We start from the raw sequence: 922,746 nt of genomic DNA, 5'->3' as shown, positions 1-922,746 counted from the left end.
CCTGTGCGTATTTATTTTCTAACAGAAAATCGTCGTTTATAAACGTCTTTATTGAAGCCATATTTAATACTTTTCTACTCGTTAGCTGGTTTTCCTATTGTGGCTAAAATACCTCCGTCAACGTATATGATCTGACCATTAACGAAATCACTTGCCTTTGATGCCAAAAATACCGCCGCACCGACCAAATCTTCAGGATCTCCCCAACGGGCAGCAGGGGTTCTACTGATTATAAAATCATTGAATGGATGTCCGTTCACCCGAATAGGTGCCGTTTGCGAAGTTGCAAAGTACCCAGGCCCAATACCATTGGTCTGAATGTTATATTTGGCCCATTCGGTAGCCATATTTTTGGTCAACATCTTTAATCCGCCTTTTGAAGCCGCATACGCCGAAACGGTATCCCTTCCCAATTCGCTCATCATAGAATTGATATTGATGATTTTACCTGCTCTACGGGCAATCATCTTTCGGCCCACATATTTAGAAACGATAAAGGGTCCTACTAAATTTACATCTATTACCGCTTCGAAATCCTTGGTCTCCATATCCTGCATGGGAACCCTCTTAATGATACCGGCATTATTAATCAAAATATCTATGGGGCCTACTTCATTTTCAATTAAATCTGTATGCTTTTCTACTTCTTTATCATCAGTGACGTCAAATACATACGTATGAACCTTAAGCCCTTCTTTTTCATATTCCTTTTTGGCCTCTACCAACATATCGGCCGAATTATTGTTTACGATCAGCTCGGCACCCGCATGCCCCAATCCTTTGGCCATGGCCATTCCCAGACCATGTACTGCACCGGTGACCAGTGCCCTTTTTCCACTTAAATCAAATAAACTTTTCATGATATATGTATTATTTCAATTCGTTAGGTGCACATACGTCCATATCACCATAATCCAAATTTTCCCCCGCCATTCCCCAAACAAAGGAATAATTACAAGTACCCGACCCTGAATGAATTGACCATTCAGGTGATAGAACCGCTTGATTGTTTTCAATAAAAATATGGCGTGTATGCTGAGGTTCCCCCATAAAATGACTTATGGTCTGACCCTCTTCCAAATTAAAGTAGAAATAAGCTTCCATACGCCTACTATGGGTATGTGCCGGCATGGTATTCCATACATTGCCCGGCAAAAGTTCAGTGAGTCCCATTTGCAATTGGCATGTTTCTACAATACTATTTACAATAAGCTTGTTCAACACCCTTTTGTTGGCATACTTTTCATCACCCAATTGCACAACTTCAGCATCATTCGCACCGACTTTTTTTGTCGGGAATCTTTTGTGTGCCGGGGCAGAATTTATATAAAACAAAGGTTGCCCTTCCCCTAAACTTGAAAAAACAACATCTTTTGAATCCTTACCCACATAGAGTGCCTCTTTGGTATTGAGCTCATAATCTTCCCCGTCAACAGTCACTTTTCCTTTTGCCCCAACATTTATCACACCCAATTCCCTTCTATCCAAAAAATTCTTGGACTTAAGGTATGGTATCGTCTCTAATTTCAAATCTTCATTAACGGGCATAGCACCCCCAACAATGTAACGATCGTACATTGAATAGGTCAATTGTATCTGATTTTCAACAAAAAGCTTGTCTATTAAAAACTCCCTACGTAATTCTTCTGTCCCATATTTCCTAGCATCTACGGGATTTGCAGCATATCTGAATTCGTGTTTTGTCATTTTTTATATAATTTGCGCAATCGATTACGCGAATATAATCCATTTTTAGGGAATTCAAAAAAATAAGCAGCCAATATTTGACAAAAGAAAAGTATTACCACTCTTCTTTGTTGTATTCGTACTTACTTAAATAGTAACCCGAAAAGAACCTTGATCCTTAAAAAAATATTGACAAGGCACCCCATTAAAGAATTCTTTGAACACCTTTAAAAAAACCAAAAACGCCCCCATACCCTTATGGCTAGGTATGGGAGCGCATGGAAAATTGAACAAGTCAAAATAATCCTCTAATGTACGATAGCACTTTTACAATTGCCGTAGCTTAATCAAGGCCTCTGATTTCGAATTCACATTTAATTTTAAATAGATATTCTGTATGTGAAAGTTTATGGTACTGGTAGTAACGAAAAGTTTCTCAGCAATCATTTTATAGGTTGCTCCCTTACATAAAAAATCTATGATTTGGTTTTCCCTATTAGAGAAATCCTGATATGACTTTCCATTTAAATTCTGTATTACCTTTTGGACAATATCATTGCTCATTGCCGCTCCTTCGTACTTAATTGAATTTAAGGCGTTATGCAAGCGATACTTGCTCAATGGTTTGGTAAGATAACCATTGGCCCCTTTTTTAAAGGCCCTTTTCACAAGTTCAAAGTCAGAGTTACCACTTATCATTATCACTTTTACATATGGGTCTTTTCTTCTAAACTTCTTTATAGCCTCTATATGATCTTCATTGTCCAAGACCGTTTCAGTCAAAATAATATCGGGCATAATGGTACTATAGTCACACAAGGCCTCATCCGCTGACCCATATAGCCCTACAAGGGCGTAGTCCTTAAAACTCTCAAAATAAAACCTATAACCTTCTTGAAGCTCTCGATCATTGTCAATAATGATAATCTTTAATGCATTTGCTTTCATAATTTGGGGGGTATTTTTGTTACATATATTTCTGTTTACTAAATTTTGTTCATTTCACGACAGGGAGCATATGTATGGCTTGTATGGTGCCATACAAAATGATGCAACAAGACAATAAGGTTCTTTCTGACTATTGGAAATAATCAGTTAAAACACCAATAAGGTATTTTCAGAAACAATTTTAAGAGTAGAAAATCTAGAGGAATCCCACTAAAAAAAATCCGCTATTGTCCAGGCAAAAATTTAATTGCGCCTAAAGACCGTACGATGCGATTGATCTGGATTTTGAAAAAAAACTGGATGTTTTTCTTTTGTTGGAACATCAGGCCGCGATTGCCGATGCAAGTTGTTTTTTGCTAAGTACAAAAAAACGCACTTTTCTTTTCTGAGGTACTGTAGGTTATGGTTCGCTTCCATTTCTTGGGGGGATTTGGAGGTTAATATTGGTTGATTTTTGTTATACAATGATAGTCAATATTGACCTGAAATTATATTTATTGTAGCTGTTTTCGTTCAAATGCACTATGTGTTGAAACATTATGCATAAAAGATCATTTTTATCATCAAAAAACCAGAAAATCCTTAATTAACCCTTAAAATTGAAAAGGAGGGGAAAAATACTATCCCCCCGGATACCCCTCCTTTTTATCAACCCAATCAGAAAATCTTTATATGCTTTAATGTTTTGTTTTCCCTAAGTAAAAAGGAGGGAATGAATGCTATCCCCCCGGATACCCCTCCTTTTATCTACCCAATCAGAAAATTTTTATATTCTACAATGCATACTACTTGTTTAGTAGATTCTAAATGCACCTTAATTTTTAATCCAATACCGTTTAGGTTACTAGTCATCATATAAATTAGCAGCTGTAGCCGTGGTGTTTTCAACCTGCATGATCCACTTCTCATCCCTGTATTCCCCGTGTAGGTTGGACACAACAGCCGTTTCAGCATCTTTTTTAATATCATAATCGGCCAAGTACACATAATGAAGTCCGTTTGCTTTATTAAAGAACTGTTTCGCATTCAATCCTTGACGTTTTAGGTCATCAATAAAGGCATTTAAGTACTTCTTGTTTTTATATACATTTACAATAACATAGTACCCGGTCTTTACCCCGATTATATCGGATTGGTCCAACACTTTTATTGGCAACTTCACATAATCTTTATGCTCCATTTCATTCAGGTTGGTCGTTGACTCGGCTTTATTCGTATTAGTAACCAAAACCGTACGGCTTTCAGTACTGAATTCCTTGTTATTTGTTTTAACGTTATTCTTCAGGTCATTTCGTAATACGCGTACAATGGTTTCAAAACGTTTTTCAAATTCTTTGTTCCTTGCTTTTTCCAAAGAATCCTGTCTTAAAATAAGTTCATCCAAGATCAAACGGTTTTGATAAGCAAGGTCATTATTGTCAACCACTTCCCTATCAGTGTTCTTGGTAAGTGAAGTTTTATCATTGGTTACCTCAGCCGCAGATTTTTGGGCCTTACTTTTCTTTTCGGCCCTAAGTGCCAATATCTGCTCTTCATAATTCCTAACAATACGATCTATTTTTGCATCTTCGGATGTATCTGCATAACTAGAACTACTATCACCACTATCCTTAAAAGTATACGCCAAAGACACCTCATGGTTAAATCCTAAATCGGCATCTTCTTGCTTTATATCCTTCTCCATTAAGTAACCGATAGACATTTTTTTACTGATATTGAAACCAAGTCCCATTGACAGGCCATAGGTGTCGTCTAAAGTAGTTTGCAACCATCCGTAATTAGGCATATCCAAAAGTAAAGAACCTAAATAAGCCATTGAATTATCGTCATTTCTCCCTACTTGTAACAAGGGCATTAATCGTGCATTTTCAAACAATCCCCTATTGGCCCCAAAAGAATGGGTATACTGTAAAGATGCCTTAACGCTTTTGTCATCGAACTGTGTTAAAAACTCATTGGTAGTTTGATTGAATTTAAAAAGGTCCTCTGCATACAACCCAAAATCAAAACTTCCGACAGATAAGGTAACACCAGGTTGAATGGCAATTTTACTTTGCTTGTTCGCTTCCAAGACTTCGGGATCACTCTCATTGGTAGTTATCCTATTTTTATCCAAACCTTCATTATAGTAGGAAATGTTTGTTCCAAAAGTCAGTTTGCTTTTAGCACCCAAACGTACAGCAGTTGCATAATTCGCATTGAAACCGAATTCTTGAACAACTCCTTCCCATTGACTGTACACCCCTATACCCAATGCGGTATTCTCGTTTAACTTATTGCTAAATCCCAAGAAATAGTTTTGGCTATTGTCCTCGAAAGTCGCATACTGGTTTCTATGAAGGATATTGAGGTATGATTTGTTTTCACGAACCAACGAAAACGTCGGGTTGATCAAAAAACGGTTAAAGAACAATTGATTGTGGTATGCACTCCGAGAGCTCAAACCTGAACTTTCCTCCTGTGCGAACGAGGAAAAGAAGCCTAGCATTATGCAAAACACCATCAGCGTTCTTGACCTATCCATTAATGTAGTATAGCAACTCATCTTTGCGAAATTTTATATTAGACTTTTTAACTTTTACTCTCCAAAAAACAGTGTCTTTCGGGCCTTGGGCTCTTTCGTAAAATATTTAGAATAAACCTATATATACCCGAGTATTCGTGTTATTGGATTTTTGAAGCCCCAAGGTTTTGAATTTTACCCCAAACTCCTTTACAGATCCTTTTCTTACTCATCTTCAAAGACCGATGAGCTTAAATCCATTTTTGATTCATTATTGATCGCTTCCAGGATATTATATGCCGTATTCTCTTCAGGTATATGGTCCCCGGGTTGGCTATACGAAAAGGCCACCTGATGTAGATCCCCTGCTGATTTGCCACGGCTAGATATAACATACGCCATATCATTTTCAGGCATGAACCGAACAGCATAATCATCTTCACGGCTATTTAGGGTATCTCCCAGATTAATAGCCAATCCCACATTAGTGCTATTCACTTGGGCCATATAAACATCAAGGCCTCCAAGTCCTTTTCTCCCATCCGAAGCAAAGAAGAGGGTCGACGTACCAACTATTCTAGGGTACATATCGTTTTTCTTGGTATTTACCTTTTTCCCCAGGTTCATTGCTACCCCTAATGAACCGTCTTTGCGTATATTCGAAACATAAATGTCGTATTTACCATAGCTTCCGGGCATATCTGAAGTAAAGAACAATCGTTTCCCATCATAAGACACTGCCGGGTGAAGGGCTGAGGAATATTTTGGGCATACTGCTATTTCCCTTACATTTTGCCACCTGCCGTTCTTTTTATCCGCACGATAAATCTTATGAACAACCTCTTTTTTAGAAAATATCCCGATAGGTGGCTTAACGTAAACCGCCTTACTGAAGAAAGCCGTTTTACCATCTGCAGTTAAACTTATGGGTGCTTTGTAACCGTACCCTTCTTTCAGCTCTTCTCCTAAGTCATCATTATTGGCACCTAGCAATTGACTTTTCATATTCCCCTGAAGGATAAGTTTTGAGTCTAACCGACGATATTTATTATCATGAGAATTATTGGATTCTTCAACCTCATAATCTCGTCGAATGGCAGCAAGCCAATCTTCCCTGTTCATTGCGACCGCCGTTTCTGAATCGGAAGTTTTCGCCACGGTATATTCATATCGCTTTTGAAACCCCTTACTTAAGGTCCCCTCTGCACTTACGGCCCTGAACTTTTCATACCAGAATAGTGCGGTTTCATAGTTTTCGGCTAAAAAATGGGCATTGCCCAAATCTTCGAAAATCTCCTTTTCTTGGTACCCCAATTTTTTTAACTTGATAAAATCATCGGCACGTTTATTCTTCTCATAAACACTAACAGAATTGTTTTCCGGTGTTTTTGTGCGTTGCGCATTCAAAGAATAGCAGAAAAATGAAATAATGAAGGCAAATGTTACGTTGTAGGTTATAGTATTTTTCATAATGATAAGATATTGGGTTCTTATGGGTTCAAAGTTCACCAATAGTAGCCAACCTTGTACTAGTAAAAATTCACAGGTTTTGGTATTTTTTGGCTTTCAAAGTGGTATTTGAACGAATTTATTAATCCCCTCAACCAAATTTTTTGCTTGTTTTAAAAAGTGATTACCGTGTTTTATCACTAAAACTTATTGAACAAAAACCCTCCCTTAGACTCAAAATCAATGATATACATCGTGCATTAGATCGTTTTAAAACTGCCCAAAACAGCTTTTTTGCACAAAAAATCAAAAATTGACGTAATAAGCAAGGATGATATTGATCTCATTGTCAAAACCAAAAATAGGAAAGGGAAGAGCCTTAGGAAATGCCCTGAATAAAGAAGGGGCAAACAAAAAACGAGCTTTGAGAAATGCTGTAAATTACTGTTCTAAGCTTTTCACCTCAAAGCCCACTAAATTATTATCATTGAATTGTGGTGTAATATCCATTGGGTTACAACAGACTTCACAATCCTCAACATAGGTTTGACTTGATATTGAAGAATCTAACAGTATGGAAATCTCTTCCCAGCAATACGGACATTGGAAAAAATGCTCGTACATTTTTAAAGCTCCACATTCAACAATTGCCCGGTAAGCTGCAGTAACTGAAGTTCTGCCAATTTGGCCTCGTATTTGGCCAAATTCTTATTGGTCTGGGCATTCAATAAATTTATCTGGGCCTGTCTGAATTCAATAGAGGTTATTCTACCCAATTGAAACTGCTCCTTTGAGCGTTCAAAATTATTTTGGTTGGTAACAACGTTTTGTTCCTGAATGGTATAAATGACCAGTTTGTTTTCATAGATAGCCATAGCATTCTGAATATCGCGATCAACTTCAAGTTCAATTTGTTTTTTAAGCAGCTCTTGGTTCTCATAAGCTATTTTAGCATTCTTGACCCGTACATTGGTACCTCCACCATCAAACAAATTCCAAGAAAGACTGGCTCCCAAATCAAAACTGGTATTGTCGGTATTGGTACCCGGAAAAAAGGCCGATTGAGCACTTTGGTTCAAATTCCACCCATAGGATCCACTTAACCCAATAGTAGGGAGATAGCCCGACTTTTGTACTTTGATATCGTATGAATTGATCGCAAGATTCCTTTCGGTCTGCAATAGGGAAACGTTATTCAACTTTGCCTGCCCAACGAACTCCTCCAATTTGATTTTAGGAATAAAAGTAACCAAGGTATCAACAGTATATAGCATGTTCAAATCCTGACTCAAAAGCACGTTAAGGTCCCGTTTTGTATTCGCCAGTTGTTGTCTTGCATTCAATACATTTATACTATCATTGGTAATATCGACTTGGGCATTTAGAATATCCAATTTTGTACTTTGACCATATTCAAAAGAATACTCCGAACGCGTATACCGATCCCTTGAAATATCAAGTGTTTTTCGCAATACATTTTCATTTTCGGTAAGTCTGGCTATTTCATAATATACACTGAAAAGTTGTACTATGGTATTCTCTATTGTTTCCCGCGCCTGTAGTTCGCTTAGTTGATATTGCTCTTTCAATCTTTTATAATTGTAGAATCTACCTAGGCCATCGAATAGCGTATAACTTGCCGTTAAAGCGGAGGAATACGATTGGGCTTCTGCCTTATCGAGTTCAACATCTTCCCTAGGGGTGCCATCTTCGTTGAACTGTCCCGGAAACTCAATAACGGAATCATCCCTACTGTAACTTGCACCGGCAGAACCTGTAAGTGTCGGCAAATAACCGGAATTCATGATTCCTTTATTATTCCCGGCAACCTCAACTTGGTTCTTGGCCACATTAATACCGTAATTATTTTCCAAGGCTAGTGCAATTGCATCCTCTTTGGTCAATACTTTTTCCTGTGCCTTAAGACTTACTCCAAAAACACCTATTAAAGCCATTAAAAAGGCAACTTTGTTTTTAATCATGTTCGAACGTCGTATTTTATAATGTTCTTCGTTATACATGGCTTACAATTACCAAAATCCTTAAATATTTTAATCATCATTATGACTCATAACCGCATGGCCTTCAGAAAGGTCACCGCTTAAATGAGCCTCCTCTTTCTGTTCTTTTATGGCCCTTTCAACCTCTTCCTTGGTGACACGTTCACCTGTTTTCAACCATTTGGTCCCCACCTTTATCTTATTACTGAAAGAAAGGAAAAGTGGCAACATCAATAAGGTCAAAACTGTTGCAAATGCAATACCATAGGCAATGGAAATCGCCATAGGTTTTAAAAACTGTGCCTGTCTACTTTTTTCCAACAGCAATGGGGCCAAACCGGCAATGGTAGTTACCGAGGTCAGGAAAATAGCCCTAAATCTCGATTTTCCTGCTTCAATCAAGGCATCATCAAACTGCATACCTTCCCTAAGGTTTGCATTGAACTTACCTATGAGTACCAACCCGTCGTTAACCATAATACCGATCAATGCGATAATACCCAACATTGACAGAAAGTTCACCGGGAAACCATGTATCCAATGCCCCCAACCAACTGCTGTGATGCTAAAAGGCACCAACAAGATCAACATTAAAGGTTGACTGAAACTCCTAAAGGTAAAGGCGATGGTAATATAAATCAAGAGTATTACGGCCACACCTACCCCTTCCAACGAATTAATGGTTTTGTTCACTTCCCGGTTTTGACCTTCATAAGAAGGAGTCACCGTAGGATATTTGGATTCTATCCCCGGCATGATATTCGCTTTTATATCGTTCATGACATCGGTAGCACTAGTCTCCTTTTCATTTTTCAGGTCAGCTGAAATTTGGATTTCACGTCTCCCTTCCAAACGATTGATCGCCACATCCCCCCTTTCAATGGAATAGCTGGCTATTTCTTTTAGAGGCACCCGGTCCCCGGATGGCGTCTGTATGCGCATTTCATCTAAATCGGCAATAGAAGATCGGTTTCCACGATCATACCGAACCCAGACCTTAATCTCATCTTGCCCACGTTGAAAACGCTGTGCTTGGGAACCAAAAAAACCGGCCCTTACCTGATTCATTACCGTTCTTAGGTCCAACCCCAACAAATAAGCATTTTCCTTGAGCTCCAAACGTATTTCTTTTATACCCGCCGGGTCGTTATCCTCAATATCCTTTAAAGCGGAATTACTCAACATAGCCGTCTTCAGTTCATTCTTGGCCGCCTTTAATTCTTCAATGTTATTTCCCAGCAAGGATACCGAAACCGGATTCCCTCCAAAATTACCACCAGAACCATAAATCAAACTCTCTACCCCTATTACCGGACCCACCAACTCCCTGAGTCGATTAGTTACCAAATCCGAAACAATTTCATCAGGACGCTCTTCCCCTGGCAATAAATTCAGGGTCAGGGTAGCTGCTGACGACCCTGGACCCAATTGTTTTATCACATTCTCGTATAATACTTTACCTGTACCTTGCAAATATTTATCTGTCAATTCTTGATTCACGATTTCAGCCTTCGTCTCAATCAATGAAATTATTGAATCGGTCACCTTCTCATTCGTCCCATTGGGCATTAATAACTCTACCTGAACACGATCACTCGCGATCCGAGGAAAAAATGAAGTACGGATTATTCCACCACCGATCGACCCTAAGGTCAGGATCAATAGCATTGAAAATATTCCAAAAGAAAAGAGTTTATGTTGCATTACGAACTGCAGGGTTGGACTGTACATTTTATCCCTCATCCATTTCATAAACCTGTCACCTGCCCGATTGATTCCCCTAAGACGGGCAAAGGCTGCTGCAATTCCCGTTTTCTCTGTATTATCAACCGGTTGAAGGGCCTTAGAGTGTGCCAAGTGGGCAGGGAGTATTATCAAAGCCTCTATCAATGAAATTACCAGGGTGAGGATAACAATTACGGAAACTTCACTGAAAAACTCACCTATCCTACCATCCAAGAACAGGAATATCGAGAATGCCAGTACTGTCGTAATAATAGCAGAAACAATAGGGGGTATAACCTCCATGGTACCGTCAATCGCTGCGGCCAAAGGCGATTTTCCCCTTTCGTAATGCTGATAAATATTTTCTGCGATTACGATACCGTCATCAACAAGAATACCGATTACGATAATCATCCCGAATAATGAAAGCACATTTATGGTAACATCGAAAAAGCCTGCAAATATGAACATTCCCAAAAAGGAAATCGGCAAACCAAATGCTACCCAAAAGGCCAATCTTGTATTCAAAAAAAGTGAAAGGAACAAAAGAACCAAAAGCATACCCATAATGGCATTTTCGGTCAACAATTGGGTTCGCTGGTTCAAGGTCTTGGACTGATCACTCACCACATCTAAACGAACATTGTTATGCTGTTCGTTAAAATTGGAAATATATTCTTTGACCTTATCCGCAGAACTAAGTAAGTCTTCTGTATTTGTACTTGTTATCGTGGTATTTATCGCCATATTCCCATTGAAATAAATGGCATTCGGGGTTTCGGAGAACCGGTCCCTGATAACGGCCACGTCTTTCAGGCGAACAGTTTGCCCACTAGCATCGGCCCTTACAATGATATTCGAAAGTTCACTACCATAATACGACCTATTATTTGCCCTTATCAGATATTCTTCCGCGTTCGTTTTAATATTACCTCCTGTTACCAAGATATTGGCATTACTAACAGCTTGGGCAACTTCATCAAAAGACATATCGTAGGCCAAGAGATTATTCTCATTTACCGCAATTTCTATCTCTTCTTCAGGATACCCGGAAATGTCTATCTGGGAAATTCCGTCAATGGCCCTAAGATCATTCTCTATTTGCCTTCCAATCTGTTTCAAGGTCGCTAAAGGGATGTTGTCACCACTAATAGCAAAATTTATGGTTTGCCTAACAGCCTCCAATTTAGAAACGATCAATGGCTCCATGCCTGTCGGAAATGTAGGTACCCTATCCACGGCATTTTTCACCTCTAGAAGCATAAAATCAATATCTCGCCCCTTTTCAATCTCAACATTTATGTTACCACTATTTTCTTGGGAGATGGAAGTAACCCTATCTACACCCTCCAAGCCTTTAAGGTTATCCTCGATCTTGAGTACAATACCCTCCTCAACTTCTTGTGGGGAAGCCCCAGGATAGGTAATACTTATTGAAATGTTCTTGGAATCGGAAAGCGGGAAAAAGGAGGACTTTAATGAAAGTGCCCCTATTAATCCAAAAATGGCAAACGCAAAAATAAAAACATGTACCGCTACATGGTACTTGATGAAATAGGAAATAACGTTTCTCATTAGTTGGCCGTATTAGTTGATTCCCTTGTTTCTTTTTCTTGATATTGCTTTACCAACATGCCGGTATAAGCCCCGACAACAGGTTTACTTAAAATGGTCAATCCGTTGGGTACATTTTTCAACACCACCTTTTTATTTGAGAAATAAACCGGCTCAACATCTATCATATCCAATAAAGAGTCGCGAACAACAAAAATGCGGTTATTTTCCAATAATAGGTTTCTATCAATTTCTATGGCATTCGTTTCATCCTTGGCATCTAGATTGGCCTCAAGATACATACCCTCCCTAAGGCCACTGTCCCTAACCTCAATATAGGCCTTGATCGTCTGCGTTGCCTGATCCACACTTCCGTTGATCCTGGTCACCTTGCCTTTGTATTCCTTGGTCTTGTCTAGATTGGTGAGGGCTACTTGCTCCCCTACTTGGAGCAAGTCGCTGAATTTCTTGCTTATCGCGACCTCCAATTCATATACATCGGTATTTATGAACTCTCCTAACTTTTGACCGGAACGGATCAACGTTCCCTCGGTGACCAAGGCATCGGTCAAAACTCCATTAAAAGGTGCCGATATGGTATATTTCGTAAGTCTTTGCTCTAAATTCTTCACATTGTAATACGTGGTCAATATTCCCCTACCTGAAATAAAGAACTTTTCTTTTTCCGTAGTCATTTCCGGAAGTTTCGGAGTGGCCCCCTCTATATCAAAACCTGTGAGATACGTTTGCCATTTCGGAAAAATATCAGGGTAATCCAATCGAAGATCCGGCATTATGGACGTAAGCTGATTATAAAGGTTACTTTTTGCCGATTGTACATTTGCCTTGTATTCAGAAGCGTCTATACGAATAATACTTTCGCCTTTGCGATAGGTTTGTCCCGGGCGAAATAGCTTATTACCCCCACGAAAAACCCCTTGCACCTCTGCATACAGTTCTAAGCGGTTCTTGGCCATAAGATTACCATTGGCCGGCACCACTATTGGTATAATACCATTTTCAACCTTTTGCGTAAAAACGGTTTTTACGACTTTTTCAGCTTTGGGCTTGGCATTGCTCTTACTATCAATGATCAGTTTTGCTATGAAAATAGATGCCACGATAATCAGAACACCCAAAATACTTAAAATTGTTTTTCTCATATGGTTTGGCTATTGTACTAAACTTTCTTTCTTATAATTAATTTGCACTTTTTTCAATATTGCTATCAATTGCTTTTTTTCCATCTCCGAAATACCCTGCTCCATATCCTCAATAAATTGTTTTAGGGCTAATTTGGACTTTTTGAAAACCATTCTTCCTTCATCTGTCAAAAACACTTGGTTGACACGTTTATCTTCTTTATCCTGTTTTCTTATTATGCATTTCTTCTTTTCCATGTTCGAAAGCAAACGGGTCAATGAGGATTTATCCCTATTGGTCAAAAATGCCAATTCGTTTTGGTTAAGCCCGTCCCCTTCATGATCATGTAACATTTTAAGCACTACGATCTGCTCTTTACTGAAGGGCAACCCATGCCGGCTCAAAAGCAAATGCAGATAATGATCCACGAATTTGGAGGTTCTACCCAGCCACGGAAGGATAGAATTTTCAAAATCAATTTGTACTTCATCTACTTGCATGTGGCGAAACTAACGAAAAACGTTTTTAGTTGCAGGTGCAACCAACGTTAAAATTATCATAATGTCATTGTTTGAACAGGTAAATTTTCTATTGATTTCAGCCAAACAAAAAGGGATGCCTCCGCATCCCTTTTAACCAAACTAACTAAAACTATGAATCACTAACTATTCTTCGACATCTTCGAACTTTGTATCTGCCATTCTAGTTTTGCTAAAGTTAATGTCTTTGAAATCTATACGGGAATCATCCTTATCATAGTCAAAGACCAACATACCTCTTGTATCCATCATTCCTAAGTTCTCAAAGGAATTAAAGTTATTGTTTTGTATTTGAAATACCTCTAAACTAGCCAATTGCCCAAATTCAGCAGGTATGGCACCTCCTAAATGGTTGTTTGCCAAAACCAGTTCCCTCAATTTTGTAAGGTTACCCATTTCATTGGGTATTTTACCATCCAATCCATTTTCAAAAAGTCCCAAACTTTCCAATTGGGTCAGTTCACCTAAAGATTTGGGGATGGCCCCTTTCAAATTATTACTTGAAAGATTTAAGATCCTTAAGTTTTTCAGTCCTCCCAAAGCTTCTGGAATACTCCCTGAAATAAAGTTATTGAAAATGGAAAACTCCTCCAATTCCGTCATCATACCGATAGTATTGGGCAACGTTCCCTTTAGGCGGTTCATTTCCAATTTTAAGACCTTTAATTCTTTCAACAGACCTAAACTTGTCGGTAATGTTCCTGTGATGGAATTGAAAGCCAAATTCAACTTTTTCAGGTGACCCAGTTTACCAATACTAGTTGGCAAGGTTCCCGACAGATTATTATGGAACAATTCAATCCCTACAACATGATCTTTTTCAACATCAACACCGTACCATGTTTCACATTCGGTCTCTAAATCCCACGTAACTTTCCAAGATATCCCATTGGTACTTTCATAGAAATCTATCAAGGCTTGTTTTTCTTCTAAACTAACTTTAGCCAGTAATACACTATTGGCCATCATAGTCATCAAAACCAAACATAATATCCTTTTCATATTCCAAATAATTATTAATGAGTAAAACTACTTCTTATAAATTAAGAATTACCCTACAAATATAGCAGTAGAACCTGTTAAATCGCAACTTTTATCGTTAAACGGTTCTATAATGTTGTAAAAGTTCTGTTATGTGTGGTGTAGGAAAAGTTTTAAACTAAAATTTAGGAACTACCCAACCGAATTTTCCAATTCGATGGTAATTTTGGTCCATTGTTCCATAAGTATTTCCAAATCTTTCTTTTTACCTTGGTAAGTATCGAAAAAATTAGGTGCCGAGATAGTAGCGTCATAGTTCATGAGAAGTTCGTGGTCTATTTCCTTTAATTCCTTTTCCAGTAAGGCAATTTTACTTTCCACTGTACTCAATTTATTCTTTAAGGATTTTATTTTCTTTTGGTCTTGAAAGGAATTTGATGGCTTTTGGGCTTTTACCTTCTTGGTTGAATTGCTCTTTTCCTTCTCAATGGCCCTAAAATCGGCTACCTTTCTTTGTTCCAGATAAAAGTCGATATCCCCCAAATACTCTTTGATCTTCCTATCCCTGAACTCATATACTTTATTGGTTAATCCTTGAAGGAAGTCCCTATCGTGAGAAACCAATATGAGGGTGCCCTCAAAATTCTGAAGGGCTGTTTTCAATACGTTCTTGGATTGGATATCGAGGTGATTGGTAGGTTCATCCATCACCAATACATTAAAAGGTTGTAAAAGCATTTTGGCCAAAGCCAACCTATTGCGTTCACCTCCGGAAAGTACTTTCACATATTTATCGACTTCCTCGCCCCTAAAAAGGAATGAGCCCAGAATATCACGTACCTTACTCCTATTGGATTCGTTGGCAGCGTCTATCATGGTATCCAAAACCGTTTTGCGTCCATCTAGGTATTCTGCCTGGTTCTGGGCAAAATAACCTATCTGCACATTATGCCCCAACTTGCATTTTCCTTCATACTCTATCTCGCCAACCATTATCTTTGCCAAGGTAGACTTCCCTTGACCGTTTTGGCCAACGAATGCAGTTTTACTATCACGCTCAATTAGCAGGTCTATATTGTTGAGCACTAGATTATCCCCATAGTTTTTGGATAGGTCTTCAATTTCAGCAACTACTTTTCCGGGTGTTATTGAAATGGGGAATCGTAAATTCATTACAGCATTATCATCTTGATCTACCTCGATCCTCTCCATTTTATCGAGCTTTTTCATTAAGGATTGCGCCATAGAGGCTTTGGTAGATTTTGCCCTGAATTTCTCTATTAACCGCTCTGCCTGCTGAATTTCTTTGTCCTGGTTCTTTTGGGCATTGAGTTGCTGCTCCTTCATTTCACCCCTTAACTTAAGAAATTCAGTATAGGGTTTCCCATAGTCATAAATGCGCCCTAAAGATATTTCGATCGTACGGTTAGTGACATTATCCAAGAACATCTTGTCATGGGAAACGATCATCACCGCCCCGGGGTAATTGGTCAAAAATTGCTCTAACCATATAATCGATTCAATATCCAAATGGTTGGTAGGCTCATCGAGCAACAATACATCATTGGTCTGCAACAATAGTTTGGCCAATTCGATACGCATACGCCAACCTCCGGAAAAAGTCTCGGTTTTCTTATTGAAATCTTCCCGTTTAAAACCAAGACCTAACAATATTTTTTCGGTCTCTCCTTGATAGTTATACCCGCCAATAATCTCAAAATGATGTGTAAAATCATTTAAATCCACCATTAATTGGTGATATTCCTCACTCTCATAATCTGTTCTTTCGGCAAGTTGGTGGTTTACTTCCTCTAGCTTGCGTTCCAAGGATTTTATTTCCTCAAAAGCATGATAAGCCTCCTCTAGAACCGTTCTGCCCTGTTTAAAATCTATATCCTGTCTAAGAAATCCTATTTTTAAATTTTTCTCCGTGGCGATGGTACCCGAATCTATGGGCATATCTCTTGACAATAATTTCAAAAGTGTTGATTTTCCAGCACCATTTTTACCGATTAGGCCTACGCGATCTCCAGCATTTAACCTGAATGATATTTCCTCAAATAAATATTCACCTCCGAAAGAGACTGAAAGATTATGGACGTTTAGCATATTTTTGTGACCTAGGTTACTTTATGAAAAGTACAAATACTGTACTTTCGCGAAAACTTTTGCAAATGTTAAAAAAAGGAAACAAACTCTACAGTATTTTAACAGGAACTTGCCCTAAATGCCACAGTGAAAGTATGTATTTGGAGAAAAACCCTTATAAATTGGGCAAATTGTTCAAAATGCATGAACGTTGTTCGCATTGCAATACGAAATACAAGATCGAACCTTCCTTCTTTTACGGTGCCATGTACGTTAGTTACGGGGTGGGTGTCGCTTTTGCCGTTGCTGCTTTTGTAATTTCCTTTTTGTTCATCGGTACTTCCCTATTTACAGCTTTTATTGCAATAGTAGTTACAATGATAGTCTTTTTGCCGGTGATCATTCGCTTATCCAGAAATATTTGGATAAACTTTTTTGTTCATTACGATCCCAATGCCGCTAAGAAGAAATAGTATATTTTTTATTATACCGTTGGATATCTATTTCAGGGGGCAACATCACTTCGTTTTCAATAAATTCCCAAAGTTGTTTTGAGACCGTTGGTGCAATAAGCACTCCTCGGGAACCTAAACCGTTCAATACATACATTTGTTTATGTTCAGGATGGCGACCAACCAATGGCCTTCTATCAGCAACCGTTGGCCGTATACCCGCGGCATGACCAACGATTTCGTATTCGCTTTTTATAAACGTATGAAGTTTAGTCAATAATTCACTCTTGGCCCTTTCGGTAGGTGTGTTGGTCTTATCAGTTCTTTCATAGGTTGCACCGACCCTATAATGATCCCTGCCTAAAGGAATTATAAAAACAGATGATTTAATGATCTCATTCACCTTTAGTGCAGGTGCCTTTATGGTCAAAAGTTCCCCTTTACTACCCTGTAATGGCAGATAGTTGAAATAAGGATTTTTCTTAAGACCGAAACCTTGCGCAAAAACAATTCTCTTGGCTTCAATATTTTTATACTTTACATAACCTTGTAGTACTTGTAAGCTATCAAAATCGAAAGTCTCTTTTACAAATTTTTCCTTTTCCAATAGATGGGCTTCGTATGAGGCGATCAGAGTCTTCACATCGATTCTTCCCGTATGCAGAACTTTCCCAAAACCAAAAGGAGCTGCAATGGCCTCGTTTCCGTTTTCGACAACAGTGGTACTAAGAAACCTACCAAGCTTTTTTTTATCCGCTGCTTCGAACCAAAGGTTTTGCTCCTCTATAGATGCGAATTTCCTGAAAATAGGAATCTTATAATCCAATTGAACTCCTAATTTCGTCTCGAGTTTACCGTAAAAGGATAATGCAGTTTCCAATTGGGAATCGGCATTCCACGCCAATGTAAATCGTTTCAGTATTACCGGATTGTACAACCCACCCGCAACAAGGGATGAAGTTTGTGACCCATCGGAGATAACCTTATACTCCTTTCCCGTAACCTCCAATTGCTCACAAAAAGAAACGCCAGCCAAACCAAGGCCAACAACCAAATAATCTATCATGCCGTAAAATTATACATTCTATTAAACTCGAAGTAATTCCTGAACATAAAAAAACCCTGACGAAATCGCCAGGGTTTTCATTTTATGTATTGAATTGGAATTTACAGTACATTAGGGTCTTATCTCCCTTTAATTTGGCAGTTAATAATGCCAATTACTAGAATACTATAATTGTATTCAGATCAGGGCTTTATTAATAGGCCCACATATCCTGTTCCCTATCCCTAATATTCTCTTTGATTCTTTTAGCCTCTAAGAGTTGGAACAAGGCATTGTCAGCAATGTAGTCATTGACCTTACGGTCACCGTGAACATTATCCTCACGATAAATAACACCATTGAACCTTCTAGCATTCAACAACATATCATATGTGATAGGTTGTGCCGAGTTGCGTTGGTTAAAAACTTTTGCTTCGTGCAAGATCTGTCTTGCACTTGGGTACCATACCCAGAAAAGCTCAACCTTGGCATCTGAAGGATCCATAGATTCATCATCAATGAAGTTAACATCGGGAGCAACAGGGGCAATACCTAACAAACGGTATTTTAATTCTCCCTGGCGCTTGTCGAAATACCAGATTCCTTTAATGCGATACTCTTCTATATCTGCGGCAGTCAAATCCCGCTGGTTGATAAACTCCGGTGATAGTTCCTCACCCGCATTTATCTGTTCGTATCCCATATCGGTGGTATCTACTTTCTGTAACGTAGCGGCCAAATCACTGAACTTTCTTTTTTCAGTAAAATAGGAATCTACATATACATCTTCCAATTTACCATTTTTGATGCTCTTGATAAGCACATCGTATAACGACCTTCTATCAGAACCTATATCAACAGTATCTATCGGATAATAGAGTGGAAAGTTGACACGCTCATCCAGATCAATGGTCTCCCATACGGTTTTGGACCAAAGGATATCCCTATCATCTACATAACCGTACTCCAACGGAGCATCATTGTCCAGAGCTTTCTGCGCTTCGGTCCTTACACCTATCTGTTCTGGCTTTTTAGCATTCAATATGTTTGCTTGGGCCATGATCGATGCAGGCAGTAGACTAACAGCTCCGATTAATAAAACATTCTTCCAATTCATAAAATATAATTTAAATAATACTACTTATTAGTTTGTTATCTCTACAACTACTGGAGATACCTTTTTAAGTTTGTAGCTCTTATTGTTCGTGATATAAGCATTTACGTCGAATATCTGAACAGCATCACCACGTTTGGCTCTTTTCAAGGCAGATTTGGCCCTAGAGTCAAGTTTGTTACCATTTACACTTACGGTAGGCTGACCAGGTACTTTGAATTTGAATCCACTTACTTTAAGGTTCAAGTCAAAATCAAAGTCTTCCAATAAAGCACCGACTGTAGCAATCTCCAAGTTTTTTCTTGGCATTTTAGTACTACCGGTCTCACCTCTAATAGCTCCTGCAGGTCTTGGAATATCCTTGATCCTGAATTCAGATCTAGAAGATACGGTCTGACCATCTGGCAATTTACCAGAAGCTGTAATCGTAACTGTTCTACCAGTACCGGGATTCATTACATATTTACTACCACTTACGGATTTTAAACCTGGTGCGGAAGCATTTACTTTGTTATTTGGTATACCTGGGATTGAAATAGACATTGGGTTAGAAACACCTCGATAAACAACGTTCATCTTATCAGCAGCTATCAAAGCAGCATTTGGCTTACTAATGGTCGCAAAGCTATTATTGACCTCAACAGGAATTTCCTCACCATCTTGCATAAAGAACATGGTACCTTTTATTTCATGATCACCAGCAGAACCGGCACCAATCAACATTTTAATACCACCAGCTTCCAAAGCATAGTCTTTACCTTCAGACAATTTTCTACCGTCAAGGGTCAATTCTGCCCTTACAGGTGTTGAAGATTTATCCGTTTTACTGATAATGATCTTACCATCGTACTTTTCACCGGCATAGAAAGCCGACTTACTGGCAGCCAATGACGTTGCGAAATTCTTCAAAGAAACCTGGTTGGTCAACTCACCCTCAAGCATTGATTTCAAAGCAGCCTCTTCAGTTGCCTTAACGTCTGCCTGAAGCGATGTAAGTTTAGCCAATGAAGCTACTAAAGGATACCCTTCATAGTGATAATTGATCCAATCTTGCATTCCGTCTTTGGCCTTAACCTTACCTTCTTCGTTTCCTGTTTGAAAACGGGTAATTACGGATTCTTTCAAAGAAGCAGGTACCATTGCCGCAACTTGATCGCGGTAATCAGTGATTCTTTTCATGAATTCCTTACCTTCTTCGGCTAGGTTATCACCTTGGAAAAACTTCTGGTCCAAGAAATCTGAATTGTCCATACGGGCATAATCCTTTGGATCCTCCACTTTTTCCATCATCCCTTTCTTAAGACCTTCCAAATAGTCGAAATACTCTTGGGACATTGTTTTAATCGTCTGGGCTTTTTGATATAGCTCGCCATACTTCTTAGCATCTTCAGACGCTTTGGTTTCTAGACTTCCCAAGAAAGCTTCATTACTTTCGGTTGTCTTTATGTTAGAAGCTTCTAGCTTTTCGTTCATGATACCGAACGCTGCTAAAACTTCTTTACTCATATTTAAGGCCAACATCGCGATGAAGATCAAGTACATTAGGTTGATCATCTTCTGACGTGGTGACTGTTTTCCTCCTGCCATTTTTTCTAATTAGATATTAATGATTATTTGATTTGGGTTTGGACTAATGTTCTAATTAGTTTCTGTTCATAGCAGTTAACATACCACCGTATACTCCGTTAAGAGAAGATAGGTTAGTGGCCAAAGATTCCATTTGATCTTTAAGAGCACTGGCATTCTGAACAACTTCTTCGTTTACGCTAGCTTGTCTGCTTGCACTTTCCAATTGTACTTTGTACAAACTGTTCAAAGATTCCATTTGGGCAGCTGCCTGAACCATTTCATCAGAATATTTTTTGGTAGACTCCATGGCATCCACTGTAGGGGCGATACCTTTTGCTGCACCTTCGAAATTCTTGATACTGGAACCTAAGCTCTCCATAAGACTAGCGTCGATACCGGCTTCTTCCAATAGATTATCCAATTTTTTAGATAAAGAAGTTTCCGATTCCTTGATTTCAGCAAGTTCGTTTTTCTTAGAACCGCTGCTCATTCCGCCAGCTAATTCTGGGTATACCAATGACCAATCGTATTCGTCATCTACCGGTTCAAATGCACTAATGGCAAAAATAAGTGCTTCTGTAATAAGACCTACAGACAATAAAAGACCTCCTGTTAACGGACCGATCTCCCAGTGAAGGATCTTGAACAATGCACCAATAATTACTACCGATGCCCCAAGCCCGTAAGCCATGTTAAATAATTTTTTTGTTGATTTTGACTGTGCCATAATTTTAAATTTAATTTTAGTTAATGTTAATAATAAGTATTTGGTTAAAGTTTGATTTTTTTCCCCATCCGATATCGAACCGGGAATTGGGACGTATTTATGATAATCGTTATTCTTATTGTGTTGAATCTTCTTCTCCCATATAATCCTGTACGGTTCTAAAACCTACATAACTACGGGCAGAATCCGCATATTCGTAATCCCTGGTACTTACTTGTAGGAAATAAGCAACATCTTTCCAAGATCCTCCCCTAATTACCTTTCTGGCATTGTTTCCGTCGCCACCATTAGGGTTCATCGTAGATACATATTCGTATGAACTTGGATCATAACTGGAGTTTGTCCACTCCGAAACATTCCCTGCCATATTGTACAGGTTAAAGTCATTCGGTTCGTATGATTTGGCCTCAACGGTGTATAGTGCTTGATCGGCTGCGTAATCACCACGTTGTGGTTTAAAGTTTGCCATAAAACAACCGGTATCACTTATAACATAAGGACCACCCCAAGGATATGTACCTCCTTCGATACCTCCTCTTGCCGCATATTCCCATTCTGCCTCAGTAGGCAACCTGAATTTATTCACGAATTGTTTACCCCTGCTCTTTTGGTCATCGTTCTTGAACTTGGTTCTCCAATTACAAAATGCCTTGGCCTGTTTCCAGGAAATACCGACTACAGGGTATTCACTATAAGCATCGTGCCAAAAATAATCGTTGTGCATGGGCTCATTATAGGAATATTCAAAATCCCTGATCCAAACGGTCGTATCTGGATAAATTTCCAATTCTTCATGCTTAATGAAATCTTTTCTGTTTCCGTTTCTGGAACGGGCAGCAGCTTCGATATCCATCCAGCTATACTTATACTTGAGAGCGGTAACATCAATGGTCCTTTGACCATTATATGATTCCTCTTCGGATATATATAAAGAATCCATTACTTCAGTATAATATTCATCTGGGTAGTCCGAGGTATCCCAGACCAAGTCCACATCGGTATTCAATGCACGACCCTCATAACCTGTTTCTCCCATGCCAGAATAATTATCCAACATATACTTGTCATAAACAGATGCTTTGGTCGTATCCGCATCTTTAAACGCATAATCACCGATACCTCCATCTTCAGGACCTAATCCCAGCTCATCGGCCAAAATAGCTAATTTGGTTCTGGTTATAGAATCTTTGACCCACTCAACAAACTGCCTATATTCACTGTTCGTTATTTCCGTGTCATCCATATAAAAGGATCGCACTGTAACAGTTTTGGTAGGTGCATTGAGAAGTTTGGCCTGATCTTCCTCACTTTTACCCATGATGAAAGATCCGCGTGGGATCAATTCCATTCCATAAGGTTTTTCCGGGTACCACTTTTTGCCTTGGACGCCGACCAGCTCTCCTTTTGTTTTGGACCCACAACTGGTGAGTAAAAAAACAAATGCTATAGATGATAACAATAGCTTCTTCATACTTTAGGTTAAATTTCGATTAAGGTTATAAATGCAAACACAATTATTATTCTACTCTCTAAAACTACGTTTTGGGTAAATTATTGTACGTTATACGATTATCGCCTAATTTTTTTTAATCAGTTAAAGCCTTTTCTGTAGGCCTTGAACCACCTCTCTGGAATATTCTGGTTGCAAGCATCCAAATAGTCCTGTTCGGTGCAAGGTAATAACGCCACTGATCCGGCTTTAGTATGTGAAGTCAAAATTGAAGGTACCTCTACCCACCATCTTTCGGTAAGATGGCTCTTATAATAGACCAACTGCTCAGTATCAGTCGGCACGGTATACTTTGTAAAATCGTCTGATTTTGAATAAGGGGATTCATCGATCCTGAAATTGACCCCTTCTATGAAGTACCATATGATATGGGCCAACAATTGGCAAGACTGATCTATATTTTCCATTTCATAGATGCCGAAAACACTGACCTTCTCGCTTAGGCCCGCATATCTGGCTATGGCACATATCTCTCTCCCATCAAATCCATTAGGTGAGAAATTCGGTGAAATTCCAAATTCGCTCGACTTAATCGCCCTGGTATCCAAACTTACCATATGGGCATTTCGAAGTACTGGTTCTGCCAAAGAAACGTCATTAATCAACTCACCCAACCTGTACGCATCAAAAAAAAGGCGATCCATAAGATCTTTTTCTTCCTGCGCGATAAAATAACTTTGGTATCCTAAATTGGAAAAATTGAAAAGATTGTTCGGTTTATCAGTGATGATCTTACTCATATAGGAGTGAGAAGATATAAGTTCATCTTCCATTCCGAAATCAAAACGACTATCTATCGCCACCAAATTCACCATATCACGGATACCGTCAAAGGCACGGTAGGCTGCATAGGTAATATCTTGGGTAGCCCCTAAAATAACAGGTATGATATTCTCTTCGAGCAAACCTGCTACTATTTCCTTAACCACGAAATAGGTGTCATTGACGGTTTCCCCTTCTTCAATATCGCCCATGTCAACAATAGTTGAATTCCAATTGCCCAACATTAACTTGTACAGTTGAATCCGAATGGCGGAGACGTCTAATTTTTCCAGTTTCTTTTCATAGGCGTTACGGGATTCCCGAACACCCAGTAGAGCAATGGTCGCATTGGCCAGTACCGGAAGACCATCATTCTTTGTATGTGCATAAATATGTCTTCCAAGAGCCTGTGCGGGTAACAATTCGGTATGGGCCAATACCTTATCTTCTACAGGAACCAAAAAATCGAATGCCATACTTATTTCTTAGCTTTAGTTTTTGCTTTTGCCTTTGTTTTTGCCTTTGTTTTTCGTTTTGGGGTCTTCTTCTCTATTAATGTCTTTGCTTCTTCCAAAGTCATCTTTGTGACGTCAACGGTTTTTGCGAGTTCTACCTTGACCTTACCCTTAATGACATTATGCCTTCCCCATCTGGCCTTTTCTATTCGGATTCCCTCTTCGGGCCATTCCTGTATAAGCTTATCTATTTCTTTTTGCTTCTTGGCCTCTATCAGTTCTTCAATATCCGCTTGTGAAAGGTTATCGAAATCGTATTTCTTATTTACATTGATGAACATGCCGTCCCATTTAATGAACGGACCAAATCTTCCAACCCCTTTAATCACATCTTTATTCTCATAAGATGCTATTGGTGCGTCGGCTTTTTGTTTTTCCTTTATCAACTCGATCGCTCGCTCCAAGGATACATCCATAGCACTTTCGCCTTTGGCCAACGAAACGAACTTTTTACCAAATTTCACATATGGCCCAAATCGCCCAACATTTGCCTCTATCTCCTCTCCTTCAAAAACCCCCAGTTTTCTGGGAAGCTTAAAGAGGTCCATCGCCTCTTCAAAAGTTATCGTATTCAACGATTGGTCGGGAGCCAAACTTGCAAATTGTGGTTTTTCCTCGTCATCAACGGTACCTATCTGTACCATTGGCCCGAACCTACCTAATCGTACCGAGACTTGTTTACCGGTCTTAGGGTCTTTACCCAATACTCGTTCACCACTGGCACGATCTGCATTTTCTTCGACATCAACTACCGTAGGATGGAAATCTTTATAAAAATCTTTCATCACCTTGTGCCAATCTTCCTGGCCATCGGCAATCTCATCAAAATCCTCTTCGACCTTAGCCGTAAAGTTATAATCTAAAATATTCGAAAAATGACTTACCAGGAAGTCATTGACGATCATACCTATATCGGTAGGTACCATTTTTCCTTTATCGGAGCCAACCGTTTCAGTCAATTCCTTTTCCTTGACCACGTTGGCCTTCAAAGTAAATTGAACGTACTTTCTTTCTGTACCCTCTACAGTACCTTTCTCTACATAACCTCTATTCTGTATGGTAGAAATGGTAGGAGCATATGTCGACGGTCTTCCGATTCCCAATTCTTCCAATTTTTTAACCAAGGAGGCTTCGGTAAAACGATATGGAGGTCTTGAAAAACGCTCGGTTGCCGTCATATAATTATTGAACAAGGCATCACCAACCTTCATCGGTGGCAGCATCCCTTCTTGTTCTTCAGAAATGTCCTCATCATCGAGTCCTTCCATATAAACCTTAAGAAAACCGTCGAATTTAATTATTTCACCATTGGCTGTGAACTCATCTGAATGCGTACTGGCCTTGATTTTTACGTTGGTTCGCTCTAGCTGGGCATCGCTCATTTGCGAAGCTATGGTCCTTTTCCAAATTAAATCGTACAACTTGGATTGATCCCGTTCTAAAGAAGGCGACTGTCTTGACATATCGGTAGGTCGAATGGCCTCGTGTGCTTCTTGCGCTCCCTTGGACTTACCCTTGAAATTACGAACCGTACTGTATTCCTCACCGTAGTGGTCGATAATTTCATCTTTGGCCGCATTGATAGCTTCCCCTGAAAGGTTTACACTATCGGTCCTCATATATGTTATAAGACCTGCTTCATATAATCGCTGGGCAACTTGCATGGTCCTAGCTACTGAAAAATATAATTTCCTGGATGCTTCTTGCTGTAAGGTAGATGTTGTAAACGGTGCTGAAGGGGATTTCTTAGCTGGTTTCTTATCTAAGTTCCCGATAGAAAAATCAGCTTTGATATTTTTATTCAGAAAGGCTTCTGCCTCTTCCTTTGTGGCAAAGGTTTTACCCAATTTAGCGGTGAATACACCTCCGCTCCCTGTTTTGAATTCTGCCGAAACCTTAAAAGAGGCTTGGGGGGTAAATGCTTCAATATCACGCTCCCGTTCCACAATCAACCTTACGGCAACCGATTGTACACGACCTGCCGAAAGCCCTGGTTTTATTTTCTTCCAAAGTACCGGTGACAATTGGTAACCCACTAAACGATCCAATACCCTTCGCGCCTGTTGGGCGTTTACAAGATCATAATTTATCTCCCGTGGATTTTCAATGGCTTTTTGAATTGCTGATTTGGTGATCGAGTTGAATACGATTCTTTTGGTCTTTGCCTTATCTAACCCTAAAGTCTCTGAAAGGTGCCATGAAATAGCTTCCCCCTCTCGGTCCTCATCACTGGCCAACCATATGGTCTCTGCTTTTTTCGCTAAATCCTTAAGCTTTTTTACTAGGGCTTTTTTGTCTTTATCGACGATATATTTTGGAATGAAACCATTTTCAACATCAACTCCCAATTCCTTCGAAGGCAAATCGGCTATGTGACCAAAGCTCGATTCCACCTTAAAATCCTTACCCAAAAACTTCTCTATAGTTTTGGCCTTTGCAGGAGACTCAACAATTACTAAATTTTTCGCCATCTACCTTATTTATGGGTACAAATGTATACTAAAAATTAAACTTTGAAATTTGAAGTATTCATTTTTCCCTATTATTCCTAAATAATAACCATTCAAAATAACGAAATCCATAGAAATATAAAAGTTTGGCAAAGTCGGGCACCAGTGCCCAAAAAATATTTCTATTTTTAAGGGAACTATCTAAAAAAGAACCCGATAATGAAACAAATTTGCACGGCTATTCTATTCGCATTTCTCTTTCTACAACCTTTTCAAGATACATATGCACAACGAAAGAAAAAGACCATTTCCTTTAATGACTCATTATATAATGGTATGAAATACCGTCCTATCGGGCCTTTTAGAGGCGGTAGGGCCGGTACGGTTTCGGGCGTGTTGAACAACCCAAACCTTTATTTCATGGGTACGGCCGGTGGCGGTGTTTGGAAAACGACGGATGCAGGCAATTCATGGAAATGTATCTCTGACGGATTTTTCGGAGGCTCTATTGGTGCCGTGGCCGTATCGGAGTCCGACCCAAATATCATCTATGTCGGTGAGGGCGAACAAACATTGCGGGGCAATGTTTCTTCCGGAAAAGGATTATGGAAAAGTATGGATGCAGGAGAAACCTGGAAATTCATCGGCCTCAAGGATTCAGAGCATATTGCCAGAATACGAATTCATCCAAAAAACCCTGATTTGGTATATGTAGCGGCTATTGGCAATTTATGGAAGCCGAACGAAACAAGAGGTGTATTCCGCTCCAAAGATGGGGGTGATAATTGGGAAAAAATTCTTTACATAAGCGATAAGGCCGGTGCGGGTGATTTAATATTGGATCCCAACAATAGTAGGATTATTTACGCCACGACTTGGGAAATGAAAAGGAATGGCTACCGTATGGATAGTGGCGGACCGGACAGTAAGCTTTTTAAAAGTACCGATGGTGGTGATACTTGGAAAGACATTTCATCCCAAACCGGACTACCAGATTTTCCTTGGGGTATTGTCGGCATAACGGTATCTCCAGTTGATTCCAATAGGGTTTGGGCCCTTATCGAAGCGGAAAACGGAGGCTTGTTCCGTTCTGACGACGCTGGAGCAACCTGGAAAAAAATAAATGAGAACAGAGCCCTTCGCCAACGTGCTTGGTATTACACCCGTATTTATGCCGATACCGAAAATATAGATAAGCTTTACGTCATGAATGTCAGTTATGGGGTTTCTACCGATGGAGGAAAAACCTTTACGCTAAAAAATGCCCCACATGGCGACCATCATGATCTATGGATAGACCCGCAAAACAATAACAGAATGGTAATTGCCGATGACGGCGGTGCCCAAATTTCAAATGATGGCGGTAATAATTGGACCACTTATTACAATCAACCTACGGCACAGTTCTACCGTATTGCGACAGATAGTATTTTCCCTTATCGTATTTATGGTGCACAACAAGACAATACGGCTTTGCGTATTTCCCATAGATCTTCCGGCGCTTCCATTTCAGAACGTGACTGGGAACCTACTGCAGGTGGGGAAAGTGCACATTTGGCACCTGACCCAAAAAACAATCAGATCGTTTACGGGGGTACTTACAAAGGCTATATGAATAGATTGGACCACACCACCGGCCAAGCTCGCTCTACCAATGTTTGGCCAGACAATCCCGCAGGTTCCGGTGCTGAAATCATGAAATACAGGTTCAACTGGAATTACCCGGTCACTTTTAGCAGACATGATTCCAATAAATTATATGCAGGATCCAACTATTTACATGTAACGACCGATGAAGGCCAGTCGTGGAAAACCATTTCCCCTGATCTTACAAGGGGTTTACCGGAAACGATAAAGTCATCCGGCGGACCAATTACCCAAGACAATACCGGTGCGGAATTTTATTCGAATATTTTCGTAATCTCGGAGTCCATCTTGGAAAAAGGTGTCATATGGACGGGTAGCGACGATGGTTTGATCCACGTAACCAGGGATAATGGTGTTTCATGGGACAATGTAACGCCTCCTTCATCCATTTCCCCTAAATTGAACATGATCAATTCAATTGACCCAAGCCCTTTCCATAAAGGAACGGTTTACGTAGCTGCTACAGCCTATAAATTCGGCGATTACACACCATACTTATATAAGACGACCGATTATGGAAAAACATGGACTTTAATTACCAAGGGCATAAAAGACAATTATTACACACGGGTAATACGAACAGACCATGAACGCGAAGGACTTTTATATGCCGGAACCGAATGGGGCATGTATATTTCATTCGATGATGGTAATTCTTGGTCCCCCTTTCAATTGAATTTACCGATTACGGCCATACGCGATTTACATGTTAGGGACAATGACCTGATAGTGGCCACCCATGGTAGAAGTTTTTGGATCATTGATGACCTAACACCCTTACACCAACTTTCGCAAACTGTTGCCGACAGTTCTTTTTATCTGTACAAACCCGATACTTCATATAGGATGCATCAATCCGGTGGATGGTCAAAACCCAACACCAAACTCGTTGGGGAAAATCATCCAGATGGGGTAATGATTAATTTCTACTTGAAGAAATTTCAGGAAAAGGATACTGTACAACTCGAAATCTTAGAAGAAAACGGAGCTTTAATCCAAGGTTATTCAACACATGCCAAGGCCGACAAATTGAATCCCTCAGCCACCAAACCCTTAAAAGTCAAAGCTGGCGGAAATAATATGGTTTGGAACATGCGTTACCCCGGATACAAAACGTTCAAAGGTATGATCTTTTATTCTTCACCGAACAAGGGACCCAAGGCTGTTCCCGGAAATTACAAACTTAAACTTACCGTGAATAGTGTTTCCCAAGAACAGGGATTTGAGATTATAAAAGACCCTAGATTACCCAACTCACAAAATGATTATAGGGAACAATTTGACTTTTTGATCGCAGTACGCGACCAAGTAACCAAAGCGAACGAAGCCATCATCAAAATAAGAAGCATTCAAAAAGATTTAAAATACTTAAAGGATAAAACAAAAGACAATGATAGTTTACAAACGTTGATCACGGAATATGAAACTGAACTTTCCGTGATAGAGAACAATATTCATATGACCAAGAACAAAAGTAGGCAAGACCCACTTAATTACGGTATACGCATTAACAATAGGCTGGCCTTTCTTTTAGCTGATTCACAAAGGGGCGATTACCGGCCTACCCAGCAGGCAAAAGAGTTTTTTAATGAGATCGTTGCGGAACTCGATGTGCAGATCAATAACCTTAACGGCCTCGTAGATAAACAAACGGCAATAGTAAATTCCAAAATAGAGGAAGAGGAAATTAAATTCATATCCACCGAACCATGACCAACAAAAAAGGGAAGCTGAAATAAGCTTCCCTTTCCTTTTTAACTGGTAGTTCTATAATTGCAAGGTACTCAATAGGGCTATGTCATTGTCGAGATATTCATATTGATATAGGACATCCTCACCAACCATAAGTAATGTATTCTCTAAAGGAATTACATCGAAGGTATTGATGTTTTTAAAATGGTTCAAGGCCTGTAAACCCTCAACATTGGACTTATCATATACCTTTAATCCGGAATCCCCATCACAAACGAACAATTTCTCTTCTTTAACACCAAGTCCATAAGGTTCATCCATAGGATATTCCGCCGTTAATTCCGGCTTATTGATGTTTGAAATATCAACAATGAACAATCCACTTGATATTGCCCCACAGGCGTTACCTCCTCTTAAGGTAACATAGGCATAATCACCGTCTACCACAACGGGGTCACAGGCCGTACCATGTTCAAATTCAGAAACAAAGGTCGGCGTTGCCGGTGAAGAGATGTCATAAATATACATTCCCCGCGTACTGCCCAAGAACAAATGTTGCCCTCTACTGAATATGGTTTCAATATCAAAACCTGCATACACATCCTCCAGGTCTTCCGGGTACTCTAAATCCTGGATATTGAAGATATTAATATTGTGACTGTCGACCGCATAAAGAAAATCCCCTACGATCTTAAAGCGCGCCAAGGAACCTCCTTGACCTACCGAAGCATCAGTGGCAGATTCTGCCATCGCAAATATTTCACCATCAACGGTAAACCGTTCCTCATATTCCAAAATAGGCCTTCTTTCGGTCACCGTTTCCCACCCGAGCAATATGTCGTTTTCGTAATCTATGCCATCATACTCATAGAAATCTGCCACGGGCCATATCACATTGTCACGCAATACATCCTCAAGTCGATCCACTATTTTGATATTCATAATATCCGAAATATCCAACACGACCAAATCCGTTAGGCTATCGGCATATAGATAATCATCCTTTATAGAAATATCTACATTTCCGGCAATTTTGATGAACGATATTTTTCTGGGGTTATTCGGGTCACTATTATCAATAACATGAACCCCTCTATACTTATCATTTACAAAAATATAATCCTGATAAGCGTATATTTTCCCTGACTCCGTTACAGGCATGGGAGCGATCACATCCACACTATTTTTAAATTCTGTTTTACTTATGGTCAAAGGTTTGGCAACCAGATAATCGGCATATTTACCGTCATCGGATTTTTCACAGGACACCAAAGCCATGGCCGTCACGAACAGAAGCAGCATCACTTTCTTTTTCATAAAATGGTTTTTATATTAAAAAGTCTGAAGCAATCTACCTTTTGGAACACCTAAAAAACCTGATGACCTCATGGTTTATTCCATTACCTTTTTAATGCGGTTATGCATTTAAGATGCAAAATCCGTTCATACGTTGCGTAATGGTATGTAAACAAGATTATCTTTCAGAAGAAAAACCAACGGCATCCTTATACATGAAATAAACAGGTATTTTAGCCAACATAGCAGTAAAGAACACCCCTACAAAACAAAGCAGAATACCCATTTCCGCCACTAAACCCATTACGATGATGAGTCCGAAAATCACGAGCCAATTTTTATTGCCCAAGGTAAAACTCGATTTTACGATTTCCATAGCCGACAACTCTTTTTCAAAGGCCAAAAAGGCAGGTATCAAGGATATAGGCACTACCAAATAAAAAATGCCCAACCCACAGGCCAACATTCCCAAAAGCATCAATCCCAACATGATCAAGGATAATACGAGTGATTTTAAGATATATTCTTTCTTGAAGTAATAAAAGTAACTATCGGACAAGGATATATTTTGATCATTATTCTTACAGATGCGTAAAAAGGCCGCATTGAGCAGAAGACTTACTGTCATGATTCCTAAAAACACTAAAGGCATGAGAATCACCATGGGCAATAATATTTCCGGGGGCATCTCCTCACTTTTAAACATTTCGGGATCGGATACCCCTGCAATCAAAAGAGGTATATAAATTAAAATGTAAAAAGGGACAATGGTCAAAAACGTCAGCAAAACGACCACAAAACCTTGCAACCAGACTTTTTTGAAGAGATCTATGGAATTACTGAAAATGGTTCCAAAATCCAACGGATTACTATTCTTAATATGGTTTTCAAGTGCTTTAAAGTTCATGGCTACCTTTAGTTTACAGAAGTACGTTAAACGGTTTAAAACCTAAATTAGTACTAAATTATACTGTCATATTGTCATTAAATTGGAATAAGCGTTATCTTTGCTGCCCCTTATCCCAGATAAAGGTAATTATATGGAGAAAATAATTGATGAATCAGTTCAGGGAAATTCACTTTCCCTTAAAAAGGACGAAAAGAACACACGTAACCTTTACATTGAAAGTTATGGGTGTTCCATGAATTTTTCAGATAGTGAAATCGTAGCCTCGATCTTGGCCAATGAAGGGTTCAATACCACCCAAGAATTGGAAAATGCCGATCTAGTATTGGTCAACACCTGTTCAATACGTGAAAAGGCCGAAACCACGGTACGCAAACGTCTAGAAAAATTCAATGCGATAAAAAAGAATCGGCCCCATATGAAAGTAGGGGTATTGGGCTGCATGGCCGAACGCCTTAAAAGCAAACTGCTCGAAGAGGAAAAAATAGTGGATATGGTCGTTGGCCCAGATGCCTATAAAGACCTACCCAACCTTATTCAGGAAATCGACGAGGGGAGAGATGCCGTGAATGTCGTTCTCTCCAAAGATGAAACCTATGGCGATATTTCCCCAGTGAGATTAAACACCAATGGGGTGAGCGCATTCGTATCGATTACCAGGGGTTGTGACAATATGTGTACATTCTGCGTAGTGCCTTTTACCAGGGGACGTGAACGCAGCAGGGATCCACAATCAATAATTGATGAAGTAAACGATTTAGGGGCCAAAGGCTATAAAGAAATTACCTTACTGGGTCAAAATGTCGATAGTTATCTTTGGTATGGTGGTGGACTAAAAAAAGATTTTGATAAGGCATCGGAAATGCAAATCGCCACAGCGGTTGATTTCGCCAATCTTTTGGATATGGTTGCCGTTGCCCAACCCAAAATGCGCATACGTTTTTCAACTTCAAATCCCCAGGATATGAGTTTGGACGTTATCCGAACCATGGCGAAACACGATAATATCTGTAAGCACATTCACTTGCCCGTTCAAAGTGGAAGTAACGATATCCTTAAGAAAATGAACCGCCTTCATACTATTGAGGAATATTTTGACCTTATAGATAATATCAAAAAGATTATTCCGGATTGTGCATTCTCACATGATATGATTACAGGTTTCCCAACTGAAACGGAAGAAGATCACAAAGCCACCTTGGCCGTACTTGACTATGTAAAATATGATTATGGCTATATGTTCGCCTACTCAGAACGCCCTGGAACCTTGGCCGCAAGAAAAATGGAAGACGACATTCCTAATGATGTTAAGCAGCGGAGGCTTTCCGAGATAATAGCTTTACAAAGGGAACATTGTTTGCTACGCACAAAGAATCACCTAAACAAAATCCAGGAAATATTGATTGAAGGCATATCGAAAAAAGACGACACTATGTGGATGGGACGAAACTCCCAAAACGTGGTAGCTGTTTTTCCTAAAGAGAATTACAAGGTAGGGGATTTTGTGAACGTGAAAATGAATGATTGTACCTCTGCTACCTTAATTGGGGAAGCTGTGGATTTTGGTAAATCTAATTAAGTCATACTTGAAGTTACAAGAGCAATTATGGAAAGTGTACAAGCAATAAAACAACGTTTTGAAATTATCGGGAACGACCCAAAACTGAACCGAGCTTTGGAAAAGGCCATTCAGGTCGCCCCGACTGACATTTCCGTATTGGTTACCGGGGAAAGTGGTGTAGGTAAAGAATCAATTCCCAAAATCATACACTCCCTTTCGCACCGGAAACACGCAAAGTACATTGCGGTAAACTGCGGTGCCATACCTGAAGGCACTATCGACAGTGAACTTTTTGGACATGAAAAAGGATCGTTCACGGGGGCAACATCTACCCGAAGCGGTTATTTTGAAGTTGCTGATGGAGGTACCATTTTCCTTGACGAGGTCGGGGAACTCCCTTTAACAACACAAGTTCGTTTATTAAGGGTACTTGAAAACGGTGAGTTTTTAAAAGTAGGGTCGTCCCAAGTTCAAAAGACAGATGTGCGTATCGTTGCGGCCACGAACATGAACATGATCGAGGCCATTAAAAAAGAAAAGTTCCGGGAAGACCTGTATTATCGATTAAGTACGGTCGAGATCAACATTCCTCCACTGCGTGAACGCAAAGAGGACATTCATCTATTGTTCAGGAAATTTGCTTCTGATTTTGGACAGAAATATAAAATGCCGACCATTCGCCTAGATGAGGATGCCGTGCAGCTCTTGTTCAAATACAGATGGCCGGGCAATATTCGACAACTTCGTAACATTGCCGAACAGGTTTCCGTACTGGAGAGCGATAGAAACATATCAGCTATAACATTGAACAGTTATTTACCGAATACAGGTAGTTCACAATTACCGGCCGTGGTACGCCAAAATAAAAATGAAAGCGACTTCAGTAACGAACGTGAAATCCTTTACAAGGTTTTATTCGATATGAAGGGGGACCTCACCGACCTTAAAAAATTGACTTTGGAATTGTTGAAAAACAAGGATACCCAAAAAGTTCAAGAGGAGAACGAAGGTCTAATACAAAAAATATATGGAGGTGATCAAGATGGCTTTCAGGAAGAAGACAATGAAGAACCCATGGAGGTATTACAGCTTCCCGAGCCTCAGTTAGAACAAAAAACCTTTGAGACCCCCCAAGAGGACAAGTACCATTTTGCAGAAGAAATAGAAGAGGAAGAAACCTTATCTTTACAGGAAAAGGAAGTGGAATTGATCAAGAAATCATTGGAAAGAAACCGCGGCAAACGAAAAGCCGCTGCGGCCGAACTGGGAATTTCCGAACGCACTCTATATAGAAAAATAAAACAATACGATCTTTAAATGAAGAACATACAAAAAACATTATTAATCTTCACGATTCTTACTGTGATCATAGGGTGTGGCGCATATAACTTTACGGGTGGCGACGTGGGTACCGCTACCACTTTCCAAGTGAATTATTTTCAAAACTATGCGACCCAAAGCCCAGGATCAACCTTTGAACCGGGAATGGACCGTGATTTTACACTTGCCTTGCAGGACAGGATCATGAACCAAACCAGTTTGGATCTGGTCAACAATAACAATGCGGATTTATTGTATGAAGGTGAAATCGTGGAATACAGGATCTCACCTATGAGTGCAACGGCCGAACAAACTGCCGCTCAAAATAGACTTTCGATAGCCGTTAATGTTCGTTTTTACAATAAAACCAAAGAAGATGCCGATTTTGAAAAACGATTTTCATTTTTCTATGATTACGACGGCAGTACCCAATTGTCATCTGTAAAAACGGAAGCACATGAAGTGATCTTTGAAAGGATCACCCAAGATATTTTCAATGCATCGCTTGCCGATTGGTAAACAATAAAATTAAGATTCAGGATTTTATCGAATCATAACAAAACAATGAACGTACAGGATTTTACATTTTTATTACAAAACCCTGATAAGGTCGTTACCCCGATACAGACCAAACAATTGGAGGATGTTTTGGATGAATACCCCTACTTCCAAGCAGCCAGGGCACTGCATTTGAAAGGGCTTAAAAACCTGAACAGCTTTAAATACAACAATGCCTTAAAGATTACCGCCGCCTATACTACAGATCGTGATATCCTTTTTGATTTTATCACATCTACCAATTTCCTACAAAACAACATTGCCAATGCCATTTCGGGTAAAAAACCCATTATAAACAAGGCGGAAACCATATCTGGGAAAGAAGCCGATATAGCACCAACGGAAAAGACAGAACCCAATGCTTTGATCCCCAAATCTGAAGACAAACCCTTACCACAAGATATAGAGGACGCCAATCAAATCCTAGATCCAAAACTATTTACATCAAAAGACCCCGAAATTGACCGTAAACTTAAAGCCGAAAAAGAAAAAGCCGAGGAGGAACTTAAGTTAGGCCAACCACTGCCATTTACCAAAAAAGAAAAACATTCATTTAGTGAATGGCTACAACTGGCCAAAGTAAAGACCATAGAAAGAGAATCTAAAGCACCTGAAAATGAAGGGCCGGCCATAGAGGAAGATGTTGATTTTCCGATGGAAAAAGATGTATTGAAAAAGAAAAAATTTGAATTGATCGATAAGTTCATCGAGAACAATCCCAAAATAAGTCCGACCCCAAAGACTACAACAAAAGTCGATATAAAGGAATCTATTAAAATAGATAAGTCCGAATTGATGACAGAGACTTTGGCCAAAGTATATTTAGAACAGAAAAAGTATAAAAAAGCCATTCAAGCTTATAAGATTTTAAGTTTGAAATATCCAGAAAAAAGTAGTTTCTTTGCAGACCGAATAAAAGCGGCAAAAAAAATACAACAAGAAAATACATAGTACTAATGAGCACATTTACAATATTCTTGGTTCTTATCATCGCAGTTTGCTTTTTATTAGTGTTGGTGATCATGGTTCAAAACCCTAAAGGAGGCGGATTATCGTCCTCTTTCGGTGGCGGAGGCAGCCAAGTCGTTGGTGGTGTCAAGAAAACAGGGGACTTTTTAGATAAAAGTACTTGGACACTGGCCGCATTACTCATTGTTTTGATTTTGGCATCGAACATTGCCTTAAAAGGGAACTTCAGTGATGCAGAATCTAAAATTTTACAAGGTGACGGTATAGAAGAAACCGTTCCCGAGGCCGTACCGGAAGAAGTTCCTGCGCCTGCAATAAACAACAATAGCGCATCAGATAGTCTTTAAGATATCTGTTTTTTAAAATAAAAAAATGCCAGCCTGAATGACAAGCTGGCATTTTTATTTTACAATATGTCAGTTTTTATCATATGGCATAATTTCTGACTATCATATCCGGTAATTTTAAATCAACTTAAAATAATTAATATGGCTAAAGTTAACATTAAACCATTGGCAGATCGAGTTCTTATTGAGCCAATGGCTGCAGAAACCAAAACCGCATCTGGATTGTACATTCCGGATACCGCTAAAGAAAAACCTCAAAAAGGAAAAGTAGTTGCTGTAGGCCCTGGAACAAAGGATGAGCAAATTACCGTTAAGATCGGTGATACTGTTCTTTATGGAAAATATGCCGGTACAGAACTGAAATTGGAAGGTACCGATTACCTTATGATGAGGGAAAGTGACATTTTAGCGATTATATAACTAACATAAATTCCAGAGTAGATGCATCCGAATGCCATTAGAACAACATTTAGTTTAAAATAGGTATTGGGACAATGAAACTTGGAGCTTAAAATTTTAAAAATAAAATTTTTATTATGGCAAAAGACATAAAATTCGATATTGAAGCACGTGATGGCCTAAGAAGAGGGGTAGATGCCTTGGCCAATGCGGTAAAGGTCACATTAGGACCTAAAGGTAGAAATGTTATCATCAGCAAATCGTTCGGTGCACCTGTAGTAACAAAAGATGGTGTTTCGGTAGCAAAAGAAATTGAGCTAGAAGATGCATTGGAAAACATGGGCGCCCAAATGGTTAAGGAAGTTGCTTCCAAAACCAATGATCTTGCCGGTGACGGTACCACAACTGCAACCGTTCTTGCCCAAGCTATTGTCAAAGAAGGCTTAAAGAATGTTGCCGCCGGTGCAAATCCAATGGATTTGAAAAGAGGTATCGACAAAGCCGTTGAAGCTATTGTAGCCGATTTGGCCAAACAATCTAAAAAAGTTGGTGATTCATCAGAAAAAATAAAGCAAGTTGCCTCTATTTCTTCAAACAACGATGAGACCATTGGTGAGTTGATCGCCCAAGCATTCGGTAAGGTTGGTAAAGAAGGTGTTATCACCGTTGAGGAAGCCAAAGGAACCGACACTTATGTTGATGTTGTAGAAGGTATGCAATTCGATAGAGGTTACCTATCTCCTTATTTCGTGACCGATTCTGAAAAGATGACCACTGATTTGGAAAATCCCTACATTCTTCTTTTTGACAAGAAAATCTCTTCGATGAAGGATTTACTTCCTGTTTTAGAGCCTGTTGCCCAATCGGGAAAACCATTATTGATCATCGCTGAAGATGTTGATGGTGAAGCTTTGGCTACCCTTGTAGTGAACAAATTAAGAGGTTCGTTGAAAATTGCAGCTGTAAAGGCCCCAGGTTTCGGAGATCGTAGAAAAGCGATGTTGGAAGATATCGCCATTTTGACCAAAGGTACGGTAATTGCAGAGGAAAGAGGTTTCTCTTTGGACAATACCACCATAGATATGTTAGGTACCTGTGAAAAAGTAACCATTGACAAAGACAACACAACTATCGTAAATGGTGGCGGTGTAGCTAAAGACATCAAAACCAGGGTAAACCAGATTAAATCCCAAATTGAGACCACTACGTCTGATTACGATAAAGAAAAACTACAGGAACGTTTGGCCAAATTGGCCGGTGGTGTAGCGGTTCTTTACGTTGGTGCCGCTTCAGAGGTTGAAATGAAAGAAAAGAAAGACAGGGTTGATGATGCTTTGCACGCAACTAGAGCTGCCGTAGAAGAAGGTATCGTTGCCGGTGGTGGTGTTGCTTTGGTACGAGCCAAAAACGCCCTTTCTAAAATCAAGGCCGATAATGCAGATGAGGAAACCGGCTTGCAAATTGTTGCAAGAGCCATTGAATCTCCTTTGAGAACCATCGTTGAAAACGCTGGTGGCGAAGGATCTGTTGTTGTAGCCAAAGTTCAGGACGGTAAAGGTGACTTCGGTTACGATGCCAAATCTGAAAAATATGTTGAAATGTTGAAAGCTGGTATTATCGATCCTATGAAAGTAACAAGGGTGGCATTGGAGAATGCAGCCTCTGTTGCCGGAATGATCTTGACTACCGAATGTGCTCTTACAGATATTAAAGAAGACACTCCTCCTATGCCTCCAATGGGCGGCGGCGGAATGCCCGGGATGATGTAATCATTCCAAAATGCAAGCAAGCATAAAAAAAGCCCTGACATTTATGGTCAGGGCTTTTTATTTTAATGGGCATGACTATCATCGGTATCATCATCCCGATATTTACAACACGGGTGCACGGAGTTATAAGCTTCCTCTGTGGCTTTTAATTCCTTGGTATCATGGCCTACGGCCACTATGGCCGTTTTTATTTTCATCGGATCGGTCTTACGCTCATCGATAATGAGCGACAATTGATGTGACGGAATGTCCCAAGACGCGTATTTAACCCCCTTTACTCCCAAAGCGGCCTTTTCTATTCGCGCTTTACACATTACACATATACCGTCGACCTCCATAGTCATTTTTTTATTCTTCTCCTGTGCAAAAGAAACTGCTGTTAACATCATCAAGGTTATTCCTAAAATCGCTGTTTTCATATTGTATTGGTTAATTGTTAAAGTTTAAATCTAAATCCGCCATAGAACATTCTGCCCATTATCGGGGCATACACGATACTAGTATCAAAATTTGAGCCAAAAGGCTCATCAGCACCTAAAACGGCAGCATCCTGGGTATAATCAGATAAGTTCTCACCCCCTATATATACCTCAAAATTGCTATTGAATACCTTAGTGATCTGTGCATTCATTAAGCTATAAGGTTCTGAATAATCCCCTAATTGATAATCTTCAGAATAAACTGAAGTATCAGGTAATCGTTGCTCCCCTAAAGTATGTATCGTATAATCAAAACGCCATTGTGAACCATTTTCCTTTGCCGTAGTTTCGTAACCCAAATTAGCAAAAAAGCGATGTTTGGCCTGCAAAGGCTTCTGTAAGCGACCTGTTCTATAATCGGTTTGTACATCGTAATATTTATAAGCCGTTCTAAAATCCAAATTATTTATTACTTCATAATTCACTTCGAACTGAAAACTATTGGCCACGCTTTTACCGTCCAAATTATAAAATGCCACCTCATTCGGGTTTTCGTAATCTACAACGATCTGGTTTTTAAAATCGGTTCTGTAATAATCAAGGGTAACATTCCCTTTTCGTTCGAACAAAAGAAACCCTTGAAGAAAACTAACCCCATAATTCCAAGCATCTTCTGGCTCAAAACCATAAATACTGCCTTCATTGGCCCCTATCAGGTTTATTTGTCGTGAAGAAGCGAAAATCTGTTGGTTCTCGGCAAAAATATTGGCCGCTCTCCTACCCCTTCCAAAAGAACCCCTTAAACTTCCCAATTCCCAAGGTGTATAGCGAATATGGAACCTAGGGGTCACAAAGGTACCTAGACGGTTGTGATTATCTACCCTTAAACCAGCTGTTAAACTTACCTTGTCAAGATTATCATAACTATATTCAAAAAAGGCACCTACTGAATTATCATGACGGTTGTAATTATCCTTATTCACCAATTCATTATACCCATCATAAGCAAAGGTTAATCCTGTCTTGAACTTATTCTGGGTATCACCGATGATCGAGTTGAAGATAAAATTTGAATATATACTTTCATGGTCAATATTATATTGATTTAACCCATAATAAGAATCTTGCTTGTGCATACTATAAGAGCCCTGAATACCAAAGCTTTGATAAGGTAATTCCGGAAAAACATAACCCAGTTTTACTGAGGAATCAAACCTTCGGGTATCAACCTCACCTCCCCATGCATTAGTGGTAAACTTATCCTCAAAGGGGTCAAAATCGGTTTGTCCCACCTGCTTTTCATCCTTTAAAAAACGAACATTGAAAAAACTTACCCATCCTGTTTCGGGGTTTTGGTATTGCCATCGGTTCATTACATTGATTTGATTCGCCAATGGGGCATCCAAGAATCCGTCTCCATTGTTGTCTTCTTTTTCATCCCTTCTATTCGCATGTATGTATAGGCCAGAACTCCATTTATCGGTCAGTTTTTTATTGAAATGGGTATTTAATTCATACCGGCCATTTTGATTCCCATACCCGTTTACGAAAATAGCATTATCGGTTAGCGGTTTTACCAACTCGGTATTGATCTGACCCGAAATGCTTTCATAACCATTGACGACGCTTCCGGCACCTTTGGTAATCTGTATACTTTCTACCCAGGTTCCTGGGGTAAAGGTTAATCCGAAAGCCTGGGAAGCACCCCGAACCATTGGGATGTTCTCTTGGGTAATCAATAGATAAGGACTCGTTAACCCCAGCATCTGAATCTGTTTGGTTCCTGTTAGGGCATCGGAAAAATTTACATCGATTGCCGGATTGGTCTCAAAGCTTTCCGAAAGGTTGCAACAAGCTGCCTTTAACAATTCGGCACTATTTACCGTAACCACATTTTGGGCACTGTAGAATGTTTTCTGGACTGCATCCCTTTTCTTGTTCACCACCACCTCATCCAAGGCATTTGAAGGTTTTAAGGTATGATGGATCATTCTAGGTGAATTTACCGTTAAGGTATCCGACTCAAAACCTATATAACTTATTACCAGTTTATTATACTCTTTTTTATATGGAATGGAGAACAACCCATCCCCATTGGTCATTGTCCCTATTTGGGAACCCATCCAATACACATTTGCCCCGGATAACCCCAAATGCTGATTTGCCTCACTTGACTCCATGACCATTCCTTCTACTTTCTCTTGAGAGAAAGCCAGCCAAGGCATAAGTATGGAAACCATTACTATGATATATTTATTCATTTATTTCTTTATTAACTTTATTAATCAATTTTTACTGTACGCAATCGCAATGCATTCGCAATTACGGATACTGAACTAAAACTCATGGCCAATGCAGCGATCATAGGTGACAATAATATTCCAAAAATTGGGAATAAAATCCCGGCCGCAATGGGTATACCAACCGTATTGTAAATCAATGCGAAAAATAGATTCTGTTTTATATTCCTCATTACGGCATTGCTCAATTTGTGAGCCTTTACAATACCATGCAAGTCCCCTTTCACCAAAGTAATCGAAGCGCTTTCTATCGCCACATCGGTTCCTGTACCCATTGCAATACCCACATCACTTTTTGCCAATGCGGGAGCATCATTTATACCATCACCGGCGACGGCGACCTTTTTACCCTCTGCCTGCAACTGCGCTACCATGGCAAGCTTATCTTGTGGCAGCATTTCCGCCTTAAAATCGGTCAACTGCAATTCGTCTGCCACTGCCTTAGCCGTATCACGGTTATCACCTGTAAGCATGATCACGGTAATACCTGAAGATTGTAATTCTTGAATCGCCTTTTTACTTGTTTCCTTTATTTTATCCCCTATGGCAACAAAACCGACGGCTTTTTTACCTATCGCCAAATACGAAACCGTTTTTCCTTGTTTTTGATAAGAAACGACATCCGATCGTAAAGTATCCGGGATACTGACTTGCGCATCGGCCATAAGCCTACCATTACCCAAGGTGACGGAATCGTCCCCAATTTCACCAGCAACCCCTTTGCCTGCGACAGCTTTGAAATCGGACACCCTTAGGAGTCCGACATTTTGGGACTTCCCGTATTTGACAATCGCATCGGCCAAGGGGTGTTCGCTATATTGGTTCAATGAAACTATATATTGCTCCACTTTTCGTGAATCGAAACCGGCCACGGTGCCTACTTTCTCAACCGATGGTTTGCCCTCGGTAATGGTCCCCGTTTTATCAATAACCAGTATATCTATCTTGTTCATGCGCTCCAATGCCTCGGCATTCCTGACCAAAACCCCCGATTGCGCTCCTTTACCCACACCGACCATAACTGACATTGGCGTGGCCAACCCCAAGGCACATGGGCAAGCGATTATCAAAACCGCAATTGCATTGACCAAGGCGTACACATAGGCCGGTTCCGGGCCAAAAAAGACCCAAACAACAAAAGTGACTACGGACACGACAACCACGGTGGGCACAAAATAACCGGAGATCTTATCGGCCAGTTTTTGGATAGGCGCCTGACTTCGGCTTGCCTTGTTCACCATATCGATAATCTGTGACAACAACGTTTCCGCACCCACCTTTGTAGCCTTCATCACAAAAGAGCCTTTACCGTTTATGGTACCCGAGCTTATGTTATCGCCCTCTACTTTTATAACAGGAACAGGCTCACCGGTAATCATGGATTCATCAACTGCACTTTCACCTTCAGTGACAATACCATCCACAGGAATTTTGTCCCCCGGTTTAACACGTAAAAAATCTCCCTTGGAAATTTCATCAATAGTAATGACCTCTTCTTTACCACCTACAATTCGAACAGCCTTATTGGGTGCTAATTTCAAAAGCTCCTTAACGGCTGAATTGGTTTTACTATGCGCCCGGGCCTCTAGTATTTGCCCAAAAAGCACCAAAGTCAAAATAACAGTGGTGGCTTCAAAATATACATGTACATTACCCTGATCCGTTTTAAACTGACTTGGGAAAAAATCGGGCACTAAAATGGCGAATACGCTGAATAACCATGCAACTCCGGCACCAATGCCAATTAGCGTGAACATATTTAGATTCCATGTTTTTACTGAACGATAAGCTCGTTCAAAGAACATCCAGGTTGCATAAAAAACAACGGGTAGTGACAGTACGAATTGAATCCAATTCCAATACTTCACACGTAGCATATCATGAAGCGGGTTATTGGGCAACATTCCCCACATGGCAATGATAAAAATCGGCAAGGTAAAGGTGACTGCAATCTTAAACTTGCCCAAAAGCCTGTTGTAACTCTTATCCTCGGCCGATACCTCTACCTGTTTTGGCACCAAATCCATACCACATATGGGGCACTCGCCTGGTTCGTCATGTACAATTTCCGGATGCATGGGACATGTATAATTAGCGGATGTAGTACTATTTGTATTCACTTCCTCCACTAAATCCATTCCGCATACGGGACAATCGCCGGGTTTGTCATAGGTCTTTTCCCCCTCGCAATGCATTGGACAATAAAAAACACCATTGCCATTGACATGCTTTTCCTCTTTTTTTACTTCATGATGCCGGTGCTCGCCCTGGCCATGAATGGAATAATGCCCACCGTCCCGTTCCATGACTTGTTGCAATTTTTGTAAGGGAATTTCCTTATCTGACTCCAAAACTGCCTCGGCCTTTTCCAAGTCCACGATAACATTGGTGACACCCTTAACACCTGCCAGTGTTTGTTCTACATGAGCCCTACAACCGTTACAGCTCATTCCGTGAATATGATAAGTATGTTTCATATTATGATTTAAACATTTTCAAACAACAATTCTACTCCCAAAACCTTTTATGGGTTGGCACTAAAACCAGTACATCTTAATGTAACTGGCCTTAAATGCACGAATAGTCGTCTTTATTTTTTTTGCTTTGTTATTCGTTAGTTTATCTCGACCCATATAAATCGAAAGCACAAATAACCAGCGGTAAGAAAAAATACGAATGAATCAAATCAGGAAGACATCATCAAGCAATTGGATATCCTTGACGATTTTTGGCGGAATATATTTTTTATGGGGAATTTCCCTAGTCTCCTTTAACGTAAAAAGACCAAGATAACTATATGAGTACGCAACCAAGAACTGTTGCTGTTCTACATCAATATCATTTAAGGAAGGCTTAACATCATTTTGACCTTGTATGGCGATCACCTCATCATCACAACATGATTTTTTATCAATGGAAGTTTCGGATGAAGATTCTGAAACCAAATCCATTCCGCAATCCTGGGCATCAACGAAGAAAGCCAAATCTACAAGATGTCCCATACAAAAGTGCTTCTCTACCTTCCATGAGGTAGTGGACGCCAAGAGAAGGAGCGCCATGCATACTGCGGTTATTTTAAACACGATGGATTTCACGGTGCAAATTTACAAATAATTGAAATAGCATGATTTGCCGTTTAGTTAATTAACGATTTTTTTGGTTTAAAGGATTTAAACATGCAATAAAAAACCACCCTGATTTAATATCTTAGCCGAAAAATTGATATGCTCAAAGACCTACAACCAAAGATAACCGAACTTCTATCCGATTCAAAGGCTACTGCTGATGAACGGATGCAAGGAATCTGTAACCTCCTAAAAGACTCAGTTCCCCATTACGATTGGGTCGGGTTCTATTTTAAGAACGGCGACAAGGAAGAGCTGAAACTTGGTCCTTATGCCGGCGCCCCCACCGACCACACCATCATTCCTTTCGGTAAGGGTATTTGCGGACAAGTTGCCGTAAGCAATCAAAACTTTGTGGTCCCCGATGTCAAGGCCCAGGACAATTACATTGCCTGTAGCATTACCGTTAAAGCTGAAATCGTTGTTCCTCTTTTTGTAAATGGAGAGAACATTGGTCAAATCGATATCGATTCGAATACCCCGGACCCTTTTACCGAAGAAGATGAAAAACTTCTAGAATATATTAATGCCCAAGTTGCCAAAATCCTGTAAAAAGAATCGAAACAACACCTTTAAGGGCAAGAATATATTTATTGGGTTAAAGCATCATACAACCGGTGTATTTTTAGCTCTTAATTAAATCGCTTTACATTAATTGACCTCTTTAAACACGAAAAACACGCTTTAGCCGTAACCTGAACCGATTTTGGTTAAAACTTTAGTGGTTTTGTTGATAACCTACGGCATTTGTTCGCTTCAAAAAAATTACTTTTGTGTGCTTTAGAAACTTAATTACAGCCACACAAAAATGAGTACCAAAAAAGCAACATCAGCCTTAATTTCAGTTTTTCACAAAGACGGACTTGAACCCATCGTAAAAAAATTCAATGAGCTAGGAATTACCATTTATTCAACAGGTGGTACCGAAAAATTCATCAAGGATCTGGGCATAGATGTTGTCCCGGTTGAAGAGGTTACCAGTTACCCTTCAATTCTTGGAGGCAGGGTAAAAACCTTACATCCTAAGGTTTTTGGTGGAATTTTAAACAGACAGGACAATGAAAGTGACCTTGCCCAATTGGAAGAATTTGAAATTCCTCAATTGGATATTGTTATCGTTGACCTTTATCCTTTTGAAAAAACAGTTGCGAGTGGTGCTTCTGAGCAAGAGATTATTGAAAAAATAGATATAGGAGGCATTTCGTTAATCCGCGCAGCAGCCAAAAACTACAAAGATGTTCTTTGTGTTTCATCAATGGAGGATTATTCCGAAGTTTTGGAAATAATCACTGAAGGAAATGGCTCTACGACCTTAGAGGAAAGAAGACGTTTCGCAACAAAATCCTTCAACGTTTCCTCGCATTACGATTCGGCAATTTTCAACTATTTCAATGCCGGCCATGATATAGCGGCCTTAAAAATCAGCGAGACCCAGGGGAAAGTCCTTCGTTATGGCGAAAACCCACATCAAAAAGGGTTCTTCTTTGGTGATTTTGATGCCATGTTCAATAAGCTTCACGGTAAAGAACTATCATACAATAACCTTTTGGATGTTGATGCGGCGGTAAACCTAATGAACGAATTTAAAAATGACGGTCCCACATTCGCTATTTTAAAACATAATAATGCTTGTGGCCTGGCGATGAGGGACACCCTTCACCAAGCCTATGTTGACGCATTGGCCGGTGACCCGGTTTCAGCCTTTGGAGGAGTACTCATCAGTAACAAACAAATAGACAAGGCCACGGCTGAGGAAATTCACAAATTATTCTGTGAGGTTGTGATTGCCCCAAGCTATGCCGATGATGCCCTTGAAATATTAAAAGGCAAGAAAAATAGGATCATCCTGATCCAAAATGAGGTCGAAATGCCAGATATGCTCGTTAGAACATGTTTAAATGGTGTTTTACTTCAGGAAAAGGACCATAAGACCGATGCGGAGTCCGACTTATCCAAAGTAACATCAACCGCGCCTACAGATCGAGAAATAGAGGATCTTATATTCGCCTCAAAATTATGTAAGCACACAAAATCGAATACTATCGTACTTGCAAAGAACAAACAACTTTGCGCCAGTGGAACAGGACAAACCTCACGCGTAGATGCCCTAAACCAAGCTATACACAAAGCAAAATCGTTCAATTTTGATTTAAATGGGGCGGTTATGGCAAGTGACGCTTTCTTCCCTTTCCCCGATTGTGTAGAGATTGCGCATAAAAGTGGCATAACTAGCGTTATACAGCCAGGAGGTTCTATCAAGGACCAATTGAGCATCGATTACTGTAATGAAAATAATATTGCAATGGTTATGACAGGCACACGTCATTTTAAGCATTAATTTCATTACTTTTGTCGATGAAATACACCTTTTAATCGAAACCAAATAACTTAAAATGGGATTTTTTGACTTCTTAACCGAGGAAATTGCCATTGACCTAGGTACGGCAAATACCCTCATCATTCATGCGGACAAGGTCGTTGTAGACAGTCCGTCAATCGTTGCCAGAGACCGAGTTTCGGGCAAGATCATCGCTGTTGGCAAGGAAGCCAACATGATGCAAGGGAAAACCCACGAGAACATAAAGACCATTAGGCCATTGAAAGATGGGGTTATTGCGGATTTCGATGCTTCGGAAAAGATGATCAATATGTTCATCAAGAATATTCCGGCTTTAAAGAAGAAATGGTTTCCACCAGCATTACGAATGGTAATCTGCATACCTTCCGGAATTACGGAGGTAGAAATGCGAGCGGTTAAAGAATCCGCAGAGCGGGTTAACGGCAAAGAGGTATATCTGATCCACGAACCCATGGCCGCGGCCATAGGTATTGGCTTGGATATAATGCAACCCAAAGGAAACATGATCGTTGATATAGGTGGTGGTACCACTGAAATCGCCGTAATCGCACTTGGAGGTATCGTTTGTGACAAATCGGTGAAAATCGCAGGTGATGTATTCACCAATGACATTATATATTACATGCGTACGCAACACAACCTTTATGTTGGTGAAAGTACTGCTGAAGCCATAAAAATCGATATAGGATCTGCTACGGAAGACTTACAGTCACCCCCCGATGAAAAATCGGTTCAAGGTCGGGATTTGCTTACAGGAAAACCAAAACAAGTACAGATATCTTATAGGGAAATTGCGAAAGCACTGGACAAATCGATCCTAAGGGTCGAGGATGCCGTAATGGAAACACTATCGCAAACCCCTCCAGAATTGGCTGCCGATATTTACAATACCGGAATTTACCTTGCAGGTGGTGGATCTATGCTACGCGGCTTGGACCGAAGGCTTTCGCAAAAAACAGACCTTCCGGTTTATATCGCCGAAGACCCATTACGTGCAGTAGTTAGAGGTACGGGAATAGCATTGAAAAACCTGGAGCGATACAAGAGTATATTGATCAAATAACACATTCAAGTAATCAAGTTGCTATAAGCAGGAAAAATTACGGCAAGATACTGGGGTTGTTAGACCTACTTGCCAAAACAAAAAAAGTGAATGCAGCAGATCATCAATTTTATAATTCGATATAAGAATTTCCTACTTTATATCCTATTGATGATCATTGCCTTTGCCTTTACGGTTCAGTCCCACTCGTACCACCAGTCACGCTTCTTTAATTCCTCTAATTGGCTAACCGGGGGTATTTATGGTACGTTCTATGGCATTAACACCTATTTTGACCTGGATGATGAAAACGAACGGTTACTTAAGGAAAACCAAAGGCTACGCTCCCAACTATTCAACCAAGACACTTCCCCGAACATCAAATTAGATAGTACAAATCTCAAATACACCATTGTTACCGGACAGGTAATCAAAAATAGTTATGCAGAGAACAGGAACTATATTACCATAAATCGAGGAGAAAAGGATAGTGTAAAACAAGACATGGGTGTCATTACCGATTTAGGCATTCTCGGTATCGTAGAAAACACCTCCCATAATTTTGCGACTATACAAAGTATCCTAAATACTAAATCCAATATAAACGCCAAATTAAAGAATACCGATCATTTCGGGTCTTTGATTTGGGATGCTAAAACGTACAACGTAGTACAATTGATAGACATTCCGCGTTTGGTTCCCTTACACATTGGAGATACCATAGTGACCGGGGCAATGAGCAGTATTTTTCCCGAAAACATTCCTATCGGCACTATTAAAAAATACGATTTGGACACTTCAAAGAGTTTTTACCGTATAGATGTTAGCCTATTTAACGACATGACCAATATCAAAAACGTATACATCATCAACAATCTTAATAGAAAGGAAATCCTAGAACTGGAAGAAACCACAGAGAATGAGTAGGGGAATTTTCATAAATATTGTTCGCTTTGTATTACTCGTACTTGTACAGGTACTGGTTTTCAACAGGCTCAATTTTTTTGGGTATATCAACCCTATGGTGTATATCATGTTCCTTTATTGGTACCCTATAAAAGAAAACAGGGCACTCTTCATTGGTTTGAGTTTTCTTTTAGGTATTTCGGTCGACCTTTTTTCCGATACTATGGCCATACATACCGCGGCAACCACCACTATAGCTTATTTAAGACCGTTTATAATGCGATTCGTTTTCGGTATCAATTACGAATTTCAAAGTTTCAAGTTAAGTAATACCACTAAGGCACAACAATTTACATTTTTGGCGTTATTAATATTGGTGCACCACACGGTTTTCTTCTCATTGGAGATTTTCAGTATTGCCAATTTGTTATTAATTGTGAAAAAAGTGTTATCTATTGGTGCTGCCTCATTAATTTTGTGTTTATTGTTCAGTTCTTTGTTCAGTGTGAATAAAGAATAAGACGTTTTTCCCGAGGTTGACCTCTTTTGAGCCAAACCATAAAGAAAGGTGTTTGAATAGTTGTTGAATTTTATACGGATTGATTTCCTAAATCAAAAAATCATCTTCAATGAAGAAGATTCTTTTATCATCAATAATCCTGATTATCGGAATAGTTTTTATCGGCAGGTTATCTTATTTGCAGATATTCAGCTTCTCCGCCGATCAAGTATTGGAAGACCCTGCAATCAAAGCCATTTACGATTATCCTGAAAGGGGTTACATTTATGATCGTAACGGCAAACTATTGGTGGGTAATGACCCGGCTTATGATGTAATGGTGATACCAAGGGAGGTAAAATCATTGGACACCTTGGAATTCTGTAATTTAATTGGTCTTGAAAAGGATAATTTTATTAAAAAACTGAAACGGGCAAGAATATATTCCCCTCGATTGCCTTCTGTATTGGTTCCACAACTTTCTAAAGAAGACTACGCCAAACTTCAGGAAAAAATGCGCCATTTTGAAGGATTCTACATTCAAAAAAGGTCATTGCGCTATTATGATACGAAAAGTGCAGCCAATGTTCTTGGTTATATCAGTGAGGTAAATGAACGCGACCTAGCTCAAAACCCTTATTACGTTCAAGGAGAACTCAAAGGTAGAACAGGGGTCGAAAAAACCTATGAAGACGTTTTAAGGGGAAAAAAAGGGGTGCAATATATTCAAAAAGACAGGTTCAACAGGGACATAGGCCCATATAAAGATGGTACTTTGGACACCCCCCCAGAGCAAGGAAAGGAAATCAGTATTACCATAGACAAGGATTTACAAGAATACGGGGAATTATTGATGCATGGTAAACGTGGAGGTATCGTAGCCATTGAACCTGCAACGGGAGAAATATTGTCCATGATTTCTGGTCCTACTTATGACCCATCCCTTTTGGTCGGTCGAAAACGATCCAAAAATTACACTAAACTTTATAACGATTCCATAGCAAACCCTACTTGGGATCGGGCGCTATTGGCAGAACCCTCTCCAGGTTCACCCTTCAAAACCTTAAATGCCTTAATAGCCTTGCAAGAGGGTGTTATAACGCCAGATACCAAGATTACCTGCCATCATGGTTTTTACGTAGGAAAAACAAAACGTGGTTGTCATTGCGGGGGCGGGGTCCGTAATCTGAATTCCGGTATTTACAAGTCTTGTAATGCCTATTTTGCAGGCACTTTCAGAAAAATATTCGACAAATTCGAAACCACGGATGAGGCCATGGATGTCTGGGAAAAACACATGCGAAGCTTTGGTCTCGGAGGATATTTGGGCTCTGACCTTCATACGGGAAGACCGGGCCGTATCCCTTCAAAAGAATATTATGACAAATGGTATGGGGACAACCGATGGAGTTCCTCATATATCATATCGAACTCTATAGGACAAGGAGAAGTAGCCGTAACACCGATTCAACTGGCCAATATGACGGCGGCCATTGCCAACAGAGGGCATTTCTTTACGCCCCACATCCTTAAAAAGGTAAATGGTGAGGATATTACCATTCCCGAATTCACCGAAATGAAACAAACCACGATTGAGCGTAAATATTTTGAACCTGTGATCCAAGGTATGGCCGATGTTTATCATAAAGGTACTGCTCGTTGGGTGCAAATACCTGATATTGAAATTGCCGGTAAAACCGGTACAGTGGAAAATTATACGATTATTGATGGCGTAAAGACCCAACTTACCGACCATTCTATCTTCGTTGCTTTTGCACCCGTAAACAACCCTAAAATCGCAATTGCGGTTTACATTGAGAATGGATATTATGGGTCACGCTATGCGGGTCATATAGCTTCTTTGATGATTGAAAAATATATTAAAGGCGAAATTACAAGAAAAGACCTAGAAAAAAGGATGTTGGAAAAAACCCTGGACCACGAATACGCAAAACCATATAGTGGAGAAGAGTTCAAGATAAACGAATATGTTTGGTAAAAGTATCGTAAAACGTATCGATTGGTTTTCCATACTCATTTATGTGGCATTGGTATTAATCGGTTGGCTAAATATCTATTCTAGTACCTTTACCGAAAATGATGCTTCAATTTTCAATTTGACCACCTTACACGGTAAGCAATTGTTCTTTTTCGGGGCCAGCATCATTGCCATAATTATAATCATGGGACTTGAGGCCAATTTCTATGAACGCTTCTCGAGCTTAATGTATGTGATCGCCATTGTTTTATTGTTAGGCCTTTTTGTATTCGGAAAAACCATTGCCGGGGCCACATCATGGTATAATCTCGGGTTTTTCAACTTACAACCTTCTGAATTCGCCAAAGTCGCCACCGCTTTGGCGTTGGCGAAATATTTAAGTGATATACAAACGGACATCAAAAGGCGAAAAGATCAATTTTATGCACTGGGAATCATTTTACTGCCCGCGATTTTGATTATTCCACAACCCGACCCTGGTAGTGCCCTGGTTTTCTTTGCTTTGATATTCGTTATATTCAGGGAAGGACTCCCTCTTTATTATCTGACCATATCGCTTTTGACCATTTTGGTTTTTATTGCGACCTTGATGTTCGGTACCATATGGATCGTCATATTTTTGGGCCTGCTCATTGTCCTCTTTTTTCTTCTAAAAAAGAAATCATTCAAGGTACCGGTATTTCCATTGCTGGGAATTATTACGGTTACCATACTGTTTTCACTGTCGGTCAATTTTGTATTCAACAATGTTTTTGAACAAAGGCATAGAGATCGATTTAGTTTATGGCTTCGTCTGGAAAAAGACCCTAAAAAACTGGAACAGATAAGAAAAACCATTGGATATAATACCTACCAGTCGGAAAAGGCCATAGAATCCGGCGGTTTTTTTGGCAAAGGTTTTTTAGAAGGAACAAGGACAAAAGGTGATTTTGTCCCTGAACAGCATACTGACTATATATTTAGTACCGTAGGTGAGGAATGGGGATTTATGGGTACTGCTACCGTGATACTCTTATTTACATCCTTATTTCTACGGCTGGTGTATTTGGCCGAAAGACAAAAGAACCCATTTTCAAGAATGTACGGGTATGGGGTCATCTCTATCTTATTGATCCATTATTTCATCAACATTGGTATGGTCATCGGGGTTTTACCTACTATCGGTATACCTTTGCCGTTTTTCAGTTATGGTGGCTCCGGTCTGCTCTTTTTTACCATCTTGCTTTTTATTTTCCTGAAACTGGATTCTAACCGACTGAAGGAAGGGATTTAGAATTTCCATCCGGCCACTGAAGAACGCCTTTCCAATTGGGCCTCTACCTTATCGGGCAGATTTTCAAAAAAATCCAAGCCCGTAACCTTTTCAACCTTATCTACAGGAACAAGGAACATTTGCAATGCTTCCGAACTTTCGCGATTGGGCATTAAAAAAGCAAGGACCTCCAAATGATCTTTACTGCCTTTGGCTATGATTTTATAATAATACTTTGGAACATCTACATCTTCTTCGCCGATTTCCTCTAGACCCTCTTCCAAAACCCCGCCCGTTACGACAAAAACCTCACCATAACGCTTGGCCCAACGCCTAACCTGCATTTCCAGCCGATTCCAAATACCGGCATTGAAATCACGGTCTTGCGGACTAATATTACTGGTATAGAAAGTTTCATCATAAGCATATTTTGAAAACCGGCGATCACCGGCAGGGCATAAATGTCCCCGATCATAACCCGAACCTTTATAATTACGCCAATCCGCGGATTTGGTCCTGACCTTAGGATCCTCAATAAAATAAGGCCGTTTGCGATCATCATAGGTCAAATGGCTCTTTTTCAACATATAAGCCACCCATTCTGCCTGTTCAAAGGGTTCGTTGTACGACAACATAAAATGATCATGAACCGTAATATCCCCAGTTGATGAATTAGGCAACAGATAAGCAAGAATTTCGGTTTCCTGCCCATCATCATCCGATGTTGAATAGGTGTCCGGTGTATAAAAATTATCGAATAACCAAAATCCAACGATACATACTGCAATTAAAATAGTATATAGGGTTTTGTTTTTTCCAGTATAGTTCATCTGGCAAATTTAGTTTAAATTAGTAAAGTCCCATACCAACCTTTAAATAGGTCCCAATATAATGGGAACTAGAAAATGGGACAAAGCTGATCTACACTAAAAAAGAAGGCAAAAATGATAACTTGGAAAGAGGTAATCAATTTTACAGTGAAAGGTAACCCCAAACCAGACAGGAGGGTAGAGAAATCAGAGGCAGAGTGGCGCAAGGTCTTAAGTCCGGATCAATTCAGGATTACCAGAAAAAAAGGGACCGAAGCACCCCATTCAGGTGCCTTATGCTCCATTCACGAGGCAGGAAAATACAAATGCGTATGCTGTGGCACACCATTATTCGATTCAACCATAAAATTTGAATCGGGAACAGGTTGGCCAAGTTTTACCCAACCGGTAAAGGACAATGCCATTAAATACGAAAAAGACAGTAGCTTTGGAATGATCCGTGTAGAAGTCATGTGCAATACATGTGATGCCCATTTAGGACATGTTTTTCCTGATGGTCCCGAGCCTAGCGGTCTGCGATACTGTGTTAATTCCGAATCTATGGAGTTAGACCCACAAGCCATTGAGGATAAGAATGAAGACTAAATTACAATTGGCCACTTTGGGAGGTGGTTGTTTTTGGTGTATCGAGGCAATTTACGGTCAAATAAAGGGAGTCAAAAAGGTAGTTTCAGGTTATTCCGGAGGCAGGGCCCCAGGGAGGCCAACCTATAGGGAGGCCAACCTATAGGGAGGTTCGTTCGGGATTAACAGGTGATGCAGAAGTTGTTCAAGTTACTTTTGATACAGATATCATTACTTACAAAGATATTTTAACGGTATTCATGACAAGCCATGACCCTACAACCTTGAACCAGCAAGGTGCTGATAAAGGCACCCAATACCGCTCTGTTATTTTTTACCACGATGACGCCCAGAAAAAAACGGCCAATGAATTAATTAAGGATATGGTTCATACGTTCAGGAAGCCCATTGTGACCGAAGTACTTCCATCCCCTATTTTTCACAAAGCCGAGGATTATCATCAGGAATATTACAAAAACAATCCGTCACAAATGTATTGTAAAGCTGTTATTACCCCTAAGTTATTGAAATTAAGAAAGATGCATCCAAACAAAATTAAACAACGATAAGAGGTAATTAATACATCGGTAATTTGTTCGAAATCGACAATTATAACCAACAATAAAAAGGATATTGAAATTAATAGAACCCTAAAATTATTAAATGCCCAAAAGGGAATCTTAGCTAACAAAAAGTTATCTTTGGTAGAGCAATTTCAAAACCTAAAACCAATCAATACCATGGGGAAAAGATCAACCACTAAAATCAACATTTATTTCATTACCATTGTCATCACTTTGGGTGGACTGTTATTCGGTTATGACACGGGTGTTATCAATGGAACACAATTTTATTTTTCCAAATATTTTGAGCTTACCGGAGCATTAAAAGGCTTTATCGTTAGTAGTGCCCTATTGGGCGCCTTGGCAGGTGCAGCTACGGCCGGCATAATAAGTAAGGCGATAGGCCGTAAGAACTCCCTGATTATTTCCGCTATTTTATTTATAATATCGGCATGGGGATCGGGATTGCCTAGCATATTACCGGAATCTACAACCTTATTGGTCGTTTTTAGGCTTATTGGGGGAATCGCGATAGGTATTGCCTCTATGAACGCCCCTATGTACATCGCTGAGATCGCCCCTGCAAAGAATAGGGGAATCTTGGTTACTTTTTACCAACTAGCTGTGGTTATAGGCTTCTTCGTAGTATTCTTGGTCACCTATTTCATTGGTGCCAAATTAAGTGAAAGTGAAAATATAGCCTTTGGGTGGCGTAACATGTTCTGGTCAGAATTGATACCGGCCGGAATCTTTTTGGTTTTCCTTTTCTTCGTTCCTAAAAGCCCTCGTTGGCTAATGATCAATGGAAAAGAGGAAGAGGCCGAAAATATCTTGACAAGGATTCATGGTGAAGAAATCGCAGCCAAGGAATTCAAAGACATCAAAGATTCGATTATAGCGGAAAGCACCAAGAAAAAAGCTTCTATCTTTAGTAAGACCATGCTACCGATCGTAATCATAGGCACCGTATTATCTGCCTTACAACAATTTACCGGCATCAATGCCGTACTTTATTATGGAGCCGATATTTTTGAACAAGCCTTGGGCTTTGGGCAAGATGATATTCTTCTACAACAGATACTGTTGGCTACCGTTAACTTGGTCTTTACTTTCATAGCAATGTTCACCGTAGATAAACTAGGTAGAAAACCATTGTTGATCATTGGTGGTTTTGGAATGCTGATCGGGTTCTTATTAATGGGCTTTACCCTGTATTTCAGTGATTATGCCAATGTAAATTCTGCCGGACTACCAACGATTTCGACAACTGAAGGAATCATCAGTTTAATTGGTGTCCTTATCTTTATTGGTTCCTTCGCCATGTCTATGGGCCCAATTGTCTGGGTATTGTTATCCGAGATATTCCCTAACAAAATTCGTAGTGCAGCAATGGCAGTGGCCGTTGCCGTTCAATGGTTGGCCAACTATTTTGTTTCACAGACCTTTCCCATGGTCGTTGAAAGTGAGGCAAACGGACTTATCATGAACGGAGGAACCTGGAACAACGCACTCCCCTATTTCCTTTTCTCGGCCTTTATCGTTATCATTATCGTATTTGTTTACAAATATATACCTGAGACCAAAGGAAAAACATTGGAAGAAATGGAAGCCTTGTTCGAGAGGAAATAAAGAAATCATTCTATTTCAATTCCTAATTATCATATAGAAGAATGCCCTGCAGGATTATGTAGGGCATTTTTTTATACTTCCTTCAATTATTAAATGAATTTATCATTTAGATTATAGCTTTCGCTCTCGAGATTTTAAATTTTCAGATAAGGTGAATTACCACTGACAATTACATAATCACCTATAATATTAATAGGTTCTATAATCCTATTCTGGATGGCACAAAAAAACCCTGACACTAACGGTCAGGGTTCTCATTTGTATTATTTGTATGATTTATTAGCCTTTTACACTGGCCAATTTAGCTTGCTTCAAGTTGTTCATTTTAAGGTCTTGTAAAACGTTTACGGCCTCTTCAACATAAATATCCTTGGCAAGGTTCTTATGCCAGCGATCTCTTTTCTCTCTTAAATCGGCATCTTGGGTAAACAATTCCTCTTCATACTTTAAGGATTTGAAAGTCAACTTTGAATCATATTCGGTCAACGACTTAAAGTAATCAGATTGTTTTTTGTCTTTTTCCTCTTCCGCCTTATAAATATCGTAGTTCAATGAAATAAGATCCTCATTCTGTTCCTGTTTGATCCATTTGGCATTTTCCTCGATCAATTTAATTTGAGGATTGGCCGCCATACGTTTCTTGCTATTGGCAACGGTTTGTTCGTAGTCGATATAACCGTCCCAAATATCATATTGGGCCGGGCTGATCTTATCCCACTTTAAAGGATTGGATTGGTCCCTTTCGCCTAAATCGATATAACTATACTTGTCCGGAACAACAACATCGCTCTTTACACCTTCTAACTGTGTTGAGCCCCCATTGATCCTATAAAACTTTTGCGTGGTCAACTTTATGGCCCCTAAGTCGCCATGTTCATTGCTACGAACTATATTTTCCAATGGAATCACATTTTGAACCGTTCCTTTACCGAACGTTTGTTTACTACCTATTACAATCGCACGCTTATAGTCTTGCATGGCAGCGGCCAAAATTTCCGAAGCTGAAGCCGAAAGCTCATTCACTAAAATCACCAAAGGACCGTCCCACTGAATACGTTCATCCTTATCATCATATACATCTTTTCCTTGACCATTGGATCGCACCTGTACTATTGGTCCGTCTTTTATGAACAACCCTGCCATTTCTACCACGGTCTTTAACGATCCACCTCCATTGTCACGCAAATCAAGAATTAAGCCTTCCGCGCCTTCCTGTTTTAAACGTTCAACCTCTTTGGCCACATCAGTAGCTGCATTACGCTCAGAATAATCATTGAAATCAACATAAAACTTAGGAAGATTGATCAACCCGAATTTCTGGTCTCCTTTAATGATGTTGGCAGATTTGGCATAAGACTCTTCAAGCTCAACCACATCCCTTGTCAAAGAAATGACCTCAATAGACCCATCTACTTTTCTTACGGTAAGATCAACTATGGTACCTTCTGGGCCTTTTATCAATTTGATGGCATCGTCTAAACGCATACCAACAATATCTATTGGATCTTTACCATCTTGACCTACACGAATGATCTCATCACCCACTTCCATACGTTGATCTCTCCAAACCGGTCCTCCGGAAATAATCTCAACGACCTTGGCCCCTTCTGGTTTCTTTTGTAAACGTGCACCGATTCCTTCAAACTTACCCGACATACTTACATCGAACTTTTCCTTATCCTCCGGTGCAAAATAAAAGGTATGGGGGTCAAATTCATCTACAATGGTATTGATATACTGAACGAACCAATCTTTTCTTTCCAAATCATCGATAAAATCAAAAAATTCGTCCAGAGTTTTCTCTGTAGCCTCCCTAGCCGCTTTCTCCGCCTCTTCGGGTGTCAATGGTTTTTTCACCTCCTCGGGGGCAGCTTCTGAATTCACATCAAATACTTCCTCCTTTTTAGCTTCCGCATCTTTTTTAGAACGGGTCAATTTAGAATCGTATGTGCCAATGGTAGCATATTTCAATTGTTTTCTCCAACGCTCTTTAAGCTCATTCCTTGAAGCTGCAAAAGGCTCATTTTCATATTTGATACTGATACTCTCCTCTATGGAATAATCGAAAGGCTCTTTCAACACCTCTTTATAAATTCCTTTAGCCTCGTTCATACGTTTAATGAGTCGATCGTATACCGCATTGAAAAATGTGATATCGGTATTGTTGATCTGATCATCGATTTGAAATTTATATTGTTCAAATTCTGTAATATCACTTTGTAAAAAATATCTTTTTGTGGGGTCTAGGACATCAATGAAATCCTCGAACACATGTACCGAGAAATCGTCATCGATAGATTTTGGCTCATAATGCCCCCTTTCCAATACGTACGTGATAAGATCCAACAACAATTTATCCTTGTCATCATTCTCGAAATCATAAGATTTATTGGTGAAACTGCAAGATGCAACGGCAACAAGCATAACAGTTAGGGCGTAGGCAAGATTCCTTTTCATAAATTATTCTTTGCTATTTTATACTTCTCTTTTCTTTAAAAAAACAAGGATTACGCACAACCTTATTATGGTCGGGGCGCAACCAATTCCCTAATATACTGAAAAAACCGTGCCAGCACTTAAGCCTGAGCCATTAAATTTTTGTTAAACACCATATGGGAACTTCTGTTTTTTTAAACGTATTTTTACCTAATAAAGTATAAAAAATGAAAAAACCGCTAATTCTGGTTACCAATGATGACGGAATTACCGCACCGGGACTAAGGGCCCTGATACGTTTTATGTCAGAAATCGGAGAGGTAGTCGTCGTTGCACCTGACAGTCCACAATCCGGAATGGGCCATGCAATTACCGTTGATGACACCCTTCAGGCATCAAAAGATGACAAAGAAAGTCCTGATGGTGCAATGGTCGAATATAGCTGTAGTGGTACACCGGCCGATTGTGTAAAATTAGCACTCCAAGAAATATTGGACCGTAAGCCCGACATCTGCATTAGCGGTATAAACCATGGGTCCAATGCATCGATCAACGTCATATATTCAGGAACCATGAGTGCGGCAATCGAAGCGGGAATCGAAGGTGTACCCGCCATCGGTTTCTCATTATGTGACTATTCATGGAATGCCAATTTTGAATTTGCCCGTGAAGCTATCAAAAGCATCGTTAGTGAGGCCCTTCATAATAAAATGCCAAAAGGCGTTGTACTCAATGTCAATATTCCGAAAATGGAAGCCGATCTGCCCAAGGGAATAAAAATATGCCGACAGGCACGTGCCAATTGGAAAGAAAAATTTGACAAAAGAATCAACCCCAGAGGAAAGGAATACTATTGGCTTACCGGAGAATTTGAATTGTTGGACAAAGGGGAAGATACCGATGAATGGGCGCTTGCCAATGGTTATATCTCTGTTGTCCCCACCCAATTCGACCTTACCGCACACCATGCCATTCAAGAACTCAATAGCTGGAGTTTATAATTTTTAATGATGGATAACGTTGTTGACACTTTAATATTTATATCATATCTGAATTTGAGAATTTACCCATGAACACTAAAAAAGAAATTATCATCGGTTTCATTATTGGGATAATAGCGAATACAATAGGTACGTTGGCCTATATACTCCTGTTTTCCGATTTTGGGATCGTAGAGACTTTTGAAGCCGCCATTCAACAAGGACATGTTGGCAGTTTGCTGGCATTAGGGGCTATTTTAAATTTGGCCGCCTTTTTCGGGTTCCTTAAAATTCGAAGGGACAACCGCGCTAAAGGAGTATTGATCGCGACACTACTTACTGCTTTGGTCATTTTGTATTATAAAGTATTTTAAAATCCTACCTTAAGGACTGAATAAGAATATAAAACGGATATCACTTTGAAATCGGTTTTGAACTTGAACAAATCATGAAATACTATATCATAGCTGGGGAAGCCTCGGGAGACCTTCATGGATCTAATTTGATTAAGGCATTAAGACATAAAGATACCGAAGCCGAAATTAGATGCTGGGGTGGGGATCTTATGCAGGCAGCAGGCGGAACTTTAGCAAAACACTATAAAGAGTTGGCCTTTATGGGGTTCCTAGAGGTCATTATGAATTTAGGTACCATTTTCGCCAATATCAAATACTGCAAAAATGATATCTCCCAATTTGACCCTGATGTGATTATTTTTATCGACTACTCCGGTTTTAACCTACGGATAGCGGAATGGGCAAAGCAACAAAATTACAAGACGAATTATTATATCTCACCGCAAATATGGGCCTCTAGGGAAGGTAGGATCCATAAAATAAAAAAGAATATCGATGCCATGTACGTTATTCTGCCATTTGAAAAGGCCTTTTATGAAGAGAAACATGGTTTTCCGGTACATTTCGTTGGCCACCCCCTTATCGATGCAATAGACAATCGTGATGTTATCGATGAACAGACCTTTAGAAAACAAAACGATCTAGATAACGGTAAACCCATTATCGCTTTACTTCCTGGTAGCCGTAAACAAGAGGTTACGAAAATGCTAACGACCATGCTATCGGTGACCGAGGATTTTCCCGATTACCATTTTGTCATTGCCGGTGCCCCTAGTTTGGACAATACATTTTATGCCCCGTTTTTAAAAAACGCAAACGTGGGTTTTGTGGCCAATAAAACCTATTCCCTATTAAGCATATCCCATGCCGCTTTGGTCACAAGTGGTACGGCTACCCTGGAAACCGCTTTGTTCAAAGTACCCCAAGTGGTTTGCTATAAGGCCAATTGGATATCTTACCAAATAGCAAAACGTATTATTACCTTAAAATATATTTCATTGGTAAACCTGATCATGGATCAAGAGATCGTCAAGGAATTGATCCAGAATGACCTTACCACCAAAAACCTCAAGGGTGAACTCTCAAAAATAATAAGAGGAAAAGGCCGGGAAGATCAATTAAAGGCTTATAAACTATTGGAACAGAAACTGGGAGGTAAAGGGGCCAGTGCCAAAGCTGCCAGCTTAATTGTAGAAAATGTTTAAATTTGGTATCCAAAGACAATCTATAATCCTTGGATGAAAAGAATCTTACCCCTTATATTACTACCCTTACTTTTTTTAGGCAGCTGCGCGACCAAAAAAAGAACCACCCATTCCAAGGAACGTAAAATATCGGTTGCCGCTTCTCCCCGCAATTCAATGGAAGAAGCACCTGACCCGGTGTTGGAAACCCCGGAAAACCCAGCAGCAGCATCCAAAATCAACAACATTATCAATACGGCCCTGACCTATTCGGGAGTGCGCTATAAATACGGGGGAACAACAAAAAAAGGAATGGATTGCTCAGGACTACTTTATGTAGCCTTTAAAAAGAATGATGTTGATTTACCCAGGGTTTCCTCGGCCATGGCCAATGAAGGTAAACGTATTCGGGTGAACCAAGTAGAAAAAGGTGACCTTTTGTTCTTCAAAACCCGAAAAGGCAAAAAAATAAACCATGTTGGTCTAGTGGTCGCCGTGGAAAATGATGACATTAAATTTATACACGCCTCAACTTCTAGAGGTGTAATCGTTTCCTCCCTGCGTGAAGGGTATTGGAATTATGCTTTTGTAAAAGCCAATAGGATCCTTTAAGATGAAACTGCTTCAATTTATCCCTATTAAGCTAACCATGCTTTTAGTTTTAGGGATTCTTACAGGCTACTATCTTGATACCGGAATTATAGGCCCCATAACCTTAACCCTATTATCGTTAACAGTTCTTGGTTATTTGTTTTTCTCCAAAAAGGTTACAAATGCCTTAACCTTTGGAAGAGTTACGGCCATTACTACACTTTTTATTGGGGTAATGATCATAGGGATTGCACAACCAAAGAATTATGCCGATCATTATTCAAATCAGCACACCAGCGAAATAGGGGAATGGAAATTAAAGGTTACCGAAGTTTTAAAAAGCTCCACATTTTCTAACCGCTTCATTGCCGATGTTGTAGCGTTGAATACCAAAAAAGTATCTGGCAAAATTATCTTGAGCCAGGCTATAGATTCAACCCAAAAATCCTTAGAAGTAGACGATGAATTGGTAGTTCTAACCCATAAAACGGAAATAACGCCTCCTTTAAATCCCCACCAATTCAACTATAAGGACTATTTGGAAAAACAGGGAATCTACGACCAATTAAAATTGAACAACCAGAACACCCTCGTACTTGAAAATTCGAAGAAGACCCTTTTCGGCGCTACAGCGACTTTAAGGAACAATATTAGAACCTCTTTACAGAAAGCAGGTTTCGGAGAAAATGAATTTGGAATTATACAAGCATTGTTCCTGGGGCAAAGGAACGATATTACCGATGCGACCTATACGGCCTACAAAAATGCCGGGGCCGTTCATATTCTGGCCGTTTCCGGCCTACATATTGGGATTCTCCTTTTGTTCTTGCAATTTTTACTGCGCCCTATGGAAATGCTTCCGAAAGGAAAAACCTTAAAACTAATAACGATTGTGATCCTACTTTGGGGCTTTGCTTTATTGGCAGGTTTATCCGCCTCAGTGGTTCGCGCGGTGACCATGTTCTCTTTTGTGGCATACGCCCTTTATTTGAACAGGCCCAGCAATACATTCAATATTTTGGCATTGTCCATGTTCTTCATTCTTTTGGTGATTGACCCTATGCTATTGTTCCATGTTGGTTTTCAAATGAGTTATGCCGCTGTTTTTGCCATTGTATGGATCTTTCCTCTTTTACAAAAATTCTGGTATCCCAAAAATTGGTTGATGAACAAAGTATGGCAATTGCTCTCTGTCAGTATTGCCGCCCAAATCGGGGTTTTACCCATTAGCTTGTTTTATTTTCATCAATTTCCGGGTCTGTTTTTTATATCGAACTTATTGATCATACCCTTCTTGGGATTCATATTGGGGCTGGGTATTATCGTTATCGCCTTGGTTGTTATTGATTTTGCCCCGGAGGAACTTATTTCGGTCTACAATTATATAATAGGTCTAATGAACGGTATTATTGATTGGGTAGCCCAACAGGAAGCCTTTATTTTTCGTAATATCCCATTTGACCCCGTTCTAGTTATCCTAACATATGCCTTTCTGATAGCATTGATATGGGTGTTGAATTCATTTACCTTCAGGCGATTATCAATTGCCCTATTTTGTGTCATTGGAATACAATTTTGGTCTATCTACAAATTATACCAGACCAAGAACATTGAGGAACTTTTAGTGGCACATCAAACTAAAAATACGATAATAATGCATCGGTCAGGACCCCACCTTACGGTCTTTACCCAAGATAGTATCACATCAAAAAACGTAGTTGAGGATTATGCCGTTGGGGAGCATATTACCACACATTCCTTTAAACCACTTTCGAATGCTTATTCAATAGACGGACGAAAACTGACAATAAGTGATAGCCTAGGTATTATTCCTAAAACTACCGATAGTTTAGACTATATGGTATTGACACAATCCCCTAAAATTAATCTGGAACGACTTCTGGATTCTTTAAACCCGAAAGTATTGGTAGCCGATGGTAGCAATTATCGAAGTTATATTCAACGTTGGGAAACAACATGCCAACAAAAAAACATACCCTTTCACTATACCGGTACCAAAGGCGCTTTTAAATTGAAGCTTGAATAAAGCCTTCGGGTTACCGAACGCCGTGCATCAGTTTTTTCAATACGGGATTTAAGACAATGGATATAAAACCTACACCGATTGGCACCAGAGTGAATATCAAAAAGAAAATACTGAGTGAATATTCTTCCGAAATCTTATCGATCATTCCTCCCATAGTCCCGGCCGCTTTTTGACCAATGGCAATGGCCAAATACCATATACCGAACATAAAGCCGATCATTCTAGCGGGCACCAATTTACTAAGATAGGAAAGACCCACAGGTGAAAGGCACAATTCGCCCATGGTATGCAACAAATAGGCCAAGATCAAGAAAACCATACTTACCGAGGCTGTTTTAGCCCCTTGTGGAATTCCCATGGTACCATAAGATAAAATGGCGAAACCGAGTCCGAGCAAAATCAGTCCCAAGCCATATTTCATTGCGGCACTAGGATTGTACTTACTCTCCCACCATCTAGAAAACAATGGTGCTAAGGTTATGATGAAAAAAGAATTCAATATCCCGAACCAAGAGGCTTCTATCTGGTTGCCTTCTTGTGTAAACTTGTCATTCAATCTATATAAGACCAATATCCAAATACCTACAAAGGCCAATCCCAAAATAATATTTGAAAGTCCTATTTTCGAGTAGGTTTTTTTAAATAAAAGAATCAACACCCAAGTTATGATCATAAGGGGAACGGTGGTCAATAATGCATCGACAATTTTAAAGATCATAGCGGAAGAACCAACCAGGTCCCGGTTGGTATAATCCCTTGCGAACAAGGTCATTGACCCTAGCGATTGCTCAAAAGCCGCAAAGAAAAATACGGTGAACAAGCCAAATATGGCCACTGCGATTATCCTATCCCTAACAATCGGTATATACCTAGATACCCTGGAAACCAGAAGGATCAAGAACAGTACAAGTGCCGTTAAAATAACAACCGAAGAACCGTCTAAATTGCCGACTTTAAAAGGAAGTAAATTCACTTCACCGATTTTGGACAATGGATCATTGAAAAGGTACAACAATCCGCCAATGGCCGAAACCCCTATCAGGATATAGTCGAGAAGGGTAAACGGATTCAATTTTTCATCAACACTTGTTTCTTCCACTACAGCCGGACTTTCCTCATTTATATTTTGAGGAAGTTCAACTTCATATTTTTTAGAAGGTTTAGCCCCAACCCCACCGAAAAGTTTCTTTGCCATTAGAAATTGAAGCATCCCAAAAAACATGAATATCCCTGCAAGGCCAAAGCCCCAAGACCATCCTACATTTTCGGCCAAGTAACCGCAGAGCATCATTCCAAAGAAAGCACCGGCATTTACCCCCATATAGAAAATGGTATAGGCCCCATCTTTTTTAGATTCCTTTCCCTTGTACATCTCGGAAATAATGGATGTAATGTTCGGTTTAAAAAATCCCGTACCGATAACCAATAAAGCCAAACCTAAATAGAATGTTGCCGTCGTTTCCAAAGCCATTGAGGCATGGCCGAGTGTCATAATGGTACAACCGATCACTACGGCAATGCGATACCCTGTAAATTTGTCCGCAATATAACCTCCAACAATAGGTGTTAGATATAACAAGGAAGCATAGGTACCTATTAATGCCAACGCATGTTCCCGGGGCCATTCCCAACCGGGATTATCACTGATAATGGGGGCCGTAAGAAACAGCACCAATAAAATACGCATTCCATAAAACGAAAAACGTTCCCACATTTCAGTAAAAAATAGAACGAACAATCCTGCCGGATGCCCAAGAACCTTGTCTTTGAATAAATTTTCAATATCGGTATTCATCAATCATAAATTTAAATGCCAATTACCACTACTATCTTTTATTCATTACAGAAAACCGGTTCTAGTAGCTTTTTGGCGTGTTAAAGCCCTTAAGCCTCCTCTGCTGTTATAACATGTTCATTATCCTCAGCCCCATGGGTCAAGGCCTTTAATTTTTTTATAAATAGGAGAATAAGGAATCCGAAAAGAATACAGAAAATGGCAATTCCCGTAAAAACGGTATACTCGCCAAATTCAGATGCGGACTCACCCAATAGGCCAGCCAATTTATTGCCAAAACCTGTCGTTGCAAAATACAGCCCCATCATAAGCGAGGCATATTTGGCAGGTGCTAATTTTGTAACAAAAGACAAAGAAACCGGTGAAAGACTCAACTCACCAACGGTATGGAACAAATAGGCCAAAACCAACCAATACATGGCCGATGAACCTGAACTTTGATACTCAGCAGTGGCCGCTGTCATGAACAAAAATCCGGTTCCCATAATCATTAGTCCAATGATCATTTTAAAAAGTGAAGAAGCTTCTTTTCCTTTTAATTTACGTTTGGCCCAATAGCCAGCAACAATAGTTCCCAAGGTTATAATGAAAAAGGCGTTCAATGATTGAAACCATGAGGCGGGCACTTCCCAACCCAACAACATTCTGTTGGTGTAATCTTTTGCATATATGTTCATTAAGCCCCCTGCTTGTTCAAAAGCCCCAAAAAAGACGATAACCATAAAAAAGGAAAGAATCAAAACGATTACCCTATCTTTTTCAATTTTGGACAATGGCCTTTTCAAAGCCTCCCGGTCTTCAGCATTTTCAGACTTACCTAAGTAACCACCAACTCCTTTAAGATACTTTTGACCATATACAAACTGAATAAGTCCAAAGAGCATACAAATACCAGCAAGGCCAAAACCATAATGCCAGCCGTAGACTTCCCCGACGTACCCAACAATCAAACTGGATAAAAATGCCCCAACGTTAATTCCAATGTAAAAAATAGTGAAACCTTTATCCCTGCGAATATCCCCCGGTTTATATAGTCCACCGACCATTGTTGAAATATTCGGCTTTAACATGCCCACACCGGCTATTATAAAACCAAGACCGGTATAAAATGCCCACATTTGTTCAATAGCCAAAACACTATGACCTATTACAAGTAAAATGGCCCCTACAATTACCGCTTTTTTCTGGCCCAACAGTCTATCAGCAATTATACCCCCTGGAATGGAAGCAACATATACCAGCATGGTATACCAGCCATATAGGGCCAAGGCCTCTCCGTTGGTCCAACCCAAACCAGGGTTTTTATCGGTTGTCTGAGTCACAAGATAAAGTACTAAGATCGCCCTCATTCCATAATAGGAGAAACGCTCCCACATTTCAGTAAAAAATAGTACGTACAACCCTACTGGATGTCCGAAAAGTTCTTTTTGATGTGCTGGTTTATCAATGACTGCCATATATATTTTGAATTGGTTATAGATTTGCTTTTATAAAATCGGTCATCTTATTAAAAAGATGTATTCGGGTATTCCCGCCATATATCCCATGGTTCCTATCGGGATAAATAGCCCAATCGAACTGTTTGTTCGCCTGAACCAAAGCCTCGACCATGCGCATGGTATTCTGTACATGAACATTATCGTCCCCTGATCCATGGATCAATAAATATTTACCTTTCAGTAATTCAGGATAGTTGAAAGGCGAATTATCGTCATAGCCACTTGCATTCTCTTGCGGAGTCTGCATGTAGCGCTCTGTATAAATCGTGTCATAAAACCTCCATGACGTTACTGGGGCAACCGCAATGGCGGTTTCAAAAACATCGTTCCCCTTTAGGATACAATTGGTAGACATAAAGCCACCATAGCTCCAACCCCAAATTCCCGTTCTATTTTCGTCAATGAATGAAAGTTCGCTTAATTTTTTAGCCGCTGCGATTTGGTCCTCTACTTCATACTTACCCAATTCCTTTTGGGTGATTTTCTTAAAATCCCTACCCTTGAATCCGGTTCCCCTACCATCTACACATGCGATAACATATCCTTCCGAAGCCAACATTTGGTGCCAAAAATCATTGGCCCCCATCCATCTATTGGCAACTTGCTGTGATCCCGGACCACTATATTGGAACATCAAAAGCGGATATTTCTTCGAAGCATCAAAATTTGATGGCTTTATCATGTACATATTCAGGTCATTGCCATTGATCGCCAACGTTGAAAATTCCTTTGGGGAAGCATCATACCCCTTTAACATATCGGCCAGTGCCCTGTTATCCTTTATATCTTTCAACTTTTCACCGGTCAAAGCCTTGTGTAAAGTAAAACGATAGGGTGTTGCTGCGCTGGAAAAGGTATTTATGAAGTAAGAGAAGTCGGCACTGAAAGATGCTGCATTCGTTCCCGTTTCGGCAGCAAGCGCCTTTTTCTTTTTGCCATTGCTCTCTATACTGTAAACCCCTCGGTTAATAGAGCCATTCTCGGTAGACTGGTAATAGATCTTATCCTCATTCTGGTCGTAACCATAATAATCGGTGACTTCCCATTTCCCTTTGGTAATTTGGTTCATCATTTCCCCATCAGGGTTATAGAGGTACAAATGATTATAGCCGTCCCTCTCACTTGACCAAATAAAACTGTCATCGGCCATAAAGGTTAGGTTGTCATTAATATCCACATAGGCTTCATCCTTTTCTTCCAACAAAACGTTCACCGAACCGCTCTTTGCATTTACGGCATATAATTTTAAATGGTTCTGATGCCTATTGAGAGTCGTTACACTTAAATAATCGGCATTGTTCATCCATTTGATACGCGGAATATAATAAGGATTCCCTAAATCTATTTTTGTCATGTTCCGGGAAGACACATCGAACATATGCAAGGACACCAACGCATTGTTCTCCCCCGCCTTTGGGTATTTGAAAACATATTGATATTGATAGAGGTCTTTACCGTAGAAATCCATGGAAAACTCAGGAACATTGGTCTCATCAAAACGAAGAAATGCAATTTTCGTCCCGTCGGAATTCCATGCAAAAGCCCTGACGAAAGCAAATTCCTCTTCATAGACCCAATCGGTAATCCCATTAATTACTTTATTTGATTCCCCATCGTTGGTAATTTGACTTGTTTCACCACTTCCGATATTGAAAATATAAAGATTATTGGCCCTGACATAAGCTATCTGACGACCATCCGGAGAAAGCAAAGGTTCCTGTATTTTCTCGTTGGACACCTTTACTGCAGATTTTGAAGCTATATCATAAACATAATAAATCCCCAATTTCGAATGTCTGTAAATGGGTTCCAGTTCAGTTGCCAAAAGCACCTTACTTTCGTCCTCACTAAAACTATAAGAGCTAAAACCCGGAATGGCTTCACTATCGTTTGAACTAAGAATGGTTTCAACCTTTTCCAAGGTAGTATAATCGTATTTATCTATGCTGGAAGAATTATTACCCCTATTATAATTCAGCAAGGTATATTGCTCTCCGTTTTTCATTGACCGAAGCACTTCCATGCTATTGGTCCTAAAAGTTCCTCGATATATTTCTTCAACAGTGATTTTCTTCCCTTGTGCAAATGTAATGGCAACAAAACCAACCATTAGCAACAAGAGCATATGACGTTTATTCATCTTTTTTGGGATAGGTGACAAAAATAGGTCAAGTTTAGTGAATATTTTACAATTAATTAAACTTTAAGACCAAAAACCAATGGGTTTCAAAGGGTTTTCCCCGCTAATGTATATCGAGGTAATGACTATCTTTACAGCCATAAACAAAATTGAACATGACCGATCCTATTTTGGGCTTCTCAAAATTGTCTAAACAAGAAAAAATAGACTGGGTTGCCGAACAATATACCCATGACCCCGCCCAAACCAAGAAATTATTGCTACAATATTGGAACGCGGACACCACGTTGCAAAAGTTGCACGATGAGTTCATTGAAAACACCATTTCCAATTATTATCTTCCACTGGGAATCGCACCGAATTTTCTTATCAATGATAAATTATACGCCATTCCCATGGCGATCGAAGAAAGTTCCGTGGTTGCCGCCGCTAGTAAAGCTGCCAAATTTTGGTTAAATCGTGGCGGGTTCAAGACCAAGGTCCTGGCTACAGAAAAAATAGGTCAGGTACATTTCATGTATTCAGGTAATCCGGAACATTTAGAGGCTTTTTTTAAGAACGTAAAACCAAAACTAATAGAAGAAGCCAAGCCATTGACCGCAAATATGGAAAAAAGAGGTGGTGGCATTAGCAATATAGAACTCCGGAACAAGACCTCACAACTTAAGGATTATTATCAATTACACTGCACCTTTGAGACTTTGGATGCCATGGGCGCCAATTTCATTAACTCGTGCCTAGAACAATTCGCCAAGACATTTGAGGTAGAAGCCGGGAAATCCCCATACTTTGAGAAAGAGGAAGGCCAAATCGAAATCGTAATGAGTATACTGTCCAACTACGTTCCAAATTGTTTGGTGCGGGCAGAAGTATCATGTGCCGTGGAAGAGCTTACATTGAGCGAGGCGGTAAGTCCAGGGGAATTTGCAGAGAAAATGATTCGGGCCATTGCCATAGCCGATGTTGAACCACACCGGGCGGTCACCCATAACAAAGGTATAATGAACGGGATAGATGCCGTAGTATTGGCCACGGGAAATGATTTTAGGGCCGTTGAAGCAGGCGTACACGCTTATGCAGCCAAAGAAGGAAACTACAAAAGCCTAACCCATGCGTCATTGAAAGACGGGATTTTCAAGTTTTGGATTGAACTACCCTTGGCATTGGGAACTATCGGAGGTTTAACGAACCTTCACCCCTTGGTTAAATTGGCTATGGAAATACTTCATAAACCATCGGCCGAGGAGCTTATGCAGATTGTTGCCGTTGCCGGGCTCGCACAGAATTTCGCAGCGGTAAGTTCACTTGTTACGACAGGAATACAGGAAGGCCATATGAAAATGCATTTGTTGAATATCCTGAACCAATTAGGAGCGACAGAAATTGAAAAAAACAAGATTGTGGACTATTTTAAGAACCATACCGTTACCCATAGCTCCGTTGTTGCCGAATTCAACAAATTAAGGGGCACAAGATGAAACATTCTTTCTACAGTAATGGCAAGCTATTGCTATCCGCGGAGTACGCTGTTCTTGACGGTGCCAATGCGCTTGCCCTACCTACAAAATACGGTCAGTTTTTAACCGTGGAGGAGTTTGCCGATTCAAAATATCTGTCATGGAAGAGTTTGGACAATGAAAAAAATATTTGGTTCCAAGCTGTTTTCGATTTGAAATCAATGACCACAATTTCTTCCTCCAACATTGAGATCTCGAATACCGCCCTTAAAATCCTCCAGTCCGCATTGTCTATAAACCCATATTTTATAAATAATGGCCAAGGATACAAACTAACAACACGCTTGACTTTTCCTAAAGATTGGGGCCTTGGATCATCTAGCACCTTGATCAATAACATTGCGCAATGGGCCGAAATAGATCCTTACCAATTATTGAAAAATACTTTTGGAGGAAGCGGTTATGACATTGCATGTGCACAGCACAACACTCCGATAACCTACAAATTGATTGAAGGCATTCCCACAGTAGAAGAAGTTAAATTTAACCCAGCATTTAAAGATCAACTTTACTTTATCTATCTCAATAAAAAACAAAACAGTAGGGAAGGTATTTCTAGTTATAGAAAACAAGAATTCGACACCAAAGAACTCATTCGTGTCATCGATGATTTAACGTCTAAAATGATTTCCTGTTCAAACATCAATACTTTTGAAATAGTATTGCAACTTCATGAATCGGTCATATCACAAACACTCGGTATACCGACGGTAAAAAGCGAACTTTTTCCGGATTACCCACAAGCCATCAAAAGTCTTGGGGCATGGGGAGGTGATTTTATCTTGGCCGTAGGCAATTCAAAGTCTATGGATTATTTTCGGAAAAAAGGATATGAAACCATCATCCCTTATTCTGAAATGATTTTATAAAAAAAGTCCCAACTTTTAGTTGGGACTTTTCATTTACCAAAAGTATGTTCTATTAATAAAATATACTTCTGTTATCTTCAACCTCCGCAGCTTCTTTCAACGCATTATAAACAGCTGAATTAACCCTAGCTGCATTCGACGTTTTTATTGAATTTGCGAATGTACTATAGTTCTCCAATTTAGGACCTTCTTGTTTATTGGTCACAGAAATAAGAAAAACGCCACTTTCACCTATAATGAAATCGGAACTGTCACCAACGTTCATTGCAAACGCGGTACCAACAACTGCAGGCTCACGTCCCGCACCTGGAATGGTAGGTGCTTTTACGGTCAATGCGGAAGCATTGGAAACGGACACGGAATTATCCTTGGCCACATCTTCCATTGACTTACCTTTATTGGCAGCAATCAATTGTTTGGCTTTTCTTTCTTTTCTTAAAATAGGCAATACGGTTGTAGAGGCATCTTCAACAGATTGCAACCCTTCCTCATATTTACCGGTCATTTGGGCAATAACATAGCCGTTGTTCACACTGAACCTTTTGACATTACCAACTTCGGTATCTTCTTTAAATGCCCATTGAACAATACTTCTTTGGGTACTAAGACCAGGCAAATTCTCATCCATAGCCTTTATTTTGTTCACAGGACGAACTTCATATTTATTTTCCTTGGCCAAATCAACAAATTCCTTTTCCCCGGAAATGGCATCCATTTCAAACTTGGTAGCATCTTGGAACAATGTGTTAATGGTAGCTTCGGATGGCTCAATTTCCCTTGCTAAAGTTGCAATTTTATATACATCCTGTTTGTCATCGATCTTAATGACATGGTACCCAAACTCAGTTTCTACAAGTCCTATGGTTCCTACTTTGTTCCCAAAGACGAAATCATTGAAATCGGAGACCATTGCACCTTCTTGGAAATATCCTAAATCCCCTCCGTTAGGAGCTGAAGGTCCGTCAGAATTGTCACGGGCCAACTGCACGAATACCGTACCATCTTTCTTGGCTTCGGCCAAAAGTTCCTTGGCCTTTGCCTCTGCTTCTTCTTTAGTTCTTGTAACATTCGCACTAGCCCTTTCCCCACCTTTCCAGGAAATTAAAATATGACTGGCCTTAGCGGAACCGTTCGCTTTTTTATCGACCATCTTAGACACCTTGAAATAGTTTCCGTCCCTGTAAGGACCGAATATTTCACCAATTTTCAAAGTAACCAAAGTATCTGCGAAACTAGTTGGCAAATCCTTTTTGGCCCTATAAATCGTATCATACTTTATATCTGACTTTCGATCCAGAAAATCTACCAAGTCCTTGGTATTTCTAAATCCGGCAATAGTGTCCATTCTATCGGTAGCTTCACGATACTCAATGGTATCATCCAACAACTTAATGGTTTCTTCCTTTACAGCGTTAACATCATCAACCGAAGCTTTCTCCTCGAAATAAACATATTGGATATCCCGGGCATTCTCTTGTTTGAACTCCTCTTTGTGATCGTTTATATAAGATTGTATTTCGCTTTTGGTAATACTTATGGTACTATCCGCGATAGAAGTATATGGTAATCTGACGTATTTAATATCAACTTTGTCGTTAGCTAATTTATAATCCAACTCGCCTTCTTTCAACGTTGCCCCTACACCGGCCTTCACCAAATTGAAATAAGTTTGTTGTTTGGCATTTTGAATGATCGACTGTTCATCTTGTAGCCATAGTTCATATTGAGAAGGGCTGTTCGCTCTTAAATCCGCTATAAAATCACGGAATTTACCTTCGTCGAAAATACCACTTTCATTCATGAACTGTGGATTTTGGCTGTATGCCGGAATCGTTTTGATGTAATTCATGATCTGATCCCTTTCAATATCGATACCAAGATCCTCGAACTGCTGTGCTAGAATCGCGTTCCTAACTTCTTGTTCGTAAACTTGGTTCACCACCATCATTGATGATGCCGAAGACCCAAACCTGTTCTTCGCTACCTCGACCTTTCTTCTAAAATCGTTAATCGAGATTTCATCCCCATTAACTTCAGCGACCGAAGAACCAGTCTTACCGCCTGAAAGATTATTCTTAGTAAACACTCCGGATATGACAAACGCAAAAAGCGCTAGACCTATGATCAATATCAATACGGTGGTTCTCTTTCTTATATTCTCTAAAATCGCCATTATATGGTATGTTTAAAATCAGTTTGCGAAATTACCATTTTCTTTTGAAATATTAAAAAGTAAAACGGGCTTAAAACTTGCTTACTAGAGGTTTATTCATCATCTAAGACAACTAGCTTCAACAAATCTATTTTTGTGTTTGAAACTTCCAAAACCGTAAACTGGAATTTTCCGATTTTAATTTCGGCATCCTTTTCGGGTATTTCGCCCGTTACGTTGACCAGAAGACCTCCTAAAGTTTCATATTCATCATTTTCAGGTAGTTCCAATTTGTAATTTTCGTTGATATAATCGACCTCTAACCGAGCGGAAAATTTATAACTTTTCTCATCTAGTTGCTCTTCGATCAAATCAGTGGAATCATGCTCATCCTCAATTTCGCCGAACAACTCTTCTACGATATCCTCTACTGTCATTAAACCTGACGTTCCCCCATATTCATCCAAAACTACCGCGATGCTCTTTCGTTTTTTGGTCAGAACATTCAAGATATCATGAATAAGCATAGTCTCTGGAACGAACTCTACCGGTCTAAGAATACTTTTTATGGTCTTAGGCTTTTTAAACAATTCGTAAGAATGCACATAACCTATGATATTATCTATAGTATCCTTATAGATCAATATTTTCGAATACCCTGTTTCCGTAAACAATTTTGCCAAGTTTTTTGTAGTCTCATGAAGTTCCACGGCGGCAATCTCGGTCCTTGGCACCATAACCTCCCTTGCTTTAACCAGTGTAAACTCTAAAGCATTTTGAAAAATCTGGATTTCGGAATCTATCACGTCTTCCTCTTCTATACTACCCATTTGTTCATTAATATAATCCCCAAGCTCAACTTTACTAAACACAAGTTGGGTCTCATCACCATCAGTCTTGAAAAAAGTCTTTAAGATAATATCCGAAAGTTTGATCACGAACTCAGAAATGACCGAAAAAAGAAGATAGAAAATATATGCAGGTACTGCCAAGATCTTCAACAAGCTGTTGGCATATATCTGGAACAGGACTTTCGGCAAAAACTCAGCCGTGATCAATATGATCAATGTTGAAATAACGGTTTGTGTAAACAAACTGAAATCGGTCAGGATCAGGTGCAAAAATCGATTTTGGATCGGCAAAAGCCCTACGAACCAATTCATAAGCAATTCGCCCATGAACAAACCATAGATGACCAAGGCAATATTATTCCCAATCAACATTGTTGCTATAAACTTGGAAGGCCTTTTTGTAAGGCGTGAAAGCACCTTTGCCAAAAAATCATCTTGCTTTTTTTCAATCTCAATATGAATTTTATTGGCTGAAATAAAAGCGATTTCCATGCCCGAAAAGAAGGCTGAAAACACCAAGGAAAGTATTATTATGACAATGGAGGTCTCCATTTCTACTATTGGTTATCCTTTTTTCGATTCTCGAATTTCTTTCGATAATTTCTCCTGAAAGCGAACATGGCAATGGAGACGATGGCAAAAAATATGAATATATAAGTGCCCTCCCTATTGGTATTCCAATCTGTAAAAATCCGGTAAAGTGAAAAAATAGCCACAACCAAGTACAAGTACTCTGTATATCTTAAAATCTTAATCATTGCTTGCTTCTTTTATGGTCATAAGACCATAGGTTCTATGTGCATTTAAAAAAGTAAAATCCTTATTGAAATCCATACCCTCGCCATCCATTACCGTACCTTCTTCAGGATTGGTGTATTTGAATTTATCTTGGGTAAAAGCCCATTCATTGGACTGATCATAATATAATCTCGGGGTTTCCAATTTTTTACCGTCATGGGTCTCCAATACGACATTGCCCCTTAAATCTATTAATCCCGTTGACGAATATCGAATGCAATAATCCGCGGTAATCCTGTTTTTATTATTGTTCTCATCATAAATATCGACAACGATACCTTCTGGAAAGGTACGATAAGGGAATTCCAGATTTTCGTAATTTTCGGTAATAGGCCCTGATAATACAGATATGACCTTGGTAGTATCCTTGTCCTCGTTTGCCATGACCTTATTGGCCTCGGAGTACATAAACGAAAAGTTTTCCGCAACTCCTTGGGGAAACACCAATGGCAAGGCCTCATCGCCAACCCTTTTATAGTTGTCCGCACAAGAAAAAAAAAGCATTGCCCCGGAAAATACCAGGGCAATGCTCTTAAGATTATATCCTAAAGGTTGTTTCATCTTATAAATTGGGAACCTTGACACTACCACCGACCCAGCAATTGAAAGTTACTGTTTTACCAGCCATACCAGAATTGAAGATATCGGTTTTGGAAGGTGCTTTAGCTGAATAACTTGCAGCTGATTGATTGGCCCTTCCACTTAAAGAAGGATCAACCCTTCCTGCTTTTCTAGCCATTTCGGCAGCTCTCCAGTAAACCGCTCTTTTTTCAAAAGGCGTACTACCACAATCGTTAGCACTTGTAGCATATAAATTAGCGATCAATAAATAAGCCCTACCATTAGAAGGATTGGCATCGATTGCCTTTTGAGCATAACTTCGTGCCGTTGATTTACTGCTTCTTCTAAATACAGTAGCTACTTTATAAGCAATGTTGGATTTTTTCCTTGCATCTGTTTCCAAATCCAAGGCCTTGTTGAAATCCGCTACCGCACCGTTACGGTCACCAGCTTTAAGTTTAAGGTTACCACCATAAACATACGCATCGGCAGAAGGATCAAGTGCCATTTGGGCTTCAAATAATTTTTTGAACATCGGGTCATCAGTACATTCTTTGTTGAACATTCTACCAACAGCTCTTTTCACCCAGTTAACATCGTTTTTCTTTTCCTCGAAACTCTTTTGATACAAAGGAATCAAGTTACCACAATCGGCCAAATCCCCTAACTTGGAATCTATACTACCTTCAATCTTACCAAAAGACTCCGAGTTGGTAGTAGCCGCTTTCAATTGCTTTTTCTCCTTACTCGTTAAAGTACCGGCTTCTTCTTTTGGAAGTAGTTTTGAGATCCTGTCGGTTAATTTAACATTCTCATCCTCTATTTTCTCGGTAACATCATCATAAACATCAAAGACTTCCTGAAGATCTTTGCTACCTGCCTTATGCAAATCTACCAAACTAGAGAAATAAAGATATAAGGCCTTAGGGTTTTTGAAATTAGGCTTATCCTCGTTAAAAGCCCTGCTCAACTCACTATAAATCTCATCATTAGAAATCATCTTGTTATCATATTTCAACAAAACCTTATCTATGATAACCGGAGCAAGTTTGGCTTTTTTAGGAAAATACTTCATACTGTTGTCATACAGTGTCAATAATTCCTGAACATTGGCTTCCTTGTCCGCTCCAGAAGATTTTTTAACCCTGTCTTTCAAAATTCTTTCACCATAAGCGAAATTGGCCCAGTTGATATCCGGACAATTATCATATACCATTTTCCAAGGTGTATATGCCGCCTCGTAATTTTTTACTTTAGCATGCTCAACGTAGATGGAAAGATTAGTCATGCACTCTTGGTTCTGTGCCTGCGCATTACTTACCCCCATGCTTCCTAAAAGCACTAAAGCCATGAAGTAAAGTTTCGTTTTCATATTATTAATTTTAGTGGTTAATGTACAAATTTTTCTTAATTAATTCTTCGCTTACGGAACCAAATATCATTCAATGAAAGTCCTAAATTAAATTTAAAGTAATTCTCTTCTATCAAATCACCGGCCTTTGTGCCTTTCCTACCTGCCTCGAATCCTAGGTTAAGATTGGAAAAACTTCCGCGCATTGGTAAACCAAAACCAAAAGTTATGCCAAAGTTGTTTATTTCATGATCCTTGATCAACATCCCTGTCTTTTCAAATCGCAGACCAGCCCTATAGGATATACGCTTTAAATAGCCTGAAAATGCAGAATGGTCAGGAATAAAAAATCCTCCAAAAGCGTAAGTACTGGCATCTTGATACTCTAAATTCTCGGCATCGATAAAATCATTTTTAAAAGAACCCATACCCTGGAAACTGTATTCAGCACCTACAAACCATTTCATGTCCTCGCCAATACCCAATCCTAAAGTAGTGATCGTAGGTATCTTTAATTCAGTATGCCTAAGGTTGACCGCATCAAGATTAACATCGACCACCTCGATATTAGCTCCTGTACTATTCGAAAAAGAACCAATCTCCTTTTCGTTCTTCGAAGTGAGATTGGCTTGGGTGTTAACCCTTACCGAAGTATACAACCTATATTTATCCTTGATCATAGGGGTGTAGTTCATGGCATAATTAAAATCCATTCCATTAACTTTTGAACTTCTTTTATCCAAAGTACCCAACTGTAGGTTCTCAATGGTCTGAATTCGATTGTTCTCCAAGGTTCCGAAATTGAAACTCGCGGTTGCACCAATGCTCAAATTCTTCATGATTTCATAGCCGGTAGACAAATAAACCTTATTCAACCCTCCATCACCATAGTAGCGGTTCAACACCTCTGAACCATTACCATCTACACTTTCAGCGACCATATCATACCCTACAGAAGAGTAAGGCATTATACCAAACCCAATACCCCAACCCTTTTTCAAGGCCATTGCAACGGAAATATATTCTAGCTTGGTAACAGAATTGGTCTGTTTTTCAAAATTATTCTCAAAACTCAGATTTGTATGTGAAATTCCTGCAGTGTAGGTCGTATTCCCGAAATCTTCCCCGTACTGTACACCAAGACGACTATAGGCAGCGGGATTTTTCAAGTTAACATGGATACTATCGGCGAACATACCTATACCACCCATCATCTGATTTTCCACAGTTCCTTTGGATTGTAATTCACCGACGCCAAAATAAGAGTAAGGAGAAACAGAACCATTTTGAGCATATAGTCCGACAGACGCAATGCATATTATTGCAGTTACAATTTTTTTGATCATTTAGCGCTTGTTGTAGTCTAGCAAATTATTTAATCCTTTCAGCAGAAAATTGGAAAAGGCAAATATGGTATTTTTTAACCGTTTAGACAAAAATTGATTATCCCCACCTGTTAAAATAACTGTTAAATCTTTGAATTCCATTCGATATTGATCTATTACCCCATCCAATTCAGTACAAATTCCGTTAACAACGCCACTATGAATACTAGATTCCGTAGTATTCCCAATTAACCCTTTTGGATCTTTTGGGTTTAAAAGTGGCAATTTAGATGTTTGTTGATGAAGCGCATTATAGCGCATTTGAAGTCCTGGGGATATTGTGCCACCCAGATACTCCCCATTTTCCGTTATCAGATCATAGGTAATACAGGTTCCGGCATCAATAACCAAAACATTGCAGTGTGGTTTAAAATAAAATGCTCCAGCAGCCAGGGCAATACGATCAACCCCCAATGTTTCAGGGGTGGCGTATTTATTCTCAAAAGGTGTCTTTGTCCCATGCCCGAGCACATGTACCTTGGAAAAAACCGTCAAGGCCTTCAAGTCGGTCTTTTCCAAACTAACGACCGAAGACACCATGGTCCATTCTATTTGAGGATATTCATGATATATGACTTTTGCTTTTTTTACCAAATCGGCAAGCTCAACCCTAATATCATGAACAATGGCCCCGTTTTCAAAAACAGCCAGTTTTACAAAGGTATTTCCTGCATCTATGATCAGATTCATGTTGCAAAGATCTGCAAATGAAAAAAAACAATCACCTTTTTTTTGGTTTTTGTTTGTATATCCTAAAATTGAAATTATATTTGCACCCTCTTAAATGAGATGGTGCCTTAGCTCAGTTGGTAGAGCAATGGACTGAAAATCCATGTGTCCCTGGTTCGATTCCTGGAGGCACCACCACAAAAACCGCAACCTGCCATAGGTTGCGGTTTTTTATTTTCAGTCGAAATGCGCTTATTTATACCCCTCATTGTAAAGCGATAAAATCGAAGGATATCAGAAATACCCCAGACTACTTGTCAGCACTAATTGAATAGCACCACCAGCATTATTCCAAATAGATTTTCAAGAAAATTATATAGGGCCTAACAATCACCCTATCCAAAAAAATGCAACTCAAAAGTGGGTGCAATTTAAGTGGAAAAGACCATTAACTTAGATTTAATTCCAGATTCGACTTACCTCATTTACTTGAAATTCATTGCATTGCAACACATTCTCTCCAGTATTCTTAATGATTAAACCAGTGTAATTCCCATTTGGGAAAATTTGGGAAGTCATCACATACTGCCCTTCGTTGATGAATATTTCAATAGACGACCAATCGACCAAGATACGCACCTCATATTCCCCTTCGGGCAAAAAGTGTACAGGCATTTGCTGTACACCTTTTCCAAAATCTTCCTGAAAATCGACTTTTCCGGATTTAGATCTATCCAGAAAAAATGTTTTTTGTTTGCCCGACATGGCCAAAACCAATTCATCCTTGGCGCTATTTCCGAATACTAATTCAAAATTTTGGGCAGAAGTCTTAAATCTTATTTCTGATTGATTAAAATTATCAGAGGACAAAGATTCTATTTGACTTGGAGCAACCTCGATTTTTGCTGTCTCCTTTTTGTTAACGATATCATCAATACCTTCAATCGGATAATTGAATAGTTGATACTCCCCATTCAATTTTTTCAATCTTAATTTTCTAGGGGTGGTCATTGCGCTACGCCATTCTTCAGTTGGTGTATCCCTTGCATAGGTCCAATTACTCATCCACCCAATAAAAATCGGGTCGGCTTCAGGATTGTTGTTGTAAGTAACCCCTGCGTAATTATCCGTACCAAAATCAATCCATTTCGTTTCGGCTTGATCGGTTGTAAAAACATTCCCATCAAAATCACCTACAAAATACTGGGTACCACTACCCCCGTTCGGGGCACCGGGATTAATACTGATCAATAAAACCCATCGCTCTTCGTCTGTTCCATTTACTTTCATTGGTATAAGGTCAGGGCACTCCCAAACACCTCCGTGAGCACCTTTGTCCTTGCCGAACTCTCCCAACAACTCCCAATTTTTCAAATCTTTTGAACCATAGAATTTTGCATGGTCTCCTGCAACCAATGTCATTATCCATTTTCCGGTTTCCTCGTGCCACATGACCTTAGGGTCCCGAAAATCCTTTATCCCTTCATTCCCAATAACAGGATTACCCTTGTACTTTTCCCAAGTATCCCCATTATCTAAACTATAGGCTATCCCTTGGGTCTGAAAATCGGTTCTGCCTGCTTTTTCACCTTCCATTAAATGATAAGTGTATATTGCGACAAGCGGAGGGTTCTCGACTGTCCCGAATCCTGAACTATTCTGTTTGTCCACAACAGCACTCCCAGAAAATATCAACCCATGTTCATCGGGGTAGAGCGCTATGGGTTTATGTTTCCAATGCACCAAATCCGTACTCGTTGCATGCCCCCAATGCATAGGCCCCCATACTATATCTTCTGGATAATACTGATAGAACAAATGGTAAACACCTTTATGATAAACCATACCATTGGGGTCGTTCATCCATTTTTGTTCAGGGGAAAAATGAAATTGGGGTCGGTAAGGTTCCATATAATAGTCCGACACAGTACTCGTTACCATGTCAAATTCTTTCTTTTCTTTGTCCTTACAGGACATGATTAGGACTAGTAATGTGATTAATACTGAATATTCCCGTATATAATTCATAGAATTTAATATAAGTAATGCTTTAAGTTAGTAAAATCATACAATATCCTATCTTTACATTTAGTTTTTTTTTGAAAATGAAAATCTTTTCCACTTTTTTAATTTGTCTTTTTTGTACTGCGACATTGGTAGCACAAAAAAAAATGGACAGAACCTTAAAAGTTCTTAATAACGAATCTATTCCCTACATACATATTTCCGAAGCCATTGCAAAAGACAGTCTGGTATTTTTGGATAGCCGAGAAATCGAAGAATTCAATGTAAGTCATTTAGAGCAGGCCATCTGGGTAGGTTATGACCAATTTGACCCCCATCGCATGCAAGAAAAAGTACCTAGTCTAGACACACCTATTGTTGTTTACTGTTCTATCGGCGTTCGTTCAGAGGATATTGGGGAAAAGCTAAAAGCTCTTGGATATACAAATATTCAAAACTTATATGGTGGCATTTTTAAATGGAAAAATTCCGGCTACCCGGTTTATGATATTGAAGGTCGTGAAACTGAAAAAGTACACGCCTATAATAAACTATGGGGCAGATTATTGACCAAGGGTGAAAAAATCTACGAGTAAGAAAGTACATATACATGGGTATAATTCAACCGAATACATATAAAAAAGACTCCAAGGCCATCCACTTTCAGTTGGTTAATTCAAAAGAGCTGTTACTCATTTTTACCAGAAACCCGGTTCTGGGGAAATGCAAAACACGCTTAGCGGCAAAGGTAGGCGACCGAATCGCTCTGGATATCTACAACGACCTGCTCAACCATACCGCTACCATTACAAAAGACCTTAACGTACACAAACATGTGTTTTATTCAGAAGACATTTGGGAAAATGATATTTGGGACAACCTTACTTTTGATAAACATTTGCAAAAAGGAAAGGACCTAGGCGATCGAATGGCCAATGCATTCCTTGACGGATTCGAAAGCGGTTTTGAAAAAATAATCATTATTGGAAGTGATATGTACGATTTGGATAGTACCGACTTGGTAAATGCCTTCAATTCACTAAATGACCATGACTATGTTATAGGGCCTGCAATGGACGGAGGATATTACCTCTTTGGAATGAAAGCCTTCAACGGAGAAGTTTTCAAGAATAAGGCTTGGGGCAAGAACACCGTGTATGAAGATACCATGAACAACCTGAAGAATGAAAAAGTCTTTCTTTTGGAAACTAAAAACGATATTGACCATTACGAGGATGTTTTACCAATAAAAGCTTTTCAAAAATATTTGAAGAACATATGAGATTATCAGAACAACAATTACAAGATTCAACGGAGTATTTAAAAAGTAAGGGATTCGAAAATCCTGAAATCGGCATTGTTCTAGGAACAGGTTTGGGCCAATTGGTCGATGCCATTGAAGACCCCATTACAGCCCATTACAGCCAAATACCTTTTTTCCCTTTGGCCACTGTGGAGTTTCATTCCGGGAAACTCATTTATGGCACCATAGAAGGTAAAAAGGTAGTAGTTATGGAGGGGCGTTTCCATTTGTACGAAGGCTATGATTTTGTCGATGTTACCTATCCAATCCGAATCATGCATAGACTAGGTATTAGCAAATTGTTCGTTTCAAATGCAGCCGGAGCCGTTAACCTAGACTTTAAAAAAGGAGACATCATGTTGATCGAGGATCACATTAACCTACAAGGCGGTTCCCCTTTGGCATTTAGCAATGTTGCCGAATTCGGTGACAGATTCGTAGATTTGAGCGAACCTTACGACCCGGGAATGCGAAATAAATTGATCACGATTGCCGAGCGTGAAAAAATCAGCCTAAAAAAAGGTGTTTATGCGGCTGTCATTGGGCCCCAACTGGAAACCAAGGCCGAATACCGTATGTTGAAAACCATTGGCTCAGACGCCGTGGGCATGAGCACCGTACCCGAAGTAATCGTTGCCAACCATTTAAGATTACCTATTGTCGCAGTATCGGTTCTAACGGATGAATGCGACCCAGACCACCTTGAGCCTGTTGATATTCAAGAAATCATTAGAATCGCAAATGAGACAGAACCCAAGATGATCAAATTATTCACTGAATTAATAAAAGAACTATGAGTTATTTAGAAGCCACGAACGATTTATATAAAGATGCCGCTTTGACGCCGGATGTTGGTCTGTGTTGTACCACCAATCCTATTTGGCAATTCCCGGGATTATCGATTCCGAAAATCATGCAAGAAATGAATTACGGGTGCGGTAGTACCGTATCCGCACAGGATTTGGTAAACAACCCCAAGATTCTCTATGTAGGAGTTGGCGGTGGCATGGAGTTATTGCAATTTTCTTATTTCTCACGTCAAAAAGGTGGAGTTACCGGAATAGATGTCGTGGATGAAATGCTCGAAGCTTCCAAAAAGAACTTTAAAATCGCAGAAGAAGAAAATGATTGGTTCAAAAGTGAGTTCGTTAATCTCATCAAAGGAGATGCCTTGAACTTACCCATTGAGGATGAAAGTGTTGATATTGCCGCCCAAAATTGTCTTTTCAATATTTTCAAGGCCGAAGACCTTAAGAAGGCCATCGCTGAAATGTACCGTGTTCTTAAACCCCACGGCCGTTTGGTCATGAGCGACCCAATATGTGAGCAACCTATGAACGACGAGTTACGAAACGACGACAGGCTGCGTGCCCTCTGTTTAAGTGGCAGTATTCCCATGAAAGACTATATTAAAGCCTTGACAGATGCCGGTTTCGGAACCATAGAGATCAGGGCCCGAAAATCGTACCGGGTATTATCCCCTAACCATTATCCTACCGATGAACTGATCTTTATAGAATCTATAGAAATTGCCGCCATAAAAGATCCGATGCCAGAAGACGGACCTTGTATTTTTACAGGTAAAACCGCCATTTACTATGGGGATGAAGAGTATTTCGATGACAATGCCGGCCACGTCCTATTACAAAACCAACCATTGGCCATCTGTGATAAAACCGCAGCAGCTTTGGCAAAAACAGGGGCCCCCATTCATATTAGCGAAAGCACATGGCATTATAACGGTGGTGGCTGTTGCTGATTTTTGTAAGGTTTAAAGGCTTTCATGAACTAAAGAAGTGTATTTTCACAAGCATAGACCATGATCAAACTGAAACATTTCTTCTTAATTGTGTTGCCTTTTTTCTTATTGCTGAATTGTTTTGGCCAAAAACCATCACACATGGGCTCATCAATAAATACATTATCAATTGACCATCAAGTATGGGACAACTTATTGAGAAAGTATGTTGATGGGCAAGGGAATGTAGACTATAAAGGTTTTGCTTCCGATGGGGAGCAACTAAATACTTACCTTGAGTATCTGGCGAAAAACCCTATTGCCAAATCAGCACCAAAAGAAGAGCAATTGGCTTATTACATAAACCTATATAATGCAGGTACGGTTCAATTGATTTTGGAGCATTACCCCTTAAAGAGCATAAAGGATATTTTTAGACCATGGGGCAAAGATCGTATAAAAATAGGTGATGAAAGTTTTTCACTTGGTGAGATAGAACACGATGTACTCCGAAAAATGAATGAACCGCGAATTCATTTTGCGATTAATTGCGCTTCTTTTTCTTGTCCAAAACTATTGAACAAAGCCTTTTCGGCATCTACAATGGAAGAACAACTAAATAGGGCCGCCTTTGATTTCATCAATGATTCCAGCAAAAATAAAATTTCATCGAATACAGTTGCGATTTCAAAAATATTCAAATGGTATAAAGATGACTTTACAGAGGAAAATAATTTAACCGAATACCTGAACCGGTATTCCGATATCAAGATCCAAAAAGGCTCTGAAATAGATTATCTAACTTATGATTGGAGCTTGAATGAAAGATAATACAACCATAAGTATTATTATTCCCGTTCTTAATGAGGAAACCCAAATCGCAGACTTGATCAGCTATTTAAATGAAAAAAGCTCTTCTTCCCAAATAGCAGAAATACTTGTGGTCGATGGCGGCAGCGTTGATAATACCGTGGATAGTGCAAAAAACGCGGGAGCCGTTATTTTACAGACACAAAAAGGAAGGGCCAAACAAATGAACCAAGGGGCAAAAATGGCGAAGGGTGATATTCTCTATTTTTTGCACGCAGACACCCTGCCCCCAAAGAACTTTGATAGTTATATCATCTCCGCAATTTCCGAGAACCATGAATCCGGTTGTTTTCAAATGCGTTTCGACAGCAACCATTGGCTACTTCGTTTCTTTGCATGGTTTACCAAGTACAATCATAAAATATGCAGAGGTGGCGACCAATCTTTATTCATCACCAAAAATCTATTTACCAGAATCAAAGGATTCAATGAAGATTATATTGTTTTTGAGGACAATGAATTTATCGGGCGTATCTATGAAAAAACAGGATTTAAGATAATTCCACATCATGTTCAAACCTCTGCAAGGAAATATCGGCAACACGGGGTCATAAAACTCCAATATCATTTCGGGGTCATTCACCTTAAAAATTTTTTGGGTGCGGGTCCCGATCAGTTGTACGACTATTATAAAAAGAAAATTGCCCTTTAACGAATAGGTCCGATCTCCCCACTTTCAAAGTCCTTGATAACACCCTCAGATATCCATTTGGCCAAAGCTTGACGGTTATCGGGCTGCAATATTCTTTTTTGATCTTTTTTGTTACGTATGTTCCCTATCTCGATAAATGTCATTGCCGGATGGGTTTTTTTCACAAGGTAAAGCGAAGTCCTGTCTTGGAAAGTACCTGTATATGTTCGATTAGGCTGATATTTTTTATATTTCAGTTTGAATGTCTCATGAATACTCTCTGCCAGTTTTTTTCCATTTTTACTCTTGGCATGATGGTAAAAGAAAACATCTATATTCTGGCCTTTACTTCGACTGTCAACATGGGTTACGATAAGCCGCTGAAATTGGCCGCTATGTTTTTTATGAAGCTCATTGACAATATCGACACGTTGCCTTAACCGGGCTGTTTGGTTCAATGGAATCACCTTATCGGGAAAGGCAACCTCATCCCTATCCATTTCCAAAATTCGCTCATCACGTATACCATCGTCCTTATCTTGGATAATGACATATACAGTGGCGCTCTGGGCCATAAGTTCACGTGCCAACCTAAGGGTTAGGTCATAAGCATATTCATCTTCGGAGATAAAGGTCTCCCCATATTGAGTCATAGCCCCGGGGTCGGGACCCCCATGCCCAGATATGAGATAATAAACAGCTCCTTTAAGTCGGGTATTCTTGATGACCACATCTGAATACGCCTTACCGAACAACGGATATGAAACACTATTTACCAGTATCGGCGCTTCCTCTTTAACCTTTTCTAAACTCGAGATTGAGTCCGGTGTAGGTAAAAAGTAGGTTCTGCCTTCGTAAAGATGAATGCTATCACGAAGGTTTTCGGAATTTAACGCAATGAAATCATCGAATGTTTCATAGGGATCAACCCCTTGCTTTCGCAATAGGGAATATACCCCGTCACCTTTTTCCGCTTTTACTGAAATATAAGCATCTTGCCCTATGGCCGAAACCACCAGAAACAATGACACAACAACTAAAAAACCTTTAATCTTCACTTTTACCTTTTTACTAATTGTCATTAAACTCGGTATTGGTATAATCCGATAAAATTCCGTTGGTAATTAGGTTGGTTATGTTCTTTTTGTCTGCGGCAACTTTTATGGTCTTGTGCTCCCCATCTGATTTTGAATCCATATCAATGAATGTAATGGGAGGCAAAATATTCTTGGCAAAGGCAATATTCTTGAAATCTGTGAATACTTTGGAATAATCGTCCAAAGATTCATGGTTAATTTCATTTTTGCCCAAGACCTTTAATATATTATCCGCAAATCTTTTACTTTCGACCCTTTCAGCATAATGATATACGGTTACCTCAGCCTTCGTTTTAGCAATCGCATCACTATTATCTATAATCATTAACCTCTGATAATCCCCGTTATGCTTCAAATATTTCTTGTTCACTACGCTAACATAATCGATTAAATCAAGTGAATCCTTTACATTGCTTTCCAATAGATAAACCCTTGCCCCACTTTGGAGCAAATTTCTTGCCATACCTAAAGACACTCCTTCTTTTGGTGTTTTAATATGTTCAATCAAATAATATACCGTATTTATAAGCGAGCTATCCTTTCGTCTTAGAGTAGCAAGTTCCCCTTCAAAAATAGGTCGTTCCCTATCATCACTGACCGAAATGGAAACCCCTCTATTCTTAAAAGAATCCGGTGCATCCGGAATACGATATGTCTCCCCTAGGACCAAACGACTTCCATTTTTTAGTTTATCCTCATTCAGCTCAAGGAATTGTGCGTAATATTTTGAAACATCTATACCCTCTTTTCTAAGCATCACGATAATTCCGTCTCCCTCTTTGGCAACTACGGTTTCCAATGTTTGTTGTGCAATCGCACATTTGAAAGAGATCAATACCAATACTACTACCGAAAATTGTTTTATAATGCTCACGTGCTAAAGGGTTGGTTTATACAAAGTAAGTTAAAAATACTGTCCAATTCCAAATACAATCCCCCGAGAAGGGTTTTTTGTTATACCATGGCCATAATCTATCCTAAAAATAGCATTGAAAATTCGTTTATGTATAAATCGCAATCCGACCCCGGGATATATTCTTATATTCCCTTCATCCCAAAAATCACTGAAATCCCCTCCGGGATTTCGCCAAGAGCCACCATCGATAAAAAGGTTACTTTGTAAAACGAACCAATCTTTATCTACCAAAGTATGCCTATATTCCGTATTGAGGACTATGGCAGCCGTTCCACGATCTATTGTATTGCCTACCCCTCTGATATTTAAATTATTATCTACAGTAAAAGGTGCAAAAGGAGTTTCCATATTGCTGGCCAACCCTGCGCGCAACCTATTGGCCCAATTGCCTTTTTTACCCACTCGCTTATAAAAAACGAAATCATTGAACCCAATAAAAAAATCAGGAAGGTTCTCATCGGTACTCCCCACATATTGAAAGTTAAGGGTACTTCTGAACCCGCTCAGATATTGATAATGATATTCAATATCCTCGTGGCCGTAAATGAATTTGAACAAGTGTTTATCTACGTTCAATGACTGTGGTATATCTGGTTGGGTGGCACCAGAAAGGTATTTATAATCTTCAGTAAAAAAGCTAAAACCCAATTCTATCCTATTCTTGAAATCAAGCTCATAGAGCCCCATTATCTGAAAACCATTGTTCCTGTATTTATAATCCGCACTCGTATCATTGAAAAAAACAGGTTCTTGAGTGGTAAAGTCATTATAACTCAATGAAAGACCCAATCTATTTGAAAAAAGATACGGGGCCCTTAAATTGAGTCCATAGGAATGGAAAACATCAAATTGATAAAACCCTCCCAAGGTGATATTCTTACCGAAGGTATTGAACTCTTGCAGTCCGACCCTAAAGGCAAAATCGTCGTTCGATGAGCTGAACAAGTTGGCAAAAGGTATTAAAGTAAAATTCTCTTCGATAGTGAAAACAACATCATAATCGCCTGTGTCCAACTTAAAAGTTTGAAAATAGGCATGAGAAACAGGCGGAAGTCTTTTAAGACGAATCACATCTTCATTCAATTGAACGGAATCCAAAACCGATCCGACCTTTGTTCGTACCAATTTTTCTACGAAGGATGTCTTTATCCTTTTGGCCCCATTAAAACCAACACTGGTGATAATTGGTTCTTGGGCAAACCCAAAAGTAAAACCTAGTACTAATAAAAAGGTCAAATACGTCTTAACCATATCAGAATCGAGAGAATTGTTAACTTTATAGACAAGGCGTTCAGTTTTTAAAAAAATCCCACTTCATTACAATGATGGCATATCAGTACATTTTATAAAAGTCACTGATTACCAATTGGGCCGGTTTATTCTGGGGTGTAAACCTATTATCATTTTCACCCCCTGCCCTATCATGATGAATAAACCATTTCCATACATAACCTCCTGCAAACCAATTCTCTCCCCAAAATTCCTCAAAAATCGCCTTTTTGGCATTTACTTGCCCTTCTAAATTCACGTTTTCGTCATTCCGATCCACCAACCAAGGTTTCTTTGCGGTATAATCCATACTCCTATAACCATATTCCGTGAAAATTACAGGTCTGTTTTTTTCAAGGGAAAAAGCACTCATTTTTTCCTTATGCTTTTTCCAACCCGCTCTCAACTGTTCTACGGAAGGGGTCCTTTCTTCAGAAAGCGGAAAATAGGCATCTATTCCTATAAAATCGATATCTTCCCAAAATGTAGTTTTGGTATACTCGTCCCAATTCGCGGCATAAGTCAATTTACCGGTATAAACACTCCTGATTTTCTGAATGAGATTTTTCCAGAAAACCGGTCTGTTTTTTACAAATCGCTCCAGCTCTGTGCCAATGCACAAAAGCTCCGTATTGGTTTCTTCGGCCAATCGGGCATAGGCCATTAGAAATTTCTCATAAGATTCCTCTAAGGCTTTCCAATCTTTTTCCGATTGCATTTCCAAAGTACCTGTAAACACGCCACGCCAAATCCATATTTGTGGTTTCAACATTACCCGAACACCATTCTTATGAAGCATTTCTATATATTGTTTGGCCCCGCTTTTGGTTTCACCGAACCATTGCCTTTCCGTATCAAAAACGATGTTCGGGGAATTTATTTCCCGAATAAAGCCAAATGGCATAACGGCAGCATGGTTGGCATGTATTTTTAAAATTTCCTTTACTTGCTGCTGGCCTACCTTCTCTCTGGAAGCAACGAAACTTACGCCATTGATTTTTTCAAATTTCTGGCTGGCACAAGAAATCTGTAATAAGCACAACAGCAATATGACCAAAATCCTCATTAACTAGCTATTAATGATTCTAAAATACACTATTTAAAATTATCAGCTAGAAAATAGCCCGTAGACCAATATTAAAAGTCTCACCCAATCCCGTATTACTACCTCTTAAAAAATTAGTGTAAAGCATTTCCACGTTCAAGGCTTTCGTTAGTTGATATTTGGCCCCTCCGCCCATTGCGGTGTAATCCTGATCGAAATTATTACCAAGATCCAATCGTTGGGAGTGCTGCATTAATGCCAATACCGTAAACTTGGAGGTGGGAAAATAACTTAAGAACAATCCAGGAGCCAGAATAAGACTGTTATTTGCAAAGCTTTCGCCTGATTTGCCAAAATGGATTTCAGAATTCAACTCGGTAAACAACTGCCATTTTTCACTCGGAAAGGTATAATCATAGAAAAAACGATTTTGCCATGTATACCCTTTTTGATCTAAAAAAACACCATTTTCCGTTTCATTATCCACCAAAGGGATGAAAAACGAACTTTGAACTGAAAAACTACTTTCTGAGGCAAATGGTACGAATTTCACCGATGGCGCAAATGAAGTAATCCCGGAACGGGCCGTACCCTCTTGCCCATCAAACTTAAAAACATCCAGTGCTTTTCGGTCATTTATCACATTGCTCCTCATTTCTATAATAGCACCGATATTCCACCTTTTGCCCTCACCCACACCCGTATATACTTCAATGGTAGAAGTAAAGAATGTAGATCTCGGGATTCTTCCATCTTCAAAGGTGCTTCGGGTTTCCGTATACAAATTGTTGAACCATTTTAAATCCCACTTTCCTTTGCCTACTAATTTAGAGGGCGTGTATTGTTGAATATTACTTTTTTCAGGCTGATCCTGGCTCCCTTCTTGTGAAAATGCGCTTCGGGAGATAAACAGGATCATCACCAAACCTATAAATGTTTTTATTTTCTGCATCTAATTTGATTAAAGTTGATTTATCATTTTTCGTTCAAAGCCCAGTTATATTCATAAAAGGAAACTTTTGCCTTTTCCGGTAATTTATTAGATCGATACTGATTAATATATTCGACCAAACCCTTTCCGTCTTGGGTAAAATCATTTTTATACCATTCGAAAATCTGGGATATTCCGACCTTATTCTTCTTTACTTGAATGAATAAAGGGTCGTTTAAGGCCAATTTGGTTTGCTCTTCCAATTGAACCTCCAAAGAAGCCGGTGCATAGGCCCTATTTATAATTGGCGGACAACCCAAACCAGCACATACCAAAACAAAATGGAACCGCGGTTCTTCGGGAAAAACAGCCCGCAACATTTCATGTTCTATATCATTAAGGGTTAATTCCCTACCTCCAATTTTATGCTTTTTTTTATCGAAAAAACCGGCCTTATCCAAAGGAGACTCAATAGGATAATTATCTACGACACTTTTGATGACCAAAAGATTGTAACCGTTTATCCAAAAAGCTTGATACTCTTTAGGGTTCTCCTTAGAAACAGTAATTTTCTCCGCCATACCCAGAACCTTATTCATTGAAGAAGGATCCTTTACTATAGCCCTGTAATCTACCTTACCACCGTCAACATACGTTTTAAGAAACGTGTCAGTTGCGGTAAAGAATTCAGCCCCTTCTTGGGCACTCCCCATAAAGACGAATAACAAGGAAAAAATCAAGGCTTTATAGTTTTTAAACATCTTCTTTTATTTACTGATATGAAAGGTTAGTCGAGTCCTTTCAATCTTCTTACGATTAACTTTCAAAATCAAATTACTCTAAAATATATCACAGAAGTATAACAGAAAGATAAAAGGTTTCTCATCCGCTTTCCCGTCATCGCCGGCAAATTCAATGTTATAATAATTGACCCTATAAGGTTCATAAGAAGATATTACCTATTTTTTTAGCACGGAACAATATACATAAACAATTAAAAAACAATTGTTTATGACATTAAAAAAGACTATCATCTCTATAAATCTTAACCTTGGAAGATAAGTTCCTATATTTAGTTACGACTTAAATTTCGACAACCAACAAAAAACACATGGAACATATCGTCATTATCGGCAATGGCATTTCTGGCATTACGGCAGCCAGACATATCAGAAAACTTTCGGATAAACGCATTACCGTTATCTCTGCCGAAACCGACTATTTCTTTTCACGAACGGCCCTGATGTACGTATATATGGGCCATATGAAATTTGAACACACTCAACCCTACGAACCATGGTTCTGGAAAAAGAACAGGATCCAATTGATGAAAGCATTTGTAAAAAATGTAAACCATCAGGATAAATTGCTAGAACTTCAAGAAGGCCAAAGCATTTCATATGATAAGTTGATCATCGCCACGGGATCCAAACCCAATAAGTTTGGATGGCCAGGACAAGATTTAAAAGGGGTTCAGGGATTATACTCAAAGCAAGACTTAGACGGAGTTGAAAAATATGCCCCTGATAACAAAACATGTAAAAGAGCAGTAATCGTGGGTGGTGGACTTATCGGTATTGAACTTGCCGAAATGCTTCGCACCAGGAATATTCCCGTAACCTTCTTGGTTAGGGAAAACAGTTTTTGGAATGGGGTTTTGCCAGCCGGCGAATCACAAATGATCAATGAACATATTCTAGAACATCATATCGATTTAAAATTGGCAACCAACTTGACCGAAATTATCCCAGATGAAAACGGCAGGGCCAAGGCCATAAAAACCGATAAAGATGAAACCATCGAATGTGATTTTGTCGGACTTACCGCTGGGGTTTCACCGAACGTCGATTTTCTAAAGAACAGCGGTATTGATATAGGTAGGGGCGTAAAAGTGAATCGACTGCTAGAAACCAACATCACTGACATCTATGCCATTGGGGACTGCGCCGAACAGCATGAAGCGATAGGCTATCGAAGACCAATAGAAGCCGTATGGTATACGGGAAGAATGATGGGTGAGACCGTAGCCCAGACCATCTGTGGAAACAAAACCGAATATAAACCGGGCCACTGGTTCAATTCGGCTAAATTTTTGGATGTGGAATATCAAACCTACGGCTGGGTATTTAGCGAAAGGTCTAAAAAAGATTCTGAAAAACACTTTCACTGGCGACACCCAAATGAAAAAATATGTATTACAGTCGCCTATCATTCAGATACGAATAAATTTTTAGGAATCAACACCTTCGGAATACGCATGCGACATCAAATTTTTAATCGATGGCTCACCGAAGAACGAAATGTGGAATATGTAATGGAATATTTGAAGGACGCTAATTTCGACCCTGAATTTTATGCACATTATGAGGAGAACATCATTCAGAAATTCAATACTGAAATGGGAACCTCCATTACGCCGAAAAAGAAAAGTTGGAAACGAATTTTTAAAATTGCCTAAGACCAGATGAAAACAATAAAAAACATAGGCCTTATCATATTTTTAATCGGCCTGGCAATTTTTACCGCCTTACCCGTTATCGGCACATATAGCCTTTCTTCAGAACAATTTAGTGATTTTGTGGACCAAAAAGGAATCAAAAGTGAACTGTTCATCACCGATATTGAACAAAATATCGTCGACAAGTCTTTTGATGGTATGCTTGCCTTTGCCCCTAAAGTCACCAAGGCCCTGGAGAATGCCAACGACCTTCATCGAAAAAACAAAGAATATAAGAAAGTCATTTATACCAAGCCCCATGATATGGCCGCTGAACTTGGCAAAAAAGCGGGAAGCGGCTTCATAGTCGATAACAAGGGATTGATGTGGTTTTTGACTTTTGGTCTTGGCATTATCGGTGCGCTGATGTTCATTCTGCCCAATGTGGTTCTATTGGGCCAAAAAGGCATAAAGAACAATGGTATTTATCATGAAAATGCCACGAATAGGGGCTGGATCGCATGGCTGGTCTTTATCTTTCTGGTTTCTTTTTACCTTATATTATACTTTCGATCGGAATATGCCGTGAACTGGACCTACCTCGTAGATCCGATAAGTCAAAGCCTTAGCGGAAATCTTGCCGGACAATGGTTTGTTTATGGCTTTATGTATTGTGTGGTCATGGTTGTTATGGCCATACGCATGTATATAAAATATCGCCATAACATGTACCAAATCGTCAGGACAACATCGGTATTGTTCTTCCAGATCGTATTTGCCTTTTTGATTCCTGAAATCATGGTACGACTTCAAATGCCATATTATGATTTTAAGAATGCCTTTCCGTTGGATTATGATTTCTTTTTCCAATGGAATTTAAAATCATTGCTCAATAGTGGTGGCATAGGTCTTTTTATTCTTGTTTGGGGAATTGTTTTGACCTTGATCATTGTTCCCGTAATGGTTTATTTCTTTGGAAAAAGATGGTATTGCTCTTGGGTCTGTGGCTGTGGTGGTTTGGCTGAAACCTTGGGAGACCCCTATAGACAGCACTCCAGCAAATCCCTTTTTTCGTGGAAAGTTGAACGTTGGTTAATTCATGGGGTCTTATTATTTGCCTTGGTGATGACTGGGTTCACCCTTTATGGCTTTTTTGCCGAAACAAGTACGGTATTAGGCATTAAAGTTCAAAGCATAATGGACACGTATAGTTTTTTGATAGGAGCTGTATTCGCAGGTGTCATTGGTACGGGGTTCTATCCTATTTTCGGTAATCGCGTCTGGTGTCGCTTTGGATGCCCATTGGCTGCTTATTTAGGTTTTGTGCAGCGTTTCAAATCACGATTCAGGATTACCACCAATGGCGGACAATGTATTTCATGTGGAAACTGTTCAACCTATTGTGAACAAGGAATTGATGTTAGGGCCTATGCCCAAAAAGGAGAGAACATCGTTCGCTCCAGTTGTGTGGGTTGCGGTGTATGTTCCGCTGTTTGCCCTAGAGGCGTACTTAAATTGGAGAATGGCCCCGAACAAGGTAGAATAAACCCAACACAGGTTTTGCTGGGGAATGACCCGGATTTAATGGAGTTGGTCAATAACAAGTAAGCATGCTCTTTAGAATACTGATATCATTCCTTTTTGTTTTTGTTTTACCAAAGGAAAACCACTATGAACCTGAATATATCAAGGATTTCTATGAATCCGGCATTCTAAAATCAGAAGGGTGGCTCTTGAATGGACAGAAAACGGGTTACTGGAAATACTATCATAAAAATGGAAAGATTTCAGAACAGGGCCATTATAAATACAATAAAAGAGAAAAGTATTGGTATTTTTACGGTCCTGATAGCATTCGAATCAGAGAAGGTAATTATTTGAAGGGGCATATGAACAGTTGGTGGTTATTTTATGACCACAAAGGAAAAATCAACCACAAATGCCAGCTTTACAGAGGAAAGAAAAACGGATACTGTCTTAAATACAAAAACGAGGAATTGATCTCAGCTGAAAAATATCAAAATGGAAACAAAATCAAGGAATGGTTCAGTTTTACTGATTTTCGCCGAGAAAATAAACTATCCGATTTAAAATAATGACCCATATAAAAGTTATTATCCCCGCTTATAACGAAGCAGATTCGATTGCCCAAGTCATACACGAGATACCTACATCGGTTTCTGAAATAATCGTGGTCAACAATAATTCATCAGATGACACGGCGTCAACCGCTGAAAAAGCCAGTGCCTCGGTCTTTATAAAAACCGTAGTAGCACATCTTCTACAATTGACCAAAACTATATTAATTTTTATAAAATCCCTGTATACCAATGCTTAGAATCGCTACCCTTCTAATAATTGTACTCTCTTGCGTCCTTTCCCATGCACAAGAAGAATTGAATTACCCTAAGGTAATATATGGTCCTCAGGAAATAAAAGCGAATTGGGTGAGTCATCCCGATATTGTTGGAGGGGAAGACCGTATTATCCTGTTTCGCAACACTTTTAAAGTAGATGATACCAACAATGACTTTATCATTAACCTCTCTGCTGATAATCATTATTTTTTATATGTAAATGGTGAACGTATTACCCATGGCCCTCAACTTAGTGATATTAAACACTGGAAATATGAGACCCTAAATTTGAAAAGCTATTTACAAAAAGGTGAAAATGTTGTTGCCATAAAGGTCATCAATTACGGCAGACGGCGATTTTTGGGATTTCAGTCGATTTTTACAAGTCTAATGGTCAATGGTGTTACGGAAAATGCAAAAATACTTACAACTACAGGGCCTGAAGACAATTGGAAATGTGCCATAGACCCTTCTTACAAAGCCATTGAGGTCAACTGGCGCGGAACTGGAGAAAAATCTATAGTCGGCGGGTTTTATGCCAATAACCCTACAGATTACGTGGACAAAAACCATTACCCTCAACATTGGGAAAAACCGGATTTCGATGACACTGATTGGCAAAAAAACAGATTTTACGAAAGCGGAAGTAGCATGGGAGGGTCCATTGCCTATTTACTTGAACCAAGAAACCTGCCATTACTTACTTGGAAAGAAGAGCAAATAAAAAATATTGTACGGTCATCTAGCAAAAAACCAACTACATTCCCCACTTCCGGTGAACTAAGAATCCCCGCAAATAAAAAAATCACTTTCCTTATAGACCAGAATGAAGTAACCAATGGGTTTCCCGAATTAGTCTTTAGTAAAGGCAAAGATGCCAACATCAAGATAAAATATGCAGAAAACCTATTTGGAGAGAACGATAGTAAAGGAGATCGAAACGTCATCGATAATAAAAAACTGTTGGGGTATTATGATTACATCATATCTAATGGACTGATTAACCAAACTTTTATGCCCAATTGGATGCGAACTTTCCGATTTATAGAGTTCGAGATCGAAACCGGGCAACAAGAACTTATACTACACAGCTTTATAAACCATAAATCCAGAACATCAATACCTTCAATTGCAAGTTTTAAATCGGATAACGAAACCTACAATAAAATATTCGATATCTGTAAGAGAACAGTAGATATATGCACACAGGATTACTTCCTAAGTGACGCTTATTATGAGACAATGCAGTATGTAGGGGACACAAAGATCCACGCCCATATTTGGGAAACACTGAGTGGCAATCTGGCCCATACCAAAAATGCCATTCGGCAATTTCATCATTCAAGGGATTCAGAAGGGAATATTCTTGGCGCTTATCCATTACGCTCTACCTTCATCTTCCCAACATATTCCTTAGTATGGGTAGATATGGTTGCCGATCATTACCAACTTACCGGCGACAAAGATTTCATCAATACCTATAAGGATGGGATCATTCACACATTATCAGGTTTTGAAAAAAACATGAATGAATTGAATTTGGTAAACAAAACACCATACCGCTATTTCGTTGATTGGTATTTGGGTCCAAATAATGGTGGGGGTACCGCTACTAAAAATGACGGGGAAAACTCTGCCGTAGTCAGTCTTCATTATGCCCATGCATTGTTGAATGCCTCTAAATTGTTCAAGGCCATAGGTGATGACCACACAGCCAATAAATATAACCAAAGAGTTGAGGAAATCAAGGCATCGGTACATAAGCTTTGTTTTGACTCAAAAAGGAACCTTTTTGCAGAACGTCCCGATAAAACAGTTCATGACCAACATACCAATATAATGGCGATTCTTACCGATGCCATCGATGAAAGTGAACAAAAAGGGCTTTTACAGAAAATCTTAAGTGAAAAAGATTTACTACAAGCTACCTACTATTATCGGTATTACTTATTTGAAGCCATAAAGAAGGTAAATGCACCTGAACTTTTTAGTGAGGCCCAAAAGCCGTGGGAAGGACTTATTGCCGATCATATGACCACCACCTTGGAACGTTTTGAATCCAAAGAAAAACCAACCCGTTCCGAAGTACATCCTTGGAGCGCTTCCCCTGCCTATTTCTATTTCAATTATCTTGCAGGCATACGATCTGCCAAAAATTCATACGAAGAAATTCATATTAGACCAGCGTTTGGGGAACTTAACAACATTGAAGGCATTATGCCAACTCCACATGGCAATATCATCTTCCATTTAAAAAGAAAAGGCAAAAAACTAATGGCAGAGATTACCATACCCGGCGACATGAAAGGTGAGATTTTTTGGAATGAAAAAAGTATCGCTCTGTCTCCTGGAAATAAGAGTTACAACCTTAACTGAGAACAAGAAAAAAATTAATGACCCACATAAAAGTTATTATCCCCGCTTATAACGAAGCAGATTCGATTGCCCAAGTCATACACGAGATACCTACATCGGTTTCTGAAATAATCGTGGTCAACAATAATTCATCAGATGACACGGCGTCAACCGCTGAAAAAGCAGGTGCCACTGTTTTGACCGAGACTAAAATGGGTTATGGTTACGCCTGTCTTCGGGGTATGGAATACATTGCCCAACAATCCAATAAGCCAGATATCATCGTGTTTTTAGACGGAGATTATTCCGACTACCCTGAAGAATTGACTAAACTCACACAACCCATTATTGAACAAAATATTGATTTTGTCATCGGGGCTAGGAACAAAGAATTAAGGGAACCTGGAAGTATGACACCCCAACAGATTTTCGGCAACTGGCTGGCCACTAGTTTAATGAAATTGTTCTTTAGGACAACATTTACAGACCTTGGTCCGTTTAGAGCTATAAAGTACGACAGGTTACTCGCTCTACAGATGGAAGACAAGACCTATGGATGGACGGTGGAAATGCAGTTAAAAGCCTTAAAAAAGCGTTTGACATATATCGAAGTACCAGTACGTTACAAAAAAAGAATAGGCGTGTCCAAGGTGTCGGGTACAGTAAAAGGTAGTATATTTGCTGGCATAAAAATCCTTGGGTGGATTTTTAAATACAGCATTAAGTAATATGGGTCTAATAATTTCTTATATAATCATCGCCATATACAGCATTGCGCTGTTATTGATTTTCTTTTATAGTTTGGCACAATTGAATTTACTGGTTAATTATTTAAGCTATAAACGTCAAAACCAGAACGCACCGAAGTATAACCTTCTAGATCCAAAAGAAATTCCTTTCGTAACCATTCAACTCCCCGTATACAACGAAGAGTACGTTATGGAGCGATTGTTAGAGAATATCGCAAAAATAGAATACCCCAAAAGTAAACTCGAAATACAAGTCCTCGATGATTCTACGGATGACTCCGTTAATATAACCTCTGAGCGTATCAAGGAATTGCAGGATAGTGGATTGGACATTCAACATATCCGACGCGAAAACAGACAAGGTTTTAAAGCCGGGGCACTTAAAGAAGGCCTAGAAATAGCCAAAGGGGACTTTATCGCCATTTTCGATGCCGACTTTCTTCCAGACCCTGATTGGTTAAAGAAAACGGTTATTTACTTTAAAGATGAGGAAATCGGGGTTGTACAGACCCGCTGGGGGCATATCAACCGGGATTATTCAACATTGACAAGAATACAGGCTTTCGCCTTGGATGCACATTTTACCCTAGAGCAAGTTGGCCGAAACGCGAAAGGCCATTTCATCAATTTTAATGGTACCGCGGGTATTTGGAGAAAAGAATGCATTTTAGATGCCGGAAACTGGGAAGGTGATACTTTAACCGAAGACCTTGACCTTAGTTATAGGGCCCAATTGAAAAATTGGAAATTCAAATATCTCGAAGATGTTGAAACCCCTGCAGAATTACCTGTTGTAATCAGTGCGGCACGTTCACAACAATTTCGTTGGAACAAGGGAGGGGCCGAGAATTTCAGAAAAACGGTCTGGAAAGTCATTACTGCCAAGAACATACCCTTCAAAACCAAATTTCATGGCGTTATGCACCTATTGAACAGCTCAATGTTCTTATGTGTATTCTTAGTTTCATTATTGAGTATACCGGCCATGTACATTAAAGCTCTTTATCCCGAATTGGATTGGGCCTTTGACGTATTGAGCTTCTTTGTTTTAAGTACGATCATTTTATTTGTTTGTTATTGGTTCACATATAAGAGTATACAAGGCAGTAGCTTTGATAACTTTCTTGATTACATTAAACTTTTCTTCACTTTCTTCTCGGTCGCATTGGGCTTTTCATTACACAATTCCATTGCCGTATTGGAAGGTCATATGGGCAAAAGAAGCGAGTTTGTAAGAACACCTAAATTTAACCTGAATAATCTTAGCGATAGCTGGAAAGGCAATAAGTACCTAGCCAAAAAACTATCTCCGAACATGATATTGGAATTTGCCCTAATGGTTTATTTCCTTTTCGGAATGTACAGCGCCGTTCCCTTGAATGATTTTGGGCTTTTCCCATTCCATTTTATGTTATTCGCGGGATTTAGTTTTGTGTTCTTTAAATCACTTACAGCCCGGGCGTAGCAATTCTGATTTCCCTCATTGCAACAATGAAGATGGTTTCATTATTGTTTACCATTTTTTTCGGTTATTTGCAGTAAACCAATTTGCAACCTATAATGCCCAATTCTATTGTTACCTATTGGAAACTGCACAAGATTCCGATACTATTGGCACTTTTGAGCCTTGGGTTTTACTATACATTCGCTTACCATCTGGATCGTACCGATTTCATTAAGCTGATTAGCTTGTTCGGCGCATTGTTCTTCCTATGTTATAAACTTATCCAATTTGAAAAATGGAATTTCAAGTTCTTACTGGCCGTAGGGCTTCTTTTTAGAGTATTGTTCCTCTTTGTTGAGCCCAACCTCTCCCAAGATTATTTTCGATTTATTTGGGATGGGGAGTTGGTACGTAATTTTATTAATCCGTATTTGGATGTTCCGAACACTTTGATAACAAAAAAAGACCTGATTATTCCTAATGCCGATGTGTTATACCATGGAATGGGTGAATTAAGCGCAAAACACTTTAGTAATTACCCCCCATTGAATCAATTTATTTTTGGTTTGTGTTCTTATTTGGGCGGACAAAGTATTCTAGGCACCTTAATAGCAATGCGTTCCATTATAATTATTTCAGATGTCGGAATTATATATTTTGGACGCAAATTGCTGAAAAACCTTAATCTCTCACCTCATTTGATCTTTTGGTATTTCCTGAATCCGTTGATAATTATCGAACTTACCGGAAACCTACATTTTGAAGGGGTAATGCTCTGCTTTTTCGTGGTATCAATGTATCTCTTATCTGTGAAAAAATGGATATTCGCAGCCGTGATTTATGCGCTTTCCATATCGGTTAAGCTTATTCCGTTGATGTTCTTGCCCTTGTTCTTAAAACATCTCGGAATAAAAAAAAGTTTGCTTTTCTATTCGGTAGTTGCTGTAACGTCTTTGGTATTGGCCGCACCTTTTATCACAACCGGGTTCGTTGAAAATTATTCCGAAACCGTTGGTCTTTGGTTCTCCAATTTTGAATTCAATGCCGGTTTTTACAATATCATAAAAGAAATAGCGACCCGATTCGATGCAAAACCATGGGAATTGATAAAAACTTACGGAAACGCTGTTCCATATACCGTCATACTTTTTGTGATCTTAATTACGTTCCTTAGAAAAAACCAGAATTTATCGGTTTTGATTTCCTCCATGCTCTGGATCCTTACCGCGTATTACCTACTGGCCACGATCGTTCACCCTTGGTACATCGTTTTTTTGGTCTTCCTCACGATTTTTACAAATTATAGATTTTCCATAGTTTGGTCCTTAATGGTCATCCTTAGCTATTATGCATATTCCCAAACCGATTTCAAGGAACATTTAGGTATTCTTTCTGTTGAATATATTTTTGTTTATGGATTTTTAATTTCCGAATTATTCAGTCATCATGGGCAAAAACTACTTTTTCACAAAAAATAATTCGAGCCCATTGTCGTTTGGATATAATTTGTACATTTGATTCATAATGAGGAACGAATTACATATTTCTACGATTATTTGGACATCTGCTCCAAATCGTTCTTTCACACCCACACGTCGCCGCCCGTAAGGGTGTATCTTATTATGGAAATAGGTGAGTCCATTTCCGCAAAATCTTCAAACAAATCATTTTTCAAATCAATTAATACCATTAGTAACAATGGAAATTGTTATTGCTAACGAATCCCATTTCAAATACGCAGAAGTAATTTGTGAAACAATTGCCGAATCAGCAAAGGTTCGAGGAACGGGTATTGCCAAAAGAACTCCGGAATACATTCTTCAAAAACTGGAAAAAGGCAATGCGGTCATCGCTTTGGATGATGGTAAATTCGTAGGATTCTGTTATATAGAAGTTTGGGGCCATGAAAAATATGTGGCCAACTCCGGACTGATTGTTCATCCAGATTATAGAAATCTGGGGATGGCAAAAAAAATCAAAAAAGCCGTTTTTGAGCTTTCCACCAAGAAATTCCCAACTGCCAAGATTTTTGGGATCACTACTGGGTTGGCGGTTATGAAAATAAATTATGAGTTAGGTTACCAACCCGTAACATTTTCAGAACTTACCGATGACCCACAATTCTGGAAAGGTTGCCAAACCTGCAAGAATTTTGACATTCTTACCCGTACCGAACAAAAAATGTGCTTATGCACCGGTATGTTATATGATCCAGCGAAAAAACAAGCAGCCAAGAAAAAAGAAAAAGTGAACAGTAAAGCTTTCCAAAGATTAAAAAGTATCAAGGAACAGCTATTCTTAAAAAAGAAACAAAAAAATTAGACCTCAATTCGAGGACAAAAACCAATAACCATGAAAAAATTAGTTTTAGCATACAGTGGAGGTTTAGACACTTCTTACTGTGCAAAGTATTTATCAAAAGATCAAGGATTCGAAGTGCACGCGGTGAGTGTGAATACCGGTGGATTTTCAGACGAGGAGATTGCTACCATTAATTCAAAGGCATTGGAGTTGGGGGCAACAACCTATACTTCTATCAATGCCGTAAAGACTTTTTATGAAAAGGTCGTCAAATATTTGATTTTCGGAAACGTACTTAAAAACAACACATATCCGCTATCGGTAAGTGCCGAACGGATCGTTCAGGCCATTGAGATCGTGAACTACGCAAAGAAAATCGGTGCTAAGTATATTGCACATGGCAGTACCGGAGCCGGTAACGATCAAGTTAGGTTTGATATGATCTTTCAAATCATAGCCCCGGAAATAGAGATCATCACCCCGATTAGGGACAATAAACTTTCCAGGGAATATGAAATAGAATATTTGCAGAAAAACGGGGTCGATTATCCTTGGAACAAAGCCAAATATTCAATTAATAAAGGACTTTGGGGTACTTCCGTTGGTGGTGAGGAAACCCTAACTTCCAATTTACCCTTGCCAGACAGTGCTTACCCCAGCCAATTACAGGAGAAAAACCCTTCAGAGGTAACCTTGACGTTCGAAAAAGGGGAATTGGTTGCCATTGATGGTAAAAAAGACCATCCTGTGGCCAATATCGAAAAATTAGAGGCCATGGCATCAAAATATGCCATAGGACGGGATATTCACGTGGGTGATACAATCATCGGAATAAAAGGAAGGGTCGGTTTCGAAGCCGCCGCCGCCCTTATAATCATAAAAGCTCACCATCTTCTGGAAAAACATACTTTAAGTAAATGGCAACAATTCCAGAAAGAGCAACAAGGTAATTTCTATGGTATGCTATTACATGAAGGCAATTATCTTGATGAAGTTATGCGTAATATCGAAGCATTCCTTACCGACACCCAAAAGAATGTCTCTGGGGATGTATTCGTAAGTCTGTATCCTTTCCAATTTAGATTGAACGGAATTTCATCCGAACACGATTTAATGAATGCCTCCTTTGGCAGTTATGGAGAAATGCATAAGGGATGGACGGCAGATGAAGCCAAGGGCTTTATCAAAATAATATCGAATGCAGGAAAAATATATAATCACGTAAATCACAACAATGATTAAAGCAGGTATTATCGGTGGATCCGGTTATACAGGAGGAGAATTGATCCGAATTCTACTGAACCACCCAAAAGTGGAAATAGATTTCGTGTTCAGCACCACCAGGGCAGATAAGGAGATAACCACTGCCCATCCCGATTTATTGGGGTTGACCGATTTAAAGTTTACGGGTAAGGTGAATTTGGATGTGGATGTAGTTTTCCTTTGTTTGGGACATGGTAATTCGACCAAATTCCTAGACGGGAACAAATTCTCGGGTACAACCCGTATTATTGACCTTAGCAACGATTTTAGGCTTAAGAACGATTCTATATACGATACAAAGAAATTTGTATACGGCCTTCCTGAATTAAATAAGGAAAGTATTTCCCATGCTGAATATATAGCAAATCCCGGATGCTTTGCAACAGCTATTGAATTGGCCCTATTGCCATTGGCCAAAGCCCAATTGCTGAAATCCCAAATACATGTAAATGCCGTAACTGGTAGCACGGGTGCAGGTGTTAGTCCGTCGGCAACAACACATTTCAGTTGGCGAAATGGCAATGTTTCTTGGTATAAACCTTTTACCCATCAACATTTGGGGGAAATAAATGAGAGCATAAAATCCTTACAAGAAAACACTGGGGAAATCATGTTCTTACCCATGCGGGGTAATTTCACAAGAGGCATAATGGCCACGGCTTATACTCCTTTCGAGGGTAGTTTGGATGAGGCCTTACAGATGTATAAGCATTTTTATGCCGATGCCGCGTTTACTCAAATTGCCTTGGAACCCATCAATCTAAAACAGGTGGTGAACACCAATCAATGTCATATACATTTACATAAACATAATGATGTGCTTTTGATCACTTCAGCCATTGATAATTTATTGAAAGGGGCTTCGGGACAAGCCGTACAGAACATGAACCTGATGTTTGGCTTGCCGGAAGGTGAAGGATTGCAATTGAAAGCGGGGGTCTTTTAGAAATCATAAATCAATCGACCTCACTTAAGACCTGTTTTTAAAAATATTAGAATTAGATAAATTCCCGTTTTGGGGAAGCCAAAAAAGATATTATCCATGAAAATAGCCATAATAGGAGCCGGTAACCTTGGACTCTCAATTGCCAAGGGAATCTTGAAAAGTAACGGTGCTACGAAAATGTACCTGACCAAAAGAAATATCGCTGACATAGAACATTTTGAAAAATATGGAATTGTTACGGTTACCTCTGATAATAGGGAGGCCGTTAAAAATTCGGATATATTGATTTTTGCGGTACAGCCTTTACACATAGCAGAATTATTAGAGGACCTTAAGGACCTACTCACTGAAAATCATGTTATTATATCTACAATTACCGGATATAGTATTGAAAAGATGGAGAATATTTTGGGCAAAGACCATAATATAATAAGGAGTATGCCCAATACCGCTATCTCAGTAGGTAAATCAATGACCTGTATTTGCGCCAACGAAAAAGGAAAAAAACGTATAGAATTGGCAAAAGCCATTTTCAACCGAATGGGGCATTCGATGGAAATCCCTGAAGTACAAATGCAGGCGGCCACCGTTATCTGTGCCAGTGGAATCGCTTTTTGGATGCGTTTGATACGCGCCACCACCCAAGGAGCCATACAATTAGGTTTTGACGCTAAAGAAGCTCAAGAACTGGCCATGCATACCTGCGATGGGGCGGCCGGATTGTTGATCGCATCCGGGAATCATCCTGAGGAGGAAATTGACAAAGTGACCACACCAATGGGCTGTACCATTCAAGGGTTGAACGAAATGGAACATCATGGACTCAGCTCTTCATTAATACAAGGTATTGTGGCTTCCTTTGATAAAATCAGTGAATTTAAAAAAGTGAACCAATGAAATTATTCGATGTATATCCCCTCTATGATGTAACTCCCGTTTCCGCTAAAGGCATTGTGGTTACCGATGACAAGGGTCAAGAATATTTGGATTTTTATGGAGGCCATGCCGTAATATCCATCGGGCATACGCACCCACATTATGTAAACCGAATCAAGGACCAATTGGATAAAATCGGATTTTACAGCAATGCCGTTCAAAATCCGTTACAAGTGGAATTGGCAACAAAACTCGGTAAGCTTTCACAATGTGTGGACTATAACCTTTTCCTATGTAATTCTGGGGCCGAAGCAAATGAGAACGCTCTGAAATTAGCTTCTTTTCAAACGGGAAAATCCAGGGTCATCGCCTTTAAGAACAGTTTTCATGGGAGAACATCGGCCGCAGTTGCCGCAACCGATAACGAAAAAATAAATGCTCCCTTGAACAAACAACAAAAAGTCACCTTTTTACCCTTTGATGATAGTACTGCCTTTGAAAACGAAGTCAAGAAGGGGGATGTTTGTGCCGTGATCATTGAAACGATTCAAGGTGTTGGTGGTTTGGATGAGCCTTCTGCAGCTTTTTATCAAAAAATAGCCGCCATCAGCAAGGAAAACGAGGTTATTCTTATCGCGGACGAGGTTCAGTCAGGCTTTGGACGAAGTGGAAAATTCTTTGCGTTCCAACACCATAATATACAACCCGATATCATTACGATTGCAAAAGGCATGGGTAATGGTTTTCCCGTGGCAGGTGTATTGATCCATGAAAAGATAGAAGCTTCTTATGGTTTGTTGGGCACCACTTTTGGCGGTAACCATTTAGCCTGTGCAGCCACGTTAGCCGTACTCGAGGTTATGGAAAAAGAGCACCTTATGGCCAATGCCCATCACCTTGGTGAGTATTTTTTAAACAAAGCCAAGGAAATCCCACAGGTTAAAAGAACCAAGGGCAAAGGATTGATGCTAGGGCTAGAATTCGACTTTGAGGTGGCCGAACTACGGAAAAAATTAATCTATGAACACCACCTATTCACCGGTGGTGCAAAAGACAAACATGTATTGCGCATTTTACCTGCCTTGAATATTACAAAGGCCGATATGGATGTGTTTTTCGATAAATTGAAAATGGCCCTATCATGAGTTTACTACTGAATATTGAGCAACGAAATGCCGTTCTGAATTCCATGATACAATGGTTGCAAAAGGAAAAGAACACTCTTTTGGAAGCCAATAAAAAGGACATGGAAAGTTATAGTGGCGCCGATATAGCCATGTACGATCGCCTAAAGGTCGATGACGACAAGATCAAGGGTATGATTAAGTCCTTGCAGGAATTGGCCCAATTGGATGACCCCTTGAATATAGAACGATTCCATTTTGAACATGAAAACGGAATGTCCGTCAGTAACAGAACCGCCCCCTTCGGAACGGTATTGATTATATATGAATCACGGCCAGACGTGACTATTGAAGCAGCGGGAATAGCCTTTAAATCGGGCAATAAAATTTTACTGAAGGGAGGAAAGGAATCCTTGAACAGCAACTTGGTCTTGGTAGACCTTTGGCACAAAGCCTTGCATGAAAACCAAGTTTCAACGGAATGGGTCGAATATTTGCAATTCAATCGAAGTGAAACCCAAGCATTTTTGGAAAATCCGACCCAGAAATTGGATTTGATCGTACCCCGAGGTGGCGAAAAATTAATTGCCTTTGTAAAACAACATGCGACCTGCCCCGTAATTGTAAGTGGCCGAGGAAATAATTTTGCCTTTGTCGATGTTGATGCCGACCAAGAAATGGCCCTTGACATCATTATCAATGCAAAGACCACCAAAATATCAGCATGCAACGCTTTGGACAAGGTTTTGATCCATGATCGATTACCAAACAAATCAGCATTTTTGGACAAGCTGGTTGCGAGGTTATTGGAAAGCAATGTTGCCATATGGGTCGATGGGCATTTAGATGGACTAGCGAACACTTCCCAGGTTACGGATGATGCCATTTGGTTTGAAGAGTTTTTGGATTATAAGATCCTATTCGGCCAGGTAACCAATTTGGAAGAGGCGATTGAGAAAATCAACCAATATGGAGGCGGACATTCTGCAGCCATCATCACAAAAAATGAAAATACCGCCACCGAGTTCATGAACAGTGTCGATACTGCGGCGGTTTACCACAATGCATCAACCCGATTTACGGACGGTGGTCAATTCGGACTTGGAGGCGAATTAGCCATAAGTACAGATAAATTGCACCAAAGAGGTCCGATCGGATTACAACATCTGGTAACCAACAAATGGTATGTTAAGGGGAATGGGCAAGTGCGGTAACATAACACTGTTGGTTATTTAAAGGCTGACAGATTGAAGAAAAATCGAATGGACAAAAAAAGAATCTTATTAAAAATAGGCAGTAATACCTTGACCAAGGAAACCGATCAGATTTCCAGAGGGAAAATTGAGGATATCGGCAGACAGATTGAAGCTTTAAAAGATGAATATGAATTCATTATCGTAAGTTCTGGGGCCATTGCCGCCGCCAAACAATTCGTGAAATTGGAACATCATGGGGAAGAAATGAACGTGAAACAAGCCTTGGCTTCAATCGGGCAACCACATCTGATGCGTATTTTTCAAGAAAATTTTCGGGAATTGGGACTTTTCACCTCCCAATGTCTTTTGTCTTATTCAGATTTTGAAAATGCCGATGCCAAGGCCAATATCAAAAACACAATCAATGTATTGGTCGCGAACAATTTCATTCCCATTATCAATGAAAATGATACCGTTGCCACAGATGAGATCCAATTTGGGGACAACGATAAACTGGCAGCGTTGACCGCTGCATTGTTAAAAGCCGACCTTTTGATGATCGCGACGAATACCTATGGCATTTACACCAAGGAATCTTTTAAAAATGGAACTCCTGAAACCATTGCAACGGTTTCCGGAACGCAACATTTAACTAAAGAAATAAGCTCATCCAAGTCCTCCCATGGCACAGGAGGAATGCAATCGAAGATAGAAGCGGCAACTATTGCCCAAGAAGCAGGTATTGAGACCTGGATCGTAAACGGGTTGAAAGACAATTTCATTTCAGATGCCATAAAAGACATCAGTAAGCATACCAAAATAATAGTAAGATGAAAAACTACCTCTCTATAACCGATATCGATTCATTGCCCAAATGGGTCAAGGAGGCTCGGTCTTTAAAGATAAATCCTGTTGCTCATAAGGGTTTAGGCACAAACAAGACCATTGGTCTTCTATTCTTCAACAATAGTCTTAGAACCCGATTGAGTACGCAAAAGGCTGCCATGAACTTAGGTATGGAAGTTATGGTCATGAATTTTGGGAACGAAGGTTGGGCCCTTGAATATGGGGATGGCACCATAATGGATCAAGGCACATCGGAACATATAAAGGAAGCCGCCCAAGTAATCTCCCAATATTGTGACATTATCGCCATACGTGCTTTTGCCTCTTTGACCGATAAGGCAAAAGACGAATCGGAAGAGGTTTTGAACGGATTTAAAAAATACTCAACTGTACCCATTGTGAACATGGAAAGCTCGACAGGGCACCCGCTACAGGCCTTAGCCGATGCAATAACGTTGGCTGAACACAACACCAAGGACAGGCCAAAAGTAGTTCTGTCGTGGGCCCCACATCCCAAAGCATTGCCCCATGCCGTGGCCAATTCGTTTGTACAAATGATGCAGTTACAAGATGCCGAATTTGTAATCACCCACCCTGAAGGCTACGAATTGGACCCGAATATAACCAAAGATGCGAGCATTGAATATGACCAAAAGAAGGCTTTTGAAAATGCCGACTTTGTCTATGCGAAAAACTGGAGTAATTATTCAAACTACGGTATGGTACTTAATCAAGACCCCGATTGGATGATTACCAAGGATAAGTTGGGAGGTGCTAAATTTATGCATTGTCTTCCTGTTCGTAGAAATGTAATCGTTGAGGATAGCGTTCTCGACAGCCAACAATCTTTGGTCATAGAAGAAGCCAATAACAGAACCTATGCGGCGCAACTTGTACTTAAAAAAATCCTTGAAGATTTAGAATGAAACAGCAATTATCCATAGTTAAGATAGGTGGGAATGTCATCGAAAACCAAGTTGAGTTGGAACAGTTTTTACTGAACTTCTCGAAACTGAAAGGATTGAAGATATTGGTGCATGGTGGCGGAAAATTGGCCACGAAATTGGCCGCCCAATTAGGTATTGAATCCCAAATGTCGAATGGAAGACGTATTACCGACGCCAAAAGCCTTGAAGTTATTACTATGGTTTATGGCGGACTTACCAATAAGAACATTGTCTCGAAATTACAGGCATTGGGCACAAATGCCCTTGGACTAAGTGGTGCAGACGGCAACAGCATACAGGCGCATAAGCGACCGGTAAAAGAAATTGATTTCGGGTTCGTTGGGGATATTGACGGGATAAATGCAGATTTTTTGAATTCAGTACTCAGTACAGGTATCACCCCGGTTTTTTGCGCAATTTCCCATGACGGAAAAGGTCAACTTTTGAATACCAATGCAGACACCATTGCTTCAGAAATCGCTATCGGGATGAGCCCGATTTTTGATACGACACTTTATTATTGCTTTGAGAAAAAAGGGGTTTTAAAAGATGTGGAAGACGAAAATTCCGTGATTCAACAAATCAACACAGAAACGTATTCCGATCTATTACAACAAAAAGTGATAGCCGATGGAATGCTTCCCAAAATGGAAAATTGTTTTCATGCACTGAACAATCATGTCCGCAAAGTTTGTATCGGTGATATTTCAATGCTTCAACCAAATACCAAATTATTTACGACAATTACCTTATGAAAATAGAACAAGAGGAGCTAACTGAAAAAGCAATCGAGTTATTGAAAGAACTCATATCCATTCAATCATTTTCTGGGGAAGAGCATCACACGGCCGAGGCCATTGAAAATTGGTTCAAAGCATTTGATATTCCATTCCAACGGAAAGACAACAATGTAATCGCAAAAAACAAACATTGGGACGACACCAAACCCACTTTACTGTTAAACTCCCACCACGATACCGTTAAACCCAATACCGCATATACCAAAGACCCTTTTCATCCTCATATCGAAGACGGAAAGTTATTTGGCTTGGGCAGTAATGATGCCGGTGGCCCCCTTGTATCACTAATCGCTACTTTCACAAAATTCTATGATCAAGAGGATTTAAACCATAACCTATTGATCGCCGCTACGGCCGAGGAAGAAAACGCAGGTCCAAAAAGTCTCAGGGGATTATTGCCTAGTTTACCAAAAATTGATGTTGCTATAGTGGGAGAACCGACACTTATGAATTTGGCCATTGCCGAAAAAGGATTGGTTGTTTTCGATGCCGTGGTAAAAGGTACTCCGTCACATGCCGCCCACCCGAACGAAGACAATTCGATCTATAATACCATTAAGGTGCTGGATTGGTTTAAAAACTACAAGTTCGACAAGGTTTCCGAAGTGCTGGGCGAAGTAAAACTTACGGTAACCCAAATCAACGCAGGAACCCAACATAATGTTGTTCCCGCCCATACCGATTTGGTCATCGACGTTAGGGTGAATGATTGCTACAGCAATTCAGAAATAGCGAATATACTGAAAGCCGAAGCCCCGTGTGAATTACAAGAACGTTCACTCCGATTGAATTCATCCTCAATAGATAAAAACCATCCGTTGGTACAATCAGGAGTAAATTTAGGTCGGGAAACTTACGGTTCCCCTACTTTGTCGGATCAAGCGGCACTTACTTGCCAATCGATGAAATTAGGCCCAGGTGACAGTACCCGTTCCCATTCCGCAGATGAGTATATTTACGTGAATGAAATCGAAGAAGGAATAGATATTTACATTAAATTATTACAAGGATTCCTTATTGGTCAATAGTTTGTAAGTTAGAAGTTAATAGAAGTTGGATGTACAATTACAAAGAACTTATTGTTTGGCAAAAATCAATGGACTTGGTTGAAAAGGTTTATACCGCAACAGCCTCTTTTCCAATTGAGGAAAAATTCGGTCTAACAAGTCAGATAAGAAGATGTGCGGTTTCCATACCGAGTAATATAGCCGAAGGAGCCGGCAGGAAATCTAAAAAAGTATTTCGGAACTTCTTAGAAATATCCAACGGGTCTATCAATGAACTAAAAACACAATTGGAAATTTCAAAAAGAATCGGATTTCTCACCAAGGATGAGCTCGAAAGAATCTTTTATTTATGTGATGAAATCCAGAAAATAACCATAACCTTAATCAAAAAGTATAGTGACTTTTAACTATATTCCTAAAACTTAAAACCAACATATGAAACTCTGGGATAAAGGATTTAGTACCGATAAAAAAATAGACCATTTTACCGTGGGCAATGACCGAGAACTGGATTTGCTATTGGCAAAATACGATGTCATCGCTTCTAAAGCGCATGCCAAAATGTTAGGAAAAATCGGTTTATTGACCGATGCCGAAACAACAGATTTGGTCAATGAATTGGACAATATTACCAAAACCATAGAAGAAGGCACATTTACCATTGAAGATTCTTTTGAGGACATGCATTCAAAAATTGAATATGTCTTAACGGAAAAGTTGGGAGACACCGGTAAAAAAATACATACAGCAAGATCCCGTAACGATCAGGTGTTGGTAGCCATGCACCTCTATTTAAAAAATGAGCTGCAAGAAATAAAGGCTGAAACAATCATCTTATTCAATTTGTTGATGGATTTGGCCGAAAAACATAAAGACATTATGCTACCAGGTTACACCCACCTACAGATTGCCATGCCCTCTTCTTTTGGACTATGGTTCTCTGCCTATGCCGAAAGTTTGATAGATGATCTTTATTTTATCGATGCTGCCTATAAAGTAGCCGACCAAAATCCGTTGGGAAGCGCTGCCGGATATGGAAGCTCCTTCCCTATCGATAGGACTTTTACAACTAAGGAAATGGGGTTTGAAACCATGAAATACAATGTTGTCGCCGCCCAAATGGGACGTGGCAAGGTAGAAAAAGCTACAGCTTTTGGCATGAGTAGTATTGCCGCGACCCTATCAAAAATGGCCATGGATATCTGTTTGTATATGAGCCAGAACTTTAATTTCATTTCATTTCCCGATGAACTGACAACAGGGAGTAGTATAATGCCGCATAAAAAGAATCCGGATGTATTTGAATTGGTACGGGCCAAGTGCAATAAACTACAAGCAGTACCCAATCAATTGATTTTGATCACGAACAATTTGCCCAGTGGATATCACCGTGATCTGCAATTAGTTAAAGAAGTCATCGTACCTGCAATCCAAGATTTAAAGGCATGTTTGGAAATACTCACCTTTAGCCTAAAGGAGGCCAAAGTGAATGAAAACATTTTAGACGACCCTAAATATGATTACCTATTCAGTGTGGACACCTTGAACGAATTGGTGCAAAACGGAATGCCTTTCCGTGATGCCTATAAAAAAATGGGTATGGAAATCAACGAAGGTACCTTCACTCCTAAACGAGATATTGAACATACCCATGAAGGTAGTTTGGGAAATTTATGTTTGGATGAAATTCGTGGAAAGATGAAAAAATCAATCTAAATTTACTGATACAATTTGCCTTTAAACAAGAACACATGAAATTGTATTTCCATTATCATAAAAAACACATCTGGGTAATAGCCTTTTTCTTCCTAAGTATTGGCGAAATCGTAGCGCAGGACCTGTACCCTAAAAACGAAAAAGTAGATGTACAGGATTATATTTTCAACCTCACCTTGAACGACGATAATGACCAGATAAAAGGAGAGACGATAATCAATGTTCTGTTTAAAGAGAACGTTGATTCATTCGTGTTGGATCTTGTAGGTAAATCGGGCATCTATGGAATGGATGTTTCCGGAGTTTTTGAAGGTAATAAACCGGCCAATTATACTTTCGAGAACAATAGGATAAATATCAGTCCATCATCCAATAGTAAAGGAATCAAAACCTTTACAATTCTATATGAAGGCATACCACAAAGGGGACTCGTAATAGACAAAACAAAATTTGGTCGCCGTTCCTTTTTTGGTGATAACTGGCCTAATTTGGCCCGTCATTGGTTGCCTTCGGTAGATCACCCATACGATAAAGCCAGTATTCAATTTGGAATTACAGCACCTGAGGATTATGATGTGGTTGCCACAGGGAAAAAAATAGAGGAGAGCAATCTGGGAAATGGCCAAAAATTAACCGTTTACAAAGAACCTGCACCGGTTGCCATGAAAGTCGTAACTATCGGGGTTACTAAATTCGCAAGTCGTTTACTTGATGTGGTGCACGATATCCCTGTTTCTGCTTGGGTATATCCCGAAAACCGTTTGGAAGGGTTTTCCGATTATAAAGTAGCCTCTAAAGTTCTTGAATATTTTATTGATAATATAGGCCCTTATACATTTGCCAAACTAGCGAACATGCAAGCAAAAACGCAATGGGGCGGTCTCGAAAATGCAGGGACCATTGCCTATTTCGAAGACTCCGTTACTGGTAAGAACACCGTCGAAGCATTGATAGCCCATGAAATCGCACACCAATGGTTTGGCAACTCGGCAACGGAAAACAGTTGGAACCACGTTTGGTTGAGTGAAGGCTTCGCCACGTATTTTTCAATCTTGTATTTAGAACATGTGTATGGTGATGAAAAACGAAAAGATGAGTTGGCCCTGGATAGAAAACAAGTGATAGATTATTACAAACAGAACCCGTCGCCTATTGTTGACCTTACTATAAAGGACCCTATGCAGGTCTTAAGTATAAACAGTTATCAAAAAGGGGGTTGGGTATTAAATATGCTTCGTCATAAGTTGGGTGATGAAGTATTTTGGAAAGGCATACGCGATTATTACAAAACATATCGAGATGCGAACGTTATGACTGTAGATTTTCAAAAAGTAATGGAAAAAGCTTGCGGCGAGAAGCTAGAATCTTTTTTTCAGCAATGGTTGTTTACCAAAGGACACCCACAAATCAAATGGGATTGGGTCTATGAAAATGGAAAAGTCAAAATCAATCTGAAACAAATACAAGACCATCATACTTTTAAATTCCCTCTTGAAATTGGGCTAGTAAAGGACGATGAAATAAAAGTTGTTGCATTGGAAGTTGACGAACAGTCCGAGGTGTTCGAAATAAATATAGATACCAAACCAGACACTATTGTACTAGATCCAAATTATTGGCTTCTGTTTGAGGAGAAACCCTAACGAATCATTCCAAGGTTTATCACCTCTTGCTCGGTCAAATACCTCCAATGACCCCTTGGAAGATCCTTTTTGGTCAGTCCGGCATAAGCAACCCGATCTATTTTTACCACTTCATATTCCAAGTGTTCAAAAATACGTTCAACGATCTTGTTTTTAGAACTAAATATCTCTATCCCAACTTCCCGTTTTGGGGCATCATCAATAAAACTGATGTCTTGCACGCGAACCGGTTTTTCATCCAATATCACGCCATCCTGTATTTTCTTCAGATCCGCACTTCGAAGGTCACGGTTCAATACTACATGATAAATTTTACGAAGACCGTTTTTAGGGCTTTTCAATCGTTTTGTCAAATCACCATCATTGGTGAACAATAAAAGTCCGGTTGCTTCTTTGCCCATTTTATCTACTGGCAATAGTGTGGACTTAGAGGCATTTGAAATTAGGCCATTTACATTACGTTTACCTCTTTCATCCCTAATGGTTGTTGAGAAATCCTTGGGTTTATTGAGTAAAACGTACTCTTTCTTTTCCGGGTTAAGTAAACGTCCGTCAAATTTAACGATATCACTCTTTTTAACCTTATAGCCCATTTCGGTTATAGGCTTACCGTTAACGGTGATATTACCCGCAGCGATATAAATATCGGCATCCCTTCGTGAACATACCCCAGAGTTGGCCACATATTTATTTAATCGGATTAAATCAGGATCCGAAGGTTTTTGTGGCTCCGTACGTTTCTTGATCGGTGCATTTCCCCTCGCATAACTCTTCTTCCTGAATGTACCGCCCTGACGTCCTGATGCCTTCCTGTCTTTGTTTGAATCTGACCTTCCCATTATCTTCCAATTTTTTGCAAAGGTAGTGAATTCAACAAGGATTGATTAAATAATATCAATCTTCAAATTCGAGTGTAGATTGTCTTTCACGATTGACAGTAAGTTTCGTAATATCAGGTCTGGAATAATGCCCAACAGGGTCAAAATTCTGACGTTCCTCGTACACCCTGTTGAAATCTAAGGTATGATACAGGAGCCCTTCTTTATCAATTACCGGCTCCAATAACCATTCCCCATCAGGACCGACTATACACGAACCTCCGTTAGCAAGTACTTCAGGAGCATTTTCCAAGATTTTATCCAGATGTGGCGTACCGGTCGGAAAATCTTCTTTTTTCATTAATGAAGAAACCGAAATAACATAACTCCTTGACTCCCTTGCAATAAAACGTGTTATGTCTTTTGTATTATACGCACTTCCGGGCCAAACGGCAATATGTAGATTCTCTCCCTGACCATATAATGCCGCTCTAGGCAAGGGCATCCAATTTTCCCAACAATTGAGTCCGCCAACCGTAAATTGTTTTAAGGAATGCACTTGTAATCCGTTGCCATCCCCTGGAGCCCAGGTCAATCTTTCATCATATGTAGGTTGTAATTTTCTATGAACGGATTTTATATGTCCGTTTTGATCAATATACACCAAAGAACAATAAATACTATGACCTCCCCTATCCTGAGGTCTTTCGATCATTCCCAAATAAATGGCAATTCGGTACTCCTTTGCCAATTTACGAATGTTATCCAATTCCCCCGATTCAATTTGCACCGCGTTCCTAACGTAATGGGCATGCAGCTCCTTATTGATTTTCAAATCCCAAGCCGCCCCGTTGGTCAATGCCAACCAAAAAGGATAACCTGGTAATAATGCCTCTCCGAAAACCACCAATTCAGCCTTCTCATTGGCTGCCGTAACAATCGTTGCTTCGATTTTTTTTAGGGTCTCCGACTTATTCAACCATACCGGCGCAATTTGTGCGAGGGCCACTTTCAATAGATTCTCCATTATAAAATTCGGTTTAAAACTAGGTCAACATCAATCAATAAAATACTGAAAACCCCTAAAACAATTATCAGTTTTAAAATATTGTGCAGCCAAACGTAATGAAACTTTGTTCTTGATTTCCAAAGGAGAACAAGAAAAACGATGAACAAAACAATGCATAAGATAAAGTAGTAATGCATGTACCCCACATCAAAATTATTGATGAGCAATAAAGATGGGATTAGGGTCATTACAATTAAAACCGTGATACTGATTTTTGATGTTCTTTCGCCATATAAAATTGGAATGGTCTTATAATTCTGGGCTAGATCACCTGCAATGTTCTCAAGATCCTTGATCATTTCACGTGCCAAAATCAATAGGAAAAGAAAGAACGCATGAACGAAAATAACAGTATCAAAATTTTTGAAATACACAAAAACCGCAAAGAATGGGGCTATGGCCAAGGTGGCCGAAATAAAATTTCCCAAAAAAGGCACCTTTTTCAACTTATGGGAATACAACCAAATACCAAAAATATAAGCGGAGAAAAAGAATACCGCCCTAAATGACACATAACTGGCGAAAAATACGGAGAGAAAGTTCAAGGTAAAATAAGCCGATAGTTTAAATCGTTGACTAACCAAACGATCCAACATACTTTTTCTTGGCTTATTGATAAGGTCTTTTTCCGCGTCGTAGAAACTATTGATAATATACCCCCCAGCGATGACCAAGGCCGAAGAAAGTACGATGCAAAAAAGGTTAAGGTCAAAAACGACCCTACGCAGTGGCAAATTCGGGGCAAGAATGTAAATCGTGGCCAAGTACTGGGCCAAAGCGATCATTAATATATTGTAACCCCGAACAATGGAAAACAGGCTCAATAACTTAAGTAGTAAGAGCTTGTTCTTTCTGCTAAGCATGTGTTTGTTAAATACTAGAAGTTATAAACCACCTCCAATTTGTAATCTTTAAGTATATTCCTAGCCTTGTCTATATCCTGGGTAAAGCCCAGAATATAGCCTCCACCACCAGAACCACAAAGTTTTAGATAGTAATCATTTGTTTCTATACCCTGCTGCCATAATTGGTGGAACTTCGCCGGGATCATTGGCTTAAAATTATCCAGAACCACATGGGACAATTGCTTTAAATTTCCAAATAGTGATTTAACGTTACCGCTAATGAAGTCCTCAACACAAGCATCGGTATGTTTTATGAATTGGTTTTTCAGCATCTGCCGAAAGCCTTCTTGTTTCATTTTCTCCATGAACAATTGAACCATAGGGGCTGTTTCCCCAGTGGCACCACTATCGAGTAAAAAGACCGCACCTTTCCCTTCCTTGTTCTGGGAAGGTATACTGGTAGATTCGATATTGTCCTTGGAATTGATAAGAATGGGCAAGCTCAAATAACTGTTCAAAGGATCCAAACCAGAAGATTTACCATGGAAAAAAGATTCCATTTTTCCAAAGATGGCTTTTAAGCGTAATAGCTTTTCTCGGGTTAGGTTTTCAAGTACGGTAATTTTATCAAGTGCGTATTTATCATAAATAGCAGCAACCAAGGCACCGCTACTACCTACACCATAGCCCTGCGGAATAGAACTGTCAAAATACATCCCTTCAGCTACATCAATCCTTAAGCTTTCAAAATCAAAAGAAACCAAATCAGGTTTTTGAAGTACCAATTCCTCTAAATAAGCTACGAAATCCTTTAAATAACCATTTGATTTTTTTGCCTCTTCGGAAGGATCGACATCCTTTTTCAAAGCTCCCTTGAAAAAATTATAGGGAATGGAAAGTCCTTTGGAATCCTTAATGATACCATACTCTCCAAATAGTAAGATTTTAGAATAAAATAATGGTCCTTTCATAGTTTAATTTAAGAATACCCGATTAAGATCGTAAAAAATCAAAACTTAAATGTTGATATTTAAGCTCTTAACAATTCAGTACTTTAAACAAAGTTAATACAATTTTGTTTAATCTTATTCCGTTAAATATAAACAATATTTTTGATAGATTCGCAAACTCCTTTAATTCAAAGTTGGATATTCCCCTATTAAACGTTGTTTATTCTTATAAAGTATTACTTCTAAGGTAACAATAATTTAGCCCCAAAGCCAATTCTGTCGCAAATATACTGTCCGTTTTCGCAATATGCAACCAACTCATCCTTAATAAATTGATGCACTTTCTCTTTCTCCTCTTGCGGATATAGCACATGCACATTCGCTCCGGCATCCAATGTAAAACAGAGATGGGTCTTTGAAGTGGACCTAAATTGCCAGATTTTTTCAATGATCTTCAGCGTATTGGGCTTCATCAAGATAAAATAGGGCATGCTTGTCATCATCATGGCGTGCAAGGTCAATGCCTCGCTTTCCACAACCTCGATAAACCCTTTTAGATTTCCAGTCGCGAAAACCTCCTTCAGCTTGGTAATGTTTTCATGGGCCTGCGAAAAACGCTGTTCCGCAAAAGGATGACCATGCATTAAATTATGACCTATGGTACTACTTACCTGTTTTTGTCCTTTATCAACCAACAAAATGGTATCATGGTATTTATGGAATACTTCATGAACCGGAAAGGGATATTTGACGGCAAACAAATCAGAGCTAGCCGGAATTCCCTTGTGGTATCCCCATTGTACCAAATCACCTTCTATACTTCGACATGCACTCCCAGAACCCAAACGTGCCAAGAAGGAAGCTTTTTGATCAAAGAATTCCTCATTGATTGATGGATCCAATTGTTTCTCAATGTGCATAAGACACAAGGCCAATGCGGCCATACCACTTGCAGAAGAAGCGATACCACTACTATGGGGAAACGAATTGGATGTTTCTATCTTTAAATGATAATCCTTTAAAAAAGGAAGATAACTTTCTATCCGATTAAAAAATGCCTCGATTTTAGGACGAAAATCGGGTTTGTCCTTGCCTTCGAACAACAACTCAAAAGAAAAACCAGAGCCTTTTTCCGCTAATTTCGAATAGGTAAGGGCAGTTGTGGTAGCACATGCATCCAACGTGAAACTGATAGAGGGATTGGCAGGGATTTGATCTTCCTTTTTTCCCCAATATTTAACCAATGCAATATTACTGGGAGCTCTGTAGGTCACCTTCCCTTCTGAAACTGTTTTGGCATATTCCGATGGAAGGAATTCTGTATATGTCATTAAAATACAATTTATACAAAGATAGTTTTTAAGTGGAAAAGTTGTTCATTCAATGGTTTTAATCCTTATTTTAGAGGTCAACAATCAACCAAGTGAAAAAAAAATTAACCTATATCGCCATTACGGTAAGCATTTGTCTTGCCGTTGGTTTCCTATCCAGTTTTGCTACACAAAGCTCGGTAAATGATTGGTTCGTTACCTTGAACAAACCTGTTTTTAATCCTCCAAATTGGCTTTTTGCCCCGGTATGGACGGTTCTTTATATATTGATGGGTGTAGCGGCCGGTTTGGTATGGGCCAAAGGGTTTTACCATTTATGGGTTAAGACCGCCTTATATCATTTCGGATTTCAACTGCTACTAAATGCGGCTTGGAGTATCGTGTTTTTCGGTTTTAAACAACCATTCTGGGGACTTGTGGTGATTATTAGCTTGTTGTGTCTGATTGTTTTGACCATGCGGTGGTTCAGAATCGTGGACAAATATGCTTCTTGGTTGCTTATCCCTTATTTATTATGGGTTTGTTTTGCTACCGTTTTGAACTATAAAATCTGGGAACTGAATTAATCGGCCAACAATTCCAATAATTTAAGCATGGTTCTGTGGTTGCGGGAAGTCGCCGCAACCTTCAATCTATCCTCTATTAGATTATTATTGCATTTAGCCTTCCTAGCACCAAGATCACATTTTAAATAAACACAGGCGGGTGTTGTTACAAGTTGTTCATTTTCAAAATGTAATGAAGACAACGCATCAAGGGCTTCCTGTGTTGGTCGTCTTTTCAGTAAAACATAATATACTTTGTTGGCCTGAATATCCTCAGCATCGTTAAAAGGATTATTATCAACTATTCTTTTTACCTCAACACCCTCGATTATAATTACCGGTACTTCAAAACCAAAATAATCTAAAATAGCCTTGTTGATTTGATGTTCCAAAAAGCCAATATCACTATTTTCACTTTCGAAAACAACATTACCACTTTGAATATAGGTCTTGACATTATCAAAGCCCAAATTTTCGAAAAGATGTCGTAAATCGGCCATTTTCACCTTCTTGTGACCTCCGACATTTATACCCCTTAAAAGTGCAATATAATTCATCTTTTATATATACTTTTTAAATCAGATTAATATCGGTTAAAGATGTCTTTTGAAATCCCTTACTTGCCCTAAAATGCGAACAACGAATATGCCCTTTTTAGTTGGTTCGTAAAAAATTGTGTGTGCCTTATAGTTGTATCTTCTAAGTAAAGTTGCATATTCTGAAGCGTCTCGACCAAGATCGGGATTATCTGCCAGAGTCTGTAAAAATTGGTACAACTCCGTAACATAGGCATGTGTCTGTAATTCGCCCCAAGTTTCTAAAGTATAATCCACTATATCATCAATATCGTCATCTGCTTTCGACGATAAATAATAGCTAGACATTTCTGTTCTTTTTACGAACTTTCGCAGCTTCAACAATTTCATCAACAGACCTTATTCTAGAACTCACGCCACTTTCATATCCTTCTTGTATGGCTGCCTTGGTGATTAGAAACTCCCTATTGCGCTCCTCATCTAATCTTATTAGATGTCGCATGTATTCACTATCGTTGGCGAAACCCCCATTCTCGATTTGAAATTTTATCCACTCTTCCTGGGCAGTAGTTATAGTTAATGATTTTCTGATTGTTGCCATAATAACAGTATTTACATACAATATACGCATTTCAACATATTATTGGCGCATATTTTAATAAAAAATATCAAAAGGAACTGTGTCAGAAAGGTTTGAGGCATCGTTTATTTAAACTTTTAAATTGGTTCTGTTTCGCCGAGAATGTGTCCTATCCTATCCTAATTTCCCAAGGCTTCGGTTATTGCCATTGCGGCAAGATATCCTCCGGTCCAGGCATTTTGAAAATTGAACCCACCGGTAATAGCATCCACATTCATGATTTCGCCAGCAAAGTAAAGTCCGTCACAAATTCTACTTTCATAGGTCTTAAAATTGATTTCCTTTAATTCCACCCCTCCAGCGGTCACAAATTCATCTTTGAACGTACTCTTCCCCTCTACCATAAACCTACTGTTGGACAATTGATCGGAAAGCTGTTGTAATTTTTCCTTGGTGACCTCTGCCCATTTTTCATCATTGGCAATATCGGATGCCTTTACCAAATTGGTCCAAAGTCTTTTTGGAATATCAAAAACCTTTGAGCGTAATACCGTTTTTTTGCCTTCTACCTCCTTTACTTCTTGCAAAAAGGACAATACTGAAGATTTATGATATTCCGGGAGCCAATTCACCTTAATCGGAAATCGGTATTTACTTTCGTGCAGTTGAAGAGCCCCCCAAGCGGACAGCCTTAAAATAGCTGGGCCACTTAACCCCCAATGTGTTATAAGAACAGGGCCTTCGGCACTAAAAAGTGATTTCCCGTTTCGTTTGCTTTTAAGCTTTACCGAAATCTCAGGTTTATATGAATGCTTTGGAAGTACCTCTACATGGGCAGGTGTACTTACCCCGGGTATTCCGGAAATACGATCATCATCAATATTAAAAGTAAACAACGAAGGTACAGGAGCCACAATGGAATGCCCCAAGCCCTCTAACATCTCCCAGATTTTAGGATTGCTCCCTGCAGCCACCAATAATTTCTTGCAAGAATACTTTGCTTTCACAGTAGTAACTTGCCAACCTACATTCGCTTCCCCTTCCTGTAGGGGTTCAATGGCCTTTACCGAGCTTTGTCTGTAAACCTGAATACCCAAACGATCCGTTTCTTTAAGAAAACAATCAATTATCGATTGGGAGGAATTGGACTCCGGGAAAACCCTGCCATCATCCTCTATTTTGAGGGGCACCCCCCTACTTTCGAAAAACTGCATGGTCTGCTCAGGACCGTGGGAATAAAATGGGCCTAATAACTCTTTCGCGCCACGGGGATAATTTTTCGTTAGTTCCATAGGGTCGGTTTCCCCATTGGTGACATTACAACGCCCGCCACCGGATATACCTACCTTCTTAAGAACATCTTTACCCCTTTCTAAAATGGCAATTTTTATATTTGGATTTGTTTCGGCAATATGAATGGCAGCATAAAACCCCGATGCCCCACCTCCTATTATAATTACATCGAACATTACTTGATTCTCTCTGGGTAATTCGTAATAATTCCTTCTACGCCGTATGACTCGACCATATCAATATCCTCTGGTTCATTGACCGTCCATGTGTAGATTTTAAATCCTTCAGCTTTGATTTTTTTGACCGTTTCCGCATCCAAATCCTTGAAATTCGGATTAATAGCCTCTGCCTTCAATTCTTGGGCTATTTCTATGGCATCCAAAGGATTATCCTCGGTCAAAACTGCAATGGGGATATCGTTGTTGTGCTCTCTCATGGATTTCAATTCGTCCCAATTGAAACTGGAAATCAAGAATTTATCCAAATCCCATCCCCGTTCTTTCATAATTGCATTCACAATAAAATTGACCCTATCCGAAGTGCCAGCCCCCTTTAACTCAATATTCAACCTAACATTATCATCGAGTGCCTGTATAACCTCTTGTAGCAATGGAATGGAATGATTACCATCCAAAACCATTTGTTTAACATATAAAATATCGAAATCCTCAATATTACCTGTTGCATTGGCCAAACGATCTACGGTTTGATCATGGAATACAACAATCTCACCGCTCTTTATTTTAAACACATCTATTTCTATCATATCAACCCCTAGTTCCAGGGCTTTCTTTACAGAAGCCAATGTATTTTCAGTTTCATGGCCCATTGCGCCACGATGACCTATTACCAAGGGTTTATCAACCATATTACAACTTAGAATCAATGTTAAGGACAGTAGTAGAAAACAATAAGTTAAATTTTTCATTTGATCAAATCGAATTAATACCTGTACGGAAAACTTATTAACCGCACATGTAAGATACATCTTCTGACCAAAATATTTATTTCCGCCCTTAATTTAATTTCAAAATGAAGGATTCCAAAGGTGCTATATCGATTTGAATTTTCCCAACTCCGTTCTCTACAATGAGGTTTGGCTCATAATCTGAAGTCAGTTGATCATTTGTGGTATAGACACCCTCTTTAAGTAGCCACATTGAAATGATCTCCTTTGGGATTTTCAGCTCGAATGAATAGGATTCATTGGCGTCAAAATTGGAAACCACCACCAACTTCTCACTTGAAGACCAACGCACATAGGAGAGCACCCGGTGATTATAATTTTCGGTATTGTCCTTATTGTAATAATGTATATCGGCATAATTGCCCATTAAGGCCTCACTGTTAATGGTGAAGTTCAATAAGGATTTATAAAATTCACGAAGTTCCTTTTCATCATTGGACAATTGTCCGCCATCGAATTTTTTATCATTTACCCAACGTTGATGATGCGGTACACCTATATAGTCAAAAATAGATGTACGGGTAGGTTGCCCAAATCCGGCATTTTCATTTCCAGGTTCACCAACCTCTTGTCCAAAATAGATCATGGTAGGAGATGTGCTTATGGTCGCTGAAACCACCATCGCAGGTTTTCCTTTTTTGGCATCACCCGCAAAATCCGGACTCGCAATACGCTGTTCATCATGGTTTTCGAGAAAATGGAGCATATGATGCTCTATATCCTTCAGGTTGTTCTTTACTACGGGAATGTGGTCTGTCCAACCATGGCCTTGCATTATATGTTTAAGAGAATCGTACATCTCTACCTTATCATAGAGATAATCCATCTTCCCTTTAAAGATATAATCCCTATATAAATCCGGATTATAGACTTCGGCCAAAAGAAAGGCTTCGGGATTGCTCATTTTTATATGGGAATTCATATAGCTCCAGAACTCCACCGGTACCATTTCGGCCATATCATATCGAAAACCATCTACCCCGATGGCCAACCAATACAGGGCAATATCCTTGAATTTAATCCATGAACCAGGTACATCCTTATTGGCCCAAAATTCATAATGCGCCATATAATCCTTAGAACCGAAATCTTCTGGAAGCCTATCAAAATCATAGGATCCATCGGGTCGTACACCATAATTGATCTTTACGGTCTCGTACCAGTCATTTATATTTGGCTGGGCCATTCTTGACCCATTGCCTGTCCATTTAGCAGGGTTCTCATCGAATTTCCCATCAGCCAATGGATGCGCTTCACCTCCCAAAGGTAAATAACCGTTTTCCCATTGTGGTACCTTAAAAGCCTCTGAAGGAATGTAATAAAAATTATTGTTCCTCTTATACTCCACACTTGTATCATCCGATGCTCCAAAGGGTTCTAAACCCTCTGGGGTAGATTTACCTTCGTAATTTCGGGCAACGTGGTTCGGAACAATATCTATGATCACCTTAAGTCCGGCCTCATGCGACCTTTTAACCAATGCCTTGAACTCTGCCAATCTATTGGCGGGATCATCGGCCAAATCAGGATTTACATTATAATAATCCTTAACGGCATAAGGCGAACCTGCCCTTCCTTTAACAATGTCAGGGTCGTCATTTGAAATTCCGTAAGCACTGTAATCGGTAATCACATCATGGTGCGGCACCCCGGTATACCAAATATAGGTTACACCAAGATCTTTGATTTCTGTAAGTGCCTTCTCCGAAAAATCGGAAAATTTACCCACTCCGTTCTCTTCTATCGTTCCCCAAGGTTTATTGGTGGTGTTCGTATTGCCAAAGAGTCGTGTAAAAACCTGATAAACAACCTCTTTTCTTACTTTTTTCTCAGATGCCATTGGTTTGTCTTCTTTTTTAACTGTACAAGCTTGGGTCAAAAGTAGGATAAGAATATAAATAAAGAACCTAGAACTTCTCATTTAAGCAGAAATTTCCTCTCCAGGGTTCAATTCCAACCTTTTACCTTTATATCGTATTGACATTTGTTCATGCCCATCCAATTTAAATTTAGTGCCGCTTGCCGAAACGGCTACCTTAATGATCCTATTCCTAAAGTTGATCTTGAAAGAATATGATTTCCATTTGTTGGGTATTCTTGGGTTGAATGATAATTTATCATCAATAATCCTTAGCCCACCGAAACCTTCAACGATACTCATCCATGTGCCGGCCATAGAGGTAATGTGAAGACCTTCCTCAACCTCTTTATTATAATCATCAAGATCTAATCTTGAGGTTCTTAGATAGAATTGATATGCCTGATCCATTCGATCTAATTTTGCCGCTTGTATACTATGCACACATGGTGAAAGTGATGATTCATGCACCGTAAACGGCTCATAAAAATCAAAATGTTTTTCAAGCATTTCCTGAGAAAAATGATCTTCAAAAAAATAGAAACATTGCAATACATCGGCCTGTTTAATGTAAGGAGATCTTAGGATACGGTCCCAGCTCCATTTCTGGTTGATGGGTCTTTCCATCTTATCCAACTTATCAACCTTTATAAGTTCTTTGTCCAAGAAACCATCTTGCTGAAGGTAAACCCCATATTTTTCAGAATAAGGGAAATACATGCCTTTGGCAACCTCTTCCCATTTATCTATTTCATTCGAAGTTAAGCGGGTGTGCCCAACGATACGTTCGTAATCATCAGGATAGCCATCTTTTACTTTATGTAGCTGTTTAACGGTATACTCAATGCACCATTTGGCCAAATAATTCGTATACCAGTTATTGTTCACGTTATTCTCATACTCGTTCGGCCCTGTTACCCCAAGTATAACGTATTTATTCTTGGCTTCGGAATAATTGGCCCTTTGATGCCAAAAACGGGCGATACCGATCAATACTTCCAGTCCCATTTCGGGAATATAAGAGTAGTCTCCGGTATATCTATAATAATTGTATATAGCAAAAGCAATGGCCCCGTTTCTATGTATTTCCTCAAAAGTGATCTCCCATTCATTATGGCATTCTTCCCCGTTCATGGTAACCATGGGGTATAGTGCCGCCCCATTATTGAAACCTAATTTTTGGGCATTCTCTATGGCCTTTTCCAAGTGCTCGTATCGGTATCTCAATAAATTCCTGGCAACATTCTGGTTCTTTGTGGCCATATAAAAAGGAATACAATAGGCTTCGGTATCCCAATATGTACTTCCACCGTATTTTTCTCCCGTAAATCCCTTTGGACCAATATTCAGTTTAGGATCGGTACCCAAATAGGTTTGGTTCAATTGAAATATATTGAAACGTATACCCTGCTGTGCTTTTTCATCACCTTCAATGGTAATATCGCTCATTTGCCAAATAGCGGCCCAAGCCTCTTTCTGTTTTTCAAGTAGCGCATTAAACCCTAATTGCGACACTTGGTCCAATACCGAATTGGCAGCCTCGACCAACGCATCAGCTTTATGGTTCCTTGATACGGTATAACCCCCAAACTTATGTAGTGTTATGACCCCACCTTGCTTAACCTTTTGGGTATAAGTATGCCCTACCCATGTCTCTTTCTGTTTTGCATTGGGTTCTACATTCAATATTTTCCCATCTAGAAGTAGTTCCGAGGCCATAAACGTACAGGTCTTGAAATTCGTCTTCATGGTATGGGCTTGGATATAAGCTCGGTTATCTTTGGAATGCACTTCAGTCGTATTCCAAAACTTATCGTCCCAATTGCTGTCCTCGTTGGTAATGCCACTATCGAGAAAAGGAACAAAAGTAACCTCAACATCTTGATCCAATGGGGAAACATTATAGTTGATCGCTCCTACCTCATCAATATCAAGGCTTAAAAAACGGGTTATCACAACTTGAACCTTGGCCCCGTTGTTGGGCAGCGTTGCTATAAAAGACCTTTTGTACCACCCTTCTTTCATGTTCAATTCCCGTCTAAAATCTTTTACCGCAGTACAGGTAAACAGATCCAAAGGTTCATTATTGATAAGCACATCAATACCAATCCAATTTGGAGCGTTCAAAACCTTGGCAAAATATTCGGGATAGCCATTTTTCCACCAACCAACACGTGTCTTATCAGGATAATAAACCCCTGCAATATAACTACCTTGAAAGGTAGGGCCCGTATAGGTTTCCTCGAAATTGGCACGTTGCCCCATTGCCCCATTGCCCAGACTGAAAAGGCTTTCGGAGGATTTTACAGTTTCCTGATCAAAACCTTCCTCGATTATTGACCAATTGTCCGCTTTTATATATTCTTGATTCATTTTAGTTGCAATAATTTTTTTATAAAATCCAAATCGATTTCTGTGAAATCCTTAAAATTATAATCGGCTTCGGCCAAAATATCGGAGTCACCAATTCCAATACTGGTCATTTCCGCATTATTGGCTGCCTGGATACCCGCAACGGCATCTTCAAAGACAAAACAGTCTTTGGGCATGACCCCTAATTTATCTGCGGCTATCAGAAAAACCTCGGGATCTGGTTTGGCTTTGCTAACGCTATTGCCATCAACGATATAATCAAAATAAGGCAATAAACCGACCTTTTCCAAAATTGGCTTGGCATTCTTACTTGCAGAGCCCAATGCTATAGGTACTTTTTTGGCCTTAAGATATTCCAAAACCTTAGGTACATCGGGTAAAATCTCGGAAGCATCCATCTTTTCAATGTATTCAAGATAATCCTCGTTTTTCTCTATCATCCAAGTATCGAACTCTTTTTGCGTAGCCTCGATGCCCCCTATGTCCAAAAGGATTTCCAAACACCTTTTACGGCTTACCCCTTTGAACATCTCGTTTTGTTCTTCTGTAAATTCAAAGCCAAGTTCATTGGCAAGTTTCTTCCAAGCCAAGTAATGGTATTTCGCGGTATCTACGATAACACCGTCCAAATCGAAAATGAATCCTTTTTTCTTCATGATATTTTTTTTGAACTGAAATAGACATAAGTGTTTCATAATATACATACGAAATGCACAAAATGTCCTTACATTGAATAAAGTAACGGGAATTTTAAATTTAATGGCCTAATAACGAACCCATTAAAATTACCAAAAGTCTATTCAAAACTTATAGTTGAGAAGTAAAATTAAGTTTTGATTGGGTCAAAAATATAAAGTTTTTTTTGATTTTCAACACCTTATCTTGTTGAATCTCTTTCAATGAGCTCTGTTTTTACGATTTTAGTCTCATATTCCTTCTCTTCATCCTCATGACTTAACCTATCTATCAATAAGGAAGCGGCCACTTCCCCGATCTTAAATCCGTGCTGGCTAATGGTAGTAAGGCTTGGCCGTGAATGTTGTGAAAGGATTCCGTCTGAAAAACTGACTACGGACAAATCTTCTGGCACCCGAAGTCCTCTTTGCCGTGCAACATTCAACGCTGTTATGGCATAAATCTCGTTAACGGCAAAAATTCCGTCTATATCACTGACCCTGTCGAATATTTTATTGATATCCTCCTCAATGGCTTCTTGTTTTCGTTCTAGATTTCCCATATCACTTACTCGATAGATAATGTCTGGGTCCGGCGTTATGTTATTCTCTTTCAGAACCTCTAAATACCCTTGTGTCCTCAGCTTTCCTATATTGATAAAGTCCTCTGTAGTCAATAAAAGGATTTTCTTGCAGCCCGTATCAATAAGCTTTTGGGTTGCCATCTTGGCCCCTTTTAAATCATCAACAATAACCTTGTCACAATCGATATCATTGAGAACCCGGTCGAACATAACAATGGGGATTCCTTGGTTAATGGTTTCCTGTAGATGGTGCTTATCCTGATTTAACAAGGTTTCCTTTGACAAGGACATTATGAAACCATCAATATTACTATGAACCAACAACTCCATATTAATAACTTCTTTATCAAAGGACTCGTTAGTAACGGCTATAAGAACATTATACCCTTTTAATTTGGCCACATGCTCGATACCGCTGATAACCTTAGCAAAAAAGTTATGCACTATTTCAGGAATGATCAACCCAATCGTCTTTGTCTTTTTGTTCTTTAGACTAAGGGCGATGTTATTGGGACGATAGTTATAGAATTTAGCAAAAGCCTGGATTTTATCCCGATTATCCTGACTTATTTCTTTATTGTCATGCAGTGCTTTGGAAACCGTCGAAATTGACACTCCTAATTCTTTGGCAATTCTCTTCAGGGTCATTTTCGGCTTCATATGGAATATGGGTTTGTTAAAAAAATAACGGTTAAAATAAACAAATGATCTTTAAAAGTACCCTCTTTTATCAATACCTTAAAAATAAACGAAAAGTTATCAACCCGAAAACGTTGTAATAGCCCGTAAACATTGGCCTGAGTGATAATTAACATAAAATTTACATAATTTCGTAGATGAGGAGTAAAATTATAATTCAAATCTAATTAAAACTAATTTAAGAAACGTTCTATGAAAAAAATCAAACAGTGCCTTTTACTGGCCGTGTTCATGATTCCCATAGGGATTTTTGCACAGACCACCGTGACAGGTAATGTGACCGATCAGGCAACTGGAGGTCCCTTGCCCGGTGTCAGTATAGTAGTCGTAGGTACATCTACAGGAACTACGACCGATTTTGATGGATATTACACCCTTACCGTAGACGATGATGCGGTATTGCAGTTCTCCTACATCGGATACAAAACCTTGGATATTCCAGTTACAGGTCCTAATCTAGACATTGTAATGGAAGAGGACAGGGCGCAATTGGATGAAGTTGTGGTTATTGGGTATGGTACAACCACAGTTAAAGATGCTACTGGCTCGTTAACTGCAGTAACCTCTGAAGATTTTAACAAAGGTGCCATTGTAAGTACCGATCAACTTTTAACCGGTAAAGCTGCCGGTGTGCGAATTACCAGTTCAGGTGGTGCACCCGATGCAGCGCCGAACATTAGAATAAGGGGTGGTGCTTCGCTTAGTGCGAACAATAGTCCGCTTATTGTAATTGACGGAGTACCTATAGACAACACCAATCCGGCAGGGGTCAATAACCCATTTTCCTTGATCAACCCAAATGACGTTGACAGCTTTTCCATCCTCAAGGATGCATCAGCAGCTGCCATTTATGGTTCAAGGGCATCCAACGGGGTTATCATCATTACCACCAAAAAAGGAACTTCGGGTGGTCCAAAGTTCAATTTTTCAACAAATACGAGTATTAGTACGGTAAGTAGTAAGATCGATTTAATGGACGGACCAACATACACCAAGTTCATTAATGAGTATCACCCTACATATTCCGGCTTATTGGGAACTGCTAATACAGACTGGCAAGATGCCATTTATAGGGCCGCAGTATCATCGGACCACAACTTTAGCGCTAGGGCCAACCTTTTTAATAAAGTGCCTACTAGATTTTCCTTTGGCTATAACAACACCGAAGGTTTGGTAAAAACCAATGATTATGAGCGGTATACCGCCTCGGTTAAATTTACACCTACATTCTTCGATGATCATTTGAAGATCGATATCAACGCAAAAGGTATCAGTTCAGAAAAAAATGCAGTTGATGAAGGTGGTGCCTTGGGAGGTGCTGTCAACATGGATCCCACAAAACCTATTTACGATAATTCCCCCGACAACCGCTTTGGAGGTTTTTACCAAAACACCATTTTGGATGATGTGGATAATCCCACGCGATTATTACTTGATGGTCAATGGAATCCGCTAGCGCTGTTATTACAAAGAACACGACCAGAAAAAGTACAGAAAATCCTTGGAAACGTTGAATTCGATTATAAGATGCACTTCTTACCAGAATTAAGGGCTGTCCTTAACTTAGGTCTTGAAGCTTCAACAGCGGATATTGAGGAGTCTTTTTCCGATAATTCCTTGGCGACCTATAAATTCGACTCATCGAACAATGACATTAACACCAATTATGTTTTCAATCCTGGGGTCAACTACAGGGAAAACCAAAGTATAACCAACCAGACAATGGATGCTTATTTGGTTTATGCAAAACGCTATGAAGAAGGGTTCTTGACCAATTTTGATGTGCAGGGAGGCTATTCCTATCAAAATTTCAGGAATGATGGTAACAAAGAAGAATATCGCTACAATGACGAAACGGGGATACGTGAATTACAAATCGATGCACAAAACCCGAACAACCGCTATTTTAACGAGCTCAACTTACAATCTTTCTTTGGCAGGACCAATCTAAACTTATTTGATAAATATTTGGTGACGGTTTCCTTTAGGGCCGATGGTTCTTCCTTGTTCAGCAAGGACAATAGATGGGGGTACTTTCCTGCAGCGGCTTTGGCCTGGAAAGTGAACGAAGAGGACTTCTTAAAAGATTCCCAAGTAATCAATGACCTTAAATTGCGATTAGGCTGGGGTAAAACAGGCCAACAGGATATTACAGGTGCTGTAGGCTTTTATCCTTCGGTACCATTATTTGAAGCTGGTTCCAGTACCGGACAATACCTCCAAGGGGTTGCACTTTATTCAGCCAAACCTTTTAATGAAGACTTAACCTGGGAAAAAACCACCACTTATAACGCCGGGATAGATTTTGGACTTTTCGCAAACCGATTGATCAATGGCTCTTTCGATGTTTTCTATAGGGAAACTTCTGACCTACTTGCAAAAGTACCGGTAGCGCCAGGCCAAGGACTAACGGATTCATTTGTTAAAAATGTTGGGGAAACGGAAAGTAAAGGTTTTGAGGTAATCTTAAACGCTACCCTTTTAAGCAATGAAAGTACGAATCTGGAGTTTTATTCTAACGTATCTTATAGTAGGGCCGAAGTAACCGATCTTCAAGATGTTAGCCGGATTTCTGCTGATGGCTCAGGAATCCCCACAGGTACAGGGGTTAACATAGGGTACCACACTGTGGGCTACCAACCATATTCCGCTTGGGTATTCAGACAATTGTATGATACTGCGGGTAATCCTATCCACGGTGCCTTTGCGGATTTTAATGGCGATGGCATAACCGATAACGATGACCGTTATTTTAAATCATTAAGACCTAACTGGACCTTTGGTTTCGGTTTTAACTTCAATTATAACAAGTTCGATTTTAGTACCAGTTTTAGGGGCCAAATCGGAGGACAAGTCTATAATTCCAGAAGACTTACTTCAGGATGGATCGACAAGGCAGTACCAAACAACTCAAACAGCCTGAGCAACGTTTTGGACTTTTATTCTGGCGCAGCCGATTATAATTTCGTCGACATACAGGGTAACATTCCTTTTTCAGATTATTTTCTGGAAGACGCAACATTCCTTAGATGCGAGAATATCGTATTGGGCTATCGTTTGGACGACATCTTGAAAAACACTTCAATGCGGGTCTACGGTGCTGTAAACAATCCGTTTATCATTACCAACTACAGTGGTCAAGACCCTGAGAACTTTAATGCAATAGATAACAATTTTTATCCTAGACCACGGTCATTCACCCTTGGTTTAAGCGTAGACTTTTAATATAAATCACTATGAAGAAAATAATATTAATTCTTTTTTGCATACTAGCAAGCGTTCAAGGGTGTACTGATGATTTGAACACAGAACCTTTGGTAGAACAGTCGTTGGACGACTTATTAGCTAATGATCCCGATGCCGTTTCAGGAATTTTATCCCGTTTATATGCATCGTTTGCCCTCTCTGGACCTGATGGTCCCAGTAGTGGTGACATTAGTGGTGACACTGGGGAATCCCCATTCTTAAGAGGAATCATCAATCTACAGGATTTTACTGCTGATGGCATGAAAAACCGTTGGGGGGATGATGGCTTGGATCAATTGACCACTACTTCCGACTGGGATGAAAACAATAAGTTTTTCGGATACATGTATAATCGAATCTATTATACCATACCACAAGCTAACAACCTATTGTCTATTTTAAATTCGGTAAGCATAGATGGCCAAGATCAAGTAGTCGGGGAAGTGAAATTTTTACGAGGACTCGCCTATTATTATCTCATTGATACTTTCGGTAAAGGTGTTTTGGTGACTGAAAATGAAATCGGGGTTTCCGCCCCTTTACCTGAAGCTACCAGAGCAGAGCTTTTCACTTTCGTCGAAAATGACCTACTAGAGGCTGAAGCACTGATATCTAACACTAAATCATATGGCCGGGCCAACAAAGCCGCCGTTCAAATGTTATTAGCAAAACTATATCTTAATGCCGAAGTTTATATAGGGGAAGATAGATACTCTGAGGCTTTGACCTTTATTAAAAAGGTAATCGATGAAGGCGGTTATACCTTAGCCCCAGATTTTGTAAGCAATTTTTCAGGGGATAACGACTCTTCATCTGAAATTATTTTCACTTTAATTGCAGATTCCGAAACCAGTCAGAGTTATGGGAACACTACCTATATCGTAAATGGCAGTATGGGCTCGGAAACAATGCCTATTATAAACTTTGGAGCCGCGGAAGGCTGGTCTGGCCATAGGGCCACCAAAGCATGGTATGGGTTATACGAGGATAATGACGATAGGGGCGAACTTTTCTGGACGGAAGGACACAACTATGAAATGGCCGACTACAAAGCATGGACAGACGGTTATCCTTCGGTAAAATTTCGCAATTCAGGATTTTCAACAACACTTCCTGCGACTACTTTTTCAAGTACCGATTTTCCATTTTATAGATTGGCCGATGCTTATTTGATATATGCCGAATGTGTATTGCGCGGTGCTGCCGGTGGAGATGCTTCACAGGCATTGAACTATGTAAATGAAATTAGACAGCGCTCTAATGCCAATACCATTGGATTGTCCAAATTAACCCTAGATTTTATTCTTGATGAACGCGCTAGGGAGTTAAATTTGGAAGGACAACGAAGGACCGATCTTATCCGATTTGGAAAATTCACCGGTAGTTCTTACATCTGGCCATGGAAAGGAAATACGGCACAGGGAACTTCCATCCCCGATTATTACAACCTGTTCCCAATACCATTATCGGCATTGGAAGCAAACCCTAACTTAAATCAAAATCCTGGTTTCTAAAAAATAACAAAACAGTACATACTATGAAAACTATTATAAAAAACTTCTTTAAAATTCTGCCCTTTATATTAGCGGCATGGCTTATTAGCTCCTGTGACAATGATGATGTAGTTCCTAAATTTACACTATCACAAGCTTCAGAAGATGCTGCTTTCTCTTTTTCCGCAGCAGATGAATATTTGATATCTTCGGGCACTATGGATAATGTAGCTGAAAGGTTCGTCTGGAATGAAGTTGATTTTGGTGTACAGACTGAAATCAACTACCAATTACAAGGATCTGTCGATAGCACGTTCGATGCCTATGATTCTACAACAGAATATGATTCAGGAACCTTAAGTGTAACCAATGCAGAAGTAAAAGTGTCCGATTTAAGTGCTCTTGCAACTCTTTTGGGCATGGAAGCTGGGGATAGCGGACAGGTATACTTTAGGGCTAGGGCCTTTGCTGGTTCAGGTGAAGGTGTAGATGCCGTTGATACTTATTCGGAGGTCATGACCTTGAATATTTCAATATTGGAGGAAACCAGTAATGAAGGTCCTAACTGTCCTTCAATCTGGGTTGTGGGCGCTGGCGCCACTGACGCAGGTTGGGGTTGGGATAGCCCAATTGAATTTCTTTGTACTGATAATGTATACAAAACCAATATAAATTTAACCAATGATGCTTTCCGATTTTTCCTAACGGAAGGTGATTGGGATTCAGGTCAAAATTTCCCATTTTATGTTGATGAAGGCTATTCCATAGATTCTAATTTCGAAGATGCTCTAGATGGTGATAACAACTTCAAATTTATTGGTACACCCGGTAAATATTCTCTAACCGTAGATACAATTAACAAAACCATTAAATTAAGCCCTCCAGAAGCTGAAGAACCTAACTGCCCATCTATTTATGTAGTTGGTGCAGGTGCCGTTGACGCAGGATGGGGCTGGGATACACCTATCGAGTTTTTATGTACTGACAGCGTGTACTCAATGAACATTAACCTAACAAATGATGCATTCCGCTTTTTCTTAACAGAAGGAGATTGGGATTCTGGGCAAAACTACCCTTATTACTTGGCAGAAGGATATACAATCGATCCATTACTTGAAGATGCCGTGGATGGCGATAATAACTTCAAGTTTAATGGCACTCCTGGTAAGTATTTATTGACCGTTGACACAATAAACAAAACAATTACCTTAGGCATTCCACGTGCAGAAGAACCTAACTGTGATTCAGTATGGGTTGTAGGTGCAGGAGCAGTTGATGCCGGTTGGGGCTGGGATACGCCAATCGAATTTATTTGTGTAGATGGTGTTTACAGTGCAAGTATTAACTTAATTAACGACGCTTTCCGTTTTTTCCTAACAAAAGAAGATTGGGATTCAGGTCAAAATTTCCCATTTTATATTGGAGAAGGATATACAATTGATTCAAACTTTGAAGATGCTTTAGACGGTGATAATAATTTCCGATTCATTGGCACACCTGGAACATACTACTTATCTGTTGACACAGTAAATAAAATCATTTTACTACGATAGGGTAATATAATTTCCTATTTAAAAGGGCTGTTCTATACAGCCCTTTTTACCTTTTTCTAGGTACGATATAGATTGGGCTTAACACTATTTGAATCATTAACTGAAAAACATGAAAAAATTATTACTATTAGTTCTGTTCACGCTTTTTCTGAATTTTGGTTTCGGCCAAGTTCAAAATGGTGTTTTTTCCACAACACCCACAACGTTTACCGAAAACGATGAAATAACCATCACGGTTTCTGGCTTAGACCTTACGGCATGGAGTGTATCTGATGTTTATTTATGGGCTTGGTATGAAGATAGTGATGGCATTCAAGCAGATTCCCCAACCAATGGTTCATGGACAAGTTCCGATGAAACCCAAAAAATGACGGATAATGGTAATGGCACCTATAGTTACACCATGACGCCTTCCACTTTCTATGGTACCACCGGCATTTCACAAATTGGAATGCTCGTAAAGGCCAAGGACGGTACAGGGGATAAAAAAACACAAGACCAAACCTATGATGTCGGAGGTTACCAATTGGTACTCACATCACCTGCCCAAAACACGACCATAGTTACTTTAGGCACTTCCTATTCTATTGAAGCAACTGCTTCAACAAATTCGAGCTTTGTACTTTCAGCAAATAACACCGTAGTCGATAATTCGGTTACTTCAGCTACTTCATATTCCTTTGATTATACCGTAAACACCACTACAATTTTTGAATTGGAAGTTTCCAATGGTACGGAAACCTTAATGGAAACCTTTACATTGGCTGTTAGTCCGACCGTGACGGAAGAAGCTGTTCCCGATGGACTTTTGGACGGCATCAATTTTGATGACACCGACCCTACCAAAGCTACCTTGGTATTATACGCCCCAGGAAAGGAATTCGTACATGTAATAGGCGATTTCAACAATTGGGAGATCGATGACAACTACCTAATGAAAAAAGATGCCTCCCAAAATCGTTTTTGGATTGAACTGACTGGGCTCACCCCCGATTATGATCATCTCTATCAATATCTTCTGGAATTTGACATCAATATTGCCGATCCGTACTCCACTTTGATTTTGGACGGGTATGGCAATGATGATTACATCGATGACACCACCTATCCAGACCTTCCTTCCTACCCGGCTGGACAGTCACATGCGATTACCGTTTTGCATACTGGCGAAACTGACTATACTTGGCAGACTACTGACTTTGACCCACCTGCAAAGGAAGATTTGGTGGTTTATGAGATATTGATCCGTGATTTTGATGAACTTCATTCTTTTGATGCGGTAAAAAACAGATTGGACTATTTGGAAGCATTGGGTATAAATGCCATTGAACTTATGCCGGTGAGTGAATTTGATGGCAATGAGAGTTGGGGCTACAATCCGTCATTCCATATGGCATTGGATAAATATTACGGCACCAAAGATGCCCTAAAATCATTTATAGACGAATGCCATTCCCGAGGTATAGCCGTGATCCTGGACGTGGTTTACAACCATGCATCTGGCCAAAATCCGTATTACCGTATGTGGAACACCGATAATGGCGGCACAGGCGGGCAAGCAAGTGATGACAACCCATTCTTTAACGCCACTGCCACCCATTCCTATAGTGTTTTCAATGATTTCAACCATCAACAACAGGCTACAAAAGATTATGTAAACCGAACAGTAACCTATTGGATAGAGGAATTTCAAATCGATGGAATGCGCTGGGACCTTACCAAGGGCTTTACCCAAAACTGTACTTCATCGGACGATAGTTGTACCAATAGCCCACAGGCAGATCGCGTAGAAGTTTTAAAGGGCTATGCGGATAACCAATGGGCTTCGGATGAGGATTTTTATGTGATTTTTGAACATCTGGGACAAATTGAGGAAGAAGAACAATGGGCCAATTATAGGGTTGATGAAGGTAAGGGCATCCTTTTATGGAATAAAATGTCCGACCCCTACAACGAGGCTACCATGGGTTACAATGACAGTAGCAAATCTGATTTTTCGAATGTTTCCTACATTTCAAAAGGTTTTGACCAACCTTCCGCCGTATCCTATATGGAAAGTCATGATGAGGAACGTCTTATGTACAAAAACCTACTTTATGGTAATTCCGAGGGTTCCTATGATGTTACTGATGAAAGTACTGCCTTGGGTAGAATGCAGACCGCGGGAGCTTTCTTTTTTACCGTTCCCGGACCAAAAATGATATGGCAATTCGGGGAATTAGGTTATGACATATCTATTGATGAAGGTGGAAGAACAGGTAACAAACCCATTCTTTGGGAATATGCCACTGAACCCGACCGCTTTGCCATCTATGAAACTTGGAAGGATCTGATTAAATTAAAACTGGAAGAGTCCATTTTTGCGACTACGGACTTTTCTTTGAATCTGGACGCCGCAACCGGACTTAAAACGATTCACCTAACAGACAACACCGCTACAGGTGATGAAATCAATTACGTTACCATAGTCGGGAATTTTGGTGTTACATCTCAAGAGATCGTTCCCGATTTTCAAGAAACGGGAACTTGGTATAATCTATTGAATAATAATGAGCCCTTGGAAGTAACCAATACTACCAGTACTATTGCGCTTCAACCTGGGGAATTCATTGTTTTTGCGGATAATCCCAGTCTCGCGTTAATTAACCCCAACGATTTGGATGCCGATGGTGTTCCCAATACCGATGACCTTTGTGCCAATACGCCTTTTGGGGCCACGGTAGATGTAAATGGTTGTGAGATATTCTCTTTACCAACTTCCAATTTCTCGGTTAAATCCGGCAGTGAAACATGTCGCTCTAGCAACAATGGCAGCATTTCAATTTCCGCTGTGGAAAATTACAATTATTCGGCAACCCTTTCCGGCACTACAGATGCCACAAATGCATTTACATCGGAAACGGAATTTTCCGGACTTTCCGCGGGCAATTATACGGTATGCATCACCATTGAAGGGCAAACCGATTATGAACAATGTTATGACCTCACCATCACAGAACCTGAGGACCTTTCGGTAAGTTCTAAGGTAGATACAAGTACTGGTAAGGTTTCACTTAGCTTAAAAGGAGGTAAGATCTATACCATAAACCTGAACGGTGAAGTTTTTACTACGACCCAAAACGAAATTACCCTGAATCTGGAAGCACAAACCAACACCATAAGTGTTTCTACAGATAAGGATTGCCAGGGGTACTATGAGGAAACCATTGTTTTGGCGAGTGAAATTTCGGTATATCCGAACCCTGTAAAAGATAGTCTGTTGTATTTAGAACTTGGAACTATTAGCGACCCTTCTGTAAACGTTGAAATCTATACACTTTCGGGCAGACAGATTTCCATATCGGATCATTATGTCAACAATGGTCAGGTACAAATTAATGTATCGAACATTCCTAACGGATTGTTTGTTTTAAAAATACATACAGCCCAAAAAACCTATCACTACAAAATCGTAAAATGATGAAAACCGTAAAATATACTCTTTCAATACTACTCTTTGGCATTTTGATTTCCTGCGGAGGAGGTGGGGATGATGACAATCCGGACCCCGTGATAATAACACCCCCTGATGCGGCAACATTGGTGTTTCCCGAAAACAATACCGAATGCCTGGAAGGTACCAATATATCGGACACCGAAAGCAGTGTTACCTTCTTATGGAATCCTTCCGACCATACGGATTCCTATATCGTAAATCTCCGGAATTTGGATACCAATACTTCGCAGACATTGAATGCAAGCACCAATGAACTGGAAATTATCCTACTCAGGGGAACGCCTTATTCTTGGACAGTAACCTCCAAAGCCAACGATACGGATGATACTGCGGAAAGTGACCTTTGGAAATTCTATAACGCAGGACCGGCCGTAGAGAATTACGCCCCATTCCCAGCAGATGTGGAGTTCCCTACAATGGGAGCCAGCATCAACGCAGGGAATACAACTTTAAGTTGGACTGGAAGTGATGTGGATAACGATATTGTTTCTTATGACATTTACATTGATGAAAGTAATCCACCAACCACCTTATTGGGGAATACCTCCTCGAACGGCATTGCTTTTAATGCCGTGTCCGGAAAAGTATACTATTGGAAAGTAGTAACGAATGACACGGCCGGAAATACATCAACCTCTGAAATTTTCCAATTTAAGGTGAATTAAAGGTTTAAAATATTCAATACATCATCAAATCAGTTAAAATCGGACCAAATGAAAAGGATTCTATTTATACTAACAATAGTTCTTCTACAAAGTTCAACGAGCTACGGGCAGCAACCTATAAATCGCGTTGAGCCACCCAACTGGTGGATTGGAATGCAATACAATGAGGTAGAATTAATGGTCTACGGACAGGATATCGCTTCCTATTCCGTTTCCCTGGATACCTACGAAGGGGTAACCTTAAAACAGATCAAACAAGTCCCGAACGAAAATTACCTGTTTATAGATTTGAAAATCGATGAGCGTACGCTACCTGGAAACCTTACTCTCCGTTTCACTAAAAATGGAACCGAACCCGTTATTCACTCCTACCCATTATTGAAAAGAGACCCGGAAAGCAAAAGAGTGGCAGGTTTCAATACCTCAGATGCTATTTACCTGATCACACCTGATAGATTTGTAAATGGTGATACTGGTAACGATACTGTCGACGGACTCAAGGAAAAAGCGGATAGAACCTTTAAGGGAGGAAGACATGGCGGTGATGTACAAGGCATCGTAAATAGTTTGGACTACATCAAAGACCTAGGTTTTACTGCTATTTGGATCAATCCAATTCTGGAAAACGACATGCATACCTATAGTTACCATGGTTATTCCACCACCGATTTTTACAAAGTAGATCCAAGGTATGGCAGTAATGAATCATTTAAATCATTGTGTAAGGAAGCCAGCGACAAAGGCATGAAGGTCATTATGGATATGATTGCCAACCATTGTGGATTAGACCATTGGTGGATGCAAGACCTACCATCAGAGGATTGGATCAACCAATGGCCCGAATATACCGAGACCAACCACAAAAAAACAGTGATCCTGGATCCCTATGCCTCAAAAATAGACTACAAGCAATTCTTCGACGGGTGGTTCGTACCTAGCATGCCCGATTTGAACCAACGCAACGAATCCATGGCCAAATACCTGATACAAAACACCCTATGGTGGATTGAGTATTCTGGTATTTCCGGTATTCGAATGGACACCTATCCCTATCCCGATATGTATTTTATGAGTGATTGGACCAAAGCGGTGATGGATGAATACCCCAATTTTAATATCGTTGGCGAAGAATGGGTAACGCGACCAACCATTGTCTCGTATTGGCAAAAGGGAAAGGAAAACAAAAATGGATATACGTCATATTTAAAAAGTCTTATGGATTTTCCATTGCAAAATGCCTTGGTCACTTCGTTGAACAAAGAGAAAACCTGGGCATCCTCATGGACCGATCTTTATGAAACCCTAGGACAGGATTATTTATACCCCGACCCCAATAATCTGGTAATTTTCCCTGACAATCATGATATGAGCAGGATCTACACCCAATTGAACGAAGATTTTGATAAATACAAACTCGCTTTGACTTACATCGCTACGGTTCGTGGTATACCCCAAATTTACTACGGAACTGAAATATTAATGAAAAACCCAGGAACAGAGGATCATGGAATCATTCGATCTGATTTTCCAGGGGGATGGAAAAACGACAAGATAAATGCCTTTACTGGAAAAGGCCTATCGGCTAAGGAGAAAGAAGCCCAAGAGTTCGTAAAAAAACTGATGAACTGGAGAAAGAATTCAACTTTGGTACATCATGGCAAATTAATGCACTTTGCTCCGAAAAATCAGGATGAAATCTATGTCATGTTCCGTTATAACAACAAAGAAAAAATCATGGTCGTCCTGAATAAGAATACCAAAGACATGGAACTGGAACTTAAACCATACAAAGAAATTCTTGGCGACCAATTGACTGGAAAGGATATATTATCCGGTAAGGAATTCACAGCGGCAAAAAAAATATCGGTAAAAGCAATGGGTTCATTGATTATTGAGATCGAATAAAATATTCAGCCAAGAGTTTGATTATAGAACGGTAATTCCATTTATGGTGGACTCCCGTTCTATAATCGTAGACTTAATAATCTCTGTACGGTATGGTTCCTCCTCTTCATCCTGTGTGTTTTCTATTCGATGAATTAGCATTTTTGCAGCAACTTGTCCCATCTGAAATCCGTGCTGTGCCATTGAAGTAAGACCAGGTTTGGCATATTTGGACAGAATGCCATCCGTAAATCCGATGAATTCCATTTCTTCAGGCACCTTAACCCCTTTTTGTTGCACTAGGTTCATGCAATGGACAGCGAAAATCTCATTTACACAAATAACCGCATCAATCCCATGAGTGTTAAAAAATTCGTCTACCTTACCATTATCCAAATCGGTAAATGGTAATCTTAAAATTAATTTTTCATCAACGGGCAACCCGAAAGTTTCCAGTGCCTGTCTATATCCTGATTCTCGACCCTTACTAACACTGAAATAATCTTCAGTAGTAATCAAGGCTATTTTTTTTCTACCATTTTCAATGAACTTTTTCACTGCCAAAAAAGCCGCTTCTTGATCATTGATCAAAACTTTGTCACATTCTATCTCATCGGTAACGCGATCAAAAAGAACGAACGGAATCCCATAATCCCTCACTTGACTTAAATGATTAAAATGGTTCTTTTTTTGTGTTTCTGCCGATAAGGCCATAATAAAACCATCAACACTGCCATTTGCCAAAAGCTCCATATTTATGACTTCCTTTTCAAGGGACTCATCCGAAACGCAGGCAATAACATTATATCCCCTTTCTTTGGAGTAATGCTCAATACCCCTGAAAACCGTAGTAAAAAAATAATGTACAATATCGGGTATGATCACCCCTATATTATTGGTACGCCTACTCTTAAGGCTTATCGCAAGATTGTTCGGCCTATAATTATAAAGTTTGGCGAATGCCTGCACCTTTTCTATCGTATCGGCGCTAATTTCACTACTGTTTTTTAGAGCTTTTGAAACTGTTGAGATAGAAACCTCCAACTCCCGGGCAATGTGTTTTAATGTAATCTTAGTTTTCATGATGTGGTGCTTAATTTAAGTTTTACCACTGCATTTAAAGGTCTTAATCCTTCTTTTTAAAATTAAGATTTTTTTAGGATAAAGAGAAACAAAAACCGACCTAAAAAAAATCTACTTCCGATTAACATAATTACCATTTCAATATTTTTTTAGTATAATATATATGTTATTAATAATTATTGTAAATTGATATTTATAATTTCCTATTTCAATTAAGTTATTAACACGCAAACGTTTTCGTTGTATTTAGAAGCCAACAGACCTATTTTTTAACATTTATTTATATATTTTTAGATACTAGAACAAAATTAACTCAACTTAAATCAATTCTTTATGAAGATTTCATTACTACGAAGCTTCTTGCTTATCGGGGCATTTTTATGCTTTGGATGGGCACAAGCTCAAGAGGTATCGGGAACTGTTTCCGATGCCAATGGTCCCTTACCGGGGGCAAGTGTTGTCGAAAAAGGGACAACCAATGGAACACAAACCGATTTCGATGGCAATTTTACCATTAATGTTGGTGAAAATGCCACACTGGTAATTAGCTATGTAGGCTTCAGTACTACAGAAATAGAAGTTAACGGCCAAACCAGCATCAATGTTACTTTAGCCGAAGACGCCCAAGCATTGGATGAAGTGGTCATTGTAGGCTATGGTTCTTCTACAAAAAAGGAAATTACATCTGCCGTAGCGGTTGTAGATGAGGAGGCCTTCAACAAAGGTACCGTAAACGACGCTTCCCAATTACTTCAAGGTAAGGTTGCAGGTTTAAGTATTTACAACAAAGGTGGCAATCCCAATGAAGATGCCGTTATTCGATTAAGAGGTATTTCTACCGTAGGGGCCAATTCGGAACCGTTGGTGGTAATTGATGGTGTAGTAGGTGCCTCCTTGAACAATGTTGACCCTAATGATATTGCAAGTGTTAACGTACTTAAAGACGGTTCAGCTGCAGCAATATATGGTACAAGAGGTTCCAGTGGGGTTATTCTTGTTACGACCAAACGCGGTATTCCCGGAAAAACAAGTGTTGATTACAGCGGCTCCTTGGCCGTTTCCACTATAGCCAACCATGTGGATGTTATGTCTGCTGATGAGTTTGCCGCTGCGGGTGGTGTCGACTTAGGCCAAAGAAATGATTGGTTGGATTTGGTTACTATGGACGGGACTACCAAAATAAACAACGTTGCTATTTCCGGTGGTGATGGTAATACATCATACCGTATTTCAGGTAATTTCAGGAATGCGCAAGGCATTTTAAGGAACTCGGGGTTTAAACAATATAATACTAGGGCAAGTGTAACAACATATACGTTAGATGATAAATTGAAAATTGATTTCAATATGTCATATACCAAAAGAAAAAGCCGATATGGTTTTAATGAGGCCTTACGTTACGCCCTACTATACAACCCAACCGCCCCAGTTTATGGAGTAGACTCTCCTTATCAATTCGATTCAGCCACCTTTGGGGGGTATTTTGAGACATTGGGATTATTCGATAGTTTCAACCCTGTTTCCATAATCAATCAAAATACCAATAATGGAAATAAAAGTGAGTTTACCTATAGTGCAAATTTTAATTACAAAATTTTGGAAAATTGGGATTTGAATGCTCTTATTTCCCAACAGACCAGTAAATTGAGTAATAGGGAATATTATAGAACCACTTCTTTATGGAGAGGTAATGCAACCAGCCCTAACCGTAAAGGTTTGGCCAGATTATATAATGAAGATAAGGAGTTCAAATTGTTCGAATTATATTCCACATATAAAACTAGTGTGGGAGCTGCCGATTTGACTTTTACCGGTGGTTACTCTTGGCAAGAGAACACCCAATACGATTACTTTTTATCAATGGGGGATTTTCCTGATGATGACATTCAGTACATCAATGCTTTGGAATGGTCTCAAGATTTGGAAAATGCTGGCTTTATCGATGTGAACAGCAATGCATCTCCTGAAGATCGTATCATCGCCTTTTTCGGAAGAGCAAGTGCTACATTTGATAATGCTATCTTTTTTAATGCATCCATTCGTCGTGAAGGGTCAACCAAATTCGGTGAAAATAATAGATGGGCAACTTTCCCTGCTGTAGGTTTAGGGGCCGATCTTAACCATTATTTGGAACTGAACAATGTGGATCTCTTGAAAGTTCGTGTAGGATATGGGGTAACAGGAGCTTTACCATCTAGGAACGGTCTTTCTAAATCCTTGTACGAACCTGCTGATGGTCGTTTAAGCAGTAACCAGCTTACAGATGCGAACCCTGATTTAAAATGGGAGGAAAAAGCAGAAACCAACTTTGGTATTGAATTCGCCTCCGGAAGGTTAGGTGCAACTTTGGATATATACACAAGAAATGTAAGTGATTTTATTCTAGAAAGGGATGTCGACGTGACTATTTACCCAACAGGGAGACGATGGGAAAATGCAGGAGAGTTAAAATCCCAAGGATTTGAACTTGCCGTTAATTATGACATCATAAAATCTGAAGACCTCAACTACAATTCAGGAATTGTTCTTTCCAGGAATAAAACAACCTTGGAAAAATATACCATACCCCAAGAAATGAGAGGATCCCTAGGAGCTCCTGGCCAAAATGACACGGATATGATACGTATTAAGGAAGGTGAGGAAATTGGTCAAATATGGGGACCTGTTTTCACTGGAGAGGTAGTTGATGGAAGCCAAGTATTGGAAGATATTAATAATGACGGTCAACTATTAACTGCTCAAAACAATGCATTGGACCCTGATGGTGATTTTAAAGTTCTCGGTAAGGGAACTCCGGATTTTGAGTTAGGGTGGACAAACCAGCTTAGCTACAAAAACTGGGATTTGAACGCCTTCTTCAGAGGGGCTTTCGGCCACAGTTTAATCAATACATACCGTGCCTTTTATGAGCCACGTGTTGGTAGTCAAGGATCTTACAATTTTGTCAACACAGAATTGGCCAATCCCGAAATCACGAATGCTAAATTCAGTTCTTTATATGTTGAGAAAGCTGATTTCTTTAAATTGGACAACCTATCGATAGGATACACCTTTGACATCAAGGAAAACAAATATGTAAAAGGAGTCCGCGTAACTGCTAGTGGCCAAAATCTATTTACAATTACCAATTATACAGGATCAGACCCTGAACCTGCCTTGCAGGATAGAGGTTCTGAAGCGGACAATGGAGGATTTACCACAACCGATGCTTTCGACCCACTTATTCCCGGTATCGACAGAAGGAGCAATTATTTTTCTGCACGCACCTTTACACTGGGGCTAAACATAAACTTTTAAAAAATAAGCGATGAAAAAAAATATATTTAAAATATTAATGATGTGCAGCGGGGTCTTTTTGACTTCATGTACTGATTTGGAAGAAGATTTGATCGGCGAAATCGACAAGCCCGTGAGTATTGAAGAAGCCAGTAGTGATTTTGAAGGTGGTGGCAACGGTGGCAATGATGCCCTAAGCGTCGCATTTAGTCAATTACGGGATGCAGGTAGTGCAAACCATGGAGGTTATTGGTCTGTACAATCCGTTTCAACGGATGAAATGGCCGTAACCCAAAAAGGAGGTGACTGGTACGATGGTGGAATATGGATTGATATGCACCGTCACACTTATGGCCCTTCCAGTGGTCCCGTTGAAGGCACTTGGAACCAGCAGTATACAGCAATTGCCGCGTGTAATGATTTATTGGGGACTTCCTTGGATGCCAACCAAACTGCCCAGATAAAAGTTTTAAGGGCTTTGTTCTATTTTAGGTTGTTAGATCTTTTTGGTCGTGTTAAATTAATCACCTCCACAGGTACCGACGCACCCCAATCTTCGAGGGCAGATGTTTTTGCTTTTGTCGAAAGTGAATTGCTAAACGCTTTGGGCATTAGTGCCGTTAATGCCTCTATGGATTTATCTTCAAGTCCGTTGGGAGTCGAGGTCAATCCGTATCGTGTTAATCAATATGCAGCACTAGGATTGTTATCTAAATTATATTTAAACGCAGAAGTTTATACAGGCACTCCGAGATACCAAGAGGCCGCTGATGCCGCTTCTTATGTCATTGACAACTCAGGCTATGTACTTTGTGGTGTTGGATGTAGCGTTCCTAACCCAGGAAAAAGACCCTCAGTTGCTTCCGATCCTGATGAATTGGAAGGATATGCTGCGGTTTTTGCCCCTAACAATCAAGATAACCCAGAGATTATCTGGTCGGTCGCCTATGATGGGGTAACAGGTGGAGGAATGAACTTCGGGGTGATGTCATTACACTATTCCAGCCAATTTACATGGAACCTAACTGACCAACCTTGGAATGGATATTCAGCCTTAGAGGATTTTTATAATTCCTATGATGATGCTGACGCCCGTAAAGAAGCTAGTTTTATCATAGGTCAACAATTCGACTACAACGGATCGGCTATTTTGGATTATGCCGCTACAGACGGAGAATTGGAATTGGATTATACAGCCGAAATAAATGAATTGGAGCCCAATGCCTCTAGAAAAGGTGGTGCACGATTAGGTAAATTCAGTCATAGACTTTTTGAAAGATCGGACATGGATAATGATATGCCTATTATCCGACTAGGGGAGCTTTATCTAATACGTGCGGAAGGTATGGCAAGAACAGCTGGTGATTGGTCAATGGCCGCAGCAGATGTAAATACCATTAGGGCAAGAGCTGGTTTAGGAGTCATGACCTCAATTGATGCTGATTCCTTTTTGGCAGAACGCGGACGTGAAATGTTCATGGAGGCCACTAGGAGACAAGATTTGATTCGTTTTGAAAAATATGATGATCCATGGTGGGAGAAAACAAACAATGATGCCTATAAATCATTGTTCCCTATTCCTCAACCTCAAATTGATGCAGCAGAAGGTACATTAACCCAAAACCCTGGGTATTAACACCTAGTTTTATTGAATTAAAAGGGTTACATTTAGTAACCCTTTTTCAATTTAGGTCAACCAAATGAAAGCCCATATTTTATTGGCCATAAGCCTAGTTTTAACCCTCTCATGTTCTCGTGATGACAAGCAGGGGACGTTATCTAATCAACATCCTCTTTTTAAACTTAGGGACAACTGTGGCATAGATTTCCAGAATACACTGACGTATACTGAGGATTTTAACCCATACACATATCGTAATTTTTACAATGGTGGAGGGGTTGCTATTGGTGACATTAACAATGATGGACTACCCGACCTCTATTTTACCGGAAACATTGTAGATAACCGCCTTTATTTGAACAAAGGGAATTGGCAATTTGAAGATATCACGGAGAATTCCGGTGTAGCCTGTAAGAACATATGGTCTACAGGGGCAACATTCGTTGATATTAATCATGATGGTAAATTGGATATTTATGTTTGTAAATCCGGGAAACCGGAAGGTGGAAATAGGCATAATGAACTTTTTATCAATAACGGAGACCTCACCTTCTCTGAACAGTCCGAAAAATATGGCTTGGACATTACCGGCCTTTCAGTACAAGCCGCATTTTTTGATTATGATAAGGATGGGGATTTGGACTGTTACCTACTCAACAACTCCATAAAATCAGTAGGAGGTTATGAATTAATCAAGGATAAAAGAAAAATACCTAGTGAGACAGGCAACAAATTCTTAAAGAACGAAAACGGGAAATTCATCGAATTTTCAAATGAAGCAGGAATTTTCACTAGTAACATCGGATTTGGACTTGGAATAACGGTAAGTGATTTTAATGATGATTCTTGGCCCGATCTTTTTATTTCAAATGACTTCTTTGAAAGGGATTATCTTTATTTGAACAACCAAGAAGGTGGTTTTGATGAAGTAGGTGAAAATACCTTCTCATCGTTCTCTATGGGCTCAATGGGCGCCGATGCCGCAGATTTGGACAACGACCTTCTAACTGACCTAATGGTCACGGAAATGTTACCTCAAGATATAGAAAGGCAAAGGACTAAGGCGATTTACGAATCTTGGGACAAATATAGTCTTAGCGTAAGACAAGGTTACTCACATCAATTTCCTAGGAATGCCTTGCAGAGAAATATGGGACCTAACGGTTTCTTTGAAATAGGCCGGTTTTCAGGAGTACATGCCACGGAGTGGAGTTGGGCTTCACTGATTTTTGATTTTGACAATGATGGTTTAAGGGATATTTTCATAAGTAACGGAATCTACAAGGATCTATTAGATCGTGATTACCTTACCTACATGGCCAATGAGGAAAAGGTAAGGAACATGATGAAAACCCAAGAAGAGGTAATTATTAAACTCATAGACCTTATGCCTTCCCAGGCTATGCCCAATGTTACCTATAAAAACCTAGGGGATTTCAAATTTGAAAATAAATCGAAGGACTTTGGGTTAAATACACCTAGTTTTAGTAATGGTAGTGCCTATGGCGACCTTGACAATGACGGCGATCTAGATTTGGTGGTAAACAATGTCAATATGCCGTCATTCATCTATGAAAACAAAACAGATACATTACAAAACAGAAGTGCCTACTTCAAGTTTTACTCATCATCAGAAAACACCCAGGCCATTGGTGCAAAAGCTACGATATACTATCAGAACAACCACAGGGCCATGGCAGAGAATTATCCCAGTAGAGGTTTCCAAAGCTCTGTAGATGCCGGAATCCACTTTGGATTAGGGCCATCAAAATCTATAGATAGTTTAATTATTTCCTGGCCAAACGGTACAATCACCAAAAAGCAAAATCTTAGCTCCAATAAATCCTATACATTCAAGGAACCCTCCATTTCATCAGATAAACTACACCTCAGCTCTTTTATAAATACAGATAGATATATTGAAAAAGTTACTCCATTCTTTCATTTTGAACATAAAGAAAATACTTTCGTTGACTTTAATCGAGAGCGTCTTTTACCCCATATGTCAAACAATGAGGGCCCCGCTTTAACCGTTGGTGATGTGAACGGAGACGGTATTTTAGACGTATATATTGGGGGAGCCAAAAATCAATCGGGAAGTCTATTTATATCACACGGCTCCAAATTCAAAGAAGTTAAAGAACCCTTTGAACAGGACTTTAGGTCAGAGGATACCGATGCTCTTTTCTTAGATACTGACAATGATGGGGATCTAGACCTATATATCTGTAGTGGGGGTAAAGCATTCTCGAAATATGATGCCCTACTAAATGATCGCCTCTACATAAATGATCATGGTGAATTTTCAAAAGTTAAAAATCAACTACCCTTCCCTAAACCATTAAGTTCTTCCACGGTTGCAGCAAATGACTTTGATAAAGATGGTGATTTAGACCTTTTTATTGGTGGTAGGTTTAACCCCGAACTCTATGGCTTAAAAGTTTCTAGCCTTATTCTCAAGAATAATGGTGAAAATAATTTTGAAATCCTAGACCAAGTAGAGTTGGAAAATATAGGCATGGTATCTGATGCGGCATGGGGCGATATTAATGCTGACGGCTGGGATGATTTAATAATCGCAGGAGAATGGATGCCTATTAGAGTTTTCATAAATAACAAAGGTGCCTTAACTGAAGAAACGTCAGAATATGGTTTTGATAACTATAGTGGTATGTGGACCTCCATTAAAATTACAGATATAGATAATGATGGAGATCAGGATATTATTGGAGGTAACATTGGAAAAAACAGCTTTTATAAACCCGGCACTAGAATGTACATCAAGGATTTTGATCGTAACGGATTCGCCGAACAAATAATCTGCCATAATATAAATGGCAGCTATTTTCCCATAGTTGATCGGGATGAACTCATATCACAATTGCCTAAATTAAAAACCAAATTTCTTTATTTTAAAGATTATGCCAACGCTACGATCAATGACATTTTCACTGAAAAAGACCTTAAGGGTGCTCAAATTTCGGATATAAATGTCATTGAATCCTCTCTGTTCATAAATTCGGGAGGAACCTTTACAAAATATGCCCTCCCTCCTGAAGCCCAATATTCCAATGTTTCGGCAATTGAAATTATCGATGCGGACCAGAATGGAATAAAGGATATTCTTCTGGGAGGTAACCAGTTTTTTGTAAAGCCCCAGTTCGGAAGACAAGACGCTTCTAAAGGATGGTTGATTTTAGGACAATTGAACAATGAAAAAAAATATGTTCCAATAAAAATTGAAAGTCTAGGTATCCAAGGCGAGATAAGGAATTTCAAAATCTTACCTTACAATAACAAAACATTATTACTAACCGCTATGAGCAATGATGAAGTACAGTTTCATGAAATACAATAAACTAAAAATACTATGCAGTTTCCTATTATTCTCCTTCTTACTTCTTTCCTGCGAATCAGAATATACCAAAACTGTCAATAAAGAAGCCCAAAAAGGAATTTCTAAAGATAGTATGGTTTTAGGAATGTCGTTTGGTGATACGAAGCAATCCTTTTTTGACCAATGTTGGAAGTTGAATAATAAAGGATTGGTAACACAAGGGCCTAACAATAGATCCGTACAATATTTATTAAACTCAAATAAGGAGGACAAAAACTTAACGGCAATAATGATGCTTTTTTATGGAAATTTCAACGAAAATAATATCATGACCGGGATGGACATGGAATTTTCCTATAAGTCTTGGGCACCTTGGAACGATGATATGACAAGTGAAAACTTGGTTCCTGTATTATTGGACACCTTAATGAATTGGTTCCCTGGAAACAAATTCATCACTATAGAATCAGATAAACTGAATAAAGAAACCCATGTTAAAGTAGACGGTAACCGGCAAATTGTACTTTACCCTAAGGACATTAAGAACGTAGTCGTTAAAATCGAAGACCTGAAATACAAATACCCCGAAAAATTCAAACCCGCAAACCCATGAAAAACAAATTTTTCATACTAGCTATATTTGTTAGTTTCTCCTTCTTATCCTGTAACCGAAGTGAAGTTGAAAATCAGGAACCTAAAACTTTGTTTCAATTAATGGATAGTACTGAGACAGGCGTGGATTTTGTTAATGACCTTAATTACGATCATGAATTCAATGTATATAAATACCGTAATTTCTATAACGGTGGTGGGGTTGCACTTGGTGACATCAATAATGACGGACTCTTGGATATCTATTTCACATCTAACTTAGAATCTAATCGCCTATACCTGAACAAGGGAGGGTTTAAATTCGAGGATATTACAAATACTGCCCAGGTCGGTGGCACAAAAGCCTGGTCGACCGGTGTCACCATGGTAGATATTAATGCCGATGGGTATCTGGATATTTATGTGTGCAACTCCGGTGATATTGCTGGTGACAATAAAGAGAATGAGCTTTTTATCAATAATGGCCCGTCTTCAGATACCAACCAAGTTACCTTCACCGAATCTGCCAAAGAATATGGACTTGATGACAAAGGGTTTTCAACACATGCATCGTTTTTTGATTACGATCGCGATGGTGATCTAGATGTGTACCTTCTAAATAATTCATATCGCTCAATAGGTAGCTTCAACTTACAGCGTAACGAACGTTTTGAACGTGATGTTTTAGGAGGAGATAAATTACTTCGAAATGAAGATCAATCCTTCATAAATGTGAGTGAGGAATCTGGCATTTATGGCAGTGTCATCGGCTTTGGACTTGGGGTTACGGTCGGCGATCTGAACAATGATGATTGGGAAGACATCTACGTCTCAAATGATTTTTTTGAACGGGATTATATCTATATAAATCAAAGAGACGGTACATTTAGAGAAACATTGACAGAACAGATACAATCTTTAAGCAGCGCCTCGATGGGGGCAGATGTAGCTGATATAAACAATGACGGCAATATAGATCTCTTCGTCACCGAAATGCTCCCTTCAGAATACGATAGACTTAAGACCGTTACAACATTTGAAGATTGGAATAAATACCAACACAATCTTAAGAATGGATATTACCATCAATTCACGAGAAATACCTTGCAATTGAACAATGGCAATTCCACCTTTAGTGAAATAGGCAGATATAGCGGTGTCGAAGCTTCAGATTGGAGCTGGGGCGCCTTGTTCTTCGACATGAACAATGATGGTTTTAAAGACTTATTCATAGCCAATGGTATATATAAAGATTTGACAGACCAGGATTATCTTCAATACATATCCAGTGATGCGGCAATTCAATCAATAATTTCTGGGAACGAAGTAGACTATGATCAATTAATAGAGATAATACCTTCTAACAAAATTCCCAATCATGCCTATAAAAATTTAGGAAACCTCAAATTTGAACGGCATTGGGACTCTGGTTTGGACACCCCAAGTTTCTCTAATGGGTCGGCCTATGGGGATCTTGACAATGACGGGGACTACGACCTTGTAGTGAACAATGTGAACATGCAAGCGTTCGTTTACCAGAACAAAGTTGAGACTGAACTAGGCAGCAATTACCTTAAATTGGTTCTTCATGGGCAAGGCAAAAATACCCATGCCATAGGAGCAAAAATCAAAGTTGAAACAAAAGACCAATCTCTCTATCAAGAACAACAACCCATTCGTGGTTTTCAATCAAGTATGGACCTACGTCCTAATTTTGGGATTAGCAATAATGATTCTGTGACTGTTGAAGTCATATGGCCTTCTGGTAAAATCACCCAAATTGAACATACCGCAGCAAATCAAATTTTAAACCTTTTCGAGAGTGATGGTGTTCCAAGGATTAAGGAAATTGATTCGTCAGAACAACAGATATTCCAACAAAGTGCTTTAAAGATTCCGTTTAAACATACTGAAAATCGGTTCGTCGATTTTGATAGAGATCGCTTACTCCCACATATGTTGAGTACCGAAGGACCCAGAATGGCCATGGCGGATGTGAACAATGATGGACGCAAAGATATTTTTATTGGTGGATCAAAAGGTAGTGCCTCTACCCTGTTAATGTCCAAAAAAAATGGCTTTATCAAAAGTACATCCCTTGATTTTGATAAAAACATTAACTCTGAAGATAGCGCCAGTCTCTTTTTCGATGCGGATAACGATGGGGATAAGGACTTATATGTTTGTAGTGGGGGTGTAGAATTCTCCCAGTTCTCAAGTTATTTAAAAGACCGTTTATATTTTAATGACGGAGAAGGTAATTTTACTCTTTCCCCACAACTCCTGCCTACGGTAAATGGTAATCATAGCACAGCCACGGTCATTGCCGAGGATATAGATGAAGACGGAGATTTGGACCTTTTCGTAGGTGAACGCAGTATACCGACACAATATGGAATGCCAGGGTCTGGATTCATTTTGCAAAATGACGGAAAAGGCAATTACACTGATATTTCAGCTAAAGCAGCACCTTCTTTGCATAACTTGGGCATGATCACAGATGCCCATTTCTTAGACCTCGACGCAGATGGCAAAAATGAATTACTCGTAGTCGGTGAGTTTATGGGTGTAGAAATTTTTAAAAATCGAAGTGGTAAATTTGAAAGAGTAACAAACAATGATCTTACCGATTTACACGGATGGTGGAAAAAGGTTCATCCCGTAGATTTAGACAATGATGGCGACCTAGATCTCGTTTTAGGTAACCATGGGGAAAATTCCCGTTTCAAAGCAAGTACGGACAAACCTATTCATTTATATGTCAATGATTTTGACCAAAATGGATTTATAGACCCCATAATGACCTTCACTGCCGATAATGGCAAGCAATATCCCTATAATTTGAGGCACAACTTAATTGAACAACTCAAAGATCTAAAAAAGAAATATCCAAACTTTGCATCTTTCAAAGATGCTGATATCAATGATATACTTTCTGTATCTGAACTGGAAGGTGCCGTAAAATTACATGCAAATGTACTGTCATCCATTATACTCATAAACGAAGGCAATTTTGATTTTAAAACGGTAAAACTACCCATTGAAGCACAATTTTCCCCCATTTATGCCATCTCTTCATCAGATTTTGACAATGATGGGGACATGGATTTACTCTTAGGTGGAAACCTATATAACACTAAACCTGAAGTAGGCCGTTACGATGCATCGTTCGGTTTATACCTTGAAAATATAGATGGAGCAAACTTTAAGACCTACAAGGGGAATAAAGGTTTTTCCCTTGTAGGTGAAATCCGTGATATCAAAATACATAATCAAGAAGTCATTGTCTCAAGAAACAATGACTCTCTGGCAATCTTTAATTACAAAAGTCGATGAAATATCTAAATGGGTTATTAGTACTATTGGCAGTCTCAATGGCCAGTTGCTCCAAAACTAATGAGCAACCCTCAAAAAAGGCGGATATATATTTTAATTCGTTATCATCGGAAAAAAGTGGATTGGAATTCACCAACTCCCTTCATCAAAAAAATGATTTAAATATCATTGAATATCTCTATTACTATAATGGTGGTGGGGTTGCCCTAGGTGACATAAACAATGATGGATTGGACGATATATATTTAACCGCTAACCAATCTCCCGATAAACTCTATCTAAATCTTGGCGAACTCAAGTTTAAAGATATTACAGAATCGGCAGGGCTGGCCATAGATTCTACCTGGTCATCCGGGGTAACCATGGAAGATGTGAACAATGATGGGTTATTGGATATCTACGTCTCTAAAATTGGAAATTACAAAGGACTAAAAGCCCATAACTTACTTTATCTGAATCAAGGCAATGAAACTTTTAAGGAAGTCTCCAAACAAGTAGGACTTGATTTTTCTGGTTTTTCTACCCAAACGGCCTTTATGGATTATGATAAGGATGGTGATCTGGATATGTATCTTATGAACTGCTCCATACATACACCTAGAAGCTACGGCAAGGCAACTAAACGCGAAACCAAAGATTCGCTCACTGGTGATCGGTTCTATGAAAACAAATTAAATGAAGGTGTACTTTCTTTTTCAGATGTTACCGAAACTTCCGGTATTTACAATAGCCCTTTAGGGTATGGTCTTGCTTTGGTCACCTCGGACTTTAATCAAGATGGTTTGCTGGATATCTATATAGGTAATGATTTTCATGAAAATGACTACCTCTATATTAATCAAGGAAACAAAACATTCAAAGAAGAAGGGTCAGAATGGCTGAACCACACCACTCGCTTTACAATGGGTGCCGATATCGGTGACATGAACAACGATGGCCTTCTTGATCTTTTCAGTTTGGATATGATGCCTTTTGACCATGAGGTATTCATGAAATCAGGAGGTGAAGACTCTGATAAGGTGAGTCAAATAAAAGAGAGTTTTGGATTTGGCAAACAATATGCCCGCAACAACTTTCAATTAAATACCGGTCAAGGTTATTTTTCCGATATTGCCCCCATGACCAATACCCATGCAACAGACTGGAGTTGGTCAGTGCTGATCCAGGATTATGACAATGATGGGTTAAATGATCTTTATATAACAAACGGCATATATAAAAGACCAAACGACCTTGACTATATCAATTATCTCAGCAGTACAGATTTCAGTGCCTATAATCAAAATCAGGCTCAAGAAATTGAAAAAAAACTAATCAAACAAATGCCTACCCTTAAATTATCAAACATTTTATTCAAAAACAATGGTGATTTAGAGTTTGAAAGATTAACGGAAAAAGCGGGTTTAGCCCCTTCTTTTTCCAATGGTGCTGCATATAGTGACCTTGACCTTGACGGGGACTTGGACTTAGTAGTAAACAACATCAATGAAAAAGTATTTTTATTGGAAAATGAAAGCAATGACAGCCTCTCAAACAACTATATTGTTTTTAGCCTTTCCGACACAAATCAAAATACTACGGGATCTAAAATAATGGTTTATACCAAAGAAGGCGTTTTTACAAAGGAATTGACCGTCACCCGCGGTTTTCAATCCGCCTCTACGCGAAAACTACATTTTGGCCTTGGAAATATATCTGAAGTAGATTCCGTACGTGTAATTTGGCCAGATGGCAGCTATCAAACCCAGAACAATTTAAGTATTAACACATTTAATACGATAACCAAAAAAACAGGATTGCCGTTATATGCGTTTACTCCTACAATAAAGGCTAAAAAGCCAATAACATTTGGATACACCCATATTGAAAACAAATATCTTGATTATGAACGAGAAGCCCTGATACCTGAAAAATTATCGGTCGAAGGACCTGCAGTAGTAACTGCTGATTTTAATGGAGATGGCCGTAAAGACCTTTATATCGGAGGTGCAAAATACCAATCTGCAGCTCTTTTTATGCAAGATGAACATGGATCCTATAAATCCAAAAAAAATATCCCATTCGAGAAAGACCAAATCTTTGAAGATGTCGATGCAGCTGTTTTTGACCTTGAAAATGATGGTGACCTGGATATATATGTGATGAGTGGAGGCAATGACCTAATGGAAGGCAACCTGAATCTGGAAGATCGGGTGTATCTGAATGATGGTCAAGGTAATTTTGAACGTTTAAAGGCTATATTGCCCATGACCAATGGTGGTAGCATTTCAGCAGGGGATTTTAATTCAGATGGATTTACAGATTTGTTTATAGGAAGTCGTTCAATTCCTGGTGCATATGGCCTTCCCCCTACAAGCATGATATTGAAGAATACCGCCAAAGGTAATTTCGAAGCAATCGCAAGTGGCAGGTATGGGATGATAACGGACAGTCAATGGTCAGACTTAAACGATGATGGCCTACTAGATCTAGTTATCATTGGTGATTGGATGCCTATTACCATTATGCTAAATCAAGGTAATGATAAATTCAAGGAGGTAACACATGAATTGGGTTTAAAAGACACTAATGGAATGTGGAATACGCTCATTATCGAAGACTTGGATGGCAATGGCCATAAAGACATTGTTGCCGGGAACGCAGGCCTTAATCTAAAATGGAAAGCTTCTAAAGAAAAGCCCATTAAACTCTTTCTAGATGATTTTGATGAGAATGGACAGCCAGACCCGCTTTTATTCTATGATTTTTTCGGTCATTATGTACCTTTTGCTTCTAAAGATAATTTGATGGGGCAATTACCTTATCTAAAAAAACGGTTTCTAAGCTATACCGACTTTTCAAAAATAAATGGCATTGAAGACCTTACCGGTGTGCCCGAAAAAGATATCCATGTTCAACTGGAAATATATGAATTACGCTCCATGATATATTTTAATGATGGCTCATCATTTAAAGGGGTACCATTACCTAAAGAGGCACAGATGAGTAGTATAGAGGATATTTTAATAGAAACATCCGAATTAAACAAACAGCTGATCTTTGTGGGTAACTATTTTGATTATGTAAATGAATTGGGAAGTAGCGATGCCAATGCAGGGGGAGTACTTACCGACTTTGATGATACCGAATTTAATAGCTATAAATCTCTCGGCTTGCCCAAGGATATCAGCGCACGAAGATTGGTAAAACTTTCCGACAACAAATTATTGGTTATTGCCAATAACAATCATGCTCTGATTATAGACCCCCAATAGATGATCAAAAATACTTTTTAAAATATTTAATGGATAAATGTTAATTTCAATTCTACTATTAAAACGTAATCCTTAGGCAGAATACTAAAAAAACGGTTAATTTAGTAGAACAGTACAACTTTATACACGAAGTACCACGACCAACCACAACCAATATGACTTCTGCTTTCGGATTTTGGGATTATTTTATTTTTATCGTATACGCATTTTTAATTTTAGGGGTGGGCCTTTGGGTGTCCAGAGATAAAAAAGGACATCAGAAAAATGCGGAGGATTATTTTCTGGCCAGTAAATCCCTTCCATGGTGGGCTATCGGGGCTTCTTTGATTGCTGCAAATATCTCCGCAGAACAGTTCATTGGTATGTCGGGCTCGGGTTTTGCTTCAGGACTGGCCATTGCCTCGTATGAATGGATGGGGGCCTTGACCCTCATAATCGTAGGTAAATTTTTTCTTCCCATCTTCATAAAGAAAGGTCTATACACAATTCCGGAATTTGTCGAAAAAAGATATTCAACCAACCTTAAGACCATATTGGCCGTTTTTTGGATAGGTCTTTATGTTTTTGTGAACCTTGCATCTGTTCTCTATCTCGGGGCATTGGCCCTGGAAACCATTATGGGCATTCCCATGCTCTACGGCATTATCGGCCTTGCCCTCTTCGCAGCGGCTTACTCGCTTTACGGCGGACTATCAGCGGTGGCATGGACCGATGTTATTCAAGTAGTTTTCTTGATTCTCGGTGGATTGGTCACAACGTATTTAGCCTTGAACACCGTTTCTGGAGGGGATGGGATTATTGCCGGTTTTAAAAAGGTTTATGAAACCGCCCCCGAACGTTTTGTGATGATTTTGGACGAATCACATCCAGAATACAAAAACTTACCGGGCATTGCGGTATTAGTCGGTGGCCTGTGGGTGGCGAACTTATATTATTGGGGTTTCAATCAATATATCATTCAACGTACCCTTGCCGCGAAATCATTAAAAGAAGCACAGAAAGGTATTTTATTGGCCGCATTTTTAAAATTGATATTGCCTTTAATTGTGGTTGTACCCGGAATTGCTGCTTTTGTGATCATAAATGATCCACAGATCATGGCTCAGTTGGGCAATGTAGCCCAACAAAACCTACCTTCGCTCGAACAAGCTGATAAGGCCTACCCGTGGCTTCTCCAATTTCTACCTACAGGATTAAAGGGCATCGCATTTGCAGCCTTGGCAGCCGCCATTGTCTCTTCCTTGGCTTCTATGCTCAACTCTACTTCCACTATTTTCACCATGGATATCTATAGGCAATATATCAATAAAAATGCAAGTGATAAGGCAACGGTGACCACAGGAAGAATCTCGGCTGGTATCGCATTGTTGATTGCAGGGATAATGGCCCCATTATTAGGAGGTATTGACCAAGCTTTTCAATTTATACAAGAATATACGGGGGTTGTAAGTCCCGGTATCCTAGCCGTATTCCTTTTAGGTCTTTTCTGGAAAAAAACCACCAACAAAGGCGCTATTGTCGGCGCATTGGTTTCCATTCCGATTGCCATGTACTTTAAAGTAGCCCCCAAAGGATGGTCAACAAGTGCCTTGTTCGTAGACATCCCGTTTATGAATCAAATGGGTTACACCCTCATTTTTACCATGTTTGTCATTATATTGGTTAGTCTTATTCAACATAATGGTAAAGATGATGAAAAAGGAATTCCTTTGACAAAGGCTTTGTTCAAAACCAACCCAATATTCAATATTGGTGCGTTCGCGGTAATGCTCATCCTAGTCGCCTTATACAGCCTCTTTTGGAAATAGGAAGGAACTAAAACCCCACACGGTTTAAAAAGGGAACATCGCCCAACCCTTCTTAATGGATAGCCTTTATCCTTGATTTTTAAGATACTTACCCATAAGGTTCGATTAAAATATTAACATTTTCTATATATCAAGTCCATTGGGTTTTTTTAAATTGCTAGACTATTAAAATTCAATATCACTAAAGATCCTAAATGAAAATTGAAAAACAATGAATAAAATTTTTTCCTTGATGCTCATTATCGCTCTTTTTTCCTGTAGTGATAAAAAAACGGAAGAGCCATTGGTCATAAGCCCAGAAGAGCTGCATACCGCAGTGGACAAGGTCGTTGAAATAATGATACATGACATTTTCTCGCCTCCTGTTGCAAGCCGGGTTTTTGCCTACCCGAATGTTGCCGCTTATGAAATCATTGCCCTAAACAATGAAAAGTATATTTCTTTGGAAGGCCAGGTAAATGAACTTACTGCCATTCCCAAACCTGATGCCAACAAACCCATAAACTATCAACTGGCTGCATTAGTGGCCCATATGGAACTAAGTAAAAGATTGATTTTCTCCGAACAGGATTTAGAAGTTTTTAGGGATAGCCTATATAGTGTTTGGAGTTCAAAAAACGAAACCACCTTTTTAGCATCAAAGGATTATGGTTTAGAAGTTGCCGAACATATTGGTAAGTGGATGAGTGAAGACAACTACAACCAAACCCGTACCATGCCAAAATTCACAGTAGATACTGATGACGAGACACGATGGCAACCTACCCCACCGGCGTACATGGATGGTATAGAGCCCCATTGGGACAAAATACGTCCTTTTGTGATAGACTCTGCCCAACAGTTCAAACCCATTCCACCTCCGGCATTTTCATTGGAAGATGGCTCCGATTTTTATAAGGAACTGAAAGAAGTCTACGATAAAGGAAATGAAATAACCAAAAAGGGTGATGAATCTGAGGAAATTAAGATAGCCCAATTCTGGGATTGCAACCCATATGTTTCGGTAACCCGTGGTCATTTGATGTTTGCGACTAAAAAAATCTCTCCTGGGGCGCATTGGATCGGCATTACCAAAATCGCCAGTAAAAAGAGTAAAAGTGATTTTGACAAAACAGTTTATGCCTACACCAAAACTTCCTTGGCAATAGCAGATGCCTTTATAAGTTGTTGGGCCGAGAAATATCGCAGTAACCTTATTCGTCCAGAAACCCTTATCAACCAACATTTAGATGAAAATTGGAAGCCTGTATTACAAACACCTCCTTTTCCGGAATATACCAGTGGACATAGCGTTGTCTCCGGTGCCGCAGCTTCTGCCTTGACCGATATTTTTGGCGATGATTTTGCATTTGACGATGATTCTGAAGTACCGTACGGACTTCCAATTAGGAGTTTTTCCTCATTTAACCAAGCGGCCAATGAGGCAGCCATCAGTAGAATGTACGGTGGTATACATTATCGTTCGGCTATCGAGGTAGGTATTAAGCAGGGCCGGGACCTTAGCCAGTTCTTGCTTATGAATTTAAAGATGACCACAGACAAGGACTTAGCATCAAATTAATTATAATGCAAAATTTCCCCAGGATACTGCTCGTGCTTTTGTTGTTTACGGGTTGCTCAAATTATGGCCAACTACAATACGTTGCCAAACTCCCGAAAAAACTAAAAGAGAATTCGGGTATGACTACTTTGAACGATTCAACGGCCTGGTTGATAGAAGATCATGGCAACAATAATGTAATCTATGAAGTTGACCTAGAAGGAAAGATTCTCCGTCAACTGGAAGTGGATAATGCCCACAATCATGATTGGGAAGATTTGACGAAGGACTCCGACAACAACATTTATATAGGGGATTTTGGAAATAACAACAATAAGAGAAAGAACCTTACCATCTATAAAATTCCGAACCCGGATATTGAAAAAAACAAAAAAACCGAAGCCGGTAAAATCAAATTCAGTTATCCTGACCAAAAAGAATTTCCACCTTCTGCAGCAGAAATGAATTTTGATGCGGAAGCTTTCTTTTATTATAAAAAAGCCCTTTTTATTATAACCAAGAACAGGACAAAACCTTTTAACGGGGAGGCGGCCATTTACAAAGTTCCTGCAATAACAGGGAAACATGAAGCCCAATTTATAGGTAAATTCATTACCTGTAAGGACGAGGATAGATGCCGAGTAACCGCTGCGGACATTTCCCCCGATGGGAGCACCATCGCACTACTGGGGTATGGCAATATTTGGTTGTTCACTGATTTTAAATGGGATGATTTCTCAAATGGTGACCTAAAAACCATAAATCTTGGAATTACCACCCAACTTGAGTCCTTGAGTTTCCTAGACAACCACACCTTATTACTTTCGGATGAAAAGCAGGGTGAAACCGGAGGCAACCTCTACTCCATTAAAATTTAATTTTTATAAAACTACCTGTTTATCCCTTAAGCCTGAGAACTAAAATCCAAAGCCCAATCCAAAAGTAAAACGGAGCCCATCTTTACTATCGTACAAAGCAAAGTTCAAGGATAATATATCCGCAGCATTTAGGAAAAACCCACCACCGTAAGAGGTATGCCAAATATCGGAATCAAATTCAGGCGTCCAGACACGTCCGTAATCATAACCTCCGAAAACACCCATGTTCAATGGAAGTAAACCGGTTTTCATTCGTTTAAGGCTATATCTTAAGTCTGTATTTTGATAAAACGCTCTTTTACCTGAAAAACGTTGGTTCCTAAAACCACGAAGACCATCAAGGCCACCAATACTGGCTGCTTGGTAAAATTCATAACCATCTCCTAAATTAAGATGCGCCTTCCATTTTGTCGCCAGGACCAATCTACCACTGGGAATCAATTTATAATCAAAGGAAAGACTGGGCACTAGATATCCAAATCCTTGTGAGCCATTTTCAAAACCGGTCTTATACCCCATAAGAAGGGAGGTCGACATCCCTAATGTAGGAAATGCAACATTATCAGCATTCGAAAAAGAATATTGCATTTCTGCCCCGACGAAGTTCTTATGGTTCTCCTCACCACTGGCAACATAAAATGTATTTATGAACCTATCACTGGTTTCTTCAACCTCTACACTTTCATAATTTACCCCAAGGCGAAATTGTGATCCAGAACCACCTCGCCAAACCACGGAAGGGGTAAATGCAATGGTTCTCAGTTTTACACGGTTGAAATCCTTACCGAGATCATCATCTAAATTCTCGGTTTCGTTGCCCCAACCAAAGAAATTAATGCTGTAGTTCGGACTTGTGAATTTCGCTCCTAAAACTAAATTGGCCTTGCCAAAAACACGGGCAAACTCTCCCTTATAACTAAAATCATAACCACTTGTTGCAAAATAGAAAGCTGCATTGAATGTATGTTGACTGGTAAAAGGATGCTGTTGAAAACCATTGAAGGTGTATATATTCGTAAAGCCCATCTTAAAACCATCATCAGGATTTGATCCTATTGAAGGAATTATCATATTATTGCTCTTTTTGTATTTAATGGGTTGATACGTATTGGTCTCATAATCATTCGCCAAACGCAATTTTGCCCCATCAATATTTTTCAAGGTATTCTTCTTAGCCTTCTGGTCATAAATATATACGCCTCTACTATCAACTATGTCATATACATCATTGTTCTGACCACCTACCAATCGCAATTTTATTTTGCCTTTTTTTCCCTGTACTACAAACTGGTCATCATCATCCAAGCCATAGACCCATATCTCTTTGGTAGTTTCAGGATTAAAATCCTTCTTATAAAAAACTTCCCCTTTGTCCCCTTTTATAATACGCTGCCCGACAACTTGGGTGTTTCCATTCGATAATTGGGTAATGGTAAAAAAATCATCCTTATCAGTACCTGTGACCATTGCATATTTATTCAACAGCCCATAGTACTCTTCCGCAGTTTTTTGCAGGTTACTTTTTCTTGCCAATAACACTTTTTTTATTCTATCGACCCCCTCATCCTGTACGGCCTTGGGGAAAAACCCGAAAGCCTCATCCAGAACATCTTCCGTAATATTATTTTGTAGAAAAAGAGCTTGTTGTTGCCATTGTTCCTTTGTAGTTTCAGAGAGGACAACCATATCCAAAGCGTAAGCCTTAGGAGAGCCATTAAACCCTTTAACGCTTCGAATTTCCTCATTAAATCCTTCCATCAGGGTCAAACCTGGTACAATGCGGGTTATCAAGTTCATTAGCGGTCCATCGCCCATTATCGAGAATACTTGGTCACGATCCCTAGGTACAGGCCTATAAACCACCTTACCTTTCTCAATTTTTTTAAAACGGGCCCATCGCCATTGGTCGGTATGGCGATCCCAATCCCCGATCAACATATCGAATAGGCGTGCCTTTATATAGGCTTCCTTGTCTACTTTGTATTTTTCATCCTTTCGAAGGTTTAAAAGCATGTCGTCCGTACTATCCATTTTATTGGAATACCCAAAACTTTTTTGGTCACCATGTCCATCATCGGTACGTTCCTCTATCATATATAACTCATCACCGAATTCATCGGTATAATCTTTTATTGCATCTTGTTTTGGAATGTAATAAAGTTTTGGATTGGTATGATAAATACCTACCGCATCTGATAAAGTACCTACGGTCAAGGAGGCATACGGATGTGATCCGGTGTAAAAATCCTCCAAAATACTTTCTGTGACGGTACCGTCAAAATCACCAACGACATATTGCTCCTTAAAGGCCATTGCCTGTAAATAAATCTCGGCACTTTTACGTAATGCCCGCATTACATATTCCTTTCCTTCTTTGTTGACCAGCCTAAGTGACCTTGATTGGTGGCCCCCACCTTTTCTAATTACTTTTAATCCTCCGAACAATGTATCAAGATCCACCGTGGGAGCCTTAACTTTTTTCGCGTATAAATCACGATACCTTTCCCCCCATATGGTTTTGAACAATTTACTTTTGTCCACTTCTTCTGCAGTATATATAGAGGCTTCTACCTCTGGCGGAAAGGATTTTGGATACGTCTTCGTATTATCTTCTTTTTCTGCAGGCAATACCTCGGTCGTGAACAAAAACTCCTCTTCACCATTGTCCCCAATACCATAATATCTTATTCTTGAAGAGCCATCTGTATAGACCTCAAGTACCGCATAACCCATTCTACCCGTTGAGAACTTACTACCATTCATTAACCTTGTTGCACCTTCCTTGGCCCCAGCACCACTAATGATTTGCGGTGTATTGTCCTCAAAAATGTATTGAAGGGTATGTTCATGACCCGAAGCCAAAATCACCTTTTCGGAATATTGAGCCAATGTCATAATACGTTTTCTAAGCTCTCGATAATTCTTATTGTTCAAATCCTCTGGAGAGGCACCTGTAGTTTTTCTCAATAGATTGATAATGGTGCCGATTACCGGTAAAGGCAATTTGGTTCCTGTAGGGTACAATTGACTTTTTAAGGAAAACTGTCCGCCATGCTGTCCATAACTGGACATTGGGTGATGCAGAGCGATAAGTGTGGTCTTACCGATATTTTTTTTGATAAGCCCTTCTAATTCCTCAAAGAATTTTTCCCTATCCTTAATTTCACAATTATCGTTCATCGTTGGGTTTTTATCCCAATTGGCTAGGTACCATTCGGTGTCAATGGCAATTACGACGACATCGTCACTAATATCAATTTTTTGAATGGCACAGCCATCCTCAGGAAAAAACACGTGTTTATTATCCAGTTTTTTTTCAATGTACTTTTGTTCCCTTTCCAAACCTTTAAGGCCTTCATTGTACCAATCATGGTTTCCTGGAATGAAAATAGGATTGCCTTTAAAACCATCAAGCGTTTTCAGCTGGGCTTTAATATGGTTTTTGGCCAAAAGGTATGCCTCAGTGGAGTCTTTCTTATCCGGCATTCCCGCAGGGTATATATTATCGCCCAAAAAAATCGCCGTACTGTTCTTCCCCGCCTGATCCAATCTTTTTTTGAAAAGTTTGAGTACCGGGTTCATATCGCCCATTGGTGACTTGCCTGCATCTCCTATTAAATAAAAGGTATGGGAAACTTTTTTTTGATCTTTAACATCTTGCTTACCCACTTCTTCTGCATATTTGGGTTTATAGGTAGCACAACTGCTTCCTATCATCAACAAAGCGATCAAAAGGTAATATTTATGCATAATGAATAAAGTGAAATGTAAATTTTGTAATTTGGCTTTATCAAACCTCACATATGTCGGATATAATCGATAAAACTAAATCTTTTGCGACTGATTTATTAACCCGGAAATTAGCCCCTGAGTTTCTGTACCACAATCTTACACATACCCAACGGGTTGTCAAAAGTACTAAAGAAATCCTAGATTCCCTCAAGCTTGAGGACAAAGAGACGGAACATCTAATCCTCGCCGCATGGCTGCACGATACCGGATACACCAAAGGAAGTGAGGACCATGAAGAAACCAGTACGGTAATTGCCAAGGAATTTCTTGAAAAGCAAGGATATAGCCAAGAGGGCATAAAAAAAATATGTTCGATTATCCTAGCTACCAAAAAGAAACACAAACCTATAAATATTGCTGAAGAAATAATCAGGGACGCCGACGCCTCTCATTTTGCACAGAGCAGTTATATGGACACCTGTGAGTTTTTAAGGGAAGAGCTATCCCTTTTAGGTATTGCCGAATATAACCAAAAGGAATGGTTAAAAACAAACCTTGAGGTTTTAGGAAAAGAACATGATTATTACACTGATTATGCCAAAGAGCATTGGCAACCCAAAAAGGAAAAAAACCTAAAAAGGCTTAGCAAAGAATATAAAACAATAAAGTCCATCGTAAAAAAAGAAGCCCTAAAGGCAAAATTTAAGAGTGATAGTCCGGATCGGGGCATACAAACATTATTCCGTGTCACCTTAAAAAACCACTTAACCCTGAGTGACATTGCCGATACGAAAGCGAATATCCTTTTATCGGTGAACGCCATTATAATTTCCATGGCTTTATCGAACTTAATTCCCAAGCTTGATAATCCCTCTAACCACTACCTGATCACCCCTACCGTGATTTTTGTTTTCTTCTCCGTAGCGTCTATGATTTTAGCGGTTTTGGCCACTAGGCCCAATGTTACGAGTGGGGAATTCACCAAAGAAGATGTGAAAAACAAAAAAGTGAACCTTTTGTTCTTTGGCAATTTCCACAAAATGAAATTATCTGAGTACGAATGGGCCATTAATGAATTGGTTAAAGACAAGGATTACATCTACTCTAGCTTAACAAAAGACCTATATTACTTAGGATTGGTCTTAAACCGAAAATATAAGATCTTACGTTGGACGTATACCATTTTCATGATCGGCACCGTAATTTCGGTCATTGCATTTGCGGTTTCCTTCCAACTTTATGGTACAAAATAAAAGCTATTCAAGATTTGGCTTGGATCAAGCCTTCAACTCATCCATTAAATCATCATAGGTATAGGTCTTTCCTGACTCGTTATCCTTATTATAGAGAATTTCGGCACGTATGGCTTTAAGTCCGGTCACCCCTTGCAGACCTTCTAACTCAACAATTTCAATATTATTGGTAAAATACCCTTTAGATTTTAAGAAGCTGATGTATCTTAAATATTCCAACTCCTCTTTTTTCTGTGAATATACGATGGAAAGCTTCCCAGTTTGGGTAAGACGTTCGTTGGTTCCTTTTATAAATGATTTATCAATACGTTTCTTTATCACCTCATAACGGGCATTATAGGTGCCATCTACATCAAAACGTTTCTCATCTAACCTAAAACGTATAGAGAGCGATGTACTGTAAACCAATAATAAAGAAGCCACATCCAAAGCTACGGGTAATTTAGACTTTAGCTTATAGTGCGTATTTTCCATATCGCACATAACCTGTAATTGCCATAATCTCAGGTTGTTCAAATAGAGCATATTAAAGGGTAACTGACCGGCAATGGATTGCCCCACATACATATTGTGTTCAACCCCATCGGTCTTATACCTTTCAAAATAATGGGGGAACATAGCTTGGGCATCCTCTTGTTTCCTATCAATTACAGAAGCAAGTTTTTTATTGATAGTCATTACACTATCATCATATTCCTTACGGTGATTGTAATAGGTCTCGGTTTTGGGATCTATCTCATCTTCATAGGCCAAGATCATCTTTTCCAATTGTTTATCCGAGCTTTTCAAATAATCGAAAATCGGTATTACTTCCACCTTTATAAAATCAAATATAGCTTGCTCACTATTGGTATTCAAAACTTCCTCGATTTCTTCCAATAGATTGTTTATCCTGAAAATCAACTCTTCATAAATAGGCAACTTTTGCTTTTCCCAAGCTATCGTTGTTATTTTATTGATTTTCGAAAGTTGTATGATCAAATCTTTCTGAATGGATAAATTCCTAGCCTTTGAAGAATCCTTAATGTCTATTTGACCATATAAAGGGTGTACATCCTTGAAAACGATATCATTGAACGATGGCTGTTTTCCATCAGATTCTTCCCATATGAACTTTTTCGCCTGTTCTTTGAACTTCCAATAAACCGATGAGTGTACCGTGGTACATTCCTTTTGTATAACGGCATCGATCAAATTCTCCTCCTCGGCTGCGGAACGCATTACGGCAGTAACGATATAGGGCATTATGTCCCCTAATTTTTGTGCATTGACACTGTTCAGCGCATTCACTTTGGTAGAAACCAACTCTAAAATACCCAAAAGCTTGCCTTCATTAGAAATTGGTGCGAATATGGCACTTTTTATACCTTGTTTCTTTAAACTTTTTGCGGGTAGTTCCCCATCGCACATTTCATAATACTTGTCCACATTGGCAACCGCAAAGTAATCGTGCTGATCCAATAGTTTACTGTATGACCTTTTACACAAAGCAGCGGAACAGGTTTCCATGATTTTATCATGAAGTAAGTAACTGGTCATTTCCTTATTATGAAGCTTTTCGAATAAATCCTCATCAGGATTATAGCTTACAAACCCCACTCTTAAATCTTTCATATTAAAGAAAGATCTAAATACATCCTGTAGGTTGTTGATGAAATTATCACTTACCTTTTTATCCCTGGAAATAAGGCTGGATTTAATCTCGGAAATGGAATGTTCGGTTGTGGCATCGAACATATTTGAAATCACAAATCCCCTTGCGATGAAACTGCCCGGAGGAATCTTATCCTTCCATACCTCAACATTGTCGAAATTATCCAATAACTCGTCAACATCTTCCGGAGTAAGATCTTTAGCCTTTTCTGTTGGAATCAATTCCATAAAATCGGCATTATAAAGTATGCGGTAATGCTTCATTACCCCATTTTCATCAGGAATATCATAAAAAAGCGGACGTTTAAAATCGAGATTGAAACCGTAGTAAAAACTAAGGATTATGGTACACCCCATGATATAGGAAAGATGTTCAGGAACCCCTCTCGCCTTCAATTCGAAATCATCCCCGGCCGCTGCCAATATTTTTTTAAATCTTTGGGAGCCACTGAAGATCAAATCATAATAGGGTAAAGAAGCGACCTTGATCTCGTTATGGGTCAATACCTCTGAAAAGGAATCCTGTAAGATTATCTCAATGACCTTTTCATACTTTTTAAGAAGTGAAGGATCCTTGAATCCTTCTCGAAGCTCAGGATATGGTGCCTGCGCCTCTAAAACGTATTTAGCTTTGGCCGCAATAAACTCATCATTGCTCTCTGCCATACGATCATACATCTCCAACAACTTGTTGAAGCTAATCAAACGGTCTAAAGGAAATTCATCATCGTAATATTGTCCCATACGCAACGTTAGTCTCTACTTGACTTGCAAAATTACAAAATAGCCAGCAATTTTTATCGTACACCTCCTTTGTCATTCCTTGTTTTTTAAGATATTTATAGAAATTTCAGGTATGTCATCGAATTTTAGATTAACAAGAGCTTATAAGAATGCCAAAGTGGTCCCGTTCGACGACACATCAAAATTCATTCTTTTTAGTGATTGCCATAGAGGCGACAATAGTTTTGCCGATGAATTTGCCAACAATCGCAACATCTACTTCCACGCCTTAAAGCACTATTATAACAATGGTTTTCAATATTGCGAAATCGGTGACGGTGACGAACTTTGGGAAAACCGTTCCTTTGAACCTATATTCGAAGCCCATAAAAACGTTTTTCAATTACTTAAGCAGTTTCACCTAGAAAACAGGCTTCACATGCTTTGGGGCAACCATGACATGGTTTACAAGGATGAGGCTTACGTAAAGAAATATCTTTCCAGTTATTTTGAACCTATAGACAATAAGGACAAAGAATTATTCGAAGGCATTACCTATGACGAAGGTGTTATATTGAAACATAAAGAAAATGAACAAGAGCTCTTTTTAACCCATGGCCACCAAGCCGATTGGTGGAATTATACTTTTTGGCGTTGGGGCCGATTTTTGGTCCGCATATTATGGAAACCATTACAGGTATGGGGAATTGCCGACCCTACTAGTCCGGCTAAAAACTATAAAGAACTGATAAAGGTCGAAAAGCGAATAAAAAAATGGATATTGAACAACAGTAATCTAATCACGATCGTTGGTCATACCCATAGGCCTCGATTCCCGGAACCAGGGGATATTCCTTTTTTTAATGATGGTAGCTGTGTTCACCCACGGAGTATAACGGGAATTGAAATCGAAAACGGAACCATATCCCTTATAAAATGGCAAATTGCCACCAAGGATGATGGCACTTTGCAAATTGTACGTATACTGCTGGAAGGGCCTCAGAAATTAATCGACTATCAAAAGGCGATCAACGATCAACCCTCCCAACAGTTCCGCCGTCATTAGAGGAACTTTTAATATTGTTTACTGATCAGCTAACTTAAAGTTCACTGGAATACTGTAAGGCACGGTTACCGCTCTACCTCTTTGCATTCCTGGGGTCATTTTTGGCAAGGAAGATACGATTCTACTTGCTTCTTTTTCCAACCCTGGATCTGGACCTCTTGTTCTGATTCCGTCGATATATCCTTTGGAATTGATGGCGAACTGTACGAACACCCTACCTTGAATACCCATTTCTGCGGCTATCTGTGGATATCTGAATTCCTTTTTGATATGATCTTGGATTTTCTTTTGAAAACATGCCTTACGCTCAGCATTTCCTTTGGCACTCTCACAACCTGGGAATACCGGAACGTTTTCGATAATTGCAAAGGGAACTGAAATTTCCTCTTCTTCTTCACCTACCTCTACATCATCAACATCAACTACTTCCTCAACTACTTGATCTTGACTGGATTCTGTACTTTCGATTACGGTTTCTTCAATCTCCGCAGCATCTTCAACGATTTCTATAATCTCGGGTGCTGATGGTGGTGGTGGTGGTGGTGGAGTTTTGATCTGTTCAGTAATAGGAACATCTTCTTTAAGATCCTCAACCACATTCAACATTTCTACAATCTTATCCTGTTTCGGGTATGATTTAAATTCCAATGCCCTCCAGGTAAGAAAAAGGACAAGGGTCAAGCCTATTACAAAGTAGAGGCCACTATTTTTATTTAAATCGGCACTAGGGTTTTTCTTTACTTCCATGACGTTTGTATTATGAATTACTCAAATGTACGTCTGATTTGGAATTTCAAACATGATAATTATCAGTTTATCCCTATTTTTTTTAAAAATTCACAATTTAATCCCGTTTTTTTAAGGATGTGGAAATTGAAACCCATTAAAATCGATGATTTTCTATAAAAAATCTTGCTTTTAAGTCATACAACGGTAGAAAACATCGATAAAACACCACCTATAATTCTTCCTTGACCCCGAACCAAATGAATAAAATTATCGCCTAAAGGCATTTTTTTATCCTATTTTCAATCTAAAATATTTAGAATATGAATAAAAAAAATAACGGACCCAAAAAGGGTCCGTTATCATCCAATTCAACAAAAGTCATAAAACGCCACCTTATACCTACATTGGTGCAAGCAACGCCTCATCAAAATCAATTCCTTCAATAGGTTTTAATTGTTCCGTTTCTTTATCCCATTCAATACGTCTTCCTAATTTATACGATAGTCCGGCCATGTGAGATGAAATGGCTTCTTCAAAACCTTCCTTGACCCCACAGCTTACCTTACCCCCATTTCGTGCACAGCTCAACCATTCCCGCATATGTAAGAAAGTAGAATCTACCCTAGCACCGTTAATGTAGGTCCACATCAATCCTTTATCAGCAAAATATTGTGAAGTGGCCGAAGCGACCCCGTCCGGAGTAGAAGCTCCCGGGTCGTATTGGTAGATCGGCACCCCTGGACTCATTTTTTCATTTTCAATATTATCGGCATATCGCGTAGACTGCCTATCTGGCCAAATGGTCAATTGATTCCCAAGTTCCAAGGTACCATCATGTCCCATTAAGATCGTAGGGCGGTTAAAACCGTTCCCCAAGGTTGCACTATACACAAAGGTCATTCCTTGCTCTTTCCCTTTTGCCTGGCTGCTTCCGGTCGAGAAGTTCGGATACTCCATATTTACTTGTAGTACATCGGGTACATTACGACCATCCCTATGGGTATAGATACCCCCTGAGGTCATTACCGAATCCGGGATTCCCATATTCAAGACACAATTCAATCGATCATAATCGTGCGACAATAGATCGCCCGAAAGCCCTGAACCATAAGCCCACCATTTACGCCATCTAAAGAAATGGTTCTTGTTAAATGGGACTTTCGGTGCAGAACCCAAGAACATATCCCAATCTATGGTCTGCGGACTTGCATCGGGATGAATATCGTACATCCAAGCCCCATTGTCATCATTTCGGTTGGTATTGGTCTGTATCAATGAAACGTGCCCTATGGTTCCTTTCTGGATAATATCTTTTGCCGTCTGAAAACTCAAGGTTTGCCTATGTTGGTGACCTACTTGTAAAGTGGCTTTGGAATTACGGGCCGCCTCCCTTAAACGATAGGTTTCCTCCACGTTATGGGTCATCGGCTTTTCAACATACACATGTATATTATTTTCCAAGGCATCAATGGTCATAGGAGCATGCCAATGGTCTGGAGTGGCAATTACCACTGCATCGACCTTTCCTGAACGTATCATCTCTTGATAAGTACGAAAACGCTCCATTTTATTATCTGGGGTGTTAAAGGAGTTCAAAGCCTTGTTTGCCCTATAATCGAAAATATCACAGATACCTGCTAAATGTACATTCAATTTATCCTGGGCTTCAAAATCCGCCAAAGTGGAATTATTGGGGTTTTCCTCTGCTGCCAAGCGCATTTCCTCTTTCCATTCATTCGTAGCAAAACCTAATGCACGACAAAGCTGCTCCCCTCTTATTCCAAAACCTATAATACCGACCCTGATCGGATCACCTCCAATACCTGGCACGGCAGCTGGCAATGAGGGTTGTATGTTCAGTTGTTCCAAAATGGCGGAACGTTCTTTTTTCTTAGCAACGGTACTGGCCGCCCCGGCCCACCAAACTGCCCCCATGAGGGGAATACCACCTAAACCTTTTAAAGCGTCTCTTCTTGTAAATTTCATTTGTAACTCTTTATTGTATTAAGGATCGTATTTAATTTGATTGGGTCAACACTTCTTTCTTATCGAAGAATCTTTGAAGTCCAAAATATCGGGAAGTTGGCAATTGATAAATGACCACACAGACCATAAGTTCAATCAGGTTTTTGTTCACAAACCAATAGCTGCCTTCAACACTAACCTCTGTTAACCAAGGAAAAGAAGGATGTGCCAAATAATACATGGCCAATAATACCGCCCCTACAATTGCCCCACATTTTTCAAAAATGCCCAACAAAAGGGTAAGGCCAACAAAAACCAACGCTATTTTATTACCCCAATCGGCAATGCCGATCATCGCATCACTGGTCATCCATATAAAAAAGGATCGAAAAGGGCCTTGGGCAGAAGCAAGATACCCGACAGAGGTCCAATCTGGGTTATACAATTTTATAATACCTTCATAAAGAAAGTGCCAGCCTACAAACAGCCGCAAGAGCACCATACTGTTTGTCAACCATTTTTCATTTCTAATCGTAAGCATACTTTGAAATTCTGTTTGGTTATACGTTTGGTTAGTCCCTGAAGTAATTCAGACTCGTAAAAATATCGAAATTACCCCAATAGTCCAGTGATTAATATGATTTTTATCAGGTTAGATAAATGGTTTTACACCCTTTTACGACCCAAGATCATGAAATTGCCCAAAATCATTATTTTAGCGCAAATTTGATTAAACACTATACCATGAAAAGAATTCCACTTTTGGCCTTAATGGCCCTATTGTTCGTTTCCTGTTGGAAGGATAAAAGCCCAGAAGACCTGATCCGATTAAAAGAACAGTTTAAATCGCAGGTAAACGACTTTGAAAAGAAAAAGGAAAATGCCAATAAAAACGTTACCAAAGGCCTAGAAACGCTCAATGCCCTCAAAAGTGCATTGGAAGACACCAAGAATGAAGACAAAGAATTTGCAAAAGTCTATGGCGATTGGGAAAAAGTGGACAAACGCGTAAAGAACCTGAACAAGGAATATGAAGACCTAAAAGAAAAAGCCGCCAATCTTTTTACGGCCATGGAAACCCAAACCAACAGCCTTAGTGATGAAACAGCCAAAAAAACCCTTCTAAAGGCAATAAACAAAGCACGCACCAAATACAATGGCACCTTGGCCAATACTTCAAAAGCCATTGACAAACTTAAGTTGCTTCATGGTGATGCCGTCGAAGTTGTGAAAGCACTGGAGGTAGCTGCCGCCCTAAATTCTTTCGATAATATAAATGACCAAATGAAAAGTATCGAAGGACGTGTTGACGGTATTATGCAAGAGCTGAACATAGCCGTTGTGGAAAGCAAGAAATTGTACGAAAAGAAAATTACAGACCTAGGGGTATAAACATTATAGTCCCAAAAGAAATACCTTCATCATATTAATTTATGGTGAAGGTATTTTTTATATTATGGATAGTGGATTAAACAAATGTTCGCTCCAATAAAGAATGAAAAAAGGCAATTATGCCATTTTGGCTTTGTTTCTTTTCGTGGTGAAAGACAATGCTTTCTTTACCCTAGAGTTTTTGAATTTATATAAACGCGCAACGGTGTTCTCATTGGCAGTAGAAGTAACTATTGTTTTCTGAACTGTTTCAACTTTAACATCGGCCTTGACATCTTGAGCTTGCGCAGTGATTCCGATCGTAAGAACAAATATTAAAGTTAAGATAGTTTTCATGACTTGCGTTTTTATATAATAAAAACGCAGTAGAGCGTATCCTGCAGGGTTGTAAAACGTTCAAAACCCCTTATTTTTCGGTAACTGACAAAAACACGGATGAAGTGTAAAAAATGCTCGATGAACGCAACGAACCCCTAAAACACCTTAACGAAGGTATGTGCATTTAATCGGAATAAATAGTTTATAAATTCCCGGAATAACGTTAGACCCTCGAATACCAGGGATGATTATTTTTTGTAATCTCCCTGAGCATAAGAGGCTACAATACTACTATTAGGTGTCTTGCAATTAGACGGAAAGTCAAAAAAATACATACATTCGGGCAACCCATCAACAAAGGTTATCTGTACCCAACCATTAGAACTGTTGGCAAATCCTTTAAAACTGTAATTTGCCCTAACGGACTTTGGCCTTCCCTGGTTATCGGTCGATTCTATACGAACACCAGAGACACTACTAGGCACATATTTATTAAAGGCCCATGTCTTCGCTTGATTTACTATAAGGTCATTGATCAATGCGCCAAGATTCTGAGCTCCGGTGGGGCCGCCGGATTTTTTCATAACCGCGAACTTGCTACTTTCTTGCATACGAATCCCTGGTTTTTGCAATGCGAATAATTTCAGGTTTTCCTCAAACCGCTTTATTCCCGCACTATTTCCTGGATTCAAGGTGAACATACGCGCCATATCATTTTTTAGACCATTGGCTTTATGTATCATATCAACTGAATTCCCCATGGCATTTGGGTCCATTATCATAGACATAACGGTTTGTAAGCCCATAGACCTCTGAATTCTATCAACCTCCATTTTAGCATTATAAAGATCGGGCTTGGCATATAGACCGGATGGCACCCAAGTATATTCAACACAAACACTACTTAGAAGATCTCCATACATATTAAAACTCTCCTCTTTCCTAGCGCAAACCTCATCCATGATCTTCACCTTATTTGCTGGTAAATAGTCATCACATTGCCGTCCATATGCTCTTAGATATTGCTCAAAAATCATAAGAAAATCGGTATCTTCCCGTTTCATTTCAATATTCTCAAAATGGCCCCTAAAGATGTAATCATAGAACTCGGCAAAATAAAGACCATCGGTATTGAATACCATGTTTTGCGTCAAATTGCCATATGATTCAAATACATTCTTTTTTGGGGAGAACGAAGTGCTTAGGAATGCTATCAACCCTAAACCTAGGAGCGATGTTACGTAGTCTTTCATAGAGTTAGATGTTATTATTTTTTTTAGGTCAAACGACATATGTAAACCATTGTTTACCTAGTAAACACAAAAAACATCCTGTTCTTGACAAATCACAGGATTCTTTTCAATTTCAAGTCTATAAGTTGGGAATATTCCCTAACAATACCTTGTTCTTATTATAATATGGGGGATGCCTTTAGCTAGGTCAAAAATTTCCCATGGATGAAAACCCATAACCTTTGAAGCGTTTAACTAAAATAAAAAATAATGAAGACCTATTTAATATTTCGATAAAAAATTCATCGTACTGCTTTTTATTCTTCTACAAGAACATCTAAAGTTTTACGCACCTTATCACTGTACCACTCCGTTGCTCCTTGTTCTTTAATTACAACCTTCCCTTTTTTATCGATTATATAATTGGTTGGAATGGTTCGCTCAAAAAGTGGGGCGGGAGTTTCCATTTGAGGCAGAACAACGGGAAGATTATATTGCTTTTTGTCCAAAAATGTTTGAATTACTTCGGGATCTTCATGGGTAATGAGTACAAAATCCATCTTATCACCATAATCATTGTACAATTCTTGTATACTAGGAAGTTCTGCCCTACAAGGAGGACACCAAGTAGCCCAATAACTTAGAAAAGTTACATTGCCATTACCGATTTCAACATTCACAGGAGTCCCATCTAAAGCGGTCAATCGGTAGGTAAAGGGCTCTAATTGTATTTGTTCTTCTTCATCCATTTTAGAAGGAGAGAACAATACCATACGAATCTTACTTAAACCCTCCTGGATAGGCATTCGTGTTTGTGGTACAATCATTAAAATAATGACTATCGCAAAAATAATCGCACTTAGGTCTGGCTTCTTCTCTTTCATCTTAACAAAGATAACGAAAGAGGTAGGTTTTTATAAAACCATTTTTTTTGTTTTTATTTAACCTTGTATTAAGTGCGCAAATATTCGAACAAGAAGACCGATAAATAAAAAGTTCACGTCCTGAGAGCCAAAGTTTTCATGGCCTCGACAAACTTATCCAACTCCACTATGGTCGTATAGATATTTGGTGTTATCCTACAGCCTTGCACATTGGCATGATCAATGGCCACGGTAAAAATTTGGAATTCATCTAACAGAATCTTGGCCAAATCAGCTGGCCTAATATGACTTATACCCACATTTGCTATTCCGCAAGACCTATGTTCTTCTTTTGGTGTATTAATTACAATATTTTTGACTCCTCGCAATTGATCACTCCAATATCTTTGCAAATGCCTCATTCTTTTCTCTTTTCGTTGAATACCGATTATCTCAAGATAGTCAATAGCATCATTAATGGCCAAATCTGAATGTACAGGATGTGTTCCTGTATGGTTCAGACGTTGTATTTTGGATTCGTCTTTACCATAATCGGCCAATAAGGGCCAAATTTTGGGAATTTTCTTTTCGGCCACATAAAGTAACCCGGTCCCTAATGGCGCACTCAACCATTTATGAAGACTTGACCCATAATAATCACAATGCAATTCTGAAATATTTACCTCAAAATGACCGATACAGTGAGCTCCATCAACCAGCACCTCAACCCCATATTTATGGGCCATATCACAGATTTTTCGAATGGGTAATATATGCCCTGTGATATTGATCATATGACTCACCATCAACAATTTGGTTTTTGAAGTGATCTGATCTTCGTACAATTTCACCAATTCCTCATCATTCTCAGGGTAATTGGGAACAGAGACCACTTTATTGACGATACCATAACGTTTTGAAATTAGATTGAAATGATCCTGCATCGACCCATAATCCTGTACTGCAAAAAGTGCCTCATCCCCTTTTTTCCAAGGAAATCCTCCTATTACCATATCCAAAGATTCCGTTGCATTTCTTGTTATTATTAATTCTTCTGTCTTAACCCCAACCATTTTTGCCAGTCTGGCAGCAACGTTTTTCTTATTATCCCATTGAACCGTTCGCATATAATACGACCCTTCATAATTCACCATTTTCAAATGTTCTACATATTTTGATAGAATTGGCCGGGGAATGAAATTATAGTAACCGTTCTCAAGATTTATATAATCCGGTTTTAAGGCATAATCTTTTCGGATACGTTTCCAAAACCCTTCATCATCCACAGGATAAGGTCTATTGCAAACCGTGGGTAACGCATGTAATTGCATTGGCAAAAACGGGGTTACAATTGCCGCTTGTCCAAAACGTTTTAAAAACTGTCTTTTTTCCATAATTCAACTTTTTTTGGTCGTTCTTGTCTTAACGGGCATTATCACGGTATATATTAAAAATATTATGACCATACCCGTTCATTTACACTAATTATCACTACATAAAAGGTGGGGGCCCGGCATTGACCAATACCTTTTCAATCCTAGGAACATCGTCATCCAAGAATTTTCGTAGCTGAACTTGCAGTTCGGCATATTGTTTTTTTGCCAATTCAAGACTTTCCATCTGCATTTTGTTGGTCCATAACTGTTTTTATAGAAACCGCGTTGGGCTATCCTTAAACGATCGCTTATGGTAGGGTCGTCTTTTTCCCACCCCATCGTTATGAAAAAAATATCCAAATATGGCCGCTTACAAATCTTTCATCGCCATATAGCGTACCTGGCCCTACAGGTAAAAACAAGCTACAATATAATCAAAACCTGTTATTTCTTGTAGAAACCAAAGGGAGAATCGCTAAAAAAGGCCCTTATACTTAGAAAGTAAAACACACTTTAATTTTTCATACCTTAGGCATCACTAACATTATTTATCATTAACTAAAACATTGAAAATGAAAAAATTAGTAGCAGAATTTATCGGCACCTTATGGCTGGTACTTGGTGGTTGTGGAAGCGCTGTTTTGGCAGCAGGTTTCCCTGAATTGGGAATCGGGTTTGTCGGCGTGGCACTTGCCTTTGGTTTAACAGTGGTTACCATGGCTTATGCCATAGGACATATTTCGGGCTGTCATCTGAATCCGGCCGTATCAATCGGATTATGGATGGGAGGTCGTTTTAACGGAAAGGAACTTGTCCCATACATCGTTGCCCAAGTTATGGGCGGAATCGCTGGTGCAGGTATTCTTTACACGATCGCTTCGGGACAACCCGGTTTTGAACTTGGCGGATTCGCTGCCAATGGATATGCGGAGCACTCTCCTGGAGGCTATAGCCTAATGGCAGCTTTGGTGACCGAAATAGTAATGACATTCATTTTCCTTTTCGTCATTTTGGGGGCAACCCATTCCAAGGCACCAAAGTATTTGGCCGGTTTGGCCATTGGTCTATGCTTAACCTTGATACACCTTATTAGTATTCCCGTTACGAATACGTCGGTAAACCCTGCCAGAAGTACAAGCCAAGCCCTTTTCGTTGGGGACTGGGCCTTAGGTCAACTATGGTTGTTCTGGGTCGCCCCAATTGTTGGAGCACTACTTGCCGGTATGGTTTACAAATATTTATCCCCAGAAAAGGAATAGAAAAAAGGGGGCTTTCATTAGCCCCTTTTTTTTACAAAAAGAGTATATTTAAAGGTTATCTTTTCCTAAAATGACCCTTTATGCCTTTATTCATTGTAATTATCGGAATACTACTTCTCTTTTTACTTATTGCCCAATTTAAACTCAATGCCTTTATTTCATTTGTCATTGTTTCCCTTGTAGTCGGAGTAGCCGAAGGAATGGAATTTCTTTTGGTGTTAGATGCAATTCAAAAGGGAATAGGCAAGACCTTAGGAAGTTTGATCATGATTCTCGGGTTTGGAGCCATGCTAGGAAAATTGGTGGCCGACAGCGGTGCCGCACAACGTATTACAACCCAGTTGGTAGACAAGTTCGGTAAAAAAAACATTCAATGGGCCGTAGTTCTCACAGGGTTCATTGTAGGTATTCCCATGTTTTACACGGTAGGTTTCGTGATTCTCATTCCACTGGTGTTTACGGTAGCGGCAACCACCGGCCTACCCTTAATTTATGTAGGACTTCCCATGTTGGCTTCATTATCGGTTACACATGGCTATTTACCACCGCATCCCGCACCAACAGGAATCGCGGTAATGTTCAATGCGGATATAGGTAAAACATTATTATACGGTTTAATTGTAGCCGTACCAGCAATCATAATAGCAGGCCCCTTATTTTCGAGAACCATAAAAAATATAAAAGCTACGCCGTTACAGGAATTCGTAAATACAAAAGTACTTTCCGATGAAGAAATGCCCAGTACGGCAACTAGCATTATAACTGCCTTATTCCCTGTCATTTTAATAGGAATCGCAGCACTGGCAAACCTGATATTACCCGAAAAAAGCATTTTACTACAAATTACTTCAATTATTGGCAATCCCGTTTTTGCCATGCTTCTTTCAGTTCTACTGGCAATTTTCACCCTCGGTTTGAATCGAGGAAGAACCATGAAAGAAGTTATGGATTCCGTTTCCCATGCAATTGCAGGTATTACCATGGTATTATTGATCATTGCAGGTGCAGGCGGATTAAAAGAGGTATTAATAGATAGCGGCGTAAGTGATTATATAGGAAACTTAATGAAAGGCTCTACTATTTCACCATTGATCTTGGCATGGTTGATAGCAACGGTCATACGTGTCTGTGTAGGTTCTGCCACGGTAGCAGGTTTAACGGCTGCAGGCATTGCAATGCCTCTTTTATCATCTTCCGGTGTTAACCCGGAATTAATGGTATTGGCAATAGGCTCGGGTAGTTTAATGTTGTCCCATGTCAATGATGGGGGATTTTGGTTGTACAAAGAATATTTTAACCTATCGGTTAAAGACACTTTACGCACTTGGACAGTTATGGAAACCACAGTCGGTATTATGGGGCTTGTAGGAGTATTGATATTGAATATATTCATTTAAAAACAATCATATGGATAATTTACCTTCGGAAAGAATAAAGGCTTTAGAATTACAACTTCCACCCGCCCCACCACCAGCGGGTTTATACAAGCCCGTATTAGTAGTTGACAATTTTCTCTACGTTTCTGGTCAAGGTCCTATGCAAATGGATGGTTCCCTGATGACCGGCCGTGTAGGTGATGACCTGAATTTGGGTCAAGGTAAATTGGCCGCAGAACAGGTTGGCCTTACCATGCTTTCCACGATTATTACACATTTCGGTTCTGTTGACAAGATAAAACGGGTAGTCAAAGTTTTGGGAATGGTAAATTCAACGCCGGAATTTAAACAACACCCCCTAGTCATCAATGGTTTTAGCGAACTTATGGCAGACGTTTTCGGTAATGACAAAGGTGTTGGTGTACGCAGCGCAGTGGGAATGATGCTTCCCGGAAATATTCCCGTAGAGATTGAAGCAATGTTCGAAATTCATCAGTGATTTATGCAACGTTTAAAATGGTATGAAATAAATGATACTACCAAGGTGATTTCCCCGTCACTATTGGTATATCCGGATAGGATAAAAAAGAATATTCAGCTCATGCTGAAAATAGCGGGTGGCACGGAATTTCTTCGACCTCATATCAAAACCCATAAAATGGCCGAAATAATCCAAATGCAAATGAAACTGGGTATTTATAAATTTAAATGCGCAACCATTGCCGAGGCCGAATTATTAGCCGACTGCGGGGTACAGGATATACTTTTGGCCATGCAACCGGTAGGGCCGAACATTTCACGTTTTTTTAGCTTGATGGAGACCTATCCAAATTCGAAATTCTCGACATTGGTTGATAATGCAAATACCTTGGATGCATTCATTGTAACGGCAAAATCAAAGAACACCACAATTGATCTTTGGGTAGATATTGACAACGGTATGCATCGCACGGGTATACCTGCCGGACCCATGGCTGAAACCCTTTATGAAAGAATGGTCGGCAGCACCTATATAAACGCAAGAGGACTACACGCCTATGACGGCCATATTTACCAATCTGATTTCGATGAACGAAAAATAGCATGTGATCTAGCTTTCGAACCTGTATCAATATTAAGGATGAAACTGGAAAATAAAGGCTTAGGACCTATTAAAATGGTCATTGGGGGAAGCCCCACTTTTCCTATACATAGCAAAAGGGCAAATATCGAAACATCGCCCGGCACAACATTATTATGGGATGAACGTTATAGTACTATATTAAAAGATATGTATTTTCTTACATCTTCTGTATTGATAACCAGAATCATCAGTAAGCCTGGATCCGACTTACTTTGTTTTGACTTGGGACATAAATCGATTGCTCCCGAAATGTCTTTCCCTAGGTTGAAAATCTTAGGATTGGAAGATTGTCCACAAATAGCCCAGAGCGAAGAGCATTTGGTAGTAAAGTGTAATGATGGTAATAAACACAAAATAGGAGATGTCTTTTACGCTATTCCCATGCATATTTGCCCTACGGTGGCAAAATACCAAAGTGTTTCCACTGTTGAGGACCACAAAATAAGCGGCTCTTGGAAGGTCGTTGCAAGAAACCAAAAATTAACTATCTAGTATGTTCATATTCGATGCCCATTTAGATCTCGCTATGAATGCCATGGAATGGAACAGGGACTTAACATGGTCTGTAGAATCTATACGCACGGGTGAAATAGGAATGTCCGATAAACCGGACCGTAATAAAAACACAGTTTCGTTACGAGCTATGCGAAAAGGGAATATAGGACTTTGTGTTGCTACCCAAATTGCCCGTTTCACGAAAAAAACCAATCCGCTTCCTGGTTGGAAATCCCCACAACAGGCATGGGCACAGACCCAAGGACAATTGGCATGGTATAACACCATGGAAGATTTAGGGGAAATGGTTCAAATTCTTAATTATGAGCAATTAAATGCCCATTTGGAGCTTTGGAGCACTTCCCAAGAAAAGAAACCTATTGGTTACATTTTAAGTTTGGAAGGTGCCGATTCAATCATAACAATGGACTACTTGGAGAAATCCTATGAACAGGGATTACGAGCCATTGGTCCCGCCCATTATGGTCCTGGCACTTATGCCCAAGGCACGAATGGCACAGGCGGATTGGGGCCCAAAGGAAAGGAACTCTTAAGGGAAATAGAGCGTTTAGGACTAATTTTGGATATGAGCCACCTCAACGACACGTCTTTTTGGGAAACCATGAGGTTTTATAACGGACCTATGTGGGCCAGCCATACCAACTGCCGTACTTTGGTGGACCATAATAGACAGTTCTCAGACGAACAGATCAAGGAATTAATCAATAGAGATGCCGTAATAGGGATGGCCATGGATGCTTGGATGTTGGCATCTAATTGGATCAGGGGTATGTCATCGCCTGGTGGTCTTGGGGTTACCCTTCATACTGTAATAGACCATATTGATCATATTTGCCAATTGGCCGGGAACTCCGATCATGTGGGTATAGGTACTGACTTGGACGGTGGTTTTGGAACGGAACAATGTCCTTCAGATATCGATACTATTTCCGACTTACAAAAAATTCCTAAAATGCTTCAAAAAAGAGGGTATTCTCCTAGGGATATTGAAAACATAATGCACAAAAATTTCTTGCAGTTCTTACAAAAAACTTGGAAGTAAATAACTTCTTGCCAATAAATAAAAATGTCCTGTCGAGCTCAGTAGAAATCCATGATTACCATTGTAATCGGATTTAGGGGGTATCTACTGTACGCGCCAAGACATTATTAAAGCAATATTAATAACACAACTGTTCTAGCTTATGATTTTCTCGCGCCTTAAAAAGGTATCCAAACTATCGGCAATATCAAAGCATCTACTAAAACGTGTGCTTTCATTACAGAATCTGGATTCGTCTTTGTGCGCATTGCACTCAAAACCTGTCAAGTGTACTTCTGAAAAATGATCATTGATTATCTTACATTGTTCATAAAGACTATCTATTGAATCTTTTGAACTTGACTCAATCCCATTTTCAAGAAGAAAACCCCTTAAATAGTTTGAAATAGCACTTTGTGCATTGCTACATACCAATTGAGCGACCACATCTTCCTCTGGTCTGCACAACTCAAAATTGGCTTCTTTAAGCTTAAGTACCGCTTCCTCGTACAGCTTTTTGGCTTTTTCTTCCATTATTGATACGATTTTTATAGTTAAACTTTTGAACTTTGTTCCATACATCCTGAACCTTTTACAACCCAGAATGTATGGTTTCAAAAAACAAAGTCAATCTTCAGATAATTTCACTTCCTATTTAGGATTACATTCCTCTATAAAGCTCCAATTTCTCCCATCTAGAGTCTACTTCTTCCTGTGCCTGTTTAAGGAGTTTAGCCCCTAGTTCGGCATTTTCCTTAGCAACTCTTGAGAAACGGGTTTCCATGTACATGAACTCTTCTAAAGGTGCAGATGGTGCTTTGGAATCCAATCTAAATTTCTTGCCTTTTGGTTTGGCAGGGTCAAATCTAAATAATGGCCAGTAACCGGTTTCAACGGCTTTTTCCTGATGCATGGCCCCATCCCTTAGATTGTAACCATGGTCACCACAATGGGAATAAGCAATGATCAATGAAGGACCATCATAGGCTTCTGCTTCTTCAATGGCTTTCAGTGTTTGCAAATCCTTAGCCCCGATAGCTATTTGGGCAACATATACATTTTCATAGGAAACAGCCTGTAAGGCCAAGCTTTTCTTACTTGTACGTTTACCAGCAACAGCGAATTTAGCACTTGCACCTAATGGTGTGGATTTAGACATTTGACCACCTGTATTGGAATAGATTTCTGTATCCAATACCATTATATTGATATTTTCACCAGATGCCAATACATGGTCTACACCACCATAACCTATATCATAGGCCCATCCATCACCACCTAGGATCCAAACTGACTTCTTACGTAGGTATTCGGTCAATTGTGATAGCTTTTTCGCTTCAGGTGTATTGATAGTTGCCAACTTTTCTTTTAGCTTTTTAAGGTTCAAAAAGTTTTCTTCTTTTTCAGCTTCCGTTTTTTCAGGATTGTTCAAAATGGCATCTACCAATTCGGTACCGACCTCTGCTTCCAAACCTTTTAAAAGACCAGCGGAAATCTCTTGTTTTTTAGATAATGCCAATTTCATACCTAAACCGTATTCGGCGTTATCCTCAAACAATGAGTTGGCCCAAGCCGGTCCTCTACCGAACTTGTTCTTTTTATATGGTGTAGTTGGTAAATTACCTCCATAAATAGAAGAACAACCCGTAGCGTTGGCGATTAAAATACTATCACCATATAATTGGGTCAATAATTTTATATATGGTGTTTCACCACAACCTGAACAGGCTCCCGAGAATTCGAACAAAGGTTCTAAGAACTGTGATCCTTTTACATTGGTCAACTGCAATTCTGTTCTATCATAATCGGGAAGGTCGATAAAGAAATCCCAATTTGGATCTTCCACAGCTTCAACGGCAAGTTTTTCATGCATATTGATGGCTTTGAAATCTGGATCTTCTTTACTGACAGCAGGACAAACAGCAACACAAAGATCACAACCTGTACAATCCTGTGCGGATACTTGTAATACATAAGATTCTTCTGCACCATTGAAAGGCCTACCTTTTGCAGGGACGGATTTTAAAGTTGAAGGGGCTCCTTCCAATTCTTCATTGGAAACCACCTTCGCGCGAATTGCGGCATGTGGACAAATGGCCACACACTTATTACATTGTGTACAAATATCTTCGCCGTCCCAAACCGGAACATTGATCGCAATACCACGTTTTTCAAATTGGGTTGTTCCTGTTGGGAACGTACCATCAACAGGGAACGCACTTACAGGAAGTTCATCTCCGTTACCTGCCAATATTTTCCCAAGTACTTCTTTCACAAATGGATCGGCATCACCGGTCATCATTGGTTTAAGTTCGGTATCACTTGTAATTTGTTTAGGATAATCTACCTTTTGAAGGTTTTCCAATGATTTATCCACTGCATTAAAGTTCATCTGAACCACGGCATCTCCTTTCTTGGAGTAAGATTTAACAATGGCCTCTTTTATTTTGGCGATTGCCTCATCTTTTGGAAGTACACCTGAAATAGCGAAGAAACATGTTTGTAAGACCGTATTGGTTCGTTTACCAAGATTGGCTTCTTGTGCTACTTTTGTGGCATCGATTACATAAAAATCCAATTCATTTTCAACGATTTGCTCTTGCATTTTTTTAGGAAGAACATCCCAAATGGCATCTTTATCGAAAGGAGAGTTCAAAAGGAAGGTTCCTCCTTTTTTAACACTCTTTAAAATGTCATATTTTTCAATGAAGTTAAATTGATGACAAGCGATGAAGTTGGCTTTGTGGATTAAATATGAAGAATAAATGGGCTCAGGACCAAAACGTAAATGCGAAACGGTCTGTGCCCCGGCTTTTTTAGAGTCATATACAAAGTATCCCTGTACATAATTATCCGTTGTTTCACCGATAATCTTGATCGAGTTTTTGTTTGCGCCTACCGTACCATCGGAACCTAATCCGTAGAACATGCAGTTAAAGGTATTTTTAACTGTTTGCAATCTACCACCCAATGGAAGACTTTTGAAAGAAACATCATCATTGATACCAACCGTAAAGTGATTTAATGGTTGTTTTCTGTCTAACTCATCATAAACAGATTTTACCATTGCTGGATCAAACTCTTTTGAAGACAAGCCGTAACGGCCACCTATAATCTGTGGCATTTCCCTTTCACTTTCCATAAATGCGGTAACAACATCCTGGTAAAGTGGCTCACCTAAACTACCTGGCTCTTTGGTCCTATCTAAAACAGCGACTTTGGTAACGGTTTCTGGTAATGCATCAACAAAATGACTTATAGAGAATGGTCTGAATAAACGTACGATAATGGCACCTACTTTTTCACCATTTTTAACCATGGTATCAACAGCTTCCATGACAGGGCCTTGACCAGAACCCATGATTACAATAACCTTTTCTGCTTCAGGATGGCCTACATAATAGAACAAGCTGTATTTACGTCCAGTATGTTCGTAAAACTCATCCATTGTTTTCTCGACTATACCAGGAACTTTATCATAATAAAGGTTGGCAGCTTCCCTTGCTTGGAAGAATACATCAGGGTTTTGTGACGTACCTCTTAATACGGGATTATCTGGATCCAACGAACGTTTTTTGTGAGCCATTATTTCATCTTCCGGCATCATGGCCTTAATGGTCTCATCAGAAATTGAATCGATTTTGGAAATCTCATGAGAAGTCCTGAATCCATCAAAAATATTCATGAAAGGAATCCTTGATTTTAAAGTAGCTACTTGTGAAATCAAGGCCATATCCTGGGCTTCTTGCACCGAACCCCCGAACAACATGGCAAATCCTGTTTGCCTCGCGGCCATTACATCTGAATGGTCCCCGAAAATGGACAATGCATGGGTGGCAATGGTTCTCGCCGCAACATGAATTACAGAGGGCAATAATTCCCCTGCCATTTTATACATATTAGGTATCATTAGCAGCAACCCTTGGGAAGCCGTGAACGTTGTTGTCAAAGCACCTGCTTGCAAAGAGCCGTGTACTGCCCCGGAGGCGCCCCCTTCACTTTGCATTTCAACAATCCTGGGAACATTATCCCATATGTTCTTCAGTCCTTTAGAGCTATACACATCAACATGCTCGCCCATTGGCGACGCAGGAGTGATGGGATAAATGGCACAAACCTCATTGGTCTTATGCGCCACTCTTGCAACCGCTTCATTTGCGTCACAAATTAACTTTTTGGATTTTTTTTCCATGATGATAATCGCTTGTTTTTAAGATACCTGAACAAATTTGGGAAAAGAACCCTGCATAAAAGAAGTCGCGAATTGCCGAGGTATCGGATTTAAATATGGATAAAGCTAAAAAGACTTCAACGGCCAGACTATGACATTTGTCAGGTTAACGGTTTAAGGAACTAAAGAAAAAACAAGAGAAAAAAAAGAATAAAGAAGAAAAATAACGGTCCTTATAATAACATAATGAAAGACCTCTCCGTTTTTCGGCTTTGAAGAATGGTTGCCAAAATATGAAAACGGATATTTAAGACATAAACCGACAGGGGCACCTCATAACTGAAATACCCCTGTCAGTTTTAAAACATTTGAAGAGGAATTTGTTATTCCCCGTGTAGCCAAGCCTTTTTAGCTAGCAAGGCATCTTCTGTCTCGACATGGTTCTCATCAGGAACACAACAGTCAACAGGACAAACTGAAGCACATTGCGGCTCATCATGAAATCCTTTACACTCGGTACACTTGTCGGCAACGATAAAATAGAATTCATCTGAAATAGGTTCGTTTTCCTCATCAGCATCAACCTCCCTACCATCGGGGGTTGTTACCGTGCCACTTAATTCAGTTTCATCAGAATAGCTCCATTCTTGATCTGGTTCATAAATCGCATTGTTGGGACACTCAGAAATACAAGCATCACAATTAATGCATTCATCTGTAATTATTATAGCCATTTTGCTTAATTTTATTTAGGTAACGAAGTTATCATATAGACCATCATATTTTAATGATAAATATCATATTTCGAAACTTAAGGTGAATTAAATTTTAGTCCCTAAATTTACCGAAAAATAATAGAACTCTTCCTAGAAAAATAAAATCTTATGATTACAGCTATAGAAAAGAAAAAGCAAAAAGTTTTAGAAGCCGTAGTTATCCGTTTTGTTGGTGATTCTGGAGACGGTATGCAGTTGACCGGTACCCAATTCTCAGATACCTCCGCAATGTTCGGTAATGATGTATCTACATTTCCGAATTATCCTGCTGAAATCAGGGCCCCTCAAGGTAGCTTATACGGCGTTTCAGGTTTTCAGGTACATATTGGCAGTGTTGAGGTCAACACCCCTGGCGACAATGTAGATTTACTCGTTGCTATGAACCCTGCAGGCCTTAAAACAAATCTACATGCCTTAAAACCGGGTCATACGGTTATTGTGGATACGGATTCCTTCACGAAAAAAAACTTGGAGAAGGCCCTTTACGAAAACAATCCTCTAGAAGATGGCAGTCTGGCAAACTATAGGGTAATTGAAGTTGCCATGTCTTCATTGACAAAAGAGGCCTTGAAGGAAGTGGATGGACTGGACAATAAAGCCATTACCCGTAGCAAGAATATGTTCGCCTTGGGAATGGTTTATTGGATGTACGGTAGATCTAGGGAACATACTATAGACTTCTTTAATACAAAATTTAAAAAGAAACCTCAGCTCATTGAGGCCAATACCAAGGTCTTGAATGCAGGCTTCTATTTTGCCGAAACTTTGGAATTGATTCCAAACGCATATACCATAGCCCCTGCCAAAATGAGGCCTGGCACCTATAGGATCATTATGGGAAACAAAGCCACTGCATGGGGATTTTTAGCGGCTGCGGAAAAATCCGGACTGGAATTGTTCTTGGGTTCATATCCCATTACGCCCGCATCAGACATTTTACACGAATTGGTAAAACACAAACACTTTGGGGTAAAGACCTTACAGGCCGAAGACGAAATTGCGGGCATAAGCTCTGCAATTGGAGCTTCTTTTGCCGGTGATTTGGCCATAACAACTACTTCTGGTCCCGGATTGGCCCTAAAGGCTGAGGCCTTAGGACTCGCCATGATGATAGAATTGCCTTTGGTCATAGTAGATGTACAACGTGGTGGACCTTCTACAGGTCTACCGACAAAAACGGAACAGTCGGACTTATTACAGGCCATGTACGGAAGAAACGGAGAGAGCCCGATTATAGTTATTGCGGCAAGTACCCCGGCCAACTGTTTCGAGTATGCCTATGAAGCAGCTAAACTTACCTTGGAACATATGACACCGGTTCTACTCTTGACCGATGGTTATATTGCCAATGGATCGGCCCCATGGAAAATACAATCCGTTACCAATATGCCGGAAATAAACAACAACCTTATCAAAGAGGCCAGTGAAAATTGGCATCCATATGACCGTGATGAAGAAAGTTTGGCAAGAAATTGGGCCATTCCCGGCACATCAGGATTGGAGCACAGGGTCGGAGGATTGGAAAAAGACCGTGTTTCGGGCAACGTATCTTACGTTCCAGAGAACCACGAATACATGACAAAAATACGAGCCGAAAAGGTGAAAAGGGTACAAAACTATATTCCGGATATTACAACGGAATTTACTGATGAAGGCGATCTTCTGGTTGTAGGCTGGGGAGGAACCTACGGTAGTTTACATTCCGCTGTGAAGGAATTGAACGAAGACGGGTATAACACTATCGGACTCGCTCATTTCAACTATATTAACCCCTTACCGAAAAACACCAATGAGGTCTTAAAAAAATTCAAGAAAATAATCGTCTGCGAACTCAACAGCGGACAATTCGTAAATGTATTGAAAATCAATTGCAGTGAATTCGACTTCCTACAATTCAACAAAATACAAGGCCTACCATTCGCAAATAATGAATTGGTAGAAAAGTTTAAATCTTTAGTGAAATAAATATGGAAACAGCAGTAAAAGAATATACATATAAAGATTTTGCAAGTGATCAGGAAGTAAGATGGTGCCCTGGTTGTGATGACTACGTCATTTTACGATCCATGCAGAAGGCACTTCCTGAAATGGGGGTAAAAAAAGAAGATGTCGTATTTATTTCAGGAATTGGGTGTTCTTCCCGTTTCCCTTATTATATGGATACTTATGGCATGCATAGTATTCATGGTAGGGCCCCGGCCATTGCAACAGGTGTAAAATTGACCAATCCCGAATTAAGCGTTTGGGTCATTACAGGTGATGGGGATTCCATGGCCATTGGCGGCAACCATTTCATACATGTATTAAGAAGGAATATTGACCTAAACATCGTTTTGTTCAACAATGAGATTTACGGACTTACAAAAGGACAATTCTCCCCGACCTCATTAGTGGGTCAAAAAACGAAATCATCACCTTACGGAAACACACAACCCCCGTTTTCCGCTGGGGAACTGGCCTTAGGGGCACAAGCTCGATTTTTCGGAAGAATATCCGGGAACACCCCTAAAGAAATGACCCAGATTTTTATCGATGCCGAAAAGTTCAAAGGTACCTCCCTGATTGAAGTACTTCAGAATTGCCCAATATTCAATGATGGGGCATATGCTAAATATACCGATAAGGCGATTCGCGCCGACCGAACCCTATTTGTAGAACATGGCCAACCCATGATTTTCGGAAAAGACCGGGATAAAGGACTTGTTCTTAACGGTTTGAAATTAGAGGTTGTGACCATTGGTGAAAACGGAATATCCGAAGCTGATTTACTGGTACACGATGCCAAGGAACAAGACCCAACGTTACATCAAATGTTGGTACGTATGGAATACCCTTTGGTTACAGGTATCATAAGGGCTTTTGATGACGTTACTTTGGAAGAAAGGGAAGATGCCCTTACCGCACAGGTGAAAAAGGATTCGAACTTCAAAAAAACCGATGACTTATTTTTCTCAGGAGATATTTACAATGTTTTTTAAGTAGTAACATTAGATTATAAAAATCGGACAACCTCAATAAAATATTCCCGTTCATGGGAATATTTTATTGAGGTTTTTTTTGTTCAACATAATTATTTCAACTTCACTGCCCTTAAAAGGCAAAAAATACGATATCACCGTTTTCATACATTCCTCCTAATTGGCCATTACCATATTATGGTTTCAACATCTCTTGCATGGGTCTAATTTTCATAAGACCTGTTCCTAAAACCAATGAACACTATTTCAACATTCTACCTAAATACCCATGAATAGAGCCGATTAATGAGTAAATTTACACCAAGTATATTTCACTTTTATCGCGCGGAAAATTGCTCCACGGAATATTCTGAATGAACCATAAACCAACCAATACTATGAAGAGAACTACAATCTACCAAGCACTTCTTGTTGTATTACTGTTCGTATCATGTTCTCCAAAACAGTATGAAAAAACCGCAAATGGCATAGTTCTGGAATTTGACCAAAATGATGATACGGAAACAAAAAAACTACTTGTCAGTGTTCTAGGTGAAGAATTGATTCATGTATCCGCCTCGCCTGAAAAAGAATTCCCCAAGGATTCCAGTTTAATCATTGTCCCGAAAAATTCACCAGTGCCTTTTACCGTTGATGAGCAAGGGGACTCCATACTTTTGGCCACCAAAATATTGAATGTTCTGATTTCAAAAATAAATGGTGGTATAAAATTCAAGGATAAAGATGGGAATCTCATTCTATCGGAAAAAGCTGGTGGTGGAAAAACATTCATTCCCATAGAGGTTGAAGGAACAAAAGGATTTACAACTCGTCAAATTTTTGACTCACCAGAGAATGAGTCTTTCTATGGTTTAGGGCAACATCAATCAGATGAGTTTAATTACAAAGGGAAAAGTGAGGAATTATATCAATACAACACTAAGGTTTCGGTCCCCTTTATCGTTTCAAACAAAAATTATGGTTTATTATGGGACAGTTATTCTCTAAGTAGATTTGGAGACAGCCGACCTTATCAACAGTTAGGTGCCATTTTCAAATTATATGATAAAAATGGTGAGCCCGATTATTTAACGGGGACATATACCTCCAGCGATAATAACACACAAACTTTGGTGCGTAAAGAGCCTTCCATTTTCTTTGAGGATATAAAAAGCATTAAAAATTTGCCCCAAGATTTCCCGTTAAAAAATGCCCATATAACTTATGAGGGTGAAATTGAGGCTCCGGAAACCGGAGAATTTAAATTCATTTTATACTATGCCGGATATACCAAGGTATATCTCAACAATGAATTGGTAGTACCGGAACGATGGCGCACCGCATGGAACCCGAATAGCTATAAATTTTCATTCAATATGGATGCCGGCAAACGAGTGCCGATCCGAATCGAATGGAAACCTGACGGGGGAACATCGTATTGTGGATTGCGGGTTAGAAAACCACAACCCCCCAATGAAAAGAACAATCAGGTTTGGTGGAGCGAAATGGATAAAAAATTGGACTATTATTTCGTACATGGAAATTCTATGGACGAAGTAATCAAAGGTTACCGCACACTAACCGGAAAATCACAGATAATGCCCAAATGGGCCATGGGATACTGGCAAAGTCGGGAACGTTACAACACCCAAGATGAAATTTTGGGAGCCCTTAAAGGTTTTAGAGATAGAAAAATTCCAATTGACAATATAGTTCTAGACTGGAACCACTGGGAAGAAGACCAATGGGGCAGTCATGAGTTCGACAAAAACAGATTCCCCGATCCTAAAAAAATGGTTGATTCCATTCATGCCATGAACGCAAAGATGATGATTTCCGTTTGGCCTAAATTCTATCAAAATACCGAGCATTTCAAAGAATTCGATAAAAAGGGCTGGATGTACCAACTAGCCATAAAAGATAGTATTCGGGATTGGGTGGGCCCTGGTTATATAGGGTCGTTTTATGACCCCTATGCCCCTGGGGCCAGAAAATTGTTCTGGGAACAGATTTATGAGCATTATTACCCCTTGGGCATAGATGCTTGGTGGATGGATGCCAGTGAACCCAACGTTCGTGATTGCACCGATATGGAATACCGAAAAGCACTGTGCGGACCAACAGCCTTAGGACCTTCTACGGAGTATTTCAATACATATGCCCTCATGAATGCCGAAGCAATATATAAGGGTCAGCGCAATGTAGCTCCCAATAAAAGGGTCCTTTTATTGACCAGATCGGGATTTGCAGGCTTACAACGTTATTCCACAGCTACCTGGAGCGGAGATATAGGTACGCGTTGGGAAGATATGAAAGCCCAGATATCCGCAGGTCTTAATTTTGCTGTCAGTGGTATCCCGTATTGGACCATGGACATTGGTGGTTTCTGTGTTGAAGACCGCTACGTAAGCGCCCAAAAACAATATGATGAAAATGGCAAGGAAAATGCAGATTATAAAGAATGGCGCGAATTGAATACACGTTGGAACCAATTTGGGGCCTTTGCCCCGTTGTATAGGTCGCACGGTCAATTCCCTTTTCGGGAACCATGGCATATTGCCCCAGAAGGTCACCCAGCATACGAATCCATGTTGTATTATACCAATTTAAGATACAGGCTAATGCCCTACATCTACACTTTGGCAGGAATGACCCATTTTAATGATTATACCATAATAAGGCCTTTGGTAATGGATTTTCCTTTGGACAAAAAAGTAGAGCATATAAGTGACCAATTTTTATTTGGCCCATCGATTATGGTAAGCCCTGTTTATGAATATGAAGCCCGTAATCGCGATATTTATTTCCCTCTAGGTTCAGACTGGTATGATCTTTATACTGGTGAGGCCATACGCGGAGGCCAAACCCTGAATGTAGATGCCCCATATGATCGTATTCCGTTGTATATAAGCTCAGGATCCATTATTCCTGTAGGTCCGGAAATTCAGTACACCGATGAAAAACCTGCTGACACGTTGATCATTTACGTTTATAAAGGCAAGGATGGTAAATTTACTTTATATGAGGACGAAGGTGTCAATTATAATTATGAAAAAGGTAAATATTCAAAAATCGAATTTAGATACAACGAGAATAAAGGAACACTATCCATAGGAAAAAGACAAGGAACATTTGACGGTATGCTAAAGCAACGAAAATTTATATTTGTCACTGTGGATAAAGACCATCCAAAATCTTTTATAAATAACACTGAAGGTAATACCATCGAGTATGATGGAACGGCACAAAGCCTTAAATTATAATCAAAGCAATTATCAACACTAACAATATTTAAACAATGAGAGTAAATTTGATCGTTTTTTCACTGGCAACACTAATATTATGTAACACTTCATGTAAAGATGCAACAAAGCTAACCAAGGATGTAAAAACCGAAAAAACACTATTCCCAAGCAAAGAAATCTCCTTGGACAACGAAACGAAAATTGACGCTCTCATTGCCGAAATGACTTTGGAAGAAAAGGCGGGAATGCTGCATGGGAGCAGCAAATTCGCCACAGAGGGTGTAGAGCGTTTGGGTATCCCAAAAATGAATATGACAGATGGCCCCTTGGGCATTCGCGAAGAAATATCAAAAGATAGCTGGGCACCTGCAGGCTGGGACAATGACTTCGCCACCTATTATCCTGCAGCAGGCAGTGTTGCCGCAACTTGGAATCCTGAACTGTCTTACAAATTCGGGAACAGTGTTGGGCAAGAAGCCCGGGCCAGAGACAAAGACGTACTACTTTCACCAGCGATCAACATTATCCGAACACCACTAGGAGGGCGCACCTATGAATATTTTACCGAAGACCCTTTTTTAAATAAAAAGCTAGCTGTTCCTTTTATTGTAGGTATACAGGATAATGATGTTATGGCCTGTGTAAAGCACTTTGCGGTAAACAACCAAGAAACCAACCGCGATTTTGTCGATGTGAATACCGATGAACGCACTTTACGTGAAATTTACCTCCCTGCATTTAAGGCCTCTGTTCAAGAAGCCAATGCCTATAGCGTAATGGGAGCCTATAACAAGTTCCGTGGGGATTTTCTTTGCGAGAACGATTATATGCAGAATAAAATCCTAAGGGATGAATGGGGTTTTAAAGGAATCGTGATTTCCGATTGGTCCGCCGTTCATTCCACCGTAAAAACGTTAGTTAACGGTTTAGATATTGAAATGGGAACCCGTAAACCGGCCAATGAGTTTTTCTTGGCAGATAAGTTAATTGCAGCGGTAAAGGACGGGGAAATTTCCGAAGAAGAAATAGACAAACATATTCGAAGAATCTTAAGGGTCCTTTTCCAAGTTAAGGCCATAGACGGCACCGATAGAACAGAAGGAAGTTTGGCCACGGAAGAGCACTACAAAGATGCCTACGACATTGCCGAAGAATCCATTGTATTGTTAAAGAACGAAAAAAACTTATTGCCCTTGCAATTAGAAGGAATCAATTCAATTGCCGTAATAGGCAATAATGCTACTAAAAAGAATGCCTTGGGCGGTTATGGTGCCGGAGTTAAAACAAAACGTGAAGTAACCCCATTAGACGGACTCAAAAATAGACTACCTGAAAATATCAAGATAAATTATGCCGAAGGGTATTTGGAAAGATATTCCAAGAACGATAATGACCAAAAGATAGAAGTTACACTGAACACCCCAACTACCATTACCGAATTGGATCCAGAGAAACTTAAGGAAGCATTGGAAGCAGCTAAAAAGTCGGATTTGGCCATTATCTTTGCGGGATCCAACCGAGATTATGAAACGGAAGCCTCTGACCGTAAAGACCTTTCCCTTCCTTTTGGACAGGAAGAATTAATACAAAAAGTACTGGCGGTTAATCCTAATACTATCGTGGTAATGATAGGTGGTGCCCCTTTTGACCTTAATACAATCAAAGAGAAATCATCATCACTTATCTGGAGTTGGTTCAATGGCTCTGAAGGAGGCAATGCTTTAGCCGATGTTATTTTAGGTAAAGTAAATCCTTCCGGTAAATTACCTTGGACCATGCCCAAAAGAATCGAAGATTCCCCTGCTCATGCCACAAATAGTTTTCCAGGTGATGAGTCGGTTACCTATGAAGAAGGGATAATGGTAGGCTACCGTTGGTTCGATACTAAAAATATTGAACCATTATACCCCTTTGGTTTTGGTCTTTCCTATACTGATTTCATGTTTTCCAATATTTCGACCAACAAGGAATCTTATTCAGAGGATGAGGACATCCAAATACATTTTACGATCAAAAACATCGGGGACCGCGACGGGAAAGAAGTTGCCCAAGTTTATGTTTCGCACCCAGGATCATCTATTGAGAAGGCTGCCAAAGAATTGAAAGGATTCAAAAAAGTCTTTATAAAAAGCGGTGCAACCCAAAATGCCATAATAAGCATTCCCGTTAAGGAATTGGCCTATTACCAAGTATCGACAAAAAAATGGGTTGTGGAAAAAGGAACGTATATCTTGAAAATCGGAAACTCATCTAGAAATATTCTAGGGGAAGTTTCAATCAAAATAAACTAGAAAAGTCAAGTTATGTAAATTCGAAATTGATAGAAAACCCCAAAACAAAATTAGGATTTACATTATTTCTTTTCTTCAATAGTATGCTTTATACAATGAACATTTTTTTTCGCATAATTACAATACTCGCCCTAATAGGTTTTATATCCTGTAAAGAGGACAAAAACCCGGAGTACGTTGAAATTCCCCCTGAAAACCTGGGCGATATTTTTGCATCGACCGATCAGATTCCCGATGCTGATTTTTTGGGGGATGATGCTTGTAAAAAATGTCATGCCAAAGAGTATAAAGATTGGGAAGGGTCCCATCACGATAAAGCTATGCAATTAGCCAACAGGGAAACCATATTGGCCGATTTCAAAGGAGAAAAATTCACAAGTCAGGGGGTTACATCAAGGTTTTATACCAAAGGAGATGATTTTTTCGTGAATACGGAAGGCCCCGATGGAAAGTACCATGAGTATAAAATAATCTACACTTTCGGGCTTACCCCTTTACAACAATATATCGTTGAATTTCCAAAAGGCAGATACCAATGTCTTAGAACTGCGTGGGACTCAAAAAAGAACAAATGGTTTGACCTATACCCCGATTTTAAGGTAGTTCACTCAGAGTGGTTGCATTGGTCCCGGGGCGGACTTAACTGGAATACCATGTGTTCCGATTGCCATTCGACCAATGTTAGGAAGAATTACGATCCGAAGACCAAATCCTTTGACACCAAATATGCCTTGATCAATGTTAGCTGTGAAGCCTGTCACGGACCTGGAAAAGAGCATGTAGATCAAGCTACCCGACTAGGGGAGAATTACAAGGCCATGGGCACCATGCAGATGACCGCAAAAACGAAACCCAAAGAACTGGTGGATCAATGCGCCAGATGCCATATGCGCAGGGAGCAAATCTCGGAACAGTTCAATTTCGAGGGGACTATGCTAGACCATTACTATCCGCAATTGATTAACGACAGGTTCTATTTCACAGATGGCCAAATTCTGGATGAAGATTATGTCTATGGTTCCTTTGTACAAAGTAAAATGTACCAGAATAATGTAAAATGTTCCGATTGCCATAATTCACATTCCCTAGAATTAAAGTTTAAAGGGAACGACTTATGTGCCCAATGCCATTTTCCTGATAAATACGATACTCCAGAGCATCATTTTCATGAAGTGGATTCTGAAAGTGGACAATGCATAAACTGCCATATGCCCGGGCGTTATTATATGGGTAATGATTTTAGAAGAGATCATAGCTTTAGGATCCCGAGACCCGATTTAAGCCTAAAATATGATACCCCGAATGCCTGCGTTGGCTGCCATAAGGACAAGGACAATGAATGGGCCTGGGCAGCTTTCAAAGAACAGTACGGCGAGCCGGATTATGAACACTTTTCCGAATTATTGGCACCGGGCCTTCACGGCGACCCAGATGGTAAGAAAGCCCTTTTAAAACTAATGCATGACACCCTTCAGCCTGAAATCGCACGGGCATCCGCGATAAACGGAATTCAATATTATATCAATGCGAACGACCTGAACGACCTAATGACCTTTTTAGAGGACTCCTCCCCTATGGTCAGAGGTGCAACCCTAGACGTTTTAAGCAATATCAACACAACGGAATATGCCAGTTACCTATACCCTTTATTGAAAGACCCAAAAAGATCGGTACGTGTTAAGGCCTTTTATGCCTTGGGCGACCTAAAGGAAAATCAAATTCCGGCATCCTATAAAACAGTATATACCAGAGTGAAGGAAGAATTTACCTCCTACTTGAACGCTACTTCCGATTTTGTTGGGGGATTGGCAAAAAAAGCCAGTTATTACCTTAAACAAGGCGACTTGGCACAGGCAATAGTAAACTATGAAAAAGCATTGGAAATGGATCCCTTGAACAATATGGTCAGAACCAGTTTGGCCAATCTTTATTATAGAAATGGAGAAATGGAAAAAGCTGAAAGTGCATTTAAAACCATAATAGACCAAGAACCGACATACGGCCCAACTTATTATTCTTTAGCCCTTTTATTGGCCGAACAAGGAAGAAATAAAGAAGCGATTTCTGAGCTTGGGAAAGCCATTGAATATATGCCACAAAACATGCGGGCATATTATAATCTGAGTTTACTTTATGACAAGGGAAATGAACGGGTTAAAGCCAAAAATACATTGTTGAAAGGACTGGAAGTTGCCCCCACAAATGAAGACTTATTATACACCTTGGCTTTTTTCTATTCTAAATATGGGGAAACCCAGAAGGCCAAAGAAATTGGTGAACGACTGATTCAATATTACCCCAACAATTCAAATTACAAGGCATTCATGCAACAATTGCAAGCCGTAAATTAAACCCTTTCGATAATCTATCAAGATAATTATCACACATACCGATAAACAACTTAACGAAATTAACAGGCCTTTAAGTCCCTATGGCAGGGTAATTGCTATCTTTATTCCAAAATTTACGGTATAACAACAATGAAGATAAGGCCTGTACTATTTTTTGCTTTTTTAGTGATGCTGTCTTTGAACATGGCCGCACAGACCGATATTCCAAATACCACCCCTTTGGAAATAGGTGCCATGACCACCCCTGACAACAACAATAATACATCGCAAGGAGCTGCGTTGAACATACCATCTATTATCGACCCAAAACCAAATTTTAATCTTAGGGACTCATTGACGACCGTACCGGTTAATATGAATCTTGATAATGGAATGCTACAAGCAGGCCATGATTTGAAGATCGATCCAAAAGTTGGCCGTTCGGAACAACAGGGTGGATCAAAAGAAAAATTCGGGGATCAATATTTGGGAGATATCAAAAACAATGGAAAATTCGTAGGTATCGTTTGTCGTGACCATGAATATGTTGATGGTGACCGGGTAAAAATCTCAATGAACGGCGAAATCGTAGACTACAATGTGCTTTTAACCGCCAGCTATAAAGGAATAAACGTAGACTTGGAAAAAGGTTTTAACCGTTTGGATTTTGAAGCACTTAATGAAGGATCCGCCAGCCCTAATACCGCACAAGTAGATGTTTATGATGATCTAGGAAACCTTATTTACTCTAACAAATGGCTATTGTCAGAAGGCTCTAAAGCTACTTTGATCATTACAAAAGAGTAGTCTTGGGTAGTCCTTGATTCACGAACCATTGGTAATTAGGTTACAGCGCTCACTGCACAACACATTTCTTTCATCTACAAAAAAGCCAATGCCAATTTAATATCCTCATAATCAACTTTTCCATTGAGTGCAGTATGTAGCGGTTTTAAACTTGTGGAATCCTCTTTTAGTTTCTTTTTGGCTTTCGCGACCTTTTCTAACAATACAGCATCCGGTTTGTAAAAATCAAGATCTTCGTTCGGAAAATCTTTTCGCAATCGGATTAAATGACCAGCAATGGTCCCTTGTGACAATCCACGTTCTTCTGCGATTTTTTCCAATAGCATTTTTTGTTTTAAATATCCCAAGGTAACTTCATAGGTAGATTGTTTTTTTACCTTCTTCCCATTCAGTTTTTTGGCGTGTTTTTTTATTTCCTCAATATTCGTAAGTCCACCACAGGCCTTTATAAAATCCTTCGTTTCCACTTCCAAAGATTCAAAATCATTCTCGTCATCTACGATTTGTGAAAGTTCCTGAAAACGTAAATCGGCCTTAAGCGCCAATCCATCAACCTTTAGGGCCATTTCATTAAATCCTGAAAGTTGTAAATTTTCAATATCCCTTAATCGGGAAAGTGCAACATAACCCTGCCCTCTTTCAAAGGTTTTCGATAGATCTATCAATGCGCTGTCCAAAGTCATACCCTGACATTTATGAACGGTAATGGCCCATGCCAATCGCAGCGGTATTTGATCCAAGCTTGCCAACACCTTACCAAAATCGTCATGTATGCCCCAAGTCTCTTGTTTTACGGTTATTCGCTTTTTATCGAATGTCATTACAATAGGAAATCCCTCGTCAGTAAAATCGATAACCGTGCCCAAAGTGCCATTTACATAGCCTTGCTCAGGATTATTGCGGACGAACATGACCTTAGCATCTATCTTTAACTCAAGAAGCTCATGGGCCAAAACGGATTTCTTCAAAGTCTCTACCAACTTTTTATTGCCTTTGGTAGAGGCCTTGAACTTTCTGGCACGTCCTGTCAATTTATCCAGTTCTATATTATTCAGCTGGTCTACATCGGCATTATGGGTAAACAATTTGGTCGGTGTTTCCTTTTTATCCAAAACATTTGTCCCCGCTTTTTTAAGTAGTTCTATACTTCTAGGTGAAATATTTGCCGATCTAATCTCACCTAAGATTCCGTTTAGGACATTATCTTCTTCTTGGCGATATTGCTCGGTCAAATAACAGATTTTTAAATCTGCAGAAAGCCATGCCTGGGACATGAATGAAAATTTGTCCTTACTTTTCTCATCGTAATTTCCAATAGGAGGTAATTGGAAAAAGTCGCCACATAAAACAATCTGAATACCCCCGAAAGCCCGATTGTCCTCTTTAAAAAAACGAAGCACCTCATCGACCATATCCAATTGGTTTTTATGCAACATTGAAATCTCATCAATGATAAGGATCATGGACTCTTCCAAATGTTTTTTAAGATACTTCTTCGTACGCATGGTCACCAAATTGGCCCTGGTCAATCTTTCCTTAATCCCAAATCCCGCCCATGAATGTATGGTCATTCCATTCATGTGGGTAGCGGCAATCCCCGTAGATGCGGTAATTGCCACAGGCACCTTACGCTCCTTTAAATAAGAGATATATTTATTGAGCACATAAGTCTTTCCTGTACCGGCAGAACCGGTAAGGAAAACATTTTTGCCCGATTTTAAAAGAGCCAGAGCTTTTTCTTGTTGCATTATAGTCAGATTTGAACTACTTCTTAATAAGCCATTTTTGACGTATTCATTTTTGGAAGATATCCATTAAATCACTAAAAACATACCACTAGATACATTTGTATTGTCTACGGTCGATTTCTATATTTTTAATCATGCTGTATTCATAACAATTCCTTAGATAAATACGGTGATTACCTCTTTTCACCTGGCTTATAAGTCTCTTTTGAGTTCTTCAATACATCAGCCTTATAAAAAGAAACCTCTTTGAACTGCATATCAGCATACCGTTGGGCCTGATCATTGAAATGAGGCGAATTGGGATCACCACTCTGCCCACCGGCCAAAATACTTTTGGCCTTTACCTTTTCACCAAATTCCACTACGGCAACAAAACTATTGCCCCGTGTACCATATATTTTCTTGGTATTATTGGTATACCTAGCCCCGTAAGCCGCCAATGCCCCCCAACGTCCGGAGGCGAACCCGATCGGAATACTGGGTTTAGCATCATCAAAAGGTTGGCGAATAGCTCCATTAATTCGTTGATAACGGTTCACTTCTCCCCATGACATTTCCCAAGTACCAAAATCTTTTTCCAATCCGGATATTACCGAATCGAATAGATTCAGAATTTCCTCTTTTGGAACGTACTTTTTTAATTGATCGAACAATTCCATTTGGGTAGGTTTGTTTTCCATCATAACCGAACTTCTCCAATTTAAAACTTCAGTACCGAAGTAATGAGCCAAGGTCATGGCTTTTGATTCTTTAGACGTTTTAAAATCCCACTTACGCAAAACATCGATAGCTTCCCCTAGACCAGGATGTTTTTCTTGCTGTTCATCATAAGTCTTGATCAAGGCCGGAATCAATTTCTCAAAAGCGGGCAAATAAGGATCATGGGCTAAATCGATCAAGCTGTCCAAAGTAAAGTCTTTTTTATCCTTTAGAAGGTTTATGGCGTGTACGCCCCGAAAGTTCTCCCGGTCAATTGACATATAATCGGGATAATTTTCTTTTTTAGGACTAAACTCCATCGCAGCCGTAAAAGGTGTTGAATTACAATTTTGAAGCCAACCGTTTTCAGGATTAAGCAATAGGATATTCTCTTCTACGGTATGCAAACCTTGCCAATCGGTTTTAGGGTTACTACCATCAACAGGCTGGGAATAATCAAATTGCGTATCTCGCTTAGGCACGAAATTACCATGATAATAAGCAATGTTACCTTCTGCATCGGCATAAACGGTATTGTTGGATGAGTTGGTTCTAATATCCATCATTTCACGAAATCCTTTATAACCATCCTGTTTGGTTCTGATATAGGATTGCTCCAAGGCCTTGACCGGTTGCCACATCATGGCAGAGGCCGTCCATTGCCCAGCAACCATGTGGGTAATAGGGCCATGGTGCGTATGATATGCTGGAAAGGTTTTCTCCTTTATGGCATCGCCCTCTTTATATTTCAAGGTTATCCCGGATTCCTTTACAGGCCGCAATTCTTCCCCATATTGGTAAAGGAGGTTGTCTCCGATTTTAACAATAGACTCCTTAAATTCGTCCATTACATCGGTATAGGTAGAGGTATGCATCCAACCGGTTTTTTCATTAAAGCCTTGATAAACGAAAAATTGTCCCCATGTAACCGCGCCGTAAGCATTGAGTCCTTCTTCACTGACCACATGTACTTCACCCCGAAAATAAAACGAGGTATGTGGATTAATAAGAAGCATTGCATTACCGGATCTTGTCAACTTCCCTGAAATGGCTATTCCGTTAGAACCCTGTGGTTCGGCCATTTCCTTTTCCTTTTTTATTTGCAGTTCCTCTGATTCAGGAATCTGCATACCACTTTCATAAAAGGCCTTTATTTTTGAAGTGGAAATACGTTCAATATCACCTCCGATAGAACCTTCACTGAAATACATAGGCATCCATGGTTCAAAATGGGTCAATAATCTAGGTTGCACTTCTGGGTGTGTATGTAAATAATAATTTATTCCATCGGCAAAAGCATCACATAGTTTCTTTAACCATTCCGGACTATTCTCATAATTGGCCTTGGCCTCTTCTTCGGTCATGAACAATTTGGCACGAAGGTCACTATAAAGGGCATCTTTCCCCTCTATTTCGGCCAATCGGCCAGTGGCCCAAATATAATTTTGCTCCACTCGGTTAAAATCATCCTCGCATTGTGCATATAACAAACCGAAAACAGCATCGGCATCGGTCTTACCATAAATGTGGGGAACCCCAAAGTTATCGCGTATAATCTCAACATTAGTCGCTTGCGCCTCCCACCTTTCCAATTCGGTATCGTTTCGATTTTCTGTCTTACAAGCCACAATCAATATACATGACAACAAGCAAATAATTCTTTTCATAGATGTTCTTTTATTGAATATTCCTTTGGATTTATAAATGTAACCGATTTTCACCAGCTTCCACTAGCCCCGCCACCACCAGAACTGCCTCCGCCACCGGAGAACGAACCGGAACTACCACCAGATGAACCAGAACTAAATGAATGCGTTCCAGAAGAAGAGAATGTTTTCCTATAATATGTTTCATCATTTTTTAACCAAGATATACTCAAGTCTTCTTTGCCGGAAATTTTAAGTTTTACAAAGGCTATGATCGCGGCTATGCCAAAGAAAGGCACTAGAAGCCAAAATAAAACAGAAGGTTCGTCAAATGGTTTTGCCAAAAGAACGCGGTCAGGCTCATAAATACTGGAAACAACAACTAGGGGAACGATTACAAAGACCAAACTAAACACGCTAGAAAAAGACCCTGCAATAAGCATGAACAATCCGGGGACCACCCCCAATTTACCCATAAAAATACCCCTGAAAACTTCTATGATATTTTTATAGGTTTTAAAGAAAAAAAATCCGCCTACAGAAATGAAAATCAATAGGAAGATACCCATAAATACATAGCTGATAAATTGGCCTTTCTTCCCGTCATCCTCTATTTCCTGTTTAAATTCGGCCAATGCATCGGGGTCATTCAAAAACTGGATCAGTTGGTTCGATGCTTCATTAACGCCTTTAAAATAATCCCCCTCTTTGAAATTGGGAATCATAGTATTTCTAATGATTCTTGAGGCCACGGCATCTGTGATATAAGGCTCCAACCCATATCCTACTTCTATTCTCACTTCCCTATCGCTTTCTGAAAACAATATAAGCAAACCATTGTCCTTACCTTTTTGACCGATTCCGTTTTGATTGAAAAGTCCATTGGCATAAGATTCAATAGTATCAAAACCCAATTCCTCAATAGTAACCACTACAAACTGATTTGTGGTTTTTTCTTCAAAATCCGACAAACGTTGATTTAAATCCAATACTTGATCGGGAGTAAATACATCGGCACTATCGGTAACATAATCACGGAGTTCATAAAACTGCTGTTGGGCATTGGAATAAAATGACACCAATAGAAAAAGAAAAAATGTTTTTTTAAGCATACGATAGAAATCCTGAACTCAAATATAAAAACCTTTATCGATACATCGCATCAATATCAAAACCTATTCTAGATTCTCTCAAATCTTAAGAATTGAAGTAACTTGCGAAAGTTTTGCAGGAAAAAAAAGATTGAAGTTGGCAAAATACCAAACAAAACACCTATGCCCGAAAAAAAAGTAAGTATCCTAACTGCCTTTAAAACAATTATTTGGCCAAGACGTAATCTCGTTTTCATTGGTCTTTTACTGATTGTCATAAGTAGGGCAGCAAGCTTTGTAACACCTGTTGCCTCTAAATATTTAATCGATGACGTTATTGCCAACAATGATGTGGAAATGCTTAAAGTGTTGGTGATTGTTGTTATTCTGGCAATTCTTGTCCAGGCGGTCACCTCATTTTTATTGACCAAGATCCTAAGTGTACAGGCTCAATATATGATTTCGGAATTAAGGGCACAAGTACAGAAAAAAGTGCTTTCGCTACCGATCAGTTACTTCGACAATGCCAAATCGGGGGCTTTGGTTTCCCGTATCATGTCTGATGTTGAAGGGGTCAGGAACCTCATCGGCACAGGTTTGGTTCAGCTCGTTGGTGGAATAATCACTGCTATCGTTTCTTTGGTCTTATTGCTTAGGATCAGTCCGAGCATGACACTATTTACTTTTGTCCCGTTGACCATTTTTGGAATAATAGCCCTAAAAGCATTTAAAATAATTCGCCCCATATTTCGAAATCGCGGTAAGATCAACGCAGAGGTAAAAGGACGATTGACCGAAACCTTGGGCGGCATTCGTGTTATCAAAGGGTTTAATGCCGAAGAACAGGAGCATAAAGTATTTGAAGCCGGTGTGGATGAATTATTCCAGAATGTAAAGAAAAGCCTGACCACTACAGCGTTTATGACCAGTTCATCAACCTTTTTGATCGGTTTGGCAACCACGGGTGTAATGGGTTTTGGTGGCTATAAGATCATGCAAGGCGAACTGAGTATAGGGGATTTATTAATGTTCACCGTATTATTGGGAACTATGGTTGCGCCTATCGTTCAAATGAGCAATATAGGAAGTCAGCTGACCGAAGCCCTTGCTGGGCTAGACCGTACGGAAGAATTGATGAACATGGCTCCCGAGGCCGATGAAGAGCAACGAACAATTGTTCTGGACAAAGTAAAGGGTGACATGGCTTTTGAGAATGTTTCTTTCGCTTATGAGGAAGACAAGGAAGTGTTGCATGGTATATCGTTTGAGGTAAAATCCGGATCGGTGGTGGCTTTGGTCGGGAGTTCGGGTTCCGGAAAAAGTACCATTGCCGGTTTAGCCGCTAGTTTCCTTAACCCACAATCCGGTACTATTACGATTGACGGAAAAGATATGGCCCAAGTAGATCTCAATAGTTTTCGCCAAAACCTAGGTGTGGTATTACAAGACGATTTCTTGTTCGAAGGCACTATTCGTGAGAATATTTTGTTCCCAAGGCCCAATGCAAGTGAAGAAGAACTACAGAGTGCGGTAAATGCTGCCTATGTTAATGAATTCACCGATCGTTTTGATGACGGACTCGATACGTTGATCGGAGAGCGTGGAATTAAACTTTCAGGTGGGCAACGCCAACGAATCGCAATTGCCAGGGCCGTACTTGCCGATCCGAGAATATTGATATTGGATGAAGCTACCTCTAATTTGGATACTGAAAGTGAAGCCCTGATCCAAAAAAGTTTAGCCAAACTAACCGAAGGGCGTACAACGTTTGTTATCGCACACAGATTGAGTACGATTAGGAAGGCCAATCAAATCTTGGTTATAGAAAACGGTGAGATTGCCGAACAGGGAACCCATGATGAACTTATAGCAAAAGAAGGCAGGTACTTTAACCTCTTCACCTATCAAGCGAGAATTTAGAAATTCAATATAACGATGAACTAATCTATATTAATGACCTCTTCAATTTGTGGGGCATATTTCTTTATGGTCATCTCTACCCCGCTTTTCAGGGTCATCTGATTAACACTGCAGCCCACACAGGCCCCTTGTAACCTTACTTTTACAGAAGTGTCATTATCTATTGAAATCAACTCAATATCGCCCCCGTCACTTTGAAGAAACGGACGGATTTCCTCTAAGGCTTTTTCAATATTGATTTTTAATTCATCCGAATTCATAGGCATTTCTATTTAGCTGTAGAACAACCGGCCATGGTCGTTATCTTTATAGCCTCGGTAGGAGGCATGTTTTCATTTCTATTTACCAATTCCTGAACAACGTTCTTGGTAATATCCTCAAATGCAGTTGCAATTGGGGTAGACTCCTGTAATGCTGCCGGACGGCCAACATCACCTGCTTCACGAATACTTTGTACCAAAGGAACTTCTCCCAAGAAAGGTACATTCAAATCCGTTGCCAAATTCTTGGCACCTTCCTTACCAAAGATATAATATTTATTGTCAGGTAATTCCGCGGGTGTAAAATAGGCCATATTTTCAACAACACCCAATACAGGTACATTAATGGTTTCTTGTTGGAACATCGCCACTCCCTTACGTGCATCGGCAAGGGCTACCTCTTGGGGCGTACTAACCACCACAGCACCGGTTACAGGCATGGCCTGCATAATACTCAAGTGAATATCCCCGGTTCCCGGAGGTAAATCGATCAACAAGAAATCTAGATTGCCCCAGTGTGCATCGAAAATCATCTGGTTCAGTGCCTTAGCGGCCATTGGGCCCCTCCATATAACGGCCTGATTGGCATCTGTAAAGAATCCTATGGATAATAATTGCACCCCATAATTCTCTACCGGTTTCATTTTTGACTTGCCATCGATAGTAACCGCCAAAGGTTTCTCTTGGGCAACATCGAACATTATCGGCATAGAAGGCCCATAAATATCGGCATCTAACAAGCCTACTTTAAAGCCCATTTTTGATAGGGTAACGGCAAGATTGGCAGTTACGGTAGATTTACCTACCCCACCTTTACCTGAGGCTACGGCTATAATATTTTGGATGCCAGGAATTGGTTTCCCTTTTATTTCATTTACCTTCGGATTTGCAGGAGCATCAACCTTTAGGTTTACTTTTATTTTGGCCTTTTCATATACTTCTTGATGAATTATCTTAAGAATTTCGACTTCGGTTTTTTTACGTGCTTGTAGACTTGGATTATTAATGGTAATATCCACTTCAACCTCATCTCCGAAAATCTGTACATTCTTTACTGCACCACTCTCTACCATGTTCTTACCTTCTCCCGGAACGGTAATCATTTCCAGAGCTTTTAAGATATCTTGCTTATTCAATTTCATAGCGATTATTGTTCTTAAAATAAATTCATTCTAAACAACAAAGATACGCCTTAAGGCCGAGAAGCTAAAGTTATTACATTGAAAAGTGGAGCGAAGCCGGGGATGATTCCTGTGGTATTATCCCAACTCCTTATATGGATCCCAAAAATATTTTTCAAAATCGACGATTTGATTGTCCACAACCTGTACACCCTCACTTTCGAGCAGTTGTTGCATAAGGTTTGTACCGTCAAAATGATGCTTTCCCGTAAGCAACCCAGTTTTATTCACAACACGGTGAGCCGGCACATCTGGCATATTATGCGACCCGTTCATTGCCCAACCAACCATTCTCGCACTACGGGCGGCACCAAGGTATTTGGCAATGGCACCATATGAGGTAACCCTACCATAAGGGATGAGTTTTGCCACTTCATATACCCTGTGAAAAAAATTGCTGTTATCGGTTTTCATCGATTAAAGATTCTGTAGATGGTGATCAACAAAAGCACCACCATCAATATACTTAGAATATAATTGGAATTCCTTGAAAATCGGTCGGTCTTGTTCTCCAATTTATTGAAATACACCGTGTACATATAAAGGACTGAAAAAGTACCTCCGCCTGCGGCCAAAACAAAGACAACGATATCCCATACTTCGAATTTTATCCATCCGGAAGCATTCCACATGATATTGAGCCCGCTGTAATAAGGTATGGTCAACAAATTAATGGCCGCCAACAACATTCCTTTAAAGAAGCTATTTCTTTTACTAATATTAACTTCTTTAATGACCTTCTTTTTATTGTTCTTGGCAGCCATAAAAAAATAAATGGCCAAAAAAGCGAATACGAGAACGGCTATTTTAAGCAAAACCTCAACTACGGTCGGGTTTCTATGTAAATATTTGGAAATATAAACCGCTATTACCGCCTGTATCATAATCATGGTCGATACACCAAGACTAAAGATCACACCATTCAATTTTCCTTTTTCAACACTGGTCTTTGCAGCATTCATATTCAAAAGGCCCGGAGGAACCGTAGCCATGAAAGCAGCCGAAAATGTTGCGAAAAATAGAATTAGAAGGTGTTGCATGGGTTAGTTTATCCTAAACTTGATATAGGTGATTGGTTTTCCCTGTTCAAGATACTGCTTTTCGTAGAAAGTCTGAATAGATAACACTTCTTTTGGGCTTCCTTCATTCTTATATACATCGTGGTTCGCATAGATTACTTCCCGACCGGTACCGTGCAAAAGCCCTAATGTATACCCGTGCATAAACTCACTATCCGTTTTTAAATGCATGAGTCCATTATCCATTAATACCTCCGCATATTTTTTTAGAAAAACCTCATTGGTCATTCTATGCTTAGTCCTTTTATATTTTATTTGGGGGTCAGGGAAGGTAATCCATATTTCGGAAACCTCATTTTTACCGAATATCTGATCAATGAGTTCTATTTGCGTACGAACAAAGGCAACATTACCCATCTCTTCTTCAATAGCGGTCTTTGCCCCTCTCCACAAACGGGCTCCCTTTATATCGATACCGATAAAATTCTTATTCGGATACATACGGGCCAGACCAAGGGTGTATTCACCTTTACCGCAACCCAGCTCTAGCACTATCGGATTGTCATTCCCAAAATGATCGCTCCAATTATCTTTAAGGGTAAAGATCCCTTCCTCAATTTCCTTACGATTGGGCTGAACCACATTTTTGAACGTCTCGTTCTCCCTAAATCTCTTTAACTTGTTCTTGCTCCCCACGGCATATTGAATTTATTCCAGCGGCAAATCTAGTAAAATAGTATTTGGGAAAACCAAATTAAGCCTCGTTTTCAGAATGGCTTTTTTCCAAAGTAAAGGAAAACTCCGAACCTACACCTTCTTCACTCTCTACATAAATCTTTTCTCCGTGTACTTCGATAATGTGCTTAACTATGGAAAGTCCCAGACCGGACCCACCTTCTGCCCTGCTCCCGCTTTGGTCTACCCGATAAAACCGCTCGAACAATCTTGGAATATGATGTGGGGCAATACCTTCACCATTGTCGGTGACGCGTACAATGACCTTATTTTTTATCAAATTTTCGACACTAACTTCCGTGGTACCGTTTTCTTGTCCGTATTTTATGGAGTTCACCAATAAATTGGTCAACACCTGTTGGATCTTATCCCGATCGGCGTGTACCATTATCGGTTCTTTATAATCCATATCGAAGGTCAATACGATTTTCTTTTTGGCCGCCTTCATTTCAAATAGATCAAAGACGTTTTGGATAAGTTCAATGATATCGAAGTCGACAAATTCCAGATTTAATTCCCCAACTTCGAGTTTGGTGATCATATCCAGGTCCTTTACAATATAAATAAGACGTTCTACCCCCTTATTGGCCCTTTGTAAATACTTTCGGCGTACATTCTTATCATCCATCGCCCCGTCCAACAAAGTTAAAATGTAACCTTGAACAGTAAAAAGTGGCGTTTTTAATTCATGGGAGATATTACCGAGAAAATCCTTTCTATAAGCCTCTCGGATATTAAGGGTATCTATTTCGATTTTTTTGTCTTTAGCGAACTTTTCAATTTCCGCTGTAAGCGTTTTCATATCGGTAGTTATGGGACCCGAACCAAAATTGGTCGATTCTAAAAGGGCCACATCATCATATATTTTTTTTATCCTGCGATAAATGAATCTTTCTATCCGAAGTTGAAGTATAATGAAAGTACATATAAACACGCATATCGAAAATAACCCTAACAGCAACAAATATTCGACTTTAAAAAGCCATAAAAGAAATGCTAGTAGCAAAGTAGTGCAAATGGTGATATAACACGCCGACCTTAACGCAAATCGGTAGGATTTTTTTAAATCGGCAGCCATTAGAGCACAAACTTATAGCCTACGCCTTTAACGGTCTTAAAGTGTTCATCCCCGATTTTTTCGCGCAATTTCCTAATGTGTACGTCTATGGTTCGCCCACCTACGACAACTTCATTGCCCCAAACCTTATTCAAGATAACCTCTCTTTTAAAAACCTTGTTCGGTTTTGAGGTTAGTAACGACAACAATTCGAACTCTTTTCTTGGCAAGATAATTTCGGTACCATTGTTCACAATCTTATATTCTTCACGATTGATTACAATATCGCCCACTTTAAAAATCTCCTCGGCGGCTGAAGTATCTTCTTTGAACCTTCTTAAAAGCGCCTTTACCTTACTCACCAATACCTTTGGTTTTATAGGCTTTGTAATATAATCATCGGCACCTGCATCGAACCCAGCCAATTGGGAATAATCTTCCCCACGGGCAGTAAGGAACGTAATGATCGTATTTTCTAGACCTGGGCTCTTTCGAATGATCCCACAAGCCTCAATACCGTCCATTTCCGGCATCATCACATCTAGGATAATCAAATGTGGTAATTTTTTCTTTGCCAAGGCAACACCTTCTACCCCATTTTTGGCCGTAAACACCTGATAACCCTCTGCGCTTAGATTATACCCTACAATTTCCAGGATATCAGGTTCATCATCAATCAATAAGATTTTTAGATCTTTCTTTTTCATTTGTTCGATAGATTCATTACATGCATAAAAGTAAAGATAATACTATTACAATGAAAGGTTTAAAAAGGGTTCATATTGGTAACGTTATCATAACGTTTAACTTACCATTTGTCAATACTCCGTTCATCCAAGAAAAATATTGTGCATTTCATCGATCTTTTATAGGAATCATACTTCTACTCCAATCATGGGTTACATATATTATTATATTTGTGGCATACCGTTTGCGATAAGTATTTATATGAAGAAACTTTACGTTGTATTCTTTTTTCTTTTTATTTCTTTAGGCTATGCACAGGATGCAAAGCCAAACGGGGATATTATGGGCTTTAAATTATACCCCAACCCCGTCACAAACGGCAAAGTCTACATTGTTACCAAAGAAAAAGCCCCGAAAAAAATACTGATTTTTGATGTGTTGGGAACGCAGGTTATGGAAACTACATTACTTAGGGAAGAATTGAATGTTTCCGAATTGGATGCCGGAGTATATGTACTTCGTGTTTTTGAAAAAAATAAAATAGCCACCAGAAAGCTGATTATTAAATAGTTATTCGGAAAATACACCCTAACACCCCAAAAACCACATTCGATGAACTGCATAAATCATCGACGAAACACGTAGTTTGATTCATTGACCTACATTTAATCGAATTTCACAACATTTCTATTTTGTAAGTATCCTCTTTCAGTATCTTTATAGTGTTGATCCCAAATCAATACCAATGAAAAAACTCTACCTACTCCTATTTATGGTGTCCTCTATTGCACTTTTTGCACAAGAACCTGTGGATTATGCCTTTGTTAAAAATATGGAAATCCCAGGATTTAAACTTTATCCCAATCCTGCTTTCGAAGATGTCGTTTACATAAATACCAAAAAGAACGGAAGAAAAGAAATCATTGTATATGATGTTTTCGGGGAAGTGGTCCTCACCGAGAAAATCTTGAACACCCAATTGAACATATCTAGATTGATTCCCGGGGTTTATGTACTTCAGGTAACAGAGAACAACCATACCATTACCCGTAAATTAGTGGTAAAATAAGCCCATTTTTAAAACAAATGATTTTGTCGTATCATTACCTTTGTTGTCAAGAGAACAATGATCGATACTACACAAATTTTCAATATCAACTCCGAAGAAGAGTTTGAACATATTGCCCTTGATGTTTTTAGGCACCAGCTAAAGAACAATCCGGTATATGGGGAGTTTTGTCTTTATTTAGGCAAAAACCGAACTAATGTAATTGAACTGAAGCAGATACCCTTTTTACCGATAGACTTTTTCAAGACCAAAAAAGTGGTTTCTTCCCAAAATAAAGAACAAATTATATTCTCTAGTAGTGGAACTACAGGTCAGGTTACAAGTAAACACTATGTGACCGAATTAAAGCTCTATGAACAGAGTTTCTACAAAGGATTTACCCATTTTTATGGTGATGTATCAGATTATTGCATTTTAGCTTTACTACCTTCTTATTTGGAACGTAGTGGATCTTCCTTGATCTATATGGTCAATGATCTTATAGAAAAGAGCCAACATCCTGAAAGTGGGTTCTATTTGGATGAAATAGAAAAGCTGACAAAAACCCTAATGCGTTTAGATAAGGAAGGAAAAAAAATATTGCTCATAGGTGTTTCATTCGCACTACTTGATTTGGTCGAAAACCACTCCCTAAAACTAAACAACACCATAATCATGGAAACCGGAGGTATGAAAGGCCGTCGAAAAGAATTGATCAGGGAAGAACTGCACGATATCTTAAAAAGAGGGTTCGGTGTCGAAAAAATACATTCAGAATACGGAATGACCGAATTACTTTCACAAGCCTACTCAAAAGGAAACGGTATTTTCAAAACACCTCCTTGGATGAAACTGTTGATTCGGGATACCGAAGACCCATTAAGCTATCTCAATGATGGAAAAACCGGAGGCATTAATGTAATTGACCTGGCCAATATCAATTCGTGTTCGTTCATTGCCACACAAGATTTAGGGAAAAACCATGAGAACGGGCTTTTTGAAATCTTGGGTCGTTTTGACAACTCCGATATTCGTGGTTGCAACCTTATGGTGGTGTAAAAGAAACTGGGAAATCCCGTTAATCGGCGACCAAAACAAAATAGTTCTTTTTACCGCGCTGCAACAAGACATATTTATTGTTAATGAGGTCTTCGGCAGTAATAAGGTAATCTTCTTTTACTTTTTCCTTGTTCACCGAAATCGAATTCTGCTTCAATTCCCTTCTAGCTTCCCCATTAGAACCTAAAAACCCTGTTTTGGCAGCCAAAGCCCCTATCATATCCAATCCACCATCCAATTCGGACATTGCGATATTCGCTTGCGGAACTCCTTCAAAAACATCGAGAAAAGTCTTTTCATCCAATCCCTTAAGGTCTTTAGAGGTCGATTTTCCAAAAAGGATAGTACTGGCCTTTTTGGCATTGTCCAAATCTTCTTGGGAATGCACCATGACCGTAATCTCATCGGCCAAACGCTTTTGCAGTACCCGTAGATGAGGAGCCTCGGCATGTTCGGTAATCAAACCTTCTATTTCATCCTTGGTCAAGAAGGTGAATATCTTTATATATTTTGCTGCATCATCATCAGAGGTGTTCAACCAATACTGATAAAATTTATAGGGCGATGTCCTGTTAGGATCCAACCAAACATTACCACCTTCCGTTTTACCAAACTTGGTGCCATCGGCCTTTGTAATCAAAGGACACGTTAAAGCATAGCCTTTACCACCACCTATACGCCTAATTAGCTCAGTACCCGTGGTTATATTGCCCCATTGGTCGCTACCCCCCATTTGAAGCGTGCAATTATTTTGCTGATATAGATGTAGAAAATCATAGCCCTGCACCAATTGATACGTAAATTCAGTGAAAGACATACCTTCTTTTGACTCGCTGGACAATCTTTTCTTCACGGAGTCTTTCGCCATCATATAATTTACAGTAATATGCTTACCAACGTCCCTGATGAATTCCAAGAAAGAGAAGTTCTTCATCCAATCATAATTGTTGACCAATATCGCTGCATTTTCAGCATCACTATCAAAATCCAAGAACTTGCTTAATTGCGCTTTTAAAGCCTCTTGATTCGTACGCAAGGTTTCCTCGTCCAAAAGATTACGTTCTTGCGATTTACCCGATGGATCCCCGATCATACCCGTTGCACCTCCTAATAAGGCATATGGCTTATGACCGGCCAATTGAAAATGGCGAAGCATCATTACCCCTACCAAGTGTCCAATATGCAGTGAATCAGCAGTAGGATCAATACCTACATATGCGGATTGCATTCCCGTCATTAAGTGTTCTTCGGTGCCAGGCATGGCATCATGTAACATTCCCCTCCATCCTAATTCTTCAACGAAATTTGTGCGCATTTCAAAATTTATTATGATAACAGCTGCAAATATAAAAGGAATTACATTGCCTTTCCCTATTTGAAATTGGTTTTATTAGACTTCATTTACCTAAATTTGGAACATGGTTTTGGTAACAGGTGGTACAGGATTGGTAGGGGCGCATCTTTTGTTGCATTTACTCCAAAACAATACAAAGGTACGTGCAATTTATAGGGATGGCAGCAATTTAAACCGAGTGGAAAAAGTCTTTTCCTACTATACCGAAAATGCTTCCGGACTTTTTGGGCAAATCGAATGGGTTTTGGCCGATATCAATGACATTCCGGCCTTGGATATTGCCTTTAAGAATATCGATTATGTGTACCATGCTGCGGCCATGATCTCATTTGACCCAAAGGATTATTACAAACTGAAAAAAGCTAATGTCCAGGGTACGGCGAATATCGTAAACCTCTGTCTCTCGAATTCCATTAATAAACTTTGTTATGTAAGCACTATCGGGGCCATCGGAAAAAGTTTAGAGGGGCAGAAAGCCAATGAAAAAAATGATTGGGCAGGCCAGGATGCCAATGTGTACGCCCTTACAAAATACAGGGCCGAAATGGAAGTTTGGCGAGGGTCCCAAGAAGGGTTGGATGTTGTTATTGTAAATCCGGGGGTGATCATAGGTCCGGGATTCTGGGAACAAGGCAGTGGCAATCTCTTTACAACCGCCTATCGGGCAAGGGATTATTATCCCCCCAGTGGTACGGGTTTTATCACCATAAATGATGTTGTGAAAATAATGGTTGAATTGATGCAGTCGAAAATCATTAACCAACGATTCATTGCTGTCTCTGAAAACATGACTTACAAAGATATATTAACACGACTTGCGAATGCCATTGATAAAAAGGCCCCATCAAAAATGTTGAGATTTTGGCAGTTACATCTACTCCGTTTCTTTGATTTCTTCAGCAGTTCAATAACGGGTAATAAAAGACGAATAACGAAGAAAACAATAAATTCATTAAGAAATACCGAAATTTATGACAATGGTAAAATCATGGAAATGTTAGGTTTTGAATTTGAAAACCTAGACGAATGCATTCTGTTCTGTTCTGAAAGATTCAGGGAAGAGTATCCTTAACCTTGTTCAAAGTACGTTTTTTAATAGGACTGTTTTTCAACTTACTCTGTTGTAACAAACTATCCTTTGTTTCCTTTTCTGCAGCTACGCGTTCTTTCTCTTTATCGAGCAACTCCTCTACTTGCTTATATATTTCCTCGTACTCTCTGGGCAAGGAAGCATAATAGTTGTCGCTGTTTACGAATTGTAGGCTATCAATGCCATATTTTTCAAAAATATAGTTCGTAGGTTCTATATTGTTTTCAATCAATTTACTTTCATTGGCATTCTTGGCCGCATTTAAAATGGCCATATCATTTAGAATATTGACCATTTGATCTTTGGGAATTAAATCATCCGGTTTCTTGATCAATTTTTCACTACAGGAAAAAAAGAACAAAACAAATGTTATGGCAATAAGTTTTTTCATTACGGCCTATTGAATGTTAAGCGTTTTGCATTCCGTTCCCCGGAGAACTTCCCTTCTTCGTAGGCCAAATGACCGTTTACGAAAGTGTGGGTAACCTTTGATTTAAAAATAGTTTCATCAAATGGAGACCAACCACATTTGTAGGCAATATTATTTTTCGATACCTGCCAGGAGTCATTCAAATCAACAAGTACCAAATCGGCAAAATACCCTTCCCTGATAAAACCCCTTTTTTCGATTTCAAATAATTTTGCGGGATTATGACACATCTTTTCGACAAGTTTTTCCAAAGAAATAACACCTTCATGATACTTTTGCAACATAGCAGGCAAGGCATGCTGAACCAATGGCCCGCCTGAAGGGGCTTGGGTATACACATTACTCTTTTCCTCTAAAGTATGTGGGGCATGATCTGTAGCTATTACATCTATTCTATCGTCCAGAAGCGCATCCCAAAGCTTAGAGCGGTCCTCTGCCGTTTTCACGGCTGGGTTCCATTTGATCAAAGTTCCCTTAGTGTCATAATCAGCATCAGAAAACCAAAGATGGTGAATACAGACTTCCGCCGTTATCTTCTTTTCCTCTAACGGAATGTCATTCCGGAACAAATCGGTCTCAATTCCCGTTGACAAATGGAAAACATGAAACCTTGCACCGGTTTTCTTTGCAAGGGCAATCGCTTTCGAAGAAGAAAGATAACATGCCTCGGCACTACGGATCAACGGATGGTATTTTACCGGAATATCGTCTCCGTATTTTTCTTTGTATAAGGCCAGATTTTGTTTAATGGTAGATTCGTCCTCACAATGTGCGGAGATTACCATTTCCGTATTCCTGAAGATTTTTTCAATGACTTCCTCGTCATCGACCAACATGTTCCCTGTAGAAGATCCCAGAAACAGTTTTATTCCCGAACAGGCATTCCGGTCAAGTTTTTTTATTTCTTCTAGGTTATCATTGGTTCCACCGAACAAAAATGAATAATTGGCAAAGGAAGTTTCCGCTGCAAGTGCGAACTTCTCCTCCAACTTTTCTATGGTCGTTGTTTGGGGTATGGTATTGGGTTGCTCCATAAAAGTTGTGATTCCTCCCGCTACTGCAGCCCTACTTTCAGAGGCTATATTACCTTTATGGGTTAAACCGGGTTCACGAAAATGCACTTGATCGTCTATAACCCCCGGAAGTAAAATACGGCCGGAAGCATCTATGACCTTCGCAGTTGAATCACTAATAGAGCCGTCTATTTTTACAATCAGATCATCCTCAATAAGAACATCGGACTCATATATCCTGTTCTCATTGACAATTTTTGCATTTTTTATCAGCACCCTAGTAGCCATAATCAGAATTTATTTTTTTGGAAAATACTTTTTAACTTCATTTTCATGACCCCGAAAACGGCCTCACTTATAATAGAAGAACTCATTTTCGATTTCCCCTTTTCCCTATCCTTGAAAATAATCGAGACTTCCTCGATTTTATACTTTTTCAAATGGGCCCTAAACTTCATTTCAATCTGAAAAGCATAACCCACGAACCGCACCGAATCAAGATTGATATTTTCGAGAACATGCCTTCTGTAACATACAAATCCGGCTGTGGGATCGTGCACACGCATACCGGTAATTAATTTTACGTAAAACGATGCCCCATAAGACAATAGAATACGGTGTAGCGGCCAGTCAACGACATTGACCCCTTTTTTATACCGAGACCCTACGGCCACGTCTGCCCCATTTTCACACGCCTTAAGAAGTCGAAGAAGATCCGTCGGATTATGGGAAAAATCCGCATCCATCTCAAAAATATAATCATACTTGCGGGCAATTGCCCATTTAAACCCGTGAATGTAAGCGGTACCCAATCCGGATTTTTCATGCCGAACCTCAACGAACAATCTATTTGGGAATTCTTCCTGCATCCCCTTCACGTGATCAGCAGTGCCATCAGGTGAATTATCATCTACGATAAGTACATGAAAATCTTTCTTTAACGCGAAAACGGCCCTAATTATGGCATCTATATTCTCAATCTCGTTATAGGTGGGGATAATGACCAAACTACCTGCCATAATCTTATTTCAATTTTCACAAAAATAGTATTTTAAAACCTCTCGAAGAATTTGAACCAGCTATTTATCATTTTTTTTAACCTTTGGATACCACCTATAATTTGTAATTTTGCGGCTAAACCAACAATTCTTGATGTCATTTAAATTACCCAAACTTTTTCTTTATGTATTAGGTGCCATATTGGTACTGAACCTATTGCAGGCCTTTTTTACGCCACTGATTTTTGATGAGGCATACTATTGGCATTATGCCAAAGAATTGGCATGGGGGTATTTTGACCACCCGCCCATGGTGGCTTTAATGATCAAGATCGGTAATGTATTTTTCAATGGTGAATTGGGGGTTCGTTTCGTTAGTTGCCTTTTATCGATTGGTACGTTCATTCTATTATGGTTGGCCATTGACAACCCGGCAAAGAAAAAGTACATACCACATTTTTTTGCGTTGGTTTTTTCCATGACCTTGCTTAATGCCTATGGTTTTTTCACCCTCCCAGATACACCTCTACTCTTTTTTACGGCCTTGTTTTTATTGGTATACAAACGTTTTATAGCAAAACCATCATTTATTCTTGCAATTTTCATGGGCATTGTCATGGCCGCACTAATGTACAGCAAATACCATGCGGTCCTGGTAATATTCTTTGTATTGCTATCGAATATTAAATTGATTCTCAATAAATATGCATGGCTTGCTGTAATTACGTCATTAATCTGCTATACCCCACATTTTATATGGCTGTACGAACATGATTTCGTATCGATAAAATACCATCTTTTTGAGCGACCCAATGCCCCATATAACTTTAACAAATACACTTTAGGGTTCTTAGTGAACTTAGTTGCGATTTTCGGATTGACATTCCCATTTGTCTATTATGCACTGTTTAAAAGCAAATCAAAAGACCTTTTTACAAAGGCCCTTCTATATTTGACCTATGGTGTCCTGATTTTCTTTTTCATTTCTAGTTTTAACAGAAGGGTACAGACCCAATGGATAATCGTAGTATCGATACCAATGGCTATTTTAGTGTACAATTATATGCTAGAGAATGGTAAAATTCGTAAATGGATCTATAGACTTGGCATTATAAACATTGTCATTATCCTATTCCTTAGGGTAGGTTTGATCTACGAGCCTTTATTTCCCGTGAATTACGAGACACATGGCAATAAAGCTTGGATGAAAAAAATACAATCGGAGGCTGGTGATAATCCCGTTGTATTTGAGAATTCTTACCGAAACGCCCCCATGTATGCCTTTTATACCGGGAAAACCTCATTTTCGCTAAACAACATCCATTACCGCCAAAACCAGTATTCGATAGATGATTCTGAAAAAGCGGTTCAACACAAGAAAATACTCTATATTTCAAAATACCTGAAAAAAAACAAACTAGCGTTCCCTAAGAAAAGTGGAAGCATTTATTATGGTGTTTTCATAGATGATTTTGAGTCCTTCAGAAAACTACGATGCATCGTTAACGATGAAAAATTCGAATTGAACGATACGGAACATTCCGTGACCGTATATAATCCTTATAAAGAGGATATCGGGTTGAGCAAACTAAAGTTCGCCATTGCTTATTTGAACGGTTCAAAACAATTCCAAGAATTGATTCCCATCGATTTAGTTCCCGAGAATGATAAAATAACCCAGCTATCAGCCAATGATTCAACCCTTTTTACGTTTAAACTACCAAAACCCAAAACAACCAATTTGCCAAAGTATTTTAAAATGGTGATTTCAGAGAATGATTTGCAATACGGGTTGAACAGCAATACAATTGAATTGGATTGATGGAGGCCGTCCTAAGAAACATAACACCCAACGATTGGATAACCGTATTGGTCACTCTTAGCCTTGTGTTCCTTGTAGTGGCGAAAAGCGCCTTCTATTCCAGATTCTTGAATTTCATCATTTTACCATTTAACAATAAGTACATTTTCATGTACAACAAAAAGGAAAAACTTGTTAATTGGTTCAATCTGTTCTGGGGACTGTTCCTCATCATTAACTTTTCTATTTTTGTATACTTTGCCAAGGATGTTTTTATCGAATCTACAAACACCCCAGATGCCAAGGCCTTTCCTTGGATTATCGGGCCCTTGGTACTCTTTCTTTTCGTTAAGTTGGGATTGCAGTTGGGCAATGCCTATATTTTTGGCATTCAAAAAACGATTACCGAGGTCGTATTTAAGAAGTTGTCGTATTTTAATTATAGTGGCATGATTATGTTCTTCGCAAATATCATCCTTTCCTATATTCTTATAGACTCCCAAATTGTAGTTTACACGGCTATTCTATTGATTCTTTTATTGAATATAATTGGCTGGATAACAATTCTAAGGAATTATCAAAATTTGATCACAAGCTATTTTTTCTATTTTATTTTGTACCTTTGCGCTCTTGAAATTGCTCCCCTCATCCTCATAGGGAGCTACCTAAAAAATTAGGATTTATGAAAATAAAGACGATTTTGGTTTCGCAGCCTGAACCTAAAATGGAAAACTCCCCTTATTCCAGATTAATTGATAAAGAAAAAGTTAAAGTAGATTTTAGACCATTTATCCATGTTGAAGGGGTTGATGCCAAAGGTGTTCGTCAACAAAAAATAGATCTGAACAATTTCACTGCCATTATCTTGACCAGTAGAAATGCCGTAGATCATTTCTTTAGGATCGCTGATGAAATGCGTTTTAAGGTACCCGATGCAATGAAGTACTTTTGTCAATCAGAGGCCGTTGCCTATTATTTGCAAAAATACGTAGTATACCGTAAGCGCAAGATCTATGTAGGCAAAATGAATTTCAACGACCTTGTACCTTTAATCAAAAAATACAAGGATGAAAAATTCCTTTTACCCTCTTCAGATGTTTTAAAACCAACAGTACCTGAAACATTGGATGAGTTGGGTATCAATTGGACACGGGGTATATTCTACAAAACCGTCATTAGCGATCTTTCCGATTTAAGGAATGTATATTATGATGTTTTGGTATTCTTTAGCCCTTCTGGCATAGAATCCTTACTTAAGAATTTTCCCGATTTTGAACAAAATGATACACGTATTGCGGTATTTGGAAATTCAACGGTCAAGGCAGCGACTGGGGCCGGACTTAGAATAGACATAAAAGCACCTACACCCGATACACCGTCAATGACCATGGCATTGCAAAAATATATTACTTCGGTAAATAAAAAATAAACTTGAGGCCTCTTAAATGAGGCCTTTTTTTTGTGATTATATTATATACAGGAAGTGAATACTAATTTTCACCGCCCTTCTTTCCTTTTACTACCCGATACCCCAAAACCAACCAACCTAAAATCAATAAACTACCTCCCAACGGAGTCAACAAAGCAATTTTCTTAAAATCGAAGGAGGTCAAAGAATTAATGGCCAAAAGATAAATGGAAAACGAGAACAGCACAACTCCCAAGACCGTCAAATAAAAAACTGTTTTCTTTTTCTGAACCTCCAAAAACTTGGTATTCGCCAAAACGAGCAGGAACAAAGCGTGGTACATTTGATAACGAACACCGGTTTCATAAGTCACCAAGGCATCGGCATCAATCAGTTTTGCCAAACCGTGTGCACCAAAAGCGCCAAAAACAACAGCGAGAACACCAAAAACAACCCCAGTAGAAAATATTGTTTTGTTCATAACTTAACTAACCTTTATTTTTATAAATGTAACAAATTGATATCTTAGTAAACCGTTATAACCGTAAAAGTAATCAAAGTTAATGTTGCGAAAAATACTCATTCTTGGGGCCGGCAAGTCAACCTCCTATCTGTTGGATTATATTTTGGAAAAGTCCAGCATAGAAAAACTACATCTAACCATTGGTGACATTAACCCTGACGGGATTCCTTCTTCAATAAAAGAGCATCCAAGTTGCACGGTAATCAAATTGGACATTCATCAAGACAAAGATCGAAAAAAGGCCATTGGCGATAGTGACATCGTTATCTCTATGCTTCCTGCACGTTTTCATATTAAAGTAGCCCAGGATTGTTTGGAACTAAGTAAAAACCTTGTCACTGCTTCTTATATCAGTGAAGAAATCCAAGCCTTGGATAAAGCTGTAAAAAAGAAAGGGCTCATTTTTATGAACGAGATTGGCCTAGACCCGGGTATTGACCATATGAGTGCCATGCAGATTATAGACTCCATTAGATCAAAAGGAGGTAAAATGATATTGTTCGAATCCTTTACAGGCGGGTTGGTAGCTCCCGAAAGCGATGATAATATCTGGAACTACAAATTTACATGGAACCCCAGGAACGTGGTACTTGCCGGTCAAGGCGGTGCGGCTAAGTTCATTCAAGAAGGAACCTACAAATACATACCTTATCACAAACTTTTTAGAAGAACCGAATTTTTCGAAATAGCGGGATATGGTAAATTCGAGGGTTACGCCAATAGGGATTCTTTAAAATACAGAGAAGCATATGGCTTACAAGACGCCCTCACCCTATATAGGGGAACCATGCGCAGGGTAGGTTTTTCAAAAGCATGGAACATGCTCGTTCAGTTGGGAATGACCGATGACAGTTACACCATTGAAAATTCAAAAGGAATGTCATATCGAGAATTCACCAATTTATTCCTTCCCTATTCCCCCACAGATTCGGTAGAACTGAAACTTAGGCACTACCTGAAAATCGATCAAGATGACAGTAAATGGGAAATGCTCTCAGAATTACAACTTTTCGATGCAGAAAAGAAGATAACCTTAGACCATGCAACACCTGCACAAATATTACAATTGATCCTTGAAGATAGTTGGACACTGGATGAGAATGATAAGGACATGATCGTTATGTACCATAAATTCGGTTATGAGCTTAATGGCAAAAAATCTCAAATAGATGCCAATATGGTTGTCATCGGCGAAAACCGAACCCATACGGCAATGGCTAAAACGGTAGGGCTCCCCGTAGCCATAGCAACACTCCTGATTCTTAATAATAAAATAAAGACGCCAGGCGTGCAAATACCAATAGCAAAGGAGGCTTATGACCCGATTCTAAAGGAGCTGAAAAATTATGGGATTGATTTTAAGGAATACGATGTTCCCTATTTGGGTTATAACCCCGATAGTGTTGGCAATTAAGATTTAATTCAAATTTCGTATTTTAACTTTCAATTTGAAACCCACTTATGAAGTCTGATGATAAAAATGTTAAGATTGACGGGATCGACAAGAAAATCCTAAGATTTTTGATGGAAGATGCCCGTAAACCGGTTCTTGAAATAGCACGAAGCATAGGTATATCCGGTGCGGCGATCCACCAACGTTTACGAAAGCTGGAAGCCTCAGGTCTTTTGGCGGGTTCCAAGTTCATAATCAACCCCAAGGTTTTAGGTTACACCACAATGGCATATATCGGTATTTATTTGGATAAGGCCATGAGCAATCCCATAGCCGTAAAACAATTGGAAAAGATTCCAGAAGTGTTGGAATGTCATTACACGACCGGAAATTGGTCCATCTTAATAAAAGTACTCTGTAAGGACAATGAACATTTAATGCATGTATTGAATAAAGAAATACAACAAATCGAAGGTGTCTCAAGAACGGAAACCTTCATTTCCCTGAATCAACAGATAGACAGGCAAATTACCATATAAAAAAAGGACGCATTTAGCGTCCTTTTTAAATTCATAAAGCGAGAAATTAATCCCTGCCTCCCAATACTTGTAAGCCCCAATAGACCAAAGTCGCCAAAGAGCCAATTGCAGCAACCAAATAGGTTCTTGCCGCCCATTTCAAGGCATCTTCAGAGCCTTTGTATTCTTGTTGTGTTACGATATTCTTTGCCTTTAGCCATGCCAACGCCCTATTACTGGCATCATACTCGACAGGTAAGGTTATAAAACTGAACAAAGTAGCCATGGCCATCATGGCCAATCCTGCAACGGCAACCCAATAACCCAATCCTACACCTGCTGCGGCACCTAGCATTAATCCACCGAAAACAACCCACATAGACATTCCCGAGGTAACACTTACCACAGGCACCAACTTAGATCTTAACGTTAACCACTCATAAGCTTGTGCATGCTGTACGGCATGGCCACATTCATGTGCGGCCACGGCAGCGGCAGCGGCATTTCTTTGACTATAAACACCCTCACTCAAATTAACGGTCTTGTTTTTTGGATTGTAGTGATCTGACAACATTCCCGGGGTAGAAACCACCTTTACATCCCTGATTCCATGATCGGCCAACATTTTTTCTGCAATCTCAGCCCCACTCATTCCATTTTGCAAATGCACTTTGGAGTAATGCTTGAATTTGCTTTTTAACCTACTACTTACCAACCAACTCACAAGAGCTATGGCACCGATCAATATATAATATCCCATCATAATTTTTCTGTTTTAACTATTATCTACTAAAATACTAAAGTTTCCCATCTTTCTGTGATGGATGATAATTAAAACAAAAACCCCGCCAAAATTGACGGGGTATATTTTACTGACAAAATGTACTGTTTATGCCATTGCAGCATCCCAACCAAAGGCCTCGATTATTTCTTTATAAATAACTTCCCCTTCTACGATGTTCAGCCCCTTTCTCAAGGACTCATCTTCGGCACATGCTTTTCTCCACCCTTTATTGGCCAAGGCCAAAACATAAGGCAAGGTAACATTGGTAAGGGCTACGGTAGAGGTGTATGGCACGGCACCGGGCATATTGGCCACTGAATAATGAACCACATCATCAATAATATAAATAGGATCCTCATGGGTCGTTGGCCTTGTAGTTTCAACACAGCCTCCTTGATCTACGGCAACATCAACGATCACTGCTCCCGGATGCATCGTCTTCAGCATATCCTTTGTAATCAAATTTGGGGCTTTGGCACCTTTGACCAATACCCCTCCAACTATTAAATCATGGGTTTTCACATGTTTTCTTATGTTGTATTCATTGGAAAACTCGGTCACGACATGGCTTGGCATTACATCATTAACATAACGTAATCGCTTCATGTTTATATCTAGAATAGTTACATGGGCACCTAAACCGGCCGCCATTTTAGCAGCTTGTATACCAACAATACCAGCCCCTAAGACCAATACCCTTCCCGGAGGAACACCTGGAACACCACCAAGCAGAACCCCTCGCCCTTTTTTGGGCTTTTCGAGATATTTAGCCCCTTGCTGAATGGCCATTCTACCGGCCACTTCTGACATTGGGGTCAATAAAGGCAATGTACCCTCTTCATCTTCTACCGTTTCATATGCTATACATATGGCTTCCCTTTCAATCATTGCTTTGGTCAAAGGCTCACTGGATGCAAAATGGAAATAAGTGAATATCACTTGCCCTTTTTGAATAAGGCCGTATTCTTCCTTAATAGGTTCCTTGACCTTTACGATCATCTCACTTATGCTATACACCTGACCAATCGTATCCAATATTATGGCACCCACCTGTTTATAATCATCATCGGAAAAGCCACTGCCTTCCCCAGCTCCGGATTGTACATACACCTTATGGTTCTTATGTACCAATTCAAAAACACCGGCAGGTGTCATGCCCACCCGACTTTCATTGTTCTTAATTTCTTTTGGAATACCTACTTTCATTGGATATGATTTTTAGAATATGCAGGTAAATTTGTGACAATTGTTTGGATTAAAAAAATTATATTTTTAAAAATAGGGGGTCTATTCGTTATAATACTTACTTATTTCGTTTTATACCCCTATTTTTTTAGGGGTCTATGTTATTTTTTAACCTTTTTAGTATACTAATTTTATTTTTTAAGGGGGTTAATCGTTTTATTTGCAAAAATCAAGATTTAATAAAAAAGCCGCTTTCCTAAATGAAAAGCGGCTTAAAATATTTAAAAGCAGGGTATTACCCCACGATATTCACGATTTTACCTGGCACCACAATAACCTTTTTAGGGGTTCTACCCTCTAATTGTTTTTGTGTCTTTTCATGGGCCATTACAGCCGCCTCTATCCCTTCTTTATCTAAATCCAAAGGCAACTCCAGCATAAAGCGCATTTTACCATTGAAAGATATGGGATATTGCTTACTGCTCTCTACCAAATGGCTTTCATCATAAATTGGGAAAGGTGCCGTTGCAATAGATTCGCTATGCCCCAACTGCTCCCAAAGCTCTTCAGCAATATGCGGTGCATAAGGCGAGACCAATATAGCCAAAGGTTCCAAAATCTTCTTACTTGTACATTTCTGGGACGAAAGTTCGTTTACACAGATCATGAATGTAGATACGGAAGTATTGAAAGAGAAATTCTCAATATCTTCCTCTACCTTTTTTATGGTCTTATGTAAGGTCTTTAGATTGTCTTTGGTGGGCTCAACATCATTGAACTTGGCACCTTTTTCATCAAAATACAAACGCCACAATTTTTTCAAGAAACCATGAGTTCCTGAAATACCTGCCGTATTCCATGGTTTGGACTGCTCCAAAGGCCCTAGGAACATTTCGTACAAACGCAAACTATCCGCCCCATATTCCTCGCAAATCTCATCCGGACTTACCACATTGTATTTGGACTTGGACATTTTTTCGACCTCGCGAGAAACCTTAAACTCCCCATTATAGACATATTTCGCATCTTTGAAATCAGAACGAAAATTTTGAACCTTCTCTACATCTAATTCATCAGAATTATTTACATATGTTACATCAACGTGAGTTTTAAGATAACTAAAACGACATTCCTTTAGAAATGGATTGTTAATATCTAATTTTTCATCTTCTAAAATATTATAAATAATTGACGACAAATCTTCTTCATCCCTCATATCCTCGGAAACAAATACCTTTCCATTGATTATAGGAATTATTTTCTCAAGAAAATACTTTTGATCTTCAATACTATACTTTCCGGACCCGACTGTATCCAACATTACATGATCCCAATTAATTACAACTTTATTTATAAAAGCACTCGTCCCCGTAATCATCCCTTGGTTAATGAGTTTTTTTGCAAACTCATCCTTAGGCACATAACCTTTATCGAACATGAACTTTTGCCAAAAACGGGAATACAACAAATGCCCCGTAGCATGCTCACTACCTCCGATGTACAAATCCACATCTTGCCAATAATTGATCGCGTCCTGTGAAAATATCGCCGCATCGTTACCAGGATCCATATACCGGTTAAAGTACTGGGAACTACCGGCCCAACCGGGCATGGTATTCAATTCCAACGGAAATACATTGACATTATCAATCAATTCATTTTTAACCACTTCCGCCTTGAGGCGGTCCCAGGCCCAGACCGTGGCATTGCCCAAAGGCGGCTCCCCGGTTTCGGTAGGCAAGTATTTTTCAACTTCCGGCAAGGTAATCGGCAAATACTCTGCATCGATCATTTGTGGAAGTCCGTCTACATAGTACACAGGGAAAGGTTCTCCCCAATACCGTTGACGACTGAATACCGCATCCCGTAGTCGGTAGTTTATCTTTCCTTCACCCTGACCCATTTTCTCCAACTCGAAAATGATTCTTTTTACGGCTTTTTTATAAGGCAATCCGTTTAGAAAATCCGAATTGGCGATTATCGTAGAACCCTTATCCGAAAAGGCTTCTTCTGAAATATCTACTCCTTCGAAAATATTGGGAATGGGAATATTGAAATGCTTCGCGAAATCATAATCCCGCTGATCCCCACATGGAACCGACATTACCGCTCCTGTACCATAACCCGCCAACACATAATCCCCGATCCAAACAGGAATCGGTTCTTTCGTAAACGGATGCTCTGCATAGGCTCCGGTAAATGCCCCCGAAATGGTCTTTACGTCGGCCATACGATCACGCTCCGAGCGTTTGGCCGTAGCTTCAACATATGCATCAACCTCAGCTTTTTGTTCCGGGGTGGTTATTTTGGGCACCAAATCATGTTCTGGTGCCAAAGTCATAAAACTAACCCCGAAAATGGTATCGGGCCGGGTGGTGAACACCTCTATCGGATATGACTTTCCGACAGTATCGGAAACCATTGTTTTAAAAGTGACCGATGCCCCTTCAGATCGCCCGATCCAATTGGTCTGGGAATCTTTTAAGGGTTGTGGCCAATCAATCTTATCCAAACCATCTAACAAACGCTGTGCATAAGCCGTGATCCGCATACTCCACTGCGTCATTTTTTTACGCACTACAGGGTGGCCACCACGTTCAGAAACCCCGTTTACAATTTCATCATTCGCCAAAACCGTACCCAATGCAGGACACCAATTCACTTCGGTTTCCGCTAAATATGTCAAACGGTATTGCAATAAAATCCCTTGTTGTTCGGAATTTGAAAACCCTTTCCAATCCGCTGCCGAGAATTCCACGATATCATCATCACAGACAGCATTCACCTTAGCATTACCTTCCTTTTCGAAAAGTGCGATCAAAGTTTCAATATCCTCAGCCTTATCCGCATCCTTATTGTACCAAGAATTGAACAACTGAATGAAGACCCATTGAGTCCATTTATAATATTTAGGGTTAGAAGTACGCACCTCGCGGCTCCAATCAAAAGAGAAACCGATTTTATCCAATTGTTCCCTATACCTTTTAATGTTGGTCTCTGTGGTAATGGCGGGGTGCTGTCCCGTTTGAATGGCATATTGCTCCGCAGGAAGTCCGAAAGAATCATATCCCATGGGATGTAACACATTAAACCCTTTGTGGCGTTTGTAGCGTGCATAAATATCACTGGCAATATACCCTAACGGATGCCCAACATGTAATCCGGCCCCTGAAGGGTACGGAAACATATCCAAGACATAGAATTTTTCCTTATCAGAATTATTCCCTGCTTTAAAAGTTTGGTTTTTAGCCCAATATTTCTGCCATTTGGCCTCAATTTCGTTGAAATTGTACTGCATGTCTTATCTTTCTTAACTATACCGGCAAAAATAAGTTTAATCCTTGAAAGGGAAAAGATTATATGTACTAACAATCTGAGAATATCGGTTATGGTTTTCTGGATCATGAACCTTATCTTTGATAGCTATCATATGACGGTTGGATAAAACATATTACCATAAACCGTCATTACCTTTTTACATGAAAAACCCAATTCGGCATTTAGTAGGCATAACCCTCCTTTTTTGGATGCTATGCCCTATTGAAGGCTACGCTCAATTGGGATTTTGCGAAGGTAATTCCGGAGACCCCATTTTTACTGAGGATTTTGGGGCTGGTACGACCAACGGACCTCCTTTACCCTCCGGAACCACTTCATATACGTATATCGACGGTGAACCCATTGATGGCAAATACACCATATCTAGCTATACCGCATATTACGATTGGTTCAACACCACCGACCACACCCCGAACGATAGTAACGGAAAGTCGTTCATCGTAAATGCGAGTTATACCCCTGGGGAGTTTTATCAAAGAACAGTAACAGGTTTGTGTGAAAACACCTCCTATGAATTTTCTTCATGGCTGATAAACCTCCACCCAAGTAGTGGTGGCTGTAATGGTAATGGTATCCCCATAAACGTTAGGTTTCAAATTTGGGACAACACGGGAACCGACTTGCTGGCATCAGGTGACACGGGAGACATTTATGATAAATCCTCCCCGGTTTGGGAACAATATGCCCTTGTGTTCCAAACCTTACCCGGACAGACCTCGGTTATTTTGAAAATGTTGAACAATGGTGCCGGTGGATGTGGCAACGACCTGGCCATAGATGATATCGTCTTTAAAACTTGTGGGGATTTTGTAGACATCACCAATGACCAAAACGAATCGAACATATTGGTCTGCGAAGATTACGGTCCTGTAACCACACATCTAACCGCCCATCCCGATTACTCCATATACAGTACCCATGTATATCAATGGCAAGAAAGCACGGATGGCGAAAATTGGAACAATATTGTCGGGGAAACCAATCAAGACTATACACCACCGACCATAACCTCATCTATTTTCTATAGGGTCAAGATGGCCGAGGACCTCGTAAACCTTAACAACTCATTATGCAATACGCAATCTGAGGTTTTCGATATCATCATTGTGCCCAAACCCGACCCACCATTAAGTGATTATGGTACAATTTCATTGTGTCCTGACCAAGGTGAGGTAATTTTGGTAACCGTACCATCGAATACCACAGTGAATTGGTACGATGTGCCTTCAGGCGGTATGCCCCTGCTAGAAAACAACAGTACATTCTCCCCGCAAATCGCAGGCACTTATTATGCAGAAGCGGTCTCAACGATGGTAGAATGCACGTCCAATACCCGTACAGCTATTACGGTCGACTTTTATAGCCCCCCAATGCCAATAGATGAGGATCTGACTTTCTGTGAAGGAAGCTCCATTGTTCTTTCTGCTGGTATAAACAATATGCAATATTCATGGAACACCGGAGCAACTACTTCGGAAATCGAAGTCGATACCCCTGGACAATACACAGTGAATATCACCGATGCGAATGGCTGTTCGGCCATAAAGACCATAAACTTGGAACAATTGGACTCCCCGGTCATCGACTACATATCTTCGGATGATTACACCCTCGAGATACATATGGCAAATTCTGGGAATTTCGCATATTCCATAGATGGGATTTCCTATCAGAATGAAACCGTATTCGAGAATACCCCAGGCGGCCAGTATACCATTTATGTTAGCGAGAGAAATGGGTGTGGCACTACCCCTATGGAATATATACATCTGGTTATCCCAAAATTCTTTACACCCAATGGTGATTTTGCCAATGATGTTTTTATTCCCGAAGGGGTCGAGACGTTCTCAAATTATGAGGTAAGGATATTCAATAGATACGGCATGCTTATAAAACACACAAAAAACACACCATTTGAATGGGATGGACGTTTTAACAATATTGCCCTTCCTTCTGATGACTACTGGTATTCGATAACAATCGACGGCAAGACCCTTAAAGGCCATTTTAGTTTAAAAAGATAAGCGCTGTCTTATCTTTGATGTCCCAATTCTCAATTTACTTTCCTATTTTTACATATTGAAGTATTCTAGGCATGAGCAAATCTTTTGAACGGTACCAAAAACGAAAGTTGATTTCTTCTTATTTTTCAGTGGTCCTGAGCATAGGACTAGTTCTTTTCCTTTTGGGCATCTTGGGATTATTGGTCCTTAATACCAAAAAAATGGCCGATCATTTTAAGGAACAAATCACAATTTCGGTCTTTTTAAAAGAAAACGCCAAAGAGGTCGAGGTAGACCAACTTCAAAAAAGTTTGGCCATGGCCGAATATACCAAAACGGCCACTTATGTTTCCAAAGAAGAGGCCGCTGAACAACATAGTGCGGAAATCGGGGAGAATTTTATCGATTTCCTAGGTTACAATCCATTAAAAAATTCAATTGACGTACAATTGAATGCCGATTTCGTTTCTCCCGAACAAATTGAGGAAATCGCCACCGAAATATCCAAAAAGAATTATGTAGACGAAGTGAGCTACGACAAACCTTTGGTCGGACTCTTAAGTGATAATGTAAAGAAAATCAGTTTTTGGATTCTTGTCGCAAGTGCCATTTTCACGTTTATAGCCGTTTTACTCATCAATAGTTCCATCAGACTATCCATCTATTCCAAACGCTTTATCATAAAAACCATGCAAATGGTAGGTGCAACCAAAATTTTTATACGTAGGCCATTTATTTGGACGAACATAAAACTAGGTATGTTAGGTGCCCTAATTGCATTAATTGGTTTGGGTACTGTAGTGTTCTATTTAGACCGTAATTTTACGGAATTCAACCTGCTTCAGGACAGCACCATGCTCATCTTGTTATTTGTCGGTGTCTTCGTTTTAGGGGTTTTGATCTCCCTGATAAGTACTTATTTTGCCACACAACGTTTCTTGAACCTGAGAACTGACGAGCTCTATTATTAACCCATTAGGTATCCTTACTTTCATTTGGAAGGTTAATCCCGTGCGTACCAACGGCCCCAATAGTGAGGTAAAATGTAATAAAAGCATAAATTTTCGGTTAATTAAAAATAATATGACGGACTTCATTAAATTTGCGACATGGCTAAAAAGCAAAACAATCCTAACGGACAAGCTGTAAAGCATGAATTTATCTTCCATAAAAAGAATTATATATTCATGTTTTTGGGTATTGCCTTTATCGCCCTAGGTTTTATACTTATGGCCGGAGGCGGTAGCAGCGACCCGAATGTCTTTAATGCGGACATCTTTAATTTTCGTAGAATCCGATTGGCCCCGACCTTGGTTCTGATCGGTCTCGGCATAGAGATTTATGCCATTTTGTTGAATCCCCATAAGAAGAAAAAATAATTGGAAACCTTTGACGCCATTATCCTTGGAATCATTCAAGGACTTACCGAATTTCTACCCGTTTCATCAAGTGGACATTTAGAACTCGGAAAAGCCATATTAGGGGACCATTCGGTTCCGGAAGAAAGTCTTTTGTTCACCGTTGTACTTCATTTTGCGACGGCCCTGAGTACCATAGTGGTTTTCAGGAAAGATGTCTGGGAAATCATTTCGGGCCTTTTTCAATTTAAATGGAACGAGGAAACCCGCTTTTCCCTGAAAATCATAATTTCGATGTTACCCGCCGTATTTATCGGTTTGTTTTTTGAAGAACAGCTAGAAGCTTTTTTTGGTGGTGATATCCGTTTTGTGGGCTTTATGCTATTGATTACCGCGGTATTGCTTTATTTCGCGGACAAGGCCAAGGACACCGACAAAAAAGTATCTTATAAAAATGCATTTATCGTTGGGGTCTCACAAGCGATTGCCATGCTCCCGGGAATCTCAAGATCAGGAGCTACGATCTCAACTTCAGTTTTATTGGGTGTTGACAAAACCAAAGCGGCCCGCTTTTCTTTCTTAATGGTGGTTCCTTTGATTTTCGGTAAAATGGCAAAGGATATGATGAGCGGGGAACTTAATTTCGCCAGTGAAAATACATTTGCCATGGGAGCAGGTTTCATTGCGGCCTTTGTCGCAGGATTGGCAGCCTGTACTTGGATGATCCAATTGGTAAAGAAAAGTAAGTTGAGTTATTTTGCGATTTATTGTTTGATCGTAGGACTCATCGCTATCGCATATAGTTATTGGGGTTAATAATCTACAACGACCACGGAAGAGACCCAAAATAAACCTTTAATGAAATCATTATCTAAAGAAGATTTTTTGGAAGGACAATTGCTTTTGATCGATAAGCCCATGGGCTGGTCATCGTTTCAGGCAGTGAACAAACTCAAATGGGCCATTCGCAAGAAATTCCAACTAAAGAAAATAAAAATAGGACATGCCGGTACATTGGATCCGTTGGCTACGGGACTACTTTTAATATGCACGGGTAAGTTCACCAAGAAAATAAACGACCTTCAAGGGCAGGTAAAGGAATATACGGGAACCATTACCTTAGGGGCCACGACACCTTCTTTTGACCTGGAGACCGAAGTGGACCAAACTTTCCCCATCGACCATATCTCAGATACCTTGATACAGGAGACCACAACAGGTTTTATTGGGGAGGTCGAGCAGGTACCCCCTGTATTCTCGGCTTTGAAAAAAGACGGAAAAAGATTGTACGAATATGCACGGGAAGGAAAGGAAGTTGAAATAAAAAAACGACAGGTAACCATTTCAGAATTTGAAATCACCCAAATAAACTTACCTGAAATCGAGTTCAGGGTCGTCTGCAGTAAAGGCACATATATTCGTTCATTGGCCCATGATTTTGGCAAGGCATTGCAATCCGGCGGGCACTTATCTACATTGAGAAGAACCAAAATAGGTGATTATAACGTAGATATTGCAACTGACCCCAATGATTTTGCAGATATGTTGCTCGATCAAGGCGATAGTTCGGATTTGAATTAAAAAGAACCCATTTCAACGAAAAATTAAAATAATTTACCAAAATCTTGGTTATAGCCTTATGCAACTTAACCGTCAACAGTTATCGTTATTGATCACCATCTTCTCTATGGCCATTGTGGTCCTGGGGTTGTATAATATTCATCTGGGCGGGCAACAAGAAGAAGATGAATACGTGGTAGAATTGGTCATGAACGAGGAAATGCTGGAAGAATTGATCAAGGAAGAGGAGCAAAAGCTAGAGGAACTTCAGAACCAAGACCCCATTAAAAGCCATATGGCCCTTAATGAAACAGCAAAACCCAGTTATGGTAATCCCGAACCCTTGAAAACCTTGGAAGAGATTTTAGAGGAAAAAGCCATGAATACTTCCGATGATCCTTCGGAATATGATGATGTAGACTCCGATTACGTGGCTAAAGTAAAGGAATTGGCCAAACAAAGGGAAGAGAAAAAACAATTGCTGGGAGAAAGGGAAGCCCAAAAAGAAGAGCGAACCAATTTTCTCGCTGCCAGAAGAACATCTGTCTCCTATTCACTTGTTGATAGGAACAATTATAAATTACCACCACCCATATATACCTGTATCGAAGGTGGAAAAGTGGTCATCAATATTGAGGTAGATGCGGTCGGTAATGTAATCGATGCCAGTTTCAATGAAAAAAGTTCAGGAACTTCCAATGGGTGCCTCGTTGACAATGCAATTACCTATGCATTAAAAGCCAAGTTCGACACCTCTTCAAAAGCCATGCAAAAAGGAACGATCACTTACCTATTTCAAGGCAAGTAGTTCCAACAGGTCATTAAGCATACTCTGACCTTTATCCTTATTGTACCAAACTTGCAGTTCTTCCTTAAATTCAGGAGTTAACGTTCCGTGCTCGTTTTTATAATCTACGACCATTTGTTGGGCTATTTTAGGTCTAGAACCCCATTCACCCACAACCTTTCCGGAAGCATCATCGACCATGACCAATTTAGGTATGCTCATTGCTCCATTTGTCAAAAAGCGGTTCATGACATCTATATTTTCATCCCGTAATATTAATTTCAATGAAATATTTTCGGTCAACGAAGCTACCTTGTTGATCATGGGCAAGGCTTGGGCTGCATCGCCACACCAACTTTCGGTCAAAACCAACCAAGTCACCTTTTTACCGGCATAACCTTTAATCATATCAGTGGTTTCTTGATCTATTTTCAAGGTCTTGTCCAATCGCTTCATTCTTCGTTGGTTCAGAAGCGTATAATTGACCATATTTTCGGATACATTTTGTCCAGTGGCTTTTCCTTCTGCTGCCAGATTATCCATTAACACTCTGTAATCCTGATAGGATGTTCCTTTTGCTATTCCTTGTTGCAACAACTCTTCCGTACTAAGCTCCAAATTCTCCAAAACGTCTGTATTCATAAGTATTGTTTTTAAAAACGGCAAAGTTACCCATGAATCTCAATTCTAAAGGTAACATTGGTCACATTAGTAGTGATTTTTAGCACACCCTTACAGTATGTGGCATATAGTATGGCCTACTAGGTAGAACGGATTATAAATTCTCGGGGACTACCGCAAGACTTTTAAAAAGTTTGGCCTTGGCAATGAAGTATTTATTACGCACTTCGATCTTCTTCAATTCGGCATCGATAAGTTTGCTTTCACGGGAATTGACCAAGAACAGGGAACTTTCCCCAAAATTGAATTTACGTTCCTCTGCACTCAAAAGCGTATTATAATTATACACTATATCATTGATCAGAAGATTTTGTGATTCAAATGACTCCAATTCGTTATAAACCGCCAGAATCTGGTTCTTTACTTGAACTTGGGTATTATCCATCTCATATTGGGCTTCCTGCAATTTAAATTTTGCCAATTTTAAATCTCCCCGTTCCTTTTTCAAAAACAAGGGCAATTGAAAACTGAACCCCCCTTTGTATTGATTGGTTTCAAAGGAATTCATTAACTCTGGGGTTTCGGTCAAAAAATTATACTCTACCTGTATTTTCGGCAATAATCGGTTGGCCTTTAGACGTTTTTCTACCCGTAGACCGTCGATCTTATAACCCAACGATTTTAATTTAGGATGATTGTCAACGGTAAAATCATTCAACGGTTTTCCCAAAATCTCGAACGTAATATCGATTTCACCTTCCAAGTCCGTATCAGGCACGACATTGGATTGCAACTCTAGCGGAATACCATCGTTCAACCATAAAAAACCGGAAAGCTCCAACGATTTTTTCATGAGCCTCACATTGGCCTGCTCCCGTCCCAAAGCCCTGGTCTGGACCGTAATTTTCGCTTCGACGGTATCGATTGCAGCAATCTCCCCCGACTGGGCACTACTTTTAACCCCTTTGAACCTTGTCTTTGCGTTCTTTAAAAAGTTATCATAAACCAAGGCCTCTTTATAGGCTTTTAACCAATCGAAATAAGCTAGAGAGGCATCGTAGAGTATTTGATTTACCAATAGATCCCAATCAGCTTTAGATTGACTTCTGAAATATTTGGCCTTTTTCAGGGTTGCCATACGATCATTGATCCACATACCTTGTCCTACGGCTACTGAAACCCCTGCACTATAAAGTCCGTCTAAGGGAACCGTATTCTCAGGATTCAGGTATGCACCTTCATTCTGTTCAAAACTACCTTTAAGCTCAACCCCGTACCAAGTCGGAATCCTAAATGTAGCATTGAGACGATCATAATACTCCGTACCCTTGAACTTCTTCTGGTCATAATCAACCTCTATCTTAGGGTCAAAGCCACCACGTGCCTTCATTAAGTTCGCCTGCCCCATACCCAACCTTAATTCGGCCTGTTTGGCAATCGGATGGTACTTTTTAACGTACCCCAAGTATTCGTTGAACCTCAACACCACGGTGTCTTTTGTCTGACCTTGGAGTGCCAACCAACCTATTAAGCAAACAAAAAGAATAAAATTGCGCATGTTATTTCTTTTTAACGTCCGATTTCACATTATCGGGTTGATAATAATTGGGAGGAAAACCGTTCAGTTGTCGCCATAACTCGTACCAAATCGGCACGTCTTCCAAAAGGGCTATCGTACTTGCACCCGAACCTACGCGAATAGCGCTGGGCCATGGGTGGTCATCGGGATCCGGAGCCAGTAAAACCCTATACATGCCATTATCACTGATAAAGGTTTCAATGGCAACAACTTTGCCGCCATAAGTACCATAAGAGACATTGGGCCAACCACTGAAGACAATTGCCGGCCAACCATCGAATTGAATGCGCACCTTTTCGCCAAGATGTAACAACGGTAAATCTAACGGAGCCACAAAGGTTTCTACGGCCATATCAATATCCGCAGGCATAATACCGACCAACCTATCACCTTCCTTAAACGTTTCACCGATACCTGCCTGCAAAGCCTTATTGATATATCCGTTTTGGGGCGCACGAATATAATAAAGGTCGTTCCGCATTTGATAGTTGGTATATTGGTTCTCTAACTTGGTCACCTGTGCCTTAGAGTCGAATTGATTCGACTGAGCCGTGAACATGGCACTTTCCGCCTTCGAAATCTTATCGGTGTACTCTGCCGTGACCCGACTTATTTCTACCTGTGCATTTAGAATTTCGTTCTGGGCAGCCAATAACTTATTTTCTTGGGAAATCAGTTTTGCTTGGGTTTCCTGAAGTTTCAATCGTTTTTCTTCTACATCGGTCATGGCTTTTAGTCCTTCGGACTGTAACTGCACAATACGATTGTATTGCCGTTGGGCGATTTCAATATTCGTCCTTGCTGCCTCAAGGTCTATACTGTCGCTCTTCACTTTAAGTTTTGCTTGTAGTAATTTGTTCCTGGATTGTTCCAACTTTAGACCACGTTCCCTCACAAGGGCACCAATTTGATTGTTCAGGGCCTTTACCTTACCCTCGTAGGAAGTCACCGAACCTTCTTTAGCCTTGATCTGAAGCTGTGTACGTTCTACCAACCTAGGGTCAAAATATTCATTTTTTATCTCGGAAATATGAAGTATCGTATCCCCTTTCTTTACATAGTCACCTTCTTGCACGTACCATTTTTCAATTCTACCTGGAATAGGGGATTGTATGGTCTGTGGCCGCTGATCGGGCTTTAATGTAGTTAAATACCCCTTACCGTTGATGTTCTGCGTCCATGGTAAAAAAAGAATAATGAAACCAGCAATCGCGAAGGCCAACAAAAAGCGATTAAAATGCTTGTAATGCCTTTTATGAAAAACCCTTTGTGCAGAAGAAAACCGATCCAAAGAAACCTTTTGGTTTAATTTGTTATGAGAAATATTCAACATGCTATATTACTTTTTCATTGATAATTTTACCTTTTTCCATAGTAATGATATGGGTGCAACGATCCAGCCAACGTTCATTGTCACTCACCACGACCAAGGCCCAACCATTCTCACTATCGCTTAAGAAGTTTATAAGTTCTAGCGACTCTTCTTGATCGAATTGATCCAAAGGATCCTTCAACAGAAGTATTTTCGGTTTTCTTACAATGCTACGCGCCAGCACTATTTTTTTAGATACCGTAAAGGGTATCTGTTGCCCTTCGGGATATAGGATTGTTTGTAAACCTTGGGGTTGTTCCTTGACAAATTGACCAAGGCCCACTTTATTGATCGCCCAATTGACCCGCTCTTGGGAAATAGATGTATCGCCAAAAGTTATATTGTTAAGAATAGAGCCCTCAAAAGGGGATTCTCCGGGTAGCGTCTGCCCAATTTGGGCACGATAGTGATTAAGGTTCAAAGCTTTCAAGGAGTTTCCGTTCACATAAACCCCTCCGGAATCCGGTTCTAGAATACCGGAAATGATTCGCAGTAAAGTAGTTTTCAAAGACCCACTTTTTCCTTTGATGAGTATCCTAGAGTTTGGCGGTATCTTTAAACTTACATTATCTATGACCGTCTTTTGAATACCCGGAACTTTATAGGATACTTTCTCCAATTCCACGGACAGGGCCTCGTTTTCCCCAAATGATATCTGACCCTCCTGTGATTCCAATTCCTTATCAACTACCTGTCCTAATTTTTCTAATGATGTAAGCAGATCATAGAAAGTCTCCAGCCCCAAAATCAGTTTTTCAACAGAACTTATTACCAAAAGTATAATGATTTCTGCCGCCACGAACTGCCCAATATTCATTTCTTGGTTCAAGACCAAAAGACCTCCGATCAATAACAGACCTGCCGTTACCAGGACTTTAAAACCTATCATTTGTATATACTGAAGCACAAGAATGTTGAAGTGACCTTCCCGAGCTTTCAGATACCCCGTAACCAGTTCATCGTTCTTGTCCAACGCATGTGATGTTTTGCCCGAGAGTTTAAAACTTACAATAGATCGGGCAACTTCTTGCAACCAATGGGCCACCTTATATTTACTCTTTGATTCGTTTAAACTGGTATCCAAACCCTTTTGAGCAGTGAATTTGAACACCACATAAATCAATAGTAACAGCAGGATACCATAAATGATGAAGAAAGGATGGTAAAATGAAAGCAATAAAAGCCCCAATATGATCTGCAGCAAAGCCGCAGGAAAATCTACCAAAATCTTGGAAACTCCTTTTTGTACGGTAATCGTGTCAAAAAAGCGGTTCGCCAATTCGGGTGGATAATAATTGGTTAGTTCACTCATCCTTATTTTCGGGAACCTATAGGCAAATTCGAAAGAGGAACGTGTGAATATCTTCTGTTGTACGTTTTCAATGATACGAATCTGCATCAATTGCAATACGCCTACAAATGCCACACCGATCGTAACCAAAACAACAAGAACGATCCATGAAGTGCTTATTTGGGCCCCCTGTATTAAATTGATTATGGCCTGTATACCCAAAGGCAAAGAAAGGTTAACAACCCCGGCAAAAATGGCATAATAAAAAACTTGAAAAATATCCCTCTTATCCAATTTGAGCAACCCTATCAAGCGTTGCCAAGAGGTCATAATGGTTTTGGTCATATTATTTATGGTTTAATCGTGCTGAAAACAAGGTTTTGAAAGTAAGTACTGGTATCATTCCCTTCTTTACAGTCGGTCAACGAAGGAAAATGATCTTTAAGAAAATATTGGTGCAACGATCCTTCCAGAATTGTACTACTAAGACTGGATGGGTGTTTATAATCCGGGTTTATTGCTTTGATCATATCACTGATCCTAGTCACCAATCTTTTATAAATTATAAAATAACCCTCTTTGTTCTCGGCATCGACCTCCTTGGTCAAATACGACTTGGAGTATTCATTAATGACGATTTTGTTCAACAAGACCTCATTAATATGTGAAAATGAAGAATCTTCCTCAGTAACTTTCGTAACGATTTCAATTGCTTTTTTCAACTTTTCCTTTGGGTTACCTATGCCATTGGTCGCAAAAACCAATTGATACTCCAACCACCCCCAATACCACGAAGCTAAGTACAAGAGTAATTTATGCTTGTTTTCAAAATATCGATAAATGGAACTCTCGTTAGATCCGATCTTTACACCCAACTTTTTAAATGTAAAGCTTTCAAAACCCATTTCGTTTACCATAAGTATACTCTCTTGGATGATTCTCTTACCCAAATCTGACGATTCCGGATCCTTAACATAGATATTTTCGTTGATATTGATCTTAACAGATTGTAAAAGCCGGTCCATACCTCAATTTTATTGTGATTATCCAAATATAATAGTATTACTATCATATAGTGATAGTTTAACTGTTTTTTAACAGGTGTTATACTATCTTTTTTATTATTTTCGATTTCAACTTAATTTATAATCAAATCATTAATATTTAAACAGGTTTTTTATGAAAAAGTTAGTTTTTGTATTGACTGCATTTTTTTGCTTTGGATGGGCAAACGGCCAAAACAATGAATCTTCCATAGAAAAAGGGAGTATTTTGGTTTTGGGAACACCTTCTGCCGGATTAGACTTTAAACACATCCATTTCCCCAAGAGGAATTTTATCATCAAAAGAGGTGGGATAGCCGATTACAAAGCACTCATCGGAAGAAAAGTTCAAGTTTCCCATGTAGAATCATCCCAAAATGGTGAAACTGAAATCGTACTTAAACCTTTGGACGGTCAACGCTTCTTTAGGTTTCTCCCCAAGGTTAAAGCAAATTATGAAAAGGCTTTGGTCCGAGGTGAATTAAACCCCATTTAAACCAAGTTATACCACATGTTCTTTCCGCTATTTCCCAAAATATGCATCAACTCTCCAAGTATTGAGAACTGATGCAAGCGGAAAGAACTTGTTTACCCCTTTTTGATACTACTTAACTTTACCATGGGTCATAAAAAATTGTACCATATAAATACATATCTTTAATCATAAGATATGATGTTATGACAAAACATAAATGTGGATGGTGCCTTGGCGATGACCTGTATGAGGCATACCATGACAAGGAATGGGGTTCCCCCGTAAAAGATGATGCACTACTTTTTGAGTTTTTGGTACTGGAAACCTTTCAGGCCGGACTAAGTTGGATCACCATTCTTAAAAAACGTGAAAATTTCAGAAATGCCCTTGATCAATTCGATTATAGAAAAATAGCCGAATATGATGAAAATAAAATCCAATCCCTATTACAAGATGCAGGGATAATCAGAAACAAATTAAAGGTACGCGCAACAGTTTCAAATGCTTTGGCATTTATGAAAGTGCAAGACGAATTTGAAAGTTTTAGTGCCTATGTGTGGGGATTCGTAAATCATACCCCGATAAAAAATAGCATTGAAAATTATAAAAACGGCCCGGCAACCACCGAAATTTCAGATGCCCTAAGCAAGGACCTTAAAAAAAGAGGGTTTAAATTTGTAGGCAGCACGGTTGTCTATGCATTTATGCAGGCAGTAGGAATGGTCAACGACCATGAGACCAACTGTTTTAGATACAACGAAGTTTAACCCTTATTTAAATTTCATGATTTTAACCTCTTTTACCAATAACACGCCAAACAACAAGGTACAATATCATTCTGTCACGCCCCCCTTTTTCAAAGTTATGATGATGCTCTTCCTTGGGACATTAATATGCAATGGCCAAGAGAAGTATGAAAGAGAATTCCGTATTAAAAAATCCCAGTTCCCTGAATTAAGATCAGATTCGATCCTTGCCGATGGGAACATTAAAAGAAAACGCTATTATAAAGAGGTCGACAGTCTTGGGGCCACCTATATTTTAAAATTCAAAAAGAATCGTTTGTATTACCATTTAACCTTCAATGATTCTGGCGAACTACTGAATTCAGGATTCCGTATAAATGAAATAGATTTTCCCGATGAAACCATTCATGAAATAAAAAGATATTTATCCGGCACATTTGAGAAATTCAAGATAAGACGAATGTACCAGCAATATACTATCGATAAAAACGTGGGTGAAAAATCCCAATTGAAAAACACTTTTCAAAATCTATTGCTCCCAGACAATTTATACAGACTGAGCGTTAAGGGACGAAAAGGAAAAACCCGTACCGATTATGATTTTTGGTTCAATGCGGAAGGTCATTTAATAAAGAAACGAACGGCATTGCCCATGAACCATGACCGTATACTATATTGACTGTATGCCAACCCAAAAAAATGAACGATTTTCTTCAAACCTTGGAAATTGAATTTGAAGCCAATTCAAATCCCCAAATTGCAGAAGGGCAAAAAGCCTATATGCGCAATCATTTTGAATTTTATGGGATAACATCCCCTAAACGGAGGGAAATCCAAAGACCTTTTTTGGTAAAATCGTTTTTACCCCCAAAAGAAAAGTTACACGAATTGGTCAAAGCCCTATGGCAAAAACCACAACGGGAATATCAGTTCTTTGCACAAGAATTGGTTTCTAAATACACCAAACAATTCAGTATAAGCGATATTTCAATATTGGAGTATATGGTGACCCACAAATCCTGGTGGGATACGGTGGATTATATTGCGGTTAAATTGATCGGCCCCTACTTTGAACGCTATCCTGAGCAATTGGACACCCACCTTGAAAAATGGCTGGCCTCTGACAATATATGGCTGCAACGTTGCTGTTTACTCTATCAACTGAAAAGAAAGGATAATATCGACACTACTAGACTGAATATGATTATCCAAAGACTCTTAGGCTCCAAGGAGTTTTTCATCAATAAGGCCATTGGGTGGGTATTACGGGAATACAGCAGAACCAACCCTAATTGGGTCAAAGAATTTGTTTCAAGGAACGAACTTGCCAATTTAAGCCGTCGTGAGGCAATTCGCCTTATGGATAGATAATAAGATGGAACAAGATGGCAGCTCAGGGAAACACTAGGATAAAAAGTTAAGATTATAGACGGAAAATCGATTAAATAAGAGGTGTTTTCGAAATAGAAATAGCAAGACCGGTTACTATATTCCTTAAATTTGATTTATATAATTGTTGCCCCCATTTAGATATGACAACTACCAACACTGAAACTAGAAATGAACATGGTCCGCTTTAAGAGGTCTATTTTAAAGACAAATCATTCACGGGTACAATCGTAGATGGTTTAGATACCATCAACTATAAAGATGGTATTGTCCATGGTCCGCTCACCTCCCGCTATAAATCAGGTCAATTGAGTAGTATTGAAACCTATGAGAATGGTGATATAAAATACTGCGCAACATATTACATGAATGGTCAAAAAGAAACTGAATTTTGAAATGGCCCATACTATAATTTGAGATTAAAAAAACCGAAAATGATGAATAAAACCCTTGTAGCAAATAAATATTTAGAACATCTGGAAAATGGAGATATTAAAAAGGTTATTGACTTATTCCATGAAAATGGAATCGTTGATTCACCAATTTATGGAATCAAAAAAGCCGACTTCTTTTATCGCGAATTGAATAATGACACCTCTAATTCCAAACTTCATCTTCAAGGGATTTTCGAACAAAACAATTCGAATAATATTGCGCTTTACTTTACCTATGAATGGACTTTAAAGAGTAATAAGATTGTTGAATTCGATGTGGTGGACATTATAGAACTTGATCCTGACAATAAAATAAAAAAACTGAAAATAATATACGATACAGTTGTTGCCAGAAAGTTAGTGAATGAATTAAATGAACAAAACGAATAAAGAACATGGTACAACCGCAACTATAGGTTTTGCCCGTTCTATGGTAAAAACCAAATATTTTTTCGTTTAAATGGCAAGGTTTCCCAATGCCACAAAGGGTGTGCCTTAATTATCAAAAAAAAATATAATTTCCCTATTTAGGTTCTTTAAAAAAACATTACCCTAAATTAAAAGTTAAAAGTTTTTTTTATCTAACCGTTTGTTTAGTTTTGTCCTATATTTAAATAGTAAATGCCAAGAGCAAAGAAATATAACGAAGAAGAAGTAATCGAAAAAGCCATGAATTTATTCTGGCGAAATGGTTATGAAACAACTTCGATGCAAATGCTTGAAAAAGAGATGGGAATAAATAAATTCTCTATCTATTCGAGTTTTGGCAGTAAAAATGGTGTATTTCTTGAGAGTTTGAAGTGTTATAAGCAAAAACTGAACAAACTCTTGAACAAATTAAAGGAGTCTGAAAATGGTATTTTAGGTATTAAGCAATATTTCTTTGACTTTATTGACTTTACAAAAGAAACCGAATTCGGTAAAGGTTGTTTAGTGACCAACACAGCGAATGAAATTGGTGAAGACGCAGATGAACAAATAAAGGATTCTTTAAGGTCGTTCACAGAAGAAGTAAAACAAGTGTTTTCGAAAATCTTAAAGCAAGACAGAACCAAAGATGCTTCAACCATTGAGCAACAAGCGGACTTTTTGATTATATCCATGTTCGGTTTATCTTCCGCTACACGAATATTCACTAAAGAACAACTTCACAATTATATAGAAAACATATTTAAAAACAAGTAACATTTTTTTTAACCTATATCTAAACGATTGTTTAGTTATGAAATGATCAATAACAATTAAAATTCAAAATTATGACAACATTAAAAATTCACGACATTGAATCAGCGCCAGAAGGCAGCAAAGCCCTATTGGAGCAATCCCTAAAACAAAACGGAATGATTCCAGGTTTACACGGAGTTTTAGCCGGAGCACCAGAAATTTTGGAAGCCTACCAAACCTTACACAAACTGTTTACACAATCTTCATTAAATAAAGAAGAACTAACTGTGGTATGGCAAACCATTAATGTAGAGCACGAATGTCATTATTGCGTGCCTGCACATACAGGTATCGCGAATATGATGAAGGTTGATTCGTCTTTAAGTGAGGCTTTAAGAAATAGAACAGCAATGCCCACTGAAAAATTACAAGTCTTACACGATTTTACCTTAAAGATCGTGCGCAATCGCGGACATATAACACAAGAGGATTTGAAAACATTTTACGCCGCAGGTTATGAAGAAAGGCAAGTTTTGGAAATCATTTTAGGTTTGTCCCAAAAAGTGATAAGTAATTATACCAATCATATTGCCAATACACCCGTAGATGCACCTTTTCAAAAATTTGTCTGGAAAGCAGAAACGGTTTAATACCCACATATCACGATAAGTTCGGACCAATGGTTTGAACTTATCTGATTTATACTTCGATTATGAAAAAATCCGTAAAAACGGTCACGGGAATTTTAGGTTTCTTTATGCTCATTCCCGGATTGGCAAAATTCACAGAACCATTTAAAACTTACATTTATAACCATCTAACTGGTATTGGCTTTCCATTCGCGGACCAAATGCAACACATTGTAAAATTTAGCGAAGTTGGTATTGGAATACTAATGTTGTATTTAGCTTTTAAAGGAAATAAATTAAGTACTTCATTAAGAAACAAACTATTCAATTTTGGAAACCTAACTATTGTAATTATGATGATAGTTGCTGTATACACACATCTTCATCCAAACGTTCCTGCTGAAGTATTACCAATGGAATTTAAACCACCGATAATGCCAATTGGATATATTCTATTAGTGGTTTATAATTTCTATTTATTCAGAAGTAACAATGAAAAACAATGGAAATAACTTGGAAGTTATCAATAAAAAAAGACCTGAAATCTTCTTTTTGGATGTTAATGAAACCTTATCGGGTTTAACTCAACACCAATAGCCCATTCCATTACTTATAAGGCCGTTTCAAATTCTACTCCAGGCAAAATTTTCTAATGGTATTTGACCGTTCAAAACAGCACGCAAATAGTATGTTCTTAAATTTTCATGGTCTTTCATATCTCTTAATTTATAAATAATAGTGCCCTATAAATGTCTGCTAGAGGAATATTTAACTATCTTTCGCGTTTTTATTTCTTTGAAATTACACTATTATTATTAATCAACTATTTGTTAATCAATTCTTTAAGTATGAAAAAAATCACCTTATTATTAGCTTTCTGTTCTTTCGGGCTTACTTTTGCCCAAGCACCTTTAGAAGAGGGTAATTTACAATTAAATGCAGGCTTCGGTGTTTCGGGATGGGGAACACCTATTTACGCAGGATTGGAATACGGAGTTGCTCCTAATATATCTGTTGGAGGAGAATTATCCTATCAATCCTATAATCACAATAGTGGTTTTGGCAGTGATTACAAGAGTTCTATCGTAGGGATTCAAGCCAATGGTAATTATCATTTCAATGAGGTTTTTAATATTCCCAGTGAATGGGATTTTTATGCTGGTGCCAATTTGAATTATTTTAGTTGGAGTACCAAGCTCGATGGAGAGACTTATGATTACGGTGGTGCAGATAATTTCGGCATAGGATTACAAGTAGGTGGCCGATATTTCTTTGATGATAGATTTGGGGTAAATCTTCAAATCGGTGGAGGAAATGTAGTGAGTGGAGGCCGAATTGGAATCACTTATAAATTATAAATACCCTTTTCATATAAACAGGGGATGGTTTTCTTATCTGAAAACCATCCCTGTTGTTTTATCGTTGCATAAAGTAACTTACTTTGTTGAATTTGCCCCATATAGTACTGAAAATGACACTTTGTTCATAACGTATATGAACTCAAATCGTAAACACGGGAAAACCTTTCCAGATTCGGTTTTTAAGCTATTCCGGTAAAACAAATACCCTTCAGCCCTTAATAGACCCAAAAAAGAAGACATAAACGGGTTATAATTGCTTCCTCGCTTTTTTATTTCTACTACTTCTAAAACTTCTTCCGCTTTTTGTCCAGTAGCTAACTAAAGTCATCGCTACACTGACAACAATAATGAGAATTATGATTTGATAAAATTCATCTGGTAAATCCATACCAATAAGATACGAAAAAATATCCAATACTTTTTTGGACCAAAATCAGTGGGTCTCCATATTCCCTATTCATTGAAGCCACAACTAATGGCCAAGGACCGATCAAATGCCTTAAAAAACGATAAGACTTCCCATTTTTAGAGGAATTGGCCTTTAATTCCCGTATCTTTTACTAACACAACAAACTATTGGTTAATAACAGGGTCTAATAAGCAAAGGATGCCTCATAGCAATGAAACCCGAAAAAGGAGAAACCGAACTCATAAGAAGATTAAAGAATCCTAAGCTAAAAAATAAGGCTTTCAAGGATTTACTTGATGTTCATCAAGAACGCCTCTATTGGTATATCCGCAAAATTGTACTTACCCACGATAACGCCAATGATGTGCTCCAAAACACCTTCATTAGGGTTTATAAAGGCATTCAGGGTTTTAAGGGAAATAGCGCACTACACACGTGGATGTTCCGGATTGCGTATAACGAATGCATCCGGTTTTTGGATAAGAACAAAATAAAACCTGCTTTTAACCAAAATGACAACAATAATGATTACCTCAACAAACTAACCCAGGACTCCTATTTTGATGGGGAAGAAGTACAGTTAAAACTTCATGCCATCATTTCCAACCTATCCGAAAAACAACAACGGGTATTTCAAATGAAATACTTTGATGATTTAAGCTTTCATGAAATATCAGAAATATTGGATGTGAGCGAGAACACCTTAAAATCGTCATATTATAGCGCAGTAAAAACAATCGAAAAGGAAATTGTTTGCGATACGATACAAACTAATTGAAAATAAAAAGGTCTAATATATACCATGGCAAAGAAGAATAAAAACAGTAAGAACCCTATTGGGCAATCCGGAAAAGGCTTTTTAAATGATGATATCGATAAAAAAGGACTTGCCCAAGAGCATAAAGAGTATCTGGGGATGCATGTCCCGGATAACTATTTCTCCATATCCAAAGACAATATTTTAAAAAGTTTACCCATGGAAAAAGAACAAAAAAGAACCGTGTTTGGGCTAAGACCAATGATAGCCTATCCGATTGCAGCTTCAATTGTTTTACTGATAGGTTTTACTATTTGGCTGCAAAATGACCCAACAACCATTGAACAACAAAATGCAAATGTTGAGCAAATGAGTTCAATGGATGTAAATTCCGATGATTTTCTGGTTTCCTCACTCCTTATAGATGATGCGGACATGGATGGTTTTATGGATGATTATATCCTAAACGAAATAATCGTTGATGCAGAACTATCAGAACAACAACTGGAAAACATATTCATCAATTCCCTTTTTGTAGAAGACTCAATGATAAATGGATACATTGACCAAAGCCTGATTGAAAATGTCGTTTTATAAAGTTTAAAACAAACTTTTTTAATCTTTCAGGTTCTAATAAACAAAAGCACCTAACAGTAAAAAATATAATCATGAAAACAACAGTAAAAACATTAATCGCACTTTTTGGTTTTGTAATGCTTTTAACTTCAAGTGGTTTTCTTTTTGCACAGGAAACCGATTTAGGTCCACTTATGAACCAGCTGTCGACCGAACAACAAGAAATGCTACAAACACAACGTAAGTTGATGTTACAGAATCGAGAACAACTAAGAGCCACGTTGACAGATGAACAATTGGCTATTTTACAGGATAAAACCCAAACGAAGGAACAGATTAGATTACGTTTAAGGGAATCTTTCTCAGATGAGCAGAACCAATTATGTGAAAACCAAGAAGGTCAGTTACGTCAGGTAAGAAACCAATTCAGGCAATCCTTGACCCAAGAACAACGCCAAATGTTACGTGAACGCGTACAACAAAACAGACAATCTAGCGGTCAAGGTGAAATTAGAAATCAAAATGGTTTTGGTGGTGATGGTGAACGAGGCAGAAACGGACAAGGTAACGGCAGTGGAAACGGGAACGGGAACGGAAATGGAGGAGGAAATTAATATCCGTTAAAAGATGAAATCCCATCGTTCCATATACAACAAAAGATTACTAGCAGTTTGGTTGCTACTGTTTACAGTGGCGACCACTGCTGATTTATATGCCCAAGAACCGGAAGAAGATGAAATAGATTTACTTTTAGATGAACTTTTCTTTAACGAACAACAGTTTATAGATGATATTTTAAACTCATTCAACACCTTTAATTTCATTTACGTAAACACATCGTTTTATGATAATACGTTTTTCTCGGGTCGAGATTCCGGCATTGACCAATTCAGTATCGTTCCTCAAGTATCCTATTATAGTTCTTCGGGGTTCAATGTAAGTGTTTCCGGTATATTATACGAAACCTTTGAACCCAATTGGGATTATACCAATGTGTCGGTGGGTTATTTCAACACCGTGGGAAAAGATAAACTGGTGACCTATAATGCGGAATATACCCGATTCATTTATTCCGACGGTTGGGACACTTTTACGAACTCATTGAGTTTAGGTGTCGGGTTACGAACCAAGGAACGAAACCTAGGGACCAAACTCGGGGTTTCATATTTGTTCGGTACCGATGGGGCTTTCCAAATAACATCCCGAACATATGCCAACATAACCATTGCAAGGCAAAAAAAGTCAGTAGTCAAATTTAGGCCCAAAATCAACTTTCTTATCGCACAACAAACCATTGCATTGGAGCAATTGAACACTCAATTGACCGAACCCCAAACCGAGATTTTTTATGACGATATCTTCGATTTACTGAACACCCAAATTAACTTACCTCTTTCATTATCTACCAAATCATGGGATTTTGAGGCTGGGTACAACACTAACCTTCCTTCTCCCGTAAAATCGGAAACTGATTTAAAAACAACCGGTTTTTTTAATCTGTCTGTCGGTTATATAATTGATTTGGACAAGAAAACCCTTTAGTTTGGTCCACTTGGGTCACTATGAACCCGAACCATTGCCGCCCCTTTTTCAGACTTGGTAATTTCACCTTACCCATTGTTGTCTTACCGAATGAGCTTTTTACTCATAATTTGAAATTCTTATCTTTATATAAGAGATGGTAAAGATTGATTCGTTACATCGATTATATACCAATATGGGTGTATAAAGATGTATATAAACCAGTTAGCCGCTACTAAGAGTAAAAAAATGAGTGCAAATAAATATACTGGTAAATTGGGGGAGTTAACTGAACGAGGTAAAAATGGAACTGTTGAAGATGTAGATTATATAATGAGTCATTTAACTACTGAATCTAATCTCGTAATGACAAGGTTTGTTGATTTTGCATTAAGTTTAGTAGAAAAACCTGAAGGAATATTAAGATTAGAACATTATTTATTTAATGGTACGCTTATTCAAAGGAATTATAGCTCTTTATTTTTTAATCGGAGGTTAGATTATGAAATTGTAATGCGTGCATATAAGAAAGGAGCAATAGATGAAATTCAAGCATTTGCGAGATAGGTAAACTTATTCATCTTGCTGAAAATATAAATACAGTTAACAATATGTGAAAACATTAAAAATGACTTTTGGCATTAACTGTTTGGGCCATCAAAAAATCAAAAAATGACAACATCAGAAGACATTAATATACGAGAAACTGATATAGGTGACCTTGAAAGAATAATAGAAGTAGAAACGCTTGCATTTGGCTCTGACATAGAGGCAAAATTAGTTTCCAAACTCCTTAGTGACAAAAGTGCTGAACCTATAGTATCCTTACTCGCATTTAATGCTGATGAAGCAGTTGGCCACATCTTTTTTTCAAGGGCATATTTTGACAATGCTCCAAATCAACCTTTAATATACATATTAGCTCCATTGGCAGTAAAACCTACATTTCAACGTAAAGGTATTGGAGGAATATTAATTAAAAAAGGATTGGAAATATTAAAAGAGAAAAATGCTGAATTGGTATTTGTTTTAGGGCATAAAAAATATTACCCAAAATACGGATTTATCCCCGATGCGGGAAAATTAGGGTTTGCTGCTCCTTATCCCATTCCTAACAAAGATGCTGACGCATGGATGGTTCAGTCATTAAACCCAAAAGGATTTGAAAACGAACATGGTAAAATAAGATGTGCAGATGAATTGAATAAGCCTGAGCTTTGGAAAGAATGAAACTATATAATAACGAAAACAAAAGAAGTGGCGGCAGTGTCGGCAAAAGCTGACATCGCCGCATATATGAGGCCATTGACTAATATTTAAACAAGACAAAATATTTGAGAAAAATTAAACCAATACTTACAAATAAGAAAATTGGAGTTTTAAGATTCTACTGTGGAATTTTGTTAGGAATCGGTTATGGTTTTTTGGTTAATCTTTGGTTTAAGGTATTAGATTATGGCTTCTTTGTAGTCTTTGATATGCTTAACCATTATAGTATTGCACCCGATGGTCTTTTAATAAGTGCTTACAATTCTTTTTTAATAGGATTGACTTCATCCTCACTTGGGTTTTGTTTTACAATGTACTTCTGGACTAGCAGGCCACTTTCCGAAAATCGAAAAATTACTTTTAAAAATAGATTTGCGCATATAAATACAATTTTCATGTTTATGTTAATTCTATTTGTATTTACAAAATTCCTGACTTTCAGTACTTTATTGAGATACGATGGTTTTGGAATAGACCTCGACGAAAATTATGGTTATTTACCCTTCCTTCTACCCGTTTTTATTTTTCTTTTCAATTGGTCAACAACCTCAAGAATATTTAAATCTGGGAAATTTATTATGTTTTCGGGCATTTTGGTAATTGCATATGGAATGATACTAGCTAAAAATCAAAGAGCTAATATTTGGATTACTGGATTTAGCATTGAAGAAATGAATGAAAGAATTAACCAAAAAGAAAAAGAGTCAAAATTGATTTCTGAAAAAATATTAGGTAGATGGACCGAAGAGCTATGGTTCGGAGCCGAAAATATCAACATACCTCCACCTCCGGCGGCAATCCAAACAAATGACTCAATTTGGCCACCATATTATGAAATATCCAAAGATCAAATTAAACATTTCTTCTTAGAAATTGATTCAACATCTTATATTTTAGAAAAACGAGACAATGTGATTACATTGAATAACTTAAGAACCAACTTAATAGGCTATCAGAAAAAATGGCGAATATTAAGTATATCGGACACAATTATGGTAATTGAAAGAGGGTATAATAAATATGACCGAAACTGGGTTGATGGAATTGACACTCTTAAACTCATAAAAAAACGTTAGCTAACAACACCTTTAGCAAATAGGGCATAAAACGTTAAATTTAATGGCTTGGGATTATTTACTAATTCCGCCATATTTTTAAATTTGGCTTTAAAGATTGATATGTTAAAAACAAAATATGGTATATAAACTAACTGGGTAAATCTATTATGAACCTGTAGCCATATTTCAGGACAAGACATTAATATAAACCTTTATGAACAAGACTTTATTACTGCTTATCACCTTACTGGCATTATCTTGTCAAAAGAACAAAGAAAACCTAAACCTAACTCAGGGGCTCTACATATCGAATGTTACGATAGTAACAACAGAAGATGGAAATTATAGCCCATATATTGGTCATTTAGTGGTCGAAAAGGGGGAAATAGTCTACATAGGGGAAAGTGAACCAAGCATTAGCGGAAAATTTGAACAAATTGATGGAACCGGAAAATTTATAGTACCGGGTTTAATAGATAGTCATGTTCATCTTACAGAAGTACAAGGAATGCTTCCACACCATATGGAAAAGTACCCTGAACTAACTAAAGAATTTAATAGGCAAATGCCAAAAAGTTATTTATACTATGGCTTTACAACCCTCATTAATCTTGGGGGAATATCAAAGGAACAGATAGCTTCTTTCAATTTGCAACCGATCAAACCCGATTTATATCATACAGGCTACTCAGGGGCATCCGTTGCAAATGGTTATCCCATGAATTTCGCCCCTGAACAATATCGATTTGAAGCAGCTCCAAACTTCATATTTATGGAAAGCGAAGCAGACCATATTCCAGATAAATTCAACCCAGCGGACCATACGCCCAAAGCAGTTGTTGACCGAATTAAAAATTCTGGGGGTATTGCGGTAAAATCATATTATGAATCAGGTTTCAGAGGAATGTCTAAATTACCTGTGCCTACCAAAAGTATTATGAGCGAACTACTTGATGAGTCACATTCAAATGGACTAGTCTTAACGGTTCATGGCAATTCACTTGAAGCTCATTCTTTTTTGGCTGATATAGGGGTTGATGTTATAGCTCATGGATTATGGAACTGGGAAAAGTATAAAGATGTACCAACGGACTCCCTTCCCTTGGAAATAAAAGAAACACTCGACCTACAAATTCAAAAACAAATAGGTTATACTCCCACATTAACCGTTATTGCCGGCGAGGAGGCACTAGCTGATGATGCATTTCTTAACATACCTGAGTTAAAAAAAGTCGTTCCAAAAAACCTACTTGAATGGTATAAAACTGAAGAAGGGCAATGGTTCGCTAAAGATCTTTTTGGTGATTTTGATGTTGAAGAGGTACATAGAATCTATGGAAACATTCAAGCACATGCAATGCTCGCCTTAAAATACCTTTCAGATAATAATGGATTAATTCTATTTGGTACAGATACCCCATCTGCACCTACATACGGTAATCAACCTGGTCATAATGGATATTGGGAATTCAAGCTAATGGAAGAAGCTGGTGTCCCATTAAATAAAATTCTTTCATCTGCTACAATTAATAATGCCAAAACTTTTCATTTAGATTCCTCTATAGGATCCTTAAAGACGGGAAAAAAAGCTAACATGATTATTATGTCAAAAAACCCTTTAAAAGAAATTGAAGCGTATGATGCTATAGAAAAAGTTGTTATTGGAGGTGAAATCATAAAAAGAGAAGATTTAGAATTCAAAGAATAACGCATATGCACAACACAATCTCTTATAAATAGCCTTGTTCCGGTTCCCTATAGTCCATATAAACCCTTATACATTCTTTAAAATCCCGATAAAATCCTTTCTTGATATTTCTTTGGCCCCAAGACTTTCCAAATGTTTGGTGTACGATTGGCAATCGATCAAACGGTAATCTTTTTCTTGCAACTCAATGGCCAAATGTATAAGGGCGAACTTAGAGGCATTGCTCACCGCACTGAACATACTTTCACCGCAAAAAACATGACCAAGGTCAATCCCATATAATCCCCCGACCAATTCGCCTTTTTCCCAAACCTCATAGGAGTGGGCATGGCCCAATTTGTGCAATTTCATATAGGCCTCTTTCATATCCTGGGTTATCCAAGTGCCATCTTGCCCCTCTCGCCTTATTTTGGCACAACGAGCGATCACCTTTTCAAAGCACGTGTTCTTGGTCAAAGTAAACTGATCGCTTTTCAAGACCTTACGCATGCTTTTGGATATCTTTATCTGATCGGGAAACAATACCATTCTAGGATCGGGACTCCACCATAAGATCATGGATCCTTCATTGAACCATGGAAAAATACCCTGTTCATAGGCCAACATTAAACGCTCTGGGGAAAGATCCCCTCCAAAGGCCAATAATCCCTCATGATTTGCATTTTCAACGGGCGGAAAAGACATCTCCTTTCCAAGAAAAACCAAAGGGCCATATGAACTGTCTTTCTTCACGAATACACTTTATACTAAAGTTATTAAATCAATGGACAACCATGAAATAGAAAACAAAAAAAGACCCCTAAGGGTCTTTTTATTGGTTTAATCAAAAGGTTTTGATTAAAATGGAAGATCATCATGATCCTCATCATTTATATTGTCTGCAGGTTCAAAAGAATCCATTGGTGGCACCGGTGGTATATCGGCATTCCCTTGCTCGGCCTGTAGGTTCTCTATTCGCCATCCTTGAATCGAGTTAAAGTATTTGACCTCACCCTGTGGGTTTGTCCATTCACGACCTCTGATATTAATACTTATCTTAACATCTTGCCCTACTTTGTAACTGTTCAATAAATCACACTTATCCTGAATAAACTCAACAAGTATTTGTTGTGGATATTGCTCTTCAGTGGTTATTACCACTTCCCTCTTACGAAAACCATTGTTCCCGAAAGTTTTGGTTTCATCTATCTTCTTTAATTTTCCTTGTATTTCCATTTTCTATAATTATCTAATACTACACTGTCTAAATTACTCACTTTTTCGAATGCCCATTAGTCGTTCATTTTCCATCTATATGTTGTGCGGTAAATCCTAAATCACAAATAAAACAGATGGTAAATGCATTGAACCATATGAACAAAAACATTTGGCCGCCAAGTTAAGGGTTTTACAATTGGCTTCATAAAAACTGACCAAATAGTTATTTACAATTCATTTGCTAAAAGTAATTTCCATGCTGAAAGAACTTCGTTCCGGTCAATATATTCCTTTGCTTTATGATGTAAGGATTGAAGGTCGTTGTTCTTTACCATAGAAGACAATACTTCATTTGAACCGATGAATTCCCCTATTTCGATTTTTGAAGGCAACTGCTCCACATTGCCCAATTTTCCAAGGTCATTGCCGGTTAATACCGCACTGTTCCTGATTTTCTCTGGAATGGCATCAACACCAATTCCTAAACTGGACAATGGTTTGGGCACTTCGAACATACCCTTATTCGCCCTTGAGTACCAATTGCCACCCATTCGGGCGACTTGATCTATCTTATGCTGGTCAATAGTTCCGTTTTCATCCAATATGCCCGGGTTTATATGTATTTTGACAACTTCGGAAAAAACCAGATTCCCAGCGCCACCTTCTTTTCCCAAAGGTTCTATCTTGGTTACTTTACACTCAAATTGTACCGGTGATTCCGCAACCCTCGGCGGTTTTACCAAATCGGATGCCTGCATGGTAAATCCAGCTTTTAAAAATTCATTCACACCTTCGGGATACTCCGTACTTGAAAGCGACATTTGTTGCACCATATCATAATTCACGACATTGATTACAGCCTCTTTCATCTTTTCAACATTCTCCAAGGTATGTTTGATCGTATTGTCGCGTACCCTTCTTGCGGGGGAAAAAATCAATATCGGCGGATTGGCACTGAACACATTGAAAAAACTATAGGGCGACAGGTTCGGCCTTCCCTTTTCATCGATCGTACTTACAAAAGCGATAGGCCTAGGCCCAACAGCCCCCAAAAGGTAACCATGTAATTTTTGTACAGGAATATCCGCTGGATGTATTGAAATCATATCGGTCATAGTATAACAAAAATAGTCATTTAGAACCCGATTAAAAATAGATGCCCATTATGGTCACACACCATTTATGGTCATTTTGCGTTATCTTTAAAGCAACAAAACGGTTGGATGGAATTTAATCCCAAAAAGAAGGTCTCGAACTTTATTTTATTGGCAACAGCCTTTGCCATTGTGAGTTTGATTTTATGGAACACGAACAGCTTCTTTAAAAAGTTCAAGGAGGAAGAACGTCTTAAAATGGAGATCTGGGCCACTGCCCAATCTGAGTTATTACAATATTCCGAAGATATGGATATGGGTAACCTAACCATAAAAGTGCTTCAGAACAACACCTCTACCCCGATGATATTGGTCAATAAAGATGGGTCGATAAAGACCAACAATATGCCGGAAGATAAGGTCAAAGACTCTTTATACCTTCATCACAACATAAAAATATTCGAAAGCGAAAACACCCCAATATCCATTGACCAGCAAGGCGAGCACCTTGCTACCCTCTATTATGGAAATTCCGAGGTACTCAATAAATTAAAGTATTATCCGATTGCCCTTTTATTGATCATTTTGCTCTTTGGGGCCGTCATTTTCTTTTTCTTTAAAACCAATAAGGCCTCGGAACAAAATAAATTATGGGCGGGTATGGCGAAAGAAACGGCACATCAGATCGGCACTCCCCTATCTTCGCTTTTAGGTTGGAACGAACTATTGAAATCCGAAAAAATAAACCCGGAGATCACCAAAGAAATAGACAAGGATATCTCACGATTGGAAACCATTACCGAACGGTTCTCCAAAATCGGGTCCTTACCCGAACTCAAAGAGGTCGATATTGTCGAAGAAACGAAAGAGGCTTATGAATATTTGAAACTTCGCAGTTCTAAATTGATCCATTTTTCTTTTAATACAAAGGTGGAAAAACTACCGGTATTATTGAACCATTCCCTTTATAATTGGACCATTGAAAACCTGGTAAAAAACGGCATCGATGCGATGAAAGGGAAAGGGAGTATAGCTATAGATATAGTCCCTGCGGGTAAATATGTGAATATTCTAGTGGCTGATACGGGTGGTGGTATTGCAAAAAGTAATTTCCAGAACATCTTCAATCCCGGGGTAACTTCAAAAAAAAGAGGTTGGGGCCTTGGCCTCTCCCTTGTTAAACGAATTGTGGAAGAATACCATCAAGGCAAGATAAAAGTCCTTTCTTCCGGGAAAGAAGGCACGATTATGCAGATCTCCTTAAAAGTAAAACAATAAGCCATGTCGAAGGAAAAATTAGTAGTCATCAAAGAAGCTGATATTACCAACAATTGCCCTGAATGTTTTAATCAGGACATGAAAATCACCTTTAAGCAAAAGCACAAGTATGGCAAATTATACGATCGTACAACCAAGGAGGTGAGCCATACCATAAAATGCAACAAATGCGGGTCTATCATCTATCCCGTAAACTGGACACAGGATATTGAACGTATTTTTGAATACTATCAAAAAATGGTGGTTCCCGAAAAGCCCTCTATCCGATTTACATCCTTGTTCTACATCCTTGTCATCTCGGTTTTGGTATTGATCGGAGTGGCCATTTATCTATGGCAATCGGGAGTTATCCAATTTTAGATGCGATACGCCCTGCAATGGAAACAAACTCTTCCTGTGTGAGTTTTACTTTATGCTGAAAAGTGGCTTCTTTCATCTCGTTCAGGGGAATCAAATGCACGTGCGTATGGGGAACTTCGAGCCCTATCACGGTTATACCTACCCTTTTACAGTCCATAACAGCTTCAATGGCCCTACCCACCTTTCTTGAAAAAGCCATTAATCCCATATAGGTTTCCTCATCAAGATCCATGATCTTATCCACTTCTTTTTTGGGAACGCACAAAGTATGTCCCGGGGCATTTGGGTTAATATCCAAAAAGGCGAAGAAATCTTCGTCTTCAGCTACTTTATAACAGGGGATTTCCCCATTTATGATCTTAGTAAAAATACTCGCCATTGTAAATCCGCTTAAAATTATATATAAAAAAACCTATCGATAATGATAGGTTTAAATATAAAGAATAATGATAATCTATTACCTTGTAATCTCTAAAATCTCGAAAGTGATTTTACCATTGGGCACCGCAATTTCAGCGGTATCCCCTACTTTTTTACCTAAAAGACCTTTTCCGATAGGCGAACTAACCGAGATTTTTCCCGATTTTAAATCCGCTTCGCTTTCGGCAACCAAGGTATATTTCATTTCCATACCATTGGTTTGGTTCTTGAGCTTCACCGTAGAGAGAACCAAAACCTTAGATGTATCCAATTGGGACTCATCGATTAAACGGGCATTGGCCAAGGTCGTTTCCATCTTAGAGATTTTGAGCTCTAAAAGTCCCTGTGCCTCTTTGGCAGCGTCATACTCCGCATTCTCGGATAAATCACCTTTATCCCTGGCTTCGGCAATGGCCTGTGAAGCTTTTGGGCGTTCAACATCCTTAAGGTGATTCAATTCATCCCTCAATTTCTTTAAACCTTCTGCAGTATAATACGATACGTTACTCATAATTCATTCCATTTAAATAATAATACCAATAGCTTTCTAAATAGTATTCTGAAAAACATCCCAATGAACTTAGGGATTAATTCAACCCTGTAGCATGAATTTTAAGGCCAAAGCGATAAATATTCATCACAAGGGTTCATTAATAGGAAAATCCCCTTTTTTTGAAGAGGATTTAACGCAAATATACATATTTTTTGTTCAATTTTGTATTTGTTCTTTTTTATAGAAATTGAAATATGAATCGTATTTATCCCTTATTATCTTTGTTATTGATTTTGGGTTGCAGTAGTGACAGCACCAATCGTAATCCTTACTTACAAGAAGTTTCGTTCAGCTTCCAATTGAATTTGAACTTACCTTTATACAGCCCATTGACAAACACCGGATCTTCTGTTTATGTGGGTGCGAACGGTGTGGGTACTGCCGGAATTTTTGTCATCAATTCAGGTTTCAACCAATTCGTTGCATCAGAAGCCAGTTGCCCCAACCATGCTCCCAACGATTGTTCAACCATGGTTCTTGATGGCCAAACGGCCACTTGTACCTGTGATGGTTATGAATACAGCTTGTTTACAGGGCAAATGCTCAACACACCCGATGACGGAGGTCGATATTACAACATGTTGATATATAACAATACTTATAGCAATAACGTAGTAAGGGTTTATAATTAAAGGAAAACAATACCTAAACCGGAAAATCAATACCACATCATATAAAACCATCCAAAATGAAATATAGAAGATTAGGTAAGACGAATTTGAATGTTTCCGAAATATCACTGGGAACCTGGCAGGTTGGTGGCACATGGGGAAGTGGATTCAATGATGCTGCAGCAGAAAAAATAATCAATACTGCGATAGACCAAGGAATCAATTTCATTGATACGGCAGATGTTTATGAAGCAGGTTTGAGTGAAGCGGCCGTTGGCAGGGTCGTAAGATCAAGAAAAGAGGAAGTTTACGTGGCCACTAAATGTGGACGACAGATAAATCCGCATACCAATGAAAACTACCAGCCAAAAGTACTTCGGAAATATGTTGAGGACAGCTTAAAAAATACAGGGTTGGAGTGTTTGGATCTTATACAACTGCATTGTCCGCCTACCGAAGTATTCTATCGCCCCGAGATTTTTGAATTATTCGATCGCCTAAAGGATGAAGGTAAAATAAAAAACCTCGGAATAAGTGTTGAAAAAATCGAGGAGGCCCTGAAAGGTATCGAATACGAAAATGTTACTACGGTACAGATTATCTTCAATATGTTTCGACAACGTCCTAAAGAACTGTTTTTTGAGCAAGCCGCAAAAAGGGATATCGGTGTTATCGTTCGCGTACCGTTAGCTAGCGGACTTTTAACGGGTAAATTCAGTGCAGCAAGCACCTTTGATGCGGATGACCATCGAAATTTCAATAGGGACGGTTCCCATTTCGATAAGGGTGAAACCTTTTCCGGGATTCCTTATGAAATAGGCCTTGAAGCAGTGGAAGAATTAAAAGCACTATTTCCCGACCACACCAATTTGGCACCTATCGCCTTACGATGGATTTTGGATCATCCTGAAGTAGGATGTGTTATTCCCGGTGCTTCGAAAATGGAACATTTGTTATCGAATATTACCGCAAGCGATCTTGCTCCCCTGACTAAGGAAGAGCATAAAAAAGTAGATGTTATTTACGACCAATTGATTCGTAAACATGTGCACCATTCGTGGTAATGGAAATTAGGCGTTCCCATCGTCTTTCTGACCAAATATTTTTTTCTTAAAGACACCGAACAGACCTATTGCGCCAACCGCGATAATTTTCCAGAATTTTAGTATCACGGCGAAAAAACCGGCCTTGGCCAAAATTTTACCTGCGATCAAACCTCCGATACCATAAGCGGCCACATCGTCCATGTCTGGATTAAAATCGCTATATCTATTCCCTTTTGTAAACTCAACACTTGCCAATATTTTATCAATATCCCTATTGAAAACAGGAAGCACATCGATATCACCTATGGCATTCATGTTCAAATAGCCTTTTCTGCCCAAAACCCGAATATTATAATTCAAAGTATTCACTTCGGCATCTTCAAATTTCAGTTCCTTGGCCCAATGCAGTTTTTTGTTCGCATGATCATAAAAAGGTGCTGAGGCCCATCCGATCAAATCCATGGATCCATAACCTTGCTCCATTCTCTGTGAATTCGCATCACTCACGTCTTTCTTCATTTCGGCCAATAGCTCATCATAATCTATATCACCGGCATCGTCATCATCTATATACCCTTCTTCTGAATATTCTATTTCAACCGCATAGGTGAAATTGTCACTAATGGGGGATATTTCTTCTGGAAACAAAAGACCAAGGACTTCACTCGGAGGATTTCCCCATAATTGCGTCAGAACATATGCGCTCTGGGTTTCATCCAAGAATTTATAGCCTTCCGGAACCTTGAGTTTCGCCAGACCATCTTGCAAGTCTATTTCCCCATATTGATAGGAAAAACTATTTTCTATACTGTCGATTACCTTTTGAAAGGCTTCTTCTTCGGCAGCAGTTAGCTCATCGGTCTGGGCAAAGGAAAATCCGCTTATAAATAAGCAAATAAAAAAAGTGAGGGAATATTTCATTGGTCATGGTTTTGGTTAATTTATTAAATAACGCAACATTTATTAATAAATTTTTTACCTACCGGTATTTGTTGGTTTACAACCAACTAAATTCTAAACCTGACCCAAAACCCTATCCATGACCCAACTAGTATGTAGGGCTGACTTTCCTAAGGAAGGATGTTCTTCACCGCCCATTAAGTGGTCTTTTATGTTCTTGACATGAAACTCTTGAACATGCTCCGGATGTTCTATTATGAGCTGTTCTTCCCCGTTTGCATTTATAAGGGTAATCGGTGCCTCATCAAAAACGGAAAACATTATTTTACCTTTACTTCCATGGATTTCAACAACATCTTCGCGCGTATATGAACCGAAATTCCAGCTACCCGAACCCAAAATCCCATTTTTGTGCTTCCATTGGCCAATAATGGCATCTTTTGCCGTGTATAACCCCATTTGATTGGTTGCGATACCACTGGCTTCTTCAATATCTCCCAGTAAATACACAAAGAGATCCAATCCATGACTCGCTAAATCATCAAAATATCCGGCTGGTGCGATTTTACCATCGGTTCGCCAATTATATTCACCGCTTAAATCCATTTCATTAGGTTGCTTTGTCAATTGCCAACGAATCTGTCTCACCTCACCGATTTCCCCATTGGCCAACCATTCTTTTACTTTTGTAAATCGGGGCAAGGAACGCCTGTAATAAGCAATGAACAATGGCAGATTTTTATCATTAAAGGCTTTGTAGATTTCGAGACTATCGGAATAATTGGGTGCCATCGGTTTTTCGATACAACATGGTTTACCCGCCGCTGCCACTTTCAAAGCATATTCTTTGTGGGAATCTGGTGGAGTAGCGATATAAACGGCATCAATTTCATTATCGGCTATCAATTCTTCCGCATTCGAATAAAATTTGGGTACGCTATGTCGTTTGGCATAATCCTCAGCCTTTTCCTCATTGCGTCGCATAACGGCCAATAATTCAAATCCTTCGGTATTTTGATAAGCTGGTCCGCTCTTTACTTCGGTGACCGCACCGCAACCGATTATTCCCCATCTTATCCTTTTATCCTCTTTCATCAATTCCTGGTTTTTATGTATCGTTATGAAAAAATCAATTATCGTTCTCCCCTGATTTTTTGGTCTTTACCCATTAAAAAATAAAGTAATGTGCCTAGCGGATTTAGAAATAAAACGACCAAAATCCATATTAATTTATCATTGGATCCTTTAAACCGGCCTTTGGTAATATCTATTATGGCAACAACGGGTGCAATGGCCAAAACCGCAATGATGATCAAAATCAATATTTGCCAAATACCAAAACCTATTTCCATGTCTTCTTGATTATATCATAAAACTACAAATAAACGAACATGGCACAAAACCGAGGTTAAGTGCCATGTTACTTTTGATTATCAACATGAAATCTTCATAGGTTTAAAAATCAAGTGTCGCCCCCAATAAAAAGTTGGTGCCTGCCTGCGGGTAATAACCAGCACCTTCTATGGTTGCCGTTTGTCCGGGATTGGACCATGTATCGTCATAGGTATAAAAATAACCGTTTGAAACATATTTGGCATCAAAGATATTGTTCACCAACAACGAGAGTGTCAACCTTTTTACGAATGAATTGGTCTCAATCGTATACTGGGCATTGAAATCGGTTTGTGAATAGTCATCCAAAACAGACCCTTCTGAGTCTATGTTACCCATATATTGTTTACCTACGAACTTGCTCAACAAAGAAAATTGAATGTTTTCATTGGGCATGTACGAAATTGCATTGCCAATAATTACGTCGGGTGAAAAAGCAATATCGGTATTTCCCAATTCCTCAAGTACGCCATCGCGTTGAAAGACAAAATCCTTGTTCTTATTGGAGCTCAATGCTACATTCGGATTTAGACTGAATTTATCGCCCAAGGCAAGATGCGCATCGATCTCCAGACCAAGACGGTAACTATCGCCAACATTGGCCCGTAATGGTGCACCCACATCATTCAACTCACCTGTGAGCACCAATTGGTCTTTGTATTTCATATAATACACATTGGTGCTTAGCTGCACCGTGGGGGAAACAAATCTCCATCCCAATTCAAGATCATTCAATTTTTCAGGTTTTGGATTTCCATTTTCATAATCATTCCTATTGGGCTCCCTATTCGCCACTGCGAAAGACAGATAGAAATTGTTATTTTGGTTCAGGTCGTAAGATGCACCGAATTTCGGATTAAAGAAATTGAAAGTATCATCTACCAATCCGGTATCATCCCCATTGGCTTCATACCCTACCGTTCTATATTGCAGATCCCCGAAGAGACTCCAATGATCATCCAAACTGTAATTGGCCTTTGCAAAAACATTGAAATCGGTCTTTACCGAGTTATCGTCATAATACCGATCACGAATAAAACTATTCGGTGCATACTCGGCCCAAATTACTTCACCGTAATGTTTTCCTTCATATTTGTTCCAACCTCCACCTAGAATCAAATCCAGATTATTATTGTTGTTATAGTGGGCCGAAAAAACAGTACCGTAAAAATCGTTATCCAACCATCTTCTTCGAACAAGATCGGTAGTGTTCACTTCTTCACCATTTACCAATAGTGGTTCAAAGCCATAGGTTTCAAAATCATCATCCTCCTTGAACTGCTCAAAAAAGCCCCTACCTCGTGTATAATGCAGGGCGAGGTTCGTATCCCAGTTATCATTAAGTTTTTGGTTCCAAAGAAGCTGTGCATGGTTCTGCTTATAATCATCGACCTCATTATCGTAAAATTGGGTAACCCCATCAGCATCGGTATAAATACCTGAAGGGTTAAAGGTCCTATCACTTTTCAATGTCTCAGCATCAATACCATACCATGCCTGATAGGTAACTTCGTGCCCACCAAAAAGAACGGCTTTTAAAATGGTGTTCTCACTTTTGAGCGCCCCTTGCAAAAAGTAAGAGTCCAGTTCTGATGAAGCCCTGTCGATATAACCGTCAGAGGTTATTCTGGATAACCGTCCAGAAATCTCAATATGATCGTTCAATAATCCGGTACTGAACTTCAAGTTGTTACGTAATGTGTTGTAACTCCCCACCGATGATGAGATACGGCCATAGGCTTCTTCCGATACTCCATCTGTGGCAATGTTCAGACTTGCCCCAAATGCACCGGCACCGTTAGTAGATGTTCCTACACCACGTTGTAATTGTAAACTTTCTGTAGAAGAAGCAAAATCGGGCATGTTTACCCAAAATGTACCGTGCGATTCAGAATCGTTATAGGGAATACCGTTAATCGTAACATTTACCCTTGTGGCATCACTACCACGAACCCTGATTCCCGTATAACCGACACCGGCACCCGCATCGGATGTGGTGACTACAGCAGGCATAAAATTCAACAGAATAGGAATATCCTGTCCTAAATTTCGCGGTTTAAGATCTTCTTTCGTAAGATTGGTAAAAGTGACAGGCGATTCCTTTGTGGCCCTAACGGCTGATACAAAGACCTCATCCAAGGCTATTTTTTTACCTTCCAAAGAATCGGTTTTGGTTTCTTGGGCCGAAAGTCCAACGGCCAATAGGCCAAATGTGATGGATAAAAATTTAATGCGATGGCGTTTCTTGAACTTTACCGATTGCATTGTACTGCACTGTGATCTTGCAGTTGAACTGTTAGAAAAGGAATAGAGCTTTTTCATTCGTAATAGTTTTATTACGAATAAAAGGGGCATTATTCTTGGTTAAAATTGATTTTTGTTTCCAACGGAAACGTTATGAAATTCCAAATGGCAACCTTTGCCTCCCTTGGCAGCATTACCTGCCCAGGTTCGTTGGGTATAATCTCAGCTTATCCTAATTAATAGGAACAAGCACCCCTTTGAGATGGTGCAAATGTAATACAGCCTTTTCAATTTTTCATGTAAAAAATCAAAAAAAACCAACACTGCTTACCGTACGGCACTTGTAATGACATTAACACTTTTTTTGAACTTTTGATTGAGGTTTGAACGTATTTATGGTAATCGCTATGTCATATGGAAAAAACCAAGAACAAATTCACCCTAAAGATCATTCTCAGTTATCTTCTGCTAATACTTCTCGCTACAATAGCATCATTTTATATTTTTTCGGAAATAAAGGATTACGTGTCAAACGACTCGTTTGACCAAAATGAAGTCAAATTACTGAAAACAAGCACCTTACTTAGCAGTTTATATGAAGCGGAAGGTTTATCCAAGCTCGCCATACAATCTCCCGAAAAGAAGAACTTAAATGCATACTCCCAAAAAATAGATTCGATATTCACCGAAATCGAAACTTTGATTTACCTATCGGAAAGTGAATACCAAGATTCCTTATTGAACAGTTTATGTTTTTTGTTGGAAAAAAAAGTCGCCAACAACGATGCCCTAAGAAAATCAAGGGTTAAAAACCAGACGGGAAAATCTATTAACCACGCCTTGGACGAACTCACAAAAATGGAAGCTTCCCTTGGTATTATCACGGCTGAAAACTTGGCCCCAAATCTTGAGAACCTACCTCCAAAGGCCCAAGAATCCATTCGCAAAATGGCTAGCTATTTGAATGAGAATATCCCTTCTGATGGAAAGGAGGTAGACAGGTCTAAAAAAATAGATTCTATCTTACAGATCTCAAAAGACCTTCTAAAGGAAATCAGGACCGACAATACTACAAAAGAAAACTCCCTTACCAGTCAAGAGCTGAAGATCATTAAAACGGACATGGAGCTTTCCCAACAATTACGAAATATAATCACCAATCTGGAAAAAGAGATTTTAGCGAATAGCATCAATGATAACATTAATAAAGAAGCGGCATTGAAACGAAGTACCCAATTGGCGGTAATTGCCGCCTTATTGGGCTTTCTAGTGGTAGGGATTTTTACTTTCATCATTAATCGCGACTTCTGGAAAGCCAATTTATACCGACAAAAGCTAGAAAAGGAAAAAAAGTACTCCGAATCATTACTGAAAAGCAGGGAACAACTGATAACAACAGTTAGCCATGACCTTAGAACTCCTTTGAATACAATAACCGGATATTCAGAAATCATGGAGAAAACAGGACTTTCGCCAGAACAGAACCAATATATTACCCAAATAAAATCAGCATCTTTTTATGTGAATAATCTAGTTAACGACCTATTGGATTTTTCAAGGCTTGAAGCAGGTAAAATTAATATCGAAAAAATACCTTTCAACCTTTCACTGCTGATAAAGGAAACTACCCAAAATCTTTCCGATCAATATGCCAACAAGGATATCTCCCTGAACATAGATGTTAGTGCCGAATTTGCGCATCCTATTTTAGGAGACCCCGTTCGCATGCGACAGATCATCAACAACCTTTTGGGCAATGCCTTTAAATTCACCGAAAAGGGAAGCATTACCATAAAGGCAGATCTTTTGAAAAAAGCCCCTTCGGAAAATTGGGCCCAAATACAGATTACCGATACAGGAATAGGTATTAGTAAGGAAAAGCAGGAATTGATATTCAATGAATTTACGCAGGCAGAAATAGGTACGGAGAAAAAATATGGGGGATACGGTTTGGGACTTACCATTTCAAAAAAAATCGTTGAGTTATTAGGAGGTGAAATGACTTTAAAAAGTACTGTAGGCCATGGTAGTACCTTTTCCATAATGTTTCCGGTCATATTTGAAAAGGCCACGATTTCGCAAATTGGTTCTTCTCGAAAAGAAACCTACCAAGATAGGTTCGGAATACTCATTATTGATGATGACTCATCATTTATACGAATGATAGATGAATATCTTAAATCGGAAAATATTGAACCTATATTATGCACCGACTTCGAAACCCTACCAAAGAACGGTTTGGAGTATGAAGTGGTTCTGACAGATATAGAAATGCCTTCCACTACCGGTTTTGAGGTACTTACCCGATTAAAATCGGGTAAGTACGGTCATTACTATGGCCAACCCATTATCGCCATGACAGGAAGAAAGGATCTAAAAAAACAGCTTTACCTTTCCCATGGTTTTCACACGGTGCTTCAAAAACCATTTTCTAACTCGGTGTTGTTAAATGCCGTAACTTCCCTAAAGACCAATAAGGAAATGGCAAAGCACCCAACTATTGACAAATCACTTAAGACAGAAGAAAAGCATCCTTTATATAGTCTAAAGATCCTTCGTTCATTTTTGGGCGATGATGAAAAATCAATAAACGAAATATTATATACGTTCATAGCCGATACTGAGAAAAACTTGCGAAAATTAAAAGATGCGGCAGGACATACCGATTATGACCTAAGCCAAAAGATAGCCCACAAAATGCTTCCGATGCTCAGGCAATTGGAAGCAACGCCCTGCGTTAATTTGCTGGACGGTCTTGAGAACGACCCATACGGTTCTTTAGATTTAAACAAGACATATGAAAATCTTAAGCCACATATTTCAGCACTTCTAAAGGCATTAAACGAACGCTTGGCTAAACATCCAGACCATATTGGCTAATTCTATTGTACAAGGTCTTTCGTGTTACCTGAAGCATCTTCGCAGCCTTTGATTTATTATAATTGGTACGTTTTAAAGCCTTTATTATTTGTTCCTTTTCAAAAGCTGACTTCGAAAAATCCGCATTGCCCCCTTTTGTGAAAGTCGGCTCTATAATTTCAGTAGGTAAAGCTTCTATTGCGATTTCCCCTTCCTGGGTCAATAGCACGGCACGTTGAATAACATTTTGTAATTCACGTATATTACCCGGCCAAGCATAGGTTTCCAATACACCCCAGACCTCAATTGTAAATCCCGTGATCTGTTTATTCAGACGTTCATTGGAAGTTTTTAAAAAATGTTCCGCGAAAATTGCCAGATCACCTTGTCTATCTGTCAAAGATGGAATCTGAAGTGAAAATTCATTGAGTCTATGATATAGATCCTCCCTAAATTTACCCTCTTTTACAGCAACCTTCAAATCTTCATTGGTCGCTGTCAATATCCGAACATCAACATCTATTTCACTAGTACTGCCTATGCGTCTGATTCTACGTTCTTGCAGTGCCCGCAGTAACTGAATTTGATTGTCATACGGTAAGTTTCCTACTTCATCAAGAAAGAGTGTTCCCCCATTTGCAGCTTCGAACGTACCGGTCTTGTCATTGATCGCTCCTGTAAAACTACCTTTTAAATGTCCGAAGAACTCACTCGATGCCAATTCTTTGGGAATGGCCCCACAATCTACCGCAATAAAAGGGTGATTGCATCTTTTACTACGGTCATGTATCGACTTTGCGGTAACCTCCTTACCCGTGCCACTTTCTCCCGTAATCAATACGGACATATCAGTTGGCGCAACAAGACCTATATATTCTTCCAGTTTTTTTGAAGCCGGACTTATTAATTCAACGTGATCACTTATCGAGGCAGACTGGCTCTGATTCCCTTGGTTTCGTTTAGGTTCCGTTACTTTATCTTGTTCAGGACGTACTGCAGTGTCAGGACCTAACGCAGTGTTTATAATCGTTAAAACCGCATCTGGGGTAAAAGGCTTTGAAATATAATCAAAAGCCCCCTTTTTCATTGCATTTACGGCTGAGCTTACCTCTGCATACCCTGTCATAATAATGACAGGTATATTTTTATGTAACCCAGAAATCAATTCTATCCCCTCTGCATCTGGCAATCTGAGGTCGGTCAACAATAAGTCAAAATCTGTTTGTTTCAATTTTAACTTCCCTTCCTTTACCGTGAATCCGATTTCCACCTCATAGCCCTTTCGATTTAAGAATTTTTGCAACATTTGGGCAAATGAAGTATCATCTTCAATAATCAGGATTTTGGGCATAGCATTGTTCATTATAGGTATCTACGTAAAAATACCATAAGATAGGCTACAATTATTTTAAAATTCTCTTAAACCAATTGATTCCTTATATATAGTGAAAACATAGATATCAAAATTGGGCAATAGAAAAAGGCAGCAAAATGCTGCCTTTTTCACGACCAAACAAACGAAACAAAAATTACCGTATTTCCATTCTTAAAACCTGTCTGTGTTCTTTATACCGTACCTTTCCCAATCAAAAAACATATACTTAAAAAGGGAACTGCCGAAGCAGTTCCCCTTTACCAACCAAATAAATGAATTATACAATTCGTTATGGTAGAGCATTAAGATCTATCAACCCTACCCTACTACAGATAACATGTTCCCATGCCATTTATAGTCAATAGTTAGTGTGCTATATTGCTTTGCATGTAAAATTCGGGGTGCCCGAAAAAGGCTTCTTACATTTCTAACCAATTACCTTCGGCATCGGCGAACAATTCGGTAGTACTTCCATCTTCAGAAGAAACTTCCAATTTGTATTGCTCTTCTCCGTTTTTATATGCCTTGACCAGGGTTACTTCAGGATATGCTTCTGCCAAAGCGCTGGTTACGGCTTCAGGGACTTCAGAAATTTCTATTTCGGTGAAATCCTGAACAAGAACTTCATCCATAATTCCATCATGGAATATTGGCGTAGCCGCAGTTCCTAATGATAATCCTCCTAAAGCCAATGCTGTTGCTAAAACTAATTTTTTCATTTTTATAATTTTTAATTAAACATTCTTGACTATTACTAAGTCAAAACAATGCCAAAATCGCCAAGACGCACTCTAGACATTCAATCAACTGTATAATAAGCAACTACAGTATTCCGATTAAAAATCAATGTGTATAAAAATGTGCCCAAATAAAAAAAAGTGTATAAAAATTATACACTTTTTTGGATATTAAATTGGTCTTGCCGGCATCAAGAAACCTGATGTGTGGGCTTTAATAAGTCGTTCACCGTTTTGACCGGATTAAAGGTTGCCAAAGGAACCTCTACGAAAATGGTGTTCCAGTACGCCATGGCACCATTCCAAAGGCCTGGAAGTTCCAAAGCTTTTAAAGCTTTGCCTTCTTTTGTTTTTTCAGTGATAAACCCTTGCTTATGATCTACATAATTAAGTAGATTGTACTTTTCCCCTTTATAGTTCTTTACCCCACATACCAAATCTACGGGATTAAAGTGGGTTGCATTTTTCAGGATTTCCACTTGTTTTGGATTGGACATATCTATTTGGGCCGATTCAATGATCTGTAACGAGACATGGTTATGTGCATTCTTGATCCAAAAAGGACCACCACCGGGTTCTCCCTCGTTTTTTACCATACCACATATACGAATGGGCCTATTGATCTTATCCTTTAATATTTCAATCTGTTCACCAATGCTAAAACTCGGATATTTATCTACAAAACGAACATTGAGTTCGTTTTCCAGAAACTCCTTTATCTCGAGCATCATCTCAGCGGTTAATTCTTCATTATCGATTTTTTCGGCATAGGCAAAGGCTTTTTCCTGCACTTGCAAAAGTAGACCTGCCAACATTTTTTTGCTATTGACAAGCTCTTCCTGCACTTTGGGCACTACTACGTTGTCGATATTCTTGATGAAGATGATATCGGCTTCCTCTTCATTCAGGTTCTCTATCAACGCCCCATGACCGCCAGGTCTAAACAGAAGCGATCCATCAGAATTTCGGAAAGGGTTATTTTCCATATCAACCGCAATGGTATCCGTTGATCCTTTTTGGTACGAATAAGTTACATTGAAAACAGTATTCGTCGCCTTGGAAAGTCTTTCATTTACCGCACTGTACTCCTTGGTGAACAATCCAATATGTTGCTCTGAAATGGTGAAATGCAAATTGGCTTCCCCATCGACCTTGGCATAATTGGCCGCTTCTTTTAAATGTTTCTCAAATGGGGTGGCGGAATGACTGCCATAATCATGAAAAGGTAAAAGTCCTTTAGGGTAAAAGCCGTAGTTGAGGCCTTCCTCGGACATCATTTCCTTTACGAAAAGATACAACTCCTCATCACTGTTGGCCGCTTTTCCCTTAATTCTTTCCTGTACCTTTTTGTAGAATGGAAAATCTTTTAATCCCTCGCTGAATTTCTTCAAAGCAGTATCGTTCGTACGCTTAAAATAGGCATCTAAACTCTCTTTTTTAGGATCATAGGCGTCCAAGAAATTGAATAAGGCCTTGAACATCCTTGATGCCGCTCCGGAAGCAGGCACGAATTTGAGTAATGAAAGGCCATTCTTTTTCTCATCAAAAGTGCCGATGAGTGATTTTTGTTCCCGGGTAGTAAATTTTCGGATACCCTCGCCCACTACAGCGGCATTCACTAAATGTACAAAGGGTATACCTTCTTTGAATATCTCTATCTGGTTTTTGACCTTCTCTTTCGTTATGCCTTTTGCAGCAATTTGTTCTAAATCGTTCTCGGTAAGTTGTATCATTTATTCAATAGATTATCAATATGTTCCACTGCTGTTTTTAAACGGGTTGTTTTATCCCCTTTTAAGGTAACAAAATTCCTGTTATATTTTTCAAGAGTCTCTTTAAAATACAAAAACATTCGTTCACGTTCATTGGGCTTGTCCCTAAGGTCGTCTTTCTCCCAAGGAATATCGATATAAGTAAGGAAATAAAGATCGTATTGGTTCTCCAAGGCGTACTTCTCGAGCATTGGGTCACAATACCCAAGATAATAAGCTTCTGAATAGACTTTGGTCTCCAACAAATCCGTATCACAAATAAGGACATTGGTCGCTTTTTGGGCCAAATCATTTTCCAGACGCATTTGACCTTCCGCTATGGGAAGTAGGTCATCGGGTTCGCATGTTTTTCGTTCATTGTTCCATTTGTCCTGTAAATACTCCCTGGCGTATTCGGGTACCCATACTGAGTGATAATGGCGGGCCAATTGTTCCGAGAGGGTGGTTTTTCCTGTAGATTCAGGACCGAATAAAACTACTTTGACAATATCAGCGGGCTGCTGTCTAAATTTTTCTTCCATGCGAGGTAACCGAATATAGCTATAATCGTGAATATAAGATATTGAAAACTGGTAAAGGTAAATCCTTTATAAAAATAAAGGGGCACTGAAATAATATCCCCTACGATCCAATATAACCAATTTTCGATTTTTCGCTTTGCCATTAGCCACATTCCAACAAAAAACACGGCCGTTGTTACAGTATCTACATAAGCCGTCCAACTTGTCCATTTATCGAACATTTGATAAACCACAAATACAAAGGCCAGAGTGGAGATAAAGATCAAAACTGAAATCTTATGTTCCTTTTTCGTTGTTTTGGTAATTGGGGTAAAGTGCGAGTCGTCTACTTTTCTTGTCCAAACATACCAACCATAAACGCTCATAATAAAGTAATACCCATTGATCATCATATCCCCGATCAATCCCCATTTAAAAAGAAGATATACATAAATCGAGGTGCTGATCAACCCTGTTGGGTACACCCAAATATTGTTCTGCTTTGAGAACCAAACGGAAAGTAGACCGAATATTACGGCAACAATCTCCAAAATAATATAATAAGTTTCATAGTCGGCATACTGACCGAAAAAGAAATCAAAAATGGGGCTCATACGCGCTACGGTCAGATTTTACCAATTTCATATAAAGTAGACCACGATCCATTAATTCAAACGCCATCTTTATCTCGGTGTTCAAAACCTTCATCACTTCATCATAAGGCCCATATACCTGGGTACTTAAAGGATTCTCCAAAACCGTGAGTCCGGACCCCCTTAATTGTTTGATAAAGTTGATGATATGTTGTTCAAAATCATCCTGCAGGGGCGAAAAAGTAAGCTCAACTGATATTTCCATAGTATGTGATAATTATTTACTTGTGGCATACACGCATGTAAACCCTTCAAACTCTAAAAATTTTAATATATAAAAAGACGTCTTGCCCTTATAGGTTATCTCCCCTTCTAGCAATTCGTCCGAAAACTCAAAATCATGAATGTAAATATGGTTCAAGAAACTCAATCCGATAGTGGCAAAGATTTTGTAGAGTGATTCTTTACAGCCCCAAATAACGGTATATTTCCGAACAAGGTCTTTCCTGTCCTTAATATGGGAATAAGCCTCTGTCGGTGTGAATTTATGTGCTATCCGAGTGATTAGATCCCGTTGCATTTCAATATCTATTCCCACTTCTTTCCCTTTACTCACGATAATCCCGGTAAAGTGATGCGAATGTGTTATACTGATATGGTTACCATCATATAAATGTGGTTTGCCCACCTTGTCATAGTATAAATCCTTGTCCTCGTAGCCGGCCTCGGCCATTAAATGGCGGATACTTAAAAAGCCCTTACGATGCAATTCGGACTTCATGCCATCCATACGGTTTTGACAATGCTCAGTAAGCTCAACCGCCTTTGAAAGTTCAGCTTCGGTTTCTTCTATTTTCCAAATATATACTTTGATTAAAGGGCTAACTTGTATTGTCTTGTAAAGAGGCATGTTGTTATTTAGGATATTCGTAACTTTGCGATTCGAAAAAAAAGAGCAATAGTTAACAACGAAAGTAAAAAGAAAAAAGGATATGGCTACCAAAACCGTTTCATATGTGCCCTATAAGGTAAAAGATATTACCCTTGCGGATTGGGGAAGAAAAGAAATTACTTTGGCTGAAGCAGAAATGCCAGGGCTTATGGCACTTCGGGAAGAATATAAAGATGAGCAACCTCTTAAAGGATCGCGAATTGCAGGCTGCCTGCATATGACCATACAAACTGCCGTCTTGATCGAGACCTTAGTAGCGCTTGGTGCCGATGTTACATGGAGTTCTTGCAACATTTTCTCTACCCAGGACCATGCCGCTGCCGCTATAGCCGCTGCAGGTGTTCCTGTTTATGCGTGGAAAGGAATGAACGAAGAAGAATTCGATTGGTGTATAGAACAAACTTTGTTCTTTGGAGAAGAACGCCAACCTTTGAATATGATACTTGATGATGGTGGTGACCTTACAAATATGGTTTTGGACAAATATCCTGAACTTGCATCAGCCGTAAAAGGATTGTCCGAAGAAACGACAACCGGAGTTCACCGATTATATGAAAGGGTTAAAAATGGCACCTTGCCCATGCCTGCGATCAATGTGAACGATTCTGTAACCAAATCAAAATTCGACAATAAATACGGATGCCGTGAAAGTGCCGTAGATGCCATTCGTAGGGCTACCGACACCATGTTGGCCGGTAAACGCGTAGTCGTAGCCGGATATGGCGATGTTGGTAAAGGTACAGCTGCCTCTTTTAAAGGTGCGGGAGCAATCGTAACAGTTACCGAAATAGACCCCATTTGTGCCCTACAGGCTTGTATGGATGGTTTTGAGGTAAAGAAGTTGGAAAATGTTGTAGGTAAGGCAGATGTGATCATAACCACCACCGGAAACAAGGACATTATCAGGGGAGAGCACTTTAAAGCTATGCGCGATAAAGTGATCGTTTGTAATATCGGGCATTTTGATAATGAGATCGATATGGCTTGGTTGAATTCTAATTACGGAAACACCAAGGATGAGATAAAACCCCAAGTAGACAAATATACCATTGACGGTAAAGATGTCATCGTATTGGCAGAAGGTCGTTTGGTAAACCTTGGTTGTGCCACTGGCCACCCTAGTTTTGTAATGAGCAACTCTTTCACCAACCAGACTTTGGCACAGATAGAACTATGGAAAAATAGTAGTTCTTATGAAAACAAGGTATATATGTTACCGAAGCATTTAGATGAAAAAGTAGCCAAATTACACCTGTCCAGGTTAGGTGCGGAACTAACGGAACTTCGTGAAGACCAAGCCAAATATATTGGGGTTACCGTAGAAGGTCCTTTTAAACCTGATTATTACAGGTACTAATATATATGTGCTTTTTGAAGCTATAAGAAATAAAAAAACCTTGCTCCATTGGAACAAGGTTTTTTTTATACGTTACCTATTTATCGTTAAAAAGGATCGTAACTGAATTTTTGCCCTCCTACCGAGGCATCGGCCATTAAACCAGCCTTTGGTAAGGCAAACACGGCTACGCCGTCTTTGTATTTCGCATTGACCGCTATTCCCGATTTTAAAGCCACCGCTGAGGCTTCAGCCGCAAATTGGAATTTACCTTCCTTGAACCTTGCCAAATCTACAGGTGTTTCAAAAAATATCACTTCGATAATCGCTTGACCCCCGGCCTGTAATCCAATATTCAATTTTTTAAGGTCGGCCATACCAACAACCTCCCCATTTTCATAAACCACGCCATTTCCCGATGCACCACCGATAATGAAACCACCTTTACCTACATTGGGAAAAATGACATACCCCGCAGATGAGTCAAAAAACTTCTCCAAGCTCGCATCTGTTTTCAACATGGTTTTCTTCGCCTTTGTTGCATCCTGCATAAGTTTCTTCTCGCTCCGAGTCTGTCCTGTAGCAACGCCCATTACCAATATCATGGCCATTGCAGCCATTAATTTGAACATTTTCATAATATTAACCGTTAAAATTATTACATCAAAGATATAACGCAATATGTTAAATAGATATATTCGGATACATAAGAATATGTTAATTAGAAACCCACCATTGAACATGCTTTTATACTGAAAATCAGATATCGTATTATGAATAGATTAACTTTTTAGAATCATTTTTAGGTGAAGCTATTTTTTCGGTACTTCGCACTAAACTTTTTGATATGACGATTTTTGTAGATATGGATGAAGTGATCGCCGACACCTACGGCGCTCATATTGAAATATACAATGCCGAATTCAGTGCAAACCTTACAGCTGAGGAGTGCAAGGGTTCCGATGTATGGAAAATGGTACCCAAGGCCCATCAAGATAGTATTCGCAAACACGCTACGAGAAGGGGTTTCTTTAGAAACCTTAATCCAATTGAAGGAAGTATAGAAGTGCTAAAGGAGATATCAGAAAGACATGAATTGTATATTGCCTCGGCGGCCATGCAGTTTCCTAATTCGTTGGAAGAGAAGAGCGAATGGTTAGATGAACATTTTCCTTTTATTCCTTGGCAAAATAGAATCCTATGTGGACATAAACATATTTTGAACGGCGATCTTTTAATTGACGACCGCAGTTACAATCTTGAAATGTTCAATGGCAGATCAATCTTATTTTCATCGCCCCACAACGCCTTTACCAATGGTTTTGAAAGGGCAGATACATGGAATGACATAGCCGAGAAACTACTCTAGCCCCAACTTACCAAGGTCATAGAAATAGAAGTTCTTCTCATCATTCATGGCAACGAAAAGCCCATTGGTGAATGTATTGTTCAAGGGAACGGTGACCACTTCGCAACCGTCTGTTTCGGTCGTACTTAAATTCACGGCCTTTACGAATTGGTTCGCATTTCTGGAAAAGATATTGAACTCCCCTTTTTGTTGATTGGAAACAATAAGGTAGCCATCACCATTTTCGTAAGTGGCAATGGCAATACCCTCGATATCGGCCATGAAATGCTCCCCGCCAAAACATGAAATCTCCTCATTTCCTTTAGATGGTTCGGCATAATACTTTCGAATACAAACCCCTTCATCGGAGTAATAGACAAATCCTTTTTCATCATCAACGGCAATGGCCTCAATCTCTTTTTCCCCACTGAATTTTCCGAATTTTCGAACCAAATCCGATGTTACCCCTAAACTATCGGACGAAAAACGATATTGGTAAAGATAACCATCCGAAGGTCCTGTCTTTCGCCCCACTATGGCATAAACTTGGGAATCCTTGGGAGATTTATAAAGGGCCACCCCCATTGGCAATCTATGTGCTATAACGCTTTCATCTTCAAAGACCGGAAACCCTCCCTTATCCAAAGGTTTCATATCGGGAATAGAAAACATTCGTATTTGTTGTTTTTCCCTCTCGGTAAAAACAAGAACATCGGTCAATGTGGAGTCGTTCAGTTGAAACCCGTATTCTATATCAACATTATTGGGCCTTTCGATATTCCTAATGGTCATGTCTTCCAATATCTTCCCATTAAGATCAAAGGCATAAATAGCCCCGTTTGATTCTTTATCCGTACCGAATACGATTGATTTTGAAGTATCGTCAGGATGAATCCATATAGCAGGGTCATCGGTATCATTCAAGGTAAACTCGGTAATCACATCCGGGGCAATGGCAGGAAGTTTACTCCGATTACAGGCTATGGCAAAGGTGATCAGTAATAAAACCAACAAGACTTTTTTCATTATCTAATATTTAAAATTATAATTCCGACGGTATTGTACGAATTGGAAATGGATTTATTTGTTCTTGCCTCTAAACAGGTCATATTTAATACCGAAAGTAAAACGTTGCCCATAAAATTCCATCTGTTGTGTACGTTCTTTAACACCTTGAAAATAGCGAAGTGGCTGATTGGTAATATTATTGAGGTCGGCATATATACTTAAATTGGAACTGATATTGAACGATGCATTAAGATCCAAGAACATTTGAGTGTCATAATAACGATCCTCAAAATCATTTCCCCCGATTTCATCGATATAACTATCCGAGAAATTGGCCGATAAGCGCGCGCTGAATTTTTTGTCGGCATACGCCAATGACCCATTGAACATGTTGGGTGACGTATTGGGTAGATCTATATCCTCGCGTTCTTCCCCATCTTCGTTCCTAATGCCATTGGCAGAGGATGTTAAATAAGTGTAGTTCACGTATAGACTCAGGTTTTTGGCAAATCCCGGGAGAAAATCCAACTGACGTTGAAATGCGAATTCCAGACCAAAAACCGTTGCTCCTTCACCATTTAAAGGTTGATAAATTTCAAATCCTTCGGTGCCTTCACCATAAAAATCATCTACAGTCTCCCCTTGGAAGGTATAAATGAAATTATCGATGTCCTTGAAGAAAACACCTCCGGACAACAATCCTACACTTTCAAAATAATGCTCTGCCATAAGATCAAAGTTCATTGATGTAGTAGCTTCCAAATCGGGGTTACCTACATATATCTCCTCGTCGCCGGAAACAATATCAAGGGAAGGTACCAAATCTGCATAATTTGGTCTTGCAAGCGTGTTGGTCCATGCAAAACGAAGAATCGTACTATTATCAAGGTCATATTTAAAATGAACCCCCGGCAGTAGATTAACATAGGAGTTCTCTTCAGTAATCTCCCCGATTACATTTTCCTCATCCTCTATCTGATTTCCTGTTGCCGTAACTTTTGTAGCCTCTAAACGCACCCCGACCAAAACCCCCATTTTATCACTGATTTTTTGATTGGTCATGGCATAACCGGCAAATACATCTTCCCTTACATCAAAATTGGCACGAAGAAATTCATCGGGTACGGATTCACCGTTTTCCAAATTTAAATTCCCCAACCATTCCTCACTAGCAAACGAACCTATTTTATATTGACTTCCTGCCAAAAAATCAGGATCACTATAATCCTTCACCGGAACAGCGGACAATGTAGGGTAATCATCTTCCAAATCGAATTCGTAAAAGTCATTATCCCTTAATTTGGATTTGAACCTACCTCTTGCCCCAAATTTAACCGTACCATCCCCTTTGCCGAAAAAATCTGCCGGAATCTCAAAATTCACGAATACGTTTACATCTTCTTCTTCAGTATACTGGTTTTCCCCGGTTATTTCACCGTATTCAAAATTATCAAGGCCAGCATCATCCGCATCTGCAACAAAGAATCTTGGATATCGTGTGTTAAAAACATCGTTGTTTACAATGTATTCAGATTCAAATTCAGCATAACGCTCATTGAGTCTTTCCTCAGATGCCTTGGCGTATGATGTCATCCAGTCTACTTTTAAAGCTCCCCATAAGTGATCGCCCCCCAAAGTGTAGTTTTGCATACGTTGATCTTCAAGCCTGCGGTTTTTGTTTCTACTATTATTGATACCTCCTTTACTTTGTCTCTTTACTTCCACTGGAAACCTGGTAGGCACCCCATCGGTAATGGTAAAGTCACCCAACTCAATATCCTCTCCATCCAAAATTTCATGTTCTAACCGGAATCTATTCTCACGATCATCGCGCCAGTTATACATGGTTTTTAAAAAGACCGTATTATTGGCATCGAATTTATAATCCGTATTAACAGAAAAACTCCTGCGTATACGTTGAACCAAGTACTCCCGTTGTTCAAAAACGTTGACATAAGGATCTACTTCAACTTCCTCCAAAATAGGCTCTCCTTCAGCATCATCAGATCCTGTATAATACTCGAACTCGTCGGTCCATTCCGCTTCAATATTATCAGAACCGAAGTCATTGTCGTTTATAGAGGCGGAAACCATCCATCCAAACTTACCATTATCACTTCTGTCACCCACTAAGAGCGAACCGTTCAAGATAGCCTTGTCCGTAATAAAATTGATTCCCGAACCAATATTTGTTGAAATCCTGAATCCTTGTGGTGATGTCCTGGTAATCAAATTAACGGATCCACCCAACGCATCCCCATCCATATCGGGCGTTACGGCCTTACTCACCTCAATGGTCTGAATCATGTCTGCCGGAATCAGATCCATTTGAACATTCCTGTTATCCCCTTCGGCAGAGGGTACCCGGCTTCCATTTAAGGTCACGGAGTTCAATTGGGGGGAAAGCCCCCTAACGATAATGTTCCTTGCTTCTCCTTGGTCTACCTGCATGGTAATACCGGGAATCCTTTTTACGGCATCGCCGATATTGGCATCTGGAAATTTACCAATTTGGTCTGTAGAAACGACATTGGTAATATTAAGGTTGTTTTTTTGGGTGTTCAAAGCTTTGGCCTGTCCTCCGGACCCATAAGCACTGACAACAACACCGTTCAATTCTATATTCTTCGGCTCAACGAACAATGCGATCTCAATTGTTTTATTGGCATTTACCGTAATTTCACGGTTTAAATCATTATATCCTAAATACATGACCTTTAAAGAATAAGTTCCGACCGGTACGTTCACAAGGGTAAATCGGCCGTCAAAGTCTGTAATGGCACCTTTATTTATTGAAGGCAATACTACACTGGCCCCAGGTAAGTACAATCCATTCTCATCTGAAATGGATCCTTGGATATTTCCAGTTTGTGATAAAAGGCAAAAAGGTAAAAAAAGATAAAAAAATAATAAAGAGGTTTTCATTTTCTAGTGGTTGATTATTCACCACAAAGAAATTGTTAAACCTCAAATAATCAGGTTAGGTAATATTTAAGAAAAAATCAATTTATCCCAATTTAAAAAACAACTTTAAACTAACTTAACATTCAGATAACAAAAAGCCCCTGCTATAAAAATAGCAAGGGCCCAAATATAAATTCTTGACAGTATATTAAGCCTCAAAAGGCTCAATGGAAACATAAGATTTTCCTCCTGCTTTCTTTTGGAATTTAACCATCCCGTCTACTTTCGCATGTAAAGTATGATCTTTACCTGCATAAACGTTTTCGCCTGGATTGTGTTTTGTACCACGTTGTCTAACGATGATATTACCAGCGATAGCTGCTTGGCCACCAAATATCTTAACACCTAAGCGTTTCGATTCTGATTCCCTACCGTTTTTCGAACTACCTACACCTTTCTTGTGAGCCATTTTTTTCGGTTTTTATTGTTATACTTAATGGTTGGGCAATTAAGCCTTACCACCGTCTAATTCGTCTTGCCATTTTTTCAACTCGTCCCACTTGCCTTCAGCAGCCAATTTAGCTTGTGCTGGCCATGTATCGGTTACGTGGTTACCGCGAACATCTGAAATGATCTCTGCGATTTTTTCTGGAGTTGATTTTGCCAATTCAGCAAAAGTTGAAATCCCTGAATTGACCAAGGTCTCAGCGATTTTAGGTCCAATACCCTCAACCTTTTTTAAATCATCGGCTTTTTTGGTTGCTGCCTTTTTTGGTGCAGCCTTTTTAGGGGCTTCAGCTTTCACGGCTGCCTTCTTTGGAGCTGCTTTTGCCTTTGGCTCTGCCTTGGCCGATTTTTTCGCTCCGGAAGCAACTATGCTCTCTACAACGATTTCAGTCAATGATTGGCGATGACCGTTTTTAACGGCATACCCTTTACGTCTTTTCTTTTTAAAGACAATAACTTTGTCACCTTTAAGGTGCTTAACGACTTTAGCCTCAACAGCGGCTCCGTCTATAGCTGGGGCGCCAACAGTAACGTTCTTACCATCATCCAAAAGAAGTACATTGTCAAAAGTCACCTTTTTCCCTTCTTCCGTTTGCAAACGGTGAACATATACTTTCTGGTCTTTCGCAACTTTGAATTGCTGCCCTGCCATCTCTACAATTGCATACATAGCGTATATATTATTTTTAATTATCCCTACTTTTTTTCATAGGCGGGTGCAAATATACTGCTAATTCATTAATGTACAAGTGATTTGCAAATAAAAAATAGCGTAGATATAGAATCTAACAAAGACCATTCAGGTTTTTCAAAAACGCCTTTTGGAAGACTTGAATAATTGCATAATGGCCAAAGTTACTACAAGAGTAGTCGCAAAACCCATTATTGCCACGGTAAAAAAGACGATTGCTTCAAAATTCTTGATCTCATTACCCCAAGTACTGGACAGTTCACTGATAAATTCGGTATTTACTTCGGTGGCGTAAAAAGTAAAGAACAATGTAAACAAAACAGAGGCAACTCCGCCGGTTACCACTCCCGCAGTAAAACCCCTGCCATAATTGAATTGTTGAGCTTCTTTAATTTTAAAGAATTTTATGGCCTCATAAATACCAAAACCCGTAATAACCCCATTGAAAACACTAAAAAAAACATTAGTATGTAGGGTGAACAAAGACAAGATCAGAAAATAAGCAATAAGGCAACCACTTGTTGCAATTCCGAAACGTACTGGTAAGGCAAAATGCTTCATGGTTCATTATTTTTGGTTAATTCCCTTAAAATAAGGATTTTATAATCAATTCGGCTTAAAATCTTGTTAAAGACAACCGAACTCCCCTTCCATTATGCTGAATAATTTATATTAGCGTTGGCTTAAAAAAGTAAATATCCACTGACCAATAATTCAAAATCCTGTGAGAATGAAAACACCTTTGATCTCGGGCTTATTGACATTGTTCCTATTATCGGTGATCTCTGCACAAGAGGTTACCTATGAAGAGTACGACCTTGACAATGGCCTGCACGTAATTTTACACCAAGACAATAATGCCCCTGTGGTCACCACGTCGGTCATGTACCACGTAGGTGCTAAAGATGAAAATCCGGAAAAAACCGGATTCGCCCATTTTTTTGAACATTTGTTATTCGAGGGCACCCAGAATATAGAACGGGGAGAGTGGTTCAAAATAGTTTCTTCCAACGGAGGCCGAAACAACGCCAACACAACGCAAGACCGCACCTATTACTATGAGGTTTTCCCTTCAAACAATCTGGAATTAGGACTTTGGATGGAATCGGAGCGTATGATGCACCCCATCATTAATAAAATCGGGGTAGACACCCAGAGTGAAGTTGTTCAAGAAGAACGTAGAATGCGCTATGACAATTCACCTTACGGAAGATGGCGCGAACAAATGTTCATACACCTGTTCAAAAAACACCCTTATCGTTGGCAGACCATTGGCTCTTTGGAACATTTGGCAAATGCCTCATTGGAAGATTTTAAGTTGTTCAACAAAAAATATTATGTGCCCAACAATGCCGTTTTAGTTGTTGCGGGAGATATAGATCGTGAAAAGACCAAAAAAATGATCGAAGATTATTACGGTCCTATTCCTAAAGGGGAAGAAATTCAACGACAAACTTTCGTGGAGGATCCGATCACCTCAACGATCATGGCGGAGTACCATGACCCCAATATTCAAATACCGGCAATTTTACTCGGGTACAGAACCCCGGCCCAAACCAATAGGGACGCTTATGTGCTCGACATGATCTCAACGTACCTCAGTGACGGGAAAAGTTCAAAACTTTACAAAAAACTTGTCGATGATGAAAAAAAAGCATTGCAGGTATTTGCTTTCAATGGCTCACAGGAAGATTACGGAGCCTATGTGGTAGGCGCACTTCCGGTAGGTGAAACTTCTTTGGAAGATCTAAAAAGTGAAATTGATGGGGAAATCGAAAAAATAAAAACTGAATTGATTTCCGAAAAAGACTATCAAAAGCTCCAGAATAAGTTTGAGAACCAGTTCGTAAATTCAAACAGCAGTATTACAGGGATAGCCAATTCTTTGGCCAGAAACTATATGTTGTATGATGATACCAGTTTGATCAATAATGAAATAGACATTTACAGATCCATAACTAGGGAAGAAATTATGGAAGTTTCCAAAAAATACCTCAACACAAACCAAAGAGTGGAGTTAAATTACCTACCTGAAGAAGCAACAGCAAACTAATAAACAATGAAAAGATTATTTATAACATTGGTACTTGGCCTTATTGCTTTAAATGTCCAAGCCCAAATCGACAGAAGTAAAATACCCACTCCGGGTCCTGCCCCTGAAATAAATTTAAGTGAGCCTTTACACTACGAAATGAATAACGGACTCAAGGTCTTAGTGGTCGAAAATCATAAATTACCCCGCGTATCTATACAATTACTTATAGACAACCCACCGGTCATCGAAGGGGACAAGGCTGGGGTTTCCTCTTTAACGGCCGCTCTTTTAGGTCAAGGTTCCAAGTCGATTCCGAAAGATGATTTCAACGAAGAGGTAGATTTTCTTGGGGCAAGAATCAGTTTTGGATCCCAGAGCGCCTTTGCGGGTTCACTGTCCAAATACTTCCCAAGAATTTTTGAACTAATGGCAGATGCCGCTATTAACCCAAATTTTACGGAAGAGGAATTTGAAAAGGAAAAGCAAAAAATACTAACCTCCTTAAAAACAGAGGAAAAAGATGTTTCAGCAATTTCCAATCGGGTATCCAATGCCTTGGCCTACGGAACCAGCCACCCTTATGGTGAATTCGTTACCGCTGAAAGTGTGCAGAATGTTACGCTTCAGGATGTCATCCGATTTTATGAGGATTATTTTGTACCGGCAAATGCCTATTTGGTAATTATTGGTGATGTGGATTTTGAACAGGTAAAAGGCTTGGTTGAGGAATACTTTACCCCATGGACAAAAGCCGTTCCGCCATCCTTTCAATTTTCAAAACCCTCTAATGCACAATACACACAGATTAATTTTGTTGATGTGCCCAATGCCGTACAATCCGAAGTGGTTGTCGAAAATTTGGTAGACCTTAAGATGAAAGATGAGGATTATCTTGCCGCTATTCTTGCCAATAAAATACTTGGTGGTGGTGCACAGGCCCGTTTGTTCCTTAACCTTAGGGAAGACAAGGCTTATACCTATGGTTCATACTCGAGTATTGGCAATGACAAATATGCGCCTTCGACCTTTACCGCTAGTGCACAGGTACGTAATATGGTCACCGATAGCACCGTAGTTGAGATCCTAAAAGAAATTGACAAAATCGTTAAAACCCCTGTGACCGACGAAGAGCTAAAAGATGCCAAAGCCAAATATGTGGGTAATTTCGTTTTGGCATTGGAAAGACCAGAAACCATTGCCCGTTATGCTCTGAATATTGAAACCGAAGGACTTCCCAAAGATTATTACAAAACGTATTTAGAGCGATTAAATGCCGTAACCAAGGAAGATGTGCAAAAAGCCGCACAAAAATACATGAACATCGATAATGTGAGAGTCGTGGTAACGGGAAAAGGGAGTGAAGTGTTGGAGAACCTCGAAAAAGTCACCTTCAATGGCAAAAAAATTCCTGTCAAATTTTACGACAAATTCGCCAAAGCAACTGAAAAAACAAGTTATTGACCGCTATTTAGAAAAGCTAAGTACGGACAACCATCTTTATATTTTTCGATGGTCATTAATTCAATCTATTGGACCGCCATGTTTACTTGGCGGTCTTTTTTTACGGTTCACCAAATACACACCAAGCAGTATGATCAAACCTCCGAGCAATTGATATACATTGATCCGTTCCCCATCCCATACTCCCCACAGAACAGCAACAATTGGGATTACGTAGGTGACCGAAGCTGCAAAGACCGGACTTGATATATAAATTAATTTATTGAACAGGATATTAGCCATAGCTGTTCCGAGTACCGCCAAAATCACCAAAAACCACATGGCATGTTGCATTTCAATTTTCTGGCCTACTTCACTAAAAAAACCCGAATAGGCCACTATCGCCAAAGCAGGAACGAACGCAACGGCGAAACTACCCGTTGTTACGGCCAACGGACTTAAATGTCCCAAATGCCTTTTTACGATATTAATATTAAAAGCGTATCCCAAAGTTGAGAGTAAAATAAAAACCGAATACCAATAATTTTGGTCGGGGTCGAACTCCATACCTGAAACAATCAAGGCCAAAGCCCCCAACAAACCAATGAACACACCCAAAAGTTGCCTTTTGGTAATCACCAGACCAAACAACGCAATACCCACCAATGTAGTCAGCAAAGGTACCACGGAATTGAATATGGAGGTGACCCCACTATCTAGTTGGGTCTGCGCTATTGCAAACAAAAAAGGAGGAAAAAAAGAACTCAACAAACCCGCGACCAAAATCCATTTCCAATCCGTCAATGTCAATTTCCATAAGCTTCGATAACCGAAAATGAACAGAAATGAAGATGCGAAAACAATACGTAACCCTCCTAACTGAAAAGCGGAAAGCCCAAGCAATGCTTTCTTTATCAATATGAAAGAAGAGCCCCATACCAGGGAAAGTATGGTGAGATATATCCATTTTTTAATATTCTCGTTCACAAATATTTTTTTTGCAAAAGTGAAACTTTAGAATCGATTTTTGCTCGTTTTATATGTAATTTTAAACTTATATTGAATTATCAGAAAAGTAAGTGAGGAAATACAAAATAATACATCTTACAAGAAAATGGCACCGTTATCTAGGTTTGATATTGGGAATCCAATTTTTCTTTTGGACCTTGGGCGGACTCTATTTTAGCTGGACGAACATTGATGAGATCCGCGGTGATAATTTAAAGAGCGGGAACCCTATTTTAAATTTTGAAAAAGACTTAGTTTCCCCTTCTTCATTTGTTCACCATCATTTGGGCGCAAATGACTCATTGCTATCCTTAAAGGTTGTTTCTATCTTGGATAAACCGTTTTACGAAATGGTATTTAAAAGTAATGAGGGAACAAATACCAAACTCATTAATGCGATCAACGGAAAAACCAGATTGCCCTTGAATACAGATGATGCCATCAAAATCGCACGGCAAAAATTGAACGTAACGGCCGAGGTAACCCATACGGAACTTATTACCGAGACCAATACCCATCACGAGTATAGAGGAAGACCGCTACCGGCCTATGCCATAACATTCGATGCCCCGGCCAACACAACGGTTTATGTTTCCCAAGATCACGCGAACGTACAGACATTTAGAAGCCAAAAATGGCGTATTTTCGATTTTCTATGGATGATGCATACGATGGATTATCAGGAACGTGACAACCTTAATAATTGGTTGCTTCGGATATTCTCTATTTTCGGATTAATAACTATCCTTTCGGGATTTACTTTATATTTTCTAACATCCAAAAAATGGCTTCGTTGAAATATCGGCCAACAATATCGAATAAATCAATTCGGTATTATGTATTTTTGAAAAAAGATACACCAATGCGCAGCTTGTTTTTTGTACTTACTGCTATATTTCTTGTTGGCTGTACAAGCCTTAGGGACAAACAAGCAAAACAACCTCAACCTGACAGCTTAATGGCCGTAGCCGCCATTACCATAGAAGGGATGGCCTGCCAGGCCGGTTGCGCCGATGCGATACAAAAGAACTTACAACTTCTGGAGGGCATCGATTCAGCTGAGGTAAACTATGAAAATGGCGAAGCATTGGTGGTATATATTCCGACGAAAACCAATCCGGACATAATTCAAGAAACCATCACCAACACCAAGGTGAAAGACTATGTATACTTAATAAAAAATATAACAATTAATACAAAACCATTAGAATGAAAAAGTTATTAGGCATTTTGGCACTAGCAGTTATAATCGGCAATATCTCTTGCAAGGATCAAAAAAAAGAAGCTACAGAAGTATCTAGCGAACAAATGGATAAGGTCATGGCCATTCATGACGAGGTAATGCCCAAAATGAGCGTAATGGGCAAAATGGTCGGTGAATTAAGCAGTAAGGAAGATAGCACCGAAATAGGGATGCAGTACCAAGAGGCGCGAAAAGGGTTGCAAGATGCGCATAAGGCGATGATGGATTGGATGCAAGGTTTTGGAAGTAGATTCGATTCCGATGAGATCTTAAACGGGAAGGCATTGACCGAAGAAAAACAAATTTGGTTAGACGAGGAAGAAGAAAAGGTAAAGGCCCTAAGGGAACAGATAAACACCAGTATAGCCAATGCCGAAAAACTTCTAGGAAAAGAAGAGTAAAAGAACGAACAGCTATTTTTTTAGGCTATTCCCAACGAATGCTTTCCATGAACTTCTTAATGTCGTCCTGTAAATACGACGCTGCCGGATAAATGGAATCGTAATTGGGTTTGGTGTAAAAATACAGGGAGCCCGTGACAAAGTGTTCCGTACTATCGGTAACATAGAATTGGGCCTGGGATGCGGCATCACCAACAACTTCAAAGAACATACCGTATACGTTGTCCTTTTCATTCACGAAAGGGTGTGGCAAGATTCCGTCGGCCTTTGCCGAATGCTCTATGGATAACCTTTGGGCATCTGTCAAAAGTTTACCTATATCATTGTTCACATCTTTATAGGTAATGAAAAGAGACCCTTTCATGGTAGGATAATCCAAGGTCATGGCATTGCCATCCTGTTTTTTCAAAATACTGATCTGGTTCTTCAAGAATTTGAAATGGTCCGTTTCAATCACGGAGTAATCCGTTATGGGATACTCCAATCGCAACTTGGCCTTAGGTTTGGGAATCACCTCTTCCTGGCAGCTTTCGAAAATCAACATAGAAAACAATACAAAAAGAATACTCTTAATTCTCATTTGGCAAGATCACTTTTATTTGTTTCAATCTTTTTTTGTCAAGACTCTCAACAACGAATCCATAATTTTTAAATACTATTTTTTCACCTTTTTTAGGAAACGCCCCGGCTATTTCAAGAACAAAACCGGCTATGGTCTCAGATTCCCCTTTTTGTTCCTCAAAGATATCTTCATCTTCAATCTTTACTACCCTATAAAAGTCTTTCAGGGCCGTTTTTCCATCGAACACGTAATTATAATCATCCAATTTGGAATACACCAAATCCTCATCATCGAACTCATCACTGATATCACCTACGATTTCCTCGATAATATCCTCGAGTGTAACGATTCCAGAGGTACCACCATATTCATCGACCACAACCGCCAAATGGTTTTTCTTTTCTTGAAATTCCAATAAAAGATCATCCAATTTCTTGTTCTCAGGAACAAAATAAGGGTCTCTAATAAGCGATATCCAATTGAACGACTTACGATCTATATAAGGCAAAAGATCTTTAACATAGAGCACTCCTAGGACATTATCCATATTTTCGGAAAAGACCGGTATCCTGGAATATCCCTGTTTTTTAATCTCACTAAGCACATCGGGAAATTTCATATCCTCGCTCAATGCGAACAAATCGATCCGTGGCCGCATTACCTGTTTGGTATCCGTATTACCGAATGAGACGATACCTTCCAACAACCTTTGCTCTTCTTTCGTGGTATCCCCTTCTGATGTCAGTTCCAAAGCTTGGGACAAATGATCTACACTTAGACTGGATTTATGGGTACCCAATTTATTGTTCAGGTATATGGTAGATGACCGCATGGGCAAACTCAAAGGAGAAAAAATGAAGTCGAGCACTTTAAGGGGATAAGCCATAAAATGGGAAAAACTGATCCTGTTCCTATTTGCATAGACTTTAGGCAAAATTTCCCCGAACATCAATATCAAAAAGGTGGCAACCACGACTTCCAACAGAAAGCGAACCGAAATAAAATTGAATAGCAGATAGTTTATATTCGAAAAAAGGGTGTCCCCTATTATATTGAATACAAGAACAACCCCGATATTGATGGCATTGTTGGTGATCAATATGGTCGCCAATAATTTTTTGGGACGCTCCAATAATTTTACGATGATATTCCCTTTTGCTGTCTTTTTCTCTTCAATGGTGTTGACATCAGTTGGCGAAAGACCGAAAAAAGCCACCTCGGCACCTGAAATAAGGGCCGAACAAAACAATAGGATAATAAGTATGGTTATATTGAGTACAAACGCACCCTCCATAGCTATAGCGTTCAGGGAAAAACTAAGGGGTTCAGGGTCCAACAGTCAAATTTTAGGTTTTATAGAGTTAAAATGGCAAATCATCATCATCTTCAGGTGCAACTGAAGCCGTAGGTTCGGCAGCTTTGGTCGGTGCCTGATTTTGAACTGGCTGTGATGCCTGCGCAGGTTGTGATGGTTGACCAGTTGCTTGTGCATTCGCCATACTTTCCTTTTTGGTACTTAGGAACGTGAAATCCTGTACATGCACCTCGGTGGTATAACGTGTATTACCATCCTCACCTTGCCATTGTCGGTTCTTTAAACGCCCTTCAACGTAAATCTTATCTCCTTTACTAAGATACTTTTCACAAATTTCAGCGGCCTTGTTACGTATAACGATATTATGCCAATCCGTATTGGTTACCCGTTCACCGGTCTGTTTATTGGTATAGGTCTCGTTGGTCGCAATAGGAAACCTTCCTATACACCCACCACCTTCAAAATAGTGCATTTTCACTTCGTCTCCCAAATGCCCGATAAGCATTACCTTATTCAATGTTCCGCTCATAATTTTTATCTAATGCCCAAAAGTACTAAATTTTAAATGTTTTAATAAAATCAGCTATCAAAACCGGTACGGGATAATCCTTCAGTTCGTTAAACCCCACTCCTTCTTTTAAGAATGTATCGGTCTTTATAATCCAAAATTTAGTGTATAAATGTTGGTGCGACAACTTATGTACGATGTTTTCCGAATTAAATGAATAGATTTCAGGTGTTTCACCAATGGTCAACACCTTATTAAACGAGCGCTCCAGTTCATGTACATCCATATCCTCCTTGGACTCCAATAAAGGAAATTCCCATAGGTTTTGCCAAATACCCTTCCCTTTTCGCTGTTGCAACAAGGTGCGGTTCTTGGGGTCTACAACAACAAGGTAGTTGAAATATCTATTCCTGACCTTGGTCTTGTTTATTTTTTTGGGGAACTCACCTATCTGGTTTCTTTTTAGAGCCAGACAAGCATCGTTCAAGGGGCAGCCCGTACAATCGGGATTTTTTGGAGCACATTGAATGGCACCGAATTCCATTATAGCCTGATTGTAATCCCTTATTTGTTCGGTATTCATGACCTTTCTCGCCAATTCCTTAAAATAACGGGTACCTTTAGAACTGTTTATCGGAATATCAACACCATAATAACGAGCCAACACCCTGTAAACATTGCCATCTACGACAGGTTCCGGAATATCGAAACATATAGAAGCAATGGCACTGGCCGTATAATCCCCAACACCTTTCAGCTTCAAAAGCCCTTTGTATGTCTTGGGAAATTCTCCTTTATATTCTTTAACGACGATTTTTGCGGTGGCATGAAGGTTCCTGGCCCGTGAATAATATCCTAGCCCTTGCCATAATTTAAGCACCTCATTTTCTTGGGCATTTGCCAAGTCCCAAACCGTTGGATACCGCTCGATAAACCTCTCATAATAAGGTAATCCTTGCGCCACTCTTGTTTGTTGCAGAATAATTTCTGAAAGCCAGATTCTATATGGGTCCTTGGTTTTTCTCCAAGGTAGGTTTCTCTTATTTTTTTGATACCAAAGAAGAATTTTAAGGGAAAAAATCATACACATCAATACTATATGATAAAAGTAGTTGTTTATATACTTAAAATTAGTTGATTAGGGCAAAAGAATGAATTTAATTTATATATTTGCAAGCCGAAAAAATATACAGATAATATAATTGACAAAATGACGAAAGCGGAAATTGTATCGAAAATCTCAGACAAACTGGGAATCGAAAAAGGAGATGTTCAGGCGACTGTTGAATCCTTCATGGAAGAGGTAAAGACTTCATTGGAAAGTGGAGATAATGTTTACCTAAGAGGATTCGGTAGTTTTATTATAAAGACCAGAGCGGAAAAAACTGGTAGGAACATTTCTAAAAACACTACTATTAAAATACCGGCCCATAACATTCCGGCGTTTAAACCTGCCAAGGTTTTCGTAGAAGGTGTTAAAAGTAACGTACAAGTAAAATAAACTAAAATAATAATCTTTAAACAAGAACTTTATGCCGAGTGGTAAGAAAAGAAAGAGACATAAGGTAGCTACACACAAGCGCAAGAAGCGTAGAAGAGCTAACCGACACAAGAAAAAGTAGTTGTTCTCAACTACTTTTTCGTTTAATACGTTCATTGACATAGAAATTCTAAAAAGAATTTCGACGGGTTTATACAACCTGTGACTACTATTGTTTAATCTATTTGTTCACCGCATTATTCGCGGTATAACAGATATAAATAAAATCAGGTGAATAGAGAATTAATCGTACGATCTAGTTCCAACGCCGTCGATTTTGCCTTACTAAAAGAAGGAAAACTCACAGAGTTACACAAAGAGGAAGACAATAACGATTTTTCTGTTGGCGATATATTTTTGGCCAAAGTCAGGAAGCCCGTTACCGGTCTTAACGCAGCCTTTGTTAATGTAGGTTATGAAAAAGATGCTTTTCTGCATTATCATGACCTTGGGCCGCAATTATCCACGATGTTGAAATTCATAAAACAAGTGAGTACCGGGAAGCTCAAGGATTATTCCTTGAAAGACTTTCCGTTGGAAAAAGATATTGATAAACATGGCAGCATAAATGATGTCATAAAATCAAACCAATCCTTATTAGTACAGATTGTTAAAGAACCCATTTCCACCAAAGGACCTAGAATCAGCTCCGAGCTTTCGTTAGCCGGCCGCTATTTGGTCATGGTGCCTTTTTCCGAACGTGTTTCGGTCTCTCAAAAGATTGAAAGCAAAGAAGAAAAAGATAGGTTGAAAAGGCTTGTTAAGAGCATTAAACCAAAAGGATTTGGAGTTATCATCAGAACAGTCGCCGAAGGTAAAAAAGTCGCCGAACTGGACAAGGATCTAGAAAACTTGCTGAACAAATGGTCAGCAATGTGTAAAAAATTGTATAAAGCACCGACACCATCCAAAGTATTGGTAGAACTCAATAGGGCATCAAGTATCTTAAGGGACGTTTTCAACGATTCCTTTACAGGTATACATGTAGATGACCAGACGCTTTATAACCAGGTCCATGATTATGTACAAGAAATTGCTCCAGGCAAGGAATCTATGGTCAAGCTTTACAGCTCAACCGTTCCTATATTCGAAAAATTCGGAATAGAAAGACAAATAAAAACTTCTTTCGGCCGCACGGCCACAATGAGCAAAGGAGCCTATTTGATCATAGAACATACCGAAGCATTGCACGTCATAGACGTTAACAGTGGTAACCGATCCAATAAAGCAAAAAATCAAGAAGATACCGCTTTAGAGGTTAACATGCTGGCCGCTTCAGAGATAGCAAGACAATTACGCCTTCGCGATATGGGAGGAATTATCGTTATCGACTTCATAGATATGGTAAAAGCACCCCATAGAAGAAAGCTTTTTGATCATCTTCGTGATGAAATGAAAGATGATCGGGCCAAGCACAAAATATTGCCGCCCAGTAAATTTGGTCTTGTACAGATCACCAGACAACGGGTACGTCCCGAAATGAATATTAAAACAACGGAAGTGGACCCCAATAGAGCGGGTCAAGAAGTAGAAGCTCCGATTGTTTTAATAGACAAAATAAACGTAGACCTAGAAAAACTTTTGAAAGGCCCTAAAAAGGACAGTAAGATCACTTTGAACATACATCCTTTTATTGCGGCTTACCTTACTAAAGGTTTTCCATCAATCCGTACTAAATGGTTTTTGGAGCATAAGAAATGGATCAAGATCCAGCCTAGGGATGCTTATACGTATCTAGAATTCCGTTTTAAGGATAAGAACGGCAAAACAATATATTAGTGCAACCCCGTTTTTCCATATACATGATATGCGGAAAAACAAATGGCAGCACTAACCCTGACGATAAATGACAGGGTCTTTAGACAGAAATAACCTAAAGATTTAAATTTTAAAGCGACTTCGGCAACGGAGTCGCTTTTTTTGTTTGTGAATAACCCCTTATTTAATATATTGATACCAAATTACCAACCAAATGAACTGTAAAAACTGTAAATGCGTTATTAAAGAAACTTCCAAATTCTGTAATAGTTGTGGCGCTAAAGTTGTAACAGAAAGAATCTCGATAAAGAATTTGTGGACCGATGTTAGCCAAAACATCTTTGGTTGGGATAATAAATTTTTTTTTACCATTAAATCCTTGGTCTTAAAACCAGGAATCTTATTGAGGGAATATTTTGATGGGACTCGAAAAAAATATGTAAATCCTTTCACTTTTTTGGCCATAGGAATGGCTATTAACTTATTTGTTTTCAACGCTTATGACGAAGAGTTTTTATCTGTAATGAGTGATTTCAATAAAATACAAATTGATTGGATGGCTGATACGTTAGGCGGCCCTTATGCTGAACCTGACTTTCAAAGTCAACAAATGGATCAATCTGATCATGTTTCGAAAATAATGCTAAAGTATTTTAACTTATTTGTAATTGCTTTAATGCCATGCTATACATTATTGGCGTTCTTGGTTTATAGAAAACCATTTAATTATGGAGAACATTTAGTAGTAAATTGCTATATACAAGGTTTCAGTTTTTTGACCACTACTCTCGTTTTCTTTATAAGTTTATGCTTCTATCCGGGATTATATCTTTTAATATACCCTTTATTGATCCTATATTATACTTATGTTTATGGGAGATTGTACAAGCTTTCCATAGGCCAATCAATATTAAAAATCATCATATTCCTGGCTTTACTTTTCGCAGCTTTCATTATTTTAGTAATTCTTTCCTTAATCATTGGATTTGCTTTTTCGTTCCTAATGTCTAAATTTTAACTTTTTGATATCATCAAATAACTTGTTCAAAAAAACAGATTCATATACATTATCAGAAGCGACCAAAAAACTGGAACGCTATTGTGCCTATCAGGAACGTTGTCATAAAGATGTGACCTCAAAACTTAAGGAGATGCGCATGATCCCGGAGGCCATAGATCAAATTATAACCCATTTGATCCAAGAGAATTATTTGAACGAGGAACGCTTTGCCCAAAGCTTTGCAAGAGGCAAGTTCAACATAAAGAAATGGGGCAGGAATAGAATCGTGAACGAGTTGAAACAACGACATATTTCCAGTTACAATATCAAATCCGCCTTAGCGGAAATCGATGACGCCCTGTATTTGGAAACCTTGGACAACCTTGCCAAAAAAAGAGTAGATTCTCTAAAAGAAACCGATATTCAAAAACGAAGACGCAAACTGGCCGATTACCTACTTTACCGCGGTTGGGAAAGTCATTTGGTGTATGAAAAAATCACTGAACTAATCAAATAAAAAAGGGACGAATGCCAAAACATTCGTCCCTTTTTAATCTTTAAAACCTTTTTATAGGTTAAAAGTAGCCCCAATACTAAACACAAATTGATTGTGTAATTCTTCCGCTAAAGTTAAATCGTCCGATTTATATTTTGCGAATGGCACTGATGCCTCTGCGAACAAACCAAAACCATCACTAAAGAAATAACGGGTACCTAAGTGCCCTCCAAAATTCTTTAATCCTAAGTTCAGACCTGGATAAACATCAACATTGCTTGGTAATTGCATTACGCTACCAAGGTTTGCATTGAATCTTACTTTTAGGTCGAATCTATTGCCAAAATCGGCATCAATAGCTTCCTCAACGCCCAAAATATAGGACGATGTTGCGCCAATTGAGAAGTTTTCACCCATTCCGTAATCATAAGTTACCACGATTCCGGTACCGTTTTCTTGAAAGTTGGCCCCGATTTGAAATTTAGTGTCATCCTTTCCTTCAAATGCTTGTGCATTTACAAAAGAAACACCCAAAATCATAGCTATAACAACTATTGCTTTTTTCATTTTTAATAATCTTAATGGTTAATGTATAAATTTTTGAGCGGCAAATATATCCAATCTTATTTGATTGCACCATGCACATTCCTATTTGTTCGCTGAACGGCCTGTTGGTTCTTCCAATCAATCCATTTTTGCCCTTGGATTTTACGCATGATCCCATCATAACTTCGCATTACTATTACGTTGTAAAAGGCAGAGAATAGATTCTTGGGATTCTTGGCAATAGAACGTAAACTCATTGAAAAACCAGGGGTCACATACCGCATATAATGCCAGTAACCTTCTGGAATATACAAAAGCTCCCCATGGTTCAAATGGGTCTTATAACCATTTGCCTGTTTTAAGGCCGGCCATTTCGTAAAATCAGGATTCGCAAAATCTATACTTTCATGGGTAATTAAGGAATGTGGGACTTTATATAGGTATTTACTTTCCGATTGTGGAAATAAAATGCATTCTTTCTTACCCTCGAAATGAAAATGGAAAATATTGGCCAGATCAATATCAAAATGCATAAATGTATATGAATCCCGGCCACCAAAGAAAAGCATGGGTAAGGTTCTCATTAATCGAAGTCCAAAATCGGGATAGGTAAAATCCTCTTGCAATCGTGGAACTTCCTTCAAGATATTCCAAAGGAAAATACGGTACTTGGTAGGCTCTTTTTGAAGTAGATCTATGTAATCGGACATCTTCATCTTGGCATGGGGCTCATTAAACCCATCCTCGTGATGCACGGGTCGATCATCGTACAAAGGAACTTCCTTTTCCCCAGCAACCTTTCGCATATATTCCAAATCCCATTTGGAATAGGCTGGCCAATCCTCGATGAACCGTTCAATAACAACCGGTTTTTGCGGTTTATAATACGATTTTATAAACGCTTCTTTGGTAATGGTCTTTACCCGAGGTATTTCGTTTAAGTTCAAGTTAAATTGGGTTGAATTATCCCACAAATGTATGAAATCTCTTAAAATAGGTCTTCAAAAAACCTTTTAGAAATCACATCGTGACCATGACCCTTAAAAGTAAATAAACCATTATCGTTATTTAAAACTGTAACGCAATCCAAACAACACATTACTTGGTGGCATTGGTGTAAAGCCAGACTCAATATATTCGGCATCAAAAATATTGCTTGCGGTTATTGAGAATTCAACTTGTTTCAATTGCAATAAAATAGAAGCATCCCAAACATTGTAAGTTTGCCCAGTAGTACGCTCGGCGTATTTGTAAACGATATTCTGACGTACATTTTTAAATAATTGCGTACTTAACCGGGTTGTAAAATGATGTTTCAACGTATTTAATGAGTAACGGGATAATTCTTCGTTTTGGTCTAAAATATTGTCATCTAAAAAAGCATAACCGATTGCCAAGGTTTGATTGAAGTTACTGAACTCAAAATTATAAGCAGCATCAAATTCAAATCCTTTCGTATTGACCTCGGTGATGTTGGTTGCCGTAAATGTTTCGACATCTGTATTTGGTCTTATATAATCGATAAGATTTGTGGCATCCCTATTAAAAACCGAAATACTTGCCGCAATTTTAGGTGCAACATATTTAATTCCCAATTCTTGTGCTAAAGCTTCTTCGGGTTCTAAATCCGGATTGCCAGCACTTCCTCCTCCGTTATAATACAAATCAGTATAAGTCGGAATTCTATAGGTATAACCAATGTTTCCATAAACCTTAAGTTTGTTGGTAATATCAAAACCAATATCCAGACCGGGAAAGGCATTGAATTTAAAATCCGAATAATAGGTCATAGCGACCCCAGGCGTAATATCTAAACGACTGTCCGCCAATTGAAATCTATGTTCTAAAAACAAGGTGGTCATAAAACGATTACGTTGGCCTAAATTATTGCTTCGCAGATACACTTTTGACATATCGATACCAAATCCCGTAATTCCTAATTTAGAGGTATAAGCGGCATTGGCTTCAGCACCGATTTTATTTGAAATATGGAAATTCCTGAAAAAATCAGGGTCATCCCGTTGTAATAAGAACATATCTTGATTCCGTTTCCAATAGATCCGTGGTTGGATTTTCAGTTTTTCGGACATAAAAGTGGTCGTTAATGCGACTAAGCTATTTTGAGTCTCTTCATACTCATTAAAACCCCAGCTACTAGGCGTGTAGAAATTCTCGGCACCGAATTTTTTATCAAAGAAAGTCGCTATCATTTCAATAGGTTGTGCATTTTTATTGAAAACACTTTTTAAGAAATAATTTGAATTGTCGTAATCCGAATTGTTTCTATAACCTTCAGAAGTCATTTTCCCGGCATGGAAAATATGTGTTGAATTCCCTAATTCGGACCCAACGGTTACAGAACCATTAAGCTGACCAAAAGAACCGGCTTCAAGATTTGCAGTAACGGAATTATCCAAATTGGATTTGGTGACGATATTAATAGCTCCCGTAAAAGCATTTTGCCCAAAAACCCTGGCTGCAGGACCTTTTATAATTTCTATACGCTCAATAACTTCAAGTGGTAAGGAAGCATTCATGGTATGGTGCCCTGTTTGGGCATCGTCCATTTTAATACCATCTATTAATAAAAGGGTTTGGTCAAAACCACCACCTCTAATGAATAAATCGGCCTGACTTCCGCCAGTACCCCGTCTTCTAATATCAACACCGGCAACTTGCTGTAATAAATCCGCAATGGTAACGGCAGAACTATTTTCAATATCTGTCGCCGAAACGATATTTATGGTCCTGGAATTTTCTTTGAAAGGAAGATCAATTCGATTTGAAGTAACCACGACTTCACTCAAGGAATCGATTTTCATCATGGACTCTTCTTGTTGAGCATGTAATCGAAAGGCGCAGATCAATAAAAATGTATATAATAAGATTGAATTTTTCATCTTCTTGTGTTTTGCAATGGTCGTTATTGCATCATTTAATTTTATTCTGCAAAAGTCGTAATTTTCCGGACGATTAAACTAGTCCAGTTTTAAAACAATGAATAGTCCGGTTAGTCAAATATTAAAACAACTTGTCACTTACGACAAAACGATTGTGCAACCTGTTTACATACAAGTGGCACAACAAGTTATAAATGCCATACAACGTGGCTACTTGGTAAAAGGCAGCAAACTACCGGGAACCCGTGTATTAAGTCAGTTATTAAAGGTACATCGCAATACCGCTGTTGCCATTTACGATGAATTGGCCTCACAAGGTTGGGTAGATATTATTGCCAATAAAGGGACTTTTGTTTTGGTACCAGAAGAATCCACGGTAAAAATCAAGGCACCGGCCCAACATATCCAACAGGCCTATACGTATCCGAAAGTAGCCGGTTTTCCTTTTCAACAATCATTTCATTTGGCCTCGACAACCGAAGAAACTTCTTTGAAATATACGCTGGGCGATGGGAAACCAGATTTACGTTTGCATCCTGTGCATCAATTTTCAAGATGGTATAGTGCAGCCATGAAACGAAAACCATTAATTAATAAGTGGAATAGAACCAATACATTGACCCCATCGGTTTTTAGTACACAACTTTGTAATTATCTCAATGCCACACGAGGGTTTCATATAAAACCAAATAATTTAGTAAATACACGTAGTACGGAAATGAGTCTGTATATAGTCTCACAATTATTAATCAAACAGGGTGATCTGGTGTTGGTTGGGCAGTTGAGCAATTATGCCGCTAACATGATTTTTCAACAAGCCGGTGCAGCGATTAGGACTATTCCCGTAGATAATGAAGGTTTGAATATAGAGTATATAAAAAAGCATTTTGTAAAAGGAAGTATTCGCTGTGTGTATGTTTGCGCCAATAGGGATTACCCTACAACGGTAACGTTGAGTGCAAAACGGCGATTACAATTATTACAATTGGCAAAGACGCATGGATTTGCGATTATCGAGGATGATCATGACCACGATTTTCAATATGAAGGGTCCGCCATGTTACCCATGGCAAGTGCCGATGCCAACGGAATGGTCATTTATCTGGGTAAATTGGGGCAGTCGTTATTTCCAAGTTTTCATACAGGCTTTGTAGTAGCACCGGAAAACTTGATTTCCGAAGCTAAAAACTATTTACAATTATTGGATAAACAGGGTGATTTAATACAAGAACAAATGCTTTCCGAACTTATTTCCGAAGGAGAAATATATAGACTTAAGAAAAAAAACATCGTCACTTACAAACAACGTCGCGATAGTTTGTGCCTTTTTTTACAGGACTATTTTGAAAACATCATTACTTGGGAAATGCCCTTAGGCGGTTTGGCCATATGGTTGCAATTTATAGAAACCATATCCTTGGTGAAACTTGCCGAAGAAGCCGCGAAATTAGATTTATTCTTGCCAAAAACCATTTTATATCAAGATAAAAACACTTGTGCCATTCGTTTTGGATTTGGGCATTTAAATGAAGAAGAAATCGAAATTGTAATCAAAAAGTTGAAAAGTGCCTATAATAAGGTCATTGGTCTTGCTTAGGAAATCCAAATATTTCAGATTCGATTTTCCTGAGCATATCTATTGTTATAGATTGATTTTTTTAGCGAAAGCCTTCCTTGAACAAAAAAACCTAGTTGCTTTGAATGGCAACTAGGTTTATATCCAGTAGAAGAACAATCTTTAATTATTCTTCTGAATCGTCTTTTAATATTTCTTTTTTGTTCGATCCATCTTCTTCGGCCACGGTCCCATCAACAACATCTTTTCCTTTTAAATATTCTGGTAATTGCATTCCTGCCATGTTGAACATTTCTTGAAGTGGTGGTACTGATTTATACATTCCTGAAATAAAGTTGGCTGTTGATCCTTTTCCATCAGTCGTCTTAGCACCAGAATCCCAAACCGTAACCTTATCGATCTTAATGTTTTTAATAGCCTCTGCCTGGGTTTTAACTAGCTCAGGAAGTTTATCGGCAACCAATAATAATACTGCGTCTTTTGGATTGTTTCCGGCTGCTTTTACGATTTCATCTAAACCAGCCGCCTGTTTGGTCAATACTTCATATAACCCTTTTGCTTCTGCTTGGGCTTTAAAGAGTATGGCATCGGCTTCCCCTTTGGCTCTTCTTCGAATTCTTTCAGCGTCTGCTTCTGCATCTATCTCCACTTTCTTTTTATCAATTTCCGCAGGTACGACAATATCCGCCATTTGTGAACTACGCTCCCTTTCTGCCCTAGCGATTTCCGCATCTTTTTCTGCTGCATAAGACTCTTCCAGTGCTTTTGCTGCCTGTACTTTTTCTGAAGCTATCGCCACTCTTTCCGCTTCAGCTTCTCTCTGACGACGAAGTGAATCTGAATTTGCAACTGCAATTTTTGCTGTGTTTTCCCCTTCAACTGCTTGGGCATTTGCAGCTGCCACTTGGGTTCGCTCATCTTGCACTGCATTGGCTTCTCCAATAGAACCGTCCCTGTTCTTCTCAGCTACCGATTTACGGGCAGCGTTTATGGCATGTGCCGCTGCCTCTTTACCTAAAGCTTCAATATAACCCGATTCGTCAACGATATCGGTGATGTTCACGTTGATCAATTTTAGACCCACTTTCTTTAATTCCGATTCAACACTCTGGGATATATTAGCTAAAAACTTATCCCTATCTGAGTTTATTTCTTCAATATCCATTGAAGCCACTACTAAACGTAACTGACCGAATATAATCTCTTGCGCCAAATCTTGAATTTCATTTTGACCAAGACCTAATAAGCGCTCTGCGGCATTTTGCATAACTCCCGGTTCAGTAGAAACACCAATGGTGAACCTAGAAGGAACGTTAACTCTAATATTTTGCTTACTCAGCGCATTAACTAGATTAACCTCTATCGAAATCGGTGTTAAATCCAAAAACTCATAATCCTGGATAACGGGCCAAATAAAAGCCGCCCCACCATGCACGCATTTAGCTGAACTTCCACCTCCAACTTTACCATAGACCACTAAAATACGGTCAGACGGACAACGCTTATACCTTCGTATAAATGAAATTATGATGATGAAAAAGAAAAGAATTGCAAAGCCAATGGCCAGCAATGAGGCGCCAGCGCCCAATTGTAATGGTACTAATAACATTTTGGTTATTTATTTAAGAGTTGAACAATCAATATTCCGTTATCGGTAACTTCCTTGACCTTGACCACATCACCTTGATGAAGGTCTTTATCTTCTTCGGTAAGCGCATCGAGTTCCCGTAACGTTCCTTGCACGTTAATACTTACTTTACCTATGGTGGACCTTTTAGCGCCTATGGTCAGATATACCTCCCCGATTTGGTTAAGGGCATTTTTCAGCTTTAAGGTTCCGCTACTTTGCATTTTGCTTAAATAATAAAACAGCGAAGCCATGGCCAACATCATCAACAGACCACAGACTACAGAAACGATAATGATTATTGCCTTGGAATACCCGCTTTCCAAACAAGCGATACCCACCCAACCGAAAATGGTGAAGAAACCCATTAAATTCTTAAAGGACAGAAATTGGAAATCTATACCTGTATCCCCGTCGATATCCACATCAACATCTCCACTTAAATCATCTACATCGCCCCCTAAAAAGGTCATGGCCATGAGGACCAATAATACAATAGAAGCACTAATAGCGACGATCCAATATATTTTTTCAAACGAAGTCAATGCGGCGAACCATTGTTCCATAATCATGATTTTAAGTTGGTATAAGAAAGGTACTGAATTTAATAAGAATAATCCTATTCATTGAGCGGAAAGTAAAACCGAGACTGCATTTCCTCCAAAACTTACGATTATCACCTGTATATTTTCATTTTTGAAATTCGATTACTTTCAACTTATATGTAGTAAGTAACGATGGTTTGTTATAGAATATTTTATCGATTATCCTTTTGTCCAAAGCATCCCCAAGAATGGTTCACCACGTACATATAACAACATCAACAGTATTTGGATCGGTAAAAGCCTCTCTCGTAGCGAACATTGTATATAAAACCCTAACTTTGGCTGAATTTGGATCCTTTATTCCATCTAAAAAAAATCACTTTATTTAGGTTCCTTTTACAAATCATTTGGTATTATATATATCTTGCGAGTATGGGAATCAATCCCAATAAAATACATGTCTTACACGCTTATAAATTCTATTTTGAAGAACCATGCCGAACTAAAGGAAAGAACGGTTTTTTTGATTATAACCTGCGTTTCACTCTTTATTCGCCTCCCCTTTTTCTTTAGGGATTATATTGACCGGGATGAAAGTACCTTTATTCTTATGGGGCAATCATGGGTAGAGGGCCATTTGCCCTACACAGAGCTTTGGGATTTAAAACCCCCCATCACTTTCCTTGTTTTTGCCGCTATCATCTATGTGTTCGGAAAAAGCTTTATCGCCATTCGTTTGCTTGGCGTACTACTGGTCACCAGTACCGCATTTTTCACTTATAAGATCGGCCAAGAGGCCCATTCCAAAAAAGCAGGTTTATGGGCAGCAATCGCTACAGTGATTTTACTTTCCCTGTTCGGAAGCTTACAAGGGGTAATGTCCGAACATATTTGTATGGCCTTCTTTATGCCGGGATTATACCTCTTGATAAAGTTCAAAAAATGGGAAACGACCTTCCTTTCGGGATTACTTATGGGTATCGCCGTTATGACCAAAATGAACATTGCCTATGCCCTTTTGTTCCTCGGGTTCTATATATACTATGACCATTATAAAAGACAAGGTTGGATCAAAGCCATTGGTTATGCCGCATTATATGGTTCGGGTATCTTGCTGATCATTGCCTTGACATTATTACCTTATTATATACAAGGAAGTCACGGGTTGTGGGTGTCATCAGTCTTCGAGGCTCCTGTAGCCTATATAAGTGCACGTAGATATTCCATTCTTAAATTAGCGCCTATATATGTAGTCTTGACCGGCTTTTTTGTATTTGCTTGGAAAAGGAAACTACTTAATTTTAAACTTATACCTGTACAATATTTACTGGTTGCCATTGTCGGGGTATTGTTCGCTTTTTATAAAGGCGGACGGATCAACGGCCATTATTTGATCCAACTACATCCCATGCTATTGCTTTTGGCAGTAATGGCTATCAGTGAATTGAAATTTTTCAAAAGGTTTAAATGGAAGCCTTATTTTCTTTTCATTCTCTTATTGATACCCATGGAAACGTATCTGGAGTATATCAATATTGCCCAAAACAAATACCAACGGGATACTTTTTTCAATGGGGAAGGTATATCGGTGCCCAAATATATTCAAGAAAACCATCTGGACACCCAAAACATCCTTTTTCTAGGATACCATATAGGATATTGGGGGTTGAATGCCAAACCACCCACGAAAGCTGCTACCCATCCGAGTAATATCTGTCGTGATGAGCTGTTCCCTTTTCATAATAACCCAAGGGTAACTTCGATGGAAGAACTAAGGTATATCATGGAAACCCTTCAACCTAAAACCATAGTTACCCGAAAAAACAAGCGGGTCTTTGATAAAAAGGAAGTTCAGCAGAATGAATATATCGATGCATATTTACTAAAGCATTATAAAGTACATGCTACTGTGGAAAACGCGGAGATTTTACAACGCCTTTGATCACCAAATGGTTTTTGTCTTCGGTTCGAAAATCGTATTCATTACATTATATATCTCATCGGTTTCCGCTGCCGTGTAAATTCCAGTAATAAATAAGCTAAACATGCTTATCCGGTTTGGTTATGATTCCACAATTCAGGCATTTATATTTTTTCTCCTCAAAAAAAGGGAATAGCTTGTAAAATAAAGTCTTCCGCCTATAATAGGCTTCCGATTTCCGGGCTTTGCAATTAGGGCAAACAATAGGGTTGCCTTCATGGTCAATAGCGTAGGCCCGAACCTCGTTATAAATTTCCAAGGCCCTTTCTTTATCCTTGGCATAAACCTGCAATTTAACCCCGCCTATGGCATGACTGATCAAGGGGTCCGAATTCAAAGTATTTTCGTCCTTCAAAAAAACGGGTATACCCTCTGATTCCAGTTTTCCTTTCAATATTTGCACATCGGCAACAAATTCAAAAGAAGCCAGAATATAAAATCTTTCTTCCATAGGCTTAAAGATACTTTTTCAATACCAGTAATTCCTTCTTTATTTCTTCCTTCATATTTTAAGCATGTAAACAAAACCGAAAACCTTCCTTACCTGTCGGAACCATTGGGTAAAGAATGGGATGGCCGTTTTACCCAGATTCCCCAATCTTTTCCATAAAGGTTTTACCCTCCTATTTCCAAAATCGACACCACATTTAATCAATGAGGCAATCGATAAGAAAACGCCCGTTAAAATAAGCAATAATATCTTGTATTGCACTAACAAAACCCACCCCTTGAAGCGTTTGCAAAGAGTCATGTATCAAATTTATTACCTTTAATGAAATTTCTTGCCATGGTCGTATACAAAAGGGCTTCAGAGGAAAGTGAACTGAATCGGATTTTGGAATTGCAACAACGTAATTTATATGCCAATGTTCCAAAAGAAGAACAACTCAAAGAAGGCTTTGTAACCGTTTCCCACACCTTTGACATCTTAAATCGAATGAATGATGTATGTCCGCATATCATTGCCAAGGATGGGGATAAAGTAGTGGGCTATGCCTTATGCATGCACCCTGAATTTTCACATGAGATAGCCATATTAAAACCCATGTTCCTTGAAATCGAAACCATGGTGCCTAATATCGGGAACTATATCGCCATGGGTCAGGTATGTGTGGATAAGGATTACCGTAAAAAAGGGATTTTCCGAGGCCTATACCGAACGATTCAAAATGCCGTAAAATCCGAATTTGAAATAATCATTACCGAAGTAGACGCCAAGAACAAACGTTCTTTACAGGCCCATTACTCGGTCGGATTCAAACTTTTAAGTACCCATATCTCGGGAGGGCACGAATGGAAAATTATTGGATTGGGAACCTTTTGACTTTTCACCCCACAATCCCAAAACGTTTTCCGTTCCTTTGAATACAACACTTTTTCTTACTGAAAATACAGCCATGGCCTAAGTAGTGGGCAATGAAACACTTAATACAAAAATTAATAAGACTTACACTACACAATAAATGCTATTTGATTTACGATTAGTATAAATATAAATGTTAAAAATATACGTGCAACTCAACGAATAAATTATAACGAAATGTTAATTTTAACGTATTTTAACAGTTTTAAGTGAATTTCTTTTGAATAAATATTTACTCCTGTTCCTCATGTTCGGTACACTTGGTTTCTCCCAGAGTATAAACTTTGACCAATTGGGCAAAGAGAAATGGCTTAGGTATAATGGTGGCGTCGCTGCCAATGCTGTCTTCTATGACGGTACGGCCAACCGGCAAGACCTGACCTATTACCTTACGGGGAACCTGAATTTCAATATTGCAGGGGTATACAACATCCCCTTATCGTTCACGTATTCTAACCAGAATTTCGACTTTCCCAGTCCATTTAAATTCAATCGGCTGAGCCTACACCCATCCTATAAATGGGCAACAGCGCACTTGGGTGATGTTAGCATGACCTTTTCTCCCTATACCTTGAGTGGACACCAATTTACCGGTGCGGGTTTTGAATTGGCGCCGGAAGGAAAATTCAACATAAGCGGAATGTATGGTCGTTTTTTAAGGGCTACCGAATATAATGAGGAAGAACCCCAGGCCATTACCTCCTATAAAAGAATGGGATATGGTGTCAAGGCCAGTTACGATTTTGATTTTGCCAAATTCGGGGTTATCCTATTCAAGGCTTCCGACGAAGAAGAATCATTGGAAAACCCTTTTCCCATTGAATTGGGGCTTTCACCAAAAGACAACGCCGTACTTTCCTTTGAATCACAATTCAAACTATTCGAAAAAGCCCAATTGAGGGTAGAGTATGCCATTTCCGGGGTAACCGAAGATACAAGACTTACCGATGCCAGAGCAAATAGTGGGTTACTTTCCTTCTTATTGGAAGAGAATATCAGCACCGATTATTACAATGCCCTGAATGTATCCTTCGACTATCCAGCAGGCAACGGTACCCTTGGTGTTGGCTATGAACGTATTGACCCCGATTACAAGACCCTGGGCGCTTATTATTTCAACAATGACCTTGAGAACATTACGGTTAACGCCAATCAGACCTTATTCAATAATGCATTGAATATCAGCGTAAATGCCGGACTTCAACAAGATAACCTTAACAATGCCAAAACTTCGGACCAACAACGTATCGTAAGTTCTGTCAACCTTAATTACACGGCTTCGGAACGTTTGGGACTTAATGGTTCCTATTCCAACTTCCAATCCTACACCAATATCCGGGATCAATTTGATTACATTAACCAAGTAGGTGAATTTGACAATGTGGATACCCTGAATTATCGTCAAATATCACAAAATGCCAATTTAGGCATCAACTATATCCTTAAAAAGACAGAAACCAAACAACACAGCACCAACCTCAACTTGGTTTACCAAAACAGTGACAACCAACAAGAGGGCGAAACCATCGAAGGTGGAAAAAACTCGTTTTATAATGGGGTTGCTGCCTACACCTTGGGCTATCCCGAGCAGGCATTGAGCATATCGTTGGCTGCAAATGCATCGTACAATACGGTTGCCGAGGATAACAATTTAACCCTGGGCCCTACCTTGGCCATTGGCAAACAGTTTTTCGACAAACAGCTGCGTACCAATTTATCCAGCTCATATAACACTTCCTACGCCAATGGGGAGCAACAGAATAATGTTTATAATTTTAGATTGGGGGGTAATTATCTATGGTTACAAAAACACAATTTCAGTCTAAACTTTTTGGCGTTATTCCGAAATTCAACGTTGAATACCGGTAGGGACCTCACCATAACTTTCGGATACAGTTATGCCTTTGACAATTTTAAACTGAACATAAGAAAAGGCAACCGATATCCCAACGAGCGTGACCCTAGGAATCGCATGGGCACCTTGAGTTTCAGATATCGCAATGTGTCATATAGCGGGACCATTCCAGAACTGAACGAACAGTTGACGAATGTATTCCAAAGCTCCCAATTCGCTGCAATGCCACCATTTAAGAAAGATGACCTTGCCCTTCTTTTGGCCATCACCAAGGAGCAGGAAAAAGAAGCGGATTATAAGGAAAATGCCTTGGTCTTTTTAAAGGAACTCTACGCATTTGAAGACTTTTTAAGCACCTATAACAACGCACTTTTCAGTGTCATCAGAAGGGTGAAACACGATATGCGAAAAATAGACATGATACTCGAGAACAGCTTTGTACAAACCAAAGTAAATGTAGACAAGCATATTTTAAAGACCGATCCCGACAAAAAAGATGTTAGTGAGGAAGAATGGACCACCTATAAAGAGCTCGTTGCAGAACAGGAAGAACGACTGCAGAAACTCGTAGGACACCGCTGGATGGAACAACGGTTCAGGAATTTCAATACCCTTGAAGATATTGAAAACCCTAGTGGGTATTTAAAACAGTTTGTAGAACAAACCAATGCGGAAGCTTTCAAAAAGTTTGAGGCGAATGGGGATTTGGATGCGTTGGAATACTATCTGGAAACGGAAATCATTGACTTCTATTACCTGAAATCACTGGGAATCGTGAACCCTGATAATTTCCAATTGAAATATATCAATAAGAATTAAAGTAATAGGCAGTAGACAGTAGGCAGTAGGCAGTGACCAGTGGGCAGTAATTAGTAGAAAAATGTATAAAGAATTAAAGGCGTATCAGATTGCATTTAGTTTAGCCATGGAGGTTTTTGAAATATCAAAAGGCTTTCCAAATGAAGAGCGTTATGCACTTACGGATCAAATACGTAGGAGTTCACGTTCTGTTTGTGCGAATATTGCTGAAGGTTACAGAAAAAGAATATACGAAAAACACTTTGTCACCAAGTTGACCGATGCCGATATGGAAAATACCGAAACCCAAGTTTGGTTAGATTTTGCTTTTTCTTGCAATTATATCAATATGGATACAAAAAGTGATTTATGTAGCAAAACAGTTGAGGTAGGTAAATTACTAGGATACATGATTGGTAACCCAAAAAAATTCAACAATAAATGATTAATAAGGTAGTAAAACATATAATCAACCAGCTGCATACTGCAAACTCTGCACTGCATACTGCGTACTGCATACTGCATACTACAAACCGCACACTGCACACTGCAACCTGCCTACTAATTTTAGCTTTTACCATAACCTCAGCCACCGCCCAAAATTTCCCCGTACAGGTTATTCCGCAGGCCATACCCCCTGCTCCCATTCATTTTTCCGATTATGCCGATGCCAGTACCGTCAGTAGTCCTTTACGGGTACAGATCATTCTTAATGACCTGGAGATCGCCAATCGCGAGGTACGCCTAAAAGCCCATTTTCAAGGCAATGGCATTACATTTCAAAGTAATGATATCGTCGTCGGTGCCGACCCCTTGTTTTTAGAAGGTGGGGTACCCTTAATATTGACCAATGTGGAGTTGGCCCCATACTTCCAATTTCAGAACATTACGGGAATTTCCCCCAACGTGTATGGGCAGACCATTCCCGAAGGCGCCTATCAATTCTGTTTTGAGGTTTATGATGTATTATCCGGGAACCGGCTTTCGAACAAAAGTTGCGCCACCACCGTCGTATTCCAAAACGAGCCGCCCTTTTTGGTCATGCCACGCGATAAGACCAATATTGAAGAGATCAATCCCCAAAGCATTGTCTTTCAATGGACCCCACGAAGTATCAATGTCACCAATGTGGAATACGAATTGAGCCTTGTGGAAATCTGGGATACCCAAATAGACCCCCAAGCCGCTTTTTTAAGTTCTCCCCCCGTATTCCAAACCACCACAACGGCAACCACCTATGTGTATGGCCCGGTAGACCCCTTATTATTGTCCGGCAAGAATTATGCATGGCGGGTACAGGCAAGGGCCAAACAAGGCATTGAAGAAATAGGGCTTTTTAAAAACGAGGGGTATAGCGAGATTTTCTCTTTTAGCTATGCCGGCAGTTGCGATTTACCCTTAAGTCTTAACCACGAGGTAAAAGGCAGTACCAATGCCAATATTTTCTGGGACGATTTTACCACCGATATTCCCGAATACACGGTTCGTTATCGCAAGAAAGGCAATGATAATGAATGGTTCCTTTCCAAGACCACGACCAACCAGCTTACCCTGTGGGATTTAAAGGCAGGTACGACCTATGAGTACCAAATACAGAAAAAATGTACGGTTACCGGGAGCGACTGGAGCCTAGCCAAGGAGTTTACAACCCCATTGGAGTTTGAAGAAGAAAGTGTCATAGACTGTGGTATCACACCTGATATTAATTTAACCAATACGGAGCCTTTGGCCAATATCAGTACAGGAACCTCTTTTAAAGCAGGTGATTTTCCCGTAAAAATAACAGAGGTCAGTGGCAGTAATGGCCGTTTTACAGGTAAAGGCTATGTGTCTCTACCGTACTTGAAAAATATTAAAGTAGCTGTTGAGTTCACCAATATCTTGATCAATACCGACCAAGAAATGGCCGAAGGCACCGTAAACACAGTTTACGATCCTACATGGAAGAATATGTTGAGCGTTGATTCGGTTTTAGATGTTGCAGAAGACATTACTGATGAGTTTACCGGCGGTGATGAAAATGTAACATACAGTACCAGTTTTGAAATCCTTTCTACGGAAAATATTAAAAAAGAAAACGGAAAGATAGTCGTTACAGGCCCTAACGTAGAAACAACAACCTTTGACTATGATGAAGGTGATAGTTATGAAATTTCAGATGCCAACGGAAATACATTTAACATCGACAAGGAAGGCAATATAACTACAGGCGAAAAAGGAGCCGAAGGCGGTGCCAGTACGGCTGAAAGCACAGACGGCATTTCAGAAGGTTCGGGTACAGCTGCGGACCCTTCTGTTTCCAGCATATCGGCTACGGGGATTACCGTACATTTTGAAGCCTCTAAAAACACCAAATATGGCTTAGACAAAGTAGATGAAGATAGTGCGTATGAAAAGGCAAACTATCCTAAAGCCACTACTACCGACGGGAGTATTTACTACCCTATTCATAAGGCTGTGGTTGAAGGGAAAACCGATGAATTTTTGGCCATTGTAGAGAATAACAACCCTGAAATCGACTTAGACAGTCTACAGTTCAAAACGGTTAAAGGCACACAAATAAAAAGCGCTAGAAATGGAGACACCTTTACAATTACCGTAACGGGAAGCAACAGCTACCATAGTGATGAGGCCGTAGTAACGTATAAAGGGAAAGACGGTAAATACAAGATAATCGCAAGTTTCTTTATTCACCACATAAAACAGCACGGGGTTATTGATGTTGTTCTGGTTGCCGTTAACGGTAGTAGTCAAATTCCTGACCTAGAAAAACAACTTAACGAAATTTACGGCAAAGCCGGTGCTACTTTCAAGGTAACCACAAAAGCTTTAACCCTAGACCAAAATGATTGGGACGACAACGGTAACAAGATATTGGATTATGATGGTAGCGGTTTAATGTCCGATTACCCGCAGGAATTAAAGAACATTCAGCAAAAATATAAAGATGATAATAAGGACTGGAACCGCAGTGCTTACCATTTGTTCTTACTCCCCTCTGATATTCCTCTGGGAAAAGCCCTAAGTGGTTTTATGCCCAAGACACGGCAATGGGGTTATGTTTTCGGGGCACATACGGCCGATGCATTGGAAGACAAGTCATCACAGAGTTTGGTAGCCGCACACGAATTGGGTCATGGCGTATTTGCTTTACCGCATCCTTTCCAAAACGATGAAAACAAATCTGGTAGTGGTACCGACTGGCTAATGGATTATGGTGGTGGGGATCAACTTTCCTATACCAATTGGGCCGCTATGAGTGATGAGAGTTTGCAATTGTTCCTTTTCCAAGATGAAGAAGATAGTGAGATTGCCGGTAAAATTTGGTTTACACCTGATTGGAAGCCCTTCTCGCTTGATGTTGAAACATCAAGTGAAATTATAGCCATTGCCTTAGGTGAGGAATATCAAGGAGCTATTCCCGGTTTTCGAACAAAAAACGATATTAGATACCAAGCTCAGATAAAAGATGGGGAATTTAATGGTTATTTTGATAGTAATGAGGAAGAATTTAAAATTGATTCTGAAACTCCAGAAGATGATTCGCTTGTAAACTTTTTTGTTTACGGAGGTTGCTATGACAACAAACGCTTAACCTATACCTACAGCAAAAATCTAAAAACATATACAGATTATCAAAACAAAGGAACACTTATAGATACCTATAACTACCCATGTACGAACAAGTGTTATTACGGACAGCAATTTTATGATGAATATATTACAACAATTAGAGATGATAGTGAAAAAGAGTCACTAAATGCTTTGGTAAAATTGATCTGCGAAAACGGAAAAGACTATTATAACGCTCTAGTTTCTCAAATAGAAAAACTAAATAAAGAAGAAAAAAACAGTTTAATATGGAAAAATTATAAGTACATATATGAATCACTATCTGACTCTTTTTGGACTCAAGAAGATGCTTGGCAGAAATATGCATCTACACTTATAAAAATTAAAGAAATTTTTCAAGAAAACACAGATCTACAGAACGTTAACACGGCAGACCTATTCTTCATATTAGGATATTCATCCCACGACCTATTAGCCACCTTATCTGTTAAGGAGAAAGTAGAAATTCTTCAATATTTATTGACAAACGAGTTTTTTATCAATGAAGGTAATTGGCTAAATATTTTTAAACCTACCGCAAACAAAGAAGGTCTTATTATTAAACTTATAAATTCAATCTCCGAAGATCAGGGTAAAGAATTTTTTGATGAAATTCAGAACTATACGGTAGGTGGAAAAAGTGTATTCTCGGAATTATTTTCTAGGATAAACAACGTAGGTGGGAGTGAACAATTTACCGCTTTAAACCTAATCATGTTTGCTAAACTTATTGAATCCGAAGGTGGTTTAGATAATTATATAAATAAATATAAAGATTTGGAAGTCAAATTTAAATGGTACCAGGAGGATACCTTTAAATATTTCATAGAGTCGGATTTAAGATATCGTTCAGAAATGCTGGATAATGGACAGGTAACCTTCGTAGGAGATTTTAAAATCAATTATTATGGAGATAATGTTATAACGTATTTTGATTGTACTACTGACAATTGCAATAATATTTGGGAGACAATAGATGAATCAGGTCATGGTTTTTATGATTTTAAAAATTTTGTGTCTTTTCAATCTTTAGACCCCTACGATGTAATACTAATAGAATTTACTTCGGAAATACCTGAATTGAATATTCCAAAAGGTACATTTCTACCAGTTCCTGCATTTTTATTTCATACGATAGTCTTAAATCATAACTGGGAAATTATTAAGGAGAATATTTCTGATTTTACAATGATTGCTTCAACCCTTTTCGCAGGTGGAGCATTACTTAAAGGTGTTAAAGGTATTGAAAGAGGTTTAGCGGTTTATACATTTTATACAAATATTGGCGAGTATATATTAAAGGACAATTTAATAAAATGGCTTGAAAGTACCGATGACGGAAGATTTGTTCTTAAAACATATCGACTAGGAAATACTCTTCTATCAGTAGGCACTATTGTCAACTCCTTGGGGAAACCTGTGGAACTAGAATCAATTATAGATTCCATGTCTGTAGCTCTTGATTTACAAAGTAGATTTGGACAGTCATTCGTAAGTAAGTTCCCTACTCAATATAAACAGCTAATAGAAGAATTAAATAAATTAAGATAATTATGGTTTCTTTTTGGTGGAGTCCTAGATGGGCATTTTTATCGGGAGCCTTTATGCTTCTTTTGTTGCTAATAACTCAATTACAAAGGGAATTTTTATCTGATTTTCAAGTATCAAATGGAAAATTGGCAAAACATGAAATACAGGTATATCGAGGAATGGAAGATGAAAGGGTTTTGTATTTGTGGCTGAACGATACATTATCTAAACCCTATTTTTCAAAATTTAAACAACCACAGAGAAAAATAAACAGAAATATATCATTTATTAAAAAGTACGGAGTCACAATATGGCACAATGATAAAAGAGAGATCAAACAATTAAAATCAAACAAAACGATTATAGTCGATTATGATTGGTTTTGGTGGCCATCCCTTTTGTTTTATTTAGCGCCCAGTTGGCTACATTTCGGTATTTTTTTAATAGTCAAAAAAGAATCTATAAATATTAATTCGTATACCGATATGTGGAATTATACTATGGGAAATGACGATATAATACTAATCTCAAGTCGCAAAAAATATAGGTCAGGCGGTTTACTTCCGTTTTTGTTATTTAGCCCAATGTTCAGATCAACAAAAAACAGAAAATCAATTTTCGATTCCTTAATTATTTCTTGGCGTCAATTCTTTAATATCTGTAGTGTACATGCAATGAACCCGGAGGTAAGGCGATGGATGAATCAACAAACAAAGGGTAAAGAATTTATTGATGGGTTTGACTTCTATAGAAATTTAATCAAGACCGAATTGCCATCTTATAAATTAGTTGAAACTACTGACTCAATATTTAAGTTTATTTCATTACGCATCGATTCTGGTCGAGAGCATTATGAGGATTTTGGAAAATTATTTCGTCAAGAATTTCCGAATGAATATTATAAAATGTTAGAGCAACTTAATAAATTAAGGTGATATAAATCGATACTGCCAAGGTAAGTGTCATCCTGATAGCGCAAGCATACCGCTCATTCTTGTAAGAGTAAGAAGGGCCTAAACTAAGAGAATAAATGATTGAAAAGTAAAATACTAAAGAGAAACAAACATAAAATACAATCCTAACCCAGTAGTATGAAAAACAGCTACCTATATATCATCCTAATATTTTGGTGCGGCCTTCTTAGTGCCAACCCAACCAATTCCTCCTATGCCTGCATTGAGCGCAGCCGAAGTGAAGGGGTTACCTACAAGGCGGGGGATGTCACACACCTATACGGATCCAAAGACTCGGTTACCACTAAAAAATCCGATTCTTTAAAAACCGCCCCATTGGGTCATACTAAAATGAGCCCCATAATGGAGCGCTGGCAGAAAGAAAAAGCAACGCCTGTACAATTGACCTCAGAAGTTGAAAACCGGAAATTCAAAAGTTTTCCAGAACTGGATAACTATACCAGTAACGTAAAAGATGGTATTATAAAAATACTCTCGGAATTTACCACAGAATATGTAGATCAGCTTAAAGCGAATGCTAGGGCCAAACTGGACAACAACTCAAAAGAAGTACTCGAAGCCGGTGAAAACGTATTCAAAATATTGAAAGAAAACCAAAACTTCATAAATATTATCGGAGGTAATGAAGTGACCCAATTACCTGTAGGCATCAATAAAAGTATTACGGCCAGCTCAGATATTACACTGGGTATTGTTCGAATGGAGTACTACCCCACATATACCGTAGTAGATATGTTCGCCAAATTAAACTTGGGTGAATTAGGGGTGGAAAATTTACTTTTTGTTGCCAACGATGTAAAAATTTCCAAAGATGGGGGAATTTACGGCGAAGCCCGTCTAACCCTATTGGAAGATGCCTATGTGGGCCAGAACGGGGGACAATGGTTATTCATCTTTAAAGGAGGAAAAGATGCCAAAACCGGGAAGGGTACCGGATCAACGTATATAGATATCGACTGTGAGGGTAAGGTAAAAAAAATAGGCTTGAACCTTGATGTTCGAATTGCAAAATCCGTTGCCATACCCATAAACGAGGACGGGACCCATAAATTCCCAAACAGTATTGAGCCGGGAACAGGTGAATCACCAAAAGACAACGATACTTATTTGGGCACCTCTTTTTCCTTGGAAACCGATGAACTTGGTGGTTTACTAATAGAGCTGAACCTACCTATGTTCGAACTAAAGGCCCTGCCCAACTGGGGTTTTAAAATGGAAAACACCATTTTGGATTTGAGCGACACCCAAAATGTGGCAGGTATCGATTTTCCAGATATTTATAAGAACCAAGGGCTATTACAAGGTAATGATAATCTATGGCGCGGCTTTCATTCACAAGAAGTAAGGGTTACCCTTCCTCCAGAATTTAAAAAGAAAGGTTCGGAACAACGGATCTCTATCGGTGCCCGTAATCTATTCATAGATAATTATGGGGTATCCGGAGATTTTTTCGCCACCAATGTCCTAGATATTAACGAAGGTGATGCCAGCAAATGGCAGATTTCGGTTGATTCCATTGGAGTGGATTTAAAAGTTAATCGCTTTATAAAAGCCGGTTTTAATGGGGAAATCGTCTTACCCATAAGTGATCAAAATTCTTCAGGTGGCACCTTGGCCTATAAAGGTTTGATTACTGCAGATCAGTTTTACTCTGTTAACGTAGAGGCTGTTGAAGATGTAAGTTTTGATATTTTCAAAGCGAAAGCAAAGATTTTTGAAGGTTCATATATAACTCTTGAAGTAGAAAATAACCGATTTTACCCCGAGGCAAATTTAACAGGATTAATGTCTGTACGGCCAAGCCAAGACGACCAATTTAACTCACTATCATCAGAATCCCTTAATGACTCCACTTCTGTAGTGGATTTGGAATTTGAAGGTTTATCTTTTCAGGATTTAAAAATACAATCACGGCAAAGACCCTATTTAACGGTAAAGTATGCAGGTTTTAAAGATGATATAACTTTACCGAAAATAGCTGGTTTTGAACTTGGTTTTTACGATATTAACCTTACAACTGATACTGAAGATAATGCAATTTTAGGTTTTAACTGTTTCATGAATCTAGATAGCGAAGGTATTCATGGTGATGTTGGTCTACAGATCCTAGGTAAACTTGATGAAGGGGATTTATTAAAGTGGAAGTACAATGGTATTAAGGTAACCGATGTAGAAGTTGATGTAAAACGTAAATCTTTTGAATTTTACGGTAGCTTATCTTTCTTTGAAGACAACCCTGTCTACGGTAAAGGTTTTGCCGGTGACCTACAATTATATGCTGAGGATTTAGGTATTGAGGTGGGGGCCAGAGGCCTTTTTGGTGCCACGGACGGTTATCGCTATTGGTTCGTAGATGGTCATGGGCGACCTACTAAGGACAACAATAAGAACTTCACTATTTTCGATATTGGTGGTGGGGTCTATCATCATATGCGCAAGGCCGGTATGAATGAGGAGACTACATCCTTGTCGGGCATTAATTATCAACCGGATATCAATACCTCTTTGGGCTTTAAGGCCTTGGGGGCGTTCGAAGTTAAAAACGGAGCTTCCTTTACCGCATTGGCAGGTATTGAAATTTCCTTTAATTCCCAATCGGCCGGGGGTGGTGTAAGTCGAGTAGGCTTTTACGGTGCAGCTATGCTCATACAAGGTAAAAGTGAAGGTGGAAACCCCCAAACCCCTTTCGGCACTGTAGATGAAATGCAACAAACCGTAGCATCGAAGGAAAACTCCCTGTCAAATTTCCACGAACTCTCCATCGATAAAGAAGGCCTAAAGTATTTCGCTGATAACGTTTTCCCTGAACTATTGACAGGCGAAGAACTCTTTGCCGCCCAGGTTGCCATTGATCTAGATTTCAGAAATAGGGCCTATTGGGGCCTTCTTGACGTATACCTTAATGCAGGAACCATTAGAGGAGAGGGGGAAAAGAACCTCTTGGGTAGACTTGAATACTACAATGCCCCTGAGGACTGGTATATTTACGTTGGTACCCCAACACACCGCTTTGGGCTGGCCGATATTCCCATTGGTCCATTTAAAGCCGGTGTTAACCTGTATTTTATGACGGGTACCATTTTACCCGATCCCGCCGCACCACCCCAGAATGTTATTAATCTCTTACACCTTTCAGGGGATGAACTTTTGTTCGGAAGAAATTTTGACCAAGAATTGGCAAGGGGTACAGGATACGCCTTTGGAGCTAAATTTGAATTGGGAATGGGCTTTGATTGGAACATTATATATGCTGATGTGACCGTCGGTGCCGGATTTGATTTAATGATGCGCGATTTTGGGGATGCCCATTGTAAAGGAAAAGAAGGCCCCCTTGGTATGGATGGATGGTATGCAACCGGTCAAATGTACGCTTATTTACAAGGTGAGATAGGCGCTCAGATCAAACTATTCGGAATCAGGAAAAAAGTACCCATATTATCTGCGGGTATTGCCGTTTTGGCACAAGCACAATTACCGAACCCATGGTTCATCAAAGGTTACGCCGGTGTAGATATAAAAGTCCTTGGCGTTGTGAAAATCCATTCCCGCTTAAAGGTAATTATTGGGGAAGAATGTGAGATAATCGGAAAAACCGGTATGCCGGATATCGTAATGATCTCTGATATTACTCCTAGGGATGGTCTAACCGATGTAGATGTTTTCGATGCGATTCAAGTGGCCTTCAATGCCCCGGTCGATAGTGAAATACCTTTTGAGGATAATGAAGGAAGAAAAACATACCGCATTGGCCTAAAAGAAATATCAGTTAAAACTGAAGGAGCGGAACTCCAAGGGTCTTTTGAATATAACAATGAGAAAGATATCCTTATTTACAATACCGATGAGATCCTTCCTCCAGAACAAGAAATAACTGTTTTGGTCCGGGTTTCGTTTGATGAAAAAATAAGTGGCAATTGGGTGGCTGTAACCAGTGAAGGGATCCCAGTTATCGAAGAAAAGGTAGTTACTTTCACGACCGGGGATGCCCCAAGGAAAATCCCTTACAAAAATATCGAATTCATGTACCCTATAGTGGACCAACAGTATATGCTCCCAAAAGAATCGAATGTTGGCTTTGTACAATTGGACAAGGGACAACAATATCTTTTCGGTAATGGTTTTAGTGATGAATTATATTTCATAGATGAATCCGGTAATAAGACCAAAGCTTCTTTTAGCTATAATGCTTCCGAAAAAAGGCTGAATTTCTCCATACCCAACTTAAACAATGAAACCAACTATACCTATGCCTTGGTTACTTTAAATCCAGGTGACATAGAAGAAGATCAAGTGTTATCCACGGTGGAGTTCACAAAAATATCTGAAGACTTGGAAATATCGAACAATACCCTTACCGGCAGTGTCTCCAATGGAGCGTTTATTAGCCGATTGAATTTTTCGTTTAAAACGAGTAAGCACAACACGTTTAAACAGAAAATGCGCAGCATTAATACTAACTATACGATAACTGATTTAGATGAATACCCTGGTACAACAGAATCAATTGCTTATGTTGGAAAAATAACCTTACATGCAAAGGATTATGAACCCTTTGGTATAAATGACATAAGTGGTACGGTTTATACAGCCAACAAACCATTGATCAATTACAATGCCCTTATGACAGATAAATATTATACGGATGATATCTATCCTCTGCTATATCAAGAGTATCCCCTTGACAGAGATATAAGTGTAAATCGCAACCCCGATATTCTGGGTGTCCCTCCAACAAGGTCTCTGTCTGTAATAGAGACCTATAGAACTTTTGCCACGAATCAACCGAATCATCCCATGCTAAAAACCCTTTTCCCATTCAGATGGCGATTGCCCATAACTTATTATATGGATTACATTCATTTACAATATACTATTTCAAACCGATACAAACCTGGAGTGGATGACAACAAAAGAGAAAAGTACAAATACTTGATGTTCACTGGATTCCCATTTGCAAGAAAAGACACATATAAAGTTGAGTTCAGCTATATTTTACCAAATAACTCGACTGGAAACTCTGAAACTATCGATTATGAAAAAGCGTTCTAAAATGGTTTACTTATCAAAATATATAGTAGTTGTCTTTTTTCTATGGGTAGCTTCAGGTTTAAATGCCCAAATAGATAGCATAAGCTATGAGACTCCAAATACAATGAAATTAGTGATTCAGGCAAGACCTACCAATGATGCCATAATGCTAAGATGGGGGGTCAATGACAAAAATATTTGGAAACTAGGCAACGAATACGGGTATTTAGTAGAAAGAATAACCCTTGAACAAAACGGAAGCCCTGTAACCACCCCAGAAGAGGTGATTCTTTCAGGTGGCCCAATTAAGCCCAGACCCTTCAGCGATTGGCAAGAACTCATAGAAAAGAATGACATGGCCGGGGTAGCAGCCCAAGCAATTTATGGTGAAAACTTTGTTTTGGATACCAATACCCAAAATAAGGGCAAGGTAAGTCAAATTATTAATCAGAGTTCTGAGCTACAGCAACGTTTTGCTTTTTCAATGTTCGCGATAGACCAAGACTACACTGCCGCACAATATGCCGGACTAGGTTTTACAGACTACAGCGTTAAGGAGAATACAAGATATATGTACAATATTAAAATTGCAGCCCCTGAGGGTACTAATCTACCCAAAGAAACAGGTATAATCATCACTACATCAAACCCAGTTAAATTACCTAAACCATATGATTTTGCCGGATATTATTATAATGATGCCTTTGTTCTAATTTGGGAATATGACGCACTAGTCCATTTTTATAACTCCTATGATCTTGAGCGATCTGATGATGGTATTTCGTTCAGGAAATTGAACATCACACCAATAACCAAATTAATGGATTCCCGATCTAGTGGTATAGCATTTACCGATAGTATCCCTGTATATGAAAAGAAGTATTGGTATAGGATAAAAGGAAGAACGATCTTTAATGAAATAAGCGAACCCTCTGATACCATTTCCATAATAGCTTATAAAAAATTGCTCGTTGCTCCAGAATTAAAAGAGAGCGAAATTATTTCAGATAAGGAAGCAATTTTAAAATGGGATTTCGCAAAAGATGAGGCATGGAAACTTACCGGTTTTGATATCTTAAGATCAGATAAACCTATTGGCCCTTATAACCAGATTAAAAAAAACATAGAACCCAATATTAGGACATTCAAGTATAGTGAGCTTCAAGATATTAATTATTTTAAAATTAGGGCCAAAGGCATTGCCGGGGATTATATAGATTCTTCACCTAGCATGATTCAACCAATTGATTCCATACCCCCTGCTCAACCAAAAGAGCTGACAGGAAAAATAGATTCAACAGGAGTTGTTACTCTAACATGGGCCAAAAATGAGGAATTGGATTTAAAAGGATATACAATTTTTCGCGCTAACAGACCGAATCAAGAGTTTACACGTTTGAACAAGTACCAAATCCAGAAAACCCTGTACAAAGACACCATCAATTTGAAATCCTTTAACAAAAACGTTTATTATAAAATTGATGCCGTAGATAACAGGTATAACGCATCAGCACCTTCTGAAGTTTTGCCTCTGAAAAGACCTGATAAAATACCTCCAATGAATCCCCTTATCACCAATTATGAATTACAAGAAAAAGGTATTCAATTAACATGGACAAATAGTATTTCGGAAGACGTCGTAAAACATGTCATCTATCGTAAAAAAAATCTATCAGAAAATACTAAGTGGGAAAAGATTTTTGAGATTACGGATTTAAACACCAATGACTACTTGGACGATACAATTGCAGGAAATACAAAGTATCATTATACCGTTATCGCCATCGACCAAACCGGTCTTGAAAGTCAACCATCCCCGCCAATCTCGATTATTAGTTTAGGAGAACAGACCAAGACGGCCATTAGTGGTTTTAACAATACTGTAGACCGTGATAATAGAATAATTCATTTAAATTGGCGATTAAAAGCCAGTAATATAGTAGAAATTCTACTGTACAAAAAACAAAACGAATCAGAGTTCTCCCTATACCAAACCTTTACAGGTAATCGCACCCGATTTATTGATGCCAAACTGACACCTAATACTATATACACCTATGGCCTAAAGGCTATTTTTGAAGATGGTACAGTTAGTGAATGGCAAGAAACGGAGGTTGTTTATTAAGATGATGCCTATGAAAACGAATATAAGATTTATAAGATTATTATTGGCCCTGTTATTCTCAGCTTCAATATTCTCTTTTGTAAATGCTCAAACTACAAGATATAAGGTAGAATTTGATTTAGACGTTGATGTGCCTAGAAATGGCACTAGTTTTGGGTCATATTCTATTAAAACAAATCCAGGCTCCAGGACCTTAGTTAGTGTTGGTTCTACTGATATGGGAACAACCATGGGAAGCAATCAAGTAATTATGGATGAAGTCAAAGAATACCCTTTTTCGGTGACCGATTGGACAATTTCATCCAATTTTTATATAAACATGATGACAGAAACATGTAATGAAAGTCGAGATGTTCCATATTATGGTGCATATATTCCACCTACGGAATTTTTTGGCTGCGTAAATGTTACTGTTAGAGAATCAACCATTTTAAAACTTGAGAATTTAATAGACTTACGAGATAGAATTTACCCAGGCTCAAATCAAATTGATTGTAATGGTGTCAATGTTGCTGTCGTAGATCCCATTTGGAATTTTAAATACAGATTAAAAGCTAGATTGAATAATGAATCGGAAGTTACCGTCTTAGAATACGCAGAGCATTCCTCACATGCATTATTGACTAGAACAGGAGCTCTGGCCAATGTGCCTTATAATGAACCATTCCAGGTTTGGGTAGAATATGTAGAAAACCCTGTGAACGATTATGATACATCGGATGAAATCATATATAGCTTTGTGCCCTGTCCGCCAGAACTGGAACAAGATCCGCCTCTAGTTAACAACCCCAGTTGTTATGGTGCAACCGATGCTAGCATAAACATGACACTAAAAGAAGAGCTGGAACCAACCAAAAATCTCATTGTCGGGCTTTACAAAAAAGATACGGCAACGGATTACTCATCGGTAGGTCCACAAATAACGCTTACTTCCAGCGATTTCAATAATAGAAGTTATACCTTTAGCCCCAATATCCGTTTGGAAGATGGACTTTATAGACTAGAATGGCTGTATGATGACGGGAGTGCTGAAGGGGTTAGTTCTGATTTTTCTATTGATGAGCCCAATGAGATTTTATTTAACGAAATTATAGTCGATCCCCTCTGTAGAAACGGGAACGATGGTTCTGTTACTATTGAACCCCAAGGTATTGGCATGTTTCGCTACAGTTTAAAAAAACCATCAGACAACAACTTTGCCCCAATTCTACAGACTACACCTGCTTTTTCGAATTTGAGTGCCGGAGTTTATATAATCGAGGTGGCAGAACTAGGAAATCTAGATTGTTTTGTGTCTAAAACAATTACTTTAGAAGACCCAGTTAGTGGGCCCGTAATGCTAACAACTGATTATACTCAGCAAATCGTAGATGGGGCTGGTACAATAGAGGTTTCAGCAACTGGTGGCAATCCAACATACACTTTCAATTGGAAAAAAGACAATGTTGCCCTACCCCAAACATCCAACAGACTGGAAAACTTAGGGTATGGGGTATATACTGTTTTTGCAACCGATGCCATAGGTTGTAATACCGATCTCATAACCATAACCCTAGAGCCCTTTCCTCCTCTATTAGTAAGTATTTCCCCTATTGGCGAAATCAACTGTGAGGGTGATACTGCGCAACTTAGGGCAAACCCGACGAATGGGTCTGGTACAGGTTTCTCTTATATGTGGTTCCAAGGGGACATAGATACAGGTACACCACTATCGGGCAATACAAATACAATAAACGCAGGGGCAGGTTCTTATTCGGTACAGGTCACAGACGATGCCTTTAATACAGCAACAACAACCTATAACCTTGATTATGTAGACCGCAATACAGGAAATCCTATCACAAATGTTCTTACCGTAACAGTTTCCGACAACGTGGATATTGAGTGTAAAGGGGAGAATAACGGGCGAATAGCCCTCGATATATCGGGCGGTACCGGAAATTATGAGGTGTTTTGGGACGGGTCCCTTACTCCAGGGCCTCAAGACAACAATACACTTTCATATGGTAATCACACCTATGAAGTATTTGATGGTAATTGTAGTGTTTCGGGTGGCCCTATTTTTATTGATGAACCTGATGATTATTTCTTGGTTTCCGCCTCTTCAACAGATGCTACAACTAATGGTGGTGATGAAGGAACGATAACTTTGAACATAACAGGAGGGTCTGGCAACTATACCTACGCTTGGTATAAGGATGGAAGTGCCTTCTCCCCGATAAACGGTGCTACTGCCAATGAATTCGAAGGGTTCCCAACAGGAAATTATCAAGTTATTGTTTCGGAAACCAATGGCTCGGGGTGCACCGCTACACTGGAAAACACTATTTTCATAGACGAACCAGGTCCCTTAAGTTTAGGTACGCCAGAAGCTACTGTAGATCCAATTTTGTGTTTTGGTGAAAGTACGGGTAGAATAACCGCCAATTACACAGGCACCCCCCCATTTGAGTTTGTTTGGTACAATGTTGATACAGGTATTGAACTCAAACGAGGAGAAGAAGACTTCTTAGAAAATATAAATGTGGGCAACTATTCTTTTACCATAAATGATGCCTCCAACGCCGGCCCAATTTCAAGTGGCTCCTTAGAAATCGCCGGACCTTTGGCAGCCTTAAATGCTACAGCGATTTCAACCCCAATATCATGCTTTGGAAATTCCGATGGAACCATAACGATCAGTGCCAACGGCGGAACGGGAGGCTTACAATATCAAATAACCGGTAGACCATTACAGAATAGCCCTTTGTTTGAAAATCTTGCAAGCGGTACGTATTCCGCAACTATTATAGACCAAAATGGATGTACTTATAACCTTCCTGATACAATAGAGATCATTGAACCCGATTTGATTCAAATCGATGATTTCCTTGTAACCCCAGCAACTTTTTCTGGTGCCACTGATGGCCAAATAAGTATAGATGTATCGGGGGGGGCAACGCCTTATACCTACAGTTGGACAGGGCCTGGAATTACAATCCCAAGGACCACAAAGGATATCGATGCGTTAACAACGGGTAATTATACGGTAGAGATCACCTCCCCAGGCAATCAGGGGGCAATTGATGGTTGTTATCTTACCCAAACTTTTTTTGTTTCAGAACCGGGACCATTGAACCTTCCCGACCTGAGTCCGACAAATATCAGTTGTTCTGGGGCTAATGACGGGGCTATTACCTCCGCCGCTCAAGGCACAGGCACCATTGATTATGTATGGGAAAAGGATGGATCTATCATTAATGGTCAAACGGGACCTGACTTAACAAATCTTGGACCAGGTACATATTCCCTTACCGTTAGTGATGAGACCAGTAACCCTTCGGTAACCAAATCGGTAACCCTTACCGAACCTACCCAACTCACCGCCCAGGCGTTCACTACCGATGTCACTTGCTTTGGTGCGGAAGATGGCGGTGTAGTGATAACCCCCGATGGGGGAACACCGGGTTACAGTTATTCCATCGATGGGGGGATCAACTATCAGAGTGGTAATTCCTTCTCCGGTTTAGCAGCGGGCGACCATACCGTTAGGGTACAGGATACCAATCTATGTACCGTGGACGTCGATTTCACCATCACCGAACCCCAACCCATTGCCATTACCCTTGACCTGCAACGATCCTTGTCCGCCGCAAATGCTACCGATGGGGCCATAAGCATTACCGCCTTTGGGGGCACCGGTGCATTGACCTATGTTTGGACGGGACCTGCCGGATTCACCCCTCCTACGGATAACAGTGATGATATCGCTGACCTTCCCGGTGGTACCTATACCCTTGTGATTACCGATGACAATTTTACCGGAAATTTGGCCACGGGTTGTTATTTTACCCAGGATTTCACCATTACCGAACCTGGGGAACTTTTGGTATCCCTGGCACAGACCGTTTTCCTTGAATGTAACGGGAACGATTTTGCCGAGATCACGGCTACTGTTCAAGGAGGGGTATCCCCCTATTCGCTTGAATGGTTCGATACCACCGATGGATCCGATGACCTTCTTCCCGAAACCAGTGAGATCATAGGTGGCCTGACCGCAGGGACCTATTTCGTTAGGGTAACCGATGCCAATGGGATCATCAAGGATTCCGATCCCATTACAGTGACAGAACCGGACCTTCTGGAAATAACCTTGGAAAATACCATAAACGTATTATGTAACGGTGAGGAGACCGGGGCCATCGATATTTCGGTCAGTGGGGGTACAATGCCCTATGAATTCTATTGGGACAATGGGGCCAATTCCGAGGATATCACGGATTTGGCCGCTGGTGAATATACTATCGAAGTGGTGGATGCCAACAGCTGTTCCACCGATTTGGCCATTACCATATCGGCACCCGACAATCCCCTTGAGATCAGCAATGTCTCCTTGATGGATGCCTCCGAATATCAAGCTATGGATGGAAGTATCGTCCTTGAAATCAGTGGAGGTCAACCCGCCTACGACATATCCTGGTCAAGGGCCTCCGACGGGGCGATCATTGGAAACACCTCAGAGTTATTAAACCTGGGCGCGGATACATATACCGTGGTAATTACCGATAACAATAGTTGTTCAGTTATGGAAACATACCAGATCACCGAACCCGATATCGTTGAGGAGACCCTTATGCAACCGATATGTTCAGGGGAATCCAACGGGAGTATCTCCTTGCTTGTCAATCAAGGCAATGGCAATTACGGCTATTCATGGTCCACAGGGGAAACCACCAATAGCATCGAGAACCTGGCTGCCGGGGAATATTCGGTGACCATTACCGGACTGCCCAACGGTACCATAGAAAGAACATATCTTTTGGAAGATCCATTGCCCCTGAACGTTGACCTAGGCGATAATCGGGTACTCTGTGCCGAACAGGAACTGTTACTCGATGCAACGGTGGAAGACGCCACCGCAACTTATTCCTGGACCTCGGATAATGGGTTTATAAGCGCGGAACCATTTATTGTAGTGAGTGAAAAAGGTGATTATACGGTTACCGTGCAATCCGCTACAGGGTGTACCGCTACCGGTAGTATCTCCATCGATAAGAGCTCCGATGAGATATCCGCTGAACTTGCAGTGTCAAGCCAGGTCTTCGTTGGGGAAACCGCCGTTCTTGTGGATATCAGCTACCCCCTTCCCGAAACCACCGAATGGATCCTGCCCGAAGGGGCCCAAGTACTTCTACAGGATAGCGACGAGGCCGAGATCGTATTCGCCGAGGCAGGGGAATATCAAGTGGGTATCCTTACCAAAATAGGGGAATGTATGGCACAACAGACCAAGACCATCATCGTGATCGACAATGACCCAACGATCAATGAAGCGGATAACAAAAACGGCCAACGCCTGGTCGAGGATTTCTTGGTCTACCCCAACCCCACCGATGGCAGGTTCACCGCTGAAGTGAACCTCACCGAACGTGGCAATATCAGTATAAAAGTGTTTAGCCTGGCCAACAATGCCCTGATGGCATCCGAAAAAGGTCAGGGAAAGACCGCATACAGCATCCCCTTCGATATCTCGGGACTGCCTTCGGGCGTATATGCCGTACTGCTCGAAACACCCTACGGGAACTCACTGAGGAAGATCATCGTTAGGTAAGGGTGTTGGACTATTATAAAATTCTGCGTATAGCAGGATCGTGCAGAATGGGTGATGGGTTTACCACATCCCTTCTGCGGGCATCCCCTTCACTTCGACTGCGCTCAGTGTAGGCAAAGGGGGGGGATAGAAAATGAGGAAATATTAAAAATGGAAAAGCAATTCATACCAAATGGCCTTGGTACGAGCACCACACTCATTACGGAACTAGGGTAAAAGTATTCCCTGAGAGATATTATAGGGCTATTCTAGTGCCTACTCGAAGATGGCATCCACTTTAAGACCCTAGGCATATGACCTTTTCGGGTTTATAATATTTCCCCTGCCAGGTATCTTTGGCCTTTAGTTTTTGGTCGATCCTATCCAATATTTCCTGTTTCCGGATACCTCCCCATTTTGGGGCAACCAACAACTCTTTCGGGGCCTCACTTATAAAGCGTTCAATAACAATATCTGGCCGTAAATACCCTATAAAATCGGTAACAAAATTTATATATGTTTCTAAGGTAAATAGATTGAAATTTTCTGGGTTCCGTTTATACTGCACTGCCATTACGGAGTTCCTTACAATCTGTAAATGATGTATTTTCAAGGTATCAATGGGTAATTTGGACAATTTCACGGCATGCTGCATTAAATCGTTTTTGGATTCCCCAGGCAATCCCATGATGATATGCGCCCCTAGATGAAACCCCTTGTCCTTGCACTTTTCAAAGGTTGCTATCGTATCACTAAAGGTATGGCACCGATTGATATCCAAAAGTGTTTTTTCATTGGTACTTTCAACCCCAAAATCCAGCGAAATAAAATAATCCTTCGACAATTCTTCCAAATAGGCTATAACCTCATCCGAAATACAATCCGGGCGCGTACCGATAACCAACCCGACCACGTTGGGAACACTTAAGGCCTCTTGGTACATCGCTTTAAGGGATTCCAAATCTGAATAGGTGTTCGTATAGGCCTGGAAATAAGCGAGGAATTTCTTGTTCTTACCGCGTTTGGCAAAAAACTCGATCCCTTCCTGCAACTGTGCGACAATACTTTTTTGGGGTTCGCAATAATCGGGATTAAAGGTATTGTTGTTGCAATAGGTACAACCGCCATATCCCTTGGAACCATCCCGGTTAGGACAGGAGAAACCAACATCCAAAGAGATTTTCTGCACCCGTTCCCCAAAATGCAACTTTATAAAAGAATTATAATCATTATATCGCTTTCCTATAAAATCCATTCAGAATAGCTTGAGTTACTTCCTAATGAAGATTCATTCCTTTTTCCCATGTTTATCCACCCACGGAAAACTATACTATAAAAAAAGCCCTGACAGAATGGTCAGGGCTTTTTAAAATCGTTATTCATATTCAATCCGCTAAAACAATGACCTTATTGTCTTTCATTTCAACAGTACCGCTGCTAATGGCCAAGACCGTCTTGCCCTTGGCATCTTGCGTGAATTTATTTTGATATTCCTCCGCTATGGTAATAGTACCATCTACAACAACATTACCTTGTTGTAACAATGAAACTACAGGGGCGTGATCTTTCAACATTTGAAATTCCCCATTAATACCCGGAACTGTAACAGAATTTACTTCTCCTGCAAATAAGGTAGCTTCTGGGGATACAATTTCTAAATACATAGTTTTTCGATATTCAGCATTCAGTATTCAGTATTCAGTAGCTCAATGCAGACTGCACACCTATTACTGCTTACAAATTTATGCTTCAGCCAACATTTTCTCACCAGCTTCGATAGCTTCTTCGATCGTACCTTTAAGGTTAAAGGCAGATTCTGGCAAGTGATCCAATTCACCATCCATAATCATATTAAAGCCTTTAATGGTTTCCTTGATATCTACCAAAACACCTGGGATACCGGTAAACTGCTCCGCAACATGGAAAGGTTGTGAAAGGAAACGTTGTACACGTCTTGCCCTACCAACAGCCAATTTATCTTCCTCGGACAGTTCTTCCATACCTAAGATGGCGATAATATCCTGAAGTTCTTTATAGTGTTGTAATAACTCTTTCACCCTTTGAGCACAGGCATAATGATCCTTACCTAAAATCTCAGCGGTCAAAATCCTAGATGTGGAATCCAATGGATCCACTGCAGGATAAATACCCAACTCAGCAATTTTACGTGAAAGTACCGTAGTTGCATCCAAGTGGGCAAATGTTGTGGCCGGTGCTGGATCCGTTAAATCATCCGCAGGTACGTAAACCGCCTGTACTGAAGTAATAGAACCTCTTTTGGTTGATGTAATACGTTCTTGCATGGCACCCATTTCAGTTGCCAATGTAGGTTGGTAACCCACGGCAGAAGGCATACGCCCCAATAGTGCAGATACTTCTGAACCCGCTTGCGTAAAACGGAATATATTATCAACGAAGAACAAAACATCCTTTCCTTGACCTTCCCCTGCCCCATCACGGAAATATTCAGCAATGGTCAATCCTGAAAGTGCCACTCGAGCACGTGCTCCAGGAGGTTCGTTCATTTGTCCGAAAACGAAGGTAGCTTTAGACTCCTTCATAGCTTTCTTATCTACTTTTGATAAATCCCATCCGCCTTCTTCCATAGAGTGCAAAAAGTCATCACCATATTTAATAATACCTGATTCCAACATTTCACGAAGTAAGTCGTTTCCTTCACGGGTACGTTCCCCTACCCCTGCGAAAACTGAAAGTCCACCATGACCTTTGGCGATGTTATTGATCAATTCCTGGATCAATACGGTTTTCCCTACACCTGCACCACCGAACAATCCAATCTTACCCCCTTTTGCATAAGGTTCGATCAAATCAATTACTTTAATACCTGTAAAAAGCACTTCCGTAGAAGTAGAAAGATCTTCGAATTTTGGTGCTTCACGGTGAATTGGCAAACCATCATTTCCGGTTTTAGGTAAATTACCGATACCGTCGATAGCGTCACCGATTACGTTGAACAAACGTCCGTAAATATCATCACCTACCGGCATTTGAATTGCGCTTCCTGTGGCGACAACCTCAACTCCACGGCTTAAACCATCGGTAGAATCCATAGAAATGGTCCTAACCGTGTTTTCACCAATATGGGATTGTACCTCCAAAACCAAAATCGAACCATCTTTGTTAATGATTTCAAGTGAATCATAGATTTTTGGCAGTTCTGATTCAGACTGAAATTCAACATCTACAACTGGCCCAATGATCTGGGAAACTTTACCTGTAATTTTCGACATTACTAACGTATTTATGTTTTTGATTTCTAGACCTTACAGGTCTCTATTTCTTGCACTAAAGGCTGCAAAGATATGTTTTTCAATTTTAAATTGAAATGCTTTTCTCGCCTTTTTTCAAAAAGCGAAAAGACGCCTGTTTAAGCGCCTTTATCACTAGTTAACTTGTTTTATTCTAATTGTTTATCGTCCATGACAGATAAAATTGGGAACCGATATAACCTGTACCCACAGCAGTAACATACTCATCTCCCAAAAGGTTCGAAGCACCCAATTTAAATATGGATTTAATACTTGGAACGGTATAATTTACCTGTGCATCCAACACACTGAACGAAGGAATATCCCCTGTTGCAAATGAATTTTCCCATAAATAAGTATCCGTCCATCTATAGTTCACGTTAAAACCAAAGTTCTCAAAAAGTTCAGTGTTCCCGAAAGAGGCCTTAACCTTGTGCTTCGGGGTATTGAACTGTGGTTGAAAGTCGGGATCGGACGTCTCATCAAAATCGAAATCGGAAAACGTATAATTAACACCAAAATCGAAATTACCGAATACTTGGGCTTCTATTCCCGCAGTAACCCCATAAGAAGATATATCGGCCAATGAATTGGTATATACATTAAAAGGTTGATAATCGCCATTCTGAAGTGCCAATAATGACAATCCGCCATCACCTGCCTCTCCATATTTAGGGGCCAATACAATTTTTTGGGAGATAAAATCTTGATAATCATTGTAATAACCACTAATATCAATGACCACTTGTCCCAATTGGCCCCTATACCCTAGTTCCAATGCCGTAACTTTTTCCGGTTTTACCAAAGGGGTGCTCACCGCCTCGGGAGCACCTTGTTCTACAGAAGTGGCAGAATATGCGTTCTCATAGGCATCCCTACCTGTCATAGTAACCATGCCAGACCCCACAATGGCTTCCCCATTAGTGGATAGGGGCACATCAACCACATAACGATCCAAATTGTCTTCTGCCGAGCCCACCAATAATGCACGACCGGCATTCAGCCCTATATAAAGATCTTGGGTAGTCGGATTTCTAAAACCAGTTTGGAAGGATCCCCTAAAATTATGGTTTCTATTTTCCCCGACCGTATAAGTCAATGAGGCCCTAGGGGAAACAAACCCGTCAAAAAGTTCATTTTTATCATATCGCACCGAACCGGTGAACTTGATACGGTCATCCATGAATTTTTTCTGGAGCTGCGTATAGATTCCAAATTCATGATATGGGATAGCCCCATCAGTATCGGTAAAAATTGTTCCTTGTGAATTCAATTCATACTCCCTAAAAGAACCCCCGATTTGAATATCGGCAAAGTTTTCCGTTATATGGCTAAAATTGTAATTAGCATCTACATGACGTAGTTTGGTGTTGTCTATAAACCTTGCTCCCGTTGTTAAATCCCCATCGGCGATTACAGAATTAAAGACTCTTTCGAATTCAGGGGTTCCAGGAATCAATCTTCCCGTATCGGCAGCGGCCCTTGCGGCTGCATGTGCAGTAGCATCATCAAGCTGAACACCAGTACCTACACCGAGTTTTGCACCGATAAAAGTTGTCGCATAATCCGTGAACCATTCGGTATCGCCTTTCCATTGTCTATTGACATTTATACCTGCAAACCTTGTGTCATAAGAGTTACCGGCATTTTCAGCTGTGATATACCCCCTTACGAAAAAGTTGTTGTTCTTAAATTCCAATTTGTGCTGCTGTAAAGAAAATCCATCTATATAATAGCGGTTAGCACCTTGGTATATCGTAGAACCACGACCTACCCTACCATTATAGATAATCTCAAAATCGGTAGCGAAAGGTCTATAATGAATCGCTCCATCAAATTTAACACTCTGGGCGTCGTAACTGTTCAAATCGCGTTCGGCATAACCCGTTCTCGAAACCAAAGCCGTGCCTACAGTACCGGATGGAAGTCCTGCCAAGGTATCAAAGTTCAAAACCGTAGAAACCTCATCACCATAAATGTTCAAACCATCATAAGCTGGATCAGCCCTTGTAAAACCCGGATTGGTCAAATCTTCCTCACTTACGGCATACCAGTCGGTGCCTTCCATTAAAGAAAAACTCGCCTTAACCGCCAATTTATCACTAAAGGCATGTGCCGCACGAATACCGATATCATAATATTCGTTATCACCAGCAGCTTCTTGGGAGGTTATACCCGTCTTCAAATATGTACTTATTCCTTGAAAATCGAAGGGATTCTTACTACGCATGAAGAGAATACCATTAAAAGCATTTGCACCATAAAGAGCAGAAGAAGCACCAGGCAATATCTCTACACTTTGCACATCAAGATCGTTCATACCTACTAGATTACCAAGAACGAAATTCAACGCTGGGGAGGAATTATCCATACCGTCTACCAATTGCATAAAACGCGTATTGGCGAAACTTGCGAAACCACGGGTATTTATGGATTGGAAAGTTAAACTGTTCGTATTGACATCTACTCCCTTTAAATTTTCCAATCCACCATAAAATGATGCCGAAGCGGTATTTTGAATTTCCTTTAAACCAAAACGTTCTACCGAAACAGGGGATTCGAACAGTCGTTCCGGAGTCCTTGAAGCAGAAATGACGATTTCATCGAGCATGGTGTGTGCCTCATCAAGAACAATTGTGATTTTTTCATTATTAGAAGTCACATCAGCAGTAGTATCGGTATATCCGATACTTGAAATTTTTAATTTGAAGGGGGGAGTTTCAGAAGTTTTTAAAGTAAAATTACCGTCAAAATCCGATACTGCTCCTACTGCCTTGCCGACAATAATCACATTAGCCCCTGGAATAGGTTCATTGTTATGGTCAACAACATTACCTGAAACCGTTGTTTGGGCAAACCCAAAGGCGCCCAACATCATTAAGGATAAAAAAAGTATCGCTCTCATTATTGTATAAGTTAAATTAGTTTGTCGCCAATATACAGTTTTTTTCATATTGAAAAATGAAAATACCATAAAATTATGCATGCATAGTAGTTTTTTTCTAAGAATATCACCTTATTATTGCGTAATATGCAAATAATGACCAAAAAAGGCCATGATTTACATCATGGCCTTTTTTGTATTTTCGAGATAATTCTTGTTATTCCACCGTTACCGATTTTGCTAAATTCCGTGGTTGATCCACATTACAACCCCTCATTACCGCAATATGGTAAGACAGTAATTGCAAAGGAATGGTTGTTAATAATGGCGTTAAACTTTCTAAGGTTTCAGGTACTTCGATAACATGGTCGGCCAATTCCCTAACTTGTGTATCCCCTTGGGTAACAATTGCAATGATTTTCCCTTTTCTAGATTTTATTTCTTGGATATTGCTCACTACTTTTTCGTAATGTCCCTTATTGGTAGCAATGACAATGACTGGCATTTGCTCGTCTATCAAAGCAATCGGACCATGTTTCATCTCCGCAGCTGGGTAACCTTCGGCATGGATATAGCTGATTTCCTTCAATTTCAAGGCCCCTTCCAAAGCAACCGGGAAATTATACCCTCTACCCAAATACAGGCAATTAGTTGAATCTTTATAAACATCGGCAATAATCTCTACCAATGGATTGGCTTCTAGGGCCTTTTCCACTTTGGCAGGAATCGTTTCCAACTCAGTTAAATACTCGTGGAACCTAGAAGTTGAAAAATGACCTTTCTCCTTGGCCAATTTCAAGGCCAATAAAGTCAAAACGGTTATTTGTGTGGTAAATGCTTTTGTTGAAGCAACCCCGATTTCCGGTCCTGCGTGGGTATATGCACCGGCATGGGTTTCCCTTGCTATGGATGAACCTACAACATTACACACCCCAAACACGAAAGCTCCTTTTTCCTTGGCCAATTTTATTGCCGCCAAGGTATCGGCAGTTTCCCCGGATTGGGATATGGCTATCAGTACATCGTTTTCTGTAATTACAGGATTCCTATATCTAAATTCGGATGCATATTCAACTTCGACCGGTATACGGGCCAAATCCTCAAATATATATTCAGCTACCAACCCTGCGTGCCATGATGTACCACAGGCAACGATTATAATTCTATTGGCATTAAGGATTTTTTCTAAATGTTGATCAACACCGGCCATTTTTATTAAACCTTGGCCCGCTAACAAACGTCCTCGATAGGTATCCATAATGGCCCTAGGTTGCTCATATATCTCTTTAAGCATAAAATGATCATAGCCCCCCTTTTCAATTTCCTCCAAATTCATCTGAAGTTCCAAAATATTAGGGTATGCTATAGCATCGTCCTTTATTTTTCTTAATTTTATTTCTTTGCCTAACCGAATAATGGCCATCTCCTCATCTTCAAGGTAAACGGCATTATTAGTGAACTCAATGAAAGGTGAGGCATCAGACGCTATGAAAAATTCATTCTCACCGATTCCTATGGCCAAAGGACTGCCTAGCTTGGCAACAACGATCTCATCCGGTTTTTTCTTGTCAAAAACAGCAATGGCATAAGCCCCAACAGCTTGATTAAGCGCTATTTGAACAGCTTTTCCCAACTTGGCCCCTTCACTTTTCTGAACTTCTTCAATAAGGTTCACCAACACTTCGGTATCGGTGTCTGAAGTAAACACATACCCCCTATTGATCAATTCCTTTTTCAGTGATTCGTAATTTTCTATGATTCCGTTATGTATGATCACCAAATCCCCGGAATTGGAATAATGCGGATGGGAATTCACATCATTGGGAATACCATGGGTGGCCCATCGGGTATGACCAATACCTAAAGTTCCTTCCAAAGAAATAGTTGCTTCCGATTTTTGTTTTAAATCCTCAACCTTGCCTTTGGTTTTTGAAAGATTTATTTCATTCCCGTCGAACAACGCGATTCCCGCACTATCATAACCGCGGTATTCCAAACGTTGAAGTCCTTTCACTATAATCGGATAGGCATCCCTATGTCCAATATAACCTACAATTCCGCACATAATATATTATTTCGTTAAATGGCTTTAAAAAGTATTCAAACAAATATAATTTTAAGATCTAAAAATACTTGCTATGTTAGATGTAAAACGCTAAAAATCTGCAAGTGGTATAATACCATCGCTTTATAACATTCCAAACCTTGAATATGGGGGAAGATTTTTTCGCTAATTATCCGTTTCTGTATAGAAAATTTCCAGTTTCAATTTCTTGTCACCGTTGCCATCTGTAGCACCGTGGAGAACTGTTCCTAACGGACTCAAGGTAGAAACGGCAGGTATTTCTATTTCACTACCATCTTCGAACATCGCATTACTGAATACATTCAACACATCAATATCAATGGATGGTGTACTCGTAAGCCCTAGAGTAGCATTGTCTTCATCACGAACAATCAGATCATTGATGAAATCGGTTATTCTAATCGTATACTTTTCACCTGTACCATCTGAAGATTTTTCAATAACCCCATCATAATTAAGGTAAGCTCCAAAAAGTGCCAAAGATTCAAAATCATTCAACTCAGTGAAAGTGTTTATCAGTGATGTTTGTTCATCCAGATTATGTAAATATAATCGGGCCGGTTCTATGATACCACCTTGTGAACCAATAGCCTCTTGATCAACGTAAAAAACCAGATTGGCCTCGTTTATAATCCAATTATTACTTTTAATTTGATCTATTATCGCTTGGGCCTCAGCTTCGGCCTCTGCAAACAATTTTAATTCCGTATAAGTTCCTGCACCACCTTTTACATAGATTCGTTCCGCATTTTCGCCAGTATCCAGGGCATCGGAAATATTTACGGGATAGGTTTCGTTTTGAAAGGTATTGACGGAATTTCCTGCTGTATTCAAATTTGCCAAACTAAAAACAAATTCCCCTTGTTCCTCATATACTTCATCATCAGAAGTATCATCCGAAGTACTATTGGTATCTACCTTATTATAATGATAATACATGGTAACAGAAGCCGAACTTAAATCCAACATCAACATTACATCTTGCGAAATCGACTCAACGGATAGGTGTATTCCCCTAATGAACTCATTGAAATTTGCTTGACTCAAAAGTTCTGTTCCACCTTCTTTATCCAAAATGTTCTCTTGAAAAAAGGTATTGTCCAAAGGCACACGAATTCCCGGATCTAACCTAGTGAATATTTCGGACTCATCATCATCGGTATCTTCATCATCCTCTTGAAGCAATAAAAATTGCTCATCATCTATTTCATATTCCCCTTCATAAAGTACATCTGAGACAAAATTAGGCGAGAATTGTTGTGATGAAAAATACTCCTGAGCCTCTTGAAAATCGGCATCAGGGTCTAAATCCCTTAAAAAGTAAGTTGACCTTTCCACTTTGAACCTAAAGGATGTTTCAACATCCCTATCATACATTCCGCCATTAACATAGATACTGTCAATATCTACCTTTTTCGCGTAATTGTTCAACAAAGTGGAATCATCATCTGCATCATTGACACCATCTCCGTCAGAATCGGGATTAAGTGGATCCGTTCCTCCTGAACTTTCTTGAATATCGGTCAACCCATCCCCATCCGTATCACTAGCAGAATCTTCTGGATCAATATCAAAGACATCCAATACCCCATCATTGTCTGAATCACCTTGAGGATTTTTCAAATATGGAATATATAGGTAAACGGAATCAATAACCTCCATTTCAGGAATAGTACTTACAAGATCATCAGTATCGGAATTATCCTCGGTTACTTGGGAATATGTGCCAAAAGAAGGATTGGCCCTTGATAACACCAATTGGGAAGTTATACGTGCTTCGGTCTTTCCATATATGGCATCATCGTATGTTCCCAACTGATATATGGGCAACCTATTTGCCTTTACAGCACTGACCTTCTTATTATATGCAAACACATCAAATTCCGCCTTATCGGTAGTAAAAGCCTGACCCCCAATTACCTCTGAACCAATGGTTGTAATTTCATCTTCACAGGAAACCCCTGCAAAAACAATTAAAATACCCAAAAGCATGGGGAATTCAATTCGCTTAAGAAAACTCATTTAGATTATTTTAAAACTTCAGTGGTATAGAACTTGGCATATGCTTCTTCAAAACCTTGTAAAGGAACATAGGACAACACGGGTTTTTCTAGGTTGGATATATGGCTTTGCAATTCTTCCGGAATTTCTTCTGCCGCTAAAATAACAGCATCGGAATAATCTACCGCCACTTTTAACAAATTATTATAATTCGGTGTTTTTAGGGCTTCTATACTGTCTACGGACACACCGTCAAAAGCGATTTTATGTATCATGTCCTTATCAAGTTCCCCTTCAAAACCTTGTCCGTATACCGAAGTAACGATTTTACTTTCACCAAATAAAGGTTCATCGGCATAGTACTTTTTCAGATATAGGGGTAAAAGGGAGGCCATCCACCCATGTACATGTATGATATCTGGAGACCAATTTAATTTTTTAACGGTTTCAACAACACCTTTGGCAAAGAAAATGGCCCTTTGGTCATTATCCTCAAAAAGGTTGCCATCGGCATCGGTAAAAGTAGCCTTTCGCTTAAAATATTCTTCGTTATCAATAAAATATACTTGAATACGTTCTTTAGGGATAGAGGCTACCTTAATGATCAATGGCATATCCATATCATTGATTACCAAATTCATTCCCGAGAGACGTATAACCTCATGCAGTTGATGCCTACGTTCATTGATGTTACCATATCGTGGCATAAAAATCCTAATCTGACCACCATTACTGTTGACCATTCTTGGTGTTTCGTATGACATTAAGGAAACTTCGTTCTCTGGAAGGTAGGGGACTAACTCTGAAGATACAAACAATATCTTTTTACCATTCATAAAAGCAATATTTTATTTATCTTGAAAAGATTGCTGCAAAATTACAAAAATTATGCAGATTAGCAGTATTTATAGTAAGTTTGCTCCCTTTTTAAATGTAAACCATGCTGTTGATCAAATCCAGGAAACAATTAAAAGACCACCTTTCCCCATTGAAAAAAAACGGTAGTCTGGGCCTTGTGCCAACGATGGGAGCCCTACATATAGGACATGCCTCATTGGTAGAACGTGCGGTTAAGGAGAATTCTTCCGTGGTCGTGAGCATCTTTGTCAACCCCACCCAATTCAACAACCCCGAAGATCTTGACAATTATCCGCAGACCTTAACTGCCGATATTGAAATTCTTGAAAAAATATCCGATCAAATTATTGTCTTTGCCCCGAACATTCAAGAAATGTACACCGAAAAGGTCGTATCGGACACCTATGATTTTGATGGACTTGACAAAGTGATGGAAGGTGCTTTTAGGGAAGGGCATTTCAATGGCGTTGGAACAATCGTTGAGGCCTTGTTGAATTTAGTACAGCCGAACAAAGCATATTTTGGGGAGAAAGATTACCAACAACTACAGATTATCAGGAAACTTGCCGAAATACGTAATATACCCGTAGAAATTATTGGCTGCCCTATTGTCAGGGAGGCCAACGGTCTGGCCTTTAGTTCAAGAAACGAAAGATTATCCAAAAAAATAAGGAATGAAGCTTCCTTTATTTATAAAACCCTGATTACTGCCAAAAAGAAATTTGGCACGAAAAGTGCTACACATGTAATAGAATGGGCAAGCCAACAGTTTAAAGAACATCCGGATTTAGAGCTCGAATATATTCAAATTGCCCAGGCAGATACTTTAGAACCGATTATAAATAAACATCAAGATAAAAAATATAGGGCGTTTATTGCCGTTTATGCAGAAGGAGTTCGACTCATAGACAACATAGCGCTGAATTAATTAACTTTGTGCCATGCAAATAGAAGTAGTAAAATCTAAAATACACCGAGTAAAAGTTACCGGTGCAGACCTTAACTATATCGGTAGTATTACCATAGATGAGGATTTGATGGATGCTGCAAACATTATCCAAGGCGAAAAAGTGCAGATCGTGAACAACAATAACGGGGAGCGATTGGAAACTTATGCCATTCCCGGACCAAGAGGTAGTGGTGAACTTACCTTGAACGGTGCAGCTGCACGTAAAGTTGCCGTTGGTGACGTATTGATATTGATAACATATGGCCAAATGGATATCGAAGAGGCCAAAAAATTTAAACCGGCTTTGGTTTTTCCAAATGAAGCGACGAACCTCTTAAACTGATTATTTGGCGACATCGATTAAAAAGTCCTTAAAAACCATACTCCCAATAGCCTTGGGAGTTTTTTTGGTTTGGTACTGGTATAATTCAACGTCTGAATCGGATAGGGAACAGATCATATACCACATTACCAACGCCGATTTGTTTTGGGTAAGCATGTCGATAATACTAGGCATCATAGCTTATCTGGCAAGGGCCATTCGATGGAATTACCTGTTAAGGCCTTTAGGTTACCAACCAAAATTAAGCAACAACCTTCTGATTATCCTAATTTCCTATTTTGCCAATTTGGGCATCCCTAGGTCAGGTGAGATTTTGCGGGCCACGGCATTGACCACTTATGAGGGCGTTCCTTTTGAAAAAGGATTCGGAACCATAGTTACCGAAAGGGTCATAGATTTGATCATGCTCTTAACCATAATAACCACTACACTTTTTCTTCAAACAGAGATAATCCTCGGGTTTTTACAGGACAAAGGTGTTGATTTCAATAAAATCTTATTATTACTCGCTATTGGTTTAGTGGCAGCAATATTCTTTTTCCTATTCATAAAAAAATCTACCCACGGTTTTGCTTTGAAAATCAAAAAATTCGTCAAAGGCTTACTAGATGGGGTATTGAGTATTTTTAAAATGAAGAACAAATGGTCTTTCGTGTTTTACACGATTGTTATCTGGGCCTGTTATATAGGTATGTTCGTCGTTATTAAAAATACAGTTGCGGAAACCGTTGAATTGACCATAAGCCAGCTTTTGGTTGCCTTTGTAGCTGGGGCTTTTGCCATCACCACAACGAATGGTGGTGTAGGCTTGTATCCAATAGCCGTAAGCAAGGCATTGGCCATTTTCGGTATCTCTAAAGTGTCGGGAGACGCCTTTGGTTGGATCATGTGGATTTCCCAAACCATTGTTGTAGTGGTTTTCGGGGCAATATCTTTTCTGGTATTGCCGTTATTGAACAGAAACCGGTAACAACATAAGTTACCCAAAAGCTGTTTTATGCAACGTTTACTTGTACTTTTTACTTTTCTTGTTTGCTTTGGGGCCAATTCCCAAATAACGAAAGAAATCTTCGAATCCTTTAAACTTCAAGAAAGAAGGGATGTAAGTTATTATTTTCCAGAGGATTATAACAAAGACAAAAAGCACCCTCTTATTGTGGTCCTCGACGCTGATTACCTTTTTGAACAAGTGGTGGCGACCTCTAAATATTATAGTAGGTTCCACGGTATGCCAGAATCTATTGTTGTAGGTATTCACCAAAGCAAGGAAAGTATTCGCTTAGACGATTGCGCCTTTGATAGGGAGACGGGGTTACCAGAAGAAAAAGGGAACAAATTTTTTGAATTCTTAGGAATGGAAATTATCCCATATCTAGATTTAAATTACAATACCGCACCCTTTAAAATGATAGTAGGCTATGATATTACCGCCAATTTTGAAAACTATTGGTTATTTAAGGATAGGTCACTTTTCAATGCCTATATCAATATCTCGCCAACACTGGCCCCGGATATGGAAACCCATGTACCCTCAAGGCTTCAGGCTTTGGACCAACAGATATTTTATCAATTGATCCTAGAAGGTGAAAAGAGCAAGGATACGCCCAGGATTCTAGCCATGGATAAAGCAATAAAGGCTATTGAAAAAGAGACTTTGCACTATTATTTTGACCAATACCCCAGTGCCGATCACTTATCTGTTGTTACCTATGGCTTAGGTAAAGCGTTTGACAATATTTTTGGAATGTTCAAACCCATAAGTCCAAAGGAATACAAAACACAGATATTGACATCCGAAGAGCCGGTATTCAACTACTTGGAAAACAAATACACCAGTATAGAAAGTCTGTTCGGAATCAAAAAATCGGTTGACCTCAACGACGTCATGGCCATCTATGCCGGTTCAAGGAAAAAAGAGGATTTTGAATCCCTAAAACCTTTATCCGATTTATGTAAGGCGGAATTCCCTGACACTATGTTGGGCTTCTATTTTGAAGGCGAATATTATGAGCAATTGGGTGAACCCAAAAAAGCGTTACGAACCTTTGAAAAGGCATTTGGGATGGATGAAATCGATTTTCTTACCAAAGAAATGGCACTTGAAAAAATCGATGCTTTAAAAGCTGATTTCGGATATTGAAATATGGTGGTAAAACCAACAAAGACCTGAATTTTTTAAAACTTTACTTTATCTTTAGCCAGAACCAAAAACAAGGTAATGGCTAAAACCAAAACAGCTTTTTTTTGCCAAAACTGTGGCACCCAATACGCCAAATGGGTAGGGCAATGCACCGCCTGTAAGGAATGGAACACGGTCGTGGAAGAGGTAATCCAGAAAGAGGAGAAAAAAGGATGGAAAAACCCTACCAACACCACAAAAAAGACAGCAAGACCGCTACGTGTAAATGAAATAAGTGTAGACAAGGAACTACGGATAAATACATATGACCTAGAATTCAATCGGGTCTTAGGTGGGGGTATCGTTCCCGGTTCATTGGTGTTGTTGGGAGGGGAACCCGGTGTTGGTAAAAGTACCCTATTGCTCCAAATTGCCTTAAAACTCCCATATAAAACGTTGTATGTATCTGGGGAGGAAAGTCAAAAACAGATTAAAATGCGAGCGGATCGCATACTTCCCAATAGCGAAAATTGCTATATTCTAACGGAAACGAAAACACAGAATATCTTTCAACAAATCGGAGCCATGGAACCTGATATTGTGGTTATTGACTCTATACAGACCTTACATTCCGATTACATTGAATCCGCTGCCGGAAGCATTTCGCAAATTCGGGAATGTACCGCCGAACTTATCAAATTCGCCAAAGAAACCAATACACCGGTGATATTGATCGGCCACATTACAAAAGACGGCTCAATTGCCGGGCCAAAGATTCTAGAACACATGGTAGATACCGTGCTACAATTCGAAGGTGACCGTAATTATGTATATCGTATTCTCAGGGCCTTAAAAAACCGATTTGGTTCTACCGCGGAACTTGGCATTTACGAAATGCAGGGCAGTGGCTTACGGGAAGTGAACAACCCATCCGAGATTTTGATTTCAAAGAATGACGAAGGCCTTAGTGGTACCGCAATAGCTTCGACCGTTGAAGGTATGCGACCATTGATGATAGAGATACAAGCCCTGGTGAGTACTGCAGTTTACGGCACACCCCAACGTTCGACTACGGGTTACAATGCCAAAAGATTGAATATGCTCTTGGCAGTCCTTGAAAAACGTGCGGGATTTAAACTAGGGGCGAAAGATGTATTTTTGAACATAACTGGCGGAATTTCCGTCGATGATCCCGCCATTGATTTAGCGGTTATCGCAGCTATTCTTTCGAGCAACTCGGATATTCCCATAGAAAAGGGTGTATGCTTTGCTGCCGAAGTCGGTTTGGCCGGTGAAATAAGGCCCGTTCAACGTGTTGAACAACGAATTCTCGAAGCTGAAAAACTAGGTTTCAATACCATCTACGTTTCCAAAAAAAATAAAATCAGCCTAACGAATCCCAAAATCAATATAGAACTTGTAGCAAGGATAGAAGATGTTGTAAGCAGTTTGTTCGCCTAACGCTTATCACGCATTATCCTTGCAGATACGAGGATTATGATAATTACCAGGACAATCAGGACAAGTTGCCCAAAACCAATTTTTAAAAAATACATAGTACGCTTTTAGGGTGATGTGTTGGGAATTTCATTATGTATTGCATTGATTCCTTCTAAAATCCCATCACTGAGATTCAAATCTATACTTCCAATATTTTCCTTTAACTGTTCCATTGTGGTAGCACCTACGATGGTACTGGTCAGGAACGGTCTTGAATTTACGAATGCCAAGGCCATTTGCGCCAGTGAAAGTCCATGCTCCTTTGCAAGATCATAATACTTACTGGTTGCTTTCGAAGCATTTTCACTTCCATATCTATTAAAATTCGGAAACAAGGCCAATCTCGAATTATCAGGCATATTACCTCCCAAATATTTACCACTAAGAACGCCAAAGGCCATAGGGGAATAGGCCAGTAAACCGATTTGTTCGCGCATCGATATTTCACTAAGGCCCACTTCGAAAAGTCGGTTCAACAAGCTGTACGGATTTTGAATCGTAATCATTCTAGGGAGACTTTCATGTACTTTGCTTTCCTCTAAATACCGCATTGTACCCCATGGGGTTTCGTTTGATATGCCCACTTTTCGAATTTTACCCTCCTTGATCAGGTCGCGCAATGTTTCGAGCACCTGATGAAAATTATCTTCCCAATGATCGGAGATATCATGGCTATAGCCTCTTTTTCCAAAATAATTCGTTGTACGTTCGGGCCAGTGCAATTGATATAGGTCAATATAATCTGTTTGAAGACGTTCTAAACTACCTTCGACAGCATTTATTATAGATTCACGTGAAAAACCTGTTGTTCGTATAAATTTGGAGTAGTCACCGTTACCTGCAATTTTAGAGGCCAATATAATTTGATCCCGATTTTTATTTTTTTTGAACCATGAACCAATGATTTTCTCTGTTTCACCCTGATAATCGGGGTGCGCAGGTACAGGATAAAGTTCGGCCGCATCAAAAAAATTAACCCCTTGATCAATGGCATAATCCATTTGTTCATGGCCTTCGGCCTCGGTATTTTGATTGCCCCAGGTCATGGTACCCAAACAAATTTTACTTACTTCAATATCAGTATGTGGTAATTTGGTGTAAATCATTAAAAACTATACGTATTATGTTCCTTATTAACTATAAAATCCCTTACCAGGAGGTTCCTTGCTTATTCCAATTCTACCATAATGGGGCAATGATCGCTATGCTTGGCGTCGGATAATATTACCGAACGCTTAATCTTACTTTCAAGGGGCTCGCTTACCATGCCGTAATCTAAACGCCACCCTTTGTTATTGTTCCGGGCATTTGCACGGTAGGTCCACCACGTATAGTTATGGGGCTCTTTGTTCAAATGCCTAAAACTATCAATAAAACCACTTTTCATAAAGTCACCTATCCACTCCCTTTCAACAGGTAAAAAACCGGAAACATTTTTGTTGCGCACCGGGTCATGTATATCAATCGATTGGTGGCAGATATTATAATCCCCAAGAATGATCAAATTGGGATATTCTTTTCTAAGATCGTCAACATATTTCTGGAATTCGGCCATATAATTCAACTTAAAATCCAACCGATCCATATTGGTTCCTGATGGCAAGTAAAGACTCATGATAGATACCCCATTAAAATCGGCACGCAAATTCCTTCCCTCAAAATCCATATAGTCGATTCCCGTGCCATAGACAACCTGCTCAGGTTTGTCCTTACTCAAAATGGCCACACCACTATACCCTTTTTTTTGGGCACTAAACCAATAATTATGTGAATATCCGGCCTCTTCGAACAAGGAAAGATCTAGTTGTTCTTTCATGGCCTTTATTTCCTGAAGGCATATAACATCAGGATCCGCAGCCTGTAACCAGTCTATGAAACCCTTTTTTATGGCGGCTCTTATTCCATTTACATTGTAGGATGCTATTTTCAACTTTTAAAATTTTAGCTAAAAATAAGGATTGTTTTTTGTTCGAAGGCCTACTCTACCACTTATCTAGAATCTAGATACAACTGGCTTAAATTTAATACGAGGTAACATTTTCGCTTGTTTGGTACAGGATTTGATTTGATCATGGTAGACAAACATTTTACGAAATGAAAAACATATTTTTAATATTGGCATTGGCAAGTACAAGTATAGCCAGCGCCCAGGCCTATCCCAGATTCAATAATGCTAACGAAATAAAGTTCAATATCGGACTGTTTTTGGCCAATAGTACGGTTGAAGGTTCTTATGAACATTTCTTAAATGAGGATACGAGTATCGGGGGAACAATATATTTTGATGACAATGCAACCGATTATAACGGAAATTTCGGAATCGGTCCCAATTTAAGGGCTTATTTCGGCTATATGCCCAGAAGTGGTTTTTTCGCAGAAGCCTTTGGACTTTATTATACCGGTGAGGACGAAATTGCCGAAACCGAACTCGGAGTTCGTAATAACGATTATAGCACCACGGCACTAGGATTGGGTTTTGGTAACAAATGGGTAACCCAAAGTGAGAAGTTCAGTTTGGAAATAAACGCAGGTATAGGCAGAAATATAAATCCGGAGGACTTTCAGGACGATTTTATGTTTCGAGCAGGATTGTCGATAGGCATTAGGTTCTGATCGTTTATAATCCACCTAAAAAAACCATTATCATTCTTCGTCCTCGAATATGGTATCCGCCATTCTTGTTTCTCCTTTGATATCAAATTTGGATATGGGTTTAGGATCGAAACGTAAGGTTTTTTCCCCAACATCGAAAACCGCATAATTTGCCTTTTTAACCGATTCATGAAAAGCCAAATCCAAACCAAACTCGTTGTTCTGTAATTGCAACAATTCTAAATTGGGTAAAGAAAGAATGGCATTGGGTACGGACCCACTCAACTGATTCTCAAAGAGGACCAAGCGATTTAAGCTCGTGAGATTTCCCAAACTTTCGGGAATCTTGCCTTTTATACTGTTGCTGCCTAATTCCAAACCTATCAGATTTGATAAACTACCAATAGTTTCCGGTATTTCCCCTTGTAACCCATTGCTAGACAAAACAAGGAATTTAAGATTGATCAAATTCCCCATACTAGAAGGTAAAACCCCTGATAGATCATTATCGAACAACTCTAAAATTTCCAATGATCGTAAATCCCCTATTTGTTCTGGAATAGGTCCCGACAGTTCATTTTTTCCCATTCGCAAGACCCTTAAATGTTTTAAAGATGTAATCCCATTGGGAATCTGACCCTTTAATTGGTTAAAAGCAACATTCAGGACCTGAAGGTTTTTAAGTTTTTGCATGGAATCGGGTAATTGACCCACCAGATTATTGTTGAATAAATTCAACCCAACAACATGATCATCTTTCACTTCAACACCATGCCATTTACTAACAGGTTTGTTCAGAGACCACGGAATTGTCCAATTTTCCCCATGAGTATTACGGTACAACTCCAAAAGCACTTCCTTTTCGCCTTGGGGCACTTTCGCATATGCAGAGAAAGAGATCAGTACAAAGACAAAAGGGCAAAATAATTTTTTTGCAATCATATGTTTTCTGCTATAGAACATTATAAATTTACCACTTTAGAACCCTAAAATAGGGATACTTGCCTTGAATAAACGCATTTTTAACGCATTTTGTTGTAAAAACCAATATAAATGTTGTAATAATACCTATACATATTGTAAGAATTTTATTTCTTTTTATGTTTTTAATGAATAAAATACAGATTTCATAAACGGAAAAATAAGTTAAAACATGGCTCATTTTATTCCTATTACTCCTTTATGTTGGCTATCTTAGAGTTATGAGATTTTCACTTTTAACTTTGGTATTAATCAGTCTTCCCTTAGCGACCCATGCTCAGGACACCATTGCGAAGAACAGTATTACCCAATTAAAAGAAGTAGTTTTGGTTGACTCTTTAAAAACCAAACAGGCAACGGGTATTATACCCTCGCGAATTATCGGAACCAAGGTTTTCCAAAATTACAGTCCAGTGGAAATGGTTGTATCACTGAACCAAATTTCCGGGGTTTATGTACTTTCCGGAGCCTTGAATACCAATCGTATAACCATTCGGGGTGTTGGGGCCAGAACTCCTTATGGCACGGACAAGATCAAACTGTATTATGACGGAATCCCCGTAACGAACGGCACCGGTTTTTCCTCTATCGAGGCCTACGACCTTGAAAACATGAATTCGATTGAAGTCATTAAAGGCCCCAAAAGTTCCGCTTTTGGTGCCAATTTAGGTGGGGCAATTATATTAAATCCCAAAGAAGCCCTACAGCAGTCAACGACCTTTAGAAACAATTTCACCGTAGGTTCATATGGGTTGATTAAAAATAATCTAGGTTTTACGCATGCGGATAATAAATTGGCCATGGAGCTACGTTATGGCCATATGTCGTTCGAAGGCTATCGAGAAAACAGTCACTTTAAACGTGATGGAATCTTATTGAACACTTCTTATAAAATTACTTCAAAAGACAAGATTTCATTATTGATAAACCATATAGATTATACCGCTCATATTGCAAGCTCTATCAGCCTAGCCGATTTTGAAGAAGATCCTACCCAAGCAGCATTTAGCTGGAAGGCGGCAAAAGGGTACGAAGCCAACGACTATACGCTGGCCGCCCTCTCATATTCCCATGATTTCACTTCCAAATTATCGAATACTACCAGTTTGTTTTATTCCTATTTGGACCATTACGAACCCCGCCCTTTTAATATTTTGGACGAATACACCAATGTTTATGGTTTAAGATCCCGTTTTTTAGGCGAATTCAAAATGGATGAACACACCGCCGAATACACTATTGGCACCGAATTATACAAGGATGAGTATCGTTGGGGCACCTATGAAAACCTTTATGAAAATAATATGGGGAATGGCAGTTTACAAGGGGATGCCTTAAGCGATAATAAGGAATTTAGGACCCAATTAAATGTCTTTGGTACCCTGACCATTCCATTTGCCAATTATTTTTGGGGACAACTGGGATTGAACATCAACAAAACCAAGTACGATTTTAGGGATATGTTTTACACCGGTATAGAGAATACCAGTGGAAAACGTTCTTTTGATGTTATTGTTTCCCCAAGCCTTGACTTAAAATATATCTTTTACCCGAGGCAAGAGATTTATCTGAACATCAGTCGGGGATTCTCTAACCCAAGTCTGGAGGAAACTTTGACTCCTGACGGAGTAATAAATCCGGATATAGACCAAGAAACCGGTACCAATTATGAACTTGGCAGCGAATTATTCTTGGATAACAACAATCTTAAAATCAATGTGGCCCTTTACCGTATGTCCATTAAAAATCTATTGGTGGCCCAACGCATTGGAGAAGATGAATACATTGGGAAGAATGCCGGAAAAACCAAACACCAAGGCGTCGAATTGGATATGGAATATAATTTAAAACCCACCCCGAAATTTCAATTCACCCCTTTTATAAGTTACTCGTACAGTAACCACAGGTTTGTTGATTTTATTGATGGGGACAATGATTTTTCAGGAAATCCCTTGACCGGTGTTCCCAAACATCGTTTTAACAACGGTATTCAAATGCAGTGGAAAAATGGTATCTATTGTAATTTAACACACCAATACGTTAGCGGTATACCTTTGACGGACTCAAATACTTTATATAGCGATTCCTATAATCTGCTCCATGCACGTTTGGGTTATAAAAAAGAAGTCGGTCAGAATTTGACGATAGGATTAGATTTGGGGATCGATAATATAACCGATACCAAGTATGCCCGCTCGGTATTGATCAATGCTATTGGCTTTGGAAGTAGCGCCCCCCGTTATTATTACCCTGGAAACGACCGGAATTACTACGGAAGCCTTCTGTTGAATTATAAACTATAATACACCTTTTCATGCGATGTGTATTAACTTAATACTAAATATAGATTCGTTAAAAACCCAATCCAATGACCTCGAAAATCATTCAAAGACCTTATTGGGTCCTTTTTTGGTTATTGTTATCAATAACTGCATGCAAGACCCAAAAACCTAATGTAGATTCAACATTGGACAAGGGTATAGATCCGGTTCAAGGAATCAAATATAGTGGTGGGTCTAGTGGTATGGAACAAATTTCGGACCACTCTTATCTAGTGGTTTACGATTCAAAAAGGAACACAACAAAGGTTCGTTTAGGTTTGATCAGAGTAACCGATAAATCAATATCGGTTTCTCCGATACAAATTCACCAATGGGACAAAGAAGGAATTTCAAATGATCTGGAAAGCATATGCGCCGTTCCAGGTAAGGACAATGAATTTTTACTTGCGGAATCAGGAAACTGGGAAGGTCGGTTAGGACGGATGTTCCACATTAAAGTGGATACTTTGAATTTGAACGCTACCGTTTTGGGTAGTGTAAAGATTCCTATGCTATATAGAAACGATATGAACTCGGTGGGTGACCAATATGAAGCCATTATGGCTTTGCCTTATGACCATCAACATCGAATTATAATACTTGGGGAACGAGGAGGTTCAAAAAACAACCCTCACGGGGTGGTTCGATGGGGCCTTCTGGATATTGACGATCATACATTCCAAATGAGCAAGGAAGGACAAGCAGGAATCGGTGTTAACGTTCCTGGCCAATGGACTCATAAGAAAACAAAACGGGACATTACCGATTTTCATGTAGACCCTGAAGGCGGCATTTGGGCCGCCGCATCGGAAGACCTAGGAGACACGGGGCCTTTTTATTCCGTCATATACAAGTTGGGACAAGTAAACTTATCGAATAAAGAGCGACCATTTACGATTTTCAGAACCATAGACATTTTCAAAAACGTCAACGGATTCAAAATAGAAGCTCTTTCAGGGCCTTGCAAGGGCATAATGGGCTCCCATTCTTTTGGAACCGAGGATGAAATATACGGAGGGATTTGGCGGCCCATAAACATTGAATAAACCACCGAAAACCCTTCGAAGAAATTTTATATTCCCACAAAAAAGGATATAAAGACCCAATCAAATATGGCGTATTTGATAGAAGGTCCTACTCCATTCGCTGCAACCAAGTACGCATATCGACCTCTTTGTGTATAATGGCCTTAAGTTCTGAAATGGCAACACGCTGCTGCTCCATGGTATCACGATGACGAATCGTCACGGTTTGATCTTCAAGGGACTGATGGTCAACGGTAATACAAAAAGGAGTGCCTGCGGCATCCTGTCTCCTGTAACGACGGCCAACAGCATCTTTTTCATCATAGGTAACGTTGAAATCCCATTTAAGGTCCTCAATGATCTTGTGGGCAATATCCGGGAGACCGTCTTTCTTAACCAACGGCAGAACAGCGGCTTTTGTAGGTGCCAGTACAGCAGGCAGTTTCAATACGGTCCTTGTTGTATTGTTGTCCAACTCTTCCTCTTGCAATGAATGGGAAAAGACAGCCAAGAACATACGGTCCAAACCTATGGATGTTTCAACAACGTAAGGCACATAGTTCTCCTTAAGTTCCGGGTCGAAATATTGTAATTTTTTACCTGAAAATTTCTCGTGTTGACTTAAATCAAAATCGGTCCTGGAATGTATTCCTTCCAATTCTTTGAATCCGAAGGGGAACCTAAATTCTATATCTGCCGCGGCATCGGCATAATGGGCCAATTTTTCATGGTCGTGAAAACGGTAATTATCTTCCCCCATACCTAATGACAAATGCCATTTCAAACGATTTTCCTTCCACTTTTCGTACCATTCTTTCTGAGAGCCGGGACGAATGAAGAATTGCATTTCCATTTGTTCAAATTCGCGCATCCTGAAAATGAACTGCCTGGCAACGATCTCATTTCTAAAGGCTTTTCCGGTCTGTGCTATCCCAAAAGGAATTTTCATTCGGCCGGTTTTCTGTACGTTCAAGAAATTGACGAAAATCCCTTGAGCTGTTTCCGGTCTTAAGTAAAGGTCCATCGCACTTTCTGCTGAAGCACCTAATTTAGTGCCGAACATTAGATTGAATTGTTTAACATCGGTCCAGTTCTTGGAACCGGACATTGGGCAAGCTATATCCAACTCCTCGATAAGACTTTTTACATCGGCAAGGTCCTCGTTTTCCAACGACCTACCCATTCTCTTTAAAATGCTGTCCGCTTTCTCCTGATACTCCACTACCCGTTGGTTGGTGGCAAGGAATTCTTTCTTGTCAAATGCATCACCAAATCTTTTAGCTGCTTTGGCAACTTCTTTTTCGATCTTGGCTTCGATCTTGGCCACATGATCCTCGATCAAAACATCTGCACGGTATCTTTTTTTGGAATCCTTATTATCTATCAAAGGGTCATTAAAGGCATCAACATGGCCAGAGGCCTTCCAGGTAGTAGGATGCATAAATATAGCGGCATCTATCCCAACAATGTCCTCATTGAGATGCACCATGGCTTTCCACCAATATTCCCTTATGTTCTTTTTGAGTTCGGAGCCGTTTTGCGCATAGTCATAAACAGCACTTAAACCATCATATATTTCACTGGATTGGAATACATAACCATATTCCTTTGCGTGTGAAATTACCTTTTTAAAATCGTCTTCTTGTTTTGCCATTTGGCAAAAATAGAATATTCCCCTAAAAGCATAATGCTATTTTAACTGAAATTCTGCAGAGTCTAACAATCTTTCGTCTTCAAAGATATTGAGGATATAGTTTCCAGGGCTCAATGAACCTTCTGGTAATGTAATAAAATCGCACACCTGGGTCTCTTCACCCATAAAGATTAGCTCTACCCGTTTACTATACACGTTACCATTTACTGTAATAGTATTCGCATTATCCTCGATTACACCCATATTTGGGCCCAAGAACTGAAAGTACAACACCTTTTCCTGTTGTATCATCGTTGGATCGGCCATAATGGTTACGCAACCGCGTAATTTCTCTATGGTAGAGGCTTTGTTGGTCCTAAGTGGCTTACCTCCCCTCAATCTAAAACTAGAACCTTCGGCTCCTTGAAGTTTAAGGTAACTTTTAGTTTTAAGCTCTTTGTTCAGCTCCAATATTTTTTGTCGCTGAAGGGCTTCTGCCTTTGCGATTGAACTACTTGCTTTTCTTAAAGCTTCCAACTGGGTCTGCGACTCTTCGACTTTGTTGGTAAGAAGCATATTATTATAACGCAAAAAGTTGTTCTTGAGTTTAAGACTGTCGTTCTTAGCCTCCAACCTACGTAACTCAGATTTAAACTCCCGCAGTTTGTCTATGGTGAAAGTAAGCCTTCCAACAGAATCCAAAAGCTGCTGCACCTCATATCGTGCACCTTGGATCTCTATCTCGTTCACTTCATTCAGTGCGGTAAGTCTATCAACATCGGCTTTCATTAAAGTCAAATCCTTTACAAGGATTTCTTTTTCCTTTTCCAAAAAACTGATTTCGTTTTCAGATTGGGCATAACTATAATAAAAAGCAATAAGGATACCTATGATCACAGCAACCAAAGCAGCAAGAATAATCTTGTAATTGAATTTATTATCTTGTCCGTCCATTAATGTAAAGTCGGCTTTAAGTAGGTTATTAACTTGAGAATTGTGTATTCTAAGCTTTCAAAGATACTAAATGACATCAACTCAATCCTTCTACCTAACGTGTGTTTTGGATGTAATGCACGTTTATTCAGAGGAGAGAACCATTTGTGTACCGTTTGTCGAAATCAATTGCCACTCACCGATTATAGCTTTAACGTAGAAAATGCGGTTGACCGTATTTTTTATGGTAGAATTAACATTAAAAAGGCAAATTCTTTCCTTTTTTACATCGAAAAGGGAATCGTAAAAAACTTGATTCACCATTTAAAATACAAAAACCAAGAACAGATCGGGACATTTTTAGGCGATTGGCATGGCCAAATTATAGCTGAAAACGATTTTTTGGAATGCATTGATTATGTAGTTCCCGTACCCCTACATAAAAAGAAGTTGAAAAAACGGGGGTATAATCAGGTTTCGGCTTTTGGAAAGCGCTTGGCCCATCATTTGAATGCCTCTTTTTTAGAAGATGCCCTGATCAAGACCTCGGATACCAAAACACAGACAAAGAAAAGTAGAATAGCACGTTGGCAAAACAATAAGGCCTTATATGTAACCAACAAACCTGAACTTCTAGAAAATAAGAAAATCCTCTTGGTAGATGATGTTATTACAACCGGTGCCACAATGGAAATTTGTGCCAGCACACTTAAAGAAATTCCAGGCATCACCATTTATATTACCAGCATGGCCGTAGTACCCCTAACATAATCTATATTTTAGAAGGATAATGTGTAAGGTATGTTAATTCTTCAAGGCATTTTCCAAATTATGTGTTACTTTGCCCCATAGATATCAAATTAGATGTTCAAACGACTTTTCGCATACATTTTTCTCTTTTTTATTGCCGCTGCCCTAGTGCAATGTGCTAAACGTGGAAGGCCGACAGGAGGCCCAAAAGATGTTGATCCCCCGGTTTTACTGAAAGCTGAACCAGAAAATATGACCACTGGGTTCAAGGCCACCAAAATAAGACTGTATTTTGATGAATTGGTTAAGTTGGAAGACGTACAGGAACAACTCATCGTATCCCCACCACTTAAATACACCCCTATCATTACACCTCAGGGAGGTGCCAACAAATTCGTTGAGATAACCATTAAGGATACCCTTCAAGAAAATACGACCTATACCATGAACTTTGGACAGAGCATCGTAGACAACAATGAAGGTAACCCCAATAGCTTTTTAACCTATGTTTTTTCTACGGGAAGCTATATTGATTCACTTGAGTTAAAAGGAGCCATCAAAGATGCGTTTAATCGCAAAGCCGATGACTTCGTCAGTGTTATGCTCTATGAAATAGATACAGCCTATACGGATTCTACCATTTACCATAAACCACCCAACTATATAACCAATACCTTGGATAGTGCGGTCATTTTCACTTTAAGAAACCTAAAGGCCGGAAAATATGCATTGTTCGCCTTAAAGGATGAGAACAAAAACTATATGTTCGACCAAAATCTGGATAAAATTGGCTTTCTCACTGATACACTTTCCATACCTACGGATTCTACTTATCTCTTGACACTTTTCAAAGAAACCCCAGATTATAAATTATCCGTACCGAGCCTTGCTGCAAGCAATAAAATCATTTTCGGTTATTATGGTAATGGAGAAGATATTGATATATCCCTATTGAGCGAAATACCTGATACGGTCAAAACCACAATATTAAAAGAAAGGGACAAGGATACATTAAATTATTGGTTCACCCCTTTTGAAATGGACTCCCTCATTTTCACGATAAAAAACGAAACCTTGAAAAACATAGACACCTTTACGATTAAAAAGCGTAAGGTAGAATTCGATTCTATGAAAATACAGGCTAGTCAGAGCGGAACTTTGGACTTCATTAACCCCATGTACATTGAGACCAATACCCCATTAGTAGCCCTTGACACCTCTAAAATCGGCTTTATCAACAAAGATTCGCTTAATGTCGTTTTTACGGCTACTTTGGACAGTACGGAAAACAAAGTTGATTTTGATTTTAAAAAAGAAGCAGAAGAAAACTATGTACTACAACTGTTTCCGGGGGCCATTACAGATTTCTTCGGAACTCAAAACGATACCCTGAACATACGGTTGTCAACGAAAAGCTATGCCGATTTCGGCAATTTAAGCATGACGATTGTAGCTCAACCCGAAGATTACCCAATGGTTGTTCAATTAACCACCGAAAAAGGGGATGTAAAACGCGAATTGTATGCCGAAGAACCTAAAGTATTCGAATTCAATCATCTAGAACCATCCAAATACCTTGTTCGTGTGATTTTTGATACCAATGGAAATCAAAAGTGGGATACAGGGAATTATCTGAAAAACATTCAACCGGAAAAAGTCTCTTATTACCCAGATGTTATCGAAGTAAGGGCAAATTGGGAATTGGAACAGACCTTTACGATTTCAAAGTAAACCCGTCACGATCTTGTAAAAACTTAAGTTTACCCCTTGATTTGGAAACATGGTTTTTGTTCAATGTGGCATAGAGAATAGTTTCGGTTTCTGCGTACACGATCTGTTCCCCTAGGCAATCATAAACGGCCGAATGTCCTGAATATTCGTATCCGGCATTGTCAAAACCACAACGGTTTACACCAACACAATAAGACATGTTTTCTATGGCCCGGGCTTTCAATAAGGTGTCCCAAGCCAAAATCCTAGGCTTAGGCCAATTGGCTACATATACCAAAACATCATAATCATCATTGTTTCTGGCCCAAACCGGAAAACGTAGATCATAGCAGATCAATGGATAAATCCTAAAACCCTTATAACCCATAATCAAGCGTTCAGTACCGGATGTATAGACCTTGTCTTCACCTGCCAAGGTAAAGGTATGGCGTTTATCGTACTGCGAAACCGTACCGTTTGCTTCCACAAAAAACAACCGATTATAAAAGTCCCCACTATCATAAAAAGGAATACTCCCCATTATAGCGGTATCATATGTTTTGGCTTCCTTTAGCATCCAATCGATGGTCTTTTGACCTTCTTCCCTATCTACATTATCGGGAGTCATAGTAAACCCGGTAATAAACATTTCGGGCAGTATTACCAGATCGGTATTCTGAGGTAGTTCTTTTAATTTCTTCGAAAATTTTGCCCTGTTTTCTTTTGGTGACTCCCAAATCAGAGGAGTTTGGACCAGGGCTATATTCAATTCAACATTATCCATATATCAATCAAAATAAACGTTCACCCCATTATTTTTCACCATGGTGTACAATTGTTTTACTTGGGATTCAAGAATACGGTCTTTTGATAATTCTGGTAACTCGTTAATATTGAAAAATGCAGCACCGTCCATATCAAAACCAGGCCGTAAATCCCCTTTTTCAACATTACATAAAAAAATCAATTTATAAATATAAAAGGGTTGCGGGGGATGGGGATGCATTCGCTTATCATAAACTGCCAATAAACGATTCACCGAACATTGAAGGCCGGTTTCTTCTTCTATTTCCTTAACGACCACTTCGGAAGGGGTATATCCTATATCTGCCCAACCGCCGGGAATCGTCCATTTACCATCAATTTTCTCTTTGGCCATTAAGATTTCACCCACATTGTTCAGGACAAACCCACGAACATCTACCTTTACGGTTGGATAATCTTTTTCGGGCATAAAAAAATCAGAGAGAACCCTTAGGGGCTTTTGCGACATATGGCTTAACAACTCTAGACTTATTTTACGAAGCTCTTCGTAACGCTCCTTATTGTATTCATCTTCGGCATAAACCAGCCCGGTATCTGCCAATGCCTTTATACGTTTTACAAACTCAAGATTTTGGTCATCTTTCATAGACCAATATTACTCATTTTCCAGCAATTCGATAAGTATAGGGTTTTCACCGATTTTTGCATGGTCCAAGGCTGTAAAGCCACGGGCATCCTTTTTACTAACATCTGCCTTATTGGCCAATAATACTTTGACGACTTCTTCCTTATTGGCCGAAACGGCATAAATCAACGATGTTGCACCTGTGGCATTCTGTGAATTCACATCGGCACCTTGTGTTATGAGTTCTTTGACCATTTCGGTATGCCCTTTAAAAGAAACACCTAATAGAGCTGTATTACCCGACCCATCCTTAGCTTCTATATCAGCTCCGTTTTCTAGTAAAAAACGTGAAATTTGTGCATGGCCATAGTAGGTCGCCAATATCAAAGGCGTTGAGCCCCTTTCATCTTTGGCATTCAGCAACCTAGGATTTGATGAATATATCCCAACAACCTGTTCTAAATTTCCATTCCTGATTTCATTGAAAAAATCCCGTATTGTGTATTCCATAAGAATAAATATAAAAAAACTATCACACCAATATATGACCGATGTGATAGTTTTAGGTATTGATAATCCGGCTAAAAAAATTACCGAACGTTTTTAGAACGCATATTATTCCAGATCAAACCGATCTAGGTTCATGACCTTAACCCAGGCAGCAACGAAATCTTTTAAGAACTTTTCTTTATTATCATCTTGCGCATATACCTCTGAATAGGCACGCAGAACGGAATTGGAACCGAAAACAAGATCCATACGGGTCGCGGTCCATTTTAAATCCCCGGTTTTTCTATCCCTTATCTCGTAAAGCGATTTACTAGCCGGTTTCCAAACATTGCCCATGTCTGTAAGGTTCACGAAAAAATCATTGGTTAAGGCACCTTCATTATCTGTAAATACCCCGTGCTTGGTCCCCCCATAATTGGTTCCCATAACACGCATTCCACCAACCAAAACGGTCATTTCCGGTGCTGTAAGTCCCATTAATTGTGTACGATCCAACATCATTTCTTCAGGACTGACTACATAATCCTTTTTCATCCAATTGCGGTAACCATCTGATAAAGGCTCTAGCGGGGCAAAAGAATCGGCGTCGGTCATTTCATCTGTTGCATCTCCACGGCCCGCCGAAAAAGGTACGGTAATATTGAAACCAGCCTCCTTGGCAGCTCGTTCTACCCCAATATTGCCTGCTAATACAATGGTATCGGCTACACTAATACCGAATTCTGCAGCAATTGGCTCAAGGACAGACAACACACGTGCCAAGCGTTTCGGTTCATTACCTTCCCAATCTTTTTGAGGGGCCAGTCTTATTCTAGCTCCGTTGGCACCACCACGCATATCCGAACCACGGAAGGTTCTTGCACTGTCCCAAGCAGTAGAAACCATATCAGGAATAGATAAGCCTGTTGCTCCGATTTTAGCCTTTACGGCCTCCACATCGTAATCTGTTTTCCCTACGGGAACCGGATCTTGCCAGATTAAATCTTCTTGCGGCGCATCTGGTCCAAAATAACGTGATTTTGGTCCCATATCCCTATGTGTGAGTTTAAACCAAGCCCGAGCAAAAGTATCTGAGAAATATTCTTGATCAGCCATGAATTTTTTAGAGATTTCCTTGTAGATAGGGTCCATTTTCATGGCCATATCCGCATCTGTCATCATAGGGTTATGGCGAATGGATGGATCTTCGACATCTACAGGCCTGTCCTCTTCCTTAATAGTTACGGGTTCCCATTGCCATGCCCCGGCCGGACTTTTACGCAGTTCCCATTCATGCTTAAAAAGCATTTCAAAGAACCCTCCGTCCCATTTGGTCGGATGGGTGGTCCAAGCACCTTCAAGACCAGAAGTCACGGTATATCTACCTACGCCCGTTTTATGTGGATTGGCCCATCCCAGTCCTTGAGCTTCGACCGGAGCGGATTCTGGATCTGGACCCAAAATGCTTGCGTCACCATTACCATGGGTTTTTCCAACGGTATGTCCCCCTGCAGTCAATGCAACGGTTTCTTCATCGTTCATTGCCATACGTGCAAAAGTCTCTCGTACTTGAGCAGCGGTTTTTAATGGATCTGGCTTTCCGTTTACTCCCTCTGGGTTTACATAAATCAATCCCATTTGTACGGCAGCCAATGGATTTTCCATAGATTCAGGATTATCCACATCGTCATAACGCTCATCACTTGGTGCCAACCATTCTTTTTCAGCCCCCCAATACACATCTTTCTCAGGGTGCCAAATATCTTCTCGGCCAAATGCGAAACCATAGGTTTTAAGTCCCATACTTTCATATGCAATGGTGCCTGCCAGTATGATCAAATCTGCCCAGCTAACCTTGTTACCATACTTCTTTTTAATAGGCCATAATAACCTTCTGGCCTTATCCAGACTAACATTGTCCGGCCAAGAATTCAAGGGAGCAAAACGCTGGTTCCCTGTTCCACCACCACCACGACCATCCGCAATTCTATATGAACCGGCAGCATGCCAAGCCATACGGATCATTAGGCCACCATAATGTCCCCAATCTGCCGGCCACCAGTCTTGGCTATCGGTCATTAGCTTATGTAAATCTTTCTTTAACTCCTCTACATTCAACTTCTTCAACTCCTCGTGATAATCAAAATCCTCACCTAGAGGATTTGTTTTGGTATCGTGCTGGTGCAAAATATCCAAATTGAGAGCGTTCGGCCACCAATCCATCACCGACGTACCGGTCGCTGTGATACCGCCATGATGAAACGGGCATTTTCCTCCACTGTTCACTTCTGAAAGTGTACTGTCATTACTGTTTTTTGGATCCATTACTAATCTTTTTTAATTTTAATTCTTTATATACTAGCTATTTAAAGTAATATTTATAGGTATTTAAAGATACGACATAGAATAACAACCAAACCGGATTTATTATATTTATAGATTATAGAGTGATTGGTTTTATCTATGTTTTTATTTTTTTCAATATCATTTATTTATCAATCCTGCTGAATGATAAATTATATACCTTAATATCGTAGCTTACCGAGCATAAACGTTAAAAAAATGAAAAAGATAACTATACCCATTTTAGCCTTATTCCTAATTTCCTTTGGAATAATAACGACAGGAATAAGTGAAGAAGACCGGATAATGACAGAAACGGAGTTGTCAAGAACCCAGGACTACTTAATAATGACCCTAGAAGGTCTTAATGAAGCCCAACTGAATTTTAAACCAAATACAGAATCTTGGTCTATTGCAGAATGTGTGGAACATTTGGCCATTTCTGAGGAAATGTTTGCGTCGATGTTAGAGGAAGCCCTAAAAACACCGGCAGATCCCACAAAAAGGAGTTCGGTTCAAATGAGCGATGAGGATTTAATACAGATGATCACGAACAGGGAGGAAAAGGTGAAAACCAGTAAGGCTTTTGAGCCGACCGGAAAATACGGTTCACATACAGAAACGCTCGAATCATTTATAGAAAAACGGGGACAACATATTGAATATATAAAATCTACAGAGGACGATTTACGAAACCATTATAGTCAGCTCCCTTTCGCTACTATAGACGGACTTCAAATATTCCTTTTCATGAGCGGACATACAGAGCGTCATATATTTCAGATGGAAGAAATTATGACCCACGAAAATTTTCCGATGCCTTAAAGCCTTATTGGTCTTTATATTTTTTGGATCGCACTATCCCATCTTATAAAAGTAATTACAATGGCCATGCATGATCATCAAACATCAATGGAATAAAGATTAGGCTAATTGATAGCCAATGGATAGGCTGTTCAACGAAAACATCTAATTATCAATGAAATGGATTTAATTCTACACACTATAGAAGTCTTTTCCTACGTTATACTGTTAATTTTGTATATTTAAAAAACTAAATAACAAGCTTTTGGAAACACATTCCTTTAATTTCCTGTTCAAAGAATCTATTTACCCCATGGCCATAGTGGATCATGAAATGCGTTTTTTGAACCATTCGAAATTATGGTTACAAGATTTAGGTATAAAGGATTCTAATATTATCGGAAAAACCTTTTATGATGTTTTCCCGAATACTCCCGAAGAAATAAAGATCATTCACGAGCACTGCCTAAGACATACCGTAAAGCAGAGTAAGATCCAAACAATAACCCAATCTGACGGTAGTCAAAAGTGGGTAGATTGGCAAATCAAAGGTTGGAAAGAAGAATCGAAAAAACTCAGTGGTCTTTTAATCGTTGCTGAAGACATCACCTTGAAAAAGAGAAAGGAAGAACTATTGCTAAATATACAACGTGTTGCCAAAATAGGGGGTTGGGAGTTCGATTTCGTAGCAAACAAGGCTTATCTAAGTGATATCACCAAAGAAATACATGAACTACCCTTGGATTATGAAATGGATTTGGAAAAAGGTTTGGAATTTTACAAAGAGGGTGAACATCGTGACAAAATAACAAGAGTGGTCAATGAGGCCGTGACCCATCATATGCCTTGGGATATTGAAACAATCCTCATAACCGCCAAGGGTAATGAACGCTGGGTAAGAAGCATAGGGGAATGTGAAGTTGTTGACAATAAATGTATTCGTATATATGGCACTTTTCAAGATATTGACCAAAAGAAAAGAATTGAACTTCATAATCAGGAAATTTCCGAAAGGTTGACCATTGCAACCACCGATGCCGCTAATATTGGTATATGGGAATATAATATATTCAATAGAAAGGTCACTTGGGACGATAATCTATATCGTATCTACGGTGTTACCAGAGATAAATTTGAGGAAACCATAGATGCCTGGGAAGCCATTATACACCCTGATGACAAAATACACTGTCATAATGAAATAGAATTGGCAATTGTCAACAATAAAAAATGCACCATTGAATTTAGGATAATATGGCCCAACGGTGAATTAAGATATATACGATCGGAGTTCACGATAAGCCGTTACCAAAATGGCGTACCTTCACGACTAATCGGGGCTACTTGGGATATAACAGAAGCGAAAACCGCCGAACAGAACCTGAAGGAATTATTGGAAGTTACCAGCGAGCAGAACGATAGTCTCATGAATTTCGCCCATATCGTTTCCCACAATTTAAGGTCGCACTCAAGCAACCTATCCATGCTAACCGGGTTCCTCACCCAGGAAGAGGATGAGAATGAAAAATCTAGCCTTGTTAAAATGTTGAATGATGCATCGATCAGCCTAAATGAAACTGTAACACATCTGAGTGAAGTGGTTCATGTAAAGACCAATTCGGAAGAGAAAATGAAAAAAACCAATCTTCTTAAGGCAATAATCGCTGTTGAAAAAAATATTAGGGCCCTACTCAACGAAAAAGAAGCGGTTTGCAATATTAGTGTTGATGCATCCATAAATATTCAAGCAGTACCGGCCTATCTAGATAGTATCTTGTTGAATCTGTTCACAAACAGTATTAAATATAGTTCACCCAAAAGAAAACCTATCATAGATATCAAAGCTGAAGTAAAGGATGATGTGGTCCTATTTACTTTTGCGGATAATGGATTAGGTATAAATTTGGAAAAACATGGTAAAAAGTTATTTGGAATGTACAAAACCTTCCATAAGAACAAGGACTCCAAAGGCATAGGCCTCTTCATTACCAAAAACCAAATTGAAGCCATGAACGGCAAGATAGAGGTTGAAAGTACAGAGGATATTGGAACTTCATTTAAACTGACTTTTAAGAAAACAATAGAAAACGAACACCATAAAAAAAATGAAAAAGATAGAGAGCACTTGTATTATCGATGATGACCCGATATTCATTTACGGCACCAAAAGAATCATGAAAGAAATGGATTTCTGCGATGACATTCTTGTATTCAACAATGGACAAGATGCCATTGACGGATTAATGGATATTACCTCGCAAGGCAAAAAATTACCCTCGGTAATTTTCTTGGACTTGAATATGCCTATCATGGACGGATGGGAGTTTTTGGAAGATTTCGTAAAAATCCCAAATCATAATAGGGAAAAAGTTACCGTTTATATCATAAGCTCTTCTGTAGATCCCCGTGATGTTGAACGCGTTAAGGATTATGATGTGGTCAACAACTATATTCTTAAACCAATTACCCCTCAAGACCTTCAGAATGTCCTTGCTGAAGTAGCATAAGTAAGGAGATTTATCGACTTCCCGGCGAAAAATTTTCCGGGGCATTTTGTGGCTGGTTTATTGTGCCCGATGCCCCGGTATCATTGTAAATTACCCATTCACTGAAGGTAAAGGTCGCATTTGCCAGGGTAATTTCCGGCCTCCTGAATGCCCCACCATCTTCGAACTCATGGTCGGTACCCGAACCATCTTCCCCTATTACACCAAAAGAATCAATGACAGTCCCAAAGGGATCTACAAGTTGTAGATTATCATCCCCGTTAGAATCCGCTGGGCTGTTAGTGCCAACGGCCAAATCCGGTGCAAACCCATAAACGGCTTCAAATTCTGAAGCATTTGGCGAAATCAACAACGTACGTTCAGCACCAATTTCATATCCCGTTAAATCAATAGTTGAACTAATTTCAGTATTATCATTAGTGTAGCGAATCAAAGTCCATCCCTTTAAGGACAATCCCGTTGAACCTGCATTGTATAACTCAACAAAACGTGCTCCGGAATTATTGTTGGGATCGGCCAATTCTGAAATGAATATTGAATTTGACGTAAATTCATCGATAACTTCCGCACATCTTTCATTTTGAAAATAAATATCATCCAAATCCCTTACAACTATTTTAAAACCGGAATTATCCCTTAATAACACACCTACGACAGAACCATTTCTGTCCGGAAGGATGCCAGACTGAAAATCAGAGTATCCGCTATTCAGTAATATAATGTCATTATCATCGCAATCTATTAACGTTCGCTCCGTTTCTTCCTCAACATCTGCAAATGGCAATCCCAGTTCCTCTTCTATGACCTCAACATCTTCGAACTGTACAAGCGTGTTGACCATTTGATCATCCAACCGATCAATTTGCGCCTCTACCGGAATCAACGAAACTTCTTCATCACAAGATACAAACAGGTGTTGAGGCACAATATTGGCTGGCAACCTACCGACGGAGAGATTACCGAAAGAAGTGAAAACCCCTCCCAGCTTATAAACACCTTGTTGTTTACCTAAATAAAGTCCCTTTAATTTTAGATAGATTTTACTCCCTATCGGATAGAATAGATGGGAATCCCTAATATCAAAATCCAACTGGAATCCTTCTGAAGGATTTTCAGGACTATCTTGAAAATGCAACGAACTAAAAAAATTGCCCTTCTCATCAGATGAGACCACGTACCCCTCAATAATGAGATCATCCTGAATCTTTATCGTCCCATCTTCATATAAACCCTTCACTTCTGCAAAAGTCGAATTTGGTTCAAGCCCCAAAGCACATGATTCCTCTGGCTTATCAAAATTTCGGTCTTTAACACACCCAATCTGCATTATTAGAACCAAAAGAGCAATGCATGCTTCAAATTTCACTAATTTATTTGCCATACCAATTCATTTTGTTGGTAAAATATGGACATAAAGTGCCCGTTCAATTTTTATGTAGGTAGACCTTTTGGGAACTCGAACTGCAAGAAAATCCTAAAGATCACAACCCGTCATTCGCATGTACTTACCACTTTTAAAAACTATATGCCACATTCAAAAAATACGTTCGTCCGTAACCATACCAATATTTTGGGGCAAAAGACGGATTGCCACTTAGGTTGTCCTGTTTTAATTGCCCGTAATTACCATTCCTGCTCTGTTCATAACCTCCGGTTCTGAACACCGCATCAAATACATTGTTGATACTGGCAAAAACACTGATATACTTTCCTTTTTTCAACCAAGATTTACCACCAACCAAATTCAATAAATAAAATTCGTCCAATGACTTCTGTTTTAATAACCTAGCCACATTTTCCTCGGTAGCATCAGGAAATCGCTCTCCGGTTTCTGGATCTATATAAAAACTTGGTGTTCTTGTTATGGTTGATAAATTCGCATAATTATTGGCTAAGTAATTTGTGGTGGCCGATACCCACCAATATTTCGGATCGCGATATTCAATACCTAGTGCAAAAGCTTTTTGAGGACCTTGCGACAGCTTATAATCCTTTACCTTGGCGATTCCTAAATCAATGGTGCCTTCTAGATTTATCAGGTCTTCCTCGGCCCCTGCCGTATCAAAATTAATAGTGACATTGGGGTCACTGGCATACAAATATTTACCAATCGCCCCTGCAACTGAAAGTTTTACCGATGACGACAACTCATACTCCAACCCCAATTCGGTACCCATATGTAATTTATCAAGATCTGTTATGACTTCCTGAACAAAATCTGAACCCACACCAGCATCCACATAGAAATAATTCACATCCGTGGTATTCTGAAATCGAGTGTAAAAACCAGTGATTCTGCCTATTAATTTCGGTAGTCTTAAAAAATAATTGACATCTACACTACTTACCGTTTCACTTTGAAGATCGGGTACGACCCCATTGTTTTCCCTTGGGTTCACAAAAGTGTTTTGAATTACCGCTGGCCTTTGAATCAAAGCCGCATTGGCCCTTAACCAATGTCTTCCGGTAATCTGATATGATAACCCTCCTTTAAACCCAAAATTCGAGAAGTTAATTGTTTCGCTTTTTCCCATGGAATTCTCTAAATAGCGTTCATTTCTGAACAATCCGTTTCTTTGATACTTTGTACCGGTTTGGTTGAAGGCAATAAACCCATTCCATTTTTTATAGGCATATCCTAACTGTACAAAAGCATTCCATTGAGCGGCCGTTAACCCATAATGATAATTAAAAATATCCCCGTCATATCGATTCGTTTCCCCATCCAGATTATTCGCCGTATTTGAGAAAGGATCAATATCTTCATGGTATTCTGCCCCAAAAAGGTCGATTATCTTGGCGTAATTATCCGATTCCAATTGTTTAAAAGTAAAACCGAAATCCATTTTCAAATGATTTGGGAAGTTGATATTACCAATACTGTTGATCGTTAATTGATTGTCTTCGACCACATCATCATATAAAACATAAGCTGCTTTTTCTTTTGAATTAGCGGCATATACCGATTCCCATTTCATTTGCGGATCATCCAAGAAACCTTGCTTTGCCATATCGGCACTTATGAAATTAGCACCTATAGGACTGTTGATATAAAAACTAGGGAGGTACCTGTAATACACAGGCTCGGGATTAGGGGCGTTGTAATACCCCAATCTACTTTTGGCGTGATTACCGAATTGATAAGAAATACCTGTATTCAAATTAAAATTATCAGACTCAAAAAAGTGATTCAATATTACTACAGGTTCAGCTATTTTACGTTCCCTTGAATTTCGAATTTTTCCATTTTGATATCCCCAATACGGATTATAGCTACCACCGACCAGATCGTGCACTTCCTCGGTTATCGCTGAAGAACGTCCTCGCCTGTTAGAAGCTAAAATTGCCGTCGCCATTAAACTATTTTTAGCATCCAGCTGGTATTCCATCGCCCCATATACAGAAAAGGCATCATACAATGTGCCATCAATGAAGCCTTCAGTTGCCCATCTTCGGGAGCTCGATATGGTATATGATAATCCGTTGTTTTGTTTTGGGGAGGTATAAGTGGCCATTACCCGCCCTGTATACGTCCTATTCGATGCTGAGGCTGAAAATCGAAATCCTGGGCGTAAACCAGAGGGTCTGGTATCTATATTGGTGTTTCCAAGAATACCGCCGAAGGTATAGTCAGAAGCATTAAGTCCGTTAGAGAATTGTTGATTCCGTGTTACATCGTTCAAACCACCCCAATTATTCCATTGCGGACGACCATCAAACAACTTATTCATGGGCAGGCCATTGATCATGACCGTTCCATTTCGGGAATCATACCCCCGCACCCTAAAAAAAGCCTGACCAAAATCAAAGGCCGCCCTTCTTAAAAAAATATCCTTGGTAGCTTGTAACAACCCTACTGTTACCATCGAATTTTCTTCCTCTGAAAATTCAGTATCCGTTAAAGTAACCAGGTTATCGGTTTTGTCGAATTCAATATCCTTGTCCAATAAAACATTCCCTAAATCAATATGATTTCCTTCATAAAAAATGGGAATTCTTTTGGAAACGTACCCCGAAGCCGTAATACTTAGGATAAAATCACCGGGATTATCCATAGAAATTGAAAAAAAACCTTTGTCATCTGTTTTTATGGAATTTAAACCGCCTTCCAAGGTAATCACACCTCCTGAAATAGGTTCATTGGAAAACCCTGAAAGCACGTAACCGGATGCATAACCAGACACTTGGCCATACATCACTTGGCACAGGCTAAATGCAAAAAATAAAACTAGGGCAAAACGCAATTCTAATATACTTTGGTTGGTGTTCTGGTTAAATATATTAATAATACTCTTAATTTTGTAAGTATTTATTTATGTTTTAATGTATTTTCGTTGAATTCAATAATTTTTTATGAATATTCGATTACTGTTTTTTGTGTTGATTTTTCCAATTCTTATTTTTCCCCAAAAAGGAAATACTTACAAAATAAGAACTATCGCATTCTACAATCTTGAAAACCTTTTCGATATTGAAAATGATTCATTGACCCATGACGATGATCGCACTCCTGCAGGGAAAGACAGGTGGACCGAAGAGCGGTACCTACATAAGATTGCCAATATGGCCAAGGTAATTTCCGAAATCGGTAAAGTGAAAGGATCCTCTTCTCCTGATATTCTTGGCGTTTGTGAGGTGGAAAACAGAAAAGTAATCGAAGACTTGGTTCACCACAAAACACTTGAAAAAATGAATTACAGAATAGTTCATTTTGATTCCCCGGATGAGCGCGGCATTGATGTTGCCCTTATCTATAAGGAGTCAGTTTTTCTACCAACAAGCTTTCAAAGTAGACGACTCTTACTTCATAAGGAAGACGGTTATCGAGATTATACACGAGATCAATTGGTTGTTGGCGGTTTATTGGATAATGAACAGATATATTGCATCGTAAACCATTGGCCTTCCCGAAGTGGTGGCGAAGCAAGGAGCAGACCAAATCGTTTGGCCGCGGCCACGTTGAACAAAAAAATCATTGATTCTATCATAAAAATAGACCGTTCGGCAAAGATCATAAGTATGGGCGATTTAAACGATGACCCCACAGATGACAGCCTTAAGAAAATTTTAAAAACAAAGGGCAAGAAAAAGAAACTGGAAACAAACGATTTATTTAACCCTATGGAGAAATTGTACAAAAAAGGGATTGGATCATTGGCCTACCGTGACAAATGGAACCTATTCGATCAAATATATTTCACCTCGAATTTATTGAACAATGATAGTGGCTACCATTTCTGGAAAGCGAATGTTTTTACCCCACCCTATCTTTTCAGCAAAAAAGGCAGATATAAAGGGTATCCTTACCGGACCTATGCAGGCGGAAACTATACCGGGGGTTATAGTGACCATTTTCCCGTATACCTGTATTTGATAAAAAGTGCTGAATAGACTTTATTGCGGCAATGCAATCTTTATGTTCCTCCAATTAACCTTTATACCACCCCCATCATGGATCTGCAATGCAATAGAACCCTCCCCGGCCCCGATTTTTTTATCCCTAATGGTTACCATCTCAACACCATTTAACCAAGAGGTCAATTTATCGTCATATACCCGAATCTTCATCTCATTCCATTCGCCCATCTTCAAGGCCTTGTCCTTTTCAGGGTCCGGTTTGATCAGCCAACCACGACCATAAGATTCATAAACCCCACCTGTGCTATGCCCTGGAGGAGCAACCTCCACCTGCCAACCACTGACTTTGGTGCCATCTACGGTAGAACGAATGAATACCCCACTATTGCCATCAGCTTCTTGTTTAAATTCGAGTGTTAGGGTAAAATCCTTATAGTGCTTGTCAGTTGCCAAATATCCGTATTGTTCATCCGGACCACTTTCACATACCAACAAACCATCTTCAACATACCATTTTTCGGTACCATAGACCGTCCATCCAGAAAGATCCTCCCCATTGAATAATGATATTTCCTGGGCAAAACCAAGTGTTGAAAAGACTAATGCTGTTAAAATCAATATGTTTTTCATTGTTGATACTTTTTAAAGTTGACAAGATGTATGTACTAAAAAACTATTTTTAAAACCACTGGTTCCAAGGAATCCTACTCAAAATAAGTACTAATCCCAAACCGTAAAATATGGCAATACTTTTGAATTTTTTATTGCCTTCCATAAATTTCTTATGCCTGGACCAACCTATGGTAATCAAAACCAAAGCGATAATGTTGATAAAGGGATGTTCAACGGCCAATAACCTGGCAGCGGAATTCATACCCCCCATACCTAAAGACTGAATGGCGTTTAAACCACTCGGTGATACGAAAAAGAGAATAAGTCCCACCAATAATTGTAAATGGCAAAGGATAAGTGCGAAAAGGCTAATTCGAAAATCTTTTTGGGGCAAAAACATTTTATTGCTTACTAAACCGATAATAGCATTGGCAACAGCCAAAAATAAAACGGCTAATGCCACATAAGCCAAATACGAGTGTAATTGCAATACCCATTGATACGCAAGTCCTGGTTCTTCCATAATATTTAAGTTGATTAATATGATGGTCTAAAAATACTACTTTTTACGCATAAAAAATAAGAACTATGCCGTATACCACGAACCTCCAAAAACAGTAATTTTGCTTTTACTTTTCCCTTATGCATAAATATTATGGACAAGCTAAAAAAAACGGCGGATCTGCTGTTAGACATATCCTCCCTTTTAATGGTATCCGGAGCTAACACCAACAGAATAAACCTAAGTCTTACCCGGTTCGCTACCACCTTAAATTGTCAAGCCTATAGTATGGTTACCCATAAAACCTTGGTTTTAACCGTCACCGATAATGAAACTGAAGCAACTTTCACGAGAGTTAAGAAAATACCTAAATACCAAATCAATTTTTCTACCATTTCCTCGATCAGTAGAGCGAGTTGGAGTGCTTTAAGCGAGGATTGGACCATAGCCCAAATAGAAAAGGAATTACAAACAATAAAATCACAGGGCAGATATCCAAGAGCTATAGTACTTATAGCCGTTAGTCTTGCCGGTGCGGGGTTTTGCAATATTTTTAAGGGGGATTATCTAAATATGTTAGTGGCTTTCATCAGTACATTATTGGGCCTATATATACTACAGACCGCCCATAACCACAAAATCAACGGTAATATCGCAACTTTCCTGGCCTCGTTTTCGGCCTCTTTCATTGCTTCATTGGGTGTATCATACAGCTTAGGGAGCCACCCCCAAGCAGCTTTGGCAACCTCTGTATTGTTTTTAGTTCCAGGTGTCCCTTTAATAAACTCATTTACAGATCTTTTGGACAACAATATCCTAAATGGTATGGTTAGATTCACAAACGGAGCGATGACCTTTCTTTCCATTGCCCTAGGTCTTTTCATTACTATGTTAATATTTCAATTGAATTGATGGAAGAAGCTATAATAAAGGTATCGGAGTTATCGATATGGTCAGGTATTGCGGCCGTTGGATTTGGAATACTATTCAATATTCCCCGTAAAACTATTTTGGTCGTATTTTTTCTTGGTTTAGCTGCAGGCTTGGTAAAATTCTTTCTAATAGATCTTAACATCAATATCGTATTGTCTACATTAGTTGCGGCGAGTTTTGTCGGAATCTTAAGTAGCCCCTTGGCACACAAGGTTCACCATCCTCCGGTCGTTTTTTCGATTCCTGCCGTTATTCCTATGATTCCGGGGTATTATGCCTATGAAACCGTTTTGTCTATAATGTCCTTTACTTTTATGGAAAAAGACCCTCAAAAAAGGATGGAATTAATGGCATCCATTTTCTTTAATGGTTTTACCACGATATTCATTCTAATTGCCATAACCATAGGAGTATCCTTGCCCTTGCTGCTATCTAGAAAGGAAACGGTTAAAAAAAACGATGGTAAATAACCACTTGAACATTAAAATGCTGGATTAACACCGGTTATTACGCCTTAAAATTGACTTCTTTTTAAGCATAAAAAAACCCTGACGTTACCGTCAGGGTTTTTTTATAATTTATTCCCATTTATTTTCAGCTGCATTACCTCCCCAAATTAAGGTAGCTAAATATGGATTATCTATAAAAGGATTTCTATTACCTTGCGCTCCTTCAATGATTGCATTTCGTTGTAATTCAAAATCAGAAACAGGGTCTTCAATATTCCATTCCAAAAAGAGCTCTAAAGTACCTACTCTATTAAAAGTTTCACCGTATCTTACATTTAAGTAAAAAATCATTCTTGCAACATCTCCTTTCCATTCATCACCAGGATACCAACTATTGTTATTTATTAAAGCATATGAACCACTACTATCTGCAAAAGGATAGTTAAGCCTTTCAGAATTCACATCAGCATCTGCAGCTCTTAAGTGATGTAAATCCGTTACTGCATATTCAGAACTTAATAAGGATTGAGGGTATATATGCTCCGTATTAAACGTTTGGGGAGAATACGAATTTGTCCCTGAAGTATACTCTTCCCAATATCTACTATCGCTCGAATACATTAATATAACATTATCTTGATTATTTAAATCTGCGTCGGCATTATACAAATACATATGTCTTTGACTATAGGACAATATTGTTGTGTGATTATCAATAACATGATTCCGTAATTGCTCAAAACTAATACTAGCATCTTCAGACATTGCCAAATCATCATAATAATACTCCAAATCTGTAGGAATATTAAATGATATTGATTCTAAAACATTAACTGTAATTGTAGCACTGGAACAGCTTTTTTCTGGTAAATCATCATCACAAATAGTATAAGTAAATGTATCACTACCAATAAAGTTATTTTCTGGTGTATAAAGAATTGCTCCTGATTCATTTATTTCAATACTACCTTGTGTATTTAAACTTTCGATTGAAAAAAGAGTCGAATTATCTATAGCACTATCATTAAGTAAAGCATCTTCTATCACAATTGAGGTATTTTCTAAAGTATGATACAAATCATCTTCAGCAATTGGTGTTCCTTCATCCTCTAGATTTATTGTTACCATTGCGGTAGAGCAATTTTGTGGATCCTCAAAATCACAAATAGTATATGTAAAAGTATCCTCGCCAACATAACCATCTATTGGAACATAAGTATAGGTGTTATCTCTATTATCAATAATTGTAGCCCCTTCTGTACTAGTTGAATCAAAAGATGTAATACGGGCACTATTTTCAATAGTATCATTTAAGAGTAAATCAGCCAGTACTATTTCCTGATCTTCGGTTGCACTGATAATATCATCAACAGCTATGGGTTTTAGAACAATAAGTTCATCTTCAACCTGTTCAACTGTACTACTTTCACTACTACAGCCGATAAATAGCATGAATATTGAAATTAAAAATATTGATTCTCTCATGTATTAAATTTATAAAAAAACCTCTATTATAAATTCATATAATAGAGGTTTTAAAAAAAAAAATATTTTTTAGTTAAAAACCCAAACTCCGCCTGTTTTAATAACACTCAAAGTCTCAACAGCATTTGATCCATTATAAACATCAAAAGCAATCAAATATTTTTGTGCCTCTTCAGCATCAGGGTCAATTTCATCTAATAGTAAGTTGAATGCTTCTAATAACATATCATCAGTCCATTCAGCAGAGTTACCAGATCTTCTATCAAAATTACTATAATTTAATGCACTAGCAGCTGGCCCCGAATACTTTGAGCTCAATGCATTCCCAATAAATGCATAATCAGCTGAAGCCAAAGTGTATTTAATTGTATTATCGGGGACCCAATTTTCACCATCATGACCAAATTGAAGTGTCTCTTGAATTTCACTAGAACGTACTGACCAAGAAGAACCATCATATATATAATAGCTAATAAAACTAACAGTAGTATTATCTTCCGTACTACCGTCCTCGTCTAAATCATACTCATCAGTAGTGTACAATTTATACATAATTGCAGCTAAATCACCAGCTTCTTTTCCTTCATATTTATATTTATCCTCTAAATAAATCGGAATTTTAGTTTCAGCTTCATCTTCTGAACTGAAATTAGGATAACCTTCTCCCATCTCATTGTATTCATCATCAGTAAAACCCTGTATAAACACCCAACTTCCGTTCGTATAGAAGAAGCCATTATTCAATGTATTTGTGGTTCCATCATAAAACTTATAAGTTAATGAAACTAAATCTCCCTCTTCTGGCGTAGTATATTTTGTGTCAAGAAAAACATATATCTGATCTTCATCATCAAAATTATTATACTCCGCAGTTTCAGGATTAGCATCATAATCAGCATCTGTTACAGTATAACGATAAACAAAATCTTCTGTATCTAAAGGTGAATATACATTATAAGTTACCAAGGAACTTGAACCTGAACCCCAAACTGGATATATAGTACTTAACAATCCTGGTATTAATTCTTTAGCCTCATCTGTAGAATTAAAATTACCATAAGACTTATCTAATGCATCATAATCATCATCAGTTAAGGTATAATTACTATCCCCGACAATAAAATTTTCTTGAGCATTTATATCATCATTTATATCTTCTAAAGGCTCACACGATGTAAATGTAGCTCCTAGTATTAGTAAAAAACAAATTGCTTTTTTCATTTTATTTTTTTTTAAAAGTTAAGTTTTGCCCCAAGGCTAAATGTTCTACCAAAACCGTAATATACCAATGCTGTTTCTGCAACAGAACCTGTACCATCCTGTGCATCCGTAACGTATCTAGTGTCAAACACATTATTCATCCTGGCTGTTATTGTAGTATCAAAAGGGCCAAAGTTAAAACCATGTGTAATTGCAGCATCAAACAAACCATATGATGGCAACTCCCATGCATCTGGAGCCCCAGCTGTACCACGGTCACTTGGATCAAAATCTGCAAATAAATTATCATAATAATTGTAATCCAATACTAAAGTAGTTTTAGGCCCAAAATTATAATTTGCACCTAAAGCAAAGGTTGTTTGCGCAGCATCACCAACATGTAAATCTTTTATAAACAGGTTTACTGTTTCTATTAAATTTTGATCTTCATCAAGAATCTGAACATCTGTTACATCACTATCCCATCTCCAGTCTCCTAAAGAAAGCATACCTGTTAAGCTAAATTTTTCAGACGCTCTATAAACAAAATCAACCTCTACACCTTGGTGAATTGCGTTTACCCCTAAAATATTCGCAAAAGCATTTGTTCCATCTGGTTGTTGAAAACCAACAGTCTCTGTTCTATCACTCCAAGTAGTTCTATATAAGTTAATATTACCTGATAATTTAGATGTACGGTAACCATAACCTAACTCGAAGCTTGTAATTTTTTGATTTGCAGCATCCTCATTAATGTGCTCGTTATCAAAGTTTTGGAATACCGCATCAAAGTCTGCTGCTTTTTCGAAGTATCCTAAATTTGCAAATACATTATGCTTTTCATCAATTCTGTAGTTTGCACCCCCTTTTGTACTAAATCCGAAGAAATTATAACGGTCTGTTTCTTGTAATGAATCAGAATCCAAATAATTAAAATAATCCACTCTTTTGTAACCAGTATTAGAAGCTGCAAGAGAAATAAATGTATTTATTTTATCATTAACATCGTATTCCAATTGAGCAAAAGCTCCTAACCAACCAACTAAACCATCATTATAGTAGTCTCTTTTGTCACCTACTTTTAAAATGGCATTTGGGTTATTTACATCACCATCACCCAATGCATATTGGGCTCCTAATAAATCTGTCACTTCTGAAAAGTGAATACCTTTATAGTTTCTATAATCCAAACCTCCTAATAATACTAGATTATCAGATAGATTAGTTTTTAATGTAGATAAAACACCGTACCAATTATGATCGTTACGAGAAGCTCTTAAATAGGTTTCCGCACCATTTGCTCCTGCAGAAATATTCTCATCAACAATTTTATCAAAATCTATAGTGCCATATAAACCATCCCTATACTCACTAAATCCTGTTCCATCGAAAGAAAATTTATTAGTCCCTGCGTAACCACCGCCTCCTCCTGAACCGAAGGATGCATAAACCACAGTTGATAAATTTGTATTCTCATTAATATCCCAGTAGTGATTTAATGACATTTGAGGTTTGTGATAAAAATTATCTTCCTGGTGTGTTACTTGACCATTTTTATAACCCCAGTCTGCATTAAATTTTCTACCATTTTCACTTTTCTCATATGTTTCAATAAGTTGTCTATTTTGTCTTTGTCCGTGTCTTTGTTTAGCACCAAAAGCAGAGAATGATATTTCGTGGGCGTCGTTTATCTGTTTTGAAATATTCAAAAAGTAAGAGATTCCAGTAAATTCTGTTCCATCTACATAACCCTGACCTTTAGTACTAGCTCCTGAAACTGTTACTGCAAAACCATTATCTAATAAACCGGTAGAGTATGTTGCTCCATATTTTTGATAACCATCATTACCAACAGAACTAATTATATTACCCCCTTCTTCAACATCTGTAGTTTTTGTTACTACATTAATTGTTCCTCCAATAGAAGGAACCGCAATTTTTGAAGCACCTAAACCTCTTTGCACTTGCATAGCTCTAGTAACGTCTCCAAGACCAGCCCAATTAGACCAATAAACTGCACCATTTTCCATATCGTTTACAGGAATACCGTTTATCATTACAGCAACGTTTTCAGAACTAAATCCTCTAATATTAACTCTACCATCACCAAAACCACCACCAGACTTTGTAGCATATATCCCAGGTGTAGATTTTAAAATTTCAGGAAATTCTTGTGTACCAAGTTTAAGTTCAATATCTCCAGCCTTGATTGTAGATACAGCCACTGGTGTCTTACGATCTACTGCCAAAGAATAAGTCGTCACTATTACCTCATCCAAGGCACTGGCATCCGGCATTAATGTGATTGTCCCAATATTACCAGTAGATGTAAAAGGCATTTCTTTGGTGTTAAAACCTAAATAAGAAACCCTTAAAGTCCCGGATTCATTTGAAACGTTAATTGTGAAATTTCCATCAAAATCCGCAGAAGTACCGTTAGAGGTTCCTTTTACAATAATACTTGCTCCCGGTAGCGGGGCCCCGGTTTCACCGTCTACGATAGTACCAGTGATTGTTTCTTGGGAAAACGCCAAAGCAGTCATTAAAAATGCTGCTAAGACCATGTACATTCTTTTCATTTTTTGAGTGTTTAATTTGGTTTAATACAAAGTGCAAATGTGATCTTTTTTAATGGACCGTATATTAAGCCTATGTTAAATTTAGCGTGTTAAAATTAACATAAAAAAACACTAATGCCAGCTGACAGACAAGAAGTTATCAACCTTTATTAAGAAATGAAAAATAACAAGGTTATTTCTTAAATTTTTGCAAAAGACTCAATGTAGAGGAGTCATGATCGGATATTCCCAAATCATTGATATCCTTTAAAATATTCGTTGCCAATTGTTTTCCCAATTCAACACCCCATTGATCATAGCTGAAAATATTCCAAACTACACCCTGAACAAATATTTTATGCTCATAAGCCGATATCAAGGCCCCTAAACTATGTGGTGTTAACTTATCAATTAAAAAAGTATTGGTGGGCTTATTACCTGCGAAAACCTTAAAAGGCAATAATGCCGATATTTCTTCTTCGGAGAGGTTTTTTCCTTTCAATTCCGAAAGAACCTCCTCGGTAGTTTTACCGTTCATTAAAGCTTCAGTCTGTGCAAAGAAATTGGCCATTAATTTATTATGGTGATCAGCATCGCCATGAAGGGATTTTTTATACCCTATAAAGTCCGCCGGAATCAATTTGGTTCCTTGGTGGATCAATTGAAAAAATGCATGTTGGGCATTGGTCCCAGGTTCACCCCAGATAATAGTACCAGTTTGGTAATCGACGGGATCCCCATTACGATCCACGCTTTTTCCATTACTTTCCATAATCCCTTGCTGCAAATAGGCAGAGAATCTGCTTAAATATTGGGTATAAGGAATTATCGCTTCAGTTTCCGCTTTATGGAAATTATTGTACCAAATACTAAGCAATGCCATAATAACCGGGATGTTACTATCGAATTCCGTATTTTCGAAATGATCATCCATGGCATTTGCCCCCATTAAAAGAGCGTCAAAATTTTCGTAGCCTACAGCAAGTGCAATCGTAATACCCACAGCACTCCATAAAGAAAATCGACCGCCTACCCAATCCCACATTGGAAAAACATTATCTGCAGATATTCCGAATTCCGAAATTTTCTCAGTGTTCGTAGAAACAGCGGCAAAATGTTTGGCTACATCTTCTTGGGTCGCATGTTTTAAAAACCAATTTTTTATGGTGGTGGCATTACTCAGGGTTTCCTGTGTAGTAAAGGTCTTTGACACGACAACGAACAATGTCGTTTCTGGATCCAGTTCCTTTAAAACCTCGTGAACGTGGTCCCCATCCACATTACTTACAAAATGGGTCTTTAAATGGTTTTTATAATATTTTAGGGCTTCTACGACCATAGCGGGTCCAAGATCCGATCCACCAATACCAATATTTACGACATCGGTGAATGCTTTTCCAGTATACCCTTTCTTTTTCCCGGAGATAATTTCCTCTGTAAAGGTTTTTATGTGTTCTTTCACCTCATATACCTCGGGAACAACATCTACACCATCTACCTTTACCGAATCAGATTTTTTGGCACGTAAAGCGGTATGTAACACCGCCCTGTTTTCGGTTTGGTTTATAGCCTCGCCTCCAAAATATTTTGAAATCGCATCTTTTAAACCTACCTCATCGGCCAATTCCAACAACAGGGATAATGTTTCCTTCGTAATCCTATTCTTAGAAAAATCGAATAAAAAATCATTCCATTGAATAGTAAAGTCTTTACCTCGACCACTATCGTTCGCAAATAATTCCTTTAAATCAGTATCTTTAGTATTCTTATAATGTTGAGCCAGTTTCTCCCAAGCTGCAGTTTTCGTAGGGTTTGTGTTGTTTAGTGCCATGTTACTCGTTAAGTGTTATCAATTCTTCCTCTTTGGGCTTTTCTATATATTCAATACAATCCAATTGCTCCCTTAAAGGCGCAATGAACTCAAAATAATCGGATCTTAATTCTTCAGCAAGTGGTTCTGCCAAAGGTAATTCTTCTTTCAATGGGTCTACCTGACTACCATTTTTCCAGAAACGATAGCATACATGGGGACCGCCGGTATTACCCGTCATTCCTACCCAACCAATTACATCCCCTTGTCGCACATACTCCCCTTTTTTAACCTTTTGATTTCGCATATGCAGATACTGGGTAGAATAGGTGCCGTTATGCCTGATCTTTACATATTTACCATTTCCACCACGTCGTGTAGATTCGGTTACCGTACCGTCTGCGGTTGCTACGATAGGGGTCCCGATAGGTGCGGCGTAGTCCGTTCCCTTATGGGGCCGTACCTTATAGCCATAATAGCGGATCCTTCTTTTTAGGTTATATCTCGAAGAAATTCTGTAATTGAATTTGATGGGCGCCTTAAGGAATGTTCGTCTTAAGTTATTCGCCTCTTCATCATAATAATCGGAAATATTCTTTAACGAATCACTTTGGTACGGAAAAGCATAGATCGGTCTACCATTATGCTCAAAATAAGCCGCTTCAATTGGACCGGCACCGACATAAATGGAATCATTAATATACTTCTCTTTATAGATGACCTTGAAACGGTCGCCTTTTTGAAGTTTGAAAAAGTCAATCGTCCATGCATAAATCTCGGATAATTTGAACGACATGCTGTAATCAATGTTCTGGTCGATTATGGCTTGGTCCAAATAGGAATCGATTACTCCCGACGCCTCGCGCTCCACAAAGGTGACCTGTTTCCTATCTTTATAAGCAACGACACTGTCCCTTAAATCAACGACGGTATAATTGATCGGGTCATTTTCATAAATGAAAACTTGGGCCTGCTCTATCGTATCTTTTGACTTTAAGATCACATATGGTTTACCAACCCGAATTCTTCGAACATCGAAAGTATCTTTGAACTCTTCTGAAATCTTGGCAATTTTAGGGTAATCCACTTTGTTACTCAACATAAGTTCGCCAAAACTATCTCCGTTCCTAACCGTATCGTGCTGTACGGTAAAGTCATCAAAGTTAAAACCGTATTGCTTTACAATAGTCGGCTCTTCGATTAATGCCAATTCATTATCCTTGTTTTCATTTAATCGATTTGCATTGTTATCCTTGCAGGAAGCAACCAGAATGAATATTATAAAAATGCCCCAAAATTTCTGCATCAGCCTTTTTTGATTTTGTCTGGATTGAACATATGATCTACCCATTGTTTGCCCCAGTCGTTCAACTCTTCTTTTGAATAAATTTCTGGAAAAAATATTATTTTTTGAAAACTTGGTGGCAAATATTTTTTCCAATTGGTGCCACCGGTCGCAGCTACTTGCCCCCCTTCTTTTTCCAAATATCTATGGGCAGAACCCATATGCATGAGCGGCCAGTTTATGTTCGCATTGATATCCAAGGTTTTTAGCGCTTGGATAAGCGCTGAATTGCCTTTTTTATCTTCTGGCAGCTCTAAATACTTATCATATATAGTGCTGTTCTTTACTTGTTTTGCTATACGTATCAATCTGGGGGTATACCTATATTCAAATTGTTTAAGGGTCAAGGTCTTTTCACCCGTTACTATATCAGTGGCCCCTTTTTTCCAATAGATATGCTCATAAAGATCTTCGATGGAATTATTGGATGAAAACTGATCACGTTCATCCAAGTGTACCAAATTCTCCATTCCCGTGGCGTATACCTCGATCATTCGATACTGGGCAGATTGAAACCCACTTGCGGGCAAAAGTGCCATTCTATATTTAAGGAACTGCTCGCGCTCCATACCCTTGATCATAATACTGAACGAAGAAATCAAAGCTTCGAAATAACTATTGATCCGCCTCGCTTTTTCTATATAAAAATCAACATCCTGTGCCTTATGATCCACGAATTGTTTTTGTTCGTGCAGAATAAGTTTAAAGTACAACTCGGTAATCTGATGGTACATGATGAATATTTCCTCATCGGGAAAATATGTTCGAGGTACTTGAAGACTTAATAGGGTGTCTAAATGAATATAATCCCAGTAAGTGAGATAACGTTGATAAAGAAGTCCGTCTAAATAAGAGCTGAGATCTTGACCAGAATCCTTGTATTTTTCTTCTAGCTTCGATATTTGGGATTCAATCTGCTCTTTATTATCCATTATAAAGTCATTCCATTAATATTTTGAACTGGTGCTTTAAGCCCTTATACCCGTCTAAATCGGCCTTAATTGAACCTACGGCCAAATCGGCCTTAATTCTAATGGGTATCCTGTTCTGGTCTTTCGACACCCACAGGGTGAGGCTCTCTTGCTCTTTGAACACCCTTCCCGATTGCACCAATGGTCTAAATTTATAACATTCGACCTTCCCATATTTGGTCTTTATTACCTCATCGCCCAAATACTTTAATTTAAAATCGAAAATACCATCATCATCATATAATAGTTTCAATTTTATGGCTTCACCTTTTACCAGATCTTTTGGCTCATAATTGTTCCTTAGATAATAAAAGGCTGAAATAAGATCCTGAATGCTATCTTGAAGTGCAAAATTAATCTTTTTCTTGTTTTTTTTATCATTAAGGACCGCTTTATCCTTATTATGGTCAAAATTGATTTCGACATCTTTCTTATATCCCCCTTCATCAATTTTTCTTATAAACCGATAGGGTTGGCCATTTTCTTTGTCAAAATAACTTTCATATCTATCATCGACTTTAAAAAAGATACTTGCAAAACCTGTAGTCTTGCCTTTTCCAATAACATGGTAGACCGGTTTGCCGTTTATATTGGAAGAACTGACCTGCAAAGTAGCATAGCTAGCATTCAACCAACCATAATGCATGCGGAACTTTAACCATTCCCCTGGTTCAAAAACCGAATCACCATTCTGTGCATTAATGCCAAATGAAATGGTCAAAAACAAAATTGTAAAAAATACCCTCATACCTAAATCTAAAGTAAAGCTACTAAAACAGAATCAATCTATCTTAATGTTTACATTTACTTAAACAATATTTGTTCCAAAGTATTGTATAAAAAAAAAAGCCCAGTCTTACAACTGGGCTTTTCCTAAATAACCAACCAAACTTTAAATTATGAAAAACCAATACTTAAAGTTGTAAGGGAACCACCCCTTACGAGTACAAATTTAATACATACCCTTGGTCCTAAAAACCCTTTTAACGTACTTTAACTAAAGCCTTAACAGTTATTAAGGGTTGCAGCTTCATATTTGGCAAATCGTTAAGAAAAAATCAGAGCGTACCCCTTAATTCCTGTTCCCTTTCTATAGCTTCAAAAAGTGCCTTGAAATTTCCTTTCCCGAAAGATTTGGCACCTTTCCTTTGAATTATCTCAATGAACATGGTTGGCCGATCCAATATGGGTTTGGTGAATATTTGAAGTAAATAACCTTCATCATCCCTATCTATAAGTATACTCAATTCTTTTAACGGTGCCAGATCCTCATCTATTTCCCCGACACGGTCCAAAACATCTTCGTAATAGGTGGGGGGAACGGTTAAAAACTCAACTCCCCGATTCTTTAATGCCGATACCGTTTCGATAATATTATCGGTGGCCATGGCCATATGTTGCACCCCTGCCCCATTATAAAACTCGATATACTCCTCTATTTGGGACTTTCTTCTACCTTCGGCCGGTTCGTTGATCGGAAACTTGATCCTGCCGTTACCATTACTCATTACCTTGCTCATTAAAGCAGTGTACTCCGTTGAAATATCCTTGTCATCAAAGGAGACCAATTGGGCAAAACCCATAACTTTTTCGTAAAATCGGCACCATTTATCCATTTCGTTCCACCCTACATTACCGACCATATGGTCTATATATTTTAAGCCCACTCCAGGGGCTTTGTAATAGGGGTCCCAACTTTTATATCCGGGTAGAAAGACACCGTTGTAATTTGTTCTTTCAACAAAAATATGAACGGTTTCCCCGTAGGTATGAATACCTGACAGTACAACCTCCCCGTGTTCGTCAGTTAATACCTGAGGTTCCATATAACTTTCAGCACCCCTTGCCAAAGTTTCCTTATAGCTTTTGGTTGCATTATCTACCCAAAGGGCTATGGCCTTTACACCGTCGCCATGGGCATCTATATGTTTGTTGATGGGGCCACCTGATTTTAGAGGTGATGTAAGAACCAATCGAATTTTATCTTGTTGCAATACATAGGAAACCCGATCCTTTAGACCGGTTTCCAAACCCGCATAGGCCAAGGGCTGAAACCCCCAAGCGGAAATATAGTAATGTGCCGCCTGTTTAGCGTTACCCACATAAAGCTCTACATGGTCTGTTCCCAAAAGGGGTAAAAAATCTTCAGCTTCTGGATTTTCTTTCGGCAATCGCAAAGAAGTATTATCTAAGGTAGACATGATATTTAAGTTTTTAGAATGATATAAAAAAGCATATTCGGCCTTACAGCCATTTTTTAAACCGAAGCTATGCCTTACCACATTGCCCTAAGATGGGCCGTTATATCAATTCTTTTTTTTATCACGTGAATTTGCTCTAAGACAAATATCGTAAAAATCCTGTAATGCGTTCTTATCCAACTTAAAACCAATATCCTACACTAAAGAACAGCCTGCTACTACCTTCCGGCGACCAAGAGTACATTACCTGTATGGGGCCCATCAAAGATTCTAGCCCGTAACTTATACCATAACCCGAATAATTGGGAGCAGTGAACCACTCTCCCGTCCTAAAAAGGTCATCATCGACATTGGCATAATTAGCAGTCAACATCAAATGGTTTTTCGGGGCAAATTCAAGATCAACTCGTGCATATGATTTTACGTAGCTATTACCAAGAAACGAGAGAAAATCATAGCCTACGAAAGGGACCAGATTATTAATGAGGTTATTCCCATAGCCGCCCAAAATAAAATCAAAAGAGGTTACCCCTGAAGTCCCCAGCTTAAAACCACCTTCCGTTTCAAGGTTTAGGTATAAATTCTTGGCCAAAGAAAATGCTCCTCCCATTCTAGCTTTTGCCACGGAAAATTCCTTGAAATTATTGTTGAAATCAGAGGATAATAAATAAAAGTGAAAATCCCCGTCAAAAAACAATCCTCGAGTAGGAAAATAGGTGTCGTCATAGGTATCTAATTTCAACTTGCCATACGCACTGAAATAATTGCTTTTATCAAAATACGTACGATCGTCCGTTGAATTGGCAAGCATTTCATTATCCTCATCTGTAGAAGCCCCAAAAGTATCGGTGCTGTATTTCAAAAACTTATGCTCAACACCTAAACTAAAGCTGAATTCTTCTTGAAGGACCGTCTGTACATAGATTTGATTGGTTAGATCCAAAACATCCATATTCAAATTATTGATGTTCAGGCCGGGTGAAACAGGAAAATTACTTTCTATTAAATCAAAATTTATCTCTTCCCCAAAATTATCGAACCTTGAATTTATCCCAAAACTCCAATAAGAACCCTTATCGATATAATATTGCATATTATATCGTAGTTGATCCCCCAAAATAAAATCAAAGGACGCAACATCATCACCGAAAAACAGATTCTTATGGGTAAGATTAATGATTGCCGCACTATGATAAAGATCATCGTAATGGGCACCGATCTTTAAAAAAGTCCTGTTAGGGCTTTCGTTCAGTTTAAGAATAAGTTCTTCCCCAATATCGTATGATAAAAGCTCATATCGAATGGTCTTAAAGTTACCGGTCGCCGCTAAATTGCTTATACCTTGTTGCAATTTTTTAAATGTGGTCTTCTCTCCCAATTTAAACCTAAGTTTTCCTTTTACGTACCCACGTGTATATCTTTCATTATCCCCTTGGAGCGATAATCTGGAAATCACTAAAGTATCAACGGGTTTTATATGAGCCTTAGGAAAATGAACCGATTGCTGCGAAGCAATTTTCTCTAATTGTTCCAATTTATCCTCTGCGGCATTTTTTCCTTTTTCGATAATCTCATCATCCAAATCAAAATCCATTACAGAATAGTTTGACATGTCGGGTTTAATATAAACATCTGTAGATGCCGCTTTATTGACCATGTCCCCGACAGTCCTATAATTGTTGATCTGAAATAAAATCTCGGTAGCGGACAAAAGCTCACTCCTATCCCTTAAGGCGTGTTGCACGTCTACCCCAATAATAATATCGGCACCCATTTTCTTAACCTCCTCTAAAGGGTAATTATTTACAACACCACCATCTATAAGCACTTTGCCATCAATAGTTGCAGGCTCAAATAAGGAAGGAAGGGTGCCCGATGCCATTATAGCCTCTGGCAAATAGCCCCTGTCCAATATAACAGGTTTACCTGTTTCAACATTGGTGGCTATACATACGAACGGAATGGGTAATTTACTGAAGTCATTTATATCCTTGACATGATAAAGATATTTCACCATTTCGTTATAGATATTCTGACCTCCGGAAAAACCCTGGGGTATAGTTAGTTTGAAATTATCAAATGGTAGGTTTATGGCATACCTCTCGGAATCTTCCTTTTCATAAAATGTTTTGACATTCCTGGGTAATTCATCACTGATGAGACTTTCAAAATCGATATTCCTGAATATAGAATCCAGTTGGGTCGCCGAATAACCAGAAGCATACAATGCCCCCACAATGGCCCCCATGCTGGTACCACCAATATAGTCGATCTTTACCCCGGCTTCCTCTATGACCCTAAGCGCTCCTATATGGGCCAATCCTTTTGCCCCCCCGCCACTAAGTACCAGACCTACCTTCAATTCCTTTTTAGGTTCAGGATCTTGAGCCTTTACATGAAGCACTAAAAGCAACAATATCATAATAGGTAAGGTCTTCATCTTAAATCGAATTTTATTCATACCCATACTCCAAACTTTACATACCCTTTTATTCAATGAAATGCTTCAAAAATCTTTTTTGCTTTGGCCATACCTACCACTGCCGTTAAATTATCGAGCGAGGCCGACTTGATCCTTTTCACCGATTTAAATTTTTTCAATAAATCGCTTGCCGTTTTCTCCCCGATACCTTCAATATTCTCCAGCTCCGAATTAATGGCCGCCTTACTTCTTTTATTCCTATGAAAGGTAATACCGAACCTATGGGCTTCATTCCTTAGTTGCTGTACTATTTTCAGGCTTTCCGACTTCTTGTCCAGATAAAGCGGGATAGGGTCTTCGGGAAAGTAAATTTCTTCCAACCGTTTGGCGATACCTATTATGGCAATCTTCCCTCTTAACCCAAGAACATCCAAACTCCTCAGGGCAGATGACAACTGGCCCTTACCCCCATCTATGACGATTAATTGCGGCAAAGGTTGCTCCTCATTCAACAATCTTTTATATCGCCTGAAAACCACTTCCTCCATAGATGCAAAATCATCGGGGCCATCTACCGTTTTTATGTTGTAATGCCTATAGTCTTTTTTAGATGGTTTCCCGTTCTTGAATACCACACAGGCCGCCACAGGATTGCTTCCTTGAATATTGCTATTATCAAAACACTCTATGTGCCTTGGCTCTTCGGATAACCGCAAATCTATTTTCATTTGTGCCATGACCCTATTCGTATGTCTTTCCGGATCCATGATCTTAATTTGATTGAATCGTTCCTGCCTAAAGTATTTGGCATTTCGGATAGAAAGATCAAGAATCTTTCGTTTATCCCCCAATTTGGGAATGGTCACCTTTAAATGAGGCTCGACCACGACCTTAAAAGGCACATATAACTCTTTTGATTCCGAATCGAATCTTTGCCTTAGTTCAAAGATCGCCAATTGTAACAAATCCTCATCCTTTTCATCTAACTTCTTTTTAATTTCCATGGTATGGGACCTAATGATCGAACCGTGCGACAATTGTAAAAAGTTGATATAGGCAAAGGCATCATCCGTAATTATGGAAAAAACATCTACATTGTTGATTTTCGGATTTACAATGGTAGTCTTTGATTGATAATTCTCAAGCACGTTGATCTTATCCTTAAATTGTTGTGCCTCTTCAAAACGCATTTCATCTGCAAGCGATTTCATTTTGTTTTTGAAGGATTGCAATGAAGATTTAAAATTACCTTTTAGGATATCACGAATCTCACTAACCTGTCGATCATAATCCCCGATGGATTGAAACCCTTCACACGGCCCCAAACAGTTTCCCAAATGATATTCTAAACACACCTTGTATTTTCCTGCATTTATTTTTTCTTGGGACAGATCATAATTACAGGTTCTTATGGGATAAATGTTCTTGATCAATTCCAGCAAAGTCTTTACCGTATACATACTGGTATAAGGACCAAAATATTCTGACCCATCCTTGATTAATTTACGGGTCGGGAAGATTCTTGGGAAACGTTCATTCTTTATACAGATCCAAGGATACGATTTATCATCTTTAAGCAAAACATTATAACGGGGCCTATACTTTTTGATAAGATTATTCTCTAGTAATAATGCATCAGACTCGGTCGAGACAACAATATGCTTAATATGCTTTATTTTCTTGACCAATATCCTCGTTTTCCCATATTCGTGGTTTTTTGTAAAGTAAGAAGAAACTCTTTTCTTTAAGTTCTTCGCCTTACCCACATATAGGATCTTATCCTCATCATCATAGAATTGATATACCCCAGGACTTTTCGGCAATGTGCTGATTTGTATTTTTAAGGGTAATTCGGTCATTATTTCTTGTGGGAAATTTACTTTTTTAACTAATATGTTAAGTTACTATGTTTTTGAACAAAAGAAAGATGTTCCCTTCTTTTTTTACCTTTTCAAAATAAGAACGTCTGTATATGGACTATACTTTTTTTTGGCAGCATGAACCTTATAACAAAAATAAACCCTTTAAGGGCTGGTAGATAAATTTTCAATGCATTTAACAATGACCCGAAGCGTTTAGGTTGAATACAAGTTTTGCCTTTAGCCATTAATAATTCAATGAGTATATAAAGATAATCATTAATTAAACCGCTTCTTTCTTTTAACGAATTGTTAAAATTTCCTTCAAATAGTGTATTTCATCGATAAAAATGCGCACTTAATAGTGTTTGTAATGATTTTTTATTTACATTTAGATAATCAAAATCACATTTCACATGGACAATTATATAATAACCCTCGGGACCTACTTGATTTTAATGCTATTTTTCAAAATTTATATCGCAGTAGCTGTAAAAGAGTAAAAATCACTTAGTATCTTTAATCGTAACTATTCAACCACCCCACATGTTGAAATCAGATTTACGATTACAATATTCCCAACTTAGGAATCAAATTTCTCTGGAAAAAATTTCACAAGAGAGTCTATTGATTGCGAATAAGTCTTTGGAACTTCCTATTTGGAATTTCTCGTATTACCACATTTTCTTACCTATATTAGGTAAGAAAGAAATTGACACCGTTTTTTTATTATCAATACTTCAAGGGAGGGACAAAAACGTTATCCTGCCAAAAATGGAAGGCGGTTCTTTAATTCACTATTTACTAACGGACAATACCAAGCTCAAAACCAATAAATGGAATGTTCCTGAGCCTGTGGACGGCATTCAGATCCCACCGAATAAGATTGAGGTTGTGTTCATACCCCTAATGGCCTACGATACAAAAGGAAACAGGGTAGGTTACGGCAAGGGGTTTTATGATCGTTTCCTGCAACAATGTAACCCTGATGTGATAAAAATCGGTCTTTCCTTATTTGAACCTGAAGATAAAATTGAGGATGTTTTTGAAAATGATATTCCTTTGGATTATTGTATTACGCCAAATAAAATTTATTCATTTTCCTGAAGCGCGGCTTCATCAGTAGGGATTTCTTCAGATTTATGTCCGAATGCTTTTTTATTGAACACCAATAAAATACCAACCCCTGTGCTGATCGCCATATCGGCTATATTGAAAACAGGATCAAAAAAGCTGAAGTTCTTTCCTCCGAAAAAAGGGACCCAACTTGGCCATGTTGTATCGATCATAGGAAAATAAAGCATATCCACTACTTTACCGAAAAACCAACTTCCGTAAGGTTCATCTGAAAACATAGTGGCCACCTGACCATTACTTTCATTGAAAAGGACACCATAGAATACCGAATCGATAATATTGCCCAATGCTCCGGCGAAAATCAATGAAACGGCTAAGATCAGCGTTGTAGAAAAATGTTTTTTTATACTATCACAAAGCCAATAGCCGATGCCCGCAACCGCAAAAAGTCGAAATACCGTCAAAATCAATTTTGCCGTGTTCTCGGTTATAGGAAGAAAATCATTCAACTTTGCCCCCCAAGCAGCACCGGAATTTTCAATGAAGTGAATTTTAAACCATTCAAAAACCTCATAGGATTCCCCAAGAACAAAATGTGTCTTAATATAAATCTTACTTATTTGATCTATAAGCAATACTAAGAAAATAAGCAGTACTGATTTTTTTATACTCATTCGATACTAATCTTGATGGGCAAAAATAGGTATATTATTCGATTTTAGTAAGACGGATTTCCCCTGTAGTTGTGGTCAGGTCAAAATAATCTTTCCCTGTAGGTATATTATCCCTGAAAACACGCCCAAAGCTATTATTTATACTGAATGTCCCTTGAGTCGAATACACATTTATATCGCCACTACGGGTGGTTACAAGAGCTGATCCATGTATCCTGTTCAAGTTACAACTGCCATCGTCCAGTATTGCTTTGAATTCAGAATAATTTCCTTTGGCAATTACTTGGGTAGAGGTTCCCAGAATATGCACCTTCATGTTTTCAGGTATTTGTATTTGGAGTGATATGGAAATAACTTTGTGGGCGCTTAACTTATCATCGGGTATAATGAAATTTGGTTGAAAACCTGCGCTTATCCCAACTACAGGGCCTTTATGCCCGACCCTTACCAATAAATCATTTTTATATTCACCATCTATTCGGGCTTCGACCAAAATCTCCTTTGATTCCGAGGTTGAAAGCTCAACTTTAAAACAATTTTCGGTATTGATTTCCAGATATGTGGCTTCAGGGTCCTGGAGGGATTTCCGTATCACTTTTTGGGCGTTTAGCATTTGAAAACACACAAGCAATAGAACTACGCATATACTTCCGTTTCTTTTCACCATTGATATAAAAAAACGCCCCGTAAGGGCGTTTTAAATTATTTCTGCATGTTTTTTGCCTCAATACTCAGCGTTGCATGGGGCACCAATTTCAATCGTTCCTTATTGATCAATTTTCCTGTTACCCTGCAGATTCCATATGTTTTGTTCTCGATACGTAACAAAGCATTCTTTAAGTCCCTTATGAATTTTTCCTGACGAATCGCCAATTGGGTATTCGCTTCTTTACTCATGGTTTGGGAACCTTCTTCGAAAGCCTTGAATGTAGGTGAAGTATCATCGGTACCGTTATTACCATTGTTCATATATGAACTCTTTAAAAGTTCCAAGTCACTTTTTGCCTTAACGATTTTTTCTTCAATCAAGGTTTTGAATTCCGCCAAATCCTTATCTGAATATCTTACTTTTAAATCTTCTGCCATAATTTAATGTTTTTCAATAAACAATCTTGTGTTCACTTGGTCAAAAGCAATAGCTGTGCCATTTTCCAAATTTTCCTCAAATACAAGATTGGCTGTTAACGTTTCGGCCTTGATATAACCAAGGTTACTTTCGACCGCGTTTTCTACCAAACCGTCTTTAAGGATTTTAATATCAATTCTGTCAGTTACTTCGTAACCCGATTCTTTTCTAATATTTTGAATCCTATTTACCAATTCGCGAGCAATACCCTCTTTTTTAAGATCTTCGTTGATGGTAACGTCCAAGGCAACCGTTAATGGTCCTTGGCTAGCAACCAGCCAACCTTCTATGTCTTGAGAGGTTATCTCTACATCCTGTAACTGTAATTTAATACTTTTATTATTGATTCCTAATGATATTTCGCCCTCCTGCTCAATTTTTTGGATGTCTTCCTGTCCTAAAGCACTTACAGCTTGTGCGATCAACTTCATATCCTTGCCGAATTTTGGACCTAAAACCTTGAAATTAGGTTTTATCCGTTTCACGAGGATTCCTGATGCATCGTCCAATAATTCTATTTCCTTAACATTTACCTCTGACTTGATCAAATCGGCAACTGCTTCAATCTCATGTCGCTGATTTTCATCCAAAACCGGAATCATGATCTTTTGCAAAGGTTGTCTCACCTTTATTTTTTCTTTTTGGCGTATAGAAAGAACCAAAGAAGATATTGTCTGTGCCTTGGCCATTTTACTTTGCAACCCTTCATCGATTACCGTAGGGTCACATTCTGGGAAATGGGACAAATGCACACTCTCAAAAGAATCCTTAACAGTAGTATTGGTCAGATCCTTATACAAACGATCCATAAAGAAAGGAGCAATAGGCGCTGATAATTTGGCAACGGTCACCAAACACGTATACAATGTTTGATAGGCGGATATTTTATCTTTTTCATATTCACCTTTCCAAAAACGTCTTCTGCACAAACGTACATACCAGTTACTTAAGTTTTCTTGTACATAATCCGAAATCGCACGTGCAGCCCTGGTAGGTTCATAATCGGTATAGGCTTCGTCTACCTTTTTGATCAAGGTGTGTAATTCTGACAAAATCCATCGGTCAATCTCAGGTCGTTCATTTAACCGAATGTCTTCCTCGGTATATTTAAATTCATCAAGATTGGCATAAAGTGCGAAAAATGAATAGGTATTGTACAGTGTTCCGAAGAACTTTCTTTTTACCTCAACAATTCCATCAATATCGAACTTTAGATTATCCCAAGGATTTGCATTTGAAATCATATACCAACGTGTGGCATCGGGTCCGTGCTCATCCATTGTTTCAAATGGATCAACGGCATTGCCCAATCTTTTCGACATTTTCTTGCCCTCCTTGTCAAGTACAAGTCCGTTAGAAACAACATTCTTATACGCTACAGAATCGAAAACCATTGTCGCAATGGCATGTAAGGTATAGAACCATCCGCGGGTCTGATCTACCCCCTCTGCGATAAAATCGGCAGGGAACGTTTCGGCCTTGTCAATGAAACCTTGATTTTCAAAAGGATAGTGCCATTGGGCATATGGCATGGAACCACTATCGAACCAAACATCGATTAGGTCACTTTCACGTTTCATCGGTTTCCCTGATTTGGAAACCAAGGTAATTTGATCAACGATATTTTTATGAAGGTCAACCTTCCCATAATTTTCCTCACTCATATCACCAACAACGAAATCGGCGAAAATATCTTTCTCGAGAACACCTGCATCTACAGCCTTGGCCATTTCTGCCTTAAGTTCTTCCACAGAACCTATCATCAATGCCTCTTTACCGTCCTCTGTACGCCAAATGGGCAATGGTATTCCCCAATACCGTGAACGGGACAGGTTCCAATCATTGGCATTTGCCAACCAATTTCCGAATCTACCCTCACCTGTGGCTTTGGGTTTCCAGTTTATGGTCTGGTTCAATTCGAACATACGATCCTTGACGTCCGATATTTTAATGAACCAAGAATCCAACGGATAATATAAAAGCGGTTCATCGGTACGCCAGCTATGAGGATAACTGTGCACATATTTTTCGACCTTAAAGGCCTTGTTCTCTTCCTTTAATCGAATAGCGATCTCAACATCTACAGACCTTTCAGGAGCTTCGCCTTCGTCATAATATTCGTTTTTAACGTATTTGCCCCCAAGTTCTTTCATTTCTGGTCGGAACTTCCCTTGCAAATCTACAAGTGGAACCGGATTGTTGTTTTCATCCAATACCAACATTGGCGGTACTTCTGGTTTGGCCTGTTTGGCCACCAAGGCATCATCTGCCCCAAAGGTAGGTGCGGTATGCACAATACCCGTACCATCTTCAGTTGTCACAAAATCCCCTGAAATAACCCTAAATGCATTTTCCGGATTTTGATAGGGAAGCGTATATGGCATTAACTGTTCATAACGAATACCCACTAAATCTTTACCCGTGGCCTCCGCTATTATTTTATAAGGGATTTTTTTATCCTTAGCGGAATAGTTTGTGAAGTCACTTTCCTCTTTGGATTCAAAGAACTTACCACTAAATTGTTTACTAACCAGGTTTTTAGCCAATATTACTTGAATCGGTTCAAAAGTGTATTGGTTGAATGACTTAACGAGTACATAATCTATTTTAAGACCAACGGTCAAAGCTGTATTAGAAGGCAATGTCCATGGGGTGGTCGTCCATGCCATAAGATGTACATCCCCTACGATATTTTCAAATACGGGTGGGAGTGTTTCCTTTTTTACTTTAAATTGTGCGGTAACCGTGGTATCCGTTACATCTTGATATGTCCCAGGCTGATTCACTTCGTGCGAACTTAAGCCTGTTCCCGCTTTTGGCGAATATGGTTGAACGGTATATCCTTTATATATAAGCCCCTTATCATAAATCTGCTTTAGCAACCACCAAACAGATTCCATGTATTTTGACTTATAGGTGATGTAAGGGTCTTCCATATCTACCCAATAACCGACCCTTTCGGTCATTTCATTCCACACATCGGTATAGCGCATTACCGCTTTTTTACAAGCTTCGTTATACTCTTCTACAGAAATCTTAACCCCGATATCCTCTTTAGTGATTCCCAGTTCTTTCTCTACTCCCAATTCTACGGGAAGACCATGGGTATCCCAACCGGCTTTACGTTTTACCTGGAAACCCTTCATTGTTTTGTAACGGGGGAAAATATCCTTGATCGTTCTGGCAATTACATGGTGAATGCCGGGCATACCATTTGCAGAAGGTGGACCTTCATAAAAAACATAGCTGGGATTCCCTTCCCTACTGGTTATACTCTTCTCGAAAATAGAGTGTTCTTTCCAGTGTTTGAGTTCTTCTTTTGCAACCCTTGGTAAATCCAATCCTTTGTATCCTGCAAACTTCATCGTATCTCTGATATTGCTATTTTAATAAGGCTGCAAAATTATAAATTTTGATTGAATTAATTTCATATTATACCAAATGAAATACAGGGAGTTAGGGGCATATAAAAGAAATGTTAAATTAAAGCATCCAAAAGTGGATATTTAACGTATATCTAAAGAATCGAAATCAAATATTAAATCAAAAACAAAATGAAAAGATTAATTTTAAGTGCAATTTTGATGGTCGCAATGAGTGTATCATTCGTTTCATGTAGAGAAACTGCTGAAAAAGCAAAAGATGCAACCGAACAAGCTGGTGAAGCTATGGGTGATGCTGCAGAAGCTGCAGGTGAAGCCATTGATGAAGCTGCCGATGCTACCGGTGAAGCTATTGACAATGCTACCGAAGCTGCTGGTGAAGCTGCTGAAGGTGCAATGGAAAAAGCTGGTGAAGCCGTTGATAGTGCCAAAGAAGCTGGTGAAAACGCTGCCGAAGGAGTAAAAGATGCTGCTGGTGCTGCCGTTGACAAAGCTAAAGAAGTTGGTACTGATGTTAAAGATGCGGCTACTGATGCTGCTGACAAGGCCAAAGAAAAAGCCACTGAGGTTAAAGACGTTATCAAAAACTAAACGTTTTTCCTTTTAAAGTATTGAACCCTGGCGTTATCGTCAGGGTTTTTTATTTTAAAAACCATATTCAACCGCTAAAATAAGGTTCGTTCCCGGTGCTGCGATCCCAGAGGAATACGACCTATAAAGTTGATTCGTAATGTTCTCAATACTACAACTTAATTTAACCGCCCTGTTCAATTGATATTGGGTTCGTAAATTCAAAGTATACCAAGAAGGCGAATAAGGCAGACCATTTGAATCTTTCGCATATATATATGCTTTCGACTGTTCAGAAATTGCCAAATCACCATTTGATATTTCACCGTTATAATTGAAGAACAAATCTGTTTTCAGGTTCCTGTTCTTGAAAACCAAATGAATATCGCCAAAAGTAGGGGGTACATGCCTAGCCGGTGTATCGGACCCATCATCTTCTTCCTCTATACCCTCTGTCAATGTTAAATTGGAAACCAAGGAAATATTCTCGGTCAAAAAGGCCTCCAACCCAAGTTCAAATCCATAAACATATGCTTTGGCCGCATTTTGCATAGCTTGTACGTTGCTTAATTCCCCATTATATTCGATTTGGGATTCCCCATTGAAAAGATAATCCCTTCGAACCAATGCATCTACCAGGTACGTATAAAATGCCGCACCTTTGAAAACCAACTTGTCGTTATAATTTTTTCGAATCCCAAGCTCCATATTATATGCATATTCAGGTTCCAAATCGGGATTGGGAACAACAACAGAACCAGGTTCGGAATCAAACACCTTTCCCACATCATCTATATTCGGGGCCCGGAATCCCGTAGATCCATTTAAAGTAACTTGTAAATTGGCCCGTGGGAACCAACTAAAACCTAAACTTCCCGTGAGTGCACCCGTACTTAGGTTGGCATCATCAAAAGGAAACGGATAAAAGGTCTTGTCAAAATCCGCATTGATCCAAACATGGCTATACCGTAAACCAGAAAGCAAAGTAAAATTCGGCTTTGCCTTATACTCCCCATTTAAATAAGCTGCCGCTGTTTGCCATGTTGAACCATCGGGATACCGAGATGGGGAATCTGAACTGATATCAGTGGTGATATCTTTTTGACTACCATCGGAGTTCACTTGGTTATAAACATAGGACACCCCATAGTACAATCGCAAATCACCTATTTTCTTGTTCTCGAAATCGACATTCGCAGAAAGTGCATTGACCATTTCCTTGGTCGAATATAAAACCGGGTCTTGAAAACTCCGATCATTCCTGCTCTCCTCAAAATATTGATATGCCGTAGTTAGTTTAAGACCGTCATAAAACTTACCCTTGCCTTTTTTATTTAACTGTACATTACCCATGAACCATCTCTGGGGACCATAGTACCATTCTGAAGAACGTAAACCTGTACCTTCACTATCGGGCCGTATTAAACGATCGTACCTTGAGTAATCAGATGTTTCTGAATAGAACAATCCCATATCCAAATCCCAATTATTATTGGGTTTATGGGATATCTTCTGCATAAAATTCCATTGGTCATAACCTGTGGTCACTTGTTTTCTTGGGTCTTTGTTTGCAACCAAAACATCAACACCATTATTTGTAACCACATAATTGTTTCGCAAATATTCATCGGGACCATGAGATCCCATTTTCAGATCATCAAAATCGTTGTAGGACACACTGCTTAAAAACGCCCATTTTCCTTTTCCCAGATTAATATCGAAATGGCCTGTTTTTTCATTGTTGGCCGACGCATATCTTAAACTGGAATTCCCAGATATAGAAAGGCTGTCAGTTTCCGAAAATGTAGCCCTTTTGGTATAAAAGTTCATTACGCCACCCAGGGCATCACTACCATAAATTACCGAACCCGGTCCAAAAATGACCTCAGTTTTGTTAATCGTAAAAGGATCAATGGATATAACATTTTGAAGGTTGCCCCCCCTAAAAATGGCATTGTTCATTCGCACACCATCAACAGTCAACAATAACCTGTTTGTCGCAAAACCCCTGATCATTGGACTACCACCACCTAATTGGCTTTTTTGCACAAACACCTTACCGCTATTTTGGAGTAGATCAGCCGAAGTTTGTGGATTCGTAAATGCAACGGTCCTAGCATTAACGGTGACTATTTTATGCGGTATATCTTTCTTTTGCTGTTCCCATTTTGAGATTGACATTACAACCTCATCCAACTGTTCGTGTTTTAATACCATCAGGGCATTTGAACCATTCTTTAACAACTGTGCCTTTGTGGTCCTATATACCTCATAGCTCAAATGCTTAAAGGTTATTCTTTCATTGGCTTTGAAATGGGATATGTCACATAGGCCACCAAGATCAGACAGCGCTGTGGTGGACTTATCATGATTATAAACGGCAACATTCACAATAGGCTCTTTGGTGTAAAAATCCAGAACCTTAATTTCTTGGGCCTTCCCAGTAGTGAAAATCAAAAAAATCATGATGATAACTACCCTTCCCATACTAACTGAAAACTTCATTTAAAATATCGAGTGACTTGGGTTTTCGAAACCCCTGTAAATGTAATTCAAAATAAAGGACTATCGTTTGCAGCAACTGCTGCCTAGCCGGCTTCTTCATCTTAATCGTATGAATCGTATCAAAATTTATGCCTAAGAACCTTTTGAAGTAATTTAAATTTTCACCAGAAATATTAGGATTTAAACTAATGGCATTAGTGAATTCACCTTCAAGCAGGTCAAAGTAATTACCGAACATATTGTTCGTATCAGGATAGAAGCCGAGGTATTTGGTTAGGTCAATCAAGAAATATATGTGAAAATTGGTTATTCGGCCATTGGCATCTAACCATTGCAATGCACTTTCAACATAAAGAAAAAGTCCTTCATTCGATTCCTCTTCTTGGATACTGTTCGCCAACATCTCGGCCAAAAATAGGGTTATGGCATTTTTAGAAATATCAGAATGCAAAGTTTGGTATGGATAGGAGACCCTCACCTCTCTAATGGTTTCCAAACTCCCTTTGTTCTTATGGTTGGCCACCAGCTCCAATTGGGTCAGCGGTTGAAAATAACCAATCTTTACCTTTCCTTTTCTTGAAGCCATTACCCCTTTTAAGAGATAAGATTTTAACCCATCTGACAACGTAAAGGCCTTAACGATCAAACTTGTGTCACCATACTTTAGGGCCGATAACACAATTGCTTTGGTAGTGACTTGCATAATAGGTTTGTTGAAGGGTATCAAATATAAAACTATCTGCAAGAATCGGGTATAAAAAAAGGCCTTCCGTTATCCGGTAGGCCTAATTGCTGTTTTCATAGATCAATTAAATAACCCCTTGGGCCAGCATTGCGTCGGCTACTTTTACAAAGCCCGCGATATTCGCCCCTTTTACATAATTACAATATCCATCTTCTTCTTTACCGAATTCGATACAAGAATCATGAATATCTTCCATAATTCCTTTTAAACGTTCATCAACTTCTTCCCTTGTCCAACTGATACGCAATGAATTCTGGGACATTTCCAAACCGGAAGTGGCAACACCTCCTGCATTTGAAGCCTTACCCGGTGCAAAAAGCAACTTGGCATCATGGAATGCATGAATGGCTTCCGCGGTAGAAGGCATATTTGCACCTTCCGCAACACAGATACAGCCATTCTTCATAAGTTCTTTCGCGTGATCAAGGTTCAATTCGTTCTGGGTAGCACATGGTAATGCGATCTCACATTTAACACCCCATGGCTTTTCTCCCTTATGGAAGGTGGCTGAAGAATATTTGTCTGCATATTCAGAAATACGGCCACGTTTGTTGTTCTTTAGATCCATTATAAAAGCCAACTTTTCTTCATTGATACCATCCTTATCATAAATGAATCCGCTGGAATCTGACATGGTTACAACCTTGCCCCCAAGTTGTATTACCTTTTCCGCAGCAAATTGGGCTACATTTCCTGAACCGGAAATAACCACGGTTTTACCTTTAACATCGTCTTTCTTGGTTTTCAACATACTTTGGGCAAAGTAAACCGTACCATAACCCGTTGCTTCGGGTCTAATTTTTGAACCTCCCCAAGAAAGGCCTTTTCCTGTTAAGACACCTGTAAACTCGTTTCTTATTTTTTTGTACTTACCGAAGAGGAATCCAATTTCTCTAGCGCCTACCCCGATATCACCTGCTGGCACATCGGTATTTGGACCTATATGACGGCATAATTCGGACATAAAAGCGTGACAAAAACGCATTACCTCATCATCTGATTTTCCTTTTGGGTCAAAATCGGAGCCACCTTTACCCCCGCCCATTGGCAAGGTTGTTAAACTGTTTTTGAATACCTGTTCAAAGGCCAAAAACTTAAGAATACTCGCATTTACTGAAGGATGAAAGCGCAACCCGCCTTTATAAGGTCCGATTGCGGAGTTCATTTGAATACGGTATCCGCGGTTCACATGTATTTCACCTTTATCATCTACCCAAGCAACCCTGAAAGAAATCAATCGTTCAGGTTCTACCATTCTTAGGAGAATGTTCTTGCCATTATATATTTCATTGCTGGCAATGTAGGGAATTACTGTTTCCGCTACTTCTTGAACTGCTTGTATAAACTCGGGCTCATGACCGTTTCGGGTCTTAACCTCATCCATGAATGCTTTGATTTTTGCCTCCATATATTATTTAATGCTTTTAGTTTTTGATGAATTTAAAATATAACGTCAAAATTATAATATTCCTATAATTTATGACTTGTTTTTTTAAAAATACTGTAATTATATTTCGAATTACCGCAGTCTAATTATGCAATACGTAATCAATCGTGTAGTAAAACTTCCGAAATTTGTCTCAAAACATGCCGATACATTACATCAATGCTTGGTCTAAATCGGCTATTAGGTCCTCTTTATCTTCTATACCCACACTTAATCTGATCAATGAATCGAGTACTCCGCTTTTTTCACGCTCCTCCTTGGGGATACCGGCATGGGACATACTGGCCGGATGACCAACAAGGCTCTCTACCCCTCCCAATGATTCGGCCAAGGTAAAAAGCTCTAATTTTTCCACAATGCCAATCGCTTCTTTAAGTCCACCATTTTTTGGAATAAAAGAGATCATGCCACCGAAACCTTTCATTTGTTCCCTGGAGATAGCATGGTTAGGATGGTTTTCGAATCCCGGCCAATAAACATGTTCTATTTTAGGGTGGTTAGCCAAATAATTCGCTATTGCCTCTCCGTTTTCACAATGTCTCTGCATTCTTACGTGCAGTGTCTTTATGCCCCTCAATACTAAAAAGCTATCCATTGGCCCGCAAACCGCCCCACTTGCATTTTGTATAAAATGCAGTTGATCTGCCAATGCTTTGTCCTTTACCACCAATCCACCAACAATTACATCACTGTGACCTCCTAAATACTTGGTCGCCGAATGCATTACGATATCCGCACCTAAATCCAACGGTTGTTGCAGATAAGGGGTCGCAAAGGTATTATCAACAGCCAAAAGTACTTTGTGTTTTTTGGCAATACTTGCGACACCTTTTATATCAACAATATTCATCATGGGATTGGTCGGGGTCTCTACCCAAATCAATTTCGTGTTTTTATTGATATGGCCCTCTAAATTTTTTGGGTCCTGCATATCTACAAAATGAAAAACAATACCATACTTCTCGAAAACACGTTTAAACAGGCGATAACTACCTCCATAGATATCACTTGTACATACTACCTCATCCCCAGGGGCGAATAGTTTAATGACCGCGTCTATAGCTGCCAACCCGCTGCCAAATGCCAGGCCGTACGTACCATTTTCAATACTTGCCAAAGCATTCTCCAAAGCAGTACGCGTTGGATTTGCACTACGGGAATACTCAAAACCTTTATGCCCTCCCGGAGTTGTCTGCGCAAAAGTAGAAGTTTGGTATATCGGAGTCATTACAGCACCATAAGCCTTATCTGGATGTTGCCCACCATGAATGGTTTTACTATTGAATTTTAAGCCTTTCTTGCCCATACCTCATATTTTAGGGGATAAAAGTATACTTATCTTTCAAAGATTGCAATGAAGCGTTAATTTTGTGATAGACAAACACTGAAAATAAATGAAAACCCAAATCTCCTTTTTTCTTTTTATCTTGATTTTATTGGGATGTAAAGACGATGGCAAACTTGTCTTTGAACCTCAAATTATTTCTGAGGAAGCCTGTGAAGAATGTCCAAAAATAAACATTGAAATCCCTAAACCTTTAGAGGAATCCAAATTGTCCGAAACGATCAATACGGCACTGAATGAGGAGCTGATTTCCTTATTGGTATATGATGATGAAATTGAAGCGACTACCGTTTCCGAAGCCATACGTTCATTTAAGAACGGTTACAATGAACTTCAGAAACTATACCCTGACGAAACAACCCGTTGGGAAGCCAAAATTACAGGAACCGTTTCCTATGAAGACAAGAACATGCTTACCATAGCTCTTAATTCATATCTTTTTACAGGAGGGGCACATGGGTATACAACCCGAAGGTTCTTGAATTTCGATAAAAGGAAAGGGGAGGAAATCGAAAGTTGGGAATTGTTCAAGGATAAAGAACATTTTGAACACTTTGCCGAGACAAAATTCAGGATACAGGAAGAAATACCCCAAGAAGGCCCGATCAACAGTACCGGTTTTATGTTCGAGGAAGATAGGTTTTACCTACCTGAAAACATAGGGTTCACACAAGAAGGTTTGGTACTGCTTTTCAACCAATACGAAGTGGCGTCCTACGCCGATGGTGCCATAACCTTGGTCTTACCTTTTAATGAAGTGAAAAATTATTTGGCCACGAAAATCAAATCGTAAATCTAGGCTTCGGCCAACAACACTTTTTTAAGCGATAGGACAACCCCTAAGTGCAACCCTTCATGAAACAGATTGAAGGCAATGGCATCTTCAACATTGTTCAGGGTTACTTTAGCACTTGTTTCATAAACCACGAAATCTTTGAAGACCCCATTCTCGTAATCTTCTTGCGCCCATTCGATCGTTGAGAACAAAAATCCTTTGATCATATCAATTTCGTCATCGGTTGCTGTCCCATCCGGTACGGATCCCTTTTTGAATTTATCGACTAATTCCAACGGGATCTTCATATCAACCCCACTTAATTTATAAACCAACAGTTGTTGGGTCACCACTACATGGGCAATGTTCCACCAGATATTGTTACGATAACCATTAGGGATTTTCAACAATAATTCTTTCGGGGTTTTTGTAAGTACCGAATAAAGTGCTTTCCGGTTTTGTAGGGTAATATTAAATAATCTTTCCAATAGATATAATTTAAGTGATGTGCATAAAAATAGAAAAATTCGATGGAATTCGGTTTCTTTGTAAACCAATTTATTAAGGAACACAACATCAACTTCATGAAAAAAGTATACTACCTAAGCACTTGTGATACCTGTAAAAGAATATTGAAAGAATTGGATCCTTTAGATGGATTTCAATTGCAAGACATCAAAACAGAACCTATAACAATTCCCCAATTGGAGGAAATGAAATCATTGTCAGGTAGTTATGAATCCCTTTTCAGTAAACGTGCCCGACTTTATAAAGAGAGGGGATTGGCCCAAAAAGACTTGACCGAAGACGATTATAAAAATTTGATTCTGGAACATTATACTTTTTTAAAACGTCCGGTAATTCTTTTCAATGATAACATCTTTGTTGGCAACAGCAAAAAAGTGGTTGAAGCAGCTAAGCAAAGCATTCACCCTTGAATAAACGAACCTTAGCTATACTTGCTGCAATCGGTGCTACCGCAATTTATGGGGTTAACCATACCATTGCCAAAGGGGTTATGCCCAATTATGTGGGTGCTTATGCATTTGTTGTGCTTAGGGTAATAGGTGCCGCAACCTTATTTTGGATTATTTCGTTCTTTGGGCCCAAAGAAAAAATCGCAAAAAAAGATTACCTAAGAATGGTCGTTTGCGCCATCTTTGGAATGGGTCTTAATATGCTTGTTTTCTTTAAAGGGCTGTCACTGTCAACACCAATAAATAGTGCGGTACTAATTACCACAACACCAATTATCGTATTGATCTTATCTGCCCTCTGGATCAAGGAAAAAATTACAGGAAAAAAAGTATTCGGGATATTTGTAGGGCTCCTAGGTGCAATGGGACTTATATTGTTCGGTTCGGAACTTCGGCACGATGCCCCGAACATTCCCTTGGGTAATTTTTTGATTCTAATGAATTCCTTTTTCTATGGCACCTATCTGATATTGGCCAAAATATTGATCTCTAAATACCACCCGTTCACCTTTATGAAATGGCTGTTCTCCTTAGGAATCCTTATTTGTCTGCCTTTCGGCTACACCGAATTAACAGAGATAGAATGGTCCCTTTTACCGTTCGATATTGTTTGGCGAATTGCTTTTGTAATTATCGGGACCACATTTTGTACGTACCTCTTCAACATATTCGCACTCACACAATTAAAAGCATCAACGCTAAGTGCCTTTGTTTATGTGCAACCGTTAATCGGTATTCTCTTTGCCATTGCCGTAGGTAAGGATGCCCTTACCGCTGTAAAAATCCTATCAGCTGCATTGGTTTTTTTCGGGGTATACCTGTCTAGTAGAAAGACTAAGCCAAATCTTTAGGCCTTTTGGCAAATTTACGGGTATCTTCCTTGGTCAGTGTGCGATAACCTTCCGGCCTTTCCAATTCTTGAAAACGACCTAAAAGTTCCTCGGTAAGCGCACAAATTTGTCTTGTCTCCAAACTTATCCATGCCCCCATCATCTCACAATGGGCCACATTACGGCCTTTACTATCGTAAAAATTATGATGAAACTCAAAGAACGAACCATCTTCACTCATTCCCATAACCTCTAAAGAGACCTTTACGGGTTTCCCGGGGAACACCTCTTTAAAATAGTACATGTGCTCATAAAAAACCACAGGACCAAGTTTATTTTTGGCCATAACCTCATGACCAAAACCAAGTTCTAACAAATAAGCCATGCGAGTATGGCTCATAAAATTGATATAGGCCGAATTGGCCAAATGTCGGTTAGCATCCACATCACTCCACCGAACTTCAAACTCCTTTACAAACATTTATTTAAAATTATTTTATTATGCACGCATAAGAAAAGCAAAAATACCATAGTTTTGGAAAACCTCGAATGTTATTTCGAAAAAATTATCCCTACTTTTAAAACAATAAATCATAAAATATGAGCACCAAAGCACCTTTTATCAAAGACCTTTCACTTCCTGTCATTGCAGCACCAATGTTCCTTATATCCGGACCAAAATTGGTTATTGAATGTTGTAAAAACGGAATCGTAGGTACCTTCCCGGCCCTGAACCAACGAACAAGTGATGGTTTTGAGGAATGGCTTGTCGAAATCAAGACCGCATTGGATACTTTTGAAAAAGAGACGGGGAAAAAAGCAGCCCCGTTCGGGGTAAACTTAATTGTGCATCCCACAAATCCACGTTTGGAAGCCGATATTAAGCTTTGTATAAAACACAAGGTGCCATTGATCATTACATCCCTCGGGGCCGTTTCACAGGTGGTCGATGCCATACATAGTTATGGTGGACTCGTTTTTCACGATGTTATCAAAAAAAGACATGCCCAAAAAGCTGCAGAAGCGGGGGTAGACGGACTCATTTTGGTTTCGGCGGGTGCGGGTGGCCATGCGGGCACCATTAACCCAATGACCTTGGTGGCGGAAATCAAAAAATTCTTTGACAAGACCATTATACTTTCAGGTTGTATAAGTTCCGGTAGGGATATCGCCTCCGCATTACAAATGGGGGCCGATCTTGCTTATATGGGAACACGTTTCATAAATGCAGAAGAGAGTAAGGCTACTGCCGATTATAAAGAAATGATCATAGCCTCCGGTGCCAGTGATGTGGTTTATACCGCAGCTATTTCAGGTGTTCATGCCAACTTTTTGGGAGCAAGCCTTAAAGCCGCGGGAATTACCGAAGAAGACTTGAAAAAGGATAGAAAAATAGACTTTGGAAAAGAGATGGATACCGAGGCAAAAGCATGGAAAACCATTTGGTCTGCCGGACAAGGGGTCGCGACCATTGAGAATGTACTCCCTGTTTCTACATTGGTCAACAACCTGAAGACAGAATTCAAAACTTCAATAGAAGAACAAATAAAGGTACTGGAAGTTTTCCCTAAATAACCCTAAAATCGGAATGCCAACAATTACATCGGAATACAATCCGCCATTCTTATTTAAAAATGCCCATTTTTCGACCATTTATTCCGGGGTGGTAAGAAAAGTATCGGGAGTAGATCAAGAACGGGAACGTATAACCCTTTCCGATGGGGATTTCCTGGATCTGGATTGGAGTTATGCCCAAACACCAAGTAGAAAAGTACTTATTCTATTGCATGGTCTGGAAGGAAGCGCGCAAAGGCCCTACATTACGGGAAGCGCAAAAGTGGCCAATGCCAATGGATATGATGCATGCGCGATCAATTTCAGGGGGTGCAGTGGGGTCGCAAATACCCTATATCGTTCATACCATTCGGGCGCAACGGAAGATCTTGATGCTGTTATTGAACATATTTTATCCTTGAATACATATGACTCACTCTACCTCAAGGGTTTCAGTTTGGGCGGAAACCTTTCATTGAAGTATGTTGGTGAGAATAGGGAACTCCCAAAGGAGGTGAAAGCCGTCGTCGCCGTATCGGTTCCTTGTGATCTTTATAGCTCTTTAAAACAATTGTTATTACCTAAAAATTTTCTTTATGCCAAACGTTTTAAAGAACATTTGGTTGCCAAAATGCGCATTAAGCAGCAGTTATTCCCTTCTAAAATATCAGATAGCGATATTGCCAATATCATAACCTTGAAAGATTTTGATGATATCTACACCAGTAAGGCTCATGGCTTTAAAGATGCCATGGACTATTATAAAAAAAGTAGTTGCTTGCAGTTCTTGCCACACATAACCCTTCCTTCACTCATCATAAACGCACGGAACGATTCATTTTTGGGCCCTGAATGTTATCCGTACAAAGAAGCAGAAGAAAACAGTTCCGTTCTTTTGGAAATTCCATCCTCTGGCGGACATGTGGGGTTTTATGGAAATAAGAATATTACCTATACCGAAAAAAGGGCATTAAAGTTCTTTGAAGAGGTATAAGCAAAGGTTCTAATTATTATCTTAGTAGGTTAAAACTAACAGATGCTGAAGTACCAGCGGCATAAAATCCAAAACATGAAAAAAACACTTGCTGTCTTGGCCATTGTAAGCCTTATCATAAGTTGTGGCGAAAAAAAAGAAGAAAAGAAGGGTGGTTTTGAAATGAACCGCACAAAAAAAGAAGTTAAAGCAGAAAAAACCGTTGAGGAAGTTCCTGTTGACCTAAATAACAAAGGGGTAGGGCCAATTACCTCGGTGGATTTCGGAGCTAAAATCGATAAAGAGATGGCTGCCAAAGGGGAAAAAACCTATTCGACCATTTGCGTTGCCTGCCATATGGCGGAACAACGAATGATAGGCCCTGCCCTAAAAGGAGTTTATGATAGAAGAAGTCCGGAATGGGTAATGAACATGATATTGAACCCTGATGGTATGCTTAAGGAAGACCCTATTGCCAAAGCTCTATTGAAAGAATACAATAATGCGGTAATGTTAAACCAGAACCTAAGTAAGGAAGACGCAAGAGCCATTGCCGAGTACTTGCGAACACTTTAATTCAATAAAAGATAGAATGCTGTTATCCATTGATAGATGGATAACAGCTTTTTTTTGAATACTACAATAGTATTCATTATAATTCATCAACGGCAACCTTATATGTTGGATCTTCCAGTACGTTCACATCAATGATATCCTCGGCATTTTTCAAAAGCAATATACAGTCCTTACTTAAATGCTTTAAATGCACCTTTTTGCCTGCCTTGGCATAACGTTCCGTTAGTTTGTTCAAGGCCTCTATTCCCGACATATCGGCAACTCGACTTTCCTTAAAATCGATAATCACTTCTTCAGGATCACCCTGAACATCGAACTTTTCATTGAACAAGGTGGTAGATCCGAAAAATAAAGGTCCGTAAATCTCATAATGCTTTATCCCGTTGTCATCTACATATTTTCTAGCACGAATACGCTTTGCATTTTCCCAAGAATAGGCCAAGGCCGAAATAATGACCCCAAACAAAACCGCAATAGCCAAATTATGGGTAATTGCAGTAATCAATGTAACCAAGACCATTACGATAACATCAGAATTCGGCATTTTTCGGAAAGTCTTAAAGCTGGCCCATTCAAAAGTGCCGATAGCCACCATGAACATTAGTCCGACTAAAGCGGCCATAGGCAAACGTTCTATAAGGCTGGATCCGAACATGATAAAAACCAATAGCATTACGGCTGCGGTAATCCCGGACAAACGGGCACGAGCACCCGAAGACGTGTTTATCAAGCTCTGCCCGATCATGGCACACCCACCCATTCCCGATAAAAATCCGGAAAGTATATTGGCAGTTCCTTGGGCTACACATTCTTTGTTGCCCCTACCACGGGTTTCGGTTATTTCATCTATAATGTTCAGGGTAAGTAAGCTTTCTGTTAAACCAACAACGGCAACTATCAATGCAAATGGGAATATGATTTTGAGGGATTGCAGCGTGACGGGAATTTCAGGAATTGACAATGGTGGAAAACCACCTTGAATCGACTGACCTTCTTTCATGGTATCCGCAACGGTAAGGGTATCTACCCCAAATCCTATAACAATGGCCGAAACGACGACTATAGCCAATAAAGAAGACGGAATAGCTTTGGTAAGCTTTGGAAATCCCCATATAATCAACATGGTCAACAAGGTTAGCCCCAACATAGTGTACATAGGAGCACCTGTCAATAGTTCATCGGTTCCTTTTTGGTAAAAATTCGGAAACTGGGCCATAAATATGATAATTGCCAGTCCGTTTACGAAACCGAACATAACAGGATGGGGCACCAATCGAATAAATTTACCCAAACGTAAAAATCCGGCCACTACCTGTAAAACTCCAGCTAAAATAACAGTTGCGAAGACATAATGCAGAATGGTCTCAGGTTCTATGCCTGGAAAAGTATTCTTAAGCTCCAAGATCAAGCCAACAAAAACAACGGCCACAGCCCCGGTTGCACCTGATATCATTCCCGGCCTACCTCCAAAAATAGAAGTGACCAGAGCCAAAACGAATGCTGCATATAAACCTGTTAAAGGCGAAAACCCAGGAATCAAAGCAAAGGCAATGGCTTCTGGCACCAAAGCCAAGGCTACGGTAAGACCGGATAACACCTCTGTCTTGTAATCTACTTTTTGTTTAAAATCAAAAATATTCAAATACTTCTTCATACCCAGCAATTTAAGGGCGCAAAAATAGTATTTATTGTTGGTTTGTCCTTATATCCTCAGATTATTAAAGAATTGACAACTTACCATGGTCTTAATCCCAACAATTTCTCCCCAAGAGCTGATAATTTGGCAGTTTCGTATTTATTTTGCTCCCAATTTCGAGGGTCACCAGGAAAAGCATAGCCTTCAGGAGCAATTCTATTCTTCCAAGAATTGATCCGCCATTGCCTTAATCGGTCATCATTTTCCTCTGCAGGCATCATTGAAATATACTGGGCCACACGAACCTTGTTTTTTGATTTGTTCGGACGAATACCATGGGGTTGGGTACTGTTGAATATCAATAAATCGCCTGCTTTCAATTTTACTTTTACGATTTTATCCTCAAGTCCTTCGATATTGGGTTGGAAATGATCACGGTCTTCGGGTTGAGTTGATTTCCAAGAATCATAATTCCTGTAAAGCCATGGAATACATTGAAAACCACCCATTTCCTCATCGGTTTGGTCAGCAAGAGCCAAAACGCCTTGGACATTTTGTGGCCGGGTCTCTGGATCATAATCCCAATGAATAAAACCTTGCTGTTCATGTCCCGGTCTATTGGGGAAATTTAAATTTGCCCGATCAATGGTAACCCAAAGTTTCTCGGTGCCCCAAATATCAACAAACGCATCATAAACCCTAGGCATTTGCCTATTATCCCATAAATATTGATGGTTGTAAACTTCTACCATTCCAGTACCGGTCAATTCTTTCATCTTCATTTCAGCTCGTGGCGGGGCATACCAAGTCTCCCTATCATCTGGATCCTTTTCCTCGAATTCCCATAGAAAATTCGCTGTTTTAAGCACTTGCTCTTGAGGCACGGCATTCTTGATTATGATATAGCCATTATGCTTCCAAAAATCCCAATCGGTTCCACTTAGCACCTTCAATGATTTTCCATTGGAACGGTCGTTCAATTTTGAACTACTGGTAGTTGCCGTTGATGGATTTCCTGGAATATCCTTATGGCCCATATTGGCCATTCCCATATCTATCTTATTCTTTCCCATAGGTTCTAACTTAATTTATTTACTAATAATGCATCTGATGTACTTTTAAGAACACCTTATTTCTATAGATGAATTGATCATCGGCATTGTTTTCCATAGTTTAAAACTATAAATACCATATGTGCCATTCTACCTTGATATTGATATGTTTTTGAACTATATTGATATTATTAATATTTTTTTATCCTTTGCGGGATAATTTTGTTTCATTAACGTATGAAAATTCAATTAGAAACCTTTGATCAGCAATCCAAAAGTCCCTTTCGTCTTCTGCACGATCCCAAACTGAGCGACTTGTTCTATTGGCATTTTCATCCAGAATTCGAGTTGGTCTATATTGAAGGGGCAAGTGCAACCAGACATGTAGGAAACCATATTTCCAGTTATAAGGAAAGTGATTTGGTTCTCATCGGCTCCAATATTCCCCATTTAAATTTTGACCATGGCGTAACCACTAACTACCAAAAGGAGGTGTTACATATTAAACCTTATTTCAAGACAGATTTTATCCAAAAAACCCCTGAACTACAATCTTTGGAACACCTCTTGGAATTATCCAAGTATGGCATTGCTTTTTTCGGAAACACTAAAAAGGAAGTAGGCGAACTTTTAAAAACGCTCTACACCTTATCCCATTTTGATTTTTTCATGCGGGTCATCAACATTCTAAAACTACTTTCTCAAAGCAAAGAATTTGAGCTATTACATAAAAAACCTTTTGTAAATAAATACAATAAAAAAGAACAGGAACGTATTCGTGCGATCTACGCATTGATAGATGAGCGCTATCAGGAAAAAATATCAGTTGATGAAGTTGCCCAATTATGCAACCTGACCAAGCCCGCATTTTGTCGATATTTTAAAAAGGCTACGGGAAGTACCTTCATTGGTTTTTTGAACCAATATCGCATCAGTCAGGCAAAGCGATTACTTTTATCCGGCAAGAATATCACTGAAGCCTGCTATGCCTGCGGATTTGAAAGTCTGTCCTATTTCAACCGAACGTTTAGGAAGATTACCGATGAGAATCCGTCAGATTTCAAAAAAAGATATTTGAAAAATTAAGATATTTTGAAACCCTTCTCGCTAACTTTTCGAATAATAAGTAGGGTCAGTTCATTTAATGGTCACAACATGGTTTTAGGTTTCCTTTTGCCGAATACAGTGGTTTTTTTATCATTTATTTAAATAAATCAATTCCTAGCCCTCAACTAAATTTATTTACATTTGACCTCTATTAAAGCTTTCCAATGGATAAAAATTTAAGATTTGCAGTTTTAGGAGGAGGAAGCTGGGCAACGGCCATTGTTAAAATGCTTACCGAAAACCTGCAGAAAATCACTTGGTATATGCGCAATGAAGATGCCATAGACCACATACGAACACAAAAACACAACCCCAATTATCTAAGTTCAGTTGAATTCAATTTGAATCAATTGGTATTAACGGCTGATATTGACTCTGCCGTTAAAAACAACGACATATTAATCTTTGCCATCCCTTCTGCATTTCTTGCTTCGGAACTAAAAAAGCTGACTACCTCACTTGAGGATAAAATCATTTTTTCCGCTATTAAAGGTATTGTACCCGAAACCGGTTTGATCGTAGGCGAGCATTTTCATGATATCTTTAAAATACCTTTTGAGAATATCGGGGTTATCACCGGTCCTTGTCACGCAGAAGAAGTCGCTTTGGAACGACTTTCATATCTTACCATTGCCAGTGGTGATAAAGCAAAAGCCGAGTTGGTCGCAAACTCCTTAAAAAGTGACTATATAAAAACCAAGATCTCTGATGATATCATCGGCACCGAATATGCGGCGATGTTAAAGAATATTTATGCCATTGCAGCAGGTATATTCCATGGATTGGGTTACGGTGACAACTTTCAAAGTGTACTCATGAGTAATAGCATTCGTGAAATGAAGCGTTATATAAAACGTGTACACAAAATGAAACGCAACATTAACAACTCCGCTTATTTGGGTGATCTTTTGGTTACAGGTTATTCTACATTCAGCCGTAACCGCATGTTCGGAAACATGATCGGAAAAGGCTATACCGTTAAAAGTGCCATGATGGAAATGAGTATGGTTGCCGAAGGGTACTATGCCACGAAAAGTGCCTATGAGCTAAAATCGGGTTTTAAAAGTAAGGTACAAACACCGATAATCAATGCGGTTTACGATGTACTTTATTTGAATAAAAATGCAAGGAAAACTTTCGCGGAATTAACCAATAAAATTGACTGATCAAATCGTTGCTTTCCTGAAACCTAGGTTCACAATATCTTGATTATCCTTTGATTACACCGCAGATTTACTCGATTTGAATGTTTACCATAGTCTCATTACCTACTTCATCGACAGCAGTTATCCTATGTTTTCCCTTTAGGGGTAAAATTCCCATTTCATGAAAGTTCGTTGTCTGTCCCAAATACTTTTCATCCAAATACCAAAAAACCCGGGACCTAGGCTTCGTATGGGCAATTTTCAGCACCAACTCGTTCAAGTGCCCTTCAAAGTTCTTGGTTAAGCCGATTCTACTATTGTTTTTAGGATAAATGAATTCCATTGAAGGCTCTAGTGCATTTTTACAATCTTCCCTAAAAGGAGGTAATGGGCGGTAGGTAGGATGGTTTTTTTTATAATAAAACTCCATCAAAGGAGGAAGTACGAACCAAGATTCATTATGTGCTTCGGCTACATTTACACAAGAAGAATTCACCCGAAATTGTTTGTTTTGATCTAAAAGAATATTCCTGTGGTAATGACATGCCTTTACATAATTGTTCTTTCTAGGAATGGTAATTGTCTTCGTAGGACAAATATTAGTTGCCAAAAAACCACTGTTTCGGCAAACTTCTACCTCAACAAACTCATCTAAAGGCTTTTGGAACCAGACAGATTTCGGAAGTACGTCGAATACATCAAAAAGTATAGGTGCCGCGCTTGATACACCTGTTACATTGGGCCTACCTTCCCCATCGGCATTACCCACCCAAATGCCAACCACATAATCCTTTGTAATGCCCACGGCCCAAGCATCTTTATTTCCAAAACTTGTTCCTGTTTTCCATGCAATTTCCTTACTACTATCGTAAAACTCCCACGACTCTTGGCCTTCAGGACGGTTTACCTCTTTCATAGCCTCAAACGTGAGGTATATGCTACCTGCATCAAAAATAGTCTTTTCTAAAGATTTATCACCAAAATCTATTTGTTTTTCTTCCAAAATAATCGGTTCGGAAAATTCCTTATCATAATACTCACTCGAAGTCTCATTGAAGTGATTTATGGTCGAGGCCATTGACGCATACGTTTTACAAAGATCCCAAAGACTGCTCTCTGCCCCTCCTAAAATTAAGGTAAGACCATAATAATCGGCAGGCTTATCAACACCCTTAAGGTTAAAAAAGTTCAATTGGTCCCGGAATTTCTGGAGTCCATATTTTTGTAATAAACGAACTGCGGGGATATTCAATGAACGTGCCAACGCTTTTTTGGCCTCAACCGCACCGCTATAATCCTCATTATAATTCTCCGGTGTGTAACCCGAAATTTGAGTGGGCACATCGGGGACCAACATTCCAGGCAAAAGTTCACCGGCATCCAACATGGCGGCATATAACAATGGTTTTATAGTACTCCCAGTGCTTCTGTTGGCCTGGACCATATCTACATCTTTTTGGTGATGGTTATCTGTTGGTGTGTTGCCAACATAGGCCAAAACCTTTCTCGAATGCACATCCATTACCAAAATGGCCGCATTATGAACTTGATTTTGTTTTAGGTTTTGATAGTGCTTTTTTAAAATGGAATTTGCATTTACCTGTAGATTCGCATCTATGGTCGATGCTATACGTTCCCCTTTATGGTTCTTCGCTAAGTATTGCAACAGATGTGGTGCTATTTTCGGTAAATGATAAGGCTTTTGGGGTAATTTCTCCAATAGGGCAAGTTGGTATGTGGTACTATCCAAGATGCCTTTTTGAAACAGTTTTTGTAGTAATCGATTTCTTTTCTTAAGTAATCGTTCTTGGTTTTTCCCAGGGTAGATTAAACTCGGGGCATTGGGTAAAACCGCCAAGGTTGCAGATTCGGCCCATGATAATTGATGAGCTTGTAAACCAAAGAAACGCCAAGCGGCAACATCCAAACCCACCACATTACCACCAAAAGGGGCATAACTTGCATAGAGTTTCAATATTTCCTCTTTGGAATACCTAAATTCCAGTCGGGTAGCAAGAATCAATTCAATTGCCTTTTCCCAATAAGTACGTTTTTTACCATTTCTGGATAAGCGAATGACCTGTTGTGTCAATGTACTTCCGCCCCGAACCGTTTTTCCTGCTTTTAAATTAGATCCGATCGCCTTGAACATGGAAATGGGATTAAAACCCGGGTGCTTATAAAAATAGGCGTCCTCAAACTGGGTGATACAAGTTTTGAACTTTAGGGGAACACTGTCAACTTCAGGGAATCTCCATTGCCCATCTTCGGCAATCAATGCTCCCAAAAGCTTTCCCTCATTACTTTCCACAACAGTGGCCGTAGGATGTTCAAACAGTTTTTTGGGCAAACAGAAGTAATATGCCACAAGAAGAACCAATAGAAGCATGGATTTCTTGGGATTTTCGGTAATAATCTTCGTAGATATATTCCTTGCCTTGGATAAAAATTTAAATATTGAACCCATATTCCCGCTCTACAAAGCAAATTCTAACCTTATACCAGGCATACCAATCGGATTTCCCTTTTTTCTGGGCGAATAAATGTTCGGTATTTGTTTTCCACTTTAATATATCCTCTAAGCTCTCCCAATAGCTCACGGAAATACCTATTTCATCACGGGCACTTTCAAAACCTAAAAAACCCGTTTGCTTCCTTGCAAGGTCTTCCATTTTTTGGGCCATTTCTGCATACCCATTTTCGCCTTCCGTTCTTTTATTCGTAAAAATCACAGCATAATAAGGTGGTTGCATAATATGTTTGCTTACTGTTTACGGATTATTCCTTTTAGGCAATACCGGCCAAAGCCATTAAATGATATACTCCTTCTCTAAAAAATAGGCAACTATCGCTTCTTTCATAAGAACGGATTGTTCTCCTGCCTTTAATGCAGGTAATTCCTCTTTAATGGCATAATGGGGCCATCCATCTTCATCAAAATATTCGAACTCGTAATACCCATAAGGTTCCAATAATCGACAGATGGCAATGTGCATCAGATTCAATTTTTCGTCTTTCTTGAACGTATTATGGATCTGTCCCAATTCTTGAACCCCGACCAAATAAATAATGGCATCCAACTCCATAGTGTCCCCATCGGCAAATTGTACCGATAGTTTCTGTACCAACTGCTCCCAGCGTTCTTTTAATTGAAGGTCTCTTGACATAGATCTGTTTTCAGCCTCAAAGGTACAAATCAATGTTTTATATTTGTTTATGGAACGTGTTTTGGTTTTTAAAAGAACTATTAAAGCACAGTGTTGTATTAAATCCTAGGCCAAGCCAAGGATCTACCTTTAAAAACAATCATGATGGGAGTATTGGATATCGTTTTAGGTTTACTGCTGGTTTACGGACTCTACAAAGGTTTTAAAAACGGATTGTTCATTGAAATCGCTTCGATCATCGCTTTGATCGCAGGACTCTACGGGGCCATTCATTTTTCTTATATCGCAGGTGATTACCTTGCCCAGAACATGGAATGGAACGAGCGATATATGAACATATCAGCTTTTATCATCACTTTTATCATTATTGTTATAGCAGTTCATCTCGCAGGAAAGTTCTTGACAAAAATCGCCGATTTTGCCATGTTAGGCCTTTTGAACAAACTGGCAGGAGCTATTTTTGGGGCGTTAAAGGTTGCCGTTATCGTTGGCGCCCTTTTGGTATTTTTTGAACGTGCAAACTCTTCGGTTAATATGGTGAAAAGCGAAACATTGGCCGAATCTGTCCTTTATGAACCTGTAAAGGAAATCGGCGCATTGGTGTTTTCCAAGGTTCTTGAAGGAAAAGAAGAAAATGGCACTGAGAAGGAATAGAACCTAAAAAAACCTTCAATTTATTTCTTTGTTCCTTAATTTTGAAATGACTAGCCTAAACTTATCTTTCGGCAAGAACCATTGCTTTTATAAAGCAAAACCTTATAAATGCCCATGATAAGTTTTCAAAAAATATAGTGTTTCATTAACTGAATTATCAATGCATTTAAAGTAAATTGGCCACATGACCATACATTGTAAGAAACAACATCCTACAATTGGGTCTTCGGTTAAATATCATCTTGTAATCCGTTTCGTATAACGAATTGTATTACAATAAATTACAATGAGGCTATTCCCGTAGTTTAGAGATTAATTTGGCCATTTAACGATTTAAAACTTAGGAATAGATTAGGTTTTTTTCTTTTGTAAGTGAGAACAATGAAATGAGGGCACAGTGAAAAGACTAAAGGACACTCCATATTACCATAGGGCAATACACGAAATAAATTATAGTTTTGGGGATTTTTATTTATTCGACACTTTTATCGTTGGTGAAATCCATGAGAACGTACATGCGTCCTGGAAAGATCACGGAAGGTTGATTACCGAAGAACTATCCAACCTTTACGACAATAACGGCAAAGATCTCGTTTATATTTCCAATAGGGTAAATGACTATTCATTGGTTCCTACGGATTGGAAGAAATTCTTCAAAATGAGTTATAACCTAAAAGCCTATGGCATTATCAGTTATACCAAAACAGGATATTTCAATGCCATGTTAGAACGAATGTTCGTAAACACCAAACTAAGATGGTTCAATTCATTGGAAGATGCCATTCAATGGGTTAGCGAAATTTCTGATTCAAACGTATTTCAACCCATTTCCAAAAGGGCTTCTATTTAACCCTTAAGATTAATTGGTTTACTGAACAACTTCTATCCATTTACCCTTCGTACGTGCAACATAATCATTGTCGTACATAGCTTCTGCCTGCACTCCCGGTAAATAATAAGTACCCAAATAAGACGCATTAAGCAATACCCTGAAAGTTTTGGTTTCATTCTTACCAAGATCAAAATAGAAATTTGTTCGATCATCCCGTACATCTGTATGATCGACTTTATTCTGGGCAAAAAAACCAAAATCGGTAAATCGGGTATTAACAATTTCCCACCCACTAGGGAAAATTGTTGTCAACGCGACATTCTCGATCTTGTTAGCGGTTATATTGGTCAAAGTCACCTCTGCCACAAAATCCGTTCCTTGCATGATCTTTGAAACGTCTATTCGAGAACCATCCCTTCCTTTAAAAACCGAACTCACCCTAAGATTACGTTCCACTACTTTTTCTTCTCCCACAGGTAAAATTCCACTGTTCACAATAGTCGCATAAAGAATGTTCTGTTCTTCGTTTACCATGGTTATGGAGTTATTCCCTTCTTTGATTTTCAACTCGTTAGTCGCCAAGGTTTTAGCGGTTTTTATAGCGGTTGAATTCCCATTCAGGGTAATCTTGGCCTTGATTCCTTTACCACCGATCATCCCCGCAAACTTTGACATTGCCAGAAGGCTATATGCCGTGCTTTGGGTACTCATCCATCTTTTACCCCCTAAATTCTGGGCTACGGTATTAGCCAGTTCCTTGGCCTTGTCCATGTTCTTTAAAAGCACAAAGGTTTCCAAGGCCATTGCCCTATTCCTACTTTCCGAACCATAGGTGTAATAATTGAATTTATTATCGGAAAAATCAAAAGTGGCACCGGAAATAATTTCTTCCGCCACACTCTTTTGACCGATCAACGCATAAGTAGCAGCCAATCGGTATTTCGATTCATTGGAAAGATTATTCGTCTCCCGCAATCGGTTCATCGAGGCCACATCGGCATTACCAGACAAGGCCAAGGTGTATAAACGATAGGCCTGTGCCAAATCCGAATTTCCAGAACCACTGCGCCATTGTTTTGCAACCTGCTGCTGATAACCGACCCAACTAGACTTAAATCCTATCGGTAATACGAACCCTTTTTTCTCGGCTTCCAATAAAAAATGTCCGGCATAAGAGGTTCCCCAATCATTAACACTTCCCTGTCCGGGCCAATAAGAGAATCCCCCGTTCGGCAACTGATAACCCCCTAAACGCTGAATGGCATATTCCAGGTGTTTCTGGACCTGACTTTTTCGATTGCTGTCCAAATCAAATATATCCGACAAGTACAACTGTGGAAAAGCGGCCGATGTAGTCTGCTCTATACAACCATGCGGATAACGGATCAGATAGTTCATTCTACCATTGAAGTTCATGGGAGGTAAGGTCGAAATTTCAATTTGTGCAGTATTGCTACCTGAAATACCAAAGGTCTGTAAATCGAATGTTTGGCTTTCATGGCCTTCAAGTACCAAATCCTGTACCGTGGAAGTCATCGGGTTGGGATTGACCACATCAATAGGAATTTCAAACGAAGCCTTTTCTCCATTACCGGAAGCCTCAACGATTACTTTGCCAACACCTTTAAAATCGGAAACATTCAAATTAAAATAGACCATTTTCTCATCGGGCTGGGCAAACGTGATCGTCTGTGAAGCGGCACCATCAATAGTGAATGCTTGATCCTGCTTGATCTTCACAGTTACACTCTTCACCTTTTTTTCCATCGCAAAAACAGTAATTGGCAGGGTTACCTTTTCCCCTGGGGTTATCTTACGGGGCAAGGAAGCCAATACCATTAGCGGTTTACGAACGGGAGTGGTCTTTTCGATTCTTCCATATGCTTCTTTAATATTATCACCGGCCACAACCATGGTCCTCACCGACCCCACATACTTTGGCATTTTGATTTTATGTGATTGGGTCTGGCCTGATTTTAATTCGAACGGACCTAAATAAATGACCATAGGTTCAAAACGGTTCGCTTTCTTATTCTTGGCACCTGCCATTTCCCCGTCTCCACCAATGGCGAAAACCTGATCGATTCGACCACCGAAAGCCCCTATAACTTCATCATAAATATCCCATGTCTTTACACCCAATGCTTCTTTGGCATAGAAAGTGTTCCAAGGATCCGGCGTTTTGAATCGGGTAAGATCCAATAGACCTTCATCTACCATGGCTATACTGTAAGTCATTGCCTTTTTGTTCTTCTCGCTTACTTTTAGGGTTATGCTTTCTTCTGGGCGAAGTACATCGGGCATAGCGAGAACAGGTTCCAATTTGGTATTTTTATCCTCCACGGAAATGGGAATAACCCCATATAAACGAAGGGGTGAATCGTTTAGGGAAGATGCATGGGGCTGCAGTAATGATATGTGGATAAAGACATTGGGCGTGTACAGATCCTTTATAGGCAATTGAAACTGGGTTTCCCCTTTTGTGGTCTCGACCCAAAGCGATTCTAATACCTCGCTGCCATTTTCAACGGTAACCAAAGCCCTGCCTCCTTCGGAACTAGGGAAAGTTACGTTTGCGATTTCACCAACATTATACTTTTCCTTGTCTGTAGAAAAAACCAACATAGTTGCTGCCGAAGGGTCATTTTTCCTTGATTTCCCTGCCCATCCCGGCCAATCTATGTATATGGTCTTTCCTGTTGCATGACCCCCTTTGAGATCCTCAACACGTACTAAATAACGGCCCCAATTGGGATATTTCAATTCAAAGGAAAAAGTTGCCTTGCCATTTGAATCCGTACTTATGGTTTCATCAAATACCTTCTCCCTATAATTACTACTACTGAAATTACTGAGATTATCCGCAGAAGTGTCCCACCACCATCTCCAATTCACCTTATGAATGGTTACCTTCAGGTTTTTTGCTGCCGTGGGTTTACCTTTTTCATCAACCGAAACCACCTCGAAAAGGTGTTTGGTATCGGTCAATAGCATACCTCTTGTTTTGTCACCTTTCGGGGTGTTTAGTCCAACATAAGTTTCATAAGGGGAATATGGCTTAACAAATACATCGGTACTGAAATCACCGCCGTTTTCATAAACTTTGGTCATGAATGCCGCACTTAGCATACCTGGAGAACTATTTGTCGGTTGGGCATTCATGTTAAAATCAGCCTTACCCTCGGCATTCAACCTACCTTCAAAAATACGTTGTTCCTCAGCGGCAAAAACCCTTGTAGGGTCATCGAAGACGTACCCTGGAAAAGATTTGAAACTCGTTTTTTGTGCATTGAACTTAGTGGTAACATCTACTTTAAGGTTTTTGGCAATGGCCCCATGTAACCATTTCACTTCTAAATGACCGGCTATGGGTTTGGCTCCTGAAAGAACCTCCCCGTCAAATTCAGATTTGATCTTTAAACGATTGGGTTTTATGGTCTCGACCTTAATCGTTTTGGTAAACGAAGCCCCACCTACCGACACTTTCGCCAACCAATTTCCTGTTGGGGCATTTTCATCGGTTTTTAGATTGAAATGATAAAAATTATTCAATCCTGAAGTTTGTACTTCTCGCAGTACCACTTTATTATAGGGGTCTATCAGTTCCAATTTAACCGGATGGTTTTCGGGTAATTTATTGGCATTATCGTTAAGCAAGAACGAAAGGTAGATTTGATCTCCAGGACGCCAAACCCCACGTTCCCCAAAAATGAATCCTTTAATGCCTTTTTGTAGTTGTACTCCCGAAACATTGAACTTACTTACCGATAGTGCATTACCATCATTAAGTTTTACATAGGTTTTCTGCCCATTGTTCTCGGCCATGGCAAAGAATGCCGTTTTGTCGGCGTCGAATAGGGATGTACCATCCGCATCGGTGATTACATTACCTATTGGCTGTTGTTGAAAATTAAAGAAAGTAACCTTGGCACCTGCTATGGGATTGGTATTCAAGATATCGTTCACCGCAACAAAATAACTGTTATTGACTCCCTTTTTTATGGTCAGTCCTAAGTCACTGGCCAGAACGTTGATCCCTATTTTCTTGTTATAGTAGTACGAGGTGTGACAAGGGTTTTCACGCTCGTTCCAATCATAGTTGTAATAATAATCTTCATAATAGGTTTCAACACCATCCCATGAACTAGCTTCCTGCTCTTCATCAAAGTTCTCTTCAGTTTCTTCCTCTGTACTAAAATTGGTGCTATCACATTTATAGGAACTGTAGGAAGGTTTAAAGTTGAATTCCACCCGATAAATGGCACCCGGATCAGGACTTATCAATGTCTTAAGATCCAATGCATGTGCCGACCATTTTCCGTAAGTATTCGACAATTGGGTGTGTAATTTTATTTTCTTGGCTGCAATCGGGCGTGCTACGGAACGTAGGTTATAATTGCCGTTCATTTCATTGCCCTGAAGAAATTGCAGTACATTGTTCTCATATATCTTTAAAACAGTGACGTCAACTGCTTTAAGGTTTACCGTCTCAAAATTAATCTTTAGGTTGTTCGATGAAGGTAATATGGTACCGTTCGATAAAAACCGAACTTCGGGTTTTATTTGCTCAAAGGCCACACGTTCTTCGAACTTGGATTTCAATTTATAACCATCGGCACTTTCGATTCCCTCAAAAACCTCGAGCAGGGAAGAACCTTTGATTTCTTCGCCGGGATATACTTTAAGCACATTCCCATTTATAGAGAATTTGGGACCTGAAGAGCCTTCCAAGACCACCAATCCTTTCAAGTTCTGGCCTTTTTTTATAGGATCCGAAAAATTGATCAAGACCAATTGCTCTTCTCCGGTTTGCACTAATGCTTCCAACACCGTGAAATTGTTCTTACCGGGAATATTTATCGTATTCTTCCCTGAGCTTTCTATTTGATGCTTAGATCCATCCCATGAGATTTCCAATGAAGTATCTTCTTCGAATCGTTGTATACTGTCAATTTTAAAATAGAATTGGGTACCTTCCTTAACGGTCTCTTCAAAACTTACTTTAATTTCTTTACCTTCTTGTTTTACCGATATGAGTTGTTTCAATACTTCTAACGACATTACATCCGAGCTACGTACTTGGCCATTTATGAACTGTAATTGTTTTGAATAAGATTGTAACGGTTCTGTATAAAGATTAAATTGTTGTTTTTGTGTCTTCACTCCAAATGCCATGCTTCCCAACTCTTTTGGGAGTTCATCAACAATATCCTTCAACATTAAAGTAAAGGTATAATCGGTATCTTGTTCAAAACCTTTTTCCGGAATAAAAGCTAAGGTTCTATTGTTCAGGGCCACGACTTTCCCTTTTACTTTAGGGGAGACTGAAAGTAGGTCACTATTCAACTCATCACCACTTTCCCATGATGTTACAGGTTGTTGAAATACAACCCGAATATCACTTTTTACGGAAATTATACCATGACTAACCTCAGAAATATATTCTTGATATTTACCAAGGTCGTCCAAACGATCAATTGTATTTTCTTTTTTTGGGTTACATCCGATAAAAATTAGGAGAAGAACAGCGGAACTTAAAAACCGAAAGATTTTCATGAAATGATAATTTATATATAAAAATAAGAGGGATTTTATTAATAAACGTCCTAATTCGCAGAAAAGTAAAAGAAGGTTATATTAATTTTAAATTGAGGGTGGACCTTGGCTTCATTTATCGATTATGAATCATCAGATTTTGACCGTGATATATATGATAAATGTAAAAGTGGGATGCAGTTCATCGAAAAAAAAGATATTTTCATACGGATTTACAGCAATTTTTTATATCATTACCACAGTTGAAAAGACCCCATTCAACTTTAGAGCACGAGACCCCAATTCTCCACCTACTTATACCGGAAAACACCTACTTACAATTTAGAACATTGTATGAAAATGAGATTGCCGCACGCATTCCTCATAATGTTTGTCTTCATTTTAGGTTCTTGTAGTGAAGAATCTTTGGATGACGCGAACATTCTTGAGGCAAAGAATGACATTGAAGTAGAGAACAAACTCTTGGATATAGTCAATGACCATCGCTTGTCATTAGGCTATACATCTTTAGAGTCCAGCACCCTTGCCTATAAATATGCCAATGAGCATAACGATTATATGATAGCTACCGGCAACCTAAGCCATGATGGTTTCAGTTCAAGAGCCTCAAGTATAGCAGCTGAGGTCAATGCCGAAATGGTAGCCGAAAATGTAGCCAAGGATTATACCACGGCGAACGAGGCTTTTGAAAATTGGCTGGCAAGTTCCGATCATAAAAAAACAATGGAAGGTGATTTCACCCATACTGCGGTAAGTGTAAAGAAAGATTCCGAAGGCAATCTATACTTTACCCAGCTCTTTTACAGGTAACCTCCAAGTACGGCATTCTTTTCTTACATTTGAATCTCTGATCTTATTAAGATCGGTACAAGTCGCCAATAATAGCCTTTAAATATTCAAATTTTTATTATGCCTGTTCTACCTCCTTTTAACCTTAATAAGTGGATCGAAGAAAATCGTGAATTACTCAAACCACCTGTTGGGAATAAAAATCTTTACAAACAATCCGGGGATTATATTGTAATGATAGTGGCCGGGCCAAATGCCCGTAAAGATTACCATTATAATGAGACCGAAGAACTTTTTTATCAATTAGAAGGGAATATAGAGGTACATATTCAAGAAGAAGGACAAAAAAAAACCATGAAGCTTGGCCCTGGCGACATGTACCTGCATCCTGCGAAAATACCACATTCACCCGTTAGGCACCAAGGATCAATAGGTTTGGTCATAGAAAGAAAAAGGGTTCATATGAAAGTTGATGATGGTTTACTCTGGTTCTGCGACAACTGCAACCATAAGTTATATGAGGTCTATTTTACGTTAAATGATATTGAAAAGGATTTTCTTGGGCATTTTAAACGTTTCTATGGTTCCGAAGAATTGCGCACTTGTGATCATTGCGGAACGGTAATGCCAGTAGATGAACGTTTTACCTCAGACAATTAGACCATGAAAATAGCAATAAACATACTCATAGGACTGGTTGCCGCATTGCATTTATATTTTCTTTGGTTCGAAATGTTCGCTTGGACCACCAAAGGCAAAAAAATATTCAATACGTTTCCAAAAGACCTTTTCGAACCTACAAAAACCCTAGCGGCAAACCAAGGGTTGTACAATGGCTTTTTGGCCGCGGGACTCCTTTGGTCTTTTTTTATCAAAGATCCTACTTGGGCAATGAACATCGCACTCTTTTTTTTAGCATGTGTTTCAGTTGCTGGTATTTATGGTGCACTCTCAGTAGACAAAAAGATATTCTTTGTACAAGCCGTACCAGCACTTATCGCAATTTCCCTAATTTTATTTGGTTAAACAGAACTTGGATAACCACAGTACGTCCAATTAAAGTTCAATACCCATAATTATTCATAATTTTGTCATAGATTTAACAATACTAAGTCAAAAAGTTATAAAATGTCAAAAATAGCAAAGGAATTCGGCATCGATGATGCCCTCCAAAAATTAGGTATAAAAGATATTAATGAAGGTACATCAACAGGTTTGGTCAATTTTGGTTCCGGGGATATCATTTCATCATACTCCCCTGTAGATGGCGCCCTCATCGGAAAGGTAAAAACCACAACCGCATCGGATTTTGAGAAAGTAATGAACAGTGCAACCAGCTCTTTCAAAACCTGGAGAACCACCCCTGCGCCCCAACGTGGTGAAATCGTACGTCAGTTCGGGGATAAACTTAGGGAACTCAAAGAACCATTGGGCAAATTAGTTTCCTATGAAATGGGAAAAAGCTATCAAGAAGGCTTAGGTGAAGTACAGGAAATGATAGACATCTGTGACTTTGCGGTCGGACTCTCACGGCAGCTCCACGGCTTAACCATGCACTCCGAACGCCCAGGACATCGTATGTACGAACAATACCATCCTTTAGGTGTTGTAGGCATAATCTCGGCTTTTAACTTCCCAGTGGCCGTTTGGGCATGGAATACTGCCTTGGCATGGGTATGTGGTGATGTTTGCATCTGGAAACCTTCAGAAAAAGCACCACTTTGTGGCATCGCCTGCCAGAATATAGCTGCCACGGTTTTTAAGGCCAACAACTTGCCTGAAGGTATTTCTTGTTTGATCAATGGCGACTATAAAGTCGGGGAACTGATGACCCATGATAATCGCATACCTTTGGTTTCCGCGACAGGTTCAATTCGAATGGGAAAAATCGTAGCTCAGGCCGTTGCCTCAAGGCTAGGGAAATCACTGTTAGAACTTGGAGGGAACAATGCCATAATCGTTACCCCTGATGCTGATATTAAAATGACTATTATCGGAGCGGTCTTTGGTGCGGTCGGTACAGCTGGCCAACGTTGTACATCTACAAGAAGGTTGATCGTTCATGAATCTGTTTACGATACCGTAAAAGATGCCCTTATTAAGGCCTATAACCAATTAAGGATCGGAAATCCTTTAGACGAAAACAACCATGTAGGCCCTTTAATAGACACCGCTGCCGTTACCCTATATGAAAAAGCTTTGAAACAAGTTGAGGAAGAAGGAGGCAAAATGATTGTCGAAGGTGGAGTTCTAAAAGGTGAAGGCTTTGAAAGTGGATGCTATGTAAAACCAGCCATTGCTGAAGCTAAAAACGATTTCGGGATTGTTCAACACGAAACTTTCGCACCCATTTTATATCTATTAAAATATTCCGGCGAGGTACAAAATGCCATTGCTTTACAGAACGGAGTAGTTCAAGGCCTATCATCGGCAATTATGACCAACAATCTTCGTGAAGCTGAAAACTTTCTTTCCTGTGCGGGAAGCGACTGTGGTATTGCAAATGTGAACATAGGTACCTCTGGTGCGGAAATCGGAGGTGCTTTTGGTGGTGAAAAAGAAACAGGTGGAGGGCGTGAATCAGGTTCCGATGCATGGAAGATTTATATGCGCAGACAAACCAATACCATAAACTATACTACCGAACTACCTCTTGCCCAAGGAATTAAATTTGACTTATAACCCCATAAAAAAACCCGCTGACCGTTTCAATTAGGTATCTTGCTGTAAGCTATACCATCTAAAACGGTCAGCGGGTTCTCAACCAACTAACTAACTCAAATTATAAAGAAATAATTAAAGTTCCATTGTTCTGACCATTCCATACTTAGGTCAAGATTCCAATTTTCTTCGTTCGTGCTGTTCTACTTTCCAACTACCTTCCAATAAGGCTTGGGTGCCAAGGACAACCACCATACAGCAAAAAGTGAACAGGTTCTTGATTTTGGCTTTCATATAGTTGTTTTCTAACAAGTTCCCGATTACATAAACCTACTAGTAACTTTAATTAAAACCAAGTATTTCTGTGCCATTGGTCACATCTTTTGTATGAATGTATCGATTGTCATTGTTATTGACATTCCTAAACAACTCCATTCATTCTAAATGTTATTTCAATTCAATAGCAAACCCGATCCCAATGCCGGAACCTTGTCGGGAGAGATAGGGCCAAATCTTATATTTAGGGCAATTTCCAAAAAATACCCGTACAGTCATTCCCTTTTTTTCATACTTGGTAAGGAAAGTTGTGTGAATGGTAAACCATGTCTATTTCTACCCCCTTGATTCAGAGGATTTAGTATGGATTTTTTAACATTTTTTAAGTTTTTTTACTACATTGGGGATCTAAACACTAAATGATCATAAACAATGACAAAAAAATCTACAAACCTACTAGGGATAATCATCATTATTCTGGCAGGGACGTATTTTTACATTACCTGTTGCAGTGAATGTGGAATGGCGTCTAACGAAAAGCCCCAGAAAGAGGTTATGGCCCCAGTGGTACCTGAAGCTACGTCATACCCCTTTGCTTTCAACTCTGGAGGCTATGACTACAGTACAAACGACAATTTCAATTTTAATCCATCATCCGCCGATATTCTTATGCCGGTTTCCCAAAATGTTGAAAATGGAATCGACGGATTAAAATCTTTCTTGACCAACAATGCCGGTAAAGTGGTCAACATAACCGGTTTTTATAAAAGCGATGAGGAAAACGATTCCGCATTCCCCAATTTGGGATTGGCAAGGGCCAATGCCGTAAAGAACTATTTTGTTTCTAAAGGTATTCCGTCTAGCGTATTAAATCCCGTAGGCGTCTTGAATGATGACCTGATTCCTAAAGACAATATATACTTAGGACCTTTGGAATATGGTTTGGGAGATCGATCTGAGGATGCCGATGCCAAATTAAAAGAATTATATGATCGCATAAACAACGATCCATTAGTTCTTCAGTTCAACACTGCGGAAGCTTCAATAAACATGACCGCCGCACAACGACAAAAATTCGCTGATATCTCTTCCTATTTAGATAAGGTTGATGGTTCAATGGCCAATGTTGTAGGCCATAGCGACAATACCGGACAAAGAGCTGCCAATATCGTATTGGGCCAACAGAGAGCGGACTTCGCAAAATCCTATTTAATGCGCAATGGAATTCCTGAAAGTAAAATAAATGCAACTTCAAAAGGTCCTGATGAACCTATTGCGAGTAATGCTACCGAAGAAGGAAAAGCACAAAATAGACGAACCGTAATTACTTTAAATTAAATCACTAACCTTAAAACGTATAAAAAAATGGATTTTTCAACTATGAATATTTGGTGCTGGTTAATTCCGCTATTGGTAGGTTTACTATGTGCTTACTTTGGATATCTCCTGGGTAAAAACAAAAGCACAACAACTATAGATAATTCTGCAGATTTAAAACTTCTACAGGATAAAAACGCAAAATTACAAGCAGATCTTGATGCCTGTAAAGGAAAACTATCCGCCGGGGCCGCTATGGCAGCTGCAGGAGGTGCGGTGGCTGCCGCTTCAATGGCTCCCGAACCCCCAAAAGAGAAGCTGATTCCTTTTGATGCCGCTGCCGCGAAAGCTGCGATGGGCAAGACAATAAAACAAGATGACCTTAAAGTTGTCGAAGGTATTGGCCCAAAAATTTCAGGAATGTTCATTGATTCAGGAATAAAAACTTGGAAGGCACTTTCCGAAACATCGGTAGCCGATTGTAGAAAAGTACTTGCCGGCGGTGGTGACCGTTATAAAGTACACGATCCAGCCTCATGGCCAATGCAAGCAAAAATGTGCTATGAAGGTAAATGGAAAGAACTTGCCAAGTGGCAAGATGAACACGATCACGGAAAATTATAACCCAAAAAAAATCCCTGACATAAACGTCAGGGATTTTTATTCTATAATGCTCCGTTGGCCTCAACCCATTTAAAGTGGTATTGGTCTTCAGGAAACGACATTCGTTCGGAAATACGTTGCAACCTTTGCGGCAATTTCATTAAATAATCACGTGCTTTTTCAGCTTCATCGGTTAAACTTCTAACAGCATCCAATTCCCAATAAGCATTTAATTTCTTAAGAATATCAATATAGTCTTGGGCCGTATAAACCCCCAAACGCTGGGCACAATTGGAGAAATTTTCAAAGGCGGTACCAATATTCCCTCCTGACTCCCTTAAAAAATGGGCTGGCATTACTATCTTCTTTTTCATCATATCCGCAAATGCCAACATCATCCCGGAAGGATCCTCACCAAAAATGTGCTTTACGAACTCCCTGTATGCTAAATGATGTCGCATTTCGTCACCAGCGATTATCGTGCACATTTTTCCTAAAAGGGCATTGCCTTTCTTTTTGGCCATTTGTCCTACCCTTTTGTGTGATATGTTCGTGGCCAATTCCTGAAATGAGGTGTAGACAAAGTTTTTGTACGGATCCCTATCGGTACCGATATCGAATCCGTCAGCGATCAAATGCTGTGTAGTAATTTCAACTTCGCGCATATTAACGCGTCCTGACAGATATAAGTACTTGTTCAGCACATCACCATGACGGTTTTCTTCCGCCGTCCAGGCACGTACCCATTTAGACCAACCGTTTTCTTTTCCTTCATGCTGGTTTATTCCCTCAACATCCATTAACCAAGCCTCATATGTAGGCAAGGCTTCTTCAGTAATCGTATCGGCTACCATGGTCACCCAGAAGTCATATCCCAATTCTTTTGACTCTTCGCGCAATTGGTCAATGTCATTCAAAAAATTATCACTTTTAGGATCCGGAAGAAAATCAGATGGTTGCCAAATGTCTTCGATGGGAATCAGGAATGACTCCATAAACTCCCCAACTTTGGGCTCAATGGCCTGCATTACTTCCAATCTTATATTTTTCTTTACCATGTTTTCTTTTTATATAAGATACAATTATATCAATAAAATTTAGATAAAGTTGTGCTAAAATTTAATTCCTGCCCTTTTCGTTAGGATATAAAGTGTGTACAGGATCGCTCTGCCATACTTGTTTGGTATGTACATCCATAATCGATATCGGTCCGAAAAAAGCAGCACCGGTATCAATATTCCAAACGTTGGCGGCTTTTTGTGGAGTCGTCTTTCCTATTCGTGTAACAGGGGTGTGACCAATGAATATCTCATCGTAATGTACCAACCTTTTAGGATAATACTGATGGTCTTTCGGTAAGGAAGGGTTGAGAGAAAGTGCCAATTCCCATAGGGTTCTGTCCCAATAGAAAGTCTTAGTGAAATACTCGTATTCTACACCTTTGATATTGGTGAAACCGGCATGTAAATAAATTCGGTTATCCGGATCCAGTTGATAATTGACTAAGGAATTGAAAAAACCTATATGATTTTCTATGGTAGATTTATTGGCCTTGTTGTAAGATTGAACACTCGATGCGCCACCATGTTGCAACCAAGTTGGGTTATCCTCAGCGGTTTGAAGCCAATTGGAGCAAAGTTCATCGTGGTTTCCCCTTAAGAAAACACACTCGTGGGTCTTTTCAAAATCCATCAAGAAATCCACGGTTTCCACAGCGGTACTCCAACCATCAACGTAATCCCCTAAAAAAATCAATCTATCTGTCGAGGAAACTTCGGCCCTCAACAATACTTGTTCAAGAGCCTTTAAACCAGAGTGAATATCACCTATTACCAATGTCCTTTTTGTCATCATTGTGCAAAAATCGCAATAAGGACGATTACTACAAGAATAAAAAGCACTAAAAAGAATATTTTCCAGAAAGAATATGGTCTAGAACCACTTAAAGCTCCTGTTTGCCCATTAATATAAAAAAGGTACTCCTTACCGCTATATCTATATGAACTGATATATACAGGTAGCAAAATGTGTTTAAATGTCTCGTCGGACAATTTTATATCTGCATGCCCTATGCGTTGGGTATCGCCACCAATATCCCTCCGAATCCAGTTATAGGCAATATCCTTGGCTTCCTGAAATGATCGGTGATGACCTTCTTTCAAGGAAATGGTATATTTTTCGGTAACAAACCCAGCCAAATACTTTGAATTGAAAACTGCCAGTTCCTTTAGGTTCCAATGGGCTATTTTAGCTGGTATTTCCCTTCGTTTTTTTTCCGAGGCGTTTATCAAAATATCATCTACAAAACCACTTACGGTACCTGATGCGCTTGACCATCTTGTTTTACGAACCTGTCGGGTCTGAGTGCCATTTTTGGTACGCACCTTTCGTGTTTCATAATAATAATCACCTCGTTGACCTTGATATTCCGCGTACAAATTAGAATCAAAAGTCCAATACGGAACATAAAGACCTCGCAAACCCTCTGGGTCAAGCGCAGCTCGCTTCAAATTATTTGGCGCGAACCAAATGCTACTTACCCATTTTTTAAAAATGGAACGGGCCTTTTTACCGTCCAATTGAAAAGGCACCAGTGCCCCGGGAAGGATCCAACCCTCCTTTTCAATATCCTCACGAATAAGGGGTTCTCCACAATATACACAATTGAGGGATTTATAATTTTCCTCCACATGTTGGTTCGCACCACAGTTTTTACAATGAAGTAGATCTATAGATTCCGTATAGGCATTTTCCCCAACAACTTTAAGGTAATGCTCAAGTTCCAGTTCTTCAAAGCTGCTTTTCGTTTGTTCAATAAATTCTTCATAACCACAATATTCACAAGTAAGCTGATTTGAACCAGGTTTGAATTTAAGTTCCGCACCACAATTGGCACAGGACTTATTGGCTTCGGAATTCAGGATTTCTTCCATATATAAATGTTGCATTTACCACTACCCTGTGGAAATTCAAGAAATAGTTATATGGTTATTTAAACTGTTGGTAATGGTGGTGGGGTACTACCTCCTAAAAACACCTTTAGTTCCTCAACATCTTTCAATGCCGACCAATTGGCCATACCCGGTTTCCAAACCAAGGAATCCCTATTAATGGTTCTACTGGCAAAAAGCTCTTTCAACTTATCAAAGGTAACGGGGCCGGCTTGTTGACCATTTACAGCGTAATGGTAAAGCACTTGTGCCGGCATTGGCGGAGGGGTTACAGCAGCTTGTTGGGGTTGCCCACCAAAAGGTTGTTGGGTTGCCCCATGCCCCATCATGTTCCCCATTTGCTGTGCCAACACAAAGCCCATTCCCATACCCATGCCTGCTCCAGCAGTGCCACCTTCATTCTTGGCAGCTGCCTCCATGGCCTTGGCTGCTTTGAATTGTGATAATTTGGTCATATCGAGTTTATCGAGTCGGCTATATTCGAATATTTCTTTTTTGAGCTCTTCTGGCATTGAAACATTCTCGATATAGAATTTTTCAAGTTCTATGCCCACCCGTCCAAATTCAGGTTGCATCACGTCTTGGCAGGTTTCCGAAAGTTCGCTGGTATTGGCTGCATATAATTCTATGGGCAGATTGGCTTCCCCAACCGTATCGGTGAAACGGGTCACGATTAAACTTTTTAAGTGTTCATTGACTTCGTAGTTGGTAAAATTACCATCGGTGCCAACAACATCCACAACAAATTTCCCAGGATCGTTGATTCGAAAACTATAGGTTCCGAAGGCTCTGATCTCGACCAACCCAAATCTTTCATCGCTCAACATAAAAGGATTTTTTGTCCCCCATTTCTCATCGGTGAACAAACGGGTGTTCACAAAATAGACCTCAGCTTTAAAGGGGCTGTCAAAACCATATTTCCACCCTTTTAAAGTTGTTAATATGGGTAGGTTCTTTGTACTTAAGGTATATGTTCCCGGTTTAAATACATCAGCTAATTGTCCTTCGTTTACGAAAACCGCTGTTTGACCTTCCCGAACAATGAGTTTTGCATTGTTCTTGATTTCGTTCTGATATCTTTCGAACCGATGAACGATGGTGTCGTTAGAAGTATCCAACCATTCAATAATGTCTATAAACTCGTGACTCAGTTTATTCTTTATTTCATCAAATATATTCATGGTATCAATATTTTTATTTTGTTAAAAGATAAGGATTTATTTAATTGTTCCAAAGGGCAAAACCCCATAATTAATTGGTCTACCAACAGTTTCAATTATTAGCTTTCCAGAATCAAAAATTTAATAAATTTGTTAACTTTATTTTGTTGATAATTTATTATATATCTGAGTTTTAGTCTTTTAACTACTTTTTCTTGTACACTTTATGACTTTTGTCATGATGTGATTCTTTTCTTTTTGCATACTTTTACATTAAAATTCTAAGCACCTTAAACCATATCATTCACAAATGCAGTTAAAAACAGTTCAGTCCCAAAGGAAAATCTATTCCCAAGAAGAAGCCTACCAATCCAGCCTTGCTTATTTTAAAGGCGATGACCTAGCAGCCCAAGTATGGGTTAACAAATATGCCCTCAAAGATTCCGATGGCAATATCTATGAACTCAACCCTGACGATATGCATCGCAGAATCGCGAAGGAAATTAGCAGAGTTGAGCAAAAATATCCTAATCCCCTTTCTGAAAAAGAGGTTTATGATCTAATAAAGAACTTCAAATATATCGTACCCCAAGGCAGCCCAATGGCGGGTATAGGAAATCCGTACCAGGTTGCGTCCCTATCCAATTGTTTTGTGATAGGAAATGAAGGCAATTCCGATTCTTATGGCGGCATAATGAAAATTGACCAAGAACAGGTGCAATTGATGAAACGTCGTGGAGGGGTAGGCCATGATCTTTCCCATATTAGACCTAAAGGCTCGGCTGTCAAAAATTCCGCATTGACTTCTACCGGACTGGTGCCATTTATGGAGCGTTACTCAAATTCCACAAGGGAAGTGGCCCAAGATGGACGAAGAGGTGCCCTAATGCTTTCGGTCTCAATAAACCATCCTGATGCAGAAGATTTTATCGATGCCAAAATGGAACAAGGTAAGGTAACCGGGGCAAATGTTTCTGTGCGAATCGATGACGATTTCATGAAGGCGGTAGCCAACAACACCAACTACACCCAGAAATTCCCTATTCACAGCGATGACCCAAAATTCACTAAAGAAATAGAAGCGAATAAATTATGGGGCAAAATCGTTCATAATGCATGGCAATCTGCGGAACCTGGAATTTTGTTTTGGGATACCATCATTAATGAATCGGTACCGGACTGTTATGCGGATCTAGGTTATAAAACTGTATCAACGAATCCTTGTGGGGAAATTCCTTTATGCCCTTACGATTCCTGTAGATTATTGGCCGTGAATCTTTTCTCATACGTAGATCAGCCCTTTACGAAAAAAGCAAAGTTCAACTTTCCTTTATTTAAAAAGCATATTGGGGCTGCACAACGTATCATGGACGATATCATTGACCTTGAACTGGAAAAGGTTGATCGCATTTTGGAGAAAATCGCTGCGGATCCTGAACTTGACGAAACCAAAGCTGTAGAAATACGTTTATGGGAGAAAATCAAGGAAAAAGCGATCAGTGGCCGCCGAACCGGTATTGGTATTACAGCTGAAGGGGATATGTTGGCCGCTTTAGGTTTAAGGTACGGCAGCGATGAAGCCAATACTTTTTCTGTCGAAATCCATAAAACCATCGCGGTTGAGGCCTACAGGGCCTCCGTACATGCTGCTAAGGAAAGAGGAGCTTTCGAAATCTTTGATGCCGAAAGGGAAAAAGACAATCCTTTTATACTTCGTCTCAAGGATGCCGATGAAAAATTATATTATGAAATGTTGGAATACGGGCGTCGTAATATTGCCTTATTGACCATAGCGCCAACTGGGACCACAAGTTTAATGACCCAAACCAGTTCAGGTATAGAGCCGGTATTCATGCCAGTTTACAAACGTAGAAGAAAAGTAAACCCGAACGACAAGAACTCTAAAGTCACTTTCGTAGATGAAGTGGGTGATTCATGGGAAGAGTATGTGGTTTTCCACCACAGGTTCAAAGAATGGATGGAAGCTAATGATATTAGCACCGAAAAAAGATATAGCCAGGAAGAACTAGACAAAATCGTTCAAAAATCACCCTACTACAAAGCAACCTCAAACGATGTTGATTGGTTGAGCAAAGTACGTTTGCAAGGAGCGGTTCAAAAATGGGTAGACCACTCCATTAGCGTAACCATCAATTTACCCAACGATGTACCAGAAGAGTTGGTCGGCAAATTATATTTAGAAGCTTGGAAATCAGGATGTAAAGGGGTTACCGTTTACCGTGATGGTTCTAGATCAGGCGTATTGATCGCCAACGAACCGGAAGCGGACAAGACCTTGACACCCTTCCCTACAAAGCGACCAGAAGTATTGGAAGCCGATGTTGTCCGCTTTCAGAACAACAAGGAAAAGTGGATTGCTTTTATCGGATTGATAGATGACAAACCTTATGAAATCTTTACTGGTTTGGCCGATGATGAAGATGGTATATTGATACCTCGTTGGGTAGAAGACGGATTGATCATTAAAAACAGGAATGAGGACGGCACTTCCCGTTACGATTTTCAATACAAGAACAAGAGAGGATATAAAACGACAATTGAAGGACTTTCCCATAAATTCAACCCTGAATTCTGGAATTATGCCAAATTGATATCCAGTACCTTGCGTCATGGCATGCCTATCGAAAAAATAGTCGACTTGATCAATAGTCTTCAATTGGATGGCGAATCGATAAATACCTGGAAAAATGGTGTTACCCGTGCCCTAAAACGTTTTGTTGAAGATGGCACCGTAGCCACCGGTCAAAAATGTGATAATTGTAAATCAACAAATTTAATTTACCAAGAAGGATGCCTAACCTGTAAGGACTGTGGTTCTTCTAAATGTGGTTGATTATTTGAACTTTTAAAGAAAGACATTAATTGATTTTCAGTACAAAACCGCAATAACCGTTTATGGTCATTGCGGTTTTTTAATATTTAACATATGTTATTCCCCAACCTTAAAACTACCTTCACCATAAATTCATATAAAATTCTGGAATAATTCCCTTTTTGTAAGTAACTTGTACTTATTAGTACGTTTTTAAATGAAGAAAGTTTATTGTATCGGGGAATTGCTCATTGATTTTATAGCTGAAAATCAAGGAAACGACCTTTCCAAAGCCGATGTGTTCACAAAAAAAGCAGGTGGTGCACCTGCCAACGTAGCCTGTGCCATTGCCAAGCTTGGCGGATTGAGCAAATTTATCGGATGTGTAGGTCCTGGACAGTTCGGTTCATTTTTACTAGGTGTCTTAGAAGACAACCATGTAGATATCAGTTTGGCACAGCGGTCAAAAACATTTACCACGATCGCCTTTGTCTCAATTGCCGAAGACGGGGAGCGCGATTTTGTCTTCAGCCGTGGAGCGGATAAAAAATTGAAGTACGACTCCAGTATTAAAAATTCATTCCAAGATAACATTATACATTTTGGATCGGCCACCGCACTTTTGGGGGGTGATTTGGAAGCTGCATATGGTCGGTACTTTTTCGATGCCCTTACCCAAAATTCCTTCATAAGCTTTGACCCTAATTTTAGGGCTGACCTGTGGAAAGAGGAAGAAGCCATATTTGTGAAAAAATGCATGCCATTTATACAAAAAGCCCATTTATGCAAATTCAGTCTGGAAGAGGCCCAACTGATAGCCGGTAAGACCAATTTAGAGGAATGCTGTGATGTTTTACACGAAATAGGCACCAAAACAATCGTTATTACCTTGGGAGGGGATGGCACCTTACTCAGCACGGAAAACACAAAACACAAGATACCAAGTATTCCTGTAACTCCTGTCGATACAACCGGTGCGGGCGATGCCTTTATCGGGTGCCTTCTTTATCAAATATCACTTTTGCATGATCCTATGCAAATTCTTGAAGATATTGATTTATTGAAAGGGATGGTAAAAGAAGCAAACAAGGCCGGTGCATTGACCACTACTAATTTTGGAGCAATCCCCTCTTTACCCAATCTAGAACAACTCCAAGCCATTAAATGAACCAGGCATCCATTCATAAATACCTTGCTTTGGAAAATAAGAAAACCAAGGCAAATGATGTTGAATCCCTTTTTGAGCAAAGACTGGCCACAAACTTCACTTTGATTAAAGACCTGTTTTTTTCGCTATATCCTGAAAATCAACATAAAAAATCATTCAAGAGACTATTAACCACGCTTCCTGAGCTATTCAAAAATAGACCGTCATCCCTAAAATCGATGGATATTGACCGTGTCAAAAAAGGAAATTGGTACATGTCACAAGAACTTGTAGGCATGCAATTGTACGTGGATCATTTTAACAAAGATCTTAAGGGGCTGGAAAAGAAATTGGGGTATTTCGAAAAATTGGGAGTGAATTTCGTTCACCTAATGCCTATTACCCCAAGACCTAAAGGGGAAAATGACGGTGGCTATGCCGTAAACAGTTATCACAAAGTAGACCCACGTTACGGCACACAAAAAGACCTTCTTAGCCTAACTCAAAAAATGCGTGACAAAAACATGTATTTGATGTTGGACTTCGTTGCCAACCATACGTCCGATGAATATCCTTGGGCAAAAAAGGCCGTTGCCGGTGACCTTAAATATCAAGGCTATTACCATATCTACCCAGACCGCACCATACCTGATGAGTTTGAGACTACACTTCCTGAGATATTCCCTATGACCTCTCCCGGTAATTTTACCTACAATGCAGAAATGCAAAAATGGGTAATGACCGTATTCAACCCATACCAATGGGACCTTGACTATTCGAACCCAATGGTTTTCATAGAGATGTTGGGAAACTTAACAAAGCTTGCCGATCTTGGAGTTGATGTAGTACGTTTGGATGCCTTGGCCTTTATGTGGAAAAAACTGGGCACTGAGTCACAGAACCTGCCCGAGGCACATACCCTTATTTCCTTATTCAGGATGTGCCTACAGGTAATAGCACCAGGAGTCGTATTCCTGGCTGAAGCTATCGTTGCCCCAAAGGAAATCATCAAATATTTCGGTTCGGGAAGAATGATGGGCAATGAGTGTGAAATTGCCTATAATGCCACGTTAATGGCCTTGTTATGGGATGCCATTGCTACGAAAAAAGCAGTGTTGCTCTATAAAAACATTAAATCTTTACCCGAGAAGCCCAAAGAAAGTACTTGGATCAATTACATACGTTGCCATGACGATATTGGGCTTGGGTTTGAGGATCATCATATTCATGAATTAGGTTGGAACGCCGTTTCGCATCGCAAATTCTTGCTCGATTACTACTGTCAAAATATTGATTGGTCACCGGCCAAAGGCCATATGTTCATGTACAACCCAAAAACAGGTGATGGCAGGATTACGGGCAGTGCCGCATCATTATTGGGGCTGGAAATGGCTCTGGAACAAAACGATCAAGCCAAAATAGACCAGTCCATTGCCAAAATCATTATGATGCATGCGATAATTCTCTCTTATGGGGGCGTACCCCTTATCTATGCAGGAGATGAAATCGGAACCCTTAACGATTATTCCTATCTCGAGGATAACGACAAAAAAGAAGATGGTAGATGGGTCAACAGGCCTTTTCAGGATTGGAATACCATAGCTCAAATCGATTCTGGAAATAACCATCAAACACAAATTTTCCTGACCTTACAGCACTTGATCAAACTGCGCAAGAGCTATCATGCTTTCGCAGATAAGAATCAGGTAATTCTTTATGAAGCACATAATCCCCACTTTTTTATTTACGAAAGGCCTTTAGGTAAGAACAACGGAATATTGGTCGTATGTAATTTTGATGAAGTACCACAAACTATATACGAAAACGCACTTGGCACCTATGGATCTGAAAACAATGTCATTGATTTGATTTCAGGCGAGCAGCCAGTTTTCGTAAACGGCACTTTAAAACTTGATCCCTATGAAATATTATGGCTATCCAAAAACAATATAGAATAGCCTCGATAATGCTTTCATGAATTTAAAGGCAAAGCCATTTCCCAGATAATCCCATAAAATTACCCGGCCGATCACTCTATACGCCTACCCTGGGTCGTAAATGACAATCCTTGTTGGCCCATGGTAGAGTTCATAACACCTTCAAACAAAGGTTCTGAACAGCCTTTTGGCACTTTCCATTCAAAAATGAAGTTAGAACCCGTACCTCCTGAAACATCGATTTCATCAATGATGATTTCCGCTGTTTCCAAAGGGCCCAAAAAAATAGGATTGTTAAAATATGTTCTTACATGCTTACCATGCGTATCGAAATAATTGGCCTTTAAAACGTAGATGGTATCCTTGTCGCTCGTATTTCTCAAACTTACCATAGCCGTAAGGTTATGGGTTTTATGTTCCGAGGTACTGTAAATCTGGGAATAGGTAGATAAATAGGTTTTACCATATTCCAAACTGTCTTTTTTACTGATATCAATTGTTCTTTTTGACCAGTTTTCTGGATTTACCGAACTAATTTCTTTTTGTTCATGACAACCAAGTAGACCCAATAAGACAATAAGCGATAAGAAATGTGTTTTCATATGTTCAAAATATTAGGATTCGGCAATTAAAATTTATATTTCGTCAATTTTCACCAAGGCATTATTATAAATATGATTCTTTTTCCCCTTGGATAACATCCATCTAAATCATTATAAAAATACATGATATTATCGAATACTTGATACATCAATTATACTTCACTTTCCTTAATATACGTAAAACTTCCTTCAGGGAATTATAAACAGTTTCATTTGTCTTTTTCAATAGGGGACGGGCTTTTTCCAATTGGGTTCGTGCTTCTTCAAATCCGTTGAAAAAACAGATAAGATAGGTTGCGGGCAAATGCAACAAATCTGCCTTTTCATTTGGTTTAAGTACCAATCCTTTTTCCAATTTCATTAGTAAAGCGTTGTTCGTATTATAAATATGATGTAAGGTTTTTGTTTCATATTTAGGAGGGTCAAAAATCATTTGACTATGTATCTGGTAAGTGCCATTATCATCAAAAACTATCTTAACCTCTTCCAAAGGATAGTACTTATGGGCCTTTCCCAGTCCCAATCGCACATATTCCGTTATGTTAAAGCTGTCGTCATTATAAGATACCCGAACCTCGTCCAAGGTAGAATAAAACAACCTGACCTGCTCGTTGATCAGTTCTATATCCACTCGTGAGAAGTAGGTTTTCTCCTTTACTTTTTTCGTATGTCCCGCCCAGCAAACCACGAATTGCTCTTTAAACACCTTGTAATTACTATCCAGATCTTTATGCCTATGGTTTATGAAGTCGATGACCCCGTCCAAGGTAAGTTCAATATTGTTCTGCGCATGTTGTTCAAGAGTGGCAACGACCTCTGAATTAATATCTTTCAACTCAATATCATATGCTTTTGGCATACTGATACTACCCTCCCTAAAAAAAACGGAACCTCCATAATATTTCCAGATATTCTTTCTTAGGGAACACACTTTTCCATTGGAAGTAATCGTAACCAGCCCAACAACCTTACCTTCGGGAAGATGCGGAAAAGGGATATTCTCATAGGCAATCAGTGGAGGATTGTCTAAATAGGCATTGACCAGGTTCTGTATTTTACTATCATCGAAGAAATCGACACCAACTATGGCATTGTCATCATCCTCTACCCCAATAACAATAAATGAATGGTTTTTTGGATTACTGTTGGCCAAGGCACAAACGTGTTTAAGAAATTTGGCCTTCCCTTCCTTATGGCCAATAGAAATGAAACGCTTTTTATCGTAAAAGCTATTCTCGTCGTTATGGGCGAGAAGGTTTTTTACCAAAAGGCGTTTGTTGATCATTCTATTCTTGATCTTTATTTACGATTGTAGAACTAGCTTGTGCAGTAGGCATTACCACCAAATCAGCAATATTCACATGATAAGGTCGCGTAACCGTAAAAAGGATGATATCCGCTATATCTTCTGGCCGTAAAGGTTGAAACCCTTGATAAACCTTAGATGCTTTTTCAGTATCCCCTTTAAAACGCACCTGACTGAATTCGGTCTCAACCAACCCTGGGTTAATGGCACCTACCCTAATACCGTATTGATTTAGATCGATCCGCATACCTTGGTTAATGGCATCGACCGCATGTTTGCTGGCACAATACACATTACCCCTAGGATATACTTCCTTACCTGCCGTAGAACCAATGTTTATTATATGTCCGGCTTTTTTCTCGACCATTTTGGGCAATACCGCTTTGGTAACATAAAGCAATCCTTTTACATTAATATCGATCATGGCATCCCAATCGTCCGGACTCCCTTCTTCAATGGGTTCCAATCCGTGGGCGTTTCCTGCATTATTGATCAGGATATCGATTTCAGAGAACTCTGTAGGCAGTGAGTTTATAAGTTGATTTACTTTTTCCTTGTCGCGAACATCGAATGCAAGTGTATGTACTTTCAATGTACCGCCCAATTCTTGTTGTAATTCGGCCAATCGTTCCTTACGTCTTCCACATAAGATCAATTTAAAACCATTTGCAGCGAAAAGTTGTGCTGTTGCCCTACCTATTCCGCTTGTAGCCCCTGTAATCAATGCTGTTTTATTCATTGTCTTTTTATTTTTAGGTACTTAATGCCGTAACTGGCCTTTTACAATATAACCCTCTATTCTATTACAATTAATTTGGCGATAAATATCGAACATCCCGTGGATTTGACACCTACATAAAGATGCATTTTAGACAGGTTTTCCATACCATAAAACCCACTTTCCAAATCGCCCCAAAGTCATGTTTCCTGCTATTATTTTTTAAAATTTGGTTATGTTTGCCATAAGGGAGTGAATTTAAAAAGAAATCACTTAAAAACTTCATAAAAATAAGGGCTTTCCCTAATTTTTAACCAATCATTAACAGCGATACAATGAATAAATTTTCAATTTGCACTCCTGTTTAGATCAAATCAGACCTATACCCAAAAATGCAGTAAAACATATGGAAGAAAATACTTCAGTTGACATTAGCGCAGTAAACGAAAAAATTGCAAAAGAAAGCGCTTTTATAGACTTATTGATGTTGGAAATGAACAAAGTGATCGTTGGCCAAAAACATATGGTCGAAAGGTTGCTAATTGGTCTATTAGGACAAGGTCATATTTTATTGGAAGGTGTTCCCGGTTTGGCAAAGACACTTGCCATAAACACCTTGGCAAAAGCCGTAAAAGGAAGTTTTAGCAGAATACAGTTTACACCGGATCTTTTACCTGCTGATGTAGTCGGTACCCTGATCTACAATATTAAAGAAAACGATTTTTCGATAAAGAAAGGCCCCATCTTCGCAAATTTCGTTTTGGCAGATGAGATCAATAGGGCCCCGGCGAAAGTACAATCGGCACTTTTAGAGGCCATGCAGGAAAAGCAGGTAACCATTGGGGATGAAACCTTTATTTTAGACAAACCGTTCTTGGTAATGGCCACCCAAAACCCTGTTGAGCAAGAAGGTACTTACCCATTGCCCGAAGCACAGGTAGACCGTTTTATGTTGAAAACGGTTATTGATTATCCGAAAATGAACGAGGAGCAATTGATCATGCGCCAGAATCTATTAGGTGCGTACGAGACCGTAAATCCCGTGATTACCACCCAGCAGATCTTAAGTGCACAACAAGCCGTTCGTGAGGTCTATATGGATGAGAAAATAGAAAAATACATATTGGATATCGTTTTCGCCACACGTTATCCTGAAAAATACAATCTAGAAAGCCTAAAACCTTTGATCAGCTTTGGGGCTTCCCCTCGAGGAAGTATAAACCTTGGTGTCGCTGCCAAATGTTATGCCTTTATAAAGCGCAGAGGGTATGTGGTTCCTGAAGATGTACGGGCCATAGTACATGATGTCCTACGACATAGAATCGGTATCACCTATGAGGCCGAGGCGGAGAACATCACCTCCGAGGAGATCATCAATAAAATCGTTAATGAAGTAGAAGTGCCATAAATAAGACAACAGTTATAAATGCCAATGCGGGTTCCTCTGAACCAAGGCGAAAATCAGTTCCTGAAAACTTATTGCTGTTTACCCTAGAAAATGGATACCAAAGAATTACTAAAGAAAGTTCGTAAGATCGAGATTAAGACACGTCGTCTATCCGATCATATTTTTGGAGGGGAATACCATTCTACTTTCAAAGGTCGAGGTATGACTTTCAGTGAGGTAAGACAGTATCAATTTGGTGATGATGTTAGGAATATCGATTGGAACGTAACGGCGAGATACAACGAACCCTATGTAAAGGTATTTGAGGAGGAACGGGAACTTACCATGATGTTAATGGTAGATGTAAGTGGATCGGAATTCTTCGGCACCACCAACCAATTCAAAAAAGAAATCATTACCGAAATATCGGCGACATTGGCATTTTCTGCCATGCAAAACAATGATAAGGTAGGACTCGTACTATTTTCCGATGAAGTAGAACTTTATATCCCGCCAAAAAAAGGAAAGTCACACGTTCTACGCATCATTCGCGAATTGTTGGAGTTTAAGCCCAAGAGCAATAAAACTAACATTGCCGAAGCCTTAAAGTACCTAACCAACGTAATGAAGAAGAAGGCAATCGTATTCGTGCTTTCGGATTTCATAGATGATGACTACAAAAAAACCCTGAAGATTACAGGAAATAAACATGATGTTACAGGTATTCGGGTGTACGACGAGCGTGAGGAAAACATTCCGAATTTAGGAATGGTACAAATGCAAGACGCGGAAACCGGAACCTTGCAATTAATCAATACCCAATCTAAAAAAGTTCGGATGGCCTATGGGGAACATCATAGACAAATGGTGAATTACTTTCAGGAAACCTTTTCCAAATCAGGTTGCGGGGTAATAAGCTGTAGGGTCGACGAGAGCTACGTGAAAAAATTGTTGGGTTATTTTAAAAGAAGAGGGTAATAATGAAAGTTGAAAAGTTAAAAACAGAAAATCATCCATCGCTACTTTGGCGATGTATTTTTCTATTCCTGTTCATGGGATATACTTTTCATGGATTCGCACAGGATACCCCTGCTATTCAGTCTGAAGTAGATACTACTTTCATCAAAATCGGTGATCAGTTAAAATTCAAGATTACCGTAGAAGTAGATTCCACCGATATGGTCATTTTCCCTGAAGGACAAACGTTTTCACCCTTAGAAACCGTGGAGGCTTTTGCTACGGATACCACAAGGAAAAAGGATAGGATAACATTATTGAAAACCTATGCCCTTACCCAATTCGACTCAGGCTCTTATAAATTACCAGCACAACGCATCGAAATAAACGGGAAAGGTTACTTTACCGATTCATTGCGAATTAATGTGGCCACCGTACCGGTAGATACCACGGTCCAGAAAATGTACGACATTAAACCCTTGATACAAGTTGAGAAAATCAATTCGGGTTGGTGGAAGGTCCTATTAATCGTTTTGGGTATTTTGGCCGTTGTAGCCGGACTTTTGTATTGGTTCGTTTTTAGACCAAAACCCTTGACGGAAGAGGAGAAAGTTGCACAATTGCCTCCTTATGATCGTGCCCTATTGGAATTGAAAAAATTGGATAACTCTAAATACCTTATCCAAGATGAGTATAAACAATACTATTCCGAACTGACGGATATAGTTCGCTCTTACTTGGACGAAGATGCGAATATTTCAGCCTTGGAAAGTACCACCGATGAGTTGATCGATAAATTGGAGATGCTGAAGGATGCCGGTGAACTTGAACTCGATAAAGACACCATCAATCAATTCAAGAATATTTTAAAAACCGCGGATTTAGTAAAATTCGCAAAATCCAAACCACCAACGAATATCGCCCTTCAAGATAGGAAAATAGTAGAGCAGATTGTTGTAAAGACACATGAGGCCATACCTGAACCTACTTTGGAAGAGTTAATGGCCCAAGAGGCATTCAAAGAAGAATTGGCCAAAAAACGCCAAAAGAAAAAATGGATGATCGCCGGTGGAGCCGCTATTGGGGCAGTTGTAGTTTCGGCCATTGTGGTCATAAATTATTTTGGTGCTGCCCAAGTTTGGGATACCGTAACCGGGAACCCCACCAAAGCCCTATTAGATAGTGAGTGGGTAGCCAGTTCATACGGTTATCCTCCGATAAGTATGGAAACGCCTGAGGTACTGGTACGCCAAAAGGTAGAAATCCCCGCTGAGGCAAAAGCCAATATCAAGGAGCTACAATCTTTTATGTTCAACGATGAAAAATCATTGTTGACCATAGCTGCAACCTCAACGACCTTTACACAACCTGCCGAGCCGGAATTTGAAAAGACCATTGAACAATTATTAAAGAGTTTCGAGGCGAAAGGAGCCAAAAACATAATTACCAAACAAGAGGAATTTGTAACCATTTCAGGAGTAAAAGGAATGAAAACCTATGGTAGCGGAAAATTCAAGATACCGGATTCCGAAGAGTTGGTAAAAGCAAATTATGCCATACTCAGCTTTGGCGGAAAAGGATTTCAACAACAAGTCTTGTTAACCTGGCAAGACGAGGATACCTATGCCGAAGAAATCATTAATAGGGTGCTGAGTACCATTGAAGTTAAAACAGAAGTCTAAATGTTAGAGAATATATCATTTGCGAATCCAGAATTTTTTTGGTTGCTTTTATTGCTCCCACTGGCCATTCTTTGGTATTTTTTTAAACGTAACGAATTGTCTGCGTCCCTTAGGATTTCGAGTATAAAGGGTTTTTCAAATGTAGGGATCCTTCCCAAATTAAAACCGCTTCTGTTCATCTTCAGGTTGTTGGCCTTGGCCGCTATTATCGTAGCCATGGCAAGACCACAGACCGAGGACATTTCAACCCGTACGAAAACGACCAAGGGTATAGATATAGTTATGGCGATAGATGTATCTTCGAGTATGTTGGCAAGGGATTTAAAACCAAATCGCCTATCGGCCCTTAAAGAAGTTGCTTCGGATTTTATCAAAGAAAGACCCAATGATAGGATCGGTCTGGTCGCCTATGCCGGGGAAGCCTATACTAAAACCCCCATTACGAGTGATAAATCCATTGTACTCAATTCGCTTCGTGAAATCACCTATGGCCAATTAAACGATGGTACGGCAATTGGCATGGGGCTTGCAACTTCTGTAAACCGGCTTAAGGAGAGCAAGGCCATTAGCAAGATTATCATCTTACTGACTGATGGGGTCAATAATTCAGGCTTTATAGAGCCTCAGACTGCAGCTGATTTAGCTGTTGAATACGGCATAAAAACATACACTATTGGGCTTGGTACCAATGGAAACGCCCTTTCCCCTATTGCCTACAATGCAGATGGTTCTTTCAGATATGGCATGCGGCAGGTAGAAATAGATGAGAAATTATTGCAAGATATTGCCCAAGCAACCGGAGGCCAGTACTTTAGGGCTACCGACAACGAGAAGCTGGAGGCGATTTATGAGGAAATCAATAAATTGGAAAAAACAGAAATAGAAGAATTCAAATATTACAAATACGAAGAAAAATTTCGCCCATGGGTGTTTTTGGCAGGAGCCTTACTATTATTAGAGTGGTTACTTCGCAATACCCTTTTTAGAAGTTTTATATAGCTTATGATCCAATTCGACGAAAAAATATATTTCTATTTACTTGCCATCATCCCTGTCTTGGTGGTATTATTCGTATTTCTTCAGATATGGAAAAAACGAACACAGAAAAAATTTGCCGATTCGTCACTGCTTAAACGGTTGACCCCGAACAAATCCAGATTTAAATCAGCCTTAAAATTATTGTTCTTCCTATTGGGAATAACATTTTTGACCTTAGGATTGGTGAATCCGAAAATAGGAACCAAGTTGGAAACGGTAAAACGTGAAGGGGTAGACATCGTTTTCGCGGTGGATGTTTCTAAAAGTATGTTGGCCGAAGATATAGCCCCTAACCGATTGGAAAAAGCCAAACGTTTGGTTTCTGAAATAATAAACCAATTGGGAAGCGACCGTATCGGAATTATAGCCTATGCCGGACAAGCTTTTCCCCAATTACCCATCACTACTGATTATGGTGCGGCCAAGATGTTCTTGCAGAATATGAATACCGACATGCTCACCTCTCAAGGCACGGCGATCAATCAGGCCTTGGAGTTGGCCACTTCATATTACGACGACGAAGAGCAAACGAATCGGGTTTTGTTCATCATTTCCGATGGGGAAGACCATTCTGAGGGCACCACCTCTAAAGCTGTTGATGATGCCGTGGAAGAAGGCATTCGTATTTTTACGATTGGCGTAGGAAAAAGCAAAGGTGCCCCCATACCCATAAAAAGGAACGGTGTGGTGGAAAGCCTTAAGAAAGATTCACAGGGTGAGGTCGTAATCACAAAACTGAATGAGGCGGTTCTACAGGAAATCGCCAACGATGGAAATGGACAGTATATAGACGGCACCAATACTAGTGAAGCTGTAGACCAGATTAAGGACATTCTCCTGCAAATGGATAAGACGGAATTTGAAGCTAAACAATTTGCTGAATACAAAGACCAATTTCAATGGTTTTTAGCAGCAGGGCTATTATTCTTATTTTTAGACATTTTTATATTGGATAAAAAGACCAAATGGCTTAAAAAGCTGAATCTTTTCAATGAAAACCCTAAAGAAGCAGTATAATATGAACAAGATCTTACTTTTATTGTTTTTTGTTTCTATAGCCTCTTTTGCTCAGGACACTGAGGAAGAAAAATTGAAAGAAAAAGCACGTATAGCATCTACCAATCTTACTTGGGAGGGAAACAAAGACTTGTCCGAGAACGACTTTGTGTCTGCTGAGGTCGATTATCGTAAGGCTATTTCAAAAAGTGGGGAGAACAGTACGGCTCCTTATAATTTAGGAAATGCCTATTATAACAATGAGACCTATAGCGAGGCATTCGGAAGGTTTAAACAAGCTGGGGAAGCGGCTACGGCCAAAGAAGACAAACATAAAGCCTATCATAACATGGGCAATGTCTTTATGAAGCAAAAAGCTTATGAAAAGGCAGTTGAGGCATATAAAGAGGCTTTACGGAACAATCCCAAGGATGAGGAAACACGTTACAATCTTGCACTGGCCAAAGAACTATTGAAAAAAGAACAAGACGAACAGAACAAGAACGACGAAAACAAGGATAATCAGGACAATAAAGATCAAAAAGACAATAAAGACCAAGATAAAAAGGACGAGGGCGACAATAAGGAGGACCAAAAAGATAAGGACGATAGCGATAAGAAAGACCAAGGCGACGAAGGGGATAAAGGAGACGAAGAGAAAGAGGACAACAAAGAAGGTGATGGAGATAAGAAAGAAGAGGAACAAAAAAAACCCGAACAAGGAGACCAGCCCAAGGATCAAGACCCACAGCAACAACAACAGCAACCAAGACCCAATCAACTTTCCAAACAACAGATTCAGAATTTGCTAGAAGCCATGCAAAATGAAGAAAAGAAGGTTCAGGAAAAAATTGATGCTAAAAAAGTCAAGGGAGCAAAAGTTAAAAATGAAAAGGATTGGTAATGAAAAAGGATATTAAATATTTTATATCGTTACTTCCATTGTTGTTCATAGCGTTGGTTATGAACGCCCAAGATGATGCCGTAACCTTTGAAATGAACCTGAGTAAAACAAAGCTTGGGATCAACGAACGGTTACGCGTAGAATTTACAATGAACAAAGATGGTGACGATTTTTCACCTCCAGATTTTAATGGTTTTCGGGTATTAATGGGACCTTCGCAGGCCATTAGTTCATCCTGGGTAAACGGTGTACGCTCCTATTCAAAAACATATTCCTATACTTTGGCGCCTACAGCTAGGGGCAAATTCACTATAAAACAAGCTTCTATCGTTATTGATGGCCAAGTGTATAAATCATTGGCAAAAACAGTTGAGATAACCGCAGCGGTCGAAAAACCAAATGAACTTAACGTTGATGATTATGCCGATGATAACCTTCATTTGGTGGCAGAGGTATCTAAAACGAATCCGTACATGAACGAGGCCATTAGTGTGGTCTATAAACTTTATGTAAGTCCGTCTATTAGAGTATCCAATTATCGGCCATTGGACAATCCTAAATATAACAATTTTTGGAGTCAAGATATTCCTGTTCAACGATTGAATGCTGAAAATGGGACCTATAAAGGAAAGAATTATCGCTACGTTGTTTTAAAACGGATCGTGCTCTACCCTCAAAAATCCGGGAAATTGGATATTGAGCCACTTTCCTTGGATGTAACCGTAGAGGTTCCTACGAACAAGCGTGATTTTTTTGGTGGAAGGGTATATACACAAATCAATAAGACCGTTTCTGCCGGCAACCGTACGATCAATGTAAAACCTTTGCCAAGTGCAGGAAAACCAGCCAACTTTGGAGGGGCCGTAGGTGACTTTGATTTTAAGGTCACTACCAGTAAAACAAGTCTAAATGCATCTGAATCACTTCAGGCGATAGTTGAGGTAAGCGGACAAGGAAATTTAAAATTATTCCAGTTACCCGCCCCAGAATTACCAAGTTCGCTCGAGGTCTATGACCCCGAACACAATGAGGATGTACGAACAACACTAGCTGGCATGCAGGGTAAAATCAGCGACAGCTATACCATAGTACCCTCATTTAAAGGCAAATATCCGGTTCCCAGTATTTCATTCAGCTATTTCAATCCTAAAACGGCATCGTACCAAACGATCAATTCTGAAGAAATATTAATCAATGTAATACAAGGACCTACAAATTCCTCAAACCCTATAAATAACAATACGGTAAACTCAAAGCAGTCAGTCGTGACAAGCGGCAACCAATTTAATTTTATAAAATTAAATCCTGATCTTACGACCAAGAACTTTAGTTATTTCTTTGGTTCAAAAGCTTTTTATCTTTGGTTGTTACTACCACTTTTACTCATTCCCTTATCCATTGTATTCCGTAAAAAACGAGACGCCATAGCAAGTGACGTTGAAGGCAATAGAATTAAAAGAGCCAATAAGTTGGCACGTAAATATTTGTCCGAGGCCAAAAAAACCTTAGGTAAAAAAGATGCCTTTTACATAGCGCTGGAAAAAGCCTTACATAACTACCTCAAGGCAAAATTAAAAATAGAGACCTCAGAATTCAGTAAAGATAAAATCACAAGTTTATTGAACGAAAAAGAAGTTGATACTGATACGGTCGAAGGATTCATCGGGTTATTGAAAAATTGTGAAATGGCAAGGTACAGTCCATTTTCAGACGTGCAAATGCAAGAAGATTACGACCGGGCAAGTAAAGTCATCTCTAACCTTGACAAACAATTATAGACAATGAAGAAGGTATTTTGCATCATTGTAGTGTTCATTAGTTTCATCGGGACCGCCCAAGATGATGCGTTATTCAATAAAGCCACGGATTCGTATAACAATGGTGACTACGAAAAAGCCATTGAACTTTATTCCCAAATATTGGACAATGGGCAGCATTCCGCTTCACTTTATTTTAATTTGGGCAATGCGTATTATAAGTTGAACCAAATTGCACCAAGTGTATATAATTACGAAAAGGCACTTTTACTGGCCCCCAATGATCAAGAAATCAAACACAACCTTTCGTTTGCCCAAAATATGACCTTGGATGCCATCGAGGTTATGCCCGAAACCGGCTTGGCCAGGATATACAAATCCGTTACGGGATTACTATCGTTCGATCAATGGAGCTATTTGGCCATTGCGTTCATGATTATATTCGTACTATTGTACATAGCTTTTTATTATTTTGAATATGCAACAAGAAAACGTATTGCATTCATATCCAGCATCATATTCTTTTTAGGGTCAATCATTTGCTTAATTTTCGCATTTATGCAATACAACGATTTTATGGCCGACCAACCAGCAATCGTGTTCGATAGCGAGGTACAGATAAAGGCAGAACCTAATAAAGGGAGTCAACCTATTTTCCTTTTACATGAAGGAACCAAAGTGAACGTACTTGATGAATTGAATGAATGGAAAAAAATTAAAATCGCAGATGGTAAATCAGGTTGGATTTCATCCAACAGTATAAAAATGTTGAAAGATTTTTAGTATTTCTTTAACAGCCTATAATAGCAATACTATTATATTTGTGCAAAAACACTATTAAATGGTTAAGTCGAACATTCTTATTACCCTACTTGTAGTATGGATTTTCGCCATAGTTGCCCCAAGTGTATTAACGTTGATCGATACGGACAATCCTGTTGTAATTACGAATCTTACTGAGGAAGAACAACAAGAAACCGGAAAAAAATCTCAGGCAGAGGAAAAATACGTGCAAATGAACATTGCTCTTTTTTCACCACTATCACCGCTTAAAAATTCCTCAATAGGATCTTATTACTATAATGGTATTAATAATATACCCTTGGAAATCCCGGTTCCTCCTCCCGAACCATTAGGTTAGTCAATCTTTATTTTCGGGCTATTGTAAAGTAGTGCTAGCTTATGATTTATACCATAGGTTTTGAGTCTTCACTGCAACCATTATTATGGCCAAAAATCATTTTATTTTATGAACTAACCTGTCTTCAAGTCATTTGGGGACAAAAATTTTATTACGAATATGTTTAAATATATTAAAAACGACCTTCCCGCAAGTGTCGTGGTATTTTTTGTGGCATTGCCCTTATGTCTAGGTATTGCTTTGGCCAGTGGTGCCCCATTATTTTCCGGTTTGATTTCTGGTATCGTAGGTGGTGTTATTGTAGGTGCCCTAAGTGGTTCGAAAATAGGTGTTAGTGGTCCGGCTGCAGGTTTGGCCGCAATAGTCCTTACCGCCATAGGTGCCTTGGGCGGTTATGAAAACTTTTTGGTCGCTGTGGTACTGGGAGGTGTAATACAATTGATTTTCGGCGTCTTAAAAGCCGGGGTCATTGGATATTATTTTCCTTCCTCGGTAATTAAAGGGATGCTAACCGGTATCGGTATCATCATCATTTTAAAACAGATTCCCCATTTTTTCGGATATGATTCTGACCCTGAAGGCGATTGGGCCTTTTTTCAAGTAGATGGTGAAAACACCTTTTCCGAAATTCTAGGAACAATAAACAATATAAGTCCTGGAGCTACATTAGTTGCTATTATAGGCTTGGCCATTCTTCTTTTGTGGGATAAGGTACTTTCAAAGAAAGGGAAAATATTCCAGTTGATCCAAGGACCTTTGGTCGCGGTAGCCATCGGTATTATTTTTTATATTATTACCCAAGGCCATGAGACCCTTTCCATTTCAAAAGACCATTTGGTCAGTGTTCCCATTCCTGAAGATGCATCCTCATTTTTGGCCCAGTTCAGTTTTCCGAACTTCGGGGCCATTACCAATCCTGAAATATGGGTCACTGCCTTTACAATTGCGCTGGTAGCGAGTCTTGAGACATTATTGTGTGTCGAAGCAACGGACAAGTTGGATCCCCATAAGAACGTAACCCCCACGAATCGGGAACTTCTCGCACAGGGAACAGGAAACATTATTTCCGGTATGATCGGCGGACTGCCCATAACCCAGGTAATCGTTCGTAGTTCGGCCAATATACAGTCTGGGGGAAGAACCAAGCTATCGGCCATTATTCATGGCTTCCTTCTACTAATATCTGTAATTCTCATTCCAAGATTATTGAACATGATTCCTTTATCGGTCTTGGCAGCGGTCCTATTCATTGTCGGTTTTAAATTGGCAAAACCTACTTTGTTCAAGAAAATGTACAACTTAGGATGGAAACAATTCGTACCTTTTATCGTCACTGTAGTCGGCATTGTTTTCACCGATTTATTGGTAGGTATAGGTCTTGGCCTTGGAGTCGGTATTGTAGTGATTCTTTTAAAAAGCTACCAAAATTCACATTTCCTTCATATAGAGGACAAAAGTAACGGTAAGCATAAAATAAAAATGACCTTGGCCGAGGAGGTGACCTTTTTTAATAAAGGTGCAATCCTTAAAGAATTGGATAGTTTGCCACAAGACACCTATCTAGAACTTGATTTACTGAAAACCAGATACTTAGATAATGATATTATCGAAATATTGGAAGACTTTGCCTTTAAGGCGAAAGAACGGAACATCGATATTAAATTGGTATCCAAAAGGGGTGTTGTAGAGAATCCGACGAGCTTCGTAGAGTTTTTTGAAAGCAGGCCTAAATCAGAATTAAGCCTTAGTTAATCATCTCAAAAAGATTTTTAAAAATGAAAACAAAAAAATATAAAATCGTCGTACTTTCAGATATGAAAGACACGATGCAAACCACGTTGAAAAGTGCTGTTAGTCTGGCTAAAATGATACATGGGGAAATAGAGGTTTTCAGTGTTCTTAAACCTACTGAAATAGTAGAGAAAGAAAACCAACTGTCCGCCATGAGATCTATAAATTCAGTTCAAACCAAGAGCAATAGTACTTTGAGTAAAACATTAGCTCCGATAGCCAAGGAGTATGGTATTGAAATCAATTATTCATACGCCGTCGGAAACGTAAAAAATGAGATTACCCGGTATTTAGACGAGCATAAACCAAATATCGTGGTGTTGGGGAAAAGGAAAACAAAACCGTTCCAGATTTTGGGTGATAGTATTAACGCGTTCGTCCTAAAACGTTTTCCCGGAAATATAATGGTAACCAACGACAAAAATGTTCTAGATACCAACAATCCAATTTCATTGGGCATTCTCAATGGTTCCGAATCTTTAATGAATAAATCATTACCAACGGAATTGATGGCCTACAGTGATAAACCGCTAAAGAACTATAAATTCGTTAAGGAAACATCAAATAATACCGATACTGCACAACCTACTTCTGACAAGAAAACGGTGGATTATGTTTTTAAACATAGCGATAACGCTTTGAATAACCTTACCAAGTATATTAATAAAAACAATATCAATTTACTTTTTGTTGACAGGGAAAAGGGATTTGGGACAAAAACAAGTAATTCTATCCCTTCCGATTTGAGAAGGGTCATTGGTAAAATGGATACCAATCTCATGTTCCCCGAGAAAAGTGGGGCATCCATTGAAAATTCAAATGTAAAAGATAAAAAAAAACTTAATAAAAGTATAGTATGAAAGCACACACAAAAGAAACACAAGCTACAATGACGCCTGCAAAATCCTTGCAATTTTTAAAGGAAGGGAATCAGCGTTTTCAAAATAACCTTAAAGCGAACAGGAACCTTTTAGAACAGGTTAACGATACCAGTGACGGACAATTTCCGTTCGCGACCATTTTAAGTTGTATTGATTCCAGGGTTTCCGCTGAGCTTGTGTTCGACCAAGGATTGGGCGATATATTCAGCGTTCGTATTGCAGGGAATTTCGTGAACGAGGATATTCTAGGAAGCATGGAATTTGCCTGTAAATTGGCAGGAACCAAACTTGTCGTTGTTCTAGGGCATACTAGCTGTGGAGCGGTCAAAGGAGCTTGTGACCATGCCCGTATGGGTAATTTAACGGCTCTGATCAATAAAATAGAACCTGCAGTAGCTGCCGTAAAGGAACCTAAGGATGAGAATCTTCGTAATTCGAAGAACTTGGAATTTGTAGATAATGTATCTGCAAAAAACGTTGAACTTACCATTGAGAATATTCATGAACGGAGTAAAATCCTTTCTGAAATGGAATCTAATGGAGAGATTAAGATCATAGGGGCCATGTACGATATCTCTACTGGTGCAGTTGAATTTTATGAGTAGCATTTAATTTTTCATTGAATATTTTATTATATAGCCCATACTAAATTAGTATGGGCTTTATTACCTATCTTTCCTTTATTAATCCCGTTAACTGCAATTATGAACATAGATACTGTATTTGAAAACAATAAGAATTGGATAGCGGAAAGGCTTTCAACGGACTCTGACTATTTTAAAAAAATGGGGCAAGGACAAAAGCCCGAACTTTTGTATATCGGCTGTTCTGACAGTAGGGTTACTGCCGAGGAATTGATGGGAGCCGAACCTGGAGAAGTTTTCGTACACAGGAATATCGCCAATATGGTCATAAGTATTGATTTAAATGCGATGTCGGTAATCAATTATGCGGTAGATCATTTAAAAGTGAAACAAATAGTGGTCTGTGGGCATTATGCTTGCGGAGGCGTTCAAGCGGCCATGGAATCTGCAGACTTGGGAATTCTGAACCCTTGGTTACGTAACATAAGGGACGTATACCGTATTCATAGGGCCGAGCTTAATGCAATCGAAGAAAATACAGAAAAATATGACCGCCTGGTAGAACTCAATGTTAAGGAACAGTGTGTTAACCTGATTAAAACGGCAGCTGTGCAAAAAGCCTTTCGAGAACGTGGTCTCAAAGTCCATGGTTGGGTATTTGATATTCATACAGGGAAGTTGATTGACCTAAAAATCGATTTTGAAGGGTATTTAAAAGATATAATGGAAATCTACCACTTAGATTAGTCACTGATTTTATTGTAAAAGGAAGCCATGCAATCTTGGCTTTTGAATTGAAAAATCTTATATTCTAAATTCAAATAGAAAACAAGCCATATGAAAAATCTATTTACGAATCTAAGGGGCGATTTGTTCGGGGGAATTACCGCAGGTATTGTAGCCCTACCCCTTGCATTGGCATTTGGGGTAAGTTCCGGTTTGGGACCTAGCGCCGGTCTTTACGGGGCTATATTCATTAGTTTTTTTGCTGCACTTTTCGGAGGTACGAATACACAGATATCAGGGCCTACCGCTCCTATGACCGCCGTAAGTATGGTGGTAATAGCTGGTATTATCGCTATTTATGACGGTAGTGTAGAAAAAGCACTTCCTGCAATTCTTCTCATATTCCTTCTTGCCGGGTTAATGCAAATAGTGCTTGGCTTAATCGGCGTAGGTAAGTACATTCGTTATATACCATACCCCGTGGTTTCCGGGTTCATGACCGCCATTGGTGTAATTATATTGGTAACCCAAATTTTACCTGCTATCGGATACTACCCAAAGGAGGATGATGCTTTTGTAGAACAGTTTAAGCCACAAGCAGAAGAAATAATTCTTGATAATATCCTTAAAGATGAGGCCGGTGAGGGTATTCTGGTACTTGAGGATTTTGAGGAAACCATTAAAAGGGCAAAAGGCATCACTGAAGACGATATGCTCAAAGAAGCACGAACACTTGCCAAAGCGGAAGCATCAGGAGTAATCGGTTCGATCAAAGTACTTCCGAGGGCATTGCAAAATATTAATTGGATCGAATTAATTTTGGCCCTATCAACAATAATAATCATTTATGGCTTTAAGCGTATCACCACCGCTATACCTAGTGCCTTGGTGGCCTTGGTGGTAGTCTCGGGGGTAGCTTATGGTTTTGGATTGGATTACAGGCCTATAGAAGAAATCCCCAGTGGTTTTCCTTTACCCAATCTTGAAATATTTACCGAATTTAAGCTCAGTACGGTCACCCCTTATTTTTTTACGGCCCTTACTTTGGCCTTATTGGGAGCTATTGACTCCCTATTGACCTCGGTCGTAGCGGATAATATGACAAAAACCAAGCACAATCCCAACAAAGAACTGGTCGGCCAAGGTATCGGAAACAGTATCGGTGCCATTTTTGGAGGTATTCCCGGAGCAGGTGCCACAATCAGAACAGTAGTTAACATTAATGCTGGCGGTAAAACCAAATTATCAGGTATGGTCGCCGGGTTATTATTGTTAATCATCTTATTGTCCTTAGGACCTGTAGCCTCTCAAATACCAGCTGCCGTCCTAGCGGGGATTCTAGTGACCGTAGGAATAGGGGTTATGGACTATAAAGGTTTAAAAGCTATTCCCAGTATGCCAAAAGATTTAAAATTAGGCCCTTTAAAATTCAGTTCAGAGGTGGTCATCATGTTAGTGGTATTGGTTCTTTCCTCGGTCTGGAACTTGGTTTATGCCGTAGGGGTAGGACTGGTTATCGCTTCCCTTATGTTCATGAAACAAATGGGTGACCTTACAGCGGAAAGATCCGATGTTAAGACCCTTGGCAAGGAAAAAGGATGGTCAGATGAAGCTAATTTCCCCAAAAACCTTATTGAAGAGGTATATATTAAACACGTCAAAGGCCCGTTGTTCTTCGGTTCTACCAATGAATTCCAAGCATTGGCAGATCAAATTCCAGAAACGGCCTCCTATGTAATCATACGTTTAGATCGTATGCAGTACATGGACCAATCTGGACTATATGCCATGGAAGACGTTTTACAGGAATTGAACAAAAACAAAATCACTGTTCTCTTTGTCGATCTACAACGCCAACCTCGATATATGATGGAACGTATCGACATTATTCCCGATTTTATACCCGAAGAACATATTTTTGAGGACTTTGACCATTGTACAACATGGATCAAAAATCATGTAAAGGACGAGTATTGAACTTTGTAAATGCCTTATTTAACCGTGCTATGACCCTAAGCACGGTTTTTTTATTGATTAAATTCTTACATCACTACATATAATATTTTAAATTTGCCCCTTACTTATATATCATGATCGATAAAATAAAGGAACATATATCAGAAGTTGAAAAATTCACTGCTGACACCAAAGATGCAATTGAAGCCTTCCGAATTAAGTATTTAGGGAAAAAAGGCCTGTTGAACGAATTTTTCGCCGAGTTTAAGAATGTACCCAATGATCAAAAAAAAGAGTTTGGGCAAACCATCAACACCCTTAAGATCAATGCAACCGAAAAAGTGAACTTGCTTAAGGAAGCCTTGGAAAGCAAAACAGAGGAAGCCGGTAAATATGGTGATTTGACCAGACCGGGAGAGGCTATGGCCCTAGGTGCCAGACACCCTATCTCCATAGTGAAAAACCAAATCATCGATATTTTTTCACGAATAGGTTTCAATGTATCCGAAGGACCTGAAATCGAGGATGATTGGCATAATTTCACCGCTCTTAACTTGCCAGAATATCATCCTGCAAGGGATATGCAGGATACCTTTTTTATCCAGACCGATCCAGATATCCTTTTGCGTACCCATACCTCATCGGTACAGGTAAGATATATGGAGAACAATAAACCACCGATTAGAACCATATCGCCAGGTCGTGTATATCGTAACGAGGCCATATCTGCCCGTTCACACTGCTTCTTTCACCAAGTGGAAGGATTGTATATTGATAAGGACGTTTCTTTTGCCGACCTAAAACAGACCTTACAATTCTTTACAACGGAATTGTTCGGAAAATCCAAGATCAGATTACGCCCTTCTTATTTCCCTTTTACCGAACCAAGTGCCGAAGTTGATGTATACTGGGGCCTTGAAACCGAAACGGACTACAAAATGACCAAAGGTACGGGATGGTTAGAGATCATGGGTTGCGGAATGGTAGACCCCAATGTTCTTGAAAATTGTGGAATCGACTCTAAAGAATACTCCGGTTTTGCCTTTGGAATGGGTATTGACCGAATTGCTTTATTACTGCATCAAATATCAGATATTCGTTTATTGAGTGAAAATGATGTTCGTTTCTTAGAACAATTCAAAAGCACACTATAATTTTCCCTCTTGAAGAAGGACATAGAAATACCGATCGTAAAAAACGTCTATATTGCGATGATCCAGGAATGGAACGATGATTTTTTGGCAAAAAAATGGAACGCCTATATCCTGAATGACCGTAATTCACCGATAGAGATGGCACTAGTGGTTTCCAAAGGATACGAAGGGAATAGAAAAACCTCAACCATGAGGCATTCTATCGCTTTTATGCACCCGAAATCTTATGCCAAGATAGAACTAGTACAAGATGATGTTCTGCAATTGAACAATGAATTCTATCTTACCTTCTTTGCCGACGGCAAATTATATGAAAAGAAATTTCTTTTTAAGAAAAATTCAATAGACGAAAATCTTGTAATCAAGGTTCCGCTAATGAACCAACCAGGGATTTTAGGGCAATAAACAATAATCCTGACAAAAAAGTTCCTTAATTAAGGGTAGCCGAATACCCCTTTAACAGGGGTAAATTCAACATTTGTTTCCTTTAAACCCCAACACTCTTAAAAATTTAACATAAAATTAATTTCGTTTGGTTTGGTTACTTCCGAACTAACTATATCTTTGCACCTTCAATTCTTGACATTATGGATAAGGAAGAATACAGAAGGGAACTTATAGAAGATTTAGGAATTCATTTTGAAAATGAATATTCCTTGGCTCCTTTATCTGCCCGCATCTTTGCCTCATTGGTTATGACAGAAGAAGACGGGTTGACCTTTGATGATTGTTTAACAAGAAGAGGAGCAAGTAAAAGTTCAATATCAACATCGCTCAATCTTTTATTACAAATGGGCTTTATTAAATATTTTACGAAATCAAGGGATAGAAAAAGGTACTATACCGTAGCTGAAAAGGATTCCTTTATGGTTAAAAAATTGTCCAGAGCTCTTAAACAATTAGAGAATGAAGAGAAAATAATGGATAAAGTAGCAGCTTACAACAAAAAATTCAATCCTGAAAAATTTAAATCAACCCAAAAAATGAAGAAAATATATATGACCTGCTTAAAAGAAAACAAAGATATTTTCCAAAAAACCATCAATCAACTCAATGCATTAAAAGAATAATTTTTTTATCATTTTAGTTCGTTTTATACCGAACTAACAGAATTAACAAAACTTTAATACAAATTTAAGCATCCAATTTAAAATGAGAAAAATATCAATCATTAGTTCACTAAGCCTATTAGTACTTTTAAGTTCGTGTTTCGGGAAAGTTCCCGAAGGATCACAGGGTGGTCCAACAATGCCGGCACCCAGTTTAAAGGTAAGCCAGCTGAAAAAACAAGATTTGACCATCTTCAATGAATTTTCAACTACCCTTGAAGGCAAGCAGAACGTAGAAATATGGCCAAAAGTTTCTGGTTTTATACAAGACATATATGTAGAAGAAGGACAGAAAATAAAAAAGGGGCAATTATTGTTCAAACTGGAGACACAAACCTTGAATCAAGATGCCAATGCTGCTAAAGCCGCAGTAAATGTCGCCCAAGTAGAAGTAGACAAGCTGAGACCATTGGTAGAAAAAAACATTATCAGTCCAGTTCAATTGGAGACTGCAAAAGCCCAATTGAAACAAGCCATCAGTAATTATGAAAGTGTAACCTCTAACATCAATTATTCGCGAATCACAAGTCCGGTAGATGGTTTTATAGGGGAAATACCCTATAAGACAGGGGCTTTGGTAAGTTCTGCCATGGCTAATCCCTTAACAACGGTTTCAGACATAAGTGAAGTTCGTGCCTACTTCTCCCTAAGTGAAAAGGAACTCTTGAAATTTAAGGAATCTATACCTACAAGTAGTAAAAACCAATTCGATTTTGAAAAAGCGAACGATGTTAAATTGGTAATGATCAATGGTAAGGAATATTCAGAGCCAGGGAAAATAGCCATGGTAAACACCATTATAAACAGTACAACAGGGAGTGCCACTGCAAGGGTTGATTTTAAAAACCCCAACAATCTATTGACAAGTGGTAGCACAGGGAAAATAAAAATCCCCTATCTCTATAAAGATTCCTTTGAAATTCCGCAAGCGGCCACAATCGATTTACAAGGAAACAAACTGATATTCATCGTTAAAGATGACAATACGGTTACCACAAAGCCCATTCAAATCTCGGCCAATACCGAAAAAGGTTTCATTGTTACAAGTGGTTTGGAGCCCGGAACTACTATAGTTACCGAAGGTGTCTCCAAATTGAGGGATGGAATGGCAATTAATCCCATCAAGTAAAATATCTGATCAACAACCTATAATCAAAATAACATGTTTCAAAGATTTATAGATCGTCCCGTACTATCTACGGTGATATCGGTCATCATAGTTATTCTCGGTATCTTGGGTCTAACTTCCCTGCCCATTGAACAATATCCAGAAATTGCACCCCCAACAGTACAGGTTACAACAACCTATACCGGGGCAAACGCTGAAACCGTATTAAACAGTGTCGTAATTCCGTTAGAGGAACAGATCAACGGTGTCGAGGGAATGACTTATATGACATCGAATGCCAGTAATGACGGTGCTGCCACCATAAACGTCTATTTTAAGTTGGGTACAGACCCCGATATTGCTGCGGTAAACGTACAGAATAGAGTTGCTCGCGCCAACAGTGTTTTGCCAGAAGCTGTTACAAAAACAGGGGTGGTAACGCAAAAATCACAAACCAGTGCCTTATTGTTTTTCTCCTTGTTTTCTGACAATGAGGATTATGATGCCACTTTCGTTGAAAACTATGCGCGTATAAACTTGGTGCCCAAGCTACAACGTATTGAAGGTGTAGGTAACGTAACGGTTTTCGGATCCAAAGATTATTCCATGCGTATTTGGTTAAAACCCGATAAGATGGCAGCCTATAAACTTATGCCTTCGGATATCCAAAGTGCACTTGTTGAGCAAAATCTTGAAGCTGCAACAGGTAAAATCGGGGAAAATGCAGATGGTGTATTTGAATATGTTCTAAAATATAAAGGCCGGCTTTCCGAAATATCCGAATATGAGGATATTATTCTCAAAGCCCAGGATAATGGCCAATTTCTACGTTTGAAGGATGTGGCTGAAATTGAACTTGGTGCCTTTAATTATGGTACCAAGAATGAAGGTATGGGAAAACCCGGTACCGCTGTCGGTGTATTCCAAACTTCCGGTTCCAATGCGAACGATATCATAACCCAAATTGAAAATATCTTAAGTGAAAGTAAGGCGGATTTCCCTAAAGGAGTGGATTATGTAATCCCTTACAATACCAAGGATTTCCTTGATGCCTCTATCTCGCACGTGGTGCAAACATTGATTGAAGCATTTTTATTGGTATTCGTCGTGGTTTTCCTATTCTTACAGGATTTTAGGTCTACATTGATCCCGGCCATAGCAGTACCTGTGGCCATTGTAGGTACGTTCTTCTTCTTATCGCTCTTTGGCTATTCGATTAACATGTTGACCCTTTTCGCCATGATACTCGCCATTGGTATTGTCGTCGATGATGCCATTGTGGTAGTCGAGGCGGTACATGCCAAAATGGAAGAAGGTGCTCCCAATGCTAAAACAGCAACAAAAACGGCTATGTCCGAAATTTCCGGGGCCATCATATCGATTACCTTGGTTATGTCAGCCGTATTTATTCCGGTTTCATTTATTAGCGGATCCTCAGGGGTTTTCTACCAACAGTTCGGTATTACCTTGGCCATTGCCATTGTAATCTCTGCCGTGAACGCCTTAACATTGAGTCCGGCATTGGCCGCTCTATTTTTAAAGCCACATAAAGATTCTGAAAATCATGATAAAAGTTTAAAACACCGGTTCTTTAATGCGTTCAATACTGGGTTCGGTGCCATTACCGATAAATATGTCGGTTCGGTAAAGTTCATTGCCAAAAGAAAATGGGTCACTGTGGCCATACTTGTTATTTTCACTGGTGTAACAATCCTATTATTCCAAACCACTCCTACAGGGTTCATTCCCAATGAGGATAGGGGACTTATCATGGCCGATGTAAGCATGCCCGCTGGTACGACATTGGAACAAACCCAGAAAACAGTCAAAAAGCTGGATTCAATTTATGCCTCGATGGATATTATTGAATCAAGAATGAACGTCACAGGTTTCAGTTTATTGAACGGGGTTAATGGGGGTTCTTATGGTTTCTCCGTATTGCGTCTTAAAAACTGGGACGAAAGAAAAGAGCCTTCCGAATCCGTACAAGCTGTTGTTGGTAGTCTTTTTGCTCAAACGGCTGGACTAAAAGATGCTCGTATTCTCTTCTTTACACCTCCAAGTGTACAGGGTTTCGGTAATTCAACAGGTTTTGAATTGAATCTACAAAGTAAGGATGCCGACGATTGGCAAACGGTAGGAAATACCACGAATGAATTTTTGGCCGCGTTAAATGCAAGACCAGAAGTTCAGTATGCCATTACACAGTTCAATCCTAACTTTCCCCAGTATGAGCTGCAGGTAGATATTGAAAAAACCAAATCAGCCGGTTTGGCCGTTACTGATGTCTTTAATGCGATGCAGGGATATTATGGTGGATTATATACTACGGATTTCAACAAATTCGGGAAGCAATACCGCGTCATGATCCAGTCAAAACCAGAAGATAGGGCTGATGAAGGTTCGCTGAACCATATGTACGTAACGAACAACATGGGTGAATCCGTTCCGGTATCACAATTCGTGACCTTGAAGAAAATTTATGGTCCAGAAGTGGTTAGCAGGTTCAATTTGCTAAGTTCAGTGAAAATCAATGGGGCCTTAAATCCAGGCTACAGTACCGGAGATGCCATCAAGGCCATTGAAGAAGTGTCCTCAAAGGTTTTGCCGAACAATTATACATATGAATATTCTGGTCTTACCAAGGAAGAAAACAGTGCTGGGAACCAGACCATCCTTATTTTCATATTGAGTTTGGTGTTCGTTTATTTCTTGCTAAGTGCCCAATATGAATCCTATATTTTGCCATTCTCCATTTTACTATCACTACCCGTTGGTATAGCGGGCGCAATTGCGTTTATTAATTTCGCCGGTTTAGAGAATAATATCTATTTCCAGATTGCATTGATCATGTTGATCGGGCTTCTATCCAAGAATGCGATTCTAATTGTTGAATTTGCATTGCAACGTAGAAAACACGGAATGTCGATAATGGCATCTGCTATCGATGGTGCCAAAGCAAGACTCCGACCTATATTAATGACATCCTTCGCCTTTATATTCGGTTTATTGCCGCTGGCCTTATCAACCGGTATCGGTGCCGTAGGAAACCGTTCTATAGGTATGAGTGCTGTTGGGGGTATGCTTATCGGAACCCTATTCGGGATATTGATAATTCCTGCACTTTACGTGATTTTCCAATCACTACAAGAAAAGATAACAGGTGCCCCCGATCAAGAAATTCCAGAAATAAAAGAACAATAACGATGAAAAAAATAGTAACGAACAAACTTATACTAGTCGCTTTTCTTCCTCTTTTACTGCAATCATGTTTTGTGGCGAAAACCTATGAAAGGCCGACAATTGAGACAGAGAATCTTTTTAGGACCGATCAGCTGCCAAAAGACAGCGTATCGTTCGCTTCGGTCTCTTACAAAGACCTTTTTACCGATGAGTATCTAAAAGGGTATATTGAAAAAGGTCTGGAGAACAATTTGGATATTAGAATCGCCTTGCAGAATATCAATGCGGCCGAAGCCTATGTTAAACAGGGGAAAATGGGATACTTTCCTACCTTGAACGCTTCTGCCACAGCTACAAGAACCGCCAGGAACAGTGAAAATGGCCAATTCGGAAGTTTTTTCACCGAGCCTTATAATCAATTCGATATTACCGGGGCTTTATCCTGGGAAGCAGATATCTGGGGCAAGATAAGGAGCAATAAAAGAGCAAGTGATGCCAGCTATTTACAGACCGTTGCCGCCCACAAAGCGGTAAAAACGGATTTGGTCGCGAACATTGCCGCTACATATTATCAAATACTCGCACTTGACCAACAGATAAAGGTAACCGAGGAAACAATAATAAACCGATCCAAAAGTTTGGAGACCATAAAGGATCTGAAAGAGGCGGGACAAGCAAACCAAGTAGGTGTAGATCAAACAGCCGCACAACTTTACAGTGCTCAAAGTCAACTGTTAGATCTTAAAAATTCGTTGTTCATTGCCGAAAACTCTTTAAGTCTTCTTTTAGGTGAAGAACCACAATCCTATCCAAGGAGTACCCTAGAAGACCAAACCTTGGCCAATGAAATGAAATTGGGCGTTCCTTCTTTATTATTGAGAAATCGGCCAGATATTTTACAGGCCGAATATGCCCTAGTGAATAGTTTTGAACTTACGAATGTAGCAAGAAGTAATTTTTATCCTTCGATTACCCTTTCAGCAAGTAGTGGATTTCAAAGCTTGGAGTTGGATAATTGGATAGATTCCAGTTCTATTTTCGCAAACTTGGTCGGAGGTCTTACCCAACCCATATTCAATGGGAGAAAGGTAAGAACTGCCTACGAGGTATCAAAAGCCAATCAGGAACAAGCGTTATTGAACTTTAAAAAGACTCTTTTAGTTGCAGGAAAAGAAGTTTCAGAAGCGTTGTATGATTATAATATATCCCTTGAAAAAGAAACATACATCTCTAAACAGGTCGTAGCATTACGTAGGGCTGAGGATAATTCCCAAGAATTATTGAACAGTGGCTATTTAACCTATTTGGATTTGCTTACAGCTCGTGAAAATGCCTTGAATGCCGAGTTAAACCTGGTAAGCAACAAGCTTTCGCAATTATCTGCAACCGTGGAATTATATCGCTCATTGGGCGGCGGATGGCAATAACGATTAATTCGATGGTTATTAACCTGAAAAATAGGTTAAACCAAGTATAAGAAACTATTGAAAAAGGAAATGAAAACCCTTTGGCATGACTCAAATCGACTCATGTTAAAGGGTTTATTTTATGGTTAAAACGCTACCATCCAGTAAAAGGATTTTTGCTTAATTGTGAATTATAATATTTGATATCACCAGTAACTTCCTCCCCAAGCCAATCGGGGCGTTCAAAAAAATCATTTTCATTATCCAATTCTATTTCGGCGATGATCAACCCCTCATTGTCCCCATGAAATTCATCCACCTCAAATAAATACTTTCCCATTGGGATTTCATACCTTGTTTTATCTATTACCGATGGTTCACAAAGCTGTAGTAACGCCTCTGCTTCCTCAACCTTAATTCCCGTTTCCCATTCAAATCTCGTAGTGCCCGACGCATTGGAAATACCCTTAACGGTCAAGAAACCCTCATCACCCTTAATCCGCACACGTACCGTTCTATCGGGATCGGTATTAAGAAATCCTTGAACTATCCTCTTTCGTGAGATTGCAACTTCTCTATAGGAGATGTCCTTAACCAAATACTTACGCTCAATTTCTACCATAATCAACAAGTCTTCAAAACTAAAAGTATGTAAATGAAAGCAAAAATCCCCATAAACTTTATGGGGATTCTTGGAATATTAAATTGATTCTTTTTTAAGAGCTAGGCCTTTTCTACCTTATCCTGCTTGGCGGTAAACGGTATGATCAACATATATGCAAAACATGCAACCAATACTATAAGGCTTCCCATAATCCCGTAGCTGGAACTAACAAAGCCCATAATTGGAGGGATTACAGCCCCACCTACGATTGCCATGATCAACAACCCGGAAATTTCATTAGACCTTGAGGGCATTTTATTTATGGCGATAGAGAATATTAAAGGAAATAAGTTACCCGCTCCAAGGCCAACAATGAAAATACCGATATAAGCCATCATTTCGGTAGCGGAGAACATGATCATTAGAGTGCCTATAATAGCCAATATCGTAGTAGTTACCAAAAAGAAAATAGGTTTTAGGAATTGGAGTAAAATGGCCCCTACGAACCTACTGATCATTAAGGCCGTAAAATAAACACTTATACCGTAAGATGCGTTTTCCAACGTTAGTCCGTGAAGCTTCATGAGAAAGCCCTGAATGTTCGAGTTCATTCCTACATCGGCACCAACAATAAGGAATATCGCGATTACCATGGCAAGTACAAACTTATTGGTAAGCAGTTTCATGCACGATGCGAAAGTAGCCGGAGTTTCAGACTTTATGCTCTCATCTATCTTGGTACCTGAAAGCCAAAGCAAATTGGCTAAAGATAATAATGCATATACAGCGAATACAAGAATCCATTTATCATAGGTAATAGCCATATAAGTTGCAATGATAGGTCCTGTTAGCGAGGTAATGGCCTTCATGAACTGGGATAGACTTAAAAAACTCGAGAGTTTCTCCTTGGGGGTCACCTCTTGTAACAATGGACTTGCGGCGACCTGTACAATGGTATTACCGATTCCCATAAAGACAAAGGCTATTAAAATAACCACAAAAGAGTAGTGAATAAACGGTAGGATCAGTCCAAAAATAGTAATCATAATTCCTAAGTTCATCATTTTCTTTTTCCCTATTTTATCTTGTAGTACACCTACGGGAATTGAAAAGACGAAAAACCATATGAACACCATGGACGGGATAAACTGTGCCATGGAATCCGAAAGGTCGAAATCTTTCTGTACGTATCCTGTTGAAACGCCCACGATATCAACAAACCCCATAATAATGAAGGTCAGGAATACTGGGAAAAATTTGTTCAGTTGTATTTTATTGGTAGCCATATATAATTGTTTTAAATTTCAGGGAGTTCATTTTTCACTACATTCCAAAAGTCGTTCACAAAAAGTTTGGCACTACCTATTATGGCCGCGTCTTCTAACAAAGGAGACACTTCAAACTCTAACTGTAAACCTGCCTTTTCCAAATCGTTCTTTAATTTAGGCAAGAAAAGGTCACTGGCCTTTGAGATATTACCGCCCATGACTATGATTTCCGCTTGAAACTTTTTAACGAACGGTATCATGAATTCTGCCATATTAGCACCGAATTCAGTGAAAACTTTTCTAGATTCATCGGTATCTGCAGCAGCGATTTCCTTTACACCCTTTACACGTTGGGAGGTAAGTTCAAAGTACCGTTCAATACACCAACGGGTAGAAAAATAATCATCGCTGATACCCGTTTTATAAGGTTTGTCCCATAAACAACCATCTTGGGGAACGTCATTGGAATTTACTTGTGGAACTCCATTGCTGATAAAAGCAGAACCAAATCCCGTACCCAAGGTTACAACGATAACCTTTTTGCATTTTCTGGCCTTACCTTGTGTAGAAACCCCTACACCAAAAGAAGTGGCATCGTTCAGAAACCTTAGATTTACTTTTTCGCTATTGATGAATTTTGGTAGTTCTTCGGGCACTGAAACATTATGTAAGCTTTCATACTTATCATTATCCCCTTCGAACATGGCAACCCCTGTTTTATAATTGAAAGGGCCCGGTATCGCGAATCCGATATCTGCCTTGGTCTGCATTGAAACACTTTCAATGGACTTATTAATGGCCTTGGCCCAATCCTGCATAATAACATCCTTCGATGCCTTATTGTCTATTTTTGCAGAAAACGTCGTATTTTCAAGAATTTCAAAGGTTCTTAAATTAACAGCTGCGCTAGTAATATGGCTTCCGCCAATATCTGCCCCTATTGCTATTTGATCGGTCATATTAATTTTATTTAGAATTCTCTTTTTATTTCAATATCGTAAGTAAAGTAATCGGTATTATAGAATACGATATTGAATTCGACTGGTCTCTCCCCAGGGTCGCATACCAATCGCTCTCTTTTTAAAATAGGTACTTCTGGAGTTAGATCCAAGGTGGAAACCAATTCTTGATCTGCTTTTATGGCGCTTAACCGCTCTTTGGACGTTGCAACGATGGTATCATGTTCGGTTTCCAATAGTTCATATAGCGGAGTAATGAAGTCCTCTTCCCCTGTTATCCCCACCCTTGGATGAAAATAGGATACGGAATATAGGTACTTTGCCTCTTTTGACCCACGTACTTTCTCGAGCTTCCAGATTTTCTTTGAATTGGATACGGACAAGGCTTCATAAACTTCGTCCGGTGCGATTTCAAATGAAATTTTAACTAAATAATTAACGACTTCAATTCCTAGTTTATCCATTTCTTTGGTGAAACTGATCCAATTATCAAGTCGTGTAGCGATTTTTTTGTTGAGGACTTTGGTGCCGACCCCTTTTTTACGTTCAATGAGTTGTTCTTGAACCAAAGTGTTTACAGCTTGGCGAACCGTGTTCCGGGATACCCCTAACTTCTTAGCCAGGGTCACTTCTTTGGGTAAGAAAAGTTTTCCGCTTCTATAGTCTTCTTGCACGATTAAAGATCTAAGGTATGCCTCAATCTGTGCATGTAGCGGTACTGGGCTATTTTGGTCTAATTTAAAGTCCATAACCAAATACTGTCCATATTCCTTCGTTAATCATCCTCACCTATTCGTTATGGGAATTCGCCCATTCTTCAAAGTTAAGAATTGCTTTGTAAAGTACACCAGCAGAACCACGAAAAGTACCTGAACCTTCCGGTTTATTATCAACAGTGTACCATTCATAAAAGCCATTGTTCTTTATAACCCTATCGGTCATCGGCAATAATTGTTCATAAGCATCCTCGACAAAACCATATTTCACCAATTGCTGAATCATTCTTGCCCCGAACCAGGTCCAATCGCCACCGTTTTGGTAGTTGTATTCCGGATTCATGATTTGGTTCTCAAAATATCCTGCAGGATATGGGGGATATAATGTTAGACCGATCGATCCAGCACCTGCTTTTTTTACCCTGGAAACCATTTCATCGATAGATATTTTAACTTCCTCCTTTGAAAGTAACCCCGCCTCAATTGCCACAGCAGTACCCCCAAAATAGTAGATTTCGTTCTCATTAAAATCCTCAGGAAATGGGGAGCCATCTAAATAAATATGGGGTATGAATTTTTGGGCCTTACTATCCCACAGATGGTTTTTGGCATTTTTTGCCAATCGTCTCCTGATAGGCAACCATTGGTCTTTGATTTCTGGTATTATTTCCAACATATTGTCCAAGGCAATGATCAACATGGCATTGTCATAGATATCAATGGCCCTATGTGTATTCCCATCAATATCAACACCCCAGCCATGCTCTGGTTGCACATCGCCCCAATCGGCAGTGGTTGCCCCCCAAATAAGTCCGTATTCCTTAGAGAACCGCTTGTCCATTAAAAACTGTACCGCCCACTCCATACGTTCAGCAACTGTTTTATCCCCTATTTCCACGTCTAGAATGGAGCTATCCCCTGTCGTCTTTACATATTTGTATACGGCTTGGATCAAAGAAGTTTCCTGATCGGTCTCTACAGTGTTCTTATGGCCAGCATAACGGGGCTCTAATTCGAAGTAGCTGAAATCGGTTTCTTCTTTGGTAATGGCCTCGGCAGGTGTAAACCCATCGATAATGTTGCCATCATCGCCCTGCATTCTAAAAAACACCAAAAGGTTTTCCTTTAATTCTTCTGGCGGAAATACTTCCGCTGAAAGTTCAATAAACGTATTATAGTCCCTAATCCAAACCTCGCGATAACCATCACCAGCATTAAATCCGGTTTCGATAACCGCCAAGGCCCGCTTTTTGACGGCATCGAATTGTTGGTTGGAAAGTACTTTTTTGGCGAGTTCCTTGTTTTCATTACGGTCTTTGCAACCTAGCAAGACCAAACCCAATACAATAGTGATCAGTATTCTCATTTTTTAATTATTTATCGTTCAACGTTGATGGTGGAAGGCTTGATACACCCCATTTTTTATTAGGTTCGGGACCCATTTCCAATTCTAGTTTCCCTCCTTTCAACAGCTCCTTTGAAGGGAACCAAAAGTTCTTTAATCTTTTTCCGTTCAACGTTGCACTTTGTACGTATTTATTATTGAAGGATGTGTTTTTTGCCTCAATAACAAAAGTTTTACCCCTTCCGTATCGCCCACCTAGATCTATTTCCACCTTTTCAAAAATAGGACTTCCTATTTCATAGATGGGATCTACACGAACCCCACCATCTGTTTGAAAAAGCCCTAAGGATGCCATCATGAACCATGCGCTCATTTGCCCTTGATCCTCATCGCCCAAATAGGCGTTGGATATACCAAAACCATAATACCTATCAATAATATCCCTACTCCACTTCTGCGTTAACCAAGGTTTTTTAACCCAATTGAACAAGAATGAAAAATGCATGGATTGTTGATTTCCTTGCGTAACCGGAAAATCCCAATACAACTCATTCGGCGCATTGTACCGCCACGGACTACTGATATTAAACCCATCATCCAAGCGTTTTGCGAATTCCTCCTCACCAACAATAGCAGCAAGTGCAGGCACATCTTGTGGAACAAAAAATGTTAATTGCCATGCATTACCTTCAACATACTGAAAATTCCCTGCCGTTTTAATAGGGTCGAAATCGGGGAACCAAGAACCATCGGAATGCCGTAAATGGGCAAAGCCCCCATCCGGGTTAATGGCATTTTTCCACCAGTACCCTCTTTGTATGAATTCGCCATATTCCTTATCCTTACCTAATGCCTTTGCCAATTGGGACACCGAAAAATCATCAAAAGAGTATTCCAAGGTATTTGAGAAACGCCCTTTGTTATAGGGCACATAATGGTATTTTAGGTAGGGTTCCAAGTCCCTATTCCCTGCAAAACCATTTCCCACCTTTTGACCTAAAGTGGTCTGCATTTTATATACAGCCTCAAAGGCCTTTTCCGCATCGATATTGCCAACGCCCATTTGATAGGCCCCGACGATAAGTGGTATCTCATGTTCTGCCACCATGACCGGAATATATTCCATCCCAGCAGGTCCTTTGGCCAACCAGCCATTCGCATCATACATTCCTAATTGGGAATTCACCCATTTCGAAGACCAATCAGGAGTTGCCAAATTCCAAAATTGATTAAGGTTCCAAAATGTATTCCAAAAGGCATCACACCCTAAAGCCACTCCGTTAGGGTCTTCAATTTTTTGAACCTGCTCCTCGGCATCGACCCAACTACCATCAACATCACTGAATATGTTCCTACTTACCAAAGCACGGTACATATTTGAATAAAACCTTGTTTTTTCCAATCGGTCATTCGATGTGATCAGGACCCTTTCGAATAAATCGTTCCATGCATTTTCTTGATTCTCCCGAACTTTTTCAAAACTCCAACCAAAAGGTTTTGTTATTTCCTCCTCTAAATTGAGGGCAGCGTTGTCTATACTTACATAGGAGATAGCGGTTCTTGTCTGTACCACTTGATTATCCTTGGTATCAAATTCAACAAAGGCAACTACATCTTCTGGATTTTCAACCTTAAATTCCGCAGTATTCGTAATGGCGGCATCATCCTTTCCTTCTTTATCGCCATCTACCCAAACACCAAAATCCTTGATTGGGGCATCAAACTCCATCACAAAATGTACGGTATACTCTTGTGCTATATCATCCCATTTCTTGGGTTGATCACCATCTTCGACAAACTGTTTCCTATAATAACCTTCTCCCCAAACCGAAGGGGATATTTGCTTACTATAACCAACAATCTTATAATCGCTTACTTTTTTAATATAAGCTTCTTCAATCTTATAATTGTATTCTGAAGGTGTTTGTAAATCAACAAGTATCCTGGAGTTGGGCTTATCCTTTGGATAGGTGTACCGCTGAAAACTAGCACGCGTAGTAGCCGTGAGTTCCGCCTTGATCTTATAATCACTTAATAACACGGAATAGTACCCCAACGGTGCCTGCTCTGTATTTTTGTCAACACGTGAACGATAACCGGAATCGGGTTCTCCGGGGTTCCCGACCTCGGTAACCAAAGGGCCATTGGTTGGAAAAGTTCCTAAACCGGCCATAGTCCATTCGTGGATATGGCTAAATGTGCCCACACTTTCAAATGAAGGCTGATACCCTGCTTGCCACCCACTTTTCTGGTTATCCGGACTTATTTTAACCATCCCGAATGGCATCCATGGTCCAGGGGCGATCATCCATCTAGAATGTCCTGTTCCTATTTTGGTATCAACATAATCAACTAATTGATTTTGTTTTTTAGGCAACCTTTCCACAGTTCCTTTTTCTATTGGTTTACCATCCAATAAAACCATGTAACTACTTGTTTTTGATGTTTTCACGGCCATCATGGGTGCTTCATAAATGCTTCGACCATGCTCTACGGTTTCTTTGAATATAACCTTACCATCCAACTCTACCTGAAGCAATGGATTTCCTGAAAGATGCTGAACATCCAATAACAAAGGCTGGACTTCTTTGTTATCGATCTTCAATTCGTATTCCGCAGCTGTAACATTTCTCAAGAATGCGTTTTTGGGCTTTATCAACTTCACATTTTCAGGCCCTTCCAAACGAACTTGGTCAAAAACCAACCAACTGCCTTCCAAAGTCGTCAATTGTATTCTATTACCACCATGTTTTATCAATTCTTCCGGAATAGGGATACTCAATTTTTGTTCCTTGGTATCCTCATTAACCCCTTTTAAGGCTTCAGCATTCTGTCCTTTATCAAGCTTGAATTTCCATGATTCATCATTAACACTTACTTTGAATAAGGGTGGTGTTTCCGGGTTACAATCCAAAACATCAACTACCAATCTCCAAGAACCCTTGCTTGGTTTTTCGCTAATTCCAAACAGGATATTTATTTCATGTGGACGTATCCCCGCTAATCCCGAAGTACCTCCCCAATAATCCATCGCACCTGGCAACACAAAAGGAAAGTCTTTTTTCTCATCGGAAAAACCGACTAAATAAAACCGGTCTTCCCATCCAAAATCATGTTCCAAAAACTTCGTATACCCAGAATTTGCCAAGGCAAATTCCGAGCTACTATCATCCGATTTCCCTATTTCCCAAACCGTTGAATCTTGTGCCTGCGAAGTGGTAAACCATACCAGAACGATAATTAAAAATCGAAACTTTAAACAATTCATTTTTTTTAGTTTTAACATGCTTCGTCCTTTACAAAAGATACAATAACCTTGGCCCTGGTCTTCCCTTTATTCACCAAGGAATAATTTTCGGCAGATGCAGGAACCGCAAAAGTTTCCGCAAATTGGAAGGTTTGGGTTTTGCTGCCCTCGACCTCCAGTTCAATGGACTCTCCCTCGACCAACATCAACACATGGCACTGATCGTTCGTTCCTATATCGACCTTACTATCGAATTCATATCTATAGATGTCATAAAAATGATTTTTGTGGGTCTTTAGGTGGATTTTCTCCCAATCATCCCCTGATGCTTCGATTTTTGGTTGGGCTATGAGGGTTTCGGGCACCTTTTTCCCCTGTCTTTCAAAATTGAGGTTTTCAAAAGCTCTTTCAATATTCATAGGCCTAGGGTTGCCCTCTAGATCCATACGTTGCCAGTCATACATCTTAAAAGTAAATATGTATGGTGTTGCACTGATTTCCAATACCATGTTATTAGTACCTGAACAATGAATGGTACCATGGGGAATTAAAAAAAGATCATGTTTTTGGGCTGGGAATTTCTGTACGTATTTTTCAACATCCAATTCCTCCTTCGATGTATAACTATGTTCCAAGGCCCTTTTAAAACCTTTAGGGTCAATACCCTCTTGGAAACCCAAATACACTTCGGCATCTTCACCGGCATCCAGAATGTAATATGTTTCGTCCTGTGTAAAATTCTCACCAAACTCTTTTTTGATATACTCCGGTTTCGGATGACATTGCACCGATAGGTTCCCCCCTTGAAAAGTATCCAAGAAATCGAACCGAATCGGAAATTCATCACCAAACCTATTTGCTGCCTTCCCTAAAACGTTTTCACTTTCTTGAAACATCAACATGTCGAAAGAGACTTCCAATAAGGCCCCATCACTTTCAAACAACAAACCGTTCTCCGGTACGATCATCTCAAATGACCAAGCGTAATTGGGCACATCCGGATTCAATTCCTTAAACCTTTCTTTCATCCATTGCCCTCCCCAAACTCCAGGTTCAAACCATGGCCTCACCCTGAAATAGAATTTAGACATGCTGGTAAAGGCCTTCCTTAAATCTTCACCAGCCATCCAAACTGGATTTCCCGGCCTTTGTTGATCTACTATTATTGAAATATTTGGTAGTAGTCTCTTTTTTTCTCTGTTGAGCACAGGCCAATCTACAAAGTAAAAATGCTTATACATTTGTTTATGGGCCTTTGGCGAATTAAAACCTAAATTAGTTAAGGCATTGGCCCTCATACGAAATTGAAGTTCGTTTTTAGGCAAGTCAAAATAAACCAGCCTTCCGTCTACGCGAAGTGTACTTGCCCCTGTGCCATAGATTATGTTGATATTTGCATCTGGGTCTAATTTGTTATGGCCCAATTTTTCTTCAACGAAATAATCCCTGATTTGAATCGAAGCTTTATAACCAAAAATCGGGTCATCGCCACCTAAAAACGGGGTTATCAAGGAAGAAATATCATCTTCCGACTTCAAAAAAGCATTTATGTCCTGAAAAGATGTTTTTAGTCCTTTTCTATCAAATTCCGCACGCATTGAGGTAATTACCTCATCCCAGTCAATACCAACATAACCATCTAAAATTACTATTTCGGAATTGGCCAATTCATCTGCCAAGGTGGAGTACCCTTTTTTGATAGCCCCATTTTCAACAGGAAATGAAGGATAAATATCATAGGACGAATCTTGGTGGCTTTCTTTTTCAACTGGAATCAAAAATTGAGATGTCTTTCTTTTCATTATTAGTTTTCAATAGTAGCAAACGAAGATAATAAAATTATATGTACATATGTCTATACATATTAAATTATAATAACAAAAGTTCCTTATCTAAACATATTTACTATCGTTGACCTAAATCCTGGATAACATCGGATGGTATCCTATTTACCTCAAAATCATTATTTGCCAACCAAATCATGGCTTTTGCAATGGTTTCGGGGTAAATTGACCTATACTTCTTCAAAGATCCGGCCATAACGAAATTGGCCACCCGCATCAATTGTTTAAAGATCCATTCCCCAATTCTTTTTTCCTTTCGTTTACCACCTATCAATGAGGGTTGCAGAATATACGTTCTAGGTATTTGAGCCTTTAATACGGCCTCCTCCATTTGTCCTTTTATCCTATTATAAAAAATAGAACTATTGGCATTGGCCCCCAAAGCCGACATGACAATGAATGTTTTTATTCCGTTCTCTTTCGCAAGTAAGGCCGCATTTTTGGGAATCCCTAAGTCAATCTTCTTATAAAAATCCTTATTTGGGGTTTTTGATTTTGTTGTTCCAATACAACAGAAAACCTCATCACCCTTAAAATTTTCCTTAAAGTCTTCCAAGCTGAACATATCACCCAGAAACTCTTCGAGTTTTGGATCTGAAATACCCACAGAACTTCTCGAGAATAGCTTTATTCTGGAATATCTGGAATCATTCAACAAGAGTTCTAACAATCTACCTCCCGTCAGTCCTGTTGCCCCTAAGATTATTGCTGTTTTCACCGCTATTGAATTGGTTAAAAGTTATTATAAATTTACAACATGAAAACGGATTTCCCTTTACGAAAGATCATACATGTTGATATGGACGCTTTCTATGCATCGGTAGAAGAATTGGATAATCCGGAATTAATCGGCAAACCTCTTGCGGTGGGCGGAAATGAAATTAGGGGAGTTGTGTCCGCCGCCAATTATGAGGCTCGAAAGTATGGAGTCCGGAGTGCCATGAGCGGTTATTTGGCCAAAAAGAACTGTCCACACCTAACCTTTGTAAAACCACGTTTTGCCCGTTATAAAGAAATATCACAACGCATACGCAGTATCTTTTTCGAATATACCGATTTGGTAGAACCCCTTTCCTTGGATGAAGCTTATTTAGACGTCACAACCAATAAAAAAGGTAATCCTTCAGCTACCCTGATCGCCCGTGAAATCAGGAAGCGGATTTTCGATGAAATTGGTTTAAGGGCATCTGCCGGAATATCGATAAATAAATTCATAGCCAAAGTAGCAAGTGATTTTAATAAACCCAACGGTCAGAAAACCGTAAACCCAGAAGAGGTTTTGCAATTTTTGGAAGATCTGGAAATAAGGAAATTCTATGGTGTTGGTAAGGTTACCGCAGAAAAAATGTACCGCTTGGGTATTTTTACCGGGAAGGACCTAAAAGAAAAATCCCTTGAATTTCTTGAAAAGAATTTTGGTAAAGGTGGCGGCCATTATTTTAATGTCGTCCGAGGCATACACAACAGTCCCGTTAAACCCCATCGCATACCCAAGTCGGTTGGGGCTGAGCGTACTTTCAGTGAAAATCTGAGCAGTGAGGTCTTTATGCTGGAGCGTTTGGAACATATTGCGACAGAACTTGAAAAACGATTGAAAAAATCCAAAATAGCAGGTAAGACCATTACCCTAAAGATCAAGTATAGCGACTTCACATTGCAGACGCGTAGTAAAACACTACCCTATTTCGTAACTGATAAATCCTTGATATTGGATACGGCAAAAGAACTACTATACCAAGAGAAGATGGAAAACTCGGTACGTCTTTTGGGCATTTCCCTTCATAATCTTAATACCGATAAAAAGAAAACCGAAGCTAAAAAAGACTCGGTTTCATTGCAATTGCAATTTGAATTTTAAAAGCACTGACCTAAAAGAAAATGCCCTGAGATTTTACAGTAACTATTCTTCATCCTTTTCTTCTTTACTAGAGAAATCGGCTCCATAACGTTCTAAAAAATTGCGTTGCATATTTTCCATTCGCTCACGCACTTTGTCAATATCCATAAAATCATGACCAAAATCGCTATCGAAGAAATCATCGTTAAAAAACCGTTTAGCGAACAATGAATCGTCTTCGAATAAATTGGGGAAATCCTTATGGTCAAAATGGGAGAAATTTCGATAAAACCTGGATTGCATTGATTTTAATATGCTATCCCGATCCATAGCTGCCAGTTCATTAAGATCCGTACCGGAAGACCAAGAATAAATTGAATCATAACGAATTAAGTTACCCTCTTCATCAAATTCCCTGTTGACCTTCCAACTACCCTTAGGTTCTTCGGTAATTTGAGCCTTAGTTCCTTCATGGGTATCATCCTTACTTTTCTTTTCCTGGCTATTGCAACTTATGGTTAAAAGAGCAGAAATAGCCAATACAACATACTTTTTCATGATACGATAATTTTATGATTACTACTATTGTTTCGTATTCCAAGGACTATGATTCCGTTTTAAAGAGCTTTTAAGCAAATTAATTATGGGAGGCCCTTTTTAACGACCTCCCATAATCAATGTCACGAAATCTTTATACTTCTTGGTGGTTTCTGAATAGATTCCTCTTTTTTGGGGAGATGAATGCTCAAAATACCATCGGAGTATGACGCTTTAATATTCTCTTCCTTAATGGTTTCAGGTAATGAAAAAGAACGTTTGAAAGAAGAATACCCGAATTCCCTGCGAGTATAATTTCCTTCCTCCTCGTTTTTACCGCTTTCTTCTTTATTTTTTTCTAAGACATCGTTCGAAATGGACAACACTTTATTATCCAGATCAATATGGAAGTCGGTCTTCTTCATTCCCGGAACGGCCATATCAACATAATAAGCATCCTTGGTTTCCCTAATGTTCACTTTGGGCAGTGTGATACCCGTATTGAAATTGGGTGTGAAAATGGATGGAAGGTCACGATTGAACATTTCATCAATCCATGAGGACCATGCTGGGAAAGTTAGGCTATTGTTATTGGTTTTTGCCAAACTTCCGTTTCCTGCTGTTACTAAATTACTCATAACGACAAAAATTTTTAAGTTAGACAATCATTTAAAAATCAATCGGATAACTACAAATAAAATGCCGAAACCTATAATCTATTCCCTAAAGGAAAAAGTTTTAAAACTATTTAAGAAAGACCTTCTTAAACTATTAAAGAAGTATTAAAAAAAATGTCAAAATGACATCGGAAAATGACACTCTTTCACTATTACAAATTACATGCACCGAAGTAATATGCCATTTAGCATATACCATTAGAAAAGTCTAAAACTAAAAAACCCCGATAATAACCAATATCGGGGCTTTTAGAGATTGTTGATACTATTTCACTGTTAAGGTATTATCAGTTGCGGTTGGGTTTAAAGGACAGAAATAAACATACTCTCCCTTTTCCAATTTAGTAGGTTTTGATGATTGGACCTTACCCGTTGCCACAGCCTGTGTCACATATGCCGTTTTAATATGGTTTTCCGGTTTACTAATGTCCTTCCCTTTTTCAACCAGGACAAATCCGACGTCGTGACCCACATTATTATTCGCAATTTCAAAAACATATGTTCCTTCTGTAACCGTGATTTGTTTTTGAGTGAATTCTCCCGGGGTTTGCTCTAGGGAAATCGTGTTAAGTGCATTCTTCTGCATTTTATCTTGGGCATTTGCCGAGAATACCATTCCAACTGCCAATACTATTACTGCTATTATCTTTTTCATCTTTTTAAAATATAATTCCTTGTTACTACTTAATTATGCTTCTATAGTTTCCAATGTTTGGGCAGCTGGGAAATCCACTGGTACATCTGTTGTTTTATGTAAGTAGTTCGATATTGTTTTATCGCCGACCAAAACAATCGTATCCACTAGATTTTCCTTGCTCCAACCTGCACTGAAAAAATCCGCAATGACGGCTTCATCGGTTGCTCCTCGATTTTCCGTAATGTTCTTGGCCAATCTTGCCAAAGCATTCAACTTGGTATCGAAACTTGCTTTTCCTGATCGCAATTCCAAAATTTGATTATCGGTAAAACCGTTCATTTTACCAATTGCCGTATGGGCCGCCAAACAATAGGAACAGTCATTTACCTGACTCACGGCCAAATTCACAACTTCCTTTTCTTTTGCGCTTAAAGATGTTTTGGCATTTGATAAGGCCAAATAATTGGCCAGTGCATTTTCTGAATGGGCATAAGTTGCATATAGATTGGGTACAAAACCAACTGCTTTCTTCAGATTATCGAATATTGCTTGGTTAGAAGTACTTACTTCTTCCCTTTTAGGTACATTAAAATCTCTCATGTTCGTGTTGTTGTTAGTGGGATTGTAGTATCCCGGTTAATACTGATTAAAAAGATCTGATAGGTTCATCCGCGTAGCAATAAAAATCATGATGATATTTTTGCTCACAATGCATTTTTGAATCTAGTGTTTGTGTCTCGGTTCTTCTAGTTTTACCGAAAATCTCGATAAGGTTGAAAATCGATGTCGTATTTATTTTCATCTCGCTTTGTTTTATAATTACAATGCAAAGATGTGACAGGTATCAGGCTTTTTGTTATTACGTATTTCCCGATGGCTTGTAAAAATTTCCCTTAGTGAAGAATATTATGGGTTTCCCGATATTGGGAAGGAGAGAATGAAGTTGCCTTTTTAAAAAACCGACTAAAATGTGCTGGATCGTTAAAACCCAACTCATAAGCAATTTCCTGATTTTGCTTATCTGTAAAATTGATCAGTCTTTTAGCTTCCAACGCTACGCGGTCCAATATAATTTGTTGTGGGGACTTCTGATTGTAAATGGCAAAAAGATTGGATAGTGTTTTAGGACTCTTAAAAAGCAACTCAGCGTATTCACTGACTTTTCTTTTTGTTTTATAGTGTTCATCTACCAAAACATTGAACTTACGGATCATATCTATTTGATCATTATCCAACTTTTTGATAATGAGTTGCTCCTTGGCCAGTCTTGTTGACATTATTATCAATCGTTTCAGTAACATTTGAAGCATATCACCCTGAATTTTATCCGATGTAGAGAATTCATCTTCAAAAATCTCATAGAGCATATCAAACTTACGCTCTTGCTGTTTAGGTATGGTAATAATCGGCAGGTCTTGTGTGCCAAAGAACAATATTCCATTACAGGAAACCTCGGCATCGTGATCAGATATACAATAAAACTCTCGATTGAATAAAAAAGAAGTCAATGGCAATTCGGTATGCTCATATGAAATGTGTTGTAAATAAGTCGTTGTAGTCAATTGATTAGGTTTTAAAACCACAGGGATACCATCAATAAGAAATTCTAAATTATCGGTATTCCTGTTCCATAGGAAATTAATGGTTCCCGAAGTTATTGAAAAACTTCTATGATCTTTCTTTACATCATCCGTAAGACCAAAAACAGACCCCAGCTTAGGGTCATGATATTCAAATTTCATACTTAATTTTATTATGCCTCAAAATATTAGTCTTACTCTATTTTGAAAACTTACTAAAAGAAAAAACCCGAACAACATGGTGTTCGGGTTTATATAGTTAGGTAGTGTAAATGTTAAATATTACATGTCTTTATCTCGGTTACCCTTAAGGTGTTTACCATACCCTTGTCCTTGATCGGCATGGCTGCCAAGCTAATAAGCATATCGCCTTGTTCCAAAAATCCTTTTTTACATGCTATTACGTTTACATCTTCTATGGTTTCATCGGTTGAAACATATTTATCATAATAGAATGCCTTTACACCCCAAAGTAGATTCAATTGGGTCAAGATCCTTCTGTTGGATGTAAACACCAAAATATACGAACTGGGTCTCCATGCGGAAATCTGGAAAGCGGTATAACCACTATTGGTCAAGGTAGATATGGCTTTGGCCTTGATTTCGTTTGCCATGATAGCGGCATGGTAACATACCGACTTGGTTATATATCTATTTGTTCTTATGTGTGGTGGCTCTTGAGGAACAATGATCAATTCCGAGTTCTCAACACTTGACAAGATACTTGCCATTTTCTCGATAACCTCTACTGGATAATTACCTACTGAAGTTTCTCCTGAAAGCATTACGGCATCGGCACCATCCATAACGGAATTCGCCACATCATTGACCTCTGCCCTTGTTGGTGTTAGACTGGTAATCATCGTCTCCATCATCTGGGTAGCGATTATTACGGGAATCCTAGCTTTTTTAGCCCTTAATACCAGTTTTTTCTGAATTAATGGCACTTCATGCGCAGGGACCTCAACACCTAAATCACCACGGGCCACCATTAGACCATCGCAATACGAAACTATCTTATCTATATTTTCGACCGCTTCAGGTTTTTCTATTTTAGCAATAATGGGAATTTTATGTTTCCCGTGCTCTTTGATAATGTTCTGAAGGTCTATAATATCCTGGCTATGCCTTACAAAGGAAAGGGCAATCCAATCAACATCTAAAGAAATGGCAAAAATTGCATCTTCGACATCCTTCTCTGTCAGAGCCGGCAACGAGATATTCGTATTGGGTAAATTCACCCCTTTTTTCGACTTCAAAGGCCCTCCTTGAATTACCTTGGCCTTTACTTTATCTTTCTTATTGGTAGATATGACTTCGAACATTAATTTACCGTCATCCAATAAAATGCGTTCGCCCGGGTTTACGTCTTTTGGAAAAGCCGCATAGTTCATATATACCCTTTCTGAATTTCCTTCGAACGGTTTACCCGTTACGAAGGTAATCTCGTCTCCTGGGGCCACGACCACCTCTTCGGCCATTACACCGACCCTAAGTTTAGGGCCTTGTAAATCCCCAAGGATGGCGATATTGGTTTCCATTTCGGCATTGATCTCACGTATAATCGCTACACGCTCCTTAACATCTTCGTAATCTGCATGTGAGAAATTAATTCTAAAGACATCAACCCCGGCCTTTATCATGTCCACAATTACTTCCTTTTTACTGGTAGCAGGACCTAAGGTTGCAACTATTTTCGTCTTTTTTATTTTTGGCATCAACTAAAAAATTAAATTATTTCTTGATTTCAATGTATCTGCATCTAAACTATATGCAGTGATTATTTTAGGTATGGTCAACAATTTTTTCACTAAATCCGATGTATTTAAATCATCATCGTGTTCAATCTTGACAAAATAATCTACCTCTTTATGCTCTGGTACTAAATAGTGTTTCGCGAACGAAGGCTCATCCTGAAAAAGTCCATCCCGTACCAAAAGCTCTTTTTTCGTACTCTTATTGGCAATTACTATCCAATAACGGTCATGTTGATCGTCTTGCCATTCAAAAAAAGGGAATGACATATGCTCTGACACTTCCAAATCTTTCGGTGCCCTAACAAATAACGACATGAGCACATTGTTCAAGGCATATACAACAGCATAATCCTGCATGGTACTATGTAACGCGATCAGGGTAAAGTCTTCCTCGTAAAAATCACCACTAATTTTATGCACTGCTGCCATATGCGTACAAAAGCGTAAATATATGATTAATAAAATATACTGCCTAAGCCGCTAAAGACTAAAGCAATTTTTGTTCAAATTATAACGATATATTTCCAATTTCATAGTACAGTTTTAACCTATCCTATCCTGAAGGGCAAAAAATGCACGCTTCGAAGCACGTTCCTCCGCTTTCTTTTTTGATGTTGCCCGAGCTTTCGCAACCACCTTGTTCCCAATGGAAAGTTTTACGGCAAAATGTTTCAGCTCATCGTTTCCTGTGTCTTCGTATACATTGTAATTGAAGGCCTTCTTTTGTTTTTGGCACCATTCAATTATCAAACTCTTGTAACTAATGACTTTGCCCTCGAGTTGTTCTATGTCTACATATGGTACAATAACCCTATCATAAATAAATCGCTCACAATACTTGTATCCCCGATCCATATAAATGGCCCCTACCAAAGCTTCAAAGACATTACCATGTATATTATCGCCAAAATGGGTTTTCGGTATTCGACTTTCTACAAGTTTTATCAAGTTTAGGTCTTTCCCTAACTCATTCAAATGCTCCCTACTAACGATTTTAGAACGCATTTTGGTCAAATAACCTTCATCACCTTCTGGCACTTCGTTATATAGATGCTTTGAAATAATGGTTCCCAACATAGAATCGCCCAAAAATTCCAGACGTTCATAATTCATGGGATTGCCATTTTTATCTTTTTTATTTACCGATCTATGTAAAAATGCTTTCTTATAAATTTCCAATTTCCTGGGCTTAAAACCCAAGATATCGGTGATACCCAAAAAAAAATCCCCATCCTGTCCAGAATGGGAATTAAATATATTGGATGGGAAATTCATAATACGATTAGCTCAGTTTCTTAAATACCACACATGCATTATGCCCGCCAAAACCAAAAGTGTTGCTCATGGCGACATTCACTTCCCTTTTTTGTGCTTTATTCAAAGTAAGGTTCAATTTTGGGTCAATTCCTTCGTCAAAGGTAGTATGGTTTATTGTCGGCGGTACAATTCCATGTTTAATGGACAAGATAGAAGCAATCGCCTCAATAGCCCCGGCAGCTCCCAATAAATGACCTGTCATAGACTTCGTTGAATTGATATTGATTTCATGTGCATGCTCTCCGAAAACCTCCGAAATAGCCTTAAGTTCAGCAACATCTCCCAAGGTAGTGGAAGTACCATGGGTATTGATGGCATCTACATCTCCCGGGCTTAAACCTGCATCACGCAAACAATTCTTCATAACCTGTACTACCCCGATACCATCAGGATGTGGTGCGGTCATATGGTAGGCATCACTTGACATTCCGCCACCAAGTACCTCAGCATATATTTTAGCACCTCTTGCCTTGGCATGTTCGTACTCCTCGAGTACAAGTGCCCCTGCTCCTTCCCCTAATACAAACCCATCTCTGGTAGCATCAAAAGGTCTTGAAGCGGTTTCCGGACTATCGTTCCTGGTTGATAGGGCATGCATGGCATTGAAACCTCCCATACCCGCCATGGTAACAGCAGCCTCACTACCTCCGGTAACGATGACATCACAATGGCCCAGTCTAATATAGTTAAGTGCATCGATCATTGCATTTGCCGATGAGGCACATGCAGAGACCGTGGTATAGTTTGGCCCCATAAAACCATGTTTGATAGAGATATTACCAGGGGCAATATCCGCAATCATTTTAGGAATAAAGAAAGGGTTGAACCTTGGGGTACCATCACCATTCGCAAAATTTATCACTTCGTTCTGGAATGTTTCCAGACCACCAATACCTGCTCCCCAAATTACCCCGACCCGAAATTTGTCTACAACATTCAGGTCTAATTTGGAATCAAGTATGGCCTCATCTGAGGAAACTAAAGCATATTGGGCAAATCGGTCTAATTTACGTGCTTCCTTACGGTCGAAAAAATCTTCAGCTTTGAAGTTTTTAAGTTCGCAGGCAAATTTGGTTTTGAACTTTTCAGCATCATAATAGGTCACGGGGGCAGAGCCACTTTTACCGCTTACCAAACCTTCCCAATATTCTTCAATATTATTACCAATAGGTGTCAAAGCACCCAATCCTGTAACTACAACTCGCTTTAACTGCATTGATCTAACTTTAGATTATTAAGCCAAGTGAAATTAAATAAAAATATCCATGCGGCTTGTTTACCGCATGGATAATTATCAACTTTTCAAGAAATCATACGATTACTTAGCTTCTTCTATATAGCTTATGGCTTGGCCAACTGTTGCGATATTTTCAGCTTGATCATCAGGGATTTGAATATCGAATTCCTTTTCGAATTCCATGATCAACTCAACTGTATCCAGTGAATCCGCCCCTAAATCGTTGGTAAAGCTAGCTTCTGATACTACTTCGTTTTCATCAACTCCTAACTTATCAACAATGATAGCCTTAACTCTTGATGCAATGTCTGACATAATAATTTTGGTTTTTAAAATTTAAATTGTTGGCAAAAATAAAAAACTTTGGTGTTAATAATACCATTTGTGGTTAAAATGTCCAGTAATTTAAGAAATTTAAATACAAGAGTATTAATTTAGCCCAAAATATTTTCTTCGGTAACGGTATTGAAAAGATTAATTGGATTGTAGATTATAGCCCTTTTTTAAATATACGTGTTTGCTATGTTCTTTAATCTGCCTTGTTTTTTCGACCTTAGACTGAAATTAAAACAATATTCTCTTTATTAAAAATCCGATTCTTTTGAAAACCAAACAAATTGTTTTATTTGCCTCTGGTTCTGGATCCAATGTTGAAAATATAATCCGGTATTTTCAGGATAAGCCCAACGTTACTATAGCCATGGTATTGACTAACAAAAGGAATGCCAAAGTTTTAGAACGATGCAATAGACTAAATATCAGTGCCCTATATTTTAACAAAACCTCATTCAAGGAAACAGAATGTGTTCTTGATATTTTAAAATGTGCCAAACCGGATTTAATTGTTCTTGCCGGATTTTTATGGAAAGTCCCTGAAAATATCATTAAGGCATTCCCGAACCAAATTATTAACATACACCCTGCACTCTTACCAAAATATGGAGGAAAAGGCATGTACGGGGATAATGTACATAAAGCCGTAAAAGAAAATAAGGATTCCGTTTCAGGAATTACCATTCACTACGTTAATGAACATTATGACGAAGGTGCCATAATACAACAGGTAGAGACCAAAATCCTTCCAAACGATACCCCGGATGAAATTGCGGCTAAGGTGCATGCACTGGAATATGAATATTTTCCCAAAGTCATTGAACAACTGTTAATGGCCCAATAATGGCGAAAAAGGAGAAGTTTTATGTGGTTTGGAAAGGCAAACGACCCGGAGTATATACTACCTGGAATGATTGCAAAGCTGCGATTACGGGTTATAAAGGCGCCCAGTATAAATCTTTCGCCTCTTTTGATGTAGCCAAGAAAGCCTACAACTCCAGCTATGAGGAATATAAAGGGAAAAAGAATTCCACCTCGAGCTTAACCCAAGAGCAACTGCTTAAAATAGGGAAGCCCAATTATCATTCAATCTCAGTAGATGCGGCATCGAGTGGAAATCCCGGTATTATGGAATACCAAGGGGTCGACACCAAAACAGGGAAAAGATTATTCAAACAAGGACCGTTTAAGCAGGGAACCAACAATATAGGTGAGTTTTTGGCCATTGTTCACGGATTGGCATTTTTAAAACAACATAAAAGTGACCGCATTATTTATACAGATTCAAGAACGGCAATGAGCTGGGTAAGAAAAAAAACATGCAATACAAAATTGGCCGAAACACCGGAGAACAAAGAGCTTTTTGATTTGGTTCGCAGAGCATTGGATTGGTTAAAGAAAAACCCCTATGACACACCTATTGTTAAATGGGAAACGAAAGCTTGGGGAGAAATTCCTGCAGATTTTGGAAGAAAATAAGGCCTTTGACAACTTTTTGTAATAAGGTCGAGTAGCTATGGATTTTAGCCCATCATTAATGTATATTTGCAGCAAAATTCTATTTTAATGGGTAAATTACTGATTGTAGGCACCGTTGCCTTCGATGCTATTGAAACACCTTTTGGCAAAACAGATAAAATTTTGGGCGGGGCCGCGACCTTCATAGGTCTTGCAGCTTCCCAATTCGATGTAAAATCGGCTATTGTTTCGGTAGTAGGTGATGATTTTCCGCAAGAATATATCGATCTTCTCAAGAACAAGAACATTGACACCTCATCACTCGAAGTAGTTAAAGGAGGTAAAACTTTTTATTGGAAAGGAAAGTACCACAATGACTTGAATTCAAGGGATACTTTGGTTACCGAACTGAACACCTTGGCCGATTTCAAACCTGTGGTGCCTAACAATTTTAAAGATGCCGATGTTGTTATGCTGGGCAACTTGCACCCCAGTGTTCAAATGAGTGTTATCGAGCAGATGGCGAAAAGACCAAAATTAGTTGTTTTGGACACCATGAATTTTTGGATGGACAACACCCTCGAGGAGCTAATGGAGGTGATAAAACATACCGATGTAATCACGATAAACGATGAAGAAGCTAGGCAATTGACCAATGAATATTCCTTGGTTAAGGCAGCAGAGAAAATACAGGAAATGGGCCCTCGATACGTTGTTATCAAAAAAGGGGAACATGGAGCGCTCCTGTTCAATGAAGACAATGTTTTCTTTGCACCTGCCTTACCGTTGGAAGAAGTTTTCGACCCGACAGGGGCAGGAGACACCTTCGCTGGTGGTTTTAGTGGATTTTTAGCCGCGACCGACAATACATCATTCAATAATTTAAAGAGTGCTGTTATACATGGTTCCAATTTAGCTTCATTTTGCGTAGAGCGCTTTGGAACGGAAAGAATGCAAAGTCTCGGCAAGGATGAGGTAAATTCCAGATTACATCAATTCAAGGCATTGACGCAGTTCGATATTGAATTACAATAATGATACGCCCTGACAAAAAAGTCAGGGCTTTTTTAATCGACACAACCGGTGATCAAAACTGTGGTTACATCCTCTAATTAGGAGGAAGGCAAAGATTTATAAAGGGTATTCCCCAATAAACAAAGTGGGGAGATTTGGGCAAATTATAGAGTATTACAAATGAGCGATGCAATAAAACACGAATGTGGAATTTCGGTAATCCGTTTACTTAAACCGCTATCTTATTACAAAGAAAAATACGGTACGGCTTTTTATGGGGTGAATAAAATGTACCTGATGATGGAAAAACAGCACAACCGTGGACAGGATGGTGCCGGTTTCGCCAGCATTAAGCTAGATATGAAACCCGGTGAACGCTACATGAGCAGGGTTCGCTCCATTCAACAGCAACCGATCCAAGATATCTTTGATCAGATCAATGACCGCATAAACACTGAATTTACTAAGCATCCTGAATATAAAGAAGATGTGGCTGCCCAAAAAAACAACATTCCGTATATCGGAGAGGTTTTATTGGGACATGTTCGCTATGGCACTTTCGGCAAGAACAGTATAGAAAGTGTACACCCTTTCCTAAGACAGAACAATTGGATGCACCGAAACCTTATCGTTGCCGGAAATTTCAATATGACCAATGTAAATGAACTTTTCGATAATCTTGTGCAACTTGGTCAGCATCCCAAGGAAATGGCAGATACAGTAACGGTTATGGAAAAAATAGGTCATTTTTTAGATGATGCCGTAGCCAAGTTATACAAACAGATAAAAAAAGAAGGGTATAGTAAAATGGAGGCTTCACCTTTAATCGCAGAAAGGTTGAAACTGAACAAAATTCTACGAAAAGCAGCCAAAAACTGGGATGGGGGCTACGCAATGGCCGGAATGTTGGGCCATGGCGACGCTTTTGTGCTTAGAGACCCCTCGGGTATAAGACCTGCTTACTATTACAAGGATGATGAGATAGTTGCAGTAGCTTCCGAACGACCTGCGATCCAAACCGTTTTTAATGTGCCTTTCGAAAAAGTCAAGGAAATTAGTCCAGGGCATGCCATTATCATTAAAAAAGACGGTAGCTCGTCAATCAATAAAATCTTGGAGCCAAGGGAAAGAAAGGCCTGTTCCTTTGAACGCATCTATTTTTCACGTGGAAGTGATAAGGAAATCTACCAAGAACGAAAAGAATTGGGAAAACTACTATTTCCCCAAATCCTAAAAGCGATTAACAACGATATTAAGCATACAGTATTTTCATATATTCCCAATACTGCCGAGACGTCATTTTTCGGGATGGTGAAAGAGGCACAGAATTATTTGAACAAAAAGAAGGAAGAACAGATTCTAAGTATCGGTTCCAAAATCACACAAAAAGAACTACATGCCATTTTGGACATTCGACCAAGAATTGAAAAAGTGGCTATAAAAGATGCGAAGCTCAGGACCTTTATCACCCAAGACAGCAGTAGGGATGACCTGGTTGCCCATGTATATGACATATCTTATGGATCAGTCAAAAAGAACGATAATCTAGTAATTATCGATGATAGTATCGTTCGTGGTACTACACTGAAAAAAAGCATCTTACGAATACTAGATCGTTTATCGCCTAAAAAAATAATCGTCGTTTCATCGGCTCCACAAATACGATATCCGGACTGTTATGGTATAGACATGGCAAAATTAGAAGATTTTGTGGCATTTAAGGCCGCATTAGCCTTGCATCAAGACAACAACACCATGGATCAGGTAGAAGCTATATACAAAAAATGTATTGACCAAGCCAAGGCCCATGATGATGAAATAGTGAATTATGTGAAGGATTTCTATGCGCCATTTACAGCGAACCAAATATCGGACAAGATCGGTGAGTTACTAAGTCCGCCTGAGATTAAAGCCCAAGTTAAGATTATATACCAAACCATAGAAAGCCTTCACCAAGCGTGTCCCGATAACCTCGGTGATTGGTACTTTACGGGCAACTACCCCACAAAAGGTGGCAACAGGGTCGTAAACAAAGCTTTCATCAACTTTTACGAAGGAAAGAACGAAAGGGCATATTAATATTTTTATCGATGAAATGCACGCAACTACGCATTTCATCGATAATATAAGGCTTTTATCGTCTTTTTACTCAAGAAGGAAGTACACCCACCTACTTTAGACTTGCCATAGCATAAGTAGGTTAAGTTCATGGTAAGATTTGGGGCAAAAAAGGTGGAGACTTCTCCGCCTTTTTTATTTAACTAGTGGATATAAAGCCAAATACAAATATAATCCTGTCTTTTTCGAAGGATCATATCTATCCTCCACCCTACTTTCAAGACAATACTTCTATCAAAGAATTACACTTTACCGCTTTTATAGACACTTCAACTAAGAATTTTCCAAACAGTCAAGTGCTGTCATACATTCGCAGGACCATAGCATAAGTAGGTTAAGTTCATGGTAAGATTTGGGGAAAAAGGCAGAACTATGTTCTGCCTTTTTATTTTTTGAACTATTACATCCATCAAAAAAAATGTCCCCTGAAAATTTCAAAAAGCATTTTAACCATAGATCAGGGAGTTCGTCCAAAAACTTCTAATACCTAACCATAATGCCCTAAGTTTGGAGGACCATAGCATAAGTAGGTTAAGTTCATGGTAAGATTTGGGGAAAAAAGGTAGAACTATGTTCTGCCTTTTTATTTTTGGAACTACTACATCCATCAATAAAATGACCTCTGAAAATTTCAAAAAGCATTTTAACCATAGATCAGGGAGTTCATCCAAAAACTTCTAATACCTAACCATAATGCCCTAAGTTTGGAGGACCATAGCATAAGTAGGTTAAGTTCATGGTAAGATTTGGGGAAAAAAGGTAGAACTATGTTCTGCCTTTTTTATTTGCTTCATCCTCAACAATTGGCAGGGTTATCCTAGTTTCACTCCTCTCTGAATCCCCGTTATCACTATAAATGAAACCCAAAATTTGTTAAAATTCCTTTTTTATTTCCTACAAACCAAGTATTTTAGTCGTGCCATAGCATAAGTAGGTTAAGTTTATGGTAAGATTTGGGACGAAAAGGGTGGAGGCTTCTCCACCCTTTTCTATTTTAAGGCATAAAAAAACCCTCAAGCAAACTGCTTAAGGGTTTCTTAATTTAATTTGTACGCCCTTATTTATTGGCATCATATAATTCCGCAACTTTATCCCAATTGATTACATTGAAAAAAGCATTTATGTAATCAGGTCTTCTGTTTTGGTAGTTTAAATAATAAGCATGCTCCCAAACATCCAATCCTAAAATAGGAAAACCCTCACAACCTGTGCTAGGCATAAGCGGATTATCTTGGTTCGGAGTAGAGCAAACTTCTACTTTACCACCTTTATGTACACAAAGCCAAGCCCATCCGGAACCGAATCTAGTGCCAGCGGCCTTGCTGAATGCTTCCTTGAACGATTCAAATGAGCCAAAAGCGTCTTTAATCGCATTCGCCAATTCCCCTTTAGGCTCACCACCTCCATTAGGGGACATTACTTCCCAAAACAAGGAATGGTTATAAAAACCACCGCCATTGTTACGTACGGCAGCATTACCCATATCCAAATTCGTTAAGATATCCTCGATGGATTTTTTATCCAAATCCGTTCCGGCAATAGCACCGTTAAGATTATTGGTATAACCATTATGATGTTTGGTATGGTGTATTTCCATGGTTCTAGCATCAATATGTGGTTCCAATGCATCGTATGCATAAGGTAATTTTGGTAATTCAAAAGCCATAATTATAGTTTTTACGTTAGATTAAATGTTCCTCAAATTTACATTTTTTAACAGACTAATTCAGCCAATAAATTGTTAAGAACAATTATAGATTATGTAATTTGCAGATAAAAATCAGTGTCTGCACATTCCTTTAAAATATATAATGCATCCGCAGGTTCGGGAAAAACACATACCCTGACCAAGGAATATTTAAAGATCGTACTTTCTTCGAATCGCACTTTCAGCCAAATCTTGGCCGTGACTTTTACCAACAAGGCAGTAAACGAAATGAAGCAGCGTATCTTGAAAAGTCTTTTTGAATTTTCAACTACCCCTTCGATCAACGATGCTTCGGTAATGTTCATTGACCTTATGACTGAACTGGATATTGATTTTGAAAAACTTAAAAAAGAATCCCGTACGACCCTGAAACTCATTTTGCACAATTACGGTTTTTTTGATATTTCGACCATTGATAAATTTAACCATAGACTGATCAGAACCTTTGCAAAGGACCTTAAGATCGCCCAGAATTTTGAGGTTGTGCTAGACACTGACCTGCTTCTCAATGAGGCCATCGACAATCTCCTGGAAAAAGTGGGACAGGATGAGGTGCTGACCCAAATTTTAATGGAATTCGCCCTAGATAAGATCGATGAGGACAAAAGCTGGGATATTTCGTTCGATTTGAATAAAATCGGGAAATTGATTTTCAACGAGACGAACATCAGACATATCGATTTATTGAAGCAAAAAAGTATTAGTGATTTTATCTCGTTAAGAAAAAGTATTGAGGAAAAAATCAAAAGATTCAAAAGTGACCTCATATCAAATGCAGAGGAGAGTTTAAAATTAATTTCGGATAACGGACTTGATCATGGGAATTTCAAATCCGGTTACTTTCCTAAATTCATGATAAAAATCACCAATGGCGATCTCGACTTTGATTTTGGTGCTGCTTGGAAACAAAATTTTGACACTGATCCCCTTTACGCAAAGTCCTGCCCCGATGGTTCAAAAGTCATCTTGGACGGTTTACACCCCCATTTAAGTGCTATTTTCGCGAAGCTAAAAAGTATTCATAGTAAGGTTTTATTTCTTATCAATATCAACAAGAACCTAGTTCCCCTTACGGTTTTGAATGCTATTCAGGCCGAAGTAAAGTCGATTCAAGAAGAACGGGGGCAACTTTCAATTTCCGAGTTCAACACCCTAATTTCGAACGAAATAAAAAACCAACCTGCTCCTTTTATATATGAGCGCTTGGGAGAAAAATACCGTCATTACCTGATAGACGAATTCCAGGACACCTCCGAATTACAATGGAACAATCTTGTGCCATTGGTGGGCAACGCCCTCGAAGGGGAAGATATACAAGGCAACAGAGGCTCCTTGTTTTTGGTCGGTGATGCCAAACAGGCCATTTATCGCTGGCGGGGAGGAAATGCCGAACAATTCCTGAATTTGGTTAATGAGCAGACCAATCCGTTTTTCATTTCCCCAAAAACCTATAATCTACCTTCTAATTACAGGAGCCATGAAGAAATCATAAATTTTAACAACGATTTTTTCACTGTTACCAGCCCGTTACTGAACAATCATCTGTACAAAGAATTATTTGAACAAGGCAATCAACAAAAAACAAACAGCAAAAAAGGAGGGCACGTACAGCTAACCTTTATTGAAAAGCAAGAAGAACAGGATTTAGATGGGTTGTATTGCGAAGAAGTACTTAGAACCATAGAACAACTTAAGGAAAAAGGCTACCCCTTGCGTGATATCGCAATTTTGGTCAGGGACAATAAACACGGTTATACCTTGGCGGATTACTTGACCGAAAAGTCAATTCCAGTAATATCCCCAGATTCCCTATTAATCGGCAACAATGAAAAAGTACGTTTTTTAATCGATCTTTTACAATATACCAGCCATACCGACGATCTTGAGGCAAGCTACAACATCCTCTATTATCTATTGGGTGATGACCCTAATGCACATACGTTAATACATAACAACCTGCAGAACTTGGATGGCTTTTTATTGAACAATTATGATTTTAATTTGTCCTATTTAAACAACAGATCGGTTTATGATGGTTTGGAGCTGGCCATTAAACGGTTTGACCTTGCCCAAATTTCTGACGCCTATCTCACTTTTCTATTGGACATTGTCCTAGAGGTAGAACAAAAAGAAGGAACGGGAATAACCACGTTTCTATCTTATTGGGAAAAGAAAAAGGACAAGTACAGTATTGCCGCCCCGAACAATTTGAATGCCGTAAAGATCATGAGCATACATAAATCCAAAGGGTTGGAGTTCCCAATTGTCATTTTCCCTTATGCCAATTCAAATATCTACAAAGAAATAGACCCTAAATTGTGGCTTAGCGTTGATCGTAACGAGTATAATGGTTTTGAGGAATTATTGATAAACAGCAAGAAAGAAGTCGTTGATTACGGTGAAAACGCTGCAATTGCCTATGAAGAGGAACGGCATAAACTTGAACTGGATGCTTTCAATATATTATATGTAGCACTTACAAGGGCAGAAAAGGCATTATATATCATTTCATTGAAGGAACAAAGTGCCCTTAAATCGAATAGAAAGACACATTATTCGGACGTTTTCATACAATACCTTAAAGACAGACAACTTTGGATCGACACTGAAACTGTTTATTCCTTTGGAATATTGGAAACCAACACCGACCCGTTGGATACTCAGGCAAATGAAAGAACCATCCCTTATCAGTATTCAAATAAGGAAAACCCAAGTTTTAAAATTTTGGCCAAAGGGGGCATGTTGTGGGATAGCGCCCAGGAAGAAGCGATATTACAAGGCAACTTGATTCATCATATTCTCGGACTTATTGAAACGGGAGATGATGTAAGCTCCATTTTCAAAGATTTGGAACGTAAAGGAATGATAGCTAATGAAGAGATTCCCATATTAAAAGAAAAAATAACAGCGGTAACCGACCATAGTTCCCTTAAAAAATACTTTTCCAAAGGAAATACGATAATGAACGAAAAAGAAATCATAACCGAAAACGGTCAAACGCTTCGTCCTGACCGTATCGTCATCTCCAATGGTAAAGCTACCATAATAGATTATAAAACAGGAAAGAAAAACGATGCTTATCAAAAGCAGTTGCAATCATATGCCCAAGTCCTGGAACAAATGGGCCATACCGTTGAGAATAGAATTATCGCATACATCAACCAAGACATTTTTATAGAATACGTTTAAAAAATCAATTATGTACGGAAAAATAAAGCAGTTTTTGACTGAAGAATTGGAATCCATTAAAGAGGAAGGACTATTTAAAAGTGAAAGGATAATAACATCTCCCCAAGCCGCCATAATAAAACTGGCATCGGGAAAGGAAGTAATAAACTTCTGCGCCAACAATTATTTGGGACTATCGTCACATCCCGAAGTTATACAAGCTGCAAAAGATACCATGGACACCCATGGTTTTGGAATGTCCTCAGTTCGCTTCATTTGTGGTACACAAGACATTCATAAAGAACTCGAAAGTAAAATAGCCGATTTTTATGAAACTGAGGATACCATATTATATGCGGCCGCTTTTGATGCCAACGGCGGTGTCTTTGAACCCTTACTTGGACCGGAAGATGCCATAATATCAGATGCACTCAACCATGCATCCATTATAGATGGAGTTCGTTTATGTAAGGCCAAAAGATATCGTTATGCCAATGGCGACATGTCGGATCTTGAGCAACAATTGCAACAAGCGCAAAAAGACAGTGCCCGATTCAAGATCATAGTTACTGATGGGGTATTCTCTATGGATGGACTTTTGGCCCCATTGGATAAAATATGTGACTTAGCCGATAAGTACGATGCATTGGTCATGGTAGATGAATGCCATGCCGCAGGTTTTATAGGAAAAAATGGCAAAGGAACACTGGAAGAAAAAGGTGTAATGGGCCGTATTGATATTATTACAGGTACTTTAGGAAAAGCTTTAGGTGGCGCAATGGGTGGTTATACTACCGGTAAGAAAGAAATTATAGAATTACTCAGACAGCGATCAAGACCTTATTTATTCTCAAACTCATTGGCCCCATCGATCGTAGGGGCATCGATAAAGGTTTTTGAAATGTTGGCCGATAACACTTCCCTTCGTGATAAATTACAATCAAATACCGCATATTTCAAAAAAGGAATAAAGGAAGCGGGGTTTGATATTATCGATGGTGAATCCGCGATTGTACCCGTAATGTTGTATGATGCCAAGCTTGCCCAGAATATGGCAACCAAGCTATTGGATCATGGTATTTATGTTATCGGTTTCTTTTATCCTGTAGTTCCAAAGGGCAAGGCACGTATTAGGGTACAACTATCAGCTGCTCATGATCTTGCACATTTGAACAAGGCGATAAATGCATTTATTACGGTAGGAAAAGAGCTGAAAATCGTTTAACTGTCGAATTTATCCTATAAAAAACGTTAAAAAAAATAGGAATATATTTTTGTTAATAATATTTAACAACTTACATTTGCAGCTAATAAACACTTAAACTTAAAATTTTGAACATGAAACATCTTAGCAAATTAATGGTTGTTGCCCTACTTGTTGTAGGAATTAACAACTTACAAGCGCAAGACGAGAATAACCCTTGGCAAATTAGTTTTGGGGTAAACGCCGTTGATGTGTATCCTACTGGTGACTTCCCAGGCAGTTCTTTCGGTAATGAATTCTTTAATGCGACTGACCATTGGAACATTCTTCCATCAATTTCTTACGTTGGCGTGTCTAAATCTGTAGGAGACGGTTTCTCTGTAGGTGCTAGAGGTTCTTTAAATAAAATTTCCAAATGGGGAGATACTGATGTTGATGATTTATCATACTACGCTATTGATGGTACTATCAAATACAACTTTTTGAAAAACACAGTTATCGATCCTTTCGTTGAAATCGGCGGTGGTTATACTTGGATTGATGAAATCGGAGCTGGTACTGCTAACGGTGGTATTGGTGTTAACGTTTGGTTTACTGAAAATATCGGTCTTACCTTACAGACTTCATACAAACATGCATTTGAAGATTATCTAGTTCCACACATGCAACATTTAGCTGGTATCTCAGTTAAATTTGGTGGTACTGATACTGATGGTGACGGTGTTTATGACAAAGATGATGCTTGTCCAGAAGTTGCTGGTCTTGAAGCTTTCAACGGTTGTCCTGATGCTGACGGTGACGGTATCGAAGACAGCAAGGATGCTTGTCCTAATGCTGCCGGTTCTAAAGAAATGAACGGTTGTCCTGATGCTGACGGTGACGGTGTTGCCGATAAAGATGATGCTTGTCCTAACGAAGCTGGTTTAGCTGCTCTTGCAGGTTGTCCTGATGCTGACGGTGACGGTGTTGCTGATAAAGATGATGCTTGTCCTAACGAAGCTGGTCCTGCTGAAAACAAAGGATGTCCTTGGGCTGACAAAGATAACGATGGTGTATTGGACAAAGATGATAAATGTCCAGACGTAGCCGGTACAGTTGCTAACGCTGGTTGTCCTGAAGTTACTGAAGAAGTTCAAAAACAATTGAATGATTACGCTAGAACTATCTTGTTCGATACAGGTAAATCTTCTATCAAAGCTGAATCTACTTCCGTAATGGTTGACATCATTCAAATCTTGAAAGAATACCCAACTGCTAAGTTTACCGTTGAAGGTCATACTGATAGCGTTGGTAGTGCTAAATTGAACCAGAGCCTTTCTGAGTCAAGAGCACTTTCTGTAAAAGACTTCTTAGTAGAAAAAGGTATCGATGCATTTAGATTGTCTGCTGTTGGTTACGGTGAAGACAAGCCTATCGCTACTAACAATACTAGAGCTGGTAGAAAACAAAACAGAAGAGTTGAAATCAACTTGATCAAATAATTCTTTTACCGAGAATTATTTCGAAAATAATTTTGAAAAGCCCTGACGATATCGTCAGGGCTTTTTCTATTTTTGGTTATGCTTAGCTTTTTAGAACAAGTTTTAACCACCATTTACAAAGAACGAGGTTCCTTTGAAAACATCGTCTTTGTACTTCCCAGCAAAAGGTCTGGATCCTATTTAAAAAAAGGGATATCCAAAATTACGGATAAACCCATTTTCACCCCTGAAATATACAGTATTGAAGAGTTTATAGGAAAAATATCCGGCCTTGAAACCGCTACGAACACCCAACAACTATTCGACCTTTACTATACATATCTAGAACAAACAGAAAACAATCAGGAAAATTTTGTTGATTTTGCTAAATGGGGTCAAACCCTGTTACAGGACTTCAATGAAATAGACAGATACCTTATTGATTCTGAAAAATTATTTGCGAACCTTTCTGCCATCCAAGAAATAAACCATTGGTATGTTTCCGCAGAAAAAACAGATATGGTCCGGAATTACATTGATTTTTGGAACAAACTCGAAAATCTCTACAATAGATTTAACTTTAGGCTAATTCAAAAAGGTTTTGGTCACCAAGGACTTGTTTATCGAAAGGCTTACGAAAACCTTGATTCATATACAGAAAACCATAAGAACAAACATCATGTTTTTATTGGGTTCAATGCCTTGAATACCGCTGAAAGTACCATAATACAACGTATCCTGGCCGCAAATAATGCCGATATTTATTGGGATTTAGATGCCTATTTTCTCAATGATCCAATACATGATGCGGGTTTATTCGTGAGAAGCCATCATAAAACTTGGCCTTATTTAAAGAAAAATGGACTTAAAGGCATTTCAACAACATTCACACAAGAAAAACAAATTGAGGTTATCGGCGTTCCCAAAAGTATTTCCCAAGCAAAATATGTGGGCACGTTATTAAAACAAATCGCTACAGAACAAAACGGAATTTTGAAAAGAACCGCAGTTGTCCTGAACGATGAATCACTACTTAATGCATTATTGAATTCAATACCCACTGAACTTGATAAGGTGAATATTACCATGGGCTTCCCCTTGAACAAAACCTCATTTGAGAGTTTTTTCAATCAATTTATAGAACTTTATGTTCACAAACAGCCCAACGGTTGGTATTATAAAAACATCCTGTCTTTTTTATCCCACCCGTATTCCGATCTATTGTTAACCCATAATGAGATTTCTTACGCCCGAGTCATCACACAAACAACTACATCTCAGAACCTTACTTTTCTAACGAAAAACCAATTACGATCAATTGTAAGTTCCGAAGACATCCCTTTAGATACATTGTTTTTAGAGCCTATTCCCTCTCCCACATATTTAGTGGAATGTATTTTGGATTTGATTTCTATTCTGAAATCGAAACTCCAAGCTTTGGGCAATTCACTGGCTTTGGAAGAATTGTTCAGATTCTATGGCATTTTCAATCAAATCACGACTATCCTCAAAGAGCATAAGTTTATAAATGACCAAAAATCTTTCCACACCTTATTTAAAGAACTCGTTTCAATGGAAACGTTGGATTTTAAAGGAGATCCAATCGAAGGACTACAGATCATGGGAATGTTGGAAAGTAGGAATTTAGATTTTGAGACGGTAATCCTAACATCGGTAAACGAAGGTATATTACCGGCTGGAAAATCGAACAATTCTTTCATTCCTTTTGATTTGAAAAGGAATTTCGGTCTTCCGACCTTCAAAGAAAAAGATGCCGTTTACACCTATCATTTCTATCGCCTACTGCAGCGAGCCAAAAACATCTATCTAATTTACAACACCGAACCCGATGTTTTGGAAGGAGGAGAAAGAAGTCGCCTTATCACACAACTATTGACCGATGATACCTTAAAGAAAAATATAACAGAATTCATTGCCGTCCCCGAAATCAAGGTTACTCCCAAAAAAGAGATAGCGATCGATAAGGATGGTGCTTTATTGCAGTTAATAAAAGAACATGCCGCTAAAGGATTCTCGCCATCATCATTAAGTAATTATGTTAGGAACCCGTTGGATTTTTACAAACAAAACCTGCTTAGAATCAACGACTTGCAAGAAGTCGAAGAAACCGTCGCAGCCAACACTTTCGGCACCATAATCCATGACACCTTAGAAGACCTCTATAAGCCACTGGTAGGTAAATATTTGAACAAAGAGGTACTGGTAAACATGAAGGGAAATATAGAAAAACTGGTTAAACACCATTTTAATAAGTCCTACTCATCTATTTCAATGTTGCGGGGTAAAAATCTAATCGCTTATAATGTCATCCTAAAATATGTACGATCGTTTATAGATCATGAAATTCGTGAAAGTGAAAAACACCAAATCAAAATCCTAGGTTTGGAAAAAAAGATGACAATTGACGTAAGTTATCCTGAAGTGGGTTTTCCCGTGAAACTCACTGGAAAATTAGATAGAATTGATAAAATTGACGGAATACTCCGAATTATTGACTATAAATCAGGAAAAGTATTACCCAGCCAAGTTGCGATATTCGACTGGGCGCTACTTACTGAAGATTATAAATATAGTAAAGCTTTTCAGCTGCTTTGCTATGCCTTAATGTACACTGAAAACAAGCCAGTAAACCAACTTGAAGCCGGCATTATCTCCTTTAAGAACCTAAGTGCGGGGTTATTAAGTTTTGGCATCAAGGAAAGTGAAAAAAGCAGGTCCAAGCCCAACAAATCAATAACCCAAGAAACCCTATCCCAGTTCTCTACAGAGCTAAAAAGGCTCATCCTTGAAATTTGCAATCCCAATGTTCCTTTTAACGAAAAAGAAGTTTGACTTATTTTTTATCCGGTCTTGTTGGCCTAACCTCAATTTTACTGGGCAATGTACGTGGATGCATTTTCAATAAATCCAAAACCAATTCGCCGATATCCTCAGGCTGTATTTTCCAAGCATCTTTTTCAGACGGCTCATTATTGTTGAAATGTGTGGCTACAGAACCCGGCATTATCGTTGAAACCTTGATATCATACTTACGCAAATCTAGCATTACCGCTTGTGTAAAGCCCACAACACCAAATTTTGTTGCATTATAACCGGCACCATTGGCAAAGAAATTCGTTCCTGCCAAACTAGCCAAGGTCATGTAATAACCTTTTGACACCTTTAAAACCTCTACTGAAGCTTTTAGGGTGTGAAATACACCCGTTAGGTTAGTATTTATCATACTACCCCACTGATCCTCGGTTAATTCATCTACCGGCGCGAAATGACCTACGCCGGCATTGGCCAAAACCACATCCAATTGACCCCACTTATCCAATATTTCCTTCACGGCCAATTCCTCATCACCTAAATTAACCACATTCGATTGTAATGCTAAAACTTGGTCACTATCGCCCAATTGTGCGGCGGCGGCTTTTACCGTAGCAATATCCCTACCACTGATGGCCACTCTCATTCCGGCCCCCAAAAGAGTTTTGGCAACACTAAACCCAATACCCTTTGATCCCCCAGTGATATAAGCTACTTTTCTTTCTAAATTAGACATATTTTCTATTTATTATTTAAACCTTTTTAAAGAAAACGAATATACAATTTTGATACTTGAACAAAAAGTATTTCCTTTGACGTTCGATTAGCCACGGGGGATTAGCTCAGCTGGCTAGAGCGCTTGCCTGGCAGGCAAGAGGTCACCGGTTCGACTCCGGTATTCTCCACATTAAGCAAAAAAGCCGAACTAGCGTTCGGCTTTTTTATTCATAAATCTGTAGAATAGCTCGATTTACCATAATTTTTATCCACCGCTATTTTTTTTATTTCCACCTTTAGAGGAACCTCATCTTTTAAAATTTCCCTTAATACCTTCGTGATATCCGGTTGAATTGTTTCGTTGGAAAAACCTTTGAAGTCAATCTTTATATTTTTTGATTGATGCATTTTAAAACCAACAAGAGGATATCGGGACAAGGCCCTAGAAATATCAATGGTATTTATTATTCTACCGGTCTTTGTCCTAAAAACCACAGGTTGTCTTGCCTCTAAATCAATTAAATAGGGAATACCGTCCTTAAGTTCAATACCACAAAAATCACCTGTCCTATATCGAACCAAAGGTAGAAAAGGATTATTACCCCCGGTTACCGTCAATTCCCCACGCTCTCCATTGGGAAGTAAGATGTCTTCATTGGGGTCGAAAATCTCTAAATAGAGGTCCGGCCTAATTGCTCTATGGCCATTCTCGGTGGCATAGGCAATGTTTCGACATTCGGTTAACGAATACACATCGATTACAGGGCACCTAAAATATTGTTCCAGTACTTTTTGAGTGTTTTTGTTCAACGCCATGGCCGATGAAATCATAGCTTTGGGTCTTATTTTAGGTTGTAGACCATGAAGGGCCATAAAGGCCGTGGGATCCCCGGTCAATACTTGTGGATTGTACTTTTCCAAATAAGAAATCGCATCATTAGGATTTGACCATTCTGCAGGGTTCAAATTTAATTTTAAGATTCCGGCACCCTCCAAATAACTGGATAAGGAGGCATAAGTCAATGTCTTTTCCTGGGCACATATCATGGCTATGGCTACCTTATCCTTACCCATTTCCATGTTTATCCCAAAATTATCCAAAACGGAAATTATCTGTGGTAACCAACTGGCCTGTGAAACGGGATCGAATAACACATCCATTATAGGCCCAGTGGAACCCGAAGTATGATAAACCAAAAGGTCTTCCAAATCCGCTTCTTTCGAAACCATTAAATGCGGTATATCCCGTAATTCATTCCTCGAAATGGTTGGGTACTTAGCAAGTTCTTTGCCTTTACCCATAAAATAAGGAACCGTACTATGGCACCATTTCAAATAAGAACCCATCCAAGAGGGTTGTTCGCCAGCTTTCCAAAATGTCTGGTTTTTTTGAAGAATTTCAGCTTCATAGTGCCTTACCTTTTGAAGATGTTCCATAGTCAACCTATCACCACTCTTAAAATTGAATGTTGGGGCATAAGCATCTTGACGCAATTGATTCAATAATGAAAAATCATCAATTGTAGGGAAACGTTCCCTATCTGTCAATCCTAATTGTGGACCTCTATTCTCTTCCATAAGGGTTAGCGGCTTCACGGGCCTTTTTTTCTGCCATTTTCCTCTTGATCTCCATCATTCTTTCCAAGGCATCATTCGTTTGTTTCAATACTTCTTGTCGACCAGAACTACTTACTGCCGATAACCTATCCACTGCCTCTTCCAAGTTTTCATTATAAGGCAACAATTCAAAAGATTTTAAGGCCAAGCGAATCATTTCTTCTGCCCTTTCCTCATCATTGATCCATTTTTCTGCTTTAACATAATCACTGGCGACTCTAAGTTCCTTAAACCAAAAATCGATAAGCTTGGGTGCTATTTCAGGGTAACCCACAAAATCTTTATACCGAAGCAACCAACATGATATCAGCATCGATTTCCAATGGTTTTCAGTAATATCGGCTAGGTGATCCTGAGCGGGCAAGTTGAACGTTGATTTAAGAAAATCATTCGACACCATTCTATAAGCATCACAGATCAAAGCTATTGCCTGGTTCATGTTTGCAACCGATGAAACGTCAATCGCTAAAAAAGTGTCCGGACATTTCATCAAATGCCCTGCCATTTCATAAACATCAAACTTTGGCATACGCATAATTTTGATGTGAAAATTCGGCTGCAAATTTCAAAAGCTCTTCTTCCCCGGTTACATAATAAAGGTTCCAACCCATTTTCTTAAGTCGTACCACCATGTCATTATTATAGTCCGGTCTAGCGTGAAGAACCAAAGTACCATGACCGCCTGCATTTTTCAAGGCCAGTTCAATCAAGTCCCAATTGTTTTGATCCGTTTCGGTTTTAGCCTGCAGCATGCTGAAAATATCATTGTCGGTAACTATAACAATATGTGATTTTTTCTTCGGCGCTCGTTCAAAAGGCTTTCTCAAGCGTTCTATTCCATAGGCATATCCTGTGCCCAAGTACGAGGTAATCGTAGTTAACAGCTCAGTCTCATCACTAATAAACCCTTCGGTTTCCAGATACTTACCGGGTTCCCCCGAGAGACAACCCATTACTTCCGCACCGGCCCTCAAAGCCGAAAGACCGATAATGGTCGCCGCTAATACCGGCCAAGAAAAATTATGTTTGGGATCCACCATCGATCCCGAACAATCTATTCCTATATAAACATTTAATGGGTTATCGGAAATCTCACTATCGGAGTCGGAACCATAAGTTCTTTTCTTGGTGTTTATTCCAGGGAAAATCTGTGGCGATAATATTGAAGTTTCCAACCAATCCAATTCTTCCATTGGGTCACCGATATCCCAAGTATCTAATCCTTCGGGTAGATTTTCCGAATTACTCTCGATGATTTCCGTTGGAAATAAAATCAAATGGGGTAGGGCTATTTCCTTATAATACGCATTGATCAAGCGTTGTTTATTTGCATTGGGATTGGCCTGAAGCATTAAATCGATATACTGTCCAGGTCCTAAATACCCCTTTTTCGGTCCTTTACCCCCTACTTTGCTCGGTTCTATACCCAACCCTTTCGATTCTTGGTCTGAAGCGTTTGCTCCCAAAGCTTCTTTTCTCAAATCAATTACCCCGGCTATTCCCTCCACATCCAGTTCGGTCATCCCCGATAAAGCATCTGCACCGTTCCCTGCCTGTTCAGCATCCAACAGTACCAGTATCTTTTTTCGTGCATCTTGATACTCTTTGTTTTCCATGAGATATGGAAAAAGCATAACCGCGAACCTTCCTCCCCCATTCAACCAATTTTTTGAATAACTGCGGATAAGTCCGGCAATCAAGGATGCATCCGCATCTATTTTGGCGTTATGAAACGAAAGATTGCTTGCAAGTACCCCGCGTTTAAGATGCCAAAGATATTCATAGGTCCGCATCATCAATGTCCATAGCTTAGTAAATTCGTTTTCGGAATTAATCGCTTGGTACACCTGCATCATACGCAGTTTATTGCTTCTTTGCAATTTATCGTTGATTAGAAAATCGGTATATAAATTAGATACCATGGGTGCACGATCTTCTATACTGGGAAGGCCCCAACGTATACGCCCCAATAAAACGGCATTGTCATAAAGGTTGGCAGGCGTAAAAATGTGATGTCCTATTTCATGCGCCAAAATTTCTACCGCATAATCCTGAATTCCCGTGCGTACGATTTCCTCCAAATTGATAACGATACGATGATCCGTTAAGCGGATCATCGCGAAACTTCCGGTGAGTCCTTCCGCTTCTGCTTCTTTATCGGAAGTACACCAAATTGGTTCTTGCAAACGTACAAAGGGGTTCCATTCCCTCTTGGCAACATCCCAATATGACCTCCAGTGGTCAAGGGTCATCGTTATTATTTCATTCTTGTTCAATTCGGATGGCTATAGGTGAATAAAAAATAAGAGTTATACAATGTAAACATAATATTTCCAGGCATTTTTACCAGTGATGAGACTTCTTTAACATCAAGGTTCCCATCTACTTTCCTCACTATTTTTTCATAGTTGGATTTTGACACATTGCCTTCTATAACAGAATCCGGTTCAATACCCGAAATGGGTAAGAGTGTTTTACCATTGCTATCCGCGAAGAACGCATAAACATGTTTTGAATCCGAAACGATAACGGTCTGGTTTACAACGGATAATTTCGGCGGATCGATAAAATAACCACTAGCTGCCAAAAAACCTCCTGCCACTCCTTCAAAATGAGGTTTATCAACATTCCAAGGATTTTTAAAAGCATCTTCGTAATTGCCTTCAGATTTCAGAACCCCCATTATGCGTTGTTTCAAAGACAATGGCAACGTCATGAAAAGGGATGGCAATCTAGGTCGTAAGTGTGCCAGACCACATTGCCAAGCACATATTCTTGCTACTATTTTAAATTCATTCAGAGAGGTTATTTCCACACTCAAAACCCCAACCATATCACACCATTGTAAAACTTTGTTCGGTGCATATTTTCGTAATCTGACCAACGCCTCGTTCAAGGCCGAAAGTGTTTCTTCGGGATTTTTGACTAGGAGCATGGGCAATTTTTGCAGTAATGACCAGGCCCTTACATATTGATCGTCATAAGTAATGGCCAATCCCGAACCCAACAGTTTAAGGGCATGGGTGTATAGTGACCTAATTGCGATATGGAGGTTCTCTGTGGATATACCCAATTCATCGATACATTGTACAATCGGCTCTATCACCTTCACCATCCATTCTGAAACATGGCCGGCCGAATAATGACCGTATTTTAGACTATACTGACCATACATTTGATTATACAGGACACTATGGGTTTTTAGGTCTTCAATTAATGGAGCATAGGTCACTTTTTCCATTGCAACCATCTTTTGTAATTGCTGTATCGTTGATGTAGATATTTCAGTTTTAAAATATCATCGGCCCTATAACCGTACAATTTTTTCTCTTCCGACCATTGTTGCAATTGCTTTTCGACATTCAACAAGCGTTTATCTACCTCCCTTGCCGATACATTTTCCAAACCTTTACGAAATTCCTCCTCAAAAGCATCTACCGGATCTGAATTGTCCAGGTCTTGACCCACAAAATCATCACAGGATAAATCAAACAGTTTTCGTAACCATACGATTCGGTCAACACGAAATACCTCATTACCCGATTGGTCGAAAAAAGGTGATTCTAGATGTGGGGCCAATGAATCGTGTAGCACAAATGGCAGTATCTGACGTATATCTTCCAAATCTACTTGCTTATTACCTCTAAAATAGGCCATAGCCTTCGAGAACATGAGCAGGGTCATGATCTTTCTCACAGAAAGTCCGTTCTTCGCTTGGGACCCTAAATCCTTGATGGGGTCTTTACCCGTTTCCTTCCTGAAAAGGCTTTGCATATCCATGACCGATAGTTTGGCGGTATCTTTGGTCATATATTCCAAACGGTTGGATGCAGGTTCGAAAAATTCGAACTGCCGACAAAAGAATTCAATGCGTTTCCTGAGGGCTGACGGCATTTGTATATTGCGTATTTCTTTGTTCATCGTCGCCAATTCCTCTTCCGAAAAGATGATTTCTTCGGGAATGATGGATTCTGGCTTAAAATTCAGTTCAATACGTTTTAATAGGTCATCTATGAACCGGGTATTGAAATGTAGGGCACGGATAACGATATCGATACGGTCTTTCAATGCCTCAATAACCTGATAAGTTCCACCACCAGCATCATCGTTAGCGGTCAAGTACCAAGCCGCATCCGGACATTCATATACCTGGTCGAATATTTCGGCATAATTATCGGCCAAAACGGTAAGAAGGGCAGATTGGGTACGCGTTGGAATACGATTATATTCATCAATGATCTTTACCCGCATTTCCAGCCATTTTCGCCATGCGATCCTGATATCGGAAGTTTTTTCGGCCTTAACCATATCTGCAGGCAAAGGATGCCCCAAGAGGTCTGATATGGTCATCTGTGGCTGTCCATGTTGAATGGCCCTCATAACATCTGTCTTGTCATAACCCGCAAGTAAACCCATGAGTACCGCTGTTGCGGTTTTACCCCGACCAGGTCCTCCGACAATCAGGCATTTGCCTTTTGCCGCTAAATTCAATAAAGGCAATAACACAAAACTGGAATAACTTTGATCGGAAGGAAGGTTTACCTGCACTTTACTGTCACCAAAAACAAATTTTTTGGCATCGCCATCATTATACTCAATATCGTAGTACGGACTTATAATTGCGGTATTGGTTATCCAAAAATAAGCTTGACGCAATTTTTCATCCAAGGCTGCGACTTTGGCTTTTTCGTTGGAAAGGGAATCATCTTCAAAAAGGTCTTCAATTTCGAATTTTTCGGTATTTTGATATTTTTGAGGGTTCGTGGGCGACTCAGGTACTCTTTTAAAAAAACCCAGTGATTTATTAATAATGTTGGACATGGCCTAATCGTATTTTATATGAAGATAAAGATAATATTCGGTAGCTTTTCATAGATAATCAACCTTAATATTTTCGAAAGTCATTCAGTACACTTTCAACCTGTTTTACCCTTTCCTGCATAGACCCTGAAATTAAGGTATAAGAAAGACCCCTTGCTTTTAAATCGGCGAATATCTTCTTTTGGAACTCCATTCTATTGGCATCTCCGGAACGATCCCAAGTATCATCATAAGGAATATCGGTATCGCAAACGAATATCACATCATAGCGCTCATGGCACTTATTGGCCAAACTATTGAGGATATCCGTGGCATGCCCATGGTAGTATAAGGAAAACAATCGGGTCGTAAGGGCATTGGTGTCCGTAAATAAATATCGATTTGATTTTTGAATGTATTCGTCCTCACGTGCTAAATGACCCATGGCAATTTCCTGGAGCTGCAACATTGTAAGTCGACGGTTCACTTGATGTTTTTCCCAATATTCCCGACCATACTCGGGCATAAACTGGGTATCATAATGCTGGGCCAACACCTCGGAAAGAGTGGATTTCCCCGTAGAGGGAGCACCCAATAAAACAACATTCGTAATTAAGTCTTTGTAAACAATGGAATGTATAAATGGTCTGTTTTGCAATGGATTGTTTCTAATCTTTGTGGCTGAAATGGGAATTTGTTCCCTCTTAACATCCACCCGCCTATCCACAGCACCTAAAGCCAACGACACATGCTCCCCGTACGGTTCACTGGAATAAAAATGAGTAACGCTGATATTCTTTAGCAATGCCTTGATATAATCTTCCTGAATCTTCATGACTTCAGGTGTGTAACCAGAATCAGTCGGTGCTTTGTGTCCTTCTATAACAGTAATATCCGGATATAGCTGTCGGATCCAATCGGCCCTTGTTTTTAAAGGAATAGTGGTAATGGGATCATCATAAACCACAACGATTACCATATCCATTTCATCAATAGCCGTCTCGATCATTAATTGATGCCCCTTATGTAGTGGGGCGAACTTTCCCAAAGTCAGTCCTGTTTTCATGCCATTACTTTAACTTCAGTCTGTTTTTTAAATGATTTCTTCCATGCGAAATAACCTATTGTCGCCATTACAAGGAAAGCTATATATAATATGGACGTAAAGTAGAGCGCCTTATTAATATAAATACCGATTGCGATAACATCGACAGCAATCCAAAATAACCAAGAACCGAGTTTTTTCTTGATCATTAAATATTGGGCAACAAGACTTGCCGATGTGGTAAACGCATCAGGGTAAGGTAGGGCCGCATCTGTTTGCGTGTCCATTATCAACCCCAAGGATAAAGTACCAAAAACGGTCAGTGCCAACCATATGGCCCAGTTTTTTATTTTGGAAACTATAAGTACGCTGTTGTCATTCCCGGAATACTTCCAACTATACCAACCCCAAATCTGAAGGAAAATATATATGATATGTAATACCATATCAGAATAAAGCTTGGCAATAAAAAAAATATAGGTGTATAGGGAAACTTGAATCAGTCCAAAAAACCAGCACCATATATTCTCTCGTATGGTGAAGTATACTGCAAAAAATCCGAACACAGTTGCTAGTGCCTCAATATTCAAAAGCAAGGGAATTTAAAAGGTGGGAATGAATCTTTTTATTTATCGTACGAACCATTGAAAGCCAAAATTAGGATATAATTTCAAATAGTAGCGCCTTCCATATGGGTATTCTTTTTAAGAGTTTATCCGAAACCACACCATCGTCAATAAATTTTTATAGCTAATTAAATTGCTTTCTTTCGATTCACCTATACGTACACCCTAAAACTTATTTCAAAAGATTAGCGAAGTTATAACTGGCATTCACCAAATTATCATAACTCTTGGCCATCGCTTCTTGTAAGGTCCCGACATCCCTAACTATGGAAGCTACATATTCAAGTCCGAATGCTTGTTGTTGTGCTATGGATATACTGACCGATCCACATAATGCCGCTACCGGTATCTGCTTTCGTTTGGCGGATGTAACGACCCCATCAATGGTCTTACCAGAGAGGGTTTGCTCGTCTAACTTTCCTTCTCCCGTAATGATCCAGTCGGCACCTTCGATGGCCGTATCAAAACCTGACAGCTCTTTGACCATATCGATCCCCGAGATCAAATCACCTTTTAGGAAAATGAGGGCGCCGCCTCCAACTCCACCAGCCGCACCAGCACCATCCACTTCCTGTAAATCTATATGGAATTGCCTTTCGATAATCTTAGCGAAATTGTTCAACCCTTGATCCAATAGTACAATTTCATTGTCTGATGCCCCTTTTTGTTTTGCGTAGACATAGGCCGCGCCATTTTGACCGTAAAACGGATTGGTAACATCGCAAGCAACTTTTACCATTACCCCATTGAGTTTGGGGTTTTTATTAGAATCATCGATTTTACGTACCGCTGCAAGATTGCCCCCTATAGGTTTCAGTTCTTCTTCACCCCCATCCAAAAAACGATATCCCAAAGCACTTGCCATACCCATACCCCCATCATTGGTGGCACTTCCACCAATACCAAGGATGATTTCCTTTGCACCCTTTTCCAATGCATCAACAATTAATTCGCCCGTACCCAATGTGGTCGTGTACATACAATTGCTTTCTTCATCTTTGAGCAACTTGAGTCCGGATGCCTCAGCCATTTCAATATAGGCAATCCCGGTACCCTTGGAATACAAATATGACGCTTCAATAGGTCGAAAAAGTGGGTCATTAACCGTTACCGATACCTTATCGCCATTGATATAATGCCGTGCGACTTCCATAGTACCATCACCTCCGTCGGCCAATGGCATTTTGAAGATTTCTGCTTCTTTAAATACCATTCGAAGTCCTTCTTCTACGGCATCGCAGAATTCGAATCCGGTCAAGGAACCTTTAAATTTGTCTGGAGCGATAATGAATTTCATAAGCTAAGATTAATGCAACAATTGAGGTAGTAAAATACTAAATAGAACAATGGCAATAAAGAACCCTACCAAGATAAGCACTTCTTTTCGACCAGAGTAATAAACCACCTCCAAGCCTTCGTTGACATTCCTTTTTACGACCAAACTTATAACATAGGCCACTACCAAGGTTATAATACATCCTAGAGCATTCCACCAAAACCAAAATATCTCGGGCACGTAAAGCCATAGATAAACATTAAACAATACGCCTACTACAATACCAATATTGGCGCCAAGGGCATGTGTTCTTTTGGTTAAGATCGCTAAAATAAAAGCTGCCAAGATAGGGCCATAGAATACTGAACTTATCTTGTTGATCACCTCTATTACCGTTCCTTCAATATTACCGGCAAAAAAAGCAAAAAACAAACAGACCAATCCCCAGAAAATAGATAAAAAACGTGATGTTCTTACGTATTGGCCGCCCTCCATACCGGGTTTAAAACGCTTGACAAAATCTTCCATCGTGACCGCAGAAAGTGAATTGACCGTTGAACTCAGGGAAGACATGGCCGCCGACATGATTGCAACGATCAAAATACCGATAATACCATTTGGCAAATATTTGATTATGAAAACAGGGACCATTAAATCTGCTTTTTTACCTTCTAATGAACTGATATTGGCCTGATACACACTATTGATCAATTCCTGGAAATTGGCATCTTGCACCAACAAGGTTCCCAATACCAACCCCATAATACAATAGGTCAATGTGAGTGGAAAACGTACCAGTCCGTTGGCAAGTAATAACTTTTTAATGGTCGGCATATCCCTAGCCGACAATAATCTTTGGGATTGTGTCTGATCGGTACCATAGTATGATGCATAAAGGAAAAAACCACCAATGACCATGGGCCAAAAACCGAATTCATCATTTTTATCCCCATTACTAAAGCCCCACTTGCTAAAGTCAACAGCGGTTAGCCGATCTTGGTCTACATGGGTAAGGAAATTATCAAAACTACCCAATTCGTTGATTCCGTAAGTAAGGCAGATGACTATTCCTAAAAATAAAATGACCATTTGTATTACGTCGCCCCAAATGACCGCTTTCATACCTCCTTGAAAGGAATATATTAAGGTAATAACCCCGATGATCAATACCGAAATCCAAAAATCAACCCCAATGGTGGCCTGCAGAATCAAGGCCATGGTATAGACCATTACCCCAGTGGCCACAGATCTACTTATTTGAAAAACCAAACTGATCAACAAACGTGAAGATGCATCAAATCTTTTTTCCAAATATTCATAAACACTTACGATTCCTGATTTATACAGGGTGGGGATTATGGCAATCAACAGAAACGCCATCGCCAATGGCACCCCAAACTCATAGGTTAACCATTGCATTCCCCCACCTTCCTTCAATCCTACGAATGCAGGCGCGGAAATAAAACTGATGGCAGATAATTGTGTGGCCATCGTGGATAAACTTAACGGCAACCATCCCATACTTCTTCCTCCTAAGAAATAATCACCTGAATTCTTATTTTCTTTAAAAAAGTACCCTATTCCAAGAAATGCAACAAGGTAAACGACGATGATGATATAATCTAGATAGTTCATTGGTTGATTTTAAGTGCTAATTTGGCTTTTACATTCTCATGCCATTCATGCTTTAGTAACCCCATTAATAGGTTGTCCGATCTTCCTTGCCCATCAAGTGAAGGAAACATATTGCGTAAAACCCCTTCTTTTTTGCATCCTACACTTTTCATTGCAGCTATGCTAATGACATTATCAATGTAAGAACCAAATCCTATACGTTCTATACCTAATTCTTCAAAAGCGAATTGAAACAATAAATATTTACAACGTTTATTCAACACTGTTCCCCTAAAGGCTTTTCCGTACCACGTATGCCCAAGTTTAATAGTATTCAATATGGGTGAATACTCATAGAATCGAGTGGTACCAGCATATTCGTTCTTTATCTTATCATACACCACAAATGGATATTCCCTACCTAATTTTCGGTTTTCCATTGCCGTATGAAAATATATCCAAAGACTATCAAAATCATCACCTCGCTCAAAAAAATACTTCCAGATTTCTGGATCATTAGAGATTAGCGATAAAGGCTGGCAATGACTTTCCTGCAATGGAATCAACTTCACATATTCGTCCTCTAAAACGTAATCTTCAGTGAAATTCAGTTCTTCATTCGCTTTGACCATGGCTTTTTATCAGTCTTTTAAAAGATCCAACAACAATGCCGCACTCCATGAAAAATTATTGCCCCCATAACCTGTTCGTTGAGATTCCCCCGAATCTTTTCTACAATCGAAATATTCAAAAAACCCATCACGTTCTATCAAAGCTATGGAATCTTGTTTCACACGTTCAGCAATTTCATTAAAACGGTAATTTTTCAGTCCATAATACAAAACCCAGTTCATATTGATCCATACGGGTCCCCTCCAATATTTTTTGGGATTGAACCGTTCATTGGTAGGGTCAAAAGAAGCGCAAAGGTATTTATCATCACCCCCAAACCTCTCCATCATTGTTTTTACCAAAATAACTGCCCTTTCTGGATCCGGTATATTGGCGAACAGAGGTGAAAAGGAAGAGGAAGAAACAAAACGTATAGGTTTGTTATTCCTTAAATCAAAGTGTATATAAGCCCCTAGTTCATCATCGAACAATTTGGTATTGAAATTCTCAATACTTTTTATCTGCCACAGGTTCAATACCTTTATTTTATCCTCATTTCCACCAATAATCCTATATAGCTCCATTAACGCCTCATTCGACTTTATCAACATGGCATTGAACAATGGATCTTGTACTAAAAAGGGTGATAATTCCGCAATTCTTGCATCATCATAATTATATTCCTTCGCGATATCTATAAGATATAAATAATGATCATACTCACGCTTTGTTGGTCTTTGGGAGGCATCTACATGGGTAGTATCCCTACGTTCAAAAGTATATTCTGGCGGATTCATCGTACTCCATATATCATCCCAAACGGGGGAATTATCAGTACCTGACTCCCAATTATGGTATATATAGACCAGACCCTCGTTATAAGGGTCTCTATTCCCATAAAAATAAACATGGTTATCATAAACCCTATCTATATGTTCCTTAATAAATGCCAACATATCTTCTTTGTCTTCAGCAATTCGATACATTTCCTGTAAAACAAAACCGGTTACCGGAGGTTGAGTCATGCCAGTGGATCTATACTTTTTTGAAGAAAGTGGGTGCAGTTCTGACTGATGAAAATCGGGTCCTGGAAAATATGAGTCATTATCACTATGGAAAACAATATGGGGTATAAAACCATTTTCCCATTGAGCATCCAACAAGGAATGAATCTCTGTTTTTGCCTTTTCAACATCATAATGGGCAAAACCTATGGCAATAAACCCTGAATCCCATTTCCATTGAAAAGGATAAAGTCCCTTACTTGGAATTGTAAAGCCACCTTCTTGAAAATTGGCATCCAATACCTCAATGGCCCTTTTTCTTAAATTTTCTTTCATAAATTGAATCTGATAAAAAACATTGGCGGCTTTTTACCGCCAATGACCTTAGAATTAAAAAAACTAACTTAAACTAACTAGAACTATTTTTAAAAATTCAAAGTGGCTGTCAAGAAAAACCTTCTTGGTAGAATAGGCCTTCCTACAAAAAATTCTGTTTCCGACTGCCCGGCAATACCTGCTCGTGGATTACCTTCGGTTAGCCCTACACTATCAAACAAGTTGAAAACCGAAACACCCAATCTCAATGAATTCACATCTTGAAGCTTAAAGGTATAGCCTGCGCCCAATCTTGCTATGGTAATGGCATCCAATTCAACATTATTGGAATCATCGGTAAATTTTTTGCCAGTATAGTTCAATGTGAAATTAGCATCAAATTTTCTGTCATTATAATTTAGCCCTATGCTTCCAAGTAAATTTGGCTGTCTTCCTATTTCATTCCCTTCATTGATCGTTGAAATATCTCCAGTGGTAAGATCAGTAGTTTCATTGGTTTTAATCTCATGATTCTGATATGTGACCGTTCCGTTAACATTAAAATGATCAGTAAACCTGTAGTTCCAAGTACCCTCCAAACCAACTGTACTCGTACTTTGTTCAGATCTTCCTTGGTCCACCAAGTCACCATTTACAATGGCCTGATCAATACGAATACGATCGTTCAATTTTACAAAGTAAGCGGCAACGGAACCTGAAAACTTAGGGGTTCCAAATTTTGCCCCAAATTCTCCTTGTAATATGGTTTCAGCTTCATAGTTAGATTCTCTAATACCTGGTGTTGGTGTAAAGCCCCTTTGTTGAGGAAAGAAAAACCCTCTAGAGAAGTTGGCATATAAATTGGTCGCATCTGAAAGTTCATATAAACCTGCTAATGAAACTGCCCAATCCGTATCATTGATTTCTGCGGTCGTAAAGCTTCCATCAGCAAAACGTACGTTTCTTAAATTATCGGTTAATTCGGTGTCTTCATAAACTGTCGATTCTTCTAACCCTCCATTATTGAATACCCCAGTTGTTGATTCTATTCTTAGTCCAACATCAAAACGCCATTTGTCATAAACCATTTCATCGGTGGCATAAAACGCTGTCCTGCTTTGTGTTAAGAATTTATTGGAAGTCATTCCTATTCTATTGTAAAGACCACCATCCGAATAGATCACATTACCACCTGCGGCATCAGTATAACTTAAGTTTACCAACCTTGGGTTGTTATTGAATTCTGACAGCACTCTGTATTGGTAATTTACGTCCTCGGCTTCTGTTCTAGCCAAGTATGTGCCCAAAGTGAATGTATGATGTCCATCTTCAGAATTAAAAATTAAGTTAGCTTCCCCAGCATAATCGGTCATAGGTCTTAAACGATCTACATGAAGGTTTTCAATAACCAGATCATTACCATTAATTTGATCTCCACTTCCACCTTGATATGTAGCATCGAAAGCCGTATTACCAGGTGCTACTTCAGAGACATAATCTGAAAGGGTAATAGGGTTGCCATAATCACCATTGCCACCGACATAAAGTGCAAAATTGTGTTCATAATTGGCATATTTCACTTTTGAATTAAACCGAATATTATCGCTCAAATGATACGCAAATTCTCCCATAAGGTAACCACCTTTGGTATATACACCGTCTTCAATCGGACTTTCATATACACCGCCAGGAGTTAAAAATGAAGTATTCGCCAATTCACCGGAAAGTAATTGTTCCACATCATCCCCATCATTACCGACAAGACGTTCCCTTGATCCACCTTCCAACGGTAAGGGCATAAAAAACTGGGCCTTATCATCTATATATTGACCATGTACCGTAAAAGAGCCATTTTCAAATTTCTTTTTGATGTTTCCCCGAAATTGAACACCTCTGGTAGGCATCCCTGTTTCTATTGGGCCATCATCTTTTCTTATAAAACCGGTAAAAGCATAAAAAGTATTGGAATCTTCACCACCAAGTTGACCCCCTGTATAAAAATCGGTTTTCAATCTACCTTGACTACCCCACTCCATATTTATTATATTGCCAGGGTTGGTGTCGCCGGTTTTACTAGTATAGTTTATAATACCTGCTACCGAGCCTGCTCCGTACAGAACGGCAGCGCCACCTCTTACAAATTCTACGCCTTTAAAACCAATATCGGGCCTCGCATATACATCATGTGCCGATGAGTTTAATCCAAAAGTACTCATCAAAGGCATGCCGTCATATTGTAGCGGGTTGAAAACATATTGCCCTCCTGATGGAAGACCCCTTACAAAAAGGTTGGTGGCCGTTTCACCTCCACCACCTTCTGCAGTAATACCAGGAACATCCCTTAAAATATCTGCCTGACTATTGGCTGAAAGTTTTGTTATTTCAGACATTTTTTTAGAACTTATAGATAATGGTGCTTGTTTTTGCGAACGAAAGGTACTTGAAGCAGTTAAAACAACCTCATCCAGTAACTCTCCCCCTTCTTCCATAACAAAATCCATTTTAACCGTTGCGCCTGTGAGTTGAATACCTTTAGAAATGGTTAAATATCCTAAGTAGGATACTTTTAAGGTTTGCTCACCTTCCAAATCTGTATTAAAAGTATAATTACCGTTAAAATCCGTTGTAGTACCTGCAGTACTTCCGGCTAAAATAATGTTCGCCCCTGGAATGGGCTCTCCCGAACTGTCTGTTACAGTTCCTGTGATTTCGGTCTGGGCAAAGCTGATTGTCCCTATTAGAAGACCGATTACCGCAAAAATAACTTTCTTCATAATTGTTGAGTTTTTAGATATTAGTTCGATTGTATAATTATTATATCAACAATCTGATGGTAAATATATTTGTATTTCGCACTTTTGATACTTAATTTTTACGATTTTACCACGCAAACGTTTGCGATAACGTTTGCAATTTGTTTTGTAACTTGGTTTTTGTTATAAAATTCCATAAACCATTGAATAAGAAGCTGATGACCAAAAAGAGAACTACCACCCTAAAAGAGCTAGCCAATGTTCTTGACCTCTCAATATCCACAGTATCAAGGGCTTTGAACGATCATCCCGATATTAGTCCGGCGACAAAGGAAATTGTAAAAAAGTTGGCAAAGAAAATGCATTATGCCCCCAATCTATTTGCGAGGGGGTTCCGGTCACAGGAAACCCATATTCTAGGGGTTATCGTACCAAATATATCCCACTTGTTCACCTCAACGATTTTAAAGGGAATTTTAGAAGAAGCAGAACTTAGGGGCTATCGTGTCATTATCTCCGAATCACAGAACAATGAATCCAAACAAATCGAGATGTTAAAAACGATGACCCAGTTCGGTGTGGATGGAATTCTAATGTCCTTAGCTAAAAAAACCTTAGCCTTAGATGCCATTTTACAGATACTGAACCATAAACCAATGGTCCTTTTCGATAAGGTTTCGGACAAAATACCCTGCACCCAAATCGTAATCAATGAAGAAGAGGCTGCCTTTAATGCTGTTGAACATCTTATCAACTTAGGAAAAAAGAGGATTGCCATCCTCAAAGAAACCGAAAACTCCTTTAATTCCGAGAAGCGATATACCGGATATTTGAAAGCCTTGAAAGAATACCATATGGATATCGATGAAAAAATAATCCTCAGTACTGAGGATATTTCGTTAAAGAATGGCAGTAGGTTGACTCGAATGCTCCTAAGTTTAAAGAAGAGACCCGATGCCATTTTTGCCATAACCGACAATGCGGCGATAGGGGCGATCAAAGCACTTCATAAATTCAATGTAAAAATACCCCAGGAAATCGCCGTGGTGGGATTCAGCAATTCTGTAAATTCCACGATTATACAACCTGCCCTAACCACTGTGGATCAACCTGGCGATAAAATCGGGCGTACTGCCGTTAAATACCTGATTAAAGAAATAGAAAACCAAGAAAGTGATGAAGCGATCAAAACAGTAGAAATCAAAACCAGCCTATTGGTTCGTGATTCATCATTTACCGCCTAAATATCAGTCTTTCTTGACACTCAGGACCAGAACCGGAATGGGTACCGAAAATTCAGATTTACTAATGGTATTCTTTTCCCATAACTTAACGAAAAAGCCCCTCTTTCTGCGAAAAACACATAACAAATCGGGTTGTTTAGACTGAAAATGTTCCATTACCCCAAGATAGGTAGTAGGGTTTTCAGTGATGGTAAGTTTATAGCAAAGATCCATCAATGCCGTATTGATTCTTAAATCGTCATCGGTATATCCAGGTGTTTTTACAAGAAGTAAATTGACCACAGCATCATGTTTCATCTTTATCTCCATTAGTGGGGCCAAAATACGTTTACGCTTTAGAATCCCCGATTTAAATGCGGTCAATATATTTTTAAACGGCTTGTATTTAATACCCTCAGGTACGATCAAAGCAGGAATATTGGTTCTTTTAATAATCCTCCCTGCCGTAGTACCCAAATATAGATCTTCATGGACATGATTGCTCTTTGGGGACAAAATTATCATATTAATACCCAGTTGTTTGTCTATTTCCTTGATCCCATCAACTATTTCCCCTTTATAGGTAGCTATGTTAATTTCAACATTTTTGGAATCGACCTCTGAGATAATGGTCTTTAAACGCTCTTTTCCACTCTTTGCGAGCTTTTCGGAGATGTTGGCCAAACTCCCAGCTTTAGCACTTACGTTATACGCATCCATTACATAAACTTTTAATGAAAAGTCAGCAGCAAAGTCAACAGCATATTGTAAGGTTTCATTAACGTTGGGCAAGGTACCAATGGGTACAAGAATGTTCTGCATAGCGGCAAATATTGATTAATACTTTAAATTTACGACTAAAATAAAACCTATTCGTGATTCGATTGGCAAAATTACCGGAAATTCATGACATTTTAAATGTCACTAATTCATGTGCCGCTTTTATGATCGAGCACGGTATTTATCAATGGAACGAACATTACCCATCAAAAAATGCTTTTCTAAAGGATATTGAAAGATCTGAATTGTACGTTCTGGATAACGGGGAAGGCATTATCGGTACCATTGTAATTTCAACCCTGATGGACAAAGAATATATTCCTGTTCAATGGCTTACCCTGAATTATAAAAACCTCTATATACACCGTTTGGCCATAGACCCTTCCCAACAAGGTAAAGGATATGCCCAAAAATTAATGTCTTTTGCGGAAGACAAAGCCAAGAAAAACGGACTCGTTTCAGTTCGTTTGGATACTTTTAGCCAGAACAAACGTAACCAACGTTTTTATGAGGCCCGCGGATACAATAAGCTATCAGACATATATTTCCCCAAACAAAGTGAGCATCCTTTTCATTGCTATGAATTAATTTTATAATCCTGGAACAATACCTTGAAAACAGTCGTAAGTTTTAAAACCATCAACAAATTGGCAATTCCGGCAACTATCGCAGGAATCGCCGAGCCCATTCTGTCAATCACCGATACCGCCATTGTCGGGAACATTCCTGTAGACGGATTGGAATCACTGGCTGCAGCTGGTATTGTCGGTTCCTTTCTTTCTATGCTCATTTGGATATTAGGCCAAACCCGTAGTGCCATTTCTGCCATTATTTCCCAATATTTGGGAGCCGGAAAACTCGAAAATGTCAAGACCTTACCCGCACAGGCCATTTTTTTGAATATTTCGTTGAGTATCATCGTTCTATTATCTACCATATTCATTGTTGAAGAAATATTTGTATTGCTGAATGCTTCCGGAAAAATACTCGAGTATTGTATCTCTTATTATTCCATTCGTGTTTGGGGTTTCCCTTTAACCTTGTTCGTTTTTGCGGTAATGGGGATATTCCGAGGATTACAAAACACGTATTATCCCATGTTGATTGCCATAGTGGGTGCTATACTAAATATTGGTTTGGACTTTTTACTCGTATATGGTATTGAAGGGATAATTTCCCCCATGTATCTTAAAGGTGCCGCATATGCCAGCTTAATTGCACAAGCGATAATGGCAATCATGGCTTTTTCCCTCTTAATTTCTAAAACCGATATAAGCCTAAAGGTCCAATTTCCCCTTCATAAGGAATTGAACCGATTGATTATCATGAGCCTAAACCTCTTTATCCGAGCAATAGCCCTGAATGTTGCCCTTATATTAGCGGTAAGGGAAGCAACGGCACTTGGTGACAAATATATAGGTGCGCATACCATTGCCATTAACCTTTGGCTATTTTCTGCCTTTTTTATTGATGGATACGGTGCAGCCGGAAATATTATGGGAGGCAGGTTGTTAGGGGCCAAGGATATTAAAGGACTATGGCAACTAGCCAAGAAAATAATGATCTATGGGGGAATTGTTAGCATTCTTTTAATGCTCATCGGTTTCCTTTTCTACAAACCTATAGGCCATATTTTCTCAAATGAGACGGCTGTGCTTAAAACATTCTACAGTATCTTTTTTATCGTTATCCTAGGGCTCCCCATGAACACCGTAGCTTTTGTTTTTGACGGCGTTTTTAAAGGTTTGGGAGAAATGAAATATCTTAGGAACGTACTGTTAACGGCAACATTTCTAGGTTTTGTGCCAACCCTATTTTTGACCAAATACGCCCACTGGGGCCTACATGGCATTTGGATTGCCCTTACCGTATGGATGGCCATCCGTGGTGGTGCGTTGGTTTGGAAGTTTAGAAGAAAGTTTCGCCCGTTAATTCTAAAATAGATATATTTGAATCCCTCGAAACACTAACTATTTGATTACGACATTAGAATTTACCAAGAAAAAGACCATTGTACTTGGTGCAGGTGGCCATGGAAAAGTGGTGGCTAGTATATTGATACAGAACGAAATAGATGTATTTGGATTTTATGACGATAACGAAGAATACCAAGGTAAATCCTTCATGGGCATACCGGTTTTAGGAAAGATATCCGATTTAAAATCAGATAAGAACGTACATGCAATAATTGCTATTGGAGACAATAGCCGTAGAAAAGAACTAGCACAAAAATTTGATTTTTATTGGATAAATGCCATACATCCTTTTACCTCAATAGATCCCAGTGCAAAAATAGGTGTAGGTAATGTTATCTGTGCAGGTGTTATAATACAGCGAGGTTCCCGTTTGGGAAACCATAACATAGTAAATACCAAAACCAGTTTAGACCATGATTGCACAGTAACCAATTATTGCCATATGGCATCCGCAAACGTGGCTGGAAGCGTAAACTTGAAAGAAGGGGCCTTTCTAGCCTTGAACAGTAGTGTACTTCCTAACTTAAATATTGGGGAATGGTCCATAGTAGGAGCTGGCGCTGTTGTAATAAAGGATATATCCCCAAATAAAGTAGCTATTGGAGTGCCAGCGAAAGAAGTACGGAAAACCAGTAGGGAACGATGTAAAATAACAGGTTTGGAAATTTAATAAGTTACCGCCGCCCTCATGGACATAAAAATTCGTTCAGTAGATTAATTGACAAAATTAGTCTTAATTTAGATGACGGATAAATCAATACACCATCACTAATGACCACTAACAGGGAAAACGGAAGCTTATATACTACCATTGATAATAAGGTAGCAACAGTTGAGTTTGGCCATCCGGCCGGTAATTCTTTCGTTACCGAATTATTGAACCGTCTTGCCGATGAAATCAACAAATTATCCGAAAATAAAGATATTTCCGTAATCATACTTCGATCAGAAGGTAAACGTGCCTTTTGTGGCGGGGCATCCTTTGAAGAATTAATAGCCATAAGTAACATGGAAGAAGGTAAAACTTTCTTTAGCGGTTTTGCCCATGTCATCAACGCCATGCGTACGTGCAATAAGGTAATTGTTGGTCGAGTCCAAGGAAAAACCGTTGGTGGCGGAGTTGGTCTAGCAGCGGCATGTGACTATGTTTTTGCCTCTGTAGATGCTTCTATTAGATTGTCAGAATTGACCATTGGCATAGCACCATTGGTAATTGCCCCTGCCGTTCAAAGAAAAATAGGGGCCGCTGGCTTATCCGAGTTATCATTGGCCCCTACCGAATGGCAAAATGCCTACTGGGCCAAAGAAAAAGGATTGTTCGCCAAGGTATTCGATTCTATAAAGGAAATGGACAAAGAAATCGATTTTTTTACCCAACAATTATCGAGCTATAATCCTGAGGCCTTGCGTAAATGGAAAAAAACACTTTGGGAAAACACCGAGCACTGGGATAAACTTCTTTCCGAAAGGGCTGCAATTTCCGGATCACTGGTATTATCCGAATTTACGGCAAATGCACTATCCAAATACAAGAAATAATAAACCTATATCCATTCCGTTCTATAAACAAAAAAACATAAACATGGAACTATTGAACTTCTTAAACGGCAACCTTGTTTTTCCTTTATTGGCTTTATTTGTTGTGGTCGCCTATTTTGTTAACCGTATTCGTTCTAGAAGAAAATACAAAAGGTAATCCTTTTTTATAATACTACTGGTCATGACCACGAACCCAAATGCCATATGGGTGATTTTCTATTCATTTCTTTTTTTAATAGGTGCGTCATTATCCTATTTGTCCTATTCGCAATACCTCCAATCCCAGCGATTATTGGCCAAAGGCATAAGAACCACGGCCACAGTAATTAATTTTATCGAAACACAAAGCGAAAATAATACCATGTACAAACCGGTTTTCGAGTTTTTGGACCGATCACAGGTTAAACATACTTATATAAGTTCTATAAGCTCTTACCCAGCGCCATATAAAATCGGGGAGAGGATAAAAATCACCTATGACCCCAAGAATATCGAAAACGTTAAGACCATTTCCTTTTGGGGGCTATACCGGTGGAGTGTTATTTGTTTTATGATCGCAGCCCCTTTTTTGATCGTCGGTGGTAGTTATTTATTATACAGTAGAGGTTGAGGTAGCAGTATAAAAAGGTTAGGTTTCCTTAATACTTCAGTATATTTGAATACACCTATAATTTAATACCCATGCAACCTCACAGCTTATTCTTAAAAATAATTCCTTATATCCTATTTTTAGTTTCATCCAGTTTTATTTTACCAAAAAATAATGTAAAAAACACTTTGGGCAATGCCGATTCCAAACCACTTAAAGTTGCGATAATAGGATTGACCCATGATCACGTGCATTGGGTTCTAGGTAGGGAAAAGATTGGGGATATTGAGATAGTGGGTATTGTTGAACCCAACAAAACGTTAGTTGCACGTTATCACAAACAGTATGGTTTTTCAATGGATTTAGTATATAAATCCATGACAACGATGATGCAGAAAGTGAAACCAGAAGCCGTAATGGCGTTTAACGATATTCATGGGCATTTAGAAGTTGTAGAGTTTTTTGCCCCTAAAGGAATACATATTATGGTCGAAAAACCTCTGGCCGTAAATGTTGCCCATGCCAAGAAAATGATGACATTGGCAAAAAAACACAATATACATTTAATGACCAATTACGAGACCTCTTGGTATGGTAGTAATGCCAAGGCTTTTGATATTATTGAAGAAGGCAATACCATAGGGGACATCTCAAAAATAGTCTTTAATACCGGCCACCCGGGACCCAAAGAAATCGGCTGTAGTAAAGAATTCCTAGAATGGTTGACCGACCCCGTATTGAACGGTGGTGGTGCCTTGCCCGATTTCGGGTGCTATGGCGCAAACATTGCCACCTACATAATGAAAGGAGAAACGCCCAAAACGGTAACCTGCGTAACCCAACAAACCAAACCTGACATATACCCCAATGTAGAAGATGATGCAATCATTGTTTTGACCTACCCCAAGACCCAAGTAGTGATACAGGCTTCATGGAACTGGACATATGGAAGAAAGGATATGACCGTCTATGGAAAAAATGGTTACGTATTTTGCCAAAATAATGAAGATATGCAATTTATGACCAATGTGAAAGACGGCCCAAAATCATTGAAAGCATTACCCCTCCTAAAAGGAATGCACGATCCGTTTGCTTATTTTTCAAAATTGGTACGGGAAGATTTTCCACTCAAAAGATATGATCTGGCGTCCATGGAAAACAATTTGATCGTGGTGCAAATTTTAGAAGCTGCCAAACATGCAGCAGAAACTGGAGAAACGGTCGTTTGGGATGAATATTTCAAGCTAGAATAATTTAAAAACTTATTTCTTGATTGTGCCGAATCAATTCTCTTATGAAGGAAAAATATGTTTGATATTGATTAACTTCGCGCCGTAATTCATAGCAATGAGCAATATTAGAATCACCAAGCAATTCACTTTTGAATCAGGCCATGCTTTATATGGGTATGATGGTAAATGCAGAAATGTACACGGCCATAGTTATAAACTCTCCGTAACGGTAATCGGAACCCCAATAACGGACACATCGCATGTAAAGTTGGGAATGGTCATTGATTTTGGCGATTTAAAGAAAATCGTAAAAGAAGAAATCGTGGATCCTTTTGACCACGCCACTATTTTCAATAAAAACACGCCGCATCTGGAATTGGCCAAGGAATTAATGCGTCGAGATCATAATGTAATCTTAGCGGATTACCAGCCGACAAGTGAGAATATGGTTATTGATTTTGCTGAAAAAATTAAGGCCAGACTTCCTGAAACCATAAAACTACACTCTTTAAAACTTCAGGAAACCGAGACTTCCTATGCAGAGTGGTACGCTTCTGACAATTAGACGGCCAAAGGGATTTTCCTATATTTACGACACCAATGAAATCTATCAACATCCCCAAAGGCAAAAAGGTCTACTTCGCAAGTGACAACCATCTAGGAGCACCTACCATGGAAAAAAGTTTGTTACGCGAAAAGAAATTCGTGGCTTGGCTAGATGTTGTCAAGAAAGATGCAGCGGCCATATTTCTAGTGGGTGATCTTTTTGATTTCTGGTTTGAATATAAAACCGTTGTCCCCAAGGGATTTACCAGGACATTGGGCAAATTGGCCGAAATAACGGATTCGGGCATTCCCGTATTCTATTTTGTAGGGAACCACGACCTTTGGATGAATGGTTACTTTGAGGAAGAATTGAATATTCCGGTTTATCACAAACCACAACAATTCATGTTTAATGAATCCAAAGTGTTCATCGGTCATGGTGATGGTCTTGGTCCCGATGACCTAGGGTTTAAACGTATGAAAAAGGTATTTACCAATCCTGTCGCCAAATGGTTTTTTAAATGGTTGCATCCTGATTTGGGCGTACGTTTGGGTCAATATCTTTCGGTAAGGAACAAATTGATTTCAGGTGATGAGGACGTTAAATTCCTTGGGGAAGACAAAGAATGGTTGGTCCAATATTGCAAACGAAAATTAGAGCAAGACCATTACGATTATTTTGTTTTCGGACATCGCCACCTACCTCTGGAAATAAATCTGAACGAAAAATCAAAATATATAAACCTTGGGGATTGGTTATCTTTCTTCACTTATGGTGTATTCGACGGTGAACGGTTTTCTCTGGAAAAATACTAGCTTATTCGGTCACGGCATGTTCGTCAACATCCTTCCGTAAATCCAATCTCCTAAATGATGGTAAGGCCAAGGTTGTGATCCCAACCGTTAATATGGTCATACAACCTCCAAAAACCACCGCAGTAACAGTTCCCATAAGTTTTGCGGTTGCCCCACTTTCAAAAGCTCCGAGTTCATTTGATGATCCTACGAACATAGAATTCACCGATGCCACCCTTCCCCTCATATTGTCCGGTGTTTTTAATTGAAGGATAGTCTGTCTAATGATCATGGATATGCCGTCTACGGCACCACTCATAAATAAAGCGCCCACCGATAACCAAAACGAAGTAGACAATCCGAAAACGATAATACATACACCGAACAGGAAAATAGCCAACAATAACTTTTTACCTGCATTTTTATACAAAGGAAAACGTGTTGAACCCACCATGGTCAATGCTGCACCCACAGCCGGTGCTGCCCTTAGGATGCCGAACCCTTCAGCACCTACATTAAGAATATCCTGTGCGTAAATTGGAAGAAGTGCGATGGTGCCGCCAAAAAGTACTGCGATCATATCAAGGGTCAATGCCCCTAAAATAGCCTTTGTCTTAAATACGAATTGAATCCCTTCTTTTAAACTTTGAAAAACAGGCTCCCCGATTTTAGGGTTCAAAATCGGTTTTCGTGAAATCTGTGAAATGGCCAATAAGGCAATTATTGTGCAAAGAAATATAAGGCACATAGACCAATGCACACCGATCAACGCAATGGAAAAACCTGCTGTGGCAGGTCCCAGAACAGATGCCAATTGCCAAGTTGTACTGCTCCATGTAGCGGCATTGGGATATAACTTCTTGGGTACGATCAAAGCCATTAACGAGAATATGGTGGGACCTAAAAATGCCCGGACTATTCCGCCCAAAAAAACCAAAACATAAATAGACCAAAGAATAGTCCTGGATGTAACCTTTGTAGACAGATCGGGCCAACTTAAAATAAAAAGACCCAGACTAATTACGGAAAAACCAAGAAGACATTTAACCAATAAGTTCCTCTTTTCTTTTTGATCAACGATATGGCCCGCGAACAAAGCCATGGAAACGGCGGGTATCACTTCCATTAACCCTATAATCCCAAGGGATAGCGGGTCTTTGGTCAATGAATAAACCTGCCATTCTATGACGATAAATTGCATGGCCCATGCAAAAACCATGGCAAAACGAGCTCCTAAAAATATATTGAACTCTTTAATTCTTAACGCTGCATAGGGATCCATGGACAAAACTATAACGGCTTATTCTGTAATTTCAATTCTGTTTTTTTCCGGATCTAGTACCACACTTTCATAATAACCATCGCCCGTGGTTCTAGGCTCCCCTACTATTTTAAATCCCGAATCTCTAAATCTATCGGTCAAGGCATCCACTTTACCCTTTGAACCGACCGATATCGCAAAATGGGTAATTCCAATAAATTCGATACTTTCATTTTGTCTAACGGCAATGTCGGGTCTATGCATCAATTCCAATCGGGAACCACCTTCCTTAAAGCTTAAGAAATATGAATTGAAGTCCTTTTTGGGGTTATGGTACATTTCTCCAGGAACGGCATCAAAATAAGTTACGTAAAACCTCTTCATTGCATCCAAATCCTTTACCCAAATGGCCAGATGTTCTATTCTCATTTAATATCCTTTAATTTTAATTGGAGGCTTATGTTCCCTTGCCATTCATTTTCATCTATCGAAAAAACGGCATCAAAAGGCTTTTTACCTGTTACCAATGATAGTTTATCACCTAAATTAAAACCGATGCCCCCAATCTTTTGACTGTTACCTTGGATTACCTGTACTTTAAGATGTGCCCCATCTTGCCCTACGCCTTTGGCATAACCGGTATCAATTAGATTTTCCGACATAAAAACAGGTGCCATATTTCCCGGTCCAAATGGTGCGAACTGTTTTAAAATACGCATCAGTTTGGGGGTAATATCCTGTAACGTAATTTTAGTATCCACCGTAATTTCCGGAGTAAGTAATTGTGGTTCAATGGTTTCTTTCACCACCTTTTCGAACTGGGATTTAAACGCTTCAAATTGTTCTTCCAACAGTGTTAATCCTGCAGCATATTTATGACCACCAAATTGCTCAATACAATCGGAACAGCTTTCCAAGGCATTGTAGACATCAAAACCTTTTACCGATCTAGCCGATGCCGCTAACTTATCGCCACTTTTAGTAAATACCAACGTTGGCCGGTAATACGTTTCCGTAAGTCTGGAAGCTACAATACCAATAACCCCTTTGTGCCAAGTTTCTTTGTAGACAACAGAGGTAAATCGTTCTTGTTCTTTGTTTTCCGCTATCTGTACCAATGCTTCTTGGGTAATCTCCTGATCCAATCCGCGACGGTCGGTATTGAATTTTTCAATCTCAGCAGCAAATATCCGAGCTTGGTCCATGTTTGTTTCGGTAAGTAAATTTACCGCATGTTGACCGTGCTTCATTCTACCTGCGGCATTAATTCTGGGCGCAATTATGAATACCACATCGGTAATGGTCAACGACTCTTTTTTAACTTGGTCTATAATGGCCTTAAACCCTATCCTAGGTTGTTGGTTGATAACTTTGAGTCCATAAAAAGCCAATGTTCGATTCTCCCCAGTTATCGGAACGATATCAGCACCTATCGCAGTAGCCACTAAATCAAGGTAATAGACCAAATCATCAATTGTTTCCCCCCGATGTGAACCTAAAGCTTGAATAAGTTTAAAACCTACGCCACAACCGCATAATTCATCGTAAGGATATTGGCAATCCTCTCTTTTTGGGTCCAAAACCGCAACGGCATTTGGTAAGTCCTTACCCGGTCTATGATGGTCACAGATAATAAAATCCACATGCTTTTCTTTTGCGTATGCCACCTTATCGATTGCCTTGACCCCACAGTCCAACGCAATGATCAATGAGAAGCCGTTGTCCTCGGCAAAATCTATTCCCTTATAGGAAACCCCATAACCTTCCTCGTACCTATCGGGAATATATGTTGCTACATTCGGATAGAAACTTAAAAGGTACGACGACATTAAAGCGACAGCTGTAGTACCATCTACATCATAATCGCCAAAAACAAGTATGTTCTCATTATTCTTTATGGCTTGCTCAATTCGGGCAACGGCAATATCCATGTCTTTCATTAAAAAGGGATCATGCAGATCGGATAGTTGAGGTCTAAAGAATTTTTTTGCTTCTTTGTAATTCGTAATTCCCCGTTGCAGTAACAATTCGGCTACCAGCCTATCAACCTTCAATGCATGTGCAAGTTCCTCTATTTGTCGTTGTTCTGGTTTTGCTTTAATTGTCCAGCGCATATTGTTAGTTGAGTTTAGAGAATGGATTTATGCCAATTACAGGATTGCCCTAAGAATGAAATATCGTTTTTATCTCTAACTTGGCAAATTGTCGAAACATCTCCATTACACCACAATATTTTTCGACGGACAGGTCAACGGCCCGTTGCAGTTTTTTCTCATCTAATTCCTTCCCATGAAAATGATACTCTACCGTAACCGCATCATAATACTTAGGATGCTCATCGGTCAAATTGGCAATGGTATCGATCTGAAAATCATCGACCTTCAATTTCATTTTTTTTATCAGTGAGGCAACATCCAAGCCAGAACACCCTGCCAAAGCGGATAACATCAAAGCTTTGGGACGATACCCACTGCCTTCACCTCCTGATTCAGGACCTGCATCGATCCGTAGATCAAGACCTGAGGGATTGTTACTTTCAAATGCCATTTCGCCCACCCATTTGGTGGTTATATGATTTGTTGTACTCATAATTTTTCGTTTCTTGTGAAGGATAAAATTAAGATAAAAGAAATAAGGCACTACCTTGTAGTGGATTAATTCAGGCCCCATTTGAATTCCTTTTTACTATGTTTTCAAAATAGGGTTTCTCTAAAAATACAAATTTAAAACATAAATATGGCCCTAGTAACACCCCTTGACCCCCAGCATGACCCAGAGACCAAAAAACTGGCTGAATTCTTCAACGAAACCTTGGGCTTTTGCCCCAATTCCGTTTTGACCATGCAACATAGACCGGCTATTTCCAAAGCCTTTATCAATTTGAACAAAGCGGTTATGGCCAATGACGGTAGGGTTACCTCAGCTTTAAAACGCATGATCGCATGGGTGAGTAGTAATGCTGCGGGCTGTGGTTACTGCCAGGCCCATGCTATTAGGGCCGCAGAGCGTTATGGGGCAGAACAGGAGCAATTGGATAATATTTGGGAGTATAGAACACACGCAGCATTTTCTGAGGCTGAAAGAGCTGCTCTGGACTTTTCTTTAGCGGCTTCCCAAGTACCCAATGCTGTTAATGCGGAGATAAAAGAACGACTATACGAATACTGGGACGAGGGTGAAATTGTTGAAATGTTGGGTGTTATTTCCCTTTTTGGATACCTCAACCGCTGGAACGATTCAATGGGCACTTCTATCGAAGGTGGTGCCGTGGAAAGCGGAGAACAATATTTAGGTAAATACGGTTGGGAGAAAGGAAAACATGATGCAGGGGTCTACTAAATAACTCTTCCTAAACTATATCTGCAACTCGTTTTTTCAACACAGGAATTACACGTTCTTCAAACCAAGGGTTTTTGGTAAGCCAAAACCTATTTCTTGGCGAAGGGTGTGGTAAAGGAAAATAATCAGGAAGGTAGCTTTTATAAGCCTTTACCGTTTCAGTGAGCGTTTTTTTAGCGGCCTTTCCCAGATAATAATTTTGGGCATACCTACCGATCAATATGACTAATTCCACATTCGGCATTTTCGAGAGTAAAGGTTTGTGCCATAGGGGTGCACATTCGGGCCGTGGAGGTAAATCACCGGACTTCCCTTTTCCCGGATAACAAAAACCCATTGGGATCAAAGCAATTTTCGAGGCATCATAAAAAACTTCATCCGAAATACCCAACCACTTACGCAGTTGTTCACCACTTGGGTCGTCCCAAGGCACACCCGTTTTATGCACTTTTGTGCCCGGAGCCTGACCAATGATTACAATTTTTGAATTTTGATGCGCTGTAACAATAGGTCTTGGCCCTAAGGGTAAATGTTCTTTACAGACCTTACAACCTCTAATTTCAGATAGTAGTTTTTGCATTTATTTTTTTCCGGAGACCACGATTACGATTTCTCCTTTGGGTGGTTTGTCGGTATAATGGTTTAAAACTTCCTTTACCGTTCCTCTAATCGTTTCTTCATAAAGTTTGGTCAATTCGCGAGAAACGGAAATCAACCTGTCTTCCCCAAAATATTCCATAAAATGGGTCAATGTCTTTACCAATTTATGCGGTGATTCATAAAATATCATCGTCCGTGATTCCTCGGCCAATAACTTTAATCGGGTCTGTCTTCCCTTTTTCACAGGTAAGAAACCCTCAAATACAAATCGATCATTGGGCAACCCACTGTTCACTAGTGCTGGGACAAAAGCCGTTGCCCCGGGAAGGCATTCAACCTCAATACCATTTTCCAAACAAGCCCTGGTCAATAGAAACCCAGGGTCGGAAATAGCCGGAGTTCCCGCATCTGAAATCAAGGCAATGTCTTCCAGACCGTTTTTCAATCGTTTTACAAGATTTTCCACCGTTTTATGCTCATTATGCATATGGTGGCTTTGCATTGGGGTATGGATCTCAAAATGGTGCAATAACTTTCCGCTAGTCCGGGTATCCTCGGCCAAGATCAATGTAACTTCCTTTAAAATGCGGATGGCACGTAAAGTGATGTCCTCAAGGTTTCCGATCGGTGTTGGTACTATATATAATTTGCCCATGCATTAAAAGTAAGTAGCCGAAAGTCGCATTAACGACTTTCGGCCAAATTAAAATTTTTAAGAATACGAATTAAGAAAACTTCCGAGCTATGAGGGCCATAAAACGTTCCTCATATTCCTCTTTACCTTCCCAATTATTATAATCGGGTTTAACCATGTTCTTGATAAATGCAATACTTCTCTCTTCCGTATCGATCGTATTCAATTGGGACAACACACGATTATAATCTTCGGTACTATCATTGAAAAGATGTTTCACGAAAGCCAATCGATTATTCAAATCGATCTTTAATTCTTTTTCGGCCAATTTATCGTTCAGGGATTTCGCTTTTGTTTCCTTTTGGGTATCGGTTTCCGCCGCAGGGGAAAACAATTCCTTATCATTTTTCATAAGGTTGGGTTTCGACATAAATTCTTGTAGAACTTCGTCAACAACTGCAGAATTAGGCATTTCGGAGACCATATCCTTTATTGTTTGCATTCCTGGTATAATGATGTCTTCTTCATGCGGATTACTTTCGGGAACCGAGGAGTTGGCATTCAAAACTGCATTGGCCATTGATTCGAACTTGGCTGCGATCACATTTTTAGTAACATCAATTTCAATATCATGTAATTCTTCCTCAATGAATTTCAACACCGCCAGTTTCTCATAAAGGTTTTTTGCGGCCTCATACATTTGGCCTATTTCATTTAAATCGTTGGAACCGATTATGTCCTTGGACATATTAATCAATTCCTCTTTCAATTTTCTTTTCATCTTTTATTTTCTTTTGGAAAAAAAGTGGGTCTTTTTTAAATATCTTTATACTTCTGTTTATGTACAACGAAAAAACACCTTATTTTCGTCTTAAAATTACAAAATGTTTCTCGAAAATACCGTTAATCATAAAGAACAATTCGGGTGGATAGAGGTTATCTGTGGCTCTATGTTCTCCGGTAAGACCGAGGAATTGATTCGTCGATTAAAGCGCGCACAGTTTGCCAGACAGAAGGTTGAAATCTTTAAACCCATGGTAGACACACGGTACGATGAAGAGATGGTCGTTTCCCATGACGCCAATGAAATACGCTCTACTCCCGTACCTGCAGCAGCCAATATCCGGATTTTGGCCGATACCTGTGATGTTATCGGCATTGATGAAGCCCAATTTTTTGATGACGAAATCGTTACGGTCTGTAACGATCTTGCCAACAAAGGAGTCCGGGTAATCGTAGCTGGCCTAGATATGGACTTTAAAGGAAATCCGTTCGGCCCCATGCCCGCTTTAATGGCCACTGCCGAATATGTGACCAAAGTACATGCTATTTGCACTAGGACGGGAAACCTTGCCAACTATAGCTTTAGAAAGGCAAGTAGTGAAGATCTTGTAATGCTCGGGGAAACAGACGAATATGAGCCTTTGAGCAGGGCCGCCTACTACAAAGCCATGCTAAAGGAAAGGGTAAGGGATATAGATGTTGACGCAGAGGAAATTAGTAAAATCAAAAGAAATACGAATGCCGAAGACCTCTGAAACCTTGCTGGAGATAGATTTAGGCGCCCTTGAACATAATTACCACTACCTACGCTCCCGATTAGAACCAAAAACGAAATTTTTAGCTGTAGTAAAAGCCTATGCCTACGGTTCAGAAGCCGGTAGCATTGCAAAAAAACTAGAAACCTTGGGAGTTGATTATTTTGCAGTGGCCTATGTTAAGGAAGGTATTGCCTTGCGTAAGGCAGGGATTACCAAACCTATCTTGGTTCTACATCCGCAAACCATACATTTTAATAAGCTCATTGAGAATTACCTTGAACCGAGTTTATATTCCAAAAAAGTCTTACGAGAATTCTTGGAAGCTGCTAAACGTAACAACCAAGTGGATTATCCCGTACATATAAAATTCAATACCGGCCTAAACCGTTTGGGGTTCCCAGTAGATGGGATCGATGAAATTATGGCATGTATAAAGGATAGGGACGAAATCAAAGTCACATCTTTCTTCTCGCATTTGGCCGCTACCGAGGACTTGAACGAAAAGGAATTCACCCTAAAACAAATAAGGGCTTTCAAAAAAACAATTCCTGAATTTGAAGAAAAATTAGGTTATAGCCCTATAAAACACATACTCAATACTTCGGGAATCATAAATTACATTGACGCCCAGTTTGATATGGTGCGTAGTGGAATAGGACTATACGGTTTTGGAAATGACCCCGATATAGATCAGCTGTTACAACCTGTTGTTACATTGAAAACAGTGATATCCCAGATTCATAAAATAGCACCCAACGAAAGTGTGGGGTACAACAGGGCTTATTCTTCGGACAAGTATACCATTACGGCAACACTTCCTTTAGGCCATGCAGACGGTATAGGCAGACAATACGGCAACGGCAAGGCCTTTGTGAATGTTAATGGAAAAATGGCCCCGATAATCGGAAATGTATGTATGGATATGATTATGATCGATGTGACCGATATTGAATGCCAAGAAGGGGACGAGGTCGTCATTTTTGGGAAAAAACCAAATGCCGATCAATTCGCAGCTTATGCCCACACCATTTCATATGAGTTGGTTACCGGTATTTCCCAGCGTATTACAAGGATTTTAAAGGATTGAAAATTATTATTTAACATTTTGTTATGAGCCTTTTTTTTAACTACATTGCGGGCACATTAATTATTAACTATAAAAAACACATAAAATGTTAAAAGAATTCAAGAATTTCATTATGACCGGCAATGTAATTGACTTTGCGGTTGCGGTTATTTTAGCCGGTGCGGTAGGCCTTGTAGTAAATGGCTTCGTAGCAGACATCATTATGCCGATAGTAGGGCACTTTGCAGGCGGAATGGATTTTGCAAATCTTAAAATTGTATTGACCGAAGCCTCAGGAGTAGAAGGCGAAGCAGGATATGTTGCTGAAAACGCAATTCGTTGGGGTAAATGGGTGAATGCTATTGTAAACTTATTAATTGTAGGTTTTGTAATGTTCATAATCGTTAAGGCATACAACAAAACAAAAACTCCACCAGCACCAGAAGCACCAGCAGGTCCTAGCCAAGAAGATTTATTGGCTGAGATAAGAGATTTATTGAAAAAACAATAATCAAAGATAATTACCAGTATCCTTACTGGTAACCGCTACACCAAAATTAAGTTAACCGGCTCTTTTTCAAGAGCCGGTTTTTTTATGACCCAAAGGAGGCATATTGGGTAATTCAATAAGGTATAAATTGATTCATTTAAACAATTGTTATATTTATAACTTTTTGTTATATTTTATTTAATAGTGTCGAATTATCTTGTTCGATCCCGACACATGAACTACATTTGCCTTCTAAATTAATATAATTATGAAAGTTGCAGTTGTCGGGGCCACCGGAATGGTTGGCGAAGTAATGCTAAAGGTTTTGGCAGAAAGAAATTTCCCTATTTCAGAATTGTTATTGGTAGCATCAGAACGCTCAGTTGGCAAAAAATTAAAGTATAAAGGGGTAGATCATACGGTTATAGGTCTTTCCGATGCCGTTGCGGCAAAACCTGACGTTGCCATTTTCTCGGCAGGTGGTGACACCTCGACCGAATGGGCTCCAAAATTCGCAGAAGTTGGTACAACAGTAGTTGACAATTCTTCTGCTTGGCGAATGGATCCAACTAAAAAATTGATAGTACCAGAGATCAATGCGAACGAACTTACGGCAGAAGATAAAATCATCGCTAATCCCAATTGCTCTACCATACAAATGGTAATGGCATTGGCACCCTTACATAATAAATACAAAATGAAGCGAGTGGTGGTTTCCACGTATCAATCCGTTTCAGGAACCGGCGTAAAAGCCGTACAACAATTGGAGAATGAGATTGCCGGGGTTAAAGGTGAAATGGCTTACCCTTATCCTATTGGTAGAAATGCATTGCCCCATTGCGATGTATTCCTTGAAAACGGTTATACCAAAGAAGAAATGAAATTGGCCCAAGAGCCTCAAAAGATATTCAATGACAGAACGTTCTCCGTTTCGGCCACAGCAGTGCGTATACCTACCGCTGGTGGACATTCAGAGTCGGTAAATGTTGAGTTCGAAAATGATTTTGATTTGAACGAAGTACGCCAATTGTTGAATGAAACATCGGGGGTTACCGTTCAGGACAACCCTGATACCAATACCTACCCCATGCCTATTTACGCCCATGACAAAGATGAGGTATTCGTTGGTCGTATTCGTAGGGACGAAACCCAAAGAAACACATTGAATATGTGGATCGTTGCCGATAACCTAAGAAAGGGAGCTGCAACGAACGCCGTTCAAATAGCTGAATATTTAGTAGAAAACAAACTGGTATAGAACCAAGTTTCTAGATAACCTTAACACTTAAAACCTTTGGACACGAATTAGTGCCAAAGGTTTTTTTGTGTTAATTTTAGGGTCAACTAATCTCATGGTCCATGAAAAAAATCATACTATTTATACCAACTTTATTTCTTTTGACATCATGTGTTTCTACTTCAAAATTATTAGATGCAAAATCCGAAACAAAAATTAAAACAGAAACCATGACAGTGAATTACCCTACTACCCATAAAACCGATTCCGTAGATACTTATTTTGGAACCGAAGTAAAAGACCCTTATCGCTGGCTCGAAGATGACCGCAGTCCCGAAACCGAGGCTTGGGTCAAGGAACAGAATACCACCACTTTTGGCTACTTGGAAAAAATACCTTTCCGGGCCGATCTAAAGAACCGACTCGAGAAATTATGGAATTATGAAAAATTGGGCTCCCCATTCAAAGAGGGAGACTACACGTATTTTTATAAAAACGATGGACTACAAAACCAATATGTGGTTTACAGGAAAAAGGGAGATGGGGAACCTGAGGTCTTTTTAGACCCCAATACGTTCTCTGAAGACGGCACTACATCCTTGGCCGGACTCAGTTTTACCAAAGACGGTTCTTTAGCCGCCTATTTAATATCTGAAGGAGGTAGTGATTGGCGAAAAGCAATTGTCCTGAACACCGAAACCAAGGAAATCGTTGAAGACACTTTGGTAGATATTAAGTTCAGTGGTACTTCTTGGAGGGGCAATGATGGTTTTTATTATTCCAGCTACGATAAACCTGAAGGAAGCGAGCTTTCTGCAAAGACCGACCAACACAAAGTCTATTACCATAAGCTAGGCACCTCCCAAAAGGAGGATAAGGTTATTTTCGGCGCAAAACCGGAGGAAAAACACAGGTATATTTTCGCCAGTGTAAGCGAGGATAATCGTTATTTATTTATATCCGCTGCGGTTTCCACCTCTGGAAATAAGCTTTTTATGAAAGATTTGACCCAGCCCAACGCAAAATTACAGACCATATTGGATGATACCGAAACCGATAGTTATGTCATTGACAATGTTGGCTCAAAACTGTACATAGTTACCAATTTGAATGCCCCCAACCAAAAAATCGTAACCGTGGACGCTTCAAACCCTACACCTGAAAATTGGGTGGATTTTATACCAGAAACCGAAAACGTGATTTCCCCCAATACCGGTGGCGGATATTTCTTTGCTGAATATATGGTTGATGCCATTTCAAAAGTTTTTCAGTACGACTATGACGGAAAAATGGTGCACGAAGTAAAATTACCCGGTTTGGGTAGTGCTTCAGGTTTTGGTGGAAAGAAAGAGGATAAGGAATTTTATTTTTCATTCACCAATTACAACACGCCAAGTTCTTCCTATAAGTACCATGTTGAAACGGGGGAATATTCGCAATATTGGAAACCCGAAATAGATTTCAATCCAGAGGATTACGAATCGCACCAAGTATTTTATAATTCAAAGGATGGAACCAAAATACCCATGATGATAACCTACAAAAAGGGATTGGAGATGAATGGCAAGAATCCGACTATTCTTTACGGCTATGGTGGTTTCAATGTAAGCCTTACCCCATCTTTCAGTATTGGCAATGCGGTTTGGATGGAACAAGGAGGCATATATGCAGTCCCCAATCTTAGAGGTGGTGGTGAATACGGCAAAAAATGGCATGATGCGGGTATTAAGACCAAAAAACAAAATGTTTTTGACGATTTCATCGCTGCTGCAGAATACTTGATTTCGAATAAGTATACCTCCAACGAGTATTTGGCTATTCGTGGTGGTAGTAATGGCGGATTGCTTGTTGGTGCTACCATGACCCAAAGACCTGATTTAATGAAGGTTGCCTTACCGGCTGTTGGTGTTTTGGATATGCTACGCTACCATACCTTTACTGCAGGTGCAGGTTGGGCCTATGATTACGGCACTTCTGAGGAAAGCCAGGAAATGTTCGAATATCTTAAAGGTTATTCCCCTGTACACAACGTAAAAGAAGGATCTGAATATCCGTCTACCCTGATAACCACTGGTGATCATGATGATCGAGTGGTACCTGCACACAGTTTTAAATTTGCCGCCGAACTCCAATCCAAACAAACAGGCAACAACCCAACATTGATCCGCATTGAAACCAATGCCGGTCATGGTGCAGGTACGCCCGTTAGCAAAACGATTGAGCAATATGCCGATATATTTGGTTTTACCTTGTTCAATATGGGTTTTGAGGAGCTGCCCAATAAAGCGGTATTGAAAGAATTCAAGGATTAAGACAAATTCATATCAATATATCATAAGAAAGTCCGTTTCCTTTTTGAGACGGACTTTCATATCATTATAAAGAACCATTTTATGCTGCATGTAGACCATGTTTCCTTTCGTTATAACAATTCACCTGTTCTAGAAGACATCAATCTAAAAATACAGAAAGGTGAACATGTTTCCATCATTGGGGAGAGTGGCTGTGGTAAAAGTACTTTGTTGAAGATCATTTACGGACTTTTACATGTTGAGGACGGAACATTATTTTGGAACGACACTCAAATCTTAGGCCCTAACTTCAATTTGGTGCCGGGAGAACCTTATATGAAATATCTATCACAAGATTTTGACCTGATGCCTTTTATAACGGTAGAGGAAAATGTGAGTCAGTTTCTATCCGTTTTCGAGCCTGAAAAGTTGAAAGAACGCACACAGGAACTACTCGAAATGATAGAATTGACAGATTTTGCCAAGGTAAAGGTCAAAAACCTAAGTGGAGGCCAACAACAACGTGTGGCATTGGCCCGCGTTCTTGCACAACGACCCGAAGTCTTATTACTTGATGAACCTTTTAGCCATATCGACAACTTTAGGAAAAATGGACTTCGTAGGAACCTATTCGGTTATTTAAAGGAAAAAGGCGTGACCGTTATCACAGCAACCCATGATCACAACGATATGTTGCCCTTTGCCGATACCGTAGTGGTATTGAAAAACGGAAAGGTAATCGCAAAAGACTCCCCAAAAAATCTATTTGAACATCCAAAAGACCTTTATATCGCCGGTTTGTTCGGTGAAGCAAATAAGATACCCATTAACATCATAAAATCCTATGCCGATACCCAGCGCGAGATCATTGTATACGCACATGAATTTAAAGTGTCGCAAAAATCAGGATTAGAAGTAGAAGTTCTACGTTCTTACTTTAAAGGCGGGTATTTTATGATTGAAGGGGTTTATGAAGGGCTACCTATATTTTTCAATCACGAAACAGCCCTAGATTCCCATAAAAAAGTATTTTTAAATGTTTCCATAGAAACGATTAACCAAAGATTGAACCTTTAAATATTATGGATGCAGCTGCCCTTCTTCAAGAAATTAAATTAAAAGCGGTCAGGAGCAGTGGTGCGGGGGGACAGCATGTTAACAAGGTATCTACCAAAGTGGAACTTGCTTTTGATGTTGCCAATTCACAGGCATTGTCATTAAAAGAAAAGGAGCGTATTCTGCATAAACTTGCCCATAGGCTTACCAAAGGGAATGTTTTGATTCTACAGGCCGGTGATACCCGCAGCCAGTATAGGAATAAAGAGCTTGTTATATAACGTTTTTTACAACTATTGGAAGACGCACTTACATTCCAGAAAAAACGCAGAAAAACAAAACCTTCTAAATCATCTATCGAAAAAAGGCTTCGCAAAAAGAAAAAAGACGCCTTAAAAAAACAAAACCGACGACGGCCAAAATTGGATTGATCTTACCTAAACGATTTCAAGAATCTTAATATCGTTTTCTCCAAAATGAATGGTCTGCCCTACACTTTTTCCCAGTAACATAATACCAATGGGAGTGTTCAGTGAAATACAGAAATTCTTCTCTTTGGTGCCCAATTTACATTCACCTGCGGAAATGGAAAGAAAATAGTTCGCCATTGTCGTTTTTACCAAACTACCTAATGAGGCCGTTGCCCTTGACGTAGATATATCTACCTTCTCAAGTACCCTGCGCATATTCTCGGCCTCTGAAAGTTGTTGCCCCAATTTCTCCCTTTCCAATTGAAGCATTGCCCTACCCGTCTCATGTTTATCGCCGGCACTACTTTTTGTCTCTGAGCCCAAGGCTTCTTGTATTTCATTAATCTGAAACTCTATTCTAGAGATACGTTCTTGTACAAAATCCTCGCAAAATCGATACAAATTTTCTTTATGACTTAAATTGTCCATAGTGTAAAGCATTAATTACCTATAAATTGAATTGTGGGAAGCTATCATAAATGTTCATTGATCCTCGAAATGGTACAAATCGGCTAATTTATACACCAGATAATTTATTATTTGTTCTTCAGACCTGCCCAAATTGTACATCTTATGTATTTGATCTTTATTTTCCGCTTTAAAAAAATCAAGGTCATTGGTACGATACTCCCTAAAAATATTCCAGGAGGTGAGCCCCTGTAACATTCTCTTATGGGCATTGTATTTTTTACTGACGCTTTCATACTCTTTTTTAAAAGTCTTGTCTTTTTTCAAATTAGCATCTTGCTGCATGGCAGCATAGCGGTCATACTCTGCTCGCAAACGAACATCAGCTTTCTTGGCTTCGGCAATGATTTTGAAATAAGCCCTTGAAACCAAGGATTGATAACGCTCCTCAAACAATGCTTCCATATCCAATTCTGTCGTAAATCGGTCTTCTTCTGAATCAGCCCTAGTAGATCTGGAAGAAATTTCGATATAATCCGAAACATCGTCAGAATTACTGGCCATTAATGAATTTTTCCAAGCTTCCGATTTAATGATCTCTTTCCAAACACGGGTATATTCACGATGATAATTGGATTTGCCCAATGAGCAACCCATAATGGACATCGATACCAAAAACAATACACTTAACTTTTTAAAATGGGATACCAATGTAGACTCTGTCATTTAGAACACTATTAAACACACGAATTTCTTAATCAATAATTGCTTTTCTTTAGCCTATCGATTTCGATTATGTTCAGAAATACCAAATGATTTGGTGTGGTTGTAAGACCTAGGGCAGGTCATTGTTCTCTCGAGAGGTACCAAGATAAAAAGAAAAATGAACAATGAACAACTTCTATACCGAAAGTTCTGCCAGTTCCTTACCTATTTGACTACCTATGGCTATTCCCATTCCCCCCAACCGTACGCCACAATACACATTATCAGAAATTTGCTTAATTATCGGCTTTTTTACGTCCCCTATACCCATGGTACCACTCCATCTCATGGCTACCTCAAAAGGGGTGTCGGGTAAAATAATTCCGGCCAGCATTTTCTCAAGCTGATTTTGAATTAAGGGAGTCTCGGTCTGCTCATAGGTTTCTTCGCCTTTGAAATCGAGGTTACGCCCTCCCCCGAAAAGGATCCTATTATCAATATTCCTAAAATAATAATACCCTTCATCTAGATGGAAAGTACCTTTAATATACAGTTCGGGAATGGGTTTCGTTACCAATACCTGTGCACGGGCAGGTTGCACTTTTTCATTTAAAAGTTGGGAAGCAAAGCCGTTCGTGGCGATCATTAACTTCTTGGTTTTAAAGGTAAAGGCATTCGTTCTTACTTCCACAGCGTTACCGGATTCTTGAAATTCCTCAACCGTTATCGCATTCAATATCCGAATAGCATTCTTAGCCGTAAGATTTAGTAGTGCCGCCATCATTTTACCTGTATCTATCTGGGCCTCAAGGGAATTTGTTATGTACTGCTCCTTTATGTTTTTAAAATGGAATCGGTTCTCTTGCAATTGAAATGCCGTTGTTCCAAAAATTGGTTTCAATAGGGAATTCACTAACCTAAGATTCTCCTTACAAGTCTCATACAGTCCTTCCTTGGATTTAGGAAAGAGCTCATGGCCACCATGTTGTTGATAATCAATTGTGGCATCTCCCAATGTTTTACGCAGCAATTGTATTCCTTTCCATCTTTGATCTACCAACTGCACCACTTCTTCCTCGGTATGGGTGTTCAAATCGGATATTATCTCGGAAATACTGCCATAACATGCAAAGCCGGCATTCTTGGTACTTGCACCTTCGGGCAAGACACCTTTTTCCAACACAACTATTTTTGCTGATGGATACTTTTTACGTAAAACCAGGGCACAATTCAATCCGACAATACCACTACCTACAATGGTGAAATCGATGTCGGACAACCATGTTTTATATTCCCAATAACTCAGGTTCATACGGCAAGATAATCACTATTGACCACATTTTACTTTTGAAAGTGATCAGTATCCCTGTGTAATGAAATATTCGACTAAAGGCTGGTCCTGAATTAATTATATCTTGAAGCTTGTAGATTAATCCTGGTCAAGTCCGAAAAACAGTTGTGAAAGAAAATTAATATCCTGTTTTTTCCCTTTGATTTTTCCCTCTAAGGCAATCTCGTTCCCGACAGCTTGTTTTGCGGACAATTCCAGTGCTTGCAACAAATCAAAATAACCCTCTAATTGTGGAATTTGGAAATCTTCTTTTGCCTTTGCAAAATCAATGGAAAGGTTCATGAAGTGCTGGTCGGTGGCCTGTTCTAAAGGTAATTTTGAATTACCGGTTTTGAATAGCGTGCTATTCGTGTTTTCTTCTACATAAAAACGATATAATGGGAACCCCGTAAAAACCCCATTTTGGTTCAATAAGTCTTTTTGGGCCAAGTAATCTTTCAATCCATTCTTTTCCTTTTCCAAATACAAAACCATATTCGGCACCTTTTTTTCTTGATGAGTCTTTTCTTCTATTTTATTGAAGTTGTCATCGTACGTATACGTTACGATGGTATCTGACTGGGAGGTTGTTCCCTTTACACCCAGATATACAAACCCATTGGTAAAATCTACTGCTTGCGACAGGTCTAAATTCATTTTTTTCAGAAAAGAACTGCCTTCCCATGACTTAATGAATCTTTGTTTGTTCTTTGGATGCTTAAAGTTGGCATCCCAATAAAAATTTATAGATGCTTCTGGTATTCGTGCATAATCGACTTCCTTCGGATAAGTCCTGATTCCATCAGTTTTAATATTGCCCTTTATAACAGCTTCCCCATCAACAAACTGTAATGTTATCTTACTCTTCCCATTTAGATAGGTTATATGGCTTTTTGATTCGGAAAGGGAAGTAATCCAGTCGTTGCCCTTAGACTCGATTACCTTATTGGATTTCAAAATATCAAAAAAAATATTTTTGCTTTTGGCATACGAATTGTCCAAACCGAAAGAGACTATTACTTTTTCCGTGTTCCAAGCACAAACCCAACGTTGTTTTTTATTTTCTAACCAATGCACATTGTTTTGATCATCAGTACGTAATATTAACCCCTTAGAATTTACATAATGGTCTATTTGATGCTTGAACGCTTTGGTGTTCTTTATCTTCAATACAGAGAAATACGTATTTTCAACTGTAGGCACAGTGAACAATACCAGGTTGTAAGGCATAAGGTCCACCCCTTTTTTATCTATGGTGTCTTTATCGGTTTTCCTTGGCTTAAAAGATGCATTATCGTAATAATAGTTAGGTGAAGTCACCGCATCTAAAATCAGTGTTTCCTTTATATCATGAAAAGCTATTTTTATAGCGCTATCCGCATCTTTATGAATGACCCCCAATAAAGAGGCTTTGTTATTATACCAAGTATAGCCCCAATACCCCAATATTGAAGCTATACTCAATAATAAAACTATCTTAAGGGTTTTTTTCATGCTTATTTACCCATCAAAACATCTATCATATCAATGAAATAAACAAAACTGTTCTTGTGCCCTTCGGAAGGTGTTTCCCAAATCAATTCACCTTTCATTGTGTTACCCTTGATTTTGTGGAAATTCACTTTAATGTCTTCTGTATTGGAGGTCAAAAAATCCACTTTATCCCTTAAATCCCTCGGAAAGGATTCTACGGGGATTTCGGATACTATCTTTTTCCCATTTACATAAATACTTGATGCGTTTTTGGTAATGTTCTTTTTATGTTCGCCGGATAGTTTTGCCACGAATGTTCCGCTTTTTATGGCGGTCATATCTTTTAACGAACTTCCAAAAAACACGGTGTTGTCCTTTTGTGTTATATAGATGTTAAATGGCGTGGAATTTGGGAGGTCTGTTAACCTATAAACACCGTTCATGGCCTCTAACTTATTTTCTTTAAGGCCAATTCTAACTAATCTATTAAAGATTTCCTGTTCCTCTGATGTAAACATGTACATAAAATCAGGTATGGTTTCCGTTTTTGTTTTATCTACTTCCTTATAGTTGAAATCGGCATCATATTCGTAATCTGTATATGTCACTTCTTTCTCTGATAAATTGGTAAGTGCCAAAAACATATCTCCACGGATTATTTTTGCAGCCTCTTCCTCATCTATCAACATTGAGAATATTTTTGCCCCTAAGGCCACCGATTCATTTAAGGTTTCTCCAGAATTCGTATCGAATAAACTGGTCGCCAATTTAGGGTATGCCATTAGTACGCCTTCGGTACTAAGATTAAGAGACATATAACCCAGCAACTTATCCTCATTTACATACTTCACGAAATTCTTATTGATTTTTCCATTGTACATAGGCCTGTACAGGTCAGCGATTTCATCACTCATCGTATATTCCGTTTTCAATACTGCTTGACCCTTGTCAAAGTCTAACTTGGCCGCAACAGAAACACCCTTATACAACTTATCTATATTCATGTAATTATAGGGGTTGAAATCACCTCCAAGCATATAACTGGGTATAGCTTGCTCATAGATAGTGGCAAAATCGTTTACCCATACGCTGGCTTCTTGTTTTCCTTTTCCAATACTTTTAATATAATTTGTATTCGTAAGAATACTTTTATTCGCATAAGTACCTGAAATTATTTTTTTGGCATTGGCTAAGACTTCTTTTGAAAACTCCTTGCTTCTGGCCTCTCTCTTTTCCCTTCTTTCCTGACGCTTAATTTCTCTTTGCTCCTGTTCCTTTTTATAAGCATCACTATTGTAATAATCTACTCCTTGTATTTCTTCTGAAGACTCCGTTACTTCTTCTTCCGGTTCAACAATTTCTTCTATGACGGTTTCTGTTTGATAATCGTCATAGTAATCATAACCATATACATCTTCCTCTATTTTATTATCAATGGCCATAACGAACATTAGAACATTTTCATTCCACATGGTTACCGTATCACCACTGTAGTTTTGAAAGTAAGATATGTCCCCTTCAGTAATGGTCTTGTCTAAATTTCTCTTACGTAAAGTACTCAAAAAGCCTTTGGAACTGTTCAGTGGAACAAGAAAACAGTTGGTAAACACCCCTTCTTTCATTTCAAAAAAATAATAGAAGCTATTATCATAATCTAACCCTAAATCTTCCAAAGTTTCCAATTTTCCGTTGGTATCTTTGGCCAGTTCTTTTTCTAATAAAGTCCCGAATTTGGAGTTTGAGAATTCATCTAAACTCATTAATTGTAATAGGTTTTTTCCATTGATCGAAACTACAGCGGATGCTGTTGAAGGAATTTTTGACACTAGGTCTTGCGCAGTTAGTGAGACTGTGATACAAAAAGCCGAAACGGCCATTACAAACTTTCTCATTTAAAGTATTATTTGGTTAATTCAATTTTATTCTGAATATTTTTCTCCCCGAGAATCAGGGAAAGGGCATCAATTTTTAAAAATACGGCGCCCTTGTTCGGTGCTATCTTGGCATCTGTATTGGAAACGGCCCTGACTTTATCCTGAAACCTATAAATACAGGTATAGCTAGCTCCATCAAAAACCTTTCGGTCCTCTGATTTTAGTTTGTAAAAAGATTTTTTTATGAGCTCTTCCTGTGTAAAATGCCTTTTAAAGTAGTGTGCAGAAGGGTTGTAAGACAAATTGGTGTAATTGTTAGTGCCCTTATTCTTTATAAGGTCTTTAAAAATAATGTTCACGTTTTCCACGGAATTGAAATCGCAGGAAAGAGTAAAAACGTAATTACTGAAATCTTTTGTTTTTTTAATATTCGATATGCCTGGTGTTTTTTCTAAATGGTATATGGCATCCTTGAAAAATTCATTGATATCGTCTTCAGATGGAATTTTATGTCCGTTAACGCTATCCAACAACATTAAAGAGGCTAATTTGGTTTTACTCTTACTCATGTTCAGGGTCACCATAATGGTGCCACTACCATCTTTATTGAGCTGTATTTCCTCCAAAATATCGAAACAACCCGTACTTAATGAAATACATAAGAACAGAGTGAAATATACTAGAGCCCTTTTGAGCATATTGGTTGGTTTTTATATAACGATTAACAAAAATATCAGTTATAAATTGCATTCCCTTTCCCTTTTATTTTCAAAACAAAAAGCATAGTGAAATAACTAAAACAAAAAGGCTAAAAGTTAGAACGAGCAACTACCGAAAACAGGGGTTGTAAAAGTAATATGCAAAAAAAACCCGACGATATCGTCGGGTTTTAGATTGTTATTCCTCTACTGGTGGATCCATTACAAAATCCTCCATGAACTTAGTGGTATAATTTCCAGCTAAATAATCTGGATGTACCATCAATTGCCTGTGAAAGGGAATTGTAGTCTTAACCCCTTCGATTACGAACTCATCAAGAGCACGTTTCATCTTGTTGATCGCCTCTTCCCTAGTTTGGGCCGTGGTAATCAACTTTGCAATCATTGAATCGTAGTTAGGTGGAATCGTATAACCACTATAAACATGGGTATCCATACGAACACCATGTCCTCCCGGTGTATGTAACGTGGTTATTCTACCAGGTGAAGGCCTAAAGTTATTGTATGGGTCCTCCGCATTGATCCTACATTCTATGGCGTGTAATTTTGGATAATAATTCTTCCCAGAGATGGGTACTCCGCCAGCCACTAAAATCTGCTCCCTAATCAGGTCATAATCGACTACCTGTTCTGTAATCGGGTGTTCAACCTGGATACGGGTGTTCATTTCCATAAAAAAGAAATTCCTGTGCTTATCTACAAGGAATTCAATGGTACCCGCACCTTCATATTTAATAAATTCAGCCGCTTTTACAGCAGCATTACCCATATCTTCCCGAAGTTTATCGGTCATATAAGGTGATGGGGTTTCCTCGGTCAATTTTTGGTGTCTACGTTGTATGGAACAATCACGTTCAGATAAATGACATGCCTTACCGTATTGGTCACCAATGATCTGTATTTCAATATGGCGTGGTTCTTCGATCAATTTTTCCATGTACATTCCCCCATTGCCAAAAGCGGCAGTAGCTTCCTGAACGGCACTGTCGAAGAGTTCTTCCATATCCTCTTCCTTCCAAACGGCCCGCATTCCCTTACCACCACCACCGGCAGTAGCTTTAATCATAACGGGATAACCCATTTTCTTGGCTACTTTTTTGGCCTCTGCAACATCTTTCAATAAACCATCTGAACCTGGTACGGTTGGTACACCTGCCTTTTTCATGGTCTCCTTGGCCGAAGCCTTATCGCCCATTCGGTCAATATGTTCCCCGGAAGCACCGATGAATTTAATATCGTGTTCGGCACAGATTTTGGAAAATTTAGAATTTTCTGATAAAAAACCATACCCTGGATGAATGGCATCGGCATTGGTTATTTCGGCAGCCGCGATAATATTCGGTATTTTGAGATAGGATTCACTACTCGGAGCAGGACCGATACAAACGGCCTCATCTGCAAATCGAACATGTAAACTCTCTTCATCTGCCTTGGAATATACAGCTACGGTCTTAATTCCCATTTCCTTACAGGTCCTGATAATCCGTAGTGCAATCTCCCCTCTATTTGCAATAAGTATTTTTTTGAACATCTCTTGAAGTTTTAACTTTTAAGCAATACATTTTAAATGGTGCAATGCACCAATTTTCAACTTAAAATCCACTAAGATGGGTCAACCAAAAACAAAGGTTGATCAAACTCTACAGGAGATGCATCATCTACCAATATCTTAACGATCTTACCGGAAACTTCAGATTCAATATCATTGAACAATTTCATAGCTTCTATAACACAAAGTACATCACCTTGCGCAATTGTTGAGCCTACTTCGACAAAAGATGGTTTGTCAGGTGAAGGCTTTCTATAGAACGTACCTATGATCGGTGACTTAATCGTAATATATTTAGATTCTTCCTCAGACTCTTTTTGGGCTGGAGTGGCAGGAGCAGCAACTTCAACAGCCGGCGTTGTTGCAACTGGGGCCATTTGGGCTTGGGCAACCGGTACTTGATGTACGAAAGTAGTCTCAGTACCTGCTGATGTTGATCCTGTCCTAATCGTTATTTTAATGTCATCTGTTTCTAACTTTACCTCGCTTGCCCCTGATTTGGCGACGAATTTAATGAGGCTTTGAATTTCTTTAATATCCATAGAAAGTAATTTATATAGTTGATTGCTTATTTATTATATGCCCATTTAAGGTAAATAGACCCCCAGGTGAACCCTCCTCCAAAGGCGGCGAATACCAGATTATCACCTTTCTTCAATTGTTTTTCATAATCAAAGAGCAACAAAGGTAAGGTAGCGGATGTTGTGTTACCATACTTATTTATGTTCATCATGACTTTGGAGTTGTCCAGTCCCATTCTATTGGCCGTAGCATCAATGATGCGCTTATTTGCCTGGTGCGGCACCAACCATGCCACATCTTTATCACTAAGGTTATTGCGCTCCATGATCATCGCGGCAACATCGGCCATATTGCTCACTGCAAATTTAAATACGGTTCTACCATCTTGATAGATAAAATGCTTTCTGTTCTTAACGGTTTCCTCGGTGGCGGGCATCAAAGACCCACCTGCATCCATTCCAAGAAATTGCCTTCCCTTGCCATCTGACCTCAAATATTCATCTTGCATTCCCAAACCTTCCATATTCGGTTCAAAAAGCACGGCACCGGCACCATCACCAAAAATGATACAAGTTGTTCGATCCGTATAATCAATGATCGAGGACATTTTATCTGCTCCGATCAATAAGACTTTCTTGTATTTACCTGATTCAATATAACTGGAGGCTGTTGACATTCCAAACAAAAAACTGGAACATGCTGCCAGGAGATCGTATGCAAAAGCATTTGTTGCGCCGATTTCAGAAGCTACAAAAGCGGCTGTTGAAGCGACTAAACTATCCGGTGTGGCAGTAGCGACAATGACAAGGTCTATTTCCGATGGGTCGATATCGCCTTTTTTGATGAGATCCTCCGCGGCCTTAATAGCCATAAAAGAGGAGCCTTTTCCTTCTTCTTCTTTAAGAACCCTCCGCTCCTTGATACCTGTTCGTGTAGTGATCCATTCATCGTTGGTATCAACCATTTGTTCGAGCATTTGGTTGGTCAAGATGAACTTGGGGACATACCCGCCTACAGCTGTGATCGCTGCACTTAATTTACCCATATTTCGTTTGTGTTGTCAATCAAAATCATTCGAAAAAGCTTCAAAATTGGGGAAAAATAATGATTTTTCAGGACTTTTTGCCCAAAAAGTGATTGTTTGTGACTAATTAGGGATTATTAGTACCATTGAAAATAATTCAACCATTTTTAATTTCAACAGCTGATTATTTTCCAATTGATTCGCTTTAAGGCATAAAAAAACCCCGCTTTTACAAGCAGGGGGTCGTTATTTTATCCAAAATCAAGTCTAAGCTTCCGCTTCCTCGGTATTATCGATCAAAACTTGACCTTTATAATATAATTTACCTTCGTGCCAATGCGCCCTGTGGTACAAATGCATTTCCCCTGTTGTTGGGTCTTTGGCTATTGTAGGTGCTACTGCCTTGTAATGCGTTCTTCGCTTATCTCTCCTAGTTTTGGAAATTTTTCTTTTAGGATGTGCCATTATTAATTATTTATCCGTTTGTAACTTCTTTAATTCATCCCAACGGGGATCATTATCTTCACTTTCGTTTTTCTCTTCCTTTGGACTTAGTTCTGCCAACTTATCTAGTACCTCTGATTGCAAAGTGCCATCCAGAACTCCGGGATGTATCCTTTTCTGGGGTACGGCCAAAACCAACATTTCATAAACATATTGTGCAATGTTCAATTGATGCTCTCCATGAGGGATAATCAATATCTCATCGTTTTCATCATTGAACTCATCACCGAACTTGACTACCAATTCCAATTCACCTTCAATCTCTTGGTCATAAGGTTCGCTGGTTGTATCACAATCTACATTTACAGAGCCCTCTGCATGCATCCCAAGTTCTAACATAGTGCTCATCTTATTCAGAACAACATGTAGATTTACTTTTGCTGCATTAAACTCATCATATCCAAAAGACTCAAAGAACGTATTATCTATATCATAATCAAACTCGTGTTTTCCCTGCTTTAATCCAGAGAAAGGAATTTTAAACTCCTTTTGCTTCATCACTTCAACACTTGTTTTAATATACTTGCCCACATTAAGGCGGGTGCAAAGATACTTTTTTTTTAATAAATGCCAATTATTAGCACGTAAATCTTCTGTCTTTCATTCAGTTGTAAGTAAATAGACATTAAATCCCTTAATTCTTTGGGTTTTGTTGCCAGTTATCTCCTTACTTTCTGTTTTTTCAAGGGGTTTTCTGTCAATTCAAGATACTCTTCCCTATTCTTGAAAATTTGAATGGCCTTGAAAAGCGCTTCTTTGAACGAATTATGGTCTGCCTCTCCCTTTCCGGCAATCTCATAGGCGGTACCATGATCCGGTGAAGTACGCACTTTCGAGAGTCCGGCCGTATAATTTACCCCATTCCCAAAAGAAAGTGTCTTAAAGGGAATAAGCCCTTGGTCGTGGTAAGCTGCTAGAATGGCATCGAACTTCTTATAGCCGTCGGAGCCAAAAAAGCTATCGGCCGAATATGGCCCGAAAACCAATTGGCCGGCTTCTTTCATTTCCTTGATGACCGGTTTCATGATCTCATCATCTTCCTTTCCTATTACACCATGATCACCGGAATGGGGGTTAATCCCCAAAAGGGCGATTTTAGGGCGTGGTATACCAAAATCCATCTGTAATGATTTCTCTATGAGATGTGTTTTGGCACGTATCAAATCAGGCGTTATTGCTTCGGCTACGTCTTTTACCGCGATATGATCGGTAAGCAAGCCCACCCTTAAATCGTTGGTGACCATGAACATAAGGCTTTCACCATCGAGCTCCTTTGCCAAATAATCGGTATGTCCCGGAAATTTGAAATCGTCTGCTTGTATATTCTTTTTATTGATAGGTGCAGTGACCAAAACATCAACCTTACCTTCTTTCAAGGCCTTTACGGCTGCGCGTAGTGATTTTATGGCATACATACCACCTTCTTTGGTCTCTTTACCAAATTCTACCTTCGGGGTTTCCTTCCAAACATTCACAACATTCACCTTGCCGTCAATTGCCTTGGCCGCATCATGTACGCCGTTATAATTAATGGTAAAGCCCAAAGCGTTTTTCTGGTAAGTTACGGTCTTGTTGGAAGCGAATATGACCGGTGTGCAAAAATCCAACATGCGGGCATCCTCGAATGTCTTGAGTATGACTTCGCACCCAATTCCGTTCAAATCCCCAATAGATATTCCTACCCTTATTTTTCGGCTTTCCTGCATTATATAGTTACCTTTGTATTATGCGGCCGTTATGTAATATGCCGCTTTATCTGAATCACAAAATTACTTAATTTTAACGACACATGTTCACGGGAATAATCGAATCTTTGGGAGAAGTACAACAACTGGAAAAAGAAGGGGGCAACCTTCATATCAGCATTAATTCCTCTATAACACCAGAATTGAAAATAGACCAAAGCATTGCACATAACGGTGTTTGTTTAACCGTAGTTGCTATTAACGGACCTATTTACACGGTTACTGCCATTGAAGAAACCTTATTAAAATCAGGACTAGGGGAACTAAAAGTGGGGGATAAGGTGAATTTGGAAAGAGCCATGGTCTTAGGTGCTAGGTTAGATGGCCATATTGTACAAGGCCATGTTGACCAAACGGGTAAATGTACGGCCATATCCGAAAAGGACGGTAGTTGGTTTTTTACCTTTGAATATGACCCCAAATACAACAATGTGACCATTGAAAAAGGGTCGATTTCGATTGATGGGGTAAGCCTTACCGTTGTAGACTCCAAAACCAACGGTTTCAGTGTCGCCATAATCCCTTACACCTATGAGAACACAAGGTTCAATACCTATGAAGTGGGAAGTACGGTTAACTTGGAATTTGATGTTATCGGAAAATATGTTGCCCGAATGACGCAACATCTTACCAACTAAAACTTATACTTTAATAAATATTTTCTTTTTGTACATGATATAAGCCAGAATCATGTAGAAACCTACCACTGTAAGGCCATATAGCAGGGAGGGAAGTTCCAAAGTCATAAAATCATGGGTATACACGTTTTGAAATAGCCAACCATGTAAAGAAGTTTCGCCCACTTTTATCTGACCCATAATCTTGCTGATGAAACTCGAGAGGAAATATATGGTGATGGCGTTTGCACCCACATATTTGAAAATACTTCCGAATTTGACATCACGTACATCTGAAAAATAATAGATCAACCCAAGGAAGATATTGGCCCAACCTGCGGTTACCAATACAAAACTACTGCTCCATAGGGCTTTGTTGATCGGGAATATGATATCCCATAGATAACCTAAAATCAACATTACAACACCTAAACCCAAAAGAACCATCTCTTTCTTTTCCCTTTTTGAAGTCAATATCAGTCCGGTAAAAATCCCTAATAATGAAGTTGCTATTGAGGGCAGGGTGCTCAAAAAACCTTCAGGATCATAATCGGATTTATAGTTATGGGTGCCAAAAATCTTTACATCCAGATAATTTGCTAGGTTATTGGGGGCACGATCAAATGTTGACGCGACACCTTCTACGGGCACATAGGTCATTAATAACCAATACCCCACCAAGAATGTGAAACATATACCTATGAGGGTTTTCCAATTAAAGTTCATGAACAGGATCGCCGCAAAAAAGAAAACTACCCCGATTCGTTGTAAAACCCCAGGGAAACGGATCGATTCAAAATCCTTGATAAAAGGAAAACTGATCATAAAAGCACCTAGGAACAGCCCAAGTCCAATTAGTTTTAAACTTCTAACGATTATTTTTCGATAAGTGGCCGAAGATGCTGTTTTATTTTGATAAGCAAAAGCTATGGAAGTACCAACAATGAAAAGAAAAAATGGGAAGACCAGATCTGTTGGGGTATACCCATGCCATTTGGCGTGTAACAACGGCGCATAAACATGGGACCAAGTACCAGGTGTATTGACCAAAATCATCAAAACAATGGTCAGCCCCCTAAAAATATCGACCGAAATAATTCTATTTTTCATGCTGGCTTCTTTAGACTAATAAAGATAACCAAATAGCATGTGAAAATCGTCGTTACGGTTACTGTTTTAACCGCTTATAACCAATTAATTGTTCCTTTAGATCCAATACCGATTTTACATAAGATTTAAAAGCTTCATACTCACTAGGATCAATTCTTTCTTTTGAGGTATGCGCTTCGATAGCAATATGCAGTTCATTAGGTTCAACAAGTTCATAATTGATATTGTACCGATGTTTTCGATAATTTAAACCGGCACTTTCCGGAACCTCGACGAATTTCTCATCTTGGGCTAAAATGATTTTATAGGATGACTTATAGATATCGGCATTTTCGTAAAAAATGTATTCTATCGGAAAGTTTCTTTTTTCATCTGAAATAATACCACTGTTGTAAGCATTGTTCACAGCTGGAATCCGAAAAACCTTCATGCTGCCAATTTCATCCATGGTCTCGTTTATGGTCAGATCAGAAGTATAGCTGATAACAGGGGATTTCAAATCGTATTTTATATCATAAATGGTGTCCATCTTAAAATCCTCGAACAGCCTTCCTTTAAAATCATCCGTGATCTTTGTTTTGATGACCTCATAGTTATCCTCCTTTAAAATAGCGGCATAGTTTGAATTGATACTGCCCTTTAAAACCGATTCAATCTTTAATTTATGCGTTTCCCCTCCCAATTGATATACCATATTGCTTTCAATAACGGTCGGGTCGTGGTTAATGTTATTAAGTAAATATACCCCTTGCTTAACATCTTTAACCACCTTATTGGGAATGTCCAAAGCAGTGGCGTTTTCTAAACTTGTAGGTATGGATTTATAAGGCAGGTTATTATCGGTAAGTTCCAAATACTGTGGTTCACCATCAATAAAAACCTTTACGATACAGTGGTTGAAATCCTGACTTGGTAAGATCATGGATTGCTTACCGTAATCTGAGGTCAGGACCAAAACCAAATGGGATTTCAATCCGGCCATTTGTGCCAGGGTCACGTACAAGGTTGAAAAATCCTTGCAATCGCCCAACTTAGATTTTATGGTTTTCGCCGGCCGTTGCGGTACAAAACCACTTTGCCTAAAACTTACATAACTATAACTTAGGTTCTCCATTAAGTAGTAATATATCCGCTCCGCTTTTTCGTTGTCGAAATACTTATCGACCGATTCGGGGAATATCTTCTTAAATGCTTCCTCAACATCGGAATTTATCTGCATTTGGGGTCGAACAAGGTCGGAATACCAAGTAGCGATATCGTCCCAGGAATCAATGGTACTAATATGTAGATATCTTACTACATCTGACATACTCGGCATATAGTCCTCTTGTTGTTCAAGGGGTTTTAGGTTGTCCATTTCCCAAATATGGCAAACATAATCGTCCATTTTCTTTTCTTGATGGGGTACTTGCCCGTTCATCAATTTAAAATGGAAGGGTTTTTCTTTAGGCACCAAGATCTTAAGTGAATTCTTTAAAATGGGATGGTAAGAATCCATCTGAAAATAATCTACATAATCTTTATAAAACCTACCGCTGGAACTTGCGCTACTTTCATAATCCACATAAATGATATCGCCAACCTCTAAATTACTGAACACCAGGTTTGATCCGTTTTTCGATGCCGGAACCACGGTTTTATTCGGTTTTACGATTTCAGATTTTGTTATGCTATAGTTACCTCGAAGCCCAAGATCAAGTTCTTTCATTGATTCTATACCGCTCTCCGAAGTAATCTCAAGTACATAGCTGTTCTTACTCCTATGTCCGCCTTCTGGGTATAATTGTACCAAAGTCTCATCGAGCAAATAATTGTACCCATAATTGTTCTTGGTACCCTTATTTCTGTTTTTGGCGATAAAATCATAGATGTCGTTTGTTGCCAATTCCTTGAAATAATCCTCGGTACCCGAAAGATCTTCGATTTTCTTTCTTAGTTCACTACTAGCCCCATTATGTTTCAACGATTTTTTATAATAGGCCAAGGCTTCCTTCTTTTTTCCCAATTGTTCAAGGGCATTGCCCATATATTCCATACCTATGAAAGAATAAGGGTAATTGGCCAATACCTTTTCGATAAAGGGCAAGGACTCTTCATACTTCTTATACTCATGCAAATAAGCGATATAATCCTTGAGATATGAATTACTACTACTAACGTCATTATATTGATCACGGAAAAGTCGTAGTACCTCTTCTTTCTTGTTCTGTTTGTCATAGAAACCGGCCAGTTTCAATATCGCAGGGTAATCAAAATATAAATCATTGATCGTCTCCAATACCTTAATGGCATTCTCATCCTCGTTCAAATAGTCGGAATAGAGTGCTATATAAAGTTTGATTAGTTTTGTTTGATCCTTGAAATTGGTGGTGATATATTTTAATTTTTCCTTTATGGCACTTTTGTCTTCTTTACGAATGCTCAACATCAAATCTGCCGAATGTTTTAAGATCTGCATATCCGTGGCAGCCTTGAATTCATCCGTGAATTTTTCAAACTCCTTTATGGGTAATTTAAATAACTCCCCAGATTCCTGAAAACGGTATACATAGGACAAGTAATACTTATCATCGTCTTTTTCAATGTTTTTTTGCAGCTCTTTGGAAGAGGTGTAATCTTTCTCCAGATTATAGCTTACAATCAACAATCGCCTTAAAAAAGAGCTATTGCCGTGCTCTTTGAGCAGTGGTAACAGAATCTTTTTAGCCTCGGTGTATTTTGAATTTCTTAGATACGTACTTATTAAGCAATAGGTATAGAAGAAGTCATTGGGTTTCTCCGCAACTTTATTTTTAAAAAAAGCTTCAACCGAATTATCTATTTCTGTAGGTTGCAAGCTCTGTTCGGTACTCTTGGTATATGGTTTATAGGCGGAATCAATCGTAATATCGGGAATCTCATTACCATCAACATCGGTCAATCTGGCTATAAAATAACCGACCCCACTTTGATCTGCGTTCTTGATCAGTAAACGGTTTATACCCTTAGGCAGGGTAAAAGAGACATTATAAGCATCCAAATCGGTAATACCGTCATTGGTATTCTCTAAAATGGCCACATCATTGACCCATACTTTTACCAAAGCCGAACTACCCAATCGCAGAACAACCCGTTGATCCTCGGGATTGTTTATAAAGGTTTGGGCATAATTTACACCTGCACCATATTCTGTATGATTGGTATAAAACTGATAGGCTTCTTTTTGAAAATCCCCGTTACCATACCAATTAATGAAACCATTGCTATTAGCATTGAAATCTTGCTCGGAATAAGCTTTCGATTCCGGATCGTAGGTAATATCCAACCCACTACCGTTCAGGTTTTCAAAGGTGCCACAAAACTGCCATTTCTTTATCGACGCCATTTCCGAATTCATTCTATAATATTCGTCCCAATCATTAGTATGCCTAGATACGATGGATTTAAGATACTTCATGGCTTCCAGAACAGTCGGGTCTTTTATGCGGCCCAGATCAATATCCTTTATATTCTTACTGTTCTTGTTATTGAAACCACTTTCAATATAATTGTCAAAAAAGAAATTTTGTGTCCATAACGCATAGAGGTAATACTCAAAATCGGGGTACTCCATCAATCGGGAAATAAAACCATCCGGATTGGTAAAGTTGCCATTTTCGGCCTTTATGATCTCTTTGGATAAAAAGTCGGTGATTTCATCATCCTTTGATTTTCTAATGGCCGCCATTGCCTCTTTACGTTCATTCTTGAACAAGTGCTCCCAATGTTTTTCGTACTTGGTATTTTGGGAAAATAAACTGGTGGTTGTCGTAGAAAGGACAAGAACCAGAAAAAAAAGAAATCTTATCATCTAAATTAGGGTTGGTTCAATAAAATCACATGGATATTTATAACGGATTTTATCTTCTTTTTGGTATGTTCTACAATCAATATTTACAATATGTGACAATGATAACCTAAAACCAATGGTATAAACCTGCGACAAGGGAAGCCTATCAAGATCATTGATAAAAGGAATCACCATTGATTTTGTTACTTCCACAACCTTTACAAATAAGATATTACAGTGTTCCTCATTACCGTAAATTGAGCTTCCATACTTTGTAACAACTTGAATTGTGCCTTAGTGCGTACCAAGTTATGTTCGGGATATTTAATTTTATAATAGGTATCACCAGCAATATAGTCCATTAAAAAGCGAAGCACTTGTTCATAGGTAATGTACTTGGCCGAAAATGCCAGATAATCGAGTTCGGTCTGTACCATGAACGATTTGGCTTCTTCGAGATATCCTTTCGTATAAGCCTTGAAGATTTCCAGATTCATAGACACGTTTTCCAGTTCCGGATCATCTTCGAGTCCTGTGTTCGTATATGAACGGATGGCGTCGCCAAAATCGTTTAAGACGGTACTATTAAGAACCGTATCTAGATCGATCATGCAAAGTACGTCTCCCTGTTTATTGAACAGAATATTGTTGATTTTGGTGTCGTTATGCGTTACACGAGTAGGAATGGCACCTTCTTCGACCAAGGTCCAGAATTTCAGCATCTCACCTCGGCGATCTTCTATCCATGAAATTTCTTCCTTTACAAGACTTTTTCGCCCTACAGGATCTTTTTCCAAGACATCTTTCCATTGTTCAAGACGAAAGCGGATATTGTGAAAACCTGGTAAGATATCTACAAGCTGTCCTTTGTAGTCCGAGGTCATGCGCTGAAATCTACCTATGCCCTTACCCCCCGAATAGGCTAGCTCCGGAGTATTTGCCGAATCGTAGGATATGCTATCCTTGATAAATAAACACATAGTCCAGAACTCGCCATCACCATCCAGGTGATAAAGTGCCCCACTATGGGTCTTGATCAGGGTCAAGGTCTCACGAAAAGGATTGCCGCCACCTGCAACTATTTTCGTTTTTAGATGGGTCGTTATTTTTTGGATATTATCCATCATCGATGGTACATCCTTAAAAATTGTTTTGTTCTTTCGTTGAAACAAGTAGTTTGATGCTTCCTTCCCAACCGTTTGAACAATATAGGTGTCATTAATAAACCCTTCCCCAAGTGGTTTTATGGAATATATTTCACCCTCAATTCGAAAATTTTCGGCAATGCTTTTTAGTGCCTGTGACATATTACCAATGTCTAAATATCATTTTCTTATTTTACTTCCTTTGACCGCAAAATAGAGGATATACAAGTACGCAGGAATAAACAACCAGTAGGCAGTTTGATAATTGGCGACCGTGGCGACTTCCGTAGTCTTGACGGCATCTATCAAAAATCCGAAAATCAATGGGATAACGGCCCCACCTACGATACCCATGACCAACATGGATGAACCGGTTTTCGTGAATTTACCTAAATCGGCAATGGCAAGAGGCCAGATGGCGGGCCACATTAGGGAATTGGCAAAACCAATGAGCGCCATACAATAAATACCGAACTCACCAGGTAAGAAAATCAACAATAAGGCCGAAACTATTCCGATCCATGAGAACATTTTCAGTGCCGCTGTTTGTGATATGAACTTAGGGATCATTAGTACTCCAAAAATATAACCGATTACAAGTCCGATAGGTACATATATGGCAAAACTATCTAAGTTAGTTGCCGTATCACCGAATACAGCCTTTGCAAAACCAATTATCGATGCCATTGGTAAAGTTTCTACCCCAACATAAATAAATAGGGCAACTACACCCAATAACAAGTGTGGAAATTGAAAGATACTTGTTTTACCGGCAGCATAACCTGATGTGGCCGCTTCGTCGGATTCGTCTTCACCTTCGGCCTTTACTTCAGGTAATGGCGCAAAAATCATGAAAATACCCAATGCCACTAGTATACCGGTTACAATATAGAACGGAACAATGACATCATCGAGTTTAACATTGTTCAGATCCATAAATAGACCAAGAAACAAGGATGATAACCACCATGCCGATTTATTGAAAATACCCATAAGGCTCATACGCATGGCAGCGCTCTCTTTTGGCCCGATAATGGTGACATATGGGTTAACCGACGCTTGTAAGATCGTGTTACCGATTCCTCCTATAAAAAGGGCTATCAGGAACAAAGGGAAGCTTAGCATGTTAGACGAAGGCACGAAAAGTACCATCCCAATGGCCATAACAAAAAAGGCGATGACCATTCCGTACTTATAACCTACTTTTTTAATGATCCATCCGGCAGGTGCACCAAATACCACGAAAGCCGAAAAAATGGCTGCCGTAACTAAATAGGACTGGGATGTTGAAAGGTTAAAAGCATCTTGAAGAAACGGGGTCAGGAAACCACTAATCCCAACACCAAAACCTATCACAAAAAATAGGATACTGACTATTGCCAGTGGAATGATGTAGTTCGATTTTTTTGAATTGGTCATAATATGAATTTAAGTTGGTTAGAAATAGTTAGGCATTATAATACAAGCCGGCGGCACCCAATATCGCGATGTCGTCTAGCTCCGATTGTTCAATGGTTATAATATCTTTCATAACATCAAAAGGAAATTCAGCCACTTCTTCTTGAATACCTTCTTTAAAAAGGGGAAATGATTTGCTTATTGAACCTCCGAAAATAATGGCATCAGGTGCGAGTATATACATAATGGTCGTGACGAGTTTACCAATATGATGACCGAATTCGTTGAATAGCGCCAAAGCATTCTCATCCCCTTCCATCGCTTTGTCGAATAATTCCTTTCCGGTAATATTATTTATTTTGTTGAAGAAACCGCTGCCACAATAAGCTTCAAAAATACTGTCTTTATAGGGCATGTGACCCACTTCCCCTGCACCACCGAATAAGCCCGAGTGCAGTTTATTGTTGATAATGATACCTCCGCCAACACCTGTTCCCAAGGCCACAGCTACCATATTATCGAATTTTTGTCCCTTGCCAAAATGCTTTTCTCCCAAGGCAAAACAATTCGCATCATTTTCTATATATACCGGAATATTAAAGCGAGAACTTAGTTTTTCAACCAGACCCAGACCATTCCATGCCGGAATGTTGGAAATCTTAACGATTTCGCCCTTGCCCGCATTGATCAAACCAGGAACCCCAACACCAATGGCCTTTGTTTCAGGAAGCATCACCTTTTCTATAACCTCATATAACGTTTCGAGTATTTCCTCGGCAGTTCTTTCGGCTCCTGTAGGCAAGGAATGCGTCTTCACAATTTCCTTGTTCACTATACATCCTGCACCTATTGAAGTGCCTCCGATATCAACTCCGACTATTACATCTGTTCTCATATATTATTATTTATTTCCAATTTCTAGTTTCAACATTCCCTTCCTGGCAAAATCCTTAAAATAGCACTTACCTTCTTAGCATGTAATATGTTTATGGTGTGGACAAAAACGGTCTACATTCCGGTTATTAAGAATCATTGAAAAACACCGCCTATCATAATTGTTTGAAGACCAATCCAATAACACTGAATCAGAGCCTGAATTAGGAATATCTATCGTAAAGGCGGTTGCTACCATGGGGTAGTTTGTTGGTTTAGAGTTAAAGATAAAATAATTTCGAATACATTTGCGCTTTGTTCGCTAAACAACAACTGTGCTTCTATCAATACAACCAGATATATCAACAATGGCATGGATCATGGCATTGACCGCCACATTTATCGTGGGTATTTCCAAGGCGGGAATAAAAGGCGTAGCCATCATCAATGTAACCCTTATGGCATTGGCTTTTGGCGCCAAGGAATCTACCGGTCTCGTGGTGCCTTTACTGATCTTGGCCGATATTTTTGCGGTCATCTATTATAATCGACATTGCCAATGGTCATATATTCTAAAGTTTTTACCATGGATTGTCGTTGGTATATTGATCGGGGTCTTTATCGGGATAGATCTTGATGAACAGACCTTTAAGATCGCAATGGCCATCATTATCTTGGGTAGTGTGGTGATGATGTATTGGTGGGACCGAAAAAAAACCAAAAATGTTCCCTCACATTGGACCTTTGCAGGGTTCGTTGGTATATTAGCGGGTATCACCACCATGATCGGCAATTTGGCCGGAGCCTTCAGTAATATATTCTTTTTGGCCATGCGATTGCCCAAGAATGAATTTATAGGTACCGCAGCATGGTTGTTCTTGATAATCAACCTTTTTAAACTACCCTTTCATATTTGGTCCTGGGGCACTATTACCCCAGAAACTTTACTGATCAATCTAAAACTGTCCCCGGCCATTTTCCTTGGACTTTTTGTGGGTGTACGTTTGGTGAAAATAATCAAAGAGGATTTTTATCGAAAAATGATCTTGATCCTCACAGCCTTTGGTGCGATCATGATCTTGGTCAAGTAAATTGACATTCAAAAAGTGTTCTTGTTCTCTTTTTAGTACCTTGAGTCTCTTGGGCTAAAAAATAGAACCTGTGTGGTACATGCTCATCCATGCGATCCATGAAAGCCCCAAACAAATCAGAAACCTTCCTATCTCAACATAATTTATCCTTGTCCGCATTTTCGCTTTTTTTATTTGAGGGTGCAATATTACGGGGCATAACCACATTACAATCCCGATTTTGGATAAATGGTGTATTATACTCGATAAAGCTTTGGAATACTCTGATAAAGCAAATTCTTTTGTTTTAAAAACAATTGAAATAAACAGCTTTATCTCAGTTTATCTATTGGTCTTAGAAACGAAATGATTCATGTTCACTATCTCCCCGTATGCCGAAGATCCTGTTTGATCTTTGCTTCGGTCGGGTGCAAAAAAATCATGTACGCGATAATGAAAATACCAAGTATGATCAAATCTGGTTTTATGAAGAGAATGATAAAGGCCGCACCTTCCAAAATGGCCCAACGTAACAAGGCCGCACTTTGGTAAAACGGTATTTTATCCTCCAAATTCTTTTTACGGTCTATTTTGTCGACTTGGGACCTAAAAAGAAAATTACCTACAAATATAGCTGCGATAGGGATACAGATGTACACAATGGCCTCAGTATTCAACTCAGGGAGTTCCAAAAAGGCCAATGATTTTAGGTCTCCTATTACTACATAAGCGAGAACCATCCCCACACAAAGGGCAATATGTAAAATTTTAAGGACTTTTAGTTTTTCTTTCATTCTGCAATGGTTTAATAGGTCGGTTTCGAATATAAAGATAAAGCGTTGTTCTTTAGATATTACAAAAATTCAAATTTTCGTAATTAAGGACTACAATCACTTTTGTTTACCCAACTTCTTCATGAGACCACAAAACCGTTTATTGACTATATTGAAAATAAAATTATCTAGTGCCTTTCCTTGTTTAAAAATCACTTAAAGATTAGATCAATCCTATCTGTAGTGAATTTAGGGTAACAAAAACCCATGGCATGAACATACTATCAAACCATGGGTTTAAAAAATTGAAAACCTTTATTGTTTAAAACAAGCTAACCGCTAACTGTACCCTTGCTATTTTTTGTGAAGGGTTCCAAAGTGTCGTTGCCGACACAGGGAAGCATAAATCTGAAAACCTAAGGGTTTTTGTTGCAGTTAGGCCTACATTCACAAAATCGAAATTTTGCTCACCATCGCCATATAAATGCGTATCACCGTTAAAGGAAAATGCACCGCCTACAAAGCCCCTTAAATTCACTTTTGATTCGGTGATCAACGGATAAGAAGCTTCTACATATGTGGAATAACGCTGCTCCAGATCCCCATCATCATTCAATTGGGCATCGCCGCTACCGTACAATAATACGTCGGCTTCCAAACGTAATGGGAAACTTTCGTTAAAGGTATAGGAAGTACGCAGGTCCAATAAATGCGTGGTGGTGTTCTTATCGTAATTCCATACATCTGGAGACGCTACGCTGCGGGTATTGAATAAATCCCACAGGCCAATAGAGAAACCATTTTCGGCATATTGAACATAGTAGTTTATCTCTTTGTACGATGTACCGTCCGCATCATTAGAGAAAGACATTCCACCCCAGAACCCTGTAGTGAAGCTGCCCGACTCATTCAATCTCAATTTTGAGAAAACAGCGACCATGGGCTTATCGGTAATGACCAAACCTCTCCACAAATGGTTGGTTTTTACATCAACGTTAAAGTCGATCGGACTGTCTTTCAATTCTGTTTCTTGGGCATGGCCCATTTGCACTGCAATCAGCGCTACGAATACTAAAAGTATTTTTTTCATTGTATTTACTATAAGGGGAATATTCTACATTAAAGCCATATATAAGTAAGCGGCTATTAAACAGCCGATGATAGGGCCTACTACCGGAATCCAAGCATAACCCCAATCACTTTTACCTTTTACAGGTAAAATGGAGTGCATGATCCTTGGTCCTAAATCCCTTGCAGGATTAATGGCATAGCCTGTTGTGCCTCCCAAGGCCAAACCGATTACCCAAACAAGGAAGGCAACAGGAACTGCGCCAATAGAGCCCAACCCTATAATTGCCCGTGCATCTACATCACCGATCAAATCCAATTTTGGACCGGCCAAATAGAATATTACAAAGACCAAAACGAAGGTTCCGATAATCTCGCTCATTAAGTTGGAAAAGGTGTTCTTAATAGCCGGACCTGTACTGAAACAAGCCAACATACCTTCTTCGTCCTCGGTTACCTTAAAGTGGTCTTTATAAAATAGCCACACTAAAAACGCACCTATCATGGCCCCGATCATTTCCCCTGCAAGATATTCGGGCACTATGGCCCAAGTAATCTTACCTGCTGCGGCCAACCCTATGGTTACCGCTGGGTTCAAATGTGCGCCACTATAAGGGCCCGCCACAACTACACCAACAAAAACGGCCAAAGCCCAAGCTGTTGTAATCTCTATCCATCCTGCTCCGTTGCCCTTTGTGCCTTTCAAGACGACATTGGCAACCACCCCGTTACCTAATAAAATAAGGAGCATGGTTCCTAAAATTTCTGCTACTAAAATTGACATGGTTTTATAATTTATGGTTGCTGATCAGTGATTATTCCTCGATCCAATTCTGTGCACATTTAACGGCCTTATGCCAGTAATGCAACATATTGTCGACTTTCTCTTTTGGGGCTTCTGGATAAAATTCCTTATCAATACTCCATTGAGATTGGATATCATCTATACTATCCCAGTAACCAACGGCCAAACCTGCCAAATAAGCGGCACCCATAACCGTTGTTTCCAAGGTTTTAGGTCGTATGATTTTAAATCCGAATAAATCCGCTTGTATCTGCATCAATAAATTACTTGCTGTTGCGCCACCATCGACCCTTAGTTCAATACTTTTTTCACCAGCATCGGCTTCCATCGCTTTTACAATGTCATAAACCTGAAATGCAATACCTTCCAAAGTGGCCCTTGCAATATGTGCATCGGTAGTACCTCGAGTAAGACCAACAATGGCACCACGTGCGTATTGATCCCAATAAGGGGCTCCCAAACCTGTTAGGGCGGGTACAAAATAAACTCCTCCGTTATCTTCAACGGTTTCTGCCAAATGGTTAATGCCTGGGGCTGTTTTTACCATTTTCGCCCCGTCGCGTAACCATTGTATTGCGGCTCCGCCAACAAAAACACTACCTTCTAGGGCATAGGTGGTTTTACCATTGATTTTCCAAGCAACGGTCGTTAGTAGGTTGTTTTTTGAATACACGGCTTTATCACCGGTATTCATTAGTAGGAAACAACCTGTACCATAGGTGTTTTTTACCATTCCCGGTTTGGTACACATTTGTCCGAACAATGCTGCTTGCTGATCCCCTGCAATCCCTGCAATAGGAATTTTGGTAGAGAATAAAGTGGTAGCGGTGGTACCATAAACCTCACTACTTTCCTTAACTTCCGGTAACATTGCCTTTGGAATATTGAACAGTTTCAACAACTCATCATCCCATGCCATGGTATGAATATTGAACAACATGGTTCTACTGGCATTGGATACATCTGTAACGAACAATTTTCCTCGAGAAAGTTTCCAAATAAGCCAAGAATCAACTGTACCGAAACAAAGTTTACCTGCTTCCGCTTTTTCTCGTGCACCTTCCACATTGTCTAAAATCCACTTAAGTTTGGTAGCCGAAAAATAGGCATCGATGACCAGACCTGTTTTCTCCTTGATCATATCAACATAACCGTCATCCTTTAACTGATCGCAATATTTGGCCGTTCTTCTATCTTGCCAAACGATGGCATTATGTATTGGTTCACTCGTTTCACGATCCCAAACAACAACAGTCTCCCTTTGGTTCGTAATACCAATAGCGGCAATACTTTCTCCGTTAATACCATGTTGGGCAACTACCTCGGCTGCCACAGCAATCTGTGATGACCAAATCGCATTTGGGTCATGTTCTACCCATCCCGGTTTTGGAAAGATCTGTTCGAAAGGTTTTTGGGAAACTCGAACAATTTCCCCGTCGTGGTTGAATAAAATCGCACGGGAAGAAGTCGTTCCTTGATCAAGTGCTAAAATCAGTTTATTCTTCATTGTTTATTGATTAAGTGGTTTTAATTGTTTCTAGGGACAATCAAAACAGGGGTTTATAAAATATAATTAGAGGTTACTTCAATATAGTCTGCAACTTGTTTGGTCTGCCATTCTTGGTCCTTCCCAAGTTCTTTTGCCATGATTTCGGCTACTTGGGGTGCGATTCGGATACTTTCTTTAGCATCCAATAACTGGCAACGGGTTCTGCGTGCAAGGAAATCCTCAACATTTCTGGCCATTTCATTTCTTACGGCCCAAACTACTTGACCTTCTATTATGCCTAATGAATCACTTAAAGATTTATTATACCCGTTATGTTTCGCTAATTTTAGTAATTCCTCTTCATCACTACCATAGAAATATAAGGGATCATTAAGATCTACATCCTTTTTATAACCATGTATTTTGAGGTGTTTCGTTTTGGTTGGAATATGTTTCCAATCATGATTTTTTTCCGCTTTATCGACCAAATCTTGACCCATTCTTCTGAAAGTGGTCCATTTACCTCCAACGATCGTCAATAATCCTGAATCTGAGGTGTATATTTTGTGGCTACGTGAAATCTCTTTCGTTTTGTTTCCGTCATGGCTTGGTGCCGCTAAAGGACGTAAACCAGCAAACACACTTAATACATCACTTCTTTTAGGTGCCTTTGTCAAGTATCGACTAGCAGTACTTAAAATAAAACCTATCTCTTCTTCAAGTGCCACGGGTTCCAAAGATTCTTTTTCAATAGGGGTATCCGTAGTCCCAACTATTACCTTATTGTGCCATGGCACTAAAAACAAGACCCTACCATCATCTGTTTTCGGAATCGTAATAGCATCATCACCAGGCAAAAAGGATTTGTCCAATATCAAGTGAACCCCCTGACTAGGTGCAATTGTTTTTTTAGCTCCAGGAGCATCCATCTGTAATACGTCGTCTGCAAAAACTCCGGTAGCATTAACTACTTGCTTTCCTTTTATTTCGAAAGAATCACCACTTTCTTCATCATGAGCGTTAACACCGATAATATGACCGTTATCGTCTTTAAGTAACCCTTCTACAGCACAATAATTTAGTACTATCGCGCCCAATTCAACAGAACTCTGCAACGTATTTATAGCCATTCGGGAATCATCGAATTGACCATCGTAATACACGACACCTGCAGAAATTTTATCTGGATTTATAAGCGAAATACGTTTTAAGGTTTTGGCTTTTGAAATTCGTCTAGATCTTCCTAAGCTTAATTTACCTGCCAACAAATCGTAAAAAGTTAACCCAACGGTATATAATATTTCATCATATAAACCATGTGTCGGAATTATAAATGACTGGCTTTTAGTAATGTGAGGGGCATTTTGAAGCATTAAACCTCTTTCTACAACTGCCTCACGAACCAAACCTATATCACCTTGGGCCAAATACCGTACACCACCATGGACCAGCTTTGTTGCCTTACTTGATGTAGATTTTGTAAAATCCGATTTTTCGAGCAAAACAACAGAGTACCCTCTTGCCGATGCCTCGAGCGCAATACCGATACCGGTAGCACCACCTCCTATTATTATGAAATCGTAAGTTTTGGAACCACTCCTCAACTCATCCATCATTTCTTTTCTATTCATGACTCTCTCCTTTATTTTGAACTATCGTTTTCTTATTTGAGAATAAATGTACAACAAAACGAAACATTTCAAAAGTTATTTTTTATTATTTTTTATTATTTTCATAAACAATGATATTTGTCATAAAAAAAGGCCATTTCATCAGTTAGCTATATTTATTAAGCTTATATTAGCATAATATGATATTTTAAGGCTTATTTTTCGCAATAAATCAATTTTATAACTTTCGTTTTGATACAAAATCCAACAACAAAATGTGGTGGTTCAGCTTTATATTGCCATGTTTATCTTGTACATTTGTACAAAACGAAACAAAATGACACTGAATATCGTAGATCGCCATAAGCTCATTTTGAAAAAACTTGAAGCGGACGGCTTTGTAAATGTTAATGATTTAAGTAAAGAGTTCGATGTTTCTTTGGTCACTATTCGGAAAGATCTAAAGTTACTTGAAGAAAGAAAGCTGTTGTTTCGTTCGCATGGTAAAGCTATTCCCGTAAACCCTTATATCACGGAACATCCCGTGAACATAAAGGAGAAAATACATACGAAGGAGAAAAACAAAATAGCAGTAGCGGCCGCATTGACCTTAGAACCCCATGACAGTATTATCATTGCTTCGGGAACATCGGTCATTGAATTCGCAAGGCATATTAAACCCATAGAGGGATTGACCGTATTAACCGCTTCTTTGAATACCGCTATTATTTTGGCCGAACACAAGGAAATAGATGTTATGCAGTTAGGGGGAATCGTAAGGTCTAGTTCTTCCTCTGTCGTTGGCCCAATTGGAGAAAAAATGTTGGCGGAATTTACATTTACCAAATTGTTTCTAGGAGTCGATGGTATAGATCTGGATTACGGACTTACTACTACAAGTTCTATGGAGGCTTCCCTTAATAAGGAAATGATCAAAGCGGCACATAAAATCATAGTATTGGCCGACTCTTCGAAATTCAGCAAAAAAGGATTCGGAAGAATCTGTGGTATCGATGAAGTTGATCAAATCATTACAGATTCGGGCATAGACGACAAAACAAAACACCGTCTCGCAGAATTAGGTGTGGAGCTGACAATCGTTTAGACGAATATATAAAAGGCAAAAAGAGAAGTTTTTACACCCCCCTTTTTGGCTTTAATGATAGGTTTTCATCAAAAAATCATTGTTCTGAGGTACCCCAGGCCTTGTTTGGTTCGGGTCCCATCTCAAAAACCAACTCACTACCTTCCAGGATCGCCTCATGGCTTATGTAACACAAGTTGTAAGGTTTTCCATTCAAGGTTGCCGATTGTACATAAGCGTTCTCCTTTGAATTGTTATTCGCGATTATAGTAAAAACCTTTCCGTTCCCAACATTCATTCGTACTTTATTGAACACAGGGCTACAAAGTTGGTAAACAGGGTCTCCCGGTAGGGCAGGATAAAAGCCCATGGCACCAAAAACATACCAAGAGGATACTTGTCCGCAATCATCGTTACCCGGTAAACCACCGACATCATTAAAAAAATACTTGGCCAACATATCCCTTACTACTTTTTGTGTTTTCCATGGTGTGCCTAAACTATTGTACATATAGGGGGCATGCATTGAAAACTCATCACCCACGTAATACATATCTTTTTCGAAAAATTGGTCAAGATAGTTTATCAACTTGTCTTCCCCTCCCATAAAATCAGCTAAACCTGGAATGTCATGGGGCACCAATAACGTATGGTTCCTATAATACACCTCGGTATCGTGATCCGTACCTTGTGCCCAAACACTAATACTCTTATCAAACGGAGGCAGCCATTCCCCATTTAACTTCTTACCACGTACCAAACCAGTTTCCTTATCCAATACATTGATATAACGTTTTGAACGTTCCATGTATTCAGTGTACTTGTCATCTTTACCTAGAGCTTTTGCCATTTGGGCAATACAATAATCATCGTATGAAAACTCCAATGTCCTTGCAACGGGTTCACCATAAAACCCAAAAACATCTGCAGGAACATATCCTATTTCATTAAAGTGATCAATCCCAACCCGCCCGGAAAATCCGCGGTTTCCTTTTTCATTGGCATTTTTCAACATGGATTCAAAGGCCACATCGGTATCGAAACCCCTTATACCTTTTACATAGGCATCGGCTATAACGGCATCGGCATGCGTACCCATCATAATACTACGGTACCACGGATTGGGCCATTTAGGTAACCACCCTCCCTCTTCGTAGGCATTCAACATACCATTAATAACGTTTGTGGTTTCTTCAGGCTTTACTAATACCCATAATGGATGTAAAGACCTAAAAGTATCCCAGATAGAAAGGTCGGTGTACATTTGGCCCTCATGCACTTGATAATCAAACGGACTGAAATACCTACCGTCTTCATTCAGATTTCGCGGGTTTACGAAACATTTGGTCAATGCCGTGTAAAAAATGGACTTATCATCCTCACTACCTTCTACTTGAATCAAATTTAGTTCATTCTCCCAAACACCGGAACTTTTCGTCACCGCTTTGTCAAAATCGAAATCCGGGAACTCTTCATCCATATTCGCTCGGGCCTGGGCAATATCAATCAAAGATGTTCCGACTTTCATTTTCACCTTTTCTTTATTTTTGGTTGAAAAAGTTACATAAACTGCATTCCCATCTGCCCCTTCCAAAGCCAACTTGGTGCCCATTTCAGGATCTGGCCGCACTGGCTCTGCACATCTTAAATGCATTTCAGTCGTACTTGACCCATCATAATATTCGATCCGTATTTTGTATTCGTGGCCTTTTGCTAGGTTTACCTTATGTATATTGGTGCCTGTTGCCCTATACTTCCATTCATCTATTACCAATTCGTCATCTATGTACATACGGGTGCCATCCTTGGTTGTTAACTCGAAAGAATGCTCTCCTGAATGGCGTGCAACGAATATTCCCGTATATCTTACAGAGAAAAAGTCGGCCTTAACACCTTCTGCCGGTTCTTTTAACCAATTATAATTTAATTTGGTATAGTTCTTCACTACATCTGGCTTCCCTTGTAATTTGTCGTTGTTGAAATACTCTGCTTTAAACCCGTTTGGAACTAATTTTTCATCAACCACATTAGGGAGTAAATCAATATTATACGTATCAAATTCCTTATCAAATTTCGCAACAAAGTGATTCCTGAAATGACCAGCGATAACCATATAGCCTTCAATTTCATTTTTTTCAGGGATTACCTTATAGTGGCCAGGAACATAAACCCCATCGAACACCACAGATGAAGATTTTGATTCTGGATAGGTAAACTGAAAGAATCCCGTTTTCGCGGCTGCCGTTAGTTCAGCCTTAATGTTGTAATCATCTAATTGTACCGAATAATAATGTGGTTTGGCCACCTCGGAATCATGACTGAATTTAGAAGCACGTTCATCGGCATCAATATTTACTTCACCTGTCATGGGCATTAATGACATAGGGCCCCAATCACCGACAACTGCCCCATTAGGATATCGTGTACCCCGAAAACCTTGTATCTTTTCTTGGTCGTACCAATAGGGTACGGGAACGGTAACTACCCTATCTGTCCATTTTGCCGTTTGGGGTGTCCAGTGGGTTAAGGCAGATGGGTTCCCCACAATAGGGGATACGTAACCCATAGGCTCTTCGACCTCGGTGACCGTAATATCGGCTATACTGGCTGCCGTACCTACCCTTGTATCTACATATTCCAAATAATTATTGCCCGACAAACCTTTATCCCCTTCATTTTCATCACAACTAGAGCAAATACAGCTAACTCCAATACATGCCAAAAACTTTATCAATCTAAAATTCATCATACTTTTTATCATTTATAACATTTTCAACAATACGAACCGAGTTTCATAGTGCTCTATAAGTATTGGTTTGGTCAACTCTTTTATTTCTTCTCCCAGTACATTTGTCTCAACGGCTTTTACCGCCCCGGTTTGCTCAAGCAATCTTGGAACATCAAGAATGGCATGATCACCTTCTGTTTCCCGCAAATGTAGAAGCACTCCTTTATCACCCTCTAATGGCCTAGCACTGACGAGAATTAAATTTGGTAAATCAAAATCTAACAAAGATATGGAAAGCGAATTTATGGCCTTGCCTGAATTACTTGGTGGAATGACCCGAGCAAGCATTGGGACCCTACTTTCCCATCCAAAACGGGTGGCAAAAGATTTAGAACGATCCTTGGATGATGTCAAATAATACTTCCATTTCATTTCACCTTCTTGGCTAGCCCTAAAATTGGTCGTCCAGTAATTATTGAGCACCCATGAATAAATATGTGGATTTTCAGGTTTGTGCTTGTAATAAAATCTCCCGGTATTGATGTCCCCGAATTGAACCAACGGAACATCAGTGGAGCTGAATAAAATCTGGGCTTCATCGTTTTGAACAGCCGCAAAGTTCTGTATTACGTTCCAATCGGCCGAAGTACCTTCCAATTGGTTCATTCCTGGATTTACGATCCCACCTTGCACATCAAAAGCCAATTGATCATTATCCTTCATACGAAAAGGAAGGGCAATAAAAACACCTTCAGGATCAGTATGCCCAAGTTTGTACATGTCATAGGAGAGCTCTATCCGTTTTGAATTTTTATATAATTTTATTTCAAAATTAACCCCCCTAGAATCGGCGCATTCCTCATTTTTCCCATTGATATGTATACTGCTCCATAAAGGGGTTTCCTCAATCCCCGAAACCTTTATATCGGATAAACCTGACATTTTCTTTTTTATCGGAACATAAACCGTATCCCTATTCGCATTGGTAAGACGCTCCATCGATTCCCGGTTATCCGGTTGCTCGTATACAAATTCACCCAACTTATACTCGCTGCCTAAATCGACCAATTCTTTATTCAATTCCTTATCGAACAAACTAGTTACCACTCCTCTTTTTGAATCGACCTGAATACGATAATATTCATTTTCAAGAATTGGCCCTTCTACTACCTTATTTTGTTTTGGTTGCTTTTCCCCTTCTTCCAAAACAATTTTAAAAGTTGCATAACCCATTGGGGGGACATTGGGCGCCCACAACATATAATTGCTGCCATCTGCCCTACTGGATATCCTTTGCACAGCAATTTCATTCCCTTTGGTATCCAATATTTTATAGGGTTTTCCCAATGGTAACAACTGATGGTCTATATAGGCCTTGACTAATCCTGAGCGCTCCCAATTCAAGGTGTTGAAAACCGCTATGGTAGGCTCTTTGGCTTTAGGGATGTGTTGTTGAAGTAACCCCAAAGCCTTTTCTTGGATTAAACTGGATTCCTTAAACGCTGTCCATGCATAAGCGGACTTTTGTCCCCACTGTATGACCGAATTTTCAATTTGGGGATCCGTTATACTCTCTGCGGCCCCAAATGTGTGTTCATCATAAAACAGCAATTCGTCATAGGCTTTTTCAATGTCTCCAGTAATGTTTTCTGGAAGCGTGGTTCCCATGAACTGGGCCATAGACAAGAGTCCCATATTTGCAATCATGTTTGAATGAACGGTCCTAGCCGTCTTTGTTTCGGTAAACGCCGTTCCAAAACCATCTGTCCACCAGTCTGGCCAAGCTACTTTTTGTACTGGCAAATCATCAGCCTGATTTTCATCGAGGTAGATCATAAATTCACTTGCCAGCGATAGTTTCAATTTGGGCCACTCGTATTTTTCATTCCATTCCTTCACAATATCACAAGCCTTTGTGGAAGGGGGTGAATTATCGGTCAGGTATCCTGAAAATTGAAAAGCTGTTCTATTATATGGATATTCTTTTGCTTCAAGCTCACCAAGATACTGCGAAAGATTAGCTCTAAATTGATCCAATTCACCTGAGGTTAAGCTTAATGCATTACCATGCATGTAATGTTCACTTCTATAGGCCAAGAGACGATTACCTGAGTTAGACTCCCACCAAAAAGAAGTCGGTTTATCAAAAGGAACCTGTGCCCTATGCCCGTGCTGTCCCATGGTCAGGTATTTTACTCCTGTATTTTTATACAAGTCTATCATGGCCCAACCAATGCCATTTACATCATTTTGCATGGCGGTTTGCACATCAATCCCTTTTTCCTTAAAATGGTTCAGTGCCTGTGTTTGCATGGCCAAAGCAGTTTCATCAATGATTTCCGAGAAATTGAAAAACATACCGGTCACTTCTATCCGCCCTTCTTTTATTCTTTGAAGCAATCGTTCTATTTGTTCTTTGGGTCTGTTTTTCAAGTATTCACGAACCGTCCAAGCGGCTTCGCATGTCCATCGAAATTTGGCTTCATCTGGATAATCATCAGTTTGATCGCAATAATCAAGGGCATAATCAATAAAACGTAAATGCTCGGTCAAAATCTCGGTCTGTGATCTTGTATAGCCGATGTCGGTGTGGCTATGCTGCACTAAATGAATGGTCCATTCCTTAACAGGTTCAACCGTAAAACCAACTTGCTTTCTCATTTTGCCCATACGCAGCTCCGCATCAACCTTTGTTGGAGTTGTTACTGCAGGAATAAGTAAATCAACTTCATTAAATCCCGTTTTGATATCAAATTTCTGTGTTAGTCCCGAAGTGGTTATACTAGCCTTGGTAGGTGCTTTCAAATGCACGATTTCAAACCGGACCGTATGGTACAGCGAACCCTCTTTTTTGGTCACTGTTTTTAGCTGTTTTGATTTGATGTCTTCACTCAGCACCTTGTCAAAGGTCATAAACCAATCATTACTGTGATTATCTACACCATCAATCATTAATTCAACGGCATTACCTGGTGTAATATATTTACTGGGAATCGTTAATACCGCTGTACCCATTTCATCACGGTTGGTATCTACCATTGAACGGTTGAATACCAGTAGAACGCCATCTTTACCTGAAAAGTTTCTTTCTTTCTCATTTTTACTGGGAGAAGAAAACGTCATTACCTTTTCCTTATTTACATAAAGGTCAAATTCATTGGAAGGGGTCTTCGCACTAATACCATATAACCATATGAAGGATACGGTTTTTTTAGAATAACCATCTGGTACAACTTCTGTTTTCCAAGCAATAGGAGGCACATCGGCCCGCGCTCTGGTCAAAAGACATTTTTCCCTATAGGAAAAAGGGGAATGATACGTAAAATCAGTTCCACTGACTTTTTGTTCATAACCCGCTAAATAATTTTCTTGGGCCTGTACCTTAGGCGCCAAAATAAATAGCAATAACAGTATTGGTAAATGTTTGGTTTTCATTGTAATGATCTTTAATATTCAATTATTCAAATCCTTTTTGATTTGATTGATTTCCTCCACTTTATTGATTACTGAACAATCACTACTTCCCCATAAAATTCAGTAGCGATCAATTTACCACCTTCATAAACGGAGAATGTTTTGCGGGTCAATTGAATTCCGAATGTTCTGCCCTTCCAAACAATATTAGTAAGTGTTGCCTCACCTATATCTTCGTGGTTAAAAGGTTTTATGGTGAGTTTATCTTCATCCATTTTTACCCCGAAGGTGCCAAAGACAATGGCTTCCACTCCTGCCCCTGCAGAAATTTGTAAAGGCATTGAAGAACGGTCTTGTTCGGCAGTATCAATACGCGGGTTCTGTGGTAGGTATGGGAAATGATGAACATATCTACTATTTCTCTTAAGTACATCCCAACCTTTGCCGGCAAAACCTTTTTGGTACAGATTTCGCGATATACGCCCCGGCATACCGGCATACTGGCCACCGCCTCCCCAATCGGAATCAATCAAGTCCCAATGCACCGTGTCTCTGCGCGCAATTGAATACACCCCATATTTACCTAGAAACTCACCTTCTTGCAAATGACTCACCAAACGATATGCCTGATGGTCTGGCAGGAAATCCGTTCCCAAGAGATCGAATAAATGATAGGTCCATATGGTGCCTTTTGAACCATCGGGGTAATAATTATCAAACCAACCCAATTCCTCGTTCCACATATATTGATTCACAAGACCCTTTAGTTTTTCAGCATCCTTGAAATATGTTTGCCCTAATTTCTTGTCGTTTCTCTTTTTTGCCCAATCGGACATCGTATATAACAAATCAATGGTCAAGGTATTGGTGATCGGTACGGCATGATTATAACCATCGGTACGGATTTCTATAATTTTCTCTGTATTATAACCTACATCGATCAACCCTAATTCATTGGTATAGTTGGTTTGAAGTTCATCTACCCAGCGTTGCATCCATTCCCATACGGTTACACCTGCCGCTTTTTCATTAAAAATGGAATAATCCCCAGTATGGCGTATGTAGGCTTCAATCATGAGTTGAAGTGCAAATGGTTCTTGAATGTATAGAATATCCCAATGTGCTCCGTTCCAACCGACATAGGTTCTTTTCAATTGTACTTGTTCAAAATCAGTAAGGATCGCACTTTTCAAACTTTCCGGATCTAACATTGCGATGACATCCGAAGTATAGGAAGTATCCCAACTAATTGTATAGGGCCACGTACCAACCGCCCAAAACACATCGGAAATGAAATTTGGATTTTCATATCGACTCATTAAAACGGACAACATACAACGGTAATAATACTCCTCCAGTTGCTTGTTTGAGCTTGTTAATTTCGGGAGTTTATCATAGGCCCAAGACAACATTTCCCGTGTCTTTTTATCAGCACGTTCCATACGCTCCTTAATATCTGACTGGGAAATTTCCGGCGCTCCATTTTGGGGTTCATAGAATTTGATGGCAAAATAATAGGTCTCCGTATTTCCTGGAGCTATGCTTATTTCAAACCCCTTATCACTTGTTTTTTGGATTGAGGATGAAACTCGTACATGGGCCACTTCGCTTCCAATGGTAAAAGCATCAAGTGAATCTACTTTTGTCGACCCTTTCTTAAAATGACATTCCAATATTTCAGCCACTTGGTTTGGAATCACGGTCATTTCCAAATTTTTCGAATTGCGATTGGTAAGCTTAAGCTTTATAAACACCTCATCATCATCAAAAGAGACATTCGTCCAACTCTTAGCTGAAAAACTAACCCATTTCTTGTTATATTCTTTATGGAATGTAGCCGTACGTTCATATTGGTTGGGCTGCCATTTTTCATCTTGGGTAACCATTATCGATGGGGAATTGGGGCGAAAATTTGAGCCCAGAGGATCGTAACTACCCCCATCATCGATCCAGGATTTCCATTTTGTAGGAACGTCATCCTCTATTAAACGGCCTGTTCCTTTATCAAAAAAGTTTAGATTGAATTCGTAGCGCGGTGCGCCGATTGGCAAAAACCATACATTGGTAAATTGTGTTACGCTGTACTGTCTGGGTGATACAAATCCCCTATGGTTAAATAAAATTACCTGTTCGTCATCAAAAGACATATCCTCCCTGTCCATCGCATAATATTCGGGGTCTTCAGGGGTAATGACTTTCTGTGCCTGTACCGTCAATACTTGAATACAACAGGCTAAAAACAGTAGTAAACAAATTCGTTTTGTATTTGGTTTTGGTTTTGGTGTCATATCGTTCTGTTCTAAATTGTTCAACATATAATTTTAGACTACAATAGATCAATTATCGCCTTCATATACCCCATAGCATACGCCATACCTGCATACCATGGGGCGTCACAGGTCATTTGTGGGGTGTGATCTGGAATCAATACGCCATCAAAATTGTTCTTCTTTAAGATCTTTAAAATCTTGAACATATCAATATCCCCTTCATCCACAAAAACCTCTTTATAGTTGGGTACCTTGCCTTTTACATTTCTAAAATGGATATATCCAATTTTACCTTGCTCACTATAACTATCAGTAGCATCATATACATTGCCCTCGGTCATTTCAGCAATAGAACCTAAACAGAATTCCAGGTTGTTGGCTGGACTCGGATTCATATCAATCAATTTTTGGTACATATTTGGTTGAAACACCAATCTGGGCGAATTACGCACATAAGGCATTGGTGGGTCATCTGGGTGTGCTGCCATTTTTACCCCTGCCTCCTCGGCAACAGGCAGAATCTCATCCAAAAAATACTGTAGGCGCTTCCACAGTTCATCATGCTCTATTTTTGGCAAGGTACCTTCTGGGGCATTTTCATCATAGACCATATTCCATACCATACCGTTGGGAATAGGTGTATCATCCCCACCGTCCATACCTACAGAAACTGCCCCTCCCCGAGCAAAAGGCCCTTGATTCCTTGCGGCCACCCCGGCCAATGAAAAATTATATCCAAAAATGGGAATTCCTGCCTTACCCACATTGCGGATAAGTTGCTTCAGGTTTTCCATTTGTACTTCTTTCTTTGGTCCATCCAATAAGATATCATGCCAATGGGCAGGGTCAAAATTTTCAATGGCCTCCCATATCAAACCATGTGAATTTATTTCCTTTTTAATGGCCATTAATTCCTCTAAGCTCCATATTTGATTGGCATCACCGGCTTTGCCCCAACCTTCCTTCTCTCCAATTGGTTGGTTCGCATTGCTTTTATCATTCTTTTCATGCCCAAAATAATCGACCATATGAACCACTACATGGGTTGCCCCACATTGTTTTGCGAACTTATAATGGTCCTCATTCAACATATGCCTGTATAATCCGAATCCTAGTTTCATCGTTATTTATTCTTAGTTATTATCTTAATTATTAATCTATTGCCTTAATCACAGAATTCCTTGCGTATTTCATCCTCATCTTCATTGAGCAAGGGTGCCGCTTTGTAAATTTTTTGTGGGGTATCGCTAAACCACACGGGAAACCCCGTTGTTTTCACTTTTCCGATGGTTGGGTGTTCAATTTCAATGATCATTTCATTGTGTTTGATCTGAGGGTCTTCGACCATCTCATCAAATGTATTTACTTGGGAACACCAAATATCTTCCTCCAGAAGAATGTTAAGCCAATCTTCCGTTGACCTCGTCTTAAACACAGCATCGAAATCGAACCGGATTTCATCCCTACTTTCTATGACATTATTTGATGCAAATTCTTCAGAGTCATATTTTTTCAATCCTATGATCTGGGCCAATCTTTGAACCGAATTCATACCAATGGCAATGTAACCGTCATTTGTGTTATAAAGGCCATATGGTGCCCCCACCCAAGGATTAGGAATACCACTCTCACTTTTTTCAGGATTACTTCCCCGATGTAAAAAGGCCGTTACCTCCTGAATGTGAAATCCAACAACGGAGTTTAATAAGTTGGCTTCGATTTTTTGCCCTTTTCCAGTTTTTTCCCTGGAATAAATGGCCGCTAGAACTGATTGATTGATGAACAAACTCGTTAATAAATCTGCCTGTCCTACTGCCGTAACTACCGGCATTTGGCCTTTTACACCATTCAATGCCGCAGTACCACTAATTGACTGCGCCAATAAATCTTGCCCCGGTCTATGCAAATATGGTCCGGTAGCCCCGTAACCTGAACTGGAGCAATATACCAAACCTCGATTGATTTTCTTCATATCTTCATAGCCCAACCCCAATCTTTCCATGACGCCAGGTCGAAAGTTCTCAACCAAAATGTCGGCTTTCCTGATAATATCAAGTACTACCTTTTTATCCTCTGCATCCTTTAAATTCAAGGCTATACTTCTCTTATTCCTATTGAAACTTACAAAAGAGATACTTTCTCCTTCAGGATACATATTATCATAGGCGTAATGGCGCATCCAATCACCTTTTTTGGGTTCAATTTTAATAATATCGGCGCCCATATCGCCCAACATCTGGGTGGCCCATGGTCCTTGTGCCAATTGTGTGAAATCGGCCACTATCAAACCCTTCAAAGGGCCTACGGTTTCATTGTTATCAGTACTCATAGTGTATTACTTTAGGAATTGAATAGTATTGGATACATAAAATCCCCTACACATTCCATTTTTACTAAATCGATTTAGTTAATAGTTACTTTTTTCTAAAAAACCACACAAACAGGGGATAATATTTCTTTGGTGCGAAACTTCTCTTTCAACATTCCGTCTACTCCAATGCGATAGACGATCGTATCATGCGAATTTTGGTGACAGGCTATTAACCATTTACCATCAGGAGTAATATTGAATTCCCTTAATTCATCCCCATTGGTATTTTGGTAGCTTATCAGTTCCAAACTATTCGCTTTGACCCGAAATATGGTTATCCCTTCATATTTTCTGTTAGCGACATATAAAAATGTCCCATTAGGGTGCATGCGTATAGCAGATGCACTGGGAACGCCCTTGTAATCATTAGGTAAGGTGGAATAGGTGCCAATTTCTTTGAATACGCCTTCGTCACCTTGTAAAACAGATAGCGTACTTGTTAACTCACTTATCACATAAGCATAATCACCTACTTTATTGAAAACCATGTGCCTTGGTCCGTTCCCTGAAGTAATCTTACAATCCTTCACAGGGTTTGGTACTAAATATTCACCCTCGAATCTATAGGATTTGATCCTATCGATCCCCAAATCACAGACATAAATATCTTTGCCATTCGGGTGTACCGAAACCTGATGGGCATGTGGTGCTTCTTGCCTAACCTTATTGATGCTAGAACCCTTATGGTCATACTGTTTTGCCTTTGGCAACAGTTTTCCTGAAGCATCCAAAGGATATTGAAAGACATTCCCTGTGGCATAACAGGCCACCAGGATACTGTTTTTATGTGCTACCAGATGACAAGGATAGCCTCCTGCAATCGGTTGTTCGTTTAGAAATTCCAACGAAAAACCCTCTTTCACCCTATATGCCCTGACATGTGGGGAATCTTGCTCATCAAGTTCCGTATTACAGTACAAATATTTATGATCGGCACTAAGAGCCAAATAACTCGGGTTACGGGTAGGTTCGGTTGAAAGTATCTTGAGTTCGCCGGTTTTCGTATTAAGTTGAACGGTGTAAATACCATGGCCGATACCCCCAAAACCGGGAATAGGATATTCGGTATAACTGCCGATAAAGAATGTCAACGTTTCCATATTCTATGATTTAGCAATGAAATCCTGAATGGCTTTTTTTGCTTCAGCACCATAAAAAAGCTTTGTTACCACCTTACCCTCTTCAGTAATTTTCTGATCAAAAGGAAGGGCGGATAGACTTAGTTGCGCCAATTTTTTCAATTCTTTGATCGCTGATGGTGACCGTCTTGACAGTTTTTCTGCAAACCGTACGATTTCCGCATCAAAGTTATCTTCGGGAATTACCTGATTTACGATTCCCCAGTCATATAATTTTTCAGCAGTATACTGACCGCCGAAAAACAACAATTCCTTTGCACGGTTTATGCCTACTTTTTGAATAAGACGCTGTGTTCCCCCACCCCCGGGAACCAAACTTAAGAATACTTCGGGCAGCCCCATTTTAGCCGTTGCACTGGCGAGTATCATATCGCAGGAAAGTGCAATTTCAAAACCTCCGCCAAGGGCAAATCCGTTTACCGCCGCAATCCATGGTTTAGACGCATTTTCGATGGTTTCGTATAACTTTATCCCTCGATCTTGGAAAGATTTGAACTCCTCTGGTGTCTGATCCCCGTATTCTTTGATATCGGCACCTGCCATAAATGCTCTACCTGAACCGGTAATGACCCCGACATTTATAGAGTCATCAGTATTTATAAGTCGTATCGCTTCTATGATTTCATCCATCATTTCACGATTCATCGCGTTCAATTGTGTAGGTCGGTTAAAAATCAAGAAACCAATCTTATCTTCTGATTTTACGATGATATGTTTAAATGTTTTATTCATAGGAAACTATGGTTTTATAGTGTTCATTTAAATTTTTTATCAATGTATCGGCTCCGGTATTTTTTTCCACACAAGCATGGATTAAATCGGCCCCTTGTTCTTGAAATTCATTCCACCCGGGATATTGGGGTCTTATATATGCGTTTTTCATTGTTTTCATCGTATTCGTGAAAAAATCATTGCACAATGCATTGTTCGCTTCGCTTTTCCAGGCTTTTAACCCTGCGGGTTGACCTTGGTGCCGAACATATTCCCCTGCTTGATTTTCGATATTGGCGATATATTTCAACAATTCCACCGCTAACTTTTTATACTTGCAATGTGCAGATACCGCCAAACCAACTCCACCCAATATGGTGGATACCTCAGTATTCGGATTTGCGGGGCTATCAATAAAGGTGACAATGTTTTTGGCATATCCCATTCTTGAATAGTTGGTGTACCCGAATAAGTAAGGAGCATAGATAATTTCGTCATTTGCTGCCATTTCATCCAAAATTTGAATCGGGTTCCAATTGATGGATTCAGGGTGAATGAACTCCAAATGGTATTTTAGTTCGTCAATCGCCTTGGCACCAATTTTAGGGTCGATTCCATTTTCATTAATAAAACCGCGCCCGCCGATTTGGGCACACAAGGTTAAAAAAGCACACCAGATATCTGTGGGGCAGAGCGCCCAGGCAACAGAAAGTTTATTGGGCACCTTTTTATAAAAACTTTTTAGCTCTTCAAGGGTTGTTGGCACTTGCAACCTCAGTTTCGACAACTGGTCATCCCTTTTCGCCGCAACCAACGCCGCTGCATCAATTGGTAAGGCATATAAATGCCCTTTATACTGATAAGAATCATAGCAATGATCAACATAGGCATTTTCAAAAACGGCCAATTCATCTTCCGATATAATACCTTTTAAATCTAACAGCAATTGATTTTTATGTGCCTGACCCATATAAGGGTGGTCAATTGTTATTAAATCGTATTCCTCTATCAGGTCTTCAATCGGCATATCACCAAATTCCTTAAGCGAACGAACATCCCATTTAATACTGACTTCAGGATGTGATTGCGTAAAACTCTTGGATAGCGCCCTTAGAGGTTCATAACCTCTGGGGTGATCCCATGCCATTCCCTTTAGTTCAATCTTCATTTTTGATCTAGTCTTTTGTTCTTGGAGGGCGCGGATCATATTGAATGGTATGGTTCATATATGCACCATCGATATAAATATCGGAGCCATTGATATAGTCGCCCAATTCACTCGCCATAAAGGCTACGGTATGGGCTACATCTCCCACATTACCAATTCTACCTTGTGGAATCCAATTCTCAAACTTCTCTTTTCCGAATTTGGCAATTTCCTCCCTGTTCATTTCCGTGGTTATGGCCCCGGGGGCAATAGAAACGACCCTTACATTATTTTCTGCCAATTCGAGTGAAAGGCATTTTGAAAGCATTTTTAACCCTGCCTTTGCGGAACAGTAATGGATCAATCCCTTTCTAGGTACCACATCATGGATCGATGAAATATTTATAATGACACCACCTCCATCTTTTTCCATTCTTTTACCTGCCTCTTTGGAACATAAAAAGGGTCCCTTCAAATTCACATTGATGACACGGTCCCATTCTTCTTCATCCAAATCCAATATATGGTGAATGGATTCGGTTCCTGCGTTGTTTACAAGAATATCAATTCCGCCAAATTCAGCATCCATTTTCGCGAACATTTTCTTTATCTGTTCCGAATCTGAAACATCTGCACCCGCAATTCCTGTTTTTACCCCATAAGCATCGCTTATTTCTTGGGACAATTTTTCAGCACTTTGCTTATTGCTATTATAATTGATGAAAACATCGGCACCACAAGCACCTAATTTTCTACATATTTCGGCGCCTATTCCTTTGCTTCCGCCTGTAACCAAAACCTTTTTCCCTTGTAAATCTATATTAAGCATAAACCTTGCTTTTAATTCATATCTAAATTGAAAACTTAAAACATTAGCTGAAAGCTTTTTCGACCAACGCCTTCATTTCGATCCTTTTTTCGACAGATAATTCGAAAAAATCGAAATCACCTTCATGGGTATTTGATTTCTCAACGATAATTACCTCACAACCCACTTCCATTGCAATATTATGCCATGTTTCAACCGGAATGTTATAAGTGATTTTAGGTTGCATAAGTTCAACGTCATATTCAATTTGATCTCCCTCAATTTTTGCCGTGATCAATACCGCTTTTCCTTTTAAGAGGATAAAAACCTCATCGGTCAAATGATGAACGTCCAACTTCTTAATATTATCAATTTCCTGTTCGGGCATGTAATTCAATTGGGCAACCTGCCAACCATCCCGAATTAGAAAAGGATGATACCCATTATCACCAATATGATATTGCTCTATCAATTTCATTTACTTTGTTTTTGTTTTTTATTATCGGTTTTCCACGACATCTCTATTTCTTCCAAGGTTTTTCCTTTGGTTTCAGGAACAAATTTCCAAATGAACCAAATGGCAGGAATCGTCAATGTCCCATAAAGGAAGAATGTGCCAGAAGGCTTAATGGTCTCTATAAAAACAGGATTGGTCAAGGTGATGAAAAAACCTGTCACCATTAAGGACAGACTGCCGATACTTACAGCAAGACCCCTGATTTTTGTTGGGAATATCTCGCTGATGATTACCCAAACTATGGGTCCGTATGAGAATGCGAAACACGCTACATAAATCAATAATGGAATAATCACCAAGTTGGAACCTAAAGCGAACAATATACCAACACCCATCAAAGATACAGCAGCTCCAATGACCCCGATCAACAGTAGCTTTCTTCTACCATATTTTTCAATATTCAATATGGCAACAAAAGTGAAGATCGAATTAACCATACCAACCAAGACAGCACCAAGGAAAGAACTCTCAACACTTTTGAACGATTCATTCAAGATATTGGGCGCAAAATACATGATGGCCGCTATTCCACTTAAATGGGAGAACATCGGCAATAAAATACCGATTAAAAATGGTCTTCTTAAATAGGGTTTGAACAGTTCTTTCAACCCTTGGGTTTCTTGGATAGTGGCTTCTTTCATTTCTGCCAACTGACTTTTTGCCATTTCCAGATCACCTAACCTTGACATCGTGGCAAGAGCTTCTTTTTCTTTGCCGTTCACCACCTGCCATCTTGGACTTTCGGGCACGAACATGAGTAAAACCAAAAACAGAACGGCAATGGGTATTTCTGTACCGAACATGCCTCTCCATAATTCCTCTACAAATAGCCAATCCCATAAACCCACATCAGCACCAGTGATAATTCCGGCCTTCTCACCAGCCTGATTGAGAACGAGCCAATCAACAAGAAAAGCGAGTAGGATACCCAAAGTTATGGACAATTGATATAGGGATACCATTTTTCCCCTTTTCTCGGGCATGGTAAGTTCCGAAATATAAATAGGGGCTACAACCGAGGTTATACCCACACCGATTCCCCCAATTATCCGGACTACAATTAGCGTTAAGAATGAGGAGTCCAAACTAGAAGTTATCCAGAAAGAAGCATCTGGATCTCCCAAAAACTGTGGGGGTAACATGGAACCAAAAGCCGATATCGTTAAACAACCTGCTGCTAATATCAAGGTTTTTTTACGCCCATATAAGTCGGTTACCCTCCCTGAAATAATACATCCTAAAATGGTTCCTAACAACGCAGAGGAAACCACCCAACCGAGCATACTTGCCGTAAGGTTGTATTGACTTTCCAAAAACGAGTTGCACCCGGAAATAATGGCTGTGTCATAACCAAATAGGAAACCGCCTAAAGTAGATACGAAACTTATTGCCAGAAGGTAAAAAGAAGACTTTTTATTCATTATCATTACTGTTTTTGACATGTATGTTTACATGATACCAAATTTCTCAAAAGCCTCAACTGTACTCATTCCGGCCTGGAGTGCCTCCTTTACCAACTGTTCGCCCCTAGCTTTTTCTATTGCCCCCGTAAAGGCTTCATCAACAGCTTCTTTAGGCACAATCAATACGCCGTCTATATCACCATAAACAACATCACCAGGGTTTATTCGAATACCTGCAATTTCTATGGGAACCCTATAATCGATAACCTTTCCCCGTGGACCTTGATCTTGGGCATAACCACCGAATGAAAAAGTTGGATATTCTAGACTTAGAATCTCTTTCGTATCCCTTGAATATCCATTGACCACTGCTCCGGCAGCGCCTAATTTCATAGCTCTGGTACTCATTAATCCGCCCCAAAGCGCATAATTGGGTGAAGAACCTGAACAGATATAAACCTCATCTTCTTTTAAACTATCCAAGGCTTCGAACATAATGCCAAAAGGCTTCTGCATTAAAGGGTTTTTGGTGTTTTCAGTGACTTCCTCAAATACATCGGCCTCCAAAACAGGCATTGCCCTTCCTATTACTATGAAATCATCATTCAAGGGTTTTAAATTGGGAGGAAGGAACTGATGCAAATAGCCCATTTTATCCAAAATATCGCCTACCAATGCCACGAATAATTCTTTTTTAGCGATTTCAAAAAGCTCCTTATCATTTTTCCATAACGGCTTAGTTGTCTTCATTCTTTATGTTTAAATTCATTAATTATATTTCTTTCTTATAGTCCTATTATCTCATATCTGAAGTACTTTACCATATTTCTATTGTGAACTTATTTACAGTTAGCACACTTGACAGTCTTTAGCCCTTTTTCCATTTCAACTATAAATCTTATGGTTTTAGGAATAAATTTGAAGTTACCCTAACCTGGGAATGGTCTCTAATGATACCCGTGCCTGAGAAGTCCTTATCTACCTTCCCTAATATGAATGGGCCTACTTGTGTAAAAAAATACAGGCAGCCCATTTCTTTATGCATATACAGCGGAAGTCTGTTCCCGATTTCATACACTTCGGAATAATTCACAACTACACCTTGCCTACTGTCTTTGACCAAAATGGCGTGAACCTCCGAAATTTGATTTGAAACCCTCCTGAAGAACCTCATTTTCTTATTTTTCTGAAAAAATCAGTTTATAGGTTTCAATCGCATTGTGACCTATATTTACCTTAAAGTCATTACCTGAGGCTTTCATTTGACTTTCTTCCTCTTCGATCAGGTTTGTTTTGACAAGACCTGTGAGGGACTTTGGCAGCCCTATACTAGGTTGCTTGTCTTTCCCTTCCATTTCGACCAACCTTATAATGACCTTATCATCTTTCTCACTTTTTTTAATTGTACTTATACGCACCATATCCTCTGAAACATTGAAGAAACTCATCGCTTCCGGCAATTCCGCTTGCTTATTTCCCTTTTGTTTTAAAACAGTTCGCAGAGGGTGGTTAAATCCCGTTCCAAACTGAAAAGAGGTTTTCTCATCTGCCTTGTGTGATGCCATAGAAAACTTGAAATGATGGTCACCGGTCTGGTGGTACCAATTGCCTTCCCCGTGACAGCTTTTATGGGAGGCCAATAATACTCCCTGAAGTACCGTGTAATCCACAGCCTCCCTCGTAGGGTCTATCCAATCAGCAAGTGCAACATCGGTAGCCATGGTTACCGCAAAATCCGGTGTCTCCGCGGCAATGAAGTTCATCACCTCACGTGGATGTATGTTTACCGGCTTTTGATCATAGGTTCCTCCCCATGCCCAACCACCTGGCGCCTGTTTCATTTCTGTTTTTCCTACTTCGGCTATGGCCAATGGCACTTCATACTTAATCTTGGAATCTTCCATATTAAGGGGCAATGCAAATCTAAATTCCCTATTGTGTGTACCGTCCCAATCCAAAAGATCTACGAAGAAATCTATTTTCTTCTCTTGATGGAACACCCGTATTCTCTGCACCACGGAAGTATGCTTAAACTTTGCCTTGTTTTCATATTCCGTATAAACGGCCCCATCGGCAACCAATTCCCAACTATCCCCATGGTTGCTCATCTTTTCATAATTATCCATATTGGGCTTGGTCATTTGGGTAAACTCCCCTGCCCCATTGCCATTATATCCCATTGATAGAATATCGCCACCTGAAAAACGCGTCGTGTTCATAACTTCGGTTTTCAACTTATTATCAAATAAATAGGTGATTCCCCCCTTACCAAGGTGCATTGTATAATATTCGTTCATCAATGCATTCGGTGTTACGGTTTTATTGATTTTGGCCTGTCTCTTACCCTTTCTTAAATAGTAGGTTTTATATCCTATGGATGGAATTTTCGCTGCATAGAATTGTATTTCATCCTTATCACTTGTACTTGCTTGTGAAGGAACCACTATACCATTTTCGTCTGTCACATAATAGGATGCCGCATTCTTTATTTTTACAGAGGCCAACCCACTTCGACTCCATGAAAGGTCGTTGTACACTACAACTCCATTCGATTTTTTTGTGTTTATCCTTTCGGAAATGGAACCCAAAGATTTGTTCAGCAATGCAACGGCCTCATCAGCCGCGAATTCCAATTTATCCTTAAAAATACTGTCTGTGATATGGCCGTTTTTACCACCCCACCCATGATCAGGATAAATAGATTCCTCAAAGGCCTTTGACAACCGCTCTGCGGGATACTCATCAAAGCTTTTATTAAGAAGTGCATCCACGGTACCAAAAATTTCCGCGGAAGGTAAAAGCCGACCTGCTTTTCTCGATGCCGTAATGGCCTTATGGTGTCCAGGGCCATGTATATAAGCCCAAATATTGGGACGATCCCCCTCTAAATTCTCGAACTTAACCCCTGGCTTATTAATTTCGGATAGGAAGCTGCTTACGGTCGAATGTCTTAAAGCGGGTATTTTAGCACCTGTTTTGGCAACAATATCATTCCATTCCTTCACTACTTTGCCGTAATCCACAGGGCCGGCAGCATCATTACTAAGAACGATAGCAAAATGCGGTGGTAAATTATGCTCCTTATAATAATCGCTCCACATTTTCACCCTGTTTTGAATCTTATGCAAGGCTTCAATAGCATCCTCATCAAAAATTTTGTAGAACATTGCCGCCCAACCATAGTTCCCAGGTGTATAAGTCAATATCGAGGATCCATCTGGGGATTTCCAATCATAGAACCCTTCCCTCATTCTAGAGGTGAAAAGGTTTTTTACCCCTGACTTGGCCAAAATCTGGGAAAACTGTAAAGTTCTCCCGGGAACATCGGTATTGTAAGCCGATTCTTCTTCTACACCATCAAAATTATCCTTTATCCAAAGCTTGCCAAAATACATTTCCCGAATTAACTGCTCTCCCGTCTGCATGCCATCATAAGGTTGGTTATAAGTAGCACCCCAAGTGAACCTACCTTCTTTATAGCGTTCAATCACCTCATTTTTACGTTCAGGAAATTCTTGAACAAATTCTTTTAAATTCAGGGCCTGCTCCATCCCAAAATAATAGTCTTTATCCGTTTTCATGATATCCAGGGCAGGGGCAATAATATCATTGACCCTTTCATGCATACAATATTCAGGGGTATCCATCCAAGCAATATCCTGATGTGAGGAAGATATAATATGGAAGGTGCCTTCATTGAAATACCCCCAATCAGAAGTCACCAATGGTGTAAAAAGTTGTTTCTGGTCCAATTTTCGACTTGCCCCCTTAAAGTCTATCATCTCAGGTTGGCCTATAACAGGAAGCCACACCCAGGCCTTGCCCTCTTTATGTTCGATTTTTGAGGTGCGTCCGTTTTCGAAAACGACCTGTTTGTAATCTTCCTCGTTTGCTACTTGCAAATAAGCCTTTACCAGAATATTATTATCTTTCTGGACATACTCATAAGGTTTAGGGTATTCAAATCCGATGGTTTTATCTATCGATTGTGAAACACCGATGCAGGAAACCAAAAGCACCACTGTTAGTAAGATACCCTTCTTTAATTTCCTAATTCTATTCTTCATTAATATTTGTTTTTTATAATCCATAACACATGTTCATCCTTTTTTCCGACCTAAAACCAAATTTACAACTAAATCGGTTTAGTTTTATTAAAAATTAAAGCTAAATCTTTCTTTCGAAGATACAAAAACCATCTTTGATCAGGGAAACGACAGTCTATCTTTATTCCTGTTTAAATCCTTGTCTTATAACGAAGTGATCTTCCTGTTTCCAAAATTGACACAATTTTTATTTAATTGGAGTATCCTGTTGACATCTAATTTTACTTCAAACCGTCCCTAATGAAACTTAAAAATAATAAGCCAAAGTGTATCCTGTTAAGCCCTTAAACAAGGGTGGTTATTTGTTCAACCACCCTCGTCTTAAAAAACTAAACAAAACTAACTCTATGATCTTTTTTCCATTAATCCCCCAAGTTGGGATTAAGTACCACCTCGTTCTGTGGTATTGGGAAATAGACATTATCTTCAGTTAGGGTTTTCCCATTTGGTAGTGTGCTACCAACTAAACTGCCAAAATCAGAACCATTGAAGACCATTCCGGTTCTTCGTTGATCGAACCAGATTATTCCTGCCTCTGCAGCAAACTCCCAAAAACGTTGTTTCCAGACTTCTTCCCTAAAATCTTCTTTACTCAATCCAGAAACATCTGCCAAACCTGCTCTTGAACGTATCGCGTTCAAGGCATTATATGCCGATGCATCTGCAGTGGCCACTTCGTTTTGCGCTTCTGCATAAGTTAATAGCACATCTGCATATCTTAAAAGAGGTACATTCTTACCAGACAATCCGTTCCCTTCCCTATATTCTTCATAAAAATATTTATAGACGGAATTATTAAAAGTAACACCATCCATTTCATTGAAAAAGAAGCCTTGGTTTTGAGCCCTTAAGTCATTGGCATCGTATGAGCTTATGTAATCCTCTTCTGGCTCCATACCACCAAAATGCAAGGTCAACGGACTTATTGCCTCTCCGCCTATGGGTGTAAAATAACTGGTAATCGATGACCCGACAGCCTCATCATTATATTGAACCATGAAAATGTTTTCTTCAGTATTGTCAAATGCTGGATTGTTCAATTTATTGAACCAAGTTTTAGAACCATCCGATTGAAACAAATTATACCATTCGGCACTTATAACCTCATTGGCTTTATCCCGCGCTAGGGCATATTTATCGGTTTGGTTCAAAGGGGCTCCTGCCATAGTCAAATAAACCTTGGCCAAAAGCGATTTCACCGCGCCTTTAGTGACTCGTCCACTTGAAGATGTATTGGGTAAACCGGCATCTTCGGCAATCAATAAATCAGGTACGATTACGGTTTCATATACTTCCTGTACACTGGATTTTGGCAACAGACCGTCATCAAAAGAAGATGAAGGTGTAATATTCAATGGAATATCCCCAAAGATCTGTACCAATTGATAATAATAATAAGCCCTTAAAAAGTACGCCTCTCCCAATAATGCATTAGCCTTTTCAGTGGTCAATTCTGGATCCGTTATAGTAGGTATGGATGCAATTGCAATATTAGCGGCTTCAACACCTCCATAATAAGTGTTCCAAAATCCTGAGGCATTGGCGTTACTGGAACTATAGATCAAAGCATAGGCATCTTCCATATCAGTGTCCTGTGTGCCTACTGCAGGTTTAAGTGCCCCTGTACTTACTTCAAGAATGGAATATACCATTTTTGCATACCCTGTTCTGTTATATGGGGCTCGTAGATAAGCATATATACCATTTACAGACTCTTGTGCATCCAATAATGACGTACCTATTGTCGTTTTTTCGGATTTTGGCACTTCATCCAAAAAATCCTCACATGAGAAAAACAGGCAACAAATAATTAATAATAGATTATATTTTGTCATGACTTTTTATTTAATGTTATAGTGTTAGCTTAAATCCAAGGTTCATATTCATAGGTCTTGGGTAACCATTAAGTTCAATTCCTTCGGTAAATTGCCCGCCAAATGAACTAACCTCTGGATCATAACCATGGTAATCGGTACTTAAGAAAAAGTTCTGAAGGTTCATATAGACTTTAGCGGATTGTAAACCCAGTTTATCCAATAAAGAACTATCGAAGTTATAGGTCAAGCTAAGGTTCTGTCCCCTTATAAAACTACCGTCAAATACTTGACCTGAATCTGCACCATCGAATTTTTTAATATTCTTTCGCACTCTTGGGTACATTGTATTTTGATTTTCCGGTGTCCACATTTGATCAAAGAATTTTTTATAGGTATTACCATAACCTACACGGTCTACTTGAAGAATAATGGAGTGATCAAGGATATCATTCCCTTGACTGATTAAAATATCTACACTCAAATCCCAGTTTTTATATGAGAATGTGTTGCCGATATTCATGGTGTAATCGGGTAGTCCGCTTCCGATTATCTGTTGGTCATCAAAATTCAGAATACCGTCATCGTTCTTATCCTCTAACTTTATGTCCCCAGGTATTCTGCCATAACGGGCAGCTTCATCTACCTCGTCGGTACCCCATGTACCCAAACGATTATAGCCCCAGAAGGACCCTGCAGCCTCACCAACCCTGAATATCTGTTGATTCCACCAGATTGGTGCCGTAAAGATATCAGCATCTTCATTACCGAGTGAAAGGATTTCATTGTCGTTCATTGTGAAGTTCAGTGATGAACTCCATGAAAAATTATCGGTTTGCACATTTAGACTATTAACTAAAAATTCGACACCACTGTTGCGAATGGAACCTGCATTGGATAGAATTGAAGAATACCCCGTAAATGATGCCAGTGGTACATTGAACAACAAATCATTCGTTGTTCTTTTATAATAATCCGCCGTTATATTTACGCGATCGGCTATTCCCAGATCAAATCCGACATTGATTTCTTCGGTTGTTTCCCATTTAAGGTCATCGTTACCTATAGAACCTTGTGAAGATCCAATGGCTCTTTCATTATTGAATATCACTGTTTGAACTCCGGGACTGGCAATTCTTGCATAATTACCAATGGCATCGTTACCGGTTTCACCGTAACTGGCTCTTAGTTTTAAATTGGAAACAACTTTTGAACCCTCCATAAAAGGCTCACTAGACACTCTCCATCCTAATGCTGCTGAAGGGAAAAAGGAGTATTTATTGTTGTCTCCAAACCTGGAAGAACCATCATATCGACCTGTAAGGGTCAACAAGTATTTACTCTTGTAACTATAATCCAAGCGACCAAAATAGGAGTCGATGGAATAACGGCCGAAACTACTATTTACCTGAGGGTCGGCGATTCCTTGACCCACATTGTAGAATTTATAAAAATCGTCAAAATCCTGAGCGGTTAAGTCAAAAGAAAAAGCCTCATTCTCTTGTCTGGTTGCCCCTAAGATTACACCTAAACTATGATTTTCATTAATTAGGGTATTGTAGCTCAATGTATTTTCAAGAATGGTCTGTTGCCCATTCGAATTTGTTAAAGAGGCCGAATTTCGATTTACGAAAGTGTCTAATCTTCTGGCCGCAAATATGTTACCCTCTTGATTATTATCCTGAATGGAATACGAGGTTCTTAGTTTCAGGTTTTTTGTAAAATTGATTTCAGTAAATATATTACGTACTACTTGTCTGTTTTTTACGATCCTGTCCAATAATTCCAATCTATCTTTTGGAGTGGCGCCATACCAAACATCCCAACCTCCGCTAGAATTCTTTAGGTCATCGGCATTAACAGGAGAACCATCTGGGTAAGCTGTAGGATAAATGGGAAGATAGAATAACATTGCATACGTTAGCGCATCCGCACCAATCCTATAATCATCGACAATGTTCGTCTCGGTTTCACTGTAGGCGAGGCTACCTCCTATTTTCAACCAGTCATTTATTCTAAAATCACCATTGAAACGCATGGTATTCTTTTTAAAATAAGTACTGTTCAGTATACCATTATCATCTTGCGTACCCGCTGAAAAAGAAATATTGAAATTTTCCCCACCACCTCTTACATTCGCAAAATATTGTTGTGAATAAGAAGTTCTAGTAGATTCATCAAACCAATCCGTATCATAAATAGGTTTTCCCTCTACGGAGCCATCATCGGTGAAAAATTCTGGATAATCAACAGGATAATTGTTGACGAAAGATCCATCACCGGCACCTAAAGCCCTTTGATCGGCATCAAGTCTAACCTTTAAATCTTTCCAGTATTCATCACTATTCAACACTTCCGGTTGATTGGCCGGTTTCCCTATTTGAAGGTTGGAAACAATATCTACAGTAAATTTACCTGATTTTCCTTTTTTAGTTGTGACCAAAATTACACCGTTGGCACCCCTTGCCCCATAAATGGCCGTTGCCGATGCATCTTTCAATACGGAAATAGTTTCAATATCATTGGTGTTGATCAAATCAATGTCGACACCTATGATACCATCCACAACGTATAAGGGCTCGTTATTGGCATTCAAGGACCCCTTTCCACGTATCGTTACCCGAAAACCACCACCTGGGCGACCAGAACTATTGAATACATTTAAACCGGCCACTTTTCCCTGAAGGTTGTCCAAAGGGTTAAGCGATACGCGATCCTCGATTTTTTCGGCACTAACCGTCGCAACGGAGCCTGTAAGATCGGATTTTTTTTGGGTCCCATACCCTACAACAACAACCTCGTCCAATTCCGAAGCACTGGAATATAAGATTACGTTGATGTTGGTATTACCCTTTACAGCGATCTCCTGAGGCGTATACCCAATATAGGAAAATACCAAAATGGCGTTTTCATTTAAGGGCTGAATTGAAAAATTACCATCAAAATCGGTTTGCACCCCATTTGTCGTTCCTTTTTCAACGATACTCGCTCCAGGTAAAGGAGTGCCATTTTCATCCTTAACGGTACCTGTTACGGTAATTTGCCGCACTGGGTCTTTCTTCGTTGAAAGTTCCTCTACAACCAACCCACGCCGATTATTTTCATGGTCGGGAATTGTTGTTGGTTCATTGGCCTTTGCCTGATTGAAAGCACAGAGAAATGCTAGGGCAAAGAGGGCAGAAAGCTCCCTTCTCAAGATTCGTTTCTTTTTTCTCATAATTCACAATTGTTAAGTTGATTTTAATTAAACTAGGTTTACCTTATAACAAGGCACTGAAATTGATGCTCTAGTACATAAATCCAGTGCTGTACCTTTTTCATTAATGTATTCTTAATCATAACTAAATCGGTTTAGTTTTTTTGGGGAAACCAAATTTTTTACTGGTTTTCAAGACCACTTATTTCAAATCCAGACTAAACGTTTCAATCGCATATTTACCAACCTTCAATTCTGGAGCAACAGGTATTGGATTCTCCTCGATTATATTGGTGTGCTTATACGAAGTAATATCGAAATAAGAAGAAACATTCACTTTCTCATAACCATCCTTAACATTGTACATTCGCGCAATCAGTTCTTCTGAATCCTCGGCTTTTTTTATTGCTGAAATCATTACATTATCAGTGTCTATTGAGAAGAAACTCATAGATTCAGGCAGAAATGGTTTTTTGGAAGAATCTGGATAGATCACCACGTTAATCGGTTCATTTTCCTGTTTAGCGATTTGTTGTCCATTTATGCTTCCTGCTTCATTGGAAGTGAAAACATTATGAAACTTGTGGTTTCCGGCCTGTGAGTATTCATTACCTTCCCAATGGCAAGAAGTTCTACTTGCCAACAATAAATTCTGTAAAACAGCCTTATCATTGTCGTGTGAAGTTGGGTCGACCCAATCGGCGGCGGCCACCGAAGAACTCACAGTAACCGATACATCATTATCAGTAGCTGAAATCCAATCAATAATCGCTCTCGGGTGAACATCTTTACATAATGGCGTATAACGTTCGCCGGCAGTTTTTATCTCATCTTTACCTACCCTTACACTACCAAAAGGCACTTCGTGGGCTACTTCAGGATTTTCCATATTAATAGGGAATGCCGTCCTGAATTCACGGTACAGTTCCCCTGACCAGTTTCTCAACTCCGTATTGAAATAAATACGTTTAAGATTATGGTATAAAGTAACATCTTGACGTACTATGGCATGTTTAATTTGTTGTTCCAGTCTATATTTGGTATACACCGGTCCGTTCTCAAGAACTTCCCATTCAGGGTTATGAAGGCTCATTTTATCAAAATCGACCATACTTGGTTGTTGTACATCCCCAAACTCACCGGCGCCATTGCCTACTGATTGCATGGTAAATACCTCACCTCCTTTTAGGTTCTCTGTTGACAATAGTTCTTTTTTAAACTCCTTATCAAAAACTTGGGCAATACCACCATTCTCAAAGGTTATTTTGTAAAATGGATTTTCATAAGTTTCAGTTGATGCCTTTTTGATATTGTTTTTGGCACTGATTTGCTTGTTCGCTATGTAGTAAGTGGCATAACCTATAGAAGGAATATGCTCTGCAATAAAGGTAATATCGGCACTTTTTAAACTCCCATCATTATGAAAGGTTTGATTCGTGATTTGGGAAACGACGTTTTTATTGTTTTCATCTACAACAGCTACATGTTGTGTGCTGCCTTTTAAAAATTGCAAAGAGACCGTTACTGGATCCGTACGTTCCCATGACAAACTATTGAACAAAACTATGGGTGTACCCAATTTCTCGTTTTTCTTTATTCTGGTAGACAAGAAATCCAATCCTTTATTCAATAGATTTTGACCCATGGTACGCGACTTTACCAAATTCTCCTTGAACAGGTTATCGGTGACATCCCCGTCATGACCTCCCCAACCATGATCAGGGTAGATTTTTGCCTGCCAAGCCTCATCAAACTCCTTAAAGGGGTATTGCATTTTTTTAGGATCGATAACATTGGCTATGGAAAGAAATTTCTCTGCAGCAGGTAACAACTTGGATGCCTCCCTACTTGCGGTCAAGGCATCATGATGTCCTGGCCCATGAATATAGACCCACACATTGGGGCGTTCACCCATTATGGTATCAACCTTTGTTGCTTTTTCCTCGGCCAATGGCATAAATTCATCCACGGTCATAAGTTCCATCTTCGGTAAATGAACATCCCGTTTATCACCTTTATCATCTTTTAGTGTATCGAATGAATTCCATGATTCGATAAATTCAGAATAATCAATCGCAGGTAGCATATCCTGACTTGAAAGTAACGGCGTTTGAATCTCACTACCTTCAAAATTCTTTTCCCAGTACAATACCTGTTCTGCACCATACTTCATCTTACTGTTCAAATCCCTTGAGAGGTAGAGCAGGTCATTCCCATAATGACCAGGAGAATAGGTAAATACAGAACTACCATCAGGACTTGCCCAATGGAACATTCCTTTGGCGTGTCTGCTTATGATCATATAATCGACCCCTGCCTTTTTTAGGATTTGGGGGGTTTGTAATGATTTTCCGGGTACATCAACGTTCCAATACACCTTGGAATCATACCCACCAAAAGTTTTCTTGACCCATTTTTTACCTAGATACAATTGACGCACCTGATCCTCGGCATCGTACATATCTTCGTATGGGCAATTATATGTAGCGCCTACCGATATCAATTTATCATTCAACAAGGTGGTCAATTTCTCAACAGATTCTGGGTGTCTATCTATATATTCACGCAACATTAAACCATCTTCAATATCAAATCCGTAATCATCCCGGATAAAGGCATCTTTTAGTACCGGTTTTAACAAAAGTGTATCCCTCAGGATAATGCACACTTCAGGGCGATCTACCCAAGCAATATCCTGATGACTCGAATTCATGATCGAAACCAGTCCATCGTCATACTTTTTATCAAAGAAATTGTCATAAGTCTCTAGAAACTCGGGTTTATACAATTTGGACAAAGAAGCGAACCAACCTTTATTATAATTGGTGTTGTGGTGATAGAGGTATTTTCCTTCAATATCGGTTTTGGAAAGCATACCATCACCATTGACAAAATCGAGATTTAACTCTTTGCCGTCATAAACAATGGAGAACGTATTTTTTGGTGGAGCGATATTGAATGACACTTTGGACATTTCCCCTTGCGCCTTGAATTTCTTGACCTTACTTTTCTTTCCGTCACTGATCAAATACACCTGCTTACCATTAAAATGGGTAGGTGCATCAACATATAGCGTTTCATTTCTTTGTTTGACCACAAATGCGGCTTCATCGGAAACGGACTTTTTAATACGCTCAACCGCATCGGTAGCCTTAAAGATCATCACCCAACAGTTTGAATTCTTTTTATGACCGTTGAATTTTATTTTTGCACTCTTGCCTTTTTCCAAAAATGAAGTAGGAACGGTTAAACGAAAAGCACCTATACCATCCCCATTGCCATCCCTTCGGACCAAAATATATTGTGCATTGCCTTTACCGGGATTTTCCGTCACGGTAAGGGTGCCATCCTCATTGGAATTAAAAGTCAGTAGATGTTTATCATTTACATGTATATCGAAAGATTCCCTTAAATTGAAATCGATATCGCTCAACATGAAAAAGGTAACCGAATCGGAACTATAGTTTGCAGGTACCTCTCCCGTAAGGAATTCAAATCCCATTTCTCCGGTAGTCGCCCTTGCGATCATTGATACATTGACATCTTCCCGTAAAGAAGGATACAGGAAGAACTCCGAACCGGAAAGCATTGTCGTGTAACCTTCAATGTCATTTTTACAAATATTATAAAGATTGTAATTGGTGTTCAATTCTTGAATATGCCCATTGCCATTTCCTTCGTGAAAAGGTGCGCTCATTGTTTTACTGGTTATTGCCCCTTTCCCTAGGAATGAATGTGCATTCGCAAAATTCAATACAAGAAAAAAACAAGCAATAAATAACGCCTTTGATACCAGTTTTAACTGTTGTTCCATTAATTTGATTTTTTTGTTCCTAAAGTTCCTCTTGATTTTCATATGCTTTTCTATCCTTTCGTTTCTTAAATCTTAACTAAATCGGTTTAGCTACTTCTTATACTTATTATTTCGTTCTAAAAAGTTCCACATGATTTCCTGATTGCAAGTTTTGAATCCAGGATTCTTTTATTTTCAAAACCATTTTCTTTTCCTTCAATTTCGTTTATCAAAATATCTACGGCTATATTGGCGATATCCTTTACTGGCTGAATAACAGAGGTAATCGGTGGATCGACCAGGTCAAAGGCCGTTAACTCATCAAAACTCACAATCGCCACTTCTTGGGGCACCTTGACATTTTTCTTTTTTAGCTCCCGTAAACCAACAGAAGTTAAGTAGTGCGTTGAAAACACAATGGAGTCCACTGAATTGGGAAATTTAATTAATTCACTGATTGCAGACTTTATCTCCTCTTCATAATTCTTAGGACTCAATTCTTTTACCAGCTCCTTATTATAGTCGATCTTATAATCCTCCAATGCACTTTGATAGCCCAATAACCTTTGTTTTATGGCTTCTAAACCAGGTTTTAAACTTACAAACCCAATTTTACGCCTCCCTAACTCCAATAAATGCTCCGTAACCGTTTTTAAGCCATTAAAATTGTCAACGACAACATAGTTGGTGTCGCTTTCCGGATAATGTCTATCAATTAGAACAAATGGGAATTTGTCCTGTTTTAAGGACTCTATTTCTTTTAAGTTCTGTTGTGTGGAAGCAATGATCAAACCTTCTACTTGGCGATTGAGCATTGATCGAATGAGTTCCCCTTCCTTTTTAGGATCCTCATTAGAGCTGCTAAAAAGCACCGTATACCCTAAATCTTTCGCTTTCAGTTCTACGTAACCTGCTATTTTAGAATAAAAGGTATCTGATATATTGGGTATGATCAATCCTATGGTTTCGCTTTTCCCCCGACTTAAACCACGTGCAAGTTGGTTGGGAACATAATTATGCTTTCTGGCGAATTCAATGATTCGCTGCTGGGTTTCCTGACTGATTTTGTTTTCGTCACCTTTATTGTTCAAAACCAAGGACACGGCCGTTTTTGAAACGTTCAATTCTTCTGCTATGTCCTTTAAGAATACTTTTTTCATGATCAATAACAACTAAAGCGGTTTAGCTAATGTAATAAATACATCAAATTTTCCCAAATTCCAACCTCCTAAATTCCATCTAAATCGGTTTAGGATTATCAATATTACATTATTTTTTTATAAAATAAAATAATTTACTCCCTTTTTTTATCGTATCACCAATAGTTTAGGTTTGTTTACGTCAAAATCATAATTATTATCTTGCACATTTGTCAATTTACCTGATTTACAGGGTAATCAACCTATTTAAAGAATGTAACCTGTGGTCATATCGGTATTTTGTGATAGTCCAATATATTCTTGACCCTTGAAAACTTAATATTGGTATGACTGATTACCGCATTGATTTTTAAAGCAAATGGGAAACAAATAATGAAACATTTAACTATCCTTATATTTTTAGTCTTAATTGGCTGTAAAAACGAAATAAAAAGGGAAATTGATAGGAGTGTCTATGATATATGGAACGATTATACCAAATCAAATCCCGATTTCAAAAACAACAAGATTCCGGAATCTTGGTATTTTCACAATAATGAAGAAGATGCGAATCGGCTAGCAGAATTAACGGTAACTGGTAAGAAAAAAGCAGCTTCCGGTTTATATGTTTGGTACAAAGAAGCAAATGCCAGTTTACCGAAAATCGGAACAAAACATATTATAACCGATTTTGACGGAAAAGCACAAGCGATAATCGAAATTAAAAAGGTAGACACCATTCCTTTCAATCAAATATCAACTGAATATGCTGAAATGGATATGGGTACAACTATTGATCCTCTCAAAAAGTGGAAAAAGGCACATTGGGATTTTTTCGCCGGCGTATTGAGAGACAACGGAGAAAAACCCACTGAAGAAATGCTGATAGTTTGCGAAAGGTTTGAAACTATTTGGACTACAAAGGATTAAAATCCTTAATCCAAAAGGCTTGGGTCAATTTACTCAAGTTCGAAGAAGATATTCAATTATATGAAATCCCCAAAAAACCGTCATTGAGTTACACTTTCTATAGTTCCCTTTCAATTTCCGAAAATGCGATTGCGGGATTATTGTTATTCGTAAAATCCTTATCGAACAAATTAGTTACCAAACCCTTTGATTGCTTACTGAATATCATATCATGGCCTACACATAACCCCATGGAAATATTCAATTCAGTGCCATGGTCGTTCAAATAATCCGCTTGTCCGGCAGGGTTGCACATTATACGTTTACTATCACCGCCTAGAATGTCTTTTTTCCTTACTTTATCATGTTTGCAACCCACTGTGAAAACTTTGAAATATCTGGAAAAGTAACGCTCTAACACCTGAGCTTCATGAGAGAATGTAATACAATGCGCTATACCTAATCGACTGATTCCCATTCCTTTTGCGAAATTCAATATTTCTTCTATCCGATTAGACCTCATACTGGTATAATCACAGTTCGCTTGCATGATTTTGCGAAACTCCGGAGTGTAAATTTCATTCATCTTATATTTTTTTATGTTGTAATTCGGAATAATTCTTTACCCCCAATAATCTTTATCCAATTTTCGAAAGATTCAATCCTTGATACTACATATTCCTTATCAAAAGAATGAAAGGTCATTAGATCCATAGCGGCATTATTGATGGGAAACCTGTCTTCACAATAAAATCAATCAACAGGCTGTAGCTTAACCTTAAATGGAATATGCAGACCAAATACAATGTTTCTACCGATATTATTAAGGTTCAATTGCTTCAAAGAGGACAAATGATCCATATATGATTTATCGAATACATTGTTTACCGATATGTACCAATCAAAACCCTGTTGGCCAAAAGTGATTTCAGAACCCAAGTTAACATTGAAAAGTTCATAGCCGGGTGTATAGGTTTCTGATTGCCCTAAGTTATTTTGACTTTGGAAAGATGAGAAGTTCACCACAAAATACGGGTTGCCAAGAAAGCCAAGTTTACTTTGTTGCAATTTAACTTCGGCCACATATCTATTTTGTGGTATTTGGGTCAAATTACCGCCATCCTTAAGTTCTCCCCTTGTGTACGTATAATTGGAGTGTAGGCCCAACCAATCATTGGGATGATAGTCCAAGGCGATTTCACCTCCATACAATAAGGCATCATTTTGCACATATTGCCATATTTTCCCATCGCCTAGCGGTGCATCTTCTTCAGTCTGTACAATATAAATGAAGTCGTTTACACTATTGTAAAAAGGACTGATATCAAGAACAAGTTTATCAATATGAAAATGGTAATTAAGATCCAGTTGATAATTTCGTTGTGCCTTTAGATCAATATCCCCTCTTTCAAAACGCGCTTGGTGTATACCATTCTGTGTAAGCTCTGATATATTGGGGCTTCTAAAACCCGAGGCAATATTCAGTTTGAATAAATGGTTGTTTATTTTGTAGGTTGAACCAACAGAACCACTTAAACTACTGTAATCGTTATCTATTTCATATTTGTTCAATCCAGTGGATTCAAAAGGGTACGATTTCATTTTCCTGATATCATATCGTAAACCTGCATTCAAGGTCAATGCATCGGATAGATCGATCTCGTCCACTACAAAAAACCCAAGGTCGTTTATTTTTGTATCGGGCATAGGGTTGTTGTTGCCATAATAATCATCGGCATCGTTCTCTATATAAGCGCCATTGAACCCTAACGTATATTTACTTTTATCTTTTCGTAAACTGTACTTGGAGCTATAGGATATCGTTGACAAATCCATAGAAGCAAAGACCATATCTGAATATGCACTCGATGTATCGGAAATACCTTTTCTTATATTCTGTTGATAAGACACATTAAGATCCAAAATACCTTCCCCGATGAACAACTTGTTTTTAGAGGCCAAAAGTTTATTGTCCAAATCTACATACCAGAAATCCATTGATCGATCGTCATCGGTGATCAAGCTAATTGATTTTTGATTGGTTAAACCATAGGTCGGTGCATTGTAATCAAAATATAAAGCGAAGTTGCCCAATGCACTTCTATACCCTAGGTTCGAACTTAAATTCAGGTCCTTAAATCGGGTATTGATAACTTGATCTCCGTTTCCATCTTCATAATCTTTATGGCTTTTATGGGTAAAAGAAGCTCCTCCGAACCATTTTTCACCACTTGCCTTTATATCAAAGTTAGTGACCAATCCCTCGGTATTACTGTGATATTGGGTATTCACTTTTGCCTCTAGCGTATTGGTACTGGCGGGATTTTCCTTAATTACATTGATAACGCCACCAACGGCATCAGAACCATAGATCAGTGATACGGGACCTTTTATAACTTCTATCTTTTTTGCCGAAAATTCATCGGAAATAAAAGGGTGGTTACTAGAAAACTGAAAATTTTCCGATTTTATGCCATTGTTCAAAAAAACAATGTTCGTATTACTCAAACCCCTTATAACAGGCTTGGAAATACCTACGCCATTACTAATATTACTGATACCGGGAAGGTTGGACAGGTTATCTGCCAAGGAAATCTTACCGGATTGGAACAGATCACTTTTCTTGACCGTTTCTATGGATACGGATACTTTTTCCCGACTCTTATTGCTATCACCGGTAAGGATGACTTCCTGCAATTCAATCAAATTTTTATCCATTGAGATAGTTGTCACCTTCGAAGAACTTAACGTAATGATTTGGGTTTTATAACCATCTGCCGAAATTTCGACCTTTATGTCCGAGTTACTATTATTAACCAAGGTGAAACTTCCGTTTTTGTCCGTAACTACGGATTTATTAAGTTCAAAAGCATAAACCAGGGCATCTTGAATCGGTTTTTCCGATTCAGTATCGATAATTGTACCTTCGATGTTGTTTTGAGCTACCAATACGCTTGATGAACACAAGAACAAAATGATAATGAAAGATTTCATATCTTATCTATTGTAATTTGTTTAGCAAAGGTACTTACTATTTATTAATATTGTAACATTGTTACATTAAGAAATGAGAAAAAGACAGACTAAATCAAAAAAAGCAGTGTTAGATTGCCTTCAACGAGCTGAAAACTATGGTTTAAGGTCCGATGATATTGAAAACCAGTTACCACAGTTTGATCGCGTTACGGTTTATAGGATATTACAGGGCTTTTTGGATGATGGCATAATTCATAAGGTAATTTCGGATGACGGGAAGTTCTATTATTTCAAATGCCATACTTGCGGAGAAATCCACTATCATAACCACTATCATTTTAAATGCGAAGTCTGCGGAAAGGTAGAATGCATGAACAATGAGATCGAAGTAAAAGTGCCTAAGGATTATACAGTGGAAAATGTGAATTTCTGGATTACGGGAGTTTGTTCACAGTGCAAAAAATAATCGGGACAGCTGACGTTCTTTCCCTTAAATCCAAGGCCATATAAACAATAGGCTACAATTTCCCCATTAAGTTACGTTTACACAATTCAAAAATATACTGGGTTTAACCATTATATTTTATTGTCTTTTGTTTTATTGACTGCCCTATTAAAAATGAGGCAAAATAGGGAATATGGGTTATATATAAAATGGTATGAAAGTAATCACAATAAGTTGGGAGCATGGATTGCTGATTTTGGGATCGTCCTATTGTTTTTATACCCATGCGATATATTTAATTGTCATGAAAAAAGGAGACGAACTATTAGATTCCAATAATAGCCTAATATGATAAAAGAACAAAATAAGTCTTAATAATTGATGGGATAGGACACTTTACTGGCAAACCGGATTAGGGTTCAAAGTTTAGATAAAGACTGGAAATCTCATTGGCAATTATTGATTCTTGCCCTCAAAATAAATAAGCGCACCTTGTTTAGGATAGGAGATTATACACCCTCTTTTATCCTTGATAATTTAGGTACATATTAATAATTATACTATTTTTCATAAGTATATGAAAGAAGAAGTAATTGGAACCAAAGAAGTATTTAAAAGTTGTTTTGCCATTGGCTGTTTAGCTGTTATCATCTTTATTGCATTGGCGGTGGGTATATTCTTATGGCCGTATTCAATTGAAGGTTGATCATTCGTTTAAACTCTTGATAAGTGCTGAAATAAGACACTTCCTCGGTAAATAGATTATAATTGAAAGTTCAGGTATAGGATTAGTTCAACTTAAAAAACTAAACCATCCAAAGTAAAAGATTATGAGAAAGACAATTTCAATTATCGGAATGTTACTAGCCTTGGTCATCATTGTTTCCAGCTTTTTGAAAAATGAAGATACGGGGCAATTTTTTGGGTATGAAATCAATATTTGGCTATATAGATTAATTTGGCTTGTATTGTTCGGTATAATTCTAAACGGTTACCTTAAAGAATCTAAAAATTCTGGGTAAACGATAACCATACAAAATTGCCGAACCGTAACCTTCCACTTTTTACGATCAATTTAAAATCACTATAAAGTTCAATTAATGATGTATCACCGATTTTAACTTTGCCCTAAAGCTAAATTAACGCCATTGTTGATACCCTGTTGTTTTCAACAATATTGAAGAACAACAACCTTCACTCCAATATAAATATTTCCCGAAAGGGTTGAAAATCCACCTCCTTAAATTACCACATCCATCGAGTTGGCCAAGCTTCTAATCAGAGTTGGGCTAATTACAGGCATTAAAAGATCATTTATGTAAAATAAAATTTAACCTTAGCCTTATTATTGAAAGTGACATTTATGAAACCCACTTCAAATATTTTTTAAATAACAATTTTGTCAGACTGTAAGACATTAGTTTTTTTATTAAATTTCTAAAATCGATATTCGTACATAATTGAATCGTAATGTATAAAATACCACTATATATAAATCTAATGCTATTCATTTTAGTAGCACCCGAGAATAACCAAAATGAATTAGACTCCTTGATTGTACGATTAGAACAGGAAATGGGTAAACGTGAAATTTACGATCAATTAAAGGAATCAAGAATTTCGAACCTGAAAACCCTTTTAGATGATGATAATATCAAGGGGGAGAACAGATATTTTATTACCAATGCCCTAATTACAGAGTATAGATATTATAGCTTTGATTCTACCTTACATTATATCGAGGATAATTTAGCATTCGCAAAACAAATAGGGAAAGATAATTTTTTACAGGAATCAACTTTAAGGCTTGCCAAACTTTTAGCAACGTCCGGAAGGTATGATGAGTCAATCAGTTTACTTGGGGAAATAAACCCATCAAATTTATCTCAAGATTTAATTCAGGAATATTACATTATCAATAAAAGGTGTTATTCCGAACTTAGGGCAATTTCCAGAATCAAAAGCATCAGCGCAAAATATGATAAACTTTATAACACCTATAAAGATTCCCTCAACTCCCAAATATCAAATCTTGATAAGAATTCTAAATTGTATTTGGAGGTAACCGAACAAAACTTTAGGGATGAATTTAATACAAAAAAGGCCATGGAAGTTAATGCCAAAAGATTATCCTTGGCTAAAATGGGTACCAGGGAATATGCTTTAGTCGCCTTTAACAGGTCATATATGAGTTATGAGTTAGATGGTAACAGGGCAAATCAAAAAAAATTCCTCGTTTTATCCGCTATTTCAGATATACAATCATCCGTAAAAGATAATGCCTCTTTAGCGAACTTAGCCATGATTTTATTTGAGGAAGGGGATGTTGAAAGAGCCCATGAATATATCAGGTTCTCTTTTGAAGATGCCAAATTTTACAACTCCAAATTACGGTTTTTGGATATATCCAATGTTTTACCGGTAATTTCAAAATCTTATGAAATAAATAGCATTGAGCAAAGTGATAAACTAAAAAAACAGTTGATTTTCATTAGCCTTTTGTCCATAATTTTAATGGCCGCACTATTTTATATTTTTAAACAGTATAAGAGGATAAAATTGGGGAGGGAATATTTGAAAACTGCCAATTTACAGTTAAAGGATTTAAATGAAAAACTAAGCTTTTCTAATAGTGATCTTAAACGAATATACGAAGAGCTTTCAGAAGTTGACGCCATAAAAGAGCATTATATCGGCACATTTCTAAACTTATACTCGGAATATATAGATAAATTGGATGTATACCGGAAGACGGTACGGAAGTATATAATTACAAACAAAGTAAATGAACTACTCGAATTGACTAAATCTAAAAAGGTGGTCGATGATGAATTGAAAGTTTTCAACGCTAATTTTGATAAATCTTTCTTGCACATATATCCAAATTTTATCGAAAGCTTTAATGATTTGTTGAAAGAAGATGGGAAAATAAACATCAAACAAGAGGAAGCACTAACCGTAGAATTGAGAATTTTTGCTTTAATCAGGTTAGGTATATCAAACAGTGCCCAGATTTCAAAAATCTTGAGATATTCCGTAAACACCATTTACAACTATAGGGTTAAGGTCAGGAACAATGCAATTGACCGGGAATCGTTTGAGGATATGGTAAAAAAAATAATGTAATATTCAGACTGCATTAAATTTGGTGGCCGTAAATTATTGAAATGTTATTTATGTAGAATTTATTACTCAATTTTCACTGTATATCCATTATATTTTCACTACTTTTTATTTAACCAACTTTAAATGTATCTATTTTATTTACAAGATTTTAATAGTTTTTACGTTTAATATTAATCTACTTTTTTCATATATCCGATTGTACTTAAGAGGATACATGGTTTAATTTGTTTCGAACCTTTAATTCATTTAAGGGTCAAAAAACAATTAACCTAACTTAATATGAAAAAAAGTAATTTAAATTTAAAATCGTTCACGATTCTATTTATTATTTCATCATGGTTTTCTTTTGCACAGGAAATTCCCATATCAGGAATTGTAAATGACGGATCAGGCTTACCAGTGCCCGGGGCAAATGTAATTGTAGAAGGGACTACCATTGGTACAGTCACGGATTTTGATGGTGCTTTTACCATCAATACGGAAATTGGATCAACATTATCATTTAGTTATCTGGGTTATGTTACCCAAAGCATTGTTGTAAAGAACAGCGCAAGCATAACCGTTACCTTGACAGAAGACCTGGAACAACTTGATGAAGTGGTGGTGGTTGGTTATGGTACTCAAAAGAAGAGTGTTGTGACAGGTGCTATTTCCGGAGTTAAACAAAGTGAACTCGAAGATTTGCCTATCACTAGAGTAGAGCAAACTTTACAAGGTAGGGTTTCGGGTATGACCATTGCGTCAAATTCCGGACAGCCTGGATCCTCTTCTACTGTAAGGGTTCGTGGAATTACCACATTAGGTAGTAACGACCCCCTATGGGTGGTTGATGGTGTTGTGGTTGATTCTGGTGGAATTGGGTATTTAAATCAATCGGATATCGCTTCCATAGAAGTGTTGAAAGATGCCGCATCCCAAGCCATTTATGGGGCAAGAGCGGCAACAGGGGTGATTCTTATTACGACCAAAAAAGGGAAGTCCGGTAAATTAAGTATAAACTATAATGGTTATACAGGTTTTTCTTCAGCCGCCAGAAAATTGGATTTATTGAATGCTACTGAATATGCTACCTTATTAAATGAAAAATCTGTGAATGGTGGAGGAGGTATTTTATTTTCAGACCCAACGTCTTTAGGCGAGGGTACGGATTGGCAATCGGTTATTTTCAATAAAGGTGCACAAAAAACAACGCACGAACTTAGTCTCAGCGGTGGTAATGATGTATCTAAATACTATGCTTCCTTTGGTTATACCGACCAGGAAGGTATCGTGTTGAGTGATATCTCCAATTATACCCGAAAAAACATACGATTGAATTCCACGCACAAGATTACCGATAAGCTTACTTTTGGCCAAACAGTTGGGTATTCCAATGAGAAGACGGTAGGAATCGGGAATACCAATAGTGAATACGGGGGGCCGTTATCATCAGCAATCAATTTGGACCCCACAACACCAATCGTTGAAACGGATCCAATCCTTATTAATCAAGCCCCTTATACAAATAACGGGGTAATGACCGATGCTAACGGAAACCCTTATGGTATTTCCAATTGGGTTGCACAGGAAATGTCCAATCCATTGGCATACCAACAAACCCTTTTAGGAAATTATAGTTGGGCAGACAACTTTGTGGGAAATGCTTATTTAGAGTTTGAAGCCATTGAAGGTTTGAAATTCAGAAGTACATTAGGAGGAAAACTCGCTTATTGGGGCAGTTACGGTTATACACCTGTTTCTTATTTAAATGCTAGTAGTATAGTAACCCAAAACAATATATCAAGAGTAACCAATAAAGGTTTTGGGTGGAACCTTGAAAACACGGTTTCTTATACAAAAGCTATTAATGACCATAGTTTTAGTGTATTATTAGGTCAAGGTGTTTACATTGATAATATTGGTTCCGGTGAGAGTGTAACCTATTACGATATACCTGTAGATAGTTATAAGGATGCTTCTTTTAACTATAGCGTACCTACGGATCAAGTTGATGCTTCTGCTTGGACAAATACCGAGCATAAGGTAACATCGCTGTTTTCAAGATTGAATTATGATTATAAAGAAAAATACCTATTAACCGCCATTATTCGTAGAGATGGCTCTTCTCGTTTTGGCTCAAATAACAAATACGGTTACTTCCCCTCATTTTCAACGGGTTGGGTCCCTTCAAATGAAGATTTTTGGCCAGAAAACGGGGTGGTTGATCAATTGAAGATCAGAGGTGGATATGGTGTCACGGGTAATGACAACATTGGCGATTTTAAATATTTGTCAACCATTGGCGATGGTCGAAATTACACTATTGGCACTTCGGGTTCCGTAACGATCGGTAACAGTCCTGATGCCCCTTCAAACCCAGATTTGAAATGGGAAGAAACAAGCCAGGTGAATATCGGTTTTGACTCAAGGTTGTTCAAGAACTTCACGGTTGCCTTTGATTGGTATAAAAAAGTGACAACAGGCATTCTTCAAGATGTTACCATTCCTGGATACGTCGGGGCCATTAGTAGCCCAACCGGAAATGTGGCGGATATGGAAAACAGGGGGGTTGATTTGGAAATGGGCTTCTCTAAACAATTCAACGAGTTCAACTTTTCTTTGAACGGAAACATATCCTATTTGGAAAATGAGGTCACTTACCTAGGTAATGGTGTTGACTTTATTTCAGGAGGGGAAACAATACAATCGAGTACCTATCCAATTACAAGGACCGAAGTAGGCCAAACAGTTAATTCTTTCTATGGTTTTAAGACAAACGGTATTTTTCAAAACCAAGAAGAGATAGACAATTATGTGAATTCTGCAGGAACGGTGATCCAACCTAATGCGCAGCCAGGGGATTTTAAATGGAAAGATCTGGATGATAACGGAACAATAGATGCAGATGATAGAATGTTTCTCGGTAATTCGATTCCTAAGTTTACATATGGTTTCACGCTTAATTTAAGTTATAAGAATATAGACCTTTTGGTCTTTGGGCAAGGAGCCGCAGGGAATAAGATTTTTCAAGGTTTAAGAAGGTTGGATATTGAAAACGCCAACTATCAAACTGCTGCTTTGGGAAGATGGGTAGGTGAAGGAACATCAAACACCTATCCTAGACTAACAACAAACGATACCAATAATAACTTCTCCAATCCTTCAGATTTTTATCTTGAGGATGGTGACTACTTCAGATTCAAGACGATCCAAGTTGGATATACAATTCCGAAAGATGTACTTAGTAAATATGGTATTGATAAATTAAGGATTTATTTAACAGGTGAAAACCTATTCACTTTCACGAAATATACTGGTTACGACCCAGAAATTGGGGGTAATGTTTTCGGAATCGATCGAGGGTATTATCCTCAGGCCAAGACCAATCAAATTGGAATAAACTTACAGTTTTAATAAAAAATAGTTGAAGATATGACACTTAAAAAAATAAAGAATTTATGTATTGGGCTACCGATATTGCTTTTCATGGTATCATGTAGTAAAGAATTTTTAGAAGTGGATCCAGAGGGAACTTCTTTAGAAGAAAATTATTATAAAACTGCGGAAGAGGCTTATTCAGGTTTGGTTGCTGTTTATGATGTAATAGGCAAGCAGGCCAAAGGATTTGAGAATATGATCGCATTGTTGAATTCGGGATCTGATGATCACTATTGCGGTGGTGGTAGTTCATCCGATGGTTCCCAATTACAGGTTTTCTCCAATTATACCATTAGTGAATCCACTATAGCCGAAAGTTATTGGGACGACTTTTATCAAGGCATCTTTAGGGCCAATACGCTTTTGACAAAACTGCCTGATGTTGATATGGATGAATCCTTAAAAGCAAGATATACGGCTGAAACTAAAGCCTTAAGAGCCATTTACTATTTCGAGTTGGTAAGATTGTTCGAGAATATTCCCCTTATCACAACGCCTTTGTCTACCGATGAATATTATACTGTTGTGCAGGCAGACCCAAGTGAGGTTTATGCCCAAATAGAAACGGATTTAAGTGAAGCTATTGATGATCTACCCGTAACATTGGAACTATCTTCAGAGGCTGGTCGTATAAGTCAAGGGGCTGCAAAAGCCGTTTTGGGAAAAGTGTATTTATACGAAGGAAAGAACACTGAAGCCGCCGAACAATTTGCAGATGTAAACGGTACACCGGGATCTACAAGTGATTATGGATACAAGTTGCTCGATAATTTTTCAGAGTTATGGGATGTAGATAACACTTACAATAGTGAATCTATTCTTGAAGTTGCCTATACCGATCAAAGTAATGCCGATTGGGGCAACTGGGGATGGGGAGATGACGAAGGAAATAGCTTAAATGTAATGGTTGGACCAAGGGGATATGTACGAACTTCAGGTTCTACGGCACCTGATTATGCGGCCGGATGGGGTTTCAATATTATAACACAAAGTCTATATGATGCTATGAACGGTGATCCAAGATTTGATTCAACAATTGAGGATTTACAATCTTATGTGGATGCAGGTGAAGTTGAATTAGAAGAAAGTTACCAATACACAGGCTATTACCTTAAAAAATTCATGCCTTTAAATTCAGATGTTTCAACTGGCGGAGGTGCTAGTGTGCTTAATTATAAACAGCATACGTATATGATACGTTTGGCCGATACCTATTTAATGGAAGCAGAAGCCTTAGGCGGAAGTGGAACACGTGCACAAGCATTATTAGACGCGGTTAGAGCAAGAGTAGGGTTACCTTCTATTCCTGTATCAACTGATGCTATTTTTAATGAACGCCGTCTGGAATTGGCTGGCGAAGGTCATAGATGGTACGATTTGGTAAGAACGGGTAATGCAGCTAATGCTTTGTCAGATAGAGGGTTCGTAGCTGGGAAAAATGAAATCTTGCCTATTCCTTTAGCCGAATTGGAAAATACTTTACTAGAGCAAAATCCTAATTATTAATAGTAAAAACGAAATTTTATGAACTTACATATAAAATTAAAAAATATTGCTAGGTTTTTTACCTTGGGGTTGGCAACCGTAGTACTATTTTCTTGTCAACCAGAGGAGTGGGGCGATGGTAATGGTCTTTATGATACCGATTTAGATGCAAGTTTTACCATAACACCCGTTAGTGATTCGAATAATACCTATCTACTATCGGCCAATGGAAGTTATATCTCATCAAACTGGGATTTAGGAACAGGAGCTGGTTTTTATTCTGGAGGGGGAACCGAAGAAATATTCTTACCCGATGCTGGAACGTATTCCATTTCACATAAGGTCGTGGGTAAGGGAGGAGTCTCAGAAACCACATCCCAGGAATTGGAAGTCGAGGTATCCGACCCTGTAGCAGGAAACATAGTAAAAGGAGGGTTGTTTGAGGATGCTGATGACCACGCAGAATGGACCGTTTTAAACATTAGTGATTCTGGAGCTTACTGGACTTTTAATGAAGGTAGCGCAACTATTGTTGCGAGTGGCTGGAACCAACAAGCTATTTACCAAGCCATTGATGTTGTTGCGGATAAAGAGTATAAAATAGACATGGTTGTCTCTGGAGAAGGAAACGATGAAACCTGGTTCGAGGTAATGGCAAGTACCGTAGAGCCCATACAAGGGCAGGATTATGCAAATGATGTTGTCATGGGATTGAATACTTGGGGAGGTTGTGGTACTGGGACGATCAGTGGTTTACTTTCTTCCGTAGGTTGTGTTGGTAATTCGTATTCGGACTCTATAAGCAATTCAGTGACATTTGACACTTCCGGAACAATCTATTTGGTAATTAAATGCGGGGGTAACCAAACTCCTGGTATTTCAATTTCCCGTGTTGAAATGAGAGGATCTAATTAATGGCATAAAAATTCAAAGGTTTTTGCACTGAGTTAGTTTTTGTTAAAAGCCCATATGCTTCATTGGATTGTATGTATGTGGGCTTAAGTTTTATTGAAAAACCCAATACCCTTCCTATAAAAGGGGATGGTAATTATTTTGCATACCATAGGTTCATATAAATGACCTGGCATATTAAAAATGGTATTGACCAAATTCAATTAATAATTTAAAATTTTATCATGAATCATCCCTTTATACTTTTATTATGCGCTCTTTTATTGGTCAAGTGCTCTTCAACCGATACAAGTTCCGATGCATCGGAGGTAACACCACCGGATCAATCTACGGCATATAGCGATGTGGATTTATACGTTACCAAACCTGATCAATCGGAGTTGTTTAATTTACAGGCCAACAAAGTGCCTTCGTATACTGAGAACGGCAATTTCTCAATTACCGTTGACCCGGAAACAACGTATCAAACAATAGACGGTTTCGGCTTTTCCTTAACGGGCGGTAGTGCATTGCATTTGAATGATATGTCCGATGCTTCAAGAGCTGAAATTTTAAATGAACTTTTTGATTCGGATAACATTGGTGTAAGTTATCTGAGAATCAGTATTGGGGCTTCCGATTTAGATGCGGAAGTGTTCTCATATGACGATTTATCCGAAGGTGAAACCGATGAAAGCCTAGAGAGGTTTTCGATAGAAAAAGATAAGGAAAACCTGATTCCGGTTTTAAAGGAAATATTGGCGATCAACCCCAATATTAAAATAATGGGATCACCCTGGTCCGCACCAACTTGGATGAAAACGAACAATAATTCCATAGGCGGAAGTTTAAAGCCCGAATATTATGCAGTATATGCAGATTACTTTGTAAAGTATATAAAGGCCTATGAGGCGGAAGGAATTACGGTAGATGCCATAACGGTACAAAACGAACCTTTACATGATGGCAATAACCCCAGTATGTATATGGAAGCGATTGATCAAGCCGATTTTGTGAAAAACCACCTTGGTCCGGCTTTTGAAACCGCAGGTATACAGACTAAAATTATCGTTTGGGATCATAATGCGGATAATCCAAGTTATCCCATTACGATATTCGCTGATGCCGAAGCGAATGAATATGTTGATGGTTCGGCCTTTCACCTATATGGGGGGTCTATTGATAATTTGAGTACAGTGCATAATGCTTACCCTGATAAAAACCTGTATTTCACAGAACAATGGGTGGGTGTTAACAGTGAATTTGACGATAATCTACTTTGGCACACACGGGAATTGATTGTCGGTGCAACCCGTAATTGGTGCAAAACGGTTTTAGAATGGAATTTAGCTTCGAATTCCAATTTGGAAATACATACAGATGGAGGTTGTACCGAATGTTTGGGGGCATTGACCATTGATGGTGATACCGTAAAAAGAAATGTTGCCTATTATATTATCGCCCATGCCTCAAAATTTGTAAGACCGGGTTCGGTACGGGTCAGTTCAAACTATTCTTCCGATTTACCGAATGTAGCATTTGAAACCCCAAGTGGGGATATCGTTGTAATCGTCGTGAACAATACGTCAATAGATATGGCCTTTAATATAAAATCCCCTAGTGGTTCGATCTCGACATCATTGGATGCAGGTGCCGTTGGAACATATGTTTGGTAATAGCCCTACTATAAAAATTCAGTAATGAAAAAATTATATTTTGGTTTAATAATATTTTGCTTGTTTTTAACATCATTCAATGATGCTACTGCTCAAATGTTTTTGCATGCAGAGGGCCAGAACATTGTTGATGGGAATGGCAAGAACGTACTATTGCGGGGTTTAGGTCTTGGAGGATGGATGGTGCAGGAAGGTTATATGCTGCAAACGGGAAAATTCGCAGGGCCTCAACACATTATCAGACAAAAAATAGAAGACCTTATCGGTAAGGAAAAAACAGAGATATTCTATGAAGCTTATTTAGCCAATGGCGTAACCAAAAGAGATGTGGATTCTTTGGCCAGTTGGGGTTTTAACTCCATTAGGTTACCCATGCATTATAACTTATTTACACCACCCATCGAGGATGAAAAAAATGATGGGATCACTTGGATCGAGAAAGGATTTCAAATGACGGATGATGTACTGAAATGGTGTAAGGAAAATCAAATGTACCTTATCTTGGATTTACATGCCGCACCAGGCGGACAAGGGAACGATGCCAATATATCCGATTACGATACATCCAAACCATCCCTGTGGGAGAGTGAAGCCAATCAAAGAAAAATGATTGCTTTATGGCAAAAACTGGCAAATAGGTATAAAGATGAACCATGGATTGGGGGTTACGATATAATCAACGAACCCAATTGGAATTTTACAGAAGAAGATAAAAACGGCTGTGATGAAAAATTGAACGCCCCTTTAAGACTGCTAATGGTTGATATTACCAAGGCTATTAGGGAGGTGGATCCCTATCATATCATTTTTATTGAAGGTAATTGTTGGGGAAATAATTACGAAGGTATTTTTCCGCTTTGGGACGACAATACGGTATTAAGCTTCCATAAATACTGGAATTTCAACACAAAGGAATCCATCCAGGAATTCTTGGACTACAGAAAGGAATATAATGTGCCCATTTGGTTGGGTGAAAGTGGTGAAAACTCAAATGTTTGGTTTAAGGAAGCCATTAATTTAATGGAAGCCAATACTATTGGCTGGGCATTTTGGCCCATGAAAAAGGTGGATAATATAGCTGGGGTAACTTCGGTTACCAAAAATCCCGGTTTTGAAATTATTCTTAACTATTGGAAAAATGGAGGAGAGAAACCTACTGAAGATTTTGCCTTTAAGGCATTAATGCAACTGGCCGAAAATTACAAGATGGAACACCTCACCATAAAACCCGATGTTATTGATGCCATGTTTCGACAAGTCAACACGAACACCACCAAACCTTATAAAAAAAACAGTATTCCGGGAATCATATACGCAACGGAGTACGATTTAGGAACAAATGGCCATGCCTATCTGGATAAGGATTTTATTAATTATAGGGTAGACACCGGTATACGTGTTTCATGGAATAAAGGAAATAAAATGCGGAATGACGGTGTCGATATCCAAACTTGTAATGATCGAAATTCAAATGGGTATGAAGTTTTTGATATTCAGGAAGGTGAATGGTTGCAATATACCGTTACGGCAGAGACCGAAGGGGCCTTCGATGTTTCAATAAGATACTCGAGTAAAGTTACGGAAGGGGCTTTTCATTTGGAAAACGATAAAAGACACATATCAAACGTGCTCATACTACCTAAAACTACAAATGACGGTGCAATTTATGAAACCATGACCATTGAAAATATAAAATTGTCAAAGGGGAAAAATAAAATCAAATTGGTCTTTGATAAGGGTGGCGTCATTTTAAACTATTTGGAATTTAAAAGAAAGAAAGGATGAAAAATAAATATTTTGTTTCCATGGCAATATTCGTGCTGATGGTATCATGTAACAATTCAAAAAAAGAGGCATTGAAAGTACCGGACGATAAAGGCATGGAAAAGGTAACAAGGTCCCTTATCGACCAAAAAGTCGAGATATACACAACTGCGAAAGACACCGATTTGAGATTGTCGAAAACAAATGAAAATGTATTTGTGAATTCGACCCAACCCACCGAAGCGGAAATTTCCGTTTTTGTAAACCCCAATAAAACCTTTCAAGAATTTTTAGGTATCGGTGGGGCGATTACAGATGCAGCTGCAGAGGTGTTTTCGACCTTAGGTAAAGACAAACAAGAAGAATTTTTAAAAGCCTATTATTCCGATGAAGGAATAAACTACAATATCATAAGAACGAGTATCCATAGTAGCGACTTTGGATTAGGAAGCCATACTTACATAGAAGAAGGTGATAAGGATCTTAAAACATTTTCCATAGAAAAAGACAAGGTAAAGCGCATACCAATGATCAAACGGGCAAAAGCCCTGATTAAAGAAGATTTGGTCTTCTATGCAAGCCCTTGGAGCCCCCCGGCTTTTATGAAAACCAACAACGACATGTTGCATGGCGGCAAATTATTGCCGGAATACAACCAAGCGTGGGCAAACTACTATGTAAAATTTATTGAAGCTTATGAAGCAGAGGATATTCCGGTTTGGGGCGTAACCATCCAAAATGAACCAATGGCTGTTCAACGTTGGGAGTCCTGCATTTATACTGCGGAGGAAGAACGCGATTTCTTGAAAAATTATTTAGGCCCAACATTCGAAAAAAATGGGTTGGGAGATAAGAACATCGTGGTATGGGACCATAACAGGGATTTAATATCACAAAGGGCAAATACTATTTTTGAAGACCCGGAAGCAATGAAATATGCTTGGGGAATCGGATTTCATTGGTATGAAACATGGGCAGGTGGCGAACCTAAATATGACAACTTAAAGAATATCAAAGAATCGTTTCCAACTAAAAATCTGTTGTTTACAGAAGGCTGTCAAGAGCAGTTTGATCCAACGCAATACCAAAGGTGGTCTAATGCAGAACGTTATGGCAACTCTATGATCAATGATTTTAATAGTGGAACAGTTGGATGGACGGATTGGAATATCCTATTGAATGAAAATGGAGGTCCAAATCATGTTCAGAATTTTTGCTTTGCACCAATACATGCCGATACCAAAACAGGGGAATTGATTTATACACCCTCGTATTTCTATATAGGTCATTTTTCAAAATTCATTAAAAAAGGAGCTTTAAGGGTAAGCACAACTACAAGCAGAAGTACCCTTGAAAGCACTTCGTTCCAAAATCCGGATGGACAGATTGTAACCGTAGTAATGAATAAAACAGATGACAGTATTCAGTATAAATTACTTGTGAACGAATTTGAAATAGTTAATACAATCCCACCACATTCAATGCAATCTTTGGTCTATTAAAGACCTTATTCTTTCAACCAATAAATAATAAAACAATGAAAAATATCATCTATTTGATACTTACGGCAATGCTATTGTCATTTCTATCCTGTAGTAGTGAGAATGAAGTTGATGAGCCCGGTATTCCAACGGACCTATCAATATCCGGTGTTAAATTTGGTGCGGATGGGAATAATCCCAATGGAGATGGTAGCGGGGTTGTTGACTTCACAATCACAGCTACAAATGCAACTTCATATAAGGTTTTAATTAATAATGAAACGCTGGAACTTACTCAAAATACCTTTAGATACACCTTTACACAAAGTGGTACCAATGACTATTCAATTATAGTTTCAGCATATAATTCCGTAGGATTTTCAAGTACTACTTACTCAATAACAGTCTACGTATATAGTGAATTGCAATTGGTTTGGTCAGATGAATTTGATACAAATGGAGCACCAAGTCCCTCCAATTGGGGTTATGACACAGGAGCTGGGGGTTGGGGTAACAATGAGTTACAGACCTATACGGATAATTTAGAAAATGCCGTGGTTGAAGATGGCGTTCTTAAAATTATTGCCAAAGATGATGGAAATGGCGGTTATACTTCGGCAAGAATAAAATCCCAAGGATTGCAAAAATTTACCTATGGTAGGATTGAAGTAAGGGCCAAACTTCCTGCATCCCAAGGTACTTGGCCCGCAATATGGATGTTAGGATCTAACTTCTCCAGTGTTGGCTGGCCAAATTGTGGTGAAATGGATATCATGGAGCAAACCGGTTGGGACAAAAATACGGTACTGGGAACTTTCCATTGGCAAGACAGTGCAAGTGATTCGTATGCTGGTTATGGTTTGGAAACAGAAGCCCCTACCTCAACATCGGAGTATCATCTTTATTCATTGGAATGGACTCCTGAAGTTATTTATGTGCTTTATGATGATGAGCCTTATGTAACGTTAACAAATAACGACAGCCTACCGTTCAATGCCGATTTCTTTATCATATTGAATATAGCCATGGGAGGTGATCTTGGAGGGGACGTGGATCCATCTTTTACTCAAGATACTATGGAGATCGATTATGTAAGGGTATATCAATAATAAAAAAATAGAATCCAATATATAATAGAATTGTATGAAACTTAATTTGAACTTGATCGCTATTTTATTTTTGCTAATAGCTGTAAACGGATATTCCCAATCTAAAACCAAAATTGAATTAAAAGATAATTGGTACCATCTAAATGGTGAAAAATATTTCATTAAGGCCATTGGTTATGAAATAGGTGCCCGTCCAGGTCAACATCCATATGAGGATGAGAAAAAGGATGAATTGGAATTGATGAAGTTCGACCTTGAAAAAATCAAGGAAGGCGGTTATAACACCATCAGAACTTGGAGCCAATATTCAGAAGCTCAATTGAAACTTGTTCAAGAATCCGGTTTAAAACTTATTATGGGATTGGAAATAAACCCAGAAGCAGATTATGGGGATCAAAAATTCATTAAGGAAAGTGTTAAGGGGGTAAAAAGATTACTGAAATATGCAAAAAACTATGATTGTATCATTTCGTATTTGGTTATCAATGAGCCCCAAACAGATCATATACATAGTGTAACGGGCAAGGCCTTTGTGGATCTAATGCAACTTCTTGTTGATACGATTCATGAAAACCATCCAGGGATTCCTGTTACGTTATCCGCAAATGCGATGATCAGTGATTATATGGATGAAAGTTTGTTCGATGTGTACGCCTACAATTGTTATGACCACAATGAAGGGCAAACAGCAACAATGGGTTTTAAGGATTACATTAAAGGATTGAATGAATTAAATGGATTGGACAAGCCTTTTATAACTACGGAGTTCGGTTATTCGGTTTCACCGGAAGGAGGCAACGGACAGTATGGTTCAAACACCTTAAAACAGCAAAGTGATGGCCTGATCTCCAATTATCGAGATCTTATTGATGCGGGAGCCGTAGGAATGTGCCCATTTTATTATGCCGATGGCTGGTGGAAAGGTGGCGATAAAAACAAACACAACATTAATCAACCGGAAGAATGGTTTGGATTCTGGGGGTATAAAGACCTGAATGACAAATATGGTTCCCCACGGCCGGTTTGGTATGCCATGAGGGATTATATGAAAGGACTGATCATAAGTCCAAAAAACAAGTCCATACATACAAAAACGCAAATACCGCTGGAATTATTTAATGATAAGGAGGTTAAAAAAGTTGTTGTAAAGTATTTGGACGAGGTTATTTACTCTAAAAACATTGAAAGGGAAGGTTATTTTGCCGATCAAATAACAATTGCCCCGGATGGTATAGAAGACATGGAGCTTGCTTTTGAATTTTATGACAAAAACAATACCGTTATAAAAAACGAATCCATTATGATCCTGGCCTCTAAATCGGCTTTTGAATTGCCAAAACTTACCATTGAGGTAACTCCTGACAAGGATTTAAATGATGGAAGTATAGGACGAATCAAAACAAAAATAGAAACCAAGGATAATTTTAAATTAGTGGGTGATCTAAAACTAAGTTATAATACCCACCTTGGATGGGATGTTGGGCCACAGGCAACGTTTTCTATAAACGACCAATTGGGTCAGAAGATAATTACAGCTGAGAATTTCTTTAACATTCCCGATAATTCTTGGGTAGTAAATGCTTCCGCCGGAATTTTTGTCCAATATGGTAAGTTCATATATAAGATCCACGACCAAAAGATAATTTTCAGAGGCAATTGGGCCAATGAAGTAGGAAGAAAATAAACAAGGGATAGTTCAACCTCAGAATACTTAAGAAACAATTGCATGCCTCACTCGAAGGTTAGCTAGCTATGTGGAAAAATCACTGGTTTTAAGGCATATATTATTTAATTCGTAAAAGATATATGACATTAGGAAGGAATGGATGCACCGACTAAAAACCTACATGGTATTACTATGGATTCAAAAGAAGGTGTGCCTTTCCTTAAGAATGAAACCTATTACTTTTTTAGGTCGTTACTATATTCCTTAACCACCTTGTTTCCCAAGGCTTCAAGTTTAATATTTGGTATAACCCAAGTAAAGTCATCACCATTTGATTTCCTGTCTTTACGTAATGTGTTTTAAGTATTAAAACTGTACTTTTATTTGAATAAAACCATCAGAATGATATTTACTTCAAGACCCTCGATTTTCATTGTGTTTTTTTTAATTGTCCTCACTGCCTGCAAAAATGAAAACAATGCTTTGGATGCTGAGAACACCATTAATTCAACTGATTTTGAAAAACATTTAATAACCCTTTCTTCCGATGAATTTCAAGGAAGGAAACCTTTCACCATTGGCGAGGAAAAATCAGTGAATTATATTGCCAATGAATTCAAGAAAATGGGGATCAAAGGTGCTTATGGGGATAGTTATTTCCAGAATGTTCCTTTGGTAGAAATGAATTTCACCCCGGATAATGAAATTTCGATAAACACAAAAGGTGGAGAAGTTGTTTTAGAAAAAACCACGGATTACATTGCAAAAACACCTTACCTTGATGATACCGTAGAGATTAAAGATTCCGAAATTATCTTTGCGGGTTACGGCATTGTTGCACCTGAATATAATTGGAACGATTATGAAGGTATTGATGTAAAAGGGAAAACTGTTTTAGTACTGGTGAACGATCCCGGTTTTGCCACCCAAAACCCAGAATTATTCAAAGGAAATTCAATGACCTATTACGGTCGTTGGGCATACAAATACGAAGAAGCCGCAAGGCAAGGTGCAAAAGGCATTATGGTGATCCACTCCACGAAACCTGCAGGTTACGGATGGCAGGTTTTAACGAATACGTCCAGTTCTGGTATTTCACTTCAAGCAAAAGATAAGAACCACTCTAAATGTGCTTTGGAAGGTTGGATTACCGATAGAGCGTGTAAAAATTTATTCGAAAAATCGGGTTTAAACTTTAATGAATTGGCAAATCAAGCCATGTCAAACGAATTCAAGGCAGTCAGTTTAAACTGTGATCTAAACCTCTCGATCAAAACCGAATTGAAATTCCAAAACAGTAGAAATGTCGTAGGGATCATAGAAGGTACCGAAAGAGCGGATGAATGTATCGTTTACAGTGCGCATTGGGATCATTTCGGTATTGGTCCAAAACATGACGGCGACTCCATTTACAATGGGGCCATGGACAATGGAACCGCGTTGGCTGCCATGCTTGAAACGGCCAAAGCCTTTGCCAATTTAAAGGAGAAACCTAAAAGATCGGTTGTTTTTCTATCTATTACAGCCGAAGAAACCGGTATGACAGGATCTGCCTATTATGCCCAAAACGGTGTGTTCCCTCCTGAAAAAACAATTGCCAATTTAAATTACGAATTGCTATTACCCATGGGTAAAATGAAAGATGTGACCATTACCGGTTTTGGGCAATCCGAATTGGATGATTATGTAGCCGAATCCGCTAAAGAACAAGATAGGTATATCGTTGAAGAGGCGTTTCCAGAAAATGGAATGTACTACCGGTCCGATCATTTTAGCTTTGCCAAAGTCGGTATCCCTTCGTTATTTATAAAAGGTTGGCAAGACAGTAGGGAACATGGTAAGGATTGGGCCAAGCAACAGGTTAAAAACTATTGGGCAACGGCATACCATAAACCGGCAGATGAGTACAATCCGGAAACATCGGATTTAGAAGGTTGTATTGAAGATGCCAAATTGTTTTTTAAAATCGGTTATACATTGGCCAATGAGGATAGCTACCCCAATTGGAATGAAAAATCGGAATTCAAAGCGATTAGGGACAGATCACTTTTAAACCTTAAAAAATAAGTGATTCTTGTAGTGCCCCATATTTATAATCATTCAAAGCTTTCAACCTTATAAAAGTTCAAATAAAGGATCAACCATGTTTACAGAAATCAGTCCAAAAATACCGATGCGCAGCAAGGCAACTACCAAGGATTTTTATTTACATCAATTAGGTTTTGAAGAACTTGGAAGCACTGAATACGAAGGTTATCTAATATTGAAAAAGGACGAAATCCAAATTCATTTTTTTGAATTCCAGGCACTAGATCCAAAAGAAAATTATGGGCAAGTTTACATAAGGGTCGATGATATCGAAAAGTATTATCAATGGTTGTTGGCCAAAGGGACTACTATTCATCCTAATGGAAGTCTACAGGCAAAGCCTTGGGGACAAAAAGAATTTTCAGTTCTTGATCCTGACAATAACTTACTGACTTTCGGGGAAAGTATTTAAATGATAAGCCAAAGTTCAAATAAATGACTATAAAATACAGCGATTTTGTTCTAATTTAGATGTGTAAAGAGGTAGTTACACCAATCTTAACAAGTTGCCAACTATTTTGAAAAATTTGATATTTAAAAGATGGACAAGAAACTTAAAGTAATTGAATTCAATAAAAAAAAGAAGCTAGTCGATTTTGTAAATGAGAACTCGGAAAAGCTTGATATTCTTCAAATAACTAGTAGTTGTGAAGGAATTTCTCATTACCACTTTTTATGGTATTACCAGAAATAATAACTGGAATAAAAACTCAATTAGATTCTTAAAAAGTTTGAGTCAGAACGTAAATGGACTTTTCTCAAACATAACTGTTGTGTTGTAACCTTGCCCTTTTTTCCTGCAATTAATAATTCATAAATCGTAACTTAAGGGAAAGCTCAAAAAAAAAGGATAAGTTAGGACACTTTCTCGGCAAACAAGAATAGAATTAAAAGTTCAAATAAAGGATGAGATAGGACACTTTCTCGACAAACCAGAATAGAATTAAAAGTTCAAAGAAAGGATAGTAAGAAAACAAGTATTTTTGCATATGGTGCGAAATAGAACTATATTGCACCATATATTTTTAATTATGGAAACAGTAAGAAAATCAATCACTTTTACAGATCAACAGGACGGTTGGATAAAGCTTAGGGTTAAAGCGGGTGATTTTACCAATGACAGTGAATACATAAGAGAATTGGTAAGAAAGGATCAAGAACAGAATATGAAGCTCCTAGAACTTAAAACTGCCATTGATGAAGGGTTGCAAAGCGGCAGAAGCAATCTGAAAATAAGCGACATTATCGCAAAAGTGGATAATGGGGAATTATAGTTTATCTGCGAGAGCCCAATATGATTTAGTGGGTATGTATAAGTACGGAATCAGGTTTTTTGGCCCTGACCAAGCGACCAAGTACTTACTTGCTCTGGAAAGTTTTTTGGAAGAGTTGGCAGAACGACCAGAATTGGCTAAGGATGCCTCAACAATTGCCCGCTCCTTAAAATATTACAGTTATAAGGCTCATGTTATTTTTTATCAATTTGACAATGCAGATGAAATTTTTATTGTCAGGATTTTGGGCAAACGCATGAACTTCATTGAACATTTATAAAAGTTCAAATAAAGGATGGGAAAAATAATATCAATACTACTTCTACTCACCATGTTGGGTTGTTCAAAAAAAGAGTCTGAAATTTATTTATTTTCATATTTTAAAGGAAATGGTGAAGACGGATTACATTTAGCCTCCAGCGAAGATGGTTTAAAGTGGGAAGCTCTTAATAACGACAAATCATTCTTAGAGCCAAAAATCGGTCAAGATAAATTGATGAGGGACCCTTGTATTATAAAGGGAGGTGACAATAAATTTCACATGGTATGGACGGTAAGCTGGAACGAAAGAGGGATTGGGTATGCCAGTTCAACAAATTTAACAGATTGGTCTGAACAGAAATATATTCCTGTGATGCATCATGAACCAGATGCCGTAAACTGTTGGGCTCCGGAATTGTTTTATGATGAAGCATCAGAGTTATATTTAATATGTTGGGCTACCACAATCCCTGGCAGATTTCCCGAAACAGATGATTCTAATGGAAATGGCAGAAACCACAGAATGTATTACACCACTACTAAAGATTTTGTCGATTTTAGTGAAACTAAAATGCTATATGACAAAGGTTTTAATGTAATAGACGCTACAATACAAAAGGAAGATGACACCTATATAATGTTTCTGAAAAATGAAACAAAACTCCCTAAGGTTGAAAAGAATATTCGAATAGCAACCAGTAATACCCTTACTGACAACTACTCCGAAGCTTCCAAGCCTATAAGTCCCAATTGGGTAGAAGGACCAACAGCCATAAAAATAGATGACAAATGGATTGTATATTTTGATATGTACACTGAAAAAAGAATGGGCGCTGTAAGTTCTTTGGATTTAAAGCAATGGGATGTTATTTCAGATAAAGTCATTTTCCCTAAAGGTACTAGGCACGGTACTGTTTTTAGAGTGAAAAAGAGCATACTAACTAATATAATGAAGTCACTTAACAATGGCTCCTAGACCATTACCAGGGTTTAAATAAAGGATGAGATAGGACACTTTCTCGGCAAACCAATACAGAAATAAACTATAGAATACTAGTGAGAATTCGAGTTTATACCCACTATAAGGTTATTTACTCAAAAAATAACTAAGGCTTGTTCTATTGCTTTTCTAAGCTATAGTAGCCTTTCCATTTTCTTGCACGGTTCAGAATCCAAATCAGTATCTTTATAATAGTTCAAAAAAACGATGATCTATATAGACAAGTCAATGTTGAGTCTTCGAAGAGTGATGAATGGTAGTATATTTCTTGTTTTTATCTTGGTAGTGGCCTTGATATTTGTTTCCTGCGATAAAGATGAAGAGGGAAATCAATTCTATTGGGAGCAAAGCAAATGTGCTGATCCCTGGGGCACTGGTGAGAATGACCTGAACTCGGATACAACCATTGCGTTAGAAGAATTTTTGGTCGATAACGGAATCATTGCCTTAAATATAAAATTTGATAATAATTCAACTCTGGATATTTTATGTGAATCATGTGGCTGTGGTACTGGCCAAAGAATCTTGGTAACGGTATCGGAATCCCACGAAGAGGAAATGGAAAACATAGGTTTCGTTAAAGTCTAAATAAAGGATGAGTTAGGACAGCATGTCGGTGAAAATCGAATGGTACAATATTTCAATAAAAGCTTGAATGTCTAAATTATTTTATATATTAGTCTAATATATGAATCAATAATATTAAATTATGCTAGACATTGTTTATAAATACCAGAGTCTACTCGAGAATATAGACGATTATATTGAAGACAGTAAGTATAAGAAAGAATTTTTGATAGAGCAGCTCGGGGTTTCAAGAGCCACCTTCTATAACAAGGTTAAAAAGAAGAGTTTCACTATCGAAGAAATGGTTGTGTTAAGTACGATTCTTTTTCCAGAGGAAGCAAAGGTCCTTGAAATAAGGGAAGCACTTAGGGAAAGCCGTGAGGATAGCAAGGAGGGAAGAACGAGGGACCATAAGGACGTAATGTCCGATGTGCGCAAAAAGTTGCGTGTATGAGAGTGGTTTGGACCCGGAAGGCCGATACGTCCTTTAATGGAATAGTGGATTACCTATTGGAAAAATGGACAGTCGAAATCGCAACCAATTTTATTGACATAGTGGATCACACTATAAAGTTAATCTTTGAAAATCCTGAAATGTTCAAGGTTTCAGAATATGATCAAATAAGTAGGGCCGCATTCATTACCAAACATACGACTATGTTCTATAGGATTTTAGACAATACTATAGAGATTGAATACTTCTGGGGGAATTTTGATAATCCAGAGAAAATAAACGAATTGCTACAGTTCAGATAATTGATTAAACCTACTTTGGTCGAAAAAAAGGAAAACCTTGGTTTTTATAAGGTTATCATGGTGGGGGGGGTAGGAATTTATAATAGATTGGGGCATCCAACCCTAAACTCAAGAATCTTATGAAATCCTATTGTATTTTTATACTGGTACTATTTATCGGTATTCTACAATCCTGCGACCAGGTTGAGCCACTTTCCACCGATGTTACTTTTGACAGTGAAAACATTATTAAGGAAGATGGTACGATAATCAAGAAAATGCCCCTTACAGAAGTTCCTGATATTATTGAAAATTTAACCACGATCTCAGGAAAAAGCATAGGGAGTACCAGTAAGATCAAATATAACAATGTAAGGATAAATTTGGACAGTATCGTGGAAGTGATCAATTTGGACAAAGGATCCAATTATACATTGGAAATGCGGGTAAAAGGCGCTCCTTCCAACCATATTTACAATTTGGTCATACATAGGTCCGTAAGTGGCATTTTGGAAGCGCCATATGTTATAGGGTATGAGATAGACCCAAAATTTATGCGGGCTTTTATGGAAAGTGATGGGGATTTATCCCAATTTGTGGGGGAGTATCATTTCTATACATACGATCAATTCTTCAAAGATTCCAAGGCGGGGATAGTGGGGGAATCAAGTGATTGTGGTGGTGGTTATACCGGTGGTACATCAGGACCGCCCATCGCTCCGGGATCAACTTTCACCCAGAGCTATGACGGTAGGACCGTGGAGGCGATTTTCAGCAATTCTACCATGGGTGGCACCTATAATTTTAGTTCAACGATACATACGGAAAACGGGGCCCAGACCCATGTTGCGACGGCAAGTAGTAGTGATTTTACGGTAACTAATCCGTCATTTACAACACCCGCACAAGTTGTTGCCCTGTCCCCGACGGTAGTTTCGGTAAACATTTCTACAAACACGAACACAGGCAGTGGAGCGCCATGTTCTAGCAGCTCCCAGATTAGGGATTCGGGAATCGTTGAATTTGCCCCCTGTCCGGACTCTGGCTCGCCCACGAAGAAATCGGTGCTTTACGGTAAGTCAAGTGATTGCCCAAGCCCGGAAGGCGGTTTGGCCTTAAGAGGTTACGACAGGGCGATACAGAAGGTATTCTATTTTTTGGACAATTCCCTTTCCTGGGGAGAACTTAATTTCTTGGAGGATAACAACGGTTTTCCAGAGATTCTGGTTTCGTTTTTCATAAAATATGGTATAAACGACCAGTCCAAAGGTTCAGTGAATGAAATTATTGATTCTACAATGAATGGAAGTATAATTTCAGTAGCACCATTAATAAAATATCCAGTTTCCAAGGCAGCGCAATATAAAAGGGATTATCCAAAGCTCACGGAATATTTAATGAACCAGTTGCCAAAAATAGCCAATAACCAAAAGGTTATAGATGCAATCAACGATATTACCGAAGCTCCAAAGGAGACCATTAAAGAAGCTCTTCAATGGGGCAAGGGTCCTGAAATAAATATAACTCAATTAGGAGGGGAAGGAAGTAACGAAAAATTAGGATCCTATCGAGGGCACGTTATACCAAGTCAAGTAAATATTTTAAATTTAGATATCGATTTAGTTAATAAACTGGAAAATTCTCGAACGCCAGAAATATCGGACGCGATGGCTTTTCTAGTAGCAGTGACCATTCTTCATGAGTATACCCATTTGGGAGATGCTGTTTTTTCAGACAATTTTTGGGGGAACGAATGGGTTGAATCAGGTTTTTTGGATGAAAACGAAGCTGGTATACTTTTTGAAGAAGCTGTTTTTGATGAAAAAGTATTTATTTCTAATGCCGGAGCAGTTTTAAAGCGTACGGGTGGCTTATGAAAACAATTTTCCTTTTTATAATATTCTTTTGCTCAACATCTATCTTTTCTCAAAACCTAGATCAATTGAGTTGTCAACTCTATGCCTGTTCTTTAAAACAAAGGGAATATTCCAAAGAAAAACATTTGATGGTAACTTTTGACTACGAAATGTCGTCATCTCTAAAGGAAAGTTTATTGGCTTCCGGTTTTTTTAATAAGGAAGAGAAAACTATTTTAGATAATACCCTAAGTCGACAGTTGAGGCCTACAGTTTGTAAAGTTGTTAAGGATATCTTAATTGATAAAAGAACAATTAATGTAAAAGGTGATTTAGAAGGTTATCTACACCTTAGTTATTCGGTCCCTATACAAATTAATCAACAAATGGCATATTTAATTGTAGGAGTCGATAGGATAAGAAAGAATAGAGTTGGTTCCGTAGGGGCAGTAATCATTGAGACTTTCAAGAAGGATGCTGATTCATGGGTTTTCATCGATAGCAAAATCTTGGAGTCGTATTGATTATCTACTGGGCTGGGCTTAAAAACAGGTATGGCCTGTGATATGGATTTCAAGTATTTTAGAGCCGAGAAGCGGTTCTATGAATTTGATAGTTTCTTTACCGACAATAAGAACAACAGGGTGGGAAAAACAGGCGATTGCGGTGGTGGCACCATTGGCTCTGGGGGTAATAGCGGGGAGGTCATGTGGCTCCTGGGGAGACCTTCTCGTTCACGTATAACAGCACCATAGTGAATACCACTTTTGGCACACGCCAAAATGCGAATCTGTATAATTACCATATTACCATAGGAGATAGTGGGTCATCCGAGAGTACAACCTCAGTAACAGCGAACAGCAGGGACTTTACGGTAACTAATCCGTCATTTACAACACCCGCACAAGTTGTTGCCCTGTCCCTGACCCCTGTGGCCTTAACTAAAAATGTAGCCTTACCATTTTTTCGTTCAACCTAAAATTCGAAATCATTATCTTTAAGTCTAGATGGCCAAAAAATGAGAAAGGACACTTTCTCGGCGAACCAAAATAGAATTAAAAGTTCAAATAAAGGATAAGTTAGGACACCATGTCGGCGAACCCTAGTAACTAATTTAACTACAATGATCAAAACAATAATTCGTAGATTATTCCTTTCCGATCAGAAGCGAAATGAAATCGATAAAGACTTAAAAAGTAATCCGTACTATAGAACGACTGAAGAAATTCGTCAAAATGCAATTGATTTAAGTGGAATACCGGAACTCATTTTGGAAAAAGGAAAGATTGAATCGATTTTCACTCCAGAATTAGGAAATCAAAAAGGTTTGTCTCTTACAAAATGGTATTTTAAACCTGGTGACATTATTAAAAGCGGGGACATTGTTTGTGAGATTGAAAACGAAAATATTACAATGGAATTTGAAAGTATTTATAGTGGAAGAATCTTATCTACTTGTAAACCTAAACAGAAACTTACAAGCGGAACAGAAATATTTAGAATAGAAGGAATATAAGACTAATTTAAACGGTGGATACAATGAATGCTCTAATCCATTCCAATGGTTATCGTTGCTAAAAAGTTCAAATAAAGGATAGCTAAACATACGAGCCGAAACGTTACAACACATTTTGAAACTAACGAAAGAATACATAAAGAACAATTATCTAATTTTAATAATTAAACTATTAATAATAAGTTTTTTTATAATATCAATTGTTGTCGGGATTCAAAGAACAATAAAGTATTATTACGCATTTGCTATTTATGAAAATAGCAGATTTACAGAGTATTTGAATATATTAAAAATTCAAAATTATTTTAAATCAACAATTGTTTTACTGATTCCACTTATTGGAGTTTTTATAAATAAAAAAATTGGCTGGATACTCATAACTTCTTTTAATTATTTCGTTATTTCTGCTATTGTATTTATGTCTGTTTATTTTTTTAAAGACATGTCAGCTGAAGATTTTTTGAATGAAAAGTATGGAATTTTTCAAGTGTTAACGTTCATAATAATTATTACCATTCCTTTAATAATAATTAATAAAGAGAAAATTAGGAATGGAACTTATGGAATATCTAAAACGAATATGATAATCATGAATATTGGTTCTTCGTTACTTGGGATGGGAATGACAATACTTCTAACATATTTAAATCAATAAAAACGTGCTACAACAATACCTCCTATAAAAAAACTTAGCCAAGTCCATAAAAGTTCAAAAAAACAATTCTCCCAATGTATAAATATCATTCCTCATCAAGGTTTTACATTACAGACTCTTTGATAGCTATCGTAATGTCCGTTGGTTTTGGCTATGTTGGAGTGACTGTCACGGGAAATATAGCTGCTCAAATAAGTGTAGTAATAGTGACGGTTCTCCTTTCTCTTTGGTTTGTTATTCGTGCTAGGGATAGAGTGATTGATGTTGAATTTAAAGAGCAATTTATAGTTGTAAACCAGATTTTCAAGAATGAGATTACAAGGATTCACTACGAAAGTATTGTCGCGTTAGAATTCATATCAGTACATAGAGGCCCTACAATTAATAAGATCAAATTCCTCTATAAAGAAAAAAGTGAATCTATAAGATTCAGAACGATAGCTCATGGAACCGAGTTCATTGATTTTGTAAAATGGATCAAAGCTAAAAATGATAAAATAATCGTTTCGGTTTATCCTTCGGATGATTACATGAATTTTAGACTTCAAGAGGAATATGGATTCAACTATAGAAAAGTTCCCAAATAGACTAATTTAATATATATGTTTAGACGACACTACAGTTCCAAAAGTTCAAATAAACGATGAATTGATTTTAAGAAGAAACTGAACCTGGTTTTTGAGGTTGTCTTTGAAATTTCCATCGAAGAACTTTGTCACATAAGACATAAGGGTGGTGGGACACTACCCTCCCCTAATTCAAAGGAAAACTAACCTAATGCCAATTCCTGATTAAGACTTTGGTTATATTCAATTCGTGGCCACAGATTTTTCAAGCCTCCTCCGTTCTGCCAGATCAGCTGATATTTTATTCATCATTTTTTTGGATAGTGGATAAAACATCATCAGTAATGCTCCCATGAAGGCAACGATTGCAGGTATCCAACTCATTAGCATTTTTATCCCGGGGATCGCACCCTGAATGGCAATCGGATCCAATCCATTATAACCATATTTACCTAAAACAACACCAATGATAGCTCCTGCAATACCTCCTCCAAACTTGGTGGAAAAAGATCCCGCAGAGTATACAAGACCGGTTGCCCTTCTATTGTTCTTCCATTCTGAATAATCAGCGGCATCGCCTAACATTACAAAAGTCAACGTGGAGAACATAGCACCGATCAATTCCGAAAGTAGTCCTAGAACGAAAATAGCGACAACCGCACCTGGTCCGCAGAAAACGATAAGGGAAATAAATGCACCGGACACCAATAAGGAGGCAATAAACAGATTCCGTTTTCCAAACCTTATACTTAAAGGAGTCATTATAATGGCACCTACAATAGATACCAACATTAAGCCCACTAAATAAGAAGCTGCCAATAACTGATTATGGAGGTAGTGCGTAAAATAAATTATGATTATACCCTGCTTCAAGGCATTATAAGTACTTGAAAATAAAGCACTAATAAGCAACGTAAACCAAGCACGATTACTTAAAAGATCTTTAATATCCTGTATTATATTCGATTTCTGGGCTTTAGGAGGTTTTATTCGCTCTTTTGTCGTAGCGAACGTTACGAACATGAGCAAAATCAAAATAACGGCCATCAGATAAAAAGAATAGGTATACCCCTTTTGTTGGTTTATAATTCTAAAATCACTAGCGGAGAGGTTCTCCTCTCCCTTCACCAGAAAGGAATAGGTTTCGTTGGATACCATGCTAAAGGTCTTTCCGACAGTGGGCGTATCTGTCGATGAACGTTCATCGTTCCAAGTAAAAGTAGCGATCCCATCTTCTGTTTTTACATTTACATTTTCAACATCCCTTGTGGCTAGAATATCGACTTTATAGGTCTGTTCTCCTAGCTTTGAAACCTCTACTTTAGGCCCTACATTTCCAAAATAAGCTACGAGGAAAAGTAGTGCTCCCTGTACAAGGATTCCCCCACCAAATGAGCCAATCATTCTAAAAGACCCTATACTTGTCCTTTCTTTATGATCACCACTCATGACGGCCATTAATGCACCGTACGGAATGTTGTTGGCCGTATAGATCAAAGTAAATGCGATGTAGGTGATATAGGCATAAATGATCTTACCCGACTCACCCATTTCCGGACTTGTAAAAAGAAGCGCTAAACTAATCCCCAAAGGAATCGCCGTCCAGAGTATCCAGGGTCTGAATTTCCCATATTTGGAATTGGTACGGTCACCTATTATTCCCATGACAATATCACTGATACCATCGCTGAATCGTGCCGTAAGCAAAAGTATGCCCACGGTTACAGGGTTTAATCCGACCACATCGGTGTAAAATATGATCAGGAACGTCCCTACACCTCTCCATCCAATATTTGCTGCGGCATCACCTAATCCATACCCGATTTTCTCTTTGATAGAGACCTTTCCTGTCTTTGCGTTCATCGTTTGTTTACTTTATTTCCAGTTGTGCCTTGGCTAAAATTGTATTGGAGGCAGAACCTATACATATTTCAAAAACTCCCGGTTCTAATTTCCATTTCTTAGTCGCTACATCCCAAAACGAAAAATCCCTTTCAACCAAGGTGAAATCGATTGTTTTCTTCTTACCGGCTTTCAGATACACTTTTTGAAATCCTTTTAGCTCCTTCACAGGACGCGGTACGGAGGATTCCATATCACGGACATATACTTGAACTATTTCTTGCCCGTCCATTTTGCCAGTGTTCTCTACATCGACCGATAGATGAAGGGGAGATCCAGCAGGGATCACCTTTTGGTCCAACACCAAATTACCATAGGCATAGGTTGTATAGGAAAGTCCATACCCAAAAGCATATAGCGGCTCTATATGCTTGCTTTCATACCATCGATACCCTACAAATACACCTTCATCATACACCACATCTTGTATTGGATCTATTATCCTATGGTCTTGATCCCAACCTGTGTATAATTCGGATCCTGACGGTAGATAGCCATAACCTGGGGAATCTTCGAATTTTTTCTCAATGGTAATCGGCAATTTGGCCGATGGATTGGTTTTTCCCGAAATAATCTCTGCAAAAGCCCTGAAACCAAGCTGTCCCGGATACCAATTGTACAAAAGTGCGCCAACATCCTTATTCCAAGCATTCATGTTTACTCCACCACCAGAACTAACGGATACAATGGTGTTCTTATTCAATGATGTAATATGCAGAATTTCTTGATTGATCGTGTCCGGTAGATCGAAAGGTCTGTCCCACCCTTCGGAATCAAATGTTCCAGTGCTGTAAATTATGTGGGTTGCCGATTTAATCTCTTCATCTGTTGGGTTTTCTATATGGGATACTTTATCCCCATACATCTCTTTTAGGCCATTGATCATGGTTATTTGATCATACCCTACCACTTCTGCCGCACCACCCCCAAAAGGAATTTTATCTGCATACTCACCAGTTACTATGATATATATTTCATCTGATGGAATAATAGGGAGCACATTCTTATTTTCTAGCAGTACGATACTTTCCCGTCCCGTCTGCAACGCCACTGCTTCATGCTCATCAAAGTTCTTTAGGAAAGAGGTGTCTTTTATTGGCCGTTCCAATAATCCCATGGCAATCTTTGTCGTAAGTACATTGGTGACCATTTTATCAATATCAGCTTCCTTTACCTTTCCTTCTTGGATAAGGGATTTAGCCGAGTAGCGTACAAAATGTTCTGGCTTTTTAGTATAATCAGGGTACTCTTGTCTTGGTTCTCCAGGCATATCCAAGTCCAGTCCGGACGCTATCACTTTTTGGGCATCCCAGACAGACCACCAATCGCTCATAACCAACCATTTAAACCCTAACTTCTCACGCAATATTCCTGTGATCAGATCTTTATTCTGCCCTGCATACTCTCCATTGACCAAGTTATAGGAAGTCATAACGGCCATGGCACCGGCATTAATACCAGCTTCGAAACCGGGTAGGTATATTTCATGCATTGTTCTTTCATCCACTACCGAATTTGATGTTCTTCTTTTATAATCTGTATTATTAGCAACGAAGTGTTTTAGTGTGGCTATCGTACCCGTACCCTGCATACCCAAAACATAGTTTTCCGTTATTCTAGAAGTTAGGTAGGGGTCTTCTCCAAGGTATTCAAAGTTTCTCCCGTTTTGGGACACACGATATATGTTTATGCCCGGCCCCAGCAATACAGCGATTTCACCAGCTCGGCATTCTTCACCAATTGATTTGGCATAGGTGCCTGCGAGCTCTGTATTCCAAGTACTGGCAAGGGCAATGGAACATGGAAAAGCTACGGACTTTTCAAGCTGGTCGTCAAGTTCCCTCCTAATGTTTACCCCCTGTGATGCATCTGACATGTACATGGAGGGCACCTTGAACCTTTCCAAACCTTTGGTAAAAAACATATTATGACCGGCTATCATTGATATCTTCTCATCAAGGGTCATCTGGGTAAGAATATCAATTGCCTGCTCTTTTGCATCTTCGTATTCAATTGGTGGAACGAACGGTTTTAACATAGCTTATCTATTTGTATTGTTTTCGTAATCTGATTCGTTGTGCGATATAATTATCTTTCTTATTAAAATGAGTGCCTAGTTTTTCCATAAAACTACTTTTCTGGTGGGGTGAACTACACCCCCATACTTTAATCCGCTCTTATAATTTGTTCTGCCTAAAAACACAAGAAATATCCTTACTAAGTATTGATTAAAAAGTTTTTGCGATACAACTTCATATAAATATCCTTACTGAACATATATAGTTGTGAAGGTTTCTTTGAGACACCTGTTTGCTTCTCGTCAAGCGCAATGATGTATTTTTTACTTATCAGTTTCCTTCGGAAATTACGATTGTCCAATTCAATATTCAGAATGGATTGGTATGCATCTTGTACTTCGTTGATGGTAAACCTATCAGGTAATAATTCAAATACTATGGGCTCGGAAAGGCATTTTGTTTTTAAGTCTTCCAACGCCTCTTTTATGATTTGTTCATGATCAAACCCTAGACTTGGTAAATCCTTAACTGAAAACCATTTAGCCTGGTATGGATTATTCTTTATATCCACTTCTTCGATTTTCAATAAGAAGTAATACGCAATAGTTATGGTCCTATGATTAAACTTTTCATTGTTTATCCATATCAGGTCTTTTTCACCCTTTAGCCTATCTGGGTCTCCAAAAGCCTTAAACTGTTGTTTGTAAAGATTTGTTAATCCCGTCAGCTCCTTCAAGGCCCTGGTAGCGGTTTCGTCCAAAGTTTCATCCTCATACATATGATATCCTGTTATCACATGGTCGTCTACCAAAACCTCTGACTTGTCAGGTGATTCCAAATACCTTCTAATCAATAGAACATTCAGGGACTTTGCTTTAGTGTCATAACCAAACACTACACAGTCTACCGATATATTTTGAATTTTCTTGTTCAAATCCTTGAAATTGAGTCTAGCTAAAATAAAAAATATATCGTATCAAAGAAAATTATTTAACGATTAAATGTTACTTAAACGTTTTAAATAAAACCTGCTTGATGCACATAAATACTCCTTTAAAACAAATATATACGGTATATTAACTCTATTTCCTATTGAACTATCTAATTTTAAACGTAAATATGACGTTTATATATTGTGCTTTTGAAAAATGATTTTTCTTCCGTACCGATTTCTTGAAAACAGAAGTTAGCCAATGAAGAACCTAAGCAGATAAACAACTATGATCAATATGGTAGGAAGTCTATTGGAAAACGAAAGGTTTCTTAAAAAACCACTGAATATCAGCATAATGACCATTGTCATTGCCGACAGCAGAAGACCACAATATATTGCATTGATGCAATAAGAAGGGGATAAACTCCCTTCTTCCAAAATTTATCGCCATGAAACTGTTCACATATATCTTTTTGATATCGTTGGTTTCCCTTGCTTTCTCCTGTAATTCGGATGATGACGAAGACGTGCACCTACTCACCAAAGACGGTACGTTCCAGATCAGCGAACTCACTGGAACCTGGGAGGCCACCAAAGCGCAATTTAGTGTAAACACTGTCTCAATAGACGTGGTCGAGGACGGGGGAACGGCCAGCATGTCCGTACAATCCAATGGCCGCTTTACCTTGACACTGGATCCGGTAAATCGTAATGCTTATACTGTAGATGGAGAAATGTTCTGGGAAGAGTGGCAGCAAACATTCTATTTTGCAATTGTCTGGGATGATTCCCCTGATGATTGGGATACTTACGGCCATACCTTTGATGGGACAACCCTATCCTTAAATGGGGGTGCAGATACCGGGGAATACGACTTTGATAATGACGGGGATATGGAAGCCTGTTCGGTTCATTTCATCTTTGTACGTTCTTAAGGGTTTTGGCGTTTCTTCTAACCTAATTCAAATACAAAACCCTTATGGGTATTGCGCAAAGTCCGTTTTAGATTTCCGTTTGGAAAACCTAACCAAAACCGGATTTCTTTCAGGAAATAAAAAACCCACACCTTTCGGTATGGGTTTTTTCTTAATGTGGTCCCACATGGGCTCGAACCATGGACCCCCTGATTATGAGTCAGGTGCTCTAACCAGCTGAGCTATAGGACCTATTTTCTTGTATTTCAGGAGCTATCTGGTTAATAACTCCGAATCGTACTAAAAATGAGGGCAAATTTAGTTAATAACCGCAACTACACAAAATATTGTGCCCCCATTTTCATTGAAAAATGCAAGGAAAACAATTTTACCCGTAATTCTGCGTATTTTTGCCCCATGGAAACACAACGACAAAAAAAGATCGCGGGGGTAATTCAAAAGGATATCGTTGAAATCTTACAACGAGCGGCCATCGACGGTGGCCTAACCGGTATTTTAATTTCTGTATCCAAGGTCAATGTAACCACGGATCTTTCCATTGCCAAGGTATACCTGAGTATTTTCCCGAATAAAGATGCCAAAGAGTTGATGGAAGGGATAAAATCCAATCAACCCCTTATAAAACACGAATTGGCACAACGTACCAAACACCAACTTAGAAGGGTGCCCGAACTTTTGTTCTTCTTGGATGACTCATTGGACTATATCGAAAAAATAGAAAAATCATTAAAAGGGGAAGAAAACCCTATTGAGAACAGGGATCTCCTAGATCGAAGAAAAAAATCGTAGGCATACATTTTGAATTTTCCGTTCTACATAGCGCAACGATATCTACGTTCTAAAAGCAGCCAAAACGCTGTAAACATAATTAATTTTGTCACTTTTTTAGTGATTGTCATTGGGTCGGCATCCTTGTTCATCGTACTTTCGGGATTTGCCGGTCTAAAAACCTTTAGCCTTTCCTATACCAATATCTTCGACCCCGACCTTAAGGCAAGTCCGACCACAGGGAAATTCTTCAGCGTTACCCCGGAACAAGAAAAAGCATTGACCCAAATTGAGGGTATTGCCTCCTATGCCAAGGAATTGGAAGAACAGGTATCGTTCACACATAAGGGCAAAAACCATTTTGCTTATATAAAAGGGGTTGACCAAGGCTATACCACCACAACCGCAATCGATAGTGCACTTATTTTCGGGAATTGGTTTTTTTCCGAACAACAAGGTGTAGCCGGCATAGGGTTAACGAATAAATTAGGATTGACCATCAACCAAACAAGAAATCCTTTGGTGGTTATCGCACCTAAACCCGGAAAGGGTTCCATTTCCCAATCCAAACCGTATAATGAACTGCCTTTGATTATAAGTGGGGTCTATTCGGTGGAAGAGACTCTGGACAATAAATACGTATTCACCGATTTGGCATTGGTACAGGCCTTGTTGGAAAAAGATACTACCCAAGTATCCGGCATCAACTTTAAACTTTTCCCCGATGCCGATACCCCGGAATTAAGGAATCAGATCGCTACCGTTTTCGAAAACAAGATCACACTTAAGGATCGTGAGGAACAGAACAGCTCACTCTACCGTATGCTCAATACCGAAAACCTGGCCACCTATCTTATTTTTACCTTGGTATTGATCATTGCCCTTTTTAATGTGGTGGGGGCCATTATCATGATGATATTGGACAAACAACAGAATTCTAAGACCCTATACAGCTTGGGCTCTACCATCAAAGACCTACGACGGGTATATTTTGTACAAGGGGTTATCGTTACAGGAGCAGGAGGGATCATAGGTGTATTGTTGGCATCGCTATTGATCTGGTCGCAATTAGCCTTCGGTTGGCTAAAGATCACCCCTACACTCGCCTACCCGGTGGAATACCAATGGATCAATATCGTAATCGTTTTAGCAACGATCATTGTTCTGGGTATTATCGCATCTAAAATCGCAAGTAGTAGAATTACCAAAAAACTGATCTCGATCTAGCTGACCTTAAAATCATGGTCCCCGAACTTTTCAAGGACCTCATCAAAAGCCTTGAAAACATCTTCAGCATCATCACTGGTCACCATTTTCATTCGGTACTCCTTAAAATTGGGAATACCCTTAAAGTAATTGGTATAATGGCGACGGGTCTCAAAAACACCTAGTTTTTCACCCTTCCAATCTATGGACATCTGTAAATGCCTTCTGGCCGCCTCTACCCGTTCTTGCATGGTAGGTGGAGCCAAATGGGTACCCGTGGCAAAATAATGTTTTACTTCTTTAAAAAACCAAGGGTAGCCGATACTGGCCCTCCCTATCATAGCACCATCCAACCCAAAATCATCGCGCATTTTCATAGCGGCTTCGGGCGTATCAACATCCCCATTCCCAAAAACGGGAATATGCATGCGTTGGTTGTTCTTTACCTCGGCAATCGGTCGCCAATCGGCAACGCCCTTGTACATCTGCACTCGGGTTCGCCCATGAATGGAGATGGCCTTACATCCTACATCCTGAAGCCGTTCGGCAACCTCAACGATCTTTATGGAATCTTGGTCCCATCCCAATCGGGTCTTTACCGTTATGGGGAGTTTGGTATGCTCTACCATGGCCTTGGTAAGGGACACCATTAAATCGATATCCTTTAAAATTCCGGCGCCGGCACCTTTACTGACCACCTTTTTTACCGGACAACCAAAATTGATATCGATGATATCGGGTTTTGACTTTTCTACAATCTCAACAGATTGTAACATAGAATCGAGATTCGCACCGAAAATCTGGATACCAACGGGGCGCTCCTTTTCGTAAATATCGAGTTTCATCACGCTTTTTGCGGCATCACGAATAAGTCCTTCCGAAGAAATGAATTCCGTGTAAACTACATCGGCCCCTTGTTCTTTGCACAAGGCACGAAAGGGTGGATCGCTCACATCCTCCATAGGGGCAAGCAATAGTGGAAATTCCGGTAATTGAATGTCTCCGATTTTTGGCATCACATTATTTTGGATTGCAAAACTAAGGGAAAAGGGCTCCGAAGCCAAAAAATTAAATAAAACGGTATTTAGGGCATTGGAAGTCGTAGGGTGCCGAACTGTTCATTGCAGAGTGGTAAGATCAAATACGGTTACGTTCATCCACTCTTTTCGATTTTTTGTTACTGCGGATCTTGGTGTTCCCAAAACGATATCTGAATCCCAATACCAACAACCTACTCTCTGGCCTATAATACGAAGTATTATTTTGATCCAAATATTTTCTGGTATTGAAAAGGTTGGCTTCATTGAATACGTCATCGAGACCCAAGGATATACTCGCCTGTTTGTCCCATATGGTCTTTCGAAGGGCAATCCCCATATTAAAATAATCTTCCTGCCTTGAGTTTCCGAGGATTACCGGAGAGGAATAAAGAATGCTGATATCGGCCTTTAAACTTTTATCGGATAGAAAAGAAAATCCGCTATTGGAACGAATATAAGTATTCCATAAACCCTCATTTACCTTTTGTCCCGAACTCAAATCGGTGAAATTGCTTTCCATATATGAAGTAGAAGCCATAAAATAGAAACTCCAGTTATTGGTAAAATTCTTGTTTACCGTCACATTGAATCCATAAGCGATATCCCGGTCTACATTGGAACTGATAAAACGTAAAACCTGATTGTCATTATCCTGGAATACCAACAGTTGGTAGTTGTTGACCCTGTTTTTATAGAATAACTCGAACGTATAGGCCCTTTTGTAGGTATATCCGCCCGCCATATAGTGCCGTGATGAAGGTAAAAGATCAGGGTTGCCCTCTATTACCGAATTATAACTTTGAAAAACCTGGAAAGGATTTAGGCTATTATAACGAGGCCGGGTAATTCTACGGTAATAATGATAGTGGAAATCATGTGTATTATTAGGGGTATACTGAAATGAAACCGATGGGAAAAGTTTAAAATAATTGTCATTGTTGAACGAATTGAGAACATCCAAATTCGCCCTGGTTTTGGTATACTCACCCCTTAGTCCCGCCTTGAATTTCCATTTATCCCATTTGTTATCGATACTTGCATAGCCAGCAAATATACTTTCATCATAGTCAAACGAAGCCGATTCGGTAGCGTTGATACCCGGTTGATCGCGATCAAATCCCGATTGATCAATCTCATTTCCCGAATGTATGCCTGCAAAACGTAATCCCGACTCAAAATTTGAAAACGTACCTACGGGCGTGATAAAATCAATCTGGGCACTGAATAGATTTATGTCCTGGGTTGCATTTGTGAAAAAATCGTCTTGGTCGGTGAGGTTTTGATTATTATCATAAAAATAGGTGCTCAAATCTTGCCCTCTTTCATAATCGTAATAGGTGTAATGGGTATTCAACGAAAGTTCTGCCCCCTTTTTTTTAAGCTTATGTACAAAGTCAAGATAAAAAGATGCATTTATCTGATCTTCCCCAGAATCATTAGTGGTAATAAAGCTTGATGGATCGCTGCCATCGGCATAAGTTATTTTGGTTTCGGTATCGTACACCCTATCCACTTTAGGACTCCATTGGTTCAAGGTAGAAAGTGTCAACGAATTTCTATCATCAAAATCATAATCGAAAAACGCATTGAAATTATGGCGGTTTCTGTGTTGAATATAATCTTCATGGGCATTCCAGGTAGAAGTGATCTCGCCATCCTCGATATAATTGGTAATATCCGTATACTGAGTGTACCATTTTTCCTTGTTAAAACTATAATTTAAGGATAGCCCTGTTTTATTACCTTTAAAGTAGTGGTCGGTACCTATCGTATGCTTCGGAAAAACCCCTTGGGTATATCTGTTGAATATGGCCCCATTGTACCCTGCAATGAGATTTTTTTTCATTTTAATGTTAATCAACATACCATCCTCCGCACTATATTTTGAAGGCGGATTGGTGATTACCTCAATTGATTCTACATTACTGGCAGATGTTCCCGATAGTAGATTGATCACATCTGATTTTGGTAGGTTCACCTTTCGACCGTTGATCATGATTCCGATATCCTTATTCCCATTAACCGAAAGCTGGTTATTGATGACCACAACGCCTGGCGCCCGCTTTAGCGCCTCCCAAACATCACTATCGGATAAGGCCGTGTTACCGATATTGAATACCAAACGATCTACCTTACGCTCGATCCGAGGTTTTTGGGTGGTCACAACAACTTCATCTAACATTTGGGCGTAATTACTGATTGTTATTGTACCGACATCCTTAGTAGAATCAATATCAACGATCATGTAATCCGATTCGTTTTCGAGATAACTGGCCTTGAGAAAATACTTTCCTGGCGGTATGTGGGTGATTTTGAACCCCCCTTTTTCATCGGAAGAGGACCCATTGATCAAAACGGTATCCTTAGGACTTAACAATAACACATTAGCCAACCAAACCGGTTCCCCTTCATTACTTTTTACATGACCGGAAATTGAAAATTCCTGGGCTTGTACCATAAAAGAAGTACTTATTGCACATAGGAAGACCAGGAAAAGTTCTCGATAGTTCACGTAAAGATTGATTGGCCCGTGAATTTAACAATTATTAACTGAATTATCCTACAAAATTATGTACGTTTCAACGAAATTATCATAAAAAGTAGAGCTATATATGAAAACCTCAAATCAACCACGGTTTATTTTACATTATATTTGCATTTTTAATAGAAATAGGTCTTCTTAATAAGGTTTAAGGCCCTTGATAATTGACATTTAATCTGAAGAGTAGTTGAAGAAAATTAGAAACTTTTGCATTATCGCCCATATTGACCACGGTAAAAGTACCTTGGCCGATCGTTTGCTTGATTTTACAGGTTCTGTAACAGAACGTGAAAAAAAGGAACAACTTCTCGATAGTATGGATCTTGAACGTGAGCGTGGTATCACCATAAAAAGCCATGCCATTCAAATGGATTACATATATAAAGGTGAGGAATATATTCTTAACCTGATCGATACTCCCGGACACGTAGATTTCTCATATGAGGTATCCCGTTCCATTGCCGCTTGTGAAGGGGCGCTATTGGTCGTCGATGCAGCTCAAAGCATTCAGGCACAAACCATAAGTAACCTATACCTTGCCTTGGAAAATGATCTTGAAATCATCCCTGTACTCAATAAGGTTGATTTACCAAGTGCCAACCCCGAGGAAGTAACCGATGATATTGTAGATCTATTGGGTTGTGATGCCGATGAGGTTATTCCGGCAAGTGCCAAGACCGGTATCGGCATAGAAGAGATTCTTGCGGCCATTATTGAGCGTGTTCCCGCACCAACAGGTGTTGCCGATGAGCCTTTACAAGCGTTGGTATTCGACTCGGTATACAATCCGTTCAGAGGTGTAGAGACCTATTTTAGGGTCATTAATGGCGAAATAAAAAAAGGACAAAAAATAAAATTCGTAGCAACCGATAAAGATTACTATGCTGATGAAGTAGGTACTTTAAAGTTGACACAGCACCCCAAACAAGTGATCAAGACCGGTGATGTAGGTTATCTGATTACGGGAATAAAGGATGCTAGGGAAGTAAAAGTTGGTGATACGATCACCGATGCTGCCAACCCTACAAAAAACCCAATTGAAGGTTTTGAAGATGTGAAACCCATGGTTTTTGCTGGAATTTACCCAGTGGATACGGAGGATTTTGAAGAGCTAAGGTCCTCAATGGAAAAATTGCAATTGAATGATGCTTCTTTGGTATTTGCCCCAGAAAGTAGTGCGGCACTAGGTTTTGGGTTCCGTTGTGGTTTCTTGGGAATGCTCCATATGGAGATTATCCAGGAACGGTTAGAACGGGAATTCGATATGACCGTGATCACCACCGTACCAAACGTTAGTTACCATGCCTTTACCAGAAAAGATCCTGAAGTTCCCTTGATCGTGAACAACCCGTCGGATCTTCCCGATCCATCGACCATTGATCGCGTTGAGGAACCCTATATAAAAGCTACCATAATCACCAAAGCAGATTTTGTTGGTAACGTAATGTCCTTATGTATTGAAAAAAGAGGGGTAATTACGAACCAGACCTATTTGACCACTGAACGTGTAGAACTCAATTTTGATATGCCCTTGGCGGAAATCGTTTTCGATTTCTATGATCGGTTAAAAACAGTTTCCAAAGGTTATGCCTCTTTTGACTACGCCCCTATTGGTATGCGTACATCGAAATTGGTACGTGTGGATATTCTTTTGAACGCACAACCTGTTGATGCATTGTCCGCCCTTATCCACGCTGATAATGCCACCAATATTGGTAAGAAAATGTGTGAAAAATTACGGGAACTCATCCCAAGACAGCAATTCGACATTCCTATCCAGGCAGCTATTGGATCCAAGATCATATCCAGGGAAACCATAAAGGCGCTCCGAAAAGATGTTACCGCCAAATGTTATGGGGGTGATATTTCCCGTAAACGGAAGCTATTGGAAAAACAGAAAAAAGGTAAGAAAAGAATGCGCCAAGTAGGTAACGTAGAAATACCTCAGCAAGCTTTTATGGCCGTTCTTAAATTGAACGATTAAAAAAAAGTCCACTGAAAATATTCAGTGGACTTTTTTTATTTGAACGTTTGTAAGGTCATAGGTTACTCACGAATTGCAACGGTATATCCTTCTTCATCCTCTAAGGTATCTGTCCCCAAGAGATTTCCTATCGTAAATGAATCTGCCGACATTTCCACATCATCATAGACAACATTGTAAGAATCACCATCTTTGGCCCAAGTAAAAGTACTTTCAAAAATTTGTTGCGAATCTTCAGATTCTGTATAGGTCCCAGTTTCATCACTGTTAAAAACCCATACATCACGACTCGTGCTTGTATAGTCATTAATGGTAAAACTGGACTCCATTACCCAAGTACCAACGATTGCGTTTGATGAATCATCGTCATCTTTTGAACAACTGGTCATAGATAAAGTTCCCGCTACAGCAAGGAATAGAAATAGTTTTTTCATACTAAGAATTTTGGTTTAGTTATTAAAATTGAAAAGCTAACGTAAAAAGATGCAAGAATATTCTTTCATGACACGGTCTAAGCCCAAAATTGTTGTGTAGATAGTTTAAATCAAAGAATAGGTGAATTGCAAATTTCCTTTACACATTAGACCCTTGTACATTAAAACCCAGATGAATACCTTATACATCAATATAACGGTCTTTGCACCTACTTTAAAATGAAAATAAATACGCCTACAAGTAATATATACGTGTGGTAAATCCATAAATCTACTTTATATTTGTGCTAAATTTCCTCCATTAATGACACTTTATATTGCACAGTTCACCGCTAAACATCGCCTTATCCAAGTAGAGGAAAATTCAGTATTCATGTGGAGGCAGGAGAGCGGGGACATTGATAACTCAATGCTGGCCGATAAGATAAAGAGAGAATCTTCGATTCATTTTTTCAATATGATAGCCGGTAAGAATTATAATATAGAGCTTGAGGATATTAAAGTTACCATTTGGAAAACGGAACCCTTTAACGGGTAATCCAATTCTGGATAACGTATAGCGGTTCTATTCAAGCTATAAGAAATTTACCCTGTAACCTTTCTGTCTAACATTAAACTACTTTTGATCCACTTGGGCCTTAAGTGCGGCATCATCTATGTCGAACATTTTGCCTAAATACACCAATCGACTACCCTTTTTAACATCTTTGAGTTGATCACTGTGCGAAGAAATAATCTTAAGATCCCCATCAGAAGTCTTTAAAAAAATGGGGATAATATCCTTATCTGCCTTGGTAATCTCAATCAGGTTTAGATAGTGTTCCTGACCATTAATGGGAATCTCATGAATGGCCGGGTACCTTCTTGCAGCTTCCATTAACTTGATGAAATCATCGGTATGGGAAAATAGGCCTTCTTTTGGGTTTTTATCCGGATCGCTCATTTCATCGGAATCTACCAGACGAAATGAACCATTTTCACCAAACTGTTTTTCGAATTTTTTTATGGCAAATTTATTGATGTCCGAATTCCCGGTCAATGCCATAAGAAACCCGACATCGTTCAATTCAATATTATCGGTAAGGGAGTCTGAGTAGATATTCGCGGTAAAAGCTTCAAGACCTATTTTTTTGGCCTTATTGATGTTCGTTTCGTTATTGTCTATAAGTACTACATGCCTTCCGTTCTTTTTTAAATAATGCCCAATTAAACGGGAAACCTTAGAGGCACCAATGATAACGATACCTTCTGATTTTGTTAGAAACACACCTACTGCCCTTGAGAATAAACGTGCCGTAGTTGCATTGAGCAAGACCGTACCCAATACGATCATGAATACCAATGGTGTAATATATTCTGCATCGACCTCACCACGTAACATCAGTTTAGATCCAAAAAGCGAAGCGATACCCGCGGCAACTATACCCCGTGGCCCTACCCAACCAATGAACAGTTTTTCATTGAATTTTAAATTAGAACCCGATGCACTCAAGAAAACCCCTAAGGGTCGAATCAAAAACACGACGATTAGGAACAGGATTACGGTATTCCAATTATAGATCAACTCCAAGTCGGACATATTGATATTCGCAGACAGCAATATAAAAAGGATCGAAATCAAAAGTACGCTCAAAGATTCTTTAAAATATAAGAGTTCTTTAATGTTCGGTAAGTTCATATTACCCAAAACCATACCCATGACCACAACGGCCAGTAATCCGGATTCATGAGCAAAAATATCCGACTCAACAAAAACCAATAACACTACCGATAAGGATACCACGTTGAGCAAATAATGGGGAATCAGGCTTTTCTTAATGGCAAAGGCCAATCCGTGTGCAAAAGTAAATCCGAAGGTGAAACCAAAGAGTAAAATCTTACCAAACTCAACAAGGGCGGTCATGGTATAGGCTTCGCCTTCACCTACACTGATAAACTCAAACACCAATACGGCGACCAAGGCACCAATGGGATCAATAAGTATACCCTCCCATTTTAAAACAGCGGAAACATCTTTCTTTAAGGGTATGTTCCTTAAAATCGGCGTTATTACGGTTGGCCCCGTAACTATGATCAAAGAAGAGAATAGAAAGGACATTTGCCATGTAATCCCAAAAATATAATGGGCCGCCAAACCTGCACCAAAAAAAGTAACCACGGAACCTACGGTAATCAATTTGGTAATAACTGGTCCCACGTTACTTACCTCGGAACGCTTAAGGGTCAATCCCCCTTCAAACAAAATAATACTAATGGCCAAAGAAACGAAATAATAAAGCCCTTCCCCTGGAAACAGCCCTTTTTTACCGTTCCATATGGGTTCAATCAATTTACTGCCATCCAAGGTAAAAAGTGTAGATACGGGTCCAACCAACAATCCTATTAAAATTAGGGGCAAAATGGCCGGTAATTTTAGCCGCCAAGCCACCCATTGTGCGATGATTCCCAGTATTACGATACCTGCTAATTCAATCATGAATCTAATTTTAATGAAAAATACCCTTTTCTTACCTAATGTACAATTATACTATCTGGATTTTGCTTTATTAATATTATCTTATCTTGGCCCATCAAAGCATATATATGCCAACCCAAATACATCCTTTCAAGACCATTTTATTCGGATTTGCCTTTTCCCCTTCCCTAAAGGTGAACGTATTGGAAACAACCCGTATCGCCACTTTTTTCAATGCTAAATTGATCTTGTTACATGTTGGAGAAAAAACCGATGGTAAACAAGACATAATAAACGGGATAATCGCAGAGACAAAGTATAACGATTTGCCCATAGAAATTACATGGCAAGAAGGGAAACCCTATAATGTGATTTTGGATACCTGTAACAAACAACATATAGATTTATTGATTCTAGGCGCATTACAGCATGAGAATATGTTCCAATATTATGTTGGGTCCATAGCCCGAAAACTAACAAGAAAGGTAAATTGTTCGGTGCTATTGTTGATAAAACCATCTGCCGTTCGGGTACCATGCAAACATATTGTTGTAAATGGACTTGATGCTCCGGATACTCCCGTTGCCATTACCTATGCCCTCTATGTAGCTTTTACCCTTGGCGCACAGAAATTAACTATTGTAGAAGAGATAAAACAAAAAGAGTTACATGTCACGGTCCAAGATGACCGTTCTTTAAAAAAGGTGAATTTGATGAAAGAACGCCTTAAACACCGGGAAGAATCGCGGGTACGAAAAATAATTGCCGACTTGCCAAGTGACTTGGCCAATAAAGTGAACATAAAAACCCAAAGTATATTCGGCAGGGAAGGCTATTCAATAGGTCATTATGCCGAAGTGGCCCGAGCCGATCTTTTGGTAATGAACGCGCCAACCAAAATTGGCCTATTGGATCGTATATTCCCCCATGACCTAGAACATATTTTGTCCGATTTACCAACCGACTTACTAATTATAAGAAGATAAGCATTGCCAAAAAAAAACGATAATAAAAAGAATTTCATAGCTGCTCTTCCAAAGAATATTTTTTCTGGTTTCGTGGTTTCCCTTATAGCCCTACCCTTGGGATTAGGACTGGCATTGGCCAGTGAAGCACCTCCCATTTCCGGGGTCATAGCAGCAATTATTGGGGGTGTGGTGGCCTCTATACTAGGAGGGGCTAACGTAACCATAACAGGACCTGGCAATGGTCTGGTCATTGTGCTCTTGGGGGCAATAACTACCTTAGGGGAAGGTGATATGTACCAAGGCTACCTGTACACCTTGGCTGCGATTGTGGTTTCAGGTATTTTGATGATTCTACTTGGTTTCATAAAAATGGGAAGGATGTCAGATTTTTTCCCTGCTTCCGCGATAGAGGGCATGTTAGCGGCAATCGGACTCGGCATTTTGGCGAAGCAGTTTCATATCATGATCGGTCACAATAGTGAATCTGGCAGTATATTGGGGTTATTGGCTCAAATTCCAACCGGGATCTTCAATCTTTTCCAAAATTTTGACCTTCCTACTACCGTAGCAGCGATAATTGGCTTAGTTAGTCTGTTGATCATGATATTTTATTCTAAGATTAGGAACGAATATTTCCAATTGGTACCGGCCCCGATGTGGATCCTCATATTAACAGTGGGGTTGAGCTATCTATTGGGTGCCTTGAACATTCCATACCCCTTAGATGAATCCTTTTTGATCAACATTCCGGACAATGTAGTTTCTAACCTGGCATTTCCTGATTTTTCAAAAGTAAGCCAAGGCAATTTTATACAAGCCGTAATCGCCATTACATTGATAGCGAGTATAGAATCGTTGCTAAGTATAAAAGCGGTAGACAAACTAGACCCCCAAAGTAGGCGTTCTAATGTGAACAAGGACTTAAAGGCACTTGGTTTGGCAACGACAATAAGCGGATTTCTAGGTGGATTGAATGTTGTTACGGTAATTGCGAGAAGCTCGGTAAACGTGAACAATGGGGCCACCAATAGGTCTTCGAATTTTTTCCATGCTTTGTTTTTGGTCGTATTCATTTTATTGTTCCAAGAGCAATTGCGAAAGATTCCCCTTGCGGCCTTGGCCGCAATATTGGTTTATACCGGCTATAAGCTCGCCACCCCGAAAACCATTACGAAAATTGCCAAAATCGGTAGGGAGCAGATAATTATTTTCTTCGTTACCCTGATGACCACGTTAATAACGAATTTGATTACCGGAATAAGTGCGGGAATTCTTGTCACATTTATCATTCATGCCGTAATCAATAAGGATGTCGGGTTCTTTCTATCTAATTTTCTTAAACCGAACGTACTCCTGTACAAGGAAAAGGACGTGGGCAACTTTTATGTGAGCGTGAAATACTTTTGCACCTTTATCAACTTTTACAAGCTCAAAGGGAAATTGGATATGGTTCCTGAAAACGAGGACGTGATATTGGACTTCTCACTCTGTAATTTTGTTGACCATACGGTTATGGAGGGGCTGGATAATTATTCCGAAACATTCGCCAAAAAAGGGGGCAATATCGAAATAATCGGTTTAGACCGTCATGAAACCGATTCGCACCATCCATTTGCCATTAGAAAAATACTCCCATTTGAGAAGTTTAAACCCATTGAGCGTTATTTCACGAAAAGGCAAACCCTATTAAAGGCGACTGCCGATGATTTTAATTTGACCTATGCCGCCCAGCGAAATACGGATACCGGTTTTTTATGCGACTTCGTGTTTTTCAGAACACGGCAAATACCTTATATCTATAATACCCTTTCCAAAGAAAACAAAAGATATATGTTGTTCGATGTAGAGTTCACCGAAGGTGAGTTCATCGCAAGGGAAGTAGTGAAAACAACGGCAATGCACATTAACTTGGATTTCGATATTCCTGTATTTACATTGGATAAGGAAGGCTTGCTTGATTTTAAATATGGCCTGGCCGGATTCAAGGATATTGAAATAGCCAACCATCCTGATTTCAACAAACGTTTTTTCCTTAGCGGATCGAACGCTGAGGGGATAACATCTGTCTTTTCAGACGAATTGATCCTCTTTTTGGAAAGCCATCCTTATTACCATATTGAATCTAATGGCTCATCTCTCCTTATACTAAAAAAGGAAAGATTAATGAGTGTTCAAGAGGTTAAGGCCCTATTATATTTCGGAAAACAATTCTATAAATTGGTTCAAATTCAGGAAATACATGTGTGATTTGTTAAAAACTATTAATTAAATAGGGGCTAGGATAAATAAACCCTCCGCTTTTATTAATTTGCAGTTTTTTTATGATTTCCCTCACATGATATTATATCCTATAGAGACTGGTAACTTTAAATTAGATGGTGGAGCTATGTTCGGCGTTGTTCCAAAATCCATCTGGAACAATACCAATCCTGCAGATAGTAATAATATGATAGACATTGCCGCTCGCAGTTTATTGGTCGAGGATGGTGAAAGATTGGTGCTCATAGATACGGGCATGGGCAATAAGCAATCCGATAAATTTTTCGGCTATTACCATCAATGGGGAGATCACTCCTTGGATAAATCATTGGCAAAACACGGTTTTCATCGTAATGACATTACCGATGTCTTTATGACACACCTTCATTTTGACCATTGTGGAGGAAGTATCCAATGGAACAAAGATCGAACAGGTTACGAACCGGCCTTCAAAAATGCACACTTTTGGACCAATAAGGATCATTGGCAATGGGCGATTGAACCCAACGTTAGGGAGAAGGCCTCTTTCTTAAAAGAAAACTTACTCCCCATGCAAGAGAGTGGGCAATTGAAATTCATAAACAGGGGGGAAAGCACTTTTATTGAAAATTCTGAATTAGGTTTTGACATATTGTTCGTAGACGGCCATACCGACAAGCAAATGCTTCCTATTTTACGATATAAAGGCAAAAACCTTGTCTTTGCCGCCGATTTAGTGCCAACGACCGGGCATATTCCCATTCCTTACGTTATGGGATATGATACCCGACCACTATTGACCATGGAAGAAAAAAAAGTGTTCATGGATAATGCCATTTCATCTGAATATCATTTGTTCTTGGAGCATGATGCCCACCATGAAATCTGTTCCCTTAAAAAAACGGAAAGAGGTGTACGTTTAGATAAAGTGCACACTTTTGATGAATTGTTCGGTTAAGACCTAATTTTGGAACTTTTGAAAAATATCTACAGTAAATACTAATCTTTAAACATAGACATTAATTCAATTTTTATACAATGAAACATAATATTTCCAAACCTTTGATCGGGTTTTTTACAGCTATTATCTTAATGGGTTGCGGTGCAACCACCTTGATTTCTACCCCAGTGGAGAATATCGATTCCTTGCCACTGAAAGTTTCGGAATTGACCGAAAGTGAAAAAAAATCATGGAGCCATGCAGATTTATTGACCGATACCATTCCGGGTATGAGTGTTGATAAAGCATATCGTGAAATCATAGGGAAGAAAAAGGGGACTAAAATTATCGTAGCTGTCCTAGATTCGGGAATGGATCTTGAACATGAAGATTTGGATGATGTTTTATGGACCAATAAGAAAGAAAAACCCGGTAATAACATAGATGATGACAATAATGGCTTTGTAGATGATATTCATGGGTATAATCTCTTAGGTGAATCTTATGATGAGCAATTGGAATTTGCCAGAATCGTTCGTTTAAAAATCGGGGACGCGGAATTACAGGCAAAGGCCAAAGCCGAATTGGATAAAAAATATCCGGAAGCCCTAGCGAACAAACAACAGTACGAGCAGATATACCAAACCGTAAAAGGTGCGGATTCCGCAGTAAAAGAGCATCTAGGGAAATCAGAATATACCAAAAAAGATTTGGCCGCAATAGAGACAGAGGATGAAGCAATGCAAAGAAATGTGGCCGTTTTAACGCAAATGTTGACTTATGCCGATACTATTCCTGAAATATTAGAGCAATTGGAAGGTGGAATAAAACATTTCTCCGATCAGTTGAACTATAATTTAAATGCTGAATTTGACGGAAGAAAAGTCGTTGGTGACGATCCCTATGATATCATGGATACCAAGTACGGGAACGGGAACCCCCAGAACAGGGTCGAGGACGAAAGTCACGGTACCCACGTTGCTGGTATTATCGCTGCAGAAAGGAACAACGGTATCGGTGCCAATGGGGTGGCCAATAATGTTGAAATCATGAGTATTCGTGCCGTGCCCAATGGTGATGAATATGACAAGGATATAGCCTTGGGTATACGCTACGCAGTTGATAACGGCGCAAAAATCATTAATTGTAGCTTCGGTAAGTCTTATTCCCCAAATGCAGAGTGGGTTTATGATGCCATTAAATATGCCGCTTCAAAAGATGTATTGATCGTTCATGCCGCCGGTAACGATGGAAAGGACCTAGATGACCCGAACAATCCCAATTTCCCAAATGACCAAATAAACAATGGTCCGGAAATTGCTGATAACGTAATTACTGTTGGGGCATTAGATCCTAAATATGGTTCTGAGATGGTAGCCTCTTATTCGAATTATGGAAAAGTGAACGTTGATATCTTTGCTCCGGGAACTGATATTTATTCCACTATACCTCATAATGAATATGAATTTATGCCTGGTACATCCATGGCCTCACCTGCAGTGGCAGGCGTTGCCGCTTTGGTTTGGTCGCAATACCCTAGTCTAAGTGCTTCCCAAATAAAGAAAATCATTTTGGAGTCTGGCCTTAGCACTGAGACAACTGTGGTTTTAGGGGGGGATTCTTCCAAAACCAATACTATGGATAAAATCAGCAAATCAGGTAAAATGGTAAATGCCTACAACGCATTGATCATGGCCCAACAAATAGCCCGTGGTAAATAAAACTAAACACTTGATTTGAATATGCAGTTAAAAAAAACAGTACTTCTTATAGTTCTTATGGCCTTTGGGGCATTGGGGCAAGCGCAAAACAACACACCATATTGGCAACAACATGTCGATTACACCATGAAGGTCGATATGGATGTTAAAAACTATCAATATAAGGGCACACAGAAATTGGTTTATACGAACAATTCTCCCGAAGAATTGTCCCGTGTATACTATCATTTATATTTCAATGCTTTTCAGCCAGGTAGTGAAATGGATATTCGTTTACAGAATATCGAAGATCCCGATGGTAGAATGATGGAGGAAGGAAAAAGTAGGATAGCTGCTTTAAAACCCGATGAAATTGGATTTTTACATGTTTCCTCCCTATTACAGGACGGACAAAATGTTGCGTTTAATGAAGAAGGTACTGTTTTGGTCGTTGAATTGGCCAAACCTATTCCCTCAGGTGGAAAAACCACTTTTGAAATGGCCTTTAACGGACAGGTTCCTTTACAGATCCGCCGTTCTGGGCGAAATAACGAAGAGGGAGTTGCTTTATCCATGAGCCAATGGTACCCTAAGCTGGCCGAGTATGATTTTGAAGGATGGCATGCCGATCCTTATATTGCCAGGGAATTTCATGGGGTTTGGGGAGATTTCGACGTAGAACTGACCATAGACAAGGATTATGTTGTCGGTGGCACCGGCTACCTCCAAAATGCGCAAGAAATAGGGCATGGTTATGAGGCTCCTGGAACCAAAGTGAAAAAAGTAAAGGGTAAGACCCTTACCTGGCACTTTAAGGCTCCAATGGTTCATGACTTTATGTGGGCTGCAGACCCAAAATATGTTCATGACACCTTACAGGTAGAAAACGGCCCCCTACTCCATTTTCTATATAAAAACGATCCTGAAATCCGTGATAACTGGAAAAAACTTCAGCCTAAAACCGCTGAAGCCATGAAATTCTACAGTGACAATATCGGTAAATACCCTTATGAGCAATATTCAGTGATCCACGGGGGTGATGGGGGAATGGAGTATGCCATGAGTACCCTTATCACAGGCGGCCGTAAATTCGGTAGTTTGGTGGGGGTAATGACCCACGAAATGGCCCACTCTTGGTTTCAACATGTTTTGGCCACCAATGAATCCAAACATGAGTGGATGGATGAAGGTTTTACCACCTTTATCTCTACGCTCTGTATGAACAAGATCATGGAGCAAAACAAAGAGAATCCTTTTGAAAATACCTACAATGGGTACCGAAGGTTAGCGCTATCAGGTAAAGAGCAGCCCCAGACCACCCATGCCGATCGTTATGACAATAATTTTGCTTATGGAGTGTCGGCCTATAGTAAAGGTGCTGTTTTCCTTGCACAATTGGGTTATATCATTGGGCAGGATAAATTAATGGAGACCCTGCATAAATATTATGACGATTTTAAATTCGAACATCCTACTCCCAACGATTTCAAAAGAACGGCAGAGAAAGTATCCGAAATGGAACTGGATTGGTACCTGACTGATTGGACACAGACTACAAATACCATCGATTACGGTGTAAAAGATGTAATAAATGAAGGTTCCAAAACAAAAATAACTTTGGAAAGAATAGGGCTTATGCCAATGCCTTTGGATATTCTGGTAGTATATTCAGATGGTACCCGTGAAACTTTTTACGCACCCCTTCGTATGATGCGTGGGGAAAAGGAAAACCCTTACGGGGATATTCAACGAACCACTTTGCCGGATTGGCCCTGGGCATATCCTACATTTGATTTTGCTGTAGACAAGCCTATGGAGGATATAACGGCCATAATGATAGATCCTTCACAACTAATGGCCGACGTTGATCCACAAAACAATTTGTGGCAAGCCAATAATTAGAAAACCGGGGGCTTAAATCGATTTTCGGGTAGTGATCCTATACCACCAGGTATTTCTATACATCCCGTTTTTTGCTGTAAGCTCCCGATTGTTCATTATAAAATGGGTCTTGTCTATAATGCGGTTCCTATAGCCTAAAAGGTGAAAAAACGGCCTTGTGAAGAAAGTAGCGACCCTTGTATTGACCATAAGGGATTCTTTTTCTTTATTGGCCCAAGAAAGACCGGGCAAATAATGTAAAAGGGTGCCAAATCTAATCCTTCTTAAAAAAGCGGATAAGGCGAGTACCCAAAATGGGAGTTTGCGTATCAGAAAAAAGCCTTCACTACCTTGTTCCTGATACAAAGGCATAAAGATTATGGTATCTTTCTCCGCTTCTATGAACTCTTCATTTTCTATGGCTATGGGGGTTCCCTCAACCACTTCCTCAAAACTATGGAACCCAGCCATCATTTTAAATTCGCTATTGTCATCAAGGGCATGGCGGTGAACTATTTCATAAAAATTGGAGTCGTTCCCAGCGGAATTTTGAAGTTGCCCATAGTACCCTTTAAAGTTATTGATGTTGGATTTGTTTAAAAATCCGCTATACACCATGGCCAACCAAGTAAATGCGATACTGTTCTTGATCGAAGCATCCTCGGTATGTTGACCCGATTCAAAACCTAAGGAAACATAACCCCTTTCATTAATGTAACTCAACAAAGGTCCTTCTAAATACTCCTCGATACCAAGAATTATGGGTACAGGGAATAGTTTTGAGAACCTCCTATTGATCAAAGCATCGTTAATGGTGATAAAAGGCAGTGTTTTACTAGAGGTAGTATGGTAATCGATAAAATAAAAAGGTCCTTTTTCAGTTTCCAAAATACCTTGAACCAGTATAAATATTTCCAGCAACTCCTTCTCTTCGTTCAAAAGATGTTCATAGTCACTGTTCTGAATCCTTTCTATTTCTGTTTTCGTCCAAATTCGGTTCAAATCCTTATCCAGATACCGCTTACCTTTTGATAATGCAGGTAAATTACCTTTAATGGCATAAAGACTACCATGATAACTGAAATCGCCTTTACCCAATTCCTTTAGGACATTTTCGAGGGCAGTAACCCCAGCTTGTTCGTTACCATGTATTCCCCCGAAAAATATCAAAACAGGTCCCGGAGTCTCCCCTTGGATTTGACCAATAAAACGTTTGGTCTTTACATCGATCTTGGGGCTCGGGGTTTCAGTCATCTGTCAAAGATCTTTGGAGGTGACAATACCGATCAACCTATTGTTACGTACTATGGGTAAGCAATTTATCTTATTGCTCTGCATAAGGGCCTGTGCCTCTTCCAATGGTGTAGCGGGATCAACAACTATCAAATCGCGTTGCATGATGTTCTTAATGGTTTCGCCATGGTCTTCGGGACGATCCAAATACTTGACAACATCTGTCCATGTAAGAAGACCTACCAAATCCATATGATCATTAAGAATGGGTACATGGTGAATATCCTTCCAACGCATCATGCTCAACACCAATTCTAAACTGTCATTTTCCTGGGCGGTGATCATTTTGATATTCATACGTTCCCCGATTTTCCTGTTCTCTTTGGGAACCCTGAACTCATCGCCTCTTGGTAATTGCCATGCATCGATCGCATAACCCTTTTGCTGTCTTTCGTATATGGTGGCAGTCAATATTTTCAGGGCGTCAGAGGTCTTATATTCTTTTTTTAATTTTCTGAATCCTTCAACCATCCATCGTGAACCATTGGTTGATCGTACACGATGTTTGATCATCCTTAAATAGTTTTCGGCATCCTTGGGGGCTACATTCATACTATATAATCCCCTATAAGCCATGGGTAATAAATGGTCTAGGATAAGATCGTGACTTGATATCAATTTATTGTCCCAATAAAACTGGGCCGCCATTCCGTATCTAGCTGCATTGAAGAAGTTACTCTTTATGTCCTTGAAATCCATTTTGGTATGGATATTATCGAACTCTTTTGGTCTTCCTTTCATTAACCCCACCCAGAACATCATATTCGCAATCTCATCTGCCGTTGAAGGCCCGGATGGCAAATACCTGTTTTCCAATCGCATATGGGGTTTACCGTTGGTGGTGCCATAACACAGCCTATTCCATTTATAAACCGTACCATTATGCAATTTCAATGCTTTCAATTTAGGAACATTGCCTTCTTCAAGTTCCGTTAAACTATCGGTATCGAAATCAGTGGTCAGCAAGCTCCTGAATCGGATTACGGAATCCTTAAAGAAATCAACGACCGATCCTTCGGCCCAATCATTCCCAAAACCTACCCTAGATTCCCTTTCGTTAAGAATAAAGGTGCTTGCCCTTGTATCTACACTTTGTGCAAAAAGTGCAATACGTGATTCTTCCCAAAGCTCTCGACCCACTAACAAGGGGGAATTGGTGCATATGGATAAAACCGGACCGGCAATGGCTTGGGCCCAATTATAGGTTTCAGCAAAATTATTCGGATCTATTTGCAAATGCGCTTGAAAACTCGTGTTACAGCCTTCATAAAGGATTGAGTCGTGTTTAAGGTTCAACTCATCCACTCCTTTTATATGCAGTTCTATATCGTTTTTACGAACCTCGGTAATTGCTTCGTTCAGTACCTGATACCTCTTTACAGGTGTCATGTACGACAATTTTAAATGCTTTGACCTAATAGTGGGCAAAATACCCGTAAGGACCAATTTGGTATCGAATTCCTCGGCAGCTTTCTGGGCTTGATCCAAAAGTTCTTTCAACTTACCGTGCAACTCTGAAAAGCATTCACCTTTGAATTCCACAGGCTCCAAATTAATCTCAAGATTATAAAGCGCCAATTCAGAAGTAAAATACTTTTCATTCAATTTCTCCAATATCTGATCGGCATTTTTCGCAGGTTCCCATTCTTCATTTACCAAACAAAACTCTTGCTCTACCCCTACTCTTGAAACATCTTTCTCGAACATGTCGTTCTCGAGCATCAATTCCAATGCTTTTATATCAGCGATCAGCTGTTTAAGGTACATTCCCTTGTTAGGATTGCCAATTAATTTCTCAACATTCAATTCTCCCATTATCAATTGTATTAAAGTCTGCAAGTTATTGCAAAATAGGCATTATTCCATACAAGATAGAACCTTTTTATGCTGCGTACAAATGACAATTGTCATAAAAACCCATGCAACGAATTTTCTTTACTTTTGCATCATGGTATAAAGAATGTCTTTATGCATATTTAAAATAGGGTTTTACCCCATTAAGTCAGGATTCCATAAAAACGAACAACATAGAAAAACACAACTTTACTTTTCCCAGAAAAGAAAAGTTGAAGAGCAAGAAGTTGATCGAACAACTTTTCAAGGAAGGAAAGCACCTCTCGAGTTTTCCTTATAAACTTATATATTTAAAAATGGACGAACCTCTGGAAGTACGGTTTAAAACCGGAGTGGCCGTTCCTAAAAAGAATTTTAAAAGTGCCGTGAAACGAAATCGGATAAAACGATTACTACGAGAGACTTACAGACTTAACAAACATCTGGTTTTTAACAATAGTGAGGGAAACTTTACGTTTCTAATTTTATATCTTGGCAAAGACATGCCCACGTATAAACAGGTTGAAAAAGGCATGCTTGCAATTCTTCAGAAATTTCTAAATAAAATCGATAATGCAAAAGTTGATTAAGAAAAAGGTACTTATCCCGGTATTGGCGATAACTTTTTTACTTGTTGGTAGTAGTTTTAAAAGTGATTTTTTCGAAATAGCGAAACAAATAGAGATTTTTACCACGCTTTTTAAGGAACTCAACATGAATTATGTGGATGAGACCAATCCTGCGGAATTGATGGATACTGCCATAAAAAACATGCTCAATGAATTAGATCCCTATACCAAATTCTTGAACGAGCAGGACGTAGAGGCGTTTAAAATAAACAACGCAGGGGAATATTCCGGTATCGGGGCAGTGGTTCGTTCATATAATGACCGATTGTTGGTCATAGAGCCTTATAAAGATTACCCTGCCGACAAAGCGGGATTAAAAGCAGGGGATGAAATAGTCAAAATCGGAAATATCAATGTCGCTGATTTTGATGATAATGCCAGCGAACTTCTTAAAGGTGCGAACAATTCCGAAGTGGAAATAACGTACAAAAGGCAAGGTAAGACGAACACCACAACCATTAAACGTGAATCCATAGAGGTAGATGCCGTACCCTATTATGATATGGTAGATGCGAAGACTGGCTTTATCGTCTTGGCCAAATTCAATGCCAAAGCTTCTGCGCAAACCAAGGATGCCTTGTTGGATCTTAAAGGAAGAGGTGCGGAAAAGATTATTTTGGACCTTCGTGGAAACCCTGGGGGATTGCTATCAGAGGCCATTAACGTAACCAATCTTTTTGTTCCAAAAGGGGAGTTGATCGTTACCACCAAATCGAAGGTTAAAAAATTCAATTCGGAATACAGGACCAAACATAAACCCGTTGACACTGAAATTCCCTTGGTGGTTTTGGTTAACGGCAACAGTGCTTCGGCCAGTGAGATCGTTTCCGGAAGTCTTCAAGATTTAGATCGTGCCGTGATCATGGGTGCCCGTAGTTTTGGAAAAGGTCTGGTTCAAAGGCCTATGAAACTTACTTATGGAACGCAATTGAAAGTAACCATTAGCCGATACTACACTTCTTCAGGAAGGTGCATACAATCCTTGGATTATTGGAATAGGGATGAAAATGGCAATGCGGTAAGACAAACACAATTCAATGAATTTAAAACAAGGAATGGACGTAAGGTCCAGGACGGTGGTGGGGTTTTACCCGATATTCTTATTGATGAACTGAATACCAATTCGTTATTGAAGGCATTGGATGAAAACAATATTGTTTTTGATTATGCAACCGATTACTATTACACAAATAGTATTGAAAGTGTAAATGATTTCTCCTTATCTGACACAGACTTCGATACGTTCAAATCTTTTGTCGCCCAAAGTAATTTTGCTTATGAAACAAAGTCTGAAAAAGCCATTAAAGAAGCGATGTCAAGTGAGAACGATGATATCCTGGGTGATTCAGTAAAGGAAAACTATAGATCTTTATTAAATGAGATTGAAAAAAGTAAGTTGATCGCTTTGGACAAATATCATAAAGAGATCAAGAAAAAATTAGAGGATGAAATCATAAAAAGATACTTCTACCGTGAAGGGTTATTTACGTATTATTTGAACCATGACGAGGCTATTTTGGCAGCAAAAGAGTTATTGGCCAACGATAACAAATACAAGGGCATATTGCAATAAATATTACACGAAAACCCTTTTGGTTAAATATTCTTTTTCCCAATTTATAATAGTCACTACCTATCCATTTTTGGAACTAATCGAGACTTGACATTGTGTTTTTAGGTTTTATGAGCTTTATTTCCACAGAATTGGAAGTAAGACCGAGGAATAATGGTCATGATTAAGTACTTTTAATTCACCGAATGCCTTCTAAAGGAAAATCAATATACCAGAAAGACATTTTACGGTACAACGAACACATATTCCGACCCAGAAAATGAAAAAACTACTACTTGCCCTTTTTATTGCATCGCATATTTCTTTAATGGCACAAAAAGAAAAAGAAGACCCTAAAGTAGAACCCATTCCAAAACCCCAAAGTTTCGTTACTACCCATAAAGGGGTTTTTGGTGGCAAGACCTTAACGTATAAGGCTACAGCCAAGGAAACCTATCTAAAAAATGAAAAAGGAGACTCTATAGCTTCCATATGGTCGGTCGCATATACACAAGATGTTATGGTGAATAGTGCCCAAAGACCTGTAACGTTTATTTTCAATGGGGGACCAGGTTCGGCTTCCGTATGGTTACATATGGGTTTGTTCGGCCCAAAGATCGTAAAGGTCGACTCCGATGCCAAAAAAGATGATGGTGCCGCTCCTTATGACCTAAAAACCAATGAAAATGGTCTTCTTGACCTCACCGATATGGTATTTATAGACCCTGTAGGTACGGGTTATAGCCGGGTTGTTGGCAAGGGTAAAGAAAAAGACTTTTGGGGTTTAAAGGAAGATGCTTCTTCGGTTGCCCAATTCATACGATTATGGATTACCGAGAACAAGCGGTGGTTTTCCCCAAAGTATATTGCAGGTGAAAGTTACGGAACTACCCGTGCCGCAGCGGTAGGAAAAGCATTGGAGGGAAACGGACAGAATATGGCCTTGAACGGACTCATACTTATTTCCCAAGCACTGGATTATGACGGTTCTACATCAATACATAACAATATTACCTCTTATGTGACCTATTTGCCCAGTATGGCAGCTACGGCCTGGTACCATAAAAAGGCCGGACAAGGTAAAAACCTAGAGGATTTTATAGAAGAGTGCCGTAAATTCACTTATGATGTTTATACTCCGGCATTATACCGGGGATCTTTATTGACCGATAGTGAAAAAAACTCCATAGCTGAAAAAATGTCCTATTTCATTGGATTGGACAAAGACTATATCCTTAGGTCTGACCTTCGTATTCTAATGCATCGTTTTCAAAAACAATTATTGGCTGATAAGGGACTTTCAATAGGGCGGTTAGATGGGCGTTTCATGGGTGATGAGGCCGATAAGCTTTCAGAAAACCCACATTTGGGAGATGCCTCCAGTTATCAAATAAGTTCGGCGTATACCGCTGCCTTGAACCATTATTATGCTTCTTCATTACATATAGAAATGGACAGGCCTTATCTGACCTCAAACAGCAAAATCGGTAGCAAATGGCGCTGGAGAACCGTACCTGAAGGCAGTTACTGGGAGCCCGCACCGGTAAATGTTTCCAGATCCTTGGGTGAAACTATGAGGCGAAATACCGATATGAAGGTCTTGGTGGCTAGTGGATATTATGATTTGATCACCCCATTTTTTGATGCTGAATACACTTTTGCCAGAAACGGTATCGTAAAAGAAAGGGTCACAATGACCTATTATGAAGCAGGCCATATGATGTATGTTCATGAACCGGATTTAATAAAATTATCGAAAGACATTCGGAATTTCCTAACTACTGAATAAATTCAATTACCTTAAATTAGGTAATTATAAAGGTAAGTAAACTATGCTATCCTCAGGTCTTAAATCCCATTTGGGACAAATATTGGAAAGTACCATCCAAAAGGTCGAAGTTTTAAGTGGAGGCGATATTTCGAAGGCATATTGTATATATACACCAACACAACGTTTCTTCTGTAAGGTAAACAACAGCGCTATTGCAATGGAAATGTTCATTGCGGAAAAAGATGGTTTAAAGATCATTGACCATAGTAAAACCATTAGCGTACCGCAAATTTTAGGATGTGGGGAATTTGAAGGAAATTGTTTTTTATTGATGGAATTCATAGAAACAAAAAAACCGACCCAAAAGGATATGGAGACCTTTGGTCATCAATTGGCCCAAATGCATTCTTTCCCTGTTGGTGATTCCTTTGGTTGGAAACAGAACAATTTTATCGGAAGCCTACCACAATCAAATACCTATCATACTGAATGGACATATTTTTATGTACATGAGCGTTTGCTTCCCCAACTTCAAATGGTCTTGGATAAAAAGTTGTTGCACTTCAATGAAGTTCCTACAGAAAAATCACTTTTAAAAGGTTGTAAGCGATTCTTTCCCGAAATAAAACCAGCCCTGCTCCATGGTGATCTCTGGACTGGAAATTATCTCATAAGTAACGAAGGTATCCCTTATTTGATCGATCCAGCAGTGTTCTACGGACACGCTGAGGTAGATTTGGCCATGACACGCCTTTTTGGTGGTTTTGGAACTTCATTTTATAACGCTTATGCAGAACATTTCCCTATCACCAAAGGTGTTGGGGAACGAACCGATTTATACCAATTGTATTACCTCTTGGTACATTTGAATTTATTGGGAAGATCTTATTACCCTTCAGTTATGAGGTTGCTCAGAAGATATTTTGATTAATCTTTGAAAATCGGGGTATTCGCTAGATTTATCAACCCGTCTTCCTCTTCTTTCAAAATACGTTTGGAACGTAAATATCGATCTCGATTCCACGGATCAAAATTAGGGGCATTTGGATCCATACTACTAATACGCACCATATTCGAAGAATGGATAAATTCATTATTACCGATCCACATACCCACATGCACCACTTTTTCAGCTGTGGAATCTGTTGCCTTACGACCAAAAAACAACAAATCCCCTTTGATCAAGTTCTCAAAGTTTTTGGTGGAATCGATGGGCTTACCTGTATGTACCTGCTGTGAAGCATCACGGGGAATGACCATTCCGTTCAAAAAATAGATGGTTTTTGTGAAGCCACTGCAATCCACCCCTTTGGTCGATGTACCTCCCCATAAATAAGGAACTCCCATTAATTTTTTAGAAGTCGCCACCAAGGATTCCGTTGTCGTATTCAGGTGCCCTAACCATTGATCATATTGCTGTGCCTCATCGGTAGCTACAAAAGCCGTTCTCCCATCAGGGTACCTGACCTCAAAAAAATCGGATACTTGACCTATTGTTTCCAAAACCGCACCTGCCACAATATCAGAGACGACCTGTGATTCTTTATCGCTTTTGGAATAGGTATGTCCATACGTTTTTTTATAAATAATCTTTTCTGATGATTTCCACTCCACTATCGATAAGGAATCCATTAATTGAATACCTCCGGCATCGACCCACGAAAGATATTGGTCGGGGGTTTGTATTAAAAACCAATCCCCCTCTTTTTTATAGACCTTGACCGGTGTACCCAAAGTAGCTTGTGTTGCCAATTCGGCAGAATGTTTAGGTTGGCTACGTAGATTGGCCACGGAAATGTTAATAACGGCTTGGGTTTCCCCTTTAAGTCCCTTCGAAGGCAACAACTGGACACTATCAATAAAATCGATTTTGTTAGCAGTTAACTTCAATTTTAAGGCATCGACCGCATTGGGTAGGTTGCTTTCCCCTTTTAAGATGTAAGAATCACTGCTCCTAATGGCCTCTACATTAAAAAGGGCTACCCGTTTATCCGGTGCGTATTCATTTTTTACATCGGTGATCTGTTGCTGAAAGGGAATACCTGTATCCTCCTTTACCTCACATCCTTCCAACAAGAAAAAGATAATGAATACATACCTGAAAACGCACTTGAAAGTCATATACATCTATTTTTATTCAAAAGTAGATAATGATTTTTATCCTTCCCATTTCAATGTACTATTCTTTTAACCGTTTTTCGCTAATTTAGCCTCCAATGGAAAAATTAAAGGTCATAGAACTCTTTGCAGGAGTCGGTGGTTTTCGATTAGGGCTTGAAAGCACGGGTGGTTATGAGGTGGTTTGGTCCAATCAATGGGAGCCTTCAACAAAAACCCAACATGCATCAATGGTTTATGAGGCCCGGTTTGGTGCCAAAAACCATAGCAATGAAGATATTTCTGAAGTTAAAACAGATGACATACCCAATGCCGATATTTTAGTCGGTGGATTTCCGTGCCAGGATTATTCCGTGGCGACGACTTTGCAGAACTCCAAAGGATTAATTGGTAAAAAGGGCGTTTTATGGTGGTCTATACATCGTATTCTTTCAGAAAAAAAGGCACCTCCCAAATATTTATTCCTAGAAAATGTAGACCGTCTGTTAAAATCCCCATCGACGCAACGTGGGCGTGATTTTGCCATAATGCTCAAAAGCTTGGATGATTTAGGATATGCGGTAGAATGGAGGGTAATCAATGCAGCGGATTACGGAATGCCCCAAAGACGTAGACGCATATTTTTTATAGGATACCATAAATCTACCCCGTTATATAAAAGGCTGAACAAAGCGGATAAAAAAGACTGGATTACCACAGATGGTACCATGGCAAGTGCTTTCCCGATAAACAGTACATTGGAACAATTTCACGATTTCACCTTAACCAACGATTTGGTGGAGATTTCAGAGCACTTCAATAAAGGGGAAAAGTTATCCCCTTTTGCCAATAGTGGTGCCTTTATTAATGGAAAAGTTTTTACGGCAAAGACGACTCCAAATTATGACGGAGTACGAACGGTATTAGGTGATGTACTTCAAAATGGAGAAGTTACAAAGGAGTTTTTTGTACCATCGGAAGAATACCCCAAGTGGGAATATTTAAAAGGGGCCAAGAGGGAAATTAGAACGGCAAAAAGCGGTTTTGAATACAACTATAGCGAAGGGGCCATGGTCTTCCCCGATGCTTTGGACAATGCCTCCCGTACCATTATCACCGGGGAAGGTGGTCGTAGTCCGTCACGATTTAAACATGTGGTACAAACCAACAAAGGGTTGCGAAGGTTAACCCCTGTGGAACTGGAACGGTTGAACATGTTCCCGGACAATCATACACGATTGGATGGCATCTCGGATACGAAACGTGCTTTTTTTATGGGCAATGCTTTGGTCGTTGGGGTGGTTGCACAAATAGGAAAAACACTCTTCGGTAAAATCAACAACTAAATTGTGGATGCGAGTAATTTTAAAAGTGATCTACAAAAGGAAACGCAGCTTTCTACGCTTTTAGATCGCCTTTACCATAAACACTTGAGGTTTTATGATTTTGAACGCATTTCGGACCTGAATCTACAGCTTAAGGGTGTGGACTTGATCTTTACGAAAAAAAGTAATCAAAAAGCGTTTTATATTGATGAAAAAGCACAATTGGATTACATAAATGACGATTTACCCACATTCGCTTTTGAGCTGAGTTATCAAAAAAATGGAAGTCTAAGACAAGGCTGGCTGTTTGACCCTAGTAAAAAAACCGATTTCTATGCACTGGTTACCGCCATCTATTCCGATGAACCCCAGCGCTATACGTCCTGTAAAATCACAATGGTAAACCGAGCCAACCTTCTTACCTTTTTGAAAACAAAAAACCTCACCCAAGAAAACCTGGAAAACTATCAAAAAGAGGTCAATGGGAAACACGGGAAGTTTGTATTGAAAGAGCTGCATTCCCATTCAGAAGGTTATCTGTATTCATCAACAAAGAACAAAGCCGAAAAACCCTTGAATCTGATATTGAAACTCGATTTTTTGATTGAAAACGGAGTTGCCAAACGTTTGATTTAAATGTTTTTATATTTTCATGACCCTTCTAATCAGTTATGAAATCTAGGCTAAAATCCGTCCCAAATCATTACTTTTAAACATCGACTTTGTGTTTGTGCACAACGTACAAAACACCATTTTCATTATTCATTTTTTTAAATGACTTCTATGCGGTTATTCAAATATATTACTACTACCATAGCATGTTTAAGCCTCATAACGGTATGCTATTCTCAAAAGAAGAAGGATAAACTACCCTATATGGATAGTAATCTTGAGGTTGAACTCCGAGTCAATGATCTGTTGGGCCGTATGACATTGGAGGAAAAAATCTCACAGATGCAGATGGTAAGCTTATCTTCCTTAGGATTCGACAAAAATGAAAAAGTAAGTCCGAGTTCTTTGGATAGTTTATTTCAAGGACAAAGCATTGGTTGTCTGGAGAGTCCGTTTATAGGAGTAGACCAAATCGCAAAGCTTTCTGAAGCTGCGGATGACTATCTTCGTAATAATACAAGACTGGGTATACCTGCCATTCAAATTGCAGAATGCCTGCATGGGCAGTTGGCCTTTGGCGCTACCATCTTTCCACAGGCCATTGCGCAAGGAAGTACTTGGAATACCGAACTTATACAAAGAATGAGTGCCCATATTGCTTACGAAGCGAGCCTTTCTGGTGTTGATCAAGCCTTATCGCCTCTTTTTGATTTGGCTAGGGACCCAAGATATGGTAGGGTTGAAGAATGTTATGGGGAAGACCCCTTTCATGTAGCCGAAATGGGAAAAGCTTTTGTAATCGGTATGCAAGGAAATCCAGAGGTAACAAAAGAACATATACCGGATAATAAACTTATGTGTACGGCTAAACACTTTGTAGCCTATAGCACACCGATTGCAGGTATTAATTTGGGACCTAATAATGTTGGACCAAGGGATTTGAGGGATTTACACTTATATCCGTTCAAAAAGGTAATACAGGAAGCAAACATTTATTCGGTTATGCCTGCCTACAATGAACTTAATGGCATTCCACTACATAGCAATGAATATCTAATGAAAGATATTCTTCGTAATGAATTGGGTTTTAAAGGCTATGTATTTTCTGATTATGAGGCTATTTGGATGTTAGAACATTTTCATAAAGTAACCCATGACAAGAAAGAGACCGCTATTGAAGCAATAAAGGCAGGTATTGATCTTGAAGCACCAAAACCCTATGCATTTTCAGAATTGGAAGAACTTATAAAAGATGGTAAAATAGATATCTCTTTGATCGATCAAGCAGTTACTAACATTCTTACCGCTAAATTCAAAGCAGGTCTTTTTGAAAAACCTTATAACGCCCCTAAAAAAGTTTCGGATATGGTTCATACTCAAGAAGCAAAAAACCTTGCACGTGAAGTAGCCGAGGAATCGATAATACTTCTTAAAAACCAAAATGACCTATTGCCTTTGAAAACTTCCAACCTTAATTCAATCGCTATTATAGGTCCCAACGCGGATCAGGTTCAATATGGAGATTATAGTGCCACTAAGGATAATGCATCTGGGGTAACCATTTTGGAGGGAATAAAGAATTATGTAAACAATACTATTAAAGTAAACTACGCCCAAGGGTGTACCATTACCGGTCTCGATAATAGTGATATCCCTGCAGCCGTGGCAGCAGCAGAACAAAGTGATGTTGTTGTTTTGGTGATTGGGGGAACAAGTATGACCTTATCGGGTATTGGATGGGGAAAGGATATTCCCGGTGATTATGCAACTTCGGGAGAAGGTTTTGATAGAACCTCCTTAACACCGCCAGGCATTCAACCAGAATTGATTAAGGCCATATATGATACAGGTAAACCTATAATATTGGTCATGGTTCATGGGCGTGCCTATTCAATTGAATGGGAAAAAGAACATATACCTGCTATTGTCGAGGCATGGTATCCTGGGGAAGAAGGAGGAAATGCCGTTGCGAATATCCTTTTTGGGGAAGTGAATCCGTCAGGAAAATTACCGGTTTCGGTACCAAAAAGTGTAGGGCACGTGCCAACTTTTTATAATACGAAACCCTCAGGTAAGGGTTTTTATTACAAAAGGGGAACAAAAGAAAAACCAGGAAGGGATTATGTATTTTCCTCACCGGATGCCCTATTTCCCTTTGGTCATGGATTAAGTTATACCCAGTTCGAATATTCCGATTTAAAAGTAGAAAATACAAAGCTTGATAGGAAAGAGTCCGTAAACATATCAATGGCCATAAAGAACATTGGTATAAGAAAAGGTAAAGAAGTAATCCAGGTATATATCAACGATAAAATCAGTTCGGTTACCACTCCTATAAAAGTTTTGAAAGAATTTAGGAAAATTGAGCTGAAACCATCTGAGACCAAGAAGGTTGAATTTTCCATACCGATTGAAGAACTCGGTTTATGGAATAAAAATATGGAATATTCGATAGAATCGGGAGAATTCGACATCATGATAGGCAGTTCCTCTGAAGACATACGCCTTACAAAAACCATAATGATCAACTAGGAAGGGTTCCTATTGTTGAAAATTAGATCCAATTACCTTATTTAATAAAATTTATTTTAACTTAATTCATTGTTAATCAATACTTAAAATTTGTTTTTATAAGAATTTTCCACTACTTTGGAAATATGATCAAAATAGATAAAACAGAGAATTTAGAATTTTTAGAGAAGTCCATTCACCATTTGGAAGCAACTGGTTTTGAAAATATCAAAGCTGATATGGAAGGGTACGAAACCCCAAAATCTTACATTCGAAAAGAAAGCGGTGTTAAAATTACCCCGGACATCGTAGCGCTGAAAAACGGAATCAAATATATTTTTGAAATCAGCCTAAAATCTGAAAAGCCGTTGCTATTGAAATCTAAATGGTTGTTTTTGGATACTTTGAGTCGACTAAAATCGAATCGTTTTCGAATTATCACTACTAAGGGGCATTACAAATTCACCAATAATATGCTTGAAGATATTAACCTTACCAACAAATCACCCATTCGTATTTAAATAGCTTCCAATTACTTTTTTAACATACCTATATGGGGAATACCATCTTCTAGATATTCTTGCCCAATTTCTATAAATCCTAAAGAATTATAGAATTTCTTAAGATACTTCTGTGCTGATATCTTAATGGTGGTTTCTTTGAAATTATCCTGAACAGCTTGTATGGAAGCATTCATAATTTCATAACCATAGCCATATTTTCGTTCTGATTCCTTGACTACCACACGACCTATACTGGCTTCTTTAAAATAATCACCAGGTTTGAATATTCGGGTGTAGGCGACTACCTCGTTGTTTTTAATTCCAAGAACGTGAAGTGCTTTTTGATCTTTTTGATCTATATCTTGGTATACACAGTCCTGTTCAACCACAAAAACTTCGGACCGTAGTCGTAATGTGCTATATAGTTCTTGTATTGAAAGTGCTTCGAATTCTTTTACTACTATGTCCATTATTAATCTTGTACGATTATCTGTTTGGCGTCGCATTTACCAAATTCAGGCTGAATATTAACATGATTTATTCCAAAGTTATGGTATACCTCTTCCTCTATTTTATCCAAAATAACATCAAACTCGGAAAGTTTTATATCTTTTTGAAAATCTATATGGGCCTCAAGATGAACCTCATCCTCGTTCAATTGCCAAATATGCACATGGTGCACATTTTTTATAGGTTCAATTTTACTAATGGCCTCAACGATATTTTGAACATGAATGGTACTTGGTGTAAATAACATGAGTACCCTAGTCGATTCTTTTAAGAGATCGTATCCCATGAATATTAGGTAAACGGCTATAGCCAAGGTCAAAGTTGGATCAACCCAATACATTTGAAAGAATTTCATTAACAACCCCCCTATCAATACGGCAACAGAAGCCAACATATCGGTTAAAAGATGTAAATAAGCCGATTTCATATTCATATTATTATCAGCATGTTTTTTCAACAATAAAACACTGAAACCATTGGCTGCAATTCCTAAAAGGGATAACCAAATAACAAGGTTAGATTCAATAGGTATAGGATTTAAAAAACGCTCTATTGCTTCTTTTATCAATATAATGGCAACGATAATCAATGTAGCGGCATTTACGAAAGCTGCAATGATCTCTGCCCTTTTATATCCGAATGTTTTATTGGTACAAGCCTTCTTCTTGGAGAGGATGGTCGCAACATAACTCACGATCAAAGAAAGTACATCGCTGAAATTATGGAGTGCATCTGACAATAGGGATAAACTACCTGAAATAAGTCCACCAATAACCTGGGAAACCGTTATAAGAATATTCAGGAATATAGATATAATAAGGTTCTTTCCTTTTAGGTCTGTATGGGCATGTGAATGATGATGATGTGCCATAAGAATAATTAAAAGGTTCGATGAAAAAAATTCATCAAATCGAAAAATATAAAAATCTGCTTTTTATGAACAAGGTATCTTTTCAATACGTCTTTCATGTCTTCCGCCCTCAAAATTGGTATTCAAAAATACCTGTACCATTTCCAAGGCTTGGGGTAAAGAAATATATCTTGCCGGTAAACTCAAAATATTCGCATCATTGTGTTCTCGGGCCAATTGCACGATCTCTTTGTTCCAACAAAGGGCACAACGTATTTTTTGGTGTTTATTGGCGGTCATTGACGCACCATTGCCACTGCCACATATTATTATGCCAAAATCCACTTTTTCTTGCTCAACATCTTCTGCAACAGGATGCACAAAATCAGGATAATCTACACTATCACTACCATTGGTACCATAATTGGTGACTTCAATATCCATCGATTTTAATAGACCTATAATTGCTAGTTTATATTCTGTTCCCGCGTGATCGTTACCTATAGAAATTTTCATGATAATAAAATAAGGGTATGTTATATACAAAGGTACAATAACATTGTTATCCACAATAATAAAGAAGCTTTCACGTTAATAGTATATTATAATCAAATTACAATGTTATTATCTCTCCTTTATCATTTGTTAACTTGTTTATAAATAAGTAGAAAATAGTAGTATCTAAATTTTGTTATTACCATTCCTTTTTGTTGTACAAAACAATACTATAAGAAAAGAATTTACTTCTTAGAAAATAATAGGAAGATATTAAATTAATTCTGTTCGTAGTTAACAATAAATCAACTTATACTTATCAATAATTTAATGTTGAAACAGGTTATCAATATGCGTTGATAAAATTTATAATCCCCTGATTCATAAAAGAAATATAAAATGATAAGTTGTCAATAAACTGTTTTAATACAACAAACCTACTTTTTAAACATTTTTTTATAACTACTATTAACAAGCAATCATAAACATCATTTTGTTTTTTAATTAATAAAAGAAAAATAGATATATATAATATATGTTGATAACATTGATCAATGTAAAATAAAGCTTAAGGTAATATGTATCATATAGGTAATGGATTATAATTTGTAATTTTCCACTCAAATAGAATTTTAATGTCGAAGAAGAAAAAGAAAGCAAGAAACCATAGAATAAACGAAATAACCAAAGGAATTTTTACCGTACTTGAAAAAGACCCTAAAAAAGGTTTCACTTATAAACAAATAGCCGAAAGAATCGGTGTTACTGATGCCAATGAACGCAATCAGCTAATAAAAAAACTTACCCAACTTAAAGAGAAAAAAAGAATTTTGGAAGAGACCAGAGGTCATTTCAAAGCAGTTCCATCCACTAAAACATACCATACGGGTAAAGTAGATATAACAGGTAGAGGCAATGCATATATTATTGTGGAAGGAATGGATGAAGATGTTTTCGTTCCTTTTAATAAATTAAAGAAAGCTTTTCATAAAGATATCGTTGAGGTTTATATTTTCCCGAAAAGGAAAGGAAAAAAATTGGAAGGTGAAATTACCAAGGTCTTAGAAAGAAACAAAACCTCTTTCGTGGGTATCGTGGATATGCAAAAGACCTTTGCTTTTGTAAGACCTTCAGATTTTAGAATGTACACCGATATTTTCGTACCAAAAGAAAAAATAAACGGTGCCCAAGATGGTGATAAGGTAATTGTTGAAATAACGGAATGGCCAGATAATACGGATTCGCCTTTCGGATCCATTACCGATGTTTTAGGTAAACCTGGGGAACACCAGACAGAAATACATTCAATTTTGGCGGAGTATGGTTTACCTTATGAATTTCCTCATGAGGTTGAGCAATATGCCAATAAAATAGATACATCGATAAAACCTGGGGAAATAGCCAAAAGAAGGGATATGAGAAAGGTACTTACCTTTACGATAGACCCTAAAGATGCAAAGGATTTCGATGATGCCCTTTCTTTTGAGATTTTGGATAATGGTAATTATGAAATAGGAATACACATTGCCGATGTATCGCATTATTTAAAACCGGATACTTTATTGGATGATGAGGCCTATAATAGGGCAACCTCGGTTTACCTTGTAGATCGTGTAGTACCCATGTTGCCCGAAGTACTTTCTAATAATGCCTGTTCTTTACGACCAAACGAGGAAAAATATACATTTTCCGCAATTTTTGAATTGAACGGTAAAGCTCAGATCCAAAATCAATGGTTCGGTAGAACCGTTATAGATTCCAATGAACGCTTTGCCTATGAAGAAGCGCAGCATATTATTGAGAATGGTAATGGTAGTATACCTGACGAAATATCTATTCGTGGAGGAGCTTACACGGTTTCAGATGATGTTGTAAAGGCTACTTTGATAATGGATAAGTTAGCGAAGATCATGCGGGATAAAAGAATGCAACAAGGCGCTATTTCCTTTGATAAGGTTGAGGTTCGTTTTAATTTGAACGAAAACAATGAACCTGAAAGTGTTTATTTTAAAGAAGCCAAGGATGCCAATAAATTAATTGAGGAATTTATGTTACTTGCCAATCGTAAAGTAGCTGAGTTCATTGGAAAACAGAAGCCAAAGAAAACCTTTGTTTACCGAACACATGCCGATCCCGATGAAGATAAGTTAATTGCCCTGAATTCGATTATTTCAAGGTTCGGACATAAGTTGGACTTTAAAGACAAAAAGTCGATAAGTGCCTCTTTAAACCAGCTTCTCGAGGATGTTAAGGGTAAAAAAGAACAGAATTTGGTAGATACCCTTGCCATTCGAAGTATGAGTAAGGCCATTTATACCACCGATAATATAGGCCATTACGGTTTAGCCTTTGATTATTACACTCATTTTACTTCCCCAATTCGTAGATATCCCGATGTAATGGTACATCGTTTATTACAGCATTATTTAGATAATGGTGCTTCAGCCAAGGAAGAAGTATATGAGGATAAATGTAAACACTCTTCGGATATGGAAAGTTTGGCGGCCAACGCGGAACGTGATTCCATTAAGTACATGCAGATCAAGTTTATGCAGGATCATCAGGACCAAGAATTCGTCGGTGTTATTTCAGGGGTAACCGAATGGGGCATCTATGTCGAGATTATCGAGAATAAGTGCGAAGGCATGGTACGAATACGTGATATAAAAGGGGATTATTTTATCTTTGATGAAAAGGAATACGCCATTGTTGGTGAGCGTACCAAACAATCATATCAATTAGGGGATGAAGTCATAGTAATGGTAAAAAATACAGATCTTATAAAACGCCATCTAGACTTTTCACTCATCGGAAAGAACGAATAAATTCGTTTTTTGGAATAGAATTTGTTTAAGTTAGTAAGAAAATACCTAAAAACTGAAACAATGAAAAATTTGGTTTGGCTTGTGGTGCTCTTATTTGTTTGTCAAATATCAGTAGCTCAGGACGATAAAATTACCCAGGATCTTCAACCATTTTCAGAGGTGAAAGCTTTTGATGGTTTGTCTATAAATCTAATCAAATCCACTGAAAATAAAGCTGTTATTTCCGGCGTAAATACTGATAATGTTGTGATTGTCAATAATGCTGGCATTTTAAAAATACGAATGCAGATAACTAAAATATTCAGCGGTTATAGAACTTTTATAGATCTGTATTACACGGATAAAATAGTGGTAGTAGATGTAAATGAAGATGCAAGGATTTCTTCTCAAGAAGCCATTACCCAGGATGTTTTGGAACTTAAAGCACAAGAAGGAGGCGAGTTGAATATTAATGCGAATGTAGAGCAATTGTTGATAAAAGCCGTTACGGGTGGGGTTATAAAAAGTTCTGGAACGGCTAAACTACAAGACGTAGCGATTAATACAGGAGGCGTTTATAAAGGAAAAGATTTGATTACAAAGTTTTCTACCATAAATGTCAATGCAGGTTCTAAAGCAGAAATTTATGCTTCTGATTATGTAAAGGCTACTGTAAAAGCCGGTGGAGAGGTTTTAGTATATGGCGACCCCACAAAAATGGATGAAAAAACAGTATTCGGTGGAATAATAACTAGAATGTAGGATTACTAATGTTAGATGATATACAAGCAGCGATTCCGTTGGGCTTTTTATTGAGCTTTATGATCGGTCCGGTGTTTTTCGTGCTTTTGGAAACCAGTGCCGTTAAAGGATTTAGGGCAGCTTTGTCTTTTGATATAGGTGTTATATTGGCCGATATTCTTTTTTTAACGTTAGCTTATTTCAGTAGTTTCCAACTACTCGAGAATTTAAGTAATCAACCTGGTCTGTATGTTTTTGGTGGGGTAATATTATTGGTCTACGGTATTACTACGTATTTTAAAACCGATGTAAAAAAATCTAAACCTTCATTAAGAACTAAAAAGAGCGATTATCTAAGTTTGTTCGTAAAGGGATTTTTATTGAATTTCATCAATATAGGAGTACTTGTGTTCTGGTTGGGTATTATTATCGTAGTAGGGCCTAGTTTAAACAATGACCCCAATCGTATTGTTGTTTTCTTTGCGGCCATGTTGGGAGCTTACTTAACCACCGATATCTTTAAGATATTATTGGCAAAACAATTAAAAAGAAAACTTACCTATAAAAGAATCTCTCGCATTAAAAAAGGTTTGGGAATAATACTCATCATTTGTGGTTTGGTCCTTATTACAAAAGGATTTTTACCAAAAGATAAATTCAATATTGAAAAAGGAATTGAGCAGATTGAACAGATAAGGGAATAGTTTAAAATAAAAAAAACTCCTTGAAAAAGGAGGTTTTTTTAAGAGGCATCGAATGGAATCGAACCACTGTATAAGCCCTTGCGGGGCCTAGCCTAGCCACTCAGCCACAATGCCATTTTTGGAGGTTGAAATTTTGAAGCTAATCCATCAATTTCAAAAAGACTCTTTAAAAACTTAAGGAGTTTAAAGAGGCATCGAGCGGATTCGAACCGCTGTACAAGCTTTTGCAGAGCTGTGCCTAGCCACTCGGCCACGATGCCATTTTAGTTTTGGAAGTGCAAAGGTAGCATCTTATTCTTAGGTTTCAAAACTATTGTTTATGATCTTTTAGAACGTAAAATCGTAGTCACCATTTCAACATCACCACCTATTGGGGGATTTATTTTAGAGACGGCTACTTTTATTTTTGAAACAGTTATTAATTCCTTTAATACCCTATCTATGATTCTTTTTGCTACATGTTCAAGTAATTTGGAAGGAATACCCATTTCCTCTTTAACGATGCGGTTTATATGAACATAATCAACGGTATCAATAAGATTATCCGATACGGCGGCTTTCTTTAAATCTGTCTTTACAGAAATATCAACACGATATTCACTGCCGATGATACTTTCCTCTTCCAAACACCCGTGTTGGGCATGTAACCGAATATTCGTTAATTTTATTATCCCCATTGGTTTACTAAAAATTTCTGGCAAAATTAAATCAATCTAATGAGAAAAGGTCTCAAAAATGCCAATTTTAGTTTAGTAATATTCCCTAATTTCATTGAAGCGAATCGGTTTTATTGCTTGATTCTATTTAGTACGTACACCTACAATTACTGATTCCTTGGAAAAGGTCTACACCTAATGTTATAACATGGGTTCCTGTACTATAGCCAAGTATTTCGTTCAGGATAATCTGATAAGAGTAACCAAAATAAAAATTATTCTTTTTAAGTCCCACGATTGGAGCAATATACAGTGGATCACCAATCTGGTCGTTCAAGAAACGATAAGTTACCCCTGCATAATAATAATCCTCAAAATCGTACCATCTGAATTTTACGTTCAAATCGGTCACCGATCTACCATCACTTTCAAAAAGTTGGAAGAAAACCGAAGGTTCTATTTCCATTCTACTGTTCTTGTTCTTGGTATATCTATACCCCGTATATGCATAATAATTACGTAAGGTATTAGGTTCAAATACAGGATTGAATTTGGTAAGATCCTTATTCAAAATATTAGAAGCATTCAAACTGAAGTAAAACTTGTCATAGCGATACATGACCCCAACGTCAAAGTTGTGGTTGGTCGTGGCCCTATCATCGGTTACACTGGGATCCAATGCATCGAAATTTTCAATATCTATTCTAAATTGATTGAAGTTATACGACAATCCGAAAGACAGAAACTCATCATCATAACGATCTAGGGTTAAGTGATGGGCAAATGACAATCGGGCACCTCTTTGTTTGGTTTCGCCATTACTATCATTATACAAAAGTGCACCGATTCCCGATCTTTCACCAATACGCATATCGGCGGCCAATGATTGGGTGTCTGGGGCATCTTCTATACCTACCCATTGTGTAAGTCCGTTTACACGAATTTTTACATGATCACCAATACCTGCATAGGTCGGGGACATTACAAAAGGGTTATCTGCCAAATACTGTGAAAGTTGGGGTATCGTAAGTTCTTGGGCCTTTGCGAAAAAAGCACTTACAAGAAGCAGAACTGTTATAAAATTTGTACGCATTATCGTATTAGGTTAAGTTTAGCGATATAGGGTAAAGTGACCAATAAATTCTCGATCGTCTGATTCTCCTTGTAGTTTAATTATGTACCAGTAATCACCAGTTGGTAGTTCGGCACCATGATATATACCATCCCATCCGTTTTTACTTACTACATTGTCTTCAACTACTCTACCATAACGATCATAAATTTTAATTAGTATCTCTGGATAAGCCTCAATATTATCGGGTATCCATTTATCATTTTCTCCATCACCATTAGGCGTAAAGAAGTTTGGAATTTCAATATCTATGAATTCCATGGCAATATTGGCTATGACCTCACAACCGTTCCCATCAACGACCCTAACTACATAAGTATCAGTTCTATTGATGATGTATGTGTTATCGTCACCATTGTCCTTATCTCCGAAGTAGAACGTGTATTCACCGCTTCCTCCCGTGGCAATTGCTGTTATTTCGTTGATGTTGTTGTTTTCCAATACCAAGGTCAATGGTTCAAATCCTTGAATTTCAAATTCGACGGTATTTACACAACCATTACTATGGGCAATGGTCAATGAATGTGTTCCAGGTGCCAAATTGCTATAGTCAGGGGTCAATTGCATATCAGCTGGATCAGTTGAATCCAATGCATATAATACATCACCGGCAATGGAAGGATCTTCCAAGGTTACTACAATATAATTGTTTGGGGTATCACCGGTACATTCATATATAGGTTCAACAGTGGCATTAAGGTTTTCACCTGCGCCAACCTCAACAATGATATTGTCCTCACAACCATTGGCATCCCTAACGAATAGCAAGTAACTACCTGCAGCGACATCTGTAAAATCGAACTGGTCTTGTACAAAGTTCGATTTATCATTTAGACTGGTGCTATATGGGGCAGTACCTCCTGTTATCGATACGGAAATTGTTCCGTTGGCTTCACCTACACAAATCTCTGGAGTTGAAGTGCCTGAAACTTGTAACATTTCCGGTTGGCCTATAGTGTATTCCAAGACTTCGAAACATCCGTTCATATCTTGGGCAATAACCGTATAGTCACCAGGTGCCAAATCGGTAAAGGTGTTTTCCGTGTCGAATTGGTTAAGGTTAGGGGAAATCGCATATTGATATCCACCTGAACCACCCGAAAGGGTAACGGTAATACTACCATTGGTATCACTGAAACAACTGACATCTACAACCTCTTCGGTATAGGTCAACGGTTCTGGTTGGGTAATAATAACTTCCTCTGCCGGAGTGGTACAATCCTCACTGGTTACATTCACGTAATAGGTACCTGCCGGAAGTCCAGTGAACTTACCGGAACCTTGAGGACCGGCTACGCGTGTTGCAATGCTCAAGGATGCATCGGTATACAATTCATACTGATAGTTACCTAAACCACCTGTTGCACTGGCATAGATGATCGCCGTAGCCTCACCATTACAATTGATCACAGCGGCTGACGTGTCTACGGTCAACGCAAGGGGTACAATCGCTGTTTCAGTTATGGCATTGGAACGTACAGATTCACAAGCACCTCCTAGATCACGTACATAGTACTGGTGTGATCCCGAGCCTAGCATACCACTTTCCGGTAAAGGCATTGGATTGCTGGTCATAGGACTAAAAGTAATATTATCCAAGCTGTACTCATAAACACCGCTTCCGCCTGTGGCACTTAATTCGAATTCTACTCCCGTTGCACAGGTCAAAGGATCGGTACGGATCAATGTTGCTTCAATAAGGGTAGGCTCTGTAATGGTAACCTGATTGGTTTCCACATCACAGTTCCATCCATCGGAAACAGTAATACTATAGATACCTGCGCCTAGATCTGTGAAATCACTGCTACTTTGCTGTCCCGAAGTAAATTCAATAGTCGTACCTGAAGCATCGTAATAGTTCAATTGGTATTCATAGTTTCCACTTCCGTTCAATACATTCACAGCGGAAACGCTCCCCGTGGTATCGCCATAGCATGTTAATGCAGTGCTTAACGGAGTGGCATTTGCTGTTACTGGTGTTGGCATATCCAATAAAACCGGATACGCATTTGTAATGGAACAACCTCCTGCATCTACTATGGTAACGCTATAGTCACCAGCAGACAGGCCTGAGAATATTGCACCGGTTACATCATTCAAAGTACCGGAGGAATCCCCTGTTGTGGTATTGGTCAAGGTAATATCATAAGGAGCTATTCCTCCTGTAGGGTTCACCCTTACTTCCCCTTGATCATCGGTACATTCAACCCCATTAAGAACAGTTGTTGTCTCGGTCAACGCCATATCGGGCGATGAAATGGTAACAATATTCGTTTCATCAGAACATAAAGGAGCAGCGGTTTCGGTAACCGTTATATAATAGTTACCACCTGAAAGTCCGGTAATCATTCTTGGATTTACACTTGTATCAGTACTTACCGAAGATCCAATAGGGTTATCGTTACTATCAAAGACTTGATAATCGTAAGTTCCTGCATAGCCATCAATAGTTAATTCTATTGAACCATTGCCATCACCAAAACAAATAACCGGATCTATAGAAACTGCGGTTACCTCGATCAAATCATAAGGCGCTATCTCATAAGGCAGTGTATCAACATAACATCCGGTTGTTGTATCCGTAATACGGAACGTATAACTACCTACGGCAGTCAGATCAAACTGTGTTGTTGTATTCAATGCTGTTGCCACTTCAGTGCCGTTAGGGTTTCCTATTGGCAACAATTCATAAGTATATGTATTGGCCACATCACCATTGTCATTCACGGTTATCAACACTTGTTCAGGTCCTGCACAAGAAATATCGGTAATTGTGCTAACCGTAGCAGTAAATGTGTTCAATGGTTCAATGGTCACTAATGCCGTATCCGTACAACCATTATCATCTTTTATGGTTACCGTAATGGTCTGTGTAGAACCAGTATCCAATATGGTAAAAGTATTCGAAGTAAAGAAATTGGTACCATCAATACTGAAGGTATAAGGTGCTGTACCATCTATACCGGTTGCAGTAATAACTGAACTCGATGCCGTATTATTAGGATTACAGGCAAAATCAGTTGCTGTTGCGGTTACATCAACGGCAAGAGGTTCATCAATTACCACCTGTTGTGTATCTGAACATGCTTTGCCGGAACTTACCGTAATATCATAGGTTCCCTGGGGCAAACCAGTGAATAAGTTACTGGTCTGTACCGTTGGTGGGTTCGTTCCATCATCCAAAGTATAGGTATACGGTGGATTATCATTGGAAGGAGCAAGGATTATCTCGATTGATCCGTCAGCACCTCCATTACAGGAAACATCTTCTTTGTTCCAAGTAAATACAACTGGTGTAGGTGTTTCAAGGGTAATTGGGGCTTGTGCATCACAACCTGAAGCACTGGTATCATAAACTAAAGCTGTATAAGTACCAGGGGCAAGTGAGTTAAAGACATTGGATGCCTGTCTAACTCCACCTGTCAGACTTGTACCACCATTATCTAAAAGGTCATATTCATAATTTAGGGACCCGCCAGTTCCTGTAATAGTAATTACACCATCATTAAGGGCACAACTAGGCTGTACTGTTGCAGCAGGTGTTAAACCAAGTGGCGGTAAAATCTCTATGGTATCGGTTCCTGTACATCCGTTGGCATCCCTTACGGTAACGGTATAAGTTCCAGGTGCAGTTACAGTGAATGTATCGCTAGACTGATATCCGTTTCCAATACTGTATTCAAGTGGTGCAATTCCAGCACTACCAATTACGGTAAATGTATAGGATGTTCCGTTGGAGGTACATTGGTCAGTTGCATAAGGAGGTGCCGTTACCGTAGGCATAGGATCTTCATCTACGTTTATGGTTATCATATCGGTACAACCTCTAGAATCCTGTACATATACGTCATAAGCTGCAGGATATGAGGCTGGCGTTAGAATGGCGCTTGCATTTGAGGTGTACAATCCTGTTGGTGAGGTAGTCGTTGGGACAAATGCATAGGTATATCCTGGAGTTCCTCCTGTCGCTTGTACACTTACTTGGGCACCAATAATACAATTCGCGTTGATATTGCTTAGCTCAACAAGATGAACAGCAGCATCAGGTGATCCTATGGTAATGGTGTTCGATGTAGCCGGACAGAACGGGGTATCCGTTGCAGTAAGAACCACATAGAAGTTTCCTGCGGGCAATCCAGCTATGCTTAAGATACCTGGAGCTACACCCGTATTGGTAATTAAAGTTGATGTTCCATCACTGTTGAAGACCTCATACGAATAGTTTCCATTATAGTTAGTAACATTGATTTCCATAACCCCATCATTGTCCCCGAAGCAAGTCACTGGAGAAACAGGAGTTGCGACAACCTCAATAAGGTCGTAAGGAGCAATAGTATATGGAGCAGTGGTGAAATAACAACCGGTCACATTATCGGTTACCCTGAAGGTATAATCCCCTGGGGTTGTCAACGTAAAGTCGGCAGAATAGTTTCCTGCTCCTGGCGTTTGCACTGGCGCACTACCTGTTGGTAACAATTCAAAAGTGAAATCACCTGAACCACCGGTAACTGTCACTCGTGCAACTTCATCATTGGCACAAGTTATAGCCGTTTGTTGGCTAACGGTAACATCGGTTATGGTTGGTAATGGGTTTATGGTAACCGTATCGAAATCAGAACAACCATTGGCATCCCTTACGGTTGCCGTAATCGTTTGTGTTGCTCCCGTATCAATTAGATTGAAGGTATTTGTTGTAAAGAAATTTGCTCCATCAATGCTATACGTATAAGGAGCAGTTCCCGTAGTTGGTACGTCTATGGTCAATACTGAAACATTGACCGTGTTATCTGGAGCACAGGCAAAATCCGTGGCACTTGCAGTGATAACCAATTCCGTAGGTTCATCAATGGTAATACTGTCAGTAGCTATACAACCTCTTTCCGAGGTAACTGTAATAGCGTAAGTTCCTTGGTCAAGACCTGTGAAACTACCGGTATTATTTGTGATAGCGGGATCTGAACCATTATCTATTGTATAGGAATACGGTGGATTATCATTTACCCCTGTTGAAGGAGTAACCAAACTAACCGTAATCGTTCCATTGGCAGCACCGAAACAGGTAATATCTGTTTTCTGGGTGGTGTTCAGGGTAACTGGGGTTGGTTCTTCCAAAGAAATTGGAACATCAACACTACAGTTAGGGGTTCCTAATGTATCATCGGTAACCCTTACGATATAGTCACCAAAAGCAACTCCCGTAAATTGGTTTCCTGTTGCGGCTATTCCGGTCGTGGTTAAATCCGAGCGTAACAATTCGGCGGTAAACGAACCAGAGCCACCATTTACGGTAAATTCGATTACACCATCGTTAGTAGTACATGTTGGTTGGGAAACCACCATAGCGTTTGCTGTTAATTCAGCATCAATGGTAATAGCTTCAGTTTCACTACAGTTATTGGCATCCCTGATCTCTATGGAATACACATCTGCGGTGAGACCTGTATAGGTATAAGGGAAACTGGCAATGCTTTGGAAAGCACTTCCATTGATACTCATGGTATATGGTGCTACCCCTGTATTTATGGCATCCAATGAAACGATGATACCGAAATCCCCTTCATCGGCACAAGCATCAACTATGGCTAGTGAAATGTCTGGTGTTGTATCTGTGGCGACGGTTATGGCATAAGGAACTGCAATGACACAACCATTGGCATCTTGGACATATATATCCCAATTTAAACTTGTAGTAGGATCCAATTCCACGGTGTTGTCAAAAGGATAAACACCAGGGTCACCGGCTCCACTTATGGCCGCACCATATGAATATGGAGCGGTACCACCTGTTGCTTGCATAGTAACAATAGCGTTGGTTTCGTTACAATTGGCATTTATATTACCAAGTAAGTTCAACACTAATGGCTCTGGGGCATCGATGGTTACACTATTCGAAGTGGCAACACATTCAGGATAAGCGGTTTCGGTAATCTGTACGGTATAGGTACCTGCGTCTAGCGTTGAGGATGCTGTAAAAGTATATGGGTCTGCAAGGGCAGTATCCGTACCGGAAGCACCAACTACAGGAGCACCGGTATTATCCAATACTTGATAGTTGAACGTTCCTGTGTAACCTGTTAGGGTAACACTTATTTCCCCATCAAAACTATCACTACAAGTAGCATCCGATACCATGGTAGCTGTAACATCGATTAGGTTATAGGGAGCAATGATATGTTCAACGATGACCGAACAGTTTGTTACGGTATCCGTGATTTCGTAAACATAGGTTCCAGGAGCAGTCAATACAATATTTGTGGGATCTGCCACTGGGTTACCACTTGGAAGTTCCGCATACGTATAGGTACCTGAACCATTTGATGGTACAAGTTCTATTATTTCCGCTCCATTGGAACAATCAATAACCTGTGTTTGGTTGATTGAAGCCATAACTTCCTGCATGGCCGGAATAACAACTACTTCAGTATCCGAACAACCATTGGCATCCCTTACGACAACATTTACATCGGGCGATCCAAAAGGTACCTGGTAGGTATTTCCTGCTTGGAAATTAAGACCATTATCAAAGCTATAGACATAAGGTCCTGTTCCCGATGGATTTCCAGGAGTGGCATCATTGATTGTTACGGTAATCGTACTGGCCGTATCATTACAACTAAAGGCTGAAGCCGAAGCGGAAATATCCAATTGGGTAGGTTCATCTACATCAATTGATTTAACATCCTCACAACCTTTGGCTGAGATTACGGTTACATTGTAGGTCCCTTGTGAAAGTCCGGTAAAGACATTGGAAGGCTGTGTTGTTGTACCTCCATCCAAACTATATTCATAAGGAACATCGATGTTTCCGGCATCCAATGTTACGGTTATGCTACCATTGGTTCCTCCAAAACAACTTACATCGGTAGCGGCCAAAGTAAATGTTGGATTTACAGGAGCTGGTAACGTTATAGTTACTGGGGTAGTACAATGGGTAGTGGTATCCTCCACTTCAAACGTATAAGCGATGGAATGTGTTAGTCCGGTAAATACGCCTGAAACCTGGGTAGGTCCTGCAGGGGTAATCTGGGTGTAACTATAATTGCCTGAACCTCCATTTGCGGTAATTGTTACCTCACCGGAATTGGCAGGGTCACAGTTGTCGGCAGCCGTGATGTTCGCACTTAGATCCAAAGGAGGATAAATAGTGATATTCTCAGTTTCTCCACAACCATTGACATCGGATATGGTGAAGGTGTGGTTACCAGAACTCAAATTGGATATCGTCATGGTATCTCCAACCAAACTCAAACTACTTGCTTGAGGTGCAGCACCATCTACACTGATGGTATAAGGAGACATACCAACCGCATCCAAGGTGATATCAACATCAAAGGCACCTTCATTGGCCGTACATAGATTAGTGGAAGCTACGCTTATTAATGGGGAAGGATCGGTAATAACCGTTACAGCATCTGATTGAATACAATTATTGGCATCCTTTATATACACAATGTAATCACCACTTTCAACATTGAAGGTATTTGTGCTATTTCCGACCCAAGTTGAAACGGTTGGGGCAGGATCTGTTGATAGAGTAAGTTGATATTCATAAGGTGCCGTACCATATTGGCCTACAGCCGAAATTTGACCGGCATTCACATTACAATTATCATCTTGGTCAACTGTTGCATCTACTTCAAGTAAATTGGTAGACTCAGTAATGGTAAATTGATCCGAAGTTACCGTACAACCATTGTATGCTCCACCTACTTCAGAAAAAAGAATATAATAGACCCCTCTTGGTAATGGGCCTAAGTTCAAGATTGAAACACCTGTACCAACTGCAGGTGGATTTACATTGGCAGATGCGGAAATACCGGTAGTGATATTCGATTGTGCATTGAATATCTCATAATTTACAGAGGTAGCTCCAGCGTCATAATTATCGAAAGTAAAACTTACGTTTCCGTTTGCACTTCCCGTACATGTTATATTGGAAACAACATCTAAATTAGAAGTAAGTCCGGAAGGTGAGTCTATAGGTGCCGTAGCACTTTCAAAATAATCACAATGTGTTGTATTGTCATGAACTACAAAGGTATAGGTTATACCGGGGGTTAAATTTGTAAAGGTTCTTGTTGGTCCGCCAGGTGTATCTGGTGGATAAAAAGTTGAGGCATATGGGGCACTAAAACTATCTAATATCCCGAATGTATAATCAGTTCCTAAAATTGCTGTACTAACGGTAACTATTGCCGTACCTCCTGTAGAGCAATCAGCGGTTAACGCTGAGACATCAATATCCAGATCATCCGGTGGGGATGCGATAATATTCGTTGTTACTAAAGAACATCCATTTGAATCTACCACATCTACCTCGTATATACCGAATTCTAGAATAGCGAATGTATGGTCCTCACCACCTGCGGTAGTTACATAGTTTGCCGAGTATCCGTTATTCCCAGTTAAGTAGTACGTATATTCCGCAGTACCTCCTGTTAAGTTTTCCACGGTAATGGAACCTGGGTCTGTTCCCAGTGCCGTGTTACAGGTAATTGGCACAAGATTAATATCATAATTTATTGGATCTGGCTCCAATATGATTATGGTTTTCATATCCGTACAAGATTTGGAATCGGTTACGGTTACTTCATATGTACCTGATGGTAATCCAGCTGTTTGTGCTCCATAGTTGGTTCCTGTAGTGGTGTTGAGTACTGAAATAGTAAAAGGTGCCGTTCCTTGGGTGTTATCCAAATTAACATTAATCGTAGCTCCGGAATCCCCATTACATAGAATATCCACGGTCTGTACCAGAGATGTAATTACGGGATATACAATAGGGCTTACTACCGTTTGTGTTATTACGGTACATCCGTTATTATCTGTAATTCTAAAGTCATATGTTCCATCGACACTTGCAGAATATGTAAAACTATTACCTACAATGGCAACAGGCGCCGACCAAGACACCCCACTATTTGTACTTACTTCATAGGAAGCATAGGGTAAATATCCATTGGTGATAGTAACATCAATTTCAGCATCTGGAGAAACCGTACAATCCAATCCTTTGGTTAAGATAGAAGTTGCAGCCAATTGAGGCTCGATAAGGATACCGTTAAGCGCATTCGACACACAACCATAGGCATCTGTAACTTGAATATCATATGTGCCTGGAGTAAGGTTCGCTATGGTAAATGGATTACCAACGACAGCTGTTTGTGCCCCACCGTTCATGGTATAGGTGTAAGGAGCGACTCCATCGGTAATACTTACTACCAATGACGCTTGGTCAGTACCATCATAGCAATAATCCGTTGCTGGTTCCAACGTAATTGTCGGGGTTTCAGCAGGGTCTAAGGTAATGGGTTTGTCAACGATACATCCACCTGCATCACGTACATAAATATTGTAGGTACCTGCGGGTACATTGGTAAATGTATTTGAACTTTGGTAGGCATACACTATGGCAGGACCAACCGTATTTTCCAATTGATATTCATAACTTCCCCATCCATCTGTGGCTGTAACGGTAATACTTCCATTTTGGATACAGGTAATAGGTGTATTGGTAAAAGTGAAATCCAACGCAGCTGGCGGATTTTCGATAACCATGCTGGTCGTTGCGGAACAGTTGGTCGTATCATCCGTAATGGTTACCGTATACGTATCAGCTGGATAACCAGAAACAGGAATAGGAGTAATTGTATTCACTGTATTATCCGATAGTATAACAGTGGATGCACTGTTTTCAACCGTATAACTATAGGTAGTTGCAAAATCACTGACAGTAAAGGTAAATGCACCATCAGTAGCACCAAAACAACTTACGTTATTGGTTAATTGGGATATAGCCGTTACTTGGGGTATATCGACCACGGTATAGCTTTCTTCCAATTCACATCCTTTGGCATCGGTTACCTTGAAGGTATATGTTCCAGGAACCAAACTGGTAAACACCCCTGTTGTTGCCCCTGTTATATTGGTAGTTGCAGCAGCGGGAGCCGTGATTTCATAATTAAATGGTGCATTGCCGTCAATAACGGTAATTGTTACATCCGAATTTATGGAAGGACAGGTTGGTGCCGTGGCAACAAATGTCATATCTGTTGGTGGGTCCAGCGGATCTATTACAACAGCAGGGGTATTTGCTATACAACCATTGACATCTTTTACGGTAATGGTATAAGTGCCTGCTGTAATTCCTGTATTGAAAGTATCCGATACTTGGAAGTTGATACCATCCAAACTATAGGTGTATCCTGGAGTTCCTCCAGAGGAATTTATAACTTGTAAGGTTGCTGAGGTATTGATACATGTATAATCCTGAATAACGTCAATGGTTCCTGGCACAAGGGCCGGTGGCGCAAATAATTCTACGCTATCATTGGTTACACAGCCTTTGGCATCGGTAACCGTATAATTGTAGGTGCCTGCAGCCAAACCGGCATAGGTGGTTTGTGTTGAAGGGGCACTACCATTGAATACGATCTGATAAGGTGCTGTACCTCCGGTAATATTTAAGGTTACACTACCATCCGCACTTGTAGTACATAATGGGTTGGCAACGACCTCAACAACGTTAGGCGGATTATTGGCTGTTATTACCACCTGATTTGTGGTCACGGTACAACTTTCCGTATCAGTGATTATAAATTCATATGTACCGGCCGTGGTGGTGGTATATGAGAACGGATTGGAAGGAACAGCTGTACTGGCTTGTACAGAGCTACCATCCCGTAGTACTTCATAATTGAACGTTGGATTTCCATCACTGATGGAAATGCTAATTTCTGCATCCGGTGTTGCGCTACAATCAAGATCTTTGACCAAGTTAGCAGAAGCTGCCAAGGTTGGGAATACATCGATAGTGGCTGATGCAGAACAGTTTTTACTATCTATTACTTCAACGGTATGGCTTCCAGGTGCCAAACCAGTAAAATCAGCTTCACTTTGGTACGCTCCGCCATTCAATCTATATTGAAATGGAGCCGTTCCGCCTGAAGTAACATTAGCGGTCAATATAAGTCCTGTAGTGCTGTCATAACAAAGACTGTTCGCACTAACGCTCAATACTGGGGCAATGGCTGGATTTAATGTAAAACTATCGGTAATCGTACATCCATTGGCATCGGTAACATTCACCGTATAGGCCGCGGAAGTATCTGTAAGCCCGTTAAGGATTCCTGTGGAATTCGTTGTGTGTACCGAACTTGGGTCAATGAATTCATAAGAATAATTGCCCCATCCTCCCGAAACATTAACGGTAACCGAACCAGAATCCAAGCATGTTGGGTCTGTAGGTACAATACTGTCGATGACCAATGCCGATGGTGGATCATTCACCGTTACCATTGTGGTGCTGGTACAATTCGTTGTTTCGTCTGTAACTATAATCGTGTAATCACGCGCGGTCAGGCCGGTTTGATTGATTGTTGCAATTGTTTGACCTGTTACCGGTGTACCACCATTAATTGTGTATTGGTACGATGTGGTAAAGCCACTTACGGTAAAGTCTATCGCACCGTCAGCTGCTCCCATACAGGAAACATTGTTGACCAATACCCCTACAACATCAATTGGGGTAACTGGGTTTATCGTATAATTTTCGTTATAGGTACAACCGTTGGCATCAGTGACCAAGAAGGTGTAGGTATCTGGAGCAAGTCCGGCAAAAACACCAGTAGTTGCACCTGAAATATTTGTGGTTGCAGCCGCTGGAGCTGTAATTTCATAAGCAATTGCTCCTGTACCCCCTGTTACTGTAAGGGTAACGTCGGAAGTTTCCGTAGGGCAATTTGGAGGTGTGGCAACAAAGGATATATCGGTTGGGGGATCCAATGGCAATATCGTGACCACATTCGTAACGAAGGTGCACAAGTTGGCATCCCTTACGGTAATGGTATAGGTACCATCGGTAAGTCCGGTAAAGGTATCCGAAGGCACAAAATTAATACCATCGATACTGTACATGTAACCAGGGGTTCCACCGGAAACATTTTGAGCTTGAATAGTACCTGTTTGCAAGCAAGTATAGGATTGTGTCAATACTGCATCCGCAGTTATGGAGTCAGGAGCTGTTAAGGTGACACTTCCGCTGAAAGTACATCCTTTGCTGTCCTGTACAATGTAATTATAGGTACCTGCAGCCAGTCCTGTGTAAAGCGTTTGCGATGAAAGTCCCCCACCATTAAAATCAACCTGATAAGGTGCTGTTCCAATGTTGGAATCGATAACCACTTCAACGCTTCCGTCTGCAAGTCCATTACAAGTTGGATTGGCTGGGTTCGTTGTTGCTGTTGGATTTGTAATAGGGTCTATGACTACTGTTGTTTCCGCTGTACAACCTTCGCTATCGGTTATCAAGAAGGTATAGGAACCATCCACAGCAGTTGTATAGGTAAATGTATTACCTGTAACTGGGATGCTTGCGCCGCCATTTACTTGATATGAAAAAGTGGAATAACCACCATTTATGGTAACATCAATGACTGCATCCGGTGAGGTCGTGCAATCCAATTCTTTGGTAAGAACTGGGGAAACCGATAATTGTGGTTCTATTATTACCGTATTGGAGGTGGCAGTACATCCATAAGCATCGGTAACTACAACCGTATAAGAGCCCGGTGTCAAGTTATTGAATACATTTCCGGTCTGCGTTGGCCCTCCGTTCAAACTATAAGAATAGGGAGCAACTCCGTTTGTTGTTGTTGCAATTAGGCTTACTCCACTCGCTGGATCAAAACAAAGGTCCGTAGTGGCGTCAAGTGATATCGTTGGGTTAGTTGGTGTGTCAATGGTAAAAGTATCCGTTACAACGCATCCTCCGGCGTCTGTTACTTGAATAGTATGTATTCCGGTTTGATTAAGTCCGGAAAATACATTACTGGATTGTGGACCAAGGACAACGGCATCGGGTTGTGTAATTTCATAGGAATAGCCGCCCCAACCATCGGTTGCTGTGATGGTTACTGAACCATCTGCCGTACAAGCCAGTGGGGTAACATTAAAAGTAAAAGCCAATGAATCCGTTGGTTCGTTTACGGTTATGGTCTGTGTGTCGGTACAGTTGGTTACCTCATCGGTGACGATAATGGTATAATCGCCTGCAGAAAGCCCCGTAAGGTTAATAGTGTTTGCAGTTTGTGCAGTTATTGAAGTGGCACCGTCAATGCTGTAAGAGTAGCTGCTTGAAAAACCATTTACGGTAAAGTCAACAGCCCCTTCTGAAGCCCCTACACAGGTAACATTATTGACCAAGGTGCCTGCAACCGTAATTGGTGATACAGGAGTAATGGTAAAGTCTTCTGTGTACGTACATCCTTTGTTGTCAGTGACCCTAAAGGTATACGTACCTGGTGCAAGTCCGTCAAAACCAGCTGTCGTTCCGGATGTGGAAGTAGCAGCTATGGATGAAGGAGCAATAATATCAAAAACATAAGGTGTATTCCCGTCTATTACGGTAACGGTAACATCTGAAGTCTGGGTAGGACAATTCGGGGCCGTAGCGGTAAATGTCAGGTCGCTAGGCTCATTTAGAGGTTCTATCGTAATGGCAGGGGTTGCGAACGTACATCCATTGGCATCCCTAACCGTGATGGTATAGGTGCCATTGGTCAAATTCTCAAACCTATGGGCGTTTGGAGTTGTATCGGGAATAAATGTAACACCGTCAATACTGTAGGAATAAGGCGCGGTTCCCCCAGTTACGTTCTGGGCTTCGATAATGGCATCTTGTAAACAAGTATAATCTTGAACTATAGCGCTAATAGCATTCAATGCAGCTGTTGGTGAACCAATGGTAATATCCTCGGTATAATCGCATGAGGCAGTACCAAAAGTTTGATTGATACGAACCGAATAATTACCGGCAGCCAATCCCGTAAAATTGCCGGAATTGTTGGAGCTTATTGGGGTATCGGTATCATCACTCAAGAAATAGGTTATAGCGTAACCATGGTCATCAGTTAAATTGAATTGGATTTCACCTGTTGTGTCACCGAAACATTGTACATCGGTAATGGTAACAGGGTCATATTCAGCAGCTGGCCGTAGTTCAATCGAAACCATATTAGAGAAAACCGGGCAGTTATTGTCGTCAACTACAACAAAAGTGTAATCGCCAGGAGCGAGTACTTCGAAAGTGGTATTGGTTTGGAATTCGGTTGACGGAATATCATTTATCGTTGCGTATGAAGTTACTGTTGTTCCGCTTTCATTCACATATTCCCAAATAGCGTATACATGAGGGGCTTGTCCACCTGTTGATTCCATAAGTATGGTTCCTGGATCACAAGTAATGGCTTGAAGTACCCGGGCATCCAAGTTCAGATCATTTTCATCGATAATCGTGATTTGTTCGCTGTAGCTACATCCGTCATCGGTACGAACAACAGCAATGTAATCACCTGGATTAAGACCTGTAAAGGTGAAATTATTGTTGGTTTGGGCAGATTCGCTATCTACCAAGGTTCCTTGACCGCTATTTGAACCATCATCCAATCGAATTTCATATTCATAGTTGGCATCGGCATTGGTAACCCGAATGGTCGCCGTTCCTAGAACGGTACAGTTCGCGGGGGTAACCTCTACTTCATATTGTACATCCCTTTCAACAATACCGATAACCGGCGTTTCGAATATACAAGCATCATCAATTGGGTCTCCGGCATTGTCCAATTGTGTTACCTGTACCCTATAAGCACCGTTTTCCCCAGTTCCAAAATCGAAACTAGGACCATTGTTGGCACTAAAAGGAATTAAGATGTTACCAGTAGCATCATCAACCAATTGATACCCATAACCCGCACCTAGATTGGTGATGGTTATATTACCTGGAGTGGTACAAATGATGTCGTTGTTGGTGTATTCTATATCCAATGTATTTTGGAATACGTTGAAGTAAAAACGACTGGTACATCCATTTTGGTAGGTTACCGACAAACGATATTTACCTTCACTAGTTACGAGATAATTATTTCCTGTTCCTTCCGGGCTCCAAGTACAACTAAGGTTTTTATTGGCACAGTCATCGCCGGCATCGCTACAACTACCTTCGTCCAGTTTTTCCCAAACAATGCTCTGGGCATCTAGAATGTTTACTTGTATTTGTCTTGTATCCCCTACTCCACAAAGGAATAATTTTGGAAGTAGATCATTATCAACACTACATTGCACAATTTCCCCGGCCAGGTCATTGGAAGGGTCGGTATCACTATTTACGGAATTGAAATATTCAATTACCGGGTTAGGAATAGTGCCAGAGCCATAAGGTACAACGGTGATTATTTCTTTAAAGCCTTTACAGGGATCGGTTGCTATTTTATCAACTATGTACGTCCCAACCTCAGTTACCGACATGGTACTCGGGTCGTTATCTGGATCACCATCGGTAATTACGGTATCCGTAGAATCAAAAAGGTTGTTCCCGTTATCGTCCCTTACCCACACATAACCATCAAAGTTATCACCGGCATCTAGGATAGCCTCTGTACCACAAAGCTCAACGGTACGGGAGAAATTACAATCGGAAAGATCATCCAATAAAAAGTTGGTAGCTCCTGGGACAACAAATCCACAAGCATCAAAATCCGTGACACTGGGGTCATCGGTAATTTGGGCCGTATTTTCCACTCCATGATAGGTAGAGTAAGCTAAATTCTGGATTAGGTCGGAACAGGCGTCGACAAAATCGAAACAGTTTTCGGCCACTTTTACCCGCATACGAATGGAATAAGGGGTTAAGCCTTGCTCCACTAGGTTATTTGGAATAGAAAATTCCACGGTATGGGTTATGGTATCATAGGTGTAAGTTACGCCTGTAGGGAGAACAAAATCGGAATCTACAAAATCAACACCATTGGGTGGCGAAACGTTTACAGGAAGAACATCCCTGATTACATAACCATCTACATCATCATTACCGATATTCTGAAAAGAAAGCACATAGTCCAACGTTTGTCCCAAATGCACTCCTTGTCCCGTAATATCAACACCTCCAGGGGTGTTTACTTTCTTCTCCAATACAATATTAGGTTCAATAATCTCAACATCAAAAGAGGTGAAGAATACATCGTATTTGTCTTGGGTAGAGCTAAGCCTTAACGTTGCACTTGTGGCATCGTTGGGTATAACATTATTATTAGGTCTATTGGTAACCGGGAATAAATCTACGTCCCAACCTAGAGTGTTTATACTGTTCGGATTCCGGGTCATTACAATATCCGGATCAATGGTAATGTTCGAATTGAAAAAGTTGTTAGCCGGATTTTGTGTGCTATTAAGGGCGCTAAAAGAACCATTTGCGTTGATTTCCAAACCATCACCACGAATCTGATTATCCCCCTCAAGGGCAGCGATACCGATGTTGGCATTTACATTAAAAGGTGCCGGAAGGGTTGTAAAACCACTGATAGGGATATCTACATCCGGGGCTGCTGAGGCAATCCCGGCATACCCATCAAAAGTCGTAATGAATTTACTACCGGGCAGGTTTGGGTTTTCATAAACGATTACCAAGTTCCAACCACCGGAAACACCTCCGGAAATACTACTTCCAGAGCTGGCAAGTACATTGGCAACGAAATATTCCCCATCGGGATTAGCAAGCCCGGAAACAATCGAAGTTACATCTTTATAACAGGCATACGGACTATAATAACCGAAATCGGTATCACCGGCCCCGTCAAAAAGAATTTCATCTGCGGTGATATCTTGATAAGTACCACCTGGCACTTGGAATTTTATATTATCGATATTGCTTCTATCCGAATTCACGTAAACGGCGGACCAATATAAACCTGCATAGCGCACAAGTGAGCAACCTTCATCGGGTATATCCAAAGTGGCACTACTAGAGCTGAAAGTACTGGGGTCGCTATCAACATCAATATATTGCATGTTGAGGTTATCGTTTGCTTCGGATGAATTTCCGGTTAGATTATAAGGCGTATTAGGACTTATTGTGTCTGGAATCCAATTAGCTTGAGGGTTCCATATCCACCACCATCCCCATCTTTCCCAAGCACCTTCCCAATGGGGGTCTACCTGTCTGTTAACAATGTTATTGCCAACAAAGGTGATTTCACCTCGTATATCCGCTTCGTAACGAACATCAAAATCGTTTTTAACTTGAGAAAATGATGTATAGATACCTAAAAAGAGAAAAAATGCTAATAACGGTATTCTGGGCGACTTTATTTTCATTAGGTCAGTAAGTTTGGTTCTAACGGTATTCAGTTGAGTCTAGATTTCAGTAGTTCCAAATGTTCCGAAAATGGATCACCGAAAACTACCACTAACAAATATTACCCTTAATAGTGAGCCCTAAAATTTAATGTTGTAGTTCAATGGTTTTATGTTGTGAAACGCTAATTGCCCAAGGTTAATAAATTCGTTAACCGTTGGATTACAAACGATTTGCCTTCTTGTAGGAAAAGTTTTTTGGGAATACCCCAAATAGGCCAGAGTAAAATTTATTGGTAAATACAGATAGTAGAATGGAAATTTCCTAAAAAGAAAATCTAAAGAATTATTGAAGTTGGTGTTTCTAAAAATAGGATGCTATGGTTTGAACCTTATAGCAGTTATAATCATACTTCAATTAAACGTACTCAAAAGTTTTATTTTGTTCTGTTTTATGCTATTTGGCTTGGTGTAACACGCATGATCCACATTTTATCATCGTATGAATCATTTAACCTAGTGTAGTAAGATATAAGTGCATTATTCCATGATTGGTGTCTCTTTAGGTAAACATACCTGTAGTTATTTTCTGGATTTATAAAATAACTGGCGTGTAACCCGTATGAGTTCAATAATTTCACAAAACGTTTGGCGTTATTCGGATTGGCAAAAACATTGGCAATTAAATAGTAACCGGAATCTACCCCATTGATTATTTGGGTTTTCGGTTCCAAACCGTTCGCTGCGACCTTATCTTTAACGATTACATTTTGTTGAAGGACATCTGTATTATACCTTTCAGATTTTTCTTTGATCCTATTTGAGTTTTCAACATAGGCTTCGTTGGTATAGCGGTTATCCACATTCATGATCCATGTAACACCATCATAGGTGCCATTTACATTGTTGTTATGGGCAGCAACAGCTTCTTGCCAAGTATCATAACGTTCTAGGTATACATATTTAAGACCGTTATTGGGATTGTCGATGTAATCGGCAGAAATACCTTTTTGTTCAAGTCCTTCAATGAAACGGTCCATATATACCCCACCTTTATACACATTGGCCACAACATAGTAACCATCTTCTACTCCTTCCAAATCACGGAATTTACGGCTCTTAATGGTCTTTTTGGTAATGTTTTGTGTTGGGGTATTATTTTGAACCCTATCCTTGGCTGATTCAAGTTTTGTAGTATATTTTGTTTTGTTGGAGGCAACAGCATCTTTTGCTCTATCTGGAGTAATCGTGTTATTGAATACAGATTTTTTGTTATCTGTAGATTCAATGGTATTTACCTTATCATTGACAACTGCTATCGTTCTGTCTTTGGAGTCATTATTAGACGAATTGGTATATTTCGTATCGTCTCCCTGTACCCTACCATCATTGCTGGCGTTATTGGCTGCTATCTCTATATCCGAATCTTCACCAAGGAACATGGTTCTCGCTTTATCTTCAATATCAGGTCTATTACCGTTCGTTTCATTACGGACCATTCGCATGACCATTTCAAATCGCTTCTGAAGATCGTCTTTACGGTTGGCTTCTAAAGAATCTTGCCTAAACATCAATTCTTCTATAATTGCATCATTTTCCGCTAATTTTCTCTTAAGGTCTTCAAGATCATCCGAGCTTGCCATGGTATCTTCCCTAAAGGGCTCATCAGAATCAACAAGCTCATTGTCTTTTTCCAATAGCACACGGTCCTCGGTTAAATTAGGTGTAAATGAATAGGCAAATGATATTTCATGGGTAACTCCAAAATCATCAAAGTTGCTAGACAGACCTTTTTCCATGGTATACCCCAATGAAAGTCGTTTACTTAAGTTAAAACCAACGCCTGCAGAAGCTCCATAAAAACTATCGTAGCCACCTTGCAGCCAACCTATTTTTGGAAGGTCGAGAATAAGACTACCGCCTAGAACAACATCATCTTCCCCTACTTTCCTTGCACGGGCCAACGGCATTAAACGTCCACTTTCTAGGATACCGGTAGCGTTTTCAAACTCATGGGTATATTGTAAATGACCTGAAAAGGTCTTGTCTTTGAATTCAGTTACCGATTCACTTGTTTTAAGATTATAGTCGAAAAGGTTTTCTGCGAACAATCCGAAATCGAACTGCCCATAGGAAATATTGAAACCTGGTTGAAAGGACAAAAGATTACTATCTTGAAGTCCGGCCAAATAAGGATCTTCCTCAACCGTAGTAACACGGTTTTGATCAAAACCACTATTGTAATAGGATACATTTGCACCGAAGGTGAAATTACTTTTATCACTTAATTTAACACCATAGGCGTAATTTGCCAGAACCCCGAAGTTAGATACGGTACCTTCCCGTTGGGAATAAAGGCTTAAACCCAAACCGGTTCTGTCACTGATCCTACCACTATAACTTAAAAAGTAATTCTGATTGTTGTCATCAAATTGTACCGATTGGTTTCGGTGTAAAAGATTTATATAGGAAACATCTTCCCTAACAGTAGAAAACGTAGGGTTAATTAAGAATCGGTTATACTTCAATAAGTTCTGCGAAGGAACATCATACGTAACGAATGGTGAGTCTTCTTGGGCACTGACCTTGGTCAATACCATAAAAAGCATGAGTATATATATAAATCTATTCTTGAACATTGTATTAGTTAATTTATCTAATTACAGTTATGGTACCTTGTTTCAAGATTCCCTGGGCATTACGTATTTTGTAATAGAATACCATGTTTTGCTTTGGAAATGCTTGTGAAGAGGATGGCCATGAATTTTTATAATCATATTCATTCAAAAGCTCCTCTCCTTTTTCGTTATAAATGATAACGTTAACGTCTGATTTATTTGAATACGAATTAGGAATTACCCATTGGTCGTTTATACCGTCGCCATTTGGACTGATAACATTGGGAATCTTAAAGGTATCTAATAGGGTAACGTTAATTTGTCTTATTATTTCACAATTATCGATATTTGCGATAAGTGTGTAGGTTCCTTCTTCGCTTACTGTCACTGAAGAAAGGGAACTTAGTTCATTATTTGCGGCATCGTACCAACGGTAAGCGGTACCACCACTTGCAGTAATAGTTCTTGAAGTGCCTTCTGGCAATACAACATCACCTTCAGGGTCTAAAGAGATCAAGGATTCGTCGAGCGATGAAATTGTAATTTCATTGGAGTTCAAAGAACAACCGTTTCTTTCCAAAACCAATCGGTATATACCAATGTCGTTTATATCAAATGAACTGTCTGTGGTATTTACCGTAACCCCATCTTTTTGCCACTCAAAGGATTCACTTGTAAGATCGGTAGTGGTACTAAGGGTTACTGTGTCCGATGAACTACAATACACGGCACTAGTACTTTCGATGGTCAAAATTTCAGATGTTAGGAGTTGTACCGGTAATGTATTACTGGTTGCCGTATAGGTTGAAATGCTTCCATCTACCGAATAATCCCCGTTTTCAGTCGTATCGGTTAAACTGATTGAATTACTGGTGGCTCCGGCTATATTCGATCCGTTCAATTTCCATTGAAAATTAAAATCAGAAAGTATATCAGCTGTTACATCAATAGTGGTTGCATCGGATAAAATAGCATTTATGGTTTGTATTTGAACTACCATATCGGTTGATTCACAAGCAATATAACTAGAGGCATAATCCGTAATGATCTCAAAAGAATCCGGAACAATAATAGTTGTGGTTTCAGAATTCTTAATGGTACCTGGACAAGTGCCCCCACCTTGGGTTACCTCTACATAATAGGTGCCCTCTTGATTGGTACTGAGGGTAGCATTGGTTTCGCCAGTTATTTCGGTACCATTCCTGTACCATTTGTACGTTGGGGATATGGCAGAGGTGGTAACACTCAAATTTTTCGTTTGGGTTGGTAATAGTACTAGATTCTCTTCATTTTCCCTTGTAACGGTAAAATCATCTGCATTTGAAAATGTAATGGAGGCAGAGCGTTCATTGCATATAGAGCTGGAAGAAATTTCAATTTGATAATCCCCGGCAAAATCGGCATTGTTGGAATCAACGGTATATGTTGATGAGGTGGCCCCGGCAATCTGGACGCCGTCTTTGAACCAAATATAATTCCATGAGGGATCTGTGGTATTGATACTTAATGTTTCCGTTTCACCGGCACATAGTATATTTTTAGATGGTGGATTAATGAAAATACCTTCACCACCTGAGCCTATGGTAACATCAACAATGTTAGAGTCCGTATTTGCAGAACCCGAACATGCATTACCATAATCAATAATGGCATAGTACATTCCTGAACTACTAACAGTTAAAGTATGTCCTGTTTCTCCGGTAATGGGGCTGCCGCTCATATACCATATATACTGATAGGTATCTGGATTGGCAACATTGTCTACTTGTAGGGTAATAGGCCCTGTTGAACATACCATTCCCGGTGGCACGCCACTGCCATCGTCACTGATATTTATATTATTGGTAACATCCATATAATACATGGCATAAGCGGTAGAGGCGCTACTAGTATAAGCGGGGTCTGTAGACCGAACCCTCATTTTAAAACCATCTCCCCTTGTATCTGTAGGAATAGCGAATTCCGCATCGAATTCTTTTGAAGTATTACTGTTTTGATCACCTACCCTTGTTAGTTCAACAGGATTGGTAAAATCACCATCCTTATCGGATAGCTCCAGGATAAATTCATTACCACTATTTGCGGTACCAGCCCAGGATATATTAACATAATACTGGTTAAAACCACCAACACCTGCGCATATGGCGGTCCATGCATCATTACCTGACAAATTTGGATTGTCGGCGGCTTCAGGTGCATTGACAAGAATTTGTGCTGAGAGTTGGTTAAAACCAAATAGCATAAAAGCGATTAGAATAAGACGGGCATGAAAATTTAATGTAGATTTCATAAGTAGTGCTTTTTAAATATCAATAATTTACCGTCTGACTGGGTTGATTTGGGGTTCATTTTTAAGGATTTACAGTTGGGTATGCTGTATTTCCATTTTATTGTGTTAGTATTCAAAAACAAATATTAAACTTATTAACAGTGTAAAAAATATATTGTTGTGCTGCATACTATTTATGTTGTGAAATCCTACTATTTGTATGCTAGGGCATTTAATAGCCTGTAATCCCTGCAATTTTGCTACATTTGCTCTGCTTAAAATAAGTCAGATGAGTGAAGCGTCAAAATCATTGAATTTCATTGAACATATAATAGAGGAGGACCTTAATAACGGTTTTTCAAAGGATAAATTGCGATTTCGTTTTCCGCCGGAGCCAAATGGTTATTTGCATATAGGTCATGCCAGTTCAATTTGTCTCAATTTCGGATTGGGAATACGTTATAATGCTCCGGTTAACTTGAGGTTTGATGATACCAATCCAGTAAAGGAGGAACAAGAGTTTGTAGATGCAATAAAAAGGGATGTTGAATGGTTAGGTTTCCAGTGGGATACCGAACGGTATGCTTCCGATTATTTTCAGCAACTATATGATTGGGCCGTTTTGTTGATTGAAAAAGGAAAGGCATATGTAGACAGTCAATCTTCAGAAGAAATGGCCGATCAAAAAGGCACACCGACCGAACCGGGTTCACCAAGCCCTTATCGTGACCGAACCGTAGAAGAGAATTTAGAGTTGTTCGAATCTATGAAAAGGGGTGATTTTAAGGAGGGTACACATGTACTTCGTGCTAAGATAGACATGTCATCTTCGAATATGCTGATGCGTGATCCCATTATGTATCGAATTCTTCATAAGGCTCACCATAGAACAAATACCGATTGGTGTATTTATCCGATGTATGATTGGACACATGGGGAAAGTGATTATATTGAGCAGGTTTCACATTCAATATGTACATTGGAGTTTTTACCACATCGTGAATTATATGATTGGTTTTTAGACCAAGTTTATGATAAGAAATCGGTAAGGCCCAAACAACGGGAATTTGCAAGACGAAACTTAAGCCATACTATTGTTAGTAAGCGTAAACTGTTGAAGTTGGTAGAGGAAAACGTTGTTAACGGTTGGGATGATCCAAGAATGCCAACGATTTCCGGACTTCGACGTAGGGGATATACTCCAGAGGCCATTCGTAATTTTGCTGATACTATAGGTATAGCCAAAAGGGAAAATTTAATAGATGTTTCTTTACTGGAGTTTCATGTACGTGAACATTTGAACAAGGTGGCACCTAGGGTTATGGGCGTCTTGGATCCTGTGAAAGTTGTTATTACGAATTATCCTGAAAACGAAGAAGAATGGTTAGAAGCTGAGAATAATCCTGAAGATGAAAATGCAGGATCAAGGCAAGTTCCATTTTCTAGGGAAATCTATATTGAAAAGAATGATTTCAGGGAAGAGGCCAATCGTAAGTTTTTTAGATTGAAACTTGGGGGTGAGGTACGGTTGAAAAATGCCTACATCATAAAAGCGGAAAGCTGTACCAAGGATGCAGACGGGAACATTACCGAAATACAATGTACGTATGATCCTAAAAGTAAAAGTGGAAGTGGTTCGGAAGAAAGTCTACGGAAAGTAAAAGGTACTTTACATTGGGTTTCCATTAAACATGCTTTGGAGGCCGAGGTTCGTGTTTATGATCGTTTGTTCTTGGATGAAAGCCCGGATACCCATAAGGATAAAGATTTTATGGAATTCATAAATCCTGATGCTTTGAAAATAATCAAGGGTTATTTAGAGCCAAGTCTTAAATCAGCTAAAATTGAAGATCGGGTACAATTTCAAAGATTGGGGTATTTCTGTGTGGATCAAGATTCTACTCCTGAAAAATTGGTTTTTAATAAAACGGTCGGTTTAAGGGACACTTGGGCGAAAATCCAACAGAACAACTAGTATCGATATTCTTGATCAAATATAATATATCAATCGGTATTATCTATTTAAAAAGCCTCTTTTAATTGTGTTCTAAGGCATTTTTTAAAATGGACAATATAAGAGCTAGGTCTTGTATTAGAAGTGTTCTTAAATCTTCTTACAATCAAGAATTATGATTTAATGGCCTAAAAAGATACCAATAAGAATATTTTACATAAAAAAACCACTTATAGCTTATAAGTGGTTTTCTTTTTTATTTGAAGTAAATTTATTTTTCTTTTTTGGTGTTCGTCTTTTTCATTTGTTCCCCTATCATGTTACTTGCAGTAAATGAGGCGACCATATTATTCAACATATCACTACCTGCTTGTGGTGAATTCGGAAGAAGGATTAAATTGGTGTTGGTTTCCTCACCGATAGATTGTAACGTATCATAGTGCTGGGTTACGACAATTAGGGCAGAGGCTTCTTGGGAATTTATTCCAACCTTGTTCAAAACCTCAACGGATTCTTCCAAACCTCGTGCGATTTCCCTACGTTGATCTGCAATACCCTGTCCTTGTAATCTTTTACTTTCTGCCTCGGCTTTTGCTTTTTCTACTATAAGGATCCTTGCGGCATCACCTTCGAACTGGGCCGCAATTTTTTCTCGTTCAGAGGCATTAATTCGGTTCATTGCCGCTTTTACCTGGGCATCAGGATCAATATCGGTGACTAAGGTCTTTATGATGTCGTACCCATAGTTGATCATAGCATCCTGTAACTCAGCTTTAACGGCAATGGCTATGTCGTCTTTTTTTACGAAGACATCATCTAATTTCATTTTAGGGACTTCGGCACGAACTACGTCGAATACATAGGATGTAATTTGATCATGGGGATATTCCAATTTATAAAAAGCTTCGTATACTTTTTCTTTGATGACTACATATTGTACAGAGACTTTCAATTTTACAAAAACATCATCCAAAGTTTTGGTTTCGACAATAACATCGAGCTGTTGGATTTTTAACCCAACACGGGCAGCAATACGCTGAACGAACGGTATTTTAAATTGAATACCAGAGTGCCGAACACTTGTAAACTTTCCAAAAGTTTCAATGAGAACTGCGGTTTGTTGTTTTACGATAAATATTCCTGAGGCAATGGTTACCAATAAAAAAAGGAATAAGGGAATTAATAGATAGTCACCCATAATACATATGATTTTGTTAGTTTATGAATTTACGAAAAGACTTTTTTATATACGTATGAAAATGTGTCGTTTTGTTACAAGATAGGTTTAAAGTCGGTTTAACGCATTTTCGATTCTATCTATAGTTTCTTTAGAACCTATCATTTCCAGAATATCGAATATGTGGGGACCTTTCATTCCTCCAACGATAATTAAACGAAGGGGAGGCATTACTTTACCAAAAGAAAGTTCTTTGTCGGTAATCCATTGTTTTACTATGGTCTCTATATTTTCGGATGAAAAATCCTTAATATCTTTCAATACGGATTTTAATTCTGTTAGTATGGACGGAGTGTCTTCTTTCCATTGTTTACGTACCGCTTTTTCATCGTAAACCTTTGGCGCTTCAAAAAAGTAGTCACTTAATTCCCAGAAATCAGAGACGAAATCTGCCCGTTCTTTTATTAGTGCCACTACTTTTTCTAGATATGTGATATCCGGAAAAGATACTGGAATTTCACGTTTGGTTAGGTCAGCTGCGAATAAAGTAGCTAATTCTTCATTAGTCTTGTTCTGCAGGTATTGGTGATTATACCATTTGTTTTTTTCTGGATCAAAACGTGCGCCTGATTTGTTCACACGGTCTAAACTAAAGTTAGCTATAAGTTCTTCTAGACTGAATATTTCTTGTTCAGTGCCCGGGTTCCAACCCAATAGGGCCAAAAAGTTAACAACGGCTTCGGGGAAGAAACCTGCTTCACGATAGCCTTGGGATTCATTCCAATTAAGGGGAAATACGGGAAAACCAAGTTTTTCTCCGTCTCGCTTGCTTAATTTACCTTTGCCTACCGGTTTCATGATTAAAGGTAAATGTGCGAATTCCGGTGTTTCCCAATTAAAGGCTTTATATAATAGTTGGTGCAGGGCCAAAGACGGAAGCCATTCCTCACCACGAATTACATGTGTAATTTGCATTAGGTGGTCATCAACTATATTGGCTAGATGATAAGTTGGCATACCATCACTTTTAAAAAGTACCTTATCATCTAATATGTTGGTGTCTATTTCAATGTCTCCCCTGATGATATCCTCTAAATGTAATTTTTGATCTTGTGGTGTAAAAAAGCGGATTACGTAGTCTTCACCAGAATCAATCCTCCTTTGGGTTTCCTCTTTACTCAAAGAGAGCGAATTTTTTAATTTTAGACGATTGTGCCAATTATAAATAAAGGTTTTTCCCTTAGCTTCATGATCTTTTCTATGGGCATCCAACTCTTCTGCAGTATCGAATGCATAATAGGCGTGACAATTATTGATTAGGGTTTCGGCGTATTCCTTATAAAGATGCTTTCTTTCACTTTGACGGTAGGGACCAAAACTTTTGTCTTTTCCAGGGCCTTCATCAAACGATAACCCACACCACTGAAGGGAATCTATAATATATTTTTCTGCACCCTCTACGTATCGGTTTTGATCGGTATCCTCTATACGTAGTATAAAATCACCTTTATGCTGTTTGGCGAACAAATAATTGAAAAGGGCAGTTCGTACACCACCGATATGTAAAGGCCCGGTTGGACTTGGAGCAAATCTAACTCTTACTTTCTTACTCATATAATCGTTTCTATTTTAGCAAAGATAGGGGATTAGCGGTATGAACCAAAGGAAGAATTATAGTGATAGATACGTTATGGAGGGGTGTTTTAACAAGATTTTGATGTTGAAGTACAAGAGATCATTTATCTTGGTATAAAATACGTTATATTTTGAAGGCTTACGATGACATAATTGATAAATTAAATCACTTCACTAGAAAGTATTATTCTAAGATGTTGATTAAAGGAATTCTTCTTTTTTTAACACTAGGAATGATTTTTACGTTCTTTATCGTTGGAATTGAATATCTTCTTTGGTTGGGCAATACATGGAGAATGTTGCTTTTCTTTTGTCTACTGTTGTTAACACTGGTGCTCTTTTATAAATTTATTGTAGTCCCAATACTATTTTTATTTCGGTTAAAAAGAGGACTAACATATAAAGAAGCTTCACGGCTTATTGGTGCTCATTTTCCAGATGTTGCTGATAAATTGTACAATCTTTTCGATCTTACCGAAAGTAAATACCAATCGGAATTATTACTAGCTAGTATTGAACAACGTAGTAATGATTTAGGCAATATACCTTTCGTCAAGGCTATAGATTATATGGATATTTTTAAATATGCACGCTATCTGTTGATTCCGATTCTTGTTTTTATAGCTATTTATATTTCAGGTAACTTGAACTCTTTTTTTAGTTCTTATAATAGGGTACTCAATTATGACGTGGCCTATGCACCCCCAGCTCCATTTACGTTTCATTTGCTTAATAATGACTTGAAGGCTTTGGAGGATAAATCGTATACGATTCAGGTTACTACTCTTGGAAGTGTTTGTCCGGACGTTGCATACATTGATATTAATGGTAAGGAGTTAATTCTTCAAAAAGAAGATGATATATTCTCTTATACTTTTTCCCCGCCACTTCAAGATTCGTATTTTCAATTTGTATCTGGTAATATAAAGTCAGAAAAATATCAATTAGAGGTTGTAGATATACCTTCGATACAGAGTTTTGAAATGAAATTGGTTTTTCCTGGGTATCTAAAAAGGGAAAACGAAATTTTAAGGAGTACCGGTAGTGCATTTGTACCTGAAGGAACAGAAGTCACATGGAATATTAAAGGGGAAAATACGGGTGCAATACATCTGGTCGATAAAGATACCGTATGGAATTTTTCTGAAAATTCTAGAACATTTACTTTATCAAAATCTATTCTATTTTCATATGATTACCAAATTACCGCTTCAAATGACAATGTAAAGGATTATGAAAAATTGGATTATAGCTTTACGGTTATCAAAGATGCCTTTCCGACTATAAAAGTTCAACAAGTTTTGGATTCACTTAATCCTAACACTTCATACTATGTTGGGGAATCAACTGATGATTACGGATTACGTTCTATTACATTAGTGTGTTATGATATTGAACAACCTGAAAGTAAACAGGTTATAAATTTGCTTAAACCCAATTCAAACTATAGTCAATTTTATTACACCTTCCCATCAGGATTGGTTGTCAATGAGAATGTGGATTATGAATTTTATTTTCAAGCTAATGATAATGATGGAATTAATGGAAGTAAGGGTGTTAAAAGTAAAATTTTCAGAAGTAGGTTGTTGAATGAAAATGAATTGATAAATAAAGATCTTCAGAACCGTGAGGCTATTATTAAGAATATGGATCGTTCATTGGATAAACTTGCGGAACAGGATAAAGAATTGGATAAAATTAATAGGGCACAGAAGGAAAAGAAAGAATTGAACTTCAATGATCAAAATGAGATTAAGAACTTCTTAAAGAAACAAAAGGTTCAGGAAGAACTAATGCAGAATTATAGCAAACAGCTTCAAGAGAGTTTAAAGAAAACAGATAGTGAAGATGAAAATAGTAAATTATTGCAAGAACGGTTGGAAAGACAGGAGATTGAAGCAAGAAAAAATGAAAAACTCCTAGATGAGCTTAATAAAATTGCTGATAAAATAGATAAGGAAGAATTAAGTAAACGATTGGATGAACTAGGGAAAAAGCAACAAAATAGTAAACGAAATTTAGAACAACTTCTAGAATTGACCAAGAGATATTATGTAACTGAAAAGGTTGCGCAAATGGCTAATGAATTAAAAAAGCTTGCAGAAAAGCAAGAATTATTAGCTAACAAACCGAAGACAAAAGAAGATAGTAAAGATCAAGAAAAACTCAATGAAGATTTTGACGATTTTACAAAGGAATTTAAAGAATTACAAAAGGATAATGATCGGTTAAAAAAGCCTATTGATTTGAATTATGATTCTAAAAAAGAAGAAGCTATTAAAGAAGATCAAAAATCAATAGTACAGGATTTTAATGAAACGCAATCTTTAGATTCTAATAAAGATGAACAGGATTCTAAATCAAACTTTGATAAAATCGGTAAAAAACAAAAATCTGCTTCTGATAAAATGAAGGAAATGGCGGAGAAATTAGAAAGCTCGGCTTCTGATGGAGGAGGTTCTACAATTACAGAAGATGCTGAAATGCTTAGGCAAATACTCGATAATCTCGTGATATTTTCTTTTAACCAAGAAAAATTGTTCGACGACTTGGAAGAAACTGATTTAGATGTTGCAAATTTTTCAAAATCGGTTAGGGATCAAATGGAATTACGGAGCTTGTTTGAGCATGTTGATGATAGTCTTTTTGCTTTGTCTTTGAGAAGGGCTGAACTTTCTGAGTATGTTAACGAGCAGATAACGGAGGTTTATTACAACATAGACAAATCATTAGAGAGTATTGCGGATAATCAAATGTACCAGGGTGTATCTTATCAAAAATATGTTTTGAATGCTAGTAATGGATTAGCGGATTTTCTTGCTAATATTTTGGATAATATGCAGCAAAGTATGCAGGCCGGCTCAGGTTCAGGCAAAGGTGAGCCAGGTTTTCAATTACCTGATATAATTAAAGGTCAAGGAGAATTAAAAGAAAAAATGGAGGGTATGGGAGATGATAAAAGTGGACAGGCCCAAGGCGAAGGAAAAGAACAAAAAGGGGAAAATGCTCAAAAAGGTCAAGGGGAAGAAGGAAATGCAGGTGGTGATACTAAGGGCAAAGGCGATAAAAAGAACTCTAGAGGCAAAGATGATACTAATGGCAATGAAGGGGTTAATGGAATTGGTGAGGAAGAACTTAAAGAAATATACGAGATATATAAACAACAGCAAATGCTCCGTAATCAATTGGAGGATGAACTAAAGGAGATGATAGATTCGGATGAAAGGAAACTAGGCGAAAAGTTGATAAAACAAATGGAAGATTTTGAGAACGATTTGCTTGAAAACGGTATCACCAAACGTACAGTAAGTAAAGTTAATAATATAGAACACGAGTTATTGAAATTGGAAAACGCAACTTTATCCAAAGGCCGAAAATCGGAGCGGGAAAGTAGTACCAATCTTGATTTATTTAGGAATCCAATTTTGTCCAAGCCTGCAATACTTGATGGATACAAAAACAACATTGAAATATTAAATAGGCAAGCGTTACCTTTGCGTCAAAATTATCAAATTAAAGTTAAAGATTATTTTGAACGGAATGATTGAATTTTTTTATGAACTTGATTTTGGATTGGATAAAGAAGAATATTATATCCATTGGTTAAATAGGGTTTTAGTTTCAGAAGGTTTCGTGTTGGGTGATTTAAATTATATTTTTTGTGATGATACCTATTTACTGGAAATCAACAAGAAGTACTTATATCATGATACATTTACTGATATTATAACTTTTGATTATACCGAGAGTAATGTTCTTAATGGGGATATTTTTATATCCATTGAAAGGGTTAGGGAGAATGCAGGTAAGTTCAAGAAAGATTTCGGCAATGAACTTTTACGAGTTATGTCTCATGGTATTTTGCACCTGATGGATTATAATGATAAAACACAGGAGGAGGTTTTGGTGATGAGAGCAAAGGAAGAAGAAAAAATTAAAATGTTCCACGTGGAACAATTATAGAATTATGTTTGGAGAAGTATACGATGTTATTGTTGTAGGTGGTGGTCATGCCGGGGCAGAAGCTGCTGCTGCAGCTGCTAATATGGGTTCAAAAACCCTACTGGCAACAATGAATTTGCAAACTATTGGGCAAATGAGTTGTAATCCTGCTATGGGCGGTATAGCAAAAGGACAAATTGTAAGGGAGATCGATGCGCTTGGTGGTTATTCAGGGATCATAACCGACAAATCTGCCATTCAATTTAAGATGTTGAACAAATCCAAAGGACCGGCGATGTGGAGTCCTAGGGCGCAAAGTGATAGAATGCGTTTTGCTGAAGAATGGAGATTAGCATTGGAAAGAACATCTAATGTTGATTTCTACCAGGAAATGATCAGTGGTTTAATTATACGAAATCATAAAGTAGTCGGTGTAAAGACTTCCCTTGGAATCGAAATCAAAGCAAAATCAGTTGTATTGACCAATGGAACTTTCTTAAACGGTTTAATACATATTGGAGATAAACAATTTGGTGGGGGAAGAGCAGGTGAAAAAGCCGCAACAGGGATTACTGAACAGTTGACCACCTTGGGTTTTGAAAGTGGTAGAATGAAAACTGGGACACCACCAAGGGTTGATGGGCGTTCATTGGATTATTCTAAAATGATCGTTCAACCTGGGGATAAAATTCCTGAAAAATTTTCTTATTTAGATACGCCTGTTCTTACCAAACAGAGGGATTGTCATATGAGTCACACCAGTGAACAAGTACATGATTTGTTACGTGAGGGATTTGATAGGTCCCCTATGTTCAATGGTAGGATTAAAAGTATTGGTCCGCGATATTGTCCATCAATAGAAGATAAAATAAATCGTTTCGCGGATAAGGATAGTCATCAATTATTTGTTGAACCGGAAGGATGGGATACCGTAGAGGTTTATGTAAATGGCTTTTCTACTTCCTTACCTGAAGACGTGCAATTTAAGGCTTTACGTTCCGTAGTCGGATTCGAGAATGTCAAATTCTTTAGACCTGGATATGCTATAGAGTATGATTATTTTCCACCCACTCAATTGAAGCATACTTTAGAAACCAAATTGGTGGAAAACCTTTATTTTGCCGGTCAAATAAATGGCACAACTGGTTATGAGGAGGCTGCCTCCCAAGGCTTGATGGCTGGTGTAAATGCTCATTTAAAGATTAATGGCAAGGATCCTTTTATCCTAAAACGAGACGAGGCGTATATAGGGGTTCTTATAGATGATCTGATTACTAAAGGCACGGAAGAACCCTATCGCATGTTCACATCAAGGGCGGAATACAGAACGCTTTTACGACAAGATAATGCAGATTTGAGATTAACTCCTAAAGGTTTTGAGATTGGATTGGCAGATAAAAGTAGAATGGAACGTATGGAAGAGAAGGAAAGAAAATCAGCTGATTTCGTTTCTTTTTTCAAGAATACGAGTGTACTTCCAGAAGATATTAATCCTATATTGGATAGTGTTGATTCTGCTTTGGTAAAGCAATCGGATAAAATGTTCAAAGCTTTTTCTAGACCAAAGGTAACCATGGATCACATGTTACAATTATCATCAGTTGCCCAATTTGTTGACCAAAATAATTTAGGTCGTGAGGAGATGGAACAAGCAGAAATCCAAATTAAATATGCGGGCTATATAGAAAAAGAAAAGAATAATGCCGATAAATTGCACCGTTTGGAAAATGTCAAAATCCCTGAAAATTTCGACTATTCAAAACTTAAATCCTTGTCGTTTGAAGCCCGCGAGAAATTAGAGCGTATTAAGCCGGTAACGATTTCACAAGCTTCTCGAATCAGCGGAGTTTCACCTTCCGATATAAGTGTCCTTTTGGTTTATATGGGGCGATGATACGATCACTTTTTTTCAAACAAAAAAAACCACAGACAATTGTTGTTTTGGGAATTGTAATGCTACTGCTTGGGTTATTTATGTCTTTTGACGACATGGGTACATTAAGTCAAAGTTTTGCGTTAATGTTTATTTCAATGGTGCTGTTGGGGTATTCAATTTCATTTGAAATTCGAAAGGATTTTAAAAATTATAAGCACTATAGATTATTGGGTTTTACTATTTTTAAAAGTAAACTAAAGATTTCCTTTCCTGAATATTTGATTGTGTTCTCTGCACGACATAAACAAGGTACGGAATGGGGTTCTGTTGCTGCTTTGGGCAAACAACGTTCCGGGGATGATTTTGTAATACGATTTTTTAAAGGAGTATCCCATTTTACATTATTCAGAACTATTTCTTATCAATTGGCCAAGGATAGGGCTATGGAGTTGTCTGAATTTCTTGGGGTGGAAATTAAAGGAAAAATTTGAATTGTTCCACGTGGAACATCATACGCGAACCGCTTCATTATAGAATCTATTGTATTGATTTTCCCCTAATATTTTTTATAAAATGGCTTGATTGTTGTGGCGTTAGGTTATAATCCAAACCATATTTTCATGAGAATTGTTGTATCGGCTGTAGTTGCTGTTTTTCTTTTCAACTCTTGCATACCATTACGAATTGCCCCCGATATCCATGATTATAAAATCACGAAAGGGAAATCTTTTAAAAAAGGCTTGCCCAAACGAGAAATGTTCGTTTTTGAAGACCCTAAAGAAGCAGATGGGTTTTATGATTATGTGAATATAAAATTTCAACTGAATAATGAAAATGTTTACGATGACGTTCCTTTTGAAATAAATACTCAAACATATTTCTTTTCTTTTTATGAGGTAGAGATTCCTGATAAGACCATTAATTTATTTCCTGCAGTCCTTGATGTTTTCGTAAATGCCGCTCTAGGAAATGAAGATGTGGAACCTATTTTTTCAGATGATGAAAACGGTGTAACCAGAAACGGTCATTGGTATATTGCTATAGAAGCATATAGTGACTATGAAAAGGATTGCTTAAAGGTAGGCTCACTTTCACGGGAAGTAGTTTTAAACTACCTTAGGGCTCTCAAAAAAGAATATATTTCTACCCACAACTATAATGAAACCGTATTTAAAAATTAAGGATCATTCCGTATCCGGTGAAAGTTTTGAACTCGAATTTGATACCTCTTTAGATATGTTGTCAACGAGACCACAACCTGAAGATCTAGACAAATATTACATTAGTGAGGATTATATTTCCCACACAGATTCTAACAAAACTGTAATCGATAAGCTATATCAAATCATAAAGAGATATAGTCTAAGAAAAAAAGAACGACTGATTTCAAAATATGTGGTAGGTGAAAAAACACTTTTAGATGTTGGGGCGGGTACAGGTGATTTTCTCCTGGAAACAAAAAATAGGAGTTGGGTAGTTGAAGGCGTTGAACCGAATAGGGGAGCTAAGGATCGGGCTAATGCAAAAGGAATAATTCTACATGAAACCCTTCAATCCATAAAGAACAAAAAATATTCGATAATTACCTTATGGCATGTTTTGGAACATTTGCCAAATCTAGAATTACAAATTAAAGATTTGGTTTCATTACTTAATGACAACGGAACCCTTGTGGTGGCCGTACCGAATTTCAAATCATACGATGCAGGGCATTATAAGGAGTTTTGGGCAGCTTATGATGTTCCTCGCCATCTTTGGCATTTTTCAAAATCATCTATCGAAAAACTTTTTGCCGCACAGGGAATGAAAGTGGTGGAAATAAAACCGATGGTATTTGACTCGTTCTACGTTTCATTGTTATCCGAAAAATATAAGTCGGGCCATACTAATTTTGTAAAGGCTTTTGCGGTTGGTTTGTGGTCTAATTTAAAAGGTTGGCGCACTAAAGAGTATTCTTCCCATATTTATATTCTAAAGAGAGCATAAAACCGATTTTAAGGCGCTCTAACGACTTTTCGATCTCTAAAGGGTAATATGTATTGCGGATTTTAAAAAACACCCTGAAATTAGTTTGTATTTCACCAAATATAATAGATATTGTTAATTGCAATAGATTAACAGAATAGATATTGTCTATAGCATATAAAAACAGGTTTTTAGGGTTCATTTTATAACCGACGGGCATAGTTATCATCAAGACATAAATAGTGCAATAAAAGTAAAAGTTCTAAAAAGCTTTCCTATTTTTGCCCAATTCGAAAAAGTAAGTTTTTCTGAAAAACGGAATTTAAAACATAAGAAATGAAGAAATTAGTATTGGCCGCTATTGTTTTGGTCATGGTATCGTGTCAACAAGAAAAAATCGGATTTGTAGACAACGTAAAGTTGATGGAGGATTATCAGGAAAGATCTGATGTTGAAGCCAAATACAAAACCAAATTGGAAACTTTCGGGAAAAAGAAAGATAGTATAACCCAAGCTTTTCAATTAGAGGCACAGGCCTTCCAGGTAAAAGCACAGAAAATGTCGCAGCAGAAAGCGCAGGAAGAGTATGGGGTTTTTCAGCAAAAGGGACAGTTTATCGGCCAACAATTGCAACAAGAGGAACAGCAACTACAAATTGCGGGTCAGACCGAAATGGACAGTTTGGTCAACAAAGTAAAAGACGAAATCAAAGCCTATGGTAAAGCTAATGCCTATTCCTATATTCTAGGAGGAGGTGATGGTGGCAGTGTGCTATACGGTAAAGAAGCAAATGATCTTACGGAAGAAATCACTAAGATCCTAAATGACAAGTATAAAAAATAGGACTGTTCAAGTCTAATGAAGAAACCCTGACCATTTGGTCGGGGTTTTTTTATGCTCAAGATTGAAGCAAGAAAACCAGGAAAATAGCTGGTATAAAATAGACCGCAATGGTTTTGGCTCCTTCATAGTCCTTCGCAATTCGTTGACCAAAAAGCAACATCAACAAAACTATACATGATAGTATGGCGCCATATAATGCAAACGAACTGTCCCCGCTATTTATAATTTGAAAAACCCCTATACAGCAAAAAATCCCTGCGAGTATCTCCAAAAACAAAATAATACCCAATAACAACGGGACAGTATTTTTTAAGGGCGTTTTCTCAAAATGACCTTTTAACCAAGATAGATTGCCGTTCCAGTCCATTAATTTATCCAATCCACTTTGAATAAAGGTGATTATCAAAAAAAACAGAAGAAGAAGTTCGGTACTTTGGGTGATTAAGGTTGCCATATAAAAACGGTTTAAGGTTGGTTCTGTAAAGGGGTTTCTTTAGTATGGAGTAAACGGGTCAATTTAATGGATAGGTCGGTAAAGATGATTTTCGCATTACCGTTTCTCTCGATATGATAAATGGCATCTTCCAATTCAGAGACGATATTTAGGATATTGTTCTCATGTACGAACGGAGCGAATTTCTCCATTTTAAATCCGTCTACGTGCATGCGCATGAATGCCAATTCCTTTACATTATAATTTATGAGCATGGCCTGGCGCATGACCGTGATACAATATTGGAGAAATTTCTTTTGGGTTTCCCTACCGGTCTTAGCCACTTCTTCTGCCCACAAGATCAATTCATGTATAACCGTCTTGTTGCCCCTGGCTTTGAATGCACTGCGTACCCATTGTACAAACCATTTTTCAAAGACAAGATCCTCTGAATCCTTGTTCATTAAATCTAAGGCCTTGTTAAAGTTACCATCTGCTTCTAAAGCCAACCTAAGTGCCTCTTCACGCTCTAACCCCTTGTTCTCAAGACCTTTGGCAATAGATTCTTCGGCCAAGGGAGGAAATTGTAAAATCTGACATCGTGATCGTATGGTCTGTATGATCTGATCTTCATTTTGAGCGACCAGAAGAAAAACGGTTTTTTCAGGAGGTTCTTCAATAAGCTTTAAAAGTTTATTGGCCGAAGCGGTGTTCATTTTTTCCGCCATCCAAATAAGCATCACTTTGTAGCCTCCTTCGTAAGATTTCAATGATAATTTTTTAACAATGTCGTAAGCCTCGTCAACCCCGATCTGTCCTTGTTTTTTTTCTATCCCTATCAATCTATACCAGTCAAAAAGGTTACCGTAGGGTTGTTCCCTCACAAATTCCCGCCATTCTTCCATATAATGGTTACTTACGGCATGGCTTTTTACCTTATCCGAATTTGCTACCGGAAACGCAAAATGCATATCGGGGTGCGAAAGAGAATCACATTTAATGTTACAAGCCTGGTTCTCCCCATTGTTTTCTGCATCCTGGTTGCCACAGATTATATATTGCGCATAGGCCAAAGCCATTGGCAAGGTGCCGGAACCCTCAGGGCCCACAAATAATTGTGCGTGGGGAATTCGACCGGCGTTGGCACTCATTGCCAAGTGTTTTTTGATATGGGTAAGTCCTAAAATTTCCTTGAAAAGCATGGTTCAAAGATAGTTCTTTTGCCTAAGTAAATAAATGCAACGAAACACGTGAAATTATGGTGTCCTATTTTTTTTAAGAACCTTATAAATCTTTACCTTTGCCATTCGTTAAAAGCATACTACTAAAGCATACTACTATGATGACCATCGACGATTTTAATTTTGAAAAGAAAAAAGCATTGATACGTGTAGATTTCAACGTACCCTTGGATGAGGATTTCAATGTAACCGATACCAATAGGATCGAAGCAGCAAAGCCAACGATTATCAAAGTCTTGGAAGATGGAGGTAGTGCTGTGCTTATGAGCCATTTGGGTAGACCAAAAGGCCAAAGAAACGATGCAATGTCACTAAAACATATCTGCGCCAAGGTTTCGGATATAATCGGTGTGCAGGTTAAGTTCGTTGATGATTGTGTTGGTGAAGAGGCTGAAAAAGCCGTTGCTGAATTAAAAGAGGGTGAAGTTCTTTTGTTGGAAAATTTACGTTTTTACGATGAAGAAACCTCCGGGGATGTTGACTTTGCGGAAAAGCTTTCCAAATTAGGTGATATTTATGTGAATGACGCTTTCGGTACCGCTCATAGGGCCCATGCATCAACTACAATCGTTGCCCAATTCTTTCCAGGGCAAAAATGCTTTGGCTATTTATTGGCTAAAGAAATAAAATCTATTGAAAAAGTGATGCGAACTGGGGAAAAACCGGTTTTGGCCATTTTAGGTGGGGCAAAGGTTTCTTCAAAAATCACCATTATAGAAAATATTTTGGACAAGGTAGACCACTTGATCATTGGTGGGGGTATGACCTATACTTTCGTTAAGGCACAAGGGGGGACCATTGGGGATTCTATCTGTGAGGATGATAAAATGGACCTTGCTTTAAGCATATTGGAACAAGCGAAAGCAAAAGGGGTCCAAGTACATATTCCAGTAGATGTTGTTGCAGCCAATGACTTTAGTAACGATGCCGATACACAAATAGTCGATGTAGATAAGATTCCTGATGGATGGCAAGGATTGGATGCCGGACCTAAGACCTTGGAAATTTTCAAGGAAGTTATATTGAAGAGCAAAACCATTCTTTGGAACGGACCTGTTGGGGTTTTTGAAATGGAAAGTTTTGCGAAAGGAACGATAAGCGTTGGCAACTTTATAGATGAAGCAACCCAAAAAGGGGCGTTTTCACTTGTAGGTGGTGGTGATTCCGTTGCGGCCGTTAAACAATTCGGTTTTCAGGATAAAGTAAGTTACGTATCCACTGGTGGTGGTGCTATGCTAGAAAGCCTAGAGGGTAAGACCTTACCTGGAATCGCCGCAATATTAGAAGGGTAAGCGCGTTATCGATTAACGGAATGCGCGGTAACAATCCATACTTTAAGGTTTAAAATTTTATTCTTTCAAAAAAAAATGCGATTTTCGTTAGTTCCCTTTAACTAAAGAAATTCCTATGCATTTATATAAATTTGGACGATTAAGTTTTATTTTGGTTCTTTTTGCCAATATTTCGGTATTTGCACAAGAAGTAAAAGAGGTTCAAAAAGAACACATCAAAGTCATTAAGGCCAAGGATATTCCTTTGGATACCCTTGCTCTTGATATGCAGGGCATTGAGAAGATGGATGAGCTGGAGTCTTCAAGTGACCTAAACGACAATTCCTTACCGATCGTTACCATTGGGGATAAGAAAACCTATGATCTAAAGGATTTAAAGATCGCCTCTACATACGATAGTCTTTGGATGAAAGAGCTGTATGAGAATGCAGCACTTTACGATGAGATGTATGAAACGGTATTGGAGATAGATACCGCAGAGGTTGTCGACAACACATTGAATACCGATACCCTTAAATTAAGATTACAGCGGTTAAACCAGAAAACACCTTTCAACGTTGCCTACAATCCATCTTTGGAGAAAGTGATCAATTCATTTTTGGTACGTAAGCGAGGTCTTATAGAAAGGATGTTGACGGTAAGTCAGTTTTATTTCCCGATGTTCGAGGAGCAATTGGATAAATATGACATTCCGTTGGAAATGAAATATTTGGCCATTGTAGAATCTGCCTTGAACCCAAGGGCCAGGTCGCGGGTAGGGGCAACGGGTCTTTGGCAATTCATGTACGGTACGGGAAAAATGTACAAACTCGATGTGAGCAGTTATGTAGATGAGCGTCGTGACCCTATTAAATCCACTGAAGCGGCATGTAAATATTTATCTAAATTATATGGGATATTCGAGGATTGGGATTTGGCACTTGCAGCTTATAATTCCGGTCCTGGAAATGTGAACAAGGCCATTCGAAGATCAGGTGGGTATAAGAACTACTGGAACATAAGAAGAAACCTCCCACGAGAAACTGCGGGTTATGTACCGGCATTTTTGGCCACAATGTATTTGTTGGAATATGCCGATGAACATGGATTAAAAGGGAAAAAAGTTGACCGCACGTATTTCGAAACGGATACAGTACATATAAAAAGCCTGATTTCCTTTGACCAAATTTCGGAATTGGTCGGTATTGGAGTAGAGGAATTAAAGGTGTTGAATCCTGCTTATAAGCTCGATATTATTCCTCATGTAGAAGGAAAAGAATATACACTTAGATTGCCTATTACAGAAATGGGAAAGTTCGTAGCGAACGAAGAGGCTATTTACGCCCATGTAAAAGAACAATTTAAAAGTAAGGAATCCCCTTTGCCTCAATTGGTAAAGACAGACGATCGTATTCGCTATAAAGTGCGCAGTGGGGATTATTTGGGTAAAATCGCGGCCAGATATGGGGTCGGGGTTAGCCAGATCAAACGATGGAACGGTTTAAGGAGCAATAATTTAAGGATTGGCCAGCGACTGACCATATTCACCAGGAATCCGGTTTCCGCCTCTAAAACGGCTTCAAAAAGCCCTCAAACGGTAGCCAGTACCACAAATTTACCAGCATCAAAAATACATACTGTAAAAAGCGGTGACTCGCTTTGGACCATTTCGAGAAAATATCCGGGAATTAGTATCGAAAATTTACGGGAATGGAACGGTATTAGTGGTAATAATCTAAAACCAGGCACAAAATTGAAACTGTGCAATTGTTCATCGTAAACCAATAACACACATGAAACATTTTAAGTTGCTATTTGTTCTTTTCTTTGTAATCGTCGTTTCCTGCAAAGAAAGTGGAACAAAGAATTATTTGCCTAGCTCTATTGGAGCCTATAACTCGTTGATAGTAGTCATAGACAATGAGACATGGAAATCCAAAGTAGGCGATACGGTAAGAGAGTATTTTGCCGCATCGTCCTTAGGTCTGACAATGGAGGAACCTATTTTTACAATAACCCAGATTCCACCAGAAGTATTCTCAGGGGCCGTTCGCAATAGTAGAAATGTACTTTATGTTCAAAAAGACACCTTGAATTTGGCCCATATCAAAAGTGATATGTATTCCAAGCCACAGAAAGTGGCCGTTATCAAGGGAACTACCGATGATGAGATTATGGCCAATATTGCGCGTAAGGCACCGGAAATTATCGAAACGTTCAAAGGGTTAGAGATCAATGAGGCCCAACACCGATTTCTTAAATCCTTGAACAAGGAAAAGGACCTTCAGGATAAATTCGGGATTAGTTTAAATATCCCTTCAGTATATAAGGTTGTAAAGACCGAGGACAATTTTGTTTGGTACGAAAGACAGATACAGAAAGGAACAATGAACATCATAGCCTATACCATGCCTTGGGATAGCTTTGTTTCAGATTCAACTTTTGTAAAAGATATTGTTCGTATGAGGGATTCTATAGGTGACCTGTATATTCCCGGACCGGATGTTCCCGGTAAAAAGACCAGTATGCGAACCGAACCTGCTTTTTCACCTGCCATTTTCCCTGCTGAGATTGCAGGTAAAAAAGCTGCGGAGATCAGAGGATTGTGGGATATTAAGAATTACCCTATGGCCGGACCGTTCTTATCTTATATAATCAATGATAAGGAGCATAACCGTAAAATGGTAATTGAAGGATTTACTTTTGCGCCTTCCACCGAAAAAAGGGACTATATGTTCGAATTGGAAGCGATAATGAAGACTTTTCATTTTATAGAAGAAAAGTAAATAGTGCCAACAATAAATAAAAAGCCCCGTAGAGTAATTCTACGGGGCTTTTTGATTTTAGATCCATTACTTATAAATTACTGAAATTGAATCCTGTTGACACCCTAAATACTAAAGCATAAATTGCCATTACGATCAACGCGAAACAAAACCACGAAAATGCTTTAAAATATTTTTTAAAGAACATGCTCGTCCAGTTTTTAAATGCTTCCAAATAAATCTCCTTCAAAAGTAATAATTTGCTCATACGCCCATTGGTTTTAATTAGTAATGGCGCTAAAATCATTTTTTTTGCCTCGGGTTGAAAATAAATGGGGTGAAATACATATTATTTAGACAACGTTTAGGAACAAATTATAATTGATCTATAAAAAGCTGTTTTATGCGATGAAACGCTCGTTTAAGTTTTTTGACAATGAATGGCCGTGAAATAAAAAACGCCCTTAAAAGGGCGAATTCGTTGGTTAGGTTGGTTATGATATTCAATAAGCTCAATCGAACGCAAATCCTGTGGATATCCTAAATAAGAAGGCATAAAGCACTAGAATATAACTGGCGATACAAAACCATGAAAATGCCTTGAAGTATGATTTGACAAATGCATGACCTAAATTTCTAAAGGCTTCTAAATAAATTTCCTTGATCAATAAAACGTTTTTCATGTTGATTGGTTTAGGTTAAATAAAGATTGTTAGGGGTTTATATAACAGACAATCAGGTGATTAAGTGCGTTGAAGGGGTCGTTTTGTTGTAAATGGACTCTATAATGTTGTGAATATGGCTTAAGGACATAAAAAAAGCGATGACCATTATCGACCATCGCTTGTGAAATTTTCTGATTTTGGGGTTTAATTACATGTCCACTATTATAAATTCGGATCTACGGTTAAGGAGGTGGTCGGTTTCGGAACAAGGTACCGTACCATCACATTCATTGATCAATCTTTCTTCACCATACCCTATGGCGCTTTCAATCCTGTCCGCATCAATACCCTTGGAGATTATATAATCCCTGGTAGACTTGGCACGTTTGTCAGATAAATACTTGTTGTAAGCACGCTTACCTCTAGAGTCGGTATGTGATTCTATTTTAATGACCATTTTAGGATATTCGGTCATCACTTGAACAAGTTTGTCAAGTTCTTTGGCCGCATCTTTCCTAATATAGGATTTGTCGAAATCAAAGTAGATCATTTCGGTTTTCAGCTTACGAATTCCATCCTCAACCGCTATCATTTCTTTTAACCTACGCAATGCGATTTCGGTATTGATTACTTCGTTTTCCTTGGTCGAAACTGCAATTTCCTCATCAAAGAAATCACTTACAGTAGTTTTAATGGTATACTTGGTGTCACCTTCAAGGTCTTCGAAAATGAAGCTACCTTGATCATCGGTCACCATTTCTTTCATTTTGATATTGTTTTCATCCAATAAGGTTATCATCGTTTTTGGCATACGTTCACCTGTTATCAAATCGGTAACCACACCGGCGATGGCATTTTTACTTTCAGGGACTTCTTCAACGATTAGGCGTTTAAAGGAATAGAGGTCATCATCGCCTTGACCTCCTTTTCTATTGGAAGCGAAAAAACCTTTTTGGCCCTCTTTATTTACAATAAAAGAAAAATCATCTTTGTTGCTATTTATGGGTTGGCCTAGATTCCTAGCCTCTAAAAAACCACCATCTTCGGCTATGGTCGCTTCAAAAATATCCAATCCGCCAAGGCCTACATGACCATCGGATGAGAAATATATTTTTTCGTTGTTCACAAAAGGAAACATTTCCTTTCTTTCGGTATTTATTTCGGGCCCCAAGTTTCGTGGTTCTGAAAAATTACCGTCTTCCAATACATCCACAACAAAAATGTCGGTTTGGCCGATACTTCCTGGCATATCGGATACGAAATACAATTTTTTGCCATCAGGACTTAACGCTGGGTGTCCTGTGGAATAACTGTCACTGTTGAAAGGAACTTCGGTGGCTTCTGTCCATTCCCCATTGACTTTCTTGGATCTATAAATTTTCAGGTGGTTAATGCCTTTTTTGTCCCTTTTCAATTTTTTGCCATAGTTATTTCTGGTGAAATACATGGTTTCATTGTCGGGTGAAAAAGTAACCGAAGCCTCGTGGTATTTTGTATTGACCTCTTTAGAGAATTTTACGGCATTTTTTAATTCTTGTGATTCGTCATTTAGTTTGGCCGCATAAAGATCTAAATAAGGCTGGTCGTTCCATTTATATTTTCTTGTAGCGAATATTGACGTATCATTCGCAGAAGCATAAACTATTTGATCTTCGTTATAATACATTGGACCGAACTCTGAATATTTGGAGTTTATCGTAAGATTGTGAATATCAATATTCTGTATTTTATTCGTTAATTGATCCAATTTTACTTCGTTGGGCAATGCTTTTTTGGACAATGCGTCGGTAATGGAAGCATTTGGATCCTTAATTTTTCGATTATATAATCGCATTAAGCGCTTAGATCTTGCGTATTTTCCGGTACCTTTAAGTGAATGGGCATATTTGAAAATATTGTCCGCGGACATTTGTTTCCCATATTTTTTATATAAAATGTTGTACCAGTGATAGGCCTTTTCCATATCGGTATTGAAATAATGTGCATCACCTACCTTTTGTATGACATCGAAAGAGTAGTTTTTCTCATCCTTGCTGAGGGCCTTTTCATATAGTTCAGCTGCTTCCGCATACCACATTTTATCAAAATAACTATCAGCTTTTTGAATCAATTTAGTTTTGTTAACGGGATTGTTGTCGTTGGCTGCGTCAATTATCTTGGAGCTATCTAACATATCGTATGTCACTTCTTCCAAAGCCAAGGGTTCGGTATCATGGTTTTTTTTTGAAGAAGAACTATTTAGAATCCAAATAGAGTCTTTATTATGGCCTTTCAAATATGTATTTCCTGCATCAAGGGCACTTTGCCTATTAGTATAACGTCCCAAATGCACATAATACATATGTTCTTGGGTATTGTGTATAACACCCGAATCAAAACCTTCTTTTATATATTTTGTGGCGGTTTGGTTCGCATAATTACCTGTTTCAGCAGAGGCGGAAATAATGTAGAAACCATCTTCTATATCCAAATTGGTTAATTCTCTTATTGGAATGCCTGTTGGTGCTTTGGCCTGATCTAGATTTCCAGAACTGCTGTAATCTTGATTTTCAACTGTATTTTCAATAGGGTAGGTACTATCAACTTGTGTTATTTCTTTTGTGGGGGAGATTTGCGCTATTAGTCCATAAGAGAAAAACAGCAATAAGAGAATGGAAATATTTTGAATTTGGAATTTCATGATAGCAAAACTAGAGTTGGTCTTAATTAGGCCTGGTCGTTATCTTATTTAACATCTTTGTAGATTATCCCAGAATGTATTAATTACCGAAACTAGGTGTTCTTTGCTTCTGGAAATATTTTTTGTTGTGAAATGAAGTGTTTATGTCGTGTATAACTGCTTTTTGTCGATAAATCCCTTATTTCTAAGGGGATAAAAGGAGTAAAAAGCTTAATACTTACGAAGTTGAAGTTTGTTTGGTGAAACAATAAGAGAGAGAAATATAATGGAAGGTAATATTTGTTTCTCCTTAAATGAAAGGAACAAAAAAACACCCTGAATAGGGTGTTTCATTAATATATTTTCGGATATTATTATTTTTCGGTTTTCTCCTCTATCTCGTCATCTTCCTTTGAGGCATCCTTAAATTCTTTAATACCACTTCCCAAACCTCTCATAAGTTCTGGGATTTTTTTGCCGCCAAATAAAAGTAGTACGACCAAAACAACAATTGCTATTTGCCATGGGCCTATGGCCAAAAAAGTATGTAAAGCTGTCATGAAAAAGTATTTTTAAGGTAAACAAATGTACTAAAAACTTATTAGTTTGCTGTTAAAATTAAGGTAAGCTGCTTATTTTTTAATTCAAAATTAGAACTAGTCCAAGATTAATACAGCAAGAAACCCATGAATGAGGTTTTTTTAAAGATGAAAAACTCCCCATTTCTTTAAAATACCGAATAGTATATAATAAATTTCGTTCTGTCAAGATTTTGGGATTAGTGTGTAATTAAGGGGCCGCGTTTTTGTTTTGGGAAGATTGGGTGGGTCTTTAATAGTTATATGTTTTTTGTTAAATTAAAGTATTCGGCTATTATAGATTCATTTTATATCAACGTAAATCGGTTCCTGATTTCCTAAATGATATTATAACCATAAAAACCAATAGGGGCAAATAAACGTATGTAATGAACAGTTTTAACTTATCTTATGGAATTATATATTTTAAAGTTGGTCATAATATTGAATTCTAATTTTATCTTTGCTAACAATGGCTAAAAAAGTAAAGAAAAGAAAGGATATCAAAAGAAAGCTACTTCACAAGTACCGTTTGGTAATCCTTAATGAAAATACCTTTGAAGAAAAAATAAGTTTTAAACTGAGCCGATTGAATGTATTTGTTTCTGGCTCAATTTTTATAATTTGTTTGATTGGCCTTACCATTCTATTGATTGCCTTTACACCATTACGCGAGTATATTCCCGGATATTCCTCTACTAAATTAAAGAGACAGGCGACAGAACTTACTTATAAAACCGATTCTTTGGTGAACTCCCTGAATTATACCAATAAGTATTTAGATAACATCCGAAAAGTTCTTCGTGGTGATATTGAAAATACAGAAATCAATAGGGACTCTCTGTTTGAACAATTTAAATTAGACCCTTCAAGTGTAGATCTTAATCCGATTAAGGAAGATTCCATGTTAAGGGCAGAGGTGGCCTTAGAGGATAAGTATAATTTATTCGAAAGGAATAGTGATAAATCAAGTGTGGTATTGTTTCCACCTTTAAGTGGTACACTTTCCGATACCTTTGATAGGGACAAAAAACATTACGCCGTTGATATAGTCGCTCCTAAAGATACACCGATAAAGGCCGTTGCCAATGGCATCGTGATTTTTGCGGAATGGACTGCAGAAACCGGATATGTTATAATATTGGAGCATAAAGACGGTTTACTAAGTGTTTACAAGCATAATGGCTCTTTGAGCAAGGCGCAGGGTGATATCGTAAGGGCCGGTGAGGTAATAGCCTCGGTAGGTAATACAGGTGAATTAAGCACAGGGCCACATTTGCATTTCGAATTATGGGATAACGGGAATCCTGTAAATCCTCAAGATTTTATAGATTTTAAATAATATGTCATTAAAGTCCATCGCGGCCAAAATTTTCGCAAAACGTGTCGCTAAAAAAACGGAAAAATGGGTAAACCATCCATTGGAAACCCAAGATGCGGTATTCAAGGATTTGATAAAAACCGCCAGCTACACACTTTTTGGCAAAGAACATCATTTTGAGCAGATAAAGACCCATGCCGATTTTGTAAAAAATGTCCCTATACGGGATTATGAGGAACTTAAGGGCTATGTTGAAAAAGTAGTGGCCGGAAATGTCGATATTCTTTGGCCCGGCAAACCTATATATTTTGCTAAAACCTCAGGAACCACGTCAGGAGCAAAATATATTCCCATAACAAAGGTTTCTATAAAACATCAGGTAGAAGCTTCACGAAACGCAATTTTAAATTACATCAATGAGACGGGCAATGTAGATTTCGTTGACGGAAAAATGATTTTTCTACAAGGGAGCCCCGAATTGGAGGATAAGAACGGAATCAAATTAGGCCGGTTATCCGGAATTTCGGCCCATTATGTACCAAGCTATCTACAGAAGAATAGGTTGCCCAGCTGGGAAACCAATTGCATTGAAGATTGGGAAACAAAAGTTGACGCCATAGTAGATGAAACCATAAATGAAGATATGACCGTCATAGCCGGAATACCTTCATGGGTTCAAATGTATTTTGAGAAGCTTAGTGCCAAAGGGAACAAAAAAGTGGGGGAATTGTTCAAGAATTTTAGACTGTTTATATATGGTGGTGTAAATTATGAACCTTACAGGGCCAAGTTCGAAAATCTTATAGGGAGAAAAGTGGATAGTATAGAACTGTTTCCCGCAAGTGAAGGTTTTTTCGCCTATCAGGATTCCCAAACTGAAAAGGGGATGTTGTTGCTTTTGAATTCAGGCATTTTTTATGAGTTTGTAAAGGCCGATGAGTTTTTCAATGAAGACAGGGAACGACTTACGCTCAAAGATGTTGAGATAGGTGTAAATTATGTAATGATCATATCAACTAATGCCGGTTTATGGGGTTATAACCTTGGGGATACCATTCAGTTTATTTCATTGAAACCATTCAAGGTAGTGGTTTCGGGTCGAATAAAACATTTTATTTCCGCCTTTGGTGAACACGTTATTGCGAAAGAAGTTGAAGAAGCAATGTTACAAGCCGTTTCTGCCACGGACGCTCGAATAAACGAGTTTACGGTGGCCCCTCAAATTACCCCGAAAGAAAATGAATTACCCTATCACGAATGGTTGATCGAGTTTGAAAAGCATCCAACGGATATGAAAAAATTCATTGAGACTTTAGATACTTCACTGCAGAAGCAGAACAGTTATTATTTTGATTTGATCGATGGTAAGATTTTACAAACCCTAAAAATATGTCCGATCAAAAGCGGTGGTTTCCAGGAGTATATGAAATCGATAGGAAAGTTAGGCGGGCAGAACAAGGTACAACGTTTATCGAACGACCGTAAAGTAGCCGACAACCTATCCCGATTTGCTGAAGAATAATAGCCACTGGCACGAACTTTATTGAACTGCTTATTTATCATATATTTAAATTGTAATTTTGCATGAAATTTACGTATGAAAAATACTAGAGTAACAACAAGGGCACAAGAATCTACCAATGCCATTGAGCGTTTGTACATAACCATGCGCCACCTTTTCAATCGTGGTTTTTATAAACCCATGGGCGTATCGGGAGAAACGTTAAGAAACGCCCTTTTGCAATTACGACCGGAGATTTATGGTTCAATTGCTGAAGAAAAAGCGGAATTGGACGGACTTGTTTATGTTTTAGAACGTTTGCCCGAGGGTATTGAGCAGTGTAGGTATATTAACCTTACTTCGGATGAAGGCTATGGGAAAGCCCATTTTGCACCGATTATTCCACCGAAAAGGAGAAGAAATTGTTATCGCATCGATGATGAACAGATGAATATCGAGATCACTAGGGGAAGATCCGATATTTATGATATACTTACGCATCTAACGTTTTTATTTATAGAGTCCCATAAAATATGTAAGCATGTCCTTATAGAGGATACGGCTGAGACCATTCGTGATTGGGGCAAATTGGAAGCTGCCGTTAAAAAGAAAAAACTGACTTTGGCTGATCGCGAGGTAGCTTTGATACATACTTCGAATATTCTGAACCGACCTTTTGAGGAAGTTCTGGAATACCACAAAAAATTCGCTACCAAAGCCGAACCTGAAAAGTTTCTTCATATAATCTATTGGATGGGTAAGCTGGCCATTGAGGAAGAGGTAACCGGAAACAAAAGGGCCATTACCTTTACATCAATGTTACGTGAAAGGTTAGGGCACCATATTCATGGGGAACGTTGGGCGAATACCATTAAAGAAGTTTTGGCGAAAAATGATTTGTTGTCAAGACCTATTCATATCATAAGTGCGAATATGCACAGTGTAATGAATTCGCTCTTTGCCAAAAAGGCCTTGGCAAAAGAATATCCCAAGGATGGCTCCTTGGAAATTTATAAGGCACTGAGTTCCCATGAAAATCATTTGTTACAAAAGAAAGTAAGGGATGTTGCAAGAAAAAATGGGATGATTACCATAGATGATGAGACGGGCACCAATATCGATGTCCAGATTTTTGATTTGGCGAAGATAGGGGATGACGCTTGTTGCTATGATTTGCCGAAAGGCCTTTCAAAGGAAGAAAAACCTGTTATATTTGTGATGGATTATGCCTTTGGGGAGCAAGCCTATGAAACCATAGATGAGTTGCTAAAGCCTTATAAAAGTAAAGAAAAAGGGGATATTTTCTTAGATGTAGCTTCGATTTCGATTATGGGTAAAGCCGGTATTTTGGAAGGCGGAAAAGGTGATTTAATGATACCTTCTGCACATATATTTGAAGGGACATCTGATAATTATCCCTTTAAGAATGAATTGTCCTCGAAAGATTTTCAAGGTCATGGTTTAGAGGTTTTTGAAGGTGCCATGGTAACGGTTTTAGGAACTTCATTGCAGAATAGGGACATTTTGAAGTTTTTCCATAAATCTACATGGAACGTCATTGGTTTGGAGATGGAAGGGGTACATTATCAGAAAGCCATTCAATCGGCATCGAAAATACGTAAGAGTATTCGCGGCGATGTAAAGGTAAGATATGCCTATTATGCCTCTGATAACCCGTTGGAAACAGGAGGCACGTTGGCCTCAGGTGGTTTGGGAACCACAGGGGTAAAACCCACATATTTGATTACGGACCGGATTTTAGAACAAATATTTAATTCATAAGATATAATGGCAGAAAATAATACGCCTAACAACACCAACTCCTCGGACGAAATAGATTTGGGACAGTTGTTTCAATTAATAGGGAAAGGTTTTAACAGTGTTTTCAGGAGCTTTTTGAGAGTATTTCTTTACTTAAAAAAGAATGCCTTGATTCTATTGGGATTGATAGTTTTAGGAATTGCAATAGGCTTTGGTTTAAACCAGATTTTATCAAAGAAAATGAAGACAGAGGTTATTGTGAAGCCGAATCTGGACAGCCGAAATTATTTGTATGAAGTAGTTGACGAAATACAATCGAACATAAAAGCCAAGGATACCCTGTTTTTCATGGATTTGGGTATTGATATTGAAAATTTGGATGGCTTTGAGGTTACTGTCGAATCCTTAGGGGATACTAGAAAAAACAACGAGCAGGGAACAGAATATCTAGAGTTATTGAAAGGCTTTGAAGGATCTTCCGAGGCCATTTCCGATATCGTTAGGGCAGAAATCTTAAGTAAGAGTACGTTAATCAACCATAAGATCACTTTTTATTTTAAGGATCCGATCTTAGGCCAAGAGTATGCCAAAAAACTAATGGCTTATATAAATTCCAATGAATATTTTAGGGAGTTAATAAATGTATATATAGGAAATGCCCAAGAACGAATTAAACAAAATACCAATTTAGTTGAACAAATAGACGGTCTTATTACTAGTTATGGTGATAAATTAGCGAGCAAGGACAACAATTCGGTCGCTCAAGGCACCATTTCCTTTGATACGGAAGAGAAAATCGACCTAAAGGGCTTATTCGACCTTAAGAATGGTTTAATAAGAGATATAGAAAGTAAAAAAGTAGAATTAAAAAATATGACTGAAGCCGTTAGGGTAATTAATTTTGGGAAGCCTCAACAAGTTCAGAAACCTTTATTTGGGAAGAACATTATCTTGATACCATTTATACTTATTGGGTTGTTCTTTTTGATTTCATTTATAAGGTTTTTGAATAAAAAGGTTGGAGAGTTAATCTAAATTTAAAATATTCTTGGGTTATAATTTACGATTGATAATTGTTTTTAACAAAAGCAATGCAATAGTTGTATAGAAGAATAATCATAAAAATTTTTCCAATACACGGAAATTAACGTTTTAAATTAAAAATAATATAGGTATAATGGATTTTACAGGCAAATCACTTTTGATCACTGGAGGGACTGGTTCCTTGGGAAAGGCTTTAACTAGTCATATTTTACGTAATCATTCTGAAATTAGAAGGGTTATCATCTTTTCGAGAGATGAGCAGAAACAATTCCAGATGGCTCAAGAATACCCTATTGATCGATTCCCTCAAATAAGATTCTTTATAGGAGATGTTAGGGATAGAGACCGATTGATTAGGGCATTTAAAGGTGTAGATTACGTAATACATGCAGCCGCTATGAAGCACGTCCATCTCGCGGAATATAACCCAGAGGAATGTATAAAAACAAACATAGGAGGGGCTCAAAATGTGGTTGATGCTTGTTTTGAGACGAACGTTGAAAGAGTAGTGGCGTTATCTACGGACAAGGCTTGTGCACCCATAAATCTCTATGGTGCTACAAAGTTAACTTCTGATAAATTATTTATTGCAGCAAATAACATCAAAGGTGATAGACCTATTCGCTTTTCTGTAGTCAGATATGGAAACGTAATGGGATCCAATGGCTCTGTGATTCCTTTTTTCATAAATAAGAAAAAAGAAGGTTCTTTACCAATCACGGATCCCAATATGACACGTTTCAATATATCCTTACAAGGAGGAGTGGATATGGTTATGCATGCCATGAAATATGCTTGGGGTGGAGAGCTTTATGTTCCTAAAATACCATCTTACAGGATTATGGATGTAGCAGAAGCCATTGCACCTGAATGTGAAAAACCTGTTATAGGCATAAGACCTGGTGAAAAAATTCATGAAGAAATGATTACCCCTTCAGATTCTTTTTACACCTATGATTTAGGAAAATATTATACGATATTGCCTTCAACCCATAAATGGAAATTAGAAGACTTTGTAAAAGAATTTAATGCAAAACCCGTACCACCTAATTTTAGTTATAATTCGGGGGAAAACGAAGAATGGGAAACAGTGGAAAGTCTAAGAAGTTTAATAAAAGAACATGTAGATACTAATTTCGTTATATAATGCAATCTATACCCTACGGAAAACAGAACATCGAGCAAGATGATATTGATGCTGTAATAAAAACCCTTACTGCAGATTTCTTAACTCAAGGCCCAAAGGTCAAAGAGTTTGAAGACAAGTTTGCAGAATACGTTGGAGCCAAATTTGCCGTAGCTGTAAACAACGCTACTTCTGGATTGCATTTAGCAGTTTTGGCTTTAGGTTTAAAACCAGGAGAACGTGTAATCACAACACCAATAACATTTGCGGCTTCCGCTAATTGCGTAAGGTACGCCGGGGGTGAAGTTTGGTTTGCTGATATTGACCCCGATACCTATCTATTATCTTTGGAAAGCACCAAAAACCTTATAAAGAGTAAACCAAAAGGCTACTTTAAAGGAATTATTCCTGTTGATTTTGCAGGCTTACCAGTAAATTTGGAGGAATTCCGAAACTTAGCCGATGAACACGACCTCTGGATTATTGAAGATGCGGCACATGCTCCAGGCGGATGTTTTACAGATTCAAAAGGAGAACGCCAAAAGTGTGGTAACGGAAACTATGCGGATTTAGCGGTATTTTCTTTCCATCCGGTTAAACATATAGCTTGTGGTGAAGGCGGTATGGTGACCACTAACTCTGAGGTTTTATACAGGAAATTATTATTGCTTAGAACCCATGGAATTACCAAAGAAAACATGGAAGAGGACCAGGGCGGTTGGTATTATGAGATGCAAGACCTAGGATTTAATTATAGACTAACAGACATACAGTCCGCACTAGGAATTACGCAACTTTCAAAAAATAAAGCTGGTGTAATTAGAAGAAATGAAATTGCCGAGGCATATAAGAATGCTTTTAAAGGCAAAATTAAGTTTCAAAGTTTACCAGAGGGGACAGTAAATGCGCACCACCTATTTGTTATAGAGATTGATGACAGAAAAGGCTTATATGACTTTTTAAGAACTGAAAACATTTTTACTCAGATTCATTATATTCCAGTACCTACATTACCTTATTACAAACAAATGGACTATGGAAGTGCAAATTTAAGCAATGCTGAAAATTACTATTCCAAATGTATTAGTTTGCCCATGTATCCAAGTTTGACTGATGATGAACAGAGTTTTGTTATAGAAAAGGTGTTGTCATTTGTTAATGGATAATCTAGCAGTCATACCAGCAAGAGGGGGAAGTAAACGTATCCCAAGAAAGAATATTAAACCTTTTTTAGGAAAACCTATAATTGCTTATTCTATCGAGGCAGCTTTAAAAAGTGATTTGTTTGATGAGGTTATGGTATCAACCGATGATAAGGAAATTGCTGAAATAGCCAAAAAGTACGGTGCAAAAGTTCCTTTTTTAAGAAGTGAGGATAATGCAAATGATTTTGCTGTTTTAGCGGATGTAATTGAAGAGGTTATAATTAAATATAAATCTAAGGGAATGGTGTTTGAAAATGTGTGTTGTATTTTACCGACAGCCCCTTTTGTAACATCAGAAAAAATAAAAGAAGCCTACAAGAAGTTGGCACACAATGATTTTGATAGTGTTTTTCCTGTACTTGAGTTTTCATATCCAATACAGCGATCATTAAAAGCCGAACATGATAAGATCTCCATGGTTTGGCCAGAACATTTAAACACCCGGTCCCAAGACCTGGAACCCAGATATCATGATGCTGGTCAATTCTATTGGATTAAATCAAAAGCATTTTTAGAAGAAAAAAAAATACTTACATATAACACTGGTGCTATTAACATATCCATACTTCATGCCCAGGATATAGATACAGAAACCGACTGGAAGTTGGCTGAAATTAAGTATAAAATGATGATTAATGACCAAAAAGATTATTTTTAGAGCAGATGGAAATTCTGAAACAGGATTAGGACATCTTTTTCGTCTATTTGCTTTAATAGAAATATTTAAAAATGAATACGATTATGTATTTGTTACCAAAGAATCAACTTTAATGGCTGTAATTCCAGAAAAATATAATGTTGATATAATTCCTAATTCGGTTAGTTATGTGGAAGAGCCTGATTGGCTTACAAAACACTACCCATCCAACAAATGCATTTTAGTATTGGACGGGTATCAATTTAATAGTAATTATCAAAAGAAAATAAAACATAGCGGCTATAAGTTAATGTATATCGATGACCTAGCCGATGAGCATATGTATGCAGATTTAGTTGTAAATCATTCGCCACATGCTCGAATAGAACAGTACACTAGGGAAAGTTATACAGAATTCGCTTTTGGAACGGCATATGCTATTTTAAGACCATCATTTCTAAAGAAACCCATTTTAAATAAGGAACTAGAATCCCTTAACACAGCATTTGTATGTTTTGGAGGAGCCGATAAGTATAATTTTACATTTAAAATTGTACAAGAATTATTAAATATTGCCCAAGTTCAAGTTATCAATGTTGTAGTTGGTAGTGCTTATCAACATACTGAACTTTTTCAAATAGAAAAATTAAATCCAAAGGTCAGGGTATTCAGAAACTTAAATGAACAAAGCTTATATAGCTTAATGAATACTTGTACTTTTGCTATAGCGCCTACTAGTACTATTATTTTCGAATTAATATCTGTTAATATGTATCTTGTATCTGGATATTACGTAGACAACCAAAAGAATGCCTATTACGAATTTGAAAGAAGAAACGCCATAAAAGGTATTGGTGATTTTCATAAATATCAATATAACTATCTTAATAAACACTTGTCAGGCCTTACTGTAAATGACATTCAAAAACAAATTCTGTCTCAAAAGGATTTAATTGATGGAAAACAAAAAAGTAGGTTTTTAACACTTATGAAAAAAATAAATTAATATGGGAGCTAAAATCGAAAACATAGCCTATTATCTTCCAGAAGGCAAACTGGATTCTGCAGGGTTAAAAGAAATCTTCCCAGATTTTGATGTTGAAAAAATCGAAAATAAAATCGGAATAAAATCTAGGCACATATCAGGAACAAATGAAACAAGTTTGGATCTGGCTTATAAAGCAGCCTTAAAGGTAATTAAAAACTCAGAAAAAAACGAGATTGACTTTATAATACTTTGCACACAAACACCAGAATATATATTACCTTCAGGTGCATGTATTTTACAAGATAGATTAGGAATTCCTGTTACAGCTGGAGCTTTGGACTTTAGTCTTGGCTGTTCAGGGTATATTTATGGCTTGGCAATGTGTAAAGGCTTTTTGGAAACTAAAATTGCTTCAAAAATACTGTTTTTAACAGCCGATACGTATTCCAAATATATTTATGATCAAGACAAAGGCAACAGATCTATATTTGGTGATGGAGCAACAGCATCTATTATTACTTACGATGAAATTGATAAACTTGGTAAGTTCAAATTGAGGTCAGATGGTTCAGGTTTTGACAAATTGATTATAAAAAATGGTGGAACGAAGAACAAATTAAATGCGAAAGCGGAAATTAAAATTTACGGGGACGATAATCAATATACCGATAATTGCATTTATATGAATGGCCCTGAAATTTTTAATTTTACAATAAATAACATCCCTAAATTGATTGATGATACGTTAGAAATAAACGAATTAAAAAAAGAAGAGGTAGACTACTTTGTTTTTCATCAAGCAAATAAGTTTATGTTAAGCTACTTAAGGAGAAAAATTGGAATCCCACAAGACAAGTTCCATCTTAATCTGGAAAATACAGGCAATACTGTATCCTCTACCATCCCTATTGCTTTAAATCAAGCATTAAAAGAAGGGAGTATTAAAAAGGGAGATAAGGTGCTGCTCGCAGGTTTTGGAGTAGGATTATCTTGGGGAGCGACTATTATTGAAATATAAACAGAACTATGAAAAAAGAACATTTTTTTGAAGAAATTAAAGGAATCTTACTTTTAGCAGGGCAAGACCTCGATGAGAATACAGATATAGAAATAGATTCTATGTCTAGTTTGTTATTAATTGAGTTTTTTGACGAAAATTTTTCTAAAACTATTTCGGAAACAAAATTAAAACAGTTAAAGCGAATATCTGATCTTATTGAGATAGCTGGAGAAGAAAATTTAAAATAAATGAGTGAAGTTGATTTACTGGGATTAAAAAAGGATTTTAACCTTCAATTGGAACCGTATAAATTAATTAATTATTTGAATTTATCCATCGAAGATTCTTTAAAAATACTGGAGATTAGAAATCATCCTTCAATAAGAATGCGAATGGCGAATCAAGCAATAATTTCTGAAGAGAGTCATATTGATTTCATTTCTAAATTGTTGGAAAAAAATATTGGGTACTGGGTTTTAAAGATAAATGAGGAAATTTTAGGCTCTATTTCAATGGTAGAATATAATGAATTTGAAGCTTCATTCATAGGTGGCAATTTTATTGCACCGGAAAAAATAGGGAGTGGATTTGGAGCTGTTATCAACTATTGTATGCATCTTTTGGCTTTTGAAAAATTGAAGTGCCAGAAAATAAAGGCTTTTGTTCGAAAGGACAATGTTAATGCAATAAGAATCAACACCCTATATGGAGCGGTTTTTTTAGAGGAGAGTATAAGGAATGACGAGGCAAATAACGATTATAAGTTGATAGAATTTTCATCAGAAGTTTGGTTCAATAAAATTAAGGAGAAAACAAGTAAAATTATACGACATGTACTCTAATACGAATAAAACTTTTATCATCGCTGAATTATCCGCTAATCATGGAGGTAGTATTAAAATAGCTACAGAAACTATACGAGCCGCTAAAAGAGCGGGAGCAGATGCGATAAAACTACAGACTTATACCGCAGATACAATAACAATAAATAGTCGGCAGGATCATTTTAAGATCACACAAGGAACCCATTGGGATGGCCAATATTTATACGATTTGTATACTCAAGCTTCTTTACCTTGGGAATGGCATAAAGAATTGTTTGAAACCGCAATGGAAGAAGGTTTAGTTTGTTTTTCCTCCCCTTTTGATTTCACAGCAGTAGATTTTTTAGAGAATCTAAACACCCCTATTTATAAAGTAGCCTCTTTTGAAATAACAGATATCCCTTTGATTGAATATATGGCATCTAAACAAAAGCCAATGATAATTTCAACAGGAATTGCTACTATTGAAGATATAGCATTGGCAATTGAAACCTGTAAAAAAGCGGGGAATCATGATATTACCATTTTAAAATGTACCTCGGCCTATCCTGCAGCTCCAGATGACGCTAATTTATTAACCATTCCTGATATAGTGGAACGTTTTGACGTGAAATCAGGTTTGTCCGATCATACCATGGGTATTGAAGCCCCAATGGTCGCGGTAGCTTTAGGAGCAAAAGTTATTGAGAAACATTTCATTTTGGATAAATCAATCGGTGGTGCAGACGCTCATTTCTCCTTAGACGAAAAGGAATTTAAAAAAATGGTAGATGCCGTTAGGTTAACTGAAAAGTTAATGGGACATGTTGATTATGAAATGAATGAAAAAAAGGAGAAAAGCAGAGAGTTTAGCCGATCATTGTTTATAGTAAAAAACGTTAAAGCCGGTGATATTGTAACAAAAGAAAATGTACGCTCCATACGACCGGGTTATGGCATGCATCCAAAATATTACAAAGAAATAATCGGGAAAAAGTTTAAGCAAGATATTCCTAAAGGAACGCCTCTATCCGCCAATTTGTTATAAAAGTCAATTGTTTACTGACGTAAAGTTAAAGTTGCAATTTCATAAACTTAAATATTCGTTTTTTAGTTTTTTGATTGATTACGGAAGAAGATAAATAGTGACTTATAGAGCTAAGGAAAATCATTCAATAAGATAATGAAAAAATGAAAAAATTACTTTTTATAGAAAGCAGATATGTTACCTATTTATACGATAAGATTTCGGAAAGCCTAATAAGCCATGGCTTTGAAATCCATTGGATAGTATTAAATCATCAATTTATACCTAAAACGGGTAATATTACGTTACTTGAATATCCAAAAAAATCACGTGTAAAGGAACATAAAAATGGTTATCTTGATTCTGTAATTGCCACTGACAGACATTTAAGGTTTTTTGGAAAAAAGGAAAAAAACCATTTTTATCACTTCGATAAGGAGATTCGAAAGGCGATTGAATTTATTAGGCCCGACTTTGTCTTTGGCGAACCAACGTCGTTTCATCATCTTATTTCTTTAGAAGTTTGCAAGGAATTTAACATATTATATCTTCATCCAGCAAGTTGTAGATATCCCGTAAGCAGATTTGCCTTTTATTTGTATGATTCTCTTGTACCCTATAAGGGGAGTAAAGAAGTATTGAGTGAAAAAGAAGCTCATAATTCTATTTCAGCCATAGTAAATAGAACTTCTATTCCTAACTATATGGTCCCTCCTAAAATATCACTGAAAGAAAGCATAACAGATAAAATTAAAGTCTTAAGCGGTTTTATTGAAGGGGAAAGGTACAATACCCCTTCTCCAATAAATAAGCTTCTAAAAGATACCGAAAACAGACAAATACTCAAGGTTTGGAACAACATATCTACAAATCAAATAGATTCTGAGAAATTTGCAATAGTTTTTCCTTTACATATGCAACCTGAATCAAGTATTGATGTGTGGGGTAGAAAGTTTTCTAATCAAAATGATGTAATAAAGGAAATAAGTAAACGATTAAAAAAGAATGAAGTTTTATATGTAAAACCAAACCCAAAATCTTCGTTCGAAATCAATAAAGAATTAATAAAAATTATTTCGGAGAAGGAAAATGTGGAGGCTTTACATAGCAATGTTAAAATGAGCGAGATTTTTGACACTGTAGATTTATTTATTAACGTAGTGGGTACTATTGCTATAGAATGTATTTTAAGCAGTAAACCGGTTATTAGCTTGATAAAAACTTATTTTAATGATACAAGGCAGTCTTTTAGTATAGAATCTTATGATGACATTGTAGGTATCATAGAATTGATTAAAAAAGGAAGATTTACTGGACTTAGTAAAGAAGAAAAAATATTATATTTTAATAATCTAAATTCACTAAGTTATGATGGTGTGATTGGGGATACTTATAACAATAAGAATGTTATTAATGAAAATAACATAAAAAAACTTCATAACGCCTTCATTGATATTTTGAAAGAATAAGGAATATATAAATGATACGTTTTGTTTAAAAAAAAAATAATTTACTTCCTTACATTTTTTATTAGCAAGTCGAGTGTATTCCTCGCCCCTTTATTTCTAACAGAATTCATGGCTAAATCGGAGTATGGAAAGATTGAGTATTCACTTGGAGGTTTAGGATTTATTCTTAATGCCCTTTTAGGTTTCGGAATACCATCATCTTACGCGTATTTTGTCCTTAAAAAGGAAGATTTAAATACTAAAAGTGGGTATTCTTTGTATATATTATTATTAATAGTATATTTTATTTTGATCCAAGCTTTATATTTTGTTTTCCCAAAACACATTTATTTGTCTTTAATAATAAGTTATGTTTTAGCTAATCAGGTATTTTACTCTTATGTTTTTAAGGCTCAAGGACAGGCCATCTATGCGACCTTGATGGACTCTGGAATATATTTTCTTTTTTTAGGTATAATTCTTATTAATTATTTGTTAGGCTCATCTGTCAGTTTTAGTGATTTCTTTCTTCCGATGTTGTTGTATAGTTGTGTTTTTGCTGTTATTGGGGTTTTTAAGAATAGAAAAAATGATTTATCTATAGCCAAGGTTCAATTAATCAAAATTATAAAATATAGTTGGCACCTTTTAATAGGTTCCTTTTTAATAATTCTTCTAATGAATTCGGGAAGGTTTATAATAGAGTTTTTTTCTGAAAATTTCGAAGATATCGGAGTTTTTGGTTTTTATTTACGAATTGCAGGAATTTCATTGGTAATTTTTCAAATGCTATTTATTTTATATTTTAAGGAATTCTATACTAAAAGTATTAAATCATTGGATAAGATGTTTTCCTTGTTTTTAATTATTATCCTTATATATTCAGTAATTAGTTTGTATTTAATTCCTGTTATTATTCAACCATATTCACGTTTTTTCAAGGATACGTTCCCTGCAAACGCGAAATTATTTGTTCTACTAACCTTTTTTACTTTTTTTTGGACTACTTATAATCTAATTTCGAACATGATTGTAAGAGAAAAATTAGCACAAAACTACAATTATTACCTTGTTGGTATTATATTTCTATTTTCATTAATTCTTGTTTCTATACCTAAATTAAATATTGAAAAATTCGCAGTTATTCAGTTAATAATTGGTGTTTTAGTTGTTATTTCTCAACAAGTTCTATTGTTTACAAAAGGTATTGTTTTTAAGAAAACAAATTATGTAATTGTAGCGGCAATATTCTTGTGCATAGCTATTTGTATATCATTTTAAACTCATTCATGGATAAAAAACTCGCATCACCTAAGAATGCTGCTATATATGGGGTTCTTTTTTGGGTTGCTTTATATTTAATGGCCCCTATTTCCTATACATACCCTTTTAATTTTATTTCCATAGCACTGTTAGTCTCATGTTACCTTTTGTTTTTCCTAGGATACTTTATAGGGATAAAAGTGAAGTTATTAGACTATCCAATTGATATGCCAAAAGAAAAAAAATGGTTGTTTTATTTCTTTTTTATAATATCCCTAATTTCCATCTTGTTATTAATCCTAGATAAATTTATTTTAAGGGGGGCAAGTTTGAGCCAAGGTGCATTTGCGAATAGGGAGATTTTGGCTAATGCGCCACCAACAATTCTAGGTATAATTGGAAATTTTATTAGAGCAAGCGTTTTTTTAACTCTATTTTTATACTTCAAGTTAAGAATTAATCATAAAAGGTTATTAATTATTAGCTATAGCTTTTTATTCTACTTCATTTTGGAAAGCTTTCTAACTGGATCACGAGCTATTCCTGTTTTTTATTCTGTATTAACACTTTTAATTCTTTTTCATTTTAAATTACTTCGTTTTAAAATGAAAAATTTCCTTGTTTTGCTCGCATTGGGACTTGTCTTTTTTGTAATTCTCACAGAAATTTTCATATCAAGAACTATGGAGTTTATGGGGACTAGAGAAAGAGCTATAGAGTTTATTTTAATGAAAGGAAGTTATATGGATTACACGATTTTGGATAAAAGCTTTATTACTTTTATCTTATCTATAAATTCATTCTATATACAATCATTTTTTGTGGGACTTGCTTCATTTTATACTTATTATTTACATAGTATAGTGGAATTTTCATATTTAATAGATCATTTTGATGCACCATCGCAATTTGGTTCGCACACTTTCTTTGTTATTTTCAAATTCTTTGAACTGATATTTGGGGGGTTTGACGGAAGGGCATATAACTATATACCAAGACCTGGTAAGTACATTACTTTTTTCGGAGATATATATATGGACTTTAAAGGATGGGCTGTTATTTTTATGTTTTTATTTGGTTATTGGCAAGCACGTATCTATAAAACCGCTATCACGAAAAGTAATTTTACAGTTATTCCTTTAATTCTTTTTTTATGTATATTAAATTTTCTCTTCCCTGTTTTTAATTTAATATCAGGGGGTAATGGAATCTATTTAATTATAGGATTTTTGTTTATGAGTTATACGTATAAATTACTTTCCTATATTACAGTAAATACAAAAAAATAGATTTTTATAATGACGAAATATTTAGTATTTGGTTTAATATTGATATTGCTCTTTTCATGTGAAGTAAATAGATCGAAATCTGTTATCGATATTCCACTTGAAATTCCAAGTAAAACAAATGATTCTATTTGGGTGAAAAATACTTCATATAACTATGGAGATATAAGAAGATACGGTTTTCAAGATAAACACCTATTAAAAGAACAAATTGATTCAATAATAGATATAGGGAGTAGTGGAGTGGATATTTCTTTTCCAAAAGGACTATATCCAATTAATTTTGTTCTTGAGAATAAGAAGAACTTAAATATTCATTTCAATTCATCAATAATTGCTGGTAAATTATCAATTGTAAATACAAATAATGTAAATATAACGGGTGAAATAGAAATATTAGACCAGCTTTTTCTGAAAAATTCATCAAATATCAGTTTTAACGAAGTTAGTTTACGTACGGATAAAATTAATAATCTGCATAAAAGGGCTAATAGAGGTGTTAATATCTATTCTGGGAGTAAGGATATTACAATGAATGAACTTTCCATTGAAGAATCTGGGGGAGACGATGTTTTTTTTCAATATAGTCAGGCGGCACTTATGATTCATGGATTTCAGGACACCCCTAAAAGGGTGATTATCAAACATATACTTATAAAAAATTCAAAAAGAACCGGAGCGTATATCTCTGGGTCTAGTCATTATATTGGTAAAATAAAGGTTAATAATTATGGGCTATCTAAAAACAAAGACAATATTAAACCAGTAGAAAAAGCTTCTATTGGTGAAGAAAAAATATTTTCCGGAGTTTGGATGAATCGTTCTGAAAACAATAGAATAGACACTTTAGTAATTAACAATCAAATGGGCTATGGTACCTATAGTATTATCCTTGATGAAAGTCAAGGATATGTTCCTAATCTAATAGGCGAAATTTCAATTACTGATGGAAATGATTATACCGTTGATTTAAATTCTAATACCCTTGTGATGCATGAATTTTAACTGGTTTTTAAATTATAGAGAAAATGTTTTTAACGCTTTAATAGTGTTTTTAATCACATCATTACCAATAGGTTATTTGCCAAGCACACTAACTTTATATATATTAGTGTTGTTTTTTTTTATAGATAAAAAAAGTAATCTATCCAATAAGTTAAAGATAATTAGGAAAAGTAGATTAGTGTTATACTACCTAGTTTTTTTTGTTATTCAAATTATTGGTTTAACATATACTGAATATTTTGAAAAGGGCCTTACCAAAGTTTTGGTTTTATTACCGTTCGTTTTCTTACCTGCAATTATAATTAGTGAAGGAAAAACTAACGGTTTTAAAAGAGTATATCTAATTCTTAAAATATTAATCCCAATTGTTTTTATATTAATTGCAACTGGATATGCTATTTCAGATGAATATCGAGGCATGGACAATTTTGTTCAAATTTGGTTTGTTGATAAAATTGGATTAAGTCAGTTTTACTTAGTGTTTGTTTTATTATTAGGGGTGTTTTTTAGTATTAAAGATTTAAACGTAAATAATTTAATATTTAACGTTCTTCTGGTTTTGGTAAGTGCATATTTTATTTTAGTAATGAATAACTTTACAGGACTTATTTTTTTAGTAGTTAGTCTCTTAATATTTGTACGGAAAGTTTATTACATCACTTCAGGTAAAACGTTCTCTATAATTTTAGGAGGATTAATATTATTATCTGTTCTTGTTGTTAATAATAGCAAAAAATTGGAAAGAAAATATGAGCCTTTGATTACAGTAAGTCCAAATATTGATCAGATTATAGTGAAAAATAAGTATGCGTATACTAGAAATTCATTTGAACATCGTTTATATATTGCCTATATGGTTATTTCGGATTGGAAAAATAGCTTTCCATTTGGAGTTGGGACAGGGGATACTCAATTTTATCTAAATCATTTATACAAGGATAATACCTTTTTAACAGGAATTAAATATGAATTAAATGCACATAATCAATATCTCCAGGAATATTTAAAAACGGGAATTTTAGGTTTATCTGTGTTCTTAAGTTTTTTGATTTATATTTTGAAGGAAAGTGGTAAGAAAAATTCAATATTTTTTATTTTCATTTTGTTTTTTGGAATAGCATGTTTGATGGAGAGTTATTTAAACAGATATCATGGCGTTATAATTTTCTCAGGTATAATTCCAATTGTATTAATGGACAATTTAAGTGTACTCACGAAACGCAACGTAATACTGAGGGATTTCCTAATAAAGCACAATACCAATTAGAATCTTAAGAGAGTCTATAACTATATGCACCCAAAAAGATATTTTAAAAAACAGCAATCTGAATTTTTAATTGGTAATGATTGGAGCTTAATTTTTGTATAGTTTAATAAGCTCCTTGAAATTAGAATTTTTATTAAATAATTTCTTAGCTCTCATTTGTGATTTTACACCCATTTTTTCTACGAAAGAAGAATCCTCCAAAACTTTTAATATAGCCTTTTCAAATTCTTTTAAATTAGAACATAAAATACCATTGTAATTATGTTTAACGGCATCTTTATTTCCAATCACATTGGTTGCAATAATAGGTTTTTTTAGTGCCATTGCTTCAATAATAGTAAAAGGTAATCCTTCCCATGAAGATGTTTGTATATAAATATTAAATTCATTTATAAGGTCCAAAACCTCTTCTCGTGGAATCCATCCCTTTACCTTTATGTTTTTAGAGGTTAGAATATTTTTGTTCTCACCATCACCAACCCATATAAATTCAATTTCAGGGAATTTTAATGCAATTTGATTGAATAGATAAGGGTTTTTTTGAGGTGATATTCTGCCTATAGTGCCAATAACAAAACCTTTAGATCGTTTGTTTTTCTCTTTTTTTTCTATTTCGTTGACATCAACCCCGTTTCTAATTAGATAAGAATTGTGTTTTATTTGTTTTGCAAATTCATATTCAGTGTCGCCACAAGCAATTGTAATTCCGCCAAAAAACCGTGAAGTATTTTTTTCAATGGTCCAAAACAATTTCTTTTTAAATTCCGAAATATCTTCCCGTACAAAGGAATATCCATGCGGTGTATAATACAATTTTGCTTCAGGGTAAGTTTTCGCTGCAATGCGGCCCAATACACCGGCTTTGGAAGAGTGTAGGTGGATGACATCTGGCTTTATTCTCCTAATTTCCTTAATGATCTTATAAACGGCAAGAAAGTCATTGATAGGCGAAATTTCTCTTTCCATATCTACTTCTACTAGAGTGGTGTTAGGAGAGAAATCATGTTCGAAATTTTCCTTATTAGTGTCTTCTCTTTTTCCACTATATGTAACATAGCTTTCAATGTCCTTTTCAGTATCACAAAAACGACATAAATCTTTTATATAATTATAAACACCAGCAGCAAAAGGTTCGCTTATATGTAAAACCTTTATTTTTTTCATACCTACTAAAATAAAACTATTTTTTCTCTAAATATTTAATTATAAAAATAAAACTGCAATTATTTTAATGGGGCTGTATAAAAAGGTTTTGTTAAAAGGGATGTTTTCTATTTCTAGATTTAAATTTATAGTTTAATATGGATTCGATTTATGAAAACTTTTGCTGATTAAATACTATAAAAGTAATTTAGGAATTGCCATTGATCATTATTTTGAAGATGACCGAATCACTATTTTTTAGAATGTTCAACTATGACATAGACTAATACTATTAACGATTCTTAAATATCCCAATATTCATATGTTTTCATCTTTAATTACAAAGGTCAATATTAGGTTCTTCGAAGGTAGACAGATTAATTTTCAATTTACACTAAAACAGTTTATTGCTAGTTTAGCTAAAAGGTTTTGAAACTGTAGTTATTTTCAACCAAAAATGTTTAATTTGCATATTGCGCATAACTAATCTTAATATGGTATTTTCATTGCCAAATGAATTAAAAACTTTCTGAATTGAAATATAGAAAAGGTAGATGGTCAAAATCAATTAAGCCTTTAATGGCTTTCGCTGATTTAACTATACTTATTTGCGGCGTCTTTTTGTTTGAAATTCAATTAAGCAATTATTATTCGTTTATTGCGTACATTTCCATTGCTTGGATAATCATATCGTTAAAAAATGGTTTTTATGAAGTGGATAGACAGGCTAGGGTAATACAATTATTTTCACTTTTATTTAGGCAGATAGTATTGTTTGTAATCGTATTATATGCTTATATGGGTTTTTTCAAGCAGCCCAATGTCGGAAGATTGGCTCTCGCGAACTATGTGGTTTATGTAACCGTTGTTGTTTTTTCATTTAAGTATTTAGCATTTTTTCTTTTAAAAAAATTCAGGGTTCTCTTAAAAGGAAATGGGCGAACCGTGATTGTAATTGGGGATAATTCAAAAACAAGACAACTCATTAAAATATTTAAAACGAAAAAGGAATATGGTTTTGATTTCAAAGCCAAGTTTTCAGTCAAGGCCCAGGATTTTTCCATAGCGAAATGTTTGGATTATGTAGTTGAGAATGGTATTGACGAAATTTATTTTTCTGTTGCGGAACTATCCAACGAGGAGATTAAACAGCTTGTTGATTTTTCTGACAATAATTTAAGAACCCTAAAATTCATACCAGACAATAAAGATATATTTGCAAAAAACCTGAAATATGAATATTACGATTATATACCCATATTGTCTTTAAGAAACATTGCAGTCCATGAACCAATTAATGCATTTATAAAAAGGTCTTTTGATATTGTTTTTTCATCCTTGGTAATATTGTTCGTATTATCTTGGTTGACACCGTTGATGGCAATATTGATTAAGTTGGAATCTAAAGGGCCAACTTTATTTTTACAAAAAAGACATGGCCTAGACAATCGCGAGTTTTTTTGTTTTAAATATCGTTCTATGGCAATTAATAAAAGTACGGATGATTTACATGTAAAAAAGAATGATATGAGGGTTACAAAAATAGGTAAGTTCATTCGAAAGACCAGTTTGGATGAAATGCCTCAATTCTATAATGTGTTTTCAGGACAAATGTCAGTTGTTGGGCCAAGGCCTCATATGATTTCTCTTTCTGAGGTTTACATGAAAAAGGCAAATCGATATATGTTAAGGCATAGTGTGAAACCTGGAATCACGGGATTGGCTCAAGTTAGTGGATTTCGAGGAGAAGTTGAGGAAGATTCAGATATAATTAATCGCGTTAAATATGATATCTTTTATCTTGAAAACTGGTCCTTGTTGATGGATTTGGGTATTATTTTGCAAACAGTATTGAATTTGTTTAAAGGCGAGGAGAAAGCTTATTAGTTAATTTTGTTTTAAAAGGGTTTTTTTAATGAAAAAAGTTCTAATCACCGGTGCTGCAGGTTTTCTTGGGTCACATCTTTGTGATCGTTTTATCAATGAAGGGTTTCATGTCATAGCCATGGATAACCTGATTACAGGTGACCTTAAGAACATTGAACATCTTTTTAAATTGGAGCAGTTTGAGTTTTATCACCATGATGTGACCAAATTCGTTCATGTTCCAGGAAAATTGGATTATATATTGCATTTCGCTTCTCCTGCCAGCCCAATAGATTATTTGAAAATCCCTATTCAAACCTTGAAAGTTGGTGCTTTAGGAACCCATAACCTTTTGGGACTCGCACGGGAAAAGAAAGCACGTATCCTAATCGCTTCTACTTCGGAAATATATGGAGATCCATTAGTACATCCGCAGACGGAGGAATATTATGGAAATGTAAACACCATTGGCCCAAGAGGGGTCTATGACGAGGCCAAACGCTTCCAAGAGTCCATTACCATGGCATATCATAGGTTTCATGGACTAGAAACAAGAATAGTCCGTATATTCAACACCTATGGCCCAAGAATGCGTTTAAATGATGGTAGGGTCATTCCTGCTTTTATGGGACAGGCCCTAAGAGGTGAAGATTTGACCGTATTCGGTGATGGGTCCCAAACACGTTCTTTCTGTTACGTGGATGATGAAATAGAAGGTATTTATCGGTTGTTGATGAGTGATTATAGTTACCCAGTGAATATCGGGAACCCGAATGAAATCACGATCAAGGATTTTGCCGAGGAAATCATAAAATTGACCGGTACTACCCAAAAAGTCATTTATAAAGATTTACCACAGGATGATCCCCTGCAACGGCAACCGGATATCTCAAAAGCGAAGGAGATTCTAGGCTGGGAACCCAAAGTGGGTAGGGCCGAAGGCATGAAAAAGACTTTCGATTATTTTAAGACTCTTTCAAAAAAGGAGCTCAAAAAGACCGAACACCGTGATTTTTCCAGTAGGAACAAGTGATAAGCCACTAGTCCGATTGTTTGTTTCCTCACAATTTTATTGATGCAACACAGGGTGTTTTAAGCGTCCAAGTCTTATTTTTGCGCAAACTTTAATTATGGACATTCTTATTCTTGGATCAGGTGGTCGTGAACACGCCATCGCATGGAAACTTGCACAAAGCCCTAAATTATCAAACTTGTTTATTGCCCCTGGTAACGCAGGAACTGCCAGTGTAGGGACAAATATATCCGTAGGGGTAAATGATTTCGATAAAATAAAGGAGATTGTTCTTTCCAAGGGTATAGAAATGGTAATTGTAGGTCCCGAAGATCCATTGGTGAACGGTATCCATGATTTTTTCCTGAACGATGCAGAACTTAAGGATGTTCCTGTAATCGGGCCACAAAAAGCAGCGGCTACCTTAGAAGGCAGTAAAGAATTCGCTAAAGAGTTTCTCATTAGACATAATATACCTACTGCAGCATATCAAAGTTTCACTTCAGAATCCTTGGAAGCTGGGTATGCCTTTTTGGATTCCCTTAAACCGCCTTATGTTTTAAAGGCAGACGGACTCGCAGCTGGGAAAGGTGTGGTTATCTTGAACGATTTACAAGAGGCCAAGGATGAACTAAAAACCATGTTGGTCGATGCAAAATTCGGGGCGGCAAGTACGACCGTTGTTATCGAGGAGTTTTTATCGGGTATTGAATTAAGCGTATTCGTACTCACAGATGGTAAGGGATATAAAGTTTTGCCAACGGCTAAGGACTATAAAAGAATAGGTGAAGGTGACACTGGGTTGAATACAGGCGGCATGGGGGCAATTTCCCCAGTTCCTTTCGCGGATAAGGCATTTATGGACAAGATACACGACCGAGTGGTCAAACCTACCGTAGAGGGCCTTAAAAAGGATAATTTGCCGTACAAAGGTTTTATCTTCATCGGCTTGATAAAAATTGGGGATGACCCATTCGTTATTGAGTACAATGTTAGAATGGGAGACCCAGAGACCGAAGTTGTCATTCCTAGGATTAAAACTGATTTGGTTACTGTTTTCCAAGCGGTTGCCGATCAAAAATTGGATAGCATCGACCTTGAGATTGATGACCGAACCGCATCAACGGTTATGTTGGTGTCCGGAGGATATCCGGAAGCCTACGAAAAAGGGAAAGAAATAATGGGTTTTGAGACAATCGGGGATTCCATTGTATTCCATGCCGGAACGGATCTTAAAGACGGAAAAGTGGTGACCAATGGTGGCAGGGTAATGGCAATTACCTCCTACGGGGATAATTTTAACCAAGCACTACAAACCTCTTATCAAAGTATCGATAAGATATGTTTTGAGAAAATGAACTTTAGAAAGGATATCGGGTTCGACCTATAAATAGGAATGTGCGGAGCAAGATTTGTCCTCTTCGTTGTTGTCGTTGTATTTCTTTAACTGAACCATCCAATAAACGAAGGCTACAAAACAGATGATCATAAACAACCAGTTGACCGTATTGGCTGCCCACCAGTTCTTGGTGAATCTTAAAAAGTCATAGGGCCAAAAAAGTCCGTTTACAAATAAATCCTGTATGCCTTCAAAAAATGCCTTCATGTTATAGTATATTTACGGAACAAAAATATAAAAACCGAGGATGATTGCAAGTATTTTTGGAAAAACAAAACCTGTAAACCATATAATTGTAGTTACTTTTCTGTTTCTGTTCTATTGGCTTGTTCATTTTTTGCTCTTTAAAAAGGTGTATGCTGTTGAGGAAATATTGTGGCAAACGGTGATTTTGGGCATTTTACTTTTCTCCGTACTCATTTTGGATTTTATTGTTAAGCGTAATAAAATAACCCTTGCAAATTCATACGCGATTTTATTTTTTGGGCTGTTAATGGTGCTATTTCCTGAAACTTTGACGGACAATAATGCCATTCTTTGCAATTTCTTTGTGCTTTTGGCTATTCGAAGGTTAGTCAGTATGCGTTCTTTAAAGAACATTAGGATTAAGGTTTTCGACGCTTCGTTATGGATACTTTTTGCCAGCCTTTTTTATGATTGGGCAATCCTTTATCTTATTGTGGTCTATATCACCATATATATTTATGATCCTAAAAACCTTAAAAATTGGTTGGTGCCATTTGCCGCTTTTTGCGCCGTTTTATTATTGAGTTCGGGTTATTTGGTTTTAACCGATAATTTAGAATTCTTTAGATCCCATTATAAATTCTCCATACTCTTTGTGCCCGAATATTATTTAAACTGGGTAAGTAGTACCAAATCCATCATTTATGTTTTGGGATTGTTCGTATTAAACATATTGACCTTTATCCAACTTGGAAATGCAGGGGTTGGAAAGATCGTCACCACCCGTATTATAGTTTTTTTCTTGATTATAGGATTGGTTATAGATGTCTTGGTTTATTCTAACGGGCAGTATCCGATTATACTCACTTTTTTCCCAACAGCGGTTTTAATGACAAATTATATTGAGTTATTGAAGCGTGAAAAGTTTCGTGAAATAGCACTGATATTTTCTGTAACGATTCCGTTTATTGTCTTCCTGTCCACGATGTTTTTATAGCAAATAAAGGGTATCTTTGTAGAAAATAATATCAGATGTTCAGTTCTTTAGCCAATCGTATTTTTCAGGAAAGTATCATAAAATACCACGAAATCGATACCGTGGACCAACCTTTTGAAAATCCATATCCAAAAGATGATATAGCACATTTGTTATACCGTAAGAATTGGATAGATACAGTGCAATGGCACTATGAGGATATAATAAGGGATCCCAACATTGACCCGGTAGCTGCGTTGGTTTTGAAACGTAAGATTGATGCCAGTAATCAGGACAGAACAGATTTGGTTGAATATATTGATAGCTATTTCTTAAAAAAATACCAATCGGTTAAAATTGCTGATAATGCTGTGATCAATACGGAAAGTCCGGCATGGGCCATAGACCGTTTGTCCATTTTGGCTTTAAAAATCTATCATATGCAAGAAGAGGCCGACAGAAAGGACGCCTCGCAAGAACATATAAAAAAATGTCAGGATAAATTGAACGTGTTACTTGAACAGCGAGTGGATCTATCAACGGCCATTGATCAATTGTTGGGAGATATCGAAGCGGGTCAAAAGTATATGAAGGTCTACAAGCAAATGAAGATGTATAATGACGACGAGCTTAATCCGGTGCTTCGCGGTCAAAAATAAATTTTCTTTAGGGAACTATGGATAACGGCAAACACCTCTTGGTAATTAGGCTCTCAGCCATGGGTGATGTCGCAATGACCGTCCCGGTCCTAAAATCCCTTCTTGATACATACCCCGATTTAAAAGTGACCGTACTTACCAAAGGCTTTCTTTCCCCTATTTTCATGGATTTGGATAGGGTGAACGTTCATGTTGCGGATGTTTCCAAGAAGCATAAAGGGGTTTATGGGCTTTGGAAATTATTTAAAGAATTAAGGTCAATGCAAATTGATGCGGTCGCCGATTTACATAACGTACTTCGCAGTAATATCCTAAAACGGTTTTTTCTTTTGGCTAAAATCCCTTTCGTTCAAATTGACAAAGGGAGAAAAGAGAAAAAGGCACTTACGGCAGAAAAGGATAAGGTTTTTAAACAATTGAAATCTACCCATCAACGTTATGCCGATGTTTTTATTCAATTGGGTTTCCCTTTTATACTTCCTGAAAACAACTTTTTAGCGAAAAAAGTACTGTCACAAGAAGGCCTTAACTTGTTAGGTAGTAATCCTAGAAAATGGATAGGCATTGCCCCTTTTGCGGCTTTTGAAGGTAAAATGTATCCGTTGGAACTAATGGAGGAAGTGGTACGGCATCTAAACAAAACCAATCAGTATAAAATATTGTTGTTTGGAGGTGGGGGCAAGGAAAAAGAAATTTTGGACCAATGGGGTAATACCTATTCTGATTGTATTTCCCTCGTAGGTAAACTCGCTTTGGAAGAAGAACTGGCCTTGATATCGAATTTGGACCTTATGCTTTCAATGGATAGTGGAAATGCCCATTTGGCGGCTCTATTCGGTATTCCCATAATCACTCTTTGGGGCGTTACCCATCCGTTTGCAGGTTTTTATCCCTATGGACAAGATTTGGATAATGCCTTGCTTTCCGACAGGGAACGTTATCCTTTAATACCCACCTCTATTTATGGTAACAAAGTGCCCGAAGGGTATGAAGATGTAATGACCTCTATAACACCCAAAGCAATCTTGAATAAGATTGCTCTTCTATTGAATGCTATTTAGGTTTTTGATCAAATTGCAGGTTGCTTTACTTCTATTGATTTAAAGAACTGCTTTAATTGGGCCATAAACCTATATTTACGCGCACTTGGAGCGTTATCTGCCATAAGTGTACGAACACCCATGTATGAACTCATTAAGAACAAAGCAACGCCTTCAGCATCTACGTGCCTATCTATATGGCCGTTAAATTTGCCTTTTTGAATAGTGGAAACCAAATTAACTTCCCAAATTTGGAGTATATCGTTCAAGTGTTTACTTATTTTTTCATTCTTACCACGAAACTCGTTCACGAAATTGCTCAATACAAAACCGCAATCCAATTCATTGTGTACCGCTGTTTCCAAGGCATTTTCAAAACAATCGGTGATTAACTGCACGGGATTGTCATGCCCTTCAATGGGTTCGATCAACATACTATAGACCTTACGGGCCAATAAGTTCTCAAGAATCTGGATAAAGAAATCTTCCTTGGAATCAAAATGATAATAGAACGCGCCTTTTGAGAGGGAAAGTTCTTTTAAAATATCATCAACACTGGTATTGTAATAGCCATTATTATAAAACAATTCAAGGCCTGTTACTTGTAATCGCTGCATGGTCGCCATGCGTTTTAGGTTCTTGTCCATAAGATTGGGTTTAATGGTTCAATTAGACCGTTAAGTCTTTAACAAAGAACCCACAACCTTGTTTTCGCCACAGGAATAAGGGATGAGGTCAACGAAAAACTCGTTAAAATGTAAAAACCTCGGTGAACTACCTAAATATCGAACACTTGAACAAACCGCCCGGTCGGTTTAAGTGTACTTTTCTCAAGACAAAAGGATGGGCTAAATCTTAAGAAAAATGCTTTTCGACTTAAAAATCAAGCGACCGTTCCTTGGCAACTACTACCAGCACCTGCCGTACAACCATAACAATGCTGGGAGATAATGATGTCCCTATCATTCAATATATCCTCATTATAATCTTTTATATGTTTGATCTTACTGGCGACTTTCAAATCGAGCATTTGATTAAAATCACAATCATACAGCCATCCGTCCCAACTAACTGAAATCGTATTGGTACACATTACATTTTCGACCGCCATGGGATTATAGGCTTCTACCAGAGCATACATATAGTCTTCATAATTATCCGAAGCGATCAAATAATCCAAGAATCTTGAGATTGGTAAATTGGTAATCGCGAAAAGATTATGGAATTGAATATCAAAATCCTCTTTCAAGGCCTTTTTAAAATCCCTTTCCATGGCCACTTGATCTCCAGGTAAAAAAGCACCGGAAGGGTTATAGACCAAATCCAATTTAAGATCACTATCAGGTAGGCCATAGCCAACGGCATTCAATTCCTGTAATGCTTTTATCGATTTATCGAAAACGCCATCTCCACGCTGCTTATCGGTTTTCCCCCTGGTGTAGTGTGGCATTGATGACACCACATGCACATTGTGTTTTTTAAAGAACTCAGGCAAATCATGGTACTTTTTGTTGGCCCTGATGATGGTTAGGTTAGAACGTACGATAAAATCTTGGATACCTGCCTTGGCCGCTTCTTCAACAAACCATCGAAAGTCAGGGTTCATTTCCGGGGCACCTCCTGTAAGATCCAGGGTATGTGCTCCTGTGTTTCGAATAACCTCCAGACAATATTGCATGGTCTCCCGGGTCATGATCTCTTTACGGTCCGGGCCTGCATCAACATGGCAATGCTCACAAACCTGGTTGCACATATAACCCAAATTGATCTGAAAGATTTCAAGTTTTTTGGGTCGTAAGGGAAAATGTCCGGTAAGACCTATTTTGTCTTTGAAATAGGGCAATTCACCTTCTTCAAAAATACCTCCATTGAGTATTTTTAGTTGCTCGTTTTTTTCGGCAAGTTCATTGTGTCTTGCCTTTAATGATTTTGTCGCCATAATTATTTTTTCGGTTGACGGCCACAGTGTCAGGATTAGACCTATTTTGTCCAAAAATCAGTTTGTGGCGCCCTGTACTTTTTACATACTTAATTTATCGTACTTGTTCATCATTTGCACGCCATGTACCAATGTTGCCCCACTTTCAATTGCCGCTCCGGCATGAACGGCTTCCATCATTTCTTCTTTGGTAATTCCCTTTTGCAATCCGTCTTTGGTATAGGCATCAATACAATAAGGACATTTTACAACATGGGCAACGGCCAATGCGATCAAGGATTTTTCACGGGCCGAAAGTGCCCCTTCTTCAAAGACTTTTCCATAGTAATCGAAGAATTTAGTTCCTATTTCTTCACTCCACTCCGTGATTTTTCCAAATTTCCTTAGGTCTGCTGGATCGTAATATGATTTTGCCATTGGTATGCTTTTATATAAATGTTATTGATTTTTGGGGCGATATCCCATTCATTTCATTATGAAATGGTATGGATCTCCCAAATGGTTTTTTATGTTATTTGAATATGGAAAAGGTGGTTTATCTAGAAACCGAAAAGAGTTCAGGTGAACCTTTGTTTTGATGAATGCGGTATTTGAACTCTTCCTTGAATGGAAGCTCAATTGAATAAATCGTAGAATGGGGGTCTATCAATTTCAGAATGATTCTCCTGATAAATCGTGTAAGTTGGTTTGTGAATTTTGAAAGAAGCTTTAGGTCCCGATCGGTATCAATATCAAACAACCTATCTAATTGGATAATGTCCGAACTTTTGAAAGGGAGTACTTTATTTATTGATAAACGTAATTCTGAAGTCTGCCACGGTAGATTTTCGAAAATTTCTTTATCAAAGTTCTCTTTGTGCAGTCCCATTAAATAAAATCCACCATCTGAAGATGGTCCAATGACCAATCTGTTTTTTTCCAAAAGCCTGGCCGCTTCTACGATGTGGGAGGTTTTCAATTGGGGCGTATCATTGCCAATGGTAATGACACGTTTAAAACCTTTTTTGAAAATAGCTTGAATTGCGTTTGTGAATCGTTCTCCAAAAGTATCGCCTGTTTGTTCTTTTTCGGTGTAATGAAAATAAGGCAGCCCGGTTTTTGAGACCATTTCGAGACTATACTCAGATAGCGCATTGAACAACGCAGGGCTATTTAGTGTCTTTTTGCGTCTGCATTCCTCTTGGGAGGAGAGAGCAAAAACCAAAATAGCCGTTTCTTGTATGTTCAATGCCTGCATTTATGGAGCGTTCCTGTAAATTTATATAAAACCTATTTCAAATAGGTCGAAAATAGGTGGTATTCTTAACATGTTCTAAAATATTTTGTTTAAATGGTATTTTAAAAAAACCGACCCACGGGTCGGTTCTTCGGTTTTGTTTTGGCATTTGTTTATGTGGATGCTAGGACGGATTGTCAAATAACATCGATTAAAAACAGGAGTTTGGCAATAATTGATGCTTTCATGTTACTGTACAAACCGCTTGGTTTGAAATAGGCGGACCCACATCATATGTTTCGAGGGGCTAAAACTCTTAAACATCGTCATAATCGACTTTTAAGGTCGGGGTTAATGGGTGTGCTTGGCATGTAAGGATCAATCCTTCCTCTATCTCCCCATCTGTTAGGATCTGGTTTTTGACCATTTCGGCTTTTCCTTCGGTAATCCTTGCGATACAACTACTGCAAACTCCTCCTTGACAAGAATAAGGGGCATCAATATTTTCCTTTAAAACCGCATCAAGAACAATATCGTTCTTACTCATGGTAAGGTGGAATTCCTCGTCATCCACGATTACCGTTACTTGTGTTTTACCATCTGAAGTTACCGGTTTAGAATCGGAAACGGTTTCAGTGGTACTGAACAATTCAAAATGTATTTTGTCCTTAGGCACGCCATTTTCTTGAAGTGTATCGGTTACCAAATGAATCATGTCTTCCGGACCACAAAGATAGAATGCGTCAAAATCGATATTCTTGTGTTTGTTCTTTAAAGCGTAGTTAACGGTAGATACATCAATGCGCCCGAATAAAGAGCCTTCTTCCTGCACCTTGCTATTTGTGAAGTAAATAAAAAACCGATTGGCATAATCTAGCTGTAGCTTTACCAAGTCCTTATAAAACATGGTTTCAGCATTCGATTTATTCCCATATACAAGTACGAAGTTATTATGGGTATTGCTTTCCAAAACCTCTTTTACAATACTCATGATAGGGGTAATGCCACTTCCGGCCGCAAATGCAGCCACGTTTTTTTGTTCACTGGTAGATTTAAAAACAAAACGCCCTTCAGGAGGCATTACTTCCAAAACATCACCTACTTTCAATTGGGTATTGGCAAAATGTGAGAATCCGCCTTTATCCACTTTTTTTACCCCGATAGTTATATAATCGCGTTTTGGGGATGAACTTATGGAATATGCACGACGCAATTCCTTACCTTTAATTTCTTTTTTTATGGTGATGTATTGCCCAGGGACGAAAGCAAAAGTCTGCTTAAGTTCTTTGGGTACCTCAAAAGTTATGGCCACTGAACTTGGTGTAAGGTGTTTGATCTGTTTTACGGTCAAAGGATGAAAATGGGTCATGCTAAAATTCTTATGAATGAAGTACAAAACTAAGCAAAGCAAGGGCTATAAAAAATGGGTTCATTAAAAAAATAAGCTCTAATTGTAACAAAACCATGTTTATAAACACTAACTCCACAGATCAAAAAACCAACCTGTATGTTCAAACACTTTGTTAGCCTCCAGTGGAAATCGTTCTTTAGATCTTCCAATTTCGGAAAAAGTCTTGCCCTAAAACTCTTAATGGGTTTTTTGGCCGTTTATTTGATGCTTTCCTTTGCTGGCTTGGGTATCGGTCTTTATTTTATCCTGAAAAAAGCATTCCCGGATTCGGAACCTATGCTTATTGTAAGTGGGTATCTCTTATATTGGGTGTTGATTGAGCTTTTCTTTCGGTATTTTATGCAAAAACTACCGGTCATGGATATTAAGCCACTGCTGTTATATCCTATCAAAAAAAGTAAGATCGCACATTATATTTTAATTAAGTCAGGACTTTCCGGTTATAACTTCCTATCCCTCTTCATAGCTGTTCCTTTTTCGATTGTTTTAATGGTTCAAGGGTATCCTGTATTTAATGTCCTTAGTTGGCTATTTGCGATTGTTTGTATAATACTTAGCATCAACTACACCAACTTTATCATTAATAAGAGCGATAAGGTGTTACTCTTTTTGGGTGTACTTATTTTGGCCGTGTACGGTTTGGAGTATTTCAATATTTTACCCGTTAAGGAATATGCCGGTCAGTTGTTTTACAGTCTGTATCAAAATCCTATTTTGGTATTGATCCCTTTGTTATTGGTCATAGGCACGTATTATATTAATTTCAACTTTCTTCGAAAAAAGCTGTATCTCGATGCTTCCCTGAAAAAGAAAGCGGTCAAGGTCGAAACTTCCGATCTGACTTGGACCAAACGTTTTGGGGATATTGCTCCTTTTCTTCAACTGGATTTAAAACTCATCTGGAGAAACAAACGTACCAAAATGCAGGTGTTCATTTCTTTGGCAATGATCCTTTATGGATTGTTTTTTTATAGTATGGACACCTATGGTGATACCAGTACCATTTACCTTTTTGTCGGGATTTTCATGACCGGTATTTTTCTTTCGAACTTTGGTCAGTTCATTCCAGCGTGGGACAGTGAGTACTACGGAATGATGATGTCACAGAATATTCCCCTGCGAAAATATCTTGAAAGTAAGGCCGGACTAATTTCCGTGAGTATAGTCGTTATGTTCCTGCTCTCAATACCCTACGTGTATTTTGGTTGGAAAGCCTTGGCCATTAACTTTGCTTGCGCCCTTTACAATCTGGGTGTTAATGTTCCGGTGATTTTGTTTTTCGGATCTTTCAATAAAAAAAGGATAGACCTTACCAAAAGTGCCATAGGTAACATGCAAGGAACCAGTGCTACACAGTTCTTGGTGTTATTGCCGTTAATGGTGGTTCCAAGTGTCCTTTATTTTGTGCTAAAAACATTTGTTTCATTTGAAGTGGCCATTGTAACCTTATCGGTTATGGGAATCATAGGTTTCGCGTTTCGGAACACATTGTTGAACAAGGTTACCGAGGCCTATAGAAAAAGGAAGTACACCATGCTTGCGGGGTTTAAGGAGCAGAATAGCTAAAAAACCATTTAAAAACCATTCAGTATATATTAAAAAAAGATAAATAGAAAAAGCAATATGATCACAACGCAACATCTGACCAAGAAATATGGAAGCCAAATGGTTTTGAACATAGAGCATTTAGAAATTCCGAAGGGTCAAAGTTTTGGTCTGGTAGGTAATAACGGTGCCGGAAAAACCACTTATTTTAGTTTACTGTTGGATTTGATACAGCCTACAACCGGGCATATCGTTAATAATGAGGTGCAGGTGAATACCAGTGAGGATTGGAAGCCGTTTACTTCTTCGTTTATAGATGAGTCTTTCTTGATCGGTTACCTGACCCCAGAAGAGTATTTTTATTTTATAGGAGAGCTTAGGGGCCGAAACAAGGCCGATGTGGATGCACTGCTGGCCAACTTCGAGGATTTTTTCCATGGGGAGATTTTGGGTCAGCGTAAATACCTGCGAGACCTATCCAAAGGAAATCAAAAAAAGGCGGGTATCGTGGCTTCCTTTATCGGTAACCCCCAAGTAATTATTTTGGATGAGCCGTTTGCGAATTTGGATCCGACTACACAAATCAGGTTAAAAGCAATTATCAAGGATTTGGCGGCCAAAAAAGAAATAACCGTTTTGGTTTCAAGCCACGATCTTATGCATGTTACCGAAGTGTGTGAACGAATTGTGGTTTTGAACAAAGGCCAGGTGGTACGCGACATTCAGACATCTGCCGAAACCCTAAGGGAACTCGAAAGCTTCTTTGCGGGCACCCAAGTTTCAAATGAGGAGGAATAACTATTGGCATTCATTTGACCCAAACTAAATCTATCTTTTTGTTCGAGGAGGTGTTACCGTGGAATAAATCTGTATTTTATCGACCAACTGCATAATAATCCCGTCGTTTTTCAGTTTACTAGGTGTACGAATACAGAGAATTTTGAAGCTTCGATATAAAATCATCTTTTCAGCCCTTTCGGCTGTAATCATCCTAAGTGCATGTTCTACCAAAAAGGACGCATTTCTTAACAGGAATTGGCATGCTATGAACACCAAATACAATACCTTGTATAATGGTGAGATTGCCTTTGAAAAAGGGCGGGAAGAACTTAATGCCAACTACCAAGACGATTATTGGGAAATTCTACCCATAGAGCGATTGGAGGTGACCGATGAGGTTAAGCTAGATTCAGAGGATAACAACCCAAATTTTATTATTGCGGAAGAAAAGGCCACAAAGGCCATTCAGAAGCATAGTATGGATATTAAGGAGATCGAACGCAATCCCCAGACCGATGAGGCCTTTTTACTTTTAGGCAAGGCCCGTTATTTTGACGAACGCTACATTCCGGCCTTGGAAGCCTTTAATTATATTCTTAGGAAATACGATGAGAGCGATAAGTTGAACGAAGCCAATATTTGGCGGGAAAAAGTGAATATCCGTTTAGAGAATGATGAGCTGGCCATTAAAAACTTAAAACGCTTAATGAAGTTCGAAGATCTAAAAGATCAAGAATATGCAGATGCAAGGGCGATGATGGCCCAAGCATATATTAATCTAAAAGCACCGGATACGGCGATACAGCATTTAAAAGTAGCTTCGTACTATACAAAGAAGAACCCGGAGAAAGGCCGATATTTTTATATTATCGGACAGTTATATAACCAATTGCAATACAAAGACAGTGCTAATTATGCTTTTGATAAGGTTATTGAACTGAATAGGAAATCACCAAGAGTGTATATGATCAATGCACATCTGCAGAAAATCAAGAACACCGAACTGACGGATGGGAACAAGGAGGAACTTTTCGAATACTTGACCGATTTGGAAGAGAATAGGGAGAACCGCCCATTTCTCGATAAAATATATAGGCAATTGGCAGAATACCATTTGGCTACCAAATCAGATAGTTTAGCGTTGGTATATTTCAATAAATCCTTACGGGCTACCCAGAATGAACCCAAGCTCAATGCTTTGAATTACGAAAATCTGGCCATCTACAATTTTGACCAGAACCAGTACAAGACCGCAGGGGCATACTACGATAGTGTTTTGACCAACCTATATGAAAACACTAAAAAATACCGATCGGTCAAAAAGAAACTTGATAACTTGGAAGACGTTGTAAAATATGAGAATGTTGTACAATACACTGATAGTGTTATCACCCTATTCAATCTTCCTAAAGACGATCAGATCGCTTTTTTCGAGGACCATATCGCAGCATTGCGGAAAGCAAAGGAAGACGCGGAAAAGAAAGAAATTGAACGCATTACCCAAGGTTTTGCGGCTTTTGCAGAGAGCAAAGGTGGAAAGGAGAATAAGGGCAAGTTCTATTTCTATAATATTACCAGTCTAGGGTATGGTAAAAATGATTTTACCAACAAATGGGGCAATCGGACTTTGGAAGACGATTGGCGATGGTCGAATAAAAATACCATTTCAGTTTCGGATCAAGACACGGGAATCGCTGATGGCGGTTCTAAAAACCTTGACCCCACCGATGAGGAAAAGTTTTCCTTGGATTTTTATATGGATCGCATCCCGACCGATGTTTCGGTCATCGATAGTCTAAAGACCGAACGGAATTTCGCGAACTATCAATTGGGATTGATCTACAAAGAAAAATTCAATGAGAATCTATTGGCCGCCGGTAAATTGGAAGATGTGTTACGGTCAGATCCTGAGGAACGTTTGGTCCTTCCATCTAAATACAACCTTTACAAAATCTATGAGGAAGAAGGGAGCACATTGGCGGCAGAAATGAAAGCGGATATAGTTCAAAACCACTCCAATTCCAGATATGCCGAGATTTTATTGAATCCGACAGCCATATTGGAAGGTAACACAAATAGTCCCGATGCTCAATATGAAAGGCTTTATAAGATGTTCCAAGACCAAAAGTTTTTGCAGGTAATAGCGGAAACGGAGAAAAACATAAATAAATATACAGGTGATCCCATAGTGCCCAAGTTCGAGATGCTCAAGGCCAACGCAATAGGTAGGTTACAGGGCTATGAGGATTTCAAGGAAGCCTTGAACTACGTGGCATTGACATACCCTAACAATCCGGAAGGCAAGAAGGCAGAACAAATGGTGGCCGAGCAATTACCTAAATTGGAAACCAAGGAGTTCTCAAAAGAAACCGGTTCCACAGGCAAAGGAAATTGGAAAGTGGTCTTTCCTTTTAAGAGAAGTAATGATAAAGAGGCGGTTGATCTAAAGGAGCGACTTGAGAAATCGATCCAAGACCTTAAATACAAAAATATCGTTTCAAAGGATATTTATAATCTCGAAGACCAGTTTGTTGTTGTACACGGATTCAAATCCAAGGATTTTGCCTTGGGTTATGCCGAACTACTAAAAAACAATAAGGATTACAGAATTAGCAATGAGAATTTTGTAATTTTATCTTCGAACTATAAGATCATACAGGTACATAAAAACCTGTTGGATTATAAGAATTTCGTTTTAACCCCAAAACCATAAACATGTTTTCAGACAAACAAAAACCCAGAGCTATGAATGAAATAGGTGGACAGCCGAACAGAATCGAAAAGAACACAAAGATCAAAGGGGAAATCATCTCCGAAGCTGATTTTAGGATCGACGGTAAACTCGACGGTAACGTAAAGACCTCAGGAAAGGTCGTAATAGGTAAAGATGGCTATATTCACGGAAAAGTGGAGTGCGTAAATGCCGATATCGAAGGTAGTTTCAATGGAGAGCTGCTCGTGTCCGATCTATTGTCATTAAAATCATCCGCTGTAATCGAAGGAACGGTTTCCGTAACCAAATTGGCCGTAGAGCCAGGTGCGACTTTTAATGCCTCCTGTACCATGAAAGGTAAAGGAAGTACTATAAAGGGTTCCAATACGGGCGGTTTTAAAGGATCGGTAAGTGGAAATGAGCAAGCAAAAGCCTCCTAATAATAAGAACAACCTTAGAAATATTGCAATGCTTTCGGGTATTGCGTTTGAGATGGGTGCTATAATCTATTTAGCAGCCCAAGGGGGAATATGGCTCGATGAACACTATCAAACCGAAAAAAGAATATATACGGCAATTGCCACACTTATCGGTGTGGCAATTTCTATTTGGGTGGTTTTGCGACAGCTTAAAAGAATAAAGTATTGATGGCAAAAGTCAACCCCATAGTTCAGTTTATTTTAAGTGTGGCTTTTTCTTTAGGCGCGGTTTTTCTAATCCATTTGATCATTCTCGATAATTTGGGGTTTCCAAAGTTCAATGATCTTATTGGCCTTTCGTATATCGTAAACGGTTTATTGGCCATCGCGATCTTTGTTTCCATTTATATTTTCAGAAGTAAATTAAAGAATCAGATCGGTTTTCTTTTCATGGGCGGAAGCTTTTTGAAATTTCTTTTTTTCTTCATTTTGTTTTATCCAGCATATAAGTCCGACGGTGAAATGAGCCGATTGGAATTCGCCGCTTTTTTTGTCCCATATGTTGTCTCTTTGGTCGTTGAAACGATCTTCACCGCACAAATTTTAAAAAAATGGATTAATTAGAACATTCTCATTTAGAGCGCCTATACCTTTAAATAAACTCAAAAATGCTTTTTTCTTTTTGCGAGAATAACTTACATTTGCAGCGATTTTTAGAGACCGATACCATAAAGTGATATGCGAAAACCATTTTTATTGAAATTTCTTTTGGCTGCTGTTCTTCTTCTGGGAAACACTGCTTTTGCTAGTGATAGCGACGTTGAAGAAGGCAAGGATAAAAAAACAGAGATAAAGGAATTCATAGAACATCACCTTCAGGATTCCCATTATTTTAACCTTTATGGTACCACCGATGAGCATGGGAAAGTGCATCATGTAGGTATTCCATTGCCTGTTATTTTATGGGATAATGGGTTAAAAGTGTTTTCGTCTTCCAAATTCCACCATGGGGAGGAAGTTGCCGAAGTTGATGGCAACTATTACAAATTATATCACAGTAAAATTTACAAAACAGACGCTGAGGGTGCCATCACTTATGATGAAGAACACCACCCGACCAATGTTAGGCCATTGGATTTTTCAATTACCAAAAGTGTGGTGATGATGTTGGTAACAGGGCTTCTATTGTTATGGCTTTTCAGTAGTCTTGCTAAGAGTTATGCAAAGAACAACAGTGTTCCTACAGGTGCCGGGCGTTTCTTTGAGCCTATCGTTCTTTATATCCGGGACGATATTGCCATTGCCAATATCGGCGAGAAAAAGTATAAAAGATACATGCCTTTCCTTTTAACGGTATTCTTCTTTATCTGGTTTTTGAACATGTTCGGCCTAACGCCATTAGGGGTGAACGTAACCGGTAATATCGCTGTAACGACTGCCTTGGCCGTAATTGTGTTCTTGATTACCAACTTTACCGGAACCAAGGATTATTGGAAACACATTTTCGATCCACTTGGCGACGGTATGCCATGGTATGGTAAGATCATTATTTATATTATCTTGGTCCCCATTGAAATTTTAGGTTTGTTCATTAAGCCTTTTGCATTATTGATTCGTTTGTATGCGAACATGACTGCGGGCCACGTAGTATTAATGAGTTTGGTCGGATTGATATTTATTTTCAAAAGTTGGGTCGGTGGCCCATTGTCATTTGGCCTTTCGTTTGCCATATCCCTTATAGAGGTCTTGGTGGCACTTTTGCAGGCTTATATCTTTACGATGTTGGCAGCCTTGTATTTTGGATTCGCTTCTGAGGAACATGATCACGATCATGAACACGAAGAGGAAGCTGAATTGGCTCATTTATAAGTATTTTTTGGCCTGAATGATCAGGCGACAGGATTGAATGTTTAATTTTTAATATATATTTTATGGAAATTCCAAGTGTAGTAGGTGCAGGTTTAGCGGTCATCGGTGCTGGTATCGGTATCGGGATGATTGGTGGAAAAGCAATGGAAGCTATTGCTCGTCAGCCTGAAGCTTACGGTAAAATTCAAACAGCGATGTTGATTGCAGCAGCGCTTATTGAAGGAATTGGTTTTGCCGCTATTTTCGCGGGATAAACCAAACAAAAAAACGAACGGCTATGACGGTTGGTCATAGCTTTTCGTTATTGTTCATAATCATAGAATAGAATAACAAGACAACATGGAAAAATTAGTAAATGACTTTTCGTTCGGCCTTTTCTTTTGGCAGATCATATTGTTCGTGCTATTGCTTTTATTACTTCGCAAGTTCGCATGGAAACCTATCTTGAATGCCGTAAATGAAAGGGAAGAAGGGATTAAAGATGCTTTGGCGGCCGCTGAGAATGCAAAAAAAGAAATGCAGAATGTTACAGCCGATAGCGAAAAATTATTACAGGAAGCCCGTGCGGAACGTGAAGCAATGTTGAAAGAAGCCCGTGAGATCAAAGATAAGATGATCGCTGAATCCAAAGATCAGGCTAAAGTCGAAGGTGATAAAATGATTAAGCAGGCCCAAGCTGCCATCGAAAGTGAGAAAAAAGCTGCGGTTGCCGATATTAAGAACCAAGTAGCGGAACTTTCTGTTGATATCGCTGAAAAAATCATCAAAGAACAATTGTCCAATAAAGACAAGCAGTTGAAATTGGTTGATGATATGTTGGGTGACATTAAATTGAACTAAATCAAGAATGAAGGATACAAGAGCCGCCATACGATACGCTAAAGCAATTTTGGATATTGCAGTTGACAACAAAGCAGCCGCTGCTGTTGAAAACGATATGCGCACCGTGGTCAAAACTATCTCCGATAGTAAGGAATTAAAAAATATGTTGGCAAGTCCGATTGTCAAGGCTGAGGATAAGAAGATGGCATTAACCACTATTTTTAAAGGTGCCCATGCGATTTCCGAGGGTTTGATCAAACTATTGGTCGATAATAGGCGAATCGGCATGTTAAACGAGGTGGCCTTAAAATATATCATTCTTAATGAACAACTTAAAGGTCAGGATGTGGCTGCAGTAACAACTGCCGTACCTTTGACCAAGGAGCTTGAGAAAAAGATATTGGTCCAGGTGGCACAGATTACCGGTAATGAGGTTACCATACAGAATAAAATCGATGAGGATATTATAGGCGGTTTTATTCTTAGGATAGGTGATTTGCAGTTCGACGCCAGTGTCGCCAATAAATTGAATAATTTAAAAAGAGAATTTACAAATAGTCTATAATATATTTGAAGGCTCAAGAGAAGTCTAAACTTTATATCTAAAACAAATGGCAGGAGTAAAAGCCGCTGAGGTATCAGCAATTTTAAAACAGCAATTATCAGGATTTGAATCAACCGCTTCGTTGGATGAAGTAGGTACCGTATTGCAAGTAGGTGATGGTATTGCAAGGGTATATGGATTATCAAACGTCCAATATGGTGAATTGGTTGAGTTCGAAGGAGGCCTTGAAGGTATCGTTTTGAACTTGGAAGAAGATAATGTCGGTGTTGTACTTTTGGGCCATTCCAGGGAAATTGGAGAAGGTGCTACTGTAAAACGTACCCAACGTATCGCTTCAATCAATGTAGGTGAAGGTATTGTTGGTCGTGTAGTAAATACTTTAGGGGCTCCCATCGATGGTAAGGGTCCTGTCTCCGGTGACCTATACGAAATGCCATTGGAACGAAAGGCACCAGGGGTAATCTTCCGCCAGCCGGTTACAGAACCATTACAAACGGGTATCAAGGCGATTGACGCTATGATCCCAGTGGGTCGAGGACAAAGGGAGCTTGTTATTGGTGACCGTCAGACCGGTAAAACAACGGTTTGTATCGATACCATCCTAAATCAGAAAGAATTTTACGATGCAGGTAATCCTGTGTATTGTATATATGTGGCCATTGGCCAAAAAGCGTCTAACGTTGCGGCTATAGCCAAGGTCTTGGAAGATAAAGGTGCTTTAGCGTATACCACGATAGTGGCCGCTAATGCTTCCGACCCTGCACCTATGCAGGTTTATGCTCCATTCGCAGGTGCTGCGATCGGGGAATATTTTAGGGATACAGGCAGACCGGCATTGATCATATATGATGATTTATCAAAACAAGCGGTAGCTTACCGTGAGATTTCATTGTTATTAAGACGTCCACCGGGACGTGAAGCCTATCCAGGTGATGTCTTCTACCTTCATTCCAGATTATTGGAGCGTGCAGCAAAAGTTATTGCCGATGATGATATTGCAAAGGATATGAACGATTTACCGGATGTCTTAAAACCTATGGTAAAAGGTGGTGGTTCCTTAACAGCTTTGCCAATTATTGAAACACAGGCAGGTGACGTATCGGCTTATATCCCAACCAACGTTATTTCCATTACCGATGGTCAGATATTCTTGGAGCAGGATTTGTTCAACCAAGGTGTACGTCCAGCAATTAACGTTGGTATCTCCGTATCAAGGGTAGGTGGTAATGCACAGGTAAAATCGATGAAGAAAGTAGCCGGTACCTTGAAATTGGATCAGGCCCAGTTTAGGGAATTGGAAGCTTTTGCCAAATTCGGTTCCGATTTGGATGCCGCGACCTTGAACGTTATCGAAAAAGGACGTCGTAATGTGGAAATATTGAAGCAAGCACAAAACGATCCTTTTACCGTTGAAGATCAGATTGCGATTATCTATGCAGGTTCCAAAAACCTGTTACGTGATGTTCCTGTTGAAAAGGTTAAGGAGTTTGAGAATGACTTCATTCAGTTCATGAATGCAAAACACAGGGATGTATTGGATTTGCTAAAAGCAGGTAAATTAACCGACGAGGTTACCGATACATTAACGGCAGTTTGTAAAGATTTAACAGGTAAATACAGAAGCTAGTTAAGAATCTTGAGTAAAGAGTTGAATCAATAAAAACCCAAAACTCATCATTCACAACTTATAACTTATATAAATGGCCAACTTAAAGGAAATACGTAACAGAATAGCATCGGTATCATCAACAATGCAGATTACCAGTGCCATGAAAATGGTGTCTGCTGCAAAGTTGAAGAAGGCGCAGGACGCAATTACTGCCATGAGGCCTTATGCTGATAAACTCACAGAGCTTTTACAAGCCTTAAGTGCGAGTTTGGATGCCGATTCGGGTAGTTCATATGCGGATAATAGACCTGTAAATAAGGTTTTGGTTGTAGCTATAACATCGAATCGTGGTTTGTGTGGGGCTTTTAATACCAATATCTTAAAACAAAGTTCATTTTTGGCTGAAGATACTTTCCAAGGAAAACAAGTCGACTTTATGGCGATTGGGAAGAAAGCCAATGATATATTGGGAAAAAAGAATACCATTGCGGCAAACCATAGTGATGTTTTTGATGATTTGACCTTTGAAAATGTTGCCGTTATTGCCGAAGAACTTATGGATTTGTTCAAGAACGGTTCCTATGATCGTATAGAACTTGTCTACAATAAATTCAAGAATGCCGCTACGCAAATAGTAACAACGGAGCAATTTTTGCCTATCGTACCGGCTGATGGAGATCAAAGTTCGAATGCTGATTATATTTTTGAGCCTTCAAAGGTAGAAATCGTTGAGCAATTGATTCCAAAATCACTTAAGACACAATTGTACAAAGCTGTACGTGATTCCTTTGCAAGTGAGCACGGTGCTCGAATGACCGCAATGCACAAGGCTACGGATAATGCCACGGAATTGAGAGATCAATTGAAGCTGACATATAACCAAGCTAGACAGGCTGCCATTACGAATGAAATTCTGGAGATTGTAAGTGGTGCAGAGGCACTGAGCAATTAAGAAGAACGGAAAATGTACTTTGGATTTGTTTTTTAATGTCCAAATGAATTAATAAATAGAAAACCTCGCATTAAGCGAGGTTTTCCAATTTTATGGGCCATTTGAAAGCGGACCTTTTGTAGCTTTGGGTTAAATACCTATTTTTAACTTTAATTATTCTTGGTTGAACCTTTTTAAAAAACTTTTTAAACAAACGGCCATTTATGGTTTGGCAACTGTACTACCACGGATGCTTTCCTTTTTATTATTACCGTTTCATACCGATATTTTGGCTACTGCTGACTACGGTCAGCTTTCGGTAATATACGCTTGGTTTGCCATTTTCAATGTTTTTTTGGCCTATGGTATGGAGACCGCATTTTTCCGTTTTTATAATGGTTCCGAAAACCGTAAAAAAGTGGTTTCAACTTCATTGATCTCGATTTTGGTCTCTACAATGGTGTTCATGGTCATGGCATTGTTACTTCAGAATGGCATTTCCGAACTTTCACATATTGATCCGAATTATTTAAGATATGCCATTTTTATTTTGACCTTGGATGCCTTGGTCATTATTCCCTTTGCTTGGTTAAGGGCCAATGAAAAACCAATGCGCTATGCTGTGGTAAAAATATTGAACGTAGCCATAAACCTTGGATTGAATGTATTTTTCCTTTATTTCTTACCAAAGATGGCTGCATCCAACCCAGATGGGATTTTAAGCGGGTTATACAAGGAAAACTTTCAAATATCATATATTTTCATAGCGAACCTCCTTGCAAGCGCCACAACGCTTCTATTGATGTTGAAATTATACCTACGAACGAAGTTCGTCTTTGATAGGGAACTTTGGAATAAAATGTTGAAATACGCTTTGCCGGTTCTTGTTGCCGGGGTCGCCTTTACGGTAAATGAAGTCTTTGATCGTATTTTACTCGAAAGGTTACTACCCGAAAATGTTGCGGATAGTGAGGTGGGGATGTATTCTGCATGCTACAAATTGGCCTTGTTCATGACCCTCTTCGCTACGGCGTTCCGATTGGGTGTTGAGCCTTTCTTTTTCAGTCATTCCAACACGGAGAACCCTCAAAAGGCATATGCCCAAATAACCAATTATTTTGTTGTCTTGGGTAGCATCATATTATTGGGGGTTGTCGTCTTCGCTGATGTATTGAAAATTCTTTTCGTTCGGGACACTAAATATTGGGAAGCGATGGATATTGTCCCCATAATCATACTGGCTAGTTTTTTCTTGGGAATCTATCATAACCTATCTGTTTGGTACAAAGTTACTGATAGGACCAAATTCGGTGCATATATTTCTTTGATCGGGGCAATTTTGACCATAATCATCAATCTTGTGTTCATTCCCCATTTTGGATATATGGCTTCAGCCGTGGCCACACTTACGGCCTATGGATGCATGATGATGCTTTCTTTTATTTTTGGTAGAATGTATTATCCCATACCCTATAATTTCAGGAAAATCACTTTCTATCTTTTGATCTCCATTGTATTTTCGATCTTGTCATTTTATGTCTTTGATCGCAATCTGTTCTTTGGAGTACCTTTGTTAATCCTATTTTTGGGAATGGTCTACAAACTCGAAAATGACAATCTCAGAAAAATATTCTTAAAAAAATGAAGATAAATATCATTAATAAATCAGCCCACGAATTACCAAATTATGAAACATTGGCCTCGGCGGGTATGGATCTTAGGGCGAATATTTCGGAATCAATCGTTCTTCAACCTCTAGAACGTTCAATTGTTAAAACGGGATTGTTCATTGAACTGCCTATTGGTTTTGAAGCACAGGTAAGACCACGAAGTGGCTTAGCGGCAAAAAAAGGCATAACGGTACTCAATGCCCCAGGAACTGTAGATGCGGATTATCGTGGTGAGATAGGGGTTATCCTCGTAAACTTATCAAATGAGCCTTTTACAGTTGAAAATGGGGAGCGAATAGCGCAACTGGTCATTGCAAGGCACGAACGAGCCGAATGGAACGAGGTTGATATATTATCCGATACTGTTAGAGGTGCCGGTGGTTTCGGCAGTACGGGAACAAAATAAGAGCCATTAATTTGCTTTATCGCTTATACCGTAAATTTTATGCCTTCTTTTAAGGGTGTTTTAACAAAAAAGGGTAAAACTCTGGAATACTTATTGATAATTTTATCCCGTAATGCTTTTGAATTAAATTAATTACGATTTTCAAATGAAATTCCTTCGCTTAATTTTCATGTTTACCTTGGTTGCCCTTCCATTTGGAGGCTTGGCCCAACAACGTGATATGAATATCGAAGATAGTTCAGAGGTTTTTTTAGAGGAATATTCCGATACGTTCCAAGAGAATTTTTTCGAGGCTTTAAAGCAGAAAGGTATTGAGAATTACGACAAGGCCATAAACCTGCTTTTGGAATGTAAGTTGATCGATGGGAGCAACCCAGTGGTAGATCACGAATTGGCCAAAGTATATTTGATAGAGAAACAGTATAGTGCCGCCCAAGATTATGCAATATCGGCGGTATTGTCAGAACCAGAGAATTTGTGGTATTTGAATACCTTGGTCTCTACCATACAAATGCAAGGAAGTTCTTTGGACCAAATGGACATCGATATTCCTATGGACAACCCGACACTTATAGAAAATTTGGCATTGATTTACTTTAAACAACAGAATTACGAGAAGAGTTTGGTGGTACTTTCGGGTATCAAAAACTCGGAATTTACAGAGGATCTAACGGCCAAGATCAAGGATTCTATGAAGAAAAAGGAAGTTAAGGTAAAGAAAGAGGAAGTGAAGGAGCCTGAAGAAACCAAGGAAAACCCAATAGAGGCGCTAAAGGTACAATTGGCCGATTTAATGGTGAAGAAAGATTATAAAGGCTTGGCGGCACTTAGTGAACAGGCTATGGAAGATTTTCCGGCACAACCTTACTTCTATTATATCAATGGTCATGCTTTGAACAAAATGGGCAAACATGAAGAGGCTATTGAGGTTTTGGAGGGTGCTTTGGATTATATGTTGGATGATGTTCCCCTTTTGAACAACATTTATCAAGAATTGGTCAATGGGCATACGGCCTTGAATAATTCTTCAAAAGCAAATATGTATCTTCGTATGATAAAACCCGGGTTTTAGACTATGGCTACTGTAATTAGATGGACACGATTCAGTGTTTTGATACTTTTAATTTTTTCATGTAAATCCAAGAAACCGATCTCAGATAGCGCGGTAATGGAAAACATGTCGGCTAAGGCCGTTATCCGGACCCATTATCAAAACCATATCAACTTTAAAACGTTGAGTGGTAGAATGAAAATCGCCTATTTTGATGGACAATCCACCAAAGGTGTAACCGTGAGCCTACGAATGGAAAAAGACAAGGCCATTTGGATCAGTGCCCCTTTAGGTATCGTTAAGGCCTATATTACCCCGAACAGGGTCTCTTTTTATAACAAGTTGGAGAATGAGTACTTTGATGGTGATTTTTCATATCTGAGCAATATGTTGGGGACTGAACTTGATTTCAATAAAGTCCAGAATTTGCTTTTAGGCCAGGCTTTGTTCGATTTAAGGGATACCAAATATGAGGTTTCACAAACTGAATCCGAATATATACTGAAACCTAAAAGGCAGATTGACCTTTTCAAAACAAGTTACCTGATAGAACCACAGAATTTTATGATGTCTGCCCAACAGTTGTCACAGCCTGCAAAAAAACGTGTTTTGGATATTACGTATAAAAATTATCAAAAGGTAAACAATAGGATATTGCCCAATGAGATTTTGATTACCGCGATTGATGGCAATGGAAAAAACACTATTGATATTGATTATAGAAGTGTTGAGTTTAACAGGGACTTGAACTTTCCTTATAAAATACCTAAGGGTTTTAAAAAAATAGCATTAAAGGCCGATGCTTTGTAAACGCATATTCTTCGTTTCTATATTTCTGTTTACGACGTTACTGTCGGTACAGGTAGTTTATGGCCAAACGAATGAGCAAAAGGCCCTAGAAGTAAAGCGGGAACAACTTCAGAAAGAAATAAATGAGATCAATCGGTTGCTCTTTGCCGAAAAGAAAGAAAAAGGCAATGTCTTGGATCAAATGGAGGCATTGGACCAAAGAATTAATGTGCGCCAACAATTGATTCGGGTCACAAACCAACAATCCAATTTGCTGAATAGACAGATTAATGCCAATATTCGGAATATTTCCAAATTGCGCGAGGATCTTGAGGTTTTGAAGGATGAATATGCGACCATGATCCGTAAATCCTATCAAAACAAATCCCAGCAAAGTAGGTTAATGTTCCTTCTGTCTTCTGAAAATTTTTTCCAGGCATTCAAGCGAATGCAATATTTGAAGCAATATACAGAGTATCGTAAAGAACAAGGGGAAAAGATTATCTCAAAAACGGAGGAGCTCACCCAATTGAACGTTGACCTTACCAAGCAACGCAAGGAAAAGGATCAATTAATTGCCGAAAACAATAAGGCTAGGGCTGAATTAATGAAAGAAATGAAATCCCAAAAAGAGTTATTGGGAAGCATCCGGAAGAATGAAAGTAAATACGCATCGGCAATTGATCGGAAAAAACGTGAGGCCCGCAAAATCGACCAACAGATAGAAAAACTTATTCGAAGTGCCATAGCAGCATCGAACAAGAAGGTCGGTAAAGGTGCCAAGACCACGAAAGTATCTTCTAATAAGTTTGTGCTAACCCCTGAAGCTACTTTGGTTGCAAAGAATTTTTCCGCAAATAAGGGAAAACTGATTTGGCCTGTTGAAAAAGGTATAAAAAGCCAGGGTTTCGGTGTTTATAAAGATCCTGTTTACCCTGGGATCAAACATCAAAGTAACGGGGTTATCATCGCCACGGACGAAGGTTCTACGGCAAGGGCCATTTTTGAAGGCGAGGTTATTGCCATTTTATCGGTTCCCGGAGGAAATAAAGGGGTACAGATCAAGCATGGTAACTATATAAGCACATATTACAACTTGTCGGATCTCTATGTAAAAAAAGGGGATAAAGTGGGTATTAAAACAGAATTGGGTAAAATATATACCAATCGGTCCAATGGTCAGACCCGCCTAAAGTTCTACTTATACCAAAATACTTCACGATTGAATCCCGAAGAATGGGTTTATCAACTTTAAATTATTAATATGTCAACATCATCAAAGATAATCACGGATCTAAAAGGTACTTTCGAATTACATAACGGCGTTAAAATGCCATATTTTGGATTGGGGGTGTATTTGTCCGAAGATGGTAACGAAGTCATCAATGCTGTCAAATGGGCCATTGAAGCAGGCTATAGGCATATTGATACGGCAGCTATCTATAATAATGAAAAGGGAGTTGGCGAAGGTATTCGACAAAGCGGGATCAATAGGGAGGAACTGTTCGTTGTCAGTAAAGTTTGGAATGCGGATCAAGGTTATGATAACACATTGAAGGCATTTGATGAAAGCTTGGAGCGATTACAATTGGACTATCTGGACCTTTACCTGATCCATTGGCCCGTTAAGGGCAAATACAAGGAGACCTGGCGTGCTTTGGAACATTTGTACCAAGAAGGGAAAGTTAGGGCCATTGGCGTAAGCAATTTTTTAAAACATCATTTAGAAGATATACTCGATTCCGCGGAAATAGTGCCTATGGTGAATCAAATGGAGTTTCACCCGTATTTGGTACAGCAAGGTTTATTAGACTACTGCAACGAAAATCAAATTCAGTATGAGGCATGGTCCCCAATGATGCAAGGAAAAATATTCGAGTTGGATGCTATTAAGGATATGGCCAAGAAATATGGTAAATCCCCGGCCCATGTTGTTTTACGCTGGGACCTTCAGAAAGGCGTCGTGACCATACCGAAATCGGTTAAGAAAGAACGTATTATCAATAATGCCGATATTTTTGATTTTGAATTATCAAAAGAAGATATGGCCTATTTAGATGGTCTTGAAAAAGGACATAGATTTGGCCCAGATCCCGATACATTTGATTTTTAAAACTTCCTAGGTTAATAGTTCGAATTGGTTTTTTATTTCTTATGACTTGATTATCACCCACATGGGTGTTTTTTGTTCCTTTTGTTTTATCAATCTTTGGTTAAGTATTCATTTAAAAGGGAACAGCCATGGAAAACACATTGATTTTAGAACAAGAAGAACAGGTTGCTATCAGCACCCAAAAAGTTGAAAGTGCCAAGCTAAAAAGGAATAGGTCACTATATTCCATAAAACCCATATTGATTTATCTATCTTTTTTCGGTACTTGTTTGGCCTTGGTATTCGGTAAAATCTATTTGTGGGCCGTACTGCTCTTTGTCGTTGGAAACCTTGCTTTTTTATGGTTTTATATTATAGATCAAACCACCGAATTCGATATTTCCATAAATCTGGATTCCAATATTGACCAGGCGAAGTTGGAAGAGCAATTGTATGATCGCTCTAAAAGAAACAATTGATCATAATATCCAATCCCCCATTTTATGAATGTCCATAATCATCAGAATGACATGATCAAAGTTGCCGTTCAGGAGCATGTAGCCCTGAATATGGCGCTAAAAGGATTATTGGAAATAGATACCTTGCTGACGAAATCAATACCTGAATCTACAACTATAACCAAAAAAAAGCCATTTATACAATTTCTAAAGAACCTCAGGGATTATTGGTTATATTTTTAGCTATACACCAATTGAACATAGCTTTCTGTCATGGTACAAGGAATAGCACAGGACACGTTTAAAATTAAGGTTTACAGAGAATTACTATCGGTATACATCAAGATGGCAATATGTACTTCCTTTGCCCCGATAGTCTTATGGTCACAAGAAATACCTTTGGATAGCATTGATAAATTATTGACCCATAATTTAGGGGTGGAACAACATAAGAACCTACTTTGGATGGGGGCCGAAAAAGCCCTGGAACAGGATAGTACGGTTTATAGGACTAAAGATTTTACGTCGGAATTACGATCTCTTCCCGAAATTCAAAATGACAGCGCATCTCTAATGAGGGCCCTAAAGTTAGATGCTCATGCAGATAGGGTCATGGGTAATTATATCAAAAGTATAGACCAGTTTAAGGTATGCCATGATTATTTCCAGCGTACGGCGGATACGGCTAACTGGGCCTTCTCTGCCAACCAACTTGGGACTATGCATGTTTTTATGGGTAAAAATGAAAAGGCACAGGGTTATCTTTTCGAAGTCTACGATTTGTACAAATCCCAAGGCAACATATTAAGATTGGCCCAAGCCACTAATGGTCTTGCTATATTTTATGATAACATCAACCAAGAAGAGAAAGCCATTGAACGGTATACGGAAGCCCTGAAAATGTTTCAAGAGATAAAGGATACCATGGGGCAGGCCAATGTACATGCAAATTTAGGATTAACATATACGGATAGGGGTGAATACGGGAAGGCGGAATACCATTTAAGTATGCAGGGAAAGTTAGATTCCCTTTTAAATACACAATGGGGTTTAGGCTTTTTCTTTGATTATTTAGGATATCTCCGTGAAAAGCAGGGAAGATACCAAGAAGCCTACCAAAGCCATTTACAATCGCTTAAAATAAGGGAAAAATTACCCAGTCATTTTAACATTACGGAGAGTAGAATCAGTTTGGCCGCTGTATTGATTCGCTTGGGCCATTATGACAAGGCCATAATTGAGGCGAATAAGGTGTTTGAAAAGTATGACGAGCGGCAGTCCCTTCACCAGTTACAGAGTTCATATGAATTACTTTCAGAAGCTTATGAAGGCAAAAAAGATATGGCCAAAGCCCTTGATTACCATAAATTGTATAAAAAAATATCGGATTCTGTTTTTAATACGGATATGATAGAAACCATTACGGAAAAGGATGCCAAGTTTGAAAGAGTCCAAAAAGAGAGCGAAATAGCTATTTTAAATTTAAAAAACGAATCTTCCCAGAAGATTATCGGTCAAAAAGACCGTACAATTCTAATGAGTGGAACAGGATTGTTCTTGGTCTCCTTACTTTGTATTGGACTTTATTTAATTACCAGAAAGTATCTTGGGCAAAGACAGCAATTGGCAAAGGCGCTATCCGATAAGGACATCTTATTGCGAGAGATACATCATCGGGTTAAGAATAATCTACAATTGATCAGTAGTTTATTGACTTTACAGGGGAGAAGTATCGATAGTAAGTCTGCACAAATAGCCATTAATGAAGGTAAGAGTAGAATACGATCTATGGCACTCATTCATCAGGATCTCTATCAAAAAGAAAACCTTACCTCTGTTAATACCCAACGGTATTTTAATAACCTATGTCAAGAATTGTTTACGACATATAACACATCCAAGGACCAGGTTCATTTAGAAACCGATATTGATGATATCTCTATTGATGTTGACACGTTGGTACCTTTAGGACTGATGACCAATGAAATTATTTCAAACAGCCTTAAATATGCCTTTCCCAAGGATAAAAAAGGGCATTTAAAAGTTGTTCTTAAGGGAAAAAACAAAGGTTTGTACCTAAAGGTAAGCGACGATGGAATAGGTTATGACCCAAAGGAAGTATCGGTCAAATCATTCGGAAATCGATTGATTCTTTCCTTGGCTCAACAGTTGGAAGCAGAGTTGAAAATAAGTACGACAAAAGGAACCACAGTTGAGATAATAATGCATAAATTAAATATCGAGACGTATGATTGAGGATAAAAAAAGGATATTGATTATAGAGGACGAGATATTGATTGCAGAGGAAATAAGCTCAACCCTTATCTTACTGGGTTATTCTGTGGAAGGTATTATAATGAACGGTGACCGGGCTTTGGATGCCATTATGAATCTAAGCCCCGATCTTATCCTATTGGATATTCATATAAAAGGAAGCCTCTCGGGTATAGATCTAGCCCATATCATTCGAAAGAAACATGCCTTGCCGTTCGTATTCCTAACTGCATATTCCGATAAGGACACTTTGGAAAAAGCCAAGAAAACCATGCCTTATGGTTATATTTTAAAACCATTCAACGAGACTACCATAAAGGTGAACCTTGAAATGGCCTTTTTTAAACACAGCGCTGAGCGACAACGAAACCTATTGACCAAAAATTATATAGAAAAGAAATATCAGACCAACTTATCTGAGCGTGAATATGGTGTATTGGAAGCTTTTATAAGGGGTTTCACTTATAAAAAGACCGCGGATAAAAATTGTATCAGTGTCAATACCGTAAAAAGTTACCAGAAAAGATTGTATCAGATTTTTGAAGTGGACAGTAAGGCGGCACTCATGCAAAAATTCTTGAATAATCCTTAGTTTGGCGATTTACCCATAAAGAGGGCCTTGAGTTCAGTAGCATCGCTAGGTTTCATTCTTTTGGCCAAGATCAAACTCAATTGTTTACGTCGTAAGGCACCTTCAAATCGTTCTTTCTCCAAATCGGTTTCAGGTATTAAAGCCGGAACCTTGGTAGGTATACCGGAATCATCTACTGCAACAAAGGTATAAATGGCCTCATTGGCTTTGGAACGTTTTCTGTTTTGGCGGTCTTCCATCCAAACATCAATATAGATTTCCATTGAGGTATTGAAAGCCCTGGAAACCGCTGCCTCGACAGTAACCACACTTCCCAAGGGTACGGGATGGTTAAAGGCAACGTGGTTAACGGAAGCCGTTACCGTAATTCGTCTAGAATGACGCCGGGCGGCAATACTGGCAGCACGATCCATACGGGCCAAAAGCTCGCCCCCAAAAAGATTGTTCAAAGGGTTGGTCTCGCTAGGTAAGACCAAATCGGTCATAACGGTACGTGAATCGCTTGGGTTTTTGGGCTGCATAAGAGTTATCTTGAAGCTGTTAAATTATATAATATGATGGATGTTACGAAGATAGCGCTTATCTGATCGATAGTAACCACGCATCCTTGGATTGGGTACTTTTGATTGCCCTAAGGTTTTGTAGCGCTTCATTAACATCGGTAAAGCTACTATAGGTCACCATATGCAGGCCATGGTCATTAGTGCCAAGATAATGGGCATCATAACCACGTCTTTTCAATTCCGATATTTTTTTATCGGCATTTTCCTTGAACCTAAAAGCGCCAGCTACAATATGGTGCGTGGCAACTTCAGGACTTTTTGTAACGGCCTTCAAGTTAAGCGTAGGTAACTCTAATGGTGCAGTGTCAAAAAAAGTAGCCTCCTGAATGCTTTTCGAAACCTTTTCTTGGGCATTCTCAACAACGATCTGCTTTTGCTCAAGGCTTTCGTTGTAGAATCTATAGCCGGTCAAACCAGTGGATAAGGCCAATAGAAGTACGGCCGCATATTTTAAATAGGGGCGTAATGATGTTTCCTTTCTACGTTCTGGGGTAATTATGAAAGGGACTTTTTCCTCCATGGTAACCACCTCTTTTTTCAAGACTTCCCTAGTAATGGGTACTGATACATAGGAAGATAATCCAAATGAGGATGTTAAATGGTTTACTTCATATGATGGCTGGAATAAAATGCGCCCTTCTTGGTTAGATTTAAGGTTGCCGATGTTCTCCAGTGACAAACTTTCACCTTGTTCCAAGGTACGCTTCCATTGTTCCACTTTATCCATAACCCGCCCAAGCATTTCTTCATAAGGGCATTTTTCCACTTCTGCCATGTAGGAAACCAATAGTCCATCATTCGAGGACAATTGCTTATTGAACGACAAGGATTTTGAAGGTGGGTGAAAAGAATGGGTCTGTTTGTTCAGCTGGGCTGATTTATGCTGTGATAAAAAAGCACCAAAGCCTGGCACAACCACACAGTTGTATCTATAAAGTAAATCGGAGATATAGTGTTCTAATACCATCAGGACAAATATTGCAAAAATTATAGAGGTTAAATAGAATCCAGGACACTTTTTATTAACATTATATTTTTGGTAAATTGTGAACAACTAACTTGGGAAATACAAATGACTACAGATGAATTGATTGCGGTATTAAGGCTCCAGAACATTCCGAATATTGGGGATGTAACTGCAAAAAAACTTATTGCCCATTGTGGTGGGCCAATGGCTGTTTTCGACGATAAATCGCAAAATCTCTTGAAGATCGATGGCATTGGCACACATACTATAAAACGATTGCATGATGCAGAGCATCTTGAAGCTGCTGAAGACGAGGTGCAATACATTCGTGATAATGAAATATCATACGTTTATTTTACCGACAAGGATTATCCGCGATATTTGAAACACTGTATAGACAGTCCAATATTATTGTTCAAAAAAGGGAATTTCGACTTGGAAGATCGTAAAATCATTAGCATTGTCGGCACAAGGAACATTACAAGTTACGGATCGGCTTTTTGCGAAAAACTCATTGAGGACTTGGCCCCACTTGATCCAATTATTGTTAGCGGATTCGCGTATGGTGTTGATATTTGCGCCCAGAAAGCAGCTATAAATAACGGCTTGCAGACCATAGGGTGTTTGGCTCACGGATTGAACCAGATCTACCCTAAAGTGCATGCAAAGTATGCTAGGGATATTGAAAAAAATGGGGGATTCTTAACTGAATTTTGGAGCACAAGTAATCCTGACAGGGAAAATTTTTTAAAGCGTAATCGGATAATAGCGGGTATGAGTCAGGCTACGATCGTGGTTGAATCGGCGGAAAAAGGAGGAAGTTTGGTCACTGCGGATATTGCCCATAGTTATGATCGGGAGGTGTTTGCCGTTCCGGGGAGGGCACAGGACAAATACAGTTCCGGATGTAATAACCTGATCAAGCAACAGAAGGCCCATATGATCACTTCTGCTGCCGATATCATTTATTTGTTGAACTGGGAATTGGAAGAGAAAAAACCACAGCCCATTCAGCAACAGTTGTTCGTTGAATTGAATGATGACGAGAAATCCATTTACCTGTATTTGCAAAAAGAAGGTAAACAAATTCTCGATACCATTGCTTTGGATTGTCAGTTACCTATTTTTAAAGTGTCATCCACATTATTGAATATGGAAATGAAAGGATTGGTTCGGCCTTTGCCCGGAAAACTGTTTGAGGCTATATAAAAGGTTTTTACAGTCAGTTACCTAGGAGTATAGTTATAAAATTATAAACCAAGCGGTTTGTTTTAGGTGCATTGCTTTAGTATATGCACTTTATTTAAACACTTCATCGACAAAGTTTAAAAGAATATCTGGGGACAAAGGAATATCCACGTAATACAAACCATCCAAAACCGACCAATCGGTTTGTTTGGGTATGTATTGTAATCTAATTGAAAAATAGGGGTATCTACTTAATACCCTAGTTTGGTACGTACTCTTAATATGACATCATCAGCCACTTTTCTGGCTTTTACCGCACCAAGCTCCAAGGCTTTGTCCACTTCTTCAAGATGGTTTATATAATAATCATATTTTTCACGTATTTCTCCAAAACGTTCCAATATAACTTCGTATAAAGCTTGTTTTGCATGGCCATAACCATAGTTGCCGCCTAAGTAATTGGCCCGCATTTCTTCAATCTGGGAATCTGAAGCGATGATTTTATAAAGGGCAAAAACGTTATCGGTATCCGGATTTTTAGGATCCTCCATTGGGGTACTGTCCGTTTCTATCCCCATGATCTGCTTTCGCAATTTTTTGTCCGTTTGAAATAAGTTGATGAGGTTTCCACTACTTTTGCTCATTTTCTTACCATCGGTACCCGGGATGATCATAGCATTATCCTGGATTTTCGCTTCAGGCATAATGAAAGTTTCCCCCAATTTGGAATGGAATCGAGCAGCAACATCCCTTGTAATCTCCAAATGTTGCAATTGGTCTTTCCCAACAGGGACATATTCAGCATCATAAAGCAAAATATCCGCAGCCATAAGCATGGGATAGGTAAACAAACCGGCATTGACATCTTCAAGACGCCCGGCCTTATCCTTAAAGGAATGGGCGAGGGTCAATCGTTGGTACGGAAAAAAACAGCTAAGGTACCAGGAAAGTTCTGTGGTTTGTGGCACGTCGCTTTGGCGGTAAAAAACGGTTTTATTAATATCAAGCCCACAGGCAAGCCAAGTGGCGGCAACGGCATAGGTGTTGTTCCTTAACTCCTCTCCGTTTTTTATTTGGGTAAGGGAATGCATGTCCGCAATGAATAAGAAAGATTCATTCTTGGGATCTTGCGCCATTTGTATCGCTGGGAGAATCGCTCCCATGATATTTCCAAAATGGGGCACCCCTGTGCTTTGCACGCCTGTTAGTATTCTTGCCATTCTATTGTTTTTTAAGAACCACAAAGGTAAAACAATTCACAAAAAACTGGTTCAATTTGTTACTTTTGATCTATGCTGAGATTAACCCAAAATGTAGGATTCACATTATATCGTATTTGGTTTTATATATTGGTGGCACTACCGATAATCGTTTTCTTCCCTTTTTTGGTTTTGGCGACCTTATCTGAAAAATGGTATCCCCAATTTTTCTGGATGGCAAGGAACCTATGGGCAAGACCTATATTACTGGGTATGGGTTGTCCGCAAAAAGTCTATTGGGAACAAAAACTGGTTCGTGGAAAAAGTTACATGTTGGTCGCCAACCATACCAGTATGTTGGATATTATGTTGATGCTGCGCATAAGTAAAAACCCTTTTGTCTTTGTAGGCAAAAAAGAATTGGTAAAAATACCCCTTTTCGGTTTTTTCTATAAGCGGGTATGCATCATGGTAGACAGGGGTGATAGTCGCAGTAGAACAAGGGTTTATCGAAGGGCCCAACGGCGTTTGGACCAAGGTTTGAGTATCTGTATTTTTCCGGAAGGTGGAGTCCCGGACGATGAAAGTATTTTGTTGGATCAATTTAAGGACGGGGCTTTTAAAATGGCCATTGCCCATAATATACCGGTGGTACCTATGACTTTTTATGATAATAAAAAGCGTTTTTCCTTTACTTTTTTAAGTGGGGGGCCGGGGTTGATCCGTGCCAGGGTGCATACCTTTTTTGAGACTGCGTTTCTGGGTGATGAGGATAAAGCCATGCTACGGGAACAGGTTCGCAATGTCATTTTAGGGGAACTTCAAAAATCACTTAAATAAAAGAATTAAACCAAGGGTGAGTTATTGAACCTTTCTTTCAAAATTTAAAATTAAGGCCACTGTAAACACCAATGCTAAAAGGTCTAAAGTCACCCGAAGTATCTGAAAATGTGTTTAATTGATATTTAAAAATGGGTTCTACGTTCAATTGAACCTTAGGTGTAAACTTATAATTAAAACCAAATCCGATATTGGTACTGAAGTTAATCGAGTTAAGGTTATTGGCTTCACCCATTTCTGTTGTTAATTCTCCTGAGGTTAAAGAGACTGAATTATCTATCAAAAACAAGGAACTAAGACCACCGACAAGATCAACACCGAATTTTTTATCGATTAGTGCATAGTTTAGTTCCAGGGGTACCTCAAGGTAACCGAATTGTTGGGCCATAACACCGGTTAAGATCGGGGTTTTGGCCGCAGCATCAAAAGCTGTTTTTCCGGTAAAAGAACTAGCATTGTTGACATTGCTTTCTACCCTGATATTTTTTGAGGCATTGCTATAGTCTATGTTGGCTATTTGTCCGTTTCCGAAGCCGTCTAGACTGGATGAGAATTCTATATCATTGGTGTTGTAACCATATTCTACTTTATTTATACCTGTTTTTATCGAAAGTTTTGTACTTACTTCATATGCGACCGCAATACCATAACTTAAATTGACATCCCCTGATTTGGAATTGGGTACAAATATCGAGTGTACGGGAGAACCACTTCCGATAGCATCAAAATATACAGGGGCTATATTAGGGCCAGCAGACCATCTGCTTCCTTGTACTTCGGCTACCTCCACTTCTTTTTCTTCGATTTCATCGAAAATTGATTTTTTAGTATTCTCTACGTTCTCTTTGAAAGCGTCTTCTTTTTTAACTTCCGCTATAGCTTCTTCATTTGGTTTTGTTCCATCTTCAATATGATTATCACCATCCCTCTTAAGGGCCAAAGCCTGGTTTTTACCAGAATGATCATGAGGAGTTGCCTGCTGGGCAATGGCTTTATCGGAAACCGAATCGTTTTTTATGAAATTCCGATTAGAATCATCTGAAACTTTGTTCTTGTAAGTCTTTGTATTTGTCGCAATTTGAACGTTTGTTGACTCTTCCGTTTGTAATGCCCGGTTAGTGCGATTATTTTCGACCATGACCTCTTCGTTTTCCAAAGTTGTTTTTGAATTTAATATATGGGATGGATTATCTGGTTGAGTTGCCCTCTCCGTAGTATTGTTTTTTACGTCTTCCGTGTTGGTTTCTTCAACGATTTTAGGTGTATTGACGATCGGTGATCTGTCATCTTCAATTTTGTCCTTTTTGTTTTCAACATCGGTAATGATGTTATCGGTACCGGTTGCATCATTATTAAAAGGGATGGTCAAGTATATGCCAATGGCCATTACGGCGGCTATGCCACCCAGTTTCCACCAAATGGGTATAACCTTCCGGTTTTTCTTCTTTTTATTCAAAGAGGCCTCGATCGATTTCCAGACTTTTTCTGTAGGGACGTCTGAAAACTCCGAGAATTTCTCTTGGAATAATTTGTCCAAGTTTTTTTTGCTCATTTTGCTATATGTTTAGCAATGTTCATGTTTTTCTATGTCGTTGTGAACACCTTATGGTTTCACTGATTATCGTTTAATACCATGATCAATATTCCGATTATGGCCTGGGTCTTCTTATTTTCAATTTTTTCCTTTAAAATCATCCTTGCACGGGCAAGGTTAGATTTTGATGTGCCGGGAGATGTGCCGAGCATGGTACTTATTTCTTTATGTGAATACCCGTCCAAAACGTATAAATTGAATGTTAAACGGTATTTGTTCGGCAATTCCTGAATATATTCCAGCAAGGTATCAAGATCAATATCCGTGTAACCGGTTTCAACTTCTATTTCCTCTTCCGTATTTTCGGTTACAACTTTCAGGTATTCTTCTTTCCTGTATTTTTGAAGAACGGTGTTCACAGTGATACGCTTGATCCAACCTTCAAAAGAACCCTTGGATTTGTATTGCCCGATCTTTTCATAAATGGTCATGAAACTATCATGAAGACTGTCTTCGGCCTCCGATTTATTGCGTGAATATTTCAGGCATATACCGAACAGTATATTGGCGTATTGCCTATATAGCAGCTCTTGTGCCTTCCTCTCGCCTTTCTTACATTTATTTATGAGTTCTTCTTGACTCAAAATATCGGTTAGGTTATTACATTAACTAATTCACGGGTACTTCAATTTCTATAAATTGCGGGTCACCGTTGGTATCATCCCCATTGTAAAATCGAAACAGATATGGTTCATTATGTATAACGATAAAATCAAATGAACCTTCTACTTCGCGAATAGCTTCCGTGCACACCTCTTGATCGGTTCTTTGGGAACCGATTGCTACAACTTCCCTAGTGGTCAAATCGTCTTTGGTCACGTCAAAACCCTCAAAATAAGTGCACCCATCCGGAATGGTGTAAGTCACATTTATTTGATAAGTTTCGTCAAGGACAAATGAATCCGGCATTTCTACACTTACTATTTGCAAGGGTACAAAATGAAAGTTTGGACTATCATCATCAATGTCACAAGAATTGAAAGCTAGCGCTACAGCAAGGGCACAAAGTGCCAAAAAACTCCTTTTCATAAACTAACAATTTATTTTATCCCTAAGATGAAACTATTCGTTTATGGTTGCGTTTGCAGTCGTTAAGGTACAAGAAAAGTTGTTTAACCCCGAAAATCAGTACCCAAAAAAAAACAGGCGCCGAAAGCGCCTGTTTTTAAATTATATGGTGTAAAGGATTATTTGACAGCTTTAATCGCTTCACGGATTTTAGCATCAAGTTCCTCGTACAATTCGGGATTGTCATTCAAGAGGGATTTTACGGCATCCCTACCTTGTCCAAGTTTTGTGTCACCATAACTGAACCAAGAACCACTTTTCTTTATGATCTCATATTCGACACCAAGATCGATAATCTCACCGACTTTAGAAATACCCACTCCGTACATAATGTCGAATTCTGCCAATCTGAAAGGCGGAGCTACTTTGTTCTTTACAACTTTTACCCGTGTTTTATTACCTTGGACTCCACCATCGGTATCTTTGATTTGGGTAGACCTTCTAATATCCAATCGAACAGATGCATAGAATTTAAGGGCGTTACCACCGGTCGTTGTTTCAGGGTTACCGAACATGACCCCTATTTTTTCCCTTAATTGGTTAATGAAGATTACCGTACAATGTGTTTTGCTGATCGATCCCGTAAGCTTTCTAAGGGCCTGTGACATTAATCGTGCATGAAGACCCATTTTGGAGTCTCCCATTTCCCCTTCGATCTCACTTTTTGGAGTCAAGGCGGCAACAGAATCTATTACGACTATATCAATGGCCCCCGAACGAATCAAGTTATCGGCGATTTCAAGGGCTTGCTCACCATTATCAGGTTGTGAAATAATTAAATTGTCAATGTCGATGCCCAATTTTTCCGCATAAAAACGATCAAAGGCATGCTCTGCATCGATAAAGGCAGCGATACCACCATTTTTTTGTGCTTCGGCAATGGCATGTAGGGTCAAGGTTGTTTTACCGGAAGATTCAGGACCGTATATTTCAATGATCCTTCCTCTCGGATATCCACCCACACCCAAGGCGATGTCTAGCCCTAAAGATCCAGATGGGATTACTTCGACATCCTCAACAACACTATCGCCCATCTTCATAACGGCGCCTTTGCCGTAGGTCTTGTCCAGTTTATCTAAGGTTAGTTTTAATGCTTTTAATTTTGCTTCTTTTTCAGAACTCATCTTTTATTTTTATTAGGAACGCTAATTTACCATTTCTTTTGGCATATTTCCATCACTCCAAATTATTTTATACACAACCAGTCTGGGCTTCACCGAATTAAAAACGCAACCCTTTGGCAAAAATGTCATCTAAAGTTTAAAATGCATATACTAACTCAATATATGAACCATTTGTTTTTGTACAATGGACAATGGTGGTCAATTCCTTTTTTGCAACTATTGAAGAGCTATGAAAAAGAAGAAAATAGGGTGACCGAATTAAGAGTCTTGAAAATTTCAAGACTCTTTTTTTATTAGCGAAACCCCAGTACGACGAGCATGTAAGGCGCTTCAGGACTTATAGGTTGAGCAAGTAAGGAATGGTTTCCCTGAATATTAACACCAATATCCCAATTTCTTAATCATCAAATTTAAAGGGCAAAATTAATCTCTAGCCCGATTAAGGTACTATAACCCTTATAATTAGCCGGGTAGAATGGTAATATGCCTATAAAATGTATCTTTGCAGTCCAAAAAATATAGCACCTTGTAGGTATGACAAGAAATGGAAAGATAGAATTAATGGCTCCGGCAGGGAATTTCGAATCCCTACAGGCGGCCATCGACAATGGAGCCGATTCGGTATATTTTGGCGTGGAGCAATTGAACATGCGGGCGCGGGCAACCATTAATTTTACTTTGGATGACTTACCGGAAATAACACGACGATGCAGCAAAAAGAATATTAGGACATATCTTACGCTTAACACTATTATTTATGATCATGACCTATCGATCATAAAAACGGTCCTGGATACGGCAAAAAAAGCGGGTATAACCGCTGTTATTGCTATGGATCAAGCCGTAATTGCCTATGCTAGGCAAATAGATATGGAAGTTCATATTTCTACCCAAATAAATATTACCAACATTGAAGCGGTAAAGTTCTATTCCTTATTTGCCGATACTGTGGTTTTGAGTAGGGAATTAAGTTTAAGGCAAATCAAGAATATCTGCTCGCAAATACAAAAGGAGGAAGTAAAAGGTCCCTCGGGAAACTTAATTGAAGTTGAGGTTTTTGGCCATGGCGCATTATGTATGGCTGTATCCGGGAAATGCTATCTGAGCTTACATTCCCATAACTCATCGGCCAATAGAGGGGCATGTAAACAAAATTGTCGAAAAAAGTATACGGTCATTGACCAAGAAAGTGGATTTGAGATCGAAGTCGATAATGAATATATGATGTCACCCAAGGATCTTTGTACGATCGACTTTTTGGATCAGATCATTGATGCAGGTGTTAAGGTCTTAAAGATCGAAGGCAGGGGTAGGGCACCTGAATATGTGGCCACCGTAATAAAAACGTATAGGGAGGCGATTGATTCCTATGCTGAAGGAACATTTACCAAAGAGAAAATCGATGTGTGGATGAAAGCCCTTGAAAAAGTCTATAACCGTGGATTTTGGGGAGGGTATTATTTAGGACAGAAACTAGGGGAATGGAGCGACGGACCCGGAACACAAGCCACACAAAAAAAAGTGTATGTGGGCAAAGGGGTACATTATTATCCAAGACCGGGAATCGCAGAATTCAAAATCGAGGCCTTTGATATAAAGGTTGGTGACACCTTATTGATTACCGGACCCACAACTGGGGTACAAGAATTGGAATTAGATCAAATGATGGTCGATGATATTCAGGCTGCTGTGGCCGAAAAAGGCAATAGTTGTACGTTTCCAACCGGGTTTAAAATTAGACCATCGGACAAATTGTATAAAATTGTGAAGGAATAATGGTCGTCGTTACCCTGCAACGCAAGAAATGTATTGGCTGTAATTACTGTGTTGAATTGGCCCCAGAACAGTTTCAGATGTCAAAAAAAGATGGCAAAAGTGTTTTGCTAAGGTCTACGGACAAAAAAGGCTTTTTCACCATTAAATCGCATGACAATGCAATTTATGAACCCTGCAAGCAAGCGCAATTGGCGTGCCCGGTTAAAATCATTACGACTAAGATACTCTAGGATTATTTTATATTTGCCCGAAAACTATTCTTTAACTTAACGATTCGTATAGCATGCAACTGTACAATACTTTAAGTGCAATGGAAAGGGAAGCCCTTATTGAACAGGCCGGTCTAGAACGTCTGACCATTTCCTTTTACCAATATGCACACATAGGAAATCCGACTATTTTCCGGAACCACTTATTCATTCATTGGAACGAACTCGATGTCCTTGGCCGAATTTATGTGGCCCATGAGGGAATAAATGCCCAATTATCAGTTCCAGCCCAGAATTTCGAGGCATTTAAAGACCATTTGGATAGTATTTCTTTTCTGAAAGACGTACGGTTGAATATCGCTATAGAGCAGGACAATAAATCTTTTCTGAAATTAAAGGTCAAGGTCAGGAAGAAAATATTGGCCGATGGGTTGAACGACAAAACTTTTGACGTTACCAATAAAGGTGTTCACGTAAACGCGGCAAAATTCAATGAACTTATTGAGGATCCGGATACGATTTTGGTTGACATGCGAAATCATTATGAGAGTGAAATAGGTCATTTTAAGAACGCCATAACTCCCGATGTTGACACTTTTCGCGATTCTTTGGATATTATTGAAAAGGATTTAGAAGCTTTCAAAGAAGATAAGAAACTGGTTATGTACTGTACAGGGGGTATCCGTTGTGAAAAAGCCAGTGCATATTATAAGTATAAAGGTTTTAAGAACGTTTTTCAGTTAGAAGGAGGTATTATAGAATATGCCAGACAGGCCAATGACCAGAACTTGGAAAACAAGTTCATAGGTAAGAATTTTGTTTTCGATCATCGAAGGGGAGAGCGAATATCCGAGGATATCATCGCACAATGCCACCAATGTGGCAAACCTTGTGACACGCATGTAAATTGTGCAAATGAAGCCTGTCACTTGTTGTTTATCCAATGCGAGGATTGTGCCAAAGAAATGAACGATTGTTGTTCAAATGAGTGCAAAGAAATCCATGCATTGCCCTATGAAGAGCAAAAGGCACTGCGAAAAGGAAAAACGGTGAGCAATAAGATTTTCAAAAAAGGGCGGTCCCAAGTATTGAAGTTTAAAAAATAGGTTCAAATCCTTTTGTTGCCAAAGACCAAATGAACCAATAACAAAAGTAGGGAAAGGGCAAGACCTAGGACAGATACGCCTGTCCATTGATAATGTTGCCATGCAAGGGCGCCTAAAACCGTTCCCAGGGCTCCTCCCATGAAAAAGATTACCATATAAACCGTATTTACGCGATTTCGGGCATTTTCGTTTTTGGAAAATATGATGTTTTGGTTGGCGATATGAAGCGATTGTTGTCCAAGGTCTATCAAAATAACGCCAATAATAATGCCGATTATGGAATGATGGGAAAATAAAAAGACCGTCCATGAGAAAATAAAGATGAGTGTCGCCGTAATTATGATTCGGTTTTTGCTCATCTTATCACTTAATTTTCCGACAACTGATGCTGCCAATGCCCCAACAACACCTACTAGTCCAAAGGTTCCGGTGACACCGCTTCCATAGCCGAAATTATCTTCCATTAGAAAAACCAAGGTAGTCCAGAAGGCACTTAAACCAGCGAATGACAGTCCGCCACGAACTGCTGCCAAACGTAAAGACGGTTCTGCTTTAAAAAAATGAACCAATGACTTCATCAAATTCCTATAATTGCCCTTATAGACCGGTTCAACTTGTGGCAGTTTTAACTTGAGAACTATAAAAAGAAAAAGCATCATTATAGAAGCTACCAAATACATGGTGCGCCAACCAAACTGCTCACCAATGAAACCACTGATAACACGACTTGCCAAAATACCGATGAGCAGGCCACTCATGACGATCCCTATAGCGCGACCCCTGTTTTGGGGATTCGATAATTGAGCGGCCATAGGCACAAATAATTGAGGTAAGGCCGAAGTACAACCGATAAAAAAACTTGCGGCTACAAGAAACCAGAGCGAGGTGGAGAAAACCGCTGCCATTAAAGAAATGATCATAAGGGAGAAATCGATTTTCAGTATTTTTTTATTGGAAACCATATCCCCAAGTGGAATCACAAAAAGTAACCCCACGGCATAGCCCAGTTGTGTGGCCAATGCCACATTGCTCACGGCAGATTCGGTTGCCCCGAAACTTTTCGAGATCAAGTGAAGTAAGGGCTGGTTGTAATAAAGGTTTGCTACGATCAAACCTGCGGAAAGACTCATCAGGTAAAGAATGGAGTCACTTACCCCTTTTTGTTTATCCATATCAACGAACATCCAGAATTTTAAACTTTCTTGAAATAGGAACAAAGGAACGAAGAACCTGTGTAAGTTGAGATAACTTTTTAGCACATTAAAAATTTACTACCTTTACCGATAAGATTAATATGAACCTTTTCCCGATTTGTCGTATGGCGTTTCGGGATCAACATACAAAATATGGGTTGCAACAGTTGTTCAACCGGTAAGGACGGACAACCAAAAGGCTGCAAGAACAATGGGACTTGTGGTACAGATGGTTGTAATAAATTAACGGTGTTTGATTGGCTTTCCAACATGTCACTTCCAAATGGTGAAAAACCATTCGACATTGTTGAGGTCCGATTTAAAAATAGCAGAAAAGAATTCTTCAGAAATTCGGAAAATCTAACACTTTCAATTGGTGATATTGTGGCCACACAAGCCCAATCTGGCCACGACATAGGCATGGTTACCCTAACAGGTGAACTGGTCAGGGTGCAGATGAAAAAGAAAAAGGTACGGGACAATGCCGAAGAAATCCCCAAATTATACCGCAAGGCTACCCAAAAAGATATCGATATTTGGCAAAAGGCAAGAGATCGTGAGGAGGAAATAAAGAAACGTTCCCGTGAGATTGCCATCATATTGAAATTGCAGATGAAAATCTCTGATGTGGAATTCCAAGGAGATGGTTCCAAGGCCACTTTTTATTATACAGCTGAAGATCGGGTCGATTTTCGTCAGTTGATAAAGGATATGGCAAAGGCTTTTGGCATTCGTATAGAAATGCGCCAAATAGGATATCGCCAAGAAGCACAACGTTTAGGGGGTATTGGTTCATGTGGAAGGGAATTGTGCTGTTCAACATGGCTAACAGATTTCAGGTCGGTGAGTACGTCCGCTGCACGTTACCAACAGCTCTCGTTGAATCCTCAGAAATTGGCAGGGCAATGTGGCAAATTGAAATGCTGTCTCAACTATGAGCTGGATCTTTATTTAGAGGCATTAAAGGATTTTCCTTCACAAGACACCAAGTTGTTTACCGAAAAAGGAATGGCCTTTTGCCAGAAATCAGATATTTTCAAGTCTACTTTGTGGTTTTCATATAAAGATGAGCCATCTAACTGGCATATGCTTTCCAAAGATCAGGTCATAGAGATTATCGGCAAGAACAAAAAGAAAGAAAAGGTAACAAGCCTAGAGGAGTATGCTGTTGACAATATTGTTGAGGAAAAGGTGGTCTTCGAAAATGTAGTTGGCCAAGATAGTTTAACGCGTTTTGATAAACCTAAACGACGGAATAACAGAAACAAGAATAAGAAAAGGAGAAATAACAGAAAAAAACGTCAGAATAATGCTTAGGGGAATATTGGCATTTATTGGGATTGTTTTTATGGTTTCCTGTAACAATTCCATCGTAAAAACAGAATTTAAACCCACTGAAAACGGTTCATGGAACAAGGATAGTATAATGGAGTTTAATTTCTCAGGATTGGATACGATTCAAAAACACCATATGTTCATTAATGTTCGAAACGATAATACATTTCCTTATAGCAACCTTTTTATTATCGCCGCACTGGATTATCCAAATGGAGAAACCGTTACCGATACTTTAGAGTATATTATGGCAGAACCTGACGGCACATGGCTTGGTAAAGGTTATGGCAGCATCAAGGAAAATAAATTATGGTATAAGGAAAACATCGTTTTTCCTTCTTCTGGCGTATATACATTACGCTTATCCCAAGCCATGCGTAAAAATGGCAATGTTGATGGTATCATTAACCTCGAGGGTATTACCGATGTAGGATTTGAAATAGTAAAGAGTAATGAGTAAAAAAACGGTGAAGGCCAAAAAGAAAACCACCAATAAAGGCTTTTCTAAATTTGTTAAATGGTTCTGGATCTTGTTCACTTTGGGTGTTCTTTCCGGGGCATTGTTGTTTCAACTGGCCTCTTGGGGAGTTTTTGGCGAACTGCCTCCTTTTGAGTATTTGGAGAACCCACAGACCAATTTGGCATCTGAAATTTTTTCTTCTGATGGAGAAACCCTTGGAAAGTTCTATTTGGATGATAATAGAACCCCGATCAAGTTTGACGATTTACCGGAGAATTTGGTCAATGCGTTGATTGCGACTGAAGATGCACGTTTTTATGAACATTCGGGAATAGATGCCAGGGGAACTTTAAGGGCGTTTGCTTATTTAGGAAAAAAAGGGGGCGCTAGTACCATTTCACAACAGTTGGCACGTCAGTTGTTCATTGGGGCCCGTGAGAAGGAGAAAAAGACCCAAGCGATACTTCAAAAATTAAAGGAATGGGTTTTGGCCACACGTCTGGAAAGGCAGTATACCAAAGACGAGATCATTGCCATGTACTTGAATGTTTACGATTTCGGATATGCGGCTGATGGAATTCGTTCGGCTTCAAAGATATATTTCGGAAAAGAACCTAAAGATCTAAAAATTGAGGAGTCCGCTATGCTGGTAGGTATGTTGAAGAATTCTTCATATTACAATCCGTTAAGACGGGAAGAACTGGTTTTCAATAGAAGGAATACCGTATTAGCCCAAATGGCCAAATACGATTATATCACAGAACAGGAAAAAGATTCTTTACAGGCTTTGGAAATGCAAGTACATTTCAATCCCGAGAACCACCGTGAAGGATTGGCAACTTATTTTAGGATGTATCTACAAGGTTTCATGAACGACTGGATCAAAAAAAATCCAAAACCCGCTGTTGAAGGAGAACGGGACAAATGGAGTCTTTATTTGGATGGATTGAAGATCTATACTACCGTCGATTCCCGAATGCAAGCCAATGCTGAAGAAGCGGTACAAGAACATATGAAGCGCTTACAGGCAGAATTTTTCCATCAAAACACACCCGATCGTAATAAAACGGCCCCTTTCCTGGATTTGGATAAATCGGAAATAGACAATATCATCGAGCGTGCCATGAAGAATTCCGATCGGTGGCGCCAAATGAAAAGACAGGGCAAATCAGAAAAGGATATACGTAGTTCATTCACAAAGAAAACAGAGATGACCGTCTTTGATTGGAACAGTGATTCCCATGAAAAGGATACGATAATGACCCCTATGGACTCTATTCGATATTATAAATCGTTCCTAAGAACGGCAATGATGTCCATGGAACCCCAAACAGGCCACGTAAAGGCTTGGGTAGGTGGTGTTGATTATAGGCATTTTCAATATGACAATGTGTATCAAGGTGCGCGACAAGCAGGATCCACTTTCAAACCTTTTGTTTACGCTGCGGCTATAGATCAATTGAGGTTATCCCCATGTTATGAACTGCCGGATACGCAGTATTGTATAGAGGCGGAAAAGCACGGGAACCCGGAACCTTGGTGCCCTAAAAACTCCGAAGGTAAATATTCCGGTGAGATGTATACATTGAAAAGGGCATTGGCCAATTCCAAAAATAGTGTAACGGCCCAATTGATAGACCGGGTAGGGCCTAAATCCGTTGTTTCGATTGTGAAGAACCTTGGGATTACAAGTGAGATTCCCGAAGTACCTTCGATTGCCTTGGGGACACCCGACCTTAGTGTTTATGAAATGGTAGGTGCCTATGGGGCTTTTGCCAACCAAGGAGTATACGTAAAACCTGTAATGGTTACCCGTATCGAGGATAAGAACGGAACCGTTTTGTATGAGTATGTACCGGAAACCAAGGATGTTTTGAGTAAGGAAGTGGCCTACGCCATGGTCAATCTTATGGAAGGAGTTACCCAAGGAGGTTCAGGAACACGGTTACGTACTACGGGCTATGATAAATGGCGTCCTGAGTATAAAGAGATCATTACCGGGTACCCCTATGAATTTAAAAATCCGATAGCCGGTAAAACAGGTACTACCCAGAACAATAGTGATGGCTGGTTTATGGGTATGGTTCCAAATTTGGTCACCGGTGTATGGGTCGGTGGTGATGACCGGTCTGTACATTTTAAAACAATCACTTATGGGCAGGGAGCATCAATGGCCTTACCTATTTGGGGATTATATATGAAAAAGAATTACGCAGATAAGGATTTAGGGGTCTCTGATGGTGCATTTGCAGAACCTGAAAATATGTCCATTAATTTGGATTGTTCCAAACCTGCGGATGACGCTGATACGGAAAAGGATTTAGATGATGACCTTGATGACTTAGATTTCTGAACCTTCGGTCTATTTAAGGCACAGAAGTGAATGCCCTTACTTTTTAATTAAAGTTAAGGGCATTTTCTTTTTAAAACCTTATTTTAGTATCAATGGATTTTTTCTGATTATCAATTGAATAGAAGGATATTATGATTCGTAAAACAGTAGATAATGTTCAAGATGCCTTAAAAGGGGTCAAAGATGGAATGACTTTGATGCTTGGCGGTTTTGGATTGTGTGGAATACCCGAGAATGCGATATCGGAATTGGTTCGGTTACAAGTCAGCGGTCTTTATTGCATTTCAAATAATGCAGGTGTCGATGATTTCGGATTGGGACTACTTTTACAAAATAAACAGATTAAAAAGATGATATCTTCCTATGTAGGGGAGAACGATGAGTTTGAACGTCAAATGTTGAGTGGTGAATTGGAAGTTGAACTTACCCCTCAAGGAACGTTGGCGGAAAAATGCAGGGCGGCACAAGCCGGTTTCCCTGCCTTTTATACTCCAGCTGGTTACGGTACCGAGGTTGCCGAGGGTAAAGAAACACGGAAATTCAATGGTAAGATGTACGTCTTGGAGAAGGCTTTTGAGGCCGATTTCTCATTCGTAAAGGCATGGAAGGGGGATGAAGCGGGAAACTTGATCTTTAAAGGTACGGCGCGTAATTTTAATCCGTGTATGTGTGGTGCGGCCAAAATAACGGTAGCGGAAGTTGAAGAGTTGGTACCAGCGGGCTCCTTAGATCCAAATGAAATCCATGTACCGGGAATATTCGTACAACGTATATTCCAAGGGGAAAAGTATGAGAAGAGAATTGAACAACGAACAGTAAGACCAAGAAACTGATGTTAGACAAGAACGGTATCGCAAAGCGTATTGCAAAAGAAGTCAAGGACGGGTATTATGTTAATCTCGGGATAGGTATTCCTACCCTAGTGGCCAACTTTGTCAGGAATGATATTAGTGTGGAGTTCCAAAGTGAGAACGGGGTATTAGGTATGGGTCCTTTTCCTTTTGAGGGTCAAGAGGATGCCGATATCATTAATGCAGGTAAGCAAACGATTACCACCTTGCCAGGAGCTTCGTTCTTTGATTCTGCCACAAGTTTTGCTATGATCAGGGGTAGACATGTAGATTTGACTATTTTAGGGGCTATGGAAGTTGCTGAGAACGGTGATATTGCCAATTGGAAAATTCCGGGTAAAATGGTCAAAGGTATGGGAGGGGCAATGGATTTGGTTGCATCTGCTGAAAATATCATTGTGGCAATGATGCATACCAATAGGGCCGGAAAATCAAAATTGCTTAAAAAATGCACACTACCCTTAACGGGTGTTGGTTGTGTAAAAAAGATAGTCACTAACCTTGCCGTACTCGAGGTTACCAATGAAGGTTTTAAGCTGTTGGAAAGGGCACCGGGAGTTACTGTTGAGGTCATAAAAAGGGCAACTGAGGGGCGATTGATCGTTGATGGGGAAGTTCCGGAAATGAATATTTGAAGCCTATTTTCAGGTAGTTCATCGATAAAATTTGTTTTTCGAATTTTTCACAACAATTTCAGTGTAATTCACAACAATATTTTAGGGAAAATGGGTGTTTTGAATTATATTTATGGTGAAGAAATCAATAAGTATAAATCTATCCCCAAACCTAATTAATATGGATGCCCAAATTAACCACCCTTCAAATGAAAATGAGATTTTAGTTTACAAAAATGATTTTTATCACGGCATAGTTTTATTGATTAAAAAATTATTCATGATTTAATCTTTTTCGTATAAGAAATAAAAAAAGCCCTGATGACTATCAGGGCTTTTTTTATTTTTAGTGAAAACAAGAATTATGGAATTGGAGTTTCGTAAATGTACATTGTCAGATTTAAAAGTTCTAGTGCATATATCTAAATCCACTTTTAGTGAATCCTTTGAAAAGGACAATGACCCTGACGATTTTAGAAAGTATATTGATTCCGCTTTTTGTGAGGAGGAGTTGTCAAGTCAATTAAACAACTTGAATACTTTTTTTTATTTCGTTTATCTGGAAAATATTCTTGTCGGCTATTTTAAGCTTAATATTGGGGATGCACAGTCCGATCTTAAACAAGACGATACCATAGAGCTCGAAAGAATATATGTAAGGCACGTTTATCAGGGGAAGGGCATAGGTAAGTATATTATTGCGAAAGTGAAGCAATTGGCCTTAAAAACTGGAAAATCGTTTTTATGGTTGGGAGTTTGGGAAAAGAATACCCGGGCAATCTCTTTTTATAAAGAACACGGATTCGTGAAATTTGGGAAACACCCCTATTATATAGGAAAAGACAAACAGATGGATTGGTTGATGAGGTATGAACTATCCCAGAATTCTGATAAGTCTATGAACTAGCTTTTATCTACCGTGTTCTGATTGCAATTTCAAATGGGCAATAACTTTATCTAAACACCCTTCCAGGTCTTTTTTAATTTCTTTATCCCAAAACCGGAAAACCGTATAACCAAGTCTTTTGAGTTCAGCGTTAACTTCTCTGTCCCGTTGCTGGTTTCTCTCGATTTTGGCAATCCAGAATTCTCGATTTGTCCTTAACTTGGCCTTACGTTCTTTCCAATTGAAGCCATGCCAGAATTCCCCATCAATAAAGACAATGGTTTTATATTTGTTGAGCACAATATCTGGCCTTCCGATTAATTTTCTGGAATCTATTCTATATCTGTACCCTGAAGCCCATAGCGCCTTTCGAAAGGCAAGTTCTGGCTTGGTATTCTTCCCTCTTATTTTTCCCATAATCTTTGATCGTTCTGGCGTAGTATAAAAGCCAGATGCTTCATTGAATCTTGGAACTTTTATGTGATTTTCGGGATAGGTTTTAGACATATATAAAAATAAAAAATCCCAACCGAATTCGGTTGGGATTTTAATTATATGATAAAACTTAATATTTAGAACTTAATAAGGCTGGCTTTGAACAATTCACGGTTCATACGTGCAATGTTCTCCAAAGTAATCCCTTTAGGGCATTCAACTTCACATGCACCGGTATTGGTACAGTTACCAAAACCTTCCAAATCCATTTGGGCAACCATGTTCTTGACTCGGTCCGTGGCTTCAACCTGGCCTTGTGGCAATAGGGCGAATTGAGAGACTTTTGCCCCAACGAACAACATGGCCGAAGAGTTTTTACAACTAGCGACACAAGCACCACATCCGATACAGGCGGCAGCATCCATGGCTTCATCAGCAGCATGTTTTGAAATCGGGATCGAGTTGGCATCTTGGGTATTTCCTGAGGTGTTCACAGAGATATAACCACCAGCTTGTTGTATACGCTCAAAAGCGCTTCTATCTACTACCAAATCCTTTATTACGGGAAAAGCCTTGGCTCTCCATGGTTCAATGGTTATGGTATCACCGTCCTTGAACATTCTCATGTGCAATTGGCAGGTGGTAATTCCTCTATCGGGACCATGGGCTTCCCCATTTATATGTAAAGAACACATACCGCAAATACCTTCGCGACAATCGTGGTCAAAAGCAACAGGTTCTTCGCCAGAATTTACAAGCTGTTCGTTCAAAACATCCATCATTTCCAAGAAAGACATATGTTCGGAAATATCAGACACTTTGTAATCGACCATCTTGCCTTTGTCCTGTGGTCCTTTTTGTCTCCAAATTTTAAGCGTTAGATTCATACTATATGAGTATTAAGTAATATGGTTAATGATATTAGCAGGTTATCGTCATCATACCCACTGCTACAGCTACATATTACTATTTATAACTACGTTGTTTTAATTCAATATCCTTAAATTCCAATTGCTCTTTGTGCAATACCGCATCAGCAGGTTCCCCTTTGTATTCCCAGGCGGAAACGAAGGCAAAATCCTTATCGTTACGTTTGGCTTCCCCTTTTTGTTCTCCGTCCAATTCAACGGATTCCTCACGGAAGTGACCTCCACAGGATTCTTCACGAACAAGGGCATCTTTGGCGAATAATTCACCAAGTTCTAAGAAATCGGCAACACGACCGGCTTTTTCCAACTCCGGGTTCATTTCGTTTGCTGATCCAGGAACTTTGACCTCTTTCCAGAATTCTTCGCGAATCTGTTTAATTTCGGCCATTGCTTCCTTTAACCCTTTTTCATTACGTGACATTCCGACTTTATCCCACATTACTTTACCTAAACGTTTGTGGAAATAGTCTACCGATTTTGTTCCATTGTTATTGATGAAGAAATCGATTTTGTCTTTTACTTCTTTTTCAACTTCATCGAATTCTTTGGTGTCGGTTGGGATGGCACCTGTTCGAATATCATCGGCTAAGTAATCACCGATAGTATAAGGTAGAACAAAATAACCATCGGCCAAACCTTGCATTAAGGCAGAGGCTCCCAATCGGTTGGCACCGTGATCGGAGAAGTTGGCCTCCCCGATACAGTAAAGACCGGGAACAGTTGTCATTAAGTTATAATCTACCCAAACCCCTCCCATGGTATAGTGGGTTGCAGGATAGATCATCATAGGTGTTTTGTATGGGTTCTCATCTACGATCTTCTCATACATTTGGAAAAGGTTTCCATATTTTTCTTCTACGATGGCCTCACCTAATTCGGTGATTTTTTCTTTGGAAGGATTGGATATACCCTGGATTTTAGCTTGTACTTTTCCATATCGTTCGATAGCCGCTGCGAAATCCAAATATACGGCCTCACCAGTTGCGTTAACACCGTAACCGGCATCACAACGTTCTTTTGCGGCCCTTGAAGCAACATCACGTGGCACCAAGTTACCGAAAGCAGGGTAACGGCGTTCTAGATAGTAATCCCTATCTTCTTCGGCCAATTCCGTTGGTTTTAATCTACCTTCCTGAATAGCTTTGGCATCCTCTAGTTTGGCTGGCACCCAAATTCTACCATCATTACGCAATGATTCTGACATTAACGTTAATTTAGATTGGTAGTCTCCCGATCGGGGAATACAGGTTGGGTGAATCTGTGTAAAACAAGGATTTGCGAAAAACGCTCCTTTTTTATGTATTTTCCATGCTGCAGTTGCATTGGATCCCATTGCATTGGTCGAAAGGAAATAAACATTACCATAACCACCGGTGGCAATAACAACGGCATGAGCGGAATGACGCTCAATTTCACCTGTAATTAAGTTACGGGCAATAATTCCACGGGCTTTCCCATCAATCTTAACAACATCAAGCATTTCATGGCGATTGTGCATTTCAATCTTACCACGGGCAATTTGACGGTTCATGGCCGAATAACAGCCAAGTAATAATTGTTGACCGGTTTGTCCTTTGGCATAGAATGTTCTTGAAACCAATACACCACCGAACGAACGGTTGTCTAACAACCCTCCATAATCACGTGCGAAAGGAACCCCCTGTGCAACACATTGGTCAATGATATTGGAAGAAACTTCGGCCAAACGATAAACATTCGCCTCACGTGAACGATAATCGCCACCTTTTACGGTATCATAAAACAAACGGTAAGTAGAATCACCATCGCCCATATAGTTTTTAGCGGCATTAATACCACCTTGCGCTGCTATTGAGTGTGCTCTACGAGGGGAATCTTGGTAGGCAAAAGCTTTTACATTGTATCCCAGCTCTGCCAAGGTAGCAGCAGCAGATCCTCCTGCTAATCCAGTACCAACCACAATAATGTCTATGTGACGTTTGTTCGCAGGGTTTACAAGGTTTATTTTATCCTTGTAGTTAGTCCACTTGTCTTTTATTGGCCCTTCGGGCACTTTTGAGTCTAGTACAGACATAGGTAAATGGTATTAATGGTTAAAATGATGGAAGAGGGCAACAACTATAAATCCTAATGGAATAAGGATCGAATATGCCTTGCCAATATTTTTCATTGCTTTTTGTCTTCCCATGGTCGCTCCTACGGATTGGAAAGCGGAAGTAAAGCCGTGCAATAAATGCAGCGCCAATAAAATAAAGGCAATTACATAAGCACCTACCCTTAAAGGGTTAACAAATTTATGTTGTAGCTCTTCGAAATAACGAAAACCTTCTCCGTCCGCCAAAAGGCCAGACATATCGCCTTGAACATATTTTGTATTCAATTCAGGAATCCAGAAATCAATGAAGTGTAGTACGATAAAGGCCAAGATGACCAATCCACTATAAATCATGTTTCGGCTCATCCATGTGGAATTGGCAGCGCCATTGTTCCTGGCATACTTAATGTTCCTGGCGCTTTTGTTTTTAGCTTCAAGAACAAATCCCATAACAAAATGGAAAACCACACCAAAAATCAAAATGGGTTGAAGCCCAAATTGTATTAAAGGGTTGGTGCCCATGAAGTGGGAGAGGTCATTGAACACATCTTCACTAAAGACAGATGTAATGTTTACCGCTAAATGGATGACTAAAAAAATAATAAGAAAAAAAGCAGAAAATGCCATTGCATATTTTCTACCTATCGAAGAATTAAAGAACCCGCTCATTGGTTGTTGATTTTGAGGTGCAAATTTACGTTACCGATGAATTATGGACAAGTTTTGAAGTACTTAAGTAGCCTTATTTAGATTCATTTTAAGCACGTACAAAATCTGTTTAAAGTTTCATGCGAAAAAAGCCTGTTCAATAGAACATTCTTAAACAAGAAATAGGACATAATTAGTGCAAATATTACTAGTAGAACCATTGGAAATCAGTTAATAACAGTTGTTTTTTAATTTTCATCAAGGAATAGGGGTTACAGCTCGTCTTTATTTAGGATAAAACAGTCATAAAATTCGTAAAAGCCATACGCTGAAAAACCAATCATTTGAAAAGCTTTTTTTAAGGGCATTTTCATATTAGTTATGAGGTTTTTTTTCAATTATTAGGATTGGAAAAACAGATTTGAGTAAAAATATATAGGATTGGCCAAGGTTTCATTTTTATATTTCCGCAAATTGTAACTTTCTTTATGAACCAATAATTTGATGGGGTAATTAGCCATATTCCGATTTTTAACCGATATTACATTCAAATCACTTAAACCAACCAACTAGATTCGATGGATATTGGACTTCTTTCTGTGAGTATGAATGTGTACTCTACAAAACGCATTGCGGAAGAGGCTGAGGAACGTGGACATTATATAGAGTTGATCGATCATACAAAATGCTCGGTGAAATTAGGCTCGGGAAACCCCAAGGTCTATTACCTAAATGAGAATATTACCGATGCTTTTGATGCCATTATTCCAAGAATAGGGGCAAAAGTCACCAAACACGGAGCGGCCATAGTTAAACAGTTTGAGATGAACGGGGTATTCAGTACGGCCCATGCATTGAGTATTTCCAGGGCAAGGAATAAAGTTAGGACCTTGCAGATTCTATCGCGCAAGCACATTCCCATTCCTGAAACGTTGTTTTCAATAAATCCGGATGACATTGAGCATCAGATAGAGTTATTGGGAGGGCCACCTGTTATCATTAAACTTCAGGAAGGTACGCAAGGGCTTGGGGTGATTTTGGCCGAAACTAAAAAATCGGCTAAATCGATTATCGATACCTTTTATAAGATGGACACCAGTATTCTTATCCAAAAGTATATTGAGGAATCTAACGGAGAGGACATTCGTATTTTTGTTGTGGGCCAAAAGATAGTCGCGAGCATGAAAAGAAGTAGTGATGTGGAGGATTTTCGTTCTAATGTACATCGGGGTGGTTCAACAGAAGCGATAAGACCTACCCCCAAGGAGCAACATATGGCTTTGAATGCAACCAAGCATCTTGGCTTGGGGGTTGCAGGGGTTGATATTATACGTTCTAAAAAGGGACCTTTGCTTATTGAGGTAAATGCTTCTCCGGGCCTGCAGGGTATTGAATCGGCAACAGGAATCAACATAGCCAAGGAAATAATATTGTTTGTAGAAAAGAATGTTTCAAGAAAAAGAAAATAAAATCATTGAAATTGGGGGGGAAGCCGTTCTTCCAGGGGAAAATAAATCTGTCCATATTAAAATTGATAGACTTCCGACGGGCACCCTTATCGATATACCTGTATATGTTTTCAATGCAAAAAAACCTGGGCCCACCCTATTGGTACAGGCAGGGTTACATGGTGATGAGGTCAATGGTATAGAGATCGTACGTAGAATGTTGCATGAAAATTATTTTGCAATTGATAAAGGTGCCGTTATTGCCGTTCCTATTTTAAACGTTTTCGGATTCATTCATTTTTCACGTGATGCGCTCGACGGGAAAGATGTTAATCGTAGTTTCCCCGGTGCAAAGTCCGGTTCTATGGCAAGCCGTATGGCCTATCATTATGCTTCTCAGATTCTTCACCAAATAGATTTTGCCATCGACTTGCATACAGGTGGCGCCCAACGCCATAATTATCCGCAAACACGTTTTACCCAAAATGATTTAAAAAGCAAGGAATTAGCAACGATTTTTAATGCGCCATTTTCTTTTTCGTCCCGTTTGATCAAAGGGTCGTTCAGGAATGCTGCCTTTCGTTTGGGTAAACCTGCAATTGTTTTTGAAGCCGGTGAAAGTATGCGTTTTGATGATTTTTCAATTCAAGAAGGGATGCAAGGTATACGTAATGTACTTAGTAATTTTGGGATGAGTGAAAGGGCAGCTCCGAATCTCGGTGAACGAAATGACCCGGTTTTGCTGGGTGAGCGTAAATGGCTTCGCGCACCAACTGCAGGAATGTTCATTCCAGAAATCTTAAACGGAATCGAGGTTCGAAAAGGCCAGGAAATGGGTATTGTAACCGATACATATACCAAGCATAGTAAAAAAATAAAGGCCCCTTTTGATGGTTTTGTTTTCAGTATAAACCACCAAGCTGTAGTAAATCAAGGCGATGCCCTTTTTCATATAGGAAAGCCGATCTGAATAAAAGGTTTGATAAAAAGACGTACATCAAGATGGATTTGTCCGAAGTAAGGAGCCCAAGATCACAAACCGCTTGGTCTGTCACATTGTTCATACTTATAATTTAGTATATAATACTGGACTTTAATCGGTTATTTCGGCTTCTAACCTTTGTTACAGTTGTTTGTATGTTGGAATAAACAGGACAAAACCGACTGATCGGTCGGTTTAGAGTATTTGAAGTCTTTCTGTTTCGTGATACCCTTAAGGTGGTTATTCCATTTTATTTACTCTCTTTTTTATAACTTGACCGAAAGATTCAGGAAATGTATAAATTATTTTTACCGGTTTTGTTCTTATTATCCACTTGTGGTAACCAAACAAAGCTTGAAGTAGGGCAAATTAAAACCCCAAAAGGGGAAATTTTGATTTGGTTGTATGATGAAACACCAAATCACAAACAAAGTTTTTTGCAATTGGCTAAAAATGGGTATTGGGATTCTCTTACATTCAATAGGGTAATTCCCGATTTTGTGGCCCAAGGTGGTTGTCCTGATACTCCTGAAGGTTTTAATGATCCCGAATATCTTTTGGAACCGGAATTCAATGATAAATTGTCACATGAATATGGCGCGGTAGGTGCCGGCAGGGATGATAACCCTGGTAAACTATCGGCCCGATGTCAATTTTATATTGTTCAAAACAAAAATGGGGTACACCGATTGGACGGGGATTATACCGTATTCGGAAAAGTAATCAAGGGAATGGACGTCGTTGATGCCATTGTGAACAGCCCAAGGGATTCCATTGACCAGCCTTTAACACCAATATCTTTGGACGTTAATATCATAAAAATGAATGCCGAAGAATTGAAGGCCTTAGCCGTCAATAAATAATATATTACGGTCTAAGATTTAATTTTTCTATCCAGTAGAATTTGATATTTGCTCTTTTTCAGTTGGGAGTTCAATTGTTTTACATCGACCTTCATGAACTTTTTAAACTTTTCATTTACGTTTTCCAAACGCTTGTTGAAAATGGCATAAACCTCACGTTGTTGGTCGGTTGGTTTAAAATCTGCTCCATTCGCCCCAATATCGCTGGCCAAGGCACTTAATCTACCATAAAGTTTCATGGGTGATCGAAAGGCATCTTCCCGTGCTCCAGTCAAATGAATGTCATATAAAGAACCTGATATTGATTCGGCCATTTTTCGGAGCTCTGTCGCACGTTGAATGTCATTTTCACGTTTTAAGCTGGGGAGAACTTCATTCAATTCGGCCCTTAGGGTTTCTAGATCATTGATTAAGTTAACTGCATAGTTCATGGCATCCCTTAATTCCAACGAAAAAGCTACTTGTTCCTTAATACTTTCCAATGTGCCTTCAGATGCTGGGTCTTTAAGAACGGTCAATTCACGAACATATTCATCTTTACCTATTATGAGTTTTACCTTATAGGTATCGGGCACTACCCGTGGCCCGAATTGTCCACGCCATAGATCCAAATCCCATGTAACCAATGGGCGCCAACCTTCCCCGTTGAGCTGTACCCATGGTCTTCCGGGTGGGGTCGACTTTAATTTGGGCTTGTAGGTGGGTTCGTATCGTAAATTCCATACGGTTCTATGAATGCCTTTGTCATTTTCACCTTTTAACGTACGTATGATATCATTGTTGGCATCCAATATCTGTATTTCCACTTTTTGATCTGTACTATCTTTTAAGTAATAGTTGATATCTGCCCCGTACTTTGGGTTTCGGCCAGAGTTATTACTGGGTCCATCGGTCTTTATACTTTCTTTTTGTTGAAAGCGATAGGCTTGTCGTAAGCTAAACAAATGGGCTTCTTCTTTTTTGGCGTACGAATCGAATTCACGAAGGGGAGAAATATTATCAAGGATGTAATAGCCCCTGCCGTAGGTACCGACCACCAAATCATCAAAACGCTCCTGAATTTCGAGCCAATATACCGGTGCAGGGGGTAGGTTATTTCGCAGGCGCATCCAATGGGCGCCGTCGTCGTGACTGATGTACAAACCATTATCAACCCCGGCGTAAAGCATACCTTCCCTTTTGGGATCTTCTTTGATGACATGAACGAAGCTGTGAACCGACTTTGGAATGTTGCCACTTATCAATTTCCAACTTTTGCCATAATCCTCTGTTTTGTAGATATAAGGATTAAAATCACCCATTTGATGTAGGTCCACACTGATGTACGCAGTGCCTTTTTTATACCGAGAGGTTTCTATATTGGATATAGTACCCCATTTTGGTAGGTTGGGGATGTTTCGGGTCACGTTCGTCCAACTTTCACCTCCGTTTCGAGTGAATTGTACTTGACTATCATTACTACCTGTCCATATTACCCCGGCTTCTATTTTTGATTCCTGTATCGCAAATAAGGTAGAACCGTCAAAGGTCATAAGGTTGTCTTTGGCAATACCCCCTGAACTTTGTTGGTGCGATTTATCGTTTAGGGTAAGGTCTGGACTGATTACCTGCCAACTTTGACCGTTATCATCACTTTTATGCACATATTGACTTCCTACATAAACCCTGTGTTTTACATGGGGAGAAAAGGCAAGGGGGAAATTCCAATGCCAGCGGTATTTCATTTCGGCAGGGGCCCAGCCGTAACCCGCTTCAGGCCATACGCGAACATCTTGTGAATGTCCTGTTTTTGCATTGTACCTTTCCAATCCACCATCATAACAACCCGACCAGACAACATCGTTGTCAAAGGGGTCTGGTTGCGCAAATCCACTTTCACATCCGCCCACTCCTTTCCATAAACCAATTGGTATATATCCTTGCAGGCTATTGCTGGGACCTTTATAAGAGTAGCCATCTTGACGGTTTCCATAGACGTTATAAGGTATTTGGTCGTCTACGGCCACATGGTACATTTGGGCGATGGGTAGTACCACCCTTTGAAAAGTTTCCCCATGATTAAGACTAATACTCGCTCCTCCATCATGTGCGACCATGATACGGTCGGCATTGGTTGGGTCTATCCATATATCATGATTATCGCCACCTGCCTTGTAACCACCTTTTAGGGTTTTGCCACCATCTTTTGAAGTGCTGAACTTTACATTCGCAAAATAGATCTCATTGGGGTCATTGGTCGATACGGCCATGCGAGTGTAGTAGGGGGCTCGCTCATTGATATCGTGGTTGCGGGTTTGGAGTGTCCATGTTTCACCAAAGTCATTCGATTTATAGAGGGCCGGACTATCAATCTCAAAAAGGGCATAGACTGTATTGGGGTTTGAATGGGAAATGGCGACACCGGTTTTTCCAACGGGATTGTTTTTTCCTCCCGGTAATCCTTTTTCTGTGAGCGCTTGCCATGTGTCACCCCCATCAAGGGATCGGTATATACCGCCACCGGGACCACCACTGTTCAAACCCCATGTATTTATATGTATGGACCACATGCCGACCAATAACCTATCTGGATTTTTAGGATCCAAGGCAATATCCGCAGCTCCCGTATTTTCGTCAATGAATAGGATTTGTTTCCAACTTTTACCACCATCAATGGTCTTGTACACACCGCGCTCCTGCTGAGGTCCATAGGTATGACCCAAGGCAGCTGCATAAACGATATCGGGATTGGTAGGGTGAACAACGATGCGGCCTATTCGGCCTGTTTTTTCAAGTCCCATGTTCTTCCAGGTCTTACCTGCATCTTCCGACTTGTAAATACCGTCCCCCATGGCATGGGCAGGCCTTATAACAAATGTTTCCCCTGTACCCACCCAAATAACATCGGGATTTGTAGGGGTTATGGCTAAAGAACCAATGGAAGAAACATCCTGATCATCGAAAATCGATTTCCAAGTTACCCCGCCATCCGTTGTTTTCCATAAACCTCCTGAGGCCGCGCCGATATAATTGATCATAGGATTTCCTGGAATGCCGGCAATGGCAATGGTCCGGTTACCTTCAGGACCTATAAATCGGAATTTCAAGTTTTTGAATACTTCAGCATCAGTCTGTGCATTGCTATTGAATGAAAAGAATAATAGGAAAACTATAAAAAATCTTGAACTCATATGAAATGGACGATTGGAAGAATCCCTTAAACAGAAAAAATCTCCAACGAGTTTGATAATATAGGGATGCCGTAATTTAATTTATCCTTACTAAGATAATTAAATTTAGAAATTGACCCTTTACATATCGGAATTATTAATTTTGTGGTCCAAATACATTCCACATGAAATACGAACAGATCAGCAGTGAACTTTTTATTAAGAATCGCAGGAAATTCATGTCTAAAATGGAGCCTTCGAGTATTGCAGTGTTTAATTCCAACGATATCTATCCCGTAAGTGCGGACAGTACTTTGCCATTTGAGCAACATCGCGATATCTTTTATTTAAGTGGAGCCGATCAGGAAGAAAGTATTTTATTGCTTTTTCCGGATGCCCATGACAAGAAACTTCGTGAGGTCCTTTTTGTACGTGAGACCAATGATCATATTGCCGTTTGGGAAGGTGAAAAACTGACAAAGGAAAAGGCAACGGAAATATCCGGAATCGAAACCATTTATTGGTTGAGTGAGTTTGACAAGGTGTTTTTTAACTTAATGACCGAAGCGGATACAATATATTTCAATACCAATGAACATTACAGACAGTCCGTGGAGACCCAAACCCGCGAAGATCGTTTTATCCGGGATTGCAAACAAAAATTCCCAGGGCATAAGGTCGCCAAAAGCAATCCTATTTTACAGGAAATAAGAGGCGTTAAGGAGCCTGAAGAAATCGACTTGATGCAAACGGCCTGTAATATTACAGAAAAAGGTTTTAGAAGATTATTGGGCTTTGTAAAACCGGGTGTATGGGAATATGAGATCGAAGCCGAACTTTTACATGAGTTTATCCGAAACCGCTCTAAAGGTTTTGCCTATACCCCGATTATAGCATCCGGTGCCAATGCCAATGTGCTGCATTACATCGTGAACAATCAGCAGTGTAAGGATGGGGATATGTTGTTGATGGATGTTGCTGCTGAATATGCCAATTATTCCAGTGACCTCACAAGGACCATTCCTGTAAATGGAAGGTTTACCGAACGTCAAAAAGCAGTATACCAAGCGGTATTAAGGGTGAAGAACGAAGCTACGAAAATGTTGGTACCCGGTACCGATTGGGCAGAGTATCATAAGGAAGTAGGGAATATCATGACTTCGGAACTGTTGGGCTTAGGCTTGTTGGACAAGGCCGATGTACAAAATGAGGATAAAAACTGGCCTGCCTATAAAAAGTATTTTATGCACGGTACCAGTCATCATATCGGATTGGATACCCATGATTATGGACCATTAAAATCCCCTATGAAGGCCAATATGGTCTTTACCGTTGAACCGGGCATTTACATTCCGGAAGAGAATATGGGTATTCGAATTGAGGATGATGTGGTAATCCAAGAAAAAGGGGAGCCTTTCAACCTTATGGCCAATATACCCATTGAAGTAGAAGAGATAGAGGAATTGATGAAGGCCTAGTCTTCGCTATCAATGTGATTTTACATTCCCTTTGAATACATGCCATAATCTAAAATTCGGGGGAATATTGGGTTGTATTTAAGTTGCTGTACATCTCTTCGATAGTATTATATACTAACACTGATTATTTGTTTCCAAGTTTTGGGACCTGACTGCTTAATGTTACATAGGCAATGAATAGAATTATTCAATTTGTTTTACCTTTTTTGGTTGTTATTTCTTGCGCCAAGGACGAGGTACATGTAGCCGACACATCGTATACAGATTCAAAGACCATTGCAGCGGTTGACATTTCGAGCTATCCTGAAATATCGGAATCAAATCCCATTTTCTATGACCTTGAAGGCAAAGAGAGCAATTTTCTGGACATACTAAAGTCAAACGGAGTCAATACCATTCGCTTGCGTTTATGGGTAAATCCGGAAGGAGAACATTCGGGATTCAACGAAGTGAAAACATTTTCCAGAACACTTAAGACCCAGGGATTTAAAACTTGGTTGACGCTTCATTATTCAGATACATGGGCCGATCCTGCCCACCAGGAAATACCAATGCAATGGCAAGGATTGGATTTTTCCGGTATAAAAGACAGTGTCTTTAACTATACCAAAAGGGTTATGACCGAACTTCAACCCGATTACATTCAAATCGGGAATGAAATCAATTCTGGCTTACTTCATCCTTATGGGGATATTTCAAAGAATCCGGATAATTTTAAGATGTTGGTGAATGAGGGAATTACCGCAGTGAGAGCTGTTTCAGAAGAGACAAAGATTATTTTGCATTTTGCGGGTATTGAGGGTTCCGATTGGTTTTTCAATCAAGTACATACCTTGGATTATGATATCATAGGGTTGTCATATTATCCCTTATGGCACGGAAAATCGTTAAATGACCTCCAAACCACCATACAAAGTTTGGGCAATACGTACTCAAAGGATGTGCTAATAGCAGAAACGGCCTATCCCTTTACATTGGATTGGGATGATTGGACGGATAATATCGTTGGATCGAATGATCAATTGATACTGCCGGACTACCCTGCGACTCGCGAAGGGCAACAGAACTTTATAGCGCAAATTAGAACAATAATGAATCAAGTAGAAAACGGATTAGGCTTTTGTTATTGGGGAGCTGAGCTTATTTCATGGAAGGGGAGCGAATCAACGGAAGCATCGCCTTGGGAAAACCAAGCATTGTTCGATTTTGACAATAAAGCCTTACCTGCAATACACGAATTTAACACAGAATGAAATTCATTTGATCCGTAAACGGGTTAATTCGTAAAACACCACTAATATCAAAGGAACATCGATAATCCAATAGAGGTACATGGGTAATAATTTGGATTTTGTTCGAATAAATTTTAAAGGAGAAATATTATTATGAATACTATTTTTAAACCTAAATTCTTCACAGTTTTAAAATCAGGATTGGATAAGAAACAACTATCCAATGATGTTTTATCGGGCATTGTAGTAGGCATTGTGGCCTTACCTTTGGCCATAGCCTTTGCCGTAGCCTCGGGAGTATCCCCGGAAAAAGGACTTATAACGGCCATAGTTGCGGGTTTTTTGATTTCATTACTGGGAGGTAGTCGTGTGCAGATCGGTGGGCCAACAGGTGCCTTCATTGTTATCGTCTATGGTATCGTGGAGAAATATGGTATAGATGGATTGATTATTTCTACCATATTAGCCGGCATGTTACTGATTATCTTTGGATTGCTGAAGTTGGGTACCTTACTCAAATATTTTCCTTTATCATTGGTCGTAGGGTTCACAAGTGGTATTGCAATCGTAATATTTTCCACACAGATCAAGGATGCCTTGGGTTTACCTATAGATAAGGTACCTTCCGAATTCCATGAAAAATGGTTGGTCTATTTTTCGAACTTGGATCATATTAATTGGGAGGCATTTACATTAACTGCCATAACAATTTTGATTACGGTTTTCTCAAAAAAAATAACAACGAAAATTCCGGGTTCCTTCATTGCTATTATACTAATAACTCCTTTGGTCTATCTGTTGAAAATTGATGTACCTACCATCGAGAGCTTTTTTGGTACGATCCCTAATAATTTTCAGATAACCATTCCTGATATTCATTGGAACCAATTACAAAATTATGTCGCACCTGCAATGACCATAGCTTTGTTGGGAGGTATTGAATCCTTACTTTCAGCAGTTGTTTCCGATGGTATGATTGGGGGAAAACACCGTTCCAATACCGAACTTATTGCCCAGGGAATCGCAAATATCATAACACCATTTTTTGGAGGAATTCCTGCTACAGGAGCTATAGCCCGTACTGCTACTAACGTGAAAAACGGGGGTAGAACACCCATTTCAGGAATGGTACATGCAATGACCTTATTGCTGATCATGTTGTTCTTGGGCCAATGGGCGAAGTTGATACCTATGTCTTGTTTGGCGGGTATATTAATCGTGGTCGCTTATAACATGAGTGAATGGAGGTCTTTTGTATCTATCCTCAAAGGTTCTTATTTTGATATCCTTATATTATTGACCACTTTTTTCATTACGGTATTTTTCGATTTAACCTTGGCCATTGAGGTAGGGGTGGTATTGTCGGCCATTCTGTTTATGAAAAGGATGGCGGATTTTAGCGAAAAACGTATCGATGATTTTATAGATACTGATGTAATCGAGAATTATTCTGAACTACCTGCCGGTCTAAATATTTATGAGATCAGTGGACCCTTGTTCTTTGCATCTGCAAGAAGATATTCAGAGGCTATTGAGGAAATCGGGTTAAAATGTGAGGTCCTAATTATTAGAATGCGACATGTTTCTTTCATTGATCAAACAGGATTGCACAACCTGAAGGATACCATTAAGATTTTGAAAAATAAGAACATTACTATACTTCTTTCAGGATTGAATCCTCAGGTCAAAACAAAATTCGAAAAATACCAATTGAACGATTTGATCCAGGAAGATCATATTTTCGACAGTTTTAATAAAGCTACCCAAAAAGCATTTGAGTTGTTAAGTCATCCACCTAAAAAAAGAGAATAACCAAAGTTGATTCCTATCGGTTCAAGATATTGGCTTTGGCAATGAATTTTTTGCTTTTTTCCATATCACCTTCCGTTAGAAAACTAAAGATGACATATAAGAAGAACGAAATAGAGATACCGATCAACGCTTGTTCGGTCGATGCTGTTTCCCATGCTACGGGCAAATCCAACCCTAAGGCTACCAAAAGATTGTAGGTTGAAAACAACAATCCGAACAGCATGGAGATAATGGCGGCTTTTGAGGTGCCCCTTGCCCATAAAAACCCCAACACCAACGGTATAAACGCACCGCTGGTAAGAAAATCGGAGCCAATCCAAGAAATTCTTAAAACCGACTGTATCTTCAAGGCAATCAGTAGTGCCAAGGCACCCAGGAGAAAGGTCGATATTCTACCTATCGTAACATTATGGGACGGACTCGCATTCGGGTTTATATGTCGTTGGTACACATCAACCGTTAAGGAAAGTGCCCCTGTATTGATAAGGGAATCCATCGTAGACATGATAGCGGCACTCAATCCCACAAATAGAACGGCACTGATTATGGGATTGGGAATATTGCTGATCAAATCGGGAACTATTCCACTTTTCGGAACAGTTTCATATAGTACTGATGCGAACATTCCCGTATAGGTAACCATAAGATAGAGAGGTATAAAAGCGATGAAACTAATAATCATCATTTTTTTAGCGTCCACGGCCTTTTTTGCCGCTGAAATGCGTTGCCAGATATTGGCTTGGATCATCCATGAGGTGCCAAATGTAATTACATAGGCCAAGTTGTCGGATACATTGGTAAAGAATGATATATAACCTTCTTTTTGGTTTGTAATTGCCGTGGACTTTACCGCTTCGATTCCTCCTGATTGATTGTAGGTGATATAAAATAAAAGTACACCCGTCAGTAGAAAGAACACAAATTGCAGTAGATCGGTTAATACTACCCCTTTGAAACCACCGAACAAAGAATAGGTCAATACGATCAAGGTCCCCAAAATGGCCCCTTGCTCATAGGAAATATCAAAAAAGGCATGAAAAAACTTTCCGACCACTATAATCTGAACCGTGGAGCCGATGACCATAAAGATAATAATGAAGATGGTAAGCAATAGTGAAACCTTGTTATTATAACGTTGCTCCATAAGTTGGGGTTGGGATATGGAACCTACGTTACGGATTCCTTTGGCAAATAGGAACATTAGCGCTGTTGCCAAAAGTACAGGTACCCCATAAATCCAGAAGGAACTAAGTCCGTTTTTATGCGCATGGTCAACTAAGTCAATGGCAGATCCTCCTCCCCACCACGATGCCACAAAGGTCACGGCCAACAACCAAGCCGGTAATTTTCGTGAAGCCAAGAAAAAATCCTCACTGCTTTCACTCTTTCTGTTCCATATGCCGATGACAATAAGGGCCAAAAGATATAATGAAAGTAAAAGAATGGTAATGGTCGTATTGGGCATGCTGGTTGGGTTGCTTAGGTCCCAAAAATAATCATTCCCTTCAATTTACCATGGGAAAGGTATGTTGTTAGGCAACGTTTTTAAGTCAATAAGGAATTATCAAACTTTTTTAGCTGTCATATTACTCGTTAAAAAAGCTATGAAGGCTGGTAATACCCAACCCATGCTAAAACCACTTAATGGAATAACTTCGGTAATAGGGGAGATAGTATCACCTAATCCGATACTCCCCATAAAATCTGGTACACTGAACAGAATCGTAGTGACAACCACCGCTTTAAATACTACAGGGGTAGTATATTTTTCAGGCAATACGTTCAATACGATCAAGATGATTGTTATGGGATAAATGAACATGAGAGTGGGTAGGGCAACGTCGATAATATAATCAACATTGAACTGTCCCATACCAACCCCTAGGACGCAACCGATAATCGCCGTTATGGTAAAAGCTTTTTGTGAATCGTTATACCGTGATTTTATAAAATCTGCCGTACCGGTTACAATACCGACCGCGGTGGTGAAACAGGCCAAACTCACCAAGATTCCTAAAAATAGGTTGGCGGTATTACCCAGGGTTTTAATACTTATGCCGTTTAAAAGAGCGGTGCGTGAAATATCGGTATCAAACTCTTTGTGCATTAACGTTCCTGTAAAAATGAGTCCGGCATAGATCAATAGCAATGCGAATCCTGCAATCCAACCAGCCCTTCGTACAAGAGCCCTTTTTTCTGCAAAGGAGTCTCCCTTGTTTTTCAGGTTGATCGAGACGATAATAACGCCACCCACGACCACTGCACCTATGGCGTCAAAGGTTTGGTACCCTTCCAAAATCCCTGCCGAAAAAGGATTTGGGAAAACGGTCTCACCAAAGTCCATCGGATATGAAAAAAGGGTAATGCCAATAATCAATAATAGAATAACAATAATGGCCGGTGTCAAGAACTTTCCGAGAATATCCAGTATTTTGGAACGGTTCATTACAAAAACAAAGACGAGGGAAAAATAAATGATGCTCGTTAAGATATATGGGGTGTCAAAATAAGGTTGAATGGCTATTTCATGGGTCACTGAGGCCGTACGGGGTGATGGTAGTCCTACAGCAATGGCATAGATAATCAGTGAAAATACAAGAGCAAATTTAGGGGATACTTTTTTACCAAAGTCGTAAAGGGTGCCTTGCAAGCGCGCATGGGCAAAAATACCCATGATAGGGATGCATATGGCAGAAATGCAAAACCCTAAGGTAACGAGCCACCAAAAATCACCGGCCTTGAAACCAAGTAATGGAGGTAATATTAAATTTCCTGCTCCGAAGAAAAGTGAGAAAAGGGCAAAAGCCGTGACAAGGGTTTCCTTGATCTTATTCATTGGTGATAATTTCGGGCGCAAAGATACTGTAAATACGGTGCATAAAATCACTTAATTTCATCGATTAAAAAGCACAGTTTACCGATTATTCTGCATTTCATCGAATTTGCACACATTTTTTTTGGATTATCCCAATAAAAAACAGAGTTCGTGCGTTATTCAATAAAGTGTTTCATGAACCACTTTTTTAAACAAGACCAAATTAAGTATTTAGCATTGATCCAGGTCCTCAAAATGGATGAATGCTTGCCTAAAAACCTACATCATGAAAAAAGTAATCTGCCAGATTTTCGGACATCACTATGCTGTCTCAAAAAAAGTTACCCACCACATCAAGGAGTATCAATGCATTCATTGTGGTAAAGAAGTGACCACTAATGAAACCGGTGATCTTTCAGCCCTTACCCCGGAAAGACAAGAGATCAATGATACCTTGAAAACAATATACCAAAGAAGACATTGTACTGCGGATCACGCAGCCTAATTATGTTTTGGCAAATGAATTCCAGCCCTGAGCGGTCAATGGAATTTTAGAATTATTCCTGGAAACTAAGTGCGCACCTTCGTTATCAGCAGTCATGTGCCCCACGACTGTTAGATTAGGATTGCCCTTTATTTTCGGGAATTCTTTTTGGTCCAAGGTGAACAACAACTCATAATCCTCCCCACCACTAAGTGCTACCAAAGTACTATCTATCTTAAATTCCTCACAAGCTGAAATGACGGTAGGATCTAACGGAATCTTTTCTTCATACAAATTACAACCCACTTTGCTGTTTTTGCATAGGTGAAGAATTTCAGATGAAAGTCCGTCACTGATATCTATCATGGCGGTAGGGTGTACCTCCAATTTTTTGAATAATTCAAAAATATCCTTTCGTGCCTCTGGTTTCAATTGACGTTCTAAGATATAAGAATAAGGTTCCAAATCGGGTTGACTGTTCGGGTTGACCTTGTAGACTTCCTTTTCTCGTTCTAAAACTTGCAGTCCCATGTAAGCCCCTCCGAGATCACCGGTTACGACCAAAAGATCATTTTCTTTGGCTCCCGATCTGTAAACTATATCTTCCGCTATTGCCTCACCGATTGCGGTGATACTTATGATTAATCCGGTTTGGGATGAGGTGGTGTCGCCGCCGACCAAGTCAACGTTGTATATTTTTGTTGCTAATGCTATTCCCGCGTATAGTTCTTCCAAGGCTTCCAGTGGAAATCGGTTAGAAACCGCTAAGGATACGGTTATTTGGGTAGCCTTTGCATTCATGGCATAGATATCCGAAAGGTTCACCATTACGGCCTTGTAGCCTAAATGTTTCAAGGGCATATAACTGAGGTCAAAATGAACTCCCTCTACCAAAAGATCGGTAGAAACAACGGTCTTTTTATCTTTAAAATCGAGTACGGCAGCATCATCTCCGATGCCTTTAATCGTTGATTTTTGGTTTAAGGGGAAGTGTTTGGTCAGGTGGTCTATCAGTCCGAATTCCCCTAACGATTCTAAATCTGTTTTATCTTGATTCTTATTCTCCAGCATTTTGCAAAAATAAGAAGGATATTCTTTTAATCTTTATTTTGGGGTAAAAGAAATAAAATCAATGTATTACCCTTTCAAGAACTGATTAATTCAATTTTTTTGGAAGCTATAACGAAAGAGTTGGCAAGATTGCGCGTAAAAAGGTGTCAACTTGATAATTCTTAGACATTTTTTAGGTGATGAATCCTGTGGTTTTGCATAATTATTACTTTTGAAAGAAAAAACGAAAATACTATGACTTCAGAATATAATAAATGGCATATGCCATATGAACCGGCCAAAGAATTCAATAAAAAAGTTGCCTATTTCAGCATGGAATTCGGTATTCACCAAGCACTGAAGATATATTCTGGTGGACTTGGTTTTTTGGCTGGATCCCACATGCGTTCCGGTTATGAACTCAAACAGAACATGATCGGTATTGGTATGCTCTGGAAATATGGTTATTACGACCAAGGAAGAAATGGGGATCAGACCATGAAAACCAATTTTATTGAAAAGAATTATACCTTCTTGGAAGATTCCGGTTTGGAAGTAGAGGTAAAGTTGCACGATAACCCATCCGTAAAGGTTAGGGCCATGGTTTTGAAACCTGAGATTTTCGGAACCGTTCCTATGTATTTATTGACAACCGATGTTGAAGGCAACGATTACCTATCCAAAACCATCACCAACCATTTATATGATTCCAATTATTTAACCCGAATTTCCCAAAGTATCGTATTGGGGATAGGTGGTGCAAAAATAGTCGAAGCCTTGGGAGGTGCCGAAATGTATCATCTTAACGAAGGCCATGCATTGCCCGCATTCTATTACTTGCGGGATCAAGGTGTCAAAAAAAACCAAATGGTATTTACGACACATACCCCTGAAAAGGCAGGTAACGAGGAGCGAGATGCCCAGCATTTGAACAGATGTGGCTTTTTTGGGCGTTATCTTTCAGAGCCGGAATTGCAAAAAGAAGTGGTAAATGGAGGAATGCTCAACTATACCGTTTCTGCTTTGAGAATGGCCAAAGTATCGAATGCCGTATCAAAGTTGCATGCAAAAGTATCACAGGATATGTGGAAAGATTATCCGGGAATAAGTAAGATAATCCCGATTACAAATGCACAGAACCAGAAATTTTGGCAAGATGAGGTTATCGAGGAGGCACACTTGGCCAAGGATGCTAAATTATATAGAAAGAGAAAGATTGAGCTGAAAAAAGAATTGTTCGATGTGGTTCTGAACCAAACCAATAAACTTTTTGACCCCAATACATTGACCATTGTTTGGGCCAGGCGTTTTGCCGGTTATAAAAGGGCCGATCTCTTGCTTCAGGATCTTGAGCGTTTTGAAAAATTGATCAACAATGAAAAGTACCCTGTTCAGATAATTTGGGCAGGTAAACCTTATCCATATGATTTTTATGCCATTGATATTTTCAATCACTTGGTACATTACTCCAAGCAAAAATCCAATTTAGCGGTATTGGTGGGCTATGAAATAGAATTATCACGCGAACTGAAATGTGGTTCCGATATTTGGCTTAATACTCCAAGAATTACTAGGGAGGCCTCTGGAACCAGTGGTATGACCGCTGCTATGAACGGTTCGGTCAACGTATCTTCAAATGACGGGTGGATGCCCGAATTTGCAAAAGATGGCAAAAATTCATTTGTTTTCCCGGTAATAGACCAAAATTTACCAACTTGGGACCAAGATAAAATCGACTGTGAGAACTTATATGACATTTTGGAGAACAAGGTATTGCCCACGTATTACGACAAGCCTAAAAAATGGCAAGAAATTGTATTCAACAGTATTGATGATGTTCTGCCTCAATTCGGTAGTAATCGAATGGCCAAACAATATTATGAAGAACTCTATAAGTAGGTTCTTGGTTATGTTTATCTAGGCCAGATCGGATTTTTGGCCGAAATGAATTTCTTCTTTAATCATTCAATTTGGTAAAAGGGTAACCTGTCACTTTTTGTCGTGATAGATTACCCTTATATACTTATACGTTATAATAATGTTAGGTTTTATTGTAGAACCCTACATATAACTTATATTTGTAAACTATTTAGAATCAAAACAAATAATGATACAGGTTTCAGATACAGCTAAACAAAGAGTCATTGGATTAATGACAGAGGAAGGCTATGACGCTACCAAAGACTATGTACGTGTTGGTGTCACGAGCGGAGGATGCAGTGGTTTGTCATATGAATTGAAATTTGACAATTCAATTGGGGATACCGATAAGGTTTTTGAAGATAATGGAGTACGGATTATAGTGGATAAAAAAAGTTTTTTATATCTCGCAGGAACAATTTTGGAGTATTCCGGCGGATTGAACGGCAAAGGATTTGTTTTTAACAATCCAAATGCCCAACGTACCTGTGGGTGCGGTGAGAGTTTTTCGCTATAAGGGAATTGGGGTTGCGAAAAAAAGCTAAAAAGTAAAAAAGGAAAGGGTTAAGCAAAAATGGGCAAATTCACTTCATTTGAAGATTTGGAAGTCTATAAATTAACATTAAGTTTTACTATAAAGATTTTTAGATTATTGAATGAAGCACAATTGAGTAGGGAATTTGCCTTTGCAGATCAGTTAAAACGGGCAACTCTCTCAATTTCTAATAATATTGCTGAAGGTTTTGAAAGGGAAACGGACAATGAGTTATTACGTTTCTTATATTTTTCAAAAGGTTCTGCAGGAGAGGTGAGAAATATATTAAACGTATTGAAAGCTGTAAAGTTGATTGAAGCTGAGAAGTATGGTGAGTTAAAGAATGATGTAGTAATTATTTCAAAACAGCTTTCGAATTATATTAAATATGTTAAAAAGAGAAGTTAAATTATGCTTTGGTTTTGGGTATTCATTTGAATTTCCAACCTTACCTTTTTTCTTTTTAACTAATTAACCAAGTAGTATGGCATATACCGAAGAGGAATTAAAAAAGGAACTTGAGAACAAGGAGTATGAGTACGGGTTCTATACGGATATTGAATCGGATACCTTCCCTGTCGGATTGAATGAGGAAATCGTTATTGCAATTTCCAAAAAGAAAGAAGAACCGGCTTGGATGACCGAATGGCGTTTGGAGGCTTTTAAAGCTTGGAAACAAATGGAGGAGCCAGATTGGGCCAATATAACCTATAAGAAGCCTGATTTTCAGGCAATATCCTATTATTCGGCACCGAACAGTAAGCCCAAATACGATAGTTTGGATGAAGTTGATCCAGAGTTGTTGGATACCTTCAAGAAACTCGGGATATCCCTTGACGAACAAAAGAAATTGGCAGGTGTTGCCGTGGATATTGTTATGGACTCTGTTTCGGTGGCGACGACCTTTAAAAAGACGTTGGCCGAAAAAGGAATCATTTTCTGTTCCATTTCAGAAGCGATTAAAGAACATCCCGAATTGGTACGAAAGTATATAGGTTCCGTTGTTCCGCAAAAAGATAACTTTTATGCAGCTTTGAATTCTGCCGTTTTTTCCGATGGCTCTTTCTGCTATATTCCAAAAGGCGTTCGCTGCCCCATGGAATTGTCAACCTATTTTAGGATAAACCAAGCAGGTACAGGTCAGTTCGAAAGAACATTGGTCATTGCGGACGAGGGTAGTTATGTTAGTTATTTGGAAGGTTGTACGGCCCCTTCAAGGGATGAGAACCAGCTTCATGCAGCGGTAGTAGAGCTTATTGCTTTGGATGATGCCGAGATAAAATACTCAACGGTACAAAATTGGTTCCCTGGTAATAAAGAAGGTAAAGGCGGGGTTTTCAACTTCGTTACCAAAAGGGGGATTTGCCACAAGAATTCAAAAATATCATGGACACAGGTTGAAACTGGATCCGCCGTTACCTGGAAATATCCTTCCTGTATTTTAAAAGGGGATAACTCTATCGGAGAGTTTTATTCCATTGCCGTAACCAACAATTACCAACAGGCCGATACCGGGACTAAAATGGTCCATATTGGTAAAAACACCAGAAGTACCATCATATCAAAAGGGATCTCTGCCGGTAAATCGCAGAATAGTTATCGCGGACTGGTACAGGTGAACAGTAGGGCCGAGAATGCCAGGAACTTTTCACAATGTGATTCCTTGTTAATGGGGAACGAATGTGGGGCCCATACATTTCCGTATATCGAAGCCAAGAACAAATCGGCTCAAATTGAGCACGAGGCTACTACCAGTAAAATTGGTGAAGACCAGATTTTTTACTGTAATCAACGAGGTATCGATACAGAAAAGGCGATTGCCTTGATCGTAAACGGATTCAGTAAAGAGGTATTGAACAAATTGCCTATGGAATTTGCCGTAGAAGCACAAAAACTATTGGAAATAAGCCTTGAAGGCTCAGTCGGATAATATTTTAAAAAATATAAGATGTTAAAAATTAGCAACCTGCATGCAGGTATAGAAAATAACGAAATACTCAAAGGAATAAATCTTGAGGTAAAAGCTGGTGAAGTACATGCCATTATGGGTCCAAATGGATCTGGTAAGAGTACCTTGGCCTCTGTTATTGCAGGTAAAGAGGAATATGAGGTAACGGAAGGCAGTGTGGTTCTCGATGGTGAGGACCTAGAAGATGCCGCACCTGAAGAAAGGGCCCACAAGGGTATCTTCCTTTCTTTTCAATATCCCGTTGAAATTCCCGGGGTATCTGTTACCAATTTCATGAAAACAGCCATTAATGAAGGGCGAAAAGCCAGAGGTCTTGAGGATATGCCGGCCAAGGATATGTTGAAATTGATACGGGAAAAAGCCGAGTTATTGGAAATTGACCGTAAGTTTTTATCGCGTTCCCTGAATGAAGGTTTTTCAGGTGGTGAAAAGAAAAGGAACGAGATTTTTCAAATGGCCATGTTAGAGCCTAAATTGGCTATTTTGGATGAAACCGATTCTGGTTTGGATATTGATGCACTTCGTATCGTGGCCAATGGGGTGAATAAATTGAAGAGTAAGGATAACGCGGTTATCGTAATTACCCACTATCAGCGTTTACTTGATTATATAGTTCCTGATTTTGTACATGTATTGCATCAAGGGAAAATCGTGAAATCCGGTACCAAGGAATTGGCCCACGAACTAGAGGACAAGGGCTACGATTGGATCAAGCAAGAAACGGCGATATAAATACAGTGAACAGTAGCAGTAGGGCAGTAAAAATTGCCAACTGAAAACTGTTGACTACCAACAGAATTAATATGGATTTAAAAGATAAATTGATTTCTTCTTTCATGGCATTCGAGAACAAAATCGATGTCGAACATCCGGTACATGATATTCGTTCAGAGGCCTTTAAGAATTTTGAGGAAAAAGGGTTTCCTACCAAAAAAGAGGAAGCTTGGAAATATACTTCATTGAAGGCTCTCCAGAAAATCGATTTCAGTATTTTTCCAAAAGAGGTAGATGCCCTGGAAAACAAACAGGTAAAGAAATATTTTTTACAGGAAATAGATACGTACAAAATTGTCTTTGTCGATGGTATTTATTCTTCTTTTCTTTCTGAAACGACCCATGATGGGGTAGATATTTGTTTAATGAGTGCGGCTTTGACCAAACCCATGTACAAACAGTATATAGATGTATATTTTAATAAAGTGGCTTCCAAGGATGATTCTTTGACCACTTTGAACACTGCATTCAGTAGGGAAGGGGCCTTTATTTATATCCCAAAGAACAAAATGCCCAAAAAACCGGTAGAAATAGTACATTTTTCCACTGGGAATGAGGCATCCTTGATGTTGCAGCCTAGGAACCTTATCGTGGCGGAGGAAAATGCCGAGCTTCAGGTTATAGAAAGGCATCAAAGTTTAACCTCACATGAGGTTCTGACCAATGTGGTGACCGAGATATTTGCCGCTGAAAGTGCCATTGTAGATTATTATAAAATTCAAAATGATGAGAAAACCGCTTCTTTGATAGATAATACCTACATCAATCAAAAAAGTAAAAGTGTGGTTAAGGTCCATACCTTTTCATTCGGCGGAAAACTTATAAGGAATAACTTGAATTTCTACCAAAATGGAGAATATATAGACTCTACGATGAAAGGGGTCACCATTTTAGGCGATAAACAACATGTAGACCATCATACTTTGGTTCACCATATTGAACCCAATTGTGAAAGCCACCAGGATTATAAAGGCATTTATGGGGAGAATTCAACAGGGGTGTTCAATGGTAAGATCATTGTAGAAAAGATCGCACAGAAGACCAATGCCTTTCAACAGAACAATAATATCTTGATCAGTGATAAGGCAACTATAAACACTAAACCGCAATTGGAGATTTTTGCTGATGATGTTAAGTGTTCCCATGGCTGTACCATTGGTCAATTGGATGAAGATGCATTGTTTTATCTTCAATCACGGGGTATTCCTAAAAAAGAAGCCCGGGCTTTGTTGATGTATGCTTTTGCCAATAATGTTTTGGAAAGTGTTCGAATTTCCGAATTGAAAACAAGCATAAACCGTCTTATAGCGGAGAAGCTTGGGGTTCGTTTGGGTTTTGATCTTTAAAATGGAGAAAACTACCTTCAATCCAACAGTTATCCGAAAAGATTTTCCAATACTCAATCGTGAGGTCAATGGTAAGCCATTGGTCTATTTCGATAATGCCGCTACTTCGCAGACACCACGGCAAGTTATAGATGTCATAGTAGATTATTACAGTAATTATAATGCCAATATACATCGTGGTGTTCATACACTTTCACAAGAGGCAACCGATAAATATGAGCAGGCTCGTATAAAGATCCAAAAGCATTTTAATGCAGCAAAGTCCCACGAGATCATTTTCACTTCTGGGACAACCCATAGTATAAATCTTGTGGCCAATGGTTTCACATCTATTTTAAAGGCTGGTGATGAACTTATAGTTTCGGCCATGGAACATCATTCCAACATTGTGCCCTGGCAAATGTTGTGCGAGCGTACCGGGGCAACCTTAAAGGTTATCCCTATGAATGAGGAAGGGGAATTGATTTTGGATGAATACCTGGAATTATTAACCGATAAGACAAAATTGGTGTTCTGTAACCATGTATCCAACGCTTTGGGAACGGTAAACCCGATTAAAACGATAATCGATGCTGCACATAAAGTAGGGGCTGCGGTATTGATAGACGGGGCTCAAGCTGCCCCACATATAAAAGCGGATGTACAAGAATTGAATGTTGACTTTTATACGGTTTCTGCACATAAAATGTGTGGCCCTACTGGAGTAGGCATGTTATACGGCAAGGAAGAATGGCTGAACATATTGCCACCCTATCAAGGTGGAGGTGAAATGATCGCCGAAGTTACTTTTGAAAAAACCACATATGCCGATTTACCGCATAAGTTTGAGGCAGGAACACCGAATATTTGTGGTGGAATAGCTTTTGGTGCGGCCTTGGATTATTTGAATGCCATAGGTTTTGATGAAATTGCAGCTTATGAAAATGAGCTTCTTGAATATGCAACCGAAAGATTGTTGGCCATAGAGGGGTTACGTATTTATGGCACCTCGGAAAATAAAACATCCGTTATTTCCTTTAATATAGAGGGGGTCCACCCTTATGATATGGGTTCTATCCTCGATAAATTGGGAATAGCCGTACGTACAGGGCACCATTGTGCCCAACCGATCATGGATTTCTATAAGATTCCCGGAACGGTAAGAGCCAGTTTTAGTTTTTACAATACCAAGGAGGAAATCGATATTTTGGTGGAAGGTGTAGAAAAGGCCAAAGCAATGCTTCTTTGAGCTTTTCAACCCCAAACCAATAAATTGAAAACCTATGATACTTATTGTATTTTTGTATAAAATGAGTTTATGGGAATAAAAGAGATTCAGGAGGAAATCGTTGATGAGTTCTCAATGTTCGAGGATTGGATGCAACGTTATGAATATATGATAGAGTTGGGTAAATCACTTCCGTTAATAGATGAGAAGTACAAAACCGATGATAACATCATAAAAGGTTGCCAAAGTAAAGTATGGGTACATGCTGAATTAGATGGGGATAAATTGGTATTTACGGCAGACAGTGATGCCATAATCACTAAAGGGATCATTGCTATTTTAATTCGTACGTTCAGCAACCAGAAACCCCAGGATATTATTGATGCGGATACCGATTTTATAGATGAGATCGGGTTAAAGGAACATTTGTCGCCGACCCGGGCCAATGGTTTGGTAAGTATGGTGAAACAATTGAAGATGTATGCTATTGCATACCAGACACAATTGAACTAAAGCTAAGAAAAATGAGTGAAGAAGTTATAAATACGCAAGAATTAGGCGAAAAGATAGTACAGGTACTAAAGACGATATATGATCCGGAGATTCCTGTAGATATCTATGAACTGGGATTGATCTATGATGTTTTTGTCAATGAGGTAAGGGATGTGAAGATTTTAATGACCCTAACATCACCTAATTGCCCTGTTGCGGAAACCCTACCGGTTGAGGTAGAAGAGAAGGTGAAATCTTTGAACGCCGTTAAAGATGCTATCGTAGAAATAACTTTTGACCCACCTTGGACGCAAGATCTAATGAGTGAGGAGGCAAAACTGGAATTGGGCATGCTTTAGCTGTTCAATGATGTTATTCCCTAGCTTTTATGAACCCTTATATTAAATAGGCCAAGGGCGATTATCCATTTACATTTAATCAGATATCTTTTACTTTATGCAAAACGAAATCATAAACCGTGTAGCCCAAAGTCAATTGAAAACCATTGATTTGGAAGACTTTTATCCTAACGGGGAGCGTGTTTTCTTGGATATCAAAGATTGGCTTTTTGAAGGTTTTGTTCTTAGGGAAAAGGAATTCAGGACAACCATTGCATCACATGATTGGAGTCAGTATCAAGATAAATATGTAGCAGTCGACTGTACAACGGATGCCATTATCCCAGGATGGGCCTACATGCTTATCAGCACTAAATTACAGCCTTATGCCAGAAAAGTAGTTCAGGGAAATTTGGAGGTTATAGAGACTTCACTCTATCAATCCATTATAGAAGACCTTGACGTTTCAGAGTTTAAGGATAAACCTGTTATAATCAAAGGGTGCGGTAACAAACCCGTTCCGCAAAACGCATATTTGTGGATAACTATCAAATTGTTGCCCGTAGCAAAGAGCGTAATGTACGGCGAAGCATGCTCCTCCGTGCCATTATACAAAAAAGTATAATTGTTGATAACTGTAATTGTTTATAGTTAACAATTCTTACTTTTGCACTTCATAACAAAATTTAAACACTAACATTATGAGAAATTTAGTTTTAACAGTTACTGCGTTTTTGGCACTATCAGCTACATACGCACAGACCGCGGATGAATTGAAGGCCTTACAAGGTCCTAAGAAAGATTCGATTGCGGCCATTCAAGGTAGGGTAGATGCCCTACAAGCACAAATTGATGCCCTTCCAGGATGGAAGAAAGGGGCGTTCGGTACCATTGGGGCCAACTTATCCGGTTTCGATAATTGGTATTCAAAAGATGCAGCTAATTCCAGTGCAGGTAATATTGGGGTTACTGTAAATGGATTTGCCAACCTTAATCAAGAAAAGTTTTTCTGGAGAAACTCGGGAAACATCAACCTTGGTTGGGTAAAGTTCGATGACAAGGATGATCCAACAGATGACGATAGCTTTCAACAGGCTACGGATGTTTTCTCCATTTCATCGCTTTATGGGCGTAAAATAAGTGAGAAGTTCGCTATATCGGCCTTAGGGGAATATAGGACTACGATATTGAGCAACTTCAACGATCCAGGTTATTTGGATTTAGGTATTGGTGCCACATGGACACCAATTACAGATTTGGTTGTAGTCATCCACCCTTTGAACTATAACTTTGTTTTCAGTAGTGAGGATGATATTTTTGAATCCTCAATGGGTGCAAAGATCGTAGCCGATTATACCCGTAAAATCGGTAAGGTTAATTTTAAGACCAACCTTTCGATGTTCCAAAGTTATAAATCTTCAGACCTGTCGAATTGGACATGGATCAACTCTTTTGGATATACGATCTGGAAAGGTATTGGACTTGGCTTTGAATTTGGTTTAAGGGATAATAAGCAAGAAGCGCTTAATTACGCGTTGAACGGACCAACACCTGATGCCGCCGCCACTTTCGATAATATTGACAATGATTTACAGACCTATTGGTTATTTGGCCTTAACTATGCCTTCTAAACCAATTTTAATTATAAAAAAAAGCCCTGTCAGTCATGCCAGGGCTTTTTTATTTATTGAATTAGTCAGTTATGTATTGTATCCAAGTTTTCAATTTTGAACTGAGTAATTCCAAATACTTATCCGTAGGTTAATTTATGATTCTTTTGGGATTCAATACTAAATCATAAATACAGGACTAAGGTAATCTTAGGCAGCATAAATTGTAAATATTTGTTGTGTATAACATACTTTTTGTGGTGTAAATGGTAAAAAATATCGGGATGGTACGAACCTCTTCTTTTATTAAAGTTGGGTATAGGTCATTAAAAAAGGCCCTTTTGGGAAAGGGCCTTTTTTTAAGTAGGTTTAAATTACAGTCCTGATAAAATTCAGGTAGCTTTTTATAGGTTTAGTGCTCGTTTGGGGCTTGCACTATTATAGGTTAAGTTCATGATAAGATTTGGGGTCTATACGATCACTTAATTACAATGTAAAGATAAGGTGGAACAGAGGAAAGGTCACAAAATATGTTGTGAACGCACCCTTAATTGTGGTGTAAAAATTAACGGTACGATTTTCCCGATGAACGGCATACTTTATATCGGCTGAAGGGTTCTGAACGATATAGGAAAATAAAAAACGCCCATTGAAAAAAGAGCGTTTTTTAGTTCAGTAGGTTTTGTAAAATTTGGTCCGAAAAGAATTCGGATAGCATTATTTGGTTAAGTAAAGGTTTTGGGGAAACCTTTAGTTTTTTGGTCAAGTTCATGAATTGATTTGGGGTCAATACGATCACTTAATTACAAGGTAAAGATAAGTTGTACCAGAGGAAAGATCACAAAATATGTTGTGAACGCATCCTTAATTGTGGTGAAAAAATTAACGGTATGGTTTTCCCGATGAACGGCACATTTTCTTCCTGTTTTAGAACAATTAATATTGGTCTAAATGCTCGGGATACAAGAAATTGTTATAAGGAAAACGGGTTACATGTATATCCCTGACAACATCATAGACCCTTTTACGGAATTCATCAAGGTTTTCTTTGTTCAATGCGGATATGAACAAGGCATTTTCGCCCATCCGTTGCATCCAGGTGCGTTTCCAATCCTCGATGGTAAAATGTATCGAAGTTCTTTCGGTAACCAAGTCGTCTTCATCAATGGTTTGATGGTGGTATTGGTCTATTTTATTGAAAACCATGATCGTTTTCTTATCGGCACTGTCTATTTCATCCAATATTTTGTTGACCGATGCTATATGCTCTTCAAAATTAGGATGGGAAATATCAACTACATGCAATAATAGGTCTGCTTCACGAACTTCATCTAGTGTGCTTTTAAAGCTCTCTACCAATTGTGTAGGTAGTTTACGAATGAAACCTACGGTATCACTGAGTAAAAAAGGAAGGTTTCCTATTACGACTTTGCGAACGGTTGTGTCAAGGGTAGCGAAAAGCTTGTTTTCTGCGAAGACATCACTTTTACTGATGACATTCATCAGGGTTGACTTCCCAACATTGGTGTATCCTACTAGTGCTACCCGCACGAGTGCTCCCCTATTTCCTCTTTGGGTTTCCATCTGCCGATCAATCTTCAAAAGTTTTTTCTTCAGCAATGAAATACGGTCACGCACGATACGTCTATCGGTTTCAATCTCGGTTTCACCGGGTCCGCGCATACCAATACCCCCTTTTTGTCGCTCTAAGTGAGTCCATAACCCAGTAAGCCTGGGTAAGAGGTATTCGTACTGGGCCAATTCCACTTGGGTTCGGGAATAACTGGTCTGTGCACGTTGGGCGAATATATCCAGGATAAGACTGGTACGGTCCAGTATCTTACATCGCAATTGTTTTTCAATGTTGCGTTGTTGTCCTGGGGAAAGCTCATCATCGAAGATAACCGACCCGACCTCGTGTTCTTCCACAAAACTTTCTACCTCTTGCATCTTTCCACTGCCGATCAAGGTTTTAGGGTTGGGTACATCTACACGCTGTACGAAACGTTTTACCACTTCACCACCTGCGGTGTAGGTCAGAAACTCCAGTTCATCAAGGTATTCGTTCACCTTTTCCTGATCCTGTTCCTTATTGATAACACCAATTAGGACGACTTTTTCGTATTCTATGGCTTTCTTTTCTAACATAGTCTTGTTTAATATGCAAATTTACACAATACTGGCCAAGCTATTTTTGTAAATTTGTATCCTTCTAAACTAATTACATGGTATTTTCATTTTTCAAGAAAAAAAAGAAAAAAAGTCTTCACACAATTGCCTTCTACAATCTTGAGAATCTTTTTGATACCGTTGATGATCCAGACACCTTGGATGATGATTTTACACCTAAAGGTTTCAAAAAATGGACCCCAAAGCGATATAAGAAGAAAATCTTTAAACTGGCGAACACCATCTCTAAGATCGGTCTTGAATCTGCCGAACGTGCCCCTGCACTTGTAGGTATTGCAGAAGTGGAAAATGCCTCGGTAATAGAGGACCTGATAAATGCAGACCCTTTAAAAGATACCGATTATGGTTATGTGCATTACGATTCCCCTGATGAGCGGGGAATAGATACCGGATTATTGTACCAAAAGGAGTTTTTCGAGGTTCTTTTTTCCGAACCTATACCTTTATTGGTTTATAACGAAGAAGGAATCAGGGATACAACGAGGGATATTTTATATGTATACGGAAAACTTAACGGAGAAACTGTTCATGTTTTTGTTAATCATTGGCCGTCGCGTAGGGACGGGGAAGTTAAAACCGATTATAAGAGGATAGAGGCAGCCAAGACCATAAGGTTAAAAATGGCCGAGATCGAAAAGGAATACCATGACCCCAATTACATTATAATGGGCGATTTTAATGACAACCCCGATTCCAAAAGTATTCAAAGCTTAATCAATGATTCCGGTTTGTATAATCCTATGGAAAAATTGAGGTCTCCCCAAAGGGGAAGTGCCAATTACAGGAGAAGCTGGAGTATGTTCGACCAGATCATTGTTTCCCATAACTTCTTTAATTATGAAAAAGGGACGCATAGTTTCGCACATGCCAATATATTTGATGCGCATTTATTGACCGAATGGAAGGGGAAATATAAGGGCACACCTTATAGAACTTATGTGGGCCGAAAGTATGTCGGGGGATATAGCGATCACTTTCCCGTATATATACAATTGAAGTATATTGATTAAACCTTCTTAATCTCGTTATTTTGTAATAGCTCGTCATTACGCAGTCGAAGAAGTACTTGCGCAGTGGTGACCACATCCAATTCACAATAGGTCACGATACGGTCTAAATTCCCTTCCTTATAATATACGTCACGAACCATACTGCCGTCTATATCCTCTTTAGGAGAAGGAATGCCTAGAATATGGGACATAAGTTTTAAGGAAGTGTAATGTTTGTAATCCCCGAATTTCCAAAGTTCCAAAGTATCCAAATGAGGTACTTCCCAAGGTTTTTTCCCAAAGAGGTCCAATTTATAAGGTAAGCTTATCCCATTGATAATCATACGCCTTGCTATATATGGGAAATCGAATTCTTTTCCATTGTGGGCACAAAGTAAATTCTTTGGGTATTTAAAATGAGTGTTCAATAAGGTTTTGAAATCTTTGAGCAATTTAGGTTCCTCACCATAAAAACTGGTGACCCGAAATTCCCTTATATCCCCTTTTGTGTGAAAATACCCTACGGATATACATACGATCTTCCCGAATTCGGCCCAGATGCCCGCCCGGTCATAAAATTCCTCTGCCGTAATTTCATCTTTACGCTGATACTGCGTTTTATGTTCCCAGAGTTCTTTGGTCACATCATCCAATTCCTCGTAATCGGCTGCTTCGGGAACCGTTTCTATATCCAAAAAAAGGATGTTTTCTAAATGGAGTTTGTAAAGCATAAACTAAATATACGAACAAAAAGGAATATGGATTTTGATGTAAATGCATTGATTGTGGTAAAATCCTTGGATATAAGAAGAAAAAGGTAGATTAGTCCAGAACCGACCGATCAGTTTGTGAATGGGGGCATTTTAAGGCCCTTTGAAGCGCTTTAATCACATTTAAGGCGCAGATAGTTCGATTAAATGCACAAATTGCCAAGATTCGCTTGTAATAAAAAGTATAACAGACCGGTTGGTCGGTAATGTTCAAAATAAAGATTGTTGTTTTGCCGGGCTCTCATGGGCTAACAACCATTTTTTACGATGGATTCCGCCTGCATAGCCTGTTAAGGAACCATCACTCCCGATAACCCTATGACAAGGGATTACGATCCATAACGGATTTTTTCCATTGGCGGAGGCAACCGCCCTTATGGCTTTGGGATCCCCCAATGTTTTCGACAATTGTAAATAAGAAATGGTTTTTCCAAAGGGGATCTGCAATAACGCATCCCAGACTTTTTTCTGAAAATCGGTTCCTTCAGGGTTCAACGTTAAACTGAAAGCTTGCCGTTTTCTTTCAAAATATTCTTGTAGCTGATAAACGGCATCATCAAGTACTTCGGGAATCACATCACTTGGTGGAATATCCCCATCAATAACCGTGATAGAGGAAACACCATTTTCATCACCTTCCAGCTTTGCAATGCCCAAGGGAGTATGTATAAACGCCGATTCCATTATTCAAATGGGACATTATCATCGATCAATCCAAGGCGTTTTGCCCGTACTTTCCAATTTTCTCGGGCCAAGTGTTGAAGATCGTCCACATTATCGCTTTCATCCATTATTTCGAGCCCTAGAAGGGTTTCAATAACATCTTCCATCGAAACCAAACCACTAACAGAGCCATATTCATCTACGACAAGGGCAATATGTTGTTTTTTAGATATGAATGTTTCAAAGAGATCAGGTATCGGTTTGTCGCGATTTACTACTAGAATTTCCCTCTTTATGGTCGATAAAGGACAATCCCCGTTTTCATTGATCATTTCTTCGAGTACGGTATCCTTCAGAACAAAGCCAGTGATATTATCGACCTTATCTTTATATATCGGAATCCGTGAAAAACGAAGTTTGGGGTTTTCATCAAAAAACTCCTTGATCGTTTTATTCTCCGGGGCGATTTTCATGACCGTTCTTGGAGTCATCACATCCTTGGCAAGAATCTCATCGAATTTCAATAAATTTTTGATTACGATGGATTCCGACTCCTGAAAAACGCCTTCTTCATGGGCAATATCTGCCATAGCCGTAAAATCTTCCCGACTAAGTACACTGCCATGATGCCCTTTACCTCCAACCAATTTGGTGAAAAGTTGAAGAATCCATAATAACCCGGTCCACTTTAATGCCAAGACCATTATATTAAGGGCTTTGGCCGTAAAATTTGATAATTTCTTCCAATAGGTGGCACCGATGGTCTTCGGTATAATCTCCGAGGCAACCAATATTAATATGGTCATAATGGTCGAAACGACCCCGACCATAAGGTCTTCGGTAAATTCAATTCCCAGAATGGACCGTTGTGTGCTCCCGTAAAGTTCAGAATAGGCGACTTTTGCCTGAACACCCACCAATATTGCCCCTACCGTATGGGCAATCGTATTTAGGGTTAGTATCGCGATCAATGGCTTATCCACATCCTTTTTAAGGGTTTCCAAGGTTTCGGCATACGACTTACCCTCTTTTTTCTTAAGATTGATGAATGTTGGTGTAATACTCAACAATACCGCCTCGAGTATAGAGCAGAGAAAGGAGAAGAAAATAGATACAAAAGCGTAAAATATCAGTAATCCCATAGGTTTTGTTTATCTGACTAAAATAGTAATAATTGTATGTTAATCGGACATAATCGATTGATAAAACACTTCTTGCAAGGCGCCCCTGATATTTAAGGTGTATAGATTCCTATTTTCCCTTGTTGGAAAAACACGGTTACTCATAAAAATAAATACCAATTGGTTTTCAGGATCTGCCCACACGAAAGTGCCTGTAAATCCCGCATGTCCGAAACTTTTTGGACTAACTTCAGGGGCGGGGTATGCGGCTGCTATGTCCAAGGTGTCATTTCCTAGCAATGGTTTGTCAAAGCCTAAACCACGACGGTTATCATTATCCGGATATTGAACTTGGGTAAATTCCCTCATCGTTTTTTCAGAGATGTATCTATGACCATTCAGCATGCCGTAGTTTTGATACATCTGCATTAGAATGGCTAAATCGGCGGCCGTACCGAACAATCCTGCATTGCCTGAAATTCCGCCTAAAAGAGAAGCATTCTCGTCATGTACCCAACCTTGGGTAAGGGCATGCCTAAAGATCGTATCCATTTCAGTAGGTACGATTTTATTTGGAAAATGCTTTGTTTTGGGTTTAAAGCCCAAAGTAGTTGTCCCCAAAGGCCGGTAAAATTCATCGGTTACATATTCCTCATAGGTTTTACCCGTCAATTGTTTTATCAGTTCTGGAAAAATCAGAAAAGTAAGACCGGAATATTTATATTTTTTTTCATCACTGACCTTAGACCTCTTGATTATGCGATACATTTTGCGATTAAAACGATTTTTTACGTATAAACCGTCAAAGGCTTGCTCGTTGAACCTTGAATTTGATTCGGTATGGATGAATCGTTTTTTCAAATGACCATTTTTCTTTATCACTTTACCTAGAAAAACAATATAAGGTGTTAGTCCGGCCTGGTGGGCCAATATTTCCCTAAGGGTAAGGTCATTTTTGTCCTTTCTATGTTTCCAATCGGTCCAATAGGTACTAAAAGGAATATCCAAATCAAGTTTACCTTCATCTACCAATTTCATTATGGCAGGTAAAGGCCCCGTGATTTTGGTTACCGAAGCCAGATCATAGATGTCATTTTTTGAAACGGGTTGAATACTGTCGTAGGTGTGAAAACCATAAGCCTCATGAAATACGATATTACCGTTTTTGGCCACCAATACTTGTGCCCCTGGAAAGGCATTATTTTTTATACCGTTTGTTATTATTGAATCGATTCTCGGGTAAACAAAGGCCGAATCCAACCCCATTTCATTAATCGGTCTTTGAGGTAGTCCTTTTTCAATATTTATGCGCAAAGGAACGTCCGAACCCTCTTGAGCTTGGGTAATGGCAATGAATAAACCAATTAGTATAAATATGATTTTCTTCACAAGGTTTTATATCAATCTTATTAGTAAAGCATTTACTTTGAATGCAAATCGAATGTAATGAAGTTGCTAATTGATCAGCCTAATGACATCTTTGGCAAAATAACTGGTAATGATATTGGCCCCCGCCCTTTTTATGGCCAAAAGTTGTTCCATCATTACCGCATCATGGTCTAACCAACCTTTTTCAGCGGCTGCTTTTACCATGGCATATTCACCGGAAACTTGATACACGGCCACGGGCACTTCAACTTCATTTCGTATTTCGCGAACAATATCCAAATAAGCGAGTCCCGGTTTTACCATTACGATATCGGCACCCTCATCAATATCCAGTTGGGTTTCACGAATGGCCTCAAACCTATTGGCGAAGTCCATCTGATATGTTTTTTTGTCTTTGGGCACGTCTTTTATGTCTACAGGAGCTGAATCCAAAGCATCTCTGAACGGACCATAAAAAGCACTGGCATATTTGGCGCTGTAACTCATGATCCCAGTATTGAAAAAGCCTTCATCTTCCAATGCTTCCCGCATGGAAAGAATACGACCGTCCATCATGTCACTGGGGGCCAGGAAATCCGCACCGGCCTGGGCATGGGATAGACCCATCTCGGTCAAAATCTCCACACTTTCGTCGTTCAATATCTGTCCGTCCGTAACCACTCCATCATGACCATAAGAGGAATAGGGGTCAAGGGCTACATCGGTCATAACCAACATTTCGGGTACGGCATTTTTGATGGTTTTTATCGCACGTTGCATCAGTCCTTCAGGATTTATGGCCTCAGTCCCTTTATTATCCTTTAAATTATCGGGGACCTTAACGAAAAGTAGCACCGAGCACAGTCCCATTTTCCAAAGTTCTTTTACTTCCTTTTCAAGATTGTCCAAACTATAACGAAAGTAATTGGGCATAGAAGGAATTTCCTCTTTTACGTTCTTACCCTCGACCACGAATAAAGGAACCAGAAAATCATCAGGGGTAATTATCGTTTCACGAACCAATCTTCTGATAGATTCCGATGCGCGCAGTCTTCTATTTCTAATAATAGGATACATAATCAGTTTTTTGAAATAAAATTAATCGAATAGTGTATTGCGAATGAGGCCATTTGTAACTATATGGCCTAAATATTATACAAAGTAAAGAAAATGTGTTTTAGAAAACGCCCTTACTCCAATAAAATAAATGCTTCCACGTTGAATTATTACCTTTATCAAAATTAATATCCCGGTTATTTGGTAACAAGTTTCAGCAATTTAAAATTCAGGTTTCCCTGGCGGAGTTATCAAGGACGTTTCTTAGAGAATCTTCCCGTTCATATGGCCGACAACCACCTTCATGTGATTGCCCCACCTGGGTCGGGCAAAACCCTATTGGGGTTGGAGATTTTAAGGCAGATTGGAAATAAAACCTTGGTTTTGGCACCGACATTGACAATTAGAAACCAGTGGGAAGAAAGATTGCAGCAATATTTTACCGATAAAAAGGATTTTGAAAAAATATCATTTGCTATTAACAACCCTTCGGACATTACATTAAGTACCTATCAAGGGTTGCACGCTTTTTATAAACGACAAACCTCTGAATCGGAATTTCTAGTTTTTTTTAAAAATAACGGAATCAAGACCATTGTGCTTGATGAAGCGCATCACCTAAAAAATGAATGGTGGAAATGTTTGTTCGCCCTAAAACAAGAGCAAGAGCTTACCGTTGTGGCATTAACGGCCACACCTCCTTTTGATAGTAGCAAGGCCGAGGTAAAAAGATATTTCGACCTTTGTGGAGAAGTAGATGATGAAATAGCTATTCCCAATTTAGTTAAGGAAGGCGATTTATGCCCCCATCAAGATTTTGTGCACTTTTCACTTCCCGATCAGCTGACCATTGATCATATCGTAGCCTTTAGGCTCAAGGTTGCCGAATTGATTCGAAATTTGAAAAGCGATATCTGGTTTATTGATTTGCTTAGGAATCACCGGTTTTATACAGAAACAGAAACTTCTTTGGAAGAAATATACCAACACCCTTCATTTTTTTCGGCTTTATTGATATTCTTAAATGCCTGTGATATTAAAATCCCAAGGGAAAAATTGGAAGTATTGGGTTTTGATAAGAAGGATAGGATTGAATTCCCGTCTTTCACCCATGATTGGGCAACGGTACTTTTAAACCATATGCTATTCGAGGGCCGGGATCAATTAATCACAAGTGAAGCGGAGATTAAAATATTTGAAAAGAGACTGAGAAAAATAGGTGTTCTAAAAACCCATCGGGTAGATCTTATCGGAAATGATTCATTTTATCGAACACTTTCGAACAGCCCTGGCAAGTTAAATAGTATTGTACAGGTTTTAACCGCTGCCGAAATAGAATTGGAGAAGCAATTACGGGCAGTGGTATTAACCGATTACATCCGCAAAGAGTATCTCGACACTCCGGACAACAAGATCTCAGGGATTGGCAAATTAGGTGTTCTGCCCATATTTCATCGATTAAGGACCACTCTTCAAGATTCTTCCTCACTTGCGGTTCTTACAGGTAGTTTGGTTATTGTAAATGTTGCAGTGTATGATTTGGTTTGTGATAAATTCGGTGCCACTAATTTTACATATGAAGACATTCCTTCGGCTACAGATTTTGTAGTGTTAAAAACTAAGAATAGAATATCCCCTTCATTGGTTGAGGTCATTACCGAATGTTTTCAAAATGGTACCATTCGAACATTGATAGGTACGAAATCCCTTTTAGGGGAAGGTTGGGACGCCCCGGCAATGAATACCTTGGTTCTAGCGTCTGCAGTAGGGTCATTTGTAACCTCAAACCAGATGCGGGGAAGGGCAATAAGAAGTTTTGCGCCAAACCCGGTTAAAACGGCCGTTATCTGGCATTTGGTTTGTTTGGATCCCACGGATGATGGGGGAGGAAAAGACCTTGAAACTTTAAACAGAAGATTTTCCGCCTTTATGGGAATTACCAATGCAGAGCCATTGCGAATAGAAAATGGTATGGATCGGTTGCGTATAACTATTCCAACGAATAATACGGAAGTCGAAAAAATAAATCAGGAAAGTGCTGATGGCGCTAAGAATAGGGTCAGCATAAGGGAGAACTGGAAAAAGGCAATCGGTGGAGGGACCGGGCTGGTAAAAGAACTAAAATCATTTTATCAAGGACATATTCCGTATCAAGCACAAAAAAGATTGCATTATCGTGATATGGTCTTGTTCGGATGTATAGAGTTGTCAATGGTTTTAGCCTATTTTGTGCCGGAATTCATCTTAAAGAACCTGAATATCTTACTACAGGGAGGATGGGTAAAATTTATGTATTTGTTTATTTCCGCCTTGGTATTCGGTTTCGGTGTCAAGTCCTTTAAAGTGTTTAAATTATACGTTAACCATGGTCGTTTACATAAAGATGTTCAAAAAATGGGATGGACAGTCCTTTACACCATGAAGGACCTTGGGTTTTTAGGTGGTAACATGACCGATATGGATATTGTTGTTTCTATTGATGGAAGGGGAACCGTTTCTTGTGTACCTAAGGGTTTGTCAAATTATGAAAGTACCGTTTTCATCAATGCATTGGAACAGATTATCGCACCCGTAGAAAACCCTCGTTATTTACTATTGAGAAAAGAATGGTTCAGGAAATTGATTGGGGTACAACGCTATTTGGTGGTCCCTGATCGTTTCGGGGAGAACAAGAAACACGCCCTGATTTTCTTAAAACATTGGAAAAACAATGTTGGGAATGCTAAATTGCTTTACACTAGACATTTAGTAGGCAGAAAAGCCCTGCTAAAGGCACGTATGTTCCATGTCTCCAATACGGATGAAAAAAGGACGAAAAAAAGGGTGGTATGGAATTAAACTTCGATTTCCCCTATTAAATAAGAAACTGCTTTCCCCTTTATTTTTATACGTTCCCCAAGGTTTTCACATATAAGTTCTCCCCCTCTTTTAGATAATTGTTTGGCAGTTAATCTGTCCTTGCCTAAAATTTTTGACCAATAGGGGGTAAGGCTCGTATGGGCCGATCCCGTGACCGGATCTTCATTGATTCCCGCTTGGGGAGCAAAAAAGCGTGATACGAAATCTACATCCTCACCTTTTGCCGTAACGATTATGCCTCTAGCTTCTACTTGGTTCAATAGGAAGAAATTGGGACTAATTTGTATAATTTCATCTTGATTTTTATAAACCAATAGGTAATCGGTTTTTCCTTTAAAGATATGTTCAGGGGTTACCCCTAGGGCGTCGTATAATTTTGGCATTGGGTTGCAAAGTGCCAAATCATCGACCGGAAAGTTCAAGGTAAGATACCCTTCATCTTCTTTCTCGACCCATAAGGAACCACTTCGGGAGGAAAAGAACTTTATGTTTTTTTCGTTTGGGATATAATAATTGAATAAAACAAAGGCAGTGGCCAAGGTTGCGTGCCCGCAAAGATCTACTTCAATCTCTGGGGTAAACCATCGAATATCATACTGATTGTTATTTTTTACGACAAATGCGGTCTCAGCTAGATTGTTCTCAGCGGCTATTTGTTGCATTACCGCATCCTCTAACCATGAATCAAGAACACAAATAGCAGCGGGGTTACCCGAAAATACACGCTCAGCAAAGGCGTCAATCTGATACATTTTTAGTTTCATAGTTGAAGGTATTATGAACTAAAAATACTATTAATTAATTTATCTTGATTCTTTGGCACATTCAATAATTTGGCTAAGGTTTTCATCCAGGCCGACTTTCTTCCAAAGTTGTAGGTCCTTTGTCAGTTTTAATGCGTTTTGATCAGCATCAATGTATTTTTTAATAGAACTTATTAGTGGGTCGTCAAATGAATCAATTTTTAAAATTGATTTGTCTCCGGGAATACTTAAATCATTTTCATAATCGTAACAGAAAACAAGTACTTGGTCATTCTTCTTTAAATCCAATCCATCGAAACAATCGGAAACAAAGAATTGTTGATTGGCATAGGTGTTATGTGCCAAGTCTTTTATTTTATAGACTTGGTTAATTTGGATGTATCCTTTTTGTGAATTATATAGAGGTCCGGCCTCATCCGTAGTAGGCATTATTTCTGTAATGGTGCCACTGAAAACCAATGCCAGTTCTTCTCCACACTGTCCAACAAAAGGCCCTGATTCCGGCCACCAATAGGTGTATCCTACTTCCAATGTGTCTTGAGCGAATTCAATATCTATATCGCTTTTTGTGTTCTTTTTGTTGTTACAGGAAGAACATGCAAAAAGTATACTTATTATGATGGGATAATACTTGTTCAAATTAGTCTGACTTTTTACTTTCTTGATATAATTTAACAATTGCCTTTAATTTTTCTTTACGAGTCTCTTTCTCTTTTTTAAGCTTGTTCTTTTTTCTATTCAAAAGCTTGGTATGTTTAGCCTTATTTACTGTATTCTTCTCTTTCCCTTTTTTTGACATACCAATGTTTTAGACCCATTCTTTCGGGTGTTGTAAAACGTAGATTAACCTTTCTTCATCACTACCTTTCTCAGGGTGATGGTCGTATCGCCATTGTACATGAGGAGGTAAGCTCATCAGTATACTTTCAATTCGCCCGTTGGTCTTTAAGCCAAAAAGAGTGCCTTTGTCATGTACCAAATTGAATTCTACATAGCGTCCCCGTCGAATTTCCTGCCAATCCCGTTGTGCCTTACTGTAATCTAGGTCTTTTCTTTTTGTAACGATAGGTATATAAGCATCTAGAAAACTGTCACCTACCTCTGAAACAAAATTATACCAATCGTTCATGCCTATGTTCCCATCTGATTTACAATAATCGAAAAAGAGTCCGCCAATACCACGAGCTTCTTTCCTATGGGTATTCCAAAAGTAATCATCGCATTTCTTTTTATACCTTGGATAAAACTCTGGATTGTGTTGATCACATGCTCTTTTGCATACCGAATGAAAATGGGTGGCATCTTCTTCAAACAGATAATATGGAGTAAGATCTTGGCCACCACCAAACCATTGATCCACGATCTTCCCATTTTTATCATACATTTCAAAATAGCGCCAATTAGCGTGCACGGTCGGTACCATGGGGCTTTTGGGATGAAGGACCAAACTGAGGCCGCAGGCGAAAAAATCGGCATCTTTTACCCCGAAATAGTTTTGCATGCTCTCTGGGAGTGCACCATGGACAGCGGATATATTAACGCCCCCTTTTTCAAAAATAGCACCATTTTCGATGACGCGGGTACGTCCGCCACCTCCTTCAGGGCGGTTCCATAGATCTTCCTGAAATTTCGCGACCCCATCAATGTCCTCCAATTTTGAGGTGATGGTATCCTGGAGTTGAAGTATGTATTTGTAGAATTTATCTTTCATTGGTCTTTATCGGTTTGTCATTTCGGCTCCATTCACTCCATGATCCCACATAAAGTTTGGGAATCGGTAATCCTGCATAGCTGATGGCCAATAGGGTATGACAGGCCGTAACACCGGAACCGCAATGTACTATGGTATGTTCCTGATCGGTATTTCCCAAAGCTTTTATATATTTCTCGCGTAATTTCACTGGAGGAAGGAAAGAGCCGTTTGCATCCAGATTGGTGGTAAGGGGTATGTTCAAGGCCCTGGGAATATGTCCGGCAATTAAATCAATAGGTTCATATTGCCCTAGATAACGGGCCGGTTCCCGAACATCAATAATCAGGTAATCTTTGTTTTCAGTTGCTTTTTCAACCTCTTCCATGGTTGCTATGGGCAGTTTCCAATCTTGAACAGGGTATACCTTAACCGGTTCTGTTTTTTCAAAACCTGAGGCCATTGGAAAATTTAATTTTTTGGCCTCTTGAATCCCTCCGTTAAGGACTTGTATCTTATCATGGCCCATTGATTTCATCATCCACCAAAAACGGGAGGCGGAATTGGCGCCTTTGTTATTATCATAGACAATAACATGACTTTGGGGAGAAATACCCATTTCGGACAAGGTTTTTGAAAAATCCTCTATTTTAGGTAATGGATGCCTTCCTCCTTTGGCTACATCCTCTTCTATATGGGACAGTTGGGAATTTAAGTCAATATGTAGGGCACCTTTTATATGTTCTTTAATGTAATTCGATTTTGCATTTGTCCCATTGGTAGCGTCAATCAATAGTACACTTTTGGATTTGACCAAAGGTAGGGCCTCTTCAACCTGAATAATGGGGACGATATTTTCCATAAACTTATCTGGTTTTTTATTTTGATAGTACATATAGTTCCATGTCCAATGCCTCTTCACCTGGTGGGGTATGTTCTTTTGGCAATGTTTTTTGCCAAGTATAACCATTGTTCCTAGCAACTTTTACACTTCCCAAGTTAGTTTTATGAGCGATGATTTGCAAGCTCAATAAGCCTAAATGTTCAAAAGCGTAGGCTGAAAGTACCTTGATGGATTGTGTAATATAACCTTTTCCTTCGTGTTGATATCCAATACAATAAGCTAATTCGGCCTGTTTATTATTCCAATCGGTTTCTTTAATGTAGACCAGTCCTATGATTGTACGATTTTCCTTTTCCTTTAGTTTGAACAGGAATTCTTCCTTGCCCGAATATTGCTTTATTTTCTTATCCACGAAAACCTGGGAAAGGGTCGGGTTTAGATTTTGTTCAAGGGTTTTAGGAAAATAACGTTTTAAGCGATCGGCATTGGAAACAACAAAGTCACAGATTTTCCAAGCATCATTAGCGGCTATGGGTTCTATGTAATAATTGCCAAAATCAAAAAGCATTAAACCAAATAGTATATTTTGTTATACAGGACTTTTATATTCCTTTACCGCGTCGATAAAGGCCTTGGCATTTTCCAAAGGTATGTTGGGTAGAATGCCATGTCCAAGATTCGCAATGTACCTGTCCTGGCCAAATTCATTGATCATTTGGGTTACCATTTTTTTGATTTCGGAAGGAGGTGACAATAATCTTGCCGGATCAAAATTTCCTTGAAGGGTGATGTTCCCTCCAGTCAGATAACGTGCATTTTTTGGAGAGCATGTCCAATCAACACCTAAGGCTGCAGCTCCTGATTTTGCCATATCCCCTAGTGCAAACCAACATCCTTTACCAAATACGATAACCGGTGCTTCATCTTTCAGGGCATCGATAATCTGTTGAATGTATTTCCATGAGAACTCTTGGTAATCGGTAGGGGAAAGCATACCTCCCCAAGAATCGAAAACCTGAACCGCGTTAACACCTGCCCTTACTTTTGCTTTAAGGTAAGCGATGGTCGTATCGGTTATTTTTTGCAACAGTTGGTGGGCTGCAAGAGGCTGTGTAAAACAAAATTCCTTGGCCTTATCAAAAGTTTTACTGCCTTGTCCTTGTACACAATAGCAAAGTATGGTCCATGGGGAACCAGCGAACCCGATTAAAGGTACCTCATTGTTCAGTTTTTCCTTGGTCATGGTAATGGCTTGCATTACATAGTCAAGTTCAATAGCCACATCAGGGACAATCACATTATCAACGGCCTCTTGGGATTGTATAGGGTTGGGTAAATAAGGTCCGAAGTTGGGTTTCATTTGCACTTCAATGTTCATGGCCTGCGGAATGACCAGAATATCGCTGAACAATATTGCGGCATCCATTCCGTACCTACGAATGGGTTGAACCGTTATTTCCGAGGCTAGTTCAGGGGTTTGACAGCGAGTGAAGAAATCGTATTTCTTTCGAATCTCGATAAATTCTGGTAAATAACGCCCTGCTTGGCGCATCATCCATACCGGTGGTCTGTCAACGGTTTCGCCTTTTAAAGCTCTAAGGAATAGGTCGTTTTTCAACATATCTGTTCTTTTGGGATTCCAGTAAAAATAGGAATGCTAATTTTTATAATTGTCATTTACCAAATCAACAACACTTTCAACACTCGGTATTTTGGCTACCAGTACCTGAGAAAAATGTTTTCTAGCCTCTTTTGCGGTACTTTCCCCAATGCAATAGGCTTGTTTGTCGGGTGTGTTCAGTTCTAGATAGCTTTCTATGGTAGACGGACTGAAAAACAGCACGGCTTTTACATTTTCAGGAACCGCTACAGGAGTGAATTTGGTTTTGTAAGCTTCTATTTCGTTGACAGTGATTCCGCTATTGGTTAAAATATCCGGCACATCGTCCATACGCATATTACTGCAGAAAAAGGTCACTTCGGTCCCTTCCAAATGGTCCACCATATGTTCGGCCAGTTTTTTAGCATTTTTTTCAAAATGTTTCACTTTGCCTATACGGTCTTCGATCAATCGTCTGGTTCGTCTGCCCACACAATAGATATTTTCGAATTGAAGTTCCTGTGCGCTTACATTGGTCAACAAGGCTTCAACGGCATTTTGACTTGTAATGATGACATTTTGCATTTTGGCCTTCAATACCTTGGCCGGAATGCGGTTTGGACTCGTTTTAACGAAATCCTCCGAATCTACTTGAAGTTCATTTTTAAATAAGAAACGCTGATCTTGGGTCAGTTTTTTGGTAGAGAAAATCTCGATACTCGCTGAATCCCGTTGTATTTCACCCATCAGGTTTTTACCGCCCCTACTTAAAATACTATTGGCGCAATCCCGCCCTAGGTTTTCATGTTGCCCAAGAGGTGCCGAAAATTCAGCTTCTAACTTCTTGGTTCCGTCAATGGCCAATAAAACACCTTTCATAGTAACCTCGTCCTCATTGTTGATATATGCCAAGGCTCCTATCGGGGCACTACATCCACCTTCCAATAATCTAAGGAACTCCCGCTCCAGTTGGGTACAAGTTGCAGTGGGTTCATGGTTTAATTCCGCACAAGCTTCACGCACAAAGTCGTCATCTTCCAAAGCAACCACCATGATGGCACCCTGTGCCGGTGCAGGTAGCATCCAAGTAAGGCCGATCGTATGCTCATGTTCCAGTCCAATCCGATCTAAACCGGCTGCGGCGAAAATCGCCCCGTTCCAATCATTATCGTTCAACTTTTGCATGCGACTGTTCACGTTGCCACGTATATCCACGACGGTATGTGTCGGATATCTATTCAGCCATTGTGCTTTTCTTCTTAGACTACCGGTGGCTATTACGGCATCCCTACTTCCAAGAAATTCCTCATTGTCTTTAAAGGCAAGGATATCAAGATAATTGGCCCTTTTCAATACTGCGGCTTGTACAATGCCTTTAGGTAAGGCTGTCGGTACATCTTTCATCGAATGTACCGCAATATCTATGTCACCGTTAAGCATGGCCACATCAAGGGTCTTGGTGAAAATGCCCGTAATCCCCATTTCATAAAGGGGCTTGTTCAGTACTAGGTCGCCTGTGGATTTAACAGGTACAAGTGCGGTTTGGTAGCCTAATTCTTCTAATTTGTCCTTAACGGTATTTGCCTGCCATAATGCCAATTCACTATCGCGGGTACCTATTCTTATGATTTTGCTCATTGGGAATTTATTTCTAGCTGAAAAACTTTTTGGATCAGCTCAAGACTATCGTCGGCATCCCCATTTGCATCTTTAAGATGATTGGCAAACTGTTTGGTTATTTTTTGAATGATACGATCGGAAATAACATCGGCCTGCTCGGTATTGAAGTCGGATATTTTTTTGGATTGATAATCCAACTCCTCTTCTTTCATGGTGTTCAATCTCTTTTTTAAGGCCTTGATTACAGGAGCGAATTTTCGTGTTTCCAGCCATTTTACGAAATCCCTCTTAATTTCTTCGATAATATGTTCAGCTTGTGGAATAAACTCTTTTCTGCGTTCCAAGGTCTTATCGGTAATCTGGGATAAATGATCCAAATGGATTACTGTAACATGCTCTAATTCGGAAACATTGTCAGAAACGTTCTTGGGAATGGACAGGTCCAAGATCAATAATGGTTTCTTGTTGTGGATCAATTCTTTGGAGATAGTTGGGGATTGGGCCCCAGTTGCAACGACCAAAACATCGGTATTCCGTATTTCGGTCTGTAAATCGCCATGATCCTTAACCACAAGATTAAATTTGCCGGCAATTTTTTCGGCCTTGGTCTTTGTTCGGTTAATCAAGGTTATTTTTGAATTCTGTGTGTGCTTAATCAGATTTTCACAGGTGTTCCTTCCAATTTTACCAGTGCCGAAAAGCAAAACACTTTTATTGGAAATATCGTCAACGTTCTGAAGTATATATTGAACCGATGCGAATGCTACGGAGGTAGCTCCTGAGGAGAGCTCCGTTTCATTTTTAATACGCTTACTGGCCTGAATCACTGAATTGGTAAGTCTTTCAATAAACGGATTGGCGATATCAAGCTTCTTGGAACGGTTGAAACTTTGTCGTAATTGGCTAATGATTTCAAAATCACCCAAAATCTGGCTGTCCAGACCGGTCCCTACGCGAAACAAGTGTGAAATAGCATCGTTGTTTTTGTAAACATAGGCCACATCTTGAAATTCTTCAATCGTACCTTGGGTATTGTCGCACAACAACTTGATCAGCTGAAAAGGATGTTGGGCGAAACCGTGCAATTCCGTTCGGTTACAGGTAGAGGTAACCAATAGGCCATCAAGATCTTGGCTTTTGGCTTGCACTAAAAGGTTTTCCATGGCGGTATCATCAAGGCTGAATTTACCTCGTATATGCGCATCTGCCTTTTTATAATTAAGGCCAATGGTATAGAATGAACTATGTTTGGAAATGTTGTACGCTTTCATAAAACTGATCGAACGGGCACAAAAGTAAAGGCAACATTTAAATAAATATAACGCTAGAGGAACAAATAGTATCGAATTTCGGGATTTTAATATTATTTCGTCGTAAATTGCCGTTAAACCTCGTTTTTATAGGTGGTTTGTGAAGAAATCACTAAATTTATTTAGAATGAATATAAATAAAAACGAATTATTTGATTCATATGGAAAAAGAAAATGTCGCTCAAGGATCCTATACCGAAGTATTGATCGAAGACGGGTTTTATGTATTGAAAGTTCAGAACGATTCCCTTGTAAAACAAAGGGTTATTCGTGAAATCGATAGTACCTTCATACAATTTCATTTTTGCTTAAAAGGTCATGCAAAGTTCATTTTCAATGAGGGTATGTATGCCTTGGAGGTGTCCGAGGAAAATTCATTATTGTTGTATAATACGCAGGTTGATCTGCCGATGAATATGGAAATGGCCCCTAATTCCTGGATCGTATCCGTTGTCATGACCATTCGCAAGTTTCACTCCCTATTTTCAAATGAGGCAGATTATATTCCGTTTTTAAGTAATGAGAACAAAGAGAAAAAGTATTATGCCCAAGAAGAAGTTTCCCCGGCCATTGCCGTGGTGTTGAGCCAGATCATGAATTATAACCTACATCCATCGATTAAGGAGCTTTATATCATGGGGAAGGTTTATGAATTGATTTCGCTCTATTTTAATAAAAGTACCGATGCCGATTTGGAACAATGTCCGTTTTTAGTCGATGAGGATAATGTAAAACGTATTCGACAGGCGAAGGAAATCATGATCGCTCATATGGCCGAACCTCCATCCTTACCGGAATTGGCCAAGCAGATCGGGCTGAGCCTTAAAAAATTGAAAGAAGGCTTTAAACAAATTTATGGGGATTCGGTATATAGTTTCCTGTTCGATTATAAAATGGAGTACGCCAGGCGATTATTGGAAACTGGTCAGAATAATGTGAATGAGGTAGGCATTAGGGTTGGTTACAGTACATCAAGTCATTTTATTGCGGCCTTTAAGAAAAAATACGGCACAACTCCCAAGAAATATGTCATGTCCTTATCTAAATCGTAGCTAAGATTGAAGTGGTTTTTGGCTGATTGGCCTTTTCAAGGTTTTAGACCGATCGGTCGGTAGAACTTATTTTTACAAGCTATTTTGATATACTGGTATAGGCGAGTTTTTTAAAAATATCGTTGAATTGCAAAGTTCAATGCTTTTTGGCCATTTCGTGTTTGATGAACAGACCGATGGGTTTGTTTCTTAAGGTATTGATTGTTGGTTCAATTGACCCTGGCCACCATAATACCTGTATTCTTGCTTATCTTTTTCAGGTAATCGACTAGCGGTAGTTCGGAAACTTTTACCTCCCCTGAAGAGGAAGCGTGTAAAAGATGAATTCGGCCATCTGCCTCCATAGTCGCAATTCCGGTATGGGTAATATCAAGTCCTTTTATGGATGTGGTCAAAGCGATAATGTCGCCCGATTGTATCATCGGTTCATTGGCCTCGATTTCTTCTTGCGGTAAAATGCAGATAGCTTGATCGTTCAAGAAGTTTTCCGAAGCTTTTATTTTTTCGAAATTAGTATCATCCTTCAAGAAAGGATATAAATCTCGGTGCCCGCTCATAAAATTGATTTCCTTGGTTATTTCCCTACCACCTATTACAGCGGTAATATCCTGTATTAAACCCTTCTTCTCATTATTGGCGATCCATTCGGAAAAATAATGAAGCCGAGAGGCGTAACCATCTAGTCTTCCATCTTTATACCGAATGGTTTTTAATTTATTGGTAAAAGAATCAAAATCGGTCTTTTCTTCTTTCAATAACAACGAAAAGGCAAGCACGTTTTCAACGAAGGTCGTACAATCGAGTCCATGAAGGTTTACAACAAGGGTCTCGGTTTCTCCAATTTCCAAGGTTTTGGCTACGTAAGGCGTTCCGATGAAGGTTTTACCTACTGCTACTATGGTTTGTCCTAAATCTTTTTCTAATAGGCCATCGATTTCAATGATCTTATCCTCAAAAGCCACCTTGTCCTGGGGCGAACATGTGATTTGTTGGGCTAGCCCATTGGTGACAATAATTAGGGAAAGGAGTAAAAAGTAATATATGTGATTTTGCATTTTCTATTCGTTAGTATACAAAAATAACAAAAAGGGTGCCATTAATCCGCTTTTTCCAAGGCTTCCGTCTGGTTCATATAAACTCGGGTGCGTGCAAGGCTCTCAGGGTAATTTTGTTGTAGAAAAGCTATCAAATTTTCGCGAACGAGTACCCGCAGCTCCCAGGCTATTGAAGAATCCTTTGCACTCATCATGGCCCTAAGTTCTACGTAATTGGCTTTAGAGTCGGTAACCTGCACATTGTTGGCTTCCCCGTCCCATAAATCGGTCGATTCCAGGATTCGAGTCAATTCTTTACGGATGGCATCAACAGGAACATTGTAATCGGTATAAAGAAAAACGGTTCCAAGGATATCCGCTGAGGTTTTGGTCCAGTTTTGAAAGGAATTCTCGATAAAAAAGGTCGATGGCACCACCAATCTTCGTTTGTCCCATATGGCAACAACGACATAGGTCAGGGTAATCTCCTCGATTCGGCCCCATTCGCCATCGACGATAACAACATCATCGATTTTAATGGGTTGGGTAATGGCAATCTGAATGCCGGCCAAAATGGTACCTATCATTTTTTGGGCCGAAAACCCGATGATGATTCCTGCGACCCCGGCCGAAGCAAAAATACTGACCCCTATTTCGCGTATACTTTCAAAACTCATTAAGGCAATGCCAATGGCTAGGATAATAATGACAAAAACCACGATACGTTCCAGAATATTGAACTGTGTCCTTATTTTACGGGCCTTTAGGTTGTCTGAAGTATGGATGTCATATTTATCAATAACCCGGTTCTTAATGATTTTTATGATATTCAAGATCAACCAAGTCGTTCCAAAAATGAACATAAGGGTACTCGTCTTTTTAAATACATAAGCATAATCGTGAAGTCCAAGAACATCACGTAGGGCTTCCATGCGAACCAAGAATGAAAATAAGATTACGAACAATGGGAAAGTAACTTTTTTAAAAGCATGTCTAGGAATTATATAATCGGGGTTTTTGCCAAACCTTCTCAGTAGCTGAACGGTAGTAACATATACCACAAGAATTAAGATTAAGGCAATAATCACATAAAGCAGTGATGGGTTGGCTGTATTTTTCAAAAATGAATCTAACATTATCCAGTGTTTTTTGGTTACTTGTAGGAACTTAAAAAAAATGGAAATAAAAGGTGTTAAAACCATGTGAAAAATAGATTTTCCCCATAGCAGCATAAGAAAGTTATAGGCGTAGAATGGGTTTAGTTTTTTTACAACACCTATTTTTGTCGTGTTCATTGCCATTATCATTAAATTATATTCATGAAAGGGTCCAAGCCATTCGGAATTTCAGGGATATTGGTAAGATGTAATGAAGAAATGGGGACTTATGTCCGCTAAAAATCATAAAATCAACAGAGTATGAAAGGAGTTTTATTGGTAAATCTAGGTTCCCCGGATAGCCCCACGGCAAAGGATGTAAAACCTTATTTGGATGAATTTTTGATGGACCCACGTGTCATAGATGTTCCCAATTGGTTGCGGAACATTATCGTACGTGGAATCATCTTGCAGACAAGACCCAAAAAATCAGCCGAGGCCTATCAAAAAATATGGTGGGAAGATGGTTCCCCGTTGATTGTCATTTCCGAACGCTTTTCCGAAAAGGTGGGTAAGCAGATTGAAATACCTGTGGCCTTGGGTATGCGTTATGGGAGCATGACCATAAAAAATGCCCTTCAGGAATTGAACGATAAAGGTGTCGATGAGGTATTATTGGTGCCATTGTACCCACAATACGCCATGTCTTCCTTTGAGACCGTTGTGGTAAAAACCATGGAGGAACAAGAAAAGTATTTTCCGAATATGCATTTGACCACCTTACCGGCATTTTACAAGAATGAAGAATACATCAAGGTGCTCTCCGAGAATATAGCTGAAGGTTTAAAAGGTTTTGAGTACGACCATGTATTGTTCTCGTACCATGGTATACCGGAAAGGCATATCCGAAAATCGGATCCTACCAAATTCCATTGTAAGATCGATGGTAAGTGTTGTACCACCAATTCCGTAGCCCATAATACCTGTTATCGGCATCAATGTTATGATACCACGAGGCGGGTTACTGAATATTTAGGATTGGATCAGGATAAATTCAGTGTATCATTTCAATCAAGATTGCCTAATGACCCATGGTTAAAGCCCTTTACCGATTTCGAATTTGAACGTTTGGCCAAAGAAGGTAAAAAACGGTTGGCAGTAGTAACTCCGGCTTTTGTTGCCGACTGTCTCGAAACTTTAGAAGAGATTGCCATGGAAGGAAAACATCAATTTGAAGAGGCTGGTGGGGAATCTTATAAGCATATAGGATGTTTGAACGATAGTGATGATTGGGTAAAGGTTATGGCCGGTTGGATTGAAGCTTGGCAAAATACAGAGGCTTTACCGGCATAGGGATTGATCTACAAGGTTTCCCTTGTTTGTAGTAGAGGGTTCTGTTAGGTTTAAAAATAAGTAATAGTTCAGGATTAAATAATTTTAAGATTTGGGACCTACAAGGAATGCGCACTTCGTGTTTTTTTGTAGGTCTTAACGGTGTTTAAAATGGCAAAAGTAACATCAGACCAACTCGGTACCGAATCCATAGGAAAACTCCTTGTACGACAAGCTGTACCTGCTTCTATTGGTATTTTGGTCATGTCCCTGAACGTTTTGGTCGATTCCATTTTTGTGGGTAATTGGATCGGTTCCATTGCAATTGCCGCGATCAATGTGGTTTTACCCGTATCTTTTTTTATTGGTGCTTTGGGGATGGCGATTGGTATCGGGGGATCGAGTATTATTTCTAGGGCCTTGGGGGCCGATGACAAAGAAAAAGCCCTACAGACCTTTGGGAACCAGATTACCCTGACCCTTTTGGTTACCACTGTAATGGTGTCGCTGGGATTGTATTATGTTGATGGATTAATTCCCGCTTTTGGGGGTAAGGGCGCCATTTTTGAACCTGCGAAAATTTATTATATCATCGTTGTTTGTGGAGTGCCATTTTTGGCCCTATGTATGATGGGCAATACCGTAATCCGTGCCGAGGGAAAACCTAAATTCGCCATGGTCGCCATGATTATCCCCTCTGTGGGGAATTTGGTGATGGACTATTTTTTTATCAATGTCTTTGATTGGGGAATGGAAGGTGCCGCTTGGGCAACGACCATAGGGTATGTTCTTTGTTTTGCATATGTCCTGTACTTTTTTGTTTCTAAAAATTCAGAACTAAAAGTGGTTTGGCATCATTTTAGGTTGAAATCGCATATTATTAAGGAAATAGGCTCTTTGGGCTTTGTTACCCTATCAAGACAAGCCGTAGTGAGTGTCATTTACCTGTTAATGAACAATATTCTGTTCGATTTGGGTGGTGAGGCTATGGTAGCGGTCTATGCCATCATTGGTCGCATGCTCATGTTTGCCCTTTTTCCGGTCTTTGGGGTTACCCAAGGCTTTTTACCCATTGCAGGTTATAATTATGGAGCCCATAAGTATGAACGTGTCAAGGAATCGATATTTACGGCCATTAAATACGCGGCACTTATGGCAACATTGGTTTTTGTGGGACTTATGGTTTTTCCAGCCGAGATAGCTTCCTTGTTTTTGAGTAATAAACCCGATATGTCCGCTTTGGAACTGGCCACTAATGCCTTTGTTTTGGAACATGCGCCCTCGGCCATGCGATTGGTCTTTGCAGCTACCCCGATTATTGCCCTGCAATTGATCGGTGCGGCCTATTTTCAGGCCATTGGCAAGGCGGTACCGGCTTTATTGTTGACATTGACCCGACAAGGATTCTTTTTTATTCCGTTAATATTGATATTACCTAATTATTTAGGTGAATTTGGGGTATGGATTGCCTTTCCGATATCCGATGTCCTTGCTACATTGGTCACAGGTTTTTATTTACGGAGGGAAGTAAAGAGGGATTTGGATAGATAAGGGTCATTCTCAAATTAAGTTGTTACTTTTAAGGTCTAAACCATTCCTACCCATGAAGAAGTACCACGTTTTGCTTTTAAGCATTTTTTTATTCGTCATCGGATGTAAAAACGAACAAACCCAGAATACACATACTCTTTTTGTTGGTACCTATACCGAGAATGGTAGCGAAGGTATCTATAGTTATCATTTCAATCCAAAAACAGGGGAACTTGGCCATAAGAAATTGGCTGCTGAAATAGGGAACCCATCATTTGTAAAGGTCTCACCGGATAAGAATTATTTATATGCCGTAGAAGAAACCGATAGGTATGAAAATTCCAGTGGAGGGGTTGTCGCTTTTCGTATTGAGGGGGATAGCTTGGTGAAAATTAATTCCAATGCCACGGTTGGGGCACACCCTTGCCATATAGGATTGTCTGAAGATGGGCGATTTTTGGCCGCTTCAAGCTATACAGGTGGGAGTCTAACCCTGTTTGATTTAGGTGATGGTGGTGAACTACATCCCAGCCCCCAATTCATTGACCATAAGGTATTGGATACTGTTAAAACTTCCCATGTGCATTCGGCCCAATTTACGGAAGACGGACTCTTTGTTGCCGATTTGGGATTGGATGCCGTCAAAAGATACCAATGGGTAGGTAATGAATTCGTTCCTGCAGCACAACCTTCATTGGATATGGCATCAACGGCCGGGCCTAGGCATTTTACCTTTGGGCAAGACGGGAAGTACCTCTATGTGATCAATGAGTTGAATTCGACCCTGACCACCCTAGAAAGAAACGAGGATAGTACGTATCAGGAGGTTGAATCGCTTTCAACTTTGGCCAAGGATTTTACAGGGGAAAGCTTTTGTGCCGATATCCATCTTTCCCAAGACGACAAATTCCTTTATGGTTCCAATCGAGGGGAGAATACGATCGTGATTTTTAAAGTGGACCAAACCACGGGTAAATTGAGTTTGGTCGGGCGAGAAAGTGTAAATGGCGATTGGCCCCGTAATTTTGCGCTGGACCCCAGCGGTGCTTTTCTTTTGGTGGCCAACCAACGCAGCAACAATATCGTTGTGTTCAAACGGGATAAAACCAAAGGTACATTGCAATTTCTTAATGAAATAGCATTACCAAGTCCGGTTTGTTTGGAGTTTTTGGAGTAGAATAGGATTTAATGCGATCAAAAGGCTAATTTGATTGATGAATCCTCAAAGGAGTTTTATTTATTCCTTACTTTTAGTCTTGACTAATCAGAACCTTCAAAATATGAAAACTTTCTACGCTTGGGCGAGCATCGTTATGCTGGCCTTTTTCCTATTTCCATCAACAAGTCTTGCCCAAAGAAAAAAAAAGTCGCCTACCACAACTCCAGAATATCCTGAAGAACTCTATTCCAGTTTGAACTACCGTTTGATCGGACCATTCCGAGGAGGGCGTTCCGCTGCCGTAACAGGTGTACCGGGAGAACCCAACCTTTTCTATTTTGGGGCCACTGGAGGTGGTGTCTGGAAAACCACGGATGGCGGTCGTAGCTGGAGCAATATCTCCGATGGCTATTTTGGGGGAAGTATAGGTGCCGTGGAAGTGGCCAAAAGTGACCCCAATGTCATTTATGTAGGTGGGGGAGAAAAAACCTTACGGGGTAATGTGTCTTCCGGTTACGGTGTTTGGAAAACCGTAGACGCCGGTAAAACATGGACTTCGGCCGGATTGAAAAATAGTCGGCATGTGCCCAGAATACGAATACATCCTACGGATTATAATACGGTATACGCCGCTGTTCTAGGGAATATCTATACACCAACCCAAGACCGAGGAATTTATAAAAGTACCGATGGAGGCAAGACCTGGGAGAAAAAGTTATTTGTCAACGACCAAGCAGGAGCTGTTGATCTGACCTTTGATCCCAACAATCCACGTATTTTGTATGCCTCTACTTGGCGGGCCAAACGTACCCCATATAGTTTAAGTAGTGGTGGTGATGGTTCTGCCCTATGGAAAAGTACCGATAGTGGCGAAACTTGGAAAGAAATCTCTAAAAATGAAGGTTTCCCAAAAGATACCTTGGGAATTATAGGCGTAACGGTCTCTCCCAAAAATTCCGATCGGGTTTGGGCCATAGTGGAGAATAAGGAAAAAGGTGGGTTATACCGATCTGATGATGGAGGTAACAAATGGACACAGGTCAATAGTGAACGAAAATTACGCCAACGTGCATGGTATTATACACGTGTTTATGCCGATACCGAAGATGCCGATGTAGTATATGTGCTCAATGTAAATTACCATAAATCGACCGATGGAGGTAAGACCTTTAAAACTTTTAATGCTCCCCATGGGGATCACCACGACCTATGGATAGCGCCCGAGAATGGCCAGCGAATGATCATTGGTGATGATGGGGGTGCACAAATCTCTTATGATGGGGGTCAAACCTGGAGCACGTATTACAATCAACCTACCGCCCAATTTTATAGGGTTACGACTGATAATTCTTTTCCTTACCGTATCTATGCCGCCCAACAGGATAATTCCACCGTACGGATCAAGCATCGTAGTGATAGCCGAAGTATTGGCGACGGGGATTGGGAATCGACCGCTGGAGGTGAGTCGGCCCATATCGCAGTGGACCCTTTGAACAACGATATTGTTTATGGCGGTAGTTATGATGGTTTTTTAACCCGTGTGAACCATGCAAGGAAAACAGCACGGGGCATCAATGTTTGGCCAGACAATCCTATGGGTCATGGTGCCGAAGGAATGAAATACCGTTTTCAATGGAATTTTCCGATTATGTTCAGTAAGCACAATCCGAAAAAATTATATGCCTTTTCGAACCATGTACATGTTACTGAAAATGAAGGCCAAAGTTGGAAATTGTTAAGCGGTGATCTTACAAGAAATGATCCTACCAAATTGGTTTCAAGCGGAGGTCCTATTACCCAAGACAATACCAGTGTTGAATATTACTGTACTATTTTCGCAGCGAATGAAAGCCCCTTAAAAGAAGGTTTGTTATGGGTAGGCAGTGATGATGGACTCGTTCATGTTTCCAAGGACAGTGGTGTTAATTGGGAGAATGTTACCCCATCTAATATGCCCGAATGGAACATGATCAATAGCATTGAACCCTCCGCCTTTGATGAGGGTACGTGTTACGTAGCTGCAACGCGATATAAATTGGGCGATTTTCAACCCTATCTCTATAAAACCACGGACTACGGTAAGAACTGGTCAAAAATAACGAATGGGATAAATCAGGAGCATTTTACCAGAGTGGTCCGTGAAGACCCTAAACGTAAGGGGTTGTTGTATGCGGGCACTGAAACCGGCATGTATATTTCCTTTGATGATGGAGCACATTGGAATCCTTTCCAATTAAATTTACCCATTGTACCGATTACCGATTTAACCATTAAGGATGACAATTTGATAGTGGCCACACAAGGTCGAAGTTTGTGGATCATTGATGACTTAACGGTATTGCATCAATTGGATTCGAGTAAAAAGTCTGCATCCTCAATCTTGTATAAACCCAAGGATTCTTACCGTACAAAAGGTGGAACGTTAAAAACCCCTTCAAAAACCGCAGGGACCAACCACCCTAATGGGGTTATTACCCATTTTTATTTGAAAGATCTGTCCGAGAAAGATAGTATCAACCTCACTTTTACAACAATGTCCGGGGATACGTTGGCAAATTACAGCAATACCGCCAAGGAGAAAGATAAAAAGCTCGAGGTCAAGAAAGGGGGCAATACGTTTGTTTGGGATACCCGAGGTAAGGGAGCCAAGAAATTGGAAGGTATGATCCTTTGGTGGGCCAGTTTGGATGGGGCCAAAGCCGTACCGGGGGATTATAAAGTGAATTTGAACGTGAATGGTGTATCTACTACCGAAACCTTTAAGATACTTCCCGATCCAAGGGCAGAGGTTTCGGTAGCCGATATGCAAAAGCAGTTCGATTTTATTACGGATATCAATACGACAATCGAAAAAGCGCATCAATCCATTGAAAAAATAAGGAACATTACAAAGCAACTGGATGCTTTTACCAATCAGTATAAAGACAATGATGCCACAAAAGAATTGGTTGAGAAAGCCAAAAAAATGAAGGAAAGTTTGGGAACCGTTGAAAAAGCCCTTTATCAAACCAAAAATAGAAGTGGTCAAGATCCTTTGAATTTTCCTATTAGATTGAACAATAAATTAGGACATTTGAACAGTCTGGTGGCTATTGACGATTTTCCACCAACGGATCAGGATATTGCAGTGAAAAATGAATTGACAGCACAGATCAATGAACAGCTTAAGGCCTTTGACGCCGTGGTCGATAAAGAACTTAAAGAGTTTAATGCGGCCTTTAATGAACTGAAGTTAAATTATCTTTTTATTGAAGAATGATAGGGAGTGATGGAATTTGACCTATTGAGCGAATATTGAGCATAAAACGAACAACATATCATATAGATGAGAAAAATTATTTTAATACTACTGGTTTTAGTAACAACTGAGGGTTTCTCCCAAAAAGTAGGAGACTATTTCAAACCTCTAAAATATCGGAACATTGGTCCTTTTCGTGGCGGTCGGTCAGTTACTGCAACGGGTGTTGTGGGTGATCCCTTAACGTATTATATGGGTACGACCGGCGGAGGCCTTTGGAAAACCTCTGATGCCGGACAACGTTGGGAAAATATTTCCGACGGTTTTTTTGAAATGGGTTCGGTAGGTGCGGTAGCCGTGTCAGCTTCCAATCCAAATATCGTTTATTGCGGTATGGGAGAACATGCTCCAAGAGGGGTAATGACTTCCTATGGAGATGGGGTGTATAAATCAACGGATGCAGGAAAGACCTGGAAAAAAATCGGGTTGGAAGCTACCCAACATATTGCTAGGGTCGTAATTCATCCTACAAATCCTGATATCGTTTATGTAGCTGCACAAGGTGCACTTTATGGCCCTAATAAGGATCGTGGTATTTATAAGTCAGTTGACGGGGGAAAGACCTGGAAAAACACCTTGTTCGTTAATGAATTAACTGGATGCTCAGAGTTGTCCATGGATGCCAACTATCCGGAAATCATGTACGCCACGATGTGGCATCATCAACGTAAACCCAATATCGTTATCAGTGGTGGCGAAGGCAGTGGGGTTTATAAATCTATCGATGGTGGGGAAACTTGGTTCAAGATAGAAAAAGGCCTTCCTGAGGAAAAAGGGAAAATGGCGATATCGGTTAGTCCGGCAAACTCCGATAAGGTATATGCACTAATCGAAAGTGATTCCAATAAAGATAAAGGCGGGTTGTTCGTCTCTAATAATGGTGGTGACAACTGGAGCATGGTCAGTGGTGATAATCGATTAACACAGCGGGCCTGGTATTATACTGAAGTATTTACCGACCCTAATGATGAAAACACGGTTTATGTCTTGAGTGCCCCTGCATTACGTTCCATAGATGGCGGAAAATCTTGGGAGACTTTATCGGGTACGCATGGCGATTACCATGACCTATGGATCAATCCCGATAATTCGAATAACATGGTCATTGCCAATGATGGGGGTGCCGCTATTAGTTTTAATTTTGGAAAGACTTGGTCAACACAGGATATTATGCCAACGGCCCAGTTTTATAGAATCAGTGTCGATAATCTGTTCCCGTATAATATTTATGCCGGACAGCAAGACAACACCTCGGTAAAAATTGCCAGTCTTTCCTTGGGGAGAAGTGGAATCACCGAACAGGATTGGACTTATGCTGCAGGTGGGGAGAGTGCGTTTTTGGCCTTTGACCCTAATAATCCCCGATATGTTCTTGGAGGAAGTTATTTGGGTACCATTGAGGCGTTGGATATGGAATCCAAGGCTTCTACCCAAATCATGGCAGCTCCCATACAGTATCTAGGAAGGGAAGCCAGGAATATGAAATATCTTTATAATTGGAACGCACCTATCATTCGATCACAACATGAACCGAATACCTTTTATCATTGCGCACAGTTAGTACTTCGTACCCGGGATATGGGAATTACTTGGGAAGAAATGTCTCCCGATTTAACGCGTAATATGGATGATAAACAAGGGAATGGTGGCGGTCCGTACACCAATGAGGCCGTAGGTGCCGAAAATTACGGAACCATAGCCTATATGATTGAATCACGCCATGAAAAAGGAGTGTTTTGGACAGGGAGCGATGACGGATTAGTGCAACTGACGAGGGATAATGGCATTACTTGGCAGAATGTGACCCCAAAAGGATTAAAAGAGTGCTTGGTCAATGCGATTGAAGTATCCCCTCACGATCCTGCTACCGCATATGTTGCTACCACTCGGTATAAATTCAATGATTATACTCCGGCTATTTATAAAACAACTGATTACGGTAAAAGTTGGACAAATATAAGTACTGGCATACCTTATGGGGCTTTCACAAGGGTTGTTCGGGAAGACGAGGTTCGTAAAGGATTACTTTATGCGGGAACGGAAAAAGGAATGTACATTTCTTGGAATGATGGTAAATCGTGGGAACCCTTACAACTGAATCTACCGAAAACACCTATTACGGATTTGAAGGTACATCAAGGTAACCTAATCGTGGCGACCTCCGGTCGTGCTTTTTGGATTTTGGATGATTTAACCGTTTTACAACAACATCAATCTTCTAAAAACGGATTGAAATTGCTTCAACCTAGCGATGCCTTAAACGGTTCTTGGAGAAGTCCAATGAGTCGTAATACCACTAAATTCAAAGGAACCGATGCTTATGACGGCGTAAATCCTGCCAACGGTATGGTCATCTATTATGAGCTTCCAAAATTGGCAGATAGTACCCACATTTCTATGGATATTTTTGATGCCCAGAATCGATTGGTGCGCAGCTTCAGTTCCAAAAAGGACGAAAATGCAATTACCTATAATGGGGGTGGGCCATCTGAAGATCCGCTTTTGGACAAAAAGGAAGGGCTGAATCGTTTTGTTTGGAATATGCAATATCCTTCCCTTCCCGGAATACCGGGCGTTTATATTGAGGCCGGATTTAGTGGGCATAAGGCATCACCAGGAAAGTACACCTTAAAGCTGAAAATGGGCGATGAGGTCGTCTCCACCGCTGGAAATATCATAGAAATGCCCACTTATGAAACAAAAGAGGGTCAGTATAAGGAGTATGATGAAATCATGACCGAAATGGAACGGAAACTGACGGTTATGCACAATAAATTGAATGCTTTATACAAAGCCCAACAACAATTGAAGGCGGTCATAAAAGGCCTTAAAAATGAAACTTTGAAGACTGAAGGGCAAAAGTTGCTCGATGCATTGGATGCTTGGGACAAGAAGATGGTTCAAAGAAAGTCCAAGGCTTATGATGATGTTGAGAATTTTCCCAATAAATTTACAGCGGAGTACTTATTTTTGATCGATGCCACCAATAGTAGCATTCCAAAGGTAAACCAAGCCTCAAGAGATCGTAAAGTTGAGCTCGATACACAATGGAATGTATTGGAAAAGGAGGCCGAAATGTTTTTGAAAACCAGTATACCGGAATTCAATAAAAAACTTTGGGAAGAGGGAATAGGAGCGCTTCAAATAGAAGAATAAATGGAATATTACAACTATATAAAATCGTTACACCTGATTTTTGTCGTAACATGGTTTGCCGGACTCTTTTATATACCCAGATTGTTCATTTACCATATTGAAGCATCTGAAAAACCGTCACCGGATAAAGAAATCCTGACCACGCAATTGAAGTTGATGACCAAACGATTATGGAAGATCATTACATGGCCTTCGGCCATTTTATGTACCATTTTTGCTGTTTGGTTGCTACTATTGCAGCCGGTATGGCTGCAACAACCATGGATGCACGTAAAATTGCTGTTTGTAGTGCTTTTGTTTATTTATCATTTAAAATGCCACCAGATCTTTAAACAATTACAGCGTGATGAGATAAAATATACCTCACGGTTTATGCGCATCTGGAATGAAGGTGCTACGTTAATTTTATTCGCTGTGGTTTTTTTGGTAATTCTAAAGAGTGCCTTTAATTGGATTTTCGGTGTAATCGGGATTATTTTATTAGGGATATTACTTATGTTGGGTATTAAGCTCTACAGAAGTATTCAGCGTAAGAATCCGGAAGCATAGGGCTTTAGTCCAAAAAAGTCGGAAACCTGTGTTTGCCATTTAAAATGGTCCCTGCTTGCTTCTAATTGAAACTGAATCGGTAATCGATAATGGCCTGATATTTGCTATCTTTATGTTCAAATTAAAGCTACTTGGTCAGAAATATTTCGCTACGTTCAAGGATATTCGCCACCATGATCTTATTGGTGCTCATAGCATCGATATTGATTTCGGGGGTAACCATCTATCAATACCGTGAAACCTTAAAGGATTATCATGCGCATCGCTTGGAACGTAAAGAAGAACAGGTTAAGCAAAGTGTTCAGAATACCCTAAAAAACACCACTTATGCCTTAACTACCGAAAACCTTCATCTTATTTTTAAGGATGATATTTATGAAATTGCGGATGTACTGAATGCCCCTTTCAACATTTATGATCTAGAAGGGCAATTGATCAAAAGCTCGAGACCTCGTTTTGAAATTGACCCACAATCCAATTGTTTGGATACCGAGGTGCTCAATAATTTGGCAATGAGCGTTACCAGACGGTACTTGGAGAAGACTTCTACGGCCGGTGATAAATACCAAGCTTCGTACACCTATATCAATGACAAAAAATTTAAACCTATTGGTATATTGAATTTGCCCTATTATGAGAACAATGCCCTTAATGATATGGAATTAAGGCAATCATTGATGCAATTGGGATGGGTTTACTTTTTAATGTTATTGATAGCCATAGGATTGGCGTACTTCATCACCAAGTATATTACACGATCGTTGCATACGGTTTCTGATATGATGTTCAAAACCGATCTTACCAAGCGTAACAAGAAAATCATAATTGATGACCTGGATACCGAAATAGGTAAATTGGTAACGGCCTATAACGCAATGATCGATGAATTGGAACAAAGTGCGGTAAAATTGGCGCGCAGTGAACGGGAACAGGCATGGCGTGAGATGGCCAAACAAGTTGCACATGAAATCAAAAATCCCTTGACACCCATGCGATTGAGCGTTCAAAGTTTTCAACGTAGGTTCGATCCCACAGACCCTGATATTAAGAAGAAAGTTGATGAATATTCGAATACCTTGATTCAGCAAATTGATACGATGAGCAGTATAGCCTCGGCATTTTCCAATTTCGCCAAAATGCCTGCCCAACAAAATGAGACTTTGGATGTGGTTAAGATCGTACGTTTGGCTTTGGATATTTTCAATGAACCCTATATACATTTTATCAGTGATGAAGAAGAGATCATTGCAAAATGGGATAGGACACAGCTTATACGTGTAGTGACCAATTTGGTAAAAAATGCCACTCAGGCGATGATCGATCAACCGTCCCCTAGGATTTTGGTAACAGTGGCTTCAGAAGGTGATAACGTTAAGATTTCCGTTGCCGATAATGGTATCGGAATTGCAGATGAATTCACCGAAAAGATCTTTGAACCTAAATTTACAACAAAATCCAGCGGCATGGGACTTGGTCTGGGTATGGTAAAGAATATGGTCGAAACGTATAACGGGAGCATCAATGTTACGTCCCAACCGGGAAAAGGAACCGTTTTTACGGTAATTTTCCCTAAGAATCAACCCGATGAAGATACTAAAAAAGCAATTTCATGAAATATAAGAACATTTTAGTAGAAAAAGAGGATAGAACCGCATGGATTACCATAAACCGTCCGAACAAATTGAATGCCTTAAATAAGGATACGATAAAGGAGTTGCATGAGGTATTCTCAAAATTGGAAAAGGATAAAGGTGTATTAGTGATCATTCTTACCGGTAGCGGGGAAAAGGCGTTCGTTGCCGGGGCCGATATTGCTGAGTTTGCTGGGTTTTCAGAGAAACAGGGCAAGAAATTGGCGGCCAAAGGGCAAGAAATACTATTTGATTTTGTGGAGAACCTTTCTAAGCCGGTTATCGCTGCAGTGAACGGTTTTGCCTTGGGAGGTGGATTGGAATTGGCGATGGCCTGTCATTTTAGGGTAGCCAGTGAGAATGCTAAAATGGGGCTGCCCGAAGTTTCGCTAGGGGTTATTCCCGGATATGGCGGAACCCAGCGTTTGCCGCGGTTGGTCGGTAAGGGAAGGGCCATGGAAATGATCATGACCGCCGGTATGATCGATGCTCAAAAGGCGCTGGACTATGGATTGGTCAATTATGTTGTTCCCCAAGAGGGATTGATGGACCTTTGCTCCCAATTGGCAGGTAAGATATCGAATAATTCCCCTGTTGCCATTGGTTATGCAATAAAAGCCATAAATGATTGTTTTAACACTAATGTAAACGGGTTTGCCACAGAAATAGATGCCTTTGGCAAATGTTTTGGTACTGCTGACTTTGAGGAAGGTACCAGTGCATTTCTTGAAAAGAGAAAAGCTGATTTTCCAGGCAAATAAAACCCAAAAATCCTTCATATGAATCTGCGAAGATATATCTCCATGTTCTTTGTCCTGTTTGTCACCTGTATGGTTTCCGCTCAGGATATTCCACTAGACTTCTCAATCGGGGAAAAATATAATGATAGGTATAAATACTCCAATCTTTTGACCATTTCCAATGATGGCAAAGGAGGGACTTTTTTAGTAAGGTCTTATTATACGGGGGTTATCCTAAAGCCTAAAGGATATATGATCGAGCATTACGATGCCAATATGCAGTTGATTAATGAGTATAATTATAAACTCAAGAATGCAAATCTTGTTGATGGGTATGTAGCCAATGGACAGATTTACCTTATTTTCCTGGATTATGATTACGATGCTCTGGCCTATGAGTATTCAGTACATCGGAGTCCACTTTCAGATATGAATTTCACAAAGGAAACTTTATTGACAGTGGCTTCGAAAGCGGTGAACAATCCGTTGGATAAAAATTATTATAATCGAAACTTTTCTTCTGGTTTCACCACTTCGGTACTTTTCAATGATAAAAAGAATGCTTTTGTGATTAGCACTCATTTTAAGAAGGGCAAGACGAATAAACATTTTATCTATCTGTTCAATTCAGGTTTGCAAAAAGTGGTTGAGCATGATTTTTCAGATGAAGTTGAAGAGAAAAACTATGCCTTCGAGAATGTTGCTTTCTCCAAGGATTTACAGGAAGCTTATATAATTGGTAAGGCCTATTTTAAGAAAAAAAGGTTTTTGGCCAATGAGCGAAAATTCCAGTACGAGTTGATAAAAGTTTCAAGAAGCGGGGCAAAGACACAGACTTTTGACGGTCCTGGAAAATTTTCTGAAGCCTTGATACCCATCGTAAATGGAAATGAACTCCTTTGTGTTGGCTTTTATGCAAACAGGAAGGATAACAGGTACAATGGTTTGGCTTATTTCAATATTGATCCAAATACCTTAGAATTGAATACCAAGAAATATAGTCCGTTTTCTGAACAGTTTATGATGGATAAATTTGGCCGTGAAGAGGATAAGGATATTAAAGATTTGGTGTTTAAGAACGTCAATGTTTCCAACGATGGTTCGATCCACTTTAATGCTGAGGAATATTTTATAACCTCAAGCGTACAGGCGAATTCTAGTGGTGGGCGATTGAAGGTCACAAGGTATCACCATAATGATATTGTTAGTGCAAAGCTTAGCGCGGACGGTGATATGTTATGGGCAAGGAATATCAACAAAGCAGAGGTTACCCAGGGCGATGGTGCCTACGCCTCTTATAGCTCCTATACGAAAGATGGCAATACTTACTTTTTCATAAGTACGGCTGCCGAAAATCCTCAATTGCTTCCCGGTGATCGTTTACTTTTTAAACAGGGATTGAGTAGAAATAGGAATGTATTTGTCATTAAACTTGATGCACAAGGACATATTAGTTATAAAAAGCTGATTGATGATAAGGAAGCCCGTTTGCCATTAATGGTCTCAAAGCCGCTGTTCAATGTGCGTGACAATGAGATTGTTTTCTACGCGAAAAGAGGGAATAAAAAGCAATTGGTCAGGGTACTTATCCAGTAGTCAGTAATCAGTATGTAGTAATCAGCAGGCAGTGTACTGTTTCCATTCGATTACCATACATTTAGTTTCTTTTTCGTGAATCCTTTTTGGTTGCCATTTTCACGAAATAATGGTTGTAATGAATTGTTTCAGTATAAAATATTTAACGTTCATATTAATCTAAAATAGGAAATAATCCATAAATTTGGAATAAATCCTAATTTGAAAGATTTAAACTATCGCAAAGGAAGAGGCGCACAGGCATATGTACCCAACAAATTTTTGCAATATGTACATGAATCCCGAGATGAATTCTTGGAGTTCTGTCGTATTGAGGGAGAAGATGCGCATCAAAGAAAAACCAGCTATATCCCCATTTTTCCCAAAACCATTGTGAATAAGGTTACAAGTCCGGATGTAGGTATGGGTTACTCATTAAATCCGTATCAAGGCTGTGAACATGGTTGTATTTACTGTTATGCGCGAAATTCCCATGAATTTTGGGGTTATGGGGCCGGATTGGATTTTGAACAACGAATTTTAGTTAAAAAAGATGCTCCTTGGTTGCTGGAGCAAAAATTGAAAAGTAAGGTTTGGAAAGCCGAGACTATTGTTCTCTCCGGGAACACGGACTGCTACCAACCTGCGGAGAGAAAGTTTGAATTGACAAGAGAATGCCTTAAGGTGTTTCTGAAATACAGACATCCCGTGGGAATCATAACCAAAAATGCGTTGATCTTGCGCGATTTGGATATTTTAAGGGAATTGTCGAATAACAGTTTGGTAATGGTAAATGTATCCATTACCTCACTTTCGGAAGAAACGCGCAGTATTTTGGAGCCACGCACCGCTACAATCAAGAAACGATTGGAAACCATTCGTATTTTATCAGAAAACGGTATACCGGTAAATGCGATGTTAGCACCTATAATCCCAGGAATAAACAGTCATGAAATAATGGATTTGGCGAAGGCTTTTTCAGAAAATGGTGCATTATCTTTTGGGTATACTATAGTTCGTTTGAACGGGGCCATAGGCCATATTTTCTCTGATTGGATCAAGAAGGCCTTACCCAATAAAGCCGATAAAGTTTTGGCCCAGATTAAATCTTGTCATGGTGGCACCTTAAATGATAGTCGTTTTGGAGTGCGTAGTAAGGGCGAAGGTAAAATAGCTGAGCATATACATAGCCTTTTACGATTGGCACGGAATACCTATTTTAAAGAAAAGGAATTGCCTAAATTAAATAAAGGATTGCATATACAATACAAAAACGGTCAATTAAAGTTGTTTTAATGGTTCAGAAAAGCCTAAAAGGTTATAAAGTTCCTTTCCATTCATTATAAAACTGTTCTAGGTAGTTGAGCATAAAACCATGTCTCTCTTCAGCCATTTTAGTGCCCATAGGGGTATTCATTTTATCCTTTAGTAAGAGTAGCTTTTCGTAAAAATGATTAATGGTTGGGGCATTTGATTTTTTGTACTCTTCCTTGGTCATATTCAAATTGGGGGCAATATCGGGATTGTACAATTCCCGGTTTTTGAATCCGCCATAATTAAAGGCTCGGGCAATACCTATGGCTCCTAAGGCATCAAGACGATCAGCGTCTTGGATAATCATTAATTCCGTTGAGAGGAACTGGGCCTCGACTTTTTTTTCTAAACTGTTCTTAAAGGATATGTTGTTGATGATGTTCACCACATGACAAATGGTTTTTTCAGCAACACCAATCGATTTTAAAAAATCTTGTGCAATTTTCGGACCTATGGATTCATCCCCATCATGAAATTTTGCATCTGCAATATCATGAAGCAGGGCCCCAAGGGAAACAACAAGCAAATCAACTTCTTGGTCCTGGGCTATTCGCTGGGCGTTTAAATATACCCTCTCAATATGAAACCAATCGTGGCCTCCTTCTGCTTCTTTAAGGGTTTCTTTTACAAAAGCGATGGTTTTTGAAATAATTTCAGAATCTTTCATTGTGGGGAATGTATACCTGATTTTATACTTTCTTCAACTTGTTCGAACAATGTATTGAATTCGCCTTTGTTCTCAATCGGTTTTTGGATATCAAAAGTGATATGGTTGCCTATACCATATGGGAATTTGCCATATCTGAGCATTTTCCACGAATTGTTGATGCTTATGGGAACGATCAAAGCCGATGGCGCATTTTTCATCAATATTTTAAGTCCGGTAGGCTGAAAACTCTTTGGATGACCGTTCCTACTCCTTGTTCCTTCAGGGAATATTACGGCACTTCGATTATGCTTCTCGATGTATTTACCCAATTTAGCAATCTGTACCAAGGCCTGTTTGCTGTCTTTCCTATCTATTAAAACGGAACCTCCATGTCTAAGGTTGTAAGAAACACTGGGGATACCTTTCCCTAATTCGATCTTACTAACGAATTTGGGGTGATATTTTCGCATAAACCATATAATCGGGGGAATATCGTTCATACTCTGATGGTTAGAAACGATGATCAAGGGCCGATCTGTTGGCAATTTGTATGGATTATTGAATTTATAGGTAGTGCCTAAGAAATGTGTGCAACGTAAAAGACATAGGTTAAGGATGCTCACACTGGCTTTGTGGGCATTGTAACCAAAGAGGTTAAAACACAACCATTGAATGGGATGGAATATGGCAAGTGCCAATCCAAAAAACAGGAAATAAACAACGGTAAGCGGATATGCCAAGATCTTTTGCATAAGACAAAAATAAACGAGACCTCCCATGTTTTCAAAACTTGAGAGGTCTTTTTGCAATTTATTCTTGCGTTTATGCTATTTTGATCCTAATTAAAGGGAAGGAGGCTTAGCAAAATTCGTTGTAGGCTTCGGTTAAATTCTCTGCAATAAGTTCTGCAGGTCGGCCTTCAATATGATGGCGCTCGACCATATGAACCAATTCCCCATTTTTGAACAAAGCTATACTTGGCGATGAAGGTGGAAAAGGAATCATAAGATTTCTTGCCGCATTCACTGCTTCAGTATCAACACCTGCAAATACCGTAACGCAATGGTCGGGTTTCTTGGCGTTCATTAAACTTATTTTGGCAGCAGGCCTAGCATTTGCCGCGGCACACCCACAAACAGAATTTACAACAACCAACGTTGTACCTTCTTTCTTAATGGCGTTTTCTACTGCATCTGCCGTAAACAATTCTTCAAACCCGGCATTAGCCAAGTCGTCTCTCATAGGTTTTACCAATTCTGCTGGATACATAATCTGTTTTTTATCGATTTATAAAGTGGTCAAATATAACCAATTTGTCGTAGTACACCCGATTACTTAACTTTTCGTTACAAGTTGTATTGGTCGGTATTATTATATCTTTGCAAAAATTATTATGTACTATGATTAAATGGTTAGCGGCCGTAGTCGGTTTTGCCATTCGAGGTTTTTCTGGAGCAATTTTAGGTTTTTTATTTGGCAGTTTTATCGATAGCCTTAGCGGTAGTGGAAGGTCCAACACCGTTTTTAAGGATATGACCCGTCAAAAAGTTTCTCCTGCTGATTTTGAATTGAACCTACTTTCACTTTGTTCCATTGTTATTAAGGCCGATGGTTCGGTTAACCAAAGGGAGCTTGATTATGTGCGTCAGTATTTTGTTGCGACTTATGGTAAGGATAAGGCGAATGCCATTTTCAGGACATTCAACGATATCAATAAAAAACATGAAATATCGGCACAACGTATTTGCACTTTTTTAAACCAAAGGACCCGTTATGAAGTGAGATTGCAGCTATTGCATTTTTTGTTCGGTATTGCCCAGGCAGATGGCTCAATAAGAACCCCCGAAGTAAATAAAATACGTGAAATATCAGGTTATTTGAGGGTTTCGATGCGCGATTTTGAAAGTATTATGGCGATGTTCGTAAAATCGGGTGATGATGCATATAAAATTTTGGAAATAGATAAAACGGCCACTAACGATGAAATTAAAAAGGCATATAGGACTATGGCGAAAAAATACCATCCGGATAGGGTGAATACGGAAAATGAAGCCATAAAAAAAGGGGCTGAAGAGAAATTCAAAGAGGTTCAGAAGGCCTATGAGCAACTACAACAGGAAAGAGGTATTATTTAATAGCTTTAAACATGGAGAATTTTTGGTTTTATATTGAACTGGGCCTTAATCATGTTCTCGACTTTTCGGCCTATGACCACATTCTGTTCTTGACCGCATTGAGCCTACCGTTTACGTTCAAAAGTTGGAAGAAAGTCTTGATCCTGGCGACCGTATTTACCATTGCCCATTGTTTTTCTTTGGGTTTATCCGTTTATGAAGTCGTGGTTATGGATATCGGTTTGATCGAGTTTCTTATTCCGGTAACCATATTGTTAACGGCAATATTCAATTTGGTATACTTAAAATCCAAGGCCAAGGAAAAAAGTATTTTGTTACATATTTTGGCTACTGCGTTTTTTGGGCTTATCCACGGTTTCGGATTCAGTAATTATTTTAAAATGCTCATGTCGGGAGAAGAGGAAAAATTGTCCCCGTTATTGGGTTTTGCTGCGGGGATAGAGCTGTCACAAGTGCTTATTGTTTTGAGCGTACTGGCCTTAGCCTTCATAATCCAGTCTGTTTTTAAGTTAAAACAAGGATATTTTGTCAAAGGGGCATCAATATTGGTCATTTTGATTACAATACCCATGCTAATTGAAACGTTCCCTTGGTAGTTAATGTTAATTTTACCCCATAGTTTTGTCAGGCTTTTATAAAGCAGGTATATTAGTCTTTCAGCAACAAATGAGTTGACCGAGCCTTTATGAAAAAATCCAAACAAGAAAAATACGATAGGGCCTATTTAAGAATGGCTGCGGAATGGGGCAAACTTTCTTATTGCAAGCGTAAACAGGTCGGGGCCATAGTGGTCAAGGACCGTATGATCATCTCCGATGGGTATAATGGTACACCAACAGGATTCGAGAATTTTTGTGAAGACGAAGAAGGATATACCAAATGGTATGTACTTCATGCAGAGGCCAATGCCATTTCAAAAGTGGCATCTTCGACACAATCTTGTGAAGGTGCTACGCTTTATATTACTCTTTCCCCATGTCGGGAATGCAGTAAGTTGATACATCAATCTGGCATAAAACGTGTGGTATATAAAGTCGCTTATAAAGACGTTTCCGGATTGGAGTTTTTGGAAAAGGCGGGTGTTGAATTAGTACATATGCCTATTATTGAGGAACCTGTAATTTAAAAGATTTATATTGAGTTTGAAAGGAAAATACAGTTACATATTACCTACGATCATCGCAGCGGCTTTAGCTGTCGGTGTTTTTGTTGGAGGAAAGCTCCATTTCAATGATTCACCAGAAAAATTATTCACCACCAATTCTAAAAAAGACAAACTCAATAGGTTGATCGACTATATTGATTATGAGTATGTAGATGATATTGATACGGATAGTATTGTAGATGTTACGGTAAACAATATTCTTGAAAAATTAGATCCTCATTCGGTGTATATCCCTAAACGTCAAATGGAGGAGGTTTCGGAGAATATGAAAGGCGATTTTGTTGGTATCGGCATTAATTTCTATCCTTATAAAGACACCATAGCGGTAATTAGGACCATTGATAAGGGGCCAAGCTTTCTTAAAGGAATCTTGCCCGGTGATCGCATTTTAATGGCAGACAATGATACATTGTACGGCAAGAACTTGGCCAGTGAAAACATAGTGGAAAAATTAAAGGGTGAAAAAGGTTCTTACGTTGAGCTAACCGTTTTTCGTAAGAGTGAGGATAAGACCTTTAAAGTAAACGTAAGAAGGGATGTTGTGCCCATTAAAAGTGTAGAGTCTTATTTTATGATGACCCCGAAGATGGGCTACATAAAAGTGAACCGTTTTGCCGAATCTACTTTCCGCGAATTCAAGGATGCCCTAAGTGCCTTAAGAAAGCAGGGAGCAGAAAGACTTACTTTGGACTTAAGGGATAATCCAGGAGGTTATTTGGGTATTGCCGAACAGATGGCCGATGAATTTTTAGAAGATGGTAAATTGATTCTTTTTACTAAAAACAAGAAAGGTAAGATCGATAAAATATATGCTACCGATAAAGGTAGTTTTGAGGACAAACCCATTTATGTGCTTATAAACGAACGATCGGCCTCGGCAAGTGAGATTGTAGCCGGTGCCCTGCAGGACAATGATATTGGTACCATAGTTGGGCGACGCTCTTTCGGCAAAGGCTTGGTACAAAGGGAAATGGACCTAGGTGATGGTTCTGCAGTACGGTTAACGGTTTCCAGGTATTATACGCCTACTGGTCGTAGTATTCAACGAACCTATAAAAATGGGAATAAGGATTATTATAAGCGGTTTACAGATAGGTATCACAATGGGGAGTTAGTGTCCGTAGACAGTATTAAAGTAGCCGATTCCCTAAAATACACTACACCAAAAGGTAGGGTTGTTTATGGTGGTGGCGGAATAATCCCCGATGTTTTCGTGCCCATAGGTTCTAATGAGGAAGAGGCTGTGGAAAGTATGGATAACCTTGGATTTCTCTCCTTCTTCGTTTTCGAATATTTGGATGAGGATCGAAGCAGGTTTTCAGATATTTCCAAAGAGGAATTCATAAATGAATATCATGTAGATGATATCCTTTTTGAAAGGTTTGTTGATTATTCAGTGAATAGAGGTCTTAAGATGGAATTCTATGATTATGAAGATCAAATTAAGTTGTATATAAAAGCGGCTTTGGCAGATCAATTGTTCGGCCCCAACAGCCATGCAAAAATAAAAAGTACCGCAGATGCTATGCTAAAAACGGTAATGGAATTAGATGCCCCAATGGTGAAACAGGCCGATGCCGATAGCATAGAAGAAAACAATTAATCCTCGTCTATTTTCTTCTGTATTTTCTTCGAAGTCAAGAAAATCAATAAAATGACTATGGCACAAAGTGCCGCTAGAATTCCAATAAGTGCGATCACACTGTTACCTTCAAGTGGATTGTTGAAATCTATCAATGTCACATTATAACCCACCAAGGCAATAGCCAAAAAAATTAAGATAATCGTTAATATTTTATTCATTTTTAAAACAATGCGTTAATATTTGCAGTGAAAAGCTTCACGGCAATGGCCAATAATATTACACCAAAAACCTTACGGATAATATTGATGCCATTTGCACCTAGGATCTTTTCGATTCGTTTTGACGCCTTCAAGACTATATATACAAAGATAATGTTTACGAGTATGGCAACAATGATATTTTCCACATGATATTCAGCTCGTAAGGATAACAAGGAAGTCATTGTTCCTGCCCCGGCAATCAAGGGGAAGGCAATGGGTACTATCGATGCACTTTCAGGTTCATCATCTTTATATAGGGTTATGCCCAAGATCATTTCAATGGCCAGGAAAAAAATTATCAATGAACCGGCAACGGCAAAGGAATACACATCAATACCAATCAAGGTGAGAATCTCTTTGCCCACAAAAAGAAATGCGATCATTATCAGTGCGGCCACTAAAGAGGCTTTTTCTGACTGTATATGCCCAACTTTCTTTCGTAAACCTATAATAATGGGTATACTTCCGATAATATCGATTACCGCAAAAAGTACCATGCTAGAAGTAGCGATTTCCTTAAAGTCTAAATTCAATTCCATTAAAACTGTTTTTAAAAGTTGACAAATCTACGTTAAGTCATTTGTTTTTAGATCTCATTAATGATTTTTTATAGAATTCAATCTAGGCACAATGTACTATCTTTGACCGCAAAATGTAGCGTATGTTCCAATTGGGTAAGACCATAGTCTCGGAGGAGATTATTGAGAATGACTTTGTTTGTAATCTTAATGCCTGCAAAGGGGCGTGTTGTATAGACGGGACAGCAGGTGCACCTGTAGAAGATCATGAAACCGAGATTCTTGTTGATATTTATAAGGACGTAAAGCCTTTTTTACGCCCTGAAGGTATTGCGGCCATCGAGGAGCAAGGGGCATTTGTAAAGGGTGAAGATGGTGAATGGGAGACTACTTTGGTTAACAATAGTGAATGTGCCTATGTTATTTATACCGATGACCAAATTGCCAAATGTGGTATAGAAGAAGCCTATAATCAAGGTGTTATTTCATGGAAAAAACCGGTTTCGTGCCATTTGTACCCGATTCGTTTAAGGGAATATACCGAGTTTACTGCTGTTAATTACCATAAATGGGAAATTTGTGATGCTGCCTGTGAACTTGGGGCTTCGCTTAAGGTTCCTGTCTATAAATTCGTAAAAGAGGCATTGATACGAAAATTCGGGGAAGATTGGTATGCCGAATTAGAGGAGGTTGCTGCCGAACATTCTAAATCGTAGGTAAGTGTAATACGACTTTGGTTCCTATGGCGTTTTTGTCATCATCATAAAGATCTATAATGGTAACATCGAAGGTGTTTTGATAATCCCTCGCAAAATTCGCCAATCGTTCTTTGGTTATTTCGATGCCGACCGATTTACGCTTTAGAACCTTACTTTGTTTGATTACTTCTGCGGCATCCCTACCTACACCATTGTCAGTAATGCTAATATCTATAAAGTTATTGTTGCCCTTGCTTACATGAAGGTCGATGTTTTTTTCACCTTCCTTTGAAGAAAGACCGTGCCAAAGTGCGTTTTCAAGAAAAGGTTGGAGTATTAAGGACGGAATTTTTATGGTATGTATATCAATATCCTCATCAATGCTGATCTTGAAATTGATTTCATTTGAAAAACGGATATTTTCAATATTCATATAGAGCTCAACGGTCTCCAATTCCTCGGCCAAGGGAATCTCTTTCAAGGATGAGGCCTCAAGGATCTTTCGTACTAATTTCGAGAATTTATTCAGGTAATGTACTGCATTTTTTTTGTCGTTGTTAATGATATATAACTTAATGGAATTCAATGAATTGAACAAAAAATGTGGATTCATTTGACTACGTAGCATCGATTGCTCAAGTGTCAATAGTTTTTTATCGTTCTTAAGTTGGTATTGACGATAAAGGATGTAAAATATCCCGGATAAAAGGATGAGTGCAAAACCTCCGATCAGTAATCGGGTCTGGTTCTTTCGTAGTTTTAATTTTACGATTTCATAGTCTTTATTGATAATCTCTATTTCATTGTTTTTCTTTTCAATATTGTAGCGGCTTATCAAATCGCCTACATATCGTAAATTTCGCTCATTGACGGTTTTTTCGTCAAATTCTTTGGCCAGTTTATAATGGTTTATGGCCTTTTTGTAATTTCCTTGTTTTTCTGCTAGAACCGACAGATATGAATTCGCTAGTGATATGTTCGAGGGCAGATTATGTTTTTCGGCTATGTTTAGACCGGTTTCTAAATTGAGTTTGGCTTTTTTTAGATTTTCTTTTAGTAGATAAGCCCAACCTAGATTTAGATGGATACCGGAAGTAAGGTACTTGTCGCCAATTTCTTGTGATGCCAATAAAGTGGGTTCCAGGATTTCTATGGCTTGATCTAATTTATCCTGGATAATATACACATGGGCAATACTGTTTTTACAGATTACCTTTCCTTTGTCACTATCTATCTCTTCGTTATAGGCCAAGGAAGTTCTATAACTTTTAAGGGCCTCATCTAATTTGCCTTGCATTTCTTGGCATTCTCCAATGTTCTGATGGTTTATGGCAAGGCCTAGTTTATTGCCCAGTTCATTTTCAAGTATTAGTGATTTTTGAAATTGGTCAATGGCCAGATCATATTGTTCCAAGGTTTGGTAGATATTGCCTATTCCATTTAAGGATACGTTAATACTTCTTTTGAGTCCTTCAGAAGGCTTTTTCACCGTTTCTGCCAAGGAAAGGGCCTCTTGGCTATAATCCAACGCCGACTTTATGGCATCCCTTCTACGATGGATCACACTTAACATATTTAGGCTATATACCTCGAATTCAAGATTATTCCCGGCTTTTGAGGCATCCAATGCTGCCTGGTGCAGGTTTATGGCTTGGGTAAACTGTGATATATCCCTATATCTTCGGCCTAATTGGTTTAAGGCATATGCCTGTCCACTATAATAATTTTTGTTGTTCGCTTCTTGCGCCAAAAAGCGCATTAAAGTAGTGTCTTTTCGTGAAGGCCTTAGAACAGCATCGATTTCGGCATACGTTCTTGGGGCGCCATTAATGAGACTATCCACGGTTTTTTTATAGGCATCGGGTATTTTTTGGGAATGCCCAAGTAGGGAAAACAGAAAGATAAAGAGAAAAATACTTTGCCATCTACCCATAAAATGAGGTCTATAATTCGTATTTAAAAGATTGTGGAAGAACATTAAAATTTATATCATATCCAGAAAATCTGACTTCTTTTGTCTGGAGACCGGAATTTTATGGTTAGAATTAAGGATCACATAACCGTCTGTCTTCAAGAATTCTTTTATTTTATGAAGATTGATGATATAGGAATTGTGAATCCTGAAAAATGAATCGGATGGCAAAAGTTCATTCACCTCCTTTAGTTTCTTGGTTAAGAGTATTTTTTGTCCGTCAGTAAGGTATATTGTACTGTAATTACCATCGGATTCGGCGTAAAGTATTTCGTCACTTTCCAAAAACAATAATTTACCATCGGTATTGAAGGTTATCTTTTTGTGAAGGGCATTGTCGTTGAAGTTGAGAAGTATCTTTTCAAGTCGTTCAGAGGTAAAGTTTTTGGCATTGAATTTTTTGATCTTTACGATCGTATCCTTCAAATCATCTGTATCAATGGGTTTCAGCAGATAATCAATCGCTTCATTTTTCAATGCTTTTATGGCATATTGGTTGTAAGCCGTGGTTATGACCACCGGAAAATTCTTGTTGGTAAGTTTTTGAATAAACTGAAAGCCATCCATAGTTGGCATTTCAATATCAAGAAACAAACAGTCAGGAGTGGTTTTGTTCAGATATTCCAAGGCCTCGAAAGGATCAGTGAACGAGGCACTGACCTTTATTTCATCACTAAAATTGGTAAGCTCCCAAGAAAGACTCTGGAGTGCTTTTATCTCGTCATCGACAATTATGGCTTCAAGCATAGTAAAAAAGTCTTATTGTAAGGTAATCAAATTTAAAATTAAGTTCGTACTTAACAAGTGAATTTGTATCAATGGAGGTATTTTGAGTGTGGTTGACGGTTATTTTATATAAAGGTGTTACATATCAAATACCGGTGTAAATTCCTACAAACAGGCATAAAAAGGCAATTATGGGATTTTTTCCTTGCAAATTATACATGTTTTGTGGCCATTTATACATAATGTTAATTGCAGTCAGTTGGCATCTGATAATTTAGGGCATGAATATTGTTTTTGTTTCCCCATGTAAGTATGACTAACAATCCTAAAAAAGGAATTAAAACAGACTCATGAAAAAATGTATTATAATGTTCGCTTTATTGGTTTCTGCGCTTATCGTTGCAGTAATTGTTGAAAAAAACAAGGTAGATGTACCTAGTTCAGATTTGCTTATTGGTGAGAACTATACAGTTGAAAAAAGATTAGATTAAATAGGTCTCAATTGTACAATTGAATATGAAATGACAAATGCCCCAATAGATGAATCACTATATGCTCAAATTTTTTAAAGTAGGATTTTGGTTATTAATACCGTTCTTCTTTATTTCCAATACGGATTCGGAAACCATGCGTTTTCAGTTCAAAGAACAAACGGGTATTGGAATGGATGCCGATAAGGTGTTCGAAGAATTATTGAAAGGCAAAGTAATATTTGAATCGAATAAGGGGTCAACGATCCAAGGAGCACCATTTACATCGGTTTCTTTGAAATTCATGAAAGGGGATCAGCAAATGGAATTTCTGATTAAAGAAAAAGACGATCCTATAGGATTAAGAACAGGGGAGTACCAATTGCCCTCCCATTTTAATGGGCTTTTGAACAATTATGACGGTGTTTTTGGTTATGCCGATATTAAGGTTTTGGGAGAAGAACCTTTGTTCGCTAAAAAAGGAAAGTTGGTTATTACACAAATTGATGACAATAATATAAAAGGCTATATGAACGTAGTGTTCAAAGACAATAACAGTAGGGAATTATTCGTTAATGGTGATTTTCATGCTGTAAACATAAAAGGTAATTGATATAATTTATTGGAAAATAGGGGTTTAATAATAATTGTGTATTTTTAAAAGTTCTAATTTTCCGATGTTTGATATAGGATTAATTAAAGTAATAAGTTCATACAAATAAGAATAACTGCCAATCAAAAATGTACGGCTCAAAGGGTAAGTTGAAAAAAGACACAACTGCTTTAACAACAACCTAACTGATGACAGCTACATATTGACCATTGATCATATTGTTTGATTTTATGGTTGCTCGATTATAGGTTTCGGGGGAACTACCTGGATCAGCACAATTTGTAGTCAAATTGATTTTGATTTATCAGAGGGCCGTACAATTTGGCGTTATTTATTTTTTTATACAATTCATTCCCAGGTTGCCCTAACCTTGTATATTCCCTTTGTTTTATTTCTGCCAACATCTTTTGGGATGTGATTGGCTTGCTACGGTTTTATACTTTAAATTGTTGTCATATCTAATTGATATTAAACCGAATAGTATTAATTTTTATACTTTCTGGTTTATTGTATTTCTCCATATTTTTATCAAAATGTTCGGTTTTAAAAAAGGCAATGAATATAACGAGTAGACACACATTTCAACATTTTCTGTTAAAAACTTTGTCCCTATTATCAAGAATCAGCCCTAAAAAATAGATTCCTATTTTACATCTTTGTCATTCCCGGCGGTAGGATAATTGTCATCCTGATCCATTAACATTTAAAAAATAGAAAGTATTATGTCAGAAGCCTTAGAGCCAATTTTACAGGAGAATAAAGATCGTTTTGTTATTTTTCCCATTCAACACCCTGATTTATGGGATTGGTATAAAAAACAGGAAGCTTGTATTTGGACCGCTGAGGAAATCGACCTACATCAAGATTTAGCTGATTGGAACGGGAAACTCAATGATGACGAAAAATATTTCATAAAACATATCCTTGCATTTTTTGCAGCCTCTGATGGTATAGTTAATGAGAATTTAGCCGAGAATTTCGTGAATGAGGTACAATATTCCGAAGCTAAATTTTTCTATGGTTTTCAAATAATGATGGAAAACATACATTCTGAAACTTATTCTTTGTTGATAGATACATATGTAAAAGACGAGAAAGAAAAAGATATCTTATTCAAGGCCATTGAAAATTTCCCTGCAATTAAAAAGAAAGCCGATTGGGCATTAAAGTGGATAGATTCACCAAGTTTTGCCGAAAGGTTAATTGCTTTTGCCGCGGTTGAAGGCATTTTCTTCTCAGGCTCTTTCTGTTCCATTTATTGGCTAAAGAAAAGAGGCCTTATGCCAGGTTTAACATTTTCCAACGAACTTATTTCAAGGGATGAAGGCATGCATTGTGATTATGCCGTGCATTTGCATAAGAACCATATCATGAACAAGGTTCCAAAAGCACGTATCAAGGAAATAATTGTTGATGCCTTGAACATTGAACGGGAGTTCATTACCGAATCTTTACCGGTTAGTTTAATAGGTATGAACGCTAAATTAATGACACAATACTTGGAGTTCGTTACGGATCGCTTGCTGGTAGAGCTAGAGTGCGATAAGGTCTATAACTCTACCAACCCTTTCGATTTCATGGATATGATATCACTACAAGGTAAAACCAATTTTTTTGAGAAAAGGGTTTCAGAATACCAAAAAGCGGGTGTTTTGAACAAGGATAAGGATGAAGACTCACAAAAAATCAGTTTCGATGCTGATTTTTAGGTAATTGTAAAAAGAGCGCTAAACATATTGGGTTTAACATGGTGAAGTATAGGGCCCAACTATGCAATTCTTAGGGATTATCCCAAGTACTTTAATTTAAACACTAATCAATAATTAACTATAAACACGTTAACCCAATGTATGTAATAAAAAGAGACGGAAGAAAAGAAGTGGTGATGTTCGATAAGATCACGGCCAGAGTAAGAAAATTGTGCTATGGTCTTAACGATTTGGTAGATCCGCTTAAAGTGGCCATGCGCGTTATCGAAGGACTGTATGATGGGGTTACTACATCGGAGTTGGACAATTTGGCTGCGGAGATAGCCGCTACCATGACCACCATGCATCCTGATTATGCAAAGTTGGCTGCACGTATTTCCGTATCAAACCTTCATAAGAACACGAAAAAGTCTTTCTCTGAAACGATGAAAGATCTTTATACCTATGTAAACCCCCGAACGGGAAAGAAAGCACCATTACTTTCAGACGAAGTGTTCAAGGTCATATCGGAAAATGCTGAGGCTTTGGACTCGACCATAATTTACAATAGGGATTTCAGTTATGATTATTTTGGTTTTAAAACCTTGGAACGCTCTTACCTGTTAAAACTGAACGGGCAAATCGCTGAACGTCCCCAGCATATGTTGATGCGTGTTTCGGTAGGGATTCATTTAAACGATTTGGATGCGGTTAAGGAAACCTACGAGTTGATGTCGAAAAAGTATTTTACACATGCTACCCCGACACTTTTCAATTCCGGGACGCCTAAACCCCAAATGTCGTCCTGTTTTCTTTTGGCCATGAAAGACGATAGTATCGAAGGCATTTACGATACATTGAAACAAACGGCTAAAATATCGCAATCTGCTGGTGGTATTGGTTTGTCCATTCATAATGTACGGGCAACAGGGTCTTATATTGCGGGAACAAATGGTACTTCTAACGGAATTGTACCCATGCTCCAGGTATTCAATGATACGGCAAGGTATGTAGACCAAGGAGGCGGAAAACGTAAAGGTAGCTTCGCAATATATATGGAACCTTGGCATGCCGATATTTTTGAATTCCTTGAATTGAAAAAGAACCATGGTAAGGAAGAAATGCGTGCGAGAGACCTATTCTATGCCATGTGGATTTCCGACCTGTTCATGAAGCGGGTAGAGGCTAATGAAAAATGGACATTGATGTGTCCTAATGAGTGCCCAGGACTTTATACCAACCATAGCGAGGAGTTTGAAAAACTTTACTTGAAATATGAAAATGAGGGTAAAGGGCGTAAGACCGTAAAAGCCAGGGAGCTTTGGGAAAAAATCTTGGAATCGCAAATTGAGACCGGCACCCCATATATGTTGTATAAAGATGCCGCGAACCGCAAGAGTAACCAGAAGAACCTAGGTACCATACGTTCTTCGAACCTGTGTACTGAAATAATGGAGTATACCTCACCTGATGAGGTTGCCGTATGCAACTTGGCATCTATAGCATTGCCGATGTTCGTTAAGAATGGGGAACTCGATCATAAGGAATTATTCAGGGTAACAAAAAGGGTAACCAAGAATTTGAACAAGGTTATAGATAGAAATTACTATCCTGTAAAAGAGGCCGAAAACTCGAACATGAGACATAGACCTGTTGGTTTGGGGGTTCAAGGTTTGGCAGATGCCTTTATTCTTTTACGCATGCCATTTACTAGTGATGAAGCAAAGAAATTGAACCAAGAGATTTTTGAAACTCTATATTTTGCCGCGGTTACGGCTTCTATGGAAGCTGCCAAAGTTGAAGGGGCATATTCCACTTATGAGGGTTCTCCGATATCACAGGGAGAATTTCAACACAATCTTTGGGGTATTAAGGATGAGGAACTTTCAGGACGTTGGGATTGGGGGAAACTTCGTAAAGATGTTGAAAAACACGGAGTTCGCAATTCATTATTGGTGGCACCGATGCCAACGGCATCCACATCACAGATTTTAGGTAACAATGAGTGTTTTGAGCCCTATACGTCGAATATATATACGAGAAGGGTTCTTTCGGGTGAGTTTATAGTCGTAAACAAGCATTTGTTGGAAGATCTGGTAAATCTAGGAATGTGGAACGAGAATATGAAGCAAGAGCTTATGAGGGCCAATGGTTCTATTCAGCATATTGAGACCATTCCGCAAGAAATCCGGGATTTGTATAAAACGGTATGGGAGCTTAGTATGAAAGATATCATAGATATGAGTCGCCAAAGGGGGTACTTCATAGATCAAAGCCAATCGCTTAATCTTTTTATGGAGAATGCCAATTATTCCAAATTGACATCGATGCATTTTTACGCTTGGAAAAGTGGTTTAAAAACTGGTATGTATTATCTTAGGACCAAATCAGCCGTAGATGCCATTAAGTTTACATTGGATAATAGTAAAAAAGAGGAGCCTGTTGAAGCTGAGGCGACCATTTCAGTTACGCCAGTGGCCGAAGTTGCAAAGGCCATAGAGGTTACACCAACTCCGATCGCTCCACAGAAAGATAACACCGATGTTCAGCCCATGACTGCTGAGGAAATGAAAGAATTGATCGCACGGGCCAAGGAAGGCCAGGCAGACGATGACTGTCTAATGTGCGGTTCTTAAAGGAATGCCGATATTATCTCGGTATGTGTGATAGTGTTTATTGAAAAGAAAAACCCTGACATTAACCGTCAGGGTTTTTTATTTTTTAAATAAATATTGAATTTAAACACAAACCAATACTACCCATTACAACCGTAATGAACAAGGGGATTTTTTTGGCTAATACGTATTTAATGCTTTTTAAAGTAGTAAGGCTTCAAAGCAATTGAAAGAACATAAGCCGCAATATAAACAAGTAATATGATCGTGTATTTATCCATTTGTATGAAAAACGTTGATGTATATACGAGTCAAATTCATAAAAAGACTATTATAAAATTATCAATTAAGTAAAATAGTGTTAAATAATTTTATAAATTTAGATTCTACCCTAGAATAAAAGCAAAAAGTTAAACTAACGAATAATCCTATGAAGGTATTTTTTAATCATTTATTTGATTATAATTTTTATTGCAATAAAAAATTGATTGATGAATGTAAAAAACTAAATGGAATGCCCGATAAGAGCTTGGAGCTTTTTAGCCATATTCTGAATACCCATCATCTTTGGAATTCAAGAATCCTGTCCAAACCATCAAATTATAAGGTTTGGCAAGTGCAACCTATTTCGGATTGGGCAGATGTTCATTATGAAAATCAAAGAAGTTCTTTCGACATTGTTACCCATACCAACGATTTTGAAACACGAATAGATTATGAGAATACCGAGGAACGTTTGTTCACCAACACCGTTCAGGAAATGCTTTTCCAGATTATAAACCATTCTACACATCATAGGGCCCAAATTGCGATGGATTTCCGCGCGAACGGTCTGGAACCCATTAATATGGATTATGCTTTTTATAAACGGTGATTTAGCATTCAATTAGAACTTAATATATTGTTGTTGACCATAAAAATAGGGTACTTTTATTCGGAGTATTAAACAGGTTTATTTTCAGGGAATAGATTCGTTACGGGATTAATTCAAAGTAGGTGGTTTTAATATCATACAGTTCATGCCAAAAAAAATCAGACTAGGAATTTTAGGGGGTGGTGGTGATTCCCTTATCGGTATCTTACATCGTGTTGCGGCACAAATCAATGACAATTACGAATTGGTAGGGGCAGTTTTTTCTTCGAATTTCGAGAAGAACAAAGCGTTTGCCCAAGCATTGAATATGCCAATGGAGCGTATTTATGAAGATTTTGATATGTTCGTTGAAGAGGAGATGAAACTGCCAGAAAGCGAACGTATTCAGGTTTGTGCAGTACTTACCCCAAATTATTTACATCACCAGATGGCTTTGGAATTATTGGAAAAGGGCTTTCATGTCATATGCGAAAAACCCTTGACCACTAGTTTGGAGGAGGCCAAGGCTTTACAAAAGGCCCATAAAAAAGCGGGGACCGTATTTGCTTTGACCCATACCTATACCGGTTACCCCATGGTTCGACAAATGCGCGAAATGATAAAGTCAGGGGCATTGGGTAAAATACACAAGGTTGATGTTGTTTACTACCAAGGCTGGGTAAATACGGTTATCCATGATAAGGATAAACGTTCTTCAGTTTGGAGGTTAGACCCCGAAAAGGCGGGAATAAGTTCTTGTATGGGAGATATTGGGGTTCATGCTTTTAATATGTTGGAGTATACAACAGGACTCAAAGTAAAATCGGTTTTAAGTGATTTCAATTTTCTTTATCAGGATAATACCATGGACCTTGATGGTACCATTTTGATTAGATTGGGAGATTATGTAAAGGGGGTAGTAAGGGCCAGTCAAATAGCAACGGGAGAGGAAAATGGTTTGACCATTTCCATATATGGTGATAAGGCGGCCTTTCGTTGGGAGCAGGAAAAACCTAATTTTTTATATCTCTTGAGTGATTCATTACCTACTCAGGTATATAAACCGGGACATGCCTATAATTCGGAGCTCTCTTTGGATGGCACTAAATTACCGGCGGGTCATCCAGAAGGTATTTTTGATTCCATGGCCAATATTTATAAAGGAGTGGCAAAGGCGATAAGGGGGCAAAAGTTCAACGATGGTGAATTCCCAACAATGCTAGACGGGGTTCGGGGTATGAATTTTATAGAAGCCACTGTAGCTTCACACAGAGGTGGTAATGTTTGGGTAGATCTGGAATAGGCAGAAGAAAGTATAACTGCCAAATATTTATAGGAAAGATTCTATTTCCTTTCAAAAACCTTTTCAAACACTTCACAAACTACGATCATGCTATCCCTGGGAACTCTATTGTATGGAGCTAATTCGCGGGTGAAGTAATCCCAGTGTACCTTTTTCCAATAGGCTAGGTTTTTGTCACCTTCCCCTTCGAGTTTTGCGTACTCCTCATCAATACTGAAATAGGGCTTTAATTTGACAGAAGTGGTACGTAAAATACATTGTGCTTTACCGTCCCAATCGGTCACAACGGTGAAATCACCGATTTTCGGCAAAGGTTCCTTACGGTATTGAAGACCTAATAGAGAATGGGAAGTTGCACGTTTAATTCCGGTTTTAACCAATTGTACACATTCGTTGGCATCTTTTTCATTGTCGTAAAAGTGAACTGTTTTAGGTGCCTCGGCGAAGGCATCTTCTAGGTGGTTGTCTAAATAATCCCCCCACATATTACGGGCTGATGCGTTATCCATGTTTGTATTGCTAGTTTAATTTTTTCACTCTAAAGTAAAAACGGAATTTATAATAAAACGTAAAAGCATTTGGTTTAGTACGCTAACATTTTGCAATGCTTTAAATATAAATGTCTTTTTTATCGGAACCCGTTCCACTTTGATTCTTAACCCAAAGCAGTTATCTTATTCAATAGCTGAAACCTTCGGGGTACCGTTCTATAATTACCATGTTCATGAGCCTTATCTTCAATAGCATATATCTTAAAAAGAAAGAATAAATATAGTGCTATTCTTTGATATACGGTCAAACGAAATGTGGAGCGGCCATAATCTTTTTATTTGGCTAAATATGAAAACGAAAAATGGCATTACAGATGTGTTGGCAAGTATCATACATAACAAATCATCTATTAACCCTTTGTGTCTAATATGTAATTCGATTACCAATCGGGATATAATGGTAGGTAGGGTTCAAAAATCCTGTCTATCTGTATTTTAAAAGGGTAGCCATTATCTTTAGGTAAGGAATTCATTTGACGGTAAAATTGCTATGAAGAGCTATATTGTGGGCAGTTTAGAACCTACAATTGTTTACCTTTGCAGGAACTAAAAAATACTCCATGATTCAATCCATGACGGGTTTCGGGAAGCATACCATACAGCTCCCTTCAAAAAAGATTACCGTTGAATTAAAATCCCTCAACAGTAAAAGTCTAGATTTAAATGCTAGGATGCCATCTGCTTACAGGGCGAAAGAATTAGAACTACGAAAGGTAATCGCAAAATCCTTGGTACGTGGCAAGGTAGATTTTGGATTATATGTTGAATTTACCGGTAATGAAACTTCGGCTCAAGTAAATGAAGGAGTGGTAAAGCAGTATATGTCCCAGTTAAGGTCGATTGCCGACGGGGATGACCTGCAGTTATTGGAAATGGCATTACGCTTGCCAGATGCCATGAAAACCGAAAGGGAGGACATTGATGATGAAGAGTATCAAGTGATCCAGCTCGCCCTTAAGGAAGCACTTTCAGAAATAAATATATTCAGGTCAGAAGAAGGGGCTGTCCTAGAAGCTGATTTCATACAACGGATCCAAGTATTGGAAGAATTACTGTCCCAGGTAGTTGAAATGGATCCTGAAAGACAAGCTACAATCCGGGAGCGATTGGAAAAAGCCGTTTCTGATTTAAAGGTTGAGATAGATGAAAACCGATTTGAACAAGAACTTATCTACTATTTGGAAAAGTATGATATTACCGAGGAAAAAGTTCGATTGGCCAATCACTTGGATTATTTTTCAAAGACCCTCAAATCCTCCGATAGTAACGGTAAAAAGTTAGGTTTCATTAGTCAGGAAATAGGTAGGGAGATCAATACCATAGGCTCAAAGGCCAATTATGCCCCAATGCAACAATTAGTGGTGCAAATGAAAGACGAACTGGAGAAAATAAAGGAACAAATGCTTAATGTTTTATAATGGAAGGAGGTAAACTTATCATATTTTCTGCCCCATCGGGCAGTGGAAAGACCACAATAGTGCGTCATCTGTTAGAGCAACCGGAACTGAACTTGGCTTTTTCCGTATCGGCAACATCCAGACCAAGAAGGGGAAAGGAAAAAAATGGGGAGCATTATTACTTTATGACCGTTTCGGAGTTTAAGAAACACATTAAGAACGATGATTTCCTGGAATGGGAAGAAGTGTATAGAGATAACTTTTATGGTACGTTAAAGACAGAGGTAGAACGTCTCTGGGCCGAAGGCAAGAATGTTATCTTCGATATAGATGTCGTGGGTGGCCTACGAATAAAAAAGAAGTACCCTGAGGAGACCTTGGCCGTTTTCGTAAAACCACCAAGTGTGGACGAGCTTAAGATCCGTTTGAAAAAACGCAGTACCGAAAGTGATAATAAAATAAACATGCGTATTGCAAAAGCTTCGGTCGAATTGGCTACCGCACCACAGTTCGACAAGATAATAAAGAACTATGATTTAGATACGGCTTTGGAAGAGGCACACCAATTGGTAGCCGATTTCGTTGGTGTTACAAAGAGGAGTAAGAAGGGAGAATGAAGAAGGTAGGACTTTATTTCGGTACGTTCAACCCTATACACATTGGCCACTTGGTGATAGCCAATCACATGGTTGAATTCTCCGACTTGGATGAGATTTGGTTCGTAATTACCCCAATGAGCCCCTTTAAAGTAAAAAAAACCTTATTGGACAACCATCATAGATACCAAATGGTATATGAGGCCACAAAGGACTACCCGAAGTTAAAACCTAGTAAGATAGAGTTTGATCTGCCACAACCTAATTATACCATCAACACCTTGGTGCATTTAGAGGAGCAAAACAATGATGATTATGAATTTGCCTTGATAATGGGCGAGGACAATCTCAAAGGTTTCCAAAAATGGAAAAATTATGAGGTAATTTTAGAAAATCATTCCATATATGTTTACCCAAGGATTTCAGAAGGAAAGGTAGAGCATCAATTTGAGGGTAACCCGAAGATACAGTACGTAGATGCCCCAATTATGGAAATCTCCTCGACATTTATAAGGAACAATCACAAAAAGGGAAAGAACATCAAACCCATGCTACCTTATGAGGTTTGGCGATATCTTGATGAAATGAATTTTTATCGATAAGCGATTAAAAAGCCCTGTTTCAATTGAAACAGGGCTTTTTGTTTGGTGATGGTCCTTTATAGAAATTCGCCAGAATCATCTACTTTAACCCTCATGACCTTATCACCATTTTTTAGTTTTATCTTATAGGTTTTCATTGCACCCTTATTTTGGTTGTAGGTTACCCTATATACATCATTTACGATGGCCCAGTTCGGAAATCTTTCAACAACTGCATCTCGCACTGTTGAGGGTAGTTTTACATCCTGGAAACGTTCAATGGTCCTAATAATTTCCCCTTCAGTATTATATGCGGCAACTATTCTACCTTCAGGAATATAAAATGATATGTAGTAGATGTCAAAATCATCTTGATAAAAGTCAGAATCCTCTACGTTATAGGCAGCTGCTTTTCGTTCTAACATTTTAACGGGAACTGCGACCTCCTCGGAGTCAATTGCATTCAGGTATTTGTAATTCACAGCGGTTACCACAACTTCTGATAATTGTTCAACCTTCGGAACCTGTGCAAGTAATGGGCTGGTTAGGCCTAGGACGAATAAACCAATGACAAATTTTTTCATGATTCAATTTTTTTAAGTTAATGAATTGGACTTTACCAATCAGTTTTCTAAAAGTAAATCAGGAACCAAGTGTTCACAATGACTCAAGTCATTCATTTACAATGGATAAGAAAGGGATGGTGATGTTTAAGGCCAAAAGGGGTGAGGCCACAATCTTTAGATGGGAACAAGTTATGAATTGTCCAATTTGGGTTTAAATAGGCCCTATTGGCAAAAGGCGGGGTTATTTAAGGGGGGCTGCTTTTGTAAGTATGTCGGTGCCTAATAGTTTATCATCGGCATTGGTATACCAAGTCCTTATTTTAGGCATTTTAATACTGGCTACATTTTCTATTTCGTTGAGTAGGATATACTCCCCATCATTTTTGGACTCATCGTGGTAAAACTGATAAACTTCCATGGCATAGGTGGTTGGGTCAAAATAAAAATACCAAGTGTCCTTACCAACATTTTCCTCGTAATTGACTTTAATGACCAAATACTCTTTTCCTTTAAATGTCTTGGTTTGAACCTCCGGTGAAACAATGGTTCCAGGATCCCTTAACTTCATTGGTAAGCCGTAGAGGTAGGAGTAATAGTTTTTTGTTTTTAAGGCTTGTTCACACGTTAGTCTATAAGTCTTTGCATCTTCCTCGGTGAAAGTGGTCTCTCCATTCAACAAGAGTGTGCAATCTTCTTTATTAACTATATACTCAATTACATTATCATCCTGTAGGTTCGTTATTTTAAAATATTCCCTTGGTAGATCTATTTCTATAATGCTATGGCGTTCTTTGCCATCTGCATATTGTAAAGTTATGAACAGTTTTCCTTCAAATACATCCCAAAGTTGATTCGGATCGTGGTAAGCGATAGTCTTGTCTATCAATTGTTCGGATGTAAGTTCTTGGGCGGTATGCGGTAATATGCCGGTTATCAAGAAAATTACAATGAAAATGTTTTTCATCTATAAAAATTAGTTTCGGCTATATGTTCTATTTTTTTAGGATTCCTAAAAGGGCCATTTTAGTGGATTCGAAAAAAAATAGTAACTGTATATAACCCATTTTTAAAAATTCCTTCTCAAGGTAGGCATTTTACTTGGGGTCAAAAAGAACTTTCCTCAATCCTTGCCGGTTCTATAGTACTGTCATGTTCATTGTAATAAGATTCCATCAAATTTATAGTACTTTTCAATAGATCTTTGGTCTCTAACAACAAAGAAAAATATAATGTGGTATTTTTTGGACTTGATTCGTCGGTCCTAGTCCTAGCCACTTGTTTTTGGGTTTTATCGGCTACCATATCAAAGAGATTCTGTTTGTTCTTGATGATCATGCCGATTTTTTCGAAAGATCTTGTGTCAAGGGCTTCCTTTGTATTAACGAACAAGGTCTCCAATTCATGGTCAATTTGTTTCAACTCTTTTATCTGGTTGTATTTAAGCTTGCTATGATTGTTGTTAACATGCTTATGGCATATTTTAGCGATATACTCAAGAGATTGCGTTATATCGGTCAAATTCCCCAAGATAGTGATGTAAAAGTTACTAGCCCGGACACTGGTCTCATCCAAGTTTTTGATAAAATAGAAAAGGTTGTCCCGTAGATCATCTATTTCCTTTGATAATTTGGAAACTTGCTTTTTGTTCTTGTTCAATTGATCCAGGTCTTGTCTGGCCAAACCGTTAATGGAGTTGGTATATATTTTATTGGCTCTTTTTATAACATTGGCGATATTGTGAACACTTTCTTCAATAACCCCTTGTATAGAACTGCTCTCTGATTTTCGTAGACTGTCTTCGGCTTCGATCGCTCGAGATTTTTTCTTATAGGAGATATAACTTTTGACCAGAAAAAGAATGGCGGCAAATAATAAAAGGGCTAGTGCGGTACCTTTTCCAAAACTTAATATGGTTAAAATAGCACCTGAGGCGATAAATGCGATGATTGCCGTCCCGAACCAACCACCAATCACATTCAATACACCTGCAACCCTGTAAACGGCACTCTCTGCCCCCCAGGCCCTATCGGCCAATGAGGTACCCATTGCGACCATAAAAGTCACATAGGTCGTTGACAAAGGGAGCTTATATGAAGTGGCTATGGAAATAAGGATTCCTGCAACCATTAAGTTTACGGCGGCCCTAACCATGTCAAAAGCGGCTATTTCATGGACTTTGTCTTTAGAAACGTGTATTTTGGGTTTTTTAAAACGTGCATCGACTATCTTCCTAACTGATTTTGGAGCCAATAATGAAGCTTGTGATATCAACATTGTCAATCTTACGATCCCACGTGATAGTACATTGGGTTGAAAACGTTCGTTGGATTCACCTTCCCTAGATAGGTTAATTTCAGTGTCTGCCACATGGCGCGCTTTTTTCGAGAACCAGAGCGTAGCGACCATGATCATTCCGGAAAGGAACAATAGTAGGGTCGGGGTCGGTACTTTTTCAGCAAGTATCGACATGCTAAAATCAGTGGCAGCAGTACCGGATGCTACCCATGCTTCATACGATTGGAAAGCTGCGATAGGCACCCCGATAAAGTTTACCAAATCGTTACCGGCAAAGGCCAAAGCCAAGGCAAAAGTACCCACACCGATAATCAATTTGTATATGTTGACCTTTGCGAGTGTCATAAGCACAAAAGAAAGAAAGGACCATATCAAGAAATTAACAACGATTAGTAGCCAAACCTTTTGCTCCAGAAAATCACTTATCGTCAATCCCCCAATCAAATCAAAGGACTGGCTTGCATAAGAGGTACCTTTAATACCTTTCATCAAAATGAAATATGTGATGGCAGAAAGGGCAATGCCACCAAATAAAGCACCCACCCATTTGGCCTTTTTCTCAAAATCGTAGGACAATAATAAACGGGATATCCATTGGACAATGGCTCCAATTGTAAATGCCACAACAACAGAGAGGAGAATACCAAGAATTATTTCCAGGGCTTTTGAGGTATTTATATATTCCAATACCGTGGAATAGTCACCCCCCGCATTCCAGATTTTTATCATTGACATGGCAACGGCTGCCCCCAATAGCTCAAATACAATTGAAACAGTCGTTGAGGTAGGCATTCCCATGGTATTGAAGAAATCCAACAAAAGAATATCGGTGATCATCACGGCCATAAAAATGAACATGATTTCACTGAACATGAATTCACTTGGGTTGAAAATACCTTTTCTTGCGACTTCCATCATACCACTTGAGAATATAGCTCCCAAAGCTATACCTATACTGGCTACGATCATTATCGTTCGAAATGAAATGGCCTTTGAACCTATGGCCGAATTCAAGAAGTTCACTGCGTCATTACTGACTCCTACCACTAAATCGGCTATGGCCAAAAAAGCCAGGGCGATGAGCATTAGAAGATAAATATTATCCATACACCACAATTGAAAGTAACACGCAAACATACTTCAAATCTTAATGACTTATGTAATCATAATGTTATGAATTTCAGGGAGGTCTATATTTCAATTTTTTTTAGGGAATTGCCATTTTTATTATGGGAAGGGAAGTTGTTGTGTTCATAATGTTGTTTAAATACAACATTCCTGTGTTTTTCATCGCATATCAATAGAGTTTGGAGCCTTCGATAAAGGCGCGAAATTTACATTATATTTACATTAGGCTTTAATTTAGTTGGGTTAAACTGCAATATGAAATAGCGGATAAATATGTTCAAAAGATTTTTCTTTTTTCTTTTTTTGGGAATATTGGCAGTGATGTTATTTGTGAATTCCAACTTTAAGGTGATAGGCTCTGGTATAGCGATCTTATTGTTCGGTATGATCATGTTAGAAGAGGGTTTCAGGGTTTTTACAAAAGGACCATTGCAGAATCTCTTGAAGAAGGCCACGCATAAGTTGTACAAAAGCATTGGGGTCGGGGCAATAGTTACGGCTTTCATCCAATCAAGTTCATTGGTTTCTGTAATTACGATTTCTTTTATTAGTGCGGGTCTAATCAACCTTTCGGGTGGTTTAGGGTTGATATTCGGTGCCAATATAGGAACAACGGCAACGGCTTGGTTAGTGGCTGTATTCGGATTGAAATTCCAAATTTCGGAACTGGCAATGCCAATGCTGGTATTTGGCGTTGTTTTTTCCTTACAAAAGAAGGCTTCGATAAAAGGTTTGGGAAATGTCTTAGCCGGATTGGGATTTTTCTTTCTCGGCATTCATTATATGAAAGAAGGTTTCGATGTTTTCAAGAACTATATCGATTTATCACAATTTGCCATCTCTGGGTTTTGGGGAGTTGCTGTCTATACGGTATTAGGAATACTGGTCACTACCATCCTTCAATCAAGCAGTGCTACCTTGGCCTTGATTCTTACTGCGTTGGCTGCCGGTCAGATTGAGTATGAAAACGCATTGGCCTTGGCTATTGGTGCAAATGTAGGTACGACTATTACTGCGGTTTTGGGGTCATTGGGTTCAAACATTGCGGGAAAACGATTGGCAGGGGCACATCTTATTTTCAATGTTATTACTGGTTTGGTGGCCTTGGTGTTTATTTATCCGCTTGCAAATTTGGTTAATGTATTATCAGGTGCATTAGGGATATCAGCAACTGATTTCACCTTAAAACTGGCACTTTTCCATACTATTTTCAATGTTTTGGGTGTTTTGATCATGATACCCTTTATTAAGAAGTTAGAGCGGTTTTTATTGAAATTCTTCAAAGAAAAAGTGGATAAGGATATTGATGAACCGAAATTCCTGAATGAGGCTATTTTACAGTTTCCATCTGGAGTGTTATTGGCGATGATGAAAGAGGCCAAGTACCTTTACGAAAATGCGATTTATGAAATAGTTGCCCATGGGCTAAATATTCATCGGGAAGATATAATATCCAATGTAGGGGTAAAGGAGCTTGTAAAGAGTTCCAAAGAGGATTTTAAAACCAATGTAAGGGAGTTGTATTACAATAAGGTGAAGCACATATACGGGGAAATCATACGATATGCGACAACGGCCCAGAGTACCTTGAATATGACCAAGGCACAGAATACCAGATTGTCAGAGATAAGAATTGCCAGTCGAAAAATGGTTGAGATCATCGGAGATGTACGAGAACTGGGAAGAAACGTCTCCAACTATTTAAATTCGGACAATAAGTACATAAGTAAAGAGTACGATAAATTCAGGAAAAAAATAGTCAAGGTATTGCGGGTTATCTATCTATTTAGGACCAAGATTGATCGAGAAGCCCATTATGCCCAATTATTGGTGCTTAAGGATCAAGCCAGAAAAGGAAAGCACCAGAGCACAAAATCTATAAATAAGCTTATAAGGAATGATCTTATTACCGTTGACATGGCATCCTCATTGGTAAATGACAATGACCATGTTAATGACATCGTAAAAAAGCTAATTGAAGTAGCTGAGTTGTTATATGGGGAAACAGATACTTTATTGGCAAATGAGAACAAATAATAAGATACCGATGAACGGTATCTTATCCGTTATGTTCAATCCGTAATTTCTTTTCTTACGGAAATATTTTTATTCTCTTCGAAATAGAGGTTAAGAATATTCATGTTCGCTTTGATCAGGTCTTTGGTTTCCAGTAGGATCTTGAAATAAAGTGTGGTATTCTTAGGACTTGATTCCTCATATCTGGTACGCTCTACCTGTTTTTGAATAGACTCTTGAACATAAGTCAACAAATCTTGTTTTTCTTCAATTATTGACGGTACTATTTCGTTAAAGGAACGTGCATCGAATATTTTTCTGATTTCATTACAAAGGTTCGCCAGTTTATCGCTGATGAACAATAGTTCCTCCCCTTGTTTTTTCTTTAGGGCTTTATGGTTGTTATTGACATGTTTGTGACTGATATTCGCAATGAGACTTGATGATTGGGCGACATCTTGAATACTTCCGATAACATCGATATAAAATTTACTGGCTCCCAAATAAGAGTCGTCAAGTTCCTTGATAAAATAAAAGATATCATTCTGAAGTTCATCTATTTCATGTTCCAATTTAACAACCGTCTTTTTTGCTTTTTTAAGAGCATCCAAATCTTGATCAATGAGCCCGTGAATGGTGATTTGGTTTATTTTACTCACCCGTTTCAATGCTTTTGAAATATTGTCGGCACTTTCTTCAATAACACCATGAATCGATTGACTTTCAGCTTTGTTCAGACTATCCTCTGCCTTTACTTCCCGGCTCTTTTTGTTATGGCTGATATAATTTCTGACCAACAATAAAATTGCCAAGAACAATAAGACCGCGATCATAGCACTACCACCTAAATGTATTAAATAGGCAACGGTACCGGCAGCGACAAAAGCACAAAATGCCGTAAAGAACCAACCTCCGATCACATTTAAAACTCCTGCTACCCTATAAACGGCACTTTCGCTCCCCCAAGCCCTATCGGCTAAAGAAGTACCCATAGCGACCATGAAGGTCACATATGTTGTTGATAAGGGTAGCTTCATTGAGGTTGCAATAGAAATAAGTACACTGGCAACCATTAGGTTCACTGCCGCACGCACCAAATCAAATGCTGGTAGCTCATGTTCCTCACCTTTTGGAAGCTTAATTACGGGTTTTGTAAATCGGTTATCAATTTTTTCTTGAATGGAGTTTGGAATTACCGTGGCCGTATACTTGGCGATCATCATTGTCATGCGCACAAGATTCCTGGATAAATAGTTGGGGTCGAAACGTTCTTTTGTATCGGATTGGCTCGAGAGGTCAATAGAGGTCTTTACCACTTTTTTAGCTTTGCTTGAGAACCATAGCGTCAATACCATGATCAATCCGGCTATAAGGAGAAAACTGGTCGGGGTCGGTACTTTATTCCCCAAAACGCCCATGGCAAACTCGGTTGCTGGTACTCCGGAGACACTCCAAGCTTCATATGATTGATATGCAGCAATGGGTACACCGATAAAATTCACAAGATCGTTTCCTGCGAAAGCCAATGCCAAGGCAAAGGTGCCGACTCCAATGATAAGTTTGTAAATGTTCTTTTTGAAAATGGAAACGACAACGTAGGATAACAGTGTCCAAATTATAAAACTTACGGCAATGATCAAGGCTGTTTTACCTTCGATCATGGGTTTAATGATTACGTAATAATCGGTTCCCTTCAATCCCTTGATAAAGATAAAATAGGTTATGGCGGCCAAGGCAAAACCACCGAATACTGCTCCTGCCCATTTAGATTTTTTCTCAAAGTTGAATGATAGTAGAAGGCGGGAAACATATTGTACCAATGCCCCGACCGAGAATGCCACGACAACGGATAATAAAATGCCCAAGATTATTTCAGTGGCTTTGGAAGTATTGATGTAATCAACAACTTCAGAAAACGAACCACCGGCAATACCTATTTTTATCAAAGCCATGGCTACGGCAGCACCTAATAATTCAAAAACGATGGAAACCGTGGTTGAAGTAGGCATACCTAAGGTGTTGAAAAAGTCGAGCAAAAGAATATCGGTAATCATTACGGCCATGAAGATGATCATGATTTCACTGAACATAAATTGTTCTGGTACAAAGATGCCTTTTCTCGCGACTTCCATCAGGCCACTGGAGAATACGGCACCACAGGCTATTCCTAAACTGGCAACGATCATTATGGTTCTAAAGGAAATAGCCTTTGAACCAAGAGCGGAATTCAAGAAGTTAACGGCGTCATTACTTACGCCTACGACAAGATCTGCTATGGCCAAAATAGCCAGAGCAATAATCATTAAAAAATAAATATTATCCATAATAGAATCGTTGAAAGTAAGGGCGTAAACATAGCTTTTGCCTTACCGTGTAAAGTTACCAAAAGGTTAACAAAAAGTTAAATAAATACCTCATTTCCCAAGGGAAATTGATCATTATAGTTTTTTTAATCTATTTCATCAATAGGATTACATATGATCCTTTTACTGAACGGTTTGGTTAAACCACTTTGATAAAAATAGTTCGTTAATTTACTTATTATTAAAAATGAACGTCAAATTGCAATCTGTACATTAACTCGTCGGTACCACCATCAACTGAAAGATAGCTAAAGTCAGTTTGCACCTTTAGTTTATGTCCAACGATGAATTTTGATAGGCCCAAGGTGTATTGGGTTTCTTTATTTCTTCCTGTGATATCATCAAGGTCTATGTTGGTATAACGTCCTGAAATTTCCCAATCTTTGGCCAAAAGATAACCGGATTGTAGATTTAGACCGTTGCCTATCCAAACTACATCACCTGTTTCAGTACCATCGGAATTCTTGGCGATAGGGTCATCGGCATCCCTATTGGCATATTCCCACATGAACGAGAAACCGTTGTATTTGAACATACCATCAAAAAAGAACGTATTTATATTGGTTTCATAGTAGCCTAGATCGTTGATCATGTAGGAGCCTTGGTTACTTCTTGTTTTCACGGCATTTTGATTGATATCATAGTTTATAGCCAACATCAATTTAGGTTTAGTTTCACGTTTTAGGTCACTACCGCTATATTCACCCTTGTTTGTAAACTTCCCGAAAGGTAATAATTCCAAACGAGCTGTGTATTGATGGCCCCCTAGATTACCACTGGTGATATTTCTTCCTTCCCCCTGGGAAATTGCGAATTTTTCACGTACTAAAAAGTTGTCTCCAATGAAAAAGTGATGTCGTAATTGAATTCCTTGGTCACGGTCCAATGTAAATCTTCTATTCAATAAAGAACGGCCTACTTGCTGCAGATTTCCTGAGGATATGACACGCTCTATATTTCCGGGCAATTTTGTCTGCCCTGCCCATAGTTCAAAATTTTCATAGAAGTTCCACATTACCACTGCGTCCAAAATATATCTTGGAGCATTACCCGTAAAATCTGAAGCCCCGGAAAGGTCCCTATTGGATAGACCTAATTCAAGCTTGTATTTCAGTTTTGGGGAATAAGCGAACCCATCGAATTTAAGACGCGCCCTTCGGACCGAAAAGTTATGGGAAGGATCTGCCCATCCTCCATTCGCATCTTCACTCCATGTACTAGTAGAGAGAAACTGCATACGTGCAGCGATTTTCATGCTCCAAGTACTGTCTTTGCCAACTAGATTGAATAGACCGTTTCCAAATTTCGGCGAATCAACACCTTGTGAAAAGGAAAAAGATAAGGATAAAAAAATGATAATAAAAGGTAATGGTTTGGTTGTCATTTGGTTAATGGTTTCACATATGGTCGATTTATGAGGTGTTAATATAATGTATTCTAAACGTTAAGCAATGGAGAATAGTTTGGAATTGAAATAAATAGTGGATTTTGATTAATTTAAAGTGTTTCACCTATTTAGGCCGGGATTAATCAGGATATTTTTAAAAGTACATGGAGAATAAATGTAAAATGGAAACGTTTTAATGTAAAGATAACGTTAATAAAAAGTAAATAATTTGTATATTTGTCTAAGTAACAATAAAATGAACGTCATGAAAAATATTATATTACTCCTAACCGTATTGTTGGCAACAACATATACCTATGCCCAACAAGAGGATAAAATAGGTTTAAATGAAGAAACCGAATTGATTGAAGCTACCTATTTTCATGACAACGGAATTGTAAGTCAAGTGGGAACTTTCAACCTTGATGGAAAATTGCATGGCGAATGGATCAGCTTTAATGAAGAAGGGCAGAAAATTTCAGAAGGTCATTATATTAATGGTCGTAAAGTCGGTAAATGGACGTTCTGGTCAGGTGATGATATGAAAGAGGTGAGATATAGCAACAATGCGATAGCAAGTGTGGATGGAGTCAAAAAAGAAGGACTTGCCAAGAATTAACATTAAACAAACCAACCTAAATAGAAACATCCCGCTTTTGGCGGGATGTTTTTTTTTGATTTTATAATTTACTTTAATCCGGAACTCCGGGTAAATGCGATTTTATCCGTTTTGTTCATGGCTACATCATTAAGGAATATTGTTTTTTGGGACAAACCACCTTTAACATCACTGATCTTGCCTTTTTCTACCAATACGGGAATCTCTAATTCTTCATAACCGGCATAACTTACCACTAAGGTATGTTCCCCTGTGGGGATATTATTGAACTCAAAATTACCGTGAAAATTGGTTTGTGTAGTCTTTGAGAACCCTTTAAGTTGCACATTAGCCAATAGCATGGGTTCGTTTTCCATTTCCAAATCCATTATTTTACCTGTAATGGACCCCTGTTCTTGGGCACAAACACCAACTATAAGAAAAAATGCAAATAAGAAAGTTAGTTTCTTCATGATTCAAATATTCGCTGCAAAGAAAATGAGACAAGGTTAATTGAATGTTACCTAATGGTTATTTATAGAGGCGGGAAGGTTAAGGATCCATTCTTGGAAATCGGTAAACAAAAGAAAACCCCGACGAAATCGTCAGGGCTTTCAGTGGTATTTAATTGTGGCTTAGTTTCCAGTAGCCCAATCAAACAGAGTAACATCTACGGGTGTTCCTGTGTTATAAGGACCTTCAACAGTTGCATCTGCACCATCAATCTGTACATTGGCCAAAGGACCGGAATCCTTCATGTCGACCAAAGTGGCATAGCCATCAAGATAAAGATTAGTAATGGTGGCTCCTGAAGTCTTTTTAAACTGTAAGGCAATACCATCTTCTGTGGATACTGCTGTGAAGTTCGCCAAGGTTGGATTTCCATTGAAACCATCAGCTTCAACGGCAGTAGAGAAGCCTACTATAGAGTGAACAACGTAAGTGTTGGTCAAGGTACCACTCCATCCTTCCGTCCAATCGACAGCATCGTCTTCGTTATTTTCCAAGTAGAAATTGGAAGCGGAAACGGTTCCACCGAAGAATTCAACACCATCGTCCTTACCATCGATTATGGCAACGTTATCAATGGTTGTACCCGAACCAACTGCATAGAGGGAAAGTCCGTTGTACTGCGATTCAGAATTTATCTGTGCACCAGCGTATTTAATAATCAAGTATTTGATAGATCCAGAGCTATCGGTATCGTCAGATCCTCCATAAGAAATTTGTCCGACCTCTGCAGTAGCATCGGTACCTTCGGTAGTAGAAGCATTGCCTGCGATTACCAAACCACCCCAGTCACCAGCACTCTCATTGGAAGAGGTCATTACAACAGGGCTTGCTTCAGTTCCCTGAATATCGATCATTGCACCTTTTTGAACAACGATATAGGTACTTGTTTCATCACCACTCTCCACGTCAGCTATTATGGAAGTTCCTTCAGGAATCGTCAATGTAGCACCTGATTCAACGCTTAATGTTTGGGCTAAGTAGTAGGTAATATCGGCATCCAACGTTAAATCTGCGGTTAGGCTTCCGGACAATACACTTGTTTCGATTTCAGTTTCTGAATTTACCCAGGCAAAGGCTGCAATATCAACAGTAGGTGTTGCGATATAACTTAATTCAGGATCGGCATCTGCACCATCAATCTGTACATTGGCCAAAGGACCGGCATCTTTCATATCCACGGTAGTATCATATCCGGTTAAAGAAAGTCCGGTAATCGTGGCACCAGAAGTCTTTTTGAACTGTAGGGCAATACCACCTGTAGTTGAAGCTGCAGTGAAATTAGCCAACGTTGGGTTACCATTTACGCCATCAGCTTCAACAGCTGTAGAGAAGCCCTCTATCGTATGAACGACGTAAGTGTTGGTCAACGTACCACTCCATCCTTCGGTCCAATCGACAGCATCGTCTTCGTTATTTTCCAAGTAGAAGTTTGAGGCTGAAACGGTGCCACCAAAGAATTCAACACCATCGTCCTTACCATCGATTATGGCAACGTTATCAATGGTTGTACCCGAACCAACTGCATATAGGGAAAGTCCGTTGTACTGTGATTCGGAATTTATCTGTGCACCAGCGTAGCGTATAATCAAATAGCTGATAGAACCTGAACTATCGGCATCATCAGATCCCCCATAGGATATCTGACCTACTTCAGCGGTTGCATCGGTACCTTCGGTAGTCGTTGCATTACCTGCAATCACCAATCCACCCCAGTCTCCGGCAGTCTCATTCGCTGAAGTCATTATTACGGGATTGGCAGCCGTACCTTGAACATCGATTTCCCCACCTTTTTGAACAACGATATAGGTACTGGTCTCATCTCCACTCTCTACATCGGCAACTATTTCGGTACCTGCAGGAATAATCAATTTACCACCTTCCTCAACACTAAAAGTACTGTCCAAGAAGTATTTTATATCAGCGTCCAATGTAAGTTCACTGGTCAAGGTACCTGTTAATACTGAACTTTCTGCAGTTGTAGAAGAATTTACCCATGAGAAGGAATCTATATCAACAGAAGGTGTTGCGATATAACTTAATTCAGGATCGGCATCTGCACCATCGATCTGTACATTGGTCAAAGGACCGTCATCTTTCATATCCACGGTAGTATCATAACCGGCTAAAGAAAGTCCGGTTATCGTGGCACCAGAGGTCTTTTTGAACTGTAATGCAGTACCTCCTGTTGTTGAAATAGCAGTAAAGTTTGCCAAAGTTGGATTTCCGTTTTCACCATCAGCTTCAACAGCCGTAGAGAAGCCCTCTATCGTATGAACGACATAAGTGTTGGTCAACGTACCGCTCCACCCTTCGGTCCAGTCAACAGCATCGTCTTCGTTATTTTCCAAATAGAAATTGGAAGCGGAAACGGTTCCACCGAAGAATTCAACCCCATCATCCTTACCATCGATTATGGCGACGTTATCAATGGTTGTTTCTGAACCTACGGCATAAAGGGTAAGACCATTATACTGAGACTCAGAATTGATTTGTGCCCCTGCATATTTAATGATCAAATAACTAATGGATCCTGAATCGTCTGTGTCATCGGATCCACCATAAACGATTGACCCGACTTCAGCAACAGCATCGGTACCTTCGGTAGTTGTAGCGTTACCGGCAATGACCAAACCGCCCCAATCACCTGGTTCTTCATTCGCAGAGGTCATTTCCACTGGATTGGAAGAAGTACCTTGGATATCGATTTTAGCTCCTTTTTGAACTACGATATACGTACTTGTTTCATCACCGCTTTCAACATCGGCAACTATTTTTGTCCCGGCAGGGATGGTTAAGGTAGCACCTGATTCAATACTGAATGTTGTAGTAAGGGTATAAGTTTTACTAGCATCCAAAGTTCTGTCTTCGGATAATGAACCTGTAAGATTCGTGTCTTCACACTCAGAACAAGATCCCCCACAGTCGATACCGGTTTCATCCCCATTCATTATACCATCTGAACAGGTGGGTTCATCCGTATCGGGCCCACCATCGTCACTACTACAACTTGTAAGCAACAAGGAAGAAATGGCCATAAGGCCCATTGCTATTCTTAAAACTTTGATTTTCATACTCTTGAGTTTAAGGTTTATTAGATATTTATTGTTGTTAAAATCATTAAAATCTATAACTGAGACCTAGGCTTAATCCAGCACCGGTCGTATATGAGCTAACCGTTTTGTCTTCCTCGATTCTTTCCGCCGAAGAATCTGCAGCTACTTCCGACACATTTGTCAATATGCTCTGTGTTTGTTTTATTTCAGGATTTAGGAGGTTTTTACCCACTAAGGTTACTTTCCATTTTTTGGCGATTATTTTACTTACTACCGCATTCAGCACTACAAATCCTTTTTCTATTATCGCATCATCATAAAAAATATCCCTATTGGTTTGATCCGTTGGAACTCCCAAAGCATAGATTTTATCCGAAGCATAATTGGCATTAAGTGAAGCGGAAAACTGATTTTCGCCTACGGTGTTGAAATTTAAGCTCGTATTGAAAATCCAGTCAGAAGCGCCTTGTAAATCTGTTTTTTCTATCCCTTTGTACCTAAAAGTCCTTGTTAATTCACCATTTTCATTATAAATTTCCTTTAGATCCTGAGAATGCCACATACGGGTCGCATTCAACACTATATTAAGTTTATGGCCATTCTGGGTGCCATCTTCTTCATTTATGGTTGGTTTGATCAGGTCTATTTTAGTTTCAGCCTCAAGACCGAACACCTCGGCTTTTTCAGCAGAGTTGAAGTACGAGAATACGCCCGCAGAACCTCTATCCCTTACTTTGTTAATAGGATCCGAGATATCTTTATAAAAGGCCGCTACGGAAACTAATTGTGTTGTAGATGGGAAGTATTCCCATTTAAGATCATAATTTAGATTTCTTGAAGCCGTTACATCGCTATTACCACGGGTTATCTGCCCTGTTGGTGAAACATATTCGAATGGGGATATTTCTTTAAATTCAGGTAATGTTAAGGTCCTACTTACTGCTAGTCTTAATGCGTGTAGTTCATTAAGGGAATATTTGATATTCAAGCTAGGGTAGAGATTGTTATAGTCTTGGGTGCTTTCTCCTTCTCTAGGGAATAAGTTTCCGATATCCCAATTGACAAAAATCTCATCTTTTTGATAACGGAGTCCGGCATCAAAGTTCCATTTATCAAGATTTAGGTTAAAATCTACAAATCCGGCCATGGACTCTAACTTGCCGGTATAGAGATCCTTACGTTCGTCGTTGGCATTCAGTCCTAGATAGTTGTATTCCAATATTCCGGCATCGAAATAGGATTGTTGGAAAATATTGCCGATTTTATCTATAGATGTAGGATTTATCGCATTGGTAGAAGTTTCTTCAACGCCAACAAACTCTGAGCTAAAGTCCCTTTCCTTGTTCCGGTAAGATACGCCCAATTCTATTTTAAAGGATTTATCGTTATCCTCTTCTTTGATTATATCTATAACATCCTTTAAATATCCGTTGAATTCGGTATCCTCAATAAGCTGGCTCGATTTTCTTTGTTGAAAACCACCTGTTCTACCCAGTTGCACATCAAAATCGGGCTCAACCTCATTTGGGTCCCAGTTGACTTCATTTCTTATCCTGTTAGGCTCATCTGCATTTAGCAAGTTATACCCACCTGCCCATTTGATGGTATGTTTCTCCCCAATTTCATGGGTGCCCAAAAGTTGGGTAACCAATAAACGGGTTTGTTTGGTATTTTGGTCCCTAATGAATTGGAAAAGACCTTCGGAAGGGTTAGTCTCTTCAAAAATTGTGGCTTCCCCATTTCGGCCTCCTTCAAAAACCGATTCATCTATTTTGTTGACAAAGAAAGTACTTGATTTGATCCTGTTCTTATCATTGGCAAAAAAAGTCATATCCAATAGCGCCGTATTAACGATTTTATTGCGATATGTTGTGGCATCGGTAATGGTATCATCTATGAAGTTGGACCTATATTGTCTAAAAAGTCCTTTTTGATATTCATAGGATTTTGAGTGTGAAGCCGTAAAAAATATAGCTAGTTTATCTTTTATTCTTTTTCCTGCTATGATCGAGAATGAATAATCGATAGGGTTTTCCTGGTTTCTGGTGTTCCATCCTTGTTGTGTAATCTGTTCTTGAACTGTTCTATTTGAGTTGTAAAAACCGAACGTTACATCGCTTTGGTTGGGAGAGATCTTAAAATCATCATATACCCCACTTTTGGCCACGTTCGTATTGATCCCTGCGGAATAACTGGCCCCTAATTCCGAAGTGCCGACGAGTTCCCTGCCACTGATATTTATCGCTCCAGAGGATTGGTCAGCTGTATTCTGTGCGGCATAGGTCTTACTGATACTCACATTGCGAATAACCCTTGTAGGGAAGAGAGACAAGTCGATGTTCTTTTTCTCAACGTCATCGGAAGGCACGGTTAGGCCATTAAGGGTTGTAGATAAATAACGGTCACCTAAGCCTCGTACAAATACATCGCCTGAAGCCTCACTACTTGATACCCCTGAGATTTTTGTCGTTGCCGTTGCTACATCGGAAACCCCGATTTTTCCTAATTCAACCGCTCCGATACTTTCTTTGATTTCGATGGCCTTTTTTTGGTCGATCAATAGTGCCGTCTCCGAATCCTTTCTTGCTACCGTTGTTACCGTTACGCCTTCCAAGGCCACACCTGTGGTTGCCATAGGTACATTTATGGTAGAAACTTTTCCGGCTTCAACCTGTACGTTCGGCATCTCTACGGTCTCATAACCTAAGAAACTAAAAACTACCGTGTAGGTGCCCGGTTCTAGATTTGCAATTTCATAAAGTCCGTCAAAATCGGAAGTAGTTCCTTTAGTAGTTCCTTTAATTACCACATTTGCGAAAGGTAGTGGCTCGTTGTTCATTTCAGTGTCGGTAAGTGTACCGGCAATACTCCCTGTTTCTTGTGCGCTTAAAAAAACGCTAGTCAGTAATAGTAGACTAAAAATAATTTTTCTCATGTTTGATTTTCTCTGTTATTAAATACCGCTGCAAATAAACTGTGGGCATGTAAAAGGCGGGTTAGCCCTATGTTAAATGTTAAATATGTTAGGGTTATTTAAAGGTTACTAGATTAACTAAATGTTAAGAGAATAGATGTGGCCCTGATTATACCGGAGGCTTCAAAAAATACGTATCTTGCCCATAATTATGCATATAAAATGAATTGGGAACAATTACTCTCTTTGCGCCGCCACGGCGATGTCAGTAAAAGATTACGAAAAGAACAGGATGAGACCCGTTTAGGGTTTGAGGTTGACTATGACAGAATCATTTTCTCATCGGCGTTTAGAAGCTTGCAAGATAAGACCCAGGTTATACCACTGTCCAAAACGGATTTTGTCCATACCCGTCTTACACATAGTTTGGAAGTATCGGTCGTAGGTCGTAGTTTGGGTAGGGCAGCAGGTAAAAAAATCTTGGAAAAGCATCCGCATTTGAGAGATATACATGGTTATAAGTTCAATGATTTCGGTGCTATCGTTGCCGCTGCCGCATTGGCGCATGATATTGGAAACCCGCCTTTTGGCCATAGTGGGGAGAAAGCCATTGGTGAATATTTTAAGACCGGAAAGGGTGTCCGATTCAAAGAGGTGCTCACAGAAAAAGAATACCAAGATATTATCGATTTTGAAGGTAACGCCAATGGATTTAAACTATTGACGGAATCCCGGGAAGGTGTAGATGGGGGATTACGATTGGGTTATGCCACATTGGGGGCATTTATGAAGTACCCTAAGGAATCATTGCCCAAAAAACCGACCCAACATATTGCCGATAAGAAGTTCGGTTTTTTTCAATCGGAAAAGCAGACTTTTTTGTCGGTTGCTGAAGAATTGGGACTTGAACAGACCCTGAAAGGGAATGATATTTCGTTCGCAAGACATCCATTGACCTTTCTTGTGGAAGCGGCCGATGATATCTGTTATACCATAATCGATTTCGAAGACGGAATAAACTTAGGATTGATTTCCGAGGATTATGCCTTGGAGTATTTGATAAAATTGGTCAAAGACCGAATCAATACCAAGAAGTACAATGAACTAGCTTATAAAGAAGATCGTCTTAGCTATTTAAGGGCCTTGGCCATAAGTACTTTGATCAGTGATGCCATAGATGTGTTCGTAGCAAATGAAGAGGCCATTTTAGAAGGGGAATTTGATGTGGCACTTTTGGACAAAAGCAAGTATACCGCCCAAATCAATGATATAATTGCCTTGAGCGTAAATAAAATATACAGATCGCAGGAGGTATTGGAAAAAGAAATCGCAGGGTATAAGATAATTTCCGACCTTTTGGATGTTTACACCACGGCTTTGGTAAGGACAAATGAAGGTATTGCCTCCAATTACGATCGACTTGTAGTGAATATGCTCCCTGGGTTTTACCAACAAACCGATAAACCTATTTATAGGATATTGTTGAACACATGTTGCTATGTGGCCAGCTTGTCTGATAGTGCGGCCGTACACCTACACAATAAAATCATGGGGAAACAACTCTAGAACTCATAGGTAATTCCGACACCTAAAGATTGTTTGAACTGTATTCTGGGTATTCCGGCAGATGTTATATTGCCATCATCATCTTCTATTTGGTCAAAAAGTATGTCATCATCATAGATGAGATGCGTACCTATTGTTGTGATAATCGATTTATTCACTTGGAGTTTTAAAGCTAGTTCCCAATCTACATCGATATTTCCAAAGCTATTGAGATAATCGGAATATAGTGTTAGATCATGCGTTAGGCCAACGTTCTTGACAATATTAGTTTCCCATTTGTTGGTAACCATAAATCCCAATTCAATATATGTGTTTTCACCCGGGGTGATAACATTTCCGTCATCATCATATTCAGCGCCTTCAACCCCAAAAGAACCGCTGTCCGCCAAATCTTGGTCTAACACGAAGGTTGCTTTTTGGGTCAATGGTGAAATATATAGGTTAAACTTTTGGTCAGCCGTAATATAAGAGGTACCAGCTCCTAGATAGGAATAACCTGGTGACATGAACCTGGAGATAGGATTGTCACGGTCCGGATACTTGTAACCGTTGGAAAATTGGGTATTGAAAGTGGCCTTGACCGAATAGTACCAATTGGTTATCGTATCACGGCGATATCCGAATGTTGAACCTATTTTAAGGGCGTCGTCCGTTTTTCTCAGTTTTTGGTCTTCTTGGGCATTAAGACCATAACGAAGCTCCAAATAATTGTCCCATTGAATATACCTGAATTTATAATTTCGATCAAAACGTAGTTTCCCGACACCTGATACCGAGTTATTGCCACCAGCATTCCAATTGACAAAGGCTACTTCACTGAAATTTAAGGTAAAACTATTTTTCTTTGTCCAAAAAGAAGGTACCCTGAACCTTCTTGGTTTATTTTTCAATGCTCTTGTTTTCTTAAAACTAATGACCGGGTTGGTCAAATTAACACTCCTTGGCACATGTTTGATCTGCACCAGTGTTCTGCGTATAACAACAGTATCGATCTTTGTGGAGTCTATGGGATTTGTAGGTGGAATGGAATCTTGGCTATAAACGGAATTAAAACAAGCTAAAAACACAATTGCGGAAACTAACCTTCTCATCATCATCTTAAAGTTCATAAAGGGTCTTATTAATATGCTGTTTTATTGATTCACCATCTAATCCGGCCAATTTATGAAGTTGGTCAATGGTACCATGTTCCATAAACCTATCTTCTATACCTAGGACATCGATTTTGGCCAAGTAATTATTTTCGTTCGCAAAATTCATGATCGAACTTCCAAAACCGCCAAGTTTACATCCATCTTCAATGGTTATGATATGGGAATAGTGTGAAAAAATATGGTGGAGTTGTTTTTTATCCAAAGGTTTAACGAAACGCATATTGTAGTGACCAATTTGTTCTGATGAAGGTAATTCGGGAATGATTTCCTTGACCAAATTACCAATATGACCTAAAGTAAGTATAGCAATTTTCGTGCCTTTTTTAATCATTTGAGAGGTCCCTATTTCAATTTTTTCAAAAGGTGTGCGCCAAGACAACATTACACCCTTCCCCCTGGGATATCTGATAGCTATGGGCTGTCCTATTCCCATTTGTGCGGTATACATGATATTCCTCAGTTCTTGCTCATTCATCGGGGCAAAAATAATTAAATTGGGAATGCAGCTCAAGTAGGCAATATCATAAACTCCATGATGGGTGGCTCCGTCTTGCCCTACGAGTCCGGCCCTATCCAAACAGAAGACAACGGGTAAGTTCTGAAGGGCTACATCATGAATGATCTGATCATAGGCCCTTTGAAGAAAAGTGGAGTAAATGTTACAGAAAGGGATGAGGCCTTGTGTGGCCATTCCTGCTGCCAAGGTAACGGCATGTTGTTCCGCGATACCAACATCAAAGGCCCTATCCGGAATTTCATTCATTAAAAATTTCAACGAACTTCCTGTGGGCATGGCCGGTGTAATACCTACAATATTTGGGTTTGATTTGGCCAATTCTACAAGGGTATGTCCAAAGACATCTTGGTATTTTGGGGGCTCCTTAGAATCCGGTTTTTTCTGAAGTTCTCCCGTAAGTCTATCGAACCTTCCCGGGGCGTGATAGGTGACCTGGTTTTCCTCAGCCTTTTGCAAACCTTTACCTTTGGTTGTAATTATATGCAAGAGTTTTGGCCCGGGTACTGATTTTAAACGTTCGAGTTCTTCCAATAGAAGAGGTAGGTCGTGACCATCTAATGGTCCGGCATAGTCGAAATTCAAACATTCGAAGATATTTTCATCCTTGGCCGTTCCTTTTTTAACATTGGTCAAATATTTTTTCAATGCCCCTACACTGGGGTCAATACCAATGGCATTATCATTAAGGACAACCAGAATATTTGCATCGGTTACCCCGGCGTGGTTTAACCCCTCGAATGCCATTCCGCTTGCAATTGAGGCATCACCGACTACTGCAATATGGTTACGTTCGGGTTCGCCTTTCAATTTGGAAGCAATTGCCATACCCAAAACAGCTGAAATAGAAGTGGAGCTATGCCCTGTTCCAAAATCGTCATATTCACTTTCTTTTCTATTGGGAAAACCACTGATGCCGCCCATTTGACGATTGGTAGCGAAGATGTCCTTACGTCCTGTCAATATTTTATGGCCATAGGCCTGATGCCCAACATCCCATACTAACTTATCATCTGGGGTATTGAATATATAATGAAGTGCAATGGTAAGTTCTACCACACCCAGACTGGCTCCTAGATGGCCTTCTTTGACAGAAACAACATCAATTATGAAACTTCGTAAGTCTTTGGCAAGTTGAGGCAACTCGTCTTTTTTCAACTTACGCAGATCTGCAGGGAATTGTATTTTATCCAATAGGTTCATCACTAATGGCAAATGTAAGGGAAATTCATATGTAACAATTATATTCTATAATATCAAAAGTGTAATTTTGAAATTATGGATTTACCGTTTGATGATAACTTTTACATGAAAAAGGCACTGCAAGAAGCGGAAATAGCCTTTGAAAAAGGGGAAGTGCCCATTGGGGCCGTTATTGTGGTCGATGATCGGATTATTGCCAGGGCCCACAATTTAACAGAACAATTGACAGATGTTACGGCCCATGCAGAAATGCAGGCCATTACCGCAGCAGCGAATTTCCTAGGAGGTAAATATCTGCAGAATTGCACCATGTACGTAACCTTGGAGCCATGTCAAATGTGCGCGGGAGCTTTGTACTGGAGCCAAATATCTAAAATCGTCTATGCTGCTGAAGATGTCCAAAGGGGCTATAACGCTATGGGGACTAAACTGCACCCTAAGACAAAAGTGGTAGGTGGTGTGTTGGAGAAAGAAGCTTCAGATTTATTGAAAAGATTTTTTATTGAGCGAAGAAACCTGAATTAAAAAAACCCCAGCATTAAATGCAAGGGTTTTCAATACAATCAATAATAGAATATTTTAACCGATTACTTGCACTTGGCCTGCAACCATACCTTTTCTGCCTTCTTCTTCTTCGTATTCTACTTTGTCACCTTCGTTTAATTCAACACCGTTCAATGCTGTAACATGAACAAAAATGTCGCTTCCCGTCTCGTCGTTGGTAATGAATCCGTATCCTTTGGATTCATTGAAAAATTTAACTGTACCTGTCATTCCAATTGATATTAAATAGATAATTAGTACACTAAAATATAATTTTTATGGCAGATGTAATCAAATTTGGGAAGAAAAAAATGTTTTAATCATTGATTTTCAGGCTTTTCAACATCTTCGCCTCGCATTTTTCTAATATTTTCTTCTGTAAGCATGTAGTCTTTCATCTTTTTCCCTTTACTCTCTTTATAGAGAAAAAGGGGCATGGCCAAAAGGAAAATACCAACAGTACCCAGGCCAATAAATTTGTTGCCAAGGTTGATTTGTTCTTCATGGATACTGAATCCGTAAATTATGGAACCCAGTGAGGCCAAGACAATGAAAATGATGAAATATTTCATTTTGTAAAGGTAATCAACTTTCTGCGATAGGCGGTTAACAGCTTTGATTTGGTGATAAAACCGACGTATTTACCATTTCTGAGAACAGGAAGGTTCCAAGCACTACTGGTTTGGAACTTGTCCATTATATCGGTCATTTTATCCTTTTCCAATTCAATGATCGCCGGTGGTTTTATCATAACTTCATTGGCAATTACCTTATCGTAAAGTTTTTGTTTGAACATTATTGAACGAATATTGTCCAAGAGTATAATCCCTAATAAGGTGCCATCTTTTTCATTTAATACGGGAAAGATATTTCGGCTCGATTTTACTACGGCTTTGTGAACGATATCGCCTAAGGTCATCTCGGGATAAATGATGACAAAATTGTCTTCGATAACCTTGTCAATATCCATAAGGGTAAGAACCGCGTGATCTTTATCGTGGGTAATCAACTCCCCTTTTCTTCCCAACTGCATGTTGTAGACCGAATGGGGGTGTACATATTTTGCGATAGGGTATGAAATGGCCGAGGTAATCATCAAGGGAATAAATAGTTCATAACCCCCTGTTACTTCGGCAATAAGGAAAATAGCTGTTAACGGTGCATGCAGTACACCGGCCATTAGGCCCGCCATGCCTACCAAGGTAAAATTACTTTCAGAAATCTTAAAGGACAGTAATCCGATATTATTTAGGATTTTAGCCACACAACTTCCCATAAGACTGCCCATGAAAAGGGTAGGGGCAAAAATACCACCTACGCCACCGGCACCAAAAGTGATGGATGTTGCAAAAATCTTGAATATTACTAGACCGCCAAGTAGCATGATCAACGTCCATACATTGTCCAAATTAAGATTAAAGACATTGTTATCCAGGAAATTACCCGGATGGCCTTTTACCAAATTGTTGATGACGTCAAAACCCTCGCCGTAGAGTGGTGGAATAAAGTAAACAATGACCCCTATACTTACCCCTCCTATCAATAATCGTTTTACGGGTGAATCGAATTTGTCGAAAAACTTCTGGACCCTAGTGTATACTTCGGTGAAATACATTGAGGTTATACCTGCGACAAGTCCTAGGATTATATAAAAAGGAACATCAGAGATTTCAAAACTATCCTCGATTTTAAAAGGTAACAACACGTCATCACCCAAAAAGAAATAAGAAGTGATTATAGCGGAAATGGAGGCCAATAATAAAGGAACCATGGATGCAATCGTCAGATCCAAACTAAAAACTTCAATAGCGAAAATGATAGCCGCTATCGGAGCTTTGAAGATTGATGACAACGCCCCTGCGGCCGCACAGCCGATCAATAGGTTGCGTGCTGACTGGTTCATATGCAACAATCTTGAAATATTGGAGCTAATGGCGGCCCCAGTGGCCACAGAAGGGCCTTCTAGACCTACCGATCCCCCGAAACCTACGGTTAGCGGGGCGGTTAAAATAGAACCGAATATTTGATACCTTTTCATTACACCCTTACGCTTGGATATGGCATATAAGGTAGAAGGTATGCCATGACTTACCTTATGCCGGATAACATATTTTATGACCAGGTAAACCAAAATAAGACCGATCAAAGGAAAAACAAAGTAAAAGGCATGGTGGTAATCCCTAACTAAGTTTCCTTCTAATAAATGTTGGTAAAAGTGGGTCAGGTTTTTTAGGATAACGGCGCCTATTCCCGATGTGAATCCTACTAGGATACTTAAAAAATAAATGAATTGGCGTTCAGTTATGTGTTTGGCCCTCCATATTAGGAATTTGGTAAATAACTTTTTTTTCTTTGGCATTTGGGCTATATGATTAATCGAACACCTCCAAGTTGTTCAACTTTGTAATTGAACTTGTCACTTGGAGAACCTATGAACATAAAATTAATGGGAATATTCCATTTTTTGGACAAGCTTTGAATAAGTTTAGGTGTAAATTCACCTTTCTCTATAATAAAATCAACTTTTATGTCAGGGTATTCCCTGTCTAAAATATCGATTTCAAAAGCGAGGTTTTTTGGTATTTCATCGCCCTCCCTTTGAACATGCACTATTTTTATTTTTTTGGTATGTTCGTTTTTCTTGATGTATAACATGACCTTGTTCAATGTCGCTATACTATCCCCCTTGGTGAAAAAGACGAACTCTTGATTGTTAATTTCATGGATGAAAGATAGAATCATTTTATCCGCATTAAAAACCAATTTACGTATTGGGTCGAAAATATAGTGGATAAAACTTAATAGTAACCGTAGTACCAGTGTCCTGTTCAACATAAAAATGATAAAAATGATAAACGGTATAAAGTAATCCAAGAAAACCGTAAAATTGCTGGATTGTCCTTCTGCCGGTTCAATGATAATATTACCTACCAAGGCAATGGAAACTGCAATTATCGCTACAAAAACCGAAAGCCATGAGGCTTTTTCGGGTCTAGGTAAGGCAGCTCTTTTCACTTTGAGTAAAATATTCCCGATACCGAACAATGCCATCACGGATAAAAAGGATATGGTATAAACGCCTGCCAACAAAGTTACTTCCCCTTTGGTTATTAAAAGCACTGAAACCGCTAATATGAAGAACATGATGATGATACGATAAGAACTTCCTTTTTTATTTTGTTTTAAAAAGAACTGTGGCATTATCCTGTCCAATGTCATTCTTTCCAATAAACCTGTAACGCCGACGAAACTCGTTAATACGGCACCACTCAATACTAAAAAAGCGTCGATTGAAATTAGGGATGCGACCCAATTGCCACCCACATGTGAGGCCATTTCCACTAAAAGTGTGTTTTGATATTCACTACTTTGTAATACCGGCATGGCAAATAAGGCAAGTGCGAATACGGCCATCATGGGATTTATGATACTTACGATGGCCCACATATTCTTCAAGGTTTTTGGGAAAACACCTTTTTTCTGTTCTTCAATGAAGTTAGCCGAACTCTCGAAGCCCGATACGCCTAACATGGAAGCGGAGAATCCTAAAAATATGGCGGTCATTATTCCGTTTTCATTTGTGGGGAAATTCCAATTGTCAATAAAAGTACCAATGCCGTTATGAAATAAAAACAATATGATAAAGGCACTTAGAACAGCTAATGACAAAAGGTGAAAACCGAAAATCCCTATGGCCACTTTGGCCGACTCGGTAATTCCTATGATAGACAATATGGCAAACACACTTAATAGGCATATGGTTGCAATGATAATCGGCATTGAAGGTATGAGGTGATGTAAATAATGCATTGCTTCATTGGCCGATATTACCGCCGTGGCCATATAGGATAATATGGTCAAGGTAGCGGCAAATGATGCCATGAACTTACTCGTCGTGTTCAGTAATGCATTGTAAGTACCTCCATTTAATGGTAGGGCACCAACGACCTCACCATAAATTTTCCTGAATAAGAAAAGGACAACCGATACGATCAATAAGGTTATCCAAGCGTATTGGCCCGCGAATGCTATTGCTAGGGCTGAGACATATAAAACCGACGAACTGATGTCATTGCCACATATGGCCGTTGATTCCAGTTCATTCAGTTTCTTATGAATATTAGTTTTGACAGTCATTAATAATTAAATTCAACTCGTCCAACTGTGATTGGTCAATCACCGCTGGAGCATCTATCATCACATCACGACCACTATTGTTTTTGGGGAATGCGATAAAATCACGAATGGTTTCCTGTCCGCCAAGGATGGCTACCAATCGATCTAGTCCAAATGCTATTCCGCCGTGAGGGGGTGCCCCATATTGGAAAGCATCCATTAAAAATCCGAATTGAGCCTTCGCTTCATCCGTTGAAAAGCCCAAGTGTCTGAACATGGTACTTTGAATTTCCTTATCGTGGATTCTAATAGAACCACCTCCGATTTCATTACCGTTCAGTACCAAATCATAGGCATTTGCCTTAACAGAACCTGGATCGGTTTCCAAAAGCTCCATTTGGCCTGGTTTTGGTGAGGTGAAAGGGTGGTGCATAGCATGGTATCTTCCTGTTTCTTCATCAAGTTCCAATAAAGGGAAATCAATGACCCATAAAGGGGCGAACTCATTATTTTTGCGAAGTCCTAGTCGTTCTGCAAGCTCCATACGCAAGGCACTTAACTGCGCTCTGGTTGAATTTACATCACCAGATAGCACACAGATCAAATCTCCTGCCTTTGCATCGGTTGCCTTAGCCCAATTGGCTAAGTCTTCCTGATCATAAAACTTATCGACTGAAGATTTAAACGAACCGTCTTCATTACATTTAACATAGACCATGCCTTTGGCACCCACCTGCGGTCGGCGTACCCAGTCTACTAAACCATCGATTTCCTTTCGGGTGTAGGATGCCCCCCCTGGAACGGCGATACCTACAACTAATTCAGCAGAATTAAAAACGTTGAATTCTTTATGTTGGGCAACGGCATTCAGTTCGCCGAATTCCATTCCAAAACGAATGTCCGGTTTGTCGTTACCGTATTTTGCCATCGCCTCGTCAAAGGTCATTCTTGGGAATTTAGAGGTTTCTACCCCTTTTATTTCTTTTAATAGATGTTTTGTTAATCCTTCAAAGGCATTCAATATGTCTTCTTGCTCCACGAAGGCCATTTCACAATCTATCTGTGTAAACTCGGGTTGTCTGTCGGCTCTTAAGTCTTCATCCCTAAAACATTTCACGATCTGGAAGTATTTATCCATACCACCGACCATCAATAGTTGTTTAAAGGTTTGTGGCGACTGTGGCAAAGCGTAGAACTGCCCTTGGTTCATTCGGCTGGGCACTACGAAATCGCGGGCACCCTCCGGAGTGGATTTTATAAGATAGGGGGTTTCAACCTCGATAAACCCTTCTTTAGACAAATAGTTTCGCACTTCCATAGAAACCTTACTCCTAAAGATCAAGCTTTCTTTTACAGGGTTTCTACGAATGTCCAGATAGCGGTATTTCATTCTTAGGTCCTCACCACCATCAGTTTGGTCTTCGATGGTAAATGGGGGCGTTTTGGAAGAGTTGAGTATAGAAAGCTCTTTGACCAATACTTCGATATTCCCTGTTGGGATCTTATCATTCTTGGAGGCTCTTTCAATTACGGTGCCTTTTACTTGGATCACGAATTCGCGTCCAAGGTTTCTTCCTTGCTCCAATAACTCTTGTGAAGTTCTTTCCTCGTCGAATATCAACTGGGTTATACCATAACGATCACGTAGGTCAACCCAGACCACAAAACCTTTGTCCCTGGTTTTTTGCACCCAACCGGCCAACGTTACTTCTTTATTTATATGAGACTCCCTTAATTCCCCGCAGTTGTGACTTCTGTACATCTATCGAATTTATTTTTAAAAAGGCAAATTTACTAAGTATAAGCGATTCTCGGCTATTTTAGCTCCGGGATTTTCTAAAATTGTGTAAGGTGTATAGGGTTACCCTATGAAAGATATCTTCTTGGGATCATACTTTTTGCTTCCAAAAAACCGTTTTGTCTAAAAATAATGTTCAATGCCCTTTACTTTTTCGCATCCGGCGGCTATTTTCCCCATGGTAGGGAACAAGCGCTATTTTTCAGCATCGGGCTTGATTGTTGGTAGTATGGTCCCCGATTTTGAAAATTTCTTAAGAATGGACTTGGATGGTAGTGTGAGCGATACTTTTTTAGGAATCTTCATCTTTGATCTGCCCTTGTCGATCCTACTTCTTTTTTTATATCATTTATATGTTAGGGACATATTCATTAGCTCATTACCCAAATTCCTTTCCCAACGTTTTGCGACCTATATTGGTTTTGATTGGATGGGTTGTTTTAAGAATAGGTGGAAAATTATTTTGCCATCTATTTTCATTGGGGTGTTGACCCATTTGTTTTGGGATAGTTTCACCCATTATGATAGTTGGCTGAGCCTTAATTTCCGTAGTTTCTTTTATTTTAAGATCGGAGGTATTTCCCTATTTAATGTTTTTCAGCATGCAAGCTCCTTAGTAGGGGGCGTTTTGGTTTTTGTTTATATCGGTAAAATGGAAAAAGGTAACTTGCCCAATATCCAGGGATTCAAAAAACAATATTATTGGCTTTTGGTCTTTTTATTTGGGGGCATTGTCTTTATATGCAGGGCACTTTTCGGTTTTGATCGGTTCGATGAAGCGATCGTATCTGCAATAAGTTCTGTCCTTTGGGGTATTTTGCTAGGCTCTTTTTTATATGTGAAATATAAAAAAAGCAGTCTCTTTTCAGGGAAAAAGACTGCTTAATTCAAATTTGGATTAGTTTTTACGCTGACTTGACTTTGGTCCGGTTGCGCCAGTTCCAGGCCCTTATCTTCATTCTGTATTCTATACTGAACAAGACGGGCACTATGATAAGCGTAAGGAAAGTTGCCACGATCAAGCCATAGATTACTGTCAATGCCAAAGGCCCCCAGAATACCACATTATCACCTCCAATGTAAATTTTGGGATCAAATTCAGTAAATAGGGAAAAGAAATCTATGTTCAGCCCAATGGCCAAGGGTATCAACCCAAGTACTGTGGTAATTGCCGTTAGCAATACAGGTCTTAATCTTGCTTTTCCTCCTTTTACAATTGTCTCAGTAACCTCGGTTTTAGATAAAAGATCGGAATCCCCTAAACCTAATGTCAATTTCTTTCGATCGATCAGGATTTGCGTATAGTCCAAGAGGACTACGCCGTTGTTCACCACGATTCCTGCAAGGGAAATGATACCCATCATGGTCATCATGATCACAAAAGGCCTGCCGGTTATCATTAGTCCGCCAAACACTCCGATGAAACTAAGAAAGATAGCTATCATAATTATTATAGGCTTGGATATACCACTAAATTGGAAGATCAAAATCAAAAGAATCAATCCTAGCCCAGAGAAAAAAGCGCCAACCAAGAAGGCCATTTGTTTGTTTTGCTCTTCAATCTGTCCGGTATAATCTATTTTGATGTCTTTTGGAAGGTCTTTGAAGTCTTCCATTTCTTTTTGTATTTCGGCTACTATGGCCCCTGCATCGGTAAATCCTGGTTTTAATTGGGAATAGACCGTAACAACACGTTCATTGTCCTTATGTTTTATTGCACTGAACGAAGAAGTATTTCTTTCTGAGGCAACGGCGGATACGGGAATTTCTTTTATTTGCCCACTTGCAGGGTCCCTAAAAATGATGTTTTGGTTGAAGAGGGCACTTTTGTTATACCGCAGATCTTCATTAAAACGTACGTTTATATCATAGTCATCCCCGTCTTTTTTGAATACGCCTGCTTTTTCGCCAAATAGGGAGCGTCTCAATTGTAAACCTACTTGACCTACAGAAACCCCTAGTTCGCCTGCTTTTTCTCGGTCTACAGCAACCTCCATGGCAGGTTTACTTTTGTTCACATCGATTTTCAGCTCTTCGATACCCGCTATGTTTTTGCTATTGATGAAGTTTCGCATGTCCTCAGCGGTATTTATGAGTTCATCATAATCTTTACCTTCCAATTCAATATTGATAGGATAGCCAGCAGGAGGACCGTTGACGTCTTTTTCTACTGAAATGGCCACACCAGGGTATATACCACTTAGGGCATCCTGTATCTGTAATCGAAGATCCTCGGTATCTAGCCCGCCCCTATATTTAAATTCACGCATTGATAGGGTTATCTTTCCACGATGGGGCATTTCAGCAGAAGAACCACCGTCGGTCATAGGGTTTCCTGCCCCTTCGCCTACTTGTGAAACGGCGGATTCTACCAAGAAATTAAAATCCCCTTTTTTGTATTTGTCCCTATTTATTACTTCATAGACCCTTTTTTCAATATCCAAGGTCAATTTATTGGTCTTTTCAATTGCAGTGCCTTGGGGATATTCTATATAGGCATAGATTTCATTGGGTTTATTGTCAGGGAAGAATTCGATTTTGGTTCTACCGCTTCCTATTGACATTCCGAAGAGCATGAACGTAATGATCAACAGTAAAAATGTCAATCCAAAATACCAGTATACATTATTGCCCCTAAGTGCTGTTTTCAACTGCTTTTCATAAAGATCTTCAAGACGTGTCATTATTACCCTTTGAAAGCTAAGGGCGGCACTTTTGATGACATATTTATAGATCCAAAACAGAATTGCGGTTAAAATCATTAGGGAACCTAATCCCCGAACCGGGCCACCAACGATCAATATGAAAATTCCGAAAGCACCTAAAATAATACTGATTCTTATAAGTTGTTTAACGGTTAATTCTTTTTCACCTATCTCCATAAAACGGGAAACCAGCATTGAATTCATAAAGATGGCCACGAAGAGTGATGATCCCAAAACCACTGAAAGGGTTATCGGGAAATAGATCATGAACTGGCCGAAAATACCTGGCCAAAGACCCAAAGGAACAAATGCCGCAACGGTCGTTGCCGTGGAAATGATGATAGGGTAGGCGATTTCGCCAATTCCTTTTTTCGTCGCTTCAATGCGCGACATGCCTTCTTGGTCCATAAGTCGGTAAACATTCTCTACGACTACGATACCATTATCCACCAACATTCCCAGACCCATGATCATCCCGAAAAGAATCATGGTATTCAAAGTAAAGCTCATTCCATCTACAAAGACATCCAAATAGTTCAAGATCATGAAAGACATGAACATTGACATAGGGATCGCAAAACCAACGAACAAAGCATTTCTGAACCCTAAAAAGAACATTAAAACGGTAACTACGAGTAGAATACCGAAAATGATATTGTTTACAAGATCATCTACCTGGTTCAAGGTTTTGTTCGAGGAATCGTTCGCAATGGAAATTTTTAAATCGGCCGGATAGTAATTCTCAGACTGATCCTTAACAAGGGCCTTAATTTTATCCGCTGCCGAAATGGCATTTTGACCGGCCCTTTTTGTAACGTTAAGCATTACCACATTTTCACCGAATTCCCTGGCATAGGTGGTTTTGTCTTCTTCACTGAAGGTTACGTTCGCAATATCTTTCAGGTATACGGCGCCATTTTCCGATTTAACAACGAAATCGTCCAGTTCCTTAGGGTTTTCGATTTCACCAATGATACGAATGGTACGGCGTTGGCCACCTGATTTCAAATTGCCTGCCGACATGGTCGTGTTTCCATTACCAATGGCACTTATGACATCTTGAAAGCTGATTTTTGCAGCCATCATTTTATGTATATCCACTGCAACTTCGACCTCTTTTTCCTGTGCACCGCGAATTTGGGCCTCTTTTATTTCAGTAAGGTCTTCGATTTCATCTTGAAGGTGTTCGGCAAAATCCTTTAGCTTTTCAACAGGATAATCCCCTGTGAAGTTTACGTTCATGATGGGAAAAGATTCCGATAAATTGAGGTCGAAAACATTGGGGTCGACCTTTGCGTTATTGAAAGTAGGCCAATCTTCAGTTGCCTTTTCAGCATCTACCTCGTCCTTTACTTTTTGCTTGGCCGCCTCTACGGTGATATCCTCATCGAATTCTACCGTAATGATCGCATAATCTTCTTGGGAAGTAGACGTGATCTCGACGACATTGCTAATGCCTTTTAAACGATCTTCCAAGGGGTCTGTGATCAGTCGTTCAATATCTTCGGCCGTATTTCCGGGGTAAGGGGTGCTAATGTATATCTTGGTTTCCACAATTTCGGGGAAATCTTCCCTTGGCATGGCAAAATATGATTTGAGGCCAATATATAGGAAGATACCGATCATGACATAAATGACTGAAGGGTTATCAATGGCCCAAGACGAAAGTCCAAATTCCTTTTGTGAGTTTTTTAGCTGCTTGCTCATTTGTTCAACGTCTTTATTTAAGGATTTTTACTTTCTGGCCGTTTTTTACGGTCCTTGCACCTTCATTGATGATCTGATTGCCATTTTCGATACCGCTGATGACCTCGATCAACCCATTTTGGGTTTTACCTGTTTTTATGATATTTCTGGTTACAATGGCTTCATTCTTATCATTTGGCTCTGAACTTACATAGGCATATTGTTCACCGGAAGCATTCTCAGAAATTATACTTTGAGGTATAAGTATGGCATCGTCGTTGGTATAATCATTGAGTTTTACCCTTGCCGTAAGGTTAGGTTTAATAAGTCCGTTTTTGTTTGGCACTGGAATTTCGATACTGAACGAACGATTACTGGGGTTTATGAAATTTCCGGTTTCCCGTATTTTGGTCATAACACTATCGCCTAATACAGGAAAGTAAACCATGGCTTCTTTTCCTTTGGCTATTTGCCCTAAATAAGTTTCAGGTACATCAACTTCAATGTACATATTGCTCAAGTTTACAATGCGGAAAACCTCGGAACCAGGTCCGGGTGAGACTACAGTACCTTGGTCTTTGATTACATCGTCCAATATACCTGTGAACGGTGCGCGTATGGTTGATTTTCCCAGTTGGCTTTCAAGCTGTTTCACGGCGTTTTCGGAAGCTTCAAAGTTTGTTTTGGCCTGTAAGTACTGAATTTCAGACCCTATTTTTTGTTCCCATAACCTTTTTTGGCGTTCGAAAGTGGTTTTGTTCAATTCGGCCTGGGTTTTGAGCTGTTCCAGTTGGCTGCCCAAACCTCCATCATCTATTTTGGCAAGTAATTGGCCCTTAGAAACGCGCTGACCTTTATTGACATAGATTTTTTCCAAGGTACCGGCCATTTCAGGGTATATCAACACATTTTGTTTCGTTTTCACCTCTCCTTGTAATTCTAAGTAATGGACGAACTTTTGGTTTTTAACGGTGATCGTGGTGACCAAAGGCAGTTTTTCATCACCACCTATTTTAGCGATTGCCGAATCTAATACTAAGATGTCTTTTTCCAGTTTTCTCTGTACTTCGGAAATCTCACTCTTTTTGGCCCTTATGGCCTCAAGGTCTCCTGTACTGATAATATCTTCAACAGACTGTCCTTTATTGTCGCCACAAGCGATTACCAATAGAAGGGTTGTAAACGTATATAAAATCTTTTTCATGGTTTGTTGCTTATTTATCTAATTGTTTGTTGTTCAATATGGTTTCCAAGGCGGTCTTGGTATTGATTACCGTTACCATGGATTGTAGGTATTCTTGTTGAGCCGAATACAATTGGGTTTGTGCTTGTCGAAGATCGAAACTGCTGGCCAAACCTTCGAAATATTTTATTTCGTTCTTGTTTTCAATACGTTCTGCAAGGGCCAGATTGTTTTTTGCGGTATCATATTCTTCAATGGCCAATGTATAATTACTCTTGGCCCGTTGCCATTCCAAGCGAATCTGTTCTTGAGCTTCGGTAAATTGGGTTTTTGCCTTTTCCAATGCTATGCGTGCCCTTTGGGTACTAGCACTGCGTTTTAGTGAACTGAAAATAGGAATGTTCAGGTCGAAACCCAATATGGAATAGTCGAACCATTCAGGGTCCCCACTAAGGAAATCAAAAGAGTCGCTATATGAAATACTACCATAATTTATATAGGCATTTAAGGTTGGGAGTGCCCTACTTTTGGCTAATTTCAATTCTAAAGCCCTTTGCTCATTAAGATTACTGGCCAATTTAAAATCTACATTGTTTTCCATGTTCAATGGGGAATCCAATAAATTCAGGTCTATTTGTTTTAGGGTAAGGTCATCAAGATTCTCTGTCAATTTAGTTGGGGAATCTATGGGTTTACCTATTAAAAGATTCAACATTTGAAGGGTTATTTCTTTTAATCGGATCGCATTTTTCAATTGGCTTTCAACTGAGGATAAAGTAATCTGTAATTGCTCAACACTTTCCTCTTCCCCTAATCCGTTTTCGAAGATCTTTTTGGTTTCGAATAGGTTTTTCGCCAAGGTGGCCTGGTTTTTTTCAAGTATGGCGATACTCTCTTGGGACAATAGAACATTCCCATATGCCTCGACTACCGCCTTGCGTACATCCAATTCGGTTTTTTCTTTATTGTTGGCAGTATAGTTCAAAAAGGTCTTTGTAGCCTGTACACCCACAATGTATGAACCGTCGAATATTTGTTGCGTTAAGGTGGCGGTAGCTGATACTTGTTGGGGTTCGCTAAAAATAACGGGTTCAAAAGTTCCGGCCTCACCACCAAAGAATTCAGCAGGTATAAGGGAAACGGTTTGCTTTAATTGATTTGAATAGCTTATTGCTCCATTGATCTGTGGCAACCCGTCGGCTATGGTTTCCCATTTTTGTTTTTGTGCGTCGATGATATCCCTATTGGAATTTATAGCACTATAATTGTGTTCCAACGCATAAGTAATGGCTTCCTCTAAGGAAAAGCTTTCGGGCAGATCTTGGGAGTATCCCTTGATCATTGTAAAAAATATAAAAACGAGTATAAAACGGATTTTCATCTATTCTTGATTTGAGTTGATTATAGTATTCAATATTTCTTGGCCTTTGGTGGTTACGATTCCCCTTAAATGGTATTCCAGAAACTCATCCATAAGACTGGACATTGTGAACATTGTTACAGGAAATAGGAGATGATTTTTAAGGCTTGTTATGCCAGAGAAATAAATTCTTGAGAGAAAATCTATATTGAGGTTCTTACGATAGATGCCCATTTGAATTCCTTTTTTAATATTTTGGACAGTACAAACTTGCATTACCTCGAAATGTTTGTTCTTAAGGTCTTCAAAAATCTTCGGGTAGTATTTCTGTAGTTGATATTGGGGAGATGCTTTTTCATCCTTAAGATGTAACAGCACTATTTTTTTTATTTCATACAGTTCTTCAATAGGGTTCTTTTCTAAGGCGCACACGTTATCAATCTCTTCCGAGATGGTACAGAACAATTGTTTGGTGCATTCTTCCACCAATTTGGTCTTGTTGGGAAAATGGGTATAAATTGTCTTTTTCGAAATACCCAATTCATGGGCCAGATCATCCATGGTAACACTCTTGAAACCAAGGTTCAAGAACAAATCAGTGGCCTTATATAGTATCTTCTCTCTCATTTAAATGAAATAATAGGGGGCAAATATAAATAGGAAACTTAAAAAACATTTAAAGTTTCCAAAGTTTTACGATAATTTAACATCAATTACTTCGGGACTTTAAAAACCATGATAGTTTTTTGAAGCCATATTTTTGTATAGGACTATTTTTTCAAAGTTGTAAAATGTCGTCAAAAGCTATTCAATCTTAGGGGCTATCTTAAAGGTGTAACTTATTGGGACTATTGTATTAGTAGGGGATTTGTTTTTGATATTTTGATTTCGATGTGCAAAACTATAAATGAGTTTGTCAAAAATGGATGTATTTTTGACGAAAATTAGCTGCAATGCATTCCATAGAACAGTATAGAGAAGAATTTATTACCCATTTAGAACAAAAGGTGGGTACTAGAGAACCTAAAAAGCTTTATGATCCTATTGTTTATATCTTAGGTTTAGGGGGTAAACGACTTAGGCCGGTACTTACCCTTATGACCACCGAGATTTTCGGAACCGATTATAAGAAGGCGTTGCATGCCGCTTTGGCCATTGAGGTATTCCATAATTTTTCATTGGTACATGATGATATCATGGATGATGCGCCTTTGCGGAGGGGTCAACGAACTGTTCATGAAAAATGGGATATAAATACTGGGATCTTATCCGGGGATGCCATGTTGATCTTGGCCTACCAATTGTTTGAAAATTACCCAAGTGATACTTTTCGAGAACTGGCGGAGCTCTTTAGTAAAACGGCCTTGGAAGTTTGTGAGGGACAACAATACGATATGGATTTTGAAACCAGGGAAGACGTTACCGTACCTGAGTACCTGCATATGATAGAATACAAAACAGCGGTTCTTGTAGCTGCTGCCATGAAAATGGGAGGTATTATTGCCGGTGCTTCTTTAAAAGATCAAAACCTGATTTATGAATTCGGAAAAAATTTAGGTATCGCCTTTCAATTGCAAGATGATTATTTGGATGCCTTTGGGGATCCCAAAACTTTCGGAAAGCAAGTAGGGGGCGACATTATCGAGAATAAAAAGACCATTTTGTACCTATCGGCCTTGCAATTGGGCAGTGCCGAGGAACAGAAAGAAATACTTGATCTATACTCCATTCAACCACAAGATGCTACGGAGAAGATAAAAACGGTAAAAACGGTATTTATTTCTTCAGGTGCTGCAAAACACACGAAAACGGAAATCGGAAATTATACCGAAAAAGCATTTGAAGTTCTGGATGTCCTCAATATCTCAGACGAAAAGAAAGCCATGTTGAAACAATTCGGTGAAAATTTAATGAAGAGAAAAGTATAGGTACATCCTTTACAGTACCTGTTTTATAAAATGTCAAAACAATCTTTTAAAAAGGGCTTTTAGGAATTCTTTCTTAGGACACGCTAAGATTATTTTAATATCTTCCCAAAGGTTGGTTTCCTCATCTAAAAACTTAAAGATCAATTGAGGGGGGCTGTTCTTGAATAGGGTTTCAAAAATATATTGACCCTTGTGGTTTTCGGTATAAAGGATATCTAAAAGAAGTAGATCGTAAAACCTGAATTTTCTTTTACTGAGTAGTAGGGTAAAAGGCTTGTTTTTTTTGATCAAGGGAATTAATATTTCAATCCTTTTAAAGGTATTGTAAAAAGTGTATCCTGTGCTGGGTTTGGTCCAGCCACCGGCAGAACCAATGTGTTGCACCCTATTGGTGTTATGGGCCTGAAAATCATAGCAGGTCATGGGTATACTTCCTTTCTCTTCTTCAATAATCTCAAAATCAGAACAATCGTATTTTGTTATGAGGTAATCTTTGATTGCCTTTTCATAATCCTCCATTGGTAATAGATGTTCAGAAAACAAAGTGTATTCTATTAAAGCCTTATTATCTGAATATGGCAGCACGTACATGAATCGGGTGTTGTTTTTCTGTTCAACCGAAAAGTCCATGAATGTGGCTTGGTTTTCATTAAAAATAGGATCTTTTGTCTTGATCAACCAACCGACAAAATGTTGCTGTAAAACCGGAAACCTCTTTTGGTCATTAAGGATTTCGAAATTGAATGTGCTATTGAATACTTGTAGCCCTGAATACACGGAATTCGCTGTGGAAACCGATACCTGCTCCTTGTTTTCGGTTATCGATAAGACTTCTTCTTCAATAAAATCTATATTGGAATATTCGTTTATCCGCTTAAAATAGTAATTATAAAAATCCAAACCCCGGACCAATTTATAGCTATAGGGAGAAATATTGAAATGGGCTGAGAATTCTTGTCCACCGAAGAAGATGTTCTCCCATGTTTTAGCCACTATTGGGTCGAATTGTCCGGGCCCATTTTCCCAAAAACACCAAGTACGGTCGTTCGATTTCTTAGAGTCTTTATCAAGAAGTAAGATTCTTTTATTTTGAAAATAGGAATCACGACTTAATGCGTCTGCCAGCATTAAACCAGCTGCACCCGAACCGATTATTATATAATCATATTTTGCCGTGATCTTTTCCAATTGATATTGCCTATGAATGTTCCCATTCAAAAATAGGCATTTCGCCAAAGCTAATCGGTATTAATCCAATCGATAACGCAACCCATAGAAAGTACGTATCCCTTGATTTGGGGCATATATGTATGTTGGGTCAAATGTTAAGGCATAAGGATTGTCTGCGGTAGCGACTACATCACCGTTATTGTCAAAGGTTACGTCCTTGTCAAAAGGGTCATTTGCCCGAGCGATAATAAAAGGATTTCCTTTGTTGGGGGTCCAATCCAACAGATTTTTGACTCCGCCATAAAATTCAAAATTCTTAATTCCTTTATAAGTGAATTGGATGTTCTGAATGCTCCAAACAGGCGAGTATTCGTCCCTTGGATCCAAATCACCGAGTAATGGAAGACGCATAGGTCCATATAAGTTACCCGTGTAATCTATGCTCAAGTTCCAAGGTCTATGGGTGTAGGAAACGTTCCAAGTGCCGGCATAACTTTCTGTTAGGATTTGGTCTTGTGTTATGCCGTTTTCGGTATTACTTACATCTTGCAAGGTTGCCCCGACCATGAATTTTAATCCGTTCGGTAAAAACAGGTCTAAATTAGCGCTAAATCCTTGGGATACCGAGTGGCCATCTAGGTTATCATAGATAATGTAATTGGGATCCGTATCGTAGTCTGGGATAATGGCGTTTGAAAAACGAGTATAAAATGCCGATAAATCCAAACTTAAAAAGGTTCCATTGTCAAAATAGAATTTTCTTAAATAGTTTGCATTAAAATTAATGGATTGTTCTGGGTCAAGGTCTTCTTCGATGATGACGTCCCTAGCCCCGATCAATGCGGCATGATCTTCTGTAAATAGGTTGACCACTCTAAAACCGGTGCCAAAATTAACACGAAATACATCGTTGGCAGAGGGTTTCCATTTATAGGCTGCCCTTGGGGTAATTATGTTACCGTGCCTTGAGTCATAGTCAAATCTAACACCGGTCAAGATCGAATGCTTTTCGGCAAATTTCCACTCGTCTTGAACAAAAAAACCGGGTAACCAAACTTCATCCTCTTCGTTACCGGTATCTCCTGATGTTGCAGGGGTGTCATCATCATAAAACGTATAGCGTAATGCGGCACCAAAAAGTAGGTCGTGGTTGCCCAATTGTTTGTCCCAGGTAAATTGACCAAAGCCAATACGTTGGTCTGCAATATATTTAGTGTCCCCATATCTTGAATCTTGATGATGGTCATTATAAGAGAAAGAAAACAATACTTTTTCTTTTATGGGTAGTTCGTACTTGCCCAATACCTCCCATCTACTAGTGTAAATACTTTCACCGTAAATTTCATCACCACCTCTATATTCGGGAGTCCATTGCATTTCACCTCCCCAGCGATCCTCATAAAAATAGCGGCCAGCCAATGAGAATATGCGGTTGTTTTCCCTTTTAAAATTCCATTTTTGAAAAACGGAGATACGGTCCTGTAAGGTAAGATCGGTAAAATTATCGTTGTTGTTATCGATGGGATTACTGTAATTGAAGTAATTGATGCCTAGTAGGGCATCTGTTTTTGCTCCTAAATTGAACTTAGTACCAACATCCAAATTCAATTCGCCCCAATCTGACATAAAACTATCTGCAAAAAAGATTGGCGCAGTTTCTGGACTTTTGGTGATGACATTGATAAGGCCACCTACTGCCTCACTACCATAAAGACTTGATGCGGGTCCTTTTACGATCTCTATCTGATCTATCAATGAGTTTGGTATTCCCGTTAGGCCATAGACCGTTCCCAGTCCACTGACTATGGGCATCCCGTCTATTAAAACCAGGGTGTAAGGCCCTTCAAGTCCATTAATGTGCACGTCGCCCGTATTACAAACGTTACAATTAATCTGTGGTCTAACCCCGTTAACGTTTTGCAGGGCTTCGAATATACTTGCTGTCGGATTCTTTTTTAAGAAAGTAGGACTGTAAACCTCTACCGGTACGGGACTTTCAGACCTGCTAACCGCTTTTAGTGTTCCTGTTACCACCATTTCCTCTAACTGTTCAGTACTTGGTGTTAGCTGAATATTTAAAACCTGTGTCTCGTTATTTTTTACTTTTATTCGGTTAGAATACGGTAAATACCCCACAACCGATACGATAAGGGTATAGCTTCCTGGCCCAATATTATTGATTGAATAAATCCCGTCATCATTACTAGATGTGCCAATTGAGGTGCCGTCTATAAATACATTGGCATAAGGTATGGGAAAACCGGCCTCGGAAATAACACCTTGTATTTGGGCTTGTTGTGCCGTCAAAGAGAAGGACAGTAATGAGAACAAAAATACAAGGGAATAAAAAGCAGGCTTCATTTATATAATCTTTATTTAGACAAATTAAAAATAAGAGCAAAACTAGCAATTTGTTTTCAATCATAGGGAATGATTTGTTAAAAAAATTAAGATTTTGAGGGGTGTATTTTAATAGGTCGTAATTATGAAATGGCTTAGGAAAACAACACTATAGATAGTCATCATAATTTTTTCATTCCCTCTAAGGTTTACAAAACCAAATCTTGTCCATTCTCTGAGGAATAGGCATATCCACTTTGCATAGTCGGGGTTATTCCTTAAGTTTAACTTATAAATATTCCAAGTTTATGATTTATAAAAAACTACCTATTACAGTACTGTTGCTCTTTATTCTTTTCAATGGGAATGCCCAAAAAAAAGAATTTACCTATATGGATCTTTTTGATCTGCAATATGCCTCAGATCCCCAGATATCCCCTAATGGGGAGTGGGTCGTTTATCGTAGAATGCGGATGGATGTGATGAAAGATAAGTCTGTTGGTGATTTATGGATAATCAAGACGGATGGCTCCGAACATCAAAAGCTAACCTCTAAGGACAATAGCGAATTAAGTCCCAGATGGTCACCAAAAGGAGACCGTATAGCATATGTTAGCAGTACCGATGAAGGTTCCGAGATCTTTATTTACTGGTTCAATACCGGTAAGTCTGCAAAAATTTCACAATTACCATTCAGCCCAGGATCCTTGACATGGTCACCCAATGGTGACCAATTGGCTTTTACCATGAAATTGGAAGAAAAGACCCCTGTTGTGGCCAAAATGCCCAAAAAGCCCAAAGGGGCCAAATGGGCCGAAGCTCCAAGGATAACCGATAGACTATACCACGAGGCAGATGGTCGGGGCTATATAAAACCTGGTTTTAGCCATATATTCACCATACCTGCGAATGGGGGCGCTCCCCGCCAGCTTACATCCGGTGATTTTCATCATAGGGGCAAATTGAGTTGGTCTCCCAAAGGAGATAAGATTTATTTTTCTGCCAATAGAACGGCCGACTGGGAATATGAATTTAGAAACAGCGAGATTTATTCAATAGGAGTAGAAAATGGCACCATTTCCACCTTAACGAATAGAAAAGGTCCAGATTCGTATCCGATTGCATCACCAAACGGTAAATTCATTGCTTATATAGGATATGATGATCAAGTACAGACTTATCAAGTACGTCGTCTATATCTAATGAATGTCGATGGTAGTAACCAAAGGGTTGTTTCCCAAGAACTGGATAGAAGTGTATCCGATATCGTTTGGGACAGTAAGAGTGAAGGACTTTATTTCTCATTTGATGATAAGGGCAACAGTAAAATTGGGTATATCACCGCTCAAGGAAAGGTTAAGAAACTTGCCGATGATATGGGAGGTACGACTATAGGAAGACCCTATGCCAGTGGCTCTTTCAGTGTATCCAAAAATGGAAAGATCGTTTTTACGAAAACAAGGCCCGAATATCCATCCGATTTGGCTATCCTGAATGCCAAGGCCAAATCACCGGTAAAAATAACGGACTTGAACCAAGGCTTGTTAAGTTATAGAAACTTGGGAAAGGTCGAGGAAGTTTGGTACAAATCTTCAGTGGATCAAAGGGATATTCAAGGATGGGTCGTATATCCTCCAGATTACGATGCCTCAAAAAAATATCCTTTTATGGTAGAGAACCATGGAGGACCTATTTTAAACTATGGAGATCGTTTTTCCGTGGAAATGCAATTGTATGCAGCAGCTGGTTATATTGTCTTTTATCCCAATGCTAGGGGAAGTACCAGTTATGGTGAGGAATTCGGGAATTTATTATATAACAATTATCCTGGTGATGACTATCAAGATGTGATGGACGGTGTGGATTTTTGTATCGCCAAAGGCATCGCCCATGAGGACCAATTGTTTGTCACAGGGGGCAGTGCAGGAGGAATAATGACGGCATGGATCATCGGAAAGAACAATAGGTTTGAGGCTGCGGTAGTGGCTAAACCCGTAATGAACTGGATCAGTAAAACACTTGTGGCAGATAATTATTTTGGGTACGCAAATTCCCGTTACCCAGGTCAACCTTGGGAGAATTTTGAGGGGTATTGGAAATTTTCCCCACTTTCGCTCGTTGGTAATATTGAGACCCCGACCATGGTCATGGTTGGGATGAACGATTTGCGAACACCTCCCAGCGAGGCAAAGCAACTGTA

756 protein-coding genes, 5 tRNA genes, 1 pseudogene and 1 riboswitch (2 of these 763 only partly in view) are annotated in these 922,746 nt (G+C 39.0%); of the genes and pseudogenes, 399 read left to right on the top strand and 363 right to left on the bottom strand.

Annotated features, from left to right (window positions below):
• From uxaC to R3X28_RS04710, 13 genes are all read right to left on the bottom strand, one after another.
• Nucleotides 1-61 carry the 5' portion of a glucuronate isomerase gene (gene uxaC, locus R3X28_RS04770; RefSeq protein WP_317662824.1) on the bottom strand. Its footprint begins 1,346 nt before the window's first position, so 61 of the gene's 1,407 nt are visible here — the first part of the coding sequence; its start codon is at nucleotides 59-61; its stop codon lies beyond the left edge, outside the window.
• 13 nt (nucleotides 62-74) lie between these two features.
• Complete coding sequence (locus R3X28_RS04765) at nucleotides 75-860, bottom strand: gluconate 5-dehydrogenase (RefSeq protein WP_317662822.1); 786 nt, start codon at nucleotides 858-860, stop codon at nucleotides 75-77.
• Between the two features lie 10 nt (nucleotides 861-870).
• The gene (gene kduI / locus R3X28_RS04760; RefSeq protein WP_317662820.1) at nucleotides 871-1,707 is read right to left on the bottom strand and encodes a 5-dehydro-4-deoxy-D-glucuronate isomerase; all 837 of its coding nucleotides are present in this window, start codon (nucleotides 1,705-1,707) and stop codon (nucleotides 871-873) included.
• A 306-nt stretch (nucleotides 1,708-2,013) separates the two neighbouring features.
• Nucleotides 2,014-2,634 carry a response regulator transcription factor gene (locus R3X28_RS04755; protein ID WP_282053477.1) on the bottom strand — a complete coding sequence of 207 codons (621 nt, stop codon included), beginning with the start codon at nucleotides 2,632-2,634 and terminating at the stop codon, nucleotides 2,014-2,016.
• 844 nt (nucleotides 2,635-3,478) lie between these two features.
• Entirely contained in the window at nucleotides 3,479-5,179 is a 1,701-nt protein-coding gene (locus R3X28_RS04750) for a PorP/SprF family type IX secretion system membrane protein (protein WP_317662817.1), read from the bottom strand.
• A 183-nt stretch (nucleotides 5,180-5,362) separates the two neighbouring features.
• On the bottom strand, nucleotides 5,363-6,607 hold the full coding sequence (locus R3X28_RS04745; protein WP_317662815.1) for a cell envelope biogenesis protein OmpA: 1,245 nt from the start codon (nucleotides 6,605-6,607) through the stop codon (nucleotides 5,363-5,365).
• A 420-nt stretch (nucleotides 6,608-7,027) separates the two neighbouring features.
• The gene (locus R3X28_RS04740) at nucleotides 7,028-7,210 is read right to left on the bottom strand and encodes a CPXCG motif-containing cysteine-rich protein (RefSeq protein WP_154362738.1); all 183 of its coding nucleotides are present in this window, start codon (nucleotides 7,208-7,210) and stop codon (nucleotides 7,028-7,030) included.
• Nucleotides 7,211-7,212: 2 nt separating this feature from the next.
• Nucleotides 7,213-8,568 carry a TolC family protein gene (locus tag R3X28_RS04735; RefSeq protein ID WP_154362740.1) on the bottom strand — a complete coding sequence of 452 codons (1,356 nt, stop codon included), beginning with the start codon at nucleotides 8,566-8,568 and terminating at the stop codon, nucleotides 7,213-7,215.
• A gap of 69 nt (nucleotides 8,569-8,637) precedes the next feature.
• Nucleotides 8,638-11,886 carry an efflux RND transporter permease subunit gene (locus tag R3X28_RS04730; RefSeq protein WP_317662811.1) on the bottom strand — a complete coding sequence of 1,083 codons (3,249 nt, stop codon included), beginning with the start codon at nucleotides 11,884-11,886 and terminating at the stop codon, nucleotides 8,638-8,640.
• Complete coding sequence (locus R3X28_RS04725; RefSeq protein ID WP_317662809.1) at nucleotides 11,886-13,028, bottom strand: efflux RND transporter periplasmic adaptor subunit; 1,143 nt, start codon at nucleotides 13,026-13,028, stop codon at nucleotides 11,886-11,888. Before R3X28_RS04725 ends, R3X28_RS04730 begins: the two co-directional genes overlap by 1 nt.
• Nucleotides 13,029-13,037: 9 nt before the next feature.
• Entirely contained in the window at nucleotides 13,038-13,508 is a 471-nt protein-coding gene (locus R3X28_RS04720; protein ID WP_317662807.1) for a MarR family winged helix-turn-helix transcriptional regulator, read from the bottom strand.
• A gap of 165 nt (nucleotides 13,509-13,673) precedes the next feature.
• Nucleotides 13,674-14,549, bottom strand: a complete 876-nt coding sequence (locus tag R3X28_RS04715; RefSeq protein ID WP_154362748.1) for a leucine-rich repeat domain-containing protein — start codon at nucleotides 14,547-14,549, stop codon at nucleotides 13,674-13,676.
• Between the two features lie 171 nt (nucleotides 14,550-14,720).
• A complete protein-coding gene (locus R3X28_RS04710; protein WP_317662803.1) occupies nucleotides 14,721-16,637 on the bottom strand; it encodes an ABC-F family ATP-binding cassette domain-containing protein in 1,917 nt (638 codons plus the stop codon).
• A gap of 65 nt (nucleotides 16,638-16,702) precedes the next feature.
• Between R3X28_RS04710 and R3X28_RS04705 the strand changes: the two genes are divergently transcribed.
• On the top strand, nucleotides 16,703-17,089 hold the full coding sequence (locus R3X28_RS04705) for a DUF983 domain-containing protein (protein ID WP_317662801.1): 387 nt from the start codon (nucleotides 16,703-16,705) through the stop codon (nucleotides 17,087-17,089).
• Here the strand turns inward: R3X28_RS04705 and R3X28_RS04700 are convergent.
• The 7 genes from R3X28_RS04700 to topA form a co-directional block, all read right to left on the bottom strand.
• Nucleotides 17,076-18,134 carry an NAD(P)/FAD-dependent oxidoreductase gene (locus R3X28_RS04700; RefSeq protein ID WP_317662799.1) on the bottom strand — a complete coding sequence of 353 codons (1,059 nt, stop codon included), beginning with the start codon at nucleotides 18,132-18,134 and terminating at the stop codon, nucleotides 17,076-17,078. The genes R3X28_RS04705 and R3X28_RS04700 overlap by 14 nt on opposite strands.
• Before the next feature lie 193 nt (nucleotides 18,135-18,327).
• Nucleotides 18,328-19,230 carry a gliding motility protein GldN gene (gene gldN, locus R3X28_RS04695; RefSeq protein ID WP_154362756.1) on the bottom strand — a complete coding sequence of 301 codons (903 nt, stop codon included), beginning with the start codon at nucleotides 19,228-19,230 and terminating at the stop codon, nucleotides 18,328-18,330.
• A gap of 27 nt (nucleotides 19,231-19,257) precedes the next feature.
• On the bottom strand, nucleotides 19,258-20,814 hold the full coding sequence (gldM, locus tag R3X28_RS04690) for a gliding motility protein GldM (RefSeq protein ID WP_154362758.1): 1,557 nt from the start codon (nucleotides 20,812-20,814) through the stop codon (nucleotides 19,258-19,260).
• A gap of 55 nt (nucleotides 20,815-20,869) precedes the next feature.
• On the bottom strand, nucleotides 20,870-21,523 hold the full coding sequence (gene gldL, locus R3X28_RS04685) for a gliding motility protein GldL (RefSeq protein ID WP_154362760.1): 654 nt from the start codon (nucleotides 21,521-21,523) through the stop codon (nucleotides 20,870-20,872).
• A gap of 115 nt (nucleotides 21,524-21,638) precedes the next feature.
• On the bottom strand, nucleotides 21,639-22,994 hold the full coding sequence (gene gldK / locus R3X28_RS04680) for a gliding motility lipoprotein GldK (protein ID WP_154362762.1): 1,356 nt from the start codon (nucleotides 22,992-22,994) through the stop codon (nucleotides 21,639-21,641).
• Nucleotides 22,995-23,113: 119 nt separating this feature from the next.
• A complete protein-coding gene (locus R3X28_RS04675; protein ID WP_317662794.1) occupies nucleotides 23,114-24,271 on the bottom strand; it encodes a formimidoylglutamase in 1,158 nt (385 codons plus the stop codon).
• Nucleotides 24,272-24,273: 2 nt separating this feature from the next.
• Nucleotides 24,274-26,781, bottom strand: coding sequence for a type I DNA topoisomerase (gene topA / locus R3X28_RS04670; RefSeq protein ID WP_317662792.1), 2,508 nt, complete (start codon nucleotides 26,779-26,781; stop codon nucleotides 24,274-24,276).
• Nucleotides 26,782-26,979: 198 nt separating this feature from the next.
• On the opposite strand from topA, the gene R3X28_RS04665 reads away from it, so the two are divergent.
• A complete protein-coding gene (locus R3X28_RS04665; protein ID WP_317662790.1) occupies nucleotides 26,980-30,120 on the top strand; it encodes a VPS10 domain-containing protein in 3,141 nt (1,046 codons plus the stop codon).
• A 54-nt stretch (nucleotides 30,121-30,174) separates the two neighbouring features.
• Here the strand turns inward: R3X28_RS04665 and R3X28_RS04660 are convergent, their stop codons facing one another.
• Both R3X28_RS04660 and R3X28_RS04655 read right to left on the bottom strand, forming a co-directional pair.
• On the bottom strand, nucleotides 30,175-31,416 hold the full coding sequence (locus R3X28_RS04660) for a hypothetical protein (protein WP_317662788.1): 1,242 nt from the start codon (nucleotides 31,414-31,416) through the stop codon (nucleotides 30,175-30,177).
• Nucleotides 31,417-31,573: 157 nt separating this feature from the next.
• On the bottom strand, nucleotides 31,574-32,302 hold the full coding sequence (locus R3X28_RS04655) for a hypothetical protein (protein WP_317662786.1): 729 nt from the start codon (nucleotides 32,300-32,302) through the stop codon (nucleotides 31,574-31,576).
• A gap of 133 nt (nucleotides 32,303-32,435) precedes the next feature.
• Between R3X28_RS04655 and miaB the strand changes: the two genes are divergently transcribed.
• From miaB to groL, 7 genes are all read left to right on the top strand, one after another.
• Nucleotides 32,436-33,881, top strand: coding sequence for a tRNA (N6-isopentenyl adenosine(37)-C2)-methylthiotransferase MiaB (gene miaB / locus R3X28_RS04650; RefSeq protein ID WP_317662784.1), 1,446 nt, complete (start codon nucleotides 32,436-32,438; stop codon nucleotides 33,879-33,881).
• Nucleotides 33,882-33,908: 27 nt separating this feature from the next.
• Nucleotides 33,909-35,180 carry a sigma-54 dependent transcriptional regulator gene (locus R3X28_RS04645; RefSeq protein WP_317662782.1) on the top strand — a complete coding sequence of 424 codons (1,272 nt, stop codon included), beginning with the start codon at nucleotides 33,909-33,911 and terminating at the stop codon, nucleotides 35,178-35,180.
• Entirely contained in the window at nucleotides 35,181-35,702 is a 522-nt protein-coding gene (locus tag R3X28_RS04640) for an LptE family protein (RefSeq protein ID WP_154362776.1), read from the top strand.
• Between the two features lie 45 nt (nucleotides 35,703-35,747).
• Nucleotides 35,748-36,692, top strand: coding sequence for a hypothetical protein (locus R3X28_RS04635; RefSeq protein WP_317662779.1), 945 nt, complete (start codon nucleotides 35,748-35,750; stop codon nucleotides 36,690-36,692).
• A 5-nt stretch (nucleotides 36,693-36,697) separates the two neighbouring features.
• Nucleotides 36,698-37,057, top strand: coding sequence for a preprotein translocase subunit SecG (gene secG, locus R3X28_RS04630; RefSeq protein ID WP_154362780.1), 360 nt, complete (start codon nucleotides 36,698-36,700; stop codon nucleotides 37,055-37,057).
• 141 nt (nucleotides 37,058-37,198) lie between these two features.
• Nucleotides 37,199-37,477, top strand: coding sequence for a co-chaperone GroES (groES, locus tag R3X28_RS04625; RefSeq protein ID WP_154362782.1), 279 nt, complete (start codon nucleotides 37,199-37,201; stop codon nucleotides 37,475-37,477).
• Between the two features lie 116 nt (nucleotides 37,478-37,593).
• Nucleotides 37,594-39,225, top strand: coding sequence for a chaperonin GroEL (gene groL / locus R3X28_RS04620; RefSeq protein WP_154362783.1), 1,632 nt, complete (start codon nucleotides 37,594-37,596; stop codon nucleotides 39,223-39,225).
• A 62-nt stretch (nucleotides 39,226-39,287) separates the two neighbouring features.
• Here groL and R3X28_RS04615 read toward each other — a convergent pair whose 3' ends face one another.
• The 4 genes from R3X28_RS04615 to R3X28_RS04600 all read right to left on the bottom strand — a co-directional run bounded on the left by R3X28_RS04615 (nucleotide 39,288) and on the right by R3X28_RS04600 (nucleotide 45,027).
• Nucleotides 39,288-39,644: a heavy-metal-associated domain-containing protein gene (locus R3X28_RS04615; protein ID WP_317662774.1), complete on the bottom strand. Its 357-nt coding sequence runs from the start codon at nucleotides 39,642-39,644 to the stop codon at nucleotides 39,288-39,290.
• A 17-nt stretch (nucleotides 39,645-39,661) separates the two neighbouring features.
• Nucleotides 39,662-41,905: a TonB-dependent receptor gene (locus R3X28_RS04610; protein WP_317662772.1), complete on the bottom strand. Its 2,244-nt coding sequence runs from the start codon at nucleotides 41,903-41,905 to the stop codon at nucleotides 39,662-39,664.
• Between the two features lie 20 nt (nucleotides 41,906-41,925).
• Nucleotides 41,926-44,421 (bottom strand): heavy metal translocating P-type ATPase, encoded by a 2,496-nt coding sequence (locus R3X28_RS04605; RefSeq protein ID WP_317662770.1) that lies wholly within the window; start codon nucleotides 44,419-44,421, stop codon nucleotides 41,926-41,928.
• A 204-nt stretch (nucleotides 44,422-44,625) separates the two neighbouring features.
• A complete protein-coding gene (locus R3X28_RS04600; protein ID WP_411556594.1) occupies nucleotides 44,626-45,027 on the bottom strand; it encodes an HYC_CC_PP family protein in 402 nt (133 codons plus the stop codon).
• Between the two features lie 141 nt (nucleotides 45,028-45,168).
• Between R3X28_RS04600 and R3X28_RS04595 the strand changes: the two genes are divergently transcribed.
• The 7 genes from R3X28_RS04595 to rodA all read left to right on the top strand — a co-directional run bounded on the left by R3X28_RS04595 (nucleotide 45,169) and on the right by rodA (nucleotide 53,147).
• A complete protein-coding gene (locus R3X28_RS04595) occupies nucleotides 45,169-45,621 on the top strand; it encodes a GAF domain-containing protein (protein WP_154362793.1) in 453 nt (150 codons plus the stop codon).
• 256 nt (nucleotides 45,622-45,877) lie between these two features.
• Nucleotides 45,878-47,407 carry a bifunctional phosphoribosylaminoimidazolecarboxamide formyltransferase/IMP cyclohydrolase gene (gene purH / locus R3X28_RS04590; RefSeq protein WP_317662765.1) on the top strand — a complete coding sequence of 510 codons (1,530 nt, stop codon included), beginning with the start codon at nucleotides 45,878-45,880 and terminating at the stop codon, nucleotides 47,405-47,407.
• 55 nt (nucleotides 47,408-47,462) lie between these two features.
• Entirely contained in the window at nucleotides 47,463-48,491 is a 1,029-nt protein-coding gene (locus R3X28_RS04585; RefSeq protein WP_154362802.1) for a rod shape-determining protein, read from the top strand.
• Between the two features lie 90 nt (nucleotides 48,492-48,581).
• Complete coding sequence (gene mreC, locus R3X28_RS04580; protein ID WP_317662762.1) at nucleotides 48,582-49,397, top strand: rod shape-determining protein MreC; 816 nt, start codon at nucleotides 48,582-48,584, stop codon at nucleotides 49,395-49,397.
• Nucleotides 49,390-49,896, top strand: coding sequence for a rod shape-determining protein MreD (locus tag R3X28_RS04575; RefSeq protein ID WP_154362807.1), 507 nt, complete (start codon nucleotides 49,390-49,392; stop codon nucleotides 49,894-49,896). The genes mreC and R3X28_RS04575 overlap by 8 nt, the downstream gene beginning before the upstream one ends.
• 109 nt (nucleotides 49,897-50,005) lie before the next feature.
• Complete coding sequence (mrdA, locus tag R3X28_RS04570; protein WP_282053500.1) at nucleotides 50,006-51,874, top strand: penicillin-binding protein 2; 1,869 nt, start codon at nucleotides 50,006-50,008, stop codon at nucleotides 51,872-51,874.
• Nucleotides 51,864-53,147 (top strand): rod shape-determining protein RodA, encoded by a 1,284-nt coding sequence (rodA, locus tag R3X28_RS04565; protein WP_154362811.1) that lies wholly within the window; start codon nucleotides 51,864-51,866, stop codon nucleotides 53,145-53,147. Before mrdA ends, rodA begins: the two co-directional genes overlap by 11 nt.
• Here rodA and R3X28_RS04560 read toward each other — a convergent pair.
• Nucleotides 53,144-53,956, bottom strand: coding sequence for a DNA/RNA non-specific endonuclease (locus R3X28_RS04560; protein WP_317662760.1), 813 nt, complete (start codon nucleotides 53,954-53,956; stop codon nucleotides 53,144-53,146). The genes rodA and R3X28_RS04560 overlap by 4 nt on opposite strands.
• A gap of 114 nt (nucleotides 53,957-54,070) precedes the next feature.
• On the opposite strand from R3X28_RS04560, the gene msrB reads away from it, so the two are divergent.
• From msrB to R3X28_RS04545, 4 genes are all read left to right on the top strand, one after another.
• Entirely contained in the window at nucleotides 54,071-54,541 is a 471-nt protein-coding gene (msrB, locus tag R3X28_RS04555; protein WP_317662758.1) for a peptide-methionine (R)-S-oxide reductase MsrB, read from the top strand.
• Nucleotides 54,531-54,686: a peptide-methionine (S)-S-oxide reductase gene (locus tag R3X28_RS19360; protein ID WP_411556590.1), complete on the top strand. Its 156-nt coding sequence runs from the start codon at nucleotides 54,531-54,533 to the stop codon at nucleotides 54,684-54,686. The genes msrB and R3X28_RS19360 overlap by 11 nt, the downstream gene beginning before the upstream one ends.
• The gene (gene msrA, locus R3X28_RS04550) at nucleotides 54,634-55,089 is read left to right on the top strand and encodes a peptide-methionine (S)-S-oxide reductase MsrA (RefSeq protein WP_411556593.1); all 456 of its coding nucleotides are present in this window, start codon (nucleotides 54,634-54,636) and stop codon (nucleotides 55,087-55,089) included. The genes R3X28_RS19360 and msrA overlap by 53 nt, the downstream gene beginning before the upstream one ends.
• 132 nt (nucleotides 55,090-55,221) lie before the next feature.
• Nucleotides 55,222-56,712 (top strand): sugar porter family MFS transporter, encoded by a 1,491-nt coding sequence (locus tag R3X28_RS04545; protein ID WP_317662756.1) that lies wholly within the window; start codon nucleotides 55,222-55,224, stop codon nucleotides 56,710-56,712.
• Nucleotides 56,713-56,991: 279 nt separating this feature from the next.
• Here the strand turns inward: R3X28_RS04545 and R3X28_RS04540 are convergent, their stop codons facing one another.
• Nucleotides 56,992-59,169, bottom strand: a complete 2,178-nt coding sequence (locus R3X28_RS04540) for a carboxy terminal-processing peptidase (protein ID WP_282053504.1) — start codon at nucleotides 59,167-59,169, stop codon at nucleotides 56,992-56,994.
• 206 nt (nucleotides 59,170-59,375) lie between these two features.
• Here R3X28_RS04540 and surE point away from each other — a divergent pair, with 206 nt between their 5' ends.
• The 5 genes from surE to R3X28_RS04515 all read left to right on the top strand — a co-directional run bounded on the left by surE (nucleotide 59,376) and on the right by R3X28_RS04515 (nucleotide 64,306).
• Nucleotides 59,376-60,149: a 5'/3'-nucleotidase SurE gene (surE, locus tag R3X28_RS04535; RefSeq protein ID WP_317662754.1), complete on the top strand. Its 774-nt coding sequence runs from the start codon at nucleotides 59,376-59,378 to the stop codon at nucleotides 60,147-60,149.
• A 68-nt stretch (nucleotides 60,150-60,217) separates the two neighbouring features.
• Entirely contained in the window at nucleotides 60,218-60,502 is a 285-nt protein-coding gene (locus R3X28_RS04530; protein ID WP_154362831.1) for a hypothetical protein, read from the top strand.
• 74 nt (nucleotides 60,503-60,576) lie between these two features.
• The gene (gene lpxB / locus R3X28_RS04525; protein ID WP_317662751.1) at nucleotides 60,577-61,689 is read left to right on the top strand and encodes a lipid-A-disaccharide synthase; all 1,113 of its coding nucleotides are present in this window, start codon (nucleotides 60,577-60,579) and stop codon (nucleotides 61,687-61,689) included.
• 33 nt (nucleotides 61,690-61,722) lie between these two features.
• Nucleotides 61,723-62,280, top strand: a complete 558-nt coding sequence (locus R3X28_RS04520; protein ID WP_154362835.1) for a C40 family peptidase — start codon at nucleotides 61,723-61,725, stop codon at nucleotides 62,278-62,280.
• A 37-nt stretch (nucleotides 62,281-62,317) separates the two neighbouring features.
• Nucleotides 62,318-64,306, top strand: a complete 1,989-nt coding sequence (locus R3X28_RS04515; RefSeq protein ID WP_317662749.1) for a ComEC/Rec2 family competence protein — start codon at nucleotides 62,318-62,320, stop codon at nucleotides 64,304-64,306.
• 10 nt (nucleotides 64,307-64,316) lie between these two features.
• Here R3X28_RS04515 and R3X28_RS04510 read toward each other — a convergent pair whose 3' ends face one another.
• The 3 genes from R3X28_RS04510 to R3X28_RS04500 form a co-directional block, all read right to left on the bottom strand.
• Nucleotides 64,317-66,101, bottom strand: a complete 1,785-nt coding sequence (locus R3X28_RS04510) for a peptide MFS transporter (RefSeq protein ID WP_317662747.1) — start codon at nucleotides 66,099-66,101, stop codon at nucleotides 64,317-64,319.
• An 89-nt stretch (nucleotides 66,102-66,190) separates the two neighbouring features.
• Nucleotides 66,191-67,558, bottom strand: a complete 1,368-nt coding sequence (locus R3X28_RS04505) for a peptide MFS transporter (RefSeq protein WP_154362840.1) — start codon at nucleotides 67,556-67,558, stop codon at nucleotides 66,191-66,193.
• 16 nt (nucleotides 67,559-67,574) lie between these two features.
• On the bottom strand, nucleotides 67,575-69,740 hold the full coding sequence (locus R3X28_RS04500) for a S9 family peptidase (protein ID WP_317662744.1): 2,166 nt from the start codon (nucleotides 69,738-69,740) through the stop codon (nucleotides 67,575-67,577).
• A gap of 155 nt (nucleotides 69,741-69,895) precedes the next feature.
• Between R3X28_RS04500 and R3X28_RS04495 the strand changes: the two genes are divergently transcribed.
• Both R3X28_RS04495 and R3X28_RS04490 read left to right on the top strand, forming a co-directional pair.
• Nucleotides 69,896-71,218 (top strand): hydroxymethylglutaryl-CoA reductase, degradative, encoded by a 1,323-nt coding sequence (locus R3X28_RS04495; RefSeq protein ID WP_317662743.1) that lies wholly within the window; start codon nucleotides 69,896-69,898, stop codon nucleotides 71,216-71,218.
• On the top strand, nucleotides 71,215-72,126 hold the full coding sequence (locus R3X28_RS04490) for a GYDIA family GHMP kinase (protein ID WP_317662741.1): 912 nt from the start codon (nucleotides 71,215-71,217) through the stop codon (nucleotides 72,124-72,126). The genes R3X28_RS04495 and R3X28_RS04490 overlap by 4 nt, the downstream gene beginning before the upstream one ends.
• 52 nt (nucleotides 72,127-72,178) lie before the next feature.
• Here R3X28_RS04490 and R3X28_RS04485 read toward each other — a convergent pair whose 3' ends face one another.
• From R3X28_RS04485 to R3X28_RS04455, 7 genes are all read right to left on the bottom strand, one after another.
• A complete protein-coding gene (locus R3X28_RS04485) occupies nucleotides 72,179-74,299 on the bottom strand; it encodes a peptidylprolyl isomerase (protein ID WP_317662739.1) in 2,121 nt (706 codons plus the stop codon).
• A gap of 92 nt (nucleotides 74,300-74,391) precedes the next feature.
• Nucleotides 74,392-75,681 (bottom strand): hemolysin family protein, encoded by a 1,290-nt coding sequence (locus R3X28_RS04480; RefSeq protein ID WP_154362849.1) that lies wholly within the window; start codon nucleotides 75,679-75,681, stop codon nucleotides 74,392-74,394.
• Between the two features lie 5 nt (nucleotides 75,682-75,686).
• The gene (locus R3X28_RS04475; RefSeq protein WP_154362851.1) at nucleotides 75,687-75,887 is read right to left on the bottom strand and encodes a hypothetical protein; all 201 of its coding nucleotides are present in this window, start codon (nucleotides 75,885-75,887) and stop codon (nucleotides 75,687-75,689) included.
• A complete protein-coding gene (lptC, locus tag R3X28_RS04470) occupies nucleotides 75,880-76,488 on the bottom strand; it encodes an LPS export ABC transporter periplasmic protein LptC (protein WP_317662736.1) in 609 nt (202 codons plus the stop codon). The genes R3X28_RS04475 and lptC overlap by 8 nt, the downstream gene beginning before the upstream one ends.
• Nucleotide 76,489: 1 nt before the next feature.
• Nucleotides 76,490-77,860 (bottom strand): hypothetical protein, encoded by a 1,371-nt coding sequence (locus tag R3X28_RS04465; RefSeq protein WP_317662734.1) that lies wholly within the window; start codon nucleotides 77,858-77,860, stop codon nucleotides 76,490-76,492.
• 35 nt (nucleotides 77,861-77,895) lie between these two features.
• Nucleotides 77,896-79,185: a hypothetical protein gene (locus R3X28_RS04460; protein WP_282053519.1), complete on the bottom strand. Its 1,290-nt coding sequence runs from the start codon at nucleotides 79,183-79,185 to the stop codon at nucleotides 77,896-77,898.
• Nucleotides 79,186-79,914 (bottom strand): type III pantothenate kinase, encoded by a 729-nt coding sequence (locus R3X28_RS04455; protein ID WP_317662731.1) that lies wholly within the window; start codon nucleotides 79,912-79,914, stop codon nucleotides 79,186-79,188. It lies immediately after the preceding gene.
• 101 nt (nucleotides 79,915-80,015) lie between these two features.
• Here R3X28_RS04455 and R3X28_RS04450 point away from each other — a divergent pair.
• Nucleotides 80,016-80,091: transfer RNA gene (locus tag R3X28_RS04450), tRNA-Phe, on the top strand.
• Nucleotides 80,092-80,352: 261 nt separating this feature from the next.
• Here R3X28_RS04450 and R3X28_RS04445 read toward each other — a convergent pair.
• Complete coding sequence (locus tag R3X28_RS04445; protein WP_317662729.1) at nucleotides 80,353-81,870, bottom strand: glycoside hydrolase family 32 protein; 1,518 nt, start codon at nucleotides 81,868-81,870, stop codon at nucleotides 80,353-80,355.
• A 194-nt stretch (nucleotides 81,871-82,064) separates the two neighbouring features.
• Here R3X28_RS04445 and R3X28_RS04440 point away from each other — a divergent pair, with 194 nt between their 5' ends.
• The 6 genes from R3X28_RS04440 (at nucleotide 82,065) to R3X28_RS04415 (ending at nucleotide 86,460) form a co-directional block, all read left to right on the top strand.
• Nucleotides 82,065-82,493, top strand: a complete 429-nt coding sequence (locus R3X28_RS04440; RefSeq protein WP_317662727.1) for a rhodanese-like domain-containing protein — start codon at nucleotides 82,065-82,067, stop codon at nucleotides 82,491-82,493.
• Between the two features lie 14 nt (nucleotides 82,494-82,507).
• Nucleotides 82,508-83,179, top strand: a complete 672-nt coding sequence (locus R3X28_RS04435; RefSeq protein ID WP_317662725.1) for a TIGR04282 family arsenosugar biosynthesis glycosyltransferase — start codon at nucleotides 82,508-82,510, stop codon at nucleotides 83,177-83,179.
• Nucleotides 83,176-83,997 (top strand): purine-nucleoside phosphorylase, encoded by an 822-nt coding sequence (locus R3X28_RS04430; RefSeq protein WP_154362865.1) that lies wholly within the window; start codon nucleotides 83,176-83,178, stop codon nucleotides 83,995-83,997. Before R3X28_RS04435 ends, R3X28_RS04430 begins: the two co-directional genes overlap by 4 nt.
• Nucleotides 83,994-84,959, top strand: a complete 966-nt coding sequence (arsM, locus tag R3X28_RS04425; RefSeq protein ID WP_154362867.1) for an arsenosugar biosynthesis arsenite methyltransferase ArsM — start codon at nucleotides 83,994-83,996, stop codon at nucleotides 84,957-84,959. The genes R3X28_RS04430 and arsM overlap by 4 nt, the downstream gene beginning before the upstream one ends.
• Before the next feature lie 141 nt (nucleotides 84,960-85,100).
• Nucleotides 85,101-85,769 carry a DUF547 domain-containing protein gene (locus tag R3X28_RS04420; RefSeq protein ID WP_317662722.1) on the top strand — a complete coding sequence of 223 codons (669 nt, stop codon included), beginning with the start codon at nucleotides 85,101-85,103 and terminating at the stop codon, nucleotides 85,767-85,769.
• A complete protein-coding gene (locus tag R3X28_RS04415; protein WP_317662721.1) occupies nucleotides 85,759-86,460 on the top strand; it encodes a TIGR04283 family arsenosugar biosynthesis glycosyltransferase in 702 nt (233 codons plus the stop codon). The genes R3X28_RS04420 and R3X28_RS04415 overlap by 11 nt, the downstream gene beginning before the upstream one ends.
• Here the strand turns inward: R3X28_RS04415 and R3X28_RS04410 are convergent.
• The 6 genes from R3X28_RS04410 to R3X28_RS04385 form a co-directional block, all read right to left on the bottom strand.
• A complete protein-coding gene (locus R3X28_RS04410; protein ID WP_317662719.1) occupies nucleotides 86,457-87,521 on the bottom strand; it encodes an N-acetylmuramoyl-L-alanine amidase in 1,065 nt (354 codons plus the stop codon). The two genes, R3X28_RS04415 and R3X28_RS04410, sit on opposite strands and share 4 nt — an antisense overlap.
• Entirely contained in the window at nucleotides 87,511-88,410 is a 900-nt protein-coding gene (locus tag R3X28_RS04405) for a hypothetical protein (RefSeq protein ID WP_317662718.1), read from the bottom strand. Before R3X28_RS04405 ends, R3X28_RS04410 begins: the two co-directional genes overlap by 11 nt.
• Before the next feature lie 30 nt (nucleotides 88,411-88,440).
• Nucleotides 88,441-89,703: a POTRA domain-containing protein gene (locus R3X28_RS04400; protein ID WP_317662717.1), complete on the bottom strand. Its 1,263-nt coding sequence runs from the start codon at nucleotides 89,701-89,703 to the stop codon at nucleotides 88,441-88,443.
• A gap of 82 nt (nucleotides 89,704-89,785) precedes the next feature.
• Nucleotides 89,786-90,787, bottom strand: a complete 1,002-nt coding sequence (locus R3X28_RS04395) for a glycoside hydrolase family 113 (protein WP_317662716.1) — start codon at nucleotides 90,785-90,787, stop codon at nucleotides 89,786-89,788.
• A 46-nt stretch (nucleotides 90,788-90,833) separates the two neighbouring features.
• A complete protein-coding gene (locus R3X28_RS04390) occupies nucleotides 90,834-91,718 on the bottom strand; it encodes a hypothetical protein (protein ID WP_317662714.1) in 885 nt (294 codons plus the stop codon).
• Between the two features lie 23 nt (nucleotides 91,719-91,741).
• Complete coding sequence (locus tag R3X28_RS04385) at nucleotides 91,742-92,458, bottom strand: DUF547 domain-containing protein (RefSeq protein ID WP_317662712.1); 717 nt, start codon at nucleotides 92,456-92,458, stop codon at nucleotides 91,742-91,744.
• 350 nt (nucleotides 92,459-92,808) lie between these two features.
• On the opposite strand from R3X28_RS04385, the gene R3X28_RS04380 reads away from it, so the two are divergent.
• The 21 genes and pseudogenes from R3X28_RS04380 (at nucleotide 92,809) to R3X28_RS04280 (ending at nucleotide 115,704) form a co-directional block, all read left to right on the top strand.
• Complete coding sequence (locus R3X28_RS04380; protein WP_317662710.1) at nucleotides 92,809-94,155, top strand: FAD/NAD(P)-binding oxidoreductase; 1,347 nt, start codon at nucleotides 92,809-92,811, stop codon at nucleotides 94,153-94,155.
• Between the two features lie 6 nt (nucleotides 94,156-94,161).
• Entirely contained in the window at nucleotides 94,162-95,742 is a 1,581-nt protein-coding gene (locus R3X28_RS04375) for a 4Fe-4S binding protein (RefSeq protein WP_317662708.1), read from the top strand.
• Between the two features lie 2 nt (nucleotides 95,743-95,744).
• The gene (locus tag R3X28_RS04370; RefSeq protein ID WP_154362883.1) at nucleotides 95,745-96,230 is read left to right on the top strand and encodes a toxin-antitoxin system YwqK family antitoxin; all 486 of its coding nucleotides are present in this window, start codon (nucleotides 95,745-95,747) and stop codon (nucleotides 96,228-96,230) included.
• Nucleotides 96,230-96,388: pseudogene (locus R3X28_RS04365) on the top strand (glycosyltransferase); the annotation flags it as partial. The gene R3X28_RS04370 and the pseudogene R3X28_RS04365, both read left to right, overlap by 1 nt.
• A gap of 76 nt (nucleotides 96,389-96,464) precedes the next feature.
• On the top strand, nucleotides 96,465-98,867 hold the full coding sequence (locus R3X28_RS04360; protein WP_317662705.1) for an alpha-L-rhamnosidase C-terminal domain-containing protein: 2,403 nt from the start codon (nucleotides 96,465-96,467) through the stop codon (nucleotides 98,865-98,867).
• A 17-nt stretch (nucleotides 98,868-98,884) separates the two neighbouring features.
• The gene (locus tag R3X28_RS04355) at nucleotides 98,885-99,574 is read left to right on the top strand and encodes a glycosyltransferase family 2 protein (protein WP_317662703.1); all 690 of its coding nucleotides are present in this window, start codon (nucleotides 98,885-98,887) and stop codon (nucleotides 99,572-99,574) included.
• A 1-nt stretch (nucleotide 99,575) separates the two neighbouring features.
• Nucleotides 99,576-101,060: a glycosyltransferase family 2 protein gene (locus R3X28_RS04350; RefSeq protein ID WP_317662701.1), complete on the top strand. Its 1,485-nt coding sequence runs from the start codon at nucleotides 99,576-99,578 to the stop codon at nucleotides 101,058-101,060.
• 95 nt (nucleotides 101,061-101,155) lie between these two features.
• On the top strand, nucleotides 101,156-102,517 hold the full coding sequence (locus R3X28_RS04345) for a mannosyltransferase (protein WP_317662699.1): 1,362 nt from the start codon (nucleotides 101,156-101,158) through the stop codon (nucleotides 102,515-102,517).
• A gap of 220 nt (nucleotides 102,518-102,737) precedes the next feature.
• Nucleotides 102,738-103,361: a GNAT family N-acetyltransferase gene (locus tag R3X28_RS04340; protein WP_154362891.1), complete on the top strand. Its 624-nt coding sequence runs from the start codon at nucleotides 102,738-102,740 to the stop codon at nucleotides 103,359-103,361.
• A gap of 30 nt (nucleotides 103,362-103,391) precedes the next feature.
• Nucleotides 103,392-104,582: an argininosuccinate synthase gene (argG, locus tag R3X28_RS04335; protein ID WP_282053531.1), complete on the top strand. Its 1,191-nt coding sequence runs from the start codon at nucleotides 103,392-103,394 to the stop codon at nucleotides 104,580-104,582.
• Nucleotides 104,575-105,549 carry an N-acetyl-gamma-glutamyl-phosphate reductase gene (gene argC / locus R3X28_RS04330; protein ID WP_317662696.1) on the top strand — a complete coding sequence of 325 codons (975 nt, stop codon included), beginning with the start codon at nucleotides 104,575-104,577 and terminating at the stop codon, nucleotides 105,547-105,549. The genes argG and argC overlap by 8 nt, the downstream gene beginning before the upstream one ends.
• A gap of 96 nt (nucleotides 105,550-105,645) precedes the next feature.
• A complete protein-coding gene (proC, locus tag R3X28_RS04325) occupies nucleotides 105,646-106,446 on the top strand; it encodes a pyrroline-5-carboxylate reductase (RefSeq protein ID WP_154362898.1) in 801 nt (266 codons plus the stop codon).
• Nucleotides 106,443-107,570, top strand: a complete 1,128-nt coding sequence (locus tag R3X28_RS04320) for an aspartate aminotransferase family protein (RefSeq protein WP_317662691.1) — start codon at nucleotides 106,443-106,445, stop codon at nucleotides 107,568-107,570. Before proC ends, R3X28_RS04320 begins: the two co-directional genes overlap by 4 nt.
• Nucleotides 107,567-108,763 carry a glutamate-5-semialdehyde dehydrogenase gene (locus tag R3X28_RS04315; protein ID WP_317662689.1) on the top strand — a complete coding sequence of 399 codons (1,197 nt, stop codon included), beginning with the start codon at nucleotides 107,567-107,569 and terminating at the stop codon, nucleotides 108,761-108,763. The genes R3X28_RS04320 and R3X28_RS04315 overlap by 4 nt, the downstream gene beginning before the upstream one ends.
• A gap of 48 nt (nucleotides 108,764-108,811) precedes the next feature.
• Entirely contained in the window at nucleotides 108,812-109,579 is a 768-nt protein-coding gene (proB, locus tag R3X28_RS04310) for a glutamate 5-kinase (RefSeq protein WP_317662687.1), read from the top strand.
• Nucleotides 109,576-110,517: an N-acetylornithine carbamoyltransferase gene (locus tag R3X28_RS04305; RefSeq protein ID WP_317662685.1), complete on the top strand. Its 942-nt coding sequence runs from the start codon at nucleotides 109,576-109,578 to the stop codon at nucleotides 110,515-110,517. The genes proB and R3X28_RS04305 overlap by 4 nt, the downstream gene beginning before the upstream one ends.
• Nucleotides 110,514-111,293 (top strand): acetylglutamate kinase, encoded by a 780-nt coding sequence (gene argB, locus R3X28_RS04300; protein WP_317662683.1) that lies wholly within the window; start codon nucleotides 110,514-110,516, stop codon nucleotides 111,291-111,293. Before R3X28_RS04305 ends, argB begins: the two co-directional genes overlap by 4 nt.
• Nucleotides 111,290-112,366, top strand: a complete 1,077-nt coding sequence (locus R3X28_RS04295) for a M20 family metallo-hydrolase (protein ID WP_317662681.1) — start codon at nucleotides 111,290-111,292, stop codon at nucleotides 112,364-112,366. The genes argB and R3X28_RS04295 overlap by 4 nt, the downstream gene beginning before the upstream one ends.
• Before the next feature lie 29 nt (nucleotides 112,367-112,395).
• Entirely contained in the window at nucleotides 112,396-112,752 is a 357-nt protein-coding gene (locus R3X28_RS04290) for a four helix bundle protein (RefSeq protein WP_317662679.1), read from the top strand.
• A gap of 28 nt (nucleotides 112,753-112,780) precedes the next feature.
• Nucleotides 112,781-114,061 carry an argininosuccinate lyase gene (argH, locus tag R3X28_RS04285; protein ID WP_317662677.1) on the top strand — a complete coding sequence of 427 codons (1,281 nt, stop codon included), beginning with the start codon at nucleotides 112,781-112,783 and terminating at the stop codon, nucleotides 114,059-114,061.
• 35 nt (nucleotides 114,062-114,096) lie between these two features.
• Complete coding sequence (locus tag R3X28_RS04280; protein WP_317662675.1) at nucleotides 114,097-115,704, top strand: M1 family metallopeptidase; 1,608 nt, start codon at nucleotides 114,097-114,099, stop codon at nucleotides 115,702-115,704.
• On the opposite strand, the gene R3X28_RS04275 is transcribed toward R3X28_RS04280, so the two are convergent.
• From R3X28_RS04275 to R3X28_RS04255, 5 genes are all read right to left on the bottom strand, one after another.
• Nucleotides 115,701-116,543 carry a pseudouridine synthase gene (locus R3X28_RS04275; protein ID WP_282053542.1) on the bottom strand — a complete coding sequence of 281 codons (843 nt, stop codon included), beginning with the start codon at nucleotides 116,541-116,543 and terminating at the stop codon, nucleotides 115,701-115,703. The genes R3X28_RS04280 and R3X28_RS04275 overlap by 4 nt on opposite strands.
• A gap of 55 nt (nucleotides 116,544-116,598) precedes the next feature.
• Entirely contained in the window at nucleotides 116,599-117,549 is a 951-nt protein-coding gene (locus R3X28_RS04270) for a carbon-nitrogen hydrolase family protein (protein WP_317662672.1), read from the bottom strand.
• A complete protein-coding gene (locus tag R3X28_RS04265) occupies nucleotides 117,549-118,454 on the bottom strand; it encodes a geranylgeranylglycerol-phosphate geranylgeranyltransferase (RefSeq protein ID WP_154362922.1) in 906 nt (301 codons plus the stop codon). Before R3X28_RS04265 ends, R3X28_RS04270 begins: the two co-directional genes overlap by 1 nt.
• Before the next feature lie 14 nt (nucleotides 118,455-118,468).
• The gene (locus R3X28_RS04260) at nucleotides 118,469-119,407 is read right to left on the bottom strand and encodes a mevalonate kinase (protein WP_317662669.1); all 939 of its coding nucleotides are present in this window, start codon (nucleotides 119,405-119,407) and stop codon (nucleotides 118,469-118,471) included.
• A gap of 221 nt (nucleotides 119,408-119,628) precedes the next feature.
• Nucleotides 119,629-120,717 carry a diphosphomevalonate decarboxylase gene (locus R3X28_RS04255; protein ID WP_317662667.1) on the bottom strand — a complete coding sequence of 363 codons (1,089 nt, stop codon included), beginning with the start codon at nucleotides 120,715-120,717 and terminating at the stop codon, nucleotides 119,629-119,631.
• 92 nt (nucleotides 120,718-120,809) lie between these two features.
• Here R3X28_RS04255 and R3X28_RS04250 point away from each other — a divergent pair, with 92 nt between their 5' ends.
• On the top strand, nucleotides 120,810-121,283 hold the full coding sequence (locus tag R3X28_RS04250; RefSeq protein WP_179954988.1) for a TspO/MBR family protein: 474 nt from the start codon (nucleotides 120,810-120,812) through the stop codon (nucleotides 121,281-121,283).
• Here the strand turns inward: R3X28_RS04250 and R3X28_RS04245 are convergent.
• From R3X28_RS04245 to R3X28_RS04205, 9 genes are all read right to left on the bottom strand, one after another.
• Nucleotides 121,280-121,819 carry a DUF1697 domain-containing protein gene (locus R3X28_RS04245; protein ID WP_317662664.1) on the bottom strand — a complete coding sequence of 180 codons (540 nt, stop codon included), beginning with the start codon at nucleotides 121,817-121,819 and terminating at the stop codon, nucleotides 121,280-121,282. The two genes, R3X28_RS04250 and R3X28_RS04245, sit on opposite strands and share 4 nt — an antisense overlap.
• Nucleotides 121,820-121,855: 36 nt before the next feature.
• Entirely contained in the window at nucleotides 121,856-122,146 is a 291-nt protein-coding gene (locus R3X28_RS04240) for a type II toxin-antitoxin system RelE/ParE family toxin (RefSeq protein WP_317662662.1), read from the bottom strand.
• Complete coding sequence (locus tag R3X28_RS04235; protein WP_317662660.1) at nucleotides 122,139-122,399, bottom strand: type II toxin-antitoxin system ParD family antitoxin; 261 nt, start codon at nucleotides 122,397-122,399, stop codon at nucleotides 122,139-122,141. The genes R3X28_RS04240 and R3X28_RS04235 overlap by 8 nt, the downstream gene beginning before the upstream one ends.
• A gap of 158 nt (nucleotides 122,400-122,557) precedes the next feature.
• A complete protein-coding gene (locus R3X28_RS04230; protein ID WP_317662658.1) occupies nucleotides 122,558-123,847 on the bottom strand; it encodes an NAD(P)/FAD-dependent oxidoreductase in 1,290 nt (429 codons plus the stop codon).
• Complete coding sequence (locus R3X28_RS04225) at nucleotides 123,847-124,599, bottom strand: glycerophosphodiester phosphodiesterase (protein ID WP_317662656.1); 753 nt, start codon at nucleotides 124,597-124,599, stop codon at nucleotides 123,847-123,849. Before R3X28_RS04225 ends, R3X28_RS04230 begins: the two co-directional genes overlap by 1 nt.
• A gap of 88 nt (nucleotides 124,600-124,687) precedes the next feature.
• Nucleotides 124,688-126,559 (bottom strand): alpha-amylase family glycosyl hydrolase, encoded by a 1,872-nt coding sequence (locus R3X28_RS04220; protein WP_317662654.1) that lies wholly within the window; start codon nucleotides 126,557-126,559, stop codon nucleotides 124,688-124,690.
• The gene (locus R3X28_RS04215; protein ID WP_317662652.1) at nucleotides 126,560-128,869 is read right to left on the bottom strand and encodes a glycoside hydrolase family 65 protein; all 2,310 of its coding nucleotides are present in this window, start codon (nucleotides 128,867-128,869) and stop codon (nucleotides 126,560-126,562) included.
• A complete protein-coding gene (pgmB, locus tag R3X28_RS04210) occupies nucleotides 128,866-129,525 on the bottom strand; it encodes a beta-phosphoglucomutase (protein WP_282053555.1) in 660 nt (219 codons plus the stop codon). The genes R3X28_RS04215 and pgmB overlap by 4 nt, the downstream gene beginning before the upstream one ends.
• Before the next feature lie 221 nt (nucleotides 129,526-129,746).
• Complete coding sequence (locus R3X28_RS04205; protein WP_154362944.1) at nucleotides 129,747-130,787, bottom strand: LacI family DNA-binding transcriptional regulator; 1,041 nt, start codon at nucleotides 130,785-130,787, stop codon at nucleotides 129,747-129,749.
• 231 nt (nucleotides 130,788-131,018) lie between these two features.
• On the opposite strand from R3X28_RS04205, the gene R3X28_RS04200 reads away from it, so the two are divergent.
• From R3X28_RS04200 to R3X28_RS04175, 6 genes are all read left to right on the top strand, one after another.
• Nucleotides 131,019-134,051, top strand: a complete 3,033-nt coding sequence (locus R3X28_RS04200; protein WP_317662648.1) for a SusC/RagA family TonB-linked outer membrane protein — start codon at nucleotides 131,019-131,021, stop codon at nucleotides 134,049-134,051.
• 11 nt (nucleotides 134,052-134,062) lie between these two features.
• Nucleotides 134,063-135,586 carry a RagB/SusD family nutrient uptake outer membrane protein gene (locus R3X28_RS04195; RefSeq protein ID WP_317662645.1) on the top strand — a complete coding sequence of 508 codons (1,524 nt, stop codon included), beginning with the start codon at nucleotides 134,063-134,065 and terminating at the stop codon, nucleotides 135,584-135,586.
• 23 nt (nucleotides 135,587-135,609) lie between these two features.
• Nucleotides 135,610-137,118 (top strand): SusE domain-containing protein, encoded by a 1,509-nt coding sequence (locus tag R3X28_RS04190; protein WP_317662643.1) that lies wholly within the window; start codon nucleotides 135,610-135,612, stop codon nucleotides 137,116-137,118.
• A gap of 109 nt (nucleotides 137,119-137,227) precedes the next feature.
• Nucleotides 137,228-140,578, top strand: coding sequence for an alpha-amylase family glycosyl hydrolase (locus R3X28_RS04185; RefSeq protein WP_317662641.1), 3,351 nt, complete (start codon nucleotides 137,228-137,230; stop codon nucleotides 140,576-140,578).
• Nucleotides 140,575-141,279 carry a hypothetical protein gene (locus tag R3X28_RS04180; RefSeq protein ID WP_317662639.1) on the top strand — a complete coding sequence of 235 codons (705 nt, stop codon included), beginning with the start codon at nucleotides 140,575-140,577 and terminating at the stop codon, nucleotides 141,277-141,279. The genes R3X28_RS04185 and R3X28_RS04180 overlap by 4 nt, the downstream gene beginning before the upstream one ends.
• Nucleotides 141,280-141,327: 48 nt before the next feature.
• Nucleotides 141,328-143,184 (top strand): glycoside hydrolase family 13 protein, encoded by a 1,857-nt coding sequence (locus R3X28_RS04175; RefSeq protein WP_317662637.1) that lies wholly within the window; start codon nucleotides 141,328-141,330, stop codon nucleotides 143,182-143,184.
• 21 nt (nucleotides 143,185-143,205) lie between these two features.
• Here the strand turns inward: R3X28_RS04175 and R3X28_RS04170 are convergent, their stop codons facing one another.
• The gene (locus R3X28_RS04170) at nucleotides 143,206-144,246 is read right to left on the bottom strand and encodes a LacI family DNA-binding transcriptional regulator (protein WP_317662635.1); all 1,041 of its coding nucleotides are present in this window, start codon (nucleotides 144,244-144,246) and stop codon (nucleotides 143,206-143,208) included.
• A gap of 333 nt (nucleotides 144,247-144,579) precedes the next feature.
• Between R3X28_RS04170 and R3X28_RS04165 the strand changes: the two genes are divergently transcribed.
• From R3X28_RS04165 to R3X28_RS04125, 9 genes are all read left to right on the top strand, one after another.
• Nucleotides 144,580-147,543: a SusC/RagA family TonB-linked outer membrane protein gene (locus R3X28_RS04165; protein WP_317662633.1), complete on the top strand. Its 2,964-nt coding sequence runs from the start codon at nucleotides 144,580-144,582 to the stop codon at nucleotides 147,541-147,543.
• 10 nt (nucleotides 147,544-147,553) lie between these two features.
• Nucleotides 147,554-149,158, top strand: coding sequence for a RagB/SusD family nutrient uptake outer membrane protein (locus R3X28_RS04160; protein WP_282053568.1), 1,605 nt, complete (start codon nucleotides 147,554-147,556; stop codon nucleotides 149,156-149,158).
• Nucleotides 149,159-149,222: 64 nt separating this feature from the next.
• On the top strand, nucleotides 149,223-152,501 hold the full coding sequence (locus R3X28_RS04155; RefSeq protein WP_317662630.1) for a VCBS repeat-containing protein: 3,279 nt from the start codon (nucleotides 149,223-149,225) through the stop codon (nucleotides 152,499-152,501).
• Nucleotides 152,470-153,093 (top strand): hypothetical protein, encoded by a 624-nt coding sequence (locus tag R3X28_RS04150; protein WP_317662628.1) that lies wholly within the window; start codon nucleotides 152,470-152,472, stop codon nucleotides 153,091-153,093. Before R3X28_RS04155 ends, R3X28_RS04150 begins: the two co-directional genes overlap by 32 nt.
• Nucleotides 153,090-156,407: a VCBS repeat-containing protein gene (locus R3X28_RS04145; protein ID WP_317662626.1), complete on the top strand. Its 3,318-nt coding sequence runs from the start codon at nucleotides 153,090-153,092 to the stop codon at nucleotides 156,405-156,407. The genes R3X28_RS04150 and R3X28_RS04145 overlap by 4 nt, the downstream gene beginning before the upstream one ends.
• Entirely contained in the window at nucleotides 156,404-159,661 is a 3,258-nt protein-coding gene (locus R3X28_RS04140) for a VCBS repeat-containing protein (RefSeq protein ID WP_317662624.1), read from the top strand. Before R3X28_RS04145 ends, R3X28_RS04140 begins: the two co-directional genes overlap by 4 nt.
• Nucleotides 159,662-159,816: 155 nt before the next feature.
• Nucleotides 159,817-161,469, top strand: coding sequence for a sodium/sugar symporter (locus R3X28_RS04135; RefSeq protein ID WP_317662622.1), 1,653 nt, complete (start codon nucleotides 159,817-159,819; stop codon nucleotides 161,467-161,469).
• A 211-nt stretch (nucleotides 161,470-161,680) separates the two neighbouring features.
• On the top strand, nucleotides 161,681-163,030 hold the full coding sequence (locus R3X28_RS04130) for a vanadium-dependent haloperoxidase (protein WP_317662620.1): 1,350 nt from the start codon (nucleotides 161,681-161,683) through the stop codon (nucleotides 163,028-163,030).
• A 5-nt stretch (nucleotides 163,031-163,035) separates the two neighbouring features.
• On the top strand, nucleotides 163,036-163,887 hold the full coding sequence (locus R3X28_RS04125) for a hypothetical protein (RefSeq protein WP_317662618.1): 852 nt from the start codon (nucleotides 163,036-163,038) through the stop codon (nucleotides 163,885-163,887).
• A 39-nt stretch (nucleotides 163,888-163,926) separates the two neighbouring features.
• Here R3X28_RS04125 and R3X28_RS04120 read toward each other — a convergent pair whose 3' ends face one another.
• Nucleotides 163,927-167,637: a metallophosphoesterase gene (locus R3X28_RS04120; protein ID WP_317662616.1), complete on the bottom strand. Its 3,711-nt coding sequence runs from the start codon at nucleotides 167,635-167,637 to the stop codon at nucleotides 163,927-163,929.
• Nucleotides 167,638-167,690: 53 nt separating this feature from the next.
• Here R3X28_RS04120 and R3X28_RS04115 point away from each other — a divergent pair, with 53 nt between their 5' ends.
• The gene (locus tag R3X28_RS04115) at nucleotides 167,691-168,872 is read left to right on the top strand and encodes a Pycsar system effector family protein (protein ID WP_317662614.1); all 1,182 of its coding nucleotides are present in this window, start codon (nucleotides 167,691-167,693) and stop codon (nucleotides 168,870-168,872) included.
• A 24-nt stretch (nucleotides 168,873-168,896) separates the two neighbouring features.
• Here R3X28_RS04115 and R3X28_RS04110 read toward each other — a convergent pair whose 3' ends face one another.
• Entirely contained in the window at nucleotides 168,897-171,269 is a 2,373-nt protein-coding gene (locus R3X28_RS04110; RefSeq protein ID WP_317662612.1) for a GAF domain-containing protein, read from the bottom strand.
• Nucleotides 171,270-171,381: 112 nt separating this feature from the next.
• On the opposite strand from R3X28_RS04110, the gene R3X28_RS04105 reads away from it, so the two are divergent.
• Nucleotides 171,382-172,314, top strand: a complete 933-nt coding sequence (locus tag R3X28_RS04105) for a metallophosphoesterase family protein (RefSeq protein WP_154362978.1) — start codon at nucleotides 171,382-171,384, stop codon at nucleotides 172,312-172,314.
• 18 nt (nucleotides 172,315-172,332) lie between these two features.
• On the opposite strand, the gene R3X28_RS04100 is transcribed toward R3X28_RS04105, so the two are convergent.
• The 3 genes from R3X28_RS04100 to R3X28_RS04090 form a co-directional block, all read right to left on the bottom strand.
• The gene (locus R3X28_RS04100) at nucleotides 172,333-173,061 is read right to left on the bottom strand and encodes an energy transducer TonB (RefSeq protein WP_154362980.1); all 729 of its coding nucleotides are present in this window, start codon (nucleotides 173,059-173,061) and stop codon (nucleotides 172,333-172,335) included.
• 381 nt (nucleotides 173,062-173,442) lie between these two features.
• Nucleotides 173,443-175,029 carry a Gfo/Idh/MocA family oxidoreductase gene (locus R3X28_RS04095; RefSeq protein WP_317662608.1) on the bottom strand — a complete coding sequence of 529 codons (1,587 nt, stop codon included), beginning with the start codon at nucleotides 175,027-175,029 and terminating at the stop codon, nucleotides 173,443-173,445.
• Between the two features lie 31 nt (nucleotides 175,030-175,060).
• Nucleotides 175,061-175,549 carry a DoxX family protein gene (locus tag R3X28_RS04090; RefSeq protein ID WP_154362984.1) on the bottom strand — a complete coding sequence of 163 codons (489 nt, stop codon included), beginning with the start codon at nucleotides 175,547-175,549 and terminating at the stop codon, nucleotides 175,061-175,063.
• A 203-nt stretch (nucleotides 175,550-175,752) separates the two neighbouring features.
• Between R3X28_RS04090 and R3X28_RS04085 the strand changes: the two genes are divergently transcribed.
• The gene (locus tag R3X28_RS04085) at nucleotides 175,753-176,400 is read left to right on the top strand and encodes a hypothetical protein (protein WP_317662604.1); all 648 of its coding nucleotides are present in this window, start codon (nucleotides 175,753-175,755) and stop codon (nucleotides 176,398-176,400) included.
• 117 nt (nucleotides 176,401-176,517) lie between these two features.
• Here R3X28_RS04085 and R3X28_RS04080 read toward each other — a convergent pair whose 3' ends face one another.
• From R3X28_RS04080 to R3X28_RS04060, 5 genes are all read right to left on the bottom strand, one after another.
• The gene (locus R3X28_RS04080) at nucleotides 176,518-176,736 is read right to left on the bottom strand and encodes a hypothetical protein (protein ID WP_317662602.1); all 219 of its coding nucleotides are present in this window, start codon (nucleotides 176,734-176,736) and stop codon (nucleotides 176,518-176,520) included.
• Nucleotides 176,737-176,966: 230 nt separating this feature from the next.
• On the bottom strand, nucleotides 176,967-177,971 hold the full coding sequence (locus R3X28_RS04075; RefSeq protein ID WP_317662600.1) for a hypothetical protein: 1,005 nt from the start codon (nucleotides 177,969-177,971) through the stop codon (nucleotides 176,967-176,969).
• A 296-nt stretch (nucleotides 177,972-178,267) separates the two neighbouring features.
• A complete protein-coding gene (locus R3X28_RS04070; protein ID WP_317662598.1) occupies nucleotides 178,268-178,834 on the bottom strand; it encodes a TlpA disulfide reductase family protein in 567 nt (188 codons plus the stop codon).
• A gap of 113 nt (nucleotides 178,835-178,947) precedes the next feature.
• Nucleotides 178,948-180,207: an aminotransferase class V-fold PLP-dependent enzyme gene (locus R3X28_RS04065; protein WP_282053593.1), complete on the bottom strand. Its 1,260-nt coding sequence runs from the start codon at nucleotides 180,205-180,207 to the stop codon at nucleotides 178,948-178,950.
• Between the two features lie 97 nt (nucleotides 180,208-180,304).
• The gene (locus R3X28_RS04060; RefSeq protein WP_282053594.1) at nucleotides 180,305-180,433 is read right to left on the bottom strand and encodes a hypothetical protein; all 129 of its coding nucleotides are present in this window, start codon (nucleotides 180,431-180,433) and stop codon (nucleotides 180,305-180,307) included.
• Between the two features lie 322 nt (nucleotides 180,434-180,755).
• On the opposite strand from R3X28_RS04060, the gene aqpZ reads away from it, so the two are divergent.
• From aqpZ to R3X28_RS04035, 5 genes are all read left to right on the top strand, one after another.
• A complete protein-coding gene (gene aqpZ / locus R3X28_RS04055; RefSeq protein WP_411556589.1) occupies nucleotides 180,756-181,448 on the top strand; it encodes an aquaporin Z in 693 nt (230 codons plus the stop codon).
• A gap of 80 nt (nucleotides 181,449-181,528) precedes the next feature.
• A complete protein-coding gene (locus R3X28_RS04050; protein WP_317662593.1) occupies nucleotides 181,529-182,845 on the top strand; it encodes a gluconate:H+ symporter in 1,317 nt (438 codons plus the stop codon).
• A gap of 10 nt (nucleotides 182,846-182,855) precedes the next feature.
• Nucleotides 182,856-183,323, top strand: a complete 468-nt coding sequence (locus tag R3X28_RS04045; RefSeq protein WP_317662591.1) for a RidA family protein — start codon at nucleotides 182,856-182,858, stop codon at nucleotides 183,321-183,323.
• 3 nt (nucleotides 183,324-183,326) lie between these two features.
• The gene (locus tag R3X28_RS04040; RefSeq protein WP_317662589.1) at nucleotides 183,327-184,439 is read left to right on the top strand and encodes a D-TA family PLP-dependent enzyme; all 1,113 of its coding nucleotides are present in this window, start codon (nucleotides 183,327-183,329) and stop codon (nucleotides 184,437-184,439) included.
• A 1-nt stretch (nucleotide 184,440) separates the two neighbouring features.
• Nucleotides 184,441-185,505, top strand: a complete 1,065-nt coding sequence (locus R3X28_RS04035) for a dipeptidase (RefSeq protein WP_317662587.1) — start codon at nucleotides 184,441-184,443, stop codon at nucleotides 185,503-185,505.
• A gap of 135 nt (nucleotides 185,506-185,640) precedes the next feature.
• On the opposite strand, the gene R3X28_RS04030 is transcribed toward R3X28_RS04035, so the two are convergent.
• The 3 genes from R3X28_RS04030 to R3X28_RS04020 form a co-directional block, all read right to left on the bottom strand.
• Nucleotides 185,641-186,018 (bottom strand): HEPN domain-containing protein, encoded by a 378-nt coding sequence (locus R3X28_RS04030; RefSeq protein ID WP_154363009.1) that lies wholly within the window; start codon nucleotides 186,016-186,018, stop codon nucleotides 185,641-185,643.
• 127 nt (nucleotides 186,019-186,145) lie between these two features.
• Nucleotides 186,146-189,676: a pyruvate:ferredoxin (flavodoxin) oxidoreductase gene (nifJ, locus tag R3X28_RS04025; protein ID WP_154363011.1), complete on the bottom strand. Its 3,531-nt coding sequence runs from the start codon at nucleotides 189,674-189,676 to the stop codon at nucleotides 186,146-186,148.
• Nucleotides 189,677-190,038: 362 nt separating this feature from the next.
• Nucleotides 190,039-190,389, bottom strand: a complete 351-nt coding sequence (locus R3X28_RS04020; protein ID WP_154363013.1) for a 4Fe-4S dicluster domain-containing protein — start codon at nucleotides 190,387-190,389, stop codon at nucleotides 190,039-190,041.
• A gap of 150 nt (nucleotides 190,390-190,539) precedes the next feature.
• On the opposite strand from R3X28_RS04020, the gene R3X28_RS04015 reads away from it, so the two are divergent.
• The 6 genes from R3X28_RS04015 to R3X28_RS03990 all read left to right on the top strand — a co-directional run bounded on the left by R3X28_RS04015 (nucleotide 190,540) and on the right by R3X28_RS03990 (nucleotide 202,061).
• On the top strand, nucleotides 190,540-192,396 hold the full coding sequence (locus tag R3X28_RS04015; protein ID WP_154363015.1) for a 2-oxoacid:acceptor oxidoreductase subunit alpha: 1,857 nt from the start codon (nucleotides 190,540-190,542) through the stop codon (nucleotides 192,394-192,396).
• A gap of 2 nt (nucleotides 192,397-192,398) precedes the next feature.
• A complete protein-coding gene (locus tag R3X28_RS04010; RefSeq protein ID WP_154363017.1) occupies nucleotides 192,399-193,409 on the top strand; it encodes a 2-oxoacid:ferredoxin oxidoreductase subunit beta in 1,011 nt (336 codons plus the stop codon).
• Nucleotides 193,410-193,786: 377 nt separating this feature from the next.
• Nucleotides 193,787-196,651 carry a TIM-barrel domain-containing protein gene (locus R3X28_RS04005; RefSeq protein ID WP_317662575.1) on the top strand — a complete coding sequence of 955 codons (2,865 nt, stop codon included), beginning with the start codon at nucleotides 193,787-193,789 and terminating at the stop codon, nucleotides 196,649-196,651.
• Between the two features lie 35 nt (nucleotides 196,652-196,686).
• On the top strand, nucleotides 196,687-198,924 hold the full coding sequence (locus R3X28_RS04000) for a beta-glucosidase family protein (RefSeq protein ID WP_317662573.1): 2,238 nt from the start codon (nucleotides 196,687-196,689) through the stop codon (nucleotides 198,922-198,924).
• A gap of 95 nt (nucleotides 198,925-199,019) precedes the next feature.
• Nucleotides 199,020-201,275, top strand: coding sequence for a tetratricopeptide repeat protein (locus R3X28_RS03995; RefSeq protein WP_317662571.1), 2,256 nt, complete (start codon nucleotides 199,020-199,022; stop codon nucleotides 201,273-201,275).
• Between the two features lie 129 nt (nucleotides 201,276-201,404).
• Nucleotides 201,405-202,061 (top strand): hypothetical protein, encoded by a 657-nt coding sequence (locus R3X28_RS03990; RefSeq protein ID WP_317662569.1) that lies wholly within the window; start codon nucleotides 201,405-201,407, stop codon nucleotides 202,059-202,061.
• Nucleotides 202,062-202,135: 74 nt separating this feature from the next.
• Here R3X28_RS03990 and R3X28_RS03985 read toward each other — a convergent pair whose 3' ends face one another.
• The 3 genes from R3X28_RS03985 to R3X28_RS03975 all read right to left on the bottom strand — a co-directional run bounded on the left by R3X28_RS03985 (nucleotide 202,136) and on the right by R3X28_RS03975 (nucleotide 207,266).
• Nucleotides 202,136-203,809: an AAA family ATPase gene (locus tag R3X28_RS03985; protein WP_317662567.1), complete on the bottom strand. Its 1,674-nt coding sequence runs from the start codon at nucleotides 203,807-203,809 to the stop codon at nucleotides 202,136-202,138.
• 173 nt (nucleotides 203,810-203,982) lie between these two features.
• Nucleotides 203,983-206,175 (bottom strand): acylase, encoded by a 2,193-nt coding sequence (locus R3X28_RS03980; protein ID WP_317662565.1) that lies wholly within the window; start codon nucleotides 206,173-206,175, stop codon nucleotides 203,983-203,985.
• Nucleotides 206,176-206,225: 50 nt separating this feature from the next.
• Entirely contained in the window at nucleotides 206,226-207,266 is a 1,041-nt protein-coding gene (locus tag R3X28_RS03975; protein ID WP_317662563.1) for a TPM domain-containing protein, read from the bottom strand.
• Between the two features lie 162 nt (nucleotides 207,267-207,428).
• Between R3X28_RS03975 and R3X28_RS03970 the strand changes: the two genes are divergently transcribed.
• Nucleotides 207,429-209,165, top strand: a complete 1,737-nt coding sequence (locus R3X28_RS03970; RefSeq protein WP_317662561.1) for an ABC transporter ATP-binding protein — start codon at nucleotides 207,429-207,431, stop codon at nucleotides 209,163-209,165.
• A gap of 20 nt (nucleotides 209,166-209,185) precedes the next feature.
• On the opposite strand, the gene R3X28_RS03965 is transcribed toward R3X28_RS03970, so the two are convergent.
• The 7 genes from R3X28_RS03965 to R3X28_RS03935 form a co-directional block, all read right to left on the bottom strand.
• Nucleotides 209,186-209,425: a NifU family protein gene (locus R3X28_RS03965; RefSeq protein WP_154363032.1), complete on the bottom strand. Its 240-nt coding sequence runs from the start codon at nucleotides 209,423-209,425 to the stop codon at nucleotides 209,186-209,188.
• A gap of 8 nt (nucleotides 209,426-209,433) precedes the next feature.
• Nucleotides 209,434-210,567 carry an Mrp/NBP35 family ATP-binding protein gene (locus tag R3X28_RS03960; protein ID WP_154363034.1) on the bottom strand — a complete coding sequence of 378 codons (1,134 nt, stop codon included), beginning with the start codon at nucleotides 210,565-210,567 and terminating at the stop codon, nucleotides 209,434-209,436.
• Between the two features lie 117 nt (nucleotides 210,568-210,684).
• Entirely contained in the window at nucleotides 210,685-211,020 is a 336-nt protein-coding gene (locus tag R3X28_RS03955) for an MGMT family protein (RefSeq protein ID WP_317662558.1), read from the bottom strand.
• Nucleotides 211,017-211,646: a LysE family translocator gene (locus R3X28_RS03950; protein WP_317662556.1), complete on the bottom strand. Its 630-nt coding sequence runs from the start codon at nucleotides 211,644-211,646 to the stop codon at nucleotides 211,017-211,019. Before R3X28_RS03950 ends, R3X28_RS03955 begins: the two co-directional genes overlap by 4 nt.
• Before the next feature lie 3 nt (nucleotides 211,647-211,649).
• Nucleotides 211,650-212,321, bottom strand: a complete 672-nt coding sequence (trmB, locus tag R3X28_RS03945) for a tRNA (guanosine(46)-N7)-methyltransferase TrmB (protein WP_317662554.1) — start codon at nucleotides 212,319-212,321, stop codon at nucleotides 211,650-211,652.
• Nucleotides 212,322-212,379: 58 nt separating this feature from the next.
• Nucleotides 212,380-213,438, bottom strand: a complete 1,059-nt coding sequence (locus tag R3X28_RS03940; protein WP_154363042.1) for a sensor histidine kinase — start codon at nucleotides 213,436-213,438, stop codon at nucleotides 212,380-212,382.
• The gene (locus tag R3X28_RS03935; protein ID WP_317662551.1) at nucleotides 213,438-214,124 is read right to left on the bottom strand and encodes a response regulator transcription factor; all 687 of its coding nucleotides are present in this window, start codon (nucleotides 214,122-214,124) and stop codon (nucleotides 213,438-213,440) included. Before R3X28_RS03935 ends, R3X28_RS03940 begins: the two co-directional genes overlap by 1 nt.
• A gap of 241 nt (nucleotides 214,125-214,365) precedes the next feature.
• Here R3X28_RS03935 and R3X28_RS03930 point away from each other — a divergent pair, with 241 nt between their 5' ends.
• The 3 genes from R3X28_RS03930 to R3X28_RS03920 all read left to right on the top strand — a co-directional run bounded on the left by R3X28_RS03930 (nucleotide 214,366) and on the right by R3X28_RS03920 (nucleotide 216,211).
• Nucleotides 214,366-214,674, top strand: a complete 309-nt coding sequence (locus R3X28_RS03930; RefSeq protein WP_154363045.1) for a T9SS type A sorting domain-containing protein — start codon at nucleotides 214,366-214,368, stop codon at nucleotides 214,672-214,674.
• 175 nt (nucleotides 214,675-214,849) lie between these two features.
• Nucleotides 214,850-215,173: a T9SS type A sorting domain-containing protein gene (locus R3X28_RS03925; RefSeq protein ID WP_317662549.1), complete on the top strand. Its 324-nt coding sequence runs from the start codon at nucleotides 214,850-214,852 to the stop codon at nucleotides 215,171-215,173.
• 57 nt (nucleotides 215,174-215,230) lie between these two features.
• A complete protein-coding gene (locus R3X28_RS03920) occupies nucleotides 215,231-216,211 on the top strand; it encodes an acyl transferase (protein WP_317662547.1) in 981 nt (326 codons plus the stop codon).
• A 19-nt stretch (nucleotides 216,212-216,230) separates the two neighbouring features.
• Here the strand turns inward: R3X28_RS03920 and tyrS are convergent, their stop codons facing one another.
• The gene (gene tyrS / locus R3X28_RS03915; protein ID WP_154363052.1) at nucleotides 216,231-217,526 is read right to left on the bottom strand and encodes a tyrosine--tRNA ligase; all 1,296 of its coding nucleotides are present in this window, start codon (nucleotides 217,524-217,526) and stop codon (nucleotides 216,231-216,233) included.
• A gap of 103 nt (nucleotides 217,527-217,629) precedes the next feature.
• Between tyrS and R3X28_RS03910 the strand changes: the two genes are divergently transcribed.
• Nucleotides 217,630-218,637, top strand: coding sequence for an NAD-dependent epimerase/dehydratase family protein (locus R3X28_RS03910; RefSeq protein WP_154363054.1), 1,008 nt, complete (start codon nucleotides 217,630-217,632; stop codon nucleotides 218,635-218,637).
• On the opposite strand, the gene R3X28_RS03905 is transcribed toward R3X28_RS03910, so the two are convergent.
• From R3X28_RS03905 to R3X28_RS03895, 3 genes are read right to left on the bottom strand one after another with little or no spacing between them, the layout of a single operon-like run.
• Nucleotides 218,618-219,046, bottom strand: coding sequence for a DUF4296 domain-containing protein (locus tag R3X28_RS03905; RefSeq protein WP_154363055.1), 429 nt, complete (start codon nucleotides 219,044-219,046; stop codon nucleotides 218,618-218,620). The genes R3X28_RS03910 and R3X28_RS03905 overlap by 20 nt on opposite strands.
• A complete protein-coding gene (locus R3X28_RS03900) occupies nucleotides 219,046-220,386 on the bottom strand; it encodes a dihydroorotase (RefSeq protein ID WP_154363057.1) in 1,341 nt (446 codons plus the stop codon). Before R3X28_RS03900 ends, R3X28_RS03905 begins: the two co-directional genes overlap by 1 nt.
• A 2-nt stretch (nucleotides 220,387-220,388) precedes the next feature.
• On the bottom strand, nucleotides 220,389-221,117 hold the full coding sequence (locus R3X28_RS03895) for a polyprenol monophosphomannose synthase (RefSeq protein WP_154363059.1): 729 nt from the start codon (nucleotides 221,115-221,117) through the stop codon (nucleotides 220,389-220,391).
• A 133-nt stretch (nucleotides 221,118-221,250) separates the two neighbouring features.
• Between R3X28_RS03895 and R3X28_RS03890 the strand changes: the two genes are divergently transcribed.
• Genes R3X28_RS03890 through R3X28_RS03880 form a run of 3 tightly spaced genes read left to right on the top strand, consistent with a single transcriptional unit; the run spans nucleotide 221,251 to nucleotide 224,326 of the window.
• Nucleotides 221,251-222,918 (top strand): ArnT family glycosyltransferase, encoded by a 1,668-nt coding sequence (locus R3X28_RS03890; protein WP_154363060.1) that lies wholly within the window; start codon nucleotides 221,251-221,253, stop codon nucleotides 222,916-222,918.
• The gene (locus R3X28_RS03885; protein ID WP_154363062.1) at nucleotides 222,918-223,574 is read left to right on the top strand and encodes a DUF4271 domain-containing protein; all 657 of its coding nucleotides are present in this window, start codon (nucleotides 222,918-222,920) and stop codon (nucleotides 223,572-223,574) included. The genes R3X28_RS03890 and R3X28_RS03885 overlap by 1 nt, the downstream gene beginning before the upstream one ends.
• Before the next feature lie 5 nt (nucleotides 223,575-223,579).
• On the top strand, nucleotides 223,580-224,326 hold the full coding sequence (locus tag R3X28_RS03880; protein WP_282053618.1) for a uroporphyrinogen-III synthase: 747 nt from the start codon (nucleotides 223,580-223,582) through the stop codon (nucleotides 224,324-224,326).
• Between the two features lie 61 nt (nucleotides 224,327-224,387).
• Here the strand turns inward: R3X28_RS03880 and R3X28_RS03875 are convergent, their stop codons facing one another.
• A complete protein-coding gene (locus R3X28_RS03875) occupies nucleotides 224,388-224,786 on the bottom strand; it encodes a DUF423 domain-containing protein (RefSeq protein ID WP_317662541.1) in 399 nt (132 codons plus the stop codon).
• Between the two features lie 82 nt (nucleotides 224,787-224,868).
• Between R3X28_RS03875 and R3X28_RS03870 the strand changes: the two genes are divergently transcribed.
• Together R3X28_RS03870 and R3X28_RS03865 are read left to right on the top strand one after the other, a co-directional pair.
• A complete protein-coding gene (locus R3X28_RS03870) occupies nucleotides 224,869-226,242 on the top strand; it encodes a saccharopine dehydrogenase family protein (RefSeq protein WP_317662539.1) in 1,374 nt (457 codons plus the stop codon).
• A gap of 47 nt (nucleotides 226,243-226,289) precedes the next feature.
• Nucleotides 226,290-226,760, top strand: coding sequence for an Lrp/AsnC ligand binding domain-containing protein (locus tag R3X28_RS03865; protein ID WP_154363070.1), 471 nt, complete (start codon nucleotides 226,290-226,292; stop codon nucleotides 226,758-226,760).
• Between the two features lie 46 nt (nucleotides 226,761-226,806).
• Here R3X28_RS03865 and R3X28_RS03860 read toward each other — a convergent pair whose 3' ends face one another.
• The 3 genes from R3X28_RS03860 to R3X28_RS03850 all read right to left on the bottom strand — a co-directional run bounded on the left by R3X28_RS03860 (nucleotide 226,807) and on the right by R3X28_RS03850 (nucleotide 232,006).
• Nucleotides 226,807-227,502, bottom strand: a complete 696-nt coding sequence (locus R3X28_RS03860) for a zinc metallopeptidase (RefSeq protein WP_154363071.1) — start codon at nucleotides 227,500-227,502, stop codon at nucleotides 226,807-226,809.
• A gap of 126 nt (nucleotides 227,503-227,628) precedes the next feature.
• Nucleotides 227,629-228,729 (bottom strand): alanine dehydrogenase, encoded by a 1,101-nt coding sequence (gene ald / locus R3X28_RS03855; protein ID WP_154363073.1) that lies wholly within the window; start codon nucleotides 228,727-228,729, stop codon nucleotides 227,629-227,631.
• 274 nt (nucleotides 228,730-229,003) lie between these two features.
• Nucleotides 229,004-232,006: a leucine--tRNA ligase gene (locus R3X28_RS03850; RefSeq protein ID WP_317662536.1), complete on the bottom strand. Its 3,003-nt coding sequence runs from the start codon at nucleotides 232,004-232,006 to the stop codon at nucleotides 229,004-229,006.
• 181 nt (nucleotides 232,007-232,187) lie between these two features.
• Between R3X28_RS03850 and R3X28_RS03845 the strand changes: the two genes are divergently transcribed.
• The 6 genes from R3X28_RS03845 (at nucleotide 232,188) to R3X28_RS03820 (ending at nucleotide 237,776) form a co-directional block, all read left to right on the top strand.
• Complete coding sequence (locus R3X28_RS03845; RefSeq protein WP_317662535.1) at nucleotides 232,188-234,071, top strand: T9SS type B sorting domain-containing protein; 1,884 nt, start codon at nucleotides 232,188-232,190, stop codon at nucleotides 234,069-234,071.
• A gap of 71 nt (nucleotides 234,072-234,142) precedes the next feature.
• On the top strand, nucleotides 234,143-235,021 hold the full coding sequence (locus R3X28_RS03840) for a cell division protein FtsX (RefSeq protein ID WP_317662533.1): 879 nt from the start codon (nucleotides 234,143-234,145) through the stop codon (nucleotides 235,019-235,021).
• A gap of 138 nt (nucleotides 235,022-235,159) precedes the next feature.
• Entirely contained in the window at nucleotides 235,160-235,429 is a 270-nt protein-coding gene (locus R3X28_RS03835) for a DUF3098 domain-containing protein (protein WP_317662532.1), read from the top strand.
• Entirely contained in the window at nucleotides 235,430-236,224 is a 795-nt protein-coding gene (locus tag R3X28_RS03830; RefSeq protein WP_317662530.1) for an undecaprenyl-diphosphate phosphatase, read from the top strand.
• Nucleotides 236,225-236,266: 42 nt separating this feature from the next.
• Entirely contained in the window at nucleotides 236,267-236,989 is a 723-nt protein-coding gene (gene truB, locus R3X28_RS03825; RefSeq protein WP_317662529.1) for a tRNA pseudouridine(55) synthase TruB, read from the top strand.
• Between the two features lie 58 nt (nucleotides 236,990-237,047).
• Nucleotides 237,048-237,776 (top strand): hypothetical protein, encoded by a 729-nt coding sequence (locus tag R3X28_RS03820; protein WP_317662528.1) that lies wholly within the window; start codon nucleotides 237,048-237,050, stop codon nucleotides 237,774-237,776.
• Here the strand turns inward: R3X28_RS03820 and R3X28_RS03815 are convergent.
• The 5 genes from R3X28_RS03815 to R3X28_RS03795 form a co-directional block, all read right to left on the bottom strand.
• Nucleotides 237,759-238,397 (bottom strand): thioredoxin family protein, encoded by a 639-nt coding sequence (locus tag R3X28_RS03815; protein WP_317662526.1) that lies wholly within the window; start codon nucleotides 238,395-238,397, stop codon nucleotides 237,759-237,761. The genes R3X28_RS03820 and R3X28_RS03815 overlap by 18 nt on opposite strands.
• Before the next feature lie 133 nt (nucleotides 238,398-238,530).
• A complete protein-coding gene (locus tag R3X28_RS03810) occupies nucleotides 238,531-239,934 on the bottom strand; it encodes a TolC family protein (protein ID WP_317662525.1) in 1,404 nt (467 codons plus the stop codon).
• Nucleotide 239,935: 1 nt separating this feature from the next.
• Complete coding sequence (locus R3X28_RS03805) at nucleotides 239,936-241,288, bottom strand: HlyD family secretion protein (RefSeq protein ID WP_317662524.1); 1,353 nt, start codon at nucleotides 241,286-241,288, stop codon at nucleotides 239,936-239,938.
• 1 nt (nucleotide 241,289) lies between these two features.
• On the bottom strand, nucleotides 241,290-242,963 hold the full coding sequence (locus R3X28_RS03800) for a peptidase domain-containing ABC transporter (RefSeq protein ID WP_154363094.1): 1,674 nt from the start codon (nucleotides 242,961-242,963) through the stop codon (nucleotides 241,290-241,292).
• A 5-nt stretch (nucleotides 242,964-242,968) separates the two neighbouring features.
• The gene (locus R3X28_RS03795; protein ID WP_154363096.1) at nucleotides 242,969-243,643 is read right to left on the bottom strand and encodes a TetR/AcrR family transcriptional regulator; all 675 of its coding nucleotides are present in this window, start codon (nucleotides 243,641-243,643) and stop codon (nucleotides 242,969-242,971) included.
• Nucleotides 243,644-243,797: 154 nt separating this feature from the next.
• Between R3X28_RS03795 and R3X28_RS03790 the strand changes: the two genes are divergently transcribed.
• The 17 genes from R3X28_RS03790 (at nucleotide 243,798) to R3X28_RS03710 (ending at nucleotide 257,157) form a co-directional block, all read left to right on the top strand.
• Entirely contained in the window at nucleotides 243,798-244,157 is a 360-nt protein-coding gene (locus R3X28_RS03790) for a hypothetical protein (protein WP_317662521.1), read from the top strand.
• A gap of 182 nt (nucleotides 244,158-244,339) precedes the next feature.
• The gene (locus R3X28_RS03785; RefSeq protein ID WP_317662519.1) at nucleotides 244,340-244,903 is read left to right on the top strand and encodes a DNA-3-methyladenine glycosylase I; all 564 of its coding nucleotides are present in this window, start codon (nucleotides 244,340-244,342) and stop codon (nucleotides 244,901-244,903) included.
• A 97-nt stretch (nucleotides 244,904-245,000) separates the two neighbouring features.
• Complete coding sequence (locus R3X28_RS03780; protein ID WP_317662517.1) at nucleotides 245,001-245,561, top strand: hypothetical protein; 561 nt, start codon at nucleotides 245,001-245,003, stop codon at nucleotides 245,559-245,561.
• A gap of 20 nt (nucleotides 245,562-245,581) precedes the next feature.
• On the top strand, nucleotides 245,582-246,253 hold the full coding sequence (locus R3X28_RS03775; protein ID WP_317662515.1) for a DNA alkylation repair protein: 672 nt from the start codon (nucleotides 245,582-245,584) through the stop codon (nucleotides 246,251-246,253).
• A 452-nt stretch (nucleotides 246,254-246,705) separates the two neighbouring features.
• A complete protein-coding gene (locus R3X28_RS03770; RefSeq protein WP_246200078.1) occupies nucleotides 246,706-247,095 on the top strand; it encodes a nuclear transport factor 2 family protein in 390 nt (129 codons plus the stop codon).
• 231 nt (nucleotides 247,096-247,326) lie between these two features.
• Entirely contained in the window at nucleotides 247,327-247,890 is a 564-nt protein-coding gene (locus tag R3X28_RS03765; RefSeq protein ID WP_317662512.1) for a TetR/AcrR family transcriptional regulator, read from the top strand.
• A 71-nt stretch (nucleotides 247,891-247,961) separates the two neighbouring features.
• The gene (locus R3X28_RS03760) at nucleotides 247,962-248,519 is read left to right on the top strand and encodes a carboxymuconolactone decarboxylase family protein (RefSeq protein ID WP_317662510.1); all 558 of its coding nucleotides are present in this window, start codon (nucleotides 247,962-247,964) and stop codon (nucleotides 248,517-248,519) included.
• Between the two features lie 62 nt (nucleotides 248,520-248,581).
• Nucleotides 248,582-249,010 (top strand): hypothetical protein, encoded by a 429-nt coding sequence (locus tag R3X28_RS03755; RefSeq protein ID WP_317662508.1) that lies wholly within the window; start codon nucleotides 248,582-248,584, stop codon nucleotides 249,008-249,010.
• A 336-nt stretch (nucleotides 249,011-249,346) separates the two neighbouring features.
• Nucleotides 249,347-249,856 (top strand): outer membrane beta-barrel protein, encoded by a 510-nt coding sequence (locus R3X28_RS03750; protein ID WP_317662506.1) that lies wholly within the window; start codon nucleotides 249,347-249,349, stop codon nucleotides 249,854-249,856.
• A 623-nt stretch (nucleotides 249,857-250,479) separates the two neighbouring features.
• Complete coding sequence (locus R3X28_RS03745; protein WP_317662504.1) at nucleotides 250,480-251,046, top strand: RNA polymerase sigma factor; 567 nt, start codon at nucleotides 250,480-250,482, stop codon at nucleotides 251,044-251,046.
• Nucleotides 251,047-251,070: 24 nt separating this feature from the next.
• Nucleotides 251,071-251,622: a hypothetical protein gene (locus tag R3X28_RS03740; RefSeq protein WP_154363115.1), complete on the top strand. Its 552-nt coding sequence runs from the start codon at nucleotides 251,071-251,073 to the stop codon at nucleotides 251,620-251,622.
• A gap of 71 nt (nucleotides 251,623-251,693) precedes the next feature.
• Nucleotides 251,694-252,215: a hypothetical protein gene (locus tag R3X28_RS03735; RefSeq protein WP_154363117.1), complete on the top strand. Its 522-nt coding sequence runs from the start codon at nucleotides 251,694-251,696 to the stop codon at nucleotides 252,213-252,215.
• Between the two features lie 13 nt (nucleotides 252,216-252,228).
• Nucleotides 252,229-253,143, top strand: a complete 915-nt coding sequence (locus R3X28_RS03730) for a hypothetical protein (RefSeq protein WP_317662500.1) — start codon at nucleotides 252,229-252,231, stop codon at nucleotides 253,141-253,143.
• Between the two features lie 228 nt (nucleotides 253,144-253,371).
• A complete protein-coding gene (locus tag R3X28_RS03725) occupies nucleotides 253,372-253,689 on the top strand; it encodes a hypothetical protein (protein WP_317662498.1) in 318 nt (105 codons plus the stop codon).
• Nucleotides 253,690-253,794: 105 nt separating this feature from the next.
• Nucleotides 253,795-254,352 carry an N-acetyltransferase gene (locus R3X28_RS03720; RefSeq protein ID WP_317662496.1) on the top strand — a complete coding sequence of 186 codons (558 nt, stop codon included), beginning with the start codon at nucleotides 253,795-253,797 and terminating at the stop codon, nucleotides 254,350-254,352.
• Between the two features lie 104 nt (nucleotides 254,353-254,456).
• A complete protein-coding gene (locus R3X28_RS03715; RefSeq protein ID WP_317662494.1) occupies nucleotides 254,457-255,467 on the top strand; it encodes a hypothetical protein in 1,011 nt (336 codons plus the stop codon).
• A 196-nt stretch (nucleotides 255,468-255,663) separates the two neighbouring features.
• Nucleotides 255,664-257,157: an amidohydrolase family protein gene (locus R3X28_RS03710; protein ID WP_317662492.1), complete on the top strand. Its 1,494-nt coding sequence runs from the start codon at nucleotides 255,664-255,666 to the stop codon at nucleotides 257,155-257,157.
• A 66-nt stretch (nucleotides 257,158-257,223) separates the two neighbouring features.
• Here R3X28_RS03710 and aat read toward each other — a convergent pair whose 3' ends face one another.
• From aat to R3X28_RS03695, 3 genes are all read right to left on the bottom strand, one after another.
• The gene (aat, locus tag R3X28_RS03705; protein WP_411556592.1) at nucleotides 257,224-257,841 is read right to left on the bottom strand and encodes a leucyl/phenylalanyl-tRNA--protein transferase; all 618 of its coding nucleotides are present in this window, start codon (nucleotides 257,839-257,841) and stop codon (nucleotides 257,224-257,226) included.
• Nucleotides 257,842-257,994: 153 nt separating this feature from the next.
• Nucleotides 257,995-258,372: a DUF3127 domain-containing protein gene (locus R3X28_RS03700; RefSeq protein ID WP_154363140.1), complete on the bottom strand. Its 378-nt coding sequence runs from the start codon at nucleotides 258,370-258,372 to the stop codon at nucleotides 257,995-257,997.
• A gap of 209 nt (nucleotides 258,373-258,581) precedes the next feature.
• The gene (locus tag R3X28_RS03695; RefSeq protein ID WP_154363142.1) at nucleotides 258,582-259,460 is read right to left on the bottom strand and encodes a flavin reductase family protein; all 879 of its coding nucleotides are present in this window, start codon (nucleotides 259,458-259,460) and stop codon (nucleotides 258,582-258,584) included.
• Nucleotides 259,461-259,577: 117 nt separating this feature from the next.
• Between R3X28_RS03695 and R3X28_RS03690 the strand changes: the two genes are divergently transcribed.
• Together R3X28_RS03690 and R3X28_RS03685 are read left to right on the top strand one after the other, a co-directional pair.
• Nucleotides 259,578-260,726 (top strand): sensor histidine kinase, encoded by a 1,149-nt coding sequence (locus tag R3X28_RS03690; protein ID WP_282053658.1) that lies wholly within the window; start codon nucleotides 259,578-259,580, stop codon nucleotides 260,724-260,726.
• A gap of 3 nt (nucleotides 260,727-260,729) precedes the next feature.
• Nucleotides 260,730-261,086 (top strand): hypothetical protein, encoded by a 357-nt coding sequence (locus R3X28_RS03685; RefSeq protein WP_282053660.1) that lies wholly within the window; start codon nucleotides 260,730-260,732, stop codon nucleotides 261,084-261,086.
• Here R3X28_RS03685 and R3X28_RS03680 read toward each other — a convergent pair.
• A complete protein-coding gene (locus R3X28_RS03680) occupies nucleotides 261,073-261,465 on the bottom strand; it encodes an HIT family protein (RefSeq protein WP_317662487.1) in 393 nt (130 codons plus the stop codon). The two genes, R3X28_RS03685 and R3X28_RS03680, sit on opposite strands and share 14 nt — an antisense overlap.
• 78 nt (nucleotides 261,466-261,543) lie before the next feature.
• On the bottom strand, nucleotides 261,544-262,017 hold the full coding sequence (gene greA, locus R3X28_RS03675; RefSeq protein ID WP_154363150.1) for a transcription elongation factor GreA: 474 nt from the start codon (nucleotides 262,015-262,017) through the stop codon (nucleotides 261,544-261,546).
• A gap of 236 nt (nucleotides 262,018-262,253) precedes the next feature.
• Here greA and R3X28_RS03670 point away from each other — a divergent pair, with 236 nt between their 5' ends.
• Both R3X28_RS03670 and R3X28_RS03665 read left to right on the top strand, forming a co-directional pair.
• The gene (locus R3X28_RS03670) at nucleotides 262,254-262,691 is read left to right on the top strand and encodes a hypothetical protein (protein WP_179954996.1); all 438 of its coding nucleotides are present in this window, start codon (nucleotides 262,254-262,256) and stop codon (nucleotides 262,689-262,691) included.
• A 56-nt stretch (nucleotides 262,692-262,747) separates the two neighbouring features.
• Nucleotides 262,748-263,734, top strand: coding sequence for an aldo/keto reductase (locus R3X28_RS03665; RefSeq protein ID WP_317662483.1), 987 nt, complete (start codon nucleotides 262,748-262,750; stop codon nucleotides 263,732-263,734).
• Nucleotides 263,735-263,740: 6 nt separating this feature from the next.
• Here R3X28_RS03665 and R3X28_RS03660 read toward each other — a convergent pair whose 3' ends face one another.
• The 4 genes from R3X28_RS03660 to R3X28_RS03645 form a co-directional block, all read right to left on the bottom strand.
• A complete protein-coding gene (locus tag R3X28_RS03660; protein WP_317662481.1) occupies nucleotides 263,741-264,637 on the bottom strand; it encodes a DUF2167 domain-containing protein in 897 nt (298 codons plus the stop codon).
• A gap of 93 nt (nucleotides 264,638-264,730) precedes the next feature.
• Nucleotides 264,731-265,711, bottom strand: coding sequence for a Gfo/Idh/MocA family oxidoreductase (locus R3X28_RS03655; RefSeq protein ID WP_317662479.1), 981 nt, complete (start codon nucleotides 265,709-265,711; stop codon nucleotides 264,731-264,733).
• 38 nt (nucleotides 265,712-265,749) lie between these two features.
• Complete coding sequence (locus R3X28_RS03650; RefSeq protein WP_317662477.1) at nucleotides 265,750-265,968, bottom strand: PLD nuclease N-terminal domain-containing protein; 219 nt, start codon at nucleotides 265,966-265,968, stop codon at nucleotides 265,750-265,752.
• A 103-nt stretch (nucleotides 265,969-266,071) separates the two neighbouring features.
• On the bottom strand, nucleotides 266,072-268,330 hold the full coding sequence (locus R3X28_RS03645) for a TonB-dependent receptor (protein WP_411556588.1): 2,259 nt from the start codon (nucleotides 268,328-268,330) through the stop codon (nucleotides 266,072-266,074).
• Nucleotides 268,331-268,415: 85 nt separating this feature from the next.
• Nucleotides 268,416-268,519, bottom strand: a riboswitch (TPP riboswitch).
• Between the two features lie 147 nt (nucleotides 268,520-268,666).
• On the opposite strand from R3X28_RS03645, the gene R3X28_RS03640 reads away from it, so the two are divergent.
• Nucleotides 268,667-271,132: a hybrid sensor histidine kinase/response regulator gene (locus R3X28_RS03640; RefSeq protein WP_317662475.1), complete on the top strand. Its 2,466-nt coding sequence runs from the start codon at nucleotides 268,667-268,669 to the stop codon at nucleotides 271,130-271,132.
• Here R3X28_RS03640 and R3X28_RS03635 read toward each other — a convergent pair.
• From R3X28_RS03635 to R3X28_RS03605, 7 genes are all read right to left on the bottom strand, one after another.
• Entirely contained in the window at nucleotides 271,107-272,462 is a 1,356-nt protein-coding gene (locus tag R3X28_RS03635; RefSeq protein ID WP_317662473.1) for a sigma-54 dependent transcriptional regulator, read from the bottom strand. The genes R3X28_RS03640 and R3X28_RS03635 overlap by 26 nt on opposite strands.
• 443 nt (nucleotides 272,463-272,905) lie before the next feature.
• Nucleotides 272,906-273,205, bottom strand: coding sequence for a hypothetical protein (locus tag R3X28_RS03630; protein ID WP_282053674.1), 300 nt, complete (start codon nucleotides 273,203-273,205; stop codon nucleotides 272,906-272,908).
• A gap of 209 nt (nucleotides 273,206-273,414) precedes the next feature.
• Nucleotides 273,415-274,956, bottom strand: a complete 1,542-nt coding sequence (locus R3X28_RS03625) for a DUF4301 family protein (RefSeq protein ID WP_317662469.1) — start codon at nucleotides 274,954-274,956, stop codon at nucleotides 273,415-273,417.
• Nucleotides 274,953-275,516 carry an AAA family ATPase gene (locus R3X28_RS03620; RefSeq protein ID WP_154363168.1) on the bottom strand — a complete coding sequence of 188 codons (564 nt, stop codon included), beginning with the start codon at nucleotides 275,514-275,516 and terminating at the stop codon, nucleotides 274,953-274,955. The genes R3X28_RS03625 and R3X28_RS03620 overlap by 4 nt, the downstream gene beginning before the upstream one ends.
• Nucleotides 275,471-276,109, bottom strand: a complete 639-nt coding sequence (pnuC, locus tag R3X28_RS03615) for a nicotinamide riboside transporter PnuC (protein ID WP_317662467.1) — start codon at nucleotides 276,107-276,109, stop codon at nucleotides 275,471-275,473. Before pnuC (R3X28_RS03615) ends, R3X28_RS03620 begins: the two co-directional genes overlap by 46 nt.
• Nucleotides 276,093-276,353, bottom strand: a complete 261-nt coding sequence (locus tag R3X28_RS03610) for a hypothetical protein (protein WP_317662465.1) — start codon at nucleotides 276,351-276,353, stop codon at nucleotides 276,093-276,095. Before R3X28_RS03610 ends, pnuC (R3X28_RS03615) begins: the two co-directional genes overlap by 17 nt.
• A 12-nt stretch (nucleotides 276,354-276,365) precedes the next feature.
• A complete protein-coding gene (locus tag R3X28_RS03605) occupies nucleotides 276,366-276,998 on the bottom strand; it encodes a 4'-phosphopantetheinyl transferase family protein (protein WP_317662463.1) in 633 nt (210 codons plus the stop codon).
• An 82-nt stretch (nucleotides 276,999-277,080) separates the two neighbouring features.
• Between R3X28_RS03605 and ahcY the strand changes: the two genes are divergently transcribed.
• Nucleotides 277,081-278,397 carry an adenosylhomocysteinase gene (ahcY, locus tag R3X28_RS03600; protein ID WP_282053681.1) on the top strand — a complete coding sequence of 439 codons (1,317 nt, stop codon included), beginning with the start codon at nucleotides 277,081-277,083 and terminating at the stop codon, nucleotides 278,395-278,397.
• A gap of 86 nt (nucleotides 278,398-278,483) precedes the next feature.
• Here ahcY and R3X28_RS03595 read toward each other — a convergent pair whose 3' ends face one another.
• A complete protein-coding gene (locus R3X28_RS03595) occupies nucleotides 278,484-279,008 on the bottom strand; it encodes a lipid-binding SYLF domain-containing protein (RefSeq protein WP_154363178.1) in 525 nt (174 codons plus the stop codon).
• A 215-nt stretch (nucleotides 279,009-279,223) separates the two neighbouring features.
• Between R3X28_RS03595 and R3X28_RS03590 the strand changes: the two genes are divergently transcribed.
• Nucleotides 279,224-279,745 carry a 5' nucleotidase, NT5C type gene (locus tag R3X28_RS03590; RefSeq protein WP_154363180.1) on the top strand — a complete coding sequence of 174 codons (522 nt, stop codon included), beginning with the start codon at nucleotides 279,224-279,226 and terminating at the stop codon, nucleotides 279,743-279,745.
• Here R3X28_RS03590 and R3X28_RS03585 read toward each other — a convergent pair.
• From R3X28_RS03585 to R3X28_RS03565, 5 genes are all read right to left on the bottom strand, one after another.
• Nucleotides 279,737-280,750, bottom strand: a complete 1,014-nt coding sequence (locus R3X28_RS03585) for a phytase (protein ID WP_317662458.1) — start codon at nucleotides 280,748-280,750, stop codon at nucleotides 279,737-279,739. The two genes, R3X28_RS03590 and R3X28_RS03585, sit on opposite strands and share 9 nt — an antisense overlap.
• Before the next feature lie 54 nt (nucleotides 280,751-280,804).
• Entirely contained in the window at nucleotides 280,805-283,657 is a 2,853-nt protein-coding gene (locus tag R3X28_RS03580) for a TonB-dependent receptor (RefSeq protein WP_317662456.1), read from the bottom strand.
• A gap of 187 nt (nucleotides 283,658-283,844) precedes the next feature.
• The gene (gene rpmA, locus R3X28_RS03575) at nucleotides 283,845-284,105 is read right to left on the bottom strand and encodes a 50S ribosomal protein L27 (protein WP_154363186.1); all 261 of its coding nucleotides are present in this window, start codon (nucleotides 284,103-284,105) and stop codon (nucleotides 283,845-283,847) included.
• A 39-nt stretch (nucleotides 284,106-284,144) separates the two neighbouring features.
• Nucleotides 284,145-284,813, bottom strand: coding sequence for a 50S ribosomal protein L21 (gene rplU, locus R3X28_RS03570; RefSeq protein ID WP_317662455.1), 669 nt, complete (start codon nucleotides 284,811-284,813; stop codon nucleotides 284,145-284,147).
• Between the two features lie 138 nt (nucleotides 284,814-284,951).
• On the bottom strand, nucleotides 284,952-285,395 hold the full coding sequence (locus R3X28_RS03565; protein ID WP_317662454.1) for a DUF4199 domain-containing protein: 444 nt from the start codon (nucleotides 285,393-285,395) through the stop codon (nucleotides 284,952-284,954).
• A gap of 169 nt (nucleotides 285,396-285,564) precedes the next feature.
• On the opposite strand from R3X28_RS03565, the gene R3X28_RS03560 reads away from it, so the two are divergent.
• Both R3X28_RS03560 and R3X28_RS03555 read left to right on the top strand, forming a co-directional pair.
• On the top strand, nucleotides 285,565-286,887 hold the full coding sequence (locus R3X28_RS03560) for a pitrilysin family protein (protein WP_317662453.1): 1,323 nt from the start codon (nucleotides 285,565-285,567) through the stop codon (nucleotides 286,885-286,887).
• Between the two features lie 6 nt (nucleotides 286,888-286,893).
• The gene (locus tag R3X28_RS03555; protein ID WP_317662451.1) at nucleotides 286,894-288,330 is read left to right on the top strand and encodes a pitrilysin family protein; all 1,437 of its coding nucleotides are present in this window, start codon (nucleotides 286,894-286,896) and stop codon (nucleotides 288,328-288,330) included.
• Between the two features lie 60 nt (nucleotides 288,331-288,390).
• Here R3X28_RS03555 and R3X28_RS03550 read toward each other — a convergent pair whose 3' ends face one another.
• A complete protein-coding gene (locus R3X28_RS03550) occupies nucleotides 288,391-289,296 on the bottom strand; it encodes a DMT family transporter (protein ID WP_317662449.1) in 906 nt (301 codons plus the stop codon).
• Between the two features lie 92 nt (nucleotides 289,297-289,388).
• Between R3X28_RS03550 and R3X28_RS03545 the strand changes: the two genes are divergently transcribed.
• The 3 genes from R3X28_RS03545 to R3X28_RS03535 all read left to right on the top strand — a co-directional run bounded on the left by R3X28_RS03545 (nucleotide 289,389) and on the right by R3X28_RS03535 (nucleotide 290,961).
• Entirely contained in the window at nucleotides 289,389-290,114 is a 726-nt protein-coding gene (locus tag R3X28_RS03545) for a hypothetical protein (protein WP_317662447.1), read from the top strand.
• 65 nt (nucleotides 290,115-290,179) lie between these two features.
• A complete protein-coding gene (locus R3X28_RS03540) occupies nucleotides 290,180-290,530 on the top strand; it encodes a cation transporter (RefSeq protein ID WP_317662444.1) in 351 nt (116 codons plus the stop codon).
• The gene (locus R3X28_RS03535; protein ID WP_154363197.1) at nucleotides 290,527-290,961 is read left to right on the top strand and encodes a hypothetical protein; all 435 of its coding nucleotides are present in this window, start codon (nucleotides 290,527-290,529) and stop codon (nucleotides 290,959-290,961) included. The genes R3X28_RS03540 and R3X28_RS03535 overlap by 4 nt, the downstream gene beginning before the upstream one ends.
• Before the next feature lie 25 nt (nucleotides 290,962-290,986).
• On the opposite strand, the gene gldD is transcribed toward R3X28_RS03535, so the two are convergent.
• The 4 genes from gldD to mutY are packed head-to-tail and all read right to left on the bottom strand — an operon-like array spanning nucleotide 290,987 to nucleotide 294,430.
• Nucleotides 290,987-291,541, bottom strand: coding sequence for a gliding motility lipoprotein GldD (gene gldD / locus R3X28_RS03530; protein ID WP_154363199.1), 555 nt, complete (start codon nucleotides 291,539-291,541; stop codon nucleotides 290,987-290,989).
• Nucleotides 291,531-292,859 carry a gliding motility-associated protein GldE gene (locus R3X28_RS03525; RefSeq protein ID WP_218944417.1) on the bottom strand — a complete coding sequence of 443 codons (1,329 nt, stop codon included), beginning with the start codon at nucleotides 292,857-292,859 and terminating at the stop codon, nucleotides 291,531-291,533. Before R3X28_RS03525 ends, gldD begins: the two co-directional genes overlap by 11 nt.
• A 25-nt stretch (nucleotides 292,860-292,884) precedes the next feature.
• Nucleotides 292,885-293,367 (bottom strand): single-stranded DNA-binding protein, encoded by a 483-nt coding sequence (locus tag R3X28_RS03520; protein WP_154363201.1) that lies wholly within the window; start codon nucleotides 293,365-293,367, stop codon nucleotides 292,885-292,887.
• 25 nt (nucleotides 293,368-293,392) lie between these two features.
• Nucleotides 293,393-294,430, bottom strand: coding sequence for an A/G-specific adenine glycosylase (gene mutY, locus R3X28_RS03515; RefSeq protein ID WP_317662438.1), 1,038 nt, complete (start codon nucleotides 294,428-294,430; stop codon nucleotides 293,393-293,395).
• Between the two features lie 126 nt (nucleotides 294,431-294,556).
• Here mutY and R3X28_RS03510 point away from each other — a divergent pair, with 126 nt between their 5' ends.
• From R3X28_RS03510 to R3X28_RS03495, 4 genes are all read left to right on the top strand, one after another.
• Nucleotides 294,557-294,847: an HU family DNA-binding protein gene (locus tag R3X28_RS03510; protein WP_013306152.1), complete on the top strand. Its 291-nt coding sequence runs from the start codon at nucleotides 294,557-294,559 to the stop codon at nucleotides 294,845-294,847.
• Between the two features lie 270 nt (nucleotides 294,848-295,117).
• Complete coding sequence (locus tag R3X28_RS03505) at nucleotides 295,118-296,665, top strand: ribonuclease E/G (RefSeq protein WP_179955000.1); 1,548 nt, start codon at nucleotides 295,118-295,120, stop codon at nucleotides 296,663-296,665.
• Between the two features lie 193 nt (nucleotides 296,666-296,858).
• Nucleotides 296,859-297,662, top strand: a complete 804-nt coding sequence (locus R3X28_RS03500; protein ID WP_317662433.1) for a DUF3667 domain-containing protein — start codon at nucleotides 296,859-296,861, stop codon at nucleotides 297,660-297,662.
• A gap of 4 nt (nucleotides 297,663-297,666) precedes the next feature.
• Nucleotides 297,667-298,161: a regulatory protein RecX gene (locus R3X28_RS03495; protein WP_317662431.1), complete on the top strand. Its 495-nt coding sequence runs from the start codon at nucleotides 297,667-297,669 to the stop codon at nucleotides 298,159-298,161.
• 51 nt (nucleotides 298,162-298,212) lie between these two features.
• Here R3X28_RS03495 and R3X28_RS03490 read toward each other — a convergent pair whose 3' ends face one another.
• The 3 genes from R3X28_RS03490 to R3X28_RS03480 all read right to left on the bottom strand — a co-directional run bounded on the left by R3X28_RS03490 (nucleotide 298,213) and on the right by R3X28_RS03480 (nucleotide 301,586).
• Nucleotides 298,213-298,707 carry a DUF6646 family protein gene (locus tag R3X28_RS03490; protein WP_282053698.1) on the bottom strand — a complete coding sequence of 165 codons (495 nt, stop codon included), beginning with the start codon at nucleotides 298,705-298,707 and terminating at the stop codon, nucleotides 298,213-298,215.
• Between the two features lie 56 nt (nucleotides 298,708-298,763).
• Nucleotides 298,764-299,633, bottom strand: coding sequence for a cupin-like domain-containing protein (locus R3X28_RS03485; protein WP_154363208.1), 870 nt, complete (start codon nucleotides 299,631-299,633; stop codon nucleotides 298,764-298,766).
• A 117-nt stretch (nucleotides 299,634-299,750) separates the two neighbouring features.
• Nucleotides 299,751-301,586 carry a TonB-dependent receptor plug domain-containing protein gene (locus tag R3X28_RS03480; RefSeq protein ID WP_317662426.1) on the bottom strand — a complete coding sequence of 612 codons (1,836 nt, stop codon included), beginning with the start codon at nucleotides 301,584-301,586 and terminating at the stop codon, nucleotides 299,751-299,753.
• A 97-nt stretch (nucleotides 301,587-301,683) separates the two neighbouring features.
• Between R3X28_RS03480 and R3X28_RS03475 the strand changes: the two genes are divergently transcribed.
• A complete protein-coding gene (locus R3X28_RS03475) occupies nucleotides 301,684-303,183 on the top strand; it encodes a PLP-dependent aminotransferase family protein (RefSeq protein WP_317662424.1) in 1,500 nt (499 codons plus the stop codon).
• 145 nt (nucleotides 303,184-303,328) lie between these two features.
• Here the strand turns inward: R3X28_RS03475 and R3X28_RS03470 are convergent, their stop codons facing one another.
• Entirely contained in the window at nucleotides 303,329-304,771 is a 1,443-nt protein-coding gene (locus R3X28_RS03470; RefSeq protein WP_317662422.1) for a flotillin family protein, read from the bottom strand.
• Nucleotides 304,772-304,776: 5 nt separating this feature from the next.
• Nucleotides 304,777-305,355 (bottom strand): hypothetical protein, encoded by a 579-nt coding sequence (locus tag R3X28_RS03465; protein WP_154363216.1) that lies wholly within the window; start codon nucleotides 305,353-305,355, stop codon nucleotides 304,777-304,779.
• A 436-nt stretch (nucleotides 305,356-305,791) separates the two neighbouring features.
• Between R3X28_RS03465 and R3X28_RS03460 the strand changes: the two genes are divergently transcribed.
• On the top strand, nucleotides 305,792-307,276 hold the full coding sequence (locus R3X28_RS03460) for an ArnT family glycosyltransferase (RefSeq protein ID WP_317662420.1): 1,485 nt from the start codon (nucleotides 305,792-305,794) through the stop codon (nucleotides 307,274-307,276).
• Between the two features lie 97 nt (nucleotides 307,277-307,373).
• Here R3X28_RS03460 and R3X28_RS03455 read toward each other — a convergent pair whose 3' ends face one another.
• Nucleotides 307,374-307,766 (bottom strand): DUF2007 domain-containing protein, encoded by a 393-nt coding sequence (locus tag R3X28_RS03455; RefSeq protein WP_317662419.1) that lies wholly within the window; start codon nucleotides 307,764-307,766, stop codon nucleotides 307,374-307,376.
• A 321-nt stretch (nucleotides 307,767-308,087) separates the two neighbouring features.
• Here R3X28_RS03455 and R3X28_RS03450 point away from each other — a divergent pair, with 321 nt between their 5' ends.
• The 8 genes from R3X28_RS03450 to R3X28_RS03415 all read left to right on the top strand — a co-directional run bounded on the left by R3X28_RS03450 (nucleotide 308,088) and on the right by R3X28_RS03415 (nucleotide 330,190).
• Nucleotides 308,088-308,639, top strand: a complete 552-nt coding sequence (locus R3X28_RS03450; protein WP_317662417.1) for a GNAT family N-acetyltransferase — start codon at nucleotides 308,088-308,090, stop codon at nucleotides 308,637-308,639.
• Between the two features lie 259 nt (nucleotides 308,640-308,898).
• Entirely contained in the window at nucleotides 308,899-311,352 is a 2,454-nt protein-coding gene (locus R3X28_RS03445) for a hypothetical protein (protein WP_317662415.1), read from the top strand.
• A 61-nt stretch (nucleotides 311,353-311,413) separates the two neighbouring features.
• Nucleotides 311,414-311,776, top strand: a complete 363-nt coding sequence (locus R3X28_RS03440) for a four helix bundle protein (RefSeq protein WP_317662413.1) — start codon at nucleotides 311,414-311,416, stop codon at nucleotides 311,774-311,776.
• Nucleotides 311,773-316,494: a fibronectin type III domain-containing protein gene (locus R3X28_RS03435; protein WP_317662411.1), complete on the top strand. Its 4,722-nt coding sequence runs from the start codon at nucleotides 311,773-311,775 to the stop codon at nucleotides 316,492-316,494. The genes R3X28_RS03440 and R3X28_RS03435 overlap by 4 nt, the downstream gene beginning before the upstream one ends.
• 2 nt (nucleotides 316,495-316,496) lie before the next feature.
• Complete coding sequence (locus R3X28_RS03430; protein WP_317662409.1) at nucleotides 316,497-317,408, top strand: hypothetical protein; 912 nt, start codon at nucleotides 316,497-316,499, stop codon at nucleotides 317,406-317,408.
• Between the two features lie 156 nt (nucleotides 317,409-317,564).
• Nucleotides 317,565-322,496, top strand: coding sequence for a hypothetical protein (locus tag R3X28_RS03425; RefSeq protein ID WP_317662407.1), 4,932 nt, complete (start codon nucleotides 317,565-317,567; stop codon nucleotides 322,494-322,496).
• On the top strand, nucleotides 322,480-324,600 hold the full coding sequence (locus R3X28_RS03420; protein WP_317662406.1) for a hypothetical protein: 2,121 nt from the start codon (nucleotides 322,480-322,482) through the stop codon (nucleotides 324,598-324,600). The genes R3X28_RS03425 and R3X28_RS03420 overlap by 17 nt, the downstream gene beginning before the upstream one ends.
• 10 nt (nucleotides 324,601-324,610) lie before the next feature.
• Complete coding sequence (locus R3X28_RS03415; RefSeq protein ID WP_317662404.1) at nucleotides 324,611-330,190, top strand: T9SS type A sorting domain-containing protein; 5,580 nt, start codon at nucleotides 324,611-324,613, stop codon at nucleotides 330,188-330,190.
• Between the two features lie 277 nt (nucleotides 330,191-330,467).
• On the opposite strand, the gene R3X28_RS03410 is transcribed toward R3X28_RS03415, so the two are convergent.
• The 7 genes from R3X28_RS03410 to R3X28_RS03380 all read right to left on the bottom strand — a co-directional run bounded on the left by R3X28_RS03410 (nucleotide 330,468) and on the right by R3X28_RS03380 (nucleotide 341,245).
• Nucleotides 330,468-331,424, bottom strand: coding sequence for a TIGR01212 family radical SAM protein (locus tag R3X28_RS03410; protein ID WP_317662402.1), 957 nt, complete (start codon nucleotides 331,422-331,424; stop codon nucleotides 330,468-330,470).
• A gap of 130 nt (nucleotides 331,425-331,554) precedes the next feature.
• Nucleotides 331,555-331,833, bottom strand: a complete 279-nt coding sequence (locus R3X28_RS03405; protein WP_154363235.1) for a F0F1 ATP synthase subunit epsilon — start codon at nucleotides 331,831-331,833, stop codon at nucleotides 331,555-331,557.
• 78 nt (nucleotides 331,834-331,911) lie between these two features.
• Nucleotides 331,912-333,420 carry a F0F1 ATP synthase subunit beta gene (gene atpD / locus R3X28_RS03400; protein ID WP_154363238.1) on the bottom strand — a complete coding sequence of 503 codons (1,509 nt, stop codon included), beginning with the start codon at nucleotides 333,418-333,420 and terminating at the stop codon, nucleotides 331,912-331,914.
• 172 nt (nucleotides 333,421-333,592) lie between these two features.
• Nucleotides 333,593-336,343: a TonB-dependent receptor gene (locus tag R3X28_RS03395; RefSeq protein ID WP_317662399.1), complete on the bottom strand. Its 2,751-nt coding sequence runs from the start codon at nucleotides 336,341-336,343 to the stop codon at nucleotides 333,593-333,595.
• 196 nt (nucleotides 336,344-336,539) lie between these two features.
• Nucleotides 336,540-338,387, bottom strand: coding sequence for a glutamine--fructose-6-phosphate transaminase (isomerizing) (gene glmS, locus R3X28_RS03390; RefSeq protein WP_282053715.1), 1,848 nt, complete (start codon nucleotides 338,385-338,387; stop codon nucleotides 336,540-336,542).
• Nucleotides 338,388-338,552: 165 nt separating this feature from the next.
• The gene (locus R3X28_RS03385; protein ID WP_317662396.1) at nucleotides 338,553-340,430 is read right to left on the bottom strand and encodes a DUF4270 domain-containing protein; all 1,878 of its coding nucleotides are present in this window, start codon (nucleotides 340,428-340,430) and stop codon (nucleotides 338,553-338,555) included.
• 5 nt (nucleotides 340,431-340,435) lie between these two features.
• Complete coding sequence (locus R3X28_RS03380; RefSeq protein WP_317662394.1) at nucleotides 340,436-341,245, bottom strand: glycogen/starch synthase; 810 nt, start codon at nucleotides 341,243-341,245, stop codon at nucleotides 340,436-340,438.
• Between the two features lie 104 nt (nucleotides 341,246-341,349).
• Here R3X28_RS03380 and panC point away from each other — a divergent pair, with 104 nt between their 5' ends.
• The 5 genes from panC (at nucleotide 341,350) to radA (ending at nucleotide 346,139) form a co-directional block, all read left to right on the top strand.
• Nucleotides 341,350-342,195, top strand: a complete 846-nt coding sequence (gene panC, locus R3X28_RS03375; RefSeq protein ID WP_317662392.1) for a pantoate--beta-alanine ligase — start codon at nucleotides 341,350-341,352, stop codon at nucleotides 342,193-342,195.
• A gap of 13 nt (nucleotides 342,196-342,208) precedes the next feature.
• The gene (gene panD / locus R3X28_RS03370; protein ID WP_154363248.1) at nucleotides 342,209-342,559 is read left to right on the top strand and encodes an aspartate 1-decarboxylase; all 351 of its coding nucleotides are present in this window, start codon (nucleotides 342,209-342,211) and stop codon (nucleotides 342,557-342,559) included.
• A gap of 4 nt (nucleotides 342,560-342,563) precedes the next feature.
• Entirely contained in the window at nucleotides 342,564-343,529 is a 966-nt protein-coding gene (locus R3X28_RS03365) for a lysylphosphatidylglycerol synthase transmembrane domain-containing protein (RefSeq protein ID WP_154363249.1), read from the top strand.
• Nucleotides 343,530-343,556: 27 nt separating this feature from the next.
• Nucleotides 343,557-344,699, top strand: coding sequence for an alpha/beta hydrolase (locus R3X28_RS03360; protein ID WP_317662389.1), 1,143 nt, complete (start codon nucleotides 343,557-343,559; stop codon nucleotides 344,697-344,699).
• A gap of 78 nt (nucleotides 344,700-344,777) precedes the next feature.
• Complete coding sequence (gene radA / locus R3X28_RS03355; RefSeq protein WP_154363252.1) at nucleotides 344,778-346,139, top strand: DNA repair protein RadA; 1,362 nt, start codon at nucleotides 344,778-344,780, stop codon at nucleotides 346,137-346,139.
• 104 nt (nucleotides 346,140-346,243) lie between these two features.
• On the opposite strand, the gene R3X28_RS03350 is transcribed toward radA, so the two are convergent.
• Both R3X28_RS03350 and R3X28_RS03345 read right to left on the bottom strand, forming a co-directional pair.
• On the bottom strand, nucleotides 346,244-347,284 hold the full coding sequence (locus tag R3X28_RS03350) for an NADP(H)-dependent aldo-keto reductase (protein ID WP_317662387.1): 1,041 nt from the start codon (nucleotides 347,282-347,284) through the stop codon (nucleotides 346,244-346,246).
• 62 nt (nucleotides 347,285-347,346) lie between these two features.
• Entirely contained in the window at nucleotides 347,347-348,108 is a 762-nt protein-coding gene (locus R3X28_RS03345) for an exodeoxyribonuclease III (protein WP_317662385.1), read from the bottom strand.
• Nucleotides 348,109-348,272: 164 nt separating this feature from the next.
• Here R3X28_RS03345 and R3X28_RS03340 point away from each other — a divergent pair, with 164 nt between their 5' ends.
• Nucleotides 348,273-348,791, top strand: coding sequence for a hypothetical protein (locus R3X28_RS03340; protein ID WP_317662383.1), 519 nt, complete (start codon nucleotides 348,273-348,275; stop codon nucleotides 348,789-348,791).
• Nucleotides 348,792-348,821: 30 nt separating this feature from the next.
• On the opposite strand, the gene R3X28_RS03335 is transcribed toward R3X28_RS03340, so the two are convergent.
• On the bottom strand, nucleotides 348,822-349,712 hold the full coding sequence (locus R3X28_RS03335) for a hypothetical protein (RefSeq protein ID WP_317662381.1): 891 nt from the start codon (nucleotides 349,710-349,712) through the stop codon (nucleotides 348,822-348,824).
• Nucleotides 349,713-349,972: 260 nt separating this feature from the next.
• Between R3X28_RS03335 and R3X28_RS03330 the strand changes: the two genes are divergently transcribed.
• On the top strand, nucleotides 349,973-352,054 hold the full coding sequence (locus tag R3X28_RS03330; protein ID WP_317662379.1) for a TonB-dependent receptor family protein: 2,082 nt from the start codon (nucleotides 349,973-349,975) through the stop codon (nucleotides 352,052-352,054).
• Between the two features lie 65 nt (nucleotides 352,055-352,119).
• Nucleotides 352,120-353,118, top strand: coding sequence for a hypothetical protein (locus R3X28_RS03325; RefSeq protein WP_317662377.1), 999 nt, complete (start codon nucleotides 352,120-352,122; stop codon nucleotides 353,116-353,118).
• Between the two features lie 88 nt (nucleotides 353,119-353,206).
• Here R3X28_RS03325 and R3X28_RS03320 read toward each other — a convergent pair whose 3' ends face one another.
• Both R3X28_RS03320 and R3X28_RS03315 read right to left on the bottom strand, forming a co-directional pair.
• Nucleotides 353,207-354,751, bottom strand: coding sequence for a glycine--tRNA ligase (locus R3X28_RS03320; protein ID WP_154363265.1), 1,545 nt, complete (start codon nucleotides 354,749-354,751; stop codon nucleotides 353,207-353,209).
• 36 nt (nucleotides 354,752-354,787) lie between these two features.
• On the bottom strand, nucleotides 354,788-355,684 hold the full coding sequence (locus R3X28_RS03315) for a hypothetical protein (RefSeq protein ID WP_154363267.1): 897 nt from the start codon (nucleotides 355,682-355,684) through the stop codon (nucleotides 354,788-354,790).
• A gap of 168 nt (nucleotides 355,685-355,852) precedes the next feature.
• Here R3X28_RS03315 and R3X28_RS03310 point away from each other — a divergent pair, with 168 nt between their 5' ends.
• Together R3X28_RS03310 and R3X28_RS03305 are read left to right on the top strand one after the other, a co-directional pair.
• Nucleotides 355,853-356,434 carry a ComF family protein gene (locus R3X28_RS03310; RefSeq protein WP_154363269.1) on the top strand — a complete coding sequence of 194 codons (582 nt, stop codon included), beginning with the start codon at nucleotides 355,853-355,855 and terminating at the stop codon, nucleotides 356,432-356,434.
• Nucleotides 356,435-356,527: 93 nt separating this feature from the next.
• The gene (locus R3X28_RS03305; RefSeq protein WP_317662373.1) at nucleotides 356,528-358,144 is read left to right on the top strand and encodes an Ig-like domain-containing protein; all 1,617 of its coding nucleotides are present in this window, start codon (nucleotides 356,528-356,530) and stop codon (nucleotides 358,142-358,144) included.
• On the opposite strand, the gene R3X28_RS03300 is transcribed toward R3X28_RS03305, so the two are convergent.
• The 4 genes from R3X28_RS03300 to katG all read right to left on the bottom strand — a co-directional run bounded on the left by R3X28_RS03300 (nucleotide 358,128) and on the right by katG (nucleotide 362,327).
• Entirely contained in the window at nucleotides 358,128-358,907 is a 780-nt protein-coding gene (locus R3X28_RS03300; protein ID WP_317662371.1) for a nitrilase family protein, read from the bottom strand. The genes R3X28_RS03305 and R3X28_RS03300 overlap by 17 nt on opposite strands.
• A gap of 3 nt (nucleotides 358,908-358,910) precedes the next feature.
• On the bottom strand, nucleotides 358,911-359,534 hold the full coding sequence (locus R3X28_RS03295; protein WP_317662369.1) for an NUDIX hydrolase: 624 nt from the start codon (nucleotides 359,532-359,534) through the stop codon (nucleotides 358,911-358,913).
• Nucleotides 359,535-359,543: 9 nt separating this feature from the next.
• Entirely contained in the window at nucleotides 359,544-360,023 is a 480-nt protein-coding gene (locus R3X28_RS03290; protein WP_317662367.1) for an ankyrin repeat domain-containing protein, read from the bottom strand.
• A gap of 105 nt (nucleotides 360,024-360,128) precedes the next feature.
• On the bottom strand, nucleotides 360,129-362,327 hold the full coding sequence (gene katG / locus R3X28_RS03285) for a catalase/peroxidase HPI (RefSeq protein WP_317662365.1): 2,199 nt from the start codon (nucleotides 362,325-362,327) through the stop codon (nucleotides 360,129-360,131).
• Between the two features lie 237 nt (nucleotides 362,328-362,564).
• Here katG and R3X28_RS03280 point away from each other — a divergent pair, with 237 nt between their 5' ends.
• The 3 genes from R3X28_RS03280 (at nucleotide 362,565) to R3X28_RS03270 (ending at nucleotide 365,656) form a co-directional block, all read left to right on the top strand.
• Nucleotides 362,565-363,170 (top strand): DinB family protein, encoded by a 606-nt coding sequence (locus R3X28_RS03280; RefSeq protein ID WP_282053731.1) that lies wholly within the window; start codon nucleotides 362,565-362,567, stop codon nucleotides 363,168-363,170.
• A 244-nt stretch (nucleotides 363,171-363,414) separates the two neighbouring features.
• Nucleotides 363,415-365,289 (top strand): PAS domain-containing protein, encoded by a 1,875-nt coding sequence (locus R3X28_RS03275; protein WP_317662363.1) that lies wholly within the window; start codon nucleotides 363,415-363,417, stop codon nucleotides 365,287-365,289.
• Entirely contained in the window at nucleotides 365,255-365,656 is a 402-nt protein-coding gene (locus R3X28_RS03270) for a response regulator (RefSeq protein ID WP_317662362.1), read from the top strand. The genes R3X28_RS03275 and R3X28_RS03270 overlap by 35 nt, the downstream gene beginning before the upstream one ends.
• A gap of 10 nt (nucleotides 365,657-365,666) precedes the next feature.
• Here R3X28_RS03270 and R3X28_RS03265 read toward each other — a convergent pair whose 3' ends face one another.
• Nucleotides 365,667-367,037 (bottom strand): DUF5689 domain-containing protein, encoded by a 1,371-nt coding sequence (locus R3X28_RS03265; RefSeq protein ID WP_317662360.1) that lies wholly within the window; start codon nucleotides 367,035-367,037, stop codon nucleotides 365,667-365,669.
• A 133-nt stretch (nucleotides 367,038-367,170) separates the two neighbouring features.
• Entirely contained in the window at nucleotides 367,171-369,852 is a 2,682-nt protein-coding gene (locus R3X28_RS03260) for a TonB-dependent receptor (RefSeq protein WP_317662358.1), read from the bottom strand.
• 157 nt (nucleotides 369,853-370,009) lie between these two features.
• Here R3X28_RS03260 and R3X28_RS03255 point away from each other — a divergent pair, with 157 nt between their 5' ends.
• The gene (locus tag R3X28_RS03255) at nucleotides 370,010-371,047 is read left to right on the top strand and encodes an endonuclease/exonuclease/phosphatase family protein (protein WP_317662356.1); all 1,038 of its coding nucleotides are present in this window, start codon (nucleotides 370,010-370,012) and stop codon (nucleotides 371,045-371,047) included.
• A gap of 3 nt (nucleotides 371,048-371,050) precedes the next feature.
• Here the strand turns inward: R3X28_RS03255 and R3X28_RS03250 are convergent, their stop codons facing one another.
• Nucleotides 371,051-371,644 (bottom strand): DUF1080 domain-containing protein, encoded by a 594-nt coding sequence (locus R3X28_RS03250; protein ID WP_317662354.1) that lies wholly within the window; start codon nucleotides 371,642-371,644, stop codon nucleotides 371,051-371,053.
• A gap of 49 nt (nucleotides 371,645-371,693) precedes the next feature.
• Nucleotides 371,694-372,149, bottom strand: a complete 456-nt coding sequence (locus tag R3X28_RS03245; protein ID WP_317662352.1) for a hypothetical protein — start codon at nucleotides 372,147-372,149, stop codon at nucleotides 371,694-371,696.
• Nucleotides 372,150-372,281: 132 nt separating this feature from the next.
• Here R3X28_RS03245 and R3X28_RS03240 point away from each other — a divergent pair, with 132 nt between their 5' ends.
• A complete protein-coding gene (locus R3X28_RS03240; protein WP_154363294.1) occupies nucleotides 372,282-373,040 on the top strand; it encodes a threonine/serine exporter ThrE family protein in 759 nt (252 codons plus the stop codon).
• Nucleotides 373,040-373,531, top strand: a complete 492-nt coding sequence (locus R3X28_RS03235; RefSeq protein WP_154363296.1) for a threonine/serine exporter family protein — start codon at nucleotides 373,040-373,042, stop codon at nucleotides 373,529-373,531. The genes R3X28_RS03240 and R3X28_RS03235 overlap by 1 nt, the downstream gene beginning before the upstream one ends.
• A 108-nt stretch (nucleotides 373,532-373,639) precedes the next feature.
• Here R3X28_RS03235 and R3X28_RS03230 read toward each other — a convergent pair whose 3' ends face one another.
• The 10 genes from R3X28_RS03230 to uvrC all read right to left on the bottom strand — a co-directional run bounded on the left by R3X28_RS03230 (nucleotide 373,640) and on the right by uvrC (nucleotide 389,361).
• Complete coding sequence (locus R3X28_RS03230; protein WP_317662349.1) at nucleotides 373,640-374,995, bottom strand: endonuclease; 1,356 nt, start codon at nucleotides 374,993-374,995, stop codon at nucleotides 373,640-373,642.
• Between the two features lie 69 nt (nucleotides 374,996-375,064).
• The gene (locus R3X28_RS03225) at nucleotides 375,065-376,216 is read right to left on the bottom strand and encodes a hypothetical protein (RefSeq protein WP_282053739.1); all 1,152 of its coding nucleotides are present in this window, start codon (nucleotides 376,214-376,216) and stop codon (nucleotides 375,065-375,067) included.
• 11 nt (nucleotides 376,217-376,227) lie between these two features.
• Nucleotides 376,228-378,774 (bottom strand): TonB-dependent receptor, encoded by a 2,547-nt coding sequence (locus R3X28_RS03220; RefSeq protein ID WP_282053740.1) that lies wholly within the window; start codon nucleotides 378,772-378,774, stop codon nucleotides 376,228-376,230.
• Nucleotides 378,775-378,946: 172 nt separating this feature from the next.
• The gene (gene pgi / locus R3X28_RS03215; protein WP_154363300.1) at nucleotides 378,947-380,584 is read right to left on the bottom strand and encodes a glucose-6-phosphate isomerase; all 1,638 of its coding nucleotides are present in this window, start codon (nucleotides 380,582-380,584) and stop codon (nucleotides 378,947-378,949) included.
• Nucleotide 380,585: 1 nt separating this feature from the next.
• Nucleotides 380,586-381,869 (bottom strand): peptidoglycan DD-metalloendopeptidase family protein, encoded by a 1,284-nt coding sequence (locus tag R3X28_RS03210; RefSeq protein ID WP_282053741.1) that lies wholly within the window; start codon nucleotides 381,867-381,869, stop codon nucleotides 380,586-380,588.
• Nucleotides 381,869-382,840 carry a tryptophan 2,3-dioxygenase family protein gene (locus R3X28_RS03205; protein ID WP_282053742.1) on the bottom strand — a complete coding sequence of 324 codons (972 nt, stop codon included), beginning with the start codon at nucleotides 382,838-382,840 and terminating at the stop codon, nucleotides 381,869-381,871. Before R3X28_RS03205 ends, R3X28_RS03210 begins: the two co-directional genes overlap by 1 nt.
• A gap of 7 nt (nucleotides 382,841-382,847) precedes the next feature.
• Nucleotides 382,848-383,594, bottom strand: a complete 747-nt coding sequence (locus R3X28_RS03200; protein WP_317663056.1) for a DUF3108 domain-containing protein — start codon at nucleotides 383,592-383,594, stop codon at nucleotides 382,848-382,850.
• Between the two features lie 343 nt (nucleotides 383,595-383,937).
• Nucleotides 383,938-385,080 (bottom strand): 4-hydroxyphenylpyruvate dioxygenase, encoded by a 1,143-nt coding sequence (gene hppD / locus R3X28_RS03195; RefSeq protein WP_282053743.1) that lies wholly within the window; start codon nucleotides 385,078-385,080, stop codon nucleotides 383,938-383,940.
• Nucleotides 385,081-385,261: 181 nt separating this feature from the next.
• Nucleotides 385,262-387,520, bottom strand: coding sequence for a patatin-like phospholipase family protein (locus R3X28_RS03190; protein ID WP_317662346.1), 2,259 nt, complete (start codon nucleotides 387,518-387,520; stop codon nucleotides 385,262-385,264).
• Nucleotides 387,521-387,573: 53 nt separating this feature from the next.
• On the bottom strand, nucleotides 387,574-389,361 hold the full coding sequence (uvrC, locus tag R3X28_RS03185) for an excinuclease ABC subunit UvrC (protein WP_317662345.1): 1,788 nt from the start codon (nucleotides 389,359-389,361) through the stop codon (nucleotides 387,574-387,576).
• 546 nt (nucleotides 389,362-389,907) lie between these two features.
• Between uvrC and R3X28_RS03180 the strand changes: the two genes are divergently transcribed.
• A complete protein-coding gene (locus tag R3X28_RS03180) occupies nucleotides 389,908-390,468 on the top strand; it encodes a 5-formyltetrahydrofolate cyclo-ligase (protein WP_317662343.1) in 561 nt (186 codons plus the stop codon).
• Here the strand turns inward: R3X28_RS03180 and R3X28_RS03175 are convergent.
• From R3X28_RS03175 to ileS, 4 genes are all read right to left on the bottom strand, one after another.
• Nucleotides 390,453-391,112 carry a lipoprotein signal peptidase gene (locus tag R3X28_RS03175; protein WP_317662341.1) on the bottom strand — a complete coding sequence of 220 codons (660 nt, stop codon included), beginning with the start codon at nucleotides 391,110-391,112 and terminating at the stop codon, nucleotides 390,453-390,455. The two genes, R3X28_RS03180 and R3X28_RS03175, sit on opposite strands and share 16 nt — an antisense overlap.
• Nucleotides 391,113-391,146: 34 nt before the next feature.
• Nucleotides 391,147-391,707, bottom strand: coding sequence for a hypothetical protein (locus R3X28_RS03170; protein WP_317662339.1), 561 nt, complete (start codon nucleotides 391,705-391,707; stop codon nucleotides 391,147-391,149).
• Between the two features lie 107 nt (nucleotides 391,708-391,814).
• Nucleotides 391,815-392,198, bottom strand: coding sequence for a TraR/DksA family transcriptional regulator (locus R3X28_RS03165; RefSeq protein WP_154363320.1), 384 nt, complete (start codon nucleotides 392,196-392,198; stop codon nucleotides 391,815-391,817).
• Between the two features lie 3 nt (nucleotides 392,199-392,201).
• The gene (ileS, locus tag R3X28_RS03160) at nucleotides 392,202-395,603 is read right to left on the bottom strand and encodes an isoleucine--tRNA ligase (RefSeq protein WP_317662338.1); all 3,402 of its coding nucleotides are present in this window, start codon (nucleotides 395,601-395,603) and stop codon (nucleotides 392,202-392,204) included.
• A gap of 189 nt (nucleotides 395,604-395,792) precedes the next feature.
• Between ileS and R3X28_RS03155 the strand changes: the two genes are divergently transcribed.
• Nucleotides 395,793-396,212, top strand: coding sequence for a hypothetical protein (locus R3X28_RS03155; RefSeq protein WP_154363324.1), 420 nt, complete (start codon nucleotides 395,793-395,795; stop codon nucleotides 396,210-396,212).
• Nucleotides 396,213-396,266: 54 nt separating this feature from the next.
• Here the strand turns inward: R3X28_RS03155 and R3X28_RS03150 are convergent, their stop codons facing one another.
• From R3X28_RS03150 to R3X28_RS03135, 4 genes are all read right to left on the bottom strand, one after another.
• Nucleotides 396,267-398,696: a TonB-dependent receptor gene (locus R3X28_RS03150; RefSeq protein ID WP_317662337.1), complete on the bottom strand. Its 2,430-nt coding sequence runs from the start codon at nucleotides 398,694-398,696 to the stop codon at nucleotides 396,267-396,269.
• The gene (gene recO, locus R3X28_RS03145; protein WP_154363328.1) at nucleotides 398,680-399,399 is read right to left on the bottom strand and encodes a DNA repair protein RecO; all 720 of its coding nucleotides are present in this window, start codon (nucleotides 399,397-399,399) and stop codon (nucleotides 398,680-398,682) included. Before recO ends, R3X28_RS03150 begins: the two co-directional genes overlap by 17 nt.
• A 106-nt stretch (nucleotides 399,400-399,505) precedes the next feature.
• On the bottom strand, nucleotides 399,506-400,849 hold the full coding sequence (gene gdhA / locus R3X28_RS03140) for an NADP-specific glutamate dehydrogenase (RefSeq protein WP_317662336.1): 1,344 nt from the start codon (nucleotides 400,847-400,849) through the stop codon (nucleotides 399,506-399,508).
• A 190-nt stretch (nucleotides 400,850-401,039) separates the two neighbouring features.
• Complete coding sequence (locus R3X28_RS03135; RefSeq protein ID WP_317662335.1) at nucleotides 401,040-402,194, bottom strand: cystathionine gamma-synthase; 1,155 nt, start codon at nucleotides 402,192-402,194, stop codon at nucleotides 401,040-401,042.
• Between the two features lie 88 nt (nucleotides 402,195-402,282).
• On the opposite strand from R3X28_RS03135, the gene R3X28_RS03130 reads away from it, so the two are divergent.
• Entirely contained in the window at nucleotides 402,283-403,026 is a 744-nt protein-coding gene (locus tag R3X28_RS03130) for a DUF3298 and DUF4163 domain-containing protein (RefSeq protein ID WP_317662334.1), read from the top strand.
• A gap of 2 nt (nucleotides 403,027-403,028) precedes the next feature.
• Here R3X28_RS03130 and R3X28_RS03125 read toward each other — a convergent pair whose 3' ends face one another.
• Complete coding sequence (locus R3X28_RS03125; RefSeq protein ID WP_317662332.1) at nucleotides 403,029-403,496, bottom strand: DinB family protein; 468 nt, start codon at nucleotides 403,494-403,496, stop codon at nucleotides 403,029-403,031.
• Between the two features lie 96 nt (nucleotides 403,497-403,592).
• On the opposite strand from R3X28_RS03125, the gene R3X28_RS03120 reads away from it, so the two are divergent.
• Together R3X28_RS03120 and R3X28_RS03115 are read left to right on the top strand one after the other, a co-directional pair.
• Nucleotides 403,593-403,946, top strand: a complete 354-nt coding sequence (locus tag R3X28_RS03120; RefSeq protein WP_317662330.1) for an arsenate reductase family protein — start codon at nucleotides 403,593-403,595, stop codon at nucleotides 403,944-403,946.
• Nucleotides 403,943-404,836 (top strand): DMT family transporter, encoded by an 894-nt coding sequence (locus R3X28_RS03115; protein ID WP_317662328.1) that lies wholly within the window; start codon nucleotides 403,943-403,945, stop codon nucleotides 404,834-404,836. Before R3X28_RS03120 ends, R3X28_RS03115 begins: the two co-directional genes overlap by 4 nt.
• Here the strand turns inward: R3X28_RS03115 and R3X28_RS03110 are convergent.
• On the bottom strand, nucleotides 404,820-405,296 hold the full coding sequence (locus tag R3X28_RS03110) for an acyl-CoA thioesterase (protein WP_317662326.1): 477 nt from the start codon (nucleotides 405,294-405,296) through the stop codon (nucleotides 404,820-404,822). The two genes, R3X28_RS03115 and R3X28_RS03110, sit on opposite strands and share 17 nt — an antisense overlap.
• Before the next feature lie 119 nt (nucleotides 405,297-405,415).
• Here R3X28_RS03110 and R3X28_RS03105 point away from each other — a divergent pair, with 119 nt between their 5' ends.
• From R3X28_RS03105 to R3X28_RS03095, 3 genes are all read left to right on the top strand, one after another.
• Complete coding sequence (locus R3X28_RS03105) at nucleotides 405,416-406,390, top strand: nitronate monooxygenase (RefSeq protein WP_317662324.1); 975 nt, start codon at nucleotides 405,416-405,418, stop codon at nucleotides 406,388-406,390.
• Nucleotides 406,391-406,403: 13 nt separating this feature from the next.
• Nucleotides 406,404-407,363, top strand: a complete 960-nt coding sequence (locus tag R3X28_RS03100) for a YheT family hydrolase (RefSeq protein WP_317662322.1) — start codon at nucleotides 406,404-406,406, stop codon at nucleotides 407,361-407,363.
• A gap of 75 nt (nucleotides 407,364-407,438) precedes the next feature.
• Nucleotides 407,439-407,918: a c-type cytochrome gene (locus tag R3X28_RS03095; RefSeq protein ID WP_154363348.1), complete on the top strand. Its 480-nt coding sequence runs from the start codon at nucleotides 407,439-407,441 to the stop codon at nucleotides 407,916-407,918.
• A 76-nt stretch (nucleotides 407,919-407,994) separates the two neighbouring features.
• On the opposite strand, the gene R3X28_RS03090 is transcribed toward R3X28_RS03095, so the two are convergent.
• On the bottom strand, nucleotides 407,995-409,572 hold the full coding sequence (locus R3X28_RS03090) for a SulP family inorganic anion transporter (RefSeq protein WP_317662319.1): 1,578 nt from the start codon (nucleotides 409,570-409,572) through the stop codon (nucleotides 407,995-407,997).
• A gap of 80 nt (nucleotides 409,573-409,652) precedes the next feature.
• Entirely contained in the window at nucleotides 409,653-410,627 is a 975-nt protein-coding gene (locus tag R3X28_RS03085) for a phytanoyl-CoA dioxygenase family protein (RefSeq protein WP_317662318.1), read from the bottom strand.
• 216 nt (nucleotides 410,628-410,843) lie between these two features.
• Here R3X28_RS03085 and R3X28_RS03080 point away from each other — a divergent pair, with 216 nt between their 5' ends.
• Nucleotides 410,844-411,692: an AraC family transcriptional regulator gene (locus tag R3X28_RS03080; RefSeq protein ID WP_317662316.1), complete on the top strand. Its 849-nt coding sequence runs from the start codon at nucleotides 410,844-410,846 to the stop codon at nucleotides 411,690-411,692.
• Between the two features lie 185 nt (nucleotides 411,693-411,877).
• Nucleotides 411,878-412,879, top strand: coding sequence for an NAD(P)H-dependent glycerol-3-phosphate dehydrogenase (locus R3X28_RS03075; RefSeq protein ID WP_317662314.1), 1,002 nt, complete (start codon nucleotides 411,878-411,880; stop codon nucleotides 412,877-412,879).
• A gap of 67 nt (nucleotides 412,880-412,946) precedes the next feature.
• Here R3X28_RS03075 and pbpC read toward each other — a convergent pair whose 3' ends face one another.
• From pbpC to R3X28_RS03060, 3 genes are read right to left on the bottom strand one after another with little or no spacing between them, the layout of a single operon-like run.
• Entirely contained in the window at nucleotides 412,947-415,325 is a 2,379-nt protein-coding gene (gene pbpC, locus R3X28_RS03070; RefSeq protein WP_317662311.1) for a penicillin-binding protein 1C, read from the bottom strand.
• The gene (locus R3X28_RS03065; protein WP_317662309.1) at nucleotides 415,309-415,611 is read right to left on the bottom strand and encodes an antibiotic biosynthesis monooxygenase; all 303 of its coding nucleotides are present in this window, start codon (nucleotides 415,609-415,611) and stop codon (nucleotides 415,309-415,311) included. Before R3X28_RS03065 ends, pbpC begins: the two co-directional genes overlap by 17 nt.
• A gap of 57 nt (nucleotides 415,612-415,668) precedes the next feature.
• On the bottom strand, nucleotides 415,669-416,025 hold the full coding sequence (locus R3X28_RS03060) for a hypothetical protein (protein WP_317662307.1): 357 nt from the start codon (nucleotides 416,023-416,025) through the stop codon (nucleotides 415,669-415,671).
• Nucleotides 416,026-416,169: 144 nt separating this feature from the next.
• Here R3X28_RS03060 and R3X28_RS03055 point away from each other — a divergent pair, with 144 nt between their 5' ends.
• On the top strand, nucleotides 416,170-416,679 hold the full coding sequence (locus tag R3X28_RS03055; protein ID WP_317663054.1) for a CvpA family protein: 510 nt from the start codon (nucleotides 416,170-416,172) through the stop codon (nucleotides 416,677-416,679).
• A 397-nt stretch (nucleotides 416,680-417,076) separates the two neighbouring features.
• On the top strand, nucleotides 417,077-417,529 hold the full coding sequence (locus R3X28_RS03050) for a hypothetical protein (RefSeq protein WP_179955004.1): 453 nt from the start codon (nucleotides 417,077-417,079) through the stop codon (nucleotides 417,527-417,529).
• Nucleotides 417,530-417,547: 18 nt separating this feature from the next.
• On the opposite strand, the gene R3X28_RS03045 is transcribed toward R3X28_RS03050, so the two are convergent.
• A complete protein-coding gene (locus R3X28_RS03045) occupies nucleotides 417,548-423,067 on the bottom strand; it encodes an alpha-2-macroglobulin family protein (protein ID WP_317662304.1) in 5,520 nt (1,839 codons plus the stop codon).
• Between the two features lie 333 nt (nucleotides 423,068-423,400).
• Between R3X28_RS03045 and R3X28_RS03040 the strand changes: the two genes are divergently transcribed.
• From R3X28_RS03040 to R3X28_RS03025, 4 genes are all read left to right on the top strand, one after another.
• The gene (locus R3X28_RS03040) at nucleotides 423,401-423,877 is read left to right on the top strand and encodes a CAP domain-containing protein (RefSeq protein WP_154363364.1); all 477 of its coding nucleotides are present in this window, start codon (nucleotides 423,401-423,403) and stop codon (nucleotides 423,875-423,877) included.
• A 99-nt stretch (nucleotides 423,878-423,976) separates the two neighbouring features.
• Nucleotides 423,977-424,516, top strand: coding sequence for a 3-hydroxyanthranilate 3,4-dioxygenase (locus R3X28_RS03035; protein ID WP_282053768.1), 540 nt, complete (start codon nucleotides 423,977-423,979; stop codon nucleotides 424,514-424,516).
• Nucleotides 424,517-424,519: 3 nt separating this feature from the next.
• On the top strand, nucleotides 424,520-424,882 hold the full coding sequence (locus tag R3X28_RS03030; RefSeq protein WP_154363368.1) for a DUF1304 domain-containing protein: 363 nt from the start codon (nucleotides 424,520-424,522) through the stop codon (nucleotides 424,880-424,882).
• Nucleotides 424,883-424,984: 102 nt separating this feature from the next.
• On the top strand, nucleotides 424,985-426,538 hold the full coding sequence (locus R3X28_RS03025; RefSeq protein ID WP_317662299.1) for an aldehyde dehydrogenase family protein: 1,554 nt from the start codon (nucleotides 424,985-424,987) through the stop codon (nucleotides 426,536-426,538).
• Between the two features lie 150 nt (nucleotides 426,539-426,688).
• On the opposite strand, the gene R3X28_RS03020 is transcribed toward R3X28_RS03025, so the two are convergent.
• The gene (locus tag R3X28_RS03020) at nucleotides 426,689-426,811 is read right to left on the bottom strand and encodes a hypothetical protein (RefSeq protein WP_281351200.1); all 123 of its coding nucleotides are present in this window, start codon (nucleotides 426,809-426,811) and stop codon (nucleotides 426,689-426,691) included.
• Nucleotides 426,812-427,225: 414 nt separating this feature from the next.
• Between R3X28_RS03020 and R3X28_RS03015 the strand changes: the two genes are divergently transcribed.
• Nucleotides 427,226-428,131 carry an OmpA family protein gene (locus R3X28_RS03015; protein ID WP_154363370.1) on the top strand — a complete coding sequence of 302 codons (906 nt, stop codon included), beginning with the start codon at nucleotides 427,226-427,228 and terminating at the stop codon, nucleotides 428,129-428,131.
• A gap of 27 nt (nucleotides 428,132-428,158) precedes the next feature.
• Nucleotides 428,159-428,734, top strand: a complete 576-nt coding sequence (locus tag R3X28_RS03010; protein WP_154363372.1) for a hypothetical protein — start codon at nucleotides 428,159-428,161, stop codon at nucleotides 428,732-428,734.
• A 41-nt stretch (nucleotides 428,735-428,775) separates the two neighbouring features.
• Here R3X28_RS03010 and R3X28_RS03005 read toward each other — a convergent pair whose 3' ends face one another.
• From R3X28_RS03005 to R3X28_RS02990, 4 genes are all read right to left on the bottom strand, one after another.
• Nucleotides 428,776-429,771: an acyl-ACP desaturase gene (locus R3X28_RS03005; RefSeq protein WP_154363374.1), complete on the bottom strand. Its 996-nt coding sequence runs from the start codon at nucleotides 429,769-429,771 to the stop codon at nucleotides 428,776-428,778.
• 61 nt (nucleotides 429,772-429,832) lie between these two features.
• Nucleotides 429,833-430,567, bottom strand: a complete 735-nt coding sequence (locus tag R3X28_RS03000; RefSeq protein WP_154363376.1) for a metallophosphoesterase — start codon at nucleotides 430,565-430,567, stop codon at nucleotides 429,833-429,835.
• Nucleotides 430,564-431,646: a DNA helicase PriA gene (locus R3X28_RS02995; RefSeq protein WP_154363378.1), complete on the bottom strand. Its 1,083-nt coding sequence runs from the start codon at nucleotides 431,644-431,646 to the stop codon at nucleotides 430,564-430,566. Before R3X28_RS02995 ends, R3X28_RS03000 begins: the two co-directional genes overlap by 4 nt.
• Nucleotides 431,647-431,705: 59 nt before the next feature.
• A complete protein-coding gene (locus tag R3X28_RS02990; protein WP_154363381.1) occupies nucleotides 431,706-432,845 on the bottom strand; it encodes an SPFH domain-containing protein in 1,140 nt (379 codons plus the stop codon).
• A 289-nt stretch (nucleotides 432,846-433,134) separates the two neighbouring features.
• Between R3X28_RS02990 and R3X28_RS02985 the strand changes: the two genes are divergently transcribed.
• The 3 genes from R3X28_RS02985 to R3X28_RS02975 all read left to right on the top strand — a co-directional run bounded on the left by R3X28_RS02985 (nucleotide 433,135) and on the right by R3X28_RS02975 (nucleotide 438,762).
• Nucleotides 433,135-435,678, top strand: a complete 2,544-nt coding sequence (locus tag R3X28_RS02985) for an adenosylcobalamin-dependent ribonucleoside-diphosphate reductase (RefSeq protein ID WP_154363383.1) — start codon at nucleotides 433,135-433,137, stop codon at nucleotides 435,676-435,678.
• Between the two features lie 196 nt (nucleotides 435,679-435,874).
• Nucleotides 435,875-436,825, top strand: a complete 951-nt coding sequence (locus tag R3X28_RS02980) for a carbohydrate kinase family protein (RefSeq protein ID WP_154363384.1) — start codon at nucleotides 435,875-435,877, stop codon at nucleotides 436,823-436,825.
• On the top strand, nucleotides 436,822-438,762 hold the full coding sequence (locus R3X28_RS02975; protein ID WP_317662290.1) for an alpha-amylase family protein: 1,941 nt from the start codon (nucleotides 436,822-436,824) through the stop codon (nucleotides 438,760-438,762). Before R3X28_RS02980 ends, R3X28_RS02975 begins: the two co-directional genes overlap by 4 nt.
• A 71-nt stretch (nucleotides 438,763-438,833) precedes the next feature.
• Here R3X28_RS02975 and R3X28_RS02970 read toward each other — a convergent pair whose 3' ends face one another.
• From R3X28_RS02970 to R3X28_RS02960, 3 genes are all read right to left on the bottom strand, one after another.
• The gene (locus R3X28_RS02970) at nucleotides 438,834-439,343 is read right to left on the bottom strand and encodes a DUF3124 domain-containing protein (protein WP_154363388.1); all 510 of its coding nucleotides are present in this window, start codon (nucleotides 439,341-439,343) and stop codon (nucleotides 438,834-438,836) included.
• 148 nt (nucleotides 439,344-439,491) lie between these two features.
• Nucleotides 439,492-440,628 carry an ATP-binding protein gene (locus R3X28_RS02965; RefSeq protein WP_154363390.1) on the bottom strand — a complete coding sequence of 379 codons (1,137 nt, stop codon included), beginning with the start codon at nucleotides 440,626-440,628 and terminating at the stop codon, nucleotides 439,492-439,494.
• 1 nt (nucleotide 440,629) lies between these two features.
• The gene (locus R3X28_RS02960) at nucleotides 440,630-441,388 is read right to left on the bottom strand and encodes an SDR family NAD(P)-dependent oxidoreductase (protein WP_154363392.1); all 759 of its coding nucleotides are present in this window, start codon (nucleotides 441,386-441,388) and stop codon (nucleotides 440,630-440,632) included.
• A 385-nt stretch (nucleotides 441,389-441,773) separates the two neighbouring features.
• Here R3X28_RS02960 and R3X28_RS02955 point away from each other — a divergent pair, with 385 nt between their 5' ends.
• The 20 genes from R3X28_RS02955 (at nucleotide 441,774) to R3X28_RS02860 (ending at nucleotide 465,148) form a co-directional block, all read left to right on the top strand.
• On the top strand, nucleotides 441,774-442,775 hold the full coding sequence (locus R3X28_RS02955; protein WP_154363393.1) for an AAA family ATPase: 1,002 nt from the start codon (nucleotides 441,774-441,776) through the stop codon (nucleotides 442,773-442,775).
• A 90-nt stretch (nucleotides 442,776-442,865) separates the two neighbouring features.
• Nucleotides 442,866-443,732 (top strand): DUF58 domain-containing protein, encoded by an 867-nt coding sequence (locus R3X28_RS02950; RefSeq protein ID WP_154363396.1) that lies wholly within the window; start codon nucleotides 442,866-442,868, stop codon nucleotides 443,730-443,732.
• Nucleotides 443,733-443,734: 2 nt separating this feature from the next.
• Nucleotides 443,735-445,393: a BatD family protein gene (locus R3X28_RS02945; RefSeq protein WP_317662285.1), complete on the top strand. Its 1,659-nt coding sequence runs from the start codon at nucleotides 443,735-443,737 to the stop codon at nucleotides 445,391-445,393.
• Nucleotides 445,394-446,392: a vWA domain-containing protein gene (locus R3X28_RS02940; RefSeq protein WP_282053778.1), complete on the top strand. Its 999-nt coding sequence runs from the start codon at nucleotides 445,394-445,396 to the stop codon at nucleotides 446,390-446,392.
• A gap of 3 nt (nucleotides 446,393-446,395) precedes the next feature.
• Nucleotides 446,396-447,448, top strand: coding sequence for a VWA domain-containing protein (locus R3X28_RS02935; RefSeq protein WP_154363400.1), 1,053 nt, complete (start codon nucleotides 446,396-446,398; stop codon nucleotides 447,446-447,448).
• The gene (locus R3X28_RS02930; protein WP_154363402.1) at nucleotides 447,423-448,331 is read left to right on the top strand and encodes a tetratricopeptide repeat protein; all 909 of its coding nucleotides are present in this window, start codon (nucleotides 447,423-447,425) and stop codon (nucleotides 448,329-448,331) included. Before R3X28_RS02935 ends, R3X28_RS02930 begins: the two co-directional genes overlap by 26 nt.
• Entirely contained in the window at nucleotides 448,331-450,109 is a 1,779-nt protein-coding gene (locus R3X28_RS02925; protein ID WP_317662280.1) for a BatD family protein, read from the top strand. The genes R3X28_RS02930 and R3X28_RS02925 overlap by 1 nt, the downstream gene beginning before the upstream one ends.
• Nucleotides 450,110-450,112: 3 nt before the next feature.
• The gene (locus R3X28_RS02920) at nucleotides 450,113-450,871 is read left to right on the top strand and encodes a tetratricopeptide repeat protein (RefSeq protein ID WP_317662278.1); all 759 of its coding nucleotides are present in this window, start codon (nucleotides 450,113-450,115) and stop codon (nucleotides 450,869-450,871) included.
• A 58-nt stretch (nucleotides 450,872-450,929) separates the two neighbouring features.
• Nucleotides 450,930-451,229 carry a hypothetical protein gene (locus R3X28_RS02915; RefSeq protein ID WP_154363408.1) on the top strand — a complete coding sequence of 100 codons (300 nt, stop codon included), beginning with the start codon at nucleotides 450,930-450,932 and terminating at the stop codon, nucleotides 451,227-451,229.
• Nucleotides 451,230-451,388: 159 nt separating this feature from the next.
• Complete coding sequence (locus R3X28_RS02910; protein WP_317662275.1) at nucleotides 451,389-452,981, top strand: SulP family inorganic anion transporter; 1,593 nt, start codon at nucleotides 451,389-451,391, stop codon at nucleotides 452,979-452,981.
• 23 nt (nucleotides 452,982-453,004) lie between these two features.
• Entirely contained in the window at nucleotides 453,005-453,880 is an 876-nt protein-coding gene (locus tag R3X28_RS02905) for a universal stress protein (RefSeq protein WP_317662273.1), read from the top strand.
• Nucleotides 453,877-454,506 (top strand): carbonic anhydrase family protein, encoded by a 630-nt coding sequence (locus R3X28_RS02900; protein WP_154363414.1) that lies wholly within the window; start codon nucleotides 453,877-453,879, stop codon nucleotides 454,504-454,506. The genes R3X28_RS02905 and R3X28_RS02900 overlap by 4 nt, the downstream gene beginning before the upstream one ends.
• A 99-nt stretch (nucleotides 454,507-454,605) precedes the next feature.
• Nucleotides 454,606-455,232, top strand: coding sequence for a carbonic anhydrase (locus R3X28_RS02895; RefSeq protein WP_154363416.1), 627 nt, complete (start codon nucleotides 454,606-454,608; stop codon nucleotides 455,230-455,232).
• Nucleotides 455,233-455,322: 90 nt separating this feature from the next.
• Entirely contained in the window at nucleotides 455,323-457,188 is a 1,866-nt protein-coding gene (locus R3X28_RS02890) for a SulP family inorganic anion transporter (protein ID WP_317662269.1), read from the top strand.
• A 113-nt stretch (nucleotides 457,189-457,301) separates the two neighbouring features.
• The gene (pheS, locus tag R3X28_RS02885) at nucleotides 457,302-458,321 is read left to right on the top strand and encodes a phenylalanine--tRNA ligase subunit alpha (protein WP_154363419.1); all 1,020 of its coding nucleotides are present in this window, start codon (nucleotides 457,302-457,304) and stop codon (nucleotides 458,319-458,321) included.
• A 9-nt stretch (nucleotides 458,322-458,330) separates the two neighbouring features.
• Nucleotides 458,331-458,726, top strand: coding sequence for a hypothetical protein (locus R3X28_RS02880; protein ID WP_317662266.1), 396 nt, complete (start codon nucleotides 458,331-458,333; stop codon nucleotides 458,724-458,726).
• Nucleotides 458,727-458,908: 182 nt separating this feature from the next.
• Entirely contained in the window at nucleotides 458,909-459,391 is a 483-nt protein-coding gene (locus R3X28_RS02875; protein WP_154363423.1) for a GbsR/MarR family transcriptional regulator, read from the top strand.
• Between the two features lie 82 nt (nucleotides 459,392-459,473).
• Nucleotides 459,474-460,559: an efflux RND transporter periplasmic adaptor subunit gene (locus R3X28_RS02870; protein WP_317662263.1), complete on the top strand. Its 1,086-nt coding sequence runs from the start codon at nucleotides 459,474-459,476 to the stop codon at nucleotides 460,557-460,559.
• A 33-nt stretch (nucleotides 460,560-460,592) separates the two neighbouring features.
• Nucleotides 460,593-463,742, top strand: coding sequence for an efflux RND transporter permease subunit (locus tag R3X28_RS02865; protein WP_317662261.1), 3,150 nt, complete (start codon nucleotides 460,593-460,595; stop codon nucleotides 463,740-463,742).
• 2 nt (nucleotides 463,743-463,744) lie between these two features.
• Nucleotides 463,745-465,148, top strand: coding sequence for a TolC family protein (locus R3X28_RS02860; RefSeq protein WP_154363429.1), 1,404 nt, complete (start codon nucleotides 463,745-463,747; stop codon nucleotides 465,146-465,148).
• Between the two features lie 133 nt (nucleotides 465,149-465,281).
• Here the strand turns inward: R3X28_RS02860 and R3X28_RS02855 are convergent, their stop codons facing one another.
• From R3X28_RS02855 to R3X28_RS02820, 8 genes are all read right to left on the bottom strand, one after another.
• Complete coding sequence (locus tag R3X28_RS02855) at nucleotides 465,282-465,749, bottom strand: CYTH domain-containing protein (RefSeq protein WP_154363431.1); 468 nt, start codon at nucleotides 465,747-465,749, stop codon at nucleotides 465,282-465,284.
• Nucleotides 465,750-465,850: 101 nt separating this feature from the next.
• Entirely contained in the window at nucleotides 465,851-467,017 is a 1,167-nt protein-coding gene (locus tag R3X28_RS02850) for an MFS transporter (protein WP_154363433.1), read from the bottom strand.
• An 11-nt stretch (nucleotides 467,018-467,028) separates the two neighbouring features.
• Nucleotides 467,029-467,958, bottom strand: coding sequence for an ROK family protein (locus R3X28_RS02845; RefSeq protein WP_317662255.1), 930 nt, complete (start codon nucleotides 467,956-467,958; stop codon nucleotides 467,029-467,031).
• 11 nt (nucleotides 467,959-467,969) lie between these two features.
• Nucleotides 467,970-468,707, bottom strand: coding sequence for a GntR family transcriptional regulator (locus R3X28_RS02840; protein WP_282053797.1), 738 nt, complete (start codon nucleotides 468,705-468,707; stop codon nucleotides 467,970-467,972).
• Nucleotides 468,708-468,747: 40 nt separating this feature from the next.
• Nucleotides 468,748-470,040 (bottom strand): GH36-type glycosyl hydrolase domain-containing protein, encoded by a 1,293-nt coding sequence (locus R3X28_RS02835; protein WP_317662252.1) that lies wholly within the window; start codon nucleotides 470,038-470,040, stop codon nucleotides 468,748-468,750.
• Nucleotides 470,041-470,047: 7 nt separating this feature from the next.
• On the bottom strand, nucleotides 470,048-473,287 hold the full coding sequence (locus tag R3X28_RS02830) for a GH92 family glycosyl hydrolase (RefSeq protein WP_317662250.1): 3,240 nt from the start codon (nucleotides 473,285-473,287) through the stop codon (nucleotides 470,048-470,050).
• Between the two features lie 11 nt (nucleotides 473,288-473,298).
• Complete coding sequence (locus R3X28_RS02825; protein ID WP_317662248.1) at nucleotides 473,299-475,068, bottom strand: class I mannose-6-phosphate isomerase; 1,770 nt, start codon at nucleotides 475,066-475,068, stop codon at nucleotides 473,299-473,301.
• A gap of 103 nt (nucleotides 475,069-475,171) precedes the next feature.
• Nucleotides 475,172-475,834 carry an NAD(P)H-binding protein gene (locus R3X28_RS02820; RefSeq protein WP_317663052.1) on the bottom strand — a complete coding sequence of 221 codons (663 nt, stop codon included), beginning with the start codon at nucleotides 475,832-475,834 and terminating at the stop codon, nucleotides 475,172-475,174.
• A gap of 33 nt (nucleotides 475,835-475,867) precedes the next feature.
• On the opposite strand from R3X28_RS02820, the gene dinB reads away from it, so the two are divergent.
• On the top strand, nucleotides 475,868-476,968 hold the full coding sequence (gene dinB, locus R3X28_RS02815) for a DNA polymerase IV (RefSeq protein WP_317662246.1): 1,101 nt from the start codon (nucleotides 475,868-475,870) through the stop codon (nucleotides 476,966-476,968).
• 42 nt (nucleotides 476,969-477,010) lie between these two features.
• Here the strand turns inward: dinB and R3X28_RS02810 are convergent, their stop codons facing one another.
• The 10 genes from R3X28_RS02810 to R3X28_RS02765 all read right to left on the bottom strand — a co-directional run bounded on the left by R3X28_RS02810 (nucleotide 477,011) and on the right by R3X28_RS02765 (nucleotide 485,004).
• The gene (locus tag R3X28_RS02810; protein ID WP_317662244.1) at nucleotides 477,011-477,505 is read right to left on the bottom strand and encodes a hypothetical protein; all 495 of its coding nucleotides are present in this window, start codon (nucleotides 477,503-477,505) and stop codon (nucleotides 477,011-477,013) included.
• A gap of 122 nt (nucleotides 477,506-477,627) precedes the next feature.
• Nucleotides 477,628-478,122: an Hsp20/alpha crystallin family protein gene (locus R3X28_RS02805; RefSeq protein WP_317662242.1), complete on the bottom strand. Its 495-nt coding sequence runs from the start codon at nucleotides 478,120-478,122 to the stop codon at nucleotides 477,628-477,630.
• A gap of 304 nt (nucleotides 478,123-478,426) precedes the next feature.
• The gene (locus R3X28_RS02800) at nucleotides 478,427-478,816 is read right to left on the bottom strand and encodes a plastocyanin/azurin family copper-binding protein (RefSeq protein WP_317662240.1); all 390 of its coding nucleotides are present in this window, start codon (nucleotides 478,814-478,816) and stop codon (nucleotides 478,427-478,429) included.
• A gap of 33 nt (nucleotides 478,817-478,849) precedes the next feature.
• Nucleotides 478,850-479,398 (bottom strand): carboxymuconolactone decarboxylase family protein, encoded by a 549-nt coding sequence (locus R3X28_RS02795; protein WP_154363455.1) that lies wholly within the window; start codon nucleotides 479,396-479,398, stop codon nucleotides 478,850-478,852.
• Nucleotides 479,399-479,691: 293 nt separating this feature from the next.
• Nucleotides 479,692-480,540, bottom strand: a complete 849-nt coding sequence (locus tag R3X28_RS02790; protein WP_317662237.1) for a helix-turn-helix domain-containing protein — start codon at nucleotides 480,538-480,540, stop codon at nucleotides 479,692-479,694.
• 113 nt (nucleotides 480,541-480,653) lie between these two features.
• A complete protein-coding gene (pyk, locus tag R3X28_RS02785) occupies nucleotides 480,654-482,096 on the bottom strand; it encodes a pyruvate kinase (RefSeq protein ID WP_282053811.1) in 1,443 nt (480 codons plus the stop codon).
• A gap of 3 nt (nucleotides 482,097-482,099) precedes the next feature.
• On the bottom strand, nucleotides 482,100-482,564 hold the full coding sequence (locus R3X28_RS02780) for an IPExxxVDY family protein (RefSeq protein WP_154363461.1): 465 nt from the start codon (nucleotides 482,562-482,564) through the stop codon (nucleotides 482,100-482,102).
• Between the two features lie 114 nt (nucleotides 482,565-482,678).
• Nucleotides 482,679-483,410, bottom strand: a complete 732-nt coding sequence (gene rnc / locus R3X28_RS02775; RefSeq protein WP_154363463.1) for a ribonuclease III — start codon at nucleotides 483,408-483,410, stop codon at nucleotides 482,679-482,681.
• 7 nt (nucleotides 483,411-483,417) lie between these two features.
• The gene (fabF, locus tag R3X28_RS02770; RefSeq protein WP_154363465.1) at nucleotides 483,418-484,668 is read right to left on the bottom strand and encodes a beta-ketoacyl-ACP synthase II; all 1,251 of its coding nucleotides are present in this window, start codon (nucleotides 484,666-484,668) and stop codon (nucleotides 483,418-483,420) included.
• Nucleotides 484,669-484,770: 102 nt separating this feature from the next.
• On the bottom strand, nucleotides 484,771-485,004 hold the full coding sequence (locus R3X28_RS02765) for an acyl carrier protein (protein ID WP_047247024.1): 234 nt from the start codon (nucleotides 485,002-485,004) through the stop codon (nucleotides 484,771-484,773).
• Nucleotides 485,005-485,290: 286 nt separating this feature from the next.
• Here R3X28_RS02765 and R3X28_RS02760 point away from each other — a divergent pair, with 286 nt between their 5' ends.
• The 4 genes from R3X28_RS02760 (at nucleotide 485,291) to R3X28_RS02745 (ending at nucleotide 489,573) form a co-directional block, all read left to right on the top strand.
• Complete coding sequence (locus R3X28_RS02760; RefSeq protein WP_317662232.1) at nucleotides 485,291-485,866, top strand: phosphoribosylglycinamide formyltransferase; 576 nt, start codon at nucleotides 485,291-485,293, stop codon at nucleotides 485,864-485,866.
• On the top strand, nucleotides 485,866-486,501 hold the full coding sequence (locus R3X28_RS02755; RefSeq protein WP_154363470.1) for a viroplasmin family protein: 636 nt from the start codon (nucleotides 485,866-485,868) through the stop codon (nucleotides 486,499-486,501). The genes R3X28_RS02760 and R3X28_RS02755 overlap by 1 nt, the downstream gene beginning before the upstream one ends.
• Before the next feature lie 87 nt (nucleotides 486,502-486,588).
• Nucleotides 486,589-487,515, top strand: coding sequence for a PfkB family carbohydrate kinase (locus R3X28_RS02750; RefSeq protein ID WP_317662227.1), 927 nt, complete (start codon nucleotides 486,589-486,591; stop codon nucleotides 487,513-487,515).
• A gap of 159 nt (nucleotides 487,516-487,674) precedes the next feature.
• Nucleotides 487,675-489,573 (top strand): amidophosphoribosyltransferase, encoded by a 1,899-nt coding sequence (locus tag R3X28_RS02745; RefSeq protein WP_154363473.1) that lies wholly within the window; start codon nucleotides 487,675-487,677, stop codon nucleotides 489,571-489,573.
• A 1,096-nt stretch (nucleotides 489,574-490,669) separates the two neighbouring features.
• Here R3X28_RS02745 and R3X28_RS02740 read toward each other — a convergent pair.
• Nucleotides 490,670-491,278, bottom strand: a complete 609-nt coding sequence (locus R3X28_RS02740; RefSeq protein WP_317662223.1) for a superoxide dismutase — start codon at nucleotides 491,276-491,278, stop codon at nucleotides 490,670-490,672.
• A 117-nt stretch (nucleotides 491,279-491,395) separates the two neighbouring features.
• Between R3X28_RS02740 and R3X28_RS02735 the strand changes: the two genes are divergently transcribed.
• The 4 genes from R3X28_RS02735 to R3X28_RS02720 all read left to right on the top strand — a co-directional run bounded on the left by R3X28_RS02735 (nucleotide 491,396) and on the right by R3X28_RS02720 (nucleotide 500,005).
• Nucleotides 491,396-494,509 (top strand): UvrD-helicase domain-containing protein, encoded by a 3,114-nt coding sequence (locus R3X28_RS02735; RefSeq protein WP_317662221.1) that lies wholly within the window; start codon nucleotides 491,396-491,398, stop codon nucleotides 494,507-494,509.
• A 10-nt stretch (nucleotides 494,510-494,519) separates the two neighbouring features.
• Nucleotides 494,520-495,713: a glycine C-acetyltransferase gene (gene kbl / locus R3X28_RS02730; RefSeq protein ID WP_317662219.1), complete on the top strand. Its 1,194-nt coding sequence runs from the start codon at nucleotides 494,520-494,522 to the stop codon at nucleotides 495,711-495,713.
• Nucleotides 495,714-495,826: 113 nt separating this feature from the next.
• Nucleotides 495,827-497,173, top strand: a complete 1,347-nt coding sequence (locus tag R3X28_RS02725; RefSeq protein ID WP_154363478.1) for an OmpA family protein — start codon at nucleotides 495,827-495,829, stop codon at nucleotides 497,171-497,173.
• 78 nt (nucleotides 497,174-497,251) lie between these two features.
• Complete coding sequence (locus R3X28_RS02720) at nucleotides 497,252-500,005, top strand: PD-(D/E)XK nuclease family protein (RefSeq protein WP_317662216.1); 2,754 nt, start codon at nucleotides 497,252-497,254, stop codon at nucleotides 500,003-500,005.
• A 1-nt stretch (nucleotide 500,006) separates the two neighbouring features.
• Here the strand turns inward: R3X28_RS02720 and R3X28_RS02715 are convergent, their stop codons facing one another.
• Nucleotides 500,007-500,720, bottom strand: coding sequence for an SDR family oxidoreductase (locus R3X28_RS02715; RefSeq protein ID WP_317662214.1), 714 nt, complete (start codon nucleotides 500,718-500,720; stop codon nucleotides 500,007-500,009).
• A gap of 95 nt (nucleotides 500,721-500,815) precedes the next feature.
• Between R3X28_RS02715 and R3X28_RS02710 the strand changes: the two genes are divergently transcribed.
• Nucleotides 500,816-500,889 (top strand) — tRNA-Ala (locus R3X28_RS02710).
• Nucleotides 500,890-500,929: 40 nt separating this feature from the next.
• On the opposite strand, the gene R3X28_RS02705 is transcribed toward R3X28_RS02710, so the two are convergent.
• From R3X28_RS02705 to R3X28_RS02650, 12 genes are all read right to left on the bottom strand, one after another.
• The gene (locus tag R3X28_RS02705) at nucleotides 500,930-502,279 is read right to left on the bottom strand and encodes an AMP-binding protein (RefSeq protein WP_317662212.1); all 1,350 of its coding nucleotides are present in this window, start codon (nucleotides 502,277-502,279) and stop codon (nucleotides 500,930-500,932) included.
• Nucleotides 502,266-502,847 (bottom strand): hypothetical protein, encoded by a 582-nt coding sequence (locus R3X28_RS02700; RefSeq protein ID WP_317662210.1) that lies wholly within the window; start codon nucleotides 502,845-502,847, stop codon nucleotides 502,266-502,268. The genes R3X28_RS02705 and R3X28_RS02700 overlap by 14 nt, the downstream gene beginning before the upstream one ends.
• Nucleotides 502,834-504,570, bottom strand: coding sequence for a hypothetical protein (locus R3X28_RS02695; RefSeq protein ID WP_317662208.1), 1,737 nt, complete (start codon nucleotides 504,568-504,570; stop codon nucleotides 502,834-502,836). The genes R3X28_RS02700 and R3X28_RS02695 overlap by 14 nt, the downstream gene beginning before the upstream one ends.
• 20 nt (nucleotides 504,571-504,590) lie before the next feature.
• Nucleotides 504,591-505,559, bottom strand: a complete 969-nt coding sequence (locus tag R3X28_RS02690; protein ID WP_317662206.1) for a hypothetical protein — start codon at nucleotides 505,557-505,559, stop codon at nucleotides 504,591-504,593.
• A complete protein-coding gene (locus R3X28_RS02685) occupies nucleotides 505,547-507,139 on the bottom strand; it encodes an AAA family ATPase (protein ID WP_317662205.1) in 1,593 nt (530 codons plus the stop codon). The genes R3X28_RS02690 and R3X28_RS02685 overlap by 13 nt, the downstream gene beginning before the upstream one ends.
• 64 nt (nucleotides 507,140-507,203) lie before the next feature.
• A complete protein-coding gene (locus R3X28_RS02680; protein ID WP_317662204.1) occupies nucleotides 507,204-508,184 on the bottom strand; it encodes an AAA family ATPase in 981 nt (326 codons plus the stop codon).
• Entirely contained in the window at nucleotides 508,181-508,753 is a 573-nt protein-coding gene (pnuC, locus tag R3X28_RS02675; RefSeq protein WP_317662203.1) for a nicotinamide riboside transporter PnuC, read from the bottom strand. Before pnuC (R3X28_RS02675) ends, R3X28_RS02680 begins: the two co-directional genes overlap by 4 nt.
• 208 nt (nucleotides 508,754-508,961) lie before the next feature.
• Entirely contained in the window at nucleotides 508,962-510,086 is a 1,125-nt protein-coding gene (locus tag R3X28_RS02670; RefSeq protein WP_317662202.1) for a glycerate kinase, read from the bottom strand.
• Nucleotides 510,087-510,095: 9 nt separating this feature from the next.
• A complete protein-coding gene (locus R3X28_RS02665) occupies nucleotides 510,096-511,700 on the bottom strand; it encodes a sodium:solute symporter (protein WP_317662201.1) in 1,605 nt (534 codons plus the stop codon).
• The gene (locus R3X28_RS02660) at nucleotides 511,697-512,311 is read right to left on the bottom strand and encodes a GNAT family protein (RefSeq protein ID WP_317662199.1); all 615 of its coding nucleotides are present in this window, start codon (nucleotides 512,309-512,311) and stop codon (nucleotides 511,697-511,699) included. Before R3X28_RS02660 ends, R3X28_RS02665 begins: the two co-directional genes overlap by 4 nt.
• Nucleotides 512,312-512,320: 9 nt before the next feature.
• A complete protein-coding gene (locus R3X28_RS02655; RefSeq protein ID WP_317662197.1) occupies nucleotides 512,321-513,631 on the bottom strand; it encodes an MGH1-like glycoside hydrolase domain-containing protein in 1,311 nt (436 codons plus the stop codon).
• A gap of 89 nt (nucleotides 513,632-513,720) precedes the next feature.
• Nucleotides 513,721-516,384, bottom strand: coding sequence for a TonB-dependent receptor (locus R3X28_RS02650; RefSeq protein WP_317662195.1), 2,664 nt, complete (start codon nucleotides 516,382-516,384; stop codon nucleotides 513,721-513,723).
• A 197-nt stretch (nucleotides 516,385-516,581) separates the two neighbouring features.
• Between R3X28_RS02650 and R3X28_RS02645 the strand changes: the two genes are divergently transcribed.
• Complete coding sequence (locus tag R3X28_RS02645; RefSeq protein WP_317662193.1) at nucleotides 516,582-517,607, top strand: LacI family DNA-binding transcriptional regulator; 1,026 nt, start codon at nucleotides 516,582-516,584, stop codon at nucleotides 517,605-517,607.
• A 3-nt stretch (nucleotides 517,608-517,610) separates the two neighbouring features.
• Here R3X28_RS02645 and R3X28_RS02640 read toward each other — a convergent pair whose 3' ends face one another.
• Entirely contained in the window at nucleotides 517,611-518,408 is a 798-nt protein-coding gene (locus R3X28_RS02640) for a universal stress protein (RefSeq protein ID WP_317662191.1), read from the bottom strand.
• 53 nt (nucleotides 518,409-518,461) lie between these two features.
• On the opposite strand from R3X28_RS02640, the gene R3X28_RS02635 reads away from it, so the two are divergent.
• The 8 genes from R3X28_RS02635 (at nucleotide 518,462) to R3X28_RS02600 (ending at nucleotide 525,064) form a co-directional block, all read left to right on the top strand.
• Nucleotides 518,462-518,962: a GNAT family N-acetyltransferase gene (locus R3X28_RS02635; RefSeq protein WP_317662189.1), complete on the top strand. Its 501-nt coding sequence runs from the start codon at nucleotides 518,462-518,464 to the stop codon at nucleotides 518,960-518,962.
• A gap of 15 nt (nucleotides 518,963-518,977) precedes the next feature.
• Nucleotides 518,978-520,309 carry an MATE family efflux transporter gene (locus R3X28_RS02630; protein WP_317662187.1) on the top strand — a complete coding sequence of 444 codons (1,332 nt, stop codon included), beginning with the start codon at nucleotides 518,978-518,980 and terminating at the stop codon, nucleotides 520,307-520,309.
• Nucleotides 520,310-520,340: 31 nt separating this feature from the next.
• Nucleotides 520,341-521,012: an acetyltransferase gene (locus R3X28_RS02625; RefSeq protein ID WP_317662186.1), complete on the top strand. Its 672-nt coding sequence runs from the start codon at nucleotides 520,341-520,343 to the stop codon at nucleotides 521,010-521,012.
• Between the two features lie 101 nt (nucleotides 521,013-521,113).
• On the top strand, nucleotides 521,114-521,881 hold the full coding sequence (locus tag R3X28_RS02620; RefSeq protein ID WP_317662184.1) for an enoyl-CoA hydratase/isomerase family protein: 768 nt from the start codon (nucleotides 521,114-521,116) through the stop codon (nucleotides 521,879-521,881).
• Nucleotides 521,882-522,062: 181 nt separating this feature from the next.
• Nucleotides 522,063-522,491, top strand: coding sequence for a DUF3592 domain-containing protein (locus R3X28_RS02615; RefSeq protein WP_317662182.1), 429 nt, complete (start codon nucleotides 522,063-522,065; stop codon nucleotides 522,489-522,491).
• 71 nt (nucleotides 522,492-522,562) lie between these two features.
• Complete coding sequence (locus tag R3X28_RS02610; RefSeq protein ID WP_317662180.1) at nucleotides 522,563-523,723, top strand: Gfo/Idh/MocA family oxidoreductase; 1,161 nt, start codon at nucleotides 522,563-522,565, stop codon at nucleotides 523,721-523,723.
• Nucleotides 523,724-523,817: 94 nt separating this feature from the next.
• Entirely contained in the window at nucleotides 523,818-524,267 is a 450-nt protein-coding gene (locus R3X28_RS02605) for a 6-pyruvoyl trahydropterin synthase family protein (protein ID WP_154363499.1), read from the top strand.
• A gap of 35 nt (nucleotides 524,268-524,302) precedes the next feature.
• Nucleotides 524,303-525,064, top strand: a complete 762-nt coding sequence (locus R3X28_RS02600; RefSeq protein ID WP_317662177.1) for a UDP-2,3-diacylglucosamine diphosphatase — start codon at nucleotides 524,303-524,305, stop codon at nucleotides 525,062-525,064.
• A 1-nt stretch (nucleotide 525,065) separates the two neighbouring features.
• Here the strand turns inward: R3X28_RS02600 and R3X28_RS02595 are convergent, their stop codons facing one another.
• From R3X28_RS02595 to R3X28_RS02580, 4 genes are read right to left on the bottom strand one after another with little or no spacing between them, the layout of a single operon-like run.
• Nucleotides 525,066-526,325, bottom strand: a complete 1,260-nt coding sequence (locus R3X28_RS02595) for an MFS transporter (RefSeq protein ID WP_317662175.1) — start codon at nucleotides 526,323-526,325, stop codon at nucleotides 525,066-525,068.
• Nucleotides 526,326-526,343: 18 nt separating this feature from the next.
• Complete coding sequence (locus R3X28_RS02590) at nucleotides 526,344-526,733, bottom strand: VOC family protein (protein WP_317662173.1); 390 nt, start codon at nucleotides 526,731-526,733, stop codon at nucleotides 526,344-526,346.
• Nucleotides 526,730-528,418, bottom strand: a complete 1,689-nt coding sequence (gene recJ / locus R3X28_RS02585) for a single-stranded-DNA-specific exonuclease RecJ (protein ID WP_317662171.1) — start codon at nucleotides 528,416-528,418, stop codon at nucleotides 526,730-526,732. Before recJ ends, R3X28_RS02590 begins: the two co-directional genes overlap by 4 nt.
• Before the next feature lie 49 nt (nucleotides 528,419-528,467).
• Nucleotides 528,468-528,893 (bottom strand): OsmC family protein, encoded by a 426-nt coding sequence (locus tag R3X28_RS02580; RefSeq protein ID WP_317662169.1) that lies wholly within the window; start codon nucleotides 528,891-528,893, stop codon nucleotides 528,468-528,470.
• 147 nt (nucleotides 528,894-529,040) lie between these two features.
• Between R3X28_RS02580 and R3X28_RS02575 the strand changes: the two genes are divergently transcribed.
• Entirely contained in the window at nucleotides 529,041-529,643 is a 603-nt protein-coding gene (locus R3X28_RS02575) for a carboxymuconolactone decarboxylase family protein (RefSeq protein WP_317662167.1), read from the top strand.
• Nucleotides 529,644-529,653: 10 nt separating this feature from the next.
• On the opposite strand, the gene R3X28_RS02570 is transcribed toward R3X28_RS02575, so the two are convergent.
• From R3X28_RS02570 to R3X28_RS02560, 3 genes are all read right to left on the bottom strand, one after another.
• The gene (locus tag R3X28_RS02570; RefSeq protein ID WP_317662165.1) at nucleotides 529,654-530,223 is read right to left on the bottom strand and encodes a uracil-DNA glycosylase family protein; all 570 of its coding nucleotides are present in this window, start codon (nucleotides 530,221-530,223) and stop codon (nucleotides 529,654-529,656) included.
• Nucleotides 530,224-530,898 (bottom strand): 16S rRNA (cytidine(1402)-2'-O)-methyltransferase, encoded by a 675-nt coding sequence (gene rsmI, locus R3X28_RS02565; protein ID WP_317662163.1) that lies wholly within the window; start codon nucleotides 530,896-530,898, stop codon nucleotides 530,224-530,226.
• 70 nt (nucleotides 530,899-530,968) lie between these two features.
• Nucleotides 530,969-531,658, bottom strand: a complete 690-nt coding sequence (locus R3X28_RS02560) for a hypothetical protein (protein ID WP_317662161.1) — start codon at nucleotides 531,656-531,658, stop codon at nucleotides 530,969-530,971.
• Between the two features lie 103 nt (nucleotides 531,659-531,761).
• Between R3X28_RS02560 and R3X28_RS02555 the strand changes: the two genes are divergently transcribed.
• The 7 genes from R3X28_RS02555 to R3X28_RS02525 all read left to right on the top strand — a co-directional run bounded on the left by R3X28_RS02555 (nucleotide 531,762) and on the right by R3X28_RS02525 (nucleotide 538,839).
• Nucleotides 531,762-532,415: a thymidine kinase gene (locus R3X28_RS02555; RefSeq protein WP_282053849.1), complete on the top strand. Its 654-nt coding sequence runs from the start codon at nucleotides 531,762-531,764 to the stop codon at nucleotides 532,413-532,415.
• A complete protein-coding gene (alr, locus tag R3X28_RS02550; protein WP_317662158.1) occupies nucleotides 532,399-533,505 on the top strand; it encodes an alanine racemase in 1,107 nt (368 codons plus the stop codon). The genes R3X28_RS02555 and alr overlap by 17 nt, the downstream gene beginning before the upstream one ends.
• Before the next feature lie 85 nt (nucleotides 533,506-533,590).
• On the top strand, nucleotides 533,591-533,995 hold the full coding sequence (gene mscL / locus R3X28_RS02545) for a large conductance mechanosensitive channel protein MscL (RefSeq protein WP_154363520.1): 405 nt from the start codon (nucleotides 533,591-533,593) through the stop codon (nucleotides 533,993-533,995).
• 247 nt (nucleotides 533,996-534,242) lie between these two features.
• A complete protein-coding gene (locus R3X28_RS02540; RefSeq protein WP_154363522.1) occupies nucleotides 534,243-535,232 on the top strand; it encodes an aspartate-semialdehyde dehydrogenase in 990 nt (329 codons plus the stop codon).
• A gap of 101 nt (nucleotides 535,233-535,333) precedes the next feature.
• Entirely contained in the window at nucleotides 535,334-537,523 is a 2,190-nt protein-coding gene (locus R3X28_RS02535; protein WP_411556587.1) for a prolyl oligopeptidase family serine peptidase, read from the top strand.
• Nucleotides 537,524-537,604: 81 nt separating this feature from the next.
• Nucleotides 537,605-538,579: an ABC transporter ATP-binding protein gene (locus R3X28_RS02530; RefSeq protein WP_317662153.1), complete on the top strand. Its 975-nt coding sequence runs from the start codon at nucleotides 537,605-537,607 to the stop codon at nucleotides 538,577-538,579.
• A gap of 5 nt (nucleotides 538,580-538,584) precedes the next feature.
• On the top strand, nucleotides 538,585-538,839 hold the full coding sequence (locus R3X28_RS02525; RefSeq protein ID WP_317662151.1) for a peptide chain release factor-like protein: 255 nt from the start codon (nucleotides 538,585-538,587) through the stop codon (nucleotides 538,837-538,839).
• Nucleotides 538,840-538,995: 156 nt separating this feature from the next.
• Here the strand turns inward: R3X28_RS02525 and R3X28_RS02520 are convergent, their stop codons facing one another.
• From R3X28_RS02520 to pdxA, 12 genes are all read right to left on the bottom strand, one after another.
• Nucleotides 538,996-539,457 carry a 3-oxoacyl-ACP synthase gene (locus R3X28_RS02520; RefSeq protein WP_154363530.1) on the bottom strand — a complete coding sequence of 154 codons (462 nt, stop codon included), beginning with the start codon at nucleotides 539,455-539,457 and terminating at the stop codon, nucleotides 538,996-538,998.
• A 54-nt stretch (nucleotides 539,458-539,511) separates the two neighbouring features.
• Nucleotides 539,512-540,162 carry a hypothetical protein gene (locus R3X28_RS02515; protein ID WP_317662148.1) on the bottom strand — a complete coding sequence of 217 codons (651 nt, stop codon included), beginning with the start codon at nucleotides 540,160-540,162 and terminating at the stop codon, nucleotides 539,512-539,514.
• Between the two features lie 175 nt (nucleotides 540,163-540,337).
• The gene (locus R3X28_RS02510; RefSeq protein ID WP_317662147.1) at nucleotides 540,338-541,453 is read right to left on the bottom strand and encodes an FAD-dependent oxidoreductase; all 1,116 of its coding nucleotides are present in this window, start codon (nucleotides 541,451-541,453) and stop codon (nucleotides 540,338-540,340) included.
• 117 nt (nucleotides 541,454-541,570) lie between these two features.
• Entirely contained in the window at nucleotides 541,571-542,965 is a 1,395-nt protein-coding gene (locus R3X28_RS02505) for a hypothetical protein (protein ID WP_317662145.1), read from the bottom strand.
• A 2-nt stretch (nucleotides 542,966-542,967) separates the two neighbouring features.
• A complete protein-coding gene (locus tag R3X28_RS02500; RefSeq protein ID WP_317662143.1) occupies nucleotides 542,968-544,836 on the bottom strand; it encodes a DUF4836 family protein in 1,869 nt (622 codons plus the stop codon).
• Nucleotides 544,837-544,844: 8 nt separating this feature from the next.
• Nucleotides 544,845-545,516, bottom strand: a complete 672-nt coding sequence (locus tag R3X28_RS02495) for a hypothetical protein (protein ID WP_317662141.1) — start codon at nucleotides 545,514-545,516, stop codon at nucleotides 544,845-544,847.
• 199 nt (nucleotides 545,517-545,715) lie between these two features.
• A complete protein-coding gene (gene accC / locus R3X28_RS02490; protein ID WP_154363542.1) occupies nucleotides 545,716-547,068 on the bottom strand; it encodes an acetyl-CoA carboxylase biotin carboxylase subunit in 1,353 nt (450 codons plus the stop codon).
• Nucleotides 547,069-547,139: 71 nt separating this feature from the next.
• Complete coding sequence (gene accB / locus R3X28_RS02485) at nucleotides 547,140-547,628, bottom strand: acetyl-CoA carboxylase biotin carboxyl carrier protein (RefSeq protein WP_154363544.1); 489 nt, start codon at nucleotides 547,626-547,628, stop codon at nucleotides 547,140-547,142.
• A 26-nt stretch (nucleotides 547,629-547,654) separates the two neighbouring features.
• Nucleotides 547,655-548,653 carry a beta-ketoacyl-ACP synthase III gene (locus tag R3X28_RS02480; protein WP_317662138.1) on the bottom strand — a complete coding sequence of 333 codons (999 nt, stop codon included), beginning with the start codon at nucleotides 548,651-548,653 and terminating at the stop codon, nucleotides 547,655-547,657.
• Nucleotides 548,654-548,899: 246 nt separating this feature from the next.
• Nucleotides 548,900-549,097 (bottom strand): 50S ribosomal protein L32, encoded by a 198-nt coding sequence (gene rpmF, locus R3X28_RS02475; protein WP_154363548.1) that lies wholly within the window; start codon nucleotides 549,095-549,097, stop codon nucleotides 548,900-548,902.
• A gap of 6 nt (nucleotides 549,098-549,103) precedes the next feature.
• Complete coding sequence (locus R3X28_RS02470; protein ID WP_154363549.1) at nucleotides 549,104-549,634, bottom strand: YceD family protein; 531 nt, start codon at nucleotides 549,632-549,634, stop codon at nucleotides 549,104-549,106.
• Nucleotides 549,635-549,795: 161 nt separating this feature from the next.
• The gene (gene pdxA, locus R3X28_RS02465; protein ID WP_154363552.1) at nucleotides 549,796-550,842 is read right to left on the bottom strand and encodes a 4-hydroxythreonine-4-phosphate dehydrogenase PdxA; all 1,047 of its coding nucleotides are present in this window, start codon (nucleotides 550,840-550,842) and stop codon (nucleotides 549,796-549,798) included.
• A gap of 83 nt (nucleotides 550,843-550,925) precedes the next feature.
• On the opposite strand from pdxA, the gene R3X28_RS02460 reads away from it, so the two are divergent.
• Nucleotides 550,926-551,519: a riboflavin synthase gene (locus R3X28_RS02460; protein ID WP_154363554.1), complete on the top strand. Its 594-nt coding sequence runs from the start codon at nucleotides 550,926-550,928 to the stop codon at nucleotides 551,517-551,519.
• A gap of 3 nt (nucleotides 551,520-551,522) precedes the next feature.
• On the opposite strand, the gene R3X28_RS02455 is transcribed toward R3X28_RS02460, so the two are convergent.
• The 5 genes from R3X28_RS02455 to R3X28_RS02435 form a co-directional block, all read right to left on the bottom strand.
• Nucleotides 551,523-552,608, bottom strand: a complete 1,086-nt coding sequence (locus R3X28_RS02455) for an acyltransferase family protein (RefSeq protein ID WP_154363556.1) — start codon at nucleotides 552,606-552,608, stop codon at nucleotides 551,523-551,525.
• A gap of 58 nt (nucleotides 552,609-552,666) precedes the next feature.
• The gene (locus tag R3X28_RS02450) at nucleotides 552,667-556,437 is read right to left on the bottom strand and encodes a DUF3857 domain-containing protein (RefSeq protein ID WP_317662136.1); all 3,771 of its coding nucleotides are present in this window, start codon (nucleotides 556,435-556,437) and stop codon (nucleotides 552,667-552,669) included.
• Between the two features lie 197 nt (nucleotides 556,438-556,634).
• A complete protein-coding gene (locus tag R3X28_RS02445) occupies nucleotides 556,635-557,723 on the bottom strand; it encodes a phosphotransferase enzyme family protein (protein WP_154363560.1) in 1,089 nt (362 codons plus the stop codon).
• An 18-nt stretch (nucleotides 557,724-557,741) separates the two neighbouring features.
• Nucleotides 557,742-558,980, bottom strand: a complete 1,239-nt coding sequence (gluP, locus tag R3X28_RS02440) for a glucose/galactose MFS transporter (RefSeq protein WP_154363562.1) — start codon at nucleotides 558,978-558,980, stop codon at nucleotides 557,742-557,744.
• 28 nt (nucleotides 558,981-559,008) lie between these two features.
• Nucleotides 559,009-559,854: an ROK family protein gene (locus tag R3X28_RS02435; RefSeq protein WP_154363564.1), complete on the bottom strand. Its 846-nt coding sequence runs from the start codon at nucleotides 559,852-559,854 to the stop codon at nucleotides 559,009-559,011.
• A gap of 358 nt (nucleotides 559,855-560,212) precedes the next feature.
• On the opposite strand from R3X28_RS02435, the gene R3X28_RS02430 reads away from it, so the two are divergent.
• Nucleotides 560,213-560,923: a sulfite exporter TauE/SafE family protein gene (locus R3X28_RS02430; protein WP_246200099.1), complete on the top strand. Its 711-nt coding sequence runs from the start codon at nucleotides 560,213-560,215 to the stop codon at nucleotides 560,921-560,923.
• A 359-nt stretch (nucleotides 560,924-561,282) separates the two neighbouring features.
• On the opposite strand, the gene R3X28_RS02425 is transcribed toward R3X28_RS02430, so the two are convergent.
• The 5 genes from R3X28_RS02425 to R3X28_RS02405 form a co-directional block, all read right to left on the bottom strand.
• Nucleotides 561,283-561,696, bottom strand: coding sequence for an MFS transporter (locus tag R3X28_RS02425; protein WP_317662130.1), 414 nt, complete (start codon nucleotides 561,694-561,696; stop codon nucleotides 561,283-561,285).
• Nucleotides 561,697-561,997: 301 nt separating this feature from the next.
• Nucleotides 561,998-562,765: a hypothetical protein gene (locus tag R3X28_RS02420; protein ID WP_317662129.1), complete on the bottom strand. Its 768-nt coding sequence runs from the start codon at nucleotides 562,763-562,765 to the stop codon at nucleotides 561,998-562,000.
• Between the two features lie 24 nt (nucleotides 562,766-562,789).
• Nucleotides 562,790-563,527: an MIP/aquaporin family protein gene (locus R3X28_RS02415; protein WP_154363572.1), complete on the bottom strand. Its 738-nt coding sequence runs from the start codon at nucleotides 563,525-563,527 to the stop codon at nucleotides 562,790-562,792.
• Between the two features lie 31 nt (nucleotides 563,528-563,558).
• Entirely contained in the window at nucleotides 563,559-565,055 is a 1,497-nt protein-coding gene (gene glpK, locus R3X28_RS02410; RefSeq protein ID WP_317662127.1) for a glycerol kinase GlpK, read from the bottom strand.
• Nucleotides 565,056-565,108: 53 nt separating this feature from the next.
• Nucleotides 565,109-566,668, bottom strand: a complete 1,560-nt coding sequence (locus R3X28_RS02405) for a glycerol-3-phosphate dehydrogenase/oxidase (protein WP_317662125.1) — start codon at nucleotides 566,666-566,668, stop codon at nucleotides 565,109-565,111.
• 316 nt (nucleotides 566,669-566,984) lie between these two features.
• Here R3X28_RS02405 and R3X28_RS02400 point away from each other — a divergent pair, with 316 nt between their 5' ends.
• Nucleotides 566,985-567,752, top strand: coding sequence for a DeoR/GlpR family DNA-binding transcription regulator (locus R3X28_RS02400; protein ID WP_154363577.1), 768 nt, complete (start codon nucleotides 566,985-566,987; stop codon nucleotides 567,750-567,752).
• 76 nt (nucleotides 567,753-567,828) lie between these two features.
• Here R3X28_RS02400 and R3X28_RS02395 read toward each other — a convergent pair whose 3' ends face one another.
• From R3X28_RS02395 to R3X28_RS02310, 18 genes are all read right to left on the bottom strand, one after another.
• Nucleotides 567,829-570,480: a GH92 family glycosyl hydrolase gene (locus tag R3X28_RS02395; protein WP_317662123.1), complete on the bottom strand. Its 2,652-nt coding sequence runs from the start codon at nucleotides 570,478-570,480 to the stop codon at nucleotides 567,829-567,831.
• Nucleotides 570,481-570,492: 12 nt separating this feature from the next.
• Complete coding sequence (locus R3X28_RS02390) at nucleotides 570,493-573,894, bottom strand: glycoside hydrolase family 38 C-terminal domain-containing protein (protein ID WP_317662121.1); 3,402 nt, start codon at nucleotides 573,892-573,894, stop codon at nucleotides 570,493-570,495.
• Between the two features lie 68 nt (nucleotides 573,895-573,962).
• A complete protein-coding gene (locus tag R3X28_RS02385) occupies nucleotides 573,963-576,188 on the bottom strand; it encodes a hypothetical protein (protein ID WP_317662119.1) in 2,226 nt (741 codons plus the stop codon).
• Nucleotides 576,189-576,199: 11 nt separating this feature from the next.
• Nucleotides 576,200-577,264, bottom strand: a complete 1,065-nt coding sequence (locus R3X28_RS02380) for a mannonate dehydratase (protein ID WP_317662117.1) — start codon at nucleotides 577,262-577,264, stop codon at nucleotides 576,200-576,202.
• A gap of 44 nt (nucleotides 577,265-577,308) precedes the next feature.
• Nucleotides 577,309-578,472: a CoA transferase gene (locus R3X28_RS02375; protein ID WP_317662115.1), complete on the bottom strand. Its 1,164-nt coding sequence runs from the start codon at nucleotides 578,470-578,472 to the stop codon at nucleotides 577,309-577,311.
• A 95-nt stretch (nucleotides 578,473-578,567) separates the two neighbouring features.
• Entirely contained in the window at nucleotides 578,568-579,614 is a 1,047-nt protein-coding gene (locus R3X28_RS02370) for a lactonase family protein (protein ID WP_317662114.1), read from the bottom strand.
• A 3-nt stretch (nucleotides 579,615-579,617) separates the two neighbouring features.
• Complete coding sequence (locus R3X28_RS02365) at nucleotides 579,618-580,385, bottom strand: enoyl-CoA hydratase/isomerase family protein (RefSeq protein WP_154363594.1); 768 nt, start codon at nucleotides 580,383-580,385, stop codon at nucleotides 579,618-579,620.
• The gene (locus tag R3X28_RS02360) at nucleotides 580,378-581,532 is read right to left on the bottom strand and encodes an ABC transporter substrate-binding protein (protein WP_179955009.1); all 1,155 of its coding nucleotides are present in this window, start codon (nucleotides 581,530-581,532) and stop codon (nucleotides 580,378-580,380) included. Before R3X28_RS02360 ends, R3X28_RS02365 begins: the two co-directional genes overlap by 8 nt.
• 7 nt (nucleotides 581,533-581,539) lie before the next feature.
• Nucleotides 581,540-582,340: an SDR family NAD(P)-dependent oxidoreductase gene (locus tag R3X28_RS02355; protein WP_154363598.1), complete on the bottom strand. Its 801-nt coding sequence runs from the start codon at nucleotides 582,338-582,340 to the stop codon at nucleotides 581,540-581,542.
• Between the two features lie 43 nt (nucleotides 582,341-582,383).
• Nucleotides 582,384-582,797 carry a hypothetical protein gene (locus R3X28_RS02350; RefSeq protein ID WP_154363600.1) on the bottom strand — a complete coding sequence of 138 codons (414 nt, stop codon included), beginning with the start codon at nucleotides 582,795-582,797 and terminating at the stop codon, nucleotides 582,384-582,386.
• A complete protein-coding gene (locus R3X28_RS02345; RefSeq protein WP_317662113.1) occupies nucleotides 582,794-584,257 on the bottom strand; it encodes a sugar porter family MFS transporter in 1,464 nt (487 codons plus the stop codon). The genes R3X28_RS02350 and R3X28_RS02345 overlap by 4 nt, the downstream gene beginning before the upstream one ends.
• Nucleotides 584,258-584,284: 27 nt before the next feature.
• The gene (locus R3X28_RS02340; RefSeq protein ID WP_154363604.1) at nucleotides 584,285-584,989 is read right to left on the bottom strand and encodes an RraA family protein; all 705 of its coding nucleotides are present in this window, start codon (nucleotides 584,987-584,989) and stop codon (nucleotides 584,285-584,287) included.
• A gap of 148 nt (nucleotides 584,990-585,137) precedes the next feature.
• Nucleotides 585,138-585,413, bottom strand: a complete 276-nt coding sequence (locus tag R3X28_RS02335) for a hypothetical protein (protein ID WP_282053892.1) — start codon at nucleotides 585,411-585,413, stop codon at nucleotides 585,138-585,140.
• Nucleotides 585,414-585,417: 4 nt separating this feature from the next.
• The gene (locus R3X28_RS02330; RefSeq protein ID WP_317662112.1) at nucleotides 585,418-588,306 is read right to left on the bottom strand and encodes a glycosyl hydrolase-related protein; all 2,889 of its coding nucleotides are present in this window, start codon (nucleotides 588,304-588,306) and stop codon (nucleotides 585,418-585,420) included.
• Nucleotides 588,307-588,707: 401 nt separating this feature from the next.
• Nucleotides 588,708-590,180 (bottom strand): RagB/SusD family nutrient uptake outer membrane protein, encoded by a 1,473-nt coding sequence (locus R3X28_RS02325; RefSeq protein WP_282053895.1) that lies wholly within the window; start codon nucleotides 590,178-590,180, stop codon nucleotides 588,708-588,710.
• Between the two features lie 16 nt (nucleotides 590,181-590,196).
• Nucleotides 590,197-593,376, bottom strand: a complete 3,180-nt coding sequence (locus R3X28_RS02320; RefSeq protein WP_317662110.1) for a TonB-dependent receptor — start codon at nucleotides 593,374-593,376, stop codon at nucleotides 590,197-590,199.
• Nucleotides 593,377-593,557: 181 nt separating this feature from the next.
• The gene (locus R3X28_RS02315; RefSeq protein ID WP_317662108.1) at nucleotides 593,558-597,169 is read right to left on the bottom strand and encodes a glycosyl hydrolase-related protein; all 3,612 of its coding nucleotides are present in this window, start codon (nucleotides 597,167-597,169) and stop codon (nucleotides 593,558-593,560) included.
• Between the two features lie 116 nt (nucleotides 597,170-597,285).
• Nucleotides 597,286-598,308 carry a LacI family DNA-binding transcriptional regulator gene (locus R3X28_RS02310; RefSeq protein ID WP_154363616.1) on the bottom strand — a complete coding sequence of 341 codons (1,023 nt, stop codon included), beginning with the start codon at nucleotides 598,306-598,308 and terminating at the stop codon, nucleotides 597,286-597,288.
• A gap of 372 nt (nucleotides 598,309-598,680) precedes the next feature.
• Here R3X28_RS02310 and R3X28_RS02305 point away from each other — a divergent pair, with 372 nt between their 5' ends.
• A complete protein-coding gene (locus tag R3X28_RS02305) occupies nucleotides 598,681-599,217 on the top strand; it encodes an ASCH domain-containing protein (RefSeq protein WP_317662105.1) in 537 nt (178 codons plus the stop codon).
• A 97-nt stretch (nucleotides 599,218-599,314) separates the two neighbouring features.
• Here the strand turns inward: R3X28_RS02305 and R3X28_RS02300 are convergent, their stop codons facing one another.
• Both R3X28_RS02300 and R3X28_RS02295 read right to left on the bottom strand, forming a co-directional pair.
• The gene (locus tag R3X28_RS02300) at nucleotides 599,315-599,782 is read right to left on the bottom strand and encodes a DUF1847 domain-containing protein (protein WP_317662103.1); all 468 of its coding nucleotides are present in this window, start codon (nucleotides 599,780-599,782) and stop codon (nucleotides 599,315-599,317) included.
• Nucleotides 599,783-599,949: 167 nt separating this feature from the next.
• Nucleotides 599,950-602,190 (bottom strand): TonB-dependent receptor, encoded by a 2,241-nt coding sequence (locus tag R3X28_RS02295; RefSeq protein WP_317662101.1) that lies wholly within the window; start codon nucleotides 602,188-602,190, stop codon nucleotides 599,950-599,952.
• Nucleotides 602,191-602,263: 73 nt separating this feature from the next.
• Here R3X28_RS02295 and R3X28_RS02290 point away from each other — a divergent pair, with 73 nt between their 5' ends.
• The 27 genes from R3X28_RS02290 (at nucleotide 602,264) to R3X28_RS02160 (ending at nucleotide 629,771) form a co-directional block, all read left to right on the top strand.
• Nucleotides 602,264-602,638 (top strand): Fur family transcriptional regulator, encoded by a 375-nt coding sequence (locus tag R3X28_RS02290; RefSeq protein WP_317662099.1) that lies wholly within the window; start codon nucleotides 602,264-602,266, stop codon nucleotides 602,636-602,638.
• Between the two features lie 556 nt (nucleotides 602,639-603,194).
• Nucleotides 603,195-603,323: a hypothetical protein gene (locus R3X28_RS02285; RefSeq protein WP_317662097.1), complete on the top strand. Its 129-nt coding sequence runs from the start codon at nucleotides 603,195-603,197 to the stop codon at nucleotides 603,321-603,323.
• A gap of 124 nt (nucleotides 603,324-603,447) precedes the next feature.
• Nucleotides 603,448-603,639: a hypothetical protein gene (locus tag R3X28_RS02280; protein WP_317662095.1), complete on the top strand. Its 192-nt coding sequence runs from the start codon at nucleotides 603,448-603,450 to the stop codon at nucleotides 603,637-603,639.
• Between the two features lie 478 nt (nucleotides 603,640-604,117).
• The gene (locus tag R3X28_RS02275) at nucleotides 604,118-605,743 is read left to right on the top strand and encodes a DUF6377 domain-containing protein (RefSeq protein WP_317662092.1); all 1,626 of its coding nucleotides are present in this window, start codon (nucleotides 604,118-604,120) and stop codon (nucleotides 605,741-605,743) included.
• A gap of 279 nt (nucleotides 605,744-606,022) precedes the next feature.
• A complete protein-coding gene (locus R3X28_RS02270; RefSeq protein WP_317662090.1) occupies nucleotides 606,023-609,136 on the top strand; it encodes a TonB-dependent receptor in 3,114 nt (1,037 codons plus the stop codon).
• Nucleotides 609,137-609,154: 18 nt separating this feature from the next.
• Entirely contained in the window at nucleotides 609,155-610,666 is a 1,512-nt protein-coding gene (locus R3X28_RS02265; protein ID WP_317662089.1) for a RagB/SusD family nutrient uptake outer membrane protein, read from the top strand.
• 18 nt (nucleotides 610,667-610,684) lie between these two features.
• Nucleotides 610,685-611,560, top strand: a complete 876-nt coding sequence (locus tag R3X28_RS02260; RefSeq protein WP_317662087.1) for a hypothetical protein — start codon at nucleotides 610,685-610,687, stop codon at nucleotides 611,558-611,560.
• Nucleotides 611,561-611,781: 221 nt separating this feature from the next.
• A complete protein-coding gene (locus R3X28_RS02255; protein WP_317662085.1) occupies nucleotides 611,782-613,212 on the top strand; it encodes a glycoside hydrolase family 30 protein in 1,431 nt (476 codons plus the stop codon).
• Between the two features lie 24 nt (nucleotides 613,213-613,236).
• Nucleotides 613,237-614,997, top strand: coding sequence for a cellulase family glycosylhydrolase (locus tag R3X28_RS02250; RefSeq protein WP_317662083.1), 1,761 nt, complete (start codon nucleotides 613,237-613,239; stop codon nucleotides 614,995-614,997).
• Nucleotides 614,998-615,092: 95 nt separating this feature from the next.
• Complete coding sequence (locus R3X28_RS02245) at nucleotides 615,093-616,478, top strand: glycoside hydrolase family 30 protein (RefSeq protein WP_317663050.1); 1,386 nt, start codon at nucleotides 615,093-615,095, stop codon at nucleotides 616,476-616,478.
• A 35-nt stretch (nucleotides 616,479-616,513) separates the two neighbouring features.
• On the top strand, nucleotides 616,514-617,566 hold the full coding sequence (locus tag R3X28_RS02240; RefSeq protein ID WP_317662082.1) for a glycoside hydrolase family 16 protein: 1,053 nt from the start codon (nucleotides 616,514-616,516) through the stop codon (nucleotides 617,564-617,566).
• A gap of 34 nt (nucleotides 617,567-617,600) precedes the next feature.
• A complete protein-coding gene (locus R3X28_RS02235; RefSeq protein WP_282053914.1) occupies nucleotides 617,601-619,250 on the top strand; it encodes a hypothetical protein in 1,650 nt (549 codons plus the stop codon).
• Between the two features lie 384 nt (nucleotides 619,251-619,634).
• Nucleotides 619,635-621,299, top strand: a complete 1,665-nt coding sequence (locus R3X28_RS02230; protein WP_282053915.1) for a M20/M25/M40 family metallo-hydrolase — start codon at nucleotides 619,635-619,637, stop codon at nucleotides 621,297-621,299.
• Nucleotides 621,300-621,375: 76 nt separating this feature from the next.
• Entirely contained in the window at nucleotides 621,376-621,732 is a 357-nt protein-coding gene (locus R3X28_RS02225; protein WP_282053916.1) for a bleomycin resistance protein, read from the top strand.
• Between the two features lie 619 nt (nucleotides 621,733-622,351).
• Entirely contained in the window at nucleotides 622,352-622,594 is a 243-nt protein-coding gene (locus R3X28_RS02220; protein ID WP_282053922.1) for a type II toxin-antitoxin system ParD family antitoxin, read from the top strand.
• Nucleotides 622,581-622,874: a type II toxin-antitoxin system RelE/ParE family toxin gene (locus tag R3X28_RS02215; protein WP_317662080.1), complete on the top strand. Its 294-nt coding sequence runs from the start codon at nucleotides 622,581-622,583 to the stop codon at nucleotides 622,872-622,874. Before R3X28_RS02220 ends, R3X28_RS02215 begins: the two co-directional genes overlap by 14 nt.
• Before the next feature lie 15 nt (nucleotides 622,875-622,889).
• Nucleotides 622,890-623,831, top strand: a complete 942-nt coding sequence (locus tag R3X28_RS02210) for a glycoside hydrolase family 43 protein (protein WP_317662078.1) — start codon at nucleotides 622,890-622,892, stop codon at nucleotides 623,829-623,831.
• Between the two features lie 231 nt (nucleotides 623,832-624,062).
• On the top strand, nucleotides 624,063-624,443 hold the full coding sequence (locus R3X28_RS02205) for a hypothetical protein (RefSeq protein WP_317662076.1): 381 nt from the start codon (nucleotides 624,063-624,065) through the stop codon (nucleotides 624,441-624,443).
• A gap of 121 nt (nucleotides 624,444-624,564) precedes the next feature.
• A complete protein-coding gene (locus R3X28_RS02200; protein WP_317662074.1) occupies nucleotides 624,565-624,876 on the top strand; it encodes a hypothetical protein in 312 nt (103 codons plus the stop codon).
• A complete protein-coding gene (locus R3X28_RS02195; protein ID WP_317662072.1) occupies nucleotides 624,873-625,178 on the top strand; it encodes a type II toxin-antitoxin system RelE/ParE family toxin in 306 nt (101 codons plus the stop codon). Before R3X28_RS02200 ends, R3X28_RS02195 begins: the two co-directional genes overlap by 4 nt.
• Nucleotides 625,179-625,297: 119 nt before the next feature.
• The gene (locus tag R3X28_RS02190; RefSeq protein WP_317662070.1) at nucleotides 625,298-627,034 is read left to right on the top strand and encodes a hypothetical protein; all 1,737 of its coding nucleotides are present in this window, start codon (nucleotides 625,298-625,300) and stop codon (nucleotides 627,032-627,034) included.
• 65 nt (nucleotides 627,035-627,099) lie between these two features.
• A complete protein-coding gene (locus R3X28_RS02185) occupies nucleotides 627,100-627,537 on the top strand; it encodes a hypothetical protein (RefSeq protein ID WP_317662068.1) in 438 nt (145 codons plus the stop codon).
• A 30-nt stretch (nucleotides 627,538-627,567) separates the two neighbouring features.
• Nucleotides 627,568-627,768 (top strand): hypothetical protein, encoded by a 201-nt coding sequence (locus R3X28_RS02180; RefSeq protein WP_317662066.1) that lies wholly within the window; start codon nucleotides 627,568-627,570, stop codon nucleotides 627,766-627,768.
• Nucleotides 627,768-627,992, top strand: coding sequence for a hypothetical protein (locus tag R3X28_RS02175; protein ID WP_317662064.1), 225 nt, complete (start codon nucleotides 627,768-627,770; stop codon nucleotides 627,990-627,992). Before R3X28_RS02180 ends, R3X28_RS02175 begins: the two co-directional genes overlap by 1 nt.
• 144 nt (nucleotides 627,993-628,136) lie before the next feature.
• Entirely contained in the window at nucleotides 628,137-628,529 is a 393-nt protein-coding gene (locus R3X28_RS02170) for a biotin/lipoyl-containing protein (RefSeq protein WP_317662062.1), read from the top strand.
• 115 nt (nucleotides 628,530-628,644) lie between these two features.
• Nucleotides 628,645-629,184: a hypothetical protein gene (locus R3X28_RS02165; RefSeq protein WP_317662060.1), complete on the top strand. Its 540-nt coding sequence runs from the start codon at nucleotides 628,645-628,647 to the stop codon at nucleotides 629,182-629,184.
• Between the two features lie 74 nt (nucleotides 629,185-629,258).
• Complete coding sequence (locus tag R3X28_RS02160) at nucleotides 629,259-629,771, top strand: hypothetical protein (RefSeq protein ID WP_317662058.1); 513 nt, start codon at nucleotides 629,259-629,261, stop codon at nucleotides 629,769-629,771.
• 222 nt (nucleotides 629,772-629,993) lie between these two features.
• Here R3X28_RS02160 and R3X28_RS02155 read toward each other — a convergent pair whose 3' ends face one another.
• The 3 genes from R3X28_RS02155 to R3X28_RS02145 form a co-directional block, all read right to left on the bottom strand.
• A complete protein-coding gene (locus tag R3X28_RS02155; protein ID WP_317662056.1) occupies nucleotides 629,994-631,613 on the bottom strand; it encodes an MFS transporter in 1,620 nt (539 codons plus the stop codon).
• Nucleotides 631,614-631,620: 7 nt separating this feature from the next.
• Nucleotides 631,621-633,690 carry a beta-glucosidase family protein gene (locus R3X28_RS02150; protein ID WP_317662054.1) on the bottom strand — a complete coding sequence of 690 codons (2,070 nt, stop codon included), beginning with the start codon at nucleotides 633,688-633,690 and terminating at the stop codon, nucleotides 631,621-631,623.
• Nucleotides 633,691-633,869: 179 nt separating this feature from the next.
• On the bottom strand, nucleotides 633,870-634,604 hold the full coding sequence (locus R3X28_RS02145; RefSeq protein WP_317662052.1) for an NUDIX hydrolase: 735 nt from the start codon (nucleotides 634,602-634,604) through the stop codon (nucleotides 633,870-633,872).
• A gap of 286 nt (nucleotides 634,605-634,890) precedes the next feature.
• On the opposite strand from R3X28_RS02145, the gene R3X28_RS02140 reads away from it, so the two are divergent.
• Nucleotides 634,891-635,016 carry a hypothetical protein gene (locus R3X28_RS02140; RefSeq protein ID WP_317662050.1) on the top strand — a complete coding sequence of 42 codons (126 nt, stop codon included), beginning with the start codon at nucleotides 634,891-634,893 and terminating at the stop codon, nucleotides 635,014-635,016.
• 37 nt (nucleotides 635,017-635,053) lie between these two features.
• Nucleotides 635,054-635,539, top strand: a complete 486-nt coding sequence (locus R3X28_RS02135) for a hypothetical protein (RefSeq protein ID WP_317662048.1) — start codon at nucleotides 635,054-635,056, stop codon at nucleotides 635,537-635,539.
• A gap of 157 nt (nucleotides 635,540-635,696) precedes the next feature.
• On the opposite strand, the gene R3X28_RS02130 is transcribed toward R3X28_RS02135, so the two are convergent.
• Nucleotides 635,697-635,770 (bottom strand) — tRNA-Ile (locus R3X28_RS02130).
• Between the two features lie 165 nt (nucleotides 635,771-635,935).
• On the opposite strand from R3X28_RS02130, the gene rbfA reads away from it, so the two are divergent.
• Both rbfA and R3X28_RS02120 read left to right on the top strand, forming a co-directional pair.
• A complete protein-coding gene (gene rbfA / locus R3X28_RS02125; protein WP_154366204.1) occupies nucleotides 635,936-636,328 on the top strand; it encodes a 30S ribosome-binding factor RbfA in 393 nt (130 codons plus the stop codon).
• Nucleotides 636,329-636,337: 9 nt separating this feature from the next.
• Nucleotides 636,338-637,534 carry an ABC transporter permease gene (locus R3X28_RS02120; RefSeq protein WP_317662046.1) on the top strand — a complete coding sequence of 399 codons (1,197 nt, stop codon included), beginning with the start codon at nucleotides 636,338-636,340 and terminating at the stop codon, nucleotides 637,532-637,534.
• Here R3X28_RS02120 and dusB read toward each other — a convergent pair.
• Nucleotides 637,531-638,529: a tRNA dihydrouridine synthase DusB gene (gene dusB, locus R3X28_RS02115; RefSeq protein ID WP_317662044.1), complete on the bottom strand. Its 999-nt coding sequence runs from the start codon at nucleotides 638,527-638,529 to the stop codon at nucleotides 637,531-637,533. The genes R3X28_RS02120 and dusB overlap by 4 nt on opposite strands.
• Before the next feature lie 121 nt (nucleotides 638,530-638,650).
• Nucleotides 638,651-641,065: a TonB-dependent receptor domain-containing protein gene (locus R3X28_RS02110; RefSeq protein ID WP_317662042.1), complete on the bottom strand. Its 2,415-nt coding sequence runs from the start codon at nucleotides 641,063-641,065 to the stop codon at nucleotides 638,651-638,653.
• Nucleotides 641,066-641,282: 217 nt separating this feature from the next.
• Here R3X28_RS02110 and lepA point away from each other — a divergent pair, with 217 nt between their 5' ends.
• Entirely contained in the window at nucleotides 641,283-643,079 is a 1,797-nt protein-coding gene (gene lepA / locus R3X28_RS02105; protein ID WP_154366152.1) for a translation elongation factor 4, read from the top strand.
• Between the two features lie 62 nt (nucleotides 643,080-643,141).
• On the opposite strand, the gene R3X28_RS02100 is transcribed toward lepA, so the two are convergent.
• Nucleotides 643,142-643,513 (bottom strand): lipocalin family protein, encoded by a 372-nt coding sequence (locus tag R3X28_RS02100; protein WP_317662032.1) that lies wholly within the window; start codon nucleotides 643,511-643,513, stop codon nucleotides 643,142-643,144.
• Nucleotides 643,514-643,817: 304 nt separating this feature from the next.
• Between R3X28_RS02100 and R3X28_RS02095 the strand changes: the two genes are divergently transcribed.
• Nucleotides 643,818-644,051: a GTP-binding protein LepA gene (locus R3X28_RS02095; protein ID WP_317662030.1), complete on the top strand. Its 234-nt coding sequence runs from the start codon at nucleotides 643,818-643,820 to the stop codon at nucleotides 644,049-644,051.
• Between the two features lie 78 nt (nucleotides 644,052-644,129).
• Here R3X28_RS02095 and R3X28_RS02090 read toward each other — a convergent pair whose 3' ends face one another.
• Complete coding sequence (locus R3X28_RS02090; RefSeq protein ID WP_317662029.1) at nucleotides 644,130-645,989, bottom strand: sodium:proton antiporter; 1,860 nt, start codon at nucleotides 645,987-645,989, stop codon at nucleotides 644,130-644,132.
• 107 nt (nucleotides 645,990-646,096) lie between these two features.
• On the opposite strand from R3X28_RS02090, the gene R3X28_RS02085 reads away from it, so the two are divergent.
• The 5 genes from R3X28_RS02085 (at nucleotide 646,097) to R3X28_RS02065 (ending at nucleotide 653,716) form a co-directional block, all read left to right on the top strand.
• On the top strand, nucleotides 646,097-646,954 hold the full coding sequence (locus R3X28_RS02085) for a universal stress protein (RefSeq protein ID WP_154366144.1): 858 nt from the start codon (nucleotides 646,097-646,099) through the stop codon (nucleotides 646,952-646,954).
• 3 nt (nucleotides 646,955-646,957) lie between these two features.
• Nucleotides 646,958-649,183, top strand: a complete 2,226-nt coding sequence (locus R3X28_RS02080) for a SulP family inorganic anion transporter (protein WP_317662028.1) — start codon at nucleotides 646,958-646,960, stop codon at nucleotides 649,181-649,183.
• 88 nt (nucleotides 649,184-649,271) lie between these two features.
• Nucleotides 649,272-650,132, top strand: a complete 861-nt coding sequence (locus R3X28_RS02075) for an MBL fold metallo-hydrolase (RefSeq protein ID WP_154366140.1) — start codon at nucleotides 649,272-649,274, stop codon at nucleotides 650,130-650,132.
• Nucleotides 650,133-650,212: 80 nt separating this feature from the next.
• On the top strand, nucleotides 650,213-651,835 hold the full coding sequence (locus R3X28_RS02070; protein WP_317662027.1) for a S8 family peptidase: 1,623 nt from the start codon (nucleotides 650,213-650,215) through the stop codon (nucleotides 651,833-651,835).
• Nucleotides 651,836-651,856: 21 nt separating this feature from the next.
• The gene (locus tag R3X28_RS02065) at nucleotides 651,857-653,716 is read left to right on the top strand and encodes a M1 family metallopeptidase (protein ID WP_317662026.1); all 1,860 of its coding nucleotides are present in this window, start codon (nucleotides 651,857-651,859) and stop codon (nucleotides 653,714-653,716) included.
• A gap of 12 nt (nucleotides 653,717-653,728) precedes the next feature.
• On the opposite strand, the gene R3X28_RS02060 is transcribed toward R3X28_RS02065, so the two are convergent.
• Nucleotides 653,729-654,949: a succinylglutamate desuccinylase/aspartoacylase family protein gene (locus R3X28_RS02060; protein ID WP_317662025.1), complete on the bottom strand. Its 1,221-nt coding sequence runs from the start codon at nucleotides 654,947-654,949 to the stop codon at nucleotides 653,729-653,731.
• 3 nt (nucleotides 654,950-654,952) lie between these two features.
• Entirely contained in the window at nucleotides 654,953-656,803 is a 1,851-nt protein-coding gene (locus R3X28_RS02055) for a CBS domain-containing protein (protein WP_317662024.1), read from the bottom strand.
• 197 nt (nucleotides 656,804-657,000) lie between these two features.
• On the opposite strand from R3X28_RS02055, the gene rnpA reads away from it, so the two are divergent.
• From rnpA to R3X28_RS02035, 4 genes are all read left to right on the top strand, one after another.
• On the top strand, nucleotides 657,001-657,411 hold the full coding sequence (gene rnpA, locus R3X28_RS02050; RefSeq protein WP_317663047.1) for a ribonuclease P protein component: 411 nt from the start codon (nucleotides 657,001-657,003) through the stop codon (nucleotides 657,409-657,411).
• Nucleotides 657,395-659,023 (top strand): S41 family peptidase, encoded by a 1,629-nt coding sequence (locus R3X28_RS02045; RefSeq protein WP_154366128.1) that lies wholly within the window; start codon nucleotides 657,395-657,397, stop codon nucleotides 659,021-659,023. The genes rnpA and R3X28_RS02045 overlap by 17 nt, the downstream gene beginning before the upstream one ends.
• Before the next feature lie 259 nt (nucleotides 659,024-659,282).
• Nucleotides 659,283-660,791 carry a S10 family serine carboxypeptidase-like protein gene (locus tag R3X28_RS02040; RefSeq protein WP_317662023.1) on the top strand — a complete coding sequence of 503 codons (1,509 nt, stop codon included), beginning with the start codon at nucleotides 659,283-659,285 and terminating at the stop codon, nucleotides 660,789-660,791.
• Between the two features lie 43 nt (nucleotides 660,792-660,834).
• Complete coding sequence (locus tag R3X28_RS02035; protein WP_317662021.1) at nucleotides 660,835-661,704, top strand: fructosamine kinase family protein; 870 nt, start codon at nucleotides 660,835-660,837, stop codon at nucleotides 661,702-661,704.
• Here the strand turns inward: R3X28_RS02035 and R3X28_RS02030 are convergent.
• On the bottom strand, nucleotides 661,701-662,894 hold the full coding sequence (locus R3X28_RS02030) for an SH3 domain-containing C40 family peptidase (protein WP_317662019.1): 1,194 nt from the start codon (nucleotides 662,892-662,894) through the stop codon (nucleotides 661,701-661,703). The two genes, R3X28_RS02035 and R3X28_RS02030, sit on opposite strands and share 4 nt — an antisense overlap.
• Before the next feature lie 95 nt (nucleotides 662,895-662,989).
• Between R3X28_RS02030 and dcm the strand changes: the two genes are divergently transcribed.
• The 4 genes from dcm to R3X28_RS02010 all read left to right on the top strand — a co-directional run bounded on the left by dcm (nucleotide 662,990) and on the right by R3X28_RS02010 (nucleotide 667,839).
• Nucleotides 662,990-664,216 (top strand): DNA (cytosine-5-)-methyltransferase, encoded by a 1,227-nt coding sequence (dcm, locus tag R3X28_RS02025; protein ID WP_317662017.1) that lies wholly within the window; start codon nucleotides 662,990-662,992, stop codon nucleotides 664,214-664,216.
• A 3-nt stretch (nucleotides 664,217-664,219) separates the two neighbouring features.
• On the top strand, nucleotides 664,220-664,831 hold the full coding sequence (locus R3X28_RS02020; RefSeq protein ID WP_317662015.1) for a hypothetical protein: 612 nt from the start codon (nucleotides 664,220-664,222) through the stop codon (nucleotides 664,829-664,831).
• 240 nt (nucleotides 664,832-665,071) lie between these two features.
• The gene (locus R3X28_RS02015; protein ID WP_317662013.1) at nucleotides 665,072-667,339 is read left to right on the top strand and encodes a glycoside hydrolase family 3 N-terminal domain-containing protein; all 2,268 of its coding nucleotides are present in this window, start codon (nucleotides 665,072-665,074) and stop codon (nucleotides 667,337-667,339) included.
• Between the two features lie 125 nt (nucleotides 667,340-667,464).
• A complete protein-coding gene (locus tag R3X28_RS02010; protein WP_154366116.1) occupies nucleotides 667,465-667,839 on the top strand; it encodes a hypothetical protein in 375 nt (124 codons plus the stop codon).
• An 11-nt stretch (nucleotides 667,840-667,850) separates the two neighbouring features.
• On the opposite strand, the gene R3X28_RS02005 is transcribed toward R3X28_RS02010, so the two are convergent.
• The 3 genes from R3X28_RS02005 to rpiB form a co-directional block, all read right to left on the bottom strand.
• Nucleotides 667,851-668,291: a GNAT family N-acetyltransferase gene (locus R3X28_RS02005; RefSeq protein WP_317662011.1), complete on the bottom strand. Its 441-nt coding sequence runs from the start codon at nucleotides 668,289-668,291 to the stop codon at nucleotides 667,851-667,853.
• Nucleotides 668,292-668,293: 2 nt separating this feature from the next.
• Nucleotides 668,294-669,202, bottom strand: coding sequence for a cation diffusion facilitator family transporter (locus tag R3X28_RS02000; protein ID WP_317662009.1), 909 nt, complete (start codon nucleotides 669,200-669,202; stop codon nucleotides 668,294-668,296).
• 63 nt (nucleotides 669,203-669,265) lie between these two features.
• Nucleotides 669,266-669,697: a ribose 5-phosphate isomerase B gene (gene rpiB, locus R3X28_RS01995; RefSeq protein ID WP_154366110.1), complete on the bottom strand. Its 432-nt coding sequence runs from the start codon at nucleotides 669,695-669,697 to the stop codon at nucleotides 669,266-669,268.
• Nucleotides 669,698-670,311: 614 nt separating this feature from the next.
• On the opposite strand from rpiB, the gene rnr reads away from it, so the two are divergent.
• The 3 genes from rnr to R3X28_RS01980 are packed head-to-tail and all read left to right on the top strand — an operon-like array spanning nucleotide 670,312 to nucleotide 673,925.
• Nucleotides 670,312-672,501 (top strand): ribonuclease R, encoded by a 2,190-nt coding sequence (gene rnr, locus R3X28_RS01990; RefSeq protein ID WP_317662006.1) that lies wholly within the window; start codon nucleotides 670,312-670,314, stop codon nucleotides 672,499-672,501.
• A gap of 60 nt (nucleotides 672,502-672,561) precedes the next feature.
• Nucleotides 672,562-673,242, top strand: a complete 681-nt coding sequence (locus tag R3X28_RS01985) for a head GIN domain-containing protein (protein ID WP_317662004.1) — start codon at nucleotides 672,562-672,564, stop codon at nucleotides 673,240-673,242.
• 8 nt (nucleotides 673,243-673,250) lie between these two features.
• Entirely contained in the window at nucleotides 673,251-673,925 is a 675-nt protein-coding gene (locus R3X28_RS01980) for a LysE family translocator (protein WP_154366104.1), read from the top strand.
• A 43-nt stretch (nucleotides 673,926-673,968) separates the two neighbouring features.
• Here the strand turns inward: R3X28_RS01980 and R3X28_RS01975 are convergent.
• From R3X28_RS01975 to R3X28_RS01945, 7 genes are all read right to left on the bottom strand, one after another.
• Nucleotides 673,969-674,039 (bottom strand) — tRNA-Cys (locus tag R3X28_RS01975).
• A 75-nt stretch (nucleotides 674,040-674,114) separates the two neighbouring features.
• Nucleotides 674,115-674,185: transfer RNA gene (locus R3X28_RS01970), tRNA-Cys, on the bottom strand.
• 57 nt (nucleotides 674,186-674,242) lie between these two features.
• Complete coding sequence (folB, locus tag R3X28_RS01965) at nucleotides 674,243-674,602, bottom strand: dihydroneopterin aldolase (RefSeq protein WP_317662001.1); 360 nt, start codon at nucleotides 674,600-674,602, stop codon at nucleotides 674,243-674,245.
• A 127-nt stretch (nucleotides 674,603-674,729) separates the two neighbouring features.
• Nucleotides 674,730-675,674 (bottom strand): type IX secretion system membrane protein PorP/SprF, encoded by a 945-nt coding sequence (locus tag R3X28_RS01960; protein ID WP_317661999.1) that lies wholly within the window; start codon nucleotides 675,672-675,674, stop codon nucleotides 674,730-674,732.
• Nucleotides 675,675-675,692: 18 nt separating this feature from the next.
• A complete protein-coding gene (locus tag R3X28_RS01955; protein WP_317661997.1) occupies nucleotides 675,693-692,861 on the bottom strand; it encodes a T9SS type B sorting domain-containing protein in 17,169 nt (5,722 codons plus the stop codon).
• 431 nt (nucleotides 692,862-693,292) lie between these two features.
• Nucleotides 693,293-695,479, bottom strand: coding sequence for a type IX secretion system membrane protein PorP/SprF (locus R3X28_RS01950; protein ID WP_317661996.1), 2,187 nt, complete (start codon nucleotides 695,477-695,479; stop codon nucleotides 693,293-693,295).
• Between the two features lie 13 nt (nucleotides 695,480-695,492).
• Nucleotides 695,493-697,748 (bottom strand): gliding motility-associated C-terminal domain-containing protein, encoded by a 2,256-nt coding sequence (locus tag R3X28_RS01945; RefSeq protein ID WP_317661994.1) that lies wholly within the window; start codon nucleotides 697,746-697,748, stop codon nucleotides 695,493-695,495.
• Nucleotides 697,749-698,016: 268 nt separating this feature from the next.
• On the opposite strand from R3X28_RS01945, the gene R3X28_RS01940 reads away from it, so the two are divergent.
• Complete coding sequence (locus R3X28_RS01940; protein WP_154366094.1) at nucleotides 698,017-699,702, top strand: glutamine--tRNA ligase/YqeY domain fusion protein; 1,686 nt, start codon at nucleotides 698,017-698,019, stop codon at nucleotides 699,700-699,702.
• Nucleotides 699,703-699,952: 250 nt separating this feature from the next.
• Here R3X28_RS01940 and R3X28_RS01935 read toward each other — a convergent pair whose 3' ends face one another.
• Both R3X28_RS01935 and gltX read right to left on the bottom strand, forming a co-directional pair.
• Nucleotides 699,953-700,879: an SPFH domain-containing protein gene (locus tag R3X28_RS01935; protein WP_154366092.1), complete on the bottom strand. Its 927-nt coding sequence runs from the start codon at nucleotides 700,877-700,879 to the stop codon at nucleotides 699,953-699,955.
• Between the two features lie 87 nt (nucleotides 700,880-700,966).
• The gene (gene gltX / locus R3X28_RS01930) at nucleotides 700,967-702,472 is read right to left on the bottom strand and encodes a glutamate--tRNA ligase (RefSeq protein ID WP_317661991.1); all 1,506 of its coding nucleotides are present in this window, start codon (nucleotides 702,470-702,472) and stop codon (nucleotides 700,967-700,969) included.
• A gap of 152 nt (nucleotides 702,473-702,624) precedes the next feature.
• Between gltX and R3X28_RS01925 the strand changes: the two genes are divergently transcribed.
• The 7 genes from R3X28_RS01925 to R3X28_RS01895 all read left to right on the top strand — a co-directional run bounded on the left by R3X28_RS01925 (nucleotide 702,625) and on the right by R3X28_RS01895 (nucleotide 711,119).
• Nucleotides 702,625-706,041 carry a hypothetical protein gene (locus tag R3X28_RS01925; protein ID WP_317661989.1) on the top strand — a complete coding sequence of 1,139 codons (3,417 nt, stop codon included), beginning with the start codon at nucleotides 702,625-702,627 and terminating at the stop codon, nucleotides 706,039-706,041.
• On the top strand, nucleotides 706,034-706,456 hold the full coding sequence (gene ybeY, locus R3X28_RS01920; RefSeq protein WP_317661987.1) for an rRNA maturation RNase YbeY: 423 nt from the start codon (nucleotides 706,034-706,036) through the stop codon (nucleotides 706,454-706,456). Before R3X28_RS01925 ends, ybeY begins: the two co-directional genes overlap by 8 nt.
• 4 nt (nucleotides 706,457-706,460) lie before the next feature.
• Complete coding sequence (gene mnmG, locus R3X28_RS01915; RefSeq protein WP_317661985.1) at nucleotides 706,461-708,329, top strand: tRNA uridine-5-carboxymethylaminomethyl(34) synthesis enzyme MnmG; 1,869 nt, start codon at nucleotides 706,461-706,463, stop codon at nucleotides 708,327-708,329.
• Between the two features lie 125 nt (nucleotides 708,330-708,454).
• Nucleotides 708,455-708,802, top strand: a complete 348-nt coding sequence (locus tag R3X28_RS01910) for a hypothetical protein (RefSeq protein ID WP_317661983.1) — start codon at nucleotides 708,455-708,457, stop codon at nucleotides 708,800-708,802.
• A 129-nt stretch (nucleotides 708,803-708,931) separates the two neighbouring features.
• Nucleotides 708,932-709,492 (top strand): hypothetical protein, encoded by a 561-nt coding sequence (locus R3X28_RS01905; protein ID WP_154366080.1) that lies wholly within the window; start codon nucleotides 708,932-708,934, stop codon nucleotides 709,490-709,492.
• Complete coding sequence (locus tag R3X28_RS01900; RefSeq protein WP_317661981.1) at nucleotides 709,470-710,297, top strand: class I SAM-dependent methyltransferase; 828 nt, start codon at nucleotides 709,470-709,472, stop codon at nucleotides 710,295-710,297. Before R3X28_RS01905 ends, R3X28_RS01900 begins: the two co-directional genes overlap by 23 nt.
• Before the next feature lie 315 nt (nucleotides 710,298-710,612).
• Nucleotides 710,613-711,119, top strand: coding sequence for an OmpH family outer membrane protein (locus R3X28_RS01895; RefSeq protein ID WP_154366076.1), 507 nt, complete (start codon nucleotides 710,613-710,615; stop codon nucleotides 711,117-711,119).
• Between the two features lie 55 nt (nucleotides 711,120-711,174).
• Here R3X28_RS01895 and R3X28_RS01890 read toward each other — a convergent pair whose 3' ends face one another.
• Both R3X28_RS01890 and R3X28_RS01885 read right to left on the bottom strand, forming a co-directional pair.
• Entirely contained in the window at nucleotides 711,175-711,573 is a 399-nt protein-coding gene (locus R3X28_RS01890; RefSeq protein WP_317661980.1) for a DoxX family membrane protein, read from the bottom strand.
• Nucleotides 711,574-711,584: 11 nt separating this feature from the next.
• A complete protein-coding gene (locus tag R3X28_RS01885) occupies nucleotides 711,585-712,754 on the bottom strand; it encodes a DNA polymerase III subunit delta' (protein ID WP_317661979.1) in 1,170 nt (389 codons plus the stop codon).
• A gap of 137 nt (nucleotides 712,755-712,891) precedes the next feature.
• On the opposite strand from R3X28_RS01885, the gene R3X28_RS01880 reads away from it, so the two are divergent.
• From R3X28_RS01880 to R3X28_RS01870, 3 genes are all read left to right on the top strand, one after another.
• Nucleotides 712,892-714,085 carry a phosphoglycerate kinase gene (locus tag R3X28_RS01880; RefSeq protein ID WP_317661978.1) on the top strand — a complete coding sequence of 398 codons (1,194 nt, stop codon included), beginning with the start codon at nucleotides 712,892-712,894 and terminating at the stop codon, nucleotides 714,083-714,085.
• Nucleotides 714,086-714,200: 115 nt separating this feature from the next.
• Nucleotides 714,201-715,844: a LysM peptidoglycan-binding domain-containing protein gene (locus tag R3X28_RS01875; RefSeq protein ID WP_317661977.1), complete on the top strand. Its 1,644-nt coding sequence runs from the start codon at nucleotides 714,201-714,203 to the stop codon at nucleotides 715,842-715,844.
• Nucleotides 715,845-715,857: 13 nt separating this feature from the next.
• Nucleotides 715,858-716,850 carry a DUF4837 family protein gene (locus tag R3X28_RS01870; RefSeq protein ID WP_154366066.1) on the top strand — a complete coding sequence of 331 codons (993 nt, stop codon included), beginning with the start codon at nucleotides 715,858-715,860 and terminating at the stop codon, nucleotides 716,848-716,850.
• Nucleotides 716,851-716,920: 70 nt separating this feature from the next.
• Here R3X28_RS01870 and R3X28_RS01865 read toward each other — a convergent pair whose 3' ends face one another.
• The 4 genes from R3X28_RS01865 to tatA form a co-directional block, all read right to left on the bottom strand.
• Nucleotides 716,921-717,097, bottom strand: coding sequence for a DUF6747 family protein (locus R3X28_RS01865; protein ID WP_179955071.1), 177 nt, complete (start codon nucleotides 717,095-717,097; stop codon nucleotides 716,921-716,923).
• Nucleotides 717,098-717,341: 244 nt separating this feature from the next.
• A complete protein-coding gene (locus R3X28_RS01860) occupies nucleotides 717,342-717,512 on the bottom strand; it encodes a DUF6747 family protein (protein ID WP_179955070.1) in 171 nt (56 codons plus the stop codon).
• 190 nt (nucleotides 717,513-717,702) lie between these two features.
• Nucleotides 717,703-720,174 carry an OmpA family protein gene (locus R3X28_RS01855; RefSeq protein WP_317661976.1) on the bottom strand — a complete coding sequence of 824 codons (2,472 nt, stop codon included), beginning with the start codon at nucleotides 720,172-720,174 and terminating at the stop codon, nucleotides 717,703-717,705.
• Between the two features lie 353 nt (nucleotides 720,175-720,527).
• On the bottom strand, nucleotides 720,528-720,713 hold the full coding sequence (gene tatA, locus R3X28_RS01850; protein ID WP_154366062.1) for a twin-arginine translocase TatA/TatE family subunit: 186 nt from the start codon (nucleotides 720,711-720,713) through the stop codon (nucleotides 720,528-720,530).
• A 490-nt stretch (nucleotides 720,714-721,203) separates the two neighbouring features.
• On the opposite strand from tatA, the gene R3X28_RS01845 reads away from it, so the two are divergent.
• The 17 genes from R3X28_RS01845 (at nucleotide 721,204) to R3X28_RS01765 (ending at nucleotide 739,413) form a co-directional block, all read left to right on the top strand.
• Nucleotides 721,204-722,073: a M23 family metallopeptidase gene (locus R3X28_RS01845; protein ID WP_154366060.1), complete on the top strand. Its 870-nt coding sequence runs from the start codon at nucleotides 721,204-721,206 to the stop codon at nucleotides 722,071-722,073.
• A gap of 1 nt (nucleotide 722,074) precedes the next feature.
• Nucleotides 722,075-723,574, top strand: coding sequence for a GH3 auxin-responsive promoter family protein (locus tag R3X28_RS01840; protein ID WP_317661975.1), 1,500 nt, complete (start codon nucleotides 722,075-722,077; stop codon nucleotides 723,572-723,574).
• A 75-nt stretch (nucleotides 723,575-723,649) separates the two neighbouring features.
• On the top strand, nucleotides 723,650-725,335 hold the full coding sequence (locus R3X28_RS01835; protein ID WP_317661974.1) for a DUF6909 family protein: 1,686 nt from the start codon (nucleotides 723,650-723,652) through the stop codon (nucleotides 725,333-725,335).
• 6 nt (nucleotides 725,336-725,341) lie between these two features.
• Nucleotides 725,342-726,349 (top strand): hypothetical protein, encoded by a 1,008-nt coding sequence (locus tag R3X28_RS01830; protein WP_317661973.1) that lies wholly within the window; start codon nucleotides 725,342-725,344, stop codon nucleotides 726,347-726,349.
• Nucleotides 726,350-726,491: 142 nt separating this feature from the next.
• Nucleotides 726,492-727,505: a UDP-N-acetylglucosamine 4,6-dehydratase (inverting) gene (gene pseB / locus R3X28_RS01825; protein ID WP_317661972.1), complete on the top strand. Its 1,014-nt coding sequence runs from the start codon at nucleotides 726,492-726,494 to the stop codon at nucleotides 727,503-727,505.
• Nucleotides 727,505-728,650, top strand: coding sequence for a UDP-4-amino-4,6-dideoxy-N-acetyl-beta-L-altrosamine transaminase (gene pseC / locus R3X28_RS01820; protein WP_317661971.1), 1,146 nt, complete (start codon nucleotides 727,505-727,507; stop codon nucleotides 728,648-728,650). The genes pseB and pseC overlap by 1 nt, the downstream gene beginning before the upstream one ends.
• On the top strand, nucleotides 728,643-729,347 hold the full coding sequence (gene pseF / locus R3X28_RS01815) for a pseudaminic acid cytidylyltransferase (protein ID WP_317661970.1): 705 nt from the start codon (nucleotides 728,643-728,645) through the stop codon (nucleotides 729,345-729,347). Before pseC ends, pseF begins: the two co-directional genes overlap by 8 nt.
• Complete coding sequence (pseG, locus tag R3X28_RS01810) at nucleotides 729,325-730,332, top strand: UDP-2,4-diacetamido-2,4,6-trideoxy-beta-L-altropyranose hydrolase (protein ID WP_317661968.1); 1,008 nt, start codon at nucleotides 729,325-729,327, stop codon at nucleotides 730,330-730,332. The genes pseF and pseG overlap by 23 nt, the downstream gene beginning before the upstream one ends.
• 1 nt (nucleotide 730,333) lies before the next feature.
• On the top strand, nucleotides 730,334-731,332 hold the full coding sequence (locus R3X28_RS01805) for a ketoacyl-ACP synthase III (protein ID WP_317661966.1): 999 nt from the start codon (nucleotides 730,334-730,336) through the stop codon (nucleotides 731,330-731,332).
• An 8-nt stretch (nucleotides 731,333-731,340) separates the two neighbouring features.
• On the top strand, nucleotides 731,341-731,562 hold the full coding sequence (locus tag R3X28_RS01800; RefSeq protein WP_317661965.1) for a hypothetical protein: 222 nt from the start codon (nucleotides 731,341-731,343) through the stop codon (nucleotides 731,560-731,562).
• Nucleotides 731,563-732,156 carry a GNAT family N-acetyltransferase gene (locus R3X28_RS01795; RefSeq protein ID WP_317661964.1) on the top strand — a complete coding sequence of 198 codons (594 nt, stop codon included), beginning with the start codon at nucleotides 731,563-731,565 and terminating at the stop codon, nucleotides 732,154-732,156. It begins immediately after the preceding gene.
• Nucleotides 732,146-733,165: a pseudaminic acid synthase gene (gene pseI / locus R3X28_RS01790; protein WP_317661963.1), complete on the top strand. Its 1,020-nt coding sequence runs from the start codon at nucleotides 732,146-732,148 to the stop codon at nucleotides 733,163-733,165. Before R3X28_RS01795 ends, pseI begins: the two co-directional genes overlap by 11 nt.
• Nucleotides 733,166-733,308: 143 nt before the next feature.
• Nucleotides 733,309-734,613, top strand: a complete 1,305-nt coding sequence (locus tag R3X28_RS01785; protein WP_317661962.1) for a hypothetical protein — start codon at nucleotides 733,309-733,311, stop codon at nucleotides 734,611-734,613.
• Between the two features lie 108 nt (nucleotides 734,614-734,721).
• Complete coding sequence (locus tag R3X28_RS01780; RefSeq protein WP_317661961.1) at nucleotides 734,722-735,873, top strand: hypothetical protein; 1,152 nt, start codon at nucleotides 734,722-734,724, stop codon at nucleotides 735,871-735,873.
• 8 nt (nucleotides 735,874-735,881) lie between these two features.
• On the top strand, nucleotides 735,882-737,144 hold the full coding sequence (locus R3X28_RS01775) for an O-antigen polymerase (protein ID WP_317661960.1): 1,263 nt from the start codon (nucleotides 735,882-735,884) through the stop codon (nucleotides 737,142-737,144).
• Nucleotides 737,145-737,153: 9 nt separating this feature from the next.
• A complete protein-coding gene (locus R3X28_RS01770) occupies nucleotides 737,154-738,146 on the top strand; it encodes a hypothetical protein (protein ID WP_317661959.1) in 993 nt (330 codons plus the stop codon).
• On the top strand, nucleotides 738,136-739,413 hold the full coding sequence (locus tag R3X28_RS01765; RefSeq protein WP_317661958.1) for an O-antigen ligase family protein: 1,278 nt from the start codon (nucleotides 738,136-738,138) through the stop codon (nucleotides 739,411-739,413). The genes R3X28_RS01770 and R3X28_RS01765 overlap by 11 nt, the downstream gene beginning before the upstream one ends.
• An 87-nt stretch (nucleotides 739,414-739,500) precedes the next feature.
• On the opposite strand, the gene R3X28_RS01760 is transcribed toward R3X28_RS01765, so the two are convergent.
• Complete coding sequence (locus tag R3X28_RS01760) at nucleotides 739,501-740,577, bottom strand: glycosyltransferase (protein ID WP_317661957.1); 1,077 nt, start codon at nucleotides 740,575-740,577, stop codon at nucleotides 739,501-739,503.
• Nucleotides 740,578-741,090: 513 nt separating this feature from the next.
• Between R3X28_RS01760 and R3X28_RS01755 the strand changes: the two genes are divergently transcribed.
• The 3 genes from R3X28_RS01755 to purD all read left to right on the top strand — a co-directional run bounded on the left by R3X28_RS01755 (nucleotide 741,091) and on the right by purD (nucleotide 744,824).
• On the top strand, nucleotides 741,091-742,443 hold the full coding sequence (locus tag R3X28_RS01755; RefSeq protein ID WP_317661956.1) for an exopolysaccharide biosynthesis polyprenyl glycosylphosphotransferase: 1,353 nt from the start codon (nucleotides 741,091-741,093) through the stop codon (nucleotides 742,441-742,443).
• A 28-nt stretch (nucleotides 742,444-742,471) separates the two neighbouring features.
• On the top strand, nucleotides 742,472-743,455 hold the full coding sequence (locus tag R3X28_RS01750) for a UDP-glucuronic acid decarboxylase family protein (protein ID WP_317661955.1): 984 nt from the start codon (nucleotides 742,472-742,474) through the stop codon (nucleotides 743,453-743,455).
• 97 nt (nucleotides 743,456-743,552) lie between these two features.
• Nucleotides 743,553-744,824 carry a phosphoribosylamine--glycine ligase gene (purD, locus tag R3X28_RS01745; RefSeq protein WP_317661953.1) on the top strand — a complete coding sequence of 424 codons (1,272 nt, stop codon included), beginning with the start codon at nucleotides 743,553-743,555 and terminating at the stop codon, nucleotides 744,822-744,824.
• Here purD and R3X28_RS01740 read toward each other — a convergent pair.
• A complete protein-coding gene (locus R3X28_RS01740) occupies nucleotides 744,819-745,040 on the bottom strand; it encodes a DUF6341 family protein (RefSeq protein ID WP_154366006.1) in 222 nt (73 codons plus the stop codon). The genes purD and R3X28_RS01740 overlap by 6 nt on opposite strands.
• 40 nt (nucleotides 745,041-745,080) lie before the next feature.
• On the opposite strand from R3X28_RS01740, the gene R3X28_RS01735 reads away from it, so the two are divergent.
• Genes R3X28_RS01735 through R3X28_RS01725 form a run of 3 tightly spaced genes read left to right on the top strand, consistent with a single transcriptional unit; the run spans nucleotide 745,081 to nucleotide 747,715 of the window.
• The gene (locus R3X28_RS01735; protein ID WP_317661949.1) at nucleotides 745,081-746,016 is read left to right on the top strand and encodes a hypothetical protein; all 936 of its coding nucleotides are present in this window, start codon (nucleotides 745,081-745,083) and stop codon (nucleotides 746,014-746,016) included.
• Nucleotides 746,017-746,051: 35 nt separating this feature from the next.
• Nucleotides 746,052-746,654: a DUF4254 domain-containing protein gene (locus R3X28_RS01730; RefSeq protein ID WP_154366002.1), complete on the top strand. Its 603-nt coding sequence runs from the start codon at nucleotides 746,052-746,054 to the stop codon at nucleotides 746,652-746,654.
• 17 nt (nucleotides 746,655-746,671) lie between these two features.
• Nucleotides 746,672-747,715 carry a glycosyltransferase family 9 protein gene (locus R3X28_RS01725; protein WP_317661947.1) on the top strand — a complete coding sequence of 348 codons (1,044 nt, stop codon included), beginning with the start codon at nucleotides 746,672-746,674 and terminating at the stop codon, nucleotides 747,713-747,715.
• A gap of 8 nt (nucleotides 747,716-747,723) precedes the next feature.
• Here the strand turns inward: R3X28_RS01725 and R3X28_RS01720 are convergent, their stop codons facing one another.
• The 5 genes from R3X28_RS01720 to R3X28_RS01700 form a co-directional block, all read right to left on the bottom strand.
• Nucleotides 747,724-748,341, bottom strand: a complete 618-nt coding sequence (locus R3X28_RS01720) for a TetR/AcrR family transcriptional regulator (RefSeq protein ID WP_317661945.1) — start codon at nucleotides 748,339-748,341, stop codon at nucleotides 747,724-747,726.
• A 236-nt stretch (nucleotides 748,342-748,577) separates the two neighbouring features.
• Nucleotides 748,578-749,633, bottom strand: coding sequence for an arsenosugar biosynthesis radical SAM (seleno)protein ArsS (gene arsS, locus R3X28_RS01715; RefSeq protein WP_282054013.1), 1,056 nt, complete (start codon nucleotides 749,631-749,633; stop codon nucleotides 748,578-748,580).
• Nucleotides 749,634-749,714: 81 nt separating this feature from the next.
• Nucleotides 749,715-750,050 (bottom strand): arsenosugar biosynthesis-associated peroxidase-like protein, encoded by a 336-nt coding sequence (locus tag R3X28_RS01710; RefSeq protein ID WP_154365994.1) that lies wholly within the window; start codon nucleotides 750,048-750,050, stop codon nucleotides 749,715-749,717.
• A 118-nt stretch (nucleotides 750,051-750,168) separates the two neighbouring features.
• Entirely contained in the window at nucleotides 750,169-750,861 is a 693-nt protein-coding gene (locus tag R3X28_RS01705; RefSeq protein ID WP_317661938.1) for a DUF2064 domain-containing protein, read from the bottom strand.
• Nucleotides 750,862-751,165: 304 nt separating this feature from the next.
• Nucleotides 751,166-752,218 carry a ferredoxin--NADP reductase gene (locus R3X28_RS01700; protein ID WP_317661936.1) on the bottom strand — a complete coding sequence of 351 codons (1,053 nt, stop codon included), beginning with the start codon at nucleotides 752,216-752,218 and terminating at the stop codon, nucleotides 751,166-751,168.
• 138 nt (nucleotides 752,219-752,356) lie between these two features.
• Here R3X28_RS01700 and R3X28_RS01695 point away from each other — a divergent pair, with 138 nt between their 5' ends.
• The 22 genes from R3X28_RS01695 (at nucleotide 752,357) to R3X28_RS01590 (ending at nucleotide 772,845) form a co-directional block, all read left to right on the top strand.
• Entirely contained in the window at nucleotides 752,357-753,826 is a 1,470-nt protein-coding gene (locus R3X28_RS01695) for a DUF5687 family protein (RefSeq protein ID WP_317661934.1), read from the top strand.
• Nucleotides 753,827-753,883: 57 nt separating this feature from the next.
• Complete coding sequence (locus tag R3X28_RS01690; RefSeq protein ID WP_317661932.1) at nucleotides 753,884-754,603, top strand: ABC transporter ATP-binding protein; 720 nt, start codon at nucleotides 753,884-753,886, stop codon at nucleotides 754,601-754,603.
• A 142-nt stretch (nucleotides 754,604-754,745) separates the two neighbouring features.
• The gene (locus tag R3X28_RS01685; RefSeq protein WP_317661931.1) at nucleotides 754,746-757,298 is read left to right on the top strand and encodes a hypothetical protein; all 2,553 of its coding nucleotides are present in this window, start codon (nucleotides 754,746-754,748) and stop codon (nucleotides 757,296-757,298) included.
• Nucleotides 757,299-757,300: 2 nt separating this feature from the next.
• Nucleotides 757,301-757,738, top strand: coding sequence for a polymer-forming cytoskeletal protein (locus tag R3X28_RS01680; protein ID WP_154365980.1), 438 nt, complete (start codon nucleotides 757,301-757,303; stop codon nucleotides 757,736-757,738).
• A complete protein-coding gene (locus R3X28_RS01675) occupies nucleotides 757,716-757,946 on the top strand; it encodes an AtpZ/AtpI family protein (RefSeq protein WP_154365978.1) in 231 nt (76 codons plus the stop codon). Before R3X28_RS01680 ends, R3X28_RS01675 begins: the two co-directional genes overlap by 23 nt.
• Entirely contained in the window at nucleotides 757,946-758,341 is a 396-nt protein-coding gene (locus R3X28_RS01670) for a DUF6168 family protein (protein WP_317661930.1), read from the top strand. Before R3X28_RS01675 ends, R3X28_RS01670 begins: the two co-directional genes overlap by 1 nt.
• 114 nt (nucleotides 758,342-758,455) lie before the next feature.
• The gene (gene atpB, locus R3X28_RS01665; RefSeq protein WP_317661929.1) at nucleotides 758,456-759,586 is read left to right on the top strand and encodes a F0F1 ATP synthase subunit A; all 1,131 of its coding nucleotides are present in this window, start codon (nucleotides 758,456-758,458) and stop codon (nucleotides 759,584-759,586) included.
• Nucleotides 759,587-759,648: 62 nt separating this feature from the next.
• Entirely contained in the window at nucleotides 759,649-759,840 is a 192-nt protein-coding gene (gene atpE, locus R3X28_RS01660; RefSeq protein WP_109648393.1) for an ATP synthase F0 subunit C, read from the top strand.
• A gap of 85 nt (nucleotides 759,841-759,925) precedes the next feature.
• The gene (locus R3X28_RS01655; protein WP_282054025.1) at nucleotides 759,926-760,426 is read left to right on the top strand and encodes a F0F1 ATP synthase subunit B; all 501 of its coding nucleotides are present in this window, start codon (nucleotides 759,926-759,928) and stop codon (nucleotides 760,424-760,426) included.
• Between the two features lie 7 nt (nucleotides 760,427-760,433).
• Nucleotides 760,434-760,973, top strand: coding sequence for an ATP synthase F1 subunit delta (gene atpH, locus R3X28_RS01650; protein ID WP_282054026.1), 540 nt, complete (start codon nucleotides 760,434-760,436; stop codon nucleotides 760,971-760,973).
• Nucleotides 760,974-761,019: 46 nt separating this feature from the next.
• On the top strand, nucleotides 761,020-762,600 hold the full coding sequence (gene atpA / locus R3X28_RS01645) for a F0F1 ATP synthase subunit alpha (RefSeq protein WP_282054027.1): 1,581 nt from the start codon (nucleotides 761,020-761,022) through the stop codon (nucleotides 762,598-762,600).
• A 73-nt stretch (nucleotides 762,601-762,673) separates the two neighbouring features.
• Nucleotides 762,674-763,534 (top strand): ATP synthase F1 subunit gamma, encoded by an 861-nt coding sequence (atpG, locus tag R3X28_RS01640; protein ID WP_282054028.1) that lies wholly within the window; start codon nucleotides 762,674-762,676, stop codon nucleotides 763,532-763,534.
• Nucleotides 763,535-763,697: 163 nt separating this feature from the next.
• Nucleotides 763,698-765,158, top strand: a complete 1,461-nt coding sequence (locus R3X28_RS01635) for a lipopolysaccharide biosynthesis protein (protein ID WP_317661923.1) — start codon at nucleotides 763,698-763,700, stop codon at nucleotides 765,156-765,158.
• The gene (gene dut / locus R3X28_RS01630; RefSeq protein WP_154365962.1) at nucleotides 765,155-765,589 is read left to right on the top strand and encodes a dUTP diphosphatase; all 435 of its coding nucleotides are present in this window, start codon (nucleotides 765,155-765,157) and stop codon (nucleotides 765,587-765,589) included. Before R3X28_RS01635 ends, dut begins: the two co-directional genes overlap by 4 nt.
• 145 nt (nucleotides 765,590-765,734) lie before the next feature.
• Entirely contained in the window at nucleotides 765,735-766,661 is a 927-nt protein-coding gene (locus R3X28_RS01625; RefSeq protein ID WP_317661921.1) for a hypothetical protein, read from the top strand.
• Nucleotides 766,662-766,664: 3 nt separating this feature from the next.
• Complete coding sequence (locus R3X28_RS01620) at nucleotides 766,665-767,450, top strand: DUF4292 domain-containing protein (RefSeq protein WP_317661919.1); 786 nt, start codon at nucleotides 766,665-766,667, stop codon at nucleotides 767,448-767,450.
• Nucleotides 767,440-768,684 carry a murein hydrolase activator EnvC family protein gene (locus tag R3X28_RS01615; RefSeq protein WP_317661917.1) on the top strand — a complete coding sequence of 415 codons (1,245 nt, stop codon included), beginning with the start codon at nucleotides 767,440-767,442 and terminating at the stop codon, nucleotides 768,682-768,684. The genes R3X28_RS01620 and R3X28_RS01615 overlap by 11 nt, the downstream gene beginning before the upstream one ends.
• Before the next feature lie 9 nt (nucleotides 768,685-768,693).
• Entirely contained in the window at nucleotides 768,694-769,542 is an 849-nt protein-coding gene (locus R3X28_RS01610; protein ID WP_282054033.1) for an aldo/keto reductase, read from the top strand.
• Nucleotides 769,543-769,670: 128 nt separating this feature from the next.
• Nucleotides 769,671-770,000, top strand: a complete 330-nt coding sequence (locus R3X28_RS01605; RefSeq protein ID WP_154365952.1) for a hypothetical protein — start codon at nucleotides 769,671-769,673, stop codon at nucleotides 769,998-770,000.
• 24 nt (nucleotides 770,001-770,024) lie between these two features.
• Entirely contained in the window at nucleotides 770,025-770,222 is a 198-nt protein-coding gene (locus R3X28_RS01600) for a hypothetical protein (RefSeq protein WP_154365950.1), read from the top strand.
• A 30-nt stretch (nucleotides 770,223-770,252) separates the two neighbouring features.
• A complete protein-coding gene (locus tag R3X28_RS01595) occupies nucleotides 770,253-772,235 on the top strand; it encodes a histidine kinase dimerization/phosphoacceptor domain -containing protein (protein WP_317661914.1) in 1,983 nt (660 codons plus the stop codon).
• A complete protein-coding gene (locus R3X28_RS01590; protein WP_317661912.1) occupies nucleotides 772,228-772,845 on the top strand; it encodes a response regulator in 618 nt (205 codons plus the stop codon). The genes R3X28_RS01595 and R3X28_RS01590 overlap by 8 nt, the downstream gene beginning before the upstream one ends.
• On the opposite strand, the gene R3X28_RS01585 is transcribed toward R3X28_RS01590, so the two are convergent.
• Both R3X28_RS01585 and R3X28_RS01580 read right to left on the bottom strand, forming a co-directional pair.
• Complete coding sequence (locus tag R3X28_RS01585; RefSeq protein WP_154365944.1) at nucleotides 772,842-773,366, bottom strand: acyl-CoA thioesterase; 525 nt, start codon at nucleotides 773,364-773,366, stop codon at nucleotides 772,842-772,844. The two genes, R3X28_RS01590 and R3X28_RS01585, sit on opposite strands and share 4 nt — an antisense overlap.
• A gap of 58 nt (nucleotides 773,367-773,424) precedes the next feature.
• Nucleotides 773,425-774,375: an SPOR domain-containing protein gene (locus R3X28_RS01580; protein ID WP_317661909.1), complete on the bottom strand. Its 951-nt coding sequence runs from the start codon at nucleotides 774,373-774,375 to the stop codon at nucleotides 773,425-773,427.
• A 105-nt stretch (nucleotides 774,376-774,480) separates the two neighbouring features.
• Here R3X28_RS01580 and dprA point away from each other — a divergent pair, with 105 nt between their 5' ends.
• Nucleotides 774,481-775,584 carry a DNA-processing protein DprA gene (gene dprA, locus R3X28_RS01575; protein ID WP_317661907.1) on the top strand — a complete coding sequence of 368 codons (1,104 nt, stop codon included), beginning with the start codon at nucleotides 774,481-774,483 and terminating at the stop codon, nucleotides 775,582-775,584.
• A 230-nt stretch (nucleotides 775,585-775,814) separates the two neighbouring features.
• On the opposite strand, the gene trpS is transcribed toward dprA, so the two are convergent.
• Complete coding sequence (gene trpS / locus R3X28_RS01570) at nucleotides 775,815-776,783, bottom strand: tryptophan--tRNA ligase (RefSeq protein WP_154365938.1); 969 nt, start codon at nucleotides 776,781-776,783, stop codon at nucleotides 775,815-775,817.
• A gap of 72 nt (nucleotides 776,784-776,855) precedes the next feature.
• Here trpS and R3X28_RS01565 point away from each other — a divergent pair, with 72 nt between their 5' ends.
• Nucleotides 776,856-777,602, top strand: coding sequence for a lysophospholipid acyltransferase family protein (locus R3X28_RS01565; protein ID WP_282054041.1), 747 nt, complete (start codon nucleotides 776,856-776,858; stop codon nucleotides 777,600-777,602).
• Between the two features lie 37 nt (nucleotides 777,603-777,639).
• Here R3X28_RS01565 and R3X28_RS01560 read toward each other — a convergent pair whose 3' ends face one another.
• The 4 genes from R3X28_RS01560 to recA form a co-directional block, all read right to left on the bottom strand.
• A complete protein-coding gene (locus R3X28_RS01560) occupies nucleotides 777,640-779,154 on the bottom strand; it encodes an outer membrane beta-barrel protein (protein ID WP_317661904.1) in 1,515 nt (504 codons plus the stop codon).
• 59 nt (nucleotides 779,155-779,213) lie between these two features.
• Nucleotides 779,214-779,780 carry an RNA polymerase sigma factor gene (locus R3X28_RS01555; RefSeq protein WP_154365932.1) on the bottom strand — a complete coding sequence of 189 codons (567 nt, stop codon included), beginning with the start codon at nucleotides 779,778-779,780 and terminating at the stop codon, nucleotides 779,214-779,216.
• Between the two features lie 25 nt (nucleotides 779,781-779,805).
• Complete coding sequence (locus R3X28_RS01550) at nucleotides 779,806-780,225, bottom strand: hypothetical protein (protein WP_154365930.1); 420 nt, start codon at nucleotides 780,223-780,225, stop codon at nucleotides 779,806-779,808.
• Nucleotides 780,226-780,383: 158 nt separating this feature from the next.
• Nucleotides 780,384-781,388: a recombinase RecA gene (gene recA / locus R3X28_RS01545; protein ID WP_154365928.1), complete on the bottom strand. Its 1,005-nt coding sequence runs from the start codon at nucleotides 781,386-781,388 to the stop codon at nucleotides 780,384-780,386.
• A 534-nt stretch (nucleotides 781,389-781,922) separates the two neighbouring features.
• Here recA and R3X28_RS01540 point away from each other — a divergent pair.
• Genes R3X28_RS01540 through R3X28_RS01530 form a run of 3 tightly spaced genes read left to right on the top strand, consistent with a single transcriptional unit; the run spans nucleotide 781,923 to nucleotide 784,479 of the window.
• Nucleotides 781,923-783,164, top strand: coding sequence for a peptidase U32 family protein (locus tag R3X28_RS01540; protein WP_317661896.1), 1,242 nt, complete (start codon nucleotides 781,923-781,925; stop codon nucleotides 783,162-783,164).
• Nucleotides 783,164-783,394 carry a ferredoxin gene (locus R3X28_RS01535; protein WP_154365924.1) on the top strand — a complete coding sequence of 77 codons (231 nt, stop codon included), beginning with the start codon at nucleotides 783,164-783,166 and terminating at the stop codon, nucleotides 783,392-783,394. Before R3X28_RS01540 ends, R3X28_RS01535 begins: the two co-directional genes overlap by 1 nt.
• A 53-nt stretch (nucleotides 783,395-783,447) precedes the next feature.
• On the top strand, nucleotides 783,448-784,479 hold the full coding sequence (locus R3X28_RS01530) for a rhodanese-related sulfurtransferase (RefSeq protein WP_317661894.1): 1,032 nt from the start codon (nucleotides 783,448-783,450) through the stop codon (nucleotides 784,477-784,479).
• Between the two features lie 2 nt (nucleotides 784,480-784,481).
• On the opposite strand, the gene R3X28_RS01525 is transcribed toward R3X28_RS01530, so the two are convergent.
• A complete protein-coding gene (locus R3X28_RS01525) occupies nucleotides 784,482-785,738 on the bottom strand; it encodes an MFS transporter (RefSeq protein ID WP_317661892.1) in 1,257 nt (418 codons plus the stop codon).
• Between the two features lie 87 nt (nucleotides 785,739-785,825).
• Between R3X28_RS01525 and R3X28_RS01520 the strand changes: the two genes are divergently transcribed.
• The 6 genes from R3X28_RS01520 (at nucleotide 785,826) to R3X28_RS01495 (ending at nucleotide 792,192) form a co-directional block, all read left to right on the top strand.
• The gene (locus tag R3X28_RS01520) at nucleotides 785,826-786,989 is read left to right on the top strand and encodes a regulatory iron-sulfur-containing complex subunit RicT (RefSeq protein ID WP_317661890.1); all 1,164 of its coding nucleotides are present in this window, start codon (nucleotides 785,826-785,828) and stop codon (nucleotides 786,987-786,989) included.
• Nucleotides 786,982-787,467, top strand: a complete 486-nt coding sequence (locus tag R3X28_RS01515; RefSeq protein WP_154365918.1) for a gliding motility lipoprotein GldH — start codon at nucleotides 786,982-786,984, stop codon at nucleotides 787,465-787,467. The genes R3X28_RS01520 and R3X28_RS01515 overlap by 8 nt, the downstream gene beginning before the upstream one ends.
• Nucleotides 787,460-789,820 carry a penicillin-binding protein 1A gene (locus R3X28_RS01510; RefSeq protein WP_317661887.1) on the top strand — a complete coding sequence of 787 codons (2,361 nt, stop codon included), beginning with the start codon at nucleotides 787,460-787,462 and terminating at the stop codon, nucleotides 789,818-789,820. The genes R3X28_RS01515 and R3X28_RS01510 overlap by 8 nt, the downstream gene beginning before the upstream one ends.
• A 131-nt stretch (nucleotides 789,821-789,951) precedes the next feature.
• Nucleotides 789,952-790,653 carry a CoA transferase subunit A gene (locus R3X28_RS01505; protein WP_282054053.1) on the top strand — a complete coding sequence of 234 codons (702 nt, stop codon included), beginning with the start codon at nucleotides 789,952-789,954 and terminating at the stop codon, nucleotides 790,651-790,653.
• On the top strand, nucleotides 790,653-791,306 hold the full coding sequence (locus R3X28_RS01500; protein ID WP_282054054.1) for a 3-oxoacid CoA-transferase subunit B: 654 nt from the start codon (nucleotides 790,653-790,655) through the stop codon (nucleotides 791,304-791,306). The genes R3X28_RS01505 and R3X28_RS01500 overlap by 1 nt, the downstream gene beginning before the upstream one ends.
• 343 nt (nucleotides 791,307-791,649) lie before the next feature.
• On the top strand, nucleotides 791,650-792,192 hold the full coding sequence (locus R3X28_RS01495; protein WP_282054056.1) for a GNAT family N-acetyltransferase: 543 nt from the start codon (nucleotides 791,650-791,652) through the stop codon (nucleotides 792,190-792,192).
• 3 nt (nucleotides 792,193-792,195) lie between these two features.
• On the opposite strand, the gene R3X28_RS01490 is transcribed toward R3X28_RS01495, so the two are convergent.
• The 4 genes from R3X28_RS01490 to R3X28_RS01475 all read right to left on the bottom strand — a co-directional run bounded on the left by R3X28_RS01490 (nucleotide 792,196) and on the right by R3X28_RS01475 (nucleotide 796,278).
• A complete protein-coding gene (locus R3X28_RS01490) occupies nucleotides 792,196-792,678 on the bottom strand; it encodes a very short patch repair endonuclease (RefSeq protein WP_317661884.1) in 483 nt (160 codons plus the stop codon).
• A 65-nt stretch (nucleotides 792,679-792,743) separates the two neighbouring features.
• Complete coding sequence (locus R3X28_RS01485; RefSeq protein ID WP_154365907.1) at nucleotides 792,744-793,493, bottom strand: succinate dehydrogenase/fumarate reductase iron-sulfur subunit; 750 nt, start codon at nucleotides 793,491-793,493, stop codon at nucleotides 792,744-792,746.
• A gap of 79 nt (nucleotides 793,494-793,572) precedes the next feature.
• A complete protein-coding gene (locus R3X28_RS01480) occupies nucleotides 793,573-795,588 on the bottom strand; it encodes a fumarate reductase/succinate dehydrogenase flavoprotein subunit (protein WP_317661882.1) in 2,016 nt (671 codons plus the stop codon).
• Nucleotides 795,589-795,600: 12 nt separating this feature from the next.
• Nucleotides 795,601-796,278: a succinate dehydrogenase cytochrome b subunit gene (locus R3X28_RS01475; protein ID WP_154365903.1), complete on the bottom strand. Its 678-nt coding sequence runs from the start codon at nucleotides 796,276-796,278 to the stop codon at nucleotides 795,601-795,603.
• Between the two features lie 557 nt (nucleotides 796,279-796,835).
• On the opposite strand from R3X28_RS01475, the gene R3X28_RS01470 reads away from it, so the two are divergent.
• From R3X28_RS01470 to R3X28_RS01460, 3 genes are all read left to right on the top strand, one after another.
• On the top strand, nucleotides 796,836-797,726 hold the full coding sequence (locus R3X28_RS01470; protein ID WP_282054059.1) for a RimK family alpha-L-glutamate ligase: 891 nt from the start codon (nucleotides 796,836-796,838) through the stop codon (nucleotides 797,724-797,726).
• A complete protein-coding gene (locus R3X28_RS01465; protein ID WP_317661880.1) occupies nucleotides 797,704-798,675 on the top strand; it encodes a succinylglutamate desuccinylase/aspartoacylase family protein in 972 nt (323 codons plus the stop codon). Before R3X28_RS01470 ends, R3X28_RS01465 begins: the two co-directional genes overlap by 23 nt.
• A 305-nt stretch (nucleotides 798,676-798,980) precedes the next feature.
• A complete protein-coding gene (locus R3X28_RS01460) occupies nucleotides 798,981-799,550 on the top strand; it encodes a peptidylprolyl isomerase (RefSeq protein ID WP_317661879.1) in 570 nt (189 codons plus the stop codon).
• A gap of 11 nt (nucleotides 799,551-799,561) precedes the next feature.
• Here the strand turns inward: R3X28_RS01460 and R3X28_RS01455 are convergent, their stop codons facing one another.
• Nucleotides 799,562-802,720, bottom strand: a complete 3,159-nt coding sequence (locus tag R3X28_RS01455; RefSeq protein WP_317661877.1) for a VPS10 domain-containing protein — start codon at nucleotides 802,718-802,720, stop codon at nucleotides 799,562-799,564.
• 164 nt (nucleotides 802,721-802,884) lie between these two features.
• Between R3X28_RS01455 and R3X28_RS01450 the strand changes: the two genes are divergently transcribed.
• The 3 genes from R3X28_RS01450 (at nucleotide 802,885) to R3X28_RS01440 (ending at nucleotide 807,221) form a co-directional block, all read left to right on the top strand.
• Nucleotides 802,885-804,177 (top strand): aminopeptidase P family protein, encoded by a 1,293-nt coding sequence (locus tag R3X28_RS01450; RefSeq protein WP_317661875.1) that lies wholly within the window; start codon nucleotides 802,885-802,887, stop codon nucleotides 804,175-804,177.
• A 173-nt stretch (nucleotides 804,178-804,350) separates the two neighbouring features.
• Complete coding sequence (locus R3X28_RS01445) at nucleotides 804,351-805,430, top strand: arabinogalactan endo-beta-1,4-galactanase (protein WP_317661873.1); 1,080 nt, start codon at nucleotides 804,351-804,353, stop codon at nucleotides 805,428-805,430.
• Nucleotides 805,431-805,562: 132 nt separating this feature from the next.
• The gene (locus R3X28_RS01440) at nucleotides 805,563-807,221 is read left to right on the top strand and encodes a sulfate permease (RefSeq protein WP_317661871.1); all 1,659 of its coding nucleotides are present in this window, start codon (nucleotides 805,563-805,565) and stop codon (nucleotides 807,219-807,221) included.
• 13 nt (nucleotides 807,222-807,234) lie between these two features.
• Here the strand turns inward: R3X28_RS01440 and R3X28_RS01435 are convergent, their stop codons facing one another.
• Nucleotides 807,235-808,686 carry a sodium:solute symporter family protein gene (locus R3X28_RS01435; protein WP_317661870.1) on the bottom strand — a complete coding sequence of 484 codons (1,452 nt, stop codon included), beginning with the start codon at nucleotides 808,684-808,686 and terminating at the stop codon, nucleotides 807,235-807,237.
• Between the two features lie 99 nt (nucleotides 808,687-808,785).
• A complete protein-coding gene (gene brnQ, locus R3X28_RS01430) occupies nucleotides 808,786-810,057 on the bottom strand; it encodes a branched-chain amino acid transport system II carrier protein (RefSeq protein WP_154365885.1) in 1,272 nt (423 codons plus the stop codon).
• Nucleotides 810,058-810,322: 265 nt separating this feature from the next.
• Between brnQ and R3X28_RS01425 the strand changes: the two genes are divergently transcribed.
• The gene (locus tag R3X28_RS01425) at nucleotides 810,323-810,541 is read left to right on the top strand and encodes a hypothetical protein (RefSeq protein ID WP_154365883.1); all 219 of its coding nucleotides are present in this window, start codon (nucleotides 810,323-810,325) and stop codon (nucleotides 810,539-810,541) included.
• On the opposite strand, the gene thiL is transcribed toward R3X28_RS01425, so the two are convergent.
• Nucleotides 810,542-811,591 (bottom strand): thiamine-phosphate kinase, encoded by a 1,050-nt coding sequence (thiL, locus tag R3X28_RS01420; RefSeq protein ID WP_317661868.1) that lies wholly within the window; start codon nucleotides 811,589-811,591, stop codon nucleotides 810,542-810,544.
• Between the two features lie 234 nt (nucleotides 811,592-811,825).
• Here thiL and glgP point away from each other — a divergent pair, with 234 nt between their 5' ends.
• The 11 genes from glgP (at nucleotide 811,826) to R3X28_RS01365 (ending at nucleotide 821,782) form a co-directional block, all read left to right on the top strand.
• Nucleotides 811,826-813,469, top strand: a complete 1,644-nt coding sequence (gene glgP / locus R3X28_RS01415) for an alpha-glucan family phosphorylase (protein ID WP_154365879.1) — start codon at nucleotides 811,826-811,828, stop codon at nucleotides 813,467-813,469.
• A 208-nt stretch (nucleotides 813,470-813,677) separates the two neighbouring features.
• Nucleotides 813,678-814,007: a HesB/IscA family protein gene (locus tag R3X28_RS01410; RefSeq protein WP_154365877.1), complete on the top strand. Its 330-nt coding sequence runs from the start codon at nucleotides 813,678-813,680 to the stop codon at nucleotides 814,005-814,007.
• Between the two features lie 57 nt (nucleotides 814,008-814,064).
• Entirely contained in the window at nucleotides 814,065-814,433 is a 369-nt protein-coding gene (locus R3X28_RS01405; RefSeq protein ID WP_317661865.1) for a four helix bundle protein, read from the top strand.
• Between the two features lie 76 nt (nucleotides 814,434-814,509).
• On the top strand, nucleotides 814,510-815,955 hold the full coding sequence (sufB, locus tag R3X28_RS01400) for a Fe-S cluster assembly protein SufB (protein ID WP_317661863.1): 1,446 nt from the start codon (nucleotides 814,510-814,512) through the stop codon (nucleotides 815,953-815,955).
• 18 nt (nucleotides 815,956-815,973) lie between these two features.
• Nucleotides 815,974-816,726, top strand: coding sequence for a Fe-S cluster assembly ATPase SufC (gene sufC, locus R3X28_RS01395; protein WP_154365871.1), 753 nt, complete (start codon nucleotides 815,974-815,976; stop codon nucleotides 816,724-816,726).
• A 71-nt stretch (nucleotides 816,727-816,797) separates the two neighbouring features.
• Complete coding sequence (gene sufD / locus R3X28_RS01390; protein ID WP_154365868.1) at nucleotides 816,798-818,114, top strand: Fe-S cluster assembly protein SufD; 1,317 nt, start codon at nucleotides 816,798-816,800, stop codon at nucleotides 818,112-818,114.
• Nucleotide 818,115: 1 nt separating this feature from the next.
• Complete coding sequence (locus tag R3X28_RS01385; RefSeq protein WP_317661860.1) at nucleotides 818,116-819,342, top strand: cysteine desulfurase; 1,227 nt, start codon at nucleotides 818,116-818,118, stop codon at nucleotides 819,340-819,342.
• A 69-nt stretch (nucleotides 819,343-819,411) separates the two neighbouring features.
• Nucleotides 819,412-819,834 (top strand): SufE family protein, encoded by a 423-nt coding sequence (locus R3X28_RS01380; protein ID WP_154365863.1) that lies wholly within the window; start codon nucleotides 819,412-819,414, stop codon nucleotides 819,832-819,834.
• Nucleotides 819,835-819,845: 11 nt separating this feature from the next.
• On the top strand, nucleotides 819,846-820,172 hold the full coding sequence (locus R3X28_RS01375) for a DUF59 domain-containing protein (RefSeq protein ID WP_154365861.1): 327 nt from the start codon (nucleotides 819,846-819,848) through the stop codon (nucleotides 820,170-820,172).
• A 97-nt stretch (nucleotides 820,173-820,269) separates the two neighbouring features.
• Entirely contained in the window at nucleotides 820,270-820,776 is a 507-nt protein-coding gene (locus tag R3X28_RS01370) for a DUF2480 family protein (RefSeq protein WP_317661858.1), read from the top strand.
• A gap of 76 nt (nucleotides 820,777-820,852) precedes the next feature.
• Nucleotides 820,853-821,782 carry a DUF3078 domain-containing protein gene (locus R3X28_RS01365; protein ID WP_282054080.1) on the top strand — a complete coding sequence of 310 codons (930 nt, stop codon included), beginning with the start codon at nucleotides 820,853-820,855 and terminating at the stop codon, nucleotides 821,780-821,782.
• Between the two features lie 915 nt (nucleotides 821,783-822,697).
• On the opposite strand, the gene hflX is transcribed toward R3X28_RS01365, so the two are convergent.
• A complete protein-coding gene (gene hflX, locus R3X28_RS01360; RefSeq protein WP_282054082.1) occupies nucleotides 822,698-823,909 on the bottom strand; it encodes a GTPase HflX in 1,212 nt (403 codons plus the stop codon).
• A 77-nt stretch (nucleotides 823,910-823,986) separates the two neighbouring features.
• On the opposite strand from hflX, the gene R3X28_RS01355 reads away from it, so the two are divergent.
• Entirely contained in the window at nucleotides 823,987-824,961 is a 975-nt protein-coding gene (locus tag R3X28_RS01355; protein WP_317661854.1) for an endonuclease/exonuclease/phosphatase family protein, read from the top strand.
• Here the strand turns inward: R3X28_RS01355 and R3X28_RS01350 are convergent.
• From R3X28_RS01350 to hemB, 5 genes are all read right to left on the bottom strand, one after another.
• The gene (locus tag R3X28_RS01350) at nucleotides 824,958-825,671 is read right to left on the bottom strand and encodes a 3'-5' exonuclease (protein ID WP_282054084.1); all 714 of its coding nucleotides are present in this window, start codon (nucleotides 825,669-825,671) and stop codon (nucleotides 824,958-824,960) included. The two genes, R3X28_RS01355 and R3X28_RS01350, sit on opposite strands and share 4 nt — an antisense overlap.
• 249 nt (nucleotides 825,672-825,920) lie before the next feature.
• Complete coding sequence (locus R3X28_RS01345; RefSeq protein ID WP_317661850.1) at nucleotides 825,921-826,394, bottom strand: methylated-DNA--[protein]-cysteine S-methyltransferase; 474 nt, start codon at nucleotides 826,392-826,394, stop codon at nucleotides 825,921-825,923.
• Nucleotides 826,394-827,515, bottom strand: a complete 1,122-nt coding sequence (locus tag R3X28_RS01340) for a CNNM domain-containing protein (protein WP_154365847.1) — start codon at nucleotides 827,513-827,515, stop codon at nucleotides 826,394-826,396. Before R3X28_RS01340 ends, R3X28_RS01345 begins: the two co-directional genes overlap by 1 nt.
• A 39-nt stretch (nucleotides 827,516-827,554) precedes the next feature.
• Nucleotides 827,555-828,883 (bottom strand): serine hydrolase, encoded by a 1,329-nt coding sequence (locus tag R3X28_RS01335; protein WP_317661848.1) that lies wholly within the window; start codon nucleotides 828,881-828,883, stop codon nucleotides 827,555-827,557.
• 66 nt (nucleotides 828,884-828,949) lie between these two features.
• The gene (hemB, locus tag R3X28_RS01330) at nucleotides 828,950-829,939 is read right to left on the bottom strand and encodes a porphobilinogen synthase (protein ID WP_317661846.1); all 990 of its coding nucleotides are present in this window, start codon (nucleotides 829,937-829,939) and stop codon (nucleotides 828,950-828,952) included.
• A 180-nt stretch (nucleotides 829,940-830,119) separates the two neighbouring features.
• Here hemB and R3X28_RS01325 point away from each other — a divergent pair, with 180 nt between their 5' ends.
• Nucleotides 830,120-832,756, top strand: coding sequence for a DEAD/DEAH box helicase family protein (locus R3X28_RS01325; protein ID WP_317661844.1), 2,637 nt, complete (start codon nucleotides 830,120-830,122; stop codon nucleotides 832,754-832,756).
• On the opposite strand, the gene R3X28_RS01320 is transcribed toward R3X28_RS01325, so the two are convergent.
• From R3X28_RS01320 to hemA, 9 genes are read right to left on the bottom strand one after another with little or no spacing between them, the layout of a single operon-like run.
• On the bottom strand, nucleotides 832,753-833,541 hold the full coding sequence (locus R3X28_RS01320; RefSeq protein WP_317661842.1) for a PhzF family phenazine biosynthesis protein: 789 nt from the start codon (nucleotides 833,539-833,541) through the stop codon (nucleotides 832,753-832,755). The two genes, R3X28_RS01325 and R3X28_RS01320, sit on opposite strands and share 4 nt — an antisense overlap.
• Before the next feature lie 39 nt (nucleotides 833,542-833,580).
• Nucleotides 833,581-834,180: a hypothetical protein gene (locus R3X28_RS01315; protein ID WP_317661840.1), complete on the bottom strand. Its 600-nt coding sequence runs from the start codon at nucleotides 834,178-834,180 to the stop codon at nucleotides 833,581-833,583.
• A gap of 1 nt (nucleotide 834,181) precedes the next feature.
• On the bottom strand, nucleotides 834,182-834,340 hold the full coding sequence (locus tag R3X28_RS01310) for a hypothetical protein (RefSeq protein ID WP_317661839.1): 159 nt from the start codon (nucleotides 834,338-834,340) through the stop codon (nucleotides 834,182-834,184).
• A 9-nt stretch (nucleotides 834,341-834,349) separates the two neighbouring features.
• Nucleotides 834,350-835,252: an oxygen-dependent coproporphyrinogen oxidase gene (gene hemF, locus R3X28_RS01305; protein WP_317661837.1), complete on the bottom strand. Its 903-nt coding sequence runs from the start codon at nucleotides 835,250-835,252 to the stop codon at nucleotides 834,350-834,352.
• The gene (locus R3X28_RS01300; RefSeq protein WP_411556586.1) at nucleotides 835,242-836,093 is read right to left on the bottom strand and encodes a sulfurtransferase; all 852 of its coding nucleotides are present in this window, start codon (nucleotides 836,091-836,093) and stop codon (nucleotides 835,242-835,244) included. The genes hemF and R3X28_RS01300 overlap by 11 nt, the downstream gene beginning before the upstream one ends.
• Before the next feature lie 16 nt (nucleotides 836,094-836,109).
• Nucleotides 836,110-836,643 carry a GNAT family N-acetyltransferase gene (locus tag R3X28_RS01295; protein ID WP_317661835.1) on the bottom strand — a complete coding sequence of 178 codons (534 nt, stop codon included), beginning with the start codon at nucleotides 836,641-836,643 and terminating at the stop codon, nucleotides 836,110-836,112.
• 21 nt (nucleotides 836,644-836,664) lie between these two features.
• Entirely contained in the window at nucleotides 836,665-837,696 is a 1,032-nt protein-coding gene (hemE, locus tag R3X28_RS01290) for a uroporphyrinogen decarboxylase (RefSeq protein ID WP_317661833.1), read from the bottom strand.
• Between the two features lie 36 nt (nucleotides 837,697-837,732).
• Nucleotides 837,733-839,313: a hydroxymethylbilane synthase gene (gene hemC / locus R3X28_RS01285; RefSeq protein ID WP_154365827.1), complete on the bottom strand. Its 1,581-nt coding sequence runs from the start codon at nucleotides 839,311-839,313 to the stop codon at nucleotides 837,733-837,735.
• Nucleotides 839,310-840,566, bottom strand: coding sequence for a glutamyl-tRNA reductase (gene hemA, locus R3X28_RS01280; protein ID WP_154365825.1), 1,257 nt, complete (start codon nucleotides 840,564-840,566; stop codon nucleotides 839,310-839,312). The genes hemC and hemA overlap by 4 nt, the downstream gene beginning before the upstream one ends.
• A 200-nt stretch (nucleotides 840,567-840,766) precedes the next feature.
• Between hemA and R3X28_RS01275 the strand changes: the two genes are divergently transcribed.
• Nucleotides 840,767-841,657 carry an AraC family transcriptional regulator gene (locus tag R3X28_RS01275; protein ID WP_154365823.1) on the top strand — a complete coding sequence of 297 codons (891 nt, stop codon included), beginning with the start codon at nucleotides 840,767-840,769 and terminating at the stop codon, nucleotides 841,655-841,657.
• Nucleotides 841,658-841,866: 209 nt separating this feature from the next.
• Here R3X28_RS01275 and R3X28_RS01270 read toward each other — a convergent pair whose 3' ends face one another.
• Nucleotides 841,867-842,712 (bottom strand): N-acetylmuramoyl-L-alanine amidase-like domain-containing protein, encoded by an 846-nt coding sequence (locus R3X28_RS01270; protein WP_317661829.1) that lies wholly within the window; start codon nucleotides 842,710-842,712, stop codon nucleotides 841,867-841,869.
• A 41-nt stretch (nucleotides 842,713-842,753) separates the two neighbouring features.
• A complete protein-coding gene (locus R3X28_RS01265) occupies nucleotides 842,754-843,827 on the bottom strand; it encodes a mechanosensitive ion channel family protein (protein ID WP_317661827.1) in 1,074 nt (357 codons plus the stop codon).
• A gap of 282 nt (nucleotides 843,828-844,109) precedes the next feature.
• Between R3X28_RS01265 and hemH the strand changes: the two genes are divergently transcribed.
• The 10 genes from hemH to R3X28_RS01215 all read left to right on the top strand — a co-directional run bounded on the left by hemH (nucleotide 844,110) and on the right by R3X28_RS01215 (nucleotide 860,054).
• A complete protein-coding gene (hemH, locus tag R3X28_RS01260) occupies nucleotides 844,110-845,141 on the top strand; it encodes a ferrochelatase (protein WP_317661825.1) in 1,032 nt (343 codons plus the stop codon).
• A 150-nt stretch (nucleotides 845,142-845,291) separates the two neighbouring features.
• A complete protein-coding gene (locus R3X28_RS01255) occupies nucleotides 845,292-846,671 on the top strand; it encodes an MATE family efflux transporter (RefSeq protein ID WP_317661823.1) in 1,380 nt (459 codons plus the stop codon).
• A gap of 52 nt (nucleotides 846,672-846,723) precedes the next feature.
• Nucleotides 846,724-847,827 carry a lactonase family protein gene (locus R3X28_RS01250; RefSeq protein ID WP_317661821.1) on the top strand — a complete coding sequence of 368 codons (1,104 nt, stop codon included), beginning with the start codon at nucleotides 846,724-846,726 and terminating at the stop codon, nucleotides 847,825-847,827.
• 103 nt (nucleotides 847,828-847,930) lie between these two features.
• Nucleotides 847,931-851,068: a VPS10 domain-containing protein gene (locus tag R3X28_RS01245; RefSeq protein WP_317661819.1), complete on the top strand. Its 3,138-nt coding sequence runs from the start codon at nucleotides 847,931-847,933 to the stop codon at nucleotides 851,066-851,068.
• A gap of 66 nt (nucleotides 851,069-851,134) precedes the next feature.
• Nucleotides 851,135-854,263: a glycosyl hydrolase gene (locus R3X28_RS01240; RefSeq protein ID WP_317661818.1), complete on the top strand. Its 3,129-nt coding sequence runs from the start codon at nucleotides 851,135-851,137 to the stop codon at nucleotides 854,261-854,263.
• Nucleotides 854,264-854,812, top strand: a complete 549-nt coding sequence (locus R3X28_RS01235; RefSeq protein WP_154365807.1) for a CopD family protein — start codon at nucleotides 854,264-854,266, stop codon at nucleotides 854,810-854,812.
• A 173-nt stretch (nucleotides 854,813-854,985) separates the two neighbouring features.
• Nucleotides 854,986-856,425, top strand: coding sequence for a HAMP domain-containing sensor histidine kinase (locus R3X28_RS01230; RefSeq protein ID WP_317663043.1), 1,440 nt, complete (start codon nucleotides 854,986-854,988; stop codon nucleotides 856,423-856,425).
• Nucleotides 856,422-857,204 (top strand): enoyl-CoA hydratase/isomerase family protein, encoded by a 783-nt coding sequence (locus R3X28_RS01225; protein ID WP_317661815.1) that lies wholly within the window; start codon nucleotides 856,422-856,424, stop codon nucleotides 857,202-857,204. Before R3X28_RS01230 ends, R3X28_RS01225 begins: the two co-directional genes overlap by 4 nt.
• A gap of 18 nt (nucleotides 857,205-857,222) precedes the next feature.
• Complete coding sequence (locus R3X28_RS01220; RefSeq protein ID WP_317661813.1) at nucleotides 857,223-858,779, top strand: hypothetical protein; 1,557 nt, start codon at nucleotides 857,223-857,225, stop codon at nucleotides 858,777-858,779.
• 201 nt (nucleotides 858,780-858,980) lie between these two features.
• The gene (locus R3X28_RS01215; protein WP_317661811.1) at nucleotides 858,981-860,054 is read left to right on the top strand and encodes a PA0069 family radical SAM protein; all 1,074 of its coding nucleotides are present in this window, start codon (nucleotides 858,981-858,983) and stop codon (nucleotides 860,052-860,054) included.
• Between the two features lie 22 nt (nucleotides 860,055-860,076).
• Here the strand turns inward: R3X28_RS01215 and R3X28_RS01210 are convergent, their stop codons facing one another.
• From R3X28_RS01210 to R3X28_RS01200, 3 genes are all read right to left on the bottom strand, one after another.
• The gene (locus tag R3X28_RS01210) at nucleotides 860,077-860,739 is read right to left on the bottom strand and encodes an HD domain-containing protein (protein ID WP_317661809.1); all 663 of its coding nucleotides are present in this window, start codon (nucleotides 860,737-860,739) and stop codon (nucleotides 860,077-860,079) included.
• On the bottom strand, nucleotides 860,736-861,473 hold the full coding sequence (locus tag R3X28_RS01205) for a lysophospholipid acyltransferase family protein (RefSeq protein WP_154365798.1): 738 nt from the start codon (nucleotides 861,471-861,473) through the stop codon (nucleotides 860,736-860,738). Before R3X28_RS01205 ends, R3X28_RS01210 begins: the two co-directional genes overlap by 4 nt.
• A gap of 106 nt (nucleotides 861,474-861,579) precedes the next feature.
• On the bottom strand, nucleotides 861,580-861,990 hold the full coding sequence (locus tag R3X28_RS01200) for a BrxA/BrxB family bacilliredoxin (RefSeq protein ID WP_282055611.1): 411 nt from the start codon (nucleotides 861,988-861,990) through the stop codon (nucleotides 861,580-861,582).
• Nucleotides 861,991-862,121: 131 nt separating this feature from the next.
• Between R3X28_RS01200 and R3X28_RS01195 the strand changes: the two genes are divergently transcribed.
• From R3X28_RS01195 to R3X28_RS01180, 4 genes are all read left to right on the top strand, one after another.
• A complete protein-coding gene (locus tag R3X28_RS01195) occupies nucleotides 862,122-862,856 on the top strand; it encodes a TerB family tellurite resistance protein (RefSeq protein WP_317661805.1) in 735 nt (244 codons plus the stop codon).
• An 11-nt stretch (nucleotides 862,857-862,867) separates the two neighbouring features.
• Nucleotides 862,868-863,452, top strand: coding sequence for a HupE/UreJ family protein (locus R3X28_RS01190; RefSeq protein ID WP_154365791.1), 585 nt, complete (start codon nucleotides 862,868-862,870; stop codon nucleotides 863,450-863,452).
• 89 nt (nucleotides 863,453-863,541) lie between these two features.
• Nucleotides 863,542-863,982, top strand: coding sequence for a deoxycytidylate deaminase (locus R3X28_RS01185; RefSeq protein WP_154365789.1), 441 nt, complete (start codon nucleotides 863,542-863,544; stop codon nucleotides 863,980-863,982).
• A 16-nt stretch (nucleotides 863,983-863,998) separates the two neighbouring features.
• Entirely contained in the window at nucleotides 863,999-865,624 is a 1,626-nt protein-coding gene (locus tag R3X28_RS01180; RefSeq protein WP_154366192.1) for a S41 family peptidase, read from the top strand.
• On the opposite strand, the gene R3X28_RS01175 is transcribed toward R3X28_RS01180, so the two are convergent.
• Together R3X28_RS01175 and R3X28_RS01170 are read right to left on the bottom strand one after the other, a co-directional pair.
• Nucleotides 865,621-865,824: a hypothetical protein gene (locus tag R3X28_RS01175; protein WP_154365788.1), complete on the bottom strand. Its 204-nt coding sequence runs from the start codon at nucleotides 865,822-865,824 to the stop codon at nucleotides 865,621-865,623. The two genes, R3X28_RS01180 and R3X28_RS01175, sit on opposite strands and share 4 nt — an antisense overlap.
• 2 nt (nucleotides 865,825-865,826) lie before the next feature.
• Nucleotides 865,827-866,405, bottom strand: coding sequence for a MarC family protein (locus R3X28_RS01170; RefSeq protein ID WP_154365785.1), 579 nt, complete (start codon nucleotides 866,403-866,405; stop codon nucleotides 865,827-865,829).
• A gap of 122 nt (nucleotides 866,406-866,527) precedes the next feature.
• On the opposite strand from R3X28_RS01170, the gene R3X28_RS01165 reads away from it, so the two are divergent.
• Complete coding sequence (locus R3X28_RS01165) at nucleotides 866,528-867,100, top strand: DUF3109 family protein (protein WP_282055606.1); 573 nt, start codon at nucleotides 866,528-866,530, stop codon at nucleotides 867,098-867,100.
• Here R3X28_RS01165 and R3X28_RS01160 read toward each other — a convergent pair.
• Together R3X28_RS01160 and R3X28_RS01155 are read right to left on the bottom strand one after the other, a co-directional pair.
• Entirely contained in the window at nucleotides 867,090-869,015 is a 1,926-nt protein-coding gene (locus R3X28_RS01160) for a tetratricopeptide repeat protein (protein WP_317661800.1), read from the bottom strand. The two genes, R3X28_RS01165 and R3X28_RS01160, sit on opposite strands and share 11 nt — an antisense overlap.
• Nucleotides 869,016-869,066: 51 nt before the next feature.
• Nucleotides 869,067-869,801 (bottom strand): LytR/AlgR family response regulator transcription factor, encoded by a 735-nt coding sequence (locus tag R3X28_RS01155; protein WP_154365778.1) that lies wholly within the window; start codon nucleotides 869,799-869,801, stop codon nucleotides 869,067-869,069.
• Between the two features lie 531 nt (nucleotides 869,802-870,332).
• Here R3X28_RS01155 and R3X28_RS01150 point away from each other — a divergent pair.
• From R3X28_RS01150 to R3X28_RS01130, 5 genes are all read left to right on the top strand, one after another.
• A complete protein-coding gene (locus tag R3X28_RS01150; RefSeq protein ID WP_282055602.1) occupies nucleotides 870,333-870,863 on the top strand; it encodes a hypothetical protein in 531 nt (176 codons plus the stop codon).
• A 722-nt stretch (nucleotides 870,864-871,585) separates the two neighbouring features.
• Entirely contained in the window at nucleotides 871,586-872,572 is a 987-nt protein-coding gene (locus R3X28_RS01145; protein WP_154365772.1) for a ribonucleotide-diphosphate reductase subunit beta, read from the top strand.
• A 137-nt stretch (nucleotides 872,573-872,709) separates the two neighbouring features.
• Nucleotides 872,710-875,187, top strand: a complete 2,478-nt coding sequence (locus R3X28_RS01140; protein WP_317661794.1) for a ribonucleoside-diphosphate reductase subunit alpha — start codon at nucleotides 872,710-872,712, stop codon at nucleotides 875,185-875,187.
• Nucleotides 875,188-875,680: 493 nt separating this feature from the next.
• Entirely contained in the window at nucleotides 875,681-876,040 is a 360-nt protein-coding gene (locus R3X28_RS01135; protein WP_246200149.1) for a DinB family protein, read from the top strand.
• Nucleotides 876,041-876,185: 145 nt separating this feature from the next.
• Complete coding sequence (locus R3X28_RS01130) at nucleotides 876,186-877,322, top strand: Gfo/Idh/MocA family oxidoreductase (protein ID WP_317661791.1); 1,137 nt, start codon at nucleotides 876,186-876,188, stop codon at nucleotides 877,320-877,322.
• Between the two features lie 41 nt (nucleotides 877,323-877,363).
• On the opposite strand, the gene R3X28_RS01125 is transcribed toward R3X28_RS01130, so the two are convergent.
• The gene (locus R3X28_RS01125) at nucleotides 877,364-877,831 is read right to left on the bottom strand and encodes an ASCH domain-containing protein (protein WP_154365759.1); all 468 of its coding nucleotides are present in this window, start codon (nucleotides 877,829-877,831) and stop codon (nucleotides 877,364-877,366) included.
• A gap of 602 nt (nucleotides 877,832-878,433) precedes the next feature.
• On the opposite strand from R3X28_RS01125, the gene R3X28_RS01120 reads away from it, so the two are divergent.
• From R3X28_RS01120 to nadD, 3 genes are read left to right on the top strand one after another with little or no spacing between them, the layout of a single operon-like run.
• Nucleotides 878,434-879,291, top strand: a complete 858-nt coding sequence (locus R3X28_RS01120) for a YicC/YloC family endoribonuclease (RefSeq protein ID WP_317661788.1) — start codon at nucleotides 878,434-878,436, stop codon at nucleotides 879,289-879,291.
• Nucleotides 879,291-879,887, top strand: coding sequence for a guanylate kinase (gene gmk, locus R3X28_RS01115; protein ID WP_154365755.1), 597 nt, complete (start codon nucleotides 879,291-879,293; stop codon nucleotides 879,885-879,887). Before R3X28_RS01120 ends, gmk begins: the two co-directional genes overlap by 1 nt.
• The gene (gene nadD, locus R3X28_RS01110; RefSeq protein WP_317661785.1) at nucleotides 879,884-880,468 is read left to right on the top strand and encodes a nicotinate (nicotinamide) nucleotide adenylyltransferase; all 585 of its coding nucleotides are present in this window, start codon (nucleotides 879,884-879,886) and stop codon (nucleotides 880,466-880,468) included. Before gmk ends, nadD begins: the two co-directional genes overlap by 4 nt.
• Nucleotides 880,469-880,524: 56 nt before the next feature.
• On the opposite strand, the gene R3X28_RS01105 is transcribed toward nadD, so the two are convergent.
• The 3 genes from R3X28_RS01105 to R3X28_RS01095 form a co-directional block, all read right to left on the bottom strand.
• Nucleotides 880,525-881,031 (bottom strand): nicotinate-nucleotide adenylyltransferase, encoded by a 507-nt coding sequence (locus R3X28_RS01105; protein WP_154365750.1) that lies wholly within the window; start codon nucleotides 881,029-881,031, stop codon nucleotides 880,525-880,527.
• Nucleotides 881,032-881,254: 223 nt separating this feature from the next.
• Nucleotides 881,255-881,977, bottom strand: coding sequence for a DUF6503 family protein (locus tag R3X28_RS01100; protein ID WP_317661781.1), 723 nt, complete (start codon nucleotides 881,975-881,977; stop codon nucleotides 881,255-881,257).
• Between the two features lie 140 nt (nucleotides 881,978-882,117).
• Nucleotides 882,118-884,415 (bottom strand): inorganic phosphate transporter, encoded by a 2,298-nt coding sequence (locus R3X28_RS01095; protein ID WP_154365737.1) that lies wholly within the window; start codon nucleotides 884,413-884,415, stop codon nucleotides 882,118-882,120.
• A gap of 294 nt (nucleotides 884,416-884,709) precedes the next feature.
• Here R3X28_RS01095 and R3X28_RS01090 point away from each other — a divergent pair, with 294 nt between their 5' ends.
• Entirely contained in the window at nucleotides 884,710-886,473 is a 1,764-nt protein-coding gene (locus R3X28_RS01090; RefSeq protein ID WP_154365735.1) for a Na/Pi cotransporter family protein, read from the top strand.
• Between the two features lie 35 nt (nucleotides 886,474-886,508).
• Here the strand turns inward: R3X28_RS01090 and R3X28_RS01085 are convergent, their stop codons facing one another.
• Nucleotides 886,509-888,776, bottom strand: coding sequence for an inorganic phosphate transporter (locus R3X28_RS01085; protein WP_154365733.1), 2,268 nt, complete (start codon nucleotides 888,774-888,776; stop codon nucleotides 886,509-886,511).
• A gap of 220 nt (nucleotides 888,777-888,996) precedes the next feature.
• Entirely contained in the window at nucleotides 888,997-890,199 is a 1,203-nt protein-coding gene (locus R3X28_RS01080; protein ID WP_317661776.1) for a porin, read from the bottom strand.
• A gap of 268 nt (nucleotides 890,200-890,467) precedes the next feature.
• On the opposite strand from R3X28_RS01080, the gene R3X28_RS01075 reads away from it, so the two are divergent.
• Nucleotides 890,468-890,821, top strand: coding sequence for a nicotinic acid mononucleotide adenyltransferase (locus R3X28_RS01075; protein WP_317661774.1), 354 nt, complete (start codon nucleotides 890,468-890,470; stop codon nucleotides 890,819-890,821).
• A gap of 68 nt (nucleotides 890,822-890,889) precedes the next feature.
• On the opposite strand, the gene R3X28_RS01070 is transcribed toward R3X28_RS01075, so the two are convergent.
• The 3 genes from R3X28_RS01070 to R3X28_RS01060 all read right to left on the bottom strand — a co-directional run bounded on the left by R3X28_RS01070 (nucleotide 890,890) and on the right by R3X28_RS01060 (nucleotide 897,301).
• Nucleotides 890,890-891,273: a carboxypeptidase-like regulatory domain-containing protein gene (locus R3X28_RS01070; RefSeq protein WP_317661772.1), complete on the bottom strand. Its 384-nt coding sequence runs from the start codon at nucleotides 891,271-891,273 to the stop codon at nucleotides 890,890-890,892.
• 162 nt (nucleotides 891,274-891,435) lie between these two features.
• On the bottom strand, nucleotides 891,436-894,384 hold the full coding sequence (locus tag R3X28_RS01065; protein WP_317661770.1) for a hypothetical protein: 2,949 nt from the start codon (nucleotides 894,382-894,384) through the stop codon (nucleotides 891,436-891,438).
• Between the two features lie 46 nt (nucleotides 894,385-894,430).
• Entirely contained in the window at nucleotides 894,431-897,301 is a 2,871-nt protein-coding gene (locus R3X28_RS01060) for a TonB-dependent receptor (RefSeq protein WP_317661768.1), read from the bottom strand.
• A 201-nt stretch (nucleotides 897,302-897,502) separates the two neighbouring features.
• Here R3X28_RS01060 and dgt point away from each other — a divergent pair, with 201 nt between their 5' ends.
• A complete protein-coding gene (gene dgt, locus R3X28_RS01055) occupies nucleotides 897,503-898,846 on the top strand; it encodes a dGTP triphosphohydrolase (protein ID WP_317663041.1) in 1,344 nt (447 codons plus the stop codon).
• On the opposite strand, the gene R3X28_RS01050 is transcribed toward dgt, so the two are convergent.
• A complete protein-coding gene (locus R3X28_RS01050; RefSeq protein ID WP_317661766.1) occupies nucleotides 898,843-899,955 on the bottom strand; it encodes a DUF3078 domain-containing protein in 1,113 nt (370 codons plus the stop codon). The two genes, dgt and R3X28_RS01050, sit on opposite strands and share 4 nt — an antisense overlap.
• Nucleotides 899,945-901,717, bottom strand: coding sequence for a 1-deoxy-D-xylulose-5-phosphate synthase (locus R3X28_RS01045; RefSeq protein ID WP_317663039.1), 1,773 nt, complete (start codon nucleotides 901,715-901,717; stop codon nucleotides 899,945-899,947). The genes R3X28_RS01050 and R3X28_RS01045 overlap by 11 nt, the downstream gene beginning before the upstream one ends.
• Nucleotides 901,718-901,792: 75 nt before the next feature.
• Here R3X28_RS01045 and R3X28_RS01040 point away from each other — a divergent pair, with 75 nt between their 5' ends.
• Nucleotides 901,793-902,242 (top strand): nucleoside deaminase, encoded by a 450-nt coding sequence (locus R3X28_RS01040; protein ID WP_317661764.1) that lies wholly within the window; start codon nucleotides 901,793-901,795, stop codon nucleotides 902,240-902,242.
• Between the two features lie 54 nt (nucleotides 902,243-902,296).
• Here R3X28_RS01040 and R3X28_RS01035 read toward each other — a convergent pair whose 3' ends face one another.
• The 5 genes from R3X28_RS01035 to aspS all read right to left on the bottom strand — a co-directional run bounded on the left by R3X28_RS01035 (nucleotide 902,297) and on the right by aspS (nucleotide 908,138).
• Complete coding sequence (locus R3X28_RS01035; RefSeq protein WP_154365721.1) at nucleotides 902,297-902,491, bottom strand: cold-shock protein; 195 nt, start codon at nucleotides 902,489-902,491, stop codon at nucleotides 902,297-902,299.
• An 89-nt stretch (nucleotides 902,492-902,580) separates the two neighbouring features.
• Nucleotides 902,581-902,832, bottom strand: coding sequence for a hypothetical protein (locus R3X28_RS01030; RefSeq protein WP_317661760.1), 252 nt, complete (start codon nucleotides 902,830-902,832; stop codon nucleotides 902,581-902,583).
• Nucleotides 902,829-904,619: a chloride channel protein gene (locus R3X28_RS01025; protein ID WP_317661758.1), complete on the bottom strand. Its 1,791-nt coding sequence runs from the start codon at nucleotides 904,617-904,619 to the stop codon at nucleotides 902,829-902,831. Before R3X28_RS01025 ends, R3X28_RS01030 begins: the two co-directional genes overlap by 4 nt.
• A gap of 5 nt (nucleotides 904,620-904,624) precedes the next feature.
• On the bottom strand, nucleotides 904,625-906,397 hold the full coding sequence (locus R3X28_RS01020) for an APC family permease (RefSeq protein WP_317661756.1): 1,773 nt from the start codon (nucleotides 906,395-906,397) through the stop codon (nucleotides 904,625-904,627).
• A complete protein-coding gene (gene aspS, locus R3X28_RS01015; protein WP_317661754.1) occupies nucleotides 906,381-908,138 on the bottom strand; it encodes an aspartate--tRNA ligase in 1,758 nt (585 codons plus the stop codon). Before aspS ends, R3X28_RS01020 begins: the two co-directional genes overlap by 17 nt.
• 175 nt (nucleotides 908,139-908,313) lie before the next feature.
• On the opposite strand from aspS, the gene R3X28_RS01010 reads away from it, so the two are divergent.
• Nucleotides 908,314-909,060 carry a DUF4184 family protein gene (locus tag R3X28_RS01010; protein WP_317661752.1) on the top strand — a complete coding sequence of 249 codons (747 nt, stop codon included), beginning with the start codon at nucleotides 908,314-908,316 and terminating at the stop codon, nucleotides 909,058-909,060.
• Nucleotides 909,061-909,079: 19 nt separating this feature from the next.
• On the opposite strand, the gene R3X28_RS01005 is transcribed toward R3X28_RS01010, so the two are convergent.
• Genes R3X28_RS01005 through R3X28_RS00990 form a run of 4 tightly spaced genes read right to left on the bottom strand, consistent with a single transcriptional unit; the run spans nucleotide 909,080 to nucleotide 915,735 of the window.
• Nucleotides 909,080-912,586 (bottom strand): efflux RND transporter permease subunit, encoded by a 3,507-nt coding sequence (locus R3X28_RS01005; RefSeq protein ID WP_317661750.1) that lies wholly within the window; start codon nucleotides 912,584-912,586, stop codon nucleotides 909,080-909,082.
• A gap of 13 nt (nucleotides 912,587-912,599) precedes the next feature.
• On the bottom strand, nucleotides 912,600-913,769 hold the full coding sequence (locus R3X28_RS01000; RefSeq protein ID WP_317661748.1) for an efflux RND transporter periplasmic adaptor subunit: 1,170 nt from the start codon (nucleotides 913,767-913,769) through the stop codon (nucleotides 912,600-912,602).
• A gap of 10 nt (nucleotides 913,770-913,779) precedes the next feature.
• Nucleotides 913,780-915,090, bottom strand: coding sequence for a TolC family protein (locus R3X28_RS00995; protein ID WP_317661747.1), 1,311 nt, complete (start codon nucleotides 915,088-915,090; stop codon nucleotides 913,780-913,782).
• A 39-nt stretch (nucleotides 915,091-915,129) separates the two neighbouring features.
• On the bottom strand, nucleotides 915,130-915,735 hold the full coding sequence (locus R3X28_RS00990; RefSeq protein WP_282055578.1) for a TetR/AcrR family transcriptional regulator: 606 nt from the start codon (nucleotides 915,733-915,735) through the stop codon (nucleotides 915,130-915,132).
• A 326-nt stretch (nucleotides 915,736-916,061) separates the two neighbouring features.
• Between R3X28_RS00990 and R3X28_RS00985 the strand changes: the two genes are divergently transcribed.
• Nucleotides 916,062-917,036, top strand: coding sequence for a polyprenyl synthetase family protein (locus R3X28_RS00985; RefSeq protein WP_317661745.1), 975 nt, complete (start codon nucleotides 916,062-916,064; stop codon nucleotides 917,034-917,036).
• Between the two features lie 33 nt (nucleotides 917,037-917,069).
• Here the strand turns inward: R3X28_RS00985 and R3X28_RS00980 are convergent, their stop codons facing one another.
• Both R3X28_RS00980 and R3X28_RS00975 read right to left on the bottom strand, forming a co-directional pair.
• Entirely contained in the window at nucleotides 917,070-918,254 is a 1,185-nt protein-coding gene (locus R3X28_RS00980; protein ID WP_317661743.1) for a lycopene cyclase family protein, read from the bottom strand.
• Between the two features lie 30 nt (nucleotides 918,255-918,284).
• Nucleotides 918,285-920,567, bottom strand: coding sequence for a TonB-dependent receptor (locus tag R3X28_RS00975; protein ID WP_317661741.1), 2,283 nt, complete (start codon nucleotides 920,565-920,567; stop codon nucleotides 918,285-918,287).
• Between the two features lie 287 nt (nucleotides 920,568-920,854).
• Between R3X28_RS00975 and R3X28_RS00970 the strand changes: the two genes are divergently transcribed.
• On the top strand, nucleotides 920,855-922,746 hold the 5' portion of the coding sequence (locus tag R3X28_RS00970; RefSeq protein WP_317661739.1) for a S9 family peptidase. 151 nt of this gene lie beyond the right edge of the window; 1,892 of the gene's 2,043 nt are visible here — the first part of the coding sequence; the start codon lies at nucleotides 920,855-920,857; its stop codon lies off the right edge, out of view.

This window comes from Maribacter sp. TH_r10 (assembly GCF_033101095.1).
Classification (GTDB): Bacteria; Bacteroidota; Bacteroidia; order Flavobacteriales; family Flavobacteriaceae; genus Maribacter_A; species Maribacter_A luteus.
Note: the sequence above shows the minus strand (reverse complement) of the source record. Positions and strands in the feature narration are given on the sequence as shown.

Excerpts from the sequence above, each read along its gene's own strand:
- R3X28_RS03095 (WP_154363348.1), top strand. The coding sequence starts at position 407,439 with ATGAAAAAAACACTTGCTGTCTTGGCCATTGTAAGCCTTATCATAAGT.
- R3X28_RS03000 (WP_154363376.1), bottom strand. The coding sequence starts at position 430,567 with ATGATGACAAAAAGGACATTGGTAATAGGTGATATTCACTCTGGTTTA.
- R3X28_RS02200 (WP_317662074.1), top strand. The coding sequence starts at position 624,565 with ATGCTAGACATTGTTTATAAATACCAGAGTCTACTCGAGAATATAGAC.
- R3X28_RS04095 (WP_317662608.1), bottom strand. The coding sequence starts at position 175,029 with ATGAAATTTACAAGAAGAGACGCTTTAAAAGGTTTAGGTGGTATTCCC.
- R3X28_RS04490 (WP_317662741.1), top strand. The coding sequence starts at position 71,215 with ATGAAACATTCTTTCTACAGTAATGGCAAGCTATTGCTATCCGCGGAG.
- R3X28_RS02450 (WP_317662136.1), bottom strand. The coding sequence starts at position 556,437 with ATGATAAGATTTCTTTTTTTTCTGGTTCTTGTCCTTTCTACGACAACC.
- R3X28_RS03265 (WP_317662360.1), bottom strand. The coding sequence starts at position 367,037 with ATGGCAAATAAATTAGTGAAATTTGAAGCATGCATTGCTCTTTTGGTT.
- R3X28_RS03605 (WP_317662463.1), bottom strand. The coding sequence starts at position 276,998 with ATGCCTCTTTACAAGACAATACAAGTTAGCCCTTTAATCAAAGTATAT.
- glmS (WP_282053715.1), bottom strand. The coding sequence starts at position 338,387 with ATGTGCGGAATTGTAGGTTATATTGGACATAGGGATGCCTATCCGATT.
- rpmA (WP_154363186.1), bottom strand. The coding sequence starts at position 284,105 with ATGGCTCACAAGAAAGGTGTAGGTAGTTCGAAAAACGGTAGGGAATCA.
- R3X28_RS02925 (WP_317662280.1), top strand. The coding sequence starts at position 448,331 with ATGAAAAAGGATATTAAATATTTTATATCGTTACTTCCATTGTTGTTC.
- R3X28_RS04380 (WP_317662710.1), top strand. The coding sequence starts at position 92,809 with ATGGAACATATCGTCATTATCGGCAATGGCATTTCTGGCATTACGGCA.
- R3X28_RS01235 (WP_154365807.1), top strand. The coding sequence starts at position 854,264 with ATGGAATATTACAACTATATAAAATCGTTACACCTGATTTTTGTCGTA.
- greA (WP_154363150.1), bottom strand. The coding sequence starts at position 262,017 with ATGAGTAACGTATCGTATTATACTGCAGAAGGTTTAAAGAAATTGAGG.
- R3X28_RS01450 (WP_317661875.1), top strand. The coding sequence starts at position 802,885 with ATGAAATACGAACAGATCAGCAGTGAACTTTTTATTAAGAATCGCAGG.
- R3X28_RS01940 (WP_154366094.1), top strand. The coding sequence starts at position 698,017 with ATGAGTGAAGCGTCAAAATCATTGAATTTCATTGAACATATAATAGAG.
- R3X28_RS03240 (WP_154363294.1), top strand. The coding sequence starts at position 372,282 with ATGGACAAGCTAAAAAAAACGGCGGATCTGCTGTTAGACATATCCTCC.
- R3X28_RS01835 (WP_317661974.1), top strand. The coding sequence starts at position 723,650 with ATGAAAAATACTAGAGTAACAACAAGGGCACAAGAATCTACCAATGCC.
- R3X28_RS02230 (WP_282053915.1), top strand. The coding sequence starts at position 619,635 with ATGATATTTACTTCAAGACCCTCGATTTTCATTGTGTTTTTTTTAATT.
- R3X28_RS02075 (WP_154366140.1), top strand. The coding sequence starts at position 649,272 with ATGATATTATATCCTATAGAGACTGGTAACTTTAAATTAGATGGTGGA.
- folB (WP_317662001.1), bottom strand. The coding sequence starts at position 674,602 with ATGGGGATAATAAAATTAACGAATATTCGGTTACATGCCCAACACGGG.
- R3X28_RS04295 (WP_317662681.1), top strand. The coding sequence starts at position 111,290 with ATGAAAATAGAACAAGAGGAGCTAACTGAAAAAGCAATCGAGTTATTG.
- ybeY (WP_317661987.1), top strand. The coding sequence starts at position 706,034 with ATGATTGAATTTTTTTATGAACTTGATTTTGGATTGGATAAAGAAGAA.
- R3X28_RS04475 (WP_154362851.1), bottom strand. The coding sequence starts at position 75,887 with ATGATTAAGATTTTAAGATATACAGAGTACTTGTACTTGGTTGTGGCT.
- R3X28_RS01595 (WP_317661914.1), top strand. The coding sequence starts at position 770,253 with ATGGTACAAGGAATAGCACAGGACACGTTTAAAATTAAGGTTTACAGA.
- pnuC (WP_317662467.1), bottom strand. The coding sequence starts at position 276,109 with ATGAGCCCCATTTTTGATTTCTTTTTCGGTCAGTATGCCGACTATGAA.
- R3X28_RS02725 (WP_154363478.1), top strand. The coding sequence starts at position 495,827 with ATGAAACATCTTAGCAAATTAATGGTTGTTGCCCTACTTGTTGTAGGA.
- R3X28_RS02055 (WP_317662024.1), bottom strand. The coding sequence starts at position 656,803 with ATGGGAGAATTGAATGTTGAGAAATTAATTGGCAATCCTAACAAGGGA.
- R3X28_RS01795 (WP_317661964.1), top strand. The coding sequence starts at position 731,563 with ATGAGTGAAGTTGATTTACTGGGATTAAAAAAGGATTTTAACCTTCAA.
- R3X28_RS02235 (WP_282053914.1), top strand. The coding sequence starts at position 617,601 with ATGAAACTTAATTTGAACTTGATCGCTATTTTATTTTTGCTAATAGCT.
- pgi (WP_154363300.1), bottom strand. The coding sequence starts at position 380,584 with ATGGCACTAAACAACACAAACCCTACGAAAACTGCAGCTTGGGAGAAA.
- R3X28_RS01175 (WP_154365788.1), bottom strand. The coding sequence starts at position 865,824 with ATGAATAAAATATTAACGATTATCTTAATTTTTTTGGCTATTGCCTTG.
- brnQ (WP_154365885.1), bottom strand. The coding sequence starts at position 810,057 with ATGAATAAGATCAAGGAAACCCTTGTCACGGCTTTTGCCCTTTTCTCA.
- R3X28_RS02920 (WP_317662278.1), top strand. The coding sequence starts at position 450,113 with ATGAAGAAGGTATTTTGCATCATTGTAGTGTTCATTAGTTTCATCGGG.
- R3X28_RS01050 (WP_317661766.1), bottom strand. The coding sequence starts at position 899,955 with ATGAACTTTAAGATGATGATGAGAAGGTTAGTTTCCGCAATTGTGTTT.
- lpxB (WP_317662751.1), top strand. The coding sequence starts at position 60,577 with ATGAAATACTATATCATAGCTGGGGAAGCCTCGGGAGACCTTCATGGA.
- kduI (WP_317662820.1), bottom strand. The coding sequence starts at position 1,707 with ATGACAAAACACGAATTCAGATATGCTGCAAATCCCGTAGATGCTAGG.
- mreC (WP_317662762.1), top strand. The coding sequence starts at position 48,582 with ATGCAGCAGATCATCAATTTTATAATTCGATATAAGAATTTCCTACTT.
- surE (WP_317662754.1), top strand. The coding sequence starts at position 59,376 with ATGAAAAAACCGCTAATTCTGGTTACCAATGATGACGGAATTACCGCA.
- R3X28_RS02405 (WP_317662125.1), bottom strand. The coding sequence starts at position 566,668 with ATGAATAGAAAAGAAATGATGGATGAGTTGAGGAGTGGTTCCAAAACT.
- R3X28_RS03565 (WP_317662454.1), bottom strand. The coding sequence starts at position 285,395 with ATGAAGCATTTTGCCTTACCAGTACGTTTCGGAATTGCAACAAGTGGT.
- R3X28_RS03720 (WP_317662496.1), top strand. The coding sequence starts at position 253,795 with ATGACAACATCAGAAGACATTAATATACGAGAAACTGATATAGGTGAC.
- R3X28_RS04730 (WP_317662811.1), bottom strand. The coding sequence starts at position 11,886 with ATGAGAAACGTTATTTCCTATTTCATCAAGTACCATGTAGCGGTACAT.
- R3X28_RS02670 (WP_317662202.1), bottom strand. The coding sequence starts at position 510,086 with ATGAAATTCATTATCGCTCCAGACAAATTTAAAGGTTCCTTGACCGGA.
- R3X28_RS03425 (WP_317662407.1), top strand. The coding sequence starts at position 317,565 with ATGAAAAACAGCTACCTATATATCATCCTAATATTTTGGTGCGGCCTT.
- R3X28_RS04105 (WP_154362978.1), top strand. The coding sequence starts at position 171,382 with ATGTCATCGAATTTTAGATTAACAAGAGCTTATAAGAATGCCAAAGTG.
- R3X28_RS03410 (WP_317662402.1), bottom strand. The coding sequence starts at position 331,424 with ATGGATTTTATAGGAAAGCGATATAATGATTATAATTCTTTTATAAAG.
- R3X28_RS03005 (WP_154363374.1), bottom strand. The coding sequence starts at position 429,771 with ATGGTAAAGAAAAATATAAGATTGGAAGTAATGCAGGCCATTGAGCCC.
- R3X28_RS04655 (WP_317662786.1), bottom strand. The coding sequence starts at position 32,302 with ATGAACTTTAAAGCACTTGAAAACCATATTAAGAATAGTAATCCGTTG.
- ald (WP_154363073.1), bottom strand. The coding sequence starts at position 228,729 with ATGAAAGTAGGTATTCCAAAAGAAATTAAGAACAATGAAAGTCGGGTG.
- R3X28_RS01550 (WP_154365930.1), bottom strand. The coding sequence starts at position 780,225 with ATGAAAAGGAGTTTTTTGGCACTTTGTGCCCTTGCTGTAGCGCTAGCT.
- R3X28_RS01370 (WP_317661858.1), top strand. The coding sequence starts at position 820,270 with ATGCAAAACGAAATCATAAACCGTGTAGCCCAAAGTCAATTGAAAACC.
- R3X28_RS01485 (WP_154365907.1), bottom strand. The coding sequence starts at position 793,493 with ATGAATCTAACGCTTAAAATTTGGAGACAAAAAGGACCACAGGACAAA.
- R3X28_RS03135 (WP_317662335.1), bottom strand. The coding sequence starts at position 402,194 with ATGGGCAAGAAAGGCTTAAAATTCAATAGTAAAACCATTCATGGTGGG.
- hemE (WP_317661833.1), bottom strand. The coding sequence starts at position 837,696 with ATGTTGAAAAACGACCTATTCCTTAGAGCTTTAAAAGGCGAAACCGTT.
- R3X28_RS01425 (WP_154365883.1), top strand. The coding sequence starts at position 810,323 with ATGAAAAAAGTAATCTGCCAGATTTTCGGACATCACTATGCTGTCTCA.
- R3X28_RS02375 (WP_317662115.1), bottom strand. The coding sequence starts at position 578,472 with ATGAGTACTGATAACAATGAAACCGTAGGCCCTTTGAAGGGTTTGATA.
- R3X28_RS02535 (WP_411556587.1), top strand. The coding sequence starts at position 535,334 with ATGAAAAAAATCATACTATTTATACCAACTTTATTTCTTTTGACATCA.
- R3X28_RS02835 (WP_317662252.1), bottom strand. The coding sequence starts at position 470,040 with ATGAGAATACTGATCACTATTGTATTGGGTTTGGTCTTGCTAGGTTGC.
- R3X28_RS04530 (WP_154362831.1), top strand. The coding sequence starts at position 60,218 with ATGAACACTAAAAAAGAAATTATCATCGGTTTCATTATTGGGATAATA.
- R3X28_RS04745 (WP_317662815.1), bottom strand. The coding sequence starts at position 6,607 with ATGAAAAATACTATAACCTACAACGTAACATTTGCCTTCATTATTTCA.
- R3X28_RS02270 (WP_317662090.1), top strand. The coding sequence starts at position 606,023 with ATGAAAAAAAGTAATTTAAATTTAAAATCGTTCACGATTCTATTTATT.
- R3X28_RS02740 (WP_317662223.1), bottom strand. The coding sequence starts at position 491,278 with ATGGCTTTTGAATTACCAAAATTACCTTATGCATACGATGCATTGGAA.
- R3X28_RS03645 (WP_411556588.1), bottom strand. The coding sequence starts at position 268,330 with ATGAAAAAGCTCTATTCCTTTTCTAACAGTTCAACTGCAAGATCACAG.
- R3X28_RS03430 (WP_317662409.1), top strand. The coding sequence starts at position 316,497 with ATGGTTTCTTTTTGGTGGAGTCCTAGATGGGCATTTTTATCGGGAGCC.
- R3X28_RS01135 (WP_246200149.1), top strand. The coding sequence starts at position 875,681 with ATGCCCGATAAGAGCTTGGAGCTTTTTAGCCATATTCTGAATACCCAT.
- R3X28_RS03065 (WP_317662309.1), bottom strand. The coding sequence starts at position 415,611 with ATGCAACCACCTTATTATGCTGTGATTTTTACGAATAAAAGAACGGAA.
- R3X28_RS02860 (WP_154363429.1), top strand. The coding sequence starts at position 463,745 with ATGAAAAAAATAGTAACGAACAAACTTATACTAGTCGCTTTTCTTCCT.
- R3X28_RS04220 (WP_317662654.1), bottom strand. The coding sequence starts at position 126,559 with ATGAGAAGTTCTAGGTTCTTTATTTATATTCTTATCCTACTTTTGACC.
- R3X28_RS01475 (WP_154365903.1), bottom strand. The coding sequence starts at position 796,278 with ATGAGCGGGTTCTTTAATTCTTCGATAGGTAGAAAATATGCAATGGCA.
- pyk (WP_282053811.1), bottom strand. The coding sequence starts at position 482,096 with ATGCCAAAAATAAAAAAGACGAAAATAGTTGCAACCTTAGGTCCTGCT.
- R3X28_RS01740 (WP_154366006.1), bottom strand. The coding sequence starts at position 745,040 with ATGAAGGCATTTTTTGAAGGCATACAGGATTTATTTGTAAACGGACTT.
- R3X28_RS02215 (WP_317662080.1), top strand. The coding sequence starts at position 622,581 with ATGGGGAATTATAGTTTATCTGCGAGAGCCCAATATGATTTAGTGGGT.
- arsS (WP_282054013.1), bottom strand. The coding sequence starts at position 749,633 with ATGGCGACAAAATCATTAAAGGCAAGACACAATGAACTTGCCGAAAAA.
- R3X28_RS01765 (WP_317661958.1), top strand. The coding sequence starts at position 738,136 with ATGAATTTTAACTGGTTTTTAAATTATAGAGAAAATGTTTTTAACGCT.
- R3X28_RS01540 (WP_317661896.1), top strand. The coding sequence starts at position 781,923 with ATGACAAGAAATGGAAAGATAGAATTAATGGCTCCGGCAGGGAATTTC.
- R3X28_RS03610 (WP_317662465.1), bottom strand. The coding sequence starts at position 276,353 with ATGGAAATATCAGTTGAGCTTACTTTTTCGCCCCTGCAGGATGATTTT.
- R3X28_RS04315 (WP_317662689.1), top strand. The coding sequence starts at position 107,567 with ATGAGTTTACTACTGAATATTGAGCAACGAAATGCCGTTCTGAATTCC.
- R3X28_RS00995 (WP_317661747.1), bottom strand. The coding sequence starts at position 915,090 with ATGATCAAGGGATACTCCCAAGATCTGCCCGAAAGCTTTTCCTTAGAG.
- R3X28_RS03090 (WP_317662319.1), bottom strand. The coding sequence starts at position 409,572 with ATGAAGAAGTATTTGAATATTTTTGATTTTAAACAAAAAGTAGATTAC.
- R3X28_RS01030 (WP_317661760.1), bottom strand. The coding sequence starts at position 902,832 with ATGAAATATTTCATCATTTTCATTGTCTTGGCCTCACTGGGTTCCATA.
- dut (WP_154365962.1), top strand. The coding sequence starts at position 765,155 with ATGAAGATAAATATCATTAATAAATCAGCCCACGAATTACCAAATTAT.
- R3X28_RS01465 (WP_317661880.1), top strand. The coding sequence starts at position 797,704 with ATGTTTCAAGAAAAAGAAAATAAAATCATTGAAATTGGGGGGGAAGCC.
- hflX (WP_282054082.1), bottom strand. The coding sequence starts at position 823,909 with ATGTTAGAAAAGAAAGCCATAGAATACGAAAAAGTCGTCCTAATTGGT.
- R3X28_RS02840 (WP_282053797.1), bottom strand. The coding sequence starts at position 468,707 with ATGGACTTTAAATTAGACCAAAATAGCCCAGTACCGCTACATGCACAG.
- R3X28_RS03745 (WP_317662504.1), top strand. The coding sequence starts at position 250,480 with ATGAAACCCGAAAAAGGAGAAACCGAACTCATAAGAAGATTAAAGAAT.
- R3X28_RS01045 (WP_317663039.1), bottom strand. The coding sequence starts at position 901,717 with ATGAACCTATTGGATAAAATACAATTCCCTGCAGATCTGCGTAAGTTG.
- R3X28_RS02285 (WP_317662097.1), top strand. The coding sequence starts at position 603,195 with ATGAAAGAAGAAGTAATTGGAACCAAAGAAGTATTTAAAAGTTGTTTT.
- R3X28_RS01515 (WP_154365918.1), top strand. The coding sequence starts at position 786,982 with ATGCTTAGGGGAATATTGGCATTTATTGGGATTGTTTTTATGGTTTCC.
- R3X28_RS04660 (WP_317662788.1), bottom strand. The coding sequence starts at position 31,416 with ATGAAAAAGAAAGTGATGCTGCTTCTGTTCGTGACGGCCATGGCTTTG.
- R3X28_RS04155 (WP_317662630.1), top strand. The coding sequence starts at position 149,223 with ATGAAAGCCCATATTTTATTGGCCATAAGCCTAGTTTTAACCCTCTCA.
- R3X28_RS02395 (WP_317662123.1), bottom strand. The coding sequence starts at position 570,480 with ATGATGAATTTTAGATTGATAAAGTTTTTGGCATGTATTGGAGTTAGC.
- R3X28_RS04345 (WP_317662699.1), top strand. The coding sequence starts at position 101,156 with ATGCCCAATTCTATTGTTACCTATTGGAAACTGCACAAGATTCCGATA.
- R3X28_RS03870 (WP_317662539.1), top strand. The coding sequence starts at position 224,869 with ATGTTGCGAAAAATACTCATTCTTGGGGCCGGCAAGTCAACCTCCTAT.
- rpiB (WP_154366110.1), bottom strand. The coding sequence starts at position 669,697 with ATGAAAATTTCTATAGGTAACGATCACGCGGGAACAGAATATAAACTA.
- R3X28_RS01410 (WP_154365877.1), top strand. The coding sequence starts at position 813,678 with ATGATACAGGTTTCAGATACAGCTAAACAAAGAGTCATTGGATTAATG.
- R3X28_RS03680 (WP_317662487.1), bottom strand. The coding sequence starts at position 261,465 with ATGGCGAGTATTTTTACTAAGATCATAAATGGGGAAATCCCCTGTTAT.
- pheS (WP_154363419.1), top strand. The coding sequence starts at position 457,302 with ATGATCGATAAAATAAAGGAACATATATCAGAAGTTGAAAAATTCACT.
- R3X28_RS03905 (WP_154363055.1), bottom strand. The coding sequence starts at position 219,046 with ATGAAAAAACTTATTGCCATAACATTTGTTTTGTTCTTTTTTTCCTGT.
- R3X28_RS01380 (WP_154365863.1), top strand. The coding sequence starts at position 819,412 with ATGGGAATAAAAGAGATTCAGGAGGAAATCGTTGATGAGTTCTCAATG.
- R3X28_RS03770 (WP_246200078.1), top strand. The coding sequence starts at position 246,706 with ATGATGAATAAAACCCTTGTAGCAAATAAATATTTAGAACATCTGGAA.
- R3X28_RS03975 (WP_317662563.1), bottom strand. The coding sequence starts at position 207,266 with ATGCTTAAAAAAACATTTTTTCTTTTTCTATTGGTGTCATTTTATTCC.
- atpD (WP_154363238.1), bottom strand. The coding sequence starts at position 333,420 with ATGTCGAAAATTACAGGTAAAGTTTCCCAGATCATTGGGCCAGTTGTA.
- R3X28_RS02865 (WP_317662261.1), top strand. The coding sequence starts at position 460,593 with ATGTTTCAAAGATTTATAGATCGTCCCGTACTATCTACGGTGATATCG.
- R3X28_RS03205 (WP_282053742.1), bottom strand. The coding sequence starts at position 382,840 with ATGGATAATAAAGAGCAGATTGAATCCCAAATATCGAAGCTAGAAGAA.
- R3X28_RS02600 (WP_317662177.1), top strand. The coding sequence starts at position 524,303 with ATGAAATCTATCAACATCCCCAAAGGCAAAAAGGTCTACTTCGCAAGT.
- R3X28_RS03835 (WP_317662532.1), top strand. The coding sequence starts at position 235,160 with ATGGCTAAAAAGCAAAACAATCCTAACGGACAAGCTGTAAAGCATGAA.
- rnc (WP_154363463.1), bottom strand. The coding sequence starts at position 483,410 with ATGAATTTCCCATCCAATATATTTAATTCCCATTCTGGACAGGATGGG.
- pdxA (WP_154363552.1), bottom strand. The coding sequence starts at position 550,842 with ATGCAGGAAAGCCGAAAAATAAGGGTAGGAATATCTATTGGGGATTTG.
- R3X28_RS04700 (WP_317662799.1), bottom strand. The coding sequence starts at position 18,134 with ATGATAGATTATTTGGTTGTTGGCCTTGGTTTGGCTGGCGTTTCTTTT.
- gldL (WP_154362760.1), bottom strand. The coding sequence starts at position 21,523 with ATGGCACAGTCAAAATCAACAAAAAAATTATTTAACATGGCTTACGGG.
- R3X28_RS02530 (WP_317662153.1), top strand. The coding sequence starts at position 537,605 with ATGCTGCATGTAGACCATGTTTCCTTTCGTTATAACAATTCACCTGTT.
- R3X28_RS01875 (WP_317661977.1), top strand. The coding sequence starts at position 714,201 with ATGCATTTATATAAATTTGGACGATTAAGTTTTATTTTGGTTCTTTTT.
- R3X28_RS04120 (WP_317662616.1), bottom strand. The coding sequence starts at position 167,637 with ATGCATAAATATTACCTTTTGATCGCTTTGTTGATGATAGGAAGCAGT.
- R3X28_RS02365 (WP_154363594.1), bottom strand. The coding sequence starts at position 580,385 with ATGAATAAAACATTTAAACATATCATCGTAAAATCAGAAGATAAGATT.
- R3X28_RS02320 (WP_317662110.1), bottom strand. The coding sequence starts at position 593,376 with ATGAGAAAAAAGAAACGAATCTTGAGAAGGGAGCTTTCTGCCCTCTTT.
- R3X28_RS03775 (WP_317662515.1), top strand. The coding sequence starts at position 245,582 with ATGAACGATTTTCTTCAAACCTTGGAAATTGAATTTGAAGCCAATTCA.
- R3X28_RS01210 (WP_317661809.1), bottom strand. The coding sequence starts at position 860,739 with ATGAAAGATTCTGAAATTATTTCAAAAACCATCGCTTTTGTAAAAGAA.
- argC (WP_317662696.1), top strand. The coding sequence starts at position 104,575 with ATGATTAAAGCAGGTATTATCGGTGGATCCGGTTATACAGGAGGAGAA.
- R3X28_RS04455 (WP_317662731.1), bottom strand. The coding sequence starts at position 79,914 with ATGAATCTGATCATAGATGCAGGAAATACCTTTGTAAAACTGGCTGTT.
- R3X28_RS02745 (WP_154363473.1), top strand. The coding sequence starts at position 487,675 with ATGAGCGATGCAATAAAACACGAATGTGGAATTTCGGTAATCCGTTTA.
- hemF (WP_317661837.1), bottom strand. The coding sequence starts at position 835,252 with ATGAAAGATAAATTCTACAAATACATACTTCAACTCCAGGATACCATC.
- R3X28_RS03385 (WP_317662396.1), bottom strand. The coding sequence starts at position 340,430 with ATGAGTTTTCTTAAGCGAATTGAATTCCCCATGCTTTTGGGTATTTTA.
- R3X28_RS03630 (WP_282053674.1), bottom strand. The coding sequence starts at position 273,205 with ATGAAAAAATTAGTTTTAGCAACAGCATTGGCTTTAGGAGGATTATCA.
- R3X28_RS03590 (WP_154363180.1), top strand. The coding sequence starts at position 279,224 with ATGACGATTTTTGTAGATATGGATGAAGTGATCGCCGACACCTACGGC.
- R3X28_RS02095 (WP_317662030.1), top strand. The coding sequence starts at position 643,818 with ATGACACTTTATATTGCACAGTTCACCGCTAAACATCGCCTTATCCAA.
- R3X28_RS02225 (WP_282053916.1), top strand. The coding sequence starts at position 621,376 with ATGTTTACAGAAATCAGTCCAAAAATACCGATGCGCAGCAAGGCAACT.
- R3X28_RS03730 (WP_317662500.1), top strand. The coding sequence starts at position 252,229 with ATGAAATCCCATCGTTCCATATACAACAAAAGATTACTAGCAGTTTGG.
- dcm (WP_317662017.1), top strand. The coding sequence starts at position 662,990 with ATGGAAAAATTAAAGGTCATAGAACTCTTTGCAGGAGTCGGTGGTTTT.
- R3X28_RS02830 (WP_317662250.1), bottom strand. The coding sequence starts at position 473,287 with ATGAATTGTTTAAAGTTTCGATTTTTAATTATCGTTCTGGTATGGTTT.
- R3X28_RS02135 (WP_317662048.1), top strand. The coding sequence starts at position 635,054 with ATGAAACTGTTCACATATATCTTTTTGATATCGTTGGTTTCCCTTGCT.
- R3X28_RS02435 (WP_154363564.1), bottom strand. The coding sequence starts at position 559,854 with ATGAGAACAGATGTAATAGTCGGAGTTGATATCGGAGGCACTTCAATA.
- R3X28_RS02930 (WP_154363402.1), top strand. The coding sequence starts at position 447,423 with ATGAAAACCCTAAAGAAGCAGTATAATATGAACAAGATCTTACTTTTA.
- R3X28_RS03880 (WP_282053618.1), top strand. The coding sequence starts at position 223,580 with ATGAAAATAAAGACGATTTTGGTTTCGCAGCCTGAACCTAAAATGGAA.
- R3X28_RS02720 (WP_317662216.1), top strand. The coding sequence starts at position 497,252 with ATGCTTAGCTTTTTAGAACAAGTTTTAACCACCATTTACAAAGAACGA.
- R3X28_RS04135 (WP_317662622.1), top strand. The coding sequence starts at position 159,817 with ATGACTTCTGCTTTCGGATTTTGGGATTATTTTATTTTTATCGTATAC.
- R3X28_RS02015 (WP_317662013.1), top strand. The coding sequence starts at position 665,072 with ATGGATAGTAATCTTGAGGTTGAACTCCGAGTCAATGATCTGTTGGGC.
- atpA (WP_282054027.1), top strand. The coding sequence starts at position 761,020 with ATGGCAGGAGTAAAAGCCGCTGAGGTATCAGCAATTTTAAAACAGCAA.
- R3X28_RS04610 (WP_317662772.1), bottom strand. The coding sequence starts at position 41,905 with ATGAATAAATATATCATAGTAATGGTTTCCATACTTATGCCTTGGCTG.
- R3X28_RS04065 (WP_282053593.1), bottom strand. The coding sequence starts at position 180,207 with ATGGAAAAAAGACAGTTTTTAAAACGTTTTGGACAAGCGGCAATTGTA.
- R3X28_RS02575 (WP_317662167.1), top strand. The coding sequence starts at position 529,041 with ATGGCCCTAGTAACACCCCTTGACCCCCAGCATGACCCAGAGACCAAA.
- R3X28_RS04005 (WP_317662575.1), top strand. The coding sequence starts at position 193,787 with ATGAAGAGAACTACAATCTACCAAGCACTTCTTGTTGTATTACTGTTC.
- R3X28_RS04340 (WP_154362891.1), top strand. The coding sequence starts at position 102,738 with ATGGAAATTGTTATTGCTAACGAATCCCATTTCAAATACGCAGAAGTA.
- R3X28_RS01670 (WP_317661930.1), top strand. The coding sequence starts at position 757,946 with ATGGCAAAAGTCAACCCCATAGTTCAGTTTATTTTAAGTGTGGCTTTT.
- R3X28_RS04645 (WP_317662782.1), top strand. The coding sequence starts at position 33,909 with ATGGAAAGTGTACAAGCAATAAAACAACGTTTTGAAATTATCGGGAAC.
- R3X28_RS04705 (WP_317662801.1), top strand. The coding sequence starts at position 16,703 with ATGTTAAAAAAAGGAAACAAACTCTACAGTATTTTAACAGGAACTTGC.
- R3X28_RS02325 (WP_282053895.1), bottom strand. The coding sequence starts at position 590,180 with ATGACAAAATATAATCTATTATTAATTATTTGTTGCCTGTTTTTCTCA.
- R3X28_RS02870 (WP_317662263.1), top strand. The coding sequence starts at position 459,474 with ATGAGAAAAATATCAATCATTAGTTCACTAAGCCTATTAGTACTTTTA.
- fabF (WP_154363465.1), bottom strand. The coding sequence starts at position 484,668 with ATGCAGTTAAAGCGAGTTGTAGTTACAGGATTGGGTGCTTTGACACCT.
- R3X28_RS03465 (WP_154363216.1), bottom strand. The coding sequence starts at position 305,355 with ATGGAACAATGGTTCGCCGCATTGACTTCGTTTGAAAAAATATATTGG.
- R3X28_RS03210 (WP_282053741.1), bottom strand. The coding sequence starts at position 381,869 with ATGCAGAAATTTTGGGGCATTTTTATAATATTCATTCTGGTTGCTTCC.
- R3X28_RS03840 (WP_317662533.1), top strand. The coding sequence starts at position 234,143 with ATGAGCAAATCTTTTGAACGGTACCAAAAACGAAAGTTGATTTCTTCT.
- R3X28_RS02515 (WP_317662148.1), bottom strand. The coding sequence starts at position 540,162 with ATGACAGAGTCTACATTGGTATCCCATTTTAAAAAGTTAAGTGTATTG.
- groL (WP_154362783.1), top strand. The coding sequence starts at position 37,594 with ATGGCAAAAGACATAAAATTCGATATTGAAGCACGTGATGGCCTAAGA.
- R3X28_RS01340 (WP_154365847.1), bottom strand. The coding sequence starts at position 827,515 with ATGGGATTACTGATATTTTACGCTTTTGTATCTATTTTCTTCTCCTTT.
- R3X28_RS03320 (WP_154363265.1), bottom strand. The coding sequence starts at position 354,751 with ATGGCAAAACAAGAAGACGATTTTAAAAAGGTAATTTCACACGCAAAG.
- R3X28_RS04110 (WP_317662612.1), bottom strand. The coding sequence starts at position 171,269 with ATGGGACAATATTACGATGATGAATTTCCTTTAGACCGTTTGATTAGC.
- R3X28_RS04755 (WP_282053477.1), bottom strand. The coding sequence starts at position 2,634 with ATGAAAGCAAATGCATTAAAGATTATCATTATTGACAATGATCGAGAG.
- R3X28_RS03985 (WP_317662567.1), bottom strand. The coding sequence starts at position 203,809 with ATGCAACAAGAAAAAGCTCTGGCTCTTTTAAAATCGGGCAAAAATGTT.
- R3X28_RS03245 (WP_317662352.1), bottom strand. The coding sequence starts at position 372,149 with ATGGAAGAACCAGGACTTGCGTATCAATGGGTATTGCAATTACACTCG.
- gldN (WP_154362756.1), bottom strand. The coding sequence starts at position 19,230 with ATGAATTGGAAGAATGTTTTATTAATCGGAGCTGTTAGTCTACTGCCT.
- R3X28_RS03040 (WP_154363364.1), top strand. The coding sequence starts at position 423,401 with ATGAAAATGAGATTGCCGCACGCATTCCTCATAATGTTTGTCTTCATT.
- R3X28_RS02845 (WP_317662255.1), bottom strand. The coding sequence starts at position 467,958 with ATGACCGATCAAATAGCAATAGGGGCAGATATTGGCGGAAGCCATATT.
- R3X28_RS04710 (WP_317662803.1), bottom strand. The coding sequence starts at position 16,637 with ATGCTAAACGTCCATAATCTTTCAGTCTCTTTCGGAGGTGAATATTTA.
- R3X28_RS03560 (WP_317662453.1), top strand. The coding sequence starts at position 285,565 with ATGAAAACACCTTTGATCTCGGGCTTATTGACATTGTTCCTATTATCG.
- R3X28_RS02005 (WP_317662011.1), bottom strand. The coding sequence starts at position 668,291 with ATGGACATAGTAGTAAAAGAATTCGAAGCACTTTCAATACAAGAACTA.
- R3X28_RS01170 (WP_154365785.1), bottom strand. The coding sequence starts at position 866,405 with ATGGAATTGAATTTAGACTTTAAGGAAATCGCTACTTCTAGCATGGTA.
- R3X28_RS03635 (WP_317662473.1), bottom strand. The coding sequence starts at position 272,462 with ATGCCCAAAATCCTGATTATTGAAGATGATACTTCATTTGCCCAAATG.
- R3X28_RS02000 (WP_317662009.1), bottom strand. The coding sequence starts at position 669,202 with ATGGCACATCATCATCATTCACATGCCCATACAGACCTAAAAGGAAAG.
- R3X28_RS03845 (WP_317662535.1), top strand. The coding sequence starts at position 232,188 with ATGAAAAACCCAATTCGGCATTTAGTAGGCATAACCCTCCTTTTTTGG.
- R3X28_RS03710 (WP_317662492.1), top strand. The coding sequence starts at position 255,664 with ATGAACAAGACTTTATTACTGCTTATCACCTTACTGGCATTATCTTGT.
- R3X28_RS02910 (WP_317662275.1), top strand. The coding sequence starts at position 451,389 with ATGTTTAAATATATTAAAAACGACCTTCCCGCAAGTGTCGTGGTATTT.
- R3X28_RS03895 (WP_154363059.1), bottom strand. The coding sequence starts at position 221,117 with ATGGCAGGTAGTTTGGTCATTATCCCCACCTATAACGAGATTGAGAAT.
- ahcY (WP_282053681.1), top strand. The coding sequence starts at position 277,081 with ATGGCTACCAAAACCGTTTCATATGTGCCCTATAAGGTAAAAGATATT.
- R3X28_RS03085 (WP_317662318.1), bottom strand. The coding sequence starts at position 410,627 with ATGGGAAAGAATAAGATAGATATGGGAATGGCCAATATGGGCCATAAG.
- R3X28_RS03820 (WP_317662528.1), top strand. The coding sequence starts at position 237,048 with ATGCAACTTAACCGTCAACAGTTATCGTTATTGATCACCATCTTCTCT.
- R3X28_RS03290 (WP_317662367.1), bottom strand. The coding sequence starts at position 360,023 with ATGGAATACACAATACGGGATTTTTTCAATGAAATCAGGAATGGAAAT.
- R3X28_RS01695 (WP_317661934.1), top strand. The coding sequence starts at position 752,357 with ATGTTCAAACACTTTGTTAGCCTCCAGTGGAAATCGTTCTTTAGATCT.
- hemC (WP_154365827.1), bottom strand. The coding sequence starts at position 839,313 with ATGAGCAAAATCATAAGAATAGGTACCCGCGATAGTGAATTGGCATTA.
- R3X28_RS04435 (WP_317662725.1), top strand. The coding sequence starts at position 82,508 with ATGGGTATAATTCAACCGAATACATATAAAAAAGACTCCAAGGCCATC.
- R3X28_RS01005 (WP_317661750.1), bottom strand. The coding sequence starts at position 912,586 with ATGAGCAAGCAGCTAAAAAACTCACAAAAGGAATTTGGACTTTCGTCT.
- R3X28_RS03640 (WP_317662475.1), top strand. The coding sequence starts at position 268,667 with ATGGAAAAAACCAAGAACAAATTCACCCTAAAGATCATTCTCAGTTAT.
- R3X28_RS01155 (WP_154365778.1), bottom strand. The coding sequence starts at position 869,801 with ATGCTTGAAGCCATAATTGTCGATGACGAGATAAAAGCACTCCAGAGT.
- R3X28_RS04185 (WP_317662641.1), top strand. The coding sequence starts at position 137,228 with ATGAAAAAATTATTACTATTAGTTCTGTTCACGCTTTTTCTGAATTTT.
- R3X28_RS02340 (WP_154363604.1), bottom strand. The coding sequence starts at position 584,989 with ATGAAGACAACTAAGCCGTTATGGAAAAATGATAAGGAGCTTTTTGAA.
- R3X28_RS01445 (WP_317661873.1), top strand. The coding sequence starts at position 804,351 with ATGAATAGAATTATTCAATTTGTTTTACCTTTTTTGGTTGTTATTTCT.
- R3X28_RS04725 (WP_317662809.1), bottom strand. The coding sequence starts at position 13,028 with ATGAGAAAAACAATTTTAAGTATTTTGGGTGTTCTGATTATCGTGGCA.
- R3X28_RS03540 (WP_317662444.1), top strand. The coding sequence starts at position 290,180 with ATGCGCAGCTTGTTTTTTGTACTTACTGCTATATTTCTTGTTGGCTGT.
- R3X28_RS02655 (WP_317662197.1), bottom strand. The coding sequence starts at position 513,631 with ATGAAAGAAAATTTAAGAAAAAGGGCCATTGAGGTATTGGATGCCAAT.
- R3X28_RS04605 (WP_317662770.1), bottom strand. The coding sequence starts at position 44,421 with ATGAAACATACTTATCATATTCACGGAATGAGCTGTAACGGTTGTAGG.
- R3X28_RS01860 (WP_179955070.1), bottom strand. The coding sequence starts at position 717,512 with ATGAAAAACGTTTTATTGATCAAGGAAATTTATTTAGAAGCCTTTAGA.
- proB (WP_317662687.1), top strand. The coding sequence starts at position 108,812 with ATGGACAAAAAAAGAATCTTATTAAAAATAGGCAGTAATACCTTGACC.
- R3X28_RS01700 (WP_317661936.1), bottom strand. The coding sequence starts at position 752,218 with ATGACCCATTTTCATCCTTTGACCGTAAAACAGATCAAACACCTTACA.
- R3X28_RS04150 (WP_317662628.1), top strand. The coding sequence starts at position 152,470 with ATGATGAAGTACAGTTTCATGAAATACAATAAACTAAAAATACTATGC.
- R3X28_RS04035 (WP_317662587.1), top strand. The coding sequence starts at position 184,441 with ATGTTCATATTCGATGCCCATTTAGATCTCGCTATGAATGCCATGGAA.
- R3X28_RS02975 (WP_317662290.1), top strand. The coding sequence starts at position 436,822 with ATGAACCAGGCATCCATTCATAAATACCTTGCTTTGGAAAATAAGAAA.
- R3X28_RS04765 (WP_317662822.1), bottom strand. The coding sequence starts at position 860 with ATGAAAAGTTTATTTGATTTAAGTGGAAAAAGGGCACTGGTCACCGGT.
- R3X28_RS03315 (WP_154363267.1), bottom strand. The coding sequence starts at position 355,684 with ATGGACGGACAAGATAATAAATTCAATTACAAGATTATTCTTGCTGCT.
- R3X28_RS03755 (WP_317662508.1), top strand. The coding sequence starts at position 248,582 with ATGAAAAAATCCGTAAAAACGGTCACGGGAATTTTAGGTTTCTTTATG.
- panC (WP_317662392.1), top strand. The coding sequence starts at position 341,350 with ATGCTGTTGATCAAATCCAGGAAACAATTAAAAGACCACCTTTCCCCA.
- R3X28_RS02795 (WP_154363455.1), bottom strand. The coding sequence starts at position 479,398 with ATGAGAGATTTTAATGTACCTAAAAGGGAAGAAGTAAGTACTTCTAAC.
- R3X28_RS02455 (WP_154363556.1), bottom strand. The coding sequence starts at position 552,608 with ATGAAAAATAGAATTATTTCGGTCGATATTTTTAGGGGGCTGACCATT.
- R3X28_RS02695 (WP_317662208.1), bottom strand. The coding sequence starts at position 504,570 with ATGACCCTTGACCACTGGAGGTCATATTGGGATGTTGCCAAGAGGGAA.
- R3X28_RS03795 (WP_154363096.1), bottom strand. The coding sequence starts at position 243,643 with ATGGACCGGCTTTTACAATCTGTTAAGATCAATATCAACGAAAATATC.
- R3X28_RS02595 (WP_317662175.1), bottom strand. The coding sequence starts at position 526,325 with ATGGATCCCTATGCAGCGTTAAGAATTAAAGAGTTCAATATATTTTTA.
- atpE (WP_109648393.1), top strand. The coding sequence starts at position 759,649 with ATGGAAATTCCAAGTGTAGTAGGTGCAGGTTTAGCGGTCATCGGTGCT.
- R3X28_RS01805 (WP_317661966.1), top strand. The coding sequence starts at position 730,334 with ATGGGAGCTAAAATCGAAAACATAGCCTATTATCTTCCAGAAGGCAAA.
- R3X28_RS04750 (WP_317662817.1), bottom strand. The coding sequence starts at position 5,179 with ATGAGTTGCTATACTACATTAATGGATAGGTCAAGAACGCTGATGGTG.
- R3X28_RS03300 (WP_317662371.1), bottom strand. The coding sequence starts at position 358,907 with ATGGATAATGTTGAATTGAATATAGCCCTGGTCCAAACTCCTCTGATT.
- R3X28_RS03850 (WP_317662536.1), bottom strand. The coding sequence starts at position 232,006 with ATGCAGTACAATTTCAACGAAATTGAGGCCAAATGGCAGAAATATTGG.
- R3X28_RS02310 (WP_154363616.1), bottom strand. The coding sequence starts at position 598,308 with ATGAAAAAAGTATTCTTAAAGGACATAGCAGAAGAATTGAACGTTTCA.
- R3X28_RS02355 (WP_154363598.1), bottom strand. The coding sequence starts at position 582,340 with ATGCTTAATATAGATTTACAAGGGAAAAAGGTTTTGGTTACAGGCGGA.
- R3X28_RS01345 (WP_317661850.1), bottom strand. The coding sequence starts at position 826,394 with ATGGAATCGGCGTTTATACATACTCCCTTGGGCATTGCAAAGCTGGAA.
- R3X28_RS02170 (WP_317662062.1), top strand. The coding sequence starts at position 628,137 with ATGATCAAAACAATAATTCGTAGATTATTCCTTTCCGATCAGAAGCGA.
- R3X28_RS01435 (WP_317661870.1), bottom strand. The coding sequence starts at position 808,686 with ATGCCCAATACGACCATTACCATTCTTTTACTTTCATTATATCTTTTG.
- R3X28_RS01125 (WP_154365759.1), bottom strand. The coding sequence starts at position 877,831 with ATGGATAACGCATCAGCCCGTAATATGTGGGGGGATTATTTAGACAAC.
- R3X28_RS04715 (WP_154362748.1), bottom strand. The coding sequence starts at position 14,549 with ATGAAAAGGATATTATGTTTGGTTTTGATGACTATGATGGCCAATAGT.
- R3X28_RS04485 (WP_317662739.1), bottom strand. The coding sequence starts at position 74,299 with ATGGCGATTTTAGAGAATATAAGAAAGAGAACCACCGTATTGATATTG.
- R3X28_RS02155 (WP_317662056.1), bottom strand. The coding sequence starts at position 631,613 with ATGAACGCAAAGACAGGAAAGGTCTCTATCAAAGAGAAAATCGGGTAT.
- R3X28_RS04260 (WP_317662669.1), bottom strand. The coding sequence starts at position 119,407 with ATGAAAGGACCATTATTTTATTCTAAAATCTTACTATTTGGAGAGTAT.
- atpB (WP_317661929.1), top strand. The coding sequence starts at position 758,456 with ATGCGAAAACCATTTTTATTGAAATTTCTTTTGGCTGCTGTTCTTCTT.
- R3X28_RS01165 (WP_282055606.1), top strand. The coding sequence starts at position 866,528 with ATGTTCCAATTGGGTAAGACCATAGTCTCGGAGGAGATTATTGAGAAT.
- R3X28_RS03625 (WP_317662469.1), bottom strand. The coding sequence starts at position 274,956 with ATGATACAACTTACCGAGAACGATTTAGAACAAATTGCTGCAAAAGGC.
- R3X28_RS04505 (WP_154362840.1), bottom strand. The coding sequence starts at position 67,558 with ATGGCAGTCATTGATAAACCAGCACATCAAAAAGAACTTTTCGGACAT.
- gdhA (WP_317662336.1), bottom strand. The coding sequence starts at position 400,849 with ATGGAGGCAAAAATCAAAGCATTCATGGATGAGGTTAAGACCCGAAAC.
- mnmG (WP_317661985.1), top strand. The coding sequence starts at position 706,461 with ATGTTTGGAGAAGTATACGATGTTATTGTTGTAGGTGGTGGTCATGCC.
- R3X28_RS04375 (WP_317662708.1), top strand. The coding sequence starts at position 94,162 with ATGAAAACAATAAAAAACATAGGCCTTATCATATTTTTAATCGGCCTG.
- R3X28_RS02810 (WP_317662244.1), bottom strand. The coding sequence starts at position 477,505 with ATGAAAAAGTATGTTGTATTGGCTATTTCTGCTCTTTTAACCATAAGT.
- R3X28_RS02085 (WP_154366144.1), top strand. The coding sequence starts at position 646,097 with ATGCCAACCCAAATACATCCTTTCAAGACCATTTTATTCGGATTTGCC.
- R3X28_RS02065 (WP_317662026.1), top strand. The coding sequence starts at position 651,857 with ATGCAGTTAAAAAAAACAGTACTTCTTATAGTTCTTATGGCCTTTGGG.
- nadD (WP_317661785.1), top strand. The coding sequence starts at position 879,884 with ATGAAGAAGGTAGGACTTTATTTCGGTACGTTCAACCCTATACACATT.
- R3X28_RS02345 (WP_317662113.1), bottom strand. The coding sequence starts at position 584,257 with ATGAATAAAAAGTCTTCTTTTTACCTTCTGGCAATAAGTTTCGTATCT.
- R3X28_RS01510 (WP_317661887.1), top strand. The coding sequence starts at position 787,460 with ATGAGTAAAAAAACGGTGAAGGCCAAAAAGAAAACCACCAATAAAGGC.
- thiL (WP_317661868.1), bottom strand. The coding sequence starts at position 811,591 with ATGCTGGAGAATAAGAATCAAGATAAAACAGATTTAGAATCGTTAGGG.
- R3X28_RS03225 (WP_282053739.1), bottom strand. The coding sequence starts at position 376,216 with ATGAAAAAAGCAATTTGTTTTTTACTAATACTAGGAGCTACATTTACA.
- R3X28_RS01480 (WP_317661882.1), bottom strand. The coding sequence starts at position 795,588 with ATGTCTGTACTAGACTCAAAAGTGCCCGAAGGGCCAATAAAAGACAAG.
- R3X28_RS02570 (WP_317662165.1), bottom strand. The coding sequence starts at position 530,223 with ATGCAAAAACTACTATCTGAAATTAGAGGTTGTAAGGTCTGTAAAGAA.
- R3X28_RS01270 (WP_317661829.1), bottom strand. The coding sequence starts at position 842,712 with ATGCAAAATCACATATATTACTTTTTACTCCTTTCCCTAATTATTGTC.
- R3X28_RS02590 (WP_317662173.1), bottom strand. The coding sequence starts at position 526,733 with ATGAGAATAGAACATCTGGCCATTTGGGTAAAGGATTTGGATGCAATG.
- alr (WP_317662158.1), top strand. The coding sequence starts at position 532,399 with ATGCCGAAGACCTCTGAAACCTTGCTGGAGATAGATTTAGGCGCCCTT.
- R3X28_RS01955 (WP_317661997.1), bottom strand. The coding sequence starts at position 692,861 with ATGAAAATAAAGTCGCCCAGAATACCGTTATTAGCATTTTTTCTCTTT.
- R3X28_RS02100 (WP_317662032.1), bottom strand. The coding sequence starts at position 643,513 with ATGAAAAAACTATTTCTATTCCTTGCTGTAGCGGGAACTTTATCTATG.
- R3X28_RS02415 (WP_154363572.1), bottom strand. The coding sequence starts at position 563,527 with ATGTCAATTTTAGTAGCAGAAATTTTAGGAACCATGCTCCTTATTTTA.
- R3X28_RS03155 (WP_154363324.1), top strand. The coding sequence starts at position 395,793 with ATGAAAAGATTAATTTTAAGTGCAATTTTGATGGTCGCAATGAGTGTA.
- R3X28_RS03725 (WP_317662498.1), top strand. The coding sequence starts at position 253,372 with ATGAGTGCAAATAAATATACTGGTAAATTGGGGGAGTTAACTGAACGA.
- R3X28_RS01775 (WP_317661960.1), top strand. The coding sequence starts at position 735,882 with ATGGATAAAAAACTCGCATCACCTAAGAATGCTGCTATATATGGGGTT.
- R3X28_RS01140 (WP_317661794.1), top strand. The coding sequence starts at position 872,710 with ATGTATGTAATAAAAAGAGACGGAAGAAAAGAAGTGGTGATGTTCGAT.
- pgmB (WP_282053555.1), bottom strand. The coding sequence starts at position 129,525 with ATGAAGAAAAAAGGATTCATTTTCGATTTGGACGGTGTTATCGTAGAT.
- R3X28_RS01085 (WP_154365733.1), bottom strand. The coding sequence starts at position 888,776 with ATGGATAATATTTATTTTTTAATGATTATTGCTCTGGCTATTTTGGCC.
- R3X28_RS03295 (WP_317662369.1), bottom strand. The coding sequence starts at position 359,534 with ATGAAAGATGACCAAAATCTTGAGTTTGTAAAACGTATAAAGGCATTG.
- R3X28_RS04125 (WP_317662618.1), top strand. The coding sequence starts at position 163,036 with ATGCAAAATTTCCCCAGGATACTGCTCGTGCTTTTGTTGTTTACGGGT.
- R3X28_RS03475 (WP_317662424.1), top strand. The coding sequence starts at position 301,684 with ATGAATAGTCCGGTTAGTCAAATATTAAAACAACTTGTCACTTACGAC.
- R3X28_RS02995 (WP_154363378.1), bottom strand. The coding sequence starts at position 431,646 with ATGGAAGAAATCCTGAATTCCGAAGCCAATAAGTCCTGTGCCAATTGT.
- R3X28_RS04205 (WP_154362944.1), bottom strand. The coding sequence starts at position 130,787 with ATGAAGCCGAAAATGACCCTGAAGAGAATTGCCAAAGAATTAGGAGTG.
- purD (WP_317661953.1), top strand. The coding sequence starts at position 743,553 with ATGGACATTCTTATTCTTGGATCAGGTGGTCGTGAACACGCCATCGCA.
- R3X28_RS02520 (WP_154363530.1), bottom strand. The coding sequence starts at position 539,457 with ATGGACAATTTAAGTCATAAAGAAAATTTGTATCGATTTTGCGAGGAT.
- R3X28_RS04080 (WP_317662602.1), bottom strand. The coding sequence starts at position 176,736 with ATGAAAACTATCTTAACTTTAATATTTGTTCTTACGATCGGAATCACT.
- R3X28_RS01195 (WP_317661805.1), top strand. The coding sequence starts at position 862,122 with ATGATTAAATGGTTAGCGGCCGTAGTCGGTTTTGCCATTCGAGGTTTT.
- R3X28_RS03960 (WP_154363034.1), bottom strand. The coding sequence starts at position 210,567 with ATGAAATTGAATAAGCAAGATATCTTAAAAGCTCTGGAAATGATTACC.
- R3X28_RS03670 (WP_179954996.1), top strand. The coding sequence starts at position 262,254 with ATGAATCGTATTTATCCCTTATTATCTTTGTTATTGATTTTGGGTTGC.
- R3X28_RS04410 (WP_317662719.1), bottom strand. The coding sequence starts at position 87,521 with ATGACAATTAGTAAAAAGGTAAAAGTGAAGATTAAAGGTTTTTTAGTT.
- R3X28_RS03010 (WP_154363372.1), top strand. The coding sequence starts at position 428,159 with ATGGATTTTTCAACTATGAATATTTGGTGCTGGTTAATTCCGCTATTG.
- R3X28_RS01840 (WP_317661975.1), top strand. The coding sequence starts at position 722,075 with ATGTCATTAAAGTCCATCGCGGCCAAAATTTTCGCAAAACGTGTCGCT.
- accC (WP_154363542.1), bottom strand. The coding sequence starts at position 547,068 with ATGTTCAAAAAAATACTTATTGCAAATAGAGGGGAGATTGCACTACGG.
- R3X28_RS01900 (WP_317661981.1), top strand. The coding sequence starts at position 709,470 with ATGAAACCGTATTTAAAAATTAAGGATCATTCCGTATCCGGTGAAAGT.
- R3X28_RS03790 (WP_317662521.1), top strand. The coding sequence starts at position 243,798 with ATGAAAAAGTTAGTTTTTGTATTGACTGCATTTTTTTGCTTTGGATGG.
- R3X28_RS03665 (WP_317662483.1), top strand. The coding sequence starts at position 262,748 with ATGAAATATAGAAGATTAGGTAAGACGAATTTGAATGTTTCCGAAATA.
- R3X28_RS03350 (WP_317662387.1), bottom strand. The coding sequence starts at position 347,284 with ATGATTTACACCAAATTACCACATACTGATATTGAAGTAAGTAAAATT.
- R3X28_RS04460 (WP_282053519.1), bottom strand. The coding sequence starts at position 79,185 with ATGATCAAAAAAATTGTAACTGCAATAATATGCATTGCGTCTGTCGGA.
- R3X28_RS04290 (WP_317662679.1), top strand. The coding sequence starts at position 112,396 with ATGTACAATTACAAAGAACTTATTGTTTGGCAAAAATCAATGGACTTG.
- argH (WP_317662677.1), top strand. The coding sequence starts at position 112,781 with ATGAAACTCTGGGATAAAGGATTTAGTACCGATAAAAAAATAGACCAT.
- R3X28_RS03860 (WP_154363071.1), bottom strand. The coding sequence starts at position 227,502 with ATGATGGGATATTATATATTGATCGGTGCCATAGCTCTTGTGAGTTGG.
- R3X28_RS01720 (WP_317661945.1), bottom strand. The coding sequence starts at position 748,341 with ATGGACAAGAACCTAAAACGCATGGCGACCATGCAGCGATTACAAGTA.
- dgt (WP_317663041.1), top strand. The coding sequence starts at position 897,503 with ATGAATTGGGAACAATTACTCTCTTTGCGCCGCCACGGCGATGTCAGT.
- R3X28_RS03230 (WP_317662349.1), bottom strand. The coding sequence starts at position 374,995 with ATGAGAGAATCAATATTTTTAATTTCAATATTCATGCTATTTATCGGC.
- R3X28_RS03340 (WP_317662383.1), top strand. The coding sequence starts at position 348,273 with ATGAAAAACATATTTTTAATATTGGCATTGGCAAGTACAAGTATAGCC.
- R3X28_RS02140 (WP_317662050.1), top strand. The coding sequence starts at position 634,891 with ATGATCAATATGGTAGGAAGTCTATTGGAAAACGAAAGGTTTCTTAAA.
- R3X28_RS03015 (WP_154363370.1), top strand. The coding sequence starts at position 427,226 with ATGACAAAAAAATCTACAAACCTACTAGGGATAATCATCATTATTCTG.
- R3X28_RS04675 (WP_317662794.1), bottom strand. The coding sequence starts at position 24,271 with ATGGCATTCGATTTTTTGGTTCCTGTAGAAGATAAGGTATTGGCCCAT.
- R3X28_RS04575 (WP_154362807.1), top strand. The coding sequence starts at position 49,390 with ATGAGTAGGGGAATTTTCATAAATATTGTTCGCTTTGTATTACTCGTA.
- R3X28_RS01725 (WP_317661947.1), top strand. The coding sequence starts at position 746,672 with ATGGATAACGGCAAACACCTCTTGGTAATTAGGCTCTCAGCCATGGGT.
- R3X28_RS02905 (WP_317662273.1), top strand. The coding sequence starts at position 453,005 with ATGAAAACAAAAAAATATAAAATCGTCGTACTTTCAGATATGAAAGAC.
- R3X28_RS04115 (WP_317662614.1), top strand. The coding sequence starts at position 167,691 with ATGTCGGATATAATCGATAAAACTAAATCTTTTGCGACTGATTTATTA.
- R3X28_RS02965 (WP_154363390.1), bottom strand. The coding sequence starts at position 440,628 with ATGATCAACAAACGCCTTTTGGTAAAAAACCTTCTCGCCCATAACGAC.
- R3X28_RS01225 (WP_317661815.1), top strand. The coding sequence starts at position 856,422 with ATGAAATATAAGAACATTTTAGTAGAAAAAGAGGATAGAACCGCATGG.
- R3X28_RS02645 (WP_317662193.1), top strand. The coding sequence starts at position 516,582 with ATGACCAAAAAGAGAACTACCACCCTAAAAGAGCTAGCCAATGTTCTT.
- R3X28_RS04235 (WP_317662660.1), bottom strand. The coding sequence starts at position 122,399 with ATGGCAACAATCAGAAAATCATTAACTATAACTACTGCCCAGGAAGAG.
- R3X28_RS02500 (WP_317662143.1), bottom strand. The coding sequence starts at position 544,836 with ATGAGAAAGTTTGTAATGGCCGTTTCGGCTTTTTGTATCACAGTCTCA.
- R3X28_RS02480 (WP_317662138.1), bottom strand. The coding sequence starts at position 548,653 with ATGGGTAAATTAAGTGCAGCGATCACAGCTGTAGGCGGGTATGTCCCC.
- R3X28_RS02705 (WP_317662212.1), bottom strand. The coding sequence starts at position 502,279 with ATGGAAGAGAATAGAGGTCCACAATTAGGATTGACAGATAGGGAACGT.
- R3X28_RS03330 (WP_317662379.1), top strand. The coding sequence starts at position 349,973 with ATGAGATTTTCACTTTTAACTTTGGTATTAATCAGTCTTCCCTTAGCG.
- aspS (WP_317661754.1), bottom strand. The coding sequence starts at position 908,138 with ATGTACAGAAGTCACAACTGCGGGGAATTAAGGGAGTCTCATATAAAT.
- pseI (WP_317661963.1), top strand. The coding sequence starts at position 732,146 with ATGTACTCTAATACGAATAAAACTTTTATCATCGCTGAATTATCCGCT.
- pbpC (WP_317662311.1), bottom strand. The coding sequence starts at position 415,325 with ATGGGTTCAATATTTAAATTTTTATCCAAGGCAAGGAATATATCTACG.
- R3X28_RS02990 (WP_154363381.1), bottom strand. The coding sequence starts at position 432,845 with ATGAATATATTTGATGAAATAAAGAATAAACTGAGTCACGAGTTTATA.
- R3X28_RS01295 (WP_317661835.1), bottom strand. The coding sequence starts at position 836,643 with ATGCTTTTTGATTTTGGCAATTATTACATAGAACCCATAGCCGCTAAT.
- R3X28_RS02390 (WP_317662121.1), bottom strand. The coding sequence starts at position 573,894 with ATGAAAACCAAACATTTACCAATACTGTTATTGCTATTTATTTTGGCG.
- R3X28_RS02825 (WP_317662248.1), bottom strand. The coding sequence starts at position 475,068 with ATGAAAAGAAAGACATCTCAATTTTTGATTCCAGTTGAAAAAGAAAGC.
- R3X28_RS01120 (WP_317661788.1), top strand. The coding sequence starts at position 878,434 with ATGATTCAATCCATGACGGGTTTCGGGAAGCATACCATACAGCTCCCT.
- R3X28_RS03380 (WP_317662394.1), bottom strand. The coding sequence starts at position 341,245 with ATGAATGGTAAAAAGATATTGTTTGTATCTTCAGAGTTAGTCCCCTAC.
- R3X28_RS04015 (WP_154363015.1), top strand. The coding sequence starts at position 190,540 with ATGATTACAGCTATAGAAAAGAAAAAGCAAAAAGTTTTAGAAGCCGTA.
- R3X28_RS02380 (WP_317662117.1), bottom strand. The coding sequence starts at position 577,264 with ATGAAACTAGGATTCGGATTATACAGGCATATGTTGAATGAGGACCAT.
- R3X28_RS04415 (WP_317662721.1), top strand. The coding sequence starts at position 85,759 with ATGAAAGATAATACAACCATAAGTATTATTATTCCCGTTCTTAATGAG.
- R3X28_RS02560 (WP_317662161.1), bottom strand. The coding sequence starts at position 531,658 with ATGAAAAGAAAATTGAAAGAGGAATTGATTAATATGTCCAAGGACATA.
- R3X28_RS02470 (WP_154363549.1), bottom strand. The coding sequence starts at position 549,634 with ATGAAGCAAAAGGAGTTTAAAATTCCTTTCTCTGGATTAAAGCAGGGA.
- R3X28_RS02350 (WP_154363600.1), bottom strand. The coding sequence starts at position 582,797 with ATGAAATTGATAGAGCAATATCATATTGGTGATAATGGGTATCATCCT.
- R3X28_RS03865 (WP_154363070.1), top strand. The coding sequence starts at position 226,290 with ATGAAGTCTGATGATAAAAATGTTAAGATTGACGGGATCGACAAGAAA.
- R3X28_RS03995 (WP_317662571.1), top strand. The coding sequence starts at position 199,020 with ATGAACATTTTTTTTCGCATAATTACAATACTCGCCCTAATAGGTTTT.
- R3X28_RS04665 (WP_317662790.1), top strand. The coding sequence starts at position 26,980 with ATGAAACAAATTTGCACGGCTATTCTATTCGCATTTCTCTTTCTACAA.
- R3X28_RS02030 (WP_317662019.1), bottom strand. The coding sequence starts at position 662,894 with ATGACTTTCAAGTGCGTTTTCAGGTATGTATTCATTATCTTTTTCTTG.
- R3X28_RS04085 (WP_317662604.1), top strand. The coding sequence starts at position 175,753 with ATGAAAAGAATTCCACTTTTGGCCTTAATGGCCCTATTGTTCGTTTCC.
- R3X28_RS03220 (WP_282053740.1), bottom strand. The coding sequence starts at position 378,774 with ATGAAAAGAATGTACATGGTCTTAGCAGCATTTTTAATGACTGCTTTG.
- R3X28_RS04430 (WP_154362865.1), top strand. The coding sequence starts at position 83,176 with ATGAGATTATCAGAACAACAATTACAAGATTCAACGGAGTATTTAAAA.
- R3X28_RS01770 (WP_317661959.1), top strand. The coding sequence starts at position 737,154 with ATGACGAAATATTTAGTATTTGGTTTAATATTGATATTGCTCTTTTCA.
- R3X28_RS02685 (WP_317662205.1), bottom strand. The coding sequence starts at position 507,139 with ATGTCCAACATTATTAATAAATCACTGGGTTTTTTTAAAAGAGTACCT.
- R3X28_RS03260 (WP_317662358.1), bottom strand. The coding sequence starts at position 369,852 with ATGTATGGCCAAGTGTCTGGTTATGCATCCGGTTACGTGCTTTCAGGG.
- R3X28_RS02750 (WP_317662227.1), top strand. The coding sequence starts at position 486,589 with ATGGGTAAATTACTGATTGTAGGCACCGTTGCCTTCGATGCTATTGAA.
- R3X28_RS01680 (WP_154365980.1), top strand. The coding sequence starts at position 757,301 with ATGTTTTCAGACAAACAAAAACCCAGAGCTATGAATGAAATAGGTGGA.
- katG (WP_317662365.1), bottom strand. The coding sequence starts at position 362,327 with ATGGATCCAAAAAACAGTAATGACAGTACACTTTCAGAAGTGAACAGT.
- R3X28_RS04245 (WP_317662664.1), bottom strand. The coding sequence starts at position 121,819 with ATGAATTATATTGCACTTTTAAGGGGTATAAATGTCGGAGGTCACAAG.
- R3X28_RS04480 (WP_154362849.1), bottom strand. The coding sequence starts at position 75,681 with ATGGAGACCTCCATTGTCATAATAATACTTTCCTTGGTGTTTTCAGCC.
- R3X28_RS01625 (WP_317661921.1), top strand. The coding sequence starts at position 765,735 with ATGAAATTCCTTCGCTTAATTTTCATGTTTACCTTGGTTGCCCTTCCA.
- R3X28_RS01980 (WP_154366104.1), top strand. The coding sequence starts at position 673,251 with ATGTTAGATGATATACAAGCAGCGATTCCGTTGGGCTTTTTATTGAGC.
- R3X28_RS03420 (WP_317662406.1), top strand. The coding sequence starts at position 322,480 with ATGAAAAAGCGTTCTAAAATGGTTTACTTATCAAAATATATAGTAGTT.
- R3X28_RS01350 (WP_282054084.1), bottom strand. The coding sequence starts at position 825,671 with ATGCTTTACAAACTCCATTTAGAAAACATCCTTTTTTTGGATATAGAA.
- R3X28_RS03585 (WP_317662458.1), bottom strand. The coding sequence starts at position 280,750 with ATGAAAAAAGTCTTGTTGGTTTTATTACTGATCACCTTTGCCATAGCC.
- R3X28_RS01025 (WP_317661758.1), bottom strand. The coding sequence starts at position 904,619 with ATGCCAAAGAAAAAAAAGTTATTTACCAAATTCCTAATATGGAGGGCC.
- R3X28_RS04280 (WP_317662675.1), top strand. The coding sequence starts at position 114,097 with ATGAAATTGTATTTCCATTATCATAAAAAACACATCTGGGTAATAGCC.
- R3X28_RS04735 (WP_154362740.1), bottom strand. The coding sequence starts at position 8,568 with ATGATTAAAAACAAAGTTGCCTTTTTAATGGCTTTAATAGGTGTTTTT.
- R3X28_RS01845 (WP_154366060.1), top strand. The coding sequence starts at position 721,204 with ATGGCTAAAAAAGTAAAGAAAAGAAAGGATATCAAAAGAAAGCTACTT.
- R3X28_RS03750 (WP_317662506.1), top strand. The coding sequence starts at position 249,347 with ATGAAAAAAATCACCTTATTATTAGCTTTCTGTTCTTTCGGGCTTACT.
- R3X28_RS02425 (WP_317662130.1), bottom strand. The coding sequence starts at position 561,696 with ATGAAAGAAAAACTAAAAGTCCTTAAAATTTTACATATTGCCCTTTGT.
- R3X28_RS03110 (WP_317662326.1), bottom strand. The coding sequence starts at position 405,296 with ATGTTTGTAAAGGAGTTTGAAGTTCGGTGGAGTGATGTGGATGCTAAC.
- R3X28_RS04390 (WP_317662714.1), bottom strand. The coding sequence starts at position 91,718 with ATGCAGAAAATAAAAACATTTATAGGTTTGGTGATGATCCTGTTTATC.
- R3X28_RS03490 (WP_282053698.1), bottom strand. The coding sequence starts at position 298,707 with ATGAAAAAAGCAATAGTTGTTATAGCTATGATTTTGGGTGTTTCTTTT.
- R3X28_RS04000 (WP_317662573.1), top strand. The coding sequence starts at position 196,687 with ATGAGAGTAAATTTGATCGTTTTTTCACTGGCAACACTAATATTATGT.
- R3X28_RS04020 (WP_154363013.1), bottom strand. The coding sequence starts at position 190,389 with ATGGCTATAATAATTACAGATGAATGCATTAATTGTGATGCTTGTATT.
- R3X28_RS03885 (WP_154363062.1), top strand. The coding sequence starts at position 222,918 with ATGGAGGCCGTCCTAAGAAACATAACACCCAACGATTGGATAACCGTA.
- rodA (WP_154362811.1), top strand. The coding sequence starts at position 51,864 with ATGTTTGGTAAAAGTATCGTAAAACGTATCGATTGGTTTTCCATACTC.
- R3X28_RS04635 (WP_317662779.1), top strand. The coding sequence starts at position 35,748 with ATGAACGTACAGGATTTTACATTTTTATTACAAAACCCTGATAAGGTC.
- R3X28_RS01145 (WP_154365772.1), top strand. The coding sequence starts at position 871,586 with ATGTCAGAAGCCTTAGAGCCAATTTTACAGGAGAATAAAGATCGTTTT.
- R3X28_RS02330 (WP_317662112.1), bottom strand. The coding sequence starts at position 588,306 with ATGAAGAATAGAATTAGGAAATTAAAGAAGGGTATCTTACTAACAGTG.
- R3X28_RS04240 (WP_317662662.1), bottom strand. The coding sequence starts at position 122,146 with ATGTCTAGCTATTATTTATCGTCGAAAGCAGATGACGATATTGATGAT.
- R3X28_RS03150 (WP_317662337.1), bottom strand. The coding sequence starts at position 398,696 with ATGAAGTTTTCAGTTAGTATGGGAAGGGTAGTTATCATCATGATTTTT.
- argG (WP_282053531.1), top strand. The coding sequence starts at position 103,392 with ATGAAAAAATTAGTTTTAGCATACAGTGGAGGTTTAGACACTTCTTAC.
- R3X28_RS02940 (WP_282053778.1), top strand. The coding sequence starts at position 445,394 with ATGTTAGAGAATATATCATTTGCGAATCCAGAATTTTTTTGGTTGCTT.
- rsmI (WP_317662163.1), bottom strand. The coding sequence starts at position 530,898 with ATGGGCAAATTATATATAGTACCAACACCGATCGGAAACCTTGAGGAC.
- R3X28_RS03080 (WP_317662316.1), top strand. The coding sequence starts at position 410,844 with ATGAAAATTCAATTAGAAACCTTTGATCAGCAATCCAAAAGTCCCTTT.
- R3X28_RS01730 (WP_154366002.1), top strand. The coding sequence starts at position 746,052 with ATGTTCAGTTCTTTAGCCAATCGTATTTTTCAGGAAAGTATCATAAAA.
- R3X28_RS04740 (WP_154362738.1), bottom strand. The coding sequence starts at position 7,210 with ATGTACGAGCATTTTTTCCAATGTCCGTATTGCTGGGAAGAGATTTCC.
- R3X28_RS04395 (WP_317662716.1), bottom strand. The coding sequence starts at position 90,787 with ATGAGGATTTTGGTCATATTGCTGTTGTGCTTATTACAGATTTCTTGT.
- R3X28_RS02505 (WP_317662145.1), bottom strand. The coding sequence starts at position 542,965 with ATGAAAAAAACCCTTAAGATAGTTTTATTATTGAGTATAGCTTCAATA.
- R3X28_RS03910 (WP_154363054.1), top strand. The coding sequence starts at position 217,630 with ATGGTTTTGGTAACAGGTGGTACAGGATTGGTAGGGGCGCATCTTTTG.
- R3X28_RS01150 (WP_282055602.1), top strand. The coding sequence starts at position 870,333 with ATGCTCAAATTTTTTAAAGTAGGATTTTGGTTATTAATACCGTTCTTC.
- R3X28_RS02765 (WP_047247024.1), bottom strand. The coding sequence starts at position 485,004 with ATGTCAGACATTGCATCAAGAGTTAAGGCTATCATTGTTGATAAGTTA.
- R3X28_RS02800 (WP_317662240.1), bottom strand. The coding sequence starts at position 478,816 with ATGAAAAAGATAATAGCAGTAATAGTATTGGCAGTTGGAATGGTATTC.
- R3X28_RS01080 (WP_317661776.1), bottom strand. The coding sequence starts at position 890,199 with ATGACAACCAAACCATTACCTTTTATTATCATTTTTTTATCCTTATCT.
- gltX (WP_317661991.1), bottom strand. The coding sequence starts at position 702,472 with ATGAGTAAGAAAGTAAGAGTTAGATTTGCTCCAAGTCCAACCGGGCCT.
- R3X28_RS00975 (WP_317661741.1), bottom strand. The coding sequence starts at position 920,567 with ATGAAGCCTGCTTTTTATTCCCTTGTATTTTTGTTCTCATTACTGTCC.
- R3X28_RS01800 (WP_317661965.1), top strand. The coding sequence starts at position 731,341 with ATGAAAAAAGAACATTTTTTTGAAGAAATTAAAGGAATCTTACTTTTA.
- R3X28_RS02060 (WP_317662025.1), bottom strand. The coding sequence starts at position 654,949 with ATGACTGAAACCCCGAGCCCCAAGATCGATGTAAAGACCAAACGTTTT.
- glpK (WP_317662127.1), bottom strand. The coding sequence starts at position 565,055 with ATGAAGAATAAACTGATTTTAGCACTTGATCAAGGAACGACTTCTTCC.
- R3X28_RS03800 (WP_154363094.1), bottom strand. The coding sequence starts at position 242,963 with ATGACCAAAACCATTATGACCTCTTGGCAACGCTTGATAGGGTTGCTC.
- R3X28_RS04145 (WP_317662626.1), top strand. The coding sequence starts at position 153,090 with ATGAAAAACAAATTTTTCATACTAGCTATATTTGTTAGTTTCTCCTTC.
- R3X28_RS01580 (WP_317661909.1), bottom strand. The coding sequence starts at position 774,375 with ATGGTATTAGAACACTATATCTCCGATTTACTTTATAGATACAACTGT.
- R3X28_RS01245 (WP_317661819.1), top strand. The coding sequence starts at position 847,931 with ATGAAAACTTTCTACGCTTGGGCGAGCATCGTTATGCTGGCCTTTTTC.
- R3X28_RS02045 (WP_154366128.1), top strand. The coding sequence starts at position 657,395 with ATGCAAAAGTTGATTAAGAAAAAGGTACTTATCCCGGTATTGGCGATA.
- R3X28_RS03025 (WP_317662299.1), top strand. The coding sequence starts at position 424,985 with ATGTCAAAAATAGCAAAGGAATTCGGCATCGATGATGCCCTCCAAAAA.
- R3X28_RS01000 (WP_317661748.1), bottom strand. The coding sequence starts at position 913,769 with ATGAAAAAGATTTTATATACGTTTACAACCCTTCTATTGGTAATCGCT.
- ileS (WP_317662338.1), bottom strand. The coding sequence starts at position 395,603 with ATGAAGTTTGCAGGATACAAAGGATTGGATTTACCAAGGGTTGCAAAA.
- R3X28_RS04075 (WP_317662600.1), bottom strand. The coding sequence starts at position 177,971 with ATGAAAGACTACGTAACATCGCTCCTAGGTTTAGGGTTGATAGCATTC.
- R3X28_RS01945 (WP_317661994.1), bottom strand. The coding sequence starts at position 697,748 with ATGAAATCTACATTAAATTTTCATGCCCGTCTTATTCTAATCGCTTTT.
- R3X28_RS02420 (WP_317662129.1), bottom strand. The coding sequence starts at position 562,765 with ATGAAAAAAATACTTTTAGTATTCGTAGCGCTGATTGCAGTGCAAATG.
- R3X28_RS01440 (WP_317661871.1), top strand. The coding sequence starts at position 805,563 with ATGAATACTATTTTTAAACCTAAATTCTTCACAGTTTTAAAATCAGGA.
- gmk (WP_154365755.1), top strand. The coding sequence starts at position 879,291 with ATGGAAGGAGGTAAACTTATCATATTTTCTGCCCCATCGGGCAGTGGA.
- R3X28_RS04495 (WP_317662743.1), top strand. The coding sequence starts at position 69,896 with ATGACCGATCCTATTTTGGGCTTCTCAAAATTGTCTAAACAAGAAAAA.
- R3X28_RS04585 (WP_154362802.1), top strand. The coding sequence starts at position 47,463 with ATGGGATTTTTTGACTTCTTAACCGAGGAAATTGCCATTGACCTAGGT.
- R3X28_RS03045 (WP_317662304.1), bottom strand. The coding sequence starts at position 423,067 with ATGAAAATCTTTCGGTTTTTAAGTTCCGCTGTTCTTCTCCTAATTTTT.
- panD (WP_154363248.1), top strand. The coding sequence starts at position 342,209 with ATGCAAATAGAAGTAGTAAAATCTAAAATACACCGAGTAAAAGTTACC.
- R3X28_RS03690 (WP_282053658.1), top strand. The coding sequence starts at position 259,578 with ATGGAATTTAATCCCAAAAAGAAGGTCTCGAACTTTATTTTATTGGCA.
- R3X28_RS04050 (WP_317662593.1), top strand. The coding sequence starts at position 181,529 with ATGCCTTTATTCATTGTAATTATCGGAATACTACTTCTCTTTTTACTT.
- R3X28_RS04170 (WP_317662635.1), bottom strand. The coding sequence starts at position 144,246 with ATGAAAACTAAGATTACATTAAAACACATTGCCCGGGAGTTGGAGGTT.
- R3X28_RS02190 (WP_317662070.1), top strand. The coding sequence starts at position 625,298 with ATGAAATCCTATTGTATTTTTATACTGGTACTATTTATCGGTATTCTA.
- R3X28_RS01090 (WP_154365735.1), top strand. The coding sequence starts at position 884,710 with ATGTTCAAAAGATTTTTCTTTTTTCTTTTTTTGGGAATATTGGCAGTG.
- R3X28_RS01565 (WP_282054041.1), top strand. The coding sequence starts at position 776,856 with ATGCTGAGATTAACCCAAAATGTAGGATTCACATTATATCGTATTTGG.
- R3X28_RS02160 (WP_317662058.1), top strand. The coding sequence starts at position 629,259 with ATGTATAAATATCATTCCTCATCAAGGTTTTACATTACAGACTCTTTG.
- R3X28_RS04175 (WP_317662637.1), top strand. The coding sequence starts at position 141,328 with ATGAAAAGGATTCTATTTATACTAACAATAGTTCTTCTACAAAGTTCA.
- R3X28_RS04360 (WP_317662705.1), top strand. The coding sequence starts at position 96,465 with ATGCTTAGAATCGCTACCCTTCTAATAATTGTACTCTCTTGCGTCCTT.
- R3X28_RS01590 (WP_317661912.1), top strand. The coding sequence starts at position 772,228 with ATGATTGAGGATAAAAAAAGGATATTGATTATAGAGGACGAGATATTG.
- R3X28_RS04510 (WP_317662747.1), bottom strand. The coding sequence starts at position 66,101 with ATGAATACCGATATTGAAAATTTATTCAAAGACAAGGTTCTTGGGCAT.
- R3X28_RS01605 (WP_154365952.1), top strand. The coding sequence starts at position 769,671 with ATGGAAAACACATTGATTTTAGAACAAGAAGAACAGGTTGCTATCAGC.
- sufC (WP_154365871.1), top strand. The coding sequence starts at position 815,974 with ATGTTAAAAATTAGCAACCTGCATGCAGGTATAGAAAATAACGAAATA.
- R3X28_RS03765 (WP_317662512.1), top strand. The coding sequence starts at position 247,327 with ATGCCAAGAGCAAAGAAATATAACGAAGAAGAAGTAATCGAAAAAGCC.
- R3X28_RS03875 (WP_317662541.1), bottom strand. The coding sequence starts at position 224,786 with ATGAACAAAACAATATTTTCTACTGGGGTTGTTTTTGGTGTTCTCGCT.
- rnr (WP_317662006.1), top strand. The coding sequence starts at position 670,312 with ATGTCGAAGAAGAAAAAGAAAGCAAGAAACCATAGAATAAACGAAATA.
- uvrC (WP_317662345.1), bottom strand. The coding sequence starts at position 389,361 with ATGACCGAATTACCCTTAAAAATACAAATCAGCACATTGCCGAAAAGT.
- tatA (WP_154366062.1), bottom strand. The coding sequence starts at position 720,713 with ATGACAGCTTTACATACTTTTTTGGCCATAGGCCCATGGCAAATAGCA.
- R3X28_RS03120 (WP_317662330.1), top strand. The coding sequence starts at position 403,593 with ATGAAAAAAGTATACTACCTAAGCACTTGTGATACCTGTAAAAGAATA.
- R3X28_RS02755 (WP_154363470.1), top strand. The coding sequence starts at position 485,866 with ATGGCGAAAAAGGAGAAGTTTTATGTGGTTTGGAAAGGCAAACGACCC.
- R3X28_RS01880 (WP_317661978.1), top strand. The coding sequence starts at position 712,892 with ATGATGACCATCGACGATTTTAATTTTGAAAAGAAAAAAGCATTGATA.
- R3X28_RS02790 (WP_317662237.1), bottom strand. The coding sequence starts at position 480,540 with ATGAAATTTGAATATCATGACCCTAAGCTGGGGTCTGTTTTTGGTCTT.
- R3X28_RS03190 (WP_317662346.1), bottom strand. The coding sequence starts at position 387,520 with ATGAAGACCTTACCTATTATGATATTGTTGCTTTTAGTGCTTCATGTA.
- R3X28_RS03130 (WP_317662334.1), top strand. The coding sequence starts at position 402,283 with ATGAAAACCCAAATCTCCTTTTTTCTTTTTATCTTGATTTTATTGGGA.
- sufD (WP_154365868.1), top strand. The coding sequence starts at position 816,798 with ATGGATTTAAAAGATAAATTGATTTCTTCTTTCATGGCATTCGAGAAC.
- R3X28_RS01385 (WP_317661860.1), top strand. The coding sequence starts at position 818,116 with ATGGAGAAAACTACCTTCAATCCAACAGTTATCCGAAAAGATTTTCCA.
- R3X28_RS03235 (WP_154363296.1), top strand. The coding sequence starts at position 373,040 with ATGGAAGAAGCTATAATAAAGGTATCGGAGTTATCGATATGGTCAGGT.
- R3X28_RS01035 (WP_154365721.1), bottom strand. The coding sequence starts at position 902,491 with ATGACAGGTACAGTTAAATTTTTCAATGAATCCAAAGGATACGGATTC.
- R3X28_RS04720 (WP_317662807.1), bottom strand. The coding sequence starts at position 13,508 with ATGCAAGTAGATGAAGTACAAATTGATTTTGAAAATTCTATCCTTCCG.
- R3X28_RS04040 (WP_317662589.1), top strand. The coding sequence starts at position 183,327 with ATGCAACGTTTAAAATGGTATGAAATAAATGATACTACCAAGGTGATT.
- R3X28_RS02205 (WP_317662076.1), top strand. The coding sequence starts at position 624,063 with ATGATCTATATAGACAAGTCAATGTTGAGTCTTCGAAGAGTGATGAAT.
- R3X28_RS03165 (WP_154363320.1), bottom strand. The coding sequence starts at position 392,198 with ATGGCAGAAGATTTAAAAGTAAGATATTCAGATAAGGATTTGGCGGAA.
- R3X28_RS01690 (WP_317661932.1), top strand. The coding sequence starts at position 753,884 with ATGATCACAACGCAACATCTGACCAAGAAATATGGAAGCCAAATGGTT.
- R3X28_RS01105 (WP_154365750.1), bottom strand. The coding sequence starts at position 881,031 with ATGAAAAAATTTGTCATTGGTTTATTCGTCCTAGGCCTAACCAGCCCA.
- R3X28_RS03270 (WP_317662362.1), top strand. The coding sequence starts at position 365,255 with ATGAAAAAGATAGAGAGCACTTGTATTATCGATGATGACCCGATATTC.
- R3X28_RS01500 (WP_282054054.1), top strand. The coding sequence starts at position 790,653 with ATGTTAGACAAGAACGGTATCGCAAAGCGTATTGCAAAAGAAGTCAAG.
- R3X28_RS01200 (WP_282055611.1), bottom strand. The coding sequence starts at position 861,990 with ATGTATCCAGCAGAATTGGTAAAACCTATGAGAGACGACTTGGCTAAT.
- R3X28_RS02620 (WP_317662184.1), top strand. The coding sequence starts at position 521,114 with ATGACCACTAACAGGGAAAACGGAAGCTTATATACTACCATTGATAAT.
- R3X28_RS01255 (WP_317661823.1), top strand. The coding sequence starts at position 845,292 with ATGGCAAAAGTAACATCAGACCAACTCGGTACCGAATCCATAGGAAAA.
- R3X28_RS03655 (WP_317662479.1), bottom strand. The coding sequence starts at position 265,711 with ATGAAAGAGGATAAAAGGATAAGATGGGGAATAATCGGTTGCGGTGCG.
- R3X28_RS03555 (WP_317662451.1), top strand. The coding sequence starts at position 286,894 with ATGAAAAGATTATTTATAACATTGGTACTTGGCCTTATTGCTTTAAAT.
- R3X28_RS01610 (WP_282054033.1), top strand. The coding sequence starts at position 768,694 with ATGTCAACATCATCAAAGATAATCACGGATCTAAAAGGTACTTTCGAA.
- R3X28_RS01600 (WP_154365950.1), top strand. The coding sequence starts at position 770,025 with ATGAATGTCCATAATCATCAGAATGACATGATCAAAGTTGCCGTTCAG.
- R3X28_RS04060 (WP_282053594.1), bottom strand. The coding sequence starts at position 180,433 with ATGGAAAGTCTTGAATTGGCAAAAAAACAATATGCCGAACTGCAAGTT.
- R3X28_RS02240 (WP_317662082.1), top strand. The coding sequence starts at position 616,514 with ATGAAAAATATCATCTATTTGATACTTACGGCAATGCTATTGTCATTT.
- R3X28_RS04440 (WP_317662727.1), top strand. The coding sequence starts at position 82,065 with ATGGACAGAACCTTAAAAGTTCTTAATAACGAATCTATTCCCTACATA.
- R3X28_RS00985 (WP_317661745.1), top strand. The coding sequence starts at position 916,062 with ATGCATTCCATAGAACAGTATAGAGAAGAATTTATTACCCATTTAGAA.
- R3X28_RS01675 (WP_154365978.1), top strand. The coding sequence starts at position 757,716 with ATGAGCAAGCAAAAGCCTCCTAATAATAAGAACAACCTTAGAAATATT.
- R3X28_RS03175 (WP_317662341.1), bottom strand. The coding sequence starts at position 391,112 with ATGAGTATAAAAAAATCAGTACTGCTTATTTTCTTAGTATTGCTTATA.
- R3X28_RS01735 (WP_317661949.1), top strand. The coding sequence starts at position 745,081 with ATGATTGCAAGTATTTTTGGAAAAACAAAACCTGTAAACCATATAATT.
- R3X28_RS02665 (WP_317662201.1), bottom strand. The coding sequence starts at position 511,700 with ATGAACTATCTAGATTATATCATCATCGTCGTTTACCTTGTTGCATTT.
- R3X28_RS01160 (WP_317661800.1), bottom strand. The coding sequence starts at position 869,015 with ATGGGTAGATGGCAAAGTATTTTTCTCTTTATCTTTCTGTTTTCCCTA.
- R3X28_RS01905 (WP_154366080.1), top strand. The coding sequence starts at position 708,932 with ATGAGAATTGTTGTATCGGCTGTAGTTGCTGTTTTTCTTTTCAACTCT.
- R3X28_RS19360 (WP_411556590.1), top strand. The coding sequence starts at position 54,531 with ATGAAGACTAAATTACAATTGGCCACTTTGGGAGGTGGTTGTTTTTGG.
- R3X28_RS04160 (WP_282053568.1), top strand. The coding sequence starts at position 147,554 with ATGAAAAAAAATATATTTAAAATATTAATGATGTGCAGCGGGGTCTTT.
- R3X28_RS04560 (WP_317662760.1), bottom strand. The coding sequence starts at position 53,956 with ATGAACTATACTGGAAAAAACAAAACCCTATATACTATTTTAATTGCA.
- R3X28_RS04180 (WP_317662639.1), top strand. The coding sequence starts at position 140,575 with ATGATGAAAACCGTAAAATATACTCTTTCAATACTACTCTTTGGCATT.
- dusB (WP_317662044.1), bottom strand. The coding sequence starts at position 638,529 with ATGCCAAAAATCGGAGACATTCAATTACCGGAATTTCCACTATTGCTT.
- R3X28_RS01275 (WP_154365823.1), top strand. The coding sequence starts at position 840,767 with ATGGAAAAAGAAAATGTCGCTCAAGGATCCTATACCGAAGTATTGATC.
- R3X28_RS01130 (WP_317661791.1), top strand. The coding sequence starts at position 876,186 with ATGCCAAAAAAAATCAGACTAGGAATTTTAGGGGGTGGTGGTGATTCC.
- recO (WP_154363328.1), bottom strand. The coding sequence starts at position 399,399 with ATGCAAGTCACTACCAAAGCAATTGTGTTATCGGCCCTAAAGTATGGT.
- R3X28_RS01040 (WP_317661764.1), top strand. The coding sequence starts at position 901,793 with ATGGATTTACCGTTTGATGATAACTTTTACATGAAAAAGGCACTGCAA.
- R3X28_RS01895 (WP_154366076.1), top strand. The coding sequence starts at position 710,613 with ATGAAGAAATTAGTATTGGCCGCTATTGTTTTGGTCATGGTATCGTGT.
- R3X28_RS04070 (WP_317662598.1), bottom strand. The coding sequence starts at position 178,834 with ATGAAAGAGAAGAAGCCAGACCTAAGTGCGATTATTTTTGCGATAGTC.
- R3X28_RS04100 (WP_154362980.1), bottom strand. The coding sequence starts at position 173,061 with ATGGAAGTAAAGAAAAACCCTAGTGCCGATTTAAATAAAAATAGTGGC.
- R3X28_RS03435 (WP_317662411.1), top strand. The coding sequence starts at position 311,773 with ATGATTAATAAGGTAGTAAAACATATAATCAACCAGCTGCATACTGCA.
- R3X28_RS03970 (WP_317662561.1), top strand. The coding sequence starts at position 207,429 with ATGCCCGAAAAAAAAGTAAGTATCCTAACTGCCTTTAAAACAATTATT.
- R3X28_RS03535 (WP_154363197.1), top strand. The coding sequence starts at position 290,527 with ATGAAAAAGTTATTAGGCATTTTGGCACTAGCAGTTATAATCGGCAAT.
- R3X28_RS01910 (WP_317661983.1), top strand. The coding sequence starts at position 708,455 with ATGTTTATTTCAATGGTGCTGTTGGGGTATTCAATTTCATTTGAAATT.
- R3X28_RS02385 (WP_317662119.1), bottom strand. The coding sequence starts at position 576,188 with ATGTTGAACAATTTAGAACAGAACGATATGACACCAAAACCAAAACCA.
- topA (WP_317662792.1), bottom strand. The coding sequence starts at position 26,781 with ATGGCGAAAAATTTAGTAATTGTTGAGTCTCCTGCAAAGGCCAAAACT.
- R3X28_RS02680 (WP_317662204.1), bottom strand. The coding sequence starts at position 508,184 with ATGAAAACAGGACTGACTTTGGGAAAGTTCGCCCCACTACATAAGGGG.
- R3X28_RS03595 (WP_154363178.1), bottom strand. The coding sequence starts at position 279,008 with ATGTTCAAATTAATGGCTGCAATGGCCATGATATTGGTAATGGGCGTT.
- msrB (WP_317662758.1), top strand. The coding sequence starts at position 54,071 with ATGATAACTTGGAAAGAGGTAATCAATTTTACAGTGAAAGGTAACCCC.
- R3X28_RS04200 (WP_317662648.1), top strand. The coding sequence starts at position 131,019 with ATGAAAAAAATCAAACAGTGCCTTTTACTGGCCGTGTTCATGATTCCC.
- atpG (WP_282054028.1), top strand. The coding sequence starts at position 762,674 with ATGGCCAACTTAAAGGAAATACGTAACAGAATAGCATCGGTATCATCA.
- R3X28_RS02540 (WP_154363522.1), top strand. The coding sequence starts at position 534,243 with ATGAAAGTTGCAGTTGTCGGGGCCACCGGAATGGTTGGCGAAGTAATG.
- R3X28_RS03685 (WP_282053660.1), top strand. The coding sequence starts at position 260,730 with ATGTCGAAGGAAAAATTAGTAGTCATCAAAGAAGCTGATATTACCAAC.
- R3X28_RS02180 (WP_317662066.1), top strand. The coding sequence starts at position 627,568 with ATGGCCTGTGATATGGATTTCAAGTATTTTAGAGCCGAGAAGCGGTTC.
- R3X28_RS04615 (WP_317662774.1), bottom strand. The coding sequence starts at position 39,644 with ATGAAAACAGCGATTTTAGGAATAACCTTGATGATGTTAACAGCAGTT.
- R3X28_RS04320 (WP_317662691.1), top strand. The coding sequence starts at position 106,443 with ATGAAATTATTCGATGTATATCCCCTCTATGATGTAACTCCCGTTTCC.
- R3X28_RS03740 (WP_154363115.1), top strand. The coding sequence starts at position 251,071 with ATGGCAAAGAAGAATAAAAACAGTAAGAACCCTATTGGGCAATCCGGA.
- R3X28_RS02850 (WP_154363433.1), bottom strand. The coding sequence starts at position 467,017 with ATGGCTACCAATAAAATACAACTGAACAAATTTTTCCCAGTATTCCTG.
- R3X28_RS01065 (WP_317661770.1), bottom strand. The coding sequence starts at position 894,384 with ATGAAAATCAAAGTTTTAAGAATAGCAATGGGCCTTATGGCCATTTCT.
- mrdA (WP_282053500.1), top strand. The coding sequence starts at position 50,006 with ATGAAGAAGATTCTTTTATCATCAATAATCCTGATTATCGGAATAGTT.
- R3X28_RS04270 (WP_317662672.1), bottom strand. The coding sequence starts at position 117,549 with ATGGAGAATCTATTGAAAGTGGCCCTCGCACAAATTGCGCCGGTATGG.
- R3X28_RS04190 (WP_317662643.1), top strand. The coding sequence starts at position 135,610 with ATGAAAACTATTATAAAAAACTTCTTTAAAATTCTGCCCTTTATATTA.
- R3X28_RS04595 (WP_154362793.1), top strand. The coding sequence starts at position 45,169 with ATGCTCAAAGACCTACAACCAAAGATAACCGAACTTCTATCCGATTCA.
- R3X28_RS04445 (WP_317662729.1), bottom strand. The coding sequence starts at position 81,870 with ATGTCCTGTAAGGACAAAGAAAAGAAAGAATTTGACATGGTAACGAGT.
- R3X28_RS01950 (WP_317661996.1), bottom strand. The coding sequence starts at position 695,479 with ATGTTCAAGAATAGATTTATATATATACTCATGCTTTTTATGGTATTG.
- R3X28_RS03280 (WP_282053731.1), top strand. The coding sequence starts at position 362,565 with ATGAAAAAGATAACTATACCCATTTTAGCCTTATTCCTAATTTCCTTT.
- R3X28_RS04045 (WP_317662591.1), top strand. The coding sequence starts at position 182,856 with ATGGATAATTTACCTTCGGAAAGAATAAAGGCTTTAGAATTACAACTT.
- mscL (WP_154363520.1), top strand. The coding sequence starts at position 533,591 with ATGTTAAAAGAATTCAAGAATTTCATTATGACCGGCAATGTAATTGAC.
- R3X28_RS04195 (WP_317662645.1), top strand. The coding sequence starts at position 134,063 with ATGAAGAAAATAATATTAATTCTTTTTTGCATACTAGCAAGCGTTCAA.
- R3X28_RS04140 (WP_317662624.1), top strand. The coding sequence starts at position 156,404 with ATGAAATATCTAAATGGGTTATTAGTACTATTGGCAGTCTCAATGGCC.
- R3X28_RS03500 (WP_317662433.1), top strand. The coding sequence starts at position 296,859 with ATGAACTGTAAAAACTGTAAATGCGTTATTAAAGAAACTTCCAAATTC.
- R3X28_RS02555 (WP_282053849.1), top strand. The coding sequence starts at position 531,762 with ATGTTTCTCGAAAATACCGTTAATCATAAAGAACAATTCGGGTGGATA.
- R3X28_RS02275 (WP_317662092.1), top strand. The coding sequence starts at position 604,118 with ATGCTATTCATTTTAGTAGCACCCGAGAATAACCAAAATGAATTAGAC.
- R3X28_RS01185 (WP_154365789.1), top strand. The coding sequence starts at position 863,542 with ATGAAAAAATCCAAACAAGAAAAATACGATAGGGCCTATTTAAGAATG.
- R3X28_RS03405 (WP_154363235.1), bottom strand. The coding sequence starts at position 331,833 with ATGTATTTAGAAATTGTATCCCCAGAAGCTACCTTATTTGCAGGAGAA.
- R3X28_RS03700 (WP_154363140.1), bottom strand. The coding sequence starts at position 258,372 with ATGGAAATACAAGGAAAATTAAAGAAGATAGATGAAACCAAAACTTTC.
- recA (WP_154365928.1), bottom strand. The coding sequence starts at position 781,388 with ATGAGTTCTGAAAAAGAAGCAAAATTAAAAGCATTAAAACTAACCTTA.
- R3X28_RS01960 (WP_317661999.1), bottom strand. The coding sequence starts at position 675,674 with ATGCGTACAAATTTTATAACAGTTCTGCTTCTTGTAAGTGCTTTTTTC.
- R3X28_RS04130 (WP_317662620.1), top strand. The coding sequence starts at position 161,681 with ATGAATAAAATTTTTTCCTTGATGCTCATTATCGCTCTTTTTTCCTGT.
- R3X28_RS02900 (WP_154363414.1), top strand. The coding sequence starts at position 453,877 with ATGAAAGCACACACAAAAGAAACACAAGCTACAATGACGCCTGCAAAA.
- R3X28_RS00990 (WP_282055578.1), bottom strand. The coding sequence starts at position 915,735 with ATGAGAGAGAAGATACTATATAAGGCCACTGATTTGTTCTTGAACCTT.
- aat (WP_411556592.1), bottom strand. The coding sequence starts at position 257,841 with ATGTCTTTTCCGCCCGTTGAAAATGCAAATCATGAGGGATTATTGGCC.
- R3X28_RS02980 (WP_154363384.1), top strand. The coding sequence starts at position 435,875 with ATGAAGAAAGTTTATTGTATCGGGGAATTGCTCATTGATTTTATAGCT.
- R3X28_RS04420 (WP_317662722.1), top strand. The coding sequence starts at position 85,101 with ATGGGCTCATCAATAAATACATTATCAATTGACCATCAAGTATGGGAC.
- R3X28_RS03180 (WP_317662343.1), top strand. The coding sequence starts at position 389,908 with ATGTTGAAATCAGATTTACGATTACAATATTCCCAACTTAGGAATCAA.
- R3X28_RS01460 (WP_317661879.1), top strand. The coding sequence starts at position 798,981 with ATGTATAAATTATTTTTACCGGTTTTGTTCTTATTATCCACTTGTGGT.
- R3X28_RS03980 (WP_317662565.1), bottom strand. The coding sequence starts at position 206,175 with ATGAAAAGAATTATTTGCTTGTTGTCATGTATATTGATTGTGGCTTGT.
- R3X28_RS03760 (WP_317662510.1), top strand. The coding sequence starts at position 247,962 with ATGACAACATTAAAAATTCACGACATTGAATCAGCGCCAGAAGGCAGC.
- R3X28_RS01470 (WP_282054059.1), top strand. The coding sequence starts at position 796,836 with ATGGATATTGGACTTCTTTCTGTGAGTATGAATGTGTACTCTACAAAA.
- R3X28_RS04030 (WP_154363009.1), bottom strand. The coding sequence starts at position 186,018 with ATGGAAGAAAAAGCCAAAAAGCTGTACGAGGAAGCGGTACTTAAGCTT.
- R3X28_RS02890 (WP_317662269.1), top strand. The coding sequence starts at position 455,323 with ATGAAAAATCTATTTACGAATCTAAGGGGCGATTTGTTCGGGGGAATT.
- R3X28_RS03940 (WP_154363042.1), bottom strand. The coding sequence starts at position 213,438 with ATGGCTGCCGATTTAAAAAAATCCTACCGATTTGCGTTAAGGTCGGCG.
- R3X28_RS01560 (WP_317661904.1), bottom strand. The coding sequence starts at position 779,154 with ATGAGCAAAAAAAACTTGGACAAATTATTCCAAGAGAAATTCTCGGAG.
- R3X28_RS01455 (WP_317661877.1), bottom strand. The coding sequence starts at position 802,720 with ATGAGTTCAAGATTTTTTATAGTTTTCCTATTATTCTTTTCATTCAAT.
- R3X28_RS01830 (WP_317661973.1), top strand. The coding sequence starts at position 725,342 with ATGGCAGAAAATAATACGCCTAACAACACCAACTCCTCGGACGAAATA.
- R3X28_RS03520 (WP_154363201.1), bottom strand. The coding sequence starts at position 293,367 with ATGAGCGGAACATTGAATAAGGTAATGCTTATCGGGCATTTGGGAGAC.
- R3X28_RS01615 (WP_317661917.1), top strand. The coding sequence starts at position 767,440 with ATGCTTTGTAAACGCATATTCTTCGTTTCTATATTTCTGTTTACGACG.
- dprA (WP_317661907.1), top strand. The coding sequence starts at position 774,481 with ATGACTACAGATGAATTGATTGCGGTATTAAGGCTCCAGAACATTCCG.
- R3X28_RS02985 (WP_154363383.1), top strand. The coding sequence starts at position 433,135 with ATGCAGTTAAAAACAGTTCAGTCCCAAAGGAAAATCTATTCCCAAGAA.
- R3X28_RS02855 (WP_154363431.1), bottom strand. The coding sequence starts at position 465,749 with ATGGTAGAAATTGAGCGTAAGTATTTGGTTAAGGACATCTCCTATAGA.
- R3X28_RS03935 (WP_317662551.1), bottom strand. The coding sequence starts at position 214,124 with ATGAAAAAGAAAGATCTAAAAATCTTATTGATTGATGATGAACCTGAT.
- R3X28_RS02875 (WP_154363423.1), top strand. The coding sequence starts at position 458,909 with ATGGATAAGGAAGAATACAGAAGGGAACTTATAGAAGATTTAGGAATT.
- R3X28_RS02915 (WP_154363408.1), top strand. The coding sequence starts at position 450,930 with ATGGTTAAGTCGAACATTCTTATTACCCTACTTGTAGTATGGATTTTC.
- R3X28_RS02360 (WP_179955009.1), bottom strand. The coding sequence starts at position 581,532 with ATGAAGATTGAACTAAAGGGAATGGCATGGGATCACCCCAGAGGTTAT.
- R3X28_RS04275 (WP_282053542.1), bottom strand. The coding sequence starts at position 116,543 with ATGGGAAGGTCAGATTCAAACAAAGACAGGAAGGCATCAGGACGTCAG.
- R3X28_RS01985 (WP_317662004.1), top strand. The coding sequence starts at position 672,562 with ATGAAAAATTTGGTTTGGCTTGTGGTGCTCTTATTTGTTTGTCAAATA.
- R3X28_RS01100 (WP_317661781.1), bottom strand. The coding sequence starts at position 881,977 with ATGAAAAACATTTTCATTGTAATTTTCTTGATAACCGGCATATTACCG.
- R3X28_RS02950 (WP_154363396.1), top strand. The coding sequence starts at position 442,866 with ATGGATACCAAAGAATTACTAAAGAAAGTTCGTAAGATCGAGATTAAG.
- R3X28_RS01495 (WP_282054056.1), top strand. The coding sequence starts at position 791,650 with ATGGAATTGGAGTTTCGTAAATGTACATTGTCAGATTTAAAAGTTCTA.
- R3X28_RS03965 (WP_154363032.1), bottom strand. The coding sequence starts at position 209,425 with ATGAATTCGGATGAATTAAAAATCAATATTGAAAAAGCCTTAGAGGAA.
- R3X28_RS02010 (WP_154366116.1), top strand. The coding sequence starts at position 667,465 with ATGATCAAAATAGATAAAACAGAGAATTTAGAATTTTTAGAGAAGTCC.
- R3X28_RS02945 (WP_317662285.1), top strand. The coding sequence starts at position 443,735 with ATGAAAGTTGAAAAGTTAAAAACAGAAAATCATCCATCGCTACTTTGG.
- R3X28_RS01240 (WP_317661818.1), top strand. The coding sequence starts at position 851,135 with ATGAGAAAAATTATTTTAATACTACTGGTTTTAGTAACAACTGAGGGT.
- nifJ (WP_154363011.1), bottom strand. The coding sequence starts at position 189,676 with ATGGAAAAAAAATCCAAAAAGTTAATTTGTGACGCAAATGAAGCGGTT.
- R3X28_RS03415 (WP_317662404.1), top strand. The coding sequence starts at position 324,611 with ATGAAAACGAATATAAGATTTATAAGATTATTATTGGCCCTGTTATTC.
- R3X28_RS02265 (WP_317662089.1), top strand. The coding sequence starts at position 609,155 with ATGACACTTAAAAAAATAAAGAATTTATGTATTGGGCTACCGATATTG.
- R3X28_RS03460 (WP_317662420.1), top strand. The coding sequence starts at position 305,792 with ATGTCTTACACGCTTATAAATTCTATTTTGAAGAACCATGCCGAACTA.
- hemH (WP_317661825.1), top strand. The coding sequence starts at position 844,110 with ATGAAAGGAGTTTTATTGGTAAATCTAGGTTCCCCGGATAGCCCCACG.
- R3X28_RS02895 (WP_154363416.1), top strand. The coding sequence starts at position 454,606 with ATGAACATAGATACTGTATTTGAAAACAATAAGAATTGGATAGCGGAA.
- R3X28_RS01405 (WP_317661865.1), top strand. The coding sequence starts at position 814,065 with ATGGGCAAATTCACTTCATTTGAAGATTTGGAAGTCTATAAATTAACA.
- R3X28_RS02580 (WP_317662169.1), bottom strand. The coding sequence starts at position 528,893 with ATGAGTACAACAAATCATATAACCACCAAATGGGTGGGCGAAATGGCA.
- R3X28_RS01205 (WP_154365798.1), bottom strand. The coding sequence starts at position 861,473 with ATGCAAAAGATCTTGGCATATCCGCTTACCGTTGTTTATTTCCTGTTT.
- R3X28_RS04540 (WP_282053504.1), bottom strand. The coding sequence starts at position 59,169 with ATGAAAAGGAATCTTGCCTACGCCCTAACTGTTATGCTTGTTGCCGTT.
- R3X28_RS01190 (WP_154365791.1), top strand. The coding sequence starts at position 862,868 with ATGGAGAATTTTTGGTTTTATATTGAACTGGGCCTTAATCATGTTCTC.
- hppD (WP_282053743.1), bottom strand. The coding sequence starts at position 385,080 with ATGTCTACCTTAGATAATACTTCTTTGCGATTGCCGAAAGAAAATCCA.
- R3X28_RS02970 (WP_154363388.1), bottom strand. The coding sequence starts at position 439,343 with ATGAAAACACATTTCTTATCGCTTATTGTCTTATTGGGTCTACTTGGT.
- R3X28_RS03255 (WP_317662356.1), top strand. The coding sequence starts at position 370,010 with ATGAATATTCGATTACTGTTTTTTGTGTTGATTTTTCCAATTCTTATT.
- R3X28_RS03470 (WP_317662422.1), bottom strand. The coding sequence starts at position 304,771 with ATGTTATTAGTACCATTACAATTGGGCGCTGGCGCCTCATTGCTGGCC.
- R3X28_RS03930 (WP_154363045.1), top strand. The coding sequence starts at position 214,366 with ATGAAGAAACTTTACGTTGTATTCTTTTTTCTTTTTATTTCTTTAGGC.
- R3X28_RS01530 (WP_317661894.1), top strand. The coding sequence starts at position 783,448 with ATGCAACTGTACAATACTTTAAGTGCAATGGAAAGGGAAGCCCTTATT.
- R3X28_RS02605 (WP_154363499.1), top strand. The coding sequence starts at position 523,818 with ATGAGCAATATTAGAATCACCAAGCAATTCACTTTTGAATCAGGCCAT.
- R3X28_RS03105 (WP_317662324.1), top strand. The coding sequence starts at position 405,416 with ATGAGCACCAAAGCACCTTTTATCAAAGACCTTTCACTTCCTGTCATT.
- R3X28_RS02650 (WP_317662195.1), bottom strand. The coding sequence starts at position 516,384 with ATGAAGAAAGTTATTTTTGCGGTAATCGGTCTTCTAATAGGGACAATC.
- gluP (WP_154363562.1), bottom strand. The coding sequence starts at position 558,980 with ATGACCAATTCAAAAAAATCGAACTACATCATTCCACTGGCAATAGTC.
- R3X28_RS03660 (WP_317662481.1), bottom strand. The coding sequence starts at position 264,637 with ATGAAATATTCCCTCACTTTTTTTATTTGCTTATTTATAAGCGGATTT.
- R3X28_RS02315 (WP_317662108.1), bottom strand. The coding sequence starts at position 597,169 with ATGGAACAACAGTTAAAACTGGTATCAAAGGCGTTATTTATTGCTTGT.
- R3X28_RS02715 (WP_317662214.1), bottom strand. The coding sequence starts at position 500,720 with ATGTCTAATTTAGAAAGAAAAGTAGCTTATATCACTGGGGGATCAAAG.
- R3X28_RS01780 (WP_317661961.1), top strand. The coding sequence starts at position 734,722 with ATGGCTAAATCGGAGTATGGAAAGATTGAGTATTCACTTGGAGGTTTA.
- R3X28_RS03325 (WP_317662377.1), top strand. The coding sequence starts at position 352,120 with ATGACCTCGAAAATCATTCAAAGACCTTATTGGGTCCTTTTTTGGTTA.
- R3X28_RS03785 (WP_317662519.1), top strand. The coding sequence starts at position 244,340 with ATGACAAAACATAAATGTGGATGGTGCCTTGGCGATGACCTGTATGAG.
- R3X28_RS01710 (WP_154365994.1), bottom strand. The coding sequence starts at position 750,050 with ATGGCAAAATCATATTACGATCCAGCAGACCTAAGGAAATTTGGAAAA.
- R3X28_RS04465 (WP_317662734.1), bottom strand. The coding sequence starts at position 77,860 with ATGAAAACGAAACTTTACTTCATGGCTTTAGTGCTTTTAGGAAGCATG.
- R3X28_RS03020 (WP_281351200.1), bottom strand. The coding sequence starts at position 426,811 with ATGAAAGCCAAAATCAAGAACCTGTTCACTTTTTGCTGTATGGTGGTT.
- R3X28_RS01095 (WP_154365737.1), bottom strand. The coding sequence starts at position 884,415 with ATGGATAATATTTATCTTCTAATGCTCATCGCCCTGGCTTTTTTGGCC.
- R3X28_RS01365 (WP_282054080.1), top strand. The coding sequence starts at position 820,853 with ATGAGAAATTTAGTTTTAACAGTTACTGCGTTTTTGGCACTATCAGCT.
- R3X28_RS03455 (WP_317662419.1), bottom strand. The coding sequence starts at position 307,766 with ATGGAAGAAAGATTTTATATTCTGGCTTCTTTTGAATTTGTTGCCGAT.
- R3X28_RS04500 (WP_317662744.1), bottom strand. The coding sequence starts at position 69,740 with ATGAATAAACGTCATATGCTCTTGTTGCTAATGGTTGGTTTTGTTGCC.
- R3X28_RS04265 (WP_154362922.1), bottom strand. The coding sequence starts at position 118,454 with ATGCTTAGCAGAAAGAACAAGCTCTTACTACTTAAGTTATTGAGCCTG.
- R3X28_RS01250 (WP_317661821.1), top strand. The coding sequence starts at position 846,724 with ATGAAGAAGTACCACGTTTTGCTTTTAAGCATTTTTTTATTCGTCATC.
- pseF (WP_317661970.1), top strand. The coding sequence starts at position 728,643 with ATGGATAATCTAGCAGTCATACCAGCAAGAGGGGGAAGTAAACGTATC.
- glgP (WP_154365879.1), top strand. The coding sequence starts at position 811,826 with ATGACTTCAGAATATAATAAATGGCATATGCCATATGAACCGGCCAAA.
- atpH (WP_282054026.1), top strand. The coding sequence starts at position 760,434 with ATGAAGGATACAAGAGCCGCCATACGATACGCTAAAGCAATTTTGGAT.
- R3X28_RS03955 (WP_317662558.1), bottom strand. The coding sequence starts at position 211,020 with ATGAAAACCGATAACAGCAATTTTTTTCACAGGGTATATGAAGTGGCA.
- R3X28_RS03950 (WP_317662556.1), bottom strand. The coding sequence starts at position 211,646 with ATGCAACACCTTCTAATTCTATTTTTCGCAACATTTTCGGCTGCTTTC.
- R3X28_RS04255 (WP_317662667.1), bottom strand. The coding sequence starts at position 120,717 with ATGACATATACAGAATTCCTTCCATCGGAATATGCCAAAACAGTTTCA.
- R3X28_RS04010 (WP_154363017.1), top strand. The coding sequence starts at position 192,399 with ATGGAAACAGCAGTAAAAGAATATACATATAAAGATTTTGCAAGTGAT.
- R3X28_RS02305 (WP_317662105.1), top strand. The coding sequence starts at position 598,681 with ATGAAACATTTAACTATCCTTATATTTTTAGTCTTAATTGGCTGTAAA.
- rplU (WP_317662455.1), bottom strand. The coding sequence starts at position 284,813 with ATGTATGCAATTGTAGAGATGGCAGGGCAGCAATTCAAAGTTGCGAAA.
- R3X28_RS03055 (WP_317663054.1), top strand. The coding sequence starts at position 416,170 with ATGGGAGTATTGGATATCGTTTTAGGTTTACTGCTGGTTTACGGACTC.
- R3X28_RS02660 (WP_317662199.1), bottom strand. The coding sequence starts at position 512,311 with ATGGTCAAAGCGAATGAAGAACTGAATTTCACTGAAGATTACGTTTTA.
- R3X28_RS02690 (WP_317662206.1), bottom strand. The coding sequence starts at position 505,559 with ATGGAAAAAGTGACCTATGCTCCATTAATTGAAGACCTAAAAACCCAT.
- R3X28_RS02300 (WP_317662103.1), bottom strand. The coding sequence starts at position 599,782 with ATGAATGAAATTTACACTCCGGAGTTTCGCAAAATCATGCAAGCGAAC.
- R3X28_RS02295 (WP_317662101.1), bottom strand. The coding sequence starts at position 602,190 with ATGAAATCTTTCATTATCATTTTGTTCTTGTGTTCATCAAGCGTATTG.
- R3X28_RS02805 (WP_317662242.1), bottom strand. The coding sequence starts at position 478,122 with ATGAGTAATTTAGTAACAGCAGGAAACGGAAGTTTGGCAAAAACCAAT.
- arsM (WP_154362867.1), top strand. The coding sequence starts at position 83,994 with ATGAGTTATTTAGAAGCCACGAACGATTTATATAAAGATGCCGCTTTG.
- hemA (WP_154365825.1), bottom strand. The coding sequence starts at position 840,566 with ATGAAAGCGTACAACATTTCCAAACATAGTTCATTCTATACCATTGGC.
- R3X28_RS01890 (WP_317661980.1), bottom strand. The coding sequence starts at position 711,573 with ATGGCAACCTTAATCACCCAAAGTACCGAACTTCTTCTTCTGTTTTTT.
- R3X28_RS03810 (WP_317662525.1), bottom strand. The coding sequence starts at position 239,934 with ATGCGCAATTTTATTCTTTTTGTTTGCTTAATAGGTTGGTTGGCACTC.
- R3X28_RS04385 (WP_317662712.1), bottom strand. The coding sequence starts at position 92,458 with ATGTTTAAAAACTATAAAGCCTTGATTTTTTCCTTGTTATTCGTCTTT.
- R3X28_RS03925 (WP_317662549.1), top strand. The coding sequence starts at position 214,850 with ATGAAAAAACTCTACCTACTCCTATTTATGGTGTCCTCTATTGCACTT.
- proC (WP_154362898.1), top strand. The coding sequence starts at position 105,646 with ATGAAAATAGCCATAATAGGAGCCGGTAACCTTGGACTCTCAATTGCC.
- gldD (WP_154363199.1), bottom strand. The coding sequence starts at position 291,541 with ATGAGAATTAAGAGTATTCTTTTTGTATTGTTTTCTATGTTGATTTTC.
- sufB (WP_317661863.1), top strand. The coding sequence starts at position 814,510 with ATGGCATATACCGAAGAGGAATTAAAAAAGGAACTTGAGAACAAGGAG.
- R3X28_RS04090 (WP_154362984.1), bottom strand. The coding sequence starts at position 175,549 with ATGCTTACGATTAGAAATGAAAAATGGTTGACAAACAGTATGGTGCTC.
- radA (WP_154363252.1), top strand. The coding sequence starts at position 344,778 with ATGGCTAAAACCAAAACAGCTTTTTTTTGCCAAAACTGTGGCACCCAA.
- gldK (WP_154362762.1), bottom strand. The coding sequence starts at position 22,994 with ATGAAGAAGCTATTGTTATCATCTATAGCATTTGTTTTTTTACTCACC.
- R3X28_RS03060 (WP_317662307.1), bottom strand. The coding sequence starts at position 416,025 with ATGTCAAGAGACCTTCAATTAAAAGAACGCTGGGAGCAGTTGGTACAG.
- miaB (WP_317662784.1), top strand. The coding sequence starts at position 32,436 with ATGGAGAAAATAATTGATGAATCAGTTCAGGGAAATTCACTTTCCCTT.
- R3X28_RS04400 (WP_317662717.1), bottom strand. The coding sequence starts at position 89,703 with ATGGTTAAGACGTATTTGACCTTTTTATTAGTACTAGGTTTTACTTTT.
- R3X28_RS02260 (WP_317662087.1), top strand. The coding sequence starts at position 610,685 with ATGAACTTACATATAAAATTAAAAAATATTGCTAGGTTTTTTACCTTG.
- R3X28_RS04215 (WP_317662652.1), bottom strand. The coding sequence starts at position 128,869 with ATGAATCAAGAATATATAAAAGCGGACAATTGGTCAATAATCGAGGAA.
- R3X28_RS01535 (WP_154365924.1), top strand. The coding sequence starts at position 783,164 with ATGGTCGTCGTTACCCTGCAACGCAAGAAATGTATTGGCTGTAATTAC.
- R3X28_RS01300 (WP_411556586.1), bottom strand. The coding sequence starts at position 836,093 with ATGGAAAATATCGTCCCCATTATTCAGGTTGAAGAGGCCCTACCTTTG.
- R3X28_RS02210 (WP_317662078.1), top strand. The coding sequence starts at position 622,890 with ATGGGAAAAATAATATCAATACTACTTCTACTCACCATGTTGGGTTGT.
- R3X28_RS01020 (WP_317661756.1), bottom strand. The coding sequence starts at position 906,397 with ATGACTGTCAAAACTAATATTCATAAGAAACTGAATGAACTGGAATCA.
- R3X28_RS02090 (WP_317662029.1), bottom strand. The coding sequence starts at position 645,989 with ATGATTGAATTAGCAGGTATCGTAATACTGGGAATCATCGCACAATGG.
- R3X28_RS01520 (WP_317661890.1), top strand. The coding sequence starts at position 785,826 with ATGGGTTGCAACAGTTGTTCAACCGGTAAGGACGGACAACCAAAAGGC.
- R3X28_RS04515 (WP_317662749.1), top strand. The coding sequence starts at position 62,318 with ATGCTTTTAGTTTTAGGGATTCTTACAGGCTACTATCTTGATACCGGA.
- R3X28_RS04350 (WP_317662701.1), top strand. The coding sequence starts at position 99,576 with ATGGGTCTAATAATTTCTTATATAATCATCGCCATATACAGCATTGCG.
- R3X28_RS04165 (WP_317662633.1), top strand. The coding sequence starts at position 144,580 with ATGAAGATTTCATTACTACGAAGCTTCTTGCTTATCGGGGCATTTTTA.
- R3X28_RS01070 (WP_317661772.1), bottom strand. The coding sequence starts at position 891,273 with ATGAAGAAACTAACTTTCTTATTTGCATTTTTTCTTATAGTTGGTGTT.
- R3X28_RS03780 (WP_317662517.1), top strand. The coding sequence starts at position 245,001 with ATGATGATGCTCTTCCTTGGGACATTAATATGCAATGGCCAAGAGAAG.
- hemB (WP_317661846.1), bottom strand. The coding sequence starts at position 829,939 with ATGTATCCTATTATTAGAAATAGAAGACTGCGCGCATCGGAATCTATC.
- R3X28_RS03815 (WP_317662526.1), bottom strand. The coding sequence starts at position 238,397 with ATGAATACAGACGTTTTGGAGAATTTGGAGCTTAGTACGGAAGAGTTG.
- R3X28_RS02700 (WP_317662210.1), bottom strand. The coding sequence starts at position 502,847 with ATGCCAAAGTTTGATGTTTATGAAATGGCAGGGCATTTGATGAAATGT.
- R3X28_RS02255 (WP_317662085.1), top strand. The coding sequence starts at position 611,782 with ATGAATCATCCCTTTATACTTTTATTATGCGCTCTTTTATTGGTCAAG.
- R3X28_RS02935 (WP_154363400.1), top strand. The coding sequence starts at position 446,396 with ATGATCCAATTCGACGAAAAAATATATTTCTATTTACTTGCCATCATC.
- R3X28_RS04370 (WP_154362883.1), top strand. The coding sequence starts at position 95,745 with ATGCTCTTTAGAATACTGATATCATTCCTTTTTGTTTTTGTTTTACCA.
- R3X28_RS04305 (WP_317662685.1), top strand. The coding sequence starts at position 109,576 with ATGAAAAACTACCTCTCTATAACCGATATCGATTCATTGCCCAAATGG.
- R3X28_RS02780 (WP_154363461.1), bottom strand. The coding sequence starts at position 482,564 with ATGGCAGCAGTGCATAAAATTAGTGGTGATTTTTACGAGGAAGACTTT.
- R3X28_RS01220 (WP_317661813.1), top strand. The coding sequence starts at position 857,223 with ATGAATCTGCGAAGATATATCTCCATGTTCTTTGTCCTGTTTGTCACC.
- R3X28_RS04230 (WP_317662658.1), bottom strand. The coding sequence starts at position 123,847 with ATGTTCGATGTAATTATAATAGGAGGTGGGGCATCGGGGTTTTATGCT.
- R3X28_RS03990 (WP_317662569.1), top strand. The coding sequence starts at position 201,405 with ATGAAGATAAGGCCTGTACTATTTTTTGCTTTTTTAGTGATGCTGTCT.
- R3X28_RS03100 (WP_317662322.1), top strand. The coding sequence starts at position 406,404 with ATGCCAACAATTACATCGGAATACAATCCGCCATTCTTATTTAAAAAT.
- R3X28_RS01230 (WP_317663043.1), top strand. The coding sequence starts at position 854,986 with ATGATCTTATTGGTGCTCATAGCATCGATATTGATTTCGGGGGTAACC.
- R3X28_RS02150 (WP_317662054.1), bottom strand. The coding sequence starts at position 633,690 with ATGTTAAAACCGTTCGTTCCACCAATTGAATACGAAGATGCAAAAGAG.
- R3X28_RS03450 (WP_317662417.1), top strand. The coding sequence starts at position 308,088 with ATGAAATTTCTTGCCATGGTCGTATACAAAAGGGCTTCAGAGGAAAGT.
- pseC (WP_317661971.1), top strand. The coding sequence starts at position 727,505 with ATGCAATCTATACCCTACGGAAAACAGAACATCGAGCAAGATGATATT.
- R3X28_RS01655 (WP_282054025.1), top strand. The coding sequence starts at position 759,926 with ATGGAAAAATTAGTAAATGACTTTTCGTTCGGCCTTTTCTTTTGGCAG.
- R3X28_RS02460 (WP_154363554.1), top strand. The coding sequence starts at position 550,926 with ATGTTCACGGGAATAATCGAATCTTTGGGAGAAGTACAACAACTGGAA.
- R3X28_RS02510 (WP_317662147.1), bottom strand. The coding sequence starts at position 541,453 with ATGAACCTGAGTTATTGGGAATATAAAACATGGTTGTCCGACATCGAT.
- R3X28_RS01375 (WP_154365861.1), top strand. The coding sequence starts at position 819,846 with ATGAGTGAAGAAGTTATAAATACGCAAGAATTAGGCGAAAAGATAGTA.
- R3X28_RS03035 (WP_282053768.1), top strand. The coding sequence starts at position 423,977 with ATGCCTGTTCTACCTCCTTTTAACCTTAATAAGTGGATCGAAGAAAAT.
- R3X28_RS01265 (WP_317661827.1), bottom strand. The coding sequence starts at position 843,827 with ATGTTAGATTCATTTTTGAAAAATACAGCCAACCCATCACTGCTTTAT.
- groES (WP_154362782.1), top strand. The coding sequence starts at position 37,199 with ATGGCTAAAGTTAACATTAAACCATTGGCAGATCGAGTTCTTATTGAG.
- R3X28_RS03395 (WP_317662399.1), bottom strand. The coding sequence starts at position 336,343 with ATGAGAGCGATACTTTTTTTATCCTTAATGATGTTGGGCGCCTTTGGG.
- R3X28_RS01935 (WP_154366092.1), bottom strand. The coding sequence starts at position 700,879 with ATGGGTGACTATCTATTAATTCCCTTATTCCTTTTTTTATTGGTAACC.
- accB (WP_154363544.1), bottom strand. The coding sequence starts at position 547,628 with ATGGATATTAAAGAAATTCAAAGCCTCATTAAATTCGTCGCCAAATCA.
- R3X28_RS03335 (WP_317662381.1), bottom strand. The coding sequence starts at position 349,712 with ATGATTGCAAAAAAATTATTTTGCCCTTTTGTCTTTGTACTGATCTCT.
- R3X28_RS02280 (WP_317662095.1), top strand. The coding sequence starts at position 603,448 with ATGAGAAAGACAATTTCAATTATCGGAATGTTACTAGCCTTGGTCATC.
- R3X28_RS03305 (WP_317662373.1), top strand. The coding sequence starts at position 356,528 with ATGTTCAAACGACTTTTCGCATACATTTTTCTCTTTTTTATTGCCGCT.
- R3X28_RS03735 (WP_154363117.1), top strand. The coding sequence starts at position 251,694 with ATGAAAACAACAGTAAAAACATTAATCGCACTTTTTGGTTTTGTAATG.
- R3X28_RS03360 (WP_317662389.1), top strand. The coding sequence starts at position 343,557 with ATGCAACGTTTACTTGTACTTTTTACTTTTCTTGTTTGCTTTGGGGCC.
- pseG (WP_317661968.1), top strand. The coding sequence starts at position 729,325 with ATGACCAAAAAGATTATTTTTAGAGCAGATGGAAATTCTGAAACAGGA.
- purH (WP_317662765.1), top strand. The coding sequence starts at position 45,878 with ATGAGTACCAAAAAAGCAACATCAGCCTTAATTTCAGTTTTTCACAAA.
- R3X28_RS01010 (WP_317661752.1), top strand. The coding sequence starts at position 908,314 with ATGCCCTTTACTTTTTCGCATCCGGCGGCTATTTTCCCCATGGTAGGG.
- gldM (WP_154362758.1), bottom strand. The coding sequence starts at position 20,814 with ATGGCAGGAGGAAAACAGTCACCACGTCAGAAGATGATCAACCTAATG.
- R3X28_RS02250 (WP_317662083.1), top strand. The coding sequence starts at position 613,237 with ATGAAAAAATTATATTTTGGTTTAATAATATTTTGCTTGTTTTTAACA.
- R3X28_RS03440 (WP_317662413.1), top strand. The coding sequence starts at position 311,414 with ATGTATAAAGAATTAAAGGCGTATCAGATTGCATTTAGTTTAGCCATG.
- R3X28_RS03250 (WP_317662354.1), bottom strand. The coding sequence starts at position 371,644 with ATGAAAAACATATTGATTTTAACAGCATTAGTCTTTTCAACACTTGGT.
- R3X28_RS04640 (WP_154362776.1), top strand. The coding sequence starts at position 35,181 with ATGAAGAACATACAAAAAACATTATTAATCTTCACGATTCTTACTGTG.
- R3X28_RS01505 (WP_282054053.1), top strand. The coding sequence starts at position 789,952 with ATGATTCGTAAAACAGTAGATAATGTTCAAGATGCCTTAAAAGGGGTC.
- R3X28_RS03920 (WP_317662547.1), top strand. The coding sequence starts at position 215,231 with ATGATCGATACTACACAAATTTTCAATATCAACTCCGAAGAAGAGTTT.
- R3X28_RS03890 (WP_154363060.1), top strand. The coding sequence starts at position 221,251 with ATGTCATTTAAATTACCCAAACTTTTTCTTTATGTATTAGGTGCCATA.
- R3X28_RS02445 (WP_154363560.1), bottom strand. The coding sequence starts at position 557,723 with ATGTCACAGGCACTAAAAAGCATTGCCGAAAATTTTCGAATTGAGGGT.
- R3X28_RS01075 (WP_317661774.1), top strand. The coding sequence starts at position 890,468 with ATGAAAAATATTATATTACTCCTAACCGTATTGTTGGCAACAACATAT.
- pseB (WP_317661972.1), top strand. The coding sequence starts at position 726,492 with ATGGATTTTACAGGCAAATCACTTTTGATCACTGGAGGGACTGGTTCC.
- R3X28_RS02955 (WP_154363393.1), top strand. The coding sequence starts at position 441,774 with ATGGAAGAAAATACTTCAGTTGACATTAGCGCAGTAAACGAAAAAATT.
- R3X28_RS02220 (WP_282053922.1), top strand. The coding sequence starts at position 622,352 with ATGGAAACAGTAAGAAAATCAATCACTTTTACAGATCAACAGGACGGT.
- tyrS (WP_154363052.1), bottom strand. The coding sequence starts at position 217,526 with ATGCGCACAAATTTCGTTGAAGAATTAGGATGGAGGGGAATGTTACAT.
- R3X28_RS04520 (WP_154362835.1), top strand. The coding sequence starts at position 61,723 with ATGAAAAGAATCTTACCCCTTATATTACTACCCTTACTTTTTTTAGGC.
- R3X28_RS02070 (WP_317662027.1), top strand. The coding sequence starts at position 650,213 with ATGAAACATAATATTTCCAAACCTTTGATCGGGTTTTTTACAGCTATT.
- R3X28_RS01320 (WP_317661842.1), bottom strand. The coding sequence starts at position 833,541 with ATGAAACTAAAAATGTATCAGATTGACGCCTTTGCTGAGCGTGTATTT.
- R3X28_RS02335 (WP_282053892.1), bottom strand. The coding sequence starts at position 585,413 with ATGAGGTTCTTCAGGAGGGTTTCAAATCAAATTTCGGAGGTTCACGCC.
- mutY (WP_317662438.1), bottom strand. The coding sequence starts at position 294,430 with ATGATTTTTTCCCTTAAAATTCTTCTTTGGTATCAAAAAAATAAGAGA.
- R3X28_RS02960 (WP_154363392.1), bottom strand. The coding sequence starts at position 441,388 with ATGAATAAAACAGCATTGATTACAGGGGCTACAAGCGGAATAGGTAGG.
- R3X28_RS01585 (WP_154365944.1), bottom strand. The coding sequence starts at position 773,366 with ATGCAGCCCAAAAACCCAAGCGATTCACGTACCGTTATGACCGATTTG.
- R3X28_RS02610 (WP_317662180.1), top strand. The coding sequence starts at position 522,563 with ATGCAACCTCACAGCTTATTCTTAAAAATAATTCCTTATATCCTATTT.
- R3X28_RS02195 (WP_317662072.1), top strand. The coding sequence starts at position 624,873 with ATGAGAGTGGTTTGGACCCGGAAGGCCGATACGTCCTTTAATGGAATA.
- rpmF (WP_154363548.1), bottom strand. The coding sequence starts at position 549,097 with ATGGCACATCCTAAAAGAAAAATTTCCAAAACTAGGAGAGATAAGCGA.
- R3X28_RS03650 (WP_317662477.1), bottom strand. The coding sequence starts at position 265,968 with ATGGAAATAGGTTTTGGTATTTGGCAAATATTGATTTTGATCATCATT.
- secG (WP_154362780.1), top strand. The coding sequence starts at position 36,698 with ATGAGCACATTTACAATATTCTTGGTTCTTATCATCGCAGTTTGCTTT.
- R3X28_RS03620 (WP_154363168.1), bottom strand. The coding sequence starts at position 275,516 with ATGGAAGAAAAATTTAGACAGCAGCCCGCTGATATTGTCAAAGTAGTT.
- R3X28_RS02370 (WP_317662114.1), bottom strand. The coding sequence starts at position 579,614 with ATGGAAACGTTGACATTCTTTATCGGCAGTTATACCGAATATCCTATT.
- R3X28_RS02430 (WP_246200099.1), top strand. The coding sequence starts at position 560,213 with ATGGCATTGACCGCCACATTTATCGTGGGTATTTCCAAGGCGGGAATA.
- R3X28_RS04225 (WP_317662656.1), bottom strand. The coding sequence starts at position 124,599 with ATGAAAAATTTAACTTATTGTTTTCTACTACTGTCCTTAACATTGATT.
- R3X28_RS03510 (WP_013306152.1), top strand. The coding sequence starts at position 294,557 with ATGACGAAAGCGGAAATTGTATCGAAAATCTCAGACAAACTGGGAATC.
- R3X28_RS01060 (WP_317661768.1), bottom strand. The coding sequence starts at position 897,301 with ATGAGAAAAATTATTTTTAGTCTACTATTACTGACTAGCGTTTTTTTA.
- R3X28_RS01785 (WP_317661962.1), top strand. The coding sequence starts at position 733,309 with ATGAAAAAATTACTTTTTATAGAAAGCAGATATGTTACCTATTTATAC.
- R3X28_RS02040 (WP_317662023.1), top strand. The coding sequence starts at position 659,283 with ATGAAAAAACTACTACTTGCCCTTTTTATTGCATCGCATATTTCTTTA.
- rbfA (WP_154366204.1), top strand. The coding sequence starts at position 635,936 with ATGGAAACACAACGACAAAAAAAGATCGCGGGGGTAATTCAAAAGGAT.
- R3X28_RS01760 (WP_317661957.1), bottom strand. The coding sequence starts at position 740,577 with ATGAAAAAAATAAAGGTTTTACATATAAGCGAACCTTTTGCTGCTGGT.
- R3X28_RS01855 (WP_317661976.1), bottom strand. The coding sequence starts at position 720,174 with ATGAAATTCCAAATTCAAAATATTTCCATTCTCTTATTGCTGTTTTTC.
- R3X28_RS02035 (WP_317662021.1), top strand. The coding sequence starts at position 660,835 with ATGCTATCCTCAGGTCTTAAATCCCATTTGGGACAAATATTGGAAAGT.
- R3X28_RS02495 (WP_317662141.1), bottom strand. The coding sequence starts at position 545,516 with ATGCTCAAAAGGGCTCTAGTATATTTCACTCTGTTCTTATGTATTTCA.
- R3X28_RS01310 (WP_317661839.1), bottom strand. The coding sequence starts at position 834,340 with ATGTCAAAAAAAGGGAAAGAGAAGAATACAGTAAATAAGGCTAAACAT.
- R3X28_RS01870 (WP_154366066.1), top strand. The coding sequence starts at position 715,858 with ATGAAACATTTTAAGTTGCTATTTGTTCTTTTCTTTGTAATCGTCGTT.
- R3X28_RS01490 (WP_317661884.1), bottom strand. The coding sequence starts at position 792,678 with ATGTCTAAAACCTATCCCGAAAATCACATAAAAGTTCCAAGATTCAAT.
- R3X28_RS03480 (WP_317662426.1), bottom strand. The coding sequence starts at position 301,586 with ATGAAAAATTCAATCTTATTATATACATTTTTATTGATCTGCGCCTTT.
- R3X28_RS04355 (WP_317662703.1), top strand. The coding sequence starts at position 98,885 with ATGACCCACATAAAAGTTATTATCCCCGCTTATAACGAAGCAGATTCG.
- R3X28_RS02290 (WP_317662099.1), top strand. The coding sequence starts at position 602,264 with ATGAGAAAAAGACAGACTAAATCAAAAAAAGCAGTGTTAGATTGCCTT.
- R3X28_RS03805 (WP_317662524.1), bottom strand. The coding sequence starts at position 241,288 with ATGTTGAATATTTCTCATAACAAATTAAACCAAAAGGTTTCTTTGGAT.
- argB (WP_317662683.1), top strand. The coding sequence starts at position 110,514 with ATGAAACAGCAATTATCCATAGTTAAGATAGGTGGGAATGTCATCGAA.
- R3X28_RS01885 (WP_317661979.1), bottom strand. The coding sequence starts at position 712,754 with ATGCTTTTCAAGGAAATTTTAGGACTTACCCATATCAAAAAACACTTG.
- R3X28_RS02640 (WP_317662191.1), bottom strand. The coding sequence starts at position 518,408 with ATGCAGAACATTCTTGTACCCATTGGTACCTTGCCCAACGTTAATGAA.
- R3X28_RS03075 (WP_317662314.1), top strand. The coding sequence starts at position 411,878 with ATGGATAAAAATTTAAGATTTGCAGTTTTAGGAGGAGGAAGCTGGGCA.
- dinB (WP_317662246.1), top strand. The coding sequence starts at position 475,868 with ATGAAAACGGATTTCCCTTTACGAAAGATCATACATGTTGATATGGAC.
- R3X28_RS03580 (WP_317662456.1), bottom strand. The coding sequence starts at position 283,657 with ATGAAAACCTCTTTATTATTTTTTTATCTTTTTTTACCTTTTTGCCTT.
- R3X28_RS03030 (WP_154363368.1), top strand. The coding sequence starts at position 424,520 with ATGAAAATAGCAATAAACATACTCATAGGACTGGTTGCCGCATTGCAT.
- R3X28_RS02525 (WP_317662151.1), top strand. The coding sequence starts at position 538,585 with ATGGATGCAGCTGCCCTTCTTCAAGAAATTAAATTAAAAGCGGTCAGG.
- R3X28_RS02615 (WP_317662182.1), top strand. The coding sequence starts at position 522,063 with ATGACCACGAACCCAAATGCCATATGGGTGATTTTCTATTCATTTCTT.
- trpS (WP_154365938.1), bottom strand. The coding sequence starts at position 776,783 with ATGGCAAGAATACTAACAGGCGTGCAAAGCACAGGGGTGCCCCATTTT.
- truB (WP_317662529.1), top strand. The coding sequence starts at position 236,267 with ATGAAATCATTATCTAAAGAAGATTTTTTGGAAGGACAATTGCTTTTG.
- R3X28_RS01750 (WP_317661955.1), top strand. The coding sequence starts at position 742,472 with ATGAAAAAAGTTCTAATCACCGGTGCTGCAGGTTTTCTTGGGTCACAT.
- R3X28_RS01355 (WP_317661854.1), top strand. The coding sequence starts at position 823,987 with ATGGTATTTTCATTTTTCAAGAAAAAAAAGAAAAAAAGTCTTCACACA.
- R3X28_RS01620 (WP_317661919.1), top strand. The coding sequence starts at position 766,665 with ATGGCTACTGTAATTAGATGGACACGATTCAGTGTTTTGATACTTTTA.
- R3X28_RS03900 (WP_154363057.1), bottom strand. The coding sequence starts at position 220,386 with ATGGCTACTAGGGTGCTGATAAAAAATGCAAAAATTGTCAATGAGAAC.
- R3X28_RS02245 (WP_317663050.1), top strand. The coding sequence starts at position 615,093 with ATGGAAAAGGTAACAAGGTCCCTTATCGACCAAAAAGTCGAGATATAC.
- recJ (WP_317662171.1), bottom strand. The coding sequence starts at position 528,418 with ATGCGCTGGACAATTAAAGCAAAACCAGAACAACGACAAATAGAGGAA.
- R3X28_RS02400 (WP_154363577.1), top strand. The coding sequence starts at position 566,985 with ATGACACTGAATATCGTAGATCGCCATAAGCTCATTTTGAAAAAACTT.
- lptC (WP_317662736.1), bottom strand. The coding sequence starts at position 76,488 with ATGAAACAACCTTTAGGATATAATCTTAAGAGCATTGCCCTGGTATTT.
- R3X28_RS01865 (WP_179955071.1), bottom strand. The coding sequence starts at position 717,097 with ATGAGCAAATTATTACTTTTGAAGGAGATTTATTTGGAAGCATTTAAA.
- kbl (WP_317662219.1), top strand. The coding sequence starts at position 494,520 with ATGTACGGAAAAATAAAGCAGTTTTTGACTGAAGAATTGGAATCCATT.
- R3X28_RS03695 (WP_154363142.1), bottom strand. The coding sequence starts at position 259,460 with ATGATTTCAATACATCCAGCGGATATTCCTGTACAAAAATTACATGGT.